Below are 917603 nucleotides of genomic sequence, written 5' to 3'. Positions count from 1 at the left end.
ACGCATCGGCTTCATCGCCTCGCAAGCCGAATTCACGCCCAAGACGGTGGAAACCCACGCCGAGCGGGTAACCCTGGTCTATCGCATTCGTATCGACATCGACAACCCGAACCATGAGCTGTTGCCCGGCATGCCCGCGGATGCCTCGATCGCATTGTTGCCGGCCGGAAAATGAGCACGCTCGAGTTCGCCGTGCAGGTGCGCGCGCTGAGCAAAAGCTTTGGCCCGCTGCATGCGGTTCGCGGCGTCGAGTTCAGCGTCGAACCTGGCGAGATTTTCGGTTTGGTCGGACCCGATGGCGCGGGGAAAACCACCACCATGCGCATGCTTGCTGGCGTGCTGCGTCCGGATGCAGGTGCCGTCACGGTCGATGGCATCGACGTGACCGCCGACCCTGAAGCCGCCAAGTTGCGCTTGAGCTACATGCCACAGCGCTTCGGGTTGTATGACGACCTGAGCATCGCCGAGAACATTTTTTTCTATGCGGAGCTTTTCGGCGTGCCGCGCAAGCAGCGTATCGCGCGCAGCCAGGAATTGATGCGCGCCGCCGGGCTGACGGGATTCGAACGCAGGCTGGCCGGGCAACTCTCGGGCGGGATGAAGCAGAAACTCGGCTTGATCTGCGCGCTGATCCACACGCCGCGCGTGCTGCTGCTCGACGAGCCGACCACAGGCGTCGATCCGGTTTCGCGACGCGACTTCTGGGCCATCCTCTACAACCTGCGCGAGAGTGGTGTGGCGATCCTGATGGCCACCGCGTACATGGACGAGGCCGAACGTTGTTCGCGCCTGGCGCTGTTCCACGAGGGTGAAATTCGCCATTGCGACACGCCGGCGCGGCTGAAGGCCTCCATGCCCGGTGCGCTGTTGGCCATCAGCGCGCCGCAACCGCGTGCCGTGCGCGACGCGCTCGCGGGCAAACCCGGGGTGCTGGGGGTGTTGTTGATGGGCGATCAAGTGCATGTGCGGGTGGACGACGCCGCCCGCCGCATCCCCGAGCTGCGCGCGCTGCTGTCCAGGCAAGGCATGGCGGACGCGCAGATCGAACCGGCCGAGCCGGGGATCGAGGATGTCTTCGTGGCCTTGCTGGGTGCACCGGCAACATGAGCACCAGCACTGAATCCGCCGTTGTCGCTCGCGGCCTGACCAGGCGCTTCGGTCCTTTCACCGCGGTCGATCACCTGGATCTGTCCATTGCTCGCGGCGAGGTGATGGGCTTCATCGGTCCCAATGGCGCCGGCAAGTCCACCACCATCCGCATGTTCTGCGGCCTGCTCACGCCCAGCTCCGGCAATGCCACGGTGGCCGGGTTCGAGGTGGGCAGCCAGTCGCAAGCGGTGCGCGAGCACATCGGCTACATGTCGCAGAAGTTCTCGCTTTACGGCGATTTGACGGTACGTGAGAACTTGCACTTTTTCGGCGGCATCTATCACGTGCCACAACACGAGCTGCCCGAACGCATGGCGTTCGCCTTGTCCATGGCCGCGCTCAAGGGTCAGGAGGACGCGCTGGTGAATACGCTCGCGGGCGGCTGGAAGCAACGCCTGGCGCTGGGTTGCGCCATCCTGCACCGTCCGCCGGTACTGTTCCTCGATGAGCCGACCTCGGGCGTGGAACCCGCGGCGCGGCGCATGTTCTGGGATTTGATCCACGATCTGGCAAGCACTGGCGTCACCATTCTGGTGTCCACCCACTACATGGACGAGGCTGAATACTGCAACCGCATCGCCTTGATCGACCGCGGCAAACTGGTGGCCATGGGTAGCCCGGGCGAGCTGCGCGCCCATGGCCTGGGAGGCGATTTGCTCGAGGTCGCATGCAGCCCGCTGGGCGCCGCTCTCAAGGTGCTGACGGGTGCGCCGGGCGTGGTCGAAGCCGCCATTTTCGGCGACAAGCTGCACGTGGTGGTTACGGCAGACGGTTTGACCATCGACACCCTGTCGGTGTTTTTGACCCAGCACGGCATCCAGACGGGACCGACGCGCAAAGTGCTGCCCAGTCTGGAAGACGTGTTCGTGCGGCTGGTGTCGCACGCGCAGGACATGAGGAACGTGGCATGAACCTGCGCCGCCTGCTGGCGATGGCTTACAAGGAGGCCCTGCAGATCTGGCGCGATCCGCGCAGTCTGGCCATCGCGCTGCTCATGCCACTGATGCAGATGGGGCTGCTCGGCTATGGCGTGAGTCTGGACATCAAGCATGTGCCGATGTGCATGTACGACCAGGAAAACAGCCAGATCAGCCGCTCGATCGTCAATGCATTCGACGCCGGCGGCTGGTTTTCGATCAGCAAGGTACCGCACAGTCAGGCAGGCATTCGCAATGCGATGAACCGTGGCGACTGCATCGCGGCAGTCGTGATTCCGGTCGACTTCTCGCGCACGCTGGCCACCACGGGCACCGCCAATATACAGGCGGTGTTCGATGCCACCGATGTCAATACCACCAATATCGCTCTGGGCTATATCCAGGGTGTGGTGGCGCAGGTCAACGCACGGATCCAGACGCAATGGGCCGCCGCGCACGGCGTGCAGCCGTCGCAGCTCGGCCAGGTTGATCTGCAGCCCAGCACCTGGTTCAACGAAACACTGGACAGCCGCAACTTCATCATCCCTGGTGTTGTGGCGGTGATCCTCGCCCTGGTGGGCGCACAGCTGACCTCGCTGACCGTTTCGCGCGAGTGGGAGCGCGGCACCATGGAGCAGTTGATCTCGACCCCGGTGACCGCGCTCGAGGTCATGCTGGGCAAGCTCACTCCCTATTTCATCATCGGCATGGTGGATGCGGCAATCTGCCTGAGCCTGGCCGTGTTCTGGTTCGACGTGCCCTTTCACGGCACCTTGCTCACCCTGTTCGCGGCGACCGCATTATTCAGCCTGGTGATCCTCGGTATCGGTTACCTGATTTCGGTGCGCATCCGCAGTCAGCTTGGCGCCAGTCAGATCGCCCTGTATGTGACTTTGCTGCCGACCACGCTGCTCTCGGGCTATACCTTCCCGATCGATCAGATGCCGGCCCCCATCCAGACGCTGACCCTCATTGTCTATCCGCGCTATTACGTCACCATCCTGCGCGGCATTTTCCTCAAGGGCAGCGGCATCCTCGACCTGTGGCAGCCCCTGTCGGGCCTGGTGATTTTTGCCGTGATCATCATTTGGCTGGCCGCGCGCGCCTTCCACAAGCGATTGGACTAGGTCGATGTTCGAACGCCTCTCCGCGATGTTGACCAAGGAGTTCCTGCAGATTCGGCGTGATCGTGGCGCGATGCTGCGCCTGATCGTGCCCCTGGTCGTGCAAATGATGGTATTCGGCTATGCCGCGACGTTCACCGTGCACAACGTCAGCACCGTCGTGCTTGACCTCGACCAGAGCCAGGCCAGCCGCAGCCTGATTTCGCATTTCGTTGCATCGGGACGCTTCGATGTGGTCGAAGAAGCCAGGACCGATGCCCAGGTCAAGAGCGCCATCGATCAGAACGTGGCGCTGATGGCCATCGTCATCCACGCCGGGTTCCAGCGCGACCTGCAAAATGGCAAGGGCGCGCCGTTGCAGGTCATCCTGGATGGCACCAACTCCAACACCGCGCTGATCGCGCTGGGTTACATCAGTCAGATTGTCACGCAGTTTTCGAGCGACGAAGCCAGCAAACTGCTGCCCCCGCATGCCAGCCTTGCGCGACCCGAAATTGGCGTCACGCTGCAAACCCAGCCCTGGTTCAATTCGGGCCTGGAAGACCGCTGGTTTTTCATACCCGGCGTGATCGGCAGCCTGACCTTGCTGCAGGTGGTGAGCCTGACCGCTTTCGCGATCGTGCGCGAACGCGAGGTCGGCACGCTGGAACAGATCATGGTCAGCCCGATCCGGCCGGTCGAATTCATCCTCGGCAAGACCGTGCCGTTCTTTCTCATCGGGCTGGGCGACATCACCCTGGTCAGCACGATCGGCATCTTCTGGTTCAAGGTTCCGTTTATCGGCGATCCCCTGGTGATGCTGGCTGGCGCCACGCTCTTTTTGCTGGCAGCGATCGGCATCGGGCTGCTGCTGTCGACATTTTCCAAAACCCAGCAGCAGGCGTTCTCGCTCAACTTCTTTTTCGTCAACCCGCTGTTCATTCTCTCGGGCTTTGCCTTTCCGATCGCGGCCATGCCCACGGCTCTGCAGTGGTTCACGCTGATCAATCCGCTGCGTTACTTCCTGATCGTGATCCGCGCGGTCTTCCTCAAAGGGGTCGGATTCACGGTGCTGTGGCCCGATCTTGCGGCGATGGCGGCATTGGCCGCGGTCATGCTTACCGTGAGTGTGCTGCGCTTCCGCTCGTCATTGAATGCCTGATGCAGTTCAATGGCGCGTTTGCTGCCATTTCAAGCGCCTTCAACTGAAATCCGAAGTCGTTGCTGCGTGTCGGTGCAGCGGCAGAATCCGGGTTTGATGTTGTTCCAGCGTGAGCCCGTGGCCGTAGATGCCGAATGCCCAGGTGCTGAGCAGCCCGAGCAGGCTCACCCCGGCCATCAGGGCCAGCACGGTGGGCACACCCCACGCGGATTCGATCAAGGGCAAGGTCAGCACGCCCGCCGTCGCGCCGATTTTTGAAATCGCGGCGGCAAATCCGGATCCGGTTGCACGCAACTGCGTGGGGTACAGCTCGGTCGGCAGGATGAACGTGGTGCTGTTGGGCCCCATGTTCATGAACAGGTTGAACACCACGAAACCCGCGAACACCAGGGCGATGTGTTGTCCGGCGCCACCTGCCAGCAGCGTGCTGGCCCACAACACAAGCATGCCCGCCACCATGCCGGCAAAGCCGGTCACTTGCATGCGAATGCGGCCGAAGCGCGCCACCGCCCACAAGCCCAGCACAAAGCCCAGCAACCAGAACAGGTCGATCAACCCGGTGCCGCGCGCGAGCGCAGCAACCTGTTGCACCAGGGGCAGATGCGGCCCCTCGAAATGCAGGTCCGTCAGCAACAGCGCGGTGAACAGGCCCACTCCGTAGGTGGCGATATCCATCAGGAACCACGGCAGCGTGCATAGCAGCGTGCTGCGCAAATAAGCCGGGTGAAACAATTCGGCATAGCCCAGCGACTTTTTTGTGTGCGGCACGCGCGCGACGAAATGCACCGCGTCGCCCAGCCGCGAGGCCATGGCTTCCAGTTGCTGCCGGTCCACGGGCACGAAACGCGCCAGCATATGCACGGCTTCGCGATTACGTCCCTGTCCCATCAGCCAGCGCGGACTCTCGGCCATGTTGATGCGGGCCAGCAGAAACAGCACGGCGACCAGTGCCTGCATGCCGAGGAACCAGCGCCATGCCTCAATGCTTGGCGCCAGGTGCAGCAAGGCCATGGCCAGCAGGGCCGCCAGCAGCAACCCGAGTGCCTGGCAGGCAATGGTCGCCACCAGCATGCGGCTGCGTTTGCGGTGTGGCATGCACTCGGCGACATAGCTGCCACTGGCCGGGAAATCCATGCCGGCGCCGATGCCCACCACACATTGCGCAGCGATCAACAGCCAGGCATCCCAGGTCAGCGCGCTCACCATGGCGGCCAGCGCCAGCAGTCCCATGTCGAGCAGAAAGACCGGCTTGCGGCCGATGCGATCGGCCAGCCACCCGCCCAGTGCGCCGCCGGGCACGCCACCGGCGAACAGCGCCGCCGCGACCAGGCCCGTCTGCACCGGCGACAGGGCGAGATCACGTACCAGCAGGGGCATGGAGATGCCCAGCATGAACACCGCCAACCCGGTAATCAGCGTGCCGCCGCTGGCCAGCGCCCACGCCAGGACATGCGGCAGGCGCATCGGTGCGTCGTCGAGCAAACGAATGATCTGCGCATGGTCGGGGCTGACGGTTTCCGCTGCGGCAACTGGCGGATCGGGCGCGGCGGTCATCATGGATTGCGCAGTTCGTGCTCAGGGTGCGATGGCCCCACTGTCCACGGTCTGACTGGTATAGGCAAACACGATACCGGGATCGGGGCACAGCAAGGCATGGTCCTTGCCCTTGTAATCCAGACGCGCGAGCAGATCCATGATCAGACCCAGGCGCGCGCGTTTCTTGTCATTCGCCCGCACCACCGTCCATGGCGCCACTGCGCTGTGGGTGCGCGCCAGCATGGCGTTGCGCGCCGAGCTGTATGCCTTCCAGTGCTTCTGCGCCGCTGCGTCGATGGGGCTCATCTTCCACTGCTTGAGCGGGTCGGTGAGCCGGTCTTTGAGGCGCTGCTTCTGTTCGGCCTTGTCGATGTCGAGGTAGTACTTGAACAGTTGAATGCCCGAGCGCACCAGCATCTGCTCGAACACCGGCACGGTTTCGATGAACTCCTCGTACTGCGCCTCGGTGCAGAAATCCATCACCCATTCCACCCCGGCGCGGTTGTACCAGCTGCGGTTGAACAGCACGAACTCCCCTGCCACCGGCAAGTGCGGCACATAACGCTGGAAGTACCACGCCGATTCTGCCCGGCTCGATGGCTTGCCCAGTGCCACCACGCGCGTTTCGCGTGGCGAGAGGTGTTCGACGATGCGTTTGATGGTGCCGTCCTTGCCCGCGCCGTCGCGCCCTTCCAGCAGGATCAGGATGCGATCGCCATGCGCGATCAGATGCTTCTGGAACTTCACCAGCTCGATTTGCAGCGCGTGCAGGGTTTTGCCATAGCCCGCGTCAGACGCAGTGGCGTGATGTTTGGTGTGATGCTTGCTCATGAGCGTTGTCCTTGCATGTTTGGCAGCCGTGCAGTCGCGCACATCATCCGACGGTGTGATGGCCGGCGTCGACGAACACGATGCTTCCAGTCATGCCGCGAGTCCGGCCGCTGCGCAGACCCGCGGTGACCGCGCCGAATTTCCCAATATTCACCAGGATGTGTCCGGGCAAGCGCTGCGCGGCCTGATCAAGGCCCGGCTCATGGCTCGATGATCACTTTCAGGGCCTGATGCCTGGCGGCGTTGGCGAATACTTCGTAGGCTTCGATAAGCTGCGCCAACTTGAAGCGGTGCGTGATCAGCACCTTCGGATCGATCCTTTTGGCGGCCACGGTCTTCAACAGCATCGGGGTCGAGGATGTGTCGACCAGCCGCGTGGTGATCGAGATATTGGCCGACCAAAGCGATTCCAGATGCAGGTCGACCTTGCTGCCATGTACACCCACATTGGCGATCACCCCGCCGGGCGCGACGATGTTCTGGCAGATGTCGAAGGTGGCGGGGATGCCGACGGCCTCGATCGCGGTGTCCACGCCGCGACCATTCGTGCGATCACGCACGATCCGGGTGACATCCGCCTTGCCGCTGTTGATGGTCAGGGTGGCGCCGAAACGCTGCGCCACGGCCAGCCGGTTGTCATCAAGGTCGATGGCGATGATCTCCGCCGGTGAATAGAACCTGGCGGTCAGCAGCGCGGCAAGACCGACCGGACCTGTCCCAACAATCGCAACCGTGCCGCCGGGCGCGACCTGGCCGTTGAGAACACCACACTCGAAACCAGTCGGCAGGATGTCGCTCAGCATGACCAATGCGTCCTCGTCCGCCCCCGCTGGAATCGGATACAGACTGGTATCGGCGTGCGGAATACGCACGTATTCGGCCTGCGTGCCATCGATCTCGTTGCCGAGGATCCAGCCGCCCGTGGTGCAGTGTGAATACATGCCGCGCCGGCAGTATTCGCATCGGCCGCACGCGGAGATGCAGGAGATCAGCACGTGATCGCCCGGTTTGAAGGAAGCCACACCAGCCCCTGCGGCTTCGACCACACCGACGCCCTCGTGGCCGAGGATGCGGCCGGGCGCACAGGTCGGCACGTCGCCCTTGAGGATATGCAGATCAGTGCCGCAGATCGTGGTCCTGGTGACCCGGACGATGGCGTCACCCGGGTCGCGCAAGACTGGCTGCGGGCGATCCAGCAGCGACTTCTTCCCCGGACCCTGATAAACAAGTGCCTTCATGGTGCGTGCCTCCAGTATTGAACGGTGTCGAGCCCCTGGCGCGGTCAGCAGTGATCGCGCGCCATCCCCGCGGCACTGGTCACAGCATCTCCAGCGCCAGTGCGATGCCCTGCCCGCCGCCGATGCACAGCGTGACCACGCCTTTTTTCAGCCCGTCGCGATGCATCGAGTGGATGAGCCGCGTGGTGAGAATGGCACCGGTCGCGCCGATCGGGTGGCCATGCGCGATGGCGCCGCCCTCGACATTGACAATGTCAGCGCCGAAGCCCAACTCGCGCGTGCAGGCAAGCACGATGGCTGCAAAAGCCTCATTGATCTCCACGCGCTGCACATCCTTGATCGCCCACTTTGCGCGCTGCAGCGCCATCTGTGTCGCCGGGATCGGGCCCAGGCCGAAGTAGCCCGGCTCGACTGCCGCGACGCCATAGCCCGCCAGCCGTGCCAGTGGGCGCAGATGGTGCTGCTCGGCCCAGCCACGCTCGGCGACGATCATGGCGCTGGCCGCGCTGTTCAGTCCCGGCGCATTGCCCGCGGTGATGGTGCCGCCCTTGCGGAACGCGGGCCTGAGTTTGGCCAGCGATGCGGCCGTGGTGTCGGGGCGGTTGTGCTCATCTTTGATGAACGTCTGCGGCCCTTTGCGGTCTTTGACTTCGACACCGACGATCTCGGCGTCGAACTTGCCAGCCGCCTGCGCGGCGGAGAACCGCTGCTGCGAACGCAGCGCCCAGGCGTCCTGCTGTTCGCGGGTGAGGCCGCAACGGGTCACCAGGTCTTCGGTGTGCCAACCGGAATGCTCGCCGCTGAAGGCGTCGTTAAGGCCATCGAGCAGCATGCTGTCGAGCACGTGGCCATCGCCCATGCGCATGCCCCAGCGTCCGCCGGGCAGCAGGTAGGGCGCCAGGTCCATGTTCTCCATGCCGCCGGCGACGGCGCACTGGATTTGTCCGGCCATGATTTCCAGCGCTGCGCTGACGATGGCCTGCGCACCCGAACCACACACGCGGTTGACGGTCATCGCCGGCACTTCCACCGGCAGGCCGCCGCCGATGGCCGCCTGGCGCGAAGGATTCATCTTGCAGCCGGCCTGGATGACATGGCCGAACACCGCCGTCTGCACGGCATCGGCGGCCAAACCGGCGCGTTGCAAGGTGGCGTGCACCACCACGCCGCCGAGGGCGGTGGCGGGCGTGTTCTTGAGTGAGCCGTTGTAGGTGCCGATGGCGGTGCGCACGGGCGCGCACAGCACGATTTCAGGGTTTGACATGGTCACGATCCTCGAATGGAACAACCAGTCCGGGGATCACGCCGTGACCACCCGGCGATCACGGTGCAGACACTCAGTTCGGCGTTGCACCGGTGCTGAATTCGTTCACCGCATCCAGCAGCGGCGTCAGGTACATCAAGGCGGGACCGCCATGCATCAGTACCGCGAGAAAACCGGCCTCGACCAGCTCGTCACGGCTGGCCCCGGCATTGAGGGCATTCTTGACGTGAAGCGCGATACACCACTCGCATTGCGCCGCAACCGACAGCGCGACGTTGACCAGTTCCTTCTGCTTGAGCGACAGCGCCGGTCCGGCCTCGGCCTTGCCCATGAAATTGACGAACGCGCCGACCTCATCGGGGTGGCTTTTGCCGAGGGTGTCAAGCAGTTGCTGGATTTCATCCAGACGCTGATGCATGGCATGGGGCATGGCTGATATCTCCGTGACGCGTGTTCAAGGCACCGGGTGATGGGCGTGTGTGGCCAGCCCCTGCAATCGAGCCAGGGTTTGTCGGGCGAGCACGCCCATCGACTCGGTGAGCGTGGGGTGGGAATGGATGGCCTGCGCGAGCTGCTCCAGCGTCAGGCCATGGCGCACGACCAGCGCGCTCTCGCCGATCGGACCGGAGGCGCCTTCGATCAGCGCATGCATGCCGACGAATTCATCCTGTCGTGGCGGCGGCAGACTCATGCAAGGTACTGCCCGCCGTTGATCGACAGCGTGGCGCCGGTGATGAAGCCCGATTGCTCGTGCACCAGAAACGCCACTGCGTGCGCGATTTCGTCAGGCTGCGCCAGGCGCCCCAGCGGGATCTGCGCGACGATGCCTTGCAGCACCCTGGCATCCATGCTGGCGAGCATCTCGGTCGCGGTATAACCCGGCGCCACGGCGTTGACGGTGATGCCCTTGCGCGCCGACTCCAGCGCCAGCGCCTTGCTGAAACCGATCACCCCGGCCTTGGCGGCGGAATAATTGGTCTGTCCGAACTGACCCTTCTGGCCGTTGATCGAAGCAATGTTGACGATGCGCCCCCAGCCGCGCGCGCGCAGGCCCTCGATCACCGCGCGGCTCATGTTGAAGCAGGCGAACAGGTCGTCCTCGAGCACCGTGCGCCATTGCTCCGGCGTCATCTTGTGCAGCGTGACATCGCGCGTGACACCGGCGTTGTTGACCAGAATGTCGAGCGGCTGCCCGGCGTCGGTTTCGGCCTGGTGCACGCCGGCCTGGCAGGCGGTGAAATCCGCGGCATCCCACTTGTAGGCGCGAATGCCGGTGTCCCGGGTGAACACCTGCGCGGCCGCGTCATTGCCGTGATAGGTCACGGCGACGCGGTAACCATCGTGCGCCAGACGCCGCGCGATGGCCGCGCCGATGCCGCGCGTGCCGCCAGTCACCAGCGCGAACCGCTGTGATGCGGAAGTCATGACGAGCCGTCTCCAGAATCGTGAATGAAAGGTGCGCCAGCGCCCCGACCGGCGCAAATCGGCGCACGGCGCCGCATGGGATCAACGTCGCGGGGGCTGCGTGGGAATCAGCAGCAGCGGGATGTCGCGACTGCGGTGGATCAGTCCTTCCGCCACGCTGCCCAGGATCATGGCGCGAAATCCGGTCTTGCCGTGGCTGCCGCAGACGATGAGATCCACGGCGTGCGCCCGCGCCTCTTCGAGGATCTGATCGGCGATCGTCGGCAGTTTGCCGTCGGTGATGCGCAGTGCCTGCGTGCTGGGCACATCGTGCTCGCGTGCCTGCGCCGTGGCCTGCCCCAGCAGCAGCTCACCGGCGGCATTGACGGCGGCAGTCACCTCGCTGTCGAAGCTGCTCAATGGCTCCATCATCACGACCGCGGCACGATCGATGACATGCACGAAATGCACCGTTGCGTGCTGGTCAGCAGCCAGAACCAAGGCCTTGGCGATGGCTTGATCGGCCCCGGAACTGCCATCGATCGGAACCAGAAGATGCTTGAAGGTACTCATGCACGATCTCCTTGCATGCCCATCAGGCGCACGCCCGAACGGACGCGCGCCACGCTGCCGTGACCCGCGCGCTCACTTGGCGGATTTGCCGCTTGTCACCGGCTTGATGTCCGCGACGTTGGCCGCGCTGTTCGAGGCCGGCTGCAGCGCAGTCAGCGAACCCATGCCCGCGGTCATCATGCTGGCCGCGTTCTGGAATGCGCTCATGAACGGCGCCATCCAGGCGTTTTGCAGATTCTGTGGTTGCGGCGACCCAGCATCGGTCGCGCTGCGGCTGACGCTCTGCGCGCCGACAAAACTGTCGGTGCCGTACTGCACCACCAGACGCATGATTTCGGCGTAGGCCGCCGCGGTTTCACTGATGAAGTTGCCGGAGCGATTGCTTTGATTGGCAAAATTCCGGGTGATCAGGCTCATCGCTTCCTGCGCCAGTGCCGTGGGGTCGTTGCCATTGAGTGCACTGGTCATCGAGAAATCACGCAACATGCCATGCAGCACTTCGGCATGCGCATCGCTCATGCGCTTGTACTGATCGAGCACCTTGGAGGTGAACAGGAATGTATTGGCGATATGGTCCTTGTGCAGTTTTTTCAGTTCATCGAGTTGCGTGGTCGAGATCATGACGAACTCCTGGCGCGTGATGCGCGGTTGTATGCGAGCGGTGCGGCGCGAGTCGCACGATGTGGTCCGATGTGGACCATGGACAGCTCGCGCCCGTGCAGTCGAAAAACATCGATTGACGCGAGCGAATCGATGCTTGAGGCGAACACTTTAGCCGCAGGTGCAAGCACAATCCTTGATCCAGATCAAGAGGGATGTCGATTGCCGAGACTAAAGTTCACATCGCCATCGCGCCGGGCCGCGCCCGAACGCCGCAGCCCGCCGCGGCGATGAAGGGTTACGTGGATTGCAGCCCGGTCAACCGTGACCAGGCACCCACCCATGCAGCGCGCGTTCGATCGGGCAGCGGTATGCAGGATGCATCCGCTCGACATGTCTCTCGAGAAATCCATGAACGACCACCCCACTTCCTCTCCGAATGCGACCGCCTCCATGCAACCGCTGATGGCGCAACCACAAGCGACCGTCCCCCCGCTGGATCGCAGCGTGCATGCAGCGCTGGCGCGCTTCACCTTTGGCCTCTCGCCCGCGGCGCTGGCCCAGGCATCCATGGACTGGCGGCTGCACCTGGCCGGCTCGCCGATGAAGCGCATGGAACTGGCCAGCGAACTGGCGCAGGCACTTGCCAATGGCGTGGTGGACTGGATGCGCGCGCTGCAGGGCCACGCGCTGGTGAACAACGACGCCGGCGATCCGGCGCTGCAGGTGCCGGATCAACGCTTCGCCGACCCCGCATGGCAACGTTATCCGTTCAATCTTTACGCGCACGCTTTTTTGCAGCAGCAGGCGTGGTGGCAGCACGCCACCAGCGGCGTGCGCGGCGTGTCCGGGCATCACGAGCAGATGGTGGCGTTCATGGCGCGGCAGTGGCTGGACATGCTGGCGCCCACCAACTCACCATTCACCAACCCCGAAGTCATCGAGGCCACGCTCAAGAGCAATGGCATGAATCTGCTCGAAGGCAGCAAGCTCTGCATGGACGACATGCAGCGCGCGCTCGGCGGCCTGCCACCCGCGGGCAGCGAGCACTTCATCCCCGGCCGGCAGGTGGCGATCACGCCGGGCAAGGTGGTGCTGCGCAACCGGCTGGCCGAGTTGATCCAGTACAGCCCGTCCACGCCGCAAGTGCACGCCGAGCCGGTGCTGATCGTGCCGGCGTGGATCATGAAGTACTACATCCTGGATCTTTCACCCGGCAACTCGCTGGTCAAGTACCTGGTCGATCAAGGCCATACCGTGTTCATGATCTCGTGGAAAAACCCCGATGCGGGCGATCGCGACCTGGGCATGGACGATTACCTCACGCTGGGCCCGCTGGCGGCACTCGATGCCGTGCAGCGCATCGTGCCCGGGCGCAAGGTGCACGCCGCCGGCTACTGCCTCGGCGGCACACTGCTGGCGATCGCCGCGGCTGCCCTGGCGGCGCAGAACGACACGCGCCTTGCCACGGTCACAATGCTGGCCTCGCAAACCGATTTCACCGAACCCGGCGAGCTGTCGCTGTTCATCGACGAGAGCCAGGTGACCTTCCTCGAAGACATGATGTGGGGACCAGGCTACCTGGATGGCACGCAGATGGCCGGCGCGTTTCAGATGCTGCGCTCCTACGACCTGATCTGGTCACGCATCACCCGCGATTACCTGCTCGGCCAGCGCCGGCCGCCCAATGACCTCATGGCCTGGAACAGCGACGCCACGCGCATGCCATTCCGCATGCACAGTGAATATCTGCGCGGCCTCTATTTGCGCAACGACCTGGCCGAAGGGCGCTGGAAAGTGAATGGCCAAGCCGTCGCCGTGGAAGACATCACCCAGCCCTGGTTCGTGATCGGCACCGAGTCCGACCATGTCGCGCCATGGCGCTCGGTGTACAAGATCCACTTGCTGACCGACCGCGACGTGACCTTCGTGTTGACCAGCGGCGGCCACAACGCCGGAATCGTCAGCGAGCCTGGACATCCGCGCCGGCATTATCGTTGGGCCACGCACGCGCAGGGCGCCCCATTCATCGCGCCGGAACAATGGCTGCAACAGGCGCAACCGGAGCAAGGCTCGTGGTGGCCGCGCTGGCATGACTGGCTGGCGGCGCACGGCAGCGGCCTGGTGGCGCCGCCGCGCATGGGCGCGCCGGAACTGCCGCCACTGGCGGACGCACCCGGCAGTTACGTGCTGCAACGCTGATCAAACCACACTTTGCGGGAAATCTGATGACCGAGATGATCGAAAATCGTCCGTTGGCCGAACTCCGGGTTGGTGATACGGCATCGTTGACGCGCACGTTCACCCAGGGCGATGTCGAAACCTTCGCGCTGATGTCCGGGGACGTGAATCCTTCGCACGTCGATGCCACATTCGCCGCCAGCGATCGTTTTCACGAGGTCGTGGCGCACGGCATGTGGAGCGCGGCGCTGATCTCCACCGTGCTCGGCACCGAACTGCCGGGACCCGGCACGGTGTATCTGGACCAGAGTCTGAAATTCCGCAAGCCGGTATTTCTCGGCGACAGCGTGCGCGTCACCGTCACCGTGAGCGCCATCGATGCCGCGACCGGCCATATCCCGCGCGCCACACTGCACTGCGAAGTGATCAACCAGCGCAACGAGATCGTGGTGGAAGGCGATGCGCAGGTGATCATCCCCACTGAAAAAGTCAGTCGCCCGCGCGTGCACTTGCCGAAGCTGGAGTTGCGCGATCCAGGCGTGAAACTGCGCGCGCTGATCGAGCAGGCACGCGTGGCCATGGCCGGCCATGCGCCGCTGGCGATGGCGGTGGTGCACGCGGTCGATGCGGTGTCGCTGGGCGGTGCCGTTGACGCGGCGCAGGCCGGACTGATCACCCCCGTCTTCGTCGGACCCGAGGCGCGCATCCGTGCCGCAGCCGAGGCCGCGCATATCGACATCGCGCCGTACCGGCTGATCGCGACCGAACACAGTCACGCCGCCGCCGCGCAGGCCGTGGCGATGGCGCGCAGCGGTGAAGTGCAGGCACTGATGAAAGGCTCGCTGCACACCGATGAACTCATGCACGCCGTGGTCGACGCGCAACTCGGCCTGCGCACCGCGCGCCGCATCAGCCATGTGTTCGTGATCGACGCGGTGAACTGGCCGACGCTGCAACTGCTCACCGACGCGGCGGTGAATGTCGTTCCCGATCTGGAGGCCAAGCGCGACATCGTGCAAAACGCCATCGATCTGGCGCACGCGCTGGGCATGGCGCGGCCCAAGGTGGCGATTCTGTCCGCGGTGGAAACCGTCACGCCCAAGATCCCCTCCACGATCGACGCCGCCGCGCTGTGCAAGATGGCCGACCGCGGCCAGATCACTGGCGGAGTGCTCGACGGTCCACTCGCATTCGACAACGCAGTATCCGCCGCGGCCGCCAAGACCAAGGGCATCGTCTCAGCGGTGGCGGGCCATGCAGATATTCTGCTGGCGCCCGATCTCGAAGCAGGCAACATGCTGGCCAAGCAGCTCGAGTACCTCGCCGAGGCCAAGGTCGCCGGCATCGTGCTGGGCGCGCGCGTCCCGGTCGTGTTGACCAGTCGCGCCGACCTGCCGGATGCACGCATGGCCTCGTGCGCGCTGGCGGTGCTGCTGAGCATGGCGGTGCCGGCGGCGAAAGCGGGCTGATGCGCAGCGTGTCCGCGCGCCACACGCTACCGATGGATTCGACATGACTTGCATCCTGGTTCTCAATGCCGGCAGTTCCAGCATCAAGTTCGCGGCGTTTCGCAGCGGCGACAACGACACGCTGGAACTGTTGCAACAGGGCCAGTTGGCCGGCATCGGCAGCACGCCGCGACTGCAGGCGCATGACGCGGCCGGGCATGGCCTGGTTGATCGCACGCTGGACATCCAAGCCGTGCCCGATGTCGCCGCGGCGGAAGCCGTGGTCAACGACTGGATCGCCACGCACCTCGGCGCGGCCCCCGATGCGGTCGGCCATCGCGTGGTGCACGGCGGTGTCGATTTCTGGCAGCCCGTGCGCATTGATGCGGCGATTCTGGACAGGCTCGCGGCGCTCAGCGCGCTGGCGCCCTTGCACCAGCCGTTCAACCTCGCGCCGATCCGCTCGCTGCTGCAGCGCCAGCCGCAGTTGCCGCAGGTGGCCTGCTTCGACACCGCGTTTCATCACGGCCACGCGCCCGAGATGGACCTGTACGCGCTGCCGCAATCGCTCATCGCCGCGGGCGTGCGCCGCTACGGGTTCCATGGCTTGTCCTACGAGTACATCGCCGCGCGCCTGCCCAGCGTCGCGCCCGATCTGGCACGCGGTCGCACCGTGATTGCGCACCTCGGCAACGGCGCCTCACTGTGCGCGCTGCAAGGCGGGCGCAGCGTGGACAGCACGATGGGATTCTCGGCGCTGGAAGGCCTGGTGATGGGCACGCGCCCGGGCAACCTCGATCCCGGCGTGGTGCTGTATCTGGCGCAGGAGCAAGGCCACGATGCGGCGCAGATCAGCCACCTGCTATATCACGACTGTGGGCTGAAGGGTTTGTCCGGGCTCAGCGGCGACATGCGCGAGCTGCTGGCCAGCGACAGCGCGGCGGCACGGCTGGCGCTGGCCGTGTTCGCGCATCGCGTCGCGCAGAGCGTGGCGGCGATGGCGGCGAGCATGGGCGGCCTCGATGGCATCGTGTTCACCGCCGGCATCGGCGAGCATGCGCCCGGCGCGCGCGCCGCGATCGTGCAGCGCCTGGACCTGTTCGGCGCGCGTCTCGATGCCGTGACCAATGCTGGCAGCACGGGCGTGCTCGATATCGCCGCGCCCGACTCGCGCATCGCGCTGCGCGTGATCCCCACAGATGAAGAACTGATGATCGCGCAGCACACGTTCAAACTGTTGCGCAGTTGATGCCGTGCGCAGCGCTTACAGCGCAGCGCTGGTACGCGCGCCGGCTTGCTCCGAAGCGACCTCGATGGCCGCGACGCTGCGCCGCGCGGCCGCGCAATGCAGCAGGTCGGAATCGCTCAGCCAGTGCTGATCGGGATAGTAGGCGAACACGTACTGCCCGCCCTTGAGCGCGTTGATCACACGCTGCGCCACGCGTTTGCTCACCGCCGGACAGCCCCAACTGCGTCCGAGGCGACCCTCGCGCTGCGCGAAAGCTTCGCTCACGTAGGGCGCGCCATGGATGACGATGGCGCGTTGCAGCGCATTGTTGTTGAAACCTTCATCCAGACCCTGCAAGCGCAGCGAATAACCGTTGTCGCCCTGATAGGTGCCCAGCGTGCGGTACAGGCCAAGGCTGGATTCGAGGCTGCCCTGGCGATCGGAAAAATGCTTCGCGAAGTTGCCGCCCGAGTTGCGCCCGTGCGCCACCAGCTCGCGCATCAACAGGCGCGGGTCGGCCAGGTCGAAAATCCAAAGACGCCGGCGCGTGGACGGTAGCGAGTAGTCGATCACGGCCAGCCGCTGCGCGCCCGACATGCCGCTGCTGACGGCACAGTGCATGGCCGCCACCGCCAGCCGCAGTACTTGCGGATTGGCCGTTGGAGCCGCCTGCGCGAGCGTGCGCCATAGTGACGGACCCGTCGTCGATGCCGCACTGGCAGGCAACGCCAGCGCGGCAAGCAACAGTGCGAGCGCGCACGCGAGCAAGCGAAATCGAAAGCGCAGAAAAAGCATGTTCGTATCGTAATGGCTGAGCACGCGCCGTTCCTGAACACGTCGCGCAAGCGCAGAATGCGACGGGATTTCCATGTCCAAAGCGACCCGCCACTCATGATCAGATACGCCTGGATCGTGCTCGCCCTGCTGATCGCAACCTGCGCGCAGGCGCAGGTACCCGACACCGCGCCGCAAACCGCCATCGCCACGCGCCTTGACGCTCTGGCGCAGCAGCCGCTGGGTGTGCTGCGAATCGGCGACCACACGCTGGGCGCGCTGGTTTCGCGTTTTTATGCGCAACGCGCCGACGCGCCCCTGTGGCAATCCGCTGCGCGCCTGCGCGCGCTCGATGATGCGCTCGATGGTCTGGTCGATGATGGTCTGGCCGCGCAGGATTACGGTGGCGATCGCCTCGCACGCGATGTGCTGCGGCTGCAAGAGCACGTGCCAATGACCGATGCACAACGCGCTGACATCGATGTGCGTGCCAGCGCGGCCTATCTGCTGGCATTGCTGCAATTGCGCCATGGCGTGCTCGACGTCGATACGTTCTATCCGGATTGGCAGGCCACGCCGCGGTGGTCCGCATCCGCTGCGTGGCTGCAGGCCGCCGCGCACGCAGCAGAAGCCGGGCACATCACTGCGGCGTTTGACGCGGCGCGCCCCTCCGCACCGGTCTACGCGCAGTTGCGCACGGCGCTGCAGCGCCTGCGCGATGAGGCCGCCGCCGGCGGCTGGCCCGCGCTGCCCGCCGGACTGGCGCTCGAGCCTGCATGCAGGACGCGCGCGTGGCGCTGTTGCGCAGGCGGCTGCTGATTTCCGGTGACCTGACCCGCACGCCGCAGGGCGACGCTGATGACGACGATGCGGCGCTGGCCAACGCCGTGCGCGCGTTCCAGAGCCAGCACGGGTTGCAAGCCGATGGCGTGGTCGGCCCCGCCACGCTGGCGGCGCTGAATGTGCCGGTGACCACGCGCATCGAGCAACTGCGCCTCGATCTGGAGCGCGCGCGCTGGTACCTGCACGATCTGCCGCCACGCTACGTGCAGGTCGATCTCGCCAATTACCGCCTCGATTACTACGACGATGGCCGCCTGGCCTGGTCCACGCGTGTGCAAGTGGGCCAGCCGCGGCGGCCCACGCCAGTGCTGCGCTCGGCCATCACGCGGCTGACCATCGACCCCTCATGGGTGGTACCGCCGACGATCCTGCGCGAGGACATGCTCGCCAAGCTGCGCCGCGATCCCGATTATCTCGCACGCAATCATTTGCGCGTGTTCGATCGTCAAGGGCAAATCGTGCCGGACAACGCAATCGATTCGGCGCGCGTCAAGGTAGTTGTCGCCTCGGTCAGGCAGCCAACGGCTGTGTATCGGCATCCCCTTGCGTGGTGGCGACTGCGTCGCGTTCCGGGTTGAGTGTGACGGCGCCGATCGGCGTCCAGTTGCGGGTGCGGCCGGACCATCGTGAGGGATGGCGTTCGCGCGCCTGGGTGTAGAGCGCATGGCGCGCCGCCAGGAGCGCGTGATCGTCTCCGGCGTGGCGCTGAGCGGGTGCGACGTAGCGAATGCCGCTGTGGCGATGATCGACGTTGTACCAGTGCACGAAGCGGGTCGCCCAGATGCGGGCCTCGTCGAGGTCGGCAAAGCCCTGGGCCGGAAACTCGGGCCGGTACTTGGCGGTACGAAACAGCGACTCGGCATAGGCGTTGTCATCGCTCACGCGCGGGCGCGAGTACGAGGGCTTCACGCCCAGCCAGTGGAGCATTGCCAGGACCGTGGTGGCCTTGAGGGTCGAGCCGTTGTCGCCGTGCAGGACCGGCTTGGTCTCCAGGCAGGCGATCCCTTCGGCCAACGCGGTACGGTGCACCAGCTGCGCGGCATGGTCGGCGTGATCGGTGTCGTGCACCTCGGCGCCGACGATCTTGCGACTGTACAGGTCCAGGATCAGATACAAGTGGAACCAGCGCCCGCGCACCTGCGCGGGCAGATAGGTCATGTCCCAGCACCACACCTGGCGCGGTGCGGTGGCGCGGTGCGTGGTGGGTGGGCGCACCGCCCGGGGTGCCTTGGCGCGTCCACGGTGGGCGGTCTGGCCCTGCGCGCGCAGCACGCGGCTGAAGGTCGACTCGCTGGCGAGGTAGACGCCCTCGTCGGCGAGCATGGGCACGATGCGCGCCGGCGGCACGTCCGCGAAGCGCGGCGCGTTGGCCACCTGCAGCAGCTGCGCCCGCTCGATCTCGCTCAAGGCGTGACCGGGCGCCGGGTGGATGGACCGGGGCCGGCCATCGCCCTCGGCGAGGCCATCGTGGGCCTTCCAGCGCTGCAGAGTGCGCAGGTCGATCCCGGCGGTCTCGCAGGCAAGCTGTAGTCGCGCGCCGGCGCGATGCGCCACGCCAATGTGTTGGGCCAAGGCTTGGCGATCTTCGAGGACAATCATGCGTCCTCGCCGTTGTTGAAGATCGCCGCAACTTTTTTTGACAGCACCAGCAGCGCCGCGGTCTCCGCCAGGGCGCGATCCTTGCGCAGCAGGTTGCGTTCGAGCTCCTTGATGCGCCGGCGGTCCTGAGGGCTGCCTTGGGTGCCGGCTGCGGTCGCTTCGGAGGCCCCCAGCGCTGCCGTGGCCCGCGCACGCCACGCATCCAGATCCGCCGGAAACACGCCGTGCTCGCGACACCACGCGCTCTTGCCCACCGCGTCCAGCGCCGCGGCCGTGATCACCGCATCAAGGCGTGCGTCCGCCGTCCAGGATCGTGCCGGGGCAACCCGGCACCGAACCTCCTCGCGCCAGCGCGCCAACGTCCACACGCCAATGCCCACTTCCCGCGCCACCACCTCCAGCGCACCACTCTCCGGCGGCAGCAAGCGGGCCACCGCGCGTTCCTTGAATCGTTGTCCGTATCGAGCCACTTCAGTTCTCCATCGCCGCCTTCAGGGTAGGGGTTCTATGGAGGCGACAACTAGTCTGACGCGGCGGGGATTGGACGCGACCGCCCTCGGGGCTGACCCTGCGTCAGGATCCGGGCCCCGACGGTGCACTGGGCCTGGTCGCATTCCGCTTCGCCAACACCCACGAGGTGTATTTGCACGACACGCCGCACAAGGCCTTGTTCGCACAGACCCGACGCGCCTTCAGCTCGGGCTGCGTGCGCGTGGAAAACGCGATGGAACTGGCGCAACTGCTGCTCGGCGATCCCGTGCGCTGGAATGCGGAAAGCCTGCAGACCGCGGCCAGCTATGACGTGACCCGCGACGTGCCGCTGAACCCATCCGTGCCACTGCGCATGATTTACTGGACCGTTGCTGTAGCGCCCGATGGCCGGGTCGGTCTGGTACCCGACGTGTATCGCCAGGATCCCGCGCTGCGCGCGGCTCTGGGTGATGCGCTGGCGCAGCAACAACAGGCCTTCGCGCTGGCCGACTGAACCGCTGCATGCATGCCGCGGCCGGGGTTGCCGGATCAGCATTCTGCGTCGGATTTGATCCAGATCAATTTTCGCGGCGATTGCATCTGGTCACAGCCCGTGCGCAGGCATAAGTTGCTGGTCAGAGCCTGGGTCACCCGCCTTGGGGAGTGCAGCATGCCGAGCCATTCAGCAAATGCAGTGCCGGCATGCACGGCACCCGCGCCGCCGACCGGGGATCCGGCGCTGCGACCCACGCTGATCATGGGGGTCGGCAACACCCTGCAGGGCGACGATGGCGTGGGTGTGCATGCGCTGCACTGGCTGCACAACGCGCTGGGTGCGCGGCCCGGCATCCATCTGTACGACGCCGGCACGCTGGGTGCCACACTGCTGGTCGAGATCGAGCAGACCCGGCGTTTGATCTTCATCGACGCGATGCGCATGAACACTGCGGCGGGTACGGTGCGCTGTTTCGAGGGCGCGGCCATGGACCAATGGCTGCGCCGCGCGCAAGCCGGCAGCGTGCACGAGGTCAGCCTGGGCGAGTTGCTGGACATGGCGCGACTGCTCGATCGCCTGCCACCGCGACGCGCGCTGATCGGCATCGAACCCGGCCCTATCGGCTGGGGCGAACACCTCAGCGCGGAACTGACGAGCGCGCTGCCGCAAATCGAGCACTGCGTGCGCGATGTGCTGCGCAGGTGGACCGATGAAACCGCTTGAAATCGCCGTGGTCATCGAGCCGCGCGACGACGCGACCGGCATGGTCGCGGCCATCCTGCGCGAGCTGGAGGATGCACTGCAGGCGTATCTCGCCAGTGGCACCACTCATGTGATCGACCTTGCCACCCTGCCGCTGGGGCCAGCGGATCGCGCGGCGCTGCAACAGGCGCTGGGCGCGGGGGAGATCGAGGTACGCATCAACGCCCTCGGGGCATCGCTGCTGCGCGAGACGGGTTTTGCCGGCATCTGGTGGGTACGCCATGAGGACGCCGAGGGCAAGCTGTTGTGCGAACTGCTCGAAGTCACCGATGTGCCGGAGATCGTGCGCGCCTATCGCGCGGATATCGAGGCCGCCAGCGCGCGGTTGTGCGGGCTGACGGCACTACCCAACTGAGGGGCTGACCCATGGATCGCGAACCGACCATTCTCGAATCGTTCCAGCAGCAGGGCATGAGCCGGCGCTCCTTCCTGAAATTCTGCGCGGCCGCTGCCTCATTGCTGGCGCTGCCCGCCGCGCGCGCCGCCGAACTGGCCGAAAAACTGGGCGCCATGCCGCGACCGACGGTGATCTACCTGTCATTCCAGGAATGCACCGGCTGCCTGGAATCGCTGACGCGCTCGTTTTCGCCAACCATCGAACACCTGATCTTCGACACCATCTCGCTGGCCTACAACGATACCTTGCAGGCCGCCGCGGGCGAAGCTGCCGAGGCCGCGCGCGAGGAGGCGATGCGCAAGGCCTGGGGCAAGTACGTGCTGGTGGTCGATGGCTCCATTCCAGCCCCGCTCGATGGCGCTTACTGCGTGATCGGGGGCAAGAGCGCGCTGGCGTCCGTGCAGGAAGTGGCCAAGGGCGCTGCCGCGGTGATCGCGGTGGGCACCTGCGCGGCGTTTGGCGGGCTGCCCATGGCCGCGCCCAATCCCACGGGCGCGGTAGCAGTGCAGGATCTGATCAAGGACAAGCCGCTGATCAATATTTCCGGCTGCCCGCCGATCCCCGAGATCATCACCGGGACCATCGTGTATTTCCTCACCTTCGGCGTGCCCGAGCTGGACGCGCACCGCCGTCCCAAGGTGTTCTACGGCAACACCATCCACGACCGCTGCTACCGCCGGCCGTTCTATGACAAAGGGCTGTTCGCCAAGACGTTCGATGACACCGGCGCGCGCAATGGCTGGTGCCTGTACGAACTGGGGTGCAAGGGTCCGACCACCTACAACTCCTGCGCCACCATGAAGTGGAACGGCGGCACCAGTTTCCCGATCGAATCCGGGCACGGCTGCCTGGGCTGCTCGGAGCCGCAGTTCTGGGATCGCGGCGATTTCTACAAGCCGCTGTCGGCAGGCCTGTGGCACGGCAGCATCGGCGAGGACCTCGGCATCGCCGCGGTGGCCGGTGCCGTCCTCGGTGGTGCCGCGGCATTGACCGCACGGCATCGCCAGGACAAGACCCGCACCGAAACGGAAACCAGGAAACCGGAGGGCAAGTGATGAACCTGCTCACGCTCGCACGCGGCCCCATCCTGCAATGGGCATTGGTGATTTTCGTCGTCGGCACGGTCTGGCGTCTGGCCGGCATCCTGCTGCTGCGGCGCAAGCCCGACTACACCGAGCCACGCAGCACGCATACCTGGCGTGGCGCGGCCAACTTGATCGTCAAGCGCACCGTGCCCAAACGCGAGTTCGCCGCGCAAACGGCGTTCGGCAACACCATCGGCTACGTGTTCCACATCGGCCTGGCCATCGTGGTGTTCGGTTTTGTGCCGCACATCCTGTTCATCAAAAGCCTGACCGGGCTGTCGTGGCCGGGGCTGCCCAGCGGCATCGTCTACGTGGTCGGCGCGCTCACCGTCGCCGCGCTGGTGGCGGCGCTGGTGCGCCGCATCAGCAATCCGGTCATGCGCCTGATATCCAATGCCGATGATTATTTCAGCTGGGCGGTGACCATCACGCCGGTCATCACCGGACTGATGGCGGCGGCCCATTGGGGCGGGCCCTATCCGACGATTCTCGCCATCCACGTGCTCAGCGTGTGCCTGCTGCTGGCCTGGCTGCCATTCGGCAAGCTGATGCATGCGTTTCTGGTATTCATCGCGCGCGGCACCACCGGCGCGCTGTTTGCCCGCAAAGGAGCCAGCACATGAGCGCAACCGTCGTGAATGATCCCGTTGGCGGCGCCGCGCGCGGCGTGCCCAGGCCCGACCTGCGCCAGGACATGCAGGGCGAAATGCCCGCGCAGGAGCGCGTGGATATCGCCATGCGCCATTTCGTGCGCGATTTTGGCGCAGTCGCTGCCACTTACATGGAATCGTGCGTGCACTGCGGCATGTGCGCCGAGGCCTGTCACTTCTACGTGCAGACCGGCGATCCGAAATACACGCCGATCTGGAAAATCGAGCCGTTCAAGCAGGCCTACAAGCGCGAGGCTGGTCCCTTCGCGCTGTTCATGCGTGCGCTGGGTCTGAAGCGCAAGGTCACCATCGAGGAGCTGCAGGAGTGGCAGGAGCTGATCTACGACTCCTGCACCATGTGCGGCCGTTGCACCCTGATCTGTCCGATGGGCATCGACATCGCAGCGCTGGTGAGTCTCGCGCGTCACGGCATGCACAAGGCCGGACTGGTGCCGCACGAACTCTGGGCCGCGGCCGAACGCGGCGAACGCGAAGGCAGCCCGCTGGGGGCGACGCCCAAGGTGCTCAAGGAGCGCATCGAGTGGATCGCCGACGAGGATGACGTGGATATCCACCTGGACAAGGAACACGCCGATGTGCTGGTCACCATGTCCTCGATCGAGATCCAGAAATATCCGCAGGCCATGGCCGCGGTGGCCAAGGTGCTGAATCACCTGGGGATGAGCTGGACCATCCGTTCGGACGGTTACGAGGCAACCAACTTCGGCCTGCTCTCGGGCAACGCCGACTGGCAGCGCGACATGAGCATGAAGATGATCAAGGCCGCGATCGCCTGCAAGGCCAAGCTGCTGCTGCTGCCCGAATGCGGCCACGCCTACACCGCCATGCGCTGGCAGGGCGCCAATGTCTATGGCCAGCCGCTGCCGTTCAAGGTGCGCCATATCTCGGAATTCCTCGGCGAGCACATCGCCGATGGCAGCCTGCGACTCAAGAAAGGTCTCAACAAGACAGTGACGTTCCACGATCCCTGTCAGGTCGCGCGCCGCGGCGGCGTGTTCGAGGCGCCACGCGTGGTGCTGGCCGCGCTGGGCGCCGAGGTCCACGAAATGAAGGACAACCGCAGCATGAACTGGTGTTGCGGCGGCGGCGGCGGCGTGATCAGCATCCACCGCGCCGATGCGATCCGTTACAAGGCCTTCGAGATCAAGATGCGTCAGGTCGAGGATACCGGCGCCGAAATGCTGGTCACCAGTTGCTCCAACTGCCGGCTCAGCTTCGACGACAGCCAGGCACATTTCCACTGGGACAAGACCGCGCACAGCCTGCTCGAGGCCGTGGCCGACAACCTCGATGACACGCTGCCGGCCAGGTCCGTTGCACCCGCTGCCATCGTCAATCCATACCGGGAGGCGCCCGCGCCATGAGTGCCCAAACCGTCGTCGTCGATCCGATCACGCGCATCGAAGGCCACCTGCGCATCGAGGCCACGCTGGACAACGGCGTCATCAGCCAGGCCTCCAGTTCCGGCACCATGGTGCGCGGCATCGAACTGATCCTGCGCGGCCGCGACCCGCGCGATGCCTGGGCGTTCGCGCAGCGCATCTGCGGCGTGTGCACGCTGGTGCACGGCATCGCCGCGGTGCGTTCGGTGGAAGATGCGCTCAAGTATCCGATTCCGCCCAACGCGCAACTCATCCGCAACCTGATGATCGCCGCGCAGTTCGTGCACGACCACGTCATGCACTTTTACCACTTGCACGCGCTGGACTGGGTGGACGTGGTATCGGCGCTGTCGGCGGACCCGCAGAAAACCTCGGCGTTGGCGCAATCGATCAGCAGTTATCCGCAGTCTTCTCCGGGCTATTTCAAGGCGGTGAAGGACAAGCTGCAGCGTTTCGTCGCCTCGGGCCAGCTCGGTATTTTCGCCAACGGTTACTGGGGCAGTCCGCTGTACAAGCTGCCGCCCGAGGCCAACCTGATGGCGGTGGCGCATTACCTCGATGCGCTGGCCTGGCAACGTGAAGTGGTCAAGCTGCACGCCATCTTCGGCGGCAAGAATCCGCACCCGAATTTCGTCGTCGGCGGCGCGCCGGCCGCGATCAGCGTCGGCCCCGGCGCCAGCGCCGGCGTCGGTGGTGCCACCGCGATCAACATGAACGGGCTGGAGATCGTGCAAAACGTGATCCGGCAGATGCGCAGCTTCGTCGACGAGGTGTATCTGCCGGACACGCTGGCGATCGCCGGCTTTTACAAGGACTGGTTCAAGAAGGGCGAAGGCGTCGGCAATTTCCTCACCTATGGCGAGTTCCCCAGCGAAGGCAAGAGCATCAACGACCTCGCCAGCCTGATGATTCCGCGCGGCATCATCCTCGATCGCGACCTGAGCCGCGTGCACGAGGTTGATCTCAACGCCAGCGAGCAGATCCAGGAATTCGTGGCGCACTCGTGGTACGACTACAGCACCGGCAAGGACAGCGGCCTGCACCCCTACGCGGGCCAGACCAACCTGCATTACAGCGGCCCCAAGCCGCCCTATGAGCACCTGGACACCCAGGCCAGTTACTCGTGGCTGAAGTCGCCGCGTTGGCAAGGCAAGGTCATGGAGGTTGGCCCGCTGGCGCGCGTGCTGATGCTGTACGCCAAGGGCGACCCGGCCACGCGCGAACTGGTCGGCATGGTGTTGAGCAAGCTCGACCTGCCACCCGCGGCGCTGTTCTCCACCATGGGTCGCACCGCCGCGCGCACGCTGGAGTCCAAGCTCATCGCCGATTCCATGCAGGGTTGGTACGACCAGCTCATGGCCAACATCCGTGCCGGCAAACTGGAAACCTTCAATCCGGCGTTGTGGGAACCGTCCACGTGGCCGGATTCCTGCAAAGGCGTGGGCTTCATGGAGGCCCCGCGCGGGGCGCTGGCGCACTGGATCGTGATCAAGGACGAAAAAATCGACAACTATCAGGCCGTGGTGCCCAGTACCTGGAATGCCGGTCCGCGCGATGCACTGGGTCAGGACGGGCCTTACGAAGCCGCGTTGCGCGGCACCACGCTGGTCGATCCCAAGCAGCCGCTGGAGATCCTGCGCACCATCCACAGCTTCGATCCCTGTCTGGCCTGCGCGGTGCACGTCGCCGATCCAGACGGTACGCCGCTGATCCAGATCGAGGTGCAGTGAGATGCGCGCCGCCTGCCCTCAGCGCCCGCACGGAGTCCGTTGATGTGCCTGGGCATTCCCATGCAGGTCGTGCACGGCGATGAATGGAGCGCACTGTGCCTGGCAGACGGTTCGCAACGCCGCGTCCACATGGCGCTGGTTGGCGCGCAGGATGCCGGCACGTGGCTACTGGTGCAGCAGGATACGGCACGCGAAGTGCTCAGCGCCGCGCAGGCAAGGGAGATCAAGCAGGCCCTGGCCGGTGTTGCCGCTGCGCTGCGCGGCGAGACCGATCTCGCCCGGTATTTCGGTGACCTCGGCAGCGCCCCTCCACGCGCACCGGGTCATTGAAATGGCTGCGAGCAGTTCCGGAGCGCCCGGCGCATCATGAATGCACTGCCCGCCCCGCCCGCTTTCCTGACACTGCGCGGCGCGCGCGGAACACATTTGAGTGTGGGCTTTGTCGCGCCTCGCGGGACACACAGCGAATCATGGCTGACGCATATTCGGCCTGCCGTCGCGCTGCAGCGCGTGGGCCTGGCATTTTCCTTGTGCCGTGTCGCGCAATGCACGACGACGCAACTGGCCATGCATGCGGCCGCTGCCGCCGATGCGCCCGATCAAACCGCGCTCGCCGCGGCCGTACGCGCCGAGTGGCTGCGCGAGCACGCCGTCAATCTGCTGCTGGCCTGGCCGCGCATGTTGCGGCAACCCGAGGAGCCCGCGTTGGTACGCGCACTGATCGGCGTCGCCGCTGACGCGCGCGCGGCGCCGCGCGCCTGGACGCGCCTGCTCGAGCAGGATCTGCTGGGCATGCCGCCAGCCGATTTCGTGCATCTGGATGCCGCCGGGCTCGAGGCATGGCACCGCGCGTCGGCCACCCCGCTTGCGGCGCGCTTCGCCGCGGCGCGGCGCGCGACGCCGTCGCTGACGCCGCAGCCCATGCTTGCGCAGCTTTCAACGTGGACGCAAGCCGACGCACACGCGCTGGCGGCACGGATGCGCAGCGACGCAGGATTCAGCCAGCGACCGCATTGGGACGGCGTGGTCAGCGAGAGTGGCGCCGGCGCGCGTCAGTTCGCGCATCCCCTGCTGGCCGCGTGGCGCGGACAATCGGGCAACGACGCCGGTATGCGCATGCTGGCGCGCCTGCTCGAGCTTGCCCTGGCCGCCACGGACGAGCTGCCCGCGGTGAACATGCGCGCCTGGAAGCTGCATGCCGGCGAGGCGATGGCTGCGGTCGATACGGCGCGCGGACCGCTGTTGCACTGGCTGCGCATCCGCGCCGGCCAGGTGGTCGCCTACCGTATCCTCGCCCCGACCGAATGGAACTTTCGCGGAGGCGGCGTGCTCGAGCAGGCGCTGACGCGATGCGATGGTCCCGATGACGCCCAGGCGCGCGCATGGGTGCTGGCGCTGGACCCCTGCGCCGAGTGCCGGGTGGAGCGAAGTGATGCATGAGATGGCGCTGGCCGAGGGGGTTCTCGGCATCATCGAATCCGCGCAGCGTGCGCAGCACTTCCACGCCGTGCGCGTGGTGCGCCTGGAAATCGGCGAGCTGGCCGGGGTCGAGGTGGCGGCGCTGCTGTCCTGCCTGGATATCGCGCTACGCCGCAGTGTCGCGCACGCTGCCCGCATCGAATGCGCGGCCGCCCCCGGTCGCGGCTGGTGCATGGACTGCGCGCGCAGCGTATCGATCGCCACGCTGTATGCCAGTTGCCCGCACTGTGGCGGGGCGCAGGTGCAGGCAACCGACGGACTGCAGATGCGCGTGCAGGATCTGATGGTCGAATGAGGAGACAAACCATGTGCAATGTATGCGGCTGCGGACAGGGCGAGACGCGCATCGAAGGCAAACCGGACGTGACTGCGACAGCGCATGCGCATCCACTCGGACATCGGCATGGCCACGATCACATCCACGATCACGACCATGCTCACGGCGACGCGCACGAACATGACCACGCTCACACGCACCTGCAGGATGTGCAACTTGCGCGGCACGCTGCGCAGGGGCACACGCACGAGCATGCACACGGGACGCGCACGGACGACCTGCATTACGGGCGTGGTGCGGCACATGCGCATGCCCCGGGCCTGAGTCAGGCGCGCATGCTGCGCATCGAGCAGGACATCCTTGCCAGCAACAATGCCCATGCCACGGACAACCGTCGCTGGCTCGAGGCGCATGGCGTGTTCGCGGTCAACCTGGTGTCCAGCCCTGGATCGGGGAAGACCACGCTGCTGGTGCGCACCATCGAGGCCTTGCGCGACGCGCTGCGCATCGCCGTGATCGAGGGCGACCAGCAGACGACGCATGACGCCGACCGCATCCGCGCCACCGGCACGCGCGCGCTGCAGATCAATACCGGCAAGGGCTGCCACCTCGATGCGGCCATGCTCGGCCATGCATTGGAGCATTTGCATCCCGAGGACGACAGCCTGCTGCTGATCGAGAACGTCGGCAATCTGGTGTGCCCGGCCAGCTTCGATCTGGGCGAGGCGCACAAGGTCGTGGTGTTGTCGGTGACCGAGGGCGAGGACAAACCGCTGAAGTATCCCGACATGTTCCACGCGGCGGACCTGATGCTGCTGAACAAAATCGACCTGCTGCCGCATGTGCGCTTCGATGTCGAGCAATGCGTCGCCTGCGCACACCAGGTCAAGCCCGGGCTGCAGGTGCTGCAGGTCTCGGCGCAGAGTGGCGCGGGCATGGAAGCGTGGCTGGATTGGCTACGCCGCGGTGTGAGCGGCGCGCATGAGCAGCGCAAGCACACGATCGACACGCTGCAGCAGCGCATCGCCGAGCTGGAAATCCAGCTCGCAGCCAAGGCTTGAGCCTCGGCGATGACCCTGTTGGAAGCTCCCGTCACTTCCCTTGCGCAGCATCGCGTGCGCGTGCGCGGCGTGGTACAGGGCGTCGGCTTCCGTCCATGGATATGGCGTCTGGCGCACGAGCATGGATTGCGCGGCTGGGTACGCAACGATGCCGAAGGAGTGGAGATCCTGCTGCAGGGCGAGCACGCGGCCATCGCCGCCTTCGCGCTGCGCCTCGAACACGAAGCGCCACCGCTGGCACGCATCGACACGCTGCATTGGGCCTCGCAGGCGCCGCAGGCGGGGCTGCACGATTTCGCGATACTGGCCAGTGCCCACCACGGCACCGCGCGCACCCTGATCAGCCACGACAGTGCGGTGTGTCCCGATTGCCTTGCTGAAATCTTCGATCCGAATGCGCGGCGCTGGCGCTATGCCTTCAGCAACTGCACGCACTGCGGACCGCGTTACACCATCACGCGCGGTATTCCCTATGACCGGGCGCGCACCAGCATGGCCGCTTTCCCGATGTGCGCGGCCTGCGCGGCGGAATACGCCGATCCGGGTGACCGGCGTTTTCACGCCGAACCCATCGCCTGCCCGATCTGCGGGCCGCGCCTGGGTTGGCTGGATGCTCACGGCCATGCACAGGATGGCACTGATGCGCTGCAGGCCGCGGTCGCGGCATTGCGCGCGGGCGCCATTGTGGCAATCAAGGGGCTGGGCGGCTTCCATCTGGCCTGCGATGCGCGCAACGCCGATGCCGTGCAACGCCTGCGCCAGCGCAAGCAACGCGAGATGAAACCCTTCGCGCTGATGTTGGCCAACCTGCACTCGATCGAGCCACTGGCGTTGCTGGATGCCGACGAACGCGCACGACTGCAGTCGCCGGAGCGACCCATTGCCCTGCTGCGCAAACGTGGCCGGGTCGATGCACTGCTGCCCGGCGTGTGCGACGGCATGGCGCGGCTGGGGGTGATGCTGCCGTACACCCCGCTGCACTATCTACTGTTTCACGAATACGCAGGACGCCCCGCGGGCAGCACGTGGCTCGACGCGTTCGACTCGCCGGCGCTGGTGATGACCAGCGCCAACCCCTGCGGCGAGCCACTGGTGGCCGACAATGCCGAAGCAGTGCGGCGTCTCGGCGGTATCGCCGACGCGTTGCTGGTGCATGATCGCGCCATCGTCGTGCGTTGCGACGACAGCGTGCTGCAGCACGCCGGCGGGCAGATGCAATTCGTCCGCCGCGCACGTGGCTACGTGCCGCGCGCGATCCGCCTGCAGGCGGACGGCCCGGTGGTGCTCGCCGTCGGCGCGCACCTCAAGAACACGCTGTGCATCACGCGTGGCGACGAGGCCTTCATCTCGCAGCACATCGGCACGCTCGACAATGCCGCCACCCGCGCCATGTTCGATGAAGTGGCGCAGCACCTGCTCGGCCTGCTGCAGGTGCAGCCGGTCGTGCTGGCCCATGATCTGCACCCGGACTTCCACTCCACCCGTTACGCGCAGACGCTGGCCGCGCGCCTCGATGTGCCCTGTATCGCCGTGCAGCACCACCATGCGCATATCGCCGCCGTGGCTGCCGATCATCGCCACAGCGGACCGTTGCTGGGACTTGCACTGGATGGCGTCGGTCTGGGCACGGATGGCGGCGCCTGGGGCGGCGAGCTGCTGCGCATCGATGGCGCGCACTGCGAGCGCATCGATCATCTGCGCGCGCTGGCCTTGCCCGGCGGCGACCGCGCTGCACGCGAGCCCTGGCGCATGGCGGCGGCAGCGCTGGCTGCCATGGGCCATGGCGATACCATCGCGCGGCGCTTTGCCGGGCAGCCGCAAGCCCTGGCTGTGCAGCGCTGGTTGACCTCGGGCGCGGCCATTCCCGGCAGCAGCAGCCTGGGGCGCTGGTTCGACGCAGCGGCAGGCTTGCTCGGCATCTGCGCCGTGATGGATTTCGAGGCCGAAGCCGCGATGCGCCTGGAGGCGCTGGCCTTGCGCCACGGGCCGGCGCAGCCTTGGCATGACGGCTTTCGAATCACCCGCGACGGGCTCGATTTGTTGCCGGCGCTGCAACACCTGCACAGCGCCACGGACACTGCCGAAGCCGCTGCGCGTTTCCACGCCACGCTTGCCGCAGCGCTCGTCGCATGGTCGCTGCAGGCAGCGCAAGCGCATGATCTCGGCGTGATCGCGCTCGGCGGCGGCTGCCTGCTCAATACCGTGCTGGCAACCATGCTGCGTGCTCAGCTTGCGGCGCATGGCCTGCTCGTACTGGAAGCGCAGCAGGTTCCGCCGAACGACGGCGGACTCAGCCTCGGTCAGGCCTGGGTCGCGCGGCAGCATCCGGCCAGCATCCACTGAAGGGGAATCACATGTGCCTCGCCCTACCCGCACGCGTCGTCGAACTGACTGGCAATGATCAGGCGGTCATTGAACTGGGTGGCATCCGCAAGACCATCTCGCTGGCGCTGGTCGATGGCATCGCGCCCGGTGACTACGTGATCGTGCACGTCGGCTATGCGCTGACGCGCCTCGACCCGGCACAGGCTGAAGCCACGCTGGCGATGATGGCCGCGGGCCCCATTGCCGAAACCGTGCCATGAAATACATCGACGAATACCGCAACAGCGCCCTGGCGCAGCACATCGCCGCGGCCATACGCAATGCCGCAAGCCCCGCGCGCATTTATCGGTTCATGGAGTTTTGCGGTGGCCACACCCACGCCATCGCGCGCTATGGCCTGCCTGATCTGCTGCCGGGCAACGTGCACATGATCCACGGCCCCGGCTGCCCGGTATGCGTGCTGCCGATCGGGCGCATCGACATGGCCATCGAGCTGGCGCTACGCCATCACGCCATCGTCTGCACCTATGCCGACACCTTGCGCGTGCCCGCCTCGGATGGCCGCAGTCTGTTGCGCGCGCGCGCACAAGGCGGCGACGTGCGCATGGTGTACGCGGTGGATGACGCCTTGCGCATCGCACGCGAGCATCCGGACCGCGCGGTGGTGTTCTTCGCCATCGGCTTCGAGACCACCACGCCGCCGACTGCCGTCGCCATCCTGCAGGCCGCTGCCGAAAACCTGCACAACTTCTCGGTGTTGTGCTGCCATGTGCTGACGCCTGCGGCGATCGCGGCCATTCTGGATGCACCGGCGGGCGAAGCACCGCAGGGCGTGCCGCTGGATGGTTTTGTAGGCCCGGCGCACGTATCGACGGTGATCGGCAGCGAACCCTACGCGGCCTTCGCGCGCGCCTATCGCAAGCCGGTGGTCATCGCCGGCTTCGAGCCGCTGGACTTGATGCAGGCCATCCTGATGCTGGTGCAACAGGTGAACGAAGGTCGCGCCGAAGTGGAAAACGAGTTCATGCGCGCGGTCACGCCAAGCGGCAACCGCAAGGCACAGGCGCTGATGGCGCAGGTGTTCGAACTGCGCGAGCGCTTCGAGTGGCGCGGCTTGGGCGAGATTCCACATTCGGCACTGCGCATTCGTGATGCCTACGCCGCCTTCGATGCCGAGCGCCGCTTCGAGCTGGGCTATCGCAGCGTGGCCGACAACCGGGCGTGCGAGTGTGGTGCGATCCTGCGCGGCCTCAAGCGCCCGATCGACTGCAAGCTCTTCGGCACGGTATGCACGCCGGAGACGCCGATGGGCTCGTGCATGGTGTCCTCGGAAGGCGCCTGCGCCGCGCACTACACCTACGGCCGTCACAAGGATGCGCAGGCGAGCGCGGCATGAGCGGACAAGTCAAAGCCGGCTACGCGCGCGCACTGGATATCAGGCGCGGTCGCGTCGATCTCAGCCACGGCGGCGGCGGGCGTGCCATGGTGCAGCTGGTGCGCGAGTTGTTCGCACGGCACTTGGGCAATACCTGGCTCGAGCAGGGCAATGACGGCACCGTGCTGCCACCGATCAGCGGACGCCTGGTACTGACCACCGACAGCCACGTGGTCGCGCCGTTGTTTTTCCCGGGCGGCGACATCGGCAGCCTCGCCGTGCATGGCACGGTCAACGACCTCGCGGTGATGGGCGCGCGCCCGCTGTGGCTGACCGCGGGTTTCATCCTCGAAGAGGGCTTTCCGCTGGGCGATCTCGATCGCATCGCCGCGTCGATGGCGCGCGCCTGCGCCGCGGCGGGCGTGCTGCTGGTCGCGGGCGACACCAAGGTGGTCGAGCACGGCAAGGGCGATGGCGTGTTCATCACCACCACGGGCGTGGGTGAGGCGCACCCGCACTGCACGCTTTCGGGTTCCGCGGCGCGACCCGGCGATGTGGTGCTGTTGTCGGGCACGCTGGGCGATCACGGCATGGCCATCATGAGCCAGCGCGAGAATCTCGGTTTCGACACGCCGATCGAATCCGACAGCGCGGCGCTGCATGGGCTGACGGCGCAGCTGATGGCGTGTGCGGGCGCGGACATCCGCCTGATGCGCGATCCCACCCGTGGTGGACTGGCGGCAACCATGAACGAAATCGCCGACCAATCCGGCGTCGGCGTGCTGCTGGATGAAGCGGCCATTCCGCTGCGCCCCGAGGTGGCCGCGGCATGCGAGCTGCTTGGCCTCGATCCGCTCAACGTGGCCAACGAAGGCAAGCTGGTACTGGTCTGCGCCGAGCAGGCCGCCACTGCCTTGCTGGCGACGATGCGCGCGCATCCACTGGGCCGCGCGGCGGCACGCATCGGCGGCATCACCACCGATGCCAACCATTTCGTGCAGATGCGCACGCAGTTGGGTGGCTGCCGCATGGTCGACTGGCTCAGCGGCGAGCAACTCCCAAGGATCTGTTGAGGCTATTCAACGTGTACACCGACTCCACGCCTTCGCACGGGTCCTGGATGAAACGCGGCGTGGCCCCGCTGGGCTTCGTGGCATTTCTGAACCTGTGCGCCTGGCTGGCGCTGCTTGCCGTGGCCGGACACGACGCCGCCCTGTTCGGCATCGGCGCGATGGCGTATTTCTTGGGCCTGCGCCATGCCTTCGATGCCGATCACATCGCCGCGATCGACAACGTGACGCGCAAGCTGCGCCAGGATGGCCAGCGCCCCGGCAGCGTCGGCCTGTTTTTCTCGCTCGGTCACTCGACGGTGGTGATTCTGCTGTCGCTGGGGCTCGCGCTGGCGGCTCGGGAAACCGAATCGCACATGGCGCTGATGCGCGGCATGGGCGGCGTGGTCGGCACCGTGGTCTCGGCCCTGTTCCTGACGGTGATTGGTCTGGTCAACCTGCGCATCCTCATCCTGCTGCTGCGGGCATTGAAGCGCACGCGCGCCGGCGCAACCGACATTGAGCAAGCCAACACCGATGCGCTACTGGAGCAGCGCGGCTTCATGTCGCGCGTGTTCCGGCGCCTGTACGGGCGCATCCACGCCAGTTGGCAGATGTACCCGATCGGGTTTCTGTTTGGCCTCGGTTTTGATACCGCCACCGAAATCGCGATCCTGGGCCTGTCCGCGGGCCTTGCCCAGCATGGCGCCATGAGTCTCTGGGGCGTGATGGTGTTTCCGCTGCTGTTTACCGCCGGCATGAGCCTGATGGATACGCTCGATGGTCTGGTGATGCTGCGCATCTATGACTGGGCGATGTCCGATGCAGTGCGCAAGCTGGTGTTCAACACCGCGGTCACCGGTATCGGGGTGCTCGTGGCATTGCTGATTGGCGGCATCGAATGGTTGCAACTGCTGGCCAGTGAACTGGGCTGGAACACCGGCATCTGGGGCGCGCTGGAAAATCTCGATTTCAGCACGCTCGGACTGATGATCACGGCGCTGATCGCGCTCACCTGGGGTGGCGCGGCGCTGTATTACCGGCGCGCCCTGCGGCCACGTGCGGCATGAATCGTCTGGGTCAACAAGTCGGCTGGCCTGCCTAGCCGTCAGGATGGCGACGGCCTGCGCATGCCAGCTGCAAGCGCACGGCGGCGGACTCGCCCGGACGGCGAAGTGAGCGTTTTATCAGGATTTTTCTGGGTTTCCCGGACTGCTGCGGACGTGCGCGAAAGTGAGAGTGGTGCCCGGGGCCGGACTCGAACCGGCACGACTGTTGCCAATCTGCGGATTTTAAGTCCGCTGCGTCTACCAATTTCGCCACCCGGGCATGGCGGCGGGCGTATTCGATACGCCTGGGGGTTGTTTGTGGAGGCCAGGGTCGGAATTGAACCGGCGTACACGGCTTTGCAGGCCGCTGCATAACCACTCTGCCACCTGGCCTTGCTTGCACGATACCTTGCACGATACCGCAGTCATGCACGATCGGGGCGTGGTAGAACCCCTGAAACAGCAAAACCCCGGATCGCCGAGGTTTTGGAAAACTGGAGCGGGAAACGAGACTCGAACTCGCGACCCCGACCTTGGCAAGGTCGTGCTCTACCAACTGAGCTATTCCCGCAACGGAATCGGAATTGTAGATGCGGGGCCGTGACTGTCAACCCCCATCACGGAAACTGGACTCGCTCAAGGCCGGCCAGGCCGCGCGCAGATAGCCGAAACCGGAGACCAGCGTCAGCGCCGCGGCGAGCACCAGCAGGACCTCGCCAACCTTGTAAAAACGCAGCGTACCGGCGTCGTGCTCGACCAGCAGCACGACGATGGCCACGAACTGCATGATGGTTTTCAGCTTGCCCAGCAACTGCACGCGCACGCGTGCGCGTTGCCCCAACTCGGCCATCCACTCGCGCAGCGCGGATACGCCGATCTCGCGTCCGACAATGACCGCGCTGGTCAGCGCCAGCAGCGCCGACGGGTGATCGGATACCAGCAGGAACAAGGTCACTGTCACCATCAGCTTGTCGGCCACCGGATCGAGGAACGCACCGAAAGGCGAGGTCTGGCCCAGTTTGCGCGCCAGCCAGCCATCCAGCCAGTCGGTCAGGGCGGCGGCCACGAAAACGCCCGCCGCGGCCAGGCTCGACCAATGCCACGGCAGGTAGAACACCACCACGACCACGGGCAGTAGCAGGATACGAAACAGTGTGAGCCAGGTCGGCAGATTGATGCGCATGGTCGAGGATTCAGGCAATGCGCAAGTGTGGCACGCGCGGCGCGCAGGCGTCAGCCATGCAGGGCAGCATAAATGCGCGCCGCCAAGCCGCGATCGATGCCGCTGACCCGGGCGATTTCCTCCACGCCCGCGCCTTGCAGGCCAGCCAGCCCGCCAAAGGCGTTCAGCAGCATGCGCCGCCGGCGTGGACCGATGCCCGGAATGTCCTGCAGCACGCTGCGCTCGCGCGTCGCTTCGCGGCGCCGGCGGTGCGCGCCGATGGCGAAGCGATGTGCTTCGTCACGTACCGCGTTGATCAATTGCAGCGCCGGCGAAGCGCTGCCCGGATGCAATTGCCCGCTGCCATGCGCCAGCACCAGGGTTTCCTCGCCGCTGCGTCGTGCCGGCCCCTTGGCTACACCGACGATCGGCACATCACGCAATCCCAGGGTATCCAGTACCTGCTCGGCGCGCGCCAATTGCCCTGCCCCGCCGTCGATGAGCAGCAGATCCGGGCTGGCCCAATCGCCACCTTGCGCGGCACGCCGGAAGCGGCGCGTGAGCGCCTGCTCCATCGCCGCGTAGTCGTCGCCGGCGACGACGCCGGTGATGTTGAACTTGCGATAATGACCTTTCATCGGACCCTCGGGGCCATAGGCCACGCACGAGGCCACCGTGGCTTCACCCTGGGTATGGCTGATGTCGAAGCATTCGATGCGCGTCGGCGGCTGCGGCAGTGAGAGCAGGCGCGCAAGATCGGCAAAACGCGCTTCCAGCGTCTGCCGGCTGGCCATGCGCGTGACCAGAGCGGCCTCGGCATTGCGTCCGGCCAGCTCGATGAAACGCGCGCGATCGCCGCGCACCTGGGTTTTGATGTGCACCTCGTGGCCGGCATGCTCCGCCAGCGCCTGCGCCAGCAGCTCGGGTTGCTCGGGTGCGTATTCGAGGATGAGCTCCGCGGGAGCCGCGCGTTCGGCGTAGTACTGGGCGATGAACTGCGCCAGCAGTGCGCCTGGCGCGGGCGCATCGACGCCCATGCGCGGGAAGAAATCGCGCGATCCAAGGGCCATGCCATTGCGGAAAAACAGCACGCTGACGCAAGCGCTTTCGCCGTTGATGCGGCAGGCCAGCACGTCCATGTCGGCGCTGGCGCCCTGCACGTAGTGTTCGCTCTGTATCGTGCGCAAGGCCTGGATCTGATCGCGCAAGCGCGCCGCGCGCTCGAACTCCAACGCATCGCTGGCGCATTGCATGAGCGCGGCAAGCTCGTTGATGACCGCGCTGCTGCGGCCTTGCAGGAACATTTGCACGTGGCGCACGTCGACGGCGTAATCCGCGGGCGAGATCAAGCCGACGCAGGGCGCGCTGCAGCGCCCGATCTGGTATTGCAGGCAGGGCCGGGTGCGATTGCGGAAATAGCTTTCCTCGCAACCGCGCAGGTGGAAGAGCTTGTGCAGCAAGTTCAGGCTTTCGCGCACCGCGCCGCTGCTGGGAAACGGCCCGAAATAACTGCCCGGCAGCGTGCGTGCACCACGATGGTAAGCCAGGCGCGGATAGTCGGCATGCGCGGTGATCAGCACATAAGGATAGCTTTTGCCGTCACGCAGCAGGATGTTGTAGCGCGGCTGGAATTGCTTGATCAATTGCGCTTCCAGCATCAGCGCTTCGCTTTCAGTACGCGTGACGGTGGTTTCCATGCGCGCGATCTGCGCCACCATCGCGGCGATGCGCGGCTCGAGCAGCGGGCGCATGAAGTAATTGCTGACGCGCTTTTTCAGGTTGCCGGCTTTGCCGACATACAGCAGGACGCCATCGCCCGCGTACATGCGATACACGCCCGGCGCGTGGGTCAGGTGGCGAACGAAGAGTTTGCCGTCGAACGTGGCCGGTGCCGATGCGTGCATGACGGCATTTTACGCGCCGAGCGACAACTTCCCGAGGGCACCGCTGTCCAGGTCGAGGCGATGCAACAGGTGCGTGCTGCGCTCGGCCAGCCACAGGCTGCGCCCGGCGATGGCGAGTCCGGCAGGCTCCTGCAGCGTTTGCGGCAGCACCATGCTTTGTACCGTCCACCCGGCGCGCCCTGCCGGGTTCATGCGGCACAGGCGTCCATTGAGCGTGTCGGCGACATACACCGTGCCGGTGCCATCCACCGCCAATCCCAGCGGATGCGCGAAGCGCGCCGTGCCGGCCGTGCCGTCGGCCAGTCCTGGGTGCCATGGACCCAGACCCGCCAGCGTCGAAAGCTTGCCGTCGGCGATGCGCAGCGCGCGCACGGCGTTGGCGCCGGCATCCGCGATCAACAATTGTCCGGCGTGGTAGGCCAGCGCCGCTGGCTGCACCAGTCCAGCCTCGAGCGCCGGGCCATCGAGCAGGCGGTTGTGACCGTTGCCCACGAGCACCTCGACGCGGTCCGCGGCCAAGTCCATGCGCCAGATTTGATGCTGCCCGGCCATGCTTACGTACATCTGGTTGTCGCGTACCAGCAGCGCCACCGGCGCGCTGACCGCGAGCGTCCTCGGCGCGATCGCCGCGCGCGGCGTGTCGAAGCCTTCGCGGCCGCTGCCAAGCACGGTTTCAACCTGCCCCGAGGCAAGTCGCACACGGCGCACGGCATGGTTGCCGGTGTCGGCGACGTACAGCGATTCCCCGCTCAGCGCCAGGCCCTGAGGGTCGCAAAACCCGGCATCGTTCAAGCGCCCGTCCCAGTAGCCCGGCGTGCCCGAACCGAACTGGCGCAACACACGCCCATCCTGCGTGCATTCCAGCACGCGATTGCGACTGCTGTCGCTCACGTACAGGCGCTGCGCGTCCACCGCCACGGCCGAGGGAAAGCGCAAACTCATTTGCGGCTCGCCGCCATCGATGCCAGGGGCCGCATCGAAGCGGCGCAAATCGCGTGCGGCGGCGTCTTCCAGCAGGTTGCTGGCCAGCGTTTCCAGCTCGTCGCCCATCAATTCACCCTGCAGCACGCGCACCACGCCGCCTTCGCAGTCGATGACCACCGCGCTGGGCCAGGATTCGATGCCGAATGCGCGCCACGCTCGCCAGTCGGCATCGTTGGCCACCGGTACGCGCAGGTGCAGCCGATGTGCCGCCTTGGAAATCGTCAGCGCCTGTCGCTGCGCCGCATATTTCGGCGTATGCACGCCCAGCAACACGACGCCATCGTGCAGTCGCGCGGCCATTTTCTGCAGCCGCGGCAGCAGGTTGATGCAATGGATGTTGTCGTAACTCCAGAACAGCAGGATCACCACGCGGCCACGCAGGCTGTCCAGGGTGATGCGCCCGCGCGTGTTGACCCAATCCAGCGCATCGACGGACAGCGGCAGTTGCGGTTTGGCGGACATGGCAAATTCCTCGAAGTCATGATGCTCGAAGTCATGATGCTTGAAGTCATCTTGCCAGATGCCATCCTGCCCGATGTCACGCAGCATGGTTTCAGGACGGGCGATGGGCGATGTTAGCCGGCCGGCGCAGTGCGCGCCGCGCACGCGTGCAGGTATGCCTCGGCGCGCGCGAGATCCTGCTCGGTATCGATGCCGGGTGGAAATTCATCCACGCTCAGTGCCACGCTGATGCGATAACCATGTTCCAGCGCGCGCAACTGTTCCAGCGCCTCGGCGCGTTCCAGCGGGGTCGGCTCAAGCTGCGCGAAATGGCGCAGAAAGCCGGCGCGATAAGCGTACAGACCGATATGGCGCAGCACAGGCACGTTTTGCGGCAGGCTGCGGCGATCATGCGCCAGTGCGTCGCGCGCCCACGGCACCGGCGCGCGGCTGAAATACAGCGCATGCCCGCTGCGATCGCAGACCAGCTTGACCACGTTGGGATCGAACAACTCATCGATCGCGTCGATCGGTACCGCAAGGGTCGCCATCGCCGCGTCGCCCTGCGCCAGCGCTGCAACCACGGCATGCACCCCGGCAACCGGCACGAAGGGCTCGTCGCCCTGCAGATTGACGACGATGTGATCCTCGGGCCAGGCACACGCCATGGCGCACTCGGCGAGCCGATCGCTGCCCGACGCATGATCGGCGCGCGTCATCACCATGCACACGTCGAGGCCGCTCACTGCCGCGGCGATGCGCGTGTCATCGGTGGCCAGCACCACTTGCACCGCGCCCATGCTCAGCGCGCGTCGCGCCACGTGCACGATCAAGGGCACGCCGGCCAGCAGGCGCAGCGGCTTGCCCGGCAGGCGCGTGGAAGCGAAACGCGCTGGAATGACCACGCTGAACCCGGGCAAGCCGCCAGCGTTCATGCCATCTGCGCCTGGGTGGCCACGTGCAGATCGAAACCGACGCCGCGCGCCAATGCCTCGAAGCCGGGGAACGAGGTTGCGACATTGGCGCAATCCGCGATGCGCACCGGGGCACTGGCGCGCAGTGCGGCCACGGCAAAGCTCATCGCGCAGCGGTGATCGCCATGGCTTTCCACTGCGCCGCCGCGCAGACTGCCACCCTGGATCAGGGCGCCGTCGGGGTTCTCCTGCACATCGATGCCCAGCGCGCGCAAGCCGCTGGCCATCACCGCGATCCGGTCGGATTCCTTGACCCGCAATTCGGCAGCACCATGCACGCGCGTCACGCCCGTGGCGCAGGCCGCGGCAACGAACAGGATCGGAAACTCGTCGATCATGTCCGCTACCTGTTCGCGTGGCACCTCGATGCCGCGCAAGTCCGCATGGCGCACGCGCAGATCGGCGGTCGGCTCGCCGCCGCGCTGGTGTGGAGCCTCGATGCGGATGTCCGCGCCCATGGCGCGCAAGACCTCGATCAGCCCGGTGCGGCGCGGATTGAGGCCAACATCCCGCAGCAGCAGTTCGCTGCCCGGAACCAGGGTCGCGGCGACAATGAAAAACGCCGCCGAGGAAAAATCACCGGGGACCTGCACATCGCTCGCTTGCAGGCTTTGCCGACCCGGCAGGGCCGCCCAACCGGGGCCGAATTCGATCGGCCAGCCGAAGGCCTGCAACATGCGCTCGGTGTAATCGCGGGTGGGCTGTGCCTCGTCCACACGTGTCACGCCATCGGCGTACAAGCCCGCCAGCAGGATGGCAGATTTGACCTGGGCGCTGGCGATGGCCGTGCGCAACGCGCGCGCGCGCAGCAGCGCACCGCCGTGAATGCGCAGCGGTGGCCTGCCATCGCTGCTGTCGATGCGCGCGCCCAATGCGGCCAATGGCTCGATCACGCGCCGCATCGGCCGCTGCGACAGCGAGGCGTCGCCGATCAGCACGCTGTCGAAATCCTGTCCGGCCAGCAACCCCGCGAGCAGGCGCATGCCGGTGCCAGCGTTGCCGCAATCCAGCGGCTGTGCGCTGGCACGCAGGCCATGCAGGCCGACGCCATCGATTACGCGCTCGCCAGCGCTGGGCGCGGTGATGCGCACGCCAAGCTGCTGCAGGATGCGCGCGGTGGCACGGGTGTCCTCGCCTTCGAGGAAACCGCTGACGCGAGAACTGCCGTGCGCCAGCGCGGCCAGCATCAATGCACGATGCGAGATCGACTTGTCGCCCGGCACGCGCACGCTGCCGCGCAGTGCTGCGCCCGCGTGGCAGATCCAGTCCAGCCGCGCGCTCATGTGCGTGGCGCTGCGCGCGTGCGCATCACGGAATCGCCACCGGGTAGGAACCCAGCACGCGGATCTCGGCCGCATGCGGCGCGAGTTCCTGCAGCGCGGCGCGCAGCGGCGTGTCCTCGATGTGACCGGACAGGTCGATGAAAAATGCATACTGCCAGGTACCGCTGTGCGCAGGCCGCGACTCGATGCGATTCATGCTGACTCCATGCGCGGCGAACGGGCTGAGCGCATTGAACAGCGCGCCGGGCTGGTCGTTGACGAACACCAGCAGCGAAGTGCGATCGTTGCCCGAGGCTGGAAACAGTTCGCGCCCCAGCACCAGAAAGCGCGTGGTGTTGTCGGGACGATCCTCGATCGGGCCGGCAATGACCTTGAGGCCGTAGATGTGCGCCACGGCCTCGCCGGCGATCGCCGCGACGTCGTCGGCCAGACGCGCGCGGCGCGCGCCCTCGGCGTTGCTGGCCACCGCTGCACGCTCGCTGGCCGGCACGTGCTGGCGCAACCAGACCTTGCATTGCGCCAGCGACTGCGGGTGCGCATACACGCGCTCGACATCCGCGAGCTGTCCTGTGCGCGAAAGCAGGTATTGGCGCACGCGCAACTCGACCTCGCCGCAAATCTTCAACGGCGAAGTCAGAAACATGTCGAGTGTGGACTGGATGGTGCCCTGCCCGGAGTTTTCCACCGGCACGATGCCGAAATCGGCGTGCCCGGCTTCGACCTCCTGGAATACCTCCTCGATACTGGCCAGCGGCAACAGGCGCGCGCTATGGCCGAAGTGTTTTTGCGCGGCCTGCTGGCTGAAGGTGCCCTCAGGGCCGAGAAAACCGATGCGCAACGGCTCCTGCTGCGCCAGGCAGGCCGACATGATCTCGCGAAACAGGCGCACCAGCTCGGCATCCGACAGCGGCCCCTGGTTGCGGTCCACCACCATGCGCAGCACCTGCGCCTCGCGCTCGGGGCGGTAGTAGTCCACTGCCGCTTTCAGCGGCCCTTTGGCGCGACCCACCTGCTGCGCCCAGCGCGCGCGTTCGGCGATGAGCGCCTGCAGTTCGCGGTCGATGCTGTCGATGCGCTGGCGCGCTTCGGTCAGATTGGCGCCGGGTGCGGGAGAAACCACGGGCTGCGGTTCTGCTTCGTTGGCCATGATGGTGCATCGCGACAGGAACCCGCATCCTGCGCGAAGCGCGGCGCTGATTCAACCATGGCGCTTGTTGAAGTCCTGCATGAACGCCACCAGCGCCTCCACGCCTTCCTGCGGCATGGCGTTGTACAGCGATGCGCGCATGCCGCCGAGCGCACGATGGCCTTTCAGCGCCAGCAGGCCGGCCTGCTCGGATTCGCGCAGGAACACCGAATCGAGCCGGGCATCGTGCAGGAAGAATGGAATGTTCATGCGCGAACGCGCGCTGGCATCGACCGGGTTGCGGTAATAGCCGCCGGAGCCGTCGATGGCCGCATACAGGGTGTCGGCCTTGCGCCGGTTGCGCACGGCCATTGCCGCCAGTCCGCCGCAGCGCGCGATCCACTGCAAAGTGAGTCCAGCCAGATACCAGCCGAAAGTGTTGGGCGTGTTGAGCATGGACTCGTGCGCCGCGTGCTCCGCGTAACGGAAAATGCCCGCCATCGGACGCGTGGCGCGGGTCAGCAGATCCTCGCGAATGATCAACAGGGTCAGGCCCGAGGGACCGATGTTTTTCTGCGCACCGGCGTAGATCATGCCGAAGCGCGTGACGTCCAGCGGCGCGGACAGGATGCTCGAGGAAAAATCCGCCACCAGCGGCACGCTGCCGACCTCGGGGATATCGGCGAACTCCAGCCCGTGGATCGTCTCGTTGGGCGTGTAGTGCACGTAGGCTGCACCGCTATCGAGCAGCCAGTCGGCACGTGGTGGCAAGGCACGGTACTGGCTGGCGCGCGCGTCGGCGGCGATGCGCACCTCGACATAAGGCGCGGCCTCGCGCGCGGCCTTCTCGCCCCAGTGGCCGCTGAGCACGTAATCGGCATGTTGCCCTGGCGCGGCCAGATTCATCGCCAGCAGCGCGAATTGCAGCGTGGCGCCACCCTGCAAAAACAGCACCTTGTAATGCGCTGGAATCGCGGCCAGACCCCGCAGGTCGGATTCGATTTCGGCGGCCAGCGCCATGAACGCCTTGCTGCGATGCGAGATTTCCATCACCGAGGCGCGCGCGTCGCGCCATTCCAGCAGCTCGGCCTGCGCCTGCCGCAGCACCTCCTCGGGCATGGCGGCTGGGCCAGCGGCGAAATTCCAGGTGCGGCTCATGGCGTCACTCCAGGGTCGTTCAATGGCGAATGGCCAGCAGCAGCGCCAGCACGAGCGCGATCACCGCCGCAGTAAGCAGCAGCCACCACACCTCGCGGCGCGGCCCGGCGGTGTCTTCCGGACGCGCGGCTTCAGCCGGAATGAAGGCATCCACGGCATCATGGCGCGCTGCGTCGGGGGGTGCATCCACCAGGTAACGCTGCGCGCCGATGCTGATTTGATCACCATCGTGCAACCAAGCACATGCCGCAACGTGACCGTTGATGCGCGGCCATGCCGCCATGGGCAGATCGCGGCACAGCATGGCCGGGCGCCCCTGCACGCAGAACACGCGCAGTGAGCCCGCATTCGCCCCCAGGCCAGCCGGCAGTCCGTCGGCACCCAGCTCCAGCGTCGGCGCAACGCTGAGCGCCGCGCCACTGCGCGAGCCGCCGATACCACGCAGGCTCAACGCTCCAGGCGGCACCTCGGTGTCGGGTTCGGCATCATCCGGGCAGGCCTCGCACACGTGCTCGCCCAGCAGCAGGACCTGCGCGGCGCCGATGCTGATCTGATCGCCCGCGTGCAGCAGTGCGCGCTCGCGTACCGGGCGTGCGTTGACGTGGATCGGTGCCACCGCCGCGCCCACTTCCAGGACATAGCCGCGCGCGTCCAGACTCAAGCGCGCATGGGCGGCGGCGACGCCTTCACCAGCGAGCACGATGTCGTCGCCAGCCGAGCTGCCCAGCGTGATGGATGCGGCAGCGCTGCTGAATTCGATTTTTTCAGGTGCCAGGATGGCGATGCGCATGGTGTGCTCCCGGCGCGAACTCTATCAGGCGATCTCCGCTCCGTGAGGCTCGTTCAAGTCTGCATGACAGATTCGAAGCCGACTTCCTGCCCGGATCAACAACGGGAAGGTCGCCGTGCGGATCGGGGCGGGTCCGCCATCCGGTCGCGCAGAGCGGCAATCAGCCGGCTGCTAGAATCTGCCGATTGTGTGGCCCCGTGCCGCCGCCATCGCAGGAACTTTCCATGACGCATCCGATTCTCGCCGCACTCGGCGTCGACGACACCCATTCCGGCACCTATCTGGGCCAGGGCGCCTGGGCATCTGCCACGAATGGCGCCATGATCGAGGTGCGCGCGCCGCGCGACGGCAGCGTGCTCGGCCATGTGCAGGCCAGCAGCGCCGGGGACTACGAACGGGTCGTGCAGCGTGCCGAGGCGGCCTTCAAGGAATGGCGCCAGGTGCCGGCGCCGCGGCGCGGCGAAGCGGTGCGCTTGTGCGGCGAGGCGTTGCGCAAGCACAAGGACGCGCTGGGCTCGCTGGTGGCGCTGGAGATGGGCAAGATCAAGCCCGAGGGCGACGGCGAAGTGCAGGAGATGATCGACATCGCCGACTTCGCGGTGGGCCAGGCGCGCATGCTGTACGGCCTGTCGATGCACTCCGAGCGTCCCGGCCACCGCATGTACGAGCAGTGGCATCCGCTGGGCCTGGTCGGCATCATCAGCGCGTTCAATTTTCCGGTCGCGGTGTGGGCCTGGAATGCGTTCATCGCCGCGGTGTGCGGCGACATCTCCATCTGGAAGCCCTCGCCCAAGGTGCCGTTCAGCGCCATCGCCGCGCTGAAGATCTGCAGCGAAGCGCTGCGCGCGGGCGGCTTTCCGGACATCTTCTTCCTGTTCAACGACGCCGGCACCGAGCTGGCCACGCGTTTCGTCGATGATCGCCGTGTCGGTTTGATCAGCTTCACCGGATCAACCGCGGTGGGCCGCAGCGTCGGCCAGCGCGTCGCCGGACGCATGGGCCGCTCGCTGCTGGAGCTGGGCGGCAACAACGCGATCATCGTCGACGAGAGCGCCGACCTGAAGCTGGCCATCCCGGCGATCGTGTTCGGCGCCGTCGGCACCGCCGGCCAGCGTTGCACCAGCACGCGTCGGCTGATCGTGCATCGCGCCATCCACGCGGTCGTGGTCGAGAAACTCAAGGCTGCATACGCGCAGGTCGAGCATCGCGTGGGCGATCCGACCGATCCCGGCACGCTGATGGGGCCGCTGATCGACGCCGCGGCCGTGCAGCGCTACGAGCAGGCCATCGCCACCGCCAGGGCTGCCGGTGGCCAGGTGGCCTTCGGCGGCGGCAAGCTGGACCGCCCTGGCAATTACGTGCGTCCGACGCTCATCACCGGACTGGCTCCCGATGCCGAGGTGATCCAGCACGAGACCTTCGCGCCGATCCTCTACGTGCTGCCGTTCGACACGATATCGGAAGCCATCGCCATCCAGAACGGCGTGCCGCAGGGCCTGTCCTCGGCGATCTTCACGCAGAACCTCAAGCACGCCGAGCAGTTCCTGTGCTGCACCGGTTCCGACTGCGGCATCGCCAACGTCAACATCGGCACCTCCGGCGCCGAGATCGGTGGCGCCTTCGGCGGCGAAAAGGACACCGGCGGCGGGCGCGAATCCGGCTCCGATGCATGGAAGGCCTATATGCGCCGGCAGACCGACACCATCAACTACTCCGACGCGCTGCCATTGGCCCAGGGCATCAAGTTCGAGTTCTGAGCCATGCACGCCGCCGCCGCCGAAATCGCGTTGCGTACCGCCGAAACCGCTTTGTTGAAGGCACAGCAGCGCGGCGACCGCGACGCAATGGCAGCCCTGCTCGCCGCGGATTTCGAGGAAATCGGCAGCAGCGGGCGTCATTACGACCGCGCCAGCATTCTGGCTGCAATCGGCAGCGCGAAAATCGGCAGCGCACAACTCGAGGATTTCGAGATCAGCGATTTCCGCCTGCGCCAGCTTGCCAAGGACCTCGTGCTGGTGCACTTTCGTACGCGCTTGCGGCGCGGCGACAGCGTGCTGCACAGTGCGCGCAGCTCGTTGTGGCGGCGTGAGGATGGCCTGTGGCGCATGGCATTTCATCAAGGTACGCCGTGTGCGCAGGGCGTCGCATAGCAGCGCACTCGTTGCATCGACGACATGCAGGAGGGGAACCGGATGAACACACTGTACGTGCGTACCAGCGGCACCGCGATCGCCAGCCTGATCTTCGGCGTGCTCGCTTGGGTCGCGCTGCCACTGCTCGGCGCGATCCTCGCGGTGATCCTAGGCCACATCGCTCGCGGCGAAATCCGTCGCGCGCCGCCCGGCAGCATCGATGGCGACGGCATGGCCGTGGCAGGGCTGGTGCTGGGCTACGTGCATCTGGCTCTGGCTGCGCTGGTGATCGCCCTGATCGCGATGGTGGGCATGTTCGCGATCGCCGCGTGGTTCGGACATTTCCTCGCTTGAGCAAGCCCGATTCGTTCGCCGGCGGCGGTGCTTACGCGCTCGCGCGCAGCCTGCTGTTCCGCCTGGACGCCGAACACGCACACGCGCTGACGCTGGGTGCACTCGATGGGCTGCAGCGCCTGCATCTGGCACATTGGCTGGCGCCCGCGATTCCGCCGTTGCCCGTGCGCGCGTTCGGCCTCGACTTTCCCAACCCCGTCGGCTTGGCCGCGGGCCTGGACAAGAACGCCGCGCACGTCGACGGACTCGCGGCCATGGGCTTCGGCTTCATCGAGGTAGGTACCGTCACGCCGCGGCCGCAGCCTGGCAACCCGAGGCCGCGCCTATTCCGCCTGCCCGGTCAACAGGCCCTGATCAACCGCATGGGCTTCAACAACGACGGCGTCGATGCACTGCTGCGCAACCTCGACCGGGCGCAGTATCGCGGCGTGCTCGGCATCAATATCGGCAAGAACAAGGACACCCCCAACGCACAGGCAGCGGACGATTACCTGCATGGCCTGCAGCGCGTGCATGCCCAAGCCAGCTACATCGCGGTGAACATTTCCTCGCCCAATACGGCGGGATTGCGCGACCTGCAGGCGCACGCGGCACTGGATGCGTTGATCGGCCGACTGCGCGAGGCGCAGGAACGCCTCGGCGCGCAAGCCGGCGCACGCAAGCCCATGTTGCTGAAGATCGCCCCGGATCTGGATGGGCGCGACATGGACGACATCGCCGAGGTATTGCAGCGCCACGGCATCGACGGGCTGATCTGCACCAACACCACGCTGGCGCGCGATGGCGTGGCCGGCGCGGCGCACGCGCAGGAAAGTGGCGGACTCTCGGGCGTGCCCTTGCGGGCGCGCGCCGACAGCGTGCTGCGCGGCATGCGCGCGCGTCTGCCGGGCATAGAGATCATCGGCACCGGCGGCATCGACGATGGCACCGCGGCCGTGCAAAAAGTCGCCGCCGGCGCGTGCCTCGTGCAGCTTTATACCGGCTTGATCTATCGGGGCCCGGCGCTGATCGCCGAATGCGTGCAGGCGCTGCGGGAGGCCGCTGATGCAGCCCGCGCGCATTGATCTGCCCGGCTGCACGCTGATCGAGGATGCGCCGCTGGAGGCGCACAACACGCTGCGTGTCAGGGCGCGCAGCGCATGGCTGGCCGAACTCGCCGATATCGGCGCGTTGCCGCATCTGCTCGACCTCCCGGCACTGCGCGGCCTGCCGCTGCTGGCATTGGGCACCGGCTCCAACGTGCTGTTCACCGCCGACTGGCCGGGCCTGATCGTACAGTTGCGCAACAGCGGCATCGAGCCCATGGGCGAGGCAAGCGGAAACGTCATTCTGCGTGTCGGCGCCGGCGAATCCTGGGATGCGCTGGTGCGCTGGACTCTGGCGCATGAACTGGTGGGGCTGGAGAACCTCATCCTGATTCCAGGCACGGTCGGCGCCGCGCCGATCCAGAACATCGGCGCTTATGGCGTCGAGGTGGCACGCAGCATCCTCAGCGTCGAGGCCTGGGACCGCGCGCACGAGTGCTTCATCGAATTGCCCGCCGCCGACTGCGCATTCGGCTACCGCGACTCGTGTTTCAGACGTGCACCCGCGCGCTGGATCATCACCGCGGTGCGCTTCAAGCTGGCACGCAGCGGCGCACTGCATCTCGACTACGCCGACATCCGCGAAGAGCTTGCGCGCATGCGCATCGAGCAACCGCGTGCGGTGCATGTGGCCGAGGCCGTGCTGCGCCTGCGCACGCGCAAACTGCCTGATCCGGCGCTGATCGGCAACGCCGGCAGCTTTTTCAAGAATCCGCAGGTTGATGCCGCGTGTGCCGCCACATTGCGCGCGCGCGAGCCCGGTCTGCCGCAGTGGCCCCAAGTCGATGGCAGCGTCAAGCTTTCGGCCGCATGGATGATCGAGGCCATCGGCTACAAGGGACTGCGCGAGGGCGACGCCGGCATCTCCGAGCGCCATGCCTTGGTGCTGGTCAATCACGGGCTGGCTAGCGGCGCGCAACTGTGGGCGCTGGCCGTGCGCGTGCGCGACGCCGTGCGCACGCGCTTCGGCGTGCTGCTTGAAGCCGAGCCGCGCGTGCTGCCCTGATATCAATCCGCATTCAACAAGACAAGATTCTTCGAGCGAACGGCCCGGTCGTTCTGGCTCCGTCAGCCCCGCACAACTCGTCAGTCCCGCACAAGTTGACTCGTCATCCCAGCGCAGGCGGGGATGACCAATGCGGGGCCGGGGCCACCCTGAACCTCGGCATTCGCCGCGCAATGGCGCACTGCACAGCACTGGACGCGCTGCAAATGAGCAGTTAGGCTTTGCGTGCTGATCCGGCCGGCGCGAAGCCGCCCGACGCTGCGCCCCCGCACTTCAGGGCATCACCCAGCACCACTTCTGCCTGAATAGACGGGCATGTGGCCAGCAGCCGGTTACAGCAGGGAATTTTGCATGACGGCCGCAGCATCGCAGCACCTGCTGCGCGAATGCCGTAGATGCAAATCGCGGAACCGCGCTGACTGCACGTTGCATGGCGCATTTTGCCGAAACTGATTTCGGGCGCTTTGCAGGCGCCTGTTCGCAAACAGCGACACGCAATCCGAGAACACATTTGAGCGTACCCCACTACAGCCTGACCGCGGCTTGCGGCCCTCGTCCGATGAGTGCCGCATGAGCACTGAACCTGCCGTCGCAGGAAGCGCTGATGCGCCGCAAGGCCCGTTCAAGCCCGTCCCGCAGCAGCAGGAAATGCCGCTGGCGCTGGTGCGCGGTCAGCCAATGCTGAGCATGCCGCAGGATTTGTATATCCCGCCGGACGCGCTGGAGGTCATTCTCGAAGCCTTCGAGGGCCCGCTGGATCTGCTGCTGTATCTGATCCGACGCCAGAATCTGGACGTACTGGACATCCCCATCGCCGAAATCACCCGGCAGTACATGGACTACATCGGACTGATGCACGCGATGCGCCTGGAGCTGGCGGCCGAGTATCTGGTGATGGCGGCGATCCTCGCCGAAATCAAATCACGCTTGCTGCTGCCGCGACCGCCCGACGACGCGGCCGGCGGCGAATCCGATCCGCGCGCCGAACTGGTGCGCCGCCTGCAGGAATATGAACGGTACAAGCGCGCCGCCGAGGATCTGGATGCGCTGCCGCGCGTGGAGCGCGACACCAGCGTGGCGCATGCCGATGCCGGTGAGCGCAGCGTGACGCGGGTGCCGCCTGCGGTGGATTTGCGCGAACTGCTGCTGGCGCTCAAGGATGTATTGCGCCGCGCTGAACTCGGCGGCGCCGTGGCCATGCAGCGCGATGCATTGTCGATCCGTGAGCGCATGAGCGACCTGTTGCGCCTGATCGAGGATGGCGCGTTTCACGCCTTCACCGAGGTATTCAAACCCGAGCAGGGACGGCTCGGCATCGTGGTCAGCTTCATCGCCATGCTGGAACTGATCAAGGAAGGCCTGCTCGATGTGATCCAGGATCAACCACTGGCACCGATTTACCTGAAGGCATGCAGCGCCGCGGTCTGACGACCACGCTGCCACGCAAGCCAGAAACCGCACGTTCCGATAACGCAAGACTTCACGATCCGCACATGGAAACGATCCAGATTCAACGCATCCTCGAAGCCGCCCTGCTCGCCAGCGCCGAGCCTTTGTCATCGACACGGCTCGCCGGCCTGTTCACCGAGGACGAGGGCGTGACCGCAGCCGATGTCGCGCGAGCGCTCGAAGCGCTGCACACCGATACCGGCACACGTGGCGTGGTGCTCGCCGAAGTTGCCTCGGGCTACCGCTACCAGGTTGCCGGCGACGTGCACGCATGGGTCGCACGGCTCAACGCCGAGCGTCCGACACGTTACTCGCGCGCGCTGCTGGAAACCCTCAGCCTGATCGCCTACCGGCAGCCCATCACGCGCGGCGAGATCGAGCAAATTCGCGGCGTGGTGGTATCCAGCAACATGATCCGCACGCTGGAGGAACGCGAGTGGATCCGCATCGTCGGGCATCGTGACGTGGCCGGCCGCCCGGCGCTGTATGGCACCACGCGCCAGTTCCTCGACTACTTCAACCTCAAGGCGCTGGAAGATCTGCCGCCGCTGGCCGAAATCCGCGATCTGGAGGAACTGGCGCCGCAGTTCGAGTTCGAGGCCGCACCTGACCGTGCAGTCAACATCCTGCCCGCGCCTGTCGAAGCCGCCGGCACGGCCGACGCGACATCCGATTTTTCCGCAGCATCCGCTGCCACCCACTTGCCCTTGCCCGACGCAACCGCGCCGGCGCCAGACCCCGATTCCAAGGAGCACCTCGCATGACCGCGCCCACGCGCACCCTGTTGTCACTCAAACGCCAGGCCGCAGCCGACCACGGACCGCGCCTCGAAGAACGCCTGCACAAGGTATTGGCCAACGCCGGACTGGGCTCGCGCCGCATGCTGGAGCAACGCATCGAGCAAGGTGAGGTACGCGTCAACAACGAAGTCGCCACGATCGGCACCAGTGTCGGCGCCGGCGATCGCGTCGAGCTTGATGGTCACGCCTACGTGGTCGCCAGCGATCGCCGCGAAGACGCCGAAGTGCTGATGTATCACAAGCCCGAGGGCGAGGTGATCACCCGCGAGGACCCCGAGGGCCGGCCCACCGTATTCGACAACCTGCCGCGCCTGAAAGGCTCACGCTGGATCGCCGTCGGCCGCCTCGACCTCAACACCACCGGCCTGCTGCTGCTGACCACCGATGGCGACCTGGCGCATGCACTGATGCACCCCGGCACCGCGCTCGAGCGCGAATATCTGTGCCGCGTGCACGGCGAGGTTCCGGACGAGGTCCTGGCGCAGCTCAGCGCCGGCATCGAGCTCGAAGACGGCCCCGCGCGCTTCGAGGAAATCGCCCCGATCAGCCGCGGCGGCAGCCATAGCTGGTTCCGTGTGATCCTGCGCGAGGGCCGCAACCGCGAAGTGCGGCGCCTGTGGGAATCGCAGGGCCTGATGGTCAGCCGCCTCAAGCGCATCCGTTACGCCAATATCGAGCTGCCACGCCTGCTGCGTCGCGGCCATTCGCAAGCGCTGGACGCCGCAGCCGTGAGCGCGCTGCGCGCGCTCGCCGGCATGGGCGCGCCGCAGCCGACGCTGACCCTGCAGCCGGTGTTGCACCAGCGCCGTGCGCAGCGCAACGGGGTCAAGGTGCGCGCCGAGCGTGCGCAAGCCTGGGCGGCAGGCAGTGACGAAGGCCGCGAACTCGCCGCATTCGATCGGGTGCGCGACGACCACCGCGATGCACGCCGACGCGGTACGGGTCCCAAGCGCGAGGTCAACGGCAACGTGATGCGCGCTGATCGCACTCCCGGCGCGCGCAAACCGCGCGCATTCAGCCCGGGTCAGGAACTGCCCGCGGTGCGTCAGTGGGTCGCTGGCGAAGATCGCCCTGGTCGCGGTGGGCCGCGCCGTGGCGCCGGCGCGCACATGGAAAAAGGGCCGTGGCTGCCGGCCAGCCGCGGCCACGGTGGACATGGCGCGGGGCCGTCCGGAGAGCGCACTGCACGGCCTTTCGACGCTGCGCGTGGTCCACGCCGCGGCGGCGAGCGCGCGGCACCGCCCGCGGGTGAACGGGGTCCACGCCCGGGCGGCGAACGCGCGGCACGGCCCTTCAATGGCGAGCGCGGTGCACGCCCCTTTGCCGGCGAACGCGGTCCACGTCCGGGTGGCGAGCGCGCCAGGCCTTCCAGTGGCGAGCGCGGTCCGCGACCCGGCGGCGAGCGCCGCCCGCGCAATGATGCGCCGCGCGGACCGCGCCCGCCGGGCCGCGGACGCTGAGCCACCGCCATGGATCGCTATGCCGCGATGCAGTTGTTCCTGCGCGTGGTCGACGACGGCAGCTTTGCGGCTGCGGCCAGTCACAGCGGCATCTCGCGCGCGCAGGCCAGCAAGCTGATCCGCGCTCTGGAAGAAGACCTCGGCGTGCGCCTGATCCAGCGCACCACGCGCAAGCTCAGTCTCACCGAGGCTGGCCGCCACTATCACGAGCGCGTGGCCGCGGCGATGGCCGCACTCAACGAAGCCGCGGCCGAGGCCGGGCAGCGCCAGACCGAGCCGCGCGGGCACCTGCGCGTAAGCGCACCCACGTCGTTCGCGACGCGACATCTGGCCGATGCGCTTACCGAGTTCCTGCGCCGCAACCCGCGCATCGAACTGGAACTGGATTTGAACGATCGCCGCGCCGACCTGGTGCGCGATGGTTTCGACATGGCCATCCGCATCGGTCACCTGGCCGATTCCAGCTTGATCGCGCGGCGCATCGCGCCCGCGCGCATGCTGGCGGTGGCCGCACCGGCGTACCTGAAAGCGCACGGCACGCCGACGCACCCGCAGCAACTGGAAGCGCACACGGCGCTGTTGTACACGCTCATCCCGCACCACGACCTGTGGACCTTTGCGCGCGAGCAGGACACCGTCAACGTGCGTGTCCATGGCCCGTTGCATGCCAGCAATGGCGATGTGCTCGCCGCTGCCGTGGTGCGTGGTCTGGGTGTGGCGGTGCAGCCCAGCTTCATCGTCGGCGACCTGGTGCGCAGCGGCGAATTGCAGCGCATCCTGTGCGACTGGCACCTGCCCGAAGCGACGATCTACGCGGTCTATCCGGCGGGCCGCGCGCTGCCCGCGAAGACCCGCAGCCTGATCGATTTCCTGGCCGCGCGCTTCGGCGACGAACCCTACTGGGACGATGGCCTGTTCAGTGCCAAGCAGGCCGCGCCGATTGCGCGTCGCGGCAAGTCCGTTGCGAAATCCTGAGCGGCGCGATCATGACCCGGCACGTCCCTCGGCAAGACTGAACTCGTCGGCGTCCATCCACGCCGGAAACCGTTCGCGCAACGCCAGCAGCGGAGCGGGATCGAGCGCGACCGTGACCACCTGCGCAGCGCGACCCAGTTCGACCAACGGCTGTCCGAGGGCATCGAGCACGGTGCTGTCACCGGCGTAATCCAGACCGTTGCCATCGCGACCGACACGGTTGACCGCGACCACGCAGGCCAGATTCTCGATGGCACGCGCACGCAGCAGCATGCGCCAGGCGTAGCGGCGCGGCTCGGGCCAATTGGCCACGAACAACAGCAGGTCGTAATCCATGCCGCCCGTGGCGCTTTGCAGACGGCGATTGCGCAGCCACACCGGAAAGCGCAGGTCATAGCAGACCTGCGGCAGCACGCGCCAGCCGTGCAATTCGACGATGGGCCGCGCACCGCCCATGGCGTAGCGCTCGTGCTCGCCGGCCATGCGAAACAGATGGCGTTTGTCGTACTGCGTGCACTGGCCATCGGGCCGCATCCACAACAGGCGATTGAAATTGCGACCTTCGTCGCGGATCACCACGCTGCCGGTGACCACCGCGCCAACCTCCGCCGCCAGCGCGCGCAGCCAGTGCACGCCTTCGCCATCCATGCCTTCGGCCTGATGCAGTGTGTCGTTGGTGAAGCCGGAGAGGAACGTCTCCGGCAGAATCACCAGATCACTGCCCTGCCCTTTCAGGTTGCGCACCAGACCGCCGTAATACGCGCGGTTGGCCGCGGCGTCATGCCAGCGCGTGTCGCCCTGTACCAGGCTGATCTTCAGAGTTTGCACAGACGCTCCGCGGCGGCGGCCAGGGTGGCGTCGGACTTGGCGAAACAGAAGCGCAGCAGCCGCGCATCGGGCGGTGTTTCGTAAAACGGCGACAGCGGAATCGCGGCCACGCCGACTTCGCGCACCAGCCAGTCGCAGAAGTTCAGATCATCCACATCGCGGATGGCACTGTAATCGGCCAACTGGAAATAGCCGCCTGGCACTGACAGCAACTGCAGACGCGATGGCGCCAGCAGCGCGCGGAAATGGTCGCGCTTGGCCTGGTAGAACGCGGGCAATGCAAGGTAATGCCCGGGTGCCTGCGCCAGCATCTCCGCGAACGCCCACTGCGCCGGCTGGAAGCTGCAAAAAGTGAGGTACTGGTGCACCTTGCGAAACTCGGCGCTCAGCGTTTTGGGCGCGATGCAGTAACCCAGCTTCCAGCCGGTGCAGTGGTAGGTCTTGCCAAAGGAGCTGACCACGAAGCTGCGCTCGGCCAGAGCCGGGTGACGCAGCGCGCTCTGGTGCTGCGCGTCGTCGAACACGATGTGCTCGTAGACCTCATCCGACAGCACCCACAGCCCGTGCGCCTGCGCCAGCTCGGCCAGTGCATCGAGATCGGCGGTGGAGAACACCGCGCCCGATGGATTGTGCGGGCTGTTGACGATGATCATGCGCGTGCACGGCGTGACCGCGTCGCGCACGCGCTGCCAGTCCACGGAAAAATCCGGCAGGCGCAAGGGCACATGCACCGCGCGCGCGCCCTGCAGGTCGATGGCCGGCTGGTAGCTGTCGTAGCAGGGATCGAGCACGATCACCTCCTCGCCCGCGCGCACGCTGCAGGCGATGGCGGCGAACAGCGCCTCGGTGGCGCCCGAGGTGACGGTGATCTCGGTGTCCACGCCGATGCGGCGGCCATACAGACGCTCGGTCTTCAGTGCGATCTGCTCGCGCAACGCGGTGATGCCGGTCATCGGCGCGTACTGGTTATGGCCCTCGCGCATGGTACGCGCCAAGGCATCGACCAAGGCTGGCGGCGGATCGAAATCAGGGAAGCCCTGACCCAGATTGATGGCCTTGTGCTCGATCGCGAGCTGGCTCATCACCGTGAAAATGGTGGTGCCTACCGCGGGCAACTTGGTTTCGATCTGCATGCGTCTGCTCGGACTGGAACGCGCGGCATGCTAGCACGTGCGACATTCAGCCAACGGACGTCCAAATGCATCGCATGGACGAGTCTCGGAACCCCGCCTCAGGAACCCCAGCAGTTGGCACTGCCGCCGGTCGAGGTCTTGTTGCCGGCCTGGTCGAGGCTCAGCGTCGCGCAGCCCGTATCCTGTGCCTGCGGACCAATCGCGGTCGCGGTGAGGGTGTACGTCGTTGCGGTCACGTTGGAGGCAACGACACTGTAGTACCCCTCAGGCGATGTGGTCTGAACAGCAGGGCACGTCGCCGTGGTCGGCGCATACGAAAAGTACTGCGCGTAGCAGCGCTCCATGGTGGCCTGATCCTGATTCAGCGCAGCATAGGCGTCCGACCGTCGACTGCGCAGCACGTACTTGTTGTATGCCGGGTACGCGATAGCCGAGAGAATGGCGATGATCGCCACGACGATCATCAACTCGATCAAGGTAAAGCCTACGCTGCGTTTCATTGGACAAGTCCCATGTTCAGTGCTTGGCTTTCGGTTGCGGCGATGCCGGTTGCACGATCAGCCTCGTCACCGTCTTGCCATCTGGCGTGAGTATCGCTGTCACGCGCGCGCCCGATGATATCTGTCCAAGACTCTTGGCACCGACGACAACGGTATCGCGGGTGATCGCATAGCTCTTGCCCGCGATGGTGACACGCGCGTTGCTGACACTGACCGATTGCACTGTGCCGTGTGCCACTCCGACGGCAATGATCGCTTGACTGGGTCGAGCCAGCAGCAGGCAGAGCACGCATGCAGCGAGGGTCGTAAGCCATCTGTTCATCGCCACTCTCCTATTGAATGATCTGCCACCAGCCTACGCGCGTTGGCCCACCGCCACGTTCCTGCACGGATTTGATGGTCTGATCGGAACGCGTGATCAGCTTCAAGGCGTGCGCGGCACCCAGATCGGCGCTGATGATGGTTGGTGCCGCCGAGTACACCGTGCCCATGCTCATGCCCACCGGGTTGTAGGTCGTGCCGCCAATTGTGACTTGATCACCACCATTGATCGTGTAGTCACCGTTGACATCCAGCTCCGGCTGCGAGAATGAACCGCCGTTGACGTAGTTCACATCCATCAGCCATGAATTGAAGCCGACACTGCACTGCGTGCTTGATGCCGAAGTCGGTGCGTTCGTGGTGAACACCACGGCACCGCTTTCCAGGCGTGGATCAGTGATCACGCGTTCGCCGCTGGCCGGCAAATCCATGTACCAGCCCAGTTGTGCCGTACTGGGCGTACTGCTCGGTGCCGTGCAACCGCTGGGCAAGCCGGTCGTCGTGCTGTAGTAGACGCAGTTGTTGGTGACGGTACGCACGGCCTGGGGTAGTCCCGCAGTCGCGGCAGATATCGTGGTCAAGACTTGCGCCTGCAGATTGCTGCGGGTGTAAGCATTGGCGATGCTGGACGCGCTGGTGGTCGGTTTGTCCCACACGCCATAAAACGATTGCGTTTGCGTGCTGCTCAAATCGCTGGCCGCCAACAGCTGACCGGTACCGAAATACACCATCAAGCCGAGTTGGTTGGGATAATTCGGGTTGAGCGTGACTGCTGGCGTCGTGGTGATGGGCTGCGGGTTGCCGTTGGCGTCGCGCGCCTGGAACAACAAGCGCACGGTCCATTTGCTGGGGCTGCTGTTGGACACGTTGATCGACCACAGATTGCCCTGCAGATCGCCGGCGAACACGTGATCGACCGGCGCACCGATGATGCCGTCCGAATTGGCCGCCACCACGCTGGACAAACCATCCGGCAGATTGGGGTTGCAGGCACCACTGACCGCCGCACACAGATCGATCCTGGCCTGTAGTGCGCCAGTTTGGGCATTGACTGCATACAGAATGGCGTGATTGGACGGGCTGTCGTAGCCGTTGCCGAAGAACGCCATGAACATGCCCTGCAAGGTAGCGTTGGAATTGCTGCACGGCGACTGATACCCGGGGCTGGGTACGCAAGTCAGAGCTAGCGCCGGCGTACTGTAGGTATAACCCATGCCACCGCCGCCCGAACCACTGAACTCCCATCGCACCGCCTTGGCCAAGGCGGATTCGGTCGTCAGACTGGCCGGGGTGGTCACATCCAGCGCATAGATGCTGTTGCCGCCGGCATTCTCGCCGCCGACCAGCAAGGTATGCCAAGTGCCATCCGCGAACTGCACGTCACCCGCCTGCGGCGATCCATCGACATAAAACTGGTGGCTGTAGTTGGGCTGGGTGAGATCGATCAGGTTGGCGAAGACGCCGTTGGGCACGAAAGCAAACAGCTCCTTGCCGGTCTTGGGATCGAACGCATGCAGCATGCCATCATTGGCGCCTACGTAAAGCATGGGCTGGCGATTGACATACGTGCTCTCGAAGCTCTGGTAGCTGCTGTTGAAGCTGGTGCTGAAACCGGAACCGCTTGCATAGGGTCCATCGGGCGCACCCACATAGATCGGGTTGCTGTCGACGATGTCGCCGAGGATATGCGCGCGATTGCGGAATGGTCCGCCATTGCTTTGCTGCCTGGTCTGATCCCCACGCAAATAGTGCAGGCGTTCCTGGCCCAAGGTATCGCTGGGCTGCAACAGTAATTGCTGTGCAGGCGATATGGAGTTTGCCGACAATGTACCGGTCGTGCCCCACCGAAACGGCGCACCCGCACCGGGCGATGCACCTGACGCCGCACCCGATAACGCGGGATTCCAGGTTGCGATGATGCGGTTCGTGCTCCAACCTGTCCCGCTTGACTGCGTATCGACCTGCGTCTGTGCGCTCCATACCGCATTGCTGGAAGCGGTATTCACTTGGCCATTGCTGGCATCGATCGGAAACTCGCGCAGGTCGCCAGTCCAGTTGGTGTTGTACGAAGCCTCGTAGACATCCGAACCGGTATTCAGGCCGGTCGAATTGACTGCCGCCGACGCCGTGGACAAGCTGCCCGCTTGGATCTGGTTCAGAATGACCGAGAGTTGCGAGACCAAACTGCTGGGACTCGTGGCCGGAAAATAGCTGCTCGTGCCGCCGGCGATGGCCATGGCCGTCAGCGCCGCCGCCGCCTGAGGATTGGCGGATGGATCGACGCCCGCGCCGAGGCCCACCACATAGGTTTCGATTCCTTGAGTCTTGAGTTGGGCAATGGTGTTGACCGCGTCAATCAATGCCTGGTCATTAGTGGCCGATGCATTGAGTGACCCATCCGCATTGAAAGCTGCAGTGACGTGATAACCTTGCGCGGCAGCACTGCCCAGCGGTGGCCATAAATTGCCATCGAGGTCCATCGTCGGCAGACCATCAGTCACCAGCACGACATACTGCTTGGGTGGACAGGCCTCTTCGTCGCTCACTAGTCCTTGCAAGTACGCTCCTGCCTTGGAAACCAGTCCGGCGATCGGCGACTGGTAGGCCAGTGCCTTGATCTCGGAGCTGCTCGAGTTGTTGGTTTCCGGCGCCAGGTAAGGCGTGAACGTGCTGATGGCGGTACTGATACTGCTGGTCGTGGGTTGCTTGCCCGCGCTGGTCATCGGCACCAGCACAGCGCCGCTGTTGGAGGTCACGCTATTGACGTAGTAGCCGAAGCCGCGGTGCGCATACATGACCTGCGGCGAATAAGGGACATAACCCGCATTGGTCGGGCCGGTGACCGTATTCGCCGACGGCACGGCATTGTTGTAGCCAACAGAAATCTTGCCACTGTTGTAGTTCGACAAGGAGAAAAGAGTATATGGCGTCGATGTCGGCGGGTTGATCGAGATCCCGCTATTGGGACCTGACGCCGCGTAGGTGCCGCCATAATCGACATAGACCGCCGGCTGACCCGATGCATAAAGCACATCGTTGATATCCGGCTCGTCGCTGGTGGCGCCGATCTGCATGTACTGGTAGCTGGCCATCGTGCCACCGTAGAGCGTGCTGTCGATCTGCGAGCAGTCATTGCTCACCGAACTCGAGGCAATGGTGTACTGGTAACAGGGATTGATCGTCCACAACGTGGGCGCGGGGCTGGCGTTCGGATCGGCGAGCGCATAGGCGGCATAGTTGGTATAGCCATTCGCCGGCAGCGCGTTGGCAAAGGTGAATGGACCACCATTGGGCGACATGTAGTACACCCAGGTCGAATACAGGCTGGTCCCCGATGTCGCGTAATCCTCCAGCGCAAAATCGGTACTGCCCATGTAGGCCTGCAGAATGGCCGCAAGCCCGGCCTTGGCGACATTCAGCCGGCTGGCGCTGTTGTCGACCAGATTTCCGCTGGCGTTGACTGCAGTGTAAGGAGCAACACCTGCCGCGGACGGCACGACCGGCGGCGTGAACCCACTGGGCACGGTGTAATTCACGGGGGAACTGGAGTTGTACAACGAGACTTGGCCCGCGCTCAGGCTGCCGGAACCCGTCATGATCGCACCACCCAAATCGCCATCCATGGACTGCGAGTTGCCCACCGCGAACAGCACTTGCGGATGCACCGGGATGGCAACGCTCAGCGGTATTTGCGAAATTAGAATCGTTGGCGTGGTCGCGGCCTGCACCGGAATCATCGGCGGCGCGAACAAACCCGCGATGACCGCCAACGCGGTGCCAGTAGCCAGATTGCGGAACGCAGCGTGCAATTTCATGACGCACCTTGTGCCGTGGGCACGTGTCGGTTACTCGTGGAAGATGCTTTGCACCATCACTGGTGCCTTGCCGTTGGCGCCCACCGCGCGCACGGTGATGCGATAGACATTCACTGTCTGCACGCCGCCGCCGTATTGCACCGATGCCAGACTTTGCCCGGGCATGGCCACACTGGGCAGCTGCTCGATCATCACTTGCGGCGCGGCACTGGAAAGACCGGAAAACGTCGACGCAAACGTGGTGCCGGATCCGCTCCATGTGGATGGATTCGTCCACAGCGGCACCTGCAATGGATTGAAAAGATACAGTCCGTTGTTGCCGGCTGTGGTGAACGGCACGCCTGTATACGCGCCCGTGAGCAACTGGCCCTCGGCGATACGCAACGCGCCCTCGGCGGTCTCGAACGAGATCTGCGCGTTGGCCGTGTTACCGGCGACACGCGCCTGGTTGGCCTGGTACACCATGGCCACCAGTGCCGCCAGGGTCAGCACCAGCAGCAACACCAACGCCGTCAACAGCACGAAACCTCGCTGCCTGCGCGACGCGTTGGCATGACACTCACTGCTGGCTTGCAGGGCCAGTTCGTGGCTTTCTCGAATTTCGAGCCACGATTCCCGAATCCCGCGCATGATCGCGTTCATAACGTGGCGTTCCTGATCGACAGTGTGATGACATAGACATGGCGCAGTCGGGTATCCGGCGGCACCTTGACCGTGGTGCCGAGTACCGGCCAACTGGTTGGGTTGGCTCCCGGCGGCGCCGAACCGAGCGGTCCCTCCAGCAGAAAACCCATGCGCACGGCATACACCTGCGCCCAATTGGTCACCGCAGATGCAGGCACCCATTGCTGGGTCACGCCGCCGGCGCCAATGCCATAGAGGATTTGCATGTTGTCGACGCCGGGCACCAGCGGTTGCGGTGCCGAAGCACTCGCATTGGCGCCGTTGCCATTCGAACAACCCGAAGCAAGCACCGCCAAAGACTGCCACTGCCCGCACATCATCACCGCGCCGTACAGCGCGCTCTGTCCACCCGGTCCCTGCGCAACATAGAACGCTTCTTGCTGCAACAGCACGAACTGCGAGCCCAACGGGAAATTCGGCGCGAAATCAGCCTGTTTGTTGCTGCCGATGCCAGTGCCTTGGTCGTGGTGGATGATCAGATTGTTCGAATTGGCGCCTGCCTGAGAAAAAATCGTGAAGGCAATCGATTTGGCGCAATCGCTGACCGCACCAATCATGCCGGGCTGTACCGTGGCCGTTGATGGCGGCGGAAAAGGCTGGCTCTGGATCGTCAATTGCCCTGAGTTGCCGACGATGTCGGTGACCGGCACCGGAATGGTGCCAGGCAATTCCCCGCCCACCACGATCACGTCGCTGCCGGCCTCGGGCATGTTGTTGGCGAACGAACTGTCCAGCGCAGGCGTCCATTTGCCCGTGCTGGTTGCGTTGGCCGCATTCAGCCCGCTCATCGCGGTGTTGGCCGAAAAACCGAACAAAGGCGCACTGAAGTTGTAAAGCAGACTTCCGGAATTGATGATGTTGCCGGTCGTGGAAAATGCGCCGCAACCAGCGAATCCGGCGCCACGCACGGCCGGAGCGACCATGGCCGCAATCGCATTCTCAGCGTTCTGCATCGAGGCTTGGGCCGTCGCGGTGCCATAAACCTGACGCTGCGCGACAAACACGGTGACGACGCCGGCGAGTATCACCAGGCCGATGGCAATCGCCACCATCAGTTCCACCAGCGAAAATCCCATGGAACGTTTCATCACAGCACCGTCGTCAAGGTGTAGCTGGCGGGCTTGACTGTTTGCTTCAACGCCTGCAGCGTGGGTGCATCGCTCCATTGCAGCTTGACCGTTACTTGCACGTCTTGGTTGGCGGAGGACACACCCGCCGGAGTCGCGGTGGAAATACTGGATGTCGCCGCAGGCAGCTCGTTCACCAGATCGGAATGCCACTGCCACAAGTCGTAGTTCGCCATCTGTTGTGGACTGCACGTATTGCTGGAACAACTGGTTGGTGCCGAACTGGGTGGGGCCACGTCGTACAGGCCTTGCAATGCAGCCGAGCGATTGGCGCGCATGCGGTCAAGAATGTCGTAGGCATCCTGCACCGCTTGCTGCTGCATGTAGCTTGCCGCATTGTTCTTGTGTACCAGCAGCAACACGCCAGCCACGCCCAACATGCCGATCGACAAGATGACCACGGTCACCAGCACTTCGAGCAAGGTGAAGCCGGCGGCACGCAGCGGACGTTTCATGTGTGCTTCCTCAGGGACAGGTGAGCGAAGTCGTGCCATCGGCTGCCATGCCCGGCGTATTCGATGCCTGGATGAAGCCGGTGGCGTAAACCGAAATCGCGCGCGCGGCGCTACTGCCGCGCGAGTCGCACGCAACGAGCAGAGTTTGAGTAGTGCTGAGCAGGCCTAGGCCATTGAAAGTGATTTGCGTGACCGAGGAACCTGAGCCGATGGGAACGCTGTTCAATGTAGGTCCGTTCGCACTCAACACCGTGGTGTTCAGCACCGCACTGGTTCCCTGTGGTGGCTGCTTGACCACGATCCAACCCGCGTTCCAGTTGCTTCCGCAGGTCGTGCCTCCAGCGGAGCCAAGCGGGCATACGGTAACCGGCTCATCGTTGCTGAGCGCTGTGCTGCGCGCATAATTTAGTGAGTTGTAGAGGTTGTCGATCAAGCCATTCAATCGACGGTTCAGCAGTACGGTGTGGAAGTCGGGTATGGCGATGCCCAGCATGATCGCCACGATGATCAGCACGACCATCAGTTCCAGCAGAGTGAATCCGCGCGCATTGCGCATTGCCGCCCCCTGTCGCGGCCGACGACCGCACGCGCAGATTGACCACAGCGAGACACGGGTGCGACATGCCATTCGACGAATGGCGGCGTTCAGCCGACGTATGGCCGGTGCGCGAAGACAAAACGTGCTCGCGGTCACATTCGTGACGCGTGCCGGATGAACCGCACGGTGGCGCGCGGCTGCTGGCTGCAGGCGCGCAGCCGACCGCGCGTCGCGCTCACACTTCGTGCCGCAGCGCCTGCACCCCGTAGCGTTTGAGGTACACGTAGTACAGCAGCGGGATCACCACCAGCGTCAGCAGCGTCGACACGAAGATGCCGAACACCATGGATACCGCGAGGCCCTGGAAAATCGGGTCGCTGAGGATGAAGAACGCGCCGATCATGGCCGCCAGCGCGGTCAGGATGATGGGTTTGGCGCGCACCGCGCCGGCCTCGATCACGGCCTCTTCCAGCGGCTTGCCGGCCAGCACCGAGTGGTTGATGAAGTCGACCAGCAGGATCGAGTTGCGCACGATGATGCCGGCCAGCGCGATCATGCCGATCATCGAGGTGGCGGTGAACTGCGCGTGCATCAGCCAGTGCCCGGGCATCACGCCGATCACGGTCAGCGGAATCGGCGCCATGATCACCAGCGGCACCAGATAGCTGCGGAACTGCCCGACCACCAGCAGATAGATCAGGATCAGGCCCACCGAATAGGCCAGGCCCATGTCGCGGAAGGTTTCGTAGGTGGTGGTCCACTCGCCGCCCCACTTGATCGAGAAGCTGTCGCCGTTCGCGGGCGGGCCGATGAAGTGCTGACTCAGATGGTAGCCGTCGAAAGTGCGCTGGCTGATCTCGCTGACCAGCGTGAACATGCCGTACAGCGCACTGTCCACGTGCCCGGCGTCATCGCCGGTGACGTAGGTCACGGGTAGCAGATCCTGGTGATAGATCGCGTCCGACCACGGTGTGGTCTCGACATGCACGACCTCGGACAAGGGAATCAACTGCCCCGCCTGCGCGCGCACGCGCAGCGTGAGCACCGAATCCAGCGAGCCCAGATCGGACTGCGGCAGGCGCAGCACCACCGGGATCGCGTGCTTGGCATTGCCATCCTGCAGGTACGTGGCATCGATGCCGCCCAGACCCGCGGCGATGGCATCGACGATCTGCTGCTGGCTCACGCCCAGTGTCGCGGCGCGCGTGCGATCGATCACCAGCAGCTTGCGCTGTGACCCGGGATTCTCGACGGTGGTATTCACATCGACGATGTTGCGCGTGTGCTCGAACAGGTGCTCGACGTCCAGCGCGATCTTCTTTTGCACCGTGTAGCTCGGGCCGTAGATCTCGGCCACGATGGGCGCCAGCGCCGGCGGCCCGGGCGGGATCTCGACCACCTGCAGATGCGCGTGGAAGCGCGTGGCGATGGCCGCCAGCGCCGGACGCACCGCGCGCGCGATCTGGTGACTCTGCCGCGAGCGCTGGTCCTTGCCCACCAGATTCACCTGGATCATGCCCTGATAGGGCAAGGTGCGCATGAAGTACTGGCGCACCAGCCCGTTGAAATCGATCGGCGCCGGCGTGCCTGCATACAACTGGTAGTTGACGACCTCGGGCACCTTGGCCAGCACCTGGCCCATGTCGGTGAGCACGCGGTTGGTCTGCTCCAGGGTCGATCCCTCGGGCATGTTCAACACCACCTGGAACTCGGATTTGTTGTCGAACGGCAGCATCTTCAGGATCACCGCCTTGACGCCGACCAGGCTCACCGACAGTAATACCAGCAAGCCGATCGCCGCGAACAGGCGACGCCGGTTGCGTTTGGCCTTGTCGCCCAGCAGGAACGGCGACATCACGCGATTGAACAGCGCATAGAGCTTCTGATCGAGCCTGGACTCGGCGGCATGGCCCGGCCCGGCGCCGTGGTCCTCGTGGTGCTGTGCCAGCTTCCTGAGCAGGTGATAGGCCATCCACGGCGTGACCACGAAGGCCACCGCCAGGGAGATCAGCATGCCGACGCTGGCGTTGATCGGGATCGGGCGCATGTATGGCCCCATCAAGCCGCCGACGAAAGCCATCGGCAACAGCGCCGCGATCACGGTGAAGGTGGCCAGGATGGTCGGGCCGCCTACCTCGTCCACGGCGATGGGAATAGCCGCGCTGAGCTTCTTGTTACCCATGGCCATGTGCCGGTGGATGTTTTCCACCACCACGATGGCGTCGTCGACGAGGATGCCGATGGAGAAAATCAGCGCGAACAGCGACACGCGATTGATGGTGAAACCGATCGCCCACGACGCGAACAAGGTGATCGCCAGGGTGATGACCACCGCGACACCGACCACGACGGCCTCGCGCCAGCCCAGTGCCAGCAACATCAACAGCACCACCGATACCGTCGCCAGCAGCAGGTGCTCCATCAGCTCGGCGGCCTTGGCATCGGCGCTGCGGCCGTAATCGCGGGTCACCGCCACGTGCACGTCGGCGGGGATCTCGATGTTCTTGAGCTGGGTCAGACGCGCGCGGATGGCGTCGGTGATGTTGATCGCGTTCTCGCCCTGCTTCTTGGCGATGGCGATGGTCACCGCCGGCGCCAGTCCGGTGGCCGGCCCGCCCATGCCCGCCGGCGTGCCGTAGGCAGCATAGCTGGTGGGGTAGTTGGCGCCACCGACGACCTCGGCGACATCGGACACGTAGATGGGTTTGCCTCCGGCGAGGCCGATCACGAGGTTGTGCACCTCGTTGGCATCCATCAGCAGCAGGCCGGCCTTGACCGGAAAATCGGTGTTGCGGCTGTACTCGTCACCGGCATCGGTGGCTACGTTGGCCGCCTTCAGCGCATTGGCCAAGTCGGTGACGGTGAGGTTGTAGGCAGCCAGCTTGCCAGGATCGAGCTTGACCAGTACTGCGCGCTGCGGCGCGCCGACGCTGTACACGTCGCGCGTTCCAGGCACGGTCTTGAGCGTGGTTTCCAGGGTGCGCGCGACCTCGGCCAGTTGCACCGGGTTGGCGTGATCGGACCACAGCGTGAGGGTCATGATGGGCACGTCGTTGATGCCCATCGGCTTGATGATCGGCTGGCCCACACCCACGCCGGGCGGCACCCAGTCGAGGTTCGAATAAACCTTGTTGTAGAGGCGGATGATCGCCTCCTGGCGCGGCACGCCGACGCGGAACTCGGCGGTGATCACCGCCACGCCGGGACGACTGACCGAGTACACATGCTTGATGCCGCGGATCTCGGAGACTTTCTGCTCCAGCGGAAACGCGACGAGGTTTTCCACATCGCGCACATCGGCGCCGGCGAACGGCACCGTGATCGTGGCCATGGTGACCTCGATCTGCGGATCCTCCTCGCGTGGGGTGATGATGACCGCGGCAAGGCCCAGCAGCAGGCCCACGATCGCCAGCAACGGGGTGATCTGCGATGCCTGGAACGCGCGCGCGATACGCCCGGAAATGCCGAGCGGCTTGGTGCCAGCCATGCGTTCAGGCTCCCTGATCGTTCGACTTGCGGTGCTGCTTGACCAGCCAGGCCACCGCCTGCAGCGGATTTCTGGCGATGGTTTCGCCTGCCGTCAACCCCGAGATCACCTCGACCTGAGCGCCGAAACGCGCCCCCAGCCGCACCTGGCGCAACGTGATCCCGCCGTCGCGCACGACATAAACGCCAGTGATCTCGCCACGTTGCAGCAAGGCCGAATCCGGCACCAGCAAGCGCGGCCGCGAACCAATCATGAAAGCTACCTGCACCACCTCGCCGGGATTCAGGCCGGTGTCGGCCGGCGGCAATTCCAGGCGCACGGTGAAGGTGTGCGTGGTCGGATCGGCATAGGGGAACACGATGACCTTGGCCGCTTCGATGCGTTTGCGCCCGCCATCGAGCACCACCCAGGCGCGCGCGTATTTGCGGATGGCATCGACGTCGCTTTGCGGCACCTGCAACTCGACGCGCAACTGGTTGAGCGAGATGCCGGCGATCAGCGGCTGGCCCGGCTGCACCGCTTCGCCGATCTGCACGAAACGCTGGGTGACGATGCCCGCGTAGGGCGCGCGCACCACGGTGTAATTCTGACTTTGCAGCGCGGCGCGCGCATTCTGCTGCGCGGCATCCAGCGCGGCCCTGGCCGAATCGCGCGCGGCCAGCGTCTGGTCGTATTGCGCCTTGGACACCAGCTTGCGCGCATAGACTTGCGCGATGCGGCTGTATTGCGCTTCGGCGTCGGTATACGCGGCCTGCGCCGAGCGCACCTGGGCCGCTGCGGCGCGCGCCGCCGAACCTTGCTCGACATCGGTGAAGCGCGCCACCACCGCGCCCTTGGGCACGTAATCGTTGACATCGAACGGCAGTTCGACCACGCGCCCCGCGGTCTGCGCCGACAACGTGGCGCGATTGACCGCCTGCACCGTGCCATCCCACACGCGGTCGCGTGGCGTGACCTGCTCGGACACGGTCAATACCGGTATCGGCGCAGCGGCATTCGCCACCACTGCCGGCGCCTGCGGATGGCTGCACGCAGTCAGCACCAGTGCCGGCGTCACGACGGCACCCAGCAGAAGCCCGCGCAGGCTTGGCATGGGCACGCGCCTCACCGGAACGCGCAACCGGCCGGCAGACCGAGCTTGCGCAACACGATCGCCAGCGGGCAGAAGCTGGTGAACGCGGACTGCAGCAGGTTCAGCCCGACGAAGGCCGCCAGCAGCATCCACAACGGGGATACCAGCCAGGCCAGCAGCACGCTGATCAGGATCATGCTGCCGGCAAAAGCAAAAACGATGCGGTCGATGTTCATGGTTGACACGGCTCCATGGTGGCGGGTGAATCGGCACCGGACGCGAGGCTCAGCGCCGGCGCCAAGGTGAAACGCTCGCGCGGGCTTGATGCCGCGCGCGAGTACTCAGAGCCTGTGAAAAATTCCGCGTCGTGCGGAATTTTTCATCGGCGCGTCCGGCACAGGTCCGTACGCGCCTGCGCGAATCAGCCACTGGCGTGACCGCTTCGCGTCCGGCCATCCATGGCCGGGCTGAGAGGCTGAAAAATTCACAGCCTCTCAGGGCTTCGGCGTGTTCTTCAGGCGCTCGATGCCCAGCGCCTTGAGTACGTATTTTTCGTAGATGGGATCGGTGTTGCCGGTCTTCATCTTGTTCATGAAATATTTTTCGAAGGCCACCTTGGCCAGGTGCACCCACTTGCCGACCTTGGCCCAGGTGACGTTGCGCGGCGGGATCTGCGGCAGCGCCACGAAGGCGGCGCCGGTGTCGCCCATGTCGGCCAGGCAGATCGCATTCCACGTTGCGACCTGATCGGCCGGCTGGCCCGCGATCTCGCTGGCGATGTTGTGCACGATCGCACCCACCATCGACTCGATCATGTAGCCGGTCTTGGGCGCGCCCGTGGGCACCGGGGTCACTTCGACGGGCGGGATCGCCACGCATACGCCGGCCGAGAAGATGTTGGGATACTTCGGGTTGCGTTGATGCTTGTCGATCAGCACGAAGCCGCGCGGATTGCACAGGCCGTCCACCGCCGCCACCGCGTCGACACCCTTGAACGCCGGCATCACCATGCTGAACTTGCTCGGGATGCGATGCTCCTGCAGCAACTGGCCCTTGCCGTCGAGTTCGTTGACCACGACCTCGGTGGCCGTAACCTCGACGACTTTCGCGTTGCAGATCCACTTGATATGGCGCTGGCGGAACTCGGCCTCGATCAAACCTTTGGAATCGCCCACGCCACCCAGGCCCATGTGCCCCACATAGGGCTCGGGCGTGACATAGGTGATCGGAACGCGGTCGCGGATCTTGCGCTTGCGCAAGTCGGTTTCGATGATCGTGGCGAACTCGTAGGCCGGGCCGAAACAACTCGTGCCGGCCGCCGCGCCGACCACCACCGGGCCGGGATCCTTGACGAACTCCTGGTAGGCATGCCAGGTCGCATCAGCGTGCGGCGTGGTGCAGATCGAAAACGAATGCTTGTCCGGGCCCAGACCGGGGATCTCATCGAAGGCCAGCTTGGGGCCGGTGCAGATCACCAGATAGTCGTAAGCCAGTTCCTTGCCGCTGCGCGTGAGCAGGAGATTCTGCGCGGCGCGGATCTCGGTGGCCGGCTCGTCGATGAAGTCGATGTTCTTGCGCGCAAGATACGGTTCGACCTCGAGCTGCACATCGCCCACCTTGCGCCAGCCGATGCCCACCCAGGGGTTGGAAGGCGTGAATGAAAACCTCGGCCCGTCACCGACCACGGTAATGGCGTGCTCGCGACCCAACCCGGCGCGCAGTTCATACGCCGCCGTCATGCCGCCGATACCGGCGCCCAGCACAATGATCTTTGCCATGTTCCCTCTCGCTGTGTCGTTGCGTGCGACTGTGCGCACTGAGTCCGGCGTATAATATTAGAGTTATCTTATTTAAACAAAGCACAACCTGTCAATGACCCGATAGCACCGGCGAAGAGTACCCCTGTTGTCGGCAAGCGGGCACACTACCCACCATTAGCAACCCGCAGGAGTCGATATGACCACGCCGCGCAGCAATCGCAAGATCGTTGCCCTGGACAGCAGCTTCGATATCGAGGGCATGCAGCGCAACGCGGATGACGCCACGCGCCTGCTGCGCGCGCTGGCCAATCCGCAGCGCCTGCGCATCCTGTGCCTGCTGGTCGGTGGCGAGATGTCGGTGGGACAGATCAACGCTCGCGTTGATCTCAGCCAGTCGGCGTTGTCGCAACATCTGGCCGTGTTGCGCGAAGAGCATCTGGTGAACACGCGTCGCGAGGCGCAGACCATCCACTACGCATTGGCCAACGGTCCGGCGCAGGCGATCATCGAGACCCTGCACGGCATTTATTGCAGCCCGATGAAAAACCACGGCAACAGCCGGTCCTTGTGCACATCCTGAGTGCATATGCTCAGGCGCAAGAAAAGCCTGACACCGGCACGGCGGCCTGTTCCTGCTCGTGCATACGCTTGAATGTCGCGCCGATACGGCGCATGCGCTCGAAGGACTCCAGCAGATCGCGCGCATGGCGCACCAGTTCGCGGCCCGCCGGGGTGACGCGCACGCCGCCACGATTGCGTTCGAAACATTCCGCGCCCAGATAGCCCTCCAGCTTGCGCAACTGGATGCTCAGCGTCGATTGGGTCACGTGGCAGCGGCGCGCAGCCTCATGAAAATTCAGGCAGTCCGCGACGGCGATCAGGTAGCGAAAATCACGAATGGTCATGCCGGCACTCCTGGAACGAGTGCGGATGATGCTCTCGCAAGCAGGCATGGCAGTCCAAGCGATTGTCGCGATGGTGGGCATTGAAATGGCCTATTCCCATTCGCGGCGCGCTTGGCGCGGGCGCCGACTGTCGCTAGCCTGCGTGGTTTGACCACTGTCCATCGTCATGGCCGATGCGCGCCACTATCACCGCCTGCCCTCGCCGTTGCGCATGAAACGCGGCGGCGAGTTGCTGCACGCGCAGCTCGCCTACGAAACCTGGGGCACGCTGTCGCCACATGCCGACAATGCCGTGCTGATCCTGCCCGGGCTCTCGCCTGGCGCGCACGCGGCATCCGGTCCGCATGACCCGAGTGGTGGCTGGTGGGAAGCCATCATCGGTCCCGGCAAAGCCATCGACACCGAGCGCTGGTTTGTCCTCTGCGTCAATTCGCTGGGCAGTTGCAAGGGCTCCACCGGTCCGGCCTCGCAGGATCCAGCCACCGGCAAGCCCTATGGCATCGAGTTTCCGGAACTCACCCTGGAGGATGCAGCCAACGCCAACCAGTATCTGCTCGATGCCCTGGGCATCGCGCGCCTGGCGTGTCTGGTGGGCTGCTCGATGGGCGGCATGACCGCGCTCGCGCAGATGCTGCTGCACCCGCGCTGCACGCGCGCGCACATCAGCATCTCCACTGCGCCGCAGGCGCAACCTTTCGCCATCGCCATCCGCTCGTTGCAGCGCGAGGCCATCCGCCTCGACCCCAACTGGAACAACGGCAGCTATGACGACGCGCATTACCCGGAGGCTGGCATGCGCATCGCGCGCAAGCTCGGCGTGATCACCTACCGTTCGGCGCTGGAGTGGAGTGGCCGCTTCAGCCGCATCCGCCTGGACAGCGACGCACGCGATGAAGACCCGTTCGCTTTTGAATTCGCCGTGGAGTCCTACCTCGAAGCCCACGCGCGGCGCTTCGTGCGCAGCTACGACCCTAACAGCTATCTTTACCTCAGCCGCGCCAGCGACTGGTTCGACATCGCCGAATACGGTGGCGGCAGCGTCGCCGCGGGGCTCAAGAAAATCTGCATCGAGCACGCGCTGGTGATCGGCGTGGATACCGATATCCTGTTTCCGATCGAGCAGCAGAAAGCCATCGCCGACGGTCTCGCCGAAGCTGGCGCCCAGGTCGATTTCGTGGCGCTGGATTCACCCCAGGGCCACGATGCCTTCCTCGTCGACACCGATCGCTTTGGCGCCGAAATGCGCCGCTTTCTCGACACCCTCGATACCACGGGCAGCGTCGGCGTCTGACCCTGCAGCACCTGCGCCACTGCATCCGCAGTATCGACTGCAACGCGGCATCCGCGATGCCACTGGCCGGCGCGTCCTGCCGTGACCGGCGCTACGAACGGCCGTTCTCGCTCGACCCGATCGATTGAATACCGCATACTTCGCCGCTTGATCCGTGCCGAAGTGGCGGAATCGGTAGACGCAGCGGACTCAAAATCCGCCGCCCTTAAAAGCGTGAGGGTTCGAGTCCCTCCTTCGGCAGTACCGTCGTTTGCTTTGCGGCGGAGAATTTTTAATATGAATCAGCACGTTACGGAGTGATTTGGCTCACGGCTTCGGCGTACGGCATGCGGAGTTCGCGTGCTGCAAGTGCTGGGCGGCATCGCTGTTGATTGCTGCTCGGCTCTGTGGTCGGCATGCCCACCCCGCGCGCGCAGTGCACCAACATCATGCAGAGCGCGGTGCATCGGGTGCTCTCCGCGGCCTTTCTGTTTCTCGAACTGGCGCCCTGATTTCGCGCGGGGGAAACACATGCGCACGAACCAGCTTGAAGCCTTCAGCGATGGCGTCATGGCGATCATCATCACCATCATGGTGCTGGAGCTGAAGGTTCCGCACGGCGCTACGCTGGCGGCGTTGCAACCGCTGCTGCCCGTACTGTCCAGCTATGTGCTGAGCTTCGTCTACATCGGCATCTACTGGAACAACCACCATCACCTGTTTCATGCCGCCACGCGCGTCAGCGGCGGCATGCTGTGGGCCAACCTGCATTTGCTGTTCTGGCTGTCGTTGTTTCCATTCGTCACCGGCTGGATGGGCGAGAATCACTACGACACGCTGCCCACGGCGCTGTATGGCACGGTGCTGCTGATGGCAGCCATCGCCTACTGGATACTGGAGTGGCTGATCGTGCATTGCGAAGGCGCACAATCGCTGCTGGCGCGCGCCGTGGGCGGCGATTTCAAGGGCAAGCTCTCCATCGCGCTGTATGCGATCGCCATCGCGCTGGCGTTCGTGCAAGCATGGCTGGCGCAGATGCTGTATCTGGCGGTCGCGCTGCTGTGGCTGGTTCCGGACCGGCGTATCGAACGTCTGCTGCGCGAAACCAACTGACACAGCCCCGCGCGCGGCGGAACCACCACGCACGTCCGGCGTCTTATCTGTGCAATCGAATTGCTGGAGTACGCGCCGATGGCAACGCAACGCTATCCCTACTATCTCGCCAATGCCGCGCAATCGCCCAATGCGGATCTCGAGGTCACCGACAAGTTTCGCGGCAGCGTCGCTGCGCGCGTGGCCCTGCCCGATGCCACCGCCGTCGAGCAGGCCATCGCCGCCGCGGTCTCCGCCGAGGCGCCGATGCGGGCGCTGCCGCCTTACGCGCGGCAGCAGATCCTGGAGCACTGCACGGCGCGCTTCCGCGAACGCCACGAGGAATTGGCGCTGGCGTTATGCGTCGAGGCCGGCAAACCCATCCGCGACGCGCGCGGCGAAGTCACGCGCCTGATCGACACGTTCAAGGTCGCCGCGGAGGAGGCGGTGCGCATCGACGGCGAAGTGCTGAACCTGGAGATTTCCGCGCGTGCACGCGGCTATCGCGGCTTCACCCGGCGCGTGCCGGTAGGCGCGTGCAGCTTCATCACGCCGTTCAATTTTCCGCTGAATCTGGTTGCGCACAAGGTTGCGCCAGCCATCGCGGCGGGTTGCCCGTTCGTGCTCAAGCCATCGGAGAAAACCCCGCTGGGCGCGCTGATCATCGGCGAAGTGCTGGCTGAAACCACGCTGCCCGAAGGCGCATTCTCGATCCTGCCGCTGCCCGGTGAGCGTGCGGGCGCACTGGTCGAGGATGATCGCCTCAAGCTGCTGTCCTTCACCGGCGGCCAGATCGGCTGGCAGCTCAAGGCGCGCGCCGGGCGCAAGAAGGTCCTGCTGGAACTGGGCGGCAACGCCGCCTGCATCGTCGATGCCGATCAGCGTGCGCGGCTCGACGCCGTGGTCGAGCGCATGATCTTCGGTGCGTTTTATCAGTCCGGACAGAGCTGCATCGGCGTGCAGCGCATCCTTGTCCACAGCGATCTTTATCCTGACTTCCGCCAGCGTTTTGTCGCCGCTGCGGCGGTACTGCGCATGGGCGATCCGCGCGATGAGGCCGTTTTTCTCGGACCGGTCATCGACGCCGCCGCAGCAGCGCGCCTGCGCGCGTGGATCGATGAAGCCACGAGCACCGGCGCACGCCTGCTGTGTGGTGGCGCCGGCACAGCGCAGTTGCTGCCCGCCTGTGTACTGGAAAACGTCGCGCACAACGCCAGGCTTTGGCGCGAGGAGGCCTTTGGCCCGGTCGCCGTGCTGGAACCGTTCAACGATTTCGACGCTGCCCTGCACACGGTCAACGATTCCACCTACGGCCTGCAGGCCGGCGTGTTCACCGATTCGATGACCCATGCCCTGCGCGCATGGGATGTGCTTGAGGTCGGCGGCGTAATCGTCGGCGACGTGCCCAGTTTCCGCGTCGACAACATGCCCTACGGCGGCGTCAAACGCTCCGGGCTGGGCCGCGAGGGCATCCGCGCGGCGATCGGCGAAATGACCGAGTCACGCCTGCTGGTGATCCGCGATGGCATTTGAGAACCACGCATGCCGATCACCCTGATCAGCCCCGCACAGCACGCCATGACGGTGCGCGGCAGCCGCTTCCTGGCTGACGCCGCGCCGGTCCGCGATGCCGCTGCCGCGATGCACTGGCTGATCGGGCAGCGCCACGACGATGCCACCCACAACTGCTGGGCCTGGCGCTGTGGCGTCGAGTACCGCAGCAGCGACGATGGCGAACCCGGCGGCAGCGCGGGCCGCCCCATCCTGCACGCCATCGACGCACAGGGGTTCGATGAAGTGGTGGTGCGCGTGGCGCGCTGGTTCGGTGGCGCCAAACTGGGCGTGGGCGGGCTGGTGCGCGCCTATGGCGGCTGCGCAGCGCAATGCCTGCGCGCGGCGCCGCGGCGCGAGATCGTGGCCATGGTCGTAGCGCGCATCGAGGCCGATCCTGCCACGCTGGCGCGGCTGCGCGGGCGGCTGGATGCGTTCGCGGCGCGGATCGCGCGCGAGGTCGACGGGGACGGCGCGCTGCATGTGAGCCTGCCGCGACAGCAATGGCCCGTCCTGCGCGACTGGCTGGCCGAACTCACGCGCGGCCGCGCACGCTGCGACAGCGACATCGGCCACGCAACCACGTGACGTGCGCGCAACGCGCCAGGCCTTAAACTGGCGTTTTCACCGAACCGACCGCGATGACCGACGCCCCGCGCCCCAGCGGCCGCAACCTGCGCGCATTGTTCCGCCTGTGGCCTTACGTGCGCCCGCATCATGCGTTGGCGCTGGGCTGGGTGGTGTTTCTGGCCTTGTCCTCCAGCGCCACGCTGGCGCTGCCTTACGGCGTGCGCCTGATGATCGACCACGGCTTCAGCCACGGCGACCCGGCCGCGCTCAACCGCAGTTTCGTGATGCTGTTCGTGATCGCGCTGGTGCTGGCACTGGCCACCGCTGGACGCTATTTCTGCATTTCGCTGCTGGGAGAACGCGCGGTCACCGCGCTGCGCGATCACCTGTATGCACATCTGATCGGCCAGGATGTGAGCTTTTTCGAGCGCCTGCGCGTGGGCGAGGTGAACTCGCGCCTGGGCACCGACACGCAGGTGGTGCAGGACATGCTTGGCTCCGGCGTCTCGGTGGCGCTGCGCAGTATGGTGACCCTGCTCGGCGCCTCGGCGCTGATGGTGTGGACGCAGCCGCGCCTGGCCGGTCTGACCGCTCTGGTGATCCCCGGTGTGATCCTGCCGATCCTGATCTTCGGCCGCCGTGTGCAGAAGCTCTCGCGCAGCAACCAGGACCGCATTGCCGACACGGCTGCGATCGCCAACGAAACGCTGAATGCCGCCAGCACGGTCAAGGCTTATGCGCGCGAGCCCTACGAGACCGGTCGCTATCGCGCCGCGCTGATGCAGGCGCTGCGCGCCGCGCAGCAACGCATCGGCACGCGCGCCGCGCTCACCGCCACGGTGATCGTGCTGGTGTTCGGCGCAGTCACGCTGGTGCTGTGGTCGGGTGCGCGCGAGGTCGTCGCCGGGCAGCTCAGCCCGGGCGTACTCGGGCAATTCGTGCTGTACGCGGTATTCGCCGCGGGTTCGGTGGGCGCGCTGGCCGAAACCTGGGGCGAGGTACAGCGCGCTGCAGGCGCGATGGAACGCATCGACGAATTGCTGGCCGAGCAACCCCAACTGGTCGCGCCGGCGCAAGCGCGCGCCCTGCCGCAGCCACTGCGCGGCGAGATCGCTTTCGAGGCCGTTACGTTCCACTACCCCACGCGACCCGACACGGCGGCCCTGGCGCATTTCAGCCTGCGCGTGCGCCCGGGTGAAACCGTCGCGCTGGTCGGACCTTCGGGTGCCGGCAAGACCACGGTGCTGCAATTGCTGCTGCGCTTCTACGATCCGCAGCAGGGGCGCATCACGCTGGATGGCATCAACCTGCGCGAACTCGACCCGGGCGCGCTGCGCGGCGCCATCGCCCTGGTGCCGCAGGAGGCGGTGATCTTCCATGCCAGCGCCGCCGACAACATCCGCTTCGGCCGCGCCGAGGCCGATGATGCCGCGGTGCTCGCCGCCGCGCAGGCCGCCGAGGCCGATGCCTTCATCCGCGAGATGCCGCAGGGCTACGCCATGCCATTGGGCGAGCGCGGCATGCGCCTGTCCGGCGGTCAGCGGCAGCGCATCGCCATCGCCCGCGCACTGCTCAAGAATGCCCCGGTGCTGCTACTGGACGAGGCCACTGCCAGCCTTGACGCGCAATCCGAGGCCGCCATCCAGAAAGCCCTCGCGCGCCTGCACCACGGCCAGACCACGCTGGTCATCGCGCACCGCCTTGCCACCGTGCAGCGCGCCGACCGCATCGTGGTCATGGATGCCGGCCGGATCGTCGCCGAAGGCACGCACGAATACCTGCTCACGCAGGGCGGCCTGTACGCCGACCTCGCGCGACTGCAATTGCTGGCCTGAGCGCACATCCTCCGCTGCGGCCGCGATGGACTGCGCGCAACTCCTCGGGTGAGGGTGCGCAGCACCGTTGCTGATGTCCATCCCGGCGGACGCTGGTGTGCTGACGATGGTGTGCTTCAGTACGGCCACCGCCAGCAGCCAGTCGGGCATTGCAGGTCGAGGCGAGAGTTCGGCAGTGCGAAGAGGGATTTTCGCCGCTGCGCCGGCGCATGGTGGTTCCATGGGCCAAGAGGTGGCGGAGAGGAGCCGCACGGCCGAATTCGCAGCCCGGCCAACCAAAGTCCGACAGACTGCCCGGACAGGCGCAAGAGCTGGCCCGGCTCACCTCTCAACCCGCAGCCGATCCAGCCAGTAAGATCCAGCCAATAAAAAGAAACCCCGCCGCAGCGGGGTTTGAATCGTTTCAGATGCCGATCAGGTTTTGATCAGGCGTCGGCGATAGCGACGTTGGCTGCCTGGGCGCCCTTGGGACCCTTGACCGTTTCGTAGCTGACGCGCTGGCCTTCCTGCAGCGAGCGGAAACCCTTGGAGGTGATCGCCGAGAAATGCACGAACACGTCCTCACTGCCGTCCTCGGGCGAGATGAAACCGAAACCCTTGGCATCGTTGAACCACTTGACCTTTCCGAAGCTCATTGCCTTCAACCCCTCAACAAAAATGGACCAATGTGCATGTTCGCGCCGCGTCAAATCAGGCCTGTCATGCCCCACGGTACCCTGCACGGGCGGGATTTTTGGCACGAGTCGGGTTGATGTGCAAGTCAAACCTGCATTTCACTGCGCGATTGCGCTCACGAAACCACCCGGATCGGCCGCCATTCCAATTCGTTCCGCTGGGCCCAACAGGCGTTCGAAGCCATGTACCACGCCATTTCTCAGGCCGTTTGCAGAAACTGCGCGAGAAGCAGCCCAAGGGCGGCACTGGCTGCGGCGACATTGGCCTGCACCTCGTCCAGGGTGACCGCATGCGGCTCTGGATCGCAGCCGGCAGCCCAGTTGGCCAGTATGGCCACGCAGGCGTAGTCCAGCCCCAGTTCGCGCGCCAGTGCGGCCTCGGGCATGCCGGTCATGCCGACCATGGCGCAGCCGTCGCGACGCAGGCGCGCGATCTCGGCGACGGTTTCCAGGCGCGGACCCTGCGTGCAGCCGTAACAACCGCCTTCGCGCAGATCGACGCCTGTCGTGCGCGCCGCCGCGAATAGACGCGCGCGCAAGCTTGCGCTGTAGGGCTCGGCGAAATCGATATGCCGCACCGGGGCACCTTGCACGCCGCCGTAGCTGCCCTCGCGGCCCCAGGTGTAGTCGATGATCTGATCCGGCAGCGCCAGCACGCGCGGCGGCAGGTCGGCGCGGATGCCGCCGGCCGAATTGATGCCCAGCACCTCATGCGCGCCGAGATGCTGCAGCAGCCACAGATTGGCGCGATAGTTCACCGCATGCGGCGCCAGCGTGTGCTGTGCGCCGTGGCGTGCCAGGAACAGCACGTGCCGCGCGCCGTAACGACCGCTGATCACTTCGCCGCTAGGCGCGCCCCAGGGCGTATCCGCGACGGGCACGCGCGACTCCACCTCCAGGCCATCGAGCTGGTACAGCCCGGTGCCGCCGATGATGGCCAGCGTGGTGGCGTGCGCGTTCATGCATCCCTCAAGGCGTAGATGGCGGGCAAATTGCGGCCCTGCTCCTGAAAGTCCATGCCATAGCCGAACACGTAGCGATCCGGTACCAGCAGGCCGTTGACGTCGCTGTGCAGCCCCGGCACGCAGCGGCCATGCGGCTTGCGGCACAAGGTGGCGATGACCACCTCGGCCGCGTGCTCGCCGAGGCACCAGTCGCGCAGCGCGGCCAGGGTATGGCCTTCGTCGAGGATGTCATCAGCCAGCAGCACGCTGCGCCCGGCCAGCGGTGTGGCGGGACGCTGCTTCCACAGCAACTCGCCGCCCTGGGTCGAACCGCGGTAGCGCGTGGCGTGCACGGTGTCGAAGCGCAGCGGGCTGCGCATGGCCATGGCCAGTTGCCCGGCAAACGGCAAGGCACCGTGCAGCACGGTGAGCAGCAGGGCTTCGCGCCCCGCCAGACGTGCGTCCAGCGCAGCGGCCATGTCGTCGATGGCCTGCGTGATGACGCAGCGATCGTGGATGAGATCGCTGGCGGTCAGCGCATCGGCCAGGCTGGCAGGCAGCGCGCTCATGCCACGGCCTGCGTTTGCAAGCTGGCCAGATCAGCCAGAAAGCGCGCGCGCTGCGGGTTGTCGAGCAACGCTGCCCAGCTTGGCGCAGCCTGCCCCGCCAGACGCACCTGCGCGAATGCAGGAGCGCCATGCACGGCGCGCGCGGCGGCCAGTGCCTCGGGCACCAGCGCCGGTGCGCAGGCCAGCACGATGTGACAGCCGGCGGCGTAGTGCGCGGCGACGCGCGCGCCAACGCCGCCGGCGCTGGCGGCCGCGGCCATGCCCACGTCGTCACTGATGACGATGCCGGCGAAGCCCATCTCGCCCTGCAGAATGTCCTTGATCCAGCGCGGCGAATAGCCCGCCGGCAACGCATCGATGGCGGGATAGGTCACGTGCGCCATCATCACCGCCTCGGCGCCGGCGGCGAAACCCGCCGCGAACGGACGCAGATCGGCTGCGCGCAACTCGGCCAGCGTGCGCGCGTCGCGCGCGCCCTCGAGGTGGGTGTCTTCCAGCACCGAGCCGTGCCCCGGGAAATGCTTGAGCGTGGCCGCCATGCCGGCCAGCCGCATGCCACGCACATAGGCCTGGCCGAGCGTGGCCACGGCCTCCGCATCGGCGTGCAACGCGCGCGTGCCGATGGCGCGGTTGCCGCGCGCCAGATCCAGCACCGGCGCGAACGACAAGTCCACATCCATCGCGCGCAGCTCGCTGGCCATGATCCAGGCGTGTTCCTCGGCCAGCGCCACCGCGCGTGCCGCATCGCGGTCCCACAGCGCGCCGAGTGTGTCCAGCGCCGGCAGGCGCGTGAAACCGTCGCGGAAACGCTGTACCGGGCCGCCTTCCTGATCGACGGCAATCAGCAGCGGTGCCGCGCGCGCACCGCGTACCGCGTCGATCAGGCGTGTCAGTTGCGCGCGATCCGAATAATTGCGCGTGAACAGGATCAGCCCGCCCACCTCGGGCGCGGCCAGCCACGTGTGCTCATGCGCGGCCAGTTGCAGACCCTCGATGCCGATCATCAGCATGTTTCATCTCCGGCGCGTTCGCGCGCGTTCCACGCAGCGTAGGGATGCGCGATCAGGTTGACGTTGAAATAGCGCAGGTGCTGGCTGACCTCGCGCCCCAGCCACAACGGACGCGGAAACGGTGCGTCCGCGGCGGACAGTTCCAGCTCGGCCACGACCAGCCCGGCATTGCTGCCGAGAAACTCGTCGATCTCGAAGTGCACGTCGTCCACCGGCACCACGTGGCGGCGCTTCTCGATCAAGCCATTGCACAGGGTTTGCAGCATGCGCTCGGCATCCGCGGGTGGAATCGCGTAGTCATATTCATCGCGCACGATGCCCGCGCGCGCGGCCTTGATGTTGAGCCACGCCGTGGCGTCTTGCACACGCACGCGCACCGAAGCACGCGCCAGCCCCGCGGCCAGCGCCGCAGCGTCGATCAGATAACCCTGGCGCAGGTGCAGCGTGCGCGTCACGCCCGCGCGCCAGGTGTCAGCGCGCAGCAGAAACTTGCGTTCGATCTCGATGCCCATGCGTGCCTCAGTCGCGCTCGAACAGGGCAATGGATTCGACGTGCGCGGTATGCGGAAACATGTCCATCACCCCCGCCGCTGTCAAGCGAAAACCATGGCGTTGCACCAGCGTGCCAGCGTCGCGCGCCAGCGAGCCTGGATGGCATGACACATACACCACGCGGCGCACCGATGTCCCCGGCAGATAGTCCAGCAGCTCGGCGGCGCCAGCGCGCGGCGGATCCAGCAGGATCTTGTCCCAGGCTTCGCGCGCCCACGGCGCCTGGCGCTGGTCGGCAAACAGATTCGCGGTGTGAAAGCGTGCGTTGCCCAGCGCATTGCGCGTGGCATTTTCGGCGGCTCGGGCGACCAGACCGGCGTCGCCCTCGACGCCCGCCACCACGGCCGCGCGACGCGCGATGGGCAGGGTGAAGTTGCCCAGCCCGGCGAACAGATCGAGTACGCGCTCGTGCGCCTGCGGCGCCAGCAGGTCCAGCGCCAGCGCCAGCATGCGTCGGTTCATGCCGGCGTTGACCTGGATGAAATCCAGTGGCTGAAACACGATCTCGATGGCGTCATCGTCGATGCGATAGCTCAATGCGCGCGCGTCCAACTCACGCAGCGGCTGCGCGCTGTCGGGCCCGCCCGACTGCAGCCACAGCGCGATCGCGTGCCGATCGGAAAACACCGCGAGGCGCGCGCGATCGGCCGCGCCCAGTGGCTGCATATGCCGAAACAGCAGCAGCGCCGCGTCGTCGCCGCGCGCGAATTCGATTTGCGGAATGTCGCGGCGCGCATCCAGTGAGTCGACCAGCGCTGCCAGCGGCGCGAGCAACGTGTCGAATGGCGGCGCCAGCACCGCGCAACTGCCCAGATCGGCCACGAAGCGCGGGTTGTCCTCGCGGAAACCCACCAGCACGCGGCCTTTCTTCTCGACCCAGCGTACCGACAGGCGGCCCTTGCGCCGGTATGCCCACGGCGCATCGGCCAGCGGCGCCAGCCAGCGCTGCGGCACGACCTTGCCGATGCGCTCGAAGTTCTCCGCCAGCACGCGTTGCTTGGCAGCAAGTTGCGCGGCGGATTGCAGGTGCTGCAGCGCGCAGCCGCCACAGCGGCCGAAGTGCGGGCACGGTGGTATCGCGCGTTGCGCCGAGGGCGTGAGCACGGCGAGCAACTCGGCCTCGTCGAAATGCCTGTGGCGCTTGCGTGGACCGATGCGCACACGCTCGCCCGGCAGCGCGCCGCGGACAAAGATCACCTTGCCGTCGCTGCGGGCCACGCCACGACCGTCGTGGCTGAGATCGATGATGTCGGTTTCGAGGTCGCTCATGCGCGGAAAACAAACGGCCCGGGCGCGGCGCCCGGGCCAGATGATGACAGCGGTTTCGCGCGCTGGACTATTTGCGCTGCCACGCGCCGGAACTGTCGCGATAATACCAGCCGGGGCGTGCTTTCTGGATCCATGTCTGCGCGAAGATGGCGCGGATCCTGGGCTCCCACTCGGGGTGGCCATTGGCGCTCGCGATGGCGGCATACAGATCGGCGCGCTCGCGATTGGCGCTGGCCACGGCCTGGCTGACCCCGGCCCGTTGCGGCAACGAGGCCGCGTTGAGATCGCGCACGGCGACATTGCCATTGGCGGTGAATCCGATCACCCCGGCTTTCAGCAGGGGTTCGAGATTCTGCTCGAAATTGGCCTTCATGCGTGCTTCGATGGCCTGGATCCCGGGCGTCGAGATATTCATGTCGGGCTCGGCGGCGGCGGCCGGCGGGATGATGAAATCGAGCACCGCGATGCCGAGACCACCGCCACCCGAACCCGCGTTGATCGACGTGCTGCTGGCTGGCGCCGGACTGCTGCCAGCGGGCGCCGGACTGGTCGCGGTGCCCAGCACATTACCGACAATTTGCTGCGCGGCTTTCTGCGCGGCAGCGGCAGGAAAATACACATTGATGGTCACGCAGCCAGCGAGCAATGCCAGGCAGGCGGCGAGCAGGATGAGCGGTTTGTGCATGGCGGTTCCTTCAGCGAATGACCGGGCCCTGCCCGGTGGTGGCGGCTTGCAGCCGCGACAACAGCGTGGACCAGTCTACCTGTGTCTGATGACCGATGATGTGGATATAAGGCAGGCCATCACCTTCGACGATGCTGTAGCCGCCACCATTGGCGGGCTTGATGCCGCCCATGGTGCAGACGTCGTTGGCCAGCGTGCACGACAGCCCGATGTGCTTGTAACCGAAGGTGCTGAACAGGCTCAGCACCGCGCCCTGGATGCCACCGGCCAGTCCACCGCCACCACCGACCGAAGTCAGGTTTTTCACCGCGCGCTGACTGATGCGCCCACCGCCTGCGGTGTGCAGCTCGGCCTTGAACGCCACCGGATGCCACGCCACCAGACGCAGCCCCTGCACGTTGCCATCGAGCTTGCCGGTGATTTCGCCGAAATCGAACACGCTGGTCAGCGGCGCCAGCTCGATGCCATGCAGGCTCAGATCGGCGCCCAGCTCCGGCGCCACCCCGAACAAATGCGCCAGGCTCATGCGCGTTACGGCGACGTAGCCGCCGAACACCTGCATGCTGAGCCCGCCCTGCAATACGGCGCGGCCATCCTGCCAGCGCAAATCCGGGATTGCGCCACCCAGCGTGCCGCGAAACGCCGGCCAGCCCAGCGCGCCGGACAACTCGCCCAGTGATACACCTGTGAACGCCAGGCCGGTGCTCAGGCGCGTGCGCTGCGTGCCGGCAGGCGCGAAGCTGAAATGTTGCACGAGCATGTTGCCACCCAGAAGCGGAATCTGCGCAGGCGCCACCAGCGTGAGCAGTCCCTGGGCGTCGCGCAGGCGCATCTGCACCGTTCCCAGCGGCACACGATAAATGCTGGCCGCGCGCCAGCCCAGCGTGGTGGGTGCCAGCGTGGTGCCGCTGCGCCAATCCAGCGCACCGTTCAAGCCGGCGATGGCAAAACGCCCGCTGGTATCGGCCATGTCGACATGGTGCAATTGCAGCTGCAGCGCGTTGAGCACGCCGCGCTGCCAGTCAAGCGTTACTTGCGCCTGACCCATGCCCTGGAAGCCTGGCAAGCCGTGGCTTTGCAACCAGGTGCTGGCATAGCGCGGAATCGCGCGCGCCAGATCGATGTTCGCGCGGCGGACCACCAGGCTGTCGAGCTCCCCCTTGGCACCCAGCGCCATGCTGGCGTCCAATGCCACGGCGTTGCCATCCTGGTAGTCGAAGCGCGAAATGCGCAGCGTGCCCGCGGCATCACGGGTCAGATTCACGTCCAGCGGCGCATCGCGCGCCGGCAACTGCGCGTAAAAACTGCCGGCCAGCAGTTCGCCACCGCGCAGCGCACCGTCGAAATCCAGCCGCGTGGCATGCGCATCGTGCTGCAGGTTGAAATCGCCGCGCAGGCCGAAACCTTGCGCCGCCACGCTACCGCCTTGCGCGAACGCAGCCAGTCCTTCCACACCCAGGCGCCCGGAAACACGCAGGCTGCCGGCATCGGCATCCAGTGCGATCGTGCCGCTGGCGCTGCCGTTGCGGACGCTGGCCCCCGGCATGGCCGCGCCCAGCGCGCCGCCCAGCCAACTCAGCGGCAATGCAGTCAGCTGCAATTGCACGTGCAACGGCGCATCCATCGGCAGCGCCGCATCGATGCGCGTGGCGCCCTGATCGATGACGATCACGGCGGTATCGCTGAGCGGGTCCAGCGTGACATCGATTTGCGCATCGCGCAGTGCGCGCCCCGGCGCGGCGCGCAACCGCAGCGGCGCCTGCATGTGCCAGCGTCCGTCGCCCCGGCGCTGCAGCGTGCCGGTCACGTCCATGCCAACCTGCTTCCAGCCCAGCGCGGGCACGGCCACGGCAGCTGCCGACAGGTGCAGCGCGAACACGCCTGGCTGCGCCATCTCGGGCGCCAGCACCACACGCACGTCGTGCGCCGCGATGCCGGGCGCAGCGAGCACGCGCGCGTGCAACGTGATCGCGGCATGCACAGGAAGCGCGGCCAGCACCAGCAACAGGCCACACGCGCGCGGAATGCTTGCAATCACTCTCATTGCCGGTGATTCTGCCAGTGCAGTCGGGGGATGGATATGAATATCGCGCTAACGCGGGGCTTGCAGGTCTTGCTGGCGGAGGACGATGCGGTCTCGGCGCTGTTTCTCGCCGATGCCCTGGGCGCGCTCGGCTGCAGCGTGCAACATCACGCCGATGGCGCGGATGCGCTGCAAGCCGCGCGCAGCATGCGCTTCGATCTGCTGCTGCTCGACCTGCACCTGCCGCGCTGCAATGGCAGCGAGTTGCTGGCCAAGGTGCGCCTTGATGCCACCTCGGCCAGTCATGAAACCGTCGCCATCGCCACCTGTGCCGGACTCGATGCTGCGCAGCACGCGCATCTGCTGGCGCAAGGTTTCAGCGATGTCCTGCCCAAACCGCTGAGCTTGGCCCTGCTCACGGCAACTCTGCATGCTCATGCCGCAGGGGTGCAACTCGACGAGGCGCGCGGCCAAGCCGCCGCCGGTAGTGCGGCCACACTGGCGGCATTGCGCGGCCTGCTGGTACTGGAGCTGGCGCAACTCTCGGCGCAGTTCGACGCCCTGCTGGCGCGCGATCCGCCCGGGCTGTGCGAGCGCCTGCACCGGTTGCGCGCCAGCTGCGGATTCTGCGGCGCGTTGCAACTGCAGGACGCCGCCGCCGCTGCGCACGACGAACTGCATCAGGGTCGCGCGCGTGCGGTCACGCTGGCGCGCCTGCGCGCGCTGCTGGGCTCGACGCGGCTCAGTCTGCTGCGTGCGGGCGCGGCCGTGCCAGCGGGGCCAACGACCACGAGGCCAGTGCCCGGCCACCCAGATGCAGGCTGATCAACTCGCGCAGCAGGCGCCGCAGATCGGGTAGATCCTGCGCCTCGGGCACTTGATCATGTGCCAGTGCCAGCAGCGCTGAACCGCGTAGCCCGGAGCCACCCAGGTGTGGCTGCCAGCGCAGCGGGCCGCGCTCGGGCGCGTAGGCATAGCGCAACCCGGCCTGCACGGGCGCGCCGCTTTCGGCTTCGCGGTCGAGCAGCGGCGCATACCCCATGGCTTCGAGCAAGTCGCGCTCGAAGCGGCGCAACAGCCAAGCGCTGGCGCGCGCGCCACTGAGCTGCTCCAGTAGCGTCTGATACTGCGCGAACAGGTGCGCATGCGCATCCTCGCGCGGCAGCAGGCGCACCAACAATTCGTTGACATACAGCGCGGCCAGCAGGGCTTCGCCGCCGAGTGCGTGCAGCGCCATCAGCTCGGCCGCGTGCAGGCGTCCGAGTTCGCCCTGCCGGCTGTAGCTCAGACGCAGCCTGCGCAGCGGCTGCAGATCGGCGCGCGCGGTCGGCGTATGCGCACCGCGCACGCCGCGCGCGATCAGGCCGATGCGGCCATGCTCGGCGGTGAGGCATTCGAGCAACAGCGAGGTCTCGCGCCACGGCCGCGCGTGCAGCACATAGCCCGGCTCGAGGCTGACCGGCGCAGGCATGCCGGCGCCTAGTCGGTATAGCCGAAGCGCTTCAGCTCGGCCTCGTTGTCGCTCCAGCCGGCGCGCACCTTGACCCAGGTTTGCAGAAACACGCGGCGCCCGAATAACCGCTCCATGGCACGACGCGCGCCGCTACCAACCTGTTTGAGCATCGTGCCGCCGTCGCCGATGACGATCGGGCGCTGGCCCTCGCGCTCGACCCAGATCACCGCGTGCACCTCGGCCAGGCCATCCGCGCGTTCGCTGAATTGCTCGATCTCCACCGTGGTGGAGTAAGGCAGCTCATCGCCCAGGCGCAGCATCAATTGCTCGCGCACCATCTCTGCGGCCAGAAAGCGCTCGCTGCGATCGGTGATGTCATCGACGTCGAACTGCGGCGCGCCCTCGGGCAGGCGCTGCAATAGCTGCGCGCGCAGCTCGTCCAGACCTTGACCACGCAGCGCCGAGGCATACAGCACCGCAGCGTAGCTGTGCTCCTCGCTCAGTCTGGCCACGAACGGCAGCAATGCGGATTTGTCGCGCTGGCGGTCGATCTTGTTGATCACCAGCACGCGCGGCAGGCGCTCGGCGGCGATCGCCTTGTACACGGCAGCATCTTCGTCGCTCCAGCGACCGGCTTCGATCACGTGCGCGATCAGGTCGACCTCGCCGAGCGCGGCGTGCACGGCGCGATTGAGGCTGCGGTTGAGCGCACGCCGCGCGCCGCGATGCAGGCCCGGCGTGTCCACGAATGCGATTTGCCCACCGACCAGCGTGGACACGCCGAGAATGCGGTGGCGCGTAGTCTGCGGTTTCGGACTGACGATGCTCAGATGCGTGCCCAGCAGCGCGTTGAGCAGGGTCGACTTGCCGACATTCGGCCGCCCGACCAGCGCCACACGCCCGCAATGGCCAAGGCCAGGCGCATTCATGCGCGGCGCTCCCGCACGGCGGCCAGCGCATGCGCGGCGGCCTCCTGCTCGGCGGCGCGGCGACTGCTGCCGCTGCCATTGAAATGCTGCGGCTCGGGCAGCGCAAGCACGCAATCGACCTCGAAATGCGGCGCGTGATCGCTGCCGCTGCTATGCACCAGTTCGTACTGCGGCAAGCCCAGCGCGCGCTGCTGCAGCCATTCCTGCAAGCGCGTCTTGGCGTCCTTGGCGGATTTTTCCAGCAGCGCGATACGCGGTTCGAACAGGGTGCGCACCAGCGCGCGGCATGTATCCAGACCGGCATCCAGATACACCGCCGCGAGCAGCGCCTCGAAGGCGTCGGCGAGAATCGAATCGCGACGCTGACCGCCGCTTTTCATCTCGCCCGGCCCCAGATGCAGGCGCGCGCCGATGTCCAGTTCGCGCGCCAGTTGCGCCAGGGCCTGGCCGTTGACCAGGGCGGCGCGCTGCCGCGTCAGCTCGCCCTCGTCGGCGCGCGGCCGTTGTTCGAACAGCAACTCGGCGACGAAGGCGTTGAGCAAGGCATCGCCGAGGAATTCCAGGCGCTCGTTGTTGTGCCGTCCCGCACTGCGATGGGTCAGCGCCAATTCGGCCAGCGCAGCGTCGTGGAATTCATGCGGCAGATGCACGAACTCAGCCCGCAGCTTGCGTGTTCATCGGCGCCGAGGTCTTGAAATGCAACAGGAAGCTGATGTTGTAAAGAAACGGGATGACCTTGTTGTAGCTCATGGTCAACATGGGCGTGGGGCCGCCAGTGACGATGCTCAGCCTGGCGTCGCTCAGCGTGCTGTTGTCCACGTACTGGAAGCTGCCGGTGAACGACATGTCATTGCGAATCTGCGCCAGCGGTTTGCCCATCTCGCCAGGCTTGTCCGCGGTTTCCTTGACGGTTTTGACCACGCCCATGTACTCGGCGTAGGCCGGCACCAGCTTCATCGCCATGTAGGCGAAGAACCCGGCGATGATCAGGATGAACACAAACCCGATCAGGGTCATGCCGTGCTGCTGCGTTTTCATTGCCCCTCCCGTGCGCCAAAGCGCCTAATGAATCATCGTGCCGATGCGTTTGAAATCGATACCGTGCGGCCCGCGCCAACTGAACCAGATCATGAACGCCTTGCCAACCAGGTTGCGCTGTGGCACGAAGCCCCAGAAGCGGCTGTCCTCGCTGTTGTCGCGATTGTCACCCATGACGAAGTAGCTGTGGGCCGGCACCGTGCAGGTGCCATCGTGGGTGTTCTCGAAATGGCAGGTCGGCGACTGATAGGTGCCGCCCATCGCGATTTGCGGCATTTCCGCGATCTCGTTGGTGTGCGCGCCCAGGTGCTCGCGATACACCATGGCGCCATTGGCTTCCAGCAGGCGGCTCTCGCGGCCGTAACCACCCTGATAAGGACCAACCAGTTGCGTCGGCACCAGTTTGCCGTTGATGTAAATCTGCTCGCCGCGAATGCGGATGGTGTCGCCGGGCAGCCCGATCACGCGCTTGATGTAATCCTCGCTCGGCTTCAGCGGGTAGCGAAACACCACCACATCGCCGCGCTGCGGCTCGCCAGTGGACAGGATCCTGGTGTGGAACACCGGCAGACGCAGGCCATAGGCAAACTTGTTGACCAGGATGAAATCGCCCACCTTGAGCGTGGGCATCATCGAGCCGGAGGGGATGCGGAACGGCTCGGCGATGAACGAGCGGAACAGCAGCACCGCCGCCAGCACCGGAAACAGCGAGCGCGAATAATCCACCGTCCACGGCTCGCGCGCCGGCAGACCCCCGACACCCGCGCGCGCCATGCGGCGCTTGCGCAGAAACACCACATCGAACAGCCAGACCAGGCCGCTCAGCACGGTCAGCAGCAATAGAATCAGCGAGAAATATTGCATCGCATGTCCTTGAAATATATTTGTTGCACGTTTACTTGTTGTCGACCTTCAGCACGGCCAGAAACGCTTCCTGCGGGATTTCCACGCGGCCCACCTGCTTCATGCGCTTCTTGCCTTCCTTCTGCTTCTCCAGCAGTTTTTTCTTGCGCGAGATATCGCCACCGTAGCACTTGGCCAGCACATTCTTGCGCATGGCCTTGACCGTGGCGCGCGCGATCACCTGCGCCCCGATCGCCGCCTGGATGGCGACATCGAACATCTGCCGCGGGATCAGATCCTTCATCCGCTCCACGAGTTCCCGTCCGCGCCGGTCGGCATGGCTGCGGTGCGAGATCATGCTCAGCGCATCGACGCGATCGCCGTTGATCAACACATCGACGCGCACGAACGGGCCGGCCTGGAAGCGCTCGAAGTGGTAGTCCATCGAGGCATAGCCGCGCGACACCGACTTCAGGCGATCGAAGAAATCCAGCACCGCCTCGGCCAGCGGCAACTCGTAGCTGATCTGCACCTGCGTGGCGAGATACTGGATGGAGCGCTGCACGCCGCGCTTTTCCTCGCACAGGGTGATCACGTTGCCGACGTAATCGGGCGGCGTGAGGATGGTGGCGAGAATGATCGGCTCGCGGATCTCCTCGATCTGCGTCAGCGTCGGCAGCTTGGCCGGATTGTCCAGCTTGAGCACGCCGCCGTCCTTCAGCCCCACCTCGTACACCACGGTGGGCGCGGTGCTGATCAGATCGAGGTCGTACTCGCGCTCCAGGCGCTCCTGCACGATTTCCATGTGCAGCAGGCCGAGAAATCCGCAGCGGAAGCCGAAGCCCATGGCCTCGGATGATTCCGGCTCGAAAAACATCGCCGCGTCGTTGAGCTTGAGCTTGTCCAGCGCTTCGCGCAGCGCGTTGTAATCATCCGCCTCGGTCGGAAACAGACCGGCGAACACGCGCGGCTGCATCTGCTGGAAACCCGGCAGCGCCTGCGCCGCCGGACTGGCGGACTGGGTCAGCGTGTCGCCCACCGGCGCGCCATGCACGTCCTTGATGCTGGCCGTGACCCAGCCCACCTCGCCCGGCCCCAGCCGCGCCTGAACCTTGCGCTTGGGCGTGAACACACCGACCGACTCGACGTCGTGGGTACGCCCGGTGGACATCACCAGAATCCTGTCGCGCGGCTTGATCTCGCCCTGCATCACGCGCACCAGTGAAACCACGCCCATGTAGTTGTCGAACCACGAATCGATGATCAGCGCCTGCAGCCGATCGGTGCCGCGCGGGCGCGGCGGCGGGATGCGCGCGACGATGGCCTCCAGCACCTCGATCACGTTGAGCCCGGTCTTGGCGCTGATCGCGATCGCGTCCTCGGCATCGATGCCGATCACCGCCTCGATCTCGGCCTTGACGCGCTCGATATCGGCGGTGGGCAGGTCGATCTTGTTCAGCACCGGCACCACGGTCAGGCCCTGCTCGACGGCGGTGTAGCAGTTGGCTACTGACTGCGCCTCGACGCCCTGGGCGGCGTCGACCACCAGCAGCGCGCCCTCGCAGGCGGCCAGCGAGCGGCTGACCTCGTAGCTGAAGTCGACATGGCCGGGGGTGTCGATGAAATTGAGCATGTAGGTGCGGCCATCGCGCGCCGTGTACGGCAGCGAGACCGACTGCGCCTTGATGGTGATGCCGCGTTCGCGCTCGATCGGATTGGAATCGAGCACCTGGGCTTCCATCTCGCGCGCCTGCAAGCCACCGCAGAGCTGGATGATGCGATCGGCCAGCGTGGACTTGCCGTGGTCGATATGGGCGATGATGGAGAAGTTGCGGATGTGATCCATGGCCTGCACGGTGTGTGGACGGCATGGGCGCACCGCACGCAGCCGCGCGCCGCACGACGGCGGCGCTGTTCGGTAAATCGAAACGCCGCCCGCGGGCGGCGCACATGGATTATGGCAGAAGGCTGGCGTGACCGGGGTCGGCACGCCAAGCTGCGGGATTAATCCTGCAGCTTGGCGACGACAGCCTGCGCGCTATTGCTTTCCGGCACCGGGCTTGGGCACCGGCACAGCCACGAACTGGCTCACCTGGCCGCGACGCACCAGCAGGATCGCGACCTCGCCCGGCTTGTAGGCACGCACCGCGTTCTCGAACTGGGTCACGCTACCGACCCGCTGCTGACCCACCATCAGGATCACGTCGCCCGGCTGCAGACCGGCATCACGCGAGGGACCACTGACCGTACTGACCTGCACGCCTTCGCCCGCTTTCAAGTCGAGCTGCTCGCGCTGACCCGCGCTGAGATCCTGCACGGTCAGGCCAAGGCCATTTCCGGAAATTGCCTGTTCCATGCTGGCCAGCGCATGTTTGCCGCGCGGCGCCTGTTCGACCTTGACGTTGAAGTTCAGTGTCTTGCCAAAGCGGATGACGGTCAGCTTGGCGATGCTGCCAGGCGGCGTCAGCCCGACCATCGGCGACAGGTCATCCACCGAGTTGATGGTCTTGCCGTCGTAGGCCACAATCACGTCACCCGGCTTGATGCCGGCCTTTGCCGCCGGACTGCCGGGCATCACACTGGCCACCAGCGCGCCCTCGACGCGGCTCATGCCAAGGCCTTTGGCGGTATTCGGCGACACGGGCTGCAGGTACACGCCGATCATGCCGCGCTCGACGTAACCCTTGGTCTTGATCTGCTGCACCGCATTCATGGCCACGTCGATGGGGATGGCGAACGACACGCCCATGAAGCCGCCGGTGTTGGAGAAAATCTGCGAATTGATGCCGACCACCTGGCCATCCATGTTGAACAGCGGACCACCCGAGTTGCCGCGATTGATCGGCACATCGGTCTGGATGAAGGGCGTATAGCGCTGATCGCTGGGGCCCAGGCTGCGCCCCACGGCACTGACGATGCCCGCAGTCACGGTGTGATCGAAACCGAACGGTGAGCCGATCGCCAACACCCACTGGCCCGGTTTCAGGGCGTTGGAGTTGCCGATGTTCACCACCGGCAGATTCTTCGCGTCGATCTTCAGTACGGCGATATCGAACGTGGCGTCGGCGCCCACCAATTTGGCGGTGAATTCGCGGTGATCAGCCAGTGTCACGCTGATCTTCTTGGCCCCGTCCACGACGTGGTCATTGGTGAGGATGTAACCATCGGAAGAAATGATGAAACCTGAGCCCATGGAGATTTCTTCCTCGGGCTGCATCTGCTGCTGCGGCGGCACCGGGAAACCGAAGAAGCGGAAAATATCCGGTACCTGTGCCTGTTGCTGGCCACCGGGCCCGCGCATGAACGGGCTGGGCTGGGTGATGTCGGCGCGGACATTGACCACGGTCGGGCCGTATTTCTCCACGATCGAGGTGAAATCGGGCAGGCCGGCGGTGGCGGCCATGCTGGCCAGTGGTGTCGCCACGAGCAGGGCGATGGCTGCGAACTTGAGCAGCGTCCTTTTCATCGAGCAGTCTCCAGAGCAGGGGTTGAATGGATACCGCAGCGCGGTGCAGGTTTCGATGGCCCGGGACCCTTCGAGTTCAGCATCGCGCGGGCACTCGTTCAGCTTCGCTTTGGACACCTGCGCGCGCCTCGGCCGGAAGTCATGGGCCGCGCAGCGATTAACCCCTGTTTCAGGCTTGCCGCCTACAACGCCCCATCCGCCGCACCCGCCGGCAGCACGCGCTTGAGGTCGTAAATCACCGCGCCCTTGCGCCCGAGGGCGCGGATGCCCGTTGCGCCTAGATCTCGAAAACGCTGGTGCGCCACGGCCAGCACGATGGCGTCGTAATACCCCGCCTGCGGCTGCGGCACCACATCCAGAGCATATTCGGCGTGCGCCAGCGCGATGTCGACCCAGGGATCGTGCACATCCACCGTGGCGCCGGCCTCGCGCAGTTCGCGGATCAGATCCACGACCCGGGTATTGCGCAGATCCGGGCAATCCTCCTTGAAGGTCAGGCCCAACACCAGTACGCGTGCACCGACTGCGCCGATGCCGTGGCGCGCCATCAGGCGCAGCACCTGATTGGCCACGTAAATGCCCATCTTGTCGTTGATGCGGCGCGCGGCCAGGGTCAGCTCGGGGTGATAGCCCAGCGCGGTGGCCTTGTGCGTGAGGTAGTACGGATCCACGCCGATGCAATGCCCGCCCACCAAACCGGGACGGAACGGCAGGAAGTTCCACTTGCTGCCCGCCGCCGCCAGCACTTCGGCAGTGTCGATGCCCATCTTGTTGAAGATCATCGCCAGCTCGTTGATCAGCGCGATGTTGACGTCGCGCTGGGTGTTCTCGATGACCTTGGCGGCCTCGGCCACGCGGATCGAGCCGGCGCGGTGCGTACCGGCCGGAACGATGCGCCGGTACAGCGCATCGACGAACCCGGCGGCCTCCGGCGTGGAGCCGGAAGTCACCTTGATGATGGTTTCCAGGCGGTGCAGGCGATCGCCAGGATTGATGCGCTCGGGGCTGTAGCCGCAAAAGAAGTCGCGATTGAACATCAGGCCGGACACGCGCTCGAGCACGGGCACGCACACTTCCTCGGTGGTGCCGGGATACACCGTGGATTCGTAGATCACCACCGCGCCGCGGCGCAGCGCGCGACCCACGGTTTCGCTGGCGGCGATCAGCGGACGCAGATCCGGGCGCTGCGCCTCGTCCACCGGCGTCGGCACGGTGACGATGAACACCTCGCGGTCATCCAGATCGGTCGCCGCGCTGCTGTAGCGCAGATGCGGCGCGGCGCCAAGCTCCGCGGCACTGGCTTCCAGGGTGTGGTCACGGCCGCCGCGCAGTTCATCCACGCGCACGGTATCGATATCGAAACCCACGGTGTCGAACTCGCGGCCAAAAGCCAGCGCCAGCGGCAGGCCGACGTAACCGAGGCCGACCAGGGCAATACGGGGATGGGTGGGAAACATGGCGTCTCGCGCGTGGGCCTGCAGCAGTGCCGCTGTGGTGCGGATGCTAGCAGTCAGTCGCGCAGTCAGTCGCGCAAACGGATGCCGCGCGCGCGCCACGCAACCCGCTACGACCCGAACGTGCTGACGTCCAAGCGCAAGCGCGCGTGTTTGATCAAGATGTGTTTGATCGAGACATGTTTTATCAAGTATCGGGATTCCCATCGCGCGCCAGCGGGCGCTGGTCCGTGGCCGTGCCTTGCGTGCGCCGCACGCCGGCCATGCGATTGCGTAGACCGCATTCATGCACGGACTTGTTTCGTGAACGCGAGCTGTCGCTATACTCCGGGCCTTGCGCGGGTCCGGATTGCGGCCGGATCGCGCCTTGACCCTCGCCGAGGACTTTTCATGTTGCGATCGCTTCTGCTTGCCTCGTTTCTGGTCGGCATCGCCAGTGTGGCGGTCGCCGCTCCCGCACCCGCGCCGACATCGGCCGCGCCCATCGCCAAGCATCCCGGCGATGCCGCCGCCGGTCGTCTGATGGTATTCACCTGCCACGGCTGCCACGGCATTCCCGGCTATCGCAACGCCTACCCGAATTATCCGGTGCCCAAAATCGCCGGACAGCACTACGACTATCTGGTCGCGGCGCTCAACGAATACCGGGATGGCCAGCGCACGCCGCCGACCATGACCATGAACATCCAGGCCAAGAGCCTGTCCGAGCAGGATATCCGCAATATCGCGGCCTACCTTTCCAGCATCCGCAAGTGAGCCCGGGGGATTATTCGATGACACGCACGCTGATCCTCGCCCCGGTGCTGGCCGCGCTGCTGCTGCTGATTCCGGTCGCGCATGCCGGCGGCAACGCCGCCGCAGGCAAGAAAAAAGCCGTGGTCTGCTTCGCCTGCCACGGCGCGAACGGCGATTCGCTCGATCCGCAGTACCCGCGCCTCGGCGGCCAGTACGCGCAGTACATCGTGCAGGCGCTGAAGGAATACCAGGACGGCGAGCGCAAGAATCCGATCATGGTCGGCTTCGCCTCGACCCTGACCGAGCAGGACCGCGAAGACATCGCGGCCTATTTCGCAGCGCAAAAGCCCGTGCTGTGGACACTGCGCGGCGAGGTTTCCGGCTCGCACAAGCGCCAAGGCACCTCGCTGTAACGCGCCACCACGACCCGTCGAGGCGCCGGTTTCACGCGCCCCGGCGGTGGCGGGGTCTGGCTTGCCATGCCAGTGCGATGGACGCGATCGTCACGACGAGCGCCGCTCAGCGCAGCGCTGACTCGCCGTGCGCGTGCGCCGCGTAATAGGGATTTTCGCCCTTGGCGTGCTCGGTGGCATCACGCACGGCGGTGATCTCGGGCACTTGCTCGCGCAAGGTGCGCTCGATGCCGTCGCGCAAGGTCAGATCGACCTGGCCGCAACCCTGGCAACCGCCGCCGAAAGCCAGCACCACGCTGCCATCGCTGCCCACCTCGAGCAGGCTGACGCGACCGCTGTGCTGCGCCAGTTGCGGATTGATGAGGTCCTCGATGACACGCTTGACGCGCTGCGCCAGCGAAGCCTGCGCGGCATCGGTCTCGCCGCGCAGACGCGGCGCGCGCACGCTCAGCGCCTGGCCGGTGCCCGTGGGCAGGTAATCCAGCACGGCACCATCCAGCCAGGGCACGCTGGCGCCATCCACGAAAACATTGAAGCCCTCGCACTGCAGCACCCATTCGTCCCCGGTGATCTCGGCGGGCTCGCAAAAACTCAGCTCGCAGTCGCCCTTCAGGGTGCCGCCATCGCGGGCACGCAAGCGGATACCCCAACCGGGACCGCCTTGTTCGGCCAACAGCTTGCGGAAATAGATTTGTGCGCGTTCGGAAATATCGATCATGCCGTGTGCCTCTCAGCGGTGGCCACCCGCGCACCGAGTGCGCGGCGAGTGCCGCCTGGCTTGCGCAAGACCAGCACCCGCGCGGCCCTGTCCGCGTATGCGCATTGTAGCGTCCTATACTCGCGCCTCGTCGAAACTGCCAGGCAACCGACCATGACGCTGGATCAACTCGCCGCGCAATCCTGCCTGCCGCGCCGCGGCGCCGAGCACCGCCTGGATGCCGCGCGCATCGCCGAATGGCTGGCGCTGCTGCCCGGCTGGCAGCGCGGTGCGGATGACCTTTCCATCGGCAAGGATTTCAAGTTCGCCGATTTCCACCACACCCTCGGCTTCATCAATGCTGTCGGCTTCCTGGCCAATCGCGCCGATCACCATCCCGACCTGCAGGCCGGCTACGGCCACTGCCATGTGTCATGGTCGACGCACGATTGCGCTGGCGTGTCGATGAACGATGTGATCTGTGCCGCGCGCGTCGAGCGCCTGCTGTACGGTTGATGTACCTTGGCGCGCGGCCGTTGGCGCGCGCAGCGGCGCTGCTCGCACTGACACTGTTGCTGGCCTGGTCATTGGCTGCTCTGGGCAATGCGCTGACCCGCGCCGGCGTGGCGCAGCAGGGTCTGCGCGAATGGCGCGCATGGCACAGCGGCGTCTCGCCGTGGCAGTGGCGGCTGCGCCGACCCGCGGATGTCATCGCCGCGCGTGCGTTTGGCGCCGCCAGTGTGCATGCGGATGATGACGCGCTGGCGGTGCACTATCGCGGCGGCAGCTGGCAAATCGGTCTGCGTCTGGCGCGACCGGCAGCGTTGACGGATGCACCGGTGTTGCTGCTGTCGTTGCGCCAGTCCGCGGCATTGCCCCTGAGCGTCATCGTGCGCAGCACGCTGCATGCACGTGCCTGCACCGCCGACGCGGGTCTGCTGCCTGCACGCGCCGGGACATTGCGCATCGATCTGGCGGCCTTGCCCTGGCGCTGCGCCGGCCAGCCCGCGCGCATGCCAACCCGGGCCGCCATGCTGCGCCTGCAGTCCAGCGGCCCCGCGGGAAGACGCATCGTGCTGATCAGCGCCATGCTGCTGCCGGCGCAAGCACTGAGAGGGTGAGAGTTTTTCTCTGAGCCACCCAAACGGTTGTGCGGCAGGCATGATAGCGAGCATGACGACATCCACTGAGCATGACCCGGCGGCGACGCAGACAGGCCTGTTTCTGGACCTGCCCGAGCCCAGCGAAGCCCAGGTACGGGAGGCGCAGGCCAAGGCGGCGATGCAGCGAGAGCAAGGCGCGCCGCGATTGCTCGAACCCAACCGTTTGCAGGTGGAGCTGCGCGCCTCGGACCTGGAATCGTTGTTGCCCGAGGACCACCGGGCGCGACTGGTGTGGGGTTACGTCGAGCGTCAGGACCTGAGTCGGTTGATCGAGGCGGTCAAGGCGCGCGGCAGCAACGCCGGTCGTGCGGCGATCGACCCGCGCATTCTGTTCGCACTGTGGCTGTACGCCACGCTGGACGGTGTGGGCAGCGGCCGCGAAGTGGCGCGGCTGAGCCTGGAGCACGATGCGTACCGGTGGATTTGCGGCGGCGTGTCGGTGAACTATCACGCGCTCAATGATTTTCGTGCGGGCAACGAAGCGCTGATGGACGAGCTGCTCACGGATAACGTAGCCGCCCTGGCCGCGGTGGGTGCGATCACCTTGCAGCGCGTGGCGCAGGACGGCATGCGCGTTCGCGCCGCTGCGGGTGCCGCCTCGTTCCGCCGCCAAGCCAGCCTGGACGACCACCTGAGCCAGGCCCGCGAGCTGGTGCAGACGATCAAGACGCAGGCCCAGGCCGATCCGGGTCAAGCCCGGCGGCAAGCGCAGGCGGCCAAGCTGCGCGCGGCCCGGGAGCGCGAAGCGCGCATCCAGGCGGCGCTGGAGCAACTGCCTGAAGTGGCCGCTGCCAAGAAGCGCAACGGCTCCAGGGCCGAAGACGCCAGAGCGAGCACCACCGACGCCGACGCGCGGGTCATGAAGATGGGCGACGGCGGTTTCCGTCCGGCGTTCAACGTGCAGTTTGCCACCACCTGCGAAGAACAGGTCATCGTCGGCATGGACGTGGTCACCGCCGGCAGCGACATGGCGCAACTGGCGCCGATGGTCGAGCAGGTCGCGCAGCGCCTGGGGCGCAGCCCGGAGCAGTGGCTGGTCGATGGCGGCTTCCCCGCGCACGAGCAGATCGATGCGGTGGCCGGCAGGACCAAGGTCTACGCGCCGGTGCCAGAACCCAGGACGAAGCAGGACGCGCAGGGCAAGGAGGTCGCGCAGGACAAGCACCAACCCAAGCCCGATGACTCCGAGGCGGTGGCCCAGTGGCGCGTGCGCATGGCCGGCAGCGAGGCCAGGGACATCTACAAGCAGCGCGCGGCAACCGCCGAATGCGTCAACGCCCAGGCGCGTAACCGAGGCCTGCTGCGCATGCCCGTGCGTGGCTTGGCCAAGGTCCGCTCGGTGGTGGGCCTGTTCGTGCTGGCGCACAACCTGTTGCGCACCGCCGCGCTGGCACCGCAACTCATCGGTTGGGGGACAGATCCGTCCGCCATGGCGGCGCAGGCCGCATGAGAGGGCAAGAAATGGCCCCAAAGCGCTCAGCCAGCGCGAAGTTCGGGAGACCGACACCCATCACGGGCACCGTCTGCGCCATTCGACCGCACGCGCAGGCGACCACGTCCAGCATCAGCAGCCGTCGCGCCCACGCCGACAACCGAAAAACTCACAGCCTCTGAGCCCGCAAGCACCGCAGACATGGGCGCACTGGCGCGCGCAGTCGCCGCCGCGCGCCGGTGTTCCCGTGGTCTGGCTGTCCGCCACGTATTCACCGTATCTGCTGGCCCAGCGCGATGCGCTGTGGCAACGCGACCCCGCGGCCATCGCGTTGCCGGTCGGAGCGCCAGCGCGCGCCGGCGCAGCACGGTGCGTCTTGCCCTGGGACTGGATCGCCATTGCCGCCTGCGCCTTGCTGATGCTGGGCCTGTTGCGCTGGCCGCCACACGCGCCGCGGCTGCGCGCACTGGGCGAGGCCCTGCTGGCGCTGCTGCCGGTGCTGCTGATCGCCTTCGGCGTCGGTGACAGCCAGCGGCCGGATGCGCGATCCGGCGCACTGATCCTGCTGGCGCTGGGTTTCGCGCTGCTGCTGAGCGTGCGTCGCACGCCGCTGCTGGCGCCCTGGCATTGGCTGGCACCGTGGCGGCAATGGGCGCTGCCGCTGCTGCCGGTGTTGGCCGCGCTGCTGCTGTGGCTGGCGCAGCCCGTGATGGTCCCTGGCATGGCCAGCTTCGTGGGCTATTTGCCATGGGCGGCACTGCAGCAATACCTGCTGCTGGTGATCGTGGCGCGGCGCCTGGACTATGCGCTGGCGTGGCGGCCGCTGGCGGTGCTGCTGGCGGCGCTGTTGTTCGCCCTGGCGCACACGCCAAATACACCGCTGATGCTGCTCGCTTTTGCCGCGGGCCTGTTGTGGACTGGCTGGTTCCTGCGCCGTGGCGCGCTGCTGCCGGTGATCGTGGCGCACGCGCTGGGTGCCACGCTGCTGCTCGGCATCGCCAGCAACGCCGGCTGGCTGCGCTCGCTGGCCATCGGCGGGCGCTATCTGGGCTGGGGCGGCTGAGAGGCTGTGAATTTTTCAGCCTCTCAGTCCGGCCATGGATGGCCGGACGCGAAGCGGTCACGCAAGTGGCTGCTTCGCGGAGGCGCGTACGGACCCGTGCCGGACGCGCCGATGAAAAATTCCGCACGATGCGGAATTTTTCACAGGCTCTGAGCCTGCACGACCGCGCGCAGATCGTCCGGCAACGGCGCGGAAAAACTCCAACCCTGGCCGTCGATCTCGAACTCGAAGCGTGCCGCATGCAGGAACAGACGCCTGAGGCCGCGTGCGCGCCACAGTTTATTGGCCTCGCGCGTGCCGTATTTCTCGTCGCCGGCCAGTGCATGGCCGGCGTGCTGCGCGTGCACGCGAATCTGGTGCGTACGCCCGGTGGCCAGGGTCGCCTCGACCAGGCTGGCGTCGGCGTAGCGCTCCAGCTCGCGGAAGAACGTCAGCGCTGGCTTGCCGTCCGCGGCCACGCGCACCAGGCGCTCGCCGCCGGCCAGATCGAACTTGCGCAACGGCACGTTGATGTCGAAACGCGCACGCTGCAGGCGCCCGGTCATCAGGCACAGATACTGCTTGGTGACGCGGCCCTCGCGGATCGCCGCCTGTACACCCAGCAGCGCGCTGCGCGAGCGCGCCAGCACCAGCACGCCGGAGGTGTCGCGGTCGAGCCGGTGCGCCAGTTCGATACTGTCTCCCGGGAACGCCGCGCGCAGCAGCTCGATGGCGCCGTGGCTGATGCCGCTGCCGCCGTGGCTGGCGATGCCGGCGGGTTTGTCCAGCACAAGGAAATGCTTGTCGTGATGCACCACGGCCGCCCGCAGGCGCTCGATCTGCCCTGCATCGGGCGCCGCGGCCTGCGTCGGCGCCGACTGGCGCAGCGGCGGCAGACGCAACTCGTCACCTGCGTTCAGGCGCGTATCCGGTTTGGCGCGTTTGCCGTTCACGCGTACCTGTCCGGTACGCAGCAAGCGGTAGATCAGGCTGCGCGGCACGCCCTTCAAAAGGGTGCCGAGGGCATTGTCAATGCGCTGTCCATCACGCTCGGAACCCACCTGGATGTGCTGGACGCCACCGGCGGGCGCATCGGAAGTTCGCGTCATCATTGAAAAATATCCCGTCTGACCCCTACACTGCGCTGGCTCTTTGCGGGCCCTGGCGGTAAAGCTGCAGGACCGCACCTGCCGGCAGCGCCGGCCGGATCAGGCCGTGCATCGTGTACGAGGCGGCCGCACTCCGTCCAGCCTGTTCATGCAGGTCGGCGTCCAGCCGGCATCCTCGAAGGTGCCGGGCGGTGCCGATGGGGCAGTCGTATCCCACCCACCAGCGCAGCGTAACCCGCTGCGCTTTGCACCCCGACGGTGCGAGCCCGGTTGGCCGCCTCTGGCGCCACCGCGGCGCGCCCCACGGGCGACCGAGGAACAACACAATGAAACGCATGTTGATCAACGCGACTCAGCGTGAAGAGTTGCGCGTAGCCATCGTCGATGGCCAGAACCTGTACGACCTGGACATCGAAATCCCTTCCAAGGAACAGCGCAAGGGCAACATCTACAAGGGTCGCATCACCCGTGTCGAGGCTTCGCTGGAGGCTTGTTTCATCGAGTACGGCGCCGAACGCCATGGCTTTCTGCCGCTCAAGGAGATCAACAAGATCTACTTCCAGCCCGGTGTGGATGCGCGCAAGGCCGGCATCCGCGAGCTGTTGAAGGAAGGCCAGGAAATCATCGTCCAGGTCGAAAAAGAGGAGCGCGGCACCAAGGGCGCGGCGCTGACCAGTTTCATCAGCCTGGCCGGTCGCTACATGGTGCTGATGCCGGACAACCCCAACGCCGGCGGCGTGTCGCGCCGCATCGAGGGTGAAGACCGCCAGGCGCTAAAAGAAGCCATGGAGATGCTCACCTTGCCCGAGGACATGGGCCTGATCGTGCGCACTGCGGGCATGGGCCGCGACGCCGAAGAGCTGCAGTGGGACCTCGATTACCTGCTGCAACTGTGGAAAGCCATCGACGCGGCCGCCAAAAGCAAGCCGGCGCCGTTCCTGATCTACCAGGAGTCGCGCCTGATCATCCGTGCGCTGCGCGACTACCTGCGCAACGACATCGGCGAAATCCTCGTCGACAGCGAGGAGATGTTCGCCGACGCGCGCGAGTTCATGCAGCAGGTGATGCCCAACAACCTGCGCAAGCTCAAGCTGTACCAGGACACCACGCCGCTGTTCTCGCGCTTCCAGATCGAGTCGCAGATCGAGAACGCCTTCGAGCGCGACGTGCGTCTGCCGGCCGGCGGCTCGATCGTGATCGACGCCACCGAGGCGCTGACCGCGATCGACATCAACTCGGCGCGCGCCACCAAGGGCAGCGACATCGAGGACACCGCTTTCAACACCAACCTCGAGGCCGCCACCGAGATCGCGCGCCAGTTGCGCATCCGCGACATGGGTGGCCTGATCGTGATCGACTTCATCGACATGGACAGCCCCAGGCACCAGCGCGAGGTCGAGGACCGGCTCAAGGACGCGCTGCGGCATGACCGCGCGCGCGTGCAGATCGGCCACATCTCGCGCTTCGGTTTGCTCGAGATGTCGCGTCAGCGCCTGCGCCCGAGCCTCGGCGAGTCCACGCAAATCGTATGCCCGCGCTGCGAGGGGCATGGCCGCATCCGCGGTGTCGAATCGCTGTCGCTGTCGGCGTTGCGCCTGGTCGAGGAGCACGCCATGAAGGAAAGCACCGGCCAGGTGCTGGTGCAGGCGCCGACCACGGTCGCCAACTATCTGCTCAACGAAAAACGCGCGGCGGTGGTCGAGATCGAAATGCGCCACAAGACGCACGTGGTCATCGTCGCCGACGAGAATCTGGAAACCCCGCACCTCGAAATCACGCGCCTGCGCGACAGCGACATGGGCGAACACGTCAAGCCCAGCTACGAACGCCTCACCGCGCGGCCGGAAGCGGTGCTGCCCAAGGTCGGACAGATCGACGCGCAGGGCGAGCAGCCCGCGGTCTCCGGCGTGCGTCCCAGCAGTCCGGCACCGCTGCGCGATGAAGAAGACGGCCCCGCGGCACCGGTGACCAGCGCGCCCAGGACCGTCGCTGCCGTACCGATGACGCCGCTGCCGGCAGCCGCCGAGGGCGGCCTGCTCAAGCGCCTGTTCGGCTGGTTCCGCAGTGGCGAAACGCCGCACGCACCCGCGCCCGCGGCAACGACGGCAAAACCACGCAACGGCACGCGTGCCGCCGGCGAGCGCGAACGCGGCACCCGCGAGACGCGCGAGCGCCGCGGCCACCGCGATGAAGCCCGTGGTGGCGGGCGCGGCCGCAACACCACGGCTGGCGCCAAGAGCACACCACCCGCGCAGCAACGTCCGGGGTTGGCCAAGTCCGTTTCCGGCGCACGCGTACCGACTCCCGCCACGAGCAAATCCACCAGCGAGCGTCCCGTCAAGCCAGACGCCGAGCGCGTGGCCGGCGAGCGGGCCGTAAACGAGCGTCCCAACCGCGAGCGCCAGCCCGCAGCGCCGGTGGCCGCGCCAGAAGCGCACACTGCGGATGCTTTGCTGGCAGCGGCGGGCGCTACGGAGGCAGGCGGCATAAACGCTGCCCCGGCGCCCAACAGCGCGACCCAGCATCCGGGCGAAGTCAGCGCAGCCAGCACGACACCCGCCACAGCGGCCATAGCAGGTGCCAAGGAAGGCAGCGAGGCGACGCGTTCGCGGCGTCGCGGCCGCCGTGGCGGCCGCCGGCGTCGCAGCGCCGAAGCCTCGACGTTGAACGTTTCCGGCACACCCGACCACACCAGCCACGACGCCGAGGATTACGACGACGAGGATGCCGACAACTCCGTCGCACAGGCGCCGCATCACGCCAAGCCTGCCATGCGCGCGCCGCAGGCTTCCGCGCCGGTATTGCCTATGCCCTCCGCGGCGCCGCCAGCATCCGCGCCATCCGCGCCATCCGCGCAGCTTGCGCCAACGCAGTCTGCGAACATGCCAGTCGCCGTGCCCGCAGTTGCAGCAGCGGCAAGCAACGTGGATCCGCGCCCAGCTGCCAGCCTGCTGACGACCGGCCCAATCCCGTCGGCGACCACGCTGCAACCCGCGCCGGCACCCGCCACGGCAACACCCAGACCGCTGATCCCCGTGCCGCGGCCCGCGCCAGCGCCCCAGGCGCAACGTCCCGCGCCCTCGGTGCCGCTGGATGCCGCCGCGTATGTGACCGCGCCGATCGTGAGCGCCGCGCCCACGGCAACGCCAGCATCGACCGCGCTGCCTGCGCAGGTTGCAGCCACAGCGCCAGCCTTGGCGAGCGCAGCGTCGACGCCGGCACCGGTCGTCAAGCCCGCGCCCACCGTCGCCGCACCGGTACCCGACACGGCACCACAACCCGCCACCGCCGCGCCTGATGCCGCTGCCGCACCGCGCCAGTCCAGCCTGTTGCCGGACGCTGCGCAGGGCAACATTGACAAGACGCCCTGAGGAACATCATCGCGGTCGAATACGGCTTCGTTCGGCCGCGATCCTGCACCTGAGCGCCCATCAATGGCCGCTTGGGCGCCAATGACCAGGGTCTGGCCACTGCAGGCGCAATGCGCACAAGACTTGGCGGCATAACCCGCCTGCGCGCATACGGCACGGTGCGCTCTGCACTTTTCCGCCGGGAGCACGGCATGATTGCGCGCATTGCGCAGACACGCACGCGTTCGGCGCGTATCACGGCACTGCTGCAATGCTCTGATGGCGGACGCATACGGTCTGGCCTGTCACAACAGAGCGGTTCGCAAAACCGCTCCGGCACAGGGATCTGCCGCCGCGACGAGCACATATGTGCTCGTCGCGGCGAAGGTGGTGCGCTTTACCGCGCCCGTTCGCTTGCAAACCGCGGCAGGATGCCCGGTTTTGCAAACTGATCAACAAAATGCGCGCGCCGCCCTTTCGGACGGCGCGCAATTTATGGCCCGGAATCGAGGATCCGCAACGAACTTCATGACCCGTGCATGACGCTCGCTTGCCGCTACTCAATTACTGCTGCGGCTGATCCATGCCGGCGGCATTTTCGACCTTGAACTCGACGCGACGGTTGCGCGTGCGGCCCTCGGCGGTCTTGTTCGAGGCCACCGGGTCGTCCTTGCCAAAACCCTTGGTACCGACGATCTGGCTGGCCGGAACCCCGTGCGCGGTCAGATAGTTGGCCACGAATTCCGCGCGACGGTCGGACAGTTTCAGGTTATAGGCCTGGCTGCCGATCGCATCGGTGTAACCGTCGATCTGGATGGTGACGTCCGGATAACGCTTCAACGTATCGGCAGCCTGGGCCAGGATCGCGATCGAGTCCGCCACCGGGTGATCGAGAATGCCGTTGACGTCGGACTGTCCTGGACGCGGACGATCGAACTGAAACTGCACGCCGCGCAATTCGATCACGACTTTCTGCTGTGCCGGCACGGGTGCTGGCGCCTCAACCGGCGGTGGCGGGGGCGGTGGCGGTGCAGGAGTCGCTTCGGGCGGCGGGGGCGGGGGCGGGGGCGGTGCTTCACCGAACCGATAGATCAGGCCGACCGAGAGCAGATCAATGTCGCCTTTGTTGCCGACGGCATCGTCGATTCGATAGCGCTCCGCTTCAAGCCGCATGCCGAGCGATTGGGTGAGCGCGTACTGCAAGCCAACGCCGAACTTGTAGTTCGTAGCATTCTTCCTGGGATAAGGAATGAGCACGTTGACCGCGCCGGTCCCGCTGAAATCGTCCCTGGCTTGGGCGTAGATCAATCCGACCCGGCCAAACGCAGACAATCTTTCAGTGATCGGCAGGAAGCCGACGACGTCGAAATCAAGACCGCGCAGCCGGATATTTCCATTCAGTGAGCCCGCAGGCAGTGTCATCGAGGTAAAGCCGAATTTCCCCAGATCGAAGTAGCCACCTTCAAGGGCGAAATACCTGTTGAACTGGTAGCCGCCGAAAAATTTGAAACCCGTGTTGCGATCGCGATCCGACATCGAAGTCGTGACAAAACCGCTTTGCAGGAGACCGTTGGTGATCCTCTGGTTGTCAATGGTCGCCCTGGACTGGCCGACATTGGCGCCGATGTACCAGCCTGGACTGTCGGCCATCGCGAATGGGCTGGCGATGACCGCAAGTATCGCCAGACTCAGCATCCATGGGGTTCTTGATACTTTCATGTTGATCTCCCTGAGGATTGACCGTCTCAGATGGTGGTATGAAGAGCGGTTGCTCGAATGCCTCGAGACTCAAGGCGCCGGCACATTGATGACCGTATTCACGATCGTCACTGAAGCACCCAGGGATATTGCCCTGCCGTTCAAGGTTGTGATCGCGGCATTGCCTGCTGTCGAGATGCTGACACCCGACTGGGCGATGATCGTTCCCACCATGGTTCCACCGCCGCCCGCGTTGATCGTCGCGGCGGTGCCCACCTGCCAGAACACGTTCTTCGCCTGCGCGCCATTGACCAGAGTGATACTTTGCGGGAACGCCGTACCCGGTCCGCCCACGGTGAGCGTGCTCGCCATCTGGAACACCCACACGGCGTTCGCGTTGCCCTGGGCGTCAAGGGTCAGGTTGCCCCCTTGGATCATGAACGAACCCGCGGCGGCCGTGTAAACGCCAGGAGTAAGCACAAGATTGGCCAAGTTGCCGGCGCCTGGGTCGGGTCCACCCGGCATCGCCACCAGCGCGTTATATGCAGTCAACGCGTCGGCCCGGGCCTGCGTTGCGATCGCCAGGGTGGCTGCTGTTCCTTCAGTCGGACAGCCAACCGTCGGCGGCGGCGGCGCCGTGTAGATTGTGCCATTGACGGTGCCGATATTGAGCGGCGTTTGCGTATAGATGCACTGCGCGCCTGAATCGTGAAAACCGGTCACCAAGGTAGACACTGCTGTGGTTCCGATATCACCGTTGACTATGGTGAGGATGCCCTGGTTGGTCATTCCGGCGGATCCGCCAAAATCACCGAATGTCGATATCGATCCCAAGGCTACCGGCGGCGGGGAGGAGCAATTCACCACGGTAAAGTGCCAGAGGAAATCGCTTGCCATCCCATTGGCCGGAATTGCAAGATCCTTGACCCCATTGGCACCACCCATGATCGTGGCCGTGTACGTCACGCCCGCGGTCAGTGCATTGAGCGGTGTAAAGGTTGCGATGGTGCCTGTGGCGCCATCAAGAACCACCGATCCTGCCGTGACCGGAGTCAGCGAAGGCGCCGGTCCGGTCACGGTAAACGTTGCCGAGTTGACCGTGGTCGGATCCATGCGCAACCCGGAAGGCACATTGAACGTCGCGTTGATGGCCGCGTTGGTGCATACGCTGCTCGAGCCCGCGGCAGGGTTGGTGGACAACACCGAGACATCCGCCGATGCAATGGGCGCCGCAGTGGTGAAGGTCCAGACGTAATTGCTCGCCGCGGGCAAGGCAGCCTGATTGCCGGCCAGTGCATTGCCGGCCAGATTCGTCGCTGCAGTGGTGATCGTGGCGGTATAGGTCGTGCCGGCGGCGAGTGCTGCGGTCGGCGTGAAGGTCGCAGTCGCGGCGCCGACGGCATAGCTCACTGTGCCTGCCACCGCAGTGGTGCCAGGCCCTGTCAGGGTGAAGGACGACCCGGTGATCGTTGCTGGGGCCATCTCCTCAGTGAACACGGCGGTGATGGCGGTATTGGTCGGCACACCCGTTGTCGGGCCAGGCAGGGTCGTGGCTGGTACCGTGGACAGCACCTGAGGCCGAGTCGTGTTCGGCGCCACACCCGTGCTGAAGGTCCAGACGTAAGGACTCACCATGGCGAGGCCGCTGATGCTTTGGGCGGCGGTGACCGTGGCGGTATACAGGGTGTTAGGTTGCAGGGTGGTCCCAGACGTGAGGGTGTAGGTGGCGATCGTGTTGCTCGCGTTGAGCGTCACGGTCCCGGTGGGACTGGTGCAGGACCCGGCACAGGTCACCGTGAAACTGGCCGCGCCCGTGATGGGCGCCATCGGCTCACTGAAGGCGGCGGTAATGATCGTGTTGTTGGTCGTTACACCCGTTGCGTTGTTGACGGGTGCCACGGCGGTCACCGTTGGCGGGATGCCCGTGGTAAAGGTCCAAACATAAGGACTTGCCAGAGGCAGGCCTGTGCTAAGACTGGTGGCCCCGGTAACCGTGGCGGTATACAGGGTGAGGGGTTGCAGGGTGGTTCCGGGCGTGAGAGTAAAGGTGGCAACCGTGTTGCTGGCGTCGAGCGTCACCGTCCCGGTGGGACTCGTGCAAGATCCGGTGCAGGTCACGGTGAAACTGGCTGCGCCCGTGATCGGCGCCATCGGTTCACTGAAGGAGGCGGCAATGACGGGGTTGCTGGTTGCAACGCCGGTGGCGTTGTTGGCCGGAGTCACAGCGGTCACCGTCGGAGCGAGCGCCGCGGTCGTGCCACCCGCGCCAAGAATCGGGGCGCGTCCCTGGCTACCTCCGCCACTGCACCCTGCCAGCACGGCACTTATCAGCAAGACCATGAACAACGGCAGGTATCTGGAATAACTCTTGATTTCGTTCATTTCTCACTCTCTCCATCGGATCCAGAAAACCATTGGCGTTGACGGCCGAACTCGATCGGCACGCACGCTGACGCTCACCGCAAATCGCACAACGCGAAACTTCATCGCGCTGATCATCGCCCGGTGTTGATGCTGGGTCTGTACGGCCGCGCACACATGTCTGTGACAATCCATACACAATCCACACCGTGCATCCGTTTTCGCATCGCGCTGTCCGATTGCGGACGCCGCGGCAAGCAACTCATGACTCGGTACGCGGCAACCCGCTGATTTCACGCCGCCCGCGCGGATGCACTCGCGTGGCATGGACCTTGCGATACGCAGGGCATGGATTTCCAGAATCTTGCGCTGAAAAGACAGAAGCGCCGCCGCCTGTGGCTGGGTGGCAGTGCCAGCGTGATCGTCATCGCCGCGCTGGCCATCGGCATCGCGCGCCTAGGCCCGGCGCTGCCCACGGCACGGCGCGCCAACCTGTGGATCGGCACGGTGCAGCGCGGCGAGCTGACCATCCACGTGCGCGCCGATGGCGTGCTGGTGCCCAGGCTCAGCCGCTGGATCGCCGCCGCGTCGGGCGCCGAGGTCGATCACATCCTGGTGCGCCCCGGCGCCACGGTGACACCCGACACGGTGTTGATGCGCCTGAGCAACCCCGAAGTGCAGGACCGCCTGAGCAGCGCGCAGGCCGGCGTCGCCGAGGCCGAGGCCGACCTGGCCGCCAAGCGCACATCGCTGCAATCGCAGTTGCTGGATGAGCGCGCCGCGCTGGCCGCCGCGCGCGCGGCCTATGCTTCGGCCAAGATCAAGGTGGACGCCGATGCCACGGTGGCGGCCAAGGGCATCATCCCGATGGTGCAGTACAAGCAGAGCCTCATCGCGCTGAAACAGCTCGGCTACCGCGAGCAGATCGAGCAGCAGCGCGTCGCCGTGTTCGGCGGCAACATCCGCGCGCAGCTCGCCGCGGTGCAGGCGGCGTTGCAGCAGCAGCGCAGCAATCTGGCGCTGCGCCAGCGCCAAGTCGCCGCGCTCACGGTGCGCGCCGGCCTCGCCGGCGTGGTGCAGGAAATCCCGGTGCAGGAAGGCCAGCAGGTCGCCGCCGGTGCCAACCTGGCGCGCGTGGCGGATACGCGCAGCCTGATGGCGCGCCTGCAGGTGCCCGAGGTGCAGGCCAAGGATGTCGCGCTGGACATGCCGGTGAGCGTGGACACGCACGATGGCCTGATCGACGGCACGGTGACGCGCATCGACCCCGCCGTGCACGAGGGCAGCGTGCGCATCGAGGTCGATCTGCGCGGCAAGCTGCCGCCCGGCGCGCGGCCCGATCTGTCGGTCGAGGGCCGCATCCGCGTGATGCGCCTGCGCAACGTGCTGTGGGTGGGGCGCCCGGCGCTGGGGCAGTCCGACGCCACGATCTCGCTGTTCCGTCTCGACCCGGGCAGCGACACCGCCACGCGCGTGCCGGTGCGCCTGGGCGCGGCATCCATCGACCGCGTGCAAATCATCAAGGGCCTCGCCGCAGGCGACAAGGTGATCCTGTCCGACACCAGCATCTGGGACAAGTACAACCGCATCCGCATCGAATGACCCGCCGCTTTCCCACGCCACCGGAGTACGCCATGACTGCCGCCGCATCCGTGATCACGCTGGCCGATGTACGCAAGGTATTTCAGACCGACGAAGTGGAAACGCACGCGCTCAGCGACGTGCACCTGGACATCCGCAAGGGCGAGTTCGTGTGCATCACCGGGCCGTCCGGTTGTGGCAAGACCACCTTGCTGTCGATCCTCGGCCTGCTCGATGCGCCCAGCGCCGGCAGCTACGAACTCAACGGCCACGCCGTGGCCACGCTGGGCCTGCGCCAGCGCGCGCGCCTGCGCAACGCCGAGATCGGTTTCATCTTCCAGGCATTCAACCTGATCGGCGATCTCACCGTCGAGGAAAACGTCGAGCTGCCGCTGACCTACCGCAGCGGCATCGGCCGCGCCGAGCGCCGCCGCCGCGTGCAGGAAGCGCTGGAGCAAGTCGGCATGGCGCACCGCCTGCGCCACTACCCTTCGCAGCTTTCCGGCGGCCAGCAGCAGCGCGTGGCGGTGGCGCGCGCGCTGGTCGGCCAGCCTGCGATCCTGCTGGCCGATGAGCCCACCGGCAACCTCGACTCGCGCAACGGCGACGCGGTGATGCAACTGCTCACCGAGCTGCACCGCAAGGGCTCGACCATCTGCATGGTCACCCACGACGCGCGCTACGCCGCGTCGGCGCAGCGCAGCGTGCGCCTGTTCGATGGCCGCATCGTCGATGAAGACAGCTTCCAGCGCCTCACCCGCGAGGACGAAGCACGCCTCGAGGCCATGGTCGATCTCGACCCGGGCACGCAGCCATGAAAGCGGGGGTGCTGCTGCGCGAACTCTGGCAATCCTGGCGCGCCAGCCTGCGGCGGCCGGGCTTCGTGCTGCTCACCGGGCTGGCGCTGGCCTTGGGGGCGGCGCTGTGTGCGCCGCTGCTGGACGTGTTTATCTCCTCGACGGCGAGTCAGGCACGACTCGCGGCGCCGCAACCGGATCGCCTTGCCTATATCGGCCCAAGCCACGCGCCTGGGCATTACACCTCCATCTCGCTGAAACAGTACGAGCAACTGCGCAGCCTGCCCGGCATCGCCTCGATCGGCGCGAGCACTTTTTTCAGCCAAGTCAATGTGAGTGTCGGCCGCATTCCGCTGCTGGTGTATGCACAGCGCGTGGATCGCGGCTATCTGGCCACGCTGGCCATGCCGATGGCCCTGGGTCGCTACTTCACCACCGCCGAGGATGACCCGCATGGGCCACGCGTGGTCATCATCAGCCACGGCTTCTGGCTGCAGCACTTCGGCGGTAGCCATGAGGTCATCGGCAAGAACCTGAGCATCAATGGTCAGGTCACGCGCATCGTCGGGGTTCTACCCAAGTCATTTCCGGAATTGAGTTTTGCCCGCATCCAACTGCTGCTGCCCCTGCGCGCCGCACCGGGCCTGACGCGCGACACCGATCTGACCGCGATCGCGCGCCTCGATGCCCACACCAGCTTCCGGCAGCTCGGCGCGGAAGCCGCGCTGCGCATGCGTCTGTTTTTCACGGCGCAAGGCAAACATCACTTTGAAAAGCATCCCTTCGTCGCAGAACCACTGCAGCATTCCATGCGCCCCAGTGCGGGTGGGGTTGGAATGTTGCTGGGTCTAATGACCACGGCCCTGCTGCTGCTGACCGGCAGCAACGTGGTCAACCTGATGTTGCTGCGCGCGCAGCAACATCGACATCAGCTGGCGATCCGCGCGGCGATGGGGGCTTCCGCCTGGCGCCTGCTGCTGACGGCACTGTCCGATGGTTTGCTGATCGTCCTCATCGGCTGCTCTGCGGGATTGCTGGCGAGCGACCTGCTGCTGCACGCCCTGGCCGAGCATGTCGCGAGCATCGGCTTCATGGGCGCAAGCCACGTCGCGCTGACCGGCAGCATGGTCGTGTTCGCCATCCTCATCGCGCTGCTGATCACCAGCATCGGCGCGATCACCGGCGCGCGACGCGCGCGTGCGCTGGGCGCATCGGTCGCATCCACGCAAGGCCTGCACGGTGGCCAGGACGCGCGTGCATCGCGGCTCAGCCGGGTGCTGGTCGTGGTGCAGGCGGTGCTCGCCACCAGTCTGGTCGGTATCTCGATGTTGCTCGCGCAAGCCGCTTACCGCAGCGCTCATGCCAACACGGGTTACGACACGCGCCATGTGTACAGCTTTCACGTGCTACCGCCACGTCAGCTGTACCCGGATCGACAAAGCCTGGCCATGCTGGCCGCGCGGATCACCGCCACGCTGCGTTCGATCCCGGGCGTCGATACCGACGCCGCCAGCGACCTGGCGCTGCATGACGATACCGACGACTACGCATTCAAATTGCCGGATGGACATGCGGCCACGGTCGCCACGCGTGCGATCAGCCGCGACTACCTGCAGTCCGTGCGCCTCGGCTTGCTGCGCGGCCGTCCGTTCGACCACGCCGATTTCCATGACGGCGCCGCGGTGGCCCTGGTCAATGCCGCCTTCGCCAAGCGCTACCTGCACGATGCGGCGCTGGGCCAGTTGCTCGGCACCACGCCCAAGAAAGGCGCACCCGAGTCGTTGCGCATCGTCGGCGTGACCGCGAACGCCCACGCGCCTGGCCAGGCCGCGAACCCGGTGGTGTTCGTGCCACTGCCCATGGATCCGCGCAGCGCGCCGGTTTACAGCAATGGGCTGCATTTTCTGCTGCGCATGCACCCAGGCGCTACGCCGAGTCTTGCCAGCGTGCGCGCCAAGGTCCAGCAGACGGCGCCTGCGCTGGCCGTCGCCAAACTGCTGCCGCCCAGCGCGCAAGTATCCGGGATGCTGGCCTTTCTGGGCCTGCTGTCCGACGTCATCGCGACGGCCGGGCTGCTGGCTTTGCTGCTGGCGGGCATGGGCCTGTACGCGGTGATGCGCGTCAGCGTCAACGCGCGCACCCGCGAGTTCGGCGTCCGCGCCGCGCTGGGTGCGTCACCACGCGCGCTGTTCGCCCTGATCCTGCGCGCCGGTCTGCGCCCGCTGGCCATCGGCCTGGTGGTCGGCAGCGTGATCGCCGTGTTGCTGGGCATGGCCGCGCACGCGTTCCTGCTCGGACTCAGGGGCTTCGACCCCTCCGCGATGCTGCTGACCTGGCTGGTGCTGCTCGCCACCGGATTTCTGGCCACGCTCGGCCCCGCCCTGCGCGCCGCGCGCACATCCCCAACGGTGAGCCTCAATGACAGCGCGGGTTGATCGGGTTGCGATGTTCGCCACCAACGGAGAGATGCAGCCATGAATCCAAGCGTGATCTTCAGGGAACTCTGGCAATCCTGGCGCGCCAGCTTGCGCCGGCCGGGCTTCGTGCTGCTGGCGGGGCTGACGCTGGCGCTTGGGGTGGGCGCCTGCGTGGCGGGTTTCGCACTGCTTTACTCCGTGATGCTGAAACCGCTGCCGTATCCTGACCCCAGCCGGCTGGTACAGATCGGCCCGAGCTATGCAGCCGGCGTATCCGGAGACATGTCGCCAATCTGGTATCAGCACCTGGGCAAACCGCCCGGCCTTGCTTCGGTGGGTGCTGCATATGGCGGTCGCTACGTGAATGTGGCGGGCTCCGGCCAGCCGGTGATGGTGGCGGCGCAACCGGTCGACCAGGGATTTCTGGCCACTCTGGGCGTCACCATGGCGCTAGGGCGCAACTTCACGCGCAGTGAAGACAGCCCGCACGCATCACCAGCGGTGATCTTGAGCCACGGCTTCTGGTTGCGGCAGTTCGGGGGCAGTGCTGCAGTCATCGGCCGGACACTGATGGTCGATGGTCAGCCACATGCCGTGGTGGGCGTATTGCCAACCTCGTTCCGCTGGCCGGCGCAGGTCGACCTGCTGCTGCCGCTGCAACTCGCGCCGCACAGCACCGACCCCGGCACCAACCTGACCGTCATCGGACGTCTGGCGCCTGACACCACGCTGGGTGCCGCCAGCGCACAAATCCAAACGCGGATGCAGAACTACGCACGCGCCAGCGGCGATCTACGCGCCCTGCGCGCGCACTTTGCGGCGACAACACTTGCCGCGAATCTGGATTATGGCTATCGGTCATTGCTGTGGATGGTGTTTACCTGCGCCGGCTGCGTCCTGCTGATCGCGGGCGGCAATGTCTCCAACCTGATGCTGCTGCGCGCCGCAGCGCAAAGCCATCCCAGTTCGGTGCGTGCCGCGCTTGGCGCGCATGGCCTGCGTCTGGTGCTGCCGGCGCTGGCGGAAACTCTGCTGGTGGCGATGGCCGGCGTGGCGCTCGGACTGCTGGTCGCCGTGGCGGGCATGCACTGGCTCAATAGCGAGCTGATGCACCAAGATTGGTTTGGCACCGTGCGCCATATCGGTTTGAACACGCGTTTGGTCGCCTTTGCCCTGATCGCCGCATTGTTGGTGGCCAGTCTTGCTGCCTTGCTGCGTATGTGGCGCGTGCGTGCCAGCGCCGCGCCGCAGGAACTGGTGTCTGGCGGACGCAGCGGCTTGAGCATCAGCGCCGGTCGTTTGAGCCGCGTGCTGGTGATTGCACAAGCAGCGCTGGCGGCGAGCCTAGTGCTGATCGCGGCACTGTTCGCGCACAGCCTGCTGAAATTGACGCGGGTCGATCTTGGCTTTGATCCCACGCACGTGCTGACGTTCGCCGTGGCACCGCCGCCGCGGGACTACCCGGCGTTGTCGCGACTGTCCAGCGAACTGCTGCATCGCCTGCGCGAAATTCCGGGCGTGCAACGCGCCGCGCTGACCAGCAACCCGCCAATTCAATCCCAGATGAATCTGCCCATACTGTTGCCCAGTGGCCAGGAAATTTCTGCCCAGTACCGATTCGTGAGCCCTGATCTGTTTGCGACCCTGGGCATTCCCTTGCTGCGTGGCCGCGGTATCGGTGTCGCTGATCGCCGTGGCACGGCGCCCGTTGCGGTTGTCAGCGCGGCATTCCAGCGGCGCCATCTGTCGGGCAACGCGCTCGGCCAGATCCTCACGATCAACCTCAGCAGCATCGGCGTGCCAATCGAACATTTTACTGTCACCGGCATCGTGGGCGATATCCGCCAGTTCGGTCCACAGCAACCGGCACCAGCCATCGTCTATGTGCCCATCAAGCAGGTGCCCGCTGCGCTGATGGCCAAGCTGCGCCAGTTCGTGCCGCTGAATTTCATGCTGCGCGTGCACGGCAATCCGCGCAGCTACGAGAGCGCCGTGCGCGCGGCCGTGCATGAGATTGCGCCCGGTCTGGCGCTGGCCAACCTGGAGCCACTCGGCACCAGTGTCGCTGCGGCGCTGGCGCCGACGCGCCTGCTCATGCTGCTCGCGACCATTGTTGCGGCGCTGGCGCTCGGGCTCGCCAGCGTCGGTCTGTATTCGGTCATGGCGGTTGCCACTGCCGCGCGACGGCGCGAATTCGGCGTGCGTGCCGCCATGGGCGCCACACCTCAAGACCTGATGATGACGGTACTGCGCACTGGCCTGCTGCAAGTATGCGGGGGGCTCGTGCTCGGCCTTGGCATCGCCTGGGCCGTTTCCGGTGTGCTGCGTGCCTACCTTTTTGGCTTGAACGTACTCGATCCGCTGGCATTGCTGACAACCTGCGCCGTGCTTTCTCTGGCCGGCACCTTGGCCTGCCTCGCCCCCGCCCTGCGCGCCGCGAGGACACCGCTGACAGTGAGCCTCAATGAAAGCGCGGGCTGATCGGGTTGCGATGTTCACCACCAACGGAGAGATGCAGCCATGAATCCAGGCGTGATCTTCAGGGAACTCTGGCAATCCTGGCGCGCCAGCCTGCGGCGGCCCGGCTTCGTGCTGCTGGCGGGGCTGACGCTGGCGCTGGGCCTGGGGCTGTCAGTGGCGATGTTCGCGCTGGTGAATACGCTGGTGCTGGCACCGCTGCCCTATCCGCAGGCCAGACAACTGGTGGTGATTGGTCCGGCGGATGGCGCCGGACATTTCTCCGAGCTGCCGGCGCGCTGGTATCCCATGCTGCGCGATGTGTCGGCGCTGCAATCGACCGGGTACAGCCTGAGTTGGGGCACCGAGGTCAACGTGGCCACCACGGATGCGCCGGTCATGGTGAACGCGCTTTCAGTCAGCCGGCACTATCTCTCCACGCTGGGCGTGCGCATGGCACTGGGGCGCAATTTCACGGCAGCCGAAACCTCGGCGCACGGCCCACGCGCGGTGATCCTGACCTACGGTTTCTGGCAGAGTCATTACGCGGGCCTGCACGACGTGCTGGGCCGCACTTTGCTGATCGACGGCGCGCCAGCCACGATCGTCGGCGTTCTGCCGGCGCGGTTTCGCATGCCCGAGCCCTTCGCGCTGATGCTTCCGGCAGCGCTTGAGACCGCACAGCGCCTCAATAGCTACCTGGTGGTGCTGGGTCGATTGAAACCCGGCGTCAGCTTGAGCAACGCCAGCGCGCAGATCGATGCGCGATTGCAGAGTTGGTTGCCGGCCCATGGCGAGAGCCTGGCGCGACATCCGCATGCCTCGGCCACGCCGCTGTCCTCCAACATGGTGGCTGGCTATGCCGAAATTTTGGTATTCATTCTGCGGTGCAACCTGTTACTGCTGGCTCTGGCAGGAGTGAACATCGCCAACCTGATGCTGCAGCGCGCTCTCGCCCACGGCCACGCGCAGGCGATCCGTGCTGCCCTTGGGGCATCGTCCTTGCGCACCGTGCTGCCGATCGTGGCCGAGGCCATACTGATCAGTATTCTGGGCACGGCGCTCGGGCTGGCCGTCGCGGCGTTATGCCTGAGATGGGCCAACGCAAACGTGATGCGACCCGAGTGGTTCGGCTTCATTACCCACGTGTCGATCCAGCCAGTGGCCGTGGCCTACTGCGCGATGGCCAGCGTATTGGTGACGTTCCTTGCCGCCGGCGTGGGACTGTGGCGTGCACGAAGTCCGCATGCGGTGCGCGAACTTGTCACCGGCGGACGCGGCGGGCAGACCGTCGCGTCGGGACGGCTCAGCAAGACGTTGGTGATGCTGCAGGCCACCCTGGCGACGTTTCTGCTGATCTACTCGTTTTTGTTCGCGTGGTCCGAAATCATCATCAACCGTGCACCGCTCGGCTTCTCCTACGTTCACGTGTTGACGGCGACCATTCACCCGCCACGGTCGCAGTACACCGATACGTCCTCTCTGGATGCATTGGGCCTGCGCACGCTCGATCGGCTGCGCGCGCAGCCTGGCATCGTGGCGGCCGGGATCATGAATGGCTCACCCTTGGGATCCGCAGTCACGCTCAAATTCCAGCGCGGAACAGCGCCGCCTTTCGCGGCTCAGTATCAGTTCGTCACGCCGGATGCATTCCAGACACTGCAGATTCCCCTGCTGGCCGGACGCGGCTTCAACGCCGGCGATCGCGCGGGCGCAGAGCCCGTGGCCATCGTCAACGCCAGCTTTCAGAAAAAATATTTCACCACAGGCGCCTTGGATCATCGCCTCGATCTGATCCTGCATCATGTCGGCTTGCCTACCCAGCGCCTGCGCATCGTCGGTGAGGTTGGTGACGTGCATGTCTGGGGGCCTGGAAGTCCGCCGCCGCCGATCGTGTACGTACCCATGGCGCAAGTACCCGATGGACTGATGGATGTGCTGCGTCAATATGGGAATCTGCACATCCTGGCGCGTACCAGCGGAGCGCCGTCGAATTACCTTGGCGAGCTGAAAGGCATGCTTGGACAAGTCGCGCCAGGTCTCGCGCTTCTGCATCTGCGCCCATTCGCAGAGCGCGTGAATGAAGTCTTCGGACCCAACCGGATGCTGACGCTGATTTTCGGTTTCATCGCGTTCGTGGCACTGGCTTTATCCAGCCTGGGCTTGTTTGCCGTGGTCAGCACCAGCGCGACCGCGCGTACGCGCGAATGGGGCGTCCGCGCAGCGCTGGGCGCTTCACCTGCGCGATTGTTCTGGGCGGTGCTGCGCATCGGTTTGATCCAGGCAGGTACCGGCATCGTGGCGGGCCTCCTGCTGGGCTGGGGTGTCACGACCCTCCTGGGAGGCGTCCAGGTCAATGCCGTCTCCGTTGGAGTCGATACGATCCTTGCCAGCCCCACGGTGCTTTCCAGTCTCGTGGCCTTGCTGCTCGGTGCCGCCGTACTGGCCTGCTTGGCCCCCGCCCTGCGTGCGGCGCGCACGCCGCCGGTAGCAGCGCTGAGCAATGACTGACGTCGCCGTTACACTGCGGCCATGACGCCACGCCCGCCGCGCGCCCGCGAAACCACGGTGCTGATCGCCGATGATCAGGCCGATGTGCGCGCGGCGCTGCGCCTGCTGCTCAAGTCCGAGGGCATCGCCAGCATCGGCGCGGACAGCGCGGCGGCGGCGCTGGAATCCGCGCGCAGCCGCGAGTTGGCTTGCGCACTGATCGACCTGAATTACACCCGCGACACGACTTCGGGCGCCGAAGGCCTGGGGCTGCTGGCGCGGCTGCGCGAGCAGGCGCCGGAGCTGCCGATCGTGGTGATGACGGCGTGGAGCAGCGTGCCGCTGGTGGTCGAAGCGATGCGCCGCGGCGCCAGCGATTTCATCGAGAAGCCCTGGGACAACGCGCGCCTGCTGGCGGTGCTGCGCGCGCAGATCGCGCTGGGCGAGGCCGCGCGCCGCCAGCGCCGGCTGGAAGCCGAAAACGCGCTGCTGCGCGGCGATGCGATGCCCGGCTTCATCGCTGATTCGCCGGCGATGCGCAAGCTGCTGGACATGCTCGCGCGTATCGCGCCCAGCGACGCCAATGTGCTGGTGCTGGGCGAGAACGGCACCGGCAAGGGCGTGATCGCGCAGCTTCTGCACGCGCGCTCGCCGCGCGCGGCGCAGGCGTTCATCAAGGTCAACATGGGTGGCATCGCCGAGAGCGTGTTCGAGTCGGAGATGTTCGGCCACGTGCGCGGCGCCTACACCGACGCGCGCAGCGAGCGCATCGGCCGCTTCGAGCTGGCCGACGGCGGCACGCTGTTTCTCGACGAGGTGGGCAATATCCCGCTGGCGCAGCAGGCCAAGCTGCTGCGCGTGCTCGAGGATGGCGAGTTCGAGCGCCTGGGTTCCTCGCGCACGCAGCATGCGGACGTGCGCCTGATCGCGGCGACCAACGCCGATCTGCCCGCGGCGGTGAGCGCCGGATTGTTCCGCAAGGATCTGCTGTACCGCCTCAACACCGTCGAACTGCATCTGCCGCCGTTGCGCGAGCGTGCTGGGGACATCGTGCCGATGGCGCGCGCATTTCTCGCCGCCAGCATGCAGCGTCATCTGCGCGGCGACATGCACCTGGCCGCGGATGCCGAGCGCGCGCTGCTGGCGTATGCATGGCCGGGCAACGTGCGCGAGCTGCGCCACGTGATGGAGCGCGCGGCGCTGCTGTGCCCGGCCGGCGTGATCGATGCCGCCGCGCTGACGCTGGGCGCGGCGGCAACCGATGCCATCGAGCAGATGACGCTGGAGCAGGCCGAGGCCTGGCTGGTGCGGCGCGCACTCGAACGCCATGCGGACAACTTGCAGGCCGCCGCAGATGCGCTGGGAATCACCCGCCAGGCGCTGTATCGGCGCATGGAAAAACACGGCTTGCGCGATGCCGACGATGCCACCGGCAGCGAATGAACCCGCGCGCGCGTCGCGCTTGACGCGCTACCAGCGGCACGTGCTGGGCGGCGTGCTGCTGACGCTGTGCCCGCTGCTGCTGATCGCGATCGTCCTGATCGTGCTGCCGCTGCCGCCGCTGTCGCGTTGGTTGCTGCTGGGCACGGCGCTGCTGGCCAGCGCGGCGCTGCTGCGCTGGCACCTGCGCCGCGTGACGCGGCCACTATCCACGCTGGCCAGCCTGCTGGAAGCGCTGCGCGAGGGCGATTACACGCTGCGCGGCGTGGCCGGCGGCGCGCTGGGATCGGTGATCTACGACGTCAACGCACTAGCGCAGCGGCTGCAGGCCGAGCGCGTGCGTTTCGAGGAAGCCTCGCATCTGCTCAGCAAGACCCTGGCCGCGCTGGACAGCGCGGTGTTCGTGTTCGACGGCGGCGCGCGCCTGAGCCTGGTCAACCCGGCTGGACAACACTTGCTGCAGGGCAAGTCGCCGGATCTGTTCGGGCGCAGCGATGTTGAGCTCGGCGTGCAGGATCTGTTCGCGGCGGTATCCGGCAGCGTGATCACGCGGACATTTCCGGGGCGCAGCGGACGCTTCGAGGTGCGCCATGCGAGCTTGCGCCAGCAAGGCCGCGGCGGACGCCTGCTGGTGATCAACGACCTCGACCGCGTGCTGCGCGACGAAGAGCGCCAGGCCTGGCAGCGCCTGCTGCGCGTGCTCGGGCATGAGGTCAACAATTCGCTGGCGCCGATCCGCTCGATCGCCGGCACGCTCGGCACGTTGAGCGCGCGCGCACCGCTGCCGGATGACTGGGCTGGCGATTTGCGCGACGGTCTGGCGCTGATCGAGCGCCGTGCCGCCGCGCTGACGCGCTTCCTCGCCGGCTACAGCCAACTGGCGCGGCTGCCGCCGCCACAGCGGCGCGCGCTGGACCTGGCCGTGCTGCTGCGCACGCTGGCGCGCATGGAGTCCGCCGCCATCAGCGTCGCGGCCGATGCCGCGCTGCCGGTGCAGGCCGATGCGGACCAGCTCGAACAGGCGCTGATCAACCTGCTGCGCAATGCCGTCGAAGCCGCACCGAGCGACCACGCCGAGGTGCGCGCGCGCGCCTGGCGCGAGCCGGACCGCGCCGTGGTGGAAATCATCGACAACGGCCCAGGCCCGCCGCCCAGCGCCAATCTGTTCGTGCCGTTCTTCACCACCAAGCCGGGCGGTTCGGGCATCGGTCTGGCGCTGGCGCGGCAGATCACCGAGGCGCATGGTGGCGGCGTCGCGCTAAGCGCGCGCGGCGACGCGCCCGGAGCGGTGGCGCGGCTGTGGATCAGTCTCGGCAACGATGCGGCAGATGCGCGTTGAAGTACGGCTGGCTTTAACGCCCCTACTCCGCCCGGGTAAGGCTATGCGTTGATGACCTGCCGCGGGCAGATCATGCACGGCCGAACGACAGCGCGCTGCGCGCGATGGCTGGGGGTGGGTCGGGTGGAGGTTCGATGCAGAAACAATCGACGCGCCCTGCCTCAGCCTTGACACAGATGCTGCAACGCCTGCGCATCCAGCGGCTGCGCGTCGGCGCCACAGCCCGGGCACTGCGCATCGCGCGGCAGGGCCAGTTCGCGGAAGCGCATGGCCAGCGCGTCGAACAGCAGCAGACGACCGATCAGCGACGTGCCCAGATCCAGTAACAGTTTCAGCGCCTCGGTGGCCTGCAGCAGACCGATCACGCCAGGCAGCACGCCAAGCACGCCCGCCTCGGTGCAACTGGGCGCCTCACCCGCGGCGGGCGGATACGGAAACAGGCAGCGATAACAGGGCGAGTCGGCGCGGCGCGGATCGAACACACTGACCTGTCCGCTGTAGCGCTCGACCGCGCCGTAAATCATCGGCAGACCGAGCCGCAGGCTGGTGGCGCTGACCGCATAGCGCGCGGCGAAATTGTCGCTGCCATCGATCAGCAGATCATGGCCGGCCAGCAAGTGCACGGCATTGTCCATATCCAGGCGCACGGCATGCGTTTCGATGCACGCGCGCGGATTGAGCGCCTGCAGCGCAGCCGCTGCGGACGCGACCTTGGGCGCACCCACGCGCGCATCGCTGTGCAGCACCTGACGCTGCAGATTGGAGCGCTCGACCACGTCATCATCGATCAGACTCAGCGTGCCGACACCGGCGGCGGCCAGATACAGCGCGGCCGGCGAACCGAGGCCGCCGGCACCTACCACGGCCACGCGCGCCCTGGCCAGACGCGCCTGTCCGCGCACGCCAACCTCCGGCAGGCGCAACTGGCGCGCATAACGTTCGCGCGCATCGGCGTCGAGATCATCGTCCGCCAGCGGCAAGCCGGCCGCGATCCACGCCTGCATGCCGCCACGGACCGATTGCGCCACGATGCCGCGCGCGCACAAGGCCTGCGCCGCGCGCAGCGAGCGCTGTCCCACCGCGCAGATCAGCAGCAGTGGCTGCGTGAGCGCCACGCGCGCCAACCAGGCATCCAGTGCGTCGATATCCACGCCCTGCGCGCCCTGCGCCATGCCGCCGGCGCGTTCGGCAGCGCTGCGGATATCCAGCAGCACGGCGCCCGCAGCCACGCCTGCGGCGGCGGCGAACGCGGAGATTTCAGGATCGTCGTGTTGGCCCATGGTGCCGGCAGCCGTGGCAGCGGCGGCGCTCAGCGCTTGCCGCGCGAGTGGCGAATCAAGCGCTGGCGTTTGCGCAACTGGCTCTCGGTGAGCACGTTCTTGCGCCCGGCGAAAGGGTTCTCGCCGTCGCGGAAATCGATGCGCACCGGCGTGCCCACCAGCTTGTAGCGACGCCGGAAAAAGTTTTCCAGGTACTTGCGGTAAGCCGGCGCCAGATGCGCCGTGCGCGAACCGTGGATGATGATGCTCGGCGGCGCATGGCCGCCTGGATGGGCAAAGCGCAGCTTGGGCATGTGCCCGCGCACCAGCGGTGGCTGGTAAGCAGTGACCGCTTGCTCCAGCGTGCGCGTCAGCGAGGATGCGACCAGCTCGGTGGTGGCCGAGGCATGCGCGCGACGCACCGCGCGCATCAGTTCGCGCAGCCCCGACCCGTGCAGCCCGGAGATGAACACCACCTGCGCCCAGGGCACGAAATCGAGGCGTCGCTCGAGGCCGCTCTTGCACTGCGTGCGCGCGTAGCTGTCCATGCCGTCCCACTTGTTGGCGGCGATCACCAGCGCGCGCCCGGACGCGAGCACGTGACCGATCAAGGTCAAATCCTGATCGGTGATGCCCTCGCCGGCGTCCAGCAGCAGTACCGCGACTTCGACCTGCTCCAGCGTGCCCAGGGTCTTGATGACGGAAAGCTTTTCCAGACCGTCGTCGACGCGCGCGCGGCGGCGCACACCGGCGGTGTCGACCAGTACGTAGCGTTGACCGTCGCGCTCCAGCGGCACGCGGATCGAATCGCGCGTGGTGCCGGCGGTCTCGGACACCACCAGGCGCTCCTCGCCGAGCAGGCGATTGACCAGCGTGGACTTGCCGACGTTGGGGCGACCGACCATGGCCACGCGGATGGCATCGGGGTCTTCCACGGCCGCTGCATCAGCGCTATCCGGCGGCAGCCATTCCGCCAGCACTTGCAGCAGGTCATCGAGTCCGCGCGAATGCGATGCTGCGATCGGCAATACGTGGCTGGCACCCAGCGCGGCGAACTCGGCCAGCGCGGTTGCCACATCCAGGCCATCGGTCTTGTTCACCGCCAGCAAGAGCGGCTTGCCGCAGCGGCGCAGCTCGTCGAGGATGCTGCGATCCTGCGGCATCAAGCCGTCGCGCGCGTCGACCATGAACACCACGGCCGCGGACTCGGCGATGGCGAGGCGCACCTGACGCGCGGCGGCGATCGAGAGGTCGTCGATTTCGACGCCGCTGAGACCGCCGGTGTCGATCACCACGAACGGACGCTCGCCACGCCGGCATACGCCGTAGTGGCGATCGCGGGTCACCCCGGGCAGATCCGCGACTAAAGCATCGCGGCTGCCGGTCATCACGTTGAACAGCGTGGATTTGCCGACGTTAGGACGTCCGACCAGGGCAACGACGGGGAGCATGGGCGCGTGACATCAGCCGCCGGAGACGCGATAGGCGGTGACGCTGCCATCGTCGCCCTCGACCAGGGCGATGTCTCCGGCGATCAGCGGCCGCGCGACGATGGCCGAACCGGCCGGCTGTTCCTTCGCCGCCAGCTCGCCATTGGCCAGATTCAGCCAGTACACGTAGCCCTGCAAATCGCCGATGACGATGTACTTGTCCATCTGCACCGCGGGTGCGGAGAGCCAGCGCCATTCCAGCTTGTCCTGTTTCCACAGATCGCCGCCGTTGCTGGCATCCAGCGCCCAGATGTTGGAGGCGGCGTCCACCGCGATGACCTTGCCGCCGCCTTCGTCGACACCGGTGTAACCGGACAGCGGGCGGCTCCACAGCGTGCGGCCGTTGGCCGGATCCACGGCCATCACGTTGCCGTGGTAGGCGTCGACGAACAGCTTGCCGTCGGCGAACACCAGTCGGCCATCAGAGTCATCAATGCGCTCGATGTCGGTGCGGCCTTCGCCGCTGGCGACGGGCACGCTCCACAGGGTGCTGCCGTCGGCCTGCGACAGCGCGACCAGCTTGCCATTGTCGCTGCCGAAGAACACCGCGCCGTTGACCGCCAGCAGCGTGCCATTGCCGCGCAGGCTGAGCGCGGGCACGTCGCCACGGTCGTACAGCCACAACTGCTTGCCGGTCTGTTCATCGAACGCAAACACGTGGCCATCGTTGCTGCGCACGAAGACCTTGCCGCCGGCGATGGCCGGGGCGCTGATCACCTCTGAACTGGCCTGCGCCCGCCACAATTCCTTGCCGGTCTTGGCCTCGAAGGCATACACGCCGCCTTTCTGCGTGCCGACGAAGAGCATGCCGTCGGCCACGCTGGGACCACCCGCGAAGTGATCGTGCTCACGGCCCTTGAACCAGCCGAAAGGATGCCAGCCGCTGCCACTGGAGTGGGACCACACGGTGGCACCGTTGTCCAGCTTCCACGCGACCAGACTGCCGTTGGTACTGGCGGCATAGACCACGCCGTCCGAAATCGCTGGGCGCAGACGCACGCCGCTGTTCCCGGCGCCGTCGCCGATACTGTTGCTCCATAGCCGCATGACCGTCAGCGTGGCCGTGAACTTCGGCACTGGCTTGGGCGGGTGGATGTTGTCCTTGCTTTTGAACAGCCCGCAACCGCTGACCACGAGGGTCGCCGCGAGCAACACGATAAGACCACGTTTCATCAATTCACTTCCCGGCGATGGCGAGATTGTCGAGCTTGAGTTGCAGCAGGCCGCGCTGCGGCGCGTCGGGCTTCATGCCGGCCAGTGCTTGTTCATAGGCGCTGTGCGCGGCGGCCTGATTGCCCTGCGCCAGATACGCATCGCCCTGCAACAGGGCGACATCGGTGCGGTAATCATGCGTATCGACTTTTTGCAGCGTGGCCAGCGCCGCAGCGGGTTGCTTGAGGGCCAGTTGCACGCGCGCCAGACGCACCAGCATCAGGCCCTGCAACGGCTTGTCCGGGCCATGCGTGGCGGCCCATTGCAGCGAACTCGCGGCGGCCTGGTAGTTTCCGGTCTTGACCTCGCGCGCGGCCTTGAGACTCATCGCCAGGGTGGCGTAGACATTGCCGGGGAAATCACGCGCCAGCACCGCGGTCGCGGCGTCGGCTTGCGTGACGTCGCCCCTGGCGATGGCGGAACTGACCAGGTCGTATTGCTGCGCGGCTTCCATGTCGAGCCCGGCGCGGTGCGATTTCCACCACTGCCAGCCGAAAATCAGCGCCAGGCCAAGGGCGATGCCGATGGCGATCGAGGCCCAGTTGTTGGCCAGCCACTGGCGAACGCGTTCGCCTTGTTCGTAATCGTCGTAGACGTCGAGTGCCATGCCTTGTTCCAGTCGTCGCGGGCGCGCAAGAGGCGCGCGTCGCAAAGGCCGGGAGGATAACCGAAAAGCGCGCTCAGGCGTGGCCCTGAGCCGTCCCGATGCTGAAGCGCGCAACATTGCTGGCACTGACGTCATCGAGCACGAACGGCTTGCCGTCGACCGTGACGCTGGCCGCGGCGGCGTTGCCGATCAATACCTGCAACGCGGTGGTGGCCTGCCAGGAGTAGCTGCCCGGTTGCAGCAGCGCGTATTCGAGGCGCTTGCCGTCGGCGCCAGTGACCTCGACCCAGCTCGGCGCGTTGAGCGTGAGCGCCAGGGTGGGCGCACCCGCTGGCGTCGGCGCGGGCGCGGCGCTTTCGGCATCACGGGAGATGAACGGCGTCATTGTGGCCAGCAGCGGCTGTTGCGACTGCGGCGGTGGCGCGACGGGCGGAAGAATCACCGCCACGCCCGGCATCCGCGCGCTGTGCGCCGCGTCCACACGCGGCACCAGCGGCACCGGAGCGGAATCAATGGCCTGCAGGCGCACGCTACCGCGCGTGGTATCCGTGTGCATGGCGAAATACACCAGGGGTGCGATGAGCGCCACGGTGATCACGATGTAGCTGGCCGCGTGCAGATAACGCTCGACCACGTAGCGGCTGTTCGGCATGCGCCCACTGGCCAGCAGCGCAGGCGGCGCCTCGGGTGCGAGGCAACGCACGTACTCATCCAGCGTGGCGCGGTCGATACCCAGCAAGGTGCCGTATGCGCGCAGATGGCCGCGCAGGAACACGCCGCTGTCGAGCGGGCTGAGCGCGCCCGCTTCCAGCCGCCGCAGCACCTGACCGGGCATCGACAGGCGCTCGGCGCACTGCGCCAGGCTCAGGCCGCAGCGCTGGCGCGCGGCCGCCAGTTCGGCGCCAATACGCAGCGCCTCGACGGGATCGACCACGCTGGCGGTGGCATTGAAGACCGTCGGCGGGTTCATGGCCTGGCTCATGGCTGCGACCCGGTGGCGCTCAGACTCTTGGCCTGCGGCGAGTCGGGATATTGCTCGATCAGGCGGTCGCGATAGGACTTTGCCGAGACCGTATCGCCCAGCTTGGTTTCGATTTCGTAGCCCAGCTTGAGCGTGTCCGGACCGGCCGGGCCCAGCGATTCCAGACGCTGCAAATAAGCGCTGGCGCGGAACGCGTTGTCCTGCAGATACCAGACCCGCGCCGACTGATACAAAGCCGCGGGAAACTTGGGATCGATGCTCAGCGCGTCATGGAACTGCTGCGCGGCCTCGGCCAGCTTGTTGAGCTTGATGAGGCACATCCCGGCGTTGGTGTAGGCCGCGTAAGGCGTCTGGTAGAACGGATCCTTGGCGGCGCGCGTGAAATACTGCAGCGATTCCTCGACCTTGCCGGTGCGGCACAGGAATGCACCGAGATTGTTGTTGGCCGAGCCGCTCTTGGGCTCCAGATCGAGCACGCGACGGTACTGGTGTTCAGCGTTGCCATACTCGCCGATACGCTCGTACAGCACCGCCAACACGGTGTGCGCGGGCACGTAGTTGTCATCGTACTTGAGCGCCAGTTGCAACTTGGCCAGCGCGCCTTTGAGGTCGCCGCGCTGCATGTAGGCTTCGCCAAGCTGGGTGTGGATCTGCGCCGCCTCGAGTGCCTTGTTCGCGGAACTTGTGTGCAGACTGTCGCTGGTGCCTGTGCTGGCACAACCACCCAGCGCCAGCAACCCCGCTGCCAACAGTACCGGCAGGAAATTTTCAAGCCGCATGCGTGACGCCCTCCTCGATACGCTTGCGAAACTCGGCCGCACGTCGCGTGCGATCGAGCACCTGGCCTTTCAGTTGGCCGCAGGCCGCGTCGATGTCATCGCCGCGCGTGCGCCGCACCATGGTCATCACCCCGGCCTGCATCAGGATGGTCTGGAACGCGGCGATCACCTCCGGCTTCGAGCGCGCATAACGCGTGCCGGGAAACGGATTGAACGGGATCAGATTGACCTTGCCCGGCAGGCGTCGCATCAGCTTGATCAACTGGCGCGCATGATCGGGATGATCGTTGACGCCATCCATCATGGTGTATTCGAAGGTGATGCTGCTGCGCGGCTTGCGCGCGGCGTAACGCGCGCAGGCGTCGAGCAGTTCGGCGATCGGGTACTTGCGATTCAGCGGCACCAGCTCGGTGCGCAATTCGTCATTGGGCGCATGCAGCGATACGGCCAGGCTGACGTCGCTGACCTCGCCCAGGCGATCGATCATCGGCACCAGGCCGGCGGTGGAGAGCGTCACGCGCTTGCTGGCCAGGCCAAAGCCGAGATCGTCGCGCATCACGTCCATGGCGCGCACCACGTTATCGAAATTCAGCAGCGGCTCGCCCATGCCCATCATCACCACGTTGGTGATGCGGCGCTGCTGGTGCGGCACGTTGCCCAGCGCAGCGGCAGCCACCCATACCTGGCCGATGATCTCGCTGGCGTCAAGGTTGCGGTTGAAACCCTGCGTCGCGGTCGAGCAGAAGCTGCAGTTGAGTCCGCAGCCCACCTGCGATGACACGCACAGCGTGCCGCGCGTGGGCTCGGGGATGTACACCGCCTCGATCGCGTTGCGACTGTCGGTGCCCAGCAGCCACTTGCGCGTGCCATCGCTGCTGTGCTGATCCAGCAGTGTCGTCGGCGGCGTGACTGCGGCCACCTCCAGCAGCTTGTCGCGCAAGCCGCGGCCAAGGTCGGTCATGCGCGTGAAATCGGTGACGCGCTGGTGATAAATCCACTTCATCACCTGGTCGGCGCGGAAGGGCTTCTCGCCAAGCTGCGCGAAATACTCGCGCAGCCCGTTGCGATCGAAGCCCAGCAGATTGACGCGCGCCGAATTCACCTCATCGCCTCATGCACGCGCGCACAGATCGGTGCCGGCGAAGAAGTACGCGATCTCGACCGCGGCGGTTTCATCCGCATCGGAGCCATGCACGGCGTTGGCATCGATACTGTCGGCGAAGTCGGCGCGGATCGTGCCCGGTGCGGCTTGCTTCGGATCGGTGGCGCCCATCAGATCGCGGTGCTTCTGCACCGCATGCTCACCCTCGAGCACCTGGATCATCACCGGGCCGGAGATCATGAACTCGACCAGCGCCTTGAAAAACGGACGCTCGCGATGCACCGCGTAAAAGCCTTCGGCCTCGGCGCGCGACAAGTGGCGCATGCGCGCGGCAACCACGCGCAGACCGGCCTGCTCGAAGCGCTGGTAGATGGCGCCGATGACATTCTTGGCGACCGCATCGGGTTTGATGATCGACAATGTGCGCTGCAGCGCCATGAACACGACCTCGATTGACTCAAGTGGTGGGGCGGCGTCAGCCACGCTGCGCCGAAGTTAACCGGAATTTTCACCCCGGTTAGGGGCTTAAGTCACAAATTGTTGACTTTTTCTAGCTTTCGGGCAAGTCCCGCTGGCCATTTCGCGGTGTGTCCGAGCCCGCGCTGAACGCGGCAAGCCGGGTAATTGACCTCGCCGCCGCGGCACGCCTATCCTTCAAACGTTCGTTTGATTCGGGGACTGGCTTGAGCGCTTCGCAATTTTCCACCAAACAACGCATTCTCGGCGCCGCCGAGGCGCTGTTCGCGCAGCATGGCTTCGCCGGTGCGTCGTTGCGTCAGGTCACCGCCGCCGCCAACGTCAATCTGGCCGCGGTCAACTACCACTTCGGATCCAAGGACAACCTCATCGAGGCCGTGTTCAGGCGCCGTCTGGATGCGCTCAACGCGCGCCGCCACGCCGCCCTGGCCAAAGTCGAGGCCACACCCGAAGCCACGCTCGAGGATGCGCTGGATGCCTTCATCCGCCCGGCGCTGGAGCTGGCGCTGGACCGCCATGGCGGCGCCGCGTTCATGCGCATGCTGGCGCGCGCCTACGCCGAGCACGACGAACGCCTGCGCCGCTTCCTCTCCGACAACTACGGCCACGTGCTGCGCGAGTTCGCGGTGGTGTTCCACCGCAAGCTGCCCGGGCTGTCCAAGGAAGAGTTGTACTGGCGCATGGATCTGGTCGCCGGCGCGCTCACCTACACCATGGCCGATTTCGGCCTGATCAAGCGCCGCGCCGGCACCAGCGAAGCCGCACACCGCGAGTACACCATCGAGCATCTGCTGCGCTTCGCCTCCGCTGGCCTGCGCGCGCCCTGAGCGACATTCCGCGCGTCGCGGCGCACGCACGTCGCATCCGCATTCTTGCAAAAAATTCTTTCAAAAGACCTCAAGGAGTCATCCCCATGAACCCAACCCCCCTGCGCATCCGCAAGGCCGCGGTGCTGGGCGCCGGCGTGATGGGCGCGCAGATCGCCGCGCATCTCGCCAACGCCAGCATCGAGGTGGTGCTGTTCGATCTCGCCGCCCGGCAAGATCCCAAGAACGGCATCGCGCTCAAGGCCGTGCAGAATCTGGGCAAGCTCTCGCCCGCGCCGCTGGCCGAGAAATCACGCGCCGCCGGCATCATTCCTGCCGATTACGACGAACACCTGGCGCAACTGCACGACTGCGACCTGGTGATCGAAGCGATCGCCGAACGCATGGACTGGAAGCTGGAGCTGTATCACAAGATCGCGCCCGCCCTGCCCGCGCACGCCATCGTCGCCAGCAACACCTCGGGGCTGTCGATCAACACGCTGGCCGAGGCGCTGCCGGAAACCCTGCGCACACGCTTCTGCGGCGTGCATTTCTTCAACCCGCCGCGCTACATGCACCTGGTCGAGCTGATCCCGCAACGCGCGACGGATCCCGCCGTGCTCGATGCGCTGGAAGGTTTCCTGGTCACCGCGCTGGGCAAGGGCGTGGTGCGCGCCAAGGACACGCCCAACTTCATCGGCAACCGCATCGGCGTGTTCTCGATCCTGGCGACGATGCACCACACGCAACAATTCGGCCTCGGTTTCGATACCGTGGACGCGCTGACCGGCCCAGCCATCGGCCGCCCCAAGAGCGCGACCTATCGCACCGCCGACGTGGTCGGCCTGGACACCATGGCGCACGTGATCAAGACCATGGCCGACACCCTGCCCGATGACCCCTGGCACGGCTACTTCAAGTCGCCCGCCTGGCTCGAGGCCCTGATCACGCAAGGCGCACTGGGTCAGAAAACCGGTGCGGGTTTTTATCGCAAGGCCGGCAAGGACATCGTGGTTCTGGATTTGGCCAGAAAGGACTACCGCCCCTCACAGCAAAAGCCCTCGGACGCACTCGCCGCGATCCTCGCCATCAAGGATCCGGCGGAACGGTTCGCCAAGCTGCGCGCCAGCCAGGAGCCGCAGGCGCAGTTCCTGTGGGCCGTGTTCCGCGACCTGTTCCATTACACCGCGTATCACCTGGCCGACATCGCCGAGACCGCGCGCGACGTGGACTTCGCCATCCGCTGGGGCTACGGCTGGAAACTCGGCCCGTTCGAGACCTGGCAGGCCGCGGGCTGGCAGCAGGTCAGCGCCTGGATCAACGCGGACATCGCCGCCGGCAAGACCATGAGCAAGGCGCCGTTGCCGGCATGGGTGACCGACGGACGCACCGGCGTGCATGGTAGCGATGGCTCGTTCGCGCCCAGGAGCGGCACCCATCTGGCGCGCTCCACGCATCCGGTATACCAGCGCCAGATTTATCCCGACGCGTTGCTGGGCGAGCGCTTCGATCAGGGCCAGACGCTGTGGGAAAACGCCGGCGTGCGCCTGTGGACGCTGGGCGATGACCTCGGCATCGTCTCGTTCAAGACCAAGATGCACACGGTCAACGACGCCGTGCTCGATGGCGTGCAGGAAGCCGTCACCCGCGCCGAGCGCGAGCTCAAGGCGCTGGTGCTGTGGCAATCCAGCGAACCGTTCTCGGCCGGTGCCGATCTCAAGGGCGCGCTGGGTCTGCTGCAGGCCGGCAAGATCGACGCCTTCGAGGCGATGATCGCCAACTTCCAGGCCACCAGCATGCGCATCAAGTACGCGCTGGTGCCGGTGGTCGCGGCGGTGCGCGGTCTGGCGCTGGGCGGCGGCTGCGAGTTCCAGATGCACAGCGCGCGCACCGTGGCCGCACTGGAAAGCTACATCGGCCTGGTCGAGGCCGGCGTGGGCCTGCTGCCGGCCGGTGGCGGGCTCAAGGAAATCGCGGTGCGCTGCGCGCAGCAAGCCGCCGGCGGCGACAGCTTCGATTTCGTCAAACGTTATTTCGAGACCTTGGCCATGGCCAAGGTGTCCGGCTCGGCGCTGGAGGCCAGGCAGATGGGCCTGCTGCGCGAGTCCGACGTGGTCGTGTTCAACAGCTTCGAGGTGCTGCACGTGGCGCTGCGCACGGCGGCGGCACTGGCCGACTCCGGCTGGCACCCGGCCCTGCCCGCGCGCGCGGTGATCGTGGCCGGCGATGTCGGCACCGCCAGCCTGAGGATGATGCTGATCAACATGTTCAGCGGCAAGTTCATCTCCGAGCACGACTACGAGATCGCCGGCCGCATCGCCGACACACTCTGCGGTGGCGATATCGAGCGCGGCGTGACGGTGGACGAGAACTGGCTGCTCAAGCTCGAACGCAAGCACTTCGTCGCGCTGGCGCAGATGCCCAAGACCCAGGCGCGCATCCAGCACACGCTGACCACCGGCAAGCCATTGCGCAATTGAAGAGGACACCACCATGAGCAAGCAAATCCAGGACGCCTACATCGTCGCCGCCGTGCGCACGCCGGTCGGCAAGGCCCCGCGCGGCATGTTTCGCAACACCCGCCCGGATGATTTACTGGCGCACGTGCTGCGCGCGGTGCTGGCCAAGGCGCCGGGCATCGACGTGCAGCGCATCGGCGACGCCGTGATCGGCTGCGCCATGCCCGAGGCCGAGCAAGGCATGAACGTGGCGCGCATCGGCGTGCTGCTGGCCGGCCTGCCCGACAGCATTCCCGGCATGACCATCAACCGCTTCTGTTCGTCCGGCTCGCAGGCCGTGGCCATCGCCGCCGACCGCATCCGCGTCGGCGAGGCCGAGCTGATGCTGGCCGGTGGCACCGAGAGCATGAGCATGGTGCCGATGATGGGCTTCAAACCCGCGATCAATCCGATCGTGTTCGAGGACGACAACATCGGCATCGCCTACGGCATGGGCATCACCGCCGAGAACGTGGCGACGCGCTGGAAAGTCAGCCGCGAGGACCAGGATGCCTTCGCCCTGCAAAGCCACCAGCGCGCGCTGGCCGCGATCAGCGCCGGCCATTTCAAGACCGAGATCGCGCCCTACACGCTGGACGACCACTATCCGGACCTCGCCAGCGGTGGCATCCAGTCCGACACGCGCCTGATCGACACCGATGAAGGCCCGCGCAAGGACAGCACGCTGGAAGGACTGGCCAAACTGCGCGCGGTATTCCGCATGGGCGGCAGCGTCACCGCCGGCAACAGCTCGCAGATGTCCGACGGCGCCGGCGCGGTGCTGCTGGCCAGCGACAAGGCCATCAAGGAATTCGGCCTCACGCCGCTGGCGCGTTACGTCACCAGCAGCGTCGCCGGTGTGCCGCCGGAAATCATGGGCATCGGCCCCAAGGAAGCGGTGCCGCGCGCGCTGCGCCAGGCCGGCTGGAAGCATGAGGATCTGGACTGGATCGAACTCAACGAAGCCTTCGCCGCGCAGTCGCTGGCGGTGATCCGCGACCTCGGTCTCGACCCGGCCCGGGTCAATCCGCTGGGCGGCGCCATCGCCCTGGGCCACCCGCTGGGCGCCACCGGCGCCAAGCTCACCGCCACGGTCGTGCACGGCCTGCGCCGCACTGGCGGCAAGCGCGGCCTGGTGACCATGTGCATCGGCACCGGCATGGGCTTCGCCATGCTGCTGGAAGCGGTGTGACGGGTCGGCGCGCATGATCCGCCAAGCGTCGCGGATCATGCGCGCCGGCGCACACCGACGCTGCGCCCGCGAACACTGCGGCTGCAAACCTGCCGGACCGACACCGAAGCCGGCATGCTGACTTGCCAATTCTCTGGCATTCGCACGATTTGCGCACAGCCAGCAGACGGGGTAACCGTGAAATCGAGTCGCTGGCGCGATCGATCAGCCGCCGCGCAACAGATCCTGGATCGAGGATCCATGTCCCAGCAGCGGCGCGATCAGGCTCAGGAGCAGCAGGAACAACAGCACCATGACCAGCGTGGTCACCGCCTGGATGATGTAGTGCACGGCGATGTCGTTGACTGCCGCAGTGGCCAGGCCGAGACCCTCGGGCGCAGCCGGGCGCCGGCGCGCGGCATCGAGCCGCGACGCGGCACGAAACTCCAGAAACGCCACCCAGCCCAGGGCGCCGGCGAACGGCAGTCCGATGATGGTGATGGCGAGCAGCACGGCCAGCACGCCGTTGAGCACACCGCAGGCGCGCATCCACCCCGTGGCCTGCGCCAGCGGCGCGATGCTGGCCGCGAACGCCGCGGCCTCGCTGGCGGGCAGCGGCGCGGGCGCGGTGTCGGCGATCGCTGCGGGTTCAGAGACCATGGGCGACCTGCGCAAAAGCTTCGAACACGGTCACGACCAGCAGTAGCAAGCCCAGCGCACTGGTGATCGCCGCCAGCATGAAATAGCGCGCCAGCGCAGCGAAACCGGCCTGCGCATCGGCGGGGAGCATGCTGGCGTGTGCTGCGCTGAGCACCGAGGCCGCGCGGTACAGAAACCACGCCGACAGCGCACCGGCCAGCGCCGCCAGGGCGTCCAGCCAACTGCCGTGCCAGAGCTTGAACACGGCAAAGGCCAGCAGCAAGGCGGCGAAAACGAAACACCACCAGCGCTGCCGGTGCAGCGGCGTGGCCAGGATGCGCACCCACTCGGCAGGTGGCGTGGCCGACGCCGCGAGCTTGCCATCGGGCTTGTCTGCCGACGGGGGATTCATGCGCGGCGCTCCATGGGCCGGGCCACGCTCAACCCGGCGGCCAGTGCATGCTGCGCCCGGCCAGCAGGTGCAGATGCAGGTGATACACGGTCTGGCCACCGTCGGCGTTGCAGTTGATCACGCAGCGGTAGCCCTGCTCCGAGAACCCCTGAGCGCGCGCGTAGGACGCCGCGGCCAGTGTGAGTTTGCCCAGCAGCAGCGCGTCCTCGCCGCGCGCGGCATCGAGCGTGCTGATGGCTCGCTTGGGAATGAACAGCACGTGCACCGGCGCCTGCGGGTTGAGGTCGCGGAAGGCCAGCACCTCGGCGTCCTCGTAGACGATGTCGGCGGGGATCTCGCGGCGGACGATCTTGGCGAACAGGGTGTCGCTCATGCGCAGACTCAATTCAGGGGAAGACGGCTGCCGAAAGCATGGGCCAGCGTACCGCGATCGATGTATTCCAGCTCGCCGCCCAGCGGCACGCCGTGCGCGAGTCGGCTGACGCGCACACCTGCGGTCTGCGCCAGCTCGGCCAGATAGTGCGCGGTGGCCTCGCCCTCGACGGTGGGATTGGTGGCGAGGATGAGTTCTCGCACCTCGCCCTGCGCCAGGCGCCGCTGCAGCAGCGGCAGGCCCAGTTCCTCGGGCCCGAGACCATCCAGCGGAGAAAGACGCCCGAGCAGCACGAAGTACAGGCCGCGATAACCGGTGGCATGCTCGATCGCGGCCAGATCGGCCGGTGTCTCGACCACGCACAACTGACTGCGCTCGCGCGTGCTGCCGGCACACAACGCACAGCGCTCGCTCTCGCTGAAGCTGCGGCATTCCACGCAATTGCCGATGCGCTGCATGGCGGCCTGCAACGCGGTGGCGAGGCGCCCGCCACCCTGGCGATCGCGTTCTAGCAAGTGGTAGGCCATGCGCTGCGCGCTGCGCGCGCCGACGCCCGGCAGACAGCGCAGGGCGTCGAGCAGTTCATCCAGCACGGGCGAGGCGGTGCTCAAAACGGCAGCTTCATGCCGGGCGGCAAGTTCAGGCCCTGCGTCAGACCGCCCAGACGCTGCTGGCTGAGCTCGGCGACCTTGTTGATGGCGTCGTTGATCGCCGCGGCGATCAGGTCCTCGGCCATCTCCGGATCGTCGGCCAGCAGCTTGCGATCGATGTTGACGCGGCGCGTCTCGTGGCGCCCGCTCATGACCACGTTGACCAAGCCGCCACCCGCGCTGCCGGTGACTTCGAGCCTGGCCAGTTCCTCCTGCGCGCGCTGCATTTCCTCCTGCATACGCTGCGCCTGCTGCATCAGTTGCGCGATCTGGGCTTTCATCATCGGGTCTGCTCCACGGGTTTGATGCTCTCGGGCAACAGACGCGCACCAAAGGTCTGCTGCAATTCAACGATCACCGGATCGGCCTGCAGCGCGCCGAGCGCGGCGCTTTGCGCGCTGCCTTGCTGCGCGGCGGCCCGCGCAGCCGGCGAGTCGGGCTGCTCGACGCCGACGCAGCGCAGCCGCGGACGCTCGCCAAGCACGGCTTCGAGCCTGGTTTCGAGCTGCGCCAGCATCGCGGGGCTGGCGAGCACCAGATCGTGATGCGCCATGGCCAGCACCAGCGTGTGTCCATCGCGCGACTGCAACGCGGCGCGGCGCGCCATCTCGCCCAACGGACCGCGCAATTCGGCGCGCTCGATCAGCTCGGACCAGTCAGGCAAGGCCGTGGCGGCGTGCGCCACGTTGGCACGCGCGGCGGCGGGCGGCGCGGGTGCGGCGGGCGCATCCGCGATGATGTGCACTGCGGCCGTTGCCGGCCGCGCGGCGGGCGGCGCGGTGCTGGATGACGCGGCGGCGCTCGCCGCGTGCGCCGCCGTGGCGCGCGCGCCCGCGTCGTCGCGCTGGGGCCGGAACGCCAGCATGCGCAATAGCGCCATCTCGAAGCCGGTGACTTCATCCGGGGCCAGCGGCAGATCGCGGCGACCACTGAGCGCGAGCTGGTAATCGAGCTGCACTTCCTCGGCACCCAGACGCGCGGCGAGGTCATCCAGCACCGCGACGTCGGCCTCGTTGGCGTCACGGTAATCCGGCACCAGCTGGCGCAACTGCACGCGATGCCACAGCGCGGCGAGGTCATCCAGCACCTTGCCGAAATCCGGCGCGAAGGCAACGATGCGTTGCGCCTCGGCCAGCAGTGCCTTGCCGTCGCCCGCCGCCAGCGCCTGCGCCAGACCGAGCACTTCGGCGCTGTCGAGGCTGCCCAGCATGGCGCGCACATCCGCCGCGCGCACCGCGCCGCCGCCGTAGGCGATGGCCTGATCGAGCAGCGACAGCGCATCACGCAGCGAACCATCGGCCACGCGTGCCAGCAGCGCCAGCGCGTCGACTTCGCAGGCGATGCCCTCGGCGCCGAGGATGTGCTGCATCTGGTCCTGGATCTGCTGCGGCAGCAAGCGTTTGAGGTTGAACTTGAGGCAGCGCGACAGCACCGTGATCGGCAGTTTCTGCGGATCGGTGGTGGCGAGCAGGAACATGGCGTGCGGCGGCGGTTCCTCCAGTGTTTTCAGCAACGCGTTGAAGGCGTTTCTGGACAGCATGTGTACCTCATCGATGAGGTACACCTTGTAGCGGCCGCGCGTGGGGGCGTATTGCGCGTTCTCGATCACCTCGCGCACGTCGTCCACGCCGGTGTTGGAGGCGGCGTCGATTTCCAGCAGATCGACAAAGCGCCCGGCGTCCACCGCCTGGCACACCGCGCATTCACCACAGGGCTCGGCACTGGTGCCGCGCTCGCAGTTGAGCGATTTGGCCAGGATGCGCGCGATGGTGGTCTTGCCCACGCCGCGCGTGCCGGTGAACAGGTACGCATGATGCATGCGCCCGCTCGCCAGCGCGTGACTGAGCGCGCGCACCACGTGCTCCTGGCCGACCAGCTCGCTGAAGCGGCGCGGCCGCCATTTTCGTGCCAGCACTTGATAGGACATGAGGCGCATCCAGAAGCAAGCGCCTATTGTGCCAAGCGTTGCCGCAAGTCCCAAGTCAGCGATGGCGCAGCATGACAGGCTTGAACGTACCCCCGTGCACTCGCTATGCTTGCGTGCTTGCCGTCGCGGCTGATCGACATGCGCGAAGGCAAGCACAAACCCGGAGAGGTGTCCGAGCGGTTGAAGGAGCACGCCTGGAAAGTGTGTATACGGTCAAAAGCCGTATCGAGGGTTCGAATCCCTCCCTCTCCGCCAAGTTCGATGTTTGAGGCTTTTGTTCCGCGTCGCAGCTGGTTTGCAGCCACGAACACCGAATCACCAGCGACGGATCCAGTTCACGGTGGCCCCTGTCGGTCCCTCCGCGACGCTAGTCCGCAAACTCCGCCAGGCCCGGAAGGGAGCAACGGTAGTGGATGATGCGGGTGCCGGAGTGTGGCTGGCAGGGGCCGCCACCCTCGCCGCCTGCCCAGCACCGGCGCCGACCGCGGGCTGACTCGGCGCTGCACGTTTGCAGGCGCGCACGGAACCCGCAGCGCGCACTGTGTTCTATTGCCCGGATGCCCAACCCCACCATCCACGACCCCGCGATTGAAGCGCCGATCGTCCTGCCCGCCGGCGTGATCCGACTGATGGCGATTCGCGCCGCGCGCAGCGTGGGCCAGGGTGCGCTGGTGGCCGCGTTCGCGCTGTACCTGCACGCACTCGGCTGGCACGCTGCGGGCATCGGTGCGACCTTGTCGGCGGCGTTGCTGATCGGCGCGGTATTGACCATGGCGGTCGGGCCGCTGAGTGATCGCACCGGTGGACGCAGGCGTTTTCTGCTGCTGTACGAAGTGCTGCAGGTCGGCGCGGCGCTGCTGGCGATTTTCAGCACGCATCCGGCGTGGCTGGTACTGGCGGCGGTGGTGGGCGGCTTTGGTCGCGGCGCCAATGGCAGCGCCGGCCCGTTTGGCCCCATCGAACAGGCGTGGCTGGCGCTGCTGTTGCCGGCCGCACAGCGCGGACGTGTGTACAGCTGGAATACCGCGCTGGGCTTCAGCGGCATGGCGCTGGGCGCGCTCGCCGCCGGAGCCATCGGCTGGTTCGCCCCGCACGCGGGCGCCGCGCCTTATCGCTGGCTGTTCGGACTGTCGCTGCTGGGCTCGCTGGTCAGCCTGGTGCTGCTGTTCGGCGCACGCGAGCCGGAGCGCGCACAGCACACCGCAGCCATCGCCGGCTCGCGCGCGGAACACGCCGAGCGCAGCGAGCAACGCGCCGAGAACCAGCGCCTGCTCAAACTGGTGCTGGTCAACAGTCTCAACGGACTGGGCATCGGCATGATCGGTCCGTTGATCGCGTACTGGTTTCTGCTGAAATTCGCGCACGGGCCGGGCAGCATCGGTCCAGCCATCGCCGCCAGCTTCGCGCTGGGCGCGTTGGGCTCAGTGCTGGCTGGAAAGCTGGCGCGGCAGCACGGCTTGATCCGCTCCGTGGTGTGGATGCGTCTGGCCGGCCTGCTGCTGCTGCTGGCGATTCCGTTCTCGCCGTGGTTCATGCTTGCGGCGGGATTTTACGCCCTGCGCGCGGGCATGAATCAGGGCACCGCCGGCGTGCGCCAGGCACTGGTCGCCGGCTTGACGCGCGATCATCGCCGCGGCCTTGCCTCCAGCCTGCAGAATGTCTCGATCCAGATCCCGCGCGCCATTGGTCCGCTGGTCGCCGGTCTGCTGCTGCACGCCGGCATGCTCACCGCGCCGTTCGTGCTGGCGGCGATCTTCCAGGGCGCGTATCTGGTTCTGTACGCGCATTTCTTCCGCGATTTCGCCGGCGGCGGCGCGGATTGAACGCTGCTCAGCCCGCCGCGTCGCGCAGCGGCTCGGGCGCAGGCAGCGCCACGCGCTGGCCAGGGTCCAGCACCGCGTAGCCCGCCGCGCGCACTGCCGCCGCATCTTCGGCGCTGGCCTGGTGATACAGCACGAGCCGCGCGCGCAATTCGGCTGGGTATTCGCGCGCCAGATCATCCAGCCCGGTGTGCGAGGGATTGCCGAGCAACCCGCAATCGTGGAATACGCGCTCGCCCTGCGCGGCATACTCGGCCAGCATCTCGGGGATCGGCCGCGTATCGCCGGTCCATACGCAACTGCCGCGCAACGCCACGCCAAACGCACTCAGCGGACGATGGTGGCGCGTGGCGAACACATCGAACCACAGACCGTGCAACCAGAAGCCGCGGCTGCACGGCACCACGCGAAACGCGTCCCAGAATTGCGCGCCGCCCTCGGCCAGCAGGCGCGGATAGTCGGCCAGCCGTGCCTGCAGCAGCGGCACCAGCGCGGCGTGCAGAAACAGTTGCGTGCGGCCGCGCCAATGCGCGTCGAACCACAACCGGTAGAACAGGCCTTCCAGCCCACCGACATGGTCCATATGCAGGTGCGTCAGATACACCGCCGGTGGTGGCGCGCCATAGGCATAGAGGTAGCGCACCAGGGTGTCCGGCCCGCAATCGATCAACAGCAGCGGCGCGGCGTCACGCTCGATCACCGCCGCCGAGCTGCCCAGCGCGTGCGCTTGCGCCGCGCCGGTGCCCAACGCGTGCAACGCCCAGCTCATGATGCCTGCATCCCATTGCCATCCCGCAGCGCCGCGGCATAGGCATGCAGCAGTGACTGCCAGCATTCGCGCATCAAGCGCGTGTCGTCGACCATGGAATCGGGCGCCACTTTGCGCATGGATCGCTGCAGACGCGCAAGGTTGGACCGCTGCCAGCGCCGCGCCGGCCGGCGCGCGCGACCGCGATCGAAATCGATCAGGTACAGATTCGCGCCAGACCAGAGAATGTTGTGCGCGTTCAAGTCGGCATGATCCACGCCGGCCCGATGAAACCGCGCCAGCAGCGCACCCACCGCGGCGCAATCGCCGGCGCGTAGCGCGCCGGCACGCAGGCGCTCGGCCAGCGTCTGCGCCGCGGGCAGCTCGGCGCTGAGCAGATCAGCGCGCGCGCTGAACCAGCCGGCACGCACGCAACGCGCTGCCAGCGGCTGCGGCACCGGCAAACCCTGCGCGCGCATCCACTGCAACAAGGCGAACTCGCGGAATCCGCGCGAGCGCGCCGCGCCCAGCCACAGGTAACGGTCGCCGCGCAGACGCGCCAGCAGACCACCGCGACGGAAATGCCGCAGCACCAGCGCGCCTGCCGGGCTATCAATGAAACCCACGCTGCCACGGCCGCCGTGGCGCTCGCGCAAAAGACCCTGCGCCTGCCACCATGCCGGCTCGAACCAGCGCGCATCGACTTGTGGAACCGCTGCGGGGTCGAACACAATCGAACTGTTCGCCTCGGTGCGCGTGTGTGCCTGCCGGGGTGTCGTCTCCACTTTCATCCTGCAAGGGCTGCGGCCTGAGCGCGAGTCTAGTCAAAGCCCGATGCCCACCGCACCCCCGCCCGCCTCGATCTGCCTCCTGCGCACCTCGGCGCTGGGCGATGTCACCCACGTGCTACCGCTGATCCACACGCTGCGCGCCGGGTTTCCACTGGCGCGCCTGACCTGGATCGTGGGCAAGCTCGAACACAAGCTGGTGGGTGATGTGCCCGATGTCGAGTTCGTGGTGTTCGACAAGAGCATGGGCCTGGACGGCATGCGCAACGTGCGTCTGGCGCTGGAAGGCCGCCGTTTCGACGTATTGCTGCACATGCAGGTGGCGCTGCGCGCCAATGTCCTCAGCCTCGGCGTGCACGCGCGGCGACGCGTCGGCTACGACCATGCGCGCGCCAAGGATCTGCATGGACTGACCATCAACGAGCGCATCCCCGCGCGCACGGGCGAACATGTGCTCGATGCCATCGGCAGTTTCTGCGAGCCGCTGGGCCTGAAGCAAACCACGGTGCACTGGGACCTGCCGATCCCGGTCGAGGCCGCGGCCTGGGCCGCCGATCAACTCCCCGACGATGCGCCCTGGCTGTTGATCAACGCCGTCTCCAGCCACAGCGTGCGCAACTGGTCCGCCGCCGGTTACGCCGCCGTCGCCGATCACGCGCAACAGGCGCTGGGCTGGCGCGTGGCGCTGACCGGCGGGCCGAGCAAATCCGAACGCCAGCTTGGCGACGCCATCCGCGCGCACATGCACAGCACGCCGGTCGATCTGATCGGTCGCGACACGCTCAAGCGCGCGCTGGCGTTGTATCGGCGCGCCGCCGCCGTACTGAGCCCCGACGCCGGCCCCATGCACATGGCCAACGCGGTGGGCACGCCGGTCATCGGCCTGCACGCGGCCAGCAATCCGGCACGCTCCGGCCCGTACAGTGATCGGCGCTGGTGCGTGGATCGTTACGCCGCCGCCGCACACAAGTTCATGGGCCGCGCGGTCGAGGATCTGCCCTGGGGCACCAAGATCGAACGCCCCGGCGTGATGGACCTGATCCATATCGACGACGTGATCGAGCGCCTGGAGGCGCTGGATCAGGCGCGCCGCCACGGCTTGCTGCGCTGCTGAGACTGCGCGGCGCAAATGCGATAGACCAAACCCGCTGCACTCGGCGCGGACAGCGTCTCGACGTTGAACCCACCCTGCACTCGAACCATTCAAGGTCATGCGACCGCAAATCGGTGGCTGGCGCGTGCTGAAGCAACCGTGCTGCAGCCTCGATGAGCCGCCGCGGCAACTGCTGGGACAATGCCTGCAGCGAAACGCTGTTCGGTTCACTGAAGGTGGAGCGGCTGCATGGGCAGCGCTTCGTGACCCGGCGCCACGCCGAGGATGAAACGATCGCCTGGCTGCTCTGGTACAACCAGTCCCGACTACACTCCACTTTGAACTACGTCAGCCCGATGCAGTTCGAGCAACACTGGCAAATCCAGCAGGCAAAACAGGCCTGACCCTCATACGGTTATGGGATACGAAGTTCGGGGGCAAGGTCAGACAGCAACGCGGCCTTCTCTGCATAGGCCTTCTCAAGTGCGTTAAGAGTCATCCCTTTGGCCTTGACTAGCTCTTCCTCAAGACGTTCCGCATAGGCGTGATTTATGACATCACTTCGGCGCATCGCGGTCTCCCCCAGCTCTTTAATGGACGCCACGGCAGCCGGTGAAGGTGGCCGGAGTTCGGGAGTGACCCTTGCCGTGGCGAATCGGTCATGCGGCAGCCTTCTCGATCGCGCGCAGCTCATCGGCCAGTTCACGTTCGGCGTGCCACAGGTCGTATTCCTGTTGCATGCGCAGCCAGAGCGTGGCGCCATTGCCTGCGAACGCGCCCACGCGCAAGGCCATTTCCGGCGTGAAGCCCTTGCGCTCGGCCAGCAGGTCATGCAGGGTTTGCCGCGATACGCGCAGACGGCGTGCGCTCTCGGCCACGCTCAGCCCAAGGGCAGGCAATACGTCATCGCGCAGGATCGCGCCCGGATGGATCGGGGGACGGTTTCGCTTGGCGGTGTATTCGGTCATGGTCGGCTCTAGTGGTATTGCTCCAAGTCCACGTGCAACGCATCGCCGCTGGCCCATTCAAAGGTGATGCACCACGGTCCATTCACGTGCAGGCTGTAGCGTGTCGGCTTGTGTCCCTTGAGCGGGTGAAAATCGAAGCCCGGCACGTTCAGCTCCGCTAGTTCGCCCGCGGCGTGCAGCGCGTCCAATCTCCGCAGGATGCGGCTTCGCAAGTCCGGCTTCACCTTCGCGGCGTTGCCGCTCCGGAACAGGTCAGCCAGTCCCTTGTGCCGGAAGCTGCGGATCATGGGGCATTGTCCGGTGCTGCCGGACAACTGTCAAGCAACACTTGACTAGTCAGACTTGCGCCGGATCGGCACCACGTCGGCACCCTTGCGCAGCCCGTCCAGGTAATTGCTCCACTGCACGAATGCCGCCGCCACGCGCTCGGGCTGCACCACGTCATACACGCCCACAATGCCGGGGAGCCGGTGATTCAAGGCGCGTTCGCAGACTTCGGCGGGAGTGCCCAGCGCGCGCATGCCGCTGCGCACCGTGCTGCGCAGATCGTGAAAGACGATGCTCGGGAAGTTCGGCAGCGTGGCGGCGTAAGCCTTGAGCCGATCCAGCGCGCGTTCGTGATCCATGTTGCGATCCTGCGCACCAGCCAGCGCCGGGAATACCAGGGGCGAGCCGCAGGCCAGCGGGCGCAGGCGCTCGAATAGCGCAGCCGTGGACCGGTGCAGGCGAATCACGAACGCCGGAGCGGTCATGCGCTTGCGGGTTTTGATGCGCTCGCGCGGGATGCGCCATTCGCCTGCTTGTGTGTCGATTTCCTGCCATGTCGCGCCCAAGGCTTCGCCGATCCGCTCGCCGGTGCGCAGCAGCAGTTCGGCCAGCGCCGCATCGACAGGTGCGAGTGCCGACAGGCCCAGCAGGAACATGCGCAACTGCGCGGGATTCAGAGCGACGCGCTGACGTTTGGCAGGCTGCGCGGAAATGCTGGACATGTTCACAGCGCGGAACGGATTCGCCACCACGATGCGACGCGCGCGGGCGTGACTGAATAGCGCGATGCCCGCCTTGCGCGCGTTCGCAGCCGCCCAGTAGCTGCGCTCGGCGGCGCGCTCGATCAGGGCTTGCGCATCATCCGGCGTCACGTCTCTGGCTACGCGCGAACCCAGCGCCGGCAGCAAGTCCGTGCGCATGTAGTTGAGCATGCCGAATGCCGTGCTGGCGGCAAGTCCAGGCGCGACACGGGTTTCGTGATCGCGCAACAGATCGCGCACCGTCCATGCGCAGGCATCGGCCACCTTGCGGCGCTGTTTTTCTACGGCCACGTCCTCGCCTGCGTCCACACGAACGCGCGCCTTGGCTGCGGCCCTGCGTGCATCCGCCAGCGACAAGTCGGGATAGCGGCCAGCGTGAGTTCGCGGCGACGTCCGCCGAATCGATAGCGCAGCGTCCACGCGGCAGCGCCAGCAGTGGACAGAGTGAACGTCAGCCCTGCGCCATCGGATAGCGAGACAGGCGCACCAGCGGCCACCAGACGGCGCAGGGTGGCATCGTTCAAAACTTTGGTTTGGCGCTTGGACATGACGCGCTTGCGAATGAGTAGCCAGCCCTCAGGCTACCCATCTAGCTACCCATTTCGCGAGTGTCCGAGAATGTCCGTGTTCAGCCGTGCGTGTACGTGAACACGCATTTTCAATGTCTTAGGTTGTAAAAGCGGACGCCAGCGGATGCGCTCGGACGCCTAGCGGTAATCCTGATAGGACTTCTCTTCAACCAGGCGCGAACCCAGCTTGAGGTTGATCGCGCGCTTGATCGCGGCGCGCTCGTCGTTGCGCACATACACGGCGCGCGCCAACGCGATGAACTCGGCGTCGAAGGCCTGCGCCTTTTCCTTGAGGCGGATATGGTCCTCGATGTCCCACAACGCCGCGTTGACCTGCTTGAGCGCGGCGCGCTCGGCGGCGATGTCGGTGCGTGCGGCGGGATGCGCCTGCCAGGTGTGCTCGAGCAGTTGCAGTTCGTCGCGCACATTGGCCAGCTTGGCGGCATCACTCATGCGCTCGGACTTGATCTCGAGAATGGTGAGCTTGTCCAGCAATTCGCCGTAGGACACCGGTACCTGCAGCAGGCTCATGGGCTGGTTCCCTGGTGGACGGAGCGCGCGGCGAAGGCGCCCATCGCGCTGCGGTAATGACGCAGCTCGCGGATCGAATCGTGGATGTCGCTGAGCGCGGTATGCGTCGAGTCCTTGCTGAAGCCTTTCAGCAGCTCCGGCGCCCAGCGCCGCGCCAGCTCCTTGAGCGTGGACACGTCCAGATTGCGGTAGTGGAAAAAGCGCTCCAGCGCGGGCATTTCGCGCGCCATGAAGCGCCGATCCTGACAGATGGAGTTGCCGCACATCGGCGACTTGCCGGGCGGCGCCCACGCCGCGAGAAATTCGAGCGTGGCGGCTTCGGCCGCGGCGGCATCGTCACGGCTGTCGAGCACGCGCTGCCACAACCCGGACTTGCGATGCTGGTTGCGGTTCCAGTCGTCCATCGCCAGCAGGCGCGCTTCCGGGTGGTGAATGGCCAGCACCGGGCCTTCGGCCAGCACGCGCAACTCGGCGTCGGTGACCACGCTAGCGACCTCGATGATGCGGTCGGTGCCGGTATCCAGCCCGGTCATCTCCAGATCGATCCAGATCAGATTGTCCTCGTGCACGGCGGCTGTCGTCCTGCGAGAAAGATCGAAGTCTAGCAAAGCGCGCGCGGACATCCGGTGGATAATGCACGCCATCCCACGGACAGCGCATGAGCTCCCACGCAAGCATCGCGACAGACCCCTTCAGCGCGCGCGAATTCATGCGCGACGGTCACCGCGTGCGCTACCGCCTGCACGCGCCGTCCGGCACCAGCCTTGCGCGACCCGTCCTGCTGTTTCTGCATGGCTCCGGCGAATGCGGCACCGACAATTTGGCGCAGACGCAGGTCGGACTGGGGCCAGCCCTGCTGCGCGGCGTCGTGCCTTTCCCGCTGCTGAGCGTGATGCCACAACTGCCGCCAGGTGCCTGTTGGCAGGATGGGCATGTCGAGGACGCGCTTGCCGCCGTGGACGACGCGTGCACGCACGCCGCCGGCGATCCCGCCCGCGTCGCGCTGACCGGTCTGTCGCGCGGTGGCTACGGCGTATGGCAACTGGCGCTGACGCATCGCGGACGCTTCCGCGCGCTGATTCCGGTCTGCGCCGGCGTCACGGCGCGCGCCAGCGACCCCGGATTGCGCGTGGCCGCACTGGACGGCAGCCAGGATCCCTGGCGCGACGCCGCGCGAGGTTTGCATGAAGTGCCGGTGTGGATGGTGCACGGCGCGCTCGACGATGTGATTCCGGTCGAGCAGTCGCGGCGCATGGCCGCCGCGCTGCGCGAGGCCGGCGCGACGCCACGCTACCGCGAACTGCCCGGGCTCGGCCACAACGCCTGGGACGCAGCCTATGGCGATGCCGCGCTGTGGCGCTGGCTGCGCGACATCCTCGCGACGGGTGCGCGATGACTGAGGCAAGTTTCTACTGGCACGACTACGAAACCAGCGGCGCCGATCCCGCGCGTGATCGCCCGCTGCAATTCGCCGGCGTGCGCACCGATCTCGCGCTGCAACCCATCGAGGCGCCGCAGGTGTTTTTCTGCCAGCCGGCACCAGACGTGCTGCCGCACCCGGATGCCTGCCTGCTCACCGGCATCACCCCGCAGCGCGCACAGCGCGAGGGCCTGCCCGAGCCGGCCTTCGCCGCGCGCGTGCACGATCTGCTGGCGCAGCCCGGCACCTGCGGCGTGGGCTGGAACTCGCTGCGTTTCGACGACGAGATCAGCCGCCATCTTTTTTACCGCAATTTTTTCGACCCTTATGCGCGCGAGTGGCAACACGGCAACAGCCGCTGGGATCTGATCGACCTGGCGCGCATGGCCTACGCGTTGCGTCCCGCGGGCATGCAGTGGCCGCTGCGCGAGGACGGCGCGCCCAGCTTCAAGCTGGAGCATCTGGCGCGCGCCAACGGCTGCGAACCGCGTCAGGCGCACGATGCGCTCAGCGACGTGGAGTCGCTGCTGTGTCTGGCGCGCAAGCTCAAAGCCGCGCAGCCACGCCTGTGGGACTGGTATTTCGGCCTGCGCCGCAAGCAGCAGGCCGGCGCGCTGTTGGACTGCGCGCACATGACGCCACTGCTGCACGTATCGCAGCGCTATCCGGCGGCGCGCGGCTGCCTGGCCGTGGTCGCGCCGATCAGCGTGCATCCGCTGCAGGCCAACAAGGTCATCGTGGCCGACCTCACGCCCGATCCGGCGGAGTGGGCGCACCTGCCGGTCGACGACCTGGCCGAGCGCCTGTTCACCGCGCGCGCCGATCTGCCCGCGGACATCGCCCGCGTGCCGTTGAAAACGGTCAGCATCAATCGCGCGCCGGCACTGGCCACGCTGGAAACGCTCAAGGGCGTGGACACCGCGCGCATCGGGCTGGACCTGGACGCCTGCCTCGTGCACGCCGTCACGCTGCGCGCCAGCATGGGTCTGGCCGAACGCGTGCGCGCGCTGTATGCGCGTGAAACCCACGCCGAGCCGACCGATGCCGAGCTGGCGCTGTACCGCGGTTTTCTGCCCGATGCCGACAAGCCCCTGCTGGCCGCGGTACGCAGCGCACCGGTGCAGGATCTGGCCGCATACGCCGCGCGTTTCCGCGACGCGCGCTACCGCACGCTGCTGCAGCGCTATCGCGCGCGGCATCACGCGGACACGCTGGATGCAGCGGAACTCCACGCCTGGCAGGACTTCCGCCGCCAGCGCCTGCTGGGCCGCAGCGCGCTGGGCGGGCTGGGCCTTGACGCCTACTTCGACCTGATCGCGCAGCGCCGTGTCGAACCCGTACGCAGCGGCGCCGATCTGGCCCTGCTCGATCAGCTTGAAGCCTGGGGCCGCGCGCTGGCCGCCGATGTCGCTCCGGAGCACGACGATGTCTGAGTCCGCAACCTTCACCCCGGCCACGTTCAAGTTCCTGCGCGCGCTGGCGCGGCACAACGAGCGCACCTGGTTCAAGGCGCATCAGGCCGCGTACGAGCGCGACGTGCGCGCGCCGTTCCTGGCGCTGATCACCGCGCTGCAGGCGCCGCTGGCCGGGATCAGCCCGCACTTCCGCGCCGATCCACGCAAGCTCGGCGGCTCGCTGTTTCGCATCCAGCGCGACACGCGTTTTGCCAGCGACAAGCAACCGTACAAGACCTGGGCCGGCGCGCGCCTGTTCCACGAGCGCCACCGCGAGCGCCCGGCGCCGTCGTTTTATCTGCACATCCAGGCCGGCGCATGTTTCGTCGGCGCCGGTGTGTGGCATCCGGAATCCGCAACGCTCAAGCAGCTACGCGGTTTCATCGCCGACAACCCCGCGGCTTGGCGGCGCGCGGTGCATGCCAAGGCCTTCGCCAGCCGTTACGAATTCTGGGGCGAGCGCCTGCGGCGCGCGCCGCAGGGCTACGCGCCGGACCATCCGCTGATCGAGGATCTGAAGCTGAAGAACTTCGCCGCCGGCTGCGCGCTGGACGATGACCTGGTGCTGAGCCCGCGCCTGCCCGACGCGCTGACCACCCACCTGCGCGCGCTGGCGCCGCTGGTCGACTACCTGTGCGCGGCGCTCGACCTTGAGTTCTGAATCCGGCGCCGTCGCGGCCCCTGCCGGCGCCGCGCCCGAGCACGTGCTGCCCTACGCGCGGCTGGCGGCGTACTACTTCGCCTACTTCGCCATCATCGGCGGCTACACGCCCTACTTCAGCGTGTTTCTGCACAGCCGCGGCATGGATGCCAGCGCCATCGGCCTGATGCTGAGCCTGTGGTATGCCACGCGCATCCTTGGCCCCGGCGTGTGGAGCTGGCTGGCCGGACGCGGCACGCACGGCGTGCGCTGGCTGCGCGCGGGCACGCTGCTGATGCTGCTGGGTTTCGCGCCGATGCTGTGGCCGTTGCAGCAAGGCGGACTGATCGCCAGCCTGATCGCGTTCGCGTTTTTCGCCAATGCCATCGGGCCACAGTTCGAGTCCATCGTGCTCTCGCACATGCCCGGACGCAGCGAGCGTTACGCGCGGCTGCGGGTATGGGGTTCGATCGGCTTCATCGCCATCGCGCTGCTGTACGGATTTCTGCTCGATCATCTCGATGCGCGCTGGCTGCCGGCGCTGATGCTGCCGTGGATGGCGCTGGTATGCGTGCTCAGCTTCAGCCTCGACTACGGCCCCGGCCATCACCACGCGCCCGCGGTATCGATGCAAGATGTGCGCGCCGCACTGCGTCAGCGCGAAGTGTGGGGTTTCTTCGTGCTGATGCTGCTGATGCAGATGGCCTTCAGCCCCTACCACATGCTGTATTCGCTGTACCTGCGCGAGCACGGCTACAGCAGCGGCGCCATCGGCGGCCTGTGGGCGGTGGGCGTCGGCATCGAGATCGCCACGTTCTTCGCCATCGCGCCGATCCTGCTGCGCTACGCGCCACGCACGCTGATGCTGGCGGGCCTGGCCGCGGGCACGCTGCGCTGGCTGGCGATGGCGCTGTTGCCCGGTCTTGGCTGGGTGATGGTGCTGGCGCAACTGATGCACGCGTTGAGCTTCGCTGCGTTTTACGCCGCCGCGATGCGCCTGCTGGCACGTTACTTCCCGGGGCGCCTGATGGGCTACGGCCAGGGTATCAACTCGAGCTTTTCCTCCGGCTTCGGCGGTGTGCTCGGCGCGCTGCTCACCTCCAGCCTGTGGCCGCTGGGCGCGGGCTCCGGCGCGTTCATGGCCAGCGCCGCGCTGTGCCTGGCCGGCGCCTGGCTGGCGTTGCGCATGCTGCCGCGCGGATGAGCGATGCGTGCGCTCGGTGCGGGCGCAAAGCCCCGCCCCAGGCCGGGTACGGCAGGCCGGCATGGCACGTGATCAGGCTGGGGAATCGCCTGATACGCTGACGCACCGCCGCGCTTACGCCCATCCATGCCCGCCCCGCACGCCCTGTCCGTCCACGCCACCGAGGAATTGCTGTACTTCGTCCTGCTGCAGCTCGCCGTGATCGTGCTGGCCGGGCGCATCGGCGGGGCGCTGGCGCTGCGCGTGAAGCAGACTGCGGCTGTGGGCGAGATCATCGTCGGCATCCTGCTCGGGCCGTCGCTGCTCGGGCTGCTGGCGCCGCAGGTGTTCGGCTACGTATTCCATTCGGCCTCGGGCACGCCGCTGCAGATCCTCGCGCAGCTCGGGCTGATCCTGCTGATGTTCCAGATCGGGCTGGAGTTTGACTTCGGCCATCTGCGCGAGCAGACCCACCGGCGCGCGGTGCTGTGGGTGGGCGTGGCCAGCCTGGTGGCGCCGTTCGTGCTGGGCCTGGGCTTTGGCTGGATCAGCGCGCCGGAGCTATCGCCGCAGGCGCCGCGACTGGCCTCGGCGTTGTTCGTCGCCGCTGCGTTCTCGATCACCGCGCTGCCGATCCTCGGCCGCATCCTGATCGACTTCGAGCTGACGCGCACGCCGCTGGGCGTGATCGCGATCAGCGCCGCGGCGATCAACGACGTGGTCGGCTGGCTGCTGCTGGCCCTGGTCACCACGCTCACGCTGAGCCATTTCGCGCCGCTGGCCTTCGCGCTGAAAGTGGCACTGGTGCTGGGCTTCGGCCTGCTGTGGGTGCTAGGCCTGCGGCCGCTGGCGCGGCGCCTGATCCGGCATCTGCAACAGGACGGCGACGACCTGCCGCCCAGCCTGCTGGGCATCGTGCTGGCGCTGGTGTTCGTCTCCGGCATGGCGACGTATCAACTGGGCATCTTCGCGATTTTCGGCGGCTTCATCATGGGCGTGATCCTGCATGACGAGGCGCGTTTCGTGCGCGCCTGGAAGGCGCAGATCAACCCCTTCGTGCTGGTGTTTTTCCTGCCGATCTTCTTCACCTACACCGGCCTGCGCACCGACATCGGCGGCCTGTCCAGCGCCGCGCTGTGGGGCTGGTGCGCGCTGCTGGTGCTGCTGGCGACGCTGGGCAAGTTCGGCGGCGCCTATCTGGCCGCGCGCGCCTGCGGCATGCGCCACGCCGAGGCCGGGGTGATGGGTGCGCTGATGAACACGCGCGCGCTGATGGAGCTGATCATCATCAACGTCGGCTACGACCTCGGCGCGATCTCGCGCCACGTATTCACCATGCTGGTGCTGATGGCGATTCTCAGCACCGTGATCACCGCGCCGCTGCTGCGCCGCTGGCTGCCGCGTGCCGGCCACGCCATCCCGTCAGCGCACTGAACAGGATCGGCGCCAGACCCAGCGACATCAGGATCGACAGCAGCAGGCCGCCCATCACCGCGACCGCCAGCGGGCGCAACAGATCGGTGCCACGACCGATGCCGATCGCCAGCGGCAGAAAACCCAGCACATCGGCCAGCATGGTCATCAGGATCGGGCGCAGGCGCTGGCGCGCGGCCAGCACCACCATGGCCACGCGCGGCGCGCCACCGGAAAGCTGGCGCGCGCGCGCGAAGATCAGGATGACGTTGTTCACCGCGATGGCGAACACCAGCAGCATGCCCAGGAACGCGGTGCTGTCCAGATCGATGTGCAGCAGCCACAACGCCAGCAGCGCGCCGGGCGCCGCCAGCGCGATCGCCAGCATCGCCGCGATGCCGGCGCGCTGGCTGGAAAACTGCAGCCCCAGCAGCACCAGCAGCGCACCCAGCGCGGCGGCCAGGATCATCGCCATCTGCCGGAAGCTGCGCGACTGCTGCTGGTAATAGCCGCCGATCACGCTGCTGATCGAAGCCGGAAAATGCATCGATGCCAGCACCGTGCGCGCGCGCGCGGCGGCTTGCGCCAGGCCCTCACCGGCGCGCGGTTGCAGCCACATGTAGGCATACGGCACCAGATTCTGGTGGGTGACATAGGGCACCACGCCATGCAGTTGCACGCGCGCGAGCTGGTCCAGCGGCACCTGGGCGCCCCCGGGCAGGCGCAGTGGCAGCGCCGCGACCGCGCCCGGCGCCGGGGCCGGCGTGACTTCGAATACGCGCAGCGGCAGGATCTGCTCGCCACGCAGCAACATGCCCGCGGAACGCCCCCACAGCCGCGCCTCGACCTGCTGACTCAGCGCCAGCGGCGTGAGACCGTAGAGGCTGGCCTGCGCGCGCGGCGTCAGCGCGATCTCAGGCCCCGCCGAGGGCGACTTGAACACCACCTCGCTGAAAGCGCCGCTGTGTTTGAGCGCTTGCGCCAGACGTTCGCCGGCAGCGTGCAGCAACGCCGGGTCGGAGCCGAACAGGAACACCTCCAGCGGTGCGTGCGAGCCGGACAGGTCACCCAGGCGATTCACCATCACCTGGGTCGGATGTTCCATCAGCAGGCTGGGCACAGCCTGGCGAAAGGCGGCACTGAGCTGGCGCATCACCGTGCGCGTGCCGACGCTGCGCTGCGGCTTCAGCACGATCGCCAGCGCGCCCTTGTTGGGCGTGGCATAGGCATTGGAAAAACCGCGCCCGACCACCAGCGAGGCGCGCGCCACCGCGGGATTGCGCAGCGCCACGTGCAACAGCGTGCGTCCGACCGCCGCGGTCTCGGCCACGCTGCTGCCCACCTGCGTGCGATACGGCACCGAAATCACGCCCTCGTCCCAATGCGGCAGGAACGCCGTGGGCAGCGCACGCAGCGTGAACCAGCCCGCTGCAGCGAGCACCAGCATCAGCGGAACCACCAGCCATGCGCGGCGCGTACCGGCGATCAGCCAGCGTCCGTAGCGACGCTGCGCGCGTTGCTGCCGGCGCGAGGGTGCATAAGTGCGCGCGCGGCCAGCCAGCCACAGCGCCAGCACCGGCGTGACCAGCAACGCCATCAGTTGCGACACCAGCAGCGCGATGACGATGGCCACCGCCATCGAGCGGAACAGCAGGCCGAGTGTTCCGGACAGAAAAATCAACGGCAGGAACACCAGCACCGAAGTCAGCGTGGCCATGCTCATGATCGGCAGGATTTCGCCGATGCGCTGCAGCGCTTGCGCGCGGCGCTGCTCGCGCTCGCCGCTGAGATCGTGCAGGCCACGCTCGATCACCACGATGGCGTGATCGACCAGCGCGCCGATGGCCGCGGCCAATCCGCCCAGGGTCATGATGTTGAGCCCGTAGCCCAGCGCGTGCAGCGCCAGAAACGCCGCGGCCAGCGACAGCGGCACCACGGTCAGCACCGCCAGTGCACCATCCACGCGGCCGAGGAACAGCAGCACCACCAGCAAGGCGATCACGCTGCCCAGGCCCAGCGCGATCCACACGTCGCGCAGACTGCCGCTGATCAGCCCGCTCAGGTCATAGATGCGCACCAGTTTCACGCCCGCCGGCAGTTGCGCGCGCAAGCTCGCGATGCGCGCCTGCACGGCGCGCGCCACGGCGACCTCGTTGGCGCCTGCCTGCGCCTGGATGTCGATCAGCAGCGCGTGGCGCCAGCCGGCCACGGCCGCGTCGCGCTGCAGGGGTGGCGGCGCGATGGTCACCGTGCCCAGCGCGCCCAGCGCGAGCGGCATGCGGCTGCCATCGATGCCGACCGGACCCAGCGGCAGCAGGAGTTTTTCCAGCGCGGCGGCCGTGGCCGGGCGCGGCGTGGTGGCGACCACGAACTGCTGGTTGTAGGCCTGCAAAACGCCGGAGAAATACGGTCCCTGCGCGGCCTGCAGCGCCGCCACCACCTGCGCGGCAGTGAGATCGTGCTCGGCCAGGCGCCGCGCATTCAGCGCGATCTTCACCTCGGGCCAGCCGCGTCCCGTCCAGACCACGCGGTAGACGCCGTCGATGCCGAGCAGCGCGGGGCGCACATGAAACGCGAAAGTCGGCATCAGCGCCGAGCTGTCGAGCCGGTTCGACACCAGCGCATACTCGGCGAAGGGGTACACATTGGGCGCCATCAGATGGACCGCTACTGTCGCCCCCGCTGGCAGCGCGATATGCGCCAGCCGTGCCTGCAGCATCAGATACGCCGTTTGCGCATTGACGCCCTGATCGAAATACACATGCAGCTTGCTCAGACCATAGCCGGTCTGCGAGCGCACCAGGCGCACGCCGGGCTCGCCTTTGGCGGCCTCCTCCAGCGGGAGCGTGACCTCGTCCTCCATCGCGCGCACCGGCAAGTTGCCGGCATTGACCAGCACCGTGACCTTGGGGAAATCGATGTCGGGAAAGATGCTTTCCGGCAGCGTGCGCAGCGCATACCAGCCGGCGCCCAGCAGCAGCAGCGCGGACAGGATCACCGACCAGCGATTGAGCCACAGAAACGCGAGATAACGCCGCATCATGGACGCACCGCGACCGCCACCCCATCCTGCAGACGCGCAGCGCCGCTGATGATCAACGTGGCCGGACTGCCCAGCGCGCCGCGCACCCAGCTCATGCCGCCATGCGCGGCCAGCACCTGCACTGGCACAGCGTAAGCATGGCCCGCGCGCAGCACGAACACCTCACTGCGCGCGCCGCGCCACACCACCGCGGCATTGGGCACACGCCATGCCGGTGCGCGTGGCAGCGCGAGCTGCAACCACAGCCACTGCCCCGGCAACAACGAGCTGGATGCCGGCAACGCCACATACACCGGCACCATGCCGGCTGTGCGCGCGCTCTGTCCCAGCGAGCGCACGGTGGCCGCGCCGTGCAGATCGCCGGCATGCCACTGCACGCCCATGCCCACCGCCACGCGGCGCATCTGGCGCGGGGTCAATTCGGCGCGCGCCCATGGCTGACCGCGGCCTAGCAGGGTGGCCACCGGCGTGCCGCGATACACCACCGTGCCGGCGCTAACCAGATAGGCCAGCGTGCCCGCGAACGGCGCACGCAGGATGGATTGCGCGTTCTGCCGCTGCAAGGCCAGTAGCGCGGCGTCGGCCTGCTGCAATTGCACGCGTGCCAGGTCGAGACTTTGCTGTGCCACCAGCCCACGCCGAGCCAGATGCTGCTGCCGGTGCAGGTCGGTCGCGGCCAGATTGGCATTGGCTTGCGCGGCGCGGATCTGCGCGAGCAAACCCGGCACCTCGACGCGCGCGATCACCGCGCCCGCCGCCGCCGCGCCCGGATGCAGGAATGGTCCCTGCACGCGCCCGGTCACCGGCGCCGCCAGCACCGTGTGGTCGGCGCTCTCGACGCGCGCCAGCACGTCAATGCGATCCTGCCAAGGTGCCCGCACCACGGTCTGCACCGCTACCGACAGTGCCGTGGCGGCGCCCGCCGTGACGACCGCGCCCACGACGAGCGCACAGGCCAGCACAAACGCCAGGCACATCTCGCCGCCGTGGCGCATGCGCATATTCGGTATCCGATAGTGAGGACGAGTCATGGATTAGACTAGCTACGGTCGCGGATGTGCCGCTTGCGAAGATGCGATGTTCTTACATAAGCGTAATCAGCGCGCCGGGGCCCTGGAATGCGCGGGCAGGGTTTACCAAATCGTGATCCAGTTGCATGCGCGATCAAGGCTCAGGGCACATGCCATGCGCGCCATAGTTTCCCAGCATGGCGCCTCCTGACTTGGAGACTGCCCATGCGCCGCATGCTGCTGGCCCTCGCGCTTGCATTATCCGTCATGACCGGCATACCCCTCGCGCACGCCGGCGGCGGTCCGCTGGGTATCGACCATCGCCTCGGCTACGACAACGGCGGCATCTGGAACCGCAGCTACCAGAAGGACCTGGGCTATTGCGAGGCGTTGTGCACACTGACCGCGGCCAGCCTCATCGGTGGGCGCACGCGCTTCGGCCGCACGCTGTGGCAGTCGGTGGACGCGATGGCATTCTCCTCGCTGGCCTCGCTTGCGCTCAAAAACACCTTCGGCCGCGAACGGCCCAGCTACAGCGCCGATCCCAATCTCTGGTTCCACGGCGGCGCCAGCTTCCCCAGCGGCGAGGTCACCGAGGCGTCCAGCTTCGTCACGCCCTTCATCGCCGAATACCAGCACGACCACCCGTGGGTGTGGGTGCTGGCCGCGATCCCCGCCTACGACGCCGAGGCGCGCATGAAAACCTGGGGCCACTGGCAGACCGACGTGCTCGCCGGCGCCGCGCTGGGCACGGCCTTCGGCATCTGGGCGCACGATCGCAAGAGCCCGTTGCTGCTGTCATGGCTGCCCGGAGGGTTCATGGTCGGCTATGCGCATTCGTTTTGACAGGCACATCGCAAGCCGGATCGGCGAATTCATTGCGCAGCCGCAACCACGGTACCCTGCGCGATCGCGCACAGCTTCTCCTCGCCGTCCTCGATTGAGTAGATCTCGCACTGGCACACGGCCTGGCGCTTGCCGACGCCTGTGGCATGCGCGCGCGCGACCAGTAGCGAGCCGCGCGCCGGCTTGAGGTAATTGATCTTGAACTCCGAGGTAAGTGCATTGCCGCCGAGCGCCAGGCCCCCGGCAAACGTGATCGTGTTGTCCGCCAGGTAGCTGATCACACCGCCGTGCACGAAGCCATGTTGCTGCTGGTGCTGGCCGCTGATCGGCAAACTTATTTCCGCATCGCGCGGTCCCGAGCCGGTTAGCCGAGCGCCGATGAACTGGCTGAAGGGCTGTGACTCGAAGATCTGCCGTGCGAATGCGCTCAGATCGTCCACAGCATGCTCTGCAAGGTTATGCGCATCAGTCGCCCCGCCGCTCACGGCGATCCTTTTTCGCGTCGCCCAATTGCAGCCAGTTGTAGCGCGCCTGCGCGGCCAGATAACCCCAGGGCCGCAGCGCCGAGTTCACGCCGAAGCGCGCGAACTCGCGCCATGCCTCGTCGCCACGCGCGATGGCGGCGGCGAGCAGTTCACCGGCCACCGTGGTCGGCGCCAGACCATGACCGCCGAAGGCCTGCGCCCACCACAGGCCCTTGCCGTCGCCACCGAGTTGCGGCATCTGGTGGCGCGCGTAACTCATCAGGCCGGACCAGCCATAGTCGATGCGCACGCCCTGCAACTGCGGGAACACGCGCAGCAGGTCGCGGTACAGCAACCGGCGCACGTCCTCGGGGCTGCGCTCGCGCACCGCGATGCGCCCGCCCCACAGCAGGCGCGTATCGGCCAGCGGGCGGTAGTAATCGAAAGCGAAGCGGCTGTCGTACACCGCCGCCGCCGAGGTGAGGCAATCGTAGAGGCGCGTGCCCAGCGGCTCGGTGGTCATCACATAGGTGGCGATGGGCAACACGGCGCGATCGATGCGCGCGTCCAGACCACTGAGGTAACCGCCCGTCGCCAGCAGCACCTGGCGCACATCCGCACGCCCGCCGCCAGTATGCAAGCGGAAACCGCCGCCGCGCAGGCGCTCCAGGCGCAGCACGCGCGAGGTCTCGCGCACATCCACGCCCTGCCCGATCGCCGCCTGCGCCAGACCGCGCGCGTAGGCCAGCGGATCGAGGTGCATGGCGTTGGGCTCGAACAGCGCGCCGTGGTAGCGCGTGCTGTGTATCCATTCGCGCAGCGCATCGGGCTCGATCGGTTGCCACTCGGCACCGAGTTGCGCCAGCGTGTCACGGCGCTGCGTCAACACGCGCGGGTCGCGAAACCAGTTGGCCCACAACACGCCGGCATCGGCCAAGTCGCAGGGGATCTGGTACTGCTGCACGCGCCGCCGCAGCAGATTCACGCCCTGCACCGTGGCCTGGTACAGCGCGCGCGCACGCTCCACGCCCAGGCGCTTGATGAGTACATCCTCGCCCAGCGAGTAGCCGGCGAACACGAACCCGCCGTTGCGCCCGGAGGCGCCGAAGCCGATGCGCTCGGCCTCCAGCAGCAGCACGCCACGCTGGCCGCGCTCGGCCAGGCCCAGCGCGGTGGTCAGCCCGGCATAGCCGCCGCCGACGATGGCGACCTCGGCCTCGACCTGGCCGGTCAGCGCGGGCAACGCCGGCACCGCGGCGGCACGCGCCTCGTAATAGCTGGCTGCGGCCAGGGGCGCGCGCATCAGGGCGCTGCTCCGACCTGCGCGAGCGCCTGCTGCAGATCGGCGATCAGCACGTCGCTATCTTCCAGCCCGATCGAGAGCCGGATCAATTCGGGCGGCGCGCGGCCGGGCTGCTGGATCAAAGGCGCGCCGGCAGGCAGGAACGCCACCAGCGGGCACACCAGCGATTCATATCCGCCCCAGGACACCGCCAGCAAAAAACGCTGCAAGGCGTCGCAAAAGCGCGCGATGGCGGCAGCATCGGCGTCCTTCAGCGCGAAGGAAACCAGTCCGGACGACGCGCGCATCTGCCGCGCGATCAGCGCGCGCTGCGGGTTTTCAGGCGCATGCGGATACCACACGCGGGCCACGCGTGGATGCGCGGCCAGAAACGCGGCGATGCGCGGCGTGGTCTCGGCCACGCGCTGCATGCGCAGCTTTAGCGTGCGCAGCCCGCGCAGGATCAACGCGGCATCGTGCGGGCCTGGAATTGCGCCGAGGGTCATGAATGGGCCGTGGAACACGCGCTCGAGCAGCGCGCGTGAGCCGCATAGCGCGCCGGCGACGACATCGCTGTGGCCATTGAGATATTTGGTCGCCGAATGCGCGACCAGGTCGATGCCCAATGCCAGCGGCGATTGGTTGAGCGGGCTGGCGTGGCTGTTGTCGCACAGCGTCAGGATGCCGCGTGGCCGCGCCAGCGCCGCGATCGCGGCCAGGTCCTGCACCTCGAAGGTCAGCGAATTGGGGCTTTCCAGCACGATCAGGCGTGTCTGCGGCGTGAGCGCGGCGGCGACTTCAGCGATGTCACTGGCATCGACGAAGCGGTGCGCCACGCCGAAGCGCGCCAGCAGATCGGCCAGCAGCGCGCGCGTCCAGCTGTAGGGTTTCTGCACGCAGACGACATGGTCGCCCGCCGCGACGCAGGCGATCACCGCAGCGGCGATGGCCGCCGCGCCGGAAGCGAACACCAGGCATTCCTCGGCGCCTTCCAGTGCGGCCAGCTTCTGCCGCAGCATGTGCACCGTGGGGTTGCTGCCGCGCGTGTAGAACGGCGCGTCGAATTCGCGCGTCGCCGCCGCGCGCATGGCGGCGACATCGGGAAAGGTGAAGATCGAACTCTGCAGCACTGGCGGCGCCACCGCGCCGAAGTAACGCTGCCGCTCCTCGCCGTGGTGGTTGATGATCCAGTCCAGATCCATGTTCACGGGCAGGCCGCGGCGCGCACCAGCGGTGCCAGTTCGGGATCCTCCAGCGCCAGCGCCAGAGTGGCGCGCACCAGGCCGGCCTTGTTGCCGCAGTCGAAGCGCGTGCCCTCGAAGCGATAGGCCAGCACCTCGCGCTCGTGCAGCAGTGCCTCGATGGCATCGGTGAGCTGGATCTCGCCGCCGCTGCCGGGCGCGGTCGCGCGCAGCAGCTCGAAGATGCGCGCGGGCAATACGTAGCGCCCGACGATGGCGAGATTGGACGGCGCGTCCTCGGGCCTGGGTTTTTCGATCACGTAGCGCAGCCTGGCCGCACGCTCGCTGATCGGCTCGGCATCGACGATGCCATAGCGCCACGTGTCGGCGCGCGGCACCTCTTCCACCGCGACCACGCCGCAACCGCGCACCGCGGCCAGTTCGGCCATCTGCTTGAGCGCACCGGCATGCGGCGTGCGGATCAGATCATCCGGCAGGATCACGCCGAAGGGTTCATCGCCGATCACCGGCGCCGCGCACAGCACGGCATGACCCAGGCCACGCGCATCCGGCTGGGTCACGAACACGCAGCGCACGTGCGCCGGCAGCACGTTGCGCACGATCTCCAGCAGCTCGGTTTTGCCCGCCTCGGCCAGCTTCTGCTCCAGCTCGTAGGCGTTGTCGAAATAATCGGCGATGGCGTGCTTGTAGCGGTTGGTGACGAACACCAGCGTGTCGGCGCCGGCTTCCACGGCCTCGTCCACCGCGTACTGGATCAGCGGTCGATCGAGCACCGGCAGCATCTCCTTGGCCACGACCTTGGTCGCGGGCAGAAACCGCGTGCCCAGACCGGCCACGGGAAACACCACCTTGTGCAAATGCCGGCTCATGCCGAATCTCCTGAATCGCCGCGCAGAAACGGCACCACCGTGCCCGGTTGCGCATTGTGGACCCAGTCGAGGCTGGGCATAAGCGCTTGCAGCACGCGCTGCAACGCGGGCTCGTCGAAGCTGATCACGGCTTCGCCGGCACGCGCCAACTGCGCGTCCAGCAAATCGGTGCTGACCTGTCGTGGCTCGGCCAGATACAGCTTGGCGTGCGTGGTCGGCGCGTAGTTTTCCTGCGGGTGGAACAGCTCCTCGAAGAGTTTCTCGCCGGGCCGCAGGCCGGTGTAGACGATGGCGATGTCGCGCCCTGGCTGCTTGCCGGACAGGCGGATCATCTGCGTGGCCAGATCGTGGATGCGTACCGGCTCGCCCATGTCCAGCGCGAAGATGTCGCCGCTGCGCCCCTGCACCGCGGCCTGCAGGATCAGCTGGCAGGCCTCGGGGATGGTCATGAAATAGCGCGTGACTTCCGGGTGGGTCACGGTCACCGGCCCGCCGCGCGCGATCTGCTCGCGGAACAGCGGCACCACCGACCCGGCCGAATCGAGCACGTTGCCGAAACGCACGGTGACATAGTGGCAACCCGGCGCGCGCTGCGCCTCGGCCTGGCACGCCATCTCGGCGATGCGTTTGCTGGCGCCCATCACGCTGCTCGGGTTCACCGCCTTGTCGGTGGATACCAGCACGAAGGTGTCCACGCCCGCCGCGCCCGCCGCCGCGGCCAGCGTGCGCGTGGCCAGCACATTGTTGCGGAACGCCTGGCGCAACTGTTCCTGCAGCAACGGCACGTGCTTGTAGGCGGCGGCGTGCAGCACCACGTGCGCGTGCGAAACACGCAGCGCGTGGCGCGCGGCGGCGGGGTCGCCGCAATCGCCCAGCAATGGCCGCAGCAGCAGATCGGGATAGGCCGCGTTCAATTCGCGCGCGATGCGGTACAGGTTGAACTCGCAACTGTCGAGCAGGGTCAGCGAGGCGACGCCCAGACGTGCCACCTGCCGGCACAGCTCGCTGCCGATCGAACCGCCACCGCCGCTGATCAGCACGTGGCGCCCGGCGAAACCGGCGCGCACGCGCTCCCAGTCCAGGCTCACTGCATCGCGGCCGAGGAGGTCCTCGATCGCCACCGGCTTCAGCTCGTTGCGCTGCGCGCGCCCGCTGACTACATCCTCGAAACGCGGCAGGGTGCGAAACGGCAACCCGGTGCGCTCGCAGGCGGACACGATGACACGCATCTGCGCGACGCTGGCCGAGGGCACCGCAATCAGCAGCATCTCGGCGCTGCTGGCACGCGCCAGCTCGACCAGTTCGGCCACGCTGCCCAGCACCGGCACGCCTTGCACGCGCGCGCCGCGCAACTGCGGCGCGTCGTCGATGAATCCCACCACGCGATACGCTGCGTCACGGCGCAGATCGCGCACCAGGGCGTCGCCGGAACGCCCGGCACCGATCACCAGCACGCGCTGCTGCGTGCGCTGGCCAAACAGTTCCAGGCGGCTGTCCTTCCAGTAGCGATACAGCAGCCGTGGCGCACCCAGCAGTAACGCCAGAATCAGCGGATACAGGAACAGCACCGAACGCGGCACGCCGGCCAGGCGATCGAGCAGGAACAAGGCCACGCCCACCAGCACCGCGCCCACCGCCACGGCGCGCGCGATATTCCACAGATCCGGCATGCTGGCGAAGCGCCACAGACCGCGATACAGGCCGGTCCAGGCGAAGATCGTGCCCTGCACCGCGAGCACCACAGCGAACTCTTCCAGACTGAGCTGCATGCCGCCGGCCTGCGCCAGGTGGTAACGCAGCACCATGGCCAGCCACCACGCCAGCGCGACCATGCCCAGGTCATGCAGCACCACCGCACTGCGCGGATGCAGCAGACCGAGGCGTAACTCAGACAGGCGCATGGCGATTCCCGTGACGTCGCGGCGCACGGCGACAGGCCCGTTTGCCCTGCCACCACGCCGCGCCGGCGAGCATATACAGCGCGGCCACAAGCCACCAGCCCAGCGCGGCGTCGCGCTGCGCCCACAGTGCCAGCGGGATCGCCAGCAGCAGGTTCCAGCCGAGGTAGGCCAGCAGTGCCTGCGCATGCGAATGCCGCGTGCGCGCGAGCCATTGATAGAAGTGTTCACGGTGCGGCCGCCACCAGCGCCGCCCGCGCAGCATGCGCGACAGCAGCGTGGCGCCGGCATCCACGGCGAACGCCGACACCAGCAGCAGCACCGCCGGCAACGACCATGCGCCGCGCGCGACGCCGGCAAACGCCAGTGCCGCCAGCATGAAGCCGAACGCGCCGCTGCCGACATCGCCCATGAACACATGTGCGCGCGGCAACGGCAGATTGAACGGCAGGAATCCAGCCAGCGCCGCGGCCAGCAGCAGCGCCAATGCCAGCAGCGGCAGTTGATCGCTGCGCGCGGCCATCCACGCGAATACCAGCGCCAGCGTGAATACCTGCATGGCCAGCAGGCCGTCGCTGCCATCCATGAAATTGTGCAGGTTGATCGACCACGCCGTGGCCAGCACCAGCGCGGCAGCCAGCAGCAACGCCAGTGGCGGCTGCAGCACTGGCGACAACTGCGGCCACAGGCTCAACGCCAGCAGCGCGCCCGCCGCGAGATGCGCGGCTATGCGCGGACCGATACCCAGGCCACGGTGGTCATCCAGCGCGCCCACCAGCGCGGTCAGCAGCAATGCCGGCAGCCACATCCCTGTCCAGCGCCATGGCAAGGCCGCGCCGGGCAGCAGTTGCAGCAACAACAGGCCCAGCGCCAGCGCCAGCACCGCGCCGGCCCCGCCGCCGCGCGGCGTGGGCAGGCGATGCAGACGGCGCCGGCCCGGCTGATCCAGCAGGCCGCGCCGCTGCGCGTAGAGCATCATCGCGAACACCAGCACGCCAGCCAACAGCGCGACCAGCACCGCCAGCAGCAGGATCGGAGCCAACACGCCCGCGGCCACGTCCATTCAGGCGCCCGTCGCGCCGTGCACCGGGCGCAGCGTGCTCCAGTTCTTGCAGCTCGGACACTGCCAGTGGTGCGCGCGTGCGCCAAAACCGCATTGCGTGCAGCGGTACAGCGCCTGGCCTTCGAGCACCGCGGCGGTCAGATCGCGCAGCAGGCGCAGGCTGGACCCGCTGTCACTGCCCCCCTCGATCGCGGTGTCCATCAATTGCACCAGGCCGCGCACCGAGGGCCGCTGGCGCAACTGCGTGCCCAGGAATTCCACCGCGCGGCTCTGGCCATCGCGGCGCGCGTAAATGCGCGCCAGCGCCAGCACCGGTGACACGCCTTCATAGCGCAACACGATGCGTCCCAGGGTTTGCTCGGCGCGCTGCATCTGCTGCGCGCGCGCGTAGGTATCGAGCAGCGCGGGGAGAATCTCGGGCACGTAATCGATGTCGGACTCCAGCGCCTGCTCATAGGCCGCGATCGCCGCGGGATAGTCCGCATTCGCGGCGGCGAAGCGGCCGCGCAGGATCAGCGCGCGTACAAACTCGGGATGCGCAATGAACGCCTGTTGCAGGTAATCGGCGGCGTCTTGCAGGGCGCCGTGCGCCTGCGCGCGCTCGGCCAGTTCGCAGTAGAAATGCGCGATCTGCAGCGCCTGCTGTTCGCCCGAGGTTTCCTGCAGCCGCCGCGCGTACAGGATGGCCTTGTGCCAGTCGCGCTCATGCTGGCAGATGGCGATCAGGTGGCGCAGCGCCGAGGGCGCCTGCGCGTTCATCGCCACCAGATCGGCGAACAGCGTCTCGGCGCGATCGAGCAGGCCGGCACGCATGTAATCCTCGCCCAGCTCGAGCAGTGCCATGGTTCTCACGTCGTCGCTGAGATTGGCGCGCGCGATCAGGTGCTGGTGCACGCGGATGGCGCGTTCCACCTCGCCACGACGGCGAAACAGGTTGCCCAGCGCGAGGTGCGTCTCGATGGTGTCGCGGTTGGCCTCAGCCAGTTGCAGGAACACCTCGATGGCCTTGTCCGGCTGCTCGTTGAGCAGGTAATTCAGACCGCGGAAATAGCTCGAGGACAGTTCATTGACGCGCGCACCCGAGCGCCGCGCACCCAGCCGGCGCGCGCTCCACCAGCCGGACAGAAACGCGATCGGCAAAAGCAGGAACAGCAGCAAGAGTGGATTCATGCAGCGTCTTGGCCATCGCCTTGTCCGCGCCCGGATGCCCTGCGCCGGCGCCGCGCGCCAAGCCCCAGCCATGCGCTGAGGCCGCCCAGCAGCCAGCCCAGCACCAGCACGGCCAGCAACGTCACGCCCTTGGGCAAGTCGGCCTCGACCAGCAGAAAGTCGTAATGCACGGTGCCGCTGTTGAGCGCGGCGAAAGCCGCACCCAGCAGCGCGAATATGAGCAGCAAAGCGGCGATCACGAAGCGCATGGCGTCTCCCTCAGCCGAACTTTAGCAGGCCATGCAAGCGCCACGCGGCCAGAACGCCTGCGGCGCGCCGGGAATCAGGGCGTGTCGGGTGCACGCCGGTCAATGGCCGTTGACGCGCTCGCGCAGTTCCTTGCCCGGCTTGAAATGCGGCACGTGCTTGCCCGGCAGCGCCACCGCTTCGCCTGATTTCGGATTGCGGCCGACACGCGGCGCGCGGTAGTGCAGCGAGAAACTGCCGAAGCCGCGCACCTCGATGCGCGCGCCAGTGGACAGCGCCTCGGTCATCTGGTCAAGCACGTGCTTGACGCCGATTTCGACGTCGGCGAGGGCCAGGTGTGCCTGGCTGCGTGCCAGGGCTTCGATGAGATCGGATTTGGTCATGGCGGCGCCAGTAGGCGGGCGGGGCGAACCCCAGCCCGCCGGGGGACGGGCAGGATCAGCCCTTCTTCATCTGTTCCTTGAGCAGGGCGCCCAGCTTGGTGGTGCCGCCGGCTGCGCTCTGGTAATCGGCCATGGTGTCCTGCAGATCCTCCTCGTCCTTGGCGCGGATCGAGAGCTGCATCTGGCGACCCTTGCGGTCCATGCCGGTGAACTTGGCCTCGACCTTGTCGCCCACCTTGAGGTGCAGGGTGGCGTCCTCGATGCGCTCCTTGGCGATGTCGTTGGCGCGCAGGTAGCCCTCGACGCCATCCTCGAGCGCGATCAGCGCACCCTTGGCGTCCACTTCCTTGACCACGCCGCTGACGATGCTGCCGCGCGGATGGCCGGCCATGAACTGGCCGAACGGATCCTGCTCCATCTGCTTGACGCCAAGGCTGATGCGCTCGCGCTCCGGATCCACGGCCAGCACCACGGCCTCGATCTCGTCGCCCTTCTTGAAGTTGCGCACCAATTCCTCGCCGGTACTGTTCCAGGAGATGTCGGACAAGTGCACCAGGCCGTCGATGCCGCCGTCCAGGCCGATGAAGATGCCGAAGTCGGTGATCGACTTGATCGCGCCATTGACGCGATCGCCCTTCTTGTGGATCGCGGCGAAGGTTTCCCACGGATTGGCGCGGGTCTGCTTGATGCCCAGCGAGATGCGGCGACGCTCCTCATCGACATCCAGCACCATCACCTCGCAATCGTCGCCGACCTGCACCACCTTGGCCGGGTTGACGTTCTTGTTGGTCCAGTCCATCTCGGAGACGTGCACCAGACCCTCGACACCCGGCTCGATCTCGACGAAACAGCCGTAATCGGTGACATTGCTGACCTTGCCGAACAGGCGCGCATTGACCGGATAGCGGCGCGCGATGTTGACCCACGGATCGTCGCCGAGCTGCTTCAGGCCGAGGCTGACGCGGTTGCGCTCGCGGTCGAACTTGAGCACGCGCACTTCGAGTTCGTCGCCGACATTGACCACCTCGGACGGATGGCGCACGCGCTTCCACGCCATGTCGGTGATGTGCAGCAGGCCGTCGATGCCACCGAGATCGACGAACGCGCCGTAATCGGTGAGGTTCTTGACCACACCCTTGAGCACAGCGCCTTCCTGCAGGCGCTCCATCAGCTGCTCGCGCTCGACCGAGAACTCGCTCTCGACCACGGCACGGCGGCTGACCACGACGTTGTTGCGCTTGCGATCGAGCTTGATCAGCTTGAACTCGAGATCCTTGCCTTCCAGGTACACCGGATCGCGCACCGGACGCACGTCCACCAGGGAACCCGGCAGGAACGCGCGCACGTCCTTGATGTCGACGGTGAAGCCGCCCTTGACCTTGCCGGTGATGCGGCCACTGATCGCGGTGTTGTTGGTGAACGCCTCCTCGAGGTCGTCCCACACCATCGAGCGCTTGGCTTTCTCGCGCGAGAGCTTGGTCTCGCCGGTGCCGTTCTCGATGGCGTCCAGCGCGACCTTGACCTCGTCGCCGATCTGGATGCGGATCTGCCCATCGTCGTCGCGGAATTCCTCGATCGGGATGATGCCCTCGCTCTTCAGGCCCGCGTTGATGACGACGACATCGGAGCGCACGTCGATCACCGTGCCCAACACGATCGACCCCGGTTTGAGCTTGGACAGGGTCTGGCTGTTCTCGAACAGCTCGGCAAAACTTTCAGTCATGGGTTTATCCGGTGTGGTTGCCGGCACAGCCCGACGGGCGGCTCGGAACCGGGTTGTGGACGCTTGCGCGCCGTTGAAAACCACTCCTCGCGGAGTGGGCCTTGCGCCCTGTCGCGGCTCAATGCCGCGGCAGCAACGCCAGAATCCGTGCTACCACTGTCCCGATCGGCATGCCGGTGGTATCGATCACCACGGCGTCTGCTGCGGGCTTGAGCGGAGCCACTGCGCGCTCGGCATCACGCCGGTCGCGCGCTTCGATCTCCCGCAACAAGTCGACGAGTGTAACCCGGAGTCCCTTGTCCTTCAACTGCTTATGGCGCCTTTGTGCGCGCTCGGCAGCGCTGGCGGTCAAAAACACCTTGGGAGCGGCATCGGGGAAAATCACCGTGCCCATGTCGCGACCGTCCGCGACCAGCCCGGGTGCCTTGCGAAACGCGCGCTGCTTGTCGAGCAACGCCGCGCGCAGGCTGGGGATGGCGGCGATGGCCGAGGCCGCGGCGCCGCAGGTTTCGGTGCGCAAGGCGTCACTGGCATCGTGACCGTTGACCAGCACCCGGGTCTCGGCGCCGGCACCGGGATCGCGGAAGCCGATGCGCGTGTGTTCGGCACAGCGCGTCACCGCCTCGGCATCGGACAGATCGATGCCGGCCAGTGAGGCGGCATAGCCCACCGCGCGATACAGCGCGCCGGAATCCAGCAGATGCCAGCCCAGCTGCGTGGCGAGCAGGCGGCTGACGGTGCCCTTGCCCGAGCCGGACGGACCATCGATGGTGAGCACGGGTGCGGGCGTGGCAGCGGACATCGGCATCTCGAAACGCAAAACCCGCACAGTCTAACGTGCCTGCATGCACCCGCCGCGGCGGCCGTGCATCGGCCTGTCCGGCGCCGGCGTCAGGCGTCGGCGAACGGCACAGCCAGCACCCCGGCGATGGCGTCGCCACCCGCCAGCACCAGCAGCAGCCGGTCAACGCCCAGCGCCACGCCGGCGCAATCGGGCAGCGCATCCAGCACCGCCAGCAGGTTTTCGTCCATGGGCAGCCGGGCCTGCCCGCGCGCCTGGCGCCGGTGGTTGTCCGCGACGAAACGGCGGCGCTGCTCGCGGGCATCGTTCAACTCGTGGTAGCCGTTGGCCAGCTCGACACTGCCCAGATACACCTCGAAACGCGCGGCCAACGGCGGATCGCCCGGCAACACGCGCGCCAGTGCGCACTGGCTGGCGGGGTAATCGTGCAGCACGGTGATCTGTCCGGGCGGCAGGCGCGGCTGGATGCGGTGGCTGAGCAGCAGGTCCAGCCAGTCGTCACGGGTCAGCCCGGCAGGATCGACCTGCTGCCCGCCCAGCGCCGCGCGCAATTCGGAGTCATCGGCATGGTGCGCGTCGACGCCCAGTTCGCGCGCGAACAAGGCCGCGTAATCGAGTACCTCGACGCGCGCCACGCGCCCGACCAGCGCCAGGGCCGCCTGTACCAGTTCGACCACCTCGCCCGCCAGGCGACGCTGGTCCCAGCCGATGCGGTACCACTCCAGCAGGGTGAACTCGGGGTTGTGGCGCGCGCCGACCTCGCCATTGCGAAACACGCGGCCGAGTTCGTAGCAATCGCCGACGCCCGCTGCAAGCAGGCGCTTGAGCGGGTACTCGGGCGAGGTGCGCAGCCAGCGCGTGCGCGCACCGGCATCGACGTGACCGATGAACTCGGTGCGAAAACTTTCGATATTGGGATCGGTATTGGCGGCGGCGGAGAGCATCGGCGTCTCCACTTCCAGCACCCGGCGCGCGGCGAAAAATTCGCGGATCAGCGCATACAGCCGCGCGCGCCATTGCAGTTGCGCACGCAGTGCGTCAGGCGCGGGTGCCGCCACCTCAGGAAGTCACCCGCGACCACAACGACTTGACGCCATCGAGAAACGATTGCGCGCGCGGCGAGTGCTGCGCGGCACCCTCGCTGCGCATGCTGGCGTCGAGCTGCTCCAGCAACTCGCGCTGCTCCCGCGTCAATTGCACCGGCGTTTCCACGACGATGTGGCAGATCAGGTCACCGGCGTGGCCGCTGCGCACCGAGCGCACGCCGCGCCCGCGCATGCGGATCTGCTGGCCCGATTGGGTCTCGGGCGGCACGCTCAGGCTGACCTCACCGTCCAGCGTGGGCACCATAATCTCGGCGCCCAACGCCGCCTGCGCGATGCGCACCGGTACTTCGCAGTAAAGATCATCGCCATCGCGCTGGAACAGGGCGTGCTCGCGCACGCGCACTTCCACATACAAGTCACCGGCCGGCTGCCCCGCCGGGCCGGGCTCGCCCTGGCCACCGAGGCGGATGCGATCGCCCGTATCGACGCCGGCCGGAATGCGCACCTCGAGCTTGCGCGTGCGCTCGACGTGGCCCTCGCCATGACACTGCGCGCATGGCGTTTCCACCACGCGTCCGCTGCCGCGGCACTGCGGGCAGGCCTGTTGCACCGAGAAAATGCCGTTCTGCATGCGCACCCGGCCCTGGCCGCGACACGTCGGGCAGGTCTTGCTGCGCCCGTCGGCCGACCCGCTGCCCTTGCAGGCCTCGCAGGCGACGATGCCGGGCACCGCGATGGTCTTGTCGCAGCCGAACACGGCCTCTTCGAGATCCAGATCGAGCAGGTAGCGCAGGTCGCCGCCGCGACGTGAGCGCCCACCGCCGCCGCCGAAAATGTCGGCGAAGATATCGCTGAACATGTCGCCGGTATCGGCGAAACCCGCGCCGCCGCCGCGTGCGCCACCGCTGGCGAACGCGGCGTGACCGTGGCGGTCGTACAGCGCACGGCGCTCGCCGTCGCAGAGCACCTCGTAGGCTTCCTTGGCTTCCTTGAATTTGTCCTGCGCGGTCGGGTCATCCGGGCAGCGATCCGGATGAAACTTCATGGCCAGGCGCCGGAACGCCTTCTTGATGTCTTCCTCGCCTGCCGTGCGCGGCACACCGAGAACTTCGTAATAGTCGCGTTTGGACATGGGTTGCGCGCAGAGGTGATCGACGGAGGGGAGCTAGCTTCAGGGCCGAAGCCGCGGTGCGGGGAGAATAGCGCCTGGTGGCCGCAATCGATCCGGCCACCGATGACCCGCTGCGGGCTTCCCAGCCCCGCTTACTGCTTGTCCTTGACCTCGGTGAACTCGGCGTCGACCACGTCGTCCTGCGCGGCGCCTGTGCCCGCACCCGGGCCGGCAGCGGACTCCGCGCCCGGCGCCGCGCCAGCAGCGGCCGCCGCCTGCAAGGCCTGCGCGGCCTGCTCCAGCGCCTGCGTGCGTGCTTCGATGCGTGCCTGATCGTCGCCCTTCATGGCGTCCTCGAGGTCTTTCAGCGCGGACTCGATGGCGCCGATCTGCGCCGCCGCCACCTTGCCGCCATGCTCCTTGAGCGCGCTGCGCGTGGCATGCATCAGCTGGTCGGCCTTGTTGCGCGCGCCCACCAGTTCATGAAACTTCTTGTCGTCCTCGCGGTGCGCCTCGGCATCGCTGACCATGCGCTGGATCTCGGCGTCGGACAGGCCCGAACCGGCCTTGATCTCGATCTTCTGCTCCTTGCCGGTGTTCTTGTCCTTGGCCGAGACGTGCAGGATGCCGTTGGCGTCGATGTCGAAGGTGACCTCGATCTGCGGCATGCCGCGCGGCGCGTTCTGGATGCCGGCCAGATCGAACTTGGCCAGCGATTTGTTGTAGCGCGCCTGTTCGCGCTCACCCTGCAGCACATGCACGGTCACCGCGGACTGGTTGTCCTCGGCGGTGGAAAACACCTGCGCGGCCTTGGTCGGGATGGTGGTGTTCTTCTCCACCAGCTTGGTCATGACGCCGCCCATGGTCTCGATGCCGAGGCTCAACGGGGTCACGTCCAGCAGCAGCACGTCCTTGACCGTGCCGCCCAGCACCGCGCCCTGGATCGCCGCGCCCACGGCCACGGCCTCGTCGGGGTTGACGTCCTTGCGCGGCTCCTTGCCGAAGAAATCCTTCACCGCTTCCTGCACCTTGGGCATGCGCGTCATGCCGCCGACCAGGATCACCTCGCTGATGTCGCCGACCTTGATGCCGGCGTCGTTGATCGCGGTACGGCACGGATCGATGGTGCGCTTGATCAGCGCCTCGACCAGCGCCTCCAGCTTGGCGCGCGTCAACTTGATGTTGAGGTGCTTGGGGCCGGACGCATCGGCGGTGACATAGGGCAAGTTGACGTCGGTCTGCTGCGCGCTGGACAGCTCGATCTTGGCGCGCTCGGCGGCGTCCTTCAGGCGTTGCAGCGCCAGCGGATCCTTGCGCAGGTCGATGCCCTGCTCCTTCTGGAACTCCTCGACCAGGTAATCGATGACGCGCATGTCGAAGTCCTCGCCACCGAGGAAGGTGTCGCCATTGGTGGCCAGCACCTCGAACTGCTTCTCGCCATCGACCTCGGCGATCTCGATGACGGAGACGTCGAAGGTGCCGCCGCCGAGGTCGTACACGGCGATCTTGCGATCCTTGCCGATGCTCTTGTCGAGGCCGTAGGCCAGCGCCGCGGCGGTAGGCTCGTTGATGATGCGCTTGACCTCCAGCCCGGCGATCTTGCCGGCATCCTTGGTCGCCTGGCGCTGGCTGTCGTTGAAGTAGGCCGGCACCGTGATGACCGCCTCGGTGACCGGCTCGCCCAGGTAATCCTCGGCGGTCTTCTTCATCTTCATCAGCACCTTGGCGGAGATTTCCGGCGGCGCCATGCGCTTGCCATCGGAGGTTTCCACCCAGGCATCGCCATTGTCGTGCTTGAGGATCTTGTAGGGCACGATGCCGAGGTCTTTCTGCACCTCGGCATCGGTGAACTTGCGCCCGATCAGGCGTTTCACCGCGTAAAAGGTGTTCTTGGGATTGGTCACCGCCTGGCGCTTGGCCGGCGCGCCGACCAGCACCTCGCCGTCCTTGGTGAAGGCGACGATCGAGGGCGTGGTGCGATCGCCCTCGGCGTTCTCGATCACGCGTGTGCTCGAGCCCTCCATGATGGCGACGCAGGAATTGGTGGTACCGAGGTCGATGCCGATGATCTTGGCCATGAGTCAGCTCCGGGGAAGTGGTGGATGTGTGGTGTTGCGGCCGCGGCCGCGCTGCTGATCAGGTGGGGCTGCTGCGCGCTGATTCAAGCGCCTGCCGCGCGCGCCACGGTGACCCGCGCCGGCCGCAGCAGGCGCTCGTTGAGCAGATAGCCCTTCTGCAGCACGGCGACCACGGTGTCGGGCGCGTGCCCTGGCGCATCGACCAGGCTCACGGCCTCATGGCGCTCGGCATCGAACGGCTGACCGAGGGGTTCGATGGCGCTGAGCCCATGCGCCTGCATCACGCGCTCCAGTTCCTTCAGGGTCAGCTCCATGCCGGCGCGCAGGCTGGCGGCGTCGGCGTTGGGAAGGGCAAGTCCGTGGCCCAGCGCGTCGGCCACGGTCAGCAGGTCACCGAGCACGCGTTCGTTGGCGAATTTGCGCGCCTGCTCCAGATCGCGCTGCAGGCGCTTGCGCTGGTTCTCGATCTCGGCGCGCTCGCGCAACATCATCTCGCGCGCGGCATTGGCGGCGTTCTCGGCCGCAGCCAGGCGCTCGCCGAGCGCGGTGAGGTCGGCATCGATGGAATCGGGGGTGTTCTCGGGGGACGTTTCAGGCGTGGTCATCGCTGCGGCTCATGGATGTTTGATGGCGAAAAGACCTGACGCGCGCCGCGCAACGATGCGGGACGACAACAGGCAATGCTTGGGGTTATGCGGGCGTGACGATGCGATTCAAGATGCCGCCGAGCAGATCGGCGCTGGTCTGCACGACCTGGATCACGCGGTCGTAAGCCATGCGCGTCGGCCCGATCACGCCGATGCTGCCGAGCACGCGACCCTGCACGCCATAGGTCGCGGTGACCATCGAGCAGCCGGCCAGCGGCGCGAAGCCGCTTTCCTCGCCGATGAACAGGCGCACGCCCGGCGCGGCGGCGCAATTCTCGAACAGCGCCAGCAATTCGCGCTTCTGCTGGAACGCCTCGAACAGGCTGCGCAGGCGCTGCAAGTCGGCCAGATCGTGCACCCCCATCAGGTTGGACTGACCGCTGACCATCAGGTCGGGGATGCTCTCCGGGCCGGGCTGCACGGCATGCGTGGCCAGTTCCACCGCGCCACCCAGCGCGCTGCGCAGCGCGCCGTCGGCGGCCTGCAGCTCATGCGCCAGGAGAGCACGGATTTCACCCAGGCGCATGCCGCAGAAGCCGGCGTTGAGCACCGTCGCGGCGCGCTCCAGATCGGCTGCGTCGGGGCGCCGCGTCATTTGCAGGATGCGGTTCTGGATGTGCTGATTGGCGAACACCAGCACCACCAGCACGCGCTCGTCGGGCAGCGCCACGAACTCGATCTGGCGCAGCGGCAAATCATCCTCGCGCGGTACCGTGACCATGCCGACGAACTGGGTCATGGCCGAGAGCAGCGCCGAAGCGCCGGTCGCCAGCTCGCGCGCGTCGCCCGGCATTTGTTGCAGACCACGCGCAAGGCGCTGCTGATCCGCCAGCGGCAGCGGCTTGATTTCCAGCAGGCTGTCGACGAACAGACGCAGGCCCTGCGGCGTGGGGACGCGCCCGGCCGAAGTGTGCGGCGAAGCCACCAGGCCGGCGTCCTCGAGGTCGGCCATGATGTTGCGGATCGTCGCCGGGCTCACTTCCAGCCCGGCCGAACGCGACAGCGTGCGCGAGCCGACCGGCTCGCCGCCGCTGAGGTATTGCTCGATCAGGCTGCGCAGCAACTGCCGCGCGCGCGCATCGAGACCGGGTGGATAGGCTGCCATGGACTGGGTTCGGACAAAGCTGCAGCATGGATAAGGCCTGCGCGGCCTGCTTGCAAGCCCCGTGAGCCAGGCCCGCCAGCCTGATGCATGCCGCGCGGCGTCGTGAAACTGCTGCGCCGGCCGCGCCGCGCCCATAGAATCACGCCATCATTCCCGCCATGCGCTGCACCATTTCATGCTGACGACGCTGTACGTTCGCGATCTGGCCGTGGTCGCCGAAGCCGAGATCACGCTGGGCGCCGGCCTGACCGTGGTCACTGGCGAGACCGGCGCCGGCAAGTCGCTGCTGGTCGATGCGTTGCTGCTGCTCGGCGGCGCACGCGCCGACGCCACGCTGGTGCGCAGCGGCGCGGAACGCGCCGAGGTCAGCGCCGAATTCGACCTCGCCGCCAGCCCCGCCGCGCGCGCTTGGCTGCACACGCAAGCCCTGGACGATGACGGGCACTGCAGCCTGCGCCGCGTGCTGGCCGCCGCGGGCGGTTCGCGCGCGTGGATCAACGGCCGCCCGGTGGCGCTGGCGCAGCTGGGCGAACTGGCCGCGCATCTGCTGGAGATCCACGGCCAGCACGAGCATCAGGCGCTGCTGCAGCGCGAGCAGCAACTGGCCCTGCTCGATGCCTACGGCGCGCACTCGGTGACCCTGCTGCAGGTGCGCGAGCTGGCCCAGCGCTTGCGCGCGCTGGCGCACGAGGCCGCGACGCTGGGCGATGGCAGCGAGCGCGATGCGCGCCTGCAACTGCTCGCGCACCAATGCACGGAACTCGAGCGCTGGGCGCTGCCCGCGGAGCGTCTTGCCGCGTTAGAAGCCGAGCAACGCCGTCTGGGCCACGCCGAGCGCCTGCTGGCGGGGAGTGCCGCACTGGTCGATCAGCTCGAAGGCGACGACGGCCTGCGCAATCAACTCGCGCGCGCCGCCGCGGAACTCGCGCGCCTGGCCGAGATCGACGCGGACCTGGGCGCCAGCCGCGAACTGCTGGATGCCGTGCTGATCCAGCTCGGCGAGGCCGGCAGCGCGCTGGCCCACTACGCCGAGGCGCGCGACCTCGACCCGGACCGCCTCGCCGAGGTCGATGCGCACCTGCAACACCTGCACGACCTCGCGCGCAAGCACCGCTGCGCGCCGGACGCACTGCCCGATGTGCTGACGCGCCTGCGCGACGAGCACGCGCACCTGCACGATGCCGGCGCACGCCTGGATGCGCTGGCGCGCGAGCGCGATGCGTTGACGCGCGATTACGACACTGCAGCGGCCGCCCTCGGCGCGGCACGACAGCAGGCGGCGCAACGCCTCGGCGCCGAGGTCAGCGCGCTGATGGGCACACTCGGCATGCCCGGCGGGCACTTGCAGGTGGCGCTGGAAGCGACCGCGCCGGGCGCAGCCGATGCGCAAGGCCGCGAGCGCTGCGAGTTCCTGATCAGCACGAATCCGGGCCAGGCACTGCGCCCGCTGCGGCGCGTCGCCTCGGGCGGTGAACTGGCGCGCATCAGCCTGGCGCTGGAAGTCAGCATGCTGGGCCTGGACGATATCGGTTGCATGGTGTTCGACGAGGTCGACAGCGGCATCGGCGGCGCGGTCGCGGAGATCGTCGGACACAAGCTGCGTGCGCTCGGCCGTGTGCGTCAGGTCCTGTGCGTGACCCATCTGGCGCAGGTCGCGGCGCAGGGACATGCGCACCTGCGCGTGAGCAAGCACAGCGACGGCGCGGCCACGCGCACGCAGATCGAGACACTGGATGTCGAGGGACGCCGCGATGAACTGGCGCGCATGCTCGGCGGCGTATCGATCACGCCGGAAACGCGCGCGCATGCCCGCGCCATGCTGGAGCAGGCGCAAGCGCGTTGAACGACGTGGCGCCTCTCAGGCCACCACCAGGCCGCGCTCGCGCGCCAGACGGTACAAGTCCAGCTCGGAGCCGGCGCCCAGCTTGCCCATGAGGCTGGCGCGGTGGATGTACACGGTCTTCTGGCCGATGCCCAGTTCGGCGGCGGCCTGCTTGGGCGTGAGCCCGCGCGCCAGCAGCAGGAATACCTCGTGCTCGCGCGCGGTCAGGCGCGCCAGGGGATCGCCGTCGCGCGTGCTCTGGCTGCGCGCGATATCGCTGCTCAGGTAGCGCTCGCCGGCCAGCACGGCACGCAGCGCGGCGATCAGTTCATCGGCGGCGGCACCCTTGCTGACATAGCCCCAGGCGCCGCGACGCAGCGCCTCGGAAATGTACGGCTCGGTGTCATGCATGCTCAGCACCACCACTCGCAGACCGGGGCGCAGGCTGAGCAGATGCTCGAGCAACGGCAAGCCACCGCCGTTGGGCAGCGAAAGATCGAGCACGACCAAGTCAGCCGCGTTGGCGAGGATGGTCTCCAGCGCCTCCTCGGCGTCGCCGCATTCGGCGATCACATCGAGTCCCGGCTCGGTCTGGATCAGATGCTTGAAACCCTCGCGTACGATGGCATGGTCATCCACCAGCACGATGCGTGTCATGGCACCACGATAGCAGGCCTTGCGCGGCGCGAGCACGACAGGGCCGGCGCTCGATGCGCGGCAGTCCGCGGCGCGTGGCGCGCCTTGTACCATGCCACCATGCTGCGTCTGTCCCCGCCCAAGCTATCGCCATGGCTGCAAGGTCCGGCCGCCGCGCTCGGTTACGTGCTGGCCTGGGCCGGGCTGTTCGAGATTTCGCAGTTGTACTGGTATCTGCCCGCCGGATTGCGCTTCGGTGCGCTGCTGCTGGCGCCGCGACGGCTATGGCCGTGGCTGATCGGCGCGGAGTGGTGTGCCGGCCTGCTGCTGCGCCTGCATGACCCGCATCTGCTGCACGATCCCCTGCTGCTGGCGTGGATGGTGTTGCCACAACCGCTGGTGGTCGCCATGATCATCGCGCTGATGCGGCGACGTGCGACGCCGGTACTGATCGAGCGCCCGGAACGCGCCGTGCGCCTGCTGGTCGGCGCCCTGCTCGCCGCGCTGGCCAGCACCGCGGTCAATGCCCCGATCCTGCAGACACTGGTCGGCTTGCCGCTGATGCATATCGGCAGCATGCTGGCCAATTTCGCCTTGGGCGATTACGTCGGCATCCTGCTGATTACGCCGCTGCTGATCATGTTGCTGCGCGCGCCACCCGATCATGCGCAGGCCCGCGCGCTGCTCGCCGACATGCTGCTGATCCTGCTGCCGACAATCATCGCCCTGCTGCTGATGATGGATGAAAGCGTGCCACTGGCGCGTTATGCGCGCGTGCTGACCCTGGTGCCGGTGCTGTATTTCGCCTTTCGCCACGGATGGCGCGGCGCCAGCCTGGCGATGCTGGCCAGCAGCACGGCGGTGACCGCGCATGCGGGCCTGCAATTGCGCCCCGAAGCGCCGGCCGAGGCGCAGTTGTTCCTTGCCGTGGCCGGCACCGGTGCGCTGCTGCTGGGCGCTGCCACAGACGCCCTGCGCCAGAGCGGCCTGCGTCAGGCGCTGCAAAACGCGCGCCTGGCCAATGCCAATCAGCGTCTCGATCAACTCGCCCAGCAGTTGGCCAACGCAGCGCGGCGCAACCTGCGCGCGGAAGAAGGCGAGCGCAAGCGCATCGCCGCCGAACTGCACGATGAGCTGGGCCAGAACCTCACTGCCATCCAGATCCGCGTGAAGATCGCGCAGAACCGGCTCGAAACAGCCGGACTCGGCGACGTATCGGCTTCGATCAACGACATCGTGGCCACCATGCGGCGCAGCGTGCGCGGGCTGCTGGAATCGTTGCGCCCGGCGGCACTGAACGAATTCGGCCTGGCACGCGCCCTCGATGAGGGTCCGCTGCGCGATCTGATCCAGAGCGCGAACATGAATTACAGCGTCGAGCTGCGTGGCGACCTGCGCCTGCTCGATGAGGGCATGCGCAATACGCTGTATCGCATCGTGCAGGAGGCCGCGACCAACTGCGTGCGCCATGCGCGCGCGCACGCATTTCGTGTGCGCCTGCGCGCGGCCCGTCGCGGCGACCAGCTGCTCGCCCTGCTCGATATCCGCGACGACGGCGTGGGGCTGGGCACTGCCCATGGCGCACTGTCGGCCATTGGCCAGGGACGCGGGCTGCACAGCATGCGCGAGCGTGTCCTGGCGCTGGGCGGCACGTTCCGCGTCATCGAGAGCGCGCAGGGTCTGCGCCTGCGCATTCTGCTGCGCCAGCCGCACGCGCCGGCCTGAGCGCCCAGGCCGAACCGCGGGCGCGACCGGCTGCTGCGCGGCCGCTCGACGCATGCCGCGCGTCTAGGAATCTTTCTGATTGTCGCGCCCTTAGCATCGCGTTTACATTCCTTTCATGTTTGGGGTGCCGCCATCGGAGCGTGGCGGCTGGCAGGCGCCGTTTGGGGCGGTACTTGCCAAGCGGGTGGTGAACCCGTTGCGCGGCCATGGATCGCCGTTGCGCGCCGCAGGTCAGGATGATCACGGCGAACTGCCTGGCTTGGGGAGCCGGGTTCGCGGGTGGTGAAGGAATGCCACCCGCGTCTTTATCGAGACTGACGCCCGCCTTGCGCGGGCGTCACTTTTTTCACGCTGGCGCTGCTTTTCGCGCTGGCGCTGCGCGCGGGCGTCCTGCCCGGGACGGCGGTTTCCGGCGTCGCGCGCGCGGCGCGGCGCGGACGCACATACAGCACCAGACTGTGCTCCTCGAGGTCGTAGCCGTGACGCTGCGCGATGGCGCGCTGCAGGCGCTCGATGTCTTCGTCGACGAACTCGATCACTTTGCCGCTATCCAGATCGATCATGTGATCGTGATGGCTGCCGCGGTTGAGCTCGAATACTGCTTGCCCACTTTCGAAATGGTGCTTGTTGACGATGCCGGCTGCCTCGAACTGGGTCAGCACACGATAGACCGTGGCGAGGCCGATATCCTCACTGTGCTCGACCAGATGCCGGTAGATATCCTCGGCGCTGAAATGGCGCGGATGCCTGCCTTGCAGGATGCTGAGAATGCGCACGCGCGGATGCGTGACCTTCAGGCCGACGCGACGCAATTCCTGCGATTGATCCACGGCGAGATTCTCCCGATCCGATTGCGCGGCAGTGTATCATCCGGCCCTTTGAACGCTGGCGCAGAGTGCATGCAAACCATCAATCGTACGCGGGTCATCATCTGGGCCATCGCGCTCGCATCCAGTTTCGCGCTGGGCGGCTGCGCCATCCTGTACAAACCGGACGTGCAGCAAGGCAATCTGATGCAGCAGGCCAAAGTCAGCGAACTCAAGCCCGGCATGACCAAGCGCCAGGTGATCACGCTGCTCGGCGCACCCTCGGTGGTCTCGCCGTTCGACGGCAGTCGCTGGGATTACGTATCCACGTTCCAGCACCGCGGCGAGAAGATCCAGGAGCGTAAGCTCACGCTGATCTTCAAGAACGACACCCTGGTGCGTACTGAAGGCAATTTCTTCGCCGAGACGCCGCAGGACATGCTCAAGGCCAGCAAGGCCTTCCAGGGCGACTATATCCCCAGCGCGCCGAAGAACGGCGGCCAGGACGCTGGCAAGCAATCCGGCGGCGGTTGAGTCGCTTCCGCTTCAGTGCCGCGCCGCGCGCAGGCGGCGCGCCTGCATCGGCGTCAGCGTCAACGCGCGGTACACCTCCACCTGGTCGCCATCGCGCAAGCATTGCTCGGGCCGCACCACGCGCCCGAAGATGCCGAGGTTGCCCGACTGTTGCCACGCGGCCTCGGGATGCGCCGCCTCCAGACCGCTGCGCACAATCGCGTCGCGCACGCAACTGCCGGGCGGCAACGACAGATGCCGCACGAAGGCTTCACCCGCGCACGGCGCAAACACCACGTCCACCGCCAGATCGCGCTCAGGCATAGGCGCGGCGTGCCTCGGCGCAAAAATCATCGACCAGGCGATCGGCCAGACCCTGAAAACCCAGGCGCAGCGCCGGACCCCACAAGCGTCCGGCGAAGGCAAAGCCCAGATCCAGCCCGACGCGGCAACCGGCTTCGCCCAGCGGCGTGAAACTGAAGATGCCATCCAGCGCCTGCAGCGGCCCTTCAATCAACTGCATCTGCAATCGCCCGGGCGGCGACTGCAGGTTGCGCGTGGTGAAGCTCTGCACCATGCCGGCGAATCGCAAGTCCAGCCGTGCAATCTGGTAGCCCTCGCCGCGCTCGAGCACGTGCGCGTCGGCGCACCACTTGAAACGCATGGGGTATCCTTCGACCTTGTTGACCAGGTCATACATCTGCGCCGGCTTGAACGGCACGATCGCGCTGCGCTGGATTCGGGTCACGGCCTGTCTGTCGCGGTTGCGGCAAACCACCATTGTACGGACATGAACAAGCCCAAAGCCAAGGCCACGGGCGGCACGATTGCGCTCAACAAACGCGCCCGCCACGAGTACCACATCGATGAGCGCCACGAGGCCGGCCTTGCGCTGCAAGGCTGGGAGGTCAAGGCACTGCGTGCCGGACGCCTCAACTTCGGCGACGCCTACGCGCTGATCAAGGGCGGCGAGCTGTACCTGTTCGGCGCCTCGATCACGCCGCTGATCAGCGCTTCGACGCACGTCGTCGCCGATGACCGGCGCACGCGCAAGCTGCTGCTGCACCGCGAGGAGATCGACAAGCTCATCGGCGAGGTCGAGCGCAAGGGCTACACGCTGATTCCGCTGGCGCTGTACTGGAAAGGCCGCCACGTCAAGATCGAGATCGGTCTGGCCCGCGGCAAGCAGGAGCACGACAAGCGCGCCAGCGAGAAGGAGCGCGACTGGGACCGCGAAAAGCAGCGCGTGATGCGCGCCAGGAATCCTCCAGCCTGAACACGCTGCGCGGCGAGCATCGTGGCACTTGAGGCAATCGCCGCGCACCCCCATACTTGCTTGGCTCGACCTTTCGCAACCGGGGGTGTTCCGGCTTCGACGGGGGTAGTGAGATGGTTTGGTGCATGCCGAGGGGGCAGCTTTCCTCGTTAATCCAGCGGCAAAACCACAGACGCCAACGACGACGTCTACGCACTGGCCGCTTAAGGCCTAGCCCCGAACCCACTTGTGCCTGTGCTCGTGGATGTAGGGTCATTATCACAGGATCGCTGCCGATCGCCGCCTGCCGGTCGATGGCTAGATCTAGCGGGCTGGTTTCCCGGTGCGCCTCGCACACCGTGCTGCCGGGAAACGAGACTCAACGGTGAGCTAAGCATGTAGTACCGGGCGTCAAACGCCTTCGGACGCGGGTTCGACTCCCGCCACCTCCACCAATTCGACTTACCAGAACTTCCTGAAACATAACTAAGCCCTTGTTACAGAGGGCTTTTTTCTTGACTGCGCTTACCTGTAGCGGTGTCGATTTCCCTGACATTGCGCCAAGTTTTGCAGTAGATGCTACAGTAACCCGCGAGCACTCATCAGGGTTACTGCAATGCTGACATCTTCCGCCGTCACCAACGCCAAGCCCAACCCCGCGAAGCAGTACCGGCTATCCGACGAGCGCGGCCTGTACCTACTGGTGCGGCCGCAAGGCGGGAAGTGGTGGCGCTTCGACTACGCCCGCCCCGGCAACAAAAAGCGCAACACGCTGAGCCTGGGCATCTTCCCCGACGTGTCGCTGAAGCAGGCACGCGAACGCCGCGACGAGATCCGTAAGCTGATCGCGGACGGGATCGATCCGGCCGCCAAACAAGCGGCTGAGCACAGCGCCGCGGCCGACACCTTCAAGGCCATCGCTGAGGAGTGGCACACGACGCACAAGGCAAAATGGACACCAGATTACGGCGATGAAATTCTGCGCCGGCTTGAAGTGAATGTGTTTCCCTATATCGGCGCGAGGGCCATCACCAGCTTGACCGCCCCGGACATTCTGGCGGTGCTGCGGCGAATCGAAGCGCGCGGCGCCGTGGATCTTGCGCATCGCCAGCACCAAGTCTGCGGGCAGGTATTTCGCTATGCCATCGCCACCGGGCGCGCGACTGCCGACCCGACCCCTGCCCTGCGCGGTGCCATCCCGCCCGCGCCCAAGGTGCACCTGGCCAGCATCAAGGAACCGGCGCGCGTCGGCGAGCTGCTGCGCGCGCTGCACAGCTACAGCGGCGGCCCCGTGGTATCCGCCGCGCTCAACCTCGCGCCGCTGGTGTTCACTCGGCCCGGCGAACTGCGGCATGCCGAATGGGCCGAGATCGACTTCGACACGGCTGAGTGGCGCATCCCGGCGCACAAGATGAAGATGCGCGCGCCGCATATCGTGCCGCTGAGTACCCAAGCCGTCGCCATCCTGCGCGACCTGCACCCGCTGACCGGGCGCGGCAAGTACGTGTTCCCTTCACCGCGCGGCGCGGCGCGCTGCATGTCCGAAAACGCCATCACGGTTGCCCTGCGCGCGCTGGGCTACGACGGCCAGACGATGACCGGCCACGGCTTTCGCAGCATCGCCAGTACGCTACTGAACGAACAGGGCTGGAACCGCGACGCCATCGAGCGCCAGCTTGCGCATGCCGAGCGCGATGGGGTGCGCGACGCCTACAACTACGCAGAATACCTGCCCGAGCGGCGCAAGATGATGCAGGCATGGGCGGACTACCTGGACGGGCTACGCAAGCAGCCGGGGACGGCGTGATGGATGCTAAAGCCAAAGAGCAACAGGAGCTTGTTGCAAAAATCCGCCAGGAAATCGCTGACGACGATTCCGATTTTGCCTCTCTCGACGCTGTATGGGATTCGGCGTACCACGCGTACCAAGACATGCGCGACGACCTACCGACAACCTCTCGCTACAGCTACGTGCTGGCGGCCGTTGCGCGTTGGGTACTTGATGTGGGCGCCTATCCGCCTCCAGAGTTGATGATCGCGCTCGCCATGCTGTTCAAGCAATACATGGACGCTGCTGGCGACCTGGACTTGGAAGCAGTCTACTTCGGCCGTCCACCGCAACGCCTTGGAACTTACGCCCGCCGCGCAGTTCGTGAGTCCGCTGCGCTACCTATCGACATGGCGTTTTTGTTTGCTTTTTGCGCTGCAAAAAATAGCGGATTGAGCGATGCCATGTCGGCGGAAGCCGCGCAGGCCCGGGTTGAGCGCGATCACGGCGAATGCCCGGACGCTGAGACCATGCTGCGCAGGATGCGCAGAGAGAAGGCACAGGCGCGGACGAAATAGGCGGTTTTTCGTCCGTGCATGCACGGCATCCCGAGCATAGTTTCTCGGTACCGCTGGCTACGCCGGCTTGTGCGAGGACCGCGCATGGAACCCAGCAATCAGCAGCACTCAACGCCACCATCTTCCATGCCGCCGCAGCCACCGCTGGCGCCAGGCGATCTGATCGACGAGCACGAAGCTGCGGCGATTCTGGGCGTGAGTATCCAGACGCTTCGCAACTGGCGCTGGCGCAACTGCGGGCCACACTACCGGAAAGTCGGCAGCAGACTGGTGCGCTACTTGCGCAGCGACTTGCTGGTCTTCATCGAAAGCGGGATCCATTGATCCTGATCTATCGGAAGCCTGCCACCGCCGCCCCGCGCCACCGCCCAGCACCAACACCCTGCCCCTGGCCCACCTCGCCCCGCGCGCCGACCCGCCTCGGCTCGCATGCCGAACTCTCGGCTGATCCGGTTGCGGGCGCGGTACTACCATCCGCGTGCGACGGATCTCGCCAAGAAGCTGGGCTGAAGTGGGTCCGGCGATGCCGTCCCGGTTCGGAAGCCTGGCGAAGTTGGGCTTGCGATGCTGCTGCGTCCGAGCGTCAAGCATGTCGAAGATGCTGTTGGTCGCGAGGCTGGTGATGACGTCGCCGAAATCCGCACAGCGCTGGCGATTGAAGCTCGGAAGTCAGATTGATTTGGCCTGCCTCAGATGAACACTTCGGGCCGACTACCTTCACAACCTGCGACGCGACGCCTGGGTCAGCCACACACACTGGCGGCATGGCGACCCGGGTGGCATGCTGCGACCCTATAGCAGACGGTCGAGATCAACCCGAAGCGGACGCAGACCGTACCTGTTGCTGCGAGCACTGGATTTCCGAAGTTTAGATGCCAAGGAGACCTCTTGCCCCGAGAGACAGTTCGAGAGTCGAGGCCGTGCACAGCCTTGAAGCCTCCTGACGAGTAAAAAGAGACTTCCCGCTTCCAACGGCCTCGAGGGCCATGATGGTTTTTACAACCGTCAGCAGAAGGGGAAGTCTCGATGAGCACTATAACCATGGGCGTGGATTTGGCGAAGAACCTGTTTTCCGTATGTGCGGTGGATGGCGCCGGACACGTGCAGCGGCGGCAGGATCTCGGGCGTGAAGCGTTTGCGCTGTGGCTGGCGCAGGTGCCGGCCGGCACCGTGGTGGCGATGGAGGCATGCAGTGGCGCGCACCATTGGGCGCGGCGCTGTTTGGAGGTCGGTCTGCAGCCGCGCTTGATGGCGGCGCAGTTCGTGACGCCGTTCCGCAAGAGCCGCACACTGAAGAACGACCGCAACGACGCCGAGGCGATTGCCACGGCGGCACGCCAGGGCAACATGCGCTTTGTGCCGGTCAAGTCGGTCGAGCAGCAGGCGCGGCTGGCATGGCATCGCGTGCGCGAGGGCTACAAGACCGAAGGGCTGGAGATCAGCAACCGCCTGCGCGGTCTGCTGGCCGAGTTTGGCATCGTGATGGCGCAGGGTGACCGGGCGTTGCGCATCGCCTTGGCGGATCTCGACGCAGCGGCATCGTTGCCTGCGGAGCTGAAGGAACTGCTGCGCGATCTCAGCGCGCACTGGGCGCAGGTGCGCGACCGCATCGCCGCGTGCGATGCGCGCATCGAAGCGCACGCCAAGGCGGATGAGCGCTGCGTGCGGCTGCGCGCGCTGATCGGCATTGGCCCGCTCACCGCCGATGCGATGGTGGCGAGCGTCGGCTCGGCCAAGGAGTTCAAGAACGGCCGGCAACTGGCCGCATGGCTCGGCCTGGTGCCGACCCAGCACTCCAGCGGCGGGCACACCCGCCTGGGCACGATCAGTTGCCGCGGCGATGCCTACCTGCGCACGCTGCTGATCCAGGGCGCGCGCAGCAGCCTGCAGCGCGCCAAGGTGACTGCACAGGATCGGGCCACGCCCGAGCAGATCTGGATCCGCCAACTGGCGTGTCGGATGCCGTTCGGCAAGCTGCTGGTGGCGATTGCGAACAAACACGCGCGGCAACTGTGGGCGATGCTGGCGCGCGAGGAAGCCTACGACGCCGAGGCGTGGCTGAAGCACCCGATGGTGCAGCGCCCGGCCGGCAAGCGCGCGGTGAGGATCGCCGGCATGGCATGACACGAACGCACATCCTTTCACGTCAGCGCGAAGTGGTCGACAACGGTCAGACCGACCCGGAGAGAACCTGACTAACCTGCCGGACGTCACCCCGTGTTTCGGCTGATCCCCGAACACCGACGATACCGAAAGACGAACGAGGTCTCCGGGTGCGGTTTATACCCTGGTCCGCGCCAGCATCAGCGGCGCAACAAGACCGTTTATGGAAATGCAGTCTGACATTCGTTGCATCACCACGCAGCACTGACACGCACGACGCAGCAAAGAGGACAACACGATGACCAGCCATGGCCCGAAAGCTCAAGGCAAGAACCTCAAGCGCGCGGCGTTGACGGGAAGTCTCTTATGGTCACGTTAGACTCACTGCTTTGAGCGACGCTGAAGGGCTGTAATGAGCGCCTTACCTCCGAATCTCGAACACGTCCGGAACGCCGCATTAGCTGCCCTAGGCGGCATCAAACCGGCTGGTTCACCTCAAGGCAACGACGAATCGCATGCGCTCATGATGGCCTCGCGAACCAATGGCGGACGCGACCTTCCGCCCTACTACCTCGTCTACTTTTTACTCGTCGATCTTCTCGGTTTCGCAAACTTGGGCCAATGGGAAAAAGTCGCGTGGATCGTGCCGATTCGATATTCGGGTCGGTTGTACTCGATAGAGCATCGGAAAATGGGGCTCGGGATATTTGCTCCAACTTATAAGAACGATTTGCAAAAAATTGGGCAAGCAATCGCCAGCGGTACACCGAGCGACGAGGCCGAGCAGCACGCGCGGGAGATGTGTGTACTCATCAAGAAAGCGATCACGAAGGCAGAACCCTATTTTGAATGGCGAGCCAAGCAAGCAGCCGTCGGCAGTAAGTTGAACGTCACCAATAATAGTAGTTGGCTGTTCGAGCGATACGAATACATTCGTGATGAGTATAAGCGCCTCGACGAGGAATTCGAACGAAGGAAAGATGAACGCAATATCACGAAATATCCGAACGGCGGCATTATGTCCGTTTGGCCTGCTTATGCAATACGTCGACATGCCGAGTGGACAGGCCAAGCGGCAATCGACGCCTTCTTTAGCTGGACAGAGCATGCTTTCATCCACATCGCCATCCTGAATGGAGCCGTGAAAACTGGCGAGGATGTTGCGGCACTAGCCGAAGCGGATTGGAAGGCCAAGTTCAAGGCCGCGCTCCCTATCAACGATGCAGAGATTAAGAAGCGCTACGAAACGCTGTTGGACTTGCGCGCCCAGATTCGCAACTACATGGCACACGGTGCTTTTGGGAAACGCGGCCAAGCGTTCAAGTTTCACTCTGGCGCAGGTGCAGTGCCGGTGCTTCTTACACTACGTCAGCAACGTCGCTACACGCTGACGGGAAAACCTGATTTTGCAGAGAAAGCGGCGTTGAACGAGATTGATGCTTTCATCCGCCACGTCTACACCACTGGTGCGGCCATCGCCTTGGAGCACGTTCAAAGTGGCTTAGCAAGCATTCTCACGTATGCAACAGATGGCACGTACGGTAGGGCGATGAACACCATGGAGGACATGAAGGAGTTCATCGAGTATATGAATCATCAAGTGGACAGATCGGCCAACATGGATTGGTAGCATCGGGCCGAATCGGCTAACGCCGTGCGTGTATGACACAGCGTCCGCTTCTGGCCGGTCGGTTCCGATCCGCTTCAGCGGAACCAGTAGCACAGCGCTGGCGCCTTGATCGCCTGAGTGGCATGCTGCGACCCATTTCAGTCATTCAGCAGATCCAACTTGAGACAACTGCCGACCAGACTATTGGTTGAGGTCCAAGCCCACTCGAAGCGTCGTAAGCCTAGCCCTGAGAGCTGCTCCCTCTATCGGGTGGAACTGGGACAGTCGCCCTACGCGCCCTGAGACTCGATTGATCTCAGATTTCAATCGCACTGGATCTGTCGAATTCTTACTGAGCACTTCGAGCTGATGCACGGCGGTGCGTATGTTCTGCCGCTCCCTGGTCAGCAACGCTGGACGCGCGTTGATCATGAGCTTGGTGGTCAACATGGGACCGTTCCCACGTCGGATCTCGTGCTTTGATCTTTTGGCTTGGAAACCCTTCGAAGCCATAAGCCCATAAACTTCAGCAATGCAACTGCCAATCTTCTCGTTATTTAGCTGCTCTTTGGACGAGCAGGTCACGTCATCAACATAACGGGAATACGAGATCCCTCTATCCCGTAAGTTCTCGTACAACCGCCACTCTCGATCCCAAAACGCGAGATTCGCAAGATACGAACTAGTGATTGCACCCTGAGGCAGGGCACCATCTTTTATGGTCAACATTGTCAGCAGCTGCGCCACTTCTGGCGCAAACCGGAAAAAGCTCACCCATATTGAGTAAACAACCTTCGCGTCCGTGCTCGGGAAGAAGTTTTTGATGTCCTCGGTTACGACGATGGCAGCGCCAGCATGCAAAACCGCATTTCTTCGCGCATCACGCCCTTTCAGACTACCCGTAATGTAATCGGGAAACACGACTCTCTGGAAAAACCGTGCCTGTATCCGTCTGTGGACACTTTTGAGCAAAGGAAGCGCATCAAACGTCCTCCGGATGCTGCCATCAGCCTTGATGATTGGCTTGCCGTCCCGATATAGGCCGCCAGCTGTATCACCGATTCGCTGCAAATCAACAACGGACACTCCCAGCGATCGGCTTAGACTCGCCAGAGATCGAACTGGGCTGAAAGTGTACTTAGGCTGGGCTGCCTTGGGGTTCATTGAGCAAATCCAACGCAGTCATAGCCAACCTACCAGCAAGATCCTTGTCGATACCCGAAAGCTCTCCTCGGTCTGCCCCTAAAAAGAACAGGATCTCCAGTGGCACCCTTAGACCGGCCGCAATTTTTTGCACGGTAGAGAGCGTGGGATCTCGCTTCGAGTTTTCAAGCATCGACAGGTAGGAGACCGAACAACCAGCCAGCTTGGCCAAATCGGCCTGGCTAAGCTGACGCCGTGTACGGCACATTTGGATGGCGCCACCGATATTCATACGTGTCTCCAAAACATGAAAGGCTTGCTGCGCCTGTCGTCGTCATCTCTATCAGTTCATCAGATCAGTGATGTTCGTAACCATCCGTATCACTAAGCCGATCAGTTCCAGCACGCGATACCCGTAATATAACGCGGAGAGAGATTTCGAGCGGGTTCCGTCCTGCTCTAGTGCGGCAACTACTGCTTCGATTTCTTCGATAACGCTAGTGTCGAGTTGGCCTTGATAAGCATCGCGCAGCTGCTTTAGCAACCGGATGCTGCTTTCTTTGGTATGGCTATCCATGTGGATAACTCCTTCGTCGGGCAACATTACCCGCCGTCGGTAGCAATGAGCCGGAAGGAGCCAACCCGACACAACAAGCCAATCACCATTCCGACGCTCCGGACCACGCCGTCACAACAAGCCTCTGCCTGCTGCATACGTGATCCTTCGCACGTTGTGCCGAGGTGCCTGATGTACGAGGAACCCGACACACGTGCTGCGACATAGCTTCACCAATGGATCGTGAAGCGCCCCGCTCAACTGGGGCCGACTAGCTAGCTCTTTGCTATCGAAAAAGAAGTGGAACCAATTCCCAAATACAGCTCAACCGAGCGGTAACACTCGGCCTGGGACTAAGATAGTCGTAAAAGAAGCCATTGTCAATATAGTTCACTCACAGTGAATGTTGCGCCGCAACCGAGGACTGCTGCCGATCAGCCTTCCGGCTCCGGAAGATGATGGATCACTCCGGTGCAAACCCTGGGTCAGAGTGCATTTTTTGACCGTCTGCGTCGGGCCAAGAGCGGCCCGCTGAATGGATTCCTGCTTCTGATCCTGATGCGCGCAGGGATGCGCGTCGCGCCCTTGCCAGGGACGGCCGCGCCGATCTCCAAGTGCCGGAAAGGAGAAACCCGCACGCGCGAGCCCCTCGCGGCGATCAATCCTCGCCTTCCAGCATGATCGTGATCACGGGCTCCCCGTCATCACCCGGCCCACACTGCGCCCACAGTTCCGCACCCAGCGCGCGGAACACCACGCGATCGGTGCCACGCGCCGCGCGGATGGCCTCGAGCATCGCGGAGAGCACCGCCGAAATTCGCACGGCCTCGGCCACCTCGCGCATGTCGCGGTCGGGCTCCGGAATGGCTTGGATCACTGCCCACACGCTCGCTGTGCACGCGGTCGAGTAGCGGATGCTGCAGGAATGCGCGCGCTCGCTCAGATCCACCAGCACGCCATCGGCGAGAGCCTGGCTGCGGGTGTAGCTGTAGATCAAGTCGTCGTCGTTCAACATGGAAAGTCTCCGAGAGTTGGGCCGCGTGCGCCGCGGCCCGGGGTTGCATGGATCAGCAGAGGCCGCGGGCGGCCAGACTGGTGATGGTCTCGCCGGCGACCAGGTGGTCGAGCACGCGACAGCCGACCAGATCCAGCGCCTGTTTCAACACCTGCGTCAGCGCCACGTCGGCGCCTGATGGTTCGCTGATGCCGCTGGGGTGGTTGTGATAAAGAATCACAGCGGCGGCGTTGCATGCGATGACGGCGCGCACCACTTCGCGCGGAGGCACGCTGCATCCGTCCAGCGTTCCTCGGAATAGTTCGCGGGTCTGAAGAACCCTGTGTTTGTTGTCCAGCAAAATCACGCCGAAGATCTCTGCGACCATGCTTGCGCAATGCACGCGCAACCAATCGCGCGCCGCCTTCGGGTCGCTCAGGGTGCCCTGACGTGTCCAGCGCCGATGCAAGATCGCCTCGGCCTCGCCCAGAATGTCGGCCTCGTGCTGTGCCTGGGTGTCGGTCATCTCTTCCGGGTCGCGGTGTTGGTATAGAGCTGCGTCTTCGCTCCTAACCTGCTGCTCGCTGGTGAGTCCCTCGACTTTGACTCGGCTCGTCGCCGTTCGCGTGGGAGATGTCCGGATCGTTGCCGTGCGCATATCTGTTCTCCGTTGGTGGTTGGTTTGCTGCTCGCTGGAGCCGCCCTCACCCGGACGTGAGGCGGCCCCTTGCCGCGTAGCGGCGCGCAGGCGGGAGACGTGATCAGCCGGAACGGCTGGCGCGGCACCTGCGGCGCGGGGCCTACGAGCGCGGGCGGCTCAGCGGGCAGCGGCCACCGACGGAGACGGGCCGCAACGATTCGGCCCACGCGGATGGCGGGCTGGTGAAGTTCGTCGTTGTCGATGTGGATTCATGGCGGCCAGGACGGCTGCGCCGGAACCGGCCCCGCGAACGGACGCGGGGCCGCGATGTTGATCAGTCGATCGGCGTCGGTCGAATGCCGCGCCATTGCGATCGCGTGCAACGGAATTCGCGGCCCTGGTCGCAGTGCATAGCGATGAGTCCGCGTCGCTGATCGAACGCATCGACCGTGACGGTGTAAGCCGCGCCGATGCAATACGGCGGCGGCATGCGGTAGCGGCGGCCGATGATCGGCCGCCCTGTTGTCTTCGTCTTCGTCGCCATGTTCAGGCCTCGGCCTCGGCCGGCGCCGCGCGCCCGGCCTTCAAGATTTTGTCGGCAGCACCCATGATGCGGCGGGCGTGCTTCTCGGTGACCCGCTCGGCGCTGGTGTCTTGCAACCAGTGCTGGATGTAGCCACGCGATGCCTCGAGATTGCCGCAGCTCAGAACGGCACAGCACAGATACGCGACCGACTCGGCTTCAACCTCGGCAAGACTGCGGGTCAATTCCGGGCCATCCTCGATGCGGCCTTGCTCCGAGTGCAGCAGGCAATGCGCGAGCTCGTGGCACAGCGTCTTGATCGGTTCCACAGCCAGCGGCGACACCGCCACGCGGCGGGACTCCGGCAGCGCGTAGCCCTGCGTGTTGCCATCGCTGGATTGGAACGCTTCACGCGTGATGCCCAGCGCTGCCAGCGCGTGCGCCGGGTTCCATGCGGCCGGGGCCTTGGCCTCGAGGTCGTGCGGCTCGGCGCCCTCCAGCGGCTCGGTCTGGTGCAGCGCGAACCAGTTACGGCGGGCAATGAACAGCGTGTGGGAAGCCTTGCCCTTGCCTCCGTCCTGCGCGTCATCTTCCGGCTTCGCGTCGGCCTTCGCCTTCACGGTCACGGGCATAGACATCATCAGCGCCTTGCTGCCCTTCTTGACCACGCGGCCCAGTTCCTTCCAACGGTTGAAACTGGCAATTGGTGCCAGTGCTTCGCCACGCGCCCATAGTTGCCCCGCCACCCAGAGCGCATTGCTCAGCGAATAGCTGTGAAACAGGTGGTAGCACTCTGCCACGCGGCCGGGCTGCGTCAGCGCCTCACGCAACAGCGCCATGAAGTCGGGTTGTCCGTTTCCAGCCTTTCCCTCACCTGCCGGGAGGTGAGCCTCGGGCCGGGTCTGGGGCCGGAACAGGCCCCGGTCGCCTTGGGCCGTGCGCGGGTTGTTCGTGCTGTTCGTCGGGTCATGCATGATGCTGTCCTCTGCTGTGTGGGTTCTGCCGGTTGGAGCCGCCTCACCCGATTGCGAGGCGGCCCGAATCCCGCGCAGCGGGGCGAGCAGGCAGCGGGCATGACAGAGCGCAGCGTCGCGAAGGGCTGGCGTGACCGATGCAGGCGAGGGGCCAACGAGCGTGGCGGCTCAAAGCGGCAGTGGCAGCAGAGGGCTTGCGGACCCGCGCAGCACGAGCGCGCGACCCAAGGTGGGGTGAAGGATTTTGTTGTTGGCATTCGCGCCGAAGGCGCGATTTATCTTGCTGTTTTCGGATCAAGTGGCTTGAGATTTTTCATCTCTCGATTCCACGACCCCGCGTGCCCGGACTTCAATGAAAAAGTCCTGCATCGATAAGATCAATTGTCAGGTGTACGCATCGCCTTACTGCGTCGCGCTGGGCTGATAACTACTCCGCACCGCGCCGCTGTAGTGGTCGTAGATGTGGGCGAAGGTGCGCGCGAATTTCTCCTGCTGCACTTCGCGCGTGTAGGCCGGCGGCAGCTGGCGCATCTGCAGGCGAATGGCCTGCATCACCGCCGCCTTGGCCTGCTGCTTTTCGCGCCAGTCCAGCACCAGCTTCTCGCGCTTGAGCGTGGCCAGCAGTTCGCGGCACACGCGCTTGACCTCGGCCTGTTCGGCGTTGCTCAGCTTCGGCTCGGGCTTGGTGAGGATGTCGAACAGCGCCAGTTCCTCCTCGCTCAGGTTCTCGGCCACGGCGCGCTGTTCTTCCGCGCTCAGGTCGCGGGCGAACTGCACCAGCTCGTCGAACAGTTCCTCGATGTTCCTGCTGCCGGCATTGTACTCGTCGATCAGCTGCTGGAACTTCTCGGCCAGGTCCACGCGCGATGGATTGATCTGCAGCATCGGGTTCAGACGACCCTCGATCAGGCGGCGCAGCTTCTCGACCTCGGTGCGCTTGTGGCCCTGCGCAAACTTGTCCTGCAGCGCCTTGAAGTCGATCTCGGACAGATTGATCAGCGCCTCGGGCTGGCTGGCCGGGGCGATGTGGTAGCCCTCGGTGGCAATCGAATCGTTGAGCAGCGCCTCCACGTCACCCATCACGGCGCTGATGTCGGGCTGGCCGGTTTCGGCGCGGATCTTGGCGGCGAGATAGCTCACCAGCACCGCCATCGGCGCCAGCTCGTGCGCCAGCGGATCGGGCAGGATGGCCTTGAACAGGCGCGCCACCTGTTCGGCCAGGCGCAGGTAATGCTTCTTGTCGGCGTCGCTGACCAGCAGCGCCTCCACCGCATCGGCAATCAGCCCGATGCGCGCAAAGCCCTGCGCGCCGGCGATGGCATCCAGGCTCACGCCATGCTGGGCGGCGAAGGTCTGCGCGTCCTGCAGCGCCGCGCGCAGCGCCTGCACCAGCTCGGCCTTGTCGAGGATGGGCGAGGCCTGTCCGGACGCTCCGGGCTGGGCGTACACGGCCAGCGCGTTCTGCAGCGCACGGAAGATGCCGACGTAATCGACGATCAGCCCCGATTCCTTGCCCGGCGCCACGCGGTTGGCGCGCGCGATGGTCTGCATCAGGGTGTGCGCACGCATCGGCTTGTCGAGATAGATCGTCGAGCAGGTCGGCACGTCGAAGCCGGTGATCCACATCGCGCACACAAACACCAGGCGCAGCGGGTCGGCCTCGTCCTTGAACTTCTCGTCGAGTTTTTCCTTCAGCAGGCGCTGACGGTGCGGGGTGATGTTCAGGCCCTTTCCGGCCAGGTCTTCCACCTCGTTCTGGCCCTGTGACACGACCACGGCCATGTCCGTGGTTTCCATCAAGCGAATGCGCGCGATTAGTGCCTCGCGCGCATCGCCATGGGCCGGCTCCAGCGCCGCCTGCAGCCGCGCGATCTCGGCTTCCCAGTGCACCTGCACCTTGTCGTACATGCGCACCGCGGTGGCCTTGTCGATGCACACCATCATCGCCTTGCCGCGATAGCCGCGGCCGACAAAGTGCCGCACCACGTCCTCGGCGATCGCCTCCAGTCGGTCCTCGCGGGTGATGATGTGGTACTCACGGCCGAACTCGCGCTCCAGCTTCTTCTCCTGATCCTCGTCCAGCTCGGCGGCTTCGAGCAGGGTTTCCAGATCGCGGTTGAGGTCGGCGTTGGTGAGCTGCACCTCGGGGATGCGGTTCTCGTAGTACAGCGGCACAGTCGCGCCGTCCTCGATCGAGCGCGCGAAGTCGTACACGCTCACGTAGTCGCCGAACACCTCGCGCGTGCGCTCTTCCTCGCCGGCGATCAGGGGCGTGCCGGTGAAGCCGATGAAACCAGCGTTGGGCAGAGCGTTGCGCATGTTCAGCGCGAACACGTCGTACTGGCTGCGGTGCGCCTCGTCGGTGATCACGATCACGTCGGAGCGGTCGGAGAGTTGCAGGTAGGGCTGTCCCGGCTCGTTCCTGAATTTCTGGATCAGGGTGAAGATGTAGCGCTCGCTGCCGCGCAGGAGTTGCTTGAGGTGCTCGCCGCTGGTCGCGCGCACGTCCTCGCGCGCGGTGGCGCCGGTGGCCTTGAAGGTCTTGCTGATCTGCGCGTCCAGTTCCTCGCGGTCGGTCACGACGACGAAGGTGCAACTGCCCAGCACGCGGCGCAGCACCTTCTGCGTGAAGAACACCATCGACAGACTCTTGCCGGAACCCTGGGTGTGCCAGAACACGCCCAGACGCTTGCGCTCGGCCGGCTCGCTGGCACGCAGTTCCTGCAGCCGCGCGATGGCTTTGTTCACGCCGAGGAACTGGTGATTCTTGGCGGTCTTCTTCACCAGGCCGCCCTTGGCCTCCTCGAACAGGGTGAAGTTTTCCACGTAGTCCAGCAGCCGCGCCGGGGTCAGCAGGCCGCGCAGGGCGCGCTCCAGGCTCACCGTGCCGGCATTCGGGCCGAGCACTTCGGCCTCGTCGTCCACCCGCTTCCAGTCGAAAAAGTGTTCCCAGGCGCTGGTCAGCGTGCCCACGCGCGTGTCGCTGCCGTTGCTCAGCAGGATGAAGGCGTTGGGGTGGAACAGTTGCGGAATGCTCTGCCCGCGGTAGTCGCGCAGGTTGTCGTCGAAGGCGCTCTTCAGCGGCACGCTGGGCTTTTTCAGCTCGATGAACACCAGCGGCAGGCCGTTGACGAAGCCCAGCAGATCGCAGCGGCGGCGGTACATGTCGCCCGCCACCCACATCTGCGAAGCAAGAAAGAACTCGTTGTTGTCCGGTGTGGACCAGTCAATCACGCGCAGGGTGACGGTCTCCTGGCCGCCGTGCGCATCCGGCAGGCTCACCTTCACCCCGTCCTTCAGCAGCCGGTACAGCTCACGGTTGGCGTTGACGGCCAGTTGCGTGCTGCGCTCGGCGCGGATTTGCTCGATGGCCTGCGCATACGCTGCGTCCGGCAGGCCCGGGTTGAGCCGCTGCAAGGCCGCGCGCAGGCGGCGGGTGAGGATGACCTGATGCTCGCTCTCGCGGCCTTCGCTGCCGTGCTCGCCGAAGGTTTCTGCGAACAGGTTGGTGTGCGTCCAGCCCAGCGACTCCAGCAGCGCGATGGCCGGCAGTTCCACCAGCAGCAGCTCGCCGTAGCCAGCGGCGATATTGCGGACGGTGGGGATGCGGGTCATGCGTCGGGGCCGCTGGCGGACAAGGCGACAGGCGGCGGGCTGTTCATTTCGTCGCAGCGGGCTTTGCCGGCAGCGGTGCGCCGATGTTCACCATCTTGCCGTCGAGCCACACATGGCAGGGCGTGCCGGTGCGCAGCGCCAGTTCGCGCGCGATGTGAGCGGCGCGGCGCAGGGCGGGCAGCACTTTCTGCAAATCGGGGTCGCACAGCATGATCGTCGATTGTGGCTTGGGTGTGCTCATGAGTTCTCCTGTCCGGCCAGCAGCACCGGCTCGTTGCCTGCATTGTCATACAGCGCCCAGGCGTTGACCAAAGGCTTGTAAACGCCCTCGAAGTTGCGCAGCCCGGCATCGAAGCGGCGGCGGACAATGGCCGCGGGGATGCCGTGGCCGCCTTGCGCCACGCGGTCGGCCACGCGCTGCACCGCCATGTCGGCGCTGGGCAGCGACAGGAACACCAGCGCGACGTGATAGCCCAGCGCGCGCCATCGCGGAATCTGCCGCGCGTAGCCGTGGCCGCTCAGCGTGGTTTCAAAGGCAAAGCTGCGGCCACGCACCACGCGCGCGGCAATTTCTTCCAGCATCAGGCGCCCGGCACGCAGCGCGGCGGCTTCCGGGTGAAAGGGCGACAGCCCGGCGGCGATCAGGTCGGCGTTGACGAAATCGCGGTAATCGGCCTCGGGCAGGAACACGCGGGCGAAGGTGGTTTTGCCCGCGCCATTCGGCCCAGCGATGATCAGGATGCGGCGCGGCGCGCTCATGCGACGACGGCCTGCGGCTCGGGCAGGTCGGACACGTCCAGCTCACCGGAGATCAGCCGGGGCAGCAGCAGGTCGCGGGTGGTGCGGAGGTTGTGGTTCTTTCGAGACAGCACGCGGGTAAGACCGAGAAGACTTGCGCAAGTATTTGCAAAACGCGCGAGCAGATCAGGCGATGGAACAAGCAGAGGCAAGGCGTATGCCTGATTGCGATTCAGCCCCGGAACCGCAGCATCATTGTTCAGAAAATTCTGCTGCTGCAGGTTGAAAAAGACGAAATGCAGCGGCAACGCAGACTTGACGTAGAACACCGTATCGATGGGGAAGAAAGGCACATCGCACCAATGCACGCTGCCGACGTTGCCCTTGCGCCCGACGATGATTCCAGGGCCGTCCACAAGACTGAAGGAGTGGAGCCCGACGACGCCACTGGACCCATATACAGGTATGTCTCCTTCAACACGGTCCTCCGCCTTGAGTGCCTTACCGTAGGCAAGTTCGATTTCGTCGCCAAGCCGACACACGCGCCACCCTTCCGGCACCGGGCCCACCTCGGACTCGACCATGCGGGTTTGCTCGTGGCCGGGGAAGCGGAAGCGCACGAACCATTCCTCGTAGATGCGCCGTGCCATCTCCTCCAGAATCGCGATGCGCCGCATGTTGTTCTCGATCAGGTCGTCGTAGGCGGAGAGGATGGCGGCGATGCGGCGTTGACGCTCCACTTGTAGAAACGGAATCTCGATGTCATTGACCTTGTAGATCCCGAGCTTCGGCTGGGCGGCTCCCGCCGCAGACAACTTCATCTGCTGCTGCGCGTCCGGAGAGAGGAGCGCGTAGGCCAGAAAGCGACTGTCAAGGTTGAGCGTGGTCGGAATCAACTTGACGGCGTTTTCCGTCAAGTTCGCACCATCGAGTTCCGGTGGCGTAATTCCAACGTCCCCAATGTTCCCGACGATGGTGATGCACACGTCGCCGACTTGAACGGTATACCTACGAATCTTCTCGAATACATCGTCAGTGATGTAGAACTGCTCACTCGCTCGGATGCGGCCGCCCCTGATGTCTTGCCCTCTGATGTAAGGGTGACTGGTCGGCTCAGTGGAAAACGCCGCACCTGACGGAAGACGTTTCCCACCCTTCACATCTACAACCTTTGCCAGCTTCACCCGTACGATCGTCATCGGGGCAACTCTGAAAGGGCTTCGAATACTCGCTCTTCGAGTGCCTTCGCTTTTGCAGACAGTTCCACGAAGTCAGCCTCAAGATCAGCAATGCGTTCAGCAAAATCAAAACTATCCGCCGCCCGCTCACCTACGCCGACATAGCGGCCCGGATTCAGGCTCCAGCCCTGCGCCTCGATCTCGGCGCGCGTGGCGGCCTTGCACAGCCCGGCCACGTCGCGGTAGCGGCCATCAGGAAACTTCTCGGCCAGCAACGCGGCGCTGCCGGCGTCCGTCTCCGGTACCTCGCCGCGGTACAGGCGCACGATGTTGGCGAGGAACTCCAGTTGCTCGGCGGTGAATTCGCGGATGGCGCGGGTGACTTGCTTGAAGTAGGGGCGCGCGTCGATGAACAGCATGTTGTCTTGGCGCGGGCCGCTGCGTTTGCTCTTGTCGAAAAACCACAGCGTGCACGGCAGAGCGACGGTGTAGAAGAAATTGCTGCCGACGCTGACGATGACGTCCACCGCGCCGCCCTGGATGAGCTTCTTGCGGATCTCCAGCTCGCTGCCGCGCGCGTCGCCGGCCGAGTTGGCCATGACGAAGCCGGCGCGGCCGCTGTCGTTGAGCGCGGCGTGGAAGAGCTGGATCCACAAGTAGTTGGCGTTGTCGGTGCTGGGCAGACCCAGCGCGAAGCGGGCGTCGTCCTTGAGGCGGTCCTTGTCCACGCCGGAGACGTTAAACGGCGGATTGGCCATGACGAAGTCGAAGCGGCCGTTGATGTGGGCGCCGCGCCCGGACACGGCCTTGTGCGGATCTTCGTAATAGGTGTTGCTTTCGCGGATGTCGCCGGACAGGCCGTGCACGGCGAGGTTCATCTTGGCCAGCTTGACCGTGTCGGCGGCTTTCTCGGTGCCGAACACGGTGAGCTCGGTGGTGGCGTTGCGCTGGTGACGGCGCACGAATTCGGCGGACTGCACGAACATGCCGCCGGAGCCGCAGGCGGGATCAAAAATGCGGCCATGAAACGGCTGGATGATTTCCACGATCAGCCGCACGATGCTGCTGGGCGTGTAGAACACGCCGCCCTTCTGGCCTTCCTTGAGCGCGAAGTTGCCGAGGAAGTATTCGTACACCTTGCCGAAGGCGTCGCCTTGCAGGTCCAGCGGGGCCAGCAGGCGCAGCAGTTCCACCAGGGTGGCGTTGGGCAGCAGGTTGTAGCCGCGCGGCAGCACGCCGCGCAGTTCGGGGTTGTGGTCCTCGACCAGCGTCATGGCGCGGGTGATATGGCGGCCGAGATCCGCGCCCTCGGTGAGCGATTGCAAATACGCGAAGCGCGCATCATCTGGCAAATACAGCACGCCCTCGGCCTGGTAGTCCATCGGCTCGCGGTCGGCGGGCGCGATACCCTTGGCGGCGAGCGCCGCATCGGCCTCGGCGTAGCGCGTGTCGGCGTAGCGCAGGAAAATCAGCCCCAGCACGGGCGTGGAAAACTCGGACGGCTTCAGCCCGGTGTTGGCCCAAAGCTGATCGGCAGCCGCCCACAGGCGGTTCTCCACGGCGACGAGATCGGATGTCACAGAGCGTCCTTTTCAGCGATACAAGGCCACGTTGCCGCAGCAGGTTCGAGTGCGGCAAAGTATCCCACTCGCGGCCCCATCTTCAGAGAGGTGTCCACGTACTGGGCTCAAGCAATGACCGCAATACACTCGGCGCCCTCACGTCCAGCAATCTTGGCAGCATCACTGACGCGCCATCCGTGCAAGCTTGCGGCAACGCGTGTGCCAGCCTGCGCAAGCACCTCGCGCCCCGCCCATTGTGGATCAATCCACTGCAGGACTTGATCCGCTGGCACCAGCACGGGACTGCGATCGTGGACGCGCGCCACCGGATCGACCGGGCTGCGGGTGAGGATGGCAAAGCCGGCTTCCTGGGCCACGGCGCCAAGGAACAGCGGACTGCGATCGTTGGCCTCGAAGTACCACCACGGCCGATGCTTCTCGGTCTTGGCACCTTCGGGTTCGTAGAAGCCCGAGGCCAGCACCACACAGCGGTGCTGCGCGAACGGCTCGCAATACTCCGGCACGACCTGCGCGGTCTCGCTGCGCACATTGATGCGGTTGCCGCGCGAGGTCGGGAAGCGCCACGGCAGTTCGTTGAAGACAACTTCGCCCTGCGCATCGCGCGCCAGCAGCCAGGCCGGCGTTCCCGGCGCGATGTTGTAGCGGGGTCCATCGAGGGCTTCGACTCGCGGGGCCAGAACACCCGCCGCCTCGGCAAAGACCGGCAATGGCTGGTAACGGGCGAAGCGTCCACACATGCCGCTACGCTGCACCTGGCGCCGGACGGATGCAAGGCAGCTGTCAGGTCATAGTGCGGATTCTGGCCGGGCTGACCCGCTGTGCTGCTATTCGATGGCCACTTTGATGTGGCACTGCTGCTGGAGACATCTTTGAAAAGATGAGCCGTTATCGGCGCCAGGTTTCGGGATCGGCGTCAATCGGCCCGAAGCAGACGGTCACTATCATCGTTTTTTATTCAACTGGCCGCGTAAACGGGGTAGAACTCCTGCAACATTCCTAGCAGCCTGTCGAACTTGAACGCCCCTTCAACGCATGCGGAAAAGCTCAACATGACTGGGGCTTTCCTATCAGCCCCCAGTCGAATAGCGCGAGCATGGTGTGTCCCTGACCATCGTCAATTTGCGCCTTCTTTGGATGGTAGCTCAGCCGATCGTAAGTCAGCGGCAGCCCAGAATTGCTAAAGCCCAACCCGTTGGTTCTAAGCACATCGAGAAAGTGAGTCTGAAGCAAAAGAAAGAACGTGGCTCCGTGGAGGTAGACTATCGCGCCCATGCATTCTCGTGGCGTTCCGTCTTCCGTGCCCATCCATGCGAGGGTTATACCTGCTTGCTCTGTGCTCACAGGTTCGTAGCCATCGACGCGCAGCAAGTAGAGGCCGCATCCATGTGGCAAAGGCTCCAATCCGAACGCGTTGCGGACTAGATCTTGGTTTGGTAGCCACCTGTTCGCGTGGGCGAACCCTGCGGCCATGTGATTTATAACGGTCTTGAGTGCCCAACGCTCAAGCAACAATCCACTCAGGTGAACCGTTGTGTGTCGTGCCCCATCAACAAACTGATGGAGCCCTTCAGCAAGCTTCTTCGCTTCGCTATCGAGCGGGCTCAATCTGGAGTTGTGACGCTCGCAGAGAATTCGTGCCTTCGGCCAATCAAACCCAATCAGTTGATCGGGCATGTTAGCCATGCCCTTGACTGCCATTTCAGTTTTCGACCCCTTTCGGGAAATCGCCCTGCTAAAGATATGCTCCTTGGACATGGAGCCGGCGCAGTCACCAAGGCTGTTCGCCCAACATTTTCGGTGCGGCTCGGGATTTGTCATGTCGTGAACATCCCTCGGAGCCCCACGGATTGCGAATCCGCCGTAAATAGCGTCGACGCATTTGTTGAGCGCCCTAACATCGCCGATGACGCGCCGGTAAAACCGCGAAGTGAGATTCTTGGTCGCTGCACATCGAGTAAAAAGAGACTTCCCGCTTCCAACGGCCTCGAGGGCCATGATGGTTTTTACAACCGTCAGCAGAAGGGGAAGTCTCGATGAGCACTATAACCATGGGCGTGGATTTGGCGAAGAACCTGTTTTCCGTATGTGCGGTGGATGGCGCCGGACACGTGCAGCGGCGGCAGGATCTCGGGCGTGAAGCGTTTGCGCTGTGGCTGGCGCAGGTGCCGGCCGGCACCGTGGTGGCGATGGAGGCATGCAGTGGCGCGCACCATTGGGCGCGGCGCTGTCTGGAGGTCGGTCTGCAGCCGCGCTTGATGGCGGCGCAGTTCGTGACGCCGTTCCGCAAGAGCCGCACACTGAAGAACGACCGCAACGACGCCGAGGCGATTGCCACGGCGGCACGCCAGGGCAACATGCGCTTTGTGCCGGTCAAGTCGGTCGAGCAGCAGGCGCGGCTGGCATGGCATCGGGTGCGCGAGGGCTACAAGACCGAAGGGCTGGAGATCAGCAACCGCCTGCGCGGTCTGCTGGCCGAGTTTGGCATCGTGATGGCGCAGGGTGACCGGGCGTTGCGCATCGCCTTGGCGGATCTCGACGCAGCGGCATCGTTGCCTGCGGAGCTGAAGGAACTGCTGCGCGATCTCAGCGCGCACTGGGCGCAGGTGCGCGACCGCATCGCCGCGTGCGATGCGCGCATCGAAGCGCACGCCAAGGCGGATGAGCGCTGCGTGCGGCTGCGCGCGCTGATCGGCATTGGCCCGCTCACCGCCGATGCGATGGTGGCGAGCGTCGGCTCGGCCAAGGAGTTCAAGAACGGCCGGCAACTGGCCGCATGGCTCGGCCTGGTGCCGACCCAGCACTCCAGCGGCGGGCACACCCGCCTGGGCACGATCAGTTGCCGCGGCGATGCCTACCTGCGCACGCTGCTGATCCAGGGCGCGCGCAGCAGCCTGCAGCGCGCCAAGGTGACTGCACAGGATCGGGCCACGCCCGAGCAGATCTGGATCCGCCAACTGGCGTGTCGGATGCCGTTCGGCAAGCTGCTGGTGGCGATTGCGAACAAACACGCGCGGCAACTGTGGGCGATGCTGGCGCGCGAGGAAGCCTACGACGCCGAGGCGTGGCTGAAGCACCCGATGGTGCAGCGCCCGGCCGGCAAGCGCGCGGTGAGGATCGCCGGCATGGCATGACACGAACGCACATCCTTTCACGTCAGCGCGAAGTGGTCGACAACGGTCAGACCGACCCGGAGAGAACCTGACTAACCTGCCGGACGTCACCCCGTGTTTCGGCTGATCCCCGAACACCGACGATACCGAAAGACGAACGAGGTCTCCGGGTGCGGTTTATACCCTGGTCCGCGCCAGCATCAGCGGCGCAACAAGACCGTTTATGGAAATGCAGTCTGACATTCGTTGCATCACCACGCAGCACTGACACGCACGACGCAGCAAAGAGGACAACACGATGACCAGCCATGGCCCGAAAGCTCAAGGCAAGAACCTCAAGCGCGCGGCGTTGACGGGAAGTCTCTTATGGGCATGTTAGGGCGTATGTGGCTGAGCAGCATCTGCTGGGTAGAGAACTTCGCGAAGTCCAAGCGATGCCAGCTCAACCTTGTGATCGTGAAAATTCTTGTCGCGACTCACTAGACACTCCCACTCGTGGTGAATGCACGACCATGCGACTAGCACGTCACACATGCGATTCCGCCACACGGAGTTTTCGTTGATGTTCGTGGGCGGTGCCGTCAGGATACCCGGAAACAGAATCTCCCGAATCTTCGATGCCAAAGCTATCATCTCGGCAGATGGCCACAGTGCATGATCCCAATAAAAAACATCCCAAATCGCCAATGGAAGGAGGTGATGTACGCCAGCGAGCCCGACGTTATTCAGTTTCGCATCAAACGCGCCAAAATCGCGACTCGCGATGCCAGTGGGTTGATTCTCTGATGCGCTTACCACGACCACCGCTAGTTCAACCTGTCTCTTCTTCCAAGCCCCAATTAGAGTCCTGACGTGGCGGGCATCCAGGCGATTCACTTCGAGATCGATGAGGCAGTTGGTATCCAGTGCCATCTTGCGTGTCATCAGAAAGGCCTAAAAAGAAATAGACCCCGGATCCGGGGAATAGCATCGGACGTTAGATCTTATTCGGCGTACTGTCAATCTGAAATTTCCCCGCTGGATCAATCGAATGAAGAACCTCGTGGCAAGCCGCGAGGTTCTTCATTTTCAATCATTTGCGTGGTTAGTTGATTCCGCATTCCTTATATATTTATCGACAGATTGAACAAAATCGGACGCACGATCTGATGCCGAATCTAGTGGTGATATTGGTAGCTGCTGTGCATCAGAAGGTTTGCCTCCTGGAGCAATCATCCATATTGCCGTGTTCGTTCCATTAAGCTTGAGCCAAATTAGATACTGGTAGTCTGGGTGTGCATATGGCTGACGCTGCGCAAATTCATCAATGACGGTTGTTTTGAAAACGCCTCTTTGCTGTAGAGCCTGGGCCATGCCGTAATAGCCATAATATTCAACTGTTTGTACATAATTTACGATCGTTTCAGAAGGATGCCCATGAGTCTTGACCGTTTGGCGGCACCATTCCAATGACGGAACAAACACAAGCGCAGATAAAGCAAGAGGCTTTGACAGCTTCGGTATAGCTATGACCTTGCCACGAATGTCAGTGCGCGCTGCTTGAATCGCGGCATTAGATGATGGGTATTGTTGTCCGTTATACGTATACGTTGTAGCACAACCTGCCAGCAACGCGGTCATTAGTACGAAAAGGAATATTTTAGCCATGATTGCACCCCATCTTTGAGTTTATACAAAAGATCATTAACTTCATAACTTTCACCAATAAGCACCGCTTCAATGTCCGGTTTGGGTCGCACTTTGCCATTCGCGGTGCCTTGATGCCAGTAGCTGCGGCATCGGTGCACGTCAGTGCACGGCCGATCCCTCTTTCTCCTCCAGCGCACCGATCTGCTCGCGCAGCACGCGCGCACCCAGGACGACGGCGTGGATCTCCTGCTCGGCGATGGCGGTCAGCTTGGTGATGTGTTTCCGGAGCCCTTCTAGGTCCTTGGCACTGGCAGGCTTCTCGGGATCCTCCAGCAACGCCTGCATGCCGGAGAAGATGCCGTCGAGCTCCATCAGGGTGTCGAGCGATTCGCCCATGGGTTCGGGAACTTCAAGATTCACCTGATCACCGAACACGCCGGTCAGAAACCCTTTCAGCTCTTCCGTGCGCGTCTCCGCCAGGCAGGCCAAGCTTTCGCGCGTCGCCCGGGCCGGGAACGTCATCAGCCGATAGGGATGGCCCTCGTCCTGATGCACGGTGAGCTCATTCCACAGTCCGTTGATCAGCGCACCGAGGAGCTCGTTGACTGCTTCGATGGACGCAAACGCCGGCAGCGCTCCATCCCAGATCCGCGCCAGCGTCTTCATCGGTTGTACGGGTTCGGTCGCGCACATCGCGCCCAGGAAGTGCGTGCGCACCGCGTGGTAAGGCATCGGGCAGTCGTAGCGCTCCAGCATCGCGAGGGCCTGCGCTTCGATGGTCCGGGTGCGGTTTCGCCTGGCGGCGGATGGTTTCGACACGATCGCTGTTCCTGAGGGTGAGTGTGAATGCTACCGCGAGGCCGCAACGGTGAGTGCTATGCGTGCGGGTAGCCCGATCTGCTAGGCTTGATTCACGTTCACGAATCAACGTCCCATGACCCCTCCTCCCTCCTCCCACGGCGGCCGCCGGCCCGGCGCGGGCCGCAAGCCCGGCTCCGGAAGCTATCGCGAACCAACGCAGCCGCTGCGAGTACCGCACAGTCAGGTGCCGACGGTGCTGGCGTATCTGGAGCACTGGAGAGCCGGTACGGTCCTGCCGCTGGAGCCCGGTACCGCGGTGGCCCAGGATGCGCGACCGCTGGCCGTCACCGGAACCACCGGCCCGATCCGCTTCAGCGCCGCGGTGCCGGCCGGCTTTCCGAGTCCGGCCGATGACTATGTGCAGGAGTGCATCGATCTCAACCGGCACCTGATCCGGCAGGGCCACGAGGCCGCCACGTTCATCCTGCGGGTCGAAGGCTGGTCGATGCTCGGCGCCGGCATCCATGACGGCGACGAGATCGTGGTCGATCGGGCCCTGAACCCCAGCGAAGGCAGAATCGTGGTCGCGGTCGTCAACGGCCAGCTGACGATCAAGCGCCTGCGCTTCCGGGAGGGCCAGCCGGTCCTGATCGCCGAGAACCCGCACTTTGCCGATCGCACCTTTGCCGAGGGCGAGGAGCTGGAGATCTGGGGCGTGGTCACCCGGGTGCTGCACAAGGTCTGAGGGGAGAACGGCCTCGGCAGGACGGGAGGATCAGGAGTCATGCAGCGCCGCATCGCCCTCGTCGACGTCAACAACTTCTATGTCTCCTGCGAGCGGGTGTTCAGGCCCGACCTCGAAGGCAAGCCGATCGTGGTGCTGTCCAACAACGACGGCTGCGTGGTCGCCCGCTCGGCGGAGGTCAAGGCGCTTGGTGTGCCGATGGGCCTGCCGTGGTTCCAGATGAAGGAACTGGCACGGGAGCACCGGATTCTGGCCTTCTCCTCCAACTACACCCTGTATGGCGACCTGTCGTCGCGGGTGATGGCGGTGCTGGGCCAGTTCGCGCCGGATCAGGAGGTCTACTCGATCGACGAGTCCTTCCTCGACTTCACCCGGCAGCCGCATCTGGATCTGACGGCGACGGGACAGACGATCCGCCAGCGGGTGAAGCAGTGGGTGGGTGTACCGGTCTCGGTCGGCATCGGATCGACCAAGACCCTGGCCAAGCTCGCCAACCATGTGGCCAAGAAGCGCGCCGACTGGAACGGCGTGTGCGATCTCGACACCCTGCCCGGGTCCGATATCGATGCCCTGCTGGCAAGCATCGAGGTACGCGAGGTCTGGGGCGTGGGTCGCAAGACGGCGATGAAACTCGCCGAGCAGGGTATCCGGTCGGTGGCGGATCTCCGGGCGGCCAATCCGCACCGGCTGCGCGAGCGCTATTCCGTGGTCATGGAGCGCACGGTGCGCGAGCTGCAGGGTGAATCCTGCATCGATCTGGAGGAGGACGCGCCGCCCCGGCAGCAGATCATCGCCAGCCGGTCGTTTGGCGCGCCGGTATGGACCGAGGCGGAGCTGGCGGAAAGTCTCCGTGCCTACATGGGCCGCGCGGCCGAGAAGCTGCGCCGCCAGCACGGCGTGGCCGGGCGCGTCGGCGTCTGGCTGGAGACCAACCGGCATCGATTGCAGGATGCGCAATACCACCCGAGTGCGACGTTACCGCTGCCGGCGCCGAGCGATGACACGGCCGTGCTCACGAAGGCGGCGATGACGGTCCTGCATCACCTCTACCGGGACGGCTATCGCTACGTCAAGGCCGGCGTGATGCTGCTGGAGCTGGGCGAGCGGAACGTCGAGCAGGGGCAATTGTTCGCGGATGCGCCGTCAGCGACAGATCCCCTCCGCACCGCCCTGATGGCCACCCTTGATCGCGTCAACGCACGCTGGGGCAAGGGTACGCTGGGCATCGGCAGTGCCGGACTCCGGCAACCGCGGCGCTGGGCGATGAAGCGCGGGACCATGACCCCGGCGTACACCACCAACTGGGACGACCTGGCGATCGTGAGGGCCTGACTCAAACCAAACAGCCTCCATGAAAGCCGGGGCGATTCATCCTCAAGCGACCCGTTGCGTAGTGGGCTCGACCCCAAAGAGCCCCGAAACCGTCGCGCGCACTCACGCCGGGTGAATCAGCTCGGACACTGCACAGATCAAGGATGGTTTTCATTTGCGGGCTCATGTGTACTCCTGTGGTCTGTGCGGGTGGGATCAGATGAATCCGGCCAGCGCTGGCAATGCGCCGATCATGGCCGCGACCGCGCAGGTGCTGGCGACAAGCACCAGCACGCGCTCGTGGTCCTGCGGCAGCACCAGTGCTTGGCGGGCGACCACGCAGGCGGTGGCGACTGCCGCACAGGCGAGGCCCACGGACAGCGGATCGTAGGGCGTGGTCGTGACTGCGTGGCCGAGTGCATACAGCGGGATCAGCGAGGCCATCAGCACGGCCACGTTCCGCCTGGCGTCGGCTCCGCTGCCATGCCCGGCAGCCATGAGGCCGGTGAGCGATGCGACGATGGCGGCGGCACTGGCCGCAGCAGGCTGCGGGAGCGACGGCATCAGCTGCTCGATGCCGATGGCGACAAGGGGCCAAGCCAGGATTGGCGCGCCCAGCCAGATCATGAGGCGCAGGCCGGAGCCCGCGCCTCCGCCGTTGCGGCCGACTGCAAGAGAGCCGACGAGTTCGGCGAGGGCAGCTCCCGCTGCGATGAAGCCGGCGACAGGTGGGGAGGCGACGTGGGCATATGCAAGCCAAACCACGACGAATACACATGAGGCAAGAAACATTCGGAGCAGCATAGTCATTCCCTCCACTCGGATTCGACGCCAAGGTCCGGCGCCAGGTCGTCGTCCTCGGCAGCCGGCTCAGGCAATCCGGGCAGGTCGATGTCGGCGTCGAACAGCGGTTCGTCGAGCGACTGCGAGCGCCCGCCACCGCCCGGCGGGTCATTGTCTGGATCAAGTGCAGGCGCAGCGGTTCCGAGCGGCGGTTCCGCGCGGCGCCAGTATTCGCACTCGACGAACGGCGCGACGGTGTGCTCGGGACGCGGCGCATAGGGCTGCAGGACTTTGCCGATGAGGTCGTCGATCGCGACCAGCAACTCAACGCCATCGGGCCCTGCGCGCAGCTCGGTGAGGTCGCTGGAGACCAGTACTGGAAGCCTCTCGGCGCGCGAGGTTTTGCCCTGGAGCGCGCCGCCGCTGCCGGTGGTTTCGAGGCGTTTGACGTCCCTATCTCCGACGCGCTTGCACACGCTCTCCGCGCCTGCGGCGGACATTTGCGCGTATACGCGCAACGATTGCATGGCGAGCAACGGAGCGGCCTTTTCGAAGCCCATGCGCGCCGCAAATTGCGATTCATCCTGCGCCGCCAACACCGTGCGCACGCCCCGCGATCGCGCGACCTCGGCGGCGCGCTGCAGGTGTTCGAGGGCTGCGAGACCGAGCTGCGGCGCCTCGTCGATGATCAGCCAAAGACCGGCGTCGTCGGCGGATTTCTCGCGCATCAGCGCGCTGTTCGTAGTGGCGACCAGCACGCGCAGGATCGCCCCGAAAATCGCTTCGGCTGCGCTCGAAAAAGCAGCGTTGTTGTTGAGGATGACGGTGCGCACTTCCTGGTGCGCTTCGCCGGTCAGCCACTTGCGCATACTGAACTGCGGCGCATCAGGCCTGCCGTGGTCCACGGCGGCGAGCTGCAGCAGCATGCGCGAGCACGTGCCCACGGTTGAAATCACCCCGCGTTCGCCCTGCGACGGCCCGGGCAGCGCACCGGTCTTCGGATGCGGCCGCGCGAACGCGAACGGCAGAATCTGCCGCACGCGCGCGTCACCGCGCTCGGCTTGCTGGGCCATTGAACGCGCATCGCCCTGAAGGGCGCGGGCGAGGTCGATCCAGCGCCACTGCGCGCCCTCGAGCAGATAGCTCTTGATGAGGCCGCCCACGATGGCGCTGGCGCCGTCGTAGAAGTATTTGTTGTTCCCCTGCATCTCGCTGGCGCCGGTGATGGCGTCGGCGAACTCCGAGGCCAGTGCCGGGCTGTCGATGTCGTCGGGCGACCACAGCGCGGCGCGCGCATCCCATGGCCCCAGCAGGACGCACGTCGCCGGGTCGAACAGTTGCGCGGTGTAATCGCCTTTGGGGTCATGCACCAGCACGCGATCGCCGCCGCCACCGTGCAGGATTTGATGAATCGCGGCGGACAGGCAGACCGTTTTGCCGCTGCCCGGCAGGCCGACAAACAGCGCGCCGGCGGTGAGGCGCTTGCGCGAGAAGGCGATGCCACCCAGCACGAGGCTGGGGATTTTGCCCACGCGCTGGGCCTCGCTCATGCGTGAGGTCTCGGCGGCCTGCAGCACCGGCACGGCCTCGTCGGGGTCGCGATAGAAGCGCGTCCCGCGCACGTGCTGGATCTCCGTCTGGTGCGCGGCGTACCAGCCGCCCAAGATGGCGCCAGCCAGGACGGCGCCGTCGAGCAGGCCGCCGACGAGACGCTGCCAAGCGGACGGCAGCGACTTGATCGTCACCGGCCACAGCGACGGAAGCGGCGTGTGCGTCAGCACCAGCAGCACACTGGCGCAGGCCAGGCTGGCACCGGCGCCGAGAACGGCGCCGATCAGGATTTCGATGATGTGGGGTTTGATTTTCAGGTTCATGATCAGTTCTCTGCCTCTGTGTCGGTACCCAATGCAGTGACCGGCGTGGATTCCTATTCGCCGCGCCGTCAGCCCATTTCCGGGCCGTCGAAGTCGAGGTCCTGCTCGAGGTCCTGGTCATCGAGGTCGCGATCGGGATCAGGGGCGTCGAGGCCGAGCTGCTCGCGGTCGCGCTCGATCGCCGCGACCACCCCGGGGTCGGTCGGCTCGGCCATCATCGGCGGCAGCCCCGGCAGGCGTTCCTCGCGCTCTGCCTCGCGCTCGGCCAACCACTGCGCCAGCGCGCCCGGCAGCGGCGGGTCGCGATCGGCGGCGGTTTCGAGGGCCTGCTTACACTGGCCGGTATTCCGCTCGAGCACCGCGGCGAGCTTCTGCGCGTCGTCGGTGATCACGACGCCGCGCTCGCGTGCACGCGAGATAATCACGTACAGGCGGGCCAGTTCTGCCAGATTTTCCTGACCGGCCCGAATGACCCCGATCGATTCGTCCGCAGTTTTCCCCTGCGCCTGGTCGGCGGTCATGGCGTAGCCGTGATCGACGTGCAGGCCGCGGTGGGTGTCGAGCGTGTGCTGGTGGCCCTTTTCGTCGCGAACGGTCATGCGGTCGCCGCGCACCGCCGTGACCTCGAGCCGCGTGCCGTTCGCCAGGCGCTCGCCGTCGGCGTTGTGCATCGCACTGCGGGTCACGATCGAGTCGCCGCGGCCTACCGCGAGCGCGCGCGCATCGAACACGTCGAACCTGCTCATGTTGCGCGGGTTGAACGTCCAACGGCTGCCGTCCTCGCGCTGGATGGTCACGAGGCCGTCGCGGCTTTCGACGACGGTCGTCTGCTCGCCGCGGTCGGGGCCGCGGCGGTGGGCCGCTCCCCATACGATCACGTCGCCCGTCTGGTAGCGGGCGGCGTCGCTCCGTTGCGCGGCGGTCCATTGTTTCGAGTCGAGGATCTGGACTTCGCGCTCGTCGCGCACCTGGCCGGCTGCCACGCGCTGATCGTGAATCTCCTTGTTCACGTCCGCCCGATCGGCGCGGCTGAGCGTCACCACGAGCGCGCTTTTGCCGGCGGCCTGCGCCTGCTGGTAGCGCTCGGCCGCGGCGGTGATCTGCGCGTCGCGGGTTCGGATCTCGAGCGTGTCGGCCTTCTGAAGGGCTTCGCGCACGCGACCGGAAAGCGCGTCGTACACCGCCCCGCGCAACGTTTCATTCTTCTGGCGCACGATCTGGGTGAGCTGGTGCTTGTGCTCCGGCCGGACACTCGCGGAAAGCTGGCTGTACGCCGCGCCGGCGCCCACGCTGCCAATCTGTTTTGTGTCTCCGCTGAGGATCACCGTTGCGCCCGTGCGCTCGGCGCGCTGCAGCAAGTCTTTAGTGTCCCGCGCTGACATCATCCCGGACTCGTCCACGATCCAGAGCTCCCGCGCGTCGGGACGCGCGGGCTTGGCCTGTTCGTGGAGAACAGATGCCACCGTTTCGCCACGCGAGCCCAGCGCTTCGCCGAGCGTGGAGGCCGCGCTCGAGGTCGGCGCCATCGCCCGGACAGTGGCGCCGTTCGCGCGCGCTTGGTCGGCGACGGCTGCGAGGCAGCTCGTCGTTTTCGCCGTGCCCGCGTGACCGCCCAAGACCTGGAGGCGCGAATCGCTACACAGAATCGCCGCCGTCGCGGCCCGCTGCTCGTCCGTCATCGGGCGGCCGTTCTGCGACTCGCGGGCGGCGATGGCGCGTTCGATCGCACGCGCCGTGACACGGTCTGACAACGGCGCTTTGCCGGTTGGGTCGATCAAGCGCGCGCCATTCGCGCGCTCGAGCTTTCCGGCGGTCTCCAGCAGTGCGCGCTCGGTCTTCACCCCTTCGGCAGTTGTGAAACCGCTCCGGTGCCCGCGCTGCCCGCCGGCAGTCCTGCCCCAGCTCGGGCGCTGGATCAGGTCGCCGCGCCGCTGGGCGCGGTCAATGGCGGCGGCGAGGTCGGCGTCGCTGGCATGGCCCTGGGCATAGATCCTGCACTCATGCTCGAGGTCACGGCGGCTGAAACGCGCGTCACGCTCGCTGAGGTGCTCGATGGCGCGCTTCACCGCGTCATCCGACGCAGCGAGACGCTGGTCGTTGCCGATGAGCGCCCCGTGGCGCTTGTCCAGGTCATAGCCATGCTCGCGCGCCAGCGCGCGCCAGGATTCGACCAGCGCCGCGCGGTCCACGCCAACCAGCTTCTTATCGCGAGTAGCAAGCGTGGCCGCCTGTTTGGCGTCCGGCGAAGCCGTCTCCCGGGTCAGGCCCCGTCGCGCCAGTTCGGCCTCGATTGCCTGAGTACGGGTCGAGAAAGCCAGCGACAGCTCGGGCGGCACGTCGCGGATTTCGAACGATGGGTGACCCTGCGCGTTGATCGTCCAGTCGATCTCGTGGCCGGCCTCACGGGCGCCGCGCGCCAGCTCGGCCATATACAGCGTGCCCGCTTCGCGCTGGGCCGCGAACAGTTCTTTGCCGTCGATCGAAGCCCAGCGGCCCGTCGTCTGGTCGTAGCCGGCGTTCGCGATCACAATGTGGCTGTGCAGGTCGGGTTCGACCCGGCGGTTCGTCGTGTGCCGGAACACACCAGTGATGCCCTCCACCTGCCGCCATTCGTAGCCCTTGCCGTCGGCGCCACGCTGGCGGGTCACCAGCGCATGCGCCTCGATGTGCGCCAGGGCCGCGCGTGCCGCGCGGTCGTGAGCAGCCGCGAGACGATCGTCGCCGGCGACAAGGGCGGCGACCGAGAAGCTCTTTGGGGCTGAGAATGTCAGGTCGTAGCCGGCCCGGTGACGGGCCGGGTTGCCAATCCGCTGGCCGGCCACCTCGCCGCGCAGGGCGGCGGCGAACGCCGTGGCGCGTGTCTTGTCGAAGGCGCCAGCGAGGCCGAGTCGAGTGGCGCCACATCCCACCAGTTCGGCCGGCGCTGCCCCGCCTTCGCGGTAGTAGTCGTCGAGCTCGCTGAAGTACCGCGCCGCGCCCTCGGCGTCGCAGAGCTGCTGGATGGTGATCATCGCGCACCTCCGGAAACAGGCGAAGTGGCGCCACGCATCACTTGCTCGGCCAGCCGGATGAAGTTGTCCTTCACCGCCTCGCGCAAGCGGGCGATCTGCTCAGCCAGGGCAGCCGTGTCTGCGGCGGCCTTCTCCGCCTGCGCAGCAACGGCGGCCTCGACCGCGATCCTCACGGACGTCTCGATGACCGCCTTCGCTTGGGCAAGCACCGCGTCGGCCTGTGTGCGAGCGGCCGTCTCTCCACGGGTCAGCGCGAGCACATATGAGGTCACGCGCGAATAGCCCGCCGCGCGGGCGGCCGATTCCAGTTCGGCGCGCTCGGCGGCAGAGAGACGCAGGTGGATGCGCGCACGGCTCTTGCGCCGTGGACGGCTCCTGCGGGGCACGGCCACGATGGTTGAGGCGGCGGTGATTTCGGGGTTGATTGCTTCGGTGTTCATTGGGCACCTCGAGCGTGGTCCTGGTACCCAATGCAGTGCGCTCGGGATATTTTTTTCTGGCGTCAGAACGACGCCGCGTGGTGGCGTCATGCTGGGAACGAGGCGCTGCAACGCTTTCAGGTCGCTTTATCGCAGCGGGTGGCGCCATAGGTGGCGCCAGCGATTTGCTCCGCGCGTCAGGAAGTTGCAACACACCGAGCCACGAAGTGGCAGCCGCAGGCGTGCGAGGTGTGTGTGCTCGGAGAGATGGCGCCCACTGGGCGACGGCTCGCAGAGCTGAGGGCATCCACCCGCAGGGTGGGGTGCCCGACCATCACGCGCACGCGGGCCGCCGCAGGCGGTTCCCGGCGGCATGGGCTGGCGGTTGGGTCCGGGGCTAGGTAGTGCGGGTGCGCGGCTCGGTGGCAGACGGATCAGGATGCGGGTCGGTCGCTGCGAGGTCGATCAGGCCCGGAGCGGACCGCCGGTCCGGCAGAGCGGGCATTGAGCGAGTCGGCGGCAGGATCGGTCCGGCGGCGCCGGCAGGCGGGCGGTCGATGCAGCCCGCGGGCTGCATTGGCAGCGGCGTCACCAGGAATCGGTGCGGCGCGCGGGTGTCGCGCTGGCGGTTGGTGGAGCCGCACGTCGCTGGCGGTTTTGGCGCCGGGTGGCGCCACTGGCGACGTGCGGCGAATGCACAAAGTTGTGCATGTTTATGGATGCACACAAACATGCACAAGTGTGCATACATTGGTGCATGTTTGTGCACATGCCTGCAGGTGGCGCCACCGGCCCGGTTTCAGGGGCGCCACCGGGCGCGAGAGGGGTTGGGATCGTTGATCAGGCGCTCCCGGTCGGCGGACCTGGCGGACCCGTGATCTGGTCAGGATCGACCGCGTTCATGCTCTTGCGCCGCCCGTGATCGGAGACCGCCAGACCGAGGAGGGCGTCGGCGAGCAGCCTCTTCGCGCCGCGGAGCCGCTCAAACGCAACGGGCTCACCATCGATGGAAAGGCGGTAACTCAGGCGGTCGCCTGACGGTGCCGCTTTGTAGAGTTCAACCGCCATTTCGATGTGCGGCAGGCGTGGGTTCTTCGGAGCCATGACCAGGTACTCGTGAGTGGGTGGTACCCAATGCAGTGACGGCCCGAGCTCGCCGGCGCGAGGGCTCTCGGTGGCGGGCGGTGCGAGGGGCCGCGATGACACGCACGGGTTCGCAATCGGTGAGCACTCCACCGAAGCCGATGACCCGACGGACCCTGAGGCGCTCAAGCACCTGCTCGGCGCCGCTGAGCGCTAGACGAGCGTTCCTCACCCCACGCCCGGCGTTCTTCCAGTCGTCGATTGACAGCTCGACGCGGAACGCGGAGCCAACGCGATCGCACACGTCACGCCCGCGGAAGCCGACGGCTTTCGGGCAGTACCAGTCGGCAATCAGCCGACCGCTGCGCAGACCTCGAAGGACGCTACGAGCAAGCGTTCGCGCTGCACTGCCGCGCGTGCGCGTGCCGGCGGCCGCGTTCGCGCTGACAAGATGCCGACGCCGGTCGAGTTCTTCGATTTGATCGACGGTGGTGATGGCGCGGCCTCGCATGGGTTCTGCTGCTCGCCGCGCGGCGTCGAATGCTTCGGCAGACTCCCATGGCGCCGTGGAATAGCTGACGTGCTCGTAGATTCGTCCCTGGATCGCGATCTCCTTCATGCGCGCGTCCACCGGGCGCCGCTTGAGGTCGTATTCCCACGACACGCTCTTGCGCACGGCCTTGCTCGTACCGTCAGCGTTAGCGCGCACGTACTCTTTCGGCGATGGCAGCGCGTTGTAGGTGCACTCGAGCCTCCCGTCGCGCTCGAGGTACATCGCCGCCATGATCTCGGGATAGTCATCGCGCTGCCGGATTTCGCGAGAGGCCTTGAACCCCGCGCCTGCATGCGGCAGTGGTTGATTGCCGATCGCGCCTACACCGTACCCGCCGCGCGTTGTCAGCATGACCAACTTTTGTGCGGCGTGTTTCACTTCCCAGATCGCGCCGCCACCCAGCGCCGCGCGAGCGTGGCGGAAGTACGGGGTCAAACCGTAGCACGGCAGCACCTCAACTTCTGCGGCGGTAGCTGTGGAAAGGAATCCATCCGTCGTTACAGACGCAACCCGGTGTCCGCGCGCATGCAGCTCTTCCATTGCGGCGCTGGCAAATGCCCTGACGAGGCTGGTTGTCAAGGCTGCCTGCGGTGCCGACGTGATCACCGAAGGTCCTTGGGACCTCACAGCATCATGCCGCGTCGAGTAATTTCGTTTGTCCGCGAGGCCCTGAGCCGTCTTCCCGTAACCGCTATTGTTGATGTCTTTCAGCACCAAGTCCTGCACGGACTTCTTACCGAACACACGCTGGGCTTCTTTCCGCATGCCCACAAGTGATTCGTAGGCCTCGCGCAGACCGAAGGTGTCGCGCGAAGCAATGATTTGTGCGGGTTGCAGCAGCGTCACGCGCGCACCCATGCGAAGCGCCAGATACAGTTCCGGTGCGCTGGCCCAGGTCTTCCCGCGCTTGGGAAAAATCAGGCCACGGCCTAGAGCGTCCTTGCATGGCAGGCAGGGGAACATCACCAACTCGGGGAAAGCGAACTCGACGTACCCGAACAAGTACGAAACCGGCATCGGTACGTCCGAGGGCCGCAGTTCGCCGGCGGCGAGCACGCGAGGCGGAACGGTGAAATCGGGATCTGGGATGAGCGCCATCGCGCTCGGGTAGGCGCTGGATATATCGAGATCGATCCAGGGGCCGTCATGAATCCCGACCAAGAAACATTCATTGCGCCCGCCGTAGTACGCCTGCGCGGCGGCGGGGAGTGCCGTTACAGCCTCGGGCCGCGGCTCAAGTTTCTTTTCAGACTTGAACTTGCCGCCGCCCACGTCTACCCGCTCACGCTTCGTTTCAAGCCCGCGCCATTCGAGATCGAACTGTTCGGGAGTCCATCCGCGCGTGCGGCAGACATGATCACGGATGTACGTTGCCGCACATCCGCCCAACGTCACAGGGATTGAATCGAGACCAAGGGTTTCGCGCACGCGCTCAGCCCAAGCCAGCGCGACGCTGGCATCACGCGCCGCGTACAGCGCGAAGACGTCGGGCCGCTCGCGCAGCAGTCGGTCCATCGCATCTTTACCGTAGCCTTCGGGTAGATCGAGCTTGCGCAGACCCAGCGCCTTGCCGAGTGCGTCGAGGTTGCTGCCGGCAGGCGCCAGCAACTGCGCGTCGCGGGTGATTAGCGTGGCGCGAGCGACCCAGTCGTGACGGTCGGCGTGCGAGATATGGACGCTTTCTGGGCGCTCGACCGACGCCACCGTCCGCCGCACAGAATCGAGTTTCCGCAGGCGCCGGGCGCCGCCGTAGAAGCTGGTGATGTCCACGACTCCGTAGAACCCGACCAGCGTGACGCGCAGCGCGACGGGCTGCCGCTTGCCACTTGCGCGTTCCTCGAGGGTCAGGCGCGGCTTGTATGAAAGGCTGATCAGTCCGGCCGCCTCGAAGTCCGCGAGGAACCACGACAAGACGGTCTCGCGCTTGAACCGCGTTCCCCGGTCGGAAGGCGGGAAGCACAGCCATTCAAGCGACCGGCCGCCCGAGACCACCACACTGAACTGCCAGCTCAGTACGCGTCGCCGCCCGGGGTGTCGCGCGTCCGCAGTCCACTCGGCGTCGAGCCCCACCGTCAACGTCGGCATGGGGTCGTCGCCCCGTGCCGGTGTCATAAGCACGTATGGGCACCCAAACGGGCTTATGACACCATCATTTTCTCCATTTGAATCAGCATCCTGCAACGGTGCGGTTCGGGAACCTTTTGAACGTTCCCGCGAATCGACTCCATACAAGAGCACGCACAGAGCCCCGCTGCCTGGCGTCCGGTGCCGGCGCGAAGAGATGACCAGCCGTTCCACGCCACGCCACTCGAGGTGCCTGCCCTCGAGGAAGTACACCTGCAGCGAGTCGAGCAGCGGGCCCTCGAGGCCCTCGATGCCGAGGCTCATTCGTCGGCCTCTTGGTCGTAGGCCTCGCCCGAGGCAATCATCGCTTCACGCGCGGCAGCCTGCGCGCGCGCCTTGTGCGCGCGGCGCGCCCAACCGCATGCGACCCGCGCGCGGTGCTCTGGGCTGGAGTGGTCGTATTCAAGTCCGCGACCGCGCGCGACTCGCAGGCACTCTGCGGCTCGGCGAGGGTCGATCTCTCTGAGGACTTCCGCCTGCACCAGCTCTACGACCGCTTCCTCGTCCGTGCAGAAGGACAGGGCTGCGAGGCATGCTCTCTGGCCGGCCGGCGAGAGCGTGCGGAACACCGCCGCCGTGGCCTGCTTGTGGAATGCGGCGCGCAAGGCGCCGAGCCTCACGCGGTCACTGATCCTGTCCAGCGCGCCGTCGATGCTCGTGGGCGGCGGCGGCAAGCCTTGGCCTGCGCGCGTACCGTGCCTGCGAGCCGGCTGCTTGCGCTCGGCCGGGTGGTGCTTGGCGCCGCTCACGCGGCACACCCGGCGATGCGGCGCTTGGGGCCGCGCGGACGCGGAACCGAGGGAACCGATGCCGCCTGCGTCCCGACCAGCACGCGCGCAAGGTCGCCGACACGCACAAGCCAGCGCTTGCCAACGCGGACCGGCTCGATACCTAGCCGACGCAGCCTGGGAACGGCTCTGTAATCGGTCCGGTCGCTGCCTCGCGCGTTGCCTCCGGCGAGTTCCAGGGCCCGCCCGGGCCGAAAGTCGAAGCTCCCGTTGTTTTGATCGAGGAGCTGCGCAATGACGATGGCAAGCGCAGCGCCGCTGCTGTCCTCGCCGGCCGGGGTGTTGAAGTCGAATTCCATGGTGGTCCTCGTGTTGCTGAGGACCGCCGCGCGCATACGCTTCAGTGGGACTGATCAGGCGTCGAGTCGCACAAACGAAAGGGCCGCCGCGCATTGCGCGCAGCGGCCCGGATTAAACGATGGTTGGGTTACGCCGCGCGGAAAAGGGCGGCGGCGCGAGGAGCCGGCAGGACGCGGTCAGCGAGAGTGGCGGCGATGGTTCCGAGCTGCGCGCGCGTTTGCGCGCCAGCGTCCTGCGCGGAGATTGCTGCGCGGTGCAGGCTAACGATGGCGGACGTGCCGCAGCAAAACACTGCAGCGACCAGCTCAAGGACTGGCGCCAGTGCGCGCAGGACGGCGCCAGCCATCAGCGCTGCGCCCGCCTCTGCTGCGGATCGGATCGCACCAAGCAACATGGCGGCCAACAACCCGCCGCGTCGCGCGGTGAAAACAACATCCGCGACGGTGCGCGCCGGCATCAGCATGATGGCTGCAGGCACGATCAGTATCAGCAGCGCTGCCAAATCAAGGCCAACCACGTGCGCGCCCAGTGCGCACACCGCGATCGCGGCCATCGCCATCAGCGCGGCATATATATTTTCTGCGCGGTGAGTGGTGATTGACTGCCGCATAGTGTCCGTTGTACTGCGCCCGGCGCATCTTGTCAACACCAAGCGTAACCTACTAGGTTCTCTAATTATTGTATAATTGTCAAGCTCTAGGGTCGATCGTCAGTCGTCTCGTCCCCTGCCCTCTCGATCCTCACGTGCGGTAGATTTTGCAGTAGCTGTCGATCACTTCAGCGATAGTTCGCATGTAGAGCAATGCTTCATTGCCGGTGTTCGACTCCCGCCACCTCCACCAATAACAAACCCCCAACCGGTCCCGGTTGGGGTTTTTTCTTGCCTGATCGCGCCGGTTCCCGTGTACTCGTGCGGGTTCCTGCGAACGCCTGCGTCTTCATTCATTCGCCTTCCCCCGCTGCAGACTCAACCAATACATAGCTGGTGCTACGCCCGCCTGCATCCGATTTCCGCAGCACGCCCCGCGCAAGCAGGTCGTTGATGTCGCGCAAAGCCGTGTCCGGCGAGCACTTGGCAATGGCAGCCCACTTACTGCTGGTGAGCTTGCCTTCGAACCCGTCGGGCAGCTTGTTCAGCAACCTCACCTGCCGCTCGTTCAGTGGCGTGGTCGCCCAGCGCTGCCAGAACCGCGTCTTGGTCAACACGGCATCGAGTGTGTGCTGCGCCTGGTCGACAGCGCGATGGAGCGTGTCGAGGAACCAGGCGAGCCACTCGGTGACGTCCAGAGACCGTTTCTGGGTCTGCTCCAGGATGTCGTAGTAAGCCTTGCGTTCGCGCTGGATCTGCGCCGACAAACTGTAGAAGCGTTGCGGGCTGCCGTCGGCGCGTGCCAGCAGCAGATCACCGATGGCTCGGGCGATACGTCCATTGCCATCGTCGAACGGGTGCAGCGTGACGAACCACAGATGGCCGAGGCCAGCTTTGAGCAGTGGCGGCTCGTTCGACGCGCCATTCACCCAGTCAAGGAATCGGCTGGTTTCGGCCTCGAGGCGATCGGCGGGCGGCGCTTCGAAATGCACACGCTGGCGGCCGATTGGGCCCGAGACCACCCGCATCGGACCACTGTCATCGTCGCGCCAGCCGCCGACCTTGATCCTGGAGAGCCCGGAGTAGCCGGTAGGAAACAGCGCGGCATGCCAGCCGAACAACCGCTCACGCGACACCGGCGCATGGCAGTTGGCCGTGGCATCGAGCACCATCTCGACCACGCCTTCGACGTGTCGATCGACCGGGGCCAGGGCGCCGATGTCCACGCCCAACCTGCGGGCGATGGATGAGCGCACGGATTCGACGTTGAGCTGCTCACCCTCGATCTGGCTGGTCTTGACCACGTCTTCGGCAAGCGCCGCCAGGCTGGCCTGATCGCGCAGGGCCATGCCGACGTCGGCCAGACGGCCCATTAGGAGTCCTTGGGCGCGACTGGCCTCAGCCATAGGCCCAGCCAGTGCCGCCAGGTCGAAGTGCCAGTTCGGCCAGTCGTTGGACTGCCAGATGTACTTGTAATCGCCGCTTTTCATGCGGAGATTATGGGCTGCATTCTCCGCACACGCAAGTCTTTCGCCGCACATGGTGCGGAGAAAGGTGGCGCCAATCGCCGCACGACGGGTTGCCTCATCTCGAAATGGGTAGCATCCCACCACCAATTCAGTTAACTTCAACATCCCGGAAATACCTTCAAGCCCGCATTCCAGCGGGCTTTTTCTTGCCTGGTGGTCAGCGCCCGCGCGTCCTCGCCGACGATCAGCCCGCGCAGCAGGAAGGGCGTCTCACCGCGCGTGTGGTTGGCCCGCGCGCGGCTGATGGTCGCCTGTTAGCTGATCGTCTATTCAGGATGATTCGTTTGTTTCGTTCATTTCGTCTGTGCGTTAGGCTATGCCCAGTGGCCCTTCCGTGACCACGGAGATTCCCATGAACGCAATTGCCCTCAAGTCATTCGATCCAATCATCCCGACCGAGAAGGAGTCGGTGCAGGCGCAGCAATCCAGCCGGGTGTTGGCCCGCTATCTGAAGGCCCATGGCACCGAGCCGGTGGAACTGGCTGAACCCGGCCACCCTGATCAGCGCATCACGCTGCCAGCCGCCGCGCTCAGATTGCTCGTGGACATTTTGACCCAGATGGCCCAAGGCAACGCCGTCACGCTGATCCCAGTGCATGCTGAACTGACGACCCAGGAAGCAGCCGATTTGCTGAACGTCTCCCGGCCCTATCTTGTGCAACTGCTCGAGGCCGGGAAAATTCCTCATCGCAAGGTTGGCACGCGCCGGCGTGTGCTGTTCCGCGATTTGATGCGCTACAAGTCTGTCGAAGACGAGGCCCGGCTGAAGGCACTGGATGCGCTTGCCGAGCAGGGCCAGAAGCTGGACATGGGCTACTGAGTTCCGGCGCGTGGCCGATTTCACCGCGGCTCAGCTGGGGCGAACGCGTGATCTGATGAACGCGCACGTGCGTGATGCGCTAGTCGAGAACTACGAGCCGCTGATCCCAGCGTTGACCCTACCCGATGCCGATGACCGGCATGTGCTCGCCGCTGCAATCCGGGGACGCGCGGATGTGATCGTGACCTTCAATCGGTCGGATTTTCCGAAGGCGGCTCTTGATCCCTACGGAATTGCAGCCCAGCACCCCGATGCCTTCGTGCAGCACGTCATCGATCTTGCGCCTGGCATCGTGCTCGGCGCCGTCGAGCGACTGCGCTCGTCTCTGCGGAATCCGCCAGTCGACAAACCCCAGCACCTCGATACCATCGAGCGCCAGGGGCTACCTGGCTCGGCGGCAAAGTTGCGCGGACTGATGCTGCCTGCGTAGCAGACTCCGAAAGTCCGTTGATTCGGCACAACCCAGGTTGTGAATTCCACGCAACTCGCTGGCAGCCCTCGCAAATCCGCCCACTTGCCCGCAGCGCTTGCCGCGCAAAATAAATGCATGACGCGATGCGGTTCATCGTCAACCGCGGCCACCGGAGCACTGATAGACTTTCATCCGGTTTCATCCACTTGAGTCGCTTCCAGTTGGCAAGCGCGGACGCCATGACCATAGAACCGTGGGTTTCCGTCGAGCAGGTCGCCCAGCATCTTGGCGTGGCCAAGGACACTATCTATCGCTGGCGCGAGCATCGGGGATTGCCAGCGCACCGCGTCGGGCGCCTGTGGAAGTTCAGGCTGTCCGAGGTGGACGACTGGGTGCGCGCCGGGGGCGCGGATGAAGAACAACGCAGCGATGGCCAGACGCCATCGCGCACAGCTTGAGGGATGGGCTGAATGCCAACATTGAACTGGATCGGCAAGGCCGCCGTCGTCAAACACCATCGCGAGGTACCGTTCCGCCTGCTGGAGCCGGTGCCGGAACTCTCGCTCCCATCGCCCTCCGGGAGCGGGGTCGGGGATGAGGGCGACTACGGCGGCAACCTGATCGTGCAGGGCGACAACCTGCACGCGCTCAAGGCGCTGCTGCCGCGCTACGCCGGACAGGTGAAGTGCATCTACATCGACCCGCCCTACAACACCGGCAACGAAGGCTGGGTTTACAACGACAACGTCAACAGCCCGGAGATTCGCAAGTGGCTGGGCGAGGTCGTCGGCAAGGAAGGCGAAACGCTGGACCGGCACGACCGCTGGCTGTGCATGATGTATCCGCGCCTGGTTCTCTTGAAGCAGTTCCTGCGCGAGGACGGTGCGATTTTCGTGTCCATCGACGACAACGAGGTGGCTACGCTACGGCTGTTGATGGATGAGATTTTTGAAGCCCGCAACTTTGTGGGCACGATCATCTGGCAAAAGAAGTACGCCGTATCCAACGATCACAAAACCATTGCCCCAATGCACGACTTTGTGCTGGTTTATCAGCGATCGCCCAGTTGGCAGCGTAACCTGCTGCCGCGTGGGGAAGAAAAAGATAGCCAGTACAAGCATGAAGATGACAGAGGGCAATTTCGTAACAGTGACTACACCTGTGCCAAAACAGCCGAAGAACGCCCAAACCTCTACTACCCCGTCACCAATCCCAACACAGGCGAGGAAATCTGGCCCAAGCGCACCCGCGTCTGGGCCTACTCGCAGGAAGAGCATCAACGACATGTGGCAGAGGGTTTGATCTACTGGGGCAAGGACGGCAAGGGCAAAGTGCCTGCCTATAAGCGCTACAAACATTTGCTCCGCAATGATGGGGTGGTGCCGCAAACACTATGGCCACACGAATTTGCCGGCCACACCGATGGCTCGCGCAAGGAACTGCGCGAAGTGCTGCACGACATCCCTTCGGTATCAGATTTCGCAACGCCTAAGCCGTCCTTGCTCATCCAACGCATCCTGCAAATTGCAACAGATGCGGATTCTCTCGTGCTCGATAGCTTCGCCGGTTCCGGTACCACCGGCCACGCGGTGCTCAAGCAAAACGCCGAGGATGGCGGCCAGCGCCGTTTCATCCTGGTCGAGATGGACGAGAACATCGCCCGCACCGTCACCGCCGAGCGGGTCAAGCGCGTGGCCACCGGCTACACCAAAGGCGCCCTCATCCCCGACCCCGCTCCCGCTCCCGCCAGCGGGCGAGGGGAGAAAATCGTCGAAGGCCTCGGCGGCGGCTTCCAGTTCTGTCGTCTTTCCGCAGAACCCCTATTCGACGCCGACGGTCAGATCCGCAGCGATGTGACATTCGCGCAACTGGCCGAGTTCGTCTGGTTCGCCGAAACCGGCACGGCGCGCCCTCACCCCGGCCCTCTCCCGGCGGGAGAGGGAGAAAAACTGTCGCCGCTGCTGGGCGTGCACGAGGGTCGCGCGATCTACCTGCTGTACAACGGCATCCTCAAGGACCGCTCGGTGGCCGGCGGCAACGTGCTCACCGGCCCAGTGTTCGATGTGTTGCCCCGGTTTGCCGGCCCGAAAGTGATCTACGCCGCCGCCAACCGCATGGGCGGCCGCGCTGCACGCGAGGGCATCACCTTCAAGCAGACGCCTTACGCGCTGGAGCCGTAGCGATGACCGACGCGCTGAAGGTCATCGTCATTGCCGGGCCCAACGGCGCGGGCAAGACGACGTTCGCGCGCGAGTTCCTGCCCCACGAGGCGGATTGCCCGGTGTTCGTCAATGCCGACCTGATCGCCGCCGGGCTGGCACCGTTTGCGCCGGAGAGCGCCGCCATGCAGGCCGGGCGCCTGATGCTGCACGAGTTGGATCGGCACTTTGCCGCCCGCGAAAGCTTCGCCTTCGAGACGACGCTCGCGGGGCGCGGCTATCTGCAGCACATCCGCGCCTGGCAGGCCGCGGGCTACCGGGTGAAGCTGATCTTTCTGCAGCTCGACAGCGCCGAGGCCGCCATCGCCCGCGTCGCCCAGCGGGTGCGCCAGGGCGGGCACGACATCCCCGAAGTGACGATCCGAAGACGCTTTGCTGCCGGCCGGGAAAACTTCGAGCGTCTGTACGGGCCGCTCGTCGACGCCTGGGCGCTGTATGACAACGCCGGCACCGCGCCGGTGTTGCTGGACTGGAGCGAGAAACCATGAACCGACAGCCCATCGAAACGGCGCGCGACGCCGATCTGCGCCTGTCGCTGCGTGCGATGCAGCGAGCCGCACAACGCGCACGGGAATTGGCGGCACGCACGGGCACGGTCATCGTGATCAGCCGTCGGGGCGTCGTCGAGCTCCTGCAGCCCGATGCCGCCGCACCGGCGCAAGCCATACAGGAACCGGGCGCACCCTACGGTGATCAGCGATGACCGCCTTCGCGCCCAAGGTCTACCAGCAGCAAGTGCTCGACAGCGTCGAGGCCTATTTCAAGACCTGCCACGAACTGCCGTCGCCCTCGATTGCCTTTACCGCCACCACGGAGCGTCTGTGGGGGCGCGGCAATGCGTACCACCCGCTATCGGGCTTTCCGTCCGACATGCCGTACTTCTGCCTGCGCGTGCCCACCGGTGGCGGCAAGACCTGGCTGGCGGCGAAAAGCGTGCAACTCGTCAATACACATCTGCTGCGTTGCGAGCACAGCGTGATTGTGTGGCTGGTGCCCAGTAAGCCGATCCGTGAGCAGACGATCAAGGCGCTGAAAAATCGCAGTCACCCGTATCACACCGCGCTGCGCGAGGTGGGGCCGATCACGGTGCTCGATCTGGAAGAAGCCAAGAGCGTGACCCGCGCCACGCTGGACACTTCGACCACGGTGATTGTCGCCACGCGGCAGGCGTTCCAGGTGGAAGAGGAAGAGTGCCGCAAGGTGTATCAGTCCAGTGGCGCGCTGATGCACCACTTCGACAACCTGTCACCTACGCAGCGCGACGAATTGCTGACCGATGGCGAGGGCAGCGAGCGCACCACGCCGTATTCGCTGGCCAACGTGCTGCGCCTGCGCCGCCCGTTCGTGGTGGTGGACGAGGCGCACAACAGCCGCACCGAGCTGGCCTTCGACATGCTGGCGCGCTTCCGCCCGAGCGGGGTGCTGGAACTGACCGCCACGCCCGACTTGGAGCGCACGCCCAGCAACGTGCTGCACAGCGTGTCCGCCGCCGAGTTGAAGGCGGAGGAAATGATCAAGCTGCCGGTGGTGCTGGAAACCGAACCCAACTGGCAGCAGTGTCTGGCCGATGCCATTGGCCGACGCGACGCCCTGCACAAGCTGGCGGATGAAGAACGCCGCGCAGGTGCGGCCTATCTGCGGCCCTTGGTGTTGATCCAGTCGGAGCCGCGCCGCGCCGGCATCGAGACGCTGGATTATGAGCGCGTGCGCAAAGAGCTGATCGCCAACCATCGCATTCCGGTGGAGGAAATCGTGGTCGCCACCGGCGAGGAAAAGGGCCTGGAGCAGATCGAGACCGACTACAAGGGCGGCATCGCCGACCCGGCCTGCCCGGTGAAATTCGTCATCACCCAGAAGGCGCTGGCCGAGGGCTGGGATTGCCCGTTTGCCTACATCCTGGTGAGCATGGCGTCCTTGTCATCGGCGACGGCGGTGGAACAATTGCTCGGGCGTGTGTTGCGGCAGCCTGATGCGGCCCATCGGCAGGCCAAGGCCTTGAATCAGTCCTATGCCTTCGTGGTGTCGCGCAACTTCGCCGAGACGGCAGGCGCGTTGCGTGACCGTCTGGTGGCGGGCGCGGGTTTCGAGCGGCGCGAAGTCACCGAGTTCGTTACCGCCGCACTGCCTGAGCAGGCGCGGCTGGATCTGGCGGGTCACGCCGGGCGCGTGGTCGTTCGGCCGGTGGCGATTACCTTGACCGAAAAACCCGACCTGAAGAGCGTGCCGAAGCCCGTGCGCGACAAGGTGAGCTGGGACGGCAAGCGCAACACGCTGACCATCAGCACGCCGCTCACGGCAGATGAGGCCGAAGTCCTCAAGGCCTCGGTCACCTCCGAAACGGCGGCAGCGGCGATCGTGGAAGCCGCCGAAGTCAGCCGCACCACGGCGATTGAATTCTTCCAGACGCCCGCTGAACGGGGCGAACGCTTCCGCGTGCCGCAACTCGCGCTGCGCGTGCAAGGCGAATTGCAGTTGTTCGATGACCCGGAGGTGCTCGAGTACCCGTGGGACTTGTCGCCCTACGATGCGGCACCGACGGCGAATGACCTGGCGGCATTGGGCGCGGCACTGAAAGTATCGGAAGGCGGCGAGATCGACATCGATGACGGCGGCCACGTGGTCTCGCGCTTCCTGCCCGAGTTGCAGCGCGATCTGGGCCTCGTCTATCAACCCGAAAACTGGGATGAGGTTCGCATCGCCACCTGGCTGTGCCGCAACCTGCCCGAGCCGTCGCTGACTCATGCCAGCAAACAGGCATTTGTCGCGGCGTGGCTCACCGACTTGCTGCGCCGGGAAGGCTTCACGCTGGCACGTGCCAACCTGCAGAAATTCCTGATCCGCAATCTGATCGAGGCGCGCATTCGCGAACTGCGCAAGCAGACCGTCGGCAAGGCCTATCAGCAGGCCCTGTTCGGTGACGATGCCGCCTCGCGCGTGGCGGTGAGCGATCACTACGCCTTCGAGTTTCATGCCCAGGCCTATGCGCCAAGCCGCGACTACGACGGGCGCTTCGGGCACTTCGATTTCCGCAAGCATTTCTATGGACGCATGGGCGACTTCGACAGCAAGGAAGAGTTCGAATGTGCCTGCCAGTTGGATACGTGGGCGCAGCAGGGCCGCATCCAGTTCTGGGTACGCAACCTCGTGCGGCGCGAAGGCAGTTCATTCTTTCTGCAGAAGGCCGATGGGCGCTTCTACCCGGACTTTCTGTGCCAGTTGCCCGGTGCGGCAGGCCAGCCGGGGCCGATTCTCGCGGTTGAGTACAAGGGCGCGGATCGTTGGGCTGGCGCGGAGGATGACCGGTTGATCGGCGGCCTGTGGGCCAACCTGTCGGAAGGCCATTGCCGGTTCGTGATGCTCAAGGACAAGCAGTGTGATCGGGTCGAGGAGAAGCTGTCCCCATTGCCGGTTCGATCGAACTGATCCCGCGAGCTCCTCACTGTGGACCACGCCACCCTCTCTACCCTGCGCGACCGCCACCCCGCCTGGCGCCTGCTCGCTTCGCCGCACGCACCGCTGGTGGCGAGCTTCCTGCACCGGGTGTTCGTGGCGCCGAACATGCGCGTGATGAGCGAGGCCGATCTTGCGGAGGCGCTGGAGGACGAGCTATTCGCCCTGCGCGAGCAGTTGGGGCCGGAGGCCTACCCCAAGGGCGCGCCAGACTATCTGAACGACTGGGCCGCGCCCGACAAGGGCTGGCTGCGCAAGTTCTACAAGCCGGGCACGGACGAGGCGCAGTTCGACCTGACACCGGCCACCGAGAAGGCCATCGCCTGGTTGCTGACGCTGACCGAGCGGCCATTCGTCGGCACCGAGTCGCGCCTGCTGACGCTGTTCGCGCTGTTGGAGCAGATCAGCGCCGGGACCGAGGCCGACCCGATCAAGCGCGTGGCCGACCTTCGCCAGAAGCGCGACGAACTGGACGCAGAGATCGCCCGCGTGCTGGCCGGTGACGTGCCGCTGCTGGACGACACGGCGATCAAGGACCGCTTCCAGCAGTTCCAGCAACTGGCGCGCGAGCTGCTGGCCGACTTCCGCGAGGTGGAACACAACTTCCGCGGGCTCGACCGCAAGGTGCGCGAGAAGATCGCGCTGTGGGAAGGCGCCAAGGGTGCGCTGCTCGACGAGATCATGGGCGAGCGCGATGCCATCGGCGACTCCGACCAGGGCCGCAGCTTTCGCGCCTTCTGGGATTTCCTCATGTCCAGCCGGCGGCAGGAGGAACTCTCCGCGCGGCTGGATCAGGTGCTGGGGCTGCCCGCCGTCGCGGCACTGAAGCCCGAGCCGCGCACCCGGCGCGTGCACCACGACTGGCTGGAGGCGGGCGAACACACGCAGCGCACGGTGGCGCAACTGTCGCAGCAATTGCGCCGCTTCCTGGACGACCGGGCCTTTGTGGAGAACCGGCGCATCCTGGACCTGTTGCACGGCATCGAGAGCAAAGCGCTGGCCTTGCGCGAGGCCACGCCCTCCGGCACGGTGATGCACATCGATGCCATGGGGGCGGACATCGAACTGCCGCTGGAGCGGCCGCTGTTCACGCCGAGCGTGAAGCCGCGCCTGGTCGAACTGGCGTTCGTGGCCGGTGAGGATGACATCGACACCGCGCACTTGTTCGACCAGATCGTCGTGGATAAGGCGCGCCTGCGCTCGGCCGTGCAATGCGCACTGCGCCGCCAGCCGCAGATCACGCTGCGCGAGCTGCTGGATGTCGAGCCCCTGCACCAGGGCCTGGCCGAATTGGTGGCCTACCTGGAGCTGGCCCACGCCGGGGACGGCGGCGACGCACTGGACGGCCTGCGCACCGTAGTCGACGAGGCCGTGGAAGATCCCATCCGTTGGCAAGCCCGCAACACTGCGGGCGAGGCCGTGATGCGCGAGGCGCGCTTGCCCCGCGTGATCTTCACGCGTTGAGTGCTTGGGATAGCAGGAAAGTGAAAAACATGAACGACGCGCTGCACGAGAACGATTCGGTAGAGACCCCGCCAAGCGCGCTGCCGGCGGTGCCCGAGCTGTCGCAACTCATGGTGCACTTGCTCAAGGGCGTGCTCTACCGCGACGACGACGAGCACCTGTGGGCCAGCCTGCTGCGCCTGCAGGCACGAGTGCGGGAACAGGCCGCGGTGCTGCTGCTCGATCTGGTGCTGGACGAGGCCGAGGGCCACGCCTTCCTGAAGAGCCGTCCGGACCCGGACGAGTCGGAGGGGGCGCCGCGCCTGCCAAGACTCGTCGCCCGCCGGCCACTCTCCTATGCGGTGAGCCTGATGCTGGCGCTGCTGCGCAAGCGCATGGCCGAGTTCGACGCCGGCGCTGGCGACACCCGGCTGGTGCTCTCGCGTGACGAGATCGCCGAGCTGATGCGGGTGTTCCTGCCCGATGGCACGAACGAGGCCCGGCTGATCGACCAGGTGGACGCGACGATCACCAAGATGGTCGATCTGGGGTTTCTGCGCCGACTCAAGCCTGCTGCCGGCAGTGCGCAGGACCGAGGGCACTATGAGGTGCGGCGCATCCTGAAGGCCTTTGTCGACGCACAGTGGCTGGCCGAATTCGACGCGCGGTTGGAGGTCTACCGCACGGCGCTGTCCGCAGTACCCGCCGAATCGACCGACAAGGTAACAGCCAGCAAGGGAGTGCCCGATGCTTGAGTCGTCGACGCTGGGCCTGGACTTCATGGCCGACAACAGCCGGGTGGGCTTTCGGCTGCAGCGGCTGGAAGTGCTCAACTGGGGCACTTTCGACAAGCGTGTCTGGCGCTACGCGCTCGACGGCCGCAATGGCCTGCTCACGGGCGACATCGGTTCGGGCAAGTCCACGCTGGTCGATGCCATCACGACCTTGCTCGTGCCGGCGCATCGCGTGGCCTACAACAAGGCGGCCGGGGCGGATTCCCGCGAGCGCTCCTTGCGGTCCTACGTACTGGGCCACTACAAGAGCGAGCGCAACGAGGTCACGGGCAGCGCCCGTCCTGTGGCACTGCGCGATGCGTCGAGCTACTCGGTCATCCTCTGCGTCTTCCGCAACGAGGGCTACGACCAGGCCGTGACGCTGGCCCAGGTCTTCTGGCTGAAGGATCCCCAGGGCCAACCCGCGCGTCTGTTCGTGGCTGCCGAGCGGGCCCTCGCCATCGCCGATGACTTCAGCGGCTTCGGCAGCGACATCACCGCCCTGCGCAAGAAGCTGCGCGGCGCGGGCTGCGAGCTGTTCGACAGCTTCCCGCCTTACGGGGCCTGGTTCCGCCGTCGCTTCGGCATTGAGCACGAGCAGGCCCTGGAGCTGTTCCACCAGACCGTCTCGATGAAGTCGGTGGGCAACCTTACCGACTTCGTGCGCAGCCACATGCTGGAGCCCTTCGACTCCGGGCAACGCATCGAGGCCCTGATCCGCCATTTCGACGACCTGGACCGGGCGCATCAGGCGGTGCTCAAGGCCAAGCGGCAGGTGGACTTGCTGACGCCCCTGGTCGCGGACGGCGCGCGCCATCAGGCGCTGGTCGCCGCGATCCAGGACTGGCGGGATGCTCGCGACCAGCTTCGGCCGTACTTCGCCCGGCTCAAGGGCGAGCTGCTGGACCGCCGCCTCGGCCTGCTGGCGGAGGATGCGGTCCGGCTCGATGCGCAGATCGAGCGCCTGGACGCGCAGCGTGAGACCGAGCGCGTTGATATCGGCCGCCTGGAGCGGGCTCTGCGAGACAACGGCGGCGACCGCCTGGAGGAGCTGGCGGCGAAGACTCGCCGTCTGGAGCAGGACAAGGAACAACGCCAGAAGAAGTCCGACCGCTTCCAGGAGCTGCTGGCCCGCATCGATGAGGCGGCGCCGACCGATGAAGCGGGCTTCCTCACCCAACAGCAAGGCATTGCCCAGCGTGCCGAGGGATTGCGCGGACGCATTGCCGACCTTGACAACCGCGAGCGCGAGGAGGACTTCACGTTCCGCAAGGGCCGTGAAGAGCACACCGCCTTGTCCGACGAGATCGAAAGTCTCCAGCGGCGCAAGAGCAACATCGATGCCGCCCAGATCCGCATCCGCGATGCGCTGTGCGCGGCGCTGTCGATCGGTGAGGACGAACTGCCCTTCGCGGGCGAGCTCATTCAGGTGCGTGACGACGAGCGCGAGTGGGAAGGTGCCGCCGAGCGGCTGCTGCGCGGCTTCGGCCTCGCGCTGCTGGTCCCGGGCGCGCACTACAAAGCCGTTGCGGACTGGGTGGACCGCCAGCATCTCGGCGCCCGGCTGGTGTACTTCCATGTGCTGCAGAGGAAGGCCGGTCAAGCCGCTGGCGGCGCCAGCCTGCATCCGCAGTCGCTGGTGCGCAAGCTCGTCATCAAGGCGGATTCGCCGCACTACGAGTGGCTGGAACAGGAGCTTCGCCAGCGCTTCGACGTGGCCTGCTGCGCCAGTAGCGAGCAGTTCCGTCGCGAAGCCCGCGCCATCACGCGCGCCGGTCAGATCAAGGACCCGAGCGGGCGCCACGAGAAGGATGACCGCAGCCGCATCGATGATCGCAGCCGCTACGTGCTCGGCTGGAGCAATGCCGACAAGCTGCGTGCGTTGCGCGATCAGCGGCAGCGCCTGGAGGAACGACTTGCCACGCTGGGGCAACGCATCGGCGAGATCCAGCAGGCGCGCAAGGAGCTACAAGGACGGCTGGAGACGCTCGCACGCCTGGAGGAATTCACGCGCTTCGCGGATATCGACTGGATGAGCCTGGCCCGCCAGATTGCCGCGCTCACCGAGGAACGTGCACGGCTGGAAGCCGCATCGGACACGCTGCAGGAGCTCGGGCGTCAGCTCAAAGCGGCGCAAGATCGGCTCGCGGATACAGAACGCAAGCGCGACGAGGCCCGGGACAAACGTACTGAGGTCGCAACCAAGCGTGCGGCGGCACAGGACCTGTGGAATCAGACGGCCCGGATTTGGGACGACGCGCCGCTGACCGGGGTGCAGAGCGAGCGTCTGGATGGCTGGCGCTCGCAAGCGCTGGGCGAGCATCAACTGTCGGTCGAGTCCTGCGACAACCGGGAGCAGGAGGTGCGCAAGTGGCTGCAGGAGCGCATCGACGCGGAGGACAAGCGCCTGGCCCGTCTGACCGAGCGCATCGTCAATGCCATGCGCGGCTTCAAGGAAGAGTTCAAGGCCGAGACCGTCGAGATGGACGTGAGCCTGGCGGCGCTGCCGGAGTACGAGCGGATGCTCACCGGCTTGAAGGGCGACGACCTGCCGCGATTCGAGGCGCGCTTCAAGGAGCTGCTGAACGTCAACACGATCAACGAGATCGCCAACTTCAACGCCCAGCTCGCCCGTGAGCGGGAGAAAATCCGGGAGCAGATCGACACCATCAACCGCTCGCTCGCCGCCATCGATTACAACCCTGGCCGGTTCATCCTGCTGGTGGTGCTGCCCAGCCCGGATGCAGAGATCCGGGACTTTCAGCAGGATCTGCGCGCGTGCACCGAGGGCGCGCTGACGGGATCAAGCGATGAACAGTATTCGGAAGCCAAATTCTTGCAAGTCAAGACCATCATCGACCGCTTCCGGGGCCGTGAAGGACTGTCGGACGCCGACCGGCGTTGGACCGCCAAGGTCACCGACGTGCGCAATTGGTTCCTCTTCTCGGCCAGCGAGCGCTGGCGCGCCGACGGTACCGAGCACGAGCACTACTCGGATTCGAGCGGCAAGTCGGGTGGTCAGAAGGAGAAGCTGGCATATACCGTGCTGGCCGCGAGCCTCGCCTACCAGTTCGGGCTGGAGTGGGGCGCCGTTCGTTCGCGGTCATTCCGCTTCGTGGTCATCGACGAGGCTTTCGGGCGCGGGTCGGACGAGTCGGCACAGTACGGGCTGCGCCTGTTCCAGCAGCTCAACCTGCAGTTGTTGATCGTCACGCCGCTGCAGAAGATCCACATCATCGAGCCCTTCGTGGCCAGCGTGGGCTTCGTGCACAACGAGGGCGGGCGCGACTCGCGGCTACGCTGCCTGTCGATCGAGGAGTACCGGGCGCACAAAGCCGCGGAGACGGCGGAGGGCATGGCCGAAGCCAGGTCTGCCGGAGACGGCGCGGCATCATGAACTGGACCACGCCGGCCGATTTGCGCACCCAGGTCCAACGCTTGTGGGATCGGGGCGACTTGATGCGTGCGGTGGTCACGGACACCACTTCGTGGCCGCTGCGCCTGAATCTGAAGGCCCCCAGTGCCGCGGACCTGTCTGACCGCTTCGAAGCAGTTCGTGACTGGGTGCGCGCCGTCGCCGATACCCCGCAGGTTCGGATCGAATGGCGGGAGTGGAACCACCGCGTCCAGGGGACGCAGCGGCTCCCGGCGGCCGTCCGGCTCGACACCCTGCAAGACGCCTTGGCCTTCATCGGCAAGGCTCGGCAAGCGCAGCGGTTCGAGGCGGTGTGGCAGCAGACGGCAGCCGCGCAGCCGCCGCTGCTGGCGTGGCTGTCTCGGCGGCCGATCCAGGCGCTGGAACTGGTCGACCGCTGGGAGCGTCTGCTGGCCATCGTCGCATGGCTGCAGGCCCATCCTCGACCGGCCGTGTACCTGCGCCAGGTCGACGTGCCCGGCTTGGACAGCAAGTTCATCGAGGCCCACCGAGGCGTGTTGGCCGAGCTGCTGGACCTGGCTCTGCCACCAGAAGTCATCGAGACCGATGCGACCGGCGTCGCGCGGTTCACACGCCGATTCGGCTTCCTGGACAAGCCCGTCCGGATTCGGTTTCGCCTGCTCGACCCGGCCTTGCCCAGCCTGCCGGGCTGCGAAGGCCTGCCCGACATCACCCTGGACGCCGCGAGCTTCGCGGCGCTGGCGCTACCCGTCGAGCGCGTCTTCATCACCGAGAACGAGACCAACTTCCTCGCCTTCCCGGAGGTGGCGGACGCCATCGTCGTCTTCGGCGCGGGCTACGGTTGGGAGGCGCTGTCGCGCGCCTCGTGGCTGCATCGATGCCATCTGCACTACTGGGGCGACATCGACACCCACGGATTCGCCATCCTCGACCAGTTGCGTGACTACTTTCCGAATGCGGCGTCCTTTCTCATGGACCTGGAGACGCTGCTTGCCCATCGCTCGCACTGGGGCGAGGAGCCCGACCCTGCGCGCCACGACCTGGCGCGTCTCACACCCGAGGAGGCGGCCGTCTATGACGACCTCAGATTCGATCGCCACCAGCCCCGGCTGCGGCTGGAGCAGGAGCGCGTGGGCTTTGGCTGGTTGTGCGATCGACTGGCGTGTATCCCCTTGGGAGCCCTCGTGGCCCCGCCGCCGCCTCGCTCGTAAGCTCGGGAGGCGCTTTTCATCTGGGCAAACTACCCGCCACCAATTGAATATTTTCTGGTGCGCCCGGCAGGGCGCACCTGCCTGGAACCGCAGGGCTTGCCGCGCCGCGCCTGTGCGTGGGCAGGCCCTGTACGGGAATGACAGCCCACGCGGCCATGTGCCCGACGGCGGCGCGAGCGCTCGCGATCAGCGCGCGCCGCATGTCACACTTGAGCCCACGCACCCCTGCCCGCGTACCGGTATCCGGAGCCCCGCCTTGAGTTCGCACACCAGCCTGCGCCAGCGCCTGACCCCGTTCCTGTTTCCGCTGTTCATGCTGCTGACGCTGGCGGTGTACTGGCCGGGTCTGTACGGCGGCTACACCTTCGACGACTACCCCAACATCGTCGACAACAGCGCGCTGCGTCCCGCGCATGTGGACATCAAGACCCTGCTTGCCGCGGCCTTGTCCTCGCCGTCCAGCCAGTTCAAGCGCCCGCTGTCCTCGCTGACGTTCACCGCCAACTGGCTGCTGACCGGCACGGACCCGTTCTGGTTCAAGCTGACCAACGTGCTGATCCATCTCGGCAACGGCGTCCTGCTGTTCTGGCTGACGCGGCGCCTGCTGCGCGCGGCCAAGCCCGGCATCGAACCACTGCATGAGATGTGGGTGGCGGCGCTGATCACCGGCGGCTGGCTGCTGCTGCCGGTCAACCTCACCGCGGTGCTGTACGTGGTGCAGCGCATGGAGAGCCTGGGCAATCTGTTCGTGCTGGCCGCGCTGCTGGGCTATGTGCGCGGACGCATGCGCATGCAGCGCGATGGACGCGGCTTCTGGGGCGCGGCGATCTCGCTGGCGGTGTTCACCGCGATCGGCTTCACCGCCAAGGAAGACGCGGCGATGGCGCCGTTCTACGCGCTGCTGATCGAGTGGCTGCTGTTCCACGGCCGCAGCTACGCCGACCAGCGCCGCGATCACCGCATCGACTGGCTGTTCGTGGTGGTGCTGCTGTTGCCGGGCGTGATCGGCTTGGCCTGGCTGCTGCCCGGAATCATGGACCCGGTGACCTGGGCGACGCGCGATTTCACCCTCAGCCAGCGCCTGATGACCGAAGCGCGCATCGTCATGGATTACGTCGCATGGATCATCGTGCCGACGCCGCACGGACTGAGTTTCTACCACGACGACATCCACATCTCGACCGGACTGCTCAGCCCATGGACCACGCTGGCGGCGATGGCCGGCATCGCCGCGCTGATCGCCTTCGCGCTGGTGGTGCGCAAGCGCCTGCCGTTGGTCGCGCTGGGCATCGCGCTGTTCTTCGCCGGGCAGTTGATGACCGGTACGGTGATCCCGCTGGAACTGGTGTTCGAGCAGCGCAACTACTTTCCCAGCTTCGCCATGCTGCTGGCCATCGTGCCGCTGCTGGCCGCGCCGGGCGCGGCGCTGCCGCTGGCGCGCGGCACTTTGCTGGGCGCGCTGTTCGCGCTGTGGATCGGCATGACCGCGCTCACGTCGTGGGCCTGGGGCAACCCGCTGCGTCTGGCGCAGCAACTGGTGCTGCGCGCGCCGGATTCGCCGCGCGCGCAGTACGAGCTGGGCCGCACCTGTATCGTGATGTCCAATTACAACCCCGATTCGCCGTTCACGCCGCTGGCCTACGCGCCGCTGCAGCGCGCGATGAACCTGCCTGATTCGTCGATCCTGCCCGAGCAGGCGCTGATCTTCTTCAACGCGCGTCTGCATCGGCCCATTCAGCAGGAATGGTGGACGCGCATGATCGCGCGCCTCACCGATCGTACCCCCGGCGTGCAAGAGGAAAGCTCGCTGCAGGCGCTCACCACCTGCGCGCGCCAGGGCTTGTGCGACTTGCCCAAGCACGAGATGGTCGCCGCGTTCCAGGCCGCGCTCAACCATCACCGCCAGTCCGGGCGCATCCTGCAGGTGTATGGCGACTACACGCTCAACGTGCTGCACGACACCGCCGCGGCAATGACGCTGTTCCGCCGTTCGGTGGAAGCGTCACCGGGCGAACCGATTTACCGCGTCACCCTGGTGCGCCTGCTAGCCGTCACCGGACACCTCGATGCCGCGCGCCGCGAGTTCGCCAAAATTCGCCCCGATCAGCGCCTGATGCTCGGCCCGAGTACCGTGCACCAGCTCGTATCCTGTCTGGCGCCAGGGCAGAACGGTACGGGCTGTGCCAATTGACGACTGGCGAGGCAACGACTGAAACCGATGGTCTTTACACGACCACTCCTGAGTTCCGATGAGCCTGCCTGACTCCATGGCGAGTCGGCGTGACGCAAAGCCTGCGCAAAAGCGCCTGACCGTGGCCTATGTACTTGCCTATCGCGCGCCCGATTTCATCCGCAGTCGGAGCCTGCTAATTGCGCTTGAAGCCTGCGACGGCATCAAATTGACCGTTGCGCGCAATCACAGCACAGGCATGGCCCGCTACTTCGAAACCTGGCGCGCGCTGCGCCAGCTGCGCAAATCGTTCGCGCCCGATCTGTATGTGCTTGGTTTTCGCGGGCACGAGATGTACTGGCCCGTGCGCTGGCTTACGCGTGGCAAGCCACTGGTTTTCGATGCATTGATGTCACCGTCCGCCTCCTTGCACGAGGAAAACAAGACCGGGTTTATCGGGCAGATGATCGCGCCACTGCTGCGCTGGCTGGAAATTGGCATCCTGCATGATGCCGATCTGGTGTTGACCGACACCGAACAGCACATCGACTTTTATGTCGATCGATACGAATTGCCCCGCAAGAAATTGTTGGCGGTTCCGGTCGGAGCCTTGGAGGGTGCCACCACCCCAGATCAGCAAGACCAACACTCCGTGCAAAACGCGTTCTCAGTGCTTTTCTACGGCTCGATGCTGCCGCTTCATGGTGTCGATGTGATCGTGGCTGCCGCTGCGCAGTTGCGGGATCTGCCCATCCGTTTCGACTTTATCGGTGGCGGTGCAAAGCAGGCACGTCGCCTGCGTCAGCTTTGCGAGCGCCTTGGCGTCACGCGATACACCCACCGCGCCTGGGTGCCGTTGCATGAACTGGTGGATACGGAGATTCCCCGCGCCGACCTTTGCCTTGGCGGCCCGTTCGGCGGCACGCCACAAGGCCGCCGCGTCATCACCAGCAAGACCTCGCAAGCGCTCGCACTGGGCAAGGCCACGGTCATCGGCGCGATCGACGAAGACATCGGATGGATCGACAAAGACAACTGCCTGCTGGTGCCACAGGCGGATCCTGATGCGCTTGTTGCTGCACTGCGCTGGGCTTTCGCCGAGCGCAACGCGCTATCACGCATCGGCGCGCGCGGACACACGCTGTACCAGCAAAAGCTCTCGGTTCACGCGATCGCGCAGCGGCTCTGTCCGGCATTGCGCGAATTGCACGATCGATGGAGGACCGGGCGATGAGTCGCGCACTCGACACGCCGCCACGGATCAGCGTCTGCATCGCCAACTACAACGGCGAAAGCATGCTGCGCGACTGCCTCAATTCGGTTTACGCGCAAAGTGGCGATTTCCGAATCGAGGTGCTCCTGCACGATGACGCTTCCACCGATGGCTCGGTATTTTTGGTCCGGCACGAATTCCCTGATGTGCAGGTGATCGAAAGCCGCGACAACGTGGGTTTTTGCATCAGCAACAACCGCATGGCGGAAGCCGCACGCGGGCACTATCTGCTGCTGCTCAACAACGATGCCGTGCTGCGCCCGGGCAGCCTCGATGCCCTGTTGCATGAGGCGTGCGACACCACAATCCCAGCGGTGCTCGGGTTGCCGCAATACACCCTGCACGACGGCAATCTGGTCGATCGCGGCTACGAGTTCGACCTGTTCATGAACCCGATCCCCGTCTTCACCACCGGCGTGCACGAAGTGGCCACCGCGACAGGCGCCTGCCTCTGGATTCCGCGCGAGGTCTGGAGTGCCGTCGGCGGGTTTCCGCCCTGGTTCGAGTCCATCGCCGAGGACATTTATCTTTGTCAGGCCGCACGACTGCTTGGCTACCCCACGCGCGTGCTGGACGCGCCCGGCTTCGATCACTGGATCGGCAAGAACCTGGGCGGCGGCAAAGTGATGGATGACAAGCTCAAAACCACCGCGCGCCGCCGCGCCCTGAGCGAGCGCAACAAGACAGCTGTGATGCTGCTCTGCTATCCCGCCTGGGCGCTGCTGGCTCTGCTGCCCATCCACGCGCTGCTGCTGGGTATCGAGGCGTCGTTTCTGTGGCTTGCCGGATCAGGTCGCGGCAAGATCAAGTGTATTTACGGCACGATCCTGCCTGGCCTCTGGCGGCACCGCAAAGACATCAGCGCGCTGCGACGCAGTTTGCACGCCAGGCAAAAACAATCCGGCTGGCGCTTCATGCGCCGCTTTCACTGGCTGCCGCACAAACTGCGCATGCTGCTGCGCCACGGTGCGCCGGAAATCGGATAGTCGCAAACCAAGGCGACGCAACCACTACCCCTGCCACGGCCCCATGCGCCCGCGCAGGCCGTCCCACAGGCCGCGCAGCCCCATGCGCAAGGCCGCGAGGCGCTGCCGGCCGAATACGGTTTGGGTGTAGATGACGCCGAGGATGTTCCAACCACTGCGCAGCTTCCAGCGCCAGGGAATGAATGGCAGGCGGCACAGCGCCACAAAGTTGCGGATACGGTAGTACACCCGCACCGGGCTGTAGGCGCTCTCCTGCCGCCAGCCGAAGTACCACACGCGCAGCGCCTGGTCGCCCATGCTGTGGAACATCACCGCCGCGCCCACGCCGAACAGTGAAAAACCCGCCGCACGGGCGCGGTGGCTCCATTCGATATCCACGTTGTCGATGAAAAAATCCTCGCGCATGGGCCCGACTTCGTGCAGCACCTGCGCGGGAACCAAGGTGCCGGAGGTGATCAGCGTCAGCGCCTCGATGGCGGGATGCGTCGCATCGGGTCGCTGGTGGCCATAGAAAAACTTGCCCGGCACGACGGCCTGGAATGGAAAGGTGATGCCGGTGTGGCGGTCGGTATACGTGGGGCCGACGGCGCCGACGCGCCGCCCCTCGTGGATCAGCGCTTCCTGCGCGCGCAGCAACTCGGCCACCATGTCGGCTGCGGGCAGGCTGTCCTGATCGCTCAGCAGCACATGCGTGGCCTCTGCGGCCAAGGCCGCGTCGATGCCCACATTCAGCGCGCGGGCGATGCCGAAGTTATCGCCCAGGCGGATCAGGTGCAGTGCGGGTTGCGGCAACGCGGCGCATAGCGCTTCCACGCGCCGGTCTGCTGCGGGCGTGTTGTCCACCACGAACACGCCTGCGGTTTGCGCAAGCAGCGTATCGAGCAGGGCGCGCAGCACCTCGGTGTCGGGTTGATAAGAAACGACGACTGAAAATACACATGGCATGGCAATAATGATTACCTTGAAATCACACGTGCTGGATTGCCGGCGACAACAGCACCCGACTCAACGCTTTTTGTAACTACGGCGTTCGCTCCAATTATTGCCCCAACGCCAATGGATACTCCAGGCATGATGCAAACGCCATCGCCTATCCAAACCCGTTCTCCGATGGCGACACCACCGCGAGAATTCAAATTGCGCAATGCAGGGTGTGTACCTTTGGCTTGTGGTTCATCAAAACCGGGTTTCCCGTGGAAATGATCGGTTATCAGAACATTACTGCCAATCAAAACATCATCCGCGATTTTAATATCATTAACCGCTGCAATGTGAACGCGGTTCATGAAAATTACGTTGTTGCCGATCGCTATTTGAGGTTTGTGTGTTTGGCCGCCATACGCGGAAATTGCTTCTATCCAAAAGTCATCACCAGCTCGGAAATTAGCTCCCAAACTGATATATTTAACACCTCTTATTTTTGATTTTCTTCCAATGCGAACATTATCCGAAGAAAAAATTTTTGAGTAAACTGCCGATCTCAATGACTCGGCGAATATCTCCTTGGTGCGTATAATTGTCATTAACGCGCCATTTTCGGCGTTGAAGCCTATCATTCGCTTATATATGCCCATATGACTCAGCTATTTGCAGACTTGCGAAAAACAACCAATAAAACGCGAAAAAAAGTAGCGGCAGCATAAATAATAACTAGTAACATTAATGCAATTTGTGCCATTCCATGAAGTACATAAATTGCAAATAAGAGAATTGTCGTCGCGAAGCACAGCAACCCCGCGCCTCTTGCCAGCGTCGCGCGCAAGGGCTGTTGCAGCCACCACGCGGTGCCGTACAGCAGCGCGGCATCCAGTGCCACGCGCAGCGTCCACGCCAGCGCGGCGCCGGTAATGCCGAACCAGTGCACACCCGCAACCAGCAGCACGGCGAACACCGGCAGTTCCAGCAGGTGCAGCTTGGCGGTCAGGTCCGAGCGGCCATACGCCTGCAGCAGGGCGTAGGGCAGATGCGCGGCGCTGTTGAGAAAAATACCGATCAGCAACAGTTGCAGCACGGGCGCGGCTGGGCCGGCAAAACTCGCATTGAGCCAGAGTGCCAGCAAGGGATGCGCGAACACCGCCACCACAAGGACGGCGGGCAGCACCAGCACCACCACCGCGCGGATGGCGAGGGCCAAAAGCCGGGTCGAGGCTTCGGGCCGGGACTGCGTTTCCGCCAGCGCTGGGAACAGCGCGTTCATCGCGGTTTGTGGCAGTGACGTGGCGCGAAACGCGGTATCGAATGGCACGGTGTAATACGCCACCGTCGCGGGCGGAAACAAACTGGCCAGATAAAAACGGTCGGCATAGACCATCAGTGGGCCGATGAGGTTGCTCACCGACAGCCAGCCGCCAAAGTGCAGCGCGTGGCGCAGATCAGCGCGGCTGGACGTTACGCCCGGCTCGCGCGGCAGCAGGCGCTGCAACTGCGTGAGCCACAGCGCCATCCACGCCACGCGCGTGGCGGCCAGCGCGGCGATCACCCAGCCGATGTCGGGGCGGATCAGCGCCACGATCACCGGCAGGCCGAATTGCAGCAGGCTCATCGGCATGCGCCACAGGCTGAGCAGGCGGAATTGCTGCAAGCCCTCCAGCGTGCCCATGGCCCCGGTGGCGGCTAGTGCGAAGGGGATGGACAGCGCCAGCGCGCGCAGGCCGAAAAGGGTTTCGCGCGCCATCTCGCCGCTGAGCGAAAACAATCGGTCCACCAGAAACGGCGCGGCCCACCACAGCGCCACCAGCCACAGCACGCCAAACCCGGCGAGCAGGCCGATGACGCGCCACACCAGCGCCGCCACCTGTGCCCGCGAACGGCCTTGCCCCAGGCTGCTGGACACGGTTTGCGTGAGCGCGCGGCTGAGGCCGAGATCGAACAGCCCGGAAAACCCGATCAGGCCCAACGCGAGGGTGAACACACCCAGCCGTGCAGCCCCCAATGCGTGCAGGAGGATGGGCAGCGCCACCAGCCCGACGCCCAGCGACACCAATTGCCCGCCGACATTCCACAAGGCGTTGTGCGCGACCTTGCGGCTCATGACCTGCAGCCATCGATGGCGTGCTGCGGCACCCGGTTTACGCCCAACCCCGGCGCGCGGTTTCGTCAATGAGACGCTGGGCCGTTTCGAGCAGCACGGGGACATAGCGATGTCCAGCCTGGAGATTGCTGGCCAGCATGCTTAGGTCATCGACGTATTCGTGAATCATCTGATTGCGCAGTCGGCGCGCTTCGATCCATCCATCGGCTGACACGATCCAGCCCAGGCGCTCGGCACGATCAAGGTTGTCGATCACCGCCCCGATCGGTTCCTGCAACGCTTGCAGGAGCGCCGGCACGAACTTGTCACCCACGGTGTCCTGCAAGCGTGCAAAGCGCGCCACGAAGGCATCCAGCCGCTCGGCCATCACGACATCAGCTTCCATCGACTGCAAGCGCTCCGGCGTCAACGGCGAAGCGAAAAGCCGCGCGTCGGTGGCGCGTAGATGCAACGACTCACGTTGCACGATTTTCACCAGGAATCGCAAGCGTTCCAGATTGCCAGGTGCATTCACAGCAACACTCCGTCACGCAGGGCGACATCATGAATCGGCAGGCGCATGAGGTTGGGCGCGGCCAGCACCACATCGACCTTGCGCCCGTACATCGCGCGGCTCACGCGCACTGAAAACCTTGCACTGGCGAGGCCAGGCTCGGTCACTGGCGTGTCGAGCTCCACCAGCAAATCCACGTCGCCGCCGCGCGCGGCGTCATCCACGCGCGAGCCGAACAGCCGCACCCGCGCGCCAGCGCCGAATTGCTCGACGGCCAGTTGCTTGATCGCGGCGATATGGTGCGCGTCGAGTCGCATGCGACTTCCCGTGGTGATGCTGCATCAGTTTAACCCCATGCCCGACGGCCAAGTCCCGAAGCCGGCCAGCGCAAAAACTCTCACGCATCGCGCCGATACGTCAGGTTGGTGATCTGCTCGGAGATCAGCCCGATCAAGAACACGATGACCGCGGCGCTCCACAGCAGCGTGCTCATGTTGGTCAGGCGGCCGGTGTCGATGTAGGTGTGCAGGTAGTTGATCAGACCGAGCACGAAAAACAGCGCGCTGACCGGCAGGAACAGCTTCAGCGGCGAGTACAGCAACAGGCCCGGTTTGCCGGTGGCGATGTTCATCCGTACAGCCTCTCAGTGCACCACGCCCACGCCCGCCGCCATGGCCGCCTCGGCCAGTGCGGCATCCTGCGTGGCGATGGGCAACTGCAGGCGCAGGGCCAGTTCCAGATAGGCCGCGTCATAACTGGACAGGTCGTAACGCAGCGCGAGCGAGAGAACGGTCTGGGTGGCAGGTGGCTGCGCATCGACGGCGATCGGCAAGACGGCAATCTGCTCGGCCACCTCGCGCGCCTGACTGGCGATCATCGCGCCGCGCTTGCATGCAGTACGCAGCACGTTGGCAAGTTCCAGAGGCCACAGTCCTGGCGCGATGGCACCATCATCCAGCAGCCGCCGTGCGATGGCCTCGGTGTAGTCGGTTGATTGATTGGCCAGAAACCAGCCGCACACGACCGAGTTGTCGATGACGAAGGGCATTCAGTCCGCGCCTTCGCGGGTGATGGCCTTGAGGTCACCGTCCAGTGGGATGCTCGCACGCAGGCCGCGCAGCCGCTCAAAGCCAGCAGCGATGCGTTTGCGTGCCTCGTTGCGGCCGGTCTTGCCGGCGGTGGGCTCCGCGATCAGCCGGGCCACGGGTGCGCCGCGACGGGTGATCGACACGGTCTCACCCTGCTCCACGGCTGCGAGCAGCTCCGAGAATCGATTCTTGGCTTCGTAGACCGGCACGATTTTCATGGCGCGCTCATTTGGCGATATGGCTAGCCATATTTTAGCCGCGGTCGAGGACGCGTTCAATCATGCCGCATCCTGCGCTCCGCCTGGCCAGGAGCGGCGGTCACGAAACCCTCACCCCTCGCGCTTGTACGTCAGGTTGGTGATCTGCTCGGAGATCAGCCCGATCAGGAACACGATGACCGCGGCGCTCCACAGCAGCGTGCTCATGTTGGTCAGGCGGCCGGTGTCGATGTAGGTGTGCAGGTAGTTGATCAGGCCGAGCACGAAAAACAGCGCGCTGACCGGCAGGAACAGTTTCAGCGGCGAGTACAGCGTGGCGATCTTGAAGATGATCAGCAAAAAGCGCACGCCGTCGCGCAGCGGTTTGATGTGGCTCTTGCCGACGCGTTTGGCCACGGCGATGGGCTCGTAGGCCACCGCATAGGCGCTGCGGAAAAACGCCATGGTGCTGGTGGTCGGATACGAGAATCCATTCGGCAGCAGGTGCAGGAACTCGCGAAACTTGTCCGCGCGCACGGCGCGGAAGCCGCTGGTCAGGTCCAGCACCTTGTGCCCGGTCATCCAACTGGCCATGCGGTTGTAGAAGCTGTTGGCCAGGCCGCGCCCGACCCCGGCCTGGCCGGACCAGGCGCGCGCGCCGACGACCATGTCGTAGCCGGTGTCGAGACGCGCCAGCAGGCGCTCGATGTCGGCCGGATCGTGCTGGCCGTCGGCATCCATGAACACCAGCACGTCACCGCGCGCCGCGCGCGCGCCGCGTTTGATCGCCGCGCCGTTGCCCATTGAATAGGGTGAACCGAGGCAGCCCACGCCGTGTTGCGCGCACAGCGCGCGGGTGTTGTCGGTGGAGCCGTCGTCGATGACCAGGATCTCGGCCACGGGTTGCGCCGCGCGCAGGCGCGGCAGCAGATCGGCCAGCGCCGGCGCCTCGTTCTTGGCGGGCAGGATGATGCTGAGCAAGGCAGTCCCCGATGGCGAGCCGCGTGGGCGAGCGCGGCGATGATACGCGATGGCCGCCTGGGCCGGCGCGCACAAACCCAGCCGCGTGCTTGCGGACCGGTGCCGCGCGTGCGGACGGCGCGAGGCGTCATCCCTGTGCAAGCGGGGATCGCCGCATCGGCAACCGTGCACGTCATCGCACACGCATGCGGCACGTCTGGATCCCCGCTCGGCGCTGCGTGCCGTTCGCGATGACGAGCAGGAAGACCGCGCCGTCCATGGATGACGAATCAGGGTGTGATTCGCATTGCAAAGGTGACGCGCATCATGCTTGCGCGGGTCTATCGGAAAAAGTCGGGGGTCCGGGATGCCCCGATGCCTTGCGTTTTGCGGTAGATTCGCAGCAACGACGGGGGGTTAGACCGGATTCTTATGGCAACTCAGATGAATGCACCGCCGCTGGCGGGCCTGACCGGAGTGGCGCGCCGCCTGGTGGCCGAGGGCGCGCTGAGCGAAGCCGATGCACGCAGCGCGGTGCAGGATGCGGCCAGCGCGCGACTGCCGCTGGCACGGCATCTGGTGCAGAACGCCCTCGTCGATACGCAGCGGGTGATGTCTGCGCTGTCGGCCGAATTCGGCGTGCCGGTGCTGGACCTGGAGGCCATCGACCTTGCCCAGGTGCCGATCAAGCTGGTCAGCGAGGACCTGTTGCGCAAGCACCGCGTACTGCCGCTGTTCAAACGCGGCAACCGCCTCACGCTGGGCACGGGCGACCCGGCCAACTCGCATGCCATGGACGAGATCAAGTTCCACTCGAACATGATCGTCGAGGCGGTGCTGGTCAACGATTCCGCGCTGGAAGCCGCCATCGACGCGGCCCTGCAAAGCGCCGCCACCACCATCAGTGGCCTCGATGGCGACGACGATCTCGATGCGCTGACGCTGGAGGGCGAGGCCGGCGCCGCGCAGGACGATGCGGCGACCAACGCCGCGCCCGGCGACGAGGCGCCGATCGTCAAGTACGTCAACAAGATCCTGCTCGATGCGATTCGCCGCGGCGCCTCGGACATCCACTTCGAACCCTACGAGAAGTTCTATCGCGTGCGCTACCGCATCGACGGCGTGCTGCGCACCGTGTCCAACCCGCCGGTGCAGCTCACCCCGCGCATCTCGGCGCGCCTCAAGGTGATGGCGCAGCTCGACATCGCCGAGCGCCGCGTGCCGCAGGACGGGCGCATGAAGCTGAGCATCGGCAAGGGCCGCTCGATGGACTTCCGCGTCAGCTCGCTGCCGATCCTGGCTGGCGAGAAAATCGTGCTGCGCATCCTCGATGGCGGCGCGGCCAAGCTGGGCATCGAGAAACTTGGCTACGAGGACGATCAGCGCCAGGAGTTTCTCGCCGCCATCCACAAACCCCATGGCATGGTGCTGGTGACCGGTCCCACCGGCTCGGGCAAGACCGTGTCGCTGTACACCGCGCTCAATATCCTCAACACCGAGGGACGCAACATCTCGGCGGCCGAGGACCCGGTGGAAATCCGCCTGCCGGGTATCAATCAGGTGCAGGTGAACGAGAAGAAAGGCATGACCTTCGCCAAGGCCCTGCGCGCGTTCCTGCGCCAGGATCCCGACGTGATCATGGTCGGCGAGATTCGCGACACCGAGACCGCCGAGATCGGCATCAAGGCGGCGCAGACCGGGCACTTGGTGCTCTCCACCCTGCACACCAACGACGCGCCGCTGACCATCGCGCGCCTGATGAACATGGGTATCGCGCCCTACAACATCACCTCGGCGGTGCTGCTGGTCATCGCGCAACGCCTGGCGCGGCGCCTGCATGACTGCAAGAAGCCCATGCAGCCGCTGCCACCAGGCGCGCTCAAGGCCGAGGGTTTCAGCGACGCGCAGATCGCCGAAATCGAGGCCGGGCGCATCACCTTGTACGACGCCGCCGGCTGTCCGCATTGCAACGAAGGCTACAAGGGCCGCACCGGCATCTACCAGGTGATGCCGATGACCGAAGAAATCCAGCGCATCGTGCTCGAAGGCGGCAACGCCTTGCAGATCGCCGCCGCGGCCAAGGCCAGTGGCGTGCGCGACCTGCGCGGCTCGGCGCTGGTCAAGGTCATCAACGGGGTCACCAGCCTCGCCGAAATCAACCGCGTGACCAAGGACTGAGGGGAATAGCAATGGCCATCGCCGCCACCGCCAAGAAACGTCCGGACACGGGTGCCGCGCGCGCCGAAATCTCGCGCCTGACCACCTACACCTGGATCGCGCTGGACAAGCGCGGTCAGAAGATGCGCGGCGAAATGCCGTCCAAGAACGCCAGCCTGGTCAAGGCCGAGCTGCGCCGCCAGGGCATGAACCCGCAGACGGTGAAGGAAAAGGCCAAGCCGCTGTTCGGCGCCGCCGGCAGCAGCATCAAACCACGCGACATCTCCATCTTCAGTCGCCAGATCGCGACGATGATGAAATCCGGCGTGCCCATGGTGCAGGCCTTCGAGATCATCGCCGGCGGCCAGCGCAACGTGCGCATGAAGAACCTGCTCACCGACATCAAGACCTCGCTGGAAGGCGGCAATTCGCTGCACGAGGCGCTGGCGCAGCATCCGGTGCAGTTCGACGAGCTGTATTGCAACCTGGTCAAGGCCGGCGAGGCGGCTGGCGTGCTCGACACCGTGCTGGACACGGTCGCCACCTACAAGGAGCGCATGGAGGCGATGAAGGCCAAGATCAAGAAAGCCATGTTCTATCCGGCCATGGTGCTGTCGGTGGCGGTCATCGTCAGCCTGGTGCTGCTGATCTTCGTGGTGCCGGTGTTCTCCAAGGTGTTCAAGGACGCCGGCGCGGCCATGCCGGCGTTCACGCAGATGATCATCAACGCCTCGGATTTCGTGAAGAACGACGGCATCTTCATCCTGGTGGTACTGGTCGCGATCATTGTCGGACTGGTGATGCTGTACAAGCGTTCGACGGCCTTCGCGCAAGCGCTGGATCGCATGTCGCTGAAGATCCCGATCATCGGCAATATCCTGCGCGAGTCGGCGATCGCGCGCTTCGCGCGCACGCTGGGCGTCACCTTCAAGGCCGGCGTGCCGCTGGTCGAGGCGCTGGATGCCGTCGCCGGCGCCACCGGCAGCGTGGTCTACGGCAACGCGGTGCGGCAGATGCGCGAGGACATCTCGGTGGGCCACAAGCTGGAACTGGCCATGCGCCAGACCGACCTGTTTCCGAACATGGTGGTGCAGATGACCGCCATCGGCGAGGAATCCGGCGCGCTGGACACCATGCTGTACAAGATCGCCGAGTTCTACGAGGAAGAAGTGAACAACGCCGTCGATACCCTGAGCACGCTGCTGGAACCGCTGATCATGGTGATCATCGGCATCCTCGTCGGCGGCATGGTGATCGGCCTGTACCTGCCCATCTTCAAGCTGGCCGGCACGTTCTGATCCGCCGCCCCACTCAACTTTTCCGGGCCCGCCGCGCGCGGGCCCGCGCTTATGGAACCTGCGCATGAGCCTGTTCAGCGCCCTGCCCGCCGTGTACTGGATTCTTGCCGCGGGCGTGCTCGGGCTGCTGGTCGGCAGCTTTCTCAACGTGGTGATCCTGCGCCTGCCCGAACGCCTGCTGCACGGCTGGCGCCGCGAGGCCACGGCGATCCTTGCCGAAGCGCGCGGCGAAGCCGAGCCCGCAGCCGCAGCTGAACCCGCCGCCCCCCCGGCATCGTGCGCGAGCCATCGCATTGCCCGCGGTGCAAGCATCGCCTGGCCGCGTGGGACAACATTCCGCTGCTGTCGTGGCTGCTGCTGCGCGGGCGCTGCCGTTACTGCAAGGCGTCGATCTCCATCCAGTATCCGCTGGTCGAATTGCTCAGCGGCGTGCTCAGCGCAGTGGCCATCTGGCACTTCGGCGCCAATGCCCAGGGCGTGGCCGCGGTGGTGTTCACCTGGGTGCTGATCGCGGCCTCCGGCATCGACCTGCGCACGCAACTGCTGCCCGACCAGCTCACCCTGCCGCTGCTGTGGCTGGGTCTGCTGCTGGCACTGTTGCCGGTGTTCGTGGACCCGGTGCAGGCGATCCTCGGCGCGGCGCTGGGTTACCTGGCGCTGTGGAGCGTGTACTGGGCGTTCAAGCTGCTCACCGGCAAGGAGGGCATGGGCTATGGCGATTTCAAGCTGCTCGCCGCGCTGGGCGCATGGATGGGCGCGTGGGCGCTGCTGCCGATCGTGCTAATCTCATCCCTGGTCGGCGCGGTGATCGGCTCCGCGTATCTGGCGCTCAGCCGCAAGGGTCATGGCGTGCCGATCCCGTTCGGCCCGTATCTGGCCATCGCCGGCTGGATCTGGCTGCTGGCGGGTGCGCCGCTGACGCACTGGTATCTGGGTTTTTTCATGCATGGTTGAGCGCAGCGCGCCGGTGCCGACACGCCCCTGGTCCGTGGGCCTGACCGGCGGGATCGCCGCGGGCAAGAGCAGCGTGGCCGCGGCCTTCGCCGCGCTCGGCGTGCCGGTACTGGATGCCGATCACGCCGCGCGCGTGGTGCTGGCGCCCGGCAGCGCCGGACTGGATGCCGTGATCGACCGTTTCGGCGCGGACGTGCTGCGCGACGACGGCAGCCTCGACCGCGCCGCGCTGCGCCGCCAGGTGTTCACCGATGCCGAAGCGCGGCGCGCGTTGGAGGCCATCGTGCATCCGCGCGTGCGCATCTGGCTGCGCGAACATCTGCAGGCACTCGATGCGCCCTACGCGCTGCTGGCGATCCCGCTGCTGCGCGAAACCTGGCCCGCCTACGACTGGCTGGATCGCGTGCTGGTGGTGGATGCGCCCGCGACGCTGCGGCGCGCGCGCTTGCTGCAGCGCGACGGCATCGACGCGGCGCTGGCCGATGCCATGCTCGCGGCGCAGGCCGATCGCGCCGCGCGCCTGGTGCTGGCCCATGACGTGATCGACAATCGCGGCACGCATGCCGACTTGCAGACCCGTGTGGCCGCGCTGCACGCCGGGTATTTGCGCCGCGCCGCCGCGCGCTGAACCATGTGCATGGCCCTGCCCGCCACCGCCGTGCTGCCCGATCGGCTCGTCATTCCCGCACCAGTCGGCTCGCCACCGCCGCGCAGGCACGGCCTGGCGATTTTGACTCGCCATCCCCGCGCTCTCACTGCTCGTCATGCCCGCGCAGGCGGGGATCCAGTGACTTCGGCAAGCGCTGGATGACCCGCTGCGCTGTTGAAAAGCGATCCCCGCCTGCGCGGGGATGACGAGGGACAAGGGTTTCCGGCCACGCCTTTGCAAGAGCAAGCTCTGCGCCAGCGGGAAGGACGAAAGACAAAGGCTTCCGGCCACGCCTTCGCGGGTGCAGGCTCTGCCCGGAAGGGACTGCTTGATCATGCTCGATGTCTGATCGCGATTGCGCATGCGCGGGGCACTTGCCGAAGTGCGCAAGACACATCGCGATCAGGCCGCAATCAGGCCGCGGCCAGCCCCGGCCAGAAACCGCGAATTCCGGCCACGCCCTGCGCGCCGAGCGCGCGCGCGTGCTCGTGATCGGCGGGGGTCAGACCACCGAGCGCGTACACCGGCAGCGCGGCCGTGGCGCACAGCGCGGCGAAGCGCGGCCAGCCCAGCGCCGGCGCACTCGGATGACTTGGCGTCGGCAGCACCGGGCCCAGCACGGCGAAGTCGCAATCCAGCAGCGCGGCACGCGCCAGATCCTGCGCGTCATGGCACGACGCCCCGCACCATTGCGCTTCGGGCAGCGGCCGCGCGCCCAGCGTCGCCAGTTGCCGTGCGTTCAATTGCAGCCCGCAGCCCAGCCGTAGCGCGCCGTCGATATCGCCACCCAGTAACACATCGCCATGGCGGGCCTGCGCGCGCACCAGCAACTGCGCCGCCAACGCGCGCGACTCGACCTGCGACAATTGCGGCAGGCGCAGGCGCAGCAGACAGCGCGGCCCGGACAGCGCGCGCTGCGCGGCGTCGGCCAAGGCGCGCAGATCGCCGCTGTCGGGTGTGATCAGCAAGCGCGGCGGCAGGCGCAGGGCGCGCACCGCCGGCCAGTCGGCCGCCGGCATGCGCGCGCGCGTCAACTCCGCCAGCGGCGACCAGTGCAGTGCCTGACCTTCCTGCGCCCGTACCGCGCCTTGCCAGCGCTCGACGGTGTACACATCAAGCCGCACTGCCTTGTGCGGGTAGCGCCACGACACGCGGATCAGCGGTGAGCATTCGCGCACGCTGACGCCCAGTTCCTCGCGCAGCTCGCGCGCCAGCGCCGACTCGGCGGATTCATCCGCCTCGCGCTTGCCGCCCGGAAACTCCCACAGCCCGGCCAGGTCGCCATCCGGCTTGCGTTGCGCCAGCAGTAACTGGCCCTGCGCATTGCGCAGCACGCCCGCGACAACTTCCAGCGTCGCGTTCATGTCTCGCGTCGCATGCAATCGACGAAACTGAAAGCCCAGCGATGGCGCGCATCCGGCGCATGCGCGACGCGGTCCACCTCGACCCAGTCCTGCTGCGCGAGCACGGGAAAATGCGCATCGGCATCCTCGATCTCGGTGTCGATCTCGGTCAGATGCAGGGCACGCGCATGCGGCAGCGCCAGCGTGAACACCTCGCCACCCCCAATCACGCACAGATTGGGCTCGGCGACGCACACGGCATCGAAATCGCGCACGATCTCCTGGCCGGCGAAGGGCGCGTCGTGGGCGCGGCTGAGCACCAGATTGCGCCGCCCAGGCAACATGCGGCCGATGGACAGCGCAGTGCGATAACCCATCAGCACCGGGCGTCCCAGGGTCAGCGCCTTGAAGCGCTTGAGGTCATCCGGCAAGTGCCATGGCAACGCATTGTTGCGACCGATGGCGCGCCGGCGGTCATAGGCCGCGATCACGCTCAGCCGCTGCGCGCCCGGCGGCAGCGCGCTCATACCGCCACCGGCGCCCTGATCGCGGGATGCGGCACGTAATCGTGCAGCACGATGTCCTCGGCGCTGAAGGCGAACAGATCGCGCACGGCGGGGTTCAGCTCCAACCTTGGCAGCGCCTTGGGCACGCGCGACAGTTGTTCGCGCGCCTGATCCAGATGGTTGAGGTACAGGTGCGCATCGCCCAGCGTGTGCACGAAGCTGCCCGGTCGCAGGCCGGTGACGTGCGCGATCAGGTGCGTGAGCAAGGCGTAGCTGGCGATGTTGAAGGGCACACCGAGAAACACGTCGCCCGAGCGCTGGTACAACTGGCACGAAAGCCGACCCTCGGCCACGTAGAACTGGAACAGCGCGTGGCATGGCGCCAGCTTCATCCGCGGTAGCTCGCCCACGTTCCAGGCGCTGACCAGCAGGCGGCGCGAATCGGGATTGCGGCGGATTTCCTCCACCACACCGGCGATCTGATCGACCACGCCGCCATCGGCGCAGCCCCAGGCACGCCATTGCCTGCCGTACACCGGACCCAGCTCGCCGGCGGCATCGGCCCACTCGTTCCAGATGCTGACGCCGTTCTCTTTCAGGTACGCGATGTTGGTGTCACCGCGCAGAAACCACAGCAGTTCGTGCAGCACCGATTTCCAGTGCACGCGCTTGGTGGTCAGCAGCGGGAATCCCTGCGCCAGATCGAAACGCATCTGCCAGCCGAACAGGCTGAGCGTGCCGGTACCGGTGCGGTCGTGCTTGCGCACCCCGTGCGTCAATACCTGGTCGAGCAATTCGAGATAAACCTGCATGGGCCGATTATGGCCTATCGACCGGACCCGGGTGCGCGCCGCGATCGTGTCCGCGCGGCGCGCTCAGGCCCCCGCGGGCACGCCCGGCCAAACCGGAACTGGCGGTGCTGGTTGGCGCCGCGACAGCCACAGCAGGAACAGGCCCGCCACGATCAGCGGCATCGACAGCAACTGGCCCATCGTCATCCAGCCGGTGCCCAGCAGATAACCAAGCTGCGGGTCGGGATCGCGGATGAACTCGACGCTGAAGCGGAACACGCCGTACAACAGCGCGAACCACCCCGAGATCGCATAGCGCTTGCGCGGCTTGCGCGAGTAGATCCACAGAAACACGAACAGCACGAAGCCTTCGAGAAAGCATTCCATCAACTGCGAGGGCTCGCGCGCGAAACTGTTGAGCGCGCCGGTGCGCCACAGCGCGCGAAACTGGGCGTCACTGAACCCGGCGAACTGCCCCGCCTCATGCAACTGCGCCGACGTGTAGTGCGCGCAGACCCAGTTTTTGGCGATCTGCTGCGGATCCATCGCCGCGCATTGCGAGGCCTCGCGCAGCGCGCGCGGGAAAATCATGCCCCACGGCCTGTCGGTCAGGTGTCCCCACAACTCGCCATTGATGAAGTTGCCGATGCGCCCCAGGCCGAGGCCGATCGGCACCAGCGGCGCGACGAAATCCACCGCATCGAAAAATGGCACGCGGTACTTGCGCGACCAGTACAGCCCGCCCGCCAGCACGCCCAGCAAGCCGCCGTGAAAGCTCATGCCGCCGTCCCACAACGCGAACATCTGCAGCGGGTGCGCCATGTACAGCGGCAGGTTGTAAAACACGATGTAGCCGATGCGTCCGCCGAGGATCACCCCGAGCATGCCGAAGAACAGCAGATCGGCAAAACCGTCGCGGCTGACCGGCAATCGGCCCTGCTTGCGCCGGTGCTCGCCCAGCAACCAGGCGGCGATGAACCCGCCCAGGTACATCAGCCCGTACCAGTGCACCGGCACCGGACCGATGCGGAAGGCGATGGCGTCGAGCGCGTCGAAATAGGGCAGATGCATGGAATTCCGGCTGGGTCGAAAAGGGAATCAGGGATTCGGACCACGCGGATGCGGGAAAGTGCCGCGGCGACCGTGGCAGCCGTGCGCCGCTGCGTTCAGCTCGCCCACGACATCACGCCGGCAGCACCCGGCAAAGATAGCCCTTGAGATAATCGGTCTCGGGAATGGCCGGATGGATCGGATGGTCCGGCCCCTGCTGCAGCACTTCCAGCACCTGCACCTGGCGCTCCAACTCGCGCGCGCCGGCCTGGATCGCACCCAGCAGTTCGCCGCGTGCCAGGTGATGCGAGCACGAGCAGCTCACCAGAATGCCATCGGGCGCCAGCAACTGCATCGCCGCCATGTTGATGCGCCGATACGCCAGCCGGCCCTGGGCGATGTCCTTCTTGCGCTTGACGAAGGCCGGTGGGTCGACCACCACGACGTCGAAGCGTTCGCGCGCGGCGCGCAGCTCCTTGAGCACATCAAACGCATCGCCATGCACGCTGCGCACGCGCGCGGCCAGGCCATTCGCAGCAGCTGCCGCATCGAGCCTGTGCAAGGCCGCTTGCGATGCATCCACGCACAGCACTTCGCGCGCACCGCCAGCCGCCGCGCGCAGACCCCAGGCGCCGAGATAACTGAATACATCCAGCACGCGCCTGCCTGCCACGTAATGCACCAGGCGATCGCGATTGGCGTGCTGATCGTAAAACCAGCCGGTCTTCTGCCCGCCGAGCACATCGAGCTCGAAGCGCAGCTCGCCCTCGCGCACCGTTACCGGCGCGGTCAGATCGCCGAACGCGATATCGGCGTACATCGGCAGATTTTCCAGCACGCGGATGCCGGCATCGTTCTTCCAGATCATGGCGCGCGGCTTGAGCACTTTTTGCACCGCGGCCTCGACCTCGGGCTTCAGGCGCTCGATGCCGGCCGTGGTGGCCTGCGCCACGATCACATCATCGAAACGATCCAGGGTGAGCCCCGGCACGCCGTCGCTCTCGCCGTACAGCAGCCGGTAGAAAGGCTCGGCGTACAGGCGCTCGCGCAGCGCCAGCGCCACGTTCAGGCGATGCACGAACAAGGATCGATCCAGTGCATGCGCGCTGCCACGCGCCACCAGCCGCGCCGCGATCAGCGAAGCCGGATTGACGTAGCCGACGCCCAGCGCGCGATCGCCCGCATCCACGATCACGCAGGCATCACCCGGCGCGAACGCCGTCACCGGGCTGCGCTTCGTATCCACCTCGTTGGAAAACACCCACAGATGCCCGGCGCGCAGGCGCGCATCCTCGCCACGCTTGAGATAAAGCGGTGGCAAGGTCAAGGCAGCGTCGCTGTTGGGCGGCATGGGGAGTCCAGGTCCAGGCAAGCCTTTCATCGTAACAGGCGCGATGCACGAGCCCGCGGTCACCGCAGCCCACGACCTGCGCATCACCATGACCAAACATTACGCAAACGTAAGAAACGAAATCGGCGGCATGCGGTCTATCCTCATCGGACGGCCCGAGGGGGCTGCACGGAGCGCAACTCGCCATGAAGACATCCGCACGCATGTTTCACGCACTGATCGCCGGCCTGGCGCTGAGCCTGGCTGCGGCCGCGCCGGGCCTGGCCGCCGATGCGCCGGCAGCGAGCCCGGCCCCGGAATTGCCGGTCAGTGATTTCGCCCGGTTCCCCCTGCTGAGCGATGTGGTGATGTCGCCGGATGGGAAGTATCTGGCCGGTTCGTATGAGGTGGACCAGACCGCCGGGACCAACAGCAAATTCCAGTTGATCGTCTTCGCCCTGCCCAGCCTGAAAGTCACCGCGCGTCTGAATTTTTCGCCTTGGCACATGCCCGGGTTGATCACCTGGGTCGGCCCCACGCGCCTGGTCGTATCCGAGAACAAGGTGACCGGGTCGCTGGCGGCGGAGCAACCCACCGGCGACATCATCGCCTTGAACGCCGATGGCTCGCAGCAACGCATGCTGTACAGCATCGCCGCGCGCGGCACACCGGGTGCCTCGTTCAACATGATGGACATGGTCAATGGCAACCCGACCGTGGTCGGTCCCACGCACGAAATGAACGGGCACGTGTTCATCGAACTGCATCCGTTCCCCATGAACGTCAGCCAGCATGACGAATCCGCGCACCGCACGATCCTGTATGACGTGGACAGCGTCAGCGGCTATCCGAAGCAGATCGCCGAGATCGACAAGGGCCAGGCGGGTTTCTTCGTGCATGACGACAAACCGCTGCTGGCCATCAGTCATGACCGGCAACTCAATGAGGTGGTTTATCTTCCGGACGGTCACGGCGGTTGGAAACTGGCGCCTGCCGGTGTGTTCGGCAAGGTATTCGAACCACTCGATGTCACACCGGGCGGCAAGGGTCTGTATGCGCTCTACAGCGCCACGGGCGGACCCCAGGAATTGATCCGCTGTGCCTTCGACGGCAGTGGCAAGCAGGTGTTGGCGAGCAACGATTTCGGTTCGGTCAATCGCGTCCTGTGGAGTCCACGCGAGCGTCGCGTGCCGATCGGCGTGACGTTCACCGCCACGTTCAAGGACGGCGTGCCCGCGGTGGACTACCTGAGCAACGACCGTTGGGCGCAGATCCACCAGGCGCTGATGAAAGCCTTTCCAGGCGAATACATCGGCTTCGGCGGCATGAGCGACCATGGCAGCACGATCCTGATCCACGCCTACAGCAATCGTGATCCCGGCGAGTACGCGTTGTTCGACAGCAAGACCATGCATCTGCAGCCGCTGATGCAGGTGATGCCGTGGTTCAAGCCCGGGCAATTGGCGGCGCGCGAGCCGATCCGCTTCAAGAACAGTGCCGGCATGGAGCTGGATGGCTACATCAGCTTCCCGGTCGGCGTACCACACAAGAATCTGCCATTGATCCTGCTACCCCATGGCGGCCCCATCAGCATCCGCGATTCATGGGCCTACACCAGCGACGCGGAACAACTGGCCGGATTCCTCGCCAATCGCGGCTATGCCGTGCTGCAAGTCAATTACCGCGGCTCGGGCGGGCGCGGGCTCGACTTCCAGCACCTGGGCTACCGGCAATTTGCCACCGGCATCCAGAGCGACCTGACCGAGGGTGTGCAATGGGCCATCGCCAAGGGCTATGCCGATCCGAATCGCATCTGCGTGTTCGGCGCCAGCTTCGGCGGCTACTCGTCGCTGATGCAGCCGATCGTGGCACCGAAGCTGTACAAGTGCGCCATCGACTATGCCGGCGTGTCGGACTGGCGCATCGAGATGGACCGCAGCGTGTACTCGCACATCGACACCGGTAATACGAGCTATGCGCAATACATAGGCACGCGCGCGGACGCCAAAGCCATCTCGCCGCTGTTCATGCTGGATCGCTTCAATGTGCCGGTATTGATCATGCAGGGCGGCGCCGACAACATCGTGCCGCCGCAGAACGCCGAACGCCTGCGTGACAAGCTCGAAGCCATGCACAAGCCCTACGAGTGGCTGTGGTTCGGCAACGAGTACCACGGCTTCCAGACCGAACCGCATCTGCTGGCCATGTTCAACAAGGTGCAGGCTTTCCTCGCGCGCTACATCGGTCCCGGCGCGGGCACGACGGCGCACTGAGCCAAGCATCCCGCGCGGTGCGATGCGCCGCGCGGGACGCATGACTTTCGACCCGCGCGGCGGTCTCCCGCTGCGCCTAGGCTGCGCGCGGATGCAGGTGGCGAAGGGGTTTCGCCGCCAGCCTTGGCGGGCCGCGAGGCCCATGGAAACTCGCAAGGGGAGATCGTCATGCTGCTTCGTTACCGCCTGTTGCTGGGCGCCGCTTTGCTGTGCACCGGTTGCGCCGCCGGCGCAGCCACCCTGCTGCCGGCCAGGGATTTCGCGCGCCATCCGCCCATCTCCAACCCGGTGCTTTCGCCCGACGGCCGGCACATCGCCGTGGCCTTGAAAACCGACGATGGCAAGAGCGACGAAGCCAAACACGAAATCGCCATCATGGAAGTGCCCAGCCTGAAGGTCACCGCACGGCTGGGTTTCGCGCCGCATACGCTGGCCGGGCAGATGCTGTGGGTGGGCCCCGATCGCCTGCTGGTGTCCGAGGCGCGCGAATCCGGTTCGCTCGACGCGCCCGGACTGATCGGCGAGCTGGTGGCGCTGGATGCCGACGGCAAGAACCAGCGCGTGATCTACAGTTTCCTCGATCGCGGCAAGACGGTGCGCTCGCAGATGAACATCCTGGCCATGCCCGCGGCCTATCCCGAGATCGCCGGGCTGCCACAGCCGAAGAATGGCCATGTGTTCCTGTCGTTCTCGATCCTCCCGGAGAACCGCAACGGCCAGTCCTACGACACCATGCGCACCGAGTTGTACGACGTGGACACCGTCACCGGCAAGCCGAGCAAGGTCACCCAGATCGACATCGGCGACATGAACTTCCTGGTGCACAAGGGCCAGGCCCTGTACGCCTACGGCATGACCGACCATTGGGACCCCATCATCTACGCGCGCGATGCCGAGGGCGCATGGGTCAAGCTCGATCCGGCACGCTTCGGCAAGGTGTTCGTGCCCTTGTCCGTCGCGCCCGACGGCCACACGCTGTACGCCGCCTACAGCGAGAACGGTGGCCCGACGCAGTTCGTGCAGACCGACCCGCATGGCAACCACCGCAAGGTTCTGGGCGCCAATGCGTTCGGTTCCTTCGAGGACTTGATATGGGGCCCGGAAGCCGCCCGCACGCCCTTCGGCATCACCTTCGCCGATGTGTTCGATGGCGCGCGCCCGGCCGTCACCTATCTGGATGACAGCCGCTGGGCACAAATTCACAAGCAACTGATGCAGCAGTTTCCGCAGTTCTTCATCGACTTCGCCGGCATGAGCCAGGATGGCGCGAAGATTCTGGTGCACGCCTACAGCGGCCGCGACCCGGGCACCTATGCGCTGCTTGACAGCGCCAGCATGCAACTGACGCCATTGTTCCAGTCGGCGCCGTGGATCAAGGGCGAGCAGATCGGCGAGCGCCGCCCGATCCGCTTCAAGAACCGCGACGGCCAGGAACTGGCCGGGTTCCTCACCCTGCCCTTGGGCGTCGCGGCGAAGAATCTGCCGCTGGTGCTGATCCCGCACGGCGGCCCGATCGGCCCCAGCGATTCGTGGACCTACGACGCGGATGCCGCGTTCCTGGCCAATCGCGGCTACGCCGTGCTGCAGGTGAACTACCGCGGTTCCGGCGGACGCGGCATGAACTTCGAGCGCTCGGGCTACGGCCAGTTCGCCACCGGCATGCAGAACGATCTGCTCGACGGCGTGCACTGGGCCATCGCGCAGGGCATCGCCGACAAGAACCGCATCGGCGTGTACGGCGGCAGCTTCGGCGGCTACTCCGCGTTGATGCAGCCGATCCTCGCGCCCGACCTGTACAAGGCCGCCATCGACTACGTCGGCGTGTACGACTGGACCATCGAGTTCGACCGCGCCGACACCAAGCGCTCGCGCGGCGGCCGCAACTACTGGGCGCAGGCCATCGGCACGCGCGAGCAGGCGCGCGCCATCTCGCCGGTGGCGATGATCGACAAGTTCAACGTGCCCGTGCTGATCGTGCACGGTGGCGCCGACCCGCGCGTGCCGATCCAGAACGCCGAGGCGCTGCGCGACAAGCTGGAGAAATCGGGCAAGCAATACGACTGGCTGGTGTTTCCCAAGGAAGGCCACGGTTTCTATACCGAGGACCATCGCGAGGCGCTGTACGCGAAAATGGAAACCTTCTTCGCCGCGTATCTGCGCGGCAGCGTGCGCGTGCTCGACCTGAAGCCGGCGGCGCCATGACCCGCGCAGACCGGGCTGGCTTCTGCGCCGCTGGCGGTCTGCGCCCGATCGAACCATTCCGGCACCGACTCGAACTGGCCTGGCCCTCGCGCCGGGCCTTTTCATGCCCGCGTCGCGGCAAATGTGCGAGGCTTGCGCGATGAACCGCCTCGCCCACGCCGACAGCCTGTATCTGCGCCAGCACGCCGACAATCCGGTGGACTGGTGGCCCTGGTGCGACGAGGCCCTGCGCGAAGCTCGTCAGCGCGACCAGCCGATCCTGCTGTCGATCGGTTACGCCGCCTGCCATTGGTGCCACGTGATGGCGCATGAAAGTTTCGAGGATGCCGCCACCGCAGCGGCCATGAACGCGGCGTATGTGTGCATCAAGCTCGACCGCGAACAGCGCCCCGACCTCGACCGCGCCTACCAGCGCGCACAACAGGCGCTCAACGGACGACCCGGTGGCTGGCCGCTGACCGTCTTCCTCGACCCGCACACCCTGCTGCCGATTTTCATCGGCACGTATTTTCCACCGACACCGCGCCACGGTCTGCCGGCGTTCCGCCAGGTGCTCGATGGCATTGCCAGCGCGTGGCGCGAGCAACGCGACGCGATCACCCGGCAAGGCATGCAGTGGCAGGGCTGGCTTGCAGCCAGTGACGATGCGGTCGGCGCGGCGAGCGCATTGGCGGCCGATCCCGCGGCGCAGGCGCTGGCACAGATCGAAGCGCGCTTCGATGCCGAACACGGTGGTCATCGCGGCGCACCCAAGTTTCCGCAGGCCGGCGAGCTGGAATGGTTGCTTGACCTTGCCGAAAGCGATCGGCCCGAATCGGCAGCCGCGCGACGCATGCTGGAAACCACGCTCGACGGCATGGCGCGCGGTGGTCTCCACGACCATCTCGGCGGCGGATTTTTCCGCTACTGCGTCGATGCCGATTGGGGCATTCCGCACTTCGAGAAAATGCTCTACGACACCGCGCAACTGCTGCCCGTGTACGCGCGCGCGGCCACGCTGCTGCAGCGCGATGACTACGCGCGCGTCGTGCGCCTCGGCGCGGACTGGCTGCAGCGCGAGATGCGTCTGGGCAGTGACGCCTGGGCCAGCGCGCTGGACGCCGACAGCCCCGGCGGCGAAGGTGCCTATTACGTATGGACGCCCGCGACACTCGCCGACGCGCTGCCGGACGCCGCGCTGCGCGCGCAGGCCACGCACGACTTCGGCCTTGATCGCGCGCCCAATTTCGAAGGTCACGCCTGGCATCTGCGCCTTGCCGACGGCGCCACGCTGGTGCCCACCGACAGCGCGGGCCAATCCATTCGTCACGGCCTGCTGCGCGCACGCCAGCAGCGCCCGCCGCCGGCGCGCGACGACAAGGCGCTGACGGCGTGGAACGCGCTGGCCATCGCCGGCCTGTGCCGCGCCGCGCGGGCCTTGCGCGCGCCCGATCTGCTGCCCGCCGCCGAGGCTGCACTGGCCGCGCTGCATGCCGGCGCCTGGCGCGACGGTGTGCTGCTCGCGCAAGCCGACAGCGCCAGCAGCGCACCGGGCTTTCTCGATGACCATGCCTACCTGCTCGATGCGCTGCTGGAACTGCTCGCCTGGCGCTGGCAGACACGAGACTTCGCCTGGGCGCAGGCGCTGGCCACGACCTTGTGCACTGCGTTCGAGGATCACGCGCACGGCGGATTCTTTTTCAGCACGACCGCGCACGGCACGCCGCTGGGACGCGAACGCAGCTTCGAGGATTCCAGCCAGCCCAGCGGCAACGCCGTCGCCGCGTCCGCGTTGCTGCGCCTGGGCCACTTGTGCGGCGAGTCGCGCTGGGTGGATGCCGCCGCGCGCGCCATCCAAGCCGGGCTTGCGGTGCTGGCCGACTACCCCGCCGCCGCACCCAGCCTGTTGCGCGCCTGGCGCGCGTGGCAACAACCCGAGGCACAGTTGATCGTGCGCGTCAGCGCGCAGGAGCAGCTCCTCTGGAACAGCGCACTGGAACTGGCGCGCGTCAGCCTGCACGCCTACGTGATCCCGGCGGATGCCGCGTCTTTACCGCCCGCGCTCGCCGCACGCGCGGCCGTGCCCGGCGGCGTGGCTTACCTGTGCACGGGATTCACCTGCCAGGCACCAATCACGCGGCCCGATCAACTGATCGCGGCGCTGGCCGCCGCATCGCCCTAGCGCGCCAGCAGGCGCGGCCCGAGGATCAGCGCCCAGGTGGCGATGACATTGAGCATCAGCACGAAGACCGCGGCCGAGCCCATGTCCTTGGCGCGTCCCGCGAGTTCGTGCTGCTCGGCGCCATAACGCTCGATCACGGCCTCGATCGCGGAGTTCAACAATTCGGCGGCCAGCACCAGCAGCAGGCAACCCAGCAGCAACGCTTTCTGCACGCCACCCTGTCCCAGCCACAGCGCCAGCGGCGCCAGCACCACAAACAGGTACACCTCGAGGCGGAACGAGCTTTCCACTTTCCAGGTGATGGCCAGTCCCTGCAGCGACCAGCGCAGCGCACGCCACATGCCGCGCGGCCCGCGCGGCAGCAAGCTCGCGCCCGAACGCAGATCAGGCATGCCGTGCGCGCTCAGGCCGCGGCCGGGCCACGCCAGGCGACATCGAGTTCCTTCACCGCCTTGACGTCATCCAGGCGTCGCACCGGCGTGGTGCGCGGTGCCTGCTTGAACTCCGCCGGATCACTCTGCGCTTGCTGCAGCAGCGTGCGCATGACGGCCACGAAATGGTCCAGCGTGTCCTTGCTTTCGGTCTCGGTGGGTTCGATCAGCAGGCACTCGGGCACCAGCAACGGAAAATAATTGGTCGGCGCATGGATGCCGTGATCGAGCAGCGCCTTGCTGAAATCGAGCGCGGTGACGCCCGAGGTTTTCTTCTGCGGCGCCACGGTGACGATGAACTCGTGGCTGGCGCGGCGCGCCGGATAGGCCAGGGTAAAGCCCGCCTTGCGCAGTTCGACCGCCAGATAATTGGCGTTGAGCGTGGCGTACTCGGCCACGCGGCGCATGCCTGCGCCGCCCAGCATGCGCGCATAGATATAGGCGCGCAGCAGCACGCCGGCGTTGCCGGCGAAGGCCGACAGCCGCCCGATGCTCAGCGGGCGATCCTTCTTGCGCACGTAGCCATAGCGGCCATCGGCGCGCTTTTCCACGATCGGGATGGGCAGGAATGGCTGCAGGCGTTCGGATACACCCACCGCGCCCGCGCCAGGTCCGCCGCCGCCATGCGGCGTGGAGAAGGTCTTGTGCAGGTTCATGTGGATGGCGTCGAAACCCATGTCACCCGGGCGCACCTTGCCGAGGATGGCATTGAGGTTGGCGCCGTCGTAGTACAGCAGGCCGCCCGCGGCATGCACCCTGCGCGCGATCTCCTGGATGCGCCGCTCGAACACGCCGATGGTGCTGGGGTTGGTCAGCATGATGCCCGCGGTGTGGGGGCCGAGCACGGCTTGCAGCGCATCCAGATCGATATCGCCATCGGCAAGCGTGGGGATTTCGCGCACGCTGGCGCCGCACATGGTGGCGGTGGCCGGGTTGGTGCCGTGCGCGGCATCGGGAACGATGATCTCGGTGCGCGCCGTGTCGTTGCGCTGGCGGTGATAGGCCATGATCATGGCCACGCCGGCGAATTCGCCCTGCGCGCCGGCCATCGGCGTGAGTGACACGCCGCCACGCATGCCGGTGACGTCGGCCAGGATTTCCTGCAGGTCGTACATGCAGGACAGAAAACCCTGGCTGAGTGATTCAGGCGCGCACGGGTGGCGATCGAGGAAACCATCGAGCATGGCCAGCGAATTGCACGCGCGCGGGTTGTATTTCATCGTGCACGAACCCAGCGGATAGAAGTTCGTGTCGATGGAGAAATTCTTCTGGCTGAGGCTGGTGTAATGGCGCACCACGTCCATCTCGGACACTTCCGGCAGACCGATGGGCGTGGTGCGGCGCAAGGCATCCGGCAGGTCATCGGGCAGCGCGCAGGGCGGTGGCATCTGGGCGGCCGCGCCGCGGCCGGGACGGGAGTGCTCGAAGATCAACATGGAGCGGACCATCTGGGTGGATACCAGACGCGGATTGTGCCACAACGCCTGACGCGCTCCGACCCGGGCAGCGGCGCGCGCCATCGGAACGCGCCACTGCCGCCCGCCGCGCGCGCGCATGCGCTACCCTGCGCCCGTTTTGCGCCGCGGCCGTAGCACGCCGCCCCACGCCACCGACCGATGGAGTCCTCATGACCAACACCCTCGAACCCGCCGTGCCGGTCACCTCGCAGACGCGCTCGTTCACGACCATCTTTCTGATCGAGATGTGGGAGCGCTTCGGCTTCTACGGCATGCAGGCGCTGATCGTCTACTACATGGTGCAGCGCCTGCACTTTGCCGACGACCGTGCCAACCTGGTGTGGAGCGCCGCCACGGCGCTGATCTATGTCGCCCCGGCCATCGGCGGCTGGGTCGGCGACAAGATCCTCGGCACGCGCCGCACCATGTTGCTCGGCGCGATCATCCTCGGCCTTGGCTACGCGCTGATGGGCCTGCCCACGGACAACGTCTGGGCATTGTTCGGCGCACTCAGCGTGATCACCGTCGGCAACGGCCTGTTCAAGCCCAACTCGGGCAACCTGGTGCGCAAGATCTACGAGGGCGACGACTCCAAGATCGACAGCGCGTTCACCATCTACTACATGGCGGTCAACATCGGCTCGACGTTCTCGATGCTGCTGACACCGTGGATCAAGGATTACATCAACCGGACCTATGGCAACGAATTCGGCTGGCACGCGGCGTTCCTGGTCTGTTCGTTCGGGCTGGTGATCGGCCTGGCCAACTACAGCCTGATGCGCAAGAGCATGCGACATATCGGTTCGGAACCGGACCAGCGTCCGCTGAACATCGGCCATCTGCTGCTGGTGGTGTTGGCCGGCGCGGTGCTGGCCATCGGTTCGGCGGTCGTGCTGAACTACGAGACCTTGGCCGAGATTTTCGTGTACGGCGCCGGGATCGTGCTGCTGGGCATCTTCGCGCATCTGATCCGCAGCAGCGACCGCAGCGAGCGCTCCGGCCTGATCGCGGCGCTGGTGCTGGTGGTGCAGACCATTTTCTTCTTCATTTTTTACCAGCAGATGTCCACATCCCTGGCGTTGTTCGCATTGCGCAACGTGGACTGGAGCCAGAGCCTGTTCGGCCTGCACCTGTTCACCTGGAATCCGGCGCAGTACCAAGCGCTGAACCCGCTCTGGATCTTCGCGCTCAGTCCGCCGCTGGCGTGGATCTACACCACGGCCGGCAAGCGCGGCAAGGATCTTTCCATCGCGGCCAAGTTCGTGCTGGGCTTCCTCATGGTGGCCGTGGGCTTCTTCCTGTTCGGCGCCGCCGGTCATTACGCCGGTGGCGACGGCAAGACCTCCTCGTGGGTGATGATCTGGGGCTATGGCTTCTATTCGCTGGGCGAGCTGCTGGTCAGCGGTCTCGGCCTGGCGATGATCGCGCGCTATGTCCCGGCGCGCATGGGTGGCTTCATGATGGGCGCGTACTTCGTGGCGGTGGGCATCTCGTCCTATCTGGGCGGGGTGGTCGCCAACTTCGCCAGCGTGCCACGCGACCTCACCAATCCGCTCAAGACCCTGCCGGTCTACACCGCGCTGTTCAACAAACTGGGCTGGGCTGCGCTGGTCTGCACCCTGATCGCATTGGCGGTATTGCCGCTGATGCGGCGCCTGTCCGCAACGCACAGCAGCCATGCGCCGCAAAACGGCACCAGCGCGCACTGACCCGATGCCTGCGCGCAACGCCACGGCGAATCGCGGCAGCAGCCCGTTTCGCCTCGGCCCACGCACGCTGGCGATCACGCTGGCATGGCTGCGCCTGACCGCGATCACCGGTCAGACCCTGGCGGTGCTTTTCGTCGCCTACATGGTGGCGCTGGCGATTCCGGTGCGCGCGCTGCTGGCCGGCATTGGCGTGCTGCTCGTGTTCGAGATCGCCATGGTGATGCGCCTGCGCCTGCGCTGGCCCGTGACCGAGGTCGAGGCCATCGGTCACATCGCCGTGGACGTGCTGGTGATGGGCTATCTGCTGTATTTCAGCGGTGGCGCCAGCAATCCCTTCGTCACCCTGCTGCTGGTGCCCATCGCGTTGGCGGCTGCCGCGTTGTCGCGTCCCGGCATCGCCGTGGTGGCGGTGCTCTGCGCCGCAATCTATGGCCTGCTGCTGCACTGGTATCTGCCGCTGCCGGCCATGCTCGCCGGACGCATGGCCGACTCGACCCTGCAGGAAATCGGCATGGCGATCGACTTCGTCATTGCCGCGCTGCTGCTGGGGGTGTTCATCGCACGCCTTGCCGGCGCGCTGCGCGACGAGCAACTGCGCCTGCAGCGCTTGCGCGAACGTGCGCTGCGCGACGAGGGCATCCTGGCCATGGCCACGCAATCGGCCGGCGCCGCACACGAACTCAACACGCCACTGGCCACGCTGCGCATGTTGCTGCATGAGCTGATTCCCGCGCCATCAACCTGCGAACCGCTGCGCGAGGATCTCAAGCTGATGGCACAGCAGGTCGACCGCTGCAGCGAGATCCTGCGTGATCTGGTCGCCGTGGGCCGCGCGCAACTGGATGGCGACAACGAAAGCCTGCGCCTCGGTGATTTCGTGCGGCGCTGCACGGATCGTTTCCAGCTGCTGCGCCCGGAGGCCGACACCCAGGTGCAACTGGACGCTGCGGATGCCGATTTGCCGGTGCGCGTACCGGCCGGGCTGCAGCATGCGCTGATCAATCTGCTCAACAACGCCCTCGACGCTTCGGCGCAGCTCGGGTCCACGCAAGTCGCGCTCAGTGCGCGCCGCGGCACACGCTGCCTGGAGTTTCGCGTGCGCGATCATGGTCCCGGTTTCGCCGATCCATCACGCTCGCCTGATAGTCTTGGCATTAGCGGCAAGGATCACGGACTGGGAATCGGGCTGGCGCTGGCCGAGGCCACCGCCGATCGCCTGGGCGGCGATCTCGATGCCGGCAATGCGACCGGCGGCGGCGCCGAAATCCGCTTGCGTCTGCCACTGCTGTCCTTGCTGCCGGAACAGCAGGGCAAACCGGTACCGACCGCCGCGCACTGCAATCCCGAGGAGACATCATGAGCGAGAACGCACCGAAATCCCCGTCTCAATCCCTGCTCATCGTCGATGACGACACGGCGTTCACCGGCGTGCTGGCACGCGCCATGAACGTGCGCGGCTACACCTGCAGTGTCGCCAACAACGCCACCATGGCGCTGCAGCTCGCCGCGCAATCGCGTCCGGCCTATTGCGTGCTCGACCTCAAGCTGGGCGAGTCCAACGGCCTCAAGCTGATCCCGGAGTTGTTGCGCGCCGCGCCAGGCATGCGCATCCTGCTGCTGACAGGTTATGCCTCCATCGCCACCGCGGTCGAGGCGATCAAACGCGGCGCCCACGATTATCTGGCCAAACCCGCCGATGCCGATCAGATCGCGCGCGCGCTCAACGCGCAGGCGCCGCGCCAGGCCAGCGCCGTCACTGCAGCGCCCGATGCGCCACCACCGCTGAAGCGCCTGGAGTGGGAGCACATCCAGCGCATCCTCGGCGAGACCGAGGGCAACATCTCCGAAGCCGCGCGCCGCTTGGGCATGCACCGGCGCACGCTGCAACGCAAACTGGCCAAGCATCCGGTACGCGAACGCCCCGCACCCGGCCGCGAATGACGACGCACGCGGCGATTTGACGGACGGATGCGCCGTTCAGGCGGCCTGCTTGGGGATGCTGCGGTTGCTGTGCGTCATGCGGTTGTGCGCATCCACATACACCAGCGTGGGCTGGAATTCGGCTGCGGCGGCGGCATCCACCTGCGCCCAGGCGGCGATGATCAGCAGATGCCCGGGCTGCACGCGCAGCGCCGCGGCACCATTGACCGAGATCGTGCCTGAGCCTTCCTCGGCGCGGATCGCGTAGGTCACGAAACGCTCGCCGTTGTCCACGTTCCATACGTGCACCTGCTCGTATTCGCGGATGCCGGCAATATCCAGCAGGCGGCCGTCGATGGCCACCGAGCCCTCGTAGTGCTGCTCGGCCTGGGTGACCGTGACGCGATGGATCTTGGCCTTGAGGAGGGTCAGTTGCATGACATGAATTCCGTGCGGTTTCCGGCGTGATTATAACGCCGCTTGCTGCGGCGCAGCGCAACGCGCATGGCACGCGCGACCTGTCAATCAGGGCGCGGCGAACGGCAGATTGTCGATCAGCCGCGTACCGCCCAGACGCGCCGCGACCAGCGCGATGAGTTGCTCGTCTGGGGTACCGTGCACAGGCGGATGCAACGTGTCGGCGACGCGGATTGCGCAATAGTCCGGCTCGAAACCGCCACGCTGCAGGCGCTGCGCGGCGGCATGCTCGACCACGGCGTGGGCGTGCCCCTGCAAGGTCGCGGCACGCATCCAGCGCAAGGTGGCGTGCAGCAGCGGCGCGCGCGCGCGCGCGGCGGCATCCAGATACTGGTTGCGCGAACTCAGTGCCAGGCCGTCGGCTTCGCGCACGGTGGCCAGGCCAATGATCTCCAGCGCCAGGCCAAGATCGCGCTGCAGGCGGCGCACCACCTGCAATTGCTGCCAATCTTTCTCACCGAACACCGCAAAGTCCGGCTGCACCATCGCGAACAGCTTGGCCACCACCGTGGCCACGCCATCGAAATGCCCGGGGCGATGCGCGCCTTCCAGCACATCGGTGATCTCCGGCACATGGATGCTCAGCGCCTGTTCGGGCCCGTAGGGATACATCACCTCGACCGCGGGCGCGAACAGCAGGTCGCAGTCCAGCGCGGCGAGGCCAGCCTGATCCTGCCGCAGTGTGCGCGGGTAGCGCGTGAAATCCTCGCCGGGGCCGAACTGGGTGGGATTGACGAACACGCTGACCACCACGCGCGGCGCGCACTGTTGCGCGCGCCGTACCAGCGCGTGATGGCCAGCGTGCAGGTTGCCCATGGTCGGCACCAGCGCAATGCGTTGGTCCTGCTTGCGCCAGGCGCGCAACGCGGCGCGCAGGCTGGCCAGATCGTGCACGGTCTGCATGCTGTCCTCGTGGTTCGATGCAATGACGCGCGCGCCGGGTTCAGTAAACGTGCTCGGCGCCGGGAAATTCGGCGGCGCGCACCGCCGCCACATAGGCCTTGAGCGCGTTCGCCACGCTACCGGCATCGGTCAGGAAATCCTTGCTGAATTTGGGCCGCTTGCCTGGCGTGATGCCGAGCATGTCGTACAGCACCAGCACCTGGCCATCGCACTCGACGCCGGCGCCGATGCCGATCACGGGAATCTGCAGCGCCTGGCTGATGCGCGCGGCCAGTGCCGCGGGTACGGCCTCGAGTACCAGCAGTTCGGCGCCCGCTGCCTGCACCGCCAGCGCGTCGTTGCACAGGCACTCGGCGGCATCCGCCTCGCGGCCCTGCACCCGGTAGCCGCCGAGGCGATGCACCGCCTGCGGCGTCAGACCCAGATGTGCGCACACCGGTGCCTCGCGCGCCACCAGGTCGGCGATGATCTCGCACACCCAGCCGGCGCCTTCGAGCTTGAGCATCGCCGCACCACACTCGCCGAGCAGCCGCGCCGCGGCGTCGCGCGCATGCGCGGTGTCGCGATAACTCATGTACGGCAGGTCGGCCACCAGCAGCGTGGCGGAAAGCCCGCGCGCGACCAGACGCGTGTGATATGCCATATCGTCCAGCGTGACCGGCAGCGTGCTGTTGCGCCCCTGCACCACCATGCCCAGCGAGTCGCCGACCAGCGCCACGTCCACGTCCGCGGCCTCGATTTGCGCCGCGAAGCTGGCGTCGTAGCAGGTGAGCATGGCGATTTTCTCGCCGCGCGTCTTCATCGCGCGCAACGCGGGGATGGTGACGGCCTTGCGCGCGCTCGCGGCGGCTTCGACGTACATGGTGTTCTCCAGTGAGCCGCGATTATGCGCGCGTGGCGCGCAGGCTCAAACCTGCCCAGGCCAGGGCTGGCACGCGCTGGTGTCGACGCGCGCCAATAGCTCGCCCACGCTGGCGCCGGTACCCGGCACGGGCAACTGCGGCACGATTTCCGCCAGTGGCAACAGCACGAAGGCGCGCTCGGCCAGGCGCGGATGCGGCACCTGCAAATCGGCTTCGTCGATCCAGGCATCACCATACAGAAGCAAATCCAGATCCAGTGTGCGCGGCGCGTAGCGCTCGCTGCCGCGCACGCGGCCATGCGCGCGTTCGATGCCCAGCAGTGCCACCAGGATCGCGCGTGGCGTCAGCGCGGTTTCGACGCAAGCCGCGGCGTTGCAGTAATCCGGCTGCGGTTGCGGCCCCCAGGCCGGGGTACGCCACAGCCGCGAGCGTGACTTCAGGCGCGTATGCGCAAGCGCATCCAGCGCGTCGAATGCCGATTGCAACTGCACATCGGGCTGCCCGAGATTGGCGCCAAGGCCGATGCAGGCCAGGATCACGCGTCGCCGCCACCGGGATTGCGCTTGCGTTGACCACCGCGTCGACGCCGGCGCGCTGTTCTGGGCGCGGCATCCTCGAGCGCTGCAGATCCTGCCGGCCTGGTTGCTGCGGCAGGCGCAGGCAACGCGACATCGGGCTGTCCCTGCGCCGCAGTCCACCACGCCGCGAGTTCGGCCAATGCGGGCTCCTGCTCGACGCGCAACAGCAGGAAATCGTACGCCGCGCGAAAGCGCGGATGCGTCAGCAGACGCTGCACGCGACCGCGCGCGGTACGTACCGCGAAGCGCGGCTGCAACGCCCAGATTTCTTCCATCACCACGCCGAAGCGGCGCGGAATGGCCACGCGCTGCGCCTGCTCGGCGATCGCCATTTGCCCGGCACGGTGCCACGCGGCGCTGGCCTCCACGCCGGAATCCAGCAGGCGCTGCGCCTCGGGCTGCACCTCGCTCCACAGCAGCACCGCGAAGGTGAATGCCGGCGTCACCGGCTTGTCTTCGCGCACGCGCGCATCGGTATTGGCCAGCGCACGCTCGGTCATGCGTCGCAACGCGCCGTCGCGATCGCGGGTCAGCGCGGCAGCCAGTGCCGGCAGCAGCCAGCGCAACAATCCGTAGCGCTCCAACTGGTGAAAACTGGCCAGCCCGTACCCGGCCATGAACAGCTTCAGCGCTTCATCGAACAAGCGCGCCGGCGCGACGTCTGCCAGCAATGGCGCCAATTCCGCAATGGGAGCGGCGCTGGCATCGGCGATCTCGAAACCGAGCTTGGCCGAGAGCCGCGCCGCGCGCAGCATGCGCACCGGGTCCTCGCGATAGCGCTGCTCCGGGTCACCGATCAGATGCAGTTCGCGACGCTGCAGATCCTCCAGCCCGCCGACATAATCACGCACGCTGAAATCGCTGATGTCGTAGTACAGGGCGTTGACGCGAAAATCACGGCGCAGCGCATCCTCCTCGATGCTGCCCCAGATGTTGTCGCGCAGGATGCGGCCGTCGTCATGCACCTGGCGCTCGCCCTCACCGTCCTGGCCGCGCAGCGTGGCGACCTCGACGATCTCGCGCCCGAACACCACGTGCGCCAGACGAAAGCGGCGCCCGATCAGACGGCAGTTGCGGAACAATTGCCGTACCTGCTCGGGGGTGGCATCGGTGGCGATATCGAAATCCTTGGGGTGCCCACCCAGCAGCAGGTCACGCACTGCGCCACCGACCAGGTACGCGGCATAACCCGACTCATGCAGCCGATACAGCACGCGCAGTGCGCCGGGACTGATCTGCTTGCGCGACAACGCATGCGCCGAACGCGGCACGATGCGCAATTCAGGCTGGGGAAACTGCCGGCGTTCCGGGTTCAATCGGAGAGGTTCCTTGGCGTTCGTCGGAGTGCGCCGCAGCAGGCGCGAGAAGGCATTGCCGATGGAAATCATCTCGCTATACTACCGCCTCTTTGCACGGCCGCGCTCCCATCGTCTAGCGGTCCAGGACGTCGCCCTCTCAAGGCGAAAACACGAGTTCGATTCTCGTTGGGAGTACCACTTCCACTCCGCGCCGGTGCCCGCCATGGCCTTCGTCGTCACCGACAATTGCATCAAGTGCAAGTACACCGATTGTGTCGAGGTCTGCCCCGTGGACTGTTTCCACGAGGGCCCGAATTTTCTCGCCATCGACCCCGACGAGTGCATCGACTGCACGCTGTGTGAACCCGAGTGCCCGGCCAAGGCCATCTATCCCGAGGACGACGTGCCGGCTGGCCAGGAGGCTTTCGTTGCGCTCAATGCAGAACTTGCCAAGGGCTGGCCGGTGCTGACCGAGCGCAAGGACGCCCCTGCTGACGCCGCCGAATGGGATGGCAAGCCCGGCAAGCTGCCGCTGCTGCAGCGCTGAAGCAAACTGCCGGGCGCGCGCCGCTGCGCGCGGTGCATGGCGCACGTTCATACCGGCATCGGCTCACGTTGCACCATGCGTCCCTTCGCGTTGCGAAGCGATTCCCGCTCCCGCCTTCGCGGGGGCAGGCTCTGCGCGGGAATGACGAAGGGTTGCCCGCTGCGGCGCCCGTTCACCCGGCGCTGCGCCAATCACCCGGCCCTCGCGCGCAGCGCTCGGGCGTTCGGCGGCGCATGATCGGCCCGCGGCCGATCATCAACGCGCTGACCCGGCCCTCGCGCGCAGCGCTCGGGCGTTCGGCGGCGCATGATCGGCCCGCGGCCGATCATCAACGCGCTGACCCGGCCCTCGCGCGCAGCGCTCGGGCGTTCGGCGGCGCATGATCGGCCCGCGGCCGATCATCAACGCGCTGACCCGGCCCTCGCGCGCAGCGCTCGGGCGTTCGGCGGCGCATGATCGGCCCGCGGCCGATCATCAACGCGCCGCCTCACCCCAGGCGTTGCTGCAGCGCGGCTTGCAACTGCTGCACGGCGGCCTCGGGGCCTTGCAATTGGATGCGCGCCTTGTCGCCATCGGCGCGCACATTGATGGTGACGATGTTGCTGACCACGTGCGTCTTGGCACTGGAGAATATGCGCGAGAAGAAGCCCATGGGCTTCTCGGTCACCGTCGTATTCACCTCAACGCGATAAACGTGGGCTGTGGCATCCGCATGTTGCACGTTGCCGATGCCGCCTTTGCCGAGCGCCAGGCCGACGCGGTTGTAGACGCTCGCGACGGTATCGTTCAGCAGCAGGCTGGCGCTGCCCTGCGCGGCACCGACGGTGGCCAGGGTGCCCGGAGGCGCGGTCTCGGGCGTGTTGCCGGCGGGCGCGTTGGGCAAGGTGGGAATGGTCAGCGCCGCGGCGTTGACGGGCTTCTCCAGATCCGGCGGGACTTCCAGCGGACGCTCCTGCACCGCCGCATGCCATTGCTGGTCGCGCGTGTTGGAGTGGAACCAGCTGCAACCGCTGCCAAGTGCAGCCAACGCGAGCAGTGCGATCAGGGGAAGCTTTTTCATGCGTGGGGTTCCATGGGTGAATGGCCGTGTGTGAACGGCGTGAATCGATCAGGCCGCGCTGGCAACCGGGGTCAGCGCGGCCAGTGAGTGTACGAGCCGCACGCGCGCCGCGCCGGGTTCGAGCTCGATCAGCGGCAGACGCAAGCCGGCATGACAGATGCCGAGCGCGGCCAGACCCGCCTTGACCGCAATCGGATTGGGCGCGCATTCCAACGCGCGGATCAGCGGCGCGAGACCCGCGGCATGCTGTTCGACAGCAGCGCGATCCGCGCGCAGGGCAGCGTCGCACAGCGCGCGCATCGCCGCCGGCACGAGATTGTTGACCACCGAGATCACGCCCTGCATGCCGGCCAGCATGGCGTCATGCGCGCTGGCGTCATCACCGGACAATACCGCGAAACCGGGTTGGGCGAGTGGCGCAACGGCCGCGATGCGCGCGGCATCGCCGCGCGCCTCCTTGAGGCCGATGATGTTGGCGTGCCCGGCCAGCCGCGCCGCGGTTTCGGGCAGCAGGTCGCAGCCGCTGCGGCTGGGCACGTTGTACATCACGACGGGCAGGCCGCCGTGTTCGGCGACCTCGGTGAAGTGGCGCAGCAAACCCTGCTGCGTGGGCCGCACGTAATACGGCGTGACCACCAGCGCGGCGTCGGCGCCCAGCGCCTGCGCGCGCCGGGTCTGCTGCACGCTGGCGGCGGTGGCGGCGGCACCGGTACCGGCCAGCACCGGCACACGGCCGCGCACATGTTCCAGTGCGAACGCGAGCAAGCGCCCCCACTCGGACTCGGTGAGCATGTGCGCCTCACCAGTGGAGCCGGCAACGACCAATGCCTGCGTGCCACCCGCCAGCTGGTAGTCGATGAGACGGGCACAGGCTTCGAGGTCAAGCGCGCCGTCCGCCGTGAATGGCGTGGCCAGCGCGCAGATGCTGCCGGAGAGCTGCACGGCGCAATCCAGAAAGGTGAAAGACGCGGCGATGTTACTTGCGGTGCGCGCGCGCGGGCAAGTAAGCTGAAACCTGCATGCGCAGTCGCGATCACGCCCGGGAACCGCTCTTGAACACCACTGCACCGCGTAGCGGCAGCGAACATTACCTGCTCATCCAGACGCTCACCCCGGCCGCCCAATCCCCGTTGCTTGCGCTGACGCGCCGCGTCGCCGACTCCGGTTGCGCGCTGGGCGATGCGCGCGTCAACACGCTCGGCGCCGATGTCTCGGTCACCCTGCTGGCACAGGGCGCGTGGGACGCCGTGGCCAAGCTGGAAACCGCGCTGACGCGCATGGCGCGCGATCCCGATTTGCACCTGGTCAGCTATCGCAGCGGGCCGCGCCAGCCACAGCAGCACCTGTTGCCCTACCTCATCGAAGTCATCGCCGCCGATCGCCAGGGCGTGCTGGCCGAAGTACTGGATTTCTTCGCCGAGCGCCAGATCAGCATCGAGCAACTCGGCTCGCAGCGCTATCAGGCCATGCAGACCGGCGCCGAAATGTTTTCCGCGCAGATCACCCTGGGCATCCCCGCTGAACTGCACATTGCCGCGCTGCGCGACGAGTTTCTGGAACTCTGCGATGGCTTGAATCTCGATGCTGTCATGGAGCCGGTGAAATACTGAGCACGTTGATCCACGAGGAGGCTGGCGAATGATCGATGTGGGTGCGGCAGTTCCCGATCTGCCGCTGGCGCTGTCCGGCGGAACCAGCGCCCGCCCCAAGGATTACGCCGGCCATTGGCTGGTGCTGTATTTCTATCCCAAGGACAACACGCCCGGCTGCACCACCGAGGGCATCGAGTTCAACGCCCTGCTGCACAAGTTCCTGCGCCGCAAGGCGGTGGTCCTGGGCGTATCGCGGGACTCGCTCAAGTCGCATCAGAATTTTTGCGCCAAACAGGGTTTCAAGTTCGATCTGGTCAGCGATGCCGACGCGGCCTTGTGCCAGGCCTTCGGCGTGATCAAGCTGAAGAACATGTACGGCAAGCAGGTGCTGGGCATCGAGCGCAGCACGTTCCTGATCGCACCGGATGGCACCCTCGCGCACGCATGGCGCGGGGTGAAGGTGCCTGGCCATGCGCAAGCGGTCCTGGACGCGATCCCCGCCAAGTGACCCCACGTTTCTTTCAGCGCGCATCCCGCGGTTCGCCCCGCGACGGGTGCGTTTTCGCATGTCTTTCCCCCGCCACGAGGACCATCGCCCATGAGCCGCGGCAAGCGCATCTACGCCCTCGATACCAACGTGTTGCTGCACGATCCGACCGCGCTGTTCCGCTTCGAGGAACACGATGTGTTCATCCCGATGAAGGTGCTGGAGGAACTCGACGAGAAGAAGAACGGCAGCTCCGAGCTGGCGCGCAACGCGCGTCAGGCCAGCCGCTTCTTCAATGAACTGATCGAGGGCGCGGGGCGCAATGGCATCAAGGGCGGGCTGCCGCTGCGCAACCCCGGCGGGGTGTCGCTGGGGCGCTCGGATGCGCGCGGCAAGCTGTGGTTCCAGAGCACATCCGGCAACGGCCATGGCTCGCCCGACAACCAGATCCTCGGCGCGGTGCTGGCCTTGCGCGAGGCGCAGCCCGACACGCCGGTGGTGCTGGTCAGCAAGGACATCAACCTGCGCATCAAGGCCGGCATCCAGAACCTGCCCGCCGAGGATTACGAGAACGACCGCGCGCTGGATGACTTCGCGCTGTTGTTCGCCGGTCACGCCGAGCTGCCGGAAAACTTCTGGCCCAGCCATCCCGAGCTGCGCTCCTGGGCCGAGCGCGGGCGTACCTACTACGAACTGACACCGCACAAGCACGAGCAGTGGTATCCGCAACAGTGCCTGTATCTGCCCGGCGAGAACAGCGTCGAGCTGCGTGTGCTGAGCATGCACGAGGGCCAGGCGCGGCTGGTGCTGCTGGACGACCACAGCCACAGCAACCACGCCGTGTGGGGCATCTCGGCGCGCAACCGCGAACAGAATTTCGCGCTGAATGTACTGATGGATCCGGAGGTGGATTTCGTCACCCTGCTGGGCACCGCCGGCACCGGCAAGACCCTGCTGGCACTGGCCGCGGGCCTGGCGCAGGTCATGGATCAGCAGCGCTACCGCGAAATCATCATGACCCGCGCCACGGTGTCGGTGGGTGATGACATCGGCTTCCTGCCCGGCACCGAAGAGGAAAAAATGACGCCGTGGATGGGCGCGCTCACCGACAACCTCGAAGTGCTGACCAACCCCGAGGAAGGCGGCAGCTGGGGCCGCGCCGCGACCAACGACCTGATCACCTCGCGGGTCAAGGTGCGCTCGCTGAGTTTCATGCGCGGACGCACGTTTCTCAATCGCTATCTGATCCTGGACGAAGCGCAGAACCTGACGCCGAAGCAGATGAAAACCCTGGTCACGCGCGCCGGCCCCGGCACCAAGATCGTGGCGCTGGGCAATGTCGAGCAGATCGACACGCCGTATCTGACCGAGACCAACTCGGGCCTGACCTACGCCGTGGACCGCTTCAAGGCTTGGCAGCACTCGGCGCACATCACCCTGCGCCGCGGCGAGCGCTCGCGGCTGGCGGATTTCGCATCCGAGGCGTTGTGAGCGCCAGCCCGCGGACTGGGCATCGCGGCACGCAGCCGGGCTCCCGTGCCGCGCGGTCGCCCGTCGTGCTGACCATCGCCGGCTCCGATTCGGGCGGCGGCGCGGGCATCCAGGCGGATCTGAAAACCTTCATGGCGCGCGGCGTGCACGGCACCTGCGCGATCACCGCGGTCACCGCGCAGAACACGCGCGGCGTGCGCGCGGTGCACGTGCTGCCGCCACGCGAAGTGCGCGCGCAGATCGGGGCGGTGTTCGATGATTTCCCGGTCGCTGCGGTCAAGACCGGGATGCTCGCCGATGCCGCCACCATCCGCGCCGTGGCGCACGCGCTGCGCGATCATCCGGCGGTGCCGCTGGTCATCGATCCGGTGATGCTCGCCACCAGCGGCGCGCGCCTGCTCGATGCGCGCGCCGTCGCGGTGCTGATCGACGAACTGCTGCCGCTGGCGACGGTGCTCACCCCCAACCTGCCCGAAGCCGCCGCGCTGACCGGACTGGATGCGCACGCCACACGTCTGCGCCCGCGCGTGCTGGATGCCCTGCTTGCGTTGGGCCCCAAGGCGGTGCTGCTGAAGGGCGGTCACGCGCGCGGCCGCAGCGTCACCGACCTGTATCGCGATGCCGATGGCAGCCTCGTCATCATGCATCCACGCCAACCCGGCATGGCGCACGGCACCGGCTGCACCCTCGCCGCAGCGCTCGCCGCGGAACTGGCCAAGGGCCACAGCCCGCGCCGCGCCGCGCAACAGGCCGTGGCCTATGTGCAGCGCGCGCTCGCGCGCGGGCAGATCCTGGGCAAGGGCGGCTTGCTGCTGCTGCGCCACTGATGTCCGGCGCCGGCGCCGACTGAGCGCGCAACCCCGCTGACGGCCATCCGCCTGCCTGCCCGGCGCGTTTTTACGAAATGATCACGTGAGCGCATGACTCACGGCACTGTAATATTTCCGCAAGGCAATCTAGCGTTGGCGCACGTTGCCTGCGGGTCCCGGCACCCGCTCCGCGAGCATCGCCCGCCACGCCGCAATCCGCCGCGGCGCCCCGTCCGTCACACGGAGTTTCCATCCCATGCAGCTTTCACCGATCAAGCCCGTCGTCCTCGCCATCGGCCTGGCGCTGTCCTGCGTTGCCGCCGCCGCTGACAACAGCGTGTTCAACGTCAACGAGCTGGACACCCAGGTCAGCGCCTGCAGCAACCTCAACACTTTCGTCAACGCCAAGTGGGTCGCCGCGCATCCCATCCCGGCCGACAAGACGCGCTGGGGCGCCTTCGACGAACTGGCGGAGAAATCGCTCGATATCCAGCACGCAATCGTGCAGCAGGCCGCCAGGAATGCAGCCACGGCCAAACCCGGCTCGATCGAGCAGAAGATCGGCTATTTCTTCGCCAGCGGCATGAACGAAGCCGCGGTCAATGCCGCCGGCATCCAGCCGTTGCAGCCGACGCTGCACGCCATCAGCCAGATCATGACCCAGCCGCAACTGGTGGATTATCTCGACACCAGTTTCGCCAAAGGCCAGGGCGGGCTGTTCGCGTTCGGCTCGGGCGCCGACTTCAAGAACGCCAAGATGCAGATCGGCTACGCCTATCAGGGCGGCCTGGGCCTACCGACCCCGGATTACTACACCCAGCCCGAACACGCCGCGATCCGCGCGCAGTACGTGGCCTATATCCAGAAGATGCTCGAACTGGGCGGCGCGCCGGCCGCCAATGCCGCACGCGACGCCAAGGCCGTCATGGCCTTCGAGACGCGCCTCGCCAAGGCTTCGCTGAAGCCAGTCGAGCTGCGCATGCCGGAAAACCAATATCACTTCGTCAGCGTGGCCGAAGCCGACAGGATCACACCCAACTTCCCCTGGCAGAAGTTCTTTGCCGCGCAGGGCGTGAAGGTCGGCCGGGGTTTCTCGCTGTCGCAACCCAAGTTTTTCGCCGAGGTCAGCACGATGATCGGCGCCGAACCCATCGCCACGTGGCGCGCGTATCTGCGCTTTCACGAAATCTCCGGCGCGGCGCCGTACCTGTCGACACCGTTCGTCGACGCGCGTTTCGATTTCTACAACAAAACCCTGGGCGGACAGCCGCAGATCGAGCCACGCTGGAAACGCGTGCTGGGCGCGGTCAATCATGAAATGGGCATGGCGCTGGGCGAGCTGTACGTGGCGAAGACCTTCACGCCCGAGGCCAAGGCGCGCGCACTGGCCATGGTCAACAACCTCCACGTGGCGCTGAAGCAGCACATCGAGGCGGTGAGCTGGATGAGCCCGGCCACCAAGGCCAAGGCAATGGAAAAGTGGCAGACGCTGCTGCCCAAGATCGGCTACCCGGACACGTGGCGCAGCTGGAACGGCCTGAGCGTCACGCCCGACAACTACTTCGCCAACATCGAGCGCGCCAGCGCGTTCAACTACCGCTACGACCTGGCCAAGATCGGCAAGCCCACCGACCGCCAGGACTGGGGCATGACGCCACAGACCGTCAACGCCTACTACGACCCCACCAACAACACCATCAACTTTCCCGCCGCGATCCTGCAGCCGCCGTTCTTCTACGCGAACGGCGACGATGGCATCAACTACGGCGGCATCGGCGCGGTGATCGGCCACGAGATGACCCACGGCTACGATGACGAAGGCAGCCAGTTCGACGCCTACGGCAACAACGTCAACTGGTGGAGCAAGGCCGACCGCGCCGCGTTCGAGGCACGCACCGCCAAGCTGGTGCATCAGTTCGACGGCTACGCGCCCCTGCCCGGCCTGCACGTCAACGGCAAGCTGACCCTGGGCGAGAACATCGCCGATCTGGGCGGTCTCAACATCGCCTACACCGCGCTGCAGAACGCCATGAAAGCGGACCCGAAGCTGGCCAGCGAGAAGATCGACGGCTACACCGAGGACCAGCGCTACTTCATGAGCTGGGCGCGGGTGTGGCGTGGCTCGGTACGCGACGCGCGCCAGAAGGTGCTGCTGAATGTCGATCCGCATTCACCGGCGCAGTTCCGCGCGATTGGCGCGCCATCGAACATGGCGGCGTTCTGGCAGGCATTCCACTGCAAGCCCGGCCAGCCCATGGTGCGCGCCGGCGCCAGGCAGGTGGTCATCTGGTAAGCGCGGCCGATCGCACGACACCCGAGGGGCGCTGCGGCGCCCTTTTTTGCTGCGGCGGCAGCGCGCTCATCCGGCTGCGCCGGCCCACAGCCCGGTCAGTTGCTCGGCCTGTTCCAGCACCGTCTGCGTCGCTTTCTCCTGCTTGTCGGGCGGATAGCCGTACTGGCGCAGGATGCGCTTGACCAGCACGCGCAGGTTGGCGCGCACGGTTTCGCGCCGGGTCCAGTCGATGGTGACGTTGGCGCGCAGGGTCTTCACCAGTTCGCGCGCGATCAGGCGCAAGTTGTCGTCGCCCAGCACCTTGACCGCGCTGTCGTTGGTCTCCAGCGCGTCGTAGAAGGCGACCTCGTCCTCGGTCAGGCCCAGTTGCTCGCCGCGCTGGCCGGCGGCGCGAACATCCTTGGCGATCGCGATCAGCTCCTCGATCACCTTGGCGGTCTCGATCGCGCGGTTGTGGTAGCGGCGCAGGGTCTGCTCCAGCATCTCGGTGAACGAGCGTCCCTGCACCACGTTGCGTTTCGCGCGCTGGCGGATCTCGCCCTTGAGCAGCTTCTGCAGCAGTTCGACGGCGAGGTTGCGCTGCGGCATGTCGCGCACTTCGGCGAGAAAGTCGTCGGAGAGAATCGAGAGATCGGGCTTCTTCAGCCCCGCCGCGGCAAAGATGTCGACGATCTGATCCGTGGCCACGGCCTGGGAGACGATCTGGCGAATGGCATGATCGAGATCGGCCTCGCTGCGGCGGCCCGCGTCGGGCTCGCGATTGGCCAGCGCCGTGCGCACGGCCTGGAAAAACCCCACCTCGTCGCGCAGCGCCAGGACATCTGGATGCGGCACCGCCAGCGCGAAGGCCCGGGTCAGATCCGCCACCGCACGCAGCAGGCGCGGCTTGCCCTCCGCGAGCGCGAGAATGTGCTCCAGCGCGAACGGCAGCAGCGCCAGGCGCTCGTGCCCGCTGGCATCAGCATCGAGCCAGCGCCGGTAGTCGAAGCCGTGGAACAGCCCGCGGCAGACCTCGACCTTCTCGCGCACCAGCGCGACGGCCTCGCTCTGGTCGATCGCGGTGCGGCCGCTGCCGCCGGCTTCGGTGTAGGTCGCCAGCGCCTGCTTGAGCTCGTCGGCCAGGCCGAGGTAATCGACTACCAGGCCGCCAGGCTTGTCCTTGAACACGCGGTTGACACGGGCGATGGCCTGCATCAGCCCGTGGCCGCGCATCGGCTTGTCGATGTACAGCGTGGTCAGGCTGGGGCAGTCGAAGCCGGTCAGCCACATGTCGCGCACGATCACCAGCTTGAACGGGTCCGCGGGATCGCGGAAGCGCGTGGCCAGATCCTCGCGGCGCGGCTTGTTGCGGATGTGCGGCTGCCAGTCCAGCGGATCCGACGCGGAGCCGGTCATCACCACCTTGACCGCGCCCTGCGCGTCATCGGCGCTGGCCCAGCCGGGGCGCAGCGCGATGATCGCCTGATACATCTCTACCGCGATACGCCGGCTCATGCACACCAGCATCGCCTTGCCCTCGGGAAAGATGTCTCGGCGCTGCTCGAAGTGGGTGACGAGATCGCGGGCGATCAACTGCACGCGGCTCTCGGCGCCGACCACGGCCTCGAGCTGCGCCCAGCGCGAGCGCAGTTGTTCCTTGCGTTCCGCCTCCTCGCCCTCGGTGACTTCCTCGAAACCGGCGTCGATGCGCGGACGCTCGCTGTCCTTGAGCGCCAGCCGGGCCAGGCGGCTCTCGTAATAGATCGGCACCGTCGCGCCGTCGGTCACCGCGCGCTCGATGTCGTAGACGCTGATGGTGTCGCCGAACACCGCGCGCGTGCTGGCGTCGGCGCGCTCGATCGGCGTGCCGGTGAAGCCGATGAAGGAAGCGTTCGGCAGCGCATCGCGCAGGTGTCTGGCAAAGCCGTCGATGAAGTCGTACTGGCTGCGGTGCGCCTCGTCGGCGATCACCACGATGTTGCGGCGCTCGCTCAGCACCGGGTGCGCCTCGCCCCGGGTGTCGGGCAGGAACTTCTGCAAGGTGGTGAACACCACCCCGCCGGCCTGCACATCCAGCAGCTCGCGCAACCGGGCGCGGCTTTCGGCCTGCACCGGCGGCTGGCGCAGCAGATCCCGGCAGCGGGCGAAGGTATCGAACAGTTGCTGGTCGAGATCGTTGCGGTCGGTGAGCAGCACCACGGTCGGGTTCTGCAGCGCCGGATGCAGGATCACGCGGCCGGCATAGAACGCCATGGTCAGGCTCTTGCCCGAACCCTGCGTGTGCCAGACCACGCCGATGCGGCGGTCGCCGGGATCGCCGCCGGGTTGCGCGCCGGCGCTGTAGCGGCCGCGTGCGTCGGCGACCTGCAGGCGCGCGGCGCGCAGGGTTTCCGACAGCGCCACGTTGACGGCGTGGAACTGGTGATAGCCCGCGAGCTTCTTGACCGGCAGGCCGTCGCCGCTCTCGAAGACGATGAAGTGGCGCAGCAGCGGCAGCAGGCGCTGCGGCGCGCAGACCCCGGCCAGCAGCACCTCGAGTTCGGTCTGCGTCGCCGGCGCATCCGCCTCGCCGCTGATCGTGCGCCAGGGCTTGAACCACTCGCGCCCGGCGCCCAGCGCGCCGAGTCGCGCCTCCAGCCCGGTGGCGATCACCAGCGCGGCGTTGGCGGTGAACAACGCGGGGATCTGCTGCTGGTAGGTCTGCAACTGGCGGAAGGCGTGATCCAGCGTGGCCTGCGCATCGGTGGGATTCTTCAGCTCGATCACCACCAGCGGCAGGCCGTTGACGAACAGCACCACGTCGGCGCGACGCTCGATGCGCTGCTCGACCACGGTGAACTGGTTGACCGCGAGGAAGTCGTTGTTCGCGGCGTCGTCGAAGTCGATCACCCGCGCCTGCGCGCCGCGGATGCCACCGTCCGCGCCGCGGTACTCGACAGTGACGCCGTCCACCAGCAGCCGGTGCATGGCGTGGTTGCGCTCGATCAGCGACGGCGCCTCGAGGCGCAGCAGCTTGCGCTGCGCGTCCGCCAGCGCCTCGGCTGGCAGCTCGGGATTGAGCCGCGCCAGCGCGTCGCGCAGGCGCCCTTCCAGGATCACGTCGCGGTAGCCGGGATCGCCGCGCTCCGCCTGTGGCATGCCGCAGGCGAGATCGGGACCGTACATCACCTGCCAGCCGAGACCGCGCAGCCAGTGCAGCGCGGTGTTCTCGACGTCGGCTTCGCTGAGGCCGCGGGTCATGGTGCGGTCCAGTGACTGACGGGCCGGGCGAGGAAGTCCTCGAGCGCGATGCCGTCGCCGCCCACCAGCAGGCTGCGCCGCGGCTTGAATGCCGCCGCAAAGGCGGCGCTGCCGACATGTCGGGTCGGCGCGCGCCCGCTCTTGACCTCGATCGCGATCAGTCGGCGCCCCGAGGTCAGCACGAAATCCACCTCCTGGTTGCGCTCGCGCCAGTAGTAAAGGGCGATCTCGCCGCCCGCGGCGGCATTGGCCAGGTGCGCGCCCACCGCCGATTCCACCAGCCGCCCCCAGAACTCGGGATCGGCGCGCGCCTCGGCCAAGGATAGTCCCGAAGTCGCGCTCAGCAGCGCCGTGTTGAACACCTGCAGCTTGGGGCTGGAGCCGCGCTGGCGCGCCGCATCGCCGGCGTATTTCTGCAAGCCGCAGACCATGCCCGCGCCCGCCAGCAGATCGAGGTAATGCGCCAGCGTGGTGGCGTTGCCGGCGTCCTGCAGCTGCCCCAGCATCTTGGTGTACGACAGGATCTGCCCGGAGTAGCGGCAGGCCAGCTCGAACAGGCGCCGCAGCAGCGCCGGCTTGTCCACGCGGCTGAGCAGCAGCACGTCGCGCGCGATCGAGGTTTCGATCAGCGCATCCACGACGTAGCGCGTCCAGCGCCGCGGCTGACGGATCAGCGGCGCCGCGCCTGGATAGCCACCGTAAAACAGATACTGATCCAGCGACCAGCCGAACGCCGCGCGCATCTCGGCATACGACCAGTGCGGCAGGTGCAGCAGCTCGAAGCGTCCGGCCAGACTCTCGGTCAGGCCCTGCGCGATCAGCAGCGGCGCCGAACCCAGCAGCACCACGCGCAGCGGGCGCCGCTTGCGCGTGTCCTCGTCCCACAGGCGCTTGACCGTCTCCGACCAGCCGGGGATCTTCTGGATCTCGTCCAGCACCAGCACCGCACCGGGCTTGCCGGCCTCGGCGGCGAGCAGTCGCGTCGCGTCCCACTGCTGGGTGATCCACGCCGGACCGCGCAGCGTCGGCTCGTCGGCGCTGGCAAAGCGATGCGCCATGCCCGCGCTCTCGACCACCGCCTGCACCAGCGTGGTCTTGCCGACCTGGCGCGGTCCCGCCACCACCTGCACGAAGCGGCGCGGCTCCGCGAGGCGTTCGGCGAGCGTGGCGGCTTGCGGGCGTTGATAGGCCATCGACGAATTACTCAATGTGTTGAGTAATTTTACTCACGATATTGAGCAATGCAACGCGGCTGATTGCAAGCTTGGGGTACGGCTGATTGCAAGGCGAGCGCGACCGATTGGATTCGCTGAGGCCGCGGGTCATGGCATGCCTCAGACCCTGACCAGTCCAGGTTTGAGCCCCAGGCGCTCCCGGAACTCCGGTGGAATGTCACCCCAATGTTCGATCAAGAGGTCCACGAGCTGCCGACCGTTGATCAGGCCGATGCGTGGAAATCCCGGCTCGAGCGCGACGTCGCTCGCCGCGACCTGGTAGTCCGCGGTCGTGATGAAGGCTCCCTGCCCTCCGAAAGGAATCGCCTGCCGAAGCTGCTTGACCACATTGGCGTTGATCTTCGAGCCGAGCTTGTAGCGCTTGGCTTGGACGAAGACCTTCACCTTGGCGAGGCCAGCGACATTGAGCTCGCCAGTAGCATCCACACCACCATCGCCGGTCTTGCCGACGACCTCAGAGCCTTCGAATCCCAGCGCGGTGAGCAGATGTCCCACGAGGATTTCAAACTCCTTGGGGTCGAGCTCCAGAACCTGCTCCAACACGACACGATAGGGGTCGTAGGAAGTTTCTCGCGGGGCCGGCGCGAGATCCGCGCGACCAACCGCAGCCAGGAATTCGTCCCGTTGGGCCACTGCGAACACGGTCAACGATGATCGGATCGTGTTCTGAAACGGTACCGAGAAGTGGCCCCTCTTGAGCCGCTCCTTGGCCCACACCACACGTCGTCGATGCCGGTACGGGCAGCCGTCATCTCCCGCCGCATAGACATACGATGGATCGGCGTCAATCACGCCATAGTGCAGCCACTCGGTATCGGCTGCGGGGGTGATCACGTAGTCGCCTGCGTGGATCTCAAGCAGGAATCGGGCGATCTGACCCACCTGCTGTCCGATCACGATGTTGCTGGTGTCCTCGGGATGTTCCGCCCGGTAGATCGGTTGGAGCTGGTCTCGGGCCTTGATGCCTGACAGGTCGACCTTGGGAATCCATCCGATCGCGACATACGCGCCTTCGACGAAGTGTTTCGCATAGGTCCCGAACTCTGCGCGGACGCACCAGACGTTGGTCATGCGATGGCCTCGAGAATGGCCTCATGGAACCGCATGAAGCTCCGCGACCGATTCCGTTGCGGATCGATCCGCGCGCCCAAGGCTCTCGCCGCCTCTACTTTGCGCAGTCCTGTCTGGAAGTAGCCGTGTTGCTTCAGGATGCGCTCGAAGGCCTGCCACGTGCCGCCAGCCACGGCATCAGGATCGCGAAATCCCTGCTTGCCGGATACGTTCGGCGACACGCGCGGATAAGCGTTGCGCACGGCCTCCCAGTCGCCGAAATACCAGGCTTCGAGCTCTTCGACCGCGATGCGATTGACGATTTGCCAGCGATGGCTTCGCGCTTGCGAGCGGCTCTTCAGCCCTGCGGTCACCGCCATGGCCTCCATGCGCCGCTTCAGCTTCCTGCAATCGTCTCCATCGCGATCAACAACGACGATCAGGCGCCAATCCTCGGGCAACCAGTGGGCATACCCTCGAAGCCGCGACTCGAGCTTGCCGAGCAGGTCGGGCTTGCCCTGGAACGCGTGGATATCGAAGGTGCGGCCCGCTGGTATGATCCGCGGCAGCAGCTCACGCAGAAACGCCTCCATCGACGGCTCCTCCACCAACAGCTCCATATGCTGCGCCGTCATCGGCCCCGCCCCCGCAATACGCGCGCCGGCGCCCCCTGGTTGACCAGCGGATCGCCGACGCCGAGCTGGCCCTCCATCCACAGTTGTCCCAGCTGGGCGCCGTGTTCGACAAACTCGGGCACGCCCTGCAAATCCGCAGCACGCTGCGTCTGGGTATAGCCATGCTCGTCGCGCCAGAGCACGCGCACTTCCTCCGCTCGCAGGGCATTGAGAAAAAACGGCGAATGGGTCGTGACCAGCAACTGCGTGCGCTCGCTGGCGGCACGGCACTCTTCGGCGAGTTCCGGCAGCAGGCGCGGATGCAGGAAATTTTCCGGCTCCTCGATACCGATGAAAGGCGGCGGGGTCGGGTCGTAGAGCAGCACGAGATAGGCCAGCATCTTCAGCGTGCCGTCGGAGGCGAACTTGGCCAGCACGGGATGGCTGAAGGGCGCATCCTTGATCTGCAACAGCAGGCGACCGTCGGGCATGGTTTCGGCCAGCACACGCTCGATGCGCGGCACGCGCTGCCGCAACACGGCGAAAATCTCATCCAGCCGTGCGGGGTAGCGCTCAGCGAGGTACTGGATGACATTGGCGATGTTGTCCCCGGTTTTGGTCAATCGTTCCTGCGGTCCGGCTTCGGGTTGGCCGCGCGCGCTCTCCGCCGAGAGGTAGGACACATGCCAGCCGGTGATGAACTCGCGCAGCGCGGCCACACGCGGATGCTCGGCAAACTGGCCGAGCGCGTTGACCGCGAGCAGGTCGGCGGATTTGAGCGGAACCTCGACACGGCGATCCTGCTCGTCCGGCAGATCACCGCTGACGGCTCGGCCATGGCCCTCGTGGTAATCGAGAAAACGGAAGGGTTGCCCGTGACTGCCGCGTTTCCAGCGCAGCCACTCCTCAACCACTACTGGGGCGCCGTTGCGCTCATCGACGGCAAGGTGATAGGTAATCAGCGGATAGCTGGGCTCACGGTACTTGATCTCAATGGATACTGGCCCGTCGCATCCACGTGTCCTGAGCTCCTTGGCGCGCCCGCGTTTGTCCCAGGCGCGACGCAGGCCCATCTCGAAGCATTCGGCCAGAAACGCGAACACGTCGAACACCGTGGACTTGCCGCTGCCGTTGGGCCCCAGCAGCACGGTGAGCGGCGTGAGGTCCTTGAACTCCACCTCGCGCAACGCGCGGAAGTTCTGCACCTTGAGATATTCGATGCGCGCCGGCGCATGGCGCCGTGCCTGCGGGCTGGTCATGGCGATTCCTCAATCGGATCTTCGGAGTGTTCTACCCGGAACGCGCCGGAGGCGAGCTTGCGCAACAGGGCGTCGCGGAAAGCGGCGCGAGTACGGAACTGCATGCCCGGTCGCCCGATGTTGTCAATCATAGGGGCAATGACGACATCCACCGCATGCGCCCATGCCGTCGGCGGAACGGCAAGCTCCGCGCCGAACAGATGCTGTCGCTGGCTATCGTGCGTCATCACCGAGTCGATGCGACTATCGGCATGATGTCGTGCTGCTTGATCACGCGCGCGCCCAGGATCACGCTCCGAAACCTGTTCGGCTCCTTCGCGCACCTCATGGATAACCAGTGTCATCGCGATGATCGCTGAGGCCTGCGCTTGTAGCGCGCAACCTCTCATTGGCCACAGCAGGATCGACTCCAAGCGGTGCCGGTCCCTTGCCGCACACCGTCCACGGCTGCAACGGGATTTTGCTGTGGATCGTATGAAAGCGGTTGCCGAACACGTCCTCGTACTCAAGCAGTAGCTCCCACGGATCACCCGTGGAAAGCTGCACGTCCACGTCATTGAAACCGTCGTGCGGTTTAAATGTCACCCGAATGCTGCCGTCTGATTCGCCCCTGCTTCCCAACAAACCGGCGGAAACCGGGGTGAGCTCGCGGCTGATGCCGTACCCGTCGATTCCCCTCATGCGAAGCAGCAAGTGCACGTTCAGCGCTGGACCAACGCCGATGTTGGTGAGCAAACAGGCGATGATGTACGTGCGCTCGGTTGCACCCGAATTGGTCGGAACAAGCTTCAGAAGCTTGGATCGATCCAATGGAATAGCATCGTCTGAAGGCGCGAGCACGAGCACGGGCCGAAAGCCATCCTGATGATGTTGTTCGCTCTGTTGCAGCGCCCTGCGCTGTTGCCTCTGACTCGCCACAACTGACCAACCTGTGAACCCTGCCATCACCGCGGTAAAGACCGCGGCGGCGCCAGTCCAAAAAGTGGTGCTCACGTACCAGCTCATTGCGTACCCTCCACCAATCCTTCGGCATCAGGCACACGCAGCTCGCCGGAGATCAGTTTGGGCAGCAGGGTGTCGCGCAGGGTGGCGAGGGTGCGGGACTGCACGCTCAACCGCCAGATGTCGTCGATCATTGGGGCCATCACGAGATCCGCGGCGCGCAGCAATGCCATCGGTGGAACCGCGAGTTTCGCATCGGTCAGATGATGCCGCTGGATGTGACCCATCGTTGTCGCCTTGCCTGCGGCAATCTGGCGGAAGTCGTCGAGATGCAGGTGGATGCCGAGGTAACAGAACCACTTCGGAAAGGTGTCCGATGTGACCTTGAAGAGATGCTGATTCAACGCTCCCGGACCGCCAGCCCACAGCACGCATTCCAGCGAGCCGGACCACGAAAACAGGATGTCACCATCTTGGACGATGTAGTCGCGTTCAAGATTTGAACTGGCCCTATCGGCGCCGATCGTGTTACCTGCACGCAGTTGCGCGATCTTGATGACAGGTAGCGAGTGCTCACCGCTCGGCGGAAACTTCTGCAGCGCGAGCCCGTTGAGGAAGCGTGCAATCTGGTCAAGACTGCGCACCTCCCACCCCTGCGGAATCGCGCCGAGTTCGGAGTCGACGAGGTGGTCGGGGAAGAGGTCGAGGATGTGTTGCGGCCAGGCCGAACCCTCACCCCCGTCCCCTCCCTTGGGGACTTCCGTTGGTCGCCCCTTGGGGACTTCCGTTGGTCGTCTCCCGGGGGGAGAGGGGAGATGGGCCTTGGCGCGCACGGGCTCGAAGTCCACGAACCACGCCTTGAACAGCGCGCGCGCCATGGCTTCGAGCGTCTCGCTCATGCGCCGGTTGAGTTCGATCTTGTCGTCCAGCGTGCCGAGGATGTGGGCGATGGCGCGCTGTTCGTCGAGTGGTGGTATGAGCAACGGAATCCGGTTCAAGTTGCCCTGAGTCAACTTCGGCATCGTCGAGCCGGTCAGGTATCCAGCGATGTCCGCTGTCGACAACGCATACATCAGGAAGCGCGTATCGGCTTCGCAGTTGCCACGCACTATGTGGGCGTGGTTGTTCACCCAAAACTTGCCGCGGGCGACGAATGCGACCGGTGTATTTCTCGTTCGCAGGTTCTCCCCATCCTCGGCGATGAGCAGGTACTCGCCGTCGAATAAATAGTCGTCGACGTGGTCCACGACCCCAGAAGCGCCGTAGTACGGATAGAGACCAGCGCGTCGGTCCGCTTCTTTCACGGGCACACGGACGCCGTCGAAGTTGTCAGTCAGCTCACCCAGTGGACGTTCGCGCCACTCACCCGCCATACCCAATCTCCCCCTGTTTCGCAGCGACCCGCCATGCGCCATGCGCCTGCTGCTCATGGCGGGCGGCAGCAACCGCTGCACTGCGCGCGCGACGCTCGCTACCACGGGCCGGCAGCATGGCGCTCACAGCGGCTCCGCGCCTTCGTTGAGCACGGCCAGATAGCGGTCGTAGGCGAACACGCGGTCGCGCTTGCGGCCGGTGAGCTCGCGCACGATACCCAGCGCGGCCAGTGCCTCGATGGCGCGGGCCACGGTGGGATAGCTCACCGCGGTGCGGCGGCTGAGGTCGTTGATGGAGGCGATGGGCCGCGCGCGCAGCGCGTCGAACACGCGCAAGGTGTTGGCGGCGGCGCGGCCGAGGTCGCGCGCTTTCGCGGCATCGTCGGCAAACAGGGCCAGCAGCCGGTGCGCGGTGTCCACGGCGCCGGCGGCGGTTTGCCCCACGCCTTCGAGGAAAAAATCCACCCAGGCTTCCCAGTCGCCGTCGCGGCGCACGGCATCGAGCTGGCGGTAGTACTCGGCGCGGTGCTGCTTGAAGTACAGGCTCAGGTACAGCAGCGGCTGCGCGAGCACGCCGGCATCGGCCAGCATCAGCGCGATCAGCAGGCGCCCGACGCGCCCGTTGCCGTCGAGAAAGGGATGGATGGTTTCAAATTGCACGTGCGCCAGCGCGGCCTTGACGAGGATGGGCAGGCCATCGGCCTCGGCGTGGATGAAGCGCTCCAGCGCCGCCATGCAGTTGGCGATGTCCTGCGCGGGTGGCGGCACGTGGCGGGCATTGCCGGGACGCGTGCCGCCGATCCAGTTTTGCGAGCGGCGGAATTCGCCCGGCAGCTTGTCGGCGCCGCGCCCGCGCGCGAGCAGCTTGCCGTGCACTTCGCGCAGCAGGCGGTTGGACAGCGGGAAGCCCTCGCGCAGGCGCGCCAGACCGTGCTCCAGCGCGGCGACGTAGTTGGACACCTCCACCACGTCATCGAAGGGCACCCCCGGCGCCTCGTCGAGCTCGAACAGCAGCAGATCGGACAGCGACGATTGCGTGCCCTCGATCTGCGAGGACAGCACGGCTTCGCGGCGCACGTAGGCGTACAAGAACAGATCGGGCTCGGGCAGCAGCGCGGTGACGGCATCGAGGCGCCCGCAGGCCAGCAGGGCCTGTTCCAGTCGCCGCTGGCGCGCGCCGGCCAGGTCCAGCGGCGGCACCGGCGGCAGCGGCGCGGGCACGAACGCGCGCACGGTCTCGCCGGCCGTGGTGGTGACTTCGTAGCGTCCGGTCGGTCCTCGCTGCATCGCGTCGCCTGTTCGCGCAGCCGTCAATAACGCCGCGCACTGTTAAAACGAATGCCAGTCTACGTTAACAAGCTAGTCCGCGGTGTAGCCCAGCGCGGCCAGATTGGCGGCGATGGCAGCATCGAGCTTTGTCGCCTCGGCCTGCTGCTCGCGCAGTTGCGCGGCGAGGCGCTGCATCTTGTCGGCGAAGGGCTCGCCATCGACTTCCTGCGCCTCGGCGCCGACGTAGCGGCCGGGGGTGAGCACGTGGCCGTGTTTACGGATGTCCTCCAGCGCGGCGGATTTGCAGTAGCCGGGGATGTCCGCGTACGACACGGGATTCCCGCCTGCGCGGGAATGACGACTTTCAAGTGGCTCACCGCGCCAGGCGTGGTAGGTGCCGGCGATGCGGGCGATGTCGGCGTCGGTCAGTTCGCGGTGGGTGCGATCGACCATGCGGCCGAGCTTGCGCGCGTCGATGAACAGCACCTGCCCGCGACGGTCGGGGGTCTGCGCTGGATTCCCGCCTTCGCGGGAATGACGGCCCGAGCGATCGCGGCGCAGAAACCACAGGCAGGCCGGGATCTGCGTCGAGTAGAACAGTTGCCCCGGCAGGGCGATCATGCAGTCGACCAAGTCGGCCTCGACCAGGGCCTTGCGGATCTCGCCTTCGCCGGACTGGTTGCTGCTCATGCTGCCGTTGGCCAGCACGAAACCCGCCACGCCCGCGGGCGCCAGGTGGTGGACCATGTGCTGCACCCAGCCGAAGTTGGCGTTGCCGGGAGGCGGCGTGCCGTAGCGCCAGCGCGGATCGTCGCGCAGGCGCTCGCCGCCCCAGTCGGAGATGTTGAACGGCGGATTGGCGAGGATGAAGTCGGCCTTCAGATCGGGAAAGCGATCGCTGTGGAAGGTGTCGCCCTGCGCGATCTGGCCGTCGATGCCGCGGATGGCGAGGTTCATCTGCGCCAGCCGCCAGGTGGTGTAGTTGCTCTCCTGACCGTAGATGCTGATGTCGGCTTTGGCCTTGCCGCCATTGCCGTTGCCGTTGGCGTGCGCGCGGATGAATTCCACCGACTGCACGAACATGCCGGACGATCCGCAGCAGGGGTCATAAACGCGGCCGTGCCAGGGCTCGATCATCTCGACCAGCAGCTTGACCACGCAGCGCGGGGTGTAGAACTCGCCGCCCTTCTTGCCCTCGGCGCCGGCGAACTGCGACAGGAAATACTCGTACACGCGGCCCAGCACATCCTTGGCGCGGCTGGCCTCATCGCCGACCTTGATGTTGCTGATCAGATCGATCAACTGGCCGAGGCGCGCCTTGTCCAGCGCGGGCCGCGCGTAGTCCTTGGGCAGCACGCCCTTGAGCGCGGGGTTGTCGCGCTCGATGCCGGCCATGGCGTCGTCCACGAGCTGGCCGATGCCGGGCTGCCGGGCCTGCGCCTTGAGGTGTGGCCAGCGCGCTTCCGGCGGCACCCAGAAAATGGCGTCGCGGCGGTACTCGTCGGGATCCTCGGGATCGGCGCCCTGCGCGCGCTCGGCCTCGAGCTGGGCGTGGCGTTCCGCGAAGGCGTCGGAGATGTACTTGAGGAAGATCAGGCCGAGGACGACGTGCTTGTACTCGGCGGCGTCCATGTTGTTGCGCAGCGCGTCGGCGGCGGCCCAGAGCTGCGCCTCGAAGCCGACGGTGGCGCCGTCGTCGGCGTTGCGCGCGGCACGGCCGCGACGTGGGGCGGCGCCGGCATCGCGCGCGGCAACGGCCGGTGCCAGGGTGCCAGACGCATCACCGCGGTACACGGCCGGGGAATCGGCGACGCGTTGCAGATCGGCGCGCGTGGCCGCGGCGAGGCGCAGCGAGCCACCGCGGCCGCGACCCTTCTCCACCACGCCGGCGGCGACCAGTGCATCGCGCGCGGCCGCGTACGCCGGATCATCGACTTCGTGGCCGAGCCTCTCGGACAGGCGCCGGCGCAAGGTCTCGTTGCCCAGGCTGCCGCCATCGCCAGGCAGCAACTGCAGCAGTGTCGTGACGAGGGGGTCGTTGGCAGCGGCCATGCGCGGGAATCGTCTGAAGGGATGCGCGCAAGGATAGTCACTCGCATCGCACGGCGTGCGACGCCGTGCCGGGCGGGCGCGTCAGGCGCACCCGCGCAACCGCAAAAGGCCATGCGCAAGCTGCGCGCGCGCCGCGGACCGGCCCGGCAATCCGTTGCCGCGTGGGCACTTGACAAGCGCCCATGTGTATTGTTGTATTGATACACATGGATGCCTCATTGCTGACCATCGCCCCCGGCGCGCCCGAACCGATCTACCGCCAGATCGTCGAGCAGGTGCGCCGCATGATCGCCGGCGGACAACTGCCGCCGGGCGAGCTGCTGCCCTCGGTGCGCGAGGTGGCCGGCTTCCACGCCATCAACCCGATGACCGTGTCGCGCGCCTACAGCCTGCTCGAAGGCGAAGGCCTGCTCGAGCGCCTGCGCGGCACCGGCATGGCGGTCGCCAAAAGCGCGCGCCGCGCGCGCCCCGAGGCCGCGCGCATGAGTCTGCTGGAACCACGTTTGCAAGACCTCGCGCGCGCCGCGCGCGAGCTGGAACTGCCGGCCAGCCGCGTGCTGCGCCGGCTGGATCAACTTCTGGAGGATGCAACGTGAATGCCATGGTCAACACCGCCGCCCACGCCGCTTCGCCGCTGTCCGCCAGCGGCCTGCGCAAGTGCTACGGCAGCACGCAAGTGCTGCGCGATGTCGATTTCGACCTGCCCGAAGGCGCGGTGCTGGGCCTGATCGGCCGCAACGGCGCGGGCAAGTCCACGCTGATCCGCGCGCTGATGGGCCTGATCGAGCTCGATGCCGGCAGCGCCACGGTGCTGGGCGACCCGGCGCTGGCCATAAGCGACCGCGCCAAGGAACAACTGGGCTACGTACCGCAGCAACCCGACGCGCTGGGCTGGCTGCGCATCGACGAGATGTTCGCCCTGCTGCGCGGCTACTACCCGAACTGGGACCAGGACTTCGTCGAGGCGCAGCTCGAGCGCACGCGCCTGCCGCGCGACCGCGCGCTGGCCAAGCTGTCGCCCGGCGAGCGCCAGCAGGCCGCGCTGATCCGCGCGCTGGCGGTGCGCCCGCGCCTGCTGGTGCTGGACGAACCCGCCGCCGCGCTGGACCCGGTCGCGCGCCGCGAACTGCTGCGCGAGATCGCGCTGCGCGCCGGCGAATCCGGCACCTCGGTGCTGTTCTCCACGCACATCGTCAGCGACCTCGAACGCGTGGCCTCGCACGTGGCCTTTCTGCACAACGGCCGCCTGCTGCTGCAGGCGCCGATGGACGACTTGAAGGAACGCTATGCGCGCCTGTGGATCCCCGGCAGCGCATCGCCGCCGCACATCGCCGGCGAGATCGCGCGCCGCCCGCAGAACGCCTTCGGCGGCTGGTCGCTGGTGCTGGAAAGCGCCGACGGCCGCTGGCCCGAAGCGGTCAAGACCCCGGGCGCCCGCCGGGAAACCCTGGGCCTCGAAGACCTGTTCGTGGAGATCGCCGAATGAACGCGCAGGTACTGAGGCAGTCCTGGCAGCTAGTGATTCACAACAAACCCTGGCTGTTGTGGACTTGCCTGCTGCTAACGCTGCTGGTTGTGCTCGTCACTGTGCTGATGCCGACTTCGGACAGCCCGCAGCAGACGCGTACAGCCGCCTATGTGATCGGCATCGCGGCATCGTTCGCCTGGGCGTTGGTGGTGCCACGTTTGCTGCTGTGGCACCGCGCATTGCGGCACATGCGCGTGCCGCGGGCCAAGGCCGTGCTGGCGGGGTCGCTCACGCTTTGCGTTGCACTGCTGCCTGGCTTGCCTCTGTTGGCCTTGATGTTGGCGGCGAAGCCCGATGCGCTGGCGCTGGCGATGGTCTGCTTCGCCTGTTTGGCGGCTCTGCACTGGGCGACTGGTCCAGTGTGGCTCGCCATCGGGATGCCGGCCGCCCAATTCGGCGGTATGCAGTTTCTGATCGCTGGCAGCAATCCCACCGTCGTTCCGCTGTTGTGGACACTCGATGCGTTGCTGGTCGTCTATGCCGTTCTGCGCTGGCGCGAACTGCTGGTGCTTGACATCAGCACCCTGCCATGCAGGAAGTTGCCCGTGATCATGCGCATCGCCGATGGCAGCTTGCTGGCACCGCAGTCGATCGTGCGCACTCTCGAAGCCAGACAAATACGCGCGCCTATGCGCCATCGCTTCGTGCCTGTGGATGCATCGCGCAATCCCGCGCAAACCCTGCGCGCGTGGTTGGGGCAGCCCTTCGCTTCCCTGACAGCCAAAGGCGAACTCCTCGGCTACGGTTCGTATTGGCTGATGGCCGGCGCCACCTTCATGATCGCCGCGTGGTTGCACTGGGCATCCTGGGCCGTCTGGATTGGCGTATGGCTGGTCATACCAGCTTTCATGATCATGTCGTTCCAGGGGCAGTCGCGGCTGTATGTCCTATTCACTCTCAAACGCGGCGGAGAAATCGCCGAATTGTCCATGCTGCCCGGCCTCGGAACCTCCGATGCTGTAAGGCGAAACTTGCTGCTGGCCTCATTCGGCCCAGTCGTGACCTTCATCGGCCTGTTCACTGCAAGCCTGATGCTGCCTGCCCTTTTGTTGGCTGCGCCGCTGAAGGTCACGCTGGGCATACTGGTGCTTGGCATTGCCAGCATCGGCTGGTTCGGGTGCAGCGCACTGCACATCCTGGCTCAGCGTGCGGACGATAGGCTCGATTTGCGACGCATCGCACTGAGGCTGGCCCTAAAGATCCCGCTCGTATTGCTGGTCGTGCTGACCCTGATGGAGGGCTCAGGCATCACAGCAGGGATGTTCGGTGAGGCGCAGGCCATCTGGATCACGCGCGCGCTGATGCTGGCGTGGGCTTTGCTGAGCGCCTTCATGATATTGCGAGCTTCACGCGACTGGCGCGCCTTCCAGCGTCGCCCGCATCCGTTCCTCCAGCGCTGAAGGACTACCGCATGACGTCTGTCACTTCCCCCGCGCGGCCTTTGCAAGGGAATCTTTGCCGCCGGGCGCGGTCTGTCGGTGCAGTGGGCGTTGGTGCGCGCGGCATGCGCGCGCTCGCCGCCAGGGTGAAGGCACAGGGAGAAAGCGCCATCCGCACCGCTTGTCTGCATCGTCGCAGCGCGCTCCGGCGTGGCCGGATGCATCCGTGCTGGATGCCGTGCGCGGTGTCTGCACCGTTTCGTCGCCACCATCACAAGGAGTCGTCATCATGAGCAGCAGCAACGCATCGCCATTCGCCACGCTGGGCAACATCTTCGTCGATCCAGGCAAGGCCTACGACGACATCAGAGGCCACAATCGCTGGCTGTGGTGGCCGTTGATCCTGATGGTCGTGGCATCGATCGCGATGAGCGTGATCTTCTTCAGCCATGCCGATGCCAAGGCCATGTTCGCGCAGCAGATGGCGGCACAACACCAGCAACTGACGCCCGCGCAGATGCAGGCCACGGCCAAGTTCCAGAGCCCGATGTTCCTGATGGCCACCGGCGTGTTCGGCAGCCTCATCGGCATACCGGTCGTCTATCTGATCTTCGCGCTGTACTTCTTCCTGATCGGCAAACTGGCGGGCTGGAACGAGCAAGGCTTCGGCAGCTGGTTCAGCTTCGCGGTGTGGAGCGGCTTTCCCGGCATCCTGGCGCCGATCATCTCGACCGTGGTGTTCCTGCTGCGCGGCCATGCCGCGACCAGCTTCCAGGACGTGGACGTGCTCAGCTTCAATGCGCTGCTGTTCCATCTGCCGGCCACTGACAAATGGGCCTCGATGGTGTCCGGCTTCTCGCCGATCTCGATCTGGGTGATCGCGCTGTCGATCTTCGGCCTGGCGCGCTGGACCAAGCGCGGCGCCGGCCACGCCGCGCTGGTGGTGATCGCGCCACTGGTGATTTTTTACGGCCTGATGGCCGCCTTCAAGGTGTTCTTCTGACATGACCGGCAAACGCAAGGGACTGATCGCGGCGGGCATCCTCGCCGCCGGCGTGATCCTGGTGCTGATCGGCGTCGCCGGACATCGCGACGCCGGCACCAAGGTCGAGGTGAGCAAGGTCGAGCCGCGCCTGGTGCGCAGCTCGATCCTCGCCGGCGGGGTGATGAATTACCTCGATCCGGTGGAGCTGAAGCCGCAGGTGATCGGGCGCATCATCGCGATCCCGGTCAAGGAGGGCCAGCGCGTGACCGCGGGCGAAGTGGTGCTGCGCCTCGATCCGCGCGTGTACGAGGCCGCCGTGCAGCAGGCGCAGGCCAGCGTGCAGCAGGCGCAGACGGCGATCGAAAGCCAACGCCTGACCATGGTCAACCTCGAGCAGCAGGTGGCGCGGCAGCGCGCGCTGTTCAAGCGTGGCCTGGTGGATGCCAACAGTTTCGATAACCTGCAGAACACGCTGGCCATCGCGCGCGTGCAACTGCAATCGCAGCGCGAGTCACTGAGCATCGCGCAGGCACAGCTCAGTCAGGCGCAGGAGACGCTGGCCAAGACGGTGATCCGCACGCCGATCGACGGCGTGGTCACGCGCCTGCCGGTGAAGGTGGGCGAGACCGTGATCGCCGGCACCAACATCCCCGGCTCGACGCTGATGAGCATTGCCAATCCCGCCGAGATCATCGCCGACGTGCAGGTGGACGAGGCCGACATCGCGCACGTCAAGCCGGGCACCGAGGCCGACCTGCACGCGGTATCGTTTCCGCACGCCAAGCTCAAGGGCAAGGTCATCTTCATCGCCTCCTCGGTGACGCAAAACCTGACCACGGCCACGGCGGGGCGCAACTTCGAGGTCAAGATCGCGCTGCAGGGCAAAGACCTGCCGCACATTTTGCCGGGCATGAGCTGCCGCGCCGAGATCTTCACGCGCAGCGCGCCCAACGCGCTGGCGGTGCCGGTGCAGGCGGTGCTGTACGACAACACACCCGGCACCAAGAGTCTTGATGCCGACAGTGGCGCCTACGTGTTCGTGGTGAAAAACGGCAAGGTGCAGAAGGCGCCGGTGACCACGGGCTTGTCCAGCGACACTTGGCAGGCGATCAGCAAGGGTTTGCAAGCGGGCGAGCAAGTCGTCAGCGGCCCCTACCAGACCCTGCATGCACTCACTGCGGGCGAAGCGGTGCAGATCGAGAAGCCCAAGCCCGCGGCGGCCGCGCCGAAGGACTCCGGCAGTATCACCGTCCGCGCGTCATGAGCGCCCTGCCCGCCATGGACACGGCGCTGCTGCTGGAGTTGCGCGGCATCAGCAAGCGCTACCGCATGGGCGACACCGACGTGCACGCGCTGCAGGACGTGGACCTGGGCATCGTGCGCAATGAATACGTGGCCTTTATCGGGCCATCGGGCTCGGGCAAGACCACGCTGATGAACATCGTCGGCTGCCTGGACCGTCCCAGCGCCGGCACCTACTTTCTCAACGGCAGGAACGTCGAGGAGCTCGATGACTCGCAACTGGCGCGCATCCGCAACCGCGAGATCGGCTTCGTGTTCCAGAACTTCAACCTGCTCGGCCGCGCCGATGCCCTGCACAACGTGATGCAGCCGTTGGTGTACCGCGGCGTGTCCTACCGCGAACGCCGCCGTCTGGCCACCGAGGCATTGCAGCGCGTGGGCCTGGGCCAGCGCCTCGACCACCTGCCCAACCAGCTCTCCGGCGGCCAACGTCAGCGCGTGGCGATCGCGCGCGCGCTGGTCGGCACGCCCTCGATCCTGCTCGCCGATGAGCCCACCGGCAATCTCGATTCCAGCACCGCGCGCGAGATCATGGCGATGTTCGCGGCGCTGCACGAGGCCGGCAACACCATCGTGCTGGTGACGCACGATGCCGAGGTGGCCGCGCACGCGCACCGTACCGTCACGCTGCGCGACGGCCGCGTGCTCAGCGATACGCAGCGCAGCTCCGCGCCGAGCAGCGGCTGATGCGCCTGCTGGAAGCCCTGCGCGCGGCCTGGGGCGCGATCCGTGCGCACCTGCTGCGCGCCGCGCTGACGGTGCTGGGCATGGTCATCGGCGTGGCCGCGGTGATCGTGGTGGTGGCGGTGCTGCAGGGTTTCGCCCAAACCATCACCGCGCAGTTCAAGAGCCTGGGCAGCAACGGCCTGATCATCGTGCCCTATGAGACACGGCGCGCCGCGCTGGCCGGGCGCCAGGCGCGCTTGACGCCGGACGACCTGGTCGCCATCCGCCAGCAGGTGCGCGGCATCCATGACGTGGTGCCGGTGCTGTCGATGGCGCTGTTCAGCGGCGCGGTGCGCTACGGCAATCGCAGCACCGCGAGCAGCATCACCGCCACCACGCCCGCCTTCGCGCGTGGCGGCGTGCAGTACCCGGCGCAGGGGCGCTTCATCGTGCCGGGCGACGACACCTCGCGTCGGCCGGTGGCGGTGATCGGCGAGGAGGTGATCAAGAATCTGGGGCTGCCCGCGCATCCCGAGGGCCACTACATCCAGATGTTCGGCGGCTGGTTCAAGGTGGTCGGCGTGCTCAACAAGCTTGGCACGCTGCTCGGCGTGTTCAATCAGGACAACCAGATCTATATCCCGTTCAATACCGGCGTGAGCCTGAGCGGACGCAGTACACCGCCGGACATCAGCATCCGGCTGCAGCTCGCGCGGGCGCAGGACCTGCAGCAAGTCGAGGCGCAGATCACGCGCGTGTTGCGCCGTCAGCACCATCTGCAGCCGGGACAGGACGACGACTTCAAGATCCAGTCTTCGGGCGAGCTGATCAAGGCGCTGACCAAGGTATTCGACATGATCACCCTGGTGGTGGCCGGCATCGTCGGCATCGCCCTGCTGGTCGGCGGCGTCGGCATCATGAACGTGCTGCTGGTGTCGGTGACCGAGCGTACGCGTGAGATCGGCATCCAGAAATCGCTCGGCGCCACGCGCGGCGACATCCTGCTGCAGTTCATCCTCGAGGCGCTGCTGCTGTCGCTGCTGGGCGGTCTGATCGGGCTGGTGCTGGGTTTGGGTCTGGCCGTGCTGGTCGCGCACCTGGTGCCTGCGCTGTCCGGCGCGATCGTGCCGGGGTGGATCATCGCCCTGGCGCTGGGCTTCACCGCGACGGTGGGCCTGGTGTTCGGCATCGCGCCGGCCGCCAAGGCCGCCGCGCTCGATCCCATCGACGCGCTGCGCTACGAGTGACTGCCATGTATCTGCTCAGCGAAAGCCTGCGCTCGGCCCTCACCGCGATCCGCGCCAACACGCTGCGCAGCGTGCTGACCACGCTGGGTATCGTCATCGGCGTGGCCGCGGTGGTGGCGGTGATCGCGCTGCTGCAAGGCTTGACCCAGGCGATCAACAACCAGTTCGCCGGGCTGGGCAGCGACACGCTGATCGTGCAGTCCTACCTGCCGCTGCAGGAGCTGATGGAAGGCAAGGTGGCCAAGGTCACGCCGGGCGATATGCGCGCGATCGCCGCGCAGGTGCCGCATATCGCCAGCATTTCGCCGATCCTGCCGCTGAACCTGACGGCGACGCGCCACGGCCAGAGCACCGGCACCTCGGTGATCGCGGGCACGGCCGCGCTGGCCGAGTCGTTCGGTTACTGGCCCAGCCGCGGGCGCTTCATCACCCGCGAGGACAACCTGCGTCACCGCCACGTGGCCGTGATCGGGCGCACCGTGCTGCAGCACCTGCACATGCATGGCGATCCGGTCGGCCAGTTCATCCAGATCGACGGCAACTGGTTCCGCATCGTCGGCGAGCAGCACAAGCTCGGCTCGATGTTCGGGCAGGACCGCGACAATCAGATCATCATCCCCTACGGCACCGGCCTGGCGCTGCTGGGCAATACCGCCGTGCCCAATATCGCCATCGAGATCAAGCTGGCCAGGGGCGCCGATCTCGATGCCGTCAAGGGCCGCATCGAAACCCTGTTGCGCCGGCTGCACCACCTCAAGCCTGGCGCAGCCGACAACTTCAAGGTGGGCACCGCGGCGCAACTGATGGCCAGCTTCAACGCCATCCTCACCAACATCACCCTGATCGCCAGCGCCATCGTCGGCATCTCGCTGCTGGTCGGCGGCATCGGCATCATGAACATCATGCTGGTGTCGGTGACCGAGCGCACGCGCGAGATCGGCATCCTCAAAAGTCTCGGCGCCACGCGCAGCGACATCCTGCTGCAGTTCCTCATCGAGGCGGCGACGTTGTCGCTGCTGGGCGGGCTGATCGGGCTGATCCTGGGCTATGGCGTCGGCCTGTTGGTACTGCACTTCGTACCGGCCTTCGGCGGCGCCAGCGTGCCACTGTGGGCGGCGCTGCTGGCCATCGGCTTCTCCACCGCGGTGGGACTGGTCTTCGGCATCGCACCCGCCGCGCGCGCGGCGCAGCTCGATCCGATCGTGGCGCTCAACTACGGCTGAGCGGCCGCCGCCAGCGGTGCCGCAGATTGCATCGCGCGCGCGCGGCGCATCAGCAGCGGGTAGTAGGTGAAGTAGTAGGCAAACACCAGTCCGCGCAGCAACGAGCTGACCGGATTGAGCACGTACTCGGCCATCTCGCGCTGCATGACCATGGCATGCGCAGGATCGTAGGCCGCCGCGTTCATCAGGCCCAGGTGCCGCATCAGCCAGAAGCGATAGATCAGGCGCAGCACGTACAGGGCCAGAATCGCCGGGCCGATATACACGTGCCCGCGCAGCTTCAGCGCGCCGTCGTGCCAGCGCAGGTGCGTCAGGCGCACGGCCCAAATGCCCAACACCGCGCCGCCGGCGATGCCGACCACCAGGTACGCCGCCGCCAGCAACAGTGCGGACCCCGCATGCGCCAGCGCGGCGTGCGCAAGATTCCAGTCGTCGAACAGCAGCAAAACCAGCACCACGGCCAGCACCACCAGTCGGCGGCGCATGGTTTTCTCTGCATAGGCCTGCTCGCCGATCAGCTTGCGCCCGCGTCGATACAGGCGAAACAGCACCAGCGCCGCGAACGCCGCGATGATGAGATACGTGCTGACATGCATGACCGACCCCGCTCCGTGGCATCACACGGGCATCATCATGCGGACGCCGCGCGCCGCATCGCAAGTGACACGCGCATACGATCGTTTTACAAGGCGGCCGCCGCCGCGCTGGCGCTGCGGCGCGGCACGCGCGGATAATCGCGCTCCCCTCTCCACGTGCTCCCATGGAACTCACCCCCGGCCAACGCTGGATTTCCTCCGCCGAACCCGAACTCGGCCTGGCCACCGTGCTGCGCATCGATGCGCGCAGCGTGCAGATGCTGTTCGCCAGGAGCGGCGTGCTGCGCCAGTACGCGCGCGAGAGCGCGCCGTTCGTGCGCGCCGAATTCCGCGTCGGCCAGCGCATCGCCGGCAAGGGCCGCAACCTGGTGATCGAACGCGTGGAAATGCGCGACGGCCTGCTGGTGTACTCCGGCGACGGCATGCAGATGCACGAGGGCGAACTCGACGACGAACAGCCGGTGTCGCAGGCCGACGAGCGCCTGATGGCCGGACGCGTGGATGCGCCGCGCGCCTTCACGTTGCGTCTCGAGGCCCTGCAGCGCCGCCAGCACGCGCGCGCCAGCGCATGCTGGGGCCTGGCCAGCGCGCGCATCGCTGCGTTGCCGCACCAGTTGCGCGTGGCCGAGGCGGCCGACGCGCGTCTCGCGCCACGCCTGTTGCTGGCGGATGAAGCCGGCCTCGGCAAGACCATCGAAGCCGGCATGATCGTGGCGCGTTTGCTGGCCAGCGGGCGCGCCGCGCGCGTGCTGGTGCTGCTGCCGGAAACCCTGCTGTCGCAGTGGTTCGTCGAGCTGCTGCGGCGCTTCAACCTGAGCTTCGCGCTGTACGACGAGGAGCGCTGCGAGGCAATCGAGTCCGCCGGCGATGCGCGCAACCCGTTCGCCGATGAACAATGCGTCCTCGCCGCGCTGGCCTGGCTGGAGGCGCACCCGCGGCGCCAGGAACAACTGCTCGCGGCCGGCTGGGACCTGCTGGTGGTGGACGAGGCGCATCACCTGGAGTGGACGCCAACCCGGATCAGCCCGCGCTACGCGCTGGTGGAGCACCTGGCCGCGGCCACGCCAGGCCTGCTGCTGCTCACCGCCACGCCCGAGCAATTGGGCCGCGAGGGCCACTTCGCGCGCCTGCGCCTGCTCGATCCGGCGCGCTATGCCAGCCTTGATGCCTGGCTCGCCGAAACCGCCGACTATCCGGCGCGCTCGACGCTGGCGTTGCACCTCGAAAACGGCGCGACGCTGGATGCCGCGCAGCACGCACGCTTGGCAGCATGGCTGGCCGATGATCCCGACTCGCTTGCTGCGCTGGATGCCTACCCAGAGGCCGGCGCCGCACAGCGCCTGCTGGATGCACTGATCGACCGCCACGGCACCGGCCGCGTGATGTTCCGCCATCGCCGCGCCAGCATCGGTGGCTTCGCGCCGCGCCAGCCGCGACGCGTATTGGTCGCGGATGGCGACGACGATGATGCGCGTCAGCGCCTGCTGGCCGAGTTCAGCGCCGACACCCAGCACGCGCCCGCGACGCTGGCGTTCGACTACACGCGCGATGCGCGCCTCGACTGGTTGCTGGGACTGCTCGACGACCACCCCGGCGAGAAATTCCTGCTGCTGTGCCACAGCGAGGCCAAGGTACTGGCGCTGGAAGCCGCGCTGCGCCTGCGCTCCGGCATCGGCGTGGCGCGCTTCCACGAAAGCCTGGGACTGCTGCAGCGCGACCGTGCCGCGGCGTGGTTCGCCGCGCCCGATGGCGCGCGCCTGTTGCTGTGCTCGGAGATCGGCTCGGAGGGCCGCAATTTCCAGTTCGCGCATCACCTGGTGTTGTGGGATCTGCCGCTGGACCCGGACCTGCTCGAGCAGCGCATCGGTCGCCTCGACCGCATCGGCCAGACGCAGACGATCCAGATCCACCACCACGCCCTGCAGGGCAGTGCCCAGCATGCGCTGGCGCGCTGGTACGACGAAGGCTGCGATGCATTCCGCAGCAGCCCGCCCGACGGCCGCGCGCTGTTGCGCCGTTTCGGTACGACGCTGCGCGAGCTGGCGCTGGCGCACGCACGCGGCGCCGAGGACGCCGATCTCGAGCTCGACGCGCTGATCGCCGAAACGCGCGCTGCGCACATCGAATCGTGCGCGGCCATCGAACACGGCCGCGACCGCCTGCTCGAGCTGGCCGCACAGCGCGCCGCGCCCGCGCAGGCCTTGCTGCACGCGCTGCAGGCCGAGGACAGCGACACCGCGCAAGCCGATTTCGCATTGCGCCTGCTGGAACACTACGGCGTGCACCACGATGCCTTCGAGGACGGCAGCGTGCTGCTGGATCCCGAATACCTGACTACCGATGCCCTGCCCGAGCTCAAGAACGGCCCGCTGCGCGCGACGTTTCAGCGCGACGTGGCCCTGGCGCGCGAGGAGCTGGCGCTGTTGCGTCTGGACCACCCGCTGCTGCAGGGCGCGCTCGACCTGCTGCTGGGCAGCGAGCTGGGCAACGCCAGTTTTCTGGTCGACGACACCCTGCCCGCGCGCAGCGCGGTGCTGCAAGCCGTGTTCGTGCTCGAATGCGTGGCCGCGCGCACGCTCGATGTCGACCGCTTCCTGCCGCCGACACCGCTACTGATCAGCATCGACAGCAAGCTGAGCGAACGCGAGGTGTTTGCGCCGGCCGACAATGCGTTGCGCCGCGCCAGCGAAAAACCGCTGGACGTCGCGCGCTACCGCAAGTTCCTCGGCCGCCTGGTGCCGCCCATGCTGGAGCGCGCGCAGCAACTCGCGCGCGCGCAGGCGGATGCGCTCGCCGCAGCCGCGCAGGCGCGCATGGGCGCCCGCCTCGATGCCGAGATCACGCGACTGCAGGCTTTGCGCCGGGTCAACCCGTCGGTGCGCGCGGACGAACTGGACGGCCTGCGCGCGCAGCGCGACGCGCTCGCCACCGCGCTGGGCAGCTCGCGCCTGCGTCTGGATGCCACGCGCTTCGTGGTCAGCCTGGATTTTCTGACCTTGAAGTAAGCGCGCGGTGCGCGCCGCTCAGCGCAGCAGACGCTGCTGCGGCTTCAGCGGCAGGCGTCCGCGCCAATACTGGATCAGCAACAGGCCACCGAACATGCCACCCAGGTGCGCGAAATGCGCCACGCCCGCCTCGGTGCCGGTGACACCCAGCACCAGTTCCAGCGCGCCATAGCCGATCACGAACAGCCACGCCGGCACCGGGATGGGCGGGAACAGCAGCATCAGGCGCACATTGGGGTACAGCATGCCGAACGCCAGCAGCAAGCCGAAGATGCCGCCGGACGCGCCGATGGTCGGATAAAAACCGCCGGTGAAAAACTTCACCACCAGCAGTTGCGCCAGTGCCGCCAGCACCGTGCACACGGTGTAGTACAGCAGGTACTTGCTGGCGCCGAACAGGCGCTCGATGGGCGGCCCGAACAGGAACAACGCCCACATGTTGAACAGGATATGCAGCCAGCCACCATGCAGAAACGCGAAGGTGATCAGTTGCCACGGCTCGAAGCCCACGGTGATGATGCGCCCGCTGGCCATCTGCGCCTGCTCGTGACCGAACGGCCACAGCGCGAAGTGCGCGATCAGGCTGTCGTTGTAGCCGCCGTAATGCTGCAGCAGGAAAATCACCACACAGGACACGATCAGCGCGCCGGTGACGGGTGGGAAATCGAACTTCATGCGCGCGCCAGCCCAGGATGCAAAGCGCGAGGGTAGCGCCTGCGCCGCGTGGCGTCATATCGATGCGCATTCAACAAGACGCGATTCTTCGAGCGAACGGCCAGGCCGTTCCGGCTCGTCCTGCTCGCGCAAGTCAGCTCGTCATCCCCGCGCAGAGCCTGCCCCCGCGAAGGCGGGGGCGGGGATCCAGCGACTTCGGGAAGCGACGGCGATGGCCTCGCGTCGACCGTCCCCGGGTTGTCGAGGCGATCCGGCTCAGCGCGAGCGCTCCGGGCTCCGCGCCGGAGAGCCGGTCGCCCTGCCGGTGACGATTGCCAAGGCTACCGCGCCACGGTTCGGGCTCCACGAGGTGCAAGCAGTGCGAGCACCGCCGCCACTGCGAATAGAGCCAATACGTCCCCCGCGAGGTGTCCCATATTGTGGTCGCCGTCGAACGACTGCACGGCCATGACCCCGCCGTGCGCGACGCTGGACCAAACGGTGAACCAGATCAGGCTGCGGTTTGCCAGGGGATCGCGCGCGGCCAGAATCAGGAAGATCCCCAGCGTTGCGTAAATGGTCACGATCATTTCGTAATAGTACGAGCGTCCCCCCGCATGCCACGACCAGCCGGAAGGCCAGAGGATGCCAAGCGGCCAGATTCCGAAAGTGAAGGTAAGCCCCACCAGCACCAGGGCGATACGCAGATATTTGATGCGATTGGCTTCAGTCATTTCCATTCTCCTCGGACCACCGGATGTCGTGCACTTCACGAATTTCCTCTCGCGTGCGCTGGACGACGAGAGCCACTGGCATGACGCGGACGTGCGCCACCGGGTTGGCACAAGCGGGCGCTGCCTACTGCGCGGGCGGCGGCCCTGGAAACTGCACCACCGCCGTCGCCACCGCGCCGCCGGGCGGCACATAGGCCGGCGCCGCAACGCCGGCCGGCCCGAGGTGGCGCACATAGCGATACACCGCGCGCAGGTCGCCGTCGCTCATCGCATGCAGGTTGAACCACGGCATCGGCGGGCGGTAGCGCGCGGTGCGTGCCAGGTGCAGCCACTGCGTTTCGCTCAACTCAGCCAGTTTCAGGCGCAGATTGCTGGCGTAGGTCGTGCCCCAGGGGCCGCTCCAGCCGAGGCTGTCGCCGGTCAGCCAGTCGCGCTCGGGCACCTGGCCATCGCGCATGGCATAGGCAGGCGTGTGGCAATCGTTGCAGCCGGCGATCTTCACCACATAGCGCCCGCGCTCGATGCTGCCGGGCTTGCCCGTTGGCGACGGCGCGGCGATCAACAGGACCGGGATCATCAGCAGCGCGCCCAGCACCAGTGCACGCACGACTCGGTATTGCTTGTTCATGGCACGACCTCCCATGGGAATGAAGTTCACAGCCGCGTGTAGTCGATCTGCATGGTTTTGCTTTCCTGCCCGGCGCGCGTTTCGTACCACTCGAACACGTAGCTGCGCGGACCGGTGATGCGCACCACCTGGCGCACCGGAATCAGCGCACCGGGCTGCGCCGGGTCGCGCATCTGGCCACGGTAGGTCCAGGTCTTGCTGGCCGCGTCGTAGTCGCCGTGGCTCACAAAAATCGCAGTGGAGCCTTCGTCCATCCAGATGTCGGTATAGCGGCCGCTGAGGTTGTCGTAACCGCTGTAGCCCAGACCCTGCATCGGCTTGCCCATGAACTGGCCACGGTGGCGCATTTCCATGAAGCGTCCGCCCAGCACCGGCCGCACCTCGGCCACGCCTTGCTCGATCCTGGGCGGCTGGCCGGGTTCCATCCACATCTGGATGTGCTCCTTCCAGCGGCCCTTGAACCAGTGCAGTTGCCGATGCTGCGGGCCGATGGCCGCCGCGCGCTCCCATGCCTGCATTGCGGCCTGTTGCGCGGCGCTGGCTGCGGGCGGAGTGTCGCTGACGGCGCTGGACGAAGCCAAGGTCAGTGCGATGACCGCTGCAAGCATGGCCATCATCGATCGGGACGAAGTGCGTGGGCGCATGATGCGTGCTCCCGCCGCCGTAGCGCGGCGCGCGGGCCATGCTAGGGCGCGGCGCGGCTGTATGCAGGTGCGCGCATGTGGGTGTTGCACGCCTGATACAACGACCTGCGCGCGTCAGGCGCGGTGCGCTACAGGCCGGCCTCGCGCAATAGCGCCATCAACTTGGGGCGGCGCGCATATTCGAGCTTGATGCGCGCGAGCGCAGGCTGCCAGCGCGCCTCGGGCAACAGTCGCGACGCGCGCTGCAGCAGGCTGACCAGCCCTGCATAGTGCGTGGCGCCGGCCTGTGGCAGATCCGCCTCGACCGCGCGCAGGTACAGTGCCCCGGCCGCTTCGGGCTGCGCGGATTGCAGGGCGCGCGCCAGTTCGACCAGCCTGACGGACATCACCGCACTGTCGGCGGCCAACGCCTGCGCTGCGGCAAGGTCGCCGTCATGCAGCAACAATCCGATGTGCTGCGTGGCCGAGTGATGCGACAGCGCGGCGACATGAGCCAGCGCGCGCGCGCGCCACTCTGGCCAGGCCTCCGCAGCGCGCCGCTTCAAGGCATCCCAACGCGTCGCGGCCGGGTGCAACTCGAACGCCTGCCAGGATTGCAGCAGCGCCTCGTCTTCCAGCCCAGCATCCTGCAGACACTCGGCCAGCGCTTCGCGTAGATCGGCATCCCGCGGAAATTTCCTTACCGCCGCCTCGCACCACGCCTGTGCTTCGCGGGCACGGTCCGCCGCGCGCAAACTGGCCAGCACTGCCAGGTACTGCACCGGGTAGCGCAAATCACGACGCAACACGCGTTGCAGCAGATCGAAATCACCGCTGGCACGCGCCAGCGCCTCGGTCATGCGGCAGGTAGCGAATACCTCGGGCTCGTAACGGCTGTGCTCGTCGGGCGGTGGCAAGCTCGCGAACGCATCCAGCACCCGCTTGGCGTAGATGGACTGCCCCTGCGTGCCCAGCACATCCCAGAAGTCATTCAACGGCAGCAGGCCCCAGCCATCGGCCCGCTGCAGCTTGTGCAAGGTCTTCGCCCAGGCTGGCGGCGGCGGCGAGGCGGCGCAGCTGTGCACCAGCAGTGCGGCCAGATCAGCCAGGCGATCGCCGATGGCGCCCGCAGAATCATCGCTGTTGGCATAGACCTTGAACAGCCGCGCCAGTGCATCGGCACAAAGCTCGCGCACATGCGCCGGATCTTCGCCAAGGCGCTGCCGCAGCGCATCGACCAGGCCATCGAGACGCAGGGCGTAGCGCAGACCTCCACGGTAGTCGAGAAATCCCCCCGGGCTCAGCAGCTTGCCCATGGCCGATTTGAGCTGCGCCGGATCGGCGGCCACCTGATGCAGGCGCAGACGCTTGTCGATGGCGTCGTCCGCGGCGGCGAGTTCCAGCAGCCAGCCGGCCAGGCATTGCGCCGGCTGCGCGTGCAGAAAGGCCGCCAGATTCGATGCCGCGGACGGCATCTGGGTGCGCGGCTGATCTCCCTGCCCCGGGCCTGTGGTCAGGTCACGCGCACGCTCGACCCTGGCGAGGCGTTCGACTTCCTTGACACGCTCGCTGCAGTCATCGGCTTCGACGACCGGCCGTTGCCGCAAATGCACCGCCGCACCCGGTTCGTCCGCATCGCGGTCGGACTCCGGCTGCGCAGGAGACAGACCTTCGCGCGCCGTGAGCGCCGCCGCCACCAGATGCTTGCAGAAACTGCCGTCGTCCGCGGCCGGGCACGCGCAATCCCAGCGCCAGCCAGCAGCCTCGCGCCGTAGCCACAATGCGTATCTGCGGCTGCCTTGCGCCCAGCCGCTCAGCGCCTCCGCCGACTGCGCATCGATATGGATACGCCGCATGCGCCAATAATCGCGTCCACGTGCGAACGCGGCGCCACCGGCCAGTTTTCTCAGCTCGGTATCGCGCAGGTCCGGGGCGGCCTCGATCGCGCCGACTGGCACAGATTTTTTTCCGGGCATGGACTCATGCTTCCTTTGCGGCACATCCGCGCGGTGCGATTCAGCGCATGCCCGACTGCATCGGCAGTTTCAGCCCACGCTCGCGCGCGCAGGCGATGGCATCGGGGTAGCCGGCATCGGCGTGGCGCATCACGCCGCTGCCGGGATCGTTCCACAGCACGCGCGCGATGCGCGCATCGGCCTCGACGCTGCCATCGCAGACGATCACCACGCCGGCGTGCTGGGCGTAGCCCATGCCGACGCCGCCGCCGTGGTGGAAGCTGACCCAGCTGGCGCCGCTGACGGCGTTGAGCAGGCAGTTGAGGATCGGCCAGTCGGACACGGCATCGGAGCCGTCGCGCATGGCCTCGGTCTCGCGGTTGGGGCTGGCGACGCTGCCGGAATCGAGATGGTCGCGGCCGATCACGATCGGCGCCTTCAGCTCGCCTGATCGCACCATGGCGTTGAACGCCAGGCCCAGCCGGTGGCGGTCGCCCAGGCCCACCCAGCAGATGCGCGCCGGCAGGCCCTGGAACGCGATGCGCTCGCCGGCCATGTCCAGCCAGTGGTGCAGGTGCGCATCGTCGGGCAGCAGCTCGCGCACCTTGGCGTCGGTCTTGCGGATGTCCTCCGGGTCGCCCGACAGCGCCACCCAGCGAAACGGCCCCTTGCCGCGGCAGAACAGATGGCGCATGTACGCCGGCACGAAACCGGGGAAATCGAAGGCGCGCGCGCAGCCTTGGTCCAGCGCCATCTGGCGGATGTTGTTGCCGTAGTCGAAGGTCGGCACGCCGGCATCCTTGAACGCCAGCATCGCCTCGACGTGCACGCGCATGGATTTCTTGGCCGCGTCGCGTACGCCCTCGGGATCGGCGACGCGGCGCTCGGCCCACTGTTCCAGCGTCCAGCCGATCGGCAGGTAGCCGTTGAGCGGATCGTGCGCGCTGGTCTGGTCGGTGACGGCGTCCGGGCGCACGCCGCGGCGCACCAGTTCGGGCAGCACTTCGGCGGCATTGCCCAGCAGCGCGATGGACTTGGCCGCGCCGGCCTGCGTGTAGCGCGCGATGCGCGCCAGTGCGTCGTCGATGTCGGCCGCCTGCTCGTCCACGTAGCGCGTGCGCAGGCGGAAGTCGATGCGCGACTGCTGGCACTCGATGGTGAGCGAGCACGCGCCGGCCATGCTCGCCGCCAGCGGCTGCGCGGCGCCCATGCCACCCAGCCCGGCGGTGAGGATCCAGCGCCCCTCGAGGCTGCCGTTGTAATGCTGGTTGCCCAATTCGACGAAGGTTTCGTAGGTGCCCTGCACGATCCCCTGGCTGGCAATGTAGATCCACGAGCCCGCGGTCATCTGCCCGAACATCATCAGGCCCTTGCGGTCGAGCTCGTGGAAGTGCTCCCACGTCGCCCAGTGCGGCACCAGATTGGAGTTGGCGATCAGCACGCGCGGCGCATCGGTGTGGGTGCGGAACACGCCGACCGGTTTGCCCGACTGCACCAGCAGGGTCTCGTCCTCATTCAACTCACGCAGCGCCTGCAGGATCGCGTCGAAGCACTCCCAGTTGCGCGCGGCGCGGCCGATGCCGCCATAGACCACCAGCTCGGCCGGATTCTCGGCCACCTCGGCGTCGAGGTTATTCTGGATCATGCGGTAGGCCGCCTCGATGACCCAGTTCTTGCAGGTCTTCTGCGGCCCGCGCGGCGCGCGGATGTGACGGCTGGGATCGCGGCGGGTGAAGGTGCTCATCGCAGGCTCCGGCAGATGAAATGACGCCGCATTATGCGCCGCGCAGCACGCTCTCGCGGCCTTGCGCTACGCTCGCACGGTTGCCTCGCCGGGAATCGCAAAGCGCATGGCCTTCGTGCTCAGACTCGACCGCGATCCCGGCGCCGAACTGGCGCGCGTCATGCGCTTAGAGGTGGACAGCGCGCTGCGCCTGCTCGCGGTGACGCCGCGCGATGCCAGCGCATTCCGCACCGCCATCCACGACGCGCGCCGCGCCCTGCGCCGCTGCCGCGCGGCGCTGCGGCTGTTGCCGCCCGCTCTCGCCATCGACACGCTGGCGCAGCCGTTGCGCGCCGCCGGACGCGCGCTGTCGGCGCTGCGCGACGCGCAGGCGCTGCTGGAAACCCTCGCGCAATTGCAGCAACAGCAACCTGCCTTGCTGGGCAGCGCCCATCCCGCGCTGCTGCAACGGCTGGCGCGTCAGGTGCGTGCCGGCGAACATCGGCATGTTGCGGATGTGCTGGTTGCCCGCGCGGCGTTGCAAGCACTCGTCGTGACCTTGACCGATTGGCAACCCCGAATCGATCACGCGCAGCTCTGGCGTGGCCTGCGCCGCGGCAACGCGCGTGCGGCGCGCGCCGCGCATGATGCCGCGCGTGAGCGCGCCGACGACGCCAGCCTGCACCGCTGGCGCCGGCGCATGCGCGAGCACGCACTGCAACTGGAACTGCTCAGCGCTGCGTGGCCGCAGGTCTTGGCTGGCGAGGTGGCCGAACGCAAACGCCTGGCGCGCATGCTCGGCCACTGGCGCGACCTCGGCGTCCTGCAGATCCATGTGCGCCGCTTGCGCAGTCAGCGCCTCGGACGCCTGCGCCGTGACAGCTTGATGCAGCGACTGCGCGGCGCGCACGCACAGCTGCTGCAGGATGCCTTCATGCTGGGTGCGCGCGTGCATGCCGAATCGCCGCGCGCGCTCGCGGCGCGCATCGCGCGTTATCACGCGGCGGCGCCGGCGGGAAACGCCGCACATCCGCAGCGCGGGTCATCGTGAGGTCATTGCAACGTGTCGCCCGAACCCTGGATTCCTGCCCCCGCCTTCGCGGGGGCAGGCTCTGCGCGGGAATGACGCAGGGGTGAGGGAATGACGAAGGACACGGGGATAACGAAAGGCACGGGAATGACGAGGGGTACGGAAATGATGATGCAGAACCAGCGGCAGGTCTGCGCAAGGTCCGCCCGCGCGCAGGCGTTGGCAGGCACGCGGTTGCAGCCGCGATGCGACGCGCGATCCACGCCGTCCGCCGCACGCGGGTCAACCCAGGCGCACGCCGCGCGTTGATGGTCTGAGCGCCACCTTGGCCCGGCCCATCCCCTCATTGCGCAGGACGCGCACCCTGCGGGCCCCGGTGGCGCTCGCTTTGCCACGTCATCCCGGCGCGTATCCATCGATGCGCGGCGCGGCGGCGGCGGCGACGACGCCAACGAGGCCTGCGGCACTGCCGTCCGAAAATGGCCAGTCACGCAGCGCCGCCAGTGCTAGCGTGCGCAGCATGATGCGCGATCCGGCCACGCCCGAACTGCCCGACTTGCAGACCTGCGAGCAGGCGCGGCTGAGCCGCGATGCGCGCTTCGACGGCCTGTTCTTCACCGCCGTCACCAGCACCGGCATTTATTGCCGGCCGGTGTGTCCCGCGCCGCCACCGCGGCGCGACAACATCCGCTATTACGCCAACGCGGCAGCAGCCGAGGCCGCGGGCTTCCGTCCCTGCCTGCGCTGCCGGCCCGAACTGGCACCGCACGGCGACGTGCTGCGCCATGGCGACAGCCACATCGCGCAGGCGCTGCGCCTGATCGACGCCGGCGTGCTGGAGCAGCACTCGCTGGCCGAGCTGGCGCGGCAACTCGCGCTCAGCGACCGCCAGTTGCGGCGCCTGTTCGTCGCGCGCCTCGGCGCCACGCCGATGCAGGTGCACGCCACGCGGCGGTTGCTGTTCGCCAAGCAACTGCTCGGCGCAACCGCGCTGCCGATCACGCAGATCGCACTGGCCTCGGGCTTTCGCAGCCTGCGGCGCTTCAACGCCGCGTTCCAGTCGGCCTATCGGCTGGCGCCGCGCACGCTGCGCAAGCACCCCGACGCAAGCGCGCGCGCGGGCGAACCGCTGCGGCTGCGACTCGGCTACCGCCCGCCGTACGATTTTGCGGCGCTGCTGGATTTTCTGCGCGCACGTGCCCTGCCCGGGCTGGAGCAGGTCGATGCGGTTTCTTATGCGCGTGCGATCGGCAGCGCCGAACGGCCCGCATGGTTGCAGGTGAGCGCCAGCGGCGATGGCGCGCACGCGTTGCACCTGGCGCTGCACGGCGTGGCCCCGGCCGATCTGCAGGCCGTGGTCACGCGCGTGCGGCGCATGTTCGATCTGGACGCGGACCCGCATGCGATCGCCGCAGTGCTGACGCGCGATGCGCAGTTGCGTCCGCTGCTGCGTCGCCATCCGGGCCTGCGCCTGCCGGGCGCATGGGATGGCTTCGAGTTGGCGGTGCGCGCGGTGCTCGGACAGCAAATCAGCGTGGCCGCGGCACGCACCCTGGCGCTGCGCCTGCTGCACGCGCATGGGCCGCGTGTCGTTTTCGCCGATGCGCCCATGCTCACGCATCTGTTTCCCGGCGCCGCGCGCGTGGCGGACATCGATCCCGCCACGCTGGGCGTGACGCGCATGCGCGCGGCGACGCTGCACGCGCTGGCCTGCGCGGTACGCGACGGCGCGCTGGATTTTGCATCGGCGCACAGCCTCGATGCGTGGCAGGCGCGCTGTACCGCGCTACCCGGCATCGGTACGTGGACCGCGCAGTACATCGCGTTGCGCGCGCTGTCGCACCCGGACGCGTTTCCGGCCAATGATCTGGTCTTGCGCCGCGCCGCCGCGAACGGCGCGCACGCGCTCAGTGCCAAAGCCCTGGGCGCGCGCGCGGAGTCCTGGCGACCGTGGCGCGCCTACGCCGTCATCCACCTCTGGCGCCACGCCACACGCTCCGGGACATCCACATGACCCACACCACGCCCAACCTCGCCACGCTGTGCTTCGACATCATGCCGACGCCGGTCGGACCGCTGCGCCTGATCGCCGACGCCAGCGGTCTGCGCCGCATCTGCTTCGAGCACGAGCGGCACCCGCGCGCGGACGACACTGCAGGTCATCGCGACCCGTCCCGGCTGGCGCCGGTGCGCGCGCAGTTGCAGCAATACTTCGACGGTGCGCGGCGCGAGTTCGATCTGCCGCTGCACCCGCTCGGCACGCCGTTCCAGTTGCAGGTGTGGAACGCGCTGCGCGGCATCGCCTACGGCACCACGATCAGCTATGCGGAGCTGGCCACGCGCATCGGCAACCCGGCCGCGCGGCGCGCGGTGGGCGCCGCCAACGGCCGCAATCCGCTGCCGATCGTGGTGCCCTGCCACCGCGTCATCGGCCGTGACGGCAGCCTGGTCGGTTTCGGCGGCGGACTCGAGGTCAAGCGCGCGCTGCTCGCGCTCGAAGGCAATGCGGCTTTCGTCCTGCACTGACGCACCTGCGACGGCACAGCGTGCAGGAGGCTTGCGCGCGCACCGGTTGCATCTTCTTACCGCGAACTCATCACCATGTCCGACCTGCACCTGCTCGACAACATCATCTGGAACACGCTGTCCGGCACGCAGGCCGGATTCGCCGCGGGCACCGCGCAGGCGCGCCGCTACGCGCGCGGATTCTCGCCCATCGCCGGCTTCGCCGAGGCCGAGTCCCCCGACTTCGACGCGTTGGCGCCGTTTTGCGCAGCCGGCGAGCGCTTGTATTGCGATCGCTGGTCAGGCAAGGCGCCGCCGGGCTGGCAGATCGACGCCGAATCCACCATGTTCAAGATGGTGTGGGATGCGCCGATCCCCGCGCATGACCCCGCGAGCGACGCCGTGCCGCTGCGCCCCGAGCACGCCGCACAAGCCCTGACCCTGGCCGCGCAGACGCAGCCTGGACCTTTCGGCCTGCGCACGCCGGAGCTTGGCGACTACTTCGGCTACTTTGATGGCGAACGGCTGGTCGCGATGGCCGGCGAGCGTTTCCAGGCCGGTACGCTGCGCGAGATCAGTGGCGTCTGCACGCACCCTGATTTCCAGGGCCGCGGCATGGCACGGCGGCTGATGCTCAAGCTGGTGCGTCGCGAGATGCTGCGCGGCGAACAGCCCTTCCTGCACGTGATGCGTGCGAATGTACACGCCCGCGCGCTGTACCAGCGCATGGGCTTTCGCGACTACCTGGAAACCGTCGTGCGCGTGGTGTCGCTGCGCTGAAACTCGGCGCTGCGACGCGGGCGGCGCGTCACGCGGCCTGCTGCACCGCCGCCTGCACGCGGCCATCGAGCATGTGCACGATGCGCTGCGCGCGCGCGGCCAGGCTCGCGTCGTGGGTGACCATGCAAATCGTCGCGCCGGCCGTGTGCAGCTCGGCGAACAGTTGCATCACCGTCTCGGCGTTCTGCGAGTCCAGGTTGCCGGTCGGCTCGTCGGCGAGGATCAGGTCGGGCTGCCCGACCAGCGCGCGCGCGATCGCCACGCGCTGCTGCTGGCCGCCGGAGAGCTGGTGCGGGAAATGCTTCAGGCGCTGCGCCAGACCGACGCGCTGCAGCGACTCCTCGGCGCGGCGGTGCCGCTCGGCCTTGTTCACGCCGCCGCGAAACTTCAGCGGCAGGCCGACGTTGTCCAGCACGCTCAGATCGCCGATCAGGTTGAAGCTCTGGAACACGAAGCCGATGTGCTGGTTGCGCACCGTGGCGCGCGCGTCGCCGTTCAAGGTGCCGACATCGCGCCCGGCCAGCCGGTAACTGCCCTGCTCGAAGCCGGTCAGCAGCCCCAGCACCGCCATCAGCGTGGACTTGCCGCAACCCGACGGCCCCGACACCGCGACGAACTCGCCCTTCTCGATGCGCAGGTCCACGCCGCGCAACGCGTACGTGTCCACCTCCTCGGTGCTGAAGCGCTTGCTGATGCCGGTCAGGTCGATCACGGGTGGCGTGGCGTTCATGGCGGACTCCTTCAGTGCAGTTCGAGGGCATGGTCCCCGGCATACGCCGAGGTGTCGGACAGAATCACTTGTTCGCCCGGCGCCAAACCGGACAGCACCTGGATGCGGTCCACCGAGCCGAGGCCGAAGCGCACGTTCTGGCGCATGGCGCGATTCGATCCCGGCGCCAGCACGAACACCGCGGCGGTGCTGTTGGCGTGCACGTTGGCCGGGCGCGGCACGCTCAGCGCATCGGGCAACTGGGCGATGCGGATCGCGGCGTCGACACTCTGATCGACGCGGCCGCCGGGCGGTTGCTTGAGCAAACGCACGTCCACGGTGACCAGACCATCCTTGACCTTGGGATCGACGCGCAGCACGCGGCCGGGGATCTTGTCCTGGCGCGGATCGATCAGCGCCGGCAGGCCGGGCTGCACGCTGGCGGCGTCGTACTGGCTGACCTGCACCTGCGCCATCAGCGCGGCCGGGTTGGTCACCCGCGCCAGGTTCTTGCCCTGCGCCACTTCCTCGCCGGTCTCGGCATCGAGCTGCTCGACCTGCCCGGCCACCGGCGCGCGCACGGTCAAGCCCGCCAGCTCCTGCTGCTTGAGATCGGCCAGCGCCTTGTCCTGGCGCACGCGCTCGCGCTCGGCGGCCATCAGCGAAGCATTGCCCGATTGCAGCCTGGCCAGGCGCTCCTTCTCGAACGCCAGTTGCTGCTGCAGGAGCTTGAACTTCAGCTGCTCGTCGTCGTACGTGAACTTCGGCACGATGCCCTGCGCGGCCAGCGTGGCATCCGCCTTCAGGTGCATCGCCGCGCTTTCCACATTGACCTTCATCGCCTCGATGCTGGAGCGCTGCGCCAGCACCGTACTTTCCTGAGACTGCTGCTTGGCCAGCAGGTCGGCCCGCGCCGCGGCGTAGTCGGCCAGCGCGCTCTGCGCGGCGTTGGCCACCTGCGGATTGGAGAGTTTCAGCAACGGCGCGCCAAGCGCCACGGCCTGCCCCGGCTCGACATACCTGGCCTCGACGATGCCGGACGCCGGCGCCGCCACCCAGCGCGACTCCGCCGGCACCAGCTTGCCCGCGGCCTGCACCTGCACCACGAACGGCCCGCGCGTCACCGTGCCCAGCCATACCTCGGAACGCGCTACTTGCGCCACGCCCGGCGCGCTCAGCCGCCACGCCCACGCCGCCAGCACGATCAAGGCAGCGGCCGCGACCAGCGCCCAAGTGAGCCGGCGCCGCCACCACGGCGTGTGCACCGGCCCGCGGCGCACGTCCATGGTCTCGAACAGGTCCGGGCGCGGGGCATCGTTCATCGGCACGGGCAGTCCCTGCGGCGCCCGCGCAAGGCGGGCCTGCCGCGCACCCTCGCGCGCGTCGCGGATGGCGTCAAGCTGCTGCGAGGCGGCTCAAAGCTCATGCAGCAACTCCGCCACTTCCAGGCGATACACGGAGCGGCTGGATACCAACGCCGAGATCACGGCCACCAGCAGCAAGATGCCGACCACAAGCAACACCAGCAGCGCATCGCGCAACGTCATCGCGTACAGATAGCGCTGCAGAAAACGCATCGCATACACGCCCGCGGCGCTGCCCAAGATCAGGCCGAGCGCGACTAGCGTCACGCCGCGGCGCACGCTCCAACCGACGACGTGCGCGGGACGCGCGCCCAGTGCCATCCAGATCGCATGCGTTTGCCGGCGCAGCGCCACGTCATAAGCCAGCGCTGCGTAAATACCCAACACCACGACGAGTAGTGCCACCAGTCCGGCGATTCCCAGGGTCTTGGCGATCGTCTTACGCGAGGCGTAGTAGCCTTGCAGGCTGACGCTCATCGGCGTCACATCCGCATCCGGCAACTGCGGCATGGTGCGATGCAATGCGGCGCTGACAGCATGCGCCAACGCTGACGTCGCGTGCGCGCCCGTGCTGGCAATAGTCATTTCGAGGTACGGCCCAGCCTGCGCCGGGTAACGAAAGTACACATAAGGCACGGGCGGTTGCGCGGGGTCATCGGCGCGTATGTCCGATACAACACCAGCAATGCGATAAATCTGCCCTTCGATTCGCATATCCTCGTCGATTGGCATGCCCTGAGCGCCCATGTATTTGTTCACGAACGCGCGATTGACCATCACGACGTTTTGCTGGCCTGACGGATAAGCTGAAAACGGACGCCCGAGCAGTTGCTTCATGCCCATGATCTGAAAGTAATCATCTGCGACGGTCGTCAGTGATACCGGGTCCGCCTGCGTAGCGTTGGCAATGTGCGCGTTGGTGCTCATCGAGATGCCATCGAATGGGACCTTGGTGCTGAAACTCGCCCCGGCAACGCCTGGCACGGTATTCACGGCGTGCCGCAATGTATCCAGTATGCCCAGCGGCGCGTTGAAATCGGGCTTCTTCAGCACCTGCGAAAAATCGAGTTGCGCGACCAAGTATCGGGACGAATCGAAGCCCAGATTGGTCTGTTGCAGCGTAATCAGCGAGCGTAATACGAACAGCGATGCGATCAGCAGTGCCGTTGAGATCGCCACCTGCAACATCACCAACGCACTGCGCAGATGCCCTTGACCACGCGTTTCCAAACGCCGCGCAGCCAGATACTCGATGAGCCGACGCGCATCCAGCGCCAACATGGGCGCGAAGCCAATCACGAGCGTTGCGCCAACTACCAGCAGCAGCGCATACATCGCGACGCGCCAGTCAAGCAGTGGCAATTTGCCGGCGAGCGCGGACCAGTGCATCAGCCAAGCCGACAGCACGATACTGAGCAGCAGCCCGATCACGCCTGCGATGACGCCGATCAGCAAACCTTCGGCCAAACCGGGTAATGCACGTTGCCACCAGCGCGCGCCCAGCGCCATCGACACAGCCTGATCGCGTACCCGTTTGAGTGCACGCACCAAGAACAAGCTGACCACGTTGGCCAGCACGATCAATACGACGAACAGTGAAGCCACCCATACCATTTGTGCCTGATGGAGGATTCTCGCGCTGACGTTCGGCATGAAGCTCGCGAAAGTACCAGCATGGTCGAGGCGCGCAATCCAGCCGGGCTTCCACAGTCCGCGTTGACGCAGTTGCGCGGCGACGGCACCAACTTGCTGCTGCGCACGGACACGGCTGACACCGGGACGCAGACGCGCGAAAATTGCTTGTATCCAACGCGCGCCTTCCTGATTCAACGCATTGCCGTGGGAAAGCAGCGCAGCAGTATGTGTTGGAATGAAAATTTGCGGCTGTGCGATCAGACTCGAAAACACACCGTGCCCGTCCACCACGCCGACCAAGCGGAAGGCGTGGCCACTGAGGTGCAGCATGCTGCCGACTGCCTGTGGATCGCTGTGCAATTGCTTCTGCCAAAACGCACGGCTGACCACCACCACCCACGCTGGATTGGCTGCCGTGTCATCACCTGGCACGAGCGTGCGACCAAGAAAAGCATGTAGACCCAACGTCTGAAAGAACTCACCGCCAACATCTGCGGCAGGCATGGACTGCACGCGCCCGCGCGAATCGAAAGACACACCCATCACCGAAAAATTACTCATGCCTGAAAATGCGCTTCCGCTTGAATCCTGAAAGCTCTTGAAATCGGGATACGACCAAGGCATTGAGGAAGATTCACCAAGCTGATGCGCATCCAGCCGCAGTAACCGCTGCGGCGCATGCACCGGCAGCGGGCGCAGCAACAAAGACACAGGCACGCTGAAAGCGGCGCAGCTCGCCGCAATCGCCAACGCCAACAACGCCACCACACCCCAGAAAAATCCGCGCGAACGATTCAGCGCCCTGTACGCACCTTTGATTTCGAACCATAGCGTGGTCATCGGTTTTCTCCGTTTTCTCCAAACCACCATCCACAGAATTCGGCTATCGCTCGGGTAAGGCAGGGCTTGCGCACCCTCGCGCGCGTCGCGGATGGCGTCAAGCTGCTGCGAGGCGGATCAAAGCTCATGCAGGCTCTCCGCCGGCTCGGCGCGCGCGGCACGGCGCGCGGGGAAGTGCGCGACGAGGAACACCGCCAGCAGCAGCACGGCCAATGCGATCCACGTCGCCGAGCCAAACGGCGCCACCTGGGCGCCGGAGAGCAGGGCGAACTGCTGCGCCAGCCACGGTGTGAACAGCAGGGCCAGCACGGCGCCGGCCACACACAGCAACACGGTGCCCGCCAGCACCCCGATATACAAGCGACGCGGACTCGCGCCCAGCGCCTGGCGGATCGCATCCACCCGCTTGCGCAGTGCCAGGAACAGGCGCAAAAACACGGCCAGGCCGGTCAGGGCGATCAGCAAAGCGAAACCCGCCACCACACCGAAGATGGTCGCCAGGATCCGCTGGGGACGATTGAGCCGATTGAGCTGCCGGGTGCTCGACCGCACTCCGGCAACCTCGATCGTTGGCGAATCCTTCGCGTAGACGCGCTGCACCGCGGCCTGCAGCGCCGGGTAGGCTGCGACGGGGAGCGCCGGGCGGATGAGGAGATCCCCGCCCATGAACCGGAAAGTCTGGTCACCACCTTGCATCGCTTCGATGAAGCTGGCCACCGGCGCATGTCCTGGCCCCTCCAGGTACAGCGGCGCAACGATCCCGCGCACGCGCATAGTCCGCGACGGCATATGCGGGAATGCACTGGTGTGCACTTCCCTTCCAACCGCGTTCCGCACGTTGCCGAACAAGGCCCGCGCCACATCGGCATCGATCAGGATCGCGTGGGGATCAGGATCGTCGCGACTGAAACCGCGCCCGGCCAGCAGTTGCACTGCGCCGACCTGCAGCCAACCCGGCGAAGCCACGAACCCATGCGTGCCGATGCGGGACTGGCCCGCTTCGAGCGTCATTTCACTGAATTTGAAATTGCCATCGCTGTGGCGAAATGGGACACCGACCACCGGTCCGAACGCGACCACCGCTTGCGGCTCGACGCCGGCAATGGCGCGCCGCAGATCGGCGGCCAGCACGGCACTCGTGACCCCTTCCATCCATGCGTGTGGATGCGCAGCGGAATAGGCCTTGTTGAGCTTCGTCGACAGCAACGTGATCCGCTGCCCACGCAACATGCCCAGGTCCTGGTGCGCCATACGCCAGGCATACTGCACGCCCCATCCAGCCAATACCGCGAGCAACGCCGCAAGGGTGAACTCGAGCGCAAGGATGACACCCCCGATCCGCCGTTCGCCACGCGGGCTGCTCACCTGCATCGAGCCGGATCCCTGTTGCCCGCGTGCCAGCAACCCGGCGTGCACCAGCACCTCGACCAGGACCACCGCCACGATCAGCGCAAGTGCCGGGATCAGCAGATGCGGCCAATCCAACACTCGCCCGACGCGCGCCCACGGCGACGACATCAACGCGAACCCGCCCATGGCGGCGATGGCGCGCCGCGCGACCACGAGAGCCGCGACCAGCAGCGCACCGGTGACCAGCAGACTCACCAGTGCTCCAAGCAGAGATCGATACAGTACCCGCCGCAGTTGCCAGGCGCGTGTCGCGCCCAGGGTGCGTTCGATGGCCTGCACCGAGCGGCGGCGCAGGGCTTCGAGAAAGTTCACCGCGATGAGATTGACCAGTGTCAGCAGCAGTGCCGCACCGGCCAGGTCCAGATAAAGCCCGAGCTTGTGTGCTGTGGCAGCCACGGCATCAGGATCCGTGGAAAACGGCTGGGTGAAGACCAGACCGTGGTTGCCCACGCCCCTGACTGTCTCCGGCAGACCGTGCCAGGCCAGGTCGAGGTCGTGACGGATTTCGCCCTGCGGCAAGCTCGCGGGCACACTGAGCAGCGTCGGAAAACCGATTGGAAACGCAAGCGGCACCCAAGCCACCGGCTCGTGCCGGAAATGTTCGTCGTAGGCGCGGATTCCGGTGAAGCCGCCCATGATCACGCCGATGACCTGCACCTGCCGCGGTCCCGCGGAACTGCCGCCACCGATGTGGAGGATCAGTGCGCGGTTGAGCGCCGCCTGCGCGCTGCCGAACAGCGCATCCGCGCAATGGCGGTTGATCACGATCACCGGTGCGTTCGCCCGTTCCTCGGCTGGCGAAATCACCCGCCCCAGCACATGGCGCAGATCCACGGCCCGGAAGTACTGTCCACGGACCGAATCCAGGGCCATGGCGACACGCTTCGAACCGTCCGGCAAGACCAGACTGGAAAATCGGGGTGGTCCGTCGAACGACACGGCAACGGCGAACGCATCCGGCAGACGCTGCTGCAACCCGGCAGCCAGCTTGGGACTGACGGAATAATTGACACCACCCGCCGTTTGCACACCCAGCGTGAAATAGCGCCGTTGCGGCGAAGCGCCCGCGATCTGGCTGCCTGCCATCCCTTGCAGCAGCATGTAGCAGAAGACCGTCGCCGCCAGGGCGACGCCCAGCATCAGATACGCGGCGATTCTTCCCTTCACCTGATCAGCCCGGAACCACAGCCATCGGCGGCTCGCCGTGCGCGGACCCGTGCACCAATGGCGGATTGATCGGGACACGCCGCAACAGCGCCTGACGCTGCGCCTCCAGCGCCGCGGACCGAAACAGACGAAACCCCGCTGCCGAATCTGCCGCACTCATCCGGGAGTCCCTGCGCAAGTGGTCGTGCGGGGCATTTACTGCATCCATCCGGCTACACAACTACCAGTCGTATCCATACGTTTGCGTAAGCTTGATGAGCCGCCCCGCCATCCTCGCGCGACTCACAGCTCATGCAGACTCGTCGCCGGCTCGGCACGCGCGGCGCGGCGCGCGGGGAAGTGCGCCACTAGGAACACCGCAAGCAGCAACACGGCCAGCGCGATCCATGTCGCCTGGCCATAGGGTGAAACCTGCGCGCCGGACAGCAGCGCGTACTGCGTGGCCAGCCAGGGCAACAGCAGCAGGGCGATCAGCGCGCCGATGCCGGCCACGGCCAGCGTGCCCAGCACCACGCCGAGGTAGATGCGCGAAGGCGTGGCGCCCAATGCGCTTTCGATCGCCAGCAGGCGCCGCCGCTGCGCCAGATACAGGCGCAGCAGCGCCACGATGCCGGACAGCGCGATGGCCCAGGCAAACAGCGCGATCAGCGTGAATACGCGCGACTCGGTGATCTGCTGCGCGGCCAGCCAGTCGCGCGTCTGCGTAGTGCTGCGGATGCTTTCGATCTCAAAAGCAGCATGCTCGCGCTGGAAGAAGGCATTGAGACGTTCGCGCAGGGTCTGCCGCTGGGCCGCGTCCTGATGCCCGGCGAGTACAAGCGTATGTGGATTACCGCTGAGACCGAACTTCGAGTTGCGCAGGTCCTCGAACACCACCGGACAATGGTCCTGCTGGGTGCCATGTAAGTACACCGGCGCCACCACGCCGATGATGCGCCATGGTACTGGTGCGCCCTGTTCGCTGACCGAACGCCCCAAAGCAGACCTGGCCGATCCAAACAGCTGCTCGGCAAGACGTGCGTCCAGCAGTACCTGATCGGCCTGCGCGTGGTGGGTGTCGAAATTCACGCCCGCCCGCAGACGCACCCCCGCCGCCGTGATCCATCCGGGCGTGGCACTGACCACGCAGGCAGTTGCGCTGCGTGTATCGGCGTTGATGCTTTTCGGCAAATCGTAGCCCGTGTTGCGCATGATCTGTGGACCTGCGCCGGCAATCACCCCGGGCTGTGCCGATGCCAGAACATGCAGCGTCTGCTGCAGAAAGACCTGCGCCTTGCGCAGGTCCGGATGCATCAGCGCCCCGAACACGTCGCCCTGCGGCCTTATCTCGACCAGGGTGGCCGGCCGATCCAGAAACCCGACATCTTCATGCGTGGCGTGCCAGGCATAGGCGATGGCCCACGCCGCCAACACACTCATCACCACGCCAAGACTGATCTCGCTGGTCAGCAGCAGCGCACCGAACACACGATCGCCACGCGCGCCGGATATCGTGCGGACGCCATCCAGGCGTTCGCGACCCAGCAACACCATCATGGGCAGCAGTTCAGCCAGCATCACTACCGCCACGACTGCAGGCAGTATCCGGGCCAGCGGCGCCAGCAGGGCGCCCACCGTCACGACCGGCGCGAGATTGCTCACCACATGTCGCAGGAAGACGGCACCCAGCACGGCAAGCAACGTCGAACCCAGTAGTAGCGCAACTAACACAAGCAGGTCGCGCATCAACATCCTGCGCATCAGAAAACCGCGACGCGCACCCAGCACGCGTTCAAGGTTCAGCGTGCCACGTCGCCGCAGATAGCCGAGCCACTGCAACACCAGCACGTTGATGGCGGCCAGAACCAGCGCCGCGAGAGCGAGGCCAAGGAACAGACGCATGCGCTGCGCGTACTGACGCTGTATCGATGGCGTAAGACTGTAGGGCGCCGCGACGGCAAACCCGCGCACATCCTTCGAGAGTCGCAAGCGCGACTGCGCGTAAACTCGCGCCAGTTCCGCGTACAACCGCGGAACGCCGACATCATCCGGCACACTGAGCAGCGGCGCTGGACCAGTGACCGGAATTCGCGCCAGCAGATTGCCGGCTGGCTTGTGCCCATTCGAGGTCGGCCAATGACCGTTGCTGAGCAGCACCACCAGCGTGCCCGGTATCCACGCCACCGTCGGCCTGCGGTAAAACAGATGCTCGGTACCCTGGAACGCATTCGGCAGCACGCCGATCACGCGCAATGCCAAACCATGCGAGTCATGGACCACACGCCCGATTGCAGCCTGTGCGCTGCCGAACCAACGCTGTGCCTGACCTGCCGATAACAGGATCACCGCATTGCCGTCCTCCTGGTCGCGCAGACTGATCAGACGCCCTGCAAGAGGATGCAAGTGCAGCGCCTGCAGGTAATCACCAAAGATCAAACCGACCCGGACCGCGGGTATGCCCTTGTCAGGGCGCAACGCCAGTGAAACGTCCGACGAGAATTCGGTGCCCAGCCTCCAATCCGCTGGCAATTTGGGAAGGATCGCGGGCAGTTCGTTGGTTGCAAGACTCGCGAAGTCATTGCCACTGGCCCGTCGATAACCCAATGCCAAGTATCGGTACCCCGGCGCGGCGCCAGGAATCAGCGGCGAGTTCCATGCCTGCGATACCGCGAACGCCAGCGCGGTGGCGGCGATGGCCAGCGCCAGCAGCGCATACGCAACTCCTTGCCACCACCATGCGCGCTGCGGCATCTCGATATCCATGGCCGACCGGGCCGCAGCGTCCCGCAGCGCTGGCGCGTCTGTCAACGACGCGGCGACTGCGAAATGCCGGCGACAATGCACCACCTGCGCGCCACAGCGGAAGGGCAGCCTTCGCGCCCGCCAGCATCGGTGTCCACTCGGACTTCAGCACCCGCATCTGATATGGCGCGCCGTGTAGCGCGAATCGACCCATCGATTTGGCTACATGACCACCTGCCGCATCCGTGCCTACAGCTCATGCAGACTCGCCGCCGGCTCGGCGCGCGGGGACGTGCGCGACGAGGAGCACCGCTAGCAACAGCACGCTGAGCATGATCCACGTGGCCGCACCGAACGGGGCCACCTGCGCGCCGGACAAGAACGCGAACTGCTGCGCCAGCCAGGGCACCGGCCCGCAGCGTGAGCATAACCGTCAACGCGCACAGCACCCTGGCGAGGGGCGAACGCGCTTGGCGCATTGCTGGACGCGACAGTGGCCTTGCGATCAGGCAAACGATGGCTGCAGGCCGGTGCGGGCCTCAGTCCTCAAGCTCCAGGCGGCGCTCGATACGCTCGATGCGCTCGATGATGCGATCCAGCAGCACCTGTTGCCGGGCATCGACTTCGTCGCCCTACATAACCTCGCGCTTCACGCCAACCATGGCGGATTCCAAGCTCGACATGCGCGCCTTCAAGTCGTCCATATCGTTTTCGAAACGCACGCGAAAATCCCGGACCTCGTTGCGCAGGCCCTTGAGCATCTCGAGCAGCAGGTTCTCGGTGTTTTCAGTCATGGAATCAGTCTAGCCCAACTTTCCGTGATCAGTTTGCACCACCGGGCTTCCAGCCGGCGCCTCGCATCGGCAAAGACGCAAGCACGCGAACGCGGCAGAGTCGGAGCGCCTTTGCTGCGAGATGCACTTGTGGGGTTCATCGCTGCGAGTATCTACAGCTCATGCAGGCTCGCCGCCGGTTCGGCGCGCGCGGCGCGGCGCGCGGGGAAGTGCGCCACCAGGAACACCGCCAGCAGCAGCACGGCCAAGGCGATCCACGTCGCCGCGCCGAACGGCGCCACCTGCGCGCCGGACAAGAACGCAAACTGCTGCGCCAGCCACGGCGCCGCCAACAGCGACAGCGCGATACCCGCACCCGCCAGAGCCAGCGTGCCGCCCAGCACCTCGCCGTACAGACGGCGCGGCCCGGCACCCAGCGCGGAGCGGATGGCAGCGAGTCGTCGGCGCATGGCCAGGTACAGCCGCAGGTGCGCGGCCACGCCGGACAGCGCGATCGCCCAGGCGAACAACGCAATGGCGAGGAACACCTGCGCCTGACGTGTCTGTGTCCGGGTCAACCGTGCCAGGACTTGCTGGCTCGATTCGATGCGGGTCACTTGCAAGGTCGGCGCCTGACGCTGCAGGGCCGCATCCAGCGCGGCGCGCAGTTGCGCGGTGCGTGCATCTGCAAGCGCGGGGCGGAAAAACACGGTGCCGCCGATGAGCGGGAAAAATGACTGACCAGCGCGGAAATCGCCGATTACCACCTGCGCGGCATCATGGCTGGGACCATGCAAATACAGCGGTGCGATCACGCCGATGACGTGCGATGTGCTGCCATCCTGATCGATCACGCCACCGATGGCAGTACGCACATGACCAAACAGGGCGCGCGCGGTGTGGGCATCGATCAGCACGGCTTGTGAATCGGGCCTGCGCGCCGTGAAATTGCGCCCGGCCAGTAGTCGCACGCCAGCCGCGGAGCGCCAGGCAGGGTTGGCGGCAACGGACATCACCGACGTGGCGCGCGTGCCGGCCGTGACGGAATTGGACGTCGAGAGTGTGGCCCTGACGGGCAATGGGCCGATTGCCAGATGGGCGTCCGGCACCACCGCACACGTGGCACGTTGCAGGACATCGAACAACAACACTTGGGCCGGAATCTTGGCGGATGACTTGGTCAGCACGACCATCCCCGAGGCATCGCCGGGCTTGCGAGTGATGCTTACGATCGTGACCGACGCACGCAGCATGCCGAGGTCCGCATGGCGCTGCTGCCAGGCGTAGTGCAACGCCCAGGCCGCCGCGCAGCTCATCACAGCCGCCAGCAGCACCTCGGCCACCAGCACGCCGATGCCGATGCCGCGATCCGCGCGCGACAGCGCCACGCGGCTGCCGCCATCGATGCGCTCGCGCTGCAGCAGCACCAGCAGCGGCAGCGCCTCGGCCAGCACCACAATCAGCAGCAGCAGCGGCAAGGCCCACACCAGCTCGCCAGCCAGCGCCGGCAGACTCAGGCTGGCCCATAGCACGCTGTCGTGTCCGACCAGCGCATGCAGTGCCCAGTAGCCCAAAGCGCTCAGCACCGTGCTGGCCAGCAGCAGCGCCAGCGCCAGCGCCCCCGTGCGCAGCACGTAGCGTCGGCGCAGATAGGCGCGCGTGGCGCCGAGCACGCGCTCCAGTTGCAGCACATGCCGGCGCCGCACCAGCGCCAACCAGCGCAGAGTGAACACGTTGATGGTGGCCAGCACCAGCGCGGCGATGGCCAATGCCAAGTACAGCGTGGTGCGATGCGCGGCCTGCAAACGCGCCTGCGGCGACAGCGAGAACGGTGCGGACACAACCAGGCCGAGCTGATCCTTGCCGCGTGCGGAGGCCGGCAGACGTTGCCAGGCATTGGCCAGCAGCGTGTCCAGTTGCGCCAGCGACACGCTCGCCGGCGCGCTGAGCACGGCGGGTAGGCCGAAGATACTGAAGGCAATCGCACCATCATGTGGCTTGGATGCCGTGCACATCGGAAAATGCACGCCACTGAGTGCGGGCAACTGCGGAACCGGCGCCCATGCGCGTGCAGGCCGTTGCACATCAAGCCCCTTGAAGGTATCCGGCACGACACCCACCACGCGCAGCAGGGGGCCGTTCACGCCGGCATCGGCAGCCATGCGCAGACTGCGTCCGACAGCCTGTGCAGGCGAGCCGAACAACTGTTGCGCCAGACTCGCACTGAGCACGACGACCGGCGCACAGTCGGCCACATCACTGGCTTGCAGAAGGCGCCCGGCCAGCGGTGAGACATGCAGGGCGCGCATGTAATCCCCGGTAACCATATCGACGCGCGCCGTGACCGTGGTGGCACCAGCCGCCACGGCGCGCAACGAAGCCTTCTGGTCGGTGGCCATGCCTGCTGCCACCGTGCGGAGAAACAGCGGATCGAGTTGCGCGATGACGATGCTGCCCATGGCGAAGCTCGGGCCCGTACTGCGCATCACGCCCAGCGTGTAGTAGCGATAGCCCGACGCGGCACCCGGGATGGCGCCACTGTCCAGCACGCGCAAGGTGGCGAAGGCCAGCGCGGCGGCGGCGATGGCCAGCGCCAGCAGCGCGTATGCCAGTCCCTGCATCCAGGTTGCGGTGTTGCGCATCGCTGCACCTCCCCCCATCCGTTGCACAACGATCAGCCCATCAGCTTGGCGCTGTCAATCAGTGGCTCAACGCCCACGGCAAGTGCTGATACGCGGCGCGCTGCGCAAGCGCGCACCCTCACCCGGCGCTGCGCGCCACCCTCTCCCGGCGGGAGAGGGGAACACCGGCAAACCCGGCGCGACGCGCTGCAAGGCCCACGCCATCCTCGCGAACGCCCGCGCCGTCATCCCCGCGCAGGAACGTCATCCCCGAATGCTTGTGTCGGGGACAGGGATCCAAACGCCACAGACCTGTGCCTAGCAAGGAGATAACCTGCCTCGCCGGGATGAAGCGATTCCCGCCCCCGCCTTCGCGGGGGCAGGCTCTGCGCGGGAATGACGAGAATGGGTGCCCGCCCGTGTTCGCCTGCGCATGATCGGCCCGCGGCCGATCATCAGCGCCTTGTTGCTGCCCCGGCCCTCGCGTGCAGCACGACGGCCTTGCGCTCGCTGCTCACCGCCAGCAGCGCCAACTTGTGCAGCTCGGGGTAATCCTGCGGGCTGACCACGAACTGCGTGAGCTGCAGCTGCTTGTCCACGTTGAGCACGCCATCGGCGTAGCGGTAGTTCACCGTGTAGGTGCCGAAAGGCGTGCTCGTGTTCTGGTTTTGTGGCAGATCCTCGGGTGTCATGCCGGCGGGCAGATGCAGGTGCATGGTCTGCTGGATGGTCACCGGCTGCAGCACGCTGGGCACCGTGCGCGTGGCCTGGCTGGTGAAGGGCGCCAGCGTGCCGGCGATGGTGCCAGGCGTGGGCAGCAGCAAGGCCATCTGCTTGCCGGGGATGGCGGCGTCGGTTTCATGCCACTGCAGGGTCATCTCGACCGGCTTGTCCAGATCCTCGCGATTGCGCACCGCGACCAGGCGCATCGAGCCGGCCTTGCCGCCAAGATAGAAACCGTTCTGCATGAATTGCTGCAGGCGCCGGCCGCTGCGATCGCCCAGCACGTCCTGACGCACTTCCATGGCGCGCCAGCCGGCCGATGTGATCACGCTGCTGCCGTCGATATCGCCGTTGCCCAGCAGCGTGAGGTTCTGCACTTCGCGCGCTTCGACCTCTCCGGGCGCGGGGCCGGGCGTGCGCGTGAACTGCGGGTTGGGTCCGGTGATCAGCACTGGGCGGCCCTGATCGGCGGCGGGCAAGGCTTCGACGCCGGCGTAGCGCGCGCTGGTATCCAGGAACAGGTGGTAGGCCGGCACATAGGCCAGGAAATGGTTGAACGCGAACGGATCGGCGCCCGGGTACGGCACGAAGCGCTGCGACGGCGAGATCATCGCCGGCACCGCGGCGATGCCCTGCGCATGCAACATCGCGCACAGCAGGGCCACGTTGGCGTTGCTGTCACCCAGACTGCGCGCCAGCGTGCTCTGCGCGGCGGGCGGCTGGAATCCGGCGTGGTGGTAATCGACATTCACCGACTGCACGTGCTGCTGCATCCAGTGATAGATGCGGGCCACCGCGACCTCGCCGCCGGCGCCGTCGGCGACCTTCTGCGCCATCGCGCGGATCGCGGGCGTCACCTGCATCGCGTTGCCGGCGAGCTGGTCGTATGCGCGCGCGATCGCCGGCCAGTCGCCCGCCGTGCTGAGCACCGCCATCGGCGCGTACTGGGTGATGGCGGCGGTGTTCATCGGCGGGAAGTCCACCGAGGGCGAAGCCGCGCTCGCGGTCAAGGTTTGCATGTCGCCCGTGGACGTGCGTGTTTCATGCCACGGCCCGCGTGCCTGGTAGTGCAGGTGCATGCTCTTGGGCGCGGTGATGCTGATGTCGGTGGCCTGCACCGGAACCTCCGGCGCCAGCGCCTCGGAGATGGCGTACACGCCGGGCAGGTAGGGGCGCCTGAAGGTTTCCACATACTTCAGATGCACCTCGGCGCCCGGCGTCACCGCCGAGTACAGCAGGCTCATCACGTGGCCGTCGCTGAGGAACGGTGCCTGCACCGCGGTCGGCGTGGACTGGTTGAAGATCTGCGAGGGCAGCACGTTCACGCGCTGGTGGGTGACGGTCTCGGTGTAGGCATCGAGCACCTTCACCGTGGCGAAATTGGCCGGATAGGCAATCTCGACGTGACCCACCGCGGACACGCCGGCGATGGTCAGCGGCTGCGACACGCGCGACACGGTTTCGCTGTAGCTGCCGTCCGCGTTGACGTGCAGCGCGATGGACTGCTTGAGGATCTGATCGTTGACCTGCGGCGCGGCGGGCGCGGCATTGGCCTGCACGGCCAGCACCAGGCCAGCGAGTGAAATCGCGGCGGCGATTGCGGTCTTGGTGAGCTTCATGGCAGGTCCTTTCAAGTATGGTGGAACACCAGCGGGGCACGCTGCGCGCGCAGGTCCGCCAGCATCAGCGCGCGCAGCGCGGGGTATTGCGCCGGCGTGTACACGATGTGGTCCAGCTTGAGCCGGTAGCTCGCGCTCACCGTACCGTTGGTGTCTTTCACGGTGTAGGTGAAGCGACCGGCGGCGTTGTGCAGGTTCTCGTCCGGCGGCAGGTAGGTGGGTGCATAGCCGGCGGGCAGGCTCAGCGTGCTGTGCCAATCGACCTCGCCGAAATAGGTGCTCACGCTGTGGCGGCGGCTGTCCGGGCCGATCACTGCGGTCAACGCGCTGACCGGGTCGGAGGTGCCGGCCATGCTCGGCACCAGGTAGGGACCGGCCGGCAGCGGCACGCTCAGCGTCTTGCCCGGCAGCGCATAGGCCGGTGTGGTCCAGCTCGCGGCGACCTGCATGGGCTGGTCGAGCAGTTGCGGATTGCCCGGCTGGAAGCTGCCGCTGCCGCCGCCGCTGGGCGTCAGCAGCATGTTCATCAGGCGGCCGTAGGCACCCGGCGGCACCTCGGAAAAGATCATGCGGTTGAACCACGCCCACCAGCCATGCGTGGTCATGTGCGCCGTGCCAGTGAGCGTGCCGTCGGCGGCCAGATGCAGGGTCGCGTCATACACCAGCTTGTTATGCGCGGACTCGGCGCCCGGCGTGCGCGCCAGACGCGGATGCGGGCCGGAGATCACCACCGGCTTGTCGCGCTCGCCAATGGCCAGTTGTCCGGGCGTCTCGAACTCGCCGGTGGCGTCGAGGAACACGTGGTACTTGGGCACGTAGTCGATGGCGTGGTTGAAATCCAGCCCCGGCAGCGGCAGCAGGTTGAAGCCGTTGCTCCAGTTGATCAGCACCGGATCGACCTGGATGCCGCGCGCGGCCAGCAGCGCCTCGAGCAGGGTCGAGTGCTGCTTGCAGTCGCCATAGCCGGTCTTCAGCGTGGTGTTGGCCGAGATCGGCACGTAGCCGCCCACGCCCAGCTCCAGGCCGATGTAGTGGATGTGCTGCGATTCCCACATGTACAGCGCCTTCACCGCGTCCCAGCCGTGCAGCTTGCCGGCGACCTGGTCAGCCACCTGTTTGACCAGCGGCGTCACCGCCGCCTTGGCCTGCGCGGTGGACCAGTACGCCGCGCCCACCGCGGCCCAGCTGGGGAAACTGCTTACCTCGAACACCGGGCTGTAGTCGGAGGCATCCACCGTGGCGGTGCCGGGGAACTCGGCGTGGTGCTCGGCCAGCGTCGCGGTGAAGGTATCGACGCCGCCGGCGCTGCTGCGTGCGATCGTCCAGCCGCCGCGCTGCGCGGCGCGCAAGTGCATGCCGGCCGGACCGTGCACGACGATCTTCTGATCACGTGCGGACTGGTTTTCGGCCGGGCCCCAGACGTCGAAGAACTGGTTGACGAAAAACGGCTTGGTCTGCGTCTTCAGTGTCTGCAGATGCAGCATGTCGCCCTTGTTGAAGCCCGGCAGCGCCACGCTCAGCATCATGTTGTTGTCGTAGATCGGCGAGCCGTCCGAACCCGGCGGCGCCGGCGCCGGACGCACGACGATATCCGCGGCCGGGATGTCGATGCGCTGGCCGTCGGCCTTGACGATGTAGGCCGACTCCACCTTCAGCGTCGACATCGATTTGGAAAATTCTTCCTGGTACGGGTTCAGCGACTGCGCGCCGGTGCGCGTCAGCGCCTCGATCGCCTGCGTCTGCGCATCGGTATAGGCACCGCCTGGCTGCACATGCACATCGGCATGAAAACTGAGCACGCGCACATCGGCGCCACTGGTATCGGCGGCGCGGGCCACGCCGGTGCCGGCGATCAGGGCCAGCGCGATGGCGCAGGTCAGGGTGGTATGCAGCGATTTCGGGTTCATGGGTCGGATGATCCTCATCAGGCGATGGACGCAGGTCCGTGGACGCGGGCGCGCGGTGACAACGCGCGGTGCGATGATCATGCTGGTGACTGGGGCAAGCCGACGCACGCACCGCTAGGCGGACATCAGACCGGTGCGCACAGCATGTGGTTCCGCCGGCGCCTACACGCGGACTACACGACGTAATGCCGGCCCGCGCGCAAGCCACTTTGCGCTGCAGCGACCTGCGCGTCTTGGCGCTGCGTCACACCAGCCCGGCCGCGCCCTGCGAGCAACCGGCGCGAATCGCGTGGCCGCGCGCGCCTGGCGAATTCGTAAAGCAGACGTATGCACGCGCCGGGGAGGCTGCAGCGGGAATGGCCGCCCGGCATTCAATGCGTGCGCGCTTACAACTCATGCAGGCTCGTCGCCGGTTCGGCGCGCGCGGCGCGGCGCGCGGGGAAGTGCGCGACGAGGAACACCGCCAACAGCAGCACGGCCAGCGCAATCCAGGTGGCCGCGCCGAACGGCGCCGCCTGCGCGCCGGAGAGCAGCGCGAACTGCTGCGCCAGCCACGGCAGAAAGAACAGCAAAACACCCATGCCGAGGCCGGCCAGCAACAGCGTACCCAGTACGACCTCGCGGTACACGTGCGTCGGGCACTCGCCCAGAGCGCTGCGTATCGCCAGCAGCCGCTTGCGCTGCGCCAACGACAAGCGCAGCAATGCCAGGATGCCGATCAATGCAATCGCCCAGGCAAACAGTGCCAGCCATGCCATGTGCTGCGCCTGACTCACCACGCGCGCCGCCAGCCGGGCACGCATCGCCCCGCTGCCCTCGATACGCTCGACGCGTGAGAACTTTGCGGCACCCTGCTGCGCCAAGGTGCGGCTCAACACCTGACGCAGGCGTTCGCGCTGTGTCGCGGTCGTGACGCGGGCAATGGCCAGGGTGCTATTCGTATAGAGAAAATTGAGGCCATTGACACGCTTGTCACTAAACACGCTCGGGCACTGTGGCTGCCCGGCGCCCGCCAACTGGATCGGCGCCACGACCCCACGCACCACTGCTCCGGAGTTCGGCAGAAACCCACTGTCGTCAATGGTCCGCCCGATGGCCGCCGCAGGCGAGCCGAACAGCTGGTCGGCAACAGTCGTGTCGATGAGCACCTCGTTCGCCTGCGGCCGGATCGCAAGATTCTCACCGGCGAGCAGATGCATGCCGGTTGCCATTACCCAGTCGGGCGTCATGGAAATGTGGCAGGCGTCCCCGGTTCGCGTGCCGACACTGATCGTATGCGGGTACTGCAAACCGAAGTAATGGGCACTGATTTGCGGCCCAAACCCGGCCATCGCGCCAGGCATCACGCCACGGGTCGCCTGCACGAGTTGGCGCATCAGCAACTCGGCATGCTGTGCCGTCTCCAGAGGCAGCGGGATCTGGGCATCACGCGGTGCGATCGTCACCAGGGTTGCCGGACGCTCCAGAAAGCCGAGGTTGGCGTGCGCGATGCGCCAGGCCTGCTGCATCGACCACGCTGCCGTGACACTCAGCGTCGCCGCCAACAGGACTTCCAGCACCTGCAATCCGGCCCCGACGCGCCGATCCATGGCGCTGCCGATGACGCGCGGGCCTTCATCCACGCGCTCGCGCCACAGCAGCAACAGGAATGGCGTGCTCTCGACCACCCACAACACGAGCAGCAGCAACGCGAGCCACGATGCAAAGGAAGCCCATAGCAGATGCACTTGCAGGTACTGCGCCAGATAGCTTTCTTTGATCTCGCGCTTGAGCAAATGCACCGCGAGCCCGAACACCGGCAGCGCCAAAGCAAAGGAAAGCAGGAAAGTCAGCGCACCGCGCGCGAGGACACGGCGCAGCCAATGCGCACGCTGCGCACCCAGAATGCGCTCCAGCCGCAGCACCGGGCGTTGCCGCAAATACTGCAGCCAGGTGATGGCCAGCACATTGGCCACGGCCAGCGCCAGTGCGCCGAGGGCCAGACCGAGAAACAGGCGCACGCGCCGCGCGGCCGCTTGTTCGGAATCCGGAAAAGGACTGTAGGGTTGCGACGGCACCAGTGCCGACACATCAGGTGGGAACAGCTTGCGTGTCGTGGGGTTGGTCAGCAACCGCTGCAGGACGGTGTCGACTTCGACACGGGAGGCATGGGCGGGCGTGCTGAACAGGGGCGCGATACCCATTTCCGGGTTCATCAGGTCCGCGCGTTGACCCGGTTTGGGATGCAACACTTGGCCCTCGTACCACGCATTTGCAAGATCGAACGGGATCCACACACGTGCAACATCCGCGCGCCACGTACCGGTGAAGGTCGCAGGCAGAACGCCGACGACGGTGACGGCATAACCACTGGGTCCGTAGAGGTGCCGGCCGATGGCCGCCGCCGCGCCGCCGAACAGCTTTCGCGCGACAGATTCAGAAATCACTGCGACGGGCCGCGCGTGATACACGTCGGCCAATGTCAGCAACCGGCCCGCCAAGACGTGCAAGTGCAGCGCGGCCAGATAGTCGCCTTGAACCCATTCGCTAACGACTTTCTGCGTTGTACCGCCGCGCTTGAGGGAAAAACTCGAGCTTGCCGAGTCAGCACTGCCAATGGAGAACCCGTGCGGCAGCAAGGGCGGCAAGTCATCGACCGTCCAACTGCCGACTGTCCCGAAATTGACGCCCGTAGGCCGTGCATAACCCAACGCCCAGTAGCGGTCGTGCGGATCGGCGCCGGGAATGCTTGCATCTGTGGTGATGCGGTAGAGGGCAAAAGCCAACGCACAGGCCGCAACGGCCAACACGACCAGGGCGTGCGCGCTCACCAGCCATGGGTTGCGAGTCAGCCGCATCGACGCGGACACTCCTGCACAGGGCGAACCTGCCGCGCACCTTTGCGTGGCAGGTGCTTGGCGTCAAGCCATCCTGCTTACGGCGCATGCAGACCAGGCGCCGGCAAGGCAAGGCGCTGTGGAGACGCCGCGAATCATGGGCCACAGCAACACTCAGGCTTGCGCACGTACCGCAGGCACGCGCAGCAGCAGCCCGCCGCCGACCGCGAACAGCACGATCACCGAGAGGATCGACGCGCGCGGGTCATGCGTGAGGTAACTGGTGAGGCCGATCAGCAGCGGGCCGAGGATCGCGGCGAATTCGCCGAGCATGTTGTAGAAGCCGAAGAACTCGCCGGCGCGATCCTGCGGCACCAGCCGCGCGAAGTAGGCACGCGACAGCAACTGCACGCCGCCCTGCACCATGCCCACCGCCGCGGCCAGCACGAAGAATTGCCAGGCGTGGCGCATGCCCGCGGCGAACGCGCTGGCCGCCACGTACACGCCGAGGCCGATCAGGATGCCGCGCCGGGGTCCGATGCGCTCGCCCAGGCGCCCGAACAGCAGTGCCGCCGGGATGCCGATGACCTGCACCATCAGCACCGCCAGGATCAGCGGTCCGTTACCGAGGCCGATGGCCTTGCCGTAATCCACCGCCATCAGGATGACGGTGTTGACGCCATCGATGTACAGCCAGTACGCGACCAGGAACAGCGCGATCGGCCGGTAGGCGCGCACATGGCGCACGGTGGCGAAGAACTGCATCACGCCCTCGCGCAGCGCGCGGCGCAGCGGCAGGCGCGACTCGGCGCTGCGCGCGGCCGGCACCCACAACATCAGCGGCAGCGTGAACGCCGCCCACCACAGCGCGCCCAGCGCGAAGATCCAGCGCACCGCGGCGCCGGCATCGGGCAGGCCGAACCAGTGCGGGCGCAGGCTCAGCGCCACGGCGATGGCCAGATACGCGCCACCGCCGGCATAACCGGCGAGATAACCGATCGCCGAGGTGCGCTCGATGCGCCCCGGCGTGCCCACGCGCAGCACCATGGCATCGCCGAACACGTTGCCCCAGAAATTGCCGGCGCTGGCCAGCACGTAAGCCACCGCCGCCCACGCCCAGGCACCGGCCGGTACCGCCGCCAGTGCCAGCATCAGCGCCACGCCGAGGCCGGCGGCGATCAGCATGAAACCCTTGCCATGACCGCCGCGATCGGCGATCGCGCCCAGCAGCGGCGCGGTCACCGCCACCAGCAGACTGGCGGCCGAATTGGCGATGCCCAGGCGCAGCGTGCTCAGTTCCACCGAGACGCCGCTGCTCCAGACCTCCTTGAAGAACAGCGGAAAGAACACCGAGATCACCGCCGTGGTGAAGGCGTGGTTGCCGACGTAGTAGGAAGCCCAGCCCCACAACGCACGGCGCGGCGGATGCACGGTTTGATCCACCGCGTTCATGGCATGCGCGGCGCGCACGCCGCGCGCGATGCCCGCCCCGACAACGCCATCCGACCCATCGCGTGCATGCCGTGCTCCTTCCGCTTTCGCGCCGACCTTAGCAGGCACCTGGTGGCATCGACATGACACCGCCGCAGCGCGCATCCGCGCCAGCGCGATCGCCTCACGCCAGCGGCGCGCTGCACTCCACGCGCAGCGCGGCGGCGGCGGCACGTGCCTTGGCGCGCGCGCTGTCGATGTCGGCGCCACGCGCCAGCGTCACCGCCATGCGCCGGCGGCCCCTGACCTCGGGCTTGCCGAAGATGCGCACCTGCGTGTCGGGTTCGCGCAGCGCGGCGTCCACGCCCAGATAGCGCGGCGCGCGCCCGTCGCCCTCGGCCAGCACCGCGCACGAGGCCGCGGGGCCGAACTGGCGCAGCGCCGGGATCGGCAATCCCAGAATCGCGCGCGCGTGCAGCGCGAACTCGGACAGATCCTGCGAGATCAGCGTGACCAGGCCGGTGTCGTGCGGACGCGGGCTGACCTCGGAGAAGATCACGTCCTCGCCGCGCACGAAAAATTCCACGCCGAACACGCCGCTGCCGCCCAGCGCGGCGGTGATCGCGCCGGCCTGTTCGTGCGCGGCGCCCAGCGCCTCGATGCTCATGCCCTGCGGTTGCCATGATTCGCGGTAGTCGCCGTCTTCCTGGCGGTGACCGATGGGTTCGCAGAACAGCACACCGCCGGCGTGGCGCACGCTGAGCAGGGTGATCTCGAAATCGAAATCGACGAAGCCCTCGACGATCACCCGCCCCTGCCCCGCACGCCCGCCGCGCTGCGCGTAGTCCCAGGCGTGGTCGGCATCGGCGGCGCCGCGCAACACGCTCTGGCCCTTGCCGGAGGAACTCATCACCGGCTTGACCACGCAGGGATAACCCAGCGCCACCAGCGCAGCGTCGAACTCGGCGCGCGTGCCGCAGAAGCGGTACGGCGAGGTCGGCAGGCGCAACTCCTCGGCGGCGAGGCGGCGGATGCCCTCGCGGTCCATGGTCAGGCGCGTGGCGCGCGCGGTGGGGATCACGGTGTAACCCTCGGCTTCCAGTTGCTGCAGGGTCGGCGTGTGGATGGCCTCGATCTCGGGCACGATCAGCTCGGGCTGCTCCGCTTCGATGACATGCCGGAGCGCGGCACCATCGAGCATGTCGATGACGTGGCTACGATGCGCCACCTGCATCGCCGGCGCGTGCGCGTAACGATCGACGGCGATCACTTCGCAGGCGTAGCGCTGCAGCTCGATCACCAGTTCCTTGCCCAGCTCGCCCGCGCCCAGCAGCAGCACGCGGCGCGCGGTGGCGGTGAGCGGCGTGCCGAATGCGCGCATGCGGGTTCCTTGGCGTGGGATGTTGCAGTGACGGAGTGGGGGCGTGCGTTGCCGCGCCATTATAAAGGCGCGCGCGCGGGCGCTGGCACAATGCCGGCATGCTTGTCACACGACTTTTCCGCACGCTCGCGATTGCCGTGTCTTTCGCGCTGGCCGCGCCCGGCGCTGCTTTGGCGCGCACGCAGCCGCAAGGCGCAGTGGACGATGCGCGCCTGCGCGAGCTGTCCGGTCTGGTGGTCTCACCCAGCGATCCGGCACGCTACTGGGCGCACAACGACTCCGGCAATCCGGCCGAGCTGTTCGCGCTGGACCGCGCCGGCCAGGTGCTGGCGCGGGTCGGCCTCCGCGACGCTGCCGCCTTCGACTGGGAAGACATCGCCGCGTTCACCCTGCGCGGCCAGCCCTATCTGGCCATCGCCGACAGCGGTGACAACCTGCGCTGGCGCGGCACGCTGGAGATCGTCGTGGTGCACGAGCCCGCGCCGCGGCGCGGCAGCGATGGTCTCGTGCTGAGTCCCGCATGGACGCTGCGCGTGCGCCTGCCCGATGGCGCGCGCGACATCGAGGCGCTGGGCGCCGACGCGGCCCGCGCGCAGTTCTGGATGGTGGAAAAAACCGACGGCGACCCGACGCTGTACCGGCTGCCGCTGCGCGCGCAAGACATGGTCATCGCGCAAGCCAGCGGCACATTGCGTCTGGGCGCGGCCTGCCACGTGGCCGCGAAACCCTGCGTGCGCGCCGGCCGCGTCACCGCGCTGGATTTCGATCGCGCCGCGCGCCAGGCGTTGCTGCTGACCACGCAAGGTGCCTACTGGTATCGCCGTGCACCCGCGCAGGATTGGCAGCAGGCTTTCGCCGGTGTCCCCGTCTTCATCCCGCTGCCACGCCTGCGCCAGCCCGAAGCACTGGCCTTCGACGCCGACGGCAAGGGTTTCACCGTTTCCAGCGAGGGCCGCAAGGCGCCGCTGCTGCACGTGGATTTGCCGGCGCGGCATTGACGCGGAAGCCACGTTGGCGATGGCTCGAGCCTCGACACGGGCGTGATGGGCGGTGCGTGCCTGAGTGCTCGACCGGCTGCCAACCTGCGCCTGCATCCGGGTCCGCCAATTTGCACAAACGATATCATCGTGATATCAATTAGCCGGACACGAGGAACTCGCCATGAACGAACGCAAGGGGTTTTCGCTGCCGGGCATCGCCACGCTGGTCGTGCTGCTGATCCTCGGCCTGCTGCTGCTGTGGTGGATCGTGGCCACACTGGTCGCGGGCGATCCCGCCGCGGCCATAGCCCCGATCGTGCTGGGTGCGCTGTGGCTGTTCCTGCTCGGCGGATTTTTCCAGGTGCAGCCGAACGAGGCGCGCGTGCTGCAACTGTTCGGGCGCTATGCCGGCAGCGTGCGCGACGCCGGGCTGCGCTGGACCAATCCGCTGTATTCCAAGCGCACGCTGAGCCTGCGCGTGCGCAACTTCGACTCGGACAAGCTCAAGGTCAACGACGCCGACGGCAACCCGATCGAGATCGCCGCGGTGGTGGTTTGGCAAGTGGTGGAGTCCTACGAGGCGGTGTTCGAGGTGCAGGACTACGAGAGCTTCCTCAAGATCCAGACCGAATCGGCGCTGCGCCAGATGTCGCAGAACTATGCCTACGACTCGCACGATGAGCGACCCTCGCTGCGCAGCCACGGCGAGGAAGTCAACGCGCATCTGCGCGACCAGATCCAGGAGCGCCTGAACAAGGCAGGCCTGAAAGTGATCGAGGCGCGCATCAGCCACCTCGCCTACGCGCCCGAGATCGCCCAGGTGATGCTGCAGCGGCAGCAGGCCAACGCCATCGTCGCCGCGCGCGAGCGCATCGTCGAGGGCGCGGTGGGCATGGCGCAGATGGCGCTCAAGCGTCTCGAAGCCGACGGCGTGGTGGAGCTGGACCCGGAGCGCAAGGCGGCCATCGTCGCCAACCTGCTGGTGGTGCTGTGCGGCGATCGCGCCACGCAGCCGGTGGTCAACACCGGCACGCTGTACAACGGTTGATCCGCGGACCCGAGGAGTACGCCATGCTGGATGCGCAAGATGTTGTGCGGGCCTTGCCGCTGGCGATCGTCAGCGTGCCGCTGTTTCTGTTCGGCTATCTGGCGAACCGGCGTGGCCCGATCGGCATGGTGCACGGTCTGGTCGATTGGTCGCGTGTTTCCGCGCAAGGCCAGCTGAAGGCGGGCGTGTTCGTGGGCACCCTGCTGTATCTGCTGGGCCTGCAGATGCTGGCATGCGCCGCGTGGCTGGCCCTCGATGCCAGGACCGCGACGACATGGCTGGGCTTGGCCACGGCGGTTCCAGCCACCGTCATCGTGCTGGCATTGATCCTGGGCGTGCCGCGCTACGCCAAACGCTATCCCGCGTCCACCGCCGACCCGCATGAGCGACGCTAAGAAAGCCTACCCGCTGCGCATCAACGCCGAGGTGCTGAACGCCATGCAGCGCTGGTCCAACGACGAATTGCGCAGCCTCAACGCGCAAATCGAATACGTGTTGCGCGAGGCGCTGCGTCAGTCCGGACGGCTGCCGCAGGGCAAGCGCAAGCCGCCGGCGTGAGCCATGCGCGCGGGTCACTTCTTCCACATCGAGAACGCCAACATGACCGCCGATGACATTCGTTTCGAATACCAGGTGATCCAGCTCAAGCCCGCCTTCATCGGCGGCGTCACCGACGATGCACTGCAAGCCGCGCTGAATGCCGCCGGACGCGAGGGCTGGGAGCTGGTGCAGATTCTGTACGCCCAAAATCCCGATTTAGGCATGCGCCTGGTGTGCAAGCGCGCGCGCTGAGGTACGCGATTCCGTATCGAACCCGCTTGTGCGGAGGTTCCTCAGGTGAAGCGCCGCCAGATCCACGGCAGCAGCGTCAGCAGCAGGCCGGCCACGATGATCCAGCCGGAGCTGTAGACGAAGAACATCACCCCGCCCAGCAGCAGCCCGGCGATCAGCCACAAGGCCTCGCCCTGGCGTTTGCCGTAGATGAAATAACCGGTGCCGATGGAGCCGAACACCATGCTCCACATCAAGGCTGCGGTGGTCATTCCGAACATGCAGTTCTCCCGCTGGCTGCGTGCTGGTCATGTCGAGATAGTGGGGGCGTGCCGAGATCCTTCGCTGCGCTCAGGATGACACCAACGAGTCCCGCGTCCCGGATTGAGACCGCGGCCGCTGCCCGCGGTTCCCGCGCACGCGGTGATGCGCGTCACGGCGGCGCGAGGCACGGCAGGCCGGCTATGCTGCGCGCACCTTGCCGCCGGATGACCACGCCATGCTGCTTCCCGCCCTGATCGCCGCGCTCACCGTGCTGCTGCTGCTGGTGTCCAGCATTCTCGTCGGTCGCGCGCGCGGCCTGTACGGGATCAAGGCACCGGCCACCACCGGGCATCCAGATTTCGAGCGCGCGTTTCGCGCACAGATGAACACCCAGGAAGCCGCGCTGATGTTCCTGCCCACGCTGGCGCTGGCGGCGTGGCTGGGGCAGCCGCTGCTGGCCAGTGTGTTCGGCGCGATCTGGCTGCTGGCGCGCGCGTGGTATCTGGCCGCCTATCTGCGCGATGCCAACAGGCGCGGGCCGGCGTTCGCGCTGGGCGCGCTGATGCAGATCGCGCTGCTGGTGCTGGTATTCGTGGCGCTGGCGCGTGCCGCGCTGATGTGATGGATCACATCGCGCACAATCTGGCCACGCTGCCGCTGGCGTTTGCCGCGCTGCTGCCGGTCATCAATCCGGTGGGTACCGCGCTGATCATCCTCGGCATGGTCGGCGAGGCACCGGCGCCGGTGTTCAAGCGCCTGGCGCTGCGCGTGACCATCATGATGATGGTCTTCATCGTGGTCACCGAGGTGCTGGGCCAGACGATCCTGCGCTTCTTCGGCATTTCGCTGCCGGTGGTGCAGGTCGGCGGCGGACTGACGCTGGCGGCGATGGGCTGGAAGATGCTCAGCTCCGGCGGCAAGGAAGCCGCGCCCACGCCCGGCGCCAGCGACGAGGAAGCGGTGCTGGAGCGCGCGTTCTACCCCTACACCTTTCCGCTGACGGTGGGCCCGGGCACCATCGTGGTCGTACTCACCCTGTCGGCGCAGGCCACGCGCCCGGGTTGGCAAGCGACGCTGCTGGCGCACGCCGGCATCCTGCTGGCCGCGGCGCTGCTGGCCGCGCTGGTGTATGTCTGCTACCGCTATGCGCCCAAGCTGGGCCGCATGCTGCCGCGCAGCGCCTTCAACGGCGTGCAGCAATTGATCTCCTTCATCCTGCTGTGCATCGGCGCGCAGATCGCCTGGGGTGGCGTGTCCGCGCTGCTGGCCAGTTTGCCGGCGCATCCGTGACACACGCGCTGGCGGGCCGACGCCGCGCGCATGCGTCGGGAGTCACGCGCCGCGGCCGCATCAATATCCCGCCGTCGTCACCAGCAGATGCTTGGCCACATGCCCGTGCATCCAGCCCACGCCGCGGGCGAGGTGCAGCATGACGAAGAACAGCAGCACGCCGCCCAGCATGGAAAACGGCAGCGTCCACAGCGGCCAGAAGTACGCCACATCGTTGACCGTCGTCGGCGCGAAACCGAACAGTTGCGCGACCGGCGCTACGACGAGCACCAGACTCAGCGTCATGCCGGTGACCACCACGGTGAAATAAATGATGCCCAGCGGCAACATCAGCAGCATGTAGAACAGCGTGCCCCAGGTGCGCGGGTCGGTGAACATGGCGCCGATGCGCCTGAGCAGCGGCAATTCGCGCACCGCCGAGGCCGGCCGCCGCGGCATGCGCACGCCCAGCATCACTTCGACCAGACGCCCCTCGACCAGCGCCAGCAGACGCGTGCTGGCGAAAAACAGAATGATGAAGGGGATGCCGATGATCAACACCGCGAGGCCCGCCGACAGGCTCAGCCCGGCCACCACCCAGGTGAAGTAGAAAATGCCGGTGGCCAGCGCCAGCAGCATGTAGAACAACGCGGTGTAGCTGCGCGCGTCGCCGATCACGCCGAAGAAGCGCGCCAGCGGTCCGCGTCCGGCGCGTGGTCGCGGCGCGCGCAGCGCGCGCTGCACCTTGACCTCGGTGTCACGGTAGATCTCGGCCACTTCCTCGGGCGCGCCATAGCTGCCGGCGACGCGCGCGAGCATGGCCGCCTCGGATTCTTCGGGATGCTCGGCCAGTTCGCTGCGCAGGTGCTCCTCGGCATCGAACAGCGCATCCTGGATCATGGCCGGATCGGCGCCCTTGAGCGCGGCGCGCAGTTGCTGCAGGTAGTCGGCGATGGTTTGTGGCGTAGTCATGCGTGCTCCCCTCCAAGAATGGTGTCGACGATGCGCCGCGTTGCACGCCAGCGCGTGGTGCATTGCGCCAGCGCCTCGCGGCCCAGCGCGGTGATCCGGTAGTAGCGGCGCGGCGGCCCGCTCGATGACGCTTGCACTTCGCTGCTCAGCAAGGTCGCCGCCTCCAGCCCGCGCAGCACCGGATACAGCGCGCCCTGCTTGCCGGCAAGCACCCCGCCGGCGTCGCGCTCCAGGCGCTTGGCGATCTGGTAGCCATACAGCGGCACGCCCTCGCCCAGCACCCCGAGCAGGGTCAGGGCGGTGATGCCGGCGGCCAGTTCCTTGTCGAACTTGCGCACGAAGGCTTGCAGATCATCGGATTGCAGCTCGCCTGCGGCGGCATCGGGCATGGGCGCGGCGGCTTGGTGTGACTCGGTGGACATGGCGATCCGGCCTGGTCTGGCTTGCTAAGTTGAAGTGCATACTACTAGCAAGTTTGGTCTAGTGGACCTGCCATAAGTCATGCGGCGGCCGTCGTCCACCGCATGGGCATGACACCAATGTTTGTGCACGTTGTACGAACATTGGTGTCAAACGGCTGCAATGAAGTCCCGAGGCCCTACCCCAGGGACCTTGAGCGACGGCCGAGAAGATGAATCTTTGCGGCGCCAGGTGGCCGTAGCCGCCTCGCCACATGTCGCCGTGTGGCCGATCCGCCTGATCATGGCTTTTGTCGCCCCGACGGTGTCTGGGCAAACTCGACCGACAGGAGTCGGCCCCTTCCGGACACACGCTGAGAGAATTTCACAGGGAGAAAGCTGCCATTGCCGAGTAAAAAGAGACTTCCCGCTTCCAACGGCCTCGAGGGCCATGATGGTTTTTACAACCGTCAGCAGAAGGGGAAGTCTCGATGAGCACTATAACCATGGGCGTGGATTTGGCGAAGAACCTGTTTTCCGTATGTGCGGTGGATGGCGCCGGACACGTGCAGCGGCGGCAGGATCTCGGGCGTGAAGCGTTTGCGCTGTGGCTGGCGCAGGTGCCGGCCGGCACCGTGGTGGCGATGGAGGCATGCAGTGGCGCGCACCATTGGGCGCGGCGCTGTTTGGAGGTCGGTCTGCAGCCGCGCTTGATGGCGGCGCAGTTCGTGACGCCGTTCCGCAAGAGCCGCACACTGAAGAACGACCGCAACGACGCCGAGGCGATTGCCACGGCGGCACGCCAGGGCAACATGCGCTTTGTGCCGGTCAAGTCGGTCGAGCAGCAGGCGCGGCTGGCATGGCATCGCGTGCGCGAGGGCTACAAGACCGAAGGGCTGGAGATCAGCAACCGCCTGCGCGGTCTGCTGGCCGAGTTTGGCATCGTGATGGCGCAGGGTGACCGGGCGTTGCGCATCGCCTTGGCGGATCTCGACGCAGCGGCATCGTTGCCTGCGGAGCTGAAGGAACTGCTGCGCGATCTCAGCGCGCACTGGGCGCAGGTGCGCGACCGCATCGCCGCGTGCGATGCGCGCATCGAAGCGCACGCCAAGGCGGATGAGCGCTGCGTGCGGCTGCGCGCGCTGATCGGCATTGGCCCGCTCACCGCCGATGCGATGGTGGCGAGCGTCGGCTCGGCCAAGGAGTTCAAGAACGGCCGGCAACTGGCCGCATGGCTCGGCCTGGTGCCGACCCAGCACTCCAGCGGCGGGCACACCCGCCTGGGCACGATCAGTTGCCGCGGCGATGCCTACCTGCGCACGCTGCTGATCCAGGGCGCGCGCAGCAGCCTGCAGCGCGCCAAGGTGACTGCACAGGATCGGGCCACGCCCGAGCAGATCTGGATCCGCCAACTGGCGTGTCGGATGCCGTTCGGCAAGCTGCTGGTGGCGATTGCGAACAAACACGCGCGGCAACTGTGGGCGATGCTGGCGCGCGAGGAAGCCTACGACGCCGAGGCGTGGCTGAAGCACCCGATGGTGCAGCGCCCGGCCGGCAAGCGCGCGGTGAGGATCGCCGGCATGGCATGACACGAACGCACATCCTTTCACGTCAGCGCGAAGTGGTCGACAACGGTCAGACCGACCCGGAGAGAACCTGACTAACCTGCCGGACGTCACCCCGTGTTTCGGCTGATCCCCGAACACCGACGATACCGAAAGACGAACGAGGTCTCCGGGTGCGGTTTATACCCTGGTCCGCGCCAGCATCAGCGGCGCAACAAGACCGTTTATGGAAATGCAGTCTGACATTCGTTGCATCACCACGCAGCACTGACACGCACGACGCAGCAAAGAGGACAACACGATGACCAGCCATGGCCCGAAAGCTCAAGGCAAGAACCTCAAGCGCGCGGCGTTGACGGGAAGTCTCTTATGGTGAGGTTAGACTCTTCGCGCGGCTACCTAACGCCTGAACTTAAGCGGCTCGCAATGCGCGCGTCATTTGATATTGGGGTATGAGTCGTACGGTAAAAATAGATTTTTTATCGTATCCGTGTAAATTCTATGGTGGCCTGTCAATGACTCCAGGGAGTCTTTTGTAATTTCTTCGACAGACAAATCACTCTTGCTTTTCTTTAGCCCTTCCTCGAACAGCAATCTGATGGTGTCGATATCCATGTGATGGCTGACTAAACATACACGACTAATACCACCAAAATCCGGGGCCTTACCATTTAGATTCATAGCATTTTTCAAGAACGCTGAAAATGCCGGGTTGTCTCTTCCCCGTTCGAGGCTAACTTCATACAAGTACTTTGCCATGATGTTTCCGTCCTAGTTATGCTTCGATAGAAAGTCCTGATTAGCGCTGATCCTCAGCCAGCCGTTCGCAGTAGGGATACGGATTGCTCCGTACCCCCTGCACAGATCCGAGCAAGCGCAATTCACGCACTCGGCTCCCACCTTGGGTGTTTGACGTCAAAATGCTGGTTCGGCCAAGGATGAAGAATGACGGCTTTGGGTCGCACTGTGCCACTCAGACCGCCTTGACGCCAGTGTGGCCGATCCTTGCAACGGGCCCAAGGCCGTGAGGATCAGGGCGAATTAGGTCGATTGAAGGGCGGCATGAGAGCCGCGAGCAGCAATTTCCCACGGTCGACATCAATGGTGCTATCGGCATGCCACCACTGAGTCCCATGGTTTCGGGTTCCCCAAAATGCGACGTCTAGGGAACTTACTGGGTGACACCCAATGTGCGATTGGGTGATGCCGCCGATCGTAAGCTTTCCTTTCAATCGTGTTGGGAACCACAACGGATACCAGCAGTATCCCCACTCTTTGCGATGCGGTGCTAGTTGTAGCAGTTGCCTGAAGCGTGCTTTTTGGGCTCCGGTTTCACCGGCAGGATTTGCGAGCGCCAACGCGTCGCGCATGTAACGCTGCGCTGTGCCCAGTGCAACGCCTTCGATTAACGTACATGCCGGCGATGTCTTGGAGCAGAAGTTCTCGCTGGATGATTTCAGACTGTAGTCGTACCGGAAGCGTATGCGCCTGGCGGGCCCCCACGTGCTCCCGCCCAGCCAACGTTGCCATTGGAAATCCGTGATGTTTGGGAATGATGTGTCATTGGTCACGTCGAGTGCGACTGGGTGACCGTGGATCAGGGCCAGGTATCCGGTAGAACCACCGTCGCGAATGCAGCCCCCCAAGAGGCCGCCAGCGGGGCCACTTACGGGAACCGTCGCGTTGCCCTGCTTTTCGAATACCACCCAGTACTGACAGTAGGCAGTACCCTCAATATAGAACGCGCCACCGAGTCCCACCGAAGGAAGATAGACGACCGTACCTGGATATGGACGGAAACGGTCCAGCGCGGCTTGCAACGCCGCATCCGGTGGTGCCGCAAGCGTAGCGATAGCCCGTTCCGGGCTCGATGCGGACTGCGCCTCCTCTGGCAGGACTACGAGGCCGGCCGCTTCCAATGCTTTGAGCGGGTCGGTTGCGCGTGCCGGCAAGGTTGCGGCAGCGTGGAGCACCCTCTGGGCTATGGGCATGCCGCGCGTGACAGCAGCGTTGTCGATGTCGTGCAAGAACGCAATGCGCAACTGGTAGAATTTTGCGAGTGTCGCTTCAAGACCGTTCGGGAGTAATGGAAATTCACGCTGGCTCGCAAGCAGCTCCCACATTTCCTGATTGCGCTCGCCGAGCCAGTTGATCTCGTCCAGCTTCAAGTCGTTTGCATGCGACGAGTCCCTCACCAGGGCGGCTGCGTAAGCCACTGAGAGTTGCGAGTCCAATGCCGAAATCTTTGGATTCGCGCAGATCGTTCGCGCAACGGGATCGTGCGTCCGACTGCAGTCGACGCCAGCCGCGGAGACTGGATACACCAGAAACGCGGCAATTGCCAACAAGCTCCAACGGACGCGTCGTTTTTGAGAACTCATGTCAGATCTCGTTAATGCGCCCAACGCGTGGAGATTATCTCTCCGACGTCCCTCACTTTTGAGCAGCACTAGGCACTGGGTGCCACCGTCCGCTCTGGGTCGGCCGGCGCCGATCCGCTTCGGCCGGACCAGTAGCACTGGTGCCTTGGGGGCCTGCCGGCGCGAGCCCCTGGCATGGCCGATCGCTGCTCCAGTGGAGTTCATAGCGCCAGGCATTCATCGATCTAATGGACACAGGACCCCGCTGGCGTTGCGATTGAGGACGTGGGTATATTTGGGTCGTGGCGACATCCCTGTGTCCGAGCAGATCTTGGACGTTCTCTCCGACGCAAATCGGAGACGAGTTTTTGCGTGCCTGCTGACCGGGGCAGCGAAATGGTGACCCCGGTTTTGGCGCCCACGCCGCCATTCGCCAAAGTCATCGGCAGGAAATTGTCCCTCACACCGTTCCGGCGTCCGCGTGACGTCCCTCGTCCCGTTTTTCGCTCACGGATTGCGGCAGCTCGAGGGCAAGTACATCAGCTTGAGGGTTGTACGGTTCTTGCCGATTGGCGCCATCCCGGAGGGTGCCTCGGCGTCGCCGCAGGCCCATGCCATCGGGCTCTGCGGGCTGCCCTTGACGACCAGCGGTCGCAGGCTCAACACCTGGCCCTGCAAGGCGATGTTGATGTCCTTGTCGCGAAACCTGACGTTGATGGCGCCGTGATCAACGTTCACCGCGCCGACGTAGATGCCAATGATGGATCCCGCCGGTGGCACGCCCGCCGCCCGGTTGTCTGCGGGGAAATGGCCGAACTGACGGTAGTATTCGACGATTTTCGGCTTCACAAACGACGCCAGTGAAAAGGCTTCCGTGGTCTGCGCGCGAATGATGTAGTTCTGATAGGCCGGAATCGCGATGGCCGCGAGGATACCGATGATGGCGACGACGATCATCAGTTCAATAAGCGTAAATCCGCGTTTGCGTGTCATCGTCAATGCACTCCAAACATGCTGGCGACCGAAAAGATCGGGATGTATAGCACCGTGACCATGATGCCGATCAGGATGTAGAACAGCACTCGCGAGAATAGGATCAACCGGTCGCGCGACAATTCGAGTTGCGCCTGGGTCGTGGACCAGTGCAGGCGACGCTGCCATTCGAGTTCCGCACCGAACGTGCCAAGGCGTTCGGCCTGTCCGAGCTTTTCTTCCAGCCGGTCCCCCGCAGCCTGGCGCGTCTCCTTTGCATGCCAACCGGCCACTTGCAAAGCTGGCTCGAGCACCAACGCATCCGCCACGCCTGCGGCCTTGAGCGCAGCTGCAAATTCAAGACACCTGAGGGTCTGAAACGCGGCTTCGCTCCGGCCATGTAGCCATCCGAAGCGAGACTGGCTGGCGAGCGGTTCGAGCCTCGCGATGCGCTGCCGCATGCGAAACCACCGTGTTGTGAGGAAGGCGAACGCGAACGCCATCACTACCAGTGGTGCAAACAAGCGGAACGCGCCTTTGGCCCTGATCCAGCCCGCAGCGCCGCCGCGCACGCCCATCGCTTGGTCGAGGTGGCTGAAGGCCGGCAGCACAAAGATCGCGTAGATGATCGCGATCACCACGGCCAACCCCAGCAGGAACAGGATGTAGAGCAGGAATGTTCGGACCGGCCGCCACCAGTCGAGCGCGAACAGCCTGGCCTCTGCGAGCGAGTGGATGAGCGCGGCTTGCGCGTCGGCCGCGCTTCCCCCCAAACGGCTCGCGGCATCGACCAGTCGATGGGCAACGCCTGCATCGGCCGGGCGCGTCGCGCCGGCGTCCGCGCCGTTGCTGTCGAGAAGCTCCACGGCCGCCGCGCCAAGAACCTCGCGCAACCGCGCCCGCGCCGATTCCTCGTTCAGGCCATTGGCGACGAGGTTCGCGTACTGGCGCGTGACGAAATCCCGTGGGTCATCGAGCTTCAATGCATCCATTCGTGGTCACCGGCAAAAGGGTGGGAGATATTTTTTGGGAAGTGTGGTGCGGTTCGCGGTGGTGGTCTCGATCGCTCCGGCGACCGGCTTCGCGTAGCCACACAGGAACGAAATGCTTGGTGCGTCCTTCGATCCGAGCAGCTCGGGCCGGAACGACAGGAACCCGTGGATGCTGCTTGGCAAGCGGGCGCCACGACCGGTCAGGACCCCTAGTGCCGGGCCAAGCCTCAGTTCTGCGGTGATGACTCCGCCTTCGCCCAGTGCCAGATGCTCGACATAATTGCCGTTGCTATCGGCGGCGACGATGTCGCGGTTTCGCGACGACGGCCATCGACCGTGCACCGCGTGGTAGATGACTGCGTTGATTTGCGGGCCGCTGGCGACGGAGACTGCATCGAGAGTCTGCGTCATCTGGGCCAGCTGGATGCCGAACCACACGGCGATCACCATCGCGACCGCGATGACCATGCCCGCAAAGCCCTGTTCCAGAGCGTCAGGCCCGCGCACCTCGCGGGTGCGTCCGATGGTTATCTGATGCTTCACTCCCCCCATTGCGCGATCCTAACATCTCCTCAGGAGACTTCCGATTAACCCCACGCGTTGGTTAGTCGGCGATTTGAGCTTTCATGCTGTTGCTGCCGATTTAATAATCGGTCAGGGATGAAAGCCGTGGACAAAGCACTGCGAGGCTGGAGCCAAGCCAACCGACTGCAGCTCAAGCGCCAGCAGCGCCAAGCGCCGAACCCTCACGGCAATGTCTGCTCTCTTCCCATGAAATTCGCTCAGCGACTGTCCGGAAGGGGTCGCACTGTGTCACTCGGCCCATGCAGTTGCAACGTCTCCTTCGGGCCGGAAGCTGGCTTCGGTCACAGTGCTCGCCGTCAGTGAGCAATCGGGGCTGATCCTCGAGTCGCCCCCTGACCACCAAGTCCCGACTCACACGCTACTTCTTCATTCCGCTCCAGGAACACTTTCTGTTCTGCACGCCAGCGCCACGCCAATGCGTATGGCGTATGGCGTATGGAATCTTTGCCGCGCCTGCCTGTCACATAGCAAAGCCAGAATCGCACCCTGTCCTTCCGCCTCGGGAACATCCATGAAGACTCGCCGCTTGTCCTTTGCCGCGCTCGCCGCGCTGCTGATTTCCTCGTGCGCCGCGCTGCTGCCGGTCGTCGCGCAAGCAAGGGCCGCGGCCCCGGTGCGCCATGTGTTCGTGATCGTGCTGGAGAACGAACCGTATCAAGTGGCGTTCGGCGCGCAGTCGCTGGCGCCCTATCTGGCGCACACCTTGCCCGCCGAGGGCGCCCTGTTGACGCACTACTACGCCACCGGCCACGACAGTCTGGACAATTACATCGCCCTGGTCAGCGGCCAGGCGCCCAATCCCGACACGCAACACGATTGCCACAAGTACGTGCCAGTGCTGCCGGGCACGCAGGGTCCGCACGGCCAGGCGCTGGGTACCGGTTGCGTGTATCCGGCGTGGGTGCCATCGCTGCCCGATCAACTCGAAGCCGCACACCTCACCTGGAAGGGTTATTTCCAGGACATGGGCAAGGATCCGGCGCGCGAGGCTGCCACCTGCGGGCACGTGCCGCTGGGCGCCAAGGACTGGACCGAGCTGGCCACCGCCAAGGACCAGTACGCCGCCAAGCACAATCCGTTCGTGTATTTCGCGCGCATCGTCGACAACCCGGCGCGCTGCGACGCGCACGTGGTCAATCTCGATCGGCTGCAACACGATCTGGCCAGCATCGCCACCACGCCCAACTACAACTTCATCATCCCCGACCTGTGCGACGACGGCCACGATGCGCCCTGCGCCAACGGCCAGCCGGGTGGCCTGATCTCGGCCAACGCCTGGTTGCGGAAGTGGGTGCCGATCATCACCGCCGCGCCCGCATTCAAGAAGAATGGCCTGCTGCTGATCACCTTCGATGAAGGCACCACCGGCAAATCGTGCTGCGGCGAGCAGCCCCAGCCCGGCGGCCCGCAACCCGGCAAGTTCGGTCCCGGCGGCGGCCGCATCGGCGCGGTGGCGATCTCGCCCTTCATCAAGCCGGGCACGGTCTCCAACGTGCCGTACAACCACTACGGATTCCTGCGCACGGTCGAGGATTTCTTCGGTCTGTCGCACCTGGGCTACGCCGCGGGCGCGCAGGTGAAACCCTTCGGCCGCGACGTATTCACCGCCGCGCCACGCTGAATGCCGTGCGCGGCGGATGGGCTACGCTGCGCCACCCGCACGCCTCCGGAGCCCGCGCCATGCACCGCAGCCTGTTCTTGCTGATCGCGTTGTCGATGACCCTGACCGCGCCGACCTGCGCGCAGGCAGCGCCCGCCCCGCGCGGCATGGCGCGGATCCTGGCGGATGCGCCGGCCTCGGCATGGCGCAACTTGAACCCGGCGCGCCTGCTGGTGATGCGGTTGCCGCAGGGCCGCGTGGTGATCGAGCTGGCGCCGCGGTTCGCGCCGGCGCACGTGGCCAACATCGAGATGCTGGCGCGCGCGCACTACTGGGATGGCCTGGCCATCACCCGCGTGCAGGACGATTTCGTCACGCAGTGGGGCGATCCCGACGCCGGCACGCCACGGCAGCGCGCGCTGCCTGCCGGCCTGCCGCGCGCGCTGCCGGCCGAATACGAGCGTAGCGCCCGCGGGCTCGACTTCACGCGCCTGCCCGATGGCGACGTGTACGCGCCCGAGGTCGGGTTCGTGGACGGCTTCCCGGTAGGCGAGAACCCGCGCACACAGCACGCCTGGCTGCTGCACTGTTACGGCATGGTCGGCGTGGGCCGCGACAATCCGCCGGATACCGGCAACGGTGCCGAGCTCTACGCGGTGATCGGCCAGGCGCCGCGCCAGCTCGATCGCAACATCGCCCTGGTCGGGCGCGTGGTGCAGGGCATGGACCTGCTTGCGGAACTGCCGCGCGGGCATGGGCCACTGGGTTTTTATCGCGATGCCGCGCAGCGCACGCGCATCCTCAGCGTGCGCCTCGCCAGTACCCTGCCCGCTGCCGAACGCCCGCGGCTGCAGGCCTTGCGCACCGCCACGCCCAGCTTCGCCGCGCTGGTCGCGGCGCGGCGCGATCGCAGCAATCCATGGTTCGTGCGCCAGGCTGGCAGGATCGATGTATGCAACGTGCCGCTGCCGGTGCGGAAACTGCCAGCAGCCACGCCCTGAGCCGCACCTGTACCTTGCCCGTCCGCGCACGCAACGCCGCGGAGTCTTTGTTGTCGGCCGCTGTCCGAGTAGGCTGCACAGCCACCCCGGACCACCACACCGCATGCGCCCTTTCCCCTGCCGCACGCCGCTGCCGCGCTGCGCGCCGGTCATCGCCGCGCTGTTATTGGCGCCTTTGACCGCGCCAGCGGCAGCGCCGCGCTGCACCGCGCCCGACAGCGTCTATGCATCGACCTACGCGCGTCCCGCCGCCAAACCCGCGCAGCAACACAACAGCGCCGACGACCTGCTGTCGCTCACCGGTATCGGCAGCGGCGTGACCCATTTGCTGGGCGACGGCTCGCGCTGGGTCGGTCTGAACTGGCTGACGCTGCGCGCCAATCGCGGCAACCCGGCTGCGCAGTACGAGATGGGCGTGCGCCGCGCGCTGGGTATTGGTTTCGGCCAGAACGAAACCCGCGCCGCGCAATGGTTCAAGCTCGCCGCCGCGCAAGGCGATGTGCGTGCCGGCAACGATCTCGGCGTGTTGTATGCCGAAGGCCGCGGCGTGCCGCAGAGTTACGGCAACGCCGAGCACTGGTTCGCGCGCGCCGCGCGGAAAAACTTCGCGGCCGCGCAGTTCAATCTGGGTGTGATGTTCGCGCGCGGACGCGGTGTGCCGCTGGCGCCCAGCCTGGCCGCGGTATGGTTCAGGCGCGCCGCCGAGCAGGGCTTCGTGCCGGCGCAACTGGCGCTGGGCGATCTGCTCGATCAGGGCGCGCCGGGTCTGCGCCCCGACCTGCCCACGGCATATTTCTGGCAGGTTCTGGCCAGGGCCGCGCTGCCCGCGCACGACCCGCGCGCGGCGTGTCTGCTGCCGGTGATGCAGGCGCTGGAATCACGCCTGAGCAGCGGCGAGATCGAGTATGCACAGCGCGCCGCGCAGTCCTGGTGGCGCTACCACCTCGATGCGTACAAGCCTTGACGCCCGCATGATCCAGGCCCACGTGAACTCGACCCGTCCGGTACGCCCCGGTGCCGCACGACTGCAATCGGTGTGCATCCCCGCGCCGCCGCCTCGTCATCCCCGTGCAGGAACGTCATCCCCGAGTGGTTGTGTCGGGGACGGGGATCCATTGGCTTCAGCAAGTGCCGCGTGGCCCGCGCTGCCGTCACGCGATCACGGCCTGCGCCGCCGACTGGCATTGCGCGGAAACGATGACCCGATCACGTTCGAGAGCGGGGCGCGATCTTGCATGAAGCCGCAGGACACGCTCCCGTGATGCCGTGTCGAATTCATCCGCGGGCACGCGCGGCGCAGGTTTCCCCGCCACCCCGATCCGCTCACGGTCGATGAGTACGCCCGCGATCCCCCGCGCAGCGGACAGCGCGCGAAATCCCGCCACCGCACGCCTCGGCCCGTGGCGCGCGCTGGGCCTGGTCGCGCTGTATTTCGCCCTGCAGATCGCGGCCGCGCTGCTATGGATGCTCGGTGCGCACGTTGCGGCATATGTCGAGCAGCGCCCCGCTGCCGACCTCCTTGCCGCGCACGGCAGCCTGATGCTCAGCACCGTGCTGCTGTTCGCGACACTGCCCACCCTGCTGCTGCTGCGCCTGCACTGGCCGGCGCGCTGGTCTGCCGCTGCCCTGCCCGGCTTCGGTCTGCGCTGGCCGGGCCTGCGCTGGATTCTCGGCGGCCTGCTGCTGGCCGCGCTGCTGCTGCCGCTAGTGCTGGGCCTCAACGCGGCGCTGTTTCCCAGACAGGGCGTGACGCAATCGGTGCTGGTGATTTTCGATCACGCACGACTGTGGATGCGCGTGTTGCTGACGCTGATGATCGTGCTGCTGGCGCCGTTCGTCGAGGAACTGCTGTTTCGCGGCGTGCTGCTGGCCGGCCTCAGCGAGCGCCTGCCCTTGCGCTGGGCAGTGGCGCTGAGCGTGCTGCTGTTCGCCATCGCGCACCTGCCCGATACCGGCGGCCACTGGCAGGTGCTGCCCGGCCTGATCGCGCTGGCGCTGGGGCTCACCTGGCTGCGTGTGCGCTCCGGCTCGCTGCTGCCCGGCTACGCCGCGCATGCGCTGTACAACGCCAGCGTGCTGGCGCTGGCGCTGTGGCCACTGTTGTAAAAACGTTCCAGGTTCATTCGCGTGGTCGAACATGACCCGGTTCGAGACACATCCGCGACTTCACGACCGACCATGCAGCGACCGCAGAGTGGCGTGAAGCTCGCGATGGACGAAATGATTCAATGATTCCCTGCGTTCCCTTGCCGCGCGGCAGCGCAGTGTTTCCTGGATCGATACCACCGTCGCCGGCGCTGGCGCCAAGCTGGGCGCTCCCTATCACGCGGAGCGAACGGAATATGGCCAAGATACTTGTTCTGTACTACAGCACGTGGGGTCACGTGGAGCAGATGGCCGAGGCGGTGGCGCGCGGCGCGCGCGCGGTGGCCGGCGCGCAGGTGACCATCAAGCGCGTGCCCGAAACCATGCCGGCGGCAACCGCTGCCGCCATCCATGCCAAGACCGACCAAGCCGCAGCCATCGCCAGACCCGAAGAGCTGGCCGACTATGACGCCATCGTGTTCGGCACGCCCACGCGCTTCGGCAACATGTGCGGGCAGATGCGCAACTTTCTCGACCAGACCGGCACGCTGTGGCAGCAAGGCCAACTGGTGGGCAAGATCGGCAGCGTGTTCGTCAGCACCGCCACCCAGCATGGCGGCCAGGAAACCACCATCACCTCGTTCCACAGCACCTTGCTGCATCAAGGCATGATCGTGGTCGGCGTTCCGTATGCCTGCCAAGGCCTGTTGAACATGGACGAGATCAGCGGTGGTTCACCCTACGGCGCCAGTACGCTGAGCAAGGGCGATGGCAGCCGCATGCCCAGCAAAAACGAGCTGGCCATCGCCGAATATCAGGGCCGGCACGTGTCCGAACTCGCCCGGCGCCTGTCCGGCTGAGAGGCTGTGAATTTTTCAGCCCCTCAGCCCGGCCATGGATGGCCGGACGCGAAGCGGTCACGCACGTGGCTGCTTCGCGCAGGCGCGTACGGACCTGTGCCGGACGCGCCGATGAAAAATTCCGCACGACGCGGAATTTTTCATCGGCTCTGAGTGCAGCGGACCTCCCCGCCTTGACCATGCGGACGGCGTCGACACCGCGCCGCGACACGTCGGGGATTGCGCCCATGCACGGGCAGTCAAGGGGGCCACGTCCCCACGATGTCCAGCGAAAGCATGCGCACCGCATCGCGTGCGGCCAGCCCGCGCAATGCCGCCTGCGCGCCGCACCAGGCAGCGCACGCTATCCCGGCGTCTTCGCCTTGGCGCCCGCGCCCTGCAGGGCGGCCGGCAGGCGCGTGATGATTTCCATGCCCTGCTGCACCTCGGGATCACGCAGCAGTTTGAACAGACCGCCGAGACCGCCCTTGGCCGTGGGCGCGCTGCGCGCGGCCTGATCGAGCGCGCGCAGCAGGTTCAGCAGCAAGCCGACCACCTCGATCATGCCGCCCTTGCCATCGCTGCCGACCTGCACGAAGTCGCTGGCCAGCGCGTCGAGGTTGACGCTCTTGAGCAGTGCATCGAGCTGGTCGCTGGCATCGCGCAGGCGTCGCAGCGTGCCGTTGCGGCGCAGGACGGCGAGTGTCTCCAGCGCTTCGCGCAGGCTGATGTCGGCTTCGGTGTCGGCCCACAGCTGGCCCAGCTCGACGCCGAGCTCGACCAGCTTGCCGGCCAGATGCTGGTCGACGAAGGTGCTGATCGCCTCGAGCTGCGTGAACAACCGGTCGGCGGTCTGTGCATGCTGTTGCAGGCGCTGCCAGGGAACACTCCGGGCGGCCTCCACCCACTGTCCGAGCAGTGGCGTCAGGGTCTCGAGCGATGCGGCCACGAACGCCGCGTTATCGCGCACCGCATCAAGCAGACCGGCGCGGTGCAGCGCGTCCAGCGCGCCCAGCGTCGACTCGGCCAGCGCGGGCAGGTCGTAGCGCGCGTACCAGTCGCCGCCGCGCACCAACGCCTCGCCCAGCGCGCCCTGCGCGCCGGCGGGCGCCGCGGTCAGGCCATGAACCAGATCGCCCAGCCGCGCCAAGCCGGCCAGTTGTTGCGCGGTCAATTCCACGCGCGCGGCACCTCCAACACCGGCGCCGCTGATCACATCAGCCATCGCACACCTCCTGTACGGATCGGGACGCTGCGCGCCGCGTCGGTTGCGCGGCACACAATGGATTTCACGCCGCCGGCTGCAGGCGTTCGCCCAGCAGCTGCGAGAAATCCAGCCCCCAGTCGGGCATCTTGCCCTTGTTGCGGAAGAACAGGTTTTTGTATTGCATCTTCAGCAGATAGTGCACGTGACCCATGCGCAGCACCTGCTCGGGACCACCATACCAGCTGTTGGAGCGGATGTAGAACGCCTGGTTGTCGCCCATGTCGCCGATGCAATACACCACCGGCTGCAGTTTCTGATCGGCGCTGGCGGCGTCCATGCGACCGACGTCCTTGGCGATCTGCCGCGCGACGATGGTGCACTGCTGGTGGCCGATGGCGCCCAGCTTGGGCACGGTCACCGCGGCGCAGTCGCCGGCCGCGAACACGTTGGGATATTTCGGATTGCGCATCAGCAGATCGGTGATGACGAAACCCTCGGAGTCGCTGATCGGCAGGCCGCGCAGGAAATCGTGCGCGCGCCAGTCGGGGAACACGATCATCAGCTCGGCCGGCAGGCTCTTGCCGTTGGCGAACTCGATGCCGTCCTTGCTCAGCCGCGTGATGTCCTTGGTGTTGTTGAGGTAGTTGAAGCCCATGCCGCCGGCGATACCCAGCAACTGGCCGACGACCTTGTCGCCGGCGTCCTCGGCGATCATCTCGGCCGGCGTGGTCACGGTGATCTTGCTGGGCGCGCCCATGCCGTGCGTCTTCAGCCAGGTGGCCATCGACAGCATGGTTTCCACCGGCGGGCCCTCGCAGGCCGCCATCGCGTCGGGGATGCTGCCGCCAGGCCACGGCTGCAAGCCCTTGGCGCCATCGCCCTGATGGAAGCGCGCCGAGCCGATCACCACCGGGCCGCCCTTGTAATCGTTGGCGAGGAACCGGCGCAGCTTGTTGCCGTAGTGCAGGTCGGTGAGGCTGTGGCCATGCTCGGCGAAGCCCTCCATGCGGTCGAACGCGAGGCGATTGCCCAGCGCCACCACCAGATAGTCGTAGGTCATCGACTCCGGCGCCGCGCCGGCGCGCTCGCTGGGCACGTAATCCACGCGCCGCGCCTCGACGTCGATGGCCTTCACCTCGCCCTGCACGAATTCGATGCGGTCCGCATCCAGCGCGCCGGGGATGTCCATGCGCAGGCTCTTCGATGGATCGCGCCCCTCGAACACCTCGGCCGGGATGTTCGGCACGAACAGCAGATAGTTCTTGCGATCCAGCACGGTGATGTCCACCGCCTCGCCGCAAAAGCGGCGGATCTCCTGCGCACTGCCCAGCCCGGCGAAGTTGCCGCCCAGCACCAGTACCCGCGGTTTGGCCATGACGTACTCCTTCATCAGTGAGTGCTCATGGAAGTGTGCGCGCGTTCGTGCAACATGGATGTTCACGCTGCCTTACGAATCCGCAATGCGCGGTGGATAAGTCTTGACGCGGCGCGTAGCTTTTGCATCGCGGCGCGCGGACCATCCTCGACCACCCCCACCCATGCGGAGCAGCGCCATGAGCACGATCGACATCGAACACGCGCCCACGCGCTTCGGCACGGGCTATCCAGCGCCTTACGACCAGCCCTGCCGCGCACGCCGGCGCTGGCAGCTGGGCGATGCCGCCGGCCTGACCCAGTTCGGCGTCAACCTGCTGCGCCTGCCCGCGGGCAGCTGGTCCAGCCAGCGCCACTGGCACGAAACCGAGGACGAATTCATCTACGTGCTGCAAGGCGAGGTGGTGCTGGTGACCGACGCCGGCGAGGAGGTACTGCGCGCCGGCGACTGCGCCGGCTTCGCCGCCGGCGTGGCCGATGCGCACCATCTGCAGAATCGCGGCCCACAGGAAGCAGTAATCCTCGAGGTCGGCACACGCAACCCGGCTGGCGATGCCGCGCACTATCCCGACATCGATCTCGATCTGCCCGGTGGCGGTGGCGGCTACACGCACCGCGACGGGCGCACGTATTGAGGAACCGGAACGGGGGTTGGGATGGCGCGCGAAAGAGCTGCGCGTCCATTGCGCTGAAGAGCGCAGAAATCGCACCCTGCTCGTTCCGGGTCCGCACTTGCGCGGCCGCGCGCGGCGCGCTGAACTGCGCGCATGGGCGCGCGCATGCACATGCTGTGGCCGTTCTCCGGGCGCTGCGTGCGACGTTCGCTGCAGGCAGCGCGCGTGGCCGCGATTGGCTTGTGCGCCGCATGGATCCTCGGCGCCTGCGCCACGCAACCCGCCGCGTGGCAGCCCAGCCCGGCGCAATGGCAGGCCGAGCAGATCGCGGCCATGAACCGCGCGCAGGCGATCATGGACCGCGCGCAGCGTCAGCGCGGTCTGCTGGCCCAGTACGCGGTGATGCGCCACGCCTACTTCGCACATCACGGCCGCGCCTTCCATGTGATCTTCGGTCAGTACCTGAGCTGGTACCAGACCTTTCTCGGCAATTACATCGGCGCCGAGCGCAGCTTCTCCTATGCCGAACTGCCCGCGTCGCACGATGCTCCCTCGCCGCTGGCCAGCGCGCGCTGGCATGCCGTGCCGGCACTGGATGCCATCGCCGCGCTGGCGCGCACGCGCCGCGCGGTGTTCTTCAACGAAAACCACAGCGCGCCGATCACGCGCACGCTCACCGTGGCGCTGCTGGCGCGATTGCGCGCCGAGGGCTACGACACCTTCGCCGCGGAAACGCTGTACCACAGCGACAGCGCGGCGCTGATGCGGCGCGGCTATGCGACCGCCGCCAGCGGGTTCTACACCGAGGAGCCGATCGAGGCGGAGATGGTGCGCACGGCGCTGCAACTGGGCTACCGCGTGATCGCCTACGAGGCTGCCACCAGTGCGCATCGCCACGCGCGCGAGCGCGAGGAGGCCGCAAATCTTTATCGGCGCGCATTTGCCGGCCATCCCGATGCGCGACTGGTGGTCGATGCCGGCTTCGCCCACATCAAGAAGCGCGGCGTGTACCTGGGCGGTCATTCGATGGCCGAGGATTTCATGCGCATTTCCGGCATCGATCCGCTGGCGGTCGAGCAGACCATGCTGTTCGGCCACTTGCGTGCGGCGGACAACCAGCCGATCTGGAGCGCGGTGATGCGCGCGCTGCACCCGACCCAGCCGATCGTGTTCGAGACGCGCCACGGCAAGCCATGGTCGCTGCGCCCGGGTGCTTATGACGTCAGCGTGTTCTTTCCGCCGCAGTTGCTGCAGCGCGGGCGCCCGACCTGGCTGGGCCTGTGGGGCCTGCGCGATCCCTATCAGGTCGAGGACAGCCTGTGCATGCAGCGCTTTCCGTGCCTGATCGAGGCGCGTCCGGTCGGCGAGGGCCACGACGCGATCCCGTCCGATCGCCTGGTGCTGCGCTGCGCGGAGGAAATCCGCCAGCTCTGGCTGCGCCCAGGGCGCTACCGTCTGAGCGCGCGCGACCGCAGCGATCGATTGCTGGGGCAAGCGCGGATCGAGGTCAGGCCACAGCCCGCGCCACGCGGCGGCACGCCGCCGCGCGCGCAGCGCAGCAGCCATTGCACGCTGCCGGGGTGGCACATCCTCAAGGGTCGATGAGGCGAACCAGGAGCGCGCGTCACGCCCGCGCGTAACCTGCGCCGCAAGGGTGCGGAGCGGACGCGCGGATACATCGCCGCACAGGTGCCGAATCCGCGATGCGCGCGACTAGCAACCCTGCAGGCGCTCGCGCAAGCCGCCGGCGCGACGCACCGGGCGCGCCAGCGCGGCGCGCAATGCCTCTTCGCCGGACCACAATTCGACGCCATGACGCGCGCGCGACAGCGCGGTATACACCAGCTCGCGGCTGAGGATGGGACTGTCGGCATCCGGCGGCAGCAGCACCGCGACGTGGTCGTACTCGGAGCCCTGACTCTTGTGGATGGTGATGGCGCTGGCCGGCTCGTGCTCGGGCAGGTAGTGCGGCGGCAGCGCACGCGGCGCCGGCAGGCCATCGGCATCCTGGGCATCGAACCACACTTCGAGACCATCGCGGCCGCGCAAGGCCACGCCCACGTCGCCATTGGCAAGGCCCGTGTCGGCATCGTTGCGCGTGATCATCACCACGCGCCCGGGATACCAGAAGCCGGCCGCCAGCGCTTGCTGCTGGCGCTGCCAGGCTTCCACCGCGCGATTGACGGCGATCTGCCCGAACGGTCCGCTGCGCAGCGCGCACAGCAGTTGCACCCGCGCCAGCAATTGCAATGCCGCGGCGGGCGTGATGTCCGGCTGCAGCAGGCGCAGGTACACATCGGCATGGCGCCGCAGCCAGGCGTGCAGCGCGGCGCGCAGGTCGCTGGCATCGCGTGGTGCGCGACGCAGGAACAGCGCCGTGGCGACGGGCGCAGATGCCGTGGCGGAAACCGTGGCCGCCGCATCGAGCAGCGTTTGCGCATCACCCGCGCGTGTCGCCGCCAGCAGCGGCAGCAGCCCGGCCTGCGCGCGATGCGAGCGCGTCAGGCGCCCGATGCAGCCCGCCAGCGCGCTGTCCGGCGTGGCTGCGGCGATGATGTCGGCGAGCACGCTGCCGGCTTCCACCGAAGCGAGTTGATCGGGGTCGCCCAGCAGGATCAGCAGACTGTCCGGGCGCAGCGCCTGCAGCAGTGCGTGCATCAGGCCCAGGTCGACCATCGAGGCCTCGTCCACGGCGACGATGTCGGCGGCCAGCGCCGCGCCGCGCCGCTGCAGGCGCGCGCCCAGCAGGCGCTGCAGCGTGCCCGCCTGCAGTGCCGGCAGGTGCGGCAGCAACGCCTGCCATTCGGCATCACCGTGCAATCGCGCGCGCAGGTTTTGCATGCCGCCGCGCAGCGCCTGCTGCAGTCGCGCCGCGGCTTTGCCGGTGGGCGCGGCCAGCGCGATGCGCGGCACCTCGGGCCAGCCGCAGTCGCGGTGCAGGCGCAGCAGGCCCAGCAGCAGCGCCAGCAAGGACGTGGTCTTGCCGGTGCCCGGCGCGCCGCTGAGCACGAACAGCCTGCGCCCGAACGCGGCGGCCAGTGCGCTGCGCTGCTCGGCCGAGGCGGCACCGGGAAGCAGCGCCTGCAGCAGCGCGTCCTGCCCCTGCACGGCGCGCAAAGGTGTCGTCGCGCGCGCCTGCAGTGCCGCGGCCACGGCCAGTTCGGCGGCGGCATTGCGGCGCAGATAAAAGCGTCCGGCGGCATCCAGCACGAACGGCGCGTCGGCGACCCCGGCGCTGACCCACGGCGCCGCGCACAAGGCCACGAGTTGCGCGGCGTCGAAGCCCTCCTCGCCCAGCCACGCGCAGGCATGTCCGGCGCGCTCGGCGCGCGCGGCGCTGGCGGCGGCGCGCGCCAGCAGTGCATCACCGGTATGCCGCAACACCCAGGCGTGCAGCGCTAGTTCCGGTGCCAGCGCGTCGGCGGCGGGATTCATGCGTGTGCCCCATCGCAGAGTTCGTCCAGCGCCTGCACCAGCGCCGCATCGAAGCGCTGCCGCCACACACCCGCCTGCGGCGCCAGGTCCAGCGCGCGCACGAACAGGTACAAGGCAGCGCCCATGTGCCGCGCGTAGTCGTAGCCGGGCAGGCGCTGGCGCAACAGGCGATGCAGCGCCAGCGTGTACAACAGCGCCTGCAGCGGATAGTGGTGTTCGTGCATCGCGGCCGCGAGCGCGCTGCCCTGGTAAGCGTCCACGCGCGCGCCCAGCCAGTTGGTCTTGTAGTCGATCACGTGGTAGCGGCCTTGCCAGCAGACGATCTTGTCGATGAAACCACCGAGCATGCCGCGCAGCGTGCCGTGACCCAGCGCCTCGGGCAGCAGCGCAGCGGCGCCGTGCCGCTGCAACAGCGCGCGCAACGCTGGCAGCGGCACGCTATCCAGCGGCAGCAGAAACTCCATTTCGGCGACGTGCGCGTCGGCCGCCAGCGCCTGCAGGCGCAGGCCGTCGCCGAGATCGGCATGCAGGCAGGCGTCGATGCGCGCGGCCAGGCGCGCGCGCAGCGGCGCGGCCTCGGATGCCGGCAGTTGCACGCCGCTGTCGGCCAGCGCGCGCGTGATCAGCATCGGTTGCCGCGCCATCGGAACGCCCGGCGCGGCGTGCTCGAACAGGGCGTGCACGGCATCGCCAAAGGCTGGCCCGCGCAGCGCTTGCAGGGCTTCGAGCTCGGCATGCGCAGCGGATTCATGCCAGGCCTCGGCGCCGGCATCCGCAGCGACGTCATCGCCTTCATCGGCGGCGGCGCGCGGTTCGCTGGTGGCGTGGCGCGTCAGCGCGGTGAAGCTCCACTGCTGCCATGGTGGCGCGGGCGGCGGCGGCGTTTGCGCCGTGCGCTCGCGCGCGACCGCGACCGCGGGTCGATAGCTCGCCGCGTACTCAACCGCGCTGGCATCGATGGCGATCTGCGGCACGCGACGCGGCAACACGGTCAGGCGCTCGTCCAGCGCCGCGCCGGGCGCAGCGGCGACTGCGCGCGCGAGCAGCGCGGCCAGCGGCGACTGCGCGTGCGTGCCGGGTACCGCGATCCAGTACACCCAGCACGCCTGCTGCGCGCGCGTCAGTGCCACGTAGAGCAGGCGCGCACGTTCCTCCTGCGCTTCGCGCGCGGCAATTTGCCGGTGTGCCGGGCGTGCAGCCGCACCCATGTCCACGCCGAGGCGATCATCGGCATCGTGGAAGCGCAGCAGATGCGGCCGGCGGCTGGCGGCCTCCGGGCGCCATGCCAGCGGCAGGAACACCAGTGGCCACTGCAGGCCCTTGGCACTGGCCAGGGTGCGCAACTGCACGCGCGCGCGGTCGCTGTCGATGCGTTGCTGGTGCTCATCGGCATCGCCGTCGGGATCGGCCTGCTGGCGGTGCAGCCAGGCCAGCTGCGCGTGCGCCGGAAATCCCGCCGCGGCCTGCGCCTGCAGCAACTCGCCGAGATGGCGCAGATCGGTCAACGCGCGCTCGCCGTCCTGACGCGCCAACAAACGCGACGCGGCGCGCTCGATCAACGCCATGACCAGCGCCAGCGGCCCCTGGCGCATCCACCGCGCCGTGTATTCGGCGCTGCGCGCGAGCTGCACCTGCAGCGCGGCCGCGTCGGTATCCAGCGCGCGCAGCGCCAGCGCATCCAGGCCCCACAGGTCGGTGAGCCACGCGGCGCGCAGCGCGGCGGCGCCGTTCTCGAGCAAGCCGTGCAGGATCAGCGCCAGATCATCCGCCTGCGCCGTGGCAAACACCGAGGCCTTGCCCGCGCCCGCGGCCGGCACGCCGCGCATGGCCAGATGCTGGCGCAACGCGGCGATCTGCCGGTGCGTCGGCAGCAGCACGGCGATATCGCCAGGATCCACGCCGCGCGTACCCAGCGCGTACTCGCCCGACACCAGCAGGCGCGCGATGTCGGCGGCGCAAGCGCGCAGCGCAAAATCCTCGGCCTCGGTCAGCGTGCGCGGCGGCTCCTGCTCAGTGCGCGGCAGGCGCAGGATCAGCGGCGCGTGCACGCACGCGCCGGCGCGCATCAAGGCCTCGGCATCGGCCCTGCCGCCGGCGTGCACGGCGCGGTAGGCGATGCCGGCGCCCATGGCGTCGTCCGCGTCGTGCGCGTACAGGCCGTTGAGCGCGTCGAGGTACGCGCGCGTCGAGCGCCAGTTCACCGCCAGCGATACGCGCGCATCGACGCTGCGTTCGGCGCGCCGATAGGTGGCGATGTCACCGCCGCGGAACGCATAGATCGCCTGCTTGGGATCGCCGACCAGCAGCAGCGTGCCGCGCGCTCGGTACAGCGCATCGAAGATCGCGTACTGGCGCTGGTCGGTGTCCTGGAACTCGTCGATCAGCGCGATGGGATAGCGCTCGAACAGGCGCTGCGCGAAGTGCGCGTCATCCACCACGCGTTCGCGCACGCGCTCGATCAGCGCGCTGAAGGTGAACCCGCCGCGCTGCTGCAGCCGTTGCGCCATGGCCGTACGGCAGAAGTCGATGGCCGCCGCCAGTACTTCGCCGCGCACGATGGCTGGCCACTCGCGCAGCAATTCGGCGGCACGCAGCCAATCCTTGATCAACGGCTCATCGCTCAGCAGCGCGGCTTGCGGGTTTTGCCCGTCCGCGACCAGTGCGTCATCGAACTCCTTGACCAGCGGCTGCAAATCGGCCGGTCCAACACCCGGGTTCTGCGCGCAGGCATGCAGCGCGGCCAGCCGGTTGCCGAGCTTGCTGGCCTTGCGCTTGTAGCGCGTCGCATCCTGCGCCAGCGCGCCCAGCGCGGCGACGCGGCGCGGCGTCAGCAGCGCGGGCAGCAGTGCGTCCAGCGCGGCGCGGCCGCCGCCGTGGATGCGCGGCGCGGACAGGGCGAAATACTCGCGCAGCTCGCCACGCAATGCGTCCGGGCCGCCCGGCACGATCAGCGCCAGCTCGCCGGCGTCCACAGCACTGCGCTGGTAGCGCTGGCGCCAGAAATCGCGCAGGCATTCATCCAGCAGGTCGTGCTCGTCGACGTGCTCGCCCGGACTCAGGTCGCCCTGACCGTCGAAGGCCAGCTCGGCCAGCACGCGCGCGCAGAAGCCGTGCAGGGTGAGGATCGGGGCCAGGTCCAGATCCTGGCGCGCGCGCCGCACGCGCAGCAGCGCCGCCGCGGGTGGCAGCGGCAGATGCGTGTGCAGGTAACGCGCAAGACTGTCGGCGGCTTCGCCAACGGCCAGCGCCGCGCCGCCGCTGCGCGCCGCGAGCAGGCGTTCGGCTTCGTCGAGGCGTGCGCGCAGGCGCTGGCGCAACTCGGCGACGGCGGCCTCGGTGAAGGTGCTGAGCAGGATGCCGCGCACGTCCGCCGCGGCGTCATCCGGTGCTTCCAGCAGCAAACGCAGATACAGCAGGGTGAGCGTATGCGTCTTGCCGGTGCCAGCGCTGGCCTCGATCAGCACGCGGCGCGGCGCGGCCAGCGGCAGGCGCATCCAGTCCAGCGCCTGCGGCGGCGCGATCCGCATGTCGTCGTGCTCACGCATCGGCCGGCTCCTGCGCCTGCAGACCCACCAGCGCGGCCAGCGCGCCGGCCTGCGCGACGAAGTCCCGCCACGTCTGCGGCTCGGCGATCCAGTCGCGGCCGCGCGCCAGCAAGGCGGCGTAGGCCGGCGCGTAGTCGCGTTCGCCGGTGCTCTGCTGATTGCCTTCCCAGGCACTGCGCGCGCGCGCGCTGCGCGACTCGGGCGCGGACTCGGCCACGGCCCAGGCGGTCGCCGGAAAGTACCAGCGCCGCGCGTGCAGCACGTCATCACGCAGCGCGCACAGTCGCGCGATGCCGGCACGCAGCAGCGTCGCATCGCTGCTGGCGTTGGCCGCCAGCGCGTCGATCTCCGCGCTGGCGCCATGTACCTGCAGCAACACGCAGCCGCCGAGTTGCGCCGCCGGCACGCTCAGCGCCAGCGCGGCCCAGTCCAGCCACAGCGGCAGGCGCACGCTGAAGTCCAGCGTCTTGCGCGTTTCCACACGCAGCAGCCAGTACCGGCCCGCGGCGTCGCGCCGTGCCGCCACGCTGCCGCCAAGCACGTTGCCGTCATCCAGGCGCACCCTGCAGTCGACTTCCACAAGTGGCGCCTGCGCGCAGGGATGCCCGTGCAGCAGGGCCAGTGCGGCAGTGACCGGCGCGCGCAGATCGCGCCAGGCCAGCGCGCCGATCGCGCCCGCGGGCAGCAGGCCGCTGCGCGCCAGCCAGTCTGGCGCGTGCGCGGGCAGCGTGGCCTGCCCCTGCGCCAGTGCGTGCTCCAGCAACCGCGCCGGCACACGCTGGCGCGGTTCGGTGCGCGGCGTCAGCGGCTCGTCGGCGCCGGCATCGGCGTCGCCGTCGCCGTCGGGCAGCACGATGCCCAGCATCTGCCGCGCCGTGGCCTGCGCCGGCTTGCGCAGAAACGCGCGCAGTTGCGCAAGGCTTGCGGCATCGGCATCCAGTGCCGGCGCGGACAAGCCCGCGTGCGGCAGCAGCGGCGCCGCGCCGGGCGGCGCGTGGCCGGCGCCGTCGACCCCGGCATACGCCACGGCGAACGAACGCAGCGCCGGATGGGGCCGCCAGGCGGCGTCGGCCTGCTCGAAATACACCGCGGCGAAGGGCTGCAACGCGTGCCGCACGCACCACGCCCGTGCCGCGTCGCCGCCCGCCAGGCCATGTGCGTCATCCAGGAACGCCAGCAACTCGGCCAGCGGCGCGGCGGGATTGCGCAGGCTGCCTTGCGCGGGGTCTTCGGCGACGTAGCTCAGGTGCAAGGCCGTGCGCGCTGCCATCAATGCCTCCAGAAACAGATAGCGGTCTTCCTGCAGCGCGCTGCGATCACCCGCGCGCGGATGGCGCAGGATCAGGTCCAGCGACGAGCGCGGGCTGTTGCGCGGATACGCACCCTCGTTCAAGCCCAGCAACGCGACCACGCGATAGGGAATCGTGCGCTGCGGCACCATGCCGCAAAACGCGATGCCATTGGCGACGAAGGGCTGGCGCGCGGGAATCTCATCCAGCGCCGCGCACTGCTGCGCGCTGATCACCTCCCACGCGAACGCCCGCTCCACACCTGCCGCGGCTAGCTCGGCGCCGGGCTGCGCGGCCAGCCGGCGCAATTGCCCGAGCGCGGCCTGCGCGTCCGCATCCTCGTCGTCGGCGTCGAAGCACGCATCGATGCGCTGCGCCAGCCACGCGCTCCAGCCGGCACCGTCGTGCTGCATGGACGCCGCGGCGTGCCAGCGCGCCAGCTCATCGAGCAGCCGCGCCAGTCCGGCCAGCAACGGCAGTTCGCTGCCAGCGGCGGCAAGCAGCGGCACGATCGCCTGCCCGCGCGCATGTGCGGCGCGCAGCATGCGTCCCGGTGCGTCGTCGCCCAGCAGCCAGCCGGCGATGAGCCGATCCAGACCGAAGGCGAAGGTATGCAGGTCCTCCGCCGGCGCGCCGAACGCGGGTTTCATCGCCGCGTCCAACGCCCAGGCCACGTGCGCCTCATGCAACCAGTGCGCCATGCGCGTGCGCGCGGCGCCATCCAGCCCGAAGCGACGCGCCAATGCGGGCACGTCGAGCAAGTCCAGCACTTCGGCCAGCGTGCAGCGTGCCTGCGCCAGGTGCAGCAGTTGCCGCCATGCCGCATACAGCGTGTGCGTGGCGGCCAGCGGCACGTCGGCGATGTGATACGGCAACGCCGCGTCGTGCCACTGCCCGGGCGTGCCGAACACCGCCGGCAACAGCGGCGCGTAGGCCTGGATGTCAGGCGCCATGACCACGATCTGGCGCGGCTCCAGATCGTCGTGCTGCACGCGCAACGCCAGCAGCGCGTCGCGCAGCACTTCCAGCTCGCGCAGGCGGCCATGACAGGCGTGCACGCGCAGGCTGGAATCGGCGCACGATTGCGCATCCAGCGGCGCGCCGGCCAGCTGCGGCGCGAGCCGGCGCAGGCTGTCCTGCACGCGCTGCAGCAGCGGCGCGGCGGCGGTGTGCGCGTCGCTCTCGTCCAGCGGGTCACGCCAATCCTGCGCGCTGACGTCGGCATTCAGCGCGAGGGCGAAATCCTGGCCGATGCGGCCGAGGCTGGCCAGTAGTGGATGGCCGGTTTCATAGTGCTGCGCCGCGGCCTTATCGCCGGCGCGCAGCAGCGCGCGCTGGCTGCGCAGGTCGTCCCACAGCTCGCGGCAGGGATCGGGGAAATACACATGCACCGCGCGCGTGCGCGCTGCCAGTTGCAGTGCCTGCAGCAGCACCGGCGGCAAATGGCTGACGCCGAACACATGCACCGGCTCGGCGTGCCCAGCGCGCGCCGCCGCCAACATTTCGAGCACGCGTTGGCTGCGCTGCACGCGCGGTTGCGCGGCGCTGCCGGCCAGCAGGCGCCGCCACAGCGCGGCCTGCCAGTCGGCATCGCGCGGCGTGTCGTCACCCGCGGCCCAGGCCAGCAGCCAGTCGGGGCGATACATCTGATATTCGCCGTACAGCCGCGCCAGATGTTCGGCCAGTTGCCAGCGGCGACGCGGCGGCGCGGCGTCGAGAAAACGCCGCAGTGCGCCGGCAACGTCACGCGCATCGAGCCGATCGAGAATGCGCCAGCGCAGCACTTCGCGCTGCCATGCCGGATCGGCATCGCTGCCCAGCAGCGCATCGCCCAGACGCAGCCACCATTCGCCGGGCAACAGCAGGTGCAGATTGGCGGCGATGCCGGGGCTGCCGTCGCTGCCGCGGCGCCGCGCCAGCGCGCCCAGCAACCAGCGCTTCATGCCGAGGTGCGCCACCACCACGGTGCGCGGCGCCAGCACCGCGGCCGGCGGCTGCGCGGCGAGCTGCTGTGCGAGTTGTTCGGCCAGTGCTTCGATGCGGCTGGCGCGATAAACGTACATACCGGGCATGTGGGTTCCTGGGGATGATGCCTGGGCGGTCACGCGCGGGGCCATGCGCACCCCTGCGCGGAACCCGCATCCTGATCGCGACTCCAAGCAGGGAAAGTTTACGTCGCGGCCGTCGCAAAGACTGCGATGATGCGCGCCGCAGGAGGCTTTCGTGCTCAGCGACAACCAACGCCGTCATCTCGTGCAAAGCCTGGCGCATATCGAGCAGACGCTGACCGACGCGCTGCTGCTGGGCGCGCAGGCGCGCGGCGACGAGGTGTTTCCGCGCTACCGCACGGCACTGTCCGCGGCCGATGCTGCCGCGCTGCAAGCCGCCCTGCAGCGTCTGCGCGGCAGCCTGCGCCGCTTCCTGCGCGCGCAGGGCATCGCCACGCCACGCCACGGCGAGCTGGATCCGCGCTGGGCGCTGGACACGCAGATCACCCTGCTGCGCAACGTCGCGCTGGAACTGCGCCCCGCGCATCTGGCCGGATTCGGCGCGCTGGACGAGGACGGCGCCGCCGCCTGCCGCGCACTGGCCGCGGAAATCAGCGCCCTGCTCGAAGGCATGCAGGACGGGCTGCGCATCCAGGAAACACTGGCGCAGCCGGCACCCGACGACACGCTCGGCGCGCTTCTGCTGGAGCTGGTGCAGCGCTATCGCCTCGGCGAGTACCGCGCGCGCGTCGCCGCGCTGGCCGCGCGCAGCGGGCGCGTCGAGGTGGCCGTGGTCGGTCGCGTCAGCAGCGGCAAGTCCTCGCTGCTCAATGCGCTGATCGAACGCGCGCTGCTGCCGGTGGGCGTGGTGCCGGTCACCGCCGTCACCACGCGTCTGCTGGCCGATGCCGAGCCGGCGCTGGAGCTGGATTATCTCGATGGCCGCCGCGAGCAGCGCCCCCTGGACGAACTCGCGCAGCACATCAGCGAGCAGGGCAATCCCGGCAACCGCGAGCGTCTGGCCGAGGTGCGTGTCGGCCTCGGCGCGCTGCCGTGGGCGGCGCAGGCGGTGTTCACCGACACGCCCGGCCTCGGCGCGCTCCAAGGCCACGCACGTGCCGCCGCGCTCGATTATCTGCCGCGCAGCGATCTGGGCCTGCTGCTGATCGACGCCAGCGCCACGCTGACCGAGCTGGAGCGCGATCTGGCGCAAGCCGTGCTCGACAGCGGCGCGACGCTGCGCGTGCTGCTGACCAAATCAGATCTGGTCGACAGCGACGCCGTGCGCGAACAAAGCACCTACCTCGCCAGCCAGCTGGGCGCCGCGCTGAACACCACGGTGCAAATCGATGCGCTGAGCAGCGTGCCGGCGCGGCGCGATGAACTGCGCGCTTGGCGCGAGCGCGAGCTGCAGCCGCTGCTGGCCAGTCTGCATGTGGATGCCGCCGCACGCAGCGGCACGCGTGCGCTAGTGCTGGGCCGGCAGATCCTGGCCAGCCTGCGCCTGGCCGCACGCGAACAGGACGCCGGCAACACCGCGACGCTGGATAGCACGCCGCTGCTGGCGCTGGAGACCGCCACGCGCGCGCAGCATCACGCCATTGCCGAATTCTCCGAACGCGCACCCGCCGCGTTGCTGCGCCGCGCCGCGCTGGCGCGCATGGGCGCCGCCGCGCTGGGCACGCTGGCCGCGGATATCGCGCACCAGCTCGCACGGCAAACGCACGCCACGCTGACAGCCGAGGCCGGCGACGACCACGCCGCGCTGCCCACGTTCGACTGGCAGCCCACGCCGTGGCCTGCACCACCGCCGCGCACGCTGGGTACGCTGGGCCGCGCGTGGCAACGCCAGCGCCTGCAGCGCTCATGCGGCCCGGCGCTGCAGCAAGCCTGCCGTGCTTACGCCGCGGCGCTGCACGCCTGGCTGGATGCCCACGTCACCGCGCGCCAGCGCCAGTTGCGCGCCGGGCAAAGCGCCGGCGCGGCCGATCCCGTGCAACTGGCGCAGGACATCACGCGCCTCGCCACCGCGCTGGGCAACAGTCCGTCCTCGCTGTCATGAGCGAGCAGTCCACCTGGTTCTGCCCCGAATGCCACGCCGAGGTCGGCGCGCAGGACACGCGCTGTCCGCATTGCGGCGCCGATTTCGCCGCCTGGGCCGCGCGGCCTTACGGCGAGCGCCTGATCCTGGCCTTGCAGCATCCGCTGTCCGCGGCGCGCATGAGCGCGATCATCGCGCTGGGCAAGCGTGGCGATTCCGCCGCCGCGGCGGCGCTGGCGGCGTGCGCGCTGGCGCATCCCGGCGATGTGGTGCAGGGACTGGAGATCGTGCGCGCGCTGGCACGCATGCCGGCCGATGCGCCACGCGAGGCGGCGCGCAGCGCGCTGCTGGCGCATCCGGCGCACGCCGTACGCAGCGCGGCGCAGGCATTACCCGGCACGCACACCGACGCCGCGCAGATCGCGCGCTGGTGCCACGACCTGGCCGAGCACGCCGAGGTTGAACCGCGCATCGCCGCACTCGGCAGCGCCGCCATCCCCGGCCTGCGCGCGCTGCTGGCCGAGCCGCCCGAAGTGGTCAACGCCGCGCGCCTGTTTGCCGTGCAGATGCTGGCGCGCATCGACGCGCCCGCCGCGCATTCGGCGCTGCGCGAAACCCTGTACCAGCCGCCACTGGATCGACTGCTGCCGGTGGTGACCGAAGCCGAGCGCGCGGTCAAATCCGCGGCGCTGACGGCATTGGCGACGCACGCGTATGCCGAGCGCGCCGACGACATCGCCTGGGCGTTCAACGTCGCGCGTCTGCCCGCAGCCGCGCGCTGCGCCGGGGTGCAGCGCATGCAAACGCTGGCACCGGCGCTGGCGCGCGCACTCGACGACGACGTGCTGGGTGCACCGGCTGCCACGGCACTGCTGGCCATGCCCGACGCGCTCGAGGATGCATTGCGCACGCCGCTGGCCGGCTGGCTGCAGCGCGACACCGCACGCGCGCGGTTGGGCGCGGTGCGCGCGCTGCTGTGCCTGGCGCAGGCGCGGCAATGCCCGCAGCCCGCGGCGTGGCAACAAGCCTGGCGTGCTGCGCATCCCGCGCTGCGTGCCGCCGCTGCCTGCGTGGCGTGGGCGCAACGACCGCGCAGCGCGCTGATCCCCGCGCTGCTGCACGGCGCGGTGCTGCCCGAGGCCGATCTCGCGCAGGCCTGTCGCGACGCGCTCACCGTGCACACCGCGTGGCCGCTGCGCACGTTGCGCGTCGGCAATGCGCTGGCGCGCGGCGTGCCCGACATTTACGGCGACCGCCAGGCACTGTCGCGCGGCACGCTGGCGTGGCTGGGCGCGGCGCTGATCACGCACGCCGCGCAGGCACGGCCGTCGCGTTTGCTGCGCATGGACGTGATGCTGCTGCGCGCCGGCCTTGGCACCGACATCACCCTCACGCCGCAGCAGCGCGCGCAACTGGCGCGGCATCCCGATGCCGAACTGCGCGCCGCGCTGCGGCAGCGGCAGCGCAGTGCGCGCTGGTGGCCGCGCCGGCACGGATATTGAATCGCGCACCGCGCCAAAGCCGGCGCTGCTGCGATCGGCCTCTCAGCCCTGCACGCGCGCGCAGAAATCCAGCAGCAGGCGCTCGCCCGCGGGCCACGCGCCGAAACCGGCATCGGCGTTGATGTGTCCGGCTTCGCCCACCCAGGCGAGCTCGCTGCCCCAGGCGGAGGCGAACGCCTTGGCCCGCGCCACGGAGCAGTACGCATCGTTGCGGCTGGCCACCAGCAGCGATGGAAAGTGCAGCCGGTGCATCGGCATGGGCACGAACCCCGTCGTGCCCGGCGGATAACCGGGCGCATCGACATCGCTCGGCGCGACCAGGAAGGCGCCCGCGATCGCGCCGCGGTTGGCCGCCTGCGCCCAGTGCGCAACCAGCGCGCAGCCCAGGCTGTGCGCGACCAGCACCGGCGGGCGTCGGCACGCGGCGACGTTCAGGCGCAGCGTTTCCACCCACTCGGCGCGGTCCGGGGTTTGCCAGTCGCGCTGCAGCACCCGCTTCCAGTCCGCGTGCCCGGCTTGCCACAGCGTTTGCCAGTGCTGCGGACCGGAATTCCACAGACCGGGAAGCATGAGTACGTACATGGGCAGCCCCCTGGCTCGACCGCAGCCGCGACGTGCGGCGCGCGCAGTGTGCCACTGGGAAACCTGCAATAAGCAATGGGACTTGTTGTGCGGCCATCCCTGGCTTGGCGAAGATCGGAACGTTGCGGTTCGCGTTACAGCGCGTTACATGACGCGCTTGGCGAAATCGTAAATGCGCCGGTGCGCCGCGAGTCGGGAAATCTGCGCAGCAAGAGTCCAGGTTGACTGGACTTGCGCAGCGCACTTAATGCATATACATTAAATTGCGAATGAGCCACGACTCGGCCAAGCGTCAAAAGAATCTGCGCAAGCACAAGATCGACCTGCCCGACTGCATGGCGGCTTTTGACGGCCCCATGCTCACCCGCGAAGACGACCGCGGAGCCTACGCAGAGCAACGACTGGTGAGTCTGGGATGGACCCACGGGCGTGTCGTTGTCGTGGTGTGGACCGACCGCGAGGATGGTCCGCGATTGATTTCCTGCCGAGTAGCCACAGCCCATGAACGAGAAGCGTACTTCCACGCGTACCCGCAAGCCTGACGTGCCCTACGACCGCGCCAGCAAGGCAGCAACCTTGGCCTATTGGGCTGACGCCACCGCCCACAAGGGTCTGACCGAGTTGCGTGCCAAGCGCGGACGACCCGCCAAGACAGCCGAAGAACGCAAAGAGCAGATTGCGCTGCGCGTGGACAAGGAAGTACTGGCCTGGTATCGCGCGCAGGGCAGCGGCTGGCAAACCCGCATAAACGCTGTCCTGAAAGCCTTTCGGGATGCGACCTTGTAGTTCGGTCGCGCGCAGCGCCGCCATCGCCGATGTGATGTACGACACTTAGCCGCCAGAAATTACGAAGCGAACACTATCGATAGAGATCGGAAGCGGTGAGACGTATGGCCTCAAAGGCGATCATATTTTGTGGCGTTTCCTCGAGCTTTATCCACTGGATACTTGGCGCGATTTTTGTCCAACTTGCAGCGCACCGCGTCGTCTAGTGACAGTCCCAAATCGTGGCAAAGGTAGGACAGCACGATCGCGACATCAGCGATCTCATCTTCGATCGCGACACGCTCTCGTCTTACAACCTCGGATAGCTCAGAGTCAGCAGCCCACTGGAAGCACTCGAGCAACTCAGCGGCTTCGATGCATAACGTCGTGGAAAGATTCCTGGGCGTGTGGAACTGACGCCAGTCGCGTTCCTCGCGAAAGTCGAGGAGCTCCTTGAGCAAACCATCGGCGATCACGGCCACAGTGCGCTCCTAAGCTTGGAAAACGTTGTTGTAGTGCCAGTTCAAACGATCCGGGTCTGGGCGCTGCGCGATGCTGTCAGGCACCGCTGAAAGCGGCTGATCGTTTAATCGGTAGTAGACCTTGCCGTTAAACCAAGTCTCGCGAATTCTGCGGCTAACCTTGATCTTCATCTCAGGAGTGATGCTGACAAGTCCTGCATCGAAGAGCCGGTGGAAGTCGGCCCGCAACAGCAGGCCATTTCTGATGTCGTGCGAACTACCATCGCTCGCGTAAGGCACAATGTGGGCAGCCTCAAGCGCAACCAAAGTGTTCTCGCCAGTAATGGCGCAACGACGCTTGTAAGCATCGGTAACTAATACCCGGAAAGACGCTTGGCCCAAGCGTGGCTTGAACAGTAATGGTGTACCAAACTTTTGCACAGGCTCTTCGACGCGGAGGCCATCGAGTGGTCCGCCAGCGGGCGCGTTGTTCAGCGCTGCAGCCAAACGTGGCTGGAGGTCATTCCAGATGGCTCGCGCATCTGTCGTACTGTCGTCATACATCTTGCCGCGCACAATGTTCTGAGCCCAACCCGCTGGATCTTTAATCCACTCAGATTGCGGGAAGAAGAATGGACTGGAAAGTACTGTGCAGCCGATCTCGTTCGTCGCTGCTTGGTGCTGCCGCAGTGGGCCGAGCAAGGACTGCAATTGGTCGAACGACGCAGCACCATTTTTTTCGCCGAAGATTTCCCAAGCCAAGGTCACAGGTAACGTGGTATGAGCGACATAAAAACCACCACCAGCGATGTGGTTATGCGGACGCTTCAATTTGAACAAGAATGGCAACCCCGTTGGCGCATCTGAGAATAGTGGTCGGGAACTGGGCTGCCAAAAGTTCACCTCATCAAGCTTGCGAGCAGCAAGAAACTTGAACCAATCGTTATCAGTTACGCCAACCCAGAATTTCATAGCTCCCCCCTGATAAATTGCGTGTGATCGCGCTTCACCCCTTCGCCACCGGCCGCTGTGGATCACTGACCCAGCCGCTCCACGAGGGCGCGTACAGGCGCGAGCCGCGCAGGCCGGCGTGCTCCATGGCCAGCAGGTTGTGGCAGGCGGATACGCCGGAGCCACAGGAATGCACCACGCTGGCGGGTGTGGCAGCGCCGAGCACGGCCAGCCATTCGGCGCGCAATTGCGCGGCGGGCTTGAAACGGCCGTCGGCCTGCAGGTTCTGCACGTAGGGACGATTGCCGGCGCCGGGGATGTGGCCGCCGACGCGATCGATGGGCTCGACCTCGCCGCGGTAGCGCTCGGGCGCGCGCGCATCGATCAGTGCCACGCTGCCCGCGGCCAGATGCCGACGCAGCGCATCGGTGTCGACGAGCGCGGCAGCGTCGAACTCGCGCGCGGGCATGGCGGCCCCGGCATCCTGGTCCGACGCGGCGGCATCCGAGAATGCCGCGCCAGGCGCAGCGCCGGTTGCTTGCGGCAGACCCGCGGCGAGCCACGCCTGCCAGCCGCCGTCGAGCACCGCCGCGGGTTGGCCGAGGCTGCGCAGCATCCACCACAGACGCGCGGCACCGATCGCGCCGGCGTGGCCGTCATAGGCCACCACCGGCAGGCCCGGGCGCCAGTCCCAGCGTTGCAGCGTGGCGCGAAACGCAGCGGCGGACGGCAGCGGATGCCGGCCCAGGCCCTGCGCTGTGCGCGACAAATCGGACAGGTCGCGATCGAGATTCGCATAGACCGCGCCGGGGATGTGTCCGGCGCGATACGCGCGCGCCCCGGCCTCGCTGTCGGCCAGATCAAAGCGGCAATCGACCACCCGCACCGCGCTCGCAGGCAGGGCCGCCAGTGCGGCGGCATCGATCAAAGTCTCGGGAATCGTCATCATGACCTCATGCGTGCCAGCAGGTTGACCAGAATACCGGCGGTGGCGCCCCAGATCAGATGACCACCGGGTTTGAACTCGTAGATGGTACGCACGCGGCCACGATAATCGACCCGGCGCGCGTGCAGATTTTGCGGATCGCCGAGCCAGGCCAGCGGAACCTCGAACACCTCGGCCACCTCGTCGGCATTGGGCCGCGCCACGAAATCGGCGGCGATGCGCGCCACCACCGGCGTCACGCGGTAGCCGCTGATGGTGTCGAAACAATCCAGATAACCCAGCGGCTCCGCGCTGGCGGCGTGCAGGCCGATTTCCTCGGCGCTCTCGCGCAGCGCGGTGGCCAGCGCATCGCGGTCGCCGGCATCGCTGCGCCCGCCGGGAAAGCTCACCTGCCCGGCGTGCTGGCGCAGGCCACTGACGCGGCGCGTGAACAGCACATTGAGGCCACTGGCGCGCGCGCACAGCGGCACCAGCACGGCGGCCGGCGTCAACGCGACATCGCCCAGCACGTCAACGAGATCGGCGTGGTTCCAGCCCGGCGGTTGCGGTGGCGTATCCAGCGGATGCAGCGCCGCGCGCAACGACGAGCGTGGCGCGCACAATTCGGCGTCCAGCGTGCAGGCAGGCTCGGCACCGCGCGGCGCAGCGTCGTCAGGCGCGGACATGGCCGATCCGGCGCCGCGGCAACACCTCGCGCATCAGGCGCAGGCGCTCGGTTTCATCGAGACGCGACCACGCCGCGATCTCGCCCAGCGTGCGCCGGCAACCCATGCACAGCTTGTCGCGATCGAGGCGACACACGCCGATGCAGGGCGTCGAGGTAACGGGCAGCGTGTCCACGGACATGCCGCGCAGTTTAGTCCCGGCGCGCGGCGCGCGCCTTGCGCAGGGTCGACGCATGATCGCGCCAGACTCCGTGCTGGGTTCTGGCTCGGCGTGACTTGGCTTTGATGCCGGCGCGTTTGCACGGCGCGCGCTTTCCCCCACTCACTCCGCAAGGATGACTCGCAGCACCGCATGCAGAGGCGCTCTTGCATCGTCGCGTGTCGTGCATGAACCGATGGTTCTTGCGTGGTCTCGCAAGAACCATCGTTGATGCACGGCGTGCAACCGTGCAAACGCGAACCCTCCACCTCTCTCGCGGGCGAACGGAAACAATCAAGCGTTCACGCGCACACCGCGCAAGCGTGCAGGGATGCCCCGCTCATTCCGGCGCAAGGCTCACCTCGCGCACCTCGTGCAGGCGCTCGAGCTGGCGCCGCAGCAGCTCGGCATCGCGCGCGCCTTCGAGCGTCAGCGCCACCGTGCACACGGCGCCGGCGCCGACCTCGGCGTGCAATTGCAGCACGTGGAAACCGCGGCGTTCGGCGGTGCCCAGCAGGCGCTGCAACGCGCCCTCGACATCCAGCAGGGTGACGTGCAGGCGCTGGATCATGCGGCGGAGTCCATCATCTCGCCGTTGGACTTGCCCGGCGGCACCAGCGGCCAGACGTTGGCGCGCGGATCGATGCGCACGTGGCACAGGATTGGGCCGCGCGCATCGAGCAGGCGCCGGATCGCGCCGGGCACCTGCGCGCGCGCGTCGATGCCGAAGGCCTCGATGCCGAAAGCCTGCGCCAGGGCGACGAAGTCGGGGTTGTCGGACAGATCGACTTCGCTGTAGCGCTGCTCGAAAAACAGCTCCTGCCACTGCCGCACCATGCCCAGGCAGGCATTGTCGAGCAGCACGATCTTCACCGGGATGGCGTAGCGACGCAGGGTGGCCAGCTCCTGGATGTTCATCATGATCGAACCGTCGCCGGTCACGCAGATCACGCACGCATCGGGCCGCGCCAGTTGCGCGCCCAGCGCCGCGGGCAGGCCGTAGCCCATGGCGCCGAGGCCGCCGCTGGTCAGGTGCGCGTGCGGTGAATGGATGTGCCAGTGCTGTGCCACCCACATCTGGTGCTGGCCGACATCGCAACTGACGATGGCCTGATTACCCGCGGCCAGCGACAGCTCGCGCAGCAGCGCGGGCGCGTAGATGTCGCTGCCCGGCGCGTCGTAGCGGTTGGCGTACAACGCGCGCAGCGCCGCGCAGTGCTCGCGCCACGGCGCGATCGGCAGCGCTTGCGCCAGCGCCGCCAGCGCCTGCGGCATGCAGCCGGCCAGCGCGATCTGCGCGCTGCGCAGCTTGCCGATCTCGGCGGCATCGGCATCGATGTGCACCACGCGTGCGCCGGGCGCGAAGGTATCCAGCTTGCCGGTGGCGCGATCGTCGAAGCGCGCCCCGACCACCAGCAGCAGGTCGCAGGATTGCACCGCGTGATTGGCCGCCGGACTGCCGTGCATGCCGAGCATGCCGAGGTGTCCGGGTGCGTCGGGGTCGATCGCACCGAGGCCCTTGAGCGTGCACACCGAGGGCATGCCGGTGACGGCGACGAAATCGCGCAACGCGGCCTCGGCACGCGCCATGCCGACGCCGCCGCCCACATACAGCAGCGGACGTTCGCTGCGCGCCAGTAACGCGCGCGCCGCGGCCAGCGCGGTGGCGTCCGGTGCCGGCGCCGCGGCGACGGGTTGCGGCTGCGTGACGCCCGCTGTGGCGCGCGTCAACGCGATGTCCTTGGGCAGGTCGATCAGCACCGGCCCCGGGCGCCCGCTGCGCGCGATGGCGCAGGCCTGGTGCACGGTAGCGGCCACGTCCTCGGCGCGACGCACGATGAAACTGTGCTTCACCACCGGCAGACTCATGCCGAAGATATCGACCTCCTGGAACGCGTCGGTACCCATCAACCCGCTGGCCACCTGCCCGGTGATGGCCAGCATCGGCACCGAATCGAGATACGCGTTGGCGATGCCGGTGAGCAGGTTGGTCGCGCCCGGCCCCGAGGTGGCCAGGCACACGCCGATGCGTCCGCTGGCGCGCGCGTAGCCATCGGCGGCCAGCGCCGCGCCCTGCTCGTGGCGCACCAGGATGTGGCGCAACTTGCTGTCCACCAGCGCGTCGTACACCGGCATGATGGCGCCACCTGGATAACCGAAGATCGTGTCGATGCCCTCGGCTTCCAGCGCCGCCACCAGCCACTGCGCGCCAGTGCGCACGCTGCTGTGGATGGCTCCGGTATCGGCCATCTCAGCCACCGGTGCCGGTGTTTTTGATCGGCGTGACGGCCGCGCCCTTGACCGTGGCCTTGGGCGCCTGCAACCAACCCATCTGCGCACGCAGCGCGGCGCCGACTTTTTCGATGGGGTGCTCGAGATCGCGCTGCTTGAGTGCCTTGTAATGCGGATTGCCGGCGGCGTATTCGGCCACCCACTCGCGCGCGAAGCGGCCATCCTGGATCTCGGTCAGCACCTCGCGCATGCGCTGCCGCGTCTCCGCGTTGATCACGCGCGGGCCGCGGGTCAGATCACCGTATTGCGCGGTTTCGGAGACGTACTTGTGCATCTGCGCGAGACCGCCCTCGTACAGCAGATCGACGATGAGCTTGAGCTCGTGCATGCACTCGTAATACGCCACCTCGGGCTGGTAGCCGGCCTCGACCAGGGTCTCGAAGCCCTGCACCACCAACTCGGTGGCGCCGCCACACAGCACCGCCTGCTCACCGAACAGATCGGTTTCGGTTTCCTCGCGGAAGCTGGTTTCTATCAGTTGCGTGCGCGCGCCGCCGATGCCGGCGGCGTAGGCCAGCACGCGCGCGCGCGCGTGGCCGCTGGCGTCCTGCTGCACCGCGAACAGGCATGGCACGCCAGCGCCGCGTTCGTATTCGCGGCGCACCAGCGCGCCCGGCCCCTTGGGCGCGACCAGGATCACGTCGATGTCGGCGCGTGGATCGATCATGCCGTAGTGCACGTTGAGCCCGTGCGCGAACAGCAGCGCGCCACCCTTGCGCAGATGCGGCGCGATGGCCTCGCGATACAACTGCGGCTGCACCATGTCCGGGGTGAGCACGGCCACCAGATCACTGCCGCCGACCACTTCCGCCGGCGCGGCGACCGCGAAACCATCGGCGCGGGCCTGCGTCGCAGTGGCGCCGCCGGGACGCAGGCCGACGCGCACGTCGAGGCCTGAATCGCGCAGGTTCAGCGCGTGCGCGCGGCCCTGGCTGCCGTAACCGAGTACGCCGATGCGCTGGCCCTTGAGGGCGTCGATGCTGGCTTCCTGTGTGGGATTCATGGTGCGAGTCTCCGTTGGAAAGTGGGGCGGGAAAGGATGGGCTCAAAATGATTCGGTGATGGCGCCGCGCGCGGCCGAGCCGACCATGTGCGCGTACTTGGCCAGCGCGCCGCGCTTCACCGGTGGTTCGCGCGGCACCCAGGTTGCGCGGCGTGATTCGAGATCCTCGGGGCCATCGATGCGCCGCGCATCACCGTCGATCAGCACCACGTCGCCGTCGCGCAGCAGGGCGATGGGCCCGCCACGCGCGGCTTCCGGGGCGATGTGGCCAACCATCACGCCGTGCGTGGCGCCACTGAAGCGGCCATCGGTGATCAGCGCCACGCTGCCGCCCAGGCCGCGCCCGACCAGTGCCGCGGTCACCGCCAGCATCTCGCGCATGCCGGGACCGCCGGCCGGGCCTTCGTTGCGGATCACCACCACATCGCCCGCCTGGATGACGCCGGCCTGCACCGCGGCGAAGGCTTCGATCTCGTTCTCGAACACGCGCGCCGGGCCGGTGAAATGCGTGCGCCCCGCCCCGGCCAGCTTGAGGATGCAGCCCTCGGGCGCGAGCGTGCCGTAGAGGATGGTGAAGCCGCCGCGCGGCTTCAATGGCGCCGACACCGGATGCACCACGTCCTGCCCGGCCGGCGGCGGCGGCGCGGCAGCGAGTTCCGCGAACAGGCCGCGCCCGCTGACCGTGGGAGAATCCTCGAGCATGCCGGCCGCATGCAGCATCTGCGCGACACAGAGCGTGCCGCCCGCGGCGCTCAGCTCGACCGCGGTGTAGCGGCCGGCGGGCTTGAGGTCGGCGATCACCGGCGTGCTGCGCGCGGCGGTCTCGAAATCCTCCAGGGTGAACGGCACCTCGGCCTCGTGCGCGATCGCCAGCATGTGCAGCACGGCGTTGGTCGATCCCGCCGTGGCCGCGACCATGCGCGCAGCGTTGCGCAACGCGGCCGGCGTGAGCACCTCGCGCGGCAACGGGCCGTGCGCCAGCAGCTGCATCAACTGCGCGCCACAGCGGCGCGCGGCATCGAGTTTGGCCGGATCGGTCGCCGGCACATCATTCGTCCCCGGCAGCGACAGGCCCAGCGCGGTCAGCACCATGGCCATGGTGTTGGCGGTGAACTGGCCGCCGCAGGCGCCGGCACCTGGACAGGCATGGGTTTCCACCGCGCGCAGGCCGGCGTCGTCGAGCGTGCCGGCACCGTGCGCGCCCACCGCCTCGAACACGTCCTGCACGGTGAGATGGCGCGCGCCGAGCACGCCATGCGCGATGCTGCCGCCGTACAGCACCAGCCCGGGCAGGTTCATGCGCGCCAGCGCCATCGCCGCGGCGGGGATGGTTTTGTCGCAGCCGCACAGGATCAGCGCGGCGTCCAGGCAATGGCCCTCGACCACCAGCTCGATGGAATCGGTGATCACCTCGCGCGACACCAGCGAGGCGCGCATGCCGCTGCTGCCCATGGCGATGCCGTCGGTCACCGCGATGGTGTTGAACTCCACCGGCGTGCCGCCCGCCGCGCGCACGCCTTCAGCGGCGGCCTGCGCCAGATCACGCAGGTTGAGGTTGCACGGCGACACGTTCGACCAGGTGTGCACGATCGCCACCAGCGGCTTGGCCAGGTCGGCGTCGCCGAGGCCGGTGGCGCGCAGCATGGCGCGCGCCGGCGCGCGGTCAGGACCGGTCTTGATGGCGTCGCTGCGCAGGGGTCTGGATGTCTCGCTCATGCGCGCGCCACCACGGCCGTGTCCACCGCCGATTGCGACCACAGATGCCCGATCACCGCATCGGTGAGCGCGGCGGTGCCGTGATGGCCGCCCAGGTCGGGGGTCAGCACGCCTTCGTCCAGCGCCAGCCACAACGCGCTTTCCAGCGCGCCGGCGGCGACCTGCATGCCCAGCGAATGCCGCAGCAGCAGCGCGGCGCTGGCAATGGCGCCGGCCGGATTGGCGATGCCGCGCCCGGCGATGTCCGGCGCCGAACCGTGGATGGGTTCGTACAGGCCGCGCGGGCCGTCACCCAGCGAGGCCGACGGCAGCAGACCCAGCGAGCCGGCGATGGCGGCAGCCTCGTCGGTGAGGATGTCGCCGAACAGGTTCTCGCTGACGATCACGTCGAAATCGGCCGGGCGCGTCAGCAACAGCATGGCCATGGAATCGACCAGTTGGTGCTCGACCTGCACGTCGGGATACTCTGCGGCGAGGCGCTGCGCGGTCTCGCGCCACAAGCGCGAGGTCTCCATCACGTTGGCCTTGTCCACCGAGGTCAGCTTGCGCCGGCGCTGCCTGGCCAGCGCGAAGCCGCGGCGCAAGACGCGCTCGATCTCGGCCACGCTGTAACTGCACAGATCCGATGCGCCGGCGGCATCGCGGGTCTTGGCGCCGAAGTAGATGCCGCCAGTCAGCTCGCGCACGAACAGCAGATCGACATTGCGCAGTTTTTCCAGCCGCAGCGGCGAGAACTGCGCGGCGCGCGGATGCACCTGCACCGGGCGCAGGTTGGCGTACACCCCCATGGCCGCGCGCAGCGCCAGCAGACCCTGCTCGGGGCGCACCGGCGCGCGCGGGTCGGACCACTTCGGTCCGCCCACCGCGCCCAGCAGCACCGCGTCACTGGCGATGCAGGCGGCACGCGTGGTCTCCGGCAGCGCCGTGCCGCAGGCATCGATGGCGACACCGCCGATGGCATGCTCGCTGAAGCGCAGCTGGAAGCCGTGGATTTCGGCCACGGCTTCGAGACAGGCCACCGCCGCGGCGGTGACTTCGGGGCCGATGCCGTCGCCGGGCAGCAGCGCGATGTGGGCGGATGCGTGTGGGGTGTTCATGCGGCGTGCTGCTCCTCGTAGTGACGTATGGCGGCGTCCGCGCGCAGCAGGAAGCCCAGTTGGTCGATGCCCTCGATCAGGCAATGGCGAGCGAACGCGTCCAGCGTGAAAGCGAAGCGCCCGCCGTCGGGCAGGGTGATGTGTCCGGTGACCACGTCGATGCCCAACTCGAGGCCTGGATGGCGCAGCAGGTAACGGTGTTCGGCGGCATCCACGGTGATCGCCAACAGGCCGTTCTTCAGCGCGTTGCTGCGGAAGATGTCGGCGATCTCGCTGCTGATCACCGCGCGCAGGCCGGCATCGAGCAAGGCCCACGGTGCATGCTCGCGCGAGGAGCCGCAGCCGAAGTTGCGCCCCGCCACCAGGATGCTGGCGCCGCTGGCTTCGGGGCGGTTGAGCACGAACTCCGGATCGGGCGTGCCGTCGCCGCGGTAGCGCCAGTCTTGGAACGCGTGCTGGCCAAGTCCCGCGCGGCTGGTGGTGGTGAGGAAGCGCGCGGGGATGATGCGGTCGGTGTCGATGTTCTCGTGCGCCAGCACGACCGTGCGTGCATGCAGATGACGGATCGGTTTCATGCCACGGCCTCCTCGAGCAGATACGCGCGCGGATCGGCGATGCATCCGGCCACCGCGGCGGCGGCGGCGCTGGCCGGGCTGGCCAGCACGGTGCGCGCGCCCGGTCCCTGGCGGCCCTCGAAATTGCGATTGCTGGTGCTGACCGCGAGTTGGCCAGGCGCCACCAGATCGCCGTTCATGGCGATGCACATCGAGCATCCCGGTTCGCGCCACTCCGCGCCGGCGGCGCGGAACACCGCATCCAGGCCTTCCTGCTCGGCGGCGCGCTTGACCGCCGCCGAACCCGGCACCACCAGCATGCGCACGCTGCCGGCGACGCGGCGCCCGCGCAGCACCGCGGCGGCGGCGCGCAAATCGGACAGACGCCCGTTGGTGCAACTGCCGACGAACACCACGTCCACCGGCGTACCGGCGAGATGGCTGCCGGCGCGCAAGCCCATGTAGTCCAGCGCACGCTGCGTTTGCGCATCGGTTGCTGTCGGCACCACGGCGTCGATGTCCAGCACCATGCCCGGATGCGTGCCGTAACTCAGTGTCGGACGCACCGCGCTGGCGTCGATACTGACGCTGCGCTCGAAGCGCGCCTCGGCATCGCTGTGCAATGTCTGCCAATACGCGACCGCCTGTTCCCAGGCCGCGCCTTGCGGTGCGCGTGGACGACCCTTCAGCCAGGTGAAGGTGGTCGCATCCGGCGCGATCATGCCGGCACGCGCGCCGGCCTCGATGGACATGTTGCACACCGTCATGCGTTCTTCCATCGACAGCGTGCGGATCGCCTCGCCGCGGTATTCGATGACGCATCCGGTGCCGCCGTCGACGCCGATGTGACCGATGATGTGCAGCACCAGATCCTTGGCGCTGACGCCCGGCTGCAGGCGCCCGCGCACCTCGACGGCCATGGCCCTGGGCTTGCGCTGCAGCAGGCATTGCGTGGCCAGCACATGGCCGACCTCGCTGGTGCCGATGCCGAAGGCCAGCGCGCCGAACGCGCCATGCGTGCTGGTGTGGCTGTCGCCGCAGACGATGGTCATGCCCGGCTGCGTGGCGCCGAGTTCCGGGCCGATCACGTGGACGATGCCGCGCTGCGCGCTGGCCAGGTCCAGCAGCTCGATGCCGAACTCGGCGCAATTGGCGCGCAGTTGCTGCACCTGAGCCGCGGCGGCGGGCGTGACGTAGGGCAACGTGCCGGAGGCGTCGGCCGCCAGCGTCGGCGTCGAGTGGTCCATCGTCGCCAGCGTGCGCGCGGGGCGACGCACGCGCAGGCCGCGGGCGCGCAGTTCGGTGAAGGCCTGCGGCGAGGTGACTTCGTGCAGCAAATGCAGATCGACGTACATCACGCCCGGTGTGTCAGGCGTTTCGGCGATCACCTGATGCGCATCCCAGAGTTTGTCCAGCAGCGTGCGCGCGGCCATCACGCCACCTCGCGCTGCAGTTCTGTCCGCAGCGCCGCACTGGCGTGCAACGGCGTCAGCCAGCCATGACGGTCGGCGTGACGGCCATCGAACAGGCCGAAGAACGCATCCTGCAGCGCGCGCGTGACCGGGCCCGGGGTGGCCTTGCCGACCGGTTTGCGGTCGACCGAGCGTACCGGCGTGATTTCTGCCGCGGTGCCGGTGAGAAACACCTCCTCGGCCGTGTACAGCAGCTCGCGCGGCAGATCGCCTTCGACCACGTCGATGCCGAGCTCGGCGGCCAGCACCAGCACGCTGTCGCGGGTGATGCCGGCAAGGATGCCGGCGGCGACCGGCGGCGTGTACAACCGCCCGCGCTGCACCAGGAACAGGTTTTCTCCGGCGCCTTCGCTGAGCAGGCCGTTGGGTGCCAGCGCGATGCCCTCGGCGTAACCGCCGCGCTTGGCCTCCTGCGCGATCAGCTGGCTGGACAGGTAATTGCCGCCGGCCTTGGCCCCGCTGGGCAGGGTGTTGGGCGCAGGCCGGTGCCAGGACGACACGCACACGTCGATGCCCGCGTGCACGCCATCGCCGTGCAGATTGCCCCAGGGCAGCGCGATGATCGCCACTTCCACCGGCACCTCGGGATCGGGCGCGAGGCTGAAGGTGAAGCCGGCGCGGTACACCAGCGGGCGCACGTAAGCACTGTCGAGACCATTGGCCAGCACCACGTCGGCACAGGCCTGGTCGATTTCATCCGCGCTGTGGCGAATGTTCAGATCATGGATGCGCGCCGAGCGGAACAGGCGCTCGGTGTGCTCGCGCAAGCGGAAATAACGCGGGCCGTCCGGGGTGGCGTAGACGCGCTCGCCCTCGAACACCGAGGAGCCGTAATGCAGCACGTGTGCGCCGACATGCACGGTGGCCTCGTGCCAGGGTTTGATGCGGCCGTCATGCCACAGATACGTGGCGGGTTTCATCGTCATGGTGTGAATTTCCGTCGTGGGGATGGGTGAGATTGGCGGGCGCGCGCGGCTGCGTGCGTTCGATGCGGTTGACGACTTCGAGCATGGCCAGTGCGGCGGCCTCGACGATGTCGGTGCTGGTGCCACGGCCACGCGATTCCTGCGCGTCGTGCTGCACGCGCAACACCGCCTCGCCCTGCGCGCCAGCGCCCAGACCGATGCTGCGCACGCGCAGTTCGAGGATTTCCAGCGCCAGCCCGGAGGCGCGCACCAGCGCGGCGGTGACGGCATGCACCGGGCCGCTGCCGGTGGCGGTTTCGCGTACCTCGCGGCCATCGACATGGCGCAGGTGCAATGACGCGATCGAGGCACCGCCGACGTAGGTGCCGACGTGCATCGCGGCCAGCATCCATGGCCCGCGTGCCTGCACGCTGGCGCCCAGCACCAGCGCTTCGACGTCGGCATCGAGCACCTCGCGCTTGTTCTCGGCCAGCGCCTTGAACGCGCTGAACACGGACTCGAAACGCGCGTCATCGATGTTCAGCAGCAGCTCGCGGATGCGCTCGCGCAGCGCGTGGCGGCCGCTGTGCCGGCCCAGCACCAGACGCGTATGCGGAAAGCCGACATCCTCGGGACGCATGATTTCGTAGGTGGCGCGATTGGCCAGCATGCCGTGCTGGTGGATGCCGGCCTCGTGCGCGAAGGCGTTGTCGCCGACGATGGCCTTGTTGCGCGCGACCTCCAGGCCGATCATGCCGCTGAGCGCGCGCGAGGCGGCATACAGGCGCGTGCTGTCGATGCCGGTCGCCAGCGCGTAGCGGTCGCTGCGCGTGCGCAGCGCCATCACCACTTCCTCGAGCGCGGCGTTGCCGGCGCGTTCGCCGATGCCGTTGAGCGTGCACTCGACCTGGCGCGCGCCGGCTTCGATCGCGGCCAGGCTGTTGGCCACGCCGAGCCCCAGATCGTCGTGGCAATGCGTGCTCAGCACCGCGTCGTCGATGCCGGCCACCTCGCGGCGCAGGCGCGCGAACAGCGCGGCGATTTCGACCGGCGTGGTGTAACCGACGGTGTCGGGCACGTTGATGGTGCGCGCGCCGGCGGCAATGACCGCGTTGAACACCTCGATCAGGAACTCCGGCTCGGTGCGCAGCGCGTCCTCGGCGGAGAACTCGACGTCGTCGCACAGCTCGCGTGCGCGGCGCACGCCGGCGACGGCGACAGCCAGCACCTGCGCCTTGCCCATGCGCAACTTGTGCTCGCGATGGATCGGACTGGTCGCCAGAAACAGGTGGATGCGCGCCGCGCGCGCCGCTTGCAGCGCGCGCGCGGCGCTGACGATGTCGCTTTCCTGGCAGCGCGCCAGCGCGGCGATGCGCGCCTGTCGCGCTGCCGCGGCGACCGCGGCGACCGCCGCGGCGTCGGCGTCGGACGCGGCGGGAAATCCCGCCTCGATGATGTCCACGCCGAGTTCCTCGAGCACGTGCGCCATGCGCAACTTCTGCGCGCGGTTCATGCTGCAGCCGGGCGCCTGCTCGCCGTCGCGCAGGGTGGTGTCGAAGATCAGCAGGCGCGCACGCGCCGCTGGCACGGCGACGGTGGGGTCGTGCTCTGCGACGGGATGGGTCGGATTGCTCATGTTGACTCCGCGGGTTGCGTGGCGGGTGCGGCGGCGACGGGTGGGGTGACGGGTAAGGTGACCAATGAAACCGGGGGCGAAAAAAAACCCCGCTCGGATCAGGAGCGGGGTTCTGGTGGTTCGTCTGCTGTTGATTGCGACGCGCGACCTATCCCGCTGCTCCGTGGCTAATGAGGAGAATCGCGAGAAGGTAAAGCGCCGCCGCGAGCAGGCTCGCGATGCAGGCAAAATCAGCGGGAGTGATGCGCGGCACGGCCAGCACGCGCGCGGCAGCGACTGGAGCGCTGCGGACGTGGGCGGCGGGGGCGGTGCGCGTGAACATGATTCGAAAGTAAAGCGCTGGATGCGCGCTTGTCAACACTTTTTTTGCAGGGCAACAACATGGCCGTCTGCACGGCCAAAGCAGGGGCGCCAGGCAGGCACTGCGTTCGCGCGATGCATCGCGATCATGCACATGGGCGTTGCGCGGCGACGCAGCAACGGCGCGGATGTCCGCGCCGTGGCCTCTACCGCAAGGCTCACTTGCCGCTGTTGTCGATCTTCAGCAGCTTCAACTCGAACACCACGGCCATGTTGGGCCCGACGCGCGGCGGCTGACCGACCGGGCCGAAGGCAAGCTGCGGCGGCACGAACACCTGCCAGCGGTCACCCACCACCATCCTTGGCAGGATCGCCTGCCAGCCGCGGATCATCTTGTCCACCTGGAAAGTGATCGGCTTGCCATCGGCATACGAGCTGGCGAATTCGCTGCCGTTGGGCAGCGAGGCGCGGAAATGCAGGGTGACCTTGGACGTGCCGACCGGATGTTGCGTACCCTTGCCCGATTCCAGCACGCGGTATTCGATGCCGTCCGGCAGCGTGATCACACCCGGCTTGGCCTTGTTGGTGGCCATGAAGGCCTCACTCTGCTGCAGATTGTTCGCGGCCACCTTCTTGTAATTCGCCAGCGCTTGCGCACGCAGACGCTGCTGCAGGCCGGCCAGTTGCGCGCGCATGTCGGCCACCGGCACGGCCGGGGTTTCCTTGGCGTAGGCGTCCTGCAGGCCCTGCATCACGCGCTTGATGTCGACATCAACCTTGTTGCCGGCAAGATTGCTGCCGACTTCAAAGCCGACCGCGTACGACAGTTGATCGCGATTGATCGGGACCGGCGCCGTCGCGGGCACGGATGCGGCATGGGCCGGGGCTTGCGCTTGCTGCGCCAGCGCAACCAGCGGCAGAAGGGGAATCAGGGCCAGCAGGGCCATCGGGGCAAGCTTGCGCATGCGGATCTCTCTCGGCGATAGGTGAACACGGGGCCGGCATACCGGTCCGAGCGTAGAGTCACGCACGGCACAAAGGTTCCCAGCTGTTTAACATTCGTGCCGCCAGCGTACAGCCGGCGCGGCATTCTCACCCTACCTCAATCAGGCACCGTCATGGACTGCACCCACCTGTTGATCGAAGACACCGGCGCCGTGCGCCGCATCACCCTGAATCGCGCCGACAAACTCAACGCGCTCAACCGCGCGCTGCTCGGTGAGCTGGGTAGCGCGATGCAGCAGGCGCGCCACGACGACGCCGTGCGCGTGGTCGTGCTCGCCGGCGCGGGCGAGAAGGCGTTCGTTGCCGGCGCCGACATCACCGAGATGGCCGATCTCACAGCGGCGCAGGCGCAGGCGTTTTCGCAACAGGGGCAAAGCCTGATGCGCAGCATCGAGACCCTCGGCAAACCGGTACTGGCACGTATCCATGGCTACGCGCTGGGTGGCGGACTGGAACTGGCCATGGCCTGCCACCTGCGCATCGCCAGCACGCGCGCCAGGCTGGGCCAGCCCGAAGTCGGCCTGGGGCTGATTCCCGGTTTCGGCGGCACGCAGCGGCTGGTGCGCCTATGCGGACGCGCTGCCGCGCTGGAGCTGTGCCTGCTCGGCGCGCCCATCGACGCGCAGCGCGCGCAGCAACTGGGACTGCTCACGCGCGTGGTCGCACCGGAGGCACTGGATGCCGAGGTCGATGCCATCGCCACGCAACTCGCCAGCGCCGCGCCGCAAGCCATGCGCCACATCCTCGCCTGCGTGATCGAGGGCAGCGAGTGCGCGCTGGACCAGGCGCTGGCGTTCGAGACGCAGGCCTTCGCGCTGTGCTTCGCCGGCAGCGACATGCGCGAGGGCACGCGCGCCTTCATCGAGCGGCGCAAGCCGCTGTTCGACGGGCACTGAACACACGCCACGCGCCGCGAAAATTTCTGTTGACGCATCGCGGCGTCACACCTACAGTGCGCGCGCCGCGCGGGTCGCCCCGTGGCGCTTTCCAGGCTGATACCGAGTCCCATGGACAGTTATCCGAGTATCCCCGCAGCGAGCGTGCTCCACGCGTGTCTCGCTGCCCTGACGACAGACCGCGCCGTGGGCGCGGGCGGGCACTCGTAACGTCCCGCTCGCCTCCGGTCCGTGGACTGGAGGTGAGCCATGCTGCTGTTCGATCTTTCCGCGTTGACTGGCGGTGCCAGGCACGCGCCGCTGCGCTCTTGCGTGCATTCGCCGCATCCGGCCCTGCCCAAGGCAACCCCGGCGCACAGGCACGCGCATATCGAAATGCGCTGGCGGCATATGCCGAGCACGGCGCGCCCGCAGGCGCACTGGTACGCGCGAATTGCCTCCATTCCTTGCCCTATCTTGCGCAGCACCGGATCGCTCTGGCGCTGCCGCCGCCACGGTTCGATCGCATGCGTTGCGACACGCGCACGCTGTACGCACTGGTCCGGCTTGCGCTCGCCGCGCTGGGCTTGCCCGCACAAGGCGATGCGGCACTGATGGGACGTTACCTGCAAGTGAGTCCCGACCTGCAGTGGATCTCCAATCCCGGCTATAACCACGCGCGCGGCCCGGCGCGCGTGCCCGGCGTGCGCGTGCACGTCGCGATCTGATGCGCCATTCACCCCAAGCCACGCCGTTCCGCCTCCACTCGCAAACCCGCCACGAGCCATGACCATGAGCATCATTCCGCATGCAGTGCACGACCCGAATCTCAACCAGGGCGCGCGCGCCGGCTTCGACCAGCGCTTGCGTGATCGCCTGTACATCGCCGATCTGCGCGCGCGCCCGCGCACCTTGCCCAATCGCCTGCTGCTGGTGCTGGCGCTGGTCGGCCCCGGCCTGCTGGTGATGCTGGGCGACAACGATGCCGGCGGCGTGCTCACCTACGCACAGACCGGCGCGGCCTACGGCCTCGGCATCTTCCTGCCGATGATTCTCGTGCTGGGTTTCATCGCCTACATCGTGCAGGAGATGACCATCCGTCTGGGCGCGGTGACGCGGCGTGGCCACGCCGAACTGATCTGGAAGCGCTACGGGCCATTCTGGGGCCTGTTCTCGCTGGTCGATCTGGTGCTGGCCAACATCCTGACGCTGGTGACCGAGTTCATCGGCATCCGCATCGGTGGACTGGCATTCGGCATCCCTTACGCGATCACGGTACCCCTGACCCTGGCCTTCGTCGTCGGCACGCTGGTGTTTCTGCGCTACTGGGCATGGGAGCGCGTGGCGCTGGTCATCGCCGCGTTCAATCTGGTGTTCGTGCCGCTGGTGTGGATGGCCAAGCCCGACTGGGGCGCGGTGGCGCAGGCCTTTGCCGGCGGCGGCTGGATGCTGCCGGGCGGTCTGCTGTCGGCGACGTTCCTGATCCTGCTCTCGGCCAACATCGGCACCAGTATCGCGCCGTGGCAGTTGTTCTTTCAGCAGTCCTGCGTGGTGGACAAGGGCCTGCTGCCCAAGGACATCCCCGCCAGCCGGCGCGATTTGATGCTTGGCGTCACCGGCATGGTGGTGGTGGCAATGGCGGTCATCATCATCGGCGCGGTGGTGCTGTCCGGCCTGCCCGATGCCCGCGACATGACCGCCGGCGCGGTGCTGCACGCGTTGCGCCTGCACCTGGGCGATACCGCCATGAAGCTGTTCGCGTTGGGACTGATCGAGGCCGGGTTGATCGCCGCCGTGGTGATCACCGCCAGCACCGCGTGGGCCATCGGCGAAGCACTCGACCTGCCGCGCTCGCTCAATGCCAAACCGGCGCAGGCCTGGCGTTTCTACGCGCCCGCGGTGATGGGCACGGTGCTGGCCGCCGGCGTGGTGCTGTTTCCCAACCTGCCGCTGGGCTTTCTCAACCTCAGCGTGCAAGTGATCGCCACCGTGTTCATGCCCGCGGCGATGCTGTTCCTGCTGATGCTGCTCAACGACAAGGAACTGATGGGCGATTACGCCAACGGTCCGCTGCGCAACGGCGTGTCCATCGCGATCATGCTGGCGCTGATCCTGTGCAATGTCCTGTATGGCCTGGTCACCGTATTCCCCACCCTGTTTGGAGCCTGAGCCATGAAAGATCTCGATCAATACAGCCCCGACGAACTCAAGGCCCTGCTCGCCGACGAGGGCTGGGACACGCCGCTGGCGCCGGTGCAGCGGCAGCAGCTCAAGCCCTGGCAACAGGGCGTGTTCTGGGCACTGCGCATCTACGTGGTGATCATGTGCATCATCGTGCTGTGGGCGTTTACTTCGGGGGTGCATGCGTGAGGAGACTAGGCCGACCCGTAAGCGCATCGCGTTGCGTGCGCGTGGTCGCGCCCGAAACCGGAATCAGGGGCAGAGTGGAGTTTCAGAAAAAGTGCAACCTCAGTTTTGGTTGGGCACGTTACTTTTTTATGCCAAGGAGAGCTACATGTGAAGCCGTTCGATATGGATTTACGCCGGCATTCATAGTGTTGAGAAGATGAACACTTTTGCACTCCGCACGGATCTGACTGTAGTTGTTGAACACGGATTATGAGTACGCTAAACCGTCACCCTCTGATATGGTGTAACCGCGCCCTTTTGTCTTGGCGGTTTCAAGGTCCCGGTGCAACAGAATCAGTGCATGGTGCCGAGCGTGGCCTCGGCGAGTCGTAGATGTTCGTTGTAGACCTGCAGCGGCGTGTGGAATCCATGCCGTTGCCGAGGTCGGGTGTTGAGGCTCAACGCGATCTGGTTGAGCTCGTCTTGGCTGTACACCGACAGGTCCGTGCCCTTGGGCAGGTACTGACGCAACAGGCCGTTGGTGTTTTCGTTGCTGCCGCGCTGCCAGGGGCTGTGCGGGTCGGCGAAGTAGACCGCCACACCGGTTCGCAAGGTCAACGCATCGTGATAGCTCATCTCCTTGCCCTGATCGTAGGTCAGCGTCTTGCGCAGGGCGGCCGGGATGCGCTGCAGGGCTTGGCTGAAGCTCACCAGCGCGTCTGCGGCGGTGGCGCTGCTCATCTTGGCCAGGACCACGAAGCCACTGCTGCGCTCGACCAGCGTGCCGACCGAAGAGCGATTGCCGGTGCCCTTGATCAGATCACCCTCCCAGTGGCCCGGGACCAACCGGTCTTCGACCTCGGGCGGGCGCACATGGATGCTCTGCATGTTCGGGATCTGGCCACGTCGATCCTGACCGCGGCTGCGCGGCTTGCGGGTGCTGCGGCCCTGCCGCAGGCAGGCAATCAGCTGCTTGCGCAAGTCGCCCCGCGGGGTCACGTAGATCGCGCCATAGATGGTCTCGTGCGACACCCGGTAGTCCGCCCGATCGGGGAAGGCCCGCGCCAGTATCCCGGCGATCTGCTGCGGCGACCAGCGCGCAAACAGAAGCTCATGGACCACTTCTCGCAGCGCTGGATCGTCGAGCTTGCGCGGCACCCGCGGTTTGCGTCGGCAGAGGCCCGCTCGCCCTTGCGCCGCCTGCGCGAGATAGGTCACCCCACTCGGCGCACGCCGGCGCTCGCGGCTGATCGTGCTCGCGGCACGGCCCAGCGAGCGGGCAATCGCACGCAGACTGTCACCGGCTTCCAGACGTCGCTGCATCTCCACGCGCTCATCCAAACTCAGTTCGTTGTAGGTTCGCATCGCAACAGCCTAAGCTACTCCCGCTTGGGTGTTGCACCTGGAGTTTGAGGCCGCCCTTGGTTATCCGGACGCCAGAGCGCTTCGTTGAGTATCGGTGCTGGCTCGACTCAGTCAATCAGGGTACTCCGCTTCCTGGTGTCAGGTTTTGCTACTGCGACGGCTCGGCGCTTTCACTGCCCAACTACTATTCGATTATGAAATGAAGCCTAACTCCGCCCCTAATCTCACGCCAGCGATGTCTGCTGCCGGAACCATCCATGCCAATCAATGACCTCCGACTGGCATGCCGCCTGAACCCGCCGCCTAATCCCGCAGCCTTTCCCAACCTGACGCGAAACCGCGGCCATCCTGCGCCCGCGAAGTGATGCGCGCAAGGGACCGGCTCGCCCTGGTTATGCCGCGCGCCGCGCGTTCCATGGCGTGATCCGGCGCAGCGTTTCGGCGATCGCATCCTTGGTCATGGCGCGGTCGTGGTCATCCTGCAAACCGGTCCAGAAGCCTTCCGATGTGCCGAAGAACTGCGTCAGGCGCAGGCCGGTGTCGGCGGTGATGCCGCGCTTGCCGGCGACGATTTCGCCGACGCGGCGCTGCGGCACACCGATTTCCTTGGCCAGCCGGTACTGGGTGAAGTTCATGGGCTTGAGGAATTCCTGCAGCAGGATTTCGCCGGGAGCGGGATATGGAATGCGGCGCATGGGGTTCACCATCAGCGGCTGACGCGGCATCGGCTCAGCGCCCGCGCAGGAACAAGCGGTCCAGTTCGGCCAGCGACACCTGCACCCAGGTGGGGCGGCCGTGGTTGCACTGGCCGCTGCGCTCGGTGGCTTCCATCTCGCGCAGCAGGGCGTCCATTTCGGCCAGGTTGAGGCGGCGGCCGGCACGCACCGAGCCGTGGCAGGCCAGGGTGGAGAGCAACTCGTTCTCGATTTCCTCGAGGCGGCGCGAGCTGCCGTGTTCGGCCAGCTCGGCGAGCACGTCGCGCGCCAGTTGCGCGGCGTCGGCGTCGGCCAGCAGCGCGGGCACGCTGGTCAGGCGCACGCTGTCGGGACCGGCGCGCAGCAGCTCCAGACCGAAGCCGGCCAGCGCGGCGCCGTGTTCCTCGGCGGCGGCGGCTTCGCGCGCGCTCACCGGCAGCGTCAGCGGCACCAGCAGGCGCTGCGCGCGCAGGCTGCTGGCGGCGCGCCCGGCCTTGAGGTGTTCGTAGGTGATGCGCTCGTGCGCGGCGTGCATGTCCACCAGCACCAGGCCGTGCGCGTTTTCGGCCAGCACGTACACGCCCTTGAGCTGCGCCAGCGCGTGGCCCAGCGGCGGGATGGCGGCAGCGGCGGATGCCGCGGGCAGCGGCGCGGGCAGTGCGCCGGCCAGCAATTGCACGTAGGAATCGGCGCCGGCGCCGGCGCGCGCGGCATCCCGCACGCCGTGGCGCAGGCCCAGCGCGGCCTGATAGGCAGGTGGTACCGGGCGCGTCGTGCCGGATGCCGCGACGCCGAGCCACGCGGGGGATGCATCCAGCGCCGGCAAATCGGCGCGCAACGGCTGTGCGTCGACGCGCGCGTGGCCGGCGCCCTGCCCGGCGCGCGTGTCGGCCAGCGCCTCGTGCAGCGCGCGGAACAGGAAGTCGTGCACCAGACGCTGCTCGCGAAAACGCACTTCGCTCTTGGCCGGATGCACGTTGACATCGACGCTGGCGGGATCGAGTTGCAGAAACAGCACGTAGGCCGGGTGGCGGCCATGAAACAGCACATCGCTATACGCCTGGCGCAGTGCGTGGCTGACCACGCGATCGCGCACCAAGCGCCCGTTGACGTAGAAATACTGGCGATCGGCCTGCGCGCGTGCGGCGGCCGGCAGTCCCACCCAGCCGTGCAGGCTCAAACCCGCAGCGGTGTGCTGCACGGCCAGGCACTGCGCGGCGAATTCGTCACCCAGCAGCGCCGCCACGCGCGCCAAGCGTGCGGCTTCATCGCTGGCCACGCGCAGCACGCGCTGGCTGCGCGCATCGTGCGTCAGCGTGAACGCGACGTCCGGGTGCGCCAGCGCCAGCGCCTTGACCAGCTCGTCGATGTGCAGGAATTCGGTGCGCTCGGCGCGCAGGAACTTGCGCCGCGCCGGCACGTTGTGGAACAACTCGCGCACCTCGACGCTGCTGCCTTCGGGATGCTGCGCCGGGTGCGGTTCGGTGCTGCGGCCATCGGCGACCTCGATGCACAGCGCATGCGCACTGCCACGCGGGCGCGAGGTGAGGGCGAAACGCGACACCGAGGCGATCGAGGCCAGTGCCTCGCCGCGAAAACCCAGCGTGGCCACGTGCACCAAATCGTCGAAACTGGCGATCTTGCTGGTGGCATGCGCGGCCACGGCCAGCGGCAATTCGGCGGCGGCGATGCCGGTGCCATCGTCGCGCACGCGGATCAATCGCGTGCCGCCGGCTTCCAGCTCGATCTCGATGCGCCGCGCACCGGCGTCCAGGCTGTTCTCGACCAGTTCCTTGACCACCGAGGCCGGGCGCTCGATCACCTCGCCGGCGGCGATCTGGTTGATCAGGCTGCTGGAGAGTTGACGAATCGGCATGCTGGGCTCGCGCGGCGAGCGCCAAGCATAGCGGCTGCGCCGCTCAGTTCTTCGCGCTGCCGTCGAGGATGTCCAGCGCGCGCGCGCCGGGGCCATGCCAGGGCGCCTGCTGCCGCGCGGTGTCGGCGGTACGCATGCGCTTGGCAGCCTGGTAGGCGAACCAAGTGCCGGGCGGCGGCGTGTTGAGGAAATAGCTCTTGACACCGCCGAGAATCGAGTGCGCCAGCTTTTCCTGGAACACCGGATTGATCAGGCGCAGCGCATCCTGCTTGTCGGTGACGAAGGCGGTCTCGATCAGCATCGATGGCACATCCGGCGCGCGCAGCACGACGAAGTTGGCGTGCTCGACGTGGCTCTTGTACAGCGGCTCGATGCGCCCGATCGATTGCAGCACATCGCTGGCGGCGCGGCGGCTGGCATCCATGGTGACACCTTGCGACAGGCTGAGCAGCACCGAGGCCAGCGAGGATTGCTGGTCGTGCAAATTCACCCCGCCGACCAGCTTGAACGAGTCGTTCTCGCTCTGCGCCAGCAATTTGGCCGCGGTGCTGCTGGCGCCCTTGGTGGAGAGAATCCACACCGAGCCGCCGCGCGTATCGCAATCGTCCGGACAGGCATTGGCATGAATCGAGATGAACATGTCGGCCTTGGCGTTGCGCGCGATCTCGCGGCGCTGGTCGAGGGTGACGTAGTAATCGCCGGTGCGCGTGAGCACGGCCTTCATGCCGCGCTGCGCGTCGATCAGCCGGGCCAGATCCTTGCCCACCGCGAGGGTGATGTTTTTTTCCTCGATGCCGTCGTAGCCGATGGCGCCGGTATCCCTGCCGCCGTGGCCGGGATCGATCACCACCACGACCTTGCGCCCGCCATCGGGGAGTTGCGCGAGCTCCGGCGCCTGCACGGCATGCACGGCACTGTCGGGGGTCATTTCCAGCACCAGCCGGTAGCCGGGCGAATCGGGCGTCGGCGGCAACAGGAAACTTTTCGGACGCACGCCAGTGTCCATGTCGAACACCACGCGCACGCCATCATCAGGACGCGCGCCGGTGCGCACGTCCTTGACCAATCCCGCGCCCGCGGGCGCACGGAAATTGCCGGCGAGGCGGCTGTCGTGCACATCCAGCACCACGCGGTCGGGATGGCTGAGCTGGAACAACTTGTAGTCGGCGCTGCGATCGAGCAGAAACACCGCGCGCGTGCGTCCGGCAGGCGTGGACAGCTGCAAGGCGCTGATCTCGGCCAGCGCCGACGCGGGCGCGGCATGCCCTGGCAGCGCGAACAGTGCCGCCAGCAGGATTCCCGCGCTCAGTATGCATTTGCCCGACATGCGCTGGATTCAACTGCAAGCCGCAGGGCTTTGCAAGCATTTTTCCCTTTTTAATCCGATACCTGTATGAAATTCGTCAGAATTCGCATGAAATGATGCAGCCGGCGCATTGGCGTACCGCGCAAACCCGACCGGAAACGCATGCCGCGGCCACGCAAGCCAGCCGGGCGGCAAGACCCGACGCCTATACTCGGCACATGGCTCCCGATGCACAGCTCGCGACGCGCGACGCGGCTGGTTTGCCCGCTGCGGACTGCGCGCAAACCCAGCAGGCCAAATGCATCCGCCACGGCACGGCGGCATTCCGGCGCGTCAACGCGGCCATGTTCGCAGCGGGGCTGTCGACCTTCGGATTGTTGTACTGCGTGCAGCCGCTGATGCCGGCGTTCAGCGCGCACTACGCCGTCAGCGCGGCCGTCAGCGCGCTGTCGCTGTCGCTGACCACGGGCATCCTCGCCATCGCCATGCTGTTCGCCGGCGCGGTGTCGGATCGCCTCGGCCGCGCGCGCGTGATGAATTTCGCGCTACTGAGTTCAGCCGTGCTGGTACTGCTCAGCGCCGCGGCGCCGGGCTGGCATGCGCTGCTGCTGTGCCGCGCGCTGCTCGGGCTCACCCTCAGCGGACTGCCGGCGGTGGCGATGACCTACCTCAGCGAGGAAATGCACGCCGACTCGATCGGCCTGGGCATGGGCCTGTATATCGGCGGCAGCGCCATCGGCGGCATGGGCGGACGTCTGCTGGCGGGCGTGGCGGCCGATTTCTGGGGCTGGCGCATCGGCATCGCGGCGGTGGGCACGAGCGGACTGCTGGCCGCGCTGGTGTTCGCGCGCACACTGCCGCCTTCGCGCCACTTCCAGGCGCGGGCGCTGGATCTGCGCGCGCTCGCCGCGCGCTGCACCGGGTTGTTCCGCGACGCCGCGCTGCCGTGGCTGTTCGCGCAGGGTTTCCTGCTGCTGGGCGCGTTTGTCACCGTATACAACTACCTCGGCTATCGACTGATGGCCGCGCCCTATCACCTGAGCCAGGCCGACGTCGGGCTGATCTTCACCCTGTATCTGGTCGGCACCTTCAGTTCTGCATGGATGGGGCAACTGGCCGGCCGCGTCGGGCGCCGGCGCGTGCTGTGGACGGCGTTCGTGCTGATGCTGGTGGGCGTGGCGCTGACCCTGCCCGGCTCGCTGTGGCTGATCGGGCTGGGGGTGGCGCTGCTCACCTTCGGCTTTTTCGGCGGCCACTCGATCGTCAGCAGCTGGGTGGGGCGGCGTGCCGGCGCGGCCAAGGCGCAAGCCGCGGCGCTGTATCTGTTCGCCTATTACCTTGGCTCCAGCGTGGCCGGCGCCAGCGGCGGCCTGTTTTACGCCGACTGGGGCTGGAATGGCGTCGCCGCGTTCGCCGGCGCGCTGGTGCTGCTGGGCCTGATCGTGGCGCTGCATCTGTATCGCATCGCGCCGCTGTCCAGCACCGCCACGCCGCGCGCTGCCATGAGTCGCGGCGCGATGCCGTGAGCAGGTCGCGGCCACGCTCGATGTCGCGGAATGGCGCTGGGAAAGCAGGGAATGCCAACACCGACCATCGCGATCGACTCGGTGCTGCAGCTGTATGTCCTCAACGTGGCGACCAGCACCGTGGCGATGTGGCTGGCGGCCTGGCTGACCGCGCTGCACGCGACGCTTTTCCAGATCGGCATGGCCATGCTCGGCGCGGCACTGGCGGGACTGCTGCCGGGTTTCTCGGGCTGGCAGTTTTGTCGATCGCGGCGCTGTTCTGGCTGCTGCGTCATTTCACCGAAGCATCGATGGATGCGGACATCGTGCTGATGGTGGTGGTCTCGCGCATCATCCGGGCACTGCTCATCTTTCACTTTCTGTGATGCGCGCCAGCGCCTGCAGCCAGGCTTGCGCGCGTGCGCTGTGCGCCACCAGCCGCGCCGTGCGCGCCGCGTCCGCGTGGCTCAGGCACAGCAGCAGATCCGCGCGCGGCAGCGCGGACGCGCCACGTTCGGGCCATTCCACCAGCACCAGCGCATCGTGCTCGTGCAACGCATCCAGGCCGAGATAATCCAGCTCGCCCGTCGCGACGATGCGGTACAGGTCCAGATGCCAGGCGCTGTTGCCGGCGCGCAGTGGATAGTTCTCGACCAGGCTGTAGGTGGGGCTTTTGACGCGCTCGTCCACGCCCAGGGCCTGCAGCAGCGCTCGTGCGAAGGTGGTTTTGCCGGTGCCCAGTTCGCCCTGCAGCCACACCACGCCGCCAGCGGCCAGCAGTGGCGCCATGCGCTGCGCCAGCGCCTGCGTGGCCGCGGCCGCGGGCAGCAGGATCGACAGGGATTCCATCTCAGGCGCCGCCATTGCTCAGCGTGCGCAACGGCGTGAACAAATCGCTGGCCAGCAGCCCGCGCTCACCCGCACGCGCGGCGATGTCGCCGGCGCGCGCATGCAGCGCCACGCCCAGTCGTGCCGCATCCCATGCCGACAGGCCCTGTGCCAGCAACGCCGCGATGACACCGCTGAGTACATCGCCCATGCCGCCGCTGGCCATGCCGGGATTGCCCTCGGTGCAAACCTCCACGCGCGCATCCGGCGCGGCGACCAGCGTGCCGGCACCTTTCAGCACCGTCACCGCGGCATAGCGTGCGGCCAGTGCGCGCGCGGCCGCGAAACGATCACGCTCGATCACGGCCACGTCGCAAGCCAGCAAGCGCGCGGCTTCGCCCGGATGCGGCGTGAGCACCACGCCATCCGGCAGCGCGCGTGGCTGCGCCGACAGCAGGTTCAGGGCATCGGCATCCAGCAACATGGGCTTGCCCGCTTGCAACGCGTGCGCCAGCAGCATCTGCGCCCACGCGTCCTGGCCCAGACCGGGGCCGATGGCCAGCACGCTGGCGCGCGCGACCAGCGCAGCAAACTCACCGGCGGATTCGACGCCATGGGCCATCAGCTCGGGGCGCTGCGCGGCGATCGATGCCGCGTGCGCGGCGCGCGTGGCCACGCTCACCAACCCGGCGCCGCTGCGCAATGCGGCCTCGCCAGCCAGACGCGCGGCGCCCGCGAAACCCGTGTCGCCGCCGACCACCAGCACGTGCCCATAGCGGCCCTTGTGCGCATCGCGCGCGCGCGGCGGCATGGGCGCGGGTCGCAATCGCCAAGCATCCGGCGCGGGTGCCATGGCGGCGTCGATGCCGAGGGTATCCAACAACCATTCGCCGCACAGTGCGCGCGCGCGGCCGGTGAACAGGCCGCGCTTCCACGCCACGAAACTGAGCGTGACGCTGGCGCGCACGACCACGCCGGGCGCGGCGCCGGTGTCGGCCAGCAGACCCGATGGCAGGTCCAGCGCCAGCACCGGGGCGGGCTGCGCGTTCAAGGCTTCGATCCACTGCGCGGCCAGACCCTCCGGCGCACGGTTCAAACCGATGCCGAACAGCGCGTCGACATAGAGATCCGCCGCCGGCAACGCGCGTGGCGCAGCGTGCAGCGGCACGCCCGCATCCAGCGCCAGCTGCCGCGCCTGCGTGGCCGCCGCGCCGCGCCGCGCCGGCAGTTCGCACACGCTCAGTGTGTGTCCCGCCTGCTGCGCTAGCGCCGCCAGCCACAGACCATCGCCGCCATTGTTGCCCTGCCCGGCCAGCACGCACACGCGCCGTGCTTCGGGCCAGCGCCGCTGCAGCAGGGTCCACGCCGCTGCGCCGGCGCGCTGCATCAGTTGCGCTTCGCCGGTGCCGGCGGCGATGGCCGCGCGCTCGATCTCGCGTACCTGCCCGGCGCGGTACAGTGCGTGCTCGTATTCGTCCTGTTGCATCGCTTGATTATGAGCCCCGCACCGGCTGTGCCCCAAGCCATACTCCCGGACTACCCCGCATTGCGCGCCGAAATCGCCGGCTGGGCGCTCGAACTCGGCTTCACCGCGCTCGGCGTATCCGGCATCGAACTGCCCGAGGACGCCGCGCACTTGGCCGACTGGCTGGCGCAGGGCCAGCACGGCGGCATGGAATACATGTCGCGCCACGCCGCGCTGCGCAGCGATCCGGCTGCACTGCATCCGGGCACGTTGCGGGTGATCTCGGTGCGCATGGATTACTGGCCCGAATCCGCCCATGACGCATGGCAAGTACTGGGCGATGGCACGCGCGCCTACATCGCGCGTTATGCGCTGGGCCGCGATTATCACGGCCTGATGCGCAAACGCCTGCAGGCACTGGCCGATCGCATCGCCGCGCGCATCGGCGCGTTCGGCTATCGCGCATTCGTGGATTCCGCACCGGTACTGGAAAAGGCATTGGCGCGCAACGCTGGCCTTGGCTGGATCGGCAAGCACACGCTGCTACTGTCGCGCGAGGCCGGCTCGTATTTTTTTCTCGGCGAACTGTTCACCGACCTGCCGCTGCCGATCGATGCCGAGCCCGGCGCGCACTGCGGCAGTTGCTCGCGCTGCATCGACATCTGCCCGACACAGGCCATCGTCGCACCACGCCGGCTGGACGCGCGCCGCTGCATCGCCTACCTCACCATCGAGCACAAGGGCGCGATCCCCGAGGAGCTGCGGCCCATGCTGGGCAACCGCGTGTTCGGTTGCGACGACTGCCAGCTGGTGTGCCCGTGGAACCGCTACGCGCGTGCCAGCATGCTGCCCGATTTCGCGCCACGCCACGGCCTCGATGCCGCGCTGCTGTGCGAGCTCATCGCCTGGGACGAGGCCACCTGGAATGCGCGCACTGAGGGCATGGCGCTGCGCCGCGCCGGCTATGCCGGCTGGCTGCGCAATCTCGCCGTGGCGCTGGGCAACGCTCCGCACAGTGCACGGGTGATGCAGGCGCTGGCCGCGCGCGCGCAGCACGCCAGCGCGCTGGTGCGCGAACACGTGGCCTGGGCGCTGGCCGCGCAGCAGCAAAAAGCCGCGCGCGGCGTCGATCAGGGCAACAACAGCGAGGCGCCGGTGGTCTGACGCGATTGCAGCGCGCGATGCGCCGCGGCGGCTTCGGCCAGCGGCCAGCGTTGCCCGATATGCACGCGCAGCGCGCCGTCGGCAAGTTGCGCGAACAATGCGGCAGCGCCCTGCTCCAGCCCGGCGCGCGTGGCCACGTGCGTATGCAGCGTGGGCCGCGTGACATACAGCGAACCCTTGCGCGCGAGGATGCCGAGATCCACACCGGTGACCGGCCCCGAGGCATTGCCGAAACTCACCAGCAGGCCGAACGGCGCCAGGCAATCCAGCGAGGCCGCGAAGCTGTCGCGCCCAACCGAGTCGTAAACCACCTTGACCATGGCGCCGCCGGTGAGCTCGCGTACGCGCGCCGCAAGATTCTCGCGTGGCCACACCACGGTATTCCATGCGCCGGCGGCCAGCGCCTGCGCGGCCTTGGCATCGCTGCTCACCACGCCAAGCAGACGCACGCCCAGCGTTTTGGCCCACTGGCAGGCGAGCAGACCCACGCCGCCGGCCGCCGCGTACCAGAGGATGATCTCATCGCGCCGAGGCCGATAAGTCTGCTGCAGCAGGAATTGCACGGTGAGGCCTTTCAGCAGCGCCGCGGCCGCGGTGGCGAAGTCCACCGCATCCGGCAGCTTCAGCGCATGCCGCGCGGGCAGCGTGCGCCACTCGGCGTAAGCGCCCGGCGGACCATCGGCATAGGCCACGCGATCGCCCTCGGCGAATCCCCGCACGTCCGCACCAACCGCCGCGACCACTCCGGCCGCTTCGCTGCCCGGACATGCAGGCAGCGCGGCAACCGGGTACAGCCCGCTGCGCACGTAGGTATCGACGAAATTGAGGCCGATCGCGTGATGGCGGATCAGCAGTTCATCCGGACCTGGCCTTGGCAGCGGACACTCGATCCAGCGCAGAACTTCCGGACCACCGGTTTGGGCAAACTCGATGCGATGATTCATGCATGTCTCCGTAGGCGGTGATGCCGGTGCGCACTGCGCTCAGCTCTCATCGATGTCGCGAATATCCCCCAGCGCGCGCAGGATCGGGCACTGCTCGGGCGCGCCGTGGCCGGGGCAGGCATCAACCAGCTCGCGCAGGCCACGGCGGATGCGGTTGAGCTCGCGCACGCGCCGATCCAGATCGGCCAGCCGCGCCGTGGCGCGCTGCTTCACCGCCTCGACACCGTGCTCGCGGTCCTGCGACAGCGCCAGCAGTTCGCGGATTTCATCCAGTGAGAAACCCAGATTCTTGGCGCGACGGATGAAGCGCAGGCGCTGCACTGCGCTGCTGTCATAGGTGCGATAGCCGGAGGCGCGACGCATCGGCTCGGGCAGCAGGCCCTCGCGCTCGTAGAAACGGATCGTGTCGATGGCTACGCCGCTGCCGCGCGCGACCTTGCCGATGCTCAACGTCGCCACGCGCGCGGATTCTGGCGTGATCCGGGTGCGCGGCGGAATACGTGGATTCATCGTTGTATTCTGAGTCTCGAGACAGGTCCATAGTCAAGTCGATCGGCCACCGTCACGATGGTGCGCGCTGACATTGCGCACCCGCTACAGCGCTGAAAATCGCGTTGTTCTCACGCGCACATCAACTGCAGTTGATCGTCATCATTCAGTCATACGGCGTTCAAACAGCCGCCACGTGTGTGGTGGAAGCTGCACCCAATCAGCGAGGGTTAGGCCATGCGCATCGCCATCGTCACCGAGACCTATCCGCCGGAAATCAATGGCGTCGCGCTGACCGTGCAGACCCTGGCCGAAGGCCTCGCAACACGTGACCACGACGTCGAAGTTCTGCGCCCGCGCCAGGCCAACGAAATCCCCGCGCCGGCACGCGCCGCCTCGGTGTTGCTGCCGGGCATCGCGCTGCCGCGCTATCCCGGTTTGCGCCTGGGCCTGCCCGTCGCCGGCAAGCTGCGCGCGCGCTGGCGCCAGACGCGCCCCGACGCGGTGTACGTGGCCACCGAAGGGCCGCTGGGCGATTCCGCGGTGCGCGCCGCGCGCAGTCTCGGCATTGCCGTGGCCACGGGTTTCCACACGCGCTTTGATCATTACATGGCGCATTACGTGTCGGCCGCGCTGGAGCCGCTGGCACGCACCTGGCTGCGGCATTTCCATCGCCGCGCGCAAGCGGTGCTGGTGCCGACCCTGGCCTTGCAGCAAGAGTTGCTGGCGCTGGGTCTGGGCAACACGCAACTGCTGCGGCGCACGGTGGATACGCGCCTGTTCAACCCCACGCGCCGCGATGCCGCGCTGCGCGCGCAATGGGGCGTCGCCGCGGACACGCCGGTGGCGATTTACGTGGGGCGCCTGGCGCCGGAAAAAAATCTCGCGCTCGCAGTGCGAGCATTCCAGGCGTTCGCGGCGCGCAATCCCGGGGCGCGCTATGTGTGGGTGGGCGAAGGCCCGCAACGCGCCGCGCTGGCGGCCGCGCATCCCGAATACATCTTTGCCGGCGTGCAGCGTGGCGAGGCGCTGGCACGGCATTACGCCAGCGCCGACGCGTTTTTGTTTCCCAGTCTCAGCGAAACGTTTGGCAATGTCGTGCTGGAGGCCATGGCCAGCGGTCTGGCCGTGCTGGCCTATGACCATGCCGCAGCGCACGAGCACGTGCGCACTGACGTGAACGGCCTGTGCGTCGCGGCGGGCGCGCAGGATGCTTTCATCGATGCCGCATTCCGGCTCGGCCAGGATGAGAACTTGCGTGTGCGCCTGGGCGCTGCCGCGCGCAGCAGCATGGAAACCCTGAGCCCGGAAGCGATCATGATCGACTTTGAAAGCCTACTCGCCACGCTCGCGCACGAGGTCCGCAATGGCCAACCCGCGGCCGCTTGATCCACCTCACCAGCCACTGGGATTGCGTCTGTGCCTGCGCGCCAATCGCTGGGGCGCGCAGCGTGTGGTGGGCAGCTTTTTCCGCTTCGTCAGCCGTCTCGGCGACGGTGTGTTCTGGTACGCGCTGATGGCTGCGTTGAGCATCTTCGGCGGTGAGCGCGGGCTGCGCGCCACCGTCGAGATGGCTGCCACCGGCCTGCTGGCGCTGGCGCTGTACTACCTGCTCAAGCGCTGGACGCAGCGGCCACGACCATTCCGCAGCGTCGACGGCATCGTCGCGCATGTGCCACCGCTGGACGAATTCAGCTTTCCCTCGGGGCATACGCTGCAGGCGGTCAGCTTCAGCCTGATCGCAAGCGCCTGGTTCCCGATGCTGATTCCGCTGCTGCTGGTCTTCACCCTGCTGGTGGCGGCCTCGCGCATCGTGCTCGGGTTGCACTATCCCAGCGATGTGCTGGCGGCCAGCGGCATTGGTTTGCTGCTGGGCGGCGGCGCGCTGGCATTGGGCAGCATGCTGGGACTGGGGCTCTGATCGTCGCTCCGCGCCACGCCGGTTGCGCCTGATAATCTTGCGCGATGCCGTCCGCCAGTCCACCACGCGCCAAGCGCGCAGCTTCCGCCAGTAGGCACACGGCGCGCAAATCCGCATCCGGCCAGCGCGCGCGCCATCGCCTGCTGACCCGCGCCGCCATCGAAACGCTGTTCGGGCGTCTCGCTGCGCTCGATCCGGAACCACGCACCGAGCTGATACATGCCAGCGATTTCCAGTTGCTGGTGGCGGTCGTGCTGTCTGCGCAGGCCACCGATGTCGGCGTCAACAAGGTGACACGCGTGCTGTTCGCGCGGGCGCCGACGCCAGCGGCGGTGCTGGCATTGGGTGAATCCGAGCTGGCGCGGATCATCGGCAGCCTGGGCCTGTTCCGCACCAAGGCGCGCAATGTGATTGCCCTGTGCCGACTGCTGCTGGAGCGTCACGACGGCGCGGTGCCGAACACGCGTGCGGCGCTCGAGGCGCTGCCCGGCGTCGGCCGCAAGACCGCCAACGTGGTGCTCAATGTCGCGTTCGGTGCCCCCACCATCGCCGTGGATACGCATATCTTCCGTGTCGCCAATCGCACCGGGCTGGCGCCGGGCAAGGACGTCAAGGTGGTCGAGGCCGGATTGCTGGCGCGTGTGCCTGCCGCGTATCGCCAGCACGCGCACCACTGGCTGATCCTGCACGGCCGTTATGTGTGCAAGGCGCGCAAGCCCGACTGCGCGCACTGCGTGCTGCGCGATCTGTGCCTGTGGCCCGACAAATCCCCCGGCGAAAACCCATGAAAAAACGGCGGACCGAAGCCCGCCGTCGTGTTGCACGGTACAAGGGCGCGATCAGAACGCGTAGCTGATCATCACGCGGTTGTAGGTGAACGGCTTGTTGCCCGGGTTGAGGTTCCAGCCGCCGGACGAGCGCTCCCAGCGGTTGCGCAAGGTCAAGCCCTTGAGGTAACCGTCCAGGTTGTAGATCAGGTCCAGATACACGTCGTGGCTGTTGCCGCGGTACTGCGTGGTGTACTTGGCGTAGGCCGCGATCACCTGGAAATTCTTGAGCACGTTGTAGGTGACCTTGGCTTTCCAGGCGTGGCCCGGGCCCATCTCCACCAGACCACGGATCATCGAGGTGGTATACAGCGGGTCGGTGGCATAGGCCGCGGTGTAGGGCGAGATGATCGCACCACCACCGACCGCGCCGGACTCGCTGCCCACCTTGTTGTAACCGAGGTCGATGCGCCCGTTGGGGATGATGACGCCACCGGTGACACCCCATACGCTGCTCTTGACGCGGCTGCCGGCCACGCCGAACAGCGCGGTGTGATTGGTCACGAGGAAGTTGTTGCCGCTGCCGGACTCATCCACGTACTGAGCGCCGACGAAGGGGTCGAAGCCGGTGCCGGTCTTGAAGGTATAGCTGCCTTCCAGATAGCCCATGCGCGCGAAATCCAGGAAGTTGTAGTACCAGGCTTGACCCTTGAAGCCGTCCACGCCATAACTGCTGCCCAGCGCCCAGGCGCCGTTGGACTGATGCGCCGTGGCCGGCAGGCCGCCCAAGCCGCCGTACATCGCATCGCCGTTGAACGTGGCCGGGTAATACAGGTTGTCGGCGTAGTAGCCGCCCGAGGTGCGGCTCTTCCAGTCGAAGCTGCGCAAGGCATAAACATCCCAGCCCTTGGCCGGCTTGAACACCGCCGACACGGCGTTGTACGAGGCCGGGATCACGCGCGAATCGCTCTGTCCCATCCACGGCGTGTTGAGGTACTGGTAGCCGCCGCGCAGCATCATCCACTCGTTCTTGTACTGCACGTAGGCTTGGCCCAGCGCGCTGACCGAGTCGTTGATGCCCATCAGGGTACTGTCGATCTTGGCCGGGTTGTCGTTTTGCGTGCCAAACGAGTTGGCGGTCACGAATGAAGCGCCCAGGCTGAAGCCGTTGAGGCTGCCGCTGGTCATGTTGATCAGCGCCGCGCCGGAGAACGCGCTGGCATCCGGCACCGCGGAGGTATCGTAGGAACGCGTGAAATAATAGGCGCGCAGCTGGCCGTCGACATGGCCCTGGGTGAAGAGATCGCTGAGCGCATCGGCGCGGGCACCGAAGCTGGTGCCGGCGAGCGTGGCCGCCACGGCCACGGCGAGCAGATGTTTACGCATGAAGTAAAGTCTCCGTGTGGAAAAATTGATGTGAATCGGGTCGCATTAGCTTGAGCTAACTTTGCGAACAAGTAAACCTTCCGTTAATCGGCCGCGATGTTGCCCGCGTTTCATGACGCGGGCATGACAACGATCGACGCCGCCCCGGTCCGGCCGCACCGCGCGCGCCTGATAAGCTGCGCGGATGCCTGAGACCACACCGATCGCGCGACGCTTCCGCGGATTCCTGCCCGTCGTCGTCGATGTCGAGACCGGCGGTTTCGAAGCGCGCCGTCACGCCCTGCTTGAAGTTGCCGCCGTGCTGCTGGAGATGGATGCCGATGGGCGTCTGCAGCCGGTGCATACCGTCAGCACCCATGTCGAGGCCTTTCCCGGCGCACTGCTCGATCCGAAATCGATGGAAGTCAACGGCATCAAGCCGGATCATCCCTTGCGCGCGGCGCGGCTCGAGGCGGATGCGCTGGAATACGTCTTTGCGCCGATCCGCAAAGCGGTGCGCGAACAGAGCTGTCAGCGTGCGATCCTGGTCGGACACAACGCTGGATTCGACCTGGGTTTTCTCAACGCCGCCATCGCACGCTGCGCCTGCAAGCGCAGTCCGTTCCATCCCTTCAGTTGCTTCGATACCGTCAGCCTGGCCGGTCTCGCCTATGGCCAGACCGTGCTGGCGCGCGCGCTGCAGGCCGCCGGGATCGAGTGGGACGCGGCCCAGGCGCATTCGGCGGTGTACGACGCCGAACGCACCGCCGAGCTGTTCTGCACCATCGTCAACCGCTGGCAGAGCCTGAGTGCGGCCGCTGCGGCCACGCCATGAGCCGGCCTGCAACCGAGGGCCCGACTTGCAGATCACGCCGGAAATACGGTTTTCATACAATTGCGAGCCTGCAACCGCGCTGTCATATAGACACGCGAAAGTGTCATTGGCCTTGCGGCCTCACCCTCCCCTACTGGATTTCGCCATGACGCAACGTTCGCTGCACGCGCGCCACCGCGCGCCCCGCCTCGCGCTGTTGGCCGCCGCCGGCCTGCTGGCTGTCGGCAGCGCCACCGCCGCCACCCTCACGCTCAACGAAACCGGCTCCAGCCTGCTGTACCCACTGTTCAACCTGTGGGTGCCCGCGTACACCAAGGCCAACCCGGAGGTACAGATCAACACCGCTTCGACCGGCAGCGGCACCGGCATTGCGCAGAGCATCGAGGGCCTGGTGCAGTTTGGCGCTTCCGACGCGTACCTCAGCGATGCGCAGATGAAGAAGAACCCCGAGATGCTCAACATCCCGGTGGCGATTTCTTCGCAGATGGTCAACTACAACGTGCCAGGCCTGAACAACGTGCACCTGAAGCTCAGCGGCGCGGTGCTGGCCGGAATGTACGACGGTCGCGTGCGCTACTGGGATGCCCCGGCGCTGAAGCAGCTCAACCCCGGCGTGGCTCTGCCGCACCATCTCATCGTCACCGTGCACCGCACCGATGGCAGTGGCGATACCTTCATGTTCAGCCAGTTCCTGAGCTTCACCGACAAGACCTGGGAACAGAAGGTCGGCTACGGCACTTCGGTCAACTGGCCGGCCGTGCAGGGCGCGATCGGCGCCAACGGCAACCCGGGCATGGTGAGCGCGGTGCGCAGCACACCATATTCGGTGGCCTATATCGGCGTCAGCTTCCAGAACCAGACGCAGAAGGACGGCCTGGGCGAGGCCATGCTGCAGAACCGCGCCGGCAACTTCGTGATGATCAACAAGAAGACCGTGCCGGCCGCAGCTGCAGCCATGGTGCCGAAGACGCCGAAGGACGAACGCATCAGCATGATTTATGCGCCGGGTGCCGAGTCCTACCCGATCATCAACTACGAGTACGTCATGGTGAAGGCGACCCAGCCGAATGCCGCAACGGCGGCCCAGATCAGGAAGTTCCTGAGCTGGGCGGTGAGCACCGAGGGCGGCAACTCGCTGGTGTTCCTGAAACAGGTCAATTTCCTGCCGCTGCCAGCATCCGCGCGTGCGCTGACGTTGCAGCAGATCAACCAGATCCATTGAGTCTGAAACTTTGAGGCTGGTTCGGGGTCACTGTAATCCGACAGTGGCCCCGAATTGCGACCGATGCGCCCCAGCGACGCCCTCTTTCGCGTGACCGTGACCGCTTTCGCGGCAATGATCCCGCTCGTCTTGCTGGCCCTCTTCGCATTCCTTCTGCATGACTCGTGGCCGGCGTTGCGCTTCAACGGCTTCGATTTTTTCACGCATAGTTCCTGGAATCTGGGCAACCAGTACGGCAATCCCGTCACCGTGCGCGGCGAACAGGTGATGCCGGGGGCCTCTTTCGCCATCCTGTTTCTGATCGTCGGTACCTTGGCCAGCTCGCTGATCGCGTTGCTGCTTGCGGTACCGCTGGGCGTGGGTGCTGCGGTGTTTCTGGCCGAGGCAGTGCCGCCGCGCATCCGCACCTACGCATCCCTGCTGGTCGAATTGCTCGCCTCGGTGCCCAGCGTGGTGTTCGGCCTGTGGGGTTACATCGTGCTGATTCCGTTTCTGTCACGACACGTCTATCCGCACATGGCCCACTGGCTGCGCGATGTGCCATTTTTCGGCCCACCTTCGGGAAGTGGCTATGGCCTGCTGACCGCCGGCATCGTGCTGTCTTTGATGTGCGTGCCGCTGATTGCCGCCAATCTGCGCGAAGCGATCGAAAGCACTCCGCAAGCGCTGCGCGAGGCCGGCCTGGCGGTAGGCGCGACGCGCTTCGAGGTAGTGCGAAAAATCATCTTGCCGCGTCTACGTCTGCCGCTGATCGGCGTCAGCACCCTGGCGCTCGGGCGGGCATTGGGTGAAACCATGGCGGTCCTGATGATCAGTGGCAATGCACTCAACATCCTGCCCGAAAACATCTACAGCCCGATCTCGACCATGGCCTCGTTCATGGTCTCGCAACTCGACAGCGCACTGCAGGATCCGACCAACATGGCCATTTACGGCATCGCCGAGATTGGTCTTGCGCTGCTGTTGCTGTCGCTGCTGGTCAACGCTCTGGCGCGCCTGCTGGTGCCTCGGAGCCTGAGCACATGAGTACAGTGACCGATCCGGCACGTGCGCTCAACCCACACGCCCGCGGCCGTGGCCGTCAGCAGCGGCGCGCACTGGCCAGCCTGGCGGGTTGGTTGCTCAGCGGTCTGGCCTTCCTGTTGCTGGCCTTCGCGCTGCTGGACATTTTGCGACTGGTGTTTGTGCGCGGCTTCGCGGCACTGAACCTGCAGTTATTCCTGACACCGACCAGTGGCATCGCCGGTGGCTTGCTGAATGCCATCGAGGGTAGCGTGCTGATCACTGCTGGCGCATTGCTGCTAGCGGTGCCGGTCGGCGTGTTCGGCGGCATCTACGTGAGCGAGTTCAGCCGCGAGTATTTCGCGCGCGCGGTGCGCTTCATCGCCGATGTACTGGTCGGGGTGCCCTCGATCGTGTTCGGCCTGTTCGGTTACCTGACCATGGTCACCGCGCTGGGCTGGCACTTCTCCCTAGCCGCGGGCTGCATCACGCTGGCGATGATGATCGCGCCCTACATCCTGCGCACCACCGAGTTGGCGCTGCGCGGCGTACCCGGCGAGTTGCGCGAGGCCGGCTACGCATTGGGCGCCAGTCAGGCCAATCTGGTGACGCGCGTGCTCTTGCGCGAATGCGCACCGCGCGTGCTCACCGGCATCCTGCTGGCGATGGCGATCTCGATGGGCGAAACCGCTCCGTTGATCTACACGGTCAACTGGTCGAACTACTACTGGAGCGGGCATCTGACGCACGAGCCGGTGGCGTATCTGACTTACGTGATCTGGTCGTTCATCAACGAACCATTCGCCAGCGCACACGCATTGGCATATGCCGCCGCGCTGCTGATCACGCTGTTCGTGCTGGCGATTACCCTGCTGGCGCGACTGTCGCTCAGCCGTCTGGGCGTGCGCCGCACGAGTTGAGCTGCACGGTGGCATGTTGCTGTCATAAATGCGTCAACCTGGCTTCTTACAATTCGTAAGACGGGCGCCGCCCGCACGCCACAAGGAATTCCCATGCTGCTTTCGCTCAAATCACGCCTTGCCGCACTGCTTCTGCTCGGCGCACTGCTGACAGTCACCGCGCAGGCCACCGAAGTCACCGGCGCTGGATCCAGCTTCGTCTATCCGGTGCTGTCGAAGTGGTCGGTGGCGTTCAACCGGAAAACCGGGCATCAGATCAACTACCAGTCGATCGGCTCCGGCGGCGGCATCGCGCAGATCAAGGCCGGAACCGTCGACTTCGGCGCCTCGGACGCACCCCTGTCGGCCGAGGATTTGAACAAGTTCGGCCTCGGCCAGTTTCCCGTCGTGATCGGTGGCATCGTGCCGGTGGTTAATTTGGAGGGCATCGCGGCAGGCAAGTTGCGCCTCAGCGGCCCCATCCTGGCCGAGATCTTCATGGGCAGGATCAAGACCTGGAACGACCCGGCGCTGGTCAGGCTCAACCCGGGTATCAAGCTGCCGGCTAGCGCCATTTTCGTGGTGCACCGCTCGGACGGCTCGGGCACCAGCTACAACTTCACCAATTATTTGAGCAAGCTCAGCCCGGCCTGGCAAAAAGCGATCGGTTTCGGCACCTCGGTACCGTGGCCGGTTGGCGTCGGTGGCAAGGGCAACGAGGGTGTATCGGCCTACGTCAGGCAGATCAGGAACTCGATCGGCTATGTCGAGTACGCCTATGCGCTGCAGAACAAGATGGCTTACACACAGATGGAAAACGCCGCCGGCAGGTTTCTCGAGCCAAGCAATGCGGCTTTCGCCGCCGCTGCAGCCACCGCGGACTGGGCACAAGCCAAGGATTTCAACCTGATCATGACCAATGCGCCGGGCACGGGCGCCTGGCCGATCACCGCGACAACCTGGGCGATCATGTACAAGACCCCGAAGAATGCCGCGCAGTCCAAGGTGGCGTTCGCGTTCTTCAAATGGGCTTTCGAGCACGGCCAGCCCGAAGCGCTGGCATTGGATTACGTGCCCCTGCCGGACACGCTGGTCAAGCAGATCGAGGCGTATTGGCAGAGCCAGTTCAAGAGCTGAGCAACAGCACGCATAATGGCCGTCGCGCGCTTGCAACCGACGGCCGGCATCCTGTGACGCGCGCCGCAGTATGGCGCGCGTGATTTTTTGAGCACTCCATGAGTCAATCCAAACCATACACCGCCAAGTCCGAGGCCATGCCGCACGATGCCGGCGACATGCCCGTGTCCGCCCGAACCGGGGCGATGTGGGCGGCCACCCGCCACGCGCGCGACGCGCACAACGACCATTTGTTTCGCGGTGCGTTGCTGGCTTGCGCATTGCTGGTGCTGGCGGCACTGCTGGGCACCGCGGGCTCCACGTTGTGGGGCGGGCGCCTGGCGTTCCAAACCTTCGGCTGGAGTTTCCTGGTGTCCGATCACTGGGATGCGGTCAATGGCCAATTTGGCGCGCTGGTGCCGATCTGGGGCACGCTGATGACCTCCTTGCTGGCGATGTTGCTGGCAGTGCCGGTGAGCTTCGGCATCGCCCTGTTCCTCACCGAGGTCGCGCCTCCGTGGCTGCGCACCCCGATCGCCGCGGCGGTGGAACTGCTAGCTGGCATTCCCTCGATCATCTACGGCATGTGGGGCCTGTTCGTGCTGGCGCCGTTCCTGGCCGATCACGCCGACCCGTGGATCAATGACAAGCTCGGCACCTTACCGATCGTCGGCCGATTGTTTCAGGGACCGCCACTGGGCATCGGCATGCTCACCGCGGGGTTGGTGCTGGCGATCATGGTGATCCCCTTCATTTCCTCGGTGATGCGCGAGGTGTTCCATACCGTGCCCACGCGCCTCAAGGAATCCGCCTATGCGCTGGGTTCGACCACTTCGGAAGTGGTGTGGAATATCGTGCTGCCCTACACGCGCTCGGCGGTAATCGGTGGCATTTTTCTGGGCCTCGGGCGCGCGCTGGGCGAGACCATGGCGGTCACCTTCGTGCTCGGCAACGCGCACCAGCTTTCCGCATCGCTGCTGATGCCCTCCAGTTCGATCGCCTCGGTGATCGCCAACGAATTCACCGAAGCTTCGTCCGACCTGCATCGCTCGACATTGATCGCGCTGGGCTTCCTGCTGTTCTGTGTCACCTTTGTCGTACTGGCCATCGCCAAATTGCTGCTGTTGCGGCTGGCGCGCAAGGAGGGCAACGCATGAGCGGCGACAATGCATGGCTGTACCGGCGCAGGCGTGTGAACAATGCGCTGGCGCTGGTCCTTGCCAGCCTGGCCACGCTGTTCGGCCTGTTCTGGCTGGTGTGGATCCTGTGGGTGACGGTCAGCAAGGGCATGGGGGCGCTGAGTCCAACGCTGTTCACGCAGATGACACCCGCGCCGCCTGGCGATGGTGGCGGCTTGGCCAATGCGTTTTACGGCAGCGCGATGGTCAGTCTGATCGCGCTGCTGATCGGCACGCCGGTCGGCATCGGTGCCGGCCTGTGGCTGGCCGAATACGCGCAACGCCGCGTTCTGGGCGCGGTGATCCGTTTTCTCAACGACATTCTGCTGTCGGCACCATCAATCGTGCTCGGCCTGTTCGTCTATTCGCTGGTGGTCAAGCCGCTGGGGCATTTCTCGGCACTGGCCGGCGGTCTAGCCCTGGCGCTGATTGTGCTGCCGGTGGTGGTGCGCACCACCGACGAGATGTTGCGCCTGGTGCCATCAACCATGCGCGAGGCCGCGTTGTCGCTAGGCGTTCCGCAGTGGAAGGTGATCGTGCAAATCCTGCTGCGCTCGGCGCGCGCCGGCGTGGTCACCGGCATCCTGCTGGCTCTGGCGCGCATCACCGGTGAAACCGCGCCGCTGCTGTTCACCGCGCTTAACAACCAGTACTGGAATAGCAACCTGCTCAAGCCGATCGCCACCGTGCCGGTGGTGATCTTCCAGTTCGCGATGAGCCCCTATGATGGCTGGCATGCGCTGGCGTGGGCGGGCGCGCTGGTGGTGACCGCGTTCGTGCTCGTCCTCAGCCTGCTCTCGCGGCTGCTACTCGCCCGCACCAAGGTGACCCATGACTGATGCCGCCATGCTTTCCCAACCGCTCACACCAACGACGACATCCGCGTCCAAGATCGTCGTGCGCGGACTGGATTTCTATTATCAGGGCAGCCAGGCGCTGAAGAGCGTGAGCATGGATGTGCCCGAGCGCCAAGTGACCGCAATCATTGGCCCATCGGGCTGCGGCAAGTCCACCCTGCTGCGCGTATTCAACCGCATCTATGCGATCTATCCGAAACTGGAAGCGCGCGGCGAAGTGCTGCTTGATGGCGAAAACATCCTGGATGCGCGCTACCCGCTCAATCGCCTGCGCAGCAAGGTCGGCATGGTGTTCCAGAAGCCGGTGCCATTTCCAATGTCGATCTTCGAAAACATCGCGTACGGCATCCGCCACCACGAGCGCCTGTCCAAATCCGAAATGGACATGCGCGTGGAGCTGGCGCTGCGCCAGGCGGCGTTGTGGGACGAGGCCAAGGACAAGCTCAAGCAAAGCGCGCTGAGCTTGTCCGGCGGCCAGCAACAGCGCCTGTGCATCGCTCGCGCGATCGCGCTGAAGCCCGACGTGCTGCTGTTGGACGAACCCACCTCGGCGCTGGATCCGATCGCCACCGGTCGCATCGAGCAACTGGTGGAGGAGCTCAAGCACGACTTCACGATAGTCATCGTCACGCACAACATGCAGCAGGCCGCGCGCGTATCCGACAGGACGGCTTTCATGTACATGGGCGAGTTGATCGAGTACGGCGATACCGAAAAAATCTTCACCAAGCCGGACAGGAAGCAGACCGAGGACTACATCACCGGTCGCTTCGGCTGATTTGCATATCGGCGCCCGACGCCACCAACAAGAGGTAGAGGCCATGCCCTCCAGCAACGAACATATCCTGCGCAGCTATGACGATGAACTGTCACGCCTCAAGGGCGAACTGGCGCGCATGGGCCAGATCGCGGTCGCGCAGATCGAGGGCGCGATGGATGTGCTCGAGCGCCGCGACAGCCGCGCCGCCGAGCGCGTGATCCTCAACGACGAAGCCATCGACCTGCTCGAAGCTTCGGTCAGTCACGACGTGCTGCTGCTGCTGGCGCGGCGCCAGCCGATGGCACGCGATCTGCGCGAGGTCATGGCCGCGCTGCGCATCGCCGCGGACATCGAGCGCATCGGCGATTACGCTGCCAATGTCGCCAAGCGCACCATCGCGCTCAACCTCAGTGCGCCGATTCCACCGGCGGCAAACCTGCCGACCCTGGCCGAGACTGCGATCGAGCTGGTACGCGATGTGCTGATCGCCTATCGCGAGAGCGACGCGGACCTGGCGCGTCAGGTATGGGAACGCGATGTCGAGCTGGATGCCCTGTACACCTCCCTGTTTCGCGAACTGCTGACCTACATGATGGAGGACTCGCGCAACATCACCCCGGCCACGCACGTGCTGTTCATGGCCAAGAACATCGAGCGCATCGGCGACCACGCCACCAACATCGCCGAGAACGTCTGGTTCCTGGTCACCGGGACGCCACTGGAGGAGCCGCGCAAGAAAGGCGATCTGACCGCCACTGGCGCCGTCGACCCCGAGCGCCCGCGCAAGGATTGAACGCCTCGCGCATGGGCACTTTTCATTGCTCTCTCGCCCCGCATTCAGCTTTCCGATGCGCCGAGCCAACGGATCGGCGCAGACGTCTAGACGTCCATTGCTTGCGACACCACGACAAGGCGCGTAATCTGCGCCAAGTGAGCTTCATGTCCGGCCTCCGCCATCCCCGCGATGTTGCGTATGCCTGCTTGCGCGCTGAGCACGCACCAGGCTTTGGCCATCACCACATGACTGCGGAGGCCCCATGATTCTGCACAGCATTACCGACGCCATAGGGCGCACGCCGATCGTGCGCATCAACCGTCTCGCGCCCGCGAGCGTGGAAATCTACGTCAAGGTCGAAGCGTTCAATCCCGGCGGCTCGGTCAAGGATCGCCTGGCGCTCGCCGTGATTCTCGATGCCGAGCGCAGCGGCGCACTGAAGCCTGGGCAGATGGTGGTCGAGGCCACATCGGGCAACACCGGCATCGCCCTGGCCATGGTGTGCGCGGCGCGCGGTTACCCGTTCGTGGCGTTCATGACCGAGACCTTCTCGATCGAGCGCCGCAAGCTGATGCGCGCCTATGGCGCCAAGGTGATCCTCACCCCGGCCGCCGAGCGCGGCACCGGCATGGTGCGTCGCGCCGAGGCCTTCGCCGCGCGGCACGGCGCGTTTCTCGCGCGCCAGTTCGAGAATCCCGCCAATCCGGCCTGGCATCGCAACACCACGGCAGCCGAGATCCTGCTCGATTTCGCTGGACGGCGTCTGGATCACTTCGTGTCCGGCTGGGGTACCGGCGGCACACTCACCGGCGTGGGCCAGATGCTGAAGCTGGCGCGGCCCGAAGTCGAGGTCGTGGCGGTCGAACCGACGACGGCGGCACTGCTCAAGGGTGAGCCATGGCATCCACACAAGATCCAGGGCTGGACGCCCGATTTCGTACCTGCCGTGCTCGATCGCAGCATCGCCCAGCGCATCCTCACCGTGACCGAGGACGAGGCGCGCGATCAGGCGCGCGCGCTGGCGCAGCAGGAGGGCATCCTGGTGGGTTTGTCCTGCGGCGGCACTTTCGCCGCGGCGCTGCAGGTGGCGCGGTCCGCCGCGCCGGGCAGCGTGGTGCTGGCGGTATTGCCGGACACCGGCGAGCGCTACCTGTCGACGTGGCTGTTCGAGGGCGTCAACGAAGGCTCGGATGATGCCTGGCTGCAGGCACTGGATGCCGACTGAACAGCCTTCAGCGGAACATGCGCGAACGGCGCCGGCGGCGCGCACCCCAGATCATGCCGTACACGCTGACCGCCAACCAGATCGCTTCGAGCACGAACGCGGGGAAATTGAAGGTCCCGAACACCAGCGACACCATCACCGCCAGCGCGCCCAGTGCGTTCAGCACCTGATTGGACATGCTGTCGCCGCGCAGGCGCCCGGCTTGCACCAGGAAATACGCGACCACGATCAGCGCGACGCCGGCGAAACCCACCCAGTCGAACCATTGCAGTGTCATGACTTGGCTCCCGCGCCGCGTTGCCGCAGCGCCTCGAACAAGGCAATACCGGTGGCCACGGAGACATTCAGGCTCTGCATGGCGCCGATCATGGGAATGCGCGCCAGATGATCGCACGCTTCCCGGGTCAGGCGGCGCATGCCCTCACCTTCCGCGCCCAGTACCAGTGCCAACGGGCCACGCAGGTCCAACGCGTACAGCGTTTGCACGACGTCATCGGCGCCATCCAGACCGACCAGCCACACCCCGGCCTCCTTCATGCCACGCAGGCTGCGCGCGAGGTTGGTCACCTGCAGCAGCGGCACGTGCTCAGCGCCGCCGGCCGCGGCGCGGCGCACCACCGGGCTGAGTGCGGCGGCGCGATCGCGTGGCACGATCACCGCCTGCGCTCCAGCCGCCGCTGCCGAACGCAGGCACGCGCCGAGATTGTGCGGATCGGTCACCCCATCCAGCACCAGCAGCAGCGTGTTGTGCCCGGCCGCCGCGATCAGTTCGGGCAGCGCGGTTTCATCCAGCACCGGCGCAGCAACGCAGTGCGCAGCAATGCCCTGGTGGCGTGCGCCGGCGGCGATGCGTTCCAGCGCCGCACGCGGGCGTGTCTGCACGGCGATGCCCAGTTGCTGCGCCTGCTGCGCCAGCGCCAGCAGACGCGGGTTGTGCGCATCGTGCTCCAGCCACAGCTCACGCACACGCGCGGCGCCTTCAGCCAGCGCGGCCTCGACCGGATTGATGCCGACGATCCATTCTGCCTGCATCAATCGCATCAATCGCGCCCTTCCACCAGACGCAGATCGATCTTGCGATCCTCCAGACTGGCGCGCAGCACCTGCACCTGCACGCGATCGCCGAGGCGATAGCTGCGCTTGCTGCGCTCGCCCTGCAACAGGCGTCGCTGCGCCTCGAAGTGATAGAAATCGGCCGGCAACTGGGTGACGTGCACCAAGCCGCTGATGCGCGTCTCGATCATCTCCACGAACAAGCCGAACGAGGTCACACCGGTAATCACGCCGGCGTAACGCGCGCCGACGTGGCGCTCCATGAACGCGCACTGATAGCGTTCGTCGACCTCGCGTTCGGCCTCGTCGGCGACGCGTTCGCGTCGCGAACAATGCTGCGCCAGCGTGGTCATGGCCTCGATGTTGTAGGCGTATTCGCCACGCTGACCCTGCTTGAGTGCGTGGCCGATGGCGCGGTGCACGAGCAGATCGGGGTAGCGCCGGATTGGCGAGGTGAAATGCGTATAGGCATCCAGCGCCAGGCCAAAATGTCCGGCGTTGGCGGCCTTGTACACCGCGAGGCTTTGCGAGCGCAGCAGCACCGACTGCAGCAGCAGCGCCTCGGGCCGCTCACGCACACGCAGCAGCAGGTGCGCGAAATCCTTGGGCGTAACCGCATCCCAGGCCGGCAGGCGCAACTTGAACTCGCGCAGGAATTCAAGCAAGTCGGCGTATTTTTCCGCCGGCGGCTTGTCGTGCACGCGGTACAGCGCCGGCACGCGCTGCCGCTCCAGAAAGCGCGCCGCCTGCACATTGGCGGCGATCATGCATTCCTCGATCAGACGGTGCGCATCGTTGCGCTCGTAGGCACCCATGGCCTGCACTTCGCCTTTGGCATCAAGGCGAAATTGCATTTCCGGACTGTCGAACTCGATCGCTCCGCGCGTGCTGCGTGCCTGCGCCAGCACGCGGTACAGCGCATGCAGATCGGCAATGGCCGGCCACAGCGCACCCAATGCCTGACGTGCGCCGGTGGCATCGCTCAGCGCCTGCCACACCTGCGTGTAGGTCAGCCGGGCGTGTGAACGAATGATGGCGTGCTCGAATCGCGCACGGCTTACGCTACCGTCGGCATCGACACGCATCTCGCACACCAGTGCCAGGCGCTCGACCTCGGGCTTGAGCGAACAGATGCCGTTGGACAGCACCTCGGGCAGCATCGGCACCACGAAGCCGGGGAAATACACCGAGGTGCCGCGCGCCTCGGCCTCGCGGTCCAGCACGCTGCCGATCGGCACGTAATGCGCGACATCGGCGATCGCCACCCACAGCCGGAAACCGCCTTCACGCAGCGGTACGGCGTGCACGGCATCATCGAAATCGCGCGCGTCTTCGCCATCAATGGTGACAAAGGGCAGCGCGCGCAGGTCGGCGCGGCCGGCGTGCTCCGCCACATTGACCTGCAACTCGGTTGCCGCTGCGGCGGCGCTGACTTCCGCCGACCAGTGCTGCGGCAAATCGTGCGCGGCGATGGCCATGCGCACGATCAGCGAGGCATTGAGCTTCTCGCCGAGCAGCTCGACCACACGCCCGATCGGTCCGTGCGTTCCATCCGGCGGATCGGTGATCTCGGCGACCACGATCTGGCCGTCGCCCGCACCCATCTCCTGCCCCGCGGCGATCAGCACCGGTTGGTGCAGGCGCTTGTCATCCGGCACCACCGTGGCGATGCCACGCGCGCGCGCGATGCGCCCGACCAGACGCGGACTACGCCGCTCCAGCACCTCGACGATGGCACCTTGCCGGCGTCCGCGCTTGTCCACACCGACCACGCTGGCCAGCACACGATCGCCGTGCAGCACCTTGCGCATCTCCACCGGTGCCAGATACAGGTCATCGCCACCGGCATCGGCGCGCAAAAAGCCGAAGCCCTCGGCGTTGGCAATGACGTGCCCGGCGATCAGATCGAGCTTTTGCGCGGGCGCGTAGCCGCTGCGTCGGTTCTGCAGCAACTGGCCATCGCGCAGCATCGCCGCGAGGCGCTTGCCCAGCGCCTCGCGCTGGCTGTCCTCGAGCAAACCCAGCGCATCGGCCAGCGCGGACTGCAGCATGGGCGCGGCGTGCGATTCCAGCAGCGCGAGAATCGCCTCGCGGCTGGGGATCGGATGTTCATAGCGCGCGGCCTCGCGCGCCGCCTGAGGATCGTGAAGGGCAGCCCGGGACTTGGACTTGCCGGCTTTGGGCGACTTCGCCGCGGTGCTAGCCGCAGGCTTCTTACTGAAGAATTTTTTGATCATGGCCGCGAGCCTCACGCAGCCCCGGAGCAATTGCAAGCATCGCGTTGACAAACCGCCTGTGCCCACCTAGATTACGCGGCTGCGCGGTCGCGCCGCGTGACACCTGCCCAGGTGGCGGAATTGGTAGACGCACTAGTTTCAGGTACTAGCGGGTAAAACCGTGGAGGTTCGAGTCCTCTCTTGGGCACCACTGATCTCGAAGCCAGGCATCCGCGGTGCTTGGCTTTTTGTTTTGCGGGTCCAGCGCGTGCGACTTGCAACGCATAGCCCTGCAAACTCCCCATGGAGCGCCGCACTTCCTGCCCGGCGCTGCAGGCGCGGCGTATCATCGCGGCGGCAGCTTGGCGCGGCATGGTTGTAGTGCGTAACGAAAATGCGCATCCATGCCGAGACGCTTTGCAGCAAACACCATGAGCCAACGTCCAATCAGCATGCCTGCGCGCCGATCCAGTCCGGCGGAGGTTACCTGTGCGCTGCGTCTGGCGCTGCACGACACCGTTGATACCGCGCATTGGATGATGCAGTTGCGGCACGCACTGCACGCGCAGCACCCCGAAGCGCGCGTCGAGTTGCTGCGCCACGATATCGAGCTGCCGGCACCACGCTCAAACCACGCGCGCAGCCTGCGCGTGCTGGCCCAGGACGGCACACTGCTGGCGCTGCTGCGCATCCAGCATGATTCGGCCCTGACCCGGCAGCGGCTGGCGACACTGCTGCGCCCGATGCTGCCCGGACTGGCGCGTCGGCTGGCGCTGGAGCGCTTGCACGCACGCGCCAGCCTGGCCGACCTGATGCTGGACCTCTCGCACGTGCTGCTGTTCGAGGACGACCTCGACGTACTGCTCGCTGGTGTGATCGCCTACCTGCGCGAGCGCTTCAGCCTGAGCCTGGCGACGTTGATCCTGCGCGAATCGGATACACGCTGGCGTCTGCGCGCTGCTGCCGGCAACTCGACCCGGTTCGCGCTGACACCGGGCAGTTTGTGGTCGGCGCAACGTGGTCTCACCGGCAAGGCGCTGCGTCTGGGGCACACGCTGTATGTCCCTGATGTCCGCGTTGAGGCCGACTATGTGGTCGGCAGCACCCTGACCCAGGCGGAGCTGCTGATTCCGATCAAGCATGCCGGCGTGATTCTCGGCTTGCTCAATCTGGAAAGTCCCAGCGCCGAGAGTTTCACGGCCGAGATACGCGAGGTGCTGGATGTGTTGGCCGATCAGATCGGCGGCGTGCTGCATTTGCGCCTGCTGCAGGCACAGCTGACCTCCATGAACCGCAAGGCAAGCGCTCTGGCTGCCGAACTGGCGCGCGTCAACACGCGACTCAAGCGGAGCAACCGCAGCCTCGACAAGCTCAGCCGCACCGATGAATTGACCGGTGCCAAAAACCGGCGCGGCTTCGAGCAGGCGCTGCGCGACGCCTGGCACCTGGCCAAAACCCGGCAGCAGCCGCTGGGCATGCTGATCGTCGACATCGACCACTTCAAGGCCTACAACGATCACTATGGCCACCCCGCTGGCGACGCCTGCCTGAGCCGCGTGGGCGCGTTGATCCGGCGCGCGCTGCGCGATGAGGACAGCGTGTTCGCGCGCTACGGTGGCGAGGAATTCGCGATCGTCCTGCCCGGGATCGACGCCACCATGGCACTGGCCGTGGCCGAGCGCGTGCGCAAGACCGTGTTCGCCGCGCGCATCGTGCACACCGCCACCCCGCTGGGGCGGATTTCACTCAGCGTCGGCGCGACCAGCCTGATACCGATGCCACAGCACAACGCGCGGCTGCTGGTGAGGCTGGCTGATCAGGCGCTGTACCGGGCCAAGCACGCAGGCCGCAATCGCGCCTGCATGGCAGGGATGGCGGAGTCGACGGAAGTCGCGACCCACGCCGCATCGACACGCAAAAGCTCCAAGCGCGCGACCACTTGAATCACGCGTTCCGGTCAGCTCAGGCGAAGGGGTCCCGCAGTACGATGGTGTCGTCGCGATCAGCGCCGGTAGCGACCAGCGCCAGCGGGCATTCGGCCAACTCCTCGACCGCGCGCAAATAGGCACGCGCTGCCGCCGGCAGCTTGCCGAACTCGCGCACGCCCGAGGTCGATTCCTGCCAGCCGGGAAACTCCAGATACACCGGCTTGCACTCGTCCCAGCCGTCCGCATCCAGCGGCGCCAGTTCGCGGCGCTTGCCGCGGTACTCATAGGCCACGCACACCTTGATGCTGGGCATGCCATCGAGCACATCGAGCTTGGTGATGGCCAAGCCGGAGATGCCGCTGATCTGTACCGCACGCTTGAGCGCGACCAGATCGATCCAGCCGCAGCGCCGTGGGCGTCCGGTGGTGGCGCCAAATTCATTGCCACGCTGGCGCAACAACGCGCCGGTGGCATCGCCCAATTCGGTGGGAAACGGACCGCCGCCGACGCGCGTGGCATAGGCCTTGGCGATGCCCAGCACATAGTCGATATCCCCCACGCCCACGCCGGTGCCGGCCAGCGCGCCGCCGATCGTGGTGTTCGAGGAAGTCACATAGGGATAAGTGCCGTGGTCGATGTCCAGCAACGAGCCCTGCGCACCTTCGAACAGCACGCGCTTGCCGGCGCGGCGCAATTCGTGCAACACGGTGCTTACATCGTCGACCAGCGGACGCACGTAGTCGCCGAACTGCAGGGCTTCGTCCAGTACCGCCTGATAATCGACCGGCGTTGCCTTGAGCCAGTGCTCAAGCACGAAGTTGTGGTAATCGAGCACCGCGCGCAGCTTGTCCGGCAGCTCTGCGGGATACATCAGGTCGGCCACACGCACGCCGCGGCGCGCGACCTTGTCCTCGTAGGCAGGGCCGATTCCGCGCCCGGTGGTGCCGATGGCCAGCGCACCCGAGGCCTTCTCGCGCGCCTGATCCAGCGCCACGTGGTAGGGCATGATCAGCGGCGTCGCCGGGCTGATCTTGAGGCGTGCGCGCACGTCCACGCCGCGCGCCTCCAGCTCGCCGATTTCCTCCTGCAATGCCGCGGGTGAGAGCACCACGCCATTGCCGATCAGGCACTGCACGCCGGCGCGCAAAATGCCCGAAGGGATCAGATGCAGCACCGTCTTCTGCCCGCCGATCACCAGCGTATGCCCGGCATTGTGGCCGCCCTGGAAGCGCACCACGGCGGCGACTTTCTCGGTCAGCAGATCGACGATCTTGCCCTTGCCTTCGTCGCCCCATTGAGCGCCCAGAATGACTACGGATTTACCCATGACCTTCTCGCTTCGACTCATCAGCGTCGCACCGTGCGACTGCGTGAAAACCGCTTCGACACATCCTGTGGGTGGCGCCGGCACGGCCTTCCATGACCGTGCGCTCGGGCCCGCGCGAACTGCTATCCGCAGCAGTTCGCAAACGCGGACTCTCGCCCCCGCTGGGCGCCCGGAATGACTACGGATTGACCCATGACGTTCTCGCTTCGATTCGGTGGGTGCCATGCGGCGCAGACCCGCCTACGCACACGACTCGTCCAGCGCCATGCGGCACAGGAAACCGCGAGCCCGGCTCACTGCCCTGGCGCGTCGAAGTAGTGCAGGAACTCGGAGTTCGGCTTGAGCAGCAGCACGCCGTGGCCTTGGCCGAAGCTGCGTCGATAGGCTTCCAGTGAACGGTAGAAATCGAAGAACTTCGGGTCCTGGCCGTAGGCCTTGGCGTAGATCTCGGCCGCCTGCGCGTCACCCTGACCGCGCAATTCCGAGGCCTGACTATCGGCTTGCGCCACCAGCACCTGCGCCTGTTTGTCGGCATCGGCACGGATCTTCGCGGCAGCTTCCTCGCCGCTGGAACGCAACGCATTGGCCAGGCTCATGCGCTCGGCGCTCATGCGCTTGAATACCGACTCGCTGACCGATTCGGGCAGGTCGATCTGCTTGATGCGCACATCGACGATCTGCACGCCCAGCGTGCGCATGGCAGAGTTGTTGGCCTGATCGCGCACGCGCTTGGTCACATCGTTGCGGCCACCCGACACCAGTTCATCCAGAGGCAATGCGCTGAACTCGAAACGCAATGCGTCCTTGACCATGGGGCTGAGGCGCGCCTCGGCCTGCGTCTCGCTGCCCGCAGTGGACTGGTAGAACAACGCGGGATTGGCCACGCGCCATTTCACGTAGAAATCGACGTTGACCACTTTCTTTTCGGCGGTGAAGTAGCGCTCCGGCTGCGCATTGAGGGTCAGGATGCGCTTGTCGAATTTCACGTCTTCCTGCACGAACGGCAGCTTGAAATACAGGCCAGGCTTGTAATCACTGCGCACGATGCGCCCGAACTGCAGCAGCAATGCCGACTGATCCTGACGCACGGTGAACATGCTGTTGTAACCGAGCAGCACCAGCAACACGGCGATGGCGATGAGGATGGGCTTGCTCATGACTGACCTCCCTGCGTGCTGCCGGACGCGCTGATCGGAACCGCGCTTTGCGGCACCACCGCCGAGCTGCTGCTGGCCGCGGGCGCCTGCAATTCAGCGCCTACGCCCGGCAGTAGTGCCGTGGGTGTGGCCGGAGCGGGCGCGCCGCCTGAATGCGGCAGGGGCAGGTAGATCAGGTTGCGGCCCGTGCCCTCATCGACCACCTTGGTGTTGGCGGCCATGATCTGTTCGATGGTTTCCAGCCACAGGCGCTTGCGCGTCACTGCGGGCGCGGCGTGGTATTCCTTGAGCATGGCCAGGAAGCGCTGCGACTCACCTTGCGCACGCACCTCGCGGGTGATCTCGTAAGCCTGTGCGCCGGCGACGATACGCGCCGCGTTGCCGCGTGCCTCGGGCAGGATCTTGCTGGCGTAGGCCTTGGCCTCGTCCTCGATGCGCTGCTTGTCCTCGCGCGCGCGGTTGACGTCGTCGAACGCGGCTTTCACCTCGGCCGGCGGCGAAATGTTCTGGAAATTGACCTCGGTGATGGTGATGCCGGTGTTGTAGCTGTTGAGCAATTGCTGCAGGGACTGTTGCGTGGCCGCCACCATGGCCGCGCCCTCGCCGGACAGGATCGTGTCCATGGTGCTGGCGCCGACCACGCGTCGCACGGCGGCCTCGGCGGCCTGACGCACGGCCTCGTCCGGATCCTGCATCGAGAACAGATACTGCTCGGCGTTGTTGACCTGGTACTGGATGTTGAAATCGACCTGCACGATGTTCTCGTCCTTGGTCAGCATCTGCATCTTGTCCGAGACCGAGCGCACCGAGGTCATGTCGACCTTGCGCACGGTATCGATCGGGCGCGGTAGAACGAAATGGAAACCGGGTGGCAGGGTGCTCTGGTAGGCACCGAAGCGCGTGACCACACCCACCTGGCTGGCATTGATCACCGTCCACGAATCAAACAGCAGCCACGCCAGCAACAGGGCGACGATGATCGTGCCGATGCTGCCAACACCGCCACCACCACCGCGAAAACTGCCCAGACGCTGACGCAGGCGCTTCAGCCAGGCCTCGAGATCGGGGCTCTTGCCACCACCACTACCGCGTCCCCATGGGTCGCGTTGGCCGCCGCCGGGTTCATTCCAGGCCATGTTGTGTCACTCGTCAGATGAATGTTCAGGGCTGTGCACATCGCGCATCGACCGCGCCTGCGCGCGCAACCGAAGCCGCCGTGCTGCACGGATCCGGTACCGTCCAGGCTCGCTGCGCGGCAAGCGCTGCAGCATTGCCTGGCACCACGGGCGGCACATGTCCCGAAGGGCTTGCGCCGCGCAACCGTGGCATTTTAGCAGCCCTGCGCAACCTGCCGGGGGCGTGCATGACAAAAGACCGGGTTCACGGCAGCGGGCCGAGCAGCGCATTCAGCGCGGCGCCCGCATGGGCGCGCAAAGGCTCCAGCACGCTGCGCGGTGCGTCGATCCGCAAATGCCAGCCACGATCGTCGAACTCCTCGCTGACCAGCGCACCCAGCGTCTTGAGCCGCGCGTGCAAGCGCCCGGCGGCGGCATCGAGATGCAGCTCGCCACGCACGCGCACGCCGCCGAGGCGCTCGCCGAGCGCGCTGCGCAGCAGGTCCAGGCCTGACCCACATGCCGCTGCCAGCCACACGCGCTGCGCATCACCAGCCCCGTCGCGGTCCAGTGACGGTCGCTGCTCGAGCAGATCGATCTTGTTCATGACCTGCAACTGGGGCACCGCACCGGCGCCGATTTCCTCAAGTACCTCGTTGACCACCTTGATGTGCTGCTCGCGCTCGGTGTCCGCGGCGTCGGTGACGTGCAGCAGCAGATCGGCGTCGCGCGCCTCGGACAGCGTGGCGCGAAACGCGGCCACCAGATCATGCGGCAACTTGCGCACGAAACCGACCGTATCCGCCAGCACCAGCGGACCACAGCTCAGGTCATCGATGCGGCGCACGGTCGGATCGAGCGTGGCGAACAGCTTGTTGGCGGTATAGACCTCGGCGCGCGTCAAGGCATTGAACAGCGTCGATTTGCCGGCATTGGTGTAACCGACCAGCGCCACGCGCAGCACGCCGCCATCGAGGCGCGCGCGGCGCTGCTGGCCGCGCTGCGTGCGCACTTTTTCGAGGCGCCGCTGCAATTGCTTGACGCGCTCGCCGAGCAGGCGGCGGTCGGTTTCCAGCTGCGTCTCACCGGGGCCGCGCATGCCGATGCCGCCGCGCTGGCGCTCGAGATGGGTCCAGCCGCGCACCAGGCGCGTGGCCAGGTGCTTGAGTTGTGCCAGTTCGACCTCGAGCTTGCCCTCGTGCGAGCGCGCGCGCTGCGCGAAGATATCCAGGATCAACCCCGCGCGATCCACCACGCGTACGCCCAGATGCGCTTCAAGGTTGCGCTCCTGCACTGGGCTGAGTGCGTGATCAACCAGCACCAGATCGGCATCCAGCGCCGCGATGAGGGTTTTCAGCTCGTCGGCCTTGCCACTACCGATGTAGAAACGCGGATTGGGCGTGTCGACGCGCGCGCCGACACGCTCCAGCACCTCCGCGCCGGCCGAGCGCGCCAGTTCCTCGAACTCGCGCGCGTCGGCTTCGGCATCACCGCCGCCGCGCGCATGCGGCAGCACCAGCAGCGCGCGTTCGCCTTTCTTGCCGCGTTCAAACAGGGTTTTCAGGTTTTATCTTCCTGTGCTTCGGACGCGTTCTCGGCGTCGTCTTCGTTGCCCACGCGCACCGCGCGCGACGGCACCACGGTGGAAATGGCATGCTTGTAGACCATCTGGCTGACCTGGTTGCGCAACAGCACCACGAACTGGTCGAACGATTCGATGGTGCCCTGCAACTTGATGCCGTTGACCAGGTACACCGAGACCGGAATGCGCTCACGGCGCAATACGTTCAAGAATGGATCCTGCAGCGATTGTCCTTTCGACATTTGACTACCCCTCGCAAGCGGGTCGGCCAAAAGAGCACGTCGCACCGGCGACGGTCCCGACCCAACGCCACAAGTTTAACGCAAGCCCGTGGCGCAGCCGCGATCCGCAGCGACGATAAAATCACGCACCAGCGCCACGGCACGCGTGACCCGATCGGCAGCGAACGGCTCCAGTACCTGGATACCGGCCTCGGCGCGCAACCAGGTGAGCTGGCGCTTGGCCAATTGCCGGCTGGCGTGGATGGCGTGCATGCGGAACTCCGCGAAATCAGTCGCTTGCTCCAGATGCACCCAGGCCTGCCGATACCCCACCGCGCGCAAGGCAGGCAACCCGGCGTGCAGGTCGCCGCGCGCGCGCAGGCGTCGCACTTCATCGAGAAAACCGGCGTCCAGCATCGCGTCGAAACGCTCGGCGATGCGCTGGCGCAGCGCAGCGCGGTCCTGCGGCAGCAGCGCCAGCTTCAACACACGCCACGGCAACACTTCACCGCCGCGCTCCTGCAATGCGCTGAGCGTCTGGCCGCTTTGCGTGATCACTTCCAGCGCACGCTGGATGCGCTGCGCATCGTTCGGCCGGATGCGTTGCGCGGCGGGCGCGTCCAGCGCGGCGAGGCGCGCGTGCAGCGCTGGCCAGCCCTGCGCGGCCGCGGCGGCGGCCAACTGCGTGCGCAACACGGGATCCGCCGCAGGCAGCAGCGACAGGCCGTGCTCCAGCGCGCGAAAGTACAGACCACTGCCGCCGACCAGCAGCGGCACGCGGCCGGCCGCGTGCGCGGCCCGCATCGCCTGCAGCGCATCGACGCGGAACTCGGCGGCCGAGTAAGGCTGCGCCGGATCACGCAGATCCAGCAATGCATGCGGATAGCGCGCCCGCGTGGCCGCGTCGGGCTTGGCCGTACCGATATCCATGCCGCGATAGACCAGCGCCGAATCGACGCTGATCAGCGCCAGCGGAAATGCATCGGCCAGCGCGCAGGCCAACGCGGTCTTGCCGCTGGCGGTGGGGCCCATCAGGAAAATCGCCGGCGGCAGCGCAGTGCGGTCCTCGCTCACGGGCCGCCGCTCATGTCCAGGACTCTGGAATCGTATCCAGCAACTCGGGCAGATGCGGCACCCAGCGCTGCCACGCCTCCAGCGCATCGCGGTGCACCTTCTGCCGCGCCTGCCAGACACTGGCGGTGCGGATCGACGCAGGCACCGCCGGCACCGTGCCGACATCGGCTTCGGGCAGGTCGAGAAACGCATGCAGCTCGGCCAGCACGACCTCGGTGTCGCTGACCAGACGTGCGTAATCCAGCGCGTAGAACGGCACCGGCAGCGTCGCGCGCCAGTGCCGCATCAACCGCGCCTCGCCGCGCGCGAACGCGGCGATGTCGGCAAAATCATAGGCGTAGCCGTTGTCCATGTGCGCGAACATCTGCCGGTAGATCGACAACGCCGTGGCGCGCGCGGCACGCTGACAATGGATCACGCGCAGTCCGGGCAGCAGCGCCGCGGCCATGCCGAGATGGCGGAAGTTGAGCGGGTTCTTGTCCACGATCACGCGCGCCGGCGCATCGTCGCGGCGCAATTGCGCCGCGTACAGCGTCGTGGACTCGCGCATCTGCATGGCCTGGCGGCCGCCTGTTTCCACCTGCAAGGCCAACTGCGCCAGCCAGTTCAGCTCGCCACGATTACGCACCTCGGGATGCCGCGCCAGCAAGTGGGCGACGAGCGTGGTGCCGGTGCGCGGCAAGCCGACGATCAGCACCGGAGTGAAGCCGAGCCGCTGCGCCTGCACCTCCGGCGCGGGCTGATCGATCTGGCGCTGCACGTAGGCATCGAAGCCGCGCGCCGACCACTCCACGCGCGGGCGCATGGCTGCGTTGGCGGCACGCAGTTGCGACGCGGCCTGATCGAACGCATCGACATCAGCCAGCACCTTGGCCCAGGCGAAGCGCGCGGCGATGCCGACCTCGCTGGACGGATCGGATCCGCAGGCGGTCTGCTCGATCAGGCGCGCGTCGGCCTCGTCGCGCTGCCGGAAGCGGTGTGCTGCGGCCAGGCGCAGCCAGCCCGGGGCATAGTGCGGCTGCAGCGCCAGCGCGCGGCGCAGGTGCACGCGCGCCTGCTCGAAACGGCCCAGTTCCAGCGCCAGCTCGCCAGCGGCGGCGTGCACCTTGCCATCCTCGGGCGTCTGCCTGAGCATGCGCTGGGCCAGCTCCAGCGCGCCGCGCGCGTCATCGCATTCGCGCACGAATGCCAGCGCCTCGCGCAGTTGCGCGGGGCTCGGCAAGGCCGGCAGCGAATCCAGCGCCAGTTGTGCCGCCGCCTGCAAACGACCCTCACCACGCAGCAAATGCGCCAGCGAAGCCGCCGCGCCGGCATGCGTCGGCTGCACCGCCAGCACCGCGCGCAGCTCGCGCTCGGCGGCGTGACGCTCACCCACCAAACGCAGACCATTGCCCAGCAGATAACGCAGTTCGAGCTGCCCGGGGTGGCGCTGCAAGCCCTGTTCGGCCAGCGCGATGCCGGCACCCGCGGCCAGTTGCTGCAGCAAGCCCTGCACCAGCACCGTCCAGTCGTTCGCGCCGGGCGTGGCGGCAAGCAGTGCGCGCAGCAGATTGTCATAGGCAGCACCCGTACCCAGGCGCTGGTTGTCGCCGCGAAACCTCGCCAGCAGCGCGTCACTATCCATCACGCCATCACGCGTGATCGCGGCGTGCGTGCTCGACCACGCGCCACAGATAAAAACCGGCCAGGCTGCGGTACGGCGCCCAGCAGGCCCCGCGCGCGGCCAGCGCGCGCGCATTGGGCGCCATCTCGAGTTCATCGACCAGCGCCGCACCCTGACGCACGCCCAGATCATCCAGCGGCAGCACATCCGGACGCCCGAGGCGGAACATCAGCAGCATCTCCACGGTCCAGCGGCCGATGCCGCGCACCGGCGTCAACGCGGCGATGATGTCCGCATCGCTCATGCGTTCCAGTGCGGCCGCGCCGGGAATCGCGCCGGCCTGCGCACGCGCACCCAGATCACGCAGCGCCGCCAGTTTGTTGCCGGACACTCCGGCGCCGCGCAGCGCGGCATCCGGCAGTGCCTGCAGCCCCGCCGCGCTGATCTGCGCGCGCGGCATCAGCGCGACCACGCGCGCGGTGATCGTCGCTGCGGCCTTGCCGGACAACTGCTGGTGCAGGACCGAGCGCGCCAGCGCATCCACGGTATGGAAGCGCGCGTTGAAATCGAACTCGAGCGGCCCGATGCGGTGCATCCAGCGCGCCAGGCGCGCGTCGCTGCGACGCAGATGCGCGTGCGCGAGTGCCAGATCAAAGCCACGCGGCGTGCGCGTCGTCATGTCGATGTCCCCGGTGTGCGCCGTGTGCGGCGCAGCGCGTGAATTGTCGCTGCTGTGCACGCCACGCTCAACCGGGGCTGGCGCAGGTGCAGGCGCGAGGCAGCATGTTCAGCCTGGACGGCGCAGACACGCTGCACCGAGCGCCAACCAGCCAAGGATCAGGGCCACGCCACCGAACGGCGTGATCAGCCCGATCCAGCGTGGCGCACCCAGCGCCAGCGCATACAGGCTGCCGCAAAACAACAGCATGCCCAGCATCAGCGCGTTGCGCGCCACTTGCCGCGCACGGCCGGCGGGCACCGCCAGCACCACCAGCGCGAGCGCCAGCGCGTGCCAGAACTGGTACTCCACCGCGATATGCCACACCGCCAGCAACGGCGCCGACAAACGCCCCTGCAGCGCGTGCGCGCCAAGCGCACCAAGTGCCACCGCGCTGGCGCCGAAAACCGCCACGGCCCAGGCCTCGAAGCGGCTGTGCGCCGCGCCAGATGGATGCGATGCTGCGTTCATGGTGCGCCTCGCAAGGCTGCCCACGCAGCCGCTGTGGGTGGTGGTCGCAATGCCGCCTGCACGGACGCCCGGCCCGATGCCGCGGGCGGCATGGTGAGCGGCGGCGCGGTTCGCGGCCGCGTGTCTTTGGCATCCAGTGCGTCGCGCAACAGCGACCAGATGCCTGGCACCAGTTGCCAGGTGTGCGCCTGTACGCGCGCCGCGGTGCGCGCCAAACCTGCCGCAGCCTCGGGCGGCAGGCCACCGACCGGCGCCTGGATCGAGAGATTGCCCAGCGCATGACCATCGCGGCCGCGCCACGCACTCAACGTCAGCAGGCTGCCGTCGCTGAGCAGCGCGCGCAGTCGCAAGGCCTGCGGCGGCGTGGCGACGCGCGCATACACGCCGCTGTAATCCAGGCCGTCGAAAATGCCCAGCAGCAACGCGCCGCGTGCCAGCGGCTGGCGCAGGCCGCGCGGTGCCGTCACCACGCGCGGCGCGCCGTCGAGGCTGCGATCAAGCAGGAAACGCGCGCCGCGCGGGCTGATCAGGTCGATCTGCAAGACCGCGCTGGCAGGCAGGGACAGCAGCGGATGCTGCATCCAGTCCACCGCACGGCTCGGCGGCGCGAGATCACCCGCGACCAGCAGGCTTTGCCGGTGCCCGCGCAGGCGCACGAAGGTGCCCTGCTGGCGCGCGTCGTAGCGGCCGATCAATACCTGTGGCCAAGCCAGCGATCCGGACAGTTGCAATGCCAGACCCGCGCCCGGCTGGCCGGGATCGGCCACGTCGAGCAATGCATAGCGCGAGGGCAGGCGCGTCTTGGCCGCAAGGATGCGCGCACGCGCCAGCCGTGTCAGCCAGGTCTGCACCAGCTCGGCATCGGCCGGCGCGCCGAGCTGCTGCACCCACCAGCCGCGTGTGCCGCGCAACAGGCTCACGCCGGGAGCGTGCGCCGGTTGCACTTCGATGCGGGTCACGCGTGCGTTGTCGCTGGCCATCTGCGGCAGCAACAATTGTCCGGCGACACCGGCAGAAGGCGGCGGAGCATGGCGACCGGGGCCGAATGCATCCAGCAGCAGCGCCAACAGCGCCACCGCGAACAGCACACCCAGCGCGCGCCAGCTCATGGCGCCGCGCTCCCGCGCCAGCGCCGCCACGCCATCAACAGCAGACCGAACACGGCGATCAGCGCCGGCAGCAGGAAAATATCCAGCGTCTCGATACGCCACTGCAAACTCAGGATGCGCGTATCGAGATGGCGTTCGATGCGCCGCAATTCGTTGCGGATGTCGCGCCGCTTTTCACTGGCGGCGTGGTACTCGGCCTCGTGCAGCCTGTCGCTGGTTCCACCCGCACTGCGCACCTGCTCGATCTCCAGCAGACGCTGCTCGGCGGCATCGAGTTGCTGCTGCAGCGCCAGCCGGCGTTCGCGGAATGCCTGCTCGGCCTCGGCGCGCAGCGCACGCAGGCGCGTGAACGGGCGTGCCGCCACGGCGCGGCCGCGGATCGAGATCAGCGCGCTGGAACCGCTGAGGTTGTCGATCACGTTGAGGAAAAAGTCACCATTGTTGGCAAACGGACTGGTCAGCGTCTGGCCGAAGAACGGCAGCAGCTGTACCCACAAGCGGTCGCTGAGCAGGTCAGTGTCGGCGACCAGCACGATATCGGCCTGCTGCGCACCCGGCGCCAGCGCACCGGTCAGGCGCGCGGCCAGCACGTAGCGGCCGCGCGCCGGGCGCAGATTGTCCAGCAGCGCCTGCGGATCGGGCGTGTCCAGCACGCGCTGCACCGAGACATTGCCGGCATCACCACTGGATTGCAGCAGCGGCACCAGGCGCAGCCGCGCATGTTCGGTTTGCTCGAAGCTGCCGATGGTCGACACATTGATGCTGCGCAGGCCGGCGGTGATCACGTCGTCGTGGCTGAGCTCGGCGCGGCCCAGCCCGAGCACCGCGGGATCGGGTTCCGGCGCCGCGCCAGCTTGCGGCGACACGCTGCGCGCCAGGGTCGGATCGAGCACCACGCGATCCGGATCGAAACTCACGCCCCATTCCGCAAACAGGGGCCGCAATGCGTGCCAGCTGGCCTGCGCGCTGGCCACGGCCTGCGCCGGCGGCAGGGTTTCCGGATCTGGATCGATGAACAGAGCCAGGTGCCCCCCGCGCAGCAGGAATGCGCGGATCGCCTGCACCGCGCCGGCACCGAGCATGTCCGGCTGCACCAGCAGCAGCACGCGCACATCGGCGGGAATCGCGGTCAGCGTGCGGCCATCCAGCGGCTGCACGCGAAACAACTGCCCGAGCTGCTGAAACGCCGTCCACGGCGGCAGCCCCGGCGCTTCCATGCCGGTGGCCGGTTCGCCTTCCACCGGCAGGCCGCTGATCAGGCCGACCACAGGCCGTTGCGGGGTGACCAGCTCATGGATCAGGCGCGCCACGTCGTATTCGAGAAACGCTTCCTTGTCCGGCTGCAGGAATGGAATATCGGCGATGCCGGTGGTGGCATTGGTGCCGACCAGGCCGAAAATCACGCGCTGCCCCTCCGGCCCCACCGGCAGCGCGCTGAGGCCGGCGGCCAGCGCGCGATCCTCGGCCGCGGAATAAGGCCGTGGGTCGACCAGAGCGAGGCGCACGCGCCCCTGCGAAACGCGCGCGACCTCACGCAGCAGCGTCTGCACACGCTGCGCGTAAGCACGCAGTTGCGGCAGATCGCGCGCGGAGTGGCGCGAGAAATACAGTGTCAGTTGCACCGGCTCGCGCGGCGATCGCGCGATGTCGCGCGTACCCGGCGCCAGGGTGTAGATGTGATCCTGGGTGAGATCGATCTGCACACCGTCCAGCAGACGCGTGCCGATCTGCACCACGGCCACGTACAGCACCGCCAGCGCCAGCAGCGCGAGCACGAGGCGCAAGACGCGCGTGGACGCAACAACGCGCATCAGTCGGCCTCGATGTGTTTCAGCAGCAGGGCGCCGGCGCCCAGCCAGACCGCGATGGTGACCACGAAAAACAGCACATCGCCCAGGTCCAGCACGCCACGCGCGATATGCTGAAAATGCGCCAGCATGCTGAACTCAAGCAGCGTTTGCAGCACGCCTGACGGCAACTGCGGCGCCAGCGCATCCTGCACCTGCGGCGCGCCGCTGAGCATGTAGGCCAGCCCCACCAGCAAGCTGAGCACGAAGGCCACGACCTGGTTGCGCGTCGCCGCCGACAGGCAGGCGCCCACCGCCAGCAGCGCGCCACCCAGCAGCATGCTGCCCAGATAGGCCGCCAGGATGGCACCGTTGTCCGGATGGCCGAGGTAGTTCACCGTCAGCCACAGCGGAAAGGTCAGCATCAGCGCCAGCGCCACGAACAGCCACGCCGCCAGAAACTTGCCCAGCATCGCCGCCAGCGGAGTCAGCGGCAGTGTCAGCAACAACTCGAACGTGCCGCCACGGCGCTCCTCGGCCCACAGGCGCATGCTCGCCGCGGGCACCAGCACCAGCAGCAGCCACGGCACGAAGATGAAAAACGCGGTCAGATCGGCTTGCCCGCGCGGGAAAAAATCACCCAGGAAAAAAGTGCACACGCCGGCCAGCAGCAGGAACGCGATGAGGAACAGCCACGCCACCGGGGTGGTCCAATACGCATGCAGCTCGCGTCCCAGCACCGCGCGCAGGCCCCTCATGGCGAGGACTCGACGGCGTCGGTTTCGGTCATGCTGCGGAACACGTCGTCCATGCGTCCGCCTTCCAGCACCAGTTCACGCGGCTGCACCTGGTAACTGGCCAGCAGGGCCTGCACCCTGGGCAACAGTTCACGCCCGGGTTTGGGCAGCACGGTGACGCGTCCGCTCAGCGCGTCGATCTCGACCGTATCGACCTCGGGCAACAGACCCAGCGCGGCACGTACCGGGCCGGCGGCCGGCGCGGTGAAACTCACTGCGCCACGATAGCGCGAACGCGCCACGAACTCGGCCGGCGTGGTGTCGGTCAACAGGCGCCCCTGTACCAGCAGCGCGAGGCGATTGCACAACTGCGGCACGTCTTCGAGCAGATGCGTGGAAACGATGATCGCGCGCTCGCGTGCCAGACCGCGCAACAGTTTGCGCACACTGGCCTGCTGGTTGGGGTCCAGACCGTCGGTGGGTTCGTCGAGGATCAGCGCCGGCGGATCGTGCAGGATGGCTTGCGCCAGTCCGACCCGGCGCCGCTGACCCTTGGACAGCGTGCCGATGGTCTGCCCCAGCAGGTTCTCCAGTTCCAGCGCCTGCACTACGTGCGTGTAGCGCTGTGCCAGGTGCGCGCGGCGCAGGCCGCGCACACGCGCCACGAACATCAGCAGCGCATGCACGCTCATTTCCGCGTACAACGGCGCACCCTCGGGCAGATAGCCCAGCACGCGCCGTGCCGCCAGTGCCTGACGCTGCACGTCGTGGCCGCCAATGCGCGCACGGCCGACATCCGGCGCGAGCACGCCCGCAAGCATGCGCAACGTGGTGGTCTTGCCGGCGCCATTGGGGCCGAGCAAGCCGAGGATCTGTCCCGGACGCACGCTCAGGCTCAGTCCCTGCACGGCGCAGCGCGCGCCAAAACTGCGTTGTAGGGATTCGGCTTCGATCATGTTGCCAGGCGCGCGCTGCGCGCCACGCACAGGACGCTTCCGCATGCAACGGAAGCGCCCTGGAGATGCACGACGAAGGTCAACCCGCGGCGATCAGCCGGCCGTCGCCGCGACCGCCGGCAGCACACTGGTCGCGCTGGCGGGAGCACCCGCCGAGGCTCCTGCCGCAACACTGGCCGCGACCGCTGGCGCCGCGCTGCCGGCAGCGGCTGGTTGCGCGCTCTGCCCCGGCACCGCATCCGGGCCCCAGGTTAGCGGCAGGTAAACCGCGTAACCGCCCATGCCGGTGTTCGGATCGACTTCGCTGGTGACCACGTCATACAACCGGTGCGTGTTGGGATCGAATGCGTAGCCATGGGTCTGCGCATAAGCCTCGAGATTCAGGCGCATCAGCGGCAGGCTGGCCGGGCTGGCCTGCATGTCGGCTTCCAGCGCCTTGCCGCCGAAGGCCATGCGCGCCGAGACTTTGCCGGCGACGACGAGCGCACCGTTCTTCTCCCAGGTGCCCGGCTGGGCCGTGTTGCCGGCCGCCGCCGCATCCGGCGTACCCGGCTGGGTCAGGTCGTAGCTCTGCCCGGCCACGGTCAGCGTGCTGGTGCTGATCGGCACGGCGATATCGAACGCATAGTTCTGGTCGCCGTAATCGGTGGTCACGGTGATGCGCGGACCGGCCTGGGTCACGCCCAGTTTCTTCATCGCCGCATCGATTTCGGTCAGCGCCTTCTGCGTGGCGCTGGAGACATCCTCCAGCGTGCGCTTGGCGCGCGTGGACACGAACAACACGGCCTGTGGCTTGGTCTCGACGATGCGCGGCTGCAGGTCGTTGTAGGAAACATTGGGAATCGAGGCCAGCACGTTCTGCAGGTTACCCAGCGTGTATTGCACGAACGCCGCCGGCTCGCCATGGATGTACAGACGCGAGTAGCGATCGATCAGATTCCAGCCATAGTCGACCTTGTAGCGCATGGTCACCCTGACCAGGCGATCGTTGCTGCCGGAACGCTCCAGCTCGACGATGATGCGCTTGTTGTGCCCATCCCAGTCATTGGTCAGCGCCCAGTCGATTTCGGCGCTGCCCTGGGTCGACACCTGGCTGGCGCCAGGCTGGTCCTTGGTGATGGTCAGTGTGCCGTCACCGACCTTGGAGACCTTGCTGCTCCAGCTCACTTTGGCGCCCACGCCATAGGCCGGGCCGGAGAACGTGAACCGGGTATTGGGGTCGTAGGCGCGCAGCACACCGAAATCGGGAAAGCGCCGGAAGTTGCTGAGGATGTCGTAAACCTGACGGAAATCATGGCTGACCTCGACCGAGCGCGAGGTAGAACCGTGGTCCGGCATCACCACCCCGACCACGAGGTAAAGGATCGCAACCATGAGCAGGGCGACGATAATTTCAAGAGCACGCATCATTCGGACAGTCTCCGCAGCCGTTCGGGGCCGGGCACGGGGTGCCGGCGGGTTGGGCAACAACGGCAGGTACCAATGACCCGCAGCTGAAGCACGGATGGTAACGGCAAGATATGGCGAACGCCATCCGCGGCGCAGCGCGACAGGTCGCGCGGCATGCGCTCAGACGATGCCCAGCTCCAGCGCCTTGAGCACCGCGCGCGTGCGGTCGCGCACGCCCAGCTTGGACAGGATGTTGGACACGTGATTTTTCACCGTGCCCTCGGCCACGGCCAGCGAGTTGGCGATTTCCTTGTTGCTGTAGCCGCCGGCCATCAGGCGCAGGATCTCGGTTTCGCGCTCGGTCAGCGGATCGGGCTGCTCCAGGCTCTGGAACTGCGTGCCCATGCGCTCGATCCCGGCCTTGAGGCGCTGCGTCACCACCGGCGACACCAGCGAGCCGCCCGCGGCCACCGTGCGCACCGCCTCGACCAGTTGCTCCAGCGACACGTCCTTGAGCAGATAGCCGCGCGCGCCGGCCTTGAGCCCGGCCAGCACCAGTTGATCGTCATCGAACGTAGTCAGGATCACGGTCGGCGGCAGCGCATTCCTGGCGGCCAGCGCCTGCAGTACCTCGATGCCGTTCATGCCCGGCATGCGCATGTCCAGCAGCACCACGTCCGGGCGCAGCTTGGGGATGGTTTCCAGCGCCTGCGCGCCATCGCCGCATTCGGCCACCACGCGGATGTCATCAGCCAGATCCAGCAGCGAGCGAATGCCTTGGCGCACCAGGGTCTGATCGTCCACCAGGCACACGTTGATCATGCGATTTTCTCCATAGGCAACCACGCCGTAAGCGCGAATCCATGTCCGGGCGCGGCACTGATCAGCAGCCGGCCGCCGGCCGCGGCCAGGCGCTCGCGCATGCCATTGAGGCCGTTGCCGGGTCGAATCGTACCCGCACCGCGGCCATCGTCGCGCGCATCCAGCTTCAATTCGCCGGCCTCGGTGCGGCTGAAACTCAGCCACAGATTGCGCGCGCCGGAATGGCGCGCGGTGTTGGTCAGGATTTCCTGCACCGTGCGCAACATCACCTGCGCGCGTTGCGGCTCATCCACGCTGAACGCGGGCGGCAGGTCCAGATGTACCTGCACCGTGGGCACCCCCTCGATCAGGCTGCGCAACGCTTGGCTCAGGTCCAGCGCCTCGCCCTGGCGCAGCTCGCTGACCACTTCGCGCACATCGCCCAGCAACTGCCTGGCGATGGCTTGCGCCTGGCGCACCGGGCCGACTTCCGCCGGCGCCACGCGGTGGCTGGCCACCTCCAGATTCAGCGTCAGCGCGGTGAGATGGTGGCCGAGCAGATCGTGCAGCTCGCGTGCGATGCGCATGCGCTCGCCGATGCGGCTGGATTCGGCCAGCAGCACGCGCGTGGCGCGCAGTTCGGAATTGAGCCGGCGCTGCTCCTCGCGCGCATCGTCCTGTTGCCGCGCCACCATCGAGGTGACGAACATCAGCGTGGCGAAACCGAGGTACAACGCTGCCTGCAGCGTCGCCGTACCCCAGCCGAAACCGGGAAAACCGGCAAACACCGGGATCAGTGCCATGTTCTGCAGCACCAGCCAGGCGATACCGATCGGCAGCGGCAAGGTCCATGGCAATGCCACCGCCACCACGACCAGCAGCAGCGCCGACAGGCCGCTGTGGCTGAACCAGCCCACACCGATGGCGGTCGCGGTCAGCACGCCGAGGCCGAGAATCTTCAGTACCGGATGGCGGCGCGAACCCAGGCGCCGTGTCAGCAGCCAGTACACGATGCCGAACACCACGTAGCACAGCAGCAGCAACCCCAGGCCGATATCGGGGTGACTGAACGCACTGACGCGCTCCAGCGTCCAATCCACGCGCAGTAGCGGAATGCCCGTGCACAAGTAGGTGAACAGCCCCGTGTAACGCAGCAGACGGGTGTGATTGACGGCAGGCCAGCGCATGCGCCGCATTCATGCACGGGCACTCGCGCAAGGCAAGCACTGCGATCCGCGCGGGCGCTCGCGGCAGCGCAACTTGGCGGCATCGCATCGCATGCAATAATGCTGCGTCGCCGGGCGCTGCATGGCCCCGCATCACCGGGAGTAAGGCATGAATCTGGCGCTGCGCGAGGCCTGCGAGAACGATCTGGACGCCGTGCTGGCGATCAACAACGCGGCCGGCCCCGGGATCCTGCCACTCGACGGCGAGCACCTGCGGCGCTTGTACGCCAACGCCGATTATTTCCGCATCGCCGAGGTCGATGGCCACGCCGCCGGATTTCTGCTCGCCTTCCGCGAGCACGCCGCGCACGACAGCCCCAACTTTAACTGGTTCGCCGAACGCCATCCCGCGTTCGTCTATATCGACCGCGTGGTGATCGCCGGCAACATGCGTGGCCATGGTCTCGGCCGCGTGTTCTACGCTGATGTGCACAGCTACGCCGAGGTACGTGTGCCGCTGCTGACCTGCGAGGTATTCCTCGAGCCGCCCAACGACGCGGTGGTGCTGTTCCATGGCACCTATGGCTTCCGCGAACTCGGCCAGCAGGTGATGCCGGACATCGGGCGCCGCGTCAGCCTGCTGGGCAAGGAACTGTGCAGTTTCGCGTTCGTGCGCGATACGTATCTGGCGCAAGGCGGCCTGCCCGATCTGCCCTGGCTACGCAGCCGCGACGTGCCGGCACGCGCCCCGCGCCGCGCCGCGGCACAGGCCTGACGCGCGCATGGCGGCCAAATCCGTGACCGACAGCGTGTGCGATCTGCGCTTCGGCCAGGTCGGCATCGCCAACGTGCGCGTCACCGGCAACAATCCTGCCGCGTTGCAGGCGGCACTCGCCGAACGCGTGCACAAGGCGCCGCAATTGTTCGCGCGCGCCGCAGTGGTGCTGGATCTGGGGCATTTGCAGGAAGACATCGACCGCGACGCCTGCGCCGCCCTGCTCGACGCGGTACGCGCCGCCGGCATGCTGCCGGTGGCACTGGCCTACGGCACCCGCCACATCGAGGCACTGGCACAGGCGCTGGACCTGCCGCTGATCGCCAAGTTCCGTGCCGCCTACGAACCCGCGCTGGCTGACACCGCTGCGGCGCCAGCGCCCGAACCCGCGCCGATGCCGCGCCGCGCCCGCGCGGCTGAAGCCGAAGCCGCGCCAGCCGCCGTCAGCCCTGCCGCCGCCAGCGCCCCGACCCTGCACCACGCCCAGGCGGTGCGCTCGGGTCAGCAGGTGTACGCCGAGGCGCGCGATCTGGTGGTCACCGCCAACGTCGCCGCCGGCGCCGAGGTGATCAGCGACGGCAGCATCCACATCTACGGCAGCCTGCGTGGCCGCGCCCTCGCCGGCGCTGGCGGCAACGAACAGGCGCGCATCTACTGCCAGTCCTTCCACGCCGATCTGGTGTCCATCGCCGGCCGCTACCGCAATTTCGAGGAAATTCCCGATGACCTCGAGGGCCGCGCTGTGCAATGCTGGCTGGAGGGGGAAAAATTGCTGATTGCACGCCTGGACCACTAGCCGTGCAGCCGACCAATCCACAATGAACACGGCAATACGGGAGACAATGCTTTGACCGAGACCATCGTCGTCACCTCCGGCAAAGGAGGTGTAGGCAAGACCACGACCAGCGCTTCGCTGGCCACAGGCCTCGCCATGCAAGGCAAGAAAGTCGCGGTCATCGATTTCGACGTGGGCCTGCGCAACCTCGACTTGATCATGGGCTGCGAGCGGCGCGTGGTGTATGACTTCGTCAACGTCATCCACCAGGAAGCCACGCTCAAGCAATCGCTGATCCGCGACAAGCGCCACGACAACCTGTACGTGCTGGCGGCCTCGCAGACACGCGACAAGGAGGCGCTGACCCAGGATGGCGTGGGCCGCGTGCTCGATGAACTCAAGGCCGACGGTTTCGACTACATCGTCTGCGATTCACCGGCCGGCATCGAGAAAGGCGCGTTCCTGGCCATGTACTTCGCCGATCGCGCGCTGGTGGTGGTCAACCCCGAGGTGTCCAGCGTGCGCGACTCCGACCGCATTCTCGGCCTGCTGTCCAGCAAGACCCGCCACGCCGAATCCGGCAAGGGCGGCGTGCCCGCGCACCTGCTGCTGACGCGCTACAACCCCGAACGCGTCGGCAGCGGGCAGATGCTCAGCATTAGCGATGTCGAGGAAGTGCTGGGCCTGCCGGTGCTGGGCGTGATCCCCGAGCACGACAGCGTGCTCAGCGCCTCCAACCAGGGCGTGCCGGTGATCCTCGACGCGACCTCCAACGCCGGCCAGGCCTATGTCGATGCCATCGCGCGGCTGCTCGGCGAGGAACGCCCGATGCGCTTCACCGAGGCGGCGAAAAAGGGCCTGTTCAAGCGGATGTTCGGGAGTTGAGCATGGGCATCCTCGACTTTCTCAAGGCGCGGCCGAAGAACACCGCCAACATCGCCAAGGAGCGCCTGCGCATCATCGTCTCGCAGGAGCGCTCCTCGCGCGGCTCGCCCGACTATCTGCCGCTGCTGCGCACCGAACTGCTCGCGGTCATCCGCAAATACGTGCACGTCGAGCTGGACGCGATCAACATCCAGGTCGAGCGCGACGGCGAGCACGAGGTGCTGGAGCTGTCCGTGGCGCTGCCCGAGCACAAGCCGGGCGCGACGACCTGACTCGTCGGGGCTCGGGACTCGGGTGTGGACCCCGCCGTCGCGCGGAGCTACATCATCCTCGTCATCCCCGGGCGCGCGCTGCGCGAACCGGGGATCCAGTCCGCTGTCGTGTGGCTTGCAACTGGATGTCCGCCTGCGCGGGCATGACGACGTGAGAGAACTCGGGGCTCGGGGCTCGGGACTCGATCAATGGCCTGCTACTCCACGCACACGGCTCGACCGCATACCACCTGTCCTTGCAGCCTGCCCATGCCCTCCGTCCTGCTGGTATCTGATCTGGGTTTCGCCGCGCCGCGCGCGCTGCTGGCGCGTCACGGACTGCGACTGGTCGAAGTCGCGCCCGGCGCGGCCATACCCGGCAGCTACTGGGGTGAGTGCGAGGCCGGCGTCATCGGCGGCACGGTGTTCGCGCGCGCGGACACGCCGCTGCATTCGCTGCTGCACGAGGCCTGCCACCTGCTCGTGTTGCCGCCCGCGCGCCGCGCGCGGGTGCACACCGACGCCACCGACTCGATCGAGGAAGAAGACGCGACCTGCTACCTGCAGATCGTGCTGGCCGATGCCCTGCCCGGCGTCGGCCGCGCGCGCATGCAGGCCGACATGGACGCTTGGGGATACAGTTTTCGCCTCGGCAGCGCGCACGCGTGGTTCGAGCAGGACGCCAGCGAGGCCCGGCAACTGCTGATCGCGCGCGGCCTGATCGGCGCGGCGTAAAATCGCCGTTCCCACCGCGCGGCGACACGCATCATGGCCTTCGACAGCATCCCCGAGATCCTCGACGACATCCGCGCCGGGCGCATGGTGATCATGGTCGACGACGAGGACCGCGAGAACGAGGGCGACCTGATCATGGCCGCCGAAAAAGTGCGCCCCGAGGACATCAACTTCATGGCACGCGAAGGCCGCGGCCTGATTTGCCTCGCGCTCACCGAGCAGCGCTGCCGGCAACTGGGCCTGCGCCCGATGGTCAGCGACAACACCTCCTCGCACCACACCAACTTCACCGTGTCGATCGAGGCCGCCGAGGGCGTGACCACCGGCATTTCGGCCTACGACCGCGCGCACACCGTGCAAGTCGCCGTGCGCGATGGCGCGCGCGCCGAGGATCTGGCTCAGCCAGGCCACATCTTTCCGCTGGCCGCGCAGCCCGGCGGCGTGCTCACCCGCGCCGGCCACACCGAGGCGTCCAGTGATCTTGCCGGTCTCGCCGGACTGGAGCCGGCCGGCGTGCTGGTGGAAGTCCTCAACAGCGACGGCAGCATGGCGCGACGCCCGCAACTGGAAGCCTTCGCGCGCCAGCACGGCCTGCGCATCGGCAGCATCGCCGAGCTGATCCGCTACCGCCTGACCACCGAGAAAACCATCGAGCGCGTCCATGCCGCGCCGACGCAAACCGAGTTCGGCACGTTCCAACTGATCGCCTACCGCGACCTGCTGCGCCGCGGCCTGCACTTCGCGCTGGTGCGCGGCGAGGTCGCCGGCGACAGCCCGGTGCTGGTGCGCGTGCATGCGCGCAACACGCTGTCCGACGTGCTGCACCTGATGCGCGAGGATCTGGGCCTGACCCTGACCGCTGCCCTGCGCCGCATCGCCAGCGAAGACCGTGGCGTGGTGGTGGTGCTGGCCGGCGACGACAGCGCCGAGGCCCTGCTGCAGCGCCTGCACGGCCCCGCGCCGCACGACGCCAGCCGCCAGGCCGCGCAGCAGGAATGGCGACAACTGGGCCAGGGTGCGCAAATTCTCGCCGACCTTGGCGTGCGCCGCCTGCGCGTGCTCGGCACCCCGCGCAAGCTGGTCGGCCTGGCCGGCTTCGATCTGCAGGTGGTGGAATACCTCAACGCGTGAACCTCGAAGTCGGTGCTGGATGGTGCGCGCCACCCTCTGACTGGCACGCCACGCGTTTATTTGCGAGGATGCCGTACTTGACGCTGGTACGGAGCACACGCATGAAGGCTGTTGCCCTGTTCGCTGGTTTGCTGCTAAGCACTGTGGCCGCGTGCGCGTGCGCACAGGCAGCCGATGGCCTGCCCGTGCTGCGCGGCGATCGCGCCAAACCGGTGGCGTCGGGTGGAGATCTGCTGCCTGCCGCAGTGGGCGTTGGCGGCCCCGCGTCCGGCACGCCTGCAGCGCGCGCGCCAGCCGCCGCGCGGCGCGCGCCCCCGACCGCGACACGACCCGTGCCGACACGCGCCGCAGGCGGTGATGCCGGCGGTGACGGCGCCGCGCGACTGCCCGACGCGAACAGCCGCGCGCCCGCGCAACCGCTGCGCGCACGGCCGGTGCTGAGCTGGCAGTCGCTGCTGCCAGGCTCGATCCAGTAACTGGCCCATCCCGCTGGGTGGCTGGTTTGCCGCGTTGCGCGCACGACTGTTTTCGGTGCGCGCGATCCCCGACCCGATCTGGCGCGACGCGCTCGCCGCCGCGCCCTTGTGCGCGGCGCTGGATGGCGCGCGGCAGCAGCGCCTGCGTGTGCTGTGCGCGCAATTCCTCGCGCACAAGCGCTTCAGTGCCGAGGCCGGCGCGCAACTTGACGACCTGCGCTGCCTGCTGATCGCGCAGCAAGCCTGCCTGCCGGTACTGGAACTCGGCTTCGCCGCGCTGCACGGCTGGCGCGAGGTGATTGTGTATCCGGGCGAGTTCCGCGTGCGCCACCCGCGCCAGGATCGCAGCACCGGCGTGATCACCGAGCAGGACGAAACCCTGATCGGCGAAGCCTGGGCGCGCGGCCCGGTGGTGCTGTCGTGGGCCAGCGTCAGCCACGATCTGGCGCATCCCCATGATGGCTTCAACGTGGTCGTGCACGAGATCGCGCACAAGCTCGATCAGCTCGACGGCGCCATGGACGGCGTGCCGGCACTGCCACCCGGACTGTCGCGGCACGTGTGGCTCGACGTTTTCCAGCGCGCCTTCGATCACTTGCAGCGCCAGCTCGACAACGGCCAGCACGGCGCCATCGATGCCTACGCGGCCACCAATCCCGAGGAATATTTCGCGGTCACCAGCGAGCTGCATTTTTCGCGGCCGGTGCAACTGGCGCAGGCCGCGCCCGAGGTGGCGCGCCTGCTCACCGGCCTGTATGGCGCGCCGCCGGCTGCGCTCGTGCCTTGAAGGTCGCCGCGGCGCTCAGCGGATCGGCGGAAAGCGCAGACTGAAACGTGCGCCGCCCAGTGCCGCGGAGCGGTCCACGCCCATCTCGGCACGGTAGGCATGTACCAGATCGACCACGATGGCCAGGCCGATGCCATGGCCTTGCACGCGCTCGTCGCCGCGCACGCCGCGCTGCAACAGGCGCTCGACGCGCTCGGGCGGAATGCCGGGGCCATCGTCCTCGACGACGATCTCCAGGCCTTCGCGCAGCGCCGTGGCGTCGAGCAGGCGGTGCACGCTGAGCAGCACGCGCGAGCGCGCCCACTTGAAGCCGTTCTCGGTGAGGTTGCCCAGCAGTTCCAGCAGGTCGCCCTCGGGACCGAAGAACCGGGCTTCGGGATCGATATCGAACTCGCACAGGATGCGCCGCACGGCGTGAACCTTCTCCAGACCCTGCACCAGCGCCTCGGCGTGCGCGGCCACCGGCACCGGCGCGGCGAAGGTCTGCCGGCCCTTGGCTGCGGCACGCGACAGTTGATACGCGATGATGCTGTCCATGCGCCGCACCTGTTCCAGCACGTCGTGGCACACCTGCGGCGGCGGTGCGTCGTCGGCGCCGGATTCGAAGCGCGCGCGGATCACCGCCAATGGGGTTTTCAGGCTGTGCGCCAGATCCGCCAGCGTGTGGCGCTGGCGCTCGAGGGTTTCGCGCTCGCTCTGGATGATGGTGTTGAGGCCGCGGGTGAGGCCGGACAGCTCGCGCGGATAGTCGCTGGACAAGGCGCTGGACTCGCCGCGCTGCACGCGGCGCAATTCCTGGCGCACCCGGCTCAGCGGCGACAGGCTCCAGCGCAGCAGCATTTGCTGCATGGCCAGCAGCGCCACGCCCAGACCGAGCAGCCATAGCGCCAGGGTGCGCCGGTATGCGCCGATCTGGCGCTCGAAGGCCTGATCGGATTCGGCGATATGCAGGGTCAGGCGCAGCGGCGCGCGGTGCGGGATGTCCCAGGCCACGCCCTCGCTCAGCACGAATACATGGCCCATGGCCATGCTCGACAGCGGGCCGCGAAAATCCACCTGTCCGGGCGCGAGATCACCCGTGAACGGCAAATCGCGCCCGCGCGCCGAACGCGATGCCCAGCGTACGCCTCGGCTATCGGTGACGACCGCGTACAAGCCGGAGCCGGGGCGATCGAAATCCGGTTGCGGTGGCGCATCCGGCGGAATCAGCGTGCCGTCGCGACGCACGTCGAAGCCAGCCAGGTATGCGTAGAAATAACTCTGCAGGCGATCGCGCTCGGCGGTCAGCGTGCCCTCGTAATAGGCGCGGTCCAGGGCGAAACCGGTGACCCCCAGAAACGCGACCAGCGCCAGCAGCGAGGCCAGCGCCGAACGCGCGAGCAGCGACAGCGGTCGTGTCGGATCAGTCCTCATCGGCCTCGCTGCGCGGGATGGCGAAGCGATAGCCGCGGCCACGCACGGTCTCGATGGGCTTCAGCGAGCCGTCCGCGTCGAGCTTGCGGCGCAGACGCCCGATGAACACCTCGAGCACGTTCGAGTCGCGATCGAAATCCTGCTGGTAGATGTGCTCGGTCAGGTCGGCCTTGGACACCAGCTCGCCGGCATGCAGCATCAGGTATTCCAGCACCTTGTACTCGTAGCTGGTCAGATCGGCCGGCTTGCCATCGACCGTGACCATCTGCGCGGTGGTGTCCAGCAATACCGGCCCACAGCGCAACTGCGGCTTGGACCAGCCGCTGGCGCGCCGCACCAGCGCGTTGATGCGCGCCAGCAGTTCCTCGACGTGAAATGGCTTGACCAAGTAATCGTCGGCGCCATATTTCAGTGCCTCGACCTTGTCCTGCCACGAACTGCGCGCGGTCAGGATCAGGATCGGAAAGCGCTGCCCGACCTCGCGCAGCGCCTTGACCAGCTCCATGCCCGACATCTTGGGCAGGCCCAGGTCGATGATCGCCAGGTCAAACGGCACCTCGCGGCCCTGGAACAGGCCGTCCTCGCCATCGACGGCCATGTCCACGGCGTAGCCATCGCGCTTCAGGCGCGCCGCCAGCGTCTCGCGCAACGGGGCTTCGTCTTCCACCAGCAGAATGCGCATCAGCGTTTCTCCTTCAGTTCGGTCTTGATCTGGACCACCTTGACCACGCCTGCGGGCGTGATCACCTTGATGCGATAAATCACCTCACGCCGGCCCACGCGGATGCTGTCCGCCGCCAGCACCTTGCCGCCGGTCTCGCGCTGCACCTTGGCCACGGCCTGATCGAGCGTGATCGCGGGCTTGTCGGCGGCGTGCGCCAGACCGGCCAACATCATCAGAGCGGGAACCAGCAGGATACGGAACGGTGGCATGGCGGTATGGTAGTTCAGCTTGTTCAGCTAGCTTGCCCCGTTCCGGGCGCGCGCGTCGGAATCGCGCCTGAATCACGCGCGCTTGTTTGCAAGCAATCGTTTGGGGTCAAGCAGCCGCATGGCCGGATTTGCAAACTGATCTCAAGCCGTTTCGACCAGCACCAGCGCCTGCTCGATCAATTCCCAGCCCGCCTCCTGGTGCAGCGCACCCTCGGTAAGCAGACGCCGGAAGCGGCGCGCGCCGGGCCGGCCGAGGTACAGGCCCAGCACGTGGCGGGTGATGTGCCTGAGCGGCATACCGCGTGCCAGCTCGGATTCAACGTAGGGCTTGAGCGCGCGCAATGCAGTGGCGCGCGCGGGTGGCTGCACGCCGCGCAGTTCGGCATCCATGCAGGCCAGCACCCAGGGATCGTGGTAAGCGGCGCGGCCCAGCATCACGCCATCGACGTGCGCGAGCTGCGCCCGCGCCGTCGCCACATCCAGCAGCCCGCCGTTGAGCACGACGGTCAACGACGGGTGGCGCCGCTTCAGGCGATGCACGCGGGCGTAATCCAGCGGCGGCAGCGTGCGGTTCTCGTGCGGCGACAGACCCTTCAGCCACGCCTTGCGCGCGTGCACCACCAGCACGCCGAGATCCGTGGCATGCACAAGGCCGTCGACGAAGCGGTCGAGGTCGGCCTCGTCGTCCTGGTCGTCGACGCCGATGCGGCATTTGACCGTCACCGGCACGCTGACGGCATCCTGCATCGCATGCACGCAGTCGGCGACCAGCGCGGGTTCCAGCATCAGGCAGGCGCCGAAGCGCCCGGCCTGCACGCGCGCGGACGGGCAGCCGACGTTGAGGTTGATCTCGTCGTAGCCGGCGCGCGCGCCGATGCGCGCGGCCGCAGCCAGCGCCTGCGGCTCGCTGCCGCCCAGTTGCAGCGCGGTGGGGCGCTCACCCGGTGCCTGCGCCAGCAGGTGCGCGACATCGCCATGCAGCAGCGCCTGCGCGTGCAGCATCTCGGTATACAGGCGCGCGCCGGGTGCCAGCACGCGATGGAACGCGCGGCAATGGCGGTCGGTCCAATCCATCATCGGCGCCACGCACAGGCGCCAGGGGCTTGTCGAGGCTGGCAATGGCAGCGCTGTGGCGGCATTCATCGGCGCATTGTCCGGTATCTGCTGCAGCGGCGCAGCCGGCGCGTTTGGCGATCGCTGCGCTTGCGGCTAGCCTGCGCGCTTTGCGTGAAATCACATGAGCAGCAGACCGCCCTGCATCGCCCTGGTCAGTACGCGCGAGGCGCTGGATCGCGATGACGACCTCGCCCCGCTGCAGGCCGCGTTGCGCGCGGCTGGCGCCGCGGTGGACATCGCGTGCTGGGACGATGCACAGGCGGATTGGGCGCGCTTTGATGCGGCGCTGATCCGCTCGACCTGGGATTACACCTGGCGCCTGGATGAATATCTGCGCTGGATAGACCACGCCGCCGCGTGCACGCGTCTGTTCAACCCGCCCGCGTTGCTGCGCTGGAACACTGACAAACGCTATCTGGGCGAGATGGCGCAGGCCGGGATGGCGATCGTGCCGACGCATTTCGTCGCCGCGGATGCCGCCATCGAGCCCGCACTGGATGCCGCACATGCCGCATGGCCGCACGCCGACTTGGTGATCAAGCCCAGCGTCAGCGCCGGCTCGCGCGACACCATGCGCCACAGCTCCGCCGCACGCGCGGCGATGCGCGCGCACCTCGCCGCGATCCACGCGCAGGGCAAGCGCGCGCTGATCCAGCCATATCTGGCGCGCGTGGATAGCGCCGGCGAGACCGCGCTGCTGTTTTTCGATGGTGTGTTCAGCCACGCCATCCGCAAGGGGCCATTGCTGGCCGCCAACGCCGCGGCAACGCGCGCGCTGTTCGCGCCCGAGCACATCCAGCCGCGCACGCCGCAAGCCGACGAACTGGCACTGGCGCAGCGCGTGCTGGCTGCCCTGCCCGCGCCGTTCAACTCGGCGCCCGGCGCACCCTTGTATGCGCGCGTGGATCTGCTGCGCGACGACGCCGGCGCGCCCTGCCTGATCGAACTGGAACTGGTCGAGCCCTCGCTGTTCCTAGACTTCGCGCCGGGTGCCGCGGCACGGCTCGCGCAGACCCTGCTGCGACATGCACGCGCCTGACCACGGGCGCCCGCTCGCCAAGAGCGGTTAAAATCGCGGGCTGACTCACCCACACGCACCGGCCTGCGCCTCGCGCGCGCCGCACAGCAAAAGGACATGGCATGAAAATCCTGGTCGGTTACAAACGCGTCGTGGACTACAACGTCCGCATCCAGGTCAAGCCCGACGGCTCCGGCGTGGTCAGCGACGGCGTCAAGCTCTCGCCCAATCCGTTCGACGAGATCGCGCTGGAAGAAGCGCTGCGCCTGCGCGAGCACGGCGTCGCCAGCGAGGTCGTGATCGTCGGCATCGGCCCGGCCGACCTGCAGGCGCATCTGCGCAACGGCCTGGCGATGGGCGCCAATCGCGCCATCCATGTCAGCACCAGCGATGTGGTGCAGCCGCTGAGCGCCGCGCGCGTGCTGCTGAAGCTGGTCGAAAAGGAACAGCCGGGCCTGGTGATCCTGGGCAAGCAGGCGATCGATGACGACAGCAACCAGACCGGACAGATGCTCGCGGCGCTGTGGGGGCGTCCGCAGGCCACCTTTGCCAGCAAGCTCGGCATCGCCGACGGCAAGGCCACGGTGGTGCGCGAGGTCGATGCCGGCCTGGAGACGCTGGAGGTCGACCTGCCCGCCGTCGTCACCACCGATCTGCGCCTGAACGAACCGCGCTTCATCAAGCTGCCGGACATCATGAAGGCCAAGAGCAAGCCCATCGAAGTGATCGAACTGGCCGCGCTGGGCATCGTCAGCGGTGACCATCTCAGGACGACGCACTACGCGCCGCCACCCAGGCGCGGCAAGGGCGTGATGGTCAAGGACGTAGCCGAGCTGGTGGCTGCGCTGAAAACCAGGGGCCTGGTGTGAGCGAGGAGCAAAAGACCATGAACAAGATCCTGATCGTTGCCGAACACCACGACGGCAAACTCAACCCCGCCACCGCGCGCTGCGTGAGCTGCGCGCAGCGGATCGACGGCGACATCGAGGTGCTGGTACTGGCCGCCACACCCGATGCGGTGGCCCGGGCCGCCGCCGCGCTGGATGGCGTGACCCGCGTGCGCAGCGTGGCGCACCCGGCCAACGTCCATGCACTCGCCGCGGTACTGGCGCCGCAGGTGGTCGCCGCCGCCGCGGGTTTCACGCACGTACTGGCGCCTTCCACCACCTTCGGCAAGGACCTCATGCCGCGCGTCGCCGCGCTGCTGGGCGTTGCCCAGGTCAGCGATTTGATGCAGGTCGAGGACGCGCAGCGCTTCGTGCGCCCGATCTACGCCGGCAATGCGCTGATCACGGTGCAGGCGCCCGGCGGGCAGGCCGTGGTGGCCACGGTGCGCACCGCATCCTGGCCCGAGGCCAGGGCTGCCGCCACGCCCGCGCCGATCGAGAATCTTGTGCTCGAGGTGGCGCTGCCGACGCACACGCGCTTCGTCGCGCTGGAATCCGGCAAGAGCGACCGCCCGGATCTGCAAAGCGCCAGCCGCGTGGTCTCCGGCGGACGCGCGCTGGGCTCGGCGGAGAACTTCAAGCTCATCTACGCGCTGGCCGACACGCTCGGCGCCGCGGTCGGCGCATCGCGCGCGGCGGTCGACGCCGGCTACGTGCCCAGCGACATGCAGGTGGGGCAGACCGGCAAGATCATCGCGCCGGCGCTGTACCTGGCCATCGGCATCTCCGGCGCCATCCAGCACCTCACCGGCATCAAGGATGCCGGCACCATCGTGGCCATCAACAAGGACGCCGAGGCGCCGATTTTCGAGATCGCCGACTTCGGCCTGGTCGGCGATCTGTTCAAACTGGTGCCCGAACTGCAGCAGGCGCTTGGCTGATGCAGCACTGACGCAATCCGCGCGCCGCATGCGCGACGCGTTGGCTTTGCGCATGCTTGCGCATAGCATGCGTGGCTTGCAACGAGGAAGCCTGCGTGGATAACACCCGCCCCATGGACAAGCCGATCTGGGAACCCAGTCGCGAGCGCGCGGAGGCATCCAACATGGCGCGCTTCCTGCGTTTCGTGCGCGAACGCACCGGCAACCCGGACTTGCTGCGCTACGCGCCACTTTGGGAATTCTCGGTGCGCGAGCCGCAGCGCTTCTGGCCGCTGGTATGGGAGTTCTGCGGCGTGCGCGCCAGCGGCGAACTCGAACCGGTCATCGAACATCCCGACGCCATGCCCGGCGCGCGGTTTTATCCCAACATCCGGCTCAACTTCGCCGAAAACCTGCTGCGCCATCGCGACGCGCATCCGGCGCTGATCTTCCGCAACGAGTGGGGCCATGCGCGCGAATTGAGCTACGCCGAGCTGGCCGCGCAGGTCGGCCGCTTCAGTCACGCGCTGCGCGCGGCGGGCGTCGGCCCCGGCGACCGCGTCGCCGGGCTGATGCCCAACATGCCGGAAACCATCATCGCCATGCTCGCGGCCGCAGCGCTCGGCGCGACGTGGTCATCGACCTCGCCGGATTTCGGCGTGGCCGGTATCGTCGACCGCTTCGGCCAGATCGCGCCCAGGGTGCTGGTCAGCATCGATGCCTACCCCTACGACGGCAAAACCCACGACGTGCTGGGCAAGCTGCGTGGCGTGCTCGATGCGATTCCCGCGATCGAGCACACGGTGGTCCTGGACTACAGCGGCCAGCACGCCAGCCTGGCCGGGCTGCGCGGCGCGCAGGGCTGGGACGACTTCAGCGCCGGCCACGGCGAGGCGCTCGAATTCACCCCGATGCCGTTCAACCATGCGCAATACATCATGTACTCATCCGGCACCACTGGCGTACCCAAGTGCATCGTGCACGGCGCCGGCGGCACCCTGCTGCAGCATCTCAAGGAACTGGTGTTGCACACCGATCTGAAGCGCGATGACCGCATCTTCTACTTCACCACTTGCGGCTGGATGATGTGGAACTGGCTTGTATCCAGCCTCGCCGTGGGCGCCACCGTGGTGCTGTACGACGGCTCGCCGTTTCATCCGGACGGCAACGCGCTGTGGGATCTGGCCGATGAAACCGGCATCAGTATCCTCGGCACCAGCGCCAAGTGGATCGCCGCAATCGAGAAAGCCGGAGTCAAGCCGCGGCAGACGCACAAGCTGGCGGCGCTGAAGACGATTTTGTCCACCGGTTCGCCGCTGGTCCCGGAGAGTTTCGATTACGTGTACCGCGACGTGAAAGACCGCGTGCTGCTGGCCTCGATCTCGGGCGGCACCGACATCGTCTCGTGCTTCGCGCTGGGCAATCCACTGTTGCCGGTGTATCGCGGCGAGTTGCAGTGCCGCGGCCTTGGCATGAAGGTCGATGCCTACGATGACGCCGGTCGGGCAGTCCGCGGTGAGCCGGGGGAGCTGGTGTGCCTGGCGCCTTTCCCGTCGATGCCGGTGGGCTTCTGGAACGACGCCGATGGCAGCAAATACCGCGCCGCCTATTTCGAGCGCTTTCCAGGCGTGTGGGCGCACGGCGATTTCGTCGAGATCACCGCGCACGGCGGCGTCATCATCCAGGGCCGCTCGGACGCCACGCTCAACCCCGGCGGCGTGCGCATCGGCACCGCCGAGATCTACCGCCAGGTCGAGCAGGTGCCCGAGGTGCTGGAATCCATCGCCGTCGGCCAGCACTGGCAGGGCGACGAGCGCGTGGTGCTGTTCGTGCGCCTGCGCGCAGGCGCGCAGCTCGACGAAGCACTGCGCGCGCGTATCCGCCAGATCATCCGCGCCAACACCACGCCACGCCACGTGCCGGCGCGCATCGAGCAGGTGCCCGATATCCCGCGCACGCTGTCAGGCAAGATCACCGAGCTGGCCGTGCGCGAGACCATCCACGGGCGTGCGGTGAAAAACACCGACGCACTGGCCAACCCGCAGGCGCTGGCGCACTTCGCCGCGCTGCGCGCCAGCCTGGAGACGCATTGATGATGCGCAGCCCGTGCGGTGTCGCGACGCGACGCGCTCGCGGCACCGGCTGACCATGTCACCCGCGGCCAAGGCCCGCCTGCAGATCCATTTCTGCGTATTCCTGTGGGGCTTCACCGCGATCCTCGGCAAGCTGATCACGCTGGCCGCGCTGCCGCTGGTGTGGTGGCGCATGCTGCTGGTCAGCGGCACGCTGCTGCTGGTGCCGCGGGTGTGGCGCGCGCTACGCGTGGTGCCGCTGCGCCTGGCGCTGGCCTACGCCGGCATCGGCGTGATCGTGTCACTGCACTGGCTGACGTTTTACGGTGCGATCAAACTGGCCAACGCCTCGGTCGCGGCCACCTGCATCGCCGTCGCGCCGCTGTTCCTGGCGTTCCTTGAGCCATTGCTGGCGCGGCGCCGCTTCGAATTGCGCGAGTTGCTGCTGGCGCTGGTGGTGGTGCCTGGCGTGGCACTGGTGGTCGATGGCGTGCCCGCCGACATGCGCCTGGGTGTGGGCGTTGGCGTGCTGTCCGCGCTGCTGGTGGCGACTTTCAGTGCGCTCAACAAGCGCCTGGTCGAGCACGCCGATCCGCTGGCGGTGACCGCGCTGGAGCTGGGCGCCGGCGCAGCATTCCTCACCATGCTGGCACCGCTGCTGCCGCACTCGGGCAGCGCCTGGCCGCTGCCCGATGCGCACGACGCGCTGCTGCTGCTGATCCTCGCCTACGCCTGCACGCTGCTGCCGTTTGCGCTGTCGCTGCATGCGCTGCGCCAGGTCAGCGCGTTCAGCATGCAGCTGATCACCAACCTCGAACCGGTGTACGCGATCGTGCTGGCGATCGTGCTGTTGCACGAGCAACGGGTGCTCGATGCGCGCTTTTATCTCGGCGTGATGGTGATCCTGGGCGCGGTGTTCCTGCACCCGCTGTTATCCCGCAGGCGCCGCCACGAGGCACAGCCGGAGCTGCTGGCCACTGCAGAATCCAAGAACCTGGTGGACTGACCCCGGGCAGCCACGGCGGCCCGTGTGGGACACTGCCGGCATGCCAGTACCTGCCGACAACGAAGACCGCGCCACGATCAGTTGCAGCCGCTGCCAGGCCTGCTGCTGCCAACTCAAGGTCCTGGTGATGGTCGACGATGACGTGCCGCAATGGCTGCTGACACATGATGCGCATGGCATGGAGGTGATGCGCCGGCACGACGACGGCTGGTGCGCGGCGCTTGATCGCGACAGTCTGCGCTGCACGATTCATGCGCGCCGCCCACAGGTTTGCCGTGACTTTGCCATGGGTGGCGGCGACTGCAGGGATGAGCGCGAGCGCTGGCGTCGTGTCGCCGCCAGCCTCTGAGCGGTCATCACCCGTGGCCTGGTTCGTCTACCTGATCGAATGCACGGACGGCAGCATCTACACCGGCATCGCCGTGGATGTGGACGCACGTTACGCCGCGCACGTACTCGGCAAGGGCGCACGCTACACCCGCGCGCACCCGCCGGCACGGCTGCTGGCGCGGTTCGCGCATGCCGACCGCTCCGCCGCAAGCAAAGCCGAATACGCGATCAAGCAACTGTCGCCGGCGGCCAAACGCGCGCTGTGCGCCGGCAGCGCCTCGCCGCCGGCGCCGCATGCGCAGGGATACGACGCGGATTGAGCGCCTCAGGCCACCATCCCGGCGGCGTGCGCCGAAGACCATGCCCACTGGAAGTTGTACCCGCCGAGGTGGCCGCTGACGTCCACCACCTCGCCGATGAAATACAGGCCCGGCACCTCGCGCGATTCCATCGTGCTCGATGACAGCGCGTCGGTATCGACGCCACCCAGCGTGACCTCGGCAGTGCGGTAACCCTCGCTGCCGCTGGCGACCAGCGGCCATGCCTGCAGCTGCGCCGCGAACACGCGCAATTCGGCCCCGCGATACTGGCGCATCGGCAGGCTGGGCAGTGCGAGCTCGCACAGACGCTGCGCCAGCCGCCGCGGCAGCAACTCGGCCAGCACGCTGCGCAGCTCGGCATCGGGGTGCGCGCGCTGCTGCGCACGCAAGGCATCAAACGCATCGTCATCGGGCAGCAGGTTCAAGCGCAGGTCGTCGCCGGGCTGCCAGTACGAGGAGATCTGCAGGATCGCCGGGCCGCTGATGCCACGGTGGGTGATCAGCAGGCCGGCGCGGAACCGCTGGCCATTGCAGCGCGCCTCCACCGGCAGCGCAACGCCGCTGAGGTCATGGTAATTCTGCTGGTGCGTGCCGCTCAGGGTCAGCGGCGCCAGCCCCGCGCGCGTCGGACGCACGGCAAGTCCGAACTGGCGCGCCAGCGCGTAGCCAAAACCCGTGGCACCCATGCGCGGAATCGACAGCCCACCGCTGGCCACCACGAGTGCCTGTGCGCGCACTTCGCCCAGTGTCGTCGTCAGCGCAAAACCCCGGTCGTGCTGCTGCACGCGCACCACGCTGCAACGCGTCTCGACACGCACACCGGCCGCCGCGCACTCGTCCAGCAGCATGCGCACGATCTGCCTGGATGAGTCATTGCAGAACAACTGCCCCAGCTCTTTCTCGTGCCAGGCGATGCCGTGCTTGTCGACCAGCGCGATGAAATCCTGCGGGGTGTAACGCGCCAACGCCGATTTGCAAAAGTGTGGATTGGCCGAGATGAAGTTGGCCGCGCTGGTGCCTGTATTGGTGAAATTGCAGCGCCCGCCGCCGGACATGAGGATTTTCTTGCCGACGCGCTCGGCGTGCTCGATCAGCAGCACGCGGCGACCGCGCAGACCGGCCACGCGCGCACACATCAGCCCCGCCGCGCCACCGCCGATGATGGCGACATCGACCCGCAATGCGTCCATGCCCGGGCTCAGTGCGGTCGCGAATGCCGCGCCGAGCCAGTCTGGTCAGCGCGACGTCGCATCACTTCGGCAGAAACACCTTGGCATCGGTCTTGCCATGCTTTTCGGCGCGCTTTTCCTTCAGCGTCTTCTGCGGTTTTTTCTTGGCGTCTTTCTTCTGGTTGAGACTCTTGCTCATGACATGCGCTCCTGGGGAGGAAAGATTTTCTCGGCGGGCAATGCCTGCGACGGGCATTGCCGTGCGTGGCAGTATCGCAGGGTAACAGCGCATGCAGTGCAACGATGCGCGACTCGGAAAAACCTAACGCCGTGTGTCGCCACGCACGCGCAACAGGCCGCGGTCCAGCAAGACCAGCGCCGCGCCCAGCAGCGCGAACAGCAGCAGCAACAGCACTGCGTTGCGCAGCAACAACTCCATGCCGAGGCGCGGCAGATTGAGGAACGGATACGGATACACGTGCAGCAACTGCCCCAGCAGCATGGCCCAGATGAAATACAGCACCGGAACCAGCAACCACGCGCCCAGGTGCTGCCAGCGCAATCCACGCACTGGCACGATCCACAACCAGCCCAGCGCGTAGAGGCTGGGCACCACGGTATGCAGCAGTGCGTCGGCCAGCAACGCCAGCCCCTGCGGATGCCAGTGTGCCGCCAGCAGCAGGTGATACACCGCCGCGGTGATCAGGATGTACAGCAGCACCGCGCCGCGCACACCGGCGCGCGTGCACCAATGCCCGGCGCGACTGCCCGGTTCCAGCGCGGCCACGCCGCATACGAACGCGACCAGCACGTTGCTCAAAATCGTGAAATAGCTGAAATAACGCAGCGTCATCCAGAGCGCGCCGACATGTTGCGCCTGCGCCTGCATCCATACGAACTGCAGCAGCAGGCCAAGCACCGCGATCAGTGCGGTCAAGCCCTGCCAGATGCGCTCACGGTTACTCAGTGAAGCCATGGGATTCCGACTCGTGATCAGTCTGCAAAATCGTGCATCCTGCCGCGGCTGGCAAGCAAACCGGCGCGGCAGGGTCGTCGCGCCACGTTGTGCGCGATGCACCGCGCGGCGCGAATGCCGGATACTGCCGCACCTTCCAGCAGCCAGTGCTGAACCATGTCGAGAATACTGCCGATCGCCGTGTCGGGAATCCCGAACGGCCCCGCCCTGGCGCTTGCCGAAGGCAGCAAAACCGGCACGGGTCCACGCCACGCCCGCACGCGGCCGGACCCTGACGCGATGGCTGCAGCAGCACCTGCCTCGCGCCCAGCGCTTCCCGAAAAAGTCGTGCGCGGCATCCTGCTTGCGCTCGTCCTGCTGGCGGTCCGCGCGCAGGCACAGCCGGTGCCGGCCAGCAACGCAGCCGGCGCCAGCAATTCGGCGGCCACGCTGGCCGCGCGCATTGATGCCTTCATCGCACAGCCGCGCTTTGCCAGCGCGCGCTGGGGCATCGATGTGGTCGATCTGGCCAGCGGCCGGACGCTGTTTGCGCACGCTGCCGACAAATTGTTCGTGCCGGCGTCCAATGCGAAGCTGTACACCACGGCGCTGGCGCTGCACTTGCTGGGCCCCGGGGCACGTTTCGACACCACGCTGTACGCCACCGACAGGCCCGATGGCCACGGCCTGCTGCAGGGCGACCTGATCCTGCGCGGTGGCGGTGATCCGGCGCTGGGCACCGACACCGGCGCCGCCGATGGCCCCGGCTGGGCCGATGCGCTGGCGACGCGCCTGGCCGCCGCCGGCGTGGTGCGGGTCAGGGGCGACCTGATCGCCGATGACACGCGGTTCCGCGGCCCGCCCTTCGGCACCGGCTGGGGCGCCGGCGACCTGTTCGCCGACTACGCGCCGGCGGTCAGCGGCCTGACCGTGGGCGAGGGCACCCTCGCGGTGACCGTGAGCAGACAGGGCACGCGCTGCTGCACGATCGACGTGCAGCCAGCCAGCGCCGGCGTGCGCGTGGTCAACCTCAGCGTGGACGCCACCCCGGATGATCCCAGCAGCTTGCTGCTGTATCGCCCGCTGGGCCACGACACGCTGTATGTCAGCGGCAGCCTGCCGCGCGCCGCGCGCGCGCGCACCTACACCCTGGCCGCACCCGATCCGGCGCGCATGGCGGGACAGCAGTTGCTGGACGCGCTGGCCGCCACCGGCATCGCCTTCGATGGCCATTTGCGCGTGCTGCGCTGGCCGCGGACCGACCCGGCGCTGGACGATCCGCACACCGTACGCATCGCCACCCTGGCATCGCCGCCATTGGCGCAACTGGTGCGGCACATGCTCAAGCATTCGGACAATCTCTACGCGCAGACCCTGCTGTTGCAGGCAGGCCTGCGCTGGCAGCACAGCGGGCGCGGCTCCTGCGGCTGGGTGCTGCACTGGACCGAGCAATGGGGGTTGTGCGCGCTGCGCACGCTGCTGGGTGAAATCGGCATCGACCGCGAGCAGGCCCACTTCAGTGAAGGCAGCGGCCTGTCGCGGCAGGATATGGTGAGCCCGCGCGCCACCACCACGCTGCTGGCATGGATCGCGCGGCAACCTTGGGCCACCACGCTCAACGATGCGCTGCCCAGCGCCGGCAACGACGGCACGCTCACCTGGCGCCTGAGAAACCTGCCCGATGGCGACCGCGTGGAGGCCAAGACCGGTACGCTGGCGCACATGTACACGTTGTCGGGTTATCTGGTGACCGGCGCTGGCCGGCGCCTCGCCTTCAGCGTGATGCTCAACAACTACCAGCGCCCAATCGAGCCCAACGGCGACTGGGCGCCGCCCTATCCCACCCACGACCTGGATGCCGTCGTGCGCCTGATCGCCGCGTATGCCGACACGCCGGCCAGGATCCCGCCCCCAAGCGAGCAGACCCGATGAATTCACGACGCATCTCCCGAATGCCGGTGCGCGCACGCCGCTGCCTCTTGCTGGGTGGCGCTGCGCTGCTGGCCATGCTGCTGTCCTCCGCGGTGCTGGCGCGCAGCGCGCCACCCGCGTTGCAGATCGTCGAAAGCGTTCCGGTGGGCACGATCTATGGCCAACCCGGCGTGCCGCGCACACAGGCGATATGGCTGGACCTGATCAACCACGCGCAGAAATCCATCGACCTGGCTGCGTTCTACATCAGCAACCAGCCGGGCGCGGCACTGCAGCCAGTGCTGGATGCGCTGATCCGGCGCGCGGCGGCCGGCGTGAAGGTGCGCATCCTGCTCGATGCCACGTTCATGAAGGAAAGCCGCGCGGCCTACGACCTGCTCGCTGGCAAGCCCGGCATCGACATCCGCATCCTGCCAGTGGACAAGCTCACTGGCGGCGTGCTGCACGCCAAGTATTTCATCGTCGATGATCACGTCGTGTTCGTCGGCTCGCAGAACTGGGACTGGCGCGCGCTGACGCAGATCCACGAAATCGGCGCGGTCGTGCGCAGCACACGCATGGCCAAGACCTTCACCGCCGCGTTCGATTTCGACTGGCAACTCGCCGCAGATCCCAATCTGCCGGCAGCGCGGCGCCGCGCCGTGCAACCGCCCGATTTCGCACCAGTGACGGCACAGGATCCGCTGGTGTTGCAGCAAGACGGTGCGCCGCTGGTGATCTCCGCCGGTTTCAGTCCGCGCGCGCTGATGCCGGACTGGCTCGATCCTGAGCTGCCGCAATTGCTGCGCCTGATCGATGGCGCGCAGCACACGCTCGACATCCAGGTGATGACGCTCAGCGCATTCAAGGACTACGGCCCGAAGGGCTGGTGGCCAGCGCTGGACAGCGCGCTGCGCGATGCCGCCGCGCGCGGCGTGCGGGTGCGCATCATCGTCGCCGACTGGGCGCTGCGCGAACCGATGCAGGCGTACCTGAAATCGCTGGCATTGATGCCGAACATCAGCATCAAGTACAGCACCCTGCCCGAAGCGCCGCAGGGGTTCATCCCCTATGCGCGCGTGGAGCACTGCAAATACGCGGTGGCCGATGACCGCATGAGCTACATCGGCACCGGCAACTGGAGCTGGAGCTACTTCGCCACCACGGTGGATGCCTCGCTGTTCATCACCGGCAAGGCACCGGCGCAAACGCTCAGTGCCATCTTCAACCGCGACTGGAACGGACCTTACGTGCAGCGCATCGAGCCAGGCGGGCACTACGCGCCGCCGCGCGTGCGCTAGGCAACGGCTCAGCCGTTGCGGATGCGCTGCACCAGCGCGGTGGTGCTGAGCGGGTGCGCGAATGGGATCGACAGCACGCGCCCGCCACGCGCACGCACGCCGTCGGCTCCGACGATGGCATCCGGCGCCCAGTCGCCGCCCTTGACCAGCACATCCGGTTGCAAGGCTTCAATCAGCCGCAGCGGCGTGTCCTCGGCGAAGGGCAGTACGTAGTCGACGGCGCCGAGTCCGGCCAGCACCGCCATGCGGTCCTCCAGCGTGTTCAGGGGGCGATCATCACCCTTGCCCAGGCGCCGCACCGAAGCGTCGCTGTTGACGCCCACCACCAGGCACGCACCCTCGCCGCGTGCAGCTTGCAGATAGTGCACGTGGCCGCGATGCAGCAGGTCAAAAACGCCGTTGGTGAATACCAGCGGCCGGCGCCCGGGCAGCAGCGGTTGCAGCGTCACGACATCGGCATGCACCTTGCTGGCGGGCTTGTTGGAGCCATCGGCAAACACGCTGTCCAGGTACGTGCACAGGGTATGGATCAGCAACAGGTGCACTTCCTGGATGCGCGCGGTGCTGGTGGCGGGCACGCGCAACTCGATGTCCCCGCCGCGCAGCAGCGGCGCCAGCGCGCCACCGTCCTTGCCGGTCAGCGCCAGCACCCACAGGCCGCGCGCCTGCGCGCTGCGCACGGCCTCGAGCACGTTGCGCGAATTGCCCGAGGTGGTGAATGCCACCAACACGTCGCCGGGCCGACCCAGCGCTTCGACTTGGCGCGCAAACACGCGCTCGTAGGCGTAATCGTTGGCGATCGCGGTCAGCACACTGCTGTCCGGTGTGAGGGCAATGCCGGGCAGCCCGATGCGCTCGCGCTCGAAGCGGTTGACCAGTTCCGAGGCCAGATGCTGGGCGTCGCCCGAGGATCCGCCATTGCCACAGGCCAGCACCTGGCGGCCATCGCGCAGCCGCGCGGCCAACATCTGCGCCGCACGCAGCGTGGGTTCTGCCAGCGTCGCCAGCGCGCGCGTCTTGACCGCGGCACTGTCGACGAAAGCAGCCTGCACATCTTCAAGATTCATCGGCATGGGCGATTCCGCAGTGGCTTGGTGATCGGCTGCGCGCAAGCATAGCCAAAGCCGCCGCGCGCGGCCGCTCGGCGCTTTCGCGCAGCCACGCGCCCATGCCGAAACTGCGAGAATGCGCGGAGCCCCTCCAGCCCATGACGATGCCTGCCGCCGCGCCGCGCCCTGCCCTGTTCCTCGACCGCGATGGCGTGGTCAATGTCAACCATGGCTACGTGCACCGCGCCGGGGACACGCAGTTCATGCCCGGCATTTTCGAACTCTGCCGCAACGCGCAGGCCGCGGGCTGCGCGCTGGTCGTCGTCACCAACCAGGCCGGCATCGCACGCGGCTACTACAACACGGCGCAATACCACGCCTATAGCGGCTGGCTGCGCGGCACGCTGGCCGCGCAGGGCGTGCTGCTGGATGGCATCTACCACTGCCCGCACCATCCCGAATCCGGCGTCGGCGCCTGGCGGCGCGCCTGTGCTTGCCGCAAACCCGCGCCGGGCATGATCCTGCAGGCTGCGCACGATCTCAGGCTGGACCTTGCGCGCTCCGCCGTGCTGGGCGACAGCCTCAGCGATATCGAAGCTGGCCGCCGCGCTGGCGCAAGGCTATTGATGATGTTGCGCGCCGACACCAGCGCACGTCCCGCGCCCCCGGCAGACGTGCAAACCGTGCGCGATCTCGCGGGCGCACGCGCGGCGCTGCAACCGTGGTTTGCACAGCAGAATCGCGCTCGACACAGCGGCTGAGCGACCACCTATCCGCATGGCGTCCCGGACTGCCTGGATGCTGCACTGCGCGGGCCGCAGCCTGACGCCCTGTTGGCGTGCAGGCCTCAGGGATTCCGGGGCCAGTTGCCGTTGCCCAGCGTGCGCCAGTGCGTGGTGCTGACACCCATGCTGAATATGAACGGATGGCTGGCACTGCCAAAGGCCTTGCTCATCTGCACGCTGGCGCCTTCCCATTGCGAGGTACCGAAGGCGTGGCTGTAACCCAGGCCGCCGGCGACGCTGCCGGTGACCGACCAAGGATGCTCGGGGCTGCCGAACAGCTTGGTGGCATTGACGTTGGCGCTTTGCCAGCTGCTGCTGCCCCAACCCTTGGCATAACCCACACCCGTGGACAGGCTGCCCCACACCAGCGGCTTGGAACCATCCAGCGATGCGGCTGCTTGCGACTGTGCCGCAGCGGCGGGAGATACGCGCGTATCCGTGGGTGTGGCGGTGGTGGATGAAGCCAGCGCCGGCGTGGCCAGCACGCTGGCGTAGGACTGCATGGGCAGCTGCAGGTCGAGCACGGGTGCGGCGGAGCGGGCTGGCGGTGGTGCGGTGGCCGCATCGGCGGCCCAGGTGGACGCTGCAAGCAGGACCAGACACATGGCAATCGCGATTCGGTTCATGGCGCATCCTCGGTCGCGTGCAAGCTTACAACCGCGCGCCTGCGCCTGCGTGAGCACAAGCTGAGCCGCGGGGGAAGGCTCCCGCCTCGCCGCAAGCGCTGGGCAAGCTACGACACGATCGGCGCGGCCAGGCGTACGGCCTGCGCGCCGAGCTTGGCGTGATCGTCGCGCCACTTGTCCAGACGCTGGCGCTCCTGCTCGACCACCGCCGTCGGAGCGTTGGCCACGAACGTGGCGCTGCCCAGCTTGGCTTCACACTTGGCGATCTCGCTCTCGACGCGCTTGAGTTCCCTGGCGACGCGCGCGCGCTCGGCGTCGAGGTCGATCAGGCCGGCGAGGGGAATCAGCAGTTTCGCGCCCTGGAACGAGGCGCTCGCGGCGGCTGGCACCGGCGCATCCGCATCCAGATGACGGATGGACTCGATCCGGCACAGCGCGCGCAGCATGGGTTCGATGTCACTGAACAGTTTCGGGTCGATCAGTCGCCCTTCGATCAGCAACGGTACCTGACGGCTGGGTGCCAATCCGAACTGACTGCGGATGCTGCGCAGTCTCTCCACGGCATCGATCAGCAACGTGATCCTGCTGGTCTCGAGGGTGACCGCCGTGGCCATGATGCGGGCCTGCGCCTCGGCGTATTCAGCGGCGCCCATCTCCGCGGATGGCTCCTGCACATCAGGGTAGGGGCGGGCGAGGATGCTCGGCTGCGTGAGCCCCAGCCGCGGCGCGACTTCCTGCCATATCTCCTCGGTGACGAAAGGCGTGATCGGATGCAGTGCGCGCAGGATGCCTTCGAGAATGTAGAGCAGGGTGTGGCGCGTGGAACGAGTGGCCGCTTCATCGTCGCCGTTGAGCGTCAGCTTGGCCAGTTCGACGAACCAGTCACAGTAGTCGTTCCAGACGAATTGATAGAGGTGATGCGCGACGAGGTCGAATCGGTAGTTGCGAAACTCCCTCGTGACAAGCTCCATCGTCCACCAGAAGCGTTGGTGGATCCATTTCTCGGCCAACGTGACCCGCGTCGGCTCGCCCGCGGCACTGAACCCCTCGGTGTGCATCAGCACGAAGCGTGCGGCGTTCCACAGCTTGTTGCAGAAGTTCCTGTAGCCCTCGGCGCGCTTGAGGTCGAAGTTGATGGTGCGCCCGTGCGTCGCCAGCGCGGCGAAGGTGAAACGCAGCGCGTCGGTGCCGACGGCCTTGATGCCGTCCGGGTAATCCTTGCGGATGCGTTTCTCGACCTTGGCGCGCACCTGCGGGATCAGCAGGCTGGTCGTGGACTTCTGCACCAGGTCCTCGAGGCCGATGCCGTCGATCAGGTCCAGCGGGTCGATGGTGTTGCCCTTGGACTTGGACATCTTCTGGCCTTCGGCGTCGCGCACGATGGCGTTGATGTAGACCTCGCGGAAGGGCACGCGGTCGGCCAATGCCTGTCGCTCCGGTGTGTACGTGCCATCCGCATTGCGGCCGACGAAGTAGGTGGTCGCCATCACCATGCGCGCGACCCAGAAGAAGATGATGTCGAAGCCGGTGACCAGCACCGCGCTGGGCAGGAATTGCTGATCGCTGCGCCAGTCGGCGACTGGCTTGCCATCGATCACCACGGGGCCGTCGGTCTGCGGCCAGCCCATCGTCGAGAACGGCCACAACGCGGAAGAGAACCAGGTGTCGAGGACATCGTTGTCTTGTTTCAATCGTTCGGGCCAGCCGGCGCGCAAGAGCTTCTGTTCGATCTCTTCATTTGTGTCGTCAGGTTGGAGGCCCGCCAGGCCGACAATGCCGCCATTGTCGTTCGCATCGAGCCACTGCTGGTGAGCTTCAAAAGGCGTTTCGGCAACGTAGTAACGCTCGTGCCTGTCGTACCACGCCGGAATGCGGTGGCCCCACCAAAGCTGGCGGCTGATGCACCAGTCCTGGATGTTCTCCAGCCACTGCGTGTAAGTGCTGCTCCAGTTTTCGGGTACGAATCGGATCGCGCCGCTACGCACGGCTTCGAGCGCCGGCTCGGTGATCTGTGTCTTGCCGCCCGGTCCGCCCGGCGGACGCATGCGGCCACTTGGCAACTCGGTGCTGGTCAGGTCGACGAACCACTGGTCGGTCAGCATCGGCTCGATCACCGCGCCCGAGCGCTGACTGACCGGCACCTGCAGCTTGTGCGGGGTGGTTGCGACCAGCAGGACCAGGGCTTCAAGGTCGGCCACGATCTGCTTGCGTGCTACGTAGCGGTCGAGGCCGTGATACGCCACCGGAATGCCGATGTCCGTACTGTGCGTGACTCGTACTGATTCGCTGGCGTCGTAGCGATCTGCAAGTGTGCGGATCTTGGCATCCAGCGTCAGGACGCCGAGCATCTGCAGCCCATGTCGCTGGCCGATCGCGTAGTCGTTGAAATCGTGCGCGGGCGTGATCTTCACGCAGCCGGTACCGAATTCGCGGTCGACATAGTCATCCGCGATGATCGGGATCTCCCGGTCGGTCAGCGGCAAGATCAGCGTCTTGCCGACCAGATGCGCATAACGCTCGTCCTCGGGATGTACCGCCACGGCCACGTCGCCCAGCATCGTCTCCGGGCGCGTGGTGGCGACCACGAGACCGGGCCTGCCATCCGGACCACGCAGTTTCGGGTCGGAGAACGGATACAGGATCGACCACAGGAAGCCGTCGCGCTCCTCGTTGTTGACCTCCAGATCCGACACCGCGGTCTGCAGCACCGGGTCCCAGTGCACCAGACGCTTGCCGCGGTAGATCAGTCCGGCGCGAGCCCACTCGACGAACACCTTGCGCACCGCCGCGGACAGACCTTCATCCATGGTGAAGCGCTCGCGCGACCAGTCGATGCTGGCGCCAAGACGGCGGCTCTGGTTGCCGATGGCCGATCCCGACTGCTCCTTCCACTGCCAGACGCGTTCGACGAAGGCCTCGCGGCCGAGGTCGTGACGCGTCTTGCTTTCCGCCGCCAGCTGGTTCTCGACGATCTTCTGCGTGGCGATGCCGGCGTGGTCGCTGCCGCCCTGCCACAAGGTGCGCTTGCCGGACATGCGCGCGTGGCGGATCAGCGCATCCATGATGGTCTGCTGGAAGGCGTGGCCCATGTGCAGCGTGCCGGTGACATTGGGCGGCGGCAGCAGGATGCAGTAGGGATCGCCCGTGCCCGATGGCTTGAAACAGTCCAGGCGCTGCCAGCGCGCGTAGCACTGCGATTCGATCGAGCCGGGTTCGAAGCTGGCGGACAAGGGCATGGGTGCTGGATTCTTCGCGGGGCGAGCCGGCGATTGTAATCAGCTGCCTGCTGCGGCGCAGCGCGAGGCGCGCAAATGCAACGGGGGCAACCGGCCCCCGGCACTGGCAAACAGGCGCTGCGACGCTGGCTCAGGTATCGCCGACGCCGGCCAGACCGCGGCGTTCCAGCAACGGCCTGATGTCGGGCTCGGCGCCATAGAAGTCGCGGAACAAGGTCATCGCATCGACGCTGCCGCCTTTCGAGAGCAGCTTGCCGCGGAAGGCATCGCCGTTCTCGCGCTTCAATCCACCGTGGCGCTTGAACCAGGCCTCGCTGTCGGCATCCAGCACTTCGGACCAGATGTAGCTGTAGTAGCCGGCCGCGTAGCCGCCACCGAAAATATGCGCGAAATAGGTGCTGCGGTAACGCGGCGGCACCGGCGCGAACGCCACGCCGGCCTTGTCCAGCGCCGCGCGCTCGAAGGCCTCGGCCTGTGCCGCCTGCGGTACCTGCGCCGGGCCGATCTGGTGCCAGGCCTGATCCAGCAGCGCTGCGGCCAGATACTCGGTGGTGGCCTGGCCCTGGTTGAACTTCTGCGCGGCCAGCACCTTGGCGACCAGTTCCTGCGGCATCGGCGCGCCGCTCTGGTAGTGGCGCGCGTAGTGCGTGAGCACCTCGGGCCAGGTGGCCCACATCTCATTGACCTGCGAGGGATATTCGACGAAATCGCGCGGCACATTGGTGCCGGAGAACAGCGGATAGGTCACGTTGGAGAACAGGCCGTGCAGCGCGTGGCCAAACTCGTGGAACGCGGTGGTTACCTCGTCGAAGGTCAACAGGGTCGGCTGGCCCGCCGACGGCTTGGGCACGTTGAGGTTGTTCACCACGACCGGCAGCGTGCCGAGCAGGTGCGACTGGTCGACGTAGTTGTTCATCCATGCGCCGCCGCGCTTGCTCGGGCGCGCATAGTAGTCGGCCAGGAACAGGCCAAGCCGGCTGCCGTCGCTGTTGAACACCTCGTAGACCTGCACGTCGGGGTGATACACGGGCAGATCGGTGCGGCGCTTGAAGGTGATGCCGTACAGGCGCGTGGCGGCGTAGAACACGCCGTCCTCGAGCACGCGCCGCATCTCGAAGTACGGCTTCATCTGGCCTTCGTCGAAGGCGTAGCGCTGCTTGCGCACCTGTTCGGCGTAGTGCGCCCAGTCGGCGGCGCCGAGCTGGAAGCCGCCGCCCTGGGCGTCGATGGCCTGCTGCAGCGCCACGGCTTCGCGGCGCGCGTTGGCTACCGCCGCTGGCGCCAGCCTGCCAAGCATGGCGTTGACCGCGGTCGGGTTTTTGGCGGTGGAATCCTCCAGCGCATAGGTGGCGTGGTCGGGATAACCCAGCAGTTGCGCGCGCTCGGCACGCAGGCGCGCGATTCCGGTGATCAGCGCGCGTTCGTCGGTGTCGCCATCCTGCCATCCGCGCTGCATCGAGGCCGCCAGCAGGCGCTCGCGCACGGCGCGGCTGTTGAGGTCGGTCAGTGCCGGTTGGCCGCTGGTGTTCTGCAGCGCGATCAGATACTGGCCGGCGAGCCCGCGCGCCTTGGCCGCCTCGGCTGCGGCGGCGATGGCGTCGGGCGCGAGGCCATCCAGTTCACGCACGTCCGTGATGATCAGCGCGCCGTGATTATTGGCTGCGAGCAGACGCTGTTCGTACGCCGTCTGCGCCGCGGCGATACGCGCATTGAGCGCGCGCAGTTGATCTTTCTGCGCGGGCGCCAGGCGCGCGCCGGCGCGCACGAAGTTAGTGTGATAACGCTCGATCAGACGCACCTGCTCGGGATTCAGATCCAGCGCGGCACGCTGCCGGTACAGCGCATCGACGCGCGCGAACAGCTGCGGATCGAGCAGGATGGCATCGCGATGCGCGGCCAGCTGCGGCGCCAGCTGCGCCTCGAACTTCTGGATCTGCGGATTGGTGTCGCTGGCAGACAGGTTGAAAAACACCAGGCTCACGCGGTCGAGCAGACGCCCGGAACGCTCCATCGCCAGCAGCGTGTTGGCGAAGTCCGGCGCGGCGGGATTTTCCGCGATCGCGCGCATTTCGGCGCGCTGCTGCGTCATGCCGGCGGCGAAAGCCGGGCCGTAATCGCGATTGCGGATGCGATCGAACGGCGGCAGTTGATAGGGCAGCGTGCTGGGCCTGGCGAACGGATTGCTGGCCGCCAGGCTATCGCTCGATTCGGTGGCCTGGGCACCGCCCGCCAGCATCAGCAGGCTGCCGAGCACCCCGAGTGACATGCGTTTGAACATGCGCGGATCTCCTGTGAAAGACCCGCACAGGCTAACCAATCGCGACGACGCGGCCATGGGCTGAAAGGCATGGGCTGAAAGGCATGGAACGCTGCGCCGCGGGATGACCGCCGCCTCGTGCCAGTCAGCGTGCCATCAGAACACCGGCAAGCCGCTGGTGGCAAGTACGATGCATGCGCCATGCTGCAGCGCACCGTAACCCGGAATGCCGCCATGCCCCTTGTTCCACGCCGCCCTCGTCTGACCCTGGTCGCGGCGCTCGCCGCGGCCGTACCCGCCATCGCCCAGGCCGCGCCGGCGACGCTCAGCCATGGCGACACGGCGTGGATGCTCACCGCGACGGCGCTGGTGCTGCTGATGACCGTGCCGGGCCTGGCCCTGTTCTACGGCGGCATGGTGCGCAGCAAGAACGTGCTGTCGGTGCTGGCGCAATGCATGGCCATCACCGCATTGATCAGCGTGCTGTGGGTGCTGTACGGCTACAGCCTGGCCTTTGACAGCGCGGGCATGGTGGCCGGGCATGTGGACCTGCACGCCTTCATCGGCGGACTGGGCAAGGCCGGCATGCTCGGCATCCCGCGCAACGCGCTGGTCGGCACGGTTCCGGAGACCGTGTACGCGACCTTCCAGATGACCTTCGCCATCATCACCCCGGCGCTGATCGTCGGCGCCTTCGCCGAACGCATGCGCTTCGCGGCGCTGCTGCTGTTCACCGCGCTGTGGTTCACCGTGGTGTACCTGCCGATCGCGCACATGGTGTGGGGCGGACCCGGCGCATTCCTGGCCGATCACGGCGTGCTGGATTTCGCCGGCGGCACCGTGGTGCACATCAATGCCGGCATCGCCGGGCTGGTCGCCTGCCTGATGATCGGCCCGCGCCGCGGCTGGCCGCACACCCCGATGCCGCCGCACAACCTCACTTACACCGTCGTCGGCGCGGCGCTGCTGTGGGTGGGCTGGTTCGGCTTCAACGCAGGTTCCGAGGTGGCCGCCGACGGCATCGCCGGTATGGCCATGCTGGTCACGCAGGTGGCCGCCGCCGCCGCCGCGCTGACCTGGATGGGCACCGAGTGGGCGTTGCACGGCAAGCCCTCGGTACTGGGGATCGTCTCGGGCGCGGTGGCCGGACTGGTGGCGATCACCCCGGCCTCGGGCACGGCCGGGCCGCTGGGCGGGATCGCCATCGGCGCGGTCGCTGGCGTGGTGTGCTTTTTCGCGGCTTCGCGCCTGAAGCGCCGCTTCGGCTATGACGATGCGCTGGATGTGTTCGGCGTGCACGGCATCGGCGGCATCGTCGGTGCGCTGCTGACCGGCGTGTTCGTCGATGCCAGCCTCGGCGGCAGCGGCCTCGCGCCCGGCGTGAGCATGCTCGCTCAGATCGGGCACCAGGCACTGGGCGTGGGCGTGGTGCTGGTCTACGGCGGGCTGATGAGCGCGGCGCTACTGTGGCTCACCGGCCGCATCGTGCCGCTGCGCGTGGGCAGCGAAGCGGAAACCGAAGGCCTGGACATCGCCCTGCACGACGAGCGTGGCTACAACCTGTAGCCCGCGCCCGGGCCGGCGCGCGCAGCGGCACTGCCAGCAGCCGGTTGGGCTGCGAATCCGGCTGTGCGGTCCCTCGCCGCCGCCTCTTGGTCCATGTAACCAGCATGCGCCGGCGCAGCGTCGAAAATCGGTCCGCGCACAGCCGAGTGCTCGCCTCGACCAGCAAAGCCCGACAGGCTGCTAGACTGCGCGCCCTCCCACGGGGAGTAGCCGAGCGCACAGCGCGGCGCGCGTCAACACACTTGGTCAAAAGCCATGGCGCGCGCGACGGGTTCCGCCAGGAATTCGCCCGGCAAGACCGCGGGCACGCGGGGCCGCCCGGCCGGGCCGGCCGCGCGTGCCTTGTCGCGTCGCCCGGCTGGAGTCCCTCATGCACACCCTCTGGATCGCCTTTGCCGGCGTCGCGCTGGCCGAACTCGGCGACAAGACGCAACTGCTGTCGCTGGTGCTGGCTGCGCGCTACCGCAAGCCGCTGCCCATCGTACTGGGCATCCTCGTCGCGACCCTGTTCAACCATGCCCTTGCGGCGCTGGCTGGCGCCTGGCTGGGCACGCTGCTGACACCCGACATGCAGCGCTGGCTGGTAGGCCTGTCGCTACTGGCCGTGGCGGCGTGGATGCTGAAACCCGATCGCATCGATGCCGACGCGGCCGCCGCGCCGATGCGCGCGCGCGGCGTGTTCGCAGCCACCACGATCGCGTTTTTCCTCGCCGAGATGGGCGACAAGACGCAGGTCGCCACGCTGATCCTGGGCGCCGATTTTCATCCCTACTGGCAGGTCGTGGCCGGCAGCACACTGGGCATGCTGGCGGTCAACGTGCCCACGGTGTGGCTGGGCGCACGTTACGCGCAGCGCATCCCGCTCAGGCTCACGCGCATGCTGGCGACAATCCTGTTCGCCGCGCTGGGGCTGTGGGTGCTGCTGCGTTGATGCGCTATGCCAACGTGAGCACGTAGACCACCAGCGCCAACACTCCTGCAGCCATCAGGCCGGCGAGTACGTCGTCGGCCATCACGCCGAGGCCACCGTCGAGGCTGCGGTCGGCCCAGCGCACCGGCCACGGTTTCCACACGTCGAACAGGCGGAACAAAGCGAAGCCCAGCGCCACGCCCCACCACGGTCCGGCCAGCACCGGCAGCAGCGCCAACCATTGCCCGACGAACTCGTCCCAGACGAAGGCGCCCGGATCGTGCAGACCGACGCGGCGCGCGGCGCGCCCGCAGGCCCACACGCCCAGCGCGAATGCCAGCAGCAGCACGGCCAGATAAGCCGGCCACGGCAGCAACCGCAGCGCCAGCCATGGCAGCAGCGCGGCCAGCGAGCCTGCGGTGCCCGGCGCCCACGGCGACAGCCCGCTGCCGAAACCCAGCGCGATCCAGCCATCGACGTGCGCGAGCAGCGCGCGCCGCTGCGCGGGCGCGGTCACGCCACTCATGCGCCGCTGCTCATGCGAAGTGCTCGTAGCCACGCCGCACCGGCGCGTAGTCGCGGCCTTGCGCATCGCGCACGCGCACGCCGGGCGTGGCCACGATGCGACCGATCACGCGCGCCGCGACCCCTGCTGCCTGCACGCGCGCCAGCGCGGGATCGACCTGCGCGGGCGCGACGCAGAAACACAGTTCGTAGTCATCGCCACCGCCCAGCGCCCACGCCTGCGCCTGCGCGATGGGTACGCTGGCGCGCAGCGCAGGTGACAGCGGCAGCGCATCGAGTTCGACTTCGGCGCCCACGCCGCTGGCCGCGCAGAGATGGCCAAGGTCGGCCAGCAGGCCATCGGAGAGGTCGATGCAGGCCGTGGCCAGCCCGCGCAGCGCCAGCCCCGCAGCCACGCGCGGCGCGGGATAGTCCAGGCGCTGGCGCAACCAGGCCGCATGCGCATCCACGCCGCCCTGCGATGCGCGCTGCGCGATTTCCAGCCCTGCCGCGGCATCGCCCAGTGTGCCGGTGACCAGCACCACATCGCCGACCTGCGCGCCGCTGCGCAACAACGCCGCGCCCGCTGCGATCTGACCCAGCGCGGTGACGGTGAGGCTCAGCGGTCCGCGCGTGGTGTCGCCACCGACCAGCGCCACGCCGTGCTGCGCGGCCAGCCGCGCCAAGCCGTCGGCGAGCGCCTCGACGAAGGCCGCATCAGCCTGCGGCAGACTCAGCGCAAGCAGCGCCCAGGCGGGTTCGGCACCCATCGCGGCCAGATCCGACAGGTTCACCGCCAGCGCCTTCCAGCCGATCGCTTGCGGCGCGGTAGCGGCCGGGAAATGCACGCCGGCGTTGAGCGTGTCGGTGCAGGCGACCAGTTGCATGCCGGGCGCGGGTTGCAGCAGTGCGGCGTCGTCACCGATGCCCAGCCGCACGTCGTCGCGCGCGTGGCGCGTGCGGGCGCGAAGGGCTGCGATCAGATCGAACTCGGCCATGTCCGCGCATTTACAAGCGCGCGGCGCCGTACTCGGGCGCGCGCCATTGCGCGGCGAGGTGGTCGAGCACGCCGTTGACGTAACTGTGGCCGTGGTCGGCCCCGAAGCGCTTGGTCACCTCGATGGCCTCGTTGAGTACCACGCGGTAGGGCACGTCGACGCGGTAGCGCAACTCGTAGGCGGCCAGGCGCAGCACGCCGCGCTCGATCGGATCGACCTGCGCGACCGTGCGATCCAGAAACGGCAGCAGCCCGGCGTCGAGCTCATCGACATGCTGCGCGACGCCGCGCAGCAAGTTCTCGAAATACTCTAGGTCAGCCACTTCCATGTCCTGTTCGTGGCGGAATTGCTCGATCACGCCCTCGATGGGCGTGCCCGACACCTGCCACGCGTACAGTGCCTGCAGCGCCCGGCGCCGCGCGCGGCCACGCGCGGCGAGGTCCACGCCATGCACCACGCCGGTCCTGCCGCGCGGGCCGCGTGCGCCGCTCATGCGCCCAGCTTGGCGTAGAGGTCGATCAACTCGATCGCGGCCAGCGCGGCATCGGCGCCCTTGTTGCCGGCCTTGGTGCCGGCGCGTTCGATGGCCTGCTCGATGCTCTCGGTGGTGAGCACGCCAAACACCACCGGCACCGTGCCCGCCTGTGCGGCCTGCGCCACGCCGTTCGCGGCGGCGCCGGCGACGTACTCGAAATGCGTGGTGGCGCCGCGGATCACGCAGCCCAGCGCGATCACCGCCGCATGCTTGCGTCCCGCGACCAGCCGCGCGGCCACCGGCCCCAGCTCGAACGCACCGGGGACGCGCACCAGGTCGATGGCGTCGTCGCTGACGCCGTGGCGCAGCAGCATGTCGCGCGCGCCCGCGACCAGCGCATCGACGATATGCCCGTTGAAACGCGAAGCAACCAGCGCGATGCGCCCACGCGGCGTGGTGAACGTGCCTTCGATCACATGCATGGCGGAATCCTCGGAAAAGCGCGCCAGTGTAAGGGCTGGCGCACCGTGCGCCAAAACCGCCGTCGCGGCGGCGTACGCGCCACCTGCGGCAAGTCAGCCGCTATGCTTGGATTTTCCGCATTCGATGCACGATGGATACACTCGACGATCGCGCCGCCGCGCGCCTGCGCTGGACGCGCGACATGCTGCACGAACCCTTGCTGCGCCTCGCGCCGGCCTCCGGCGATGCCAGCTTTCGCAGTTACTGGCGCGGTACGCGCGGCGATGGCCACAGCGTGATCGTGATGGACGCCCCGCCCGCGCACGAGGACATCCGCCCCTGGCTGGATATCGCCGCACGCCTGCGCGCCGCCGGTCTGGTCGCGCCCGGGGTCTATGCCAGCGACGCCACCCTGGGTTTCATCGCCATGCAGGACCTGGGCAGCGCGACCCTCCTGCCGCTGCTCGATGCGCACACGGTGGATGCGCTCTACGCCACCGCGCTGGACGCGCTGCTCACCATGCAGCGCGATGTGGATTGCGCCGACCTGCCGCCCTACGACGCCACGCGCCTGATCGCCGAGATGGAGCTGCTGCCGACGTGGTTTCTCGAGCGCCACCTCGGCATGCAACTGGCCTGCGGCGACTGGGACACGCTGGAGCTGGCGATGCGCCGGCTGTGCAACAGCGCGCTGGCGCAGCCGCGCGTGTTCGTGCACCGCGATTACCACAGTCGCAACCTGCTGGCGCTGCCCGATGGCGGCGTCGGCATCATCGACTTCCAGGACGCCGTGCGTGGGCCGCTCACCTACGACCTGGTTTCCCTGCTCAAGGACTGCTACATCGCCTGGCCCGCCGCGCAGGTGCGCCGCTGGGCGCTGGATTACCGCACGCGCGCCGTCGGCGCCGGGCTGTGGCCGGCCGCGCGCGACGAAGCGGATTTCCTGCGCGCCTTCGACCTGATGGGTCTGCAGCGCCACCTCAAGGTACTGGGCATCTTCTGCCGCCTGTACTACCGCGATGGCAAGGCGCAATACCTGGCCGACCTGCCGCGCGTGCTGGCCTACACGCTGGAGGCCACGCGCGCCTATGCGGAATTCGCCGCGCTGGGCGATCTGCTCGAACGCGCCGGCGCAGCGCGCGACCTGACCCTGCCGCGCGCATGAGGGCGCTGATCCTCGCGGCCGGTCGCGGCGCGCGCATGCGCCCGCTGAGCGACACGACGCCCAAACCCCTGCTGCCGCTGGCCGGCAAACCGCTGATCGGCTACCACCTCGAACGTCTGGCCGCCGCCGGCGTGCGCTACGTGGTGATCAACACCGCGCGCCTCGGCGAGCAGTTTCCCGAAGCGCTGGGTGACGGCGCACGCTGGGGACTGCGCATCCGCTACAGCTACGAAGGCGAGACGCCGCTGGAAACCGGCGGCGGCATGCTGCGCGCGCTGGCGCTGCTGGGCAGCGCCGACCCCTTCATCGCCGTCAGCGCCGATCTCTACACCGACTACGACTTCGCCACGTTGCCCGCCGAGCCCGCGGGCCTGGCGCACCTGGTGATGGTGGACAACCCGCCGTACCACGCCGACGGCGACTTCGCACTGCGCGACGGCCTGCTGCATGAGGACGGTGCGCCGCGGCTGACCTACGCCAACATCGGCGTGTACCGGCCGCAATTGTTCGAGCACTGGCGCGAAGTGCTGGGCGACGCACCCGGCGCCGAAGCCACGCCGCCGGTATTCAAGCTGGCACCCCTGCTGCGCCACGCCATGCGCAAGGGCCAGATCAGCGGCGAGCATTACACTGGCGACTGGCACAACCTGGGCACGCCGCAGGAACTGGCCGCGCTGGAGACGCAGTTGCGCGGCGCGATCTGAGCGCCGTCGGCTGGCGGCACGACATACTGAGACCTTGTCGGCGCGCCCGATCAAGCACCCTCGAACAGCCTCTGCAACTGTAGACCTCGCGAAGATTCGGCGATGCTCAAAATCAGGGAAACGAGAATCGGGACGTGAAACTCGTAAAATCCAAACAACGTGTCGCTGACCATGGGGAGGTGTTCACCCCTGCGTGGATGGTCGAAGCGATGCTCGACCTCGTCAAAGGCGAAACCGAGCGCATCGACGCACGCTTTCTGGAGCCCGCGTGCGGCAGCGGCAATTTTCTTGTGCGCATCCTCCAGCGCAAGCTCGCGGCGGTCGAACTCAAGTACGGGAAGCCCGACTTTGAAAAGCGGCACTACGCGCTGCTCGCATTGATGTGTATTTACGGCATCGAGCTGCTGCCGGACAACATCGCCGAGTGCCGGGCGAACGTGCTGGAAATCCTGGCCGAGTACCTGAACCTTGATGAATCGGACGACCTGTACAGCGCCGCATCGCAAGTGCTGTCGCAGAATCTCGTCCACGGCGACGCGCTGACAATGCGCACGCAGAGCGGTGAGCCGATCACCTTTGCCGAGTGGGGCTACCTTGGCAAGGGTAAATTCCAGCGGCGCGACTTCCGCTTTGACATCCTCACTGGCATGTCTACCCATACCGAACAGGGCTCCTTGTTCGCCAAACACGAGATTTTCACGCCAATCCAGACATACCCGCCAATGACCGTTGGCGATTTGGCTGCCGAGTTTGTGCAAGTGGCACCTACGCAAATGCCCAAGGAGCAGGCGTGACCACTGTCGCCGCTTCCGTCCCCGTGCTTCGCTGGGCGGCGCAACGCGCGCGCCTGCACGATGGGGATCTTGCGGCGCGCTTTAGCAAGTGGCCCTTGTGGCTCAGCGGCGAGGCCCAGCCCACGCTCAAACAGCTGGAAAACTTCGCGCGCTTCACGCACACGGCCATCGGCTACTTTTTTCTGCCCCAGCCGCCCGCGCTGGCACTGCCGGTGCCGGACTTCCGCACCCTGCGCGACGAAGCGCTCGCCGAACCCAGCACCGACCTGCTCGACACCCTTTACCTGTGCCAGCAGCGGCAGGACTGGTACCACGACCACGCACGCATGCACGGCTTGCCGGCCTTGCCATTCGTCGGCAGCGCCAGCGTGCAGGAAGCGCCCGAGGCGGCGGCGCAACGGCTGCGCGAGACGCTGGGCCTGTCCGCCGAGGCACGTCGCCAGTTGCCCACGTGGACGGATGCACTGCGCCAGTTGATCGCCAAGGCCGAAGATGCTGGAGTGATGGTGATGGTAAGTTCCGTGGTGGGCAGCAACAGCCACCGCAAGCTGGACGTGGGCGAGTTTCGCGGCTTCGCGCTGGCGGACGACCTTGCGCCGCTGGTCTTCTTGAACGGCGCAGACAGCAAGGCCGCGCAGATGTTCACGCTGGCGCATGAGCTGGCGCATGTGTGGCTGGGCGCAACCGGCGTATCCGACACGCAGGCGGGACAAGTGCCCGAGCAGCAAATCGAGCGCTGGTGCAACCAGGTCGCGGCCGAACTGCTGATGCCTATGGATGAGCTGCGAGCAGCGCACCAGCGCAACGCGCCGATACCGGGTGAAATCCAGAGGCTGGCGCGCGAATTCAAGGTCAGCACGCTGGTCGCATTGCGCCGCCTGTTCGACGCGGGCTACCTCACGCAGACCGGGCTGTGGCAGCACTACCGGGAAGAACAGGAACGGTTACGCACCCTGAAGAAGCGCAGCAGCCCTGGCGGCGACTTCTATCGATCCTTGGGGGCACGCACCAGCAAACGTTTTGCCCGCGCCATCGTGTCCAGCACGCTGGAGGGTCTGACCTCGTTCCCAGACGCCTTTCGCATGCTGGGCGTGCGCAAGACCGCCACGTTCTTTGAAGCGGCGCGCGAACTGGGGGTGACGGCATGAGCTATCTGCTGGACGCCAATGTGTTCATGTCGGCGAAGAACCTGCACTACGGACTGGATTTCTGTCCTGCGTTCTGGGATTGGCTGGTGCACAAAGGCAATACGGGCTCGGTGTTCAGCATCGACAAGGTGGCCGATGAAATCGAAGCCGGTCAGGACGAGTTGTCGGACTGGGCCAAAGACTCCGGCCAAATGCTGTTTCGGCGCACACCGCCGACACTGGCGCCGCAGTTCACCCTGGTCAGTACATGGACTACTGGGCAGCAGTACACGCCGGCCGCCATCAACACGTTTCTGCAGGCCGCCGACTTCTATCTGCTCGCCCATGCGCGGGCCGGCAATCATGTGGTGGTAACCCACGAGGTTCCTTCCAACTCGCCTGGGCGCATCAAGATTCCGAATGCCTGCGTGGGCCTTGGCGTGAGGTTCATGACGCCCTACCAGATGCTGCGCATCGAACAAGCGCGGTTTGTGCTGGGGGCACAGCCATGACCGAACAAGTCAGCTTCACCCTGCGCGGGCGCAACCCCGACGTGCTCACCTGCATCGCCAACCTCTCCAACGACGAAGTCTTTACCCCGCCCGAGTTCGCAAACCGGATGCTGGATACGCTGGCCGAGGCGTGGGCCGCCGGCCACGGCGGCGCGAACCTGTGGGCGGACAAGACGGTGAAGTTTCTCGACCCCTGCACCAAGTCCGGTGTGTTCCTGCGCGAGATAACCAGCCGCCTTACCAAAGGGCTGGAGCGCGAAATCCCAGACCTGTCCAAACGTGTCGATCACATCCTGACCAAGCAGGTGTTCGGTATCGGGATCACCCACCTGACGAGCCTGCTGGCGCGGCGCAGCCTCTACTGCTCGAAGCACGCCACGGGCGAGCACTCCATCGCCAAGGGCTTTGCCAGCAACGATGGCAATATCTGGTTCGAGCGGCTGGAGCACACGTGGGCTAACGGCAGGTGCAGCTACTGCGGGGCAAGCCAGCAAACGCTGGATCGTGGCGAAGGGCTCGAAACCCACGCCTATGCGTTCATCCACACCAGCAACATCAAGACTCGGGTCGCCGAGTTGTTTGGAGGCGATATGCAGTTCGATGTGATTATTGGCAACCCGCCGTATCAGTTGGATGATGGGGGATTTGGCGCGAGTGCCATGCCCATTTACAACAGATTTGTGGAGCAAGCGAAGGCGCTTGAGCCTCGTTTCATGATGATGGTTATTCCATCTCGGTGGCTTTTCGGTGGGCGTGGCCTGGATGAGTTCCGAAAGTCGATGCTCACCGACAGCCGGATCAGAAAACTTGTTGACTACCCCGACAGCCGACAGGTCTTCCCGAGCGTGGATGTTGCGGGTGGCATCTGCTACTTCCTGTGGGACAGGGACAATCCTGGCGATTGTCGCGTTGTCGAGTTCGAGCACGGGATGGAGTCATCCGAGGTCGTGCGCCCGCTTCTTGAAGTCGGCGCGGAGGTCTTCATTCGTAGCAACCGTGCGCTTCCAATTCTGCGAAAAATCATGGCGGTGGAAACTGGCTCGGACTCTCTTTCGATTCCCGAGGAAAAGCGCTTCGACAAGCAGGTCAGTTCGCAAAAACCATTTGGCCTACGGACATTCTTTCGAGGAGCAGGGAAGAAGTCTTCCAAGCACGATGTGCTTGTCATCCAAAGTGGAGGCCGTGCGTGGACGTCTAGGTCCGAAGTGACAGCCAGTGAGTATCTGATTGATAAGTGGAAAGTCTTCACGTCCAAGTCATCTTCGGAGCACGCTGGTCAGGTAGACAAGAACGGGCAGCGGCGTGTGCTCTCAGTGTCAGGTGTCATCCCACCAGGTTCCGTGGTGACAGAGACGTACATACTCCTTGGTGCGTATGACAACGAGAATGATGCACGAAACTGCTTTTCGTATGTTGTTACGAGGCTCTTTCGGTTCCTCATCGCCTTGCGGTCATCTGCACAAGACCTTGCGCGTTCTGCATACCAGTTTGTACCACTTCAGAATTTCTCTGAGCCGTGGACAGATCAGAAGTTGTACGCGAAGTATGGCCTTACGGATGACGAAATTGCCTACATTGAGAGATTGATCCGTCCGATGGGCGATGCCGATGAGTAAAACCATCGAGGAAATCCTCACCCCCAAACCGCAAGCCCAGCCCCGTCTCTACGCCTACTCGATTGCCGACGCGGCGCACAAAGGGCTTCTCAAGGTGGGGCAGACCACGCGCGACGTGAAGCAGCGCGTGGCCGAGCAGCTCAAGACCGCTGCGATCAAGAACTACACCATCGCGCTGGACGAATCCGCCGAGCGCGACGACGGCACCGTGATGACCGACCACGAGCTACGTGCTGCGCTGGTTCGCAAGGGCTTTGCGAACGTCGAGCTGGAATGGATGCGTTGCGCGGTCGCGGACGTGCAAACGGCCCTCACCGAACTCCGCACCGGCCAGCGCTTCAGCGGCACGCACCACGAGACCTTTCCGATGCGCCGCGAGCAGGCGGATGCGGTCGCCAAGACCGTCGAGTACTACCGCTCGATCTGGGCCGAGGACAAGAACGCCGTCCCGCGCTTTCTGTGGAACGCGAAGATGCGCTTCGGTAAGACATTCACCGCCTATCAACTGGCGAAGAAGCTCGACGCCAGGCGCGTGCTGGTGCTGACTTTCAAACCGGCGGTCGAGGACGCGTGGCAGACCGACCTGGAATCGCACGTGGATTTCGACGGCTGGCAATACCTGTCCAAATCGTCCGGCAGCGACCCGACGCAGCTTGATCGCAAGCAGCCGGTGGTCTACTTCGGCTCGTTCCAGGATCTGCTGGGGCGCGATGCGGCGGGCAACATCAAGCCCAAGAACGAATGGCTGCATACGGTGAACTGGGATCTAGTGGTGTTCGACGAATACCACTTCGGCGCTTGGCGCGAGACGGCCAGGGAGTTGTTCGAAGGCGAGGACGACGCCAGGAAAGAGGCCGAGCGCGAATACGCCGCTGGGCTCGTCGACGTTAACGAAGACCTCGCCGTGCTCTCGGAAAAGGAAACCGAGTTTCTGCCGATCACGACGCGCGCGTATCTGTATCTCTCGGGCACGCCGTTCAAGGCGCTGGCGACCGGCGAATTCATCGAAGAGCAGATTTTCAACTGGACTTACACCGACGAGCAGCGCGCGAAAGAAGCGTTCGCGCGCTCGAATCCAGCAGAGCGCAACCCCTACGGTGCGCTACCGCAGATGCGACTCTTGACTTACCAGATGCCGGACGAGCTGGTGGCGGTGGCGAGCGCGGGGGAATTCGACGAGTTCGATCTCAATGAGTTTTTCGCCGCGACGGGCACGGGCATTGCCGCGCAGTTCAAGCACAAGAGCGACGTGCAGAAGTGGCTGGACATCATTCGCGGCGGCTACGCGGCCAAGTCGGTCGAACACCTCAAGACCGGCACGCGGCCACCGTTCCCGTATTCGGATGTGCGATTGCTGCCGTATCTGCAGCACTCGTTCTGGTTTTTGCCGACGGTCGCGGCGTGCCATGCGATGGCGAACCTGCTGGCGGAAAAGCACAACACGTTCTGGCACGACTACACGGTGATCGCCGCTGCAGGCGCGGCCGCAGGCATTGGCCTGGCCGCGCTGCCGCCGGTGCGCCGCGCCATCGGCAGCGGCTTCGAGACCAAGACCATCACGCTGTCGTGCGGCAAGCTCACGACTGGCGTGACGGTCGCGCAGTGGTCATCGATCCTGATGCTGCGCAATCTGAAATCGCCCGAGACCTACTTTCAGGCCGCGTTTCGCGTGCAGTCGCCGTGGTCGATCAGGAACCCCAACGGCGACAACCCGAACGAGGAGGAGATTCTCAAACCCGTGTGTTTCGTGTTCGACTTCGCGCCGACGCGCGCGCTGCGGCAGTTGTCCGAATACGGCATCGGCCTGTCGCCCGACGAGCAGAACCCGGAACACGCGGTGCGCGAACTGGTGTCCTTCCTGCCGGTGCTGGCCTATGACGGCGCGAACATGACGCAGATCGACGCGGGCGGGATAATCGATATCGCGATGGCGGGCACGTCGGCGACGCTCTTGGCGCGCAAGTGGGAGAGCGCACTGCTGGTGAATGTGGACAACGACACGCTGCGCCGGATCATGGACAACGCGAACGCGATGGCCGCCGTCGAGCGCATCGAAGGCTGGCGTAGCCTGGGCGACAACATCATCGAGACCATCATCAACAAGAGTGAGAAGGTCAAGGAACTCAAGAACAAGGCGAAAGACAAGGAGTTGTCGGCAAAGGAGAAAAGGGAACTCACCGCAGAGGAGAGGGAATACAAATCCAAGCGCAAGCTGGTGCAGGAAAAGCTCATCAAGTTCGCGACGCGCATCCCGGCGTTCATGTACCTCACCGATTTTCGCGAGAACACGCTGCGCGATGTCATCACCAAGCTCGAACCCGAGCTTTTTCGGGAGGTGACTGGCCTGACGGTGCAGGACTTCCACCTGCTGGTAGGGCTGCGGGTCTTCAATACCGAGCAGATGAACCAAGCGGTGTTCGCGTTCCGGCGCTACGAAGACGCGTCGCTGCAATACACCGGAATAGAAAGCCACGAGGGGCTGGTGCACATCGGGCTCTACGACACCGTGGTGGCGAGAGTGAGCTGCTGATCGGATCAAGACATACGTGGGGCTCGGCCTTGAGCCGTGCATGCTTTGAGCACGGCTGGATGCTTTGGAGCGACGACTCGCGCACCGTGGCGATCACTCCACCTGGACCGCTCGCGCCGCGACAGTCTTTCGGCTTCACGGTCCCGCCTTTTCGCGCTCACACGTTGAAGCGGAAGTGCAACACGTCGCCTTCCTGCACGATGTAGTCCTTGCCTTCCAGGCGCAGGCGCCCGGCATCGCGCGCACCAGCTTCGCCGCGGTACTTGATGAAATCGGCGAAGCTGATCGTCTCGGCGCGGATGAAACCTTTCTCGAAATCGGTGTGGATCACCGCCGCGGCCTGCGGCGCGGTGGCGCCCTTGCGCACGGTCCACGCGCGCACTTCCTTGACGCCCGCGGTGAAGTAGGTCTGCAGACCCAGCAGCTTGTAACCGGCGCGCACCACGCGGTCGAGGCCGGGCTCGTGCAGGCCCATTTCCTCAAGGAACACCATGCGCTCGGACTCGTCGAGCTGGCCCAGTTCCTCCTCGATCGCGGCGCACACCGGCACCACCTCGGCGCCCTCGGCGGCGGCGCGCGCGCGCACTGCATCGAGGTGCGGGTTGTCGGTGAAACCATCCTCGCGCACGTTGGCGATGTACATCAGCGGCTTCAGCGTGAGCAGGAACAACTCGCGCAAGTGCGCGCGTTCCTCGGCATCGAGACCGGCCGCACGCGCCGGTTTGCCGGCATCCAGCGCGGCGCGCACTTTTTGCAGCGCGGGACGCCTGGCCAGCGCTTCCTTGTCGTTGGCCTTGGCCGCGCGCTCGACGCGGTTGAGCGCCTTCTCCACCGATTCCAGATCGGCCAATGCCAGCTCGGTATCGATGGTGTCGATATCGGAGATCGGATCGATCCTGCCGGCGACGTGGATGATGTCCGGGTGCTCGAAACAGCGCACCACGTGCGCGATGGCGTCGGTCTCGCGGATGTTGGCGAGGAACTTGTTGCCCAGGCCCTCGCCCTTGGACGCGCCCGCCACCAGCCCGGCGATGTCGACAAATTCCACCGCGGTGGGCACGATCTTCTGCGGCTTGACGATCGCGGCCAGCTGCGCCAGACGCGGATCGGGCACCGGCACCACGCCGATGTTGGGATCGATGGTGCAGAACGGGAAATTGGCCGCGGCGATGCCGGCGCGGGTGAGCGCGTTGAACAGCGTGGATTTGCCCACGTTGGGCAAGCCGACGATGCCGCATTGGATACCCATCGATCAAACTCCTGAATGGTGGCGCGCGACCCGGGACCCGGCGAAAAACCGCGGACCATGCCACGCGCGACAAGTTTTTGCTTTCTGCTTTTCTTGCGACGACCCGCCCGCCATGGCCGCGCGCGGATTCAACCCGGGTCCGGGTTTTCCACCGTGTGCAGCCGCTTCATCGCCTCGTTGAACTCGCCCGCGACGACCAGCGGCAACACCTGCAGGCTGCGCGCGATGGCATCGAGGATGGCGTCCTCGTCGGCGCGGTTCGGCCGTCCCAGCACCCACGGCGTCACCGCATCGCGCTGACCGGGGTGACCGATGCCGATGCGCAGACGGTGAAAACGCCCATGTCCAAGCTGACCGATGATGTCACGCAGGCCGTTCTGGCCACCATGGCCGCCATCGAACTTGAGGCGGGCGGTGCCGGGGGCGAGATCGAGATCATCGTGCGCGACCAGGCATTCCTCGGGCGCGATTTTCCAGTAGGCCAGCGCTGCCTGCACCGCACGGCCGCTTTCGTTCATGAAGGTCATCGGCTTGAACAGGCGCACATCCTGCCCGGCCAGCGTGATGCGCGCGGCCTCACCGTGCAGGCGTGCCTCGCGCGTGAAGCGCGCTCCCGTGGACAGCGCCAATGAATCGATGAACCAGAACCCGGCGTTGTGGCGATGACGCAAATATTCGGCCCCGGGGTTGCCGAGGCCGATGACGAGACGCAGTGTGCTCATGCGGGCTGCGCGCGGGCCGGGCCATGACGGCCCGGTCCGACGGGCTTACTTCTTGCCCTTGCCCGGCTCGGCCTTGGTGGCCGCATCGGTCTTGGCCGGTTCGGCCTTGACCGCCGTCGCGGGCACTTCGGCGGCGGCCTCAGGTGCCGCGGTTTCCTCCTCGACCTCGACGCGCGCTTCCTTGACCACGACCGCGGCCAGATCGTGTTCCTTGCCCAGGCGCAGCGCGGGGATCTGGACGCCCTCGGGCAGCTTGATGCTGGACAGATGCACGATGTCGCCTTTCTCCAGCGTCGACAGATCCACTTCGATGTGCTCGGGCAGCTGGGATGGCAGGCACGAGATTTCCACCTCGTTGACCTCGTGCATGATCAGCAAGCCGGCGATCTTGCCGGCCGGCGATTTGTCTTGGTTGAGGAAGTGCAGCGGCACCTTGAGGCGAATCGGCTTGCTCTCGTCGATGCGCTGGAAATCCAGATGCAGCACGCGCGACTTCACCGGATGCCGCTGCAAGTCACGCAGCAGCACCTTCTGCACCTTGCCCTCGATGTTCAGATCGAGCAGGGCCGAGAAAAACCATTCGTTGCGCGCGGCCAGGGCCACATCGTTGTGGATCAGCTGCAGGCTTTGCGGTGGCTGTGTGCCGCCGTAGATCACGGCAGGGACGAAATCCGCGTGACGCAGGCGGCGGCTCGCACCTTTCCCCTCGTCCTTGCGAATTTGCGCCTTGATTTCATGTTTGCTTGCCATTGGTAACGACCTTCGGTTGAAAAACCCGCCTCGCGGCGGAGGATGCTCTACCCGCGACCAGGAGAGCGAATGCTTGCGGAGCCGGGACCATGGACCGGGGAAGACTGATGACTCGCATCAACAGTGCAGATCTTCACGGTTCCCTGCTCCCTGCTTTCGAACTTTCAATTGTCATCCCGAGCGCAGCGCGGGATCTCGGCGCCGAGATCCCTCGGCTACGCCTCTGGATGACAGCGGAGCCGCCGTGCCTTCGGCTAACGGCTACCTGTTATCGGCTAACGACTTCCCGCTCCTGCCTCAATCCACGTACAACGAACTGACCGACTCGCCATAGGCGATGCGGCGGATGGTTTCGGCCAGCAACTCGGCCACCGAGAGCTGGCGGATGCGCTTGCAGGCCTTCGCCTCGGGACGCAGCGGGATGGTATCGGTCACCACCAGTTCGTCCAGATGCGAGGCCTCGATATTGCCCAGCGCGACACCGGACAACACCGGATGCACGCAGTACGCCACCACCTTGCGCGCGCCGTTTTCCTTCAGCGCCGCCGCGGCGGCGCACAAGGTGCCGGCGGTATCCACGATGTCATCCACCATCACGCAGGTCTTGCCCTCCACGTCGCCGATGATGTTCATCACCGTGGACACATTGGGCCGCGGACGGCGTTTGTCGATGATCGCCAACTCGGCGTCGTCCAGCCGCTTGGCGATGGCGCGCGCGCGCACCACGCCACCGACGTCGGGGCTGACCACGATCAGATTGTCGCCGCCGTAACGGCGCCAGGCATCCGCCAGCAGCACCGGCGAGGCATACACGTTGTCCACCGGCACATCGAAAAAACCCTGGATCTGGTCGGCGTGCAAGTCCACCGTCAGCACGCGGTCGCAATTGGCGGTGCCGATCATCCGCGCGGCCAGCTTGGCGGTGATCGGCACACGCGCCGAACGCGGACGACGATCCTGGCGTGCATAGCCGAAATAAGGAATCACCGCGGTCACGCTGGCCGCCGAGGCACGCTTCAGCGCGTCGATCAGCACCAGCAGCTCCATGAAGTTTTCCGCGGTCGGCGCCGACGTCGGCTGCAGCACGAACACTTCCTGGCGACGCACGTTTTCCTCGATCTCGACCTGCACCTCGCCGTCGGAAAAGCGCCCGACTTGCGCCTTGCCCAGCGGCACGCCCAGACGATGCGCGACGTCCTCGGCCAGTGCGCGATGCGCGTTGCCGGTAAACAGCATCAGCCCGGAATTGTTGGAGGCGTTCACGTCGCTGGCCTGTGGCGGATCAAACAATGCGGGAAACGCGGGAAGTGGCTGGGGCGGCAGGATTCGAACCTGCGGATGCCGGGATCAAAACCCGGTGCCTTACCACTTGGCGACGCCCCAACGGCAAACACGAACTGCAAGATCAACCGACACTGCGGACCTTGCCGAAATCCTCGAGCGCGGCCAGCAGCGGCGAGCGCTCCGCGCCTGCAGCCACCCATGCCTTCCAGGGCGCGGGACAAGCACGGGCAATGCGTTCAGCGCTGGCGCGATCCGCCAGCTCGGCGAAAATGCAGGCGCCGCTGCCGGACAATCGCGCCGCGCTCAAACCGCCCAGCCAATCCAGCGCCGCAGCGACCGCGGGGTAGCGCGACCGCACCACCGGCTCGAAGGCATTGCTGCACACTGCCCCGCAACTCAAGCGTGCGATTGTCTCGGGCGCGGCATCGCGTGTCAATTCGGGTGCCCGGAACAGCGCCGCGGTGGGCACCGCCACACCGGGCCAGATCACCACGTACCAGGCCGGCGGCAAGACCAGCGGCGTGAGCTGTTCACCGACGCCTTCGGCCAGCGCGTCGCGGCCATGCACGAACACCGGCACATCGGCGCCCAGCGCCAGGCCGATCCGGGCGAGGCACTGTTCGTCCAGCGCGCAACCCCACAGCAGATTGAGCGCGCGCAGCACCGTCGCCGCATCCGAGCTGCCGCCGCCCAGCCCGCCACCCTGCGGGATGCGCTTGTCGAGGGCGATGTCAGCGCCCAGCGCGCAGCCGCTGGCGGCCTGCAGCGCCCGCGCCGCACGCACGCTCAGATCGTCGTCGGCGGACAGGTTGTCGGGACCCGCCACGCGCACGATGCGGCCATCCCCGCGGGCGCGCAGGTACACGGTATCGCCCCAGTCCAGCAGGCGAAACACGGTCTGCAGCAGGTGATAGCCATCCGCGCGCCGGCCCACGATGCGCAGACTCAGATTGAGCTTGGCGGGCGCCGGCCAGGCGCTCCAGCCTTCGCCGTCAACGCCGGCCGGGAGCATCGCCGTGCGCGCTGGACGCGGTTGCCGGCTTGGCCGCCAGCTCGGGAAACCGCCATTGCTCCACGTATAAGCGCACCGAGTACGGCGCGCGCTGCGCCTCGATCAGGCGCGGCATGGCCAGCGGCCGCGCCTGCCTGTCCCAACTGCGGTACTGGATCACCCAGCCATCCTGCTGCAATTGCGCCGGCAGCCCGTCGCGGCCGTACTGCATGCGGCTGGCGCTGCCCGGCGCGGCCATGCCCAATACCCATGCGCGCAGCTCGCGCAGCGGCAACTCCCAGCCCAGCTCGGTACGCAACAGACCGGCAGCGTCGAACGCGCAGACCGGCTGCGGCTTGAGACCGCTGAGACAGGCGCCATCGGGGCCGCTTTGCAGGCGGAAGCTGCGCCCGGTGATCGGCGCGGTCAGGGTGAAGTCGATCGACTCGCCATCCTCTGCCCAGTCGAAACCGCCACTGCCACCCTGCTGCGCGTCGGCCACGCCGATGCGGCCGCTGGCCTGCCACACCGGCAACTGCGCCAGCACCTGCGCGCGCTGCGCCTGCGCGGCGCGTTCGGCGCCAGTGCCCGGACGCAGCACCAGCGGGGTCGGCGCGCAGGCCGCCAGCAACAGGAGCAGCGCCAACGGCGCCGACAGGCGCAATCCACGCCGCATCATGAGCCGATCTGCCCGCGCAGCGCCTGCACGCTGCGGCTATGCGGATCGATGCGCCACGCCGCATCGAGGATTTGCCGCGCCTGTGCGCGCGCGCCACTGGCCAGCAGCGCGTGCGCCAGATGCGCACCGATCTCCGCGCTGGCCTGCAGGCGCCATGCCTTGCGCAAGGCCGTCACCGCCGCGGGGTAATCGCCGAGCCGATATTGCAGCCAGCCCCAGGAATCGTTGATCGCGGCGTCGTCCGGGCGCGCCGCCAGCGCACGCGCCAGCAAAACCCCGGCTTCGGGCAGATCGCGGTCGGCATCGACCAGGGTGAAACCCAGTGCGTTCATGGCGTCGACATTGTCCGGCTGCGCCGCCAGCACGCGGTGAAAATCGCGCAACGCGTCAGTGGTACGACCCGCCTCGGCATAACTCACGCCACGCGCATACACCAGATCCCAGGCATCGGGATCGAACAACAGCGCGCGATTGTAGGCGGCGATGGCGCGCGGCCAGTCGCGCGCACGCTGCGCCAGTTCGGCCTGCAGCACGCTGGCCTGACGATAGTGCCGCGGGTCTTCGAAGGATTCCCTGGCCAGCGTGTCGGCCAGCGTGCGCGCCGCCACCGTCTGCCCGGTCCGGTCCAGCAGCACGGCGCGGCGGATGGCGGCGGCAAATCCGTGTTCGGCGCCGGCCGGCACCGCCGCGTACCAGCGCAACGCCGCACGCGGTTGTCCGAGCAGCTCGGCGAGCTGGCCCAGCAGGTACGCCTCGTGGCCGCGACGCGCGGCGGGCAGGCGGGCGAGTTCGGCATACAGCGCGCGCAGCGCCGGCTGCTGCCGGGCGCGCGCCGCGATGGCCGCGCGCAGCGCGTAGGTGTCGTGGTTCTGCGGGCCATTGTCCAGCAGACCCAGCGCAGCCGGGCTGGCGCCGGCCTCGGCGAGGCGCGCGGCGCGCACCAGGCGCAGCGGAATATTGCGCGGATGCCGGCGCAGCCCGGCTTGCAGGCTGGCCTCGGCGCCGGCGCGATCGCCATCGGCCTGCCGCAACTGTGCTTGCCACAAATACGCGGCTGCACTGCCGTCGTGGCGCACACTGGCCGCGGCCAGCGTGCGCGCGAAATGCCTGCGCCCCAGATGTGCACCGAGTTCGCTGCACGCCAGCCATAACGCGTCGTCCTGTCCGGCCAGCCGCTGCGGCGTGGCAATGTGCTCCAGCACCGTGCCCGCCAGGACCGGATCGCGCGCGCCGGCCAGCGCGCGCAGCGCCTCCCGCCAGCCCGCCGCGCCCTGCCCGGTGAGCTGGGTGAAGGCGACCATGGCGTCCGCGCGATTGCCTGCAGCCAGCGCCAGGCTGGCGCGTGCCTGGCGCACGCCCGCCACAGGTGCGCCCAGGGCCTGCCAGCGCGCCAATGCCTGCCGCGCCAGCGGCACGTCGCGTACCGCGATGGCCAGATCCAGCGCGCGTTCGGCCAGCTCGGGGTTGTCCGCCGCCTGCGCGGCACGCAGATAGGCGCGTGCCGCGACGGACAAGTCGTTGTGCGCCAGCGCGAAATCGCCGTGCATCACATCCGCCATCACCGCCGCCTGTGGCGTGACCGGCGCGGGCAATCGCGCCAGCGGCTGCGCAGGCGGCACCACGGGCGCCGCGTCGGGCATGCCCATGCGCGGCGCGGTGCTGGCGCAGGCGGAGAGCAGCGCGCAGATGAGCGGCAATGCCATCACTTGCCGCAACTTGAACCCGATCGCGCCTGTCCGCACTATCCTATCCGCCTGCCTTTCGCCTGCCGGCCTGTCCCGGACATGCCCGCGCGCGCAGGCGCCGGGCCTTGTTCCGGGTGTTCGCAAAAGCTTACCCGATCACTGCCGCCCATCCCGCATGACGCTGATTGCCTATGGCCTCAACCACCTCACCGCGCCGGTCGCCCTGCGCGAACAGGTGGCCATTGCCGATGATCAACTGGGCGCCGCGCTGCACGAACTGCGCGCGCAACCCGGCGTCGAGGAAGCGCTGATCCTGTCCACCTGCAACCGCACCGAGTTGTATTGCAGCGTGGCTGCCGGCGCCGAGGACGTGCCGGCGGGCTGGCTGCACGAACGCCATTGCCTGGCGCCGGGGCGGCTGGATGATTTCCTGCAGCGCTGGCACGAGCAGGACGCGGTGCGGCATCTGTTTCGCGTCTCGGTGGGGCTGGAATCGATGGTGCTGGGCGAGCCGCAAATCCTCGGCCAGATCAAGGACGCCTACCAGCATGCGCACCAGGCGCATACGCTCAACGTCACCCTCGAACGCCTGTTGCAGCACACCTTCGCCGTGGCCAAACGCGTGCGCACCGATACGCGCATCGGCGCGCAGCCGGTATCGGTGGCCTACACCGCGGTGCGCCTGGCCGAGCGCCTGTTCACCGACATCGCGCACGCGCAGGTGCTGCTGATCGGTGCCGGTGAAACCATCGAGCTGGCCGCGCGCCACCTGACCGAACGCAAGGTCGCGCGCCTGGTGGTGGCCAACCGCACCATGAGCAACGCGCTGGCCGTGGTGCAGCGCACCGGCGGGCTGGCGGTGCCATTGTCCGATCTACCGGCGCAACTGGCCGCGGCCGACATCGTGATCAGTTCCACCGCCAGCCATGCGCCGATCATCGACCGCGGCATGGTGCAGCAGGCGCTGGCCCGGCGTCGTCACCGACCCATGTTCATGGTCGATCTGGCGGTGCCGCGCGACATCGCACCCGATGTGGCCGAACTGCGCGATGTGTTCCTGTATGGCATCGACGATCTGCACCAGGTGATGGATGAGGGCAAGCGCGCGCGCCAGGCCGCCGCGCAGGAAGCGCAAACGCTCATCGAGCTGCAGGTCGAACGCTTCCAGGCCTGGCGCCAGGCGCTGGCCGCGCACAATCCGGTGCAGACCCTGCGCCATGCCGCCGAGCTGCAGCGCGACGAGGTACTGGCGCGCGCGCAGGCCATGATCGCCCATGGCAAGAGCCCCGACGAGGCGCTGGCGTTTCTCGCCAACACGCTGACCAACAAGCTGCTGCACACGCCCAGCGTCAAGCTGCGCGAAGCCGCCGCGCAGGGCGACGCCGAGCTGCTGCGCGCCGCGGCGCGTCTGTACGGCTGTCCGGCCAATGACGAGTCATGAACGCGGCGCTGAAGCAACGCCTGCTGGCGCTGGCCGAACGCCACGAGGAACTCGACCGCCTGCTCGCCGAACCCGGCGCCAGTGGCGATGCCACGCGCTGGCGCGCGCTCACGCGCGAGCACGCGCGCCTGGCACCGGTGGCCGCGGGCGTGGCCGCGCTGCGCGCCAGCGAACGCGAGCGCGAAGCCGCGCGCGCACTGCTCGACGACGCCGAACTGGGCGCGCTGGCCGGCGAGGATCTCGCGCGCCTCGATGCCGAGATCGCCACGCGCGAGGCCGAGCTGGAAATCGCCCTGCTGCCACCCGACCCGCACGCTGGCGGCGCGCTGTATCTGGAACTGCGCGCCGGCACCGGCGGTGACGAGGCCGCGCTGTTCGCCGGCGATCTGGCGCGCATGTACCTGCGCCATGCCGAGCGCCGCGGCTGGCGCGTGGAAATCCTGTCCAGCAGTCCCGGTGAGCACGGTGGCTACAAGGAGCTGATCGCGCGCGTCGAAGGCCCCGGCGCCTGGAACGCGCTGCAGTACGAATCCGGCACGCACCGCGTGCAGCGCGTACCTGCCACCGAGGCCCAGGGCCGCATCCACACCTCCGCCGCCACCGTCGCGGTGCTGCCCGAGCAGGATGACGTCAGTGACATCGAACTGCGCGACGCCGATCTGAAGATCGACACGTTCCGCGCCTCCGGCGCCGGCGGCCAGCACGTCAACAAGACCGACTCGGCGATCCGCATCACGCACCTGCCCAGCGGCCTGGTGGTCGAATGCCAGGACGAGCGCAGCCAGCACAAGAATCGCGCGCGCGCGCTGCTGCTGCTCAAGGCGCGCCTGCTCGACCGCGAGCGCAGCGCGCAGGCCGCGCAGCAGGCCGCAGCGCGCAAGCTGCAGGTGGGCTCGGGCGACCGCAGCCAGCGCATCCGCACTTACAACTATCCGCAGGGTCGCGTCACCGACCACCGCATCAACCTCACCCTGCACCGCCTGCAGGACATCCTCGACGGCGATCTGGACGAGCTCGGCGCCGCGTTGCGCCGCGCCGATCTGGCCGAACAACTGCAGCAGCTCGCGCAGCCGGCATGAGCGTCGAGGCCGAGCTCGACGCGCTGGCGCAATGCTTGCAACACGGCCCATCTGCTGCCGCCGAAACGCAGGCGCGCGCGCTGCGCCAGCGCTGGCCGCGCTCCGCCGAAGCCGCGCGCCTGCATGGCGTGGCGCTGCTGCTGCTGCAGCGCGACGACGATGCCGTGCAGGCGTTGCGCGCGGCCACGCAGCTGGCGCCGCAACACTTCGCCGCGTGGCTGAACCTGGCCAGCGCGCTGCTGGCGGTGGCGGATATCGCGGGCGCCGCGCAGGCGCTGGATGCCGCGCTCAAGCTGGATCCCGCGCATCCCGCCGCGCTCAACCAGCTTGGCAGCCTGCGCCGCGCACAAGGTGATCTCGCCGCCGCCGCGCGCGCCTACGCGCAGGCATTCGCGCAGACCCGCGACCCCGGCAGCGCACTCAATCTGGCCGCCGTGGAACTTGAGCAAGGCGACGTCGCGCAGGCCGAGCAGCGCGTGCTGGCGGTGCTGCAAGGACCGCAGGCGCCGCAGGCCGAAACCGCGCTGCTACTGGCGCAGGCGCGCGCCGCGCGGCGCGACTGGGCCGCTGCCGAAGCGGCCAGCCGTGCCGGCCTGGTGCACGCGCCCGCGGATGTCCGGCTGCTGTTGCAGGCCGGGCTGATGGCCGAGGAACAACAGCACATCGAGCGCGCCGTCGCCACCTATCGCGCCGCGCTGGCGCAGGCGCCGGACGATGTGCGCATCGCCGCGCAACTGCAGTTCGCCGAGCGCCAGTGCTGCGCCTGGCGCGCGGTGGACGCGCGCAGTACCTGGTTGCGCGCGCAGCTTGCGGCCGGCACCCCGGGCATCGCGCCGTTCGCGTTCCTGGCCGAAGCGGCCACGCCCGCCGAGCAACGCCGCTGCGCGGAGATCGCCGCGCGCACCCTGGCCGCCAAACTTCCGGCGACCGAACCGCCTCCCGCGCCGCGCGCCGCCGCGGCAGCGCTGCGCGTGGGCTTGGTCTCCGCCGGATTCCATCAGCACGCCACCGCGCTGCTGGCCACGCCGGTGCTCGAAGCGCTGGCACGCGATCCCGCGCTGTATCTGCATCTGTATGCGCTCAGCGCCGATGATGCCTCGCCGTGGCGTGCGCGCCTGGCCGCCTGCGCGCCACTGCTGGATGCCAGCGCGATGCCCACGGCGCAACTGGCGCAACGCATCCGCAGCGACGCCATCGACGTGCTGCTGGATCTGGATGTGTGGTGCGGCGGCGGGCGCCCCGAGTTGTTCGCGCGGCGACCGGCGCCACTGCAGGTCAACTGGCTGGGCTATCCCGGCAGCGCGGGCACGCCCTGGCACGACTATCTGATCGCCGATGCCTTCGTCGTACCCGCCGCGCAGCGCGCGCACTACAGCGAATGCGTGGCACGCCTGCCGCGCTGCTATCAGCCCATCGACGCGGCACGCGCGCCCATCGCGCCGCCGCCGCGCGCCGCGCTGGGCCTGCCCGCGCGCGGCGCCGTGTTTGCCAGCTTCGGCCAGGGTTACAAGCTCGCGCCGCAGCGTTTCACCAGTTACATGGACATCCTGCGCGCCGTGCCCGGCAGCGTGTTGTGGCTGCTGCAAGGCCTCGGTGACGGCGACCTGCGCCTGCGCGCCGCTGCCGCGCAGACCGGTATCGATCCGGCGCGGCTGGTGTTCGCCGCGCGCCGCGCGCACGCCGATTATCTCGGCCTGTTCCGCCACGCCGACCTGGTGCTGGACACGCATCCGTACAACGCCCACACCAGCGCCAGCGACGCGCTCCATGCCGGCTGCCCGGTGCTCACCTGCCCCGGCGCAACGTTCGCCGCGCGCGTGGCCGGCAGCCTCAACCATCATCTCGGATTGGCTGAGTGCAACGCCCGCGATGAGGCCGACTTCATCGCACGCGCCGTCGCGCTGGGCCGCGATGCCGGTGCGCGCATCGCACTGCGCGAGCGTCTCGCGCAGCAGAGCGCGCACACCGCGCTGTTCGACTCGTCCGGCTACGCGCGCGATTTCGCCGCGCTGCTGCACGCCATGCATGCGCGCGCCGCGCACGGCCTTGCGCCGGCCGATCTCGGAGCTGGCGCGCAGTAGCCGTGGAGCCGCGCCAGCGCGCGATCGGCGGTCAGCCGCAGCGGGCGCAATGATGGCAGGGCGATGCGCGGGCACACGGCCCTGCCCAGTGGCGCCGCGTGGCCGCACGCAGGCCCGCGCGGGCAGCGCGGGTTATGCTTGAGGCAATCCGGCCGCCGCGCGACCGGGCTTGATCGGCAATCGATGATGGATGCTCTCGAACACTATTTCGCGCCCTACCGGGCGCATACCGTGGGCCAGGACCAGACCTTCCGCTCGCCCTACGGCGAGCAGCGCCTGATCTACGCCGACTGGACCGCCAGCGGGCGCCTGTACGCGCCGATCGAGCAGCGGCTGCTGCAGCGTTTCGGCCCGTTCGTCGGCAACACGCACTCGGAAAGCAGCGAAACCGGGCGCCTGATGACGCTGGCCTATCACCAGGCGCGCGAGCTGATCAAGGCGCACGTCCACGCCGGGCCGGACGATGTGATCCTGTGCGCCGGCTCGGGCATGACCGGGGCGATGAACAAGTTCCAGCGCATCCTCGGCCTGAAGGCGCCGGAGAGCCTGCGCCGTTTCATCCGCGTGCCCGAGGCCGAACGCCCGGTGGTGTTCATCACCCACATGGAGCATCACTCCAACCACACCTCGTGGCTGGAATCGCTCGCCGATGTCGTGGTGATTCCACCCGACCGCGACGGCCTGGTGGATCTGGCGGCTTTCGACGCGCTGCTGCACGAATACCGCGCGCGGCCGCTGAAGATCGGCTCGTTCACCGCCTGCTCCAACGTCACCGGCATCGCCACGCCCTACCACGCCATGGCCAAACGGATGCACCGCGCCGACGGCGTGGTGTTCGTCGATTTCGCCGCCTCGGCGCCTTACGTCGAGATCGACATGCACCCGGCCGATGCGGAGGCCTATCTGGACGCGGTGCTGTTTTCGCCGCACAAATTCCTCGGCGGCCCGGGCGCGGCGGGCGTGCTGATCTTCAATCGCGGGCTGTACCGCAACCGCACGCCGGACGATTCCGGCGGCGGCACGGTCAACTGGACCAACCCCTGGGGCGGCTATTCGTTCCTCGACGACATCGAGGCGCGCGAGGACGCCGGCACGCCGGGATTCCTGCAGACCATCAAGGCCGCGCTGGCGGTGCAGCTGAAGACGCAGATGGGCGTTGCCGCCATGCAGCGCCGCGAGCAGGCCATCGTGCCGCGCGTCATCGATGCGCTGCACGCCATCGCCGGCGTGCATGTCATGGCCCCGGCGCAGCGCGAGCGCCTGGCGATCTTCTCGTTCTATGTCGAGAACGTGCACTACAACCTCATGGTGCAGTTGCTCAATGACCGCTTCGGCGTGCAGGCGCGCGGCGGCTGCTCCTGCGCCGGCACGTATGGGCATTACCTGCTGCATGTCGATCCGTCGCGCTCGCGCGCCATCACCGATCGCATCGAGCACGGCGACCTGTCGCAGAAACCCGGCTGGGTGCGTCTGTCCTTCCACCCCGGCACGACCACGGCGGATATCGAGCACACGCTGCATGCCGTGCGCGAGATCGTCGCGCATGCGCCAACCTGGGCCGCGGATTACGCGTACTCGCCGAACACCAACGAATTCAGCCACGCCGCCGCCGACCCGGCCGCGGCGCGCGCACGCGTCGCGCAATGGTTCGTGCTGGACGCTGCCGGGGACGCCTGATACGGAACCCCGTCGTTCCTGCACACCAGCAGCACCGTCGCCCGCGCAGAGCCTGCCCCCGCGAAGGCGGGGGCGGGGATCCAGTGACCATTCCCGGTATTTGATCGCAATGTCGCAGCATCGACACGCAGCGCGGCGGGGTCGACACGCGGGCGGCGAGCCCGCGCGCACATGCCGAATTCCTTACGTTATCGACAACAGGACGGCCGCCTCCGCGCGCGGCGCTAGATTGAGCGCGGTCATGCCATGCGGGAGCTCGCGGTGAAATCCAATTTTCTGATCCGGACGCTGTGCGCGTCACTTGCACTTGTTGCCGGTGGCCTGTCCCTCGCCGCGCAAGCTGCACCATTGAGCTACCCGCCCGCGCCGCGCGACAACACGGTGAACAACTACTTCGGCACGAAAGTCCCCGCGCCCTACCAGTGGATGGAGAATCTCGGTGATCCCCGGCTCGGCCCGTGGATCGCCGCCGAGAACAAGCTGACCAACGCTTATCTCGACAGCCTGCCGCTGCGCGCCGAGTTCTACAACAAGCTCGCGCAGCTGTGGAATTACCCCAAGGAATCGCCGCCGATCCAGCGCGGGCCGTGGCTGTTCTTCAGCCGCAACTCGGGGGTCCAGAATCAATCGGTGGTGTACGTGCAGCGCGGCCCGGATGGCAAGCCGCGCATGCTGCTGGACCCGAACCATCTCTCGCGCCACGGTGGTATCGCGCTGGCCGATTACGTGCCCTCGCCCAATGGACGCTATCTCGCCTACGCGCTGTCGGTGGGCGGCTCCGACTGGCAGACCATCCACGTCATGGACGTGGCCACCGGCAAGACGCTGCCCGATGTCGTGCGCTGGGTGAAGTTTTCCGGGCTCAGCTGGACGCACAACAGCGCGGGCTTTTTCTACTCGCGCTATCCGCAGCCGCCCAAGGGCCAGGCCATCGCGCAGCGTCTGGCCAACCAGGCGCTGTACTACCACTGGATCAACAAGCCGCAGGCGGATGACCAGCTCATCTACCGGCGTCCCGACAAGCCTGAGTGGATCATCGACGGCTCGACCTCGCAGAACGGCCGCTACCTGTTCATCGACTTCCAGTTCCGCATCACCAGCAACGAGCTGTACTACGTCGATCTGGGCAATCCAGGACATCCCGATATCGGCGCCCCGGTGCGCCCGCTGTTCACCGCGGACGACGGCTCGTTCACGCCAGTCGGCACGCAGGGCGACACGCTGTATGTGCAGACCGACCAGGACGCGCCGCTGGGGCGCCTGATCGCGGTCGACATGAAGGATCCGGCGCCGGCGCACTGGCGCACCGTGATCCCGCAGCAGACCGGCACGGTGCTGACCTCGGTGCACCTCGCCGACGGCCGCCTGCTGGTGCACCGCGCGGTCGTCGACAAGAGCCGCCTGGCGCTGTACACCACCGCCGGCAAGCTCATTCGCGACGTGCCGCTGCCGGATGCGATGGGCACCGTCGACGGCATCTCGGCGCGCGACGACTCGCCCGATGTGTATTTCGCGTTCACCTCGTTCCTGCGCCCCGGCGAGATCGAGCACTATGACGTCGCCAGCGGCAAGGCGCGGGTGTTCTTCAAGCCGCAGGTGCGCTTCGACCCCGATCACTACGTGGTGCAGCAGGTGTTCTATCCATCGACCGGCGGCGTCGAGGTGCCGATGTTCATCGTGCATCGCAAGGGCCTGGCGCTGGACGGCACGAACCCCACGGTGCTGTACGGCTACGGCGGCTTCGACATCACCGTGCCGCCCTACTTCAGCCCGGCCATCGCCACCTGGCTGCGCATGGGCGGCGTGTACGCCATGCCCAACCTGCGCGGCGGCGGCGTGTATGGCCAGGCCTGGCACCGCGCCGGCATGCTGCAGAACAAGCAGAACGTGTTCGACGACTTCGCCAATGCCGCGCGCTGGCTGATCGCGCACCACTACACCACGACACCGCACCTGGCGATCATGGGCTACTCCAACGGCGGCCTGCTGACCGGCGCCAGCGTGACCGAGCACCCGCACCTGTTTGGCGCGGTGTACATCGGCCATGGCGTGCTGGACATGCTGCGCTTCCAGAAATTCTCCGGCGGCGAATACTGGATCTCCGAATACGGCGACGCCGACAAGAGCGCGGCCGACTTCAAGTGGCTGTACGCCTACTCGCCCCTGCAGAATCTCAAGAAAGGGGTGTGCTACCCGCCGACCATCATCACCACATCCACCGATGACGACCGCGTGGTGCCCAGCAACGCGTACAAGTTTGCCGCACAGATGCAGCACGACCAGGGCTGCGCCAATCCCATCCTGCTGCATGTGGCCACGGCCACCAGCCACATCTACATGCCGGTGCACAAACACCTGCGCCACGATGCCGACAACTGGGGGTTCCTGGGCAGCGCCATCGGCATGCGGGCGAGCCACTGAAGCGGTGACCCGCGCCCGGAGGTCTTGAACGGAAGCCGGGTCATTGCCTCGACTGGCGCGCAGGTGCGGCGCGGTCGAACGCCTGAGTTGAAGCAAACGGCCGCGACGGAACTCGCGGCCGTTCGGTTTTGCCTGTTCTTGGCACTGCAACTGCCCTCAAACTTCGCGCATCATCAACACCGCCGACACCGATGAGCGAACGAGGTCTGCGGGCGCGGTTCATACCCTGGTCCGCGCCAGCGGCGATGGCTCAACAAGACCGTTTACGACCGCAGGAAGTCCCTGTGGGAAGGAAATGCAGTCTGGCAACGTTGAACACCGCATTGCACTGACACAGCAGCACGCTGCAACAAGGACAACACGACCACCAGCAAAAGCCTGAAAGCTCAAGGCAAGAGCATCAAGCGGACGGTATTGACGGGAAGTCTCTTGTAGAATTGTTAGCCATCACCGACGGGCAAAGTGACGGTGAAGTCTGACGCAGTACCATGACACTGCATGGCTTTGAAGCAAGAAGTGCAGTGGTACAAGAAGTGCACTGAACGATTGACCGGTATCTTCCACTCGTTTGTAGCCGAACAATGCGGACAATTCTTCGACACGGGAAGTTTGAGTGCATCAGCGTTGACTGCGACATCGGTCTCCGATTTGCGGTGCACAGGGAAAATCGCGCCACATCCGTCGCACATAGGCCAAGCGCTCGCGCCGGTCTCCGTGCCCAGTATGAATTCAACTGAATTTCCACAGCTTGGGCAGGCAACTTGTTGCTTTTCTGGAATGGGTAGCGGAGCGCGAGCGCTAATCTTTGCTAGTTCAATTCTGCTTTGACCCTCTAACTTCTTTCGCTCACTTTCGCTCTCAGTCGCGTCGATTTTGTCCTTGTACTTCTGTGAGATTTCTTCGCGCTCCAACTCGAGTCGCTCTTGCAATTCAAATAGCTCACGGAGCAAATCACGCCAGCCCCATTTAGCCTGATCAATGTCTAGCAACCATGATTGCAGCATGTCAATATTTGCCGAACCGACTTGAATTTGCTGGCGAACCTTGACTGAAAGGGCGTCTACATTGCGCCATGCCAGCAGGCCATAGCGCGTGAGGCGCTCTTTGTCCGAGTTGCGCGAATAGTTCCACGAAGCCCATACACCAATTGCCGTTGCGACCGCCGCCGTAAGTAGTCCATACATCGCTTGGGCTAAGCTGTTACCTGAGATTACGAATGGCCCGATAAATATGGCCATGAGAATCGCTATTACGCCAGTCACGTGCTTCCAGTTCACGATGATCTCCCCTGTGATGGCTAACACTTGAGCTAAGCGGTGGCAGAGCCATCCGCCATGAACGAATAAAAAGAGACTTCCTCACCTTACGGTCTCGAGGGCAATGATGGTTTTTAGGCTTATTTGTGGCTAATACATGCGGAGAGCAGATTTGCACCGAAAGCTCCCCAGCTGATTATGAAGAAGGTGACTAATGCGCTCGCCATTTCTTTGTTCTGTAAGCATACATCTGTGTTGCAGCCATCGTTGATGCCAAGAAATACGGGCACAATAAGCACAGCAGCTAACGCACCGAATAAAAAGGTTGAGCCGCCAATGAGAGACGCACGCTCGGATTTGTACCGTTGAATAACAAAGAACGCAGCAGCGGTAAGAACTACCCATAGCACCAATGCGATCGCAATATGACACATCATGATATTCACCCTCACGATTAGTAAAAGTCAACGCCTGAGCTCAGCCGCCGACAGACCGCGTAGTGGGCTGACAGTAAGCTGCAGCGAAATGTTCGCTTCCTCATTCCTCAACGCCGAGTTTCCCTGATTCAAAATCGAACATTCTGTAATACAGCGGAAGCGAGAACTTACTTCTAAGATGACTCAGGTACTTTCTGGAGTCCTCAGATAAAGCTACCGGCGCAACGATCACTAGCCTTGAAGCCCGGCTTGCAAGGGGGTAGTAGGCGTACTCCAAGAGTTGTGAGAGTGCTTCTCGAATGCATTGCTTTGAAGTGTTCGCGGTCTTCAGCTCATAAAACGTGTACCCATCGGATAACTTAACAGCAACATCAATCTTTGTACCAAAACCTGTGTCTTGCTCGCAAGACACGTTCTGACTACCATGATCTTTATTAAGTTGTATGAAAATAAGCTCTTGCATTTTATTGTGAACTAGGTCGATATCCTTGGCATGGCTCCGATAGTTAGCTGTAGCTTTCCGTTTTTTGCCGTAGCCACGGCAGTAAACACGAACTCGTTTATTTCTATTCGGCGTGGATTACCGGTTTTATTCTTAAGGTTGTAATAATCTGACGTTATGGCGGAATCGCCGAACAAGAAAAACATCGGCTCTTCGAGCAAATGCATGTCTCGTGGGCGAAATTTTATACAGCAAAAATCCTCTGGCTCAATGCCCTTGAATTCCTTGACATCGGCGCCCACAGAATCCAGTTGGCTGTACATCTGTTTGAGCCATCCATTTTTTCTATATGCTGAATGCACTGATTTGGATTCATCAGGGCTAACGACATGAACGTTGTGTACCGCCCCCAGCCAGTAGCGCTCTTTCTTTGCGCTGTTGATTGAGTAAAAAGAGAGATTGAACCGTTTTCCTTCATATTTTTCACGATGTTGGCCAATAGCTTGGATATATGCGTAATGGAAACCATTGACTAACTTGCTTACGTCAAACAACCATTCCTCGTGCCCGTAGCCTGTCCTAGTTTCATATGCGCCTGAACTGGTATTGGCAACCTTGCCGGCCTTGCCCGAAGGATACTGCCAATTGTTCGTGTTCCAACAAATTCTTGCTACTTTTTCCTCGTTCATATGAGAAGTTCCTTGAGAAAGCTAACGCCTGAGTTGAACCGCACTGTGAAGTGGTGAGGCTTTGCGCTAGTGTAGCTCATGCGAAAGCTGAAGCCGCGAAGCGGGCTTGGCTTAAACGAGTTACCCGTCACTTACGGAGCCCTGCTCTAACTCAAGTGCGTCGCGATACAAGAATGGCACCCAAAACTCAGAAGCCTGCTGCGAGCCCCTCCGCTCGAAGAACCCTACCGGGAGTTGTTAGCGCCCACGCATATCGGAAGGGTGATTGACACCATCATTGGTGGGAACCTCCTGAATGTCGAAAGGGTTGACGCCCTCAAGGCAACCCACGTTGTAGCCGTACTGCTCTGGGTCGGAACGGCGCTGATGATGGGTGTGTATGCCGCAGACAGAGCAGAAATAGTGCTTGGCCGTGCGCGTGTTGAATTGGTAGACCTTGAGATGCTCCGCGCCTTTGACCACATGCAGCCCGCCGAGCGGAACAGATGCCACGATAGTGCCTCTGCGCCGACAGTACGAACAATCGCACCGTCTCGGGTTGACCATGCCATCCGGAAGCTCCAGCTCCAACACCACCGCACCGCAATGGCAGGTGGCTCGATGCGTAGGTTGTATGACGGTCTGGCCAACCTGCCTGAGTTGCATCAATGTTTCCCGTGGGCGCTAACGCCAGAGTTAAGCGGCGGCGAAGCCGTCCGCCTTGAACGAGTAAAAAGAGACTTCCCGCTTCCAACGGCCTCGAGGGCCATGATGGTTTTTACAACCGTCAGCAGAAGGGGAAGTCTCGATGAGCACTATAACCATGGGCGTGGATTTGGCGAAGAACCTGTTTTCCGTATGTGCGGTGGATGGCGCCGGACACGTGCAGCGGCGGCAGGATCTCGGGCGTGAAGCGTTTGCGCTGTGGCTGGCGCAGGTGCCGGCCGGCACCGTGGTGGCGATGGAGGCATGCAGTGGCGCGCACCATTGGGCGCGGCGCTGTTTGGAGGTCGGTCTGCAGCCGCGCTTGATGGCGGCGCAGTTCGTGACGCCGTTCCGCAAGAGCCGCACACTGAAGAACGACCGCAACGACGCCGAGGCGATTGCCACGGCGGCACGCCAGGGCAACATGCGCTTTGTGCCGGTCAAGTCGGTCGAGCAGCAGGCGCGGCTGGCATGGCATCGCGTGCGCGAGGGCTACAAGACCGAAGGGCTGGAGATCAGCAACCGCCTGCGCGGTCTGCTGGCCGAGTTTGGCATCGTGATGGCGCAGGGTGACCGGGCGTTGCGCATCGCCTTGGCGGATCTCGACGCAGCGGCATCGTTGCCTGCGGAGCTGAAGGAACTGCTGCGCGATCTCAGCGCGCACTGGGCGCAGGTGCGCGACCGCATCGCCGCGTGCGATGCGCGCATCGAAGCGCACGCCAAGGCGGATGAGCGCTGCGTGCGGCTGCGCGCGCTGATCGGCATTGGCCCGCTCACCGCCGATGCGATGGTGGCGAGCGTCGGCTCGGCCAAGGAGTTCAAGAACGGCCGGCAACTGGCCGCATGGCTCGGCCTGGTGCCGACCCAGCACTCCAGCGGCGGGCACACCCGCCTGGGCACGATCAGTTGCCGCGGCGATGCCTACCTGCGCACGCTGCTGATCCAGGGCGCGCGCAGCAGCCTGCAGCGCGCCAAGGTGACTGCACACCCGAGTTCGACATATTTTTGTGCAAGGCATTGATCCGCCTATGTTCAGGCGATCGAAATTGGCACTACGGGGCGATGTCGAAGGGTTCTCTGGTCGGGATGTCGAGTTGAAGTTGGTCGAACAGGGCAAGCTGCTCGGGGCTCAGGTCGGTCAGGCCGCTGGCGGCACCCTGGCCGGCGATGCGCACCTGGTGGAGCTGGATGCGGCGGGCGATTTCGAGCGCGCGCTCGGGGGAGTAGTAACTGCCAGTGGACTTGAGCTGCATGCGCAGCACGCGGTACAGCACCAGCGCCATGAAGCAGATCAGGGCGTGGGCGCGGATGCGGTCGGGCAGGCGGTGGAACACCGGGGCGATCTCGATCTCGGACTTGAGCACCCGGAAGCCACGTTCGATGTCGGCCAGCGACTTGTAGCGCGCGATCACTTCGGCGGGATCGAGGTCCGTGGTGTTGGTCACCAGCAGCAGCTTGCCGTCGTTGAGTTCGGCGCGCTTGAGCGCGGCCTCGTCCTCGGTGTAGGCGAACCGGTCGGACTGCAGGTCGACCTTGATGATCGATCCCAGATGGGCGTCGCTGACGGCGCGGAACAGCCATGCCTTGGCGCCCGAGTCGCTCAGGCGCCGACCCTTGAAAGCGGCGCCGGCGTCCTGGGCGTCGAGCTTGCCGGCGCGCAGCTCGGCTTGCTGCGTCAGCGTCTCGATGGTCTGGCGCCGTGCGGCGCTCTGCTGTGCAGCCGCCTGCGGTTCGTGCGCCCAGACCAGGCGCAGACCCTGCCAGGACGTCTCGCCGATGACCTCGTCCTTGGCCTGCACGCAGTGCTCGGCCTGCACGGCGCCGAGGATCTCGTTGAACTCCCCATAGCGGCGACCCGGCACGGCCAGGATGAACTCCAGGGGTTGCGCCGTCTTGCCGATGCGCACCGTCTGCAGCCATTCCAGGTTGTCCAGGCTGAGCAGGCCGCGGTCGGCCACCAGCACGACGCGCTTGACCGGGTAGAGGGCCAGGATCTCGTCGATGACGGCATGCAGCGTCGGCGCCTCGGCCGTGTTGCCCGCCCACACGCGATGCGCAATGGGCAAGCCTTCGGCGGTCTGCACGACGCCGAGCATGACCTGCCGGCGGATGCCGCCGTCCTTGGACAGGCCGAACTGGCGAATCTCGCCGGGCACCTCACTCTGGCCCTCCATGCCGATCGTCGTCATGTCGTAGAACACGATCGACAGGTCCTGATCGACCAGCGGCCGCAGCACCGCCGCCAGGGTGCGCTGCATCGCCTCACTGCGCTCGGCCAGCGTGTCCATGGTGCGCAACAGCCGCTGGTGCGTGACCGAGGTGCTGTCGACTCCCGGCACCCGGGTGCCTTCGAGCCAGCGCAAGACGCCGAGCTTGGACGTGGCATCGCACAGCCGGTTGAAGACCATCACCCGGAGCAATCGCTCGGCATCGAAGGCGCCGTGAGCGTTGCGCAGCACCCGGCGAAACGCCTCGTCCCAGCCCAGCTTGTGCCACAGCGCGTGCAGCATCCACGTGTCGCCCACCGCCAGCGCCGGGGCAAAGCGCACCGAGGGCGCCTGCGGCTCCTCGCCGTCGATGACGCGGTGCAGACCGCGAATCAGGGCATCGGCCCCGCCGGTGCGGACCTGCTCCAGGCGACCCAGCGTGGCGACGACGCGCTGGCGGGAGACCCCGCGATCATCGCGGTACGCCTCCACGAGCTTGACGTAGCTGCGCGGACCGGAACGGGTGAGCTTGACGAACATGTCGCCACTCTACTGCACAAAATAACGCTACTGAGCATACTCTGCTAAATAACGTGTCACTACAGCATGGCCGCTTCGGACGAGCCAAAACCCTTGTCGCGACACACCTTCAGAGCAAAATCTCCGCTCGAAGATGTCGAACTTGGGTGCACAGGATCGGGCCACGCCCGAGCAGATCTGGATCCGCCAACTGGCGTGTCGGATGCCGTTCGGCAAGCTGCTGGTGGCGATTGCGAACAAACACGCGCGGCAACTGTGGGCGATGCTGGCGCGCGAGGAAGCCTACGACGCCGAGGCGTGGCTGAAGCACCCGATGGTGCAGCGCCCGGCCGGCAAGCGCGCGGTGAGGATCGCCGGCATGGCATGACACGAACGCACATCCTTTCACGTCAGCGCGAAGTGGTCGACAACGGTCAGACCGACCCGGAGAGAACCTGACTAACCTGCCGGACGTCACCCCGTGTTTCGGCTGATCCCCGAACACCGACGATACCGAAAGACGAACGAGGTCTCCGGGTGCGGTTTATACCCTGGTCCGCGCCAGCATCAGCGGCGCAACAAGACCGTTTATGGAAATGCAGTCTGACATTCGTTGCATCACCACGCAGCACTGACACGCACGACGCAGCAAAGAGGACAACACGATGACCAGCCATGGCCCGAAAGCTCAAGGCAAGAACCTCAAGCGCGCGGCGTTGACGGGAAGTCTCTTATGGAAATGTTAGGTTGCATTGCCGCGCTGTTTTGCCAAATTGTCCTGATACCACTGCTCCGTGAACTGCACTGCCTTACCCACGAAATTATCGAAATAGGGAAGTAGCGAGTCGCCAGCGAGAGACTCGCTGCCAGTGACAAACCGGAACCCACAAAGAACAGTGCGGCTCGTGGCGTTGCCGCCAAGAAAAACTACCGTGTAAGTAACGGAAGACCTTTTTTGCCCGGTAGGTCATAGACGCCTGCGCGGGCAAACAGGCGGTCGTCTAGACCCTCGACAAGCTGTAAGAACCAGCTAGCGTCCGACATGCCCAGAACCACGGCGGGAATAGCTGGGACTTGGCCACTGCCACGACGACCAACTGTTCCGTCACGACACATTTGCATGGACAGGGCATTTTCTTTGCCAGCTGTGATGTCAATGCGGATTTCTTCTATTTCGTCTTTAGTCAAAACTATCCCCTGCAACCTAACGCTGGAGTTAATCGGTGCGCGGCTTTTCGCGCGTCCGCTTGGACGAGTAAAAAGAGACTTCCCGCTTCCAACGGCCTCGAGGGCCATGATGGTTTTTACAACCGTCAGCAGAAGGGGAAGTCTCGATGAGCACTATAACTGTCAAGACCCGTCTGGTTCTTTAATTGCCTGACGAAGATTTCGGGATGATTCTTGCGCCACAGGTCCATGGCTTGTCGAGGCGTGCGGTGACCCAGCGCGCGTTGCGGGAGGTGGTCGTTGTAGAGCTTGGCGTAGCGTTCGAGCGTGGTCTGCAAATCCTCGCGCGAGCGGAAGTGCGTGGTCGCCAGGATGTCGCTGATGCGCCCATTGAAGCGCTCGACCATGCCGTTGGTTTGCGGGTGACGCGGCTTGGTGAGCCGGTGCTCGATGCCGAGCAGGGCGCACTCACGATCGAAGGCGTGCTCGCCCGTGGGTTTCTTGCTCTTGGCGGTGAAGCGGTCGGTGAACTGGCTGCCGTTGTCGGTCAGCAGCTTGACGATCTTCATCGGTGCGGTCGCGTACAGGCGGCGCAGGAAGTCGCTGCTGCTGGCCTCGCTCTGGTCGGCGTAGATGCGCAGGAAAACCCAGCGGGTGGCGCGGTCGATGGCGACGAACAGGTAGCGCCGGGCGCTCTCGTCGGCCATCTGTGGCAGGTACTTGATGTCCATGTGCACGAAGCCCGGCGCGTAATCCTTGAAGGTCTTGCGCACGATCGGCGCGTCCTTGTCCTCCACCGGGCGCCGGTTCAAGCCGTGGCGCGTCAGGCAGCGCATCAGGCCGGAGCGCGACACCGCCGGGTTGAGGAATTCACGCACCACCACCAGCAGGTCGTCCAGCGGCAACCACAGGGTGCGACGGATCTCCATCGCCACCGCCTCCTGGGCCGAGGTCAGCGTGCAGTGCAGGGTCTGCGGGCGGTGCGAGCGGTCCGCCGTCGCATCACGCTGGCGCCACTTGCGCACCGTGGGCGGCGTCAGGCCGTAGCGGCGCGCCAGTTCGGCATCGCTCAGGGCCTGATCGGCAGCACGCAGCTCGGCGCGTATGCGCGGCGTGGTGCGGGCCAATGGATGTAGCGTCAGCGGCATGCGATGGCTCCAAGCACGTGGTAAAGATGACTCATCGCATCACGCGCAGCGCTCAGACGCCAGACACGCTGCAAGATAGAATCACACGGAGCCTGACATATAACCATGGGCGTGGATTTGGCGAAGAACCTGTTTTCCGTATGTGCGGTGGATGGCGCCGGACACGTGCAGCGGCGGCAGGATCTCGGGCGTGAAGCGTTTGCGCTGTGGCTGGCGCAGGTGCCGGCCGGCACCGTGGTGGCGATGGAGGCATGCAGTGGCGCGCACCATTGGGCGCGGCGCTGTTTGGAGGTCGGTCTGCAGCCGCGCTTGATGGCGGCGCAGTTCGTGACGCCGTTCCGCAAGAGCCGCACACTGAAGAACGACCGCAACGACGCCGAGGCGATTGCCACGGCGGCACGCCAGGGCAACATGCGCTTTGTGCCGGTCAAGTCGGTCGAGCAGCAGGCGCGGCTGGCATGGCATCGCGTGCGCGAGGGCTACAAGACCGAAGGGCTGGAGATCAGCAACCGCCTGCGCGGTCTGCTGGCCGAGTTTGGCATCGTGATGGCGCAGGGTGACCGGGCGTTGCGCATCGCCTTGGCGGATCTCGACGCAGCGGCATCGTTGCCTGCGGAGCTGAAGGAACTGCTGCGCGATCTCAGCGCGCACTGGGCGCAGGTGCGCGACCGCATCGCCGCGTGCGATGCGCGCATCGAAGCGCACGCCAAGGCGGATGAGCGCTGCGTGCGGCTGCGCGCGCTGATCGGCATTGGCCCGCTCACCGCCGATGCGATGGTGGCGAGCGTCGGCTCGGCCAAGGAGTTCAAGAACGGCCGGCAACTGGCCGCATGGCTCGGCCTGGTGCCGACCCAGCACTCCAGCGGCGGGCACACCCGCCTGGGCACGATCAGTTGCCGCGGCGATGCCTACCTGCGCACGCTGCTGATCCAGGGCGCGCGCAGCAGCCTGCAGCGCGCCAAGGTGACTGCACAGGATCGGGCCACGCCCGAGCAGATCTGGATCCGCCAACTGGCGTGTCGGATGCCGTTCGGCAAGCTGCTGGTGGCGATTGCGAACAAACACGCGCGGCAACTGTGGGCGATGCTGGCGCGCGAGGAAGCCTACGACGCCGAGGCGTGGCTGAAGCACCCGATGGTGCAGCGCCCGGCCGGCAAGCGCGCGGTGAGGATCGCCGGCATGGCATGACACGAACGCACATCCTTTCACGTCAGCGCGAAGTGGTCGACAACGGTCAGACCGACCCGGAGAGAACCTGACTAACCTGCCGGACGTCACCCCGTGTTTCGGCTGATCCCCGAACACCGACGATACCGAAAGACGAACGAGGTCTCCGGGTGCGGTTTATACCCTGGTCCGCGCCAGCATCAGCGGCGCAACAAGACCGTTTATGGAAATGCAGTCTGACATTCGTTGCATCACCACGCAGCACTGACACGCACGACGCAGCAAAGAGGACAACACGATGACCAGCCATGGCCCGAAAGCTCAAGGCAAGAACCTCAAGCGCGCGGCGTTGACGGGAAGTCTCTTATGGAATGGTTAGGTGCGACCGTAAGCCATAAGCATGATAAAGCCAACTATTGCGAGAGCGAAAAAGCACAAATAAAGCGGTCGAACCTTGTGCTGCAATTTGTACCAAGACTCCAGCGTTGGGTCGCCGAGCAGCGAATGATTGACCTTGAGCCACTTACGTGTGCGCCATAGCGTAACTGCGCCTGCATTGCCGGGAAAGGCCGGCTGGCCTAATTTGACCCAAGTGGCGTGATGGTCGGTGCGGAGGCGCTTGAACAACTTGTGCGAGAGCGTCCAAGCAACTGGCAGAAGGCAGGCCATGCCTATGAAGCCCACCAAGGTGATTGTCGTGCCTAGAAGTTCCATGTCGCACCTAACTACTATTCGGTTGTGAAATGGCGCCTAGTTCCGGCGCCTAATCTACGTGCATGGACGTCGGCGATCGGAACAGTCCTGCACGAATCAAGGGCTTCCAGCCATCGCACCGTCTATACCCGCCGCCTAATCTCGCAGCCTGTACCCCTGCTGTGGCGATGACCTTGGCGGCATCCTCCCACCCTGAATCCGCAGCGGCAAGTGAACCCGGCACCGCGCCGCCGCCGCGCTTGCTCGATGTCATGCGTGCACGCATGCGCGCGCGGACATCGCGCTAAAACCACGCTGCATCCAGCCACGCCTGCAGCGGTTCCAGCGGCAAGGCCTCGGCCCATTCCACCAGCCAGGGCAACGCGTCCACATCGTCCATGGCCACGTTGTGCTGCGGCGGCAGGCAGGGCGCGTAGCGCTGGTACTGGCCAGCGCCCAGCATCATGCGGCACTGGTAATTGTCAGGCTCCGTGTGATTCTATCTTGCAGCGTGTCTGGCGTCTGAGCGCTGCGCGTGATGCGATGAGTCATCTTTACCACGTGCTTGGAGCCATCGCATGCCGCTGACGCTACATCCATTGGCCCGCACCACGCCGCGCATACGCGCCGAGCTGCGTGCTGCCGATCAGGCCCTGAGCGATGCCGAACTGGCGCGCCGCTACGGCCTGACGCCGCCCACGGTGCGCAAGTGGCGCCAGCGTGATGCGACGGCGGACCGCTCGCACCGCCCGCAGACCCTGCACTGCACGCTGACCTCGGCCCAGGAGGCGGTGGCGATGGAGATCCGTCGCACCCTGTGGTTGCCGCTGGACGACCTGCTGGTGGTGGTGCGTGAATTCCTCAACCCGGCGGTGTCGCGCTCCGGCCTGATGCGCTGCCTGACGCGCCACGGCTTGAACCGGCGCCCGGTGGAGGACAAGGACGCGCCGATCGTGCGCAAGACCTTCAAGGATTACGCGCCGGGCTTCGTGCACATGGACATCAAGTACCTGCCACAGATGGCCGACGAGAGCGCCCGGCGCTACCTGTTCGTCGCCATCGACCGCGCCACCCGCTGGGTTTTCCTGCGCATCTACGCCGACCAGAGCGAGGCCAGCAGCAGCGACTTCCTGCGCCGCCTGTACGCGACCGCACCGATGAAGATCGTCAAGCTGCTGACCGACAACGGCAGCCAGTTCACCGACCGCTTCACCGCCAAGAGCAAGAAACCCACGGGCGAGCACGCCTTCGATCGTGAGTGCGCCCTGCTCGGCATCGAGCACCGGCTCACCAAGCCGCGTCACCCGCAAACCAACGGCATGGTCGAGCGCTTCAATGGGCGCATCAGCGACATCCTGGCGACCACGCACTTCCGCTCGCGCGAGGATTTGCAGACCACGCTCGAACGCTACGCCAAGCTCTACAACGACCACCTCCCGCAACGCGCGCTGGGTCACCGCACGCCTCGACAAGCCATGGACCTGTGGCGCAAGAATCATCCCGAAATCTTCGTCAGGCAATTAAAGAACCAGACGGGTCTTGACAGGTAATCGGCGATGCCGCTGACGCCGTCGGACAGCAGCGCCACCAGCTTGGGCGCCCACTGCAGGTAGCCCCAGTCCAGCGTCTGCCCAGGCACCACGGTGCGCACGATGCCGGTGCCCAGCGACAGCAGGCGGATGTCGTCCCACGGCACCGGGCCGCCGCTGCGCGGGTCCTGCGTCTGCGCCAGCGCGCACATGGCCGGGTTGTTGGCGTACACGCCACCGTCCACGTAACCGTCGAAGCTGGGGAAATACGTGGGCGCGGCGCTGGTTGCCATGCCCACCTGCCATGCCAGCCGGGCGCCGTCGCTGTCGCTGCCGGACAGGTTGTGGAACAGCTTGGGCTTCCAACTGGCCTGCGCCGGATCGACGGCCTGCGGGTCGAGGTCGAAGGCGGTGATCAGCACCGCGCCGGAAAGCTGGTCCAGGCGCGTGTCGGCGCCCAGCAGCTCGCGCAGTACCTGCTCGCGCCCGCCGGCGGGATAGCGCGCGCCGGCCAGCGTGCCCAGGCTGCGCAGGCGCCACCATGGGCCGGCGTCGAAGATCTGCGCGCCATGTTGCAGGTACATGTCGCGCAGCGCGGTGGGCGACAGGCCGCGACGCAGCCCCAGCGCGATCAGCCCGCCGGTGGAGGTGCCGGCCATCAACGCGACATTGGCGAGCAGATCGGGGCGCATGGCCTGCAGGCGCTGCAACAGCACCGCCGTCACCACCCCGCGCAAACCACCCCCATCGAAACTGAGAATCCGGTATGTCGCCATGGCGCTCTCCGGTTCCCCCCGTGCCGGCATTGTAGCCAGCAGCGCGCGGCGGCGGTTTCAGAAATTGCGGTCAGCTATCGGGGATGACGCGCCGGGCAAATGGCTATCCGGCGCGTGACTGGATCCCCGCCGCCGCCTTTGCGGAGGCAGGCTCTGCGCGGGGATGACGAGCCAGCTTCGCGCGGGGATGACGCGCCAGAACGACCTGGCGGTTCGCTCGAAGAATCCTATTTTGTCGAATGCCCACTGGATGTCAGCGCAGCGTCGGCGAACCAGCCGCCGAACAGGCGCTCGTTGAAGCCGACGCCCAGCAGGGCATCGCCGCGCAGCACCAGCGGCCGGCGCAGCAGCGGCGGATGCTCGCGGATCAGCAACGTCCATTCGGCATCGGAGGCCGGGTTCTTGCGCTGCGGCAGCAAGTTGCGCCAGGTCGGCCCGCTCTTGTTGACCAGTTTGTCCCAGCCACCGATCTGCCGCGCCCAGTCGCGCAGCGTGTCCGGCTCGGGGCGCTGCGCGCGGTAGTCGATGAAGCGGTAATCCACGCCGTGACGATCCAGCCAGCGCCGCGCCTTGGCACAGGTGTCGCACTTGTCCAGGCCATGCAGCGTGTAGCCCATCACGCGCTCCGCAGCAGCTCGTTGATGCTCGTCTTGGCGCGCGTTTTCGCATCCACCTGCTTGACGATGATCGCCGCATACAGGCTGTGCGATCCGTCCGCCGCGGGCAGGCTGCCGGCCACCACCACGCTGCCGGCCGGCACGCGGCCGTAGTGCACCTGACCGCTGGCACGGTCGTAGATGCGCGTGCTCTGGCCGAGGAACACACCCATGCCGATGACGCTGCCGCGCTCGACGATGACGCCCTCGACCACTTCCGAGCGCGCGCCGATGAAGCAGTCGTCCTCGATGATGGTGGGCGCGGCCTGCAGCGGCTCGAGCACGCCGCCGATGCCGACGCCGCCGGAGAGGTGCACGTGCGCGCCGATCTGCGCGCACGATCCCACGGTAGCCCAGGTGTCGACCATGGTGCCGGCGCCGACGTGGGCGCCGATGTTGAGGTAACTCGGCATCAGCACCGCGTCCTTGCCGATGAACGCGCCGCGCCGCACCAGCGCGCCCGGCACCACGCGCGCGCCCAGCGCACGCATCCCGGTCGTGCTGGCATCGGCGAAACGCAGTGGCACCTTGTCCCACGCGGCCATCGCGCCACCACTCATCAGACGGCTGCCGTGCACGCGGAAATACAGCAGCACCGCCTGCTTCAGCCAGGTGTTGACGCGCCAGCCGCCCTGGCCGTCCGGCTCGGCCACGCGCACGGCACCGCTTTCCAGCAGCTCCAGTACCTGCTCCAGCGCGGGCGCCAGCGTGGTCTCGATGGCATGCGCGTCGAGCTGCTCGCGCGCCGCCCAGGCCTGTTCGATGGTGGTTTCAAGCGTGTTCATCGGGTTCTCGCAGTGCCAGTCGGGAAACGGCCGCCGCGGTGGCGGCGGGGCCCAGCCGCGCCAGCAGCGCGGCACGCAATCGTTCGCACTGCGCGGCATCCAGCGGGCGGTCGTGGCGATCGGTCAGCTCGAAATAATCCTCGGCGATATCGCCGAAGGTGGCAATGCGCGCGTCGTGCACGCGTACGCCACTGGCCACGAAGGCCTCGGCGATGTCGGCCAGCAGGCCGGGACGGTCGCTGCCGCGCAGCGCCAGGCGCGTGCGCGTGCCGGCGCGTGCCGGCTCGCAGTGGATGCGCGGCGCGCGCTGGAAGTGGCGCAGGCGCCGCGGCACGGTCTGCGCGATGCGCGGCGTGCCGGGCGCACGCAGCGCGGCCTCCAGCCGCTTGCACAGACGCGCGATGCATGCGGCATCGTGGCCGGCGCCGTGCGCATCCAGCAGCACGAAACTGTCCAGCGCACGCCCGCTGGGCGTGCCGAGGATGCGCGCCTCCTGCACCGCGTAGCCCTCACCCTCCAGCGCCGCGGTGGCCGCGGCGAACAGGCCGTCGCGATCGGCGGCAAGGAAGAACACTTCCAGCGCCCCGCGCGCGGCATGCGGCTGCGCCGCGACCACGGGCAGCCTGCCAGGCGCGGCCAGCAGCGCGGCGCTTTGCCAGGCTACCTGCGCCGCGCCCTGGCGCACGAACGCGGCCGCCGGGAAGTCCTCCCACAACTGCTCGATCGCTGCCGCGGCGTGGCCTGCGGCCAGCAGTTGCGCGTGCGCGGCGGTGCGGCAGGCCGCGGCGCGCGCGATTTCGTCGAGGCTCGCGTCAGTGCCGGTGAGCACGTGCCGCGCGGCCTGGTATAGATCGGCCAGCAGGCGATCCTTGAAACCGTTCCACAGCCTCGCGCTGGTACCGACGATATCGGCCACGGTCAGCAGATACAGCATTTCCAGGCGCTGCACGTCGCCCACCCGCGCGGCGAAGACCTGCACCACCTGCGGGTCACCGATGTCCTGGCGCTGTGCGGTCTGACTGAGCAGCAGGTGCCAGCGCACCAGGAACGCGGCGCTGTCAATATCGCCCTCGGTCCAGCCCAGGCGTTGCGCGAAACCGCGCACCTCGATCTCGCCCAGTTCGCTGTGATCGCCGCCGCGACCCTTGGCGATGTCGTGGAACAGCGCGGCCAGCAGCAGCACCGGCACACGTTGCTGGCGTTGCCACAGCGCGTGCGCCAGCGCGAATTCGAGTGCCGCCGCCGGCGTGGCGAACAGTGCCAGTTGCGCCAGCACGCGCAGCGTGTGTGCATCGACCGTGTACTGGTGGAACAGGTCGTACTGCATGCGTCCGCTGACCGCGGCGAAGGCGGGGATCAGCGCGCCGAGCACGCCGCCGCGCGCCAGCGCGGTCAGTGCCGGCGGCGCCGCCGCGCCACGGTGCAACAGGGCATCGAACGCACGCAGCGCGGCGGCATCCTGCGCCAGCGCGCCGCGCGGCAGTGCGTGCAGCGCGCCGCGCATGGCGCCCGCGGCGTCGGCACTGAAGGCCTCGATGCCGGCCGCGGCATCCAGGCGCAGCGCACCCTCGACCAGCGCCGCCGGGCGGCGCCGGAACAGGTCCGCCGCGCGCGGTTCCAGCGCGGCGCCACGCCGCTGCCAGTCGTCATCCAGCGCAATCGGTGCGGGCGGCGGATCGAGCTGCCAGGCCAGGCGCTGGGCGGCCTCGTCGACCAGCGTTTCGACGCTGGCCGCGGCGCGGTAGTAGTCCTGCATGAAACGCTCGACCGCCAGCGCGCCGGCATCGTCGCGGTAGCCGAGCTGCTGCGCCAGCGCGCGCTGATGATCGAACAGCAGGCGCTCCTCGGCGCGTCCGGCCTGCAGGTGCAGGGCGTAGCGATCGCGCGCCAGCAGCGCCTCGGCGGATTCCAGCGCGGCGGCGGCGGCGGCATCCAGCAGGCCCGCGTGCGCCAGCGCCGGCAACTCGCGTGGCAGTCCCATGCGCTGCCCCAGCCAGTACAGCAGGTCGAGCTGGCGCAAGCCGCCGGGGCCGTCCTTCAGATCCGGTTCCAGGCGATAGCTGCCGTCGCCGCGGCGTGCGCGGCGCTGCGCCTGCTCGTGCAGGCGCGCGGCCAGGAATCGCGGCAGTGGCCACAGCGCCGTGTCGCCGAGCAGCGCGGCAGGCATGCCGACCAGCGCGCGATCCCCGCCCAGCCAGCGCGCCTCCATTTGCGCGGTGTACACACTCAAATCCTGCGCCGCCAGCGCGTGCTGCGCGGCCAGCGTGCGCACCGCCTGCGCCGGCTTCAGGCCCAGATCCCAGAGCACCGCGAACACGCGCTCCAGCCCGCGCGAAACCGGCACGGACTCGTCGCGCGCCAGCACCAGCAAATCGATATCGGAATGCGGATACAGGCGCCCGCGCCCGAAACCACCCTGCGCGAACAGCGCCAGCCCGACTGGTTCGCCCAGGTGCAGCGTCCACACCTGCGCCACCACGCGCGACACTAGCGCCGCGTGCGCCGCGCCCAGCGCGCGCGCCTCGGCACCGGCGGCAAAGGCCAGCGCCAAGGCACGCGCGTAGTCGGCCAGCAGTTGGCGCAGCGCCAGACGCGCTTCGTCGGACAAGCCGCTGCGCGGCACTGCCTCAGGCAGGCGCGGCGACGGCGGAATGACGCTCGTGGACGCGCTGCTCATGGCGTGCGGAGCGCGCGGCGAAGGCTGCGCGGCGCCCGGCTCAGGCCGCGTCCGGCCAGGGCGTGAGGATCTCGAAGCCGTCCCCGGTCACGGCCACGGTGTGCTCCCACTGCGCCGACAGCGAGTGGTCCTTGGTCACCACCGTCCAGCCATCCGGCAGCACGCGCGTAAGCGCCTTGCCGGCGTTGACCATGGGCTCGACGGTGAAGGTCATGCCGCTTTCCAGGCGCAGGCCGGTACCGGGCTTGCCGTAGTGCAACACCTGCGGATCGTCGTGATAGACGCGCCCGATGCCGTGGCCGCAATACTCGCGCACGATGGTAAAGCCCGCCGCCTCGGCCACCTGCTGGATGGCGTGGCCGACATCACCCAGCGTGGCGCCGGGGCGCACCGCGCGGATGCCGGCCATCATCGCGTCGTAGGTGGTGTCCACCAGGCGCTTGCCCAGCACGCTGGGCGTGCCGACGCAGTACATGCGGCTGGTGTCGCCGTGCCAGCCGTCCTTGATCACGGTGACATCGCAATTGACGATGTCGCCGTCCTTGAGGATCTTGCCGGCGTTGGGGATGCCGTGGCAGATGACGTGGTTGACCGAGGTGCACAGGGTCTTGGGGAAACCGCGGTAGCCGACGTTGGCCGGGATGGCCTGCTGCACGTTGACGATATGCTCGTAGGCGATGCGGTCCAGTTCCTCGGTACTCACGCCGGGGCGCACGTGCGGCTTGAGGATCGCCAGCACTTCGGCGGCGAGGCGCCCGGCCTCGCGCATCTTTTCGATATCGGCGGGGCTCTTCGGCAGCACCGCCACGGCACGCTCAGGACTGCGCATCACTTGCCATCCACGCGGGTTACCCGCTAACATTTCAAGGCTTTGCATGGCCCAACCGGGCCTGCACAGGCTCGAGTGTAACCGCTCGCGGCGTCACTCGAAACGGCCACCCGGCCAAATCCGCACACGTATCGGCACCCGCTCCGGGGTGCCTTGGCGTGGCAAGGGTCGACAGCGCATCGCCTCCACGATGACGCCGCCGGGCCTGCCCTGCCAGGGTCGGACGGGGGATGCGTGGAGGTCCCAACCCTGCGGGCCACAAGGCCCTTTCGGAGTTCACCATGTCCCAAGTCACCATGCGCCAGATGCTGGAAGCCGGCGTGCATTTCGGCCACCAGACGCGCTACTGGAATCCCAAGATGGGCCCGTACATTTTCGGCGCCCGCGGCAAGATTCACATCATCAATCTCGAAAAGACCATGCCGCTGTTCGGCGACGCCATGAACTTCCTCTCCGGCGTGGCGCAGAAGCGCGGCGGCACGGTGATGTTCGTCGGCACCAAGCGCTCCGCGCGCGAGGCGCTGGAAACCGAGGCGCAGCGCTGCAGCATGCCCTACGTGACACAACGCTGGCTGGGCGGCACGCTGACCAACTTCCGCACCATCAAGCAGTCGGTGGCCAGGCTCAAGGAGCTGGAAGCCATGGAAACCGATGGCCGCTTCGAAAAGCTGGTCAAGCACGAAGTGCTGCGCCTGCGCCGCGAGCGCGACAAGCTGCAGAAATCGCTGGGCGGCATCAAGAACATGGCGCGCCTGCCCGACGCGCTGTTCGTGATCGACATCGGCTACGAAAACATCGCCGTGCTCGAGGCCAAGAAGCTGGGCATCCCGGTGGTCGCCGTGGTCGATACCAACTACGACCCGGCGCTGGTCGATTACGCCATCCCCGGCAATGACGACGCGATCCGCGCCGTGCAGCTTTACGCACGCGCTGCCGCCGACGCCATCCTCGAGGGCAAGGCCGCCGCACCGGCCGCCGCGCAGGGCGACGAGAACGACTTCGTCGAACTCGACGCCGCCGGCAACCCGGTGGCCAAGGAAACCGACGATGCCGCGCGCCGCAAGGCGCCGCCGCGCCGCAACGCCGGCAAGCCCGGCGATCGCGATCGCCGCGACGCGCGTCCGCCGCGTGGCGGCCGTGGCCGCAGCACCGACGCCGGCCCCGCCGCCAGCGAGTAAGCGCAGCGTCATCCCGCTGTCCCCGCCCGCGCGCACACTATCGCGCGGGCTTTCGTCTATCGAGGAAACACGCATGCAGATCACCGCACAGACGGTCAAGGAACTGCGCGAGCGCACCGGCGCCGGCATGATGGAATGCAAGAAGGCGCTGACCGAAAACGCCGGCGACATCGACACCGCCGCCGAGTGGCTGCGCAAGCAGGGTCTGGCCAAGGCCGACAAGAAAGCCAGCCGCGTCGCCGCCGAGGGCCGCATCGCCATGGCCCGGCACGCCGGCAAGGCGGTGCTGGTCGAGATCAACTCCGAGACCGACTTTGTCGCCAAGGACGAAAACTTCGTCAAGTTCACCGACGAAGTGGCCAGGACCGCGCTCAGCAGCGGCGCCCGCGACGTCGAGGCACTGAAGTCCGAGAAGACATCGTATGGCCCGACGGTCGAGGAAGCGCGTGCCTGGCTGATCGCCAAGGTCGGCGAAAACGTGCAGGTACGGCGCATGGCGCACGTGGACAGCAGCCACGCGGTTGCGGCCTATGTGCACGGCGCGCGCATCGGCGTGCTGGTCGAGTTGAAGGGTGGCAATGATGAACTGGCGCGCGGTATCGCCATGCACATCGCCGCGATGAATCCGCCGTACAACAAGGCCAGCGACGTGCCGGCCGCGTTCATCGCCAAGGAAAAGGAAATCGAGCTGGCCAAGATGTCTGAGAAAGACCGGTCCAAGCCGGAACCGATCCTGGAAAAAATCATCTCTGGCAAGATCGCCAAGATCGTCAACGAGAACACACTGTACGGCCAGCCCTACGTGCTCAATACCGAGCAGACCGTGGAAGCCGCGCTGAAGGCCGCCGGCGCCGAGGTGCTGCAGTTTCAGCGCCTGGCCGTGGGCGAAGGCATCGAGAAGGTGGTCGAGGACTACGCCGCCGAAGTGATGAAGCAGGCCGGCCTGGCCTGAGCGACAGCGCCATGCTGGACAACAACAGGGCCGCGCGATGCGGCCCTGTTGGTTGCTGACGTTTGCGCCGAGCGACCCGGCGGTCCGGGCAAGGATTAGGCGCCACTTCGCCTTGCGACCCGGTGCGCCGCAATGAGCGGAAGAATGGTCAGGTGTGGGGTCCAACCTCACCGAGTGATCGCCAACTTGGCAGACGCTATTGACGACGTGCGTGCGCATGGCAAGCCGCCATGGATAGGCCAGAAAGCGCACCTGCAACGGCGGCATCCACTGCCATTGCCAAGAGTGATGCGCCTTGGCGAGGCCAGAAAACGAGCCGCATGATCACGCCCCGCGCAACCGCGAACCATGTGCCCTACACCACGCAATCAGCCAGAACGGTGCAAAGTGCGGCGGCGGAACCCTACACCCGGGCGCCATGGCAACTGGACGCCGAACGGCTCGTCGTTGCGCCGCCAAATCGGACAACGCCTGCATCGACCCAGCGCAAGGACCATGGCGGCCGGGTTCCTCTGCCGGGCGCAGCATCGCGCTGCGTATCGCGCGAAGCGAGGCGCCATGCGTCATCACTCTGATCCGCGGGGCTCAACGCGCCCAACCCATCACGCGCGCGCGGCATGCAGCGTTCGCAGCGCCTGCAGATCCACGCGTGGCGAGGCACAGGGCCAGTCCGGTGCAGCGTCCAGATCATCCACCACGGCCGTGGCGCCGCTGAAATCGGCGTTGGCGAAGTACACGCTGCGGGTGACCAGGCAGGCGAGGCCCGCAGCGCGGGCGGCGGCGAGTCCGGCGGGGGAATCTTCGAAGGCGATGGCTTCGCCTGGCGCGATGCCGAGGCGCTGCAGTGCGATGGCGTACACCTGCGGGTCGGGCTTCTTGCGCGGGGCGTCCTCGGCGCACACCAACGCGGCGAAGCGTTGCGGCCAGTCGGCGCCGAACAGGTGCGGAAACAGCGCATCCAGATTGGCGCGGCCGGTAGTGGTGGCCACCGCCAGCAGGATGCCCTGCCCCGCGCATGCGTCGACGAGGCGGCGCACCCCGGGGCGTGGCGCGAGGCCGCCCTGCGCCACCAGCGCGGCGAATTCGGCGTTCTTGCGCTGATGGATGATGCGCGCCAGCGCCGCGCGTTCGCCCGCGTCGGCGGGCGCATCGGCCTGCGTCGCCAGGAACGCCAGCAGGCGCTCGTAGCCGCCCGCGACCCGCAGCAGCACGCCGTAGCCCGCATCATCCCAGCGCCAGGGCAGACCCAGCGCGGCGAAAGCGCGGTTGAAGGCGACGCGGTGACCATCGCGTTCGGTCTCGGCCAGGGTGCCATCGACATCGAAGATCAGCGCGCGCAGCGCGGCCATCAGGCCATGCGCCACTTGATCGAGCAACCCATCGAGGGATACTGCAACGGCAGCGGCAGTTGCCCGTTGGCGATGCGCTGCATGGCCTCGAACAATTCGCGCGGCGCATCCGCTACCAGCTCCTTGCGGCCGGCGTCCAGACGCCCGCGGTAGCGCAGGCGCAGTGCGGCGTCGTAGCCAAAAAAGTCCGGCGTGCACACGGCGTCATAGGCGCGTGCGACCTGCTGCGTTTCGTCATGCAGATAGGGAAACGGCCAATCGCGCGCGATCTCGACCATGCGCGCGTAGCGGTCCTCGGGGTAGGCCTCGGCGTCATTGGGATTGATGGCGATGACATGGACGCCCAGCGGCGCCAGCGCGCGCGCATCGCGCAGCAGGCGCGGCAGCACCGCCTGCACGTAAGGGCAGTGGTTGCAGATGAACGCCACCACGGTGCCGCGCGCGCCGCGCAACTCGTGCAGGCTGTGCATGCGACCGTCGCTGCCGCGCAGGGTGAACCCCGGCGCGGCGGTGCCCAGCGTGGTGGCGGGACTCTCGACGGCCATGCGCGCGCCTCAGCGGTAGCGCTTGGCCATGGCTTCCAGCGGCAGCGGCTTGATCTTGCCCGCCTGCCCGGCGCAGCCGAAGGCCTCGAAGCGCAGTTTGCAGATGCCGCGCGCGGCCTTCTTCGCCGCCAGCATGGCCTTGCGCGGATCGAACTCGGAGGGCTGCGTGGCGAACAACTGGCGCATGGCGCCGGTCATGGCCAGGCGGATGTCGGTGTCGATGTTGACCTTGCGCACGCCACTGCCGATGCCGCGCACGATCTCCTCCACCGGCACGCCGTAGGTTTCCTTGATGTCGCCGCCGTGCTGGCGAATGATCGCCAGCCACTCCTGCGGCACGCTGGAGCTGCCGTGCATCACCAGGTGCGTGTCGGGCACGGCGGCATGGATGGCGGCGATGCGCGCGATGGCGAGGATGTCGCCGGTGGGCTGGCGGGTGAATTTGTAGGCGCCGTGGCTGGTGCCGATGGCGATGGCCAAGGCGTCGACGCCGGTCTGCGCGACGAAATCCTTCGCCTGCACCGGATCGGTCAGCAGCATGTCGTGGCTGAGCTTGCCGACGGCGCCGACACCGTCCTCCTCGCCCGCCTCGCCGGTTTCCAGCGAGCCCAGGCAGCCCAGTTCGCCCTCCACCGACACGCCGACCCAGTGCGCGAACTCGCAAACCTTGCGCGTGACCTCGAGGTTGTACTCGTAGGACGCCGGCGTCTTGGCGTCCTCGCGCAGGGAACCATCCATCATCACGCTGCTGAAGCCGGAGCGGATCGAGGCCTGACAGACCGCGGGCGTGGCGCCATGGTCCTGGTGCAGCACCACCGGAATCTCGGGATGGGTTTCGATGGCGGCCAGCACCATGTGGCGCAAATAGGCCTCGCCGGCGTAACTGCGCGCGCCGGCCGAGGCCTGCAGGATCACCGGCGCCTGCACGTCCTGCGCGGCCTCCATGATCGCCTGGATCTGCTCCATGTCGTTGACGTTGAACGCGGGTACGCCGTAGCCATGTTCGGCGGCGTGATCCAGAAGCTGGCGTAGCGAGACGAGGGCCATGCGCGAGGTCTCCGTTGGGTCTCAGTGGGTGGCGGCGGCGCGGTGCGGAGGCACCGTGGAAGGAGCCAGCGCGGCTGCGGCGATGGCGGCGAAACTGTCGAACAGGCGCGTGGGCCGCGCCTGCGCGATGGGCGTGCCGGCGTTGTAGCCCCACGGCACCGCCCAGTCGGCCACGCCAGCGTTGCGCGCGGCGGCAAGATCGGTTTGCGAGTCGCCGACGTGGGCGGCATGCGCCGGCCGGCTGCCCAGCACGGCGACGACATGGCGCAACACGCGCGCGTCGGGCTTTTTCCAGGCCAGTGTGTCGCCACCGATCAGCAACTCGAAGTACGGCGCCAGCGCGGTGGCATCGAGCACGCGCTGCGCGTGGCGCTGTTCCTTGTTGGTCACGCAAGCCAGGCGCAGGCCAGCCGCGCGCAGGCGCTGCAGGGTCGCCACGCAATCGGGATAGGGCTGCGCCGTGCTGCCAGCCTGCGCGGCGTAGTGCTGCTCGAAACGCTGCATCAGCGCGGCGTGGTCCAGCGCCTGCGCGGCATCGACCCGCGCCAGCACGCGCCGCATCAGTTCGTGCGCACCAGCGCCGATCAGGGCTTCGATGGCGGCCTGCGCCAGCGGCGCGCGGTCGAAATCGCGCAACGTGAGGTTGACCGCTGCGGCAATCTCGGTGCCGGTGTCGACCAGCGTGCCGTCGAGATCGAAGCTGAGCACCTCGATCATGCGTCCAGCACCTCGCGCACGCGCGCGGCCAGTTTCGCGGCGGTCAGTCCGAAGTGTTCGAACAATGCCGGCGCCGGCGCCGACTCGCCGAAGCTGTCCACGCCCAGCGCGGCGACGCAGCCGTACTGACCCCACCAGCAGGTGACGCCGGCCTCAACGCCGATGCGCGGCAGCGTGCCCAGCACCTCGGCACGGTAGGCCGCGTCCTGGCGGTCGAAGCGCGTGCTGCTGGGCAGTGACACCACGCGCACGCCGATGCCTTGCTGCGCCAGCAGTTGTTGTGCCTGCATCGCCAAGCCGACTTCCGAGCCGGTGGCGAGGATCGTGGCGCGCGCGCCGGCGGGCGCACTGAGCACGTAGCCGCCGCGCGCGATGGCCTGCACCTGCGCGGCATCGCGCGTTTGCGTGGGCAACGCCTGACGCGAGAGCAACAGCGCGCTGGGACGCTGCACGCTGTCCAGCGCGCTGGTCCAGGCCAGCGCGGTTTCCGCGGCGTCACAGGGACGCCAGACTTCCAGGTTGGGGATCAGGCGCAGGCTGGCGGCGTGCTCGACCGATTGGTGTGTGGGGCCGTCCTCGCCCAGGCCGATGGAATCGTGGGTGAACACATGGATCACGCGCAGCTTCATCAGCGCAGCCATGCGGATGGCGTTGCGGCTGTAGTCGCTGAAGGTGAGGAAGGTGCCACCGTAGGGAATCCAGCCGCCGTGCAGCGCGACGCCATTCATGATGGCGGCCATGCCGAATTCGCGCACGCCATAGGAAATGTGGCGCGGGCCGGCATCGGGGAAATCGGTGAGGTTGGAGCCGGTGAGATCGGCGCTGCCGCCGAGCATCTCCGGCAAACGCGGCGCCAGCTGCGCCAGCACCTGCTGCGAGGCCTTGCGTGAGGCCACGTTCTCGGTGGCCTGCGCGAAGTGCTGCTGCACCTGCGCACGCAGCGTCGGCCAGTCGTCCAGCAGATGGCCGGCCATGCGCCGCTCGAATTCGGCGGCCAATTCAGGAAACTCGCGCCGGTAGGCATTGAAGCGCGTCTGCCATTCGCCCTGACGTCGCGCGCCGGTGGCGCGGGCGTCCCATTGCGCGCGGATCTCTGCCGGAATCTCGAAGGGTGGATGGTTCCAGCCCAGTGCCGCGCGCGTGGCGGCGACCTCATCGGCACCCAGCGCTTCGCCGTGCGCCTTGGCGGTACCGGCGCGATGGGGCGCACCGGCGCCGATGGTGGTGCGGCAGACGATTAGCGTGGGCTTGCCGCTGGGTTGTCGGGCGCTGGCGATGGCGGCATCCAGCGCGGCCAGGTCGTGGCCGTCGATGGGGCCGATCACGCGCCAGCCGCAGGCGCGGAAACGCGCCGGCGTGTCGTCGCCGAACCAGCCGGTCACCGCGCCATCAATGCTGATGCCATTGTCGTCGTACAGCGCGACCAGCTTGTCGAGCTGCCACACGCCAGCCAGCGAGATGGCTTCCTGGCTGATGCCTTCCATCAGGCAGCCGTCGCCGTGGAACACCCAGGTGTGGTGATCGATGATGGCGTGGCCGGGGCGGTTGAACTCGCGCGCCAGCAACTTCTCGGCCAGCGCCATGCCGACGGCGTTGGCCAGGCCCTGGCCCAGCGGCCCGGTGGTGGTCTCGACGCCGGGCGTGAGGCCGTGCTCGGGATGGCCTGGCGTTTTGCTGTGCAGCTGGCGGAAATTCCTGATTTCCTCGAGCGGCAGGTCGTAGCCGGTGAGGTGCAGCAGCGCGTACAGCAGCATCGAAGCGTGGCCGTTGCTGAGCACGAAGCGGTCGCGATCGGCCCAGTGCGGATCGCCCGGATTGTGGCGCAGGTGATTGCACCACAACACCACAGCCATCTCGGCCATGCCCATCGGTGCACCGGGGTGACCGCAGGTAGCTTTTTGCACAGCGTCCATGGCCAGCGCGCGCAGAGCCGTGGCGCGCGGATCGTGCGAGGGCTGTCCATGCACGACGCGGGCGTTGGATGCGCCGGACATCAGAGTGCCCCCAGCGCGCGCTTGCGCCGCTCGATCATGCGCCAGATGAAGGGCGTGAGGATCATCTGCATGGCCAGCTCCATCTTGCCGCCCGGCACCACGATGGTATTGGCGCGCGACATCCACGAGTCGTGGATCATGCTTTGCAGGTAAGGAAAATCGATGCCCTTGGGATTGCGGAATCGGATCACGCAGATGCTCTCGTCAGCGGAAGGAATGTAGCGCGCGATGAACGGATTGGAGGTATCGACCACCGGCACGCGCTGGAAGTTGATGTCGGTGCGCGAAAACTGCGGGCAAATGTAGTTCACGTAATCCGGCATGCGCCGCAGAATGGTATCGGTGACGGCCTCGGCCGAATAGCCGCGCACGTGCTTGTCGCGGTAAAGCTTCTGGATCCACTCCAGGTTGATCACCGGCACCACGCCGATCAGCAGGTCCGGGTGTCGCGCCACATCGACCTCGGGCGTGGTAATGGCGCCGTGCAAGCCTTCGTAGTACAGCAAGTCGGTGTCGGGCGGCAGATCTTCCCAGGGCGTGAAGGTGCCCGGCTCCTGTTGGTAGGGCGCGGCCTCGCCAGCGTCATGCAGGTATTTGCGGCACTTGCCGGTACCGCTCACGGCATAGCTGGCGAACAACTGCCCAAGCTCGGCGAACAGGTTGTTTTCCGGACCGAAATGACTGAAGTGCGCGTCGCCCTTGGCTTCGGCTTCGGCCTGGCGCAGACGCATCTCCTTGCGGTCGAAGCGATGGAAACTGTCGCCCTCGATGACGGCGGCATTGATTTTCTCGCGCCGGAAAATGTCCTGGAACGTGCGCGTCACCGAGGTGGTGCCGGCGCCGGACGAGCCGGTAATGGCGATGATCGGATGGCGTTCGGACATGCGCGTGCTTCCTGGTGGCGTGGGTGGCGACGTGGGGTGGCGGCGTGTCGTGCTGGCGTGCGGATCAGTCGCGGAACAGCCCGCGCTCGACGAACAGCGGATTGGGGCCATCGCGCGTGGCGCCGTCCTGGTGATAGCGCTCGATGCGCTCGACTTCGTTCTTCGAGCCGAACACCAGGGCGATGCGCTGGTGCAACGCGCTCGGCGGCACGCCCAGCACCGGCTGGCGGCCCGTGCTGGCGCGCGCGCCGGCCTGCTCCATGATGAAGCCGATCGGGTTGGCCTCGTACAACAGGCGCAGGCGCCCGGCCTTGCCCGGGTCCTTGCTGTCGCGCGGGTACAGGAACACGCCGCCGCGCATCAGGATGCGGTGCGCCTCGGCCACCATGCTGGCGATCCAGCGCATGTTGAAGTCCTTGCCGCGCGGCCCGCTGCGGCCGGCCAGACATTCGTCCACGTAGCGCTTCACCGGCGGCTCCCAGAAGCGGCTGTTGGAACTGTTGATGGCGAATTCCTGCGCGTCCTCGGGCACGCGCAGCTCGGGGTGGGTCAGCTTGAACTCGCCGAGGTTGTGATCCAGTGTGAAGCCGACCACGCCATTGCCGACGCTGAGCACCAGCATGGTCGAGGGCCCGTACAAAGCGTAGCCGGCGGCGACCTGCTGCGCGCCCGGCTGCAGGAAATCGGCTTCGATCACGTCGCGGCCGCTGGCGACGACCTCGTCCGGCGCGCGCAGGATCGAGAAGATGCTGCCCACGGTCACGTCCACATCGAGGTTGCTGGAGCCATCCAGCGGATCGAATACCAGCAGGTACTTGCCGCGCGGATACTCACCGGGGATCTGGTAGGGCGCTTCCATTTCCTCGGAGGCCATGCCGGCCAGGTGCCCCGACCACTCGGCCTGGCGCACGAACAGCTCGTTGCTGACCACGTCCAGATGTTTCTGCACCTCGCCCTGCACGTTGGTGGCGCCGCCGGCGTTCTCAGCGCCGGCGCGCAGCTCGCCGAAGGCGACCTGGCGCGCGATCGCCTTGCACGCGATCGACACATCCAGGATCAGCGCGTTGAGATCGCCGCTGGCGCCGGGAAAGCGGCGGCGCTGCTCGATCAGGTATTGCGTCAGGGTCGGGCGCTTGGACAGGGGCATGGGCGGAATGCTCAGGAGGGTGCCTGGGTGAATACGCGGCTGCCCAGCAGGTCCGCCGGCAGCAGCGTGGTCAGGTCGTCCTGGCTCAGTTCGCGCTCACGCTCGGCGAACAGGCGACTGGCTTGGCGCAGGCGCGCGCGGTCCAGCGCGTTGCGCACGCTGCGCGCGTTGGCGAAATGCGGCTGCGCGATGCGCCGTTGCAGGTAGTGCAGGAACACCTCGGCGGCGGCGGCGCCGAAGCGGTAGTGACGCTGCGTCAGCATGCGCTCGGCGATCTGCTGCAGCTCATCCACCGAGTAGTCGGGGAAATCGAGGTGGTGCGCGATGCGCGAGCTCAGGCCCGGATTGGACTTGAAAAACGTGTCCATGCGGTCGGCATAGCCGGCCAGGATCACCACCAGGTCGTCGCGCTGGTTTTCCATCACCTGCAGCAGGATCTCGATCGCCTCGCCGCCGTAGTCGCGCTCGTTCTCGGGCTTGTAGAGGTAGTAGGCCTCGTCGATGAACAGCACGCCGCCCATGGCCTTCTTCAGCACTTCCTTGGTCTTGGGCGCGGTGTGGCCGATGTACTGGCCGACCAGATCGTCGCGGGTGACCGCCACCAGATGGCCTTTGCGCACGTAGCCGAGGCGGTGCAGGATTTCGGCCATGCGCATGGCGACGGTGGTCTTGCCGGTGCCCGGATTGCCGGTGAAGCTCATGTGCAGGCTGGGTGTCTCGGCCTGCAGGCCGAGGTTCATGCGCAGTTTGTCGATGACCAGCAGCGCGGCGATGTCGCGGATACGCTGCTTGACCGGGGCGAGGCCGACCAGATCGCGGTCCAGTTCCTCGAACACCGCCTCGACCTGGCTCTCGGCCAGCACCTGCGCGACGGTGCGCGCGGTGCTGGTCGTGGGCGGCGTTGCGGCCACGGCGGCGGCCTGCGACGACGGCGGCGCGGCGACACTGCCGGGGATGGTGTAGCTGGGCGCGCCCATGTTCAGTGCTCTCCCGCAAGTTGCTGGCGCATGGCCGCGACCACCGCGGCGTAATCGGGCTGGCCGAAGATCGCGCTGCCGGCCACGAAGGTGTCGGCGCCGGCCGCGGCGGCGCGGCGGATGTTGTCGACCTTGATGCCGCCGTCGACCTCGAGGCGGACCGCGCGGCCGCTGGCATCGATGAGGCGCCGCGCCTGCTCCAGCTTGCGCAGCGCCGAATCGATGAAGCCCTGTCCGCCGAAGCCGGGGTTGACCGACATGATCAGCACCAGGTCAAGCTTGTCGATCTCCCATTCGAGCACGTCCAGCGGCGTGGCCGGGTTGAACACCAGCCCGGCCTTGCAGCCGGCGGACTGGATCAATTGCAGGGTGCGGTCGATGTGCACGCTGGCCTCGGGGTGGAAGCTGATCAGATCCGCGCCGGCCCTGGCGAAGGCCTCGGCCAGCGCGTCCACCGGCTGCACCATCAGATGCACGTCCAGCGGGGCGGCACTGCCGTCGGGTTTGTGGCAGTGCGGCTTGAGCGCCTGCGCCACCATCGGACCGATGCTCAGGTTGGGGACGTAATGGTTGTCCATCACGTCGAAATGCACCCAGTCGGCGCCGGCGGCCAGCACGGCACGTACCTCATCGCCCAGGCGCGCGAAATCCGCGGAAAGGATCGATGGCGCGATCACGTTGGGCTGTCTCACGATGCGTACCTCCAGAGCCGCAAGCAGCCCTCCTTGGCGCGTGGCGCCGGCCCGGCCTTCCGTGGCCGGGCGCTCGGCGGCGCGGGATGCGCTTCAACGCATCCCGCGAAAGCTTCCGCCTCGCCCATCACGTCGAAATGCACCCAGTCGGCGCCGGCGGCCAGCACGGCACGTACCTCATCGCCCAGGCGCGCGAAATCCGCGGAGAGGATCGATGGCGCGATCACGTTGGGCTGTCTCACGATGCGTACCTCCAGAGCCGCAAGCAGCCCTCCTTGGCGCGTGGCGCCGGCCCGGCCTTCCGTGGCCGGGCGCTCGGCGGCGCGGGATGCGCTTCAACGCATCCCGCGAGAGTCTCCGCCTCGCCCAGCCGCGCGAAATCCGCGGAGAGGATCGATGGCGCGATCACGTTGAACTGTCTCATCGGTCGAGCCTCCAGCGAATGTGGCGTGACGCTGCCCGCATCGAACGTATCGACCGGTGCGGGCAAGTTTCCCGGTCGCCGCCTGACGAGCGCGCTAGTAGCGCTCGCCCTCCGGCTTGTCGGTGGCGTACGCATGCACGGTGTAGTGGATCGCGCGCCCCGCGCCCTCCTGGCGCTGCAGGCTGAACCCAGGCTCGTTCTCGGGCCGGTTGACGATGAAGCTCATCGCCACCGACTCGACGCCGCGCGTGGAATCGAAGGCCACCAGACGAATGTAGTGGCGCGGGAAGGTTTTCCTGCAGTTGTTCACTTCCATGAGAATGCCGGCCGCGTCGCGCAGGTCGAACATGGGCATGCCGAACAACTCCCAGTAAGTGTTGCGTGGATGCGGGTCATCGGTGTACTCGACGCTCCAGGCGTAGCCCTGCTTGAGGCCGTACTCGATCTGCAGGGTGATCTCGGCATCGCTGAGGTCGGGCAGAAAGCTGAACTGGCCCTGGGTCACGCGGCCGGTGGGGTTGGTCATCATGGCGTTGTCTCCTCAGGCGACCGCGGGGGTCACGGCGTAGTCACTGGTGTCGGTGCTGGCGTAGTTGAAGGTGATCTCGCCCCATGTATCCAGCGCCTGCTTGAGCGGCGTGCAGGACTGCGCGGCCTTGCGCAGGATCTCCAGTCCTTCGTTGACGATGTCCTTGCCCTCGTTGCGCGCCTTGACCATGGCCTCCAGCGCCACGCGGTTGGCCACGGCGCCGGCCTGGATGCCCGCGGGGTGGCCGATGGTGCCGCCGCCAAACTGCAGGATCACGTCATCGCCGAACAGGTCGATCAGCTGGTGCATCTGACCGGCGTGGATGCCGCCCGATGCGACCGGCATCATTTTCCTGAGGTCCGCCCAGTCCTGCTCGAAATAGATGCCGCGCGGTAGGTCGATGCGGTTGTGGCTTTCGCGGCAGACGTTGTAGTAACCCTGGACCGTCTTCGGGTCGCCCTCGAGCTTGCCCACCGCCGTACCGGCGTGAATGTGATCGACACCCGCCAGGCGCATCCACTTGGCGATGACGCGGAAGCTGACCCCATGGCTTTTCTGGCGCGTGTAAGTACCGTGCCCGGCACGATGCAAGTGCAGAATCATGTCGTGCTTGCGCGCCCAGTTGCCCATCGACTGGATCGCGGTGTAGCCCACCACCAGGTCGATCATCACGACCACGCTGCCCAGTTCCCTGGCGAATTCGGCGCGCTCGTACATGTCCTCCATCGTCGCGCCGGTGACGTTGAGGTAGCTGCCTTTGACCTCGCCGGTGGCGGCGGACGCCTTGTTGACGCCATCCATGACATACAGAAAGCGGTCGCGCCAGTGCATGAACGGTTGCGAGTTGATGTTCTCGTCGTCCTTCATGAAGTCCAGGCCGCCCTTCAAACCTTCGTAGATCACGCGGCCGTAGTTGCGGCCCGACAGGCCCAGCTTGGGCTTGGTGGTGGCGCCCAGGAGCGGGCGACCGAACTTGTCCAAACGCTCGCGCTCGACGATCAGGCCTGTGGGCGGACCCTTGAAGGTCTTCACGTAAGCCACGGGAATGCGCATGTCCTCCAGGCGCAAGGCCTTGAGCGGCTTGAAGCCGAATACATTGCCGATGATGCTGGCCGTGAGGTTGGCGATCGAGCCTTCCTCGAACAGGATCAGGTCGTAGGCGATCCAGGCGAAATACTGACCGGGCGTACCCGGCACCGGCTCGACCTTGTAGGCCTTGGCGCGGTAGCTGTCGCAGGCGGTCAGACGGTCGGTCCACACCACGGTCCATGTCGCCGTGCTGGACTCGCCCGCCACGGCGGCGGCGGCCTCGACCGGGTCGACGCCTTCCTGCGGCGTGATGCGGAACAGGCATAGGACGTCGGTGTCACTGGGCACATAGTCAGGCTGCCAGTAGCCCATCTGGCGGTATTTCAGCACGCCAGCTGCATAGCGCTTCTTGGCGTTGGCGGTGATATCGGTGGCTTCGGCATGGATTTCGGTGGAACTCATGTGCATTCCTCGGCAAGTGCGTGGGCAACGGCTCCACTTTAGGCTGGGCATTTGGTAAGTAAAGTCATATTTTATTTGTTTTCAATTAATGACATGATTAATTAATGAACCTGAGCTTCCGCCAGTTACGCGTGTTCACCGAGGTCGCCCGGCACGGCAGCGTGCAGCGCGCGGCCGCGACGCTGCACATCACCCCGCCGGCGGTATCGATGCAGATCAAGGAGTTGGAAACCCATGTCGGGCTGCGCCTGTTCGACCGCGAAAAGCGCCGGCTGAGCCTGTCCACGGCGGGCGAATATTTTCTGGTGCACGCGCGCCGCCTGCTGGCCGCGCACAAGGAGGCCGAGGACGCCATGGCGCGCTTCCAGCGCCTCGATCGCGGCGTACTGACGCTGGGCTTCGTCAGCACCGCCAAGTATTTCTTGCTGCAGTTGCTGGCGCGCTTTCACATCGAGCATCCGGGCGTCGAGCTGCGCCTGCGCGTGGCGCACAACCGCGAGCATCTGGTGTCGCTGATGCATGGTGGCGAGATCGACCTGGCGGTGATGGGGCGTCCACCGCGCGAGATCGACACCCGCGCCGAAGCCTTCGCCGCGCATCCGCTGGTGTTCGTGGCGCCGGCCGGGCACCCGCTGACGCACACGCCGCACCTGCCGCCCAGCGTGCTGGATGCATTCCCGCTGCTGGTGCGCGAGCCTGGCTCGGGCACACGTGCCGCGCTGGAGGACTTTCTCGCCGCACAGCACGTCGCCCCGCGCATGGCCATGGAGATCGCCAGCAACGAAACCCTGAAGCAGGCCGTGGTTGCTGGCCTGGGCATCAGCCTGATGTCGCTGCACACCATCGGCCTGGAACTGCGCGGCGGCCTGCTGCACATGCTTGACATCAGCGGCACCCCGCTGATGCGCACATGGTTCCTGGCGCATTTGCAGGCGCGGCAACTGTCGCCGGCGGCCGAAGCGTTCCGCTATTTCATTCTCGAACACGGCGAGGCATGGCTGGCCGCGCACGACGCCGCCTTGCTGCCGATGCCGGAATCAAAGCCGGGATGACGCGCGAAAAAGACCTTCGCGCGCGGCACTCGTTTACAATGCCGTGGTTTGCCCGCCGCCGAGAGAACCGCATGCCCGACGCGTTCAAGTACTCGCGTATTCTGCTCAAGCTCTCCGGCGAGGCGCTGCTCGGCGCGGCCGATTACGGTATCGATCCGATCGTGCTGCAGCGCGTCGCGGGCGAGATCGCCGAAGCGCACAGCGCTGGCGTGCAGATCGGCGTGGTCATCGGCGGCGGCAACATCTTCCGCGGAGCCGGGCTGGCCGCGGCCGGCATGGATCGCGTCACTGGCGACCACATGGGCATGCTGGCCACGGTGATGAACGCGCTGGCGCTGCAGGACGCGCTGGAAAAACTCTCCGCCAAGGTGCGCGTGATGAGCGCAATCCGCATCAACGACGTCTGCGAGGACTTCATCCGCCGCCGCGCCATCCGCCATATCGAGAAAGGCCGCATCGCCATCTTCGCCGCAGGCTTGGGCAACCCGTTCTTCACCACCGACTCGGCCGCCGCGCTGCGCGCGGTGGAGATCGGCGCGCAGTTGCTGCTCAAGGCCACCAAGGTCGACGGCGTCTACAGCGCCGATCCGGCGCACCACGCCGGCGCAACGCGTTTCGACATACTCAGCTACGACGAGGTGATCGAGCGCAAGCTGGCGGTGATGGATACCGCCGCCTTCGCCCTGTGCCGCGACCACGACCTGCCGATCCGCATCTACGACATGGGCCGCCCGGGCAACCTGATGCGCATCGTGCGCGGCGAGCCCATCGGCACCCTGGTGCAGGCCGCGCGCTGAGGCCGCCCCGATCCATCGTCACCATTCCCGAGGCCACGCATGAGCGATTTGAACAGCATCAAGCAGGACGCACAAACCCGTATGACCAAGTGCATCGATGCACTGCGCCACGAACTGCAACGCCTGCGTACCGGCCGCGCCAGCACTGCGCTGGTCGAGACGATCAAGGTCAGCTACTACGGCAACGACGTGCCACTCAGCCAGGTCGCCACCGTGGCCGTCACCGACGCACGCTCGCTGACCATCACGCCCTGGGAAAAGTCCCTGATCGGCGTCATCGAGAAAGCCATTCTCGCCTCGGATCTGGGCATCACGCCGACCACCGCCGGCACCGTGATCCGCATCAACCTGCCGCCACTGACTGAGGAGCGGCGCAAGGAACTGGCCCGGCATGTCGCGCATGAAGGCGAGAGTGCCAAGGTCGCAGTGCGCGGCGTGCGTCGCGACGCCATGCAGCAGGTCAAGGATTTGTCCAAGAGCAAGAAAATCACCGAGGACGAGGAACACCGCGGCGATGACGACGTGCAAAAGATCACCGATCGCTACGTCAAGGAAATCGACAGCGTGGTCAAGGCCAAGGAAGACGAGCTGATGGCGCTCTGAGGCGCGCGCATGACCTACACCGCCACGCTGCCGCGCCACGTGGCCATCATCATGGATGGCAACGGACGCTGGGCCGAGCGCCGGCATCGCCCGCGCAGCATGGGCCACCGCGCCGGACAGAAGGCGGTGCGCGCCACGGTCACGGCCAGCCGCGAGCGCGGCATCGCCGCGCTGACCCTGTTCGCGTTTTCCAGCGAGAACTGGCAGCGACCCAGGACCGAGGTCGGCGCGCTGATGGAACTGTTCCTGCGCGCGCTGGACAGCGAGGTGGACGAACTGCATGCCAACGGTGTGCGCCTGCGCTTCATCGGCGCGCTGGAGGCATTCGCCGCGCCCCTGCGCGAACGCATGCACGCGGCCATGCAGCGCACCGCCGACAACGATGCGCTGACGTTGAACATCGCCGCCAACTACGGCGGACGCTGGGACATCGCGCACGCCGCGCGCGCGCTGGCGCAACAGGTGGCGCACGGCCTGCTGGATGCAGCCGCGGTCGATGAAGGGCATCTGGCCGCGCACCTGATGCTGGCCGATCTGCCGCCGCCGGACCTGCTGATCCGCACCGGCGGCGAGCACCGCATCAGCAATTTTCTGCTCTGGCAGGCGGCCTACGCCGAGCTGTATTTCACCGACACGCTGTGGCCCGATTTCGACGCCGCGGCGCTGGATGCCGCGCTGGATGCCTACGCCACGCGCGAACGCCGTTACGGTCGTACCGGAGCACAACTGCATGCAGGCATCTGAGGTACTGCGCCAGCGTACCCTGACCGCGGTGCTGCTGGCGCCGGCGGCGATCCTGCTGATCCTGCTGGCGCCAACCTGGCTGTTCGCGCTGGCGATCGCCGGCGCGGTGCTGGCCGGGCTGTGGGAATGGTCGCGACTGGCCGGCTTCCGCAATCACGCCTGGCGCAGTCTGCTGCTGGCGCTGATGGCGGCGCTGTGCCTGGGCCTGTGGTTCTGGCGCGGCACCCCGGCCGGCAGGGTGGTGATCGCACTGGGCGTGATTGCATGGCTGCTGGCGCTGTTGTGGCTGCGCGATCCGACGCGTTACGCCGCGCCGAGCGGGGCGCACGCCTGGAGCAAGCTGGTATTCGCGCTGCCGGCGTTGCTGCCGGCATGGCTGGCGCTGGTCGTGCTGCACGACGGCGGCATGCGCGCACACGTGTGGACGTTGCTGGCACTGATGCTGGTGTGGGCCGCGGACACCGGCGCGTACTTCGCCGGCACGCGCTACGGGCGCCACAAGCTGGCGCCACTGATCAGCCCCGGCAAGACCCGCGAAGGCGTCGCCGGTGGTGCGCTGCTGGCGCTGGTCGTGGCCGCGGTGTTCGGCTATGCGCTGGGTTTGCGCGGCGCGGATCTGCTGCTGCTGCTCGGTGTGGTCGCGATCAGCACGGCGTTTTCGATCATTGGCGATCTCAGCGAAAGCCTGCTCAAGCGCCAAGCCGCGGTTAAGGATTCCGGGCGCATGTTTCCCGGCCACGGCGGCCTGCTCGATCGCATCGACGGCGTGCTTGCCGCAGCGCCGGTATTCGTGTTGCTCAAGCTGTGGCTCGGACTTTGAGATGACACCGCAACGCATCGCCGTGCTCGGCGCCACCGGCTCGATCGGCGGCAGCGCACTGGATGTCATCGCGCAACATCCAGGGCGCTACCGCGCCAGCGTGCTCAGCGCGCATCGCAACGTCGATGCCCTGGCGGAACTGTGCGCGCGCTTTCGCCCGGACCTGGCGATCATCAGCGACCCGGCGCTGGAAGGCGCACTCGCGCACAAGCTGGCTGCACTGGGCGTGGATTGCATGGTGGCCGCCGGCCCGGTCGCGCTGGAACAGGCCGTCGCCGGTGCGCTGTGCGACACCGTGCTGGCCGCCGTGGTCGGCGCCGCCGGATTGAACTCGACCCTTGCTGCGGCGCGCAGCGGCAAGCGCCTGCTGCTGGCCAACAAGGAATCCGCCGTGTGTGCCGGCGCGTTGCTGCACGCAGCCCTGCGCGAAGGCGGCGGCGCGTTGCTGCCGGTGGACTCGGAACACAACGCGCTGTTCCAGTGCCTGCCGGGCGGACGCCCGGACCACCTGGCCACGGCCGGCGTGCGGCGCCTGATCCTCACCGCTTCCGGAGGTCCGTTCCGCGGACGCACGCGCGGCGAGTTGGGCCATGTCACGCCCGCACAGGCCTGCGCGCACCCCAACTGGGTGATGGGCCGCAAGATCTCCGTCGATTCGGCGACGCTGATGAACAAAGGCCTGGAAGTGATCGAGGCCTGCGTGCTGTTCGGCGCCCAGCGCGCGCAGGTCGATGTGCTGGTGCATCCGCAAAGCCTGGTGCATGCACTGGTCGAATACGTCGATGGCGCGGTGCTGGCCGAGCTTGGCCACCCGGACATGCGTACCGCGCTGGCGCAAGCGCTGGCGTGGCCCGAGCGCACCAGCTCCGGGGTGCCGTTCCTGGATCTGGCGGCGCGCGGGAAACTCGAGTTCGAGCATCCCGACACGGCGACTTTCCGCTGCCTCGATCTGGCGTACCAGGCGCTGGCCGCGGGTGGCGACGCCCCGGCCATTCTCAATGCCGCCAACGAGATCGCGGTGGAGGCGTTCCTCGCCGGCAGCCTGCCCTTCCTCGCCATCGCGGATCTGATCGAAGCCGTGCTGAACGCCTTGCCGGCCGAATCGGTGCGCACCGTGGAAAGCCTGATTCACCGTGACTTAACCGCGCGCGCCAAGGCGCGCGCTATGCTGGCGCGAATGTGCTGTTGAATCATCACGCATGAACGAAATCCTCGGTTCCATCTGGTGGCTGGCCGTAACCCTCGGTCTGTTGATCACCTTCCACGAATTCGGCCACTACTGGGTGGCGCGCCGCGTGGGCGTGAAAGTGCTGCGCTTTTCCATCGGCTTCGGCAAACCCCTGTGGACACACGTCGGCCGCGACGGCACCGAGTACGTGATCGCCGCGGTCCCGCTGGGCGGCTACGTCAAGATGCTCGACGCGCGCGAGGACGAGGTGCCGGCAGACCAGCGCGCGCATGAGTTCACCGCGCAGCCGGTGCTGGCGCGCATGGCCATCGTCGCCGCCGGACCCTTCTTCAATTTCATTTTCGCTGTGGCCGCGTTCTGGGCCATGCTGGTGGTGGGCAAGCCGGATTACCTGCCCATCGTCGGCGCCGCGCAGGGCCTGGCCGCGCAGGCAGGCGTGCAGGCGGGGGACCGCCTGCTGCGCATCGATGACACCGAAGTACGGTCGTGGAGCGGCGCCGCGCTTGCGCTGGCCGATGTGGTGGGCGCACGCGCACCGGTGCGCATCGAGGTGCGCACCCCGGCGGGCACGCAGCGCGCGCTGACCCTGCCGCTGCAGGACATCCCCGCCACGCTGGGCACCGATCAGGCGATGCAGCACATCGGTCTGGTTCCACAACAGATGCTGATCCCGCCCGTGCTGGGCAGGATCCTGCCGGACAGCGCGGCCGCGGCGGCCGGCTTGCAACCGGGCGATCGCATCGTGGCGATCGCCGGCCGGCCGGTGCACGCCTGGAACGACGTGGTCACACTAGTCCACCGCTATGCCGGCCCCGACCGTGCGCTGGACGTGCGCGTCGAGCGCGCCGGCAAGACCCTTGACTTCGCCACGCATCCGCGCCTGTCCACGCTGGCTGATGGCAAGCCGGAATACCTGCTGGGCGTCAGCCCGGCGCCCTACGCGGCGCGCTACAACACCGTGCAGCGCGCCAATCCACTGGCCGCGATCCCGCAGGCCGTGGCCGAGACCTGGCGCCTGACCGCGCAGACCGTGACCATGCTCGGACGCATGTTCACCGGGCAGGCGTCGCTGAAGAACATTTCCGGACCGATTTCGATCGCCCAGTACGCGAACACCTCGGCGGATCTGGGTCCGGCCTGGTTCCTGTACTTCCTCGGCATCGTCTCGCTGAGCCTGGCGGTGATGAACCTGTTGCCCATCCCGATCTTGGACGGCGGCCACCTCGTGTATTACCTTATCGAGTTGGTCAAGGGCAGTCCGGTCAGTGTGCGGATCATGGTGGCAGGCCAGTACCTGGGCATTGCGCTGCTGGTCGCGCTCATGGGGCTGGCTTTCTACAACGACTTGCTGCGTCTGATTTCCTGAGCCCGCCGGTTCATCCCGGCACCGCCCCCGTCGCGCCCGATTCACCCACCGGAACCTTTATGAAGCGTATTGCTGCCCTGATCCTGCTTGCCTGCTTCGCGGCCAAGGCCCGTGCCTTCGAGCCGTTCGTGATCTCGGGCATCCGCGTCGACGGATTGCAGCGCATCGCGCCTGGTACCGTATTCAGTTACCTGCCCGTGGACAAAGGCGAGACGCTCACCCCGCAGCGCGCCAAGGAAACCATCAAGGCGCTGTTCGCCACCGGCTTTTTCAGCGACATCGCGCTGGATCGGCAAGGCGACGTGCTGGTGGTGCAGGTGGTCGAGCGCCCGACCATCGCCCGGATCGACATCCGCGGCAACAAGGACATCAAGACCGACGAACTGATGAGCGGCCTCAAGCAGATCGGCCTGTCCGAGGGCGATACCTTCGACCGCCTCGCACTCGACCGCGTGCAGCAGGAATTGACGCACCAGTACTACAACCGCGGCAAGTACAACGTCAGCATCACGCCGCACGTCACGCGCCTGGACCGCAACCGCGTGGCCATCGACATCGACATCCGCGAAGGCAAGGCCGCGCGCATCCAGGAAATCAATCTGGTCGGCAACCATGTCTACTCGTCCGCGCAGATCCGCTCCGACTGGGAGTCGGGCACGCCCAGCTGGAATTCCTGGTACACCAACAACGACCAGTACTCGCGCGAAAAGCTCTCCGGCGATCTCGACCGCCTGCAGAACTATTACCTTGATCGCGGCTACGCCAATTTCCAGATCAGCTCGGCGCAGGTCACCATCAGCCCGAACAAGGAAAACATGTACATCGCGGCCAACATGATCGAGGGCCATCTGTACAAGGTTTCATCCGTCAAGTTGCTGGGCAAACTGGTGCTGCCGGAGGATGCGCTGATGCGGCTGGTCCTGCTCAAGCCCGGCGAGACGTTCTCGCGCGCCAAGGCCGAGTACACCAGCAAGGCGATCACCGCGCTGCTGGCCAACGTCGGTTACGCGTTCGCCAAGGTCACCCCAGTGCCCAAGCTGGACAAGGAAAACCATACCGTCGCGCTGACCTTTTTCATCGAGCCGGGGCAGCGCGTCTATGTGCGCCGCATCATCTTCGTCGGCAATACCAGCACCGAGGATCTGGTGTTGCGCCGCGAGATGCGCCAGTTCGAAGGCGGCTGGTACTCGCAGGCGGCCATCGACCGCTCCAAGATCCGCCTGCAGCGTCTGGGTTTCTTCTCCAAGGTCACCATCACCAACGAGCGCGTGCCCGGCAGCACCGATCAGGTTGACCTCAAGGTCAAGGTCAAGGAAGAGCCCTCGGGCGCGCTGCAGTTCGGCCTCGGCTACGCTCAGGTCACCGGCATCATCGGCAGCGTGTCGGTGTCCGAGCGCAATTTCATGGGCACCGGCAAGCAGATTTCGGCGCAGGTCCAGCAAAGCAGCTACCTGAAGTCCTATGTCTTCAGCTATCTCGACCCGTATTTCACCCAGAGCGGCATCAGCCTCGGCTACAACCTCAGCTACACCGTGCTGAACCAGGGTCAGGCCAACATCGCCTCGTACCTGTACAACACCAAGGCTTTCAGCACCTATATCGGCATCCCGATCAGCGAAACCGACACCATCAACCTGGGCCTCGGGCTGAGCAGCAACGTCATCAACACCTACCAGGGGCTCACCCCGCAATCGCTGATCGACTACCAGAACCAGATCGGCCACAAGACCATCCACGCCTGGACCAGTTCGATTTCCTACGCGCACGACACGCGCAATCAGTACTTCACCCCCAGCCGCGGCGGCCTGCAGTACATCTCGGCCGAGATCGCGATGCCCGGTTCGACGGTGGAGTACTACAAGCTGTCCGCGCAATCGAGCAATTACTTTCCGCTGCCCGCGGACTTCGTGCTCGGCCTCAATGGCAGCGTCGGCTACGGCGGCACCTACGGCAAGGATTCCAACCTGGCGTTTCCGTTCTGGCAAAACTACTACGCCGGCGGCGTGACCGACGTGCGCGGCTACCAGGACAACACCCTGGGCCCGAAGGAATTCGTGCCCGGATATACCACCGGGCAGCCGATCGGTGGCGCGTTCAAGGTGCGCGGCGCGGTCAACCTGTTCCTGCCCTTGCCCTTCCTCAAGGACAGCAATACCGCGCGCGTGGCCGTGTTCTACGACACCGGCAACGTGTTCAGCACCTATAGCCAGTTCCATTGGGGTGGTCTGGCCTCGTCGGTCGGCATCGGCTTGCAATGGCGTGCGCCGATCGGCCCGATCGATATCAGCTACGCCTTTCCGGTGCACTACAGCCCGGCGGATGCGCCATTCATCTCGCACCTGCAGTTCACCTTCGGCTCGGCATTCTGACGCGCAGCGCGCATGCCGGGGGATGCGATGGCCGGTTACCGCCTCGAGGATTTGGCCGAGCGTTTCGGGCTGACGCTGCGCGGCGATCCCGCGCGGCGCGTGCTGGGCGTGGGCACGCTGGCCGGCGCATCGGCGCAACAACTCGCGTTCATGGCCAACGCGCGTTATATCGCGCAACTGCGCGGCACGCACGCTGCCGCGGTGGTGCTGGGTGCCGACGCCGCCGCTGAGTGCCCGGTGCCGGCATTGATCGCCGCCGATCCCTATCTTGCCTATGCGCGCATCGCCGCGCTGTTCGAACACGCGCCGGCGACCCTGCCCGGGGTTCACGCCAGCGCGGTGATCGAGCCAGGCGCCAGCATCGACCCGGCAGCCAGTGTCGGCGCGCAATGCTTCGTTGCCGCCAGCGCGCGCATCGCGGCCGGCGCCGTACTTGGCCCGCACTGCATCATCGGTCCGGATTGCATGGTCGGGGCACAGACGCGCCTGGTCGCGCGCGTGACCCTGGTGCTGCGCGTGCGCATCGGCCAGCGCGTGCTGATCCAGCCCGGCGCGGTGCTGGGTGGCGATGGTTTCGGCCTGGCCTGGGCCGGCGAGCATTGGGAGAAAGTGCCGCAACTCGGTGGCGTGCGCGTGGGCGATGATTGCGAGATCGGCGCCAACACCACGATCGACCGCGGCGCGCTGGATGACACCGTGCTCGAAGACGACGTGCGCCTGGACAACCAGATCCAGATCGCGCACAACGTGCACATTGGCTCGCATACCGCGCTGGCCGGCTGCGCGGCCGTGGCCGGCAGCGCGCGCATCGGACGGCATTGCCTGGTCGGCGGTGGCGCCGGTGTGCTCGGCCATCTCGAGGTGTGCGACCGCGTTACCATCACCGCCATGACTCTGGTGACGCACTCGATCCGCGAGCCCGGCGAGTATTCCTCGGGCACGCCCCTGCAGGTCAACCGCGACTGGCGCCGCAATGCCGTGCGCCTGAAACAACTGGACAGCCTCGCGCGACGCATCGCCGCGCTGGAAAAAGGACAGCCAAAATGACCGCGACAAGCTACACATTGCCGGTGGATATCACCACCATCCACAAACTGCTGCCGCATCGCTATCCATTCCTACTGGTCGATCGCGTGATCGCGCTGCAACCGAACACCAGTATCCATGCCTACAAGAACGTCAGCGTCAACGAGCCATTTTTCCAGGGCCACTTTCCCGGACATCCGGTGATGCCAGGCGTGCTGATCATCGAGGCGCTGGCGCAGGCATCGGGCTTGCTGGTGGGACTCTCGCAGCCCGCGGATACCGTGCGCGACGAGAACGCGCTGTACTACCTGGTCAAGGTCGACAGGGCGCGCTTCAACCGCATTGTCGAGGCCGGCGATCGCCTTGATCTGCATGTGCGGATGAAACGCATGCTGCGCGGCATGGGGTTGTTCGATGCGCGCGCGCTGGTCGGCGATATCGAAGTCGCCAGTTGCGAAATCATGTGCGCGGGACGCAGCGCGTGAGCATCCACCCGACCGCGCTGGTCGATGCGGGTGCGCGCCTGGCGGCGGATGTCGAGGTCGGCGCATACAGCATCATCGGCGCCGAGGTCGAGATCGCGGCCGGCACGCGCATCGGACCGCACGTGGTCATCACCGGCCCGACGCGCATCGGCCGCGACAACCGCATCTGGCAGTTCGCCTCGCTGGGCGCCGATCCGCAGGACAAGAAACACGCTGGCGAACGCACCGAACTGCTGATCGGAGTCGGCAACACGATCCGCGAATTCGTCACCATCAACCGCGGTACCGCCCAGGGCGGCGGCACCACCCGCGTCGGCGACGACAACTGGATCATGGCCTACGTGCACATCGCGCACGACTGCAGCGTGGGCGATCACACCGTGCTGGCCAACAACGTCACCCTCGCCGGCCACGTCGAGATCGGCGATCACGTGGTCATGGGCGGTTTCGCGGGCGTGCATCAGTTCTGCCGCGTCGGCCCGCACGCCTTCGCGGCGATGTATGCCGCCATCAATCGCGACGTGCCGCCCTTTTGCTATGTCGCCGGACAGTTCGCCGAACCGCGCGGCGTCAATATCGAAGGCCTCAAGCGGCGGGGTTACAGCGCCGCGCGCATCGCCGCGATCAAGCGTGCCTACCGCGCGCTGTACATGGCCGGCCTGAGTCTGGCCGAGGCGCGCACGCGACTCGGCGAGCTCGCCTCCGACAGCGCCGATGTCGCGCAGATGCTGCACTTCGTCGAAACCAGCCAGCGCGCGCTGGTGCGCTGAGCGCCGACGCGCGTGAACAGCGCAACGCCGCCCGCGCAATACTCGGAACCTCTGATCGCCCTGCTTGCCGGCGAAGCCTCTGGCGACCTGCTCGGCGCCGAGTTGCTGGCCGCGCTGCGCGCACGCATCCCGCAGGCACGCTTCGTCGGCATCGGCGGGCCGCGCATGCGCGCGCAGGGCATGACCTGCTGGTACGACATCAACGCGCTGTCGGTGATGGGCCTCAGCGAGGTGTTGCGTCACTTGCCGCGCCTGCTGCGCCTGCGCCGCGAGCTGACACGGCGCCTGCAGCGCGAACGCCCGGCGCTGACCATCGGCATCGACGCGCCCGACTTCAATCTCGGCGTGGAGCGCGCGCTCAAGCAGGCCGGACTGCGCACCGCGCACTATGTGAGCCCATCGGTATGGGCTTGGCGCGAGGGACGCGCGGCCAGGCTGGGGGCCAGCGCGGACCGCGTGCTGTGCTTGTTTCCGATGGAGCCTGCGATCTATGCGCGTTACGCGGTCGATGCGCGCTTTGTCGGGCATCCTCTGGCGGACCATTTCGCCGCGCACAATGATCGCGCGGCGGCGCGTGCAGCACTCGGCATCGGCGCCGATACGCAGTTGCTGGCCGTGCTGCCAGGCAGCCGTCACGGTGAAGCGCAGCGTCTGTTGCCGGCATTCCTGGATGCCGCGACGCGGTTGCGCGGGCAGCGTCCGGCGCTGCACATCGGGATACCCGCCGCCAGTCCCACGCTGCGCAGGCAAATCGAAATCGCGCTGACCGGGCATGCGCTGCCCAGCGGCGCCGTGCGTGTGCTCGACGCCCAGGCCGACCTGTTGCTGCGTGCCGCCGATGCCGCGCTGCTGGCTTCCGGCACCGCCGCACTGGAAGCGGCACTGGCGCAGTGCCCGATGGTGGTCGGCTATCGCATCGCGCCGCTGACCCATTTCATCGTCAAACGTCTGGGCCTTGTGCGTGCCACGCGCTACAGCTTGCCCAACATCCTCGCCGGTCGCGACGTCGTGCCCGAACTGATGCAGGATGCATGCACCGGTCCACGCTTGGCCATGGCCCTGGCGCCACTGCTGGATGATCCCGCCGCGGCCGCCGCGCAACGCGCTGCGTTTCCGGCGCTGCACGCCATGCTGCACGCGGCGGACGCACCCACGGCCGCGGCAGCCGCCGCACGCGCGGCGCTGGATCTGCTCGCCCCATCCCCATGACAGCCCGGCATGCCTGCGGCGACAACGCCGATCTTTTCACCGGCAGCAGCGCCGTCGCGCGGCATATCGCTGGCGTCGACGAGGCCGGTCGCGGGCCACTGGCAGGGCCGGTGCTGGTCGCCGCGGTGATCCTCGATCCGGCGCGACCGATTGCCGGCCTGGCCGACTCCAAGACGCTGAGCGCGAAGCGACGCGAGGCATTGTTCGAACTCATCCGCGAGCGCGCGTTGGCGTATCGCATCGAGCGTGTCGAGGCCGCGGAGATCGACCGTCTCAACATCCTGCAGGCCACGCTGACCGGCATGGCGCGCGCGCTGCGTGGGCTGCTGCCTGCAGCCGACCTGGCCCTGATCGACGGCAACCGGCTGCCACGCGATCTGCCCTGCCCGGCGCACGCGATCGTGCGCGGGGATGCACTGGAACCGGCGATCAGCGCCGCCTCGATCCTGGCCAAGGTCAGCCGCGACCACTACATGCGCCAGCTGGACGCGGAATTTCCCGGTTACGGATTCGCCGTGCACAAGGGCTACCCGGTGCCCGCGCACCTGGCCGCCTTGCGTCAACTCGGACCTTGCCGCGAGCATCGTCGCAGTTTTGCGCCGGTGGCGCGCTGCGGCGTGCGCTGACTCAGCACGGCGTACCGCGCAGCCCTCGAATCAATGACGTCCGCCGTCGCCGTTGCGATCGCGCCAGTAGCCGTGATCACCGCCGCGGTGATCACGGCCCCCGCGCCCTTCATCGCGCCGGCCCTGATCACGCCAATAGCCGTGATCGCGACCACCACGCCACTCGCCGCGATAGCCGCGCCCACCCTCGTCGCGCCAGTAGCCGCGGTCACCCTCGCGCCATGCCCGGCCGCGCCAACCATCATCCGACGAGTAATAACGCGTGGTGTAGACGCGCTCGACCACCGGCTCCCGATAGACACGCTGGTAGTAGACCGGCGCGGGCTGGTAATAAACCGGTGCAGGGTAGTAGCCACCGTAACCACCCTCGTAATAGCCGCCCCCATAGCCGCGCCCACCCCAGCCCCAACCCGAGTTGACGTAGGCGCTGACGAAGCCATTGCCGCGGCAATGCGTGCAGCCCGAATAGCCGATGCCGAAACCCGGTCCGAACAGGCCAAGGCTGAAACCGAGGTTGCCGGCCATGGCCAGCGGCGCGGCCAGCAGCAGCAACATCGCGATCAGCACCAGCCCCGGACGACGTGTGTTGTTTGAGGATGCGTTCATGGCGTTCTCCCGTGTGTGCGCATCGTCATGCCCCGGCTCTGAGCCATCACTGAACCGGTTTCGATGCAGTGCACACTGCGTGTCAACGCACGCGCAGCAACCAGCAGCCGTGGATGTTGCTGCGCCGCTCGAAATCAAACGGCACGCTCGGCGCGCTCCAGTCCTCGACGCCAAGCCCGCTCGTCGCCAGTGCTTCGGCATCCAGCTTGAAGCGCCTGAAATTGTTGGAAAACACGATCACCCCATCCGGCGTCAGATGCGCCGCGCAGGCGCGCAGCAAGTCCACATGATCGCGCTGCACGTCGAAATCATCGGCGCGCTTGGAGTTGGAAAACGTCGGGGTGTCGACATAAATCACGCCATAACGCCGCGTATCGGCCGCCAGGAACGCGCGCGCGTCGGCTTGCACCAGTCGGTGCGCGCTGCCGCGAAAACCGTTGCGCAGCAGATTCCATGTCGCCCATTCGAGATAGGTGGCCGACAAGTCCACGCTGGTCGTACCCAGTGCGCCGCCTGCAGCCGCATACACGCTGCCGGTGCCGGTGTAGGCAAACAGATTCAACACCTGCTGGCCGGCGGCCAATGCCCGCAACCGCCCGCGCACGTTGCGGTGGTCGAGGAACAGGCCTGTATCCAGGTAATCGAACAGGTTGACCCGGAAAAACAGCCCGCCCTCCTGTACCTCCAGCCAGTGCGCGCGCGCATCCAGGTGACCGTAGCGCGCGCCGCCATGACCGCGCGCGCGGGTTTTCATGGCGATGCGCGCGCGCGGCACCACCAGCTCATGCGCGGCGGCGTGCAGCAAATCCTGCAGGCGGCGCGCGGCCAGGCCAGGCTCGATTTCGGCGGGCGCCTGATATTCCTGCACGTGCAGCCAGCGCTGCAGCGGTGCATCCGGATCGGCGGCAGCGGCGTCGCCGTCGATCGCGCGCGCGGGGTACACGTCGATCGCCGCGGCGTATTCGGGCAGATCGGCATCGTACAGGCGGTAGCAGTCAATGCCTTCGCGCTGCAGGCGTTTGCGCAGATGCTGCTCGCGCTTGTGCAGGCGGTTGACCAGCATCGATACCTGCTCCGTCAACGGCGCTGGCGTGCGCTGTACGCGCTCGGCGTGCACGCTGAACTGCAGCAGGTTGCAGGCCAGCGCGCCGTTATACAGGCGCTGACTGCGCTCCGGCTTGAGGCCCAGCATGTGGCCATCACCCTGCTCGCCGAACAGCAGCGCCGCGCGCCAGCCGCCGAAGCCGGCGCGCAGGCGCTCGCCCAGCATGCGGTACAGCGCCAGTACCTCGGGCATCTCGCCCAGGCGCTCGCCGTAGGGCGGGTTGCCGACCAGCAGGCCGCTGGCGCCCGCGACCGGCGGCAGCATATGCGCCACGTCGCCACGCTCGAGCTGGATGAAACCCGCCACACCGGCGCGCTGCGCATTGCCGCGCGTGGCGGTCAGCGCGTCCGGGTCGCGATCGCGGCCGTGAAACACCGGGCGCAGCGCGGTCAGTCCAACCCGCGCGGCCTGTTCGGCATCCGCGCGCAAGTGCTGCCACAGCGCGGCATCGTGGCCGCGCCAACACTCGAAGCCGAAGCGCGCGCGCGTGAGCCCTGGCGCAACCCCAGCAGCCATCAACGCACCCTCGATCAGCAGCGTGCCGGAGCCGCACATCGGATCGAAAAGCACGCCGCCGGCGGCATAGGTTTCGGGCCAGCGCGCGCGCAGCAGCATGGCTGCGGCAACGTTTTCCTTGAGCGGCGCGGCGCCTTGCTGCAACCGCCAGCCGCGCTGATGCAGCGGTGCGCCGGACAAGTCCAGCGACAGCGCCGCCTGATCGCGACGCAGGTGCAGATTCACGCGCACGTCGGGCTGCTCGCGGTCCACGCTGGGACGCACGCCATACGCGTCGCGAAATTGATCGACGATGGCATCCTTGACCGTCTGCGCGGCGAACTGGCTGTGTGTCAGCGTGCTCTGACTGAGGTTGGCGTCGACCGTCAGGCTGCCTTCGGGTGCCAGCAGCGCGGACCAGTCGATGCCCTGCACGCCGGCGTGCAGGGCGCGCGCATCTTCGGCAGCGAACTGCGCCAGCGGCAACAGCACGCGGCTGGCCAGACGCGAATATAGGCAAACGCGATACGCCGCCTCCAGTCCGCCCGCCAGATGCACGCCAGCCACCGTGGCGCGCGCCTGTGCCAGCCCCAGCCGGGTCAGCTCATCGCGCAGCAGTTCTTCCAGCCCTTTGGCGCAGGTGATGAACAGCGTGCTCATGCGGCGATGCGCGCCAGAAATCGCGCGAACTGCGCGGCGATGATATCGACATGCGCGCCCAGGCGGTGATCATCGTCCAGCAGCAGCATCTCGGCGCGATAAGCGCGCGCCACATTGAACATCGCCTCGACCGGGCACACCTCATCGCGCCAGCCATGCACCAGGCAGGCCGGCGTGCCTTCGGGCAAGGCGAAAGCCTGCGCGTAGCCAGGAATCAGCGGCGGCGTAGCCAGCAGGAAGACACCTGCCACCGCGCGATCGCATGCCACCAGGCCCGACACAAAGGCACCAAAACTCGAGCCCACCAGCACGCAACGCGCGTCGCGCGGCACGGCGGCACGCAGCCGCGCGATGCGCGGCGCCACCGCCGCGGCCAGCCCGTGTGCATCCAGATCGCGATAGTCCATGCGCACGCTGCGCCAACCGCAGGCCGCCGCCGCCACGGCCAGCGCGCTGACCTTGGTCGCCTGCGGGCCGCTGTCCATGCCGTGCGAAAGCACCACGCACCCTTGCGCCGCGCTCAAGTCCAGGCTCCAACATCAATACAGCGACTACGCATCGCGACACGGCCCATCGGCATCGGCAAAACACGATGGTATCAGGCGCCGCGCGAGCCCCATCGCATGCGACACTAGGGACGATGAGCGACGTGATCCATTGGCCCCTGCACTATGTCGAAGCGCTGGCGCCGCGCGCGCTCACGGCCATCGACCTGATCGTGCTGCATTGTACCGAGCTGCCCGATCTGGCCAGCGCGCGCGAGTATGGCGAGCGCGTGCTGTATGCCAGTGGCGCCGGCAACAGCGGCCACTATTACATCGACCGCGACGGGCGCAGCTATGGCTTCGTACCCGACGCGCGCGTGGCGCACCACGTACGCGGCCACAACGAACATTCAATCGGCATCGAGCTGATCAACCGCGGGCGCTGGCCGCACTGGCTGGACAGCCGCCACCAGGACATGGCCGAGGCGTACTCCGAAGCGCAGATCGACGCGCTGCGCACGCTGCTGCTCGACCTGCATGCGCACCTGCCGAATCTGCGCGCCATCGCCGGCCACGAGGATCTCGACCGCGAGCGCGTGCCGGCCAGCGACAATGCGCAACTCAGCGTGTGGCGCAAGCGCGATCCGGGACCGCGATTTCCATGGGATTGGGCACTGCACGATCTGCCATTGCAGCGCCTGCATCCCGCCACGACGCAAGACTGATGCTCTACGCCGCCGGGTGCGCCTGGCGCAGGCGCGCGATCGCATCGCGCAGCTGCGCGGCTTCCTCGAACTCCAGATTCTCGGCGTGCAGCAGCATGGCGGCTTCGAGACGCTTGATCTCGCTGTCACGCTGTGCCGGCGGCAGCGCCTCGCGCACCGCGTGCAACTGCTGCGCAGCCTGTGCCTCGGCGCCACGCGTGCGTCCACGCCGGCCCGGCATCGGCGCCGCGTCGCGCGCACCTTCCATGATGTCGCGCACCGCGCTGCTCACGCTGCGCGGGGTGATGCCGTGCGCGGCGTTGTACTCGGCCTGCTTGCCGCGGCGGCGCGCGGTTTCGTCGATCGCCGCCTGCATCGAGGGCGTGATGCGATCGCCGTAGAGAATCGCGGTGCCACGCAGGTTGCGCGCGGCGCGACCGATGGTCTGGATCAGCGCGGTGGTCGAACGCAGAAAACCTTCCTTGTCGGCATCCAGCACCGCCACCAACGACACCTCGGGCATGTCCAGGCCCTCGCGCAGCAGGTTGATGCCGACCAGCACGTCGAACGCACCCAGACGCAGGTCGCGGATGATCTCGACGCGCTCCACGGTTTCCACGTCGGCATGCAGATAGCGCACGCGCACGCCGTGCTCGTCGAGGAATTCGGTGAGGTTCTCGGCCATGCGCTTGGTCAGCGTGGTCACCAGCACGCGGTCGCCCAGCGCCACGCGCGCGCGAATCTCGCCGAGCAGGTCGTCGATCTGGGTACGCGCCGGGCGCACCTCGATCAGTGGATCGACCAGCCCGGTGGGACGCACCACCAGTTCGACGACCTCGCCACGCGAATGCTCCAGCTCGTAGCGCGCGGGCGTGGCGGAGACGAAGATGGTGCGCGGCGCGCGGCGCTCCCATTCTTCGAACTTCAGCGGCCGGTTGTCCAGCGCCGAAGGCAGGCGGAAACCGAACTCCACCAGAGTCTCCTTGCGCGAGCGGTCGCCCTTGTACATCGCCCCGAGCTGCGGGATGGTGACGTGCGATTCGTCCACCACCAGCAGCGCGTCGGCGGGCAGATAGTCGTACAGGCACGGTGGCGGCTCGCCGGGCATGTGCCCGGTGAGATGGCGCGAATAGTTCTCCACGCCGTTGCAGTAGCCGACCTCGGCCAGCATCTCCAGGTCGTACTGGGTGCGCTGCTGCAGGCGCTGCGCCTCGACCAGCCGCCCCGTGGCGTAAAGCTGTTCGAGGCGTTCGCGCAATTCTTCCTTGATGGTGTCGATGGCCTGCAGCACGGTGCGCCGCGTGCTGACGTAGTGCGAGCCGGGGAACACCGTGCAGCGCGGCAGCCGGCGCAGCGTTTCGCCGGTGAGCGGATCGAACTCGGCGAGGTTTTCGATCTCGCCGTCGAACAGCTCGATGCGCAGCGCGTGCGCGTCGTTCTCGGCCGGAAACACGTCCACCACCTCGCCGCGCACGCGGTAGCTGCCGCGGCGCAGGTCCATCTCGTTGCGCGTGTACTGCATCTCGGTGAGACGCCGGATCAGCTCGCGCTGGTCGATGCGATCGCCGCGCACCAGATGCAGCACCATGCGGAAGTATTCGTTCGGATCGCCCAGGCCATAGATCGACGACACCGTGGCCACGATCAGCGCATCCTTGCGTTCCAGCAACGCCTTGGTCGCGGACAGGCGCATCTGCTCGATGTGCTCGTTGCGGCTGGCGTCCTTCTCGATGTACGTGTCCGAGGACGGCACGTAGGCCTCGGGCTGGTAGTAGTCGTAGTAGCTGACGAAATACTCGACCGCGTTGTGCGGGAAAAATGCCTTGAACTCGCCGTACAACTGCGCGGCGAGAGTTTTGTTGTGCGCGATCACCAGGGTGGGTTTCTGCACCAGCGCCACCACGCTGGCGATGGTGTAGGTCTTGCCCGAGCCGGTCACGCCGAGCAGGGTCTGGTGCGCCAGCCCGGCCTCGAAACCGGCGCTGAGGCGACGGATGGCCTCGGGCTGGTCGCCGGCCGGCTGGTACGGTGCCACGAGTTCGAAAAGGTCGCTCATCGTCGCGCCAGTTTAACCCGCGCCGGTGCACGCTCCGTGCAGACGGCGGCATGGCGTGGCGTGCCCGCTCCCTATAATGCCGGCCTCGCCCGCGTCGGGCCTCGCAGTTGCCGGCATGAACACGCAGCCCAATTTCGAACAGATCCCGCTCAAGGACTTCGCCGAGCGCTCCTACCTCGATTATTCGATGTACGTGGTGCTGGATCGTGCCCTGCCCTTTCTCGGCGACGGCCTCAAGCCGGTGCAGCGGCGCATCATCTACGCGATGAGCGAGCTGGGCCTGGACGCCACCGCAAAGCCGAAGAAATCGGCGCGCACCGTCGGCGACGTGATCGGCAAGTTCCACCCGCACGGCGACAGCGCCTGCTACGAAGCCATGGTGCTGATGGCGCAGCCGTTCTCGTACCGCTACCCGCTGATCAACGGCCAGGGCAACTTCGGCTCGCCGGACGACCCGAAAAGTTTCGCCGCGATGCGCTACACCGAATCGCGGCTGACGCCCTTCGCCGAACTGCTGCTCGGCGAGCTCGGCCAGGGCACGGTGGAATGGACGCCCAATTTCGACGGCACGCTGCAGGAGCCTTCGTGGCTGCCGGCGCGGGTGCCGAACATCCTGCTCAATGGCGCCACCGGCATCGCCGTGGGCATGGCCACTGATATTCCGCCGCACAACCTGCGCGAGGTGGTCAGCGCCTGCATCCGCCTGCTGGAAGATCCGGACGCCACGCTCGACGACCTGTGCGAGCACGTGCGCGGACCGGATTTCCCCACCGCCGCCGAGATCATCACGCCGCGCCACGAACTGCGCGCCCTGTACGCCAGCGGCAACGGCTCGGTGCGCGCGCGTGCGGTGTACACGCGCGAGGACGCCAATATCGTCATCACCGCGCTGCCCTACCAGGTTTCGCCGGCCAAGGTCCTCGAACAGATCGCCGCGCAAATGCGCGCCAAGAAGCTGCCGCTGCTGGAAGACCTGCGCGACGAATCCGACCACGAGAAACCCATCCGCCTGGTCCTGGTGCCGCGCTCGAATCGCGTCGACGCCGACGAGCTGATGCAGCACCTGTTCGCCACCACGGACCTGGAAAAGAGCTTCCGCGTCAACCTCAACGTGATCGGCCTCGACGGCAAGCCGCAGGTGAAAAACCTGCGCGCCATCCTCGGCGAGTGGCTGCGCTTCCGCATCGACACGGTCACGCGGCGCCTGAGCCACCGCCTGGACAAGATCGAGCATCGCCTGCACCTGCTCGAAGCCCTGCGCGTGGTGTTCCTGAATGTGGACGAGGTGATCCGCATCGTGCGCAGCGAGGACGAACCCAAGCCGGTGCTGATGCAGCGCTTCGCGCTCAGCGAGGTGCAGGCCGACTACATCCTGGAAACGCGCCTGCGGCAACTGGCGCGGCTGGAGGAGATGAAGCTCAACGCCGAGCGCGACCAGCTCGAGCAGGAACGCGCGCGCATCAACGTACTGCTGAAGTCGCCGGCCAAGCTGCGCGGACTGATCCGCGACGAGTTGCGCAGTGACGCCGAAAAATACGGCGACGCGCGCCGCAGCCCGCTGATCGAGCGCCAGGCCGCGCAGGCGCTGGAGCAGAGCGCGCTGATCACCGCCGAGCCGGTGACCGTGGTGCTCAGCGAAAAAGGCTGGGTGCGCGCCGCCAAGGGGCACGACGTGGATGCCGCCGCACTGGGCTACCGCGAGGGCGATGGTTTTCTCGCCGCCGCGCGCGGACGCAGTACGCAGCAGGCGATCTTCATCGACAGCAGCGGACGCAGCTACAGCACGCCTGCGCACACCCTGCCCTCGGCACGCGGCAACGGCGAGCCACTGACCGGACGCTTCACCCTGCCCGCCGGCGCGCAGGTGCAGGCGCTGACACTGGGTGAGACGCAACAGAAGCTGGTGCTGGCCAGTAGCGCCGGCTACGGTTTCGTCGCCACGCTCGAGGCACTCAGCGGGCGCAACAAGGCCGGCAAGCAAGTGATCAACCTCGACGACGGCGCACGCGTGCTGGAACCAGCGCACGTGCAGGACAGCGCGCGCGACCGCATCGTCGTGGCCACCAGCGCCGGCCATCTGCTGATGTTTTCGGTGGCCGAACTGCCCGAGCTTGAACGCGGCAAGGGCCTCAAGCTCATCGAGATTCCCAAGGCCAAGCGCGGCAGCGAGGGCGAAACCGTGGTCGGCATCGCGGTGGTGGCCGAAGGCGGCGCCATCACGCTGTATGCCGGCCAGCGCAAGCTCGGCCTGAAGTGGTCGGACCTGGTTGCCTACGGCGGCGCGCGCGCCAGCCGCGGCGGTCTGTTGCCACGCGGGCTGCGCGGGGTGGATCGCATCGAGGCCGTGACGGACTGAACGGCGGCGATTCGCTGCCTCTCCCGATGGGAGATGTTGGCGCGCAGCGCCTGGTGAGGGTGCGCCTCAACGCCTGTTCTTCTCCCCTCTCCCCTCGGGAGAGGGGGCGCGCAGCGCCGGGTGAGGGTTCGCACCTGCTTGGCATGCGTTGTACGTGAACGACCGTTCTTGCGCTGGGCTTGGCAAGGCTCCCTTGTTCCGTGCGGCTGCCGCCGCGCGGGTTCCTTTCTTTGGGTCGGCAAAGAAAAGGAACCAAAGAAAGCCGACCCCGACCACAGCGCCCGCTGCGCGGGTCCGCGTGCCTGTGCGGGGCGCGCCGATGGCCATCCCTGGCCTACGGCGCGTGAGCGCGATCTCGGTCCGTGCATCCTGCACGGGCCGGATCGTCCGGCCCGCAACATCGTGTTGCGGGCGTTCGGCAGCCGTGGCTGCCTCACCCCGCGCGCTCACACTTCGTGCTCGTCCCGCGCAGTCCCGCTGCTGCCGAAGGGGGATGAAGATCAAGAACCAAGGCCAGCGCATGCTCGCGCTGTTGCTGTTGCCGTTGCCGTGGCCGTTGCTGTTGCCGTTGCCAGCGTTGGCCAGCGCCGAGCAGCGCAGTCGGGCGCGAGAGCAAGGCGCGCCTGTTCGAGCCCAGGGATGGACGAGTTCGCGCCGGGCGCAGCGTATGCGCTGCGCGCACGCGCCGGGATGGCGCGGGCCGGGCTTGGCTGCGAAGCAGGATGCGAAAGCGGACAAGGCGCCCGGTGAGCAGCGCAGGGCACCCCGCGCAGCGGGGCGCAGGCCGTCGCGTGGACGGCTTTGGTTACTTTCCCCAAGAGGAAAGTAACCCGCGCGGCGGCGTCCGCACGGAACAGGGCAAGCTTGCGATGCCACGCGCAAGAGCGATCGTCCACGCGCCAGAGTCAGCGCAAGCGCCACAGCGAGATCCTTCGCGATGCTAAGGATGACAACGCGCGGTGGCAACGGCATGGAACACAACGACCTGCCACGCAACGCACACAAGCCTCGTTCGCGCGGGATGCGCGCCAACGGTCAAGCTATTGGCACGTGAAATCTCCATCGCTGCAGCGCAACCACGCTGGCACAAGACGCATGACACACTTGCGCGCAGTGCACGGGAACTCCATCCACATGAACGCCACGGCAAACACCACACCACGCGCGCGCTGGCGCCGACGCCTGGGCTGGAGCGCCACCGCACTGCTGGCGCTGCTGTTGCTGGCGTTCGCCGCGGCGTGGCTGCTGCTGGCCGGCAGCCGCCCACGCCTGGATGGGCACCAAGTGCTGCCCGGCCTGGCCGCGCCGGTGCAAGTGCAACGCGATGCGCTGGGAGTCGCGCGCATCAGCGCGCGCAACCGCATCGACCTCGCCTATGCGCTGGGCTTCGTGCACGGTCAGGAACGCTTTTTCGAGATGGACCTGATGCGCCGCGCCGCCGCTGGCGAGCTGTCCGCGCTGGTCGGGCCGGCGGCGCTGAAGCTCGATCGCGCCAACCGTGCGTACCGCTTCCGCGCGCTGGCGCAGCGCATCGTCGCGCAACTGCCGGCGGACCAGCGCGGCCTGCTCGATGCCTACGCGCGCGGCGTCAACGCCGGACTCGACGCGCTGGACGTGCGTCCCTGGGAATACCTGTTGCTGCGCAAGAAACCGCGACCGTGGACGCCGGCGGACAGCATCCTCGTCGTCGATGCCATGTACCTGGACCTGACCACGCCGCGCTTCAATGCCGTGCAGCGCGCACGCCTGCAAGTGGTGCTGCCGGAGCCACTGGTCGCGTTCCTGACCGCGCCTGACCCGCGCTGGGAAGCCCCGCTGCAAGGCATGCCGTCGACGCCGGTGCCCTTGCCCGACGCCAGCGTGTTCGATCTGCGCAGCGCGCCGCCGGCGCCCGCGCTGCAAGCCGCGGCGCTGGCCACGGCCTTGCATGAGCACGCGGTGATCGGCAGCAACAGTTTCGCCGTGAGCGGCCAGCTCACCGCCAGCGGCGCGGCCATCGTCGCCAACGACATGCACCTCGGCCTGGGCGTGCCCAACATCTGGTATCGCGCCGAATTGCGCTATCCCGACCCCGCCGATCGCGCGCGCGAAATCACGCTCGACGGCGTCACCCTGCCCGGCGCGCCGCTGCTGGTGGCCGGCACCAATGGCCATATCGCCTGGGGCTTCACCGACAGCTACGGCAAGTGGCGCGACTGGGTGCGCGTGCGGCGCGATCCCGCCGATCCCGCGCGCTACCGCGTGCCCGGCGGCTGGGCCACGCTGCGCGTGCATCACGAGGTGATCGAGGTGGCCGGCGCCAAGCCGGTGCCACTGATCGTGCGCGACACGATCTGGGGACCGATCATGGCGCATGGCCCGCACGGCACGCCGCTGGCCATGGACTGGATCGCGCTGCATCCGCGCGCGGTCAATCTCGATCTGCTGCACCTTGAGACCGCGACCAGCGTCGATCAGGCGCTGGCGATCGCGCCGACCCTGGGCATCCCGCCGCAGAACTTCATCGTCGGCGACGCGCAGGGCCACATCGGCTGGACCCTCGCCGGCGACGCGATCCCGCTGCGGCGGGGTTTTGATGCGAACCTGCCCGCCGATTTCTCGCAGCCTGGCGTGGGCTGGACGGGCTGGCTGGCGCCGGCCGACTATCCGCGCATCGTCGATCCGCCCGATGGCCGCCTGTGGACCGCCAACAATCGCGTGCTCGGCGGCGCCGCGCTGGCGCTGGAAGGCAACGGCGGCTACGACCTCGGCGCGCGCGCGCAGCAACTGCGCGATGACTTGAACGCGCGCCAGCGCTTCAGCCCGCAGGACATGCTCGACATCCAGCTCGACGACCGCGCCGTGTTCATGCAGCACTGGTACGGCCTGCTGCGCGACACGCTCACGCAGAATCCGCAGCCACCGCGACTGCGCGCGCTGGCCGCCGCCACGCAGACCTGGAGCGGCCGCGCCGGCATCGACAGCGTGGCCTACCACGCCGCGCGCGCCTTCCGCGAGAAGGTCATCGAAGCCGTGCTGGCGCCCTTCGTGGCGCGCGTCAAGGCGCGTTACCCGCACTTCGTCTGGCCCGGCGGCGACACCCGCGAATACGCGGTGTGGACACTGGTGACACAACGCCCGCCGTGGCTGCTCGATCGCCGCTATCCGAGCTGGGACGCGCTGCTCGCCGACTGCGCGCAGCAGGTTGCTGATGATTTCGCCAAGGCACCCGGCGGCATCGCCGCGCAAACCTGGGGCCGGCGCAACACCACGCGCATCGATCACCCGCTGTCCGCGGCGCTGCCCGTGCCGCTGCGCTGGTTGATCGATCAGCCGCGCACGCAACTGCCCGGCGACAGCAACATGCCACGCGTGCAAGCCCCCGCCTTCGGTGCCTCGGAACGCTTCGGCATCATGCCCGGGCACCTGGCCGAAAGTTACCTGCACATGCCCGGCGGCCAGAGCGACAACCCCTTGTCGCCCTACTACGACGCCGGCTGGCAAGCCTGGGCCAAGGGTCAAGCCACGCCGCTGCGGCCCGGACCGGCGCAGCACACGCTGCTGCTGGTGCCGGCTCCGCGGCGAAGGTGAGATGCACGTGCGCATGTTTCGAAAATTTCCTGCATCCAGAATGCCCGCAACGGCATCTAAGTAGTACCACTCACCTGGAGACCTGCCATGTGGAGCACCGCCTCAACCGCTATGCTGGTTCCGATTTTCGGAATCATTTTCGTATTTGGCATTCCGATCGTCGCCATCATCGGCGGCATCATGTATGCCAGCCGACGCGCCCGGTTGCAGCAAGAGCTGCTGATGAAACTGGCCGAGACTGGCCAGCCGATCCCGCCCGAGCTCTTCCATTCGGACTTGTTCAACGGGCGCCGTACGGGCAAGTCCCCGCTGCGTGGCGGCCTTGTCGTCTCCGCGGCCGGTATCGGGGTGATGCTCTATGGATGGATCCTTGGCGAAACCTCGCTGGTGGCTGCCGGCCTGATTCCACTGGTGATCGGTCTTGCGCTGCTCCTCGCCGCCGTGATCGAGGGGCGCAAGTCCAAAGCGACAATCACGCCTGATACGACAACCACTCCATCCTGAAGCGCACGAATCCGACGTACTCATGGCCACCACGGACGAGGCGCGCCGGATCGATCTGGCGCGCCAAGGTGATCGAAACGCCTTTGCCGAATTGGTGCGCGCCCACCAGGGTCCAGTGCGCGCACTGTTACGCCGCCTCAGCGGCGGCCAGTGCGCGCTCGCCGATGACCTGGCCCAGGAGACCTTTCTGCGTACTTGGCAGAGCCTGCCTCGGTTCCGCGGCGAGGCCGGCTTCGGCACCTGGCTGTATCGCATTGCCTACAACACGTATCTGATGCATGTGCGCAGTGCCAAAGGCGCGGCCGAGGCCCATGCCGCCAACCTTGACGAAAGCGAGAACCAGGACACATCTTCCATGCCCAGCATGGATGGGGTGGCACACGGTGAAGTCCAGCGCGCGCTGCTGATTTTGAGCCCGGCGGAGCGCGCCGCGATCCTGCAGTGCTACTACCTTGGATTGAGTCATGCGGAAGCGGCAACCGTCCTCAACTGTCCGCTGGGCACGGTGAAATCCCATCTCCACAGAGCCCTGGGCAAGCTGCGCGATCACTTGGGCGAGTCCATGAACAAGAGAGTCTCCGATGCACCTTACGAACAACCCCTCCGTGCCTGACACGACAAACCTCCGCGGATTCGAATCGATCGAGGCGCTGCTGCGTGCCGATGCCGAGCGCCAGCAGCCCATTGATGACGACGGATTCACGGCGCGTGTGATGGTGCGCCTGCTCATCCAGCGCGCCGAGTCACCCTGGCGCTGGGCGTTGCCCAACTTGATCGTCGTACTGGGCGTGATGACGGTTCTGCTGACCGGCACGCTGATGCAGGGCCTTGAGCCGCATCTGCTGACTGGAAGCGTCCTGGCGCTTCCGATCGGAATTGCATGGCCAAGTCTGGTGGTCGCCGCCGCCGTGAGCCTGGGTGTGTATTTCAGTATGGATGTGCCATGGCCATGGGGGCAGGAAGATCCAGTACGGGAGTCGACCTGATCCGCCAACGAACAGATCGGGCGCCGGTCGTCGATGCCTGCGTCGAGGCCGAAATCCGGTGACCAGCGGCTCTGCAATTTGGCATCATGCCCAGGCATCTGGCCGAAAGTTACCTGCACATGCCCGGCGGCCAGAGCGACAACCCCTCGTCGCCCTACTACGACGCCGGCTGGCAAGCGTGGGCCAAGGGTCGACCGACACCGCTGCTGCCCGGACACGCACAGCACACGCTGCTGCTGGTGCCGGATGCGCGTGGGCGTTGAGGCGCAGGGTTGGATTGGGGCGACTCGATGGCGCGGTTGATGATATTGCGCCCTCGAAAATGCGGATGTACCGTCAATGCCGGTCGCATCGTCATGCAGTGGAGTTCGCCCGTGCTGGTTCATTGCCTGTAACGGACATGTTTCGACCTCAAACAGTCACTTGTCCCGTTTGTGCAGCTCTGCGTTGTTTTAATACCTTTCTTTTGGAACCGCTCTGTTATGCGTATAGTCACTGCTATAGCCGCACTGGGCGTGATAGCCGGGTTGGCGCCTGGACTGGTTTTTGCCGTGGGCACAGGTGGCCCGGGTAGCATGCAAATGGGAGCGATGCCGAAACATCTTCCAAAGCCAGGCAAGCCGATTGCGTATCAGACGGCTCGACCGCTGATTAAATACAGTAATTCAGCTGGTACCCGCATAGGCCGCAGAAAGCACCAAACCATCAAGTTCATGGGGCATAACATTCGCATTGTGATGGTCGCCGTTGAACCCGGGTCACCCGATCAGACGTTTGAAATTCATAAGCTTGTCGATCCGGAAGTCGAGGTATCGGCTGGGGCAAGAATTACATTGACGCTTTTGAACATGGATTACGGTGCAAGCATGATTCATGGGGTGGTCGTTGGCCACGCCAAGCCACCCTACAAAGTAATTGTACCTGTACCTGTGACCGGTCAGATCGCTGAAATACCTATGACAATGCCGCGCACGTTGCGATCTGTCAAGAAATCTGAATACTTCGTTGACACGACCACATTCAATGCGCCGCAAAAACCTGGTTATTATTATTATTTTTGCCAAATGCCTGGTCATGCGAAAACTGGCATGTACGGAAAGTTTGTGGTCGTGCCGTGAGACGCGCGGCAAGCGACGGGCGCAGCTTGCCTCCGCATTGCCAGTTGTTGCAGCCAATCAGGTGGCCGCTTACCTATGATGAGCAGTTTGCGAAACCTCCCACGCCGCCGCTGTCGAAGTGAAGTGACTTATTCGGAGCTTGCCGCATGACCTTGAACCGTCCCGCGTTTCGTGAAGGCAGTTCGAGCTGAGTTGGACAGTCACCAACGTCCGGTCAGGACCGGTTGCCGCCAATGCCGACAACTGGCTCCGATGACGGCTTACTGCTCAAAGCACCCGTTGCACGCCACATCAAGCCGACCATCGAAGAGCACATCAGGCCAACCTGGACAGAATCCGCACTTCTTGCCGATCAGCCCGTTGCATCCGTCCGCGAGCACGCGGACCAAGAGGGCCTTTCGCGATATGCGCCTGCACAAGGTTCTCAGGCATGCGCTCTTGGCCGGGCAATGATCCTGGATTGTCGACGCCATGATCGGCTAGTTACGACGCCAGCCGGAGAGCCTGCAGCGGACCTGCCATTACAATGAGCGGATGTCCCTTGTCCAATTGCACCGTGTCGACTTCAGCATCGGCGGCCCACTCCTGCTCGAACGTGTCGATTTATCCATCGAAGCGAACGAACGGGTATGTGTCGTCGGGCGCAACGGCGAAGGCAAATCCACCCTCCTGAAGCTGGTCAGCGGCGAGCTGCGCGCCGACGACGGCGAGGTGCGCGCGCAAAGCGGGATCGTCATGGCGCGCCTGCCACAAGAGGTGCCGCAAGACACCGCTGGCAGCGTGTTCGACGTGGTGGCGGAGGGGTTAGGCGACCTCGGCCGGTTGCTGGCACGCTACCAACACCTGCTGGCCATCGGCGACCTCGACGCGCTGGGCGATGCCCAGGCGAAGATCGAAGCGCAGCACGGCTGGGATCTGAATCGCCGCGTTGAAGACGTACTGACCCAGTTGGAACTTCCCGGTGAAATGGAATTTTCCGCGCTGTCCGGCGGCATGAAACGACGCGCGTTCCTGGCGCAAGCACTGGTCCGCAAGCCAGACATCCTGCTGCTGGACGAACCCACCAACCATCTGGATATCGAGGCCATCAGTTGGCTGCAAACCTTCCTCAAGCAGTTTGCAGGCAGCATCATCTTCATCTCGCACGACCGCACTTTTCTGCGCGCCTTGGCCACACGCATTGTCGAAATCGATCGCGGCATGGTGACCGACTGGCCCGGCGACTACGACAATTACCTGCGTCGTCGTGAGGAACGTCTGCACGCGGAAAACCAGGCCAATGCGCTCTTCGACAAGAAGCTGGCGCGGGAAGAGGTATGGATTCGCCAGGGCATCAAGGCGCGACGCACGCGAAATGAAGGCCGGGTGCGCGCATTGCAGGCGCTGCGCAACGAGCGGTCGAAACGACGCGACGTTGCCGGCAACGTGAAGATGGCGCTGGGACACACGCACGCTTCAGGCAAGAAGGTCATCGACCTCAAGCACGTCAGCCATGGCTTCGACGGCCGCGTGCTGATCGACGACCTGAGCACCGCGGTGATGCGCGGCGACCGTATCGGCATCATCGGCCCGAACGGCGCCGGCAAAAGCACCCTGCTGAAAATCATGCTGGGTGAGTTGGTTCCGCAACATGGCACCGTCCATCTCGGCACCGGAACGCAGATCGCGTACTTCGACCAGCACCGTCTGCAACTGGACGACTCACTCAATGCAATCGACAACGTTGCTGGCGGTCACGAGTTCATCGAGCTGAATGGTCAGCGCAAGCACATCATCGGCTACCTGCAGGATTTCCTGTTTTCGCCGGACCGCGCGCGTGCGCCCATCTCCCGCCTGTCGGGCGGCGAGCGCAATCGCCTCCTGTTGGCCAAGTTGTTCGCGCAACCGTCCAACCTGTTGGTGATGGACGAACCGACCAACGACCTCGATGTGGAAACGCTGGAACTGCTGGAAGAGTTGCTGCTTGAATACAAGGGCACCTTGCTGCTGGTGTCGCATGACCGCGCTTTCCTCGACAACGTCGTCTCAAGCACACTGGTGCTGGAAGGCCAGGGCCGGATCGGTGAATACGTCGGCGGTTACACCGACTGGCTGCGCCAGCGCCCGGCCACCCAACGCGCCACGCCAAGTGCAGGCAAGCCCGCCGGGAAAGTCGATACCCCGCCGGCGAGAGTAAAGCGCAAGCTCAGCTTCAAGGACCAACGCAAGCTGGAGCAGTTGCCCGGGCGCATCGAACAACTGGAAAGCGAGATCGCCAGCCAGATGGCAGCGATGAATGAACCGGCATTCTTCCAGCAAGCAAGCAGCGCGATCGTGCAATCCAACACGGCGCTGGCCGTGCTGCAAGCCGAACTGGACACTGCCTACGCGCACTGGGCCGAACTGGACGGCTAGGCGCTTGCACTACCTTTGATTGCGCGTGATGCCGCTGCTGAACCTGCCGCGGGCGTTGAGCCATGTTGACCAGCAGGTGTCGCATTTCAGCATGAAACGTCTGCTTCGGGCCGACAGCAATTCCGCGAATTCTACCGCATTCAAGAAAACTCCTCTCAACCCCTGCCTAGTGGCAGGTACAACGTCAGGGCGTGTTCCGCGGTTTCGCGAAAGCCATATTGGCGGTAAAACGCCGCCGCACGCTCGTGCAGAGCGTCCACCAACAGCGCGTGGATGCCGAGTTCACTGCGCAGCGCAAGGCAGCGCTTCACGGCATCCTGCAGCAGCGCCTCGCCCAAACCATGGCCTTGCTCCTGCAATGTCACGGCAAGACGGGCAAGCCGAGCCACCGGCACCGGATACCGCGGCAGCCGGCGCTGATCGGCTGCCGACATTCCGACCAGCGACATCTGTGCGGCGGCCAGCGAGTAATAGCCGAGGATACGTGGTGGCATCGTGGCATCGACCAGCACGTGCGTGGTGGCAACGCCGGCACGACGATGCTGGGTGGCAAGCGCACGCAAATATTGGTTCAGCGACGGCTCGCCACAGTCGAAGGCTTCGCGGTCATGAAACGCTCCATCCAGGCGCTGGACAATCAGCATGGGTCAACGCCAATCGAGACCGCGCTCCATAGCCTTCTTGAGCTTGTTATTGGGCTTGAACGGCTTGTCCAGCGCGGCAAGAAAGCGCCGCGATTCAGCCGGGGACAGCGTGACGGTAAGCGCCGCCGCCATCACGCTTTCAGCTTCACGCAAAGCAGCATCGCGCACGAAAGCAGACAGCAGCACGCCACGCAGAACAGCCGCACGAGCAATGCGATCCTTGTCGGTCGGGTTCAAGCGCAGGTCGAGTCGGGCAGCGGCGGTCATGGCACGTCTCCTTATGTACGGAAATATACCGTACACAAACAGGCATCGCAATCCGCAACCAGAGCAAGTTTCACTTTTGCATGACTGGAATGGGCGGACAGCCGCCTTTGAGCGAGCGTCACTCCGTGTGCCCGCGCTACTCCTCCGCCGTCCAGCGCTTCATCCAGTTCAGCACGGTGTCGTGCCAGAGGATGCTGTTGGCGGGTTTGACCACCCAGTGGTTTTCGTCGGGGAAATACAGGAACTCGCTGGGGATGCCACGCCGCTGCAGCGCGGTGAACGCGGCCAGTCCCTGGGTGTCGGGGATGCGGAAGTCGAGGCCGCCGTGGATCACCAGCATCGGCACGCGCCAGTCCTTGACGTGGCGCAGCGGGTTGAACTTCTCGTAATTCTGCGGGTGCTCGTACTCGGGGCCGCGGTGTTCCCACTCGTCGAACCAGAGTTCCTCGGTGCTGTAGTACATGCTGCGGCTGTCGAACACACCATCGTGATCGACGAAACACTTCCACGGCGTGTTCCACTTGCCGGCCATCCAGTACACCATGTAGCCGCCATAGCTGGCGCCCAGCGCGCAGGCGCGCTTGGCGTCGAGGAAGGGATAGTTCTTCAGCGCCGCGGCCCAGCCCAGCTTGAGGTCGGTGAGCGGCTTGCCGCCCCAGTCGCCGGAGATGGCGTCGGTGAAGGCTTGGCCGTAGCCGGTGGAGCCGTGGAAATTCACCGCCACCACGGCGAAGCCGGCGGCGGCGTAGGTCTGCGGGTTCCAGCGGTAGTGGAACTCGTTGGTCCACGCGCCCTGCGGGCCGCCGTGGATGAGGAAGGCCACCGGGTACTTCCTGCCCGGCGCATGATCGACCGGCGTCATCACGTAGCCCTGCACCGGCTCGCCGTTCCAGCCCTTGAAGGTGAAGAACTCGGCCTTGCCGAAGCGCAACGCGGCGAGGCGCGCGTCGTTGAAGCGGGTGAGCGCCACGCGCGATTCGCCGGGACCGAGGCGGTACAGACCCGCGGGATGGGTGAAGTCCTGCCAGTTGGCGATGATGCCGCCCCGGCCGTCCAGCGCGAAGCCGTGCACGGTGCCCTCGCCGCTGAGGCGCGTGACCTTGCCATCGCTCACGCGCACGGCGAACAGCGGATGCTGACCGGCTTCGTCGGCGGTGGTGTACAGCGTGCCGCCGTCGGCGCTGATCGCGAGCGCGCTCGCCGAGCGATCCCACTGGGGCGCGACCTCGTGGCGTTTTCCGCTGTCTAGGTCCAGCGCCATGATGGCGAAGCGGTCGGCCTCGAAGCCGGGGCGCTTCATCGCCAGGTAGTACAGCGTGCGGCCGTCCGGGGACACCAGCGGGTAGCCGTCCCAGGCGGGGTTGCCGGGGGTGAGGTTTTCCGGCGCGGCATCGCCCTCGATAGCCACGCGGTAGATGTCGAAGTTGGTGCTCCAAGGTTCGTCGTGACGCGCGATGCGCGCGTTGAAGTACAGCGTCTTGCCGTCCGGCGAGAACACGTACTCGCTGTCGTCGCCGAAGGGTTTGGAGGGCACGTCGCCGTCGATGCCACGGGTCAGCAGTGTTGGCGTGCCGGCTGCCTTGCCGTCGGCGCCCAGCGCGAGCAGGAACAATTGATTGCGGCGACCATCGGCCCAGGTATCCCAGTGACGCACGAACAGCCTGTCGTAGACGCGGCCGCTGGCCTTGTCGGCTTCGCGCACGTTGAGTTTTGCGCGCGTGCAGGCGATGTCGCCGTTGCAGTCCGGGAACACGCCCAGCGCGATGGCCAGATGCGTGCCATCGGGCGAGACGCGAAAACCGTCCACGTCCAGCTGCAGATCCGTGACCTGCGTGGCCGCGCCGCCGCCGGGCGCGATGCGGAACACCTGCATGCGCTCGCCGGCCTTGGCCAGATAGAAGATGCTCTTGCCATCGGCCGACCAACGCGGCTGGCTGCCCTCGGTCAGTCGCTGCGGCGCGGCATCCTGTGCCTCGAGGTCGAGCACCCACACGCCGGACACGCCCTTGTTGGCGGCGAGGTCGATGCTGCGCACGTCGAACAGCAGCCAGCGCGGATCGGCACCGAGCCGAGGATCGCCGACGCGATCCATGGCCACCATGTCGCGCACGTCCATGGGGTGGGTGTCGTCGTCGGGCGCGGCGATCACGGGCATGCTGGTGCTCATCAGCACCAGACCCAAGGCAAGACTGCGCAACGACATGGGATTTCTCCTGCGGCGAATAGCCGGCAACGCTAGGCCGCCGCGCGGCGCGTGGCAAGCGCCATCGGTCATGCACGGTGGAGCGTCGAGCCACGGGGTCCACGCCTGCGCGGGGACGACGAGCTTGTCATGGTCCAGAACATTTCAAACCGCCCTCGACTGAAACCTGTTCCCTTGATCGCTGACTTCCGGGCAATGCCGTCGGGCATGGCACGATCGATTTTCCCCGTCATCCACGGGCGCGCGCAGCGCGAGCCGGGGATCCAGCCGCGCTGCCATGCGCTGCGCGGGATGACCAGCTCTGCTGTTGCTGAGCGATTCCCGCCCCCGCCTGCGCGGGGCAGGCTCTGCGCCGGTATGACGCGTCCCGGGTGGGGCTGCCTGAGCCACGCAAGCATCCAATCCCCACTCGCGAACTATCATTTCCCCATGGCATCCCTGTTCACCGCCGCGCAGCAATGCCTGGACTGCACCGACCCGGTACAGAAAGCGCGCTTGACGCGTGATGTCGCGGCGGCGTGCGCGCGCGGCGAGCTGGATGTGCGCGACGATGCCGCGCGCGCCGAGCCCACCGACATCCCCGGCCGGCCGCAGCGGCCTGAGCTGGTCGATGCGCGCGCGTTGCGCAAGCGCGGGCTGGGCAGCGCGGCCGGACGCACGGCACTGGTGCACGCGGTGGCGCACATCGAGTTCAACGCGATCAATCTGGCCTGGGATGCGGTCGCGCGTTTTCGTCACATGCCCGCGGATTTTTATCGCGACTGGTGCGCCTGCGCCGCCGACGAGGCGCGGCACTTCACCCTGTTGAATACGCGCCTCGACGAGCTGGGCATGACCTACGGTGACCTGCCCGCGCACGATGGCCTGTGGCGCATGGCGCAGCGCACGCGGCACAGCGTGCTGGCGCGCATGGCGCTGGTTCCGCGTGTACTCGAAGCGCGTGGACTGGACGTGACCCCGGGCATGATCGAGCGCCTGCGCGCGGCGGGCGATCACGCCACCGTGGCGATCCTCGAGCTGATCCTGCGCGAGGAAGTGGCGCATGTCGCCGCCGGCACGCGCTAGTTCCGCTGGTGCTGCGTGCGCGAGGGCGTGGCGCCGGATGTCACCTTCCGCGCGCTGCTGGACGAATACCTGCCCGGCGGCCTGCATGGCCCATACAACCTCGCCGCGCGTCGCGCCGCCGGCTTCAGCGCCAGTGAGCTGGACGCCCTGCCGCACTGAAGCGCCGCGCTCAGAGTCTGTGAAAAATTCCGCGTCGTGCGGAATTTCTCATCGGCGCGTCCGGCACAGGTCCGTACGCGCCTGCGCGAAGCAGCCGCTTGCGTGACCGCTTCGCGCCCGGCCATCCATGGCCGGGCCGAGAGGTTGAAAACTTCACGGCCTCTCAGCCCGCAGCGCGCGGCCAGATCAGCATGGCATCGCCGTACGAGAAAAAGCGGTAGCGCGCGTCCACCGCGTGGCGATAAGCAGCCAGCATCAGCTCGCGCCCCGCCAACGCCGACACCAGCATCAGCAGCGTCGATTCTGGCAGGTGGAAGTTGGTCAGCAGACCATCGATCTGGGTGAAGCGATAGCCGGGCAGGATGAAGATGCTGGTCTCGCCGGCGTAAGGCGCCAGCGCGCCGCCGGGCGCGGCGCTTTCCAGCGCGCGCACCACCGTGGTGCCCACCGCCAGCACGCGCCCGCCGGCTTCGCGGGTGCGCCGGATCTGCTCGACCAGCGCCGCACCGACATTGATCCACTCGCTGTGCATGTGGTGATCCTCGACCTGCTCGCTGCGCAGCGGCTGGAAGGTGCCCGCGCCGACATGCAAGGTGACGAAGCCAGTCTGCACGCCTCGCGCGCGCAGCGCCTGCAGCAGCGGCGCGTCGAAGTGCAGTCCGGCGGTGGGCGCGGCCACCGCGCCCGCATGACGGGCATACACGGTCTGATAGCGCTCGGCGTCGGCGGCATCGGGCGCGCGCGTGATGTACGGTGGCAGCGGCATCTGGCCGAGGCGCTGCAGCAGATTCTCCAGCGGCTCGTCGACCTCGAAGCGCAGGTGAAAGAACGCACCTTCGCGGCCCAGCACGCGCACCGCGCTGCCGTCGGCCAGCGTCAATACCGCGCCTTCGCGCGGCTTCTTGCTGACGCCCAGTTGCGCGCGCACCTCGTGGCTACCGCTGATGCGTTCGATCAGGATCTCGGCGACGCCACCGGTCTGCTTGCGCGCATGCAGTCGCGCCGGCAGCACGCGCGTGTCGTTGAACACCAGCAGGTCGCCGGCACGCAGTTGCTCCGGCAGGTCGCAGATCCGCGCGTCGCGCCACGCCGCGTCCGCGGCATCGACGATCAGCATGCGGCTGGCGCTGCGCTCGGGCAGTGGCGCCTGCGCGATCAGCTCAGCGGGCAACTCGTAGTGAAAATCGGACTTCTTCAAGGCGGACATCCGCGCGTACCAGCTGCGAATTATCCGCGATCGGCGCGCCGCGCCGCAGCCGCCAGCCGGCGCAGGCGCGTGCACAGCACCAGGGCGTGATTGTGCTCAGCATCGTGCGCGGCATGAATCAGGCGCAAGGGGCCATCGCCCGCAGCGCCGAGCAGCGCGCGCAGGCGCGCGGTCTGCCCGGGAGCGCGCAGCTCGGCGCGGTAGCGCGCGCGAAATTCATCCCAGCGCGCCGGATCGTGGGCAAACCACTGGCGCAACGGCGTGCTTGGCGCCAGATCGCGCGCCCAGGCGTCGAGCGCGAGCCGAGCCTTGCTGCGTCCACGCGGCCACAGCCGATCGACCAGCACGCGATAGCCGCCGCGCATCGGCGCATGGATGTAAGCGTTTTCAATCTCGACTTTCATAGCCATCGCCTTGGGTTTGCGGATCAACATCTTGCCGCGTGCGGCCATGTTGCAGCACAAGCTGATTCGCTGCGCCGCGCGACCTAGACTCGGCGCGAGCAACGGCGCGGGGCAGCGAGCATGCAGATCAAGGGCAAACCCAATTCGCTGGACATCGCGCATCTGGCCGGTGTGTCGCAAGCCACCGTGTCGCGCGCGCTGCGCGGCCATGCCTCGGTGAATCGAGCGACGCGCGAGCGCATCCTGCAAGTGGCGCGACAGCTCAACTACACGGTGGACAAGAACGCCTCGAACCTGCGCACGCAGCAATCGGGCACGCTGGCGCTGCTGCTGTTCGAGGATCCCACCATCGATGAGTCCAACATCAATCCGTTTTTTCTGTCGATGCTGGGCTCGATCACGCGCGCTTGCGCGCAACGCGGCTACGACCTGCTGATCTCGTTCCAGCAACTCTCGCGCGACTGGCACGCCGATTACGAGGATTGCCACAAGGCCGACGGCCTGATCCTGCTCGGCTACGGCGATTATCTCGACTACCGCAGCCGGCTCGAAGCGCTGGTCGCGCAAGGCACGCACTTCGTGCGCTGGGGCGCGGTGCTGGCCGACCAGCCGGGGCTGTCGATCGGCGGCGACAACCACGCCGGCGGGCTGGCGGCGACGCGGCACCTGCTGGCGCAGGGGCGCCGGCGCATCGGCTTCCTCGGCCATGCCTCATTGCATGCGCCCGAGTTTCTGGAGCGCCACCAAGGCTACGCGGCCGCACTGCGCGAAGCCGGTTTGACGCCCGACCCGCTGCTGCAAGCCGACGCCATCTCCACCGAGGGTGCCGGCTACGAGGCAGCCAGCCTGGTGCTGGAACGCGGCGCGCGCTGCGACGCGCTGTTCGCCGCCAGCGACCTGATCGCCATCGGCGCCATGCGCGCGCTGTTCGCGCGCGGCCTGCGCGTGCCCGAGGACGTGGCCGTGGTCGGCTACGACGACATCCCCATGGCGCAGTCCACGCACCCGCCGCTGACCACGGTGCAGCAGGACACGCGCCACGCCGGCGAGTTGCTGGTGGATACGCTGCTGCGCATGGTGCGCGAAGAAGACGTGCAATCGATCAAGCTGCCGCCGCGACTGATGGTGCGCCAGTCCTGCGGCGCCGCCCAGCAGCCGGCGCGCACGCCGGCCACGGTGACACCGCTGCCCGCGGGCGCGCGGCGCGCACGGCGTCAGGCGCGCAGCTGATCAGGCACGGCTTGCCGCCGCGGATCGCAGCACGGCACGCGCAGGCTCCTGCACGCGCAGCACCGCCAGCCCGGCGATGAACAGGCTGAGCGCGCCCAGCACCAGCGCGCCCATCGGCTGATCGCCGAAGAACGTCTTCAGCAGCAGGCCCAGCACGCTGGCCGCCAGCAGTTGCGGAATGACGATGAAGAAATTGAAGATGCCCATGTACACGCCCATTTTCTGCGCGGGCACATGATCGGACAGCAGCGCATAGGGCAAGGCCAGGATCGAGGCCCAGGCGATGCCCACGCCGACCATCGACAGCAGCAGCCAGTGCGGATTGCCGATCAGCGTGATCGACAGCAATCCGGCCGCGCCCAGCCACAGATTGATCAGGTGGGTGCGGCGCAGGCCCAGCACGCGCGCCATGAACGGGATGAGCACCGCCGCCAGCGCCGCGACGCCGTTGTAGGCGCCGAACAGGATACCCACCCAGTTGGCGCCGGCGTTGTAGGCGGCGGAGGTCGGCACGCTGCTGTGAAACTGCACCGCGGTCACCGCCGGCGTGGTGTAGATCCACATCGCGAACAGCGCGAACCACGAAAAAAACTGCACCCAGGCCAGACGCCGCATCGCTTCGGGCATGGTGTACAGATCGCCCAGGATCTGCGCCGCCGCGCCGTGGGTAGCCTGCGCGCCGCCGCGCGCGCCGTGGTGCCACGCCAGCCACAACAGCGCCACACCGTAGGCCAGCAGTCCGGCCGCCAGCAGGTAGACCTCGGGCTTCAGCGCGAACACATGGATGAGCACGGCCAGGGCCACGCCGGCCAGCGCCCACAGCGCGCCGCTGCGCCGCGCCTTGCGCGCGTCGATCGGGGTTTCAGTCAGCGGTGTGCTGTCCGCGAATGCGGCCAGGCGCTGCGGTGGATACTCGCGCGAGTTGGCCACCGTCCACAGCATCGACAGCAGCAGCACCGCCGCGCCGGCATAAAACGAATAGCGCACGGTCTCCGGCACCATGCCGCGCGCGGCGGTGTTGTCGAAACCGAGTTGCGCCAGCAGCCAGGGCAGGATCGAGGCCACCACCGCGCCGACGCCGATGAAAAACGTCTGCATGGCATAGCCCGCGGCACGCTGGCCCACCGGCAACTGGTCGGCGACGAAGGCGCGAAACGGCTCCATCGACACGTTGAACGAAGCGTCCATCATCCACAGCGTGATCGCCGCCACCCACAGCAGCGGTGCGTTGGGCATCACCAGCAGCGCCAGCGTGCTGAGCAACGCGCCCACTAGGAAATACGGCCGGCGCCGGCCCAGCCGTGTCCACGTACGATCGGAGTAGTGGCCGATGATCGGCTGCACCAGCAGGCCGGTCAGCGGCGCGGCGATCCACAGGATCGGAATCTGGTCGACCTTCGCGCCGAGGGTTTGCAGGATGCGGCTGACGTTGGCGTTTTGCAGCGCGAAGCCGAACTGGATGCCGAGAAAACCGAAACACATGTTCCAGATTTGCCAGAAGCTCAGCTCGGGTTTGCGATTCATGGGGCGCTTCCGGCGGGGACCGCCGCGGATTCTTGCACCATGCGCGCTGGCGATGCCGGCGCGGGCGAAATCAGCAGCGCCCCGATTCGCGCCGCGTTCAGTGGCCCGCTGACACCGCCTTCTCCACCTGTATACAACGCGGCCGCGGTCAGATCGCTCATGTTGAAGCCCTGCAGCACGCTGAAACTGCAACGCGCGCCGGCCTGCGCATGGAAGCGCGCCACGCTCGAGCGCTGCGTGCCGATGGCTTGCGGCATCACCATCGGCACGATCTGCGCGGGCGCGTCACCACACTGCACCGCGATGCGTTTGACCGCGGCGGTGATGCCGGTGCTGATCGGGCCATGGGTATTTTCGTATTCCGATCGCAAGAAGTAGTCGCCACTGACAGGCGCGCTCCACCTGCGCGGCCAGGCGCCTTCGACGCGCGTCGTCTCGCCCACACAAACCGGCTGGCTGGGCAACGAGTCCACGCCCTGCGCGCGCGTGGTCAGGCTCAGGCACTGCCGCGCGGCGCCAGCCGGGATGCGCCACTGCAACGCGGGCTGGCCCTGCGCGCGGCCATCCAGCCACAGCGTGGCCGGCACGGCGCTGCGCACCTGCCAGGCTGCGCCAGCACGTCGGACCTGCGCCGGCGCCGGCGTCGCCGGTGCGTACTCGGGTTGCATCCTGCGCAGCGCGGGCGCGGCGACACGGATGGCCTTGAGCCGCACGCGCGTGGTGACGCCCTCCCGCGTGATGCGATCGGCCACCAGCAGGTTGCCGTCGAGCGTGGCCGGGCGCTGCAGAATCACGCTCCGCGTCGGCGTGTGCAGGCTGATCGTGTCGCGCGCGCCGAACAGCATCGGCACCAGAATCACCGGAATCTCGGGCGCGATGCGGCCATTGCTTTCCATGCCGAACACGCCCTCGACCACCATGTTGAGATACCCCGCCACCGACCACAGTTGCCGGCGCGAGTCCACCACCGGGCCGCCGAGCTTGCCGGGCAGATGCGTGCTGAGCTGCGGCAGCGCGAAGTTCTCCATGTTCGAGCCGCTGAGCGCCGCGGCGCGCACCAGCGAGCGCAGTGCATGCGCGATCTGCGCCGGATTGCGCGTGACGCGCGCGGCGCGCAGCGCGTAGGCGCTGACGAACGGCCACAGCGCGCGGTTGTGATACACGGGCTGGCTGGCGCGCTCGGGCCAGATCACCGGGCTGCCGGCCGGTGTCGTCGGATAATTGTCCAGGGCCTGCTGCGCGCGCGCGCCCTCGGCCACGCCGCTGGTGATGGCCAGCGCGGTGCCCAGCAAATCGTAGCTGTCCACCGGCAACGGCGGATCGCCGCCACCGAGGTAACTGCGGTACAGCCCGCGCGCCGGGTTCCAGAACCAGCGATTGATCGCGGCTTTCAGGTCAGCCGCCTGCCGGGCATAGCGCTGCGCGAGCATCGCGTCATCGTGTTCGCGCGCCAGTTTCACGCCGAGTTGCAGGGCCTCGTCATGCAGCACGTTGGTGGACAGCGCGTAGGACTGCGCGATGAAGCGCACGTTGTCGACGGTCCAGCCCGGGTAGGTTTGCTGGCGCCAGTCCATGAACGAGGTCTCGCCGCGATACAGACCCACCCGCGCATCGAAGGCGTATTCGCGGTCCTGCGCCAGGGTGTCGCGCAACGCGCGCCAGGTCTTCCGTGCAAACGCCGCGTCGCCGAGCAGATGACGTGCGCCGAGAAACCACACCACGCGGTCGGTGCTGATCGGCCAACTGCCGCCCGAGCCGGTGTCCTGCATCACGTACAGACCTTGCGGCGCGGCGGCATCGCGCACCGTCGACAAGCGGAACAGCAGCGAACGCCGCGCGCGCGGCGCATCGAAGCGCCACAGCGCCAGATCGGTGGAATACGACAGGTCGCGCGTCCAGGTGAATGGCCATTGCTTGCCGGCGATGAAGCAGTCGCAGGCGATGGGCTTGCCGTGGTTCCAGCCCGGATCGGTGATGGCGGACACCGCATCCTTGCGCAGGTCGTTCTGGGCCATGGCGAACAGGCCATCGAACAGCACGCTGGCGGTATCGGCACGCCACGCCTGTGCCGCGATCGCGCGCGTGCCATCCGGCGCATGCAGCACGAAGCCACCTGCCGCCGCCGGGGTCATGCGCGCGCTGCGCTGCTGCCAGGTGAGTCGCGTGTGCCACGCTTCCATCGCGCCCGCCTGCCCGCACAGCCCCACCAGCGCCAGCAGCACGCCGAGCCGCGCGGCGCGACGCATCAGCGCGACTCCAGCAGCAGGTACTGGCCGAAGCCTGCGCGCAGTTTGAGCCAGGTCACCGCGCCGTAGCGGTCATGGCCGGTCGCCCAGCCGGGTGCGGCGCCGGCCTGCAAGGCGGCGAGGCTGGCGTGCTGCGCCAGCGGCGCGCCTGCGGCCTGCACCGCGCGCGCCGCGATGCCGTGCACCGCGAACAGATAGGTCTGCAGCGCGGGCCGGTAATGACCCTGCGCGGGCGCCAGCGACAGGCGCACGCCCTGCGCCTCGCGCTGGGTGCCCAGGCGCTGCAGGAAGTAATCGCCCTGCTCGTAGGCGTAGTTTCTGCCGTTGTCGTCGTAATACTCGAACGTGCTCGGCGTCGCGGCGGGAAACACCTGCACCGTCACCTGGGTGACGGGATGCTGGCCCACGTACTCCATCACCGGCTGCATCGGGATGATCGCGCCGGCGCGGATGAACAGCGGAATGTCGGACCAGGTTTTTGCATCAACCGGTAGCGTCACGGCCTGGCCGCCGGCATAGACCTTGCCGGTGGTCCATTCGGTCCAGGTGCCGGGCGGCAACCGGATGGTCTTGGCGATCTGGCCCTGCTCCATCACCGGCGCCACCAGCAGCCAGTCGCCGAACATCCAGGCGCTGATGTCGTTGCGCACGGCGGCGTCATCCGGAAACGCCATGGCCAGCGGGCGCACCACGCCGACGCCGGCGCTGTGGTCCTGCCAGGCGTAACTGTAGATGTAGGGCAGCAACTGGTAGCGCAGGCGCATCGCCGCCACCGCCGCGGCTTCGGCGGTCGGCCCGTACACCCACGGCTGGCGGCGCTGATCGTGCGTGCCATGCACGCGGAAGATCGGGCAAAACGCGTCGAACTCGATCCAGCGCGCGTAGTTCTGCGGGCTGGGGTGGCCCTGGAAACCGCCACCGTCCATGCCCCACCACATCTCGCCCGCGTCGATGGCGCTGAGCATGCGCTCGCGCTGCGCGGCCATGCTGGCGAAACCGGTGTCGATGTCACCCGACCACAGCGCGTAGGCGTAGCGCTGCGCGCCCAGATAGAAATCGCGGTTGAGCGAGAACACGCGCGTGTCCGGGAAATACTTGCGCTGGCCGTCGTACTCGGCGCGCTGCATGTTCATGAACTGGGTGTCGTCCGGCGTGGTGTCGGCTTCGTCGTTCCACCAGCCGACGATGCCGGTGGCAAAGCTGTGGCGCAATGCAGGGTTGAAAAACCACGCGCGCACGGCGGGATTGTCGAAATCCAGATCCTGCACCAGCTTGTGCGAGAAATAATCCGGCTCGGCCTTCAGCCCCGGGAACCAGAAGTCGTGCTCGCTGGCGTACTGACCCTCAATGGTATGCACGCCGATGCGCGGTTTCTGGATGCCGATCAGGTGCACGCCCAGCGCGTCGAGCTGCTTCTTCAGCGAGCCATCCGGGCCGCCGGGAAACTTCTTCGTGTTCCAACGGAATTCGCCGTAGTCGTTCTGCCCCCAGGCTTTCCAGTCGAAATCCAGCGCGAAGGCATCCAGCGGAATGTCCAGCGCGCGGTACTTGCGCACGATGTGCAGCAGCTCGCGCTGGTCGATGCCCCACTGGCTGTTGATGAAACCCAGCGACCACTTGGGGAACAGCGGCGCGGCGCCGCTGAGCGTGCGCAGACCGGCGAACAGCGCGTCGGGCGCGCCGGTGATGACGAAGAAATGCGTATCGGGCTTGGACAGCCGTGTCCAGTTGATGGCGCCAGCGTGCATCTGCACCTGCGCGCCCAGCGTATCCACCAGCACGCCCCAGCCGGCGCTGCTCCACAGCCACGGCGCCCCGGGATGACCCTGCATGCCGGCCTTGACCGTCCACTGTCCAGCGCGCAACAGGCCGGCTGCGGAAGGATCGGACTTGCTGTAGCCGCCGAGGCCGTACAGCGCATCGGCCGGATTACTTTGCAGCGCGATACGCCCATCGCGCAGCGCGGCCAGATCGTCCACGCGCAGCAGTGTGTGGCCCTGCGCATCGCGGATGCTCAGGCGATCGCCCGCCTGCTGCCAGCGCACCTGCATGGCCGGCGAGGTTTGCAACACCTCACCCGCCGCATCGCTGCGCACCTGCGGCGCGAAGTGCATGAAGGGCATGTGCGGGTCCAGCACCAGCGTATCCGCGCTGGCGTGCGCATCGGGCAACAGATGCACCTCGAGGATGTTCGGCGCCCACCAGCGCAGCGTGATCACGTCGTTGCCCTGACGCAGATCGAAACCGTAGCGGTGCGTGGTGACGAACACGGGAACAGCAGCCGTGCGCGCGGACGTCGCCGCAGGGGGCACGGCCGTCGCGGCCGCCGTGGTCTGCGCCTGGAGCGGCCCGCTCAGCGTCAGCATTGCCGCAAGAATCAGGGCCGGCCAAGCCGCGCCAGCAGCACGTAGCTTCATGGTGTTCTCCGTGAGTTTGTTTGCGTCGCTGTCGTGCTGCCTTCAAGCACCGCGCTACCGTAGGCAGGCAGGCTGAGCACGTCGCCGTCCAGTGCCGTCCACGTGCGGGTCGTGCGCAGCAGCGTCTGGTATTGCAGGCCACCCACGCTGTGCAGCGTCAGGCGCTGCGTCTGCCCGGAAAGATTGTGGGCGACCAGCACGCTGCCCGCGCGATCGGTCAGCCGCCACGCCACCAGCGCCGGATTGCCGGTGGCGTATACGCCGGCCACGCCATCGCGCAGCGGCGCGATGTGCATGCGCCAGTGGATCAACTCGCGATAGCGGTTGAGCAGCGAGTGCGGATCATTCTGCTCGGCCTGCACCGAGACATCCTCGTGCAGCCAGGCCGGTGGCGTTTCCCATGTCGTTTCTCCCGGCGCCGTCGGGCTGATGTTCCAGCGCATCGGCTCACGATCCAGCGGATCGGGCTTGGTGCCGCGCATGCCGATCTCTTCGCCGTAATACACATACGGGTTGCCGGGCAAGGTCAACAGCATGGCCGCGGCCACCTTCATCTTGTCCAGATTGCCGTGCAGATCCGTCATCACGCGCTGCTGATCGAAGTTGCTCAGGAGCGGCGCATCCATCACGTAATGGCCGGTGGCACTGCGATAGATCCGTTGCATATGCACCAGGGCGCGACCGATGCCGTCGTCGTGCCCGGTCTCCGCGCTCGCCACCAGACGTTTGGCCATGGGGAAATCGAACACCGCGTTGAGGGGGCCGACAAAGGGCGCCATGTGGCGATAGTGTGAATCCCACACTTCGCCCACCAGGTAAGTCTGCGGATCAACCTTGTCCAGACCGTCGCGATACTGCTTCCACCACGCCACATCCGCGTCGATGGCACGCATGCTGTGGCGCTGGTTCCAGAACTTGTCGAGCAGGTACTTGGCGGCGTCGAGGCGATAGCCATTGACGCCTCGCTTCAGCCAATACTGGCCGATCGAGATCATTTCCCGGCGCAGCGCCGGCGTGTGGTAATTCAAATCGGGCATGTCGCGGCTGAAAATGCCCATGTAATGCTGCCTGCCCGACTTGTGCCACACCTTCCCTCCCATCGAGCTTTTGGCATCCAGTCGAGTATCCGGACTCGCCCAGTAGTACCAGTCACGATAGGCGCTGTGCGGATCACGCGAGGCCAGGAACCACGGATTCTCGTTGCTGGTGTGATTGATCACCATGTCGAGGATGACCTTCATGCCATCCGCGTGCGCGGCCTTCACCAGGCGCTCGAAGTCGGCCATGGTGCCGTACTGCGGATTGATCGCGCGATAGTGGGTGATGTCGTAACCGTGATAACTGGGCGACGGAAAAATCGGTATCAGCCAGATGCCGCTGACGCCCAGGCTCTCGAGGTAAGGCAGCTTCTTGGTGACACCATCGAGATCGCCGATGCCATCGCCGTTCGTGTCGTAAAACGAACGCACGAAGATTTCGTAGTACACGCCCGAGGGCGCCGCCGGACCGAGTGCTCGCGCTGTCGCGGGCGTCAGGGCGGGCGCCTGCGCAACGGCGCTAGCTGCCATGCACCCCGCGAGAATGACTGCGACAAGCAATGCGGGAATATGTCGGATCGACATGGGCAGGAACTCCGTCATCCATCAGTCAGTCCGGCGCCGATGACGCCGGGTGCACGCAAGGATAGGCGTAGCGCGCGCGCGGCCGCATGCGCTGCATACGTATTCACGTCCGCCGCACCCAGGCGAGGATGCAACGGCGCCTCAGCGCGTGGCGCTCTGCGCGGAAGCCGGACACTGCTCGGCCACATACTGTGCATGCGTGGGCATGCCGGCGACGGCGCGCTTGATCAACATGCGCATGCCGCCGAGGAACTCATCGAGCCGTGCCACCTCCATGCCATCGGCCAGCGCGTGATGACGCTGCGGCTCGATGCCCTGCCCGACCATCACCTGCAGCCAGGCGACTTCGGCGAACAGTTCATCGCCGTCGCGCACGATCTGACCGTTGGCTCGAAACAGCGCCAGCTTGCGCGCCAGTCCATCGGGCAAATCGATATGCGCGCAGTGCCGCCAGAACGGCGTGTCATCGCGCTGCGTGGTGCAGTAGTGCAATACCAGGAAATCGCGGACGCGCTCGTACTCGAAACGCGTCTGGCGGTTGTACTCGTCGCGCAGCGCGGGGTCGAAGTCGCGATCCGGCCACAGCGACAACAGCCGGCTGATGCCGGACTGGATCAAGTGGATGCTGGTGGACTCCAGCGGCTCCATGAAGCCCGCCGCCAGGCCCAGCGCCACGCAGTTGCGCAGCCATGTCTGCTTGCGCATCCCCGTGGTGAAACGCAACGCACGCGGCTCGCCCAATGCCGGGCCTTCGAGGTTGGCGAGCAGCACCGATGCCGCCTCGTCGTCACTGATGAACTCGCTGCAGTAGACATGCCCGTTGCCGCTGCGCGCTTGCAGCGGAATGCGCCACTGCCAGCCCGCCGTGCGCGCGTTGGCCTGCGTGTATGGCCGCAGCGGCGTGACGCGGGCGCTGGCCACCGCCAACGCGCGGTCACACGGCAGCCACCGCCGCCAGTCGTCGTAGCCGGCGCGCAGGGCGCCCTCGATGAGCAGCGCACGGAATCCGGAGCAGTCGATGAACAATTCGGCTGCGATGCGCGCGCCGCTCTCCAGCACGAGGGCATCGATGAAACCATCCTCGGGGCGCTGTTCGACATGTGCCACCTTGCCCTCGTGGCGCACCACGCCAAGCGATTCGGCGACACCGCGCAAATGCTGGGCATACAGTCCGGCATCGAAATGATAGGCGTAGCGCACGCCGGTCAGCGGGCTGCTGCCCACACGTTCCATGCGCGCGAAGCGGTTTTGCGCCGCAGCCTGCGCGTTGATCGAATAGGCCCATAGCCCGTGCGTCTGGCCCAGCGCACGCGCGCGCAGCCAGTACTGCTGAAACGGCAGCAACCCATAGGGCAGGCCGATATCGCTGAAAGCATGGATGTAGGAATGCCCGGGGCGCAGCCAGTCGTTGAACTGGATACCCAGCTTGAAGGTGGCCTGCGCGGCGCGCATCACCGCGTTTTCATCGAGACCCAGAAACGCGTTGATATGACGGATCTGCGGAATGGTGGCCTCACACACACCCACCGTGCCGATGTCCGCGGACTCGACCAGGGCAATGCGTACCCGCGATCCCAGCGCTTTGGCCAGCAGTGCCGCCGCCATCCATCCGGCGGTGCCGCCGCCGAGAATGGCTACAGACTCCAGAGCAGGTTTTTGCATGTCGAGCGCCACACCGGCGACACCAAAATTTTATCTTGCCACATAAAAAGCCCCGCCTTCGCGGCGGGGCAAAGGACCACGCACACAGAGTCTGATATTCGGCCAGGTCAAAACCTGTAGGATGCCTGGAGTGAATAATATCGGCCGTAGCGCTCCCAAAAAATGACCTGGCGCGGGTCGTTATTCTGGAAGGTCTTGAACAAGGCATCGTTCAGATTGGAGCCTTGCAGGATCAAGGTCAGATTTTTGAAGCGTCCGCTGGAAAAAGCGTAACTGACCTGCGCATCGATGGTGTGCTCGCCTTGGATCGTCTGCAATACACGCGTAGCTCCGAGTCCAGATATTTCGCCTAAAAAACTACTCCGATAAGTATCACTTACACGCGCTTGGAAACCATCGTGCTGGTAGTAAACTGTACTACTGAGGACCCATTTCGACAAACCTGGAACCGTAACCGGCGTTGGGTTTTCGCCATAAACTATGGAGCTTTTCGTGTAATTAGCGCTTGTATTTATACCAAAGCCTTCAAGAGGCCGTAATATCAAATCCAATGGCAAACTAGCAACAGCTTGTAGCCCTCTCACATAACCATGACCATTGTTGACAGGACCGCTCATGATGCCGTATGGCGTTCCAAGTTGCGCCTGCTGTGAAGCATCGAGATAGTATGGCTCGAATGCTGAGAAATTATACAAAATCGCCGCACTTGGATTGATATAATCGTGAAGCTGGAAAAAATATCCTTCAAATTGCAGATAACCCTTATTTTGATCGAAATAATGCTCTAAACTCAAATTATAATTATCAGCCATCGTCGGCAAAAGTTGCGGATTACCACCGCTGGCACTGAAGTACGCCTGATTCGGATTTGTCGAAGGAAGCAGTGTAATATTGCCGCTAACACCGAGCCCTGCATTCATCTCGTCCATTCGAGGACGGGCCATAACGCGCGCCGCACTGAACCGCAGATCCGTATTCCGCGCGATGCCAAATATCAAGTTAAGACTAGGCAGATAGCGCGTGTATTTTGTACTGCCGCTTACCGGAACCTCCTGCAAACGACTTGCGCCATTCAAACCCGCAACAGAGTGACCACCGGTTGACATTTGATCCGTAGCAGAAATCTGGATGCCAATATTGCCGCGCACAGGCACAGCCCCAACGCGACTCTGAATATTCAATTGAAAATATGGCACATATGTGTTCTGGCGAACACTCCAATTCGGTGGCTGCGCACTCGGGGAGGCCGACCATGGGTAAATATAGTAATCATTGTTGTTAAGTAAGTACAATGGATCATAACAAACCTCAGGGCCTATGCCCATCCATGCTAACGGATCACACGAGCCATTACCATAAAGAGCGCCACCTGGAATAGGCGCAGTCTGCGCACCTATCGGATTTGTCGCCAAGGTTTCAGTACCATTAGGCAATGTCAGATAATCGCCGTTGTTGGTATAAGTCTTATTTCTGGTTGCACGATTAAAGCCAAGCACAGCACTTGAGAAGGGGCCATCCTCAAAATCACGCTTCAAACTGAGATTTATATTTCCGATGTAATCTTCAGTGTTTGGCAGATTAGCGTATCCCGCCTGGACGATGTTGGATCCAGCTCCCCAACCTTGTGGATCAGTTAGAACTATCTGATTAGACGCATAATTCAGCGACGGATTGAGCATTAGCATACCATCGCCGAGTTCACTGAAACCAACAGTCGAAGTGGGCCCTGTCCTGTTGTAGCCATACTCGGAGTATGTTTCTAGCTGTACTGACTGACGGTTAGCACGTGAATACCCTACATTAATCTCTGCGGACCAGTCTTCATTAAAGCGCAACTTGTTACGCCAATTAATGTTGTAAACTTTAGAATGGAACCAATTGAAATCGTTGCGAATCACGGGATACACGTCACCGAAAGTTCCGGTATTGACGAACCCGTTGCTGACCGAACCGGGTGTGAACGGCAATGGCGCGCCACTGGCCTGTGCACCATAACCGAGCGGGAATTCCATGCCCTTGTTCTGTTGCGACTCGCGGAAATTGTCATAAGTCAGGATCAGCGTACTGTCGAAATCCTTGCTCGGCCGCCACTGGAATGTCGTCAGCAAGGCCGTGCGATTCAAATTGTCGCTGATGCCGTAATTTTTGGACCCGCCGATGTACAGATCGCCCGCCGAATCGGTGGGATACCCCCACGGCGCCTGATGCTGGATCTGGGTCGGCACGGACTGCAAATCCACGCCGAGCGTGACGCCGAACGTATGATGCGCGAACTGATCGACAAAGATGCCATTGATGTCCTGACCTGAATTACTACCTCCAGGAGATAACTCTGCAAGTTGATCCCAATTGTAGGCAACATTCACTGCGCCGAATGAATGGTCATGCTCTAATGGTCGAATTGTGCGCATGTTGACTGTGCCGGCCAAGCCTTGGCCAACTAAATCAGCATTTGGTGTAATATGTACTATTACGTTGCCAAACCAGCTGGATGGATACTGGTCGAATTGGACGCCGCGATTATTGCCTGTACTGACTTGTTCTTGCCCATCCACTAAAGCGGTACTAAAATCAGGACCGAAACCATGTATCGTCAATACTTGCGGTCGCCCATTAAGCGTCTGCACAGCCAAGCCAGGTAAACGTCCCAACGTGTCCGCTATGCTAATGCCAGGTAATTTTCCTATCTGTTCAGCAGACACAGCTTCTACAATATTATTTGAATAACGCTGCAACATAATTGAGTTTTGCAAACTTGATGCATAACCAGATACTACGACTGCACCCATCACCTTTGCCTTCTTGGCTTCTTCCTGGATCCTCTTGCGTGCCGCCGCCTTCGAGGTGGTGCCCGTGTCGGCATTCGTCGCGGTTTGCGCGGGCACGGTGGTTGCTTGTGCCGCGCTTCCACCCTGCACGTTACCGGCTTGCGCCGAGCTTGCGGGCGCGGCGTGCACGGTGCCGAAAGCGACGACGCCCAGCGAGGACGCCAGGGCCATTGCCAATACGTTGCGCTTGAGCTGGATCATTTCCCCCTCCGGGAATCATGTTGGGCAGTGCGGACGATGTCGCGGTGGGTGCCGGCATCGCGAGTTGTGGCGCGGGTGCAACCGGGCGGTCACATCAGCGTGTAACGATGGTAGGCCTCGCGGCGCGCAGTGGAAGACCTGTGCATACGTATTCATGCCGCGCGCCTTGGGAATCCGGACATGTCATGCGCGGCGGATCCGCGCAGTCACAAAAGCCGCGCGAGCCAGCACGCAATCGCAGACGCACACGTCACATGGCGCAGCGCGTGCGCCACGCATCGTTCAGTCGCCGCGCGCGAACAGCACGCCAAACGCGGGCAGGTGCGCCGTGTAGGCCTCGATGCGGCCCGCATCGGGACCGGCATGAACCAGCGTCTGCCACGCGCCCGCAGGCAGCACGACGCTTTGTGGGTCGGCATCGAGATTGAACAGCGCGAGGATTTCATCGCCGCCCGAACCGCGCACGAACCCCAGCAGCGGCTCCGGCAGATCGAGCAAGCGAATCGCGCCGCCGCGCAGCGCCGGCTGCCGCTTGCGCCATGCGACGAACGCGCGAAAGCGCTGCAGCGGCGAGCGCGCGTCGCGCTCCTGCGCGGCCACGGCCAGCGCGCGGTGTGCCGGCGGCACCGGCAGCCATGGCGTGCCGCTGGTGAACCCGGCCTTGGCGCTGGCGTCCCAGGGCATCGGCGTGCGGCAGCCGTCGCGGCCCTTGAAGTTGGGCCAGAACGCGATGCCATAGGGATCGCGCAGCGCCGCGAATGGCACCTCGGCTTCGGGCAGGCCCAGCTCCTCACCCTGATACACGCACACCGAGCCGCGCAGGCACAGCGCCAGCGCGCTCATCTGCGCGATCTGCGCGGCGCCGGGCTGGGCACCGCCCCAGCGTGTGGCCACGCGCGCGACATCGTGATTGGAGATCGCCCAGCACGGCCAGCCCTCGCGCAGACCGGCTTCCAGCGTGCCGACGGTAGCGCGCACGTGACGCGCGGAGAATTCCTCGGTCAGCAGCTCGAAGCTGTAGCCCATGTGCAGACGCCCGGGCTGGGTGTATTCGGCCATGGTCGCCAGTGAATCCTCGGAGGCGATCTCGCCCAGCGCGGCGGTACCGGGATACCCATCGAGCAGCGCGCGCAGTTGTTCCAGAAACGCCAGATTCTCGGGCTGCGTGTTGTTGTACCAGTGGTACTGGAACGCATACGGATTGTCGGCGCTGAAACCGCGCCCGCTGCGCTCGCTGGCGGGCTTGGCCGGGTTGTCGCGCAGCAGCTTGTCGTGAAAGCAGAAGTTGATCGCGTCCAGGCGCACGCCATCGACGCCGCGCTCCAGCCAGAAGCGCACGTTGTCCAGCGCCGCGGCGCGCACTGCCTCGTTGTGGAAGTTCAGGTCCGGCTGCGCATCGAGGAAATTGTGCAGGTAATACTGGCGGCGGCGCGGCTCCCAGGTCCACGCCGGGCCACCGAAGATCGACAGCCAGTTGTTGGGCGGCGTGCCGTCGGCCCTGGCGTCGGCCCACACGTACCAGTCGGCCCTGGCGTTGTCGCGGCTCTCGCGGCTCTCGCGGAACCAGGCGTGCTCGACCGAGGTGTGGCTGAGCACCTGGTCGATCATCACGCGCAAACCGCGCGCGTGCGCCGCGGCCAGCAGGCGGTCGAAATCCTCGAGCGTGCCGAACAGCGGATCGACTGCGTGGTAATCGGCGATGTCGTAGCCGAAATCGGCCATCGGCGATTTGAAGAACGGTGCGATCCAGATCGCATCCACACCAAGGCTGGCGATGTAATCCATGCGCGCCAGGATGCCGGGCAGATCGCCGACGCCGTTGCCGTCACTGTCGAGAAAGCTGCGCGGGTAGATCTGGTAGATCACCGCGCCGCGCCACCACGGCGTGGCCGCGCGGGCGGCTAGCGGCGCGTGCCCGGCGGGCGCCACGCTGGCGGCGTGCGTGTCGGCGAGTGCGTTGGGTTCGACGGCCATGGATCCCCCGTGAAGGCCCGCACACGATGCCCGCGCGAGCAAAACAAAATGGTTGCGGGAATCCACGCACGCGGCGATGGCATCCCGAAGGCCTGCACTTTAGCCGCGTGCACTACACTTGCCGCCGCCGATGAATACGTATTCATCGCCTGCGCGAGCCGGTACGCCGGCCACGCACGCCACACTGCATATATAACGCCAGCGTCGCGGCGGCAGGCGCCGGACAGCGTCAACGCGCAGCGCCCCCTCTCGAGGAATCCAGCATGAGTGCAGTCCTGTCATCCAGTGCCATGCAGGCGCGCCGCCACATCGTGTTCACCGCCACACTCGCCGCGCTGGCGGGGCTGATGTTCGGCCTGGATGTGGGCGTGATCTCCGGCGCGCAACAGTTCATCCAGCACGATTTCGCGATCGACGACCGCGTCATCGAGTACATCGTCAGCAGCATGATGCTGGGCGCGACCCTCGGCGCGGCCGGCGCCGGCTGGCTCTCCGGCCACTTCGGACGCAAGCGTTCGCTGATATTCAGCGCAGCACTGTTCGTCGTCGGCTCAGCACTGAGCGCGGCGGCGTGGTCGCCGGGCACCCTGATCGGCGCGCGCCTGGTATTGGGCCTGGCCATCGGCGTGGCCGCGTTCACCGCACCGATGTATCTGGCCGAGATCGCCCCCGAGGACAAGCGCGGCGCGATGATCAGCACCTACCAGTTGATGATCACCATCGGCATCTTCGTCGCGTTCATGTCCGACACCGCCTTCAGCTACAGCGAAAACTGGCGCTGGATGCTGGGCATCATCGCCGTGCCTGGCGCGCTGTTCCTGCTGGGTGTACTGGGCCTGCCGGAAAGCCCGCGCTGGCTGCTGATGCGCGGTCGCAGCGACGAAGCCCGCGCGGTGCTGGGCAAGCTGCGCGGCGACGATGCCGTGGTCACGCGCGAGGTCGCCGCGATCGAGGAGCAATTGCGCATCCCGCAGCGCGGCTGGAACCTGTTTTTCAGCAACCGCAATTTCCGCCGTTCGGTGGGCCTCGGCATCCTGCTGCAGGTGGTGCAGCAGCTCACCGGCATCAACGTGGTCATGTACTACGCGCCGCGTATCTTCGCCGACATGGGCTACGCCACCAGCGCGTCGATGTGGTTCACCGCTGTCGTCGGCCTGACCAATGTGCTGGCCACCTTCATCGCGATTGGTTTTGTCGACCGCATCGGCCGCAAGCCAATCCTGTACGCCGGCTTCGTGGTGATGGCCGTGGGTCTGGGCGTGGTTGGCCTGCTGATGCATCTGGGCATGGCCACGCAGACCGAGCGTCTGCTCGCCGTGGCCATGCTGCTGTTCTTCGTCGTTGGCTTCGCCTTCTCGGCCGGGCCGCTGGTGTGGACGCTGTGCTCCGAGATCCAGCCGCTCAAGGGCCGCGACTTCGGCATCGGCGTGTCCACCGTCACCAACTGGATCGGCACCTTCCTCGTCGGCGTCACCTTCCTGACCCTGCTCAACCACCTCGGCCACGCCAACACGTTCTGGTTGTACGCCGGTTTCAACGTGGTGTTCCTGCTGTTCACCTGGGCACTGGTGCCCGAGACCAAGGGCGTCACCCTCGAGCACATCGAGCAAAAGCTCATGGCTGGCCAGCCGCTGCGCGATATCGGGCGCTAGCGATCACATTGCCGGGCGCATCTCGCGGCACCACGCCGCGACTCGCTACACTCGGCGCATCGAAGGAACCGATCGCCGAGCGATGCGCTGCAAGCTGTCCCGCACCCCGGTGCGCCATGAATCACCCCGCGTTCGTTGCTCCCGCGCCGGCGGTGGCCCCAGCAGACGAATGCCTGGTCATCCCGTGTCTTCCGCGGTTTCTCCTCGTCAGTCCTTCCCGATTCCGCTTCGTCATCCCCGCGCAGGCGGGAGGCGCTTCAGCAACAGCGAAGCTGGTCATCCAGGAAATTGCACGCGGCGCTGGATCCCCGCCTGCGCGGGGATGACGAGCCGGTTGCATCGGTTCGCGCATCGTCTGCTGCGCAGTTCCACCTGCGCGGGAATGGCTGGTCGTGCAAGTCGCGTTCTGCTGGTTAGTTTGCTGACGCTGGCGCCAGTGCTGGCGCAGGCCTCGGTGCAAGTGCAGATCAGCGGCATCGACAAGGTGCTGGCCGCGGCGGTACGCGCCAATCTGGCACTGACGCCGTATGCCGACCGTGCGGTGAGCGAGCCGCAGATGCGCCGTCTGTACGCCAGTGTGCCCGACGAAGTGCGCAAGGCACTGGAGCCCTACGGCTATTTCGGTGCACGGCTCGTCGCGGGCAGCTACAAACGCGCGACCGGCAAGACCGCCGATGAAAACTGGACGGTGACGCTGCATATCGCCGCCGGCACGCCGGTGCGCGTGACAGCACTGCAACTGGACATGCCCGCCGATGCGCTGCAACTACCCGCGGTGCACCGCGCCGTGCGCGCATTCGTACCGAGGACCGGCGCGATACTCGATCAAGCCCTGTACACGCGCTCCAAGCAGGCGGTGATGGCCGCGCTGCAGGCCGATGGCTATCTCGACGCCCGGGCCACGCAACATGAGATCGCGGTGAATACCGCAACGCATCGCGCGGTGATCAAGCTCGCCTGGGCGCCAGGGCCACGCTACAAACTCGGCGCGGTCACCTTCACCGGTTCCCAGTTCGTGCCCGGATTCCTGCAACGCTTCGTGCCCTGGCGCGTGGGCGAGTTTTACAGCCAGGACGCGTTGCTGCAGTTGCAGCAGCGCCTGACCGGCGCGGATTATTTCGCCATGGTCGAGGTGAACCCGGAACCTCGACAGGCACGGGATCTCGTCGTGCCGGTGGCGGTGACCGTAGCGCCCGCCAAGCGCACCGTGTACAGCGCCGGCGCGCTGTATGGCACCGACACCGGCGCGGGCATCGAGGCCGGAGTGCGGCGGCGCTGGCTGAATCGCTACGGGCACAAGGCCGCGCTCGACACGCTGCTGGCGCAGCGACTGAAAACCGCCGCGCTCATCTACACCATCCCGCGTCCCGGCCAGGACAACAAGGCGTTCAACTTCGGCGCCAACTGGCTGGATTCGAACACCGCCACCTCGCGCTCGCGCACGCTCGGGCTGGTGGCCAACGAGTCGCGCGAGTGGCGCGGCTTCAGCAGCAGCTTCGGGCTCGATGCGCTGTCCGGCGACTACGTGGTCGGCGGCGAGAACGGCAACTCCACGCTGCTCTACGCCGAGGCCAGCCTGGGCAAGAAAAAGGGCGCGAACCCGGTCTACGTGCGCAACGGCTGGGCGGTCAGCGCCGTCGGCCGCGCTGGCGGGCCGCTGTCGACCACGGCGTTCACGCAACTGGCGCTGGATGGCACCTGGATCCACAGCCTGGCACCGCGCGACCGCATCATCCTGCGTGGTGACGCGGGTGCCACCTGGGTGCAGGATTTCAACGCGCTGCCGCCGCAGCTCCGCTTCTTCGCCGGCGGCGACCGCTCGATCCGCGGCTACGGCTACCAGACCGTCGGCCCGCGCAACGCACAGGGACTGGTCATCGGCGGGCGCAACCTGCTGGTGGCCAGCGCGACGTACGAGCACTACTTCCTGCCCAAGTGGGGCGTGGCGCTGTTCGCCGATGGCGGCGATGCCTTCAACGGCAGCGCCTTCCAGATGCACCAGGCGATCGGCTTCGGCCTGCGCTGGATCTCGCCGGTGGGGCCGGTGCGTGTGGACTTCGGCTTTCCCATCGGCGACCGCCACGCGCACGGGCTGAGCCTGCACATCAGCATCGGGCCGGATTTGTGAGCGCACCGCGATGAACACGCCGCCCGAATCCGCGCGCACTGCCGAGGCACCGCCGCCACGGCGCCGGCGCTGGCTGCTGCGCGCACTGGGCGTGCTGTTGCTGCTGCTGATGGCCGCCGTCGCCTGGCTGCTGGGCACGCAAAGCGGGCTGGATTTCGCGCTGCTGCGTGCGCGCGCGTTCACGCACGGCGCGCTCAGCGTGCAGCAGGCACAGGGGCGGCTGTGGGGATCGCTGCACCTGCGCGGCGTGCGCTGGCGCGGCGCGCATGGCCTGGAAATACGCATTGCCACGGCGCGCATCGACTACGCGCCGCTGGCGCTGCTGCGCAAGCGCCTGGACATCACCCGGCTCGATGCCAGCGGTTTGCGCGTCAGCCTGCCCGCGCCGCAACCACCGAGCAACGCGCCGCCGAACCTGCATGCGCCGCTGGCGATCCACATTGTCGAGGCCACGCTGCGCGATGCGTTGATCCTGCGCCAGCAGCAACGCGTGTTCGCCGTGAACACGCTCAGCCTGCGCGACGCGGCGTGGACGCACAGCCAGCTCGCCCTCGGCGCACTCGATCTGAACGCGCCGCAATTGGCGCTGCAACTGCAGGGTCAACTCGGCCTCGACGGCGGCTGGCCCGGCACGCTCGTCGCGCGCCTGCGCGTGCCGCGTCAACCCCAGGCGCTGGCGTTGACGCTGCATGCGCGCAGCGATGGCCGCAGCGCGACGCTGGACGCGCACGTCGCCGCGCCCTTCGCCGCCACGCTGCACGCGCAACTGGCCACGCGCGCGCCGTATGCATGGCAGGGCACGCTGCGCGTACCGCGCTTCGCGCTGGCCATGCTGCTGCCGGGCAACGCGCGCACGCTCGCGCTGAATCTGGCTGGCCACGGCGACGCCACACAGGCGCTGCTGGCCGGCACGCTCGATGTCGATGCCTGGCCGCTGCGGCTGCGCGCGCTCGAGGTGCAGCGCACGGGTGACACCCTGCAACTCAGACAGCTCGCGCTGGCCTCGCCGCGCATGCCCGGCAGCCTCGACGCGCAGGGCCATATCGCGCTCGCCGCGCACCCCGTCAGCGCCGATCTGGCGCTGCGCTGGCACGGCGTGCAGTTGCCTGCCGCGCTGCTCGGGCAGGCGCTGGCCAGCGCCGGCAGCGCGCAGTTCCAGGGCAGTGCGCAGGCCTACCGCGTGCAGTCGGATTTCAGCCTCGATGTCAGCGGCAAGCAGCGCGCGCAAGTCACGCTGGCCATGCACGGCGACACGCACACGCTGGCCGTGGACCGCCTGCGCCTGCAGCAGACGCGCGGCAGGATCGATGTGAAAGGCGACGTGGCGCTGGCCGCGCCGCATGCATGGCGCATCGCCGCCCGCGCGACGCGCTTCGATCCGGCGCTGCTGGCGCCGGCCTGGCCGGGCGAGCTGAGCTTCGCGCTGGGCAGCAGCGGCCAGCTTGATGCGCGCGGCCCGACTGGCACGCTGGTGTTGCACGACCTGAACGGCACCTTGCGTGGACGCGCGCTGCGCGGCAGCGCCAACCTTGGCGTGCACGGGCGGCGCTTGCCGCAGGGCACGCTGGATCTGGCCGCGGGCGCCAGCACGCTGCGCTATGCCGGCAGCGGCGGGGCCGCCACGGCGCGCATCGACGTGCGCAGCCTCGCCGATTTCCTGCCGCAAGCCAGCGGCAGCCTGCACGGCAGCATCAGCGCACGCGGCGTCTGGCCGACACTCGATCTCGATGCGCGGCTCAGTGCCGGCGATCTGCGCGCTGCCACGCTGCGGCTGGGCAACGCCACGCTGCGCGCGCAGGTGCGCAATCTCGCCACGCCGCACGGCACGGCCCAGCTCAGCGCGCGCACGCTGCAACTCGGTGCGCACAAGCTCGACCGGTTCGACGCGCGTGTCACCGGCAACCAGCACGCATTGACACTGCATGTCGATGCCGGCGGCGCGGCCGGCCAGCTCGCGCTCGACGCCAGCGCCAGCGCCAGCGGGAAAACCGCACGCGACTGGCAAGGCGAGCTGCGCAGCCTGCAAATGACGCCCGCGCGGCAAGCCGCATGGACGCTGCAGGCACCCGTCGCGTGGCGTTATCGTGCCGGCGCCCTCAGCCTGGCCGATGCCTGTCTGGCGCAGGGTGCCGCGCGCCTGTGCGTGGGCGGCAGCCGTGCCGCCGACGGCAGCGGCACGCTCGATTACCGGCTCGCCGCCTTGCCGCTGGCCAGCCTCGCCGCACTGGTCACGCTGCCCGAGGGTGCGCGCGTGCAGGGCACCCTCGATGGCGCGGGCGCGCTACGCTTCGATGCCGCGCTGCATCTGCGCGGCCATGCGCAACTGCAGTCACCCGGCGGCAGCGTGAGCCTGCCCGGCGTTGACGCGCAACCGCTGGGTTGGCGCGACTTGCGCGTACAGGCCGATATCGGCGCGCAGTCCGGACAATTCAGCGCGCACGCGACGCTGCTGCCGGCGGGCACGCTGGATGCCAGCGCCACGCTCAGCGGCGCACAGCAGACATTGGGCGGACGCATCGTGCTCAGCCTGCCGCAGTTGCACGTGCTCGAGCCATTCGTGCCGCAACTGGCGCGTGTGCAAGGCGCGCTGGCCGCTGACTTCGCTCTGGCCGGCACGCTGCGCGCGCCGGTGCTCACCGGCCAGGCCCGGGTAACTGGATTCGCCGCCGAGCTGCCGCTGCTGGGCCTGCATTTCAAGCAGGGCGACATGACCGTCGCACGCGCCGCCGATGGCGCGCTCAACTTCGGCGGCAGCGTGCAATCCGGCGCTGGCACATTGGCGATCGCCGGCAGCGGCAACATGCAGGACTTCGCGCTCACGCTCAAGGGCCAGAACATCCTCGCCGCCGATCTGCCCGCCGCGCGCGTGCAGATCAGCCCCGACCTGCACTTCACGCGCAACGCGACCGGCTATGTACTCGACGGCTCGGTGCTGATCCCCAGCGCGCAGGTGGACCTGGCCAAGCTGCCCGGCGCCGGTGCCGCGCAGGCATCCCCGGATGTGGTCATCGTCAACGCGCCGCCGCTGACGCCGATCTCGCCGCTGCCGCTGCGCGCCAGCGTGCTGGTGAAGCTGGGCACCGCGGTGAAGCTGCGCGGCTTCGGCCTCGACGGCAAGCTGAGCGGACAACTGCATGTGGACGAGCAGCCCGGCCGCGCGCCCAGCGGCCGCGGCGAGATCGGCGTCAGCGGCACCTACCGCGCCTATGGTCAGGACCTCACCTTGAAGCAGAGCCGCTTGCTGTTCGCCGGCACGCCGCTGGACAACCCCGGCCTCGATCTGACCGCCGAGCGCGTGCTGCCCGATGTCACCCCGGGCCTGCGCATCACCGGCACCGCGCAGCGCCCGGTGCTGCAGGTGTTCTCCACGCCGACCATGGAGCAGAGCGAAGCGCTGTCGTACCTGATCACCGGCAAGCCGCTGTCGGCGCTGAAGAGCGGCCAGGGCGACATGCTCAACTCCGCCGCGCAGGCGCTGGGCAGTGCCGGCGGCGACCTGCTGGCCAAGGAGATCGGCGCACGCATCGGCGTCGATGCCAGCGTCGGCGACAACGCCGCGCTTGGCGGCGCCGCGCTGACCGTGGGCAAATACCTCTCGCCGCGCCTTTACGTGGGCTACGGCGTCGGCCTGTTCACCCCCGGCCAGATCGTGACCCTGCGCTACAAGCTTTCGCGCCTGTTCGATTTCGAGGCGCAGACCTCGGCGCTGTACAACCGCTTCAGCTTGAAGTACCGGGTGGAGAAATAGCGCGATGTGATAATCAGGCGCAGCTGCGCAATCAGTGTCACCTAGCGTGAAACGTCCGCCATTCCGCCCCAAGTGCGCCGCCAGACGCAGTTTTCCGCGCGCTGCGGCATTCCGCAAACCACGATTTCCAGCATCGAGAACGGGCGCGTCAATCCGGGCGTCGAACGCGCGAAAACCCTTGCGCGCGCGCTGCGCTGCCATCCGGCCGTGTGGTGCTCCCGGGTTGGCAAGTGGATGCAGCAGCCTGAGGCGATACTGCGCGGGCATCCCCTGGCCAGCTCAATACGCCGCCACCGCCTGGCCCCAGCGCACGATGGCCCACAGCAAGAACATCAGCGCGGCGGCCAGCAGCAGCGCGGCGCCGATACCCACGAAGCGCAGACCAGGGTCGCGGCGCAGGCGCTTGTAACCCGTGATCATGGCCACGATCAGGTTGTCCTCGCGGCGTACCAGCGCATGCAGCAGCACCGCGGCGACATGCAGCGCGATGAACGCCAGCAGGATGTTCTGGTTGATGTCGTGGATGCGCGTCATCAGGCGCACGGTGGCGTCGGACACGCGCCCGCTGAGCGGCCCGAACACGGTGATGGCGTCACTGGCGAACAGGCCGCTGATACCCTGGATCAGCAACAGCGCCAGCAATACCAGCACCGACAGCGCGCCCAGCGGATTGTGTCCCACCGGGTGCCCGAACTTGGTCCATAGCGTGCCGCGCATGTAGGCGGCGATGCCGCGCGGGCCGCGCAGGAACTGGCTGAAGCGGCTGCTGTCGGAGCCGACGAAGCCCCACAGCACGCGCACGCCGACCAGCACCAGGATCGCGTAGCCGAAATAGAAGTGCCACTGCATCGACAGCCAGCCCCACTCGGCGGTGCCAAACTGCAACAGCACCAGCAACGCCAGCGCCCAGTGGATGAAGCGCGTGGTCAGGTCCCAGACGCGGTAACGCGCCAGCGGTGCGCAGGCGGGGGCTTCGGGTGTCTCGGGGTCGCTCGGATTCATCAGCGGCTTCATGCGGCGGCGGTTGCGTCGAGTCTAGCGGTGCACGTGCGTTTTGCGCAGGGCCGGAAGCCACGCGCAACGCGGCTGCCTGCAAGCGCTCAAGTCAATGTGCATTCGACAAGACGAGATGCTGCGAGCGCACGGCCAGGTCGTTGGGGCGCGCCATCCCCGCGCAGGCGGGGATCCAGTGCCCTGGATGACCAGCACCGCTGTTGTAAAGCGATTCCCGCCTGCGCGGGAATGACGAGGGGTGAGGTGCGGGAATGACGAGGGGTGGAGCGCGGGAATGACGAGCCGTGGAGGCGCGGGAATGAAAAAAGACAGATGCATGCCACGCCACCGCCTTCGCGGTGGCAGGCAGCGCGCGGGGATGACAACCCGGTCACGCTCGATATTCGATCACGATGTGTATCAGGCGATGCCCAGCCCGGCGATTTCGCCGAAAGCGGCGAGTGCGCAAGGATCGAAACCGGCCAGCTCGGCGAAGCGCCGGCCGCGCGCGGCGTAGTCGCGGAACTGGTCGAAGCTCGGCGCACCCGGCGACAGCAGCACTGCGCCGCCGGGGGCACTGCAGGTGCGCGCCAGATCCACGGCGGCGACGAGGTCCGCCGCATGCCGCCACGGCACACCTGCCGCCGCGAGTGACGCACCGATGCGCGCGGCGCTGGCGCCCTGCGCGATCACCGCCTGCGGCGGGCGCGCCGCCAGCCAGGTGGCGAACGGCGCCCAATCGAGGCCGCGTTCGTGGCCACCGAGAATCAGCGTCACCGCCGCGCCGGGCAGGCTTTCCAGCGCGGCGCGCGTGGCTTCCGGCGTGGTGCTGATGGAATCGTCGATCCAGTGCAGTCCAGCGCGCGCGCCGAGGCGCTGCAGGCGATGCGGCAAACCGCGGAAGCGCGCCAGCGCGGATGCCGCGGCCACGGCATCGCCGCCGAGAATCTCCAGCGCGCACAACGCCGCGCAGGCATTGCGCGCGTTGTGCAAGCCCGGCAGCGCGAACCGCGCCAGATCGAACACGCGTCGATCGCCGCGCCAGATCGCGCCCTGCGCCACGTGCCAGCCCGCGGCATCGTCATACAGCCTGCGCGCCGCGTGCGTGGCCGTGGCGTCCAGCAACGCCGGCTGCGCGGCATCGACCAGCAGCGTGCGCGCAGCATCGGCCAGGCGCAGTTTGTCGGCGCGATAGCGTTGCGGCGTGCCGTGCCAGTCCAGATGCTCCTCGTGCAGATTGGTGATCACGCCCAGCTCCAGCGGGCCCGCCTCGCCGGTCTGGAAGCTGGACAGCTCCAGCACCCACAGCGCGGCAGCGTCATCGAGCAATGCCAGCAGCGGCAGGCCGATGTTGCCGGCCAGCGCGGTGCGCCAGCCCAACGCGCGCGCCAGATGCGCCAGCAGCGCGCTGGTGGTGCTTTTGCCCTTGGTACCGGTGACGCCGACCACGCGCGCCTCCGCGCGCTCGCCAAACCACAGCGCGGTGCCGGAGGTAAAGCGCGTGCCCTGCGCCTGCGCGATGGCGATCTCGGGTCGATAGGCACTGATACCGGGCGACTTGATCACCCAGTCGAACTGCGCCAGCGCGGCGGCATCGGGCGCGACATCGAGCACCGCGAGCGCAGGATGCGCGGTGCGCGCGGCGGCGGCTTCATCGGCGCTGCACCACAGCGTCAGCGGCTGCCGCGGCAGGCGTCGCGCCAGCGCGCGCAGCGCGGCGCGGCCTTCGCGCCCGTAACCCCACACCGCCACGCGCCGCGCGGCGAGATCGGCAAAACGCGGCAACGGCGCGTTCACGCGCGCAAGAACGCCAGCGCGGGGGCCAGCCGCGCGGGCACGCCATGCGCGCCCTGCGGCGTCAACCACGGCTCCAGCGCGAGCGCGGCCGGATCGAGCTGCGCCAGGATCTCGCTGCGAAAGCGCGCCACCAGCACGTCCTCGCGCCACTCCGGACGCTGCGCCAGCGCGGCCATCGCGGCGCGCGCCTCGGCACCCTCGCCCACGCACTCGAAGGGTTTGTGCCCGCGGTACTCAAGCAGCGCGTCGAAGCCGGCGGCCTGAGTTTCGTCATCCAGCAGGTTGCGCCCGAAGATCGCCAGCAGACGCGGTTTGGGCAGGAACGGCGCCAGCGCCAGGAACACGAAATGGCATTTCGGACATTGCCCGCACCAGCGATCGGACGGCTTCGGCCCGAGGATGCGGAAGTTGCGGTTGCAACTGGAGAACACCCCGAAATACTGCGGCAGGCGCGCGAACGCGCGCGTCACCGCCAGCTCGGACCAGGGTCGCAGCAACGAGCAGTAATGCAGGTCGGCGGCGACGCCCTGCCGTACCGCGTGCGCGAAGGCCTGCTCGAAATCCCAGCCCTTGCTCCACTGGTGGTTCACCGGCTGGCCGTCATATTCGAGCGTGGCGCTGGACGCCGAGCGTTCGTTGGCGAAGGCGATGCTGTCGTGGCCGTACAGGATCGCCGCGCACACCAGAATGGCCGAGTTCACCGCGGTCACCGGCACGTGTCCGTTCCACGCGCCCATGCGGTTGTAGGCGAACAGCTCCGGCGCCAGCGTGCGCTCGATGTTGAGTGTGGGCAGCCCGGTATGCGCCGCGCAGGCCGCGATCAGCGGCGAGTTGCCCACCCAGGCCGCGGTGCACTCGGCGCCGATGCTGCGCAACGCCTCGATCGCCACCAGCGAATCCTTGCCGCCGCCGATCGGCACCAGCGTGCGCGGTGGCAGGCCCAGCGCGGGCGCGGCGGATGCGGCAGCCGACTGCACCCGCCAGTGCATGCGCCCACGCAAATCCAGTCCGTTGCGATAGGCGAACTCGGCCAGGCCGTGCGTGTACACCGCGCGCAGCAGATCCAGCGTGGCGGCATCCACGCCCGCGCCATCGATGCGCAACTCCGGCGCGACCCCGGCCTTGTAGTAGCTGACCCCGGCGAGCAGGTGCAGCAGGCGCAGCGCGCGCTGGAAGCTGTCCGCGCGCGCGCCAGCCAGGGCCGGCGCATCGGGAAAGCGGATGCGCTCGACCAGCGCCGGTCCCTCGTCGAAGGCGTAGCGCAAACGCGCCTCGCCCGCTGCGTAATCGCAACCGGTGAAGCGGAACACCCGCGCCTGGCGCGGATCGGGAAGTTCAGTCACGGGACTTGGCATGGGCATTCATTACGTTGTTGTGCCGCCTTGGCACGGGCGCGACATCGCACGCGCGTGAACGCGACATCGCGCGTGAACGATGGTTCTTGCGCGGGGCTTGGCAAGATCCTCCGTTCCGTGCGGCTGCCGCCGACTCTTGTCATCCTGAGCATGGCGAAGGATCTCGCTGTGGCGCTGGCGTGGCGCGTGTAGTCATCGCGCACTTCGCGCAGCGCAAGCGCCAGCCCCGGCGCGGAGCAAGACCCTGCCAGCGTGCGCGCTTTCACTCGAACACCTCCTCCAGCGGCAACCCGCGCAAGTTGTAATTCGAGGCCATCGTCGCGCCATAGGCGCCGGCGTGTTCGATCAGCATCACATCGCCTTCCTGCGCGGCGGGCAGGCGCCGGTCGCTGCCGAGCACATCACCGCTCTCGCAGATCGGGCCGACGACCTGGTACAGCGCATCCGCTGGCGCCTCCGCGCGCGTCAGGTTGACGATGCCGTGGCGTGCGCCATACAGCGCGGGGCGCAGCAGCGTGTGCATGCCGGCATCCACGCCCAGATACGTGCGCGCGTCCTTGCTCTTGAGCTGGGTGACGCGCGCCAGCAAGACGCCGGCCTCGGCGACCAGATAACGCCCCGGCTCCATCCACAACTCGTATTGCGGATAGGCGCGCTTGATCTCGAGCAGGCCGGCGTCGAGTGCCGCCAGATCCAGCGGCTGCTCGCCGGCGCGTTGCGGCAGGCCGAGGCCGCCGCCGATATTGAGCGCGCGCAGCGTACCGATGCGCTCGGCCAGGCTGGCCAGCTGCGCATACACGCGCGGCCAGTGCGCGGCATCGAGCACACCCGAACCCAGATGCGCGTGCAACACCACGACACGCGCGCCCTGGCGCTGAGTCAGCGCGAGGAACGCGTCGATGTCACCCAGCGGCAAGCCGAACTTGCTGGCGCTGCCGCCGGTGCGCACCTTCTCGTGATGACCGACCCCGCTGCCGAGGTCCACGCGCAGGCCGATCTCGCGCGCGGCAAACAATTCGCCCCAGTGCTGCAGCGGATGCAGCGCGTCCAGCGTGACCAGCTCGCCGGCCGCCAGTGCCGCGGCGTAATCGGCGCGCGGCGCGAAATTGGGCGTGAACAGGCGCGGCGCCTGCGGCGCATGGCTGCGCGCGGCGTCCAGCTCGCCCGGCGACACGCACTCCAGGCCGAAACCCGCGGCGGCCAGCGCCGCCAGCAGCGCCGGATGCGGATTGGCCTTGAGCGCGTAATGCCAGCGATCCACCGCGCCCAGCGCACGCAGTGCCTGCGCATGCGCGCGCACGCTCGGCAGGTGGTAGACGTAACGCGGCGTGCCGCGCGCAGCGGCATCCAGCAGGCGCGCGCGCGCGCCACGCCACCACGGCGGCGACGCCGCCGCCACGGCGGGGGCATACAGCGCCTGCCAGCTCGGCCCGAACAGCGCGGCATCATCCGCGCGCAGCGCGCCGGCCTGCAGCAGCAGCGCGTGCATGCGCGGCAGCAAGGCATCGGCCACGGCCTCGTCGACGACAAAGGTCAGGTTGAGGTTGTTGGACGACTGCGAGATCAGATGCACGCGCTCGCCGCCCAATTCGGCCAACAGCCCTTCGAGCCGATGCAGCATGCTGCGCATGCCGCGCCCCACCAGGGTGACCGCCGCGCACGGCGCGATCACCTTGACCCGGCATACCTGGGCGAGATCGGCGGCCAAGGCTGCCAGAGCATCGGAGTCGAGCAGGTTCTCGGTGCTGTCCAGCGACACGGTGACGTTGGTCTCGGCCGAGCCGATCAGGTCCACCGACAGGCCGTGGCGCTTGAACTGCGCGAACACGTCGGCCAGGAATCCCACCTGCTGCCACATGCCGATCGACTCCATCGACACCAGGGTGATGGCCTTGCGCATGCTCAGCGCCTTGACGCTGGGACTGGCGCTGACCGACTCGGCGTCGATCACCGTGCCGACCAGATCGGGATGTTCGGTGTCCTTGATCCACAGCGGCACGCGTGGCGCGCGCAGCGGCGCCAGGCAACGCGCGTGCAGCACTTTGGCGCCGGTGGTGGCGATTTCCTGCGCCTCCTCGTAATCGAGCCGGCGCAGCAGGCGCGCATCGGGTACCTGACGCGGATTGGCGCTGAACATGCCGGCGACATCGGTCCATATCTCGACGCGGGCCGCGCGCAGCAAGGCGCCGAAATGCGCGGCGGAGGTGTCGGAACCGCCACGCCCGAGCAGCACAGTGTCGCCGGCTTCATCGCGCGCGATGAAGCCCTGGGTGATCAGCACGTTGCCGTGACGTGCCAGCGCGGCGGAGACAGCGGCATCGGGCGCGGTATCCAGGCTCGCCGCCAGGCGCCGCATGCGCTCGCTCTGATTGGGTTGCGCGTGCGCGAGCAGCACGCCGCGCGCGTCCAGCCAGTGCGCGCGCAGATAGTCCGCGCCCAGCGCGCTGCTGAGCAGCTCGCCGTGCGCCATCACCGCAGCCTGCCAGCGCAGGGCATCGTGCGCGTCCGCGCCGGCGGTCAGCAGCACATGCAAGCTGTGCAGTTGCGCACGCCAGGTTGCATCCTCGCGCAGACCCAGTGCGGCGGCGAGCGCGGCGTAGCGCGCCTCGATCCGCGTCCACGCCAGCAACCGTGGCGCGACATCGGGCTCGGCGCACAGACTTTTGAGCGCATCGGTCACGCCCGCCAGGGCGGAAACCACCACCAGCACGCGCGCGCCTTGCGCACGGCGTGCGCGCGCGAGATCGCGGATGATCGCCCAGCGCGCCGCGGTGGACACGCTGCTGCCGCCGAACTTCAGCACGATCCACGGGGCGGACTCAGGCAGGGGCTGCGCTTCGGACACGTTGGCATCGCCGGTGAAAAGCAACGCGCGAGTGTTGCGGCTGCCGGGGCAAATGGCAACGGCTTGGGACCGATGTTCAGGGTGCGGGGTTCGGGAATGAAGACCGTGTTACGCCTTGCCATCCCGGGCGCAGCGGGCGATCTCGGCGATGCAGGCGCGATGCACGCATGCAGCACCCAGATCCTTCAGCCTGCGGCTTCAGGATGACACAGCGAAAAACAGGCCGCGATGCTGCCGGCTACCGGCTATCCGCATCCGCGCGATCGATCAGCCACTGCGTCAGCAGCGGCACCGGGCGCGCGGTGGACATGCCCTTGCGACCCTCGCCCCAGGCGGTGCCGGCGATATCCAGATGCGCCCAACGCTGGCCCTCGGTGAACCGCGCCAGAAAACACGCGGCAGTGACCGCGCCGGCGCCCTTGCCGCCGATATTGGCGAAGTCGGCGAAGGCGCTCTCGAGCTGTTGCTGGTAGTCGTCCCACAGCGGCAGGCGCCAGGCGCGGTCGTGCGTGGTCTCGCCGGCCGCCAGCAGCTCGGCGGCGAGGTCGTCGTGCCTGCTCATCAGGCCCGAGGCGTGCTTGCCCAGCGCAATCACGCAGGCGCCGGTCAGCGTGGCCGCATCGACGATGGCGACCGGCTCGAAACGCTGCACGTAGGTGAGCGCATCGCACAACACCAGGCGCCCCTCGGCGTCGGTGTTGAGCACCTCGATGGTCTTGCCGGACATGCTGGTGAGGACATCGCTGGGACGGTAGGCGTCGCCGTCGGGCATGTTCTCGACCGCGGCGACCACGCAGACCAGATTCAGCACCAGCTTCAGCTCGACCGCGGCGACGAATGCGCCCATCACGCCGGCGGCGCCGCCCATGTCGAACTTCATTTCCTCGATGCCGCCCTGCACTTTCAGGTTGATGCCGCCGGTATCGAAAGTAATGCCCTTGCCGACCAGCGCATAGGGCTTGGCGTCACCACCGCCATTCCAGCGCAGCACGATGAGCTTGGGCGGATTGGCCGACCCGCGCGAGACCGCCAGCAGCGAACCCATGCCGAGTTTTTCCATGTCCGCGCGCTCGAGGATTTCCACCGCGACACCCGGGTGCGCGGCGGCGAACTGGCGCGCGCGCTCGGCCATGTATGCAGGGTTGCAGATGTTCGGCGGCAGATTGGCCAGCTCGCGCGCGAAGTCGCTGCCGATGGCCATGCCGCGTGCCTGCTGCAGACCCTGCGCGGCGGCGGCGCTGCCGTCGAACACCAACTTGCGCAAACGCACGCCGGGGCCTTGCGGCTTGAGCGTGGCGGTGTAGCGATAGGCATGCTGCGCGGCGGCCAGCGCCAGCGTGCGCAACTTCCAGGCCTCGTCGCGGGCGGTGACCTCGACCTCGCCGAGAAAGTTGGCCGCGAGCTGTGCCGGCATGGCGGCCAGCGCGCGTGCGGCCTCCTGCGCCACGCGCTGGTAACGCGCCGCGTCCAGCACACCAGGCTCGCCCAGCCCGACCAGCAGCACGCGCTCGGCGCGCACGCCGGTCAGCGCGTGCAGCAGCAAGCTGCTGCCGGGCTTGCCGGTGCAGTCGCCACTGGCGATCAGGCGCGTGATGTGCCCACCGCTGGCGGCATCGACGCGCGCCGCGGAGGTACCCAGCTTGCCCTTGTCGTGCACGCCGATGACGATGCAGCCGGCTTCGCATGAATCGGCGACGAGGGAATCAAGACTGAATTCGAGTGCCATGGGGATGCTCCTGGGCAGGGCTGCGCCAGCGGCGCAAGCTACACTTTGGGAATTGAGCCGCGAGCGCGGCGCGGGCGCATGTTAGTCGATGTTACGCATCCTCGATCGCTACCTGCTGCAGGAACTCACCTTCGGCACGCTGGGCAGCGCGGCATTGCTGCTGGTGGTGACCATCGGCGGCACGCTCTCGGATGTGCTTTCCAAGGTCGCGGCCGGGCGCTACCCGGCCAGCGTGATGTTTCCCGTTCTGGGCCTGCGCGTGCTCGATGCACTCTCGGCGCTGTTGCCGGTGGCGTTGTTCCTCGGCGTGCTGCTGGGTCTGGCGCGGCTGTACCGCGACAGCGAGATGCACGTGCTGAGTGCGTCCGGCATGGGGCCATCCGGGCTGCTGCGCCCGGCGCTGCTGCTGGCCGTGCCGGTGACGATCGTGGTGGGCGTGATCTCGTTGTGGCTGGGCCCGTGGTCGGCGGCGGCCTCGCAGGCGATGGTGGACAGCGCCAACCGCTCGGTGATCGCCGCGGGGCTGGAAGCGGGACGTTTCACCGAACTGCCCGGCGGCAATGGCGTGATCTATACGCAGGAACTCAGCCCCGACGGGCAGCGTCTGACGCGCGTGTTCGTGGCCAGCGAACGGGTGCATCCGGGCACTGCACCAGAAGTGAACCTGGTCACCGCCGCGCACGGCAGGATGTTCATCGATCCGCAAAGCGGCGACCGCTTCCTGGCCTTGTCCGATGGCCACCGCTACAGCGGCGTGCTCGGACAGAGCAATTGGCGCCTGCTCGATTACCGGCGCAATGATCTTTCCCTGAGCAGCATCAACGCCAGCGTGGACGATGCCGGCGCCGGCGCGCCGCACGAGCAGACCACGCTCACCCTGTTGCGCTCGCAGGTGCCGGCCGACCGCGCCGAGCTGGCCTGGCGTATCGCCGCGCCGCTGAGCGTGCTGGTGCTGGCGCTGCTGGCGCTGCCGCTGGCGCGGCAGAATCCGCGCGAACCGTTTTACGGACGCCTGCTGCTGGCCGTGCTGGCGTATCTGGTGTTCGCCAATGTGCTGGGCATCGGCCGCGCCGAGATCATGGCCGGGCGCAGCGCCGGCGCCTGGCTGATGGCGCTGATCGAGATCGCGGTGGCCGCGTTCGCGCTGCTCTGGTTCCGCCGCCAGAATCGCGAGCGTCACGTGCGTGGAGCGCGCGCGTGAACCTGTCGTGGCTGCCGCCGCTGCCGCGCCTGAAACGCGCCGATAAATTGCTGATCATCGGCGTGCTCGGCCCGATCGTGCTCACTTGGGTGCTGCTGGTAGGCTTCGATGCGTTTTTGCAGTTCGCGCGCCAGCTCAGCAACCTGGGTCGCAACGGCTACACGCTGGGACAGGCGGCGTACTTCATCATGCTCACTATCCCGCGGCGCTTTTTCGAGATGTATGGAAACGCCGCGCTGATCGGCACGCTGCTGGGCCTGGGTGGGCTGGCCGCCAGCAACGAGCTGACCGCGTTGCGCGCTTCTGGCATGTCGCGCCTGCGCATCGGCGGCGCGGCGCTGGCGCTGGTGGCACTGCTCAGCGTGGCCGCGCTGCTCGATGCCGAGTACGTCATGCCACCCGCCGAGGCGCGCGCGCAGGGCATCCAGTTGGCGCTGACCGCGCGCAACATCGCTGCGGCCACCGGCACCGGATTGTGGGCGCGCGACGGCGACAGCATCGTCAACGTGCGCAGCGCGCTGGCCACGCACCAGGTCATGGGCCGCGGCATCGATCTGCGCGACGTGCGCATTTACCAGTTCGACGCGCAGGGCCGACTGCTGTCGATACGCTGGGCGGCCGCTGCCAATTATCGCGACGGGCGCTGGCAACTCGAACAACTGCAGCAAACCCGCTTCGGCGCAGGCGGCGCCACGCGCAGCGTGCTGCCCACGGCGCCGTGGAAGACCGGCCTGAGCCCGCGCCTGCTGGAACTGTCGGTGCTCAGCCCGAACACGCAGGCGATCAGCGACCTGCTGCGCAACATCGACTATCTGCACGGCAACGGCCTCGATGCGCGCGTGTACACCGATGCGCTGTGGCAACGTCTGTTCTATCCGCTCAACGTGCTGATGCTGGTGTTGTGCACGCTGCCGCTGACCTTCGGCACGCTGCGCGCGGGCGGCTTCGGCAAGCGTCTGCTGATCGGCCTGCTGATCGCGGTGGGCTGGTTTTTCCTGCAGCGCGCGCTGGTCAACCTGGCGATCGTCTACAGCGTGCCGGCCTGGCTGGCCAATCTGGGGCCGATCCTGCTACTGGCGATGGTGGCGATCTGGGTGTTCCGCCGCCGTCACGCCTGATCCAGGCAAGGAGATCGCGCAGACTACGAAATCGTATGACAGGTCGCAACGCGTTCAGCATCAGCCTGGCTACACTCGGGACGCGCATGGTCGGACTAGGGACGCCGTGTTGACCCCGTCGACCACGCCAGGCTTGGTCAAAATCCGACGGACATGCCCAAGGGGGGCACCACCATGCAGCATCGACTGAAGTACACCTTGATCCTGGCCGCGTTGCCGCTGCTGGCCAGTGCCGCGATGGCACCGACTACGGCGCCAACCGCGCCCGTACCCGCAGTGGCGGCGAAACTGTCGCCGCAGATCGCGCACATCGCCGCCACGGTGGGCACCAGCGAAGGTCACACCCTGCAAACGCGGGCGCTCGCAGCGCAGCAACTGCCCTACGGACCTTCGCCGCTGGCCGCGCGTTTCAACAGCAACGGCCAGGTACAGGTGTATTTGCACTACGACGCGCAGCAAGGCGCGCCGGCGCCGGCCACGCTGCAAGCGCTGGGCGCCACGCGCATCCTCACCAGCCCTGAACTGGGCGTGGTGCAGGCATGGGTGCCAGCCAGCGCGCTGTATCGGATCGCCGCATTGCCGCAGGTCGCGCGCGTCACCATTCCGCGTTATGCCGTGCCGGCACGCAATCTGGCGCCGATCGGCGCCAGGCCGCGCGAAGGCTCGGTGGACACGCAGGGCGACCAGCTGCTTGGCGCCGCGCAGTTCCGCACTGCCACCGGCCTCGACGGCTCCGGCATCTCGGTGGGCATTATCTCGGATGGCGTCGGCACGATTAGCGGCAGCACTTCCAGCGACATCACCCAGGACCAGAGCACCGGCGATCTGCCCACCAGTCCGGCACCGTATGTCAACACCGCAGTCAACGGCGGCGGCAGCGGCAACGAAGGCACGGCGATGATGGAAATCGTCTACGACATGGCGCCCGGCGCGGGGCTGGGTTTCTGCGGCCCGGCCACGGATGCCGACTTCATCACCTGCCTCAATGACTTCGCGGCCGGCAATGGCGGCTTCAGTCCGACCATCATCGCCGATGACCTGGGATTTCCGGGTGTCGCCATGTTCAGCAACGGCCGCTTCGCCACCGCGGTGCAGAACTTCGCCATCGCGCACCCCAACATCCAGTTGCTGACCGCGGCCGGCAACGATGCGCAGCAATTCTGGTCGGGCACCTGGAACCCGATGACGATCAGCACGCCCATCAGCCCCTCACCCACCAGCACCACCAACCAGTACACCTACACGCAGGCGCAGAACTTCGGCACCGCCGGCAACCCGCTGCCCTACATGAGTTTCCCGGTGGCGGCAGGCGACACGGTGACGTATGTCGTGGAATGGGACGATACCTGGCCGCTCAGCAGCAGCGCGGCCAACGACCCCAACGATTACGACGTATTCCTGACCGATACCAGCGGCAACATCCTCGCCTGCAGCATGGGCATCAATGCGGGCCCGGTTTCCACCTCCACGGCAACGCCGTCGCCCAGTTACTGCGATCTCGGCAGCAGCCCAGGCACGCTGACCTCGCCCGGACCGCAGCCCGTGCAGGGCAACCAGTACACCAACAACGGCAGCAGCACGCAGCAGCTGCAACTGCACATCTACATGCGCAACGGCACGCCGGGAGCCAACCTCAAGGTGCTGGTCTTTGCCAACAACCACAGTTTCCAGCTGATCCCGAATAACCCGGTCGGCAGCATCTACGGCCAGTCGGCCCTGCCGGCGCCGTATGAGCTGACCACCACGGCTGTTCCAGCAAGTAATTCGGCATGCACACTGAGCCCGACTACGGCGTTGCAAACGATAGAACCCTATGCTTCGCAGGGGCCGGTGTTTTTATCTCAGCCAAGCACCGGAAACGTCACGCAGCAGAAACCTGACTTCACCGCTGTCGACGGTGTGAACGTCACCGGCGTAGGCGGCTTCGGGCAGAACAACAACACCACGCCGCCCAGCGCGACCTTCTGCGGCACTTCGGCCACCTCCGAGGCCACCGGCGCCGTACTGGCACTGCTGAAGAGCGCGTTCCCCAGCAGCACGCTGTCGTCTTCCGCGATGCTGCAGGCCGGTGCGCAGGCACTGACCAGCTCGGCCAGCAATGGCAGCGGCAACCCCAATGGCGTGTATGGCTACGGACTGGTCAATGCCTACAACTCGGCGGCGGCGATTGCACCCAAGCCCCTGGCGACGATCAGTGCGCCTGCCGCCAACAACACCAGCATCCGGCCCGGCGGCACGGTCAGCTTCAGCGGCAGTTGCTCGGCCAATGGCGCGCCGGGCAGCACCGCGCTGGCTTGGGCCTTCGGCACCGGCGCCAGCCCGAGCACCTCCACCAGCAGCAGCGTCACCGTAACCTATGCCACGGCCGGCACCTACACCGCCACGCTGACCTGCACCAACAATGCCTTCAACACCAGCACGACCGCCACGCGCACGGTGACCGCGGCGGTACCGCCGCCACCGCCCGCGCCGGGTGGCGGTGGCGGTGGACTCGGCCTTTTCAGCCTGACTGCACTGGCCGCGCTGGGCGCTGCGGAAGCCATGCGTCGACGTCGCACCCGTTTGCACCTGTAGGCCATCCACGCGCCTTTGCGCGCGTTGATGACCAGGAAGGCAGGGAATTCCCCTGCCTTCTTCATGACGGGAATCAGCAAGTCAGCGCCGCATCGCGCATCCACCACGGGCGGCGCACCCGACGTTCCCTTGCCTGCGCCACCTGAGCGCGTCCTGAATTCGGCTCGCATCCCATGCCAGCATTTTTTGTTAACCCTGCGTAAAATCGCGCCGCGCTCACGCGCCCCGAACCCGCATGACGCGGGATGACTCAAACCAGTTACGCAGGAGACCTCCATGCGCACACGCACTTCACTCGCGCTCGCCTTGACGGCACTGCTGGCCGCACCCCTGGCCAGCCATGCCGCCGATTCGCTCAACGGCGCGTTCTTCACCGGTTCGCTCGGCCAGAGCTGGTACAACGGCGATACCTCCTCGCTCGGCATCACCGATCTGCATGACCACAAGACCTCCTATGCGGCCACCTTCGGCATGCGCTGGAACGGCTGGGGCTGGGACGTGGGTTACGTGGACAGCGGCAGCTTCAACTACCAGATCGCCGGTGCTCCAGTACCCGACCGCGCCAGTTTCAAGCTGAAGGGCTGGACGCTGGGCCCCAACTACAAGTACATGATCGGCCAGCACTGGTTCGTGGGCGCGCGCGCGGGCCTGTTCCGCTTCAACTTTGTGCCTAACGAAAACATCGGCAAGCTGACCGGAACCCGCTACTACGCCGGCGTCGGCGGCGGCTACGACTTCAGCAACGGCGTGGGCCTGGGCCTGAACTACACGTACTATGCCGCCAAGAAGCAGGGCTACAGCCTGGACTTCGGCGACCTGATGGCCACGGTCGAACTGCGCTTCGATTGATCGGGCGCTGCAGCATCATTGAAAACGAAACGGGCGCCACGAGGCGCCCGTTTTTTCATCGGGATCAGGGCAGCGCGCGTCTCAACCGCGCCATTGTCCCAGCGCCGCCAACCCGTTCTCCCGCGCGCGCTGCGCGACGATTTTCTGTGCCTCGGCATACTTGCCCTGCATGTCCTTGCTCCACAATTTCAGCGCCGCCTGCTGCATGGCGCGGCCATAGCTGAAACTCAGCGGCCACGGGTGCGGGCCCATCTGGTTCATGGCGTTCAGATGCGCGGTGGACTGCTCGTCGCTCTGCCCGCCGGACAGGAACACGATGCCCGGCAGCGCCGCAGGTACGGTGGACTTGAGGCAGCGCACGGTCGCATCGGCGACCTCCTCGACATCGACCTGCTCGTCGCAGTCCTTGCCGGGAATGACCATGCTGGCCTTGAGGATGGTGCCTTCGAGCATGACGTTGTGCTCGTACAGCGAGGCGAACAGCGAACGCAGCACCGCCTCGGTCACCTCGTAGCACACGCCGATGTCGTGCTCGCCGTCCATCAGCACCTCGGGCTCGACCATGGGCACGATGCCGGCTTCCTGGCACAACGCGGCGTAGCGCGCCAATGCGTGATTGTTGGCCTCAATGCAGGTCGAGCTGGGCATGTCGTCGCCGATATGAATCACCGCGCGCCACTTGGCGAACTGCGCGCCGAGCTTGACGTATTCGGCGAGGCGCTGGCGCAGGCCATCAAGACCTTCGGTGACCACTTCGCCGGGGAACCCGGCCAGCGGCTGCGGACCCATGTCCACCTTGATGCCGGGCAGGATGCCGGCCGCGCGCATGACCTCGGTGAAACGCTTGCCAGCGCGCGTGGACTGACGGATGGTTTCGTCGTACAGGATGGCGCCGGAGATGTGGTCGGACAGGCCCGGCGCGGTCAGCAGCAGCTCGCGGTAGGCGCGGCGGTTGTCCTCGCTGTCGACAATGCCGACGGCATCGAAGCGCTTCTTGATGGTGTTGTTGGACTCGTCGATGGCGATGATGCCCTTGCCCGGCGCCACCATGGCCTGGGCGATTTCTTCCAGTTGTTCGATGCTCATTGGCAAGTCTCCGCGTCACGAGAGGGGCGCGGCGTACCCGCGCAGCCGCTCAGTATAGCGACGCGGGGCGGCGCGCTGCTCAGCGTGGCGCGTAGCCCGGCAGCACGCAGGGCTGCAGATAACGTTTGCGCTCGGCGAGAATGCGCGTCCGTGCAGCCGGCGATGCATCGGCCTGCGCCTGCGGCAGATTGAACGGCACGATCAGGTAGCTGGCGATCGGCAGTTGCGCGGTATTGGCCGCCGCCGGCCGGTAGCGGTAGGACTCGATCATGCTGACCGCCGCTGGGCCCAGATCGCTCAACGGCACGATCCTGGCCGCGCGCACGTCCATCGGCTTGCCGTTGCCGCCGATGATGAAGCTCACCGCCACGCAGCCCGGCTTGTTGATGTTGGTGCCGGTGTAGGGCAAGTTGACATCGACGTGGCTGACATCGACCACCCAGTAATGGTCGATATGCTCGGGCGGCACGCGCTGCACGCTTTGCGCCAGGACCAGCGCCGGCAGCACGGCCAGCGCGACCCCGATGAGCGCGCCCTGCGCGCGCCGCGTGGTGGAATGCACACCTGTCATGACGGTACTCCGCGATACGGGGACGCCAGCATAGCCGTTGCCGCGCATCCCGCGACGGCGTTGCGCGACATGGTTCAGGGCGGCATCGCGGGCGTGCCTGAAGGTCACAACTCGCGCGGGCTTTCCACACCACCGCGCTCACCGACCGAAATCAGCTTGAGCGTGTTGGTGCCGCCATGCCGACCCACCTCGCCGTGGGTCAACAACACGCGCGATCCTGCGTCGAGCAGGCCGAGATCAGTGAGGTGATGGATCGCGGCGCGCACCAGCGCGGCGGCGTCGTCACCGACGTCACCGCTGCTGAACGCCACCGGCTGCACGTCGCGCAGCAGGCGCATGCGCCGGCGCGCGGCCGGGTTGTGCGAGAGCGCGTAAATCGGCACCGTGGAGCGGTAGCGCGACAGCCACTGCGCGGTGGCGCCGGATTCGGTCAGCGCCACGATGGCCGCGGCATCGATGCGATTGGCCAGGTCCATGGCCGCATGGGCGATGGCCTGATCGCTGCGGTCCAGGCGCTGTGCGCCCGGCCACGCGGCGTAATCCTGCGCCTGAAACTGGCGCTCGGCGCCAACGCAAATGCGGTGCAGCGCGGCCACCGCCAGATCGGGATGCGCGCCCGAAGCGGACTCCTGCGACAGCATCACCGCGTCGGTGCCATCAAGCACGGCATTGGCCACGTCCAACACCTCGGCGCGCGTCGGGATCGGCGCGCTGACCATGCTTTGCAGCATCTGCGTGGCGGTGATCACCGCGCGGTTGCGACTGACTGCCTGGCGGATGATTTTTTTCTGCAGACCGGGCAATTCGGCGTCACCGATTTCCACGCCCAGATCACCGCGCGCGACCATCACCGCGTCGGAGGCGTCGATGATTTCATCCAGTACCGGAATGGCATCGGCGCGCTCGATCTTGGCCACCAGCCAGGCATCACCGCCGGCTTCGCGCAACAGGCGCCGCGCTTCCTCGATATCCGCCGCCGAGCGCACGAAGGACACCGCGAGGAAATCAGCCTCCATCGATGCGGCCAGACGGATATCGGCGCGATCCTTGTCGGACAGCGCATCCACGCTGAGCCCGCCGCCCTGACGGTTGAGGCCCTTGCGATCGGACAGCACGCCGCCGACGCGCACCGTGCAGCGCACCTCGGCGCCGACGACTTCGCGCACATCCAGCGCGACCAGGCCGTCGTCCAGCAGCAGCACGTCGCCGCCACGCACATCGCGCGGCAGTCCGGTGTAGCTGACGCCGACGCGCGTGGCATCGCCGGGCGGCGCATCGAGCCGGCAATCGAGCACGAAGGACATGCCTTCCTGCAGCCGCACCGGCCCGCTGGCGAAACGCTCGATGCGGATCTTGGGGCCTTGCAGGTCGGCGAGGATGCCGATTTCGCGACCGCTGGCCGCGGCCCAGGCGCGCACGGCTTCGGCGCGGCGCCGATGGTCCCCGGGCTGGCCGTGCGAGAGGTTGAGGCGAACCACGTCCACGCCCGCGGCCAGCGTGCGCGCGAGGACTTCAGGCGCATCGGTGGCGGGGCCGAGGGTGGCGACGATCTTGGTACGACGCAGGTTGGTAGTCATCGCGCAAAGCTAACACGGCGCGGCGATGAAACGACATACCGGCGCAGCGACATCGCGGCTGCGTCGGTGCTGGCCTGCGTTCGTGCGATGGCATCCGTCAATGCGCTGCGACCATGACCACGGCCGCCACGAACGCCGGGTCCGGCTTGCCAGCCGCATCGGTGGTGGCAAGCACGCGCCCCTCGCCGTCCAGCAGCGCGACCACGGTGTTGTGCGCGTAACCGCCATCGGGCAGCGGCCGGTAGGCGATGCCGAGCACCGCGGCCAGCGCGCCGTAGTCACCGCTGATCGGCGTGGTCAGCCGATACAGCGGCGCGCTGAGGTGATGGTTGGCGGCAACCCGGGCCAGCATCGCCACGTCGTCGTGTTCGGGATCGAAGCTGACCAGCACCACGGGCAGCGGCGCCGCGCCCCGGGCGGCAACGGCCTGCTCGATGCGCTTGATATTTTCGATCAGCAGCGGGCACACCATCTTGCAGGAGCCGTAGAACATGCTCACCAGACGCGGTTCGCCACGCAGCGAGGCGAAGCTGAAAACATCGCCCTGCTGATCGCGCAGCGTCAACGCCGGGATCCGGTACACCGAGTTGTCGGGCAGCGGCGCGGCGCCGGATGAAGCCGTGAGCGTCAGCGGCGCGAACAGCGCAAGACTGGCGAAGCGCAGCAGCAGACGGGGGATACGCATGGTCATTCTCCAGGCAGGTCACGAACACAGCGGAAGCCGACGCGTGGGGCGGCGTCGGCGGGTTTGAGTGCGGTCAGGGCGGCGACGCGCATCATCAGCGCGAACTGGTTCTTGTCGGTGAAGGCCAGCGCCGAGCCGCCGCACAGCGCCAGCGAGGGGCCGGCGCCGGGGACGCGCGCATCGGCGTTGGGAAACATCGCGGCGTAGTCACCGGTCCATTCCCACAGCAGGCGGTTGAGATCGCGCACGCCCCAGACGTCGGCGGGATGCTGGCCGATGCGACCGGGCCGGTGCCCGGTGGCCGCCTGGATCGCGTCGAGGATGTCCTGATTGCGCGCCGGATTCTGGCGCGCATCGCGGCGCGTGACGTCGGCGGCGGCGACGAACTCCCACTCGTACCAGCTCGGCAGCCGCGCCTGCTCGCTGGCGCAAAAGGCGCGCGCGGCAAACCAACTGACGCTGGTGACCGGCTGCTCGGGCCGCACCTCGGGGCCGGGTGTCAGCGGACCTTGCCATGCAGCCAGATACTGCGGCCCGGCAAACAATGGCGACACCTGGCCGCGCTGCCACTCGGGATGCATGCGCACGAAGTCCAGGAACTCGGCGTTGGTCACCGGCTCGACGCGCATCGCGAACGGCTTGATGATGATGCGCGCCGCGGCGCCATCGAGGGCCAGCGCGCTGACGAAAACGCCGCCGGGGATGGCGACGTAGTCGGCCGCAGCGATGGCGGGCGCCGTCGCCAGCAAGGCCAGCAGCAGGCCAATACGGGTGCGCATGATCATTCCCGGATTCCGCATGGGCCGGTGGCGCCGCTGCTGTGGCGCCACCGGCCCGGTCCTCACCGCGGCTTGTCGCCCGCACGCACGGCCTTGACCTCGGCGGGCGCGATGGTGCCGCCCTTGTTGTTGAAGTTGTTCAGCACGTAGGTCAGCACGTGCGCGATCTCGTCATCGCTGAGCTGCGTGCCGAAGGCCGGCATCACCGACTCGTAGCCGGTGTTGTTGACGGTGATCTTGCCGCTGAGCCCATTGAGCACGATGCCGATGGCACCCTTCGGATTAGCGTTGAGGTAATCCGACATCGCCAGCGGCGGGAACGCACCCGGCAGGCCCATGCCGTTGCCCTGATGGCAAGCGGCGCAGATCTGTCCGAACACGCGCTTGCCGTCGGCCATGGCGTCGTTGACCGCCGCGGCGGGAGCGGCCGCATGAGCCATCGGCGTGGCGGCCGGCGACGGCGCAGCCGGGCCGCTGGAGACCTTGTCGTAGATCGCCGGCGCGGCCGGACCCGTGACGACCAACTGGCCCAGCGCGCCCTGCATGAACGCGCGCGTGATCGAGTGGTCGACCAGCAGGAAGGTGCCCGGCACCAGCGTCTTCATCTCGACCGTGACCGCGCCGCCGGCCGGGATCAGCGTGGTCTGCACGTTGTGGTTGATCAGCGTGCCGCCCTCGACGTTGACGTTGTCGAAGATCTGGCCGATGACGTGGAAGCTCGACACCAGGTTGGGGCCACCGTCACCGACGAACAGGCGCACCGTGTCGCCCACCTTCGCGGTCAGCGCGTTGGCGCCGGTCAGCGAACCCTCGCGACCGTTGAACAACACATAAGTCGGCTGCTCCAGCAGCAGCTTCTGCATGTCGAACGTCTGCAGGCCGGGCGCGTGATAGGCACCCGTCGTGTAGAAGTCGCCCTGCACCACGTAGTACTCGCGATCCGCCTTCGGCAGCCCCTGCGGCGGCTCGACCAGGATCAAGCCGTACATGCCGTTGGCGATGTGCATCGGTACCGGCGGCGTGGCGCAGTGATAGATGTACAGGCCCGCGCGCATGGCCTTGAAGGTGAACACGCTCTCGTGCCCCGGCGGCGTCATGCTGACCGCCGCGCCGCCGCCCGGACCCATCACCGCGTGCAGGTCGATGTTGTGCGCCATGTGCGAATCCGCCGCGTTCTTCAGGTGCAGCTCGACGGTGTCGCCCTGGCGCACGCGGATCATCGGCCCCGGCACGGTGCCGTTGAAGGTCCAGAAGTCGTAGCGCACGCCGTCGGCGATCTCCTTGACGACCTCGCGGGTTTCCAGGCGCACGATCACCCGCGCCGGATAGTCGCGATGGATCGGCGGCGGCACCGCGGGCGGCGCGAGCATGGCCTCCTCGATCGGCGCGCCGCGCGGCGGGCCGAGATCGGCGGGATCTTTGACGGACGCGGCGCCCGCGGGTGCCGCATGCGCGCCAAGAAGGACGAGGCCGAGGGCAAGAACGATGGTTGAGAGCAATGGCTGCCGCATGATCCTCTCCTGATCGCGAAAGTAGCGTGAGAAGATCGTAATAACTTGCGCCGGGGGAGCTCTTGACCCAGATCAACTCCGTGGCAATCCGCCGCGGTTCGGGCCTGGATCCAGCACCGCGCTTGCTAGACTGGCACCCGCTGCAATCGCGAAGCCAGGCTGCCATGACGCTGCACTCACACCGCCTCACTGATCGCGACAGCCCCATCGCCGACGATGGCGATGAAGTGCGTTTTTGCAGCACCTGCGCGTTTTCCGGCGCCTGTACGCGCGCCGGCTACGACAAGGCCGCGCTGCGCGATCTGCATGTTCTGGTCGAACACGTGGGGCCATACCGCGTGGGCGAACCCGTGTTCCGCCGCCACGATCCGTTTCGCGCGATCTACGCGGTGCGCGCCGGCACGGTGAAGACCGTCGCGATCGATGCCGAGGGCAACGAGCAGGTGCTGGGCTTTTACATTCCCGGCGAGGTGGTCGGACTCAATGCCATTTATCCCGAGCACTATCCCTGCGATGCGGTGGCACTGGAGCCGACCTATTTCTGCCGCTTCTCGTTCAGTGCGATCAGCGCGCTGGCCACGAAAATGCCCGGCCTGCAGCAGCAGTTGTTCCGCCTGCTGTCCAAGGAGCTGGGCATGACCTCGCGCCTGGCGGGCGATCATGCGGCCGACGAGCGCGTGGCGGCATTTCTCATCGATCTGGCCGAACGCTACGCCACGCAGGGCTTTCCGGCGCGGCGTCTGCATCTGGCCATGTCGCGCAGTGAAATCGCGGACTACCTGCGCCTGGCCGCGGAAACCGTCAGCCGCATGCTGACCCGGTTTCGCGATCTCGGGCTGATCGCCATCGACGGGCGCGATGTGGAGATCGTCGATGCCGCACGGCTGAATGCGCTGGCGCGCAACGTGCTGGAACGCTGACTGCGGCGTTGTGCCGCGGTATTCCTGATCCAGATCAGGAACTCGCCTCGACATGCCGCCTAGCATTCCATTCGCCTTACACGCGAATCAGGAGCGCGTCATGTCCGCCAATGCACTACCGGCAGCACAAGCCGGACCGCAGGACCGCACCAGCAAGGTGCTGATCTGGATCATGGTCATCGTCACCGTCGTCTGCTGGGCGGCGATGGTGGTGGCCACCGTGGAAACTTACGAGCAGGCCGCGCCGCTGCCGCAGAAGATGGTCACCGCGAGCGGCGTCACGGTGATGAGCTACGACAGCATCGTCGCCGGCAAGTCGGGCTTCCAGAAGGCCGACCTGATGGACTACGGCAGCCTGTATGGCATGGGCTCGTACTTCGGCGAGGACTACACCGCCGAATACCTGGTGCAACTGGGCCGGCAGGTGCAGGAGAACCTGGCGCAGGAACGCTACGGCAAGCCCTACGCGGCGCTCGGCGCCGACCAGCAGTCCGGTATCACGCGCAGCATGCGGGTCGAGCTGAAGGCCATCGACCTGAGCCGGCCGGTGGTGGTGCTGCCGCAGGCGGTGGCCGACGCCATCGCCACGCTGCGCACGCGCATCGCGCAATCACTGCTGACCGACAACTTCGCCAAAGGCTACACGCGCGCTCACGCGCTGGATGACACCAGCGCCGCGCATACCGCCGATTTCCTGCTGTATTCGTCGCTGACCACGGTGGCGCTGCGGCCCGGCAAGGACTACTCGTGGACGGTGAACTGGCCGGCCGAGCCGCTGGTCGGCAACAGCCCCACCAAGGCCACTTTCATCTGGACCTGGGCCTCGTTCACCCTGGTGTTCTTCGCCATCGGCGCGGTGCTGGTGATCTTCCGACTGTGGATCGAGCCGAAGTCACCCGGCGAGACCTACGAGCCGACATTGCAGGGCTTTGCCGAACCCACGCCCAGCCAGAAGGCGCTGTGGAAGTATTTCCTGGTGGTGGCCGGGGTGCTGCTGGTGCAGATCCTGGCCGGCACGATCATGGCGCACTACTACAGCGAGCGTGCCAGCTTCTACGGCATCGACGTCGACCGCTGGCTGCCATTCGACTTCTTGCGCAGCGTGCATTTGCAGGCGGCGATCGTGTGGATCGGCGTGAGCTGGATCGGTGCCGGGTTGTTCCTGGCGCCGCTGATCGGGCGTGGCGAACCGGCCGGGCAGCGCCATCTGGTCAACCTGATCTTCTGGGTGCTCGTGGTGATCGTCGCCGGTGCGCTGATCGGCGACTACCTCGGCATCATGGGGCTGATCGGCAAGCACTGGTTCTGGTTCGGCAACCAGGGCCTGTCCTACCTGGAACTGGGCCGCTTCTGGCAGATCCTGTTCTTCGTCGGCCTGGCGGTGTGGAGCCTGGTGCTGCTGCGCGCCTTCTGGCCCACGCTGAAGGCGCTGTTCCGGCAGGGTGGATCGTTCTACAGCCTGTTCCGCATCGAGCACTTGCTGTGGTACAGCACGCTGGCGGTGGCGGTGATCTACGTGTTCGGCATGATCCCGCTGGCCTCGCCCAACCCGTCCTTCACCATCACCGATTTCTGGCGCTGGTGGGTGGTGCACCTGTGGGTGGAGTGGGCGTTCGAGACCTTCACCGCCGCGGTCACCGGCTACTTCCTGATGAGCCTGGGGCTGGTCTCGCGCCAACTGGTCGAGCGCGCCGTGCTGTTCGAGTGGATCCTGATCCTGCTCAGCGGCATCCTCGGCACCGGCCATCACATGTACTGGGTGGGCGAACCCAGCCTGTGGATCGGCGTGGGCAGCATGTTCTCGTTCCTCGAAGTGCTGCCGCTGTTCCTGCTGGTGATGGAGGCCATCGACCAGCGCCGCCATATCGCCGAACAGAAGGACTTCCCGTACCGTCTGGCCTACCTGTACATCCTCGGTTCGGCGTTCTGGAACTTCGTCGGCGCCGGCGTGTTCGGCGGCGGCACGCTGAACGCGCCGCTGGTCAACTACTACGAGCACGGTACCTTCCTCACCCTCAACCACGCGCACACCGCCATGTTCGGCGCCTTCGGCCTGCTGGCCATCGGCCTGGTGTACATGGCGTTGCGCTACTTGAACGGTGATCGCGCATGGAGCGACCGCCTCGGCGTGTGGGCGTTCTGGCTGTACAACATCGGCATGGTGCTGTGGATCGTGCTGAACTTCTACCCGATCGGCTGGCCGCAACTCGAGGCGGTGTACACCCACGGCTACGCCTACGCACGCAGCATGAAGTTCTACGACACCACGCTGTTCTGGCAGTGGATGCGCATGCCCGGCGACATCGTGTTCGCCGCCGGCGCCGTGCTCATGGCCTGGGACTTCATGCGCAAATTGTGGATGCAACGCCAGTTCGCACGTGCCGGCATGGCGACCGCCGCAATCGCACTGGTGGGTCGGGATCGCTGATTGATCGCGATGCCTCCTGGCGAGGGCCGCCCTCACGGCCCTCGCCCTTTTCCGGAGCCACCATGCTGCTCTACGACGCCGACAGCCCCGCCCCGCGCTGCTTGCGCATGTTCCTGATCGAGAAAGGGCTGCAATTGCCCGCAGCACACGTCGATGTCTTCGCTGGCGAGAACCGCGCACCCCCATTCCTGACACTCAACCCGGCTGGCCAAACCCCGGCACTGCGACTCGATGATGGCCGCGTGCTGGCCGAAGCCGTGGCCATCGCCGAGTACATCGAGGAGCTGCACCCGTGGCCGGCGCTGATCGGCCGCAATCCAGCAGAGCGCGCCGAAACCCGGCAGTGGTGGCGGCGTGTCGAGCTCAACATCACCGAGTTCATCCACAACGCCTATCACTATGCCGAGGGCCTGGCGCGGTTCCGGAACCGCATTCCGGTGGCACCCGAAGCCGCCGCCGGACTGAAGCGTGTTGCGCAGGACCGCATCGCCTGGCTGGATGGTCTGATGGCAGACGGCCCCTGGCTGTGCGGCGAACGTTTCAGCGCCGCCGACATCTGGTTGTACGTGTGGCTGGATTTCGGCAACGCCGTGCAACAGCCCTTCGACACCACGCTGCCGCGCATCGGGCCATGGTTCCGCCGCATGGCGGCGCGACCCAGTGCAACAATCAGCAGACCGCCACTGATCGCATCCCCATCACCAGCTTCACCTGGCTGAGCGGTTGCAGCAGCGCAGGCGGAGCCCATCTGCCGCGTCACCACCGCCCGTGCAAACCGCTGCGCCGGCGCCCGGATGCGCTGGGTTGTCATCTCTCACTGCTGATCTACGCGCCATCACTGCGACAGCGCGCCGCGGCGGCGCCTGATCCAGATCAGCGGCCGCGCGAAGGCTCCGATCAAACTCACAAGCGTGAGATCCAACCCACGGAGCACTGTATGAAACGCATCCTCGCAAGCGCCATCACGCTGGCACTTTGCTGTGCCGCGCTCGCCAGCACGGCCCATGCCTCGCCGTTACCGGCAGGCTGGACCTGCACGCCCGCCCTGTGCGGCGCGCCCGAAGGCAAGCCCATCGTCGAGAAATTGCTGCCGCCTCCCGAGGTGCCAGCACCGATCACGCGCCATTACCCGGCGAAAGTGATCGTCAACCTGGAAGCCAGGGAAGTGGTCGGCACGCTGGCTGATGGCGTGAAGTACGACTTCTACACCTTCAACGGCACCGTGCCCGGGCCGATGATCCGTGTGCGCGTGGGCGACACCGTCGAGATCCGCCTGAAGAACGCGCACAGCGATCACATGCCGCACAACATCGACCTGCACGCGGTAATGGGCACCGGCGGCGGCGCGGCCAATTCGATCGTGATTCCGGGCCACGAGGGCGCCTTCGAGTTCAAGGCGCTGCACGCCGGGTTCTTTGTCTATCACTGCGCCATGGCGCCGGCTGCGGTGCACATCGCCAACGGCATGTATGGCGCGATCATGGTCGAGCCCGCCGACGGATTGCCCAAGGTCGACAAGGAGTTCTACGTGATGCAGGGCGAGTTCTACACCCAAGGCGCCTACATGCAGCCTGGCCTGCAAGCGCTGGACATGACCAAGCTGCTGGACGAGCAGCCCACCTACGTGGTGTTCAACGGCGCCGTCGGTTCGCTCACCGGCGACCACGCCCTGCATGCCGAGGAAGGCCAGACCGTGCGTTTCTTCTTCGCCAACGGCGGACCCAATCTCACCTCCAGCTTCCACATGATCGGCGGCATCTGGAACACCGTGTGGCCGTGGGGCGGCTCCAACGAAGACCACAATGTGCAGACCATCTCGGTACCGCCCGGTGGCGCGGTGATCGCCGACACCAGGCTGGTCGTGCCCGGCACGTTCATGCTGGTCGACCACGCCGCCGTGCGCATGTTCAACAAGGGCGCGCTGGGCCAACTGGTGGTCTCCGGACCCGAGCAACCGACGCTCTACCGCGCGCTGTGGAACAGGCCGTTTCCACCCGCTGGCGCCATGCCGGCTGCGGCATCGAGCACACACTGAGCGCATGGCCACTGCGCGCGGCCACCCCGTGCGCACACCGAGCCGGCGATCATGTTGCGCACGTTCACAGGATTGCTGATGGTGCTGGCTGCGCTGCTGCCGCGGCCTGCGCCGGCGGATGCCGCGGCTCCGCGCTTCGTGATCGTGCCCGGCGGCCCGTTGCTCAGCAGCCTGCTCGATGGTACGCAGGCAGTGACCGTACGGATCGCACCCTTCGCGATGATGGACGAGCCCGTTACCGAGGCACAGTTCGCCGCCTTCGTGCGCCAACACCCCGAGTGGCAGCGCGGCCACATTGCACCGCTGTTTGCCGGACCCAACTACCTCGCCGGCTGGCTGACGCCCGCCGACCCGGGTGATGCGCAAGCCGCGCGTCACCCGGTCACCGGCGTGAGCTGGTTCGCCGCGCGCGCCTACTGCGACAGCCTGCATGCCGAACTGCCCAGTTGGTATCAGTGGGAATATGCCGCCGCAGCCAGCAGCAGCAGTCGTGACGCGCGCGCGGACATGACCCGCCGCAACGCCATCCTGGCCGCGCTCATGCGCGCGACGGGGCAACGCCCCGGCTTGATCGGCCAGCGCCCGGCCAACGTTTACGGCCTGCGCGATCTCAACCGGCTGATCTGGGAATGGGTGAGCGACTATGGCGCCATGTTTCCCGAAGTCAACGGCGATGTCGGCAGTGCCGGCTCCGGTTCGGTCCTGCGCTTGTGCGGTGGCGCCGCGCTGGCATTCCGCGATCCATCCGACTACGCGCTGGCCGAACGCGTGGCCGCGCTGTCCATGCTCGCTCCCGCGGACTCGTCGCCGTTCGTGGGTTTTCGCTGTGTTCGCAAACCTGGAGATACCCCATGAGAAACATGTTCGTCCTACTGTGTGGTGCTTTGCTTGGCACCTGCACCCTGGTTACCGCTGCGGCATCCGCGCCAGCGTCATTGCCGGCGACCTCGGTTTATCGCATTCCACCGCTGACGCTGGTGAACCAGGACGGGCGCACCTTCACCTTCGCCAGTCTCGCCGGCAAGCCGCGTCTGCTGGGAATGTTCTATGCCTCGTGCCAGATGGCTTGCCCCGTGGAAATCGAGACCCTGAAGCAGGTCGAAGATCAGGTCGTGAACGCAGGCGGCCAGCCGATCCCGGTGCTGCTGGTCACATTCGATCCGGCGCATGATGATCTCGCGGCACTCAAGAAAACCGCTGCAGAACACCACGTCAGCGCGCCGGAGTTTCAGCTCAGTCGTGCGCTCAGCGGTGACATCGGCATGCTCGGCGGCGTACTGGGCGTGAGCTGGCGCCCGTTGCCGGGCGGCGGCTTCCAGCACAACGTGGTCGTCGCGCTGCTGGATCGCGCGGGACGCATCATCGCGACCGATCCGGCCAACGGTCGCGCCGATCCGGCCTTCGTCGCGGCCATCGTGCGCGAGGAGCGGGCCACCCGCTGATGCAACGCATGCCTCTGCCCCGCCTTGCCGGCAGCTCGCGCTGGCAAAGGCTGCGCACGCCAACGCATGCGGACCTCAGACGCCCAGCACTTTCAGTACATCCGCAAGCGGTTGTGCGCCTACCATCTTGAGGACGTCATCGATGACCACCGCAGGGACGGTCCTGATGCGCAGTCGGCTCGCCACTTCACGGCCTTTGCGTTCCGCGACATCCAGGATTTCGAACTCCATGGGCACCCGCTGTGCGGCTTCGGTCCAGATCTTTTCCGCTTGCGGGCAAGTAGGACACCACTTGGATACCAGAAGTTGTACTTTCACTTTCACCGCTCCCGCGCGACGGTCAAGTTCATCCGCACCACTGCTGGCCCGACTGCTCGCGCCGCCACCCAACCTTTCACCCACCCGACCAGCCAAGGAGTATTCCGTGGAAAGCATAGAACAGATCATGCGCCATGATCATGAGCGCCTGGACGTGCTGCTGGAGACTGGTGCCAAGGCGGTGCACGAGGGTCACTGGCGTGAAGCCGCGGATCTATTGCAACGATTCCGCCATGGCCTCGTGGACGGCCACATGGTGGTGGAAGAGACGCTGCTGTTTCCGGCTTTTGAGACGCAACCGGGCAATGCCGAGCCTGCGCTGACCGCGATATTGCGCAAGGGGCACCAGGATCTGCGCGTGTTCATCCAGGAGATGGCTGAAGCCATCGCTGCGCACGACGATGAAGAATTCGCTGCATTGCTGAGAACGGTACGCGCCCTGCTCAAGCAACATGACAGCAAGGAAGAATCCGAGCTTTATCCCCATCTCGCCGCGATCATGCCGGATCAAGGCCGCGCTGCGAACGAACTTCTCCTGAGCTTGCAATAGGTCGCCACAGATCGGTGCGCAAGCTGATGGATGTCGGATATTGACGCGCACCATCGTGAGCAATGTGTTGTAGTGCGGAGCAATCGATATGAACGAATTTCATGGCTGCGAAATACCTGCGAACCTGTTTTACGACCTCGACTATGTCTGGGTGCGTCCTGAACACGATGGCACCCTCACCCTCGGGGTCACCGATCCTGCCCAGGCCATCGCGGGCCGCCTGCACTATGCGCGCATCAAGAAACTGGACGTCCACGTGGATGCCGGGCGCCATGTCGCCACGCTGGAAAGCAGCAAGTGGGTGGGCGGAGTGCCGAGCCCTTGCGCCGGGGTGATCGTGGCGCGCAACGAAGCGCTGCTGGAAAAGCCGCATCTGATCAATATCGATCCCTACGGCGATGCATGGATCGCGCGCATCAAGCCTGATGACGCGGCGCATGCGCTGGACCATGTCACCACCGGTGCGCAGGCCGTTGTCGCGCTCGAAGCCTGGATCCAACGCTATGACGTGCAATGCATGCGCTGCTCGGATTGAGGGTCGCCCGCATGCTGTGCTCGACTGCACCCATACCGGCCTGGATTCAAACTCGATCAGCGGCAATCAATTCGATCTTGATGCTCTCTGCCGCTGATGCGACCAGTCTCTCAAGCTCTCGCTCTAGATAGATTGATGCACTGTTGCCGAGTGGCATCCGTAGGTCGCCATCACGGTGGTGGCGGGCGATATTGCAACGTTCCTTGACCGCTGGGGGCGTGTGTCTTGCTGGACAGTGCTACCCGACCGGCTGGGCGACATGACCTCCCACATCCGCACGAAATGCAATCGCCAGGCGGTTCCAGCCGTTGATGGCGATGATGGCCAAGGTCAGATCGACCATCTCCTTCTCATTGAAATGCTCCCGCACATCGGCGTACAGCGTGTCGGATAGCTCGTTCATCGAAACCTGCGTCACTGCCTCGGCCCATGCCAGGGCCGCCCGTTCACGCGCTGAATAAAGCGGCGCCTCGCGCCACGCCGGCAACAGGTACAAGCGCTGTTCGGTTTCACCGGCGGCGCGGGCATCCTTGCTGTGCATGTCCAGACAGTAGGCACAGCCATTGATCTGCGAGACGCGCATCTTCACCAATTCAAGCAGCGCATGCTCCAGCCGCGCGCGGTGTACGGCAGCTTCCAGGCCCCGCATGGCCTGGTAGGCATCGGGCGAAGCTTTGCGATAGTCGATACGGGTATTCACGAACGCCTCCTGGGCAACAATATCGCTGCAACGCAACGCTCCTGCTCGGCACGCGGCGGGCTCACGCGAAGTGTCCGGCGTTGACGGTGACGCTGTCGCCGCGCATGAAGTGTTCCTGCAAGTACTTCTCGCCCTCGTCGCAGAACAGCGTGACCACGGTGCGCAACTCGGGATGGCGTTCGCGCACGCGGCGCGCGGCCAGCAGGTGTGCGCCCGAGCTGGGGCCGCAGAACAGGCCATGGCGGCGCGCGAGATGACGCATCGATTCGATGGCCTCGCCGCTGGAGACGCTGAGCACCTCGTCGACCAGACTGGCATGTCGCTGGAAGATACCCGGTACGAAGCCATCCGAGATGCCTTCGATCTGGTGCAGGGCGATTTCGCCGCACAACAGCGTGCACGATTCCGAGGGTTCCATGGCGAACAGGCGCACTGCGGGATTGATCGCACGAAATGCCTGGCCGACGCCGATCAGGGTGCCACCGGTGCCGACGCCGGCCACCAGCGCGTCCGGCACGCGGCCAGCCGGCAGTTGCGCCAGGATCTCGGGGCCCAACACCAGGCGGTTCTCTTCGACATTCCATTCCGAATCAAACTGACGCGGGCAGAAATGACCCGGCTGCCGGCCCAGCTCCCGCGCCTTGGCCAGCGCATCGTTGACGTGGAAGCGCCCGCAAAACAGCACCTCGGCGCCATAGGCGCGCGAGATCGCCACGCGCTCGCTGGACAGGCCTTCCGGCATCACCACCAGCATGCGGTAGCCCTTGACCGCGGCGACCATCGCCAGGGCATTGCCGGTGTTGCCGCTGGTGGCCTCGACGATGGTGCCACCGGGCTTGAGCAGACCCTCGCGTTCGGCGCGCACGATCATGTATTTGGCGATGCGCGCCTTGATCGAGCCGGAGGGATTGAGGAATTCGAGCTTGGCGTAGATACCCTCGATCTCGAGCAACGGCGTGTCGCCGATCGCATCGAGGATGCTGGCGGAGACGCCTGCAAAGCGTGTATTCACGGGTGTTTTCTCCGGGCATCAGCGTGACGCCGCATGCGCCTGTTGCATGGCGTCTAGGGCCAGCGCCGAGTGCGCATAGGCCCCGCCCGCGCGCATCTCCGCGGCGACCCAGATGGCCTCCATGATTTCCTGCTCGCTGGCGCCGTGCTCGAGCGCGGCCTCGGTGTGGCCACGGATGCAATAAGGGCACTGCGTGACGTGCGCCACCGCGACCGCGATCAATTGCTTGGTCACGCCCGGCAATGCGCCGTCGGCAAAAACCTGGGCGCTGAAGGCCTTGAAGGCATCCAGCGTGGCTGGTGCCAGCTCGCGGCGCTTGCGTGCCAGCTCCGCGCTGGCTTGCGGGTAGATTGAGTGTTCCATGATGCTCTCCTTCGAAAAATACGGGAATCGATCAGGGCGACCGCCGCGCTGAAGCGCGTCGGCCAAGCGTCCACGACGGTGGATCGCTGGCCGGGAAACTATCCGCCAGTGTGTCATCAAGCAGGCGCTCGCGGACATTCCGCGCGCCCTTCACTGCACGCGGCGGTGTCGCCACTGCGGGCGCCGGATGCATCCCATGTGCCTGCTGGATCGCGGGATGGCGCGGGTGTGAGGTTTGATCGATCGGCGACATGATGGATCTCCTGCGCGGCAGGCGTGTCGCGCGTGGCAACGTCGGAACCCGGACGGCTTCTTCGACTTACAGACCCACATTGTTGTGCTCCAGCACGCGCTCGGCGCGATAGCTCGAGCGTACCTGTGGTCCGGCGACGGCTTCGACAAAGCCTTTGGCCAGCGCTAGGTCGCGATAGTGGTGGAATTCTTCGGGCGCCACGAAGCGCGCCACCGGCAGGTGGTTTGGCGACGGACGCAGGTATTGCCCCAGGGTGACAATCGCGACCTGCGCGGCGCGCAAGTCATCGAGGGTCTGCTCGATTTCGACATCGGTTTCGCCCAACCCCAGCATCAGGCTGGACTTGGTCAGCGTGTCGGGCGCGTGCCGCTTGGCGAACTCGAGCACACGCAGCGTTTGCGCGTAGCCGGCGCGCGGATCGCGCACCTGCCGGGTCAGGCGCACGACGGTTTCGATGTTCTGCGCGTAGGTGACCAGCCCAGCATCCAGCACGTTCGCCACCGCGGCGAGGTCGCCGGCAAAGTCGGGCGTCAGCGCCTCCACCGCGACCGCCGGCGTGCGCGCATGGATCGCGCGGATGCAGGCCGCGTAATGCGCCGCGCCGCCATCGGCCAGATCGTCGCGATCGACCGAAGTCAGCACCACGTATTTCAGTCCCATCAGCGCAACGGCCTCGGCCACACGCGGCGGTTCCATGGCATCCAGCCAGCCGTGCGGGTTGCCGGTACTCACGGAACAGAATCTGCAGGCGCGGGTGCAGACCGCGCCCATCAGCATCAGGGTCGCGGTGCCGCGACCCCAACACTCGGCGATATTGGGGCACTTCGACTCGGCGCACACCGTGTGCAGGCCGTGGCCGTGAACGATGCCACGTACCTTGTCGTAGCCCGCGCCGCTGGGCAGCGCGATGCGCAACCATGGCGGCTTGCGATCGACGTCGGGCACGCTGCTGCGCGCATGCGGGCGCAATCCGCCCTTGACCGCACGGGTGCCCTCGGCGGTGACATATTTGCTGCCATCGCGTGGCGCGGGGACGGGATCGGACTGATTCATGAGAGTCGACCGGAATGGGCGGAGGGCGCGGTGAGCGTGACGGGCAAGGGCGTGCTTGCGTGGCGCATGCTGCGCGCCAGGGCGCGCTGGTAGCACTGCTCGATCTGTGCGTTGGCGAATGCCGGCACCGCATCACCGGGCTGCGGGTCGCGCAGGACATAAAGCGTGCTGCAGTAGGGACAGCGCTCGCGGCCGCTGAGATGAATCGGCAGATAGACGCGCGGATGCACATCCCACAGGCTGCGGTCCGGCATGGGGCAGCCCAGGGGCAGATCGGTCCAGGAGATTTCGCGGATGCGCTCGCTCGCGCCAACCGGCCGCCCGCTGACCGGATCGATGGCGCCATCGAGTTTTTGTGTGGTCATGACTTCAGCGCTCCAGATGGGGCAGCTTGTCGGCCACGCCGTTCCATTGCTCCGCATCAGGCGGCGCGGCGATCTTCTTGTCGATCACCGGCCAGCGCGGTGCCAGTTCGGCATTGATCTGCGCGAAGTGCTCCTGGCCTCCGGGCACATCCTGCTCGGGAAAAATGGCCTGCGCCGGACACTCGGCCACGCACAGCGTGCAGTCGATGCACTCGATGGGATCGATCACCAGAAAGTTGGGGCCCTCGTGGAAACAGTCGACCGGGCACACCTCCACGCAATCGGTGTATTTGCACTTGATGCAGTTGTCGGTGACGACGTGGGTCATGGCAGACTCCTGGAACCTGGCGCGGCATGGCCGGGCCAGCACGTGACATGCCGCACGCGCTGCGCATCGCGGCCTGGTGCATGTGTGCTCACCACGGCACGCGCGGCGCCAGGCGATGCAGCAGCGCGTTGAATTGACGCTCGCCGTGCGCATCGTCGTGACGCAAGCTCACACAGGCCTGCCCGGCGAAACGGCAGGCGGCGTCGACCTGCCCGGCCGCGGCCAGCGCCTCCAGACTGGCCAAGAGAATGCCGACCACCCCCGCGGACCCGCATGGCGCTGCGCGCATGCGCTGGGCATTCGTTGCCGGCGTCGTATGGCTCATGCTGCGCCCTCCTCGGGGATGCCAAAGTGCTGCTTGGCCGCGGAACTCATGTTTTGCGGCGACCAGGGCGGCTCGTGCGTCATCACGACCTCGACCGAGGTGACACCCGCCACCTGCGTCGCGCTGTGGCGTGCGCCTTCCTGCAAATAACTGGTGGCCGGGCAGCCACGCGTGGTGGTGGTCATCAGCACGCGCGCAGCACCCGCCACGTCGACGGCGATGTCATAGATCAGCCCGAGATCGACGATGTTGTAGCCCAGCTCGGGATCGATCACGACACGCAGCGCCGTGCGGATGCGTTCGGCCACGGGCACGATGTCGGTACTGCTCATGACGTGCTCCGCGCCTCGCCGCCAACGCGCACCAGGATGCGATACGTGCTCCCGTCCGACTCGAATCCGCCGCGCCAGGCATGGCCGCGCTGGACCAGCTCCGGCAGCAGGAATATCGGCTCACGGCACAGTAGTGCCGCCAGCACTTCACCGCGCCGCATCGATTCCAGCGCGGCCAGGATGCGCACCATCGGCTCGGGCGGATCGAGATCACGGTGGTCGAGCGTGATCGCCGGCGCGGGCCAGACCTGCGCCGCGTTGTCATCGTCCGCAGCGGGCGCCGACGCATCCACAGCGGTTGGCGCGGGCGTGAACAGCACCTCCCAGTCGCCATCGCCGATCTCGCGCGCGCTGTGCGTGTAGCCTCTGGAGCCCAGCACGCTCAACAGTGGCGTTGGCTTGAATGTGGCCAGCAGGCGCAGGCCCTGATCGGGCCTCAACGCAACAACGGCCGCCATGATGTGCTCGAACGGCTCGCCGCCGCGCTTCAAGATCGGGCGTACGTCCAAATCGACGAAGTCAGTCATCATCAACCTCCTGTGGTGGGGCGCGCATCAAGCGCGGCGAACAAAAGCGCCGGGCGGCGGCTGCCGGCGGGAAAGCGCACCGGCGCGGGCACATCGATCAGACGGCGCGCGCGGATCAGTTGCACGGTGATGCCTGCGGTCGCGATCAATTGCAGCGCCGCCGCCACGCGAAACAGTCCCGCCGCATGGTCCAGCAGCGCGCCGGTGCCGATCCAGACCGCCGCGAAATACAACGCGAACCACTTGCGCGCGCGCTGTTCGGCGACCAGATCCTGCACGCGCGGCGTGGGCGCCCTGCCCAGCGCCGGGCCATAGCACTCCAGCCAGGTCAGGAACGGGATGATCTTGTAAAGCTTGGCCAGACCGAGCCCTGACAGCCATCCGAACAGAATCAGAAACACCAGCGCAGCGACGTTCCGCGTCAGCGATTCCGTGCCCACCAATACGATCAGCAGCACGGCGGCGATTGCCAGCGAGGCCACGGCCGCCGCGGCCATCCGGCTGTTGAGCTCGATCACGCGGCGCTTGCGCACGCGATACAGGTGCACGAGGTCATGCACATACAGGGCGATTGCCAACAGTCCCGGCAGCGCCGCGACGGCAAGTACCGCCGCGATGCCGTGATCGAATCCGATCACGACCGTGCCGCCGAGCACGCTCACGCCCAGCGCGCCCGCGCCGAACAGCAACACCGCCCGCGTACTGCGCCGATCCGACTCGGGCGCGAGCATGAACATCGCCAGCAGGCGATAGCTCACGCCCATGGCGGTCAGGCTGAGCCAACCACCCAGACCGGCAATGATGTGCAGCGGCAGACCATAGGCGAACAGGCGCACCGCGAACGGCGCGGTGACATCGGCGCCCAGCACCAAGGCGAAAGTGATGCCCAGCGCGACCGTGGCGACCAGACCGAGCAGGCCCACGACCACGAAACGCGCCGGCAGCGTCAGCGGACGCGCCGAGGCAAGGGTACGGCCGAGATTCCACAGCACCAGTCCGAAGCCCGCGGCGAGTAGCGTGCTGGCGATGGGAAACAGCGCCCAGCGCGTGCTCAGGGTGCCGCGCAATCCCAGAAAACCCAGCAGCAGCGTCGATATGCCCGCCACCAGCAGCAGCAAGGTGATCAATGGCAGTTGTGGATGGCGCAGCGGCTTGGCCACCAGCACCGGCACGAACTGGAACAGCGCACCGCACAGCAACAGGCTCAGCCATCCCAGCGTGACCAGGTGCACCAGCACCAGCGTGGAGGGAGCGGCCAGCACGGCGTTCGGGTAGCCCCAGCCCACGCTCATCAGGACCTCCGCCGTCAGTAGCGCGACCAGGGCTGCGGCAAAGTAGGTCATCGTCCAACGCGAGAGTGAAACGCCAACCACGACAGGTTTCCTCGGATCGATGTGGCCGGGCCGGTTTTCGGCTCGGCCGCACTTTCATGCAACGCGCGGCTCAGGCGGCGCGCGCGAGCTTGCGAATCTCGACGCGCCACACCCGCGGGCCGTTTTCCACATACGTCCACGAAAACTGCCGCGGATACTCGGCCTCGAGCTGGTAATACAGCGGCTTGGGGTCGTGATCGTTGACCAGCACGAAAGCACCGCCCGGGGTGAGCGCGGCAACCAATTCAAAGATCCTGGCGTGGCGTTGCGCGGGGATCAACGGACGCACATCGATCTCGGGTGCAACAGAAGTCGGGGTGGCTTGAGACATGGCTTCATCCAAGTGTTGGGGAATGCGTGATAAGGGCTGCCGTACTTGCGCGCGCAAGCGAGATGACACGTGCCGCAGCAAGGCAAGATTAGGCTTCGTAACATGCATTGTCAATGCCTCTTTAAGCACAGTCCAAACCGTCATGCAGCGATAACACGAACCGCCGTGACAGAAGCAGGCGCCGCGCCCGGCGCGCTGCGGATTCAGCTTGCGCTGACGGCGTGCCGCATCGCGATCTGGGCGCGCAGGCTGTCCCGGTCGCGGCCGATGCTGACCACGGCCCGCACGCTGCCGTCCAGCAAATAACGGCACAGATAATTGCCGGAAGCCGGATCGCCCTCTTCTTCCTGCGCATCCCAGTGCGTGGCATGGCCCACGTAGCTGAGGGTCAAATCGCCATGCTGGCTCCAGAAAAACGGCACCTCGAGAAAAGGCTCGACAAAGCCCAGCAGATTGCGCGCGGCGGCTTTGCCCTGCGCCTGTGCCAGCGCCCAGTGTTCGATGCGCTGACGCTGGCCACCGCGCGCGTCGGGCCAGTTGGCCACATCGCCCGCAGCCCAGACATCGGCGACGCTGGTGGCGAGGTAACGATCGACCACGATGCCATTGTCGATGCGCAAACCGGCCTGCTCGGCCAGCGCGACATCGGGGCGCACGCCCACGCCCATCACCACCAGGTCGGCGGGCAGCAGCGCACCATCGTCGAGTTCCACCGCATGGGCATGGATCGCGGCGGGCTTGCGGCCGAGATGGAACACCGTGCCCAGCGCCTCGTGCACGCCGCGCAGGTAATCGGCCAGGCGCGCACCGAACACGCGCTGCAGCGGACGCGTCTCGGGCGCGACCACGCGCACCTCGATGGCGCGTGCGCGTAGCGCGGCCGCCACCTCCAATCCGATGAAACTGGCGCCGATCACCACCACGCGTCGCGCGCCGCGCTCGATGGCAGTCAGGATGGCCTGCGTATCGGCCAGACTGCGCAGCACATGAACGTGAGAGGCGTCCGCGCCGGGAATCAACAGCCGAATCGGTTGCGCGCCGGTGGCCAGCAACAGCGCGGCGTATTCGAACTGGCGCCCGTCGCTGCACATGACGCGACGCGCCGCCGTATCCAGTGCCGTGGCGCGTGCACCGGGCAGCAACCGGATGTCCTGTTCTTGCCAATACTCGGCGCCGCGCAGCGGCAGCCACTCCGGCGGCGTCTTGCCGGCCAGATAATCCTTGGACAGATTGGGCCGGTCGACCGGCGTATCCGGCTCAGCCGCCAGCAGGGTGATGGATCCGGCATGACCGGCGCGGCGCAGCTCCGTGGCGGCGGCTTCGCCGGCGGCGCCAGCACCGACGATCAGCACGCTGGCCGGATTGCGCGGTGGCGGCGCGGGCCGCGGCGGCGTTCGTGGCACGGTTACGAACACCCGACCGTCGCGTTCTTCCACCGTGTAGCAGCGCAGCGGATTCAGGCCCGGGGCACCCAGCACCATGCCGCTGCGTAGCGAAAAACAGGCGTGATGCCAAGGACAGTACACGCGTTCGCCATCCACCACGCCCTCGGCGAGTGGGCCTGCGTAATGCGTGCAGGTGGCCGAAACCGCGTCGACCCGGGTCCCACACCGCACCAGAATCACTGCTTCGCCATCGACGTGACCCAATAGCGGCTGGCCTTCGGTCAACTGGTCCCGTGCCACGCCCCGGCGCAGATCAGGGCCGTCGAGATGCTGGGTTTCGTTCATGGTGTTACCTCCGGATGCCGATGAATGGGGCTCTATCGTGGACAATCTGGGCAGTGCCGATAACGCCACGCATCACGGCGACCGAAAGTCGCATGGCGTTACCCAACGTAACCGGCATCGGAGGCTCACGGCCCGCTCCATTGGGGCGGCATCGCACTGTTGATGCGCGAGGTGGCCAGATTGCGGCAACTTGTCGAGTCTGCACTTCTGGACGTGCGTGCTTATGAGGTGCAGAGGTTACGGCAACCGCGCCATCACCGCCTCGGTCAGACGGGCGCAGCGCCGGCCCATGAACGGGAATGCCTCGCTCAGTGTGTCCGCCAGCGTTGCCTGCAACGAAGCGCGTAGCAAACGGCGCGCGCGATGCAGACGGGTCTTGATTGTTTCCGGTTTGATCCGCAACTGGATGGCTGTTTCTTCCACCGTGCATTCTTCGAGTTCGCGCATCACGTAGACCGTGCGGAGCGTCTCCGGCAATCCATCGATGGCGTGTTCGAGCAGATGACGGATCTGCGCACGGGCGGCCGACACGGCCGGATCCTCGTTGCCAAACCTGGACGGGAACTGGATGATCTGGTGGGTGTCGTCGGGCGCCGCGTCGATCTGCTCCAGCCCAACCATGCTGTGGCGCTTGCGCAGCCGGCCGCGCGCCTCGTTCAGCACGATGCTGGTCAGCCAGGTCAGCAGAGTCGAATCACCGCGGAACGAATCCAGCTTGTGATAGGCGCGCAGGTACGACTCCTGCAGCACATCCTCCGCTTCCGCATCCTCTCCTACCACGCTGCGCGCGATGCGGAACAAGCGCTGGTTGCAACGCTGCATGATGTGCCGGAAGGCTTCGCGCTGGCCGCCCCGGACCAATGCCACCAGCGCGCGATCGTCCAGCGCGGCGTAATCGATGGGTGTTGCATGGGCATGGACTGACATGGTGATTCCTTGTACACCCGATGAGATGCAGCCGCCGTCCTGAGGTTCCCGCTTCAACCGGCGAGCAGCGACAGGATTTCCCGCCGCTGTGGTTCCTGCGCGAACTGACCGAGCAGACGCCGGGTCAGCATCGCGACCCCATGCAGGCGTACGCCACGTGAGGACATGCAGTCGTGACTTGCTTGGATGATCACCGCCACGCCATGCGGTTGCAGTACATGGGCCAGCGTATCGGCGATCTCGGCGGTCAGCCGCTCCTGGATCTGCAGACGCCGCCCGCAAGCCTCGACCAGCCGCGCCAGCTTGGAAATACCGACCACCCGACGGTTCGGCAGGTAGGCGATGTGCACCACTCCGCGAATGGCCGCCATGTGATGCTCGCACGTCGACTGCAGCGGGATGTCGCGCAACATGACCAGGTCATCGTAGCCGCCGACCTCCTCGAACGTGCGCTTGAGCAAGCTGGCGGGATCCTGCCGGTAGCCAGAAAACCATTCCTCGTAGGCGCGTACCACGCGGGCCGGCGTCGCCCGCAGACCCTCGCGTGATGGCTCATCGCCGGCCCAGCGGATCAGCGTGCGCACCGCAGCTTCCGCCTCGGCCCGCGACGGACGCCGTACTTCGGGAATACCCGCAGGCGCCACGGAAACAGCGGAAGACATGACCAGATCGGATTCGAGCATGGCTGCGGATTCGGTAGTGAATGACACCGATCCGATGCAGCGACCGCGCACGAGGTTCCCGTCATCGGTACGCCCGTGGAAGCCATCGGCGCCATGCGCCGGAACCTGCGCGCCGCTGCTGCATCACATAGGCGCCGGCAAGACATCGGAGCCGTCCGCTCGCTGCACTTGCCGCGTCCGCTCATCCACCCATAGGAGAACGATCATGTTCAAGAAAGCGAAACTATTTGCGGTCCTGACGGCGCTTGCGGTCTCCCTGACCGGCCTCGCCACCGCGTTCTACGGTAGCGCGGCGTTAGCCGCGACCCCGAACATGCAGGGCATGAACTGGTTCGGCGGCCCGGTCTACGACGGTAAACCGAACCTTGAGGTCACCGCGGCGCTGGTCGATGCCGGTGGCGGCGTCGAACATTTCAGCTTCCAGCAAGCACTGGTGTCGATGCTGGGCGAAAAGACCGTGCATGCTGAGGTCGGCAAGTTGACCAAGCAGTACGGCTCCAAGAAGGTCAATGACTGGATCGCCGCGATGGATTTCTACGTCACCGACGGGCTCAAGCACGCCACGGCGATGGGCATCAATCTGCCCACGGCACCGGCCGATCTCAAGGGTGCGACGCTAGCCAAGCGACTGGTCAGCGAGGGAACCGACCCGCACGGTGTGTTCTGGGCCGGCTGGCTGTTCGACCATCTGCTTTCGCATGATATTCACGACATGGTGATGGCCGACTTGCAAGCCGTGCACGGTCTCTCTTATGACGAGAACGGGCACCGCATCACCAATCAAGCAATGTACGACGTGGCACAGGCGCTGGGGTTGAAGAAGGTCAAGCTGGCTTCCCTGCACTGCTGGATCTGCAGGCACCAGCCACAGGCCTCGACCAGCCGCGCCAGCTTGGAAATGCCGATCACCCGCCGCTTCGGCGAATAAGCGAGGCGCACCACGCCACGGATCGCCGCCATGTGGTGCTCGCAGGTGGATTGCAGGGAATGTCGCGCAGCACGACCAACAAGCCATGTACGACGTCGCGATGCTGCGTCACAAGCATCTCAATCGGGTGCATGAGCCGCTCCCGAACCGATCTACTCCGACCCCGCTGGCGTGTCGATCCGCAGATGGCCGGCTTCTTCCAGGCGCCTGAGCAGCACGTGGAAATACACCAGCCCCGCATAGGGCTGCCAACGCCGCACCAGAGCTGCGGTGGCTTCAGCGTCGAGTCGTGGCAATCCCAGCCACGCCGCCAGATGCTTGTGCGCCCCCACATCGTCCACGGGAAACACACCCAGCCGGCCCAGACCGCGCAGAGCCACATACTGCGCGCTCCAGCGCTTGATACCGCGCAGCGTGCTGAGCATACGCATTGCGCCCGCATCATCGGCCACTTCGAGCGCGGCGGCTGTCAGCTTGCCTCTGGCGAGATCTCGCGCCAGGCCGGTCAGATAGCCGGTCTTCTGCTGGCTGAAGCCCAGGGCGCGCAACGCGTGGGAATCGGCATCGCACAGATCCTGCGGACGCGGGAAAGCATGCAACTCCGGCGCCAAGGGATGCGCCGGCCCGAACTGCGCGCTGAGATGGCCCAGCAAGGCGATGCCCGAAGCCAGACTCACCTGCTGGCAAGCCACCGCATTGGCCAGCGCCTCGAACAGCGTGGCGAAGCGCGGCGGCTTGAGCCCGCGATAGCGCAGCACCAGCGGCCCCAGATCGGGATCGCCAGCAGCCTGCGCATAAAAGCCCGACAAATCGACATCCAGTCCCAGCATGCGCCGCAGCACGACGACAATGTCCTCGCGCCGGGCCGGATCATCCACGGCAACGCCATGCAGCCGCACCTGCAGCATGGGCTGCTGCGTGCTGCCGCGCTGCTGCACTTCGGCAAACACCGCGCCCGTATGGCTGCCGAAGCTGCGCCGATAGACGCCGCTCTGCCATGTGTCGATGCGATTGCCGGGCTGGCGCCGCAGCGCCCAGACGGTCAAGTCCAGGCGGAACGGCGCGCGCGCCTCAAGCCGCAGTTCCATGGCGGCGCAGATAGCTCAGCAGCGCCACCGCGTTGTTGTGGGCCTCGTCCTTGGCGGCATACAACAAGGTGACATGCGGATGCCCGGCCAGCACGCTGCGCAATTCGCGCACGACCTCGGGCTGGGCGTCGAGTTCGGCGAAATAACGCTGCTGGAATTCATCCCAGCGCGCCGGATCGTGCGCGAACCAGTGGCGCAAGGCGTCGCTGGGCGCCACCTCGCGCAACCAGTGCCGCACGGCGGCCTTGTCCTTGCTCAAGCCGCGCGGCCACAAGCGATCCACCAAAATGCGCACACCCTCTCCAGGTGCCGCGGCGGCATATACCCGCTGGATCGAAATCCGCGTCATGGCGCGCTCCATCAGTGCGATGCAATGCATACACGCAACACGCGCAACCGGCATGGACCGCGCTTGCGGTCGCGCGCAAACATGTAATATGCGTGCATCATATAGCGCACTTCGAGGCCACGCAAACCATGCCGGGCGGATACAAGGAGCCATCATGCGACTGACCAACTTCTCGGATTACGCCCTGCGCGTGTTGATGTACGCCGCAGCGCAACGCGAGCGTCTGATCACCATCGAGGAAACCGCGCAGATCTATGACATCTCGCGCAATCACCTGATGAAAGTGGTCAATGTGCTGACGCGCGCGGGGTATCTGAAAGCCGTGCGCGGCCGCGCCGGCGGATTCACATTGGCCAAGCGCCCGGACCGCATCGGCATCGGCGCCGTGCTGCGCTTGACCGAGCCCGACTTCGCGCTGGTGGAGTGCTTTTCCGCGGACAACCACTGCCTGATCGCACCCGCATGCCGCTTGCGCGGCGTATTGCGCGAAGCCCTCGCCGCCTTCGTGGCGGTGCTCGATCGCCACACCCTGGATGATCTGCTGCTGCATCCCGAGGACTTTGGATTGCAGCCGGCCGCTTGAGCCGCATGCGTATCGACGCCGCGCAACACCGTCGAGCCCACACTTGGAATCCGCACCATGAATCGACCCGAAGCCGGGCGCAAGCCACGACCGATCGCCGCAAGCCTCGAACACGGGCGAGCGAACCCGCGCGGCATCTCGCCATCCATGGCGCAGATACTGGCCGCCGCGCCGCATCGCATGATGTTCTTTGCCGGCGCCACGGCGGTGCTGCTGAGCATGCTGTGGTGGACACTGGCACTGGCCGCCGGAACCTGGAGCTGGGCGCACTGGCCGCAGGCGCCGATCCCGACGATCTGGGCGCACGCGATGCTGGCGCAGTACGGCATGCTCGGGCCTTTCATCTTCGGCTTCACGCTGACGGTGTTTCCACGCTGGAGCGGTCAGCCGGAACTGCGCCGTGGCGCCTACGTGCCGGTATTCATTGGCGTGTTCGGCGGCTACGTGCTGGCTGTGATCGGGCTGCTGGACCTGCGTCCGCTGCTGCTCGCCGGTTTCGCGCTGCTGCTTGCAGGCTGGCTGTATGGCATCACGCGCCTGCTCGGCGTGCTGCGCACGGCGCGCTCGCGCGACCACTGGGCGTGGTCGATCCTCGCCGCGCTGACCCTGGGGGCGCTCGGCCTGGCGCTGTTCCTGGCCTTTCTGCTGGGCGCACCGCCCGCGCTGGCGATCGCGGCGATCCGTATCGGCACCTTCGCCTTCCTGATGCCAGTGTTCTTCACCGTCACCCATCGCATGCTGCCGTTCTTCTCCAGCAGCGTGATCGCGGGTTATCGCGTGGTACGGCCCGCGTGGTCGCTGCCCGCGGCATGGCTGCTGCTGCTGGCCCATCTGCTGTTGGGCGCGCTGGATCAGCCGCGCCTGCGTGCGCTGAGCGATGCCCTGCTGGCGCTGTTGTTTCTCGGGCACTGGATCGCCTGGCAACCCTGGAAGGCGCGCCGACCGGGACTGCTGAGCGTCCTCTACATGGCCTTTGCCTGGCTGCCGCTGGGCTTCGCGCTGTTCGCGGTGGGCGGCATGTACGGTGAAGGCAACTATGGCGCCTGGGACATGGCCGCATTGCACGCGCTGACCGTGGGCTTCTTCGGCTCGATGCTGGTGGCGATGGTGACGCGCGTGACACATGGCCATTCCGGTCGACCGCTGCGCATGGGCGCGATTCCGTGGTTCACCTTCTTCGCGCTGCAGGCGGTGGCGATCGCGCGCGTGATCGACTCGCTGGCGGGCTACGGCGCGCTGGCCTACACACTGACCGCCGCCGCCTGGGTGGCTGCGTTTCTGCCGTGGGCGCTGCGTGCGGCGTGGATTTATCTGACGCCGCGGCGCGATGGTCGTCCGGGCTGAACGGCAAAATGCGCGTGTGGGGCGAAAGAACTTATCCGGTGCGCGATCGCGCCAACGCGACGAGATACGACATGGCATTGGTGAACTGGTTTCCGCAAATCCTGGCCGCGCACGTGGGCGCGGTGGTCATCTCGGGCACGCTGTTCACGCTGCGCGGGCTGGCGCGCATGGCCGATTGGCGCATCGCCAATCACGCCTCCGTGCGTTATTTCTCGTATCTCAACGACACCGTGCTGCTGGGAGCGGCGATCCTGCTGACCGTGATCGTGCATCAGTACCCACTGCTGGACGCGTGGTTGACGGTGAAGGTCGCGCTGTTGCTGGTGTACATCGCGCTGGGCTCGATCGCGCTCAAGCGCGGGCGCACGCCGCGGGTGCGCGCCGCGGCTTACGTGGCCGCGCTGACGACTTTCGGCTTCATCGTCAGCGTGGCGATCACGCAGAACCCCTGGGGCGTGTTCGCGCTGCTGGACCGTTGATTACCGCGGCGTCGAAACCGTGCGCGAATCGCCCAGCACGCGATTGAGCAGATCGGCCAGGCGCTTGCCGGCGATGCGCAGTTGCCGCTCGGCGATCGGGCGCTCGCGCTCGATGTAACTCTGGCCGATGACGTGGCCTTGCGGATACACGCCCTCGTTCATCACCACCTTGCAGGATTCCTCGGCCCACTGCGCGGGCGGATTGTCCAGCGGCGCGATCGGCGCCGGCAGCGTCACCGGTCCCTGCTTCTGCAGCAGCGCGGTGTAATCGAGCGCATCCAGATGGCGCGTGGACAGCAGGCCCGAATCCCACATGCGATGCAGGTTGCTGCCCTGTCCATCAAACTGCACCTGATAGTCGTTGGCGCCACGGTCCTGCTGGTAGCCGGCGTGCAGCGGCTGGTTGACGTCGCCGACGAAATGCACGACAAAGTTCAGCGCCTGCGCGCGCGCGGCCACAGGCAGTCTGCGGTTGCCCAGGATCGCGGCGTAATGGTTGATGGCGCCGACCACGCACTGACCGTCCGGGCAGTCGAGCGCGGGTTTGTAATCGCAGGAGCCGTGCATGTTGACGTAGTGCAGCGGCGCGGTGGCCTTGCCCAGCGCGGCCTGCGCCGGATCGTCGCGCAGCGTGTCGGCCCAGTTGGCGATGTCGGCCATGCTTTGCATGTGCTCGCTGGCCAGCAGCGCATCGACCTGCGCGCGTGCGCCCGGCGCCAATTGCGCGTCGGCCAGATCGGCCACGATGCGATGCCCGAGCGGACCCCAAGCGAAGGCCGGCGTGGTGGCCAGCAGGCCGAGGCACAGCAGGATGCCGCGATGGATCGAGCGCATGCGAAGTCTCCGGATCAATGCGTGCCAGTGTGGTAGCGCGACGCGGGGCGGCACATCGCCCGAAGGTCACGTTGCCGATAAGATCGCGTTTCCGCAACCCGCCTGAGGACGCTCGTCATGCCCATCAAGGTCGCCATCAACGGCTACGGCCGCATCGGCCGCAACATCCTGCGCGCGCTGTACGAGGCCAATCGCACCGACGCGATTCGGATCGTCGCCATCAACGACCTCGGCGATGCCGAAACCAACGCCCATCTGACCCAGTACGACACCGCGCACGGGCGCTTCCCACATGAGGTCTCGGTGGACGGCGGCGATCTGGTCGTCAAAGGCGACCGCATCAAGGTGTGCGCCGAGCGTGATCCGACCAAACTGCCCTGGGGCGCGTTGGGCGTGGACGTGGTGCTGGAATGCACCGGGCTGTTCACCAGCAAGGCCAAGGCCGGTGCGCATCTGGCCGGCGGCGCCAAGAAGGTGATCATCTCCGCACCGGGCGGCAGCGATGTGGACGGCACCTTCGTCATGGGCGTCAACCACGACCAGCTCAAGGCCGGTCATCAGGTGATCTCCAACGCCAGTTGCACCACCAACTGCCTGGCGCCGCTGGCCAAGGTGCTGCACGCCAGGGTCGGCATCGTGCACGGGCTGATGACCACCATCCACTCGTATACCAACGATCAGGTGCTGACCGACGTCTTTCACAAGGATTTGCGTCGCGCGCGCAGCGCCACCATGAGCCAGATCCCGACCAAGACCGGCGCCGCCGCCGCGGTCGGCCTGGTACTGCCGGAGCTCAACGGCAAGCTCGACGGCTTCGCCATGCGCGTGCCGACCATCAACGTGTCGGTGGTCGATCTGACCTTCGTCGCCGCGCGCGCCACCAGCAAGGACGAGATCGACACCGCGATCAGGGAAGCCAGCGCGGGTGCGCTGAAGGGCATCCTCGGCATCAACAGCAAGCCGCTGGTGTCGGTGGACTTCAACCACAACCCGCTGTCGAGCATCTACGACGCCACCCAGACGCGCGTGATGGGCGGCACCCTGGTCAAGGTGCTCAGTTGGTACGACAACGAGTGGGGCTTCTCCAACCGCATGCTGGACATGACGCTGGCGCTGATGGCAGCGCGCTGAGCGCGGTCGGGACGAGCGCGTCCCGTGCAGGCCATGGATGGCCCGCTCGCACGGGATCTGGCCGCAGGGTGGCATGCGGGCAGGCTGGGCTGCATATCCCAGTCCGGTACCGAGGGAGAGCGCCGGGTCTGTCAGCCCAGCCCACGGCGCTGACACTGCGGGAAAGCGTTTGATCTGCAAGGCCCAGCCTGCGGCGCTCGCGCACGACCGCGGCGCCCGGCAGAATCGGCTGCATGGCGAATGCTGCTGTCCCCACCATCGAGCTCGAGCTGCACAGCCTCGCGCAACTGTTCGACGTGCTCGACCCGGCGCCGTTCCGCGAACGCGCGCTGGATCCGCACGCGCATCGCTATCTGCTCTCCTACGCGCAGGAACTCGAGCCGCGCGGCGCCCTGCGCCTGCGCGTGCACCTGCCGCCCGAGCTGCGCGACGCGGCCGACACCATCGACGCGGCGGTGCACAACCACTTCACCTACGAGCGCGACCAGGCCGCGCGGCTGCTGCGCGCGCATGCGCCTGGCGTGGCGGGCGCTGCTGGTCGGCATGCTGATCCTGGCCTCGACCACCCTGGTCGGCCAGGAGCTGCGCCGGCTGCCGCTGCTCGACTGGCTGGGCGAGGGCGTGCAGATCCTCGGCTGGGTGATGCTGTGGTATCCGCTCGACCTGCTGCTGTTCCAGCGCCGCGAGGCGGTCGCCGAGCTGCGCGCGCTGGACGCGCTGGCGCATGCGGGGGTGGAACTGGTGGACCGCGACAGCAGCCGCGGCGCGGCCGGTTGAGCCGCGCGGCCCGCCGTCAACTCAAGCGCCGACGATCCGCCACGTCGCCCACGCCGCACCGATGATCGCCGCCTGCGCGGCGGCCAGCGGCGCCGCGAACCGCGGCCCGCCGGCGATCCATGCCGCGGCGCACTTGCTGAGCGCGTTGCTGCTGAAAGCCGCCAGCACCGCGACCGGTGCCAGCCCGGACGACAGATGTCCATCCACCGTCAACTGCGCGACCGAGACCGCGGCGGCATGCGCATCGGCCAATCCGGCCGCGGTCGCCGCCAGCAGCGCGCCGGTCGCCCCGAGCGCGCGCCGCGCCGCGTCCGCCCCGAGCAGCGCCGCGCTGACCAGCAGCGCGAAACCCAGCGCATGGCGCGGATCGAAGGGCCGCCGCCGCAACGGCAATGCCACGCGTTCCATGCGCGCCGCGCCACGACGCAATGCGATCGCCGCCGCCAGCAGCGCCGCCACGCTGGCCGCCAGCAGCGGCGCCGACAGATGCAGCAGCAGTTCCGGCGCCAGCGCGCCGACCAGCAGCGCCAGCTGCAGCACGGTGGCGATGTTCGACAGCAGCGCGCCGCCGAGGCAGGCCGCGAACAGCGCCGGCTGCTGCCGCGCGCGCTGGCCCATCGCGCCGATGGTGGCGGTGCTGGAGACAAACCCGCCGATCAGGCCGCTGAGCGCCAGTCCGCGCGCCGGACCCAGCAGGCGCAGCGCGACGTGGCCGAGACTCTCGATCGCCATCACCAGCAACGCCAATACCCACAGCGTGCGCAGATTCAGTCCGGCCAGCAACGCGAGCGGGCGGTCCGGCAACAGCGGCAGGATCACCAGCACGGCGGCCGCCAGCAGCAAGCCCGCGTGCAATTCTTCGGCGCTGAGCGCGCGCCGCGCGAAATGATGCAGCCGCGTCTTCGCAGCCAGCGCCAGCGTGGTCAGCACCGCCAGCGCCGCCGCCCCTGCCGGCGCATGCATCGCCAGCGCGCCGAGCAGGACTGTCAGCAGCAGCGCCAACTCGGTGGTCAGGCCGGGATCGTCGTCGCGCGCGCGCAGGTAGCCGGCCAGCGCGAACGCCGCGGCGGCCAGCAGCGTCACCGCCAGCGCCGCATCGCCCAGCCGGATGGCGACCGCGCCAGCCAGCGCTGCCAACAGAAAGCTGCGCAATCCCAACGGTTGGCGCCGCGGACCGCGGCCCTTGTGGCGTTCGCGCTCGATGCCGAGCAGCAGCCCGCTGCCCAGCGCGGCGATCAGGCCCATCAAGGCGGTAATGTCCACGACGAGATCTCCATGCGACGACGCACGCCCGGATCGTATCGTCCGGCAATAGCAACTCGCGCGCGGGCCTGCGACGCCTAGGTAGGCATCGAAGCATATCGCGATGTTGCGCGGCAGCAGGCGCCGGCCCGCGCTGACGACGATGCACGAGGCTTCGACCGTCGCCAGACCATCCATAGCAAGTCGTCGCAACCGCTGCAAGACGGTGCCTGATTAATTACCGGCGCCGATTGGCGGCGCGACCGCGCCGGCAGGAGCATCGACGCAACGTCGCGTCAGCCCTGGATCCCCGATCGGCACTGCGCGTCGTCCGGGACGATGCAGCCCGGTAACCGGCGCTGCGCTATGCACGTGTCCCGGGCGAGCCCGGAATCCCGGGGCCATGGCCCAGGCTCCGTCACGCGCTGTCGATGCGCGCTTCGCTCTCGGCATCGAAAAAATGCAGCGCGGCCGGATCGAAGCCCAGCTCGAGATGATCGCCCACCGCGGGCAGGCAGTCGGGCGCCAGGCGCGCGGTGAGCGCGCAGGCACCCCAGCGCATCTCCACGAACACTTCGCTACCGACGGGTTCGACCACATCCACCTGCGCAGTGCAGCGTGGCCAGTCGCGCGGCGTGGCCGCATCGGCCAGGCGCAGTTGCTCCGGGCGCAAGCCCAGCACCATCTTGCGCCCGTCGTACGCCGTCAGACGCGCCTGCGTCGCCGGCGCCAGACCCAGTGCGATGCGCGTGTCGGCGGACAGCTCGATGCTGCCGGAGGCGGCCGCGCGATAAATCCCGCGCAGCGTGTTCATCGCCGGACTGCCGAGGAACTCGGCCACGAACAGGTTGACCGGTTCGCGATACAGCCGCATCGGCGTGTCGATCTGCTGGATCACGCCGTCCTTCAGTACCACGATGCGCTGGCCCAGCGTCATCGCCTCGATCTGGTCGTGGGTGACATAGATCATCGTCGTGCCCAGACGCCGGTGCAGGCGCGCGATCTCCACGCGCATGCTCAGGCGCATCTTGGCATCGAGATTGGACAACGGCTCATCGAGCAGAAAAACCTTGGGCTCACGCACCAGCGCGCGCCCCACCGCCACGCGCTGCTGCTGGCCGCCGGAGAGCTGTCCAGGCTTCATTTTCAGCACGTGGTCAAGACCCAGCATGGTCGCCGCATCACTCACCTTGGTTTCGATCGCGCTGCGCGCCAAGCCGCGCAGCCTGAGGCCGAAACCCATGTTCTCGGCCACGCTCATGTGCGGATACAACGCATAGTTCTGGAACACCATGGCGATGTCGCGATCCTTGGGCGGCAGGTCGTTGACCACGCGCCCGGCGATGCTGAGCGTGCCGGAGCTGATTTCTTCCAGCCCGGCGATCATGCGCAGCAAGGTGGTTTTGCCGCAGCCCGAGGGCCCGACGAATACGATCAGTTCGCCCGGCTGCACCTCGAAGCTGGCACCAGCGACCGCGGCGCGGCCGTTGGGATAGACCTTGCGCACATTTTCGAGCTTCACACCGCCCATCAACAGTTCTCCGCGGACCGCGCGCTACCCAGCCACGGCACGTTCAGTTATTCTGCAATGTAACCGTTTACATCATCATCCGCCACGCTCCGGACGCCACTCCATGACCCAGCACGACACGACTTTCCCGGAGCATTTTCTCTGGGGCACCGCGACTTCGGCCTATCAGATCGAAGGCTCGCCGCTGGCCGACGGCGCCGGCCCCAGCATCTGGGAGCGTTTCGTGCATACCCCGGGTCTGACCATCGGCGGCGACACCGGCGATGTGGCCTGCGATCACTATCGGCGCTGGCGCGAGGACGTGCGCATGATGGCCGACCTCGGCCTGCGCGCGTATCGCTTCAGCGTGGCCTGGGCGCGCGTGCTGCCCGAGGGGCGCGGCACGGTCAACACCAAGGGCCTCGATTTCTACTCGCGCCTGGTCGATGAACTGCTGGCGCACGGCATCACCCCGCTGACCACGCTGTTCCACTGGGATCTGCCGGCGGCACTGGACGACCGTGGCGGCTGGCTCAACCCGGACATCGCGCACTGGTTCGCCGATTACGCCGACGTGATGTTCAAGGCGCTGGACGGCCGCGTGCGCCACTGGGCCACGCTCAACGAACCCTGGGTGGTCACCGACGGCGGCTATCTGCATGGCGCGCTGGCGCCCGGCCACCGCAGCCTGTACGAGGCGCCCATCGCCACGCACCACTTGCTGCGCGCGCACGGCGCCGCGGTGCAGCGCTACCGCAGCGTCGGCAAGCACCAGATCGGCCTGGTGGTGAATCTGGAGCCCAAGTACGCCGCCAGCGACAGCGCTGCCGATCAGGCTGCCACGCGCCGCGCGCACGCCTACATGAATGGCCAGTACCTCGATCCGGTGTTTCTCGGCCGCTATCCGGAGGAGATGCGCGAGATCTTCGGCGCCGCGTGGCCGGAATGGCCCGCCGCCGATCACGAGCTGATCAAGCAGAAGCTCGATTTCATCGGCTTGAACTACTACACGCGCAGCGTCACCCGCGACGCGCCCGAAGCCTGGCCGGTGCGTGCCGGGCGCGTGATCCAGCCGCAAGCCACGTACACCGAAACCAGTTGGGAAGTGTTCCCGCAGGGGCTCACCGATACGCTGGCGTGGATCCGGGAACGCTACGCCAATCCGCCGGTCTACATCACCGAGAACGGCGCGGCGTTCTACGATCCCCCGGTCGCGGAAAATGGCCGGGTGGCCGATGCGTTGCGCGTGGATTATCTTCGCAAGCATATCGGCGCGATGCATGCGGCAATCGCGGCCGGCTCGGATGTTCGCGGCTACATGGCGTGGTCGCTGCTGGACAACTTCGAGTGGTCGCTGGGTTTTGCCAAACGCTTCGGGCTGGTGCACATCAATTACGCCACCCAGCAGCGCACCCCAAAGGATAGCGCTCGCTATTACAGTCGCGTGGTCGCCAGCAATGGAGCCGCGCTGCACGAGGACCCCTGATGCACGAGCAACTTGTACTGTTCGGCGCCACCGGAGACCTGGCCGCCGGCCAGGTCGTGCCGGCACTCGCCAATCTGCTGCGCGACCGGCTGCTGCCCGCCAACTTCCGCATCCACGCCGTCGGCAAGACCCGCTTCGAATCGGATGCGGCGTTCCATCAATGGCTGAGCGAGCGCATCGCCCGGCGCGCCGGCGATGCATGCGATGCGGACGCGCTGCGCGAACTGCTCGCGCGCACCACGTATACCTCGGTCGATCTGAGCCAGCCGGAGACGCTGGCCGCGACGCTGAAGGTCGACCCGCGCGGCGGCGTGCTCAGCTATCTGGCGGTGCCGCCGGATTTGTTCGTGCCCATCGCGCAAGGTCTGAAGCTGGCTGGCCTGCTCGAAGAACCCTCGCGCCTGATGCTGGAAAAACCCATCGGCAGCGATCTGGCCAGCGCGCGCGCCATCAATGCCGCCATCGCCACCTGCGTGCCCGAAGCGCGCGTATTCCGCCTCGACCACTACCTCGGCAAGGCCACGGTGCAGAACCTGCTGGCGCTGCGTTTCGGCAACACCCTGCTGGAAGCCGTATGGAGCCGGCGCTGGATCGAGCGCGTCGACCTGCTGGTGGCCGAGACCGCCGGCGTGGACGGGCGCGAGCAGTATTACTCGCGTTACGGCGCGCTGCGCGACATGGTGCAGAACCACATGCTGCAGATGCTCTGCCTGATCGCCATGGAACCACCGGCCGCGATGGACGCCGACACCGTGCGCGATCAAAAACTCATGGTGCTGCGCGCGCTGCGTCCGTTCACTACCGCGATGGCACCGGGTGAATCGGTACGCGGCGTGTACCAGGCCGGTGTGGTCGGCGCGCAACCAGTGGGCGGCTTCAACCAGCTCGAAGGGCAATCGGTGGAAACCTTCGTTGCCCTGCGCGCGCACATCGACAACTGGCGCTGGGCCGGGGTGCCGTTCAATCTGGTGCACGGCAAGCGCCTGGCCACACGCTCCACGCAGATCGTGGTCACCTTCAAGCCGGTCTCGCACTGGTTGTTCGAGAAACCCAATCGCCAGCAAGCCGCGCCCAACCGCCTGCTGGTGCGTCTGCAGCCCGAGGAAAACATCGAACTGCAACTGATGAGTAGCCTGGCCGGACCGGAATGGGGCGCGATGGAGCTGCAGTCGCTGCCGCTGAATCTGTCCGTGGCGCCGACGCGCCGCCGCCGCATCGCCTACGAGCGCCTGTTCCTGGATGCACTCAATGGCCGTCACGCGCTGTTCGTGCGCGATGATGAAGTCGAAGCCGCATGGAAGTGGATCGACAGCATCGCCGATGCCTGGCGCGGCGCCGACTGCGCGCTGCAGCCCTACCCGGCCGGTTCGTGGGGTCCACAGACGGCGATGCCGTTCCTGCCCTCGGCGATATCCGGCGTCGCGCACGCCAAGGGCTCGGCATGAGCGCGGCCAACGTGCTGCTCGCCGATGTCGGCGGCACCAACCTGCGTCTGGTACTGGCCGATGCCGAGCACGGCGTGGACCATGCCAGCCTGGTCAGCCTGCGCGTGGCCGAGCATCCATCGCTGGAAGCCGCCGCGCGCAGCTATCTGCGTGCGCACGGCGCCAAGCCCGAGGTCGCGGTGTTTGCCGTGGCCGGGCGCGTCGAGCAAGGCCGCGCGCAGATCACCAATCATCCTTGGCAGATCGACTGCACCGCGCTGCGCGCGCTGCTGGAGATCCCGCGCATCAAGCTGGTCAATGATTTCGCCGCGATGGGTGCCAGCCTGCCCGCGCTGACCGCCGACGACATGGTGGCGATCGGCCCCAGCCTGCCCGATCTTGCGGCCGCCACCGATGGTTGTTTCGCCGTGCTGGGGCCGGGCACCGGTCTCGGCGCCACCGCCGTGTTGCGTCGCGGCGGGCGCTGGCTGGTGATGGAAACCGAAGGCGGCCACATCGGCTTCGCCCCGCAGGACGCGCTGGAAATCGAACTGCTGCGCGTGCTCGCCGCGCGCTTCGGGCGCGTGTCCAACGAGCGCCTGATCTGCGGCAGCGGGCTGTTGAACTTGTACCGCGCGCTGGGTGAAGTCCGCAGCGAACCGGCGCCGGCACTGACGCCCGAAGCGGTCACCTCCGACGCGCTGCGCGGCAACGCGCTGGCGCTGGCGGCGCTGGAGCGCTTCGCGCTGATCCTCGGCGGCGTGGCCGGGGATCTGGTGCTGGCGTACGGTGCCTGGGATGGCGTGCTGCTGGCCGGCGGGCTGATTCCGCAATTGCTGCCGCGTTTGCGCGGCGGCGATTTTCGCGCGCGCTTTACCGGCAAAGGCCGTTTCGGCGCCACGCTGGAGCGCATCCCCAGCGCCGCGATCATGCACGCGCAGCCCGGCCTGCTGGGCGCATTGGCCATCGCCAGCATGCACGCCGAGGTCCACCACTGCGGCGCCACCGCGGGGGACTGTGCATGAGCACGCGCCCCACTCCTGCCACGTCCGGCATGCCCCCCGAACATGCCGCGCGCTGCATCTTCCTGCCCTACGCGGACGCCGCAGCCTGGGCCGCGGCCGCGGCCGGCGCGATCGGCGCCGCGCTGCAACTGGCACTGGCCAGTCACGGCCGCGCGCTGCTGCTGGTCTCCGGCGGCAGCACGCCGGCGCCGGTGCTGGGTGCGCTGGCCAGACAACCGCTGCCGTGGGCGCAGATCAGCATCGGTCTGGTCGATGAGCGCGTGACCGACGCTGCCGCCGGGCGCAACGACGTGCTCACGCGCCGCACCCTGCTGGATCAGGGCGCGCAGGCCGCCAGCTTCCATCCGCTGCTGACCGACGCCACGCTGGATGCCGCTGCCGCGGCGCGCGATGCCTCGACTTGGCTGCAGGGTTTCGGCATTCCGCCCAGCGCCGTGATCCTGGGCATGGGCGACGACACGCATACCGCATCGCTGTTTCCCGGTTCGCGCGACCTCGCCGCCGCGCTGACCACGACGCAAGCTTACGCAGCCATCGATGCCAGTGGCTGCGCGGTGGCCGGGCAGTACCCGCAACGCGTCAGCCTGACCCCGGCCGGTCTGGCGCGGGCACGCAAGCGCGTACTGTTGCTACGCGGCCAGGGCAAGCTCGACGCTTTCCAGCACGCGCTGACGGTGGGCGATGCACACAAGGCGCCGATCTGCGCCGCCTGCGACACGCCCGGCGCGATGCTGGAAGTCTATTGGGCACCCTGATGCGCGCCCGGCACGATCACCTGCCCGGCGGCGCGGATCCTTTCTTCCGCGCGCGCGACGAGCTGCGCGACGCGCGCGCCACCTCGGAGTCGACATGAGCATCCACCCGCGTCTGCACGCAATCACCGAACGTATCCGCCTGCGCAGCGCGCCGCTGCGCGCGCGCTATCTCGCCGCCATCGCCGCGGTGCCGCGCGATCCGGCGCGCCGGCATTTGAGCTGCGGCAATCTCGCGCATGGCTTCGCCGCCAGCGACGCCGAAGCCAAGGCACGGCTGCGCAGCACAGCAGTGCCCAACCTCGGCATCGTCACCGCCTACAACGACATGCTCTCGGCGCACCAGCCCTTCGAGGGCTACCCGGCGCTGATCCGCGCCACCGCGCTGGCCGCCGGCGCCACCGCGCAAGTCGCCGGCGGCGTGCCGGCGATGTGCGACGGCATCACCCAGGGCCAGGCGGGCATGGAGTTGAGCCTGTTCAGCCGCGACGTGATCGCGCAAGCCACGGCCATCGCGCTCAGCCACGCCATGTTTGATAGCAGCGTGTACCTCGGCGTGTGCGACAAGATCGTGCCCGGCATGCTGATCGGCGCGCTCAGCTTCGGCCATCTGCCGGCGATCTTCGTGCCGGCCGGGCCGATGCCCTCGGGCATCTCCAACCAGGCCAAGGCCAAGGTGCGCGAGCGCTACGCCGCCGGCCAGGCCACGCGCGACGAACTGCTGCAGGCCGAAGCCGAGTCGTATCACGCGCCCGGCACTTGCACCTTCTACGGCACCGCCAACTCCAACCAGCTGTTGCTGGAAGCCATGGGCCTGATGCTGCCCGGCGCGGCGTTCGTCAATCCCGGCACGCCGCTGCGCGAAGCGCTGACCCGCGCCGCCACGCTGCGCGCAATCGAGATCAGCACGCTCGGCCACGACTACCGGCCGCTGGGCGAACTGGTGGACGAACGCGCCATCGTCAACGCGCTGGTCGTGCTGCTGGCCACCGGCGGCTCCACCAACCACAGCATCCACTGGGTGGCGGTGGCGCGCGCGGCCGGCATCAGCATCGACTGGACCGACATCCACGAACTGTCCGCGATCACCCCGCTGCTGGTGCGCATGTACCCCAATGGCGATGGCGACGTAAACCGCTTCGAGGACGCCGGCGGCATCGGCCTGGTGCTGCGCGAGCTGCTCGACGCCGGCCTGCTGCATGCCGATGCGCGCACCGTGTTCGGCGCCAGCCTGCGCGAGCACGCGCGCAAACTGCGGGTGGATGCCGGCGGCCGCCTGCACTGGGTCGATGCGCCAGCCAGCAGCAGCGACCGCGACGTCCTGCGCGGCGTGCAGGACGCCTTCGAGCCGCACGGCGGCCTGCGCCTGGTGCAGGGCAACCTTGGCCGCGCACTGGTCAAGATCGCCGCGCTGAAACCCGAGCAGCGCCGCATCCGCGCGCCCGCAGTGGTGCTGCACGACCAGCACACGCTGGCGCGTCGCCATGCCGCGGGCGAGCTGCCGTCGGATTTCGTCGCCGTGCTGCGCTTCCAGGGCCCGCACGCCAATGGCATGCCCGAACTGCACAGCCTGACCCCGCTGCTGGGCCATCTGCAGAATCGGGGCCGGCACGTGGCGCTGGTCACCGACGGGCGCCTGTCCGGCGCTTCCGGCAAGACCCTGTCGGCCATCCACCTCACCCCCGAGGCCGCGCGCGGCGGCCTGCTGGCCAAGGTGCAGGACGGCGACCTGATCACCCTCGACGCCGAAACCGGCGTGCTGGCGCTGGAGGTCGACGCCGCCACGCTGGCCGCGCGCATGCCGGCGCCGATGCCACGCAGCGGCTGCGACGTCGGCCGGCGTCTGTTCGGCCACACCCGCGCGCAGGTGCTCGATGCCGAGCACGGCGCACTGTCGATCAGCCTCGATCCCGAGGATTGCAGCGAAGCCGCCGACGCGCTGCGCGCGCCGCCCGCATCCGCAGCAGGAGCCCACGCATGAACACGCCCGACCTCGCCACCCGGCAACACGACGCGCTGAACCTGCTGCGCCGCGCGCGCATCATGCCGGTGCTCAGCCTGGCTTCCGCCGAACAAGGTTTGGCCTGCGCCAGGGCGCTGGCCGCCGGCGGACTGAGCGCCATCGAAGTAACCCTGCGCACGCCGGCTGCGCTGGCCGCGATCCGCGCCATCCGCGACGCCGGCCTGGCGCTGACCGTGGGCGCCGGCACCGTGCTGGATGCCGCGCAACTGGACGCCGCGATCGCGCACGGCGCCGAGTTCATCGTCACCCCCGGCACGCCGCCGGCGCTGGCCGACGCGCTGCAACGCGCGCCGCTACCGGTGATCCCCGGCGCGGCCAGCGCCAGCGAGATCATGGCGCTGCATGCACGCGGCTTCCGCACGCTCAAGTTCTTCCCCGCCGCCGCGATCGGCGGCATTGCCGCACTGAAGGCCCTGCACGGCCCCTTCGCCGAGCTGAGCTTCTGCCCCACCGGCGGCATCGGCGAGCACGACGCCAAGGATTATCTGGCCCTGCCCAACGTGCCCTGCGTCGGCGGCTCGTGGATGGTGAAGAAGGACTGGCTGGACGCCGGCGACTGGGCGGCGGTCAGCGCCAGCGCGCGGCGCAGTCTGGGCGGCTGATCCGGCCCTCGCCACCGGCGCCGACGCAGCACCCGTGCGCGGACCGATACCGACAGGCAACACGGTTCGCCGCGTGATCGTCCAGCGCATTCAATTCCCGCGAATTTCCAGCCGTATCTGGCATGGCCCGATGGCCGGGCCGGCTGCCCCATGTGGCGCGTCTACCTGCCGGCGAGGGCTGCCATCTGGACGGGATAACGCTCACCCACCACTTTGATCTGGCCGAGTGCGGCTTCGATCTGTTGCAGCTCCGCACCCGTCAGCACCACGTCAGCCGCGCCGATGTTTTCCTGCAGGCGATGCAGCTTGGTGGTGCCCGGAATCGGCACGATCCACGGCTTGCGCGACAGCAGCCAAGCCAGCGCAATCTGCGCGGAGGTGACCCGCTTCGCCGCGGCGATCTCGCCGAGTCGATCGACCAGTGCCTGGTTGGCCGCGCGCGCCTCGGCCGAAAAGCGCGGCACGATGCTGCGGAAGTCGTCCTTGCCAAAGGTCGTGTCCGCGCCGATGGTGCCGGTGAGGAAACCCTTGCCCAGCGGGCTGAACGGCACGAAGCCAATGCCCAGCTCCGCGCAGACCGGCAGCACGTCCGCCTCGGGCTCGCGCCACCACAGCGAGTATTCACTCTGCACGGCGGTCACCGGCTGCACGGCGTGCGCGCGGCGGATTGACGCCAGGCCGGCCTCGGACAGACCGAAGTGCCGGACCTTGCCTGCGGCGATCAACTCCCTGACCGCGCCGGCGACGTCCTCCATCGGCACGTTCGGATCGACGCGGTGCTGGTAGAACAGATCGATGCGGTCGGTGCGCAACCGCTTCAGCGAGGCCTCGGCGACGGCACGGATGCGCTGCGGCCGGCTATCCACGCCGTTCGACGGGACGCCGTCCAGGAAGCCGAACTTGGTGGCGATGACGACCTGATCACGGACGGCTGCGAGTGCTTCGCCAATCAGCTCCTCGTTAGTGAACGGACCGTAGGCTTCGGCGGTGTCGAAGAAAGTCACTCCGTGCTCGAACGCATCGCGGATCAGCTTCACCGCCGCTTGTCTGCCCGGCCCGGGGCCGTAGCCGAAATTCAGTCCCATGCAGCCGAAGCCGATGGCGGAGACTTCAAGCCGGCTGGTTCCCAGTGTGCGTTTTTTCATGCTGTCGGTTTCCGGGGTGGATGGTGAGTGGGCGGCTTACAGCCCGGTCATCTTCAGTACGCTCTCGGGCAGGCGCGCGCCCTGCAGCGGAATGTTCGCGGCGGCATCGTCGATCTCCTGCAGGTCGCCGGGAGTCAGTTCCACCGCGAGCGCGCCCAGGTTTTCGTCCAGTCGATGCAGCTTGGTGGTGCCGGGAATCGGCACGATCCACGGATGTTGCGCAAGCAACCACGCAAGCGCGATCTGCGCGGGCGTGGCGCCCTTGCGCGCGGCCACGCTGCGCACCAGCTCGACCAGCGCCATGTTCGCCTGCAGCGCACCCGGCGCGAAGCGCGGCACCGCGTTGCGGAAGTCCGTGCTGTCGAACGTGGTGTGCTCGTCGATCTTGCCGGTGAGGAAACCGGCGCCGAGCGGACTGAACGGTACGAAGCCGATGCCCAGTTCCGCGCAGACCGGCAGCACGTCCGCCTCGGGCTCGCGCCACCACAGCGAGTATTCACTCTGCAGCGCCGCCACCGGCTGCACGGCGTGCGCGCGGCGGATCGACGCCACGCCCGCCTCGGACAGGCCGAAGTGCCGGACCTTGCCTGCGGCGATCAGCTCCCTGACCGCGCCGGCGACGTCTTCCATCGGCACGTTCGGATCGACGCGGTGCTGGTAGAACAGGTCGATGCGGTCGGTGCGCAACCGCTTCAGCGAGGCCTCGGCCACCGCCTTGATGTGCTCGGGACGACTGTTGACGCCGCCGCGCCGTTCGCCGGTTTGCATGTCGATGTCGAAGCCGAACTTGGTGGCGATCACCACCTGGTCACGCAGCGGCACCAGTGCCTCGCCGACCCGTTCCTCGTTGGTGAACGGACCGTAGGCTTCAGCGGTATCAAAGAACGTGACGCCACGCTCCACCGCCGTACGCAGCAGCGCAACCATCGCCCGGCGGTCGGCGGGCGGTCCGTAGGCCGAAGTCATGCCCATGGTGCCCAGGCCGAGCGCCGAGACGTTCAGACCGCCGTTGCCGAGAGTGCGTCGTTCCATCGTCTTGCTCCTGCCGAATGGGTGGATGCGGTCAGTCTGGACCCACGGCCGTGGCTTGATTAGATGGGACAATTCGAATGCGCCTATGATTTGAATTCATCAATCGACGATGGGCTCATGGCGCGCGAGAACAACTACAACGACCTGCTCGCCTTCCTCGCCGTGGCGCGCGAGCGCAGCTTCACCCGCGCCGCGGCGCAGCTGGGCGTGTCGCAGTCCGCGCTCAGCCACACCATCCGCGCTCTGGAAGCGCGGCTGGGCCTGCGCCTGCTCACCCGCACCACCCGCAACGTGGCGCCGACCGAGGCGGGCGAGCGCCTTTGTCACGCGCTGACGCCGAGTTTCGAGGACATCGACGCGGCCATCGCCGGCCTCGGCGACCTGCGCGACAAGCCCGGCGGCACCATCCGCATCAATACCGGCGAGCATGCCGCCACCACCATCCTCTGGCCCGCGTTGCGCAAGCTTTTGCCGGCGTATCCGGATATCCACGTCGAGGTGATCAGCGACTCCACCCTGACCGACATCGTGGCGGGCCGCTTCGATGCCGGCATCCGCCTCGGCGAGCAGGTGGCGCGGGACATGATCGCCGTGCCGATCGGGCCACCGATGCGCATGGCGGTGGTCGGCGCGCCGCACTATCTGGCCAAGCGTCCCCCGGTGAAGACGCCGCGCGACCTCACCGGGCACGACTGCATCAACATCCGTTTCCTCACCCACGGCGGCCTGTACCCGTGGGAGTTCGAGAAGCACGGCCGCGCGCTGAACGTGCGCGTGGAGGGACGACTGGCGTTCAACGACGTGCGCCAGATCCTCGCCGCGGCACTGGACGGCTTCGGCTTGGCCTACCTGCCTGAGGACCGGGTGCTGACACACGTCACCAAGGGCCGCTTGAAGCGCTTGCTCGCGGACTGGTGCCCGCCCTTCCCCGGTTACCACCTCTACTACCCGAGCCGGCGGCAGCCATCGCCGGCGTTCTCTCTACTGGTGGAAACATTGCGCCATCGTTAAGACGCTCGCTTTGATACGCCCGTTCACCCGCGTGTCGGAAACACGGGCGGCAGGGTGCCAGGTTTTGCGGACTGATCCTCAGTCCCCCCCGGGAAGCGGCGTATCCGTGGCGCGCGCCACACGCTCGACGAAGTCGGGCACGTGGCACAGTGCGGCCAACTTCTTGCTGACCCCATCGACCCGCTTCTGTGTGGATGCCGCCGGATGCATGCTGTTCGCCGGATAGGTGATGAAAGACATCACCACGTAACTGTAGACCGGCAGGCGCTCGGGGTTTTGCGGGCCGGGGGTGAAGCGCGCGCGGCTGAGTTGATCGATCAGGTTTGCATCCAGCAACTTCTTGTTGACCGGCAGCATCGGCGTCCACTCGGACTTCAGCACGTGCATCTGGTGTGGCGTGCCGTCCGGCTCGATGCGCACGCTGATGGCCGCGCAGCCGCTGGGGTGCCTCTCGAGCACGTTGCGCGAAGGCAACTTGCCGGGCGGCAGGGTGTAGTGCCAGTAATGACCCAGCCCTGCGAAATCGACGACCGCGTAATTCTCTGGAGCGGGCGTGGCTGGGGCGGCATGCGCACCAGCCATGGCGGCCGAAATGGCCAACACGCTGGTCATCCGCAACAGGCAACGAGAATCTGATCGCGGCATGGAAGTGCTCCTCGAGGAGTCATGCAGATCAAAACTGCGCGCGCTGACCACGCGAACACCAGACGCTGGATGCCGAGGTGGTCTGCGCGAGTCGTAGTGTGCCAGTCTGCCCGGCCCCGCGCCAGCACGCGGGGCGGTCGCGGAGCGCCTGGCGCCGCGATTGCTGGCACCATCGATGCCGCCACCACTGCCGGAAAACCGCCATGCCCAAATCGAGCAAGCGCAAGGACTATGCGCACACGCTGGAAAAACTCCAGCTCGAACTGATCGAATTGCAGCGTTGGGTGAAGCTGCGCGGCAAACGGCTGTGCGTGGTGTTCGAGGGCCGCGATGCGGCCGGCAAGGGCGGCACCATCAAGGCGCTCACCGAAAAACTGGAGACGCGCAATTACCGTATCGTCGCGCTGGGCAAGCCCAGCGAGGCTGAGTTGGGCCAGTGGTATTTCCAGCGCTACGTGTCGCACCTGCCGCAGGCCGGCGAGATCGTGCTGTTCGATCGCAGTTGGTACACCCGCGCGGTGGTCGAGCCGGCGCTGGGTTTTTTGCGGCAAGGCGCAGTATCGGCAGTTCCTGGACGACTGCCCGGTGTTCGAGGACTTGCTGGTGCGCGATGGCATCATCCTGCTCAAGTATTGGCTGGCGGTGGACCAGGCCGAGCAGGAAACACGCTTTCGCGAACGCGCCGATGATCCGCTCAAACGCTGGAAACTCTCGCCGGTGGACATCGCCAGTCGTGCGAAATACGCCGAGTTCGGGCGCCTGCGCGATGTGATGCTGGCGCGCACGCACCGCGCCGCTGCGCCGTGGTTCGTGGTGAATTACAACGAGCAGAAGCAGGGCCGGCTGAGCCTGATCCGGCACCTGCTGGATCAGGTGCCCGACCGCAACACGCCGGCACCGCGCGTGCGCCTGCCGGCGCTGCGCCATGCGCCCGCGCGCGCGCAGCTCACCGACCCGGCATTTTGGATCACGCCCCCGGCCTGAACCGGCTCACGGCTCAAGCGCGCGCGGCGGAACCGGCGGTGAGACCTTGCGCGCTGGCATCGTGGTGCGCAGCGATCACGCCGGCCACGGCCTCGCTGACGTGCTTGCCGGTGGGAATGTGCAGGAACTCGTTGGGGCCATGCGCGTTGGAGTGTGGGCCCAGCACGCCGGTGATCAGGAACTGCGCGTCGGGAAACTTCTCGCCCAGCATGCCCATGAACGGGATGCTGCCACCCTCGCCCATGTAGGCCGGCGGCGTGCCGAAGGCGGCGCGCGCGGCATGCTCGACGGCCTCGGCCAGCCACGGCTTCAGCGCCGGCGCGTTCCAGCCGCTGGAGGCTTTCTCCAGCTCGAAACCCACCTTGCAGCCGTAGGGTGGATCGCGCTCCAACACCTGCTTGACGTGCTCGCCGGCGCGCACGCCATCGAGCGTGGGCGGCAGGCGCAAGCTGAGCTTGAGCGCGGTGCAGGGGCGCAGCACGTTGCCGGCACTGCCCAGCGGCGGCAGACCTTCGGCGCCGGTCACCGCCAGTTGCGGACGCCAGGTACGGTTGAGCACCAGTTCGGTGAGATCGCTGGTCACCGGACGCATGCCGGGCAGCCACGGAAATTTGTCGTAGACGGCGGTACCCAGCGCCCGCGCAGCAGCCTGCGCCTGGGCGCGACGCTCAGCGGGCACGTCGGCGTTGAGCGCCGGGTCGCTGATGCTGCCGCTGTGCTCGTCCTCGATGCGCGAGAGCAGCTGACGCATGACGCGGAAGCTCTCGGGAACGATGCCCGAGGCATCGCCCGAATGCACGCCTTCACCGAGCACATCCACGCGCAGCGTGCCGCCGGTCATGCCGCGCAGGCTGGTGGTCAACCAAAGCTGCTCGTAGTTGCCGCAGCCGGAGTCCAGACACACCACCAGCGAGGGCTGGCCGATGCGCGCAGCCAGATGATCGACATAGAACGGCAGGTCGTAACTGCCGGATTCCTCGCAGGCCTCGATCAGGATCATGCAGCGCGCGTGGGGCAGGCCTTGTTCGTGCAGCGCCAGCAGCGCGGCCAGCGCGCCGAACAGCGCGTAACCGTCGTCGGCGCCGCCGCGGCCGTACAGGCGATCGCCGCGCAGCACCGGCTGCCACGGATCCAGGCCCGCACTCCAGCCGCTCATCTCCGGCTGCTTGTCCAGATGTCCGTACAGCAGCACGCAGTCATCAGCGCGTGCCTGCGCGCCAGCGCTGGCCGGCACCTCGACGCAAATCAGCGGCGTGCGCCCGGGCAGGCGCACCACTTCCAGCGTGGCGCCGGGCAGCACGGTGATTTTCTGTCGCGCCCAGCGCTCCAGCAGCGCCACCGCGGCGTCCATGTGGCCATGCGCCACCCAATCCGGATCAAACATGGGCGATTTGTTGGGGATGCGGATGTACTCGCTGAGCTGGCCGACGATCTCGTCGTCCCACAGGCTGCCGATCTCACGCGCCAGACGCTGGTTGTCCATGACCCATGCTCCTGATGACAAAAGCCGAATTTTACTCCGCGCCGACACCGCGTAGGCGCGAGCCGACGCGCGCGCGCCTACGCCACGCACAACGCGCATCCCGACGCGCCGGCTGCATCGGGATGGCGCCTTGACTAGCGTGGCCTCACGGCGCCCTCGCTGGTGCCGCAACCAAATCACCGATCGGGAGAATGCATCATGCGCAAGACCATCCTCGCCCTCGCCGCACTGCTCGCCTTCGGGCTGGCCGGCGCCGCCCAGGCCGGCAAGCCGGTCAATGTCAACCGTGCCGATGCGGCCACCCTGGCCGATTCGCTCGACGGCATCGGTCTGGCCAAGGCGCAAGCCATCGTCGCCTGGCGCACCCAGCATGGCGGCTTCAAGCGCGCCGAGGACCTCACCGAGGTCAAGGGCATCGGTGCACGCACCGTGGAGCGCAATCGCGCGTTCATCCGTCTCAACGACAGCGGCGCCGCGCCGGCCGCAGCGGCCAAACCGGCCGCAGCCAAGCACTGAGCAGGCCACAGCAGATGATGCACGGTTGGCGGAGCCTCTGCGCCAGCCGTGCATATCGGGCACGCACTGCCCGAGGATGCTGTCACGCGCCAGCACTTGATTCACCCGCGGCAGGCGCCTAGCCTCGCAACCTCTGCCTCGCGGCAGCGATTCCGGGGACCGCGTGTCGACTGCTCCTGCCCATGGTTTGCCCGCACTGATCGAACAATTGCTGCGCGCCTCCCGCGCGCACGAAGTGCAGCGCGTGGCGGCTGCACTGCGCCAGATGATCGGCAACCTCGATGCGGACACCAGCGTGGCGCTGCACGATTGGTCCGAAGCGCTGATCGCCGAGCGCCAGACGCAGCTCGCGCAATACGACCAGCTCGCCGCCAACCTCGTGCGCCTGCAAAGCGCCGAACGCTTGCAGCGGGCGCTGTACACCATCGCCGAGCAGGCCGGTACCGCGCGCAGCCTGCCCGAGGTCATGCACACGATGCACGACATCGTGCGCACGCTGATGTATGCCGAGAACTGCTACTTCGTGTTGCACGATGCGCGCATGGACACCGTGCGTTTCGCGTATTACGCGGATATCGCCGATCCGGATCCACCGCATCCGGAGCACCAGTACCCGCTCGAGGAAATGCGCTACACCCCTACCTGGCACCTGATCCGCGGCGGTCAGGCATTGCGCGGTCCGCTGGATGAAATCGCGCGTCAGGTGCAGGGGCCGTTGCAGGCCGCCGGACCGATGTGCGTTGACTGGCTGGGCGTGCCGATGCGCCGCGGTGATGAGGTCATCGGCGCCATCGCCGTGCAGAGCTACCGCGACGACGCGCGCTACAGCGCCGAGGACCAGACGCTGCTGAGCTACGTGGCCCAACACATCCAGTCCGCGCTGGAGCGACGCGAAGCCCATGTCGATCTGGAAAGGCGCGTGCACGAACGCACCGAGGCGCTGCGCGAGGCCAACCGCGTGCTGCAGCAGCAGGTACTGGAACGCCAGCGTGGCGAACGTCTGCAGGCGTCCCTGTTCCGCATCGCCGAACTGGCCGGCACCAGCGACAGTCTCGAAGCGTTCTACGCCGCCGTGCACCGCGTCATCGGCGGGCTGTTGTACGCGCGCAATTTCTACATCGCGCTGCTGTCCGATGATGGACGCGAACTGCAGTTCCCGTATTCGGTGGACGAACGCGACGCGGTGCGGCGACCACGTCGCATTGGTCGCGGCCTGACCGAGTATGTGATCACGCGCGGCACTGCGGTGTTGGTCAATGAAAGTGACATGCAGGCCTTGCGCGAAGCCGGCGAGGTCGTGCAAAGCGGCTCTGATTCAGTGTGCTGGCTGGGCGTGCCGTTGGTGCTGGGCGAGCGCACCGTGGGCGCGCTGGTGGTGCAGAGCTACATGCCCGAACACCGCTACACCGCGCGCGACCAGGACTTGCTGACCTTCGTCAGCTACCACATCGCCAATGCGCTGGACCGGCGCCGCAGCGCCGATACGCTCAAGGCCGCCTACGCCGATCTGGAGCGCCGCGTCGCCGAGCGCACGCGCGCGCTGGCATTGGCCAACCGCGACTTGCGCGAGCAGGTGGCCGAGCGTGAGCGCGCCGAGCGCCGGCTCAAGTTCGAGACCCTGCACGACTCGCTCACCGGACTGCCCAACCGCAACCTGCTGGTGCAGCGCCTGGAGCACGCGCTGGAACGCCACAAGCTGGACAACCAACGGCGCTTCGCGGTGCTGTTCCTCGATCTCGACCGCTTCAAGGTGATCAACGATTCGGTCGGGCATCTGGTCGGCGATGATTTGTTGTTCCAGGCCGGCAGCCGCATCCGCGGCAGCCTGAAATCGCAAGACGTGGTCGCGCGTCTGGGTGGCGACGAATTCGCGGTGCTGATCGAGAACGTGCACGGCCTCGATGAGGTCACGCGCCTGGCCGATCGCATCATCGCCAGCATGCAGGCGCCGTTCCAGCTCGGCCAGAAGGAAATGTTCACCTCGGTGTCGATCGGCATCGCCATGGCCGAACCGCACTATGTACGTCCCGAGGAACTGTTGCGCGACGCCGACTCGGCGATGTACCGCGCCAAGGCCGAGGGCCGCCAGCGCTGGGCGGTGTTCGATGATCTGCTGCGTCGCGATGCGGTGCTGCTGCTCGACCTGGAAGTGGATCTGCGGCGTGCGCTGGCGCGCGGCGAGTTCGTGCCCTACTACCAGCCGATCACGCGCCTCAGCGACGGCGCCACGGTTGGCTACGAAGCGCTGGTGCGCTGGCTGCATCCGCAGCGCGGCGTGCTGGAGCCGGGGCAGTTTCTGGCAGTGGCCGAGGACAACGGCTCGGCCGAGGCGATGGATTGGATGGTGTTCGAGCGCGTCGCCGCCGAGGCACGGCAACTGCTCGGCGACAGCGGCTTCGTCAGCATCAATCTGTCGGCGCGGCACTTCCGCAGCTCCGGACTGACCGCACGCCTGCTGGCGCTGCTCGGGCGTCATGACATCGCCCCGGAGCGCCTGCGCATCGAGGTCACCGAGCGCGTGCTGCTGGACAATCCGGACGAGTTCAAGCGCACCCTGGCCGAACTGCGCGAGCAGGGCATCGCCGTGTCGCTGGATGATTTCGGCACCGGCTATTCGTCACTGAGCTATCTGCACCAGTATCCGTTGCAGGCGCTGAAAATCGATCGCTCGTTCGTGATCGCACTGGACGACGGCGAGGCGGGCAACGGCTACGCGGTCATCCGCACCATCCAGGCGCTGGCCAGCACGCTGGGCATGAGCGTGATCGCCGAGGGCATCGAAGACAGCGTGCAAAACGATTTGCTGCTCAAGCTTGGCTGCCCTTACGGCCAGGGTTATCTGTACGGACGCCCACAGCCGTTGAGCACCTGGATCAGCGCGCCGCCGGCTAATGTGGTGTGGATGAAACCGGCGCGCTAGGCGCCGTGGCCAGCACGCGCCCGGCATCGACCGCATCCAGCGTGTAGCGCGCCGCGCAGAACTCGCAGATCACCTCGATTTCGCCGTCGCGCGCAACCAGTGCGGCCTCGACTTCGGCGCGCCCCAGGGAGCGCAGCATGGACTCGACGCGCGCGCGCGAACACGAGCAGCCGAAACCCAGCGCACGCGCCGCGAACAGGCGCGGCTGCTCTTCGTGATACAAGCGCTGCAGCAGGTGTGGCGCGGGCAGCGCCAGCAGCTCGGCCCCAGCAAGCGTCGCGGTGAGATGGCCGACACGCGGCCAGGCATCGGCATCGTCAACACGGCTGCCCGGCAGTTGCTGCAGCAGCAGGCCCGCGGCCAGTTCACGATCCGCTGCGAGCACGATGCGCGTGGGCAACTGCTCGGACTGCGCGAAGTAATCCTCGAGGTTTTGCGCCAGACTCGCGCGCTGCACGCCGACCAGACCCTGATAGCGCTGTCCGTGCTCGCTGCTGCCGAGCGTGATCGCCAATAACGCATCGGGCTGCGCACCCAGATCCAGTGCCCTCACGGGTGCCACGGCGGCGTCGGCCATCCGCGCCAGGCCACGCACACGTCCGCCATCGGTGCACTCGGTGAACAGCAGGCGCAGCGCTCCGGCGCTCTTGTACTCCAGCGACAGCGCGCCCTGCAGCTTGACGTGCGCGGTCAGCAGCGCGCTGGCGGCCAGCGCCTCGCCCAGAATGGCACGCAGCGGCGCCGGATAGTCCTGGCGCGCGGCCACTTCGCGCCACGCCGGCCCGAGCCGCACCACCGCGCCACGCACGCCGGCGCGCTCAAGCAGAAAGGGTTGCAGGCTGTCTTCGACTGGCACGATGCGATTCCGCCGACAAAGCTCAGAGATAGGGGCGAGCGCCGCATGATCAAGCCGGCGCGCAATTTATACTGCACGCATCCAGCCCGCGGCACGCCATGTCCAAATCCGTCAAATCCCGCCGCCGCTTCTGGCACTACCTGCTGCGCGCTGTGCTGGCGTGGTTCATCGTCACTGAGCTGCTGGTATTGAGCCTGCGCTGGGTTCCGCCCGTGACCAGCGCGGTCATGATCGAGCGCTGGATCGACGCGCGCCTGCATGGCGACCGCCGCTACCACATCGACTACCACTGGGTGCCATGGCGCGAGGTGTCCCCGTGGGCACCCCTGGCCATGGTGGCAGGCGAGGACCAGACCTTCCCCAGCAACTGGGGCTTCGACTTCGGTGAGATCAAGGACGCTATCGTTGCCGCCGACCACGGCGCGCGCCTACGCGGGGCCAGCACCATCACCCAGCAAACCGCCAAGAACCTGTTCCTGTGGGACGGACGCAGTTACGTGCGCAAGGCCATCGAGGCCTACTTCACCGTGCTGCTCACACTCAATCTGCCCAAGCAGCGCATCCTCACCATCTACATGAACATCGCCGAGCTGGGCAACGGCGTGTTCGGCGTGGACGCCGCCAGCCACGTCAATTTTGGCAAACCGCCAGCGCGTCTCACGCCGCGCGAAGCCGCGCTGCTGGCCGCAACCTTGCCCAACCCGCATATTTTCCACGCCAACAGGCCCTCGCCCTACGTGCTGCGCCGCGCGGCGTGGATCGAGCAGCAGATGCGCCAGCTGGGCGGGCCCATGTACCTGCCCAGGTAGCCGGATTCAGCCCGGCATCAGGCGTGCCGCCAGCGCCAGCAGCGTAAGCAGCAGCACGGGCGTGGTCAGCACCAGACCGACGCGAAAGTAATAACCCCAGGTGATGCGGGTGCCCTTGCGCTCCAGCACATGCAGCCACAGCAGCGTGGCCAGACTGCCGATCGGCGTGAACTTGGGGCCGAGATCGCAGCCGATGACGTTGGCGTAAATCATGGCCTCGCGCACCGGCGCGCTCAGACCCTGCGCGTGGTGGATGCCGAGTGCGCCGATCAGTACCGTGGGCATGTTGTTCATCACCGCCGAAAGTCCGGCACTGATGAGACCCGTACCCAGCGCAGCAGCCAGCACGCCATGCTGGCCGATGGCCTCCAGCACCTGCGCCAGATACGCCGTGAGTCCGGCGTTGCGCAGACCGTAGACCACGAGGTACATGCCCAGCGAGAACAGCACGATCTGCCATGGCGCATGCCGGATGACACCGCGTACGTTGATCCGCGCGCCTTGCCCGCCGCGCCACCAGCGCCCGGCCAGCGCCAGCATCAGCAGCGCGGCCAGCCCGGTCACCACCGACACCGGCACCGCATACGCGGCGGTGACGAAGTAGGCGATGAGCAGCGCCGCCAGCGTGGGAAAGGTCCAGCGAAACACCAGCGGATCCTTGATCGCACTGGCTGGGGTGTCGAGTTTGCTCAGGTCGTACCGCAGCGGAATGTCGCGGCGGAAGTAGGCATACAGCACCAGCAGCGTGGCGGCCAGCGCCACCAGATCGACCGGAACCATCACCGCGGCATAGCGGTCGAAGGGAATCTGGAAATACCCCGCGCTGACGATGTTCACCAGGTTGGAAATCACCAGCGGCAGGGAGGTGGTGTCCGCCACGAAGCCGCAGGCCATGACAAAAGCCATTGCTGCGGCGGGCCCGAAGCCCAGCGCCAGCAGCATGGATAGCACGATGGGGGTGAGGATGAGTGCCGCGCCATCGTTGGCGAAGAACGCCGAGATCACCGCGCCCAGCAGCACGATCAGCGGAAACAGCAATCGTCCGTGCCCGCCACCCCAGCGTGCCACGTGCAGCGCGGCCCAGTGAAAGAACCCGGCTTCATCCAGAATGAGCGAGATGATGATCAGCCCGACGAAAGTGAAGGTGGCGTCCCAGATGATGTGCCACACCACCGGAATGTCGCTGAGCTGGATCACACCCGTCACCAGCGCCAGCGCCGCGCCGCCCAGCGCGCTCCAGCCGATGCCCAGACCCCGGGGTTGCCAGATCACCATCACCAGGGTGAGGATGAAGATGATCAGTGCGCTCAGCATCGGTCGGTTCCGGCAACGCTCGCCGCCGCCGCCGGCGGCGAGCGCCAGCCCGCGCGGGACGTGCTCATGCTGCGCCGGCCTGTGCCGCGATGGCGGCAAGACTGGCGCGGGCCGCGAGTGCATCGAGTTTCTCGTCCGGCAAGGCGATCAGCAGCTCGATGCGCTGGCGCAAGGCCAGCAGTGTCGCGCGGAACGCGGCGCGGCGCGTGGCCGCGTCGCCCTGCACCGCCGCGGGATCGGGCACGCCCCAGTGTGCCGTGGCCGGATGCCCTGGCCATAGCGGGCAGGCCTCGCCGGCGGCGCTGTCGCACACGGTCAGGATGAAATCCATGCGCGGCGCGTCCGCCGCGGCGAACTCGTCCCAGGACTTGCTGCGCAGCCGCGCCGGGTCGTAGCCCATCTCGATGGCCAGTTCCCGGGCCAGCGGCTGCACTTGCCCCGCCGGATGGCTGCCGGCGCTGTAGGCATGGAATCGCGACGCGCCCATCGTGTTCAGCAGCGCCTCGCCCAGGATGCTGCGCGCCGAGTTGCCGGTACACAGGAACAGCACGTTGTAGATGCGCCCGCTCATGCGCAGCACCCGTCAGCGCCCGCGCCCTTGGCCGGGCCGCAGCAGGGTGCGCTGGCCTGCGTCGTCGCCGGAACGCAGCACGGCGCGGCGGTCTGCGTCACCGCGGGCCCGCAACCGGCATCGCCGGTCTGGGCAGGTGCGGGCGCGTAATACGACGTCGCCGCGCCCAGGCTGCGGAAGCTTTCCCAGCGCAGACCCTGCGGATCCTCGCTCCAGTACTTGTCCGAACGTGCATAGCAGCAGGTCGTGCCCTGCTCGGCCAGCGCCACCGCATCGGCGGCAGCCAGACGTGCGCCGATCTGCGCGAGCTCCTCCGCCTGCTCCACCTGGATGCCCAAGTGATCGAGACCCGGCGCGTGGCCGCGCTGCGAGATGGCGAAATTGATGCGCGGATCGTCCAGCATCCACTTGGCGTAATCGGGTTCGCGCACACTGGGTGCACAGCCGAACAGCGTGTGGTAATAACGGATGCTGGCCTCGAGGTCAGCGACGTTGACGTGCACGTGTAAGCGTTGCATGGGCCTGGGCTCCTGGTGATGGAGGGGTCTTGCAGCCGGGCACGGGCGCGCAAGCGCCGCTGCCGGCACAGCAGTTCTCGGTGAGATAGGCCAGCAGCGCATCCATGCGCGCGAAATCGGCGCGGCACTGGATCACGCGGCCGCGTCGTTCATCGCGCACCAGTCCCGCCGTGCGCAGCACACGCAGATGTGCACTGAGCGTGGAGTCCGGCACGTGCAAGCGCGCAGCGAGCTCGCCCACCGGCAAGCCCTCGGGACCGGCCTGCACCAGCAGGCGGTACAACGCCAGACGCGTGTCCTGGGCCAGTGCCTTGAGCGCGACGATGCTTTCATTCAATTCCATATTTCTAGTTTAGTAAAATTATTCTCCTCGTCAAGCCTGGTTGGGTTGCGCGCGCTAGACTTGTACGCCCGCACACGCTTGGAGGAGTCATGCGTCAGGTCAAGCATCTACTCGAAAGCAAGGGCAGCAGCGTGCATGCGATCGCGCCGGAACAAAGCGTGCTTTCCGCCCTGCAGCGCATGGCTGAGCTGCGCATTGGTGCGCTGCTGGTGATGCGCGGCACCGAGCTGCTGGGCGTGGTTTCCGAACGTGATTACGCGCGCAAGGTCGCGCTGCAAGGTCGCGCGTCGAGCGACACGCCCGTGCGCGAGATCATGAGCACGCCGGCATTGACGATTTCGCCAGAAGAATCGGTCGAAGCCTGCATGCGCCTGTGCACCGACGGCCGCGTGCGCCATCTGCCCGTGGTCGAACGCGGCGCGGTGGTCGGGGTGATCTCGATCGGTGATCTGGTCAAGGCCGTGATCGACGACCAGGCCGTGGAAATCGAACACCTGCAGCGCTATATCGCGGGCTGATCCGGCGCGAGCGCCATACGTGCGCACCGCTTGTCGGGGCGCGAGCGCCGGAGCGCGCCCAGCGGCAGATCAGTGCCGGCTGAACCTGCGCTGCCAATGGCGCGCCTCGCGTTGCGGGTCCGGGCGTGCGGCACGCCGCTCATCGCAGGCAACCGGGCATACAGTCGTTCATCCAATCGCGCCCTGCGCTAGCCTGCGCGCATGACCTACGACCACATCATCGTCGGCGCCGGCTCGGCGGGCTGCGTGCTGGCCAACCGGCTCAGCGCCGATCCGACGCAACGCGTGCTGCTGATCGAGGCCGGCGTGCGTGACTGGCATCCCTACATCCATATGCCGGCGGGGCTGGCCAAACTGGTCAAGCTCACACGCTACAACTGGAACTACAGCACCGAGCCCGAGGCGCAATTGCAGGGGCGTCGCCTGTGGTGGCCACGCGGCAAGGTGTTGGGCGGCTCCAGCTCAATCAACGCGATGTGCTACGTGCGCGGGCGTCCGCTCGACTACGCGCGCTGGGCCAGGCTCAGCGGCGACCCCGGCTGGGACTGGCCCGCCGTGTTGCCCTATTTCAAGCGCGCCGAGGACAACAGCCGCGGCGCCGATGCCTGGCACGGCGTCGGCGGCCCGCTGGGTGTCAGCGATCTGCGCCACGTCAGTCCGCTCAGCCAATGCCTGATCGCGGCCGCGGTCAGCGCGGGCCTGTCGCACAACACCGATTTCAACGGCGCCACGCAGGAAGGCTTCGGGCTGTACCAGGTCACCCAGCGCAACGGTGCGCGCTGCTCGGCGGCCAGTGCCTATCTCGATCCTGCGCGCGGGCGGCCGAATCTGCATGTGCTCACCCGCGCGTTGGCCACGCGCGTGCTGCTCAATGGCCCGCGCGCCGTGGGCATCGAAGTGCTGCGCCACGGCCGGCGCTCGCGCATCGACGGTGGCGCAGTGACACTCTGCGGCGGCGCACTCAACTCGCCGCAACTGCTGCTGCTGTCCGGCATCGGCCCGGCTGCCGCGCTGCGCGCGCACGGCATCGCCGTGCTGCAGGATCTGCCCGGTGTCGGCACTAACCTGCAGGATCATCTGGACATCTGCACCCTGGTGGAATGCAGCAGTCGCGACAGCTACGACCGCGTCAACGACCTGGCCGTGGCGCTGCGCTTCCTGTTCACCCGGCACGGCATCGGCACCTCCAACCTCGCCGAGGCCGGCGGCTTCGCGCGCAGCCGCTACGCCACCACCACCGAATGCGATCTGCAATTCCATTTCGTGCCGGCGCTGCTTGACAACCACGGTCGCACGCGGCTGCGCGGACGCGGCTATACCCTGCATGCATGCGCTCTGCACCCGCGCAGCCGCGGCTGGCTGGCGCTGGCCTCCGCCAATCCATCCGCACCCATCCGCATCCACGCCAATTACCTGTCGGACAGCGAGGGCCATGATCTGCGCATGCTGCTGGAAGGCGTGCGCATGGCCCGCGAGATTTTCGCCCAGACACCATTCGCCGCCGTTCGCGGTCGCGAGATTTACCCCGGCGCGGATGCGCGGGACAGCGCTGCGCTGACCGAATTCATCCGGCGCAAGGCCGAAACGATCTACCACCCGGTCGGTACCTGTCGCATGGGCCAGGACGACGCAGCCGTGGTCGATGCGGCGCTGCGCGTGCGCGGCATCGAAGCGCTGCGCGTGGTCGATGCCTCGGTGATACCCGAACTGCCCAGCGGCAACACCAACGCACCGACGCTCATGCTCGCCGAGCGCGCCGCCGATCTGCTGCGGGGACGTCCGCCACGGTTCTAGGCGCGCGGCGTATCGCCCAACACCAGCGGCAGCGGACAATGCAGTGCCGCGCACACGACCCGTAGCAATTCGGCCTCGGCCACGCGCACCTGGCCATCCTCGCGTAGTGCGCGGGTGAGCGCGCGCACCAGCAGTTCCTTGCCAGCCGGCGCGAGCCGGTCGAGCTGCGCCAACGCGGTATCGAGCTGCGCCTGCCAGTCACCCGGCGGCGCATAACGCGCATCAAGATCCGGCAGCATTTCCTGCACGCCCAGTTGGAACGCGCGTGCGGCGCTTTCGGCATCGTCGTGGCCGAATTCGGCCAGCAGCGCCAGCACCAGCAGCGCCTGCCCCTTGCAATCGATCAGCTTGCAACTGCCAGCGACGAAGCCGCGCGCCGGGTCCAGCGCATCCAGCGCCTGCACGCGCACCAGGGTGGCCAGGCAGTATTCGTCCAGCGCCACCTCGCCATCGGCGTGTGCCATCCGACTCAGCGTCGCCACCAGATTCTCGATCTCGGCGCGTGGCTGGCGGCGCAGCGCCGGGAACGCCATGGCCGCCAGCGGCAGGCGCGCCAGCGGATGCAGCTGTGCCACGCTCGGCGCCAGCGCACCGACTTGTTCGGCCACCGGCGCGGCGAAGGCCTGCGCGATCAATTGCGCCTGTTGCGCGCGTGCCGCGCCTTCCATAGCCAGCGCCAAGGCCAGCACCAGGGCCAGTGCCTGCTGCGGTGAACGCGCTGCGGCGGTCAGTTCGGCAGGCACGTCGTTGCGCACTTGCGCGGCGGCGGCAAAGTCCGCGTGGTCGGCCTGACCCACCTGCGCGGCCACCGCGGCAGCGGCGATGGGGCTGCGCGTATCAGCGTGCGGCAATGCCTGCACACCGCTGGACATCACCGCCGCACCCGTGACCGTCGCCATCAGGATTTCGCGCGGCATCAAGCCGGTAGCGCTGGCGCGTGGATCGTCACCGTGCGGGCTGCGCACCAGGCTTTGCCAGCGCTTGGCGATCTGCTCGAACTCGGCCACGTCGAAACCCGGTTCCAGCGCGCGGATGCGCTGCTCCAGCGGCGGATGCGTGGCGAACAGCGCGCTCCAGTTGTGGCCTTCGCCGAACAGCATGTGCGAGACCTCCTCGCCATGCACCTGGGTGAGCTGTGAGCCGGCTTCCAGCGCGCCAATTTTTTTCAGCGCGCCGGCTATGCCCGTGGTCTGGCGTGTGAACTGCACCGCCGAGGCATCGGCCAGTGTTTCACGCGAACGTGCCACCGAAGCCTTGATCAAGCGCGCGAAAAACACGCCGATGCCGCCGATCACCAGCAGTCCCAGCCCGATCGCCCACAGCGCGTTGCCGTTGTCGCGGCGACCGCGGCCGCCGCCAATGGAGCCGCCAGTCCAGAACGCGGCGTTGAGCAACTGACGTCCGATCACGCTGAGCACGACGATACCGAACACCACGCCCATCAGGCGGATGTTGAGGCGCATGTCGCCGTTGAGCACGTGACTGTATTCGTGCGCGATCACACCCTGCAGTTCATCCCGGTTGAGCGTTTCCAGACTGCCCTGGGTAACGCAGATCGCGGCATCGCTCGGGCCGTAGCCGGCGGCGAAGGCATTGATGCCAGGCTCCTGTTCGAGCACGTAGACCTCCGGCACCGGCACGCCCGCGGCGATCGCGACCTCCTCGATCACGTTGCGCAGTCGCCGCCAGGCCGGATTGTTGGTATCCGGCGGCACCGGTGTGGCGTGCAACCCGCGCGCCACCGCACCGCCACCACTGCGCAACGATGCGCTGCGATACATCGACGCCAATGTGATGACGGCGATCACGGCGATGCTGACCAGGAGCAGTGTCTGCAGCGGCACTTGCACGCCGCCATCCGGCTTGCTGGATGCCAGGCCGAACACCACGAAAATCAGCGCGTCGACCGCCGCAACGATGGTCAGTACCGCCAGCGCGAACAACACCACCATGCGCCGCGAGTGGCGCCGCGCATCAGCCTGATGGGCAAAGAAATCCACGGCGCGCGCTCAGTTCAGGTGAACGAAACCTTGGGTGCCTCGCGCTTGGCCGGATCGTCCATGGCCAGCGGTTCGGCCGCGGCAAAACCGAAGCTGTTGGCAATGATGCTGGACGGAAACATCTGGCAGCGATTGTTGTAGCCCATCACCGAATCGTTGTAAGCCTGCCGCGCGAAGGCCACGCGGTTTTCGGTGGAGCTGAGTTCCTCGGAAAGCTGCATCATGTTCTGGTTGGCCTTCAGGTCCGGGTAAGCCTCGGCCACCGCGAACAGGCGCCCGAGCGACTGCGTCAGTTGCGTTTCGGCGCCACCGAGTTGTTGCATCGCCTGCGGGTTGCCGGGCGCGGCCTTGGCCGCAGCCAAACCATTCACCGCCGCGGTGCGCGCCTCGGTCACCGCCTCCAGCGTGCCGCGCTCGTGGGCAATGTAGCCCTTGGCGGTTTCGACCAGATTGGGGATCAGATCGTGACGGCGCGTGAGTTGTACATCGATCTGCGCGAAGCTGTTCTTGTAGCCGTTGCGTGCGGTCACCAAGGCGTTGTAGAGCCCGACGACATACAGGACAATCACGGCAACGACGATCAGCACAATGATCGTGAACATCGGTCAGTCCTCCTTGTGGCGGCGCGGAGCGCTGCGCAGGGCTTGATGAGCATAGCAGTTCATGTCGAAGTTGCATTGGCGCCGCGTGCCTCAGGCACTGGCCGCGATGGTATTCATCGTCCTATCGATTGCCGCGCAGGCGGCGCGCCCCGACGCCGCGATTGCGGTCGGTGGGACGCTGCCCAAGGGCCGCGTCGCGGCCAGCATCAAGGCCTATAACGGCTGGCTCGATCAGGTCATGGCACGCAACGACGCCGCCGGCATCGCCACCGCGGTCATCGTCGATGACAAGGTGCGCTGGCAGCGCACCCTGGGCTATGCCGACACCGCCACTGGCGCCAAGGTCACGCCGTACACGGTGTTCCGCATCGCGTCGCTGTCCAAGGCATTCGCCAGCGCGCTGACCGGGCTGCTGGTGCAGGATGGGACCTTCGGCTGGAACACGCGCATCGAGCAGGCACTGCCGTTCTTCATGCTCAAGAACGCCGAGTACGCGCGCCAGGCCACCATCGCCGACATCCTCAGCCAGCGTCTGGGCCTGCCGCACAACGCCTACGACAACATCATGGAGAACAACGGCCGCTATCCCGAGCTGGTACGCAAGCTCGATGAAGTCGAACCGATCTGCCCTCCGGGCGATTGCTACAGCTACCAGAATGTGGCCTTCAGCTTGATTGGCGATGTGGTCTACGCCGAGACCGGCGACTTCTACTACCACCAGGTCGAGAAGCGCCTGTTCCTGCCGCTGGGCATGCACACCGCGACCTATGGCCGCGATGCGCTGGAGGCGAGCAAGAGCTGGGCGCGGCCGCACTGGCTGGATCACGGGCGCTGGACACCGTTCCAGCCGCGCGAGGCCTACTACCGCCTGGCACCCGCCGCAGGCGTCAATGCCAGTCTCGATGATCTGGAGAAATGGCTGATCGCGCAAATGGGCGGCGACCCCAAGGTGCTTTCGCCCGCGCTGCTGCACGTGCTGCATACGCCGCTGGTGGAAACACCGAGCGAACGCTGGGCCACGCCATGGCGCCGCGCGCGCTTGCGCAACGCGCAATATGCGCTGGCCTGGCGCGTGTATGACTACGCCGGGCACCGGCTGATCTTTCACGCCGGCGCCGTGCAGGGCTATCGCGCGATGATCGGCTTCTTTCCCGACCTGCACGTCGGCATGGTAATCCTGTGGAACTGCGACGACGCCGTGCCGGCGCAACTGATGCCGATGTTCTTCGACAAACTGCTGGGCCTGCCCTACGTCGACTGGGCCGGGCTGGATCGCCCGCGCGAACGGGCGCATCCTGTGCGCAGACGTCGCCACCCACGCTAGGCTCCATGCTGCTTACCGAGCGCCTCGTTCTGCTGCTGCTGGATCCGCGCCACGGCTCGGTACGGACGCAAGGGATTCTGACCGCACAAACGTTGTTCGCCGCCGCGTTGCTGGCCGACCTGACATTGGCCGGACGTCTGCAAACCGACGGTACACACTGGTATCAAGACAGTGCACTGCCACTGGCGCATCCGCTGTTGGCAGACTTGCAACACGCCTTGGGCATGAACGCGTTGCCGCCGCAACACGCGCTGCGGCTGGCACGACGCAAGTTGCCGCAACTGCGCGTCCGTCTGCTCGATGGGCTGGCCCGGCGCGACCTGCTGCACCGCGTGCCACGCATCAAATGGCTGCCACGCGCCGGCCACCGCTACCCGTTGCGCTCGCAACAGGCGCGTGATGAAAGCGCCGCCGATCTGCTGCGCGCTGCCAGCGCGAGTCAATCCCCGGCAGACTACGCGCTGCTGTTGCTGGCCGATACCGCGGGCTTGCTGAAGAGTCTGCCACCAGCTGCGCATGGCGGCGCGTATGCCGCGCTCGGCGTACTCGACAGCAACGCCGATCTGCCACCGCAAATGCGCGTGCTCGCACTTTTGCGGCGCGTTCTACTCGACCAATAGCCATGCACCTGCGCGGTCGGCCCGCAAGTCGCCGCCCGCGTCGGCCCATGATCAGCCGTTGCCGGACAGCTTGAATTCGATACGGCGTTTGACCACGACCGCGGTCGGCGCGCCGTTGATCAATGCCGGCTTGAAGCGCCAGCGTGATACGGCATCGATCGCGGCGCGATCGAAAACCCGACGCGGCTCGGCATTGGTGACGTGGACATCGCTCACCGAACCATCCGGATTGACGGTGAACGCGACATCCACCCAGCCCTGCTCGCCATTGCGCGCGGCTTCCAGCGGATACTTGGCCGGCACCATGCGCACCACCTGAGCATCGCGATTCTCGGCTGACGCTGCCGCCTTGGGGACAGTCGCTGTGCGCGTGGCTGCCACTGCGGCTGCTTGCTGTGCCTGCTGCTCCCGCTGCTTTTGCACCGCAGCGGCGGCCTGTTCCTGCTGCTGCTTGAGCGCTGCGGCGGCAGCGTCGATCTGTTCCTGCTGCTGTTTTCGCTCCGCCACCGCGCTTGCGGCTTGCGCCAGCGCGGCAGACTTCTGCGCCTGTTGCTGCTGGGCCGCCACCTTGCGTGCGGCATCCAGTTTCGAGCGCAGGATGGTCAGCGTGTAATTGGTCGGGTCGGCCTTGGCCAGCAGATCGATTTCACGCTGTGCCTCGGGGAAATTCCCCTGGTTGATGGTCTGATCAACGGTCTGTGCGCCATACGGGAACGTTTCGCGCAACGCATCCTGCGCAGCGCGGTTGTTGGGGCTCTTGTGCAGCACCGCCAGGTAATACTCGAATGCGTTGTCGCCGGCCGGTGCAACCAGGCGATCTTCCTTCAGGGCTTTCTGCGCCTGGTCCATGAGTTGATCGACACTCATCGCGGCCAGCCGATCGGCGGTATTGGGGGCGGCGCTGGCTGGCCTGGCGCCGGTTGATGCGGCTTTGGCCGGAGCAACAGGCGCTTTCGCGGGCTGCGGCGCGGATTGATTGGAACCGGAGCATGCGGTCAGCGCCGCACTCAACAACACGACCGCCGCCGCCCCGAGGCGGGCGTTGGCACGGGCACGAGGAATTACGGACTCAATAGCCATGGGCAAGCCTCAAGTGGATGGGCGCGCCCCGGCCAGCTTCCCCCTATGCGGTTTGGAACGCCGCAAGCGCAGGCGTCACGTTAGCCCGATCACACGCGGCGAGCAATGCGAAAATGCCGCCGACACAAAATGAAACGCCCCGCGATGCGGGGCGTGGCCTCGAATCCGAGGCCCCTCTCCGCGCTGGGCAGTCGCGGAGAGGGTGAAAAGTTACCAGCTTGCGAAACGACACTCGTCTCAGAGGGCGAGCGCTGCGACCTTCATGGGAGCAGCTTTCTTTACAGCCTTCCTGGCGGGCTTTTTCGCGGCAGGCTTTTTCGCCGCGGCTTTCTTGGCGGCCGGCTTCTTGGCGGCAGCCTTCTTCTTGGCAGCCGGCTTCTTGGCGGCAGCCTTCTTCTTGGCGGCCGGCTTCTTGGCGGCAGCCTTCTTCACGGACTTCTTGGCGGCCGTCTTGCGGGCCGTCGCGACCTTGGCCTTGGCGACCTTCTTGGTCGTGGCCTTCTTGGCAGTGGACTTTTTCGCCGCAGGTTTCTTGGCGGCGGGTTTCTTCGCAGCAGTTTTCTTGATAGCCATAATTCGTCTCAGCTCCTCGTCAGTTGGCAGTGGTTGCCCAGTAAAAGCATGCAGGAACGCCTCGCACAGAAGATCACTAATAGTGGCGTGCCTGAGATTGCAGATCTGGCGACGCGTGCGTTCATCGGAGAGCACCTTGAGCACATGCAGCGGAACCGACACGGTGATCTTGCGTACCGCTTCGGCTTTTGCACCGTGCTCGATATACGGCTTGATGAATTTTGACGTCGCCATTCTTTGTTCACTGATCTTCCGGCGCAGAAACTATTGCGTCACTTTTCCACTGTCAATCGATTTCGCTGCATTCACTGCACAACGCACGCGGCAGAGTGGCGCGCCATCAAGCCCATGCGACAATGAATAATTGACTGTAATGGACGTATGGACATCTAGACATCCATAACTTTTTTATTCAATATTGCGCTGCAAGCCTTGCTATTGCTGGCATCGCGCCGCCGCGCATGCGCGCATCGCGGCAGCGCGCGCATTCGTCGCGACACACGTCGCGCAGCGCAAATGGCGCTGAATGCCAGCGAACTTCGCAACAAAAAAAATTTGTCGGGGAAGCGCGTGGTCGCGGGATTTTTTGCCCGCGCACGCGCCGATTTCAGCGCAACGCCCGGCCCAGCGCCTCGGCATAGCGATCGAGATCAGCCTCGGTCTTGGTCTCTGTAGCGCACACCAGCAGCGCATTACCCAGCTCTGGAAAGTCCTCGTCGAGCGCGACTCCGGCAAGAATTCGCGCATCGGCGAGGCGCTCGATCACCGTGCCGGCCGACAACGGCAACGCAAGCGTGAATTCGTGAAATCCCGCGCGCTCGAACGGCACGTGCACGCCCGGCAGCGCTGCCAGCCGCTCGCGCAGCGCGCGTGCGTTGCGCATGCAATGCACCGCCACGCGGCGCAGCCCTTCGGGACCGAGCAGCGCCATGTGGATGGTCGCGGCGGTCACCAGCAAACCCTGATTGGTGCAGATGTTGGAAGTGGCCTTGGCGCGACGGATGTGCTGCTCGCGCGCCTGCAGGGTGAGGGTGAAACCTGCGCGACCATCGAGGTCGGTGGTGCGCCCGACGACGCGCCCAGGCATCTGCCGCACGAATTCCTGCTTGCAGGCGAGTATGCCGAAATACGGCCCGCCCGAGCTCAGCGGAACACCCATCGGCTGGCCTTCGCCAATCACGATGTCGGCACCCTTGGCGCCCCACTGTCCGGGCGCCTTGAGTACCGCCAACGCCAGCGGATTGATCACGCCGATCACCAGCGCGCCCTGCGCATGCGCCCAGTCGGTCAATGCATCCACATCCTCCAGCACGCCGAAGTAATTGACCTGCGGCACCACCAGCGCGGTGAATGCGCCGAAATCCTGCCGCGCCAGCCAGTCGGCCGCGATGCCGCCGGCGGTGGCACCGGCGTGGCAGAAATCAAACTCGACCACCTCGATGTGCTGCAAATCGACGATGGTGCGCAGCGTCTTGCGATACGCCGGATGCACGCTGCGCGGAACCAGTACACGCCGCGCGCCCTTTTTCATGCAGCGCTCGGCCATCAATACCGCCTCGGCCAACGCGGTGGCGCCGTCATACAGCGAGGCATTGCTGACATCCATGCCGGTCAGCCGCGTCATCATGGTCTGGTATTCGTAGATCAGCTGCAGCGTGCCCTGGCTGGCTTCGGCCTGATACGGCGTGTAGGCCGAATAAAACTCGCCACGGGTGACGATCTGCCATACCGCCGCCGGAATGTGGTGCTCATAGGCACCGGCACCGGCAAAGTTGAGCACGCCAGCATCCTGCGCGGCGTAGCCGCGCATGAGCCGCGCCACATCCATCTCGGGCAAGCCCGCAGGCACGTGCTGCAGCGCCCGCGCCTTGAGCGCAGCGGGGATCTCGTCGAACAAATCCTCGATCTGGGCTACACCGATGGCCGCAAGCATGGCGCGAACGTCGGATTCGGAGTGCGGGATGAAAGGCATGGTGGTTTCCGTGAACGCAAAGCGCCCGGCCGAAACCGGGCGCGGAGATCGATTCGCTGCGCTCAGTGCGCGTCTTCTTCGTCGAGCAACTCGGCGTAGGCATCGGGATCGAGCAGCGCCTCCATGTCCTCTGAGTTGCTCGGCTTGACCGCGAAGATCCAGCCCTCGCCGTAGGCGTCCTCGTTGATCGTCTCGGGTTTGTCGCTCAGCGCTTCGTTGACTTCGACCACGGTGCCGGAGACCGGCGTGTACACATCCGAAGCCGCCTTGACTGACTCGACCACGGCGCAGGCGTTGCCGACCGTCACCGCGTCACCGACGCCAGGCAGCTCGACGTAGACCAGATCACCCAGTTGGCTTTGCGCGTGCTCGGAAATGCCGACGCGCACGAGGCCGTCGTCTTCGAGACGCGCCCACTCGTGGGACTTGAGAAACTTGAGGTCGCCGGGGATCTCGCTCATGGGAAAAGTTCCGGTTGGAGGATTGGAAGCGTGGACAATTCTAGCAAGCAGACAGCGGCACGAACGTCAAATGCCGGCGCAGGCCTGCCCATTGCGCACGAAAGGGTACCTGACCACGCGCGCGGCCAGCTGACGGCCGCGGATACCGACACTGACCGCGCCCGGATCGCCGGCCGGAATGCGTGCGAACGCCACCGCCTTGCCCAGCGTCGGCGCGAAGGTGCCGGAGAGGATCTCGCCGACGCCCTGCGTGGTGTGCACGCTCTGGCCATGGCGCAGCACGCCCTTTTCGTCCAGCACCAGGCCGATCATCTGCCGCGGCACGCCGTCGCGCTGCTGGCGCTCGAGCGCGGCACGGCCGATGAAATCGCGACCCTCGTCCATGCTCACCGTCCACGCAAGGCCGGCTTCGAAGGGCGTGGTGCGTTCGTCCATGTCCTGGCCGTAGAGGTTCATGCCGGCCTCCAGGCGCAGGGTGTCACGCGCACCCAGTCCGCAGGGCTGCACACCGGCGTCCTGCAGGCGCCGCCAGAATGCGGCGGCTTCGGTACCCGGCAGGGTGATCTCGAAACCATCCTCGCCGGTGTAGCCGGTGCGCGCGATGAACAGTGCGCCCTCGCGGGTGGCACTGAAGGGTTTGAGGGCCAACGCGCGTGCCGCCAATTCCGCGTGCCACAGATTGGCGGCCTTGGCGCGCGCATGCGGACCTTGCACGGCGATCATCGCCAATTCCGGGTGATGCTCGACCTGCACGCCGAAGCGCGCAGCGTGTTGCCGTATCCAGGCCAGGTCCTTGTCGCGCGTGGCGGCGTTGACCACCAGGCGGAAGTGGCTTTCATCGAGGAAATACACGATCAGGTCATCGATGACGCCGCCCTCGGGATTGAGCATGCAGGAATACAGCGCCTTGCCCGAGACCTTGAGCTTGTCGATGCTGTTGGCCAGCAACTGGCGCAGGAATTCACGCACGCGCGCGCCACGCAGATCGACCACGGTCATGTGCGACACATCGAACATGCCGGCGTCCGTACGCACCGCGTGGTGCTCCTCGATCTGCGAGCCGTAGCTGATCGGCATGTCCCAGCCGCCAAAGTCCACCATCTTCGCGCCCAACGCACGGTGGACGGGATTGAGCACGGTCATCTCGGTCATGGAGGCATTGCCGCAAGGAGAAACGCGGATTATCCGTCCTTGCGGGTCGCGACACCAAATGCGAGGCATGTCGGGTGGACCACGCCCTCTGCGCAAATCCCGGTCATGCATGCTCGCCCCCTTATCCATGGCAATGGACAGCACGCAGCCTGGCCAGCGCCGGCAGCCGCGCGCAGCGCCCGACCCGTCAGGCACTGACGGCACGACTCAGGCAGACTTGCCGGCACGATCATCCACGCACAGGGGCCAGCGGCATGAGCGACACGGTGACAGCGAGCGCTACTTACCTGCGCCGCATGGGTGGATTTTCCTCGACCTTGCTGGTGGTCGGCGGAGTGATCGGCGCGGGGATTTTTCTCAATCCCGCGGTGGTCGCCGCGCATACGCATTCAGGCACCCAGCTGCTGCTGGCCTGGGTGCTGGGCGGTGTGCTGACCATGCTGGGCGCGCTGTGCTTCGCCGAGCTGGGCGCGCGCCGACCCGAGGCGGGCGGCAGCTATCTGTACATCTTCGAGGCGTTCGGGCCGCTGCTGGCGTTCCTGTTCGGCTGGACCATGCTGATCGCCGACTTGCCCGGCTCGCTGGCCGCGGTGGCGCTGATCTTCGGCCGTTACGCGGCCACCGCGGTCGGCCTGCCGCTGCACAGCGCGCCGGCGCTGGGCAGCAGCGCGCTGGTGCTGATCGCACTGGTGCACGCGCGTGGCATCAGCACCGGCGCGGCACTGCAAAATGTGCTGAGCCTGCTCAAGCTGGGTGCGGTGGCGGCACTGGCCGGCACCGGCCTGTGGCTGGCGGCGCCGCATCTGCCCGCCGCGCTGGCCGCCGACCCCACCATCGGCCAGCCGAATTTCGCCCTGGCGCTGCTGCCGGTGCTGTTCGCCTACGGCGGCTTCGCCTATCTCAATGCGCTGGCCGGCGAGGTACGCGATCCGTTGCGCACGCTGCCGCGCGCGCTGATCGGCGGCTTGCTGCTGGTGATGCTGGTCTACGTGCTGGTCAACCTGGGCTATCTGGCGGCGCTGGGGCATGCCGGTCTGGCACGCAGCGAGGCGCCGGCTGCCGCGGTGATGCGGCAAGCGTTCGGACCCTTGGGCGAACGCCTGATCGCCGCCGGCATCGCCGTGTCCACGTTCGGGTACTGCGCGGTGGCGCTGGGCGGAGCCGCACGCGTGTTGCAGACCATTGCCGCGCAAGGCCTGTTTTTCCGCAGTCTGGGCGTGCTGCATCCACGCCGGCGCACACCGCAACGCGCGCTGATCGTGCTGGCCGGCTGGTCGATCGTGCTGGCCCTCAGCGGCAGCTTCGCCTGGCTGCTCAACTACACCACGGTGGTGGACTGGCTGGGCTACGCCGCGACCATCGCGGCATTGTTCTGGTATCGGCGCCGACAACCCGGTTACCGCGGATTCCGCACGCCGCTGTATCCGCTGGAACCCGTGGTTTTCATAGCGCTGGTGCTGGCGGTGGTCGTGGTGACCGTGGCCTACAGCCCGGGCAATGCCGGCATGGGCCTGCTGGTGATGCTGCTCGGATTGCCGGTGTATGCGTTCTGGAGCCGACGCAAGCCGGCTTGATCGTGCGCCCCGCGCCACCACATCATTGAGCATGAGTCGCGCCTTCACCAAGGAGTCCGATGCGCCCGAGGCCCTGCCCGAGCGCACGTTGAGCGAACACCGCAACTACGTCACCGCATCCGGGTTGGCGCAATTGCGTGCGCGTGCCACGACCGTGCGCAACGAGTTGCAAGCCACGCAGACGCGTGCCGATGCCGCCGTCGCCTTGGTGCTGGCGCGCGATCTGCGCTGGCTGGATACGCGCATCGCGGCGGCCATCGTGGTCAATCCGGCTGCGCAGCCGCCCGAGCGAGTGGCCTTCGGCGCCGTGGTCACGGTGGAAGATGCCGCTGGTGCCACGCAACGCTGGCAGATCGTGGGCGAGGATGAGGCTGATGCCAGTGCCGGCAAGGTCAGTTGGGTATCGCCGCTGGCGCGCGCGCTGCTCGATGCCCAGGTCGGCGACGAGGTGACCTGGCGGCGTCCTGCCGGCGCGCAGACACTGACCGTCACGCACATCGAATATCCGCGCTGAGGTGCACGCAGCGCAGCGGTATCCCGCCGCGTACTGAACTACGCGCCATGCCGCGCGCGCCAGCCCGTTGCGCAATGCGAGAATGCGTCCTGCCCACGAGATCCGCGCCATGGCTCCGCTGCCCCCGCAAGTCCCGCCCGCGCATATCACGCCGCAACCCAAGCGCAGCGGCATCCATCTGCAGGTCAATGGCAAGCCCTACCTGCACGCCGGTGATCCGGACATGCCGCTGTTGTGGTGGCTGCGCGATTACCTGCAACTGACCGGCACCAAGTACGCCTGCGGCATCGGTGCCTGCGGCGCATGCAGCGTCTTGATCGACGGCGAGCCAGCGCATGCCTGCCTGACGCCGATGCAAACCCTCGCCGGACGCAAGGTGACCACCGTGGAGGGCCTGGCCCTGGCCGATGGCAGTCCCGGCGTATTGCAGCAGGCATGGATCGATGAGGATGCCATCCTGTGCGGCTACTGCCAGACCGGCCAGCTCATCGCCGCGCACGCACTCCTGCAACACCATCCGCAGCCCAGCGAAGCCGAACTCGATACCCTGCCCAACCTGTGCCGCTGCGGCAGCTATCCGCGCATCCGCAAGGCGATCCTGCGCGCGGCGCGCGCGCGGGCGGGCAAGCCGGAGAATCCGGCATGAGCGAGCTGGATCGGCGTCGATTCCTGAAGGTCATGCTGGGCGCTGGCGGCGCGCTGATCGTCGGCCTGCCGTTGCGCGCGCTGCACGCGGCCACGCTGCCGCTGCCGCTGGCGCTGCTCGGCGACAACTGGACGCGACTCAGCGCCTTCGTCAGCATCGAGCCCAATGGCCGTACCCTGATCGGCGCACGCGCACCGGATACGGGTCAGGGTGTGCGCACGTCGCTGCCGCGCATCATCGCCGACGAACTCGACGCCGACTGGGCGCGCGTCGAAGTGCTGGCGATGCCGCTGGGCGTCGAGGACGACAATGGCAAGCCGCGCTGGCTGTATGGACCGCAGCACGCCGGTGGCAGCCGCAACATCGCCGAGGCGTGGCAGGACTTGCGCAGCATCGGCGCCGCCGCGCGCTGGCTGCTGCGCCAGGCCGCCGCGCAACGCTGGAATCTGCCCGCCGAGCGCCTCGGCACGCACGCCGGCTGGGTGATCGCGCCGGACGGCCGGCGCCTGGATTACGGCGAACTGGCCGCGGCCGCCGCGCAGTTGCAGTTGCCCGACGCCGGCGTGGCGCCGAAACCGGCCAGCGACTATCGGCTGATCGGCCAGCCGGCCGGTGATGTCGACGCACGCGCCATGCTCAGCGGCCGTCAGGCCTTCGCCTTCGATCAGACCTGGGGCGACGGCTATGTGGCGGTGATCGCGCGTTGTCCCTATGCCGAGGGCGAGCTGGCACACCTCGACGACGGCGCCGCGCGCGCCGTGGAGGGCGTGGAAAAAATCATCCTCATCAGCGTGCGTGAAGCCAGCGGACTGATCGGCGACGTGCCGCTGGCACCTGGCGTCGCGGTGCTGGCGCGCGATACCTGGGCGGCGCTGAAGGGCCGCACGCAACTGGCGCTGCGCTGGCGCGCGCGCCACGGCGGCGACGCCTCCAGCGCGGCACTGGCGCAGCAGGCCGAGGTGTTGCTCAAGGGCACTCCGACCACGCCGGTACGCAACGACGGCGACTTCGCCAAGGCTTTCAAGGCCGCCGCGCACCACATCGAAGCCGAGTACCACGTGCCCTTCGTCGCGCATGCGACCATGGAGCCGATGAGCTGCATGGCGCTGATCACCAGCGATCGCGCGCATCTGATCGCGCCCACGCAAAGTCCACGCCGCGCGCTGAGCATCGTGCAAAAACTCACCGGCCTGGATGCCGGCAGCATTCTCATCGAGATGCCGCGCATCGGCGGCGGCTATGGACGACGGCTGGATGACGACTACATCGCCGAGGCGGTGCTGCTGGCGCAGGCCGCAGGCAAGCCGATCAAGCTGTTGTGGATGCGCGAGGACGACATGACCCACGATGTCTATCGCCCCTTCGGCGTGCATCGTCTGGCTGCCGGCACCGATCGCAAGGGCCGCGTCGAAGCCTGGCAACACCATCTCGCCAGCACCTCGCGGCTGTGGCATCGCGGCGTACCCGCCAGCCAACTGTGGACCTCGGAGATGCAGTCCGATGCGCTGCCCGCCGGGCTGGTGCCCAACTTCCAGCTCGGCTGGTACGCGCTGGATTTCCCGCTGTGGCGCGGCGCGTGGCGCGCGCCCTCGCACGATTCCAATACGTTCGCCATCGAGAGTTTTCTCGACGAAATCGCGCACGCCACGCACCAGGACCCGCTCAAGCTGCGCCTGGCGCTGCTGGGCGCCACGCGGCAATGGCAGGTGCAGGGCGTCACCTTCGACAGCGGTCGCCTCGCAGCGGTTCTGCAGCGCGCCGCGCAGGCAATCGGCTGGGGCGCGCGCGTGCCGGCCGGCCACGGTCGCGGGCTGGCCTGCGCGTTCAGCGCCGGCGGCTATTGCGCGCACGCCATGGAAGTATCGGTGCAAGGCGGCAAGGTGCATTTCCATCGCGCCGTCGCCGTGGTCGATGTCGGGCGCGTGGTCAATCCGCTGGGCGTGGACGCGCAAATCATGGGCGGCACGCTGGATGCCCTGTCCACCGCGCTGAAGCTAGAGATCACCGTCAAGGACGGTCAGGTACAGCAGCAGAATTTTCCCGAATACCCGATCGCGCGCATGCGCGAGCTGCCGCGCGCGGTCGAGGTCATCGCCATCGCATCCGGCGCCACGCCGGTGGGCGCCGAGGACCTCGGCGTGCCCAGCGCCGCGCCGGCACTGGCCAATGCCATCTTCGCGGCCACCGGCAAACGCCTGCGGCGCATGCCCTTCGCCGCGCAATTGGCGCGCATGGGTTAGGCCTGCGCGGCCGTCGCGCATGCCAGGCACGACTTTCGCCTCAGCGCGGGGGCGGCACGCTGGCCGCGGGTGCGGGCCCGCGGCTGGCAGACGCCGCCGGCACCAGCGGCGTTGCCGGAAGCATCTGGATGGTGCTCGCATTCGCCGGCGCGGTGAAGTGCGATAACTGCTTGGGCCCGGCGATGCCGCAGGCGCCGCCCGGCGGGAACGGCAGGATCACGCATTTGACCCGCGTGTTGCCGGGCAGGCGCACCGGCACGGTGATTTCCTGCATGGTCTTGCGCACGTACTTCTGCAACAGGTTTTCGTTCTTCGGCACCCAGGCGTTGGAGAACACCGTGTGCCGCGGCGGCGCGATGACGGTGCGCGGGTTGAGATCGACATTGGCGCGCGGCGCCTGTGCAGCGAATGCGGCGACCGGTGGCGGCGCCGTGGACTTGGGCAACACCAGATTGCCATCGGGCGAATACAACCGTAGCGTGCCGGCCGGCGTGCTGCTCGGCGTGGGCACCGCCGGCGGCGCGGGGCGCGCGGCTGGCGGTGCCGGGCGCGGCGGCGCATGCGCGGTGGGCGGGGGCGCGGTCAGCGGCGGCGGCAGCGTGATCGCCGGCGGCGGCGGCAACGGCCGCGCGGCGGAAATCAGGCGCACGATCAGCGCCTCGCCCGGCGCCTGCGTGACGTTGATCGGATACGGCCGCGAGGCCATGAACAACCACCACCCCAGCAGCACGTGCAGCAACAGGACCAGCACCAGGCTGATCCAGCGCAAACGTGGATCGGGACGGCGCCGTTCACGCATCTCGCGCAGCAATGCATGACCGTCACGATCGAACGCGCGCTGCGGACCGCCACGCCCGCCTGCCGCGCGGCCTCGCGCAGGGCGATAGGCGTAAGCGGCATCGGGTTGGGGCAAATCGGTGTGCATGCGGCTCGGGGATGCGGGCGATGCCGCGGCAAGCCTAGCAGTATGTCGAAATGGCACCGCTCTGCACTTTCTCCATGTCGTGGCCCCGACACGACATGTGCTCACTCAAGCCAGCTCGAGCGCCTGCGCACCGGGACCAACACGATGCGTGGGCTCGACAACATGGTCAACGCCGACGCTGCACGCTGGCTGCATGCGCGGGCGCGCTGCGGCCAGCGTGCAGCGGAAAGCCCATCCCGGGCACCAGCGGTTTCTCGGGCAAAAACTGGATGGTGGTGGCGTTCCTGGGCGGCTTGAATCGCGAATCATCGGGTCCGCCAAACGTGCATCCACCACCCAGCGCCAGCGGCACGATCATGCACTTCAGGTGCGTGTTGCCAGGTAAACGCACCGGCACGGTGAACGCCTGCACGGTTTCGCGCACGAGCTTGTCCAGCAGGGTTTCGTTTTTTGGAATCCAGTATTTGGAAAACACCGTGTGCGTCGTCGGCGCCACGACCTGGCGCGGATTGATGTCCACGTTGGCCGTGGGCATCTGTGGCGCGAACGCCGCCGCGGGCGGCGGCGTGTGCACGGTCCTGGGCAGCAGCAACGCGCCGTCAGGCGAATACAGCCGCAGCGTGCCTGCCGGCGTGCTGGATGGCGCGGGCGCCAGCGCGGGCGCGGACCGCGCGGCGGGCAGTGCCCGGCGCGGTGGCGCGTGAGTGCCCGGCACGGGTGCGGCCAGCGGCGGCGGCAATGCGATCGCGGGCGGTGGCGGCAGCACGCGGTGGCTGGGGATCAGACGCACGATCAGCACGTGACCCGGCGCATGCGGCACGCTGATCGCGAACGGCCGTGAGGCGACAAACAACCACCACGCCAGCAGCACGTGCAGCAACAGCACCAGTGCCAGGCTGATCCAGCGCAGGCGCGGGTCGGGCCGTCGCTGCCAGTAAAGCGCGTGCAGCAACGCATGGCCTTCGCGGTCGAACGCCAGCGCCGGAACACCGGGCGCATGCGCGGCGTGCCCGCGTGCGGGACGGTAGGCATACACAGCGGCGGAAGGCAGCGGATCGTTGTGCATGCGGCTCGCGGGAAAGGTACAGCGCGGCGAGCTTAGTAGGCTGCAGGCGCACGCAAGCTAAACCGATGTTGTCGATACATATCGCAACCTTTCGAGCGCTTTGCACGCGCGCGTGGCGCTTCCAGCATGAAAACGGGGCGCCTTGGCGCCCCGTCGAAAGTTGCTCTCGATGGTTCGTCTCAGTGGTCGTCACCACCGCCACGATAGCCACCGCCGTAGCCATCACCCGAAGGGCGCGCAATCTGATCCACACGCATGCGAATGCGCTCGCCGGGCGCGTAGCGGGTGCGGGTTTGGAAGTCATTGCCGTGCCAGCGATAAATCACGTCGTAGCCGACCACTTGCTCGCGCGCGCGCCAGCCCTGCTGCACCTGGCAGTTCTGGTAGCCGGGCTGGTAGCTCTGCTGCTCGCTGTAGTAGCCGGGACCGCGCGTGACGTTGTTGCCGATGGCGCCACCAATCACCGCACCTGCGATCGTGGTCGCGGCGCGACCGTCACCGTGGCCCACCTGATTGCCCAGCGCGCCGCCGATGACCGCGCCCAGCAGCGTGCCGGCGGTGCTGCCCGGGCCTTGCTGGTAGCGCTCCTGCGAAACCACATAACCCGGCTGCTGCTCGCACACCTCGCGCCGCACCGGGTAACCGCTGCGCGCGTAGATCGGCGTGACCCGCTCGACGCGCGCCCAGACATAACGCGGGCCGTCGCCTTCGTGGTGATCGCGCCAGCCATGCGCGGGCGCCCAGTCCGGCGGATCGGCGAACGCGGGCGCCGCGATCGCAGCCAGCGCACAACCCAACAGCATGGAACGCATCAGGATGTTCATGGACTTCTCCGTTGTGGCGGTTGGACACAAGCGCGCGAGGCGCGCGCGATGTCAACGTAACCGAAAGCGCTGAATCGATGTTGAACCGGCGCGGTGCAAGCGCGCACGCTGCCTGCACGCGGATCGCGTGCTTGCCTGCGAAACCAAGGCTTATCGCGGCAACTGGCCTCAACAGGGTTGCAGCGTGCTCGCGCGCAACTGCACGTCGATGGCGCGCGCCGCCTCGCGGCCTTCGCGGATCGCCCACACCACCAGCGACTGGCCGCGGCGCGCGTCGCCAGCGGCATACACGCACGGCACACTGGTCGCATAGCTGCTGGCGTGCATGCCAGCCTCGGCCTTGATGTGACCGCGCGCATCGCTGGTCACGCCGAAGGCCTGCAGCAGCGGCGCACGCGGATGCACGAAACCCAGCGCCAGCAGCACGCAGTCGGCCTCGATCTCGAAGCTGCTTTCCGGCAGTTCATGCATGCGCCCGTCGCGCCACGCGACGCGGCACACGCGCAGCGCGCGCACGTGATCGGCGTGCGCCGCGCCAGTGCCCGGCAGAAACGCCTGCGTGGCCACCGCCCAGTCGCGTGCGCAGCCTTCTTCGTGGCTGCTGGAAGTGCGCAGCTTGATCGGCCAGTACGGCCACACCAGCGGTTTGTTTTCCTGCACCGGCGGCTGCGCGAGCAGCTCGAACTGGGTCACGCTGCGCGCGCCCTGGCGGTTGCAGGTGCCCACGCAATCGCTGCCGGTGTCGCCGCCGCCGATCACCACCACGCGCTGGCCGGCGACATCGATGGCGTCGACCACCGGCGCGCCGGCATTGCGCTGATTTTGCGGGCGCAGAAAATCCATGGCGAAGTGGATGCCATCCAGCGCGCGGCCCGGTATCGGCAGATCGCGCGGCTGCTCGGCGCCGACGGCCAGCAGCACGGCATCGAATGTGTCCAGCAATTCGGCGGCGCTGAGCTGCCCGGCCGCGGCACCGATCTCGACGCCGCAGCGGAACACCACACCCTCGGCTTCGAGTTGCGCCAGGCGTCGGTCGATCAGCGCCTTGTCGAGCTTGAAATCGGGGATGCCATAGCGCAACAGGCCACCCGGCCGCGCCTGGCGCTCGAACACACTCACCGCGTGGCCGGCGCGCGCCAGTTGCTGCGCGGCAGCCAGCCCGGCCGGGCCGGAGCCGACGACGGCCACACGGCGCCCGCTGGCTGCATGTGCCGGCTGCGGCTGCACCCAGCCCTGCGCCCAGCCGGTGTCGATGATGGCGTGCTCGATGGCCTTGATGCCTACTGCCGCGGCGTGGATGCCCAGCGTGCAGGCCGCCTCGCAGGGCGCCGGACACACGCGTCCGGTGAACTCTGGAAAATTGTTGGTGGCGTGCAGCGCATCCAGCGCCTCGCGCCAGCGCCCGTTGCACACCCGATCGTTGAAATCCGGAATGAGGTTGTGCACCGGGCAGCCGTTGTGACAAAACGGAATGCCGCAGTCCATGCAGCGCGCCGCTTCGGTGCGCGCCGCGGGCTCGGCCAGGGCCGGGGTGAACTCGCGCCAGTGGCGCACGCGCGTAGCCGGCGCCTCGCGCGGCTCATCCTGACGCGGGCAATCGAGAAATCCACTGGGCTTGCCCATGGCTGTGCCTCACTCCACTGCGCTGCTGGCGCGTGCAAGTTGCTGCGCCGTCTCGTGGCGCGCGGCGAGGTCGCCCAGCGCGCGCCGGTATTCGTGCGGGAACACCTTGACGAAGCGCGCGCGCGCGGTCTCCCACTGCTGCAGGAGTTCACGCGCGCGCAACGAGCCGGTCCAGCGGTGGTGCGCTTCGAGCAGGCGCCGCACGCACGCCTCATCACTCTCGCCGCCGTGCCACAGCGCGCGCGGCAGCGTGTCGATCTGCGCGGCCTCGGGCAGCACCCGTTCCAGTGTCACCATGGCGGTGTTGCAGCGCTGCGCGAAGGCGCCGTCCACATCCAGCACATAGGCCACGCCGCCGCTCATGCCGGCGGCGAAGTTGCGTCCGCTGGCACCCAGCACGAGCACGCTGCCGCCGGTCATGTATTCGCAGCCGTGGTCGCCACAGCCCTCGACCACCGCGCTGGCGCCGGAGTTACGCACCGCGAAACGCTCGCCAGCCACGCCGCGCAAAAACGCCTCACCGGCGGTGGCGCCGTACAGCACGGCGTTGCCGACGATGATGTTGTCCTGCGCCTCGCCGCGGAAGTCGATACTCGGACGCACCACCACGCGCCCGCCGGACAGGCCCTTGCCGGTGTAATCGTTGGCATCACCGATCAGGTACAGGGTGATGCCGTGCGCCAGGAACGCGGCGAAGCTCTGCCCGCCGCTGCCCTCCATCTGGATATGCAAGGTGTCGTCGGGCAGGCCCGCGCTGCCGAAACGCCGCGCCACTTCGCCCGACAGCATGGCGCCAACACTGCGGTTGACGTTGCGCACGTCCTGGATGAAATGCACGCGCTCGCCCTGCTCCAGCGCGGCGCGCGCGCGTTCGACCAGCTTGTTGTCCAGCGCCTGCCCGAGGCCATGATCCTGCGCGGATTCGTGGCGTCGCGCACCCACGCCGGGCGCGGCCAGCACGCGCTTGAGATCGACCGCGTGCGCCTTCCAGTGCGGCACATTCGCGCGCGCATGCAGCAGCTCGACGCGACCGACCAGATCCTCGAAGCGGCGCACGCCGAGCTGCGCCATAAGACCGCGCACTTCCTCGGCAAGAAAAAAGAAATAGTTGATGACGTGCTCGGGCGTGCCGCTGAACAGCTTGCGCAGGCGCGGATCCTGCGTGGCGATGCCCACCGGACAGGTGTTGAGGTGGCACTTGCGCATCATGATGCAGCCGGCCGCGACCAGCGGCGCGGTGGCGAAGCCGAACTCGTCGGCGCCCAGCAGCGCGGCGATCACCACGTCGCGCCCGGTGCGCAACTGGCCGTCCACCTGCACGCGGATGCGCCCGCGCAGGCCGTTCTGCACCAGCGTCTGCTGGGTTTCCGCCAGACCGATCTCCCACGGCGCGCCGACGCGCTTGATGCTGGACAGCGGCGCCGCGCCGGTGCCGCCGTCATGACCGGCGATGACCACGTGGTCGGCCTTGGCCTTGGCCACGCCGGCGGCGATGGTGCCGACGCCGGTCTCGGACACCAGCTTGACGCTGATCGAAGCACGCGGATTGACGTTCTTCAGGTCGTGGATGAGCTGCGCCAGATCCTCGATCGAATAGATGTCGTGATGCGGCGGTGGCGAGATCAGGCCCACGCCAGGGACCGCGTGACGCAGGAATCCGATGTAGTCGCTGACCTTGCTGCCCGGCAACTGGCCGCCCTCGCCAGGCTTGGCGCCCTGCGCCATCTTGATCTGGATCTGCTCGGCGCTGGCCAGATACTCGGCGCTGACACCGAAGCGCGCCGAGGCCACCTGCTTGATGCGCGAGCGCAGCGAATCGCCGGCCCGCAGCGGCTGGTCGGCCACCACCGCCTCGCCGCCCAGCACGCCCAGCAGCGTGTCGCCGTCCTGCAGGCCGGGCCCGCCTTGCAACTCGGCGCGATAGCGCGCCGGGTCCTCGCCGCCCTCGCCGGTGTTGCTGCGTCCGCCGATGCGGTTCATCGCCAGCGCCAGGGTGGCATGCGCCTCGGTGGAGATCGAGCCCAGCGACATCGCGCCGGTGCTGAAGCGGGTGACGATGGACGCGGCCGGCTCGATCTCATCCAGCGCCACCGGACCCGCGGCATCGCAGCCAAACTCGAGCAGGCCACGCAAGGTCAGCAACTGGCGCGAATGCTCGTTGATCAGCGCGGCGTAATCACGGTAGGTATCGCCGTGGCCACTGCGCACCGCGTGCTGCAACTTGGCCACGGCGTCGGGCGACCACAGGTGGTGCTCGCCCTGCGCGCGCCAGGCGTAGTCGCCGCCGGGCCCGGGCTCCGGGTCCGCTGCCGCGCCCGCAGTCCACGCCGCATGGTGCAAGCGCAGCGCTTCCGCGCCCAGCGCGAACACATCCACGCCGTCCACTGGTGCCAGCGTGCCGCTGAAGTACTGGTCCACCAGTGTCTGCGCCAGGCCGATCGTCTCGAAACACTGCGCGCCGCAATAGCTCATGAAGGTCGAGATGCCCATCTTCGACATCACCTTGAGCAGGCCCTTGCCGATTGCCTTGATGTAATTGCGTTGCGCCTGCTCGGCGCTCGGCGTCGCGGCGCCGGGCTCGCCCAGTTGCGCCAGCAGCGCGGCCACCGTGTGCAGCGCCAGATACGGGTGCACGGCCTCGGCGCCGTAGCCGGCCAGGCAGGCGAAATCGTGCACCTCGCGCGCGCTGCCGGTTTCCACCACCAGCCCGGTCTGCGTGCGCAGGCCGCGCGCGATCAGGTGCTGGTGCAGCGCCGAGGTCGCCAGCAGAGCCGGGATCGCCACGCGCGCGGCGTCCTGGCTGCAGTCGGACACGATCAGGATGTTGTGGCCGCTGCCCAGCGCATCCACCGCTTCGGCGCACAACGAGGCCAGCCGTGCCTCGATGCCCTCGGCGCCCCACGCGGCCGGATAGCAGATGTCCAGCGTGTAACTGCGGAACTTGCCGTCGCTGATGCGCGCGATCTGGCGCAGCCGCGCCATGCCGGCAAAATCGAGGATGGGCTGGGCCACCTCCAGGCGCAGCGGCGGGTTGACCTGGTTGATGTCGAGCAAGTCCGGCTTGGGACCGATGAACGACAGCAGCGACATCACCAGTTGCTCGCGGATCGGATCGATCGGCGGATTGGTGACCTGCGCGAAGCGCTGCCGGAAATAGGCATACAGCGGCCGCACGCGCTGCGACAGCACCGCCAGCGGCGCGTCGTCGCCCATCGAGCCGATGGCTTCCTCGGCGTTCAACGCCATCGGTGCCAGCACCAGGCGCAAGTCCTCGCTGCTGTAACCGAAGGCGTGCTGGCGTGCCGCGAGATCATCCGGCGGCGGCGCTGCGGCAGCGTGCGCCTGCGGCGCGTCCAGCGCATCCAGACGCACGCGCAGCGCCTCCACCCACTGCCGGTATGGCCGCGCCGAGGCCAATTGGGCTTTCAGTTCATCGTCGTCGATGATGCGCCCGGCGTCGGTGTCGATCAGCAGCATGCGCCCGGGCTGCAGCCGCCACTTGCGCACGATGCGACTCTCCGGCACCGGCAGCACACCCACCTCCGAGGCGAGAATCACGCGCTCGTCGTCGGTCAGGATGTAGCGTGCCGGGCGCAATCCGTTGCGATCCAGCGTTGCGCCGATCTGGCGGCCGTCGGTGAAAGCGATCGCGGCGGGGCCGTCCCACGGCTCCATCATCGCCGCGTGGTACTCGTAGAACGCGCGCCGGCGCGGGTCCATGTGCTCGTGCTGCTCCCAAGCCTCCGGGATCATCATCATCATCGCCTGCGCCAGCGGGTAGCCGGCCATCACCAGCAGTTCCAGCACATTGTCGAAACAGGCGGTGTCCGACTGCTCCGGATAGATCAGCGGCCACAGGCGTTGCAGGTCCGCGCCCAGCAGCGGCGAGCGCACCGCGCCCTCGCGCGCGCGCATCCAGTTGTAGTTGCCGCGCACGGTGTTGATCTCGCCGTTGTGTGCGACCAGCCGATACGGATGCGCCAGCGCCCATTCGGGAAACGTGTTGGTGGAAAAGCGCTGGTGCACCAGCGCCAACGCCGACACCGCGCGCGCGTCCGCCAGATCGCGGTAGTACTGGCCGACCTGATCGGCCAGCAGCAGACCCTTGTAGACCACGGTGCGCGTGGACATCGAAGGCACGAAGTATTCAGTGCCATGGCGCAGACCCAGCGCGCGGATGGCGTGGCTGGCGGTCTTGCGGATCACGTACAACTGACGCTCCAGCGCATCGGCGACGCGCACCTGCGCGCCGCGACCGATGAACACCTGGCGGATCACTGGCTCGCGCGCGCGAACCGCCGGCGACATTGGCATGTCGCGATCCACCGGCACCTCGCGCCAGCCCAGCACGCGCTGGTCCAGTGCGCGCACCGCGCGTTCGATTTCCTGCTCGCAGGCCGCGCGCGACGCCGGCTCGCGCGGCAGGAAGACCATGCCCACGCCGTACTCCCCCGGCGGCGGCAGGCGGATGCCGCGCGCCGACATGTCCTCGCGGTACAACGCGTCGGGAATCTGCATGAGGATGCCGGCGCCATCGCCCATCAACGCATCGGCGCCGACCGCGCCACGATGGTCGAGGTTGTGCAGGATGGCCAGTCCATCGCGCACGATGGCGTGCGATTTCTGCCCCTTGATGTGCGCGACGAAACCCACGCCGCAGGCGTCGTGCTCGTAACCGGGGCGATAAAGCCCGGCGCCGGCGCGCAGCGGAACAGGATGGACGTGCTGCGGCATGACAGGCTCCGGCGACTACGGGCGACACCGCCGCGCCGTGCGGCCCCGACCGGGGCTGACGCGGTGCACAACATGCGGTACATGTGGAGACTGCCGCCGTCAAGCGCGCTTGTCCAGCACCTATTGATCCCCCGCCGTCTACGCGGAGATGACGGGATGGGGCGATGGAGAAGTCACCTGCGCAGCAGGCGCTACTGTCGGGGTCGCCTTTCTTTGATCAAGCACAGGATCGCGCCTTGACTGCGCGCCGCTCGCCGTGCGCAAACCCGCCCATCCTTAGGGCGCGAACATGCGCGCCTTGCCCTCGTCTGCTCGCTGCTTGCCGCTTACTTCCATGCATGAACGATCGCGCGATAGTGCCGCGCGCGTGTTCCCCACGGAATTCTGAGAGTCGCCGCGATATGCCTCGCCATTGATTTTATCGGCCCTAATCTCGGAGGCCCTTTTTTCACAACGACTCGACTAAAGCCAGCCGCCTTGCACAATCCTACCAACGCCGCAATATTTGGCCCCCACCAATTTGATGGATCGCCATTCAATTCTGACGTTGGATAGAACTCGGCGAGCGATTGCGCTTGCCCGAGAATCTCCACTGCGTGAGTCTCGATAATCGCGAGCGTCCGCGTCAGCTCGGCGACCTTTTTAAGAGACTCAAGGGGATTTTGCATATGGTAAAGAACGCCGAGGAAAAAAACCACGTCGAACGTACCGATTTCGGCACTGCTTGCCAGCAAAAAGTCTTGGTTGCGCGTCGTCACCTTGCTATCAAGGATTCGGTGAGCCAGATCAAAACCATTTTTCCCAGGAAGATCTACGGGATTCCAAAACTTGGTCGTCTCAACTGGGTCACCCGAGTTCGACATATTTTTGTGCAAGGCATTGATCCGCCTATGTTCAGGCGATCGAAATTGGCACTACGGGGCGATGTCGAAGGGTTCTCTGGTCGGGATGTCGAGTTGAAGTTGGTCGAACAGGGCAAGCTGCTCGGGGCTCAGGTCGGTCAGGCCGCTGGCGGCACCCTGGCCGGCGATGCGCACCTGGTGGAGCTGGATGCGGCGGGCGATTTCGAGCGCGCGCTCGGGGGAGTAGTAACTGCCAGTGGACTTGAGCTGCATGCGCAGCACGCGGTACAGCACCAGCGCCATGAAGCAGATCAGGGCGTGGGCGCGGATGCGGTCGGGCAGGCGGTGGAACACCGGGGCGATCTCGATCTCGGACTTGAGCACCCGGAAGCCACGTTCGATGTCGGCCAGCGACTTGTAGCGCGCGATCACTTCGGCGGGATCGAGGTCCGTGGTGTTGGTCACCAGCAGCAGCTTGCCGTCGTTGAGTTCGGCGCGCTTGAGCGCGGCCTCGTCCTCGGTGTAGGCGAACCGGTCGGACTGCAGGTCGACCTTGATGATCGATCCCAGATGGGCGTCGCTGACGGCGCGGAACAGCCATGCCTTGGCGCCCGAGTCGCTCAGGCGCCGACCCTTGAAAGCGGCGCCGGCGTCCTGGGCGTCGAGCTTGCCGGCGCGCAGCTCGGCTTGCTGCGTCAGCGTCTCGATGGTCTGGCGCCGTGCGGCGCTCTGCTGTGCAGCCGCCTGCGGTTCGTGCGCCCAGACCAGGCGCAGACCCTGCCAGGACGTCTCGCCGATGACCTCGTCCTTGGCCTGCACGCAGTGCTCGGCCTCCCGAGTTCGACATATTTTTGTGCAAGGCATTGATCCGCCTATGTTCAGGCGATCGAAATTGGCACTACGGGGCGATGTCGAAGGGTTCTCTGGTCGGGATGTCGAGTTGAAGTTGGTCGAACAGGGCAAGCTGCTCGGGGCTCAGGTCGGTCAGGCCGCTGGCGGCACCCTGGCCGGCGATGCGCACCTGGTGGAGCTGGATGCGGCGGGCGATTTCGAGCGCGCGCTCGGGGGAGTAGTAACTGCCAGTGGACTTGAGCTGCATGCGCAGCACGCGGTACAGCACCAGCGCCATGAAGCAGATCAGGGCGTGGGCGCGGATGCGGTCGGGCAGGCGGTGGAACACCGGGGCGATCTCGATCTCGGACTTGAGCACCCGGAAGCCACGTTCGATGTCGGCCAGCGACTTGTAGCGCGCGATCACTTCGGCGGGATCGAGGTCCGTGGTGTTGGTCACCAGCAGCAGCTTGCCGTCGTTGAGTTCGGCGCGCTTGAGCGCGGCCTCGTCCTCGGTGTAGGCGAACCGGTCGGACTGCAGGTCGACCTTGATGATCGATCCCAGATGGGCGTCGCTGACGGCGCGGAACAGCCATGCCTTGGCGCCCGAGTCGCTCAGGCGCCGACCCTTGAAAGCGGCGCCGGCGTCCTGGGCGTCGAGCTTGCCGGCGCGCAGCTCGGCTTGCTGCGTCAGCGTCTCGATGGTCTGGCGCCGTGCGGCGCTCTGCTGTGCAGCCGCCTGCGGTTCGTGCGCCCAGACCAGGCGCAGACCCTGCCAGGACGTCTCGCCGATGACCTCGTCCTTGGCCTGCACGCAGTGCTCGGCCTGCACGGCGCCGAGGATCTCGTTGAACTCCCCATAGCGGCGACCCGGCACGGCCAGGATGAACTCCAGGGGTTGCGCCGTCTTGCCGATGCGCACCGTCTGCAGCCATTCCAGGTTGTCCAGGCTGAGCAGGCCGCGGTCGGCCACCAGCACGACGCGCTTGACCGGGTAGAGGGCCAGGATCTCGTCGATGACGGCATGCAGCGTCGGCGCCTCGGCCGTGTTGCCCGCCCACACGCGATGCGCAATGGGCAAGCCTTCGGCGGTCTGCACGACGCCGAGCATGACCTGCCGGCGGATGCCGCCGTCCTTGGACAGGCCGAACTGGCGAATCTCGCCGGGCACCTCACTCTGGCCCTCCATGCCGATCGTCGTCATGTCGTAGAACACGATCGACAGGTCCTGATCGACCAGCGGCCGCAGCACCGCCGCCAGGGTGCGCTGCATCGCCTCACTGCGCTCGGCCAGCGTGTCCATGGTGCGCAACAGCCGCTGGTGCGTGACCGAGGTGCTGTCGACTCCCGGCACCCGGGTGCCTTCGAGCCAGCGCAAGACGCCGAGCTTGGACGTGGCATCGCACAGCCGGTTGAAGACCATCACCCGGAGCAATCGCTCGGCATCGAAGGCGCCGTGAGCGTTGCGCAGCACCCGGCGAAACGCCTCGTCCCAGCCCAGCTTGTGCCACAGCGCGTGCAGCATCCACGTGTCGCCCACCGCCAGCGCCGGGGCAAAGCGCACCGAGGGCGCCTGCGGCTCCTCGCCGTCGATGACGCGGTGCAGACCGCGAATCAGGGCATCGGCCCCGCCGGTGCGGACCTGCTCCAGGCGACCCAGCGTGGCGACGACGCGCTGGCGGGAGACCCCGCGATCATCGCGGTACGCCTCCACGAGCTTGACGTAGCTGCGCGGACCGGAACGGGTGAGCTTGACGAACATGTCGCCACTCTACTGCACAAAATAACGCTACTGAGCATACTCTGCTAAATAACGTGTCACTACAGCATGGCCGCTTCGGACGAGCCAAAACCCTTGTCGCGACACACCTTCAGAGCAAAATCTCCGCTCGAAGATGTCGAACTTGGGCGGCCTGCACGGCGCCGAGGATCTCGTTGAACTCCCCATAGCGGCGACCCGGCACGGCCAGGATGAACTCCAGGGGTTGCGCCGTCTTGCCGATGCGCACCGTCTGCAGCCATTCCAGGTTGTCCAGGCTGAGCAGGCCGCGGTCGGCCACCAGCACGACGCGCTTGACCGGGTAGAGGGCCAGGATCTCGTCGATGACGGCATGCAGCGTCGGCGCCTCGGCCGTGTTGCCCGCCCACACGCGATGCGCAATGGGCAAGCCTTCGGCGGTCTGCACGACGCCGAGCATGACCTGCCGGCGGATGCCGCCGTCCTTGGACAGGCCGAACTGGCGAATCTCGCCGGGCACCTCACTCTGGCCCTCCATGCCGATCGTCGTCATGTCGTAGAACACGATCGACAGGTCCTGATCGACCAGCGGCCGCAGCACCGCCGCCAGGGTGCGCTGCATCGCCTCACTGCGCTCGGCCAGCGTGTCCATGGTGCGCAACAGCCGCTGGTGCGTGACCGAGGTGCTGTCGACTCCCGGCACCCGGGTGCCTTCGAGCCAGCGCAAGACGCCGAGCTTGGACGTGGCATCGCACAGCCGGTTGAAGACCATCACCCGGAGCAATCGCTCGGCATCGAAGGCGCCGTGAGCGTTGCGCAGCACCCGGCGAAACGCCTCGTCCCAGCCCAGCTTGTGCCACAGCGCGTGCAGCATCCACGTGTCGCCCACCGCCAGCGCCGGGGCAAAGCGCACCGAGGGCGCCTGCGGCTCCTCGCCGTCGATGACGCGGTGCAGACCGCGAATCAGGGCATCGGCCCCGCCGGTGCGGACCTGCTCCAGGCGACCCAGCGTGGCGACGACGCGCTGGCGGGAGACCCCGCGATCATCGCGGTACGCCTCCACGAGCTTGACGTAGCTGCGCGGACCGGAACGGGTGAGCTTGACGAACATGTCGCCACTCTACTGCACAAAATAACGCTACTGAGCATACTCTGCTAAATAACGTGTCACTACAGCATGGCCGCTTCGGACGAGCCAAAACCCTTGTCGCGACACACCTTCAGAGCAAAATCTCCGCTCGAAGATGTCGAACTTGGGGGGTCAGGCTCTCTCGCGACCCGCATGCACTCTTGCCGATACTTTGCCAATCCGGGCCTGTCTGTTGCCCACACGTAATGATCCAGGGCAACAATAGATTCGGCTCCATGACGCTCTGCCTCGAAACTGAAGAAGCCATCCCAAGCTCCGATATCGAGAACACTCTTGCCTCTCAAGTCGGGCACCTCCATTGCACGCCACTCATTATGGAGGACTTGTTGACTCTTGCCGCCAGGAGTTATGAATCCATTCAGATCTATGCTGTGCCACCAAAATCCGATTTCATTAACAGCCTTGGCGATTTATGTGTCAGCCATGTTTGTCGCGTAGCTGGAACTCTGAGTGCTTAGTGCATCTTCTTTCATGTTGGTATGCATTGGGTACTCGCTTTTTGTGAATATGCTAGCTTCTTTCATTTGAGATCCAAAGGATCAGGCATAGCGGCGGCGGACATGCGGCACTTTGCAGGCTATATCCGGCGCTCGCAGCCAATCTGTCTCTTACGCGCAAGCATACCGCACGCACCGGCTCTTTTCTCGCCGTCCCGCGCCATCGTACACGCGCCAGCATTGCACCCGCGCACCATAATCCCGCCACAGCGCAACGCAGCTTGACCGCGCCGGCCACGCGCACAAGGCTAGGCGCGTGGCCGCAGCCCGCGGCCCCGCCATGACCCGCCCGCGCCGGCTGCGCCGGTGGCGGCACTGTCCCCGTGGACGGGCCAGACGCTCACCCGACGCGCGTCCACGACGTGCGCCGCAATGGAGACCGTCATGCCCATCACCCCCCGCGACATCCGCAACATCGCCCTGGCAGGACACCCCGGCGCCGGCAAAACCACCCTGTTCGAAGCCCTGCTGCTGGCCGGCGGCGTGATCCAGACGGCAGGCACGATCGAGCGCGGCAGCACGCTCGGCGATTTCGACGCCGAGGAAATCGCGCGCGGCCATTCCATCCAGAGCGCGCTAGCCACGATCGAGCGCCCCGGCCTGCGCGTGAACCTGATCGACACGCCCGGCTATCCGGATTTTCGCGGCCCCACGCTGGCGGCGCTGACCGCGGTGGAAACCGTGGCCATCGTGGTCAACGCCGCGGCCGGCATCGAGTACGGCACGCGCCGGCTGCTGCACTACGCGCGCGAACGCGGCCTGGCGCGCGTACTGGTGATCAACCACATCGATGCCGAGGACGCCGACCTCGCCGCGCTGGTGGATGCGCTGCGCGCCGAATTCGGCCCCGAATGCCTGCCGGTGAACCTGCCTGCCCGCGGCCGCGCCACGGTGCTGGATGCGTTTTCCCACGCCAGCGGCGACACCGACTTCGACAGCCTCGCCGGCGCGCACGCGCGCATCCTCGATCAGGTCGTCGAGATCAACGAACGCATGATGGGCCGCTATCTGGATGCCGGCGAGGACGCGCTGAGCGCGCAGGATCTGCACGACGCTTTCGAGCAGTGCCTGCGCGAAGGACATCTGCTGCCGATCTGCTTCACCAGCGCGCGCAGCGGCGCTGGCGTGGCCGAGTTCATCGAGCTGGCGCAGCGCCTGCTGCCCAACCCGGCCGAGGCCAATCCGCCGCCGTACCGGCGCAACAGCGACGACGCGCGTATCGAGGTGTTGCCCGATCCCGCGCGGCATGTGCTGGCCGACGTGTTCAAGATTCAGCACGACGCATTCCTCGGCAAGATCGCCGTGTTTCGCGTGCACCAGGGCACGCTGCACCGCGACGCGCAGCTGTTTGTCGACGATGCGCGCAAGCCGTTCAAGGTCGGGCACTTGTTCCGCCTGCGCGGCAAGGACACGGTGGAGATCAGCGAGGCCATCCCCGGCGATATCGCCGCGGTGGCCAAGATCGATGACATCCACCCCGAGGCCGTGCTGCACGATTCGCACGACGAGGATGGCATCGCGCTGGCGCCGATCGCGCTGCCGCAGCCGATGTTCGCGCTGGCCATCGAGGCCGCCAGCAAGGGCCAGGAACAGAAGCTGGCGCTGGCGCTGGCGCGGCTGGCCGAGGAAGACCCGTGCTTTCGCATCGAGCACCGCAAGGAACTCAACGAGACCGTGATCCGCGGCCTCGGCGAGCTGCACCTGCGCGTGACGCTGGAGCGCATGCGCGCGCGCTTCGGCGTGGAAGTGACCCAGCGCGCGCCGCGCATCGCCTATCGCGAAACCGTCAGCCGCCTCGCCGAAGGCCACTTCCGTCACAAGAAGCAAACCGGCGGTGCCGGCCAGTTCGGCGAGGTTTTCCTGCGCGTCGAGCCGCTGCCGCGTGGCGCCGGATTCGAGTTCGTCGATGCGGTCAAGGGCGGCACCATCCCCGGCCAGTTCATTCCGGCGGTGGAAAAAGGCGTGCGCCAGGGCCTGGGGCTGGGCGCGATCGCGGGCTATCCGCTGGAGGATTTGCGCGTGACCGTGCACGACGGCAAGAGCCATCCGGTGGACTCCAAGGAAGTCGCCTTCATCAGCGCCGGGCGCAAGGCGTTCCTGGATGCGGTGCTCAAGGCCGAACCACTGCTGCTGGAGCCGATCGTCAATCTGGAAGTGAGCGTGCCGGAGGCGCACGTCGGCGATCTGACCGGCGCGCTGGCGGCGCGGCGCGCGCGCATCCTCGGCACCGGCTCACCGCGCCGCGGCGAGGGCGCGATCAGCGCGCAGGCACCACTGGCCGAACTCGACGGCTTCGCCACCGAACTGAAAGCCGCCACCGCTGGTCAGGGCCGCTACAGCATGGAGTTGGCGCATTACGAGGCCACGCCGCCAGCGGTGCAGAAAAAACTGGCCGCGGCGTGGAAACCGCACGCCGAGGAAGATTAGCGCGGCGCTGGATGACGGCACGAGCCGCAGCGTCTTGTCCCGAGCGCCGAGTCCCCGACGCCCCCGGCCCCCGGTTTTGAGCAGCACGGAGCCTTGGAGCCCAATCGACCCGGTGAAGGAGATTGGGCGTGAATGAAAAAACGCTTTTCCGAAGAGCAGTTGCAACCGGCATCCTCAAAGGCTGCGCGCCCGATTGCGCCGCAAGTGCATGGTTATTAGGCTACGCTGACGTTCAGCAATTTTCCGTTGCACTGCAGCATTCAAAAATGATGCAGCAATATCGTGTGCCGAAGAGACTTGATCATGAGATCATCTGAAGCTCAGGTAGTGAAAAACTCGATTCGTACGCTACTGGCTCAGAATCGCATAGCGGATGCGATCGCAGTCATTGATACATTTATGCAATCGAATCCCCCCCCCCCCGAATTGGTCCTGTGGCGCGCACAGCTTCTGTTGTCTGCGGGACGTCTGGCTGACGCAATCACTGCCTTTCGAACGGCCATTTCTGTTGCGCCCCGTAGTGGCACGGCAGAACTCGGGCTTGCAGTGGCTCTGGGCGAAAGCGGACAAAGCGATGCGGCGGTCGTTGCGGCACGAAGCGCCATTGCCAAAGGAGCCGACAGCCCCGGGGCACGATTTGTTCTGGGCCGCGCTCTATTCGGATCAAATCGCTACGATGCAGCCGAAGCTGAGTTTCGTCGGGCAATACGTTTTGACCCTACTCATGTCGCGGCGCATACCAACTTGGCCGAACTCGTCTGGATGCGCACGGGCGACTTCCGCACAGCGACAAACGGGATCGATGTGGCGTTACGTGCCACGCCTGGCCATCTCGAGTTGCGACTTCTAAAGGCCAAGCTATTGGAAGCGTCAGGGCAAACTAATGAAGTCTATCCCGAGCTTGCCGAGGGAATTCGTCACAGAGCAACAAGCGTTGAGTTACACGTGGCCGCGTCCCAGGCAGCACTGAAGTTTGATGCAGCCTGTGCCCTGGCACATGCAGAAACCGCTGTGCGAACGGCACCAGCGAGTGTAGATGCGATCAGCGCCTACGCCGATGCACTGCTGACTTCCGGGCATGCGGAACGCGTGGTTGCAGTTACCGACAAATTGCTTGCAGTCAATCCGGATGACGGCCACGCAATCGCCGTGCGTGCCAGTGCCTGGCGCATGCTGGGAGACCCGCGCTATCGTGCGTTGTACGACTATCAAAACTTCGTCAAGCCGAGTAAGATCGATACGCCAGCCGGATGGCAGAACCTCACCTCTTACCTCTGCGACCTTGCGCAGGCCCTGAGCCGATTGCATGAAGCACTCCGGGCGCAGCCCCTAATGCAGACACTGCGCTCAGGGACGCAGATCGAACTTCGGCTAGAGCAATCCCAAGATCCAGCAATTCGCGCCTTTACACAAGCAATCGACGGACCCATTCGCCGCTACATGGAATCCATTGGTATGGGCGAAGATCTGCTGAGACGGCGCAATACCGGGACATACAAGCTCAGTGGTATCTGGTCTGTGCGATTGCGCCCTAACGGGTATCACGTCAACCATTTCCATGGGAAAGGGTGGCTGTCGTCCGCCTGCCACATCCATGTCCCTGACGCATTAGGTATGGAAGGCAAGGAAGGTTGGCTCACTTTTGGTGAACCGGGGATTCCAACAACACCACACCTGACTCCCGAACACTTTGTGCGCCCCGAGCCAGGCGTCTTAGTCCTGTTCCCGTCATGGATGTGGCACGGTACCATACCTTTCTCGGGAACTCCAACGGACAGTCGTCTGACAATTGCTTTTGACGTTGTCTCTATATAATGCGAACTCCGACCATGAAAGGTCAGCATCCATCTAAATATTATGAAGCCTGCGGACCAAAATTTGAAAACTAACCTTAGACTCGAGCACGATGCACGCTTGGTAGTGAAACAGCGCCAAAGCATCTTCTAATTGAATAGAACCACATCGCAGATCGTCGCAATGGTCCAAGTGCATACCTACAAAGTGATTTAACGTACTTATTTATTTAGAAACACCCTTCGATTTAAAGAGACGATTCGGCTGCATCAGAGGAACTCGGGTTTCATATATCCAAGTCTGCGCGTTATACAACTTCAAAAATCCGTCCCCAAGGTTAAGATCGAAGGTAGATTTGATTTGCGATTAGAACGCAGCAACTGATAGGCAACTCCACCCAATCCCGGCATCAAACTTGGTGAGAAAACATCTCGGACAAAACCACAAGTTGGTCCATAATCTTCAATACTTGTCAAAATAACTTCAAGTAAACTCTGCTCAGTTAGCCCTATGGGTGCTTCTCCGGCATCAATGGCAATTTGCAAAAGCTCCCAAGTGCCTAAATCACCGTGACAGGCGCAATGACTCCATCCTAAACCAAGTCGCCATGCTGCATCTGAGGCGCGGCGCAGCAATTGACGAGTAACGGACTTATTTATATATGGATCTAATGCTACGCGGGCTAAACCAATACCAACCGCGCCGTGACACCAAGCCGCAGCTCCTTTGAGTCCACCGTGGCGCAGATCAAGCCAGTTGCGTTCATTTTCGTCATATAGCGCATCTTCGAATGCAAATGCAGCCTGCGCCATTTCCATGTACCGGCTGTTATCTGCCGCACGAGCTAACTTGGCCAATGCCCAACCAATGCCACTTACCCCATGCGCGAAACCGCCGATTCCATTAGGCCATCTAGGGTGAGGCCAGAATGCACCGATATCACTTCTCTGAGCATTGGAGCAGATCCGATCACCCAAATCACATGCCATACGCAAATAGCGTTTATTCTTCGTTTTTTCTGCAAGTAAAAGGAGTGGCGGAATTGCTCCTGCTCGCCCGATTAGCACGTCGTCAGTTTCGGCATGATCCGCCGCATCCGGGATGGCATCCGCAAGCATGCAAGCGCTTCCCAAATTATCCCACTCATTCGCATAAAAACTTGACAGTACCAAACGAGCCCAAATCTGTGAACCTAACCCGATGTATCCCCCGGGCGGAGATGGCCGCACCTTTATGCTTCCGCTCCGATGTGTTGCACGCTTGTTGTCCGCAAATTCCAATGATTTTCTGATTCCTTCGAATAAGTTTTCAAGCCCATATACAGGATCGACGCGGCCAGCTGAAGTTTCACGTAGATAAGCACTGACAAGTACTGCAATTCCTGAAATTCCTCCATATAAGTCATGCTCGAGAGGCCGCACAGACCAGCCTGCTGGAGTAAAAACGGTTGCAATCCATGCCACACTACCATCTTTGCCGCGAATGGCAGTTCTTATTAATTCCATCATAATACGTGCCGCTTGGCGCCGTCTGCGCGAATCAATGTTTCCGGTTCGCACGCGCTTTGACGACAAGGTGATTTCAGCCGGAGTCCACCCGTCATTAATATATGCGCTCACCAAAGCCGCTTGAATCACATACCGCTCTAATTTAGAGTCAGCACAGCGCCAGCGCCGGAGGGAATCGTCAATCAAATCGCAGGGCGCTAGCCAAGTGATGTTCTGTGGACCAGTTGCCACGCCATGAGAAGCCACAGTAGTGAAAAGTGGGATATCGCCTTGCATTAAATCAGCAACTTCTGCAGTGATCACTGCCTGATTATTGGGGCAAGGGGCACATTGGCGGCCATTTTTTCCAATAAATCATAGGCATGATGAATAGCCACTTCCTCTCTGTGTAGTGACACAGGATGCCACAGCATGCGCGCGACCTCTGCGTATACTTCAGTGGACCTCGCTACTACACGAATCGGACAATCAGAAAAAATTCTCAAAAGACGTTGCAAGGTGCCTTTTGCATCAAGAGCACTCAAAGTCTCTGTCATAGCATCAAATGATTCCAGAACCTCTGGCCAATAGTGCGAGAGATCGGGTTCCAAGCTTGGATGGTTTTGAGAAACCTTAGCATCGACCCAAGTATAATCGACGCGAACCCGATCAGTTCCAGCTTCAAAAAGCCCAAGTTGCATTAACTTTGGTTGTTCACCTGGTAAAGCTCCAACTGCTGATGAATCTACTCCACGCCAACCGAGTCCCATACCCCTTCCAGGCAATAACCCAATACTAAGAACGGAGCTACGGACAAGCTCAGATGCATAATCAATAGCCATCCCAAATCCTGTTGCAACGGTAGGTAACATCGGAGTAAATAAAGTTTCGCAATCGACAATAACGGGACTGCCGCCATGAGCGATCAGGTTCTCTGCATGCAGATCGCTCCCACCGAGTAGTCGCATAATTGCTAGCCAGTGTCCAATACCTCGATAGAATGCTCGAAGCTCGTCATTTCCGAGAGCGTGACGATGATCGATGAATTCAGCCCAGCTATGGTTGTCATGCGACCAAACTCTTGGTACTCGGATAGTTGATGTGCCATTGAACACATCTAGGATCTCGGCGATGAATTGTGCAAGAGCCGCATCAACAGCGGCCGAGCGAGGCTTATAGACGAGCCGACCAGACTGACATTTTAGCAGTGCGACAGCTTGGCCGCTGCGATGAGTATCACCAGCACCAAAACTTACAGCCTGCAATTCACCAGGATCGCCACCACATAGCGTGGCCAGTTTCGCGCGATCGATAGCCAAATATTGAGCAAAGATAAGCGATGCCCCGCACCGGTTTCGCGTAATGCTGTCGACGCGCGAAAGTAGTGATGGGTATTGATCACTTAAAGCGTCCCAGAAGCTTCGCTGTGACGACAATGCAAGAAAGTGGGCCCAGCGAGCCGAACTATCTTGACCTGATAGCCGCCCTTCTACGCGAGCTGCGTGCAGTTCCAGAACTAGCACACGGCACAGCTTTCCATGTAGACTTTCAAGCAGAGACTCTCGCGTCGCAAGCAGGATCGCGTCTCGTTCGCGGTGAGATAGTTGTCGAACTTGCATAAGCTGGGTTGCTAGCTCGTCAAGCGCGGACGAGACCAAGCAACCCAGCGATGGCCCAAAGTTGTTTGCGTCAATAGATGACGCCACTTGATTCAGCAACAAAAAGCTTTGAGAGAATATGTGCAATTTGTGCCGCATTGCGTAAACATGAGTCCGCTCTCCGATGCTATATCAGCTTCGGCGAACTCCCCACTGCTAAACAGAGGACCGGCAGGGTTGCCACTACTCCCATCATTTCGCCACTTCGCTATAAGATCTTTGTCTTGAGAAATAGTATCCATGACGCTCTCCTAGTTGAACTGTTGAGTCGTGTGTCGAAAGGGAGGCTTCAAAGCCACGCCATAGCTTAATGTCACCGACCAGTCGCGGTTTGAGTACACTCTCGACAATTCGCGCTTGTACGCCTATTGCCACAGCAAAGCAAGGGCAGAAAAAACCGGTCGCCGCCCGGAAACCGCGCGCCGAGGAGGATTGAGCGCGGCGCTGGATGACGGCACGAGTCGCAGCGCCTTGTCTCGAGTCCCGAGTCCTCAGCCATTGACCCCGCGCAGGATCACCACCACGCGACGGATGACGGCACGAGCCGCAGCGCCTTGTCTCGAGTCCCGAGTCCTCAGCCGCCGACGCCGCGCAGGATCACCACCACGCGGCGGTTGCGCGCGCGTCCCTCGGGGGTGGCGTTGGAAGCGATCGGATCGGCCTCGCCCTTGCCCTCGACATGGATGCGCGCGGCGCGCACGCCCTGCGCCAGCAGCGTCTGCGCCACGGCCTGAGCGCGCTGCCGCGACAGCACCAGGTTGGCGGCGGCGCTGCCGGTGTCGTCGGTGTAGCCGATCACCAGCAGTGGCGCATGCGCGTGTGACTGCGCGAACTGCACCAGGGTACCGAGATGGCTGGCCGCCTGCGGCCTGAGGCCGGACTGCCCGGGCGCGAACGCATCGCCTTCGAGGGTCATTTGCAGCCCTTGCGGACCTTGCCGCGGGGTCAGGTGATCGAGCCGGCCCTGCATGGCCTGGATCGCCTGCTCGGCCAGCGCCGCCTCACGCTTGGCCAGGCTCGCGGCCTTGCTTTGCATCGCGGCCATCTGCTTGGCCTGGGTGGCTTCCTGCTGCGCCTGCTGGGCCTGCTGGGCGTAGCTCTGACCCTGCGCCTGCAGACGCTGGGTTTCCTCGTCGGCGGCGGCATTTTGCAGGCGCGCCTGCGCCAGTTGCTGGCGCACGCGCGCGACTTCCTGCTCCTTGGCTTGCAGCCGGATGCGATCGCGCTCCTGCTGCAACTGCACCAGCTTGGCGCGCGCGTCATCGATCTGCGCGGTGGTCTGGGCCAACTCGACCCGGCGCGCGGCAATGTAGGCCCAGTAGGCGTGCTCGGTCGGGTCACCCGCGGCTGCCAGCAACTGCGCCAGCGCATCGCGTGCGCGCGCCTGTTCGCCCTGCGCATAGTGGCCCAGCACTGGATCCCGGCCAAGCTGCGCGAGTTCGGCGGACAGATTCTGGTAGACGGGATCGGGCGGCGGCGGCGCGGCCAAGGCCAGGCTGCTTGCCGCGCACAACGCCAGCAGCAACAGGACACGCTTCATGGCGCACCCCCCGTGCTGCTCGCGTTGGCGGGATAGGTTTGCGTGGCACTGCTGGCTGGCGCGGGCGCCGCGTTCATCGGCTGCGTCGCAGCGCCTGGCGTGATGCCCAGCAGGTGGCTGGACAATTCGGCGTTGGCGCGCGCGCGCTGGTGGATCTGCTCGCGCAATTGGCCCAGCTCGGCCCTGGCGCGCGCCAGCTCGGCGGCGGCCTCGGCCTCGTTGGCGTAGCGCCGCGCGCGGTCGTAGTGCTTGCCGGCCAGTGCCTGCTGCGCGAGGGCATAGCGCGCCTGCGCCGTACCCAGGTCCAGTGGCGCGAAGATCGTCGCCTGCGCGCCGCGCGCGGCGTCAAGCATGTCGCGCGCCTGGGTCATGGCGTCGGTGGGCGGCGGCGTGCTGGCGCAGCCACCGAGCAACAGCAACAGGGATGAAACAGCGGAAATGAGTGCCGCGCGGTGGAAAATTCTCATGGGCCGTGCCATAACCTGCGCATCGCAGCGGGGGGTGGCGCGCATTTTTGGCACGCCGGCCCGTACTTGGCAACGCATTCGTGCATCGGGCGCAGACAATGGACATCGGTTATTTCCTGAAATTGATGGTGGACAAGGGCGCGTCGGACATGTTTCTGACGACCGGCGCGCCGGTGAACATCAAGGTCGAGGGCAAGCTTTATCCGCTCGGCAACACCGGGCTGCCCGGTGGCATGGTGAAGAAGATCGCCTACTCGCTGATGAGCGAAGGCCAGGCGCCACAGTTCGAGCGCGATCTCGAATTGAACATGGCGGTCGCGGTCAAGGATGTCGGGCGTTTCCGCATCAACGTGTTCAAGCAGCGCGGCGAGATCGGCATGGTGATCCGCGCGATCAAGAGCGATATCCCCAGCATCGAGCAACTGCGTCTGCCGGCGATCTTCAAGGACATCATCATGGAGCCGCGCGGCCTGGTGCTGGTCGTCGGCGCCACCGGCTCGGGCAAGTCGACCACGCTGGCCTCGATGATCGATCATCGCAACCAGGGCACCCCGGGGCACATCCTCACCATCGAGGACCCGATCGAATACCTGCACCGGCACAAGCGCTCGATCGTCAACCAGCGCGAGGTGGGGCTGGACACGCACAGCTACCACGAGGCGTTGAAGAACGCCATGCGCGAAGCGCCGGACGTGATCATGATCGGCGAGATCCGCGATCAGGAAACCATGGACGCGGCCATCGCCTTCTCCGAAACCGGGCATCTGTGCCTGGCCACGCTGCACTCCAACAACGCCGACCAGACCATCGAGCGCATCCTCAATTTCTTTCCCGAGGGCGCGCACAAGAATGTGCTGATGAACCTGTCGCTCAACCTCAAGGCGGTGATCAGCCAGCGCCTGGTGATCGGCAAGGACAACCGCCGCCTGCCTGCCGCCGAGGTGCTGATCAACACCCCGCATATCCGCGACCTGTTGCGCCGTGGTCAGGTGCACGAGATCAAGCCGGCCATGGAGCGCAGCCTCCACGAAGGCATGCAGACCTTCGATCAGTCCTTGTTCAAGCTGTATCGCGACGGCCGCGTCGAGCTGGAGGAGGCGCTGAACAAGGCCGATTCGCGCGATGGCCTGGCCCTGCGCATCCGTCTTGCCGAAGGCGGCAGCGCGCAGGAAGCCGATCTGCCTGTCGAAGCCGACGACGGCTTTGGCACCGGGTATTGAGCCGCACGCCGGAAAAAGCCAAGGCGCCTCGACCACCGCGCGAGCCTTGCCACGAGTCCCGGGTCCCGGCTCGGGTTAAAATCGCGTTTTCCTGATTTACGGCGCCGCGCATGCTTGTTCTTGATGGTCCCAGCGCACTTTCGCCTTTCCGCCTCGAACGCCTCAACGCCCGCCTGCACACGATCAGTGCGGGCACACGCGTGCGTCAGGCCTGGTATGTGTTCGTGCTGGATACCGACGCCGAGCCCGATGCGGCGACACTGGCGCGCCTGCGCGAAGTGCTGGAGGCCCGCGACACCACGCCCGCGGTCGCCAGCCTGTGGGTGACGCCGCGCCTGGGCACGGTCTCGCCGTGGTCATCCAAGGCCAGCGACATCCTGCGCGGCTGCGGCTTCGCGGCGGCGCGCGTCGAGCGCGGCGTGGCGTATGCGCTGGATGCCCTGCCTGCGGCCGCTCACCCGGCCCACGCCGCCGCGCTGGACGTGCTGCACGACCGCATGACCGAGTCGGTGCTGACGCGCATTGAGGATGCGGCGGAGTTGTTCTTGCACGGCCAGCCCGGCGCGCTCGAACACATCGCGCTCGCCGGCGGCGCGCAAGCGGCATTGCAGGCCGCCAATGCACGCCTGGGCCTGGCGCTAGCCACGGATGAAATCGGGTATCTGGTGGATAGCTACCGCACGCTGGGCCGCGACCCCACCGACGCCGAACTGATGATGTTCGCGCAGGCCAACTCGGAACACTGCCGGCACAAGGTATTCAACGCGCACTGGACGCTGGACGGCGAGCCGCGCGAAGAAACCCTGTTCGGCATGATCCGCGCCACCCACGCCGCGCATCCGGCGCACACGCTGTCGGCCTACAACGACAACGCCGCAGTGATCGCCGGCAGTCGCGGGCGCCGCTTCGGCGTGGATGCGCAGTCTGGCGTGTGGCGCGCGGAAACCTGCGAGGTGCCTTACGCGATCAAGGTGGAAACCCACAACCACCCGACCGCGATCGCGCCATGGCCGGGTGCGGCCACTGGCGCCGGCGGCGAAATCCGCGACGAAGGCGCGGTCGGCCGCGGCGGCAAACCCAAGGTCGGCCTGACCGGCTTCAGCGTGTCGCATCTGCGCATTCCCGGCCTGCCGCGCCCATGGGAAAGCGAACGCCCGCTGTCCCCGCGCTACGCCAGCGCCTTCGAGATCATGCGCGACGGTCCGCTGGGCGCGGCCGCGTTCAACAACGAATTCGGCCGTCCATGCCTGGCTGGCTACTTGCGCAGCTTCGAGCAGGAGACCGGCGAATTCGGCCTGCGCCGCGGCTATGACAAACCGATCATGCTCGCCGGCGGCATCGCCAACCTGGCCGCGGGGCATGTGCAAAAGCTCAGGCTGCAGCCCGGCGATGCGGTGCTGGTGCTGGGCGGCCCGGCACTGCTGATCGGCCTCGGCGGCGGCGCGGCGTCATCGATGCACGGCGGCACCGCCAGCGCCGCGCTCGACTATGCCTCGGTGCAACGCGACAACGCCGAGATGGAGCGCCGCTGCCAGGAAGTGATCGACGCCTGCTGCGCGCTGGGCGCGGCCAATCCCATCGTCGCCATCCACGATGTCGGCGCCGGCGGCCTGTCCAATGCGCTACCGGAATTGCTGCACGACTCCGGCGTCGGTGGCGAGATCGAGCTGGCGCGCGTGCCCTCGGCCGATCCTGCACTGAGCCCGATGCAACTGTGGTGCAACGAGGCGCAGGAACGCTACGTGCTGGGCGTACGCCCGGATCAGCTCGACCAGCTTCTGGCGATCTGCGCGCGCGAACGCTGCCCGGTGGCGCAGCTCGGCACCGCCACCGCCGCGCAGCAATTGCGCGTGCGCGACAGCCGCGGCGGCGCCGCGCTGGACGTGGCGGACATGCCGCTGCCAATGCTGCTGGGCAAAGCGCCGCGCATGCAGCGTGACGCGCAGCGCATCAAGCCGCGCGTGGACGTGGTGCCGGATCTGTCCGGCATCGGGCTGGAGGAAGCCATCACGCGCGTGCTGCGGCATCCCAGCGTGGGCAGCAAGTCGTTCCTGATCACCATCGGCGACCGCAGTGTCGGCGGTCTGTGCGCGCGCGATCCGATGGTCGGTCCCTGGCAGGTGCCGGTGGCCGATTGCGCGCTGAGTCTGATCGATTTCGAAGGCTATGCCGGCGAAGCCATGGCCGTGGGCGAACGCACGCCGCTGGCCTTGATCGGCGGCGCCGAATCTGCGCGCATGGCCATCGGCGAGGCGCTGACCAACCTCGCCGCCGCGCCCATCGGCGAGATCGGCGAGGTGCGCCTGTCAGCCAACTGGATGGCGGCGGTCGATCACCCCGGCGAGGACGCGCGCCTGTTCGATGCCGTGGCCGCCGCCAGCACGCTGGCGCAGGCACTGGATATTTCCATCCCGGTGGGCAAGGACTCGCTGTCCATGCAGACGCGCTGGGACGATGCCGAGCTCGGCGCGCAGCGCACCGTGGCGCCGGTATCGCTGGTGGTCAGTGCGTTCGCGCGCGTCACCGACGTGCGCCGCGCGCTGACCCCGCAGTTGCGCCTCGATCAGGGCGACAGCGATCTGTGGCTGCTGGATCTCGGCGCCGGTCGCGACCGCCTCGGCGAGTCGATCCTGGTGCAGGTGTTCAACCGCGGCGGCGGTCTGGCCCCGGATGTGGACGATCCGGCCACGCTGCGCGCGCTGTTCGCCTTCGTGCAACAGGCCAACGCGCAGGGCCTGCTGCTCGCCTATCACGACCGCAGCGACGGCGGCTTGATCGTCACCCTGCTGGAAATGGCCTTCGCCGGCCACTGCGGCTTCACCGTCCAGCTGGATGGCTGGGGCGAGGCCACGCTGCGCGCACTGTTCAACGAGGAACTGGGCGCGGTGCTGCAAGCACGCCGGGCCGACCGCGAACGCCTGCAGGCGCTGGCACTCAGCCACGGCCTGGACAAGGTTCTGCACCGCATCGGCGAGCCGCGCGAGAAGCTGGGCATCAAGCTGTTCCTCGGCAGCGAAACCGTAGCGCGCGGCAACTGGACGCAATGGCTCAGCGCCTGGCAGGAAACCAGCCACGCCATGCAGCGTCTGCGCGACAACCCGGCCAGCGCCGACGCCGAGCGCGCCTGGCGCATCGACGATGTCGATCCGGGCCTGAGCCCGAAGCTCGGCTTCGAGCCGGGCGCGGACATCGCCGCGCCGTTCATCGCCAGCGGCGCACGGCCGCGCGTGGCGATCCTGCGCGAGCAAGGCGTGAATGGCGAGGTCGAGATGGCCGCCGCTTTCACCCGCGCCGGTTTCGAGGCGGTGGATGTGCACATGAGCGACCTCCAGTCCGGGCGCCGTACGCTCGCCGACTTCACGGGCTTCGCCGCCTGCGGTGGATTCTCCTATGGCGACGTCCTCGGCGCCGGCCGCGGCTGGGCCGCGTCGATCCGCTACAACGCGGCATTGCGCGAGCAGTTCCAGAGCTTCATCGCCGACCCCGATCACTTCGTGCTGGGCGTGTGCAACGGTTGCCAGATGCTGTCCGAGCTGAAAACCCTGATCCCCGGCGCCGAGGCCTGGCCGCATTTCCGCCGCAACACGTCCGAACAATACGAAGCGCGCCTGGTCACCCTGGAAGTCATGGATTCACCCTCGATTTTCCTCGCCGGCATGGCCGGCTCGCGCATTCCGGTGGTGGTGGCGCACGGCGAAGGCCGCGCGATGTGGCCCGACGGCGAAAAACCACGTGGCGCCTGTCTGCGCTATGTGGACAACCGCGGCAAGCCCACCGAGTCCTATCCGCTCAACCCCAACGGCTCGCCCGCAGGTCTCACCGGCTTCCACGCCGCCGACGGCCGCGTGCTGGCGCTGATGCCGCACCCCGAGCGCGTGTTCCGCAGCGTGCAGATGAGCTGGCGCCCCGAGCGCTGGACCGAGGACTCGCCCTGGCTGCGCTTGTTCCGCAACGCGCGCGTTTGGCTGGGCTGATCCGGCATCCAGGTTCTTCGCGGCGGTGTACGCCGACAAGGGCAAGCAGAGCCCGCTGTATCAGAACTACATCATCGCCGACCGCGGCACTCAGGGTGGGCTGTGGGGACCGGACTGGAGGAATAATTTCGAGCAGGTCTTTGGCGCTGATTCGCAGCAGTATGACGAGGCGGCGAAGGTGGCGAATGCTGTTGCAAAGTTGGAAGGCACGAGCGGTGTCAACGTCGTCTTCACGGGCCACTCGCTGGGTGGCGGACTGGCCACGCTGCAGTCCGCCATCACCGGGCTGCCGGCCTACACCTTCAACGCAGCGGGGGTGAATGCAGCGACGTTTGCGCGCGCAAATGCTCAATACGTACAGCAGTTGCCGCAACTGGTCAGTGCCTACTACGACAATCACGAGATTCTGTCCACGTTGCAGGACGACAGTCCGGTGATCGTGCCGGCGCTGGATGCGGCGCTACTATACAGCGGCCTTCCGCCCTTGCCGGCGCTGCAGGCGCCCAGTGCCGAGGGCACGCGCATTGCATTGACGCCGGTGTCCAGCAACGGCACGCCGATTCCCTGGTACGAGGATTACAATCCTGTCGAGATGCTGGCGCAGCACTCGATCATGTCGGTTGCACTCGCGCTCAACTACCGCCTGACGCAGTTGCAAGGCGCCTCGAACGGAGGGACGGGACCATGAGTCTCCAGATGAAACGGTGGCGCTCGTTGCTTGCCCTGGGGTTGATGACGATGATCATGCAGACAGTGGGGTGCAGCCAAGTGGTGATCGGCGGCAAGTCCGCGAGCGACGTATTTGCCGACCCGCAGACCTTGGCACTGGTGAATGCGGCCTGTGCGGGCGACATCCACAAGATCGATACCTTGGTGAAGCAAGGGGCCAGCGTCAACGCGACTGGCTATCGGGATATGACGGTGCTGATCTGGACCATGGAGTGCCACAACCACGGGGGTGCAGAACGGTTGCTGCGGTTAGGCGCCAATCCGAATTTCAAGATGAAACAGAGCGGCGACATGTCGGCGACGTGGCTCGCAGCAGAAAGCAGCGATCCGCGGTGGCTGCCGATGGTGCTGGCCCATGGTGGCGATCCAAATATCAAGGCGGCAGGTGGATTCGAGCTAGCGCTCTCAGCTGCGATCGAACAGGATCGAATGCAAAACGTGAAGCTCCTGCTCGAACATGGCGCAGACGTTAACGAGCGTTACGATGGCAGCAGCACAGCTGCCACGGATGCTGCAGCGCTGGCCAAGTTCGATGTGGTCGAAATGCTCTTGAGGCATGGGTACGACTACAACCTGCAAGATCTTGCAAATGGCGTGGACGCGCGTGGAGTACCGCCTGGCACACCAGTTGCCGCTGCGAGATTGAAGGTTCTGCAGATGCTTGCAACTAAGGGCTATCGGCCCACGCCGCGCCCGAAGGGATTCGTTGTCTTACCTCCTCCGCCGGGTTTGTCCCCGTCATCCTCCGACAGCGGAGGTGGTCACCCATAAGCCGCGCGGCGCGCTGAAACGTGTTCACCTACGACGCCGACAACCGGGTAGTCATCGCGAACGGTCAACTGGTCAACGGTTCCATCGTGCTGGGCAATCCTGCAGGTGCTGCGCCGAGCTACGAGAACAGCTACGACGCGGCCGGCAACGTGGTCAGCGTGGAGACGATCGGTGGCAACAGCGGCACTGATCTGATGGCGCAGCGTTTCAGTTACGACCTGCGCGGCGAGCGCACTGGAACGTGGTATCAGGTGGATCTGACGGCGGGGCAGACGGACAACGGCATCGAGTCGACGCAGCAGTACGACGCCGCCGGCCACCTGCTGGCGACGGCGCAGTACTTCATGAATGGCACCACGGAGAAATACTACGATTCCGGCGAGGCGATCTGGATCACGGTCAACGTGGGCGGCTGGCTGATGTCGGCGCAGGACACGGCGTACAGCGCCGATGGGCAGGTGACCGCGCAGGCCAGCTACGCGCGGCCCACGGGCGGAACGCCTTGGTATCAATTGGCCGAACAGAAAATCCTCAATGGCACGCTCACGGTGGCCGACGAGGAGACGGTGCCGAGCCCGCTGCCGGCGCCCGGAAGCGCCAACTTCGGCCAGCTCAGCCTGGCCAGCGCGACGACGAATCAGAGTTACGACGCCGAGGGCAACCTGACCGGCTACAGCTACACGGTACCCAATCAGTTCACGGCCACCTACACGCCTCCAACCGGGCCATTTGCGCACGGCCACACCCCGACGCTCAGCAGGCAGGCCTGTGCGATTTCCTTTCCAGCGCCACAACCCCAGACCGTTGCGGCAAAAGCCAGCACGAACACGCCGGGGGGGCCAAAATGATTACGAGGAAACCGACGAGCAGCTTCATTCGATTTTCCCGGGCGAGCATCAAGCTGGATTTCAGCCGGGTTTCTGGACTTCCGCGGACGTGCCAGGAAGTGTTGGTGGTGCCGGAGATAGGAGTCGAACCTACGACCTACGCATTACGAATGCGCCGCTCTACCAACTGAGCTACTCCGGCGAAAGGTCGCGTAGTGTACGCACGGATGCATGCAGCGACAAGAACGCACGGATGCCGTGCGCATGCGTCGCGCCGGGCGCGCTACCAGCAGGGGCCGTTGCCGGTGTTGCCGGAATAGGCCTTGACGCCGGTGTTGTCGAGGGTGAGATCACCGCAGGCATCACTGACCTGATCGGCTTGTGGCACCGCGGTCAGGGTGTAGGCCAGACTGGAACGGGCAGTGGCGACCTGCGCCACGTAGTAGCCGTGCTCGGAACTGGATGCCTGCGCCAGATCGGCAAACGTCGCGGTGTAGCGGTTGTTGGCGGTGTAGTAGCGCTCCTGCGCCAGGGCGAGGCGCAGCAGCAAATCCTTGCCGTCGGTGCGCTGCGTGCGCAGCACATGGTTGCGATAGCTGGGGATGGCGATGGCGGCGAGGATGGCGATGATCACCACCACGATCATCAGCTCGATGAGGGTGAAACCGTGCGCGCGGCACGGCGGCTGTTCCCGGGATGCGTTGGTCATGGTCATGCTCATTGCCCCTGTTGCAGCACGCGCCAGGAACGGCGCCGCCAGTAGCTGTCAGAAAACTGGAAGGTGCTGCCGCCGGGCAGCAGGATGCCGGGCAGCATGAGATTGCCGCCACCGACACGCGTGGCCACCGGCAACGCGCCCGCCGCGGGAGGATTGCCCACGCTGATGCCGGCCACGGCGTAGCCGGATGGCACGTCGAATCCGAGGGCCAGTGATGCGAGCCCCGCACTGGCACCACCATTGGCGGCATCGATCACCATCACTGCGCCTTGACGGCTGGGATTGCAGGGATCGCTGCCGCCGGGGATCAACGTGGCCAGAACGGCGCGGTTGGTGTTGAACAGTGCGACGGGGCTGACCACGCTGCGCTCGCCGGGCGCGCTGTCCAGCAGGAAATACCAGCCGCGATGATCCGCCGTGACCGGCAGGTCGGTGAGCACGCGCGCGCCATTGGCGAGCGTGCCCAGATCCTGCAGCACCAGCTGGCTGTCGGTGATGGGGTACGCGGGCGCGGCGGCACCATACTCGCGCACGCCATAGATTGCCTGCGTGGGTACGCCGGCGTTGGTGCGATCGCTCAGGCCCAGGTACTTGCCGGTGCCGAACACGACATCGAACTTACGCGTGAACACGTCCGCAAACAGACGCGGCATGACGGTGATCGGACGCGCGCCCGGCGTCAGCGGCTTGAATATCAGGTCGACGCTCCAGTTGGCCGGGTTGGCAGCGGACAGATCGAAGCGCCACAGGTTGCCCTGGATGTCACCGGCGAACGCCACGTCGTCGATCTGGTCGTTCTGGTAGTCGCCCAGCACCGGCGCGGCCAGGCCGTAGCTGAGCACGGCGGTTTGCGGCGCACTGGAGGTCTTGATCTGGCGGATCAGCGTGCCGGTCTGCGCATCCAGCACGAACAGGCTGCTGTAGCTGTTGCTGGCGGCCGGCGCCATGCTGCCGTGGGGAAAATAGCCCACGGGTACCAGCACCACCCACTTGCCGTTGGCCAGGCGCGCGACGTTGGGCTGAGCATACGTGTAGGCAAGGTCGGCGCCACCGCTGGACGCGTGGCTGAACTCCCACAGCACCTTGGCACCCGGGCTGGCCTCGCTGGCGGTCGGGCTGGTGATGTCCAGCGCGTAGATGCCGCGCCCGCCGAGACGCAGTCCACCGACGAGGATCGTGTGCCAGGCCCCGCCGAAGAACACATCGCGCTCGATCGGCGTGGCATCCACCATGGGCTGCAACGTGTCGTTCATGGCGCTGATCTTGCTCAATGTCGGGTACAGCGTGTACGGCACGTAGGCCCAGCGCTCGCTGCCGCCGGCGGTCGTGGCGGTGGCGTCGATCGCATGCAGCATGCCGTCGTTGGCGCCGAGGTAGATGGTCGGCGCGCGGTTACGATGGTCGAAAACGAATTGCTCGTAGGTCGTGCCGGCGGCCGCCGCGACCTGCTCGGGCGTGCCGGCGGGAAACGTGTCGCGGTAGCCGCTGTCCGGAGCGGCCACGTACAGCGCCTGCGAGTTGACCACCGCACCCAGTACCGAGCCGCGGCGATGGAACAGGACGCCCTCGTTGCCGCGATCGCCGCGCAGGAAATCCAGCCGCGCGCTGCCGTGGCCATCGCTGACGCCGTTCTCGTCCTGGTCGAGCAGGCTCTGCAGTGTCGTCGGCAACGCCGCCCAGCGGAAGGCGATGCCTTGTCCGGCACCGGTGCCTTGCGCGGTCAGGATCACGCGCGTATCCGGATCGCGCCCCGCGCCCAGGTTGGTGCCCGTGGCCACGCAGAAGCCGCCACTCAACTTGCAGCCGGCATCCCACAGCGTGTTGCCGAACAAACCGGTATCGGCATCGACCATGCGCGCGGTGGCGGTGCCGCTCCAGTCGCTGGAGTCATAGCCGGTGCTGTAGCTCACCGTGTTCACTGTGAGCACCGCGGTGCTGAGGCTGCTGGCCGTGCTGGAGCTGCGCCGCGCGATGATGCTGTCGATGATGTCCTGCAGCTTGCTGACCAGTTCGCCCGGATCGGAGGCGCTGAAGTAATCGCCGCGACCGTTGACCGAGGCATGCCAGGTGTCGTCCACCGCGGACGCGGCGTTGTTGAGCGGACGCGGCCAGGTCCGCGCGCCGGTGCGCAACGCGGTGAAATCCAGCGGATAGTTCAACGTGCCGGCCACGCCGAGGGTGACCATGAACTGCACCACGTGCTGCCAGCTGGCCGGGTCGTTGGCGGGGTTGTAGTAGATCTCGGGAATCGCGGCCGGGTTGCTGATCACGCCGGTCACCGGTGCGCCAGTGACGCCGGTGGTCTTGTCGGGAAAATACGCCGGCACGTTGTTGGCCAGATCGGCGCGCAAGTCGCTGGCCCAGTAATAAAAAGCGATGTTGGCCAGCGATGAATCGTAGGGTGCGCCACCGACCTCGGAAAAAATCCGGCTGGTGGCAGCGCCGGCGTTGTAGGCGGTGGCGTCGGGCAGCATGCGCGAGGCTTCGCCGTTGAAATAGCCACTCGGCAAGTTTGGATCGGTTTCGTTCCAGTAACCATCGGTGACCAGCATGTGAAAGTTCTGCCGGCAGGTCAGGTCGGCCTTGTCCGCGCCGCTCAGGCCGTTCCAGTACGGGTCCGCGCTGGTGAACTGGACGCTGCCGGCGCCACCGGTGAAAAACTCGCCCGCGCGAATCGTCGCGGCACGATCGGGCGTGCTGCCGCTAGCCGGCACCTGGTAGACCCAGTTGAAAAATCCGCTGCGCACGGCGCCGCTGAATGCACCCAGCGTAGTGACGTTTTTCGCCAGCCATGGATACGTAGCCGTGTTGCTGTTGATGTTCTGGAAGACCACGCGGATGTTGTCACCCAGGCCGCCGAACACCCGCGACAGCGCCGTGCGCGTCATCAGATTGCGCGTGCGGTAGTACGCCCACCAGTTGGCCCAGTTCTGGTACTCGCTGGCGGGTACCGCGATCGCCTCCCAGTTGGCCGCGTCGTAGAGCGCAGCGGTGTTGACCGCGACCGGCGTGCCGATATCCACCCCGGCCTTGAGGCGCCAGTAGAACGGTCCCGTGCCCACCGGATTGGCCAGGCCATTGGCGCATTGCCATGCGCGGGTGAAATCGGTCGTGCCCGGATCGGCGGCGGCAAGCGGTCGGTTCCTGAGAATGCCGTCGCGCCAGACCGCGACCAGGCTGGCATCGGCATTCGGAAACACCGTGCCGTCCGCGTACAGCGGCGGCAGATACTGTACGTTGGGGTTGTAGTACACGCCATTCATGGCATGGGCGCGCAGGTCGCCCGCGGCGGTGACACGCGGATCGATGACACCCGCGCAGCGCCATGGCGCGGAACCCCACCCGGCATTGTCGAAAGGGCGGTTGTCGCCCATGTAGTCCAGGCTCATCGAACCGGAGTCATCAAAGGTGACGGCGATATTCGGATCGACGCCCTTGGTCAGATCCGGCGGCGTGGTGCTGAGGTCCACGGTGTAATACACGGCAGCCAGCGCGGGCGCGCTGCGCAGACCCGCACCGAGCGTAAGCAGCAGCGCAAGCGTGAAGACAACGTGTGCGTGGCCGGTGCGGGGACGCTGGCGCATGGCGTGGTCCTCAGTTGCTCTTGGCGGCAAAGGTGCTCTGCACCACGCGCAGGCTGTTGGCGTTGCCGCCGGTGCTGCGCGCGGTGATGCGATACAGATGTTTGTCGGTGCTGCCCGGGCCGGTTTTGGGGCCGGTGGCGCCGGATTCGCGTGCCGGGCCGAGGCCAGGCGGCGTCTCGATGCCAAGATCCTCGATCAGGAATACCGGGTTCACGGCGAGCCGCGCGGTGACCTGCGTGCCGGCGAGCGTCGTCATGTCCTGCGTCGCATAGCTGGTGCCGCCGGCGCTGTACCAGCCGCTGGCAGCGACGAAGGCCTGTACCGCGGCATTGGGCTGACCGGCGACATAGCTGAAGCAGCCGCCCAGCGCGGCTGCGCCGCAGATGACCGGCTGCGCGCTGATGCTGGCCGACCACAGGCGGAACTCGGCGGCGCGCAGCGCCGACTCGGCGCCCATGCCCGCGAGTTGCTGGTTGCGCACCGCGCCGACCATCTTCTCCTGCAGCACGGCGCTGCGCATGGCGCCGATGGCGAGGATCGCCAGCAGCAGCATGAACACCAGCGCCACCATCAGCGCCGCGCCGCGCGGACGGGGCGGCATGGCGGAAACGATCGGCTGGCGGATGCGCATGGACATGACCATCACGGGTTGTAGTTGCGTACGCTGTACAGGCCGACGAATTCGCGCCGCAGCATGCGTTTGTCGAGGCCGTTGGGCAGCGGCGTGGTGAGCGCGGTGGGCACCTGCGCGGCGCCGGTATTGGCGCATGCGGCGCTGCCGTCGCAGGAGTAACGGTAGGCCAGCTCGCCGGCGCTGAGCGTGGGCAGCAGCGTGGCATTGGCGACCAGGGCGTGCACTTCGATGGCACGCAGGGCGCGCCACAGACAGCCCTGCTGCAGCTCGGTCAGCGTGGCGCCGGTGAAGGCACTCAGGTCAGGCTGCACCGGGCAGGCGATGGCGTTGCCGGAACCATCGGTACCCGCCGCCACGCTGGCGGCACCCAGCACGCTCACGCCGCCGCTGGCGTTTTCGATCACGTAGCGGAAATCCAGGCGCTCGACGCCACGCGCGATTTCCTCGGCCGCACCGCCATTCACCTTGCGCATCAGCGCGGCGACCCGATGCCCGGCCGGCGCATCCGGATTGCTGTCGGCCAGCAACTGCAGGTAATAGGTCACGGTGGTGAAGTCGCGCGTGAAGTTGAACAGGCGCGCATCGGTCTGCGTATCGACGCAACCGGGTGCATGGCCCGGAAAATCGCTGGCCGGGGTGAACACGCCACCGGCGCGCGTGACCTTGAACACCGCCGCGGCGGAGCCGTCGGTGAGCAGCGCCAGATCACCCGTCTGGAAACTCGACAGGGGTGCATCGCCGGTCTGCGTGGCGATGCTGAGCGAGGTGAGATTGTTGGTCGCGTCGCAGTCCTGCGCCGAGCCACCCTCGACCACCGACCAGCCACGGCCGCTGACATAGCGCACGGTCAGCACATCGGCACCCGGCACGCGATTGCCCGCCGCCGTGCCCATCGCCGGCGCGACCGCAATCGGCACGGCGGGCATGCATGCGGCGGTACTGCACTCGTAGCCGCTGACGTAGATGCGCGAGGGCAGCGGATACGGCGCCGCGGGCGGATTGGCCAGTATCACCGCGTTGTCGGGCAGGCCCAGGCTGGCGTACTGCACATACGCCGTGGGGCTGCGCAGTCCATCCATGTAGCCGTAGGTTTCCTGCGTGGCCAGACCGCCGGTGTTGGCGCCGTAGAGGCCGGCGGCCATGCTCAGATCGCTGCCGATCTGGCCCATGGCGTAGCGACCTTCCTCCTGCAGCCGCGCCATCTGTGTCTGCACGTTGCCGGCCTTGCTGGTGGCAACGAACACGCTGATGATGCCGGCGGTCACCAGCAGACCCAGCGCCAGCGCGATCATCAGTTCGACCAGGGTGAACCCGGTGCCACCATCACGGCGCGGCGTCATGGCTGGAAAACCCAGGCAAAGGTTTGTGCGCCGGGCATGGCGCCGCGCGCCAACGCGGCTTCGGTCCAGGTAACGGTCATCGAACAGGTGCCCGCATAGGGCGGGCGGTAGGCGAATTGCGCCGCACTGATCGCGGGACCGCCCGCCGGCTGCGTGCACTGCAGCGCCGCGCTGACGCCGGCGGGCAGGAACTGCTGCAACTGGCGGCTCCACAGGATCCGGTCGCGCTGCGCGACCTGCGCCGGCGAGCAACCGGCGGCGCTGTCGCAAACCGGCGGCGTCCCGCTGACCGGATACACGGCGCTGTCGTAGTGTCCGGACCACACGCCCTGCGGATTCGCGCGCATGCGGTTGGCCATCTGTTCGGCCAGGAAGCCGACCTGCGTGCGCAAATACGAGGCGTGGCTGGACTGCGTGGCCACCACCAGCAGTGCGGCCATGCCGAGCAGGCCGAGGCTGAAGATCAGCACCGCGACCAGCACCTCGACCAGGCTGAAGCCGTTCGCGCGTTGCACGGCATGCGTGTTCATGGGCAGCTCGCTCCGCTCACGCGGCGGTCGCGGTAGGACTCCATCTGCCCCGAGGCGTGCACGACCAGCACCATTGCCTGCGCGCTCGCGCCAGCGGGCTTGCACACGCCGAAGGTCGTGTCGTCGCTGGCGCGCGCCTTGCTGGCGGTGTCGTACACGCTGCCATCCCGCGCGAACACCACGCGATCGATCGCGCCGCCGCGATCCATGGCGGCGGTGAACCCGGCGCCCAGTGCTTCATGCGCGTGCAGTGGCGTAGCGCTGGCCGCGCTGTAGCTCGCCGCGGACGGCGTGCCATCCGGCTGGATCTGCCAGCCATCCTGCCAATGGCCACCGCTGGCGACCACGCCGACCCGTTGCGTGCGGCTGATCGCCAGGGTGCGCGCGGTCTGCAGATCGGCCAGCAGGTCGTTGCGGGCGCCGGTCACCTGCCGACTGACCAGCAACGTGCGCATGCCGGGCACGGCCAAGCTGACCAGCACCGCCAGGATGGCCAGCGCAATCAGCAGCTCCACCATCGAAAACCCGCACTCCAGGCGGATCGTTGCACCGACTCGACGTCCCATGGGCGTTGCCCCCGGTTCGGTTGTACGCGCGCAAAACTATACGTTTATGTAATTGTAAATATTAATTTTCAGATGAAAGGATATACAAAGCCGACAAGCGGAATGCAGCCCGCCATTGTGGATGCTCGATCCTGATGCGGTGACCCGGATGCCGCGACCAGGCCAGCGCGAGCGAACTGCTAATCTCGCATCCATGAGTTCGACTGATGTCCCCGGTCGCGTCGACTTGCTCGCCGACGGCGATGGCAGCATGACGCTGCGCGTATCCGGCGCATGGACGCTGGCGCATTTCGCCGCCATCGAGCAGCAGATGCAGCCTGCGCGCAGGACACTCGGCGCTGATTTCCGCCTCGATCTGAGCGCACTCAGTGCGCTGGACACCGCGGGGGCCGGTCTGCTCAGCCTGCTGCTGGGCCCGGAGCGCCTGCGCGCGGTCATCACCACGCTGCCCGGCCTCGTCCCCGAACGCCGTGCCTTGCTGGGCACCGTCGGCGGCGCGGTCAGCGACATCCTCGCCTACACACCGCCCGGCAGCGACGGGCTGGGCTTCGTCGAACTGCTGGCGCGACTCGGGCGCACCAGCGAGGCCATCTGGTGCCAGCTGCGCGCCCTGCTCGGTTTCATCGGTCTGGTGTTGGAAACCCTGGCGCGCAACATGCTGCGCCCACGGCGCTGGCGCATGACCGCGCTGGTCGCGCAACTGGAACAAACCACGCTGGACGCGCTGCCGATCGTGGCGTTGCTGTCCCTGATGGTCGGTGCCGTGATTGCGTTTCTCGGCGCGACCGTGCTCAGCACCTATGGCGCCAGCGTATTTACCGTCGATCTGGTGTCGTTCGCGTTCCTGCGTGAATTCGGCGTGCTGCTGGCGGCGATCCTGCTGGCCGGACGCACCGCCAGCGCGTTCACCGCGCAACTCGGCGCGATGAAGTCACACGAGGAAATCGACGCGCTGCGCACCATCGGACTGGACCCGATCGAGGTGCTGGTGCTGCCGCGCGTGCTGGCGCTGATACTGGGTCTGCCGATGCTGACGCTGATCTCGATGCTGGCCGGCGTGCTCGGCGGCGCCATCGTCTGCGTGACCGTGATCGGCATCCCGCCGGCGATGTTTCTTTCGCTGTTTCACGCCGACACCCCGCTGAGCTACTTCTGGGTGGGCATGAGCAAGGCCCCCGTACTGGCGTTTCTGATCGGCATCATCGGTTGTCTGGAGGGCTTCAAGGTCACCGGCAGCGCCGAATCGGTGGGCGAGCGCACCACCTCCAGCGTGGTGCAGGCGATTTTCGTGGTGATCATGGTCGATGCCTTGGCCGCGCTGTTTTTCATGGAGATGGGCTGGTGAACGCGTTGCCCGCCGCGCCGGCAGCCACGACGGTTGCACCGATCGCGGTATGCGATCTGGGCACGCGCTTTGGTGCGCAGGTCGTGCACGAGCATCTTGACCTGCAAGTGTCGCGCGGCGAAATTCTCGGCGTGGTCGGTGGCTCCGGCACCGGCAAATCCGTGCTGCTGCGCACGATCATCGGCCTGCGTCGCCCCGATGCCGGCACGGTGCGTCTGCTGGGTGCCGATTTGCATGCGCTGCCATCGCCGCAGCGCATCGCCATCGAACGCCGCATCGGCGTGCTGTTTCAGGACGGCGCGCTGTTTTCGTCGCTGAGCGTGGCCGACAACATCTGCGTGCCGCTGCTTGAGCACACCGCGCTGAGCGCACGCGACGCGCGCCGTGTGGCGACACTGAAAATCGCCCTGGCCGGTCTGCCACAGGACGCACGCGACAAATATCCATCCGAGCTGTCCGGCGGCATGCGCAAACGCGCGGCGCTGGCGCGCGCGCTGGCGCTGGATCCGGAAATCCTGTTTCTCGACGAGCCCACCTCGGGGCTGGACCCGGTCACCGCCGCCGGCTTCGATCACCTGCTGCGCACGCTGCGCGACGCGCTGGGCCTGACCGTGTACATGAACACGCACGATCTCGATTCGCTGCACGCGGTCTGCGATCGCGTGGCCGTGCTGGCCGACCGCCGCGTGGTGGTTTGCGCCGATCTGGCCACCGTTGCGCGTTACGATCATCCGTGGGTGCAGGAATATTTCCATGGCCCGCGCGGACGCGCCGCCAACGTGGCCTGGGCCACGCCAACGCCGGAGAATAGATGAGATGGAAACGCGCGCGCACCACGTGTTGATCGGCGCTTTCACCCTGGCGGTACTGCTGGGTGCCCTGCTGTTCGTGTTGTGGCTGGGCAAGAGCAGCGTCGATCACGCCTACGCCTACTACGATGTAGTGTTCAACGAATCGGTCACCGGTTTGTCCAAGGGCGGCATGGTGCAATACAACGGCATCAAGGTCGGCCAGGTGGCTGATCTCAAGCTCGACCCGCATGATCCGCGCAAGGTCATCGCGCGCATCCAGGTCGGCGGCGACACACCGGTCAAAGTGGATACCGGCGCCAAGCTCGGCCTGCTGGGTCTGACCGGCGTGGCCTTCATCCAGCTCACCGGTGGCTCGCCTGGCAGCCCGCGCCTGCGCGGCCAAGATGATCACATTCCGGTGATCGTGGCGCAGAATTCCGAGCTGTCGAAGCTGCTCAGCTCCGGGGAAGACATCGCCACCAACACCAACGAAGTGCTGCAGCGCCTGCAGGAATTGCTCTCGGAGCAGAACGTGAAGCGCCTTGGCAGCACCTTGCAGCATCTCGACGAAACCACCGCGGCGATCGCCACCGAACGCGGCCAGTTGCGCACGGCGCTGGTGCAACTGGCAGATGCCAGCACGCGCCTCAACGCCACGCTGGCGCAGGTCGATCGGCTCGCCGGCAACACCAACGCGCTGATCAACGATCAGGGTCGTGCCACCATGCAAAGCGCGCAGGCCAGCCTGCAGTCGTTCCAGCGCATGAGCGCACAATTGCAGCAGGTCATCGCCGAGAATCGAGGCGCCCTTGCCGCCGGCACCCAGGGCGCGGCCGAACTGGGGCCGACGCTGCGCGAACTGCAGCAGACCCTGCGCCAGCTCAATGCACTGGGCGCGCGTCTGCGTCCTGACCCGGCCGGCTATCTGCTGGGCCGCGATGCACCCAGGGAGTACCACCCGCAATGAGACGAATCCGCCTCGCCGCGCCGTTGCTGGCCACCCTGCTGCTCGGCGCTTGCGCCAGCGTCATCGCCCCGCGCGGTAGCCAGGAGGTATTTCAGCTGCCGCCGAGCGCGCCGCCCACGCTCAGCGCCACGCCTCTGCCGATCTCGCTGGCCGTGGCCCTGCCCGGTGCCGAAGGCTTGCTGGACAGCCCCGCGCTGCTGGTCAGCCCGCAGCCCGATCAACTGCAGGTTTACGCGGGTGCGCGCTGGGCCGAACGTCCGGCGGTGATGCTGCGCCAGCGCCTGTTGCGCGCGTTGATCGACGCCGGGCTGACGCGCGCGGTGCCCGCCGACAGTGGCGTGCTGACGCGCTACACCTTGCAAAGCGACCTGGCTGAATTTCGCCTGCGCGTGGATGGCGCCCACGCCGCCGCGCAGATCGCGCTGCAGGTGCGCCTGCTCGACAACGCCTCGCGGCAACTGATCGCGCAGCAGCGCTTCAGCGCCAGCGCGGTCGCCAGCAGCGATCAGGCCGCCGCCGCCGCGCAGGCTTTCGGCACTGCCAGCACTACCCTGCAAAACGCCGTCGCTGCATGGACCGTGCGCCAACTGCGCGCTGCCGAGGCAATGCGAAAACCGCAATGACGCGACCGGCGTGTGCTCCGCGCCTCAGTCACGCGGCTGCACCCAACGAAACGTGAGATTGATGCGCGCCGCGACTGCTGCGCGCGTGCGCGGCACGGCATGGCGATACAGGTGCTGGCAGGCGCCGCCCATCAACAGCAGGCTGCCGTGGGTCAGTGCGAACGCCGTGCTGTGCGTGGCCCCGCTGCGCGCGCGCAGCAAAAACCGCCGCGATGCGCCAAGGCTCAGGCTGGCGATCAGCGGCGCGGCCCCCAGTTCGGGTTCGTCGTCGCTATGCCAACCCATGCCGTCACGGCCATCGCGATACAGATTGGCCAGCACGCTATTGAAGCGCGCGGCGCAATCGCGTTGCATGCGCGCGCGCAGCGCCAGCAACGCCGCGGGCCACGGGCGCGGCGCGAAACGCATGCGCGAGTACGTATAAGCAGCCTCGGCATCACCGATCCAGCACGACAGCCGCGGTACCGGCAGCGTGCGTCCGAACAGGCGCACGTGGTGCTGCTCCCATGCGATCGCGGTCATCAGTTCGCCCAGTAACGCGTCGGCTTCGCTTGCCGCCAGAAAATCCGGCGCGAGGCGCAGCAGCGCACCGGGTAGCGGCAGCGCTGCACCCGGCAGTGCCGGCCGCGGCTCAGGAATCATTGCCCATGGGGAACACGGGCGTCGTATCCAGCGCGGCGGCGAACACCTCGGCCAGCTCGAGCAGGCGCAAATCCGAGCCGGGCGGACCGACGATTTGCAAGCCGGCGGGCAGCCCATCGGGCAGCATGCCCATCGGGATGCTCACTGCGGGGCAGCCGGACAGGCTGGCGAAGCTGGTCAGGTCGGCGGCGTTGGCGGGCTCGGCCTGTTGCAGCGGATACGCGCCGCTGGGCGTGGTCGGCGTGATCAGCACATCGACCTGCGCGAACAAGCGCCGCGCCTTCAGCCGCGCGGCGTCGAGCATGCGATCAGCGGCGACATAGTCGGCGGCGCTCTTGCCACGCGCGTAATCCAGCATGTGGCGGAAGCGCGGCGAGACCGGATGCGCGACATCCAGCAGATCCGCAGCGAAGGTGTGCAGCATCTCGGCTTCCAGCAGCAGCAGACCGGCGCGGCGCGCACGCGCGAAATCCCAGTCCGCGCAATCGACGCGATGGCAGCGCCCGAGCAGATCGCCCAGCGTATCCAGCGCGCGTGCAAACACCTGCTGCATGGCGTCGTCCACGCCGAGCGCGGCCAGATCCGGCAGCAGGCCCACGCGCAGGCGGCCGGGCTCCAGATCGGGCAATGCGAAGGCGACGCGGCGCTTGCGCGAGAACGCATCCTCGGCGTCATAGCCGGCCAGCACCTGCAGCATCACCACCGCGTCGCGCACCTCGCGCGCGAGGATGCCCACGCAATCCAGACGCCGCGCGCCAGGCGTCATGCCGACGCAGGAAATCTCACCGTGCGTCGGCTTGAGTGCGACCAGACCGCAATAGCTCGCCGGAATGCGCACCGAGCCCAGGCCATCCGCGCCCAGCGCGGCCAGCGCCATGCCGCTGGCTACCGCTACCGCGGCACCGCTGGACGAACCGCCCGGCGTATGCGTGGGCCGCAACGGATGCCGTACCGGCGGATAGTGCGGGCTCTGTCCATGCGCGCCGAGCTGGCCCTCGTCGAGCGCGGTCTTGCCCATCAGCACCGCGCCCGCAGCGCGCAGTCGCGTTACTGCGGCGGCGTCGTGGGTTGCCATCTCCACTGCCGCGCGCGGCAAACCGACGCGCGTTGGCCATCCGGCGATGTCGAAGCAGTCTTTGATCGCGATGGGGATACCGTCAAGCCGCCCCAGTATGTGCTCGCGACGGCGATGCGCGCTGGCCTGCGCCTGTTCGCGCACCAGCGCCTGGCGCAAATCGACGAACGCACCCAGTCGCGGATTGAGCCGATGCGCGCGCTGCAGGCAGGCTTCGGCAACATCGACCGGGCCGATGTTGCCGGAGGCCAGTGCGGCGAGCGTCTGACAGACGCCGGAACTGGTTGCATCGACCACGTCTTGATTCATCCTGCCGCTCCCCGCGCAAAATCGCATTGTGCGCGTTGCCGCCCACGCCGCAAAGCGCGAGAATCAAACGAACGTTTCAATGCCGGCCGCATGACCATGAGCGAACGCGATGTGATGGAGTACGACGTGGTGACCGTCGGCGCCGGTCCGGCCGGACTGGCGTTCGCGATCCGCCTCAAGCAGCTCAAGCCCGAGGCGCGTGTGTGCGTGATCGAGAAAGCCGCCGCCGTCGGCGCGCAGATCCTGTCCGGCGCAGTGATCGAGCCGGCGCCGCTGGACGCGCTGCTGCCGGACTGGCGCAAGACGCCGCCGCCGGTCTGCGTGCCGGTGCGGCACGACGAGTTCTGGTGGCTGCGCAACCCGCGCAAGGCGCTGCGGATGCCGACCCCGCCGCAGATGCACAACGCCGGCAACTTCATCGTCAGCCTGGGCGCGTTGTGCGCGTGGCTGGCGCCGCAGGCCGAGGCGCTGGGCGTGGAGATCTATCCCGGCTTCGCCGCCGCCGAACCGCTGTTCGATGCGCAGGGCGCCGTGACCGGCGTGCGCATCGGCGATATGGGCGTGGCGCGCGATGGCAGCCACAAGGCCAGCTACACGCAAGGCATCGACATCAAGGCTGCGCTGACGGTACTGGGTGAAGGCTGCCGCGGCAGCCTGAGCAAACATCTGATCGCGCGCTACGGCCTGGATCGCGGCGCGGACCCGCAGACCTACGGCATCGGCCTCAAGGAGCTCTGGCAATTGCCGGCTGGCCGTGGCGAGCCGGGCAAGGTGGTGCACACGCTGGGCTGGCCGCTGGACCCGGCAACCTACGGCGGCAGCTTCATGTACCACCTCGACGGCGACCGTCTGGCGATCGGCTTCGTGGTCGGCCTGGACTACCGCGATCCGATGTTCTCGCCATGGGAGGCGTTCCAGCAGTTCAAGCAGCACGCGCGCGTGCAGCCGTTGCTGGATGGCGGACAGATCCTCTCGGCCGGCGCGCGTGCACTGGTCGAAGGCGGCTATCAGTCCCTGCCGAAGGTCGAGATGCCGGGTGCACTGCTGATCGGCGATGCCGCGGGACTGCTCAACGTGCCCAAGATCAAGGGCACGCACCAGGCCATGCGCTCGGCCATGCTGGCCGCCGAACACGTTGCCGCGCAGGGCTATGGCAGCAGCGGTTGGGATGCGCGCCTGCGCGCCTCCGCCGTGGTCGGCGAGCTGCGCCGCGTGCGCAATATCCGCCCCGGTTTTCACAAGGGGCTGTGGCTCGGGCTGGCCAACGCCGGCTGGGAAACCGCGCTCGGCGGGCGCTCGCTGTGGACGCTGCGCAATCACGCCGATCACGCCCAGCTCGCGCGCGTGGACGCGCAGCAGTCACCGCCACGCGACTACGTGCCGCGCAGCCTGCCGCCGCGCGACCGCCTGGCCAGCGTGTACTTCGCCGCCACCGAGCACGACGAGGACCAGCCGGTGCATCTGCAGGTGGCCGACACCGGCATCTGCGTCGGCCGCTGCGCCACCGAATACGCCAATCCGTGCACGCGCTTCTGCCCGGCCGGTGTCTACGAGATGGTCGCTGACGCGGCCGGCAAGCGCCTGCAGATCAATGCCGCCAACTGCGTGCACTGCAAGACCTGCGACATCAAAGACCCCTACCAGATCATCAACTGGGTGGCACCAGAAGGCGGTAGCGGTCCGAACTACCAGAACCTGTGAGCGCGCCTGTCGATTCCGCAGGCGCCGCGCCGGCGCGCCCGGCACCGGCAACAGCCGGGCCAGCCTCGACGCGGGCACCGGGCTATCACGGCGATGACCGCTGGCTGCTGCTGTGGGCGGCACTGATCGGCGTGGTCGGCGGGCTGGCCACGGTGTTGTTCCACGAGGGCATGGCGCTCACCGAACGGCTCGCCACGCAGCATCCGGGCAGCCTGGTGCACGCGGCCGAGATGCTGGCACCGTGGCGCCGCGCCATCACTCCGGCGCTGGGCGGCATCGCCGCAGGGGCGATCCTGTGGCTGGCGCAGCGCGCCGCCAAGGGCAAGAAACAGCCGGATTATCTGGAAGCCATCGCCATCGGCGACGGTCGCCAGGATGTCAAAGGCACCCTGCTGCGCAGCGCCTCCTCGTTGTGCACCATCGGTGCCGGCGGCTCGATCGGCCGCGAGGGTGCGATGGTGCAACTGGCTGCGGCCACCGGCTCGTGGATCGGTCAACTCGCGCGTTTCGACGGCGACGACCTGCGCCTGCTGCTGGCCTGCGGCGCGGCGGCGGGTTTCGCCGCGGCCTACGACGCGGCATTGTCCGGTGCGATCTTCATCGCCGAGATCGTCTATGGCACGCTGGCCATCCGCCGCCTCGGTCCGCTGATGGTGGCCTCGGTGATCAGCAACGTCACCGTGCACCAAGTGCTGGGCTACAAGCCTGTGTACATGATCCCGCCACTGCACGTGGCCACGCTGTGGGAGCTGCCGCTGTTCCTGATCATGGGCGCCGCGCTGGGCGCGCTGGCGCCGCTGTTCATGGCCACGCTGGACGGCGGCCATCGCTTGGCCGCGCGCCTGCGTTTGGGCCTGCCGCTGAAACTGGCACTGGGCGGGCTCATCGTCGGCCTGATTTCAGTGCTGTATCCGCAGGTCTGGGGCAACGGCTACAGCGTGGTCAACGATGTGCTGCATTCGCCGTGGCCGGTCACGCTGGTGATCGCAGTGCTGATCGCCAAGGTGCTCGCCACCGCCGCGACCACCGGCTCGGGCGCGGTCGGCGGCGTGTTCACGCCGACCATTTTCGTCGGCGCGCTGCTCGGCCTGCTGATCGGCAGTGCTGCGCACGCCCTGTGGCCGGGCAGTTCGCTGCCCATCGTGTATGCGGTGATCGGCATGGGCGCGTTCCTGGCAGCGACCACGCACGCACCGCTGATGTCGTTCCTGATCGTGTTCGAGATGACCCTGGAATACCAGCTGGTACCAGCACTGATGTTGTCGTGTCTGGCCGCTTATCACATCTCGCGTGCGATCCATCCGCAGTCGATCTATCACGATGCCCTGCACCGTGGCACCGCCGCAGAAGAAGACGTCGTGGACAGCACGCCACCGCCAGCGTCGACCTGATCGGTCAATCGTCACGGCGTGTGACGCGCGCTTGGCATCACTTCTGCTTGAGCCCAACACGAACCTGCCGCGGGTATTCCCTTTGGCAGTGGCGTAGGCTCAATGCAGGAGTGCTTCGGATATGCCGGATGCGTTAGGTGTCAACCTGGAAGCGGTGATCCTGGCCGTGACCGCAGCTACACCGCGCGTGCTCACCACCACCACGGCGGAGGGCTGCGCGCTGCCGGCGGGCCCGCTGGACAGCGCCGCGCATCCCACGCTGGAGCGCGGCCTGCGTGAGTGGGTACAGCGCGCGAGCGGTTTCCAGCTCGGCTATGTCGAGCAGCTGTATACCTTCGGCGACCGCCAGCGCGATCCGCTCCTGCGTCATGCGCGGCCACGCACGATCGGCATCGCCTACCTCGCGCTGACGCGCGAGCAAGCCCTGCCCGAAGGTGCCGCGCACTGGCACGATGTGTATGCCTTTCTGCCGTGGGAGGACTGGCGCCAGCAGCGCCCGGCCCTGCTTGATGCGGCGCTGGCGCCGGCACTGCTGCACTGGGCCGGCGCCATGGCGCAACGGCGCGAGCGCGTGGAACTGGTATTCGGCCTGCATGGCGCGCCATGGGATGCCGAGCACACGCTGGAGCGCTACGAACTGCTGTGGGAAGCCGGGCTGGTGGCCGAGGCCGGTGGCGCGCCGGGACTGGGTCGCACATTGGTGCAGGATCACCGCCGCATCCTGGCTACCGCGCTGGGACGCATGCGCGGCAAGCTGCGCTATCGCCCGGTGGTATTCGAGCTGCTGCCCGAGAGTTTCACCCTGACCCAGATGCAGCAGGTGATCGAGGCGCTGACCGGACGTCGCCTGCACACGCAGAACTTCCGCCGCCTGATCGAGAACGCCGGTCTGGTCGAGGCCACCGGCGCGCAAGCGCGCGCGCCGCGCGGGCGTCCGGCCGCGCTGTTCCGCTTCCGCCGCGAGGTGCTGCGCGAGCGCCCGCAACCCGGCGTGCATTATCCGGGCGCGTGGCGATCGCGCTGAGCTGCGCGCGTTGCCGATCTTTGCATTGCGGCCCCGCAGAAGCGCCGATACCCCGCCGTGTACTGCTGCTGATCCAGGTGGCTGCCCGCACTTGCCATGCTGGGGCGCTTGGCTGCGCGCAAACAGCCGCCGTGCTGTGTTCAACGCGCCAGCGGCAGCAAATACAGCAGCACCGCGAGAAACTGCAGCACGCTGCCGGCCAGCACGAACACATGCCAGATGCTGTGGTGAAACGGCAGTCGCCGCCACAGATAAAACGGCACGCCCAGGGTGTAGGCCACACCGCCCGCCAGCAGCAGGGCAAACCCGCCACTGGCCAACACCGCGTGCAGTGGCGCAAACGCGAACACGCCGATCCAGCCCATGCCCACGTAGACCAGCGCCGCCAGCCAGCGACGCTGCCCCCAACCGCTGAACTCCAGCACGCTGCCAAGGCCCGCCAGCACCCAGATCGCCGCGAACAGGCTCCAACCCCACGCACCCCGCAAGGCCAGCAGGGTGAACGGCGTATAGGTGCCGGCGATCAGCAGATAAATGGCGACGTGATCCAGGCGCCGCAGACGCCGCTTGGCATCGGCGCCACGCACGGCGTGGTACAGCGTCGACGCGCTGTACATCAGCACCAGCGCGCTGCCGAACACCACCACGGCCAGCAGCGCACGGACCTGGTCCAGTGCAGCCGCAGCCACGATCAACAGCACCAGACCCGCACCGCTGAGCGCGATGCCCAGCGCGTGAATCAGCATGCTGACTCGCTCGTCATGCAGGTTCAGTACGCTGGGACGGGGCTGATTGTGGCTATTCATTGGCAACTCCGGCGCCGAAAATGCACGCGATCACTTACCTGTACGACGCGACACGAACTGCGCCGGTTCAATGCGGGCCTGGCACGCTCAGATGCGCCAGCGCGGCGGTGCTGGCCTCGCGCTCGGTATCGCGGAAGGCCTGCAGCGTGTACTCGGGCACGCTGTCGACGTCCAGGCAGCACAGGTTGATGTCGATGCCATCCGGGTGCGAGCGCGGCACGTAGAAACTCTTGATGCCACAGGTCGCGCAAAACAGACGTCGCGCCGTGCCAGTGTTGAAGCGGTATTCGCGCAAATCCTCCGCCCCGCTGAGCAGGCGGAACCGCGCAGCCGGAATGATGAGATGCAAGTAACCGCTCATGCGGCAGATCGAGCAATCGCATTCCAGCACCAGCGGCTGCACCGGCAGCTGGCACTCGAAACGCACGCGACCGCAGTGACAACCGCCGCGGCAAGTATGCAGCTCCACGCGTGCCAACCCGATGCGTCAATCAGCCTTGATCACGAACTTGCCGAAGGCGATGCCCAGATCCCAGCCCTCGCCGGTGCCGGCCAGTGCCAGGGTGACGTTGCCCTTGACCAGCACCTGCGCGGCGCTGGAGCGGACCACGCCGGCGTGGGCTTCGGCGGTGGCGTAGGCGCCGAGCACGTCGCGGATGTCGCGCACACCGGCGAAGCGACCGTGTCCGTCGTGGATCTCGGACTTGCCGATGGTCAGGCCGCCGCCCTTGGTCTCGATGCTCACGCGCAGGCTCTGCCCATTGTCGCAAGTGACCACACCGCTGCCGCGCGCGGTCTGATAGAACAGCGACCAGCCCTTGAGGCTGTAGGTCATGCGGCAACTGATATCGCGCGCCTGCGCGGGCATGGCGACCATGCCGCCAACCAGCAGCAGACCGACGCACAGAATCCTGGCGGTGAGCATACGCATGAGGCACTCCTTGGAATCGTGACGACGCATCAGCACCGCACTCGCGGCGACGCAGCGCGGGCGATAGTCTTGCCGCATCACCCTACGCAGCGCAATGCGCAAAGCATACGCGGCGTTGACGCCATTCACATCCAGCGGAGTCGTGCGCCCATGTCCACCCTCGAATTCATCGTGCACGTTCCCCATCCCGGCACGCGCCATGCGGCCCTGGATCTGGCCCTGGACCTGGCCGCGCGCCTGCAGGCGCGGCTCAGTGGCGTGTTTGCCGCGGCCCTGCCCAGCGCGGCGTTCGCCGTGCCCGAAGCGATCACGCTGCAGGTGCAGGAAGCCGAGCAGGCGCGCAAGCACGCCGCCGCCAAGACCGCGTGGTGGCAGGAACTGTTGCGCCAGCGCGATCTGCACGGCGACTGGCGCGTCGGCGAGGGCGACCTGGCGCAGGTGTTGTGCCTGGCCGCGGCCAGTGCCGATCTGCTGATCGTGCAACGTCCGCAGACACGCGAGGATGCGCCGATCGGTTTCGGCAGTACCTCGCGCGCGGTATTCACCGCGGCCAAGCCGGTACTGATCGTGCCCGCGGCCGGCGCGGCCAGCGTCGGCCAGCGCGTGTTGATCGCCTGGAACGGCAGCCTGGAATCCGCGCGTGCATTGCATGGCGCGGCGTCGTTGCTGGCCCATGCCGACGCCGTGCATGTACTCGACGGCAGCCGCGAACGGGGCCCGGAGGGACTGGCCTGGCTGCCACCGCTGGATCTGCCGGCGTGGTTCGCGCAACGCGGCATCAATGCCGCGATCGAGCGCCTTGCCGCGCTAGGCGCGCCAGCGCCCGCCATCCTGGCGCGCGCGCAGGCCTTGCAATGCGATCTGATCGTGCTGGGCGCCTGGGGTACCTCGCGGCTGACCGAGATGGTCCTCGGCGGCGTCACCCGCGCGCTGTTCCGCGAATGTCCGCTGCCCCTGCTGGTAGCGCACTGAGTCGAGACCATGGAGCCCGGAAAGGCCAGTGCGGTTCTGTGGGCCAAGCGGCGGCGGGGATAGGGACCGCACAGACGGATTTACAGCCCGGCCAACCAAAGTCCGACAGGCTAGGCATAGCGCTGCCGCAGAAAAGCAAAAAACGCACGCAGGCTTTGTGCCTCGCCGCCACGCGGCCGGCCGGGGCGATCCGCGTCGTTCCATGCGTACACGTCCACGTGCAGCCACGACGTGGTGTCCGGCACGAAACGTTCGAGGTACAGCGCGGCGGTGATGGCGCCGGCATGGCGCGAGGCGCCACTGTTGGCGAAGTCGGCCAAGTACGAATCGAGCATGCGCCGGTACGGACGCCACAGCGGCAGCGACCACAGCGGATCGTGCTCGGCCTCGCCGGCGGCCAGCACCGCCTCGCGCAACTCGCGGCGATTGCCGAACAGCGCCGGCAGGTCGGGTCCCAGCGCCACGCGCGCGGCACCGGTGAGTGTGGCGAAATCGATGATCAGGTCCGGCTGCTGCTCGGCGGCGTAGGCCAGCGCGTCACACAGGATCAGGCGACCCTCGGCATCGGTGTTGTCGATCTCCACGGTCTGCCCGCTGCGCGTGGTGATGACCTCGCCCGGACGCAGCGCGTTGCCGGCCACGGCATTCTCCACCGCCGGGATCAACAGAGTGAGACGTACTGGCAGCATGGCCCGCATCACCAGCCCGGCCAGCGCCAGCGCGTGCGCGGCGCCACCCATGTCTTTCTTCATCCAGCGCATGCCGTCACCGGATTTCAGGTTGAGTCCGCCGGTATCGAAGCACACGCCCTTGCCCACCAGCACCAGGTGCGGGTGCTTGCGCTTGCCCCAGCGCAATTCGATCAGGCGCGGCGCGCGATGACTGGCGCGGCCGACGGCGTGGATGGTGGGGAAGTGGTTCGCGAGCAGTTCATCGCCGACCCATTCGCGCACCTTGGCGTCGTGCGTCTTGCCGAGCGCGTGCGCGGCGGCGGCCAGATCGGCCGGACCCATGTCCTCGGTGGGTGTGTTGACCCAATCGCGCACCTGCGCGGCGGCATCGAGCAGGGGCTGCAGTTCGGCCAGCAACGCCGGTGCCACGAGCAGACGCGCCGGTGCGCGCGGCGCCTTGCGATAACGCGCGTAGCGATAACCGCCCAGCGCGAAACCCAGGGCCGCGAGACGCGTGTCACCCAGCACGCCTTCGGCGGCCAGCGCGTAGTCACCCTCGGGCAGGCTCTGCGCCAGCGCAGCCAACGCCCACAGTGGCTCCTCGCGATCGACGCCAACCAGCACGCGCGCGAGCTTGCCGTCGGCATCGGGCAACAGCAGCACGCTGCCGGCACGCGCGTTGAAATCACTGGCCTGCAGCCAGTGCCGCTGCGCCGCGGTCAGGCGTTTGCGACAGGCCGGCAGCGCTGCGGCGTCGAGGCTTTCGATCGGCACCGCGTGCTGGCCGCGGCGCGCTTCGATCAGGTTGGACATGGACAACTCCGCAAACGATGGAAGGGAATGGAATGGCGCGTGGCGCGCGCTGCTGACTTGCGCCGATGCACGCCACGCAAACCGCCATGCTAATCCGCGCCAAGATGTGCCGCACACCAGTCGGCGAGTTCGCCAAGATCGCGGAACACCAGCGCAGGCATCGGACCCGGGCCGGGCCAGACGCTGGCGGTGCGATTGAGCCACGCCGCCTGCAAGCCGGCAGCGCGGGCACCGGCGACATCCAGCAACGGATCGTCGCCCACGTGCAGCACCTGCGCGGGCATGCAGCCCAGGCGCTGGCATAGCGCGGTGAAAATGCGTGCGTCGGGCTTGGCCACGCCCGCTTCGCGCGCCGAAACCTGCACGGCGAAGTGCGCATCGATACCGATGCGCGCGAGATCGGCATTGCCATTGCTCAGGCTGGCCAGCGGCAACAGTGCGGCCAATCGCGTCAGCGCCGGCAACGCGTCGTCATAAAACACCACGCGATTGCGCGCGGAGAAAAACGCCTCGAACGCCGGCTCGGCCTGCGCCTCATCGGCACCGCAGGCGCGCAGCGCATGCGCCAGAGACAAGCGGCGCTGCGCGCTGAAATCATGCGCGATCTCGGGGCAATGCCGCGCGATGCGCGTGCGCAATTCGCGCATGGCTGGCGGCGGCCACGCCGCGGCCACCGCGGGTACGTGCGCGTGCAACCAGTCGTGCAGGCTGGCCTCGGCGGCGGCGATCGCCGGTTCGATCGGCCACAGCGTGTCGTCGAGGTCGAGACTGAGCGCGCGCAGCGGTCTCACTCGCCGCCGCCGCCCTCGCTGGCGTCGGCAGTCCGCAGCACCGGCTTCACTTTCCTGTCCAGCGCATCACGCGCTTGCATGCGCGCTCGCGCCGCCTGCGTGCTGGGCGAGGTCGGCGCGATGCTGGCGCCTTGCGAGTAAGTCGCGCCAGGCGCAGCCAGCGGACCATTCATGGCGATCTTGCCGGCGCTCTGCTCGGCAGCGAGGCGCTGCGCGATCCAGGTGGCGCGCGTCTCGGCGCCCGCCGCCAGCGCAGCGCCATCGGCGTAGGGGATCATGCCCTGCGCACGGATCACCGCCTGGCCCCTGGGGCCTTCGGCGAAGCGCATGAATCTGCGCACCTCGGCCGCCTTCGGATCGTTCGGATTGCTGCCGAAATACAGTGGCACCAGCATCGGATAAGTGCCGTCGCTGATGCTGCGCGCATCCGGCTTGATGCCTTCGACGCGCAACATCTGCAGCCTGGGGTTGCGATAGACATTCGAGTACGCGCTGACCCCCAGCGCATCGGGGTCGAGGCCCACCGCGACCTGCAATTGCTGTGTGTTGAGATACAGGCGCGGCGCCGCGATCTCCTGGTCACCACGCCCATACAGGAACTTGCGCAGGTCAAACTCGACGCCATCCAGCGGGCTGGCGATGGAGTACAGATTGATCGGCTTGTCCGGACCGCCGAGCTGACTCCAGTTGGTGGTGTAACCCATGTACACCTGATACAGCTGCTGCAAGGTGATGTTGTGCACCGGATTGTCGCGGTGGGTGATCAGCACCAGCGCATCCCAGGCCAACGGGGTGAACACCAGACCTGATTCCTGCGGGCGTCCGGAAAACGGCGGCCGCGCGCTGCCCGCGATATCAACCCTGCCATCGAGTGCCTGGTCGATGCCGGAGATGGTGTTGAACGAATCCACATCGAGCCTGCCGCCCTCGTCGCGCGCCCAGGCCTTGGCAAGGCCATCAGCGAGACTGTGGGCGGTGGTGAAATCGCCACGCCAGCGCAGCGTGGCCGAGGCCGGCGCGGCGATGGCCTGAGCGGCGACCGCAGTGCACAAGAATGACAGCAGCAACAGACAGGCGCGACGCATGCGGGTGGTCCCTGGAAAAGGCAGGGCGATTATCGGCACTGTGGCACACACATGCACGCATCACGTCACGGTTCGCGAAATCGCTTGGCGCTGGATTGACAGGCGCAGGCGTACAGGCAGCCACGCATGGCGTACGCCTCGAAACGGCAAGTCGGCAATCACGGCCCGCCGTCCGGATTTTGCAACGTGCGGCCACGCAACCCGACGTGTGCGCAGCCTTGGCGCAAGCACGTGCGCGGCAGCACAGAAATGCGTTGACACCTTGGCGTGCCGGCGCTAGTTTTGCCGCCTGCTTCGCCACAAGATGTTGTGGTCGCAATTGCAGTGCGACCCAACCTGTGGGAGCCGGCGGGACCACCGGGAGGGATTCAACGATGTCAGGACATGCCTTGAATTCAAGCCCGGCACGTCGGCGCGGTCGTGCCTGCAGTGCGCTGGCAATGCAACCGCTTCGCCTGCCGCGCCGCGCCTCGGCATTTCCTGTCGTGGCCCGCATTCCGCGCCTGCGCGCGCACCGTCAAATCCGCGCAGCCATGCACAAGGAGTCCAGCAGCACATGAGCACGGCACGCGCCACCACCACACTTCCCGACGCCGCAGCGATTCCGTTGCAACCTGCTTCGTTCGACATCTGGGACAAGAAGTACCGTCTCAAATCAAAGCAGGGCGCGGCGGTGGATGCCGACATCGACGCCAGCTATCAGCGCATCGCGCGCGCGCTGAGCGAGGTTGAGGCCACGCCGGAATTGCGCGAGCACTGGTGCGAGCGATTTTTGTGGGCGCTGCGCCACGGCGCGATTCCGGCCGGGCGCATCACCTCCAACGCCGGCGCGCTGGCGCACAAGCCCGCTACCAGCACCATCAATTGCACCGTCTCGGGCACCATCACGGATTCGATGGACGATATTTTAGAGAAAGTGCACGAGGCCGGGCTGACACTGAAGGCTGGCTGCGGCATCGGCTATGAATTTTCCACGCTGCGCCCGCGGGGTGCGTATGTCTCGGGCGCCGGCGCTTACACCAGCGGCCCGCTGTCGTTCATGGATATCTACGACAAGATGTGCTTCACCGTATCCAGTGCCGGCGGTCGCCGCGGCGCGCAGATGGGTACCTTCGACGTGGCCCATCCCGATGTGCGCGAATTCATCCGGGCCAAGCGCGAGGCGGGTCGCCTGCGCCAGTTCAATCTGTCGCTGCTGATCACCGATGCGTTCATGCAGGCGGTCGCGGACGACGCCGACTGGCCGCTGCTGTTCCCGGTGCACGTCAAGGAACAGGACGAGGTCGTGCTGGACGACCCCGCGCAGGTGATCTGGCGCGAGTGGCCCACGCACGAGAATTACGTCGACCGCGCGGATGGCATGGTGGCCTGCAAGATCTACGGCCACGTCAAGGCACGACACCTGTGGGACATGATCATGGTGTCGACGTACGACTACGCCGAACCGGGCTTCATCCTGATCGATCGCGTCAACGAGATGAACAACAACTGGTGGTGCGAGGCCATCCGCGCCACCAATCCGTGCGGCGAGCAGCCACTGCCACCCTATGGTTCGTGTCTGCTGGGCTCGGTCAATCTCACTCTGTTCGTGCGCGACGCCTTCGGACCCAAGGCGCGCTTCGACTGGGACGAGTACCGCGAGGTGGTGCGCGTGTTCACGCGCATGCTCGACAACGTGGTCGAGATCAACGGCCTGCCGTTGCCGCAGCAGCGCCACGAGATCCAGCGCAAGCGCCGCCACGGCATGGGCTTTCTTGGCCTCGGCAGCACGCTGGCCATGCTCAAGCAGCGCTACGGCAGTCCGGATGCCTGTCGCTTCACCGCGGAGGTCGCACGCGAGATGGCCATCGCCGGCTGGGAAGTGGCGCTGCAACTGGCCGAGGAGAAGGGCCCCGCTCCGATCCTTGCGGAGGACTTCACGGTCAATGGCGCCATGTTGCGCCAGCGCCCGGAAATGGTGCGCGACGGCTACAAGGTCGGCGACAGCGTGCCCGGCCGCGTGCTGCACGCGAGATACAGTCATTATATGCAACGCATCGCCGGAGTACGCCCGGATCTGGTGGAAAAACTTGCGCAGGTCGGCGCGCGCTTCACGCACCACAGCTCCATCGCACCGACCGGCACCATCTCGCTCAGTCTCGCCAACAACGCCAGCAACGGCATCGAGCCCAGCTTCGCCCACCATTACTCGCGCAACGTCATTCGCGAGGGCCGCAAGAGCAAGGAAAAGGTCGAGGTCTACAGCTTTGAACTGCTGGCCTATCGCGCGTTGATCAACGCCGAGGCCATGCCTGGCAGCGAGGATCCCAGGTCGAAGCTGCCGGATTATTTCGTCGCCGCCGACGACATCTCGCCGAAAGAGCACGTCGATATCCAGGCCGCCGCGCAGCAGTGGGTCGACAGTTCCATATCCAAGACCGCCAATGTTCCCACCGAGTATCCCTACGAGGACTTCAAGGACATCTACCGCTACGCCCACCAGCAGGGCTTGAAGGGCTGCACGACGTTCCGCTTCAATCCCGCGACCTTCCAGGGTGTGCTGGTCAAGGATTCGGATCTGGAAAGCACCCTCTACCGCTTCGAGTTGGAAGACGGTAGCGTGGTCGAGGCAAAAGGCAATGAGGAAGTGGAGTACGACGGCGAGATGCACACCGCCGCCAATCTGTTCGATGCGTTGAAGGAAGGTTATTACGGCAAGTTCTGAGCACCGAGGGAATGCATCCGCGTCCCGCACGTCTCATGGTTCAACCACTGTCGGAGCTGAAGTCATGCAAAGCGAACACATCAATACCGAAATGACCCTCGTCACGGGCATGCCCGCCGCTGTCATGCCGGTCATCGCAACGCCTGCGCCTGTGGCAGGCACCCCAGCCAGGAAAAAGCCGGCTGCAAAGAAGAAAGCCGCGGCCAAGAAGCCAGTGGCCAAGAAAGCGGTTGCGAAAAAGGCCGCCGCGAAGAAGGCCAGCGCCGGCAAATCGGTGAAAAAGGCTGTGAAAAAAGCCGTGAAAAAGGCGACACCGAAAACTGCCGCCAAGAAAACGGTCAAGAAATCCGCCAGGAAAGTTGTCAAGGCGGTGAAGAAGGCCGTCAAGGCGGTCAAGAAAGCGGCGGCAAAAAAGGCCACCGCCAAGAAGACGGTCAAGAAGGCCGCCAAAAAGTCCACTGCCAAGAGCAAGAAGAAGTAACAACCGCAAGCCGCCGCGGGCGCCGTAGTCGGCGCCTGCGGCGCATTTTCCGGTGCCTGTCGCGCCCCGCGTGATCGCGCACTCCTCACCGCGCCCCCCCGCCGCTCGATCACGCATTCCTCGATTCCTCGCATCCGCGACTCGGCAGACCCAACATGACCATCAAGATCACCCACAAGATCAAGAGCTACAGCGTTGCCCGCGCGGATGCCGCCAGCAGTAACGCAGCGCCTGCCGTGCCCGAGGCCGAAGTGATCCAGATGCACGAGCGCCTGCAACGCCCCGAGGTGCTGGTTGGTTCCACCTACAAGATCAAATCACCGCTGTTCGAGCACGCGTTGTACGTCACCATCAACGACATCGTGCTCAACGCCGGCACCCCGCACGAGTCGCGGCGTCCCTTCGAGATCTTCATCAACTCGAAGAACATGGACCACTTCCAGTGGATCGTGGCGCTGACGCGCATCATGTCCGCCGTGTTCCGCAAGGGTGGTGACGTCACCTTCCTGGTCGAGGAACTCAAGGCCGTGTTCGATCCGCGTGGTGGTTACTTCAAACCCGGCGGGGTGTACATGCCATCGATCGTGGCCGAACTCGGACTGATCATCGAGCGGCACCTGAAAAGCATTGGCATGATCAAGGACGGCGAGCTTTCCGCCGAGCAGCGCGCGCTGATCGCCGAAAAGCGCAGTGCCTACGAGGCCACGCTGAAATCGCCCGAATCCGCCGCCGTAGGCGCTGACACTTCCGGCTATCCACCCGGCGCCACCCTCTGCGCCAAGTGCAACACGCCCGCCATGGTGCTCATGGACGGCTGCGCCACCTGCCTGAGCTGTGGCTACAGCAAGTGCGGTTGAAGGCTCAAACCAGGTTGCGCTCGACTCGGGTGAAGGCAACCTTGTCGCGCAGATAGACAGGCAAAGCCTGCGCGGCAGGCAGACCGCCACCCGCGGCGAACAAGGGTGCTGCGAGCCGCGCGACGGACGCGGCCTGTGGCTGCGCGGCGGCATCCACACCGGACAGCCCGGCGTCGCCCAGGCGGACGCGCAGCGCCTCGGCATAGACGCCCCAGCCGCTGCCGATGCCAAACCACGCACCCGCTGCGGGCACGCGCAGCGCCGCGGCGGGTCCCACCGTTTCCTCGCCCAGGGTCTGCAGCGCAACGTCGCCAACGCGGCGGAACGCGCCGACGTAGACCTCGCCCATGCGCGCGTCCAGCACGGCAAGTATGTCGTGTGCGTCGCGCGGCGCATCCAGTGCCAGCGCCGCCAGCGTGGACACCGGCAGCACTGGGCGATCGAGCGCGAAGGCCATGCCTTGCGCCACCGATAACGCCAGGCGCACGCCGGTGAAGGAGCCGGGCCCGCGACCGAATGCGATGGCGTCGATGGCGCTGCGCGCCACGCCGGCTTCGGCCAGCAGTTGATCCAGCAACGGCAGCAGTAGTTCCGCATGGCGCCGCGGCGCGTGCAGGCTGCGCGCGTACACCGCGCCGTCACGGTACAGCGCGGCGGAACATTGATCGGTGGCGGTTTCCAGCGCGAGCAGGATCATGCGCGCAGCTTAGGCGAGTGCGCTGGATTCGTCATGCGCGGGACCCGGGGGGGGAAAGGCTGTAAACCACGAAAAACTCCACTCCCGCTTCCACCTTAGGGCACCGTTGCAGTCACCGGCGCAGCGGCGAAAAACGCCTGCACGTCTTCGATGCGCTGGCTGCGCGGCATGTCCGGCAGACTGGCCATGAACAGCTTGCCATAGCCGCGCGCACTCAGGCGCGGGTCGCATAACACCAGCACGCCGCGGTCGTCGATGCTGCGGATCAGGCGCCCGGCGCCCTGCTTGAACGCGATCACCGCGTTGGGCACCTGCCACGATGCGAATGGGTTTTCGCCGGCTTCGCGCAGCGCGCGCAGACGCGCCTCCAGCACCGGATCGCCCGGCGCCTCGAACGGCAGTTTGTCCATGGCGACGACGCTGAGCGCCTCGCCGGCCACGTCCACGCCCTCCCAGAAGCTGGCGGCGCCGAGCAGCACGCCATGTCCGCTGGCGCGGAATTGCTCGAGCAATTCGTGGCGCGGCGCGCTGCCCTGGACGAACAGCGGCCACGGCATGCGCGCGGGCAGCCACTCGGCGGCGAGCTTGAGCGCGCGGTGCGAGGTGAACAGCAGGAACGCGCGCCCACGCGATGCGGCCAGCACCGGCAGCAACGCTTGCAGCACGCACTCGGTGTAATCGCGTGCCTGCGGCTCGGGCAACCGCGGCGGTAGATAGCACAGCGCCTGGCGCGCGTAGTCGAACGGGCTTTGCAGCAGCAGCGTGCGCGGCGCCGTGAGCCCCAGGCGCTGGATCAGGTGCTCGAAGCGCCCGGCCACGGTGAGCGTGGCCGAGGTATACACCCACGCCGCCGGCATGCGCGCGCGTAACGCCTGCAGTGGCTTGGCCACATCCAGCGGCGTGGCATGCAGGGCGTAGCCGCGCGCGTGGCGCTCATACCAGCGCACGCTGTCACCGAGCGACTCCAGCGCGCGCAGCCGTGCCAGAAGTTCGCCAGCGCGCTGCGTGCGTTCGTACACCGCAGCCAGGCCCTTGGCGCGCGGTGCCTGGGTTTCCAGCGCGGCGCTGAACTCGCGCAACGCCAGTGCCAGCGACTCCAGTGCGTGCGCCAGCGCCGGTGGATCCTCCAGCGCATCCAGAGCACCGCGTTCGGGCAGAGATTCCAGCGCCAGGCGCGTCTCGCGCAGCGCCTGCTGCAGGGCATCCACCACCGGGCTGAGCGCGGCCAGCGCGCCGCTGACGCCGCTGCATTCGGCCAGCGAGTCCTGCGCCAGATCGGACAGTTGCCGGTGACTGAGCGTTTCGGTGAAGAACTGTCCGGCCAGTTCCGGCAACTGGTGCGCCTCGTCCATCACGAACGCAGCGGCGCCGGGCAGGATCTCACCGAAGCCATCCTGCTTCAGCGCCAGATCGGCCAGCAGCAGGTGATGGTTGACCACCACGATCTGCGCCTCCTGCGCCGCGCGCCGCGCCTTCACCAGCCAGCACTCCTCGAACTGCGGACAGGTGCCGCCCAGGCAGTTCTCGGTGGTGGAAGTGACGCGCGGCCATATCGGTGCGTCCTCGGGCACAGCCGCGAGTTCGGCGCGATCACCGCTGCGCGTGGCCGCGGACCATTGCCGCACCAGCGCGAGCTGGTGGGTTTCCTGCGCACCGCCGCGGCCATCGCCCAGCGCCAACTGCAGTCGGTGCAGACACAGGTAATTGGCGCGACCCTTGAGCAGGGCGGCGTGCGGCGTCAGCCCCAGCGCCCGCGCCACGCGCGGCAGATCACGCTTGAACAACTGATCCTGCAGCGCCTTGGTGCCGGTGGAGATGATCACGCGACCTTCGCTGCGCAGCGCCGGCACCAGATACGCGTAGGTCTTGCCGGTGCCGGTGCCGGCCTCGACCAGCAACTCGCCACGCGCGGCCAGTGCCGCGGCTACCGCTGCAGCCATGGCCTGCTGCGCGGGCCGCGCCACGAAGCCGTCGATGTGCTGTGCCAGCGCGCCGCCGGCGCCCAGGGGGTTATCGGCCAGAAGGTCGTCGGATGCATCCATCGCGGTAGTATCGCCGACGCGGCGGGCACGAACCCGCATTTGCCGTCGTGCGCGCAGTGACGCGGCGCCCGCGTCCGCCGCCGCGCTGCAATCAGCCAGGAACGCGTTGGACCGGAAGGCAACATGACCACGACTGATCTATTGCCAGCACTGCGTGCGGCGCTGGGCGCCGACTACGTGCTTGCCGCGCCAGCGGACATGGCCGGCTACGCCGAGGATTGGCGCAAGCGCTATCGCGGCGTGCCGCGGGCGGTGGCGCTGCCGGGCACAACCGAACAGGTGGCCGCGGTGGTGCGCCTGTGCCGCGACGCCGGCGTGGCCATCGTGCCGCAGGGTGGCAACACCGGGCTGGTCGGCGGCGCCACGCCGGATGCCAGCGGCACGCAGATTGTTCTCGCGCTCAAGCGCATGCGCCGCGTGCGCAGCATCGACGTGGCCGACCGCGTGCTGGTGGCCGAGGCCGGCTGCGTGCTGGCCGAGGCGCAGCGCGCTGCACGCGCAGCCGGCTTGCTGTTACCGCTGAGTCTGGCCGCCGAGGGCAGTGCGACCATCGGCGGCGTGCTGTCCACCAACGCCGGCGGCACCGCGGTGCTGCGTTATGGCAGCGCGCGCGCGCTGTGTCTGGGGTTGGAGGCGGTGACAGCGCAGGGCGAGATCTGGCGCGGGCTGTCCACGCTGCGCAAGGACAACACCGGCTATGACCTGCGCGATCTGCTGATCGGCGCCGAGGGCACGCTGGGCATCATCACCGCCGCCAGCCTGATGCTTTATCCGCAGCCCGCGGCGCGACGCACCGCCTGGGTGGCGCTGGCCGACGTCGCCGCCGCCGTGGCGCTGCTGAATCGCGCGCGCGACGCGCTGGACGCCGACCTCACCGGCTTCGAGCTGATCAGCAGCGCATGCCTGCGGCTGGTGGCACGGCACTTCCCGGCGCTGCACGCGCCACTGCCGATCGACGCCGCGCCCTGGTTCGTGCTGCTCGAGCTGTCCGACAGCGAGGACGACGCGCACGCGCAGGCGCGGCTGGAAACCGTGCTGGGCGCGGCGCTGGAAGCCGGCGCCGCGCTCGATTGCGCCGTGGCGGCATCGCTGGCACAGGCCGAGGCGATGTGGGCCATCCGCGAACACATCCCGCTGGCGCAGGCCAGCGAGGGACTCAACATCAAGCACGACATCGCGGTGCCGGTATCGCACATGGCCACATTCGTGGCCGACACCGCGACGCGCCTGACGCAGATGATGCCGCAGGCGCGGCTGGTGATCTTCGGGCATCTGGGCGATGGCAATCTGCACTACAACATCCAGGCGCCCGTGCAGGCCGATGCGGATGCGTTTCGCGCGCAGCACGAACACGCCTGCAACGCGCTGCTGCACGATGCGGCGGTTCGCGTCGGCGGCAGCTTCTCGGCCGAGCACGGCGTCGGCCTGCTGAAAACCGCCGAGCTGATCCACTACAAAGACCCGGTCGCGCTGCAGATGATGCGCGCGGTCAAGCGCGCGCTCGATCCGCAGGGCTTGATGAATCCAGGCAAGGTGCTGCCTGCGGCAAGCTGAAGCCATGAGCGAAGCCTCCACACCCGAGCCATCCGCATCGCCACCCCCCGCATCGCGGCGGCATGGCGCGGCACGTGACTGGCGCAAGCTGCAGGCGCAACTGGCCACGCCGCTGCGCGGCTTGCGCGCGCGCTGGCAGGAGTACGGCCCGCAGGCCCTGGCGGCGCTGCTGGCTGCCGTCATCGGAGCGCTGCAATTGCGCGCGCAGATCGCACCGCTGCTGGGCGCGTGGCAACGCTTCGAACAATACGGCGCCCCGGCGCTGCTGCAGATCGCCACCCTGCTCGCGCTGCCGCGCATGCTGCTGGGCCTGGGCTTGATCCTGATGGCGTTCGCGCTGCTCGCGCGCGCGCGCGTGGCCTGGGTGATCAGCCTGCTGCTGGCGCTGTTCTCCGCCGGGCTGGCGCTGGGGCGAACGCACAGCGCCAGCCCGGTGTTTGTCGGCGGCGCGGCGCTGATCCTGCTGTTGCTGTTCTACGCGCGCCACTTCCGTCGCAGCAGCCTGGCCGCCAGTTCGATCTTCGCGCTGCTCAGTGTCGGCGGCCTGCTCGCCTACGGCGTGCTTGGCAGCTTGTGGTTCGGCGCCGGCTTCGACCCGCCGATCCGCGATCTGTCGGGCGCGTTCTATTTTTCCATCGTCACCATGTCCACGGTGGGTTACGGCGACATCGTTCCGCATAGCGTCGAAGCACGCATGTTCACGGTCTCGCTGATCGTGCTGGGCATCACCGTGTTTGCCACCACGCTGTCGGTGGTGATCGGACCGCTGGTTGGTGGCAGCATCAAGCGCGTGCTGGAGGGCCGCATGCAAAAAAGTCAACGGCAGAACCATTACGTCATCATCGGCATGTCCAGTCTGGCCTTGACGCTGTGGCAGCAGTTGCGCCTGCGCAACGTGCCGGTCACGGTGATCGTCGCGCCCGGGCGCCCGCTGCCCTACCCCGAGGATGCCGATCGCGTCGAGGGCGATCCGACCCGCGACAGCGTGCTGCGCGAGGCCGGCGTGGCGCAGGCCAAGGCGGTGTTCGCCCTGCGCGAGGACGACGCCGAGAACGCCTTCGTGGTGCTGGCGGTCAAGGAGCTGGCGCCGGGCGTGCGCACCATCGCCGCGGTCAATGATGCGCAGCATCTGAACAAGATTCGCCGCGTGCAGCCGGATGTGCTGTTCGCGCCGCAGGTGCTGGGCAGCGATCTGCTGGTGCGGCGCCTGTTCAACGAGCCCGTCGACGAAGGCACAGTGGACAAATTGCTGTTTCAATGAGCGCGGACGTGTGGCGCGCTTGACGCAGGTCAAGACGCGGACGCGGCACACGCGCACAATCGGGGCTGCCGCCGCATCCGGTGCCTCGTCGCGTCATGGCCACGCCCACCTGCCCGTCATCGCCAGCCGAACCGGTCGCTGCCGACCTGGTTCCGCTGCGCGCGCGGCGCCTCGGCATCGACACGCACCACGAGCCGGTGGTGGTGCTGCGCGCCGACTCGCCGGTATGCCGCGCCGAGGGCTTCGAGGCGCATGCGCGCGTCGAGGTGCAGGGCGCGCAGCGCAGCATCGTCGCCACGCTCAACATCCTGACCACGGGCGATCTGCTCGCGCCCGATGAGGCGGGTCTGTCGGAATCGGCGTGGCGGCGCCTGGCGCCGGCCGCGGGCGAACGCCTGCGCCTGCGCAACGCGCCGCCCAGCGACAGCATGAGCTACGTACGCGCCAAGATTTTCGGCGCGGCACTCAACGAAAACCAGTTCGACGCCATCATCGGCGAGATCGTGGCCGGGCGCCTGTCCAATGTGGAGATCGCGGCGTTTCTGGTGGCCTGCGCCAATCGGCGCCTGCGCGCCGCCGAGGTCGTCGGCCTGACCCGCGCCATGGTGCACGCCGGCAGCCGCCTGGACTGGCCGCATCCGCGCGTGGTGGACAAGCACTGCATCGGTGGCCTGCCCGGCAACCGCACCACGCCCATCGTGGTGGCCATCGCCGCCAGCCTTGGCTTGCTCATGCCCAAGACCAGCTCGCGCGCGATCACCTCGCCGGCCGGTACCGCCGACACCGTGGAAACCTTCACGCGCGTTGATTTGAGTCTGCAGGACATGCGCCGCGTGGTCGCGTCCGAAGGCGGCTGCATGGTCTGGGGTGGCGCCATGAACTTGAGCCCGGCCGATGATTTGCTGATCCGCGTCGAACGCACGCTCGATCTGGATGGTCAGGGTCAGCTGGTCGCCTCGGTGCTGTCGAAAAAAGTGGCCGCCGGATCGACGCACGTGCTGATCGACATCCCGGTCGGACCCAGCGCCAAGGTGCGCAGCCAGGCCGAAGCACAAGCATTGCTGCACGCGCTCAGCCATACCGCGCGCGCCGTCGGTCTGCATGTGCAGGGTCTGATCACCGACGGCAGCCAGCCGGTGGGGCGCGGCATCGGCCCGGCGCTGGAGGCGCACGATGTGCTGGCAGTGCTGCGCAACGCCGCCAATGCGCCTGACGACCTGCGTCAGCGCGCCCTGCAGGTGGCCGCGGCGGTACTCGAACTGGGCGATCTGGCGCAGGGCGAGGCCGCGCATGCGCTGGCGCGCAATTGCCTCGACGAGGGCCGCGCGTGGCGCAAGTTCGAGGCCATTTGCCTGGCCCAGGGCGGCCTGCGTGAGCCCGGCGTCGCGGCGTTCCGGCATCCACTGACTGCCCTGCGCGACGGGCGCGTGACGCGCATCGACAACCGCCTGCTGGCACGCGCGGCCAAGCTGGCCGGCGCGCCGCAAGCACCCTGTGCCGGACTCTGGCTGGGCGTGCACGTCGGCGAGCGCATCGCGCGCGAACAGCCGCTGTTCGTGCTGCACGCCGAGTCGCGCGGCGAGCTCGCTTATGCGCTGGATTACGTGCAGCGGCACCCCGACATCGTGCACGTGGAGGCTTGATGCAATGACCCTGATCAACCTGTACCCCCTGCCCGGCAACGAAGCCACCGCCGCGCGCATCACGCAAACGCTTCGCGCGCGCGGACATGACGCGCGCGTAGCCACATGCGAGGTGCACCGTTTCCCCGACGGTGAAGCGCTGCTGCGCCTCGATCCACCTGCGCCCGAGGCCGAATCGGTGCTGGTCTGCACGTTGGATCATCCCGATGCCAAGACCGTGCCGCTGCTGATGGCCGCGGCGACGCTGCGCGAACTGGGCACGCGACGCATCGGCCTGGTGGCGCCGTACCTGGCCTACATGCGCCAGGACGCGCGCTTCGCGCCCGGTCAGGCGATCTCGGCGCGCGTCTATGCGGCCCTGCTGTCGGCGCACTGCGACTGGCTGCTGACGGTGGACCCGCATCTGCACCGCATCCATGACCTGGGCGAGATCTACACGCTGCGCGCGCACGCCCTGCATGCCGCGCCGCTGCTGGCCGATTGGATCACGCGCAACGTCAGCCGGCCGCTGATCCTCGGCCCCGATCGCGAAAGCATGCAATGGGCCGAGGACGTCGCGCGCCGCGTGGGCGCGCCCCTGGTCATACTGGACAAGACCCGGCTGGGCGACAGCGCGGTGCGCATCAGCGTGCCCGACCTGACGCGCTGGCCAGGGCACACGCCGGTGCTGATCGACGATGTGATCAGCTCCGGCCGCACCCTGATCGCCGCGCTCGAACACCTGCGCACGCAGCACACGCCGCCGCCGGTGTGCGTGGCCGTGCACGGCCTGTGCGCGGGCGACGCGCTGCCGGCCATCCTCGCCGCCGGCGCGGCACGCGTCATGTGCAGCAACAGCGTCGCACACGCCGCCACGCCGATCGACCTGACCGGCTTGCTGGCCGACGGCATCGTCACCATGCTGGCGACGCCGTGATCCGCTTTTCCAGTCACGGCGCCGCCAAGCAGGTCACCGGCTCCTGTCACCTGATCGAGACCGCACGCGCGCGCGTGCTGGTTGACTGCGGGCTGTTCCAGGGCGGCCGCGAACTGGAGGAAGACAATAGCGGCGCCTTCGCATTCGATGCGGCGTACATCGACGCGGTGTTGTTGACGCACGCGCATCTGGATCACTGCGGACGCCTGCCGCTGCTGCACCAACGCGGCTTTCGCGGCGCGATTTACGGCACGGACGCGACCCGCGAACTGGCGCGCCTGGTGCTACTCGATGCCGCCGGCCTGCAGGAAGAGCAGGCGCGCCGCGCCGCACGCCGCGCCAGCCGCGCCAGCGCAACCGTGTCGTTGCCGCTGTATGGCATCAATGACGCGCTGCGCTGCATCGACGCGTTCGCCGCGCCGCTGCGCTACGGCGAGCGCCGCGAGGTGGCCGGCGGCATCCACGCCACCTTCGTCAACGCCGGGCATATCCTCGGCTCGGCTTCGGTGCTGCTCGAGATCGAGGATGGCGACGAGCGCCTGCGCGTGCTGTTCTCCGGCGATATCGGCAATCCCGGGCGGCCCCTGCTGGACGATCCTGCGCCACCGCCTGCCGCGCCCGACATCGTGGTCATGGAAACGACCTACGGCGACCGCGATCACCGTCCGTGGCAAGCATCGGTGGACGAGCTGGTGCAAGCCGTTGCCGTCACCCTGCAGCGCGGCGGCAATGTGATCATCCCGACCTTCGCCCTGGAGCGTGCGCAGGAAATCCTCTACGCGCTGTACAGCGGCATCCGCGCCGGCGCGCTGCCGCAACCGCTGCCGGTGTTCCTCGATTCGCCGATGGCGATCTCGGCCACCGAGATCTTCCTCGCGCACCGCGACGCGCTGCGCGCGAGCTTCGTCGAAGAGCTGACGCAACACGATCCGATGCAGCTGCCAGGTCTGCGCATGACGCGCGAGACTGCCGACTCGATGGCCATCAACCGGATCCGCGGCGGCGCGGTGATCATGGCCGGCTCGGGCATGGCCAGCGGCGGACGCGTGCGCCATCACCTGCGCCACAATCTGGGACAGGCGGACAACAGCATCGTGTTCGTCGGCTACGCCGCCAATGGCACGCCGGCGCGAGAGATCATCGATGGCGCGCGCAGCGTGCGCCTGTTCGGCGACGACATCGCGGTGCGCGCGCGCATCCACACCATCAATGGCTTTTCGGCGCACGCCGGACAAAGCGAATTGCTGGCCTGGCTGCGGCGCTGCGGACAGCCGCAGCGCGTGCTGCTGGTGCACGGAGATTACGCGCGCGGCATGCAGGCCTTCGGCGCGCTGCTCGATCGCGCAGGATACGCTTGGCAAATGCCCGGCGCGGGCGAGCCCATCCTGCTCGGCGGTCATGCGCAGCAAACTTGATCTGGATCAAAACCGGCGAAGCCGGCGCACGCCAGCATATCCGGTGTCGCGCGCAACGCGCCTGTCGTGGAGATCATCATGTCCGATGCAAAAACCACCACTCCTCCGGCCGCCGATCTGGTCATCATCCTGATCACCGGCGCGGAAAATCCCAAACGCCTGCCGTCGGCGTTTTTTCTGGCCGCCACCGCCGCGGCCGCCGAGCAGAACGTGGTGATGTATTTCACCGGCCCGGCCACCGAACTGCTGGCCAAGGGCAAGGCCGAATCCATTGTTCCCATGCCCGGCGGCAAGAACGTGGCCGGATTCATCAAGCTGGCCACCGACAACGGCGTACAAATCATCGGCTGCCTGCAGTCGCTGGAACTCTTCGGCATGACCGTCGCAGACCTGGGCTACCCGGTGCCGATGATGACGCCCAGCGCGGCCCTGCCATCGCTGGCCGCGGCCGGACGTCTGCTGACCTGGTAGGCATTATTGCTCCGCAACACGCACGGGTCGCGCCGGGCGTGACACCCGAACTTGTTTAGCTGCCGCTTGTATGTCCACAATGTTTCGGTGCGCGCGGGTCGTGACCCGATCCCGGCTCGCGCGCCGATCCATTCCACTGCTGCCAACGAGGAGATTGACCATGTCGACCGTGCGCGGTTGTTCGTTCCCAGACGATTTGTTTTACGACGTTGCCAACAACATGTGGTACCGCGAGGAAGCCGACGGCAGCGTGGTCGCCGGCATGACCCAGGTGGCCGTGGCCATGGCCGGACAACTGGTGGCGGTGACGCCCAAGAAAGCCGGCAAGGAAGTGCAGGCCGGCAAGTCCTGCGCCACCATCGAATCGGGCAAGTGGGTGGGCCCGGCCAAGATCGCCTTCGACGCCGAGGTCACCGCGGTCAACGACGCGCTGATCGCCGACCCGAAAATGGCCAACACCGATCCGTACAAAAACGGCTGGCTGCTGCGCGTGAAGCCAGCCGCATGGGCCACCGCCAAGGCCGCGCTGACGCCGGGCGCGCAAGTCGCCGCACCGTACGAAGCCAAGATGGCCAGCGACGGTTTCGCCGGCTGCGGTTGAGCTGGAGCGACAGCGCACGCCGGGAGTCGGCGCGGGCGCGCATCCGAGCTGATCCGCATCGCGCAACCGCCGTGTCGCCCACGCGTCACGCCCGCGGCAGCAAGTCGGATGCCGCGCGCGCGATGTCCGCCGCCCCGAGATGCGGCGTGACGAGTGCGCGCTGGCGTGCGCCGTAGGGCCCGTATCGCGCGGGATCGGTCGCCTTGAACAAGCCCAGCAGCGGCACGCCGGAAGCCGCCGCCAGATGCATCAGCCCCGAGTCGGCCGCGATCACCAGATCGAAGCTGGCGCACAGCGCCGCCGCCGCGCGCAGCGGCGCGGTGTGCAGGCCGGGCAGTTGCGGCAGCATGGGACGGCCATGCGCCGGCACGATCTCAGCCAGACGCATGCGCGGCATGCGCGCGCGCAGCGCCGCGACCAGCGCCTGCCAATACCCGTCGTCGTAACGCTTGGCGCCGGTGGCCTCGGCGAACACTCCGACACGCGGCGCGGCGACATCGGCCGCGCCCAGCAAGGCGCGCAGGCGTGCCTCGGCGGCGGTGCTCTCATCGGCGCGCAGGCGCAACGCCAGCGGTGGCAGCGGCGCGTCGGGATCGAGCCCCAGCGCCACGCGCAGCATGCGCACCGGCATCTGCGCCTGGTGCACGCCACAGTCCGCGTGGGGCACGGCCTGGGTCAGGCCCGCGGCATCGCCATCGACCATGCCTACGCGCCAGCGCGCCGCGCTGCGCGTCACCGCCCAGCGCGCCGACTGCGAGCGTTCGGCCGCGTCCAGCGCCAGCGTATAACCGCGCCCCGGCAGAGCGCGCCACAGCGACCACAGCACACGCGGCTCGTGCAGCGGGCGCGCACCGAGCGTGTCCACGCGATCCACCGCGGCGTAGCCCTGCAGCAGGCACGCCGCGAACGGCGGTCCAGCCAGCACGTCCACGCGTGCCTGCGGCAACACGCGCTCCAGTTCCTGCAGCAAGGGCGTCAGCAGCAACACGTTGCCCAGGCGGTGATTGGGCCGCGCCACCAGCACGCGCGTGATCGACGCCGCATCGATCGGCGTAGCACCCCCGGCCTGCGCGGAGCGGCGCAGCAGGCGCCTGGCCACGGCGCGGCGCGCGGCCTGCCAGTCGGGACTCACGAAAAACCTGGGGTCGGACGCATCACGCCAGTTTAGCGGAGCACCGGATGCCGGGAAGCCGCCAGGATGCCTGCGGCCGCGCAGGTTTTGTCGTCTGTGCCGCATTCACTCCGCTGGCGCCCGTTCCGCCCAGGGCTGCGCGCGTTCCAGCTCGGCGGCCAGCGCGAACAACAGCGTCTCGCTGCCGAATCGGCCCATGAACTGCACGCCGACCGGCAGGCCGGCATCGCTCCAGTGCAACGGCACGCTCATCGCCGGCACGCCGGTGAGATTGGCCAGCTGCGTGAACGGGGTGCGCGCCAGATTGCGCATTGCCACCTGCTCGACGATGCCCAGGCGGCGCAGCAACCCGCCCGCGCGCAGGCGTGCGGCCAGTGCCAGCAGATGTTCCTGCAACGGCGTCGGCGCGAGTTCACCGATGCGCGGCGGCAGATCGGCGGTGGTCGGGGTCAGGTACAGGTCGTACTGCGCGAAGTGTGTGCCCAGCGCGCGTCCGAAATCATTCCAGCGATGCTGGCTGCGCATGTACTCGCCGGCGCTGATCGCCTCGCCGATCGCCGCCAGCGCGCGCGTGGCCGGCTCCAGTTGCACGACGCGTGCGTGCGCAACCAGCGCGCGCAACTCGCGCGCCTGCGCCGCGACCTCGCCGAAATACAGCATCAGATAGGCGTGCATCAAGGCCATGCCATCGATGCGCGGCGCGGCCTCCTCGACGTGGTGGCCCAGCGATTCGAGCAGGCGCGCGGTCGCGTGCACTGCATCCACGCAGTCGCGCGCGACCGACGTGCGCAGCGGCGAATCCACGCTGAAGGCGATGCGCAAGCGCGGCGGCGGTGCCTGCGTGGCGGTGAGAAAACTTCCGGCGGGTGCGATCTCGAATGGATCCCCCGGTGCCGCACCCGCCACGGCATCCAGCAACGCGGCGCTGTCGCGCACGCTGCGCGTGAGCGCGTGTTCGCAGGCCGCGCCCATCCACACCTCGCCGTCCTCGGGGCCGGGGCTGACGCGGCCGCGGCTGGGCTTGAGCCCGAACAGGCCGCAGTACGCCGCGGGAATGCGGATCGAGCCGCCGCCATCGTTGGCGCCGGCGGCCGGCACGATGCGCGCGGCCACCGCCGCGGCGCTGCCGCCGCTGGAACCGCCGGGCGTGCGCGTGAGGTCCCATGGGTTGCGCGTGGCGCCGAACGCCTTCGGCTCGGTATAGGCCACCAGGCCCCACTCGGGCACGTTGGTCTTGCCGAAAATCACCAGTCCGGCGCGCTTCAGCCGTTGCACCAGCACGTCATCCTCGGCGGGCACGTAGTCGCGCAGCGCCGCGCTGCCCATGCTCATCGGCACCCCGGCGTAGGCCTGCATCAAATCCTTGAGCAGGTACGGCACGCCGCTGAACACGCCTGCGGGCAGGCCCGCGCGCAGTGTCGCGTCGGCCGCGGCGTCCATGCGCCGCACCAGCGCGTTGAGTCGCGGCTGCGCGCGATCCGCGCGACATTGCGCGGTGTGCAGCACTTCGGCGGCGCTGACCTCGCCGCGCGCCAGCAGCGCGGCGAGACCCAGCGCGTCGTATTGCGCGTAGTCGGCGAACTCCTGCATGACGCGGCTCCACGCGGACAAGGCGCAAGCATGGCGCAGGTCACGCGCGCCGGCATGACGCCCTGCGCAACACTCAGTGCACGCGTTTGCTCAGCTGCACGAACTGCCTGGCAGCAGGTGCGCGACGCAATCCGCCGCCGCGAGCCGCTGGCCCGGTTGCATCAGGCGCTGCTGCATGCTCATCACGGCATGGGCGGGTCGCGTCGCGCCTGCGCGCGTCCATGCATGCTGACTTTCACACACGCCGCACGCGCCGCCTGGGTTGCAGCAGGGTCCCCGTGCATTGCGCCGCACCGCAGCGGCAAGCCCACAGGCGCTTCAGGCGCGGCGTATGCGGCACGTCCAGCACGATGCCGTAGTTGTAGGTGAGCTCCTCGCCGGGCGCGATGTCGCGCAGGGCTTCGATGATCACGCGGTCACGCAGCGCATCGCCGTCCTGATCCACATGCACCTCGGCGCGACAGTTGGGCGCGCAGCTGTGGTTGATCCAGCGCGCGCTGTTGCCGCCCTGGTTGCCGTCGATGATGTAGTGCTCGTTGAGATCGAACAGGAAGGTATGGCCCTGCTCGATGCTGCCTTCATACAGCGCATTGGCTTCGGCGTGGGTGATCAGCCGGCCCTTGTATTCGAGGACGCGGCTGCCGCCGGCAAGCGCGCGGCGGGCAAACACGCCGTTGCCGTGGATGGCGGAACGGCGGACCTGGAAGCGTGCGGGCATGGGATGGTTGTGGTGGAAGTCGGCGCGCGATTATCCATGGCGCCCGCGCCGGGCGCATCCACTGCCGCAGGCGGTTTGCGCACCAGCACCCACTTCGGCGAGGTGGCGATCACGCGCATCGGCAGGCCGTGCAGCAGCAGCGCGGCGAAACGCTGCGGCGCGATCACCGCCAGCGCATCCGGCTGCACACGCCAGGCCTGCTCGAACGCGGGCAGCGGCCACAGCAACTGCGGCTGCCAGCGCAGACCGTCGAGCAAGTCGTAGGGCGCCGCGCCCACCAGAGTGACCTGGCGACGCAGATAAAATGGCAGGCCGCGCTGCAGCGTATCGACCATGTACACCGGTGCATGCGGCTGCAGCCAGGGCCGCATGGCCTGCGCCAGCGGCGCCGCCGAATACGCCGGCGCCAGCGCCTGGAAGCCGATCAGCGCCGCCTGCATCAAGCCCAGCCCGGCGAACGCGGCCACGCCGACACCGGCCAGCTTGCGTCCACGCCAGGCCAGCCACGCCGCCAGCCCCAGCAATGCGCACGCCAGCACCATGGCCACGGCCAGATGCCGCATATAGCCGTGGAACGCGGCGCCCAGCGCGATCAGGTCACCCGGCACCGGCCGCAGCAGCGCCAGCGGCACGGCGACCAGCAGCAGCGCCGCGGCGATGAGCAGACCGATGCCCAGCGCACGCGCGCGCAGACGCGCGATGGCATCGCCGACCAGCAGCGCCACGGCGGGAAACACCGGCAACAGATACAGCGGCAGCTTGGAGTGCGAGATGCTGAAGAACACGAAGATCATCAGCGTCCAGATCCACAGCAGCTTGCGCACGTCGAAGCCGTCCTGGCGCGGCGGCAGGCGCAGCGCCGCCGGCAGCAGCGCCAGCCACGGGAACATGCCGATCACGCCCACCGGCAGGAAAAACCAGAACGGATGCGAGCGGTCGAAACGATCCGACAGATAGCGCGTGAACTGCTGGCCGATGAAGAAATAGTGCAGAAACTGCTCGTGGCGCAGTTGCAGCGCGATGTACCAGGGCAACGCCAGCAACAGGAACAACGGCAGCCCGAGCAGCCACTGCATGCGCTTGAGCAGATGCCACTGCCCGGTCCACAGCATGTAGAAAAACAGCGCGCCACCGGGGAACACGATGCCGATCAGGCCCTTGGACAAAAACGCCGCGGCCATCGCCGCCCAGGTCAGCAGCATCCAGCCGCGCCGCGCGCGCGCCGAGGCATCCGGCAACTGCGCCAGGATGAACGTGCACAGCGATGTCCCGAGCAACGCGGCCACGCCCATGTCCAGCGTGTTCAGATGGCTGCCGATGACCCACAGCAGGCTACTGCCCAGCACCGCGGCCGCGCTCCAGCCAGCCACGCGTCCGAACGCGCGCGCGCCAGCCCAGCCCACGGCCAGCATGCCCAGCAGTCCGGTGAGCAGGCCCCACAGGCGCGCGCTCCAGTTGCTGGCGCCAAAAGCCTCGTAGGCCAGCGCGGTACCCCAATACTGCAATGCGGGCTTGTCGAGGAACAGCACGCCGTCGTAGCGCGGCGTGACCCAGTTGCCGCTGGCGACCATCTCGCGCGGCACCTCGGCGTAACGGCCTTCGTCCGGCTCCAGCAGCGATCGGTACTGGCTGCCGGCGAACCACAGCCCCAGCCACAGCGCCAGCAACAGCAGCCACAGCGCGCGCCGCCGGGTGGATGCAGTCATCGTGGGTTCTCGTTGTGGTGCCAGGCGGCCTTGCTCATGGCGCCGTGTCCACGGGCTGCGGCGCGACCGTGCCAAGGCTGTCCTCGATCAGATACAGCGGCCGCTGCTTGACCTCCAGATAGGTGCGCCCGACGTATTCGCCGATGATGCCCAGCGCCAGCAGTTGCATGCCGCCGAGGAACAGGATGGCGACGATCAGCGAGGCATAGCCTGGCACGCTGATGCCCCACACGAATACCTTGAGCACGATCCACGCGCCGTAGGCGAAGGCCAGCACCGAGGTGAGCACGCCGACCCAGGTCGCCAGGCGCAGCGGCATGGTGGAGAACGAGGTGATGCCCTCGACCGCGAAGCGCCACAGGCGCCCGTAATTCCACTTGCTCGTGCCGGCGGCGCGCGGCGCGCGGTCGTACAGCACCTGCGCCTGCGGATAACCGATCCACGCGAACAGGCCTTTCATGAAACGCTGGCGCTCGCGCAGCCCGGCCAGCGCGCGCAGCGCGCGCGCCGACAGCAGGCGGAAATCGCCGGTGTCCTGCGGCACCGCTGTGGCGGAGAGCCGGCGCATCAGCCGGTAGAACAGCGCCGCGGTCAGCCGCTTGATGCCACTCTCGCCCAGGCGGCGGCGGCGCGTGGCATAAACCATGTCGGCACCCTCGCGCCAGCGCGCGATCAGCTCGGGGATCACCTCGGGCGGGTCCTGCAGATCGGCGTCGATGACCACGCACGCAGCCACGTTCTCGGCGCACGCCACGGCGTCGAGGCCCGCGGTCAGCGCGGTTTCCTTGCCGAAGTTGCGGCTCAGCTTGAGTCCGTGCACGCGCGGATCGCGCTGCGCCAACGCCTGCGCCAAGGCCCAGCTCGCGTCGCGGCTGCCGTCGTCCACGTACAACACGCGCGCGGGTAGATCCAGCGCATCGAGCACGCGCGTCAGGCGCGCCTGGAACTCGGGCAGCACCTCGACCTCGTTGTACATCGGCACCACGACCCACAGGGCATCGGTGCGGTGTTGCTCGGGCATCGGCTTCTCCGGTTCAACGCGCCCATCCAGACGTCCGCGGCGCTTGCAGGCGCAAAAAAATCGAACGCAGGTTACCGGCAACGTGCAGTTGCCTCAGCGCGCGCCTGCGCCAGGCGGCAGACCGCCGCCACGCAAAGCGCCCTGCATCTGCCGCATCATGCCCTTGATTCCGCCGCGCGAGATCTTGGACATCATTTTCTCCATCTGCTGGTACTGCTTGAGCAGGCGGTTGACATCGGCCGGTTGCATGCCCGAGCCACGCGCCACGCGCGCACGCCGCGAGCCGTTGAGCAAATCGGGATGGCGGCGCTCCTTGCGCGTCATCGAGTTGATCACCGCGATCATGCGCTGCACCTCGCGGTCGTTGACCTTGGACTTGACGCTGTCGGGCAATCCCGACACGCCTGGCAGCTTGTCCATCAGCCCGGCCAGACCGCCCATGTTGAGCATCTGCTCGAGCTGGTCCTTCATGTCGTTGAGGTCGAAGCGCTTGCCCTTGGCCACCTTCATGGCCAGTTTCTGCGCCTTGTCCTGATCGACCTTGCGCTCGACCTCCTCGACCAGGCTGAGCACGTCGCCCATGCCGAGGATGCGCTGCGCGAGGCGGTCGGGATGGAACGGCTCCAGCGCGTCGGTCTTTTCGCCGGCGCCGAGGAACTTGATCGGGCGCCCGGTGACGTAGCGCACCGACAGCGCCGCGCCGCCGCGCGCATCGCCATCGGTCTTGGTCAGGATCACGCCGGTCAGCGGCAACGCCTCGGCGAAGGCCTTGGCGGTGGTGGCGGCATCCTGGCCGGTCATGGCATCGACCACGAACAGAGTCTCCACCGGCTTCAGCGCCGCGTGCAGCGCCTTAATCTCGTCCATCATCGCCGCGTCGATCGCCAGGCGGCCGGCGGTATCGACGATCAGTACGTCGGCGACTTCACGCCGCGCCTGCTCCAGCGCGGCGCGCGCGATGTCCACCGGCCTGGCGCCGGCGGCAGCAGACACGAAGCCGACGTCGACCTGCGCGGCCAGCACGCGCAACTGCTCGATGGCGGCCGGACGGTACACGTCGCAACTGACCACCAGCACTTTCTTCTTCGCGCGTTCCTTGAGAAAACGCGCCAGTTTGGCCACGGTCGTGGTCTTGCCGGCGCCTTGCAGGCCGGCCATCAGCACCACCGCCGGCGGCGTCGCGGCCAGATCGAGCTGCGCGTTGGCGGTGCCCATCAGCGCGGTCAGCTCGTCGCGCACCACCTTCACCAAAGCCTGGCCGGGGGTGAGGCTCTTCAGCACCTCCTGACCCACGGCGCGCACCTTGACGCGCTCGATCAATGCTTGCACCACGGGCAGCGCGACATCGGCTTCGAGCAACGCGATGCGCACCTCGCGCAGGCTCTCGCGGATGTTTTCCTCGGTCAGGCGGCCGCGGCCGCGCAAACGCTCGACGGTAGCGCCAAGGCGCTGGCTGAGGGTCTCGAACATGGGCGCAAAATCAGGCGGAAAGCGCGCAGTATAGCGGCGCGATTGCAGCCCGGCCGCGCTGTGCCACACTTTGCGCATGCTGCCGCTGACCTTCGCCGCGATCGCGCTGTACCTGGCCGCCGCCGCGCTGCTGGCGCGCCCGGTGCTGGACGGGCGCGAGGCGCCGCGCGCCGCGGCGCTGGGCGTGGCGACGCTGGCGGTACTGGCGCATGCCAGCGAGATCGCGCTGGCGCATCGCGGCGCGCTGGACCTGCACTTTTTCGCCGCGCTGTCGCTGATCGCCTGCGTCATCGCCGCGCTGACCCTGATCGTCAACCTGTGGCGCCCGGTGGCGGCGCTGGGCGTGATCCTGTTTCCACTGGCCGCGGCGCTGCTGGCAGTGGATGTATTTCTGGCGCCGCCCACCACGCCGCTGGCGCTCGACTGGCAGATCAAGCTGCATGTGACCCTGGCCCTGCTCAGCTACGGGCTGCTGTCGATCGCCGCCTTGCTGGCGCTGCTGCTGACATTCCAGGAACGCTCGCTGCGCCGGCATCGCATGCCGGCCTTCCTCGCCGCGCTGCCGCCGCTGACCCTCACCGAGGGCCTGATGTTCCGCCTGATCGGCGCCGGTTTCGCGCTGCTCAGCCTGACCTTGCTGAGCGGTGCGTTATTCGTCACCAACCTGTTCGACCAGCACCTGGTGCACAAGACCGTGCTGTCGATCCTGGCCTGGCTGGTGTTCGGCGTGCTGCTGCTGGGTCGCTGGCGCTGGGGCTGGCGCGGGCGCCAGGCGGTGTGGCTGACGCTGGCCGGCATGGCGGTGCTGATCCTGGCGTTCTTCGGCAGCAAGTTCGTGCTGGAACTGCTGCTGCGCCGCAGCGGCTGAGTCGCGTCGAAACCAGCGCACGGCTTGCCGCGCACGGCGCGGCATGCGCACAATCGCATCACCGCCCCGCGGACCGCACCGTCATGGAAGCCTCGCGCCCCTCCGGCGAACGCCGTCGTTTTCAGCGCATCGCCCTGCAAGGCGCGGTGAAGCTGTACGCGCGCGACGGCTCCTGGCCCGCGGATCTCATCGACCTGTCGCTGCGCGGCGTGCTGGTCTCGCACCCCGCTGGCTGCGACCAGCCGCCCGGCACGCGCTTTCGCATGGACCTGCGCATCTTCGAGAACCTGCCGGTGAGCATGGGCGTGAGCCTGATGCGCAGCGACGCGACGCAGCTCGCCTTTGCCTGGGACCGCATCGACCTGGACAGCTTCGCGCGGCTCAAGCGCCTGCTCGAACTGAACGTGGAGCAGCCCGAGCTGCTGCATCGCGAACTGACGGAACTGGGGCGCTAGCGGCGGAACTCGCGACCCGGGACTGCGTGCAAAAAAACCGCAAGCCGCAGCGGTGCCATCGGCTTTCGGCTCAAGTCTGCGGCGGCGGGTGCAGTTGCTTGCCGTTGCTGTCGAGCACGCGCGCCTGCACGTCGATGCCTTCGCGCACGCTTTGCGTGACCACGCAGAAGTTCTCGAACTGCGCCATGATGCGTTCGAGTTGCACGTGGCTCTCGCCGGGCTCGGCCAGACGCAACTCGATGTCCGCGCGCGGGATGCGCCAGCGCCCTTCGGCGTTGCGCTCGGGCGTGGCGCGTATGCCGGCGGTGATCGGGCCGGGCTGGTTCTTGAACTTGCGCAGCGCGAACACCAGGCTGGCGGCCATGCAGTTGCCGATCGCGGCCAGCAGCACGCGCGATGGATTGGGCCCGCTGTCGTGACCCAGCGGCGCGGGCTCGTCGGTCAGCAATGCTTCCAGTTGCGTGCCATCGAACTCGATGCGGAAGGCGTAGTCGCCCACCTGGCTGATCTGCAGACGCAATGGCTCACTGGCGCTCATGGCACGCTCCTGAGGTGGCGGTGAACGTTCAAAAACTGACGGCCAGCGCCTGATCGAGGCGCTCGACGGCGATGATTTCCATCGCGCCATGATGGCTTTTCTTCGGCGCGTTGGCGCGCGGCACGATGGCGCGCTCGAAGCCGTGACTGGCGGCTTCCTTCAGGCGCTCCTCGCCGTTGGGCACCGGGCGGATCTCGCCGGACAGGCCCACCTCGCCGAACAGCGCGGTCTTGCCGGTCAGCGCGCGGTCGCGAAAACTCGAATGCACCGCCAGCAGCACCGGCAGGTCGGCCGCGGTTTCCTGCACGCGGATGCCGCCGACGATGTTGACGAACACGTCCTGGTCGTATACCGCGGCGCCGCCGTGGCGATGCAGCACCGCCAGCAGCATCGCCATGCGGCCGCCGTCCAGGCCCAGCGCCACGCGCCGCGGATTGGCCAGCGGCGAGGCATCGACCAGCGCCTGCACCTCGACCAGCAGTGGCCGCGTGCCCTCGCGCGTGACCATCACCGCGCTGCCCGGCGTCGGCCCGCTGTGCGTGCCGAGAAAGATCGCCGACGGGTTGGGCACCTCGCGCAGGCCGCGCTCGCCCATGGCGAACACGCCCAGCTCGTTGACCGCGCCGAAGCGGTTCTTGAACGCGCGCAGCACGCGAAAACGGCTGCCGGCATCACCCTCGAAATACAGCACCGCATCGACCATGTGCTCGAGCACGCGCGGACCGGCGATGCCGCCCTCCTTGGTCACGTGCCCGACCAGAAACACGCTGGTGCCGCTCTCCTTGGCGTAGCGCACCAGACGCGCGGCGGTCTCGCGCACCTGGCTGATCGAGCCGGGCGCGGCGGCGAGCTGCTCGCTCCACAGCGTCTGCACCGAATCGATGATCAGCAGTTGCGGGCGCGCCGCCTGCGCGTGCTCGAGGATGCGCTCGATGCAGGTCTCGGCCAGACCGTGCAGGGGGCCAAGTTCCAGTCCGAGGCGCTGCGCGCGCGCGGCGATCTGCGCCAGCGACTCCTCGCCGCTCACGTACAAGCCGCGCAGACGCGCGCCCAGCGCACCCATCATCTGCAGCAACAGCGTGGACTTGCCGATGCCCGGATCGCCGCCGACCAGCACCACCGAGCCCTGCACCAGCCCGCCGCCGAGCACGCGGTCCAGCTCGCCGATGCCGATCAGGCTGCGCGCCTCGATCTGCAGCGCCACCTCGGTGAGCGGCGTGATGCGCGCCGTCTCCTGCCCGGCATAACCGCTGCGCTTGGGCGCGGACTTGCCGGCCGCCGCCGTGGCCGGCTCCACCACGAACTCGCTCAGCGTGTCCCACGCCCCGCACGCCGCGCACTGCCCCTGCCAGCGCGTGTGCTCGGCGCCGCACTGGTTGCACACGTAGGCGGTTTTGGCCTTGGCCATGCGACGCTCCCGGAAGACGGCTGTCAGCATAGGCCACGCCTGCCACAACCATCTACAGCAAACACGCGAGGGGCCGCTGTCGGCCCGAAGCAGACCTTTACGCTCCATCGTTGTGTCACCAAAAAAACGGCAGAAAGCCGGTTGAAACGCCATCGTAGATTGGCCTGAGCGTTCGGAAGACCGAACTCGAAGAATTCTGGCGCGGGTCCGGCAAACCGCCAATCGATTCTACGGCTAACCTACCATAAGAGACTTCCCGTCAACGCCGCGCGCTTGAGGTTCTTGCCTTGAGCTTTCGGGCCATGGCTGGTCATCGTGTTGTCCTCTTTGCTGCGTCGTGCGTGTCAGTGCTGCGTGGTGATGCAACGAATGTCAGACTGCATTTCCATAAACGGTCTTGTTGCGCCGCTGATGCTGGCGCGGACCAGGGTATAAACCGCACCCGGAGACCTCGTTCGTCTTTCGGTATCGTCGGTGTTCGGGGATCAGCCGAAACACGGGGTGACGTCCGGCAGGTTAGTCAGGTTCTCTCCGGGTCGGTCTGACCGTTGTCGACCACTTCGCGCTGACGTGAAAGGATGTGCGTTCGTGTCATGCCATGCCGGCGATCCTCACCGCGCGCTTGCCGGCCGGGCGCTGCACCATCGGGTGCTTCAGCCACGCCTCGGCGTCGTAGGCTTCCTCGCGCGCCAGCATCGCCCACAGTTGCCGCGCGTGTTTGTTCGCAATCGCCACCAGCAGCTTGCCGAACGGCATCCGACACGCCAGTTGGCGGATCCAGATCTGCTCGGGCGTGGCCCGATCCTGTGCAGTCACCTTGGCGCGCTGCAGGCTGCTGCGCGCGCCCTGGATCAGCAGCGTGCGCAGGTAGGCATCGCCGCGGCAACTGATCGTGCCCAGGCGGGTGTGCCCGCCGCTGGAGTGCTGGGTCGGCACCAGGCCGAGCCATGCGGCCAGTTGCCGGCCGTTCTTGAACTCCTTGGCCGAGCCGACGCTCGCCACCATCGCATCGGCGGTGAGCGGGCCAATGCCGATCAGCGCGCGCAGCCGCACGCAGCGCTCATCCGCCTTGGCGTGCGCTTCGATGCGCGCATCGCACGCGGCGATGCGGTCGCGCACCTGCGCCCAGTGCGCGCTGAGATCGCGCAGCAGTTCCTTCAGCTCCGCAGGCAACGATGCCGCTGCGTCGAGATCCGCCAAGGCGATGCGCAACGCCCGGTCACCCTGCGCCATCACGATGCCAAACTCGGCCAGCAGACCGCGCAGGCGGTTGCTGATCTCCAGCCCTTCGGTCTTGTAGCCCTCGCGCACGCGATGCCATGCCAGCCGCGCCTGCTGCTCGACCGACTTGACCGGCACAAAGCGCATGTTGCCCTGGCGTGCCGCCGTGGCAATCGCCTCGGCGTCGTTGCGGTCGTTCTTCAGTGTGCGGCTCTTGCGGAACGGCGTCACGAACTGCGCCGCCATCAAGCGCGGCTGCAGACCGACCTCCAAACAGCGCCGCGCCCAATGGTGCGCGCCACTGCATGCCTCCATCGCCACCACGGTGCCGGCCGGCACCTGCGCCAGCCACAGCGCAAACGCTTCACGCCCGAGATCCTGCCGCCGCTGCACGTGTCCGGCGCCATCCACCGCACATACGGAAAACAGGTTCTTCGCCAAATCCACGCCCATGGTTATAGTGCTCATCGAGACTTCCCCTTCTGCTGACGGTTGTAAAAACCATCATGGCCCTCGAGGCCGTTGGAAGCGGGAAGTCTCTTTTTACTCGTCTCGGAGTTCGGAACAGCTTCCGCGCCGGTATCTTGGCTCCATTCAAGACAGCTCCGGGCGTTAAATCCATCCATTGAACCGTACTTCGTCACCTCGGCTGGCAGGTGATCCGTAAGATACTGATGAACGCGGCGAACAATGGTCGCATCAAAGCTGAGAATACCCAGCGGAATCGGAAATCCACGATCCTCGCCAATTGGCGCGTGAACGACAACGGCGGAAACTCTGCGTGGAATCAGGAGAACTTCAAGCGAGCTTGGAATCGCCCCAGTATTTGGCCTGCAGTACGTTCTGGGAGCAGCTTTGATCAGCCGCCACTGAGGTTTGCCTTCGTCAATTAAGATGGGGGAACGCTCCATCTTCCTGCCCGTAGCGTCTATATCAACGCCTTCCTTTGCGAGCGTTTCGAGAAGGTCCAGGAAGGATCGCGACGCTCCCCATGCCGGCTGCTTCGGCACGACCCACAAGAAGACGTCGTCATTGCCAAGCGCGCGATCGTTCGCGTAGCCGATAGCCGTTGCAATTCGCTCGGCGTTCTCAGGTTGATATAGCGCTCCAACAATGCCAACAGTGGGTCTATTGCGGCGCAACTCACCGGCGCGCCCAGCCAACGCCTTGAAGTAGCGAAGCGGCGCAAAACCAGAGCGATTCACATACTCCTTTAGGTACTCTGGCGCGATAGTCGCCAAGACGTCGAACGCGTTGGCATCCTCAGGAGTCTTTAGAGTCCGCAGATTTTCCAGAAACTCGGCCACACCATGCACGACTCGGTCTCGGTCGGCGAGTTCCTGCCCTGTTCTCCACTTCTCCAGAAGCGCCTCTGGCTCACTAGGCCGCCGAACTGAGGCCATGGCGACGAACGGGACGATTGCAGCAAATCGGTCGCCAGCGACTACATCATCGACCGAGTACAAGGACCTCTTAAGTTGATCCACCGCCTCCCTGTCCCTTCGGCTTGAAATTTCTCCGTAAAATCTGCGAAAGGACTCTGGAATATGCCTCGAAGCGTTGGCCACCAGATTCGGATCTCGAATTGCAAGCTCAGGTAACGATCTTTCGAACTCGGATTGGGACTCACGATCGCACGGCGCAAGAGAGAGCAAATCAAATCCAATCCTCTCCGTTTTCTTGACGACGTCGTAGATCTGCGGCTTGTCGCCCTCCTTGAAGAGGGCGTTGCCGGCATCTGTTAGCCAGATGCGCCCATCGGAGCGAGATATATAGGCTCGAGCTTCGGCGTCACGTACAACGTACGCCATTTCGTTGGCGTTGAAGCCAAAGAAATCTGCCGCAATTTCCTCCGACAAACCATCGGCGGAATATAACAGCCGCAGCAAGAACTCGGTCGTTAGCGACACATCGCCAACTTCAGCCGCTTTGTACTTCACCACAAACTGTCTGGCCGGAAGTTGCACGTCGAAAATCCCGACGGGTACTCGAACGTCGGTCGGCTCCGGTTCGCCTCCTGTTGCCGGCTTGGACAACGAAAGCACGCGACGAGTACCGCTCATGCGCCACCTACCTTTTGCTTGGTGTGGCTAGCAGCCTTTGCTTTTCCCTTCTTCGCCGATTTTGGCGAAACCAGAAGCTCGGACGCGTTCAGGAGCATGGCGTCATTGCCTTTGGCTTCTTCGTCGAAACCGGCCGAAACAGCACCAAGCGGAGATCCTTCTCTCCATGCTGCCTTTGCACCCACGATGACGAGACGATCCATCGCCCGACTTAGGGCAACATTGATTCGATTCTTCTTCGCCATAAAACCTGGTTGTATTGTGGGCGCCCCACGATCCTTGATTCCATCTGCGTTGTTTCGAACCAGCGATAGAATCACGATGAGGTTTTCTTTGCCTTGGTAGCTGTCGATGGTGTCAACCTTGATTGTACGTCTGAATACTTCTGGGAGGCTTTCGGACTGAAGCTTTCCTCTCACGAGCTCAAGCTGTGCCGCATACGCGCATATAACACCGATCGCCTGTTTCCCGTCCGGCAAAGTCTTGATCCAATTCAAGAACAACTCGTGTTCGGACCATCGCTTAAGCAGCCAGACGATCACATCCGCCTCGGCGGCATTCTGCAAACTCCCCCGCCTAGTACCTCCGCTTCTCTGATATGCACTGGCGCCCATCGTGTCAGTACTCACCCACACGAGCGGAACCGCCAACTCAGGCGGCAAGGCCTCCAGAGGAATTTCCGGCGTGGTCCGCTCGTGCTGCAGAGCTCGTGTGTAAAACGAATTGGAAACCAATCTGCCGATTGGCGGAAGCATTCGATACTGTTTCTTCAGCGTATGCCCCGCCCGTATGCCGTAGGCCGACTCGAATGCGCGTTCAAAATCGCTCTTGACTACCTCGGCCGCCGCTATCTTCAACTCCCTCGTGAGAGCATCCACAACGTCGGGAGAATGCTGGGGTTCGAGTTGCGCGTGGTCGCCCACTAACACGACCCACTTCCCCGCCTGTATCGGAACCGCCAGCTCGCTCGGAGTGCAACGCGCTGCCTCATCCACAATCACGAGATCAAAGGCTGTCTTCGTGAGCCCTAAGGAAGAACGACCAAGGCCTACGCACGTGCCCGAGACTACTTGCCGGGTGCCGGCCAGGAAGGTTTCGTAACTCCTCTGCCAGGTAGAGACGGTTCCGACGATGTCCCGTCCGAGCTCTGCAATGTGTCGAAGTCGCTCAACCCTGTGAGCAGTCTCATTCGGAAGCCTAGAGAAGAAGATCGAGGTGACCATGTCCTCGACCTCGCTCGGCTCAACCTCCGACAGGTTGACGTCGATGCCGCGATCTAGCAGGCGCTGTTGCACAGTTTCCTTTAATGAGTTGATTCGGGCGGCTTCGCTGCTTGTCTCGACCAACTCAGAGACACGGGCCAGTATGGGCCGGACCGTGTCTTCAAAGAACATCACGGCCTCACATTCGGCCTGGCTCAACCCGAGAAATCCCGCAACGACGCTCATTCTCAGTTCGCGGGTCGCGACAAAGTCATCCTTGTATGCTCGTTCGACGGCAGCGGCGTGATATGGCCTCAACGATTCGGAAACTTGGCCCTCGGCACCAACCCGAATCATGCTTAGCGAGTCTCGGTCTTTACCGAACAGGGTCAGTACTGCCTCTGCCGCGTTGTTGACAGCCTCATGCGACTGGCTGGCCACCAGCACGTTTCGCGCTAGCCCGTGAGTTAGCGCGTAGTGCACCAGCGCACCAATGAAGCGCGTTTTCCCTGTTCCGGGCGGCCCCTGTAGTAAGCCCAACGGCCGATGCGTGACGATCCCTTTGAACGCGGCCACTTGCGTTGGGTTGAGCCTATAACGTTCCACCAGTAGCTCTTCTTCCACCTCAACGGCGACGTCGCGCGGCAACTTTCCTGTGGCCGGATAAAAGGCATCGAGCAGTTCAGGAGCAACGGAGTTTCTCCTGAGAATTCGACTCGTTGCCTCCTCTCGGCGCTGCCAGCTCGTGTTCTCCATGCGACTTTGGAACCGTAAACGGTCGCCATCGCGAACGATGGGACCTCGGGAGCCGTCCCCGTAACCGTGGATGGCCAAAGCGTCCGCGGACGTCTTTTGAACGTCGAGGGCTCCGATCTTGCGCCAAATACCGCTACTGTCGAGCCGCTCGACTGCAACTACGTCCTTTCGATCGAAATCTAGATCTCCGACCGATAACTGAATCGGCAATACGTGGAGACGCGATTGTGAGCGATACGTGCTGTCACCTAAGGCGAGAACCTCCGTCTTGAGTTCACCTTCGATCCGAATCGAACGCTCCCACAATAGCGGCACATCCAACCTACTCGCAGTCTCACCCTCGCCAGCTAGCTCTCGCTCTACTAGCTCGTCCTCTTTTGCCTCGATACTGGCGACTTGAGACAGCTCTTGCCCGCTTTCGTCCTCTATCTGCGCTGGTGGCGCGGTCAGTGCGGCCGCAACCTCTGGCAGTTCGAGGATCGACGAAATAGCCTCTAGCTGACTCCGCCCACCCTCGATCACTAGATCTGCGCGAAATCCGCAGACCTTTTGCCTTGTGAGCCGAGATGCCTGCGCTTGCTCAAGTTTGTTGCGCCACGCCTTAGCGGGCGCTCCGTTAGCGTCTAGTTCGACCGAAATCTCCTCGACTGCGCCAACGATTCTGAGCCGCTTGTCGCCCTTAACTATCCAGAACTGCCCTTCGTCAGGAAGCATCGGGCCAGACTCAGCGCGAGGAAGCCCGATTGTGAAACTCGGCAGCTCACTTTCAATGGGTGATTTCGTAGCGAATTCGAGAGCCTCGCGCAGTGGTAGCAATGTCCCGTTCGCTGGCGGACCCATGCGACATTCCTCGACGGCCTTTTCGATTCGTCGAGCCATTTCCGTATGAATGTCCAGCCTCGCTAGCAGATCCTCTGCGATCTTTGTCACTGCATAGCGATCTCGCTCGAATCTTCCACCCGAAGCGGGTGAATAGGCCCGGGATCGGCGAGACCCGTCCTGGGCGGATGAGTAGTCGGCTATGTCAATGAGAACGGGTATTGGCTTGCCCGCGCTTTCATCCACAACAATGTTGTCTGGTTTTATGTCTCCATGAGCCACCGTCCGCCCATGCAGGTTCTCAACTACATCGATCAGCTGGATGACGAACTCTATCGTCGCAGCTGCCTCGCCAAATGAGCCGGACTCTAGGCTCTCCGCAAGCGTTTTACCGGGGACATACTCCTGAACTAGGACAATTGCGTCGCCGGTCCAATGCACACTCAGCAGTCGAGCAGATCCCTTAGGCGGGGCCTCTGCCAATTGTTGAGCATGATCTAAGAACGCCAAGATCCTAGAACGCTCCTTAACGACGTTTCCGAGCGCGAGCGACTGCCACATCTTTACGAGGCGAAGTTGTTCTTCCGAGTCCGCTCTCCAGATAATCGCTCGTTCATCGTCGCTTATAAGTTCCGTTTCTGGATAGGCCTTAAAAACGTCCCTCTGCGTCTTCAACGTCCGGTAACGCTCAAGCCCCTCGATTGTCGACTTCTCGTCACTGCCCGTGACAAGGGCAACGTTGAACGCTTCAAGCATCTTGCCCGCGTCACTGAACCGATTGGACTGGTCCATGTCCAGACATTTCTCGAACCATGGGTGTAGGGTCGAGAACTCTCCGTCGGCATCAATTGCACTGTTCCATTCCGGCGGCTCGCCGCGGGGAACTTCCCCGAATAACAAAGCGTGAATCACACAGCCCAATAGGAATGCATCCTTGCGAAGTAAATCGACTGGCCCACCAAGGATGTCCTCGGGCACGCAGGTAGTTGAAAGGAACTGAAACCGAGATTCGCCTAGGGTTTGGACTTCAGGTAAAGATGCGGCCATCAAGTGCGAGAGCCTTACCGTACTTGGTAGCTCCACCCATACGCTGTGAGCGCCCAAGTCCAGGTGCGCGGCGTTCAAGGCATGAATCGGGGCCACCGCCGACAGAACTTGTCGCGCCAGGGAGACGCGTTCTCCTGCGGTGGTACCAGGGAACTCCGACTGAGTAAATTCGCTCAGGCGCTTCATCCGTCGTCGGCGCTCGAAAACTTCCCAGTAAGAGACACCACGTTCCGGATCCTCCGCCTTTGGTTTAAAAATCGACTCACCACATTTAGGATTTCGATCATCCAACCAAGCGATAACCTTCCTTTCGCGACCCGCTATTTCCGCGCGGCCAATTTCAGTCTGAAATCGCGTGTCGGCCTTTGAGAAATCCCAGCGGCGCAAGAGCCCAAAGGAGTTGTCGATTCCAGACTCCTCCACGTTGAACTCAGCATAGACTTCACCAGGATGCTGGAACGTGGATGTGTCACTACGCGCTACAAAACCACCATAATGGCGCTTGCCAACCTGGAATATTCCACCACCCACATTGAAGAAGCGTCTGAGCCGCTGTATCCAGGCTTCGCTCGTGAAGTCTTCGAAATAGACAGGGCCAAAGGCCTTGATTCTTTCATCCTTATTTCGGACAACCTTGACGAAGTCATCTATGTGGAAGACGAACGCTGACTCATTATCGGCAATCTGAGTCCGGTCCTTACTATTCGTCAGCACTACTGCCGACTGGATCATCGGCGTGGGCAGGGAATCAATTAAGCCTTCCTTCTTGGCCTGCTCTGATAATGATTTCTTTAGGATGGGATGAAGTTCGCGCACGATCTCGGCGATTTTTCCTACGGGAGATCGACCGTTGCTACGGTTTCCATTGAACCAATTGCCATCACGACTACTGATCGGCCCCTTCCAGTCCTTCAAATCGACCAGCAGAAGGCGATCTTCTGTTACGAGAACCACGTCTATTTCTCGCGTGCCTTTTCCCGGCAACGACAGATCGAGGTTCGTAAATGCCTGCCAACTGTCTGGTAGGGCCTTGAGCTTGTCTAACCCAGGAACCTCACGAACGTGAATTCCACGGCCGTTGTTGAATATTTTCATCCAGTGCCCCTGCTCCTGAGTTCACACATATCTCCCCTTCTATCCTAGCGCCAAATCGTTCAACGTTCCGAGGCACCCAGAACCCATGTTGCGCACAACGTCGCTCGAACACTGTGAGCTACCGGCCACCAGAATTCCACCCCGGGCGCCGCAGTCTGCTTAGGGTCGCATTGTGCCACTCGGATCGCTCCGACGCCAGTGCTCCAAAACACCGGCGGTGCGGCCGGCAGCCGCCGGCCCAAAGGAGACGGTCAGGGAAAGTGCACTCTGAAGACCCCGGTTTCCCTGGTTTCGGTGAAGCCGATTTCTCTTAAAACTTACCGCCGAACGGCTTGATTCTATCGGTGCTGGTAAGCAGTCTGTCACCCGGGTTGAAAAGCTAGACATCACCTGACTGCTGCCAGAGCGACTGCGGCGCACGGGGTGCAGCCATCACCTTGACGATTGCGTACAGCAACACACATCCCACGACAATTCCTGACCACAAGGAGGAATTGTGCATGGAAATGCGGACTGCAAAGTGGAGCGCAGTCGCAATAACCAACCACAAAAGCATCGCCAGGTAGAGCGCCGCATCAGAAGTACCGTGCGGGACTTTAAAGCCCCCGGAATCAACCGATCCGCGATACTCAATACCATGTGGGAGCCCTTTGATTGACCCTAAAAGTATTGGCCGGCCACTTGTGTGCAGAACTGAGATGAGCGCGCCATCGCCGTGATCTAAATATTCAAATGCCAGGCGAATATTCCTTTTGACATCAATAGCGGCTTTTAATCCAATGACCGATCGCGTTACTCGAACCACTTCCACCGCGAGAACTTCTGCGCTATCTCCTTGGAAGTGGATTCGTAGAGGGTCCGATTCAACTACTGCATCGCCATCAATTGTCACTTCCCCCAAATTCCAGATTACGAAAGTAGATCGCCAAAGTTGCGAGACCGTATTTCCCTTGTACTTAATTTCCATGGAATCAGGCAAGGCTCCCTCGCCGCCAATCAATAATTCGCAAGTCTGCAAATAGGCAACTCTTAGGTTGTTCTTTGAGCGCAGATAAAAAACAATAGACAAAACAACGCCCAATACGCCAAGTACAGTGCCAAGCCATGAAGAAGTTAGAATTGTCTCGAGGATATTCATCGTTCAAAATCCGGGTCAGAGTGCATTTTCACTGACTGGCCGCTACGAGTCGCCCTATGTCGATTATCATATGCGATTATTTCATTTAAAACGCTTCGTAGTTTTGTGCTGCCTTTATTTCCAGTACAGCACGTGCCGCTCCGTCGTAGCCAGGGAACATCGTAGCTGCTGACAGCCCGAACTTTAGGCAGCGCAACAATAAATTTGCCGCCTCTGCCGCAGGCAGAGTAATCTTAATGAGCGAGTTTTGGTGATCCTTAATTTTCGACTCAAGTGAAACGTCACGAATAAACTCGTCGCCGATGTAGCCGCTATTGTCTACTAAAATAAACAAAGAACCTTGGCGCGATACGTTAGGCGAAGTGCTGCCTGAGACGGTGATGTACTTGAGACTATCTACCAACCGAATGCAATCCAGATCGAAGCCAAAAATCGCGAGCCTAGCACCCGGGTCGCTGAGTTTTAATCTTACTGCAGACTCGGCGGCGAAATAGGCTGCTACATAAGAGCTGTAAGTCCAATCAAGCAGCCGCGTGGGAAGTCCGTGATGTTGTGCTAAAGCAATCAAAGGGATGGCCCAATCATCAGGCCATCCGTGAGTTCTTGTAACATGGCGTGTCTGCATGCTCGCCCAGGAAAACATTTTGCGGAACTCAGTTGAGTCGTTCGGAATTTCTAGGCCTGTCGTGTCGCAAAAGTGCATGAATCTCTCTAGCAGACCCCACTCGAAAAAGAAGTGTCCTGAATAATCTTTGCGTGTCACCTGCATTCCAAGTTTAGCGTCCGCTAGTACTTCCGATCGGTAGATCTTTGGAATTAGCTTCCAATCAGCGTTTCCATGGCCCCGGTAGACAAAGTTAGTTACCTTGCCACTTGGATGGTCTCCGAAATGTCTCCCGAGCGGCGAAATTGCATCCCAAAATTCGTCCAAGGTTTCACAATTTTCTTCGATGTGCATTGTGTGACCCGTTCTCAAGCATCTAGTTCTAGCGGTAGTAACGAATGTCTTCTACGGGTGTGCGCCGTGAGAAGGCGGCGCTTTCCAGTGGGTGCAAGTCCCACCCGGCAACCGCTCCAGCCGGAAGCAACCGGAGCAGTCATGGAGGCAACGAAATGGCTGAAGCCTTCGGTTAAGCGTGTCACGACATACGGTGACAGCGCGAGTGTACAGGCCGTAACGCGAGTGAACGCCGAGCAAGCCTCGAAAAGGACGATGCGCAGGCCGACCCGATGGCCCTTTCGGGGAAGGCTGATACGGCTGGAGGGATGAGCGAAGCAGGACCGCCAGCCGCTGCGCCGGGGTAGTGGCGACAGCATGTACACAAGGGAAGCGCGCGCAACACGGGAAGCCCCATGGCGTGGTCAGCGATGATCGACCGGACGCCCGCGAGGGACAGGCCGGGCGCCTTGGGGTGACGGAGAGGCTCGTAGTACCGACGAAGCCGGGTAACGCCGGTGGAGGGAAGGGGCCTTGGTTCAAGACAGACGCAAGACGTGGCGAGGGACAGGAGATTGGGCAACCTAGCAACTCCGAAAAGCGTTCAGAAGCTGCAGACGGCGTTACACGCGAAAGCGAAGGCGGAAGCCGGGTATCGCTTCTACGCCCTGTACGACAAGATCAGCCGTGAGGATGTTCTGGCTCACGCCTATGCCCAGTGCCGCGCCAACAAGGGCGCACCGGGTGTGGACGGTCAGGATTTCGCGGCCGTCGAGGCATACGGGGTGCAGCAGTGGCTCGGTGAACTGGCGCTTGCGCTCAGGCAGGAGACCTACCGACCCGACCCCATCCGACGTGTGTTCATCCCGAAGGCCACGGGCAAGCTCAGGCCACTGGGCATCTCGACCCTGCGGGATCGGGTGTGCATGACAGCAGCGATGCTGGTGCTCGATCCGATCATCGAAGCCGACCTTCCACCCGAGCAGTACGCCTACCGGCGGGGCCGCAATGCCCAGCAGGCGGTGATCGAGGTGGAGGAGACGTTGTTCCGAGGACATCTGGACGTCGTGGACGCCGACCTTGCGGACTACTTTGGGAGCATTCCGCACGCCGAACTGATGCGCTCGCTGGTGCGACGCATCGTGGACCGGCGGGTGCTGCATCTGCTGAAGATGTGGCTGGAGTGCTCCGTGGAGCAGACCGACGATCGAGGCCGGAAGACACGCGCGACCGCAGCCAAGGATCAGCGCCGCGGCATTCCGCAGGGTGCCCCCATCTCGCCGCTGCTGGCCAATCTGTACATGCGCCGCTTTGTGCTGGGATGGAAGAAGCTCGGACTGGAGCAACGCCTTGGCTCTCGCATTGTGACCTACGCCGACGATCTCGTGATCCTGTGCCGGCGGGGCAAGGCCGAAGAGGCCTTGTCCTGCCTGCGTGAGCTCATGGGCAAGCTGAAGCTGACGGTCAACGAGGAGAAGACACGCATCTGCAAGGTCCCGGAAGGTGAGTTCGATTTCCTGGGTTACACGTTTGGGCGGATGTATTCGCGCACGACCGGCAAGGCCCGTCTGGGCATGCGGCCGTCGAAGAAGAGCATCCGGCGCATGGTCGAGAAGGTCCATGCGATGACAGCGGTATCGCTGACGTGGCAAGAGACCACGGAGCTGGTGGGCACGTTGAATCGCACGCTGCGCGGCTGGGCGAACTACTTTCAAGTAGGAACGGTCAGTCGCGCCTACCGGGCGCTCGACAGCTACACTGCGACGCGGTTGCGCCGGTGGTTGCGCACCAAGCACAAGGTCAGACGAAGTCGGGGCGGGACTTATGGAGATTCCGGTTCATGTGAAGCCAGCATTCCGGTTCATGGGAAGCCAGTGTTCCGGTTGATGTGAGGCCACGATTCCGGAGCATGGGAAGCCAGTATTCCGGTTCATGGGAAGCCAGCTGGCGCGCAGTTGAGGTGAGTCATCCTCGCGGGTTTTGCCCGCGGGGTTCCCATGACTCAACCGAGACTGCTGATGCGACAGATCCGAGAAGTACTTGGCTTGCACTTTGACCAGGGACTCAGCCAGCGCGAGATCGCGCGTGCGCTGGGGGTGGCGCGCTCGACGGTGGAGCGCGTGTTCAAGCGGCATGTCGCGGCCGGGCTGGGCTGGCCGCCGGATCCGGCGCTGACGGATGTGGAGCTGGAGCGGCGTCTGTACCAACGTGCGCCGCATCCGAGTCACGTGCGCATCCAGGCGCGGCCCGACTATGCCCTGGTGGTGCGTGAGCTGGGGCGCAAGGGCGTCACGCGACGTCTGCTGTGGAACGAATACCGTGCGCGGCATGCGCAGGGCATTGGCTACAGCGTGTTTTGCGATGAGCTGGCGGCGTATGCCGCCGACCGCGACCTGAGCTACCGGCATGATCACGTGCCGGGCGAGAAGGCGTACTTCGACTTTGCCGGATTGACCCTGCGCTATGCCGACGGCGACGCCGTGCGTCCGGCGCAGATTTTCGTGGCGGCGCTGGGCTATTCCAATGCGATCCATGCACAGGGGTTTGCGGATCAGACCGCCACGAGCTGGCTGCAGGGCCAACACCAGGCCTTCGTGGCGTTCGGCGGCGTGCCGCAGATCGGCGTGCCGGACAACCCGCGCGCCCTGATCGCCGCGCCGGACCGTTACGAGCCGCGGCTGACGGCGGTGTATGCCGACTTCGCCCGCCACTACGGCATCACGATCATCCCGGCGCGGGTACGCAAACCCAAGGACAAAGCCAGCGTCGAGGGCGCGGTCAAAATCGTCGAGATGCGCATCCTGGCGGCCGCCCGGGACCGCATCTTTGGCTCACTGGACCAGCTCAATGCCTGGCTGGCGGAAGCCGTGGCCGCGCTCAACGCCGCGCCTTTCCAGAAGCGCGTGGGCTCGCGCCAAGCCCTGCTGGCGCAGGAGCGGCCCCATCTGGCACCGCTGCCGGCGCAGCGCTTCGAAGTCCCCACCTACCTGACCCGCAAGGTGGCCCGCGACTACCACGTCGACGTCCATCGCCAGTACTACAGCGTGCCCTATGCCCATGTCGGCCAGACCGTCGAGGTGCGGCTGACCACCGCCCACGTCGAGGTCCTGCAACGCGATACGCGCATCGCGCTGCACCGCCGCGCTGCGCCCACGCAGCGCTTCGTCACCGATCCGGCGCACATGCCCGCGCACCACCAGGCCTTCCGTGATCCCAAACTGCACCGGCGCGCCGCCGCCATCGGCCCCAACACGCTCGCGTTGATCGAGGCCCTGTTCGCCCAGCGCCGCCATCCCGAACAAGCCATCCGCAGCGCCCAGGGCGTGCTCGCCCTCGCGCGCGATCACGGCCCCGCCGCCCTGGAGACGGCCTGCACCCGCGCCCTCGCACTGCAGGCCATCGGCTACCAGTCCGTGCGCCGCTTGCTGACCACTCCGATCGTCCGCGACGCCCATGACGCGCCGTCATCTCCGCCGCGCACCCACGAGCACATCCGCGGCGGCGATTACTACGACGCCCATGGAAGGGCGAGTGCCGCGGGCGGCAGGACGCCTGAAGCGCCCAGCACCCCCTTCACCCTGGAGCCCCACCATGTTGCATGAACCCCTGCATGCCCAACTCGCCCGCCTCGGCCTGCGCGGCGCCGCCGACGCCCTGGTCCGGCTGCAACCCGACGACGCACTCCTCGATGCCCTCGCGCTCCTGCTCGAGGCCGAGTCCCTGCATCGCGACAGCCTCGCCCAGGCCCGGCGCCTGAAACTCGCCAAACTCCCCCAGCACGCCCATCCCGCCGACGTCGACCTGCGTACCCCGCGCGGCCTCGGCAAAACCCGCTGGCACGCCCTGCTCAGCCTCAACTGGCTGCGCCAGCACCACCACCTCCTGCTGCTCGGCCCCACCGGCGTCGGCAAAAGCTATCTCGCTTGCGCCCTCGCCAAGGCCGCCATCGACCAGAAGAAGTCCGTCCGCTACCTGCGCCTGCCGCGCCTCGGCGAGGAACTCACCGCCATCCACGCCCAAGGCCGCCTCAGCCATTGGCTCAAAACCCAAAGCCGCATCGACCTGCTCATCCTCGATGACTTCGGCCTCGTCCCGCTCGCCCCCGTCCATCAGCCCCTGCTGCTCGAACTCCTCGAAGACCGCCATCAGCGCGGCAGCCTCATCGTCACCAGCCAGCTGCCGCTCAAACTCTGGCACGCCCAGTTCCACGATCCTTCCCTCGCCGACGCCATCCTCGACCGCCTCGTCCACGGCGCCGAAACCGTCGAACTCAACGGCGAGTCCTTGCGCAAACAACCCCCATCGCCGCCTGCACAGGACAACGCCACCGACAGAAACTAGACTCCGTTCACCTCACCCGACTGCGTCGCCGCCTGCTGTCCTCTCATCAACCGGAATGCTGGCTTCCCATCAACCGGAACGCTGGCTTCCCATGCGCCGGAATGCTGGCTTCTCTTGACCGGAATATGCAACTTATCCACTCTCGCACCTCTACGGGCATTTTGGTCTCGTACGTCTGACCGCACTTGCGTGTGACCAGCCGTGGACGAAGGCGTGAGGTCTTGTCCGAGAGCCGGATGCGGGAGATCTGCATGTCCGGTTCGATGAGAGGGATGTGGAAACGGAGTCACGGTTCGGACAGTAAGGCACCGTCAATCGAAAGAGACGGCAACCGATATGCCGAACCTAACGCCACCGCGCCACATCCCGACTCTACCGCACTGTGCCACTCAGACCGCCCCACCGCCAGTGTGGCCAGTCCTGTCAACGGCCGAGGCGGGCGGCCCCGCCTTTGCCCTAGGCTCGATTCCGTTCCGACTGCCCGCTTTCTTTATTGCTTGTTGGCGCCGGCGCTACTTTAAAATTCACCGGATCCTGCAAAACTACCTATATACTTTTAGCTCATTTTTACGGAGGATGCTTTAGATAATGAAATATAGTAATGAATACAGAAATTACGCCACCCAGAATGCCTATAATACATGCAGGATATGCAATTATAAGAAGGATCCTTGATTTAAGATTTAGGGCCAGCAAGACCAAGGCAAACGAACAGAATGCCAGAGCAACCATTGCTGCAGCGATTTTTGCTGGACGAATCATGATGTCACCATTTCTTTACGTCACCCCAGAGTTGGGACAACGTCCGCGTCGTAACGTATATGTACGTATCGCGCCAGCGCCAGCCCAGATTCCGCCACCCACTCCGAATTTCCCGACCCCCGTCGATGCACCAATGCTATGGCATATTTTTTGCCGATTTCAGTGGTCGCCACAGACCGCTGTGGGTCGGACTGTGCACCTGGGCCGCATGCTTCGCAACGTCCCGTCTTCGCAGTCGAGCGGTCGGCCATCCGGCGAGGCAACTCCAGCGCATCGCGCTACTCAAAAGCTGGGGAACGTCGGGCTCATCAGGCCATCCCTAAGGTTCCGCTTTGCAGCTTTGAATGGCAATGATCCAACCTCTGAATTCTTCAAGGCGTGCTCATAAAAGGTGCGCGCTTGCTTTACGTCAACTCCAACACCATGTCCTTCAGCGGACATGTCTCCAAGTAATAGGTACGCAGGCGCATAGCGCTGGCTGGCTGCTTTCATTAGAAATGAAGTCGCGATTGTATAATTTTTCGTCACTCCCCATCCTTTCTCGTGCATCAAGCCGAGAAGCGTCTCAGCAGGTGCATACCCATTAGAAGCGGAGTGAAGTAAATAAAGTTTCGCAGTTGCATAGCTGCGCGGATTACCCAGGACGCCAAATAACATGTCCCGTCCGATTGAATAATCCCTGCGCACTAGTCTACGCGTAGTCGCTGAGGCGGTTTGCGGATACATCCCGATGACACTTTCTGCGGGGCATGAAGCCTGTACGCAGGTCGGGAAAATCATGCTGAAGAACAGAACCGCCAATCTTGTATCCATCATGGTCTCCACCGACGTCCACCCGATTCCGAGTAGTCCAGCGCTCTTGGGTCATCGTTGCGAATGACGGCAACGGGTCGCAGCATGTCACTCGGATCGCTCCGACGCCAGTGCTCCCAAACACCGGCGGTGCGGCCGGCATCCGCCGGCCCGAAGCAGACGCTCAACGTTCGATCTAAGCGGCAGACGACGGCAGGACGCCAGACACTGACTGGCGAGAATATATCGTGTACCGCCAGGCTAGGTTTCGTGCGTAGATGAGCGCGTAAGAGTCCTTGACCTTGCCCCCGGATTTCGTATCCCATAACCGTAGTAATGGAGATAACGGGGTCAGGTTCACTTACTCCAAAAGCGGGGTCAAAAACGGAACCTGACCCTGTTTCCCCTGGGTTGGCGAAAATGTACCGCGTGCCGCCAACCGAGCCAAGGTGGCCTGCCGTAGCGCGTCCGGTTGAACGATGGGGTAGCCGTCACCGACGCGGCTTTGCGGCTTTGGTCGACCAGACTTTGAGGCTGCAATGCTTCGCTGCATGCACGTAGTCTTGATCGGTGCTCAACAGAACGAGCTCGTGCCTGATGCAAAGCTGCGCGATGACTGCGTCGACTGTGCCAATCTGCACACCCGCCCTGCGGCATGCGTTTCTAAGGCCTGCCGCGGCAATATGGTCTTCACGGTCTGGCTGGATCAACGCCAGCGCAGAGAAACGCTCCACTATCTGCGCGCTCGCCTTGGCGCCCGCGAAGCCTTGCAGCAGCTCCTGCAAGACGAGGCCAGTGGTAACGACGACGTCTGCACCGGCGAGCGCCTCCTTCAGTGCCTGAACCGCGGGTTCCTCGACCTCAACGTCTCGTCGTAGTGCGAGTGACCAGACGCTTGTATCGACGAGGAGCGTCACTTGCGCGAGCGCTCCGCTTTGTAGTCATACGAATGGTCCCAGTCCAGCTTTCCCATCAAGTCGAGGACTCGTTTCTGCTGGCGCCGCGCGATGAACTCCTGAAGGGCTTTGGTCACCGCTGCCTTCTTCGTGCGCTCACCGCTCACCTCAAGGGCGCGGTCTAGCAGGTCTGGATCGATTGCGAGGTTGGTAGCCATGTGCGTCTCCGTGTGTCGTAATCTACACAGCGGCGTCGATTCTGGCAAACAAAGGAAGGGGCGGCTGACCCAGCACCAGAGGGCATGTGACGGACCGCGTTCCCGCAAATCGTCTTGTTGAGTCGATGTTGCCCGCTCGGCCCAAGGTATGAACCGCGCCCGCAGACCTGACGGGCGCAGCCTCGCTCCGCATCGCCAGCCGGCACTCACTGCAAGGCCGGGGTTCCCGACAGCCAGCCGCCGGTGAAGCCGGCGCTCTTCAGGCCGGCCTGGATCACGCTGTTCTGGCGCATCACGTTCCACACCAGGCCGCTGCGGTAATTCTCCAGCATCATCAGGATCGGGCCCTGGTCGATGCCCAGATATTGGTTGTCCACCCAGCCGACGCCGGGCACCACGGTGCCGGAGGCGGGCGTGACGCTGGTGTACTGGAAGCTGGGATTGAAGGCGTCGTGAAAACCGTACTGGCCGAGGATGTAGCTGCCGTAGTTGGCCTGCATGGCCTGGATGGTGGGGATGACGATGCCGGGCGCGAACACGATCGAGCTGAGCGCCGCGGTCGGTGCGATGGTGCCGTCGTCGTAGGCGTCCTGCAGACCGGCGCCGCGCGCGTAGTAACCCTGGAAGCTGAGGGTTTGTCCGCTGCCGTTGGTGAAGCTGAAGGTGCCGGGGCCGTCGCAGGCGGTCAGGCCCCACAGGTCGGCGCCGTAGCCGGTCCAGCCGCCGGGATTGGCCTCGGCATAAGCCTGCTGCGACTCGGTGGCGCGGCGGCTGTTGATGAAGTAATCGATGCCTTGGCTCCGCATGTAGGCATCCTGGATGCCGCGGAAATCGATCCACGCCTCCGAATACTGCGAGCCGAACAGCGGCCCGAAGCTGAGTTGCTGGCGACCGTAATACGTGCCCCAGAAGTTGGGGTAGGTCGCGGTCCAGCCGGTCCAGGCGCTGGTCGGCAGCGCGTAGGTGGGCGAGCCCAGCGCTTCGATGTAGACGATCATCGCCTCGTTGTAGCCCTGCCAGTTGTAGGGCGAGAAGCCCGACGCCGGCGTCCAGTCGAGGTTGACCAGCGGGTAGTCGGCCTGCGCCATCCACTGCCAGTTCACGCGCCGGAACAGTGCGTTGGCCAGGGTCTGGATCTGGTTGTCGGTGCTGCTGCCGTCATTGAAATAGCTGGCATCGAACAGCACGCCGGCCATCAGCAGCGCGTTGTCCACCGACGAAAGCCCCGTGGTGGTGCCATAGCGCAGGCCGGTGTTCAAGTCGAGGAAGTGGTAGAAAAATCCCTCATAGCCGCTGTCTCCACTGGCGCTAGTGCCCTGCGGCGCGTTGTACAGGAAGTCGAGCGTGGTCAGCACGCGCTGCGCGGCCTGCGCATGCGTGACCCAGCCATTCTGCACGCCGATGGGATAGGCGCTGAGCGCGAAGCCGGTGGCGGCAATGCTGGCATACGGCGACGGCCCGTTGGCGGTGGAGTAATGGTCCGGGGCCAGGCCATTGCTGGCGTTGGTGGTGTTCCAGAAATAGTTGAAGGTGTCCTGCTCGATCTGCACGAACGCGGCCGGCAGCGCGGGCTGCACCTGCACGGTGAGTTGCGTGCTGGCCGTCTGGCCGCCGCCGCTGCCATCCAGCGTAAGCGAGTAGGTGCCCAGCGTGACCGCGGTCGTGGTGGTGAGGGTCACGCTCTGCGTGCCCGATCCCGCCACCGCGCCGGCGTTGGTGCTCACCTGCATGCCCACTGGCGGATTGACCAGCGTGAGCGTGACCGGGCTGGCCGCGGCCGGGCTCACGCTGACATCGAACGTGGTGCTGCCGCCGGCCGGCTGCGAGAGCACCGCGGGCGTCGCGCTCAGTTGCAGCGCGCCGGTCGCTGCGGCCTGCACCTGCACGGTCAGCGTGGTGGTGCCGCTCAGCGCGCCGCTGCTGCCGCTGAGCGTCACGGTGTAGGTTCCGGCTGCCGTCGAAGCGGCCGTGCTGAGCGTTTCGGTCTGCGTGCCCGAGCCCGCGCTGGCGCCGGCATTGGTGCTGATCTGCATGCCGCTGGGCGCGTTGAGCAGGCTCACCGTGACCGGGCTGTAGGAAGCCGGGCTGACATTGAGGGTGAAGGTGGTCGATGCGCCCGCGCTGACGCTCAGCGTGGACGGCGACGCGCTCAGCGTCAGGCTGGTCACGCCGCCCGGCGGCGTGGTCGGCGCGGGGCTGCTGCCGCCACCGCCACCGCTGCAACCGGCCAGCGCAAGACCCAGCAGCAGCACAAGCAGGCTGCCGGCGACGCGGTTGAACGTGGCGATGCGGCACATGATCAATCCTGTGGGCAGCGGGTCATGCCGACCTGCGCGCACTATGCCATTGCCGGCGCGAACCCGAGATTCCCCGCGCATTGCAGTACGCATACAAATCGCACCGGCACGCGCCGCCAGCCCGGGTGGGCCCGGCGCGTCAGATATCCGCCTCGGCCCTGTGCAGCATGCGCACGAACCAGTCGGCGGGCTGCACGGCACTGGCTGCGACCACGGGTACGCTGCGCAACACCTGCTTGTGCCACAGGATGTCCAGGCTGCCGACGGTCTGCCCGGCCTTGATCGGCGCCTGGATGCCGGGCAAGGCCACGAAACGGGTCAGCGCGTGCGCGCCGCGCTGCGCAGGCACGACCACGTTCACTGTGTAAGGCGTGACCACGGACAGCACGTCGGGGCTCCAGTCGAGGTTCTTCAGCAGCGCCACGGCCTGCCCGGGTTTGCCGATGTTTTCCTGCCGCCAGCCGTTCCAGCCATAGGTGAGCAGAGCGCTGGCGTCACTGCCGGCAGCCGCGCGCGATGGCGCGCCGATGACCACGGCGATCAGCGTGCGCCCGGACCTGTGCGCGCAGATGTCGAGATCCCAGAGATTGTGATTGGTCAGGCCCACGCCCAGGCCGTCGACATCGCGCTGTCCGGCCAGCGGGTTGTAGTTGAACTGCCGGATGTGGTCATAGGTGTACGTGGCGCGACCCGCGACGCCGAGCACGGCCGGATAATCCCGCACCAGCGCGCTGGACAGACGCGCGAGGTCCATGGCCGTGCTCACCTGCCCGGCTTGCGGCAAGCCGTCGGGATTGACGAAGTGCGTGCGCCGCAAATCCAGTGCCGCGGCGTCGTGGTTCATCAGATCGACGAAGCCGCCGGTGGTGCCGGCCACGTCCTTGGCGATGGCGATGGCGGCATCGTTGCCGCCGTCGATCAGCAGGCCGTCCTCGAGCTGCGCCACGGTTACCGGCAGACCCGGCTGGATGAACATGCGCGATCCGGCGACGCGCCACGCCGATACCGGCACGCGCACCGTGCTGCCGGCGTGCAGCAAGCCCTGCTGCTCGGCCTGGCCGAGCACGAACGCGGTCATCAGCTTGACCAGACCCGATGGATTCACCGCCGCGTCGGCATTCTGCGCCAGCAGCGTCTGCCCGCTGTTCACATCCAGCAGCACCGCCGCCCGCGCGCCGATCTGCGGCGCCAGCATGCGCGGCGGTAACGGCAAGGCGGGAATCGTGGGCAGCGGCGGCAGATCCGGGCGGGCCGCGGCGATGGCACTGCCCAGGGCGGCGACCAGCACCAGCGCGGCGATGCGCCAACGGGGATGACGCGCGGCAGGACTCCGGATGCATTTCATGCTGGCGAGGCTCGTGACGGCGCTGGGAAAATCGAGCGGGAGGATCGAACCGGCTCACGCCGGACCATGGCCGCGTCCCTGCCACGCGGCGTTCCGTGCGTCCGCCGCGGCTGGCGCTCAGCCGCCGCGATGCAGATCGTGCGTGCGGAACGGGTGCTCCGCATCGGGCAAGGCGAACCAGTCAACATGGGCCAGCGTGGCGCGCGTATCCGCGCGGCCCGCGGCCCAGTGGCGCAACATGGCGCGACGGCCGAACTGGTAATCCTTTTCCTGGCCATCCATCGGCTTGTCGCGGTAGATCATGTGCACGACGTTGTAGCGCTCGTCGCGCGCCATCTCGGCCACCTGGTCGCACAGCGCATCGCGCTTGCCGGGCGGGATGCGCGTCAGCAGCTCGCGCAGGATGTGGCGCTGCTCGTGGGCGCGCTGCAGCAGATCGGTGGCCGCGCGCGTGCGGCTGGAGAACTGGATGTCCTTCTGCCGCGACAGCACCTGCGCCAGGTCCCTGGGCAACGCACCCTGGGCGTTCCACAGATCCACCTGAAACACCAGCGTGTGCCGCTTGGGATGCCCGCCCAGCACCTGCATCAGCGGCGTGTTGGAAACCAGCCCGCCATCCCAGTAGAACTGGTCCCCCACCTGCACCGGCGGAAATCCTGGCGGCAGCGCGCCCGAGGCCATGATGTGCTCCGGCCCCAGAGTTTGCTCGGCGCTGTCGAAGATCTCGAAATTGCCGCTTTGCACGTTGACCGCGGCCACGCTGATGCGCACCGGGCCATTATTGAGCAGCTTGAAATCCACCAGGCTCTCGAGCGTGGCGCGCAGCGGCGCGGTGTCGTAGAAGCTGGTGAAGTGCGGGCTCTGCAGCAGATCCTGGCGCGGATGAAAAAATCCGCGCTGGCCTTCCATGATCGCGCGCAGGCCTTCGATGTGGCCTTGCCACTCGCGCAGCGGCGCGGGCCATTCCAGCGCATCCTCGAACCACTCCCACGGCGAGGGCGGCAACAGCGGCTGCCGCGTGACGCGATGCCAGAATTCGCGCAACGCCTTGACGCGCTGCGCGGGCGGATTGCCGGCGATCAGCGCGGCATTGATCGAGCCGATGGAAATACCGGCGACGCGATCGATGCGCACAGCGGCCGCGTCCAGCGCCTCGTAGATGCCGCCCTGATAGGCACCCAGCGCGCCGCCACCTTGCAGCACCAGCGCGATTTCCGCGTATTCGGCGACGTGCTGGTGCAGCGCGTCCTTGGCCGCGGTCGCCGTGACCCGCGGCGCGGCGCGGGCTGCGCCGACCTGGGCCGGGGCCTGTTCCTTGCCTGCTGATTTGCGTAGGGGTGTGCGGCGCGCCACGGGTTTGCTCCTGTGCGATGGTCGCGAAGTTCAGTTCATGCACCAGCCGTGGCTGGCGATGATCGACTGGCCGGTGAGCGCGTTGCTCGGGAAAGCCGCCAGGAACAAGGCCAGGTTGGCGATGTCGGCGGTGGTGGTGAACTCGCCGTCGACGGTGTCCTTGAGCATCACGTTCTTGATCACCTCATCCTGGCTGATGCCCAGCTCCCTGGCCTGCTCGGGAATCTGCTTTTCCACCAGCGGCGTGCGCACGAATCCCGGGCAGATGACATTGGCGCGCACACCCTTGTCGCCGCCTTCCTTGGCCAGCACGCGCGCCAGACCCAGCAGACCGTGCTTGGCGGTGACGTAGGCGCTCTTCAGCTTGCTGGCCTCGTGCGAATGTACCGAGCCCATGTAGATGACCACGCCGGCCTTCTTGGCGTACATGCCGGGCAGCACCGCCTTGGTGGTGAGGAAGGCCCCGTCGAGGTGGATGGCGAGCAGCTTTTTCCAGTCGGCGAAGCTGTATTTCTCGATCGGATTGACGATCTGGATGCCGGCGTTGGACACCAGGATGTCCACCGTCCCGAAAGCCTTGGCCACCTCGGCGCAGCCGGCATTCACCTGGCCCTCGTCGGCGACGTTCATGGCCACGCCCATGGCCGTGCCGCCGGCCTTGTTGATGGCGTCGGCGGTGGCCTTGGCGGCATCCAGGTTCAGATCGGCAATGGCGACCTTGGCGCCCGCGCGCGCGTAGGTTTCGGCGATTTCCTGGCCGATGCCGCTGGCGGCGCCGGTGACGATGGCGGTCTTGCCCTTGAGGCTGAGCTGCATGTTCATGCGAAAACTCCTTGTTGGCGGAATGGGATCAAGCGTGCGACACGCTCATTTTTTCGCGGCGGGCGCGGCCAGATAGTCGTGCGCCACGCGGCCGAGGCCCAGGGTCAGGTCGGTCAGCACGTGCACCGCCGAGACCACTTCGAGCACCGGCAGATCGGTCACCGGCGCCAGCGCATGCTGGTGCAGTTCCAGTGCGGCCGGGCCGCTCCACGCGCCCTTCACCACCAGGTCCTGGAGGTCATACTCGACCAGCTCGCAGATACGCGGCGTGCAATCCACGTGCGGGATGATCTTGAGCAGATAATTGGGCACGCTCAGGCTCTTGCGTACCGCGTCCACATCCAGCGTCTTGTGCTTGAAGCCCATGCTGCCGGTGGCGATGCGTACCGGACCGTAATCGAGCGTGCCGAGCAGCGTGTCCTTCTCTACGCGCAGCGTCGGCTTACCCATGGTCTTGGGGAAGCCCCAGATCTCGCGGCCTCCGGCCAGCGGTGCCTCGTCATCGAGAAACATCGCGATCTGGTACGTGCCGGGCTTGCCCTTGTAGGTCACCGGTACGACCTGGCCCGACTCGTGGTAATGGCCGAAGCCGGTCGAATCGGGCATCGAGATGAACTCGAACTTGACCGTATCGTCCAGCGGCAGCAACGGCTCCGGCACCAGCGCGCGCAGGCGCGCCGGATCGGTGCGATAGGCGATGACGAAGAACTCGCGGTTGACGAAACGGTACGGACCGCGCGGATAGGCGGGGTGCGCCAGCGGCATGGCGAAAGCCTGCTGGGCGACATCGGTTGCTTGCATGCGGATTCCTCACTGGACGTTGCGGCAGGGCTGCGCGCGGCAGGACTGCAAGCGGGCGGGATGCGGCGCGCGAGGTTGCGTGCACCGCGACAGCGCCGCCCCGAATTCATCCCGGGGCGGCCGACGCGGAATCTGACCCGCTGCATCGCAGCAAAGTTCACACCGCGCGCAGCGCAGGTTCAGTTTGGCCGGCCCCGACCACGCACCCGTGACGGGCACGGCACCCCCCATGCGGCACTGCATGGAACAGCAGCGCAGGTCACTGGCCGCCGGTCAGCGCTCGACGAAAAGGACGCGCCGTGTGACCCCGCAGGTCAGCTCGTAGCTGATCGTGCCGGCGGCGGCGGCGATGTGCTCGACCGGCAGATCCGGCCCCCACAACACCACTTCATCGCCGACCCGGGCGTCGGGCACGGCGCGCAAATCCAGCGCCAGCAGGTCCATCGACACGCGTCCGATCAGCGCCACCTCGCGCTCGCGCAGCAACGCTGGCGTGCCGCTGGGCGCGCTGCGCGGATAGCCATCGCCATAACCGATCGCGGCAATGCCCACCGGCATGGCCTCGGGGCAGCGCCAAGTGCCGGCATAGCCGATGGCTTCACCCTGGGCAACGCGGTTCACTGCGATCAGGCGCGTGGCCAGACGCATGGCCGGCACCACGCCATGATCGGCACCCGTCTTGCCGCGCACCACCGACAGCCCGTACAGCAGGCCGCCAGCACGCACCCAGTCGCCGCGTGCCGCCGGCCAGCCCAGCAGCGCCGCCGAGTTGGACAACGAACGCGGCCCCGGCAGACCGCGCGTGGCCGCCGCGAAGGCCTCGATCTGCTGCGCGGTCAGCGCATTGCCGAACTCGTCCGAGGCGGCGAAGTGCGTCATCAGCACAATCTCGGGATGCACCTGCGGCAGGCGTGCCAGGCGCGCGTGCACTTCGGCCACGCACTGTGGCGCGAAACCCAGGCGATGCATGCCCGAATCGACTTTCAGCCACACGCGCAACGGCGCGCCGCCGGCCTCGGCCTCCAGCCATTCCAGTTGACTGCGGTGATGGATCACCGCATCCAGATCGAGGCGGCGCAGCTCGGCCAGATCACCGGGCGCATCCGGGCCGGACAACACCACGATGCGCTCGGCATGCCCGGCCGCGCGCAGGCGCTGACCATCGGCGATGGCCGCCACGCCGAAAGCATCGGCACCGGCGAGGGCGCGCGCCACGCGCTCGAGCCCATGGCCGTAGCCATCGGCCTTGACCACCGCCATCAGCCGCGCCGGCGCCGCCAGCGCACGCAAGCGCGCGAGGTTGGCCGTCAGCGCCGCGAGATCGATGCTTGCGACGGCCAGCCGGCTCACTCGAAGCTACCGCCGTACTGGCCAGGGTCGTAGTTTTCGAACTTGGTGTAACGACCCAGAAACGCCAATTTGAGCGTACCGGTGGGGCCGTTGCGCTGCTTGCCGATGATCACCTCGGCCAGGCCCTTGTCGGGCGAATCCTTGTGGTAGTACTCGTCGCGGTAGATGAACATGATCACGTCGGCGTCCTGCTCGATGGCGCCGGACTCGCGCAGGTCGGCCATCACCGGGCGCTTGTCGGTGCGCTGCTCCAAGGATCGGTTGAGCTGCGACAGCGCCATCACCGGCACGTTGAGTTCCTTGGCCAGCGCCTTGAGCCCGCGCGAGATTTCGGAGATTTCGGTGGCGCGGTTCTCGGTGTTGCCGGGCACCTGCATCAGCTGCAGGTAGTCGATGACGATCAGGCCGAGGCCGTGCTCGCGCTGCAGGCGCCGCGCGCGCGCGCGCAACTCCATCGGCGCGAGCGCCGGGGTGTCGTCGACGAAGATGCGTGCGCCGCTGAGCAGGCTCATGGCATTGGTCACGCGCGGCCAGTCCTCGTCGGGGATATCGCCGTTGCGCAATTGCGTCTGGTCGATGCGCCCGACCGAGGACACCAGGCGAAACCCCAGCTGCGTGGCCGACATTTCCATGGAGAACACCAGCGCGGTCTTCTTGCTGCGCAGCGCGGCGTGCTCGGCGATGTTCAGCGCGAACGCGGTCTTGCCCATGGCCGGACGCGCCGCGACGATGACCAGATCGGAGGGCTGCAGGCCCGAGGTCAGGTGATCCAGATCGGTGAAGCCGGTGGCCAGCCCGGTGAGCTGGCCGCGATGTTCGTAGCGCTCCTGCAGCAGACGCAGCACTTCGCGCGCGGTCTCGTGCATGCCCACGTAGCCCTGCCCGGCGCGCTTGCCGCCCTCGGCGATGGCGAACACGCGCTGCTCGGCCAGATCCACCAGCTCGCGCGTGGCGCGCCCCTCGGGCCGGTAGCCGTCCTCGGCGATGTGCACGCCCGCATCGATCAGCCGGCGCAGCAGGGATTTCTCGCGCACGATCTCGGCGTAGGCGCGCACGTTGGCGGCGCTGGGCGTGTTGTTGACCAGCTCGGCCAGGTAACCCATGCCGCCGACGTCGCCGGCCTGCTGCTGCGACTCGAACCATTCGCCCAGGGTGATCGCATCGCAAGGCTGATTGCGCTCGATCAGTTGCCCGATCGCGGCGAAGATCAGGCGGTGGTCACGCCGGTAGAAATCCTCGGCGGTGACCAGATCGGCGATGCGGTCCCAAGCCTCCGGCTGCAGCATGATGCCGCCCAGCACGGCCTGCTCGGCCTCGATCGAATGCGGAGGAATGCGCAGACTATCGATCGACGGCGCGGCTTTGCGTTCGGGCATCAGGGACGGCATGGCAACTCCAGCTTGCGCGGTGGCCGGGCAACGCACGGCCAGACGGGGATGATCAAGCGGGGATGATGGACCGCGGCGGGGCGGGGCGGAAGAGCACAAACCTGTGCATAAGCTGTGTGCGAATGTGCGCGCGCGCCATCGCAGGGCCTGCGACGCAATCACACGCCGCCGGAAAATCGCGCTGCATGAAACACGATGGGCGCCCGCAGGCGCCCATCGTGATCAACCGGCATGGCGCGGCATCAAAGCGCCAGCACGATCACCTTGACCGTGACGCTGACATCGGCATGCAGCGCCAGCGTCAGGGTGGTCTCGCCCGTCACGCGGATCGGGCCTTCGGCCAGGATCACCTCGCTCTTCTCCACCACCAGACCGCGCGCACTGAATGCCTCGGCGATTTCGCGCGGGCCGACCGAACCGTACAGCTTGCCCTCGGGGCTGGCATTGACACTGAGGCTGACTTCTTGTCCTTCCAGCGCGGCGCGGCGCGATTCGGCCGTGGCCAGCAGCGCGTTGTGCCTGGCCTCCAGCTCGACGCGACGCTTCTCGAAGTCGGCGAGATTGGCCGCCGTGGCCGGCGCGGCCTTGCCGTGCGGCACCAGATAATTGCGCCCGTAACCAGGCTTGACCTGGACCTTGTCGCCCAGGCTGCCCAGGTTCTTCACTTTCTCAAGCAGGATCAGTTCCATGTGGTTCTCTCAATTCGTTAGCGCGTGAGGCGCAGCCGGATGGCTGTCCGAATCAGCAATGGCGACGCTCAAACGTCATGCGCGTCGGTGTAGGGCAACAGCGCCAGGAAACGCGCGCGCTTGACCGCCGTGGCCAGCTGGCGCTGATAGCGCGCCTTGGTGCCGGATACGCGGCTGGGTACGATCTTGGCGTTTTCGGTGAGGTACTGGCGCAGGGTGTTGAGATCCTTGTAGTCGATCTCGATCACGCCCTCGGCGGTGAATTTGCAGAACTTGCGACGACGAAAAAATTTGGACATGGCGATACTCCTCAGGCGGCCTGTTCGCGCGACTCGGCGACAGGCATGCTGCCCTCGCCATCCTCATCGCGACGCCGCGGGGACTTGGTTTCTTCCTTTTCCTTGGCCTTCAGAATCGGCGAAGGTTCGGTCACCGCGTCGTCGCGACGCGTGATCAGGTGCCGCAGCACGGCATCGTTGAAGCGGAAGCCCGTGTCCAGCTCGGCGATGATCTTGGCGCCGCACTCGATATTGAGCATCGCGTAGTGCGCCTTGGCCAGATCCTGGATGGTGTAGGCGAGCTGGCGACGGCCCCAGTCCTCGATGCGATGGACCTTGCCGCCATCGGCCTCGACCAGATTCTTGTAACGCTCGAGCATGGCTGGAACCTGCTCGCTCTGGTCCGGATGGACCAGAAACACGACTTCGTAATGGCGCATGATGTGTCCTCGTGGATGGCCCCGAAAGGGGCAGCCTCCCGGCGCGGCGACAGGCCGGCGGTGAGGCAAGAACTGCCTGCGCAGGGCAGACAGGAGCGGAAGTCTAGCCGGCAGCAAGCCTATGCGGCAAGCTGCTGCGGGCGTGCGCCGGGCCGGCTAGCCGACGGTGAAGCTCTCGCCGCAGCCACAAGCGCCGGTGGCGTTGGGGTTTTCGAACACGAACGCCGCGTTCAGGCCCTCGCGGCGGAAATCCACCTGCACGCCTTGCAACATCGGCAGGCTGGCTTCGGCCACCGCGACCGGCAGGCCCTCATATTCGGCCAGCAGATCATCGGCACCCAGTTCATCCGCCAGGTCAACCACATAACTGTAACCCGAGCAGCCACTGCGCTTGACCGAAAACCGCACCGCACGCGCCGCGGGCTGGCGTGCGAGGAACTCGGCGCAGCGCGCTCGTGCGGCGGCACTGAGGGTAATGGGCAAGGATGCAACCGGTTTCATGTGCGCAGTTTAGCGCGCACGCGAGGCTCGGGTACGATCCGGGTTTTGGCCACAGGCGCGCGCATGCGCCCGGGGAGTGAACGGCAATGACGATCGTGAGCGTCAAACAGGCACTGGCCGGCGTCCAGGCAGGACAGGCAGTGACCGTGCAGGGCTGGGTACGCACACGCCGCGATTCCAAGGCCGGCCTGTCCTTCATCAATCTCGCCGACGGCTCGTGCTTCGCGCCGATCCAGATCGTCGCACCAGCCACGCTGGCCAACTACGAATCGGAAATCAAGCGTCTCAGCGCCGGCTGCGCGCTGCGCGCCAGCGGCACGCTGAGTCCATCGCAGGGGCAGGGGCAAGCGTTCGAGATCCAGGCCAGCGCGATCGAAGTGACCGGTTTCGTCGAGGATCCCGAGACCTATCCCATCCAGCCCAAGGCGCACTCGATGGAGTTTTTGCGCGAGGTCGCGCACCTGCGCCCGCGCACCAACCTGATCGGCGCGGTGGCGCGGGTGCGCCACACCGCGATGAGCGCCATCCACCGCTATCTGGGCGCGCAGGGGTTCTTCTGGGTCAACACGCCGATCATCACCACCTCGGATGCCGAGGGCGCGGGCGACATGTTCCGCGTGTCCACGCTGGACCTGGCCAATCTGCCGCGCACGCCGGGCGGCGGCATCGACTTCGGCAAGGACTTCTTCGGCAAGGAAGCGTTTCTCACCGTCTCCGGGCAATTGAACGTCGAGGCCTACTGCCTGGCGCTGAGCAAGGTCTATACCTTCGGGCCGACATTCCGCGCCGAGAACTCCAACACCGCGCGCCATCTGGCCGAATTCTGGATGATCGAGCCGGAGATCGCCTTCGCCGATCTGGACGCCGACGCGACGCTGGCCGAGGGCTTTCTCAAGGCGATTTTTCAGGCGGTGCTGGACGAGCGCATGGACGACCTGGCGTTTTTCGCCGAACGCGTCGAGCCCAGCGTGATCCGCCGCATCGAATCCTTCGTGCGCGAGCCCTTCGCGCGCCTCGACTACAGCGAAGCCATCCGCATTCTGGAAAAGGCGCCACGCAAGTTCGAGTTTCCGGTGGCCTGGGGCATCGATCTGCAGACCGAGCACGAGCGCTACCTGGCCGAGGAACACGTCGGCCGTCCGGTGGTGGTGATGAACTACCCCGAGGCGATCAAGGCGTTCTACATGCGCCTCAACGACGACGGTCGCACCGTGGCGGCGATGGATGTGCTGGCGCCGGGCATCGGCGAGATCATCGGCGGCAGCCAGCGCGAGGAACGCCTGGATTATCTGGACCGGCGCATGCTGCAGTTCAAACTCGACCCGGCGCATTACCAGTGGTACCGCGACCTGCGCCGCTACGGCACCGTCCCGCACGCCGGCTTCGGGCTCGGCTTCGAGCGCCTGCTGGTCTACCTGTGCGGCCTCGGCAACATCCGCGATGCCATCCCGTATCCGCGCACGCCGGGCAGCGCGACGTTCTGAACAGGCTCCGGATACGGGGCGTTTTGGCACTCTGGGTTATCCTGTACGCATGCCTGAAATCGCCGAACTTCTTGCCAACAACCGCACCTGGGCCCACTCGCTGCGCGAGCGCGACCCCGACTTCTTCAAGCGCCTCTCGCGCCAGCAGGCGCCGCAATACCTGTGGATCGGCTGCGCCGACAGCCGCGTTCCGGCCAACGAGATCATCGGCCTGCCGCCGGGCGAGGTGTTCGTGCACCGCAATGTCGCCAACGTCGTGGCGCACGGCGATCTGAATTGCCTCAGCACCATCCAGTTCGCGGTCGATGTGCTCAAGGTCAAGCACATCCTGGTGGTCGGCCACTATGGCTGCGGCGGCGTGCAGGCGGTGCTGGAACAGCGGCGCATGGGCCTGGTCGACAACTGGCTGCGGCATGTCGGCGACGTCATGCTGAAGCACCGCGCCATGCTCGACGAGGTCGACCTGGACAGTCTGCGTCACGCGCGCCTGTGCGAACTCAACGTGATCGAACAGGCCGCCAACGTATGCCTGACCACGGTGGTGCAGGACGCCTGGGCACGTGGTCAGAAGCTGGCGGTGCACGCGTGGATTTACAGCCTGTTCGACGGCCAGATCCGCCCGCTGGGCATGCGCGTGGAAAGCCCCGCGGCGCTCGTCGAGGCGCAGGCCCAAGCGCTGGCGCGGTTGACGCGGCCACTGGATTTCACACGCTGACCGCGGGCACGACTGGTCGGCAATATCGTGCATCGGGCGACCCCGTGCCCGCAGTCACGACCTGATCGAGATGTCGCAACCCGACCGACATGAGTCGAGTGCGCCATGCAGCAACATGCCATGACCTGGGCCATGAATTCAGGTGACCGCAGCCAGCCCGGCCTGCAGCAGCGTGCGCAGCAGGCTTTGCAAGCGTGTGGCGCGCGCGCCGTCCCAGGCGAAGCTGTCCTCGTCCATGTAGGTGCGTTGCGCCAGTTCCATCTGCAGCGCATGCACGCCCAGCTGCGGCTGGCCGTAGTGACGGGTGATGTAGCCGCCCTTGAAACGCCCGTTGATGACGTAGCTGTAGCCGTGCTGCGCGGCCAGCACGTGGTCGATCGCGCGCTGCACCTGCGGATCGCAACTGAGGCCGTCCGCGCTGCCCAGATTCAGCTCCGGCAACTCGCCATCGAACAGACGCGGTACGCGTCCGCGGATCGAGTGACCGTCCCACAGCAGCACGCGCGGGAACCGCGCGCGCAGCCGCGCCAGTTCGTCGCGCAACGCGTCGTGATACGGCTGCCAGTAACGCGCGCGGCGCTGTGCGACGACGAACTTGTCGGGGGCGGCGCCGGGCTGGTAGATCGCCACGCCGGCGAAAGTTTCGGTCGGGCACAACGTGGTCTCGACGCGCCCCGGATACAGCGCCGCGCCATCCGGCGCACGGTTCAGATCGACCACGTAGCGCGACCAGCGCGGCACCAGCACGCTGGCGCCCAGCTCCAGCGCGAACCCGTACAGATGCGCCATGTGCCAGTCAGTGTCGGCCACGCGCAGCGCTGCGGGCGTGAACGTGGCCGCGATCGCGGGCGGCAACTCGATGCCATTGTGCGGCAGGCTCACCAGCAAGGGCGCGCTGCCGCGATGCAGGCTGAAATCGCTCATGGCCATGCCTCCGTGAAAACCATGGCGGCCGCAGCCTCGATCAGGACTTGGCGCGCGCCTTCATCGGGCAGGTATTGAGACCGAACAGCGTGTACGCGGGACAAAATCCGAACAGGCCTGTGCCCAGCGGCAGCAAACCGATCAGACCCCACCAACGCTCCTTGCCCGGCAGAATGAAAATCAGCGCCAGCAACGCGATGCCGACGGCGATACGGATGATGCGGTCCAGACTGCCTACGTTGAGTTGCATGGTCGTTCTCCAGTGATTGCAACGCCATCCTAGTCCGATCAGCTTGCGCGCGACGCCGTCGGAATGCCGCAGCGCGGGCGCACGCCTCACAAACCGAAGCGTGCCGGCGCATACAGCGCGGCATCGAGCGTCGGCGCGCGCGCATCCAGCAATTGCGCGATCAGCTCGGCGGTGGCCGCGGCCATGCTCACGCCCAGCATGCCGTGGCCGGTGGCCAGCCACAGGTTGCGCCAGCGCGTGCTGGGGCCGATCAGCGGCACCTCGTCGCGACTCATCGGCCGCCAACCCCACCACTGCTCGCGTGCCGGCGTGCGCGGCGGCGCACGCAGATATTCACCCGCGGCACGCTGCAAGGCGGCCAGACGCACCGGGTTGAGTCCACCGGACCAGCCGGAAAATTCCATCGTGCTGCCCAGACGGAAACCATCCTGCCAGGCGGTGACGCACACGCTGCGCTCCTTCAGCACCAGCGGCGTGCGCGGCGCGCCGGGCTGTGCGTCCCAGGTCATCGAATAGCCCTTGCCGGGCTGCACCGGTATGTGCAAACCCAGGCGTCGCGCCAGCAGCGGCGACCACGCGCCCAGCGCCAGCAACACCTGCGCAGCGCGGAAACTGCCGCGCGTGGTGTGCACCGTGGTGATGCGCGCAGCGCCCGTATCGAAGCCTTCGATGCGCGCGCCGGATTCGATCACGCCGCCCAGTGCCTGTACGCGCGCCGCCAGACCCGCGACCAGCCGCTCCGGGCGCAGCATGGCATCCCCCGTGTGCTCGATGGCACCGGCCACGCCGGGACGTAGCGCCGGTTCGCGCGCCTCGACCTCGGCGCCCTGCAGCACGCGTACCGGAATTCGCAGGCGCTGCAGCACCTCCACATCATGCTGCTCGGCCGCCAGCGCACGCGCATCGCGGAATACCAGCAACAGGCCCTGCTCGCTCCAGCCGGCGTCGATGCCTTCGCGCGCGAGCATCTGCGGCAGCAGTTCACGCGCGCGCTGCAGCAGCGCGGCGCGCGCCTGCGCGGCGTGCCAGAACGCGGCAGGCCGTGCCTGCCGCGCCAGGCCAAACAACCAGCGCCAGCGCGCCAAGTCCGGCATGGGACTGATACGCAAGGGCGCGTCCGCGCGCAGCAACGAGCGCAGCGCGCGCAGCACCACCCCCGGCGCGGTCAGCGGTGGCGCGTGGCTGGGCGTGATGGTGCCGCAATTGCCGTGCGAGGCGCCGGCGCCCGGCGCGGTTTGCTCGATCACGGTGACTTGGGCGCCATCGCGCAACAACTGCAGCGCGCAGGCCAAACCGATCACGCCCGCACCCAGGATCAGCACATCGTTTTTGCTGCTCATGCAGGCATTGTAGGCCAGCGCCATGTGCATCAGGTCGTTGCGCGGCGCGGCGTTTTCAACGCAACGACAAGTTGCCGCGCAAGGTCGCATGCGCGTCGCGATGTGACGCGCCGCACAGGCATCATCGCGAAAAGTGACGTGCAGAAGCATTCGTAAATCATTGTTTCCGCAATGTGTAAATGTATGGCATGGAATCTGCTTCAGATTCACTCATGTCACTCGTTCCACACATCACCCCCGAGAATGCCGCCATGGCCGCCACCTCCGAAATGCTTCTGGCTTTGCGCAATCCCGACAGCGGCTGGCTGGCTACGCTGATCATCGCGCTTGCCGAAGCGCAGGCCGACCCCGGTTTCACCAGCCACCATCAGGCCTTGTTCGCGGACTTGTGCCAAGGCCAGCCGATCTCGCCAGTGCTGCGCGCCGCGGCACTGCAACGTTCGCTGGACTTCGAACGCAGGCTCGCCCGCGAAGAAGACGGCCTCGCCGCAGCCGGCTGACTGCGCGCAAAGCGTGCCGGGGTCGTGCGTGCGGCGTGCGCGGCGATACCTCTTGACACGCGACAACTACAGGCGTAGTCATATCGACTACATCTGTCGTTGGATGCGCCATGTCGATCACGCCCGCCGAAAGCCGTGTCATGGAATCGCTCTGGGAGCTCGGCCCCAGCACTGCCGAGCAGGTCATCGCGCACCTCGCCGAGCGTTCCGGCTGGAGCCCGACCACGGTGAAGACCCTGCTCGCGCGCCTGCGCGACAAGAGCATGGTCGCGGTCGAGCGCGACGGCCGCCGCTACATCTACACCGCGCGCAAGGACCGCGATGCCTGGGTGGACGACGAAGCCGGCGGTCTGCTGCAGCGCCTGTTCGGCGGGCGCCTGCCGCCCCTGCTGGCGCACTTCAGCCGCAGCGGCGCACTCAGCGGCAAGGACATCGCCGAGATCCGCGCCCTGCTGGACGCGATCGAAGCCGAAGGCCCCGCGAAATCCACACGCCGGAGCAAACGCTCATGAGCGCCGACATGCTGCCGCACGCGCTGCTGCTGGCCACGCCCGCGCTGGCCGCATGGTTCACCACCAGCCTGCTCGCCGTGCTGGCGCTGCGCCGTCCGCTGCGCGCGCTGGCGGGTCCGCGCTGCGCCTACGCGCTGTGGCTGTTGCCGCCAGTCGCGATGCTGGCCAGCCTCGCGGCAAACTTGTGGCCGCTGGCGCCGCTGCGCTGGCCGGCGCTGACTCGATCCGTCATCGTGCTCGCGCACGCGGGATCGGGCACGACCGCGCCGGTGGCCTCGCTGCTGCCCGATTGGATCGGCACGCTGCTGGTCGGCCTGTGGCTGTTCGGTTCCGCCTGCGCGCTGCTCGTGTTGCTGGGCCGCTACGCCGCCCTGCGTCTGGCGCTGCGCGTGCTCCCCGGCGACACGCTGGCGCGGCATGGTGTCGAGGGCCGGCACGCACGTCTGGACATCCGCCGCCACCCGGCTGGCCCGGCGCTGCTGTGGGCGCCGCGCCCTCTGTTGTTGCTGCCGCCGGATTTCGAACGGCGCTTCGATGCCACGCAACGGTGGCAGATCCTGCACCACGAGTTGTGCCATCGCGCGCAGGGCGATGCTTGGTGGAATCTGCTGGCCGCCCTGCTCGGCGCACTGTTCTGGTGGCATCCGCTGCGCCCATGGGCGCAGCGCACCTTCGCCCTGGACCAGGAGGTGGCCTGCGATGCGCGCCTGTTCGCCTCGCGGCAGCCCCCGGCATTGCGCAGTTACGCCGGCACCCTGCTGCAGGCCGCATCCACCCTGCCGCTGCCGCTCGGCAGCGGCGTCTCGCACCCACGCCAACTCAAGGAGCGCATCGCCATGCTTGCACAAACCCGTCGTTCTGCTCGGCGGCGCGCTGCTGGAACAACCCTCATTCTGATTCTGCTCGGCGGCGCGGTGCTGGCCGCGCACAGCGCCGTGCCGATCGCCACACGCACCGTGGCCGGCATGAATCCACCCACGCAAGACATCAGCGTCAACGACAAGTTGCCGCCGCGTTACCCCATCGACGCAGTCAAAAAGCACGAGCAGGGCACGGTCTATCTGGCCGTTCTGGTCGGCACACAGGGCATGCCGCTGTCCATCAAGCAAGTACACAAGCCCGGCCCGCAGCCAGCGCAAAACCTGGTCAACGCATCGCTGCAGGCGGCTGCCAAGTGGCATTTCAAGCCTGCGACCCGGAATGGCAAGCCGGTTGCGGCATGGATCGAAGTGCCCATCCAATTTCTGATCTACGCGGAGCAAACTCCTGCGACTCAACACACCCGAAAGCGCTCTGCATGAATCCTGGCACGATGACTGCAACGTGCTGGCCGCAGGCCGTGCGCGGCGGCGCGACCCTTGCCTGCCTGCTGCTCGCTGGCTGCGCCAGCGCACCACCCAGTGCCACGTCCCCGCTGCCCACCGGCACCGGCAGCTACAAACCGGTGCATGGTGCGGACACGCGGCGTTATGTGCTCAGCGCCGGCGAAGCCTTCTCCGGCGCAACGCTGGCGCGCTTCGAGAATCCACAGTACCCGCCGTCGTTGCTGGCACTGAAGTTGGCGCCGGTGACCCTGGTGGTGCAACTGGTGATCGGTGCCGATGGCCGCGTGCAGCGCGTGCAACCGGATCCACCTGCGCAATTGCAACTGATCGACCATGCCGCCGAATTCATGGCCGCGATCGCGGCCTGCACGCGACAATGGCAGTTCGCACCACTCGTCATCTCCACGCAACACGAGCTGGATGGGCGCACGATCAGCTCGCGCAGCGCCAGGCCCTTCAGCCTGGTGTATGCCTTCACGTTCGAGTTGCGTGATGGCAAGGCGCACGCCAGCCTCGCGCGCCAGTAACGACGCCACGCGGCTTGCGTTGCCGCGCGACCGCGCTAACCTCGTCGCGGCACAAGCGAGGCTCGACCATGCAGCGAAGGTTGCGACCCATCCTGCCGGCACTCGTGCTGTTGCTGCTGACCGCCTGCGCCAGCGCGCCGCAGCGCCCGCAGCCGGGCAGCACCATGGCGATGGCCGCCAACAACGTGCTGTTTCGCGCCATCAGCCTGGTCGGTACGCCGTACCACTGGGGCGGCAACACGCCCGCCGGTGGCTTCGATTGCAGCGGCCTGGTCGATTACGTGTTCCGCACCGAAGCGCGCCTGGATTTGCCGCGCACCTCGCGCGCGATGAGCCGCCTGCCCGACCCGCGTCTGGACCGCGCGCAGCTCGCGCCAGGCGATCTGGTGTTCTTCCAGACCGATGGCAACGGCGTCAGCCACGTCGGCATCTATGTCGGCAAGGACCGCTTCGTGCATGCGCCGGATACCGGCGGCACGGTGCGTCTGGACGCGCTGGACAACCCCTACTGGAGCCGGCATTTCCTGTATGGCAAGCGCGTGCTGCGCTGAACCCGACCTTGTTTCCTGCTTCCTGCTGTCGGCTATGGATGCGCACGCCGGCCGTACCATGCACGGACCACCTACCCGTGGCCGTGCGCGCCACCTTCCGCGCCATGGGCGTGGTGATGCGCGACTTCCTCGGCACTGGCATCACGCACGGCGAGAATCTCCACCTCGAAATCCAGCGTCTTGCCGGCCATCGGCGGGTTGCGATCCACATCGACCGTGGTCATGCCCACCTTGACCACCGTCACCCACTCCTGGCCACCATCCTTCAGCGCCAGCGGCACCAGCATGCCGGGGCGCAGCTGACCGGCATGGGCGAAGTATTTTTTCGGCACGCGCACGAGCATGCCATCCTGGCGCTGGCCATAGGCCTGCTCGGGCGGCACGGTCACGTTGAAACGCTCGCCCGCCTCGCGACCCAGCAGCGCTTGCTCCAAACCCGGGATGATGTTCTGGTGGCCGATCAGCACGTACAGCGGTTCGTTGCGCTCGAATGAACTCTCGATGGGCTGGCTGCCCTCGCTGACGCGGTAGTGCAGGCTGACGACGTGATCCTTGGCGATCGGCATGGGATTCGGGCTCGGGCAAAACGCGGATTCTAGCCGGGGATGACCGCCCGTGGCGCTCAGGGGAAACCGCGCGCGCAGCCGCGATAGCTGGCTGCGGGGGTTTCCAGCACCGCCCGCCACGCCAGCACTTTTTTGCTGCCATGCGTGCGGCAGGTGCCCGGGCTGATCGTCAGACTGATGAACCCGTCGGCCGTGGTGTAAACCACCACACCCGAGTTCAGGCGCTGCCGCTTGACCCTGGCATAGCGTTGCAACAGCGGGTCGTCATGGCCGATCGAGGTGCGCATGCTGCGCGTGGCGCCCAGACCATAGATGCGCGCCGACCACTGCGGCTCGCGACCTTCAGCGACGACGTAGGCGGGTCCGCGACGGATCGGTGCCGTGACCACGGTTGCGGGTCGCGGCGGCTCCACCGCGCGCACCAGCCACAGGGTTACCGACTCATCGGCCACCGTGCGATCGACCGGCGCGGGCGTGGCCTGAACCCAGAGCGCGCGACCGTGCGCATCGGTAATGCTCGCGCTCAGTGCATAGTCGTATCCGGGTTGCAGCAGCGTGCGTGGCACATCGAACGAGAATGGCACCGGCGAATTCGACGCTGGCATGCCGCCTGCCTGCGCCAGCATGCGCGTACCCCGGGCGTTCGTTTGCAGCAGGCTGACACTGAGCGTGGCACCCGGCGGCAACGCCATGCGCGTGCTGAACATGGCGCTGCCATGGAAATGGATCATCGCCGGCGATGATGGCCGCGGCGCCACTGACGGACGCTGTCGCACGGGCGCGCACGCCGCCAGCGCGACCACTCCCAAAGCTACGAGCAAAACCCTCCAGCCGACCACGCCACCACCTCGCCTGCGCCCGCCCATGCCGTCTGCGCGCACGATAGTGCCGAGCGCCTCGCTTGGATAGTCCGGGACAAGCTGCCGCGTGCCACACGACTTGTATCGCGGCTCGACGCCGCCATCTTGTCCAGGTCAATCGCGACCGCACAGCGCAGCGTCGCCCGCGAGCCAATTTTGAATACGGAGCCTTTCATGTCCAACGAAAGTATCGAAATAGCCTGTCCGCACTGCCTGGCGGTCAACCGCGTACCGGCCGCACGCCTGAACCAGCAACCGCAATGCGGACGCTGCGGCAAGCCGCTGTTCGATGCCCACCCGGTGGCATTGACCGATGCCAACTACAGCACCCTGGTCGGGCGCACGCAGCTGCCGGTGGTGGTGGACTGCTGGGCCGCATGGTGCGGACCGTGCCGCAATTTTGCGCCGGTGTTCGAGCAGGCCGCGGCACAGTTCGAGCCACAGGCACGCTTCGCCAAACTCGATACCGAAGCCAATCAGGCCACCGCGGCCATGCTCGGCATCCGCAGCATCCCGACGCTGATCGTGTTTCGCGGTGGACGCGAGCTGACGCGCATGTCCGGCGCCATGTCGCTGCCGCAGTTCGGCCAGTGGCTGCACCAGCAGGGCGTGCTGGCCTGAGAAGCTGCAAAAAAAATCGCCCGCCTGCTGCGACCGCCGCCAGACGCCCGCGCCGGCGGTCGAAGTTTTCACAACCCCTGAGGCGCCGCGCCGGTAGCGGGCGCCTACTGCGTTTTCGGCGGCGTGCAGAACTGCTGGATCTGCGCCTGCGTTTGAGTCTTCTGCTGCGCGCGGGCCTGCGCATCCAGTGCCACCGGCTTGCCGTCCGCGCCGGCCACATTGAGCGCCTCGGGGCTGTTGAGCAGGGTCATGTTCTGCTGCAACTGCTTACACAGCTCGGCGCGATTGGCCGGGGTGTTGGCCACTGGTGCCTGCGCGCCGGGCGCATTGCCCGCGTCATTGGCAGCAGCGGTCACCGGCGGCGGCGTAGCCGTGGCATTGGTGCCGGTGTCGCTGGCCATGTGCATCACTTGATACTTGACGCCGGGCGGGGGCGGCGTTTGCGAAAAGTGCACCGTGCCCTTGCCATCGACCCACTTGTATACCTGGGCCGAAGCCAGCGGCGCGAGCAACAGCAGCGCAAGAGCAACCAGGAACATGCGACGCATCGGGAGGCCTCCCCTGAGGTAGTCGGCGGCACTCTAGCAGAGCCCCGGCGTGGCGGCCGCAGACGTCCGCGCCATGCCGCCACAGCGTGACGCCGGTCGCGCCCATGAACCTCGACGCGCTTGGTTTACACTGCTGACATGAACGAAGCGACTCCAGCGCCACGGCGTCCGCGCCGCGGCATTTACCTGCTGCCCAACCTGTTCACCACCGGGGCGCTGTTCTCCGGGTTCTACGCGATCATCGCCGCAATGGGCGGGCATTATGGCGACGCCGTGCTGGCGGTATTCGTGGCCGCGGTGCTGGACGGGCTCGACGGCCGCGTGGCACGCCTGACCCATACCCAGAGCGAATTCGGCGTGCAGTACGACTCGCTCTCGGATCTGGTCAGCTTCGGCCTCGCGCCGAGCCTGATCCTGTATTCGTGGTCGCTGTCCAAGTTGAGCGCCTATGGTCCGGTATGGGGGCGCATCGGCTGGGCCGCGGCATTCATGTACGCGGCCTGCGCGGCGCTGCGTCTGGCGCGCTTCAATACCCAGGTCGGCATGGCCGACAAGCGCTATTTCCAGGGCTTGGCCAGCCCAGCCGCGGCCGCCTTCACCATGATTTACCTGTGGGCCGCGCAAACCCTCGGGTGGAACGGCAGGACGCTGGTTTTCGTCACCCCCTTCGTGGCCGCCGCCGCCGCGCTGCTGATGGTCAGCCGCTTCCGCTATTTCAGCTTCAAGTCCTGGCCGGTGGGTGATCGTGTGCCCTTCATCTTCCTGTTCGTGGTGGTGCTGGTGCTGGTGGCCCTGGCCATCGATCCACCGCGCGTGGCCTTTGGCGTGATCCTGCTGTACGTGCTGTCCGGCCCGGTGCTGACGCTGCTGGGACTGGCCGCGCGCCAGCGCCAGCGCCGCCGCGGACGCGCGGGCACGCCATGAGCGCGCTGGTACTGGCACCCGCCGAGCGCGCGCGCCTGCTGCGCGCACTGGGCGTGCAACCGCTGCTGCTGCGCCGTGACACCCGGACCGCACCACAGCAAATGCAGCAAACAGCCGCCGTCCTGCCCGCGCCGCCAGCGGGTGTTGCAACACCGGCCGACAAGCCGGCGCTGATCGTGCTGCTGCCCGCGGGCGCCGCCGCCGATGCACGCCAGCAGGCACTGCTGTGCGCCGCGCTGCTGTGTCTGCCGGCTGCATTGCAGCGCGCACCCTGCGTTGAATTCGGCACGCTCGCTGGCGCATTGCCCGCAGCGTCGGCCTATCTGGTGCTTGGCAGCGAAGCCCGCGCCGCGCTGGGGCGATTGCTGCCGCTCGATGCGCAGGCCAGCGCACTGATCGAGCACGCCGACGCACCTGCGGACATGCTGGCGCAGCCCGCACGCAAGCGCGCGCTGTGGCGCGCACTGAAAGCCCTGCGCGGGCGCCATGCACGGTCCGCATGATGGCCGCGCTGCCGCAATCGATACCCGCCGCGCTGCGGCCCATGCAACTGGACGATCTGGCGCAGATCGCCGAGATCGAAACCGCCGCCTACGAATTTCCGTGGACGCGCGGCATCTTTCGCGATTGCTTCAGTGCTGGTTACAACGCCTGGGTACTGGCCCGCGGCGCGCGCATCATCGGCTACGGTATTCTCTCGGTCGGCATGCAGGAAGCGCACCTGCTGAACCTGTGCATCGCGCCATCCGAACAGGGGCAGGGCCACGGCCAGCGATTGCTCAGGCGCATGCTCGACCTGGCGCGCTGGCATGAAGCGCAGCGCGTGTTCCTGGAAGTACGCCCCAGCAACCAGCGCGCGGTTGCGCTGTACGAGCATATCGGTTTCAACGAAATCGGGCGTCGCCCCGGTTATTACCCGGCACACCGGGGCCGCGAGGATGCCATGGTCATGGCGCTGGAATTGCTGCCGCCGGAGTGAAGCGCACAGCGTCCATGACGCTGCGCGATGCCCCGTATCCGCGATGCCGGCGCCACGACTGCCAGCACCGGCTCACGCCGCGGCCAGCTCACGCACATAGGCCGCCACACCCTGTTCGACCGGCGCGAATACATGCGCGCAGCCAGCCGCGCGCAAGGCACCCAGGTCGGCCTGGGTGTGACACTGGTACTTGCCCACCAGGACATCCGGAAAATCCATGTATTCGATCAGGCCGCCCTGCACCAACGCCGCCAGCGGCAAGACCTTTTCGCCGCCGAGCGCGCGCAGGGTATTGACCGTGCTCAGCGCGATGTCGTTGAACGGCTGCGCGCGTCCACTGCCAAGGTTGAACACGCCACTGACCGCGCCATGCTCGAAGGCCCAGAGGTTCACCGCGACGACGTCGCGCACCCACACGAAATCGCGTTCCTGCATACCCGCGTGGTAACCGTTGTAGGCACCGAACAGCTTCACCTTGCCATGCTCGCGGAACTGATTGAAATGGTGGAAAGCCACCGAGGCCATGCGCCCCTTGTGCTGCTCGCGCGCGCCGTACACATTGAAATAGCGGAAGCCGATCACCTGGCTGCGCGCCCCGGGCAATGCGCGACGCACGACCTGATCGAACAGCAGCTTGGAATACCCGTAGACGTTGAGCGGCGCCTCGCATTCAGGCGCTTCGTGAAAACCGTGCGCGCCGTCGCCGTAGGTCGCCGCCGAACTGGCATACAGCAACCGCGTGCCGCGCATCTGGCTGGCTTCCAGCAACATGCGGCTGTCGCGATAGTTGTTGTCCAGCATGTAGCGACCGTCGTGCTGCATGGTGTCCGAGCAGGCGCCCTGATGGAACACCGCTTCGACCTTGCCGTAACGGCCACGCGCGAAGGCCGCGTAGAACTCGCGCTTGTCGATGTAATCCGCGATGCGCAAATCGACCAGATTGCGAAACTTGTCGCCCTGCTCCAGATCATCCACCGCGATGATGTCGTCGATGCCACGCGCGTTCAGCGCCTGCACCAGATTGCTGCCGATGAAACCGGCCGCGCCGGTGACGATGATGCGCATGGTGCTTACTCCCCGGGCCACAGTTCCGCGGCGCTGACACTGGCGGTGCCTTGCTTGCCGACCACGATGCCGGCGGCACGGTTGGCGGCGCGCACGGCGTCTTCCAGGCCGGCGCCGGCGCCCAGCAGCGCGGCCAGCGTGGCGATCACGGTATCGCCCGCGCCGGACACATCAAACACCTCGCGCGCGGCGGCGGGCACGTGCAGGCGGCCGGCAGCGCTGAACAGCGTCATGCCTTCCTCGGCGCGCGTGACCAGCACGGCCTGCAGATGCAGATCCTCGCGCAGGCGTTGCGCGCGCGACTCCAGTTCGGCCTCGTCGCGCCAATCGCCGGCAACCTCGCTGAACTCGGCGCGGTTGGGCGTGATCAGCGTGGCGCCGGCGTAGCGCGAGTAGTCGCGCCCCTTGGGATCGACCAGCACGCTGCGCCCGGCCGCGCGCGCGGCCTGCACCATCTCGCCCACGTGCGCCAGGCCGCCCTTGCCGTAATCGGAAAACAGCACCGCATCATGCCCGGGCAGCTCGGCCGCGTAGCGCGCACCCTGCACGGCCAGCAGCTCGTGGTCGGGCGTGGTTTCAAAATCCATGCGCAGCAGTTGCTGCTGGCGCGCGATCACGCGCAGCTTGAGCGTGGTGCGCAGACCCGCATCCTCGTGCAGCGCGCTGCGGATCGATGACTCGGCCAGCAACTGTTGCAGGCGCCGGCCGGGCTCGTCCGTGCCGACCACCGACAACAGCGTGGCCTGCGCGCCGAGGCTGGTGACATTGAGCGCGGCGTTGGCCGCGCCGCCGAGGCGATCTTGCTCGCGCTGCACGCGCGCCACCGGCACCGGCGCCTCGGGCGAGATGCGCTCGACCGCGCCGAACCAGTAGCGGTCCAGCATGACATCGCCAACCACCAGTATGCGTGCCGCGCCCACGCGACGGCGCCAGTCCTGCTGCATCGAACGTCTCTGCGACACCGGCCGCACCGGCGAACGCGGCATTGTAGCGGTATCGGCCACCGCGCCCGGCCAGATCAGCGCGGCCAGGCTGAGGCGAACACGTGCCGACGGTCTATGCTCAGATCGCGAACGCGCAACGCACGCACACGCCGCGTCCCGGTTCGCTGTGGATTTCCAGCATGCCACCGAGGCGCGCGGCGCGCGCGCGCAAACTGGCAAGCCCCGCGCCGAAGTGTGACGGTAACGACGCGGCAGCGAAACCACGACCATCGTCGCGCACCTCGACCTGCAAACGCGCACCGGCGCGCTGCATGCTGATCTGCACACGAGTGGCGCCGCTGTGCCTGATCACGTTGGTCAGCGCTTCCTGCAACAAACGCAGCACATCGAGACTGCGCACGGCACCCAGCCTGAGTCCATCCAGGCCTTCGCAGTGCCATTCACTGGCGATACCGGCTCGTTCGAGTCGCTGCGTGTTGCGATGGCGCAAGGGCGCCAGCAGCTCCGCCAGATCACAATCATTGGCGTGGGTGGAGGTGTCGATCAGCAGACGCAGATCGTCGCGCAAATCACGCAGCATTTGCGCAGTGGCATTGCGTACGGGGTCATCCGGGCCGGACTCCAGTTCGGCGATGGCACCGAGCAGGCTGCCGCCGAAACCATCGTGCAAATCGCGCACCAGATTCAGGCGCTCATGGATACGTGCGTTGGCCACACCCAGCACCTGCTCACGTTGCAGCGTGGCGCGCAGTTGGTCGGTCGCGGCGCCAACCTCCTGCGCAAGTTCGAGATTGAAGCGCTCAACGCGCCGCATGGCTACCACAAAGCGATAGGCCAGAACGAAGCTGACACCGACCAGAGTCACCGGCGAGGTCAAGTCGGATAAAAAAGTCTCGCCCTTGATGACACCCGCCTGCACGAGGTTGTCGTGGACCGCGGCAAGGACGGGAAGGATCAAAAAAAGCGCCGGTATCAGCAATTCGGCGCGGCGCGAACGCAACGCATGGATGATGAAACCCAGGATCGCGGCGTACAGGGTGATCATGGCGGGTATCTGCCAAATCACGCGCCAAGGCCCGAACCAGTGTGGCAACGCGAGCGCGCAGGCCAATGCAAGCGCCGCGACAATCAGCAGAAAACGTTCGACCCTTGGCCAGCGAACATCGCCATAGCGCAGCAAGAACAGCGCGAAGCTCGCGGCCATGACCATGTGCATGGCGGTATGCACCGCCATCCATGCATCCGTACTGGCGAATGGCCAGGGCGAATTGGCCACGAAATTCCAACCGTAGACTGCACCCGATAGCGAGGCCAGCGCGAACCAACCATACAAGGTGTCCTTGCGCCGCATCAGCCAGAGCAGCCCGAACAGCGTTGCCAACACGATATCGGTGGTCAAGTCGAAAATGCGCATATCGCGGCGCAACCAGACACCGCGCGCATAGCGCACATGCAGCACGCGCGGATCGCCGACACGGACCACGCCCAGGCCCGGCGCGTAGGCCGCCAACCCGGACACGCGCACCAGCAGGGTGTTTTCACCTGCGCGCAGCAGTGGCGCGTCCAGCAGAAAATAGTGCGGCTTGATCCAGCTGCGCGACAGCGGTTCGCGCAGATGCGGATCGCGGTGGATCAGGCTGCCGTTGACGTACACGGCATCGGCCAGGCACACATAGTCCAGCAGCAGGCCGATGGGCTGGCGCGCATCGCTTTGATTCCAGCGCAGGCGATACCAGACCACGCCGTTGTGTCGCGACCATTGCGTGGTCCACAGATCTGTCAGATGCACCGGTGTCCAGCCGCTTGCGGGCGGCGTCGCGGAGTCCCATCCCGTGGGCACGGCCTCGGCGTGCGCGAGGCGCAGCACCACATGCGCGGAAACCTGCGGTAGCGGCACGACTGGGGTCGCAGGCGCCGCGCACACCGGCAACGCAAGAAACACCAGGCCAAGCGCCAGCAACGCGCGCACCCACGGTATCGCGCCCCCCTGCTGCATCAGGACAGCAACCCCAGACTCTGCGCCTCGAATACCGCTGCAGTGCGCGAGTTCACCGCGAGCTTGCGGTAGATGCGCTTGGTGTAATCCTCGACGGTGAAACGCGACAGCGCCATCAGTTCGGCGATCTCGCGATTGCTGTAGCCGCGCGCGACCAGGGTGAGGATCTCGCGCTCGCGCTCGGTCAGCGCATCCTCGGCCACGGCGGATGCGTCGCTGGCAACGGGCGCGGGCCGCGCCTCGGGGGTGTGCGCGGTGGTTTGCGACCACAACGCCAGAATGCGCCGCGCCACGAACGGGTCGATCGGCGCGCCGCCATGCTGGATGCTGCGCAGCGACTGCAGCAGCTCGGCGTCCTCGCGCTCCTTGAGCAGATAACCGATCGCGCCATTGCGCAGCGCGGCGAGCACGGTGTCCTCCTCGCTGTAGGCGGATACGACCAACAGCGCGGCCTGCGGCTGGCGCTCGCGCAGCCAGCCAACGAAATCGATGCCGCTGCCATCGGGCAGGCCGACATCGATCAGGCTTAGTGCCAAGGCCGTGTGCTCGACCACGGTGCGCGCCGCGGCCAGGCAATCGGCTTCCAGCACCACGACCTCGTCGCCCAGGCACCGACCAAGCAGTCCGCGCATGCGCGCGCGCATGCGCTGATCGTCATCGACGATCAGCGCCGGGCTCATGGCGATGGCGACGGCACCCTCTGGCACAGACACTCCGGGCTCAGTCTGCGAAAGAAGCCGCAGGATAGCCGAAGCCGATGCATCCACCATGGCAACTCGATTCCATGGCGTGATGATGCTCGCGGCATCGCACAAAAGCCTGACGGCCCGGGTTTGGCCGTGCAGCGCGCGGCGGATGGCCGCTACAACAGTGATTGTTTCGCAGGTGATTGCATCAGCATGGTGGTTTGCGCCACCAGAGGCACGCCGCCCGAGGTGTAGCAAGCTGTGCCGAACGTCGTCTGATTGTTGATCATCTTGTTGGCGCCTATCGCGAGACCCTGCACGATCTGCTTGATGAATAAAACGTCCATCGGATAGCAGTACTGCACGCGGATCATCAGCAAATTGGCATCCTGGATGTCCTCTCCGGACGCTGGCCCGACATCCGTCGAGCGCCACATCAAGCGGTCGTTGGGGATTTCCTCCTTCGTACTGAGGCCAATTTCGCCGAAATCCTTGAACGTTGCCGCAGTGGGATTGAGGATCTGCAGATCGATGACCGACTTGCCGCTTCCACCCAGTAATGCGGGCGGCGGCTTGACGTCAGCAAAGGCATCACTGTATGCAGCCAGAAAGCGCGTGGGTCCGATACCAACCTGACACTCCGCTTCCAGCCAGCCGGTCTTCACGGTATTGAGCGTGTCGCTGCTGCCATACAGTGGCATCAAGCCTTGCGCGATACCGCAATCGATCCACTTCGTGCTGGCGTTATGCAATGTCCCTGCGCGCACGCCCTCGAACGCCGCCAGATCCAGCGTGTTCTTGGCGATGTAGATCTGCGCGAATTGGATGATGCCCAGCGTCAACAGCAGCAGCGTCGGCAGGATCACGATGAACTCGACCATCGACTGCCCGCGCACGTGCGCGCGGGTCATACGCTGCGCCGGCCTCATGGCTGCTCTCCGCCGGATGGTGCCGCGGCGGGCGGCGCCGGTGCCGGTGCCGGTGCCGGCTGCGGCGACAACAGGGCGAGTACTCGCGGCAACGCCTGCGCGGCGCGCGCGCTGTTGGCACGCAGCATCGCATTCGCCGAGCTTGGCGCCTGCGCCTGCACCTGATTCAGCGCCGCTTGCGCCTCGCGCAAGCGGATCACCGCCACGTTGTGCCATACCCCGGCATTGCCACCGCCCAGTTGCAGCACATGCTCGTAGGCGAGCAAGGCCTGCGCGTAATGCTCATCGAGCAGTTCCAGATTACCCAGCCGATGCCAGGCCTGCACGTCGTTGGGCGCGCTCTGCACGAGTTGCGTGTACAACCCGATGGCTCCCGGTGCATTGCCCTGCGCATAGGCCACCGCGGCGCTTTCCTGCAGCGCCATGAGGGCTTGCGGCGAGATGCGGCTCGCGACATCGGACTGCTTGCGGAATGGCGAGCTGGCGCAACCCGCCAGGGTGAGCACGAGTCCCGATACCACGATGAGCAGAAAACCCTTCATGCCGTGAGGGTCTCCTGCCAGCGCACCACGCGCTTCGGCAGCAAGCCTAGGCGCGAGGCCTCGCCCGCCGCCAGCTCGATCACCTGACGCGCGCCGCGCGCCATGGCCATGCGCAGCGGCTTCAGCGCCGGGCACACCTTGAGCACGCGGCCGTCGCGATCGAGAAACACCACGTCGATGGCGTAGCGCATGCCGATGGTATGCACCGAGTTGCACGGCGCGATCAGCAGCCCCTGCCCGGGCACCAGCGCGGGACGCCACAGCAGGCCGCGCATGCGCTCCAGCGATCCCTCGCAACGCCGTACCGCGGCCAGCGTGTTGCCGCTGTCGGTGGCGATGAGCGTGCCGGCGCGCATCACAGGCCCTGCTGCTTGACCATCATGAAGATGGGAAACGCGAGGATGATGAAGGTGGTCGGAAAAATGAACACCACCAGCGGAAAAATCAGTTTGACCGGCGCTTCCATGGCCAGCTTCTCGGCGCGCTGGAAGCGTTCGCTGCGGCGGCGGTCGGCCTGCAGACGCAGGATCTTGCCCATGCTCGCGCCGACCTGCTCGGCCTGGATGATCGCCGACACGAACGAACTGATCTCCGGGATCATCAGGCGCTCTTCCATGCGCCGCAGCGCATCCGAGCGCGACAGGCCCGCGCGCACATCGCGCAGCACGAGGAAAAACTCCTGGCGCAGCGGACCCACCGGACCCTTGTCCACCGTCTGCCCCAGCGCGCCGGTGAAGTTCATGCCAGCCTCGACGCCAAGAATGATGTAATCGAGGAACATCGGCAGCTGCTTGAGGATGCTCTTGCGCCGCGTGGTATTGCGCCGGTTGAGCCAGATCGAGGGATAGAAAAATCCCAGCAACAGGCCAAACACGCCGATCGGCACGCTCAGGCCCGCGCCCATGCGATGCACCGCCAGCCACAGCAAGCCGCCGGCAAGCAGCGCCCCGAGGATGCGCAGCGAATAAAACTCCTCGGCGGTGAACATGTAGTTGGCGCCTGCGCGCGCGATCTGCTGGTACGCACGTTCCAGCAACGCGGTGGGCACACGCGACCCGATGTAGTGGCTGAAGAAACGCACCAGCGGCCAGATCGGCCGCAACAGCGGCGGCAGCGGGTCCAGATAGCCGCGGTCCTCCTCGGGCATCTGCCAGCCCAGTCCGGCCAGCGCCCACACGATCAGCACCACGGTGCCGCCAACCACCAGCACCAGCCCGAGCAGCATGATCAGATCGAGATTCATACGTCGATGTCCGTGATCTTGCGGATGAACATGTAGCCCATGAATTCCATCACCGCGATCAGCGCCAGCACCGCCCAGCCCAGCAGGCTGTGGAACAGCGGATGCATCGCCACCGGCTCGAGGATATTGAGTGCGAACATCATCAGCAGCGGCAGGCCCGACATGACGATGCCCTGCATCTTGCCCTGCGAGGTGAGGCTCTTGATCTTGCCCTCGGTCTGCATGGTCTTGAACATGGTGTCGGCCAGCGCGTCGAGCATGTCGGCGAGGTTGCCGCCGACCTCGCGCGAGATGCGCGTGCCGGCCGAGAACAGGCTGAACTCCTGCAGCGGGATGCGTTCCTCCATCTTGATCAGCGCATCATCGAAACTGACGCCCAGACGCTGGTTGCGCAGCATCAACGCGAACTCCTGGTTCAACGGCGCCTTCGACTCGCGCACCAGATTCTCCAGCGCCACCGACAGCGAGGCACCGGCGCGCATCGAGCTGGAGATCATCACCAGCGCATCCGGAAACTGGTAGCGGAACTTCTCCATGCGCCGCTTGCGGATGAAATTCACGATCAGCTTGGGCGCGAGGATCGGCAGCAACAGGCTGATCGCCGCCAGGATCGGGTTCAGCGTGACCACCCACACCACTACCGGCACGAACAGGAATGCCGCGATGTTGACGTAGACCAGCTTCCTGTAATCCATGAAGATGAACAGGTCGCCGAGATCCTTCTCGGCGGTGGCCTTGAGCTTGTCCACGCGCTTGCCGGCCATCGCGCCCAGCCAGTTGGATGCCACGAAGCCGAGCATGCCCACCGCGAACAGCACGGTGATGATCAGCAGCACCAGCATCATGTTCATCCGCGCGACTCCTCTTTGCGGAAGAACACCGAGCGATCCACATCGATGCCGCGCGCGGCCAGATCCTCGTAGAACTCTGGGATGCGCCCGGTCGGCGTGTATTCGCCGCGGATCTTGTGGTCGTCGTCGTACCCGTGCTGCTTGAACAGGAACAGGTCCTGCAGCTGGATCACGCCGTTTTCCATGCCGGTCACCTCGCTGATGTGGGTGATCTTGCGCGAGCCATCGGACATGCGCTGCTGCTGCACGATCAGGTCGATGGCCGAGGCGATCTGCTGGCGGATCGCGGCCACCGGCAAGTCCATGCCCGCCATCAACACCATCACCTCCAGGCGCGCCAGCGTGTCGCGCGGTGCGTTGGCGTGCACCGTGGTCAGCGAACCATCGTGGCCGGTGTTCATCGCCTGCAGCATGTCCAGTGCCTCGCCGCCGCGGCACTCGCCGACCACGATGCGATCCGGGCGCATGCGCAGGCAGTTGCGCACCAGATCGCGGATCGACACCAGACCCTTGCCCTCGACATTGGCCGGGCGCGCTTCCAGCGAAACCAGATTGGGCTGGCTCAGCTTGAGCTCGGCGGCGTCCTCCACCGTCACCACGCGCTCGTCGCTCGGGATGAAATTCGACAGGATGTTGAGCAGCGTGGTCTTGCCCGAGCCGGTGCCGCCAGAGATCAGCACGTTCTTGCGCTGCTCCACCGCCAGCTTGAGAAAATCCATCATGTCCATGGTGGCCGAGCCGTAATTCACCATGTCCTGCGACACCAGTTTGCGCTTGGAAAACTTGCGGATGGTCAGCGACGGGCCTTTCAGCGACAGCGGCGGGATCACCGCGTTGACGCGCGACCCGTCCTTCAGGCGGCCATCGACCATGGGCGAGGACTCGTCGATGCGCCGGCCCAGCGGCGCGACGATGCGCTCGATCGCGGACTGCACCGCCTGGTCGCTGGAGAACACGATCTCGGACTCCTGCAGCTTGCCCGCGCGCTCCACGAAGATCTGGTCGTAGCGGTTGACCATGATTTCGCTGACCGTGTCATCGGCCAGCAAGCTCTCCAGCGGGCCCAGGCCCACGGCCTCGTTGACCGCGGCCTCGACCAACATATCGCGGCTGAGCTTGCCGACGATGCTGGGGTCTTCCTCGATGATCTCCTCGATCAGCTCGCGCGTCTTGTTGCGCAATTCCGTCTCGCCGAACTTGGTTACATCGATGCGGCGGAAATCCAGACGCGCGATCACGCGCTCGTGGATCAGACGCAAAGTGCTGAAGATCTGCTTAGCATCGCCACCCAGCCGCGTGCCCGTACCGTTGGCCTCAGGCTTTGCCGAACGCGCCGCATTGGCCGCGGCAGCAGGCTCACGCGCTGATTCGGCAATCGCCCTGGCCGCGCCGGCGCCACCGCTGGTGGTCATCTGCACCGCCTCGCGCGTGGCCGTGGGCATGCTGTCGCCACGCACCATCTCGGCGCTGATTTTGTAGGAGCCGATCTCGACCACGTCACCCGGCGCCAGCGGGCCCTGCACACCGGATACCCGCAAACCATTGAGCAGGGTCGGTGCACCGCCTTCCTCGCGCACGAACAACTGGTCGTCCTGCCTGAGGATGGCGGCGTGCTTGCGCTGCACCGCCCAGCCCTGCAGCACGACCAGATTCTCATCGGACTTGCCAATCAGGCAAACCGGCGCATTGCAGGTGACCTGGCTGGTCTTGCCGCGCGTGGTGACGGTGACTTTGAACATGAGGCAGACTCCTTGGTGGGCGCGCTCAGAGAATCGATGCGCCCGACATCGGCAAATAAACCGTCGAGGCAAGCGTGAGCAAGCGCAGGGGATGCAAGTGCTCGCTCTCCAGCCCCAAGTCAGCAAGTACTTGGCGAATGCTCGCTACAGCAGGTTGCTTTGGTGGTGTCAACAGGGCCACGGCAAGCTGATGCCCTTGCGCATTCGGCGACCACGGTGCTAGCGCGGAGTGAGGCAACATCATCGCAAAGCGTGGCGCGGTGGTCACGATCGGCAACAGCACCGGCGCCATCGCAACATGCATGTGCAAAGGCCCCGCGAAACGCATCACGGGGAATGTCGGAGCTTTTGACCAGCCAGACAGCAGCTGGGCCAATCGCGGCACCACCATCGCTACCGGCACATCTGTCATGCCACCGCCACTGCTGCTGGCCGGGGCCGGCTCAGCGGGCTGCTTGTTATCCTTGCCGATGATCCACACGTGCTTGCCCGCAGGCATGCCCGCTGGCTTGGGCGCGGACTCATGCAGCGGTTGCGTCACCGCGGGAGCAGGGACGATGGGCGCGGCCATCGGCTGTGTCTGCGCCGGGGTCAAAGTGGGCGCGGGTGGCGACACCGGCATCACCTTGCCATGCACGGGCTTGGGCGGGTTGGGATTGGGCATATGCGAGCCAGGGCCAACGCCGAAACCCGGCATCCACACCGGCTTGCCCATGTCGCTGGCATTGAATTGACGCGCGATGTGCACGCCGCGGTTGATCATCTCGTGGTTGACCGGCGAATCCGGGTTGATCACCTCGGGCGTAACGAAAATCACCAGCTCGTCGCGGCTGGACTGGAAGTTGGTATCGCGGAACAGCGCACCCAGGATGGGCACGTCACCTAGCCATGGAAACTTGTTCAGTGTGTTCGAGCCGGTGGCCTGCACCAGACCGGACATGACGATGGTCTGGCCGCTCTTGACGTTGACCACCGAGCTGGTCTTGCGCGTGAGAAAACCCGGGAAACCATCGACGATCACCGACGGATCGATCTGGCTGACCTCGGTATCCACGCTGGCCTCGATGTTGCCGAAACGATCCGCCACCGGCTTGATGTTGAGCTGCACGCCGTAGTTCTTGTAAGTCACCGTGGTCTGGCCCAACGCGCTGGACACCGGAATCGGCACCTCGCCGCCGGCGAGGAAGGTGGCATCGCCGCCGCTGCGCGTGCTCAGTTGCGGGTTGGCCATGATGTAGGCATCACCGTTCTGCACCGCCAGATTGATCACCGAACTCAGCGAGGTGGTGATACCGAAGTAACGCGAGAACGGCATCTGGTTGGGCAAACCGGTCAGTGTGCCCCCCGGACCCACCATCTGGTTGCTGATCTGGCCACCCTGGGTCAGGTCGCCGATGTGGTAGTAGGGATTGTCGATGGCGCTGCCGACCACGCCCAGCGCCGGCCCGGCCATGGCCTGTTGCCAATTGATGCCGAGGTTCTTCAGTACCGATTTCTTGAAGTCCACGACCTGTACGTCCAAGTACACCATGCGCTTCATGTCGACGTTAGCCGCATGGGTCAGATTGACCACGCCACTCTTGAGGTTCTGCGTCACGGCGGCGACACGTTTGGCGTCTTCTGGCGTGATGTCACCACTGAGCACGACCTGACCACCGCGAGACTCGATGTGCAGGCCGGGGATACCGCCCAGCGTCGCGCGCAGATTGGCGGCGACTTGCGGCGTGTTTTCGGCGCTGACGTCGATGTTGTAGGCACGCACGTCACCACGCTTGTTCCACAACAGCATGTTGGTGTCACCGACGCCGGTACCGATCATGATCAACTGCTTGGGCAGATTGGTCACCGACAGCAGCTTGCCGTTGCCCACGGCGACACGGCGCACGTTATAGACCGGCAGGATCTTCACCTCGCCGTTGTACAAATGGATGGTTTCGGCGCGCATCGGCTCGGGCGCGGCCTGGGCGCAAAGCATCGTGCTCCAGGTGCTGGCGAGCACGAGGGCCAGGGAACGGGTCAGTCGGTTCATGGCGATTCCTTGGTGGGTTCGTGGACGCGGCTTACTGCGCACGCTGCGATGGATTTGGAGCGCCCTGCGGCGGAGTGGCCATCTGCTTCAACTCCTGCAGGGCTTTCTGCTGCTGCTCATTCAAACCGGCTGGCTGCGCCGCGGCGGCAGGCATCGCTTGTGCTGGCTTGGCCTTGTTCGGTTCCGGCGCATAGCTCTGGCTGATGACACCATTGCCTTGACCAATGATGTACTGCACGCCCTGGTCGGCGCTGTATCCGCCCATGCTGCCCGTGAGCTTGGCTAGCAATTGCGTCTGGTCCATGCGCGGCACCTGCAAAATCCCCGGTTTCGGCGAGCGCAAGTTACTGAGCACCACGCGCAAATTGCCCACCTGCTGGGCCAGGATGAGCTCGGAGGCTTGCTGCGGGGTTACCTCCAGCGTCACCGTGCTGTATTCCATGGGCATCGCGACCGAGTGCTCCAGGCCGTCGGCCGATTGCTCCTCGGCAACATGTTCGCCGAGGAAACGGTGACCCGTGGCCAGCACCTTGGTCAGATGCAACAGCGGCAACACCTCGTTTTCGCGCGCCCCGCTTTCACCGCTCTTCGGCCCGAACGCGCCGGTCAGCAACACATCCACGCGGTCATCCGGCCGCACCAGGCCGTTGATCGAGTTCAGCGTATCCACATTGATCGTCACCGCGCGCATGGTCTTCGGCAACGTGCTTGCGAAGTCATTATTTGACTTGGCGATGAAGTCGTTTTCCAGCAAGGGTTTGCCGATCTGCACGGAACGCGCAAGGGTGCGCCCGGCGTAGTCGGACCACTTGGCCGCCGTGATGGTGCTGCTGTAGATCAGATCCTGCGGATACAGGCGTTCGGCCATGTTCTGGCCCGAAGCCACCGTGCCGGGCACCAGATTGCGCGTGGGCACCACTACCTGCACCATGCCTGCGCTGAGTTGCGCGGCCAGCTTTTGCTGATACTGATTTTTCTGCTGCTTGAGGTAACTGTTCAGCAGCAGCACCGCCACGATCGCCAGGACGAACGCGCCGACCAGCATGACCGCGTACTTGTTGACGCGAGGGAGCTTGAGTTTCATAAGTGCCTCAGGGCAGTGAAATCAGATAGCTGTAGTGGGTCCAGAAACCTTTCAGCGCGACGATCATCTGTTGGACCGGCGAAGAGCTGCTGCCAGCAGCCACGGCCACCAGCAGAATGATCCCCGCGGCGACCACGACGATGTATTCCGTCATGGCCTGGCCACGTGTGTATTGACACAATGAACGAACCGCCCGTTGGCGCGCGGTGGCGAAAATATGCATGGCCGCCCCCTAATGCGATTCGACTGTGAGCGTGATCGATGAGCCGGCACGCATGGGCTGTACCACCAGCCCCATGTTGCTGACGCCCTTTTGATACATCGCCGTGGCGACGCCGGGTTTGCCGGGCGACTGCCGCTGCATGATCCGCGCCCAACCCTGCTGCTTCAGCGTGCGCGCGTAGAAGCGCATGACCGCCGCGGTCGGGTTGGCCGTGTACAACAGCCAGGTGTTGCCCTGCTTGTCGCCGTCTTCGCTGACCATGTGCGTGAGCACGCGCGCATCCCCCGGCGCGGCGACATCCAGCACCATGGCGTTGTTGCTGCCGCGCTTCGGCATGCTCACCCCGATCAGCGCGCCGCTGCCGGTACCGGCAGCCTGTACCTGCACCGTGTAAAAGCAGCCACCTTCGGCATGCGCGATCACCTGCCACGGGCCCAGCGGATAGCGGATGTAGACAGGGTGGCCATCCGGCGCGGTCCATGCTGTCGCGTAAAACTGCAGGAAAGCCTGCGGCGGCAACGTGCTGTGCGCCGCCACGATGGCCATGGGCAGCCCGTTGATCGCGATCTGCGACGCGACCAACGACAGCGAACTGCCCGGCGGCACCGGCGCGGACGTGCAATGCACATTCGGCGGCGCCTGCAGCGCCAAAGCGGACAGCGGCAACAAGGCCAGCGTCAGCATGAGTGCTCGCATCAGCCGCATGTCGTGCCTCCCTGCGAGGAACTGGTGCCGAACACCGCCGTCGAACTGGTGCCGCCCGCATCCAGCGTGACCGTCAAGGTGCCGTAGCTGGTGCTGCTGAAGGTGTTGGGCGCGGTGCCGAAGGTCGAGGTCTGCGTGAGATTGGTGACCGACTTGACGATGGTGGCCTTGTAATAGGTGCTCTTGGTGTTGGTGAGATCACCCGGGGTACATGTACCTTGCGCACCACCACCCTGAGGCACGCAGTAATAAGTCGGCCCGGCGCTCACTGCATAGGCCGCCGCGGTGGATCCGGGCGCCTGACTGGTGAGCTTGTTGATCTCGTCCGTGGTCGCCGTCTCGACGGCATAGGGCAGATCCTGGGTCGTACTGCTCACCGGCGCGGTCTGGCTGCCGTCGGAGCAGACATCCACCGTGGTCGTGGTACCGCCCGAGACGCAGGACAACTGGATCGCGCCGCCGCTGATATTGCTTTGCGTGCAGGTTTGGCCCAACTGCGTCTGGTATAGCTTGAGCAAATTCGTCAGCGTGGCCTGTTGCGCGCTGCCGCCACTGGGAGGATTGATGCCGCCGCTGGGCGTGTAGTTGGCCAGACGGTCCGCCGGCACTTCGTCGGTGCTGTTGATCGGCACATAGCCGAAGGTCAGCCCGGAAAGATCGGGAAACAAGCCAAAACCGGAGTTGCCACCAAAATCGGCCACCTTGATGATGTCGTTGAGTGCGGTGAACAACGTGCCGGATAGAGGCATCACGCTCTGTATCTGCTGCTTGTTGTTGTCTGGCCCTTGCGCGCTCCAGCCATCGGCCAGCACGCTGTCCTGGGCCTTGAACACCAGGCCCAGATGCTCGAACAGCGTGGATGGCGTGGCCAGATTGTCGTAACCGATCGGGCCTTGCGGATTGGCTGGCGTCAGATTGACCTGCGCAGCCATCATGCCGTCGTAGTCCAGATTGAAACCGATATTGGCCCCGACCAGGCTACCCAGCGCATGAATCGTGCCGAATACCGCGCCCGTCGCAACGTCCTGCGGCAAGCCGCTGGCTGAATCGCTGAGGGTACTGAGGCTGGCGGATTGCCCCAACACCATTTGACGGTTGCCCTGGTCTTTCCACAGCGGATTGGCAATGAACCCGTTCAGATTCTGGCTCTGCTGCTCGTTAACGAACCCAGGATCACCAAACAGGCGCACACGCATGGCGGTTTCGATCTCCTGCTGCGTGCGCGTGGCCGCGGTGGCGCCTCGCAGACTGCTGCTGGGCATGTACACCGTGCGCTGGAAGGCTGCATAGCGCGCCGCCTCTTGCGCGGCCACGTCCATGTCGATGTATTTCATCAGCAGCGTCATCAGCAGGAACAATGGAACCAGCAGGAATGCGCTGGCGATGATCATTTCCGCGATCGCCTGGCCCCGTTGCGGCGCCATGCCCACGAAACCGCCGAGGCGCAATGCCTTCGTCACGGCGCGATCTCCGCGCTGAGCACCGCGGACTTGGTGATGGGCGAAGTGGGCACCAGATGCGCTTCCCAGTACGGGCTGAACAAACTGGCGTACAGCGTGTGGCCGCCAAGGCTGTTGGTCAGTCCGCCCACCTCGGTGACGAAATGGCCGTTGTAGCTAACGTAGGTCGGGCGCAGGAAATAAACCTGCGACGAAGCGCTGACTGTCATCAACTGGTGGCCTTCATCGTCGGTCAGCGCGAGATTGCCGCCAGCGATGGGCACATGCTGCGGGTTGACGCCTTGCGTGCCGGCCTCGAGCTGCTGCGTGGTGGCGATGGTGTTTTGCTCGCGCGCGGCGAAAATCGTGATCACCGGCGCGGAGTAGTCGGATTTTTTCAGATTGCTGACGTCGAGATACTTCTGCAGTCCGCTGTATGTGCTGTTCTTGAGCGTGTAGGGCGCTGTCTTGGTCCCCGCGGTGACATTGGCCCAACTCTGCGCGGGACTCACCGGCACAATCAGCGGAATCGGCACCGGGATATCACCGATCGGCGTCGGTATGTTGATCACGCACACACCAGCCGCCAGGAATGCGCTGAAATCGCCCAATGGGTTGGCCGAGTTCTGCGTAGTCCAGGTCTTGTTGTCGGTGGACAGCGTCGTGCTGCCGCTATAGCCCGTCGAAAACACGTCGATGCCGCCGACGCCATCGCCAAAACAGTCGCCGAACGCCGATATCAAGGTATCGAATGGCAGCACCTCGGCCGAACTGCGCCCCTTGTCGAAGGCATCGCGCGAAGACATCACCACATTGTGGAAACGGTTGTTGGGATCGGATGTGCTGCTGGCACCCGCGGGGTTGTAGGTTTTGGTGAATTTGTAGATCCTGGCCAACGACACCGCGGTCACGCCCTCGCCCGCCGCGCCGATGGTCCCCAGGGTCACGTTGGCCATTTGCGCGTTGCCGTCGGTGGCGCGCAGCACACGCCACATGACACCCGGGTCGACGCTGTTGTAGGGAAGATCGGACAGGGCGAGATCGGCGAGCGCTGCCGTGTAATAGGCGCGCGAGGCGAGGCTCAACGTCTGCTCGATCGTATTGAGCACGGTCACGATCGGCCCGGTGGCGCTGTTGATGCCAGTTTCCAGCGGCCCGGTGATGGCTTTGTAGGCCTTCATCGTGTCGATGCCGGGCTGCCCCCCCGAGAACAGATCCAGAAGAGTGTTGATTTCGTCGGCCGTACCGAACGTGCTGAATGGACCGCTGCACTCGGCATCGGTGTAGATCAGGCAGTAATAGCGCGCCCACGAGGTGAGCCCGACCATCTGTGCTATGGCCACCTGGTTGGCGACCATGGCGCGATTGGAATAAGCCGCGAAGTTGTACGCGCGCGCCAGTTCCACCGCGCCGCTGTAGGCGGCGGAATCCGCCGCGTTCTGCAGATGGATGCGCGTGGCTACCGCGCGACCGCTGTTGTACACAAGAAGGGCGGCGATCACCAGGATCGCCGCCACGATCACCACGAATACCGAGGCCTGGCCACGCGCCCGCGCAAAACCCGCGCCGGCAGGCTGCCGGCGCGGGCTGGGCTTGGGTGCGGTCATGGCCACGACGCTGGGCTCGCTCAGGTCCGGTGCTTACTGGCCAGCGTTCGCGGCATTGGTCTTGTAGTTGTTCAAGGCGTACTGGTTGGTTGCTTCCGTATTGGCCTTGGTATGCGCCGCCTGCGCCTGCGTATAGCCGGTTGCGCCAGCACTGCCCGCCAACTGGCTGGTGATCGATGCCATCTGGCCACGCACAGCCTTGCCGAAGAACGAGTACACGGCGATGGCGGCGATGGCCACCAGCGCGACGATGATGATGTACTCGGTCATGCCCTGGCCGCGCTGCAGACGGCGGCCGCTCAAACGCTGTTGGAAACGGTTTTTCAACATCATGGTGCTGACTCCTCACGAAGATGCGCCGGGATTGGCGCGATTTGAAAGCCCGCCGGACATCCGGCGAAGCCACCACCAGCAACGTCGTAGCGCGAGCGGCCTTGGCGCTGCAGGCAAAACACTCCCGCGCCGCTCAGTGGCGGCGATTTTCGGCATGGGAGCAATCAAGGGTCCGGTTTGAGGACCACAAACGAAACTTCAGCTGGAGTTATTCACTGCATACCCCCCCTGTGGGGCAGTCCGACTCAGTGTGAAGCGGGTCACAGTCTACCCATGCGGCATCGCGCCGCAAGTAGGCGCGTCAATACGTTTTCGTAATGTGAGTCAAGTTTTGTCACACGCAGCCGCTTGCTGTCGCCGCAACACCAAAAGTCCACTCATCCCGTGCACTCTATGCGCCAGGAATGTGATGCGCATCCCTGAAATCGGGGGGGGGTACGCTCAGTCCGCGCGCCAGCAGATCGGGCTTTGCATTGCGCGCTCAGCACACGCCGAGCGCGTGGAGGTTACGTGCGTGCTTTGTAAGATTGGTGGCCGTGAAGCAGCGGGATGCTGCGATGCTCGATTGTGGTCATGCTGGCCAGCTTGAATAGCGGGGCCAGTTCAGAAAACTTCACCCATACTTTGAGCGAACCTCCCGCGCCTTTTCGGACAACCCACCCCGGTACTGCCGGGGTAAGTTACGTGCCAGGTGTTTTCGGTGCGCCACCGACGGGTTGCCAGTTCGCCACCGTCGCAATGCGATCGCGCGCGCCTTCGGAAAGGTCTGGCTTGTTGCTTTTCAGCCATGCGGCGATTGCGGATTTCGGGCTGCGCCCTGCTTGCGCCTTCGGGTCGCTACGGACAGCCTCGAATGCCTCGATCGCGGCTCTCAACTCGGCGGGATAGCTGTCCAGTTGTTGTGTCGGCTGCTGCGTTCGTGCGAACGCTTCAGCCCACGGATGCGTGATTCCCTTTGCATCACACCACGCTGCAAGGTTTTTGGCCCGTATCTTCGTTTGATCGGCCAGCCGCGTATGTGGCGAAATCAACGATGTGTCGATCGGGTCTGGCTGTTCCGCATTCCACTCGACATTGTCCCAAGTGAATGCGGCGAAGGGCGATAGTGAGCCCAACAACACCGCCTGCTCCAGCACCTCAAGCATGACCGCCGCATTTGCAGGCAGGACGCGGTTTCTTACTGGCGGCTCCATATCCGATAACAGACACGCCGCCTGCCGCAGAGTGAGTAGATCCACGTGTTCCCAAGCCGGCGCAATACTCCAAAGTGCCCAGTCCACCGTGCGCACCTCCACGCCCTTCAAGGGATCGCAACGGCAGCCGGTGAAGGTGGCCGGCATTCGGGAGCTACCCTAGCCGTGGCGAAGTCGATCAGGCGCGCTTGCGCGCGCGCTCGGGCACAGGTGCCAATGTCAGGCGCAGCCCGAAGGCGCCCAGGATGGCGCCCAGCGTATCCAGGCGCGGGTTGCCCTTGGCCGACAGCGTGCGGTAGAGCGTTTCGCGGCTCAGGCCCGTGCGCCGCGCCAGCTCAGCCATGCCCAACACGTCGGCGGCGGTGCGCAGCGCCAGCGGCAGCGCGCGATGGTCGCCATCGGCCACGGCTTCGGCGAGGAAGCCGGCGAGGTCATCCGCGCGCAGAAACCGCGCGGCGTCGAAGAGGACGCTAGCGGCGGGCTTGGTAGTCTTTCCAGTAGTCGCGTGCATGCTCGATGTCCTTCGTTTGCGTGCGCTTGTCGCCTGCGCACAACAGCAAGACCAAGGTGGCGCCATCCTGTCCGCAATAAACGCGGTAGCCCGGCCCGGTATCGATCCGCAGTTCGAACAGCCCGGCGCCGAGTGTTTTCCAGTTGCCGGCTTGCATGCGCACGATGCGCGCCATGATGGCTTGCAGCGCGCGGCGGTCGCGCAAGTCGGCCAGCCATTCGGCAAACGGGCTGCGCCCGTCGGCAGTTTGATACTGGCGAACTTCGATGGCGGCCATTGTAGCCAAAAAGCTACGTGCCTGTCTTGTGCTTGATCGGCACCACGTCCGCGCCGATGCGCAAGCCGTCCAGGTAGTCGGACCACGCCTGCATCATGCGGCGACGTTCGGGCAGGTGTTCGGCGTAGTTGTAAGCCGCGCGTACCGCATCGCGCTCGGCATGCGCAAGCTGGCGCTCGATGGCGTCGCGATTCCAGCCCTGTTCGTTCAAGAGTGTGGACGCCATGCTGCGGAAGCCGTGGCCGGTCATCATCGTGCGGTCGTAGCCCATGCGCCGCAGGGCCACGTTCACGGTGTTTTCGGACATGCAGCGGGTGCCGCTGTGCAGGCTCGGGAACACGTACTGCCGGCGTCCAGTCAGCGGCTCAAGCTCGCGCAGGATGGCGACGGCTTGCGTACTCAGCGGCACGATATGCAGCGCGCGCATCTTCATCTTGTGGGCGGGAATGCGCCACTCGGCCTTGTCGAAGTCAATTTCGGCCCACTCGGCATGCCGCAGTTCTCCAGGCCGCACGAACAGCAGCGGGGCCAGTTGCAGCGCCGCGCGCGTGACGGGGTGCCCTGCGTAGGCGTCCAAGTCGCGCAGCAGTTGCCCCACGCGAGCGGGTTCCTTGATGCTGGCAAAGTGCACCTTGGGCACCGTCGGGATGGCACCGCGTAGGCTCGGCGTCGGGTCGGCGCTCGCGCGTCCGGTGGCGACTGCGTAGCGGAACACAAGCGCGATGTACTGGTGCACGCGGTGCGCGGTCTCGATGACGCCGCGCGCTTCGATTCGCCGCAGCACGGCCAGAATGTCCGGGGCCTGCAGTCCGGCAATCGGTCGGCTGCCGATGTAGGGGAACACGTTCGCTTCGAGCCGGCGCAGTAGGTGCGTGGCATAGCTTGGCGTCCACTTGGCCGAATGCTTGGCGTGCCACTCGCGCGCGATGGCTTCGAAGCTCTCGGCATTGGCCAGCCGTCCAGCCTGCCGGCGTGTCGCGGGGTCGATTCCGTCCGCGATCAGCTTGCGGGCTTCGTCGCGGCGTTCGCGGGCTTGCTTCAGGGATACGTCGGGGAACATCCCCAGCGCCAGCGTGTTGCGCTTGCCGGTGCCCGGGCGGCGGTAGTCCATGCGGAACAGGCGCGCGCCGGTGGGCTGCACCAGCAGATACATGCCGCGTTCGTCGGCCAGCTTGTACGGCTTCGTCTGTGGCTTGGCGTTGGCGACTGCGGAAGGGGTCAGCATGGCGGCGTGTCCGGCTCTGACGGTACTGCGCAGGCTCTCGATACCGTCAGCGCTTCCCGATACCGTCAAAAATACCGCCAAGCTTGGGTGACAACAAGGTGAATCGGCGTTGCTTCCGGTTAGCTTGCAAGCCATTAAAGCAAGCTGTTATGCGGGTTTGCGGGTACTTCCGGTATGTCGCAGGAATCTAGGATGGTGGGCCGTGCTGGATTCGAACCAGCGACCAGCGGATTAAAAGTCCGATGCTCTACCAACTGAGCTAACGGCCCACGATGACATGCTTGCTGGTTCCGTGCCTGCACGGACCGCATGCTGCAGCGGCAACACGCTGCAGACACCGCCGCCCCTGCGGATCTGTCCACGGCAATTCCCAAGCCAAGACGCGACCCATGCAGCCATCGACCGCAAGGGCGGCAAGTTTAGCAGCGCGACGCGGCCATCAAACAACATAGCGCGTGGGATCGGCGACGCCGGCCACACGAAACCCATCCGCGCGCAGGCGACACGCGTCGCAATGCGCGCAGGCGCGGCCCTCGGCATCGGCCTGATAGCAGGACACGGTCGCAGCGAAATCCACGCCCAGACGCAAACCCTCGCGCACGATGTCGGCCTTGCCCATCGCCATCAGCGGTGCGTGCACGCGCAACTCGTGGCCTTCGACGGCGGCCTTGGTGGCCACGCGCGCCAGACGTTCGAAGGCGGCGATGAACGCCGGGCGGCAATCGGGATAGCCCGAGTAATCCACCGCGTTGACCCCGCAGAACAGGTCCGCGGCACCGAGCACCTCGGCCCAACCCAGCGCGATGGACAGCATGATCGTGTTGCGCGCCGGCACGTAGGTAATTGGAATGCCTACGCCGCCAGCCTCTGGCACGTCGATCTCGGCGGTCAACGCCGAGCCGCCGATGCTGCGCAAGTCCACCGCCACGGTTTTGTGTGCAATCGCGCCCAGCGCATGCGCATTGTGCGCGGCGGCGGACAATTCGGCGCTGTGGCGCTGGCCGTAAGCCACGCTCAACGCATAACAATCGAAGCCGCGTTCGCGCGCCAGCGCCAGGGTGACGGCCGAATCCATGCCCCCGGAGACGAGTACGACTGCGCGAGGAGATGCATGCATCATGGTGGTTGCACTACGCGGCTCGAGATGGGAGACGGGAATATCAATCTTGCGCAAAAGGGCGCTCAGCGCCCGGGCTGTTCGCCCCACAGGATTTTGTGCAGTTGCATCTGAAACCGCACATCGAGCTTGTCGTCCAGAATCCATTGCGCCAGGTCCGCCGGCACCAACTCACCGTACACCGGCGAGAACAGCACCATGCAGCGCGCAGCGAGTGCGTGCTGCTGCACGACGCCACGGGCCCAGTCGTAATCGTCGCGATCGGCCAGCACGAATTTGACCTGATCCTGCGCGCGCAGGTGCGCGAGGTTTTCCCAGCGGTTGCGCGCTTGCTCGCCCGAGGCGGGCGCCTTCAGGTCAAGCACCTTGTGTACGCGTGCGTCGACGCCGGCGACATCGAGTGCCCCGGATGTCTCCAGCGAGACTTCATGACCGGCATCGCACAGGCGCGCGAGCAGGCGCAGGCAGCGCTTCTGCGCGAGCGGTTCGCCGCCGGTGACGCAGACATGGCGCGCGCCGTGCCGCACCACCTGCGCGAGAATCTCGTCGACAAGCAGCCACTGCCCGCCCTCGAAGGCGTACGCGGTATCGCACCAGCGGCAGCGCAGCGGGCAACCGGTCAGGCGCACGAACACCGTGGGCCAACCCACGGCATCGGCTTCGCCTTGCAAGGACAGGAAAATCTCGCTGATGCGCAGACGTGATTCGACGTCCGCGCCGGGTGCCGCGGCAGCCACTCAGCCGCCGCTGGACTGCTGCGGAATCGCGCGCAGGCGATCAGCCGCCAGATGCGCCTCTTCGGTGCCCGGGTAAGTCGCGATCAATTGATTGAAAGTGGAGCTGGCCGTCGCGTATTGCTTCAATTCGAACTGGCAGTAGCCAAGCTTGAGCAATGCCGCACGCGATTTATCGCTCTGCGGGTATTGCGTCAGCAATCGATGAAATGTGTCCAGCGCTACCTGGTAATTACCGGTGACGTAATACGACTCGCCCAGCCAGTAGGCTGCATTGGGTGCGAGGCTGGCGTGCGGGTACTGCAGCAGGAACGCGCGAAAACGCCGCGCCGCTTCGGCATAGTCGCCATTGCGCAAAAACGCGAAGGCACCGTCATACGCGGTCTGCTGCTCGGCAGCCTGCGCAGCAGGCGTGATTGGCGCCCGTGCGGCAGCAGATGATGCTGCTGGCGTGGCGGCAGTTGGTTGGGCAGGAGCAGGCGCGCCGATGGAGGCAGGATCGTTGACCGCCGCCGCGGGCACCACGGCACTCGACGCGGCTGTGGCCGCCGGCGCCGCGCTCTGCTCGAGTTTGCGCAAACGCGCATCGAGCACGAGGTACTGGTCTTTTTGCTGCTGTTCGAGTTGGTCGATACGGTGTTGCAAAAGCTCGATCTGGCCCTGCTGCGCGCGGGATTCCTGTTCGAGCGTGTCGATGCGGTTGAGCAGACTCAGCGTGCCCTGTTGCGCGCTTTGCAACTGCATCTGCACCTGCTGCACCTGCTCGGCCAGGCTGGGACGGCTTTGCGCCTGCGCCAAGCCAGGCGCGAGGATGGCGGCGGACAAGGCCGCCGCCATCAGGATCGCCATGGACTGGCGCGTACTCATTCGGTCTTGGTGTAGACGATGACCACGCGACGATCCTTGGCCCAGCAGGCTTCGGTCATTTCGTTGCACACCGGGCGCTCTTTGCCATAGCTGACCACGGTGAACTGGTCGGCTTGGGCGCCAAGGGCTTCCATGGCCTGCTCGACCGAATTGGCACGGCGCTCGCCCAGACCGAGGTTGTATTCACGGCTGCCGCGCGGATCGGTGTTGCCTTGCAGGGTCACGCGCGCACCGGGATTGTCCACCAGGTACTTGGCGTGGCAGGCAACGATGTCGTCGTATTCGGGCTTGATGTTGGCGCGGTTGAAATTGAAATAGATGCGGCGCTTCAGCAGGCAGGCGTTGGTCTCGAGATCGGCCGGGGTGAACTTGCCGTTGCTGACTGGCGCGGTTTGCACTGGCGCCGGCGCCGGCGGCGGCGCGACTTCAGGAGCTGGTTTGACTTCCTGCTTGCTGGCGCAGGCAGCCAGTCCCACGCACAGCAGCGCTGCGAGTGAGATGCGGGCGAAGGTCTTCATGGATGTGTCTCGCGGGGTAGTTGGACGGAGTGAATCAAGGTGTCTCGGAACGTTCACTTGCAATTACGTTTGCGCTACCGGGCATCCTGCCGCGGTTGCGCGTGATCGGGCGCGGACCAGCCGCGTTGCCTGTGTGTCCATGACCGGCCTGTCGGCTTGCCACGGCGGCACATCCTTGGTGCCATGGGGCGGCTTTTCAAGTCGCTCTGTTCGTTGTGAAAAATCATCCTTGCAGGAATCTCCGGAATGCGTCCATGCATACCCGTGAAATCAATGCCCGCACTGCTACTGCTGGGTTGAAGGCGGCACCCGGTATGGCCCCCACGAAGGAGACTGCACGGTGCCATTGACCAGTGAAAGACGCTGCCGCACGCTGCCATTGTCAGCCACTTCGTAGAGCACGCCCTTGCCGTTGTTGTCGGTCGCGGCGTAAAGAAGCATGCTGCCGTTGGGCGCATAGCTCGGCGATCCGTCCATCGGACCTGGCGAGATGAAACGCATCTGGTTATCCAGTTTGCGATCCATGATGGCAATACGATACACGTTTCCGTTGCCCTGCACCATTGCGATCTGATTGGCGTCGTAGTTGATCGACGAGTCGGAATTGTATTCGCCCTGGAAGGTCAGGCGCGTGGCGCCGCCACCGTTCGCCGGCTCGGAATAAAGCTGCGGCTTGCCCGAGCGGTCCGAGGTGAAAACCAGCGATTGGCCATCCGGCATCCAGCGCGGCTCGGTATTGATCGACAGGCTGTGGGTGATCTGGGTGAGTTGGCCGGTTTTGAGATCCATCACATAAATCTCGGGACTGCCCCCGAATGACAGGCACATGGCCAGTTTGGTTCCATCCGGCGAAAACGCCGGCGCGCCGTTGATGCCCTTGCGCCCGGAAATCAGCCGCCGCTGCCCGGTGGCCAGATTCTGCAGATAGATCGCCGAATCGCCGCTCTCGAACGACACATAAGCCAGCTCCTTGCCGTTGGGCGCCCACGCCGGCGACAGCAGCGGCTGCCGCGAACGCACCACGACCTGCGGGTTGTAGCCGTCGGAATCGGCCACGATCAGCGACCACTGCATGGCCTTGCCGCTGCCGGTGGTGGTGACGTAGGCGATGCGCGTGTAGAACGCGCCCGGCTGGCCGATGATCTTCTGGTAGATCTGGTCGGCGATCTGGTGCGCCACGCCGCGCAGTTCCTCGGGCAGCGCGGTATAGGCGCCGGCCAGCATCTGCTTCTGCGTGTTGACGTTCCACAGCTCGAAGGTGACCTTGACCTGGCCGCCGCCGGCATCGCGCTCGCGGCCGATGACCAGGTAATCCTGCTTGAGCAGCTTCCAGGTCGGAAACTTGATCGCGCTGCCGTGCGATGGGTGCTCGACGATGTCGGCGCCGGTGAGCGTGCGAAATTGGCCACAGCGGACCATGTCGTCGCGGATCACCGCCGCCACATCGGTGGCCGGCGGCTGCGCCGCGCTCTCGAAGGCAAACGGCACCACCGTGATCGGGATCGCCGAGGGCACACCGTTGATCACATTCAGGGTCAGACCCTGGGCCAGCACGCGCGATGCCGGCAGACCACACAGGGCCAGCGCCAGCACGGCGAGTAGAAACGTGTAGCTGCGCAGTTTCATTGGTTCACCGAGAAGTTGATCGTCAATTCGGACGAGAAAACGCTTTCGAAACCTTGGTAAGGCAGGGGCGAGGCGCGCAATACCGCGGCTTTGACCGAACGCCGCGCCACCTCGTCATAGGGGCAACCCGGCAGGATGGTGGCGCTGATCACCTTGCCACCAGGAATCTGCATGATACGGATCGGGCAGATGACGTGCTTCTGAATGTTGTCCGGGCGCAGCCAGTTTTGCTGGATGGCCTGCACCAGCGCGGCCTGGTATTGCGCCTGCAGACTTTGCTGGATGCCACCCATGCCGCTGACCGGTTTGGGCGCGCTGGGCAGGTTGGGCGCAGCTGCCACGGGCGGGGTTTTCAGATCCTTGAGCTGCGCGTCCTTTTGCGCGGCCAGACGCGCGCGCTTGTCCAGCGCCTCGCGCTGCTGGCGCAGGTTGTTCATCTCGGCCAGCAGTTTCTGCACCTTGTCCTGCCGTGCGGCGTCGACCTCGCTCATGCGCTGCTGCTGCCGTTCGACTTCGGCCTGCTTGGCCTGCTCGGCCTTTTGCTCGGCCAGATCGACCACGCGCTGCTGCTCGCGCACATCGGGTCGCTGCGGCGGCGGCGGCAGGGTGTGCACCGGCAATCGCGGACCTTTGGGATTGGGAATCTGCGCCGGCGGTGGCGGTGGCGGCGCAGGCAACGGTTTGATCTTCGGTTGCCTGAGGTGCAACGGCGCCGGCGCCGGCGAAGCCGCGACGCCCACCAGCTCGGCCTCGATCACCGGGCCGGCCAATGGCGCTGGCCGCGTGCATTGCACCGGGTTCATCCACGGCGGCACCCCGAGCCAGGCGAAGCTGCTTTCCCACGTGCCGCAGGACAAGGTGGCAAAGAGCAGAAACCCGATGATGACCAGGTGCAGCAGCGCCGAGAGGACAACGGCGCGCGCATTGCCCTTAGCCGCGGCCATGGTGGGTATCGCCGGCATCGGGCTGACTGGCCAACCCGACCTTGGGCACGCCGGCTTGTTGCAGCAGCACCATCGCCTGATAGACCACGTTGTAGCTGGCGCGCTTGTCGCCGCTGATGAACACCGGCGCCTGCGGGTTGACGCGCATCACCGCCGCGACCTTGGCCTTGAGTTCATCGGCATTGACCGGCTCGCGCTTGCCGCCACCGAGGTCGAGGAAATAATGACCGTCCTCGGTGACCTCGACCACGACTGGGCGCTTGTCGGTGGTGATCGCCTTGGCCGCCGATTGCGGCAACTGGATATTCACGCCCAGGTTCAACAGCGGCGCGGTCACCATGAAGATGATCAGCAGCACCAGCATCACGTCGATGTAGGGCACGACGTTGATCTCGCTCTTGAGCTTGAGCTTGCTCTTGCGCACGCGCAGGGACGACTGCATGGGTAGCCTCAGGCGTGATCATCAGCGGCCGGACCCTGGCGCTGAAGAATGGAAAAGAACTCGTCCTGGAAGGTGTCGAAACGCACCGTCAGGCGCTCGACGCGCGTGGCGTAGCGGTTGTACGCCCACACCGCGGGGATCGCCGCGAACAGGCCCATGGCGGTGGCCACCAGTGCCTCGGAGATGCCCGGCGCGACCATGGCGATGGTCGCTTCCTTGATGCTGCCCAAGCCCTGGAACGCGGCCATGATGCCCCACACCGTGCCGAACAGGCCGACGTAGGGGCTGATCGAGCCGACGTTGGCCAGAAATTCCAGGTTGTGCTCCATGCGATCGACCTCGCGCATCAGTGCCACGCGCATGGCGCGCTGCGCGGCCTCGAGCAGATTGCGCGTATCCATGCGCCGCTGACGCTGGCGCGCGAACTCGCGGAATCCCGCTTCGAAGATGCCCTCCATGCCGTGTACGCCCTCGCCGCGCGCGCTGGCCTCGCGGTACAGCGAAGCCAGATCCGAGCCGGACCAGAAGCGCTCCTCGAAAGCATTGGCCTCGCGCTGCGTGGCATCAAGCATCGCCTTCTTGCGGAAGATGATGACCCACGACATGAACGAGAAGATGATGAGGATCAGCAGCACCGCCTTGACCGGCAGGCTCGCGTGCAGCACCAGATCGAGAATATTCAGATCGCCATTCATGGTTGGATTGTGGGCTCGGTCAGCAGGTTGCGGGGTATGGGAACAGGACGGAAACCGGTGGCACTCACGCACGCCACGCGCACCGTTGCCTCGACCAGGGTCACGGCATCGGCGACACGCACCAGCGTCTGTGCGAACTCGAGCGCCGCCGCCTTGCGTGCCACCACGCGCAGGGTTGCGTCGATCTCGTCGTCCAGCATGGCGGGACGGCGAAAACGCAGGTCCATGGAATAGACCACGAATACCACGCCCTGTTCCGCGCGTACACGGGTTTGTTCAAGACCTTGCATGCGCAGCCATTCGGTGCGCGCGCGCTCGAGGAAACGCAGGTAGCTGGCGTGATAGACCACACCGCCGGCATCGGTATCCTCCCAGTAAACGCGTATCCGCCAACTGAACGACGGTGCCGGCGTATTCATGCCTCGTCCGCGTCGGCGAACAGGGAGCCTGGCGCCGGGCGCGGCGGAGCCAGGCCAAAATGTCGCCATGCCTTGGCCGTGGCCATGCGCCCGCGCGCGGTGCGCATCAGGAATCCCTGCTGCAGCAAATAGGGCTCCAGCACGTCCTCGATGGTGCCGCGATCCTCGCTGAGCGCCGCGGCCAGCGACTCGACGCCCACTGGGCCGCCCTCGAAGGTATCCAGGATCACGCGCAATAGGCGCCGGTCACTGTCATCGAAGCCCTCGGCATCGACCTTGAGCATGAGCAAGGCGGCATCCGCCACGGCGCGGGTGATCTCGCCATCGGCGCGCACCTCGGCATAGTCGCGCACACGCCGCAGCAGGCGATTGGCGATGCGTGGCGTGCCGCGCGCGCGCCGCGCGATCTCGATCGCGCCATCGGCGGCGCAATGGATGCCGAGGATGCGCGCGGCGCGGCGCACGATCTGGGTCAATTCCTCGACGCTGTAGAACTCCAGTCGCTGCACGATGCCGAAGCGATCACGCAACGGTCCGGTGAGCAGGCCGGCGCGTGTGGTCGCGCCGACCAGCGTGAACGGCGGCAGGTCGAGCTTGATCGAGCGCGCCGCCGGGCCCTCGCCGATCATGATGTCGATCTGGAAATCCTCCAGCGCCGGGTACAGCACTTCCTCGACCACGGGCGAAAGCCGGTGGATTTCATCCACGAACAGCACGTCGCGCGGCTCGAGGTTGGTCAGCAGCGCGGCCAGATCGCCGGCACGCTCCAGCACCGGGCCGGACGTGCTGCGCAAATTGACCCCCATCTCGTTGGCGATGATGTGGCTGAGCGTCGTCTTGCCAAGACCGGGTGGGCCGAAGATCAGCACGTGATCCAGCGCCTCGCCCCGTTTGCGCGCCGCTTCGATGTACAAACCCAACTGCTCGCGCACCGGCACCTGGCCCAGATACTCGGCGAGGCGCTGCGGCCGGATCGAGGCATCGAGCGCGGCGTCTTCGTTGTTTTCGGTGGCTGCCAACAGGCGCGATTCGGTCATGCCGGGATTATGGCAGGACAGCCGGGACTCGGGACTCGGCCAAGGAACCTCTGAACAAGCCCATCCAGGACTTGTCAGAGGGCGCCATCCATGGCCTGGGGGAAGGTCTGAACGTATTCAGGCCTTCCCTCTAGATCTCCACCTGCGTGCCTAGCTCCACCAGACGATTGCCGGGGATGCGGAAGAACGCCGTGGCCGGCATCGCATTGCGCGACAGGAACGCGAACAGCTTGTCGCGCCACAGCGCCATGCCGGCGCGCTCGCTGGCGACGATGTTTTCGCGGCTGAGGAAGAACGTCGTATCCATCATGTCGAACGGCAAGCCCAGTTTCTGGCACTGCTGCAGGGCGCGCGGCACATCCGGCTCCTCGGAAAATCCGAAGCGCATGACCAGGCGATAGAACTCGCGTCCCAGCGCGGTCAGTTCGACACGCTCGCCGGCATCCGCGGTGGGCGTATCCAGGGTCTCCACGGTCAGCAACACGTTGCGCTCGTGCAGCACCTTGTTGTGCTTGAGGTTGTGCAGCAGCGCGTGCGGCACCGAATCCTGATTGGCGGTGAGGAAAATGGCCGTGCCAGGCACGCGCAATGGCGGGTGGTTGGCGATGCTGGCGATGAAGGTCTCCAGCGACAGACCGCCCTGTTTCATCTCGCGCAGCACCAGCTCGCGGCCGCGCCGCCAGGTACTCATCACCACGAATACCAGCAGGCCCAGCAGCAGTGGGAACCAGCCGCCGTACTCGACCTTGATCAGGTTAGCCGAGAAAAACGCGAGGTCGATGATCAGCAGGCCCGCGCCCAGCGGCGCCAGGATCAGCAACGGCCAATGCCACAGCTTGCGCGCCACCACCAGCAGCAGCACCGTGGTGCAGGCCATGGTGCCGGTCACCGCGATGCCGTACGCCGCGGCCAGCGCGCTGTCCGTGCGGAAGCCCAGCACCGCGATCAGCACCATGATCATCAGCATGGTGTTGATCCAAGGCAGATAGATCTGCCCACGGTGTTCACTGGAGGTGTGCTGCACCTGCATGCGCGGCGAGTAACCCAGCAGCATGGCCTCGCTGGTCATCGAATATGCCCCGGAAATCACCGCCTGCGAGGCGATCACCGTGGCTACCGTGGCCAGCACGATCATCGGGTACAGCAGGATCGCGGGCACCATCAGATAAAACGGATTGGTCGCTGTGCTGGGGTCGCGGATCAGCAGCGCGCCCTGTCCGAAGTAATTCATCAGCAGCGCCGGCAACACCAGGATTGACCATGCGCGACGGATGGGTTTCTTGCCGAAGTGACCCATGTCGGCGTACAGCGCCTCGGCGCCGGTCAGCACCAGCACGACCGCTCCCAGCGCCAGGAAGGCATCGGTGTGGTTGTGGATGAAAAACAGCACCGCGTAATGCGGGCTGAGCGCGAATAAGACCTGCGGATGCTGCACGATGCTGGCCGCGCCCAGCAGGCCGATCACCACGAACCAGACCACCATGATTGGTCCGAAAAACGCACCCAGGCGCGCGGTGCCGTGCTTCTGCGCGGCAAACAGCACCAGGATGATGGCCACCGTGATCGGCACCACGAACTCGGCCAGATGCGGCGCGGCGACCTCCACGCCCTCGACCGCCGACAACACCGAGATCGCCGGAGTGATCACGCCGTCGCCATAAAACAGCGCCGCGCCGAACAGGCCCAGGGTGAGCAGCATCATGCGCATGCGCGGGCTGCCCTTGACCCCGCGCTGGGCCAGCGCCATCAGCGACATGATGCCGCCCTCGCCCTTGTTGTCGGCACGCATCACGAACAGGATGTATTTCAGCGAAACCACGATGATCAGCGCCCAGAACACCAGCGACAGCGCGCCCAGCACGTTGTCGGGCGTGGCATTGATGCCGTGCTCGCCGAACACGGACTGGATCGCGTACAGCGGACTGGTGCCGATATCGCCGTATACCACGCCGGCGGCGCCCAGCATCAGCGCCGCGAGGCGCTTGCCGCTGACTTCAGTGGAGTCCGAGCTGGGGATGGTCATGCCAATGCCTTCAGTTGCCGCCGCCGAGCGCGGCCTTGAGTGCCTTGCGGATCAGCGCTTCGGCGTTGTCGCCTGGCGCCTGCGTGTCGCGCAGCAGACGCTGCGCCTCGACCGGTTTGTAGCCGAGTTGCTGCAGCGCGGTCAGCGCCTCGCCATGCGGATCGCGCGGCGCGTCGGCGTGCACGCCCATCGACACCGCGCCCGGTGCGCCGACGCGATCACGCAATTCCAGCACGATGCGCTCGGCGGTCTTCTTGCCGATGCCAGGCACGCGCGTCAGCGCGGTGACGTCACCGGTCTGCACCAGCCGCGCGAACTCGTCCACCGACGCGCCGGAAAGCACGCTCAGCGCGATCTTGGCCCCGATGCCGCTGACCCGCAGCAAATTGCGAAACTGCGCGCGCTCGGCCTCGCGCAAAAAGCCATACAGTGCGACGGTGTCTTCCTTGTGCGCGTAATGCACGAACAAGATCACCTCGCGGCCCAGCTCGGGCAGGTCGTATAGCGTCGACATCGGCACTTCCAGCTCGTAGCCGATGCCGCCCGCCTCGACCATGACCCAGGGCGGCTGCTTGGCCACCAGCAATCCGCGCATGCGCCCGATCATCGTCCGCCCCTCATGCCTGCACCCTCATCGACGCGTGCGCCAGCCGGCGCGCGTGACGCCCATGCGCGCCACCGAAGCACGCACGTGCGCGTGCGCGATGGCCACGGCCAGCGCGTCGGCGGCGTCGGCCTGCGGCGTCGCCTCCAGACCCAGCAGCATTTTCACCATGTGCTGCACCTGCGTCTTGTCGGCGCGGCCGCCACCGGTCACCGCGCGCTTGATCTCGGTCGGCGCGTATTCGTGCACCGGCAGCGTGCGCGTGAGCACCGCGCACAAGGCCGCGCCACGGGCCTGACCCAGTTTCAGCGCCGAGTCGGGATTGCGCGCCATGAACACGCGCTCGATGGCGACTTCATCCGGCACGTAGGCATTCACCAGCTCGAGCAGACCGTCGAAAATCGCCTTCAGCCGCAGTGGAAAATCATCGGCATCACCAACCACCAGCGCGGTATGGAACACATGCCGCGCGCGCCCATCGGGCGTGACATCGACGATGCCGACGCCGGTGCGCAATGAACCCGGATCGATGCCGAGAATGCGGGTCATGGCTGGGCGCGGCACACGCGAGGCGCGTGCCTAGTCCTGCGCATCCGGCAGCAGCGCGTTGTGAAACACCTCATGCACATCGTCCAGATCGTGCAGCCAGTCGAGCAGATCGCGCAGCGGCTGCAGCGCCTCGGCGGGAACCGTCACGCGATTGGCTGCGAGCATCTCCACGCCCGCATGCGCGATTGGCAGGCCGGCGTCCTGCAACGCCTTGTGCAGAGCCTCGAACTGCTCGGGCGCGCACAGCACGATGCTCTGCCCGGCCTCGTTGCGCACATCATCGGCGCCAGCTTCCAGCGCGATCTCGAGCACCTTCTCCTCGATGCCTGCAGCGCCGGCCGAATCGATCGCCACCACGCCGCTGCGCTGAAACTGGAACGCCACCGAGCCGCTGGTGCCGAGATTGCCGCCATGCTTGCTCAGCGCATGACGCACGTCGGCCACGCTGCGCTGGGGATTGTCGCTGAGGCAATCGATCAGCAATGCAACGCCACCCGGGCCATAGCCTTCGTAACGGATTTCCTCCACGGCGCCACCCTCCAGCCCGGCGCCGCGACGGATCGCGCGTTCGATGCTGTCCTTGGGCATGTTGGCGACCAGCGCCTTGTCCACCGCCGCGCGCAGCTTGGCGTTGTGCGCCGGATCGGGCAGACCGCCGCGCGCGGCGATGCGAATATCGCGCGCCAGCTTGGTGAACGCCGCGCCGCGTTTTGCGTCAGACGCATTCTTGCGGCCTTCAATGGACGGACCTCGGCCCATCTCGCTTCCTCGTCAATGGTTTTCGCAGCGCAGCATTCTACCCGCAACGCCGCGTGAATGAGTTCGCCAGCAGCCGCACCGCGACGCTATTCCTCCTTGCGCACGGCGATATGCAACTCGGCCAGTTGCGCATCCGGCACCGGCGCGGGCGCGCCAGTGAGCAGGCATTGCGCGCCGGTGGTCTTGGGGAAGGCGATCACTTCGCGGATCGAATCGGTGCCGGCCAGCAGCGCGGCCAGGCGATCGATGCCGAAGGCGATGCCGCCGTGTGGCGGTGCGCCGTGGCCGAGCGCGCGCAGCAGAAAGCCGAACTTGGCCTCGGCTTCCTCGGGGCTGATGCCGAGCAGATCGAACACCGCGCGCTGCATGTCCGGGCGATGGATGCGGATCGAGCCGCCGCCGATCTCGTTGCCATTGAGCACCATGTCGTAGCCGCGGCTGACGGCATTGGCGGGATCGGCGCACAACGCGGCGACGTCGTCCACCTTGGGCGCGGTGAACGGGTGGTGCAAGGCCACGTGACGCTGCGCCGCGGCATCCCACTCGAACATCGGAAAATCGGTGACCCACAGCGGACGCCAGGCGTTTTCCACCAGACCCAGATCACGGCCCAGCTTCAGGCGCAGCGCACCCATGAATTCGCTGGCGGTCTTGAAACCGGCGGCACCAAAGAAGATCGCGTCGCCGCTGGCCGCGCCGGTAGCCGCGAGGATCGCCGCCAGCGTGGCGTCGTCGAGGAACTTGGCGATGGGCGAGCTGATGCCGGCACGACCCTTGCCGACATCATCGACCTTCATCCATGCCAGACCCCTGGCGCCGAACCTGGCGACGTGCGCGGCGCAGTCGTCGATGGCCTTGCGCGACAGCGCCGCGCCACCCGGCGCGCGCAGCGCGATCACGCGCCCGTCGGCAGCTTGCGCCCACTCGCTGAACACCTTGAACTCGCTGCCGCGCACCAGCGCGGCGATGTCGGTCAATTCGATGGCGATGCGCAGGTCCGGCTTGTCCGAACCATAGCGCGTCATCGCCTCCTGCCAGCTCATGCGCGGGAACGGATCGGCCAGCGCGATGCCGCCGACCGCGGCGAACACGTCGCGGATCATCGCCTCGACCGTGTCCTGCACCGCGCGCTCGTCGACGAAGGCGAACTCCATGTCGAGCTGGGTGAATTCGAGCTGGCGGTCGGCGCGCAGCGCCTCGTCGCGGAAGCAGCGCGCGATCTGGTAGTAGCGATCGAAGCCGGCGATCATCAGCAACTGCTTGAACAGCTGCGGCGATTGCGGCAACGCGTAGAACTCGCCGGCGTGCAGACGCGCCGGCACCAGGAAATCGCGCGCGCCCTCGGGCGTGGCTTTGGTCAGGATCGGCGTTTCCAGGTCCTGGAAATCGCGCGCGTCCAGCCAGTTGCGCAGCGCCCGCGTCAGGCGCGTGCGCGTGCGCAAGGCGTGCTGCATCTCGGGCCGGCGCAGGTCCAGATGCCGCTGCGCGAGGCGCGTGTCCTCGTGGGTGGGCTCGTGCAGCGCGAACGGCAGATCGCGCGCGGCATTCAGCACCTCGACGCGCGCGGCCAGCACCTCGAAGGCGCCGGTGGCGATGCGCTCATTGGCATTGATGCGCTTGCGCACCGTGCCCTGCACGCGCAGGCACCACTCGTAACTGGCACCGGCCAGCGCGGCATAGGCCGCGGCGTTGTCGGGCTCGACCACGATCTGGGCGATGCCGGTATGGTCACGCAGGTCCAGAAACACCACGCCGCCGTGGTCGCGGCGCGTATCCACCCAGCCGCACAGGCTGACTTCATGATCGATCAGGCCAGCGTCGATCTGGCCGCAGTAATGGCTGCGCATGGGTGGCTCCACGCCTGATGGGCGATGCAAACCAATCATGTTAGCAGCGCACCCGGCGCTGGCGTGCGCGCTCAGTTGCAGCCGCAACCGCTGCCGCAACGGTGCGCGCCGGCGCCGGCCGGCTTGGCCTCGGCCGCGGGTTTGGCCTCGGCCGCGGGTTTGTCGGCAGCGGCTGCGGCCGGCGCCTCGTCCTTGCGCACGACGTTGCGCTGGCCATCCTTCTTGAAATCGGTTTCGTACCAGCCGCTGCCAGCCAGCCGAAACGCCGGTGCCGTGACTTGCCGCTGCACCTGGGCGGCACCACAGGCCGGACAGGCATCAGGCGCAGGATCGGAAAGTTTTTGCAGGCGGTCGAACGCATGGCCGCAGGCAGTGCATCTGTAAGCGTAGATCGGCATGGAGAAACCATCGAGTGTGCAAGCGCATGCAGCATTGGGGCGCGCAGGCTGCGGATCAAGCCCGGCAGGGGCACGTGCAGTCCCCGCACCGGCAGCCTGTCGGGCGATTTGCGAGCCGGATGCGACGCATGCTGGCAAGACTGCATGCCCGGCGTGACTTAATTGCAATTTGACTAAATTGATACACAGATATTACGTTCGCATCAAGGAGGCCGGCACCGGGCCGGCGCGATCAGGGCTGATTCGACCATCGAGGGGTTACCCGCATGAGATTCGCACCCGCACCGCGACACGCGGTTTTGTTCGCTGCACTCGCCGCCGCCGGCGTCACCCACGCGCAGGATGCGAAGCAACAGCCGACCAAGGCCAAGGAACTGCAGACCGTGGTCGTCACCGGCACGCGCATGGCCGATCGCACGGTGGCGTATTCAATGGCACCGATCGACGTGCTCACGCCGAAGGATCTCGAGCAGACCGGCGCCCCGAGTCTGGCGCAGGCACTGCGCACGCTGCTGCCATCGTTCAATTTTCCGCAACCCTCCGTCACCGACGGCACCGACGCGATCCAGCCGGCGCAGTTGCGTGGTCTCTCGCCGGACGAAACCCTGGTGCTGATCAACGGCAAGCGCCAGCACACCACGGCCATCGTCAACGTCAACGGCACGCTGGGGCGCGGCTCCTCGCCGGTGGATCTCAACGCCATTCCGATGAACGCGATCGCGCGCATCGAGGTCCTGCGCGACGGCGCCGCGGCGCAGTACGGCTCGGACGCCATCGCCGGCGTGATCAACATCATCCTCAAGGGCGGCAATCACGGCGGCTCGGTCAGCGGCACGCTGGGCCAGTACAGCAAGCACGACAACGCCGATGGCCGCACCGCGCAGGGCGGCGCCGATGGTGGCTTCGCGCTGGGTCAGAAGGGCTGGATCTATCTGAGCGCCGACTACACGCATCAGGACCCGACCAATCTCGCCGGCCCGGATCTGCGCTATCCGACCAATCCGACTTACGGCCAGGTCACGTTCCACTACGGCATTCCGCTGCTCAAGCAGAAGAACGCCGCGATCAACATGCAGTACGACCTGACCCCGCAGGTGCAGTTCTACGCGTTCAGCGTTTTCAACAAGCGCAACGTCAGCGCCGGCGGGTTTTTCCGCTCGCTGTCGGCCTACAGCGCCAGCAATCCGGCGGCGGTGGCGGTCTACCCGGCCGGTTACCTGCCGATCGAAAACAGTTCCATCCTCGATACCTCGCTGGTCGCGGGCCTGCGCGGCACGGTGCTCGACGGCTGGCATTACGACCTCAGTTACAACACCGGTGGCAATCACTGGAAGCTCGACACCAGCAACACCTTCAACTACTCGCTGGGCGCGGCTTCGCCGACCGGTTTTTATATCGGCACCCTGCTCAATCGCGAGGATGTGCTGAACGCCGATTTCAACAAGGGCGTGGATCTGAGCTGGCTGAAGAATCCGCTGACCGTGGCCTGGGGACTCGAGCATCGCAAGGACTCGTTCACCATCAAGCAGGGGGACGCGGCCTCGTACGCTGGCGCGGGCGCGCAGGTGTTCCCAGGCTACCAGCCGCTCGATGCCGGCACGCACAGCCGTCACGACAACGCCGCGTACCTGGACCTGGAAACCGATTTCAACGACCAGCTCTCCGGCGGTTTCGCGGTGCGCCACGAGAACTACAGTGATTTCGGCAGCACGACCTCGTGGAAGTTCTCCGGTCGTTACGGATTCAATGACACGGTGGCCTTGCGTGCCACGGCCTCGACCGGTTTCCGCGCACCCTCGCTGCAGCAGGAGTGGTACTCCAGCACGGCGATCAACTTCGTCAACGTCGGCAACACGCTGGTGCCATTCACCATCCGCACGTTCCCGGTGAACAATCCGGCGGCGGTGGCGCTGGGCGCACAACCGCTGCAGCCGGAGAAGTCGCACAACTACAGCATCGGCCTGGTGTTCACGCCGCAAAGCGGCCTCTACGCAACGGTCGATCTGTATCAGATCAGCATCGACAATCGCATCATCCTCAGCGGCAACCTGGTTGGCACCGCGGTGCAGAATTACCTGACCTCGGTGGGCATCCCGTTCGTCAGTGGCGGGCGCTTCTTCACCAATGCGGTGAGCACACGCACGCGCGGCGTGGATGTGGTGGGCACCTATCCCGTGCAGCTGGGCGACAGCAGCACACTCAAGTTCACCGGCGGTCTCAACTACAACAAGACCACGATCCTGTCGATCGCACCCAATCCGCCGCAACTGGGCCTGGCCGGATTGACCCTGCCGGTGATCGACCGCACCAACCAGGGTTACATCACCAACAGCACGCCCAAGGACAAGGTGTTCCTGGCCGCGGACTGGAGCCTGGGCAGCTGGCGCGTGCACGGCCAGGCCACGCGCTACGGCACCTGGACAATCTATGGCAGCACGCCGTCGGGCGATCAGACCTACGGCGCCAAGGTGCTGCTCGACGCCTCGGTCAGTTATCTGTGGAACAACTGGGATTTCACCGTCGGCGCCAACAACCTGACCAACCAGTACCCGGATCAAAACAACGCCGCCAACAATTTCGGCGGCATCCTGGCCTATCCCAACTCCTCGCCGTTCGGATTCAGCGGCGCCTATTACTACGGCACCGCAACGTTCCGCTGGTAAGCGCGGACCCGCGTCAAGCACACTGCGGCCGGGGCAACCCGGCCGCTTTTTTGTGCGCGGCTCAGGCCACCGTACCCGCCTCGCGCCGGAAGCCGATCTCGCCGCCGCTGGCGTCCACCACGATGCTGTCGCCGGGCTGGAACTGGCCCTGCAGGATGGCGCGCGCCAGCGGGTTCTCCAGTTGCTGTTGCACCGTGCGCTTGAGCGGACGCGCGCCGAACACCGGGTCGAAGCCGACGTCGGCGAGCAGGTCCAAGGCCTGGTCGCTGATGCGCAACGACAACTGGCGCTCGGCCAGGCGTTTTTCCAGGTAGCCGATCTGGATGCGCGCGATCTGGCGGATCTGCGCCCGCTCCAGCGGCCGGAACACCACGATCTCATCGAGGCGGTTGATGAACTCGGGACGGAAGTGCGCCTGCACCACGGCCATCACCGCGGCCTTCATCTCGGTGTAGGCGGCCTCGGATTCGCCACCGCGCCCCGCGATCTCCTGGATCAGCTGCGAGCCGAGGTTGGAGGTCATCACGATCACCGTGTTGCGGAAGTCCACGGTGCGCCCCTGGCCATCGGTGAGGCGGCCATCGTCGAGCACCTGCAGCAGCACATTGAACACATCCGGGTGCGCCTTCTCGACCTCGTCCAGCAGCAGCACGCTGTAGGGGCGGCGACGCACCGCTTCGGTCAGATACCCGCCTTCCTCGTAGCCGACGTAGCCGGGCGGCGCGCCGATCAGCCGCGCCACCGAGTGCTTCTCCATGAACTCGCTCATGTCGATGCGCACCATGGCTTCCTCGGTGTCGAACAGGAAGCCGGCCAGCGCCTTGCACAGCTCGGTCTTGCCCACGCCGGTGGGGCCGAGGAACAGGAACGAGCCGTTGGGCCGGTTGGGATCGGACAGTCCCGCGCGCGAACGCCGGATGGCGTCGCTGACCACGCGCACGGCCTCGTCCTGGCCGACCACGCGCTGGTGCAGCGCGTCTTCCATCTTGAGCAGCTTTTCGCGCTCGCCTTCCAGCATCTTGCTCACCGGAATGCCGGTCCAGCGGCTGACCACCTCGGCGATTTCCTCGGCGGTGACCTTGTCGCGCAGCAGGGTCAGGCCTTGATGCTCGACCTCCTGCGCGGCCGACAACTGGCGCTCCAGTTCGGGGATGCGCCCGTACTGGATCTCGCTCATGCGCGCGTAATCCTGGTGCCGCTGCGCGGCCTCCAGGTCCATGCGCGCCTGCTCCAGTTGTTCCTTGATTCGGGTCGCGCCCTGCAACGTGGCTTTCTCGGCCTTCCACACTTCGTTGAGGTCGTCGAACTCGCGGTCGAGCCTGGTGATGTCGGTTTGCAGATCGGCCAGGCGCTTCTTCGATTCCGGGTCTTTCTCCTTCTTCAGCGCCTCGCGCTGGATCTTCAGCTGGATCAGGCGGCGTTCGAGGCGGTCCAGTTCCTCGGGCTTGGAGTCGATCTCCATGCGCAGGCGGCTGGCGGCCTCGTCCATCAGGTCGATGGCCTTGTCCGGCAACTGGCGATCGGCGATGTAACGGTTGGACAGCGTGACCGCGGCGACGATGGCCGGATCGGTGATCTCCACGCCGTGATGCACGGCATAGCGCTCCTTGAGGCCACGCAGAATCGCGATGGTGTCCTCGACCGTGGGCTCGCCCACGAACACCTTCTGGAAGCGGCGTTCCAACGCGGCATCCTTCTCGATGTACTTGCGGTACTCGTCCAGCGTGGTCGCGCCGATGGCGTGCAGCTCGCCGCGCGCCAGCGCGGGCTTGAGCATGTTGCCGGCATCCATGGCGCCTTCAGCCTTGCCGGCGCCGACCATGGTGTGGATCTCGTCGATGAACAGAATCACGCGGCCTTCTTCCTTGGACAGCTCGTTGAGCACCGCCTTCAGGCGTTCCTCGAACTCGCCGCGGAACTTGGCACCGGCCAGCAAGGAGCCCATGTCCAGCGCCAGTACGCGCTTGTCGCGCAGGCCCTCGGGCACCTCGCCGTTGACGATGCGCTGCGCCAGGCCCTCGACCAGCGCGGTCTTGCCCACGCCGGGCTCGCCGATCAGCACCGGATTGTTCTTGGTGCGCCGCTGCAGCACCTGGATGACGCGACGGATCTCCTCGTCGCGGCCGATCACCGGATCGAGCTTGCCGCTCTCCGCGCGCGCGGTGAGATCCACGGTGTATTTGTTCAGCGCCTGACGCTGGTCCTCGGCGTTTTCCGCCTGCACTTTCTCGCCGCCGCGCATTTTCCCGATGGCCGCTTCCAGCGCGGCCTTGTTCGCGCCCGCTGCTTTCAGTGCCTGGCCCAGCTCGCCGCGGTCGTCCAGCGCCGCCAGCAGGAACAGCTCGCTGGCGATGAACTGGTCGCCGCGCTGCTGCGCCAGCTTGTCGGTGAGGTTGAGCAGGCGGCCGAGATCATTGCTGGCATTGACGCTGCCCTCCTGCCCGCTGACTTTGGGCAGGCGCTCGAGCACCTCATTGACACGTTGCCGCAGCACCGGCACGTTGACCCCGGCCTGGGTCAGCAGCGGCGCGGTGCCGCCACCCTGCTGCGCCAGCAGCGCCGCCATCAGATGCGCCGGTTCGATGATGTTGTTGTCGTGGCCCACGGCCAGCGACTGCGCGTCCGCCAGCGCCTGCTGCAGACGCGAGGTGAGCTTGTCCATCCGCATGGTTGATCCCCGCAAACGAAAGGCGGCGAGGTGCCGCCACTACATCCGAGATGCGGCTGCGGGCGCGGGAATCAAGCCAGTGCGGGCGTATGCCGCGGTGCGGAGCCACGCCCGGGGCGGGATCATCCAACCACGATATTGACGACCTTGCCGGGCACCACGATCAGCTTGCGCACGCTCTGGTCCTTGAGGAACTGGGCCACGTTGGGCTCGGCCTGCGCGGCCGCCTCGATGGTCTCGCGCGTGGCGTCGGCGGCCACCTCGATGGTGCCGCGCAGCTTGCCATTGACCTGCACCGCCAGCGTCAGCCGGTCGCGCACGCGCGCGGCCGCATCCGCCTGCGGGAAGGGAACATCCTCCAGCACGCACTCGGCGTTGCCCAGCACCTGCCACAGCGCATGACAGATGTGCGGCGTGACCGGATTGAGCAGCAGCACCATGGCCTGCAACGCCTCATGGCGCACGGCGCGGCCCTGCGCGCTCATGTCGTCGAATTTCTGCAGCGTGTTGAGCAATTCCATCAGCGCGGCGATGGCGGTGTTGAAGCTCAGCCGGCGGCCGTAGTCGTCAGCGACCTTGGCGATAGTCTCGTGCAGGGCGCGGCGCAGCTCCTTCTGCGCGGGCGTCAGCGCAGCGACATCCACGGACGGATGATCCGGTTGCGCGGCGTGCTGCACCACCTCGCGCCAGAAGCGGCGCAAGAACCGCGACATGCCCTCGACGCCGGCCTCGTTCCACTCCAGCGACTGCTCGGGCGGCGCGGCGAACATCGAGAACAGGCGCACGGTGTCGGCACCGTAACGCGCGATCATGGTGCGCGGATCGACACCGTTGTTCTTCGATTTGGACATCTTCTCGATGCCGCCGATCTCGACCGGGCGATGGTCATCGCATGACAGCGCGCCCACGATGCGCCCGCGCTCGTCACGACGTATCTCGACCTCGGCGGGATTGATCCAGGTCCTGCCGCCATCGACCCCGGCGCGGAAGAAGGTTTCAGCCACCACCATGCCCTGGGTGAGCAAGCGCGTCGCCGGCTCGTCGGAATGCACCATGCCGGCGTCGCGCAGCAGCTTGTGGAAAAACCGGAAATACAGCAGGTGCAGGATGGCGTGCTCGATGCCGCCGATGTACTGGTCCACCGGCAGCCAGTAGTCGGCGCGCGCATCGACCATGTCGCCGGCACCGGGCGAGGTGTAGCGCGCGTAGTACCAGCTCGACTCCATGAAGGTATCGAAGGTGTCGGTCTCGCGCTCGGCCGGCCCGCCGCATTGCGGGCAGGTGCAGCGGCGCCAGTCGGGATCGGCCTTGATCGGTGACTGCAACCCGGCGAACGCCACGTCCTCGGGCAGACGCACTGGCAGTTGCGCCTCGGGCACCGGCACCGCGCCGCAGCGCGCGCAGTAGATGATCGGGATCGGACAGCCCCAGTAGCGCTGGCGGCTGACACCCCAGTCGCGCAGGCGCCAGTTGATCTTGCGTTGCGCCTTGCCCTGCGCCTCCAGCTTGCGTGCGATGGCGGCGAAGGCCTGTTTGAAATCCATGCCATCGAACTCGCCCGAGTTCACCAGGTAACCGTAATCGGTGTACGCGCCATCGACCACGATGCCGCGCTGGAACGCCTCCACCAGGTCCAGCTCGCCCGAGGCCTCGAGCACATCCAGTGGACGGCTCTCGCCCAACGCGGCGCTCATCGGGTCGGCGTTGCGTGCGGCGTCATGGCTCAGATCACGGATCGCCGCGCGCACGGCGGGGCTGACGATGACCATCTGGATCAGTAGGTCGTACTTGCTGGCGAACTCCCAGTCGCGCTGATCGTGGCCGGGCACGCCCATCACCGCGCCGGTGCCGTAATTCATCAGCACGAAATTGGCCACCCACAGCGGGATCTTTTCGCCACTCAGCGGATGGATGGCTTGCAGGCCGGTGTCCATGCCGCGCTTTTCCTGGGTCTCGATCTCGGCCTCGGACACGCCGCCGCGCTTGAGCTCGGCCAGGAACGCGGCCAGTTGCGGATTGGCTTGCGCCGCCTTCAGCGCCAGCGGATGCTCGGCGGCGATGCTGATGAAACTGACCCCGAACAAGGTATCGGGGCGCGTGGTGAACACGCTGACCGGGGTGCGCTCGCCGACGACTTCGAAGTCGATCTCGAGGCCCTCGCTGCGCCCGATCCAGTTGCGCTGCATGGTCTTGACCGATTCCGGCCAGCCCGGCAGGTGATCCAGCTCGCGCAGCAGTTCATCGGCGTAGGCGGTGATTTTCAGGAACCACTGCGGGATCTCGCGCTTTTCCACCAGCGCGCCCGAGCGCCAGCCACGACCATCGACGACCTGCTCGTTGGCCAGCACGGTCTGGTCCACCGGATCCCAGTTGACCACGCTGTTCTTGCGGTACACCAGGCCCTGCTTGAACAGGCGCGTGAACAGGCGCTGCTCGTGCACGTAGTACTCGGGGCGACAGGTGGCGAACTCGCGCGACCAGTCGATCGCGTAACCCAGTGCCTTGAGCTGGGCGCGCATGGCCTCGATGTTGGCGTAGGTCCACTGCGCCGGCGCGGTGTTGTTTTTGATCGCGGCGTTCTCGGCGGGCAGGCCGAACGCGTCCCAGCCCATCGGCTGCAGCACGTTGTGCCCGGTCATGCGCTGATAGCGGCTGATCACGTCGCCGATGGTGTAGTTGCGCACGTGGCCCATGTGCAGCGCCCCGGACGGATACGGCAGCATCGACAGGCAGTAGAACTTGGGCCGGCCAGCGTCTTCCTTGACCGTGTAGGCGCCGCGCGCATCCCAGAACTGCTGCGCGGCGGCTTCGATGGTTTGCGGCTCGTAAGTTTCCTGCGTGCTCATGACGTGACCTTGGTGATCCAGCGCGCCAGCGTAGCCCAGCGTCCGCGACGGCGCCAAGCGCCGCAACAGCACCGCGTGGCCATGCCATGATCCGTGCATGAGCGCCGCCATCCCGCCCGGCGACTGGCTGGGCTACATCGCCGCCACGCTGACCACCGTGGCCTTCATCCCGCAGGCTTGGCGCACGCTGCGCACGCACGACACGCGCGCGCTGTCGCTGGGCATGTACCTGACCTTCACCGTGGGCGTGGCGTTCTGGCTGGGCTACGGACTGACGCTCGGTGCCTGGCCGATCATCGTGTCCAATGCGATCACGCTGCTGCTGGCGGGCACGATCCTGTTGCTGAAATGGCGCCACGGCTGATGCACCACCACGCGCCTGTCTTGCGGATGACTCACGCGACCACGCGCTGAATGTGATCGCCCGTGCGCGCGACCACGGGGAACTTGTGCGGACGCTGCCGATCAGAACTTCATCGCCGCCTCGCGGTTCTGCACGCAGTCCTTCATGCCCCTGTCCAAGCGCATCGCGCCGCGCCATGGTTTCCACCTCGCCGGCGCGCTGCTGACGCTGCTGCTGCTCGGCGGCTGCGCACCGCGCCAGCCCACCGGCGAGATCCACCACTACAGCGTCGGCACCGCGCTGGCGCCGCCCGCGCAGCAGGTGTTCGTGCGCAGCCTGCAAAGCTCACCGCGCACGCTGGACCCTTCATTGGCCACGGACGTGCCTGGCTTCGACGTGCTCGTCGATCTGTTCCAGGGACTCACACAGTTCAACGCCGAGGGCGAAGTGGTGCCGGGCGTGGCGTCACGCTGGACGACGAGCAGGAACGGACTGCGCTGGACCTTCTACCTGCGCCCCGACGCACGCTGGAGCAACGGCGCGCCGGTGACCGCGCAGGATTTCGTGTACTCGTGGCAACGCGAGGTCGACCCGGACACCGCCGCGCAGTACGCCGAATCGCTGAGCATGATCGTCAACGCCAACGCGATCATCAACGCCACGCTGCCGCCCTCGGCGCTGGGCGTGCACACGCTCGGCGCGCACGAGCTGGTGGTGGATCTGGTCGAGCCCACGCCGTATCTACCGGCGGCGCTGGCCAATGAGTATTTCGACCCCTTGTATCCGCCGGCCATCCGCCAGTGGGGCCTGGCCTGGACGCGGCCGCCGCACCTGATCAGCAACGGCGCGTTCTATCTGGCCAGCGAAGTCGTCAATGGCCGCCTGGTGCTGCGCAGGAATCCCTACTTCTGGAACGTCGGCGCCGTGCACCTGCGCGAGGAAATCGAGTATCCGATCAGCAACTCCGCCTCCAAGCTCGACCGTTACCTGGCCGATGATCTGGACTTCGCCGACAGCCCCGCGTTTCCGCCCACCGACGTCGACTGGCTGCGCCACGCACTGGGCGCGCAGGTGCACATCGCGCCGTACTACGGCACCGCCTATCTGGGCATGCTGGTGCACGAAAAGCCCTTCGCCAATCGCGATCTGCGCCTGGCCTTGTCGATGGCGCTGGAACGCAAGGTGCTCAACGACAAGCTGGCGCGCGGCCTGTTCATTCCGGCGTATTCGCTGATGCCGCCGTTGCCGGGCTACACGCAGCAGGTGCCGGACTGGGCGCACTGGCCACGCGCGCGGCGCCTGGCCGAGGCGCGTCGCCTGTACGCCGCCGCCGGCTATGGCCCGGGCCACGAGCTGCGTGTGAAGCTGCTCTACGACACCCAAGGCAGCTCGGCGCGCCAGTACATGGAGGCACTGACGCTGATGTGGAAGGAGAATCTCGGCGCCGACGTGCGGCTGTGGAACGAGCAGTGGAAGGTGATGCTGCAGGACATCCAGTACAAGAACGCCAAGCTCTACTGGAGCGCGTGGATCGGCAACTACCTCGACCCCAACACCTTCATGCACCAGTTCCAGGTCGGCTATGCGATGAACTACGGCGATTTCTCCTACGCGCCGTTCCAGAAACTGCTGCAGGCCGCACAATCCAGCAACGACAACGTCCAGCGCTACCGGTATTTCGAGCAGGCCGAGCGCGTGCTGGGCACGCAGATGCCCTACATCCCGCTGTACTTCTATACCTCGGACAACCTGGTGAAACCCTACGTCACGGGCTGGCACACCAATCTGCTCGACGTGCACCCGGCGCAATACATCGCCATCCTGCAGCACACGGTGCATTGATGGGCGCGCTGGCACGCTACACCGCACGCCGCCTGCTGGGCGCCATCCCGACCATGCTGGTCATCATCACGCTGTCGTTCTTCCTGCTGCGCGCGGCACCGGGCGGGCCGTTCGAGATGCAGCGCGCGCTGCCGCCACAGGTCAAGCTCAATCTGGAGCGCATGTACCACCTCAACCTGCCCTTGTGGCGGCAGTACCTCGACTATCTGGGCAACATCCTGCACGGCAATTTCGGGCCCTCGTTCGTGTATCGCAGCATCACGGTCAACCAGCTCATCGGCCAGGGCTTCCCGGTGGATATCGCCATCGGCGTGCCGGCGCTGCTGGGCGCGCTGCTGCTGGGCATTCCGCTGGGCATCGTCTCGGCGCTGAAGCAGAACAGCTGGCTGGATTATTTCCCGATGGCGGTGGCCATGGCCGGCATCTCCATCCCGACCTTCGTGCTGGCGCCGGTGATGATCCTGGTGCTGGCGGTGATGCTGCACTGGCTGCCGGCGGGCGGCTGGTCGGCCGGCGATCCGCTGTACGCGATCCTGCCCGCGGTGGCCCTGGGCCTGCCGCTGATCGCCTACGCCGCGCGCGTCATGCGCGGCAGCATGATCGAGGTGCTCAACAGCCCCTATATCCGCACCGCGCGCGCCAAGGGCCTGCCCGAGCGCACGGTGATCCTGCGCCATGCCCTGCGCCCGGCCATGCTGCCGATGGTGTCCTTCCTCGGCCCGGCGGTGGTCAACACCATCACCGGCTCGATCGTGGTCGAGGAGATCTTCGGCCTGCCCGGCATCGGGCGCTTCTTCGTCAATGGCGCCATGAATCGTGACTACACCCTGGTGATGGGCGTGACCGTGCTGTACGGATTGCTGATCGTGCTGTTCAACCTCGTCGCGGATGTGCTGTACGGCATCCTCGACCCGCGCGTGCGCTTCCAATGAGCGGCGCACCGCGCCGCGAGTGGTTCAACTGGTATCCGGGGCGCGGCGCGGCGCTACGCGCGCAGGCGCTGGCCGGCAGCGATGCCGCGCGCGGACGCAGCCTGTGGCAGGACGCCTGGGCACGGCTGCGCCGCAACCGCGCGGCGATGACCAGCCTGGTCGTGCTCGGCATCATCACCGTGGGCTGCATCGTGCTGCCCTGGGTGTGGCCGTACAACTACGCGCAACCCGACTGGAATCTGCTCGACCACGGACCCACGCTGGCCGGCATGCACTGGTTCGGCACCGACGGCCTCGGTCGCGACTTGTTCGTGCGCGTGCTGTGGGGCTGCCGCATCTCGCTGATGGTCGGCGTGGTGGCCACGCTGGTGACGCTGCTGATCGGCGTCACCTGGGGCGCCATCGCCGGCTACGTGGGCGGCTGGCTCGACGGCCTGATGATGCGCACCGTGGACGTGCTGTACTCGGTGCCGTTCATCCCGTTCGTGATCGTCCTGATCGTGCTGTTCGGGCGCAACATCCTGCTGATGTTCGCGGCCATCGGCGCGGTGTCGTGGCTGGACATCGCGCGCATCGTGCGCGGGCAGACGCTGAGCCTCAAGCAGAAGGAATTCATCGAGGCCGCGCGCGCCGGTGGTGTCGGCAACACCAGCATCATCCGTCGCCACATCGTGCCCAACCTGATCGGCATCGTGATCGTCTACGTCACCCTGACGATTCCCTCGATCATCCTGTTCGAGGCATTCCTCAGCTTTCTCGGCCTCGGCGTGCAGGCGCCGATGACCTCGCTGGGCGGACTGGTCAGCGACGGCGCCAGCGTGCTGCAGTCCTACCCCTACCAACTGATCATCCCGTCGATCTTTCTGGCGGTGATCGTGTACTGCTTCAACTTCATCGGCGATGGTCTGCGCGACGCGCTGGATCCCAAGGACCGCTGACCATGGACCGCTGACATGCCCGTGCTCGAAGTTCGCAACCTGAGCGTGCGTTTCGCCACCGTCTCTGGCGGCACGGTGCGCGCGGTCAACGACATCAGCCTGGAGGTCGAACGCGGCGAGGTGCTGGGCATCGTCGGCGAGTCCGGCTCGGGCAAGAGCCAGACCTGGCTGGGCGTGATGGGCTTGCTGGCGCGCAACGGCCGCGCCGAGGGCAGCGCGCGCTTCGATGGCAGGGAACTGCTGGGCCTGTCGCATGGCGCACTCAACGAGCTGCGTGGCGCGCGCATGGGCATGATCTTCCAGGACCCGATGACCGCGCTCAACCCGTTCCTCAGCGTCGGCCGGCAGATGACCGAGGTGCTGCAGCGGCATCGCGGCATGGGCCGCCGCGCCGCCGAGCGCGAGGCCATCGCGGCGCTGGAGATGGTGCACATCACCGACGCGCCCAGGCGCCTGGCCATGCATCCGCACGAATTTTCCGGCGGCATGCGCCAGCGCGTGATGATCGCCATGACCATGCTCACGCGCCCCGACCTGCTGATCTGCGACGAGCCCACGACCTTCCTCGATGTCACCGTGCAGCGCCAGATCCTGGCCTTGCTGGACGAGCTGCGCCAGCGCTTCAACACCGCCATCGTGTTCATCACCCACGACCTCGGCGTGATCGCCGAAATCGCCGACCGCGTGATCGTCATGTACGGCGGCCGCGTGATGGAGCAGGCCGACGTGCATACCCTGTTCGCCAGTTACCGCCATCCCTACACCGAGGGCCTGTTGCGCTCGGTGCCGCGTCCGGATGTCACCAGCCACGGTGTGCTGGCCACCATCGCCGGCAACCCGCCCGACCTCGCGCACCTGCCCGCGGGCTGTCCGTTCGCGCCGCGCTGCGTGTACTGCGAACCGCGCTGCGCGACGCAGATGCCGGAGCTGCTCGATGTCGGCCCCGCGCACTGGCGCGCCTGTCATCACGTTGGCGCGCTGGGCAAGCTGGGGACCGCGGCATGAACGAGCCGGTCGCGCCGCCGCTGCTCGAAGTCGATGACCTGTCGGTGCATTTCCACGTGCCCGGCAGTGGCTGGAAGCAGCGCAAGCGCGTGCTGCGCGCGGTCGATGGCGTCAGCTTCAGCGTGGCCGAGCGCGAGACGCTGGGCATCGTCGGCGAATCCGGCTGCGGCAAATCCACACTGGCGCGCGCACTGCTGCGCCTGGTGCCGAGCAGCGGCGGCCACCTGCACTACGCCGGACACGATCTGCTGGCGCTGGACGCGAAGTCGCTGCGCCCGCTGCGCCGCGAGCTGCAGATCATCTTCCAGGACCCGCTGGCCGCGCTCGACCCGCGCATGACCGTGGGCCAGATCATCGGCGAGCCGCTGCGCGCGCTGCGCCCCGAACTGCCGCGCGCCGAGCGCCACGCGCGCGTGCTGGCGATGATGCAGCGCGTCGGCCTGCTGCCCAACCAGGTCAACCGCTACGCGCACGAGTTTTCCGGCGGCCAGGCGCAACGCATCGGCATCGCGCGCGCGCTGGCGGTGGAGCCGCGCCTGCTGGTCTGCGACGAACCGGTGAGCTCGCTCGATGTGTCGATCAAGTCGCAGGTGATCAACCTGCTGCAGGATCTCAAGACCGAGCGCGCGCTGACCCTGGTATTCATCGCCCACGACCTGGCCAGCGTGCGCCACATCGCGCAGCGCGTGCTGGTGCTGTACCTCGGTCGCGTGGTCGAGATCGCCAGCCGCGACGCGATCTTCGCGCAGCCCATGCACCCGTACACGCGCATGCTGTTCGCGGCCGCGCCGATCCCCGATCCCGATGCCGCGCGCCGGGTGCGCGCCGCGCCGGTGCGCGGCGAGATCCCCTCGCCGTTCGATCCGCCATCGGGCTGCGCGTTCCGCACGCGTTGCTCTTTCGCCACCGAGCGCTGCAGCGCCGAGCGCCCGCGGCTGCGCGATCTGTCAGGCGGGCAGGTCGCCTGTCACCGCGCCGAGGAGCTGCTGAACCAGGCCCGCGCGCCGGGCTGACCGCGCGTCGCGCGTGCAGCGCCGTTCACGGCGCACACGCGACGAAGGCGCGCAGCGCCTCGGCATCGAACGGCCAGCCCAGCTCGGCGCCATCGTCGCGCGCCAGCACCGGAATGCGCGTGCCGTAGCGCGCCTCCAGCGCCACGCTGGACTCGATATCCACCACCGCGTAGATCACGCCGGCCTCGCCCAGCAGCGCCTCGGCCAGCGCGCACAGCAGACAGGCATCGCGGCGGTAGAGCGTGAACACGGGCTGCTGCATTGCGAGGCACCGGGCTGAATGGGGCGCCTACAATAGACCGATTCTCGTGGTGATCATGCATGGCCGTCAGCGTCTTCGATCTGTTCAAAATCGGCATCGGGCCGTCGTCCTCGCACACGGTGGGGCCGATGCGCGCGGCGGCGCGCTTCGTGCAGCGCTGGCTGGCGGATGCGGGCAATCTGCCGCGCGTGGCACGCGTGCACGTCGAGTTGTACGGCTCGCTGGCCATGACCGGTCGCGGCCACGGCACCGACAAGGCGGTGCTGCTGGGGCTGGAAGGCCACTGGCCCGACCGGATCGATCCCGACGCCATCCCGGCGATCCTGCAGCGCATCCGCGACGAGCGGCGGCTGCGCCTGGGCGGCACGCACGCCATCGCCTTCGACGAAGCCCAGGATCTCGTCTTCAACAAACGCCAGAAGCTTCCTTACCACGTCAACGGCATGCGCTACGGCGCCTTCGACGCCAGCGGCGCCCTGCTGGCCACGCGCGACTACTACTCGGTCGGCGGCGGCTTCGTGGTCAACCAGGACGAGGCCGCCGAAGACCGCATCGTCGCCGATACCACGCCCCTGCCGTATGCGTTCCACAGCGGCGCCGATCTGCTGGCGCACTGCGCGCGCGAAGGCAAGAGCATCGCGCAGCTGATGCTGGCCAACGAATGCGTGTGGCGCAGTGAAGCCGAGGTGCGCGCCGGCCTGCAGAACCTGTGGCAGGCCATGCAGGACTGCGTGACGCGCGGCCTGCGCTCGGACGGCATCTTGCCCGGCGGACTCAAGGTACCGCGCCGCGCGCCGCAGATGGCGCGCGAACTGCGCGAGCGCCCCGAGGCCGCGCTGCGCGATCCACTGTCGATCCTCGACTGGGTCAATCTGTACGCGCTGGCGGTGAACGAGGAAAACGCCGCCGGCGGCCGCGTGGTCACCGCGCCCACCAATGGCGCCGCCGGCATCATCCCGGCCGTGCTGCACTACTACGACCGCTGCGTGCCCGGCGCCAGCGCGCAGGGCGTGATCGACTTCCTGCTCACCGCGGGCGCCATCGGCATCCTGTACAAGGAGAACGCGTCGATCTCCGGTGCCGAGGTCGGCTGCCAGGGCGAGGTGGGTGTGGCCTGCTCGATGGCCGCCGGCGGACTGGCCGCGGCCATGGGCGCGACCCCGACGCAGGTGGAGAACGCCGCCGAGATCGGCATGGAGCACAACCTGGGTCTGACCTGCGACCCGATCGGCGGCCTGGTGCAGATCCCCTGCATCGAGCGCAACGCGATGGGCGCGGTGAAGGCCATCAACGCGGTGCGCATGGCCATGCGCGGCGACGGCAAGCATTTCGTCTCGCTGGACAAGGTCATCCAGACCATGCGCGCCACCGGCGAGGACATGAAGGAGAAATACAAGGAAACCTCGCGCGGCGGCCTCGCCGTCAACGTCATCGAGTGCTGAGCGGCTGTGAATTTTTCAGCCTCTCAGCCCGGCCATGGATGGCCGGTCGCGAAGCGGTCACGCACGTGGCTGCTTCGCGCAGGCGCGTACGGACCTGTGCCGGACGCGCCGATGAAAAATTCCGCACGACGCGGAATTTTTCACAGGCTCGGAGCGGCCCGATGCCGTCAGCCCGGGCGACGCGCAGCGTCGGGTCGGGATGCATGACCCGCGCGCCCGCGCCGGCATCGACATGCACGACTGCACTTTCATGGAGCGGTTCCCGTCCCCGACACAAGCATTCGGGGATGACGTTCCTGCGCGGGAATGACGGCAACGTGTATTTGCGGCAACGTGTGATTGCAGGCTGACAGCGCTGGCCACCACTGCGACAATCGCGGCACGCAGTGGCGCCGCCGGTTCGCGGCGGCGCGCATCCACGGGAGAGACCCATGCAACACCCATCCTCGCCGCGCCGCGAAGTCGGCGCGATCGCCCTGCTGTTCACCGGGCTGGGCTCGATCATCGGCTCGGGCTGGCTGTTCGGCGCCTGGCGCGCGGCCGGGCTGGCCGGACCGGGCGCGGTGTGGGCGTGGGTGCTGGGCGCGGCGATCATCACCAGCATCGCGCTGACGTATTCCGAGCTGGGCGCGATGTTTCCCGAATCCGGCGGCATGGTGCGCTACGGGCATTACTCGCACGGCTCGCTGGTGGGTTTCATCGCGGCCTGGGCCAACTGGATCGCGATCGTCTCGGTGATCCCGGTCGAAGCCGAGGCCTCGGTGCAGTACATGGCCTCGTGGCCGTTCGCCTGGGCCGAGGCGCTGTTCGTGCACCACCCCGGCGGCAGCGGCGAGCTGACCACGAGCGGCCTGCTCATCGCCGCGATGCTGGTGGGGATGTTTTTCCTGATCAACTTCTGGAGCGTGAAACTGTTCGCGCACTCGAATACCGCGATCACCTGGGTGAAGTTGGTCGTGCCGGCGGCGACGGCGCTGGCGCTGATCGCCAGCGGTTTCCACCGCGCCAATTTCGATGTCGGCGTGCACGGCGGAACGCATGCATTCGACTTCGCCGCGATCCTCACCGCGGTGGCCACGGCCGGCATCGTGTTCAGCTTCAACGGATTCCAGAGCCCGGTGAACCTGGCCGGCGAGGCACGCAATCCCGGCCGCAGCGTGCCGTTCGCGGTGCTCGGCTCGATCGCGATCGCGGCGGTGATCTACGTACTGCTGCAGGTGGCTTATCTCGGCGCCGTGCCGCACGACCTGCTCATGCGCGCCGGCTGGCACGGCATCGATCTGCGCTCGCCGTTCGCCGAACTGGCGCTGCTGTTGAACCTGCACTGGCTGGCACTGCTGCTGTACGCGGATGCGTTCGTCAGTCCCAGCGGCACCGGCATCACCTATACGGCGACCACGGCGCGCATGCTGGTCGGCATGCAGCGCAACGGCACCCTGCCCGCGGCGCTGGGCCGGGTGCATGCGCGCTGGGGCGTGCCGCGTCCGGCGATGTGGCTGAATCTGGCGGTGTCGTACCTGTTCCTGTTTTTCTTCCGCGGCTGGGGCACGCTGGCGGCGGTGATCTCGGTGGCGACGATCATCAGCTACCTCACCGGCCCGGTCAGCGCGATGACGCTGCGCCGCACCGCGCCCGACCTCACGCGGCCGCTGCGCATCGCCGCGCTGCCGCTACTGGCCGGCGTGGCTTTCGTGATGTCCACCGAACTGCTGTACTGGGCGCGCTGGCCGCTGACCGGCGAGATCATCCTGCTGATGGTGGTGGCGCTGCCGGTGTACTTCTATTACCAGGCCAGGAATGGCTGGCGCGATTTCGGACGGCAACTGCGCGGCGCGTGGTGGCTGATCGCCTACCTGCCCACGCTGGCACTGGTGTCGTGGCTGGGCAGCACGCAGTTCGGCGGCAAGGGTTATCTGCCCTACGGCTGGGATCTGCTCGTGGTCGCCGTGATCGGTCTGGTGTTCTACCTGTGGGGCGTGCGCTCCGGCTGGCGCACGCCAGCGGTGGAGGCTGAACTCGGCCAACCCTACAGCGAACGCGCGGCGCACCCCGATCAGGAGCGCGAACTGCCCAGCCCGTGAGGCGCCTGTCGCGGGCTGGTGATGTCGATGAACCGTTTGCGCGGGATGGGTTCTTTGCCTGTCATCCCCGCGAAAGCGGAGATCCAGCGGCACTTGCGCAGCGCCTGTCTGGATCCCGGCTTGGCCCTGCGGGCCGTCCGGGATGAGGAGCCTGCCGCGGACTGGTGATGTCAGCAAACAGTTCGCGCCAAATGGATTCTTTTTGCCCGATAGGGGTCGGGAAGGCTCATCACCTCCCCGCCCTCCGAACCGTGCGTGCGGTTCTCCCGCACACGGCTCTCCAGTGGGTGGTTGCTTCATCGAGATCGGCACGCCAAGGCATGGGCTTGGGTTAACGTGAAAAGCCCCTGCTGAGCGAAGTAGCTATTGGGCCAGCGCTGATGGTCCTCGCGGGTGTGACCGTGCCCACGCCGACCGTCGTATGCACGAAGGATAGAGCGCAGACGCCGGCGGATAAACCCGTCGAGCTTGCTGAAAGTGATCCGGTGGGCATGCTTGAAGTACTGGTACCAGCCCCGCAGCATCGGGTTGATCTGGCTGATGATGCTCGCCAGCGAACGCCCCTTGGTACGCGGCGTGTGCTGTCGAATTTTGTCCAGCATCGCGTTCCAGCTCTTCGTGCGTACCCGGCGTTGACCGGCCTCGAACCGATAGCCCAGAAACTCGAACCCGCGGCCTACCTGTCGGCAGTCGCCGACGTGAGTCTTGTCCGGGTGCAAGGTCAGCTCGTGGGCGTCCACCCACGTGCCAATCTCGGCCAGCGCACGTTGCGCCTCATCCGCGGTCTGACACAGCACCACGAAGTCATCGGCATAACGCACCATCCGATAGCCACCTGCGGCCATCGTCTCGTCGAGCCCATGCAGGTAGATATTGGACAACAGCGGACTGATCACCGCACCCTGCGGCGTACCGCCCGTGGGGATCCAGCGTTCCAGTCCCGCCATCACTTCCTGCTTGAGCCACGATTCCAGCAAGCGCAGTACGCGGCCATCCGCGATCTGCTCGCGCACCCGCGCCATCAGACCGGCGTGCGGAATGCTGTCAAAGTAGCCGGCAAGGTCGGCATCCACCACATGGCAATACCCCGCCCGCAGCAGTGCATCCACCTCCCGCAGCGCACGCTTGGCACCGCGGCCGGGCCGAAACCCGTAGCTGTGTGCGCAAAAGATCGACTCGAAGATCGGCTCAATCACCAGCCGTACCGCCGTTTGCACCACGCGATCCTTCACCGTCGGTATCCCCAGTGGACGGGTTTGGCCCCGCCCTTTGGGAATCTCGACCCGCCTGATCGCTTGGGGCCGGTACGTGTCACTGCGCAGCGCCCTCGCCAGCTCGTCGAGGTAGCGCTCGGCATGGGCCGCGAACGCGTCCACACTTTGACGATCCACCCCGGCCGCTCCGCAATTGCGCACCACCCGTCCCCACGCCGCTTGCAGCGTCGCCGGACGCATCACCTTGTCCATCAGGCTGAACCATTTTCCTCCCTTCACGCCGTTGTCCAGCGCTGCCAACATTCGGTCCGTCCATACCGAGGCTTCCACCCAACTCCAATCGCGAGTCTGGGTATCTTCATCGTGCTTAGCCGTTACCGGCACTTGCGATGAGTTTGCGTGCATCGTTCTCAACCTCCCGAATCCACCTTCCTGCCCCCCTTCCCTCCACGCGGTTTTGCTAGCCGCGCTTCGCGGATCTCAACTCAAGATCCTGCGGTACTACGAAGGCTCTGACTCCCTCACCCGTTCACATCGGGCGCGGGTCTCCCCGCTTACTGCATCGCACCTTCCCAATGTTCCGTCCCCAACCACACGGTGTGCCCGATCATCGCTTTGACAGCCACCTCAGCGTGATCGGTGAGTTCCAGGCTTCGCCATGAATGAGCAGGCTCGCCGCAACACCCCGCCGAAACGGGTTCGCTTTACTACGGACCATCAGTTCGTTTCCGGTTGCTCTCCACCCCGCCTCTCAGCGACGCAGTTACCTTCAACTACAGGGCCTGTGGCTTGCCCCGACGCGGACTTGCACCGCGCTGATACGATGCCCTCACGGGCGCACTCATCCCCGCGAAAGCGGGGACCCAGTGGCACTTGCGCAGCGCCCGCATGGATCCCGGCCCGGCGCTGCGGACCGTCCGGGATGACATCAAGAGAAGGAAATGCCGTCCGGGCGGACGTGTCAAGAGAAGGGGCGCGCCATCGGGATGGCAAAGCGGTGGCGCACGGCACCGGCGAATGCGCGGGCTCAGGGCGCCGTGTACATCCAGCGCAGCGTGTCGCGCAGCGCGATGCCGCCCGGCGCATCGTCCAGCACGGCGCGCAGGCGCACGTTGCTGCCGCGCAGCCGCGCGACTTCGTGGCCGCGCACGAAGGCGGGGTTGACGCGCACCTCGATCGCGTAACCGCCGATGGTCCGCATCAGCGCCAGCACTTCGTCCAGCGCGGCGAGCGTGCCCGAACAGACGTTGAGCGTCTGGCCGATGGCGGACGGCGCATCCAGCAGCGCGCGGTAGCAGCGCGCGACCTCGCGCACGTCGCTGAAATCGCGTGCCACGTGGGTGTTGCCCAGTTCGATCACGCGTGCGCCACGGCGGAAGTGGCCGACGATCTTGGGCAGCAGGAAATCCTCGCTCTGGCCGACGCCGGTGTAGTTGAACGGCCGCGCGATGATGATGGGCAGGCGCGGCATCCACAGCCGCGCCATGTGCTCCATGGCCAGCTTGCTCACCGCGTAGTCGTTGGCCGGCTGCGCCGCCATGGACTCGTCCAGCACCTCGGCGCCGAGGTTGCCGTAGACGTTGCCGCTGCTGGCCAGCAGCACCGCGCGTGGCGGCGCGGCGCACTGCGCCAGCGCTTCGAGCAGGTTGCGCGTGGCGATCAGGTTGGTCTGATACAGCGCAGCGGCATCGCCGTGCGCGACCTGCGCGATGCCGGCCAGATGCACGACCACGTCCGGCGCCAGCGGCGCCAGCGCGCGCAACGTGGCGTCGCGATCACGCAGGTCGAGCGTGATTTCATCCGCTGCAGCGACCCCATCCTGCACCACGCCGAGCACGCGATGACCAACCTGCGCCAGTTCCGCGCGCAGGTAACGCCCGGTGAAGCCACGTGCGCCGGTCAACAGCGCCAGCGGTTCAGAACGAGCGGTCATGCTCGACGCGCGCCAAATCGGCCTGCACCATCGTGCGGCACAGGTCTTCCAGCGAGGTGCGCGCTTCCCAGCCCAACTCGGTACGCGCCTTGCCGGCATCGCCGATCAGCAGCTCGACCTCGGCGGGACGATAAAAGCGCGGGTTGATGCGCACGCGCACCTGGCCCTTGGCGTCCACGCCGACCTCGTCGATGCCCTGCCCCTGCCAGTGCAGCGGCAAGTCCACTGCGGCGAAGGCCAGGTTGACGAAATCGCGCACCGATTCGGTGCGTCCGGTGGCCAGCACGTAGGTGTCGGGATGATCGGTCTGCAGCATGCGCCACATGCCCTCGACGTACTCCTCGGCGTAGCCCCAGTCGCGGCGCGCATCGAGGTTGCCCAGCTCGAGAATTTCCTGGCGGCCGCGCACGATGCGCGCGGCGGCGTCGGTGATCTTGCGCGTGACGAACTCGCGCCCGCGCAGCGGCGACTCGTGATTGAACAGGATGCCGCTGGCACCGAAAATGTCGTAGGACTCGCGGTAGTTCACCGTCATCCAGTGCGCGTAGAGCTTGGCCACGCCGTAAGGGCTGCGCGGCCAGAACGGCGTGTGCTCGTTCTGCGGCACCGCCTGCACCTTGCCGAACATCTCCGAGGTGGATGCCTGGTAGAAGCGCGTCTTGCGGTTGACCATGCGGATGGCCTCGAGCAGGAACAGCGCGCCCACGCCGGTGATCTGCGCCGTGGTCGCCGGCTGCTCGAAGGACACGCCGACGAAACTCTGCGCCGCGAGGTTGTACACCTCGTCCGGCTGCGCCTGCTCGATCAGGCGAATGCTGGTGCCCTGGTCGGTGAGGTCGTACTCGACCAACTCCAGATTGGCGTGCTCGGCGATGCCCAGCTCCTGGATGCGCCATTGATTGACCGAGCTGGTGCGGCGATACGTGCCGAATACCTTGTAGCCCTTGTTCAACAGCAGGCGGGCCAGATAAGCCCCGTCCTGCCCAGTGATGCCGGTGATGACTGCGCGTTTCACGAGGTCGACCTTGCGAGTGAATGCGCGGAATCTTGGCACACTCCACGCACGTGGCCAAAGCTTGCTCAATGCGTCGCGCGCGGCAGGCGCGGCAAGGCTCCGGCGGGCTTCATCATCAGCTTGTCCACAGGAAATCCAGCGCGCGCTGTGGACAAGGCGCGCGCGGCGCGCGTGTGATCCGAACTGATCATCGATCAAGTATCCAGTCCAATCGACCAGCAGGTCCGTGTCGCCCATGAACAGCAAACGCAGCCCAGCAGCCGCTCTGGCTACGGATGCGGCCGAGTCAACTATCATGTCGCGTCTTCGACCCAATCGGACCGCAATGGCCGCTCTAGGCATCGCCACCGCTGACCTCAAAGCCAGCATCAAAGCCTGGCGGCTGTGGAGCCTGCTGGGCTGGATCGAGATCCGCCAACGTTACGCGCGCTCCAAGCTGGGGCCGTTCTGGTTGACCATCAGCATGGGCGTGGTGATTGGCGCGATCGGACTGGTGTTCGGCGCACTGCTGGGTCAGAACATGGACACCTACCTGCCCATGCTGTCGACCGGCATGGTGACGTGGACGCTGATGGCCACGATCATCACCGAAGGCTGCAATGCCTACATCAACAGCGCACAGTACATCCGCCAGGTGCACACGCCGCGCTTGATCTACCTGTTCCAGGCGATGTGGCGCAACTTCATCATCTTTCTGCACAACTTCGTGATCGTGCTGCTCGTGCTGGGCATCTACGGCGTCAAGAGCTGGGAGACCCTGCCCCTGTTCCTGCTCGGTCTCATCGTGCTGTTGCTCAATGCCGTGTGGATGGCGATGGTGGTTGGCCTGTTCTCGGCGCGTTTCCGCGACCTGCCGCAGATCGTGACGGCATTCATGCAGATGATGTACTTCGTCACCCCGATCATGTTCGCGGCCAGCGCGCTGAAAAAACACGAGTGGATCGTGACCTTAAATCCGTTCGCCTACTTGATCGACCTGGCGCGCCAACCGCTGCTGGGCGAATGGCCCACACCGCTCACCTGGGAAGTTGCGCTGGGCATGACCGTTGTCGGCTGGGTGTTCGCCCTGGCGCTGACCGGGCGCTACCACAAGCGCATCCCCTACTGGCTGTGAGCCGATGACTGACACCTCGATTACGCTGGAACACGTCGGGCTGGATCTGCCGATCTTCGATGTCTCCGGGCAGTCGCTGAAAAAACGCGTGTTGCGCGCGGGCCGCCGCAACCGCATCGCCGAGGACAACGCCGGCGTCGTCATCGTGCGCGCGCTGGACGACATCAGCTTCAGCATCGAGGCCGGCGACCGCCTGGGCCTGATCGGCGCCAATGGCGCCGGCAAATCGACGCTGCTGCGCGTGATGGCCGGCATTTATCCTCCCACCGCGGGCAAGGTGCGCACGCAGGGCAAGACCGTGCCGCTGCTGGATATCGCTCTGGGCATGGATGACCAGTCCACCGGCAGGCAGAACATCCGCCTGCGTGGACTGCTGCTGGGCATGAGCGATGCGGAGATCCGCGCCAAGACCGAGGAGATCGCCGCGTTCACCGAACTCAACGACTACCTCGATCTGCCCCTACGCACTTATTCCACCGGCATGCGCGTGCGCCTGGCCTTCGCCGTGTCCACCGCGGTAGATGCGCAAATCCTGCTGCTGGACGAAGTGCTGGGTGTGGGCGACGCGCGCTTTCAGGAGAAAGCCAGGGAGCGGCTGGAAGGCCTGCACCGCCGCGCCGAGATCGTGGTGATCGCGCTGCACTCCAACGAGGCGATCCGCAAGGCCTGCAACAAGGCCATCTGGCTGGATCGCGGCAAGCTGATGGCGATCGGCAGTACCGCCGATGTCACCGCCGAATACGAGGCGCATGTGGCGCGCGGCTGACTGACTTGTGCGCTGAGCAACGCGCAGGATTCCGGTATCGAACTAGCGCACTGCGTCCGGATGCGCGCGGTCCAACCTTGCACTGGATGACCCGCTTCTCTGTTGTGAAGCGATTCCCGCCTGCGCGGGAATGACGAGAACAGTCGCGAGGGTGGATTCTTCGCGGGAATGACGGGAGGCAAGGTCACGCTTCGTCATTCCCGCGCACCTTCGATAGGGGTCGGGAAGGCTCATCACCTCCCCGCCCTCCGAACCGTGCGTGCGGTTCTCCCGCACACGGCTCTCCAGTGGGTGGTTGCTTCATCGAGATCGGCACGCCAAGGCATGGGCTTGGGTTAACGTGAAAAGCCCCTGCTGAGCGAAGTAGCTATTGGGCCAGCGCTGATGGTCCTCGCGGGTGTGACCGTGCCCACGCCGACCGTCGTATGCACGAAGGATAGAGCGCAGACGCCGGCGGATAAACCCGTCGAGCTTGCTGAAAGTTGTTACGTCCGTCGAAGGCCGAGGGTCGATTGCCTCTGACGCCCCGAGTTCTTTCAGGGCGTTCATGAGAACGGCATCCAGTGCAGCCTGGGACGAGGCACGAACGAGATAGGCCGGTGCTCCTTTGTTATCGTGGGTTTGCGAATCCAACACGACACAAAGGAGGCCGGCCTATGGACCGAATTGTAGCGAGCATTACCACGCTCGATCAGCACCTGGACGCCGTCGTGACGAACGCCGACGCCTACCGTCCGCAGGCCTGCCCGCACTGCCGCCTGGGCGGTCTGTGGGGACACGGCTGCTATTACCGCAAGGCCGATCGCCGCGCGGGTGGGGCGCGCAACCCGGTGGCTGTCTTGCGTTTCCTGTGCCGGCAATGTTTGCGCACGTGCTCGCGGCTGCCGTTGTGCATCGCGCCCCGGCGCTGGTACGACTGGGCCGTGCAGCACGCGGTGCTGGCGCTGTTGCTGGGCGGATGTTCAGTGCATCGGTGCGCGCGCTGCACGTGCCGGGCCCGGCGGACCGTGCGTCGCTGGCGAGACTGGCTCGATGCACGCGGCGAGCACTTTGCCTGCGTGCTGCGCAGCCGGTTTCCCGAGCTGGGTCGATGGCCCGATCGGCAGACGTTGTGGCGCCACGTGATCGACGCCATGCCCCTGGCCCGGGCCATGGTCTGGCTCGACCGGGAGCTGAGCGTCCCGTGATAAGTCGCACCTGCGTGACCGCAGGACGCCCCTGAATCCCGCCCGGGAGGGACCCCACACACTTTGCCCCCTGCCGTAGAAGTCGCCGGCACGCTCTCATCGGCACCTTCACAACACACGAGGTGCACGCGATGAATCCGATCGATCCGAAGGCGCTGTTCCGGCTGTCGGTGCTGGGTCCCATGGTCAGTCGCGAGCAGTTGGCGCGCGGCGAACTGCAGCCATTGATCCGCGAGTTGGCGCAGCGCGAGTACGCCATTCCCGGCACGCAGCGTCGCCACATTGGCGAGAAGACCATCGAGGCTTGGTACTACGCCTGGCGGCGCGAAGGCATCGCGGGCCTGGTGCCCAAGGCCCGGCTCGACCGTGGCCAGTCGCGGATCTCTGCGCCGATCCAGGAGGCGGTGCTGGCGGCCAAGCGCGACAACCCGCGTCGCTCCGTGCGCCAGATCGTGCGCTTGCTCGAAGCTGCCGGCACCGTCGCGAGTGCGAGCCTGTCGCGCTCGGCGGTGCATCGGCTGCTGCAGCAAAGCGGGCTGTCCAGGCTGGCGGGCTCGGCCAGCCTGCCCGAAGAAAAGCGCAGCTTCGCCGCCGAGTTCGCCGGCTCGGTCTGGTATGGCGACGTGATGCACGGCCCACGCGTGAGCGTGAAGGGACAACGGCGCAAGACCTACCTGGTGTCCTTGATTGACGACGCCTCGCGCCTGGTCGCCCACAGCGCGTTCTGCCTGGGCGAGACAGCGCTCGATGTCGAGGGCGTGCTCAAGCAGGCGCTGTTGCGACGGGGCGTGCCCATCAAACTCGTCGTTGACAACGGCGCCGCCTACCGCGCCAACACACTGCAGGGGATCTGTGCCCGGCTGGGCATCCACCTGATCTTCTGCCGGCCCTACGCCCCCGAGGGCAAGGGCAAGCTGGAGCGTTGGCACCGGACGCTGCGCGACCAGTTCCTCAGCGAACTCGACGAGCGGCACATCGCGGATCTGGACGACCTCAACGCGCGGCTGTGGGCCTGGCTCGAGCAGATCTACCACCGCGCCGCGCACGCCGGCCTGGGCGGCCTGACGCCCTTGGCGCGCTACCAGCGCGACTTGCCCCGGATCCGCAGCCTGGGTGCCAAGGCCGCGGGGCTCGACGCGCTGTTCCACCACCGCATCCATCGCCTGGTCAGGAAGGATGGCACGGTGTCGTACCTGGGCGAGCGCTTCGAGGTGCCCTACGAGCTGTCGGGCAAGACGGTCCGGCTGGTCGTGGATCCGCACACCGAGCGCGTCGTGGGGGTCGAGGACGAGGCCGGCCACTCACTCGGCGTGGCCACGGCGCTGGACGCGATGGCCAACATCCGGCGCGTGCGGCGCAAGCCCGAGCCGGCCGCGGCCCCGGGCGAGCGCACCGGACCCAACCTGGTGGAGATGGCGCACGCGCAGTATCACGGCGTGAAGGTCAACGGCGTGAACGACCACGGCGCGAAGAAGGGGAACTGAGATGTACCTCCAACACTTCGGCCTGCGTCACGCCCCGCTGGGCAAGGAGCTCACCGAGCCCTGGGACGACGGCGCCCTCGCGCAATTGACCCAGCGCTTCAACTGGCTGCTGCAATCGCCCGGACTCGGCCTGCTCACCGGCGAGCCCGGCGTGGGCAAGACCGCCGCGCTGCGCAGCATCACCAGCGCCCTGAACCCGCATCGCTACCTCGTGCTCTATCAAGCCGAGACCGACTTCGGCCGCACCGACATCTACCGCGGCCTGGCGCGCGCACTGGGCCTGGAGCCGAGCTACCGCCGCGCCCAGTTGTGGCGCGACATCAAGCAGCGCGTTCACGAACTCGTCGACACCCGTCAGGTCACGCCCTTGTGGGTCATCGACGAGGCGCAGAACCTGCCGAACGAGTTCTTCCGCGACTTCCCCGCCTTCCTGAACTTCGCGTTCGACTCGCGCGACCTCATCAGCGTGTGGCTGGTGGGCCATCCGGCATTGGCCCAGACCCTGGACCGCGCCCCGTACGCGGCGCTGGCCAGCCGCATCCAGGTGCGCGTCGCGCTCAAACCCGTCGTCGAGCGCGAACGCTTCCAGCTTCTGATCGCGCACGCCCTGAAGAGTGCCGGCTGCCAGCACACCTTGCTCGCCGACTCCGGCCTGGAGCTCTTGCGGCAGGCCTCCAAGGGCCTGCCTCGGCAGGCCGGCCGCATCCTGTGCACGGCCATGCGTCTGGCCGTACCCAAAGGCCTGAACCATCTGCCCGACGAAATCGTGCAGCAAGCCATCGCGGAGCTGCAATGAACTCAAATCCCAACGCGGTCGACCCTGACACCCTCACGGCCGGCGACTTCCCGATGCCTCGACTCAGCGACGATGCCGTCGTGCAGATCCACGACTTCATCCATCACGTCCTGGACCTCTTCGAGGCCCACTACGGCGATCAGATCCATCGCTTCTACGAAGACCTGTACAGCGACTGCTTGATCGAGCCCGACAACACCGAAACCGCAGCCGATCCACCCTTCTGAAGCCAGTCCCTTCACCGACCGTACACGCCGCCAGCGCACACCACTGGCAGCGTTGTTCCTGGCGTCCTCGATACCCGTTGCGCACCCTGGCGTCCCGCATTGCCTTGGGTCCGGGTACCGCTCAAATGACCGAGGGACACCCCACCTTGTTCGCCTTCGGATAGGTCGGGTCAGTGGCCCGAAATTAACGCGGGTCGTAACAAAAGTGATCCGGTGGGCATGCTTGAAGTACTGGTACCAGCCCCGCAGCATCGGGTTGATCTGGCTGATGATGCTCGCCAGCGAACGCCCCTTGGTACGCGGCGTGTGCTGTCGAATTTTGTCCAGCATCGCGTTCCAGCTCTTCGTGCGTACCCGGCGTTGACCGGCCTCGAACCGATAGCCCAGAAACTCGAACCCGCGGCCTACCTGTCGGCAGTCGCCGACGTGAGTCTTGTCCGGGTGCAAGGTCAGCTCGTGGGCGTCCACCCACGTGCCAATCTCGGCCAGCGCACGTTGCGCCTCATCCGCGGTCTGACACAGCACCACGAAGTCATCGGCATAACGCACCATCCGATAGCCACCTGCGGCCATCGTCTCGTCGAGCCCATGCAGGTAGATATTGGACAACAGCGGACTGATCACCGCACCCTGCGGCGTACCGCCCGTGGGGATCCAGCGTTCCAGTCCCGCCATCACTTCCTGCTTGAGCCACGATTCCAGCAAGCGCAGTACGCGGCCATCCGCGATCTGCTCGCGCACCCGCGCCATCAGACCGGCGTGCGGAATGCTGTCAAAGTAGCCGGCAAGGTCGGCATCCACCACATGGCAATACCCCGCCCGCAGCAGTGCATCCACCTCCCGCAGCGCACGCTTGGCACCGCGGCCGGGCCGAAACCCGTAGCTGTGTGCGCAAAAGATCGACTCGAAGATCGGCTCAATCACCAGCCGTACCGCCGTTTGCACCACGCGATCCTTCACCGTCGGTATCCCCAGTGGACGGGTTTGGCCCCGCCCTTTGGGAATCTCGACCCGCCTGATCGCTTGGGGCCGGTACGTGTCACTGCGCAGCGCCCTCGCCAGCTCGTCGAGGTAGCGCTCGGCATGGGCCGCGAACGCGTCCACACTTTGACGATCCACCCCGGCCGCTCCGCAATTGCGCACCACCCGTCCCCACGCCGCTTGCAGCGTCGCCGGACGCATCACCTTGTCCATCAGGCTGAACCATTTTCCTCCCTTCACGCCGTTGTCCAGCGCTGCCAACATTCGGTCCGTCCATACCGAGGCTTCCACCCAACTCCAATCGCGAGTCTGGGTATCTTCATCGTGCTTAGCCGTTACCGGCACTTGCGATGAGTTTGCGTGCATCGTTCTCAACCTCCCGAATCCACCTTCCTGCCCCCCTTCCCTCCACGCGGTTTTGCTAGCCGCGCTTCGCGGATCTCAACTCAAGATCCTGCGGTACTACGAAGGCTCTGACTCCCTCACCCGTTCACATCGGGCGCGGGTCTCCCCGCTTACTGCATCGCACCTTCCCAATGTTCCGTCCCCAACCACACGGTGTGCCCGATCATCGCTTTGACAGCCACCTCAGCGTGATCGGTGAGTTCCAGGCTTCGCCATGAATGAGCAGGCTCGCCGCAACACCCCGCCGAAACGGGTTCGCTTTACTACGGACCATCAGTTCGTTTCCGGTTGCTCTCCACCCCGCCTCTCAGCGACGCAGTTACCTTCAACTACAGGGCCTGTGGCTTGCCCCGACGCGGACTTGCACCGCGCTGATACGATGCCCTCACGGGCGCACTCATCCCCGCGCAGGCGGGAATCCATTTCCAAACAGCGGATGGCTATCCGCACATCCAGCGCCTTCTGGCACTTGGAGACGGCGTCGGCACTGGATGACCAGTCGCTGTGGTGAAGCGATGACCCGCTTCGCTGTTGTGAAGCGCTTCCCGCCCCCGCCTTCGCGGGGGCAGGCTCTGCGCGGGGATGACAAGTCTCAAGCGAGGATGACGATATGCTCAGGCGGCTTCCAGCGCCAAGTGGACACGCCGGCCCAGCGCCGTGGCAATGTTCACCAGCGCATCGAGGGAGAAGCGCGACACGCGGCCGCGCAGCAGATCATTGATGCGCGGCTGGGTCACGCCACAGCGTTCAGCCGCCTCGGCCTGCTTCCAGCCAGCAGCCTCGATGATGGCTGCGATCTGCTGCATGAGTGCTGCGCGCGCGCGCAGATTGGCCGCTTGCTCCGGGGTATCGGCGATGGCGTCCCACACACTGCCATAGGTTTCGTGCTTCGTCATGGTGCACCTCTCAGGAACTCGACAAAGCGGGACTCCCGGGTTCGACAGTTAGGCACGCAAGTATTTGATTTGCTTGTCTGTAGATTTCAAAAATGCCACTACAGCAGGGTCATCTGCTCCGGCAGGCGGGGTTTGGAGAGTTTGAGGGTAGCCAATAAGGCGCTCTGCTCGGCGCTGGTTGTGGACAGGCCGGCTGAGGGTTGCGAGCCGTTCAAGGTGATGCGGTGATGCTGGATGCGGCGTAGTTGAGCGAGCGCTCGTTCGGGCGAGGTCGGGGCGGCGGCGGCGTGCAGGCGCTGGCGCATGATCCGGTACAGGATGAGCGCGATGAAGCAGATCGTCGCGTGTGCGCGGATGCGCTCTGGCAGCCGGTGGTAGACCGGGCCGATCTCGATTTCCGATTTCAACACGCGGAACCCGCGCTCGATGTCGGCCAGCGACTTGTACCGCGCCACCAGTTGCTCTGCGCTCAGATCCTGGGTGTTGGTGATCAGCAGTAATTTGCCGTCCATCAACTGGGCGTGCTTCAAGGCCTGCTCGTCGATACCGTAAGTGAAACGCTCACTCTTCAGGTCCACCCGGATGATCCGGGTCAGTTGCGCTTCGCACACGGCGCGGTAGAACTTGGCACGCACGCCGCCATCGGACAGCTTACGCCCGCGCTGGCGCTGGCCTTCATCCTGATCATCGAGCTTGCCGACCCACTGGGCCGCCTGTTGCTCCAGCGCATGGATGGTCTTGTCGCGCGCCGTCGTCTGGGTGGCGGCCGTGTCAGGGTTGTGCGCGATCACCAGCCGCAAACCATTCCAGTGGGTTTCTGCCAACGCCTCTTGCGTGGCGTGGGCAAAGTGCTTTGCATGCACGGGCGCCACCGCATCGGCCACCTCGCCATAACGGCGTCCTGGCACCGCCAGGATGAACTCCAGTGGAGCACCGCTCGGCAAGGTGATGGCCTGCAGTTCGGCCAGATTGTCCTGCGAGAGCAGGCCCCGATTGGCCACCACGATCATCCGCTTGACCGCAAAGCGCGCCACCAACTTCTCAATCGTGGGCTTGAGTGTGGTCACTTCGGCGGTGTTGCCGTCGAACACCTCGTGATGCAACGGCAGGCCTTCGGCGGTCTGCACCACGCCCAGCATGAACTGGCGTGCGATCAGGCCTTCCTTGCTCATGCCGAACTGGCGGACATCGGACTCCTGTTCCGACAGGCCCGCCGCGCGGATGGTGGTCATGTCGTAGAACACGACCGACAACTCCTGATCGACCAGCGGACGCAACAACTGCGCCACCGTCTTCTCGACCGCGGCCTGTTGATCGACCAGCGCATCCATGGCGCGCAGCAGTTGCTGATGACTGACTGACTCCAGCGACAAACCCGGCAGGCTCACCGTCTCCAGCCAGCGCAGCACGCCCAGCTTGGACTCCGGATCACACAGGCGGTTGAACACCATGATGCGCAGCAGCGCCTCAATATCGATCGCATGGCGGGTGCGGCCAAACGCCTGGCGCAGTCGGTCAAACCCCAGTTCGTGCCAGAGCTCGGTCAGCGCCCACACATCACCGAAGGCGCGGGCCGTTTCGAAGGTGATGGAGGGCGGCTCCACGGCGGGCAGAGTTCTGCCGGTGGCGCGCGCCAACCCGGTGATGACTTGATCGAGTTGATCGCCCACCTGGTCAAGCCGACCCAAGGTCGCCACGGTGCGCTGCCTGGGCTTACCAAGGTCATCCCGATAAGCCTCGACCAGCTGCAGGTAGCGCCGGGATCCGGAGGAAGTGATCTTGACGAACATGCCGCTACTATAAAACAGCCAACATGCTTGTCAAATATACGTTCAAGCATACGTAAAAAGGCATAACGTGCCACTACACGAGTTTCGGAAATTCAGGCCGGGAACCCGCATGAATGCTGGGGCATGAGGCGAAAATGGGCGATTTTTTGGCGTGAACTGTCGAACCCGGGGGGGCACGACCGCTTGCGCTTGCCGCAATTGCTCCACCGTCTTGGCCGCGGCAATGGCCGCGCGCGCTTGCTTCGCCGCTTCCACCCCTCTCGCGATTCTTGCCATCACGCTCACCTTGGTCGGCTGCGATGGCAATATTATTAACCTATTGATGTGGAAATGGAATTACTCACCAGCGCGCGCCGCGAATGGATAGTCGCGCACGACCACCGGCGTCGCTTCATCCAGGGCCGTGCTGGTGGTGACGCGCATCCCGGCGGCCTGCACGCATATCCTGCGCCACCCACGTCAGTAGCCAGCCTCTTTCTGATGGCGCACGGCCAGGATCACCGCGGTCGCGCCATCGTAGCGATACAACACCACGTAGCCGCTATCGCCAAACCCGATTACAAGCTCGCGATACTCGACCTCCATGTCCTCCGCCGGGCGGCCACTGGCCGGCAGCGCAGCGAGTATCCTCACCCCGCGACGGATGGCGGCAATCGAGCGCCGTGCCGCATCGGGATTCTTGGACACGAGAAAACGATGCAGCCGCTGGACATCGCCGAGCGCTGATCGCGACCAGATCAACCGTGACATGCAGGCGGCTCGGCCGCCTCATCGGATTCCAGCTTGGCCAGCCAGGCATCCGTCTCCTCGGCTGTCGCATGCATGCCCGTGGCCCGATACTCGTTCCACGCCCTGATGGCATCCTGCCTGAACGCCTCGCGCTTCTCTTCGCGATCAAGGTACTGGCTGATGGCCTCGCGCATGAGCCAATGCGCGGCGCGATGGCGCGCCGCAGCCAGGCGCTTCACGCGCTCTTTGGTGTCGAGATCGATCTTGATCGCAACCGGATTTGATGTCGGTTTGCTCATGTGTCGCCCGGGCTCGGGTATCAATGTGCAATACCTTGGCATACCCAGGCGAGAACAACAAGCTGCTGCGACCTCAGACAGTGCCCTGCGAAGCCTGCTCCATTACATCGCCCGGCGCCGGGCCGCGGCGTCCGCGCGAGCCGTCCCACAAGCCGCGCAGCATGCATGGAGCCGCGCAGCCATCACGCGGCACGGCTCCACCGCCGCGACGCGCTCCGCCGATGCCAGCGCACGCAGGGCAAGACCGTGCCGCTGCTGGACATCGCCCTGGGCATGGACGACCAATCCACCGGCCGACAGAACATCCGTCTGCGCGGCCTGCTGCTGGGCATGAGCGACAAGGAAATCCGCGCCAAGAGCGAGGAAATCGCCGAGTTCACCGAGCTGGGCGATTACCTCGACCTGCCGCTGCGCACCCGACGTCCCCCGCCTACGCGGGCATGACAGCCGGTGATGGCGCGCCGACTGCTGTGGACAAGCGCAACAAAAGCCGATTGCGGAATGCCGAGCATGCATGGTTTGCAAGGCTTTACTCACCAGCGCGCGCCGCGAATGGATAGTCGCGCACGACCACCGGTGCCGTTTCGTCCAGGGTCGTGCTGGTGGTGACGCGCATCCCGGCGGCCTGCACGCACAGCCCGAGCACGCGCTCGATCGCGTGCGCCATGGTTCCATCCTGTTGCCCCGTTTCAGGCTCGAACTCGAACAGTTCCAGCGACGTGTCGAGCAGCGGGCGCAGCGCCTCGAGACGCGCGTAGAACATGGAGCCTGCCGGGAAGGCGGCCGTGTCCGGATCGATCTCGCCGATACCCATGCGCCGGCACAGCGATTGCACATTGCCGGCATTGGCACCCCAGTACGCGCGCAGACTCAACAAGTGTCCGTCGGGCACCACCATGCCCAGCGCAGGTTGGGCCTGAAAAGCTTGCAGGATGCACTCGGACTCGTCCAGCGCAACCAGCTTGTTGAGCAGATCGCGGCGCCAAGTCTCACCATCGCCACGATGCAGCGAGCGTTTGGTGTGCAGCTTCAGAACCAGGTTTTCGCCCTCATCGAGCAAGCGCGACGCCAATTGCAGGAACGGCAGCACATCGCGTCCGCGGTTCTCGAAAACCTGGATCTCCGCCGTCATGCCCAGCGCGGCAATTCTCTGGCGCACGGCCTTTTCGCTGGCCGCGACCGTACTCAACAGCAGTCGGTACGGCACGCCCCAGGTACGCAGCGGCAGCAGGATCTCGTCCAGCAGTTCGGGATAGAACGCATGCAGCACCACGCACACGTGCCGTAACGGTTTCCGTGGTGCCGCAACCCGCGGGCTCGCCGCCACGATCCGCTGCGCCGCGCGCGTGGCCTCGAGCCAGGCGTAACCGAGACGCGCATCCGGTTCGAGATAGGCGCCCTCCGACCATTCATTCCAGGCATTGATGAACAGCAGCGCCGACTCGCGATTCGCGCAACGGCGCAACGTGTCGCGCATCGCCGCCACCAGCCAGTCGCGGTAACGACGTGGCGCAGCGTGCAGAAACACGCGGCCGCGACCCGCGCGTCGCGCCTCGTTGTCCCAGCCCGGGCACACGCCGCGGTGCAGCGTGCCGGCGTCATCCGGCAGCATCGGCGGTGCCGCGGCCAGGCTGCGCCAGTCGTACACGCGGCCGGCAAAGCCCGGGGCGAGCCGCCTGACCTGTGCGGTGATGTCGCGCGCCACGACATTGTTGGGCGGAAACTCGATCGCGGCATCGAAGCCGATATCGCGCGGCACGAAGCTGTCGAACGCCAGCGTGAACGCAAGATGGATCTCGCCAATGCCCAGCTCGCGACAACGCGCACGCCAGCGCGCCGCCGTGGCCTTCGGATCGGGCAGCAAGCTTGGGCGGTAGATCACCAGCACGGGCTTGCCATCCACCTTGATGGCGCGCGCATCGCGCAAGTAGCGCGCCACGTAGTCGATGAACGCCCTATCGTCCTCGGCGCCGTGCTGCTGCGCGATCAACACATCGTCGTCGCGCCCATCCCAGCGCCGCGACCAGGGTTCGTTGGCCCAGCACAGGCAGAACGGCAGATCGTTATCGGCATCGGCCAGAAAATCCAGCAGCGGCTGCTCCAGCAACCGACGCCCACCGAACCAGTAAAAATAAAAGCAGAAGCCATGCACGCCATAGATGCGCGCCAAGCGCGCCTGCGCACGCAGCACATCAGGCTGGCGCAAGTCATAAAAGCCCAGCGCACCTGGCAATTTCGGCTGTGTCTGCCCCTCGACCTTGGGCGAGGCGCGCGCCACCAGCGTCCACTCGGTGAAGCCGGCACCCCACCATGCATCGTTTTCGGCAGTCGGATGAAACTGCGGCAGGTAGAACGCGACGAGCCGCACCGGCATTGGCGCGGGCGGGCTTGCCTGCGATGGCGCGACATAGCCGATGCCGCGCCCACCCGCATGCGGACGCGACAGCACCCGTGTGACGGCATCGACGCTCGGCGCGATCGCCGGCGCATGCGCGGCTTGTTCCAGTTCGTGCGCGGCATCCTGCTGCGCGGCAAGCACCAGCCGACGCGCAAGCCCCGAGCGCGCAGCCAGCCAGCGCTTGATGCGCAGCCGCTGCGCCGCGAATGGCAAGGCCTGGTACAACTTGCGAAAGTTGCGCATGCGGCTCAGATCAGAACGGGTGCGAAAGCATGCCGGCAAGTGCTGCTGCTATTCAACCGCACGGATCGGATGCTGCAGGTACACGAGCATGCGCAACTCGCGGCGGCCGCGCGTCACCGTGTCGAGAATGATGCCCGTAGTCAGCGCAAGAGCGGCCAACACCATGATGCCCAGCGCCAGGAACGCCGTGGGAAAGCGCGGAACCAGGCCGGTTTGCATGTAATGCACGATCACCGGCAGGCCCAGTCCCACCGAAATCAACGCAAGCGACACCGCCAGCGCACCGAAGAAGAACATCGGACGCTCGTGCCGGATCATCTTGAGGATCAGCATCAAAATCCGCCAGCCATCGCGGTAGGTACTCAGCTTGCTTGACGAACCGGGCGGTCGCCCCTTGTAGTCGCCTTCGACATGCGCCACCGGCATGGCCAGTTCCAGCGCGTGGATGGCCAGCTCGGTCTCGATATCGAACCCCCCGCTCAAAGCCGGGAAGGATTTGGCGAAGCGCCGCGAGAACACCTTGTAACCCGACAGCATGTCGTGCACGCGATCACCGAAGATCATGCGCACCGAGCCGGTCAGAAGCTGGTTGCCCAAACGGTGCCCCGCGCGGTAGGCGGCTTGTTCGGTCTCGCGGCGGATACAGTTCACCAAGTCGCAGGGTTCAGACATGGCCAAGCGCAGCATTTCGGGCGCCATGGCTGCGTCGTAGGTGTCGTCGCCATCGACCATCACGTACCAATCCGCGTCGATGTCACGAAACATGCGGCGCACGACGTGGCCCTTGCCCTGCTGTGTTTCGCTGCGCACGATCGCGCCCACAGCGCGCGCAAACTCGACCGTGCGATCCGTGGAGTTGTTGTCGTAGACGTAGATTGCAGCGTCAGGCAACGACTTCTTGAAGGCCTCGATCACGGATCGAATGGCGATCTCCTCGTTGTAACAAGGAATCAGCAGCGCGATCTTGGGCTTGGGTTCACGCATCGTCATTCTCATTGGCAAGGTGTGTAGCGCATGCGCACGATGGCCAGTTCACGACCATCGTGCGTGCGCAAGGTGAACTCCTGCCCGGCCTGAACCCAGGCTCCGGTCACGGCGCTACCCTGTTGGCCACCGGCAGCAAACAAAGTCTGCGGTCCTGGTGGGGAGCGCACGTACAGCTCGGTCGAACCCTTCACAGGCTGCGCCACTTGCCATATGAATTTGGCGGTACCGACACCTGTTTGGGCGGCACAGCGATTGTCGGCCCAATCGACGCGCATTCGTACGCTCGGTAGAGTGGAAATTTCTGCTGAGAGATGTTGAACAACGATGTTCGGAAATCTAGATAATGTGTCGCTGTTATTGATGTGCCATTTTTCGAGTTGAACTGACTGCAATATAAATCCGAGTAATCTGTTGTCAGCATCGATCTGATGAATGAATGGCGCATGTGCGTTGATACTAAACTTGACAAAGAAAGGCTCAATGACTGAATAAGCACTACATTCTATCGGTATTTGGTAAGTATTTACCCAAGACTTGACGACTGCGTGATAATTTATACAACCCGGGCTAACAATTTTGAAAACAGTTGGGACCCGATTCGACTTGATCACAGCAGGTGGCACTACAATTTTAACGTTCATGGATGACTCATCGGACCGGCCAAGTACAACCTCGCTTTGCGGCCTCGACCAAAAGTCATGATAGATACCCCGAGAGAAATTGAAATTGAACGTATGTTGACTCAGAGCAGAAGGAAGCGTCGAAACTTCGTCAAGCGGAATCTCTAAATGCGGATAATCTAAAAATTGATTAATTTTGTAAATTGATACAGCAGAACTTTGCATCAACACTGAGTGCACCGATGAATCAAGAACAAAGTTCAATTCATTAGCACCAAGCGCTTGAGCATACCCATCGGTAACGAAATATGCGTGGTGCAAATCTTGCAACTTTTTTATAGTCCAGTGCTGGTAATTGTAGAAAGAACGATTTGAAAACAGCGAAAGCTGCGGAGATTGCCACCAACCCACACCGAAAATATGAGAATTCGCTGGCAATGAATTCAGTAGACGCGCACCCCGCAGAACTGCATGTGTCTGCGATTGAATTCTAGGCAAACCCCCTATGTAGTTATTGTAAAAATCTGATAGCGATACAAGCGCAGTAACTAGCACGATTGCAACAAATGTACGCATAATTAGTTTATGTGTACGCCAAAATTTGAATAGCAGTACCACTGCGGTACAGTAAAAAATGTATAACATCAATAACCCATCTTCAATTCTTCGCAGCCATGCACCATTACTAGACAATAAAAAGATCCACCAAAAAAATAAAAGCGCACATGTTAGCGCAATTACGTCAAATGCGAATCGGTCGCCAATATTCTCGAGTCTTTTTCTAAAAATCAAATAGCCTACGACTGCCACGATTATCAGCAACAAAAAATTTAAGGCGTTAATTGATACGAAACCGCCGAGCAATGTCAAATGCAAAATCGCACGGTCTACGATTTGTTTAGCGCCAGCATGATCAACTGTACTAGCACCCGATTGGTGCAGGATCTGGAAAATCTGCAGAGACCACCATTGCCTGTAGCCGGACAGGCCCATTTGCACGAATCGAAAACACTCCCATATCAACGGTACTGCGAGCGCACCAATTGCCGCGGCAAATATAATTTTCAATCTAATCTTTTTTTTATACAAATAAAAAAGCGCCAAAGAAATTGCGGGAGTGATAAAAAACAGCGCCATCACTTTTGTAATAAAAGCGAGGCCAAGGAGCAGACCAGATACAAATGCCATATCTGATCTGGAATTAGTTAATGATTTCCGGAATGCTATCAAAGCCCAGAGAAAAAGTGCCAAAACTGGAATTTCACCATAGCCTCCCGCTGAAAACTCAGAAAATCCAGGGACCAAAATAACAGAGGCTGCAACAAGCCCCCCAGACCAAAACACAGCACCAAACTGTTTTACAGTAACTATAATTCCTGACAAGAGAATGATGTTGAATATCAAATTTGGCAATTGCGCGGTAAAAATTCCAACACCAAAAAATTTGAACAAAATTGAAGCCAAGACTACAATTAATCCGTCTGTCTGAGAAGGGAAGTAGAAAAATTCGTTATAAAAATACCCATACCTCCCAGTCTCCGAGAATATTCTTGCGTTATTGAGCATCATTGCCCCATCAAAACTAGGCAACTTAACTAATGCTGTAACAACAAGGTAAGACAATAAACACAAAAGTGCTATAATCGCTATGAGTGTCGCGATTATGTCTAACTTATTGTCAAACCATGTACTAAGTTTCATGTCTCTATCTCGCAAATTGCATCAAGCAAGGTTTTGCCAACTGATCATCATTATTTTTGCTCAATGCTAATAATTAGCAGGCAACTGACATGCTCGTTAATCGTCGAAAAAAACTATAATAGAGACTTGGCCTTGGCAGAACAGTCAAGAAACATGGCATGCTCCGTATAGCAACGCGCGGACTCCAGTCCAACTGTAGCGAGAAAATCTCCGAATGCGCTTGACTTCAGCAATGAGATATTGGTTTTGACTGGATTCCATATCCGCGATTGCAAATCTTCGGCATTGCGCACTGGCGAGGTCGACTTGTACTCGATCAAAACACACCACGCGCGTCCGAACATCGGAATCACCGTGAAGCCATAAGGCGCAAAGATGTGCCGCAGTGCCTGCACTGAATATGAAACGACGTGACCTCTGACCAGAGGGTCAAGATACTGAGGGTCTTCATTCTTGACGTATTCTGGCTGCCCCGAGCCAATGTAATAAATCGCACCAGACTCACTACGCTGCGACATTTGGGCGGCTAACTTGTCGAGAATGGCAGGGGTCAAATGTTCAATCACTTCAATACATGTACCAATGCTGAATTTTTGTTGCGCATCACCCAATGATCCGACGATGTAATTTTCATTCTTCGTGCGACAGGCAATGGTGGGTGGCGAGAGTTCCACCGCGTAAAACATATCGTGAAGTTCAGGCAACAATGTCGATAGCGAATCAAGCAAATATCCGGGACCGGAACCTATATCGATGAATCGAGTGATCGGAATACGTGCGTAATAGAAAAGCTCCGCCACACGCGCGATGGACGAGCCGAAGGATCGTTCCCGTGCAGCCATCAATTCTGCACGCCAATACTCATCGCCATAGTTCTTGACTTTTCCGCGCTCGACGTCATGAAGAAAATCGGCATCGGCGCTGAGTGAGCCGCAATCGCTGCACTCGAAATAGTCGACTCCAGCGCGCCGTGCGAAGAGACTTGACGGCTTTGCACATATTGGACACTTCATCCTCGCCCCCGACCCGATTCGTCCGAATTGACGTAGCGCTTTTTTACCACCAACCAGTTTGCAAAACCGGACATCCTGCTACGGCTTGCAAACAAATGTGCGCAGCAAAGTTGTGCCACCTTTGTCGCGACCAGCACTTGCGCGCTCGTCGCGGCGGCACATCCCTGTACCGGAGCGGTTTAGCAAACCGCTCCACCGCTGGTGCGGAATTGGATGCGGTCGATCGGCTGCGGATTCTGACTGACCTGACCTGCTGTGCTGGTTCTGACTGACCATCGAAACCAACTCCGCTGCTACTGGCCAAGCTGGACTGCTGCAGGTTTCACAGACACCGAGTTGAGGTGTGATGTCGCCTAGGAAGCCATCAAGGCCGAGCGCGGCATCGTGTGAACCTCAGTCCGAAAGCGGCAACAGCAATCGCGCGCGCGCGCCTTGCGCCGCCGGCCTGGCTTCGAGGGAGATGCTGCCGCCATGCGCCTCGGCGATCTGCCGCGCCAGCACTAGGCCGATGCCGGAGCCACCCGGCTTGGTGGTGAAGAACGGCACGAACAGGTTGTCGCTGGGCGGCGGCCCGGGGCCGTCGTCGTCGATCTCGATGGCCAGCATCGTCCCTTCGCCGCGCCAGCGCAGGCGCACCGCGCCGGCGTTCGCCTGCGCCGCCTCGGCGGCATTGCGCAGCAGGTTGATCAGCGCCTGCTGCAGCTGGTCGGCGTCGGCCTGCACGGTCAGCGACGGACCGTCCTCGAGCGTCACCGGCACGCGCGTCTCCAGTGCCGCGACGGCGCGGATCAGCCCAGCCACATCCAGCACGCGCCGCTGCGGCGGCGGCAGCCGGGTCAGCGCGCTGTAGCCGTCGAGAAAGCGCGCCAGCGCGGCGGCACGGCCTTCGATCAAGCCCAGACCGCCACGGAAATCCGCGCGCCAGTCCTGCGGCAGCGGCTCGCGCTGGAGCAGGCTGGCCAGTGTGCCGGCGATGGAGTGAATCGGCGTCAGCGAATTGTTGACCTCGTGGCCGAGTACGCGCAACAGGCGTTGCCAAGCTTGGCGTTCCTCGCTGCGCAGCACGCCGCCCAAGTCATTGACCACCAGCAGCCGGCCATTGCGGCCCTCCAGACGCAATGGTGCATGGCGGATCTCGAAACGCCCGCTGCGCGCAGCGAAGCGGTGCTGCACGATCTGGCACGAGGGCAGCGCCAGCAACGCAGCGAGGCTCAGCTCGGCCGCGCCGCGCCCGAACAGTTGCGCGGCCTCGGCCTGCAGCAACACCTGCCCGGCGCGATTGACCAGACGCAGGCGGTCCTGGTGATCGAAGGCGAACACCGCGTTGTCCAGCGCACCTAGCGTCTTGGCCAGCAGATGCGAGGCTTCCTCGAAACGCACGCGTTCGGACTGCAGGCGCTGCGCCAGCGCGTTGACGTCGTAGATCACCTGACCCAGCGCGCCACCGGGCACGCCGCGCAGCGTGTAATCGCCCTCGCGCAGCGCTTCCAGCAGGCTGGCCAGCGTGGACAGCGACCGCGTCACGCGGCGCAGGTGCCAGCGCAGCAGCGCCGCGCTGGCCAGCAGCGCCGCGCCCAGCAGCAGCCAGCGTGTCAGTGGCGGCAGCGGCAGCACGATCAGGATGATCGCGATCAGCAGCAGTGGGCACAGCGTCAGCAGCATGCCGCCCAGCACGTGCCACTGGAAGCGCGTCAGCCGCGACGCGCGCGCGGGTTCATTCGCTGGCGGTGACATCGCCGGCATCGCGCAAGCCGTGTTTTTCCATGCGCCGATACAGCGCCTGGCGGGTGATGCCCAGCGCATCCGCGGCGGCCTGCAGATTGTCCGCATGGCGTTCGAGCGCGCGCCGCACCAGCCAGGCCTCGGCCTGCTCCAGCGTCATCTGCTCGACGGCATCGGCGGCGGCGGCCGCCGTACCCAGCGACAGCGCGGCGGCATCCACCACGCCGGCCGGGCACAACAGCGCCGCGCGCTCCATGACATGGCGCAGTTCGCGCACGTTGCCCGGCCAGGCGTAGGCCAGCAGTACGCGCTCGGCATCCACGGCCAGGCGCATGTCCGTGCGCTGATGGCGCTGCGCGCTGGCGGCGAGAAAACTGCGCGCCATCGGCACGATGTCCTCGCGGCGCTCGCGCAGCGGTGGCAGGTGGATCTCCAGTGTGTTCAGGCGATACAGCAAATCCTTGCGAAAGCGCCCCGCGGCGATCGCGGCGGCCAGATCGGCATTGGTCGCCGCGATCAGGCGCACGTCCGCATGCTGCGTACGCGAGGAACCCAGGCGCTCGAACTCGCCGTCCTCCAGCACGCGCAGCAGCTTGGCCTGCTGCGCCGGCGGAATATTGCCCACCTCGTCGAGAAACAACGTGCCGCCGTCGGCCAGCTCGAAGCGGCCGATGCGCTCACTGCGCGCGTCGGTGTAGGCGCCGCGCACGTGGCCGAACATTTCCGACTCGAACACGCTTTCGGCGATGCCGCCCATGTTGACCTTGATGAACGCCTGCGCCGCGCGCGTCGAGCGCGCGTGCAACTGCTGCGCGATCACGCCCTTGCCGGTGCCGTTCTCGCCCAGCACCAACACGTTGGCGTCGCTGGGCGCGACGCGCGCCAGCATGTCCAGCAGCTTGCGCATCGCCGGCGATTCGGCGACGAAGCCCGGCATGGCATCGCCGCGCAGCAGCGCGTTCTCGGCCTCCAACCGGCGCTGACGGCGCGCGGCCTCGCCCAGCGCGATCTGCGCGCGCAGCACCGCCAGCAGGCGCGCGTTGTCCCAGGGTTTCTCGATGAAATCGCTGGCGCCGCGGCGCATCGCCTCGACCACCAGCGGCACGCTACTCCACGCCGTCATCACCACGATGGGCAACTCCGGCGCCTGCTCGCGCAGTCGCGCCAGCAGGGCCAGGCCTTCCGCGCCCGAGGTCGTGTCGCGGGTGTAGTTCAGATCGATCAGCGCGCAGGCCAGCTCGCGGCTGCGCGCGGCGTCCAGCGCCGCCTGCGCGCCCTCGGCAGCGATGCTGGCGATGCCCTCGGACTTGAGCAGCAGGCGCAGCGCCGCGCGCACGTCGGGCTGATCGTCGGCGATCAATACCGTGGTTTCGCGGGCGCGGGGCGGGCGTGGTGTCATGACCGCAGTGTAAGGGCGACGTCAGTCATCGCTCAGCGCCGCCACGGGCGGCGTGCGCGCCGCGCGCAGGGCGGGGGCGAGGCAGGCCAAGGTGCCGGCGACCAGCAGCAGCGTCAGCGCCAGCGCCGCCACGACAACGACCTGGGCATCGACATTGGCCACGGAGCCTGCCAGCAGGTGCTGCACGATGCGCGATGCGGCCCAGCCCAGTGCAAGGCCGACCACGACACCGATGGCCACCAGGCTCAGACCACCACGCAACACGGTGGCGACCAGCCGTAATGGATCGGCACCCAGCGCACCGCGCACGCCCCACTCGCGGCGCATGGCCTGCGTGGCCACGCTGACCACGGCGTACAGACCCAAGCTGGCCAGCAGCAGCGCAACCACCGCCAGCGCGCTCATGATCTCGGCCATCACGCGTTGTGGCGCAAAGTAGTTGCGCACACGCTCGGTCAATGGTCGTGCGTGCTGCACGGCCAACTGGGGCGCCACGGCATGAACGGCTTGGCGCATCGCATCGGCATACGTTACGGGCGATCCGGATACTGCCGCCTCGAAATGCAGCCGGTTGATCAGCTTGGGCAGCAGCTTGGGCGGCACCTGCGCCATCGGCACGTAAACCGCGCCAGGCGCTGGATAGCTGGGTCCGAAAGTCTTGATATTGCCGACGACGCCGATCACGGTTACCACATCGTCCGGTAGGCCGTAATCGTGCAAGTCGAATTGCACCTGTTGTCCCAGCGGATTGCCATGCATGTTCCTCTGGACGAAGGCCTCGTTGACGATGGCGACCGCGGCGGAGCCCGCGTGGCCGTTGGCGTCGAACCAGCGCCCACGCAGCAGTGGGGCACCCAGTGCACGAAGCGGGTCACCCTGCAAGAACTGGTAGTTGACGTACTCCGCGGTCGGCGAGCCACTCTGCAGGCGCAGTGGCACGTACTCGCCGACCGGAGAAACGTTCAGTGCGCCGACATAACGCGCACCCGGGATGGCGCGCATGCGTTCGATCACCTGCCGGGCCAGCGTGTTGAGGGCCTGCACGTTGGGATATAGCGATAACGGGGGTGCGATGGTTGTACTGATGACGTGGTCGACCCGAATGCCGAGATCGGCATGAGCCAGCCCCTGCTGGCTGCGCGCAAACAGCAGCGCCACCATCAGCAGCGTCATGCCCAGCGCTGCCTGCACCACCACGAGCACGCGACTGAGCCGGCTGGCGCCCACGGTTTGGCCGCTGCGTCCGCCGCCCACCAGCTCGCGCACGGCCTGGCTGCTGCGCGCGCGCCACAGCGCCAGCACACTGGCGGACAGCATCACCAGCAGCCCGGCTGCAGCGCCCAGTATGAAAGCGCTGGGCGTCAGTTGCACGCGTGGCACGAAGGCAAACCACTCGGGCCGCATCAGCGTGGCATTGGCCCAGACCAATGCCAGCTGCGCAATGCCCAGGGCCATCGCCACCCCCAGCACAGCGATCAGCAGACCTTCGCCCAACATCGGCAGAGCCACGCGCAGCAGCGAGGCGCCCAAGGCATTGCGGATGGCCTGGCTGTGGCCATGCCGCACCGCGCGCTGCAGCATCAGATTGGTCACGTTGACCGCCGCCAGCAGCAGCACCGCCAGCGTGCAGGCCATGATCACGCCGAAGATGCTGGCGTAGCCGCTCACCATTGCGGCGGGCAGCAGCCTGGCACTCAGTTGCGCGTGCCGGGACTCATCCTGGCCGTGCGCCTGCAACCAGTGCCGCAATCGCGCGTCAGCCTGCATGCCTGCTTGCTGTACGGTGGAACCGCTGCGCAGACGACCAAACACAGCTAGACTTTCATTCCTGCCAACAGCTCGATGGAGATTGGCCGGAACCAGCAGGTTGAAAGACTGCGCCCAGCGGAAGCTCTTGGGCAGCACGCCAATGATCGTGTAGGACCGCCCATCGAGCCGCAACGTGCTTCCCAGTACGTTGTCGCGTCCCGCGAAGCGTCTCTGCCAGAATCCGTAGGTGAGGATCACCGCGCGCGGCCCATCGCGCACAGTCTCCGCGTGACTGAAATTTCGCCCCAGCACCAGGCGCACCCCGAGCGTCGGCAGAAAATGCAGGCTGGCCGGCAGTGCGGTCACTAGGTCGGGCGGCAAACCTGGGGAGGACAGGTTTGCGTTCTTCTCCCCACCGATGTAGGCCACTGACATGAGTGCGGGCAAGTCACGCATGGCGCCATACCAGCGCGCGGGAAGTTCCTCGGCCTGTCCCGTCCCAATGACAAGCAATCTGTTCGGTTGTTGATAAGGAAGGGGCGCCAGCACCAGCATATTCACCAGCGCGAACATCGCCACCGACAGCCCCAGGCCCAGCGCCAGCGTCAGCCCCGCCAGCAGCACGAAGCCGGGCCGCCGCAAGCTGGCGCGCCACGCCTGCCAGAGTTCCTTGAGAATCACGCCGAAGTTCACGGCTGCGCGTCCGTGCCCAGATCCACCAAGGCTTCGAGGCGCGCTGTGTCCTCCTGGGTGAGGCGCTGGAAGCTGTCCTCATCGACGATGCGGCCATCGAACAGGCGCACGCTGCGCTGCGCCAGCGCGGCGTAGCGTGCATCGTGGGTGACCATGCAGATGGTCGAGCCCTTGCGGTGCAGCTCGGTGAGCAGTTGCATCACCGCGTCGCCGTTGCGCGAGTCGAGGTTGCCGGTGGGCTCATCCGCCAGCAGGATCGCGGGCTGGCCGACCAGCGCGCGCGCCACCGCCACGCGCTGCTGCTGGCCGCCGGAAAGCTGCGCAGGGTAGTGGCGCAGGCGATGCGCCATGCCGACTTGCTCCAGCGCTTCCTGCACGCGGCGGCGACGCTCGGCGCGCCCGATGCCGCTGCGGTAGGTCAGCGGCAGCTCGACGTTTTCCTCGACGGTCAGATCGCCGATCAGGTTGAACGCCTGGAAGATGAAACCAATCTCGGCGTTGCGCAGGCGCGCGCGCTGGCGCAGGCCCAGCGTGGCCACGGCGTGGCCGTTGAGTTCGTAGCTGCCGGCGCTGGGCGCATCGAGCAGGCCGAGGATGGACAGCAAGGTGGTCTTGCCGCAGCCCGACGGCCCGGTGATGCACACGAACTCGCCTTTGCGGATGTCCAGGTGCACGTCGCTGAGCGCGTGCGTTTCCACCTCGTCGGTCTGGAACACCTTGCGTACATCGGTCAGCGTGATCACGGATGCGGCGGTTGTCATGGCGGACTCCGGTGGCGTGGGGAAGCGGTGGGTCATTGAATGCGGATGCGGTTGTATTTGTCCCAGACGCTGGTGTCGGACAGGATCACGCGATCGCCGGCGGCGAGGCCAGCCAGGATTTCGACGCGATCGATCGACGCCGCGCCCAGATGCACCGGCACGCGCGTGGCGGTGTCGCCGTCGCGGCTGAGGCGAAATAGCGAAATCGTGGCGTTGGACTGCCCCAGCGCGGGGCGCCCCACCCACAGCACGTTGCGCAGGCGCATCACGCGGATGCGGCCCTCGACCGAGAGATCGGGCCGCGCGCCGGGCGGCAGCTTGCCGCGCAGATCAACCTCAATGCGCACGCTGCCCTCGTGCACGGCCGGGTCGATGCGCGTCACCGTGCCGTCGATCAGGCCATCGTGCGTGTCCACGCTCACCGGCATGTCCAGCGCGACATCCTTGGCCTGCACCTCGGGCACCTGCAGGCGCGCCATCAGGCTGCGCGTATCGGCTACGCGCGCCAGGTTGGCGCCGGCGGCGACCTGCTGGCCTTCCTGCACGGCGATTTCCTGCACCACGCCGGCGAGGCCGGCACGCACCGTGAGCGCGGCGACCTGGCGCTGGCGCAGCGCCAGATTGCTGCGCTGCTGTTGCAACGCCGCCTGCACCGCGGCGAGCTGCGCGCGGATGTTGCTGCCGAACACGGCGACGCGCTGCTGCTCGATTTGTTCGCGGTAGCCGAGCTGTTTGAGCGCGATGAGGCTCTGCTTGTACTGCACCATCGGGATGATGCCCTTGGCCGCCACCGTGGCATCGGCATCCACCTTGATCTTGGCCGAGGCATAGGCCGCGCGCGCGGCGGCCAGCGCGGCGCGCTCGTCCAGCAACTGCGATTGCAGCGACGTGCGCTTGGCGGCCAGATCGGCCTCGGCCTCGGCCACGCCGGCCTGCGCGCTGCTCAGGCGGTCCTGCACCTCGGGGTTGCTCAGGCGCATCAACACGCTATCGGCGGCGACGCTGGCGCCGGGGCGCACCAGGATGTGATCGACCTCGGCGCCGGACGCGGCGGCGATCCAGCGACTGAGCCTGGGCACCAGCACGCCATCGGCGCGCACGTGGATGGTCAGGTCGCCGCGCCGCACCGTGCCGATCCACAGATTGGCGCGCTGTGCCGTGGGCAGCGCCGGGCCGAGTCGCGCGATGCCGATGGCCAGTGCCAGCACGAGCAGCGCACTGGCGCTGCCCGCGATCCACAGGCGGCGGCGCTTCTGCTTTTTCAGCGCAAGGTTCTGGAAATCCATGCCGTACCAGTCGCAAGGTTTGTGCCATGCGTTGGCGTTGACACGAGCGCCAAACAATCAGCAGGTTGCAGCAAGCAGTGCTTGGCACGAGCGCGTGACAGCGTCCGCAATCGGACATCGCGATGTAAAAGCGGACACACGGCAGCGCGCGTGGTGGTTGCACGATTGCCATTTCACTGCCACCGCCTGGCGCTGAGGTGTGCACGGCACAGTAGGCGTGGCTGTGCGCTGGCGTGGATTGGCGACGGTTGAGCCAAGTGCCGCTGCGGGATGCGCGGATCTAACACAGGCCGGTGGACTCGCGGCATTGGATGTGGTGCTGCGGTGTTTGAATGTCTATTTTGCGCCCATGGATGCGGCGCAGGTGGCCACGATCACCGACGCCAGTGTTGCACGGGAGAAAAAGCGAAACCCGCTCACACACAACAATTTCGGAGACGTCCGGATGCCAGAGCGCAGCTTACGTCAGTCGCGCCCTACGCGCTGTAAGCACAGACTGACAGCACTCTGTCGCATCCACGCAATGACGCCGATGCCGTTGCACAGCGCAAAACATCGAGTTCGCAAGGCGTTGCATGTCAATGCTCATCCTCGCATTGAATCCTTGAGAAAGTGTATGGACGCGAAGTATTGACTCGCGCATTGGGTCAGGTGTTTCTGCCGCGCATGGAGTTCAGCACGCATGGGGAACCCGGATGGGCGCAGCAGCCAACGATGCAGGAATGACGCAGTCGGACGGTTCGTTCCGGTTGGAGGCGCTGCAAGCGCATCAGAACGCCTTGCTCGTGGACATCCATCGCAACGCCACCATAGCGCTGGCTCGTGGTGAGCGTGGCGCCCTGATGGCCACCACCGCCATCGGCGCACGAAGGCTTCGTCCGAAGCCGCTCACCGCATGACTTTGCGGGAATTTCGCAACTTGCTCAAGGGAGGGATTATGGGCGCGATGAACGATCTGCTCTCGAAGTCACCACTCGACCAAATCCCGATCGAGGTGGTGGCTGAACCGGCGTCCGCAGCGAACCGCAACGAGACCGGCATGCGTCACTGGAAGCCCTCGCGCTTCAACGTCCAGACGGTCACGGACGAGGGCTGGTTCCTGCTCTGGAACACCTACACCGGCGCCATGAACGCCTTCCGTCCGTCCCAGCGTGAGGCCATTCGCGAGCTGATCAGCCAAAAGGGCGTATCCAGCGCGTGCGACAGTATCGTCAGCTACCTGGCCGAGCGGGGCTATCTCGTCCCGCGCGAGGCGGACGAGCTGCGCAGGGTCCAGTACGCCTTCGGCAAGGAGAACCATCGCAACGACAAGCTGGAGCTGATCCTTCTCGCGTCTGAGGACTGCAACTTCAGGTGCACCTACTGCTACGAGGATTTCCGCAAAGGCACGATGCGGCCCGAGGTGCGCGCGGGCATCCGGAATCTAGTCGAGAGCCGCCTGGACGTCCTGCGCGAACTGAATGTCTCCTGGTTCGGCGGCGAACCGCTCTACGGGCTGGAGGCTATCGAGGAACTGGCCCCGTACTTCGCTGAGGTGGCAGAGCGTCACGGGCTCGACTTCTTCAGCCATATGACCACAAACGGCTACCTGCTGACCGACGAGATCGCGGGCCGCCTGCTCTCGTGGCGAATCACGCACTTCCAGATCACCCTAGACGGGCTAGCCGAGGACCATGATCGTAGTCGTGCCGCGCGCGATGGCAGCAGCACGTTCCAGCGGATCTTCGAGAACTTGGTCGCCATGAGTTCCCGCAAGGAAGACTTCACCGTCGTTATCCGCGTCAACTTCGACACGGAGAACGCGCCCCACCTGGAGGCATTCCTGCGTCTGCTGTACACCCACTTCAGCCACGACGACCGGTTCGAGCTGGCTTTCCACGCAACCGGCAAGTGGGGCGGGGCCAACGACGCAAATCTGTCGGTCTGCGGCATCGACGAATCCTACGTAGTGCGGACCCGGATGAAAATTGCCGCACAGTCGCTCGGCCTGCGCATCACCGGCGGCTGGCAACCTAAGATCGGGCTTGGCACAGAGGTTTGCTACGCCGCGCGACCATACAACTTTATGCCTCGTCAGCAAAACCTGTGGGCGAGCTTCGGCTCAGGTAGCTTGCCAAGCACATGATAGAGCGCGATTTCTGTCGCCCTGAAGGTCCGAAATCCGTAGGCTTTTCTCATGGTGACTTTGCACTTGTTGTTGAGCCCCTCGACGACGCCGCTGGAGAACTGCTTGCGGGCGCGGAAATAGTTCAACAGCAGCTCGTGGTGTCGGCGTAGCGTGCCGGCGACTTTCTTCATCGGCTCGATCTGTGAGCGCATCACCTGCGTGCACCACTCATCGAGGAATCTGCCGGCCCAGGTGGGTGACACGTACTCCCAGAACTTCTGGAAGTCCTCCTTCAGCAGGTAGGCGCGAACCGTCTTCAGGTTGTACTTCAGCAGTTCCCGCAGGCGGCCGCGCTGTTTTCCCGTCAGATTGCCCGGACGCTTCAGCACGCACCACCGGGTCTTCTTCAGGACAGGCTCATAGCCGTCCTGGTGCATCCGGCGGGCTTCGTTGGCACGCACTTCGTCGATCGCCTTGTTGATCGTCGCCACGACGTGGAAACGGTCGAGAATGTTCAGTGCGTTCGGGCAGTTCTGCTCGATCAGCTTCAGGTAGGGCTTCCACATGTCCGAGCAGACGAAGGCGATCCGCGCCGCGAGATCTTTGCCGATCAGGTCAAAGAAGCGCTGGAAGCTGGCCGTGGTGCGCTCCTTGCCGACCCAAAGCAGCCGCGTGAAGCCGGCATCGATCTGGTAGACCAGCGTCAGATACGCGTGGCCGCGGCCGTACTGGATTTCGTCGACGCCGATGGCACGCAGCGGCCCCCACTCGCGATGCGCCAGCCCCCACTCGACCACCCATGCCACGGCGTGAAACACCTTTTCCCAGCTGGTGCGGAACGCTACCGCCGTTTCTCGCCAGGACAGTCGGCGCGCCCACTGCGCGAGGAACAACATGTACGCCTTGCAGAGCGTGTGCTTGCCAATCGCCCAGGGCACCTGTTCGACCTTGACGCCGCATCCACGGCAGGCGACTCGACGCATGGCATACAATAAAATCACCGCGAAGCCCCAGACCGGAATGAACTCGAAGCGGCGCACCGACAGCGTATCGTAGCCGCTGCCGCGCTTTCCGCATCCCGAGCAGATCGGACGCGAACCGCGGCGAGGACGCACGTCAACCTCGATGGTGTTCTCGGCCTCGAGCAGGCGCGCACCCTGATACACGAAACCAGGATGGTGGTGACAGGCATTCAGCAAGCGGGTGATCAACATGGGGAGGTCGAATCTGGCAGGTGGCGGCAAACCCGCTATTTCATACCAACCCGACGATCAAATGTTGGCCGAGCTCTGCCCCGATCTCTCCGAGTGGCCGCACCGCTGGTGCTTTGACGATGGCGACATCGACTTCGGTCGCAACGTGCTGGAAGCGCTCACGCCATTCCTGCAGCATCTGCTGGCAACCGACCTCAGTCGAAAGACCTTGGCACGTCACCGCGATCATCTCTGGATGCTCGGCGGCGAACTCGTGCGCCGCTTGCATGACGAACCGCGCCTGCGCATGAAGACGCCAACAGCCGTGCTACTCCACTACATTGACGACGAAGGTGGCCCACTGATCTACCCCAGCATCACCGAAGCCCAGCAACATGCGTTCGACGGCACCTGCAGAAAGCTGTACCGGTTCTTGAGCGAGGTGGCATCAGCCGGATAGCGCAGGAATCACCCACGGATTCCGCTGACGAGCCAACTTTATTATCGGTGCGCATGGAGACGTGATGAAGTGCACCATCGATCTGGACAAGAGGGATCGCAACCTCGTCGGCAAACTGGCCGCGGACGGAAAGCTCGACCTGGACATCGACAAGATGGCGCTGTGGACCGAGCCGGCGTTTGAGCGCGACGAAGGCTGCCAGAGTTGCCACATGCTGCCGGCATGCCAAGGCATCCATTGCCCGCAGATCCGCATGGACTCCGGCGAACGTCCCTGCCCAGAGATCCGCCGGACCGCGAAGCAGGAGATGGCTGCGTACTTCAAGGCCAAGCAGAAAGCCGAGCGGGTTCCGACGTCCGCCGCCGAAACGTTGCCTGCGGAGGCCGCGCTGAGGGAGAGCGGGTCATGACGACCCTCGGACGGCAGAACGAGATCGCGCCCGACGCGGCTGATCGGGTGGCCCAAGTGAAGAGTCTCTTGGTCACCACGGGCGCTGACCGCGACGTAGTGCGTGCGGCGATCCATGCCCTGAGCGACGACGAGCTGATGCCATTCGGGCTCGGTGCGTTCCGCATGAACATCATGTCCCTGTTCAGCGACGACTGGTCGCGGCAACACGTCCTGCAGGTCGCCCGGGATGCGACGATCAGCTATATGTGGACGGGATGGGAGTACCACAATCACTACTTGCCGAAACTAGGGCCGGAAGCCGACACGCCGCAGATCGACGACATGCCCTTCGGGCGCATCCGCCAGCTATTGGGCGACGGTCGGGGGTTGGTCCTCGCCAGCTTCCATCTCGGCCACTTTCGCTACATGCTTTCGGATATCGCGCATGCGGGCATTGAGTGTTGGGTGCCGCTGGCGACCAGCGGCTTCAACGACTATGCCTCGGCCCGCGAGGCGAATCCAGACGCGGCGTTCTGGTGCCACCTCCATACCGTTAACGCCGAGCTGCAGGGCAAGTCGACCGCCCTAGCGCGGGCGCTGGCGCGCGGGGGATGCGTGCTTTCGACGATCGACGGCAACACCGGCATCGATGGTCCGCGCGGCAATGTGCGTCGTGCCACGGTCCGCCTGCTAGGCACCGATGTGCGGGTCAAGGACGGCCTGATCCGCATGGCAGCGCGCTTCGGTGCGCCGATCCTGCCCCTCATCGCCTACAGCGAAGGCGACCGCCGCCGTTGCCGGGTAGGTGACCTGATCAATCCCGACGGGCCGCTGGCTGGGGATGTCGCCGACCGTTTCGTGCGCGAAGCGCTCCAGCAGGCCTATGCGTTCTTCGCCGACGCGCTGACGGATTTTGCCGCGGAGTGGTGCGGTGCCAGCCAGTTCCACCAATGGCGCGTGCCCTGTCACTCGGAACCGCAGCCGATGGAGGATGTCGCGCAGCAGTTGGCGCGTCACCTCGAGTCGGGCGGACGCCTTTTCGTCAACGTCAGCCGCATCGTCGAGCTGTCGCGGGGTGAGGAAATCGTGTGGACGGACGTGAAGACCCAGCGTTGCTACCGCATGCCCGCCGCGATGAAGGCGCTCGTCGAGCGGCTTTCCCCGGATCGCGACGGTGTCGACCGGGCTTGGCTCGACGATCAGGTCGAACCGGCACGGTCGCGGATGTGGGACTTGGTATGCCAGCTGGGTGCGCGCAACGCCATCTGCGGGCGGGAATCCTGAATACCTGGACGAGCGGAAAAGGGAATTGTCGGTCCGTTGATGCACCGGACGGCAGTGTGTTGGGGAATAGAGTGCATCGCGAGCTGGGAATGGAAGCAATGGAGCAACCGTTCCCGTCATTCAACCTGAGCAAGAGGAGAGTAACCATGGCTAACAGCAACATGGCTAACAGCAGCAACCAGAACGAAATTACCCAAGCCAAGGCGGACAACTCGCAGGTGATCGACGAGTTCGAGATCATCGAACTCGAGGATCGCCTCGAGCTCTGGAAGTGCTGCAACGGTTCCTGCAACGGCGCCGCCGCCTAACCATGAGTCGGGACCGGTCAGCCCCGATTCCGGGGGCGCCTAGGATCCCGGCTGTGCGGTGGGATGGATGCACCATACGACCCATCCCACCGCATCTTCTTCGTCTTCGCGCACGCTTCGATTCCGCTGAAGCGCATACGGGTCGCTGTAGAACATACTCATGAACGAAGCAGTGCGCACCGCCACCGGCCAGGTCGACCGCAACCGCGACGAAACCTTCTTGGTGGATGAATTCGAGATCGTCGAATTCGAGGATCGCACCGAACTTGCGTCCGCTATAACGCCCAAAGTTGCCGGGATGCGAGCTAGCCATGCACCGATGCAGCACGCTCCCGCACCTCGGAAACGGGCTGCGTCCGGCGACGCCCTGACTGCATGAGCTCCTGGAGACATCGATGAGCAACGATCTCTCACCACGCATGAACCCCATGATGGAGATCTCCGAGTTTGACTCGGATTCCAGCCGGCCGATGGTGCTGTGCCTTGTTCCAAGCGAGGGCGGACACATCCGGTTCGCCGTACCTGCGGTCTACATGGAGCTGGTCCGGGCGTTCGATGGCACGCGCAGTGTCGACGAGGCCATAGATATTTTTCTCCGGCAGGAGCCGGACGCGCGTCCCCGCGACTGGTTACGCCGCTTGGTGATCGAGTCGCTGCTCCCCAAGGGCATCCTCGTGCGTCCCGATCAAGATCCCAGTCGCGCGGCCATCAGTAGCCAGCCCCGGCAGGCATTCCTGTACATCAAGCTGCCCCTGATGAAGCCGGGCATGGTCGACCCGGTCGCCAAGCGGCTGGGCTTCCTGTTCCGGCGGGGAATCATGCTGCTCGGGCTGCTCGTGTTCGTCGCCGTACACGTCTACGTGTACGGCATGCTGCTCCGGACCAATGCTTTCGATTTCAGCCAACTCGACACACAAGGCATCCTGATCCTGCTGCTGCTATCCACAGCGGGCGCGATTGTCCACGAATTCGGCCATGCCAGCGCAGCGGCCTACTTCGGCTGTCGCAAGATTACTATCGGATGGGGATTGTACTTGATTTACAGCGTATTGTGGACCGACGTCTCTGATGCTTGGAAGCTGCCTCGGCAGCAGCGCGCCATAGTGGACATCGGCGGCGTGTACCTCCAGTCCTTCTTCCTCGTCCTCGTGCTGGCCTTGTACCTGCTTACGGGCAACAGCATCTTCCTGTTCGCCTTCGTCTTGAACGATTTCGCGATCGCCATGACAACGTTCAATCCGTTCATTCGTATGGATGGCTACTGGCTGATGAGCGACCTCTTCGGTATCGTGAACCTGCGCAGGCAGCAGATGATCTGGGGTCAGGACATCCTCGCCCGGATCTTCGGTGGCCACCAGACCGGGCTGAGCCGGCTCAGCCGGAGGGCCAAGTGGGCACTGACCGCCTACACAGTGCTCGGCACATTGTATCTGGCCTACTTGGTGAAGGTGGTGTTCAAGCTCGTGGTGCTCAACGTTGCCGAGAGCTATCCCGCCATGCTGCACGACCTTTGGCAGCAGGCGTCGGATGGCATGCCTGTCTTGGCATTCCTCCGGGCCCTGCTTGAGATCGGCTGGAGGACGATGCTGATCTTCGGTGCCGCCATGGTGGTGTTCCGCGCTACAAAGGCGTCGCTGGGCCTGGCCGCCAAGCTCTGTGGCGCCCGATCTCATGCCCGGCTGCCGCCTGGCGCGTGACGGGTGGGAAGCGGGATGACGGAGCTGCACGCGACGATGGCAGCCCCCCCCTCGGCAGGTGGTGGACTGACTGGAACTCTTGCTGCGCCGATTCGTGCTCTCCGATGAACTGGTGCTGGAGAGCCAAAGCGCGTCGCACGTGGCCATCGTGCACCGGCGTCCGCATCGCGCCTGAAGGTTTCCCGGGCCGTCTACGTCTTCCTGTAGGCGTTCGCGGCGCCGCGCCGCTTGGTGGAGCAGGTGATCGGCAACGATCCGTCCGCGCCGCGGTTGCAGAAGGTGCGCCTGCTCATCGGACAGGGCCCTGCTCGCCGACACCGATGCGCCTCGCGCGGAGAACGTGCCCCGCCGGCGGAGCGCCGCCGTGCGGTCTGACGGTAGATGTCGAGCAGGCGGGCGAGCGCAGTGGTCTTGGATCAACACCATCTTAGTTTTTCGTATGGTGCCAGAGGCAGCTCGGAAACGAATTATCTCGACTGGTTTGGTTGCGGTAGGAACGCCGGATTCCCAGCCACTCGCCTGCAACGCGTCTCCCGTCGACGACACTTTGATTGAGGCCATGCGAACCGCCCGGCGCCCAAGCGCCGGATGGCTCATGACCGCATCACGGATCAGCCGAGGTTTCCGAGACGCCTCCGACCGCTTTCAGCTTGCGCATCGATTCGCCTTTCAACTCCAGGCGATGGGATGCATGGACCACGCGATCGAGGATGGCATCGGCAATCGTCGCTTCGCCGAGATACGCATGCCACTCCGACACCGGCACCTGCGAGGTGATGATCAGCGCGGACGTGCCCGCGCGATCATCGATCACCTCCAGCAGATCCTGACGTCCCTGGTCCGTCATCGGCGCAACGGCCCAGTCATCCAGGATCAGCAGCGTCGTGTGGGCCAATTGCTCGCGCAGCTTGGGCAAGCCGCCGCTGGCACGGGCCACGTCCAACGCTTCCAGCAGGCGCGGCAGGCGCACGTAAAGGACCGTATAGCCGCGCCGCGCCGCGTGGTGACCAAAGGCGCACGCCAACCAGGTTTTACCGACCCCTGTCGGCCCGGTAATCAGCAAATGTTGACCGCTGCGCATCCACGCGCAGCTCGAAAGACTGGCAATGACCGGCTTCTTCAGCCCACGTGGCGCACCGTAGTCAATGTCCTCCAAGGATGCCTGCACCTTGAGATGGGCCTGCTTGAGAATGCGCGCCAGGCGGCGATTTTCGCGCGCTTGGCACTCGGCCTCGACCAGCATCCCAAAGCGCTCCTCGAACGACAACTCCTGGGTGATTGGCGATCCCAACTGCTGCGCCAATGCTGTTGCCATCGCGTGCAACTTCAAACGGGTGAGGCCTTGCATCGTCGGTTGGTTCAACATGGTCAATCCCCCTTGCCGTAGTAGGCCGGACCGCGCACGTTGTCGTGCAGCGGCAGTGAGCGTGAACTTGAGGTGCTGTCTGTGCGACGCTTGTGCAGCCCCGTGCGCAATAGGGCAGTCAGTGTCGTCACGGTCAACGACTTGATCTCAACCGCGCGCCGCGCGGCCGCCTCGAGTTCCTCGACTCCATACTGTGTGGCCAGGCGGCGCATCTTGTCGGCGGCTGGCAAACCCAGCGCGGGCAAACGCCGATCAAACAGGCTGCGCATCACCGCTGTGGTATTCGGTCCCACCGTCGCTGCCCACGCCAGTTGCCGTTCGGGCGTACGCCCTGCTTGCGCGCGATGTGCCTCGGGTTGGTGTTCGGGCAGCGTCGAGTAGCCGCCACGGACATCGCTGAGGACATGGGTAGCGACCCGCACCTGATCGCAGAAGATTTCGACCGTCGAGCGCGTGATACGCACTTCGACGCGACGGTCGATCAGCACGTGGGGAACCGAGTAGAAATGGCCGCGGACGTTGACGTGATAATCATTGGGCACCTTCTGGCGGGCGACCCATTCGGCGAACTCGTACGACACTGTCGGCAACGGGTGGAGCGCGGGCTGATCCAGCTCCTCAAATCGGCTGCGCCGGCAGCCCGGCAAGCGTTTGTAAGGGCGCCGATTGAGCGCCTTCAGCAGCTCGGCGATGCGCGTGTTGAGATCCGCCAGCGAAAAGAACGTCTCGTGACGCATGCACGCCAAGATCCAGCGCTGAGCCATCTGCACGCTTTGCTCGGCCTTGGCCTTGTCCTGCGGCCGATAGACGCGTGCCGGGATGATGGCCACTGCGTAGTGCCGTGCGAAGTCCAAGTACGTCCGCTGGATCTTGGGGGACCGGCCTGGCTTCTCGACAGCCGACTTCAAATTATCGGGCACAATGATCTCGGGCACACCGCCATAGAACTCCAGCATCTTGACGCTGGCATGGATCCAATCTGGGATGGATTGGCTGGCGGTGCAGATTGCAAACACATAGCTCGAAACGCCCAGCGCGCCGACGAACAGCTCGGCGGGAATGTCCCGCCCCGTTGTCCGATCACGCCACACTGGGCGTTTGCCCGAATAGTCGACAAACGCCTTCTCGCCCGGGCGGTGGTGCTGACGCATCACCGGGTGCATGCAATGCGCCCATGCCCTGTAATGATGCGTAAACTGCGAGTAACTCAACGCATCGTCAGGCGAGGGAGCGCGGTATTCCTCCCACAGCAGCTGCAGCGTCACGCCCTTGGTTTCGATCTCCGTGTGAAGAGTTGCGAAATCGGGCACACGCTTCGTCGTGAGGCGGCCGGCCGCCGCGTTGAACTGCGCTTCCAGTGCTTGGGGTGTCAACGCGCAAAGATCAGCCCAACTGAGTTGCTTGACGGCGGCGATGGATCGATAGCGACGAACGGTCGTTTTCGACATTGCCAACGCCGCAGCGATGGCGCGGTCCGACAACGAGGTTGCCAGAGCCATGCGAACAGCATCATGAAGCTTATTCATAGTGGATCTCTCCGGAGGACCGCGTGCGTGAGCGCGCAGCCGGGGATGGACCCGCCTCGCTTACGGCGACGGGTCTTGACAGGACGCGCGGGAGAGACAATGCTGTCGCTGTATCATCGATTCAGCTCGAAGGCTCAGGAGTTCACAGCTCTTGGGCCTTCTGTCTTTCTGCGCTTTGATGTGGATCTTGAAGCGGATACTGGCGCTACATGGTTTCCTCCTCGCGCGCGCTGGCGCTCGGGGTGATGGAAAGTGAGTGCGGGGCCGGCCCTTGGGCGGCCAACCACGCCGCGACGTCGCGTGCCAGCGCAAATCGTCCGCGCCGGTGGGGAAGCGTGAAAACCGGCACGGGAATCGTGCCGCGGACGATCGCCTGACGCAGCGCGTCGATTGATCGGTAACCGAGGGCGCGTCTCAAGCGCTCGCCAGAAAGCAGTGCGCCGTCATCACGCATCAGTTGCGCCTCGATTGCTGCGGCTCGAGAGATGGGTTCGGATGGCGGCTGGGGGCACATGGTCATGCTTGGTTCGCGTGGGTCATGCCGCATCTAACCTGCAGGACGAATCGAATCCAAGGCGAACGAAATTAAAATTCGTTGGCCGGAACGACCGGCTGAGGACATATGCCGACCTCCAAGGAACAGAAACCCGACGCTCAGAAGCGCGGGCCTAAACCGCTGACCTTGCCGCAGCGTCTTGCCGTGAGGGTCTGGGCCTTCGCCATCCAGAAACGCGCGCGAAGCCTTGCCGATCGCTCGGGGCCACGGCAGTGGCCAGCGAATTTGACGCCGTACGAGGTGGAGCGCGTGGTCCACGGCGATACGCACCGGTGGCGCGTCGAGTCCGATGGCATCAAGCGTCCCAAGCAATTTGATGCCTACTTGGCTGGTCTGCATTGGCCCAATGCACGAACACGGGCAACTTTTCGCCAGGATTTCCCTGAGCTCGAATACTGGCTGGACCTTGACCTGTGGTCTCAGATCGAGGCCGTGCCTCCACCCATGAGCCGGCTGCACGAAATCATGCGCATGGCGCGCCCATCGCTGCGCGCTCTTCTGTACGAGCGCACTGCACCGGGCGACCCGCTGAACCCATCACTACGACGCGTGGCAATGCCGCGTGCAGACGCAGCGAGAGTGGTTCGTGCAGAAGGCGACCTCGAAGCCCTGACCGTGCTATTTGCACTGCTGCGAGAAGCGGAGTGCATTGGTGATATTGAGGGCCACACGGCAGTAGCTAGGGAAGCCATCAATCTTCTTTTCGCGCTCGCTGTCGACCCGCCATGGGTACGCGTTGCCAGCGACATCTTTCGACACTTGCGTCGATCTGTACTGGTGCATGTGCCCTCGACCGTCGAAGGGCTTCGGCTGGCGGAGGTCAACCCAGACCATGAGATATCGCTGCGCTTGGACATGCTTTTTGCAGCACAGAGCGCTGGCGTCAACATCGACGATGCGTCAACAACGATTGCGCAGATGGCTTTGCTGGATCGCCTCGGGCGCAACGAGTATTTGGAACATCTGAAAAGAACATCCACAACAGGACGCATCGTGCTCTACGGTCACGGGATCGTCACAGGCTCCCTGGACGACTAAGCTTAAGAACCCTGTCGTTGCCGGGCGATATGGTCAGAGGTCAACAGCAGCGTGATGGCCAGTTGCCGCCAGTGCAGCCGGCCAGCGCTCTCCAGCACACTGGTCAGGGCCAACAAGAATCCGCAATCGGCACGATGACGCCTTGGTAGAGGAGGTGTCATCGTCACCCGCAGGTGCAGCCGGTCAGGCGATTACGGTCACGGTTTGCATGCCGGTCCCTGCACCGTCACCGTTCCCAGCACCTTGCCGCTGGCGGCATCCTTGGCGGTGAAGGTCGTGCCGGGGTGCGTCCAAGGCCCGGTCGATGCACTGCCCACGGCGCCACCGGCGGCAAAGAGCTTTTCGTCGACAGCCGAGCCCACATAGATCTGCACACTGTTGATGTCGGCGACGCCGCTGGCGTTCCAGCTCACCTTGGCGACGGCAGCCGGATCGCAGGCCGCCATGCTGCCGGGTACGACGCTGATCACGCTGGCTTGCTGAGGTTGCATCGACGCGCTGGTCGCGGGTGGTGCTGCGGCGCTGGTGGCGCCTGCATTGTTGTTGCTGCTGGACTGCTGATGGCAGGCAGCCAACAAGAACACGGCGGGGATGAGTGCGATGAGTTTCGAATGGATACGCTTCATGAAAATGACCTCGTTGGCTCAGAGAGTTGATTGCACAAAGTGGAAGCTGCCCGCGGGACTGGCTTGTGAAGCAAAGTGCCAGGCCTGCGCGCGTTGAAAATCCTCGGGTACACCGATATCGATGAACGCAGCGCTCGCGGTGTAGGCGCTTAGTGTGCCTTGCGCGGCGGCGGCACGCAGCACGGTATCCTCGAACGAGAACGCGTGCGTCACGGCCCGCAGCGGCAGGCTATGCGGCAGCCAGTAGACCCCCGCATTGATCCAGCCAGCACCAGAGCCGCCTTTCTCGCTGAATCCGGTGACTCGCTCATTGGCTATATGTACGGCGCCGTAGCGACTGACATCGGGCACCTGGGCAAGGACCATGCCCAACGCGGCGTGCTGCGCGCGCATCGCCGCCGCAAAGCGTGCGTAATCGAGTTCGAGATAGGTGTCGCCATTGAGCACGAATGCGTCCTCGCCCTCGATCCGCTGCAACGCCTGGGCGATGGCACCGCCGGTGCCCAGCGGTGACGATTCGACTGCGTAGTCGATGCGCATGCCCTGCCAGAGCTCACCGATGGCCGCATGCACCATCTCGGCCTTGTAGCCGGTGGCCAGAACGACGCGGCGCATACCTTGCCGCGCCAGCAGATCCAGCAGCCAGACCAGGAACGGCCGCCCCTGCACGGGCGCCAGCGGCTTGGGCACATCGCTGACCACGCCTTGCAGGCGTGTGCCGCAGCCGCCGGCAAGAATGATGGCCTCATCGGCCATGCGTCGATCCGAACATCTCATGCTCGATCAGACCACACAGCAAGTGTCCGAGGAATTCGTGGCCTTCCTGGATGCGCGGCGTTTCGCCCGAGGGCACTTTGAAGCACAACTCGCACTGCTCGGCCATCGCGCCACCCGATTGGCCGGTAAAGCCTATGGTCTTGACGCCGCGCGCACGCGCAGCGTCGATGGCGCGCAAGATGTTTTTCGAGTTGCCAGAGGTCGAGATCGCGAAGAACACGTCGCCGGTATGGGCTAGTGCCTCGATCTGGCGCGCGAACACGTAGTCGTAGCCGTAATCGTTGCCGATGGCGGTAAGGATGCTGGTGTCGGTGGTCAGCGCGATCGCCGACAAGCCGGGGCGATCGAAGTAAAACCGGCTGACCAGTTCACCGGCCCAGTGCTGCGCGTCGGCGGCGCTGCCGCCGTTGCCGGCAAACAGCAGCTTGCAGCCAGCGCGCAGCGCGGCCACGGCAACACCCACCGCATCGGCCACTTGCGCGCGCAGCGCGGTGTCCTGCGCCATGTGTTGCAGCACGCCCAGCGACTTGTCGAACTCGGCGCCAATACGCGCACTCAGGGAACTCGCCACGACATCGCTCCGCGTTGGGTGAAGTGGAAATCGAGCAGGCTGCCGCCTTGCTCCAGCAGTGCGCGGTTGAGCGTGAGCCGGTCCTCTGCGCCACACAGGAACATCATGAATCCGCCACCGCCCGCGCCGGAGATTTTCGCCGCGCGCGCGCCATTGGCAAAGGCCACGCGCTCGATGTTTTCGATCAGCAGGTTGCTGATGCTGCTGGCGGTTTGCTTCTTCGCCTCCCAGCCGGCACGCAAGGTCGCTTCCAGTCGCCTCAAATCGCCCATGAGCACACATTCCTTCATGGCCACAGCTTCGTCCTTGAGCCGGTGCATGGCCTCGATCGACGCTTGATTCTGCTCGCTGACGTTGCGCGACTGTTGATCGATGATGTCCGCCGAGGCGCGCGACACGCCGGTGAAATACAGCACCAGCGATGCTTCGAGCTCAGCCCACACCCAGTCCTTGACGCGCAGCGGGTTCACGATCACGCGGTCGTCGGCATAGAACTCCATGAAGTTGAAGCCGCCAAAGGTTGCCGCATACTGGTCCTGCTTGCCGCCCGCCAAGCCCAGGTCATTGCGCTCGATCTGATACGCCAGCCGCGCGACTTCGTACTCACCCAACGGCAAACCGAAGTATTCGACGAACGCCTGCAGCAAGGCCACCACCATGGTCGAGGACGACCCCAGGCCCGAGCCCGGTGGTGCATCGGAATACGTGGTCACGCGCAGCGATGGCTGCTTGCCGTCGAGAAAGTCGCGGCAGACGCGCGCATACACACCACGCGCCAGTTGCAATGGGCCACTGAGTGAATGTTCGTCGCCGCAGATATGCTCGGCGTGGTGCCGGACATCCAGCGCCTCGAAGCACGTGCTCTGCCCATCGCCCGGTCGCACGATGGCGTAGGCATAGCGGTCGATGGTGACGTTCATCACCTGACCGCCGAACTGGTCGCAATACGGCGAGACATCGCTGCCACCGCCGGCAAGACCCAGGCGCAGCGGAGCGCGCGCACGCGCGATCATGCTGCCGCCCCGGGTAACATGGCATGGCGCAAGTCCAGTTCGCGCGCAAAGGCCTGCCATTGAGCGTCCGACGTGTAATGCGCATGCACGAATGCTTGCCCGGCCAGCGCGCGGCGACGCCATTCGGCATCGTCACCGATCAATCCAAGTATGTGCTGCGTGAAATCGTCGGCCGCATCGCAGACAGCCAGCGCATCGCACCCGTCCAATCCCTGCGCGCCTGCCGATGTGGTGACGCACGGCACTCCATGACGCATGGCTTCGATGACCTTGCCCTTGATGCCGCCGCCGAAACGCAACGGCGCGACCGCTACGCGAGCATGTGCATAGCGTTGCGCCAACTCCGCGTCGGTGACAAACCCGGTTACCTCGACGCGTTCGTCTTGCAGGGCGCGCACATCGGCGGATGGATTCGAGCCGACCAGACTTAGGCGCAATCCGGGCATGTGCTGATGCAAGCGCGGCAATACCTCGCGCACGAGCCACAGCGCCGCATCCACATTCGGCGGGTGCGCGAATCCGGCGACGAAAATCAACCCCTCGCGCTCGTGCAGATTGCGCGTGGGGTCATCATGCAACTCTTCGAAGGCATAGGCAGGCACGGTGTGCGCGCGCACCTGCGGCGCATGCAGCGCCAGCCAGGCGCGCACCTGCGTGGTTTCAGAATCTGATGGGTAATACACCGCATCCACACTGCGCCAGACCTCGTGCTCGAGTTCCGCGATCATTTGGCGCTCCTTGCGCACGGCAGCATCGTCAGGCATCACGCGCAATTGATCGTCCAGACGCAGATGATGCACGTCATGCCCGTAGTACAGCAGCGGCGCAGCCGAATACTTGCGCGCAATCTCGATGAACTGCACCGCGATATGTGGCCGACTCAACAAAATGTAGTCCAGCGCGACACCATGCTCGCGCATCCAAGCATCGAAAGCACCAGCATATTCGACGCCGTACATAACCTCAACACCAAGCTGCAGTAATGGCGGCACATACACCGGATCGAAGTGCAGATTCTCTGGCCAGAACTTGACCCGATAGCCGCGCTCCAGGAAGCGCTGGATGAACTGCATCATTGTGCGCGAGCCGGCATCGCGATCCGGCTGTGGTGCGTAGTGGTCTATGATCAATATGATGCGCGCGTATTTATCACGTCCACGCGCGCGAAACACGTTTTCGGCGTTTGGATAATGATCGGCTTGCAGAGTCGACTGCCAGCGCTGGCGAAAGATTGCCTGATTGCGCACCTGGTAGGACTTGATGCCGCTGCCGGTGTCGGTGCCATGCGAGACGCCCTCGTAATGCACCACCACCGACGCGGGCTGGTAATAAACCTTGAGTCCTGCGGCGCGCACCTTGAACGCGAGATCCGAGTCCTCGCAGTAGGCCGGTGCGTAGATTTCATCGAAGCGACCCAGTTGCTCGAACAGCGCCTTGCGGATCAGCAGCGATGCGCCCGAGCAATAGTCGGATTCACGCAGGTAGTTGTAGATGCTGCGCTCGGGATCATCGAGGCGACCGTAGTTCCAGGCGCTGGCGTCCTGCCACATGATCCCGCCGGCTTCCTGCAAGCGTCCATCCGGATAGACCAGTTTCGATCCCGCCAGGCCGCAATCGGGATAGCGCCGGAACACGTCCAGCAGCGCATCCAGCCAGCCTTCGGTAACTTCGGTGTCGTTGTTGAGAAAGTACACGTACTCGCCGCGCGCGAGCCCCGCCGCGCGATTGCAGGAGCGCACGAAGCCCAGGTTCTCGGGATTCTTTTCGTAGCGCAAGCCGCTGACCTTGGCCAATTGATCGATATCCGTATCGCCCGAGGCATCCTCAACGACGATCACCTCGAACGGTACGCTCGGCGGATGCGCCATGATCGAGTGCAGGCAGCGCGCGGTGACATCCAGCATGCCGTACGCCGGCACGATGATGCTGACCAGCGGCGCATGGTAAGCAGGCAGGGCCAAATCGCTGATTCGAGCGCGCGGCAAGTAGTTTACAAGCGCCGGAGAGGACTCGATGCGCGCAGTCAGATCGCGTGCTGCTGGCGCATCGCGCGTCCCCGGATCAATGCTGGATTCACGAGCGGTCGCGGCGATGCGCGCCTGTTCGCGGCGGCGCTTTATTTCATTGCGCACCACTGGCCATTCGCCGCGCAGAATGCGCGCGATGACGCGCAAGGGGCGCGTGATGCGCCATGACCGGGAATCACGTATCTCCTCAAATAGACGCCGTGCTGACGCCGCCTCGCCCGCCATGCGCTCGGATTGTTCGCGTTGGTGCACAAGAGTCTGCTGCAGGGTGAGGATCAGCGTATCCCGGTCGCCAATGCGAAGTCGTGCACGATCCTCGGCCTCGCTGAAGCGGGTGCGCTCGACTTGCAACTCGCGATCCAATGATTGCGCCCACGACGCGACGCGCTCGTGTTCACGCTGCAACTCACCGAATTGCGCACGAGTCGACTCCTGTTCGTTCTCAAGCCGTTGTGCCCAACGCACGGCTTCATCAATGCGAAGTCGTGCACGATCCTCGGCCTCGCTGAAGCGGGTGCGCTCGACTTGCAAGTACTCGGCTTCCGCATAGGCAAGCGACTCGCGCGCGATATGCATGAGTGCCGCATCCGCGGCATCTGCCAGTTGTTTGAGATCCAGTCCAGGAGCGCTCAGCACCAGAGGCAACCGGTCGCTGCGAAAGGGCGTCAGCTCGGAAGCACGATCGGGCTCGGTACGCGCCGAGTGCAGAAAAGCATCAATGCGTTCCATGGCTTGCTCGTTCCAATCCATGTTCAGGGCGAATGTCGAATCAAGCCGCTTCATCTCGGTTCGCCAATCTTGCAGCAAGTGTGAGTAACGCAATTCCGCGTGCCGGTTGCGCGCGCTGCCGCGTATGGCTTCGACGGTATAACGGCACCACAAGGCCTCGCCCAATGCAGCGGGAATCGCATTGCGCTCGTGCAGCGAACGCGCTGTCTCCGCTGGTTCACGCAGCACGATCAGCGCGCAAGGCTCGATGCCAAGACTGCACAACACGCGCTCCCATAACGGCACGAACAGACATAAACGCGGATCCTTAACAGCCCACAATGGCGCATCGGAAAACTCGGACTGAATCAATTGCAGGATTTGTTGCTGGGCATGCTTCGCCGCCGCGCAGTGCAGCCAGCCCGCTGGCAGGGGCCGAAAGTCATCCCAACTGCGCCCCAGTTTCCCCAACAATCGGTCATGGATCTCGACCGCATCGAGATGTTCCCAAAAGCCCGTTGGGTTGTCGGGCGCCGGCGGCATCAGGCGCGATCCCAGCTCGACGCCCAGCAAATTGAGCACACGCGTGATGGCGGAGGTGCCGCTGCGATGCATTCCCAGCACCATGATCGCGCGTCGCGTGCTGATTTTGTTTGATGTCGCGCCAACCGCCGTGGAGCGCGTGATTTTCCGCTTGCTCATGACAACGTTCGCGTCAGCTCTCCGCGCAGATCATCGACGCACTCCACACCCACCGACAACCTTACCAGCGCATCGCTGATGCCGAGCCGCTTGCGCTGCGCGGGCGGGATGGAGGCGTGGGTCATGATGGCGGGGTGCTCGATCAGGCTCTCCACGCCGCCCAGTGATTCGGCCAGCGCGAACAGGTGGCAGCGCTCTAGCATGCTGCGCGCTTTCTTCAGCCCGCCCTTGACCTCGATGCTGATGATGCCGCCGTAGCCCTGCATCTGGCGTTTGGCCAGCGCGTGCTGCGGATGGCTTTTCAGGCCGGGGTAGATCACGCGCTCGATGGTGGGATGTTTCTCCAGCCAGCGCGCCAGTTCCAGTGCATTGTCGCAATGCGCGCGCATGCGCAGGTGCAGGGTCTTGAGGCCGCGCAGGGCGAGAAAACTGTCGAACGGCCCGGCGATGGCGCCGACCGAGTTCTGCAGGAAGGCCATCGGCTCGGCCAGTTCCTGCGTGCCGGCCACGACGATGCCGCCGACCATGTCGGAATGGCCGTTGAGGTACTTGGTGGCCGAATGCAGCACCAGGTGCGCGCCGTATTCCAGCGGGCGCTGCAGCATGGGCGAGCAGAAGGTGTTGTCCACCACCAGGGTCAGCCCGTGCTTGCGCGCGAAGGCACCGACCCTGGCGAGGTCCACCAGCTTGAGCATGGGGTTGGTGGGCGTCTCCGCCCAGATCATGCGTGTGTTGGGCTTGAGCGCCGCCTTCAGCGCGGCGCCGTCGTTCAAGTCGATGAAGCTGAAATCCAGCCCCGCCGAGCGCCGCCGCACGCGCTCGAACAAACGATAAGTGCCGCCGTACAAATCGTCCATGGCGATGACGTGGCTGCCGGAATCCAGCAGCTCGAGCACGGTGCTGGCCGCGGCCAGACCCGAGGCAAAGGCGAAGCCGGCGACACCGCCTTCCAGATCGGCCACGCAGCGTTCATAGGCGAAACGCGTGGGGTTGTGCGTGCGCGAATACTCGTAGCCCTGGTGCTTGCCGGGGCTGCGCTGCACGTACGTGGAGGTGGCGTAGATCGGCGTCATGATCGCGCCGGTCGATGGATCGGGCGCCTGCCCCGCGTGGATGGCGCGGGTGCCGAGGCCGAGGGGTTGCTGGGGTTTGTTCATGGGTGTCAGCGCAATCCGAGGTATTTGAAGATGTGCTTGGCCAAGGCATCTTCAACGTCGCGATGCCTCGGAATGGGTTGCTTTTGTCCTGTGCGCGGATTCAGCCAGATGTCATGACGCCCACCGTGACGCACCAGAACGCAGCCTGCCACTGCAAGTTGACGCAGCAGCTCCTCTCGCTTCAAAGGGCGATGTCTCGCACCTGATAACCAGGCGGCACATCCTCCAATAAGAGTTCGCGATAGGCGTCGCGCAGATTGGCTTCGAGCTCCTCGATGTTTTCGCCCTGACACATGATTTCAGGGTGGTCGACCAGCTTGCCCAGCCAGTAGCGATCGCCTTGCCAGAACACCATCTTGAGCTGAGCGTTCATCGCCCTTCCTCCGGCCATGTCGAAGCTCCTGAATTCTACCGCCGAACAGGCAGCACCTTACGATCCAGGCAGCGTTCACCCGTCGATTCGAAACCGGGCGCCTGCCCCGCGTGGATGGCGCGGATGCCGAGGGCGAGGGCTTGCCGGGGTTTGTTCATGGGTCAATGCGATCAGGGGAATGAGGGATGGGTCTGGCCGGATCGTCAAGGCTGAGGCGATGCCGTGTCCGATGGCCCATTGTGCCGTGTTACCGGGTTCCCATCCCCGACACAACCACTCGGGAACGGGGATCCATAGGGGGAAATGGGTTCCCGCCTACGCGGGAACGACGAAACCGAGATGGGAACGGCCAAGCGATCGGGCCGGCAGGATCACGGGACGTTGTTCGATGCGCTCGATGCGGGCGCCTGAACTCGATCGCGAATCGCCATTGCAGCGTGAATGGCGCATCCGATTCACCGGGACGGACTCGCGGATTCGCGCAGCGCGTCGTCCAGGACTTCGCGCAGGACATCACGTGCGCGCGCCCTGGAAAAGTGCTGGCGCACATTGTCCATGCCACCGCGCGACAAGCGTTGCCACAAGGCTTGATCGGTGTACGCACGTTCGATGGCCGCGGCCATGGCTGCGGGCGTGTCGGCCAGCAGTACGTCCACGCCGTCCGTCAACGCCATGGCCTCGGCCGCGATGCGGGTGGCGACCACCGGCAGCCCCGCGGCCATGGCGGTGTTGATCTTGCCTTTCACGCCGGCGCCATAACGTAGCGGCGCGACGGACACGCGACAGCGCTCCAGCCACGGCCGCAGATCATCGACGCGGCCATGGAAGACGACCTGCACGTCGCGCAACACATCGCGTGCCTGCGCATCGACGTTGCCGATGACGTGCAGGCAGAGCCTTGGCAGGCACGGGCGCAGCAGCGGCAACACTTCGCGCGCGAACCACTGCACGGCGTCGCGGTTGGGTGGATGCTGGAAGCCGCCGATGAACAGCAGATCGGCGCGGTCGGAAAACGGCGTGATCGGCTCGTGCACCTGATGAATATTGCCCAGCAGGCGCAACCGCGCCTGCGGCAGCTCAGCCTGCACCAGCGCGAGTTCGACCTCGCTGACCAGCAGGGTGCAGTCGCTGGCGGCGATCAAGGCCAGCTCGTGCGCGCGCAGTGCGTCGGCGCGTCGGGTATCGGATCGGGCCAGTTCCGCCGCGCGCCGCTCGCGCAGGAAGTTCAGATCGACCGTATCGAAAATGACCTGCGCGCGCGGCGCGAGTCTGCGCACCTGCGCCAGCCAGACCGACGCGACCGCATAGCGGCTCAGCATGACCACCGCGAAATCGTCACCGTGGGCACCCAGCCAGGATCGCGGGTTGCCCGGTACAACGACCTGCACACCCACGGCACCGAGGCGCGCCGCCAGCGCCAGATCCATGCGCCGGTCGTCCGGCATCAGGCTCACGCGCCAGCCCAGTTGCCCCGCGCTGCGCAGCAGCTCGACCAGGCGCAGCGACCCGGAATCGCGGGCAGCATCCGGCAGCGTGCTTTCGATCACCAGCAGGTACGGCCTGTCCGTTGCGGCGCGCGCGCTGGCCTCGGCTTCACGCGTTCCCGGCTGGGCTTGCTTGAGCAATGCGGCTGCCCACTTGCCGGCGAATTGCGCCTTGTTCTTCACCTGATGGCGCTTGACGCCCTGCTCGGGATCGATGCCCGCGGTCACGCCCTCGCAGTGGATCACGGTGCTGGCGGGCTGCACCAGCACGCGACGCCGTGCGGCATGCACCGCGAAAGCGAGATCGGTGTCCTCGTAGTAGGCCGGCGCATAACGCGTGTCGAATCCACCGACCTCGCGAAACAGAGCGGCCGGGATCATCAGCGCCGCGCCGGACACGTAATCGCACTCGCGGCGGTAGAGATAGCGCGGCTGATCCGGGCGCTCGAAACGCCCGCAATTCCACGCGCCGCCATCGGCGAACACCAGCGCGCCGCATTCCTGCAGGCGGCCGTCTGGATACAGCAGGCGCGATCCGGCGATGCCGCAATCGGGCACGTCCTCGAAGCAGGCGCGCAGCGCGTCCAGCCAGCCGGGTGTGACCTGCGTGTCGTTATTGAGGAAGCACAGGAACGGTCCGCGCGCGGCTGCGGCGCCGGCATTGCACGCACCGACAAAGCCGAGATTGCGCGGCAAGCCGAGCAGGCGCAGGCCACGGATTTGCGCGAGCGTCGCCGCGCTCGCGTCGGGCGAGGCGTCGTCCACCACGATGACCTCGAACGCGGTCGTGTCGCCACAGGCCGCGATGGAGCGCAGACACGCCAGCGTGTGGGCCAGATGCCCGTGCACCGGGATGATTACCGAAACGTCCGGATTGCCGGCCTCGGGCACCGCGAACGGCGCGAATGTCCAGTCCAGCGCCAGCAGATGCGGTTGCGACGCAGCGGGCGCGCTGCCTTTCAATTCCATCAGGATGCGCCGCCAGGTGCCGCGCCAGCCACGACTGAGCACGCTGCCGCGCGTCCGTTGCAACAGCGCGCGCAGACGACGCACGCGCCAGCTCAGCGCGTCAGTCCAGGTCATGGGCCGGTATCAGTACCGCGGATCCCGCATCCATGGCGTGAATGGCAAGGTCCAGTTTCACGGCAATGGTCATACACCGGAATCCCGAAGGTATTGATCGACGCATTGTAGGAGCGTGGCAACGCTGGGATTGGATCAAGACTGTAGGTCAACATCCAGCGCACGCCGCAGCTTGCGCCGCTGCTGCCACGACCACCAGCGCAGCATGGCGTGGCCGAGTGCATGATGGCCGTAGCTGCCCTCGAAGTGGCGCAGTGTTTCCGGCATGCGTAGCGGCTCTGCAAGACCCAGGTGTGCATAGACCTCGCGCAGCGTCGCCGCGGCATCCCGTGCCAGATCGACACTGCGCAACAGCAGCACCTGCTCGCGCGGAAAGTGATGCAATAACCGCTGCAATTGCGCCGCGTATTCACCGCGCGCGCGATAACTGTGATTGCGCAGTGACGAGTTCCATCCCAAGTCCCCGCGCGCGCGGTGCAACCGCCCGCGCTCGGCCAGCAATGCGCGCAGCAAGGGCAATGATTCCGTGCCGCGCGCACGCTCCATGGCGTGCTGCGAGATCGCGCGCGCGGCCGGATCGCGCAGCAGGATGATCCAGCGCAGGGCCGGGTTGTAGCGCGCGGCGCGGCGGATGGCCGTCTCCAGAAACGGCTCGTCAGCGGAATCCGTGGGTGATTCCTGCGCTATCCGGCTGATGCCACCTCGCTCAAGAACCGGTACAGCTTTCTGCAGGTGCCGTCGAACGCATGTTGCTGGGCTTCGGTGATGCTGGGGTAGATCAGTGGGCCACCTTCGTCGTCAATGTAGTGGAGTAGCACGGCTGTTGGCGTCTTCATGCGCAGGCGCGGTTCGTCATGCAAGCGGCGCACGAGTTCGCCGCCGAGCATCCAGAGATGATCGCGGTGACGTGCCAAGGTCTTTCGACTGAGGTCGGTTGCCAGCAGATGCTGCAGGAATGGCGTGAGCGCTTCCAGCACGTTGCGACCGAAGTCGATGTCGCCATCGTCAAAGCACCAGCGGTGCGGCCACTCGGAGAGATCGGGGCAGAGCTCGGCCAACATTTGATCGTCGGGTTGGTATGAAATAGCGGGTTTGCCGCCACCTGCCAGATTCGACCTCCCCATGTTGATCACCCGCTTGCTGAATGCCTGTCACCACCATCCTGGTTTCGTGTATCAGGGTGCGCGCCTGCTCGAGGCCGAGAACACCATCGAGGTTGACGTGCGTCCTCGCCGCGGTTCGCGTCCGATCTGCTCGGGATGCGGAAAGCGCGGCAGCGGCTACGATACGCTGTCGGTGCGCCGCTTCGAGTTCATTCCGGTCTGGGGCTTCGCGGTGATTTTATTGTATGCCATGCGTCGAGTCGCCTGCCGTGGATGCGGCGTCAAGGTCGAACAGGTGCCCTGGGCGATTGGCAAGCACACGCTCTGCAAGGCGTACATGTTGTTCCTCGCGCAGTGGGCGCGCCGACTGTCCTGGCGAGAAACGGCGGTAGCGTTCCGCACCAGCTGGGAAAAGGTGTTTCACGCCGTGGCATGGGTGGTCGAGTGGGGGCTGGCGCATCGCGAGTGGGGGCCGCTGCGTGCCATCGGCGTCGACGAAATCCAGTACGGCCGCGGCCACGCGTATCTGACGCTGGTCTACCAGATCGATGCCGGCTTCACGCGGCTGCTTTGGGTCGGCAAGGAGCGCACCACGGCCAGCTTCCAGCGCTTCTTTGACCTGATCGGCAAAGATCTCGCGGCGCGGATCGCCTTCGTCTGCTCGGACATGTGGAAGCCCTACCTGAAGCTGATCGAGCAGAACTGCCCGAACGCACTGAACATTCTCGACCGTTTCCACGTCGTGGCGACGATCAACAAGGCGATCGACGAAGTGCGTGCCAACGAAGCCCGCCGGATGCACCAGGACGGCTATGAGCCTGTCCTGAAGAAGACCCGGTGGTGCGTGCTGAAGCGTCCGGGCAATCTGACGGGAAAACAGCGCGGCCGCCTGCGGGAACTGCTGAAGTACAACCTGAAGACGGTTCGCGCCTACCTGCTGAAGGAGGACTTCCAGAAGTTCTGGGAGTACGTGTCACCCACCTGGGCCGGCAGATTCCTCGATGAGTGGTGCACGCAGGTGATGCGCTCACAGATCGAGCCGATGAAGAAAGTCGCCGGCACGCTACGCCGACACCACGAGCTGCTGTTGAACTATTTCCGCGCCCGCAAGCAGTTCTCCAGCGGCGTCGTCGAGGGGCTCAACAACAAGTGCAAAGTCACCATGAGAAAAGCCTACGGATTTCGGACCTTCAGGGCGACAGAAATCGCGCTCTATCATGTGCTTGGCAAGCTACCTGAGCCGAAGCTCGCCCACAGGTTTTGCTGACGAGGCCCAGAAACAGGCTGATCGGCGTGGCATCGCCGTACACCAGCGAGTCCTGCCACGGCTCGGCAAAATGTGCGGCAAAGCGCGTATCGATGGCCTCTGGCAGCGCTGCGTCGTCGTAATCCGGCGCATCGAAGACATGTGCCTCCTTGCCCAGTGGCAGGCGCACCCGCGGATGCGCGCGCAGAAATTCGGCAAGCGCCGTGGTGCCGCATTTCTGCGCACCACCAATCATGAAGCTGATGCGTGGCGCGTGCGGGCTCATGTGATCGCGACCGCATGCGGACCGTCACGGACACCCGCGCAGAGTGTGGCAATGCGCGTGTATTCCAGTTGATGCATGGCCGTCGTGTTGATGCACGTCATAGCGCAATCGCGCCACACGGCAGAATCGGCGCGCGCAGACGACTGACAGTGCCGCGCGCACGCGTCGGGCTTTGCCAATGCCATGCCTACGCATGGCGTCGCTGATAGGCTCATGGCGAACGCAGCAAATGGGACGCGCGATTGTAGGCGAGGCAGCGCATGCGCGCTGGCGCCCGAGTGGACCCCACAGGCCGATTGCGCCCGTATCGCCGTGAAGGCGTCGAGCCGGGCCTTGGCCAGACTCGACGCCATGTTTACGCAATCCAGCAACTTGCCTGAGGCTACTCAGATCAGTTTGCAAGCATACCGTCGCGGCACAGCGCTGACACCCTTGTCGCGACAAGCAATTGCGCGCTGTTCATGTCAGCACCTTGGCATCGACGCGTCCTGCATCACTGCCAAAGTCCAGACCGCACCCTCATGATTCCAGCGCGCAGCTGGCAATAGCCCATTGCGCCGGAGATGTTTTGCAAACCGCTACTCAGAGGTAAGTGGGTGGAGACAGCCCGCAATAATCCGCCGTACCGCCAACCGCCGGCATACCAAAGTAGTACCAGTTATACCAATTGGTTGGATTAGTACCATAAGCGGTAGTTTCGAGCATGCCGTAATCGGCATTGCCCTGCGGATCAACGATCACCACGTTTTTCTGGATCAAATATCTGTAGCCCTGCAAACTCATGTTGGCCAGACTGCCGTTGGGCGTGGCGAACATGTTTCCGCTCGCAGCGCCGAAGCGCCAGGCGCACTGGTCACCGTTCTCGTAGCCATTGCCATCCCACCAGTCGTATCCGTAGAAGGCAAGGTTGCCTGTGCCCACCTCAGGATCGCTGGTGGCCTCCTCGGACTCGTGCGCGATCACGCTGACCATGCCATCGGCACCAGGGTTGTTGTTGGGGCTGTTCCACACGTAGTTGCTATACGACTGGAAGCTCTTCATGGCGATGCACGAGCCTGGCCAGGAGCCATAACTTTCCGCGGTCGCGCTGGCGCAGGCCTGGCCATCGCCCACAAAGGCGTACTTCACGTCCACGCCGTGCATGTTCAGGCCGTCGGTATGCCAGCCACAGTACTTGGTGCAAAAACCGCCCTGCGCGAGATTGCCGTTGCTCGATTCCATTACATCGGACGAGGTCAGCACGAAGTAGATGCCATTGTTGTCCAGCGGCAGTCGTCCCTCGGTGATCGCATCCTGCACGATGGTCTGGATATTGGCGTCACTGAGGTCCTGCCCCAGCGAATAATCATCAAAGGTTTGGCCCGCGAGCGTGATGGAAGGCATGATCGCTCTGTTATTGACCTTATAGGTGCCGAGAATCCGCTCGTAGGGCGACATGTTCAACGACTGCACGAACTGCGGGATGATGCTCAGCGCGCTGTTGCCTTGCCAATTGCCATACCAGATCAGATAGATATGGCGTTGGCTCTGCATCACCGGACCAAGCGGAAAATAATTGCCCGTGGTGTAGCAGTCGGAGCCCAGGCCACCGCACGCTGAAGATGCCCACGCATTTAAGCCATTGACGATCGGTGCATATGGATCGTTGAGTGGCGAAGTTTGCGCGTTGATGAGGCTGTTGCCGGCGACACGCCCGAATGTGTGGCCCTTGGTCAGAGAATAGCCCTTGGGCATGATGTCCAGAACATCTGGGCCGTTAGGGTGCGAAAAAATCTTGTGCCCGAATTGCTGGTTGGCTGCGGGCGGCAGCGCGGCTTGAACTTGCGGCACGGCCAGTATCCCGGCAAACGCTATTGCCAGCATGGCCCATACAGGTTTGTACATTCCCATGTGTGCTCCCCCTGAACAGTGAGATGGATGCAACAGGTCTCTAAAATGAGACGCAAAGCACTATATCTGCGCGTTGTTCACGTGGGTGGTGCGCAGCAGGTGCATTACGTATTTGTAATATCTGCGCAAATATACGCGGCACCTGCGTGCGTCCGGACGAGCACTTTTGCAATGACGCACTCCCTGGCCAGATCTTGCACCTCATGCTGTGCAAACATGGCTGCGGTAGGCATCGTGGCGCGCTCGAACAGCGGATCTCGACCTAACGCGCACGGTGCATTGCCCAATCTGCACGAGGCACGGCTGTAAGCAATGGCCGCAGTCCAACCTGACAAAGCGAAGCACATGCGCGCCCCGAAATGGGACGAGCTCTCAAGTGCTGGTCGCGACAAACGTGCTGCGATTTTTGCCGCGACAGTTTGTTTGCATGGAATCTCTAAGTGTCAGGCGGCAAGATGCCCCTTTTCGCACGCTGATCACCAACCATCTGTCGACAGAATACACTCCATGAACCAGCACCTGCCACGGCACCTGCAACGCGCCCAGCGTTATTTCGATGACGGCCAGCTCGTGGCCGCCTGCGCCACGCTCGAGGCGCATCTGCGGCGCACGCCCGATGACGCGGACAGCCTGTCCCTGCTGCTGCATGCGTGGCTGAAACGCGGGCGCATGCGACCCGCCGTGGAACTGGCGCAACGACTTGCTGCACTGCCAGCACGCGACGCGCAAGCTGCCTTGCGCACCGCGACCGATCTGATGCGCGTCGGCGATTTCTCGCGCGCGCGCGCGCTGCTGGATACCCCGCTCGTGCAAGACTCCCGCGATAGCGCCGTGCTGTTTCGCCACGCGCAACTGCGCGCGCGCGCAGGCGAATACCAACAGGTGCTGGCACTGACCGAGCTTGCCGCGCAACTGAGCGCCACCCCCGACACCAACCTATTGCTGCTGCGCGCGCGCGCGCGCGATTACTGCGGTGACGCCGATGGCGCCGGCGCCGATTACTCCGCCGCGCAACACCAGCGGCCCGATTCGGGCAGCGCGGCGCAGGGCCTGGCACGTGTGCATGCCAGCCAGCGTGATGCCGATGCGGCCACGGCGCACATCGCGCATCTGCACAGCGTGCTACCCAGTGTCACTGATGCCGACACCGAGGCCGCGCTGGCCTACGCACTGTTCGAGGAACTGCACACCTTGCAGCAATATCAGCAAGCCTGGCCAGCGCTGCAGCGCGGCGCGGCCGCGGCGCACCGGCAATGGCCGTACGACGCCGCGCGCGAGGCAACGCGCATCGACGCGCTGCTGCGCACCCAGCCGGGCACGGCCGCCACCGCCGTGCCACAGAGCGCGCCCGCGGGCACGGCCACGCCCATCTTCATCGTCGGTCTGCCGCGCAGTGGTACCAGCTTGCTGGAAACGCTGCTGGGACGGCATACGCAGGTGAGCGCCGCGGGCGAGCACGCGGATTTCGCCTACCAGTTGGGCCTGGCCACCGACTGCGACAGCGTCGAGCTGCTGCCGATGACCGCCATCGAGCGCAGCGCGGACATCGATTACCACGCGCTGGGCCAGGCTTACCTTGAGCACACGCGCTGGCGCGCGCGCGGGCGCAGCCACTACACCGACAAATTGCCATCAAACTGGATGCTCATCGCTCACATCGCACGCGCCCTGCCACAGGCACGCATCGTGCACGTGGCGCGCGCGCCCATGGATGCCGCTTTCGCCGTGTTGCGCCAGTTGCTGGGCGCAGCCTATCCGTGGAGTTTCGCGCAACAGGACATCGTTGCGCACTACGGCCACTACCGCGCGCTGATGTCCCACTGGCAACGCGTGTTGCCGGGGCGGTTGCTGCAGGTTGATTACGCCGAATTCGCCGATGCCGAGCGCCTGTTGCGCCGCGTGTGCGCGTTTTGCGCGTTGCCCTTCGAGGCGCAGTGTCTGGATGCGCGCCTCGACATCGGGGTGGTTGCCACACCCAGCAGTCTGCAAGTGCGCGATGCGATACGTCCGCGCGTGGGTGCATGGCAAGCCTACCGCGAGCACCTGGACGTTTTGCACGATGGCCTCGCGGGATGGCATGCGCCTGCATAGCCGGACGCCACGCATCCACCGAGCAGGATGTGCACGGTTGATGGCAACGACTTCACCTGCCATCGCCACTGCACTGACTGGCATTGCACGCCTCACCGGTGGCCGGGGGGCCGCCGCCCCACTCGCAAAAGAAACGGGCGGCCCGGCCACGCTCCGCTCATAAAAGAGGGCAACCGGATTTCAGCGTAGGTTCCGGTCTGCCAAACGGTCAAGCCGCACGTTCGTTGTCTGCCATCGCGCGCCGCGCGGCTTCGGCCAGGAACCCGCTGCGCGTGGCGCCATGCGTGCGTGCGTAAGCGTCGATGCGCTGCACCAGATTTTCCGGCAGCGACACGTTCAGGCGCACCGCGCGCGGATTCACCCGAGCCACGTCGATGTCAACCAGCAACCATTGACCGCCGGTGTACGCCTTGCCGCGCGGCAGCGCATCGGGCGCGGTCGGCGCCGGCACGTCCATCGCCTCACCCTCGAAATACACTTCCACAGCTTCCTGCACCGCGGCCGGCAAGTCGTCCAACGCATCGGCGGCTGCGAAGCAGCCAGGGAAATCCGGCAGGGTCGCGCCCCAGGCGCTGCGCTTGTCCTTGTGAATGTAGGCGGGGTAGATCATCGTTTCCTCCACTGCCAGCCGGCCTGTCGAAAAATATTGCGCGCGGTACCTTGCGGCAGATCGCGTTGCGGATGGGGTACGACCACGTACCCCGGCTTGTCCGGGTTGCTTGAACTTGTGATGCGAGCCGGCCACGAGGACTTCCAGCCAGCCTTCCTGTTTCAGTCTGCGGATGATGGTCTGACTGTCCATGGGCCATGATACACACCGTTACACACGCAGCGCAGCAGACGCGGGAGCCGCGATCCTGAGCAGCGCTGGCGACGACGATCAACAGCGGGCGGGTCAACGCAAGGCCAACCCGCACTGACATCCGGATACCCATAAAGGAAACGGGCGGCCCGGCCGCGCTCCACTCGCATCGGGTAGGGAGCCGGAATCCTCCGGTCCCCTCCCACACCACCGTACGTGCGGTTCCGCATACGGCGGTTCATGAGTGACGCTGAAGATACCGGCTGGTTTCGATCATTGAGACCAACTTCAGCCGGTCGAAGAAGGCTTTCGGAAACGCCTGATTCATGTGACTGGCACCACTGTTCCACCATGGGCCGTGCCCGTTGTGTCCCGAGTGCCAAGCCCGCGCCTCCGGCAGCCCTCGTTTGCGCAGCAGCGCGGTACGCCGCGGACGCGTCTTGGCTTGCCGCCATAGCAGGCAGCGCAGCCGACGCCGCAGCCATCCGTCGAGGTCCTTCCACACCGTCTTGCTCTCGCTGAGCTGGAAATAGCCGATCCATCCACGAAGCACCGGGTTCAGTGTCTCGATGGTGTGGGTCAGGCTACGTCCGCGCCCCTGACGCAGCAGTTCACGCACGCGGTCGGTCAGGCGGGCCACGCTGTGCGGCGCGACCTTGAGCCTGATATGACCACCGGCGTTCGTCAGGGTGTAGCCCAGAAACTTGCGTTTCCATGGCGTGGCGCATGCGCTCTTGGCTTCATTGACCTGCAACTTCAGGCGTTCGTCCAGGAACACCTTCATGGCGGCCATCACGCGCTGCCCTGCCGCTTCGCTTCGGACATAGATGTTGCAATCATCCGCATAACGACAGAACGCGTGTCCGCGCTTTCCCAGTTCGCAATCCCAATCCGTGAGCAGGATGTTGGACAGCAACGGCGACAACGGCCCGCCTTGCGGCGTGCCTTGGTCACGTGCTGTTTCCACCCCGTCACGCATCAAGCCCGCTTCCAGATAACGGCGGATCAGCTTGAGCACCCGCTCGTCGTCGACGTGCCGGGCGACCCGCGACATCAGGATGTCGTGGTTCACCCGGTCGAAGAACTTCTCCAAGTCCATATCCACCACCCACGCACGGCCCTCCTGCACATAGTGCTTGGCCGCACGCAGAGCTTGATGGGCACTGCGCCCCGGCCTGAAACCGTAGCTCGATGCGGAGAACGTCGGCTCGACGATCGGTTGAAGGACTTGCAGCAGCGCCTGCTGGATCAGCCGATCCAGCACCGTCGGGATGCCCAGTGTCCGCACCCCGCCCGAGGGCTTGGGAATGTCCACCGCGCGCACCTCCGACGGCAGGTAACTGCCGTCCAGCAAGGCTGCTCTCACGCAGGGCCAGTGTCTCTTCAGCCAGTCCTTGAACGATCCCACCGTCAGGCCATCGACCCCCGGTGCGCCACCGTTACGAACCACCTTCTGATACGCCGACCACACGTTGCTGCGTTCGATCACGGCCTCCATCAGCCGTGACACCTCCGCTTTCGTTTGCCCGGCTGCCGCCGTGATCGACTCGGCACCACACGGCCTACCCACGGGATACTGTCCCGCCTCTTGGCCCTTGGCCCCGGCTTCCCGGGCTTCTGCTTCGTCGTCGATCATCGAGGTTCAGTCGTCCTAATCGCGGTCTCTCATGTTCGGCCCTTCGGTCGTAACGCACCTACTACGCCCCGCAGGAAGTCCCCTTGGGGGATGGCCTCTGCTGACTTCTCGCTCCGCCTTCCAGCGTCGCCCTTTCAGGCATGAGGCGAGATCTCCCCGGGTATGACGCACCTGCCTTCCCGCTTATGCCTGTCGGATATACGCCACGTCGTCTGTGCAAGTACCGGGCTTTGACCCCTTTTGCTGCCTCACCCCAACGTGTCGCCTCGTATCCGCTTCCTGTTCGTCAGGCCAGCGCTTTGCCTCGGGCTTCCTTCAGACGACCAGTCACCCGATTCGCCCTTGCCTCTGGCTAACTCTTCCCCTTGCCGGGTGAGTAGAGGACTTTCACCTCCAAGCAGGTGCGCCCTGCCGGGCGCACAAAAGAAACGGGCGGCCCGAGGGCCGCCCGTGTAGTGCATCCAGCAGTGATCCGCGGATCAGCTGCCGCCGCCTTTGCCACGGCCACCGCCGCCGCTTCCCGCGCCGTTGTCGCCGTACTTGCTCCAAGCTGCCTGCTTGCCCTGCACGTCGTAGTCGGTGAGGTTGCTCACCGTGCCGGAGGCGTTGTTGCGGTTCAGACTGGTGACCACCAGGTTGGGGAAGTACGAAACGACCGTCAAACGCCACTTGCCCGTGCCGGTGCCCAGCGCGCCGGTGATGGGCACACCCGCCGGGCAATTGCTGCCATTGGTCAGACAGGACGACTCAAGCTGCACGCTCTGGCCCGCAGCCAGCGAGAAACTGACTGGGCCGACGCCCGGGTGACCGGCATCATCGACACCGGTGATGATCACCTGGCCTCCCGCCGGACCCGTATCGCTGACGCGCAGGAAGCTATCCTGAGTCGTGTTGCCAGCCGGGTTGAAGGTGTACACGCGCACCACCGGGGCGTTGTATTGCATGGGTTGCAGCGCGCAGGATGGTACGTTCACGCTGATCCCGTTACGGGTGAACACCGTCTGCGGAACCACCGGGGTAGCTTGCAACGGAATCGTGTTGTTGCTGGGAACCGCGAAGCAAATGTTGGTGTACAGTGAGCCGGTGGAGAACGAGCCGCCATTGATCGGGAACATCTGCGACGCGGTGTACTGGAACGTCAGCGTGCCATTGCCATTGCTGAAGGCGCCGACCACGGTGGACGGCGCAGGACCGCAGGATGAGTTGTCGCGCAGCATGGCGGTGGCGCCTGCCTGATTGAACGCCGTGTACGCGCCTTGCAGCGTGGTGGTGAACTGATCGGTGGGGTTGAACTGGAAATAGCCGAAACCGGGCGCGGCCCCGTAATTGATATAGCCGGCATTAAACTGGCCCGTATCAAGCATGCCGATGCCGCCGGTGCTTGAGAAGTAAGTGCGGCTGGCATGGGCAGCATCCTGGCCAACGTCGATGCGCTCGTTCTGGTTGCCGTTCGGGATGCACACCTGCACCACCGGGTTGCCCGAGATCAACAGTGACTGGGTGATGGTGTTGAGGATCGGGTTGGTGCTGACCGGGTCAAAGAACTGCACCGTGGCGCCCACGGTTTGACCTGATGTTTGCAACGCGGCCAAGTTACTGACGAAGGTGCCCGTGGTCGGATTGATCTCGGCATTGGCACCGGTGATGTCCACGATGTCACCCGGCACGATGCCCGGAACCGGACTGGTGCTGGGCGGGTTGAAGTTGATGATCGCGGTGTTGGTGCCCACATAACCGCCAACCACCGTCACCGTCCAACCCAAGGGCGCCAGCGCAGGGCCGGCGGTGGCGACAAAGTTGTTGAACAGCGCGCCATTGTTGAGGGTGACGCGGATGGCGAAGCCGGTGGTGCGGCCGACGATGTTGTCGCTGGACAGCACGTTGACGCTAAGCATGGGAAGGATGCCGACCTGGGTGCTGGCATTGGCGATATCAAAGTTCGCGATGCCTTCGGGCAACGGCGTACTTGAGGTGACGGTCGCTGCAACGGTGGCGCCAGAGAGCGCAAGCGCTGCCAGCATGAAAGCAACGAGTGTGGAACGTTTCAGCATCATGAAATTTCCCCTCCTACGGCCAAGCAGCTTGACTGGTGATGACAAGTCTAGAGCAACAATTGCAAGGTAGTCCATCTGCGCGCATACAAATGATTACGGCATGGGCATGCATGCGTCCGGCGCTTGCAATCGTTGCCGTTGCGTCGTGCGCGTACCACGCGCCATGCAAGCTTGTGAAAGAGGTGGTTGCAAGTCGTGATGCGCCAACAAAAACGGGCGGCCCGAAGGCCGCCGTGGATGCATCCAGCGTTGATCCGCAGATCAGTTGCCGTTGTCGCCGTAGTAGCTCCAGGTTGCCTGCTTGCCCTGCACGTCGTAGTTCGTCATGTTGGTCAGGGTGCCAGTGTTGTTGTTGCGGTTCAGGCTGGTGACCACCAGGTTGGGGAAGTACGAGGTGACGGTCAAACGCCACTTGCCCGTGCCGGTGCCCAGTGCGCCGGTGATGGGCACACCCGCCGGGCAGTTGGTACCGTTGGTCAGGCAGGACGACTCGATCTGCACGCTCTGGCCCGCAGCCAGCGAGAAGCTGACCGTGCCCGCGCCCGGGTGACCCGCGTCGTCGACGCCAGTGATGAACACCTGGCCGCCGCTCGGACCGGTATCGCTGACGCGCAGGAAGCTATCCTGGGTCGTGTTGCCCGCCGGATTGAAGGTGTACACATGCACCACAGGACCGTTGTACATCATCGGCGCCAGCGCGCAGGTGGTGCCCGGCACGGTCAGGCTGTTGCGGGTGAAGCTGGTGCTCACGCTCACCGCGGTCGCGGCGATCGGCGTGGTATTGCCACTCGGCACCTGGAAGCACACATAAGCTGTGCCGCCAGATGTGCTACCGCCAATGTCGCTCAGGTTGTAGGCGAACGTGGCCTGATTGGCGGCGGCGTTGAGCGTGCCAGTCACAGCAGCCGAACTGCACATCGGGCTCGTTGACAGGAACACACTGGCGCCGGCCTGAGCGAAGGCGCCAAAATTGCCGCTGGCCACGGTGCTGAACGCATCAGACGTCGTGTTGAAGGTGAAATAGCTGAAATTGGCCGCGGTCGAGGGACTGATGTCGACTGAGCCAGCTTCGAAGATGCCAGAATCCACCAGACCGATAGCGCCGGTCGTCGAGAAATACGTCTGACTGGCTTGTCCGTTGCCGAAGCGACGTCGATCTTCTCGTTCGGGAAGTTCTGCGTGTTGCTGCACGACGCGACCACCGGGTTGCCCGAGACCAGCAGTGGCTGGGTGATCGTGTTGAGGATCGAGTTGGTGCTGACCGGATCGTAGAACTGCACCGAGGCATTCACCGTCTGCCCCGAGGTCTGCAGCGCCGCGAGATTGCTGAGGATGTTGCCCGTGGTCGGACTGAGCTCGGCATTGGCACCGGTGATGTCCACGATGTCACCCGGCACGATGCCCGGAACCGGATTGGTGCTGGGCGGGTTGAAGTTGATGATCGCGGTGTTGGTGCCCACATAACCGCCAACCACCGTCACCGTCCAACCCAAGGGCGCCAGCGCAGGGCCGGCGTGGCGACAAAGTTGTTGAACAGCGCGCCATTGTTGAGGGTGACGCGGATGGCGAAACCGGTGGTGCGGCCGACGATGTTGTCGCTGGACAACACGTTGACACTCATGTGGTGGGCACAATGCCCACGTTCGTGGTGTTACTGGCGACATCAAAATAAGCCACGCCTTCGGGCAGGGCGGTCGCGGGAGTGAAGGTCACAGTGGCTGCCGTGGCCGCGGCTGACAGCGCCAGCCCGGCAACAATGGCCAGCGCGAGTGAGGACTTGCGGATGTTCGACATGTTGTTGGAACTCCTAGCTAGGTTTGGATGAACTTCGAGGCGTAGCCTGAAACCGAACGCTGCGACCAAACCGGTACCAGATTGGCTGCGGCGACCGGCGTCCATAATTCAGCGATGCATAAGGCTCCGACATGACAATTCAGACCCCCACCCATCTGGACCACATGCTACGGCATGGAACATAGCGGGCGTTGATAGCGCGGTCAATCCCTTCACTGCGCGCAAACGAGACCTGTGCAACGTTTCCGTGCACTGCTGTGCGCTGCGGAGCAGGCCGAATGCGTGCTGGAGCGGCAGGCTGTCGATCAAACCACGGGGCGGCGCGTCGGTCACGCCCGCACCGGCTGCGCAAGCGCGCCAGACGCAGCGGCCTTTCGACACGTGTCCGGGGCTATATAGTCCGTGGCTGTTCTGCCTGTGCCGTGACCATGCGCCGCGACCCCGCTTGCTCCCTAACCCGTCCGCGCTCGCTATGTGACTGTAGGCGCCGCGCATGCCTGCGCCACCGCGGCGTGGCGCTGATGCCGCAGCCATGACCCACGCAACTGCTCGGCGAGATGTTGCAGGAACGCGCCTGGTGAGCGCCGCCGATGTGCAGCACGCGCTGGAGCTGCAGGCGCGGCTGGGCGGAACCCTGGGCGCGTGCTGATGCGCGTGGGCGCGATCAGCGAGGACAGCCTGCTGGAGGTGCTGGCCGCGCAACTCGATCTGCCACTGCTGGGCCGCGACGCGCCCATGCCCGACGAGGCGTTGCTGCGCGATAGCGCGGCGCAATTGCAGGTGAGCGCGGACTGGATGCTCGATCAGCAGGTGTTGATCTGGCAGACCGAGGACAGCGGCTGGTGGTGCGCGGCCCGCGATCCACTGGCACCCAGCCTGGGCGAGCTGCTGCGCGCGGTGCTGGCGGGCGCGCGCTGCGCATGTGCCTGGTGCGCACGCAGGATCTGGAGCGCACGCTGGAGGCGCTGTCACGCATGCACGCATCGCTGCGCGTGGGCGCGAGCGGCGACGATGTGGCGCACCTGCGCGAACTGGCCGAGGAAGCGCCGGTGGTGGAGCTGGTCAACAACATGCTGGCGCAGGCGGTGGAACAGCGCGCCTCGGATTTGCATTTCGAGCCGGAGGAAAACCAGTTCACGGTGCGCTTTCGCATCGACGGCGTGCTGTATCCGCGGCTGAGCCTGCCGCGCGAGCGCTATAACGCGGTGTCGTCGCGGCTGAAGCTGATCTCGGGCATGGATATCGCCGAGCGGCGCCTGCCGCAGGATGGGCGCCTGAGCCTGCGCGTCAGCGGCCAGGACATGGGATACGCGCGTCAGCGCGCTGCCCGGCGTGCATGGCGAATCGATCGTGATGCGCCTGCTGCCCAAGCAACGCGCGGACCTGAGCCTGGAACGGCTGGGCATGCTGCCGGATCACCTGCAATTGATGCGCGAATGGACGCGCGAGGCGCACGGCATCATCCTGGTGACCGGACCGACCGGCTCGGGCAAATCGACCACGCTGTATTCGGCGCTGGCCGCGTCGAACGACGGCAAGAAGAAAATCATCACCGTCGAGGATCCGGTGGAGTTCCAGTTGCATGGCGTGACCCAGGTGCAGACGCACGCAGCCATCGGCTTGAGTTTTGCCAATGCGTTGCGCTCGATCCTGCGCCAGGACCCTGACGTGGTGATGATCGGCGAGATCCGCGATCTGGAAACCGCGGAGATCGCCATCCAGGCCGCGCTGACCGGGCATCTGGTGTTGTCCACGGTGCATACCAACGATTCGATCAGCGCGTTCACGCGCCTGATCGACATGGGCGTCGAGCCGTTTCTGGTGGCCACGCCGATCAAGGCGGTACAGGCGCAACGTCTGGTGCGGCGCTTGTGCCCGCACTGCGCGCGCGCGGCGCCGGCGCCGGCGGGGCTGGATGCGCATGTCGCCGAGCTGGCGCGCGTGGTGCTGGGCGATGTCGCGCCCAACTGGCACGAGGCGGCTGCGCGCAATGCATGCACACCGGCTATCGCGGGCGGCTGGGCATCTACGAGATGGTGCCGGTCTCCGCCACGCTGCGCGCCATGATCACCGACGGTGCGACCACCACCGACATGATCGCGCAGGCGCGCCGCGAGGGTTGGCGCATGCTGCGCGAGGACGGCTTGCTGAAAGCCTGGCAGGGCGCCACGAGTGTCGATGAAGTATTGCGCGTGACCAGCGCCTGAGGATGCGATGCCGAGTTTCCGTTACGAAGCGTTGAATACCGATGGCGTGGTGATGAATGGCATGCTCAACGCCGACGACGAACGCGCCGCCATGCGCGCGCTGGAGCGCAGCGGCCTGACCCCGCTGAAGGTCCGCGCACGTGGCCACGCGCGGCGCGCTGGCGACGTGGCGGCAGCGCAAGCCCAGCGTGCCGGAACTGAGCGTGCCGTTGTACGAGTTGTGCACCATGCTCAAGGCCGGCGTACCGCTGGTGGATGCGGTGGCGGCGCAAGGACAGTCCTCGCACCATCCGCAGGTCACCGCAGCGTTCGCCGGCATGGCGCAAGGCTTGCGCCGCGGCCAGAGCTTTGCCGACGTGCTGGGCAGCAGCGGGCTGGAGCTGCCGCTGTATATCCAGCAATTGGTGCGCGCCGGCGAGTTGACCGGACGCATGGGCGAGGCGCTGTCCGGTGGCGTGGCGCAGATGGAATACGAGCATCGCCTGCACAGCGAGATGCGCAATGCGCTGATCTATCCGACGATTCTGGTGCTGGCCGGCGTCGGCGCGGTGCTGGTGATGTTCGCGTTCGTGGTGCCCAAGTTCTCGATGCTGCTGCACAAGTCGTCGCAACTGCCGTGGCTGGGCTGGGCGGTGCTGGCCGGCGGTACCTGGGTGAATGCCAATGCGTTCTGGCTGACGCCGGCATTGATCGTCGGGCTGATCGCGCTAGTGGTGGCGCTGCGCGAGCGCAGCGTGCGCAACCGCCTGGTGGACCGCCTGAGCGGCTGGCCGGTGCTGGGACCGTGGCTGGTGCAGGCCGAAACCGGGCGCTGGGCGA

The 917603-nt window shown here is 66.3% G+C and carries 815 protein-coding genes, 10 tRNA genes, 2 other RNA genes and 19 pseudogenes (1 of these 846 running past the window's edge); 348 read left to right on the top strand and 498 right to left on the bottom strand.

From position 1 onward, the window contains the following. The 5 genes in view from Mschef_RS09330 to Mschef_RS09310 are tightly spaced (at most 4 nt apart) and all read left to right on the top strand, a layout consistent with a single transcriptional unit that may run on beyond the window. A protein-coding gene (locus Mschef_RS09330) for an HlyD family secretion protein (RefSeq protein ID WP_081127817.1) crosses the window boundary here: on the top strand, positions 1 to 175 show its 3' portion. The gene continues 818 nt to the left of window position 1, outside the view; only the last 175 of its 993 coding nucleotides appear in the window; the start codon falls outside the window, past its left edge; its stop codon occupies positions 173 to 175. Further along, a complete protein-coding gene (locus Mschef_RS09325; protein WP_081127815.1) occupies positions 172 to 1107 on the top strand; it encodes an ABC transporter ATP-binding protein in 936 nt (311 codons plus the stop codon). Before Mschef_RS09330 ends, Mschef_RS09325 begins: the two co-directional genes overlap by 4 nt. Continuing rightward, entirely contained in the window at positions 1104 to 2060 is a 957-nt protein-coding gene (locus Mschef_RS09320; RefSeq protein WP_081127813.1) for an ABC transporter ATP-binding protein, read from the top strand. Before Mschef_RS09325 ends, Mschef_RS09320 begins: the two co-directional genes overlap by 4 nt. Then, positions 2057 to 3193, top strand: coding sequence for an ABC transporter permease (locus Mschef_RS09315; protein WP_081127811.1), 1137 nt, complete (start codon positions 2057 to 2059; stop codon positions 3191 to 3193). The genes Mschef_RS09320 and Mschef_RS09315 overlap by 4 nt, the downstream gene beginning before the upstream one ends. Positions 3194 to 3197: 4 nt before the next feature. Further along, the gene (locus Mschef_RS09310) at positions 3198 to 4331 is read left to right on the top strand and encodes an ABC transporter permease (RefSeq protein ID WP_081127809.1); all 1134 of its coding nucleotides are present in this window, start codon (positions 3198 to 3200) and stop codon (positions 4329 to 4331) included. Between the two features lie 39 nt (positions 4332 to 4370). On the opposite strand, the gene Mschef_RS09305 is transcribed toward Mschef_RS09310, so the two are convergent. Next, positions 4371 to 5888, bottom strand: coding sequence for an MFS transporter (locus Mschef_RS09305; protein ID WP_081127807.1), 1518 nt, complete (start codon positions 5886 to 5888; stop codon positions 4371 to 4373). Positions 5889 to 5906: 18 nt separating this feature from the next. Further along, a complete protein-coding gene (gene ppk2 / locus Mschef_RS09300; protein WP_081127805.1) occupies positions 5907 to 6698 on the bottom strand; it encodes a polyphosphate kinase 2 in 792 nt (263 codons plus the stop codon). A 58-nt stretch (positions 6699 to 6756) separates the two neighbouring features. Between ppk2 (Mschef_RS09300) and Mschef_RS17700 the strand changes: the two genes are divergently transcribed. After that, the gene (locus Mschef_RS17700) at positions 6757 to 6912 is read left to right on the top strand and encodes a hypothetical protein (RefSeq protein ID WP_176212434.1); all 156 of its coding nucleotides are present in this window, start codon (positions 6757 to 6759) and stop codon (positions 6910 to 6912) included. Here the strand turns inward: Mschef_RS17700 and Mschef_RS09290 are convergent. The 7 genes from Mschef_RS09290 to Mschef_RS09260 all read right to left on the bottom strand — a co-directional run bounded on the left by Mschef_RS09290 (position 6899) and on the right by Mschef_RS09260 (position 11798). Next, positions 6899 to 7936 carry a zinc-dependent alcohol dehydrogenase family protein gene (locus Mschef_RS09290; RefSeq protein ID WP_081127801.1) on the bottom strand — a complete coding sequence of 346 codons (1038 nt, stop codon included), beginning with the start codon at positions 7934 to 7936 and terminating at the stop codon, positions 6899 to 6901. The two genes, Mschef_RS17700 and Mschef_RS09290, sit on opposite strands and share 14 nt — an antisense overlap. Positions 7937 to 8015: 79 nt before the next feature. Then, a complete protein-coding gene (locus Mschef_RS09285; RefSeq protein ID WP_081127799.1) occupies positions 8016 to 9200 on the bottom strand; it encodes a thiolase family protein in 1185 nt (394 codons plus the stop codon). Between the two features lie 73 nt (positions 9201 to 9273). Then, complete coding sequence (locus Mschef_RS09280) at positions 9274 to 9630, bottom strand: carboxymuconolactone decarboxylase family protein (protein WP_197686768.1); 357 nt, start codon at positions 9628 to 9630, stop codon at positions 9274 to 9276. A 24-nt stretch (positions 9631 to 9654) separates the two neighbouring features. Beyond that, a complete protein-coding gene (locus Mschef_RS09275) occupies positions 9655 to 9891 on the bottom strand; it encodes a hypothetical protein (RefSeq protein WP_081127795.1) in 237 nt (78 codons plus the stop codon). Continuing rightward, positions 9888 to 10625, bottom strand: coding sequence for an acetoacetyl-CoA reductase (phbB, locus tag Mschef_RS09270; RefSeq protein ID WP_081127792.1), 738 nt, complete (start codon positions 10623 to 10625; stop codon positions 9888 to 9890). Before phbB ends, Mschef_RS09275 begins: the two co-directional genes overlap by 4 nt. An 81-nt stretch (positions 10626 to 10706) precedes the next feature. Continuing rightward, the gene (locus tag Mschef_RS09265; RefSeq protein ID WP_081127790.1) at positions 10707 to 11177 is read right to left on the bottom strand and encodes a universal stress protein; all 471 of its coding nucleotides are present in this window, start codon (positions 11175 to 11177) and stop codon (positions 10707 to 10709) included. A 72-nt stretch (positions 11178 to 11249) separates the two neighbouring features. After that, complete coding sequence (locus tag Mschef_RS09260; protein ID WP_081127789.1) at positions 11250 to 11798, bottom strand: hypothetical protein; 549 nt, start codon at positions 11796 to 11798, stop codon at positions 11250 to 11252. A 390-nt stretch (positions 11799 to 12188) separates the two neighbouring features. On the opposite strand from Mschef_RS09260, the gene Mschef_RS09255 reads away from it, so the two are divergent. The 3 genes from Mschef_RS09255 to Mschef_RS09245 are packed head-to-tail and all read left to right on the top strand — an operon-like array spanning position 12189 to position 16655. Then, positions 12189 to 13979, top strand: coding sequence for a PHA/PHB synthase family protein (locus tag Mschef_RS09255; RefSeq protein WP_081129944.1), 1791 nt, complete (start codon positions 12189 to 12191; stop codon positions 13977 to 13979). A 26-nt stretch (positions 13980 to 14005) separates the two neighbouring features. Beyond that, a complete protein-coding gene (locus Mschef_RS09250; RefSeq protein ID WP_081127788.1) occupies positions 14006 to 15427 on the top strand; it encodes a bifunctional enoyl-CoA hydratase/phosphate acetyltransferase in 1422 nt (473 codons plus the stop codon). Positions 15428 to 15470: 43 nt separating this feature from the next. Further along, a complete protein-coding gene (locus Mschef_RS09245; protein WP_081127787.1) occupies positions 15471 to 16655 on the top strand; it encodes an acetate/propionate family kinase in 1185 nt (394 codons plus the stop codon). Between the two features lie 15 nt (positions 16656 to 16670). Here the strand turns inward: Mschef_RS09245 and Mschef_RS09240 are convergent, their stop codons facing one another. Continuing rightward, positions 16671 to 17429 (bottom strand): murein L,D-transpeptidase catalytic domain family protein, encoded by a 759-nt coding sequence (locus Mschef_RS09240; RefSeq protein ID WP_081129943.1) that lies wholly within the window; start codon positions 17427 to 17429, stop codon positions 16671 to 16673. 96 nt (positions 17430 to 17525) lie between these two features. Between Mschef_RS09240 and Mschef_RS09235 the strand changes: the two genes are divergently transcribed. Both Mschef_RS09235 and Mschef_RS09230 read left to right on the top strand, forming a co-directional pair. Then, positions 17526 to 18227: a L,D-transpeptidase scaffold domain-containing protein gene (locus Mschef_RS09235; RefSeq protein WP_081127785.1), complete on the top strand. Its 702-nt coding sequence runs from the start codon at positions 17526 to 17528 to the stop codon at positions 18225 to 18227. Then, positions 18185 to 18829, top strand: coding sequence for a L,D-transpeptidase family protein (locus tag Mschef_RS09230; protein ID WP_081127783.1), 645 nt, complete (start codon positions 18185 to 18187; stop codon positions 18827 to 18829). The genes Mschef_RS09235 and Mschef_RS09230 overlap by 43 nt, the downstream gene beginning before the upstream one ends. On the opposite strand, the pseudogene Mschef_RS09225 reads toward Mschef_RS09230, so the two are convergent. Further along, positions 18762 to 20320 (bottom strand): annotated as a pseudogene (locus Mschef_RS09225) (IS3 family transposase). The gene Mschef_RS09230 and the pseudogene Mschef_RS09225 sit on opposite strands and share 68 nt — an antisense overlap. Before the next feature lie 92 nt (positions 20321 to 20412). Here Mschef_RS09225 and Mschef_RS09220 point away from each other — a divergent pair. From Mschef_RS09220 to Mschef_RS09145, 16 genes are all read left to right on the top strand, one after another. Next, positions 20413 to 20835, top strand: coding sequence for a L,D-transpeptidase family protein (locus Mschef_RS09220; RefSeq protein WP_081127781.1), 423 nt, complete (start codon positions 20413 to 20415; stop codon positions 20833 to 20835). Between the two features lie 156 nt (positions 20836 to 20991). Further along, complete coding sequence (locus Mschef_RS09215; RefSeq protein ID WP_081129942.1) at positions 20992 to 21540, top strand: HyaD/HybD family hydrogenase maturation endopeptidase; 549 nt, start codon at positions 20992 to 20994, stop codon at positions 21538 to 21540. Then, positions 21527 to 21934 carry a hydrogenase expression/formation protein gene (locus tag Mschef_RS09210; protein ID WP_168708960.1) on the top strand — a complete coding sequence of 136 codons (408 nt, stop codon included), beginning with the start codon at positions 21527 to 21529 and terminating at the stop codon, positions 21932 to 21934. Before Mschef_RS09215 ends, Mschef_RS09210 begins: the two co-directional genes overlap by 14 nt. A gap of 11 nt (positions 21935 to 21945) precedes the next feature. After that, positions 21946 to 23031: a hydrogenase small subunit gene (locus Mschef_RS09205; RefSeq protein ID WP_081127779.1), complete on the top strand. Its 1086-nt coding sequence runs from the start codon at positions 21946 to 21948 to the stop codon at positions 23029 to 23031. Beyond that, positions 23031 to 23684, top strand: coding sequence for a nitrate reductase (locus Mschef_RS09200; protein WP_081127777.1), 654 nt, complete (start codon positions 23031 to 23033; stop codon positions 23682 to 23684). The genes Mschef_RS09205 and Mschef_RS09200 overlap by 1 nt, the downstream gene beginning before the upstream one ends. After that, positions 23681 to 25096, top strand: coding sequence for a (Fe-S)-binding protein (locus tag Mschef_RS09195; RefSeq protein WP_081127775.1), 1416 nt, complete (start codon positions 23681 to 23683; stop codon positions 25094 to 25096). The genes Mschef_RS09200 and Mschef_RS09195 overlap by 4 nt, the downstream gene beginning before the upstream one ends. Continuing rightward, positions 25093 to 26844, top strand: a complete 1752-nt coding sequence (locus Mschef_RS09190; protein ID WP_081127773.1) for a nickel-dependent hydrogenase large subunit — start codon at positions 25093 to 25095, stop codon at positions 26842 to 26844. Before Mschef_RS09195 ends, Mschef_RS09190 begins: the two co-directional genes overlap by 4 nt. Before the next feature lie 42 nt (positions 26845 to 26886). Further along, the gene (locus Mschef_RS09185; protein ID WP_081129940.1) at positions 26887 to 27174 is read left to right on the top strand and encodes a HypC/HybG/HupF family hydrogenase formation chaperone; all 288 of its coding nucleotides are present in this window, start codon (positions 26887 to 26889) and stop codon (positions 27172 to 27174) included. A gap of 36 nt (positions 27175 to 27210) precedes the next feature. Beyond that, positions 27211 to 28284, top strand: a complete 1074-nt coding sequence (locus Mschef_RS09180) for a nickel-dependent hydrogenase large subunit (RefSeq protein WP_081127771.1) — start codon at positions 27211 to 27213, stop codon at positions 28282 to 28284. Then, entirely contained in the window at positions 28277 to 28618 is a 342-nt protein-coding gene (locus Mschef_RS09175) for a hydrogenase maturation nickel metallochaperone HypA/HybF (protein ID WP_081127769.1), read from the top strand. The genes Mschef_RS09180 and Mschef_RS09175 overlap by 8 nt, the downstream gene beginning before the upstream one ends. An 11-nt stretch (positions 28619 to 28629) precedes the next feature. Then, positions 28630 to 29661, top strand: a complete 1032-nt coding sequence (hypB, locus tag Mschef_RS09170; RefSeq protein WP_081127767.1) for a hydrogenase nickel incorporation protein HypB — start codon at positions 28630 to 28632, stop codon at positions 29659 to 29661. A gap of 9 nt (positions 29662 to 29670) precedes the next feature. Then, positions 29671 to 32004 (top strand): carbamoyltransferase HypF, encoded by a 2334-nt coding sequence (gene hypF / locus Mschef_RS09165; protein ID WP_081127765.1) that lies wholly within the window; start codon positions 29671 to 29673, stop codon positions 32002 to 32004. Positions 32005 to 32015: 11 nt separating this feature from the next. Further along, a complete protein-coding gene (locus Mschef_RS09160) occupies positions 32016 to 32246 on the top strand; it encodes a HypC/HybG/HupF family hydrogenase formation chaperone (protein WP_081127763.1) in 231 nt (76 codons plus the stop codon). Further along, the gene (gene hypD / locus Mschef_RS09155) at positions 32243 to 33382 is read left to right on the top strand and encodes a hydrogenase formation protein HypD (protein WP_081127761.1); all 1140 of its coding nucleotides are present in this window, start codon (positions 32243 to 32245) and stop codon (positions 33380 to 33382) included. The genes Mschef_RS09160 and hypD overlap by 4 nt, the downstream gene beginning before the upstream one ends. Next, positions 33379 to 34434 (top strand): hydrogenase expression/formation protein HypE, encoded by a 1056-nt coding sequence (gene hypE / locus Mschef_RS09150; RefSeq protein ID WP_081127759.1) that lies wholly within the window; start codon positions 33379 to 33381, stop codon positions 34432 to 34434. The genes hypD and hypE overlap by 4 nt, the downstream gene beginning before the upstream one ends. 11 nt (positions 34435 to 34445) lie before the next feature. After that, the gene (locus Mschef_RS09145; protein ID WP_206780156.1) at positions 34446 to 35480 is read left to right on the top strand and encodes a HoxN/HupN/NixA family nickel/cobalt transporter; all 1035 of its coding nucleotides are present in this window, start codon (positions 34446 to 34448) and stop codon (positions 35478 to 35480) included. Between the two features lie 170 nt (positions 35481 to 35650). Here the strand turns inward: Mschef_RS09145 and Mschef_RS09140 are convergent. The 11 genes from Mschef_RS09140 to Mschef_RS09090 form a co-directional block, all read right to left on the bottom strand. Then, positions 35651 to 35739: transfer RNA gene (locus Mschef_RS09140), tRNA-Leu, on the bottom strand. Positions 35740 to 35778: 39 nt separating this feature from the next. Beyond that, positions 35779 to 35852, bottom strand: a tRNA-Cys gene (locus Mschef_RS09135). Between the two features lie 102 nt (positions 35853 to 35954). After that, positions 35955 to 36030, bottom strand: a tRNA-Gly gene (locus tag Mschef_RS09130). Between the two features lie 36 nt (positions 36031 to 36066). Further along, positions 36067 to 36642: a CDP-diacylglycerol--glycerol-3-phosphate 3-phosphatidyltransferase gene (pgsA, locus tag Mschef_RS09125; RefSeq protein WP_081127755.1), complete on the bottom strand. Its 576-nt coding sequence runs from the start codon at positions 36640 to 36642 to the stop codon at positions 36067 to 36069. A gap of 50 nt (positions 36643 to 36692) precedes the next feature. After that, positions 36693 to 38525 (bottom strand): excinuclease ABC subunit UvrC, encoded by a 1833-nt coding sequence (gene uvrC, locus Mschef_RS09120; protein ID WP_081127753.1) that lies wholly within the window; start codon positions 38523 to 38525, stop codon positions 36693 to 36695. A 9-nt stretch (positions 38526 to 38534) separates the two neighbouring features. Next, a complete protein-coding gene (locus Mschef_RS09115) occupies positions 38535 to 39971 on the bottom strand; it encodes a thioredoxin-like domain-containing protein (RefSeq protein WP_168708959.1) in 1437 nt (478 codons plus the stop codon). A 113-nt stretch (positions 39972 to 40084) separates the two neighbouring features. Further along, on the bottom strand, positions 40085 to 40885 hold the full coding sequence (kdsB, locus tag Mschef_RS09110; RefSeq protein WP_081127749.1) for a 3-deoxy-manno-octulosonate cytidylyltransferase: 801 nt from the start codon (positions 40883 to 40885) through the stop codon (positions 40085 to 40087). Beyond that, positions 40882 to 42207, bottom strand: coding sequence for a 3-phosphoshikimate 1-carboxyvinyltransferase (aroA, locus tag Mschef_RS09105; protein WP_081127747.1), 1326 nt, complete (start codon positions 42205 to 42207; stop codon positions 40882 to 40884). The genes kdsB and aroA overlap by 4 nt, the downstream gene beginning before the upstream one ends. Before the next feature lie 25 nt (positions 42208 to 42232). Continuing rightward, on the bottom strand, positions 42233 to 43354 hold the full coding sequence (gene pheA / locus Mschef_RS09100; protein ID WP_136256553.1) for a prephenate dehydratase: 1122 nt from the start codon (positions 43352 to 43354) through the stop codon (positions 42233 to 42235). Between the two features lie 51 nt (positions 43355 to 43405). Continuing rightward, on the bottom strand, positions 43406 to 44491 hold the full coding sequence (gene serC, locus Mschef_RS09095) for a 3-phosphoserine/phosphohydroxythreonine transaminase (RefSeq protein WP_081127745.1): 1086 nt from the start codon (positions 44489 to 44491) through the stop codon (positions 43406 to 43408). Positions 44492 to 44510: 19 nt separating this feature from the next. Then, the gene (locus tag Mschef_RS09090; RefSeq protein WP_081127743.1) at positions 44511 to 45281 is read right to left on the bottom strand and encodes an FHA domain-containing protein; all 771 of its coding nucleotides are present in this window, start codon (positions 45279 to 45281) and stop codon (positions 44511 to 44513) included. Between the two features lie 224 nt (positions 45282 to 45505). Here Mschef_RS09090 and amaB point away from each other — a divergent pair, with 224 nt between their 5' ends. The 9 genes from amaB to Mschef_RS09045 all read left to right on the top strand — a co-directional run bounded on the left by amaB (position 45506) and on the right by Mschef_RS09045 (position 54542). Beyond that, the gene (gene amaB / locus Mschef_RS09085) at positions 45506 to 47038 is read left to right on the top strand and encodes an L-piperidine-6-carboxylate dehydrogenase (RefSeq protein ID WP_081127741.1); all 1533 of its coding nucleotides are present in this window, start codon (positions 45506 to 45508) and stop codon (positions 47036 to 47038) included. Between the two features lie 3 nt (positions 47039 to 47041). Next, a complete protein-coding gene (locus Mschef_RS09080; RefSeq protein WP_081127739.1) occupies positions 47042 to 47431 on the top strand; it encodes a nuclear transport factor 2 family protein in 390 nt (129 codons plus the stop codon). A gap of 42 nt (positions 47432 to 47473) precedes the next feature. Further along, the gene (locus Mschef_RS09075; RefSeq protein ID WP_081127736.1) at positions 47474 to 47767 is read left to right on the top strand and encodes a DUF4190 domain-containing protein; all 294 of its coding nucleotides are present in this window, start codon (positions 47474 to 47476) and stop codon (positions 47765 to 47767) included. Then, entirely contained in the window at positions 47764 to 48831 is a 1068-nt protein-coding gene (locus Mschef_RS09070; protein WP_081127733.1) for a quinone-dependent dihydroorotate dehydrogenase, read from the top strand. The genes Mschef_RS09075 and Mschef_RS09070 overlap by 4 nt, the downstream gene beginning before the upstream one ends. Next, complete coding sequence (gene murB, locus Mschef_RS09065; protein WP_176212433.1) at positions 48812 to 49858, top strand: UDP-N-acetylmuramate dehydrogenase; 1047 nt, start codon at positions 48812 to 48814, stop codon at positions 49856 to 49858. The genes Mschef_RS09070 and murB overlap by 20 nt, the downstream gene beginning before the upstream one ends. A 570-nt stretch (positions 49859 to 50428) precedes the next feature. Further along, on the top strand, positions 50429 to 51286 hold the full coding sequence (locus tag Mschef_RS09060) for a segregation and condensation protein A (protein WP_081127730.1): 858 nt from the start codon (positions 50429 to 50431) through the stop codon (positions 51284 to 51286). Between the two features lie 65 nt (positions 51287 to 51351). After that, the gene (gene scpB / locus Mschef_RS09055; protein ID WP_081129938.1) at positions 51352 to 52071 is read left to right on the top strand and encodes an SMC-Scp complex subunit ScpB; all 720 of its coding nucleotides are present in this window, start codon (positions 51352 to 51354) and stop codon (positions 52069 to 52071) included. Beyond that, positions 52068 to 53567 (top strand): pseudouridine synthase, encoded by a 1500-nt coding sequence (locus Mschef_RS09050; protein WP_081127727.1) that lies wholly within the window; start codon positions 52068 to 52070, stop codon positions 53565 to 53567. Before scpB ends, Mschef_RS09050 begins: the two co-directional genes overlap by 4 nt. A gap of 9 nt (positions 53568 to 53576) precedes the next feature. Beyond that, positions 53577 to 54542, top strand: a complete 966-nt coding sequence (locus tag Mschef_RS09045; protein WP_081127724.1) for a LysR family transcriptional regulator — start codon at positions 53577 to 53579, stop codon at positions 54540 to 54542. A gap of 9 nt (positions 54543 to 54551) precedes the next feature. Here the strand turns inward: Mschef_RS09045 and Mschef_RS09040 are convergent, their stop codons facing one another. From Mschef_RS09040 to Mschef_RS08980, 13 genes are all read right to left on the bottom strand, one after another. Further along, entirely contained in the window at positions 54552 to 55370 is an 819-nt protein-coding gene (locus Mschef_RS09040; protein ID WP_081127723.1) for an amidohydrolase, read from the bottom strand. Further along, positions 55358 to 56503 (bottom strand): pyridoxal phosphate-dependent aminotransferase, encoded by a 1146-nt coding sequence (locus Mschef_RS09035; RefSeq protein ID WP_081127721.1) that lies wholly within the window; start codon positions 56501 to 56503, stop codon positions 55358 to 55360. The genes Mschef_RS09040 and Mschef_RS09035 overlap by 13 nt, the downstream gene beginning before the upstream one ends. A gap of 98 nt (positions 56504 to 56601) precedes the next feature. Then, positions 56602 to 57003: a type IV pilin protein gene (locus Mschef_RS09030; RefSeq protein ID WP_081127719.1), complete on the bottom strand. Its 402-nt coding sequence runs from the start codon at positions 57001 to 57003 to the stop codon at positions 56602 to 56604. A 16-nt stretch (positions 57004 to 57019) separates the two neighbouring features. Further along, a complete protein-coding gene (locus Mschef_RS09025) occupies positions 57020 to 57292 on the bottom strand; it encodes a hypothetical protein (RefSeq protein ID WP_136256222.1) in 273 nt (90 codons plus the stop codon). Positions 57293 to 57335: 43 nt separating this feature from the next. Beyond that, on the bottom strand, positions 57336 to 61139 hold the full coding sequence (locus Mschef_RS09020; protein WP_176212432.1) for a pilus assembly protein: 3804 nt from the start codon (positions 61137 to 61139) through the stop codon (positions 57336 to 57338). Between the two features lie 30 nt (positions 61140 to 61169). Then, a complete protein-coding gene (locus Mschef_RS09015; protein WP_081127713.1) occupies positions 61170 to 61781 on the bottom strand; it encodes a pilus assembly PilX family protein in 612 nt (203 codons plus the stop codon). After that, positions 61778 to 62989, bottom strand: coding sequence for a PilW family protein (locus Mschef_RS09010; RefSeq protein WP_081127710.1), 1212 nt, complete (start codon positions 62987 to 62989; stop codon positions 61778 to 61780). The genes Mschef_RS09015 and Mschef_RS09010 overlap by 4 nt, the downstream gene beginning before the upstream one ends. After that, complete coding sequence (gene pilV, locus Mschef_RS09005; protein ID WP_081127707.1) at positions 62911 to 63405, bottom strand: type IV pilus modification protein PilV; 495 nt, start codon at positions 63403 to 63405, stop codon at positions 62911 to 62913. The genes Mschef_RS09010 and pilV (Mschef_RS09005) overlap by 79 nt, the downstream gene beginning before the upstream one ends. A 10-nt stretch (positions 63406 to 63415) precedes the next feature. Next, positions 63416 to 63961, bottom strand: a complete 546-nt coding sequence (locus tag Mschef_RS09000; protein WP_168708815.1) for a GspH/FimT family pseudopilin — start codon at positions 63959 to 63961, stop codon at positions 63416 to 63418. Between the two features lie 217 nt (positions 63962 to 64178). Beyond that, complete coding sequence (locus Mschef_RS08995; protein ID WP_081127701.1) at positions 64179 to 67430, bottom strand: efflux RND transporter permease subunit; 3252 nt, start codon at positions 67428 to 67430, stop codon at positions 64179 to 64181. A 4-nt stretch (positions 67431 to 67434) separates the two neighbouring features. Beyond that, the gene (locus Mschef_RS08990; protein WP_081127699.1) at positions 67435 to 68523 is read right to left on the bottom strand and encodes an efflux RND transporter periplasmic adaptor subunit; all 1089 of its coding nucleotides are present in this window, start codon (positions 68521 to 68523) and stop codon (positions 67435 to 67437) included. Positions 68524 to 68534: 11 nt separating this feature from the next. Next, positions 68535 to 68738 carry a YgaP family membrane protein gene (locus Mschef_RS08985; protein ID WP_081127696.1) on the bottom strand — a complete coding sequence of 68 codons (204 nt, stop codon included), beginning with the start codon at positions 68736 to 68738 and terminating at the stop codon, positions 68535 to 68537. Positions 68739 to 68996: 258 nt separating this feature from the next. Beyond that, positions 68997 to 70280 (bottom strand): NAD(P)/FAD-dependent oxidoreductase, encoded by a 1284-nt coding sequence (locus tag Mschef_RS08980; RefSeq protein ID WP_081127693.1) that lies wholly within the window; start codon positions 70278 to 70280, stop codon positions 68997 to 68999. Between the two features lie 241 nt (positions 70281 to 70521). Between Mschef_RS08980 and Mschef_RS08975 the strand changes: the two genes are divergently transcribed. After that, positions 70522 to 70842, top strand: a complete 321-nt coding sequence (locus Mschef_RS08975) for an ArsR/SmtB family transcription factor (RefSeq protein ID WP_081129936.1) — start codon at positions 70522 to 70524, stop codon at positions 70840 to 70842. Between the two features lie 10 nt (positions 70843 to 70852). Here the strand turns inward: Mschef_RS08975 and Mschef_RS08970 are convergent, their stop codons facing one another. Further along, positions 70853 to 71167: a LysR family transcriptional regulator gene (locus Mschef_RS08970; RefSeq protein ID WP_168708814.1), complete on the bottom strand. Its 315-nt coding sequence runs from the start codon at positions 71165 to 71167 to the stop codon at positions 70853 to 70855. Positions 71168 to 71333: 166 nt separating this feature from the next. Here Mschef_RS08970 and metX point away from each other — a divergent pair, with 166 nt between their 5' ends. The 6 genes from metX to Mschef_RS08940 all read left to right on the top strand — a co-directional run bounded on the left by metX (position 71334) and on the right by Mschef_RS08940 (position 77485). Continuing rightward, positions 71334 to 72458 (top strand): homoserine O-acetyltransferase MetX, encoded by a 1125-nt coding sequence (gene metX, locus Mschef_RS08965; RefSeq protein ID WP_081127687.1) that lies wholly within the window; start codon positions 71334 to 71336, stop codon positions 72456 to 72458. Positions 72459 to 72614: 156 nt separating this feature from the next. Beyond that, positions 72615 to 72698 (top strand) — tRNA-Leu (locus tag Mschef_RS08960). A 270-nt stretch (positions 72699 to 72968) separates the two neighbouring features. Continuing rightward, positions 72969 to 73550: a TMEM175 family protein gene (locus Mschef_RS08955; protein ID WP_081127684.1), complete on the top strand. Its 582-nt coding sequence runs from the start codon at positions 72969 to 72971 to the stop codon at positions 73548 to 73550. A 78-nt stretch (positions 73551 to 73628) separates the two neighbouring features. Beyond that, positions 73629 to 75062, top strand: a complete 1434-nt coding sequence (locus Mschef_RS08950) for an aldehyde dehydrogenase family protein (protein WP_081129935.1) — start codon at positions 73629 to 73631, stop codon at positions 75060 to 75062. Between the two features lie 9 nt (positions 75063 to 75071). Beyond that, positions 75072 to 75668 (top strand): IMPACT family protein, encoded by a 597-nt coding sequence (locus Mschef_RS08945; RefSeq protein WP_081127681.1) that lies wholly within the window; start codon positions 75072 to 75074, stop codon positions 75666 to 75668. Between the two features lie 53 nt (positions 75669 to 75721). Continuing rightward, positions 75722 to 77485 (top strand): ABC transporter transmembrane domain-containing protein, encoded by a 1764-nt coding sequence (locus Mschef_RS08940; protein WP_081127678.1) that lies wholly within the window; start codon positions 75722 to 75724, stop codon positions 77483 to 77485. Between the two features lie 425 nt (positions 77486 to 77910). On the opposite strand, the gene Mschef_RS08935 is transcribed toward Mschef_RS08940, so the two are convergent. From Mschef_RS08935 to Mschef_RS08900, 8 genes are all read right to left on the bottom strand, one after another. Further along, entirely contained in the window at positions 77911 to 78120 is a 210-nt protein-coding gene (locus Mschef_RS08935) for a cold-shock protein (RefSeq protein WP_081127675.1), read from the bottom strand. A gap of 239 nt (positions 78121 to 78359) precedes the next feature. Further along, a complete protein-coding gene (locus tag Mschef_RS08930) occupies positions 78360 to 79121 on the bottom strand; it encodes an S-methyl-5'-thioinosine phosphorylase (protein ID WP_081127672.1) in 762 nt (253 codons plus the stop codon). Further along, entirely contained in the window at positions 79118 to 79672 is a 555-nt protein-coding gene (locus Mschef_RS08925; protein WP_081127669.1) for a hypoxanthine-guanine phosphoribosyltransferase, read from the bottom strand. Before Mschef_RS08925 ends, Mschef_RS08930 begins: the two co-directional genes overlap by 4 nt. After that, positions 79669 to 80682 (bottom strand): beta-N-acetylhexosaminidase, encoded by a 1014-nt coding sequence (gene nagZ, locus Mschef_RS08920; protein ID WP_081127666.1) that lies wholly within the window; start codon positions 80680 to 80682, stop codon positions 79669 to 79671. Before nagZ ends, Mschef_RS08925 begins: the two co-directional genes overlap by 4 nt. Beyond that, the gene (locus Mschef_RS08915; RefSeq protein WP_081127663.1) at positions 80676 to 81194 is read right to left on the bottom strand and encodes a CYTH domain-containing protein; all 519 of its coding nucleotides are present in this window, start codon (positions 81192 to 81194) and stop codon (positions 80676 to 80678) included. Before Mschef_RS08915 ends, nagZ begins: the two co-directional genes overlap by 7 nt. A gap of 7 nt (positions 81195 to 81201) precedes the next feature. Beyond that, a complete protein-coding gene (gene rlmD / locus Mschef_RS08910; RefSeq protein WP_081127661.1) occupies positions 81202 to 82503 on the bottom strand; it encodes a 23S rRNA (uracil(1939)-C(5))-methyltransferase RlmD in 1302 nt (433 codons plus the stop codon). A 67-nt stretch (positions 82504 to 82570) separates the two neighbouring features. Then, entirely contained in the window at positions 82571 to 83188 is a 618-nt protein-coding gene (locus Mschef_RS08905; RefSeq protein WP_081127660.1) for a YdbL family probable chaperone protein, read from the bottom strand. 10 nt (positions 83189 to 83198) lie between these two features. Then, positions 83199 to 85232: a translocation/assembly module TamB domain-containing protein gene (locus tag Mschef_RS08900; protein ID WP_136256219.1), complete on the bottom strand. Its 2034-nt coding sequence runs from the start codon at positions 85230 to 85232 to the stop codon at positions 83199 to 83201. A 36-nt stretch (positions 85233 to 85268) separates the two neighbouring features. Between Mschef_RS08900 and Mschef_RS08895 the strand changes: the two genes are divergently transcribed. Beyond that, positions 85269 to 86036 (top strand): response regulator, encoded by a 768-nt coding sequence (locus Mschef_RS08895; protein WP_168708813.1) that lies wholly within the window; start codon positions 85269 to 85271, stop codon positions 86034 to 86036. Here the strand turns inward: Mschef_RS08895 and recO are convergent. The 8 genes from recO to Mschef_RS08855 form a co-directional block, all read right to left on the bottom strand. Beyond that, the gene (recO, locus tag Mschef_RS08890) at positions 85954 to 86682 is read right to left on the bottom strand and encodes a DNA repair protein RecO (protein ID WP_081127657.1); all 729 of its coding nucleotides are present in this window, start codon (positions 86680 to 86682) and stop codon (positions 85954 to 85956) included. The two genes, Mschef_RS08895 and recO, sit on opposite strands and share 83 nt — an antisense overlap. Positions 86683 to 86690: 8 nt before the next feature. Further along, complete coding sequence (gene era, locus Mschef_RS08885) at positions 86691 to 87593, bottom strand: GTPase Era (RefSeq protein WP_081127656.1); 903 nt, start codon at positions 87591 to 87593, stop codon at positions 86691 to 86693. Further along, positions 87590 to 88243 carry a ribonuclease III gene (gene rnc / locus Mschef_RS08880; protein ID WP_081127655.1) on the bottom strand — a complete coding sequence of 218 codons (654 nt, stop codon included), beginning with the start codon at positions 88241 to 88243 and terminating at the stop codon, positions 87590 to 87592. Before rnc ends, era begins: the two co-directional genes overlap by 4 nt. Before the next feature lie 4 nt (positions 88244 to 88247). Next, positions 88248 to 88631 (bottom strand): DUF4845 domain-containing protein, encoded by a 384-nt coding sequence (locus Mschef_RS08875; protein WP_081127652.1) that lies wholly within the window; start codon positions 88629 to 88631, stop codon positions 88248 to 88250. A gap of 24 nt (positions 88632 to 88655) precedes the next feature. After that, positions 88656 to 89495, bottom strand: a complete 840-nt coding sequence (gene lepB, locus Mschef_RS08870; RefSeq protein ID WP_081127649.1) for a signal peptidase I — start codon at positions 89493 to 89495, stop codon at positions 88656 to 88658. 31 nt (positions 89496 to 89526) lie between these two features. Beyond that, entirely contained in the window at positions 89527 to 91320 is a 1794-nt protein-coding gene (gene lepA / locus Mschef_RS08865; protein WP_081127646.1) for a translation elongation factor 4, read from the bottom strand. Positions 91321 to 91512: 192 nt separating this feature from the next. Beyond that, positions 91513 to 92940, bottom strand: a complete 1428-nt coding sequence (locus Mschef_RS08860) for a DegQ family serine endoprotease (RefSeq protein ID WP_081127644.1) — start codon at positions 92938 to 92940, stop codon at positions 91513 to 91515. 182 nt (positions 92941 to 93122) lie between these two features. After that, a complete protein-coding gene (locus Mschef_RS08855) occupies positions 93123 to 94397 on the bottom strand; it encodes a nucleotide sugar dehydrogenase (protein WP_081127641.1) in 1275 nt (424 codons plus the stop codon). Between the two features lie 387 nt (positions 94398 to 94784). Here Mschef_RS08855 and Mschef_RS08850 point away from each other — a divergent pair, with 387 nt between their 5' ends. Both Mschef_RS08850 and Mschef_RS08845 read left to right on the top strand, forming a co-directional pair. Continuing rightward, positions 94785 to 95150 (top strand): c-type cytochrome, encoded by a 366-nt coding sequence (locus tag Mschef_RS08850; protein ID WP_081127638.1) that lies wholly within the window; start codon positions 94785 to 94787, stop codon positions 95148 to 95150. Between the two features lie 17 nt (positions 95151 to 95167). After that, positions 95168 to 95542 (top strand): c-type cytochrome, encoded by a 375-nt coding sequence (locus Mschef_RS08845; protein ID WP_081127635.1) that lies wholly within the window; start codon positions 95168 to 95170, stop codon positions 95540 to 95542. A gap of 106 nt (positions 95543 to 95648) precedes the next feature. Here Mschef_RS08845 and Mschef_RS08840 read toward each other — a convergent pair whose 3' ends face one another. Beyond that, a complete protein-coding gene (locus Mschef_RS08840) occupies positions 95649 to 96260 on the bottom strand; it encodes an NfuA family Fe-S biogenesis protein (protein ID WP_081127633.1) in 612 nt (203 codons plus the stop codon). A 153-nt stretch (positions 96261 to 96413) separates the two neighbouring features. Between Mschef_RS08840 and Mschef_RS08835 the strand changes: the two genes are divergently transcribed. The 4 genes from Mschef_RS08835 to Mschef_RS08820 all read left to right on the top strand — a co-directional run bounded on the left by Mschef_RS08835 (position 96414) and on the right by Mschef_RS08820 (position 99897). Beyond that, the gene (locus tag Mschef_RS08835) at positions 96414 to 96755 is read left to right on the top strand and encodes a 4a-hydroxytetrahydrobiopterin dehydratase (protein WP_081127632.1); all 342 of its coding nucleotides are present in this window, start codon (positions 96414 to 96416) and stop codon (positions 96753 to 96755) included. After that, positions 96755 to 97360: a hypothetical protein gene (locus Mschef_RS08830; RefSeq protein ID WP_081127629.1), complete on the top strand. Its 606-nt coding sequence runs from the start codon at positions 96755 to 96757 to the stop codon at positions 97358 to 97360. Before Mschef_RS08835 ends, Mschef_RS08830 begins: the two co-directional genes overlap by 1 nt. A 52-nt stretch (positions 97361 to 97412) precedes the next feature. Continuing rightward, positions 97413 to 98852: an IS1182 family transposase gene (locus Mschef_RS08825; protein WP_081126278.1), complete on the top strand. Its 1440-nt coding sequence runs from the start codon at positions 97413 to 97415 to the stop codon at positions 98850 to 98852. Positions 98853 to 99081: 229 nt separating this feature from the next. Beyond that, positions 99082 to 99897, top strand: a complete 816-nt coding sequence (locus tag Mschef_RS08820; RefSeq protein ID WP_081127626.1) for a CPBP family glutamic-type intramembrane protease — start codon at positions 99082 to 99084, stop codon at positions 99895 to 99897. Positions 99898 to 100037: 140 nt separating this feature from the next. Here Mschef_RS08820 and Mschef_RS08815 read toward each other — a convergent pair whose 3' ends face one another. Further along, complete coding sequence (locus Mschef_RS08815; RefSeq protein ID WP_081127623.1) at positions 100038 to 100988, bottom strand: RluA family pseudouridine synthase; 951 nt, start codon at positions 100986 to 100988, stop codon at positions 100038 to 100040. 323 nt (positions 100989 to 101311) lie between these two features. On the opposite strand from Mschef_RS08815, the gene Mschef_RS08810 reads away from it, so the two are divergent. Next, on the top strand, positions 101312 to 104356 hold the full coding sequence (locus Mschef_RS08810) for an Rne/Rng family ribonuclease (protein ID WP_081127620.1): 3045 nt from the start codon (positions 101312 to 101314) through the stop codon (positions 104354 to 104356). Positions 104357 to 104614: 258 nt separating this feature from the next. Next, complete coding sequence (locus tag Mschef_RS17255; RefSeq protein ID WP_136256435.1) at positions 104615 to 104878, top strand: hypothetical protein; 264 nt, start codon at positions 104615 to 104617, stop codon at positions 104876 to 104878. A gap of 21 nt (positions 104879 to 104899) precedes the next feature. On the opposite strand, the gene Mschef_RS17695 is transcribed toward Mschef_RS17255, so the two are convergent. Further along, complete coding sequence (locus Mschef_RS17695) at positions 104900 to 106054, bottom strand: OmpA family protein (protein WP_081127617.1); 1155 nt, start codon at positions 106052 to 106054, stop codon at positions 104900 to 104902. 69 nt (positions 106055 to 106123) lie between these two features. Further along, positions 106124 to 108415 carry an Ig-like domain-containing protein gene (locus tag Mschef_RS08800; RefSeq protein ID WP_081127614.1) on the bottom strand — a complete coding sequence of 764 codons (2292 nt, stop codon included), beginning with the start codon at positions 108413 to 108415 and terminating at the stop codon, positions 106124 to 106126. 327 nt (positions 108416 to 108742) lie between these two features. Between Mschef_RS08800 and Mschef_RS08795 the strand changes: the two genes are divergently transcribed. The 7 genes from Mschef_RS08795 to Mschef_RS08765 are packed head-to-tail and all read left to right on the top strand — an operon-like array spanning position 108743 to position 120915. Then, entirely contained in the window at positions 108743 to 109996 is a 1254-nt protein-coding gene (locus tag Mschef_RS08795) for an efflux RND transporter periplasmic adaptor subunit (RefSeq protein ID WP_081127611.1), read from the top strand. A gap of 32 nt (positions 109997 to 110028) precedes the next feature. Further along, positions 110029 to 110793, top strand: a complete 765-nt coding sequence (locus Mschef_RS08790; protein WP_081127608.1) for an ABC transporter ATP-binding protein — start codon at positions 110029 to 110031, stop codon at positions 110791 to 110793. After that, positions 110790 to 113207, top strand: a complete 2418-nt coding sequence (locus Mschef_RS08785) for an ABC transporter permease (protein ID WP_081127605.1) — start codon at positions 110790 to 110792, stop codon at positions 113205 to 113207. The genes Mschef_RS08790 and Mschef_RS08785 overlap by 4 nt, the downstream gene beginning before the upstream one ends. Positions 113208 to 113246: 39 nt before the next feature. Next, a complete protein-coding gene (locus Mschef_RS08780; protein ID WP_081127602.1) occupies positions 113247 to 115670 on the top strand; it encodes an ADOP family duplicated permease in 2424 nt (807 codons plus the stop codon). Between the two features lie 39 nt (positions 115671 to 115709). Continuing rightward, entirely contained in the window at positions 115710 to 118157 is a 2448-nt protein-coding gene (locus tag Mschef_RS08775; protein WP_081127599.1) for an ABC transporter permease, read from the top strand. Between the two features lie 21 nt (positions 118158 to 118178). Continuing rightward, positions 118179 to 119579 carry a sigma-54-dependent transcriptional regulator gene (locus Mschef_RS08770; RefSeq protein WP_081127596.1) on the top strand — a complete coding sequence of 467 codons (1401 nt, stop codon included), beginning with the start codon at positions 118179 to 118181 and terminating at the stop codon, positions 119577 to 119579. Then, positions 119551 to 120915, top strand: a complete 1365-nt coding sequence (locus tag Mschef_RS08765) for a sensor histidine kinase (protein WP_242426504.1) — start codon at positions 119551 to 119553, stop codon at positions 120913 to 120915. The genes Mschef_RS08770 and Mschef_RS08765 overlap by 29 nt, the downstream gene beginning before the upstream one ends. 161 nt (positions 120916 to 121076) lie before the next feature. Here the strand turns inward: Mschef_RS08765 and moeB are convergent, their stop codons facing one another. The 8 genes from moeB to ndk all read right to left on the bottom strand — a co-directional run bounded on the left by moeB (position 121077) and on the right by ndk (position 128784). After that, positions 121077 to 122195: a molybdopterin-synthase adenylyltransferase MoeB gene (gene moeB / locus Mschef_RS08760; RefSeq protein WP_081127593.1), complete on the bottom strand. Its 1119-nt coding sequence runs from the start codon at positions 122193 to 122195 to the stop codon at positions 121077 to 121079. Positions 122196 to 122224: 29 nt separating this feature from the next. After that, a complete protein-coding gene (der, locus tag Mschef_RS08755; protein WP_081127590.1) occupies positions 122225 to 123625 on the bottom strand; it encodes a ribosome biogenesis GTPase Der in 1401 nt (466 codons plus the stop codon). A 12-nt stretch (positions 123626 to 123637) separates the two neighbouring features. Further along, positions 123638 to 124837, bottom strand: a complete 1200-nt coding sequence (gene bamB, locus Mschef_RS08750) for an outer membrane protein assembly factor BamB (RefSeq protein ID WP_242426503.1) — start codon at positions 124835 to 124837, stop codon at positions 123638 to 123640. Between the two features lie 4 nt (positions 124838 to 124841). Further along, positions 124842 to 125483 (bottom strand): YfgM family protein, encoded by a 642-nt coding sequence (locus Mschef_RS08745; protein WP_168708910.1) that lies wholly within the window; start codon positions 125481 to 125483, stop codon positions 124842 to 124844. Positions 125484 to 125556: 73 nt separating this feature from the next. Further along, entirely contained in the window at positions 125557 to 126453 is an 897-nt protein-coding gene (locus Mschef_RS08740; protein ID WP_168708909.1) for a helix-turn-helix domain-containing protein, read from the bottom strand. 8 nt (positions 126454 to 126461) lie between these two features. After that, positions 126462 to 127244: a type IV pilus biogenesis/stability protein PilW gene (gene pilW / locus Mschef_RS08735; protein ID WP_081127580.1), complete on the bottom strand. Its 783-nt coding sequence runs from the start codon at positions 127242 to 127244 to the stop codon at positions 126462 to 126464. Then, entirely contained in the window at positions 127234 to 128346 is a 1113-nt protein-coding gene (gene rlmN / locus Mschef_RS08730) for a dual-specificity RNA methyltransferase RlmN (RefSeq protein WP_081127577.1), read from the bottom strand. The genes pilW and rlmN overlap by 11 nt, the downstream gene beginning before the upstream one ends. Before the next feature lie 9 nt (positions 128347 to 128355). Continuing rightward, positions 128356 to 128784 (bottom strand): nucleoside-diphosphate kinase, encoded by a 429-nt coding sequence (ndk, locus tag Mschef_RS08725; protein ID WP_081127574.1) that lies wholly within the window; start codon positions 128782 to 128784, stop codon positions 128356 to 128358. A gap of 245 nt (positions 128785 to 129029) precedes the next feature. Between ndk and Mschef_RS08720 the strand changes: the two genes are divergently transcribed. From Mschef_RS08720 to Mschef_RS08710, 3 genes are all read left to right on the top strand, one after another. Continuing rightward, positions 129030 to 129650: a TetR/AcrR family transcriptional regulator gene (locus Mschef_RS08720; RefSeq protein WP_081127572.1), complete on the top strand. Its 621-nt coding sequence runs from the start codon at positions 129030 to 129032 to the stop codon at positions 129648 to 129650. A gap of 86 nt (positions 129651 to 129736) precedes the next feature. Continuing rightward, positions 129737 to 132109: a 3-hydroxyacyl-CoA dehydrogenase/enoyl-CoA hydratase family protein gene (locus Mschef_RS08715; RefSeq protein WP_081127569.1), complete on the top strand. Its 2373-nt coding sequence runs from the start codon at positions 129737 to 129739 to the stop codon at positions 132107 to 132109. Between the two features lie 13 nt (positions 132110 to 132122). Next, complete coding sequence (locus Mschef_RS08710; RefSeq protein ID WP_081127566.1) at positions 132123 to 133319, top strand: acetyl-CoA C-acyltransferase; 1197 nt, start codon at positions 132123 to 132125, stop codon at positions 133317 to 133319. Between the two features lie 204 nt (positions 133320 to 133523). On the opposite strand, the gene Mschef_RS08705 is transcribed toward Mschef_RS08710, so the two are convergent. The 6 genes from Mschef_RS08705 to dnaX are packed head-to-tail and all read right to left on the bottom strand — an operon-like array spanning position 133524 to position 137299. Next, a complete protein-coding gene (locus Mschef_RS08705) occupies positions 133524 to 133958 on the bottom strand; it encodes a DUF5362 family protein (RefSeq protein WP_081127563.1) in 435 nt (144 codons plus the stop codon). Continuing rightward, positions 133948 to 134349, bottom strand: a complete 402-nt coding sequence (locus Mschef_RS08700) for a hypothetical protein (RefSeq protein ID WP_081127560.1) — start codon at positions 134347 to 134349, stop codon at positions 133948 to 133950. Before Mschef_RS08700 ends, Mschef_RS08705 begins: the two co-directional genes overlap by 11 nt. A gap of 28 nt (positions 134350 to 134377) precedes the next feature. Next, positions 134378 to 134722, bottom strand: coding sequence for a histidine triad nucleotide-binding protein (locus tag Mschef_RS08695; protein ID WP_081127557.1), 345 nt, complete (start codon positions 134720 to 134722; stop codon positions 134378 to 134380). A gap of 8 nt (positions 134723 to 134730) precedes the next feature. After that, on the bottom strand, positions 134731 to 135333 hold the full coding sequence (recR, locus tag Mschef_RS08690) for a recombination mediator RecR (RefSeq protein ID WP_081127554.1): 603 nt from the start codon (positions 135331 to 135333) through the stop codon (positions 134731 to 134733). Next, the gene (locus Mschef_RS08685) at positions 135330 to 135653 is read right to left on the bottom strand and encodes a YbaB/EbfC family nucleoid-associated protein (protein WP_081127551.1); all 324 of its coding nucleotides are present in this window, start codon (positions 135651 to 135653) and stop codon (positions 135330 to 135332) included. The genes recR and Mschef_RS08685 overlap by 4 nt, the downstream gene beginning before the upstream one ends. Beyond that, entirely contained in the window at positions 135653 to 137299 is a 1647-nt protein-coding gene (dnaX, locus tag Mschef_RS08680) for a DNA polymerase III subunit gamma/tau (RefSeq protein ID WP_081129933.1), read from the bottom strand. The genes Mschef_RS08685 and dnaX overlap by 1 nt, the downstream gene beginning before the upstream one ends. A 162-nt stretch (positions 137300 to 137461) precedes the next feature. Here dnaX and Mschef_RS08675 point away from each other — a divergent pair. The 3 genes from Mschef_RS08675 to Mschef_RS08665 all read left to right on the top strand — a co-directional run bounded on the left by Mschef_RS08675 (position 137462) and on the right by Mschef_RS08665 (position 139122). Beyond that, positions 137462 to 137554 (top strand) — tRNA-Ser (locus Mschef_RS08675). Between the two features lie 93 nt (positions 137555 to 137647). Further along, an RNA gene (gene ffs, locus Mschef_RS08670) (signal recognition particle sRNA small type) lies at positions 137648 to 137744 on the top strand. Between the two features lie 112 nt (positions 137745 to 137856). Beyond that, positions 137857 to 139122, top strand: coding sequence for an MFS transporter (locus Mschef_RS08665; protein ID WP_081127548.1), 1266 nt, complete (start codon positions 137857 to 137859; stop codon positions 139120 to 139122). 7 nt (positions 139123 to 139129) lie between these two features. Here the strand turns inward: Mschef_RS08665 and Mschef_RS08660 are convergent, their stop codons facing one another. Then, the gene (locus tag Mschef_RS08660) at positions 139130 to 139888 is read right to left on the bottom strand and encodes an MBL fold metallo-hydrolase (RefSeq protein WP_081127545.1); all 759 of its coding nucleotides are present in this window, start codon (positions 139886 to 139888) and stop codon (positions 139130 to 139132) included. Then, the gene (locus tag Mschef_RS08655) at positions 139885 to 140658 is read right to left on the bottom strand and encodes a 3-deoxy-D-manno-octulosonic acid kinase (RefSeq protein ID WP_081127542.1); all 774 of its coding nucleotides are present in this window, start codon (positions 140656 to 140658) and stop codon (positions 139885 to 139887) included. Before Mschef_RS08655 ends, Mschef_RS08660 begins: the two co-directional genes overlap by 4 nt. 43 nt (positions 140659 to 140701) lie before the next feature. On the opposite strand from Mschef_RS08655, the gene Mschef_RS08650 reads away from it, so the two are divergent. Continuing rightward, complete coding sequence (locus Mschef_RS08650) at positions 140702 to 141769, top strand: glycosyltransferase family 9 protein (RefSeq protein WP_081127539.1); 1068 nt, start codon at positions 140702 to 140704, stop codon at positions 141767 to 141769. A gap of 146 nt (positions 141770 to 141915) precedes the next feature. Beyond that, a pseudogene (locus tag Mschef_RS08645) lies at positions 141916 to 142152 on the top strand (integrase core domain-containing protein); the annotation flags it as partial. A 255-nt stretch (positions 142153 to 142407) separates the two neighbouring features. On the opposite strand, the gene Mschef_RS08635 reads toward Mschef_RS08645, so the two are convergent. The 5 genes from Mschef_RS08635 to orn form a co-directional block, all read right to left on the bottom strand. Next, positions 142408 to 142716: a HigA family addiction module antitoxin gene (locus Mschef_RS08635; RefSeq protein ID WP_081127533.1), complete on the bottom strand. Its 309-nt coding sequence runs from the start codon at positions 142714 to 142716 to the stop codon at positions 142408 to 142410. Between the two features lie 8 nt (positions 142717 to 142724). Further along, positions 142725 to 143003: a type II toxin-antitoxin system RelE/ParE family toxin gene (locus tag Mschef_RS08630; RefSeq protein ID WP_081127530.1), complete on the bottom strand. Its 279-nt coding sequence runs from the start codon at positions 143001 to 143003 to the stop codon at positions 142725 to 142727. Between the two features lie 45 nt (positions 143004 to 143048). Further along, positions 143049 to 144215 carry a tyrosine-type recombinase/integrase gene (locus Mschef_RS08625; RefSeq protein ID WP_277921487.1) on the bottom strand — a complete coding sequence of 389 codons (1167 nt, stop codon included), beginning with the start codon at positions 144213 to 144215 and terminating at the stop codon, positions 143049 to 143051. Between the two features lie 236 nt (positions 144216 to 144451). Further along, positions 144452 to 144844 (bottom strand): DUF6165 family protein, encoded by a 393-nt coding sequence (locus Mschef_RS08620; RefSeq protein ID WP_081127524.1) that lies wholly within the window; start codon positions 144842 to 144844, stop codon positions 144452 to 144454. Then, positions 144841 to 145467 (bottom strand): oligoribonuclease, encoded by a 627-nt coding sequence (orn, locus tag Mschef_RS08615; protein WP_081127521.1) that lies wholly within the window; start codon positions 145465 to 145467, stop codon positions 144841 to 144843. The genes Mschef_RS08620 and orn overlap by 4 nt, the downstream gene beginning before the upstream one ends. A 35-nt stretch (positions 145468 to 145502) precedes the next feature. Here orn and Mschef_RS08610 point away from each other — a divergent pair, with 35 nt between their 5' ends. The 5 genes from Mschef_RS08610 to Mschef_RS08590 all read left to right on the top strand — a co-directional run bounded on the left by Mschef_RS08610 (position 145503) and on the right by Mschef_RS08590 (position 150975). Beyond that, positions 145503 to 146240: a carboxylesterase family protein gene (locus tag Mschef_RS08610; RefSeq protein ID WP_081127518.1), complete on the top strand. Its 738-nt coding sequence runs from the start codon at positions 145503 to 145505 to the stop codon at positions 146238 to 146240. Further along, complete coding sequence (gene sbcB, locus Mschef_RS08605) at positions 146237 to 147697, top strand: exodeoxyribonuclease I (RefSeq protein WP_081127515.1); 1461 nt, start codon at positions 146237 to 146239, stop codon at positions 147695 to 147697. Before Mschef_RS08610 ends, sbcB begins: the two co-directional genes overlap by 4 nt. Further along, on the top strand, positions 147690 to 148379 hold the full coding sequence (locus tag Mschef_RS08600; protein WP_081127512.1) for a DUF2461 domain-containing protein: 690 nt from the start codon (positions 147690 to 147692) through the stop codon (positions 148377 to 148379). The genes sbcB and Mschef_RS08600 overlap by 8 nt, the downstream gene beginning before the upstream one ends. Further along, positions 148369 to 149562, top strand: coding sequence for an MFS transporter (locus Mschef_RS08595; RefSeq protein ID WP_081127509.1), 1194 nt, complete (start codon positions 148369 to 148371; stop codon positions 149560 to 149562). Before Mschef_RS08600 ends, Mschef_RS08595 begins: the two co-directional genes overlap by 11 nt. A gap of 126 nt (positions 149563 to 149688) precedes the next feature. Continuing rightward, complete coding sequence (locus tag Mschef_RS08590) at positions 149689 to 150975, top strand: cation:proton antiporter (protein WP_081127506.1); 1287 nt, start codon at positions 149689 to 149691, stop codon at positions 150973 to 150975. Here the strand turns inward: Mschef_RS08590 and Mschef_RS08585 are convergent. Further along, positions 150911 to 153997, bottom strand: coding sequence for an efflux RND transporter permease subunit (locus Mschef_RS08585; RefSeq protein WP_197686766.1), 3087 nt, complete (start codon positions 153995 to 153997; stop codon positions 150911 to 150913). The genes Mschef_RS08590 and Mschef_RS08585 overlap by 65 nt on opposite strands. Further along, the gene (locus Mschef_RS08580) at positions 153994 to 154998 is read right to left on the bottom strand and encodes an efflux RND transporter periplasmic adaptor subunit (protein WP_168708908.1); all 1005 of its coding nucleotides are present in this window, start codon (positions 154996 to 154998) and stop codon (positions 153994 to 153996) included. The genes Mschef_RS08585 and Mschef_RS08580 overlap by 4 nt, the downstream gene beginning before the upstream one ends. 276 nt (positions 154999 to 155274) lie before the next feature. Between Mschef_RS08580 and Mschef_RS08575 the strand changes: the two genes are divergently transcribed. Beyond that, the gene (locus tag Mschef_RS08575; RefSeq protein ID WP_242426502.1) at positions 155275 to 155853 is read left to right on the top strand and encodes a phosphatase PAP2 family protein; all 579 of its coding nucleotides are present in this window, start codon (positions 155275 to 155277) and stop codon (positions 155851 to 155853) included. Between the two features lie 29 nt (positions 155854 to 155882). Here Mschef_RS08575 and Mschef_RS08570 read toward each other — a convergent pair whose 3' ends face one another. The 16 genes from Mschef_RS08570 to hrcA all read right to left on the bottom strand — a co-directional run bounded on the left by Mschef_RS08570 (position 155883) and on the right by hrcA (position 172942). Continuing rightward, positions 155883 to 156293, bottom strand: a complete 411-nt coding sequence (locus Mschef_RS08570) for a PaaI family thioesterase (protein ID WP_081127497.1) — start codon at positions 156291 to 156293, stop codon at positions 155883 to 155885. Between the two features lie 25 nt (positions 156294 to 156318). Beyond that, positions 156319 to 157620, bottom strand: coding sequence for an NAD(P)/FAD-dependent oxidoreductase (locus Mschef_RS08565; RefSeq protein WP_081127494.1), 1302 nt, complete (start codon positions 157618 to 157620; stop codon positions 156319 to 156321). Further along, a complete protein-coding gene (locus Mschef_RS08560) occupies positions 157620 to 158801 on the bottom strand; it encodes a trans-sulfuration enzyme family protein (RefSeq protein ID WP_081127491.1) in 1182 nt (393 codons plus the stop codon). Before Mschef_RS08560 ends, Mschef_RS08565 begins: the two co-directional genes overlap by 1 nt. 2 nt (positions 158802 to 158803) lie before the next feature. Beyond that, complete coding sequence (galU, locus tag Mschef_RS08555; RefSeq protein ID WP_081127488.1) at positions 158804 to 159670, bottom strand: UTP--glucose-1-phosphate uridylyltransferase GalU; 867 nt, start codon at positions 159668 to 159670, stop codon at positions 158804 to 158806. Then, positions 159667 to 161571 carry a nucleoside-diphosphate sugar epimerase/dehydratase gene (locus Mschef_RS08550; RefSeq protein WP_081127485.1) on the bottom strand — a complete coding sequence of 635 codons (1905 nt, stop codon included), beginning with the start codon at positions 161569 to 161571 and terminating at the stop codon, positions 159667 to 159669. Before Mschef_RS08550 ends, galU begins: the two co-directional genes overlap by 4 nt. Continuing rightward, complete coding sequence (locus Mschef_RS08545; protein ID WP_081127482.1) at positions 161558 to 162631, bottom strand: MraY family glycosyltransferase; 1074 nt, start codon at positions 162629 to 162631, stop codon at positions 161558 to 161560. The genes Mschef_RS08550 and Mschef_RS08545 overlap by 14 nt, the downstream gene beginning before the upstream one ends. Beyond that, a complete protein-coding gene (lapB, locus tag Mschef_RS08540) occupies positions 162632 to 163801 on the bottom strand; it encodes a lipopolysaccharide assembly protein LapB (protein ID WP_081127479.1) in 1170 nt (389 codons plus the stop codon). Beyond that, positions 163798 to 164049, bottom strand: coding sequence for a hypothetical protein (locus Mschef_RS08535; protein WP_081127476.1), 252 nt, complete (start codon positions 164047 to 164049; stop codon positions 163798 to 163800). The genes lapB and Mschef_RS08535 overlap by 4 nt, the downstream gene beginning before the upstream one ends. A gap of 99 nt (positions 164050 to 164148) precedes the next feature. Beyond that, entirely contained in the window at positions 164149 to 164430 is a 282-nt protein-coding gene (locus tag Mschef_RS08530; protein WP_081127473.1) for an integration host factor subunit beta, read from the bottom strand. Positions 164431 to 164485: 55 nt separating this feature from the next. Beyond that, positions 164486 to 166153, bottom strand: coding sequence for a 30S ribosomal protein S1 (gene rpsA / locus Mschef_RS08525; RefSeq protein WP_081127470.1), 1668 nt, complete (start codon positions 166151 to 166153; stop codon positions 164486 to 164488). 118 nt (positions 166154 to 166271) lie between these two features. Continuing rightward, the gene (gene cmk / locus Mschef_RS08520) at positions 166272 to 166955 is read right to left on the bottom strand and encodes a (d)CMP kinase (protein ID WP_081129931.1); all 684 of its coding nucleotides are present in this window, start codon (positions 166953 to 166955) and stop codon (positions 166272 to 166274) included. An 89-nt stretch (positions 166956 to 167044) separates the two neighbouring features. Next, positions 167045 to 168013, bottom strand: a complete 969-nt coding sequence (gene epmA, locus Mschef_RS08515; protein WP_242426501.1) for an EF-P lysine aminoacylase EpmA — start codon at positions 168011 to 168013, stop codon at positions 167045 to 167047. A 1-nt stretch (position 168014) separates the two neighbouring features. Then, entirely contained in the window at positions 168015 to 169133 is a 1119-nt protein-coding gene (gene dnaJ, locus Mschef_RS08510) for a molecular chaperone DnaJ (protein WP_081127467.1), read from the bottom strand. 131 nt (positions 169134 to 169264) lie between these two features. Continuing rightward, a complete protein-coding gene (dnaK, locus tag Mschef_RS08505) occupies positions 169265 to 171190 on the bottom strand; it encodes a molecular chaperone DnaK (RefSeq protein WP_081127465.1) in 1926 nt (641 codons plus the stop codon). 83 nt (positions 171191 to 171273) lie between these two features. Then, a complete protein-coding gene (locus Mschef_RS08500) occupies positions 171274 to 171795 on the bottom strand; it encodes a nucleotide exchange factor GrpE (RefSeq protein WP_081127462.1) in 522 nt (173 codons plus the stop codon). 85 nt (positions 171796 to 171880) lie between these two features. Next, a complete protein-coding gene (gene hrcA, locus Mschef_RS08495; RefSeq protein ID WP_081127459.1) occupies positions 171881 to 172942 on the bottom strand; it encodes a heat-inducible transcriptional repressor HrcA in 1062 nt (353 codons plus the stop codon). A 175-nt stretch (positions 172943 to 173117) separates the two neighbouring features. Here hrcA and recN point away from each other — a divergent pair, with 175 nt between their 5' ends. Further along, positions 173118 to 174785 carry a DNA repair protein RecN gene (gene recN, locus Mschef_RS08490; RefSeq protein WP_081127456.1) on the top strand — a complete coding sequence of 556 codons (1668 nt, stop codon included), beginning with the start codon at positions 173118 to 173120 and terminating at the stop codon, positions 174783 to 174785. A 15-nt stretch (positions 174786 to 174800) separates the two neighbouring features. On the opposite strand, the gene Mschef_RS08485 is transcribed toward recN, so the two are convergent. Continuing rightward, complete coding sequence (locus tag Mschef_RS08485) at positions 174801 to 175421, bottom strand: response regulator transcription factor (RefSeq protein WP_081129929.1); 621 nt, start codon at positions 175419 to 175421, stop codon at positions 174801 to 174803. A gap of 99 nt (positions 175422 to 175520) precedes the next feature. On the opposite strand from Mschef_RS08485, the gene Mschef_RS08480 reads away from it, so the two are divergent. Beyond that, positions 175521 to 177125 (top strand): MASE1 domain-containing sensor histidine kinase, encoded by a 1605-nt coding sequence (locus tag Mschef_RS08480; protein ID WP_136256403.1) that lies wholly within the window; start codon positions 175521 to 175523, stop codon positions 177123 to 177125. A 425-nt stretch (positions 177126 to 177550) separates the two neighbouring features. On the opposite strand, the pseudogene fur reads toward Mschef_RS08480, so the two are convergent. Next, positions 177551 to 177955 (bottom strand): annotated as a pseudogene (gene fur / locus Mschef_RS08475) (ferric iron uptake transcriptional regulator); the annotation flags it as partial. A gap of 69 nt (positions 177956 to 178024) precedes the next feature. Here fur and Mschef_RS08470 point away from each other — a divergent pair. Further along, entirely contained in the window at positions 178025 to 178465 is a 441-nt protein-coding gene (locus Mschef_RS08470; protein ID WP_081127451.1) for an outer membrane protein assembly factor BamE, read from the top strand. Between the two features lie 12 nt (positions 178466 to 178477). Here Mschef_RS08470 and Mschef_RS08465 read toward each other — a convergent pair whose 3' ends face one another. Together Mschef_RS08465 and Mschef_RS08460 are read right to left on the bottom strand one after the other, a co-directional pair. After that, on the bottom strand, positions 178478 to 178768 hold the full coding sequence (locus tag Mschef_RS08465; protein WP_136256402.1) for an RnfH family protein: 291 nt from the start codon (positions 178766 to 178768) through the stop codon (positions 178478 to 178480). Continuing rightward, entirely contained in the window at positions 178761 to 179192 is a 432-nt protein-coding gene (locus tag Mschef_RS08460) for a type II toxin-antitoxin system RatA family toxin (protein WP_136256401.1), read from the bottom strand. Before Mschef_RS08460 ends, Mschef_RS08465 begins: the two co-directional genes overlap by 8 nt. 42 nt (positions 179193 to 179234) lie before the next feature. Here Mschef_RS08460 and smpB point away from each other — a divergent pair, with 42 nt between their 5' ends. From smpB to Mschef_RS08425, 7 genes are all read left to right on the top strand, one after another. Further along, the gene (smpB, locus tag Mschef_RS08455) at positions 179235 to 179720 is read left to right on the top strand and encodes an SsrA-binding protein SmpB (RefSeq protein WP_081127442.1); all 486 of its coding nucleotides are present in this window, start codon (positions 179235 to 179237) and stop codon (positions 179718 to 179720) included. Positions 179721 to 179801: 81 nt separating this feature from the next. Next, positions 179802 to 180154, top strand: a transfer-messenger RNA (tmRNA) gene (gene ssrA / locus Mschef_RS08450). A 161-nt stretch (positions 180155 to 180315) separates the two neighbouring features. Continuing rightward, complete coding sequence (locus tag Mschef_RS08445; protein ID WP_081127439.1) at positions 180316 to 181506, top strand: tyrosine-type recombinase/integrase; 1191 nt, start codon at positions 180316 to 180318, stop codon at positions 181504 to 181506. Further along, positions 181506 to 182045, top strand: a complete 540-nt coding sequence (locus Mschef_RS08440) for a hypothetical protein (protein ID WP_081127436.1) — start codon at positions 181506 to 181508, stop codon at positions 182043 to 182045. Before Mschef_RS08445 ends, Mschef_RS08440 begins: the two co-directional genes overlap by 1 nt. Positions 182046 to 182129: 84 nt before the next feature. After that, positions 182130 to 182369 carry a helix-turn-helix transcriptional regulator gene (locus Mschef_RS17245; protein WP_197686765.1) on the top strand — a complete coding sequence of 80 codons (240 nt, stop codon included), beginning with the start codon at positions 182130 to 182132 and terminating at the stop codon, positions 182367 to 182369. 702 nt (positions 182370 to 183071) lie between these two features. Next, positions 183072 to 184169: an IS110 family RNA-guided transposase gene (locus Mschef_RS08430; protein ID WP_081126072.1), complete on the top strand. Its 1098-nt coding sequence runs from the start codon at positions 183072 to 183074 to the stop codon at positions 184167 to 184169. Positions 184170 to 184560: 391 nt separating this feature from the next. Next, positions 184561 to 185778: a hypothetical protein gene (locus Mschef_RS08425; RefSeq protein WP_081127430.1), complete on the top strand. Its 1218-nt coding sequence runs from the start codon at positions 184561 to 184563 to the stop codon at positions 185776 to 185778. A gap of 180 nt (positions 185779 to 185958) precedes the next feature. On the opposite strand, the gene Mschef_RS08420 is transcribed toward Mschef_RS08425, so the two are convergent. From Mschef_RS08420 to Mschef_RS08355, 14 genes are all read right to left on the bottom strand, one after another. Beyond that, complete coding sequence (locus Mschef_RS08420; protein WP_081127427.1) at positions 185959 to 186921, bottom strand: reverse transcriptase family protein; 963 nt, start codon at positions 186919 to 186921, stop codon at positions 185959 to 185961. Continuing rightward, positions 186896 to 187192 carry a helix-turn-helix transcriptional regulator gene (locus Mschef_RS08415; protein WP_081127424.1) on the bottom strand — a complete coding sequence of 99 codons (297 nt, stop codon included), beginning with the start codon at positions 187190 to 187192 and terminating at the stop codon, positions 186896 to 186898. The genes Mschef_RS08420 and Mschef_RS08415 overlap by 26 nt, the downstream gene beginning before the upstream one ends. Positions 187193 to 187243: 51 nt before the next feature. Then, positions 187244 to 187477 (bottom strand): hypothetical protein, encoded by a 234-nt coding sequence (locus Mschef_RS08410; RefSeq protein ID WP_136256611.1) that lies wholly within the window; start codon positions 187475 to 187477, stop codon positions 187244 to 187246. 637 nt (positions 187478 to 188114) lie between these two features. Then, entirely contained in the window at positions 188115 to 188471 is a 357-nt protein-coding gene (locus tag Mschef_RS08405) for a DUF6573 family protein (RefSeq protein WP_081127419.1), read from the bottom strand. Positions 188472 to 188523: 52 nt separating this feature from the next. Beyond that, positions 188524 to 189108, bottom strand: a complete 585-nt coding sequence (locus tag Mschef_RS08400) for a JAB domain-containing protein (RefSeq protein WP_242426500.1) — start codon at positions 189106 to 189108, stop codon at positions 188524 to 188526. A gap of 316 nt (positions 189109 to 189424) precedes the next feature. Next, positions 189425 to 189634 (bottom strand): hypothetical protein, encoded by a 210-nt coding sequence (locus tag Mschef_RS08395; RefSeq protein WP_081127413.1) that lies wholly within the window; start codon positions 189632 to 189634, stop codon positions 189425 to 189427. A 2-nt stretch (positions 189635 to 189636) separates the two neighbouring features. Continuing rightward, positions 189637 to 190587, bottom strand: coding sequence for an ArdC family protein (locus Mschef_RS08390; protein ID WP_197686764.1), 951 nt, complete (start codon positions 190585 to 190587; stop codon positions 189637 to 189639). Between the two features lie 402 nt (positions 190588 to 190989). Next, positions 190990 to 194202, bottom strand: a complete 3213-nt coding sequence (locus Mschef_RS08385) for a type I restriction endonuclease subunit R (protein ID WP_081127410.1) — start codon at positions 194200 to 194202, stop codon at positions 190990 to 190992. Between the two features lie 43 nt (positions 194203 to 194245). Further along, positions 194246 to 194443 (bottom strand): hypothetical protein, encoded by a 198-nt coding sequence (locus Mschef_RS08380; RefSeq protein WP_081127408.1) that lies wholly within the window; start codon positions 194441 to 194443, stop codon positions 194246 to 194248. Next, positions 194440 to 194961, bottom strand: coding sequence for an ATPase (locus Mschef_RS08375; protein ID WP_081127405.1), 522 nt, complete (start codon positions 194959 to 194961; stop codon positions 194440 to 194442). Before Mschef_RS08375 ends, Mschef_RS08380 begins: the two co-directional genes overlap by 4 nt. Then, complete coding sequence (locus Mschef_RS08370; RefSeq protein WP_168708983.1) at positions 194958 to 196124, bottom strand: restriction endonuclease subunit S; 1167 nt, start codon at positions 196122 to 196124, stop codon at positions 194958 to 194960. Before Mschef_RS08370 ends, Mschef_RS08375 begins: the two co-directional genes overlap by 4 nt. 11 nt (positions 196125 to 196135) lie before the next feature. Continuing rightward, on the bottom strand, positions 196136 to 197698 hold the full coding sequence (locus tag Mschef_RS08365; protein WP_081127399.1) for a type I restriction-modification system subunit M: 1563 nt from the start codon (positions 197696 to 197698) through the stop codon (positions 196136 to 196138). A gap of 107 nt (positions 197699 to 197805) precedes the next feature. Continuing rightward, positions 197806 to 198438: an SOS response-associated peptidase gene (locus tag Mschef_RS08360; RefSeq protein ID WP_081127396.1), complete on the bottom strand. Its 633-nt coding sequence runs from the start codon at positions 198436 to 198438 to the stop codon at positions 197806 to 197808. Positions 198439 to 198745: 307 nt separating this feature from the next. Continuing rightward, positions 198746 to 199456 carry a hypothetical protein gene (locus Mschef_RS08355; protein ID WP_081127394.1) on the bottom strand — a complete coding sequence of 237 codons (711 nt, stop codon included), beginning with the start codon at positions 199454 to 199456 and terminating at the stop codon, positions 198746 to 198748. Positions 199457 to 199734: 278 nt separating this feature from the next. Here Mschef_RS08355 and Mschef_RS08350 point away from each other — a divergent pair, with 278 nt between their 5' ends. Continuing rightward, on the top strand, positions 199735 to 200832 hold the full coding sequence (locus tag Mschef_RS08350; protein WP_081126072.1) for an IS110 family RNA-guided transposase: 1098 nt from the start codon (positions 199735 to 199737) through the stop codon (positions 200830 to 200832). Positions 200833 to 201186: 354 nt separating this feature from the next. Here the strand turns inward: Mschef_RS08350 and Mschef_RS17240 are convergent, their stop codons facing one another. From Mschef_RS17240 to Mschef_RS08345, 3 genes are all read right to left on the bottom strand, one after another. After that, complete coding sequence (locus Mschef_RS17240) at positions 201187 to 201735, bottom strand: hypothetical protein (RefSeq protein WP_136256353.1); 549 nt, start codon at positions 201733 to 201735, stop codon at positions 201187 to 201189. Positions 201736 to 201879: 144 nt separating this feature from the next. Further along, entirely contained in the window at positions 201880 to 202458 is a 579-nt protein-coding gene (locus tag Mschef_RS17235) for a hypothetical protein (RefSeq protein WP_136256352.1), read from the bottom strand. 141 nt (positions 202459 to 202599) lie between these two features. Continuing rightward, positions 202600 to 203259: a hypothetical protein gene (locus Mschef_RS08345; protein WP_136256351.1), complete on the bottom strand. Its 660-nt coding sequence runs from the start codon at positions 203257 to 203259 to the stop codon at positions 202600 to 202602. A 115-nt stretch (positions 203260 to 203374) separates the two neighbouring features. Between Mschef_RS08345 and Mschef_RS08340 the strand changes: the two genes are divergently transcribed. Both Mschef_RS08340 and Mschef_RS08335 read left to right on the top strand, forming a co-directional pair. Further along, complete coding sequence (locus Mschef_RS08340; RefSeq protein WP_081127388.1) at positions 203375 to 203986, top strand: LexA family protein; 612 nt, start codon at positions 203375 to 203377, stop codon at positions 203984 to 203986. A 39-nt stretch (positions 203987 to 204025) separates the two neighbouring features. Beyond that, positions 204026 to 205318 (top strand): Y-family DNA polymerase, encoded by a 1293-nt coding sequence (locus Mschef_RS08335; protein WP_081127385.1) that lies wholly within the window; start codon positions 204026 to 204028, stop codon positions 205316 to 205318. A gap of 195 nt (positions 205319 to 205513) precedes the next feature. Here the strand turns inward: Mschef_RS08335 and Mschef_RS08330 are convergent, their stop codons facing one another. The 8 genes from Mschef_RS08330 to Mschef_RS08295 form a co-directional block, all read right to left on the bottom strand. Further along, positions 205514 to 205861, bottom strand: coding sequence for a hypothetical protein (locus Mschef_RS08330; RefSeq protein ID WP_136256350.1), 348 nt, complete (start codon positions 205859 to 205861; stop codon positions 205514 to 205516). 242 nt (positions 205862 to 206103) lie between these two features. Then, the gene (locus Mschef_RS08325; protein ID WP_081127381.1) at positions 206104 to 207954 is read right to left on the bottom strand and encodes a type IV secretion system DNA-binding domain-containing protein; all 1851 of its coding nucleotides are present in this window, start codon (positions 207952 to 207954) and stop codon (positions 206104 to 206106) included. 68 nt (positions 207955 to 208022) lie between these two features. Next, positions 208023 to 210965 carry a MobF family relaxase gene (gene mobF / locus Mschef_RS08320; protein ID WP_081127379.1) on the bottom strand — a complete coding sequence of 981 codons (2943 nt, stop codon included), beginning with the start codon at positions 210963 to 210965 and terminating at the stop codon, positions 208023 to 208025. Next, the gene (locus Mschef_RS08315) at positions 210962 to 211405 is read right to left on the bottom strand and encodes a hypothetical protein (protein ID WP_081127377.1); all 444 of its coding nucleotides are present in this window, start codon (positions 211403 to 211405) and stop codon (positions 210962 to 210964) included. Before Mschef_RS08315 ends, mobF begins: the two co-directional genes overlap by 4 nt. A gap of 819 nt (positions 211406 to 212224) precedes the next feature. Then, positions 212225 to 212488, bottom strand: coding sequence for a hypothetical protein (locus Mschef_RS08310; RefSeq protein WP_136256349.1), 264 nt, complete (start codon positions 212486 to 212488; stop codon positions 212225 to 212227). Then, positions 212442 to 215408 (bottom strand): DNA polymerase, encoded by a 2967-nt coding sequence (locus tag Mschef_RS08305; protein WP_081127371.1) that lies wholly within the window; start codon positions 215406 to 215408, stop codon positions 212442 to 212444. Before Mschef_RS08305 ends, Mschef_RS08310 begins: the two co-directional genes overlap by 47 nt. Next, positions 215405 to 215893, bottom strand: a complete 489-nt coding sequence (locus Mschef_RS08300; protein ID WP_081127368.1) for a hypothetical protein — start codon at positions 215891 to 215893, stop codon at positions 215405 to 215407. The genes Mschef_RS08305 and Mschef_RS08300 overlap by 4 nt, the downstream gene beginning before the upstream one ends. After that, positions 215890 to 216231 carry a hypothetical protein gene (locus Mschef_RS08295; protein ID WP_136256348.1) on the bottom strand — a complete coding sequence of 114 codons (342 nt, stop codon included), beginning with the start codon at positions 216229 to 216231 and terminating at the stop codon, positions 215890 to 215892. The genes Mschef_RS08300 and Mschef_RS08295 overlap by 4 nt, the downstream gene beginning before the upstream one ends. Positions 216232 to 216449: 218 nt before the next feature. On the opposite strand from Mschef_RS08295, the gene Mschef_RS17230 reads away from it, so the two are divergent. Further along, positions 216450 to 216833 (top strand): hypothetical protein, encoded by a 384-nt coding sequence (locus tag Mschef_RS17230; protein WP_136256347.1) that lies wholly within the window; start codon positions 216450 to 216452, stop codon positions 216831 to 216833. 341 nt (positions 216834 to 217174) lie between these two features. On the opposite strand, the gene Mschef_RS08285 is transcribed toward Mschef_RS17230, so the two are convergent. Beyond that, a complete protein-coding gene (locus tag Mschef_RS08285) occupies positions 217175 to 218455 on the bottom strand; it encodes a Fic family protein (protein ID WP_242426499.1) in 1281 nt (426 codons plus the stop codon). Positions 218456 to 218702: 247 nt separating this feature from the next. On the opposite strand from Mschef_RS08285, the gene Mschef_RS08280 reads away from it, so the two are divergent. The 14 genes from Mschef_RS08280 (at position 218703) to Mschef_RS08215 (ending at position 236504) form a co-directional block, all read left to right on the top strand. After that, a complete protein-coding gene (locus Mschef_RS08280) occupies positions 218703 to 219170 on the top strand; it encodes a helix-turn-helix domain-containing protein (RefSeq protein ID WP_081127360.1) in 468 nt (155 codons plus the stop codon). Beyond that, entirely contained in the window at positions 219127 to 219600 is a 474-nt protein-coding gene (locus Mschef_RS08275) for a PIN domain-containing protein (RefSeq protein WP_081127359.1), read from the top strand. The genes Mschef_RS08280 and Mschef_RS08275 overlap by 44 nt, the downstream gene beginning before the upstream one ends. A gap of 125 nt (positions 219601 to 219725) precedes the next feature. Further along, the gene (locus Mschef_RS08270) at positions 219726 to 220040 is read left to right on the top strand and encodes a helix-turn-helix domain-containing protein (RefSeq protein WP_425480080.1); all 315 of its coding nucleotides are present in this window, start codon (positions 219726 to 219728) and stop codon (positions 220038 to 220040) included. A 12-nt stretch (positions 220041 to 220052) separates the two neighbouring features. After that, positions 220053 to 221762 carry a site-specific DNA-methyltransferase gene (locus Mschef_RS08265; RefSeq protein ID WP_081127358.1) on the top strand — a complete coding sequence of 570 codons (1710 nt, stop codon included), beginning with the start codon at positions 220053 to 220055 and terminating at the stop codon, positions 221760 to 221762. Between the two features lie 2 nt (positions 221763 to 221764). Further along, a complete protein-coding gene (locus Mschef_RS08260) occupies positions 221765 to 222289 on the top strand; it encodes an ATPase (protein ID WP_081127357.1) in 525 nt (174 codons plus the stop codon). Beyond that, on the top strand, positions 222286 to 222504 hold the full coding sequence (locus Mschef_RS08255) for a hypothetical protein (RefSeq protein WP_081127356.1): 219 nt from the start codon (positions 222286 to 222288) through the stop codon (positions 222502 to 222504). The genes Mschef_RS08260 and Mschef_RS08255 overlap by 4 nt, the downstream gene beginning before the upstream one ends. Continuing rightward, on the top strand, positions 222501 to 225224 hold the full coding sequence (locus Mschef_RS08250) for a DEAD/DEAH box helicase (protein ID WP_081127354.1): 2724 nt from the start codon (positions 222501 to 222503) through the stop codon (positions 225222 to 225224). The genes Mschef_RS08255 and Mschef_RS08250 overlap by 4 nt, the downstream gene beginning before the upstream one ends. Before the next feature lie 18 nt (positions 225225 to 225242). After that, a complete protein-coding gene (locus tag Mschef_RS08245) occupies positions 225243 to 226715 on the top strand; it encodes a DUF3375 domain-containing protein (RefSeq protein ID WP_081127351.1) in 1473 nt (490 codons plus the stop codon). A 29-nt stretch (positions 226716 to 226744) separates the two neighbouring features. Then, positions 226745 to 227449 (top strand): DUF4194 domain-containing protein, encoded by a 705-nt coding sequence (locus Mschef_RS08240; protein ID WP_081127348.1) that lies wholly within the window; start codon positions 226745 to 226747, stop codon positions 227447 to 227449. Beyond that, entirely contained in the window at positions 227442 to 230864 is a 3423-nt protein-coding gene (locus Mschef_RS08235) for an ATP-binding protein (RefSeq protein ID WP_081127345.1), read from the top strand. Before Mschef_RS08240 ends, Mschef_RS08235 begins: the two co-directional genes overlap by 8 nt. Beyond that, positions 230861 to 232075 (top strand): DUF3322 domain-containing protein, encoded by a 1215-nt coding sequence (locus Mschef_RS08230; protein ID WP_081127343.1) that lies wholly within the window; start codon positions 230861 to 230863, stop codon positions 232073 to 232075. Before Mschef_RS08235 ends, Mschef_RS08230 begins: the two co-directional genes overlap by 4 nt. Positions 232076 to 232331: 256 nt before the next feature. Further along, positions 232332 to 234266: an ECF transporter S component family protein gene (locus Mschef_RS08225; RefSeq protein WP_136256346.1), complete on the top strand. Its 1935-nt coding sequence runs from the start codon at positions 232332 to 232334 to the stop codon at positions 234264 to 234266. A gap of 58 nt (positions 234267 to 234324) precedes the next feature. Next, complete coding sequence (locus Mschef_RS08220) at positions 234325 to 235479, top strand: glycosyltransferase (protein WP_081127340.1); 1155 nt, start codon at positions 234325 to 234327, stop codon at positions 235477 to 235479. Next, positions 235476 to 236504: a glycosyltransferase family 2 protein gene (locus Mschef_RS08215; RefSeq protein WP_168708876.1), complete on the top strand. Its 1029-nt coding sequence runs from the start codon at positions 235476 to 235478 to the stop codon at positions 236502 to 236504. Before Mschef_RS08220 ends, Mschef_RS08215 begins: the two co-directional genes overlap by 4 nt. A 24-nt stretch (positions 236505 to 236528) precedes the next feature. Here the strand turns inward: Mschef_RS08215 and Mschef_RS08210 are convergent, their stop codons facing one another. From Mschef_RS08210 to Mschef_RS08170, 9 genes and pseudogenes are all read right to left on the bottom strand, one after another. Next, on the bottom strand, positions 236529 to 237449 hold the full coding sequence (locus tag Mschef_RS08210) for a glycosyltransferase family 2 protein (protein WP_081127334.1): 921 nt from the start codon (positions 237447 to 237449) through the stop codon (positions 236529 to 236531). Positions 237450 to 237460: 11 nt separating this feature from the next. Then, the gene (locus Mschef_RS18325; protein ID WP_081127331.1) at positions 237461 to 238078 is read right to left on the bottom strand and encodes an LbetaH domain-containing protein; all 618 of its coding nucleotides are present in this window, start codon (positions 238076 to 238078) and stop codon (positions 237461 to 237463) included. Positions 238079 to 238083: 5 nt separating this feature from the next. After that, positions 238084 to 239535 carry a flippase gene (locus tag Mschef_RS08200; RefSeq protein WP_168708875.1) on the bottom strand — a complete coding sequence of 484 codons (1452 nt, stop codon included), beginning with the start codon at positions 239533 to 239535 and terminating at the stop codon, positions 238084 to 238086. Positions 239536 to 239572: 37 nt separating this feature from the next. Then, complete coding sequence (locus Mschef_RS08195) at positions 239573 to 240049, bottom strand: hypothetical protein (protein WP_081127326.1); 477 nt, start codon at positions 240047 to 240049, stop codon at positions 239573 to 239575. Beyond that, complete coding sequence (locus Mschef_RS08190; RefSeq protein ID WP_081127323.1) at positions 240046 to 240345, bottom strand: nucleotidyltransferase family protein; 300 nt, start codon at positions 240343 to 240345, stop codon at positions 240046 to 240048. The genes Mschef_RS08195 and Mschef_RS08190 overlap by 4 nt, the downstream gene beginning before the upstream one ends. Before the next feature lie 80 nt (positions 240346 to 240425). Further along, a pseudogene (locus Mschef_RS08185) lies at positions 240426 to 240626 on the bottom strand (glycosyltransferase family 2 protein); the annotation flags it as partial. Between the two features lie 45 nt (positions 240627 to 240671). After that, positions 240672 to 241076: a type II toxin-antitoxin system VapC family toxin gene (locus Mschef_RS08180; RefSeq protein ID WP_081127320.1), complete on the bottom strand. Its 405-nt coding sequence runs from the start codon at positions 241074 to 241076 to the stop codon at positions 240672 to 240674. Beyond that, on the bottom strand, positions 241077 to 241334 hold the full coding sequence (locus tag Mschef_RS08175; RefSeq protein ID WP_081127318.1) for a type II toxin-antitoxin system Phd/YefM family antitoxin: 258 nt from the start codon (positions 241332 to 241334) through the stop codon (positions 241077 to 241079). 111 nt (positions 241335 to 241445) lie between these two features. Further along, positions 241446 to 242294, bottom strand: coding sequence for a glycosyltransferase family 2 protein (locus tag Mschef_RS08170; protein WP_081127315.1), 849 nt, complete (start codon positions 242292 to 242294; stop codon positions 241446 to 241448). A gap of 423 nt (positions 242295 to 242717) precedes the next feature. On the opposite strand from Mschef_RS08170, the gene pilB reads away from it, so the two are divergent. The 4 genes and pseudogenes from pilB (at position 242718) to coaE (ending at position 247310) form a co-directional block, all read left to right on the top strand. Further along, on the top strand, positions 242718 to 244451 hold the full coding sequence (gene pilB / locus Mschef_RS08165; protein ID WP_081127312.1) for a type IV-A pilus assembly ATPase PilB: 1734 nt from the start codon (positions 242718 to 242720) through the stop codon (positions 244449 to 244451). A gap of 11 nt (positions 244452 to 244462) precedes the next feature. Next, positions 244463 to 245728 carry a type II secretion system F family protein gene (locus Mschef_RS08160; protein WP_081127310.1) on the top strand — a complete coding sequence of 422 codons (1266 nt, stop codon included), beginning with the start codon at positions 244463 to 244465 and terminating at the stop codon, positions 245726 to 245728. A 64-nt stretch (positions 245729 to 245792) separates the two neighbouring features. Further along, positions 245793 to 246682 (top strand): annotated as a pseudogene (locus Mschef_RS08155) (prepilin peptidase). Further along, positions 246675 to 247310: a dephospho-CoA kinase gene (coaE, locus tag Mschef_RS08150; RefSeq protein ID WP_081127309.1), complete on the top strand. Its 636-nt coding sequence runs from the start codon at positions 246675 to 246677 to the stop codon at positions 247308 to 247310. Before Mschef_RS08155 ends, coaE begins: the two are co-directional and overlap by 8 nt. A gap of 434 nt (positions 247311 to 247744) precedes the next feature. Here the strand turns inward: coaE and Mschef_RS08145 are convergent, their stop codons facing one another. The 5 genes from Mschef_RS08145 to Mschef_RS08125 all read right to left on the bottom strand — a co-directional run bounded on the left by Mschef_RS08145 (position 247745) and on the right by Mschef_RS08125 (position 252372). Then, the gene (locus Mschef_RS08145) at positions 247745 to 248695 is read right to left on the bottom strand and encodes a Nudix family hydrolase (protein ID WP_168708874.1); all 951 of its coding nucleotides are present in this window, start codon (positions 248693 to 248695) and stop codon (positions 247745 to 247747) included. Continuing rightward, positions 248692 to 249201 (bottom strand): dihydrofolate reductase, encoded by a 510-nt coding sequence (locus tag Mschef_RS08140; RefSeq protein WP_081127308.1) that lies wholly within the window; start codon positions 249199 to 249201, stop codon positions 248692 to 248694. Before Mschef_RS08140 ends, Mschef_RS08145 begins: the two co-directional genes overlap by 4 nt. After that, entirely contained in the window at positions 249198 to 249992 is a 795-nt protein-coding gene (locus Mschef_RS08135) for a thymidylate synthase (protein ID WP_081127307.1), read from the bottom strand. The genes Mschef_RS08140 and Mschef_RS08135 overlap by 4 nt, the downstream gene beginning before the upstream one ends. 63 nt (positions 249993 to 250055) lie before the next feature. Further along, complete coding sequence (gene lgt, locus Mschef_RS08130; RefSeq protein WP_425480079.1) at positions 250056 to 251042, bottom strand: prolipoprotein diacylglyceryl transferase; 987 nt, start codon at positions 251040 to 251042, stop codon at positions 250056 to 250058. 112 nt (positions 251043 to 251154) lie between these two features. Next, the gene (locus tag Mschef_RS08125; protein WP_197686762.1) at positions 251155 to 252372 is read right to left on the bottom strand and encodes a class I SAM-dependent rRNA methyltransferase; all 1218 of its coding nucleotides are present in this window, start codon (positions 252370 to 252372) and stop codon (positions 251155 to 251157) included. A gap of 185 nt (positions 252373 to 252557) precedes the next feature. Here Mschef_RS08125 and Mschef_RS08120 point away from each other — a divergent pair, with 185 nt between their 5' ends. From Mschef_RS08120 to Mschef_RS08110, 3 genes are all read left to right on the top strand, one after another. Then, positions 252558 to 254624, top strand: coding sequence for an alpha/beta hydrolase family protein (locus Mschef_RS08120; RefSeq protein ID WP_081127306.1), 2067 nt, complete (start codon positions 252558 to 252560; stop codon positions 254622 to 254624). A 168-nt stretch (positions 254625 to 254792) separates the two neighbouring features. After that, positions 254793 to 256826, top strand: coding sequence for a S9 family peptidase (locus Mschef_RS08115; protein ID WP_136256344.1), 2034 nt, complete (start codon positions 254793 to 254795; stop codon positions 256824 to 256826). Positions 256827 to 256965: 139 nt separating this feature from the next. Further along, entirely contained in the window at positions 256966 to 258987 is a 2022-nt protein-coding gene (locus Mschef_RS08110) for a thioredoxin domain-containing protein (RefSeq protein ID WP_081127304.1), read from the top strand. Here the strand turns inward: Mschef_RS08110 and Mschef_RS08105 are convergent. Further along, on the bottom strand, positions 258984 to 259379 hold the full coding sequence (locus Mschef_RS08105) for a diacylglycerol kinase (protein ID WP_081127303.1): 396 nt from the start codon (positions 259377 to 259379) through the stop codon (positions 258984 to 258986). The two genes, Mschef_RS08110 and Mschef_RS08105, sit on opposite strands and share 4 nt — an antisense overlap. Positions 259380 to 259390: 11 nt before the next feature. After that, positions 259391 to 260866 (bottom strand): aminomethyl-transferring glycine dehydrogenase subunit GcvPB, encoded by a 1476-nt coding sequence (gene gcvPB / locus Mschef_RS08100; protein ID WP_277921486.1) that lies wholly within the window; start codon positions 260864 to 260866, stop codon positions 259391 to 259393. A 179-nt stretch (positions 260867 to 261045) separates the two neighbouring features. On the opposite strand from gcvPB, the gene Mschef_RS08095 reads away from it, so the two are divergent. Genes Mschef_RS08095 through Mschef_RS08085 form a run of 3 tightly spaced genes read left to right on the top strand, consistent with a single transcriptional unit; the run spans position 261046 to position 264525 of the window. Further along, on the top strand, positions 261046 to 262584 hold the full coding sequence (locus Mschef_RS08095; protein ID WP_081127302.1) for a peptide MFS transporter: 1539 nt from the start codon (positions 261046 to 261048) through the stop codon (positions 262582 to 262584). Beyond that, positions 262553 to 263944: an ATP-binding protein gene (locus tag Mschef_RS08090; protein WP_242426497.1), complete on the top strand. Its 1392-nt coding sequence runs from the start codon at positions 262553 to 262555 to the stop codon at positions 263942 to 263944. Before Mschef_RS08095 ends, Mschef_RS08090 begins: the two co-directional genes overlap by 32 nt. Then, complete coding sequence (locus Mschef_RS08085) at positions 263941 to 264525, top strand: response regulator transcription factor (protein ID WP_081127301.1); 585 nt, start codon at positions 263941 to 263943, stop codon at positions 264523 to 264525. Before Mschef_RS08090 ends, Mschef_RS08085 begins: the two co-directional genes overlap by 4 nt. A 36-nt stretch (positions 264526 to 264561) precedes the next feature. Here Mschef_RS08085 and panD read toward each other — a convergent pair whose 3' ends face one another. The 5 genes from panD to pcnB form a co-directional block, all read right to left on the bottom strand. Beyond that, the gene (panD, locus tag Mschef_RS08080) at positions 264562 to 264942 is read right to left on the bottom strand and encodes an aspartate 1-decarboxylase (protein WP_081127300.1); all 381 of its coding nucleotides are present in this window, start codon (positions 264940 to 264942) and stop codon (positions 264562 to 264564) included. A gap of 87 nt (positions 264943 to 265029) precedes the next feature. Further along, positions 265030 to 265884 (bottom strand): pantoate--beta-alanine ligase, encoded by an 855-nt coding sequence (gene panC, locus Mschef_RS08075; RefSeq protein WP_081127299.1) that lies wholly within the window; start codon positions 265882 to 265884, stop codon positions 265030 to 265032. Positions 265885 to 265924: 40 nt separating this feature from the next. Further along, positions 265925 to 266746 carry a 3-methyl-2-oxobutanoate hydroxymethyltransferase gene (panB, locus tag Mschef_RS08070; protein WP_081127298.1) on the bottom strand — a complete coding sequence of 274 codons (822 nt, stop codon included), beginning with the start codon at positions 266744 to 266746 and terminating at the stop codon, positions 265925 to 265927. Between the two features lie 45 nt (positions 266747 to 266791). Next, positions 266792 to 267286, bottom strand: coding sequence for a 2-amino-4-hydroxy-6-hydroxymethyldihydropteridine diphosphokinase (folK, locus tag Mschef_RS08065; RefSeq protein WP_081127297.1), 495 nt, complete (start codon positions 267284 to 267286; stop codon positions 266792 to 266794). Further along, complete coding sequence (gene pcnB, locus Mschef_RS08060) at positions 267283 to 268641, bottom strand: polynucleotide adenylyltransferase PcnB (RefSeq protein ID WP_081129919.1); 1359 nt, start codon at positions 268639 to 268641, stop codon at positions 267283 to 267285. Before pcnB ends, folK begins: the two co-directional genes overlap by 4 nt. 104 nt (positions 268642 to 268745) lie before the next feature. Between pcnB and Mschef_RS08055 the strand changes: the two genes are divergently transcribed. Beyond that, positions 268746 to 268821 (top strand) — tRNA-Glu (locus tag Mschef_RS08055). Between the two features lie 25 nt (positions 268822 to 268846). Next, positions 268847 to 269170 carry a ferredoxin FdxA gene (gene fdxA, locus Mschef_RS08050; protein WP_081127296.1) on the top strand — a complete coding sequence of 108 codons (324 nt, stop codon included), beginning with the start codon at positions 268847 to 268849 and terminating at the stop codon, positions 269168 to 269170. A gap of 487 nt (positions 269171 to 269657) precedes the next feature. Here fdxA (Mschef_RS08050) and Mschef_RS08045 read toward each other — a convergent pair whose 3' ends face one another. Then, positions 269658 to 270230, bottom strand: coding sequence for a hypothetical protein (locus Mschef_RS08045; protein ID WP_081127295.1), 573 nt, complete (start codon positions 270228 to 270230; stop codon positions 269658 to 269660). 48 nt (positions 270231 to 270278) lie between these two features. Further along, positions 270279 to 271172, bottom strand: a complete 894-nt coding sequence (gene dapA, locus Mschef_RS08040) for a 4-hydroxy-tetrahydrodipicolinate synthase (protein WP_081127294.1) — start codon at positions 271170 to 271172, stop codon at positions 270279 to 270281. Between the two features lie 77 nt (positions 271173 to 271249). On the opposite strand from dapA, the gene Mschef_RS08035 reads away from it, so the two are divergent. From Mschef_RS08035 to Mschef_RS08015, 5 genes are all read left to right on the top strand, one after another. Further along, positions 271250 to 271840: a glycine cleavage system transcriptional repressor gene (locus Mschef_RS08035; RefSeq protein WP_081127293.1), complete on the top strand. Its 591-nt coding sequence runs from the start codon at positions 271250 to 271252 to the stop codon at positions 271838 to 271840. A 28-nt stretch (positions 271841 to 271868) separates the two neighbouring features. After that, the gene (locus Mschef_RS08030; protein WP_081127292.1) at positions 271869 to 272330 is read left to right on the top strand and encodes a peroxiredoxin; all 462 of its coding nucleotides are present in this window, start codon (positions 271869 to 271871) and stop codon (positions 272328 to 272330) included. Between the two features lie 90 nt (positions 272331 to 272420). Further along, positions 272421 to 273800 carry a PhoH family protein gene (locus Mschef_RS08025; protein WP_081127291.1) on the top strand — a complete coding sequence of 460 codons (1380 nt, stop codon included), beginning with the start codon at positions 272421 to 272423 and terminating at the stop codon, positions 273798 to 273800. Positions 273801 to 273865: 65 nt separating this feature from the next. Then, positions 273866 to 274627, top strand: coding sequence for a bifunctional hydroxymethylpyrimidine kinase/phosphomethylpyrimidine kinase (thiD, locus tag Mschef_RS08020; protein WP_242426496.1), 762 nt, complete (start codon positions 273866 to 273868; stop codon positions 274625 to 274627). A 238-nt stretch (positions 274628 to 274865) separates the two neighbouring features. Continuing rightward, a complete protein-coding gene (locus Mschef_RS08015) occupies positions 274866 to 276902 on the top strand; it encodes a M13 family metallopeptidase (RefSeq protein ID WP_136256342.1) in 2037 nt (678 codons plus the stop codon). Positions 276903 to 276968: 66 nt separating this feature from the next. Here the strand turns inward: Mschef_RS08015 and Mschef_RS08010 are convergent, their stop codons facing one another. From Mschef_RS08010 to Mschef_RS07965, 10 genes are all read right to left on the bottom strand, one after another. Next, a complete protein-coding gene (locus Mschef_RS08010) occupies positions 276969 to 280121 on the bottom strand; it encodes a type I restriction endonuclease subunit R (protein ID WP_081127289.1) in 3153 nt (1050 codons plus the stop codon). Beyond that, the gene (locus tag Mschef_RS08005) at positions 280118 to 281314 is read right to left on the bottom strand and encodes an ATP-binding protein (protein WP_136256341.1); all 1197 of its coding nucleotides are present in this window, start codon (positions 281312 to 281314) and stop codon (positions 280118 to 280120) included. Before Mschef_RS08005 ends, Mschef_RS08010 begins: the two co-directional genes overlap by 4 nt. Before the next feature lie 141 nt (positions 281315 to 281455). After that, positions 281456 to 282427, bottom strand: coding sequence for a restriction endonuclease (locus tag Mschef_RS08000; RefSeq protein WP_081127287.1), 972 nt, complete (start codon positions 282425 to 282427; stop codon positions 281456 to 281458). Then, positions 282424 to 283026, bottom strand: coding sequence for a DUF4276 family protein (locus tag Mschef_RS07995; RefSeq protein WP_242426495.1), 603 nt, complete (start codon positions 283024 to 283026; stop codon positions 282424 to 282426). Before Mschef_RS07995 ends, Mschef_RS08000 begins: the two co-directional genes overlap by 4 nt. An 11-nt stretch (positions 283027 to 283037) precedes the next feature. Further along, positions 283038 to 284279 (bottom strand): AAA family ATPase, encoded by a 1242-nt coding sequence (locus Mschef_RS07990; protein ID WP_081127285.1) that lies wholly within the window; start codon positions 284277 to 284279, stop codon positions 283038 to 283040. Further along, positions 284276 to 284623 carry a hypothetical protein gene (locus Mschef_RS07985; protein ID WP_136256340.1) on the bottom strand — a complete coding sequence of 116 codons (348 nt, stop codon included), beginning with the start codon at positions 284621 to 284623 and terminating at the stop codon, positions 284276 to 284278. The genes Mschef_RS07990 and Mschef_RS07985 overlap by 4 nt, the downstream gene beginning before the upstream one ends. Beyond that, positions 284604 to 285284 (bottom strand): hypothetical protein, encoded by a 681-nt coding sequence (locus Mschef_RS07980; RefSeq protein ID WP_081127283.1) that lies wholly within the window; start codon positions 285282 to 285284, stop codon positions 284604 to 284606. Before Mschef_RS07980 ends, Mschef_RS07985 begins: the two co-directional genes overlap by 20 nt. Continuing rightward, complete coding sequence (locus Mschef_RS07975) at positions 285281 to 286594, bottom strand: restriction endonuclease subunit S (RefSeq protein ID WP_081127282.1); 1314 nt, start codon at positions 286592 to 286594, stop codon at positions 285281 to 285283. Before Mschef_RS07975 ends, Mschef_RS07980 begins: the two co-directional genes overlap by 4 nt. 123 nt (positions 286595 to 286717) lie before the next feature. After that, positions 286718 to 287881, bottom strand: coding sequence for a Fic family protein (locus Mschef_RS07970; protein WP_081127281.1), 1164 nt, complete (start codon positions 287879 to 287881; stop codon positions 286718 to 286720). A 72-nt stretch (positions 287882 to 287953) separates the two neighbouring features. After that, positions 287954 to 289915 (bottom strand): class I SAM-dependent DNA methyltransferase, encoded by a 1962-nt coding sequence (locus tag Mschef_RS07965; RefSeq protein ID WP_197686761.1) that lies wholly within the window; start codon positions 289913 to 289915, stop codon positions 287954 to 287956. A 206-nt stretch (positions 289916 to 290121) separates the two neighbouring features. Between Mschef_RS07965 and Mschef_RS07960 the strand changes: the two genes are divergently transcribed. The 8 genes from Mschef_RS07960 (at position 290122) to Mschef_RS07925 (ending at position 298245) form a co-directional block, all read left to right on the top strand. Then, the gene (locus Mschef_RS07960) at positions 290122 to 290511 is read left to right on the top strand and encodes a GntR family transcriptional regulator (protein ID WP_081127280.1); all 390 of its coding nucleotides are present in this window, start codon (positions 290122 to 290124) and stop codon (positions 290509 to 290511) included. A gap of 5 nt (positions 290512 to 290516) precedes the next feature. Then, positions 290517 to 291401 (top strand): ATP-binding cassette domain-containing protein, encoded by an 885-nt coding sequence (locus tag Mschef_RS07955; RefSeq protein ID WP_136256354.1) that lies wholly within the window; start codon positions 290517 to 290519, stop codon positions 291399 to 291401. 587 nt (positions 291402 to 291988) lie between these two features. Next, entirely contained in the window at positions 291989 to 292843 is an 855-nt protein-coding gene (locus tag Mschef_RS17225) for a hypothetical protein (protein WP_136256339.1), read from the top strand. Between the two features lie 268 nt (positions 292844 to 293111). Further along, complete coding sequence (locus Mschef_RS07945; RefSeq protein WP_081127277.1) at positions 293112 to 293825, top strand: YIP1 family protein; 714 nt, start codon at positions 293112 to 293114, stop codon at positions 293823 to 293825. Position 293826: 1 nt separating this feature from the next. Beyond that, positions 293827 to 295071 (top strand): efflux RND transporter periplasmic adaptor subunit, encoded by a 1245-nt coding sequence (locus tag Mschef_RS07940; protein WP_081127276.1) that lies wholly within the window; start codon positions 293827 to 293829, stop codon positions 295069 to 295071. Beyond that, a complete protein-coding gene (locus tag Mschef_RS07935; RefSeq protein ID WP_242426494.1) occupies positions 295068 to 295796 on the top strand; it encodes an ABC transporter ATP-binding protein in 729 nt (242 codons plus the stop codon). The genes Mschef_RS07940 and Mschef_RS07935 overlap by 4 nt, the downstream gene beginning before the upstream one ends. Continuing rightward, positions 295796 to 297022, top strand: a complete 1227-nt coding sequence (locus tag Mschef_RS07930) for an ABC transporter permease (protein ID WP_081127275.1) — start codon at positions 295796 to 295798, stop codon at positions 297020 to 297022. Before Mschef_RS07935 ends, Mschef_RS07930 begins: the two co-directional genes overlap by 1 nt. 5 nt (positions 297023 to 297027) lie before the next feature. Then, complete coding sequence (locus tag Mschef_RS07925; RefSeq protein ID WP_081127274.1) at positions 297028 to 298245, top strand: ABC transporter permease; 1218 nt, start codon at positions 297028 to 297030, stop codon at positions 298243 to 298245. Here the strand turns inward: Mschef_RS07925 and Mschef_RS07920 are convergent. Continuing rightward, positions 298236 to 298841, bottom strand: a complete 606-nt coding sequence (locus Mschef_RS07920) for a CcdC protein domain-containing protein (RefSeq protein WP_081127273.1) — start codon at positions 298839 to 298841, stop codon at positions 298236 to 298238. The genes Mschef_RS07925 and Mschef_RS07920 overlap by 10 nt on opposite strands. A gap of 164 nt (positions 298842 to 299005) precedes the next feature. On the opposite strand from Mschef_RS07920, the gene rapA reads away from it, so the two are divergent. Next, positions 299006 to 301846 carry an RNA polymerase-associated protein RapA gene (gene rapA, locus Mschef_RS07915; RefSeq protein ID WP_081127272.1) on the top strand — a complete coding sequence of 947 codons (2841 nt, stop codon included), beginning with the start codon at positions 299006 to 299008 and terminating at the stop codon, positions 301844 to 301846. 18 nt (positions 301847 to 301864) lie between these two features. On the opposite strand, the gene Mschef_RS07910 is transcribed toward rapA, so the two are convergent. The 6 genes from Mschef_RS07910 to hutU form a co-directional block, all read right to left on the bottom strand. Next, positions 301865 to 302521, bottom strand: a complete 657-nt coding sequence (locus Mschef_RS07910) for a rhomboid family intramembrane serine protease (protein WP_081127271.1) — start codon at positions 302519 to 302521, stop codon at positions 301865 to 301867. 320 nt (positions 302522 to 302841) lie between these two features. Further along, complete coding sequence (locus Mschef_RS07905) at positions 302842 to 303234, bottom strand: DUF6632 domain-containing protein (RefSeq protein ID WP_081129915.1); 393 nt, start codon at positions 303232 to 303234, stop codon at positions 302842 to 302844. Positions 303235 to 303358: 124 nt separating this feature from the next. After that, a complete protein-coding gene (locus Mschef_RS07900; protein ID WP_081127270.1) occupies positions 303359 to 303862 on the bottom strand; it encodes a cytochrome C in 504 nt (167 codons plus the stop codon). A gap of 26 nt (positions 303863 to 303888) precedes the next feature. Further along, positions 303889 to 304506: a DUF1579 domain-containing protein gene (locus tag Mschef_RS07895; protein WP_081127269.1), complete on the bottom strand. Its 618-nt coding sequence runs from the start codon at positions 304504 to 304506 to the stop codon at positions 303889 to 303891. A 128-nt stretch (positions 304507 to 304634) separates the two neighbouring features. Next, entirely contained in the window at positions 304635 to 306461 is a 1827-nt protein-coding gene (locus Mschef_RS07890; RefSeq protein ID WP_136256338.1) for an SWIM zinc finger family protein, read from the bottom strand. A gap of 40 nt (positions 306462 to 306501) precedes the next feature. Further along, on the bottom strand, positions 306502 to 308184 hold the full coding sequence (gene hutU, locus Mschef_RS07885) for a urocanate hydratase (protein WP_081127267.1): 1683 nt from the start codon (positions 308182 to 308184) through the stop codon (positions 306502 to 306504). Between the two features lie 106 nt (positions 308185 to 308290). Between hutU and Mschef_RS07880 the strand changes: the two genes are divergently transcribed. After that, the gene (locus Mschef_RS07880) at positions 308291 to 309214 is read left to right on the top strand and encodes a CHAD domain-containing protein (RefSeq protein WP_081127266.1); all 924 of its coding nucleotides are present in this window, start codon (positions 308291 to 308293) and stop codon (positions 309212 to 309214) included. Positions 309215 to 309589: 375 nt separating this feature from the next. Here the strand turns inward: Mschef_RS07880 and Mschef_RS18265 are convergent, their stop codons facing one another. Beyond that, positions 309590 to 309715: a hypothetical protein gene (locus Mschef_RS18265; RefSeq protein ID WP_276967684.1), complete on the bottom strand. Its 126-nt coding sequence runs from the start codon at positions 309713 to 309715 to the stop codon at positions 309590 to 309592. Position 309716: 1 nt separating this feature from the next. On the opposite strand from Mschef_RS18265, the gene Mschef_RS07875 reads away from it, so the two are divergent. From Mschef_RS07875 to Mschef_RS07865, 3 genes are all read left to right on the top strand, one after another. Continuing rightward, complete coding sequence (locus tag Mschef_RS07875) at positions 309717 to 311207, top strand: DNA-3-methyladenine glycosylase 2 (RefSeq protein ID WP_081129914.1); 1491 nt, start codon at positions 309717 to 309719, stop codon at positions 311205 to 311207. Beyond that, on the top strand, positions 311204 to 311719 hold the full coding sequence (locus Mschef_RS07870) for a methylated-DNA--[protein]-cysteine S-methyltransferase (RefSeq protein ID WP_081127265.1): 516 nt from the start codon (positions 311204 to 311206) through the stop codon (positions 311717 to 311719). Before Mschef_RS07875 ends, Mschef_RS07870 begins: the two co-directional genes overlap by 4 nt. A 75-nt stretch (positions 311720 to 311794) precedes the next feature. After that, entirely contained in the window at positions 311795 to 312478 is a 684-nt protein-coding gene (locus Mschef_RS07865; protein ID WP_081127264.1) for a GNAT family N-acetyltransferase, read from the top strand. A 28-nt stretch (positions 312479 to 312506) separates the two neighbouring features. Here the strand turns inward: Mschef_RS07865 and Mschef_RS07860 are convergent, their stop codons facing one another. From Mschef_RS07860 to purT, 14 genes and pseudogenes are all read right to left on the bottom strand, one after another. Next, the gene (locus Mschef_RS07860; RefSeq protein WP_081127263.1) at positions 312507 to 313208 is read right to left on the bottom strand and encodes an ABC transporter ATP-binding protein; all 702 of its coding nucleotides are present in this window, start codon (positions 313206 to 313208) and stop codon (positions 312507 to 312509) included. A gap of 11 nt (positions 313209 to 313219) precedes the next feature. Further along, a complete protein-coding gene (locus Mschef_RS07855) occupies positions 313220 to 314509 on the bottom strand; it encodes an efflux RND transporter periplasmic adaptor subunit (protein ID WP_081127262.1) in 1290 nt (429 codons plus the stop codon). A 93-nt stretch (positions 314510 to 314602) separates the two neighbouring features. Beyond that, entirely contained in the window at positions 314603 to 316156 is a 1554-nt protein-coding gene (locus Mschef_RS18095) for an FtsX-like permease family protein (protein WP_242426493.1), read from the bottom strand. 192 nt (positions 316157 to 316348) lie between these two features. Further along, positions 316349 to 317026: pseudogene (locus Mschef_RS18430) on the bottom strand (ABC transporter permease); the annotation flags it as partial. Positions 317027 to 317143: 117 nt separating this feature from the next. Next, positions 317144 to 319603: an ABC transporter permease gene (locus tag Mschef_RS07845; protein WP_136256528.1), complete on the bottom strand. Its 2460-nt coding sequence runs from the start codon at positions 319601 to 319603 to the stop codon at positions 317144 to 317146. 4 nt (positions 319604 to 319607) lie between these two features. Then, positions 319608 to 319763: a hypothetical protein gene (locus Mschef_RS17685; protein ID WP_176212429.1), complete on the bottom strand. Its 156-nt coding sequence runs from the start codon at positions 319761 to 319763 to the stop codon at positions 319608 to 319610. Between the two features lie 122 nt (positions 319764 to 319885). Continuing rightward, positions 319886 to 322345 carry an ABC transporter permease gene (locus Mschef_RS07840; protein WP_081127259.1) on the bottom strand — a complete coding sequence of 820 codons (2460 nt, stop codon included), beginning with the start codon at positions 322343 to 322345 and terminating at the stop codon, positions 319886 to 319888. Between the two features lie 611 nt (positions 322346 to 322956). After that, positions 322957 to 323118 carry a hypothetical protein gene (locus tag Mschef_RS17680; protein ID WP_168708949.1) on the bottom strand — a complete coding sequence of 54 codons (162 nt, stop codon included), beginning with the start codon at positions 323116 to 323118 and terminating at the stop codon, positions 322957 to 322959. 152 nt (positions 323119 to 323270) lie between these two features. Then, complete coding sequence (locus Mschef_RS07835; protein ID WP_168708950.1) at positions 323271 to 325739, bottom strand: ABC transporter permease; 2469 nt, start codon at positions 325737 to 325739, stop codon at positions 323271 to 323273. A 434-nt stretch (positions 325740 to 326173) separates the two neighbouring features. Next, positions 326174 to 328060, bottom strand: a complete 1887-nt coding sequence (locus Mschef_RS07830; RefSeq protein WP_081127257.1) for a DUF3857 domain-containing protein — start codon at positions 328058 to 328060, stop codon at positions 326174 to 326176. Between the two features lie 11 nt (positions 328061 to 328071). Further along, entirely contained in the window at positions 328072 to 329967 is a 1896-nt protein-coding gene (locus tag Mschef_RS07825) for a DUF3857 domain-containing protein (RefSeq protein ID WP_081129913.1), read from the bottom strand. A gap of 386 nt (positions 329968 to 330353) precedes the next feature. Beyond that, entirely contained in the window at positions 330354 to 332804 is a 2451-nt protein-coding gene (locus Mschef_RS07820) for an ABC transporter permease (RefSeq protein WP_081127256.1), read from the bottom strand. A gap of 153 nt (positions 332805 to 332957) precedes the next feature. Then, positions 332958 to 334235, bottom strand: coding sequence for an MFS transporter (locus Mschef_RS07815; protein ID WP_081129912.1), 1278 nt, complete (start codon positions 334233 to 334235; stop codon positions 332958 to 332960). Between the two features lie 163 nt (positions 334236 to 334398). Continuing rightward, positions 334399 to 335595: a formate-dependent phosphoribosylglycinamide formyltransferase gene (purT, locus tag Mschef_RS07810; protein WP_081127255.1), complete on the bottom strand. Its 1197-nt coding sequence runs from the start codon at positions 335593 to 335595 to the stop codon at positions 334399 to 334401. A gap of 137 nt (positions 335596 to 335732) precedes the next feature. Here purT and Mschef_RS07805 point away from each other — a divergent pair, with 137 nt between their 5' ends. The 5 genes from Mschef_RS07805 (at position 335733) to Mschef_RS07785 (ending at position 338415) form a co-directional block, all read left to right on the top strand. Further along, on the top strand, positions 335733 to 336593 hold the full coding sequence (locus Mschef_RS07805; RefSeq protein WP_136256530.1) for a hypothetical protein: 861 nt from the start codon (positions 335733 to 335735) through the stop codon (positions 336591 to 336593). Between the two features lie 163 nt (positions 336594 to 336756). Next, positions 336757 to 337623, top strand: coding sequence for an SPFH domain-containing protein (locus Mschef_RS07800; RefSeq protein WP_081127253.1), 867 nt, complete (start codon positions 336757 to 336759; stop codon positions 337621 to 337623). Positions 337624 to 337646: 23 nt separating this feature from the next. Beyond that, positions 337647 to 338018, top strand: coding sequence for a hypothetical protein (locus tag Mschef_RS07795; RefSeq protein WP_081127252.1), 372 nt, complete (start codon positions 337647 to 337649; stop codon positions 338016 to 338018). Beyond that, complete coding sequence (locus Mschef_RS07790; protein ID WP_081127251.1) at positions 338005 to 338181, top strand: type II toxin-antitoxin system antitoxin; 177 nt, start codon at positions 338005 to 338007, stop codon at positions 338179 to 338181. Before Mschef_RS07795 ends, Mschef_RS07790 begins: the two co-directional genes overlap by 14 nt. 3 nt (positions 338182 to 338184) lie before the next feature. Next, complete coding sequence (locus Mschef_RS07785; RefSeq protein ID WP_081127250.1) at positions 338185 to 338415, top strand: DUF4177 domain-containing protein; 231 nt, start codon at positions 338185 to 338187, stop codon at positions 338413 to 338415. A gap of 41 nt (positions 338416 to 338456) precedes the next feature. On the opposite strand, the gene Mschef_RS07780 is transcribed toward Mschef_RS07785, so the two are convergent. Beyond that, on the bottom strand, positions 338457 to 338675 hold the full coding sequence (locus tag Mschef_RS07780) for a hypothetical protein (protein ID WP_197686760.1): 219 nt from the start codon (positions 338673 to 338675) through the stop codon (positions 338457 to 338459). A 218-nt stretch (positions 338676 to 338893) separates the two neighbouring features. Here Mschef_RS07780 and Mschef_RS07775 point away from each other — a divergent pair, with 218 nt between their 5' ends. Together Mschef_RS07775 and Mschef_RS07770 are read left to right on the top strand one after the other, a co-directional pair. Beyond that, positions 338894 to 339280, top strand: coding sequence for an MAPEG family protein (locus Mschef_RS07775; RefSeq protein WP_081127248.1), 387 nt, complete (start codon positions 338894 to 338896; stop codon positions 339278 to 339280). Further along, the gene (locus tag Mschef_RS07770) at positions 339280 to 339948 is read left to right on the top strand and encodes a MarC family protein (RefSeq protein ID WP_081127247.1); all 669 of its coding nucleotides are present in this window, start codon (positions 339280 to 339282) and stop codon (positions 339946 to 339948) included. Before Mschef_RS07775 ends, Mschef_RS07770 begins: the two co-directional genes overlap by 1 nt. Positions 339949 to 340008: 60 nt before the next feature. Here the strand turns inward: Mschef_RS07770 and Mschef_RS07765 are convergent, their stop codons facing one another. Together Mschef_RS07765 and Mschef_RS07760 are read right to left on the bottom strand one after the other, a co-directional pair. Beyond that, positions 340009 to 340899, bottom strand: coding sequence for a sensor domain-containing protein (locus Mschef_RS07765; protein WP_081127246.1), 891 nt, complete (start codon positions 340897 to 340899; stop codon positions 340009 to 340011). Then, positions 340896 to 341288: a PadR family transcriptional regulator gene (locus Mschef_RS07760; protein WP_081129911.1), complete on the bottom strand. Its 393-nt coding sequence runs from the start codon at positions 341286 to 341288 to the stop codon at positions 340896 to 340898. Before Mschef_RS07760 ends, Mschef_RS07765 begins: the two co-directional genes overlap by 4 nt. Before the next feature lie 500 nt (positions 341289 to 341788). On the opposite strand from Mschef_RS07760, the gene Mschef_RS07755 reads away from it, so the two are divergent. After that, positions 341789 to 342886, top strand: a complete 1098-nt coding sequence (locus Mschef_RS07755; protein WP_081126072.1) for an IS110 family RNA-guided transposase — start codon at positions 341789 to 341791, stop codon at positions 342884 to 342886. A 411-nt stretch (positions 342887 to 343297) separates the two neighbouring features. Here Mschef_RS07755 and Mschef_RS17215 read toward each other — a convergent pair whose 3' ends face one another. The 5 genes from Mschef_RS17215 to Mschef_RS07735 form a co-directional block, all read right to left on the bottom strand. Beyond that, the gene (locus Mschef_RS17215; RefSeq protein WP_136256551.1) at positions 343298 to 343621 is read right to left on the bottom strand and encodes a hypothetical protein; all 324 of its coding nucleotides are present in this window, start codon (positions 343619 to 343621) and stop codon (positions 343298 to 343300) included. A 272-nt stretch (positions 343622 to 343893) separates the two neighbouring features. Then, positions 343894 to 345243, bottom strand: coding sequence for a lysozyme inhibitor LprI family protein (locus tag Mschef_RS07750; RefSeq protein WP_136256550.1), 1350 nt, complete (start codon positions 345241 to 345243; stop codon positions 343894 to 343896). A 486-nt stretch (positions 345244 to 345729) separates the two neighbouring features. Next, positions 345730 to 346215, bottom strand: coding sequence for a pilin (locus tag Mschef_RS07745; protein ID WP_081127244.1), 486 nt, complete (start codon positions 346213 to 346215; stop codon positions 345730 to 345732). Between the two features lie 2 nt (positions 346216 to 346217). Further along, positions 346218 to 347186: a hypothetical protein gene (locus Mschef_RS07740; protein ID WP_081127243.1), complete on the bottom strand. Its 969-nt coding sequence runs from the start codon at positions 347184 to 347186 to the stop codon at positions 346218 to 346220. 6 nt (positions 347187 to 347192) lie between these two features. After that, positions 347193 to 347738, bottom strand: a complete 546-nt coding sequence (locus Mschef_RS07735; protein ID WP_136256549.1) for a hypothetical protein — start codon at positions 347736 to 347738, stop codon at positions 347193 to 347195. Between the two features lie 544 nt (positions 347739 to 348282). On the opposite strand from Mschef_RS07735, the gene Mschef_RS07730 reads away from it, so the two are divergent. The 5 genes from Mschef_RS07730 to wrbA all read left to right on the top strand — a co-directional run bounded on the left by Mschef_RS07730 (position 348283) and on the right by wrbA (position 353317). Further along, on the top strand, positions 348283 to 349392 hold the full coding sequence (locus tag Mschef_RS07730) for an alkaline phosphatase family protein (RefSeq protein ID WP_081127241.1): 1110 nt from the start codon (positions 348283 to 348285) through the stop codon (positions 349390 to 349392). Beyond that, positions 349389 to 350372 (top strand): peptidylprolyl isomerase, encoded by a 984-nt coding sequence (locus Mschef_RS07725; RefSeq protein ID WP_425480119.1) that lies wholly within the window; start codon positions 349389 to 349391, stop codon positions 350370 to 350372. Before Mschef_RS07730 ends, Mschef_RS07725 begins: the two co-directional genes overlap by 4 nt. Positions 350373 to 350475: 103 nt before the next feature. Then, on the top strand, positions 350476 to 351336 hold the full coding sequence (locus Mschef_RS07720; protein ID WP_168708958.1) for a tetratricopeptide repeat protein: 861 nt from the start codon (positions 350476 to 350478) through the stop codon (positions 351334 to 351336). Between the two features lie 368 nt (positions 351337 to 351704). Then, positions 351705 to 352478: a CPBP family intramembrane glutamic endopeptidase gene (locus tag Mschef_RS07715; protein WP_081127238.1), complete on the top strand. Its 774-nt coding sequence runs from the start codon at positions 351705 to 351707 to the stop codon at positions 352476 to 352478. A gap of 236 nt (positions 352479 to 352714) precedes the next feature. After that, the gene (gene wrbA / locus Mschef_RS07710) at positions 352715 to 353317 is read left to right on the top strand and encodes an NAD(P)H:quinone oxidoreductase (protein WP_081127237.1); all 603 of its coding nucleotides are present in this window, start codon (positions 352715 to 352717) and stop codon (positions 353315 to 353317) included. Positions 353318 to 353660: 343 nt separating this feature from the next. Here wrbA and Mschef_RS07705 read toward each other — a convergent pair whose 3' ends face one another. Together Mschef_RS07705 and Mschef_RS07700 are read right to left on the bottom strand one after the other, a co-directional pair. After that, positions 353661 to 354521 (bottom strand): DUF1641 domain-containing protein, encoded by an 861-nt coding sequence (locus tag Mschef_RS07705; RefSeq protein ID WP_081127236.1) that lies wholly within the window; start codon positions 354519 to 354521, stop codon positions 353661 to 353663. Positions 354522 to 354585: 64 nt separating this feature from the next. Next, positions 354586 to 355878, bottom strand: a complete 1293-nt coding sequence (locus Mschef_RS07700) for an NAD(P)/FAD-dependent oxidoreductase (protein ID WP_081129910.1) — start codon at positions 355876 to 355878, stop codon at positions 354586 to 354588. Between the two features lie 178 nt (positions 355879 to 356056). Here Mschef_RS07700 and Mschef_RS07695 point away from each other — a divergent pair, with 178 nt between their 5' ends. Continuing rightward, positions 356057 to 356512, top strand: a complete 456-nt coding sequence (locus tag Mschef_RS07695; protein ID WP_081127235.1) for a cupin domain-containing protein — start codon at positions 356057 to 356059, stop codon at positions 356510 to 356512. A gap of 132 nt (positions 356513 to 356644) precedes the next feature. Continuing rightward, positions 356645 to 358096 (top strand): hypothetical protein, encoded by a 1452-nt coding sequence (locus tag Mschef_RS07690; protein ID WP_081127234.1) that lies wholly within the window; start codon positions 356645 to 356647, stop codon positions 358094 to 358096. Positions 358097 to 358204: 108 nt separating this feature from the next. Here Mschef_RS07690 and recD read toward each other — a convergent pair whose 3' ends face one another. The 3 genes from recD to recC are packed head-to-tail and all read right to left on the bottom strand — an operon-like array spanning position 358205 to position 366832. Continuing rightward, positions 358205 to 359926 (bottom strand): exodeoxyribonuclease V subunit alpha, encoded by a 1722-nt coding sequence (gene recD / locus Mschef_RS07685; protein ID WP_081127233.1) that lies wholly within the window; start codon positions 359924 to 359926, stop codon positions 358205 to 358207. Continuing rightward, positions 359923 to 363471 (bottom strand): UvrD-helicase domain-containing protein, encoded by a 3549-nt coding sequence (locus tag Mschef_RS07680; RefSeq protein WP_081127232.1) that lies wholly within the window; start codon positions 363469 to 363471, stop codon positions 359923 to 359925. The genes recD and Mschef_RS07680 overlap by 4 nt, the downstream gene beginning before the upstream one ends. Beyond that, positions 363464 to 366832, bottom strand: a complete 3369-nt coding sequence (gene recC / locus Mschef_RS07675; RefSeq protein WP_168708957.1) for an exodeoxyribonuclease V subunit gamma — start codon at positions 366830 to 366832, stop codon at positions 363464 to 363466. The genes Mschef_RS07680 and recC overlap by 8 nt, the downstream gene beginning before the upstream one ends. A gap of 151 nt (positions 366833 to 366983) precedes the next feature. Here recC and Mschef_RS07670 point away from each other — a divergent pair, with 151 nt between their 5' ends. Continuing rightward, positions 366984 to 368810, top strand: coding sequence for a dynamin family protein (locus Mschef_RS07670; protein ID WP_081127230.1), 1827 nt, complete (start codon positions 366984 to 366986; stop codon positions 368808 to 368810). Further along, entirely contained in the window at positions 368807 to 370291 is a 1485-nt protein-coding gene (locus Mschef_RS17675) for a zinc ribbon domain-containing protein (RefSeq protein ID WP_176212426.1), read from the top strand. The genes Mschef_RS07670 and Mschef_RS17675 overlap by 4 nt, the downstream gene beginning before the upstream one ends. A gap of 42 nt (positions 370292 to 370333) precedes the next feature. Here Mschef_RS17675 and Mschef_RS07660 read toward each other — a convergent pair whose 3' ends face one another. Beyond that, positions 370334 to 370873, bottom strand: a complete 540-nt coding sequence (locus tag Mschef_RS07660) for an RBBP9/YdeN family alpha/beta hydrolase (protein ID WP_197686759.1) — start codon at positions 370871 to 370873, stop codon at positions 370334 to 370336. A 269-nt stretch (positions 370874 to 371142) separates the two neighbouring features. On the opposite strand from Mschef_RS07660, the gene Mschef_RS07655 reads away from it, so the two are divergent. Continuing rightward, entirely contained in the window at positions 371143 to 371415 is a 273-nt protein-coding gene (locus Mschef_RS07655; protein ID WP_081127229.1) for a BrnT family toxin, read from the top strand. Beyond that, positions 371375 to 371659, top strand: a complete 285-nt coding sequence (locus Mschef_RS07650; RefSeq protein ID WP_081127228.1) for a BrnA antitoxin family protein — start codon at positions 371375 to 371377, stop codon at positions 371657 to 371659. Before Mschef_RS07655 ends, Mschef_RS07650 begins: the two co-directional genes overlap by 41 nt. A 110-nt stretch (positions 371660 to 371769) precedes the next feature. Here Mschef_RS07650 and Mschef_RS07645 read toward each other — a convergent pair whose 3' ends face one another. The 14 genes and pseudogenes from Mschef_RS07645 to Mschef_RS07580 form a co-directional block, all read right to left on the bottom strand. Next, the gene (locus Mschef_RS07645; protein ID WP_197686758.1) at positions 371770 to 372120 is read right to left on the bottom strand and encodes a nucleotide pyrophosphohydrolase; all 351 of its coding nucleotides are present in this window, start codon (positions 372118 to 372120) and stop codon (positions 371770 to 371772) included. Positions 372121 to 372129: 9 nt separating this feature from the next. Continuing rightward, on the bottom strand, positions 372130 to 373071 hold the full coding sequence (locus Mschef_RS07640) for an HNH endonuclease (protein WP_081127227.1): 942 nt from the start codon (positions 373069 to 373071) through the stop codon (positions 372130 to 372132). 34 nt (positions 373072 to 373105) lie between these two features. Further along, entirely contained in the window at positions 373106 to 373996 is an 891-nt protein-coding gene (locus tag Mschef_RS07635) for a sulfurtransferase (protein ID WP_081127226.1), read from the bottom strand. Next, positions 373996 to 374842, bottom strand: a pseudogene (locus tag Mschef_RS07630) (CoA pyrophosphatase). Before Mschef_RS07630 ends, Mschef_RS07635 begins: the two are co-directional and overlap by 1 nt. 358 nt (positions 374843 to 375200) lie before the next feature. Further along, a complete protein-coding gene (locus tag Mschef_RS07625) occupies positions 375201 to 375431 on the bottom strand; it encodes an ACT domain-containing protein (RefSeq protein ID WP_081127225.1) in 231 nt (76 codons plus the stop codon). Further along, the gene (ilvG, locus tag Mschef_RS07620) at positions 375428 to 377110 is read right to left on the bottom strand and encodes an acetolactate synthase 2 catalytic subunit (protein ID WP_081127224.1); all 1683 of its coding nucleotides are present in this window, start codon (positions 377108 to 377110) and stop codon (positions 375428 to 375430) included. The genes Mschef_RS07625 and ilvG overlap by 4 nt, the downstream gene beginning before the upstream one ends. A 1-nt stretch (position 377111) precedes the next feature. After that, positions 377112 to 378155, bottom strand: coding sequence for a ketol-acid reductoisomerase (gene ilvC / locus Mschef_RS07615; protein ID WP_081127223.1), 1044 nt, complete (start codon positions 378153 to 378155; stop codon positions 377112 to 377114). A 42-nt stretch (positions 378156 to 378197) separates the two neighbouring features. Then, a complete protein-coding gene (gene ilvD / locus Mschef_RS07610) occupies positions 378198 to 379871 on the bottom strand; it encodes a dihydroxy-acid dehydratase (protein ID WP_242426489.1) in 1674 nt (557 codons plus the stop codon). Then, a complete protein-coding gene (gene leuB, locus Mschef_RS07605) occupies positions 379868 to 380968 on the bottom strand; it encodes a 3-isopropylmalate dehydrogenase (RefSeq protein WP_081127222.1) in 1101 nt (366 codons plus the stop codon). The genes ilvD and leuB overlap by 4 nt, the downstream gene beginning before the upstream one ends. Then, on the bottom strand, positions 380965 to 381543 hold the full coding sequence (gene leuD, locus Mschef_RS07600; RefSeq protein ID WP_081127221.1) for a 3-isopropylmalate dehydratase small subunit: 579 nt from the start codon (positions 381541 to 381543) through the stop codon (positions 380965 to 380967). Before leuD ends, leuB begins: the two co-directional genes overlap by 4 nt. Continuing rightward, a complete protein-coding gene (gene leuC / locus Mschef_RS07595) occupies positions 381540 to 382955 on the bottom strand; it encodes a 3-isopropylmalate dehydratase large subunit (protein ID WP_081127220.1) in 1416 nt (471 codons plus the stop codon). Before leuC ends, leuD begins: the two co-directional genes overlap by 4 nt. Then, positions 382955 to 383914: a branched-chain amino acid transaminase gene (locus Mschef_RS07590; RefSeq protein WP_081127219.1), complete on the bottom strand. Its 960-nt coding sequence runs from the start codon at positions 383912 to 383914 to the stop codon at positions 382955 to 382957. The genes leuC and Mschef_RS07590 overlap by 1 nt, the downstream gene beginning before the upstream one ends. Continuing rightward, positions 383886 to 385535 (bottom strand): 2-isopropylmalate synthase, encoded by a 1650-nt coding sequence (locus Mschef_RS07585; RefSeq protein WP_081127218.1) that lies wholly within the window; start codon positions 385533 to 385535, stop codon positions 383886 to 383888. The genes Mschef_RS07590 and Mschef_RS07585 overlap by 29 nt, the downstream gene beginning before the upstream one ends. A gap of 518 nt (positions 385536 to 386053) precedes the next feature. Continuing rightward, positions 386054 to 386800, bottom strand: a complete 747-nt coding sequence (locus tag Mschef_RS07580) for an FKBP-type peptidyl-prolyl cis-trans isomerase N-terminal domain-containing protein (protein ID WP_242426488.1) — start codon at positions 386798 to 386800, stop codon at positions 386054 to 386056. 153 nt (positions 386801 to 386953) lie between these two features. Between Mschef_RS07580 and Mschef_RS07575 the strand changes: the two genes are divergently transcribed. From Mschef_RS07575 to Mschef_RS07560, 4 genes are all read left to right on the top strand, one after another. Next, positions 386954 to 387736, top strand: coding sequence for an enoyl-CoA hydratase/isomerase family protein (locus Mschef_RS07575; RefSeq protein ID WP_081127216.1), 783 nt, complete (start codon positions 386954 to 386956; stop codon positions 387734 to 387736). 506 nt (positions 387737 to 388242) lie between these two features. After that, on the top strand, positions 388243 to 388443 hold the full coding sequence (locus tag Mschef_RS17665; protein ID WP_206780155.1) for a carbohydrate porin: 201 nt from the start codon (positions 388243 to 388245) through the stop codon (positions 388441 to 388443). 64 nt (positions 388444 to 388507) lie between these two features. Continuing rightward, positions 388508 to 389884 carry an NRAMP family divalent metal transporter gene (locus Mschef_RS07565; RefSeq protein WP_081129906.1) on the top strand — a complete coding sequence of 459 codons (1377 nt, stop codon included), beginning with the start codon at positions 388508 to 388510 and terminating at the stop codon, positions 389882 to 389884. A 3-nt stretch (positions 389885 to 389887) separates the two neighbouring features. Next, positions 389888 to 390085 carry a hypothetical protein gene (locus Mschef_RS07560; RefSeq protein ID WP_081127214.1) on the top strand — a complete coding sequence of 66 codons (198 nt, stop codon included), beginning with the start codon at positions 389888 to 389890 and terminating at the stop codon, positions 390083 to 390085. A gap of 333 nt (positions 390086 to 390418) precedes the next feature. Here Mschef_RS07560 and Mschef_RS07555 read toward each other — a convergent pair whose 3' ends face one another. The 4 genes from Mschef_RS07555 to Mschef_RS07540 all read right to left on the bottom strand — a co-directional run bounded on the left by Mschef_RS07555 (position 390419) and on the right by Mschef_RS07540 (position 395327). After that, entirely contained in the window at positions 390419 to 391429 is a 1011-nt protein-coding gene (locus Mschef_RS07555; RefSeq protein WP_081125962.1) for an IS30 family transposase, read from the bottom strand. A 392-nt stretch (positions 391430 to 391821) separates the two neighbouring features. Beyond that, positions 391822 to 392124 carry a HigA family addiction module antitoxin gene (locus Mschef_RS07550; protein WP_081129905.1) on the bottom strand — a complete coding sequence of 101 codons (303 nt, stop codon included), beginning with the start codon at positions 392122 to 392124 and terminating at the stop codon, positions 391822 to 391824. Positions 392125 to 392158: 34 nt separating this feature from the next. Next, entirely contained in the window at positions 392159 to 394000 is a 1842-nt protein-coding gene (mutL, locus tag Mschef_RS07545; RefSeq protein WP_081127213.1) for a DNA mismatch repair endonuclease MutL, read from the bottom strand. 43 nt (positions 394001 to 394043) lie between these two features. Next, entirely contained in the window at positions 394044 to 395327 is a 1284-nt protein-coding gene (locus Mschef_RS07540) for an N-acetylmuramoyl-L-alanine amidase (RefSeq protein WP_081127212.1), read from the bottom strand. 197 nt (positions 395328 to 395524) lie between these two features. Between Mschef_RS07540 and Mschef_RS07535 the strand changes: the two genes are divergently transcribed. Together Mschef_RS07535 and Mschef_RS07530 are read left to right on the top strand one after the other, a co-directional pair. Further along, positions 395525 to 396832: an MFS transporter gene (locus tag Mschef_RS07535; protein ID WP_081129904.1), complete on the top strand. Its 1308-nt coding sequence runs from the start codon at positions 395525 to 395527 to the stop codon at positions 396830 to 396832. A 51-nt stretch (positions 396833 to 396883) separates the two neighbouring features. Continuing rightward, on the top strand, positions 396884 to 397144 hold the full coding sequence (locus tag Mschef_RS07530; protein ID WP_136256411.1) for a hypothetical protein: 261 nt from the start codon (positions 396884 to 396886) through the stop codon (positions 397142 to 397144). A gap of 33 nt (positions 397145 to 397177) precedes the next feature. Here the strand turns inward: Mschef_RS07530 and tsaE are convergent, their stop codons facing one another. Then, the gene (tsaE, locus tag Mschef_RS07525; RefSeq protein WP_136256412.1) at positions 397178 to 397660 is read right to left on the bottom strand and encodes a tRNA (adenosine(37)-N6)-threonylcarbamoyltransferase complex ATPase subunit type 1 TsaE; all 483 of its coding nucleotides are present in this window, start codon (positions 397658 to 397660) and stop codon (positions 397178 to 397180) included. Position 397661: 1 nt separating this feature from the next. Continuing rightward, positions 397662 to 399125 (bottom strand): NAD(P)H-hydrate dehydratase, encoded by a 1464-nt coding sequence (locus Mschef_RS07520; protein WP_081127209.1) that lies wholly within the window; start codon positions 399123 to 399125, stop codon positions 397662 to 397664. 9 nt (positions 399126 to 399134) lie between these two features. Here Mschef_RS07520 and queG point away from each other — a divergent pair, with 9 nt between their 5' ends. Beyond that, positions 399135 to 400268, top strand: coding sequence for a tRNA epoxyqueuosine(34) reductase QueG (queG, locus tag Mschef_RS07515; RefSeq protein WP_081127208.1), 1134 nt, complete (start codon positions 399135 to 399137; stop codon positions 400266 to 400268). Here the strand turns inward: queG and Mschef_RS07510 are convergent. Continuing rightward, a complete protein-coding gene (locus tag Mschef_RS07510; RefSeq protein ID WP_081127207.1) occupies positions 400235 to 401212 on the bottom strand; it encodes a quinone oxidoreductase family protein in 978 nt (325 codons plus the stop codon). The two genes, queG and Mschef_RS07510, sit on opposite strands and share 34 nt — an antisense overlap. A gap of 39 nt (positions 401213 to 401251) precedes the next feature. After that, positions 401252 to 401722: a heavy metal-responsive transcriptional regulator gene (locus Mschef_RS07505; protein ID WP_081127206.1), complete on the bottom strand. Its 471-nt coding sequence runs from the start codon at positions 401720 to 401722 to the stop codon at positions 401252 to 401254. Between the two features lie 216 nt (positions 401723 to 401938). Here Mschef_RS07505 and Mschef_RS07500 point away from each other — a divergent pair, with 216 nt between their 5' ends. From Mschef_RS07500 to nth, 3 genes are all read left to right on the top strand, one after another. Then, positions 401939 to 403090 (top strand): glycosyltransferase family 4 protein, encoded by a 1152-nt coding sequence (locus Mschef_RS07500; RefSeq protein WP_081127205.1) that lies wholly within the window; start codon positions 401939 to 401941, stop codon positions 403088 to 403090. After that, positions 403068 to 403622 carry a phosphatase PAP2 family protein gene (locus Mschef_RS07495; RefSeq protein WP_081127204.1) on the top strand — a complete coding sequence of 185 codons (555 nt, stop codon included), beginning with the start codon at positions 403068 to 403070 and terminating at the stop codon, positions 403620 to 403622. The genes Mschef_RS07500 and Mschef_RS07495 overlap by 23 nt, the downstream gene beginning before the upstream one ends. Before the next feature lie 143 nt (positions 403623 to 403765). Then, a complete protein-coding gene (gene nth, locus Mschef_RS07490) occupies positions 403766 to 404410 on the top strand; it encodes an endonuclease III (RefSeq protein ID WP_242426547.1) in 645 nt (214 codons plus the stop codon). A 51-nt stretch (positions 404411 to 404461) separates the two neighbouring features. Here nth and Mschef_RS07485 read toward each other — a convergent pair whose 3' ends face one another. Next, positions 404462 to 405775 (bottom strand): hypothetical protein, encoded by a 1314-nt coding sequence (locus Mschef_RS07485; RefSeq protein ID WP_081127202.1) that lies wholly within the window; start codon positions 405773 to 405775, stop codon positions 404462 to 404464. A 184-nt stretch (positions 405776 to 405959) separates the two neighbouring features. On the opposite strand from Mschef_RS07485, the gene rnt reads away from it, so the two are divergent. From rnt to cysK, 10 genes are all read left to right on the top strand, one after another. Continuing rightward, positions 405960 to 406589: a ribonuclease T gene (gene rnt / locus Mschef_RS07480; protein ID WP_081127201.1), complete on the top strand. Its 630-nt coding sequence runs from the start codon at positions 405960 to 405962 to the stop codon at positions 406587 to 406589. Positions 406590 to 406734: 145 nt separating this feature from the next. Then, the gene (gene pstS / locus Mschef_RS07475) at positions 406735 to 407811 is read left to right on the top strand and encodes a phosphate ABC transporter substrate-binding protein PstS (protein ID WP_081127200.1); all 1077 of its coding nucleotides are present in this window, start codon (positions 406735 to 406737) and stop codon (positions 407809 to 407811) included. Positions 407812 to 407874: 63 nt separating this feature from the next. Next, positions 407875 to 408837, top strand: a complete 963-nt coding sequence (gene pstC, locus Mschef_RS07470) for a phosphate ABC transporter permease subunit PstC (protein WP_081127199.1) — start codon at positions 407875 to 407877, stop codon at positions 408835 to 408837. Next, positions 408834 to 409733, top strand: coding sequence for a phosphate ABC transporter permease PstA (gene pstA, locus Mschef_RS07465; RefSeq protein WP_081127198.1), 900 nt, complete (start codon positions 408834 to 408836; stop codon positions 409731 to 409733). The genes pstC (Mschef_RS07470) and pstA (Mschef_RS07465) overlap by 4 nt, the downstream gene beginning before the upstream one ends. A gap of 93 nt (positions 409734 to 409826) precedes the next feature. Then, a complete protein-coding gene (pstS, locus tag Mschef_RS07460; RefSeq protein ID WP_081127197.1) occupies positions 409827 to 410849 on the top strand; it encodes a phosphate ABC transporter substrate-binding protein PstS in 1023 nt (340 codons plus the stop codon). A 185-nt stretch (positions 410850 to 411034) separates the two neighbouring features. Beyond that, positions 411035 to 411985, top strand: coding sequence for a phosphate ABC transporter permease subunit PstC (gene pstC / locus Mschef_RS07455; RefSeq protein WP_242426546.1), 951 nt, complete (start codon positions 411035 to 411037; stop codon positions 411983 to 411985). Beyond that, complete coding sequence (gene pstA / locus Mschef_RS07450; protein WP_081127196.1) at positions 411982 to 412845, top strand: phosphate ABC transporter permease PstA; 864 nt, start codon at positions 411982 to 411984, stop codon at positions 412843 to 412845. Before pstC (Mschef_RS07455) ends, pstA (Mschef_RS07450) begins: the two co-directional genes overlap by 4 nt. Before the next feature lie 7 nt (positions 412846 to 412852). Further along, positions 412853 to 413641 (top strand): phosphate ABC transporter ATP-binding protein PstB, encoded by a 789-nt coding sequence (gene pstB / locus Mschef_RS07445; protein ID WP_242426487.1) that lies wholly within the window; start codon positions 412853 to 412855, stop codon positions 413639 to 413641. Between the two features lie 43 nt (positions 413642 to 413684). Next, positions 413685 to 414416: a phosphate signaling complex protein PhoU gene (phoU, locus tag Mschef_RS07440; protein ID WP_081127194.1), complete on the top strand. Its 732-nt coding sequence runs from the start codon at positions 413685 to 413687 to the stop codon at positions 414414 to 414416. Between the two features lie 244 nt (positions 414417 to 414660). Further along, positions 414661 to 415623, top strand: a complete 963-nt coding sequence (cysK, locus tag Mschef_RS07435; RefSeq protein WP_081127193.1) for a cysteine synthase A — start codon at positions 414661 to 414663, stop codon at positions 415621 to 415623. A gap of 7 nt (positions 415624 to 415630) precedes the next feature. Here the strand turns inward: cysK and Mschef_RS07430 are convergent, their stop codons facing one another. The 3 genes from Mschef_RS07430 to rnr are packed head-to-tail and all read right to left on the bottom strand — an operon-like array spanning position 415631 to position 418913. Further along, positions 415631 to 415900 (bottom strand): CBU_0592 family membrane protein, encoded by a 270-nt coding sequence (locus Mschef_RS07430; protein ID WP_081127192.1) that lies wholly within the window; start codon positions 415898 to 415900, stop codon positions 415631 to 415633. Further along, positions 415897 to 416655 carry a 23S rRNA (guanosine(2251)-2'-O)-methyltransferase RlmB gene (gene rlmB / locus Mschef_RS07425; RefSeq protein ID WP_081129902.1) on the bottom strand — a complete coding sequence of 253 codons (759 nt, stop codon included), beginning with the start codon at positions 416653 to 416655 and terminating at the stop codon, positions 415897 to 415899. The genes Mschef_RS07430 and rlmB overlap by 4 nt, the downstream gene beginning before the upstream one ends. An 8-nt stretch (positions 416656 to 416663) precedes the next feature. Continuing rightward, positions 416664 to 418913 carry a ribonuclease R gene (gene rnr / locus Mschef_RS07420; RefSeq protein WP_081127191.1) on the bottom strand — a complete coding sequence of 750 codons (2250 nt, stop codon included), beginning with the start codon at positions 418911 to 418913 and terminating at the stop codon, positions 416664 to 416666. Between the two features lie 105 nt (positions 418914 to 419018). On the opposite strand from rnr, the gene Mschef_RS07415 reads away from it, so the two are divergent. Both Mschef_RS07415 and Mschef_RS07410 read left to right on the top strand, forming a co-directional pair. Beyond that, positions 419019 to 419103: transfer RNA gene (locus Mschef_RS07415), tRNA-Leu, on the top strand. 220 nt (positions 419104 to 419323) lie between these two features. Continuing rightward, entirely contained in the window at positions 419324 to 420835 is a 1512-nt protein-coding gene (locus Mschef_RS07410; protein ID WP_168708916.1) for a GGDEF domain-containing protein, read from the top strand. A 19-nt stretch (positions 420836 to 420854) separates the two neighbouring features. On the opposite strand, the gene Mschef_RS07405 is transcribed toward Mschef_RS07410, so the two are convergent. The 16 genes from Mschef_RS07405 to Mschef_RS07330 all read right to left on the bottom strand — a co-directional run bounded on the left by Mschef_RS07405 (position 420855) and on the right by Mschef_RS07330 (position 438054). Continuing rightward, positions 420855 to 422147, bottom strand: a complete 1293-nt coding sequence (locus tag Mschef_RS07405; protein WP_081129901.1) for an adenylosuccinate synthase — start codon at positions 422145 to 422147, stop codon at positions 420855 to 420857. 293 nt (positions 422148 to 422440) lie between these two features. Next, positions 422441 to 423304 carry a protease modulator HflC gene (gene hflC, locus Mschef_RS07400; protein WP_081127189.1) on the bottom strand — a complete coding sequence of 288 codons (864 nt, stop codon included), beginning with the start codon at positions 423302 to 423304 and terminating at the stop codon, positions 422441 to 422443. Then, positions 423301 to 424440 (bottom strand): FtsH protease activity modulator HflK, encoded by a 1140-nt coding sequence (gene hflK / locus Mschef_RS07395; protein WP_081127188.1) that lies wholly within the window; start codon positions 424438 to 424440, stop codon positions 423301 to 423303. The genes hflC and hflK overlap by 4 nt, the downstream gene beginning before the upstream one ends. Positions 424441 to 424684: 244 nt before the next feature. After that, positions 424685 to 425974: a ribosome rescue GTPase HflX gene (gene hflX, locus Mschef_RS07390; protein ID WP_081127187.1), complete on the bottom strand. Its 1290-nt coding sequence runs from the start codon at positions 425972 to 425974 to the stop codon at positions 424685 to 424687. A gap of 5 nt (positions 425975 to 425979) precedes the next feature. Then, positions 425980 to 426243: an RNA chaperone Hfq gene (gene hfq / locus Mschef_RS07385; protein WP_081127186.1), complete on the bottom strand. Its 264-nt coding sequence runs from the start codon at positions 426241 to 426243 to the stop codon at positions 425980 to 425982. Between the two features lie 75 nt (positions 426244 to 426318). After that, positions 426319 to 427254: a tRNA (adenosine(37)-N6)-dimethylallyltransferase MiaA gene (miaA, locus tag Mschef_RS07380; protein ID WP_242426545.1), complete on the bottom strand. Its 936-nt coding sequence runs from the start codon at positions 427252 to 427254 to the stop codon at positions 426319 to 426321. A gap of 52 nt (positions 427255 to 427306) precedes the next feature. Continuing rightward, on the bottom strand, positions 427307 to 428920 hold the full coding sequence (locus Mschef_RS07375) for a tetratricopeptide repeat-containing sulfotransferase family protein (RefSeq protein ID WP_136256413.1): 1614 nt from the start codon (positions 428918 to 428920) through the stop codon (positions 427307 to 427309). 7 nt (positions 428921 to 428927) lie between these two features. Further along, complete coding sequence (locus Mschef_RS07370) at positions 428928 to 429578, bottom strand: DNA-3-methyladenine glycosylase family protein (RefSeq protein ID WP_081129900.1); 651 nt, start codon at positions 429576 to 429578, stop codon at positions 428928 to 428930. A gap of 108 nt (positions 429579 to 429686) precedes the next feature. Next, entirely contained in the window at positions 429687 to 430088 is a 402-nt protein-coding gene (locus tag Mschef_RS07365; protein ID WP_081127183.1) for a DUF423 domain-containing protein, read from the bottom strand. Beyond that, positions 430085 to 431197 (bottom strand): DUF4340 domain-containing protein, encoded by a 1113-nt coding sequence (locus tag Mschef_RS07360; RefSeq protein WP_136256414.1) that lies wholly within the window; start codon positions 431195 to 431197, stop codon positions 430085 to 430087. Before Mschef_RS07360 ends, Mschef_RS07365 begins: the two co-directional genes overlap by 4 nt. Continuing rightward, complete coding sequence (locus tag Mschef_RS07355) at positions 431194 to 433008, bottom strand: Gldg family protein (RefSeq protein WP_081127181.1); 1815 nt, start codon at positions 433006 to 433008, stop codon at positions 431194 to 431196. The genes Mschef_RS07360 and Mschef_RS07355 overlap by 4 nt, the downstream gene beginning before the upstream one ends. Further along, positions 433008 to 433742, bottom strand: coding sequence for an ABC transporter permease (locus tag Mschef_RS07350; RefSeq protein ID WP_081127180.1), 735 nt, complete (start codon positions 433740 to 433742; stop codon positions 433008 to 433010). Before Mschef_RS07350 ends, Mschef_RS07355 begins: the two co-directional genes overlap by 1 nt. After that, positions 433739 to 434722, bottom strand: a complete 984-nt coding sequence (locus tag Mschef_RS07345; RefSeq protein WP_338093151.1) for an ABC transporter ATP-binding protein — start codon at positions 434720 to 434722, stop codon at positions 433739 to 433741. Before Mschef_RS07345 ends, Mschef_RS07350 begins: the two co-directional genes overlap by 4 nt. Positions 434723 to 434770: 48 nt before the next feature. Next, a complete protein-coding gene (locus Mschef_RS07340) occupies positions 434771 to 436087 on the bottom strand; it encodes an SRPBCC family protein (protein WP_081127179.1) in 1317 nt (438 codons plus the stop codon). 159 nt (positions 436088 to 436246) lie between these two features. Then, complete coding sequence (locus tag Mschef_RS07335; RefSeq protein ID WP_081127178.1) at positions 436247 to 436888, bottom strand: response regulator; 642 nt, start codon at positions 436886 to 436888, stop codon at positions 436247 to 436249. Further along, on the bottom strand, positions 436885 to 438054 hold the full coding sequence (locus Mschef_RS07330) for a sensor histidine kinase (RefSeq protein WP_081129898.1): 1170 nt from the start codon (positions 438052 to 438054) through the stop codon (positions 436885 to 436887). The genes Mschef_RS07335 and Mschef_RS07330 overlap by 4 nt, the downstream gene beginning before the upstream one ends. Before the next feature lie 148 nt (positions 438055 to 438202). On the opposite strand from Mschef_RS07330, the gene Mschef_RS07325 reads away from it, so the two are divergent. The 8 genes from Mschef_RS07325 to Mschef_RS07290 all read left to right on the top strand — a co-directional run bounded on the left by Mschef_RS07325 (position 438203) and on the right by Mschef_RS07290 (position 443848). Next, positions 438203 to 438808, top strand: coding sequence for a GNAT family N-acetyltransferase (locus Mschef_RS07325; RefSeq protein WP_081127177.1), 606 nt, complete (start codon positions 438203 to 438205; stop codon positions 438806 to 438808). 7 nt (positions 438809 to 438815) lie between these two features. Further along, positions 438816 to 439604 carry a septum site-determining protein MinC gene (minC, locus tag Mschef_RS07320; RefSeq protein WP_081127176.1) on the top strand — a complete coding sequence of 263 codons (789 nt, stop codon included), beginning with the start codon at positions 438816 to 438818 and terminating at the stop codon, positions 439602 to 439604. Positions 439605 to 439655: 51 nt separating this feature from the next. Beyond that, complete coding sequence (gene minD, locus Mschef_RS07315; protein WP_081127175.1) at positions 439656 to 440468, top strand: septum site-determining protein MinD; 813 nt, start codon at positions 439656 to 439658, stop codon at positions 440466 to 440468. 2 nt (positions 440469 to 440470) lie between these two features. Next, positions 440471 to 440740 (top strand): cell division topological specificity factor MinE, encoded by a 270-nt coding sequence (gene minE / locus Mschef_RS07310; protein ID WP_081127174.1) that lies wholly within the window; start codon positions 440471 to 440473, stop codon positions 440738 to 440740. 249 nt (positions 440741 to 440989) lie between these two features. Beyond that, positions 440990 to 441454, top strand: a complete 465-nt coding sequence (locus Mschef_RS07305) for a hypothetical protein (RefSeq protein WP_081127173.1) — start codon at positions 440990 to 440992, stop codon at positions 441452 to 441454. Between the two features lie 33 nt (positions 441455 to 441487). Next, positions 441488 to 442585, top strand: a complete 1098-nt coding sequence (gene ribB / locus Mschef_RS07300; protein WP_081127172.1) for a 3,4-dihydroxy-2-butanone-4-phosphate synthase — start codon at positions 441488 to 441490, stop codon at positions 442583 to 442585. A 101-nt stretch (positions 442586 to 442686) separates the two neighbouring features. Continuing rightward, positions 442687 to 443061, top strand: a complete 375-nt coding sequence (locus tag Mschef_RS07295; RefSeq protein ID WP_081127171.1) for a hypothetical protein — start codon at positions 442687 to 442689, stop codon at positions 443059 to 443061. Between the two features lie 34 nt (positions 443062 to 443095). Further along, the gene (locus Mschef_RS07290; protein WP_242426486.1) at positions 443096 to 443848 is read left to right on the top strand and encodes a M90 family metallopeptidase; all 753 of its coding nucleotides are present in this window, start codon (positions 443096 to 443098) and stop codon (positions 443846 to 443848) included. Between the two features lie 15 nt (positions 443849 to 443863). On the opposite strand, the gene Mschef_RS07285 is transcribed toward Mschef_RS07290, so the two are convergent. The 4 genes from Mschef_RS07285 to dusA form a co-directional block, all read right to left on the bottom strand. Beyond that, positions 443864 to 445261, bottom strand: coding sequence for an ATP-binding protein (locus Mschef_RS07285; RefSeq protein WP_081127169.1), 1398 nt, complete (start codon positions 445259 to 445261; stop codon positions 443864 to 443866). Next, positions 445251 to 445943, bottom strand: coding sequence for a response regulator transcription factor (locus Mschef_RS07280; protein WP_081127168.1), 693 nt, complete (start codon positions 445941 to 445943; stop codon positions 445251 to 445253). Before Mschef_RS07280 ends, Mschef_RS07285 begins: the two co-directional genes overlap by 11 nt. Then, complete coding sequence (locus Mschef_RS07275; protein WP_136256416.1) at positions 445943 to 446194, bottom strand: PepSY domain-containing protein; 252 nt, start codon at positions 446192 to 446194, stop codon at positions 445943 to 445945. Before Mschef_RS07275 ends, Mschef_RS07280 begins: the two co-directional genes overlap by 1 nt. A gap of 141 nt (positions 446195 to 446335) precedes the next feature. Continuing rightward, positions 446336 to 447337, bottom strand: a complete 1002-nt coding sequence (gene dusA / locus Mschef_RS07270; RefSeq protein ID WP_081127167.1) for a tRNA dihydrouridine(20/20a) synthase DusA — start codon at positions 447335 to 447337, stop codon at positions 446336 to 446338. Between the two features lie 94 nt (positions 447338 to 447431). Here dusA and Mschef_RS07265 point away from each other — a divergent pair, with 94 nt between their 5' ends. The 7 genes from Mschef_RS07265 (at position 447432) to Mschef_RS07235 (ending at position 453863) form a co-directional block, all read left to right on the top strand. After that, positions 447432 to 448349, top strand: a complete 918-nt coding sequence (locus Mschef_RS07265; RefSeq protein WP_081127166.1) for an ATP-grasp domain-containing protein — start codon at positions 447432 to 447434, stop codon at positions 448347 to 448349. A 101-nt stretch (positions 448350 to 448450) separates the two neighbouring features. Next, complete coding sequence (locus Mschef_RS07260; protein WP_081127165.1) at positions 448451 to 449197, top strand: electron transfer flavoprotein subunit beta/FixA family protein; 747 nt, start codon at positions 448451 to 448453, stop codon at positions 449195 to 449197. Positions 449198 to 449214: 17 nt separating this feature from the next. Then, a complete protein-coding gene (locus Mschef_RS07255; protein ID WP_081129897.1) occupies positions 449215 to 450156 on the top strand; it encodes an electron transfer flavoprotein subunit alpha/FixB family protein in 942 nt (313 codons plus the stop codon). 95 nt (positions 450157 to 450251) lie between these two features. After that, positions 450252 to 452228: an acetoacetate--CoA ligase gene (locus tag Mschef_RS07250; protein WP_242426485.1), complete on the top strand. Its 1977-nt coding sequence runs from the start codon at positions 450252 to 450254 to the stop codon at positions 452226 to 452228. 49 nt (positions 452229 to 452277) lie between these two features. Then, positions 452278 to 453213, top strand: coding sequence for a DMT family transporter (locus Mschef_RS07245; RefSeq protein WP_425486743.1), 936 nt, complete (start codon positions 452278 to 452280; stop codon positions 453211 to 453213). A 40-nt stretch (positions 453214 to 453253) separates the two neighbouring features. After that, entirely contained in the window at positions 453254 to 453562 is a 309-nt protein-coding gene (locus tag Mschef_RS07240) for a YkgJ family cysteine cluster protein (protein ID WP_081127162.1), read from the top strand. Next, the gene (locus tag Mschef_RS07235; protein ID WP_081127161.1) at positions 453522 to 453863 is read left to right on the top strand and encodes a GIY-YIG nuclease family protein; all 342 of its coding nucleotides are present in this window, start codon (positions 453522 to 453524) and stop codon (positions 453861 to 453863) included. Before Mschef_RS07240 ends, Mschef_RS07235 begins: the two co-directional genes overlap by 41 nt. Before the next feature lie 5 nt (positions 453864 to 453868). Here Mschef_RS07235 and Mschef_RS07230 read toward each other — a convergent pair whose 3' ends face one another. The 3 genes from Mschef_RS07230 to Mschef_RS17660 all read right to left on the bottom strand — a co-directional run bounded on the left by Mschef_RS07230 (position 453869) and on the right by Mschef_RS17660 (position 456247). Beyond that, positions 453869 to 455053, bottom strand: a complete 1185-nt coding sequence (locus Mschef_RS07230) for a BaiN/RdsA family NAD(P)/FAD-dependent oxidoreductase (protein ID WP_136256583.1) — start codon at positions 455051 to 455053, stop codon at positions 453869 to 453871. A gap of 301 nt (positions 455054 to 455354) precedes the next feature. Next, positions 455355 to 456008: a Pr6Pr family membrane protein gene (locus tag Mschef_RS07225; RefSeq protein WP_081127159.1), complete on the bottom strand. Its 654-nt coding sequence runs from the start codon at positions 456006 to 456008 to the stop codon at positions 455355 to 455357. Positions 456009 to 456025: 17 nt separating this feature from the next. Next, a complete protein-coding gene (locus Mschef_RS17660) occupies positions 456026 to 456247 on the bottom strand; it encodes a hypothetical protein (RefSeq protein WP_168708975.1) in 222 nt (73 codons plus the stop codon). Positions 456248 to 456335: 88 nt separating this feature from the next. Between Mschef_RS17660 and dacB the strand changes: the two genes are divergently transcribed. Then, positions 456336 to 457919, top strand: a complete 1584-nt coding sequence (gene dacB, locus Mschef_RS07220) for a D-alanyl-D-alanine carboxypeptidase/D-alanyl-D-alanine endopeptidase (protein ID WP_168708974.1) — start codon at positions 456336 to 456338, stop codon at positions 457917 to 457919. Beyond that, positions 457916 to 459199: a phospholipase D-like domain-containing protein gene (locus Mschef_RS07215; protein WP_242426484.1), complete on the top strand. Its 1284-nt coding sequence runs from the start codon at positions 457916 to 457918 to the stop codon at positions 459197 to 459199. Before dacB ends, Mschef_RS07215 begins: the two co-directional genes overlap by 4 nt. 8 nt (positions 459200 to 459207) lie before the next feature. On the opposite strand, the gene rfaE2 is transcribed toward Mschef_RS07215, so the two are convergent. Next, entirely contained in the window at positions 459208 to 460272 is a 1065-nt protein-coding gene (gene rfaE2, locus Mschef_RS07210) for a D-glycero-beta-D-manno-heptose 1-phosphate adenylyltransferase (protein WP_197686756.1), read from the bottom strand. Between the two features lie 134 nt (positions 460273 to 460406). On the opposite strand from rfaE2, the gene Mschef_RS07205 reads away from it, so the two are divergent. Further along, positions 460407 to 461009, top strand: a complete 603-nt coding sequence (locus Mschef_RS07205) for a D-glycero-alpha-D-manno-heptose-1,7-bisphosphate 7-phosphatase (protein ID WP_197686755.1) — start codon at positions 460407 to 460409, stop codon at positions 461007 to 461009. An 86-nt stretch (positions 461010 to 461095) separates the two neighbouring features. Here Mschef_RS07205 and Mschef_RS07200 read toward each other — a convergent pair whose 3' ends face one another. From Mschef_RS07200 to Mschef_RS07190, 3 genes are all read right to left on the bottom strand, one after another. Beyond that, the gene (locus tag Mschef_RS07200; protein ID WP_081127156.1) at positions 461096 to 461659 is read right to left on the bottom strand and encodes a hypothetical protein; all 564 of its coding nucleotides are present in this window, start codon (positions 461657 to 461659) and stop codon (positions 461096 to 461098) included. Positions 461660 to 461766: 107 nt separating this feature from the next. Then, complete coding sequence (locus tag Mschef_RS07195) at positions 461767 to 464889, bottom strand: valine--tRNA ligase (RefSeq protein ID WP_136256587.1); 3123 nt, start codon at positions 464887 to 464889, stop codon at positions 461767 to 461769. Positions 464890 to 465025: 136 nt separating this feature from the next. Continuing rightward, entirely contained in the window at positions 465026 to 467173 is a 2148-nt protein-coding gene (locus Mschef_RS07190) for a M3 family metallopeptidase (protein WP_176212422.1), read from the bottom strand. Positions 467174 to 467386: 213 nt separating this feature from the next. Here Mschef_RS07190 and Mschef_RS07185 point away from each other — a divergent pair, with 213 nt between their 5' ends. Both Mschef_RS07185 and Mschef_RS07180 read left to right on the top strand, forming a co-directional pair. Further along, a complete protein-coding gene (locus Mschef_RS07185; protein WP_197686754.1) occupies positions 467387 to 468718 on the top strand; it encodes an ammonium transporter in 1332 nt (443 codons plus the stop codon). 370 nt (positions 468719 to 469088) lie between these two features. Beyond that, positions 469089 to 469649 carry a TMEM165/GDT1 family protein gene (locus Mschef_RS07180; protein WP_081127153.1) on the top strand — a complete coding sequence of 187 codons (561 nt, stop codon included), beginning with the start codon at positions 469089 to 469091 and terminating at the stop codon, positions 469647 to 469649. 4 nt (positions 469650 to 469653) lie between these two features. Here Mschef_RS07180 and Mschef_RS07175 read toward each other — a convergent pair whose 3' ends face one another. From Mschef_RS07175 to ribH, 4 genes are read right to left on the bottom strand one after another with little or no spacing between them, the layout of a single operon-like run. Beyond that, entirely contained in the window at positions 469654 to 470154 is a 501-nt protein-coding gene (locus Mschef_RS07175) for a phosphatidylglycerophosphatase A family protein (RefSeq protein WP_081127152.1), read from the bottom strand. A gap of 10 nt (positions 470155 to 470164) precedes the next feature. Next, the gene (gene thiL, locus Mschef_RS07170; protein ID WP_081127151.1) at positions 470165 to 471130 is read right to left on the bottom strand and encodes a thiamine-phosphate kinase; all 966 of its coding nucleotides are present in this window, start codon (positions 471128 to 471130) and stop codon (positions 470165 to 470167) included. 10 nt (positions 471131 to 471140) lie between these two features. Continuing rightward, the gene (gene nusB / locus Mschef_RS07165; protein WP_081127150.1) at positions 471141 to 471623 is read right to left on the bottom strand and encodes a transcription antitermination factor NusB; all 483 of its coding nucleotides are present in this window, start codon (positions 471621 to 471623) and stop codon (positions 471141 to 471143) included. Beyond that, positions 471620 to 472087, bottom strand: a complete 468-nt coding sequence (gene ribH / locus Mschef_RS07160; RefSeq protein WP_081129893.1) for a 6,7-dimethyl-8-ribityllumazine synthase — start codon at positions 472085 to 472087, stop codon at positions 471620 to 471622. The genes nusB and ribH overlap by 4 nt, the downstream gene beginning before the upstream one ends. 131 nt (positions 472088 to 472218) lie before the next feature. On the opposite strand from ribH, the gene Mschef_RS07155 reads away from it, so the two are divergent. From Mschef_RS07155 to Mschef_RS07125, 7 genes are all read left to right on the top strand, one after another. Beyond that, on the top strand, positions 472219 to 473232 hold the full coding sequence (locus Mschef_RS07155) for an aminoglycoside phosphotransferase family protein (protein ID WP_081127149.1): 1014 nt from the start codon (positions 472219 to 472221) through the stop codon (positions 473230 to 473232). Then, positions 473229 to 473936, top strand: a complete 708-nt coding sequence (murU, locus tag Mschef_RS07150; RefSeq protein ID WP_081127148.1) for an N-acetylmuramate alpha-1-phosphate uridylyltransferase MurU — start codon at positions 473229 to 473231, stop codon at positions 473934 to 473936. Before Mschef_RS07155 ends, murU begins: the two co-directional genes overlap by 4 nt. Positions 473937 to 474070: 134 nt before the next feature. Next, positions 474071 to 474730, top strand: coding sequence for a DNA methyltransferase (locus Mschef_RS07145; RefSeq protein WP_081127147.1), 660 nt, complete (start codon positions 474071 to 474073; stop codon positions 474728 to 474730). Beyond that, positions 474727 to 475878 (top strand): ImmA/IrrE family metallo-endopeptidase, encoded by a 1152-nt coding sequence (locus tag Mschef_RS07140; protein ID WP_081127146.1) that lies wholly within the window; start codon positions 474727 to 474729, stop codon positions 475876 to 475878. Before Mschef_RS07145 ends, Mschef_RS07140 begins: the two co-directional genes overlap by 4 nt. Then, positions 475875 to 476369 (top strand): DUF4411 family protein, encoded by a 495-nt coding sequence (locus Mschef_RS07135; RefSeq protein WP_081127145.1) that lies wholly within the window; start codon positions 475875 to 475877, stop codon positions 476367 to 476369. Before Mschef_RS07140 ends, Mschef_RS07135 begins: the two co-directional genes overlap by 4 nt. Next, positions 476366 to 477985: an Eco57I restriction-modification methylase domain-containing protein gene (locus Mschef_RS07130; RefSeq protein ID WP_081127144.1), complete on the top strand. Its 1620-nt coding sequence runs from the start codon at positions 476366 to 476368 to the stop codon at positions 477983 to 477985. The genes Mschef_RS07135 and Mschef_RS07130 overlap by 4 nt, the downstream gene beginning before the upstream one ends. After that, positions 477978 to 480515 (top strand): DEAD/DEAH box helicase family protein, encoded by a 2538-nt coding sequence (locus Mschef_RS07125; RefSeq protein ID WP_081127143.1) that lies wholly within the window; start codon positions 477978 to 477980, stop codon positions 480513 to 480515. The genes Mschef_RS07130 and Mschef_RS07125 overlap by 8 nt, the downstream gene beginning before the upstream one ends. A gap of 157 nt (positions 480516 to 480672) precedes the next feature. Here the strand turns inward: Mschef_RS07125 and ychF are convergent, their stop codons facing one another. The 8 genes from ychF to Mschef_RS07085 all read right to left on the bottom strand — a co-directional run bounded on the left by ychF (position 480673) and on the right by Mschef_RS07085 (position 487893). After that, on the bottom strand, positions 480673 to 481764 hold the full coding sequence (gene ychF, locus Mschef_RS07120; RefSeq protein WP_081127142.1) for a redox-regulated ATPase YchF: 1092 nt from the start codon (positions 481762 to 481764) through the stop codon (positions 480673 to 480675). 128 nt (positions 481765 to 481892) lie between these two features. After that, positions 481893 to 482486, bottom strand: a complete 594-nt coding sequence (gene pth / locus Mschef_RS07115) for an aminoacyl-tRNA hydrolase (RefSeq protein WP_081127141.1) — start codon at positions 482484 to 482486, stop codon at positions 481893 to 481895. 45 nt (positions 482487 to 482531) lie between these two features. Continuing rightward, positions 482532 to 483236, bottom strand: a complete 705-nt coding sequence (locus Mschef_RS07110; RefSeq protein ID WP_081127140.1) for a 50S ribosomal protein L25/general stress protein Ctc — start codon at positions 483234 to 483236, stop codon at positions 482532 to 482534. 297 nt (positions 483237 to 483533) lie between these two features. After that, positions 483534 to 484475 (bottom strand): ribose-phosphate diphosphokinase, encoded by a 942-nt coding sequence (locus Mschef_RS07105; RefSeq protein ID WP_425480136.1) that lies wholly within the window; start codon positions 484473 to 484475, stop codon positions 483534 to 483536. A gap of 69 nt (positions 484476 to 484544) precedes the next feature. Further along, positions 484545 to 484619 (bottom strand) — tRNA-Gln (locus Mschef_RS07100). Positions 484620 to 484641: 22 nt separating this feature from the next. Continuing rightward, positions 484642 to 485532, bottom strand: a complete 891-nt coding sequence (gene ispE / locus Mschef_RS07095; RefSeq protein WP_081127139.1) for a 4-(cytidine 5'-diphospho)-2-C-methyl-D-erythritol kinase — start codon at positions 485530 to 485532, stop codon at positions 484642 to 484644. Beyond that, positions 485513 to 486190 carry a lipoprotein insertase outer membrane protein LolB gene (lolB, locus tag Mschef_RS07090; RefSeq protein ID WP_242426483.1) on the bottom strand — a complete coding sequence of 226 codons (678 nt, stop codon included), beginning with the start codon at positions 486188 to 486190 and terminating at the stop codon, positions 485513 to 485515. Before lolB ends, ispE begins: the two co-directional genes overlap by 20 nt. Next, positions 486187 to 487893 (bottom strand): tetratricopeptide repeat protein, encoded by a 1707-nt coding sequence (locus Mschef_RS07085; protein ID WP_081127138.1) that lies wholly within the window; start codon positions 487891 to 487893, stop codon positions 486187 to 486189. Before Mschef_RS07085 ends, lolB begins: the two co-directional genes overlap by 4 nt. A 157-nt stretch (positions 487894 to 488050) precedes the next feature. Here Mschef_RS07085 and hemA point away from each other — a divergent pair, with 157 nt between their 5' ends. The 5 genes from hemA (at position 488051) to Mschef_RS07060 (ending at position 496574) form a co-directional block, all read left to right on the top strand. Then, complete coding sequence (gene hemA, locus Mschef_RS07080; protein ID WP_081127137.1) at positions 488051 to 489316, top strand: glutamyl-tRNA reductase; 1266 nt, start codon at positions 488051 to 488053, stop codon at positions 489314 to 489316. Next, entirely contained in the window at positions 489313 to 490395 is a 1083-nt protein-coding gene (prfA, locus tag Mschef_RS07075; RefSeq protein ID WP_081127136.1) for a peptide chain release factor 1, read from the top strand. The genes hemA and prfA overlap by 4 nt, the downstream gene beginning before the upstream one ends. Further along, positions 490392 to 492476 (top strand): O-linked N-acetylglucosamine transferase, SPINDLY family protein, encoded by a 2085-nt coding sequence (locus tag Mschef_RS07070; RefSeq protein WP_081127135.1) that lies wholly within the window; start codon positions 490392 to 490394, stop codon positions 492474 to 492476. The genes prfA and Mschef_RS07070 overlap by 4 nt, the downstream gene beginning before the upstream one ends. 186 nt (positions 492477 to 492662) lie before the next feature. Beyond that, entirely contained in the window at positions 492663 to 494153 is a 1491-nt protein-coding gene (locus Mschef_RS07065; protein ID WP_081129890.1) for an aminotransferase class V-fold PLP-dependent enzyme, read from the top strand. Between the two features lie 261 nt (positions 494154 to 494414). Further along, entirely contained in the window at positions 494415 to 496574 is a 2160-nt protein-coding gene (locus Mschef_RS07060) for a prolyl oligopeptidase family serine peptidase (protein WP_197686753.1), read from the top strand. A 440-nt stretch (positions 496575 to 497014) separates the two neighbouring features. Here Mschef_RS07060 and Mschef_RS17200 read toward each other — a convergent pair whose 3' ends face one another. From Mschef_RS17200 to Mschef_RS07050, 4 genes are all read right to left on the bottom strand, one after another. Continuing rightward, entirely contained in the window at positions 497015 to 497851 is an 837-nt protein-coding gene (locus Mschef_RS17200) for a hypothetical protein (protein ID WP_136256581.1), read from the bottom strand. 119 nt (positions 497852 to 497970) lie between these two features. Continuing rightward, the gene (locus Mschef_RS17195; RefSeq protein ID WP_136256580.1) at positions 497971 to 498276 is read right to left on the bottom strand and encodes a hypothetical protein; all 306 of its coding nucleotides are present in this window, start codon (positions 498274 to 498276) and stop codon (positions 497971 to 497973) included. Positions 498277 to 498741: 465 nt separating this feature from the next. Then, on the bottom strand, positions 498742 to 499398 hold the full coding sequence (locus Mschef_RS17950; protein ID WP_197686752.1) for a hypothetical protein: 657 nt from the start codon (positions 499396 to 499398) through the stop codon (positions 498742 to 498744). Positions 499399 to 499635: 237 nt separating this feature from the next. Continuing rightward, on the bottom strand, positions 499636 to 500043 hold the full coding sequence (locus tag Mschef_RS07050) for a GFA family protein (RefSeq protein ID WP_081127133.1): 408 nt from the start codon (positions 500041 to 500043) through the stop codon (positions 499636 to 499638). A 142-nt stretch (positions 500044 to 500185) separates the two neighbouring features. Between Mschef_RS07050 and Mschef_RS07045 the strand changes: the two are divergent. Continuing rightward, a pseudogene (locus Mschef_RS07045) lies at positions 500186 to 501082 on the top strand (IS110 family RNA-guided transposase); the annotation flags it as partial. A 52-nt stretch (positions 501083 to 501134) separates the two neighbouring features. Here Mschef_RS07045 and Mschef_RS07040 read toward each other — a convergent pair. Beyond that, on the bottom strand, positions 501135 to 502829 hold the full coding sequence (locus tag Mschef_RS07040) for an IS1634 family transposase (protein ID WP_081126280.1): 1695 nt from the start codon (positions 502827 to 502829) through the stop codon (positions 501135 to 501137). A 157-nt stretch (positions 502830 to 502986) separates the two neighbouring features. Here Mschef_RS07040 and Mschef_RS07035 point away from each other — a divergent pair. Then, positions 502987 to 503196, top strand: a pseudogene (locus tag Mschef_RS07035) (IS110 family transposase); the annotation flags it as partial. Positions 503197 to 504121: 925 nt separating this feature from the next. On the opposite strand, the gene Mschef_RS07030 reads toward Mschef_RS07035, so the two are convergent. Continuing rightward, complete coding sequence (locus tag Mschef_RS07030) at positions 504122 to 505123, bottom strand: IS481 family transposase (protein WP_081127131.1); 1002 nt, start codon at positions 505121 to 505123, stop codon at positions 504122 to 504124. Between the two features lie 105 nt (positions 505124 to 505228). Between Mschef_RS07030 and Mschef_RS07025 the strand changes: the two genes are divergently transcribed. Continuing rightward, entirely contained in the window at positions 505229 to 506311 is a 1083-nt protein-coding gene (locus Mschef_RS07025) for an IS110 family RNA-guided transposase (protein ID WP_081127130.1), read from the top strand. A 354-nt stretch (positions 506312 to 506665) separates the two neighbouring features. Here the strand turns inward: Mschef_RS07025 and Mschef_RS07020 are convergent, their stop codons facing one another. Together Mschef_RS07020 and Mschef_RS17650 are read right to left on the bottom strand one after the other, a co-directional pair. Then, positions 506666 to 507004 carry a hypothetical protein gene (locus Mschef_RS07020; RefSeq protein WP_081127129.1) on the bottom strand — a complete coding sequence of 113 codons (339 nt, stop codon included), beginning with the start codon at positions 507002 to 507004 and terminating at the stop codon, positions 506666 to 506668. A gap of 283 nt (positions 507005 to 507287) precedes the next feature. Further along, positions 507288 to 507449, bottom strand: coding sequence for a hypothetical protein (locus Mschef_RS17650; RefSeq protein ID WP_176212420.1), 162 nt, complete (start codon positions 507447 to 507449; stop codon positions 507288 to 507290). Between the two features lie 112 nt (positions 507450 to 507561). On the opposite strand from Mschef_RS17650, the gene Mschef_RS07015 reads away from it, so the two are divergent. Beyond that, positions 507562 to 508533 (top strand): IS481 family transposase, encoded by a 972-nt coding sequence (locus Mschef_RS07015; protein ID WP_081127128.1) that lies wholly within the window; start codon positions 507562 to 507564, stop codon positions 508531 to 508533. Here Mschef_RS07015 and Mschef_RS07010 read toward each other — a convergent pair. The 5 genes from Mschef_RS07010 to map all read right to left on the bottom strand — a co-directional run bounded on the left by Mschef_RS07010 (position 508479) and on the right by map (position 514235). Continuing rightward, positions 508479 to 509288: a patatin-like phospholipase family protein gene (locus Mschef_RS07010; RefSeq protein WP_176212419.1), complete on the bottom strand. Its 810-nt coding sequence runs from the start codon at positions 509286 to 509288 to the stop codon at positions 508479 to 508481. The two genes, Mschef_RS07015 and Mschef_RS07010, sit on opposite strands and share 55 nt — an antisense overlap. 227 nt (positions 509289 to 509515) lie before the next feature. Then, positions 509516 to 509905 (bottom strand): Spx/MgsR family RNA polymerase-binding regulatory protein, encoded by a 390-nt coding sequence (locus Mschef_RS07005; protein ID WP_081127126.1) that lies wholly within the window; start codon positions 509903 to 509905, stop codon positions 509516 to 509518. Beyond that, on the bottom strand, positions 509905 to 510729 hold the full coding sequence (dapD, locus tag Mschef_RS07000) for a 2,3,4,5-tetrahydropyridine-2,6-dicarboxylate N-succinyltransferase (protein WP_081129889.1): 825 nt from the start codon (positions 510727 to 510729) through the stop codon (positions 509905 to 509907). The genes Mschef_RS07005 and dapD overlap by 1 nt, the downstream gene beginning before the upstream one ends. Beyond that, a complete protein-coding gene (glnD, locus tag Mschef_RS06995; protein ID WP_081127125.1) occupies positions 510716 to 513406 on the bottom strand; it encodes a [protein-PII] uridylyltransferase in 2691 nt (896 codons plus the stop codon). The genes dapD and glnD overlap by 14 nt, the downstream gene beginning before the upstream one ends. 40 nt (positions 513407 to 513446) lie before the next feature. Continuing rightward, positions 513447 to 514235 carry a type I methionyl aminopeptidase gene (gene map / locus Mschef_RS06990; protein ID WP_425480112.1) on the bottom strand — a complete coding sequence of 263 codons (789 nt, stop codon included), beginning with the start codon at positions 514233 to 514235 and terminating at the stop codon, positions 513447 to 513449. Positions 514236 to 514516: 281 nt separating this feature from the next. On the opposite strand from map, the gene rpsB reads away from it, so the two are divergent. Together rpsB and tsf are read left to right on the top strand one after the other, a co-directional pair. Beyond that, a complete protein-coding gene (gene rpsB / locus Mschef_RS06985) occupies positions 514517 to 515413 on the top strand; it encodes a 30S ribosomal protein S2 (RefSeq protein ID WP_081127124.1) in 897 nt (298 codons plus the stop codon). Positions 515414 to 515486: 73 nt separating this feature from the next. Further along, positions 515487 to 516365 (top strand): translation elongation factor Ts, encoded by an 879-nt coding sequence (gene tsf / locus Mschef_RS06980; protein ID WP_081127123.1) that lies wholly within the window; start codon positions 515487 to 515489, stop codon positions 516363 to 516365. A gap of 196 nt (positions 516366 to 516561) precedes the next feature. On the opposite strand, the pseudogene Mschef_RS18425 reads toward tsf, so the two are convergent. The 13 genes and pseudogenes from Mschef_RS18425 to Mschef_RS06915 all read right to left on the bottom strand — a co-directional run. After that, positions 516562 to 516708, bottom strand: a pseudogene (locus Mschef_RS18425) (DUF6404 family protein); the annotation flags it as partial. A gap of 259 nt (positions 516709 to 516967) precedes the next feature. Then, on the bottom strand, positions 516968 to 517714 hold the full coding sequence (locus Mschef_RS06975) for an HAD-IA family hydrolase (protein WP_081129887.1): 747 nt from the start codon (positions 517712 to 517714) through the stop codon (positions 516968 to 516970). Further along, the gene (locus Mschef_RS06970) at positions 517714 to 518259 is read right to left on the bottom strand and encodes a thioredoxin family protein (RefSeq protein WP_081127122.1); all 546 of its coding nucleotides are present in this window, start codon (positions 518257 to 518259) and stop codon (positions 517714 to 517716) included. The genes Mschef_RS06975 and Mschef_RS06970 overlap by 1 nt, the downstream gene beginning before the upstream one ends. Positions 518260 to 518268: 9 nt before the next feature. Next, positions 518269 to 519306, bottom strand: a complete 1038-nt coding sequence (fba, locus tag Mschef_RS06965; protein WP_081127121.1) for a class II fructose-bisphosphate aldolase — start codon at positions 519304 to 519306, stop codon at positions 518269 to 518271. Positions 519307 to 519327: 21 nt separating this feature from the next. Then, positions 519328 to 520023 carry a phosphoglycolate phosphatase gene (gph, locus tag Mschef_RS06960; RefSeq protein ID WP_081127120.1) on the bottom strand — a complete coding sequence of 232 codons (696 nt, stop codon included), beginning with the start codon at positions 520021 to 520023 and terminating at the stop codon, positions 519328 to 519330. Continuing rightward, positions 520020 to 522017, bottom strand: a complete 1998-nt coding sequence (gene tkt / locus Mschef_RS06955) for a transketolase (protein WP_081127119.1) — start codon at positions 522015 to 522017, stop codon at positions 520020 to 520022. Before tkt ends, gph begins: the two co-directional genes overlap by 4 nt. After that, the gene (locus tag Mschef_RS06950; protein ID WP_081127118.1) at positions 522017 to 522901 is read right to left on the bottom strand and encodes a phosphoribulokinase; all 885 of its coding nucleotides are present in this window, start codon (positions 522899 to 522901) and stop codon (positions 522017 to 522019) included. Before Mschef_RS06950 ends, tkt begins: the two co-directional genes overlap by 1 nt. 64 nt (positions 522902 to 522965) lie before the next feature. Further along, positions 522966 to 524048 carry a class 1 fructose-bisphosphatase gene (locus tag Mschef_RS06945; protein WP_081127117.1) on the bottom strand — a complete coding sequence of 361 codons (1083 nt, stop codon included), beginning with the start codon at positions 524046 to 524048 and terminating at the stop codon, positions 522966 to 522968. 11 nt (positions 524049 to 524059) lie between these two features. Then, on the bottom strand, positions 524060 to 525025 hold the full coding sequence (gene cbbX, locus Mschef_RS06940) for a CbbX protein (RefSeq protein WP_081127116.1): 966 nt from the start codon (positions 525023 to 525025) through the stop codon (positions 524060 to 524062). 2 nt (positions 525026 to 525027) lie between these two features. After that, a complete protein-coding gene (gene rpe, locus Mschef_RS06935) occupies positions 525028 to 525720 on the bottom strand; it encodes a ribulose-phosphate 3-epimerase (RefSeq protein WP_197686792.1) in 693 nt (230 codons plus the stop codon). 122 nt (positions 525721 to 525842) lie between these two features. Beyond that, positions 525843 to 525959 (bottom strand): annotated as a pseudogene (locus Mschef_RS06930) (ribulose-phosphate 3-epimerase); the annotation flags it as partial. A gap of 276 nt (positions 525960 to 526235) precedes the next feature. Continuing rightward, positions 526236 to 526670 (bottom strand): ribulose bisphosphate carboxylase small subunit, encoded by a 435-nt coding sequence (locus Mschef_RS06920; RefSeq protein ID WP_081127113.1) that lies wholly within the window; start codon positions 526668 to 526670, stop codon positions 526236 to 526238. 12 nt (positions 526671 to 526682) lie between these two features. Further along, positions 526683 to 528161, bottom strand: a complete 1479-nt coding sequence (locus tag Mschef_RS06915; RefSeq protein WP_081127112.1) for a form I ribulose bisphosphate carboxylase large subunit — start codon at positions 528159 to 528161, stop codon at positions 526683 to 526685. A gap of 104 nt (positions 528162 to 528265) precedes the next feature. Between Mschef_RS06915 and Mschef_RS06910 the strand changes: the two genes are divergently transcribed. The 13 genes from Mschef_RS06910 (at position 528266) to rnhB (ending at position 541217) form a co-directional block, all read left to right on the top strand. Then, a complete protein-coding gene (locus tag Mschef_RS06910; RefSeq protein ID WP_081127111.1) occupies positions 528266 to 529213 on the top strand; it encodes a LysR family transcriptional regulator in 948 nt (315 codons plus the stop codon). Positions 529214 to 529284: 71 nt separating this feature from the next. Then, a complete protein-coding gene (gene pyrH, locus Mschef_RS06905) occupies positions 529285 to 530010 on the top strand; it encodes a UMP kinase (protein ID WP_081127110.1) in 726 nt (241 codons plus the stop codon). 39 nt (positions 530011 to 530049) lie between these two features. Continuing rightward, positions 530050 to 530613 (top strand): ribosome recycling factor, encoded by a 564-nt coding sequence (frr, locus tag Mschef_RS06900; protein ID WP_081127109.1) that lies wholly within the window; start codon positions 530050 to 530052, stop codon positions 530611 to 530613. Positions 530614 to 530622: 9 nt separating this feature from the next. Next, a complete protein-coding gene (uppS, locus tag Mschef_RS06895) occupies positions 530623 to 531357 on the top strand; it encodes a polyprenyl diphosphate synthase (RefSeq protein WP_081127108.1) in 735 nt (244 codons plus the stop codon). Beyond that, on the top strand, positions 531344 to 532177 hold the full coding sequence (locus Mschef_RS06890; RefSeq protein ID WP_081127107.1) for a phosphatidate cytidylyltransferase: 834 nt from the start codon (positions 531344 to 531346) through the stop codon (positions 532175 to 532177). The genes uppS and Mschef_RS06890 overlap by 14 nt, the downstream gene beginning before the upstream one ends. A gap of 1 nt (position 532178) precedes the next feature. Beyond that, a complete protein-coding gene (gene dxr, locus Mschef_RS06885) occupies positions 532179 to 533366 on the top strand; it encodes a 1-deoxy-D-xylulose-5-phosphate reductoisomerase (RefSeq protein ID WP_081127106.1) in 1188 nt (395 codons plus the stop codon). Between the two features lie 10 nt (positions 533367 to 533376). After that, positions 533377 to 534732 (top strand): RIP metalloprotease RseP, encoded by a 1356-nt coding sequence (gene rseP, locus Mschef_RS06880; RefSeq protein WP_081127105.1) that lies wholly within the window; start codon positions 533377 to 533379, stop codon positions 534730 to 534732. A 59-nt stretch (positions 534733 to 534791) separates the two neighbouring features. Next, positions 534792 to 537101 (top strand): outer membrane protein assembly factor BamA, encoded by a 2310-nt coding sequence (bamA, locus tag Mschef_RS06875; protein WP_081127104.1) that lies wholly within the window; start codon positions 534792 to 534794, stop codon positions 537099 to 537101. A 27-nt stretch (positions 537102 to 537128) separates the two neighbouring features. Continuing rightward, a complete protein-coding gene (lpxD, locus tag Mschef_RS06870) occupies positions 537129 to 538148 on the top strand; it encodes a UDP-3-O-(3-hydroxymyristoyl)glucosamine N-acyltransferase (RefSeq protein ID WP_081127103.1) in 1020 nt (339 codons plus the stop codon). Continuing rightward, positions 538145 to 538612, top strand: a complete 468-nt coding sequence (gene fabZ / locus Mschef_RS06865; RefSeq protein WP_081127102.1) for a 3-hydroxyacyl-ACP dehydratase FabZ — start codon at positions 538145 to 538147, stop codon at positions 538610 to 538612. Before lpxD ends, fabZ begins: the two co-directional genes overlap by 4 nt. Further along, on the top strand, positions 538609 to 539382 hold the full coding sequence (gene lpxA / locus Mschef_RS06860; RefSeq protein ID WP_081129885.1) for an acyl-ACP--UDP-N-acetylglucosamine O-acyltransferase: 774 nt from the start codon (positions 538609 to 538611) through the stop codon (positions 539380 to 539382). The genes fabZ and lpxA overlap by 4 nt, the downstream gene beginning before the upstream one ends. A gap of 12 nt (positions 539383 to 539394) precedes the next feature. After that, the gene (lpxB, locus tag Mschef_RS06855) at positions 539395 to 540591 is read left to right on the top strand and encodes a lipid-A-disaccharide synthase (protein WP_136256510.1); all 1197 of its coding nucleotides are present in this window, start codon (positions 539395 to 539397) and stop codon (positions 540589 to 540591) included. Next, the gene (gene rnhB, locus Mschef_RS06850) at positions 540588 to 541217 is read left to right on the top strand and encodes a ribonuclease HII (protein ID WP_081127101.1); all 630 of its coding nucleotides are present in this window, start codon (positions 540588 to 540590) and stop codon (positions 541215 to 541217) included. The genes lpxB and rnhB overlap by 4 nt, the downstream gene beginning before the upstream one ends. Positions 541218 to 541247: 30 nt before the next feature. Here rnhB and Mschef_RS06845 read toward each other — a convergent pair whose 3' ends face one another. From Mschef_RS06845 to Mschef_RS06835, 3 genes are all read right to left on the bottom strand, one after another. Continuing rightward, positions 541248 to 541823, bottom strand: a complete 576-nt coding sequence (locus tag Mschef_RS06845) for a PXPV repeat protein (protein ID WP_081127100.1) — start codon at positions 541821 to 541823, stop codon at positions 541248 to 541250. An 82-nt stretch (positions 541824 to 541905) separates the two neighbouring features. Beyond that, positions 541906 to 544083 carry a bifunctional 23S rRNA (guanine(2069)-N(7))-methyltransferase RlmK/23S rRNA (guanine(2445)-N(2))-methyltransferase RlmL gene (gene rlmKL, locus Mschef_RS06840; protein WP_081127099.1) on the bottom strand — a complete coding sequence of 726 codons (2178 nt, stop codon included), beginning with the start codon at positions 544081 to 544083 and terminating at the stop codon, positions 541906 to 541908. Beyond that, entirely contained in the window at positions 544080 to 544607 is a 528-nt protein-coding gene (locus Mschef_RS06835) for an alpha/beta hydrolase (RefSeq protein ID WP_242426482.1), read from the bottom strand. Before Mschef_RS06835 ends, rlmKL begins: the two co-directional genes overlap by 4 nt. 116 nt (positions 544608 to 544723) lie before the next feature. On the opposite strand from Mschef_RS06835, the gene Mschef_RS06830 reads away from it, so the two are divergent. Continuing rightward, positions 544724 to 545293: an N-acetylmuramoyl-L-alanine amidase gene (locus tag Mschef_RS06830; protein ID WP_081127098.1), complete on the top strand. Its 570-nt coding sequence runs from the start codon at positions 544724 to 544726 to the stop codon at positions 545291 to 545293. A 4-nt stretch (positions 545294 to 545297) separates the two neighbouring features. Here Mschef_RS06830 and uvrB read toward each other — a convergent pair whose 3' ends face one another. After that, complete coding sequence (uvrB, locus tag Mschef_RS06825; protein WP_081127097.1) at positions 545298 to 547328, bottom strand: excinuclease ABC subunit UvrB; 2031 nt, start codon at positions 547326 to 547328, stop codon at positions 545298 to 545300. A gap of 115 nt (positions 547329 to 547443) precedes the next feature. On the opposite strand from uvrB, the gene parC reads away from it, so the two are divergent. From parC to Mschef_RS06795, 8 genes are all read left to right on the top strand, one after another. Beyond that, positions 547444 to 549684: a DNA topoisomerase IV subunit A gene (gene parC / locus Mschef_RS06820; protein ID WP_081127096.1), complete on the top strand. Its 2241-nt coding sequence runs from the start codon at positions 547444 to 547446 to the stop codon at positions 549682 to 549684. A gap of 1134 nt (positions 549685 to 550818) precedes the next feature. Continuing rightward, a complete protein-coding gene (locus tag Mschef_RS06815) occupies positions 550819 to 553254 on the top strand; it encodes a penicillin acylase family protein (RefSeq protein ID WP_081127095.1) in 2436 nt (811 codons plus the stop codon). Between the two features lie 87 nt (positions 553255 to 553341). Further along, on the top strand, positions 553342 to 553758 hold the full coding sequence (locus Mschef_RS06810) for a DUF6249 domain-containing protein (protein ID WP_136256511.1): 417 nt from the start codon (positions 553342 to 553344) through the stop codon (positions 553756 to 553758). A 22-nt stretch (positions 553759 to 553780) separates the two neighbouring features. After that, positions 553781 to 554371 (top strand): RNA polymerase sigma factor, encoded by a 591-nt coding sequence (locus Mschef_RS06805; RefSeq protein WP_081127093.1) that lies wholly within the window; start codon positions 553781 to 553783, stop codon positions 554369 to 554371. After that, positions 554364 to 554744: a hypothetical protein gene (locus Mschef_RS06800; protein WP_081127092.1), complete on the top strand. Its 381-nt coding sequence runs from the start codon at positions 554364 to 554366 to the stop codon at positions 554742 to 554744. Before Mschef_RS06805 ends, Mschef_RS06800 begins: the two co-directional genes overlap by 8 nt. An 86-nt stretch (positions 554745 to 554830) precedes the next feature. Then, positions 554831 to 555007: a penicillin acylase family protein gene (locus tag Mschef_RS17190; protein WP_136256512.1), complete on the top strand. Its 177-nt coding sequence runs from the start codon at positions 554831 to 554833 to the stop codon at positions 555005 to 555007. Positions 555008 to 555226: 219 nt separating this feature from the next. Continuing rightward, entirely contained in the window at positions 555227 to 555862 is a 636-nt protein-coding gene (locus Mschef_RS17185; RefSeq protein WP_136256513.1) for a cupredoxin domain-containing protein, read from the top strand. A 534-nt stretch (positions 555863 to 556396) separates the two neighbouring features. Beyond that, positions 556397 to 558256, top strand: a complete 1860-nt coding sequence (locus Mschef_RS06795) for an ATP-binding cassette domain-containing protein (RefSeq protein ID WP_081127091.1) — start codon at positions 556397 to 556399, stop codon at positions 558254 to 558256. 155 nt (positions 558257 to 558411) lie between these two features. On the opposite strand, the gene Mschef_RS06790 is transcribed toward Mschef_RS06795, so the two are convergent. The 3 genes from Mschef_RS06790 to Mschef_RS06780 all read right to left on the bottom strand — a co-directional run bounded on the left by Mschef_RS06790 (position 558412) and on the right by Mschef_RS06780 (position 561370). Then, on the bottom strand, positions 558412 to 558900 hold the full coding sequence (locus tag Mschef_RS06790; protein ID WP_081127090.1) for a GNAT family N-acetyltransferase: 489 nt from the start codon (positions 558898 to 558900) through the stop codon (positions 558412 to 558414). A 3-nt stretch (positions 558901 to 558903) separates the two neighbouring features. Next, entirely contained in the window at positions 558904 to 559167 is a 264-nt protein-coding gene (locus Mschef_RS06785; protein ID WP_081127089.1) for a type II toxin-antitoxin system TacA family antitoxin, read from the bottom strand. A gap of 136 nt (positions 559168 to 559303) precedes the next feature. Beyond that, entirely contained in the window at positions 559304 to 561370 is a 2067-nt protein-coding gene (locus tag Mschef_RS06780; protein WP_081127088.1) for a S9 family peptidase, read from the bottom strand. Between the two features lie 429 nt (positions 561371 to 561799). Here Mschef_RS06780 and Mschef_RS06775 point away from each other — a divergent pair. After that, a pseudogene (locus tag Mschef_RS06775) lies at positions 561800 to 562594 on the top strand (ferritin-like domain-containing protein). Between the two features lie 163 nt (positions 562595 to 562757). On the opposite strand, the gene queA reads toward Mschef_RS06775, so the two are convergent. Together queA and Mschef_RS06765 are read right to left on the bottom strand one after the other, a co-directional pair. Beyond that, the gene (gene queA, locus Mschef_RS06770; protein WP_081129883.1) at positions 562758 to 563792 is read right to left on the bottom strand and encodes a tRNA preQ1(34) S-adenosylmethionine ribosyltransferase-isomerase QueA; all 1035 of its coding nucleotides are present in this window, start codon (positions 563790 to 563792) and stop codon (positions 562758 to 562760) included. Between the two features lie 29 nt (positions 563793 to 563821). Next, on the bottom strand, positions 563822 to 564205 hold the full coding sequence (locus Mschef_RS06765; protein ID WP_136256514.1) for a DUF488 domain-containing protein: 384 nt from the start codon (positions 564203 to 564205) through the stop codon (positions 563822 to 563824). Positions 564206 to 564325: 120 nt separating this feature from the next. Between Mschef_RS06765 and Mschef_RS06760 the strand changes: the two genes are divergently transcribed. Continuing rightward, positions 564326 to 565435, top strand: a complete 1110-nt coding sequence (locus Mschef_RS06760; RefSeq protein WP_176212417.1) for a LacI family DNA-binding transcriptional regulator — start codon at positions 564326 to 564328, stop codon at positions 565433 to 565435. Here the strand turns inward: Mschef_RS06760 and Mschef_RS06755 are convergent, their stop codons facing one another. The 7 genes from Mschef_RS06755 to Mschef_RS06725 all read right to left on the bottom strand — a co-directional run bounded on the left by Mschef_RS06755 (position 565436) and on the right by Mschef_RS06725 (position 579909). Next, positions 565436 to 566959 carry an MFS transporter gene (locus Mschef_RS06755; RefSeq protein WP_081127087.1) on the bottom strand — a complete coding sequence of 508 codons (1524 nt, stop codon included), beginning with the start codon at positions 566957 to 566959 and terminating at the stop codon, positions 565436 to 565438. Next, positions 566956 to 569205, bottom strand: a complete 2250-nt coding sequence (locus Mschef_RS06750) for a glucosidase family protein (RefSeq protein ID WP_242426481.1) — start codon at positions 569203 to 569205, stop codon at positions 566956 to 566958. The genes Mschef_RS06755 and Mschef_RS06750 overlap by 4 nt, the downstream gene beginning before the upstream one ends. Then, complete coding sequence (locus Mschef_RS06745; protein ID WP_242426480.1) at positions 569205 to 571622, bottom strand: glycoside hydrolase family 31 protein; 2418 nt, start codon at positions 571620 to 571622, stop codon at positions 569205 to 569207. Before Mschef_RS06745 ends, Mschef_RS06750 begins: the two co-directional genes overlap by 1 nt. Further along, on the bottom strand, positions 571619 to 573190 hold the full coding sequence (locus tag Mschef_RS06740) for an alpha-amylase family glycosyl hydrolase (RefSeq protein ID WP_081127085.1): 1572 nt from the start codon (positions 573188 to 573190) through the stop codon (positions 571619 to 571621). The genes Mschef_RS06745 and Mschef_RS06740 overlap by 4 nt, the downstream gene beginning before the upstream one ends. Positions 573191 to 573385: 195 nt before the next feature. Then, entirely contained in the window at positions 573386 to 574906 is a 1521-nt protein-coding gene (locus Mschef_RS06735; RefSeq protein WP_081129879.1) for a tryptophan halogenase family protein, read from the bottom strand. 107 nt (positions 574907 to 575013) lie between these two features. Next, positions 575014 to 577935 (bottom strand): TonB-dependent receptor, encoded by a 2922-nt coding sequence (locus tag Mschef_RS06730; protein ID WP_242426479.1) that lies wholly within the window; start codon positions 577933 to 577935, stop codon positions 575014 to 575016. 282 nt (positions 577936 to 578217) lie between these two features. Next, positions 578218 to 579909, bottom strand: coding sequence for an alpha-amylase family glycosyl hydrolase (locus Mschef_RS06725; protein WP_081127084.1), 1692 nt, complete (start codon positions 579907 to 579909; stop codon positions 578218 to 578220). Between the two features lie 263 nt (positions 579910 to 580172). On the opposite strand from Mschef_RS06725, the gene Mschef_RS06720 reads away from it, so the two are divergent. The 4 genes and pseudogenes from Mschef_RS06720 to Mschef_RS18420 all read left to right on the top strand — a co-directional run. After that, positions 580173 to 581561 (top strand): sugar porter family MFS transporter, encoded by a 1389-nt coding sequence (locus Mschef_RS06720; protein ID WP_081127083.1) that lies wholly within the window; start codon positions 580173 to 580175, stop codon positions 581559 to 581561. A 382-nt stretch (positions 581562 to 581943) separates the two neighbouring features. After that, positions 581944 to 583689: an autotransporter assembly complex protein TamA gene (locus tag Mschef_RS06715; RefSeq protein ID WP_081129877.1), complete on the top strand. Its 1746-nt coding sequence runs from the start codon at positions 581944 to 581946 to the stop codon at positions 583687 to 583689. A 10-nt stretch (positions 583690 to 583699) separates the two neighbouring features. After that, a complete protein-coding gene (locus Mschef_RS06710; protein ID WP_081127082.1) occupies positions 583700 to 587437 on the top strand; it encodes a translocation/assembly module TamB domain-containing protein in 3738 nt (1245 codons plus the stop codon). A gap of 72 nt (positions 587438 to 587509) precedes the next feature. Next, positions 587510 to 587635, top strand: a pseudogene (locus tag Mschef_RS18420) (helix-turn-helix domain-containing protein); the annotation flags it as partial. 81 nt (positions 587636 to 587716) lie between these two features. On the opposite strand, the gene Mschef_RS06700 reads toward Mschef_RS18420, so the two are convergent. From Mschef_RS06700 to Mschef_RS06680, 5 genes are all read right to left on the bottom strand, one after another. Then, entirely contained in the window at positions 587717 to 588439 is a 723-nt protein-coding gene (locus Mschef_RS06700) for a cytochrome b/b6 domain-containing protein (protein ID WP_081129876.1), read from the bottom strand. A gap of 411 nt (positions 588440 to 588850) precedes the next feature. Next, a complete protein-coding gene (gene murD, locus Mschef_RS06695; RefSeq protein WP_176212416.1) occupies positions 588851 to 590227 on the bottom strand; it encodes a UDP-N-acetylmuramoyl-L-alanine--D-glutamate ligase in 1377 nt (458 codons plus the stop codon). Next, positions 590224 to 591582 (bottom strand): UDP-N-acetyl-alpha-D-muramoyl-L-alanyl-L-glutamate epimerase, encoded by a 1359-nt coding sequence (gene murL, locus Mschef_RS06690; protein ID WP_081127081.1) that lies wholly within the window; start codon positions 591580 to 591582, stop codon positions 590224 to 590226. The genes murD and murL overlap by 4 nt, the downstream gene beginning before the upstream one ends. Positions 591583 to 591844: 262 nt before the next feature. Next, positions 591845 to 594382 (bottom strand): bifunctional aspartate kinase/diaminopimelate decarboxylase, encoded by a 2538-nt coding sequence (locus tag Mschef_RS06685; protein WP_242426543.1) that lies wholly within the window; start codon positions 594380 to 594382, stop codon positions 591845 to 591847. 283 nt (positions 594383 to 594665) lie between these two features. Beyond that, entirely contained in the window at positions 594666 to 596153 is a 1488-nt protein-coding gene (locus Mschef_RS06680) for a leucyl aminopeptidase (protein WP_081127080.1), read from the bottom strand. A gap of 88 nt (positions 596154 to 596241) precedes the next feature. Between Mschef_RS06680 and lptF the strand changes: the two genes are divergently transcribed. From lptF to Mschef_RS06660, 4 genes are all read left to right on the top strand, one after another. After that, the gene (gene lptF, locus Mschef_RS06675; protein WP_081127079.1) at positions 596242 to 597354 is read left to right on the top strand and encodes an LPS export ABC transporter permease LptF; all 1113 of its coding nucleotides are present in this window, start codon (positions 596242 to 596244) and stop codon (positions 597352 to 597354) included. Then, positions 597351 to 598472 carry an LPS export ABC transporter permease LptG gene (gene lptG / locus Mschef_RS06670; protein WP_168708938.1) on the top strand — a complete coding sequence of 374 codons (1122 nt, stop codon included), beginning with the start codon at positions 597351 to 597353 and terminating at the stop codon, positions 598470 to 598472. The genes lptF and lptG overlap by 4 nt, the downstream gene beginning before the upstream one ends. 174 nt (positions 598473 to 598646) lie before the next feature. Continuing rightward, positions 598647 to 601046 carry a PKD domain-containing protein gene (locus Mschef_RS06665; protein ID WP_206780154.1) on the top strand — a complete coding sequence of 800 codons (2400 nt, stop codon included), beginning with the start codon at positions 598647 to 598649 and terminating at the stop codon, positions 601044 to 601046. A gap of 276 nt (positions 601047 to 601322) precedes the next feature. Further along, positions 601323 to 601895, top strand: a complete 573-nt coding sequence (locus tag Mschef_RS06660) for an outer membrane beta-barrel protein (protein ID WP_081127076.1) — start codon at positions 601323 to 601325, stop codon at positions 601893 to 601895. 81 nt (positions 601896 to 601976) lie between these two features. Here the strand turns inward: Mschef_RS06660 and Mschef_RS06655 are convergent, their stop codons facing one another. The 6 genes from Mschef_RS06655 to nirK (Mschef_RS06630) form a co-directional block, all read right to left on the bottom strand. Next, entirely contained in the window at positions 601977 to 602981 is a 1005-nt protein-coding gene (locus tag Mschef_RS06655) for a class I fructose-bisphosphate aldolase (protein ID WP_081127075.1), read from the bottom strand. A 79-nt stretch (positions 602982 to 603060) separates the two neighbouring features. Next, positions 603061 to 603552 carry an energy transducer TonB gene (locus Mschef_RS06650; protein WP_168708837.1) on the bottom strand — a complete coding sequence of 164 codons (492 nt, stop codon included), beginning with the start codon at positions 603550 to 603552 and terminating at the stop codon, positions 603061 to 603063. A 104-nt stretch (positions 603553 to 603656) separates the two neighbouring features. Next, on the bottom strand, positions 603657 to 605129 hold the full coding sequence (pyk, locus tag Mschef_RS06645; RefSeq protein WP_081127073.1) for a pyruvate kinase: 1473 nt from the start codon (positions 605127 to 605129) through the stop codon (positions 603657 to 603659). 97 nt (positions 605130 to 605226) lie between these two features. After that, positions 605227 to 605814, bottom strand: a complete 588-nt coding sequence (locus Mschef_RS06640) for an SCO family protein (RefSeq protein WP_168708838.1) — start codon at positions 605812 to 605814, stop codon at positions 605227 to 605229. A 2-nt stretch (positions 605815 to 605816) separates the two neighbouring features. Continuing rightward, a complete protein-coding gene (locus tag Mschef_RS06635; protein WP_081129873.1) occupies positions 605817 to 606593 on the bottom strand; it encodes a formylglycine-generating enzyme family protein in 777 nt (258 codons plus the stop codon). A gap of 62 nt (positions 606594 to 606655) precedes the next feature. Next, the gene (gene nirK / locus Mschef_RS06630) at positions 606656 to 608104 is read right to left on the bottom strand and encodes a copper-containing nitrite reductase (protein ID WP_081127071.1); all 1449 of its coding nucleotides are present in this window, start codon (positions 608102 to 608104) and stop codon (positions 606656 to 606658) included. A gap of 164 nt (positions 608105 to 608268) precedes the next feature. On the opposite strand from nirK (Mschef_RS06630), the gene Mschef_RS06625 reads away from it, so the two are divergent. The 6 genes from Mschef_RS06625 to Mschef_RS06600 all read left to right on the top strand — a co-directional run bounded on the left by Mschef_RS06625 (position 608269) and on the right by Mschef_RS06600 (position 614929). After that, on the top strand, positions 608269 to 609024 hold the full coding sequence (locus Mschef_RS06625; protein WP_136256272.1) for a helix-turn-helix domain-containing protein: 756 nt from the start codon (positions 608269 to 608271) through the stop codon (positions 609022 to 609024). A 100-nt stretch (positions 609025 to 609124) separates the two neighbouring features. After that, positions 609125 to 611452, top strand: a complete 2328-nt coding sequence (locus Mschef_RS06620) for a nitric-oxide reductase large subunit (protein ID WP_081127070.1) — start codon at positions 609125 to 609127, stop codon at positions 611450 to 611452. 62 nt (positions 611453 to 611514) lie between these two features. Beyond that, on the top strand, positions 611515 to 612171 hold the full coding sequence (locus Mschef_RS06615) for a glutathione S-transferase family protein (protein ID WP_081127069.1): 657 nt from the start codon (positions 611515 to 611517) through the stop codon (positions 612169 to 612171). A gap of 218 nt (positions 612172 to 612389) precedes the next feature. Then, a complete protein-coding gene (nirK, locus tag Mschef_RS06610; protein ID WP_081127068.1) occupies positions 612390 to 613487 on the top strand; it encodes a copper-containing nitrite reductase in 1098 nt (365 codons plus the stop codon). 51 nt (positions 613488 to 613538) lie between these two features. Further along, entirely contained in the window at positions 613539 to 614342 is an 804-nt protein-coding gene (locus Mschef_RS06605) for a formylglycine-generating enzyme family protein (protein WP_242426478.1), read from the top strand. Then, positions 614339 to 614929 (top strand): SCO family protein, encoded by a 591-nt coding sequence (locus Mschef_RS06600; protein WP_081127067.1) that lies wholly within the window; start codon positions 614339 to 614341, stop codon positions 614927 to 614929. Before Mschef_RS06605 ends, Mschef_RS06600 begins: the two co-directional genes overlap by 4 nt. Positions 614930 to 615004: 75 nt before the next feature. Here Mschef_RS06600 and Mschef_RS06595 read toward each other — a convergent pair whose 3' ends face one another. Beyond that, complete coding sequence (locus Mschef_RS06595) at positions 615005 to 615364, bottom strand: thioredoxin family protein (protein ID WP_197686751.1); 360 nt, start codon at positions 615362 to 615364, stop codon at positions 615005 to 615007. Between the two features lie 10 nt (positions 615365 to 615374). Between Mschef_RS06595 and Mschef_RS06590 the strand changes: the two genes are divergently transcribed. Continuing rightward, positions 615375 to 615797, top strand: coding sequence for a hemerythrin domain-containing protein (locus Mschef_RS06590; RefSeq protein WP_277921485.1), 423 nt, complete (start codon positions 615375 to 615377; stop codon positions 615795 to 615797). An 88-nt stretch (positions 615798 to 615885) separates the two neighbouring features. Beyond that, positions 615886 to 616332, top strand: coding sequence for a biotin/lipoyl attachment domain-containing protein (locus Mschef_RS06585; protein WP_081127065.1), 447 nt, complete (start codon positions 615886 to 615888; stop codon positions 616330 to 616332). A gap of 238 nt (positions 616333 to 616570) precedes the next feature. Here Mschef_RS06585 and Mschef_RS06580 read toward each other — a convergent pair whose 3' ends face one another. The 14 genes from Mschef_RS06580 to folE form a co-directional block, all read right to left on the bottom strand. After that, a complete protein-coding gene (locus Mschef_RS06580) occupies positions 616571 to 617032 on the bottom strand; it encodes a carboxymuconolactone decarboxylase family protein (protein WP_081127064.1) in 462 nt (153 codons plus the stop codon). Positions 617033 to 617093: 61 nt separating this feature from the next. Next, entirely contained in the window at positions 617094 to 618044 is a 951-nt protein-coding gene (locus Mschef_RS06575; RefSeq protein ID WP_081127063.1) for a PLP-dependent cysteine synthase family protein, read from the bottom strand. An 18-nt stretch (positions 618045 to 618062) separates the two neighbouring features. Next, positions 618063 to 618407 (bottom strand): carboxymuconolactone decarboxylase family protein, encoded by a 345-nt coding sequence (locus tag Mschef_RS06570; protein ID WP_081129869.1) that lies wholly within the window; start codon positions 618405 to 618407, stop codon positions 618063 to 618065. Positions 618408 to 618726: 319 nt separating this feature from the next. Further along, a complete protein-coding gene (gene lipA / locus Mschef_RS06565; RefSeq protein ID WP_081127062.1) occupies positions 618727 to 619713 on the bottom strand; it encodes a lipoyl synthase in 987 nt (328 codons plus the stop codon). After that, positions 619710 to 620078, bottom strand: coding sequence for a zinc-finger domain-containing protein (locus Mschef_RS18415; RefSeq protein WP_081127061.1), 369 nt, complete (start codon positions 620076 to 620078; stop codon positions 619710 to 619712). The genes lipA and Mschef_RS18415 overlap by 4 nt, the downstream gene beginning before the upstream one ends. 4 nt (positions 620079 to 620082) lie before the next feature. Beyond that, the gene (gene fdxA, locus Mschef_RS06555; protein WP_081127060.1) at positions 620083 to 620406 is read right to left on the bottom strand and encodes a ferredoxin FdxA; all 324 of its coding nucleotides are present in this window, start codon (positions 620404 to 620406) and stop codon (positions 620083 to 620085) included. Positions 620407 to 620494: 88 nt separating this feature from the next. Further along, the gene (locus Mschef_RS06550; protein WP_081127059.1) at positions 620495 to 620731 is read right to left on the bottom strand and encodes a hypothetical protein; all 237 of its coding nucleotides are present in this window, start codon (positions 620729 to 620731) and stop codon (positions 620495 to 620497) included. After that, entirely contained in the window at positions 620728 to 621063 is a 336-nt protein-coding gene (locus Mschef_RS06545; protein WP_081127058.1) for a metal-sulfur cluster assembly factor, read from the bottom strand. Before Mschef_RS06545 ends, Mschef_RS06550 begins: the two co-directional genes overlap by 4 nt. Further along, a complete protein-coding gene (locus Mschef_RS06540; RefSeq protein WP_197686749.1) occupies positions 621060 to 621590 on the bottom strand; it encodes a DUF2249 domain-containing protein in 531 nt (176 codons plus the stop codon). The genes Mschef_RS06545 and Mschef_RS06540 overlap by 4 nt, the downstream gene beginning before the upstream one ends. 2 nt (positions 621591 to 621592) lie before the next feature. Continuing rightward, positions 621593 to 622933: a hypothetical protein gene (locus Mschef_RS06535; protein WP_197686748.1), complete on the bottom strand. Its 1341-nt coding sequence runs from the start codon at positions 622931 to 622933 to the stop codon at positions 621593 to 621595. A 100-nt stretch (positions 622934 to 623033) separates the two neighbouring features. Next, the gene (locus tag Mschef_RS06530; protein WP_081127055.1) at positions 623034 to 623294 is read right to left on the bottom strand and encodes a DUF2249 domain-containing protein; all 261 of its coding nucleotides are present in this window, start codon (positions 623292 to 623294) and stop codon (positions 623034 to 623036) included. Positions 623295 to 623497: 203 nt separating this feature from the next. Then, positions 623498 to 625024: an FAD-dependent oxidoreductase gene (locus tag Mschef_RS06525; RefSeq protein ID WP_081127054.1), complete on the bottom strand. Its 1527-nt coding sequence runs from the start codon at positions 625022 to 625024 to the stop codon at positions 623498 to 623500. 237 nt (positions 625025 to 625261) lie between these two features. Then, entirely contained in the window at positions 625262 to 625951 is a 690-nt protein-coding gene (locus Mschef_RS06520) for an RNA polymerase sigma factor (protein WP_081127053.1), read from the bottom strand. Positions 625952 to 626004: 53 nt separating this feature from the next. Continuing rightward, a complete protein-coding gene (gene folE / locus Mschef_RS06515; RefSeq protein WP_425480067.1) occupies positions 626005 to 626613 on the bottom strand; it encodes a GTP cyclohydrolase I FolE in 609 nt (202 codons plus the stop codon). A gap of 226 nt (positions 626614 to 626839) precedes the next feature. Here folE and Mschef_RS18070 point away from each other — a divergent pair, with 226 nt between their 5' ends. Further along, entirely contained in the window at positions 626840 to 627562 is a 723-nt protein-coding gene (locus Mschef_RS18070) for a hypothetical protein (protein ID WP_176212415.1), read from the top strand. Here the strand turns inward: Mschef_RS18070 and Mschef_RS18410 are convergent. The 3 genes and pseudogenes from Mschef_RS18410 to Mschef_RS06495 form a co-directional block, all read right to left on the bottom strand. After that, positions 627541 to 627594 (bottom strand): annotated as a pseudogene (locus Mschef_RS18410) (hypothetical protein); the annotation flags it as partial. The gene Mschef_RS18070 and the pseudogene Mschef_RS18410 sit on opposite strands and share 22 nt — an antisense overlap. Before the next feature lie 120 nt (positions 627595 to 627714). Beyond that, positions 627715 to 628650, bottom strand: a complete 936-nt coding sequence (locus Mschef_RS06500) for a DNA-3-methyladenine glycosylase 2 (RefSeq protein ID WP_081127050.1) — start codon at positions 628648 to 628650, stop codon at positions 627715 to 627717. After that, the gene (locus Mschef_RS06495; RefSeq protein ID WP_081129868.1) at positions 628634 to 628999 is read right to left on the bottom strand and encodes a DUF488 domain-containing protein; all 366 of its coding nucleotides are present in this window, start codon (positions 628997 to 628999) and stop codon (positions 628634 to 628636) included. Before Mschef_RS06495 ends, Mschef_RS06500 begins: the two co-directional genes overlap by 17 nt. Positions 629000 to 629153: 154 nt before the next feature. Here Mschef_RS06495 and Mschef_RS06490 point away from each other — a divergent pair, with 154 nt between their 5' ends. The 3 genes from Mschef_RS06490 to Mschef_RS06480 all read left to right on the top strand — a co-directional run bounded on the left by Mschef_RS06490 (position 629154) and on the right by Mschef_RS06480 (position 631405). After that, positions 629154 to 629582: an RrF2 family transcriptional regulator gene (locus Mschef_RS06490; protein ID WP_081127049.1), complete on the top strand. Its 429-nt coding sequence runs from the start codon at positions 629154 to 629156 to the stop codon at positions 629580 to 629582. Positions 629583 to 629639: 57 nt separating this feature from the next. Continuing rightward, a complete protein-coding gene (locus Mschef_RS06485; protein WP_081127048.1) occupies positions 629640 to 630926 on the top strand; it encodes an NnrS family protein in 1287 nt (428 codons plus the stop codon). Between the two features lie 71 nt (positions 630927 to 630997). Continuing rightward, positions 630998 to 631405 (top strand): SirB2 family protein, encoded by a 408-nt coding sequence (locus tag Mschef_RS06480; RefSeq protein WP_081129867.1) that lies wholly within the window; start codon positions 630998 to 631000, stop codon positions 631403 to 631405. On the opposite strand, the gene Mschef_RS06475 is transcribed toward Mschef_RS06480, so the two are convergent. Continuing rightward, entirely contained in the window at positions 631406 to 632239 is an 834-nt protein-coding gene (locus tag Mschef_RS06475) for a S1/P1 nuclease (protein ID WP_081127047.1), read from the bottom strand. It abuts the gene before it with no gap. A 117-nt stretch (positions 632240 to 632356) separates the two neighbouring features. Here Mschef_RS06475 and gap point away from each other — a divergent pair, with 117 nt between their 5' ends. Beyond that, positions 632357 to 633370, top strand: a complete 1014-nt coding sequence (gene gap, locus Mschef_RS06470; protein ID WP_081127046.1) for a type I glyceraldehyde-3-phosphate dehydrogenase — start codon at positions 632357 to 632359, stop codon at positions 633368 to 633370. A 131-nt stretch (positions 633371 to 633501) separates the two neighbouring features. Here the strand turns inward: gap and Mschef_RS06465 are convergent, their stop codons facing one another. Beyond that, on the bottom strand, positions 633502 to 633882 hold the full coding sequence (locus Mschef_RS06465) for a hypothetical protein (RefSeq protein WP_081127045.1): 381 nt from the start codon (positions 633880 to 633882) through the stop codon (positions 633502 to 633504). Here Mschef_RS06465 and Mschef_RS06460 point away from each other — a divergent pair. Beyond that, positions 633881 to 634147: a hypothetical protein gene (locus tag Mschef_RS06460; protein WP_081127044.1), complete on the top strand. Its 267-nt coding sequence runs from the start codon at positions 633881 to 633883 to the stop codon at positions 634145 to 634147. The two genes, Mschef_RS06465 and Mschef_RS06460, sit on opposite strands and share 2 nt — an antisense overlap. A gap of 21 nt (positions 634148 to 634168) precedes the next feature. On the opposite strand, the gene Mschef_RS06455 is transcribed toward Mschef_RS06460, so the two are convergent. Both Mschef_RS06455 and Mschef_RS06450 read right to left on the bottom strand, forming a co-directional pair. Beyond that, positions 634169 to 635410 (bottom strand): DUF4010 domain-containing protein, encoded by a 1242-nt coding sequence (locus Mschef_RS06455; protein WP_197686746.1) that lies wholly within the window; start codon positions 635408 to 635410, stop codon positions 634169 to 634171. 397 nt (positions 635411 to 635807) lie between these two features. Beyond that, entirely contained in the window at positions 635808 to 636920 is a 1113-nt protein-coding gene (locus Mschef_RS06450) for an ABC transporter ATP-binding protein (RefSeq protein ID WP_081127043.1), read from the bottom strand. 103 nt (positions 636921 to 637023) lie between these two features. On the opposite strand from Mschef_RS06450, the gene Mschef_RS06445 reads away from it, so the two are divergent. The 6 genes from Mschef_RS06445 (at position 637024) to eda (ending at position 644211) form a co-directional block, all read left to right on the top strand. Further along, the gene (locus tag Mschef_RS06445) at positions 637024 to 638385 is read left to right on the top strand and encodes a GH1 family beta-glucosidase (protein ID WP_081127042.1); all 1362 of its coding nucleotides are present in this window, start codon (positions 637024 to 637026) and stop codon (positions 638383 to 638385) included. Further along, positions 638385 to 639830 carry a glucose-6-phosphate dehydrogenase gene (gene zwf / locus Mschef_RS06440; protein ID WP_081127041.1) on the top strand — a complete coding sequence of 482 codons (1446 nt, stop codon included), beginning with the start codon at positions 638385 to 638387 and terminating at the stop codon, positions 639828 to 639830. The genes Mschef_RS06445 and zwf overlap by 1 nt, the downstream gene beginning before the upstream one ends. Continuing rightward, positions 639827 to 640834 (top strand): glucokinase, encoded by a 1008-nt coding sequence (glk, locus tag Mschef_RS06435; protein WP_081127040.1) that lies wholly within the window; start codon positions 639827 to 639829, stop codon positions 640832 to 640834. Before zwf ends, glk begins: the two co-directional genes overlap by 4 nt. Beyond that, positions 640831 to 641589 carry a 6-phosphogluconolactonase gene (pgl, locus tag Mschef_RS06430; RefSeq protein WP_081127039.1) on the top strand — a complete coding sequence of 253 codons (759 nt, stop codon included), beginning with the start codon at positions 640831 to 640833 and terminating at the stop codon, positions 641587 to 641589. The genes glk and pgl overlap by 4 nt, the downstream gene beginning before the upstream one ends. 94 nt (positions 641590 to 641683) lie before the next feature. Next, positions 641684 to 643567 (top strand): phosphogluconate dehydratase, encoded by a 1884-nt coding sequence (gene edd, locus Mschef_RS06425; RefSeq protein ID WP_081127038.1) that lies wholly within the window; start codon positions 641684 to 641686, stop codon positions 643565 to 643567. Continuing rightward, positions 643564 to 644211 carry a bifunctional 4-hydroxy-2-oxoglutarate aldolase/2-dehydro-3-deoxy-phosphogluconate aldolase gene (gene eda, locus Mschef_RS06420; RefSeq protein WP_081127037.1) on the top strand — a complete coding sequence of 216 codons (648 nt, stop codon included), beginning with the start codon at positions 643564 to 643566 and terminating at the stop codon, positions 644209 to 644211. Before edd ends, eda begins: the two co-directional genes overlap by 4 nt. A 161-nt stretch (positions 644212 to 644372) precedes the next feature. On the opposite strand, the gene Mschef_RS06415 is transcribed toward eda, so the two are convergent. Both Mschef_RS06415 and Mschef_RS06410 read right to left on the bottom strand, forming a co-directional pair. After that, the gene (locus Mschef_RS06415) at positions 644373 to 645356 is read right to left on the bottom strand and encodes an aldo/keto reductase (RefSeq protein ID WP_081127036.1); all 984 of its coding nucleotides are present in this window, start codon (positions 645354 to 645356) and stop codon (positions 644373 to 644375) included. A 36-nt stretch (positions 645357 to 645392) separates the two neighbouring features. After that, complete coding sequence (locus tag Mschef_RS06410) at positions 645393 to 646388, bottom strand: aldo/keto reductase (protein WP_081127035.1); 996 nt, start codon at positions 646386 to 646388, stop codon at positions 645393 to 645395. 117 nt (positions 646389 to 646505) lie between these two features. Here Mschef_RS06410 and Mschef_RS06405 point away from each other — a divergent pair, with 117 nt between their 5' ends. Then, positions 646506 to 647399 (top strand): LysR family transcriptional regulator, encoded by an 894-nt coding sequence (locus tag Mschef_RS06405; RefSeq protein WP_081129865.1) that lies wholly within the window; start codon positions 646506 to 646508, stop codon positions 647397 to 647399. Positions 647400 to 647477: 78 nt separating this feature from the next. Here Mschef_RS06405 and Mschef_RS06400 read toward each other — a convergent pair whose 3' ends face one another. Continuing rightward, the gene (locus Mschef_RS06400) at positions 647478 to 648002 is read right to left on the bottom strand and encodes an energy transducer TonB (RefSeq protein ID WP_139789395.1); all 525 of its coding nucleotides are present in this window, start codon (positions 648000 to 648002) and stop codon (positions 647478 to 647480) included. Positions 648003 to 648247: 245 nt separating this feature from the next. Between Mschef_RS06400 and ppk2 (Mschef_RS06395) the strand changes: the two are divergent. Further along, positions 648248 to 649028, top strand: a pseudogene (ppk2, locus tag Mschef_RS06395) (polyphosphate kinase 2). Between the two features lie 13 nt (positions 649029 to 649041). Here the strand turns inward: ppk2 (Mschef_RS06395) and Mschef_RS06390 are convergent. After that, the gene (locus tag Mschef_RS06390) at positions 649042 to 650511 is read right to left on the bottom strand and encodes a M20/M25/M40 family metallo-hydrolase (protein WP_081127033.1); all 1470 of its coding nucleotides are present in this window, start codon (positions 650509 to 650511) and stop codon (positions 649042 to 649044) included. 198 nt (positions 650512 to 650709) lie between these two features. Between Mschef_RS06390 and Mschef_RS06385 the strand changes: the two genes are divergently transcribed. Both Mschef_RS06385 and Mschef_RS06380 read left to right on the top strand, forming a co-directional pair. After that, positions 650710 to 651027, top strand: a complete 318-nt coding sequence (locus tag Mschef_RS06385) for a ComEA family DNA-binding protein (RefSeq protein WP_081127032.1) — start codon at positions 650710 to 650712, stop codon at positions 651025 to 651027. Between the two features lie 163 nt (positions 651028 to 651190). Next, positions 651191 to 653947 carry a bifunctional diguanylate cyclase/phosphodiesterase gene (locus Mschef_RS06380; RefSeq protein ID WP_242426477.1) on the top strand — a complete coding sequence of 919 codons (2757 nt, stop codon included), beginning with the start codon at positions 651191 to 651193 and terminating at the stop codon, positions 653945 to 653947. On the opposite strand, the gene hslO is transcribed toward Mschef_RS06380, so the two are convergent. Further along, positions 653916 to 654803, bottom strand: coding sequence for an Hsp33 family molecular chaperone HslO (gene hslO, locus Mschef_RS06375; RefSeq protein ID WP_242426476.1), 888 nt, complete (start codon positions 654801 to 654803; stop codon positions 653916 to 653918). The genes Mschef_RS06380 and hslO overlap by 32 nt on opposite strands. A gap of 98 nt (positions 654804 to 654901) precedes the next feature. On the opposite strand from hslO, the gene mtgA reads away from it, so the two are divergent. Further along, a complete protein-coding gene (mtgA, locus tag Mschef_RS06370) occupies positions 654902 to 655612 on the top strand; it encodes a monofunctional biosynthetic peptidoglycan transglycosylase (protein WP_081127030.1) in 711 nt (236 codons plus the stop codon). 6 nt (positions 655613 to 655618) lie between these two features. Here the strand turns inward: mtgA and Mschef_RS06365 are convergent, their stop codons facing one another. The 4 genes from Mschef_RS06365 to Mschef_RS06350 all read right to left on the bottom strand — a co-directional run bounded on the left by Mschef_RS06365 (position 655619) and on the right by Mschef_RS06350 (position 658358). Further along, positions 655619 to 656926, bottom strand: a complete 1308-nt coding sequence (locus Mschef_RS06365) for an arsenic transporter (protein WP_081129863.1) — start codon at positions 656924 to 656926, stop codon at positions 655619 to 655621. 64 nt (positions 656927 to 656990) lie between these two features. Then, a complete protein-coding gene (locus Mschef_RS06360) occupies positions 656991 to 657497 on the bottom strand; it encodes an arsenate reductase ArsC (protein WP_081129862.1) in 507 nt (168 codons plus the stop codon). Next, on the bottom strand, positions 657494 to 658015 hold the full coding sequence (locus tag Mschef_RS06355; protein ID WP_081127029.1) for an ArsI/CadI family heavy metal resistance metalloenzyme: 522 nt from the start codon (positions 658013 to 658015) through the stop codon (positions 657494 to 657496). The genes Mschef_RS06360 and Mschef_RS06355 overlap by 4 nt, the downstream gene beginning before the upstream one ends. Further along, positions 657981 to 658358, bottom strand: a complete 378-nt coding sequence (locus Mschef_RS06350) for an ArsR/SmtB family transcription factor (protein ID WP_081127028.1) — start codon at positions 658356 to 658358, stop codon at positions 657981 to 657983. Before Mschef_RS06350 ends, Mschef_RS06355 begins: the two co-directional genes overlap by 35 nt. 89 nt (positions 658359 to 658447) lie before the next feature. Here Mschef_RS06350 and Mschef_RS06345 point away from each other — a divergent pair, with 89 nt between their 5' ends. Both Mschef_RS06345 and Mschef_RS06340 read left to right on the top strand, forming a co-directional pair. Beyond that, positions 658448 to 658876 (top strand): CBS domain-containing protein, encoded by a 429-nt coding sequence (locus Mschef_RS06345; RefSeq protein ID WP_081127027.1) that lies wholly within the window; start codon positions 658448 to 658450, stop codon positions 658874 to 658876. 201 nt (positions 658877 to 659077) lie between these two features. Further along, positions 659078 to 660670: a GMC family oxidoreductase gene (locus Mschef_RS06340; protein ID WP_081127026.1), complete on the top strand. Its 1593-nt coding sequence runs from the start codon at positions 659078 to 659080 to the stop codon at positions 660668 to 660670. Here the strand turns inward: Mschef_RS06340 and Mschef_RS06335 are convergent. Further along, positions 660667 to 662670, bottom strand: a complete 2004-nt coding sequence (locus Mschef_RS06335; protein WP_081127025.1) for a M48 family metallopeptidase — start codon at positions 662668 to 662670, stop codon at positions 660667 to 660669. The genes Mschef_RS06340 and Mschef_RS06335 overlap by 4 nt on opposite strands. A 14-nt stretch (positions 662671 to 662684) precedes the next feature. Continuing rightward, positions 662685 to 663272: a LemA family protein gene (locus Mschef_RS06330; protein ID WP_081127024.1), complete on the bottom strand. Its 588-nt coding sequence runs from the start codon at positions 663270 to 663272 to the stop codon at positions 662685 to 662687. Positions 663273 to 663333: 61 nt separating this feature from the next. Between Mschef_RS06330 and Mschef_RS06325 the strand changes: the two genes are divergently transcribed. Beyond that, on the top strand, positions 663334 to 664596 hold the full coding sequence (locus tag Mschef_RS06325) for a serine hydrolase domain-containing protein (RefSeq protein ID WP_081127023.1): 1263 nt from the start codon (positions 663334 to 663336) through the stop codon (positions 664594 to 664596). A 5-nt stretch (positions 664597 to 664601) separates the two neighbouring features. Next, a complete protein-coding gene (locus Mschef_RS06320) occupies positions 664602 to 665216 on the top strand; it encodes a GPP34 family phosphoprotein (RefSeq protein ID WP_081127022.1) in 615 nt (204 codons plus the stop codon). Between the two features lie 51 nt (positions 665217 to 665267). On the opposite strand, the gene Mschef_RS06315 is transcribed toward Mschef_RS06320, so the two are convergent. The 5 genes from Mschef_RS06315 to gcvT all read right to left on the bottom strand — a co-directional run bounded on the left by Mschef_RS06315 (position 665268) and on the right by gcvT (position 670454). Then, positions 665268 to 666083, bottom strand: coding sequence for an energy transducer TonB (locus Mschef_RS06315; protein WP_168708839.1), 816 nt, complete (start codon positions 666081 to 666083; stop codon positions 665268 to 665270). A gap of 450 nt (positions 666084 to 666533) precedes the next feature. Beyond that, entirely contained in the window at positions 666534 to 667103 is a 570-nt protein-coding gene (gene metJ, locus Mschef_RS18405) for a met regulon transcriptional regulator MetJ (RefSeq protein WP_081127020.1), read from the bottom strand. A gap of 373 nt (positions 667104 to 667476) precedes the next feature. Continuing rightward, complete coding sequence (gcvPA, locus tag Mschef_RS06305) at positions 667477 to 668841, bottom strand: aminomethyl-transferring glycine dehydrogenase subunit GcvPA (RefSeq protein WP_081127019.1); 1365 nt, start codon at positions 668839 to 668841, stop codon at positions 667477 to 667479. Positions 668842 to 668903: 62 nt separating this feature from the next. Continuing rightward, entirely contained in the window at positions 668904 to 669302 is a 399-nt protein-coding gene (gene gcvH, locus Mschef_RS06300; protein ID WP_081127018.1) for a glycine cleavage system protein GcvH, read from the bottom strand. Positions 669303 to 669368: 66 nt separating this feature from the next. After that, on the bottom strand, positions 669369 to 670454 hold the full coding sequence (gene gcvT, locus Mschef_RS06295; RefSeq protein WP_081127017.1) for a glycine cleavage system aminomethyltransferase GcvT: 1086 nt from the start codon (positions 670452 to 670454) through the stop codon (positions 669369 to 669371). A 254-nt stretch (positions 670455 to 670708) separates the two neighbouring features. Here gcvT and Mschef_RS06290 point away from each other — a divergent pair, with 254 nt between their 5' ends. The 4 genes from Mschef_RS06290 to Mschef_RS06275 all read left to right on the top strand — a co-directional run bounded on the left by Mschef_RS06290 (position 670709) and on the right by Mschef_RS06275 (position 675428). Beyond that, positions 670709 to 672028 carry an APC family permease gene (locus Mschef_RS06290; RefSeq protein WP_081127016.1) on the top strand — a complete coding sequence of 440 codons (1320 nt, stop codon included), beginning with the start codon at positions 670709 to 670711 and terminating at the stop codon, positions 672026 to 672028. A 31-nt stretch (positions 672029 to 672059) separates the two neighbouring features. Continuing rightward, positions 672060 to 672542 (top strand): GreA/GreB family elongation factor, encoded by a 483-nt coding sequence (locus Mschef_RS06285; RefSeq protein WP_081127015.1) that lies wholly within the window; start codon positions 672060 to 672062, stop codon positions 672540 to 672542. Between the two features lie 109 nt (positions 672543 to 672651). Next, positions 672652 to 673188, top strand: coding sequence for a (2Fe-2S)-binding protein (locus Mschef_RS06280; protein ID WP_081129861.1), 537 nt, complete (start codon positions 672652 to 672654; stop codon positions 673186 to 673188). After that, positions 673185 to 675428, top strand: coding sequence for a xanthine dehydrogenase family protein molybdopterin-binding subunit (locus tag Mschef_RS06275; protein WP_081129860.1), 2244 nt, complete (start codon positions 673185 to 673187; stop codon positions 675426 to 675428). The genes Mschef_RS06280 and Mschef_RS06275 overlap by 4 nt, the downstream gene beginning before the upstream one ends. 40 nt (positions 675429 to 675468) lie before the next feature. On the opposite strand, the gene Mschef_RS17645 is transcribed toward Mschef_RS06275, so the two are convergent. From Mschef_RS17645 to Mschef_RS06235, 9 genes and pseudogenes are all read right to left on the bottom strand, one after another. Next, the gene (locus Mschef_RS17645; RefSeq protein WP_081127014.1) at positions 675469 to 676353 is read right to left on the bottom strand and encodes a hypothetical protein; all 885 of its coding nucleotides are present in this window, start codon (positions 676351 to 676353) and stop codon (positions 675469 to 675471) included. Positions 676354 to 676519: 166 nt separating this feature from the next. Next, entirely contained in the window at positions 676520 to 677419 is a 900-nt protein-coding gene (locus Mschef_RS06265; RefSeq protein WP_081127013.1) for a hypothetical protein, read from the bottom strand. 179 nt (positions 677420 to 677598) lie between these two features. Beyond that, positions 677599 to 678243, bottom strand: coding sequence for a glycine zipper 2TM domain-containing protein (locus tag Mschef_RS06260; protein WP_081127012.1), 645 nt, complete (start codon positions 678241 to 678243; stop codon positions 677599 to 677601). 168 nt (positions 678244 to 678411) lie between these two features. Next, positions 678412 to 679866, bottom strand: a complete 1455-nt coding sequence (locus Mschef_RS06255; RefSeq protein ID WP_081127011.1) for a glutamate synthase subunit beta — start codon at positions 679864 to 679866, stop codon at positions 678412 to 678414. Between the two features lie 9 nt (positions 679867 to 679875). Next, a complete protein-coding gene (locus Mschef_RS06250; RefSeq protein ID WP_081127010.1) occupies positions 679876 to 684600 on the bottom strand; it encodes a glutamate synthase-related protein in 4725 nt (1574 codons plus the stop codon). Between the two features lie 326 nt (positions 684601 to 684926). Further along, positions 684927 to 685475 carry a DUF1698 domain-containing protein gene (locus tag Mschef_RS17170; protein ID WP_139789394.1) on the bottom strand — a complete coding sequence of 183 codons (549 nt, stop codon included), beginning with the start codon at positions 685473 to 685475 and terminating at the stop codon, positions 684927 to 684929. 39 nt (positions 685476 to 685514) lie between these two features. Then, positions 685515 to 686255 (bottom strand): annotated as a pseudogene (locus tag Mschef_RS06245) (IS1634 family transposase); the annotation flags it as partial. Between the two features lie 85 nt (positions 686256 to 686340). Then, positions 686341 to 688035 (bottom strand): IS1634 family transposase, encoded by a 1695-nt coding sequence (locus Mschef_RS06240; protein WP_081126280.1) that lies wholly within the window; start codon positions 688033 to 688035, stop codon positions 686341 to 686343. Between the two features lie 115 nt (positions 688036 to 688150). Further along, positions 688151 to 689122: pseudogene (locus Mschef_RS06235) on the bottom strand (IS1634 family transposase); the annotation flags it as partial. 920 nt (positions 689123 to 690042) lie between these two features. Here Mschef_RS06235 and fusA point away from each other — a divergent pair. From fusA to Mschef_RS06225, 3 genes are all read left to right on the top strand, one after another. Beyond that, positions 690043 to 692085: an elongation factor G gene (gene fusA / locus Mschef_RS06230; RefSeq protein ID WP_081129859.1), complete on the top strand. Its 2043-nt coding sequence runs from the start codon at positions 690043 to 690045 to the stop codon at positions 692083 to 692085. A 128-nt stretch (positions 692086 to 692213) separates the two neighbouring features. Continuing rightward, positions 692214 to 692402: a hypothetical protein gene (locus Mschef_RS17165; RefSeq protein WP_136256375.1), complete on the top strand. Its 189-nt coding sequence runs from the start codon at positions 692214 to 692216 to the stop codon at positions 692400 to 692402. Then, positions 692389 to 693900 (top strand): tetratricopeptide repeat protein, encoded by a 1512-nt coding sequence (locus tag Mschef_RS06225; RefSeq protein ID WP_081127007.1) that lies wholly within the window; start codon positions 692389 to 692391, stop codon positions 693898 to 693900. Before Mschef_RS17165 ends, Mschef_RS06225 begins: the two co-directional genes overlap by 14 nt. Before the next feature lie 296 nt (positions 693901 to 694196). Here Mschef_RS06225 and Mschef_RS17940 read toward each other — a convergent pair whose 3' ends face one another. The 5 genes from Mschef_RS17940 to Mschef_RS06210 all read right to left on the bottom strand — a co-directional run bounded on the left by Mschef_RS17940 (position 694197) and on the right by Mschef_RS06210 (position 699031). Beyond that, positions 694197 to 695690 (bottom strand): lanthionine synthetase LanC family protein, encoded by a 1494-nt coding sequence (locus Mschef_RS17940; RefSeq protein WP_197686745.1) that lies wholly within the window; start codon positions 695688 to 695690, stop codon positions 694197 to 694199. Beyond that, positions 695687 to 696985, bottom strand: coding sequence for a DUF4135 domain-containing protein (locus tag Mschef_RS17935; protein ID WP_242426542.1), 1299 nt, complete (start codon positions 696983 to 696985; stop codon positions 695687 to 695689). The genes Mschef_RS17940 and Mschef_RS17935 overlap by 4 nt, the downstream gene beginning before the upstream one ends. A gap of 92 nt (positions 696986 to 697077) precedes the next feature. Further along, on the bottom strand, positions 697078 to 697266 hold the full coding sequence (locus Mschef_RS18400) for a DUF6229 family protein (RefSeq protein WP_425480083.1): 189 nt from the start codon (positions 697264 to 697266) through the stop codon (positions 697078 to 697080). A gap of 332 nt (positions 697267 to 697598) precedes the next feature. Next, positions 697599 to 698564 carry an OmpA family protein gene (locus Mschef_RS06215; RefSeq protein WP_081127006.1) on the bottom strand — a complete coding sequence of 322 codons (966 nt, stop codon included), beginning with the start codon at positions 698562 to 698564 and terminating at the stop codon, positions 697599 to 697601. Continuing rightward, on the bottom strand, positions 698561 to 699031 hold the full coding sequence (locus tag Mschef_RS06210) for a DUF4398 domain-containing protein (protein ID WP_168708889.1): 471 nt from the start codon (positions 699029 to 699031) through the stop codon (positions 698561 to 698563). The genes Mschef_RS06215 and Mschef_RS06210 overlap by 4 nt, the downstream gene beginning before the upstream one ends. A gap of 98 nt (positions 699032 to 699129) precedes the next feature. Between Mschef_RS06210 and Mschef_RS06205 the strand changes: the two genes are divergently transcribed. The 5 genes from Mschef_RS06205 (at position 699130) to Mschef_RS06185 (ending at position 706573) form a co-directional block, all read left to right on the top strand. Next, the gene (locus Mschef_RS06205; RefSeq protein ID WP_081127004.1) at positions 699130 to 700251 is read left to right on the top strand and encodes a PilT/PilU family type 4a pilus ATPase; all 1122 of its coding nucleotides are present in this window, start codon (positions 699130 to 699132) and stop codon (positions 700249 to 700251) included. A gap of 110 nt (positions 700252 to 700361) precedes the next feature. Then, positions 700362 to 704225: a phosphoribosylformylglycinamidine synthase gene (gene purL, locus Mschef_RS06200; protein ID WP_081127003.1), complete on the top strand. Its 3864-nt coding sequence runs from the start codon at positions 700362 to 700364 to the stop codon at positions 704223 to 704225. 25 nt (positions 704226 to 704250) lie between these two features. Continuing rightward, a complete protein-coding gene (locus tag Mschef_RS06195; protein WP_081127002.1) occupies positions 704251 to 704913 on the top strand; it encodes a Tle-like phospholipase domain-containing protein in 663 nt (220 codons plus the stop codon). After that, positions 704910 to 705725, top strand: coding sequence for an ankyrin repeat domain-containing protein (locus Mschef_RS06190; protein WP_081127001.1), 816 nt, complete (start codon positions 704910 to 704912; stop codon positions 705723 to 705725). The genes Mschef_RS06195 and Mschef_RS06190 overlap by 4 nt, the downstream gene beginning before the upstream one ends. 20 nt (positions 705726 to 705745) lie before the next feature. Next, complete coding sequence (locus Mschef_RS06185) at positions 705746 to 706573, top strand: hypothetical protein (RefSeq protein WP_081127000.1); 828 nt, start codon at positions 705746 to 705748, stop codon at positions 706571 to 706573. 105 nt (positions 706574 to 706678) lie between these two features. On the opposite strand, the gene Mschef_RS06180 is transcribed toward Mschef_RS06185, so the two are convergent. From Mschef_RS06180 to Mschef_RS06155, 7 genes are all read right to left on the bottom strand, one after another. Further along, positions 706679 to 706754: transfer RNA gene (locus Mschef_RS06180), tRNA-Thr, on the bottom strand. Positions 706755 to 706835: 81 nt separating this feature from the next. After that, entirely contained in the window at positions 706836 to 707261 is a 426-nt protein-coding gene (locus Mschef_RS06175; RefSeq protein ID WP_081129858.1) for a type IV pilin protein, read from the bottom strand. Between the two features lie 8 nt (positions 707262 to 707269). Further along, positions 707270 to 710854 (bottom strand): pilus assembly protein, encoded by a 3585-nt coding sequence (locus Mschef_RS06170; RefSeq protein ID WP_081126999.1) that lies wholly within the window; start codon positions 710852 to 710854, stop codon positions 707270 to 707272. A 10-nt stretch (positions 710855 to 710864) separates the two neighbouring features. After that, positions 710865 to 711491, bottom strand: coding sequence for a pilus assembly PilX family protein (locus Mschef_RS06165; RefSeq protein WP_168708891.1), 627 nt, complete (start codon positions 711489 to 711491; stop codon positions 710865 to 710867). Between the two features lie 5 nt (positions 711492 to 711496). Next, positions 711497 to 712828, bottom strand: a complete 1332-nt coding sequence (locus Mschef_RS17640) for a PilW family protein (protein WP_168708892.1) — start codon at positions 712826 to 712828, stop codon at positions 711497 to 711499. Continuing rightward, entirely contained in the window at positions 712825 to 713358 is a 534-nt protein-coding gene (gene pilV, locus Mschef_RS06160; protein WP_081126997.1) for a type IV pilus modification protein PilV, read from the bottom strand. Before pilV (Mschef_RS06160) ends, Mschef_RS17640 begins: the two co-directional genes overlap by 4 nt. Continuing rightward, positions 713355 to 713924: a GspH/FimT family pseudopilin gene (locus tag Mschef_RS06155; RefSeq protein ID WP_081129857.1), complete on the bottom strand. Its 570-nt coding sequence runs from the start codon at positions 713922 to 713924 to the stop codon at positions 713355 to 713357. Before Mschef_RS06155 ends, pilV (Mschef_RS06160) begins: the two co-directional genes overlap by 4 nt. A gap of 193 nt (positions 713925 to 714117) precedes the next feature. Here Mschef_RS06155 and Mschef_RS06150 point away from each other — a divergent pair, with 193 nt between their 5' ends. From Mschef_RS06150 to Mschef_RS06135, 4 genes are read left to right on the top strand one after another with little or no spacing between them, the layout of a single operon-like run. Next, positions 714118 to 715269: an MlaE family ABC transporter permease gene (locus tag Mschef_RS06150; protein WP_425480084.1), complete on the top strand. Its 1152-nt coding sequence runs from the start codon at positions 714118 to 714120 to the stop codon at positions 715267 to 715269. Further along, positions 715263 to 716084 (top strand): ABC transporter ATP-binding protein, encoded by an 822-nt coding sequence (locus Mschef_RS06145; RefSeq protein ID WP_425480086.1) that lies wholly within the window; start codon positions 715263 to 715265, stop codon positions 716082 to 716084. Before Mschef_RS06150 ends, Mschef_RS06145 begins: the two co-directional genes overlap by 7 nt. Before the next feature lies 1 nt (position 716085). Continuing rightward, positions 716086 to 717027 (top strand): MlaD family protein, encoded by a 942-nt coding sequence (locus Mschef_RS06140; protein ID WP_081126996.1) that lies wholly within the window; start codon positions 716086 to 716088, stop codon positions 717025 to 717027. Next, positions 717024 to 717650 (top strand): ABC-type transport auxiliary lipoprotein family protein, encoded by a 627-nt coding sequence (locus Mschef_RS06135; RefSeq protein ID WP_081126995.1) that lies wholly within the window; start codon positions 717024 to 717026, stop codon positions 717648 to 717650. The genes Mschef_RS06140 and Mschef_RS06135 overlap by 4 nt, the downstream gene beginning before the upstream one ends. Before the next feature lie 24 nt (positions 717651 to 717674). Here Mschef_RS06135 and Mschef_RS06130 read toward each other — a convergent pair whose 3' ends face one another. Beyond that, on the bottom strand, positions 717675 to 718292 hold the full coding sequence (locus tag Mschef_RS06130) for an alpha-ketoglutarate-dependent dioxygenase AlkB family protein (RefSeq protein WP_081126994.1): 618 nt from the start codon (positions 718290 to 718292) through the stop codon (positions 717675 to 717677). Then, positions 718282 to 719676, bottom strand: a complete 1395-nt coding sequence (locus Mschef_RS06125; protein WP_081126993.1) for an amidase — start codon at positions 719674 to 719676, stop codon at positions 718282 to 718284. The genes Mschef_RS06130 and Mschef_RS06125 overlap by 11 nt, the downstream gene beginning before the upstream one ends. Before the next feature lie 96 nt (positions 719677 to 719772). Here Mschef_RS06125 and Mschef_RS06120 point away from each other — a divergent pair, with 96 nt between their 5' ends. The 3 genes from Mschef_RS06120 (at position 719773) to Mschef_RS06110 (ending at position 723792) form a co-directional block, all read left to right on the top strand. Then, positions 719773 to 721377 carry an electron transfer flavoprotein-ubiquinone oxidoreductase gene (locus Mschef_RS06120; RefSeq protein WP_081129854.1) on the top strand — a complete coding sequence of 535 codons (1605 nt, stop codon included), beginning with the start codon at positions 719773 to 719775 and terminating at the stop codon, positions 721375 to 721377. Further along, positions 721374 to 722768, top strand: a complete 1395-nt coding sequence (locus Mschef_RS06115) for a ClcB-like voltage-gated chloride channel protein (protein WP_081126992.1) — start codon at positions 721374 to 721376, stop codon at positions 722766 to 722768. The genes Mschef_RS06120 and Mschef_RS06115 overlap by 4 nt, the downstream gene beginning before the upstream one ends. 121 nt (positions 722769 to 722889) lie before the next feature. Next, on the top strand, positions 722890 to 723792 hold the full coding sequence (locus Mschef_RS06110; RefSeq protein WP_081126991.1) for an NUDIX hydrolase: 903 nt from the start codon (positions 722890 to 722892) through the stop codon (positions 723790 to 723792). Positions 723793 to 723932: 140 nt separating this feature from the next. Here the strand turns inward: Mschef_RS06110 and trhA are convergent, their stop codons facing one another. From trhA to Mschef_RS06095, 3 genes are all read right to left on the bottom strand, one after another. Next, positions 723933 to 724598, bottom strand: coding sequence for a PAQR family membrane homeostasis protein TrhA (trhA, locus tag Mschef_RS06105; protein ID WP_081126990.1), 666 nt, complete (start codon positions 724596 to 724598; stop codon positions 723933 to 723935). Between the two features lie 67 nt (positions 724599 to 724665). After that, positions 724666 to 725067, bottom strand: coding sequence for a GFA family protein (locus Mschef_RS06100; protein ID WP_081129853.1), 402 nt, complete (start codon positions 725065 to 725067; stop codon positions 724666 to 724668). Positions 725068 to 725085: 18 nt separating this feature from the next. After that, positions 725086 to 725523, bottom strand: coding sequence for a hypothetical protein (locus Mschef_RS06095; protein ID WP_081129852.1), 438 nt, complete (start codon positions 725521 to 725523; stop codon positions 725086 to 725088). 156 nt (positions 725524 to 725679) lie between these two features. On the opposite strand from Mschef_RS06095, the gene Mschef_RS06090 reads away from it, so the two are divergent. Next, positions 725680 to 726501: a universal stress protein gene (locus Mschef_RS06090; protein ID WP_081126989.1), complete on the top strand. Its 822-nt coding sequence runs from the start codon at positions 725680 to 725682 to the stop codon at positions 726499 to 726501. Between the two features lie 110 nt (positions 726502 to 726611). On the opposite strand, the gene Mschef_RS06085 is transcribed toward Mschef_RS06090, so the two are convergent. The 3 genes from Mschef_RS06085 to Mschef_RS06075 form a co-directional block, all read right to left on the bottom strand. After that, a complete protein-coding gene (locus tag Mschef_RS06085; RefSeq protein ID WP_081126988.1) occupies positions 726612 to 727985 on the bottom strand; it encodes a leucyl aminopeptidase family protein in 1374 nt (457 codons plus the stop codon). 89 nt (positions 727986 to 728074) lie between these two features. Further along, a complete protein-coding gene (locus tag Mschef_RS06080; RefSeq protein ID WP_081126987.1) occupies positions 728075 to 728776 on the bottom strand; it encodes an HAD family hydrolase in 702 nt (233 codons plus the stop codon). Then, the gene (locus Mschef_RS06075) at positions 728773 to 729861 is read right to left on the bottom strand and encodes a substrate-binding domain-containing protein (RefSeq protein WP_081126986.1); all 1089 of its coding nucleotides are present in this window, start codon (positions 729859 to 729861) and stop codon (positions 728773 to 728775) included. Before Mschef_RS06075 ends, Mschef_RS06080 begins: the two co-directional genes overlap by 4 nt. A gap of 556 nt (positions 729862 to 730417) precedes the next feature. Between Mschef_RS06075 and Mschef_RS06070 the strand changes: the two genes are divergently transcribed. From Mschef_RS06070 to Mschef_RS06060, 3 genes are all read left to right on the top strand, one after another. Beyond that, positions 730418 to 732565: an adenosylcobalamin-dependent ribonucleoside-diphosphate reductase gene (locus Mschef_RS06070; protein ID WP_081126985.1), complete on the top strand. Its 2148-nt coding sequence runs from the start codon at positions 730418 to 730420 to the stop codon at positions 732563 to 732565. Positions 732566 to 732629: 64 nt separating this feature from the next. Beyond that, positions 732630 to 733046: a hypothetical protein gene (locus Mschef_RS17635; protein WP_176212414.1), complete on the top strand. Its 417-nt coding sequence runs from the start codon at positions 732630 to 732632 to the stop codon at positions 733044 to 733046. A gap of 155 nt (positions 733047 to 733201) precedes the next feature. Further along, positions 733202 to 733903, top strand: coding sequence for a TSCPD domain-containing protein (locus tag Mschef_RS06060; RefSeq protein ID WP_081126984.1), 702 nt, complete (start codon positions 733202 to 733204; stop codon positions 733901 to 733903). 4 nt (positions 733904 to 733907) lie between these two features. Here the strand turns inward: Mschef_RS06060 and tsaB are convergent, their stop codons facing one another. Together tsaB and yoaA are read right to left on the bottom strand one after the other, a co-directional pair. Next, a complete protein-coding gene (gene tsaB / locus Mschef_RS06055) occupies positions 733908 to 734600 on the bottom strand; it encodes a tRNA (adenosine(37)-N6)-threonylcarbamoyltransferase complex dimerization subunit type 1 TsaB (protein WP_081126983.1) in 693 nt (230 codons plus the stop codon). Positions 734601 to 734695: 95 nt separating this feature from the next. Continuing rightward, positions 734696 to 736642 (bottom strand): DNA repair helicase YoaA, encoded by a 1947-nt coding sequence (gene yoaA / locus Mschef_RS06050; RefSeq protein ID WP_081126982.1) that lies wholly within the window; start codon positions 736640 to 736642, stop codon positions 734696 to 734698. Positions 736643 to 736765: 123 nt separating this feature from the next. Between yoaA and Mschef_RS06045 the strand changes: the two genes are divergently transcribed. The 7 genes from Mschef_RS06045 (at position 736766) to Mschef_RS06015 (ending at position 744503) form a co-directional block, all read left to right on the top strand. Further along, complete coding sequence (locus tag Mschef_RS06045; RefSeq protein WP_081126981.1) at positions 736766 to 738196, top strand: FAD-binding oxidoreductase; 1431 nt, start codon at positions 736766 to 736768, stop codon at positions 738194 to 738196. Positions 738197 to 738200: 4 nt separating this feature from the next. Beyond that, the gene (kch, locus tag Mschef_RS06040) at positions 738201 to 739457 is read left to right on the top strand and encodes a voltage-gated potassium channel protein (RefSeq protein ID WP_081126980.1); all 1257 of its coding nucleotides are present in this window, start codon (positions 738201 to 738203) and stop codon (positions 739455 to 739457) included. A 95-nt stretch (positions 739458 to 739552) separates the two neighbouring features. Next, positions 739553 to 741100, top strand: coding sequence for a thymidine phosphorylase family protein (locus Mschef_RS06035; protein WP_081126979.1), 1548 nt, complete (start codon positions 739553 to 739555; stop codon positions 741098 to 741100). A gap of 4 nt (positions 741101 to 741104) precedes the next feature. Next, positions 741105 to 742016, top strand: a complete 912-nt coding sequence (locus Mschef_RS06030) for a ribose-phosphate diphosphokinase (protein WP_081126978.1) — start codon at positions 741105 to 741107, stop codon at positions 742014 to 742016. Next, a complete protein-coding gene (locus tag Mschef_RS06025; RefSeq protein WP_081126977.1) occupies positions 742013 to 743431 on the top strand; it encodes an MBL fold metallo-hydrolase in 1419 nt (472 codons plus the stop codon). The genes Mschef_RS06030 and Mschef_RS06025 overlap by 4 nt, the downstream gene beginning before the upstream one ends. 78 nt (positions 743432 to 743509) lie before the next feature. After that, positions 743510 to 743902, top strand: coding sequence for a DsrE family protein (locus tag Mschef_RS06020; protein ID WP_081129851.1), 393 nt, complete (start codon positions 743510 to 743512; stop codon positions 743900 to 743902). A 160-nt stretch (positions 743903 to 744062) separates the two neighbouring features. Continuing rightward, a complete protein-coding gene (locus tag Mschef_RS06015) occupies positions 744063 to 744503 on the top strand; it encodes a biotin/lipoyl attachment domain-containing protein (RefSeq protein WP_081126976.1) in 441 nt (146 codons plus the stop codon). An 85-nt stretch (positions 744504 to 744588) separates the two neighbouring features. Here the strand turns inward: Mschef_RS06015 and Mschef_RS06010 are convergent, their stop codons facing one another. From Mschef_RS06010 to ffh, 6 genes are all read right to left on the bottom strand, one after another. Then, positions 744589 to 745635, bottom strand: coding sequence for a glycosyltransferase family 9 protein (locus Mschef_RS06010; RefSeq protein ID WP_168708893.1), 1047 nt, complete (start codon positions 745633 to 745635; stop codon positions 744589 to 744591). Between the two features lie 105 nt (positions 745636 to 745740). Then, complete coding sequence (locus tag Mschef_RS06005; protein WP_081126974.1) at positions 745741 to 747225, bottom strand: amidase; 1485 nt, start codon at positions 747223 to 747225, stop codon at positions 745741 to 745743. A 235-nt stretch (positions 747226 to 747460) separates the two neighbouring features. Further along, a complete protein-coding gene (locus tag Mschef_RS06000) occupies positions 747461 to 747943 on the bottom strand; it encodes an SET domain-containing protein (protein ID WP_081126973.1) in 483 nt (160 codons plus the stop codon). Continuing rightward, positions 747835 to 749649: a glycosyltransferase family 39 protein gene (locus tag Mschef_RS05995; RefSeq protein WP_081126972.1), complete on the bottom strand. Its 1815-nt coding sequence runs from the start codon at positions 749647 to 749649 to the stop codon at positions 747835 to 747837. Before Mschef_RS05995 ends, Mschef_RS06000 begins: the two co-directional genes overlap by 109 nt. A 34-nt stretch (positions 749650 to 749683) precedes the next feature. Continuing rightward, entirely contained in the window at positions 749684 to 750670 is a 987-nt protein-coding gene (locus Mschef_RS05990) for a glycosyltransferase family 2 protein (RefSeq protein WP_081126971.1), read from the bottom strand. Between the two features lie 93 nt (positions 750671 to 750763). Beyond that, positions 750764 to 752140 carry a signal recognition particle protein gene (ffh, locus tag Mschef_RS05985; RefSeq protein WP_081129850.1) on the bottom strand — a complete coding sequence of 459 codons (1377 nt, stop codon included), beginning with the start codon at positions 752138 to 752140 and terminating at the stop codon, positions 750764 to 750766. 76 nt (positions 752141 to 752216) lie between these two features. On the opposite strand from ffh, the gene Mschef_RS05980 reads away from it, so the two are divergent. Together Mschef_RS05980 and Mschef_RS05975 are read left to right on the top strand one after the other, a co-directional pair. Further along, positions 752217 to 753008: a cytochrome C assembly family protein gene (locus Mschef_RS05980; protein ID WP_081126970.1), complete on the top strand. Its 792-nt coding sequence runs from the start codon at positions 752217 to 752219 to the stop codon at positions 753006 to 753008. Positions 753009 to 753091: 83 nt separating this feature from the next. After that, positions 753092 to 753463, top strand: coding sequence for a PilZ domain-containing protein (locus tag Mschef_RS05975; RefSeq protein ID WP_081126969.1), 372 nt, complete (start codon positions 753092 to 753094; stop codon positions 753461 to 753463). A 70-nt stretch (positions 753464 to 753533) separates the two neighbouring features. Here the strand turns inward: Mschef_RS05975 and Mschef_RS05970 are convergent, their stop codons facing one another. The 7 genes from Mschef_RS05970 to Mschef_RS05945 all read right to left on the bottom strand — a co-directional run bounded on the left by Mschef_RS05970 (position 753534) and on the right by Mschef_RS05945 (position 765708). Further along, a complete protein-coding gene (locus Mschef_RS05970; protein ID WP_081126968.1) occupies positions 753534 to 754001 on the bottom strand; it encodes an OsmC family protein in 468 nt (155 codons plus the stop codon). Between the two features lie 28 nt (positions 754002 to 754029). After that, on the bottom strand, positions 754030 to 755409 hold the full coding sequence (gene radA, locus Mschef_RS05965; protein ID WP_081126967.1) for a DNA repair protein RadA: 1380 nt from the start codon (positions 755407 to 755409) through the stop codon (positions 754030 to 754032). A gap of 591 nt (positions 755410 to 756000) precedes the next feature. Then, positions 756001 to 757098, bottom strand: a complete 1098-nt coding sequence (locus Mschef_RS05960) for an IS110 family RNA-guided transposase (RefSeq protein ID WP_081126072.1) — start codon at positions 757096 to 757098, stop codon at positions 756001 to 756003. Further along, positions 757095 to 758693, bottom strand: coding sequence for a hypothetical protein (locus Mschef_RS05955; protein WP_136256621.1), 1599 nt, complete (start codon positions 758691 to 758693; stop codon positions 757095 to 757097). Before Mschef_RS05955 ends, Mschef_RS05960 begins: the two co-directional genes overlap by 4 nt. After that, complete coding sequence (locus Mschef_RS05950) at positions 758690 to 763612, bottom strand: AAA domain-containing protein (RefSeq protein ID WP_081126965.1); 4923 nt, start codon at positions 763610 to 763612, stop codon at positions 758690 to 758692. Before Mschef_RS05950 ends, Mschef_RS05955 begins: the two co-directional genes overlap by 4 nt. Positions 763613 to 763991: 379 nt before the next feature. Then, on the bottom strand, positions 763992 to 764750 hold the full coding sequence (locus Mschef_RS17155; protein WP_136256622.1) for a hypothetical protein: 759 nt from the start codon (positions 764748 to 764750) through the stop codon (positions 763992 to 763994). 85 nt (positions 764751 to 764835) lie between these two features. Further along, positions 764836 to 765708: an FRG domain-containing protein gene (locus Mschef_RS05945; protein WP_081126964.1), complete on the bottom strand. Its 873-nt coding sequence runs from the start codon at positions 765706 to 765708 to the stop codon at positions 764836 to 764838. Positions 765709 to 766262: 554 nt separating this feature from the next. Here Mschef_RS05945 and ltrA (Mschef_RS05940) point away from each other — a divergent pair. The 3 genes from ltrA (Mschef_RS05940) to istB (Mschef_RS05930) all read left to right on the top strand — a co-directional run bounded on the left by ltrA (Mschef_RS05940) (position 766263) and on the right by istB (Mschef_RS05930) (position 770028). Continuing rightward, complete coding sequence (gene ltrA, locus Mschef_RS05940; protein ID WP_081126963.1) at positions 766263 to 767579, top strand: group II intron reverse transcriptase/maturase; 1317 nt, start codon at positions 766263 to 766265, stop codon at positions 767577 to 767579. A gap of 126 nt (positions 767580 to 767705) precedes the next feature. After that, on the top strand, positions 767706 to 769289 hold the full coding sequence (gene istA / locus Mschef_RS05935; RefSeq protein ID WP_168708989.1) for an IS21 family transposase: 1584 nt from the start codon (positions 767706 to 767708) through the stop codon (positions 769287 to 769289). Continuing rightward, complete coding sequence (gene istB / locus Mschef_RS05930; RefSeq protein WP_081126961.1) at positions 769279 to 770028, top strand: IS21-like element helper ATPase IstB; 750 nt, start codon at positions 769279 to 769281, stop codon at positions 770026 to 770028. The genes istA (Mschef_RS05935) and istB (Mschef_RS05930) overlap by 11 nt, the downstream gene beginning before the upstream one ends. Positions 770029 to 771072: 1044 nt before the next feature. On the opposite strand, the gene Mschef_RS17150 is transcribed toward istB (Mschef_RS05930), so the two are convergent. The 14 genes from Mschef_RS17150 to Mschef_RS05865 all read right to left on the bottom strand — a co-directional run bounded on the left by Mschef_RS17150 (position 771073) and on the right by Mschef_RS05865 (position 783942). Continuing rightward, positions 771073 to 771603, bottom strand: coding sequence for a tetratricopeptide repeat protein (locus tag Mschef_RS17150; protein WP_136256623.1), 531 nt, complete (start codon positions 771601 to 771603; stop codon positions 771073 to 771075). 470 nt (positions 771604 to 772073) lie between these two features. Then, positions 772074 to 772499, bottom strand: coding sequence for a type II toxin-antitoxin system VapC family toxin (vapC, locus tag Mschef_RS05925; RefSeq protein ID WP_081126960.1), 426 nt, complete (start codon positions 772497 to 772499; stop codon positions 772074 to 772076). Beyond that, a complete protein-coding gene (locus Mschef_RS05920) occupies positions 772496 to 772696 on the bottom strand; it encodes a type II toxin-antitoxin system VapB family antitoxin (RefSeq protein ID WP_081126959.1) in 201 nt (66 codons plus the stop codon). The genes vapC and Mschef_RS05920 overlap by 4 nt, the downstream gene beginning before the upstream one ends. Positions 772697 to 772902: 206 nt before the next feature. Continuing rightward, on the bottom strand, positions 772903 to 774993 hold the full coding sequence (locus Mschef_RS05915; protein WP_168708826.1) for a glucoamylase family protein: 2091 nt from the start codon (positions 774991 to 774993) through the stop codon (positions 772903 to 772905). Positions 774994 to 775132: 139 nt separating this feature from the next. Continuing rightward, a complete protein-coding gene (locus Mschef_RS05910; RefSeq protein ID WP_081126957.1) occupies positions 775133 to 776338 on the bottom strand; it encodes a D-alanyl-D-alanine carboxypeptidase family protein in 1206 nt (401 codons plus the stop codon). Positions 776339 to 776455: 117 nt separating this feature from the next. Continuing rightward, positions 776456 to 777691, bottom strand: coding sequence for a patatin-like phospholipase family protein (locus tag Mschef_RS05905; protein ID WP_081126956.1), 1236 nt, complete (start codon positions 777689 to 777691; stop codon positions 776456 to 776458). Positions 777692 to 777721: 30 nt separating this feature from the next. Beyond that, complete coding sequence (locus Mschef_RS05900) at positions 777722 to 778507, bottom strand: 3-hydroxybutyrate dehydrogenase (protein ID WP_176212465.1); 786 nt, start codon at positions 778505 to 778507, stop codon at positions 777722 to 777724. A 51-nt stretch (positions 778508 to 778558) separates the two neighbouring features. Continuing rightward, positions 778559 to 779314, bottom strand: a complete 756-nt coding sequence (locus tag Mschef_RS05895) for an acetoacetate decarboxylase (protein WP_081126954.1) — start codon at positions 779312 to 779314, stop codon at positions 778559 to 778561. Positions 779315 to 779587: 273 nt separating this feature from the next. Next, entirely contained in the window at positions 779588 to 780664 is a 1077-nt protein-coding gene (gene alr, locus Mschef_RS05890) for an alanine racemase (protein WP_081126953.1), read from the bottom strand. Continuing rightward, a complete protein-coding gene (gene dnaB, locus Mschef_RS05885; protein ID WP_081126952.1) occupies positions 780661 to 782052 on the bottom strand; it encodes a replicative DNA helicase in 1392 nt (463 codons plus the stop codon). Before dnaB ends, alr begins: the two co-directional genes overlap by 4 nt. A gap of 242 nt (positions 782053 to 782294) precedes the next feature. Continuing rightward, positions 782295 to 782741 carry a 50S ribosomal protein L9 gene (gene rplI / locus Mschef_RS05880; RefSeq protein WP_081126951.1) on the bottom strand — a complete coding sequence of 149 codons (447 nt, stop codon included), beginning with the start codon at positions 782739 to 782741 and terminating at the stop codon, positions 782295 to 782297. Positions 782742 to 782809: 68 nt separating this feature from the next. Next, positions 782810 to 783040, bottom strand: a complete 231-nt coding sequence (rpsR, locus tag Mschef_RS05875) for a 30S ribosomal protein S18 (RefSeq protein ID WP_081126950.1) — start codon at positions 783038 to 783040, stop codon at positions 782810 to 782812. 11 nt (positions 783041 to 783051) lie between these two features. Then, a complete protein-coding gene (gene rpsF, locus Mschef_RS05870; protein ID WP_242426540.1) occupies positions 783052 to 783462 on the bottom strand; it encodes a 30S ribosomal protein S6 in 411 nt (136 codons plus the stop codon). 153 nt (positions 783463 to 783615) lie between these two features. Continuing rightward, positions 783616 to 783942 carry a HesB/IscA family protein gene (locus Mschef_RS05865; RefSeq protein WP_081129849.1) on the bottom strand — a complete coding sequence of 109 codons (327 nt, stop codon included), beginning with the start codon at positions 783940 to 783942 and terminating at the stop codon, positions 783616 to 783618. 104 nt (positions 783943 to 784046) lie between these two features. Between Mschef_RS05865 and asnS the strand changes: the two genes are divergently transcribed. Continuing rightward, positions 784047 to 785444: an asparagine--tRNA ligase gene (asnS, locus tag Mschef_RS05860; protein ID WP_081126948.1), complete on the top strand. Its 1398-nt coding sequence runs from the start codon at positions 784047 to 784049 to the stop codon at positions 785442 to 785444. Between the two features lie 49 nt (positions 785445 to 785493). Beyond that, complete coding sequence (can, locus tag Mschef_RS05855; protein WP_081126947.1) at positions 785494 to 786159, top strand: carbonate dehydratase; 666 nt, start codon at positions 785494 to 785496, stop codon at positions 786157 to 786159. A gap of 138 nt (positions 786160 to 786297) precedes the next feature. On the opposite strand, the gene hutG is transcribed toward can, so the two are convergent. From hutG to Mschef_RS05840, 3 genes are all read right to left on the bottom strand, one after another. Continuing rightward, entirely contained in the window at positions 786298 to 787083 is a 786-nt protein-coding gene (gene hutG, locus Mschef_RS05850) for an N-formylglutamate deformylase (RefSeq protein WP_081129848.1), read from the bottom strand. Between the two features lie 40 nt (positions 787084 to 787123). After that, on the bottom strand, positions 787124 to 787333 hold the full coding sequence (locus Mschef_RS05845) for a YgaP family membrane protein (protein ID WP_081126946.1): 210 nt from the start codon (positions 787331 to 787333) through the stop codon (positions 787124 to 787126). 86 nt (positions 787334 to 787419) lie between these two features. Next, a complete protein-coding gene (locus Mschef_RS05840; RefSeq protein ID WP_081129847.1) occupies positions 787420 to 788673 on the bottom strand; it encodes an NAD(P)/FAD-dependent oxidoreductase in 1254 nt (417 codons plus the stop codon). Positions 788674 to 788885: 212 nt separating this feature from the next. On the opposite strand from Mschef_RS05840, the gene Mschef_RS05835 reads away from it, so the two are divergent. The 5 genes from Mschef_RS05835 (at position 788886) to Mschef_RS05815 (ending at position 792088) form a co-directional block, all read left to right on the top strand. Beyond that, positions 788886 to 789173, top strand: a complete 288-nt coding sequence (locus tag Mschef_RS05835; protein WP_081126945.1) for a hypothetical protein — start codon at positions 788886 to 788888, stop codon at positions 789171 to 789173. A 110-nt stretch (positions 789174 to 789283) separates the two neighbouring features. Further along, on the top strand, positions 789284 to 789685 hold the full coding sequence (locus Mschef_RS05830) for a BlaI/MecI/CopY family transcriptional regulator (protein ID WP_081126944.1): 402 nt from the start codon (positions 789284 to 789286) through the stop codon (positions 789683 to 789685). Then, a complete protein-coding gene (locus Mschef_RS05825) occupies positions 789682 to 790986 on the top strand; it encodes a TonB family protein (protein ID WP_081126943.1) in 1305 nt (434 codons plus the stop codon). Before Mschef_RS05830 ends, Mschef_RS05825 begins: the two co-directional genes overlap by 4 nt. Before the next feature lie 11 nt (positions 790987 to 790997). Further along, positions 790998 to 791537, top strand: coding sequence for a hypothetical protein (locus Mschef_RS05820; RefSeq protein WP_136256241.1), 540 nt, complete (start codon positions 790998 to 791000; stop codon positions 791535 to 791537). 68 nt (positions 791538 to 791605) lie between these two features. Next, positions 791606 to 792088: a C40 family peptidase gene (locus tag Mschef_RS05815; RefSeq protein ID WP_081126941.1), complete on the top strand. Its 483-nt coding sequence runs from the start codon at positions 791606 to 791608 to the stop codon at positions 792086 to 792088. 71 nt (positions 792089 to 792159) lie between these two features. On the opposite strand, the gene Mschef_RS05810 is transcribed toward Mschef_RS05815, so the two are convergent. Next, positions 792160 to 792654, bottom strand: a complete 495-nt coding sequence (locus Mschef_RS05810; protein ID WP_081126940.1) for an FKBP-type peptidyl-prolyl cis-trans isomerase — start codon at positions 792652 to 792654, stop codon at positions 792160 to 792162. Between the two features lie 56 nt (positions 792655 to 792710). Continuing rightward, positions 792711 to 793361, bottom strand: coding sequence for a YbaY family lipoprotein (locus Mschef_RS05805; RefSeq protein WP_176212413.1), 651 nt, complete (start codon positions 793359 to 793361; stop codon positions 792711 to 792713). Between the two features lie 327 nt (positions 793362 to 793688). On the opposite strand from Mschef_RS05805, the gene trxC reads away from it, so the two are divergent. Continuing rightward, complete coding sequence (gene trxC / locus Mschef_RS05800) at positions 793689 to 794135, top strand: thioredoxin TrxC (RefSeq protein WP_081126938.1); 447 nt, start codon at positions 793689 to 793691, stop codon at positions 794133 to 794135. A 104-nt stretch (positions 794136 to 794239) separates the two neighbouring features. Here the strand turns inward: trxC and Mschef_RS05795 are convergent, their stop codons facing one another. Continuing rightward, on the bottom strand, positions 794240 to 794683 hold the full coding sequence (locus Mschef_RS05795; RefSeq protein WP_081126937.1) for a DUF4124 domain-containing protein: 444 nt from the start codon (positions 794681 to 794683) through the stop codon (positions 794240 to 794242). A gap of 138 nt (positions 794684 to 794821) precedes the next feature. Between Mschef_RS05795 and Mschef_RS05790 the strand changes: the two genes are divergently transcribed. The 3 genes from Mschef_RS05790 to rimI are packed head-to-tail and all read left to right on the top strand — an operon-like array spanning position 794822 to position 796586. Next, positions 794822 to 795607: a CDP-alcohol phosphatidyltransferase family protein gene (locus tag Mschef_RS05790; protein WP_081126936.1), complete on the top strand. Its 786-nt coding sequence runs from the start codon at positions 794822 to 794824 to the stop codon at positions 795605 to 795607. After that, on the top strand, positions 795604 to 796110 hold the full coding sequence (locus Mschef_RS05785; protein ID WP_081126935.1) for a hypothetical protein: 507 nt from the start codon (positions 795604 to 795606) through the stop codon (positions 796108 to 796110). The genes Mschef_RS05790 and Mschef_RS05785 overlap by 4 nt, the downstream gene beginning before the upstream one ends. Next, the gene (gene rimI, locus Mschef_RS05780) at positions 796110 to 796586 is read left to right on the top strand and encodes a ribosomal protein S18-alanine N-acetyltransferase (protein ID WP_081126934.1); all 477 of its coding nucleotides are present in this window, start codon (positions 796110 to 796112) and stop codon (positions 796584 to 796586) included. Before Mschef_RS05785 ends, rimI begins: the two co-directional genes overlap by 1 nt. Positions 796587 to 796658: 72 nt before the next feature. On the opposite strand, the gene rfaD is transcribed toward rimI, so the two are convergent. The 38 genes from rfaD to Mschef_RS05600 form a co-directional block, all read right to left on the bottom strand. Next, entirely contained in the window at positions 796659 to 797651 is a 993-nt protein-coding gene (rfaD, locus tag Mschef_RS05775) for an ADP-glyceromanno-heptose 6-epimerase (protein WP_081126933.1), read from the bottom strand. 5 nt (positions 797652 to 797656) lie between these two features. Further along, positions 797657 to 798595: a D-glycero-beta-D-manno-heptose-7-phosphate kinase gene (gene rfaE1 / locus Mschef_RS05770; protein ID WP_081126932.1), complete on the bottom strand. Its 939-nt coding sequence runs from the start codon at positions 798593 to 798595 to the stop codon at positions 797657 to 797659. Between the two features lie 118 nt (positions 798596 to 798713). Continuing rightward, a complete protein-coding gene (locus tag Mschef_RS05765) occupies positions 798714 to 800591 on the bottom strand; it encodes a sensor histidine kinase (protein WP_081126931.1) in 1878 nt (625 codons plus the stop codon). Further along, a complete protein-coding gene (locus tag Mschef_RS05760; protein ID WP_206780153.1) occupies positions 800591 to 801298 on the bottom strand; it encodes a response regulator transcription factor in 708 nt (235 codons plus the stop codon). Before Mschef_RS05760 ends, Mschef_RS05765 begins: the two co-directional genes overlap by 1 nt. Positions 801299 to 801453: 155 nt before the next feature. Further along, positions 801454 to 802206, bottom strand: coding sequence for a TadE/TadG family type IV pilus assembly protein (locus Mschef_RS05755; RefSeq protein WP_168708824.1), 753 nt, complete (start codon positions 802204 to 802206; stop codon positions 801454 to 801456). After that, positions 802203 to 802748 carry a hypothetical protein gene (locus Mschef_RS17630; protein WP_168708823.1) on the bottom strand — a complete coding sequence of 182 codons (546 nt, stop codon included), beginning with the start codon at positions 802746 to 802748 and terminating at the stop codon, positions 802203 to 802205. Before Mschef_RS17630 ends, Mschef_RS05755 begins: the two co-directional genes overlap by 4 nt. Beyond that, a complete protein-coding gene (locus Mschef_RS05750) occupies positions 802745 to 803104 on the bottom strand; it encodes a DUF192 domain-containing protein (RefSeq protein WP_081126928.1) in 360 nt (119 codons plus the stop codon). The genes Mschef_RS17630 and Mschef_RS05750 overlap by 4 nt, the downstream gene beginning before the upstream one ends. Further along, the gene (locus tag Mschef_RS05745) at positions 803104 to 803991 is read right to left on the bottom strand and encodes a type II secretion system F family protein (RefSeq protein ID WP_081126927.1); all 888 of its coding nucleotides are present in this window, start codon (positions 803989 to 803991) and stop codon (positions 803104 to 803106) included. The genes Mschef_RS05750 and Mschef_RS05745 overlap by 1 nt, the downstream gene beginning before the upstream one ends. Beyond that, positions 803988 to 804842, bottom strand: a complete 855-nt coding sequence (locus Mschef_RS05740; protein WP_081126926.1) for a type II secretion system F family protein — start codon at positions 804840 to 804842, stop codon at positions 803988 to 803990. Before Mschef_RS05740 ends, Mschef_RS05745 begins: the two co-directional genes overlap by 4 nt. Beyond that, positions 804839 to 806581, bottom strand: coding sequence for a TadA family conjugal transfer-associated ATPase (locus Mschef_RS05735; protein WP_081126925.1), 1743 nt, complete (start codon positions 806579 to 806581; stop codon positions 804839 to 804841). Before Mschef_RS05735 ends, Mschef_RS05740 begins: the two co-directional genes overlap by 4 nt. Before the next feature lie 25 nt (positions 806582 to 806606). Then, positions 806607 to 808610 (bottom strand): pilus assembly protein N-terminal domain-containing protein, encoded by a 2004-nt coding sequence (locus Mschef_RS05730; protein ID WP_081126924.1) that lies wholly within the window; start codon positions 808608 to 808610, stop codon positions 806607 to 806609. A gap of 31 nt (positions 808611 to 808641) precedes the next feature. Next, positions 808642 to 809694 (bottom strand): Flp pilus assembly protein CpaB, encoded by a 1053-nt coding sequence (cpaB, locus tag Mschef_RS05725; RefSeq protein ID WP_081126923.1) that lies wholly within the window; start codon positions 809692 to 809694, stop codon positions 808642 to 808644. 7 nt (positions 809695 to 809701) lie between these two features. Then, positions 809702 to 809917: a hypothetical protein gene (locus tag Mschef_RS17145; RefSeq protein ID WP_136256238.1), complete on the bottom strand. Its 216-nt coding sequence runs from the start codon at positions 809915 to 809917 to the stop codon at positions 809702 to 809704. Between the two features lie 9 nt (positions 809918 to 809926). Next, positions 809927 to 810622: a hypothetical protein gene (locus Mschef_RS05720; RefSeq protein ID WP_136256237.1), complete on the bottom strand. Its 696-nt coding sequence runs from the start codon at positions 810620 to 810622 to the stop codon at positions 809927 to 809929. Next, the gene (locus Mschef_RS05715) at positions 810613 to 812082 is read right to left on the bottom strand and encodes a hypothetical protein (protein ID WP_081126921.1); all 1470 of its coding nucleotides are present in this window, start codon (positions 812080 to 812082) and stop codon (positions 810613 to 810615) included. Before Mschef_RS05715 ends, Mschef_RS05720 begins: the two co-directional genes overlap by 10 nt. Beyond that, the gene (locus Mschef_RS05710) at positions 812079 to 813668 is read right to left on the bottom strand and encodes a TadE/TadG family type IV pilus assembly protein (RefSeq protein ID WP_081126920.1); all 1590 of its coding nucleotides are present in this window, start codon (positions 813666 to 813668) and stop codon (positions 812079 to 812081) included. Before Mschef_RS05710 ends, Mschef_RS05715 begins: the two co-directional genes overlap by 4 nt. A 33-nt stretch (positions 813669 to 813701) precedes the next feature. After that, entirely contained in the window at positions 813702 to 814001 is a 300-nt protein-coding gene (locus Mschef_RS05705) for a pilus assembly protein (RefSeq protein ID WP_197686742.1), read from the bottom strand. A gap of 680 nt (positions 814002 to 814681) precedes the next feature. Beyond that, positions 814682 to 815341, bottom strand: coding sequence for a hypothetical protein (locus Mschef_RS05700; protein ID WP_136256236.1), 660 nt, complete (start codon positions 815339 to 815341; stop codon positions 814682 to 814684). Positions 815342 to 815372: 31 nt separating this feature from the next. Continuing rightward, on the bottom strand, positions 815373 to 815705 hold the full coding sequence (locus Mschef_RS05695) for an addiction module antidote protein (RefSeq protein ID WP_081126918.1): 333 nt from the start codon (positions 815703 to 815705) through the stop codon (positions 815373 to 815375). Continuing rightward, on the bottom strand, positions 815665 to 815982 hold the full coding sequence (locus Mschef_RS05690; RefSeq protein ID WP_081126917.1) for a type II toxin-antitoxin system RelE/ParE family toxin: 318 nt from the start codon (positions 815980 to 815982) through the stop codon (positions 815665 to 815667). Before Mschef_RS05690 ends, Mschef_RS05695 begins: the two co-directional genes overlap by 41 nt. 13 nt (positions 815983 to 815995) lie before the next feature. Then, positions 815996 to 817207: a tyrosine-type recombinase/integrase gene (locus tag Mschef_RS05685; protein ID WP_081126916.1), complete on the bottom strand. Its 1212-nt coding sequence runs from the start codon at positions 817205 to 817207 to the stop codon at positions 815996 to 815998. A 193-nt stretch (positions 817208 to 817400) separates the two neighbouring features. Beyond that, a tRNA-Lys gene (locus Mschef_RS05680) sits at positions 817401 to 817476 on the bottom strand. A 170-nt stretch (positions 817477 to 817646) separates the two neighbouring features. Further along, positions 817647 to 818327, bottom strand: a complete 681-nt coding sequence (queC, locus tag Mschef_RS05675) for a 7-cyano-7-deazaguanine synthase QueC (RefSeq protein WP_081126915.1) — start codon at positions 818325 to 818327, stop codon at positions 817647 to 817649. A gap of 62 nt (positions 818328 to 818389) precedes the next feature. After that, positions 818390 to 819061, bottom strand: a complete 672-nt coding sequence (gene queE, locus Mschef_RS05670; RefSeq protein WP_081126914.1) for a 7-carboxy-7-deazaguanine synthase QueE — start codon at positions 819059 to 819061, stop codon at positions 818390 to 818392. After that, positions 819062 to 819925 carry a tol-pal system protein YbgF gene (gene ybgF, locus Mschef_RS05665; protein ID WP_081126913.1) on the bottom strand — a complete coding sequence of 288 codons (864 nt, stop codon included), beginning with the start codon at positions 819923 to 819925 and terminating at the stop codon, positions 819062 to 819064. After that, on the bottom strand, positions 819922 to 820443 hold the full coding sequence (pal, locus tag Mschef_RS05660; RefSeq protein WP_081126912.1) for a peptidoglycan-associated lipoprotein Pal: 522 nt from the start codon (positions 820441 to 820443) through the stop codon (positions 819922 to 819924). Before pal ends, ybgF begins: the two co-directional genes overlap by 4 nt. A gap of 285 nt (positions 820444 to 820728) precedes the next feature. After that, positions 820729 to 822069, bottom strand: coding sequence for a Tol-Pal system beta propeller repeat protein TolB (gene tolB / locus Mschef_RS05655; protein WP_136256235.1), 1341 nt, complete (start codon positions 822067 to 822069; stop codon positions 820729 to 820731). Then, complete coding sequence (locus Mschef_RS05650; RefSeq protein ID WP_168708822.1) at positions 822066 to 823013, bottom strand: cell envelope integrity TolA family protein; 948 nt, start codon at positions 823011 to 823013, stop codon at positions 822066 to 822068. The genes tolB and Mschef_RS05650 overlap by 4 nt, the downstream gene beginning before the upstream one ends. Further along, positions 823000 to 823455, bottom strand: coding sequence for a protein TolR (gene tolR / locus Mschef_RS05645; RefSeq protein ID WP_081126910.1), 456 nt, complete (start codon positions 823453 to 823455; stop codon positions 823000 to 823002). Before tolR ends, Mschef_RS05650 begins: the two co-directional genes overlap by 14 nt. 8 nt (positions 823456 to 823463) lie before the next feature. Further along, entirely contained in the window at positions 823464 to 824150 is a 687-nt protein-coding gene (tolQ, locus tag Mschef_RS05640; RefSeq protein ID WP_081126909.1) for a protein TolQ, read from the bottom strand. Next, positions 824147 to 824569: a tol-pal system-associated acyl-CoA thioesterase gene (ybgC, locus tag Mschef_RS05635; protein WP_081126908.1), complete on the bottom strand. Its 423-nt coding sequence runs from the start codon at positions 824567 to 824569 to the stop codon at positions 824147 to 824149. Before ybgC ends, tolQ begins: the two co-directional genes overlap by 4 nt. Continuing rightward, positions 824566 to 825606: a Holliday junction branch migration DNA helicase RuvB gene (gene ruvB, locus Mschef_RS05630; protein WP_081126907.1), complete on the bottom strand. Its 1041-nt coding sequence runs from the start codon at positions 825604 to 825606 to the stop codon at positions 824566 to 824568. The genes ybgC and ruvB overlap by 4 nt, the downstream gene beginning before the upstream one ends. A gap of 130 nt (positions 825607 to 825736) precedes the next feature. Continuing rightward, entirely contained in the window at positions 825737 to 827629 is a 1893-nt protein-coding gene (locus Mschef_RS05625; RefSeq protein ID WP_081126906.1) for a potassium transporter Kup, read from the bottom strand. A gap of 10 nt (positions 827630 to 827639) precedes the next feature. Then, positions 827640 to 828236 carry a Holliday junction branch migration protein RuvA gene (ruvA, locus tag Mschef_RS05620; protein ID WP_081126905.1) on the bottom strand — a complete coding sequence of 199 codons (597 nt, stop codon included), beginning with the start codon at positions 828234 to 828236 and terminating at the stop codon, positions 827640 to 827642. A gap of 24 nt (positions 828237 to 828260) precedes the next feature. Further along, positions 828261 to 828782: a crossover junction endodeoxyribonuclease RuvC gene (gene ruvC / locus Mschef_RS05615; RefSeq protein WP_081129844.1), complete on the bottom strand. Its 522-nt coding sequence runs from the start codon at positions 828780 to 828782 to the stop codon at positions 828261 to 828263. A gap of 30 nt (positions 828783 to 828812) precedes the next feature. Next, a complete protein-coding gene (locus Mschef_RS05610) occupies positions 828813 to 829541 on the bottom strand; it encodes a YebC/PmpR family DNA-binding transcriptional regulator (RefSeq protein WP_081126904.1) in 729 nt (242 codons plus the stop codon). 86 nt (positions 829542 to 829627) lie between these two features. Then, positions 829628 to 831388: an aspartate--tRNA ligase gene (gene aspS, locus Mschef_RS05605; protein ID WP_081126903.1), complete on the bottom strand. Its 1761-nt coding sequence runs from the start codon at positions 831386 to 831388 to the stop codon at positions 829628 to 829630. Positions 831389 to 831459: 71 nt separating this feature from the next. After that, positions 831460 to 831786 carry an FmdB family zinc ribbon protein gene (locus Mschef_RS05600; protein WP_081126902.1) on the bottom strand — a complete coding sequence of 109 codons (327 nt, stop codon included), beginning with the start codon at positions 831784 to 831786 and terminating at the stop codon, positions 831460 to 831462. 266 nt (positions 831787 to 832052) lie between these two features. Here Mschef_RS05600 and Mschef_RS05595 point away from each other — a divergent pair, with 266 nt between their 5' ends. Then, positions 832053 to 834449, top strand: a complete 2397-nt coding sequence (locus Mschef_RS05595) for a TonB-dependent receptor plug domain-containing protein (protein ID WP_081126901.1) — start codon at positions 832053 to 832055, stop codon at positions 834447 to 834449. Between the two features lie 61 nt (positions 834450 to 834510). Here Mschef_RS05595 and clpB read toward each other — a convergent pair whose 3' ends face one another. Then, on the bottom strand, positions 834511 to 837117 hold the full coding sequence (clpB, locus tag Mschef_RS05590; protein WP_081126900.1) for an ATP-dependent chaperone ClpB: 2607 nt from the start codon (positions 837115 to 837117) through the stop codon (positions 834511 to 834513). 122 nt (positions 837118 to 837239) lie between these two features. After that, a complete protein-coding gene (gene leuS / locus Mschef_RS05585) occupies positions 837240 to 839963 on the bottom strand; it encodes a leucine--tRNA ligase (protein WP_081129843.1) in 2724 nt (907 codons plus the stop codon). A 97-nt stretch (positions 839964 to 840060) separates the two neighbouring features. Here leuS and Mschef_RS05580 point away from each other — a divergent pair, with 97 nt between their 5' ends. The 6 genes from Mschef_RS05580 (at position 840061) to Mschef_RS05555 (ending at position 846036) form a co-directional block, all read left to right on the top strand. Then, positions 840061 to 840327: a SemiSWEET transporter gene (locus Mschef_RS05580; protein ID WP_081126899.1), complete on the top strand. Its 267-nt coding sequence runs from the start codon at positions 840061 to 840063 to the stop codon at positions 840325 to 840327. 144 nt (positions 840328 to 840471) lie between these two features. Then, complete coding sequence (locus tag Mschef_RS05575; RefSeq protein ID WP_081126898.1) at positions 840472 to 842148, top strand: peptide ABC transporter substrate-binding protein; 1677 nt, start codon at positions 840472 to 840474, stop codon at positions 842146 to 842148. After that, entirely contained in the window at positions 842148 to 843080 is a 933-nt protein-coding gene (gene oppB / locus Mschef_RS05570; RefSeq protein WP_242426472.1) for an oligopeptide ABC transporter permease OppB, read from the top strand. Before Mschef_RS05575 ends, oppB begins: the two co-directional genes overlap by 1 nt. Further along, complete coding sequence (locus Mschef_RS05565; RefSeq protein ID WP_081126897.1) at positions 843077 to 844018, top strand: ABC transporter permease subunit; 942 nt, start codon at positions 843077 to 843079, stop codon at positions 844016 to 844018. Before oppB ends, Mschef_RS05565 begins: the two co-directional genes overlap by 4 nt. A gap of 15 nt (positions 844019 to 844033) precedes the next feature. Beyond that, positions 844034 to 845023: an ABC transporter ATP-binding protein gene (locus tag Mschef_RS05560; RefSeq protein WP_081126896.1), complete on the top strand. Its 990-nt coding sequence runs from the start codon at positions 844034 to 844036 to the stop codon at positions 845021 to 845023. Next, positions 845020 to 846036, top strand: coding sequence for an ABC transporter ATP-binding protein (locus Mschef_RS05555; protein WP_081126895.1), 1017 nt, complete (start codon positions 845020 to 845022; stop codon positions 846034 to 846036). Before Mschef_RS05560 ends, Mschef_RS05555 begins: the two co-directional genes overlap by 4 nt. A gap of 25 nt (positions 846037 to 846061) precedes the next feature. Here the strand turns inward: Mschef_RS05555 and Mschef_RS05550 are convergent, their stop codons facing one another. Further along, positions 846062 to 846298, bottom strand: a complete 237-nt coding sequence (locus Mschef_RS05550; RefSeq protein ID WP_081126894.1) for a glutaredoxin family protein — start codon at positions 846296 to 846298, stop codon at positions 846062 to 846064. Between the two features lie 59 nt (positions 846299 to 846357). Between Mschef_RS05550 and Mschef_RS05545 the strand changes: the two genes are divergently transcribed. Next, positions 846358 to 847740: an L-serine ammonia-lyase gene (locus Mschef_RS05545; RefSeq protein ID WP_081126893.1), complete on the top strand. Its 1383-nt coding sequence runs from the start codon at positions 846358 to 846360 to the stop codon at positions 847738 to 847740. A 431-nt stretch (positions 847741 to 848171) separates the two neighbouring features. Then, complete coding sequence (locus tag Mschef_RS05540) at positions 848172 to 849821, top strand: APC family permease (protein ID WP_081126892.1); 1650 nt, start codon at positions 848172 to 848174, stop codon at positions 849819 to 849821. A 296-nt stretch (positions 849822 to 850117) separates the two neighbouring features. On the opposite strand, the gene ltrA (Mschef_RS05535) is transcribed toward Mschef_RS05540, so the two are convergent. The 4 genes from ltrA (Mschef_RS05535) to Mschef_RS18260 all read right to left on the bottom strand — a co-directional run bounded on the left by ltrA (Mschef_RS05535) (position 850118) and on the right by Mschef_RS18260 (position 854174). After that, positions 850118 to 851338 carry a group II intron reverse transcriptase/maturase gene (ltrA, locus tag Mschef_RS05535; RefSeq protein WP_081126891.1) on the bottom strand — a complete coding sequence of 407 codons (1221 nt, stop codon included), beginning with the start codon at positions 851336 to 851338 and terminating at the stop codon, positions 850118 to 850120. 724 nt (positions 851339 to 852062) lie between these two features. Continuing rightward, on the bottom strand, positions 852063 to 852968 hold the full coding sequence (locus tag Mschef_RS05530) for an NAD-dependent epimerase/dehydratase family protein (protein ID WP_081126890.1): 906 nt from the start codon (positions 852966 to 852968) through the stop codon (positions 852063 to 852065). Continuing rightward, positions 852952 to 853983 (bottom strand): GDP-mannose 4,6-dehydratase, encoded by a 1032-nt coding sequence (gene gmd, locus Mschef_RS05525; protein ID WP_242426471.1) that lies wholly within the window; start codon positions 853981 to 853983, stop codon positions 852952 to 852954. Before gmd ends, Mschef_RS05530 begins: the two co-directional genes overlap by 17 nt. Before the next feature lie 65 nt (positions 853984 to 854048). Next, on the bottom strand, positions 854049 to 854174 hold the full coding sequence (locus Mschef_RS18260; RefSeq protein ID WP_277921469.1) for a hypothetical protein: 126 nt from the start codon (positions 854172 to 854174) through the stop codon (positions 854049 to 854051). Between the two features lie 134 nt (positions 854175 to 854308). On the opposite strand from Mschef_RS18260, the gene Mschef_RS05520 reads away from it, so the two are divergent. From Mschef_RS05520 to Mschef_RS05500, 5 genes are all read left to right on the top strand, one after another. Then, entirely contained in the window at positions 854309 to 855097 is a 789-nt protein-coding gene (locus tag Mschef_RS05520; RefSeq protein WP_081126889.1) for an ABC transporter permease, read from the top strand. Positions 855098 to 855101: 4 nt separating this feature from the next. Continuing rightward, the gene (locus tag Mschef_RS05515) at positions 855102 to 855863 is read left to right on the top strand and encodes an ABC transporter ATP-binding protein (RefSeq protein ID WP_081126888.1); all 762 of its coding nucleotides are present in this window, start codon (positions 855102 to 855104) and stop codon (positions 855861 to 855863) included. A gap of 710 nt (positions 855864 to 856573) precedes the next feature. Beyond that, a complete protein-coding gene (locus tag Mschef_RS05510; RefSeq protein WP_197686741.1) occupies positions 856574 to 857050 on the top strand; it encodes a hypothetical protein in 477 nt (158 codons plus the stop codon). A gap of 131 nt (positions 857051 to 857181) precedes the next feature. Further along, a complete protein-coding gene (locus Mschef_RS05505; RefSeq protein WP_081126886.1) occupies positions 857182 to 858534 on the top strand; it encodes a DDE-type integrase/transposase/recombinase in 1353 nt (450 codons plus the stop codon). Position 858535: 1 nt separating this feature from the next. After that, positions 858536 to 859330, top strand: coding sequence for an ExeA family protein (locus tag Mschef_RS05500; protein WP_081126885.1), 795 nt, complete (start codon positions 858536 to 858538; stop codon positions 859328 to 859330). A 2-nt stretch (positions 859331 to 859332) separates the two neighbouring features. Here the strand turns inward: Mschef_RS05500 and ltrA (Mschef_RS05495) are convergent, their stop codons facing one another. The 5 genes from ltrA (Mschef_RS05495) to Mschef_RS05475 all read right to left on the bottom strand — a co-directional run bounded on the left by ltrA (Mschef_RS05495) (position 859333) and on the right by Mschef_RS05475 (position 864657). Next, positions 859333 to 860802, bottom strand: coding sequence for a group II intron reverse transcriptase/maturase (ltrA, locus tag Mschef_RS05495; protein ID WP_081129840.1), 1470 nt, complete (start codon positions 860800 to 860802; stop codon positions 859333 to 859335). A gap of 755 nt (positions 860803 to 861557) precedes the next feature. Further along, the gene (locus tag Mschef_RS05490) at positions 861558 to 861839 is read right to left on the bottom strand and encodes a helix-turn-helix domain-containing protein (RefSeq protein ID WP_081126884.1); all 282 of its coding nucleotides are present in this window, start codon (positions 861837 to 861839) and stop codon (positions 861558 to 861560) included. A 98-nt stretch (positions 861840 to 861937) separates the two neighbouring features. Then, positions 861938 to 863629, bottom strand: coding sequence for an IS1634 family transposase (locus tag Mschef_RS05485; protein WP_081126883.1), 1692 nt, complete (start codon positions 863627 to 863629; stop codon positions 861938 to 861940). A gap of 459 nt (positions 863630 to 864088) precedes the next feature. Next, positions 864089 to 864379, bottom strand: a complete 291-nt coding sequence (locus Mschef_RS05480) for a type II toxin-antitoxin system RelE/ParE family toxin (protein ID WP_081126882.1) — start codon at positions 864377 to 864379, stop codon at positions 864089 to 864091. Further along, positions 864367 to 864657 (bottom strand): CopG family ribbon-helix-helix protein, encoded by a 291-nt coding sequence (locus tag Mschef_RS05475; RefSeq protein ID WP_081126881.1) that lies wholly within the window; start codon positions 864655 to 864657, stop codon positions 864367 to 864369. Before Mschef_RS05475 ends, Mschef_RS05480 begins: the two co-directional genes overlap by 13 nt. 165 nt (positions 864658 to 864822) lie before the next feature. Between Mschef_RS05475 and Mschef_RS18255 the strand changes: the two genes are divergently transcribed. Further along, a complete protein-coding gene (locus Mschef_RS18255) occupies positions 864823 to 865101 on the top strand; it encodes an ABC transporter ATP-binding protein (RefSeq protein WP_197686740.1) in 279 nt (92 codons plus the stop codon). Between the two features lie 85 nt (positions 865102 to 865186). On the opposite strand, the gene Mschef_RS05465 is transcribed toward Mschef_RS18255, so the two are convergent. From Mschef_RS05465 to Mschef_RS05430, 9 genes are all read right to left on the bottom strand, one after another. Continuing rightward, positions 865187 to 867298, bottom strand: a complete 2112-nt coding sequence (locus tag Mschef_RS05465; RefSeq protein WP_081126880.1) for a glycoside hydrolase family 99-like domain-containing protein — start codon at positions 867296 to 867298, stop codon at positions 865187 to 865189. A gap of 48 nt (positions 867299 to 867346) precedes the next feature. Further along, entirely contained in the window at positions 867347 to 868282 is a 936-nt protein-coding gene (locus Mschef_RS05460) for a glycosyltransferase family 2 protein (protein WP_197686739.1), read from the bottom strand. 8 nt (positions 868283 to 868290) lie between these two features. Then, positions 868291 to 870474, bottom strand: a complete 2184-nt coding sequence (locus tag Mschef_RS17140) for an ArnT family glycosyltransferase (protein WP_168708955.1) — start codon at positions 870472 to 870474, stop codon at positions 868291 to 868293. Between the two features lie 245 nt (positions 870475 to 870719). Next, positions 870720 to 871619, bottom strand: a complete 900-nt coding sequence (locus Mschef_RS17135; RefSeq protein WP_136256540.1) for a class I SAM-dependent methyltransferase — start codon at positions 871617 to 871619, stop codon at positions 870720 to 870722. Positions 871620 to 872012: 393 nt separating this feature from the next. After that, a complete protein-coding gene (locus Mschef_RS05450) occupies positions 872013 to 873353 on the bottom strand; it encodes a sensor histidine kinase (protein WP_081129839.1) in 1341 nt (446 codons plus the stop codon). Further along, positions 873334 to 874740: a sigma-54-dependent transcriptional regulator gene (locus Mschef_RS05445; RefSeq protein ID WP_081126877.1), complete on the bottom strand. Its 1407-nt coding sequence runs from the start codon at positions 874738 to 874740 to the stop codon at positions 873334 to 873336. Before Mschef_RS05445 ends, Mschef_RS05450 begins: the two co-directional genes overlap by 20 nt. A 21-nt stretch (positions 874741 to 874761) precedes the next feature. Beyond that, a complete protein-coding gene (locus tag Mschef_RS05440; RefSeq protein WP_081126876.1) occupies positions 874762 to 877182 on the bottom strand; it encodes an ABC transporter permease in 2421 nt (806 codons plus the stop codon). Continuing rightward, on the bottom strand, positions 877179 to 877943 hold the full coding sequence (locus Mschef_RS05435; RefSeq protein ID WP_081129838.1) for an ABC transporter ATP-binding protein: 765 nt from the start codon (positions 877941 to 877943) through the stop codon (positions 877179 to 877181). The genes Mschef_RS05440 and Mschef_RS05435 overlap by 4 nt, the downstream gene beginning before the upstream one ends. A gap of 32 nt (positions 877944 to 877975) precedes the next feature. Continuing rightward, a complete protein-coding gene (locus Mschef_RS05430) occupies positions 877976 to 879229 on the bottom strand; it encodes an efflux RND transporter periplasmic adaptor subunit (protein ID WP_081126875.1) in 1254 nt (417 codons plus the stop codon). Between the two features lie 695 nt (positions 879230 to 879924). On the opposite strand from Mschef_RS05430, the gene Mschef_RS17130 reads away from it, so the two are divergent. After that, positions 879925 to 880128, top strand: coding sequence for a hypothetical protein (locus Mschef_RS17130; protein ID WP_136256539.1), 204 nt, complete (start codon positions 879925 to 879927; stop codon positions 880126 to 880128). 47 nt (positions 880129 to 880175) lie between these two features. Continuing rightward, complete coding sequence (locus tag Mschef_RS05425; RefSeq protein ID WP_197686738.1) at positions 880176 to 881354, top strand: radical SAM protein; 1179 nt, start codon at positions 880176 to 880178, stop codon at positions 881352 to 881354. Here Mschef_RS05425 and Mschef_RS05420 read toward each other — a convergent pair. Beyond that, positions 881303 to 882550 (bottom strand): ISL3 family transposase, encoded by a 1248-nt coding sequence (locus tag Mschef_RS05420; RefSeq protein WP_081125836.1) that lies wholly within the window; start codon positions 882548 to 882550, stop codon positions 881303 to 881305. The genes Mschef_RS05425 and Mschef_RS05420 overlap by 52 nt on opposite strands. On the opposite strand from Mschef_RS05420, the gene Mschef_RS05415 reads away from it, so the two are divergent. From Mschef_RS05415 to Mschef_RS05395, 6 genes are all read left to right on the top strand, one after another. Further along, on the top strand, positions 882540 to 882989 hold the full coding sequence (locus Mschef_RS05415) for a hypothetical protein (protein ID WP_197686697.1): 450 nt from the start codon (positions 882540 to 882542) through the stop codon (positions 882987 to 882989). The two genes, Mschef_RS05420 and Mschef_RS05415, sit on opposite strands and share 11 nt — an antisense overlap. A gap of 40 nt (positions 882990 to 883029) precedes the next feature. Next, positions 883030 to 883398, top strand: a complete 369-nt coding sequence (locus Mschef_RS05410) for an SPASM domain-containing protein (RefSeq protein WP_339325994.1) — start codon at positions 883030 to 883032, stop codon at positions 883396 to 883398. Further along, entirely contained in the window at positions 883395 to 884663 is a 1269-nt protein-coding gene (locus tag Mschef_RS05405; RefSeq protein WP_081126873.1) for a lysophospholipid acyltransferase family protein, read from the top strand. Before Mschef_RS05410 ends, Mschef_RS05405 begins: the two co-directional genes overlap by 4 nt. A gap of 146 nt (positions 884664 to 884809) precedes the next feature. After that, complete coding sequence (locus tag Mschef_RS17625; RefSeq protein ID WP_168708969.1) at positions 884810 to 884971, top strand: hypothetical protein; 162 nt, start codon at positions 884810 to 884812, stop codon at positions 884969 to 884971. A gap of 160 nt (positions 884972 to 885131) precedes the next feature. Then, positions 885132 to 885350, top strand: coding sequence for a hypothetical protein (locus tag Mschef_RS05400; RefSeq protein ID WP_081126872.1), 219 nt, complete (start codon positions 885132 to 885134; stop codon positions 885348 to 885350). A gap of 16 nt (positions 885351 to 885366) precedes the next feature. Continuing rightward, positions 885367 to 886668, top strand: coding sequence for a hypothetical protein (locus tag Mschef_RS05395; RefSeq protein ID WP_136256565.1), 1302 nt, complete (start codon positions 885367 to 885369; stop codon positions 886666 to 886668). A gap of 604 nt (positions 886669 to 887272) precedes the next feature. Here the strand turns inward: Mschef_RS05395 and istB (Mschef_RS05390) are convergent. The 3 genes from istB (Mschef_RS05390) to Mschef_RS17925 form a co-directional block, all read right to left on the bottom strand. Beyond that, positions 887273 to 888034 carry an IS21-like element helper ATPase IstB gene (istB, locus tag Mschef_RS05390; RefSeq protein ID WP_081126870.1) on the bottom strand — a complete coding sequence of 254 codons (762 nt, stop codon included), beginning with the start codon at positions 888032 to 888034 and terminating at the stop codon, positions 887273 to 887275. A 2-nt stretch (positions 888035 to 888036) separates the two neighbouring features. Continuing rightward, complete coding sequence (gene istA, locus Mschef_RS05385) at positions 888037 to 889533, bottom strand: IS21 family transposase (RefSeq protein ID WP_206780151.1); 1497 nt, start codon at positions 889531 to 889533, stop codon at positions 888037 to 888039. A 232-nt stretch (positions 889534 to 889765) separates the two neighbouring features. Beyond that, a complete protein-coding gene (locus tag Mschef_RS17925) occupies positions 889766 to 890014 on the bottom strand; it encodes a hypothetical protein (RefSeq protein ID WP_206780150.1) in 249 nt (82 codons plus the stop codon). A gap of 168 nt (positions 890015 to 890182) precedes the next feature. On the opposite strand from Mschef_RS17925, the gene Mschef_RS05375 reads away from it, so the two are divergent. Continuing rightward, positions 890183 to 891154 carry a hypothetical protein gene (locus Mschef_RS05375; RefSeq protein ID WP_081126868.1) on the top strand — a complete coding sequence of 324 codons (972 nt, stop codon included), beginning with the start codon at positions 890183 to 890185 and terminating at the stop codon, positions 891152 to 891154. Between the two features lie 197 nt (positions 891155 to 891351). Here the strand turns inward: Mschef_RS05375 and Mschef_RS05370 are convergent, their stop codons facing one another. The 11 genes from Mschef_RS05370 to Mschef_RS05320 form a co-directional block, all read right to left on the bottom strand. Next, the gene (locus Mschef_RS05370) at positions 891352 to 891780 is read right to left on the bottom strand and encodes a hypothetical protein (RefSeq protein ID WP_081126867.1); all 429 of its coding nucleotides are present in this window, start codon (positions 891778 to 891780) and stop codon (positions 891352 to 891354) included. 18 nt (positions 891781 to 891798) lie between these two features. Further along, complete coding sequence (locus tag Mschef_RS05365) at positions 891799 to 892536, bottom strand: nucleotidyltransferase family protein (RefSeq protein ID WP_168708968.1); 738 nt, start codon at positions 892534 to 892536, stop codon at positions 891799 to 891801. After that, positions 892526 to 893128 (bottom strand): D-sedoheptulose-7-phosphate isomerase, encoded by a 603-nt coding sequence (locus Mschef_RS05360; protein ID WP_277921468.1) that lies wholly within the window; start codon positions 893126 to 893128, stop codon positions 892526 to 892528. The genes Mschef_RS05365 and Mschef_RS05360 overlap by 11 nt, the downstream gene beginning before the upstream one ends. Then, the gene (locus Mschef_RS05355) at positions 893113 to 894141 is read right to left on the bottom strand and encodes a GHMP family kinase ATP-binding protein (RefSeq protein WP_081126861.1); all 1029 of its coding nucleotides are present in this window, start codon (positions 894139 to 894141) and stop codon (positions 893113 to 893115) included. Before Mschef_RS05355 ends, Mschef_RS05360 begins: the two co-directional genes overlap by 16 nt. Further along, on the bottom strand, positions 894138 to 897578 hold the full coding sequence (locus Mschef_RS05350; protein ID WP_242426470.1) for a glycosyltransferase: 3441 nt from the start codon (positions 897576 to 897578) through the stop codon (positions 894138 to 894140). Before Mschef_RS05350 ends, Mschef_RS05355 begins: the two co-directional genes overlap by 4 nt. Next, positions 897575 to 898735 (bottom strand): trans-sulfuration enzyme family protein, encoded by a 1161-nt coding sequence (locus Mschef_RS05345; RefSeq protein ID WP_081126716.1) that lies wholly within the window; start codon positions 898733 to 898735, stop codon positions 897575 to 897577. The genes Mschef_RS05350 and Mschef_RS05345 overlap by 4 nt, the downstream gene beginning before the upstream one ends. A gap of 5 nt (positions 898736 to 898740) precedes the next feature. Beyond that, positions 898741 to 898920: a type II toxin-antitoxin system HicA family toxin gene (locus Mschef_RS18395; RefSeq protein WP_081126715.1), complete on the bottom strand. Its 180-nt coding sequence runs from the start codon at positions 898918 to 898920 to the stop codon at positions 898741 to 898743. Continuing rightward, positions 898917 to 899108 (bottom strand): type II toxin-antitoxin system HicB family antitoxin, encoded by a 192-nt coding sequence (locus Mschef_RS05335; RefSeq protein WP_081126714.1) that lies wholly within the window; start codon positions 899106 to 899108, stop codon positions 898917 to 898919. The genes Mschef_RS18395 and Mschef_RS05335 overlap by 4 nt, the downstream gene beginning before the upstream one ends. 455 nt (positions 899109 to 899563) lie before the next feature. Further along, positions 899564 to 901675, bottom strand: a complete 2112-nt coding sequence (locus Mschef_RS05330) for a glycosyltransferase (protein WP_081126713.1) — start codon at positions 901673 to 901675, stop codon at positions 899564 to 899566. A 135-nt stretch (positions 901676 to 901810) separates the two neighbouring features. After that, positions 901811 to 902308 carry a sulfotransferase domain-containing protein gene (locus Mschef_RS05325; RefSeq protein ID WP_339325993.1) on the bottom strand — a complete coding sequence of 166 codons (498 nt, stop codon included), beginning with the start codon at positions 902306 to 902308 and terminating at the stop codon, positions 901811 to 901813. Between the two features lie 50 nt (positions 902309 to 902358). After that, a complete protein-coding gene (locus Mschef_RS05320; protein ID WP_197686697.1) occupies positions 902359 to 902808 on the bottom strand; it encodes a hypothetical protein in 450 nt (149 codons plus the stop codon). On the opposite strand from Mschef_RS05320, the gene Mschef_RS05315 reads away from it, so the two are divergent. Beyond that, entirely contained in the window at positions 902798 to 904045 is a 1248-nt protein-coding gene (locus tag Mschef_RS05315) for an ISL3 family transposase (protein WP_081125836.1), read from the top strand. The two genes, Mschef_RS05320 and Mschef_RS05315, sit on opposite strands and share 11 nt — an antisense overlap. Here Mschef_RS05315 and Mschef_RS17960 read toward each other — a convergent pair. Both Mschef_RS17960 and Mschef_RS05305 read right to left on the bottom strand, forming a co-directional pair. After that, positions 903969 to 904310, bottom strand: a complete 342-nt coding sequence (locus Mschef_RS17960) for a hypothetical protein (protein ID WP_081126864.1) — start codon at positions 904308 to 904310, stop codon at positions 903969 to 903971. The two genes, Mschef_RS05315 and Mschef_RS17960, sit on opposite strands and share 77 nt — an antisense overlap. A 582-nt stretch (positions 904311 to 904892) precedes the next feature. Next, complete coding sequence (locus tag Mschef_RS05305) at positions 904893 to 906200, bottom strand: hypothetical protein (protein WP_081126711.1); 1308 nt, start codon at positions 906198 to 906200, stop codon at positions 904893 to 904895. A gap of 507 nt (positions 906201 to 906707) precedes the next feature. Here Mschef_RS05305 and Mschef_RS05300 point away from each other — a divergent pair. Continuing rightward, entirely contained in the window at positions 906708 to 908291 is a 1584-nt protein-coding gene (locus Mschef_RS05300; protein ID WP_168708967.1) for a tetratricopeptide repeat-containing sulfotransferase family protein, read from the top strand. Positions 908292 to 908499: 208 nt separating this feature from the next. On the opposite strand, the gene Mschef_RS05295 is transcribed toward Mschef_RS05300, so the two are convergent. From Mschef_RS05295 to Mschef_RS17615, 8 genes are all read right to left on the bottom strand, one after another. Further along, complete coding sequence (locus Mschef_RS05295) at positions 908500 to 908901, bottom strand: type II toxin-antitoxin system HicB family antitoxin (protein ID WP_081126863.1); 402 nt, start codon at positions 908899 to 908901, stop codon at positions 908500 to 908502. After that, positions 908898 to 909023, bottom strand: coding sequence for a type II toxin-antitoxin system HicA family toxin (locus Mschef_RS18390; protein WP_425480125.1), 126 nt, complete (start codon positions 909021 to 909023; stop codon positions 908898 to 908900). The genes Mschef_RS05295 and Mschef_RS18390 overlap by 4 nt, the downstream gene beginning before the upstream one ends. A 308-nt stretch (positions 909024 to 909331) precedes the next feature. After that, positions 909332 to 910729 (bottom strand): group II intron reverse transcriptase/maturase, encoded by a 1398-nt coding sequence (ltrA, locus tag Mschef_RS05285; protein ID WP_081126478.1) that lies wholly within the window; start codon positions 910727 to 910729, stop codon positions 909332 to 909334. Positions 910730 to 911208: 479 nt separating this feature from the next. Then, on the bottom strand, positions 911209 to 912783 hold the full coding sequence (locus tag Mschef_RS05280; protein ID WP_136256278.1) for a hypothetical protein: 1575 nt from the start codon (positions 912781 to 912783) through the stop codon (positions 911209 to 911211). Between the two features lie 261 nt (positions 912784 to 913044). Then, the gene (locus tag Mschef_RS05275) at positions 913045 to 913683 is read right to left on the bottom strand and encodes a hypothetical protein (protein WP_139789391.1); all 639 of its coding nucleotides are present in this window, start codon (positions 913681 to 913683) and stop codon (positions 913045 to 913047) included. After that, positions 913680 to 914243, bottom strand: coding sequence for a hypothetical protein (locus Mschef_RS17110; protein ID WP_139789390.1), 564 nt, complete (start codon positions 914241 to 914243; stop codon positions 913680 to 913682). The genes Mschef_RS05275 and Mschef_RS17110 overlap by 4 nt, the downstream gene beginning before the upstream one ends. Positions 914244 to 914260: 17 nt before the next feature. After that, positions 914261 to 914404, bottom strand: a complete 144-nt coding sequence (locus Mschef_RS17620) for a hypothetical protein (RefSeq protein WP_176212412.1) — start codon at positions 914402 to 914404, stop codon at positions 914261 to 914263. Next, positions 914401 to 914577: a hypothetical protein gene (locus tag Mschef_RS17615; protein WP_176212401.1), complete on the bottom strand. Its 177-nt coding sequence runs from the start codon at positions 914575 to 914577 to the stop codon at positions 914401 to 914403. The genes Mschef_RS17620 and Mschef_RS17615 overlap by 4 nt, the downstream gene beginning before the upstream one ends. A 648-nt stretch (positions 914578 to 915225) precedes the next feature. Between Mschef_RS17615 and Mschef_RS18520 the strand changes: the two are divergent. The 5 genes and pseudogenes from Mschef_RS18520 to Mschef_RS05265 all read left to right on the top strand — a co-directional run. Next, positions 915226 to 915534 (top strand): annotated as a pseudogene (locus tag Mschef_RS18520) (GspE/PulE/PilB domain-containing protein); the annotation flags it as partial. Next, positions 915498 to 915821, top strand: a pseudogene (locus Mschef_RS18515) (ATPase, T2SS/T4P/T4SS family); the annotation flags it as partial. The pseudogenes Mschef_RS18520 and Mschef_RS18515, both read left to right, overlap by 37 nt. A 109-nt stretch (positions 915822 to 915930) precedes the next feature. Further along, on the top strand, positions 915931 to 916644 hold the full coding sequence (locus Mschef_RS17915) for a GspE/PulE family protein (protein WP_242426468.1): 714 nt from the start codon (positions 915931 to 915933) through the stop codon (positions 916642 to 916644). Then, a complete protein-coding gene (locus tag Mschef_RS17910) occupies positions 916572 to 916784 on the top strand; it encodes an ATPase, T2SS/T4P/T4SS family (RefSeq protein ID WP_484502495.1) in 213 nt (70 codons plus the stop codon). The genes Mschef_RS17915 and Mschef_RS17910 overlap by 73 nt, the downstream gene beginning before the upstream one ends. 140 nt (positions 916785 to 916924) lie before the next feature. Then, positions 916925 to 917603: type II secretion system F family protein (locus Mschef_RS05265; protein WP_176212411.1), on the top strand; the 679-nt coding region annotated here is incomplete at its 3' end.

Origin of the sequence: Metallibacterium scheffleri (genome assembly GCF_002077135.1) — a bacterium.
Lineage (GTDB): Bacteria > Pseudomonadota > Gammaproteobacteria > Xanthomonadales > Rhodanobacteraceae > Metallibacterium > Metallibacterium scheffleri.
Note: the sequence above shows the minus strand (reverse complement) of the source record. Positions and strands in the feature narration are given on the sequence as shown.

Coding starts and splice junctions, on each gene's coding strand:
- Mschef_RS09325 (WP_081127815.1), top strand. CDS start 172: ATGAGCACGCTCGAGTTCGCCGTGCAGGTGCGCGCGCTGAGCAAAAGC.
- Mschef_RS09320 (WP_081127813.1), top strand. CDS start 1,104: ATGAGCACCAGCACTGAATCCGCCGTTGTCGCTCGCGGCCTGACCAGG.
- Mschef_RS09315 (WP_081127811.1), top strand. CDS start 2,057: ATGAACCTGCGCCGCCTGCTGGCGATGGCTTACAAGGAGGCCCTGCAG.
- Mschef_RS09310 (WP_081127809.1), top strand. CDS start 3,198: ATGTTCGAACGCCTCTCCGCGATGTTGACCAAGGAGTTCCTGCAGATT.
- Mschef_RS09305 (WP_081127807.1), bottom strand. CDS start 5,888: ATGATGACCGCCGCGCCCGATCCGCCAGTTGCCGCAGCGGAAACCGTC.
- ppk2 (WP_081127805.1), bottom strand. CDS start 6,698: ATGAGCAAGCATCACACCAAACATCACGCCACTGCGTCTGACGCGGGC.
- Mschef_RS17700 (WP_176212434.1), top strand. CDS start 6,757: ATGGCCGGCGTCGACGAACACGATGCTTCCAGTCATGCCGCGAGTCCG.
- Mschef_RS09290 (WP_081127801.1), bottom strand. CDS start 7,936: ATGAAGGCACTTGTTTATCAGGGTCCGGGGAAGAAGTCGCTGCTGGAT.
- Mschef_RS09285 (WP_081127799.1), bottom strand. CDS start 9,200: ATGTCAAACCCTGAAATCGTGCTGTGCGCGCCCGTGCGCACCGCCATC.
- Mschef_RS09280 (WP_197686768.1), bottom strand. CDS start 9,630: ATGCCCCATGCCATGCATCAGCGTCTGGATGAAATCCAGCAACTGCTT.
- Mschef_RS09275 (WP_081127795.1), bottom strand. CDS start 9,891: ATGAGTCTGCCGCCGCCACGACAGGATGAATTCGTCGGCATGCATGCG.
- phbB (WP_081127792.1), bottom strand. CDS start 10,625: ATGACTTCCGCATCACAGCGGTTCGCGCTGGTGACTGGCGGCACGCGC.
- Mschef_RS09265 (WP_081127790.1), bottom strand. CDS start 11,177: ATGAGTACCTTCAAGCATCTTCTGGTTCCGATCGATGGCAGTTCCGGG.
- Mschef_RS09260 (WP_081127789.1), bottom strand. CDS start 11,798: ATGATCTCGACCACGCAACTCGATGAACTGAAAAAACTGCACAAGGAC.
- Mschef_RS09255 (WP_081129944.1), top strand. CDS start 12,189: ATGAACGACCACCCCACTTCCTCTCCGAATGCGACCGCCTCCATGCAA.
- Mschef_RS09250 (WP_081127788.1), top strand. CDS start 14,006: ATGACCGAGATGATCGAAAATCGTCCGTTGGCCGAACTCCGGGTTGGT.
- Mschef_RS09245 (WP_081127787.1), top strand. CDS start 15,471: ATGACTTGCATCCTGGTTCTCAATGCCGGCAGTTCCAGCATCAAGTTC.
- Mschef_RS09240 (WP_081129943.1), bottom strand. CDS start 17,429: ATGCTTTTTCTGCGCTTTCGATTTCGCTTGCTCGCGTGCGCGCTCGCA.
- Mschef_RS09235 (WP_081127785.1), top strand. CDS start 17,526: ATGATCAGATACGCCTGGATCGTGCTCGCCCTGCTGATCGCAACCTGC.
- Mschef_RS09230 (WP_081127783.1), top strand. CDS start 18,185: ATGCAGGACGCGCGCGTGGCGCTGTTGCGCAGGCGGCTGCTGATTTCC.
- Mschef_RS09215 (WP_081129942.1), top strand. CDS start 20,992: ATGCCGAGCCATTCAGCAAATGCAGTGCCGGCATGCACGGCACCCGCG.
- Mschef_RS09210 (WP_168708960.1), top strand. CDS start 21,527: ATGAAACCGCTTGAAATCGCCGTGGTCATCGAGCCGCGCGACGACGCG.
- Mschef_RS09205 (WP_081127779.1), top strand. CDS start 21,946: ATGGATCGCGAACCGACCATTCTCGAATCGTTCCAGCAGCAGGGCATG.
- Mschef_RS09200 (WP_081127777.1), top strand. CDS start 23,031: ATGAACCTGCTCACGCTCGCACGCGGCCCCATCCTGCAATGGGCATTG.
- Mschef_RS09195 (WP_081127775.1), top strand. CDS start 23,681: ATGAGCGCAACCGTCGTGAATGATCCCGTTGGCGGCGCCGCGCGCGGC.
- Mschef_RS09190 (WP_081127773.1), top strand. CDS start 25,093: ATGAGTGCCCAAACCGTCGTCGTCGATCCGATCACGCGCATCGAAGGC.
- Mschef_RS09185 (WP_081129940.1), top strand. CDS start 26,887: ATGTGCCTGGGCATTCCCATGCAGGTCGTGCACGGCGATGAATGGAGC.
- Mschef_RS09180 (WP_081127771.1), top strand. CDS start 27,211: ATGAATGCACTGCCCGCCCCGCCCGCTTTCCTGACACTGCGCGGCGCG.
- Mschef_RS09175 (WP_081127769.1), top strand. CDS start 28,277: ATGCATGAGATGGCGCTGGCCGAGGGGGTTCTCGGCATCATCGAATCC.
- hypB (WP_081127767.1), top strand. CDS start 28,630: ATGTGCAATGTATGCGGCTGCGGACAGGGCGAGACGCGCATCGAAGGC.
- hypF (WP_081127765.1), top strand. CDS start 29,671: ATGACCCTGTTGGAAGCTCCCGTCACTTCCCTTGCGCAGCATCGCGTG.
- Mschef_RS09160 (WP_081127763.1), top strand. CDS start 32,016: ATGTGCCTCGCCCTACCCGCACGCGTCGTCGAACTGACTGGCAATGAT.
- hypD (WP_081127761.1), top strand. CDS start 32,243: ATGAAATACATCGACGAATACCGCAACAGCGCCCTGGCGCAGCACATC.
- hypE (WP_081127759.1), top strand. CDS start 33,379: ATGAGCGGACAAGTCAAAGCCGGCTACGCGCGCGCACTGGATATCAGG.
- pgsA (WP_081127755.1), bottom strand. CDS start 36,642: ATGCGCATCAATCTGCCGACCTGGCTCACACTGTTTCGTATCCTGCTA.
- uvrC (WP_081127753.1), bottom strand. CDS start 38,525: ATGCACGCATCGGCACCGGCCACGTTCGACGGCAAACTCTTCGTTCGC.
- Mschef_RS09115 (WP_168708959.1), bottom strand. CDS start 39,971: ATGTCCGCCAAACCGCAACTGCCGCTGTCCGTCGATGCGCTGGATTGG.
- kdsB (WP_081127749.1), bottom strand. CDS start 40,885: ATGAACGCTGGCGGCTTGCCCGGGTTCAGCGTGGTCATTCCAGCGCGT.
- aroA (WP_081127747.1), bottom strand. CDS start 42,207: ATGAGCGCGCGGCTGGACTGGATCTGCCACGCGGGCGCAGCACTGCGC.
- pheA (WP_136256553.1), bottom strand. CDS start 43,354: ATGGCCAACGAAGCAGAACCGCAGCCCGTGGTTTCTCCCGCACCCGGC.
- serC (WP_081127745.1), bottom strand. CDS start 44,491: ATGAGCCGCACCTGGAATTTCGCCGCTGGCCCAGCCGCCATGCCCGAG.
- Mschef_RS09090 (WP_081127743.1), bottom strand. CDS start 45,281: ATGCGCATCGCCATCCTGGCACCTGAAAAAATCGAATTCAGCAGCGCT.
- amaB (WP_081127741.1), top strand. CDS start 45,506: ATGACGCATCCGATTCTCGCCGCACTCGGCGTCGACGACACCCATTCC.
- Mschef_RS09080 (WP_081127739.1), top strand. CDS start 47,042: ATGCACGCCGCCGCCGCCGAAATCGCGTTGCGTACCGCCGAAACCGCT.
- Mschef_RS09075 (WP_081127736.1), top strand. CDS start 47,474: ATGAACACACTGTACGTGCGTACCAGCGGCACCGCGATCGCCAGCCTG.
- murB (WP_176212433.1), top strand. CDS start 48,812: ATGCAGCCCGCGCGCATTGATCTGCCCGGCTGCACGCTGATCGAGGAT.
- Mschef_RS09060 (WP_081127730.1), top strand. CDS start 50,429: ATGAGCACTGAACCTGCCGTCGCAGGAAGCGCTGATGCGCCGCAAGGC.
- scpB (WP_081129938.1), top strand. CDS start 51,352: ATGGAAACGATCCAGATTCAACGCATCCTCGAAGCCGCCCTGCTCGCC.
- Mschef_RS09050 (WP_081127727.1), top strand. CDS start 52,068: ATGACCGCGCCCACGCGCACCCTGTTGTCACTCAAACGCCAGGCCGCA.
- Mschef_RS09045 (WP_081127724.1), top strand. CDS start 53,577: ATGGATCGCTATGCCGCGATGCAGTTGTTCCTGCGCGTGGTCGACGAC.
- Mschef_RS09035 (WP_081127721.1), bottom strand. CDS start 56,503: ATGCAGATCGAAACCAAGTTGCCCGCGGTAGGCACCACCATTTTCACG.
- Mschef_RS09030 (WP_081127719.1), bottom strand. CDS start 57,003: ATGAAACGCAGCGTAGGCTTTACCTTGATCGAGTTGATGATCGTCGTG.
- Mschef_RS09020 (WP_176212432.1), bottom strand. CDS start 61,139: ATGAAATTGCACGCTGCGTTCCGCAATCTGGCTACTGGCACCGCGTTG.
- Mschef_RS09015 (WP_081127713.1), bottom strand. CDS start 61,781: ATGAACGCGATCATGCGCGGGATTCGGGAATCGTGGCTCGAAATTCGA.
- Mschef_RS09010 (WP_081127710.1), bottom strand. CDS start 62,989: ATGGAGCGATGCACCCACGCTGCAGGCGTTGAAGCAAACAGTCAAGCC.
- pilV (WP_081127707.1), bottom strand. CDS start 63,405: ATGAAACGTCCGCTGCGTGCCGCCGGCTTCACCTTGCTCGAAGTGCTG.
- Mschef_RS09000 (WP_168708815.1), bottom strand. CDS start 63,961: ATGCGCAATGCGCGCGGATTCACTCTGCTGGAACTGATGGTCGTGCTG.
- Mschef_RS08995 (WP_081127701.1), bottom strand. CDS start 67,430: ATGGCTGGCACCAAGCCGCTCGGCATTTCCGGGCGTATCGCGCGCGCG.
- Mschef_RS08990 (WP_081127699.1), bottom strand. CDS start 68,523: ATGCCAAGCCTGCGCGGGCTTCTGCTGGGTGCCGTCGTGACGCCGGCA.
- Mschef_RS08985 (WP_081127696.1), bottom strand. CDS start 68,738: ATGAACATCGACCGCATCGTTTTTGCTTTTGCCGGCAGCATGATCCTG.
- Mschef_RS08980 (WP_081127693.1), bottom strand. CDS start 70,280: ATGGCAAAGATCATTGTGCTGGGCGCCGGTATCGGCGGCATGACGGCG.
- Mschef_RS08975 (WP_081129936.1), top strand. CDS start 70,522: ATGCAGCGCAACGCGGATGACGCCACGCGCCTGCTGCGCGCGCTGGCC.
- Mschef_RS08970 (WP_168708814.1), bottom strand. CDS start 71,167: ATGACCATTCGTGATTTTCGCTACCTGATCGCCGTCGCGGACTGCCTG.
- metX (WP_081127687.1), top strand. CDS start 71,334: ATGGCCGATGCGCGCCACTATCACCGCCTGCCCTCGCCGTTGCGCATG.
- Mschef_RS08955 (WP_081127684.1), top strand. CDS start 72,969: ATGCGCACGAACCAGCTTGAAGCCTTCAGCGATGGCGTCATGGCGATC.
- Mschef_RS08950 (WP_081129935.1), top strand. CDS start 73,629: ATGGCAACGCAACGCTATCCCTACTATCTCGCCAATGCCGCGCAATCG.
- Mschef_RS08945 (WP_081127681.1), top strand. CDS start 75,072: ATGCCGATCACCCTGATCAGCCCCGCACAGCACGCCATGACGGTGCGC.
- Mschef_RS08940 (WP_081127678.1), top strand. CDS start 75,722: ATGACCGACGCCCCGCGCCCCAGCGGCCGCAACCTGCGCGCATTGTTC.
- Mschef_RS08935 (WP_081127675.1), bottom strand. CDS start 78,120: ATGAGCTTCGGAAAGGTCAAGTGGTTCAACGATGCCAAGGGTTTCGGT.
- Mschef_RS08930 (WP_081127672.1), bottom strand. CDS start 79,121: ATGAACGCGCACGCCACCACGCTGGCCATCATCGGCGGCACCGGGCTG.
- Mschef_RS08925 (WP_081127669.1), bottom strand. CDS start 79,672: ATGAGCGCGCTGCCTGCCAGCCTGGCCGATGCGCTGACCGCCAGCGAT.
- nagZ (WP_081127666.1), bottom strand. CDS start 80,682: ATGCTGATGATCGGCATCGAGGGTCTGCAACTGGCCGCGCATGAGCAC.
- Mschef_RS08915 (WP_081127663.1), bottom strand. CDS start 81,194: ATGGGCATCGAGATCGAACGCAAGTTTCTGCTGCGCGCTGACACCTGG.
- rlmD (WP_081127661.1), bottom strand. CDS start 82,503: ATGAGCGACCTCGAAACCGACATCATCGATCTCAGCCACGACGGTCGT.
- Mschef_RS08905 (WP_081127660.1), bottom strand. CDS start 83,188: ATGCACAAACCGCTCATCCTGCTCGCCGCCTGCCTGGCATTGCTCGCT.
- Mschef_RS08900 (WP_136256219.1), bottom strand. CDS start 85,232: ATGAGAGTGATTGCAAGCATTCCGCGCGCGTGTGGCCTGTTGCTGGTG.
- Mschef_RS08895 (WP_168708813.1), top strand. CDS start 85,269: ATGAATATCGCGCTAACGCGGGGCTTGCAGGTCTTGCTGGCGGAGGAC.
- recO (WP_081127657.1), bottom strand. CDS start 86,682: ATGCCTGCGCCGGTCAGCCTCGAGCCGGGCTATGTGCTGCACGCGCGG.
- era (WP_081127656.1), bottom strand. CDS start 87,593: ATGAATGCGCCTGGCCTTGGCCATTGCGGGCGTGTGGCGCTGGTCGGG.
- Mschef_RS08875 (WP_081127652.1), bottom strand. CDS start 88,631: ATGAAAACGCAGCAGCACGGCATGACCCTGATCGGGTTTGTGTTCATC.
- lepB (WP_081127649.1), bottom strand. CDS start 89,495: ATGCAATATTTCTCGCTGATTCTATTGCTGCTGACCGTGCTGAGCGGC.
- lepA (WP_081127646.1), bottom strand. CDS start 91,320: ATGGATCACATCCGCAACTTCTCCATCATCGCCCATATCGACCACGGC.
- Mschef_RS08860 (WP_081127644.1), bottom strand. CDS start 92,940: ATGAAAAGGACGCTGCTCAAGTTCGCAGCCATCGCCCTGCTCGTGGCG.
- Mschef_RS08855 (WP_081127641.1), bottom strand. CDS start 94,397: ATGTTTCCCACCCATCCCCGTATTGCCCTGGTCGGCCTCGGTTACGTC.
- Mschef_RS08850 (WP_081127638.1), top strand. CDS start 94,785: ATGTTGCGATCGCTTCTGCTTGCCTCGTTTCTGGTCGGCATCGCCAGT.
- Mschef_RS08845 (WP_081127635.1), top strand. CDS start 95,168: ATGACACGCACGCTGATCCTCGCCCCGGTGCTGGCCGCGCTGCTGCTG.
- Mschef_RS08840 (WP_081127633.1), bottom strand. CDS start 96,260: ATGATCGATATTTCCGAACGCGCACAAATCTATTTCCGCAAGCTGTTG.
- Mschef_RS08835 (WP_081127632.1), top strand. CDS start 96,414: ATGACGCTGGATCAACTCGCCGCGCAATCCTGCCTGCCGCGCCGCGGC.
- Mschef_RS08830 (WP_081127629.1), top strand. CDS start 96,755: ATGTACCTTGGCGCGCGGCCGTTGGCGCGCGCAGCGGCGCTGCTCGCA.
- Mschef_RS08825 (WP_081126278.1), top strand. CDS start 97,413: ATGACGACATCCACTGAGCATGACCCGGCGGCGACGCAGACAGGCCTG.
- Mschef_RS08815 (WP_081127623.1), bottom strand. CDS start 100,988: ATGATGACGCGAACTTCCGATGCGCCCGCCGGTGGCGTCCAGCACATC.
- Mschef_RS08810 (WP_081127620.1), top strand. CDS start 101,312: ATGAAACGCATGTTGATCAACGCGACTCAGCGTGAAGAGTTGCGCGTA.
- Mschef_RS17255 (WP_136256435.1), top strand. CDS start 104,615: ATGGCGGACGCATACGGTCTGGCCTGTCACAACAGAGCGGTTCGCAAA.
- Mschef_RS17695 (WP_081127617.1), bottom strand. CDS start 106,054: ATGAAAGTATCAAGAACCCCATGGATGCTGAGTCTGGCGATACTTGCG.
- Mschef_RS08800 (WP_081127614.1), bottom strand. CDS start 108,415: ATGAACGAAATCAAGAGTTATTCCAGATACCTGCCGTTGTTCATGGTC.
- Mschef_RS08795 (WP_081127611.1), top strand. CDS start 108,743: ATGGATTTCCAGAATCTTGCGCTGAAAAGACAGAAGCGCCGCCGCCTG.
- Mschef_RS08790 (WP_081127608.1), top strand. CDS start 110,029: ATGACTGCCGCCGCATCCGTGATCACGCTGGCCGATGTACGCAAGGTA.
- Mschef_RS08785 (WP_081127605.1), top strand. CDS start 110,790: ATGAAAGCGGGGGTGCTGCTGCGCGAACTCTGGCAATCCTGGCGCGCC.
- Mschef_RS08780 (WP_081127602.1), top strand. CDS start 113,247: ATGAATCCAAGCGTGATCTTCAGGGAACTCTGGCAATCCTGGCGCGCC.
- Mschef_RS08775 (WP_081127599.1), top strand. CDS start 115,710: ATGAATCCAGGCGTGATCTTCAGGGAACTCTGGCAATCCTGGCGCGCC.
- Mschef_RS08770 (WP_081127596.1), top strand. CDS start 118,179: ATGACGCCACGCCCGCCGCGCGCCCGCGAAACCACGGTGCTGATCGCC.
- Mschef_RS08765 (WP_242426504.1), top strand. CDS start 119,551: ATGCCGACGATGCCACCGGCAGCGAATGAACCCGCGCGCGCGTCGCGC.
- moeB (WP_081127593.1), bottom strand. CDS start 122,195: ATGGGCCAACACGACGATCCTGAAATCTCCGCGTTCGCCGCCGCCGCA.
- der (WP_081127590.1), bottom strand. CDS start 123,625: ATGCTCCCCGTCGTTGCCCTGGTCGGACGTCCTAACGTCGGCAAATCC.
- bamB (WP_242426503.1), bottom strand. CDS start 124,837: ATGAAACGTGGTCTTATCGTGTTGCTCGCGGCGACCCTCGTGGTCAGC.
- Mschef_RS08745 (WP_168708910.1), bottom strand. CDS start 125,483: ATGGCACTCGACGTCTACGACGATTACGAACAAGGCGAACGCGTTCGC.
- Mschef_RS08740 (WP_168708909.1), bottom strand. CDS start 126,453: ATGAACCCGCCGACGGTCTTCAATGCCACCGCCAGCGTGGTCGATCCC.
- pilW (WP_081127580.1), bottom strand. CDS start 127,244: ATGCGGCTTGAAAATTTCCTGCCGGTACTGTTGGCAGCGGGGTTGCTG.
- ndk (WP_081127574.1), bottom strand. CDS start 128,784: ATGGCGCTGCAGCGCACATTGTCGATCATCAAACCCGATGCGGTCGCC.
- Mschef_RS08715 (WP_081127569.1), top strand. CDS start 129,737: ATGAACCCAACCCCCCTGCGCATCCGCAAGGCCGCGGTGCTGGGCGCC.
- Mschef_RS08710 (WP_081127566.1), top strand. CDS start 132,123: ATGAGCAAGCAAATCCAGGACGCCTACATCGTCGCCGCCGTGCGCACG.
- Mschef_RS08705 (WP_081127563.1), bottom strand. CDS start 133,958: ATGGTCTCTGAACCCGCAGCGATCGCCGACACCGCGCCCGCGCCGCTG.
- Mschef_RS08700 (WP_081127560.1), bottom strand. CDS start 134,349: ATGAATCCCCCGTCGGCAGACAAGCCCGATGGCAAGCTCGCGGCGTCG.
- Mschef_RS08695 (WP_081127557.1), bottom strand. CDS start 134,722: ATGAGCGACACCCTGTTCGCCAAGATCGTCCGCCGCGAGATCCCCGCC.
- Mschef_RS08685 (WP_081127551.1), bottom strand. CDS start 135,653: ATGAAAGCCCAGATCGCGCAACTGATGCAGCAGGCGCAGCGTATGCAG.
- dnaX (WP_081129933.1), bottom strand. CDS start 137,299: ATGTCCTATCAAGTGCTGGCACGAAAATGGCGGCCGCGCCGCTTCAGC.
- Mschef_RS08665 (WP_081127548.1), top strand. CDS start 137,857: ATGCCCAACCCCACCATCCACGACCCCGCGATTGAAGCGCCGATCGTC.
- Mschef_RS08660 (WP_081127545.1), bottom strand. CDS start 139,888: ATGAGCTGGGCGTTGCACGCGTTGGGCACCGGCGCGGCGCAAGCGCAC.
- Mschef_RS08655 (WP_081127542.1), bottom strand. CDS start 140,658: ATGAAAGTGGAGACGACACCCCGGCAGGCACACACGCGCACCGAGGCG.
- Mschef_RS08650 (WP_081127539.1), top strand. CDS start 140,702: ATGCCCACCGCACCCCCGCCCGCCTCGATCTGCCTCCTGCGCACCTCG.
- Mschef_RS08635 (WP_081127533.1), bottom strand. CDS start 142,716: ATGACCGAATACACCGCCAAGCGAAACCGTCCCCCGATCCATCCGGGC.
- Mschef_RS08630 (WP_081127530.1), bottom strand. CDS start 143,003: ATGATCCGCAGCTTCCGGCACAAGGGACTGGCTGACCTGTTCCGGAGC.
- Mschef_RS08620 (WP_081127524.1), bottom strand. CDS start 144,844: ATGAGCCTGCTGCAGGTACCGGTGTCCTACGGCGAATTGCTGGACAAG.
- orn (WP_081127521.1), bottom strand. CDS start 145,467: ATGTCCGCGCGCGCTTTGCTAGACTTCGATCTTTCTCGCAGGACGACA.
- Mschef_RS08610 (WP_081127518.1), top strand. CDS start 145,503: ATGAGCTCCCACGCAAGCATCGCGACAGACCCCTTCAGCGCGCGCGAA.
- sbcB (WP_081127515.1), top strand. CDS start 146,237: ATGACTGAGGCAAGTTTCTACTGGCACGACTACGAAACCAGCGGCGCC.
- Mschef_RS08600 (WP_081127512.1), top strand. CDS start 147,690: ATGTCTGAGTCCGCAACCTTCACCCCGGCCACGTTCAAGTTCCTGCGC.
- Mschef_RS08590 (WP_081127506.1), top strand. CDS start 149,689: ATGCCCGCCCCGCACGCCCTGTCCGTCCACGCCACCGAGGAATTGCTG.
- Mschef_RS08585 (WP_197686766.1), bottom strand. CDS start 153,997: ATGATGCGGCGTTATCTCGCGTTTCTGTGGCTCAATCGCTGGTCGGTG.
- Mschef_RS08580 (WP_168708908.1), bottom strand. CDS start 154,998: ATGCGCATGCGCCACGGCGGCGAGATGTGCCTGGCGTTTGTGCTGGCC.
- Mschef_RS08575 (WP_242426502.1), top strand. CDS start 155,275: ATGACCGGCATACCCCTCGCGCACGCCGGCGGCGGTCCGCTGGGTATC.
- Mschef_RS08565 (WP_081127494.1), bottom strand. CDS start 157,620: ATGCGCGCGCCCCTGGCCGCAGCCAGCTATTACGAGGCGCGTGCCGCC.
- Mschef_RS08560 (WP_081127491.1), bottom strand. CDS start 158,801: ATGGATCTGGACTGGATCATCAACCACCACGGCGAGGAGCGGCAGCGT.
- galU (WP_081127488.1), bottom strand. CDS start 159,670: ATGAGCCGGCATTTGCACAAGGTGGTGTTTCCCGTGGCCGGTCTGGGC.
- Mschef_RS08550 (WP_081127485.1), bottom strand. CDS start 161,571: ATGCGCCTGTCTGAGTTACGCCTCGGTCTGCTGCATCCGCGCAGTGCG.
- Mschef_RS08545 (WP_081127482.1), bottom strand. CDS start 162,631: ATGGACGTGGCCGCGGGCGTGTTGGCTCCGATCCTGCTGCTGGCGGTG.
- lapB (WP_081127479.1), bottom strand. CDS start 163,801: ATGAATCCACTCTTGCTGCTGTTCCTGCTTTTGCCGATCGCGTTTCTG.
- Mschef_RS08535 (WP_081127476.1), bottom strand. CDS start 164,049: ATGCGCTTCGTGATCGCCGCTTTGCTGCTCATATTCGCGCTGCTGGGT.
- Mschef_RS08530 (WP_081127473.1), bottom strand. CDS start 164,430: ATGACCAAATCCGATCTCATCGAAGCCCTGGCACGCAGCCAGGCACAC.
- rpsA (WP_081127470.1), bottom strand. CDS start 166,153: ATGACTGAAAGTTTTGCCGAGCTGTTCGAGAACAGCCAGACCCTGTCC.
- cmk (WP_081129931.1), bottom strand. CDS start 166,955: ATGTCCGCTGCCACGCCCGCACCCGTGCTCACCATCGATGGTCCGTCC.
- dnaJ (WP_081127467.1), bottom strand. CDS start 169,133: ATGTCCAAACGCGACTATTACGAAGTTCTCGGTGTGCCGCGCACGGCA.
- dnaK (WP_081127465.1), bottom strand. CDS start 171,190: ATGGCCAAGATCATCGGCATCGACCTCGGTACCACCAATTCCTGCGTC.
- Mschef_RS08500 (WP_081127462.1), bottom strand. CDS start 171,795: ATGACCACGCCTGAAACGTCCCCCGAGAACACCCCCGATTCCATCGAT.
- hrcA (WP_081127459.1), bottom strand. CDS start 172,942: ATGGCAGCCTATCCACCCGGTCTCGATGCGCGCGCGCGGCAGTTGCTG.
- recN (WP_081127456.1), top strand. CDS start 173,118: ATGCTGACGACGCTGTACGTTCGCGATCTGGCCGTGGTCGCCGAAGCC.
- Mschef_RS08485 (WP_081129929.1), bottom strand. CDS start 175,421: ATGACACGCATCGTGCTGGTGGATGACCATGCCATCGTACGCGAGGGT.
- Mschef_RS08480 (WP_136256403.1), top strand. CDS start 175,521: ATGCTGCGTCTGTCCCCGCCCAAGCTATCGCCATGGCTGCAAGGTCCG.
- Mschef_RS08470 (WP_081127451.1), top strand. CDS start 178,025: ATGCAAACCATCAATCGTACGCGGGTCATCATCTGGGCCATCGCGCTC.
- Mschef_RS08465 (WP_136256402.1), bottom strand. CDS start 178,768: ATGCCTGAGCGCGATCTGGCGGTGGACGTGGTGTTTGCGCCGTGCGCG.
- smpB (WP_081127442.1), top strand. CDS start 179,235: ATGAACAAGCCCAAAGCCAAGGCCACGGGCGGCACGATTGCGCTCAAC.
- Mschef_RS08445 (WP_081127439.1), top strand. CDS start 180,316: ATGCTGACATCTTCCGCCGTCACCAACGCCAAGCCCAACCCCGCGAAG.
- Mschef_RS08440 (WP_081127436.1), top strand. CDS start 181,506: ATGGATGCTAAAGCCAAAGAGCAACAGGAGCTTGTTGCAAAAATCCGC.
- Mschef_RS17245 (WP_197686765.1), top strand. CDS start 182,130: ATGGAACCCAGCAATCAGCAGCACTCAACGCCACCATCTTCCATGCCG.
- Mschef_RS08430 (WP_081126072.1), top strand. CDS start 183,072: ATGAGCACTATAACCATGGGCGTGGATTTGGCGAAGAACCTGTTTTCC.
- Mschef_RS08425 (WP_081127430.1), top strand. CDS start 184,561: ATGAGCGCCTTACCTCCGAATCTCGAACACGTCCGGAACGCCGCATTA.
- Mschef_RS08420 (WP_081127427.1), bottom strand. CDS start 186,921: ATGAACCCCAAGGCAGCCCAGCCTAAGTACACTTTCAGCCCAGTTCGA.
- Mschef_RS08415 (WP_081127424.1), bottom strand. CDS start 187,192: ATGAATATCGGTGGCGCCATCCAAATGTGCCGTACACGGCGTCAGCTT.
- Mschef_RS08410 (WP_136256611.1), bottom strand. CDS start 187,477: ATGGATAGCCATACCAAAGAAAGCAGCATCCGGTTGCTAAAGCAGCTG.
- Mschef_RS08405 (WP_081127419.1), bottom strand. CDS start 188,471: ATGTTGAACGACGACGACTTGATCTACAGCTACACCCGCAGCCAGGCT.
- Mschef_RS08400 (WP_242426500.1), bottom strand. CDS start 189,108: ATGCGCACGGCAACGATCCGGACATCTCCCACGCGAACGGCGACGAGC.
- Mschef_RS08395 (WP_081127413.1), bottom strand. CDS start 189,634: ATGGCGACGAAGACGAAGACAACAGGGCGGCCGATCATCGGCCGCCGC.
- Mschef_RS08390 (WP_197686764.1), bottom strand. CDS start 190,587: ATGCATGACCCGACGAACAGCACGAACAACCCGCGCACGGCCCAAGGC.
- Mschef_RS08385 (WP_081127410.1), bottom strand. CDS start 194,202: ATGACCCGCATCCCCACCGTCCGCAATATCGCCGCTGGCTACGGCGAG.
- Mschef_RS08380 (WP_081127408.1), bottom strand. CDS start 194,443: ATGAGCACACCCAAGCCACAATCGACGATCATGCTGTGCGACCCCGAT.
- Mschef_RS08375 (WP_081127405.1), bottom strand. CDS start 194,961: ATGAGCGCGCCGCGCCGCATCCTGATCATCGCTGGGCCGAATGGCGCG.
- Mschef_RS08360 (WP_081127396.1), bottom strand. CDS start 198,438: ATGTGTGGACGCTTCGCCCGTTACCAGCCATTGCCGGTCTTTGCCGAG.
- Mschef_RS08355 (WP_081127394.1), bottom strand. CDS start 199,456: ATGTCCAAGGAGCATATCTTTAGCAGGGCGATTTCCCGAAAGGGGTCG.
- Mschef_RS08350 (WP_081126072.1), top strand. CDS start 199,735: ATGAGCACTATAACCATGGGCGTGGATTTGGCGAAGAACCTGTTTTCC.
- Mschef_RS17240 (WP_136256353.1), bottom strand. CDS start 201,735: ATGACACGCAAGATGGCACTGGATACCAACTGCCTCATCGATCTCGAA.
- Mschef_RS17235 (WP_136256352.1), bottom strand. CDS start 202,458: ATGGCTAAAATATTCCTTTTCGTACTAATGACCGCGTTGCTGGCAGGT.
- Mschef_RS08340 (WP_081127388.1), top strand. CDS start 203,375: ATGACCCCTCCTCCCTCCTCCCACGGCGGCCGCCGGCCCGGCGCGGGC.
- Mschef_RS08335 (WP_081127385.1), top strand. CDS start 204,026: ATGCAGCGCCGCATCGCCCTCGTCGACGTCAACAACTTCTATGTCTCC.
- Mschef_RS08330 (WP_136256350.1), bottom strand. CDS start 205,861: ATGCCGTCGCTCCCGCAGCCTGCTGCGGCCAGTGCCGCCGCCATCGTC.
- Mschef_RS08325 (WP_081127381.1), bottom strand. CDS start 207,954: ATGAACCTGAAAATCAAACCCCACATCATCGAAATCCTGATCGGCGCC.
- mobF (WP_081127379.1), bottom strand. CDS start 210,965: ATGATCACCATCCAGCAGCTCTGCGACGCCGAGGGCGCGGCGCGGTAC.
- Mschef_RS08315 (WP_081127377.1), bottom strand. CDS start 211,405: ATGAACACCGAAGCAATCAACCCCGAAATCACCGCCGCCTCAACCATC.
- Mschef_RS08310 (WP_136256349.1), bottom strand. CDS start 212,488: ATGGCTCCGAAGAACCCACGCCTGCCGCACATCGAAATGGCGGTTGAA.
- Mschef_RS08305 (WP_081127371.1), bottom strand. CDS start 215,408: ATGAGCCTCGGCATCGAGGGCCTCGAGGGCCCGCTGCTCGACTCGCTG.
- Mschef_RS08295 (WP_136256348.1), bottom strand. CDS start 216,231: ATGGAATTCGACTTCAACACCCCGGCCGGCGAGGACAGCAGCGGCGCT.
- Mschef_RS08285 (WP_242426499.1), bottom strand. CDS start 218,455: ATGTTGAAGTTAACTGAATTGGTGGTGGGATGCTACCCATTTCGAGAT.
- Mschef_RS08280 (WP_081127360.1), top strand. CDS start 218,703: ATGAACGCAATTGCCCTCAAGTCATTCGATCCAATCATCCCGACCGAG.
- Mschef_RS08275 (WP_081127359.1), top strand. CDS start 219,127: ATGCGCTTGCCGAGCAGGGCCAGAAGCTGGACATGGGCTACTGAGTTC.
- Mschef_RS08270 (WP_425480080.1), top strand. CDS start 219,726: ATGCGGTTCATCGTCAACCGCGGCCACCGGAGCACTGATAGACTTTCA.
- Mschef_RS08265 (WP_081127358.1), top strand. CDS start 220,053: ATGCCAACATTGAACTGGATCGGCAAGGCCGCCGTCGTCAAACACCAT.
- Mschef_RS08260 (WP_081127357.1), top strand. CDS start 221,765: ATGACCGACGCGCTGAAGGTCATCGTCATTGCCGGGCCCAACGGCGCG.
- Mschef_RS08255 (WP_081127356.1), top strand. CDS start 222,286: ATGAACCGACAGCCCATCGAAACGGCGCGCGACGCCGATCTGCGCCTG.
- Mschef_RS08250 (WP_081127354.1), top strand. CDS start 222,501: ATGACCGCCTTCGCGCCCAAGGTCTACCAGCAGCAAGTGCTCGACAGC.
- Mschef_RS08240 (WP_081127348.1), top strand. CDS start 226,745: ATGAACGACGCGCTGCACGAGAACGATTCGGTAGAGACCCCGCCAAGC.
- Mschef_RS08235 (WP_081127345.1), top strand. CDS start 227,442: ATGCTTGAGTCGTCGACGCTGGGCCTGGACTTCATGGCCGACAACAGC.
- Mschef_RS08230 (WP_081127343.1), top strand. CDS start 230,861: ATGAACTGGACCACGCCGGCCGATTTGCGCACCCAGGTCCAACGCTTG.
- Mschef_RS08220 (WP_081127340.1), top strand. CDS start 234,325: ATGAGCCTGCCTGACTCCATGGCGAGTCGGCGTGACGCAAAGCCTGCG.
- Mschef_RS08215 (WP_168708876.1), top strand. CDS start 235,476: ATGAGTCGCGCACTCGACACGCCGCCACGGATCAGCGTCTGCATCGCC.
- Mschef_RS08210 (WP_081127334.1), bottom strand. CDS start 237,449: ATGCCATGTGTATTTTCAGTCGTCGTTTCTTATCAACCCGACACCGAG.
- Mschef_RS18325 (WP_081127331.1), bottom strand. CDS start 238,078: ATGGGCATATATAAGCGAATGATAGGCTTCAACGCCGAAAATGGCGCG.
- Mschef_RS08200 (WP_168708875.1), bottom strand. CDS start 239,535: ATGAGCCGCAAGGTCGCGCACAACGCCTTGTGGAATGTCGGCGGGCAA.
- Mschef_RS08190 (WP_081127323.1), bottom strand. CDS start 240,345: ATGCGACTCGACGCGCACCATATCGCCGCGATCAAGCAACTGGCCGTC.
- Mschef_RS08180 (WP_081127320.1), bottom strand. CDS start 241,076: ATGCCCTTCGTCATCGACAACTCGGTCGTGTGCGGCTGGTTTCTGGCC.
- Mschef_RS08175 (WP_081127318.1), bottom strand. CDS start 241,334: ATGAAAATCGTGCCGGTCTACGAAGCCAAGAATCGATTCTCGGAGCTG.
- pilB (WP_081127312.1), top strand. CDS start 242,718: ATGAATGCACCGCCGCTGGCGGGCCTGACCGGAGTGGCGCGCCGCCTG.
- Mschef_RS08160 (WP_081127310.1), top strand. CDS start 244,463: ATGGCCATCGCCGCCACCGCCAAGAAACGTCCGGACACGGGTGCCGCG.
- coaE (WP_081127309.1), top strand. CDS start 246,675: ATGGTTGAGCGCAGCGCGCCGGTGCCGACACGCCCCTGGTCCGTGGGC.
- Mschef_RS08145 (WP_168708874.1), bottom strand. CDS start 248,695: ATGAACGCGACGCTGGAAGTTGTCGCGGGCGTGCTGCGCAATGCGCAG.
- Mschef_RS08140 (WP_081127308.1), bottom strand. CDS start 249,201: ATGAGCGCGCTGCCGCCGGGCGCGCAGCGGCTGAGCGTGATCGCGGCC.
- Mschef_RS08135 (WP_081127307.1), bottom strand. CDS start 249,992: ATGCAGGTTTATCTCGAATTGCTCGACCAGGTATTGACGCACGGGGTG.
- lgt (WP_425480079.1), bottom strand. CDS start 251,042: ATGCATCTGCCCTATTTCGACGCGCTCGACGCCATCGCCTTCCGCATC.
- Mschef_RS08125 (WP_197686762.1), bottom strand. CDS start 252,372: ATGCCGCCCAACAGCGACGCTGCCTTGACCTTGCCACCGCTTTATCTC.
- Mschef_RS08120 (WP_081127306.1), top strand. CDS start 252,558: ATGAAGACATCCGCACGCATGTTTCACGCACTGATCGCCGGCCTGGCG.
- Mschef_RS08115 (WP_136256344.1), top strand. CDS start 254,793: ATGCTGCTTCGTTACCGCCTGTTGCTGGGCGCCGCTTTGCTGTGCACC.
- Mschef_RS08110 (WP_081127304.1), top strand. CDS start 256,966: ATGAACCGCCTCGCCCACGCCGACAGCCTGTATCTGCGCCAGCACGCC.
- Mschef_RS08105 (WP_081127303.1), bottom strand. CDS start 259,379: ATGCCTGATCTGCGTTCGGGCGCGAGCTTGCTGCCGCGCGGGCCGCGC.
- gcvPB (WP_277921486.1), bottom strand. CDS start 260,866: ATGGTCCGCTCCATGTTGATCTTCGAGCACTCCCGTCCCGGCCGCGGC.
- Mschef_RS08095 (WP_081127302.1), top strand. CDS start 261,046: ATGACCAACACCCTCGAACCCGCCGTGCCGGTCACCTCGCAGACGCGC.
- Mschef_RS08090 (WP_242426497.1), top strand. CDS start 262,553: ATGCGCCGCAAAACGGCACCAGCGCGCACTGACCCGATGCCTGCGCGC.
- Mschef_RS08085 (WP_081127301.1), top strand. CDS start 263,941: ATGAGCGAGAACGCACCGAAATCCCCGTCTCAATCCCTGCTCATCGTC.
- panD (WP_081127300.1), bottom strand. CDS start 264,942: ATGCAACTGACCCTCCTCAAGGCCAAGATCCATCGCGTCACGGTCACC.
- panC (WP_081127299.1), bottom strand. CDS start 265,884: ATGCAGACCGTGCACGATCTGGCCAGCCTGCGCGCCGCGTTGCGCGCC.
- panB (WP_081127298.1), bottom strand. CDS start 266,746: ATGTACGTCGAAGCCGCCGCGAGCGCGCGCAAGGCCGTCACCATCCCC.
- fdxA (WP_081127296.1), top strand. CDS start 268,847: ATGGCCTTCGTCGTCACCGACAATTGCATCAAGTGCAAGTACACCGAT.
- Mschef_RS08045 (WP_081127295.1), bottom strand. CDS start 270,230: ATGAAAAAGCTTCCCCTGATCGCACTGCTCGCGTTGGCTGCACTTGGC.
- Mschef_RS08035 (WP_081127293.1), top strand. CDS start 271,250: ATGCGCAGTCGCGATCACGCCCGGGAACCGCTCTTGAACACCACTGCA.
- Mschef_RS08030 (WP_081127292.1), top strand. CDS start 271,869: ATGATCGATGTGGGTGCGGCAGTTCCCGATCTGCCGCTGGCGCTGTCC.
- Mschef_RS08025 (WP_081127291.1), top strand. CDS start 272,421: ATGAGCCGCGGCAAGCGCATCTACGCCCTCGATACCAACGTGTTGCTG.
- Mschef_RS08015 (WP_136256342.1), top strand. CDS start 274,866: ATGCAGCTTTCACCGATCAAGCCCGTCGTCCTCGCCATCGGCCTGGCG.
- Mschef_RS08010 (WP_081127289.1), bottom strand. CDS start 280,121: ATGACCCGCGGCCTCAGCGAAGCCGACGTCGAGAACACCGCGCTGCAC.
- Mschef_RS08005 (WP_136256341.1), bottom strand. CDS start 281,314: ATGGCCTATCAACGCCCGCAAGCCGCCACGCTCGCCGAACGCCTCGCG.
- Mschef_RS08000 (WP_081127287.1), bottom strand. CDS start 282,427: ATGACCAACGTCTGGTGCGTCCGCGCAGAGTTCGGGACCTATGCGAAA.
- Mschef_RS07995 (WP_242426495.1), bottom strand. CDS start 283,026: ATGGAGCTGTTGGTGGAGGAGCCGTCGATGGAGGCGTTTCTGCGTGAG.
- Mschef_RS07990 (WP_081127285.1), bottom strand. CDS start 284,279: ATGACCAGCCCGCAGGCACGGCGCCATGCGCCGGCGCGCATCGAATAT.
- Mschef_RS07985 (WP_136256340.1), bottom strand. CDS start 284,623: ATGACACTGGTTATCCATGAGGTGCGCGAAGGAGCCGAACAGGTTTCG.
- Mschef_RS07980 (WP_081127283.1), bottom strand. CDS start 285,284: ATGAGCTGGTACGTGAGCACCACTTTTTGGACTGGCGCCGCCGCGGTC.
- Mschef_RS07975 (WP_081127282.1), bottom strand. CDS start 286,594: ATGGCGGGTGAGTGGCGCGAACGTCCACTGGGTGAGCTGACTGACAAC.
- Mschef_RS07970 (WP_081127281.1), bottom strand. CDS start 287,881: ATGCAGCGAGGACCGACCGGACGCTACGAAGTCACCACCACGGCCGGC.
- Mschef_RS07965 (WP_197686761.1), bottom strand. CDS start 289,915: ATGGCCGCTGCCAACGACCCCCTCGTCACGACACTGCTGCAGTTGCTG.
- Mschef_RS07960 (WP_081127280.1), top strand. CDS start 290,122: ATGGATGCCTCATTGCTGACCATCGCCCCCGGCGCGCCCGAACCGATC.
- Mschef_RS07955 (WP_136256354.1), top strand. CDS start 290,517: ATGGTCAACACCGCCGCCCACGCCGCTTCGCCGCTGTCCGCCAGCGGC.
- Mschef_RS07945 (WP_081127277.1), top strand. CDS start 293,112: ATGAGCAGCAGCAACGCATCGCCATTCGCCACGCTGGGCAACATCTTC.
- Mschef_RS07940 (WP_081127276.1), top strand. CDS start 293,827: ATGACCGGCAAACGCAAGGGACTGATCGCGGCGGGCATCCTCGCCGCC.
- Mschef_RS07935 (WP_242426494.1), top strand. CDS start 295,068: ATGAGCGCCCTGCCCGCCATGGACACGGCGCTGCTGCTGGAGTTGCGC.
- Mschef_RS07930 (WP_081127275.1), top strand. CDS start 295,796: ATGCGCCTGCTGGAAGCCCTGCGCGCGGCCTGGGGCGCGATCCGTGCG.
- Mschef_RS07925 (WP_081127274.1), top strand. CDS start 297,028: ATGTATCTGCTCAGCGAAAGCCTGCGCTCGGCCCTCACCGCGATCCGC.
- Mschef_RS07920 (WP_081127273.1), bottom strand. CDS start 298,841: ATGCATGTCAGCACGTATCTCATCATCGCGGCGTTCGCGGCGCTGGTG.
- rapA (WP_081127272.1), top strand. CDS start 299,006: ATGGAACTCACCCCCGGCCAACGCTGGATTTCCTCCGCCGAACCCGAA.
- Mschef_RS07910 (WP_081127271.1), bottom strand. CDS start 302,521: ATGAAGTTCGATTTCCCACCCGTCACCGGCGCGCTGATCGTGTCCTGT.
- Mschef_RS07905 (WP_081129915.1), bottom strand. CDS start 303,234: ATGACTGAAGCCAATCGCATCAAATATCTGCGTATCGCCCTGGTGCTG.
- Mschef_RS07900 (WP_081127270.1), bottom strand. CDS start 303,862: ATGAACAAGCAATACCGAGTCGTGCGTGCACTGGTGCTGGGCGCGCTG.
- Mschef_RS07895 (WP_081127269.1), bottom strand. CDS start 304,506: ATGCGCCCACGCACTTCGTCCCGATCGATGATGGCCATGCTTGCAGCG.
- Mschef_RS07890 (WP_136256338.1), bottom strand. CDS start 306,461: ATGCCCGGAAAAAAATCTGTGCCAGTCGGCGCGATCGAGGCCGCCCCG.
- hutU (WP_081127267.1), bottom strand. CDS start 308,184: ATGAGCACCTTCACCCGCCGCGATCCCAGCCGTCACATCCGCGCGCCG.
- Mschef_RS07880 (WP_081127266.1), top strand. CDS start 308,291: ATGGCCTTCGTGCTCAGACTCGACCGCGATCCCGGCGCCGAACTGGCG.
- Mschef_RS18265 (WP_276967684.1), bottom strand. CDS start 309,715: ATGCTGCGCACGCTAGCACTGGCGGCGCTGCGTGACTGGCCATTTTCG.
- Mschef_RS07875 (WP_081129914.1), top strand. CDS start 309,717: ATGCGCGATCCGGCCACGCCCGAACTGCCCGACTTGCAGACCTGCGAG.
- Mschef_RS07870 (WP_081127265.1), top strand. CDS start 311,204: ATGACCCACACCACGCCCAACCTCGCCACGCTGTGCTTCGACATCATG.
- Mschef_RS07865 (WP_081127264.1), top strand. CDS start 311,795: ATGTCCGACCTGCACCTGCTCGACAACATCATCTGGAACACGCTGTCC.
- Mschef_RS07860 (WP_081127263.1), bottom strand. CDS start 313,208: ATGAACGCCACGCCACCCGTGATCGACCTGACCGGCATCAGCAAGCGC.
- Mschef_RS07855 (WP_081127262.1), bottom strand. CDS start 314,509: ATGAACGATGCCCCGCGCCCGGACCTGTTCGAGACCATGGACGTGCGC.
- Mschef_RS17685 (WP_176212429.1), bottom strand. CDS start 319,763: ATGAGTGCGGCAGATTCGGCAGCGGGGTTTCGTCTGTTTCGGTCCGCG.
- Mschef_RS07840 (WP_081127259.1), bottom strand. CDS start 322,345: ATGGATATCGAGATGCCGCAGCGCGCATGGTGGTGGCAAGGAGTTGCG.
- Mschef_RS17680 (WP_168708949.1), bottom strand. CDS start 323,118: ATGACTGAAAACACCGAGAACCTGCTGCTCGAGATGCTCAAGGGCCTG.
- Mschef_RS07835 (WP_168708950.1), bottom strand. CDS start 325,739: ATGCGCAACACCGCAACCTGGATGCAGGGACTGGCATACGCGCTGCTG.
- Mschef_RS07830 (WP_081127257.1), bottom strand. CDS start 328,060: ATGAAGCTCACCAAGACCGCAATCGCCGCCGCGATTTCACTCGCTGGC.
- Mschef_RS07825 (WP_081129913.1), bottom strand. CDS start 329,967: ATGAACCCGAAATCGCTGCATACCACCCTGACCTGCGCCATCGCGCTG.
- Mschef_RS07820 (WP_081127256.1), bottom strand. CDS start 332,804: ATGCGGCTGACTCGCAACCCATGGCTGGTGAGCGCGCACGCCCTGGTC.
- Mschef_RS07815 (WP_081129912.1), bottom strand. CDS start 334,235: ATGAACGCGGTGGATCAAACCGTGCATCCGCCGCGCCGTGCGTTGTGG.
- purT (WP_081127255.1), bottom strand. CDS start 335,595: ATGCGCGCATTCGGCACGCCGCTCACCGCCACCGCGCGCCGCGTGCTG.
- Mschef_RS07800 (WP_081127253.1), top strand. CDS start 336,757: ATGAACGAACGCAAGGGGTTTTCGCTGCCGGGCATCGCCACGCTGGTC.
- Mschef_RS07795 (WP_081127252.1), top strand. CDS start 337,647: ATGCTGGATGCGCAAGATGTTGTGCGGGCCTTGCCGCTGGCGATCGTC.
- Mschef_RS07790 (WP_081127251.1), top strand. CDS start 338,005: ATGAGCGACGCTAAGAAAGCCTACCCGCTGCGCATCAACGCCGAGGTG.
- Mschef_RS07785 (WP_081127250.1), top strand. CDS start 338,185: ATGCGCGCGGGTCACTTCTTCCACATCGAGAACGCCAACATGACCGCC.
- Mschef_RS07780 (WP_197686760.1), bottom strand. CDS start 338,675: ATGTTCGGAATGACCACCGCAGCCTTGATGTGGAGCATGGTGTTCGGC.
- Mschef_RS07775 (WP_081127248.1), top strand. CDS start 338,894: ATGCTGCTTCCCGCCCTGATCGCCGCGCTCACCGTGCTGCTGCTGCTG.
- Mschef_RS07770 (WP_081127247.1), top strand. CDS start 339,280: ATGGATCACATCGCGCACAATCTGGCCACGCTGCCGCTGGCGTTTGCC.
- Mschef_RS07765 (WP_081127246.1), bottom strand. CDS start 340,899: ATGACTACGCCACAAACCATCGCCGACTACCTGCAGCAACTGCGCGCC.
- Mschef_RS07760 (WP_081129911.1), bottom strand. CDS start 341,288: ATGCCCGATGCCGCCGCAGGCGAGCTGCAATCCGATGATCTGCAAGCC.
- Mschef_RS07755 (WP_081126072.1), top strand. CDS start 341,789: ATGAGCACTATAACCATGGGCGTGGATTTGGCGAAGAACCTGTTTTCC.
- Mschef_RS17215 (WP_136256551.1), bottom strand. CDS start 343,621: ATGGCAAAGTACTTGTATGAAGTTAGCCTCGAACGGGGAAGAGACAAC.
- Mschef_RS07750 (WP_136256550.1), bottom strand. CDS start 345,243: ATGAGTTCTCAAAAACGACGCGTCCGTTGGAGCTTGTTGGCAATTGCC.
- Mschef_RS07745 (WP_081127244.1), bottom strand. CDS start 346,215: ATGACACGCAAACGCGGATTTACGCTTATTGAACTGATGATCGTCGTC.
- Mschef_RS07740 (WP_081127243.1), bottom strand. CDS start 347,186: ATGGATGCATTGAAGCTCGATGACCCACGGGATTTCGTCACGCGCCAG.
- Mschef_RS07735 (WP_136256549.1), bottom strand. CDS start 347,738: ATGGGGGGAGTGAAGCATCAGATAACCATCGGACGCACCCGCGAGGTG.
- Mschef_RS07730 (WP_081127241.1), top strand. CDS start 348,283: ATGAAGACTCGCCGCTTGTCCTTTGCCGCGCTCGCCGCGCTGCTGATT.
- Mschef_RS07720 (WP_168708958.1), top strand. CDS start 350,476: ATGCGCCCTTTCCCCTGCCGCACGCCGCTGCCGCGCTGCGCGCCGGTC.
- Mschef_RS07715 (WP_081127238.1), top strand. CDS start 351,705: ATGAGTACGCCCGCGATCCCCCGCGCAGCGGACAGCGCGCGAAATCCC.
- wrbA (WP_081127237.1), top strand. CDS start 352,715: ATGGCCAAGATACTTGTTCTGTACTACAGCACGTGGGGTCACGTGGAG.
- Mschef_RS07705 (WP_081127236.1), bottom strand. CDS start 354,521: ATGGCTGATGTGATCAGCGGCGCCGGTGTTGGAGGTGCCGCGCGCGTG.
- Mschef_RS07700 (WP_081129910.1), bottom strand. CDS start 355,878: ATGGCCAAACCGCGGGTACTGGTGCTGGGCGGCAACTTCGCCGGGCTG.
- Mschef_RS07695 (WP_081127235.1), top strand. CDS start 356,057: ATGAGCACGATCGACATCGAACACGCGCCCACGCGCTTCGGCACGGGC.
- Mschef_RS07690 (WP_081127234.1), top strand. CDS start 356,645: ATGGGCGCGCGCATGCACATGCTGTGGCCGTTCTCCGGGCGCTGCGTG.
- recD (WP_081127233.1), bottom strand. CDS start 359,926: ATGAATCCCGCCGCCGACGCGCTGGCACCGGAACTAGCGCTGCACGCC.
- Mschef_RS07680 (WP_081127232.1), bottom strand. CDS start 363,471: ATGCGTGAGCACGACGACATGCGGATCGCGCCGCCGCAGGCGCTGGAC.
- recC (WP_168708957.1), bottom strand. CDS start 366,832: ATGCCCGGTATGTACGTTTATCGCGCCAGCCGCATCGAAGCACTGGCC.
- Mschef_RS17675 (WP_176212426.1), top strand. CDS start 368,807: ATGAGCGAGCAGTCCACCTGGTTCTGCCCCGAATGCCACGCCGAGGTC.
- Mschef_RS07660 (WP_197686759.1), bottom strand. CDS start 370,873: ATGTACGTACTCATGCTTCCCGGTCTGTGGAATTCCGGTCCGCAGCAC.
- Mschef_RS07655 (WP_081127229.1), top strand. CDS start 371,143: ATGAGCCACGACTCGGCCAAGCGTCAAAAGAATCTGCGCAAGCACAAG.
- Mschef_RS07650 (WP_081127228.1), top strand. CDS start 371,375: ATGAACGAGAAGCGTACTTCCACGCGTACCCGCAAGCCTGACGTGCCC.
- Mschef_RS07640 (WP_081127227.1), bottom strand. CDS start 373,071: ATGAAATTCTGGGTTGGCGTAACTGATAACGATTGGTTCAAGTTTCTT.
- Mschef_RS07635 (WP_081127226.1), bottom strand. CDS start 373,996: ATGACGATTCCCGAGACTTTGATCGATGCCGCCGCACTGGCGGCCCTG.
- Mschef_RS07625 (WP_081127225.1), bottom strand. CDS start 375,431: ATGATCCAGCGCCTGCACGTCACCCTGCTGGATGTCGAGGGCGCGTTG.
- ilvG (WP_081127224.1), bottom strand. CDS start 377,110: ATGGCCGATACCGGAGCCATCCACAGCAGCGTGCGCACTGGCGCGCAG.
- ilvC (WP_081127223.1), bottom strand. CDS start 378,155: ATGAATCCCACACAGGAAGCCAGCATCGACGCCCTCAAGGGCCAGCGC.
- ilvD (WP_242426489.1), bottom strand. CDS start 379,871: ATGAGCGAGACATCCAGACCCCTGCGCAGCGACGCCATCAAGACCGGT.
- leuB (WP_081127222.1), bottom strand. CDS start 380,968: ATGAACACCCCACACGCATCCGCCCACATCGCGCTGCTGCCCGGCGAC.
- leuD (WP_081127221.1), bottom strand. CDS start 381,543: ATGAAACCGATCCGTCATCTGCATGCACGCACGGTCGTGCTGGCGCAC.
- leuC (WP_081127220.1), bottom strand. CDS start 382,955: ATGGCCGCGCGCACGCTGCTGGACAAACTCTGGGATGCGCATCAGGTG.
- Mschef_RS07590 (WP_081127219.1), bottom strand. CDS start 383,914: ATGAAACCCGCCACGTATCTGTGGCATGACGGCCGCATCAAACCCTGG.
- Mschef_RS07585 (WP_081127218.1), bottom strand. CDS start 385,535: ATGAGCAATCCGACCCATCCCGTCGCAGAGCACGACCCCACCGTCGCC.
- Mschef_RS07580 (WP_242426488.1), bottom strand. CDS start 386,800: ATGCGCAAGCTTGCCCCGATGGCCCTGCTGGCCCTGATTCCCCTTCTG.
- Mschef_RS07575 (WP_081127216.1), top strand. CDS start 386,954: ATGGACTGCACCCACCTGTTGATCGAAGACACCGGCGCCGTGCGCCGC.
- Mschef_RS17665 (WP_206780155.1), top strand. CDS start 388,243: ATGCGTTGCGACACGCGCACGCTGTACGCACTGGTCCGGCTTGCGCTC.
- Mschef_RS07565 (WP_081129906.1), top strand. CDS start 388,508: ATGAGCATCATTCCGCATGCAGTGCACGACCCGAATCTCAACCAGGGC.
- Mschef_RS07560 (WP_081127214.1), top strand. CDS start 389,888: ATGAAAGATCTCGATCAATACAGCCCCGACGAACTCAAGGCCCTGCTC.
- Mschef_RS07555 (WP_081125962.1), bottom strand. CDS start 391,429: ATGCGAACCTACAACGAACTGAGTTTGGATGAGCGCGTGGAGATGCAG.
- Mschef_RS07550 (WP_081129905.1), bottom strand. CDS start 392,124: ATGCGCCGCATTCCATATCCCGCTCCCGGCGAAATCCTGCTGCAGGAA.
- mutL (WP_081127213.1), bottom strand. CDS start 394,000: ATGCCGATTCGTCAACTCTCCAGCAGCCTGATCAACCAGATCGCCGCC.
- Mschef_RS07540 (WP_081127212.1), bottom strand. CDS start 395,327: ATGTCGGGCAAATGCATACTGAGCGCGGGAATCCTGCTGGCGGCACTG.
- Mschef_RS07535 (WP_081129904.1), top strand. CDS start 395,525: ATGGCTCCCGATGCACAGCTCGCGACGCGCGACGCGGCTGGTTTGCCC.
- Mschef_RS07530 (WP_136256411.1), top strand. CDS start 396,884: ATGCCAACACCGACCATCGCGATCGACTCGGTGCTGCAGCTGTATGTC.
- tsaE (WP_136256412.1), bottom strand. CDS start 397,660: ATGGAATCCCTGTCGATCCTGCTGCCCGCGGCCGCGGCCACGCAGGCG.
- Mschef_RS07520 (WP_081127209.1), bottom strand. CDS start 399,125: ATGCAACAGGACGAATACGAGCACGCACTGTACCGCGCCGGGCAGGTA.
- queG (WP_081127208.1), top strand. CDS start 399,135: ATGAGCCCCGCACCGGCTGTGCCCCAAGCCATACTCCCGGACTACCCC.
- Mschef_RS07510 (WP_081127207.1), bottom strand. CDS start 401,212: ATGAATCATCGCATCGAGTTTGCCCAAACCGGTGGTCCGGAAGTTCTG.
- Mschef_RS07505 (WP_081127206.1), bottom strand. CDS start 401,722: ATGAATCCACGTATTCCGCCGCGCACCCGGATCACGCCAGAATCCGCG.
- Mschef_RS07500 (WP_081127205.1), top strand. CDS start 401,939: ATGCGCATCGCCATCGTCACCGAGACCTATCCGCCGGAAATCAATGGC.
- Mschef_RS07495 (WP_081127204.1), top strand. CDS start 403,068: ATGGCCAACCCGCGGCCGCTTGATCCACCTCACCAGCCACTGGGATTG.
- Mschef_RS07485 (WP_081127202.1), bottom strand. CDS start 405,775: ATGCGTAAACATCTGCTCGCCGTGGCCGTGGCGGCCACGCTCGCCGGC.
- rnt (WP_081127201.1), top strand. CDS start 405,960: ATGCCTGAGACCACACCGATCGCGCGACGCTTCCGCGGATTCCTGCCC.
- pstS (WP_081127200.1), top strand. CDS start 406,735: ATGACGCAACGTTCGCTGCACGCGCGCCACCGCGCGCCCCGCCTCGCG.
- pstC (WP_081127199.1), top strand. CDS start 407,875: ATGCGCCCCAGCGACGCCCTCTTTCGCGTGACCGTGACCGCTTTCGCG.
- pstA (WP_081127198.1), top strand. CDS start 408,834: ATGAGTACAGTGACCGATCCGGCACGTGCGCTCAACCCACACGCCCGC.
- pstS (WP_081127197.1), top strand. CDS start 409,827: ATGCTGCTTTCGCTCAAATCACGCCTTGCCGCACTGCTTCTGCTCGGC.
- pstC (WP_242426546.1), top strand. CDS start 411,035: ATGTGGGCGGCCACCCGCCACGCGCGCGACGCGCACAACGACCATTTG.
- pstA (WP_081127196.1), top strand. CDS start 411,982: ATGAGCGGCGACAATGCATGGCTGTACCGGCGCAGGCGTGTGAACAAT.
- pstB (WP_242426487.1), top strand. CDS start 412,853: ATGCTTTCCCAACCGCTCACACCAACGACGACATCCGCGTCCAAGATC.
- phoU (WP_081127194.1), top strand. CDS start 413,685: ATGCCCTCCAGCAACGAACATATCCTGCGCAGCTATGACGATGAACTG.
- cysK (WP_081127193.1), top strand. CDS start 414,661: ATGATTCTGCACAGCATTACCGACGCCATAGGGCGCACGCCGATCGTG.
- Mschef_RS07430 (WP_081127192.1), bottom strand. CDS start 415,900: ATGACACTGCAATGGTTCGACTGGGTGGGTTTCGCCGGCGTCGCGCTG.
- rlmB (WP_081129902.1), bottom strand. CDS start 416,655: ATGCAGGCAGAATGGATCGTCGGCATCAATCCGGTCGAGGCCGCGCTG.
- rnr (WP_081127191.1), bottom strand. CDS start 418,913: ATGATCAAAAAATTCTTCAGTAAGAAGCCTGCGGCTAGCACCGCGGCG.
- Mschef_RS07410 (WP_168708916.1), top strand. CDS start 419,324: ATGAGCCAACGTCCAATCAGCATGCCTGCGCGCCGATCCAGTCCGGCG.
- Mschef_RS07405 (WP_081129901.1), bottom strand. CDS start 422,147: ATGGGTAAATCCGTAGTCATTCTGGGCGCTCAATGGGGCGACGAAGGC.
- hflC (WP_081127189.1), bottom strand. CDS start 423,304: ATGAGCAAGCCCATCCTCATCGCCATCGCCGTGTTGCTGGTGCTGCTC.
- hflK (WP_081127188.1), bottom strand. CDS start 424,440: ATGGCCTGGAATGAACCCGGCGGCGGCCAACGCGACCCATGGGGACGC.
- hfq (WP_081127186.1), bottom strand. CDS start 426,243: ATGTCGAAAGGACAATCGCTGCAGGATCCATTCTTGAACGTATTGCGC.
- miaA (WP_242426545.1), bottom strand. CDS start 427,254: ATGGGCCCCACCGCCAGCGGCAAGACCGCGTTGGCCTGCGCGCTGGCC.
- Mschef_RS07375 (WP_136256413.1), bottom strand. CDS start 428,920: ATGGATAGTGACGCGCTGCTGGCGAGGTTTCGCGGCGACAACCAGCGC.
- Mschef_RS07370 (WP_081129900.1), bottom strand. CDS start 429,578: ATGACGACGCGCACGCCGCGTGGCTTTGATCTGGCACTCGCGCACGCG.
- Mschef_RS07365 (WP_081127183.1), bottom strand. CDS start 430,088: ATGAACGCAGCATCGCATCCATCTGGCGCGGCGCACAGCCGCTTCGAG.
- Mschef_RS07360 (WP_136256414.1), bottom strand. CDS start 431,197: ATGAGCTGGCGCGCGCTGGGTGTGCTGTTCGCGGTGGCGCTGTTGGCG.
- Mschef_RS07355 (WP_081127181.1), bottom strand. CDS start 433,008: ATGCGCGTTGTTGCGTCCACGCGCGTCTTGCGCCTCGTGCTCGCGCTG.
- Mschef_RS07350 (WP_081127180.1), bottom strand. CDS start 433,742: ATGAGGGGCCTGCGCGCGGTGCTGGGACGCGAGCTGCATGCGTATTGG.
- Mschef_RS07345 (WP_338093151.1), bottom strand. CDS start 434,722: ATGCGGAAGCGTCCTGTGCGTGGCGCGCAGCGCGCGCCTGGCAACATG.
- Mschef_RS07340 (WP_081127179.1), bottom strand. CDS start 436,087: ATGATGCGTGCTCTTGAAATTATCGTCGCCCTGCTCATGGTTGCGATC.
- Mschef_RS07335 (WP_081127178.1), bottom strand. CDS start 436,888: ATGATCAACGTGTGCCTGGTGGACGATCAGACCCTGGTGCGCCAAGGC.
- Mschef_RS07330 (WP_081129898.1), bottom strand. CDS start 438,054: ATGCGCTGGCCTGCCGTCAATCACACCCGTCTGCTGCGTTACACGGGG.
- Mschef_RS07325 (WP_081127177.1), top strand. CDS start 438,203: ATGAATCTGGCGCTGCGCGAGGCCTGCGAGAACGATCTGGACGCCGTG.
- minC (WP_081127176.1), top strand. CDS start 438,816: ATGGCGGCCAAATCCGTGACCGACAGCGTGTGCGATCTGCGCTTCGGC.
- minE (WP_081127174.1), top strand. CDS start 440,471: ATGGGCATCCTCGACTTTCTCAAGGCGCGGCCGAAGAACACCGCCAAC.
- Mschef_RS07305 (WP_081127173.1), top strand. CDS start 440,990: ATGCCCTCCGTCCTGCTGGTATCTGATCTGGGTTTCGCCGCGCCGCGC.
- ribB (WP_081127172.1), top strand. CDS start 441,488: ATGGCCTTCGACAGCATCCCCGAGATCCTCGACGACATCCGCGCCGGG.
- Mschef_RS07295 (WP_081127171.1), top strand. CDS start 442,687: ATGAAGGCTGTTGCCCTGTTCGCTGGTTTGCTGCTAAGCACTGTGGCC.
- Mschef_RS07285 (WP_081127169.1), bottom strand. CDS start 445,261: ATGAGGACTGATCCGACACGACCGCTGTCGCTGCTCGCGCGTTCGGCG.
- Mschef_RS07280 (WP_081127168.1), bottom strand. CDS start 445,943: ATGCGCATTCTGCTGGTGGAAGACGAAGCCCCGTTGCGCGAGACGCTG.
- Mschef_RS07275 (WP_136256416.1), bottom strand. CDS start 446,194: ATGCCACCGTTCCGTATCCTGCTGGTTCCCGCTCTGATGATGTTGGCC.
- dusA (WP_081127167.1), bottom strand. CDS start 447,337: ATGAATGCCGCCACAGCGCTGCCATTGCCAGCCTCGACAAGCCCCTGG.
- Mschef_RS07265 (WP_081127166.1), top strand. CDS start 447,432: ATGAGCAGCAGACCGCCCTGCATCGCCCTGGTCAGTACGCGCGAGGCG.
- Mschef_RS07260 (WP_081127165.1), top strand. CDS start 448,451: ATGAAAATCCTGGTCGGTTACAAACGCGTCGTGGACTACAACGTCCGC.
- Mschef_RS07255 (WP_081129897.1), top strand. CDS start 449,215: ATGAACAAGATCCTGATCGTTGCCGAACACCACGACGGCAAACTCAAC.
- Mschef_RS07240 (WP_081127162.1), top strand. CDS start 453,254: ATGCCAGTACCTGCCGACAACGAAGACCGCGCCACGATCAGTTGCAGC.
- Mschef_RS07235 (WP_081127161.1), top strand. CDS start 453,522: ATGAGCGCGAGCGCTGGCGTCGTGTCGCCGCCAGCCTCTGAGCGGTCA.
- Mschef_RS07230 (WP_136256583.1), bottom strand. CDS start 455,053: ATGGACGCATTGCGGGTCGATGTCGCCATCATCGGCGGTGGCGCGGCG.
- Mschef_RS07225 (WP_081127159.1), bottom strand. CDS start 456,008: ATGGCTTCACTGAGTAACCGTGAGCGCATCTGGCAGGGCTTGACCGCA.
- Mschef_RS07215 (WP_242426484.1), top strand. CDS start 457,916: ATGAATTCACGACGCATCTCCCGAATGCCGGTGCGCGCACGCCGCTGC.
- rfaE2 (WP_197686756.1), bottom strand. CDS start 460,272: ATGCCGATGAATCTTGAAGATGTGCAGGCTGCTTTCGTCGACAGTGCC.
- Mschef_RS07205 (WP_197686755.1), top strand. CDS start 460,407: ATGACGATGCCTGCCGCCGCGCCGCGCCCTGCCCTGTTCCTCGACCGC.
- Mschef_RS07200 (WP_081127156.1), bottom strand. CDS start 461,659: ATGAACCGAATCGCGATTGCCATGTGTCTGGTCCTGCTTGCAGCGTCC.
- Mschef_RS07190 (WP_176212422.1), bottom strand. CDS start 467,173: ATGTTCAAACGCATGTCACTCGGGGTGCTCGGCAGCCTGCTGATGCTG.
- Mschef_RS07185 (WP_197686754.1), top strand. CDS start 467,387: ATGCCCCTTGTTCCACGCCGCCCTCGTCTGACCCTGGTCGCGGCGCTC.
- Mschef_RS07180 (WP_081127153.1), top strand. CDS start 469,089: ATGCACACCCTCTGGATCGCCTTTGCCGGCGTCGCGCTGGCCGAACTC.
- Mschef_RS07175 (WP_081127152.1), bottom strand. CDS start 470,154: ATGAGTGGCGTGACCGCGCCCGCGCAGCGGCGCGCGCTGCTCGCGCAC.
- thiL (WP_081127151.1), bottom strand. CDS start 471,130: ATGGCCGAGTTCGATCTGATCGCAGCCCTTCGCGCCCGCACGCGCCAC.
- nusB (WP_081127150.1), bottom strand. CDS start 471,623: ATGAGCGGCGCACGCGGCCCGCGCGGCAGGACCGGCGTGGTGCATGGC.
- ribH (WP_081129893.1), bottom strand. CDS start 472,087: ATGCATGTGATCGAAGGCACGTTCACCACGCCGCGTGGGCGCATCGCG.
- Mschef_RS07155 (WP_081127149.1), top strand. CDS start 472,219: ATGGATACACTCGACGATCGCGCCGCCGCGCGCCTGCGCTGGACGCGC.
- murU (WP_081127148.1), top strand. CDS start 473,229: ATGAGGGCGCTGATCCTCGCGGCCGGTCGCGGCGCGCGCATGCGCCCG.
- Mschef_RS07135 (WP_081127145.1), top strand. CDS start 475,875: ATGAGCTATCTGCTGGACGCCAATGTGTTCATGTCGGCGAAGAACCTG.
- Mschef_RS07130 (WP_081127144.1), top strand. CDS start 476,366: ATGACCGAACAAGTCAGCTTCACCCTGCGCGGGCGCAACCCCGACGTG.
- Mschef_RS07125 (WP_081127143.1), top strand. CDS start 477,978: ATGAGTAAAACCATCGAGGAAATCCTCACCCCCAAACCGCAAGCCCAG.
- ychF (WP_081127142.1), bottom strand. CDS start 481,764: ATGGGTATCCAATGCGGCATCGTCGGCTTGCCCAACGTGGGCAAATCC.
- pth (WP_081127141.1), bottom strand. CDS start 482,486: ATGAGCACACTGCGTCTCGTCATCGGCCTCGGCAACCCCGGGGCCGAA.
- Mschef_RS07110 (WP_081127140.1), bottom strand. CDS start 483,236: ATGGCAAGCAAACATGAAATCAAGGCGCAAATTCGCAAGGACGAGGGG.
- ispE (WP_081127139.1), bottom strand. CDS start 485,532: ATGCTCCCGGCCGGCGTTGACGGCGAAGGCTGGAGCGCCTGGCCGGCG.
- lolB (WP_242426483.1), bottom strand. CDS start 486,190: ATGATGCGGCGTGGATTGCGCCTGTCGGCGCCGTTGGCGCTGCTCCTG.
- Mschef_RS07085 (WP_081127138.1), bottom strand. CDS start 487,893: ATGGCATTGCCGCTCATCTGCGCGCTGCTCTCCGCCTGCGCCAGCACC.
- hemA (WP_081127137.1), top strand. CDS start 488,051: ATGACGCTGATTGCCTATGGCCTCAACCACCTCACCGCGCCGGTCGCC.
- prfA (WP_081127136.1), top strand. CDS start 489,313: ATGAACGCGGCGCTGAAGCAACGCCTGCTGGCGCTGGCCGAACGCCAC.
- Mschef_RS07070 (WP_081127135.1), top strand. CDS start 490,392: ATGAGCGTCGAGGCCGAGCTCGACGCGCTGGCGCAATGCTTGCAACAC.
- Mschef_RS07065 (WP_081129890.1), top strand. CDS start 492,663: ATGGATGCTCTCGAACACTATTTCGCGCCCTACCGGGCGCATACCGTG.
- Mschef_RS17950 (WP_197686752.1), bottom strand. CDS start 499,398: ATGAACGAGGAAAAAGTAGCAAGAATTTGTTGGAACACGAACAATTGG.
- Mschef_RS07050 (WP_081127133.1), bottom strand. CDS start 500,043: ATGCAACTCAGGCAGGTTGGCCAGACCGTCATACAACCTACGCATCGA.
- Mschef_RS07040 (WP_081126280.1), bottom strand. CDS start 502,829: ATGTTCGTCAAGCTCACCCGTTCCGGTCCGCGCAGCTACGTCAAGCTC.
- Mschef_RS07030 (WP_081127131.1), bottom strand. CDS start 505,123: ATGCCGCTGACGCTACATCCATTGGCCCGCACCACGCCGCGCATACGC.
- Mschef_RS07025 (WP_081127130.1), top strand. CDS start 505,229: ATGGGCGTGGATTTGGCGAAGAACCTGTTTTCCGTATGTGCGGTGGAT.
- Mschef_RS07020 (WP_081127129.1), bottom strand. CDS start 507,004: ATGGAACTTCTAGGCACGACAATCACCTTGGTGGGCTTCATAGGCATG.
- Mschef_RS17650 (WP_176212420.1), bottom strand. CDS start 507,449: ATGATGCTGGGCGCTGGCCAGTACCAGCGCTACGCGCCCTGCCTGCCG.
- Mschef_RS07015 (WP_081127128.1), top strand. CDS start 507,562: ATGCCGCTGACGCTACATCCATTGGCCCGCACCACGCCGCGCATACGC.
- Mschef_RS07010 (WP_176212419.1), bottom strand. CDS start 509,288: ATGGCGACATACCGGATTCTCAGTTTCGATGGGGGTGGTTTGCGCGGG.
- Mschef_RS07005 (WP_081127126.1), bottom strand. CDS start 509,905: ATGGGCTACACGCTGCATGGCCTGGACAAGTGCGACACCTGTGCCAAG.
- dapD (WP_081129889.1), bottom strand. CDS start 510,729: ATGAACACGCTTGAAACCACCATCGAACAGGCCTGGGCGGCGCGCGAG.
- glnD (WP_081127125.1), bottom strand. CDS start 513,406: ATGAGCAGCGCGTCCACGAGCGTCATTCCGCCGTCGCCGCGCCTGCCT.
- map (WP_425480112.1), bottom strand. CDS start 514,235: ATGCGCAGTCCTGAGCGTGCCGTGGCGGTGCTGCCGAAGAGCCCCGCC.
- rpsB (WP_081127124.1), top strand. CDS start 514,517: ATGTCCCAAGTCACCATGCGCCAGATGCTGGAAGCCGGCGTGCATTTC.
- tsf (WP_081127123.1), top strand. CDS start 515,487: ATGCAGATCACCGCACAGACGGTCAAGGAACTGCGCGAGCGCACCGGC.
- Mschef_RS06975 (WP_081129887.1), bottom strand. CDS start 517,714: ATGGCCGCGCTGCGCGCGCTGATCTTCGATGTCGATGGCACCCTGGCC.
- Mschef_RS06970 (WP_081127122.1), bottom strand. CDS start 518,259: ATGGCCGTCGAGAGTCCCGCCACCACGCTGGGCACCGCCGCGCCGGGG.
- fba (WP_081127121.1), bottom strand. CDS start 519,306: ATGGCCCTCGTCTCGCTACGCCAGCTTCTGGATCACGCCGCCGAACAT.
- gph (WP_081127120.1), bottom strand. CDS start 520,023: ATGATCGAGGTGCTCAGCTTCGATCTCGACGGCACGCTGGTCGACACC.
- tkt (WP_081127119.1), bottom strand. CDS start 522,017: ATGTCCGGCGCATCCAACGCCCGCGTCGTGCATGGACAGCCCTCGCAC.
- Mschef_RS06950 (WP_081127118.1), bottom strand. CDS start 522,901: ATGTCCGAACGCCATCCGATCATCGCCATTACCGGCTCGTCCGGCGCC.
- Mschef_RS06945 (WP_081127117.1), bottom strand. CDS start 524,048: ATGCCCCTGTCCAAGCGCCCGACCCTGACGCAATACCTGATCGAGCAG.
- cbbX (WP_081127116.1), bottom strand. CDS start 525,025: ATGGGCGCGCCCAGCTACACCATCCCCGGCAGTGTCGCCGCGCCGCCG.
- Mschef_RS06920 (WP_081127113.1), bottom strand. CDS start 526,670: ATGATGACCAACCCCACCGGCCGCGTGACCCAGGGCCAGTTCAGCTTT.
- Mschef_RS06915 (WP_081127112.1), bottom strand. CDS start 528,161: ATGAGTTCCACCGAAATCCATGCCGAAGCCACCGATATCACCGCCAAC.
- Mschef_RS06910 (WP_081127111.1), top strand. CDS start 528,266: ATGAACCTGAGCTTCCGCCAGTTACGCGTGTTCACCGAGGTCGCCCGG.
- pyrH (WP_081127110.1), top strand. CDS start 529,285: ATGCCCGACGCGTTCAAGTACTCGCGTATTCTGCTCAAGCTCTCCGGC.
- frr (WP_081127109.1), top strand. CDS start 530,050: ATGAGCGATTTGAACAGCATCAAGCAGGACGCACAAACCCGTATGACC.
- uppS (WP_081127108.1), top strand. CDS start 530,623: ATGACCTACACCGCCACGCTGCCGCGCCACGTGGCCATCATCATGGAT.
- Mschef_RS06890 (WP_081127107.1), top strand. CDS start 531,344: ATGCAGGCATCTGAGGTACTGCGCCAGCGTACCCTGACCGCGGTGCTG.
- dxr (WP_081127106.1), top strand. CDS start 532,179: ATGACACCGCAACGCATCGCCGTGCTCGGCGCCACCGGCTCGATCGGC.
- rseP (WP_081127105.1), top strand. CDS start 533,377: ATGAACGAAATCCTCGGTTCCATCTGGTGGCTGGCCGTAACCCTCGGT.
- bamA (WP_081127104.1), top strand. CDS start 534,792: ATGAAGCGTATTGCTGCCCTGATCCTGCTTGCCTGCTTCGCGGCCAAG.
- lpxD (WP_081127103.1), top strand. CDS start 537,129: ATGGCCGGTTACCGCCTCGAGGATTTGGCCGAGCGTTTCGGGCTGACG.
- fabZ (WP_081127102.1), top strand. CDS start 538,145: ATGACCGCGACAAGCTACACATTGCCGGTGGATATCACCACCATCCAC.
- rnhB (WP_081127101.1), top strand. CDS start 540,588: ATGACAGCCCGGCATGCCTGCGGCGACAACGCCGATCTTTTCACCGGC.
- Mschef_RS06845 (WP_081127100.1), bottom strand. CDS start 541,823: ATGAACGCATCCTCAAACAACACACGTCGTCCGGGGCTGGTGCTGATC.
- rlmKL (WP_081127099.1), bottom strand. CDS start 544,083: ATGAGCACGCTGTTCATCACCTGCGCCAAAGGGCTGGAAGAACTGCTG.
- Mschef_RS06830 (WP_081127098.1), top strand. CDS start 544,724: ATGAGCGACGTGATCCATTGGCCCCTGCACTATGTCGAAGCGCTGGCG.
- uvrB (WP_081127097.1), bottom strand. CDS start 547,328: ATGAGCGACCTTTTCGAACTCGTGGCACCGTACCAGCCGGCCGGCGAC.
- parC (WP_081127096.1), top strand. CDS start 547,444: ATGAACACGCAGCCCAATTTCGAACAGATCCCGCTCAAGGACTTCGCC.
- Mschef_RS06815 (WP_081127095.1), top strand. CDS start 550,819: ATGAACGCCACGGCAAACACCACACCACGCGCGCGCTGGCGCCGACGC.
- Mschef_RS06810 (WP_136256511.1), top strand. CDS start 553,342: ATGTGGAGCACCGCCTCAACCGCTATGCTGGTTCCGATTTTCGGAATC.
- Mschef_RS06805 (WP_081127093.1), top strand. CDS start 553,781: ATGGCCACCACGGACGAGGCGCGCCGGATCGATCTGGCGCGCCAAGGT.
- Mschef_RS17190 (WP_136256512.1), top strand. CDS start 554,831: ATGCCCAGGCATCTGGCCGAAAGTTACCTGCACATGCCCGGCGGCCAG.
- Mschef_RS17185 (WP_136256513.1), top strand. CDS start 555,227: ATGCGTATAGTCACTGCTATAGCCGCACTGGGCGTGATAGCCGGGTTG.
- Mschef_RS06795 (WP_081127091.1), top strand. CDS start 556,397: ATGTCCCTTGTCCAATTGCACCGTGTCGACTTCAGCATCGGCGGCCCA.
- Mschef_RS06790 (WP_081127090.1), bottom strand. CDS start 558,900: ATGCTGATTGTCCAGCGCCTGGATGGAGCGTTTCATGACCGCGAAGCC.
- Mschef_RS06785 (WP_081127089.1), bottom strand. CDS start 559,167: ATGACCGCCGCTGCCCGACTCGACCTGCGCTTGAACCCGACCGACAAG.
- Mschef_RS06780 (WP_081127088.1), bottom strand. CDS start 561,370: ATGTCGTTGCGCAGTCTTGCCTTGGGTCTGGTGCTGATGAGCACCAGC.
- Mschef_RS06765 (WP_136256514.1), bottom strand. CDS start 564,205: ATGAAAGTCGAGATTGAAAACGCTTACATCCATGCGCCGATGCGCGGC.
- Mschef_RS06760 (WP_176212417.1), top strand. CDS start 564,326: ATGCAGATCAAGGGCAAACCCAATTCGCTGGACATCGCGCATCTGGCC.
- Mschef_RS06755 (WP_081127087.1), bottom strand. CDS start 566,959: ATGAATCGCAAACCCGAGCTGAGCTTCTGGCAAATCTGGAACATGTGT.
- Mschef_RS06750 (WP_242426481.1), bottom strand. CDS start 569,205: ATGCGTCGCGCCGCGCGGCTCGGCGTGCTGCTGGCGCTGGTGGGGCTG.
- Mschef_RS06745 (WP_242426480.1), bottom strand. CDS start 571,622: ATGAAGCTACGTGCTGCTGGCGCGGCTTGGCCGGCCCTGATTCTTGCG.
- Mschef_RS06740 (WP_081127085.1), bottom strand. CDS start 573,190: ATGGCAGCTAGCGCCGTTGCGCAGGCGCCCGCCCTGACGCCCGCGACA.
- Mschef_RS06735 (WP_081129879.1), bottom strand. CDS start 574,906: ATGCAAAAACCTGCTCTGGAGTCTGTAGCCATTCTCGGCGGCGGCACC.
- Mschef_RS06730 (WP_242426479.1), bottom strand. CDS start 577,935: ATGATCCAGCTCAAGCGCAACGTATTGGCAATGGCCCTGGCGTCCTCG.
- Mschef_RS06725 (WP_081127084.1), bottom strand. CDS start 579,909: ATGGCCGTCGAACCCAACGCACTCGCCGACACGCACGCCGCCAGCGTG.
- Mschef_RS06720 (WP_081127083.1), top strand. CDS start 580,173: ATGAGTGCAGTCCTGTCATCCAGTGCCATGCAGGCGCGCCGCCACATC.
- Mschef_RS06715 (WP_081129877.1), top strand. CDS start 581,944: ATGGCTGGTCGTGCAAGTCGCGTTCTGCTGGTTAGTTTGCTGACGCTG.
- Mschef_RS06710 (WP_081127082.1), top strand. CDS start 583,700: ATGAACACGCCGCCCGAATCCGCGCGCACTGCCGAGGCACCGCCGCCA.
- Mschef_RS06700 (WP_081129876.1), bottom strand. CDS start 588,439: ATGAATCCGAGCGACCCCGAGACACCCGAAGCCCCCGCCTGCGCACCG.
- murL (WP_081127081.1), bottom strand. CDS start 591,582: ATGCCAAGTCCCGTGACTGAACTTCCCGATCCGCGCCAGGCGCGGGTG.
- Mschef_RS06680 (WP_081127080.1), bottom strand. CDS start 596,153: ATGGCACTCGAATTCAGTCTTGATTCCCTCGTCGCCGATTCATGCGAA.
- lptF (WP_081127079.1), top strand. CDS start 596,242: ATGTTACGCATCCTCGATCGCTACCTGCTGCAGGAACTCACCTTCGGC.
- Mschef_RS06665 (WP_206780154.1), top strand. CDS start 598,647: ATGCAGCATCGACTGAAGTACACCTTGATCCTGGCCGCGTTGCCGCTG.
- Mschef_RS06660 (WP_081127076.1), top strand. CDS start 601,323: ATGCGCACACGCACTTCACTCGCGCTCGCCTTGACGGCACTGCTGGCC.
- Mschef_RS06655 (WP_081127075.1), bottom strand. CDS start 602,981: ATGAGCATCGAACAACTGGAAGAAATCGCCCAGGCCATGGTGGCGCCG.
- Mschef_RS06650 (WP_168708837.1), bottom strand. CDS start 603,552: ATGACAGGTGTGCATTCCACCACGCGGCGCGCGCAGGGCGCGCTCATC.
- pyk (WP_081127073.1), bottom strand. CDS start 605,129: ATGACTACCAACCTGCGTCGTACCAAGATCGTCGCCACCCTCGGCCCC.
- Mschef_RS06640 (WP_168708838.1), bottom strand. CDS start 605,814: ATGCGTATCCCCCGTCTGCTGCTGCGCTTCGCCAGTCTTGCGCTGTTC.
- Mschef_RS06635 (WP_081129873.1), bottom strand. CDS start 606,593: ATGCGCACCCGTATTGGCCTGCTGCTGGCCTTGCTGGCGACGGCGCCC.
- nirK (WP_081127071.1), bottom strand. CDS start 608,104: ATGCGGCAGCCATTGCTCTCAACCATCGTTCTTGCCCTCGGCCTCGTC.
- Mschef_RS06625 (WP_136256272.1), top strand. CDS start 608,269: ATGACGCTGCACTCACACCGCCTCACTGATCGCGACAGCCCCATCGCC.
- Mschef_RS06620 (WP_081127070.1), top strand. CDS start 609,125: ATGTCCGCCAATGCACTACCGGCAGCACAAGCCGGACCGCAGGACCGC.
- Mschef_RS06615 (WP_081127069.1), top strand. CDS start 611,515: ATGCTGCTCTACGACGCCGACAGCCCCGCCCCGCGCTGCTTGCGCATG.
- nirK (WP_081127068.1), top strand. CDS start 612,390: ATGAAACGCATCCTCGCAAGCGCCATCACGCTGGCACTTTGCTGTGCC.
- Mschef_RS06605 (WP_242426478.1), top strand. CDS start 613,539: ATGTTGCGCACGTTCACAGGATTGCTGATGGTGCTGGCTGCGCTGCTG.
- Mschef_RS06600 (WP_081127067.1), top strand. CDS start 614,339: ATGAGAAACATGTTCGTCCTACTGTGTGGTGCTTTGCTTGGCACCTGC.
- Mschef_RS06595 (WP_197686751.1), bottom strand. CDS start 615,364: ATGCTTTCCACGGAATACTCCTTGGCTGGTCGGGTGGGTGAAAGGTTG.
- Mschef_RS06590 (WP_277921485.1), top strand. CDS start 615,375: ATGCGCCATGATCATGAGCGCCTGGACGTGCTGCTGGAGACTGGTGCC.
- Mschef_RS06585 (WP_081127065.1), top strand. CDS start 615,886: ATGAACGAATTTCATGGCTGCGAAATACCTGCGAACCTGTTTTACGAC.
- Mschef_RS06570 (WP_081129869.1), bottom strand. CDS start 618,407: ATGGAACACTCAATCTACCCGCAAGCCAGCGCGGAGCTGGCACGCAAG.
- lipA (WP_081127062.1), bottom strand. CDS start 619,713: ATGAATCAGTCCGATCCCGTCCCCGCGCCACGCGATGGCAGCAAATAT.
- Mschef_RS18415 (WP_081127061.1), bottom strand. CDS start 620,078: ATGACCACACAAAAACTCGATGGCGCCATCGATCCGGTCAGCGGGCGG.
- fdxA (WP_081127060.1), bottom strand. CDS start 620,406: ATGACCCACGTCGTCACCGACAACTGCATCAAGTGCAAATACACCGAT.
- Mschef_RS06550 (WP_081127059.1), bottom strand. CDS start 620,731: ATGAGCCATACGACGCCGGCAACGAATGCCCAGCGCATGCGCGCAGCG.
- Mschef_RS06545 (WP_081127058.1), bottom strand. CDS start 621,063: ATGAGCAGTACCGACATCGTGCCCGTGGCCGAACGCATCCGCACGGCG.
- Mschef_RS06540 (WP_197686749.1), bottom strand. CDS start 621,590: ATGACTGACTTCGTCGATTTGGACGTACGCCCGATCTTGAAGCGCGGC.
- Mschef_RS06535 (WP_197686748.1), bottom strand. CDS start 622,933: ATGACCTACTTTGCCGCAGCCCTGGTCGCGCTACTGACGGCGGAGGTC.
- Mschef_RS06530 (WP_081127055.1), bottom strand. CDS start 623,294: ATGTCTCAAGCCACCCCGACTTCTGTTGCACCCGAGATCGATGTGCGT.
- Mschef_RS06525 (WP_081127054.1), bottom strand. CDS start 625,024: ATGAACGAAACCCAGCATCTCGACGGCCCTGATCTGCGCCGGGGCGTG.
- Mschef_RS06520 (WP_081127053.1), bottom strand. CDS start 625,951: ATGTCAGTCCATGCCCATGCAACACCCATCGATTACGCCGCGCTGGAC.
- folE (WP_425480067.1), bottom strand. CDS start 626,613: ATGTCTTCCGCTGTTTCCGTGGCGCCTGCGGGTATTCCCGAAGTACGG.
- Mschef_RS18070 (WP_176212415.1), top strand. CDS start 626,840: ATGTTCAAGAAAGCGAAACTATTTGCGGTCCTGACGGCGCTTGCGGTC.
- Mschef_RS06500 (WP_081127050.1), bottom strand. CDS start 628,650: ATGGAACTGCGGCTTGAGGCGCGCGCGCCGTTCCGCCTGGACTTGACC.
- Mschef_RS06495 (WP_081129868.1), bottom strand. CDS start 628,999: ATGACGCGGATTTCGATCCAGCGGGTATATGCCGCCGCGGCACCTGGA.
- Mschef_RS06490 (WP_081127049.1), top strand. CDS start 629,154: ATGCGACTGACCAACTTCTCGGATTACGCCCTGCGCGTGTTGATGTAC.
- Mschef_RS06485 (WP_081127048.1), top strand. CDS start 629,640: ATGAATCGACCCGAAGCCGGGCGCAAGCCACGACCGATCGCCGCAAGC.
- Mschef_RS06480 (WP_081129867.1), top strand. CDS start 630,998: ATGGCATTGGTGAACTGGTTTCCGCAAATCCTGGCCGCGCACGTGGGC.
- Mschef_RS06475 (WP_081127047.1), bottom strand. CDS start 632,239: ATGCGCTCGATCCATCGCGGCATCCTGCTGTGCCTCGGCCTGCTGGCC.
- gap (WP_081127046.1), top strand. CDS start 632,357: ATGCCCATCAAGGTCGCCATCAACGGCTACGGCCGCATCGGCCGCAAC.
- Mschef_RS06460 (WP_081127044.1), top strand. CDS start 633,881: ATGCGCCTGGCGTGGCGGGCGCTGCTGGTCGGCATGCTGATCCTGGCC.
- Mschef_RS06465 (WP_081127045.1), bottom strand. CDS start 633,882: ATGCGCGCGCAGCAGCCGCGCGGCCTGGTCGCGCTCGTAGGTGAAGTG.
- Mschef_RS06450 (WP_081127043.1), bottom strand. CDS start 636,920: ATGGGCGGTGTGAAGCTCGAAAATGTGCGCAAGGTCTATCCCAACGGC.
- Mschef_RS06445 (WP_081127042.1), top strand. CDS start 637,024: ATGACCCAGCACGACACGACTTTCCCGGAGCATTTTCTCTGGGGCACC.
- zwf (WP_081127041.1), top strand. CDS start 638,385: ATGCACGAGCAACTTGTACTGTTCGGCGCCACCGGAGACCTGGCCGCC.
- glk (WP_081127040.1), top strand. CDS start 639,827: ATGAGCGCGGCCAACGTGCTGCTCGCCGATGTCGGCGGCACCAACCTG.
- pgl (WP_081127039.1), top strand. CDS start 640,831: ATGAGCACGCGCCCCACTCCTGCCACGTCCGGCATGCCCCCCGAACAT.
- edd (WP_081127038.1), top strand. CDS start 641,684: ATGAGCATCCACCCGCGTCTGCACGCAATCACCGAACGTATCCGCCTG.
- eda (WP_081127037.1), top strand. CDS start 643,564: ATGAACACGCCCGACCTCGCCACCCGGCAACACGACGCGCTGAACCTG.
- Mschef_RS06415 (WP_081127036.1), bottom strand. CDS start 645,356: ATGAAAAAACGCACACTGGGAACCAGCCGGCTTGAAGTCTCCGCCATC.
- Mschef_RS06410 (WP_081127035.1), bottom strand. CDS start 646,388: ATGGAACGACGCACTCTCGGCAACGGCGGTCTGAACGTCTCGGCGCTC.
- Mschef_RS06405 (WP_081129865.1), top strand. CDS start 646,506: ATGGCGCGCGAGAACAACTACAACGACCTGCTCGCCTTCCTCGCCGTG.
- Mschef_RS06390 (WP_081127033.1), bottom strand. CDS start 650,511: ATGGACAACCAGCGTCTGGCGCGTGAGATCGGCAGCCTGTGGGACGAC.
- Mschef_RS06385 (WP_081127032.1), top strand. CDS start 650,710: ATGCGCAAGACCATCCTCGCCCTCGCCGCACTGCTCGCCTTCGGGCTG.
- mtgA (WP_081127030.1), top strand. CDS start 654,902: ATGTCCAAATCCGTCAAATCCCGCCGCCGCTTCTGGCACTACCTGCTG.
- Mschef_RS06365 (WP_081129863.1), bottom strand. CDS start 656,926: ATGCTGAGCGCACTGATCATCTTCATCCTCACCCTGGTGATGGTGATC.
- Mschef_RS06360 (WP_081129862.1), bottom strand. CDS start 657,497: ATGAGCGGGCGCATCTACAACGTGCTGTTCCTGTGTACCGGCAACTCG.
- Mschef_RS06355 (WP_081127029.1), bottom strand. CDS start 658,015: ATGCAACGCTTACACGTGCACGTCAACGTCGCTGACCTCGAGGCCAGC.
- Mschef_RS06350 (WP_081127028.1), bottom strand. CDS start 658,358: ATGGAATTGAATGAAAGCATCGTCGCGCTCAAGGCACTGGCCCAGGAC.
- Mschef_RS06345 (WP_081127027.1), top strand. CDS start 658,448: ATGCGTCAGGTCAAGCATCTACTCGAAAGCAAGGGCAGCAGCGTGCAT.
- Mschef_RS06340 (WP_081127026.1), top strand. CDS start 659,078: ATGACCTACGACCACATCATCGTCGGCGCCGGCTCGGCGGGCTGCGTG.
- Mschef_RS06330 (WP_081127024.1), bottom strand. CDS start 663,272: ATGTTCACGATCATTGTGCTGATCGTCGTTGCCGTGATTGTCCTGTAT.
- Mschef_RS06325 (WP_081127023.1), top strand. CDS start 663,334: ATGTCGAAGTTGCATTGGCGCCGCGTGCCTCAGGCACTGGCCGCGATG.
- Mschef_RS06320 (WP_081127022.1), top strand. CDS start 664,602: ATGCTGCTTACCGAGCGCCTCGTTCTGCTGCTGCTGGATCCGCGCCAC.
- Mschef_RS06315 (WP_168708839.1), bottom strand. CDS start 666,083: ATGAGTGTCGATCAACTCATGGACCAGGCGCAGAAAGCCCTGAAGGAA.
- metJ (WP_081127020.1), bottom strand. CDS start 667,103: ATGGCGACGTCAAAATTCATCAAGCCGTATATCGAGCACGGTGCAAAA.
- gcvPA (WP_081127019.1), bottom strand. CDS start 668,841: ATGCCTTTCATCCCGCACTCCGAATCCGACGTTCGCGCCATGCTTGCG.
- gcvH (WP_081127018.1), bottom strand. CDS start 669,302: ATGAGCGAGATCCCCGGCGACCTCAAGTTTCTCAAGTCCCACGAGTGG.
- gcvT (WP_081127017.1), bottom strand. CDS start 670,454: ATGACCGAGATGACCGTGCTCAATCCCGTCCACCGTGCGTTGGGCGCG.
- Mschef_RS06290 (WP_081127016.1), top strand. CDS start 670,709: ATGAGCGACACGGTGACAGCGAGCGCTACTTACCTGCGCCGCATGGGT.
- Mschef_RS06285 (WP_081127015.1), top strand. CDS start 672,060: ATGAGTCGCGCCTTCACCAAGGAGTCCGATGCGCCCGAGGCCCTGCCC.
- Mschef_RS06280 (WP_081129861.1), top strand. CDS start 672,652: ATGGCTCCGCTGCCCCCGCAAGTCCCGCCCGCGCATATCACGCCGCAA.
- Mschef_RS06275 (WP_081129860.1), top strand. CDS start 673,185: ATGAGCGAGCTGGATCGGCGTCGATTCCTGAAGGTCATGCTGGGCGCT.
- Mschef_RS17645 (WP_081127014.1), bottom strand. CDS start 676,353: ATGCACACCGATTTGCCCCAACCCGATGCCGCTTACGCCTATCGCCCT.
- Mschef_RS06265 (WP_081127013.1), bottom strand. CDS start 677,419: ATGCACAACGATCCGCTGCCTTCCGCCGCTGTGTATGCCTACCGTCCC.
- Mschef_RS06260 (WP_081127012.1), bottom strand. CDS start 678,243: ATGAACATCCTGATGCGTTCCATGCTGTTGGGTTGTGCGCTGGCTGCG.
- Mschef_RS06255 (WP_081127011.1), bottom strand. CDS start 679,866: ATGGGCAAGCCCAGTGGATTTCTCGATTGCCCGCGTCAGGATGAGCCG.
- Mschef_RS06250 (WP_081127010.1), bottom strand. CDS start 684,600: ATGCCGCAGCACGTCCATCCTGTTCCGCTGCGCGCCGGCGCCGGGCTT.
- Mschef_RS06240 (WP_081126280.1), bottom strand. CDS start 688,035: ATGTTCGTCAAGCTCACCCGTTCCGGTCCGCGCAGCTACGTCAAGCTC.
- fusA (WP_081129859.1), top strand. CDS start 690,043: ATGCCCATCACCCCCCGCGACATCCGCAACATCGCCCTGGCAGGACAC.
- Mschef_RS06225 (WP_081127007.1), top strand. CDS start 692,389: ATGAGATCATCTGAAGCTCAGGTAGTGAAAAACTCGATTCGTACGCTA.
- Mschef_RS17935 (WP_242426542.1), bottom strand. CDS start 696,985: ATGCAAGTTCGACAACTATCTCACCGCGAACGAGACGCGATCCTGCTT.
- Mschef_RS18400 (WP_425480083.1), bottom strand. CDS start 697,266: ATGGATACTATTTCTCAAGACAAAGATCTTATAGCGAAGTGGCGAAAT.
- Mschef_RS06215 (WP_081127006.1), bottom strand. CDS start 698,564: ATGAAGCGTGTCCTGTTGCTGCTGGCGTTGTGCGCGGCAAGCAGCCTG.
- Mschef_RS06210 (WP_168708889.1), bottom strand. CDS start 699,031: ATGAGAATTTTCCACCGCGCGGCACTCATTTCCGCTGTTTCATCCCTG.
- Mschef_RS06205 (WP_081127004.1), top strand. CDS start 699,130: ATGGACATCGGTTATTTCCTGAAATTGATGGTGGACAAGGGCGCGTCG.
- purL (WP_081127003.1), top strand. CDS start 700,362: ATGCTTGTTCTTGATGGTCCCAGCGCACTTTCGCCTTTCCGCCTCGAA.
- Mschef_RS06190 (WP_081127001.1), top strand. CDS start 704,910: ATGAGTCTCCAGATGAAACGGTGGCGCTCGTTGCTTGCCCTGGGGTTG.
- Mschef_RS06175 (WP_081129858.1), bottom strand. CDS start 707,261: ATGACCAACGCATCCCGGGAACAGCCGCCGTGCCGCGCGCACGGTTTC.
- Mschef_RS06170 (WP_081126999.1), bottom strand. CDS start 710,854: ATGCGCCAGCGTCCCCGCACCGGCCACGCACACGTTGTCTTCACGCTT.
- Mschef_RS06165 (WP_168708891.1), bottom strand. CDS start 711,491: ATGTCCATGCGCATCCGCCAGCCGATCGTTTCCGCCATGCCGCCCCGT.
- Mschef_RS17640 (WP_168708892.1), bottom strand. CDS start 712,828: ATGACGCCGCGCCGTGATGGTGGCACCGGGTTCACCCTGGTCGAACTG.
- pilV (WP_081126997.1), bottom strand. CDS start 713,358: ATGAACACGCATGCCGTGCAACGCGCGAACGGCTTCAGCCTGGTCGAG.
- Mschef_RS06155 (WP_081129857.1), bottom strand. CDS start 713,924: ATGGGACGTCGAGTCGGTGCAACGATCCGCCTGGAGTGCGGGTTTTCG.
- Mschef_RS06150 (WP_425480084.1), top strand. CDS start 714,118: ATGAGTTCGACTGATGTCCCCGGTCGCGTCGACTTGCTCGCCGACGGC.
- Mschef_RS06140 (WP_081126996.1), top strand. CDS start 716,086: ATGGAAACGCGCGCGCACCACGTGTTGATCGGCGCTTTCACCCTGGCG.
- Mschef_RS06135 (WP_081126995.1), top strand. CDS start 717,024: ATGAGACGAATCCGCCTCGCCGCGCCGTTGCTGGCCACCCTGCTGCTC.
- Mschef_RS06130 (WP_081126994.1), bottom strand. CDS start 718,292: ATGATTCCTGAGCCGCGGCCGGCACTGCCGGGTGCAGCGCTGCCGCTA.
- Mschef_RS06125 (WP_081126993.1), bottom strand. CDS start 719,676: ATGAATCAAGACGTGGTCGATGCAACCAGTTCCGGCGTCTGTCAGACG.
- Mschef_RS06120 (WP_081129854.1), top strand. CDS start 719,773: ATGAGCGAACGCGATGTGATGGAGTACGACGTGGTGACCGTCGGCGCC.
- Mschef_RS06110 (WP_081126991.1), top strand. CDS start 722,890: ATGCCGGATGCGTTAGGTGTCAACCTGGAAGCGGTGATCCTGGCCGTG.
- trhA (WP_081126990.1), bottom strand. CDS start 724,598: ATGAATAGCCACAATCAGCCCCGTCCCAGCGTACTGAACCTGCATGAC.
- Mschef_RS06095 (WP_081129852.1), bottom strand. CDS start 725,523: ATGCTCACCGCCAGGATTCTGTGCGTCGGTCTGCTGCTGGTTGGCGGC.
- Mschef_RS06090 (WP_081126989.1), top strand. CDS start 725,680: ATGTCCACCCTCGAATTCATCGTGCACGTTCCCCATCCCGGCACGCGC.
- Mschef_RS06085 (WP_081126988.1), bottom strand. CDS start 727,985: ATGTCCAACCTGATCGAAGCGCGCCGCGGCCAGCACGCGGTGCCGATC.
- Mschef_RS06075 (WP_081126986.1), bottom strand. CDS start 729,861: ATGCGTCGCGCCTGTCTGTTGCTGCTGTCATTCTTGTGCACTGCGGTC.
- Mschef_RS06070 (WP_081126985.1), top strand. CDS start 730,418: ATGAGCACGGCACGCGCCACCACCACACTTCCCGACGCCGCAGCGATT.
- Mschef_RS17635 (WP_176212414.1), top strand. CDS start 732,630: ATGCAAAGCGAACACATCAATACCGAAATGACCCTCGTCACGGGCATG.
- Mschef_RS06060 (WP_081126984.1), top strand. CDS start 733,202: ATGACCATCAAGATCACCCACAAGATCAAGAGCTACAGCGTTGCCCGC.
- tsaB (WP_081126983.1), bottom strand. CDS start 734,600: ATGATCCTGCTCGCGCTGGAAACCGCCACCGATCAATGTTCCGCCGCG.
- yoaA (WP_081126982.1), bottom strand. CDS start 736,642: ATGGATGCATCCGACGACCTTCTGGCCGATAACCCCCTGGGCGCCGGC.
- Mschef_RS06045 (WP_081126981.1), top strand. CDS start 736,766: ATGACCACGACTGATCTATTGCCAGCACTGCGTGCGGCGCTGGGCGCC.
- kch (WP_081126980.1), top strand. CDS start 738,201: ATGAGCGAAGCCTCCACACCCGAGCCATCCGCATCGCCACCCCCCGCA.
- Mschef_RS06035 (WP_081126979.1), top strand. CDS start 739,553: ATGGCCACGCCCACCTGCCCGTCATCGCCAGCCGAACCGGTCGCTGCC.
- Mschef_RS06030 (WP_081126978.1), top strand. CDS start 741,105: ATGACCCTGATCAACCTGTACCCCCTGCCCGGCAACGAAGCCACCGCC.
- Mschef_RS06020 (WP_081129851.1), top strand. CDS start 743,510: ATGTCCGATGCAAAAACCACCACTCCTCCGGCCGCCGATCTGGTCATC.
- Mschef_RS06015 (WP_081126976.1), top strand. CDS start 744,063: ATGTCGACCGTGCGCGGTTGTTCGTTCCCAGACGATTTGTTTTACGAC.
- Mschef_RS06005 (WP_081126974.1), bottom strand. CDS start 747,225: ATGCAGGAGTTCGCCGACTACGCGCAATACGACGCGCTGGGTCTCGCC.
- Mschef_RS06000 (WP_081126973.1), bottom strand. CDS start 747,943: ATGCCCGCACGCTTCCAGGTCCGCCGTTCCGCCATCCACGGCAACGGC.
- Mschef_RS05995 (WP_081126972.1), bottom strand. CDS start 749,649: ATGACTGCATCCACCCGGCGGCGCGCGCTGTGGCTGCTGTTGCTGGCG.
- Mschef_RS05990 (WP_081126971.1), bottom strand. CDS start 750,670: ATGCCCGAGCAACACCGCACCGATGCCCTGTGGGTCGTGGTGCCGATG.
- ffh (WP_081129850.1), bottom strand. CDS start 752,140: ATGTTCGAGACCCTCAGCCAGCGCCTTGGCGCTACCGTCGAGCGTTTG.
- Mschef_RS05980 (WP_081126970.1), top strand. CDS start 752,217: ATGCTGCCGCTGACCTTCGCCGCGATCGCGCTGTACCTGGCCGCCGCC.
- Mschef_RS05975 (WP_081126969.1), top strand. CDS start 753,092: ATGGAAGCCTCGCGCCCCTCCGGCGAACGCCGTCGTTTTCAGCGCATC.
- Mschef_RS05970 (WP_081126968.1), bottom strand. CDS start 754,001: ATGAGCGCCAGTGAGCCATTGCGTCTGCAGATCAGCCAGGTGGGCGAC.
- radA (WP_081126967.1), bottom strand. CDS start 755,409: ATGGCCAAGGCCAAAACCGCCTACGTGTGCAACCAGTGCGGCGCCGAG.
- Mschef_RS05960 (WP_081126072.1), bottom strand. CDS start 757,098: ATGAGCACTATAACCATGGGCGTGGATTTGGCGAAGAACCTGTTTTCC.
- Mschef_RS05955 (WP_136256621.1), bottom strand. CDS start 758,693: ATGAGCGGTACTCGTCGCGTGCTTTCGTTGTCCAAGCCGGCAACAGGA.
- Mschef_RS05950 (WP_081126965.1), bottom strand. CDS start 763,612: ATGAAAATATTCAACAACGGCCGTGGAATTCACGTTCGTGAGGTTCCT.
- Mschef_RS17155 (WP_136256622.1), bottom strand. CDS start 764,750: ATGAATATCCTCGAGACAATTCTAACTTCTTCATGGCTTGGCACTGTA.
- Mschef_RS05945 (WP_081126964.1), bottom strand. CDS start 765,708: ATGCACATCGAAGAAAATTGTGAAACCTTGGACGAATTTTGGGATGCA.
- istA (WP_168708989.1), top strand. CDS start 767,706: ATGCGACAGATCCGAGAAGTACTTGGCTTGCACTTTGACCAGGGACTC.
- istB (WP_081126961.1), top strand. CDS start 769,279: ATGTTGCATGAACCCCTGCATGCCCAACTCGCCCGCCTCGGCCTGCGC.
- Mschef_RS17150 (WP_136256623.1), bottom strand. CDS start 771,603: ATGGATACAAGATTGGCGGTTCTGTTCTTCAGCATGATTTTCCCGACC.
- Mschef_RS05920 (WP_081126959.1), bottom strand. CDS start 772,696: ATGGCTACCAACCTCGCAATCGATCCAGACCTGCTAGACCGCGCCCTT.
- Mschef_RS05915 (WP_168708826.1), bottom strand. CDS start 774,993: ATGTGCCGCATCGCCACGTTCAACCGCGTCGCCGGCAGCCTGCTTGTG.
- Mschef_RS05910 (WP_081126957.1), bottom strand. CDS start 776,338: ATGAAATGCATCCGGAGTCCTGCCGCGCGTCATCCCCGTTGGCGCATC.
- Mschef_RS05900 (WP_176212465.1), bottom strand. CDS start 778,507: ATGCAGCTCAGCCTCAAGGGCAAGACCGCCATCGTCACCGGCGCCGCC.
- Mschef_RS05895 (WP_081126954.1), bottom strand. CDS start 779,314: ATGCAAGCAACCGATGTCGCCCAGCAGGCTTTCGCCATGCCGCTGGCG.
- dnaB (WP_081126952.1), bottom strand. CDS start 782,052: ATGCCGTCCCTGATGCCCGAACGCAAAGCCGCGCCGTCGATCGATAGT.
- rplI (WP_081126951.1), bottom strand. CDS start 782,741: ATGGAACTGATCCTGCTTGAGAAAGTGAAGAACCTGGGCAGCCTGGGC.
- rpsR (WP_081126950.1), bottom strand. CDS start 783,040: ATGTCCAAATTTTTTCGTCGTCGCAAGTTCTGCAAATTCACCGCCGAG.
- asnS (WP_081126948.1), top strand. CDS start 784,047: ATGACGATCGTGAGCGTCAAACAGGCACTGGCCGGCGTCCAGGCAGGA.
- can (WP_081126947.1), top strand. CDS start 785,494: ATGCCTGAAATCGCCGAACTTCTTGCCAACAACCGCACCTGGGCCCAC.
- hutG (WP_081129848.1), bottom strand. CDS start 787,083: ATGAGCGATTTCAGCCTGCATCGCGGCAGCGCGCCCTTGCTGGTGAGC.
- Mschef_RS05845 (WP_081126946.1), bottom strand. CDS start 787,333: ATGCAACTCAACGTAGGCAGTCTGGACCGCATCATCCGTATCGCCGTC.
- Mschef_RS05840 (WP_081129847.1), bottom strand. CDS start 788,673: ATGAGCAGCAAAAACGATGTGCTGATCCTGGGTGCGGGCGTGATCGGT.
- Mschef_RS05835 (WP_081126945.1), top strand. CDS start 788,886: ATGTCACTCGTTCCACACATCACCCCCGAGAATGCCGCCATGGCCGCC.
- Mschef_RS05830 (WP_081126944.1), top strand. CDS start 789,284: ATGTCGATCACGCCCGCCGAAAGCCGTGTCATGGAATCGCTCTGGGAG.
- Mschef_RS05825 (WP_081126943.1), top strand. CDS start 789,682: ATGAGCGCCGACATGCTGCCGCACGCGCTGCTGCTGGCCACGCCCGCG.
- Mschef_RS05820 (WP_136256241.1), top strand. CDS start 790,998: ATGACTGCAACGTGCTGGCCGCAGGCCGTGCGCGGCGGCGCGACCCTT.
- Mschef_RS05815 (WP_081126941.1), top strand. CDS start 791,606: ATGCAGCGAAGGTTGCGACCCATCCTGCCGGCACTCGTGCTGTTGCTG.
- Mschef_RS05810 (WP_081126940.1), bottom strand. CDS start 792,654: ATGCCGATCGCCAAGGATCACGTCGTCAGCCTGCACTACCGCGTCAGC.
- Mschef_RS05805 (WP_176212413.1), bottom strand. CDS start 793,361: ATGTTCAGCACGCGCATGGCGTTGCCGCCGGGTGCCACGCTCAGTGTC.
- trxC (WP_081126938.1), top strand. CDS start 793,689: ATGTCCAACGAAAGTATCGAAATAGCCTGTCCGCACTGCCTGGCGGTC.
- Mschef_RS05795 (WP_081126937.1), bottom strand. CDS start 794,683: ATGCGTCGCATGTTCCTGGTTGCTCTTGCGCTGCTGTTGCTCGCGCCG.
- Mschef_RS05790 (WP_081126936.1), top strand. CDS start 794,822: ATGAACGAAGCGACTCCAGCGCCACGGCGTCCGCGCCGCGGCATTTAC.
- Mschef_RS05785 (WP_081126935.1), top strand. CDS start 795,604: ATGAGCGCGCTGGTACTGGCACCCGCCGAGCGCGCGCGCCTGCTGCGC.
- rimI (WP_081126934.1), top strand. CDS start 796,110: ATGGCCGCGCTGCCGCAATCGATACCCGCCGCGCTGCGGCCCATGCAA.
- rfaD (WP_081126933.1), bottom strand. CDS start 797,651: ATGCGCATCATCGTCACCGGCGCGGCCGGTTTCATCGGCAGCAATCTG.
- rfaE1 (WP_081126932.1), bottom strand. CDS start 798,595: ATGCAGCAGGACTGGCGCCGTCGCGTGGGCGCGGCACGCATACTGGTG.
- Mschef_RS05765 (WP_081126931.1), bottom strand. CDS start 800,591: ATGCAGCAGGGGGGCGCGATACCGTGGGTGCGCGCGTTGCTGGCGCTT.
- Mschef_RS05755 (WP_168708824.1), bottom strand. CDS start 802,206: ATGAGGCCGGCGCAGCGTATGACCCGCGCGCACGTGCGCGGGCAGTCG.
- Mschef_RS17630 (WP_168708823.1), bottom strand. CDS start 802,748: ATGAAGGGTTTTCTGCTCATCGTGGTATCGGGACTCGTGCTCACCCTG.
- Mschef_RS05750 (WP_081126928.1), bottom strand. CDS start 803,104: ATGCGCGCCGGCACGCTCATCGCCACCGACAGCGGCAACACGCTGGCC.
- Mschef_RS05745 (WP_081126927.1), bottom strand. CDS start 803,991: ATGAATCTCGATCTGATCATGCTGCTCGGGCTGGTGCTGGTGGTTGGC.
- Mschef_RS05740 (WP_081126926.1), bottom strand. CDS start 804,842: ATGAACATGATGCTGGTGCTGCTGATCATCACCGTGCTGTTCGCGGTG.
- Mschef_RS05735 (WP_081126925.1), bottom strand. CDS start 806,581: ATGTTCAAAGTCACCGTCACCACGCGCGGCAAGACCAGCCAGGTCACC.
- Mschef_RS05730 (WP_081126924.1), bottom strand. CDS start 808,610: ATGAACCGACTGACCCGTTCCCTGGCCCTCGTGCTCGCCAGCACCTGG.
- cpaB (WP_081126923.1), bottom strand. CDS start 809,694: ATGAAACTCAAGCTCCCTCGCGTCAACAAGTACGCGGTCATGCTGGTC.
- Mschef_RS17145 (WP_136256238.1), bottom strand. CDS start 809,917: ATGCATATTTTCGCCACCGCGCGCCAACGGGCGGTTCGTTCATTGTGT.
- Mschef_RS05720 (WP_136256237.1), bottom strand. CDS start 810,622: ATGCGGCTGATGCGAGCACTCATGCTGACGCTGGCCTTGTTGCCGCTG.
- Mschef_RS05710 (WP_081126920.1), bottom strand. CDS start 813,668: ATGACCGCACCCAAGCCCAGCCCGCGCCGGCAGCCTGCCGGCGCGGGT.
- Mschef_RS05705 (WP_197686742.1), bottom strand. CDS start 814,001: ATGATGTTGAAAAACCGTTTCCAACAGCGTTTGAGCGGCCGCCGTCTG.
- Mschef_RS05700 (WP_136256236.1), bottom strand. CDS start 815,341: ATGCCGGCCACCTTCACCGGCTGCCGTTGCGATCCCTTGAAGGGCGTG.
- Mschef_RS05695 (WP_081126918.1), bottom strand. CDS start 815,705: ATGCACGCGACTACTGGAAAGACTACCAAGCCCGCCGCTAGCGTCCTC.
- Mschef_RS05690 (WP_081126917.1), bottom strand. CDS start 815,982: ATGGCCGCCATCGAAGTTCGCCAGTATCAAACTGCCGACGGGCGCAGC.
- Mschef_RS05685 (WP_081126916.1), bottom strand. CDS start 817,207: ATGCTGACCCCTTCCGCAGTCGCCAACGCCAAGCCACAGACGAAGCCG.
- queC (WP_081126915.1), bottom strand. CDS start 818,327: ATGATGCATGCATCTCCTCGCGCAGTCGTACTCGTCTCCGGGGGCATG.
- ybgF (WP_081126913.1), bottom strand. CDS start 819,925: ATGAGTACGCGCCAGTCCATGGCGATCCTGATGGCGGCGGCCTTGTCC.
- pal (WP_081126912.1), bottom strand. CDS start 820,443: ATGAAGACCTTCGCCCGCATCTCACTCGCAGCGCTGCTGTGCGTGGGA.
- tolB (WP_136256235.1), bottom strand. CDS start 822,069: ATGAAACTGCGCAGCTACACGTTTCTACTCGCCGTGCTGGCGCTGGCC.
- Mschef_RS05650 (WP_168708822.1), bottom strand. CDS start 823,013: ATGGCCGCGGCTAAGGGCAATGCGCGCGCCGTTGTCCTCTCGGCGCTG.
- tolR (WP_081126910.1), bottom strand. CDS start 823,455: ATGCAGTCGTCCCTGCGCGTGCGCAAGAGCAAGCTCAAGCTCAAGAGC.
- tolQ (WP_081126909.1), bottom strand. CDS start 824,150: ATGAATGGCGATCTGAATATTCTCGATCTGGTGCTGCACGCGAGCCTG.
- ybgC (WP_081126908.1), bottom strand. CDS start 824,569: ATGAATACGCCGGCACCGTCGTTCAGTTGGCGGATACGCGTTTACTGG.
- ruvB (WP_081126907.1), bottom strand. CDS start 825,606: ATGACCGAATCGCGCCTGTTGGCAGCCACCGAAAACAACGAAGACGCC.
- Mschef_RS05625 (WP_081126906.1), bottom strand. CDS start 827,629: ATGACCATCCCCAGCTCGGACTCCACTGAAGTCAGCGGCAAGCGCCTC.
- ruvA (WP_081126905.1), bottom strand. CDS start 828,236: ATGATCGGGCGCATGCGCGGATTGCTGGTGGCCAAGCAGCCGCCCTGG.
- ruvC (WP_081129844.1), bottom strand. CDS start 828,782: ATGACCCGCATTCTCGGCATCGATCCGGGTTCATTGCGCACCGGCGTC.
- Mschef_RS05610 (WP_081126904.1), bottom strand. CDS start 829,541: ATGGGCCGAGGTCCGTCCATTGAAGGCCGCAAGAATGCGTCTGACGCA.
- aspS (WP_081126903.1), bottom strand. CDS start 831,388: ATGCGCAGCCATTACTGCGGCCAGATCGACGCTGGCCTGATCGATCAT.
- Mschef_RS05600 (WP_081126902.1), bottom strand. CDS start 831,786: ATGCCGATCTACGCTTACAGATGCACTGCCTGCGGCCATGCGTTCGAC.
- Mschef_RS05595 (WP_081126901.1), top strand. CDS start 832,053: ATGAGATTCGCACCCGCACCGCGACACGCGGTTTTGTTCGCTGCACTC.
- clpB (WP_081126900.1), bottom strand. CDS start 837,117: ATGCGGATGGACAAGCTCACCTCGCGTCTGCAGCAGGCGCTGGCGGAC.
- leuS (WP_081129843.1), bottom strand. CDS start 839,963: ATGAGCACGCAGGAAACTTACGAGCCGCAAACCATCGAAGCCGCCGCG.
- Mschef_RS05580 (WP_081126899.1), top strand. CDS start 840,061: ATGAGCGCCGCCATCCCGCCCGGCGACTGGCTGGGCTACATCGCCGCC.
- Mschef_RS05575 (WP_081126898.1), top strand. CDS start 840,472: ATGCCCCTGTCCAAGCGCATCGCGCCGCGCCATGGTTTCCACCTCGCC.
- oppB (WP_242426472.1), top strand. CDS start 842,148: ATGGGCGCGCTGGCACGCTACACCGCACGCCGCCTGCTGGGCGCCATC.
- Mschef_RS05565 (WP_081126897.1), top strand. CDS start 843,077: ATGAGCGGCGCACCGCGCCGCGAGTGGTTCAACTGGTATCCGGGGCGC.
- Mschef_RS05560 (WP_081126896.1), top strand. CDS start 844,034: ATGCCCGTGCTCGAAGTTCGCAACCTGAGCGTGCGTTTCGCCACCGTC.
- Mschef_RS05555 (WP_081126895.1), top strand. CDS start 845,020: ATGAACGAGCCGGTCGCGCCGCCGCTGCTCGAAGTCGATGACCTGTCG.
- Mschef_RS05550 (WP_081126894.1), bottom strand. CDS start 846,298: ATGCAGCAGCCCGTGTTCACGCTCTACCGCCGCGATGCCTGTCTGCTG.
- Mschef_RS05545 (WP_081126893.1), top strand. CDS start 846,358: ATGGCCGTCAGCGTCTTCGATCTGTTCAAAATCGGCATCGGGCCGTCG.
- Mschef_RS05540 (WP_081126892.1), top strand. CDS start 848,172: ATGCAACACCCATCCTCGCCGCGCCGCGAAGTCGGCGCGATCGCCCTG.
- ltrA (WP_081126891.1), bottom strand. CDS start 851,338: ATGTTGGCAGCGCTGGACAACGGCGTGAAGGGAGGAAAATGGTTCAGC.
- Mschef_RS05530 (WP_081126890.1), bottom strand. CDS start 852,968: ATGACCGCTCGTTCTGAACCGCTGGCGCTGTTGACCGGCGCACGTGGC.
- Mschef_RS18260 (WP_277921469.1), bottom strand. CDS start 854,174: ATGATCAGTTCGGATCACACGCGCGCCGCGCGCGCCTTGTCCACAGCG.
- Mschef_RS05520 (WP_081126889.1), top strand. CDS start 854,309: ATGGCCGCTCTAGGCATCGCCACCGCTGACCTCAAAGCCAGCATCAAA.
- Mschef_RS05515 (WP_081126888.1), top strand. CDS start 855,102: ATGACTGACACCTCGATTACGCTGGAACACGTCGGGCTGGATCTGCCG.
- Mschef_RS05505 (WP_081126886.1), top strand. CDS start 857,182: ATGAATCCGATCGATCCGAAGGCGCTGTTCCGGCTGTCGGTGCTGGGT.
- Mschef_RS05500 (WP_081126885.1), top strand. CDS start 858,536: ATGTACCTCCAACACTTCGGCCTGCGTCACGCCCCGCTGGGCAAGGAG.
- ltrA (WP_081129840.1), bottom strand. CDS start 860,802: ATGTTGGCAGCGCTGGACAACGGCGTGAAGGGAGGAAAATGGTTCAGC.
- Mschef_RS05490 (WP_081126884.1), bottom strand. CDS start 861,839: ATGACGAAGCACGAAACCTATGGCAGTGTGTGGGACGCCATCGCCGAT.
- Mschef_RS05485 (WP_081126883.1), bottom strand. CDS start 863,629: ATGTTCGTCAAGATCACTTCCTCCGGATCCCGGCGCTACCTGCAGCTG.
- Mschef_RS05480 (WP_081126882.1), bottom strand. CDS start 864,379: ATGTCACGGTTGATCTGGTCGCGATCAGCGCTCGGCGATGTCCAGCGG.
- Mschef_RS05475 (WP_081126881.1), bottom strand. CDS start 864,657: ATGAGCAAACCGACATCAAATCCGGTTGCGATCAAGATCGATCTCGAC.
- Mschef_RS18255 (WP_197686740.1), top strand. CDS start 864,823: ATGGAGCCGCGCAGCCATCACGCGGCACGGCTCCACCGCCGCGACGCG.
- Mschef_RS05465 (WP_081126880.1), bottom strand. CDS start 867,298: ATGCGCAACTTTCGCAAGTTGTACCAGGCCTTGCCATTCGCGGCGCAG.
- Mschef_RS05460 (WP_197686739.1), bottom strand. CDS start 868,282: ATGCGTGAACCCAAGCCCAAGATCGCGCTGCTGATTCCTTGTTACAAC.
- Mschef_RS17140 (WP_168708955.1), bottom strand. CDS start 870,474: ATGATGCTCAATAACGCAAGAATATTCTCGGAGACTGGGAGGTATGGG.
- Mschef_RS17135 (WP_136256540.1), bottom strand. CDS start 871,619: ATGAAGTGTCCAATATGTGCAAAGCCGTCAAGTCTCTTCGCACGGCGC.
- Mschef_RS05450 (WP_081129839.1), bottom strand. CDS start 873,353: ATGTCACCGCCAGCGAATGAACCCGCGCGCGCGTCGCGGCTGACGCGC.
- Mschef_RS05445 (WP_081126877.1), bottom strand. CDS start 874,740: ATGACACCACGCCCGCCCCGCGCCCGCGAAACCACGGTATTGATCGCC.
- Mschef_RS05435 (WP_081129838.1), bottom strand. CDS start 877,943: ATGACAACCGCCGCATCCGTGATCACGCTGACCGATGTACGCAAGGTG.
- Mschef_RS05430 (WP_081126875.1), bottom strand. CDS start 879,229: ATGGATTTCCAGAACCTTGCGCTGAAAAAGCAGAAGCGCCGCCGCCTG.
- Mschef_RS17130 (WP_136256539.1), top strand. CDS start 879,925: ATGGGCGCAGCAGCCAACGATGCAGGAATGACGCAGTCGGACGGTTCG.
- Mschef_RS05425 (WP_197686738.1), top strand. CDS start 880,176: ATGAACGATCTGCTCTCGAAGTCACCACTCGACCAAATCCCGATCGAG.
- Mschef_RS05420 (WP_081125836.1), bottom strand. CDS start 882,550: ATGTTGATCACCCGCTTGCTGAATGCCTGTCACCACCATCCTGGTTTC.
- Mschef_RS05405 (WP_081126873.1), top strand. CDS start 883,395: ATGACGACCCTCGGACGGCAGAACGAGATCGCGCCCGACGCGGCTGAT.
- Mschef_RS17625 (WP_168708969.1), top strand. CDS start 884,810: ATGGCTAACAGCAACATGGCTAACAGCAGCAACCAGAACGAAATTACC.
- Mschef_RS05400 (WP_081126872.1), top strand. CDS start 885,132: ATGAACGAAGCAGTGCGCACCGCCACCGGCCAGGTCGACCGCAACCGC.
- Mschef_RS05395 (WP_136256565.1), top strand. CDS start 885,367: ATGAGCAACGATCTCTCACCACGCATGAACCCCATGATGGAGATCTCC.
- istB (WP_081126870.1), bottom strand. CDS start 888,034: ATGTTGAACCAACCGACGATGCAAGGCCTCACCCGTTTGAAGTTGCAC.
- istA (WP_206780151.1), bottom strand. CDS start 889,533: ATGGCTCTGGCAACCTCGTTGTCGGACCGCGCCATCGCTGCGGCGTTG.
- Mschef_RS17925 (WP_206780150.1), bottom strand. CDS start 890,014: ATGCGTGATGACGGCGCACTGCTTTCTGGCGAGCGCTTGAGACGCGCC.
- Mschef_RS05375 (WP_081126868.1), top strand. CDS start 890,183: ATGCCGACCTCCAAGGAACAGAAACCCGACGCTCAGAAGCGCGGGCCT.
- Mschef_RS05370 (WP_081126867.1), bottom strand. CDS start 891,780: ATGAAGCGTATCCATTCGAAACTCATCGCACTCATCCCCGCCGTGTTC.
- Mschef_RS05365 (WP_168708968.1), bottom strand. CDS start 892,536: ATGGCCGATGAGGCCATCATTCTTGCCGGCGGCTGCGGCACACGCCTG.
- Mschef_RS05355 (WP_081126861.1), bottom strand. CDS start 894,141: ATGATCGCGCGTGCGCGCGCTCCGCTGCGCCTGGGTCTTGCCGGCGGT.
- Mschef_RS05350 (WP_242426470.1), bottom strand. CDS start 897,578: ATGAGCAAGCGGAAAATCACGCGCTCCACGGCGGTTGGCGCGACATCA.
- Mschef_RS05345 (WP_081126716.1), bottom strand. CDS start 898,735: ATGAACAAACCCCAGCAACCCCTCGGCCTCGGCACCCGCGCCATCCAC.
- Mschef_RS05335 (WP_081126714.1), bottom strand. CDS start 899,108: ATGAACGCTCAGCTCAAGATGGTGTTCTGGCAAGGCGATCGCTACTGG.
- Mschef_RS05330 (WP_081126713.1), bottom strand. CDS start 901,675: ATGACCTGGACTGACGCGCTGAGCTGGCGCGTGCGTCGTCTGCGCGCG.
- Mschef_RS05315 (WP_081125836.1), top strand. CDS start 902,798: ATGTTGATCACCCGCTTGCTGAATGCCTGTCACCACCATCCTGGTTTC.
- Mschef_RS17960 (WP_081126864.1), bottom strand. CDS start 904,310: ATGAGCCCGCACGCGCCACGCATCAGCTTCATGATTGGTGGTGCGCAG.
- Mschef_RS05305 (WP_081126711.1), bottom strand. CDS start 906,200: ATGGGAATGTACAAACCTGTATGGGCCATGCTGGCAATAGCGTTTGCC.
- Mschef_RS05300 (WP_168708967.1), top strand. CDS start 906,708: ATGAACCAGCACCTGCCACGGCACCTGCAACGCGCCCAGCGTTATTTC.
- Mschef_RS05295 (WP_081126863.1), bottom strand. CDS start 908,901: ATGATCTACCCCGCCTACATTCACAAGGACAAGCGCAGCGCCTGGGGC.
- ltrA (WP_081126478.1), bottom strand. CDS start 910,729: ATGATCGACGACGAAGCAGAAGCCCGGGAAGCCGGGGCCAAGGGCCAA.
- Mschef_RS05280 (WP_136256278.1), bottom strand. CDS start 912,783: ATGATGCTGAAACGTTCCACACTCGTTGCTTTCATGCTGGCAGCGCTT.
- Mschef_RS17620 (WP_176212412.1), bottom strand. CDS start 914,404: ATGAGTGTCAACGTGTTGTCCAGCGACAACATCGTCGGCCGCACCACC.
- Mschef_RS17615 (WP_176212401.1), bottom strand. CDS start 914,577: ATGTCGAACATCCGCAAGTCCTCACTCGCGCTGGCCATTGTTGCCGGG.
- Mschef_RS17915 (WP_242426468.1), top strand. CDS start 915,931: ATGCGCCTGCTGCCCAAGCAACGCGCGGACCTGAGCCTGGAACGGCTG.
- Mschef_RS17910 (WP_484502495.1), top strand. CDS start 916,572: ATGCACACCGGCTATCGCGGGCGGCTGGGCATCTACGAGATGGTGCCG.